Origin of the sequence: Pontiella desulfatans, assembly GCF_900890425.1 — a bacterium.
Lineage (GTDB): Bacteria > Verrucomicrobiota > Kiritimatiellia > Kiritimatiellales > Pontiellaceae > Pontiella > Pontiella desulfatans.
In genome coordinates this window covers 1,383,577-2,306,322 of record NZ_CAAHFG010000001.1, presented here as the reverse complement: position 1 = coordinate 2,306,322, position 922,746 = coordinate 1,383,577, and the positions used below count along the sequence as shown (strand labels likewise).

Genomic DNA, 922,746 nt, shown 5'->3' with positions numbered 1-922,746 from the left:
GCGGAACCGTTCCGCTGCTGGCTTGGGCGAAGGAGCCGGACATGTACCGCTCGCTCCACAAGGCGTGGGAGCTGGCCATCGACGAACTGGAGGGTTCCACCGACTGGCGCATGAATAAAACCTATCCGGAAGCGATGAAGTATCTAGGCTGGTGCTCCTGGGAGCATTTCAGGAAAAAGATCGATAGCGACAAACTTGTTCAGGCTGCGAAAACGATTGAAGAAAGCGGTTTGCCGATCCGTTGGTTTTTGGTGGATGACGGATTCCAGGTTGAGCAAAAGTTATCCCTGAAAAGTTTTGCGCCGAAATCAAATACCTTTCCGAATGGATGGGCACCGCTCCTGTCGATGCGCAAAGAGGATAAAATCAAATGGTTTGGTCTGTGGCACTCCTACATGGGACTTTGGAACGGCATCCACAAACAAAATGATTTCGGGGCGCTGAACAAGGATTTCATCCCCTTTGGAAAAAACCTCGGGCCGGGAAAATCGAAGGAAGGCGCGCAGCGCTTCTACGATGCATTCATCGGCTCGGTGGCCGACTATGGATTCGATTTCGTGAAGATCGACAACCAGTCGCTCTACAACAACAAGCAGGGGAACATCGACAGCAGCGTGCAGGTCAACAACTGGATGTCGGAGGCGCTTGAAAATGCCGTGAAGGCAAGAATGCCGCAGGGCATGATCAACTGCATGAGCCAGGGAACGCCCCAGGTCCTGGGTACGCGCTACTCGGCCGTGTCGCGCGTCAGCATAGACTACAAGCTCAACGACCTGGCCAAGGCCAAGGCGCACATCGAGCAGTCGTATGTGTGCACCCTGTTCCAGGGCCAGACCGTCTGGCCGGACCACGACATGTTCCACTCGTCCGATCCGGATTGCGGCGAGCTGATGGCCATCTCCAAGGCCATGTCCGGTGCACCGATTTATCTCTCCGATAATCCGTCCGACTTTTGCGATGCATTCATCCGCCCGCTGGCCTATCGGGATGGCGAACTGCTGCGCCCGCTGGCCCCGGGGTTCCCGCTACCGGATTCCGTGATGCTGGATGTCTATAAAAGCGGCAAGGCGTTCCGCGTGATCGCCCCGCTGGCCAACCAATGCGCGGCGATTGTTGCGTATAACTTGTTCCACCCGGGCGATAAAACGATAAAGACCGAAGTCACGGCGGCCGATTATGCGCATGCCTCCGGCATGAGCCAGCCACGTGAGGATTCGTGGGTGCTGCCGGAAGAGGGGGTGGTTTGTTTCGATTGGCGCAAGGGTTCCGGCCAGAAACTCGACAAGCCCTATCGCGTCGAGCTGACCGGTTTTTCGGATTGCCTGTTGCTGCTCGCCCCGGTTCAAAACGGATGGGCCGTCATTGGTGCACGCGAAAAATATCTTTCGCCCGTGGCCGTAAAGTCGGTCGAGGCAACGGATCAATCCTTGGAGGTTTGCATGGTCGAAAGCGGCCCGTTGGTAATCTGGTGCGCCCAGGGAACGCCTAAGGCCAAGAATGTGCCCGCGCAGGATCTGGGCAACGGCTTCTGGAAGTTCGATCTTCCGGAAGGAAGAGCGGATTTTTCGTTGCAGATCGGGAAATGAATCAGGTGCTTATCTCCTGCGACCCCTACCTCCATTCCCGCATCTAAAAAAAGATTCGGTTCGGCGGGCGGCTCGGATGGAACCTCGCCCTCCACAAAGAGGCAAGAGCCAAATTGTGGTCTTTGTGTTATTTGACTTCGTCTCGCCTCGCGCGCGCCCCCTTTTCCCCTTATTGTTCCGGCGATTAAATAATGTGGGTTCTCGGCAGGGAAGGGTATACGCCTCTTCCTCCTCCCCGTAGTCAGCTCGGGGGAAGCCTGATAATTTGTCGGGCATGGATACGAATGAAAGCAATGGAATGGGGCGAGCCTCTTATACAGAGGAGGAACGCCGGGAGTTGATCGAAGAGTTCAATGGTGCCGGGCTAACTCAGGCGGCATTCTGCCGGGAATGGAATATTAATCCGAAAACGCTGGCTCGTTGGTTGCGCCTTGAACGACAGGAGCAGGAACCTGCTTTTTACGAGGTGGAGTTGCGGCCTGATGCCGCCGAGCCGGATGAGGTGCGGATCTGTCTGCCGAACCGGATTGAGGTGATGGTGCCGGTTGCATCGCCGAAAGAACTCGGTGCTGTTCTGCGGGAGGCGGCCGGATGTTTGGATTAAGCAACTCTATCCGGGTGTACCTGGCGGTGGAGCCGGTGGACCTGCGAAAAAGTTTTAACGGCCTTCATGGCGTTGTGCTGGATCGGTTGAATGAAGATCCGTGTTCAGGGGCGTTGTATGTGTTTACGAATCGTCGTCGGAACCGGATCAAGACGCTGTACTGGGACGGCACCGGTATGTGGGTGGCCATCAAGCGGCTGGAGAAAGGATGCTTTAGCTGGCCGAAGGGCGTTGCCGCGAACGAGAAGCTTGATCTCGCGCCCGAGGCGCTGGCGCTGCTGCTCGATGGAGTCGATCTGAAACAGGGATCGTTTAAGCCGTGGTATCAGCGCTGATTTTTTTTGCATTTTTCCTGCTCTTGATGCCGCCATTTTCCGGTCGGTTTTGGTATAATATACGGCATGGAATTCAACCGGGAAAATTTTGATAAGCTGCTTGCGCAAAACACCGATCAGCAGGTTGAAATACGCCTTCTGCATGAGAAGGTCCGTTATCTGATGAATAAGATATTCGGGCGCAGCAGTGAAAAACTGACCCCGGACCAGATGGAACTGGCGTTTGAAGAGCTTCGCGAGATGCAGGATGCTCTCGACGAAGCCGAAGAAAAACTCGAAGAGCTCGACGAAAAAAAGGAATCCCGGCGCGGTAAGCGCAAACCGCTTAAAGAGCGTATCCCTGAAGATCTCCCGACCGAGCGCGTCGTTATCGTTCCGGATGAAGTGCAGGCGGATCCGCAGAGCTATAAAAAGATTGGCGAGGAAACCGTTGAGGAACTCGACGTTACGCCGACTCAATACTTCCGCCGCATCATCGTCCGCGAAAAATATATCAAAGTAGATGACCGCAACGTCGCACCGCTCATTGCTCCTGCCCCGAAGCGGCTGATCCCGAACAGCTATGCTTCCGCCGGACTGATCCGGAGCATCATTCTGAACAAATACTGTGACCATCTTCCGCTTTACCGGCAGGAGATGACGCTGAAATACCGCCACGATATTGAAATCAGCCGCAAAACCATGGGCAACTGGATGTATCTGGTCGCCGATTGGCTGACTCTGATTTATGAAGCGCTCCGCAATGAAATCCGGCAAAGCGGATACATGCAGATCGATGAAACATTCATAAAATACCAGGACACGGAAAAGGACCATTGTCCCAATGGATACCTATGGGCCTATCACAGTCCCGGGGCCGGCGTGCTGTTTGAATGGTTCCCGAGCCGGGCCGCCGAATGCCTGGATCCGATGCTCACCGATTATGAAGGATATATTCAGACCGATGGGTATGCCGCCTATCCGGCGTGGCTGAACCGTCCGGAACATCAAAAAGAAAAAGAGACCATCATTCACGCCGCCTGCTGGGCGCATACCCGTCGGAACAAGGGGATCAAGATCACTAACGATCTGACGGATGCGGACTGGCTGGCCGAGCAGCTCCGGCTGGGTATCTTTCCGGAAAGCTACATCTATCCGAAGGAAACACGCCCCGTACGCGATGCATTGCGCAGAAGACAGCTGTTCGTGCGCCGTCGGACACAGGTGCTGCTGAGCTTCGGCGGCCTGCTCGAACGCTATGGCCTGGATGCACCGGGTGCGCGCAAGTTGGAACAGTGGACATTAAAAGATATTCAGGCCACCGGACTCGACGAATTCGTTCAGCTTCAGCTCGAAACCCTGCTTGAAGCCATCCGTGAGTCGGATCGCCTGGCGAAAAAGGTCGAGCAGCAGGTGCTGGCAGTCGCAAAACCGACAAAGCAATACCGACGGGCGCAGCAGGTTCCGGGAATCGGGGTTGCGCTGGGAATGCTTGTCGCCCTTGAGAGCGGGGATTTCAGCCGCTTCAAAAGCGCGGGCGACTACGCCTCCTACTGCCGGGCGGTAAAAAGTGAATGCAGTTCGAACGGAAAAAAGAAGGGGAAAAACAACGCGAAGAACGGCAACCGTTATCTCGCATGGGCATTCGTTGAGGCCGCAACCTATGCCGCGCGCTTCAACCCGCGCATCCACGCCTGGTACGAACGTAAAAAAAGAACGAGCGGCGTGCCTAAGGCGAAAAAAGCGCTGGCCTGCAAGTTGGCCAAGGCGATGTGGCATGTAATGAACGGAAAGGATTTTGATGAAAAGCTGATGTTTGGATAAACGGGATGCCGCCGGGAACCGGAAAGGGGTCTGGTAAAACCAGTGTTCTGATTGGAATCCGGCGGCGTCCCAACTCTATCGTTTGAAACGGGGTTGCCCCGTTGCCAGCCCCCAAGGGTCTGGAAACCCGGAGGACCCGCAGATGCGGGACCGAAGGCAAACCACTTTGACTGAATGGGCGGTGGACGGGTACAGAAGGTTTTCTGGTTCTGCAATAGCGGAATGGGGATGCGGCACAAAGCGCAGGTGGTTGCCTTCGCCGCCGGCATCCGAGATCCAGATGGGTGACTGAACAACCACGTGATGAATCACGCGGCAAACCACGCGACGAAGACCCTGATGGCAGCAAACGTTCAGCGATGGGGATTAACGCAGAACCGATCAACGAAAAGGGAAATAAGCAGGTCGTTGAGAAACGACCATGGAAGGGTATTTTGTGTTTGACCGGAACCTCTAATGGGTGACCCCTTTCTTGACCCCTTTCTGAGGGTAGATGCAAAAGAGCGCGAGCGGTTTTGGGGGCGCGCGGTGGTTGCCCGTTCGGCGGGGCAGGCGGGACGCCTGCGGTACGGTGCCGATTCCTGTCTTGTGCGGGAGCGGGGACATTCCTATCCCCGACGGGGGCACGAAAGCCCCCGCTCCGTTGGAAGCATCCATGAGGCCGGATTCGGGCAGAAACATTTTGAGGCAGAACGATTCGGTGCTCAGCCTTAGGGGCACAATGTGCCGGCTCACGGGGTGCGTACAACATGGTCACGCGAGAAGTCCCCGCTCCCAACGTTTCTTCACAAGGGGCGGAGTTCTCGCTATTTCAACGATTTGAACTTAGCCTGCATTGCTGTGCGGGTTTGTTTTTGAGATAAATTTCCATGATCGGTTTAAACCTCTGGGAAGCACACAGAGGGGTTGGAAAAGTTACCTAAGGAGAACTATGTACGCTTTTAAGATTAAAAGGATGCTCGTTGTAACGGGAGTTGCCATTGTTGCCATTGCATCCATTACGGCTTCGGCCAAGCAGCCCAACGTGGTCTTTATCCTGAGCGATGACCAGGGGTGGGATGATTATGGCTTTATGGGGCATGAGCATATCCAGACCCCGAATCTGGACAGGCTGGCGGAAGCCGGTCTGCTTTATGAGCGGGGATATGTCACGGCACCGCTCTGTCGTCCTTCGCTGGCCAGTCTCGCTACGGGTTTGTATCCGCATGAGACGGGGATTCGCGGTAATGATCCGGTGATGCCGAAGGGGACGAACCGGAAGGCGGATAAAAAACTGTTCGGGGAGCTACGAACAGAGATGACGGAACCTTTCGCGGAATGCACCACCTTTATCGAAGTCCTCCGGGATAATGGATACCTGACCCTGCAGACGGGGAAATGGTGGGAGGAAAATCCGCTGGATCATGGGTTCACCGATGCCATGACGCACGGCAATGCGCTCAAGGGCGGGCGACACGGCGATGTCGGGTTGCGGATCGGCCGGGCGACCATGAAGCCGTTCCACGACATCGTTGAAAAGTCCAAGGCTGAAGAGAAACCCTTCTTCCTGTGGTATGGGGTCTTCCTTCCGCACTCGCCGCATGACGCACCGGATCGCTTCTACAATAAATACAAGGACATCGCGCCCAACGAACCCACCGCGCGGTATTGGGCAAACGTTGATTGGTTCGATGAAGGGTGCGGCCAGATTGTGCAACACCTCAAGGAACAGGGACTCTATGAAGACACCATCTTTGTCTACACCTGCGACAATGGCTGGGTGCAGAATCCGGAACGGAAAGACAGCTCCATCCGTTCCAAGCGCGAGCCGAACGAAGCGGGGATTCGCACGCCGATATTTATCACCCACGCGGATACGGTAAAGCCCTTGCGCGATAAGGAAACGCTGGCCAGCAATATTGATATTGCCACAACCATTCTGCACGCGTGCGGCATTAAGCCGCCAGCGGAGATGTCCGGCCTCGACCTGCGCGTTCCGTCAGCCTTGAAAAAGCGCGACCGCATCTTTGTCGATGTCTATGAGCACGACATCAATCTCGATAAGCGCGGGGATATCGTCGATGGTTTGAAAGCCTGGGTCGTGGTGGATGGCTGGGACAAGCTGATTGCCAAACCCGAGGGCAAAGAACTCTATGATCTGAAAGCCGATCCGGATGACCGTAGCAACCTCGCCACAAAACATCCCGAAAAAGTTTCCAAGCTTTGGATGCTGATCGAAGAGTGGGTCAAGGAAACCCCGCAGCTGCATTGATTAAACTGAGGAGCATTATGGATCGAAAGAGTTTTATCTATAGCATGTCGTTGGGTTCCGCCGGTCTGGCTTTTGCGATGAGCGGGTGCAAGAGTGTTTCTGCGGTCGGAAGTGCGGATGATTTTGATGCGCTGACCTATAACCTGTTGAAGGATTGGTGCGACGGCATGATGGCAAACCAGATCAATGCTCCTTCCGATCCCAAGACACATGGCATGCTGACGTGCCCGGCCTGTGCGGAGCGAGGTGTGGTGCATGCCCGTTGCCATGATGCAGTTTATCCATTCATGCACATGGCGCATGCCACGGGCGAACAAAAATATCTCGATGCCGCGATCAATGTCATGGCCTGGTCGAAGAATGTGACGGGCGACGATGGGCGATGGACGAACGACCTTCCTCCAAAGTCATGGCACGGCACGACCATTTTCGGGGCGATCGCGCTGGCGGAAGCGATCCACTACCACGGCGTAATCCTGGATGAAGAAACACTCGCGGCATGGAAGGAACGGCTGGCTTTTGCGGCGGAGGGCTACCTTTGGAAGCAATTTACCCGGATCGATTTTACGAATGTGAACTATGGGCTGACGTCGGTTTACGGATTCTACCTGATCGGCCATGTGTTGCATGAGCAGAAGTATATCGACCGCAGCCATGAATTCGCCAAAGGCGTGAAGAACTATTTCACCGAACCCAATAAACTGCTTTTTGGTGAGGGGAAGCCGTATGACAACCGGAGCGGACGGAACCTGCTGCCAGTGGATTTGGGCTACAATGTGGAAGAGTCATTGAACGGCGCGATCCTTTATGCGCTGGAAGTCAACGATAACGAGCTGCTGGAGCTGCTGACCACATCCATGAACAGCCATCTTGAGTTCATGCTGCCGGACGGCGCGTGGGACAACAGCTGGGGAACCCGGCAGGCGAAGTGGAGCTATTGGGGCAGCCGGACGTCGGACGGTTGCCAGCCGGGGTTCAGCATGATGGCCGGGCGGAATCCGGCCTTCGGAACGGCGGCCTATAAAAATGCGGAGCTGTTGCGGCGTTGCACGGCGGACGGCCTGCTGCACGGTGGGCCGCACTATGTTTCGCACGGCATCAAACCCTGCATCCACCATACGTTTGCCCATGCGAAAGTCATGGCCTTTGTGCAGGACAACAAAGATAAGTTGGCGATGGTCAATACATCCACTCCGTTGCCGCGTGAGACCGCGGATGGGATTAAGGAATTTCCCGAACTGGCTGTGTGGCTGACGGCGCGGGGGCCATGGCGCGGGACGGTATCGGCCTATGACTCGCAATACAAAACGAAAGGCGAAGCGCATATCCAACAGGCGACGGGCGGTTCGCTGGCGGTGCTTTTCCATGAAAAGGTGGGCACGGTCATGGCGGCCAGCATGGCCGACTATGTCATGGTTGAGCCATTGAATATGCAGCCGCTGCCCGGAGAGGACTTTGCCTTCACGCCGCGCATTGAAACGGCGAAGGAGGGGACGTGGTTCACCAACCTCTACGATCTTAAAGCGGACGTGAAAACGGCCGACGATGGGAAACAGATTCGCTTCGATGTAAAAGCCAGTCTCAACGATCGGGCACATCAGCCGCTTAAGGGTGACGTTTCGGACTATAAACTGGGATATCGGTTTGATGCCGGGAGAGTAACGATTCATGCAGCAAGCGCAGACGGCTCCGTGAGCCAGAACGGGGCTTCGTTGGTGGTGCCGATCATGTCGGCGTCGGGAGAGAAGGTGACGCGGGTCTCCGACAAGCGCATTGAAATCCATAAGCCCGGAGGAACCGTGGTGGTGGAATCCACCGCGCCGATGAAGATTAAGCAAAGTGAGAAAGGCCGCATTTTCAACATGGTGCCCGGTATGGAGTGTGTGCCGATTATTATCGAGCTTCCTCGGAAAAAAGGGATGAAAGCGACCTGCTCGATTTCAGTTGTGGTGTAAGGAACGCTGATATGAAACGTCGGGATTGTTTCCGAACATCCAGTGCCGCTCTGGTAGCTGCAACTGTAAACGCCGGTTGAAAAGTGCACCGGGCGGCGGGGCGGTCTAAAAGTGTAACACTCCAACTAAAACTTCCGGATTTCCGGACGGATCGGGCAACGTGGTTGCCTAACCGTTTCGGAACCGGGAGGTAAAGGAGTGTACATAGACATGCAATGGTGGACCGACATCAGACGAAAGGTGCTTGTTGAAGGCGTCAGCAAGCGACAGGTTAAGGCCGAGTACAGGATTCACACCAAGACGCTGGAGAAGATTCTGGCGCACCCCAAGCCTCCGGGATACCGGATGGCCCAGCCGAGGCCGAAGCCCATGATCGGGCCGTTTCTCGGCCGGATCGACGAGATTCTCCGGCAGGACCGGGAGTTGCCAAAAAAGCAACGGCATACGGCCAAGCGGATTTTTGATCGCCTGAAAGAGGAAGGATACACCGGCGGGTATACGCAGGTGAAAGATGCCGTGCGCAACGCCCGGGTGCGTCTGAAGGATGTCTACATTCCGCTGGCTCATCGGCCCGGCGAGGCGCAGATGGATTTCGGCTATGCCCTGGCTAAAATAAACGGTCAGCTTCGGAAGGTCGCTTTTTTCGTGATGAGCCTGCCGTATTCGGATGCGGTTTATGTGCAGGCCTACGAAAAGATCTGCACGGAGGTTTTCTGGGATGGGCATGTGAGGGCCTTCACCTTTTTCGATGGCGTACCCTGCCGTATCAGCTACGACAACGAGCGGGTGATGGTGGCCAAGGTGATGAAGCGCCACCAACGCAAGCTCACCGACGGGTTCCTCCAGCTCCAGAGCCACTATCTGTTCAAGGAACACTTCTGCAACGTGGCCCGAGGTAACGAAAAGGGCGTGGTCGAATCGATGGTGCGCTATACTCGTTCCAACTTCATGGTTCCGGTGCCGGAGGTTCGTAGCTTTGATGAGCTCAACCGCATGCTTGAAGAGCGTTGCCGGGAGGAGCTTGGGCGTAAACTGCGGGGCAAGGACGGAACGAAGGGGCAGTTGCTGGCCGATGAGCGTGGCCGTTTTATTGATCTGCCGGTCGTGCCGTTCGAGTCCTGCCGGGTGCGAACCTGCACCGCCAGCTCCTTGTCGCTCGTGCGTTTCGACGGCAACGATTATTCGGTGCCCGTGCGCTACGCCCACTACGAAACGGTGGTCAAGGGCTATATCGACCGGATTGTGGTCTGCCGGGGCGATGAATGCATTGCCGAACATCCCCGGTTGTGGGGCAAGGCCGGCGTTCATTTCAACCCCGTGCACTATCTCGCACTGCTCGAACGCAAGCCCGGCGGGCTCGACCACGCCCGGCCATTGGAAGACTGGAAACTGCCATCCTGCTTTCGGGATCTGCGCAGCAGGCTGGAGGCCGATCTCGATGGCGAAGGAACCCGGGAGTACATCAAGGTGCTGCGTCTGCTCGAAAAGCATTCACCCAAGGAACTGGCCCGGGCCGTTGAGCAGGGGCTGCGTTGCGGGGCCTCCTCCCGAGACGCCATTGCCCAGTTCCTCATTCCCCGGCCGGAATGGCGATGCACCCGGTTCAGCCTCGACGGCCATGAGCATCTACGAGAGGTCCAGGTGGACTGCGTCGATGTGGCCGACTACAACCGTCTGCTCGGACAGGAGGTGGGCGCATGAGCACGAAGACCCCGTCGCATGTACTGCTCGAGCACTACCTTAAAACGCTGAAGCTGCCGAGTGTCCTGCGGGAGCACCGCAAGATGGCCTCGGTCTGCCAGGCCGAACGGGCCGATTACTCGACCTATTTGCTGCGTGGCAGTGTCCACGAAAACTGGCCCACGTAATGCGTTAGTCTGGGCGCCTCAACCCAAGGAGCCAGACAAGATGAAGGGCAAGAGAAGAAGCATAGAAGAGAAGGTCCGTATCCTGCGCAAAGCGGATGGGGAGCTGACCGTCCTGCAGGTGTGTGATGAGTATAACATCTCTGAGCAGACGTTTTACCGCTGGAAGAAGGAACTCGGGCTGCTGGAAGTGAAGCAGGCCAAGCGGCTCAAGGAGCTCGAAGCGGAGAACCGGCGACTGAAGAAGATTGTAGCCGATCAGGTGCTGGGCATGGAGATCCTGCAGGAGGCGATCGAAAAAAAGCTTTGAGTCCGGGGCATAAACGACAGGTGGCTCTGGGCTTTGTGACCCAGGGCCGCTGTTCCGGGCGTCAGGCCTGTCGCTATTTCAAGATCCACCGATCCACCTTCCGGTACCAAGCCAAGGAGCCGGATGCATGGACGAAGCACCTGCGGGCTGCCGTGAAACGCTATTCATTGAAGCATCGTCGCTGGGGCTATCCGAAGATTACCAAACTGCTGCAGGAGGACGGTTGGAAGGTGGGTAAGCGGATGGTTCAACGGATTCGACGTGAGCTGGACCTGCGGGTACCAAAGCGAAAGCCTAAACGGCGCAGGCAGGGCCTTTCTACAGGCCTGCCGACGAAGGCGGATCACCGGGGCCACGTATGGACCTGGGACTTTATTCATGACCGTACGGTCCGTGGCGGACGGCTTAAAATGCTGACCGTGGTGGATGAGCATACCCGGGAATGCCACCTGATCCATGTTGCCCGGCGCATCCAGGCCAAAGATGTCCTTAACCAGGTGTTCCGCCTAATCGAGCTGCATGGTGCTCCTGAGTATATCCGAAGCGACAACGGTTCGGAGTTCATCGAGCAGTCGTTGCAGCAGTGGCTGCGCTGTGCCGGCATCAGGACGCTCTACATTGATCCAGGCAGTCCATGGCAGAATGGATTCATTGAAAGCTTCCATAGCAGGCTGAGGGAAGAATGCCTTGAACGGGAACAGCTATGGACGCTGTCGGAAGCAAGGGTCGTCATCGAAGACTGGCGAATCGAATACAACCATGTTCGTCCGCACAGGAGCTTGAAACTTGAAACACCGAAAGGCTTTGCGATGGTCACCCAAGGCGTGCTCTGCGGTCGGCCTCCGGCCTCCCTCCGACCCCGCCTTGACAACGCCACTATACTGGATAGATATTTAACCTATAACCTGGTGCCGGGCTAACACAACGGGTGGACCAGTTTTGGGACCCAAGCCAATGCATTCTGCGCTCTTCTGCATCGCTATGCGTTTACAATGGTGTTTTTCACATAAGTTACACTTATTTGGCAAGCAAGTTTCGCGTTCGAAAAATTCAAGGAGATCTAATAAGAAATCTCTGGCTATTGGTTCTTCATCCATTTCGCACCGCGTCCTTTCCCGCGCGAACTGATAACTCCTTCGTCACGGAGTTGGCGCAGGACGAGACGAACCATGTCGCGGCTTATTCCTGGACAATCTGATTCTACATCGGAAATTGCGAATGGGCCGATTCTTCGTTCCACCGCCTGGCGGATGAGTTCGGTCTTGGTTCCTTTTCCTTTGGAAATGGTGCCTACTCGTTCTTCAAATTCGCCATAGGCGCGAAGGAGAGTTCCCCAAAAATAGTTGAGCCATGGATTCGGGTTGTGTCGGCCTGTATGCCAGTTCTGAGAACTGGCTTCCAGAGATTCGTAATACGTTTCCTTGGATTGTTCAAATATACGTTCAAGGCTGATGTAGCGTCCAACATCGTAGTTGAAGTGGTAGAGCAACAGCAGTGTAAGTAGCCGTGCGATGCGTCCATTACCGTCTGTGAATGGATGGATACATAGAAAGTCGAGTACGGTTAGAGGGATGAGGAGTAACGGTTCACTATGTGGCTCTCCGGTGCAGGCTTTGTAGTGATCGGCCAGAGATTCCATGGCTTGCGGTGTGGCAACAGCAGCGGTCGGTTTGAAGCGTACCCGGTGAACAGTCCCGTCCGGATTTCGTTCTACAATTTCATTGTCGTTCATTTTCCAGTGGCCACCTTCATCTGGTAGGTATCGGTAGAGCATGTTGTGAAGCTGTAGGCAGACATTGACAGAGCAATCCATGTAGATTGCGGATTCATGAATCAGGTTGAGTGCATCGCGGTAGCCGGCAATTTCCTGCTCGGACCTGTTTTGGGGCGTGGTGGATCGCAGCACAAGATCTTCGATTCGTTTGTGTGGAGCAGTGATTCCCTCGAGCCGGTTGGAACATTCGCTGGATTCTACCACCGCCGCTCTTTTCAGAACGTTTAACGCTTCTGGGGTCTGCTGTGTGAAGAGATCCTGCTTGCCTTTATATTCACCGATTTTACTTAATGTAGAGCCCTGTTTAGGGGAAAGCACAATGCGGTCTAGATAGTCTTTCGTGAGCGAATGCATGTGATTCTCCGTTTTTTGGAAGGGGGTAATATGGAGCTAGAATAGGGTAATGGCAAATAAATAATACCCCAATAAATGACGAGATTACCCTGTTTATGCGGATCCAGGATGCATTGAATGAGCCACCGTAATTAGAAGAAAATCATTGTCCCGTTACGGAAAGGGCCTCAACCTCATTAAGATCATAGCGGACTTTCCGGGCGGTGATGCGGATGGGGGTGAGCAGTCCGGCCTGAGCATAGCGTCGGACTGTAACAGGGTGGACTTGCAGTATTTCAGCGGCCTGTTTGATTGTTCCTGGGCGGGCTTTTCGGATCACAGAGGATGTTCTGAGTTCCTGAATTATCGTTTGGGCAGCTTCGGGAGGTATTGTTTCGTCGGCAGCAAGGACGTTTTTAATAAGTTCTAATGTTGTCGGTTTCATACCACAACCGGGAATTCGTGGATATTGCGGGGACATTGGGATTCGAGTCGCAGGTCGGCTCCGGGGTGACGAAGCAGGTGAGCGGATGGCTACGGACGAAGCTGGATCAATTGGGGTTCTCCGCATTCGATAAGATGATTCCCGATCAACAGGCAAAGCCGATTAAAAAACCGCTTCGGAAGGTGATGTGGAAATGCATATGCGGGCAGGAGGCCTGGGTTGAAAAAGGCGAGTGCCTGGATGCGGTATGCAAAATATGCCACTCCGCGTTTGAGCGGCCGCAAGAACTGATAGATTCGAAGGAAGAGATTGATCTCGCCGTCGCCACGGCGGCCTGATCATTTTTCTGCGTATATGCGAACTGTCAGTACGCAAAACTGAATTAAAATAAACCGTGAGCTTGATCCGGTTTGTTTAGTTGCGTATATACGAATTATGGATTCGCAAAGTAAAAGTAAAATAAACCAGATGCTTCAAAATCTGGTTCCGGGTACGGTGCTCACGCCAACATGGTTGGCCGGGCAGGGTGTGTCGAGGGATTTGGCCTTGCGGTATGTCACTTCCGGGTGGCTGGAGCGGGTCGGGCGCGGCGCCTATCAGCGCAAGGGGGATTCCGTCGATTGGCAGGGCGCGGTCCATACCCTCCAAACTCAGCTAGGGTTGACCGTCCACGTTGCCGGATTGAGTGCGTTGCAGCTAAAAGGCATGGGGCATTATCTATCGATGGGGAAGGAAGCTTCTGTTTTGCTGGTTAGCGATGGTGCCGAGCGGTTGCCGGCCTGGTTTTCCGGCAAGGAGTGGGGTGCCGAAATTGTGCACCGGTGTGTCCAGTTGTTTGATTCTTCAGAGAACCTTCCATTTACTGTGGTGGAGCACAAGGGTTTTAGCGTCAGGGTATCGCCGCCGGAGCGCGCGGCTTTCGAGATGATCTATTGTGTAGACGGCAATTCGGCATTCGACCATGCCCGTACCGTGTTCGGTGGACTGGGGGCATTGCGCCCGCAGGAGGTTCAGAAACTGCTGGAGGCCTGTCGGTCCGTGCGGGTCAAGCGGTTGTTTCTTTGGATGGCGAAGGACTGTGCGCATCCCTGGCTCAAGCATGTTGATCCGGATCGTGTGGATCTGGGGAGCGGAAAGCGCGTGGTGTACGACGGGGGCGAACTGGATCGCGAACTGCTGATCACCGTGCCGCGCAGGAAAGAGGACGCCGATGTTTGCTGTTGCCCATGGCATGCGTGTATTCGCACAGCACGAGGGGTTTGGATCCCTTGTAGTTTAGACCCCACTCCTGGTTGGCATACATGCGGGAGAAAAAGTCGGACGACGGGTTGTCGGGGCGTTTGTCGCCTTCGTAGTGGGTGGGGCGTTCCGGGTGGTTGGCCTTGATGTAGTCGCGACAGGCATCGAAATTGGGACCTCCACCGGCTTCGTTGCCGTAGCTCCAGATAATGATACTCGGGTGGTTTTTATCGCGCTCGGCCATGCGGCGCACGCGATCGACATGAGCGGCTGCCCAGGCCGGATCATTGGCCAGTTTGTTTTTGGGATTGTTGCCGAAGGCATGGGTTTCAATGTTGGCTTCGTCCAATACCCAGATTCCATACTGGTCGCACAGATCATACCAGGCCGGATCGTTGGGATAGTGGCAGGTACGCACGGCATTGATGTTGTTTTCCTTAAACATTCGGATATCGCGCAGCATGGCCTCGCGGTCGGGAACTTGTCCGAGGTCGGGGTGGGTTTCATGCCGGTTAACCCCTTTGAGCTTGAGCTTTACGCCGTTGACATAAAAGACGTTGCCCTTGATTTCCGAGGTGCGGAAGCCGACGCGCTGCGGGATGACCTCGACGGTTTTTCCGTCCTTTTCAAGGGAGAGCAGGGCGGTGTAGAGGTTGGGCTGTTCCGCGCTCCACGCCAGAGGGGTCGGAATATCCAGCACCAGTGGATCCCCGTTATTCACGACCCCCTTGGCAACGGATTTTCTGTTTTTGTCGAGCAGGACAAACTGCGCCTGTTCGGCTCCGACAATATCGGCGCTCACGGTCAGCTTACCGTCCCGATAATTGTTGACGAGCGCGGCATCGATCTTGAAATCGCGCACATGGGCATCGGCAACCGACCAGAGATAGACATCGCGGAAGATGCCGCTCAGACGCCAGAAATCCTGATCCTCCAAATAGGAGCCGTCGCACCAGCGGTAGACCTGCACCGCCAACTGGTTTCGACCGGGCTTGAGGTATTCGGTGATATCGAATTCAGCGGGGGTGCGGCTGCCTTCGCTGTAGCCGACCTTCTGTCCGTTGATCCAGAGATAAAAGCAGGAGTTGACGCCGTCGAAGTGGATCAGCGTTTTGCGACCCTGCCAGGCCGCGGGCAGTTCAAAGGTTGTCCGGTAGCTACCGACCGGGTTGATGGCCGGATCAATGACCGGAGGGTTCTTTTCGAATGGATAACGTACGTTGGAATAAATCGGAATGCCGTAGCCATGGAGCTGCCAGTTGGAGGGAACCGGAATCGTGCCCCAGTCTGAATCGTTATATTTCAGGCGCTGAAATCCCCGGGGGCGGTCATTGAAACTGGCGCTCCACTTAAATTTCCAGGCCCCGTTCAAGAGCTTAAACCAGGGTGATTGCGTTCGATCAAAACTCAGGGCCGATGCGGCATCGGGATAGGTCATCATCGTCGCGTGCGGCGCCTCGGTGTTTTCCTGAATGATGTCGAGGTTTTGCCAACCCGCCATGACCGTGGAACAAAGCAAGGGTATCAACGCTAAAGGGAATTTGGTATTTCGCATGGTTTTCTCTCCGGGATGTATACAAAAGCATGCCTTACAGGGCATCGAATCATGACTGAGGCGTTTCCGGAGCCCTTTCCTCTACAGGCATAGTGGATTAATCTGGAGCCTATGTTGGACAGGGGAGCCGCTCCGTCAGCAGGTAAGCGGATAAACACAAAAAGGGCTGACGGATACTCCGCCAGCCCTTCGGAATCTTAAGCTTAAATCTGCTTTATTCAGATTCAATCCGGAAAAAACCGTTCGTATCGCCGGATTCGATATAGATGGCCGAATTGGTCCCCTCTGTCGTGCTGTAGGTCAAGTTCGAGACCGCGAAAGTTCCGTCGGGACTGTCCGCGTGGGGAACCGGATCCCAACTTCCCGAAGTCAGATCAGGTTTGCCCGTCGGGCGATACAGCGCAGGGTTGGCACTCCCACCCAGGTTTACCAGCATCTTCAGGGTGTTGGAATTGCCATCCACTTTAAACAGCTTTTAAACCATAAAACACGTTGCATGTTGTTTCTTTATCAACCTTATACTGAGGATGATACACGTATTTGCCGGGGTGTCAAGCGGCGTTGCAGCTATCTTAAAAACAGTGTGTTTTGGTGAGCAAAACCCGAAGTTTCCCCCGAAGTTTTTTAGCACCACGGTCCGCCGGGTTCCCAATTTGATTCGAAGGCGTTGTTTCCAATTTGAGCTTCAACCATGGGTCGGAAAAAAGTCTGCAAGCGAAGGAAAATAAGCGGAGACCCGTGGGGGATTAATGTCCCGGCTCGGTCTGTGGATCAACTGTATCTGCAATCCCAACCTTATCCCTCATTTTTTAGATAGTTTCGCCTTCGGCTTCCAACCCGTGAGAAAAACGGCTAAATATTTTCCTATGTCTGGAACGTGCGGATCGTTGTGTCCATTCGCAGTCAAAAAAAGGCCTTGGTTTCCATCCGCTGTTGCTCTTGAAGCTGCGGCAGGACAAGATCATTGGAAAAGGAGAATGGAATGAGCCGATTCGGAATTGAAGACAGCACGACGGAATTTAAGGTTGAGCTGGCCGACACCCTTGAAAAAGAGGTGGTCGCTTTTCTGAATTCTGCAAAAGGGGGCGACATTTATATCGGCGTGGACGATTCCGGGCATGCGGTTGGGGTGGATCAGACCGATGAACTGCAACTCAAAATTAAGGATCGGCTGAAAAATAATATTTTGCCCTCCTGTTTGGGCCTTTTTGATGTGATCCGTGAAGAGCATGACGGGAAGGTGATCATCAAAATCATCACAGCGGGCGGGGCAGAAAAGCCGTATTACCTGAAAAAATATGGAATGTCAGAAAAGGGCTGCTTTCTTCGTGTCGGCAGTGCCTCCGAGCCGATGCCGGTCAATATGATCGAACAGCTGTTTGCCCGCCGCACCCATAACTCGCTAAGCCTTATTCGTTCTCCGCGACAGGATCTCCGCTTCGAGCAGTTGCGAATTTTTTATGAAGAGTCCGGGTTCGAGCTGGGCGATAAGTTTTCCGCTAATCTGGAGCTGCTTACAGAGGATGGGGTCTTCAACTTAGCGGCCTACCTGCTCGCCGACGAAAACGGAAATTCTGTGCAGGTCGCCAAATATGCCGGAACGGATCGGGTCGACCTGCTGGAAAGCAAGGAATACGGCTATTGCTGCCTGGTTAAAACCTGCAAGCAGGTGCTCGATCGTCTGGAAGGAATCGAAAACCGGATCATCAACAAAATTACGCCAACCACGCGGATCAGCCGCCCGCTGTGGAATCCGGTTGCCCTGCGCGAGGCCGTCATTAACGCGATCATTCACAATGACTACGCCAGCGATTTGGTGCCCAAATTTGAGGTGTTTTCTGACCGAATCGAAATCACCTCCGCCGGGATCGTGCATGCAGGGCGGGAACAAGAAGATTTTTTTGCAGGCTACTCCATGCCGCGCAACAAAACCCTGATGCGTATATTTAAAGATCTGGAGCTGGTGGAATATCTCGGCTCCGGTATGCCCCGTATCCTGAAAGTTTATCCCCGCCAAGCCTATTGCTTTTCGTCCCGTTTTATCCGGACGGTCTTTCCGATGGATCCGGCTGCACTGGAACTCGAACTCTCCGGAGAAACGCCGGAGAAAGGTTCGGAGAAAAGTTCGGAGAAAAGTTCGGAGAAAAGTTCGGAGAAAAGTTCGGAGAAAAGTTCGGAGAAAATTTTGCGATTGTTGGAGGAGAGTAGTCAATTAACCATTGCAGAAATGGCGGCCGAATTGGGCATTACGCCCAGAGCCATAGAGAAAAACATCAAAAAACTACAGGATGCTGGACAACTCAAGCGGATTGGTCCGGACAAAGGCGGCCACTGGGAAGTGCAGTGATAACCGCCGACGGTGCAACTCGATTCAGTTATGCACCGTATCCTCAGCGTCTATTCCAGTGATATTTTCCATATCAGCGACAACTTTTTCGAAATCTGTTTTGAGCGCGAAGATTTTTCGGAGGAGACCCCCCAAGTCACCCATGCTGTAAAGAAATTGATTGCGATATGTTCCGGTGAGATGGATCGGGCAGAATTACAGGAGAAAGTCGGCCTGAGTGATCGAAAGAGTTTTACCAAAAACTATTTAAATCCGGCGATCGAACAAGGACTGATTGAAATGACCATCCCTGAAAAACCCAAAAGCCGTCTGCAGAAATACCGGCTGACCGGAGCAGGGAAGTACTTCCTGGAAGCCATGCAGGGTCAAAAGAACTGATCGAAAAAAAACAATTTTTATATACTGCAAGATAGTGCTCCGGCAGTGGATTGGCTCTAAGCAGAAGCTTCTCCCCCCGCTGGGAGGCATGATTCGGAAACCCTAAATCATCATTTTATAGGACCGACCCCTTTTGATCATCCAGCCAGGCAAACTCTTTTTGAATTTCACCATTTGATCGGCCCGCGCCTCGGTTTCGCCGCTGTAGTTCCGCTGTTGCTCCCGCGTGGAATAATAGGGCGCATTCAGTTGATGCAGGGCTTCCTGTCCGGCATCTGCGTCGATCCGCCGATGATCAGGTGCGACTTGAATTCAGCGGTTTGGATCTCGCGCGCCGGATCATTCATTCTGGCCTGCAGGAAATCCCAGGCCGCCTGACACATCTCTTGGTAGGGATAAAGGGCGGTGGTCAGTCGCGGGGTGACAAAGTCGCATTCCGACATGCCATCAAATCCGGTTACGGCGACATCCTGCGGAACCTTGTAGCCGGCGTCCTGAACCGCGCGCTGTACGCCGATCGCCAGTTCGTCATCGTAGCAGGAAAAGGCTTGGGGCGGCTTATTGTTGGCCAGGTGGTTGAGGGTGGTTTCGTAGGCCGAGTTGCGCGTTCGTTTCGGGGTAACCAGTTCGACCGGTTCCCGGCCGTTTTTCTTCATGTGGCTTTTGTACAGCGCGTAGCGGTCGTTGATATAGTAGAGCGATTTCCGGTCCGAGACATAGGTGATATCCTGTCGCTTGCTTTCGAGCAGGTGTTGAAGCGCTGCGCTAATGGCTGGCTTGTTGTCCGAGTAGACCGAGTCGATATCGTCCATTTTTTCCCCGATATAGACGATGGGGTGATCGTTGCCGGGCAGTTTGCTTTTCAGGAACGCGGCCAGGTTTTTGCTGTAGCAGAGGATGTAGGCATCGCAGGGCCAGGAAATCAGCCGGTCCATGAATTCTTCCGCGTTTTCATCTTCGTTGTAGTTCGCGGAAACGATCGGTGTCAGGCGGGCTTGGGATACCAGCTGCTGTAGGTTGTCGATATAGCGTGCGAAGAAGGGATCGTTTGTGTAGGGCACAACGATGTTGACCATGCCGGTCTTTCCGGTGGAAAGCGCCTGAGCGATGCGGTTGGTCTTGTAGCCCATCTGCTTGGCGGTATCTTTTACTTTTTGCCGTGTTGGTTCTGAAATGGAAATGTCATACCGGTCGTTTAGTGAAAAAACCGCGGTTGCCTTTGATACCCCTGCGGCTTCCGCCACATCGATGATTCGGATTTTTTTCTGTGTTTTTGTGGGCATGCATGTCCTGGTTGTATCGGGTTAGTGTTCGTGAGTAGCGCACATTAGGGTAAGGGGCGTTTGTTTGGCAAGTGAGGATGTGTAGGAAAGGGGACGCCGGGGCGCTGGCTGTGGAGTCTGTGGATATCGAGGGCGGTGCAAATGGCTCAGTCGTCCACCGCGCCTCGAAGCCGAAAGAACAGGGCGGGTTCATTCGGATCGCCCTGCACCTCCACCTGATCGGTGATCGGGTCGTAGGATACGTTGGAGATGGCGGGATGCTCATGCCGGTGAGAGGACGATAAGGCCGTGCGGTTCACCGCAAAACACGACGATCCAAAACAGATGACAGGCGTGATTTTTCTTGGCTGTTTTTGGGGAAATGACGCACTGATTTTCTTTTTGAATGCTCACTTTGCCGTCTGTTCTGATGCGTGTTGCTGGAGGGTTTCTAGTAGTCGGTCGCGGTCTTCCAGAGTCTGGAAGCATTCCTGCGGGAGGCTTTGAATCTGAACTTCCATCAGGTAGCGCCCGCTAACGATATACTGCACATGCCCGCTTCCATCGTCTTCGCTGTATTCAAGGTTGGAAATAATATCAGCGCCATCCATCGCAAGTCGCAGGGTTCCGTTCGTTGCCTCCTCCCGCAGGTCAAAATCAAATCCAAGCGCTTTAAAGTGCTCCTCCCTGGCGTCAGAGCCGAGGTCGGACACCTCTACCTCAACCAGACTGCCATTGGGCCAGGCATAGCGGCTGCGCACCCGGTCAACCCAGTGTCCGGCAATCTGGATGCGCTCCCGGCGCATATCGCCCGATTCCAACATCCAATCGGGAAGCAGATGCAAGATCGGCTCCGTCGCCGCCTCGGCCGAAACCTCCGGACCTTCAAGCTCATCCGCCTGTTCCGGTTGCGCCTCTTCCTCTGCAGGCGAACGCGCATCCACGGACGGCGGTAACGGCTCCATTTCCTCCACGGGTTCGGGCACCGCCTCCGGCCGAATGGACTTCAGTTCGGTGCGTTTAGCAATTGCCGGAGGTGTTTCCGCCGTCGCCCCTGCATGATCACGATTTGGCCGAAACAGCCAGGCGATTGCCGCCAGCACGGCAATGGACATCAGGATCTGGTTTTTTCTCGCTGGCATGGATGCGCCTCCTGCTAAAAGAACAAGGCATGGCCGCATTATCGCGGCCATGCCCGGCTGATATCAAGCGTTAGCCTGATTATTCATTGAGACCCGAAAGGTCGATACCCTGGACCCAGGCGGGGAAGTCCTGACCGGAAAGTCCGCGCCCTACGGTGATGGTGGAGTCGGCGGTGTAGCGCGCCCAGAAGCGCGAGCGCGGATGCCAGTCGCCTGTTGCGTTACATCCATTATAGATCCAGCCAAAGCGAGCTCCGGAAGTGGTTGTATCAACAACAATCGGAAGATCGCTGGCGGCGTAGTCACCATCAACTTTAAACACATGATCCACCAACAAGCTTTCGTGCGTCATAGTGTACACATCGAAATTATACGCATCGGTATATTCCGAGCCTACGGCAACGGTGGTCTCCGATGCATTCTGACTGACACCGTCACCCAGCGTCACCAAACAGGCCTCGGCACAGTCACCAATACCGGCATCAGCCCGCGTACCCGTACCCCATACCCACGTGTTGTCGCGTGCTACGCTTGTAATCGCTCCGGTCGTATACTCGCCCGTCGCATCGGCTCCGTCGCCGCCATTGGCGCCGGAGACGTTCACGTGCTGCACAGTCCACTCGCTACCCCATTCCACCACGAAGGTCGTCATGATCGCGTTCTTGATCGTCTCCCCGCCTGCGTCGCGCGACCAGTTGATCGTGCCCGTACTACTCGGATAGAGACGTGTATAGACGCTTACTCCCTTGTTGCGACCACCATCCTCCGTGAATGCCGCGCCGCCGCCACGATAGCCGCCAAAGAGCACCACGCGGCTCAGGTCGGTCCAGGAAGCTGATGTGTCGGTGCCCGAAACCGCGGTCAGCGGTGTTGCAACAACGTCGACCAGTTTGAAGCCGGCGGCATCGGCGGAGTTATCGCACTCAACCACCGTCACAACCCCTTCCCAGTCGAAGTCCGCCGTCCAGCGGCCAATCGTGATCTGATCGGTTGCACCGGAGTTAGACAGATCGCCCTTACCGCCCGGAACCGCCGTCACACGTGCATAGTCGTTGTCCGGATTGCTGAGGGCATTCCCGACTCTCGATCCACGGATCAGAATGTAGTAGTCATCCGCCAGATCATGGTCGAGCGTCAGCGTTGCACTCGTTCCGCTGAAGTCGTTGGTTGTCAGATAGTATTCCGTTACAGCAATGCGAGGAGAAGGGTCTACCGTTACCGTAATTTCCAGTGTTGCTGTATCCGTTGCGAAGCCATCGGACACCTCTACCGTCCAGCTGTTGGTTCCGATATCGCTCACTTGCGGAGAACCAGACAACGCACCATTCGCAGCAATACTCAGCCAGATAGGACCCGTTAACTTTTGATAGCTGAGACTATCATCTTCCACATCAACCGCTGAACCGGCAATAGATGCATTATACGTTGCCCCCTCCTGTGCTGATGCAGTTATGATTGGGCTCGCTGTAAAGACTGGCGCGTCGTTCACCGACACTACGGTCAGACTCACCGTTCCGGTTGCCATTCCACCATTGCCGTCGCTGATCACATAGTCGAAACTGTTTGTTCCGTAATAGTTGGCAGGCGGCGTGTAGATGACTGTTTCATTCGTGGTGACAACGACTGCGCCATTCGCCGGCTGGGTGACCGAGTCAATCACCAGCGTATCAAACGGGTCGGGATCGTAATCGTTGTTCAGCACATCTATTTCAATGGCAGAATCTTCGTTGATGTTTTCAGTCTCTTCGATCGCCGTTGGTGCAACATTGAAGTCGGTGAGCGTCAGGATCACACTGCCCGATGTGGCGGTACTCACCTGATAGGTCATCGTTTCATCGGCAACCGTGCCGACCACAAGACCATTGTCGGTCAGTGTGCCGGTGTAGGTCGCTATGGTATAGCTACCTTCAGGATAATAAGAACTTTCGACGTCGACCACATTCAAAGTACCGTCCAGCACTAGGTCACCATTTACTGCCAGTTGCGTGCTGTTCGTGCCCTGGAGGGTAGAAACCATGACGGTGTCGGTCGTCATGCTCGTGTCGTCGTTAACCGTCAATGTTCCCGCTCCACCACTTCCGGGCTCGATCTCAGCGTTGTCCAGCGTCAGACTACCGTTAATCGTGCCGTTGCCCGACAGGGCTGCCGATGATCCATTGACATCGACGCTTCCGCTACCGGTCGCGGACCCGGATTCGTTGGCAACGACGAGCCTTCCTGCCGATACCGTTGTGCCGGCGCTGTAAGTGTTGTTCGTTCCGTAAAGCGTAAGCGTGCCCGTGCCCGTCTTAACCAGGGCCAGCCCACCGCTGGCTCCATTCCGGATTCTGCCGTGAAAATCGTTATCTTCGTTGTTTTGCACGGTCAGAACAGCACTTGCAGTGCTGTTGTTTTCGATCACGCCCGGTTTTGCGGGGTCAAGACTTTGGATGCCGCCCACTGTTTCGGTTTTGCCGTTGATGCGCAAGATGGCGTCTGTACCGTCGAACGAGATCTCCGAAGTATTCTTAATCTGATTATTTGATCTAAGTACCACGATGTCCGTGCCGGTACCGTCGCCAATGGTCATGTCGCCGACAATGGCATCAGTGCCATCGTTTTTGCCGAGCCCCAGGGTCCCCGCCTTGACCGTGGTGGTGCCGACGTAGCTGTTAGCGCAGCTTGCGGGACTCGCCCCCGTCCAGCTTTCGAGTGACAGTTCGTTGGGGCCTTCCTTGATCAGTCCGCCATCGCCTTGGATGTTGACTTTGACAGTGATGTCGCCGGCGGCGGCGTCAAAGGTATGGTTGCCGCTGCTTAGCACGAGGTTTAGCCGATTCCCGTTAACGGAATTTCGCCGGAAAATTTGATTCTTGGTCGTATCGTTCACGACGTTTCCTTTTAGGGTGAGATTCCGCGTGGATCCGGCATTGTCGCTTGAGATATAGTATCTAAAGTCTGTGTCATTTTGGTTAAATTCTATGTCGAAGATCGTTGTGTCGTCGTCGACATAGACGGAATCATTCGGGTCGGTTCTCCCGTCAAAGATCGCCGTGTCGGTGCTGATAGGCAGGATGTTTTGGGTCCAATTGACCTTTTTACTCCAGAAGTTGTCACCTGCGCCTCTATCCCACGTGCGCTCTTCGGAACCGGCCGGGCGCACCACGATGGTCTTTTTCTTGGTGGCGGTCATCCCTTTCATATCGCTCACTGTTACCTCGACATCGTAGTAGCCGTCGTTGCTAAAGGTGACGGTGAGGTTGGTGGCGGAGGTGTTGTGGGGCCTGCTTCTGTTGCTGGTTTCCCACATGCATACCACTTCGTCACTGTCCGGGTCATTGCCGGTGACGGTGATGGTCAGCGGAGTGCCGGTGGTCCATGTGTCCGGTGCGTCCCACGTGGGGGCGGGCGCCTGGTTGTTGCTGAAGGCACCGCGGTTGACCTGAACATCCATGTATTTATTCGGATCGGTTCCGCCATTGCCTAAGTTGGTGATGTGGATTTCGCTCGGTGGATCCGACCACGTTTCCCCCGGCTGGAGCGCGTGGTTGCTTGTGCCGTACGGCCCATATCCCGACCAGGGGTGCGCATCGATCAGAGCGGAAGTGCTGGCTCCGCCGGGCTGCCAGTAAATCACCAGGCCCTGGTTCAGGTGGTTGTTGTTTTCGAGCAACGTGGAACGATAACCACACCATACCGAACCATCCTTGCCGCCGCCGCGTCCTACTTCAATGGCCCGCTTATCGTTGGCGGAGTCGGTATACTGCTGGTCGAAAGTGTAAATGCGATAGGTGTAGCTCCCGTTGCTATCAACCTTGTAGCGTCCGGTAATCCAATCCCTCTGCCACTTCTCGTACGGTTCCGGATCGACGCCGCTCGGGGTAATCGAGCTGCTTCCGCACATAAAGTGAAAGGGATCCGTCTCTGTGAAACTCCCATGTGCGAGCGGGCCCGGGTCACCACTGGACTGAAGCCAGACGGACTGGTGTTTGAAGGCAAAGTTATGCCCCATCTCGTGCAGGGTCGAACCGCCGTTGCTACTGGAAACGAACTGATGGCCGCCCACCGTGGCGTGAGACCCAAACGATCCCCCTCCCGGGTAGAAGCCGATGATTTCATAGTCGCCGAGCTTGTAGCCGGCGTTCGTCAGCTTCGTTTCCGCCGCGTTCTTCATTTCATCGTTGTCGTAGGTTGACCGGTTGTTGTTCAGCGTAACCGTCGCAACTTCGGGGTTGAGGGTCAGCTTGTCATAAGAGAACCGCGCGAATTTGTCCTTGGCGCCTTGGAGCAGGCTGTTGATGCTTGATTCGCTGGGTGCATCCGAGGCGTCCGCAAACAATACGCGTACGCCAAGCACCTTGTGGGTGCCCGTGAATTCGGCGGCATAAGCCGAGCCGAACCGAAAGAGCAGCAAGACCGATATTAAGCCTGTTTTCAGTTGGTGGCTGAACCGTCGACAATTTGCCCGCGTTATATCCAGTGATGCCCTCTTCATAATACTATCTCCTTTATTCCAGTTGTTCTTATTATTAGCTCCACGGCAACCTCTGACTGCAGAAGTCGCCACCGTTTCTTCTGAGTGGTCCTTGCTCAGAAATGCTTGTAAAAGCGCATTTCCTCGAAAACGGACACGCTCAAATTGGGTTTGAGGCGTTCTATGCTTACTCCTTCGTTTTAAAGGCCAAGGCCTTTCGTTTTATCCGCCCGTTGTGCCTAATCATCACAAGCGGGCATTTTGATTTACAGTCTGCCCATCGGCATTTTGATATATTTTGAAAGAAACGCTTTCCTGTTATAGGTCCATTGTTTTTGGCGATTCGCTGGGTAAGGGACGTAATGTAATCGAGTGAAGGTTCATGAATTCGGAGCCTTCGATCTGGTCTGGTTTTATGGAGATTTCGAACGTGCCCTGTTTTAAATCGATCTTGCCAAGGGAAGACGTTTGCTCCCTGACACCGTCGACCGCCGGTCCGGACAGCGTTTGATCGCCGATGGTCGAAACAAAAGTGCCTCCTTCCGTCGTCTTCTTCCTGCTGGCGGAATAGGTTAGCAATACTTCAAACGAAGCGTCTTCATTCAATCGGACCGGCCAGATGACCCGATCGGAACTCTTTGACCAGTCGGTTACAAAATCTTCATGAATGTGCCCGGGGCCACACCGTAGGTTGCCGTCCAATCGAGCGTCAAACACGTGAAATTTATTGGATGTTTGATTGGATAGAAGGCGATCTGTGTCGACCGACATTTCTCCAGCGACCTCGACGGCGATGGTTGATACGCTGCTGTCGGGGGCTTCGGTCGGCACATGAATGACGGCATCCAGTTCGTTCAATCGTTCGACTTTCAGGGGCGACCGTGTTTTGTCGGCCAGCAGATATGCCTTGTCGATCTGCTCCGTTAAGCCCCCAACGGTCAATCGGCCGTCACTGGGCCAGTCGAACACGTGCAAATACAGAACCTGGCCCTTGCGTGTGGATTCTCCCCATGCCTGAAGCGGTAACGGAGAGCGCCCCGCTCCATGAATCGACTCCGCGTTGATGCTCATCCATTCCCCAATGCCGTTGAGGATGGCAACATCCTTGTCGTCGATCTTTCCGTCGCCTCGGGGGCCGACATTCATCAAGAGATTGCCGCCGCGTCCCACGCATTTAATGAGCACGCCGATAAAGTACGATGCAGGTTTATGCGTGTTGTCCATGCGATGATAGCCGTAGGATTCGTTTGTTGTCGGAATGGCCTCCCAATCACCTTCTCCCTGAGGACGAAATTCCGCCGGCTTGTCTTGTGTTGTCGCATAATCGCCCAGTCTTCTATCCTCATCGAAACCGGGGATTGAATTGATGACTCGGCTGTTTACGATCGCCGTCTGGTTTTCTTCTCGCAGGGCCTTAAGAACACGCACGTTTTCGGACGCGGGCGCCCAGAATGCCGTATCAAACCAGAACAGATCCGGATCATATTTCCGACTGAGCTCAAGCACCTGGGGGATCGCCTTTTCGTCCATATATTCCCGCACATTGGCGATATGCGCTTTGTACTTTTCCTTGCCGTGCCACCATCGGTCCCTCGGATGACCGAATTCCCAGTAGTTGTGCGTGCTTTTGGGATGGCTCCAATCCTGAGAGTGCGAATAATAGAAACCGAGCCGAACACCGTACTTGTCGCAGGCCGCCTTTAATTCCTTCATGGGATCGCGTTTAAACGGAGTTGCATCGACGATGTCGTAGTCGGAGCAATCCGAATCGTACATCGCGAATCCATCGTGATGTTTGGCGGTAATCACCAGATAGCGCATTCCGGCGTTATGGATGGTTCGAACCCATTCGTCGGCGTCGAAATCGACCGGATTGAACGGTTCGACGGCTTCTTTGCGATAGACCGCCATTGGAATCTCGAATTTTTTCATGATGTGTTCGGAGTAGCCCGGTGCCCGTTCACCTTTCCAGGCTCCGGCCAGCCGGGAATAGACACCCCAGTGAATAAAACAGCCGAAGCGGGCCTCGCGCCACCACTGCAGGCGTTCGTCGCGTGTTTCCATCGAGTCGCGCCACCATTGCATGTCGGGATGTTGCGGATGATACGGTTTCAGCGTGATCTCTTGAGATGTCGCCGCTGATGCCATCAGCGACAACGTCATAAGGGTCGTAATGCATATGTGTTTTAAGGGGGGATTCATCATTTTTCCTTTTTTGTGGTGGTTATGAAATTATTTCGCTGCGCCCTGGTCGCCTTCCCGGGCGGACAGCATGAGCTTTAACTGACGGCGGTGGTCGTTCAGTACGCCTTTGGAATCGGGATTGCCGGCAAGGTTTTCCCATCCGTGAGGATCCTCGATTTGATTGTAGAGTTCCTCCTGTCCGCTTTTGGTGCGGATGTATCGATATTTTTTGGAGCGGACCGAATAGTGGAAGTCCTCCTTCGTCATGCGCTGGATGAACGGCGTCCCGCCGGGGTGGGGCAGGCCGGAAATTTCCGACAAGGCAACCGCCGGCCCGGGCCAATTCGTGGATGCCGGATTCGCGAGCAGCGGGCGCAGGCTGGTTCCTTCCAAAGCGAAGTGTTCATCGTTGGCGTAGGGATCTTCGTGGATGGAGGCAAAATCGAGGAAGGTCGGGTAGAGATCAATCAGCGATACCGGCTTTTCGCAGGACTTGCCCTTGGCGACCCCGGGGCCTGCGGCGATCAACGGAATATTGCAGCTCTCTTCCCACAAGGTGTTCTTATGCATGTACTGCTTCTGGCCCATGTGGTAGCCGTTGTCGCTGGTGACAATCACGATGGTGTTTTCGGACAGCCCGCTCTCTTCGAGGGTGTCCAGCACCTTTCCGATCTGGTCGTCCACGAAGGCGACGTTGGCCAGGTAGGCCTGAATCCATTCTTTCCAGCGGTTTATGCCGTCGCCGTTGCAGTTGTCCTTGTTGGTGACGTGATCATATTTGATGAAGCCCCATGCCCGCCCCGGCGCATCCCGCAGCATATCGGTGGCAACATCGGCAAGGTCGTTGTCGGCGACTTCCGGCAGCTCGATGGTGTCGAGCGGGAACCTGTCAAAATATTTCTTCGGGGCATACATGGGCGTATGCGGGCGGTTCATGCCGAGTGAAATCATGAAGGGTTCCTTCACCTTGCCCTTCAGCAGGCCGTTGACCCACTCCGCATTCGCTTCATCCGGCATAAGGTCGCGGTCGTCGGGGCCGTTGTAATGAAACGGCTGGCAGAGTTTGCCGTCGCGGCGGTCGATATACCAACCCTTGGCGCCGGCCACGTTGTTGCCGGGATCGGCGGGGAATTCGGGAATGTCCGACAGCGGGGCATAGGCGGAGTCATGCGTGAACGTTCCGGGCAGATTGGGGTGGGGCGTGGACCAGCCCCAGTCCGACCGGCCCTTTTTGGATCCGTTCCATGGCCAGGGCCCCCAGTTGGCGACGGAGTGAAGGTGGTCGCTTCCGTCCGGCCAGGTGAAAGCATCCCGTTTGTCGGAGTGGTTGTGGAAGACTTTCCCCGCGCCATAGACGTGGTAGCCCCGTTCCTTCATGAAATCCATGTAGGTTACGGTGCGGTTTGCGTTCGGGAGTTTGTTCCAGGGAATGAATACAAATTCATTTACGCCGAGCGTATGCGGATACAGGCCGGTGGTCAGGCTGTAGCGCGACGGCGCGCAGAGGGGGGCGTTGGCCTGGGCGTTGACGAACGAGACGCCGCGCTGGGCGAGCCGGTCCATGTTAGGGGTTTGGGTCTGCGGATGGGCGTTGGGGCCGCGGACGAGGTTGTTCAAATCGTCGCAGATGATAAAAAGAAGGTTCATCGTTTTTTCGGTCGGCTCGCTGGATGCCTGCGCGGGGGCAAGGGGCAGGAGCAGGGCGAGGGCCGAGGCGGCACAGGCGATTCGCCGGGTTGCCCCCGGCGCGATGTGATGACTGTATTCAAATTTCATAAACATGATTCCTTTTCTGTGACTAACCCGGAATAGTGAAGGGGTGTATATTGTGAAAGTCGAATCCTGTCAATCTCTTATTGGATGGGGCATTCCCTGTTTTTGGAAAGGATTTCAGGACTTGGTTGTTGAGGTTTTTTGGGGAGGGCGGTATTTTTTTTAAAAAACTAGCTAACCCGGGCTATGAAGTGTATTTATTTTGGATTGAGTGGGGACGTTTCCGCTTGCCGGGATTGATCGAAAAGGGTACCGGGAACGGGGGCGCACCGATTTGTTGCAGATTTTTTTCGGGTTTGAAGGAGAGTAAATGACAATGACTAAAAAAGCGTTGCTTGTTTTTGCGGTGGCATTCGGGGTTTGTACTGGTTGGTGTGCCGAGTTGGCGGCCAAGCCCAATGTTCTCGTGATCTATATCGATGACATGGGCTGGGGGGACCTTGGGTGCTATGGGGGGGCGTTGGCTCCGACGCCGCGGATTGATTCGATTGCCGCGCAGGGTATTCGTTTTGATAACGGGTATGTTTCATCGCCGGTCTGCGGCCCGAGTCGGGTCGGCCTGTTGACGGGGCGTTATCCCCAGCACACGGGACATGATTCGAATACGACGGCCAAGAATCCAACGAGCAAGCTGGTTCTTACCGAAGTCACTATGGCGCAGCGGATGAAAGCCGGGGGATATGCCACCGGGATCATCGGTAAATGGCATTTGGGAGGCGGCGAGGCGTATCTGCCGCCGGCGCGTGGATTTGACTATGCCTATGGAACGATCAGCAATCCGGCCGAAAAAACGGACGGTTACCATATGTTCGAGGGTGGGGGGGCAGCGGACGATCCTGCGGAGTTCCCGCTTACCATGCCGGAATACCGCAAGCGGGCTCTGCAGTTTGTTGAAGATAACCGGGACAAGCCCTGGCTGCTCTATTTTTCGCCCAACTCGGTGCATGGTCCGTTGGTGGCCAGCGATAAATACTTGAAGGCCTTTGACCATCTCGACAACAAGCGCAAGGCCTATGCGGCTATGATTGCCGAACTGGATGACGCGGTCGGGGATCTGATGGATCGGTTGCGTTCGCTGGGGCTCGAAGAGAACACGCTTATTTTTGTTTTAAGCGATAACGGCGGTGCTTGCAAGGAAGCCGATATGGGCGGGTTGTCCGGGAAAAAATGGCTGCTGTGGGAAGGTGGAATACGCGTGCCGTTTATCGCGGCGTGGAAGGGGCGCATTCCGCCCGGCCGTGTCTCCTCGGAGCCGGTGGTTCAGCTGGATATTCTGCCCACGGCCCTGGCGGCCGCGGGTATGGAGAATAAACCGGAGTGGGGGCTCGATGGCGTGAACCTGCTGCCGATGCTGGAAGGGAAAAAGGCGCTGGATGAGCGTACCCTGTATTGGCGCTTTGGAACGCAATATGCGGTGCGGCACGGCGATTGGAAGATTGTCAGTGCCGCCTATGACGAACCGCCGCGACTCATCAATCTGGCCGATGATCCAGCTGAAGATCATGATCTGTCCGCGCAGCATCCCGAAAAAATGGAAGAACTGCAAAAGCAATGGGACCGTTGGAATGCAACCATGCCCCCGCCTCGCTGGAAGGACTTCCGATGGAACCGCCCAGGCGAGGAAAAGGATGCGAGTAAGTTTAAGCTGATCCGGAAAAAGAAGGATTAGAAGGTTTGTGCAACCGATTGGGTGGGTTATGTTTTTGAAAAAGTTTTTCAGGTGGCTTGTGGTCTTGGTGATCTGTTCTGGTGGTGTTTCCTCTGCCGCCATATTGCCGGTTGAGGTAAATACGCCGTGCGTCGGCAACGGCGTCTTCACCAATACTTGCGAGGGCGTTTTGCCGGTTTGCGGGATGAGCCTTTACGGAACCGGTTCGGCCATGCTGGGGGGGCGGCAGGCCGGCGTGGTTTATGCGCGTTTCTCGGAGCTTTCGGAGGGCAATGCACTTCGCGCAGGCACATACCGGCTGGAAATGTTCGTGGCTGGTGATGGATCCAGGAATTGGCCGGGTGCGCGGAACATGTTTGAGCTGGACGGCGGCTCCGGTTTTGCGTTGGGTTTTTTCACCCAGGTTGATTCCACGGGCGGGTCACCGGAGGAAAACGCCCGAATCACGTTAAACAACATGGTGGATTTCAATAATACACCGGGAGTGGCCGTTTCTGTTGAGCAGGGCGCGCTTTTCCGTCCGGGCCGGAACCAGAAGGTCCAGAAGGGAATGTGGCATACTGTTTCGGTCATCTGGGACATTGCGCCAAACTGCAGTTTGGTCGGGATGGATCCTTTTGTCGGACTCGGTTTCGAGGTGGAAAATGGAGCGATCTGGCTCGATGACGCGAAGCTGACCTATCATCCGCCTGGCCCGTTTGGCGGGGATGGAAAACAGGACGGTCCCCGGACCAGGAAGAGCCTGGCCAGAATACTGGGCGAGTATCCCGAGCTGAGTGCGCTGATGGGGGCGGAGTGGTATTATAATTGGGGAGCCTTTCCGGGGCCGGTCGCTCCTCCGAATATCGAGTTTGTGCCGATGATATGGGGCATTCCGGTGAAAAACGATGGTTCGGTCGATGCCGGCCTTCTTCGAAAAAACGTGAGCCGGACGCTTGCCGCGAATCCGGATTGCAAGGTGTTGCTCGGGTTCAATGAGCCGAATCACAAGTTCCAGTCGAACCGCACGCTGGAGCAGGTGCTGGATGCTTGGCCTATCCTGCAGGAAGCGGTTGCCGGAACCGATATCCGGTTGGGCAGTCCGGGGGAAGTAATGAGCGGGGACTGGATGAGGAGTTTTATGCGGGAGGCCGGCAAGCGCGGGTATCAGGTGGATATTCTCTGCGTGCACCAGCGCATTAATCTGAACAAAGGGGTCGGGGTGGATGCGGTGCTGAAGCGATTTAAGAAATGGCACGAGGAATTCGGGCTGCCTATCTGGATTACGGAGCTTGAGCTGATAGGAGACAACCTGACCGAAGATCGGGTTATCGCGTTCTGGGAGGAGTGGGCCGACCGGCTGGAGAATGACCCTTCAATGAAAGGTGTTATCGAACGCTATGCGATGGCCTATGCGCCGCCGGACACCGATATTGACTACAAGATTCCGGCCAGGCCCTACAGCTGGAAGGGTACGTTGACCGATTTTGGCCGCGCGTTTCAGCGGCTTCACCGGAAATAGATTTTTTTAAAAGATAATCAGGAGATTGTATTATGTCATTGTTTAATCGTGTCGGGTTGCATTGTGCATGGCTTGCCATGTTCTGTGGTTGTACTTTGGCGGCAGAGCGTGTTGCGGTAGATGGGAGGGCATCCAAACAGCCCAATATCCTGTTCCTGTGCGTGGATGACTTGCGCCCTGATATTGGAGCCTACGGTCGTTCCGATCTGGTTACCCCGAATATTGACCGCCTCGCCGCACGAGGAGCACGTTTTGACCGCGCCTATGTCTGCTATCCGTTATGTTCGCCATCGCGCGCCGGGGTGCTGACGGGGTTGCGCGTGGGGTTTGGCAAGCATAATGAGCAGATTCAGGCTCAGGATACCCTGCCCAGAACGCTGAAAAATGCCGGATATTACACGGCGGTAAACGGAAAGCTTTACCATGGCGGCGTAATTAAATCGGAAAAGGATGCCTGGGATGTTGCGGGAGAAAAATGGCATGACGGGATTCAGGATTGGTCAGATGATTTAGCCGCCAAGGTGGTGGCCCATGGAGGAAGGGCAGATGCCTGGGATCATCTGGTGGCGACAGGGCAGGGCTCGGGAGACCTTGTATGGGCCTCGATGGATGTGGACGATAATGCCCTTAATGATGGGAAAACCGCATCGAAAACCATCGAGCTGCTTCGGAACCGTCCCAAGGATAAGCCTTTTTTTATTGCCGCCGGCTTCGTGCGTCCGCACCTGCCATGGATTGCGCCGAAAAAATACTACGACCTCTATCCGGAAAGCGGCGAGGCATTGGCGTATATGCCGGACGGAGCTCCACGGGAGTTTACCCGCCTGCAAAAAAAATACATTCTCGGTAATAAGGCTTCTGTGACGGGCTGGAATGAGGGTGTGGATGATGAAACGGCGAGAGGGCTCATTCGCGGATATAGGGCAAGTACATCCTACGTAGATGCACAGATCGGGCGGGTTATTGAAGAGTTGAAGGCTCAGGGCATCGAAAACGACACGATCATTGTCATCTGGGGCGATCATGGCTGGCACCTGACCGATCATGGAATGTGGCGGAAAAACACACCCTACCATGTTGCGCTTCGTTGTCCGATGATTATTGTGGCCCCCGGGCGGGGAGTGTCCGGGCAGGTGGTGGGCAGCGTGGTCGAAACGGTCGATCTATATCCGACCCTGCTGGATCTTGCGGGCCTCCCGACCCCAGCCGCGGTAGACTTCGATGGAAAGAGCCTTGTCCCGTTGCTGGATAATACGCAAGCAGAGCTTGGGGGTGGTGTGGCGTATTATGCGGCCAAGAAAGGCTATGGCTTGGTTACAGAGCAGTACCGTTTCTTTATGTTGGATGGGTATGGAAAGGATTTGTTTGACCTTTCAGCCGATATTCACGAGTGGAATGACCTGGCTGATGATCCGGAATACGCGGGGCTTGTTGAGGAGTATACGAAGAAAACAAAAGCGGCCTGGAGCCTGCCGTAAGGGTGGCGTACGCTGGAGATATCCGCAAGCTTTTCAAAATGGGCTGAACCGATTTTCCAAACCTTGGAAACTGTTTTTCTAGGTTTGGAAAGCACAGCAAATGATATTTTCGTGGGGTCACTGATCCGAAAGGAGATGCTGAATGAAATATTGGATATTATCGATGGTGCTTCTAATGGGCGCTGCATCCTCTTCGGGCGTTGTAATCCTCATGGATTACAGTGATGGTGGTAGTGATGGATTTCACGATGTGGCGGTGCGTGATGGGGGCTTTGAGAATGTAGTCGACAGTGCCCTTCACGATGCTCGTACCTATGCCGAAATGCCCGATTGGGATAATCTGACGGGGCTTGATACAAAGACACTTGGTCGTACCAACCTGGCTTTATCAACGTATGGACCGCGCAATGCGGTCATCTCAGAGGGTCGTACGCCCGGTCAGAACATGGGCCATACAATCCAGAGCGGAGATATCTTTCAGGGCTCAATGATGTGGCGCGATTCCGGGAGTTGGGATGCAGATGATCAAATCAAGGTGATCCTTTTTTATACGAGCGACAATACACTAACCGGAGCCGCAACCGATCTCATCACCTGGAATTCCGGCCCGCGAACGGGTGTTGAGACGTGGGAGAAAAAGACCTTTCCGTCGACGGGCTTTGTCGACGCACTCGCAGTAGGAAAAACGTTAATGGTTCGCTTTGAAGTGGAGGCAGAGGATTTGCATTTTGCCCGTATGGATGATCTGTATCTAGAGGTCACTTCCAATGGAGAGCCGCAACCATCTGAATTGTTGCTGACTAACCTGATGCGGTCGGCTGGTACGGTGACCGTCGAGTGGAATCAACTGACCGACCGATATATCCTCGTTGCATCGGGTGTGTTGGACGGCATGCGGACGAATGGCTTAACAGTCGCTTCCGGAACGGTCCCAGCTCAGTCGGCCTCCTTCTCGTATGAGGCCGAAACAGGATTCTTTCAACTCATACGCAACATCGCTGCCCTTGAGAACATTATCAGCCCGGTATTGGTTTCGGCCGTCAAAGAGCAATCGACGGTGTTGGCACCTTCCAACAAGGTTTATGATGCCGAAGTGGAGTCGATCGTGAGTTTGCAACTGAGCGAATCCGCTTTTTCCATTGGTGAATTAACCTATTTTCCGCACCTTAAATCGCTGGATCTAAAAGGCGTTGGGCTCACAGGGTTAGGCTCACTATCCTCTCTTTCTTCGATACAGTGGCTTAATCTTTCATCGAATGCATTCGCCAGTGCTTCGCTGCCGGCTCTCCCTGCTCAAGTAGAGGCGCTACAGCTTGAGGCCAATCAGCTCACCGATCTTTCCATGATGGAGCCGCTGGTTCATCTTCGATGGCTCGATCTCGAAGATAACCAGCTCACCGATCTTTCATCCCTTGTTACCAATGCCGCAAACGGTGGGCTGGGAGATGGCGATGAGGTGTGGGTACGCGGCAATCCTCTCGGTGCAACGGCCTTGACGCAGATCTCAATATTGCAATCTACGTATAATGTGAAGGTGGTCTACGAATGAACGCGAATACACTGACACTAAGGCGCCGATCATTTCTCAGTAATCTGGGAGCACTCGCTCTTCCGCTTACGATCAATAAATTGTATGCGGCCAGCAATGTGCAGAAACCCAATGTGTTGTTTGTTTTGACGGATCAGTGGCGATACAGCGCATTCAGTCATGCGGATAATGGCGATGCGCTGGTAAAAACCCCCTGCATTGATCAGTTTGCCTCGGAGGGAACGCGATGGAGGCGATCCTATTCCACGACACCGGTATGCACACCGGAGCGCGCAACGCTGGTCACCGGCCGTTATGCCCATCAGCATGGTGCCATGCAGAATAATCGGATGCTCCCGCCTGGAAACCGGTGTCTGGCTGAAATTTTCCGGCAAGCGGGCTATGCTACGCACTATACCGGCAAGACGCATTATGATGGAGAGGGGCGTTATGACATCATCGATCCAGAAGGGAATACAGGATGGATTCCGGGTGACAGTGCTCGGGAATGGAGACGACGCGGATTCCAAACCTATCAAGGGTTTAATCGAGGTCATCAGTATATAACAACCAATCCGAGCGATGTGGCCATGTTCGATGATGATGGCCGTGTGATGACGGAGGTGCTGAATCGGTATGAACCAGAGTTTCAGCGGGAATTGGCCGAAGATTTTATTCGGGCTCATCGAACGCGGCCGTGGTTGTGCTATCTCTCATGGGGGCCTCCGCACACCCCCTACAATGAAGTCCCTTCCGCATATAAAACCTATACGGTTACCGCGGCAGATCGCCGATCCAATGTATCTGGAAATACAGGCGCATCCAATCTGGCGCTCTACTTTGCCCAATGCATGGCCCTTGATGATCAGTTTGGGCAACTGATGCAGTTTTTAGAAAACGAAGGGCTGAAAGATAATACACTCGTGGTCTTTACCTCCGATCATGGGGATATGCATTACTCCCATAATCTGACCGACAAATCGAAGCCGGAAGAGGAGTCTGTGCGCGTTCCTCTCATTATGCGATTGCCGGGAACAACCAAACCCGGACATGTGTCTGAGGTTCCGATAGGTGGAGTGGATGTCATGCCGACGTTGTTGGGCTTATGCGGACTTCCGGTTCCTAAAACCTGTGCCGGCGTTAATAAGGCAAATTCCGCACGCGGTTCCTCCATGCCGGAGATCGACTCGATCTACTGCGTTCACAACAAGCCTTGGAGAGCTGTTGTGACTGATCGTTATAAATTGATTCTTCGCGATAGCACCGCACCACTAACGATTAATTCAGTGAATGATCTCTATGACCTCGTGGCAGATCCGTATGAGTTAAACAATCTTAAAGATGACCCGGCCCATGCGACCATCAAGCAACAACTCTTTGATCGAATCCTTCAATGGATCAGCGAAACAGATGACCCTTATCCCGGGGCTGTAACACTATCGAAGTTCATGTACACAAATTAACGTCTGCTTCCATTGCTGTCGGGGCAGGGCGTTGACGGCACTGTACTGGGAACCCTTTTATGCCGTACTGCTCCGGCATGGGTAACATCGTTTTTGCGGTGGACCTCGCTTTGGGAAAAGGGGACGGCGACGACGTACTGGTCAACTGCCTGTTTCGGGCCTGCCATCGATGAAACAATCCGAAGCCGCCGACTGGACACTCTCCCGCCGGAAAGCTACTCGCGAACAATCGGCATAGACCCTGTCAATGGGATAATCGAAAAGATGCATACATTTGACTTCCGCAAGGGTGCGGGTAATTAACGGAAAAGTGCTGCACTGTCGAGCCGCCGACCGCCGCATTTTTCAACTGACGTTTACAATCCGAGCAAAACTGCATGATAAACGCGGAAGGTCAACACCTGTAATGTTCTCAAACAAATCATTACGCTTCTTTTTCATGATTTCTAAAAATAGCACCAAGATAGCCCGGGGTAACAGGCGTTAAATCTATATTTCATGGTCGGTGGTCGGCCCGGTTGGATGGTTATCCGGTCTGCAAACATTGACTCAAAGGACTTTTGCCGTGCCGACTAATTTATAGGACGGACACCTTTTCCGGGCGAGCTGGAGTCAATTGAGCGAAATAAAACTAAAACAAATGCTTGCTATCCCGGGATAGTACGGTATGGTGCTACCACAATCAAGAAAGAGACTAGCGCGATGGTGTGCTGGTTTTTTGTGTGTAGCAAAAAATAGAGAGAAAAGGAGAAGTGGTATGAATAAAAAAATGATGATCCTTATGGCCGTGATCAATGCGGTGGTACTTACCGCCGGAGCGTCGATCATCAGCGATAATTTTAATGATGGTGACGTTGGATCAAACCAATGGGGAGATGGTACCGGTTTTTACAAGTTTGATACGGGTACAAATTTGAAATATGTGGAATCCAGCGGTCAGCTTGATATCTATGACACCGCAACCGCAGCGAAAAGCGTCGGTATCCATTCGAAGGATAAATTCGACGCTCTGGCGGGTGAGGGTGTGACGGCTACGTTTGTAACGAAGGGGATTGGTTATTTAAATAAAGCCAATTACGCGTCATTTTTCCTAGGGAACGGTGCCCTGACGACTCCTGGCATGACGGGCGGTATAATGGTTATAGTGGACAATGATTACAAAGATGCTCAAGGCGAGCATAAGTATAAGATAATTGGTAAAGCTGGCGGTACTAAAGAATATCTCTTGAAGGATTGGACCAACACAAACCTTGACCTCAGCAAAAACTTCACACTTAGCCTTAGCATTAATCCAGATGGTAACAGCGGGCAAGGTAACTGGAACATAGATTGGTCGGGTACTGGCGCCGGGCATAATTCAACTGCCAACTTTAACGACGGCACTGGTTCGACTAAAAACACATTTTTCACTGGAGATGTCAGTGTCGGAACAGGTTATAGAACCGGAACTGACACCGGAGGAGACAGCACAAGAATCAAATTGGATTCTGTAACGGTTATCCCGGAACCGGCCGCCTTGGGATTGATTGGTGTGGCGGGGGGCGTGCTCCTGTTCTTCCGTCGTCGCTTGCAGAACTAATTCCTTTCGCGGTTTATATTAACGGTTTGCGGGCTGGTCGTTCCGCAAGCCGTTTTTTTTTGCACGTCAGGCATGACATGTAGCTGGGAGAAAGTTCCCGGCGGGCCGCGGAAGCTTCAAACGAATCCTGGACGGATCGAGCAGACCGCCGGAGGCACAGGCTCCGTAGCCAAAATGGCCAGGGAGTCCCGGGGAATTTAAAATCTAAACTCGGAAATACGTTGTCGAAGAGACTCGGGATAGATCTCTAAGGAACGCATAATGGCAAGAAGTGGGAATGGAAGAAACCAAGGAAATCCGCCGAAAAGGGAACGATTGCAGGGAAAAAAAAGACAAACTCAAAGCTTGATAACCCGGGATAGTTGGGTAGAATGTTTTGCGTCGATCTAAATAGGCTTCGCTTGGGCGAGATGTGGTTCCAGAATAAATGTATTCGCGCATAACGAGCTGTATTTCTTGTGATGAACCGAAGGTTTTTGAAAAACAGATGTTCAAACTCAATTAGTCATAGAAAGGAATTAAAAATGAAAAAAATGGCAATATTGGCAATCAGGACTTTGGCCGGCGCTTTCCGGTTCACGCATCGCCGGTGGCTGACCGCGTCGTTAATGCTCCTCCTTTGTGCGATGATGGAACCTGCCGAGGCTGCCCCAAGCAAGGGGTGGGTGAAAGTGCTGGGCATCCGCGTGAAATTCGCCGATTCCAACGACGCTCCCAGCCTTGGCACGATTATCAACAAGATCGAGCTGGCGAAGGGTAATTTCGAGCGGTTCTCTTACCGCGAGCTGAAGTTCAGCCAATATGACACGGTGGAGGTCACGTTACCGAACAATAAGGGCTCCTATACCGGCTCCACGCTCGCCACCGCCGCTGAGAACAAGGCCGGGGCTCAGGGGTACGATCCGGCCAACTATGGTATTGTCGTCTTCTTCCACGGCTCCCATTCCTCTGGAGACAAGTCGACTGTCGGCGGCAGCCGCGTCTGGCTGAAAGGCAACGGCGGTGCCATGATGCATGAATTCGGGCACTCCTTTGCTTGGTCGCATCAACAGCGGATGCAGCCGGACGCCACGAAAAATCCGCTATCGGGTACTGTGACCGATCCGGATGCCTGGCATTTCATGAAGACGGGCTCGATCGATCCGGAGCCGTTTGACAAGATAACGCGCGGCTGGATCACCGATTATTACAGTATCACAAGTGACGGCAGTTATACCAAGCGCCTCTACTCGTTCGACGATCCTGACATCAGCACCAATCTCACAAAGCGGGCGCTGCAGGTAAGGCGGAAGGATAGAGGCACCAGCACGGATTTCTGGATCGGATTCCGCTCGCGTCTCTGGGAGAACCAATACGTAAATAATCCCGATAACAACAAGGGCGATGGAATGAATCATGCCATGCGTCAAGGCCTGGTTTTCTATTGGGATCGCGGAGATGTCAACGATCCAAGCGACAGAACCGGGAGCACGGTCAGCCTCGATATGCATCCGGGGACATCGAAAGCATTCGATGACCAGGCTCTGCAGCCGGGAGAAACCTATGCCGACGATGTCGGACTGGTTTACATCACCAACCTCGGGCGGGGCGGCGATGCGCCCAACGAATACATCGATGTGCGGATCAACCGGGGCGACTTTAGCGGCAATGCGGCTCCGTCGCCGACATGGGATGTTCCGCTCTCCTGCAAGCCCGGCGTGCCCCTGTCCATCACCGTTGCGCCAAACGATCCGGATGGCGACGAAGTGGCCTGCATGTGGGAGACCAGCGACAAGCTCGAACCTTACAACACCAGTTCGAACGTCTTGACGAAAACCTGGGATGAACCCGGGATCTACACGGTTGAAGTTGTCGTATCGGACATGAAGGGCGGAACCGCGACCCTGAGCAAGGACGTCGCGGTTTCGGTGGATGGCTTAGTAAGCGTTCAGTGGACTGGGGGTGCGAGCGACGGTGCCGAATGGTACAGATCAGGGAACTGGGACGGCTCGCAGGTCAACTCTCCGATCACTGTGGTGGCCTTTAGTTCTGCCTTCACGGGAGACAACAATCCGTCCCTCAGCGGAACCAAAGACATGAACCAGATCCGTCTGGAAGAGAGCCTGACTCGGGATGTCACCATGGATCCCATCACCGGTACGCTGAACATTTACGAAGGAGGGATTAATCTTTCAAATACAACCCATAGCCTGACCATCGGCGGGGGTGGAGAGATTGTGTTGCAGTCCAACCAGGTGTGGCAGGTTTCGTCTCAGTCACAGTTGAGCATGGCAATGTCCGTTAACCTGAACGGCAAAGTCCTGACCCTCGCTCCGAGAGGTCCGATCTCTAATTCCGGATCCGTGTACGGTGACGGCTGGCTTGATGTGGATATCGCGGTTGATCCCGGAGCCCTCCCGGCTTCCGCCTGGGTGAGTCTGACCGGGACATACAGCGTGAGCAATGCCGGCACGCTGAGCGTGGAAAACATCGGAATTCCCTATGCGGCGGGGCAGGAATTCGCCGTTTTCGATCAGGCGCTCTCCGGAGGGGGCGACTGGAGCATCGAACCTGCCCAGCCGGCGCCAGGGCTGTACTGGGATAACTTGTTGGCCGTGAATGGTAAAATCGCCGTGCTGGATGAACCGCCCGCCTTTACTTATGAAAAGTGGGCTGCCGACCTGGATGTTGCGGATGCCGCCTTTGGGGACGACGCGAATGGCGATGGGGTCGCCAACGGACTGGCTTACCTTTACGGTGCGACAAACGGAATGGCGGATGCCTCCGGATTGGAGCCGACTTACAACGATGAGATCCCGGGCGAACTTGTTATCATCTACCGGCGCTGGGACGGCTCCATAGGCTCCGTCGAAGCGGGCGTAGAGTTTGCAACGGGCCTCAGGTACGGGGGTTGGACTCTTGTGACGAACGGCCTCAGCGGAACAACGATCGAGGTTGATGATGACTTCTTCGGAACCGGAGTTGACCGTGTTCGCGTTGGCATTTCGGACGAACACGCGCCTGGCGGAGCTCTCTTTGGGCGCCTGCGAGCATGGCAGTAGGTTCCTGAATCAGGCTGAAGGGCGATTCCAATTGCCCTTCAGCAAATGAATCGGAACCGACTCAATGAAGCCAGCATCCAAGGCGGCTGCTTTGTCGATTCTTGATTCAGGATCTTCAACGCAGTCGCGTTTATCAAAAACCGGCCTTCGATCCCGGGCGAAAACCTCCGGGAGCAGAAGGCGCCGAAGGGTTGGGAAAACGCCTGTTCGCATCGCCTTGGCGTCCGCTAAGGATTTACTGTTATGAAAAGCAAAAGAGATGTGGTTTGGGCTGCTGCGGGAGTATTGAGGTCGTCGATCATATTTGAGAGTTAGTGGGAAAAACATGACCGAGAAGAAAAAAGTATGGGTGGGTGACTGTGAGTTGTACTCGTCCGACGCAAAAGTGAATGGTGGATACACCGAACTCGATGGGGAGCAGTTCTACCGTATCCGGAACCACGACCGGATGGCTCCGTTTTTCATCAGCGTCGTCAGCGATTCCAACCACTGGATGTTCATCTCCAGCAACGGTGCGCTTACCTGCGGTCGGCGCAATCCCGAAAGTGCGCTGTTCCCATACTATACCGAGGACCAGGTGCAGGACGCGGCGGAACAGACCGGCTCCAAGACCGTCGTCCTGGTGGAAGGCGAGGCGGGCGAAAACCTGTGGGAGCCGTTTTCCAGCCGCTATGACGGGGTCTATGACGTCGAACGCAACATCTATAAGAATGTGCCGGGAAATAAGCTGGTCTTCGAGGAGGTCAACCGCACGTTAAAGCTTTCGTTCAGCTATGTGTGGATGTCGAGTGACCGCTTCGGCTTTGTGCGCAAGGCCACGCTGGCGAATCTTGGCGGGGCGCCGGTCCGCTGCCGCTTTGTCGATGGCCTGCAAAACCTGCTGCCGGCGAACGTTGATCGCAATATGCAGAATGTATATAGCACGCTGGTCGATGCCTACAAAAAGAGCGAACTGCTGCCTGAGAGCGGCATCGGCATCTATGCGCTCAGTTCGGTGCCGGTCGACCGCGCCGAACCCAGTGAGTCGCTCACCGCCAACACCGTTTGGTCGATGGGGCTGGACCAGCCGGTCTGCTTGCTCAGCACGGGCCAACTGGAACGTTTCCGCCGAGGAGAAACCATCGAGCAGGAGACGGATATGCGCGGCGTGCGCGGAGCCTATTTTGTGCAGTCGCAAGTTGAACTGCCCGCCAGCGACAGCAAGGAATGGGTTATCGTGGCCGAGGTCGATCAGGATGCCTGCGATATTGCCGCGCTTGAGCTTAAACGGCCCGATGCGGACGAGCTGCTGGCCGATGTGGAGCAGGGCACGGAAAACCTGTGCTCGATCGTTGCCGCGGCCGACGGCATCCAGACGGGCGGAAACCCGCTTCAGACCGCGCGCCATTTTGCCAATACGCTCTTCAACGTCATGCGCGGCGGCATTTTCGACAACGGCTACTCGGTCAGCAAAACCGACTTGCTTGACTTCATCTCTTCGGCCAACGGACTCGTTGCGGAAAAGCTGACGCTCGACGCGTTGCCGGATACCTTCCAATATCAGGAAGGACTCACTTTTTTCCGGGGGCTGGGCCATCCCGAGATGGAGCGGCTCTATCTGGAATATATGCCGCTGACCTTCAGCCGTCGCCACGGCGATCCAAGCCGTCCGTGGAACCAGTTTTCGATCGAAACGCGCAACCCGGACGGTTCGAAGAAGCTGTCCTACGAGGGCAACTGGCGCGATATTTTCCAGAACTGGGAAGCGCTGGGCATTTCCTACCCCGGATTTTTCGAAAGCATAATCAGCAAGTTTGTCAACGCATCCACGGCCGACGGCTACAATCCCTACCGCATCACACGCGACGGCATGGACTGGGAAGTGCATGACCCCAATGATCCGTGGTCCTATATCGGCTACTGGGGCGACCACCAGATCATCTACCTGCTCAAGCTGCTCGAACAATCCGAGGCGTACCATCCCGGCAACCTGAAGGAGATGCTCTCTAAGGAAATCTATGTCTATGCGAATGTGCCGTACAGCATAAAATCCTACGATTCGCTGCTGGCCGACCCGTGCGAAAGCATCGAGTTCGACCATGATGCCCATGCCGCGATTCTGGCGCTGAGTAAAACCATCGGCTCCGACGGCAAGCTGGTTTATTTAAAGGGAGATGGCATCTACCGCGTCAACCTGACCGAGAAACTGCTTGTGCCTTTGCTGGCCAAGCTCTCGAACTTTATTCCGGAAGCCGGTATCTGGATGAATACCCAGCGGCCGGAATGGAACGACGCCAACAATGCGCTGGTCGGATACGGGGTTTCGATGGTGACGCTTTGCTACATGCGCCGCTATCTCGATTTCTGCATCAAACTTTTCGACGGTTGCGGGCAGGAAGATTTTGCGGTTTCGACCGAAGTGGAACAGCAGTTCCGTGCCATGTTTGCCGCCTTGCAGCGGCACGCCGGCCTGCTGCCGAACGGCTTTTCCGCCGCGCCGCGCCGCGAGGTGCTCGATCTTTTGGGCGGCGCTGGCGACCACTACCGCAAAGCGATATACAATGACGGGTTCTCGGGACAAAAAACGAGCTTGCCGGTTGCGGATATTGTCGCATTCATGAAGCTTTCGCTGGCCTATATGGATCAGACCATTGCGGTCAATCGGCGCGATGACGGGCTGTACCATGCCTACAACCTGATGAAGGTGGAAGCGGATGGCGGGATATCGGTTCGCCATCTCTACGAAATGCTGGAAGGGCAGGTGGCCGTGCTCTCTTCCGGTAAACTGGATGCTGAGGAAAGCCTCGATGTGCTCAAGGCGCTGCGGACCAGCTCGCTCTACCGGGAAGACCAGCATAGCTATATCCTCTATCCCAATCGCACGCTGCAGCGCTTCATGGAAAAGAACTGCATCCCGGATGCCGAAGAGGCCTGTCCGGGCATTGCCAAACTCGACAGCAACGGTGTGCTGCATTTCAATCCGGAATTCCGCAATGCGGCCATGCTGGATGAGGAGCTTAAGAAGGCAGGGATGTCAGGAAAGGACCGCGATAAATGGCTCGAAACCTATGAACAGGTTTTTGACCATCAGTCGTTCACCGGCCGCTCCGGAACATTCTTTAAATACGAAGGGCTGGGCTCGATCTACTGGCACATGGTTTCGAAACTGCTGCTTGCTGTTCAGGAAACCTGCATCAGGGCCAAAGGAAGCACCCATATCGAGCCTCTGCTGGATTGTTACTATGACATCCGGCAGGGCATCGGCGCCTACAAGAGCGTGCAGGAACAGGGGGCGTTCCCGACCGATCCCTATTCGCATACGCCGTCCATGATGGGTGCTCAGCAGCCCGGCCTTACGGGCCAAGTGAAGGAGGACTTTATCTCCCGTCTGACAGAGCTGGGCGTCCGCGTCGAAAACGGCTGTCTGGGCTTCGATCCATTCCTTTCAAGCGAGAGCGATGTTTGCTTCACGTTTTGCACCGTCCCCGTTGAAATTCGTGAGGGTGATACGGATCGTATCTGCGTAAAGCGCGCCACGGGCGAGACGATTGAAGTGGATGGTCTTGTGCTTAACCAATCTGTAAGCTCGGAAATCTTCACCCGCACCGGAGCCATTGAAAAGCTCAATGTTGAGGTCCGGGTATAATGAAGCGGCTCATGTGGCTGTTGGCCGTTGCAGTGACCGGCTGCCAGGCATCCGTACGCTATCCGGCTGCGAACCTCGCCGACGATAGTTATCAGGCGGGAGAGCAATGGCAGCTGGTTTGGGCCGACGAATTTGATAAAGCTGAGCTGAATGACGCCAACTGGAGCAGGCGGGTTGCAAAGGCCGGACGCTTTAACGCAGAATGGCAGCGCTATACGGACGATGAAAGCAATGCTTATATCGACAACGGCTGCCTAGTGATAAAGGCGATCCATGAAGGAGAAAGCCACGGCGAGAACAGATACACCTCGGCGCGCCTGGAAACTGCGCAAAAGCAGTCTTGGCGCTATGGCAAGGTGGCCGCGCGCATACAACTTCCGTATGGACAAGGGATATGGCCGGCGTTTTGGATGGTGGGTATCAACGGTAAACGTCATGGCGGCGATACACGTTGGCCGTTTTGCGGTGAGATCGATATAATGGAACTCTGGGGTTCAAAAGACGATGGCGCGGTTGAAGCCACCATCCATTATGCAGACCGCAATTCGAAACACGCGTGGATACATCCTCAGACGTTTAAATTGCCAGCCGGCAGGTTTGCCGATGCCTTTCATGTATTTGAAATCGAGTGGGATGAGCAACAGATTCGCTGGATGGTTGATGGTCAGCTGTACGCCACCCAACCGATCACTGCGGATGAGTTCGGAGAATTTCATCAGGAGTTTTTCATCTTGTTGAATATTGCTGTGGGGGGAAAAGATCCTGACTTTCGTCCGGATGAAAGAAGCGTTTTTCCACAATATATGTATGTTGACTGGGTGCGGGTTTACCAGCAGGGCAAAAGTTAAGGTCACGTCTTGAATTCGTGGAAATCTGCAAGGATTAAGATGACAATGTTAAAAATCGCGATGTGTATACTTGTAACGGGGATGCTTTGCTCCTGTATGGCAGGCGTTGACGTAGAGAGCGTAAAGGTGTCGGGTCGTCGTATACTGGTTGATGACACCCCCTATGTCATCAAGGGTATTTGCTACCACCCTGTGCCGAAGGGCAGTCGCGAGCGGAATTTTGGAAGGTTGTCCGAAGATCTCGGCTTAATGAAGGAGGCCGGGATCAATACCATTCGGGCCTATTCCCCAATAGACAGCAAAGCCGTGCTGGATGAAATCTATGCTTCGGGGCTGAAAATCATCATAGGATTCGAATACAACCGCGACATCCTTTCCGGATCGTTCATCGACTATGTCAACACCTACAAGAACCACCCCGCCATCTTGATGTGGGAGATGGGCAACGAGTATAACTATCACCCGGAATGGTTTGATGATGGCGATATCAGGGTATGGTACGAGGCGTTGAACAACGCCGCCGTACTTATTCACCAGAATGATGCGTCTCATCCGGTGGCGACAGCGCACGGCGAATTGCCGGATGAGTTGGCGCTGTCTACCTGCCCGGATGTGGATGTGTGGGGAATGAACATCTACCGGTGGGATAACCCTGAAGATCTGTTTGCAGAATGGGCGGCCATCAGTTCCAAACCGATGTATCTGTCCGAGGCTGGTGCCGACAGCTACATGAATATCGCGGCGCATGGATATGGGCAGGGGGAAAACCAAAAGGCGCAGGCCGATGCCACGCGGAATATTCTGGCTGCCGTTTTCGAGGAACAGGACGTTTGCTCGGGCGTTGCGCTGTTTTCCTTTTTGGATGGCTGGTGGAAAGCTGATGACCCGAGCACCCATGATCCGCATGGATCGCCACCCGTAAGCAGCGGCGTGCCTTATGATGGGGTTGCCGATGAGGAATACTGGGGCATTGTGGATATTGACCGGAATAAAAAGTTGGCATTTGATGTCGTCAAAGACTGGTATCATGCATTGCGCCAAGATTAGTTGAACTAGGGAATCTCGCTCATGAGTGCCGAAACACATTTCAAAACCGCAGCAGAAGATCGCATTTCCTTGAGGCAGAAAACGGCCTATGCCGTTGGCATGCTGGTTAACAACCTGCAGGCGGCCGCCCTGCCGGCCATGGTGGTGATCCTGAATCTCGGCTTGGGCATGGATCCGGTGCTGGTCGGCCTTCTCGGGGCGATTCCCCGGATATTCGATGCCGTATCGGACCCGATGCTGGGCTATATCTCCGACAACACCCGCTCCCGATGGGGGCGGCGCAGACCGTTTATTTTCACCGGGGCCCTCATCGCCGGGTTGATCTTTGCCCTGATGTGGCAACTTCCGGAAGGACACTCCCAGCCCTTCTATTTCTGGACCTTTATGGTCGCTTCAATCCTGTTTTTCCTAGCCTACACTGTTTATGCGACACCCTTTGTGGCTTTTGGCTATGAAATGACACCGGACTATCATGAACGTACACGGCTGCATGCTTTCGCCAACACGGTTGGTCAGCTCGCCTGGCTCGGCGTTCCTTGGTTTTATGCCATCATGGCCAGCAGTCTGTTCCGCGATACCGTGCATGGGGCCCGCGTGCTGGCAGTGTGGGTGGGCGTCATCGTCGCCATACTGGGTATTGTTCCGGCGATCTTCTGCCGGGAAAAACAGACCGTGCCTCCCAAGGCCGCCGAAGGCTTGCTCGAAAACATGGCCGAATTTCTGAAGGGCATTGGAACCACCTTCAAGTGCGGCCCGTTCGTCAAACTGTGCGGAGCAACCTTCCTCGTTTTCAACGGCTTCCAGCTCGGCATGTCGTTCTCGCTTTATGTCATGATCTACTATTTGTTCAGCGGCAACGACTCGCAGGCCGGCAAGCTGATGGGAACTTTCGGAAGCCTGACCGCGATCTTTACCTTGTGCGTCATCCCGTTGACCGGCTGGATCGCGACGCGCATCGGCAAACGCAAAACCTTCCTGATCACCATCTCCCTGTCGATCGTGGGGTATGCCATCAAGTGGGTGGGGTATAACCCGGACCATCCATATTGGTTGCTCTTTTCCGCGCCGTTGGTGGCATTTGGAACGGGGGCCTTGTTCACTTTGATGGGGTCGATGATCTCGGATGTTTGCGATTATGACGAACTGCAAACCCATCAGCGCCGCGAGGGCGTTTTCGGTGCTATCTACTGGTGGATGGTCAAAGTCGGCATGGCGCTGGCCGGGCTGCTGACCGGCGTATTGCTTAAGGTGTCCGGTTTCGATGTCGCCCTGGGAGCCGGACAGGCGGACAAGACCCTGTTTCTGTTAAGGGTGTTTGATGTCGGGATACCGATCCTTACCTCGGCCATCGCGCTCGGGATCATCGCAACCTATACGATAACCGAGGGCAAAGCCCATGAGATTCGGGGCGAACTGGAACGTCGCCGAGGTAAAGTTTCCGAAGAGAAAAGATGAAAGGTATACGGATGAAGAGATTTTTTGCGTTTATTGTTCTGGGATTCATTGCCGGCGGTTCGACGGCGGCCCCTTTGAACGTGCTGTTTCTCGCTGCGCCCCTTGCTGCGGAATCCTGCTGCCGCCTGGGATCATCCGGCGTTGACCCAGGTACATCACCGTCCAGATCAGCAGGGCTACTCGATACGGACCGAGAAATGGCGCTACACCGAGTGGAATGAAGGCGCTGCGGGCAAAGAGCTCTACAATCATGAGTGTGACCCGGCGGAAGTCACCAATCTGGCAGAGAATCCTGAATACGCTTCTGTGGTCTCTACGTTGAGTAAGCAGCTTCAGTCCTATAGCAAAACGTATGTTCCCGAGCCCGTAGAGCAGGGCAAATAAGAACATCATAAAGGGACTCGGATTAATCTAACCGGAATTTGCCGTATGCAAAGTGAACGGAGAAACAATTGATGAAGAAGATAGGATATATAGCTATTGTGTTTTGTTTTCTGCTGGGAAACGCGGTTCATGCCGCCCCGCAGTCGCCCAAAGGAAACCGGTCGACCGAGACGCCGCAACCCGATATTCTGTTTATCCTGCTCGACGACCTGCGTTGGGACGCTCTTTCCTACAAGGGACATCCCTACGTAAAAACGCCGAACATTGATAAACTCCGCGAAGGCGGGGCGTCATTGGAAAATGCCTTCTGCTCTACGTCGATCTGTTGCCCGTCGCGCGCAACCTTCATGACCGGCACCTATGCCAACCGGCATGGCGTCATCGACAATGCAACCTCGGAATATAATCCCGCCGTCACTCCGCCGCTTACCAAATACCTGCAGGTGGCCGGATACAAAACCGCGATGATTGGAAAATGGCACATGGGGCATTCCGCCGAACCGCGCCCGTATTTCGACCACTGGATCAGTTTTGAAGGGCAGGGGGAATACAACGACGTTGAAGTCAATGTGGACGGCAAAAAGGAACAGTGGACGGGATACACCACCGATATCCTGACCGACAAGGCGATCGAGTTCATCAAGAAGCAGCCCCAAGACCAGCCCTATTTCTGCATGCTTTCGCACAAGGCGGTGCACGAACCCTTCAAGCCCGCCCCGCGTCACAAGCATGCATTCGGTGCCGGAACCAGGGATCTCGAACCTGAAAGCTGGTCGCACGACCTGAAAGGCAAGCCAGCCTGGCTGCGGCGTCAGCGCATACGCGATACGCGCTGGAATTACCGCACGCGGGATGTGGAAGAAGATCAATTGCCGGATGCGATCCCCTCGGAGCCGTGGGTTGTACGTAATTACTACACGAAGCAACTGCGCTGTGTCGCAGCGGTTGATGATGGCGTCGGACGCGTGCTCAAAGCACTGCACGAACGCGGCACCCTGGATAACACCCTCATCATATTCACCAGCGACAACGGTTACCTCCATATGGAGCATCGTCGGTGGGACAAGCGACTCGCTGTGGAGGAAAGCATGCGCATTCCGATGATAGCGGCCTATCCCGGCCATATCATGAAAAATACAACGATCACCGAACTCGTCTCCAATCTCGACTTTGCCCCGACCGTGCTCGACTATGCCGGTGTCGATATCCCCGGCTTTATGCAGGGAAAAAGTATGCGCCCGCTTTTTGAAGGAGAATCCGCCGATTGGCGCGACAGCGTTTTCTATGAATACTGGGTCGACCTCGTCCATTCCATCCCCACCATGACCGCCGTGCGCACCGAACGGTACAAGCTGATCGAGTATCCGGAAATCAACGACCTCGACGAACTCTACGACCTGAAAGCCGATCCCAACGAAATGAACAACCTTGCGGTCAACCCCGAGTACGCCGAATTGCATCAGGAGATGAAAAAGCGCATGGCCGAAAAGAAAGCCGAGGCCGGTTGGCGACCGGACGTATTCCCGAAAAACCTGCCGCGCTGCCGTGGCGCCAAAGACCTGAAGCTTGAAATCATCAAGAATACCGCCACGTTCAGCGGTACGGAAAAAGACCTCGTCAAAATTCCCTACAACGAAGAGGCCGATCCTTCCTCCTGGCCGTGGCGCATCGATATGGACGTTAAGCCCGAATCCGACGGCGTTATCGCATCGCAATCCAGCCCCGCCTACGGCTTCAAGATTTTCGTGCAAGACGGCCGTCCGGGTATCGCCGTACTCTGCAAAACGTGGATCGCGTTGCGCACCGTCATCGACACCCCGGAATCCGTTATCGGCAAATGGACTAACATCCAGGCTTCGATCGACTACAACCGTGTCATCTTCAAAGTGGACGGCAAGCTCATCGAAAGCTGCCCTTTACCCCAGCCCTTCAAGGGCCGGACCGGCCAACCACTTATCATTGGCGGCGCAGGAAAAAACAAGGTTTCAGAAGATGTTCCGCATAATCCTTTTCAAGGCGAAATCAAAGGCCTCACGATTCAGCGTGGATCGTTGAAGTAATAGGAAAAAGGTATGATTTTACGGAATGCATCTATTCTGGCGACAAGTTGCCTGGTGGCTGGTTGTGCGTTCGGCGAGAGCCACAAATCGGGTACTGTGAATCCGGGAGCAGAGGGTCTCGATATCGGTTCCATGATTCAGCCGCTTACGCCGGCGGGGGTCTTTAGACTGGATGATTACAGTTGCTGGGGGCCTCATATCATCAAGGGAGACGACGATCGGTACTACCTGATCTATTCGAGATGGGCCAAAAAGGGAGGGAATTGGCTGACATCTTCTGAAATTGCATTGGCCGTGTCGGAGAATCTGGAAGGCCCCTACCACCATCGGAAGGTCTTGCTGAGAGGCCGAGGCCCCGGGCATTGGGACGAACTCATGGCCCATAATCCCAAGCTGAAACGATTCGGTGACAAGTACTGCCTGTACTACATCTCCAGCAGGAATGGTTCCTCGCGAGGACACATTCGGGATAGCCAGCGAATTGGCGTCGCCGTGTCGGATTCCATTCTTGGTCCTTACACACCATCAGAAGCACCGATTATTGAGCCCGCTGAACCTGTCTATAATATCACGGTCAATCCCGATGTCACAGAGATGGCTGACGGGAAGTATCTTATGATTCTCAAAGGAGATATAAAGCCCAGGAAACCTGCCGATCCCATGCCGCAGCGCGTCCAGGGCCTGGCAACATCCAAATCACCAACAGGCCCTTTCCAGATGCTGAAAGAAACGGCCATCCACGATATGGATACCGAGGATGCATCAATCTGGTACGACCGGAAGCGGGAAAAATATTTTGCTGTTTTTCATGCTCATACGTACATCGGACTTATTGAATCGCGCGATGGATTCAAGTGGCGGCCGGCAGAGCATTACAAAATCACGGGGAATGAACTCCGGCGAAGCGACGGCTCCATGCTCAAGACGAAACGTCCCCTGCAAAGACCAAGTATATTTATCGAAAACGGAGAACCTCGCGCTCTCTGCCTGGCTGTTCCTGCCCCGGGGGATTGGCATTGCGTCATTGTCCCGTTAAGGCAGGGAAGCAGGGCGGAAAACGAGCGGTATTAATCCGGGGGATAAATATGCGACACCTTGTAGGGCTGGAATGGTTGAGGTGCGAAACCTTACAGCCGCTGCGAAAAGGTCTCCTTCGTCAACCATTCCCGCCCTACAACCACCAACAAGCTGACTACTATTTGAATGCCGCAAAAAAGGTGTCAAAAAAAGGTGTCAGAAAAAAGGTGTCAGCCCTGAATGGCACTTCCTTAAGCAGCTTTTGCACGGTATTTGCTCCGATGCTTTGTCTCGATCATTTCATGGCGTGGCGCGGTTAAAAGCTGGTAGGGTTTGAGTCTTCTTTTGAGACAGCGCGGCTCACTTCGGCCGAAAAAGGTGTCAGAAAAAGGTGTCAGAGAAAAAGGTGTCAGAAAAAGGTGAAAAAGGTGTCAGTCCTTCTATGGGGACTGTCAACCTAGCTGGCCTATAATCTTTTCCTTTCTGTTGCTCTAAAGACTGCTCGGTTGATTTGAAAGTTCGTTCAGAACGACTGAACGGACAACCTTCTATCCGTGCGAGGTTTCACACCCCTGGCCACCTAATGCTGCGTACGCTTTTTCAAGCTCAGTCAACCGACTTGGTGAAGAATCCAATCTATTGAAACGGTAATTAACCAAGGACTGACACGGTCCTTCACCAGTCTTTATTATAAAATTCAATGCCCTCGTTTTTCCGGTTATCTAACGATGGCTCCTTCGGGCACTTCCCCGAACTCGACATATTTCCAAAGCGCCACAAGCAGTTTCCTCGCAACGGCAACGATTCCGATCCGGCGCGCCCTTTTCCCACCTTTGGCGTAGCGGTCAACAAACCAGTTCGTCAGCGCACTATCAGGCTGGAAGCGAAGCCATGACCATGCCAGCTCGATCATAACCCGCCTGATCCTCCGGTTGCCGGCTTTGCTGATGCCTTGTTCAACACTCGACCCGCCGCTGTTGTAGGGCGTCGGCGTTAGCCCCGCCAGCGCGGCGACCTCCCGGCGGTTCTTGAATTCCCGCCAGCCAAAAAACTCTTTGCTCAGCACCCATGCACTGACCTCTCCGACTCCATGCAGGCGCATCAGGTCCTGGGCCTGATGCTCCGCGTTCGTCCGTGGGTTCTTCAGCGCTTCCGCCTTGTTTTTCTCCAGCAGTTTTATCTGCTCGCCAACCAGGCGCAGCCGTTCGAGTTCCCGGCGAACCTCTTCTTTCAATTCTTCCGCAAGTGGCTTCTTGTTCCAGCACTGTAAACCATCCAAGGTTTTCGACAGCTTCGTCAGCGTTCCAGAGAGTTTCACTCCATGCAGAATAAACAGCGCCTTAATCCGGTTTAGATGTCCCGTTCGTTCCTTTTTAAGACGCTCCATTTCACGATGAAGGCGCAACTCATCTTCCTGCTTTTCCGAGGGAACACGCACCACAGCCCATATTTTCGTGTCCCCGCCCGCATACCGGCCCAGCAGCCTCACCATCGCCTCCGCATCCAGCCGGTCGGTCTTGGCCCGGCGCTTGCGACGGTTGACCTCGATACTGGCCGGATCTATCACCAGGCATTCGAGTCCGACCTGCTTCAACCACCGACAGATCCAGAAGCCGTCGCGTCCAGCCTCGTAGCAGCAAAGCGCCGGCACGCCGGGATCCATGCCCAGCTTTTCCTTCGCCAGCTTGAGCTCCTGCATAAAGCGGGAGCGGTCCCGGGCGTCTATCGATTTTCTGCGGATCTTCTCGCCGTTGGAATAGGCCATCAGCCATTTGTCGTTGCTCAGCTCCATGGCAACGAGTATCTTGTCTTCGCTATGCGGGGTAGTCGTCATTCCTGTCTCCTTTGTTGGTTGTGTATCAAAGGATTATAGAGCCGATGTAAACCCCCTCATAGCATCTATTATTTCATCCTTATCGGGTCGTTACGAATTGTACCGTTTTCCATGCGCCCTTTTCTTGTGGGCCTCCGGGATCTATTTTCTTTTTCCAAGCCACCCCTTTTACCGTTCCGTTGTTCGGCGGTTTCATGCATCGCGTAATGCCGGGAGACGATTGGAATGAACGATGACCGCGGTGCTAAATCAATGTACCGCTGAAATTGGCTTTATTCTTTCCACCCTTTTTCGGCATGGGAGTAGTCGCAGAAGGGTTTGTTCCTCGAGTGGCCGCAACGGCAAAGCGCCATTTTGCTCGAGGAGCAGTTGGTGGGGGCATCTTTTTCAGGGTCGCTACAAGGCGCTTCCGGTGGATGGTTGCGGGGATTATTTTTCAACGGTCGCCGCGTACATCCATTTGAATCCGGCGCGGATCAAGGGCTTCGATTTCAAGGAGTCAAAACTTGAGGAACATGTCTGGAGTAGCTATTCGGGCTATCTGTGGCTCAGGAAACGGCCGGAGTGGCTTTGTGTTGAGCGGGTGCTCGGTTGTGCCGGGCTGGCCGATACCCCGCATGGGCGTAAATCGTATCGCGCGACGATGGAAAAGCGGTTGCTGGAGATGCGGCACAGTTCCGAGCCTTGGAAGGTTGATGAGGCGTGGAACAAGATCCGGCGGGGCTGGTGTTTTGGCGACGACACGTTTCGCAAGTCGATGTTGGAGCGTCTGGATGGTTCTTTGGGATCGGTGCGGCGGGATTCAGTAAGCGGCGACGAAGTGGCCATGCATGATGAGGCCGAGGCGGAGCGCCTGGTGTGCCTGGGTATGTCGGCCCTGAATTTGGAGGAGGACGATCTGGCCCATATGATCAAAGGCGCTCCCGCCAAATACGCCATCGCCTGGCTGGTCCGAAAGAACACCTCGGTGCGGACGCGGTGGATCAAGGATCGCTTGCAGATGGGCTCGGCCACCAATTTTTCCGCCTACCTCCGCCGGGTCGAAGGGGCCCAGAAAAGCGATTGGGGGCATGCGGAGTTCGGCCGGATCAAGGGCATCAAGCTGCCGCGCCGATAGATCCATCGGCCACTGCAGCGTTTTGGGTGGCGAGGCGCTGCTGTGCTTTTGGCTGTGTTGTCGCCAGTCTCATATCAGGTCGCACTCGTTGGGGTGATCAGAATGATCGTTTTAATGACGGCATGACACATGACACTTGCCAAAAAAGAGTCTCTCAGACCCCTGTTCAGTTCCGTATTTCATCGTTCCGGGCCGTTTATGCTCCTTCCCTATATTATTTATATTTATACTGTAAAAAGTGTCACAAGTGTCATTGCCCAATAAAGATGGGGCTTTCCTTAGTGACAGTAATAGTGACGGAAGCGTTTTCTGCCGTTTGCTGTCACTGGGCTTTACTGTTCATGTGTGACCCCGGTGCGGCCTCTGTCATCCTGGTGCTGTATCGTCCTGTTTCTCCAAGCCTCGATCCAGCTTGTATCATGTTTCGGTGAAAACGGAGGAAGAACAAGGTCCCCGTTAAAAGAAACTCCTCTGAATATTCATTGCCGGGAGGAAGGCCTTGAGCGTGGTTGATTCCTGCAAATGAGGCTAGATCATTATTTTATAGGGTGACCCGGCAATGGTTACCAATCGAGGAGGAGTCCAGCCATGCTGGATAAGCCTCTCTGGGTAAGGAGTAGTCATCCACCCAGTAGTGGAATGACTGAATTTGGCCTCTGGGCTGAAGAAGGAAAGGAAATGAGTTCAGCGAGGTGAAGGGTGTATGCCCTGAATCTGAAACACAGCTCCGAGAATAATGAAATTTTGGGAGGTGCCGATCCTCTCTATAAGGGCGCAGGCCATGCGGTGAGTGCGATAATGACCAGTACGAAACCGACACCCCGGAGTCCCAGACTGCATCGAGCTGAACAACGATGGATAATTAACCGGGCGAGCAACGTGCAAGGCTCTTGGGGAAGCGACCGCAAGGTCAGTACCCGAGTAGGTCGTTCGATATAATAAAGAGAGCGGCTCATGGCCGCGTTGCAAGTGATGGGGGGCGGAGTGCCGCAATGGCCTAGCGATGAAGCGACTAACCCTCGCTGAGCGAAGCCCCTCACGGTAGATCGACCGCAGAAGAAGAAACATGAATGTTATGCAAGGAACAGAATAATCATGGCAACCGATCTGACGCGGATAAGCGAAAAGGCCTGCAAGGATCCAACGCTGGTTTTTACCAGTCTGTATCATCATATCTGTGATGAGGATAACCTGCGGATCTGCTACGGAACACTGGGAGCGGACAAGGCTCCCGGAGTGGATGGCGTAACCAAGAGAGAATACGGGGAAAACCTCGATGGAAACCTTCGGGATCTTTCGGCGCGGCTCAAGCGGATGGGGTACCGTCCGGGGACGAAGCGGCGGAGTTATATTCCGAAGGCGGGGCAGGAGAAAGGTCGGCCGCTGGGGATCAGCAATTTTGAAGATAAGATTGTTGAACTGGCGGTTAAGCAAACGCTTGAGCCGATCTATGAGGCCGTATTTGAAGACAGCAGTTATGGATACCGGCCGGGATGCAATCCGCATCAATGTTTGGATGATCTCGGTCGTACGATCCAGCAAAAGAAAGTCAGCTACGTCGTTGAAGCGGATATTCGAAGCTTCTTCGACAAAGTGAACCAAGAGTGGTTGGTGAAATTCCTGCGGCACCGTATCGGCGATGAACGCGTGATCCGGCTCATCATTCGGATGCTCAAAAGCGGCATCCTGGAAGACGGGTTAGTAAGCGCGACCGACGAAGGCACGCCACAAGGATCGATCCTTTCGCCACTGCTGTCGAACATCTACCTGCACTACGTGTTGGATCTATAGTTCAGCAAACGGGTGCGCAGGCAATGCGACGGCGAAGCACATTATTTCCGCTTCGCCGACGATTTTCTTGCCTGCTTTCGGTACAAAGCCGATGCGGAGCAATTCTATCGTCAACTAAAAGAACGACTCGAAGAGTTCGGTCTAGAGTTGGCAGAGGAAAAGACGCACTGCATTGAGTTCGGGTGTTTCGCCCGGCAGGATGCACAGGCACGAGGCCATAAACCCTCAGAGTTTACCTTCCTTGGTTTCACGCACTATTGCGGGAAAACCAAAAAAGGCTACTTCAAGGTAAAGCGTCGGACCAGTCGGAAAAAGTTCGGGCAAAGCCTGCACAATTTCAGCGACTGGGCCCGCATGGCCCGGCGTGTACTAAGAAAAGGAGAGATGATCCGTCAGGCCCGCATCCGCGTGATGGGGAATCTGAACTACTACGCCATAACGGACAACACCGATCTATGCAGTACCTATCTCTATCGCGCTACACAGATCCTGTTTAAATGGCTCAACCGCAAGAGCCAGCGCAAGGGGTACAACTGGGCACAGTTCAATCAGGTTTTAGACCTGCTGGACTGGCCGGTCGTGAGAGTCCGCAAAGACCTGAACCCGTTCCGTAGGGAGGAGGCATGCTGAAAGATACGCCGAGGAGCCGTATGTGGGAAAGCTGCTTGTCCGGTTCTGAGAGGGGTTGGGGTACAACGATAATAAGGAAGAGATCTTGTGGCACCGCCGCGAAAGCAGGCGGCAACAGAGAATACAAACATCGACCTAAGTTATCGGAGTCCCCATCCTACTCGAAGACTGACACCTTATTTACGGAAAATGGCAGTGGTTGTTTTTGGAAGCTTTCAGCCGCTGATTCTGCGTATACAAAATCCATTTCTTGGCCCACGGGCATAGGGTTTTTGCTGCAATTCGGGACTGATACTTTTTCTGACACTTTTTCGGATGACACTTTTCGGAGCGGGGCGGCCATTTAACCTAGGTCGGACATGGTTTTGATACGGATGGATATGGGCATTCCGGGCTGAACAATGCTATTACTTCCTTCTCTTGTATAAGAAGGAGTTGAGGACGATATGGGCAACGTGGCAGTCAACGGAGTTAGTAAACAGTACGACAACGGCTATGTGGCGGTTAAGGATTTTAATCTAAATATCGCGGACGGGGAGTTCATGGTGCTGGTGGGGCCGTCTGGATGCGGCAAATCGACGATGTTGCGGATGATTGCCGGGCTCGAGGAGATTACGAGCGGAACCATTGGTATCGGCGAACGGGTTGTGAACGATGTTTTGCCAAAAGATCGGGATATCGCCATGGTGTTTCAGAATTATGCACTCTATCCGCATATGAGTGTTGCTGAAAACATGGCGTTCGGCCTTAAGCTTCGAAAATTTACGAAGATTGAAATTAATCGGCGCGTGGATGCCGTCGCAAAAATCCTGGGATTGGAATTGCTGTTGAAACGCAAGCCCAAGGCGCTTTCGGGAGGTCAGCGCCAGCGTGTAGCCATGGGCCGTGCGATGGTCCGTGAGCCATCGGTCTTTCTTTTTGATGAACCGCTATCAAATCTGGATGCCAAAATGCGGGTGGAAATGCGCAAGGAAATCCTGCGGTTGCATCGCCGGATTTCCGCCACCATGATTTATGTTACGCACGATCAGGTTGAAGCGATGACGTTGGGCGATCGAATATGTGTTATGAATGAGGGGGCCATTGAGCAGGTGGGTGTACCGACCGCGATTTTTGAGCATCCTGCATCGCTGTTTGTGGCGCGCTTTATTGGAACACCGCCCATGAACGTTTTCGAAGGTGTTCTGGAGGAAGACGAGGACGGACTTGCTTTTGTTAGCGGAGGAATTCATTGGTCATTACCCAATGAAAAGGCAGTTATGCTTAACGGGTATGGTGGGCGAAAGGTTTGTCTTGGTATTCGCCCCCGCGCGCTCAGGTTAGGAACAGGCACTGGAGCTCTTGAGGCCACGGTTGAAGTGTCGGAAATGCTGGGCGAGGAGATGCTGCACCACCTGGTCGCAGGAGATCATCGATTTATCGTCAGTGCTAATCCCCATGAAGCTGCTGCATATTCAAAAGATGCTGTCGCTGTGGTAGCGGATCTGAGTGCTGCACATGTTTTTGATGCTGAAAGCGGGATCAACCTGACCTTGGTGAACTGAGGAGTTCCTATACCTTTTATGTGTTTGATACATCTATTGGAGAGTGAATGGAAATGAAGATAAAGAAGATTGCCGGAACGTTGGTGTGGATGGCATTGCTTGCAGCCGGTCTGACTGTTAAGGCGGAACAGGACGAGAAACGCCCTAACATCATTACAGTCTTTATCGACGATATGGGCTGGTCGGATCTCTCTTGCTTTGGGGGCGATGTGGTGGAAACCCCGCAGATCGACCGCCTTGCGCACGAGGGGATCAAATTCAATAACTTTTATGTCAATTCCCCGATCTGTTCGCCGTCACGGGTTGCCTTTACTACCGGGCAATATCCGCAGCGCTGGAAGATCACGTCCTATCTGGCCCACCGCAAATCGAACAATAAACGCGGGATGGCACACTGGCTGGATCCCACGGCGCCGGTGCTCGCCCGCGAACTGCAAAAGGCCGGTTATCTCACTGGGCACTTTGGCAAGTGGCATATGGGGGGGCAGCGCGATGTGGGCGACGCTCCGCACGTAGCCGCCTATGGGTTTGATCGCAGCCTGACCAACTTTGAGGGGCTCGGCCCGCGGGTGTTGCCTCTGCTGGACGCCTACAACGGTAAGCCTCCCAAAAAGTATGACCTTGGTTCCGCCGACCTTGGCCAGGGTCCGATCCAGTGGATGGATCGCTCGGTCATCACCGCCGCCTTTGTCGATGAGGCCTTGGGCTTTATTGATCATGCGCAGAAGGCCGATAAGCCGTTCTTCGTGAATGTTTGGCCGGACGATGTGCATTCGCCCTTCTTTCCGCCGGAGGTGTTGCGGGCCGGTACTGACGGCAGTAAACGCGCGCTCTATTATGCCGTGCTTGAAGCAATGGATGATCAGCTGGGCGCGCTGTTCGACCGTATTCGCAACGACAAGGCTTTGCGGAACAACACCCTGATCATTCTGGCTTCCGATAACGGGCACGAGCACGGCGCCGGGCAGTCCGCCCCGCTTCGCGGCTCGAAAACTTGGCTCTACGAGGGCGGGGTGCGCTCACCCCTGATCGTCTGGGGGCCGGGCTTGCTCGCCAAAGATTCCGCCGGAACCGTCAATGACGAATCGATTCTCTGCGCGATGGATATCAACGCATCGCTCTATGGAATTGCGGGAACCAGCCCAGCGGAAGGGGCGTGTTTGGACGGTGAAAAACTGGCAGGCACGCTGCTGGGGCACGAGGCGAAAAGTCGGCGTGCACCGATTTTCTGGCGGCGTCCACCGGATCGTCCGGGCGAGGGCGGTGAGGATAATCCAGATCTCGCGGTGCGCGAAGGAAAGTGGAAGTTCCATGTCAACTATGATGGCAGTGCACCGCAGCTGTACGATCTCGATGCCGATATCGCCGAGAGTAACAATCTCGCCGACGCGCACCCCGAAGTGGTTGCGCGGCTCAAGAAGGCCCTTTTTGATTGGAATAAAACCATGCCGCTGGATGCGGGCGATCCGGCCGGTCGCACGGTACGAGCCGGAGCACTGCCCTCCGATCAATTTATCAACCCCGTATGCGAGGGCGCCGACCCCTGGGTGGTTCGCGATCCGAACAGCGCGCGCTACCTGTGGTGTTTCTCGGATGGAAACCGTGGGATCGGCATTCATGTCGGGGAAGGCCTAACTGCTCCGGGCAGAAGGCATGTCGTCTGGCGCGCGCCTAAAAAGGGGCCGGTCTCGCAACAGATCTGGGCACCCGAACTGCACTTTCTCGACGGGCACTGGCATATCTATTTTGCCGCGTCCAATGGCCAGAACAAAAACCACCGGGCCTATGTGCTACGTTCGGAAGGCAAGGACCCGCTCGGCGAGTACAAGCTCCAGGGTCCGTTCGCCACCGGCGAGCGCGGTCAGGAGCCGAACCTGTGGGCCATCGATATGACCGTGCTGGAGCACAAAAGTAAACGCTATGCCATCTGGTCGGGCTGGGACGGCCCCGAGACCGATCGGCAATATCTGTACATTGCCCCGATGAAGTCGCCGACCGAGCTAGCCGGCCCGCGCGTGCGCCTGTGCGCCAACGACGACTTTCCGTGGGAGCGCACCACGCCCGGCAAGCGCGGGCGCGGATTGAATGAAGGCCCCCAGGTGCTGAAAGCCAAGAACCGAACCTTTGTAGCCTATTCCTGCGGGGCCTCTTGGCTCCCCACTTACAAGATCGGCCTGCTTGAACTTACGGGCTTGAATCCTCTCTCTCCCCGCTCCTGGAAAAAGCATCCCAAGCCGGTGTTCTCCAGTACCGAAGAAACCTTTGGGGTTGGGCATTCCTGTTTTGTTCTTTCGCCCGACCAGTCCGAACTCTGGCATGTCTACCACGCGAAGCGGGATCGCGAAGCGGGATGGGAACGATCCGTTTTTATCCAGCCGATGCAAATCGACAAAACGGGTTTCCCGCAGTTCGGCACTCCTGTTGCCGCCGGCACTCCGCTTTGTAAACCATCGGGAGAAAGCACTTCGCTTCAGACGGCTCTGCCTGTTGCGCTTCCGCTCAAAAGTGAAAGTGCGCTTGAAGGATGGACCTACTACGGACATCAGCAGTTTATCATGCCCTCGGCTGCCGGAATACATCTCGGTATCCCGCCCGAAAATGGTGTGAATGAATATCGTTCCGGCGAAAAGCTCATGTTGAACCAACAGCTTCCGGCAGATTTCGTTGCGCAGGTCATGATTGATTTCCGGGGCGATGCAGAGGCGCGCGATGCCGGCGTGCTTTTCCGCGCCAGCGGAGCGGCGGTGGGATACGATGCCCAATGCGGCTATTTTGCGGGGCTGATTCCCGGGAGCAACCGCGTGATTCTCGGCAAAACGGACGGGGATGAATGGATGGAACTGGCGCGTGCCCCAGTGGAAATCGATGCCGCACGTCCGCAGTCCCTAAGAGTCAGTGTTGTTGGGGATCAGATCGAAATCAGCCTGAACGGAAAGCGCGTCATCCAGACCACCGATGCCGCCTACGGCAGCGGTGGTATCGGCTTGCGCGTGGTGAATACCCATGCGGTCTTCAGCAATCTGGAAGTGGATCAATCCCGACCGTAGGGCCCCCACGGCCACGGCAAAATATGGGTGCGCTCCGCGTGCTCTAGCCACTGCTTTTCCATAGCGGCGGAGCGCTCGGGAAATTTTCCGACCAGATTGTTCATTTCCGTGCGATCATCTTTCAGGTTGAAAAGTTCCCACGATGAATTCCATCCTTTGGCGACCAGCTTCCAGTCGCCGTCGCGGATGGCACGGTTGCCTTCGTGTTCCCAGTAGAGGATGCGGTTTTTCAGTTTCTTACCCTCGAAAACAGGTTTAAGGCTGACGCCTTCCATGGGGAGGATTTTCCCCTGCGGGTACGGCGCTCCGGCCAGATCGACGCATGTGGCCATGATGTCGATGATGTGGCCGGGCTGGTGTGTGATGCCACCGCGCGCAGCGATTCCTTTGGGCCAGAAGGCAATCAGCGGGGTGGAAATTCCGCCTTCGTGGACAAAGTGCTTGTATTCGCGGAAGGGGGTGTTGGAGACGTTGGCCCAGTTGCGGCCATAGGAAACATAGGTGTCCTCTGCGCCGGGCATGATGTCCGGTCCGCCCAGCACAGGCCGCCCGTCCCGGGTACGCATCGGAGGCCAGGTTTTTGTTTGCAGCTCGTCTGGCCCCATCGGCTTGATGCCTTTGAGGTGCCACTTTTTGTTGTCTGTTCGTCCGAGGGTTTCATCGCACGCGCCGTTGTCCTGGAGGAAGAGGATGAGGGTGTTGTCGAGTTGTCCCTGCCGCTCCAGCTCGGCGGTAATCTTGCCAATACCCTGATCCATGCAGTCTATCATGGCGGCGTAGACTTCCATGCAACGCGCTTCCCATGCTTTATTCGGCTGATCTTCCCATGCGCCGGGGGCGGGGGATAGCGTCGAGTATGGATCGATCAGGCCGAGTTTTTTTGTTTTTTCTAAACGGACTTGGCGGATGACTTCATAGCCCTCGTCATACATTCCTTTATATTTGGCAATGTCGCGCTCCAGCGCATGCATCGGCCAGTGCGCCGCCGTGTAGGCTACGTATATAAAGAACGGTTTGTCCGCGTCATGCTGCTTCAGATACATCAATGCGTTGTCGGTGACGGCTTCGGTGAAATAATATTTTCCGGCGGGTTGGTAGTCGGGGTCGTTAACGGGCGTGATGAGGGCGTTATCACGGCAGAGCTTGGTGGGGTCGTAGAAGCTGCCTGCGCCTCCGATCATGCCGTAGTATTTGTCGAACCCGCGCTGGAGCGGCCAGTTGTGCTTCGACCCGTCGGCAGCGGTATCGCTGGCGACATGCCATTTGCCGACGCAGTAGGTTGCATAGCCCGCGGGCTTCAACACCTGGGCGATGGTTGCGCAGCGGTCGTTGAGATCGTTGGCGTAGCCCTCCGGGTTGGTGCCCTCCGGGTAGGTGCCATAGCTCATATGGCCGATGCCGGTCTGGTGCGGATGAAGGCCGGTTAGTAGGGAGGCACGCGTGGGGCAGCAGCGCGCGCCATTGTAGAACTGGCTGAAGCGTAGCCCGTTGGCCGCCAGCCTGTCCAGATTGGGCGTTTGGATTTCACTGCCGTAGCAGCCGATGTCCGAAAAGCCCATGTCGTCCGAAAGGACAACAATAATGTTTGGTTGCGATGCGACAGCTTGAGCGGTGGCGCAGCACGCAAGTATGGCGACAAGATTTAGGATGAGGGGCATGGGACACATTTTTTTAACAGTTCTTCATGGATTGGTTTCAGAACAGTTGGCGCCAGCTTGGCGACCTTGCGGTCGTAGCTCAGCAGTCCGTTGACCTCGCCTTCGATATCGGTCATCTGGGTGTAGACCGCCGCTTGCAATCCCTTTTCGCGGTGCCCCCGTTTGATGCAATCGAGCCGATTTCCATATTGCTCCAGCAACTCCTGTTCGCTTTCATAGCTTTGGTAGCTCCAGTTCTTGTCTTTCCACAGATGGCCGGGCAAGGCATGGCCGAGCCCTCCAAATTCGCCGACGGCGGTGGCGCGGTTGAAGAGCGGCTCGGGAATGGCGGTTTCCTGGTCATAATTGTGGATGTCGAAGAAGTCGCCGCAGCCGCGATCTTCCCACCCGCTGGTGCTGTTGACCAGGCGCGAGGGGTCGAGCGAGCGAATCAGCTGGGTCTTGTGTTCGGTTTCGTGCTGCCCCCAGCCCTCGTTGATCGGCACCCAGACTACGATGCTCGGATGGTTGTAGAGTGCGGCGATCATTTCGCGTAGTTCGGCATCGAATGCGATGGCGGAGCGGGAGCGGAAGAGAATGTCCTCGTTGCCGTTGTTGCGTTGCACATGCTGGAGACTATCGCCTTCGCCGATAAAGCGGTCTGCATCAAGGATAAAGCCGCTGGGCATATCCTGCCAAACCAGCATACCGATGCGGTCGCAATGGGCGTAGAACGCAGCCGGTTCAATCTTGATGTGCTTGCGCACCATGTTGAAGCCGGCGTCTTTCAAATAATCGACATCGAAGCGCAGCGCGTCCTCGGATGGCGGCGTGAGCAGTCCGTCCGGCCACCAGCCCTGGTCGAGCACGCCATAGTGGAACAACGGTTCGTTGTTGAGCATCAGCTGAGCGCCGGCTGGGTTGACCTTAATCGAAATTTTGCGCATCGCGAAATAGCTTTTTACCCGGTCGAGTTTCCGACCATTGGAATGCAGTTCTACCTCCAGGTGGTAGAGATGCGGGGCGTCGGGGTTCCACTGTTTGGAATTCGGGATGTCCAGTTCGAGCGTGCGATCCATCCGGTGTGTGGCCTCGGCGACCAGTTGGTCGCCATCGAATGCGCGGACGACGACCTGCTGGCCTTCATTGCGCAGCGGAACGCGGCCGATAACTGAAACCGACAGCTTGCCTTCGTCGATGTCGGAAACGATGCGCAGTTCCTCGATCGAGTTTTTCTTGCAGACGGGTTCCAGCCAAACCGTCTGCCAGATACCGGTGACGGGTGTGTACCAGATTCCGTGCGGGGTAATGTCCTGCTTGCCGCGCGGTTGGTCGTCGGTATTGCTCGGGTCCCAAACGGAGAGCACTAGCTCCTGTTCGCCATCGGAGAGGAAGTCGGTGATATCGAAAAAGAATGGCGTGTTGCCGCCGCGGTGCGTGCCGACGAGGCCGCCGTTGATCCATAGCGTGCATTCATAATCAACCGCGCCGAAGTGGAGCAGCAGGGCGTCATTTTTCCAATCCTTGGAAGTTTCGAACGTGCGGCGATACCAAAGCCGCTCCTCGGGCATGACTTTCTTTCCAACACCCGAGAGCGCGGACTCGATGCAGAAAGGCACGAGAATTTTCCCGTCGTATGGGGTTGGGGCCGGTGCGGTGCGCGGACGCACGGCATAGTCCCAAAGGCCGTTCAGGTTTTTCCAGTCGTCGCGCTCCAGTTGTGGGCGAGGGTATTCGTTCCAGACCTTGGAAGGGTCGAGTGCTTCGCCCCATGGGGTCATGAGCGGTGAGGATGCCGGTTTCCAATTATTCATTCTTTTAGTCCCGATAGAGAAATGCCTTTGACAATGTGTTTTTGGAAGATAAGGAAGACGATCAGCAACGGCAGGGTGCAGATAACGCAGACCGCGAAAACAAGGTCGTATTCAATGCTGTACGACGATTGGAAGAGGGCGATGCCCGCCGGCAGTGTGAAGCGGTCGAGCGATTCAAGGAATACGAGCGGCCCCATGAAATCGTTCCACGACCCCGTGAAGGTGAAGATGGCCAGCGCAGCCATGGCCGACTTGGAGAGGGGCAGGGCAACATGCCAGTAGATGCCGAGGCGCGAGCAGCCGTCGATGGCCGCCGCGTCTTCGAGGTCGCGCGGGAGGTTCTTAAAAAACTGGTAGAGCAGGAAGACGCCGAACGCGCCCGCCCCGGCCGGAATAATCAGCGAGCGCGGGCTGTCGAGCCAGCCAAGCCAATTCAAAATCAGATAGACCGGCACCAGCAGAATTTGCCCCGGCACCATCATGGTGGCCACAATCAAGGCCACCGCGCCCTTGCCGCGCGGCAGATTGAGCCGCGCCAGCGCGAAGGCGCAGAGCGATGCCACTGTCAGCGTGAGGATGGTAATACAGGTGGAAACGAAGAGGCTGTTGAACAGCCACAGACCAATGGGAACTTCGGAGGCTTTGGCGAATACCTCGGAATAATTTTCAAGGGTCCATGTCTGCGGCAGGATGCCTTGGAAACGCAGAATCTCGGCGTCGGGCTTGAGCGACGTCAGCAGGATCAGCAGAACCGGCATAATAAACAGCAGTGCGGCAATAAACAGCGCGGCTTCGAGCAGGAATAATTTGGTTTTGCTCATTCGGATCATATGTTTTTTACCACGGAAACAGTGCTAACGGGTTTTGGCCACGAAAAGGCACAAGAGGCACAAAGACAACTGCGGACCGGGTCTTCGTGCTTCTTGTGCATCTTTGTGGCCATCCTTCTTTTCATCGTTCCGCCTTTTTCATCAATCGGAACTGGATGGCGGTGAACGTCGCGATGACGAGAAAGAGCAGCCAGCTCATGGCGGCGCCGTAGCCCATTCGATAATTCCGGAAGGCGGTTTCATAGATATATTGCACCATTACGCGGGTTGAAAGTTCGGGGCCGCCGCCGGTGATGACATAGGTTTGGCCGAAGACCTGGAAAGAAGCGATGAGGTTCATGATGGTGACAAAGAACAGTGCGGGTTTAAGCAGCGGCAGGGTGATGTGCCGGAAGCGACGTAGACCGGAGGCTCCATCGAGTGCTGCTGCTTCATAGATGCTTTCGGATATTTGGTGAAGCCCGGCCATCAGAATAAGAAACGTGCCGCCTGCTGTCCACCAAACGGTCATCAGCGCAATCGCGGGCAGTGCGATGGCTTCGCTGGAGATCCAGGGGATTTTGAGATTAATGTTGGCGAGCAGGGCGTTGAAAAGGCCGAATTCGGAATTATAAAACCAACGCCAGAGTAGACCGGCGACGGCGATATTAATCATGGTGGGGAGCACAAAGCAGGCGCGGTAGAACGCTTGTCGTCGGGGCAGGGCATTGACGCCGAGTGCCAGCAGAAGCGCGACGCCGATAGTGCTCGGAACCGCCATGAGAACAAACAGGCAGGTGGCCTTGAGTGCCTTCCAGAAATAGGGGTCATCCAGCGCCTCTCGATAGTTGGCCAGCCCCACGAAGGTCGGCGGCGCGCTGGAAAGCATTTCCCAACGGAAGAACCCCAGTCCCAGCCCGAATAACAGCGGCCCGATCAGAAAGATGGCAAAGAGCACGAAATAGGGAAGGGTAAAAAGGTAGCCGGAGAGGCGGTAGCTGAATTTTGATTTCATTCTGCACCCCCCCTTTCGATGACTTTCTGGATATTGGAGCCGGCCTGGCTGAAGGCTTCCAGCGGAGAGACGCTGCGGCGGATGGCGCGTTCGGCGGCAATGTCGAGTTCGGCGTCGAGTTCGAGTTTGTAGGGTACCATCGGGCTGTATTCCAAATCCGGTATCCGTTCCGCAAATGCGGATTGCGTTTCCATGGCCTGGAACTCCGGCGTGGCCCGAATGCTTTTACGAACCGGGATCGGGCCGTTCTTCGCCCATTCCAGGCTGTTGTCGGACAGAAATATCATAAAGCGCAGTGCGGCTTCCTTTTCGCGGGCGGGGATTTGGGCGGCGAGGCACATGACGTGCGAGTCGCCCCAGACGCCGGGATGCTTGCCAAGGGTTGGAAATGCCGCACCCTGGAAATCGAGATCCGACTTTTGCAGCTCGGGCAGCATCCAGATACCTTCGAACACGATGCCGACCTTGCCTTGCAGGAAGCCAACCCACGAGTCGAATCCTTCGGGCTTCGGACAAACCTTTTCCTTTTCGACGAGGTCGATGAAAAACTGCATGGCCGCAACGTTTTCCGGCGCATCGACGGTGCAGGTTTTCCCGTCTGCGGAAACGAGCTTGCCATCCATCTGCGCAACGATCGATTGCCAGTTGAGGCGAACCCAGGAGATGACATGGCCCCACTGGTCGGTCTTGCCGTCGCCGTCGGTGTCCTTTGTCAGGCGGCGCATGGCGTCGAGCACTTCTTTGCGGTTGGTTGGAATCAGCACTTCGCCGAGCTGGTTGGTGAGGCCCGCTTCTCGGAATAGGGTCCGGTTGCAGAACATGCCCATGGGCAGGATGTCGAGCGGCACGGCCCATTGCCGGCCGTCGTGGAAGACGCTGCTCCAGACGCGCTCGTCGATGTCATCGGCCAAGGCGGGATCGGTTTCCAGCGGGGAGAGGAATCCGGCCTCTTTAAAGCGCGGCACCATGGTGGCGTGCAGAATAAACACCTCCGGTGCGCGGCCGCCGAGGCCGGCCACAAAAAGCTTGTTGTAGTAGGTGCCCCAATCCATGCGCTGGACGAGCACCTTTACATCGGGGTTCTGTTTGTTGAAGGTTTCGGCTAGCTTGATAATGCTGCGCCCGTCGGGGCCGGTGAAACCGTTCCAGAAGCGGATCAGCACCTGGCCTTTCTCCGACGTCTTCCTCGCCGGATCAGTATAGTGCCAAAAGCCGGTCAGCAGAAGCGCGGCCAGCAGCCACGCCCCTGCGGCTTTGATGTTGATGTTCTTAAGCGCGATCATCAGTCAATAATTTTCCATTCCTTGGGAGGTGTAAAACCTTTCTCTCCTTCGCCGTACGGCGGAATGGCATCCTTGGGTTGGAGCTTTCTGAAATCGACCAGCTGCTTCATAAGGCGCTCGACGACTTCGGGGTGGCTGTCCGCGATGTTGTTGGATTCGTTGGGGTCGTCGTTGATCTGGAACAGTTCGACTAGGTGACCTGAATTACGGCCATGAACAAGGTTGGGGCCGTTGACGACCAGTTTCCATTCTTTAGATATGACGGCGATGGGTTCGGAGCTTTCGCCCTTTTGGCCGTGGTAGAAATAGAGGTCGCGTTCGGGCAGTTTGCCCGAGGTGCTGGTGAGTAGCGGATTAAGGTCGATGCCGTCGAACGGTTTGCATTTCGGCTGCTCCGGGGCGATGCCGGCCAGCGAAAGCGCGGTGGGCATGACGTCGATGAAGGCGGTGCGTTCGGTGATTTTTCGGCCACCTGGATAGCGGGCGGGAAAGCGTACGCAGGCGGCGGCGCGCACGCCGCCCTGATAGGCGGTGAGCTTTGCGCCTTTGAGTGGCGTGTTGTTGCCTTTGACTTTTTTTACCCCGCCGTTGTCGCTGAAAAACCAGACGAGGGTGTTGTCCGCCGTGCCGGTTTCTTCCAGCGCGTTGAGGATGCGTCCGATTTCGTCGTCCATATGGGAGATCATGGCGTAGTAGGTTTTACGGGGTTCGTCCGGAATATGTTCGTATCGCTGCTTGTAGCGCCCTGGAACCTGAAAGGGATCGTGCGGCGCATTGAAGGCGACATAGCAGAAAAAGGGGTGCTCATCTTTAGCTGATTCGGAAATGAATTCTGCGGCAGCTTTTCCGGTTAAGGCGGTAGCGGAACCTTTTTGTTCGATGCTTTGGTCGTTGTGGTGCCAGTCGCGCTGGCCGTCGCGCTCGTGGGTGAAGTAGTCGATAGCGCCGTTGTAGCAACCGAGGAATTCGGTGAATCCGCGGTGGGTGGGGTGCCATTTTTTCTGCAGGTGGCCGAGGTGCCATTTCCCGAAGATACCGCGATGTGGGTAGCCGCCTTTTTCGAGAGCTTCGGCGAGGGTGATTTCGTCGAGCGGCAGGCCGTAGTTGCGGTAGGGCGGTATGACGGCGCGGGCGCAACCGAAGCGGATGGGGTAGCGGCCGGTCAGGAAGCCGGCGCGGGTCGGGCTGCACATGGGTGAAACGTAGAAGTTGTCGAGTTCGATTCCTTCACTGCAAAACTGGTCGAGATGCGGGGTTTTGACTTCAGGGTTGTGGTAGCCTACCGCATTCCATCCGAGGTCGTCGGCCATGATAACCACCATGTTGGGTTTACGGTCGGCACGCGTCGGAATGGAGACGAAGGCCAGCATTATAATGGCCGGCAGTATGTGGAGTAGATTACGTTTCATTTGCGCCTCGATGGTTTACAGTTTTCCAGATTTCAACAGTGTGCACAAATCAGAAGCGTATCGCCATGTTTAAGCGTGTCAGACGCATGTCCGATTCATTCAGCGGAATGGAACGATTGGATATGCAATTGAGATGAATGGACATTCACCTGTTGGCTTTGGTGCGTTAGAAATGGAGCGTAGTTTCGGAGAAGGCCATTGCGGCCTCTCTTCCATCAACATCTAAACTGGAACCTAAGGAGCAGGGGAGAATATATGAGCACTACACGGGTAATCATAATGGCGTTTGGGATCGTTGCGTGGGCAACGGGGGCCTTCGCAGAGATCACGTTAAGTCTGCAGGGTAATAATATTAACAATGACAAGAACGGTGCGGTTGCGGTCATCGATGTGCTTTCGGATGGAAGCGGGACGAATAACACGACCGATTCCGAATTTCTGAATTATCCGGGCACCGGAGGGACTGCACCGGCCATCAGCGGCAGTGTAAGCAATGTATACGCCGGAAGCACCTTCAAGGTTCGGATTAACCCGGCGCTTTTCGATGCCGATACAAATTCAGCGGCGTTTGCCCGCAATATCGGCAACGAAAAGACGAGTCAGGCTACTACCGGGTTGGGGGTATTGGGCGGTGCCAGTGGTGGTGGTATTGGAGCCATTGCGGCCTCGAATGAGTATGAAGGCGTGGCGTTTAGTCTGGGAACGGTCGATTTGTCCGCCCAAAGCCGTCTGCAGGTGACGGCGATTACGTTGAGTAATTTTGATGAGACCTCCGGGGAGTCGGTTTATGTGGTGAACAACATGACCGGCGATTACCAGCAGTTTAATTCGGCCGACCTGGTGGTGGATCCGGTCAGGGTTGCGACCATCGATGTGACGGCATTGGGTATTGTGGTGGATGTCGGCCAGGCACTTCCGGCCTTCGGATCCAGCACGTCGGGAAACCAGACTTTTTCACTGATTACTGCGGCGGAAGCGGTGAGCGGGTACCGCATTGAGTCGATTGCCCTGGATCTTGTTCCGGGGGAAGTCGTTCCGCCGGAACCGCCTGCACCTCCGACCGATGGTCTGCGAATCAGCATGCGCGGCAGTAATGCCAGCGACCAGAAAAACAATGTCATTGCCGGGGCAGTAAACAGTGGCGGCCTCTGGGTCAGGGATGCCGGTTCGAGCATCAATTACCCGGGCAGTGATTTGTTCTATACCGCCATCAGCGGCAGCGTGGATGACGCTTACAGCAATGCCGCGTTCCAGGTACGTTGCGATCCCGGTTTGTTTGAAAATGTATCTGCTTCAAATAATTTCGGGTACCGCATCGTAAATAAAACGACGGCAACCGCAACGGGTGGCGTTCCTGTCGACGCCGGAATGGGCGTCAAGTACGGGGCGGCGGGTGCCGGAATCGGAGGAACCATCGTCGACGGATTTGAAGGCATTTCCTTCAATATTGGAACCACGAATTCTGTCGGCTTCTCGGACTATAAGCTGGTGGTTACCAAGGTGGAACTTCAGAACTTCGAGGTTGGATCGAACTATGTCGAGTCCGCCATTATCCTCAATAACAAGACTGGGGCGTTCTTGGCCTTCGATGCAACGGAAGGGACGAACAACGTCAACGTCGACGTTTCCTCGCTGGGGATCGAGGTTATGGGCGGCACGGTTATGCTCGATGCCTCTACCAACCAGTATGGCGGGGCGGACTTTACCCTGATGTTCGGAGAGACTGAAGTGACGAACTCCGGGTTCCGTCTGGCGTCGATCCAGATCGATCTGGTTCCGCGCCATGCGTACGACGCTTGGGCGCAGAAGTATCATCTGACGCTTGGCGAGATGGGCGACGACGATGAGGACGGCTTGGCAAATCTCTACGAGTACGCGGTGGGCGGCAACCCCACAAATCCAGCAGAAAATGGCTACGATATCAGCTTTGCTTCTGCCTCGGGCGGAGGAACCAACTGGATGGAATATCTCTATCCGCGTCTGGTAGATACGAATAGCGGTATTTCTTATCTGGTCGTAAAGAAGGGAAATCTCGTAATCGATGCTGTATGGACCAATGCGGCTGCGGTGGAAGCCGGGGTAAATGATCTTGGGGGCGGCTATGAAATGGTGACCAACCGGGTTCCGGTCGACGTTGACACCAAGTTTATCAGCCTTGAAGTCAACCGGGTCGACTAGCGAAACGACGGTTTTAAAACAAAGGGGCTGCGAAAGCGGCTCCTTCATATTTCAAAGAGTATATTTTTGATGAAGAGAATGGCTTCTACGGCTTTAAGAACCCTCGCTTTGGCGGGCGTGCTTTTTATGTTTGGCGGATTTCCGGCTCAGGCGACAACGCCGAATGTTTTGCTGGTCATGTTCGACGACATGAACGATCTGGGTATGCCCGGTTCCCGGCCAAATACGCCGAATCTGGATTCGTTCCGCGAAGGTGCGCTGTTTTTTTCAAATAATCAGTGCCCGGCGACGCTGTGCAATCCAAGCCGTTGCGCGATTCTGAGCGGGGTGAGTCCCCATCGTTCGGGCGTCTATACAAATGATGATAATCCATGGGAAAGCGGCGGCGTTTTTGAGCACACCGAAACCTTGCCGCATTGCTTCAAGAACAATGGATACAAAACGGTGGTGGCTGGGAAAATATTCCACAACGATTCGTATCATCCCACTGCGCAGCTCGACGCGATGTTCGACGATCATACAAACATAGGCGGCGGGTATGGACCGTTTCCTACCACTCCGGCCATACCTGCGGAAGAGATTGATAGCGGCATCTGGCTGAACTATCAGATTTGGGACGGCCCCGACTCCGACTTTGCAGACGTCGTCAACACCGACAAGATCGTGTCGGAGTTGCAGGCCGCCCACGGGCAGCCGTTTTTTATCTCGCTCGGGTTATATCGCCCGCACGATCCCTACACCGCGCCACGCCGATTCTTCGATGCAAACCCCTTGAACGAAGTGGTTCTTCCGCCGGTTGTGGCAGACGATTTGGCGGATCTCCCGGCCATTGCGCAGGAATGGGCGCTTAACAGCGCGGCGAACCATCAGAAGGTGGTTGATGGCGGCTACTGGGAAGAGTTGCTGCGGGCATACTATGCGAGCGTTTCGTTTGCGGACTGGAACTTCGGGCGCGCATTGGCGGCGCTCGACGCCAGTCCCTATGCCTCCAACACCATCGTCGTCGTTTGCGCGGATAACGGTTTCCACAATGGCGAGAAGGAGCACTGGGGAAAAAAGACCCTATGGGAAAAATCGGCCAACACCTTGTTCATGGTACGCGCGCCGGGAATTACCTCGACCAACACCACCTGCACGGAAGTGGTTTCACTCCAGGATCTATATCCCACGTTGATTGAGTTGTGTGGCCTGACTCCGCCGGTTCACGAAATTGACGGTCGCGATCTTTCCGGTCTGCTGGCCAATCCGCAAAGCGGCGGATCCTCGGTACCGGTGCTGTCGTGCCACGAGTCGGGGAACTACACGCTGCGGGACGACCGCTACCGCTACATCCAATATGCCGATGGCTCGGAAGAACTCTACGATCATGATCTAGACCCCAACGAATGGAATAATGTGGAAGCCGAACAGGCTTACCAGGCCGCCAAGTCTGCTTTGGCCACCAACCTGCCCGCCGAAACCATCCATGGATTTGCGAACCCGCTGGATGTCCCCAGCGGAAATCCTAATATCTTCAAAGAGGGCAATACCTACTACCTGCTAGACCGAAACAACCGCAAGCGCTCCACCGATCTGGTGCATTGGGAGGCCATGCCGGACTGGGTTGATTTGGCGGGATCGGGGCTGTCGGGCATGTGGGCATCGCACATGGTGAAGGCGGGCGGAACCTATTATTTCTATTTTTCAAGCGAAACCGCATCGAGCGGTGGTTTGCACACGATCAGTGTTGCGAGTGCAACAAACATCACGGATACCTTCGAGCTACTGGCGGCTCCCATGTGGTGGAATGGAAACGGCTATATCGACCCCTATGTCATGGAAGCCGGCGGCGAATACTACATGTACTACACATATCAAAAGATCAATCCGGCCAGCGGCGGCAACGCCAAGGTCTATGTTTCCAAGCTGAAGCCGAACATGCAGGAGCTGGATGGCAGCCCGACGTTTTGCATCCAGCCCTCGCAGGCGTGGGAAAACGGCTGGCAGGAAGCGGTTCACGTGCTGCAGCACAACGGCTATTACTACATGAGCTGGTCTTCCGATTTATATAGCGGACCGAATTACAAGGTAGGCTATGCCACATCCGCGTCGCCACTGGGGCCATGGACCAAGGCTGCGGAAAACCCCATCCTTGCGCGGGCAGTCCTTCCGGAAGGCGAAGTACTCGGAAGCGGGGCCATGGCCTTTGTGGAGTCGCCGGACGGGAACGAACTTTTCGGACTCTATTTTACCCATTCAAAAACCGATACTCAAGGGGTGCGCCAGCTGAATCTCGACCGGGTGACCTATGAGGACAACGGTGCCGCACCCGACCGACTCGTGGTGGCAGGCCCCTCGCTGGATCTCCAGCCATGGCCTTCCGGTGTTGCGGCTCCAACGGTAGCAACCGGTCAGGACGATTTCAGCGCTGCGGCGCTTGATGATCGCTGGATCAATATCTGGAACGTGAATTCCGACAAATATTGGCTTTTCGGCGGCTTCCTGAAGATCATTCCCAAGAAAGGAGATCTGTACGTCGGTAGTGCCGAAGACGCCTCCCAGAATATTTTCCTTCAGTATGCGCCGCAATATCAACGCCATAGCATTTTTACCCGCCTCCTGCTTCCTACGGCGGCCAAGCCGATTTTCGGCTATATCCACTACTGGCAGGATCCGAGAAACTACATTCAGATGAAGCTGTTCGAGGACGACCTGGTTAAGATTGAGCAGATGGTTGATGACCAGCTCAAGGTGTACGAAGTTCAGCCCCTTGCAACCGGTATAGAGCATCTGGAAATTATTCGGCGCACCGAAACCGACCGCTTTCAGTTCCGCGTAAAAGCGGCGGGCGGTGAATGGGAGCAGCTGCCGCTGGAAGTGCCGGACGAGTTTTATGCCACCAAAGTGTTGAAGTGCGGGCTCGGTGCGGGGGTCGAAGGCGACAGCAATCCGTCGGAGAGTAATGTGGTGCTGTTCGATTCTTTTGGCGTCGACCGCGAAGTCCCGGACGAGGCTTCCTCCGGCATCAGAATCAGCCTGCGCGGCGACAACCTTGCAACGGATAAAAACAATGTCGTGGCCGGCGTGGTTAACGGCGGCGGGACATGGATGGCCGATGCGGCATCCAGCGCGAACTATTCGGGGGACGACGCCAACTATCCCTGCATAACCGCCGCCCTGGATACGGCGCTGGATGGTGCGGCGTTTCAGATTCGGTTCGATCCCGGCGTTTTTGACAATGTGTCGACGTCGGAAACGTTCGGGGTTCGAGCCCTGAACAAAACCACTTCGACCGCCTCTGAGGGGATGGGAGTCCGCTATGGATCGGCCGGTGCGGGAATCGGTGGAACCACCAATGACGGGTTTGAAGGGGTCGCGTTCAATATCGGAACCACCAATGCCGGATTATTGACCAATTATGTCCTGCAGGTCACCAAGGTTGAACTCGCTAATTTTGAAGTTGAATCGGCCATTATTCTCAATAATAAAACCGGCGAATATCTTGCGTTTGATGCCAACAATATCGGGACTATTCCGGTGGATGTATCCTCGTTGGGGATTGAAGTCCCCGGTGGTCGGGCGCTTCCCGATGCCGGTGTTAACCAAACGGGCGATGCAGACTTTACGCTGATGTTCGGCGAAATCCCAACGAACAGCGGATTCCGGTTGGCTGCGATTGAGGTTGAGCTTGTTTGTACGGCTTCGGTACATGCCTACGATACCTGGGCGGCATCCCATTTGCTGATTCAGGGAGAGGCGGGAGACGATGATGGCGACGGGCTGGCCAACCTCTGTGAATATGCGATTGGTGGCAACCCCACGAATTCGCTGGAGAACGGCTACGAGACCGGATTTTTTGTGGGATCGGGCGGAGGAAGTAACTGGCTGGAATATCTCTACCCCCGTAAAACGGTCGACGACAGCGGTATTGAATATCGTTTGGTTCAGCGGGAGGGTTTAGTCGACGGTACATGGACGAATGGAATCTATGTGGAAACCGGCACCGCCGATCTGGGCGAGGGGATGGAGTTTGTAACCAACCGGTTCCCCGTGGACAGCAATACCAAGTTTATCCGCCTTGAAATCGAGCGGGTCGAATAGCGGCTCGCGGACATGTCTTTGGGTGTTCAGGACATGGCGCGGATTTCGAAGCAGCTGTAAGTTGATAGGCATCGTTAGAAAGGGAACGCAACGAGTGAAAAGGAGACGCAATGAATAAAAACGTAATGACTGCAGTAGTGGTGGGGTTGTCTGCTCTATGGGCATCTGCCGATATCACGCTGAATATGCAGGGCGATAACATTAATGACGATAAGAATGGCCTGATTGGCGTGGTGAATATTGACGCTGCCGGACTCGGAAGCCTGAGCCAAACCGGGGCACTGAATTTCCCGGGAACCGGCACGACGGCCGCTCCGGTTAGCGGGTCGGTTTCCGCCGGGTATGCAGGGATATTTCAGGTGCGGGTCAATACGGCCATTTTTGACAACAATACGGGGTCGGCGACCTTCGGTTATAATATTGGTAATGCCAAGACGGATGCCGCCGCTTCGGGATTGGGCATCGTGGATCAAAGCGGAGTGAATCCCAGTGGCGCGGGGATCGGAGGATTGGCCGCTTCCAATGTCTGGGAAGGCGCGGCTTTCAGTTTGGGTACGGATAGCATGGCCGCTGGAAGCAAGCTGCAACTGACAGAGGTTACGCTGAGCAACTTCGATTATGACAGCGGCGAGTCCGTCTATATTCTCAACAACATGAGCGGAGACTTTCTGCAGATCAATGCGGCGGTGGTTGCCAGCGAAGGCGTTCGTGTTGCAACAATCGATGTTTCCAGCCTGGATATTGTGGTGGATGCAGGGCAGGCATTGCCCGCTTACAACTCCAGCCAGACTGGCAATCAGACCTTTTCAATTATCACCGCAGCGGAAGCGTCGAACGGATACAGGATTGAATCGACCTCCTATAACGTAATTCCCGAACCCGCCACCATCGGATTATTGGCAGGAACCGGGGGGATGCTCATGGGGGTACGCCGTTGGCTTTCCCTGTAGAAAAATCCTACTGTCAGGAAGCATAGAACCTGCTCGGAGAATTCTCCGGCAGGTTTTTTTTATGTGCTGAGCGGCTGGGAAAATAAGCTGCTGGCTGAAAATGTCCATATAGTATGTTATATCAAAATGGTGAATATGGTCTTTTTGTGGGCAAAATTATATAGAATATATATATATAGTTTTGGGTTTTGCGGTGCTACAGGGCGGGGCTACTGCTTCTTCTTTTTGCCGCCGACCGGCTCAACGCGTGATTTGGGCAGTTGGCTTTTTAGCTTGTCCATCATGTTGCGATATTCAGGATTTCCAGCCTGGTTATGCCACTCATGCGGATCGTCGGCATGCACGTAGAATTCCTCGTCTCCGTTCGCGTAATGGATGTAGCGATACTTGCGGGTGCGCAACGTATGGTTGTCTTTCTCGAAAGTAGTCAGCGCGGGGCCGAGTGGTTTTTCCGGATCCTCAAACATGGGGACAAGCGATTTCCCGAAAACGTGCTCCGGCGTATCGAGTCCGCATAGGTCGCAGAGGGTGGGGTAGAGGTCCATCTGGCTGACCGGATTGGCAATGACCTGCCGCGCGGTTTGACCGGGCAGGCGGAAGAGCATCGGCATATTAGTGGTCTTTTCCCACAGGGCAAATTTGGTAAACCGCTCCTTTTCTCCATGATGGAATCCGTGGTCGCCCCACAGCACAACGATGGTGTTGTCGGCATGGTCGCTTTGGTCCAGCGCATCGAGCACACGCCCCACGTTCCAGTCGGCAAAACTGGTGCTGGCGAGATAGCCGTGCAGCACCGTTTTGAGCGTTCCGGTCTTGATCACTTTGTTGGCATCCTTCCGGTGCCCCTTGGAATCATTGATCCATTTCATCGCGGCGGGCGGCAGGTCGTCGACATCGTTCTCAAGAATCGGCGGGAGCGGGATCTGGTCGCGTTCGTATAAATCGAAAAAGCGTTTCGGTGCAGTGTAGGGCACATGCGGGCGGTAGAGCCCCAGAGCGATGAAGAACGGTTGCTCCTGTGGATTTGCCAGGGCTGCGATCACGCCGTCGGTATTGCGTACGTCTGGAAAGTCGGTGTCCGGCCCCGTCCATTTCTGGCAGTTTCCCCAGGTCTTGAACGGGATTTCGCCCTTGCCCTTTTGAACGTTGGGGCCATATCCGCCATCGCGGTGCTCCATGTTGTTCCATAGTTTGGCAAGGCGTTCCTCAGAAGGTTTTTTGTGGAAGGTTTTGCCAGCCCACATCGTCCAGTAGCCTCGGGTGCGGAAATGTTCGGGCAGATAGGTGCATGTATCGAGCGGCTGGGAGCGGATCAATTCATCCGGGTTTCCATAAACCCCCGACTGATGGGGCGGTACGCCGGAAAATACGGCCGCGCGCGTTGGGTTGCAGGCGGGGGCGGCGCAATAGGCGCGGGTAAACAGATGGCTCCGGCCGGCGAGCCGTTGCAGGTTGGGGGTGCGGGCCTTCGGCTGACCGTCGAGGAACGTCAGGTCGTTGTTCATATCGTCGAGAACGATGAAAAGTACATTGGGCTTTTTTTCCGGCTTGGCGGCCTGTGTGGGGCGGGCAAGTCCTGTCAGCGTGGCGAGCGTGAAGCAGGTGGTAAAGTTGCGTCGGGTTGTCATGTCAAATCTCCATCTAAATTGAATGATCGAAGATACACCTGTCGGGGGAGGAATGTGAATGTCCGATTGTGCCGATTCCATGTCGGCGAGTTGCCTCAAATTAAATGACACCGAAGCATCCGATAGGATGCGGGCGGAAAGGATTCGTTGACTCACAAAAAATCACACCCTGTATACAGGGAGGATGAAAGAGATGAGTTGCGAAACCAGAATGGAATACATCGCGGTACAAAAACGCCGCTATAGGCGCGCGGAAAAGGCCTACAAGACCCGGTTGCTCGATGAAGTATGCGCGGTATGCGGCTATGATCGCAAGCATGCCACCAAGCTGCTCAACGACTCGTTTACGCCCTCCAGGGGCAAACGCGGCCGCAAAGGCGAGTACGACTCTGCTGAATTGCGCAAGACCCTCAAAACTCTGTGGCTTCGTTCTGGACAACTGTGCGGGAAGCGCCTCAAGCCTGCTATGCCACATTGGCTGAAGCACTATGAAAAACATTACGAACCGCTATCGACCGAATGCCGTGAAAAGCTACTGAGAATCAGCCCGGCAAGCATCGACCGGGTGCTCAAACCCTTCAAAGCGCAGTACCAGCGAAGGCGCAATACCGGTACCAAGCCCGGCTCGCTGCTCAAGAATCAGATCCCAATCCGCACCTCCACCGAGGACATCGACCGGCCCGGCTATCTCGAAGCCGACACAGTAGCCCACTGTGGCGGATCGATGAGCGGGGACTTCATCTGGTCGATCACCTATACGGACATCATAAGCACCTGGACGGTAACCCGCGCGGTCTGGAACAAAGGCGCTGAAGGCGTGATGCACCAAACCCACGACGTGGAAAACAAGCTGCCCTTCGCCATCCTGGGCTTCGACTGCGACAACGGCAGCGAGTTCCTCAACCACCATCTCACGCGCTACTTCCTGCAACGCAAACAGCCCGTCTGTTTTACACGCAGCAGACCGTACCACAAGAACGACAACGCCCATGTCGAACAAAAGAACTGGACGCACGTGCGCGAGTTGCTCGGCTACGACCGGCTCGACAACCCGGCCATGATCAGAGAGCTCAACGCACTCTACCGCGACTGGGAACGGCTCAACAACTTCTTCAAACCCTCGTTCAAGCTAAAAAGCAAGGTTCGCGTCAAAAGCCGGTACAAAAAGAAATACGATGCCCCCGCCACGCCCTTTGACCGCCTGAAGGTCAGCGGCATCCTTGGCGAACAACAGGAGGCTGCTCTGCAACGCGAATACGAAACGCTCGACCCTTTCGAGCTGGGCAATCGCATCCAGCGCCGACGTCGCAAGATCGAAAAAATGAAGAAAACCGGCGAGTCCGCCGCAGTCGGGGAACCCGGGTTCCCCGACTGCCTCCCCACCTTGACAACCCCCGAATTAGAGGGTACCCATTAATGCAGTCAAACGACTCCTCATCCGCACCTCTACGGTGTCATTTATTTTTGAGGCAACGCGTCGGTGGCTACCAATACGAATGGACATGGTTTTGGCCGGATTGGACATTCCGCGATGCGGGGCAGGCTGGCATGGTTATCGTGGTTGTATGGGAAGTTTCGACGGAGAGCGGGTGGTTCATGGAGATGATGATGTACGGGAAAAAAGGATGGTTTGTTTGGCTGGTGGCTGTGATGGTTGCGGGCGGAGTATTCGGCGCTGTTGAGGTGAAGGAGGTGGCCGGGCGCTGGTCTGCGGAAAGGGCGTCGGCCTGGTATGCCGCACAACCATGGCTGGTGGGGTGCAACTATATTCCGGCCACGGCCATTAATCAGCTTGAGATGTGGCAGGGCGATACCTTTGATCCGGAAACCATAGATCGAGAACTCGCTTTAGCCGAGGAGCTTGGCTTCAATATGCTACGTGTCTACCTGCACGATCTCGTCTGGGAAGCGGATGAAAAAGGACTCTATCAGCGGATGGATCAGTTTATGGATATCTGTGCGGCGCATGGGATTCGTCCGATGTTTGTATTTTTTGATGATTGTCACCATTTTTTCCCGTCGATTGGGACGCAGCCGCAACCTGTTCCTGAATATCATAACTCGGGTTGGGTGACTTCACCCGCGCGTGACGTGGCCGCCAACTATGCCGCCGGAAAAGCATCTGAGCAAGCGGTTGCCCGACTGAAGGGCTATGTGCAGCAAACCATACACCGTTTCAAGGACGATTCGCGCGTCTTGATGTGGGAACTCTATAACGAACCGGGCCGCGGACGGAATGTTGATGCTAAAGGTAGTCCTTTCGGCGGCGGAGAACGTTTTGGCGACAGAAGTAATAAGCTGTTGATGGATGCTTGGGGCTGGGCGCGGGAGATTAATCCGTCTCAGCCAATCAGTTCCTGTGCCGTAGGATGTGTCGGAAAGCGCAATGTTGAGATTGGGGAGATCAATTCGGATGTGATCTCATTCCATTCCTATGATCCGCCGCAGAAACTGGAGAGCCTGTGTAAACGATATGCGAAAGCCGGACGCCCGGCGATCTGTACCGAATACATGGCGCGGCCGAACAGTACGTTCGAAGGCAGTCTGCCGATTTTGAAACAATATCATATGGGCGCATGTAACTGGGGGTTTGTGGCCGGCAAGACTGGCTGCGTCTGGCCGTGGAGCAGTCGCGATGGGAAGAATGTCGAAGCATTGCGTGAGCGGGGAGTTGTTTGCACATCCATTAAGGAAATGCCCCTGCCGGAAACTTGGTTCCATGAAATATTTTATCCGGATCATACGCCTTATCGGCAGGCGGAGGTCGATTTTATCAAGCAGATCATACAGCAGGATAAAGCTGCTTTTAGTGAATTGAAAAGAAACAAGGAGCGAACGAAATGAAATCATTCATACTCATGTCCGTGGTGCTTGGAGCAGCTGGAATGCTGGCCGGATGCGCATCGGTAAAGACCGCTGATTTTGATGACATCAAATGCTATACGCTGAAGAATAAAGCGGGTACGACGATCAAAATTACGAACTATGGCGCGACGGTTACTTCCATTGTTACGGCTGATCGTACTGGAACAATGGCCGATATTGCGCTGGGCTACAACGATGTGTCGGGCTACATGAACGCGGTGGATAAACCGTACTTCGGCGCCATTGTCGGGCGCTACGGCAACCGCATTGCAAAAGGTAAATTCAGCATTGATGGTGAGGAGTATGAGCTGGCTACCAATAACGGTGAAAACCATCTTCACGGTGGCGTGATCGGTTTTGATAAGGTGGTTTGGGATGCCGAGATTGTTGAGAAGAATGCCGTGAAGTTCAGCTATCTCGCCAAGGATGGAGAAGAGGGCTATCCCGGCAATCTGCAGATGGCCGTCACCTACACGCTGACGGAGGAGAACGAACTGCGGATCGACTATTTGGCCACAACGGATAAAAAGACGCCGGTCAATCTGACCAACCACACCTACTTCAATCTCAAGGGGGAAGGGGAGGGAACTATTCTGGATCATGAACTGATGATCAATGCCTCGGGCATGACGCCGGTCGACAGCGGTCTGATTCCGACGGGCAAGATTGCGCCGGTAAAAGGAACGCCGTTCGATTTTACCACTGCCAAGGCGATCGGCCGCGACATCGCAACGAAGAATCAGCAGTTGAAAAACGGTCTTGGTTATGACCACAACTGGGTGCTCAATAAAGGAGGCAAGGCCGGGCAGATGACGCTTGCGGCAACTGTCTACGAGCCGACCAGCGGTCGCTTCATGGAGGTCTTCACCGAAGAGCCTGGAATCCAGTTTTATTGCGGCAATTTCCTGGGCGGAAACCTGAAAGGCAAGGCAGGGAAGACCTACGTTCACCGCGGAGGATTTTGTCTCGAAACACAGCACTATCCCGACAGCCCCAATCAGCCCGCCTTCCCGTCCACCATTCTGGTGCCGGACGACGAATACAAAACCAGCACGATGTATAAATTCAGCATCAAATAGATATGGAACAGGATATGGACAAGACAACGATTGAGCGCTTTTCACGGGGAGCTGCGCTGGCTGCTGTGCTTTCGACGGCCGGTTGCAAGAGCCAGAGCCTGAGTTACACCAATCCGGTCTGGGACGGCAATCTGGCCGATCCTGCCGTGCTGGAGTGGAAGGGCGAGTGGTATGCCTACGGTACCGGATCGGAAGAGGAAACCGGTCGGCAATTCCCGGTGTTGCATTCGACAGATTTTACCAACTGGGAGCCCTCCGGCTATGCAATGGATGCAGTAGCGGAGCCGAACTTTAAGGAATATTGGGCGCCGGAAGTGGTGGAGCGCGACGGCGTGTTTTATCTCTTCTATGCCGGCAATCGCCGCATGCGGGTGGCAAAGGCCGAAAGCCCGCTTGGACCGTTCAAGGATTGCGGCGTTTATCTTTTCCCTGAGTGGGAGTTTTCCATCGACGGCCATCCGTTCTGTGATCCCGATACCGGCGAATGGTATCTGTTCTTTGCCCGCGATTTTCTGGATGTCGAGCGGGTGGGGACGGGGCTGTCTGTGGTTCGACTGGGCGATGATATGATGTCGGTGGACGGGCCGGTAAAGACCGTACTCACCGCCTTTGCCGACTGGCAGATCTATGAGCGCAACCGTAAGATGTACGACAGCGTTTATGACTGGCACACGGTCGAAGGACCGTGGATGGTTAAGCGTGATGGTCTCTACTATTGTTTCTATTCCGCCTCCAACTGGCAAACTCCGCAATACGGCGTTGGCTTTGCTGTTGCCGAGCATCCGATGGGTCCATGGAAAGACGGCGGGAACTCGGAATATGCCACGGTGCTTAACGGTATGGACAATGGGTTGATCGGCCCGGGGCATAATTCTGTGGCCATCGCTCCGGATGGGAAAACCCATTTCATGGTCTACCATTCGTGGAACCCGGCGCGGACTGCCCGGGTCATGTGCATCGATCCCATCGACTGGACAGACGACGGGCCGCGCGTCATCAATCCGGCTTTTGGGAATAAGGAATTCGTGCGGTGAATATCAACTTCAGCCGATCCATGTTAGCGGTCGTGCTGGTGGGGGCTTGCTCCTGCCTGTCCGCCCGTCCCAATCTGGTTTTTATCTTAGCCGATGACTGCGCCTACACCACGTTGGGTTGCTACGGCGGAACAAACGTGCAAACCCCGAACATTGACCGGCTGGCGCAGGAGGGATTGCGCTTCACTCAGGCTTATGCCAGCACGTCAATGTGCGTGCCGTTCCGCCACGAACTCCACACCGGACTCTTCCCGATGGGTAGCGGTGCGCTCTGGAACCATTCGGCCAGCAAACCCGGCACGAAAGGAACGCCGCATTATTTGGGCGCACTCGGCTATCGCGTGGGTATCACCGGTAAACGCCATGTATTCCCGGAGCAGAATTTTCCATTCGAGATTATTTCAGGATTCGAGGTGAACTGTGTGGTGCAGAAGGATCGGTATGAACCGCAGGAGATCGTTCCGTTTCTAACACGCGATTCCAAGGAGCCCTTTGCCTTGTTCATCAACTCCCCCAATCCGCACCGACCCTGGACGATGGGCGATGCTTCCCGCTTCGACCCTGCTAAGTTGAAGATTCCGCCCGCGCTGGCTGATACGCCGGTCATCCGCGAGGAAATGACGCACTACCTCGCCGAAGTTGCCGAGCTGGATCGGCAGGTGGGCGATGTGCTCCAACTACTTGAAGACCATGGCTTGGCTGATAACACCCTTGTGATGTTCAGCTCGGAGCAGGGCTGGCAGTTTGCCGGCGGAAAGTGGAACTGCTGGAATCTGAGTCTGCACACCGGTTTGATTGCTCGGTGGCCGGGGCGAATTGAGCCAGGAACCGAGACAAAGGCCATGGTGCAGATCTGAGATGTGCTCCCGACGCTGATTGAGGCTGCCGGGGGAAAACCGGACAACAGTCACTTTGACGGTCGCAGTTTTCTCCATGTTTTGGATGGCAAGGCTACGGAGCACCGCAAGCTTGTTTTCGGTATGCATAATAATATTCCCGAGGGGAAGCCATATCCCATCCGCACGGTATTTGACGGTACCCATCGCTATGTTCTTAATCTGACTCCCGAAGCCGAGTATATGGGGCGCTATATCAACTATACGTTCCCGTCGGCCTGGTACCAATCATTGGAAGAAGCCGAACGCGCTGGCGACCCTCAGGCTGCTAAAGTCCTGACGCGCTTCCGCAAGCGCCCGGAAGAAGAACTCTATAAAACGATGGACGATCTGTATGAAATGAACAATCTGGCCGACAACCCGGAGTATGATTTGATCAAAAAACGACTGCGTGGCCAGCTGGATACGTGGATGGCGGAGCAGGGCGACCCCGGAGCCGAGGTTGACACCCTTCGCAGTCACAAGGACAATCGTAAAGCGGCTGGTGTAAGGGAATGGAAGCACTATTAAGTGGGAGGCTACTTCGACATTTCCTCGCGGAATTCCTTGGGGCTTTTTCCTGAATAGCGCTTGAATGCCTTGGAGAAGGAAAACTGAGTTTCGTAGCCGATTTCCTCCGCAATCATTGAAAGGGTGTAGTTGGTGTAGAGCAGCATTTCCCCGGCGCGCTCCATGCGCATGGTGTTGATCACCTGCATCGGACTTGAACCGGTCAGGTCAACCACGGTTCGGTGAAAACAGGAACGCGACATGCCGGCAAACTGCGCCAGCGAATCGACCGACCATGTCTTTTTGAGATCCTGCTGAACCGTACTCCACAGCCCTTCGAGCGTGCGGCGGGCATCGGCCAATAAGGGGTCATCGCCTCCGATCTCTCGCTGAATATAAAGCAGAATGAGGTCGACATATGAGTGCAGCGCTGCGCCCGAATCCACACGGCGTCGGTCGGACTCTTCAATATAGCCCTGCATCACGCGATCCATTTCTTTACCCCAGGCCGATTTTCGTACATGTGCTGTTGTGCCGAATAACGTGTCCCATTTTGAGTCGGCCGACAAATGCAGCCATGCCGCGTCCCAATGCGAATCGGTCCAATAGGAATAATTCGAATCGTAAGGCGCAATGAACAGGTCACCCTTCTTCAGTTTAACGGTTTTTCCATCATTGATTTTGAGCGAACCGGCCCCCCCCAGCGTGTACAGCAGCAGATGGTGGTATATTTTATAGCGATCAATTCGATATCCATCCGTCCACGTACTCAGCCCTGCCATCATGATATTGTTGGTGGCCAGATACTTGATGGAAGGAAAGGGCGGCGTCAGGAATCGTTCACGGCTCGCGCCCGGAATATAGATATATTCCGTATCCGTTTTTATAATCCGTGGTTTTGTCTTCGCCATTTTCCGAGACCCTTGGTTATTTTCGCTTGTGATTTGGACATGAATATTTGTGTTAATATGATTTCTCGTTAAACAATAAGGGGGAAAATAGAGGTTTCGATGAAATCCTGCGAGGAGAATCAGACATGTAGTAGGTTGTTGGTAGAGGGTTGTTCTATGCGGAAATGAATGCACGAGCTGAATCAGTATAGATGTTAGTGGATGAAGAGAGTTTTTGGGAGCATTTTTGAAGAGTGGAAACGATTTAAAAAAGGTGTCAGTCCTTCTATGGGGACTGTCAACCTAGCTGGCCTATAATCTTTTCCTTTCTGTTGCTCTAAAGACTGCTCGGTTGATTTGAAAGTTCGTTCAGAACGACTGAACGGACAACCTTCTATCCGTGCGAGGTTTCACACCCCTGGCCACCTAATGCTGCGTACGCTTTTTCAAGCTCAGTCAACCGACTTGGTGAAGAATCCAATCTATTGAAACGGTAATTAACCAAGGACTGACACGGTCCTTCACCAGTCTTTATTATAAAATTCAATGCCCTCGTTTTTCCGGTTATCTAACGATGGCTCCTTCGGGCACTTCCCCGAACTCGACATATTTCCAAAGCGCCACAAGCAGTTTCCTCGCAACGGCAACGATTCCGATCCGGCGCGCCCTTTTCCCACCTTTGGCGTAGCGGTCAACAAACCAGTTCGTCAGCGCACTATCAGGCTGGAAGCGAAGCCATGACCATGCCAGCTCGATCATAACCCGCCTGATCCTCCGGTTGCCGGCTTTGCTGATGCCTTGTTCAACACTCGACCCGCCGCTGTTGTAGGGCGTCGGCGTTAGCCCCGCCAGCGCGGCGACCTCCCGGCGGTTCTTGAATTCCCGCCAGCCAAAAAACTCTTTGCTCAGCACCCATGCACTGACCTCTCCGACTCCATGCAGGCGCATCAGGTCCTGGGCCTGATGCTCCGCGTTCGTCCGTGGGTTCTTCAGCGCTTCCGCCTTGTTTTTCTCCAGCAGTTTTATCTGCTCGCCAACCAGGCGCAGCCGTTCGAGTTCCCGGCGAACCTCTTCTTTCAATTCTTCCGCAAGTGGCTTCTTGTTCCAGCACTGTAAACCATCCAAGGTTTTCGACAGCTTCGTCAGCGTTCCAGAGAGTTTCACTCCATGCAGAATAAACAGCGCCTTAATCCGGTTTAGATGTCCCGTTCGTTCCTTTTTAAGACGCTCCATTTCACGATGAAGGCGCAACTCATCTTCCTGCTTTTCCGAGGGAACACGCACCACAGCCCATATTTTCGTGTCCCCGCCCGCATACCGGCCCAGCAGCCTCACCATCGCCTCCGCATCCAGCCGGTCGGTCTTGGCCCGGCGCTTGCGACGGTTGACCTCGATACTGGCCGGATCTATCACCAGGCATTCGAGTCCGACCTGCTTCAACCACCGACAGATCCAGAAGCCGTCGCGTCCAGCCTCGTAGCAGCAAAGCGCCGGCACGCCGGGATCCATGCCCAGCTTTTCCTTCGCCAGCTTGAGCTCCTGCATAAAGCGGGAGCGGTCCCGGGCGTCTATCGATTTTCTGCGGATCTTCTCGCCGTTGGAATTGCCATCCACTTTAAGCGGTATTTAAACCATGAATCACGTTGCAGATTGTTTCTTTATCAACCTTGTAGTCAGTATGATACATGAATATGTCTGGGTGTCAATGGGCGGTGCTACTATCTGAAAAACGGTGAGTTTTGCTGGGCAAAACCCGAAGTTTCCCCCGAAGTTTTACAGAGCCATTTTTGATGAATTGAGAGTTTCTGAGAATTCGTTCGCGGGAAACGCCGATGATGAATACGGCGAGATCCATATCCAGAAAATGGACAGTGGTCTCATGCCTCTGGTATTCCGGAATGACCAATCCTCGAGTTCCTGACAAGCCTGTCGCTCAATCGGAAATTATGTTGCGAACTTCCCGTACCAACATCAACAGAAGGCTATTCAAACGCATGCTTCGCAACATAATAAACCACGCAACATAACTGTCCAACCGGGTCGACCAGTAAGAGAAATTCGGCAGATTACAAAAAAACTATTCTTTTATCTTTACAAATGAAAGCGCTTACATATAGTTTGGGAAATCGAGGCATGCTAGATTGTTCTGGTGCCGGGAGAGAGTGATGATGCAAAGACGCAGTTTTATACGAATTGGAGCCATGGCCGCCGGAATGGCGGGGCTGAGCGCGCATGCGGTTCGGGCGAAAAAGCCTAACATTTTGTTTATTTTCAGTGATGATCATGCGCAGCGCACCATCGGTGCTTATGGGTCGGGTTTGCACAACACCCCGAATATTGACCGGATTGCAGAAGAGGGTGCTGTGTTTAAAAACAGCTTCTGCTGCAATTCCATCTGCCAGCCGAGCCGCGCGGCGATCCTGACGGGAAAACACAGTCACCTGAACGGGATGATGGATAACGGCAATGCCTGGGACGGCACGCAGAAGGTTTTCACGCGTGAATTGAAAAAGGCCGGGTATCAGACGGCGCTACGCGGTAAATGGCATATGGTGCCGGCGCCGAGCAAAGGCGAATTTGACTCGTGGGAAATTCTGGATGGTTTTGGTCATCAGGGTTGTTACTACAAACCGATCTTCCTGGGTGAAGACGGTGAGTTTGAAAAAGACGGCTATTCCACGGATGTCATCACCGACCGCGCCATTGAATGGATGGAAAGGGACCGCGACCCGAACAAACCGTTCCTGATGATGTGCCAGTACAAGGCGCCGCACGTACCGCGCATGCCGCACGTCCGCTACCTTGACCGCTACAAGGATGTTGAGTTTCCCGAGCCGGAAACCCTGCTCGACGATTATGAAGGCCGTCCGCACCTCGCCAAGCATTGGATGCCTGTCGGTGGCATGGACTCCGCATTGAATATATTCGATCCCGACGATCCGATGGGTAGCCTGAACAAGGCGCAGAAAAAATATTTCCAGCGCATGACCAAGGAAGAGAGCGAGGCCTATTTTGCGGCCTACGAAGACGAAAACCGCGACTACTATCAGCGCGTCAAGAAGGGCGAGCTTTCGAAAAACGGCCGCAAGAAAACGGTTGCTGATAAAAAGTATCGCTACCAGCGCTTCATTAAGGATTATCTCCGCATCGTCGAAGGCGTCGACGACAACGTCGGCCGCCTGTTGCAATGGCTCGACGATAATGGGTTGGCCGAAAACACCATCGTGGTCTACAGCTCCGACCAGGACTATTTTACGGGCGAGCACTATATGGCCGAAAAGCGCTGGATGTATGAGCAGGGGCTCCGCATGCCGTTTGTCATCCGCTGGCCGGGCGTCATCAAACCGGGTTCACAGCCGGAAGCCATGATCCAGAATATCGACTATGCTCCGACCTTCCTTGAAGCAGCCGGATTGGTTCCTCCGCGCGAAATGCAGGGACGTTCCCTGCTGCCGGTGTTGGCGGGGAAGACCCCGAAGGATTGGCGCAAGTCGGTCTATTATCACTACTATGCTCACGGAAAGCACAATGTGCCGCGCCACGACGGAGTGCGCACGGGTCGGTTTAAACTGATGCATTTTTATACCGACGACGTCTTTGAACTCTATGACCTCAAGGAAGATCCTAATGAGGTGAAGAATTTGATTAATGATCCCGAATACAAATCGGTTCGGATGAAACTGGAAAAGGAACTGAACCGTTTGCGCAAGCATTACGATGTTCCAGAGAAAGCCTTTGAGACACCGTATTTATGAAAATGAAGAATGTAGAATGATGAATTATTGGTCTGCGTCAGCTTTTCTTGTTTTGCTTTTTGTCGGCAATGCCTCCGCGTTAACGGCCACCGGGGCGGACAGCCGGGTTGACCTCTCCTGGGAAGCGAAGCGTGATGTGCTGTATAACGTCTATCGCAACGACGCAGCGCGCGGCTCTTTTGAGAAGATTAATAAGAACCCGCATCCGGTCGGCGTCTATTCCGACTTTACCGGAAAAAACGGGCGCGTTTATTATTACAAGGTTTCGGAAATTGTGGGCGAGGGGAAGGAACGATTCATTGCGCCGAAACCCGTTTCCGCTCGCACCCGCCAGATGGAGGATGCCGAGCTGGTTACCTCGATTCAGGAGGCGACGTTCCGATATTTCTGGGACTACGCCCACCCCGTAAGCGGCATGACGCGCGAGCGTTATTTCGGCAATTTCGACGGCTGCGCATCCGGCGGAACCGGCTTTGGTGTTCTGGCTGTCATGATTGGAGCCGAGCGCGGATTCGTCACCCGTACTGAAGCCGCCGAACGCCTGCTGACCATCGCAAAATTTCTGGAAAAGGCCGATCGCTACCATGGTGCATGGGCGCACTGGATCAACGGCTCCACCGGGAAGACCATCCGTTTTTCCAAGACCGACGACGGTGCCGACATCGTCGAAACCGCGTTGCTGATGCAGGGGCTGTTGACCGTGCGGCAATATTTCGATCAGGACAACCCGGTTGAAAAGGAGCTGCGCGAAACGATCACCCGCCTTTGGGAAACCGTCGAGTGGGACTGGTTCTATAAAGAGCCCTACATGGTCTGGCACTGGTCGCCTAATTATGGTTTTGAGAAAAACCTGAAAGTGCGCGGCTACAACGAATGCATGATCGTCTACCTGCTCGCCATTGCCTCGCCGACGCACCCCATCCCGGCCGAGGCCTACTACGAAGGCTGGGCCGGACAGCCCAACTATGCGAACGGGAAAAAGCACTATGGAATCACGCTGGACGTCGGACGCCACATGGGCGGTCCTTTGTTCCTCTCGCACTATTCCTTCTGTTGCTTCGATCCGCGCGGCATCCGCGACAAGTTCACCAACTATTTTAAAAATGCGCAGGCCATCACCAAAATTCACCGCGCCTACTGCAAGGACAACCCGGGCGACTTCAAGGGATATAACGGACTGGTCTGGGGGTTGACCGCCTGCTACACGCCGGACGGCTACCGGGCGTGTGAACCCGGCGGCAAACACGACAACGGAACGATTGCGCCGACCGCGGCCCTGGGCTCGATGCCCTATACGCCGAAAGAATCACTGGCGACCATGAAATATTTCTACCACGAGCTGGGGGACAGACTGTGGGGGCCTTTCGGCTTCTACGATTCGTTCAACCCGGATCGCGACTGGTTTGCCGATGGTTACCTCGCCATCGACCAGGGGCCGATCATTGTGATGATTGAAAATGCACGCACCGGTCTGTGCTGGAAAAACTTTATGAAGAATCCTGAAATTGTCCCGACCCTGAAGGCGATCGGGTTTGAGCGGGATGAATAAAAACAGCTGCCAAACATTGGAACTTTTTTCGGGGAAGAATGTAAGGGCTTAACTTTGGGTGAGAATAAATGAATTGGGTTAAACAGATTGTACTGTTGAGTTTTATGATGGCCGGGTCGGCGCTGGCGGCGCCGTTTACATGGAATGATGCCGCCGAGTGCGGTGCGTTCAATATGGGCGATGCTTCGGTTGAAGCGCAGGGCTCCGTTTTGGAATACCGCATTGCCGGAAACGATATGGCCGGTATCTGGACCAAGGACTATCCGGCGGAGCTGGCTGCCGGTGGGGCCGACCAGATTGAATGTTTGATTTCCGGCGAATCCGGAAATGTAGCAACTCGTATTGAGTTGAAAGGGAGCGCCGGTATCCAGACTCTGGACATTCCTTTGAATGAAACCAGCAAAGTGCAGATCGACTGGTCGGTGGTCGGTGAACTCTCGGAAGTTGTGTTGTTGGTGCAGCGTGTCGGCGGTGCTGATCCGGCACTGGGCACGCTGGATGTCGAGATCGGTTTCACAACCATGTCGTCCTTCGAAAAACTCAATTCCTCTTTGCTTGGAAAAATGGCGGGCGTCCTTCTGGTCTCGTTGCTCGCCATCGCTGTGGCCTTTATTCCGGTTAAACCGTTGCGGGGATTCGTGCGCGATGTCGCACTGGGTCTGGCAACCACGCTCATTTTTGCGGTCGTCCTTGGCATCTTCCGTCAGGTTTGCGTTCCCCTCTGCTTCTCCGTAGCGGGAGTTGCCATTGGCGCACTGCTTAAAGCCGCCCAGGTCGGCAAATCGCTGACCAAAGGCGAAGCATTTCGGAATGCCCTGTTCTCCGGTCTATTGGCTGCCATGGCCAGCTCCGGATCGGTGTGGCAGGCGCCTTCCTCTTTGTTGTCGTTTTTCCAGCTTAGTGCATTCGGCGCGGCGTTATTTTCGGCGGTGTACTTCATCGCCAATGCATACCGCCTGTCGGCCTTCGGTAAACACCTTGGTATGATCGGGGCATGTGTCATCACAGTCACTCCATTTGCATTCGGTCTGTTGCTGGCTGTTCAGACGGCCGGCTCAATTTGGATGAAGGCGTTATTGATATTTGCTTTTGCTGAATTCATTGCAAATGCCGCGCAGCTGATTACGCGTCAGAAGTCGCTGTCGGATATCCGGGTTCATGGATTGCTGGCGGTTTTGTCTGTGGCGGTAACGCTTGCTCCGAAGGTAGCCGATCTGGGTTCGCTTTCGATGCCGGAAGCGGTTGCTCCGTTTGCCGCGGTTGCGGCCACGATGCTTTCTCAGGCACCGCTGTGGGGGATTGTATTTTTATTGACCGGTATGATTCTCGATGCGATACGCGGCGGTGCTCCGGCATTTGAATCCGCCTTGCCAACCGCAAAAAGCGGCGTGGTTAAAGGAGCTGTTTTCAGTGGTGTCCTGATGGGCCTGCTGCAGTTAATTGCTTTTGTCGGCTCCCTGGGCCTTATTGGAACCTCCATTAGTTTTGTGCTCGTGGGTGCCATCATTTTTCCTTTAGCTAAAACCATTGTTGAAACCTTTGACGGATCGCAGTCTTTCTTCGGGCGTGCATTGAATGCCTATAAGGATCCGGTTCTTTATATCCGTGGTGTGGTTGTTGGTCTGGCCTTTGCTGTCGGATTACAGATTGATTTTGCATCACTCCCGACCGCAACACGGATCGGTTTGGGAGCCCTGTTTGGATTTGCCGCCTTTGGCGGAGTCAGTCTGGCGCGCGATATCGTCTACGGCTTTAAATCGCCACGTTATTATCTGGTAGAAGGGGGGCTCGGGGCTTTCATCGGCGCCGGACTGGGTTTTTATTTTGATGCATCGCAACTGCCGATCATCGGAACCAAGTTTGAGCTGTATACCTCTTTCGGGATGGAACCCGGCGAAATTGTTCGCCGCTGTCATGAACTGCGTACAACCGCACCGAATGAATTTACGGCATTGATCAGCCGCTGGGGGCACATCAGTCTTTCTCCTGCAGCAGGCGGGGCTAAAATTTTGTTTAACGAAGCGCTGATGGGCGTAATCGGCTGGGGAATTGCAGCTCCGTTGTTTGCCATCAATAAAGCCTTCCTGGCCGCGATCCTTAACAAGGACGCATCAACCATTAAACGGATTGCAACCCGCGACGGTGTTGCGGAGCTGGTTGACGGAACCGTACACGTGCTGCGATGGGGCCTATGGATGGCGCCGATCATCTTTACCTTCCTGCGCCCGATGGCGGAAGCCACCTGGTATAATCAGGACGGACTGATCCGTACAGTTTTTGCATCGGTTAACAGTATTCTAATGGATGCGGAAGGATTTACCGCATGGAGTCTGACGGTCTTCAGCTGGATCATTGGTTTTGCCTGGTTCCAGGTCTTGATCTGGATCGACCACATGGGGCTGCGCGTCGCAACGCTCGTCAACCTGTCGTTCCTCGGCATGGACAAGCTCGACGAACGCTGCGCCACCTTTGTCGGCAAAGACGCCACCGCGCGCTTTATTCCGGAAGGCGTCAAGCGTTTCACCACCTGGGCACCGCTGCTGATTCCCTTCTACCTGCCCGAGGGCGATGAATGGAACCAGGTTTTTGAAAACGGATTGGCGCTCCAGGATTCTGCCGGTCAATTCCCGTTTGGTTGGCTCTCGATTTTTGTTATCTTTATCGGGGCAACCATCGTCTTCGTGTTCCGCAGTTCGAAGCGCAAGCGTGGCGAGGAACAACTGGAAAAGACCCTGCGCCTCTCCAACAACACCTATAGCGTTGAACTCAAGAAGAGCGGCGAACTCAACTCGATCCTCACCACCAAGGGCTACGGTCTGACCCGCCCGGCCTTCGAAAATGTCGAACCCGCCGGGCGCATCCTCTACGTGGTCGATGCCGACGCGAAGCAGGGCTGGCCGATCCTGGGCAACTTCCCGGAAGAGCTATTCACGCCGTCCGTCTATACGCAGGAAGGCGACGTGATCACCGTCGTCAACGAATCAAATGACGTCCGCTCCACGGTTAAGATCACACTTCCAAACAAAGAAGATGCGGTTGAGCTTTGGGACATCAATATCGAAGATCTCTCCGGCAAGAAGCGCAACCTCAAGGTTGTGCCCTACCTCGAATGGATGATCCAGAATGCGGGCACCGACCGCAACCATTCGCAGTATAACCGCCTCTATCCGGAAATGTCGTACCACACTGATATGAATGCAATTCTCGCGCTGCACCGATATACAAAGGTGCACGGAATCCTCGCATCGAGCGTAAAGCCCGAAGGCATCCTCTCCGGCCGTATCGACTTCATCGGTCGTGCGGGCAGCGTCTGGAATCCGCGCGTTTTCCAAACCTTGGAATTCCAACCCGCGCTCAATATGGATGCCTATCCGTCCTTTGACCCGATCGGTGCCATGCTGATCGATGCGAACCAACCGCTGAAGATTCTGGTGGGATGCTGTGAAACCAAACAGACTGCGGCGGATTGGATCGGTACGCATTTGAAGCCGTCGGTCGATACCAGTCTGGCGAATACCAAGCAGCCGGAGCGTTTCCCGCTGATCGGTCATGGCGAAATCCTGCCGGGCACGCCGGATGAATACACGGAATATCTCGACGATGGCAATACGCTGCGGGTGAAAACGCCGTTCACGCCGCGTCCGTTCGACCACGAAATGTCGAATTCGCTCGGCCACGTGGTTTCGGTCACCAACCGCGGCCTGCATTGCACCACCAACGGCAATGCGCAGCAAAACCGCCTGACCACCGACTGGGCGGACGTGACCGGGCAGCAAATGCCTGCCGAAGCAATCTACCTTTACGACGAAGCCTCGAAGGAATGGTTTGCGCCGACCTACGATCCGCTCAAGGATGACGAAGCCAAGCAGGATGTGCTCTTCGGCCTCGACGGCACCGCCACCTTTAAAATGGAGAAGGGCAATCTCGCCACCGAGCTGAGCGTACACGTTCCGCTCGACGAGCCGACCGGCGTCTATATCCTCAAGATCAAGAACAACGGTTCCAAGGCGCGCAAGCTGCGCGTGGCGCCGTATTTCCAGATTGCGCTGGCGCACAGTCCGGAAATGGCCGGTAAACTCAAAATCAGCCGCGACGATGCAACGGGTGCGCTGTATTTCGAAAACCCGCGCAACAGCTTCCGCGAGGGGGTCTGCTTTGTGGCGATGAGTGCGCCGGTGGAAACCTACACCACCAAGCGCGGAGAGTTTTTTGGCAAGGGTCGCACCTTCGCCCATCCGGCGATGGTCGAAGGAGGAAGCCCGGTTGCAGGAACCTCCGACGACTTTGCCGTGGCTGCCATGACTACCACCGTCGAGGTTCCGGCGGGCGGCGAGCAGACCATCTCGGTCGTGCTCGGCCAGGGCGACAACCGCAAGCAGGCCGAAGCCGTCGTTGCAACCTTCCAATCATTGGAAGTCGCCGTCCAGACCTTGGAAGCCACGAAGGAATGGTGGCTGGCCCTGCAGTCCACGCTGGAACTGGAAACCTCCGATGCAACATTTGATGCCTATGTTAAATGGATGAAGTACCAGGCGCTGGCTGAACGCATCTGGGCCCGTAAAGGATTCTATCAGGCGTCCGGCGCCTTTGGATTCCGCGACCAGCTGCAGGATACGGTCAATATGATCTGGGTGGACCCGAAACTGGCCCGTGCACAGCTGAAGCTGCATGCTTCACAGCAGTTCTCGGAAGGGGACGTCGTGCACTGGTTCTTCCGTCAACAGGACGGGCGTTCCGGCTTCCTCTGCCGTTCGCATGCCTATGACAATCTGCTCTGGCTGGGCTGGGGGATTGCTGAATATACCCGTATGACCGGTGATCAAACCCTGTTGGATGAAAAGGTAACCTATCTGAAAGCGGAAACACCGTTGCTGGGGCTGCCGGAAGGTAAACATGGAATGGGCTTCTATCCGTTGCGGTCTCCAAAGGGTGATCCGATCTTTGAACATGTGCTGAAAGCATTCGACTGTGTATTCGAAAAACGTCTTGGACCGAATGGTCTGCCGCTGATCGGAGCGGGGGACTGGAATGACGGATTGGATGAAATCGGGTCCGAAGGTCGCGGTGAATCCGTATGGCTTGGATTCTTCCTGACGTATATTCTTAAAAACTTCCTGCACATCATTGAAGAGCGCAGCGGGGCCAAGCGCCGGGCGCTCTATGAAGGGCGTATGAAGAAACTTGAAGAAAATATTGAGAAGGTTTGGCGTGGTGACCGCTACCTGCGTGCGATTCATGATGACGGAACCGAGATCGGCGTTGAAGGCGCAGGCTATTGGGAAACCGATGCACTGGGCGCGGCGTGGGCAGTCTATGCCGATGTGAATACGGAGCGAAGCCGTATTGCGGTCGATACCGCGATCAAGGTGCTCGAACGCCATAATGTGGTCAGCCTCGGCTTTCCGCCATTGCGGGAAGATACCAAACCGTATCTCGGCCGTTCGAGCCGCTATCCGGAAGGAGTGCGTGAAAACGGAATGTATTCCCACGGCGTGCAGTGGTTGACGCGGGCCTGCCGTCTGTTGGCGGAGCGCTTTGCGGAGCAGGGCGATCAGGAAACGGCGCAACACTATCGCGATGCCTGTGCACGGATCTGGTACAAGGTTTCGGCTATTTCCCATGTAACGAAAGAAGAGATCGAGATCTATGGCGGTCAGCCCAATAAACAGTGTGCGGACTACCTGACTAAATATGACCAGGGTCGTATGATCTGGAACGGCTATACCGGTGCGGCGGCGTGGATGCTCCGTCAAGCCTGTGAATCGGTGATCGGTGCGACATTGATTAATAATGAGGTGATTATGCCGAACGATCTGGATGTTGAACGAGGTGAACTGAAGTTTAAGAAGCTGAAACGGGATGTTACGAAGAGTCCTCTGGAACTGTAGGACGACACAGGCGTGCCCGAAACGTTGAAAATCGGGATGGATCGGTGATCGTCCCACTTTTCGGGGTATAGATACAGTATTTTATTTAGGACTCCGCCATACACGGGTGGGATGGTGTAACGGTGAAAATAGGTCGGCAGATCAGAATCAGAGGAATTAAGACGGAATATGTATTATGAATTTGAACGTGAAGGAGAGAGCAATGAAAAAGAAACTGTTTGCTACCGTATTGATGGCTGCGGGTTTTGCATTTGGATCGAGCAGTCGGAATCCAGCGGAGTTGAAGGGCGACTTTCACTTTCCGATGGTAGGACCGGATCATACGCATATGCAGCAGCTGTTGATGAACTCGATGGGGTACATCAATCCCACGCACGGACTGATTGATGAGCAATCCGGTTATCCGGTTGAGGGCTGGAATCATGATCCGTCTAAAGGGTTATATTTACGGTCTTTTACACAGCTGACCTCTATTGGCGAATGGGTTGAATTATTGGCTAATATTGCGGCCGGCTATGCGGACAATCCATATGTTACCCGTGATGACGCATTGGTAAAACTGGAGCAGGCGGTACATTCACTTGTGGCCGATCAGCAGGATCCGACGGTCAGTGCCAAAGGGCTGCTTGGTAATTTTCTGGGGCTGGAAGGGGGGCGACGCTTAGGGCCCCTGGGAGAAGAGGTTGAAAAGGTCGATTTTGTTGACGCATTCGGCGACGCGAAAGCTGAAAAAATCTGGCAGGCTCTGACGGAACGCGGGTGGATTGTTCCGCAGCGTGAGGATGTTGAAGGAAAGATTAAACGCGTTGGTGAATATGGATCAGAATATTTTACCGGAGCGCTCGAACCCTTTGCGGATGATGCGACAAAATATAAAATTATGGAGCTGCTTGATGAGCGTGTGGTTAAGATTATTTTCGGGGATAATGTAAACCTGACCTCTTCGATTGCCAAGACCATCGGAGCGTTACTGCATCCGAATGTGAAAGAGGATCCTAAAGCAGTTGAACTGCGCGAAAAGATGGAAGCGTTTATCCTGGCGCAGGAAGAGGGATACAATCACCTGTTTGATCCGGAAACCGATACCTTTATTTTCGGCTGGAATGCATCAACCGATCAGTTTGTCGGGTGGCCTGACGGGAAAGGCGGCTGGGTTGTCGGACATCAGAACTATTTTATCAACGAATTCCGCGCACCGTTTATGTTCTGTCTTTTGAAGTATGATTTTCCGGTTAACTCGGTGAAAAATTCAGGTTTCCAGATTAAGCCGTATCGCATGAAGGATGGAAAGGATATCTATACCCTGGCTACGTGGCATGGATCGGCATTCCAGTCGCTGGGGCTGACTTCATTCATGCAGGAGTCTCAGTTTGCAGGATGGCAGAAGAACCTTGAAAATACCGTGGATATTGAACTCGATTTTGCACGGCGTCTGGGCAATCCCGGTTTTCTGACGGAGTCCTACAGTGGTAAAGGCGTTGAGTATACCGGTGATGTAGGTATTCCTGATATTGCTGTGGCATCGCATCATCGCATTACGGATGCACCATCGCTTTACACGCTGGGCGTTTCCTACATGATTGCTCCTGAAAAGATGGAAGCTTTTCTTGCTGAACACTGGGAGACCTTCAGCGGCCTCTTTACGGATCACGGTCCGTGGGAAGGGTATAACACGAGCTCCAATGCGGTTATTGAATTTCAGACGTCTGCGCATACGTTGTCGCTGGTGCTGGGCGGCATCGGGTCGGGCCATGAAAATATGCAGCGGTACCTGGCGGCACATGATCTCGAAACCAAACTGGCTGAATTTAACAAGCCGGGGGCTGAAATGAATCTGTTGAAGGAGGATGTTCAATGGTTGTCATGGACGTCGGCCGGCGATGAACTGGTTCCGCAGCGAACAACAGACCGTTTTCAGGTGCGCGGTGAAAAAGTGCGTACGGGCGGAATTACTATTGTTGTACTCGAGGAAAAGGGAATCAGCCTTTCGAATGGTATGCTTGAAATTAAATACCGTGCGGCGGATCCGATAGAAGGTGTGATTACGCTAAAGCGTGCGCCGGGGCTTCCAATCAAACCGATGGTCTTCGAAAATGAAATCTATATTCGTTTTGATGTTGCGGTTGGGCATGAAAATACGATTGAAATCCCAATGCCTGGTACGCCGGGGCTGGTTAATATCAAGGAACTGATTCTTGTTTACGGAGATGACCATGTTGTTGCTCCTGTGGATCTGACGATTACCGGATTTGAATTTATCCCGGTTGATTAACCTGAATATAGACCGTTATGACCAACTGATCGGAACCAGCAGCCGGGATGCGCAGGGGGCTTCATTTGGTCTAGTCCATCAATGAAATGAACACTTTATAAATGGGTCATGCCGGTATCTGTGATCCGGATGTCAGTATATAAAAAAGTATTAAAGGAATGATCAATGAGTCATCATTGAATCAGCTGCTCCGCGCTCCTGCCCGAAATGGGTGGGAGTATGGCGCCGAATATTGAAAGCAGAGGCAATGATGTTGAATATAATGTACTTAAGCGGGGGGCGGCTGAAAACCACGCGGTTCAGTTTCATAATATCGAGGTTAAAGAGCTGGGTAGAGGGGTTTTGAATTTTTTTTTACGGTGTTAATCTGCTTTGCTGTAATGGGATATGGTTATTTTGGGACTCACTTCTAATAAAAAGTGTCAGATCATGTGCATGAGAGACGTATTATATATAAAGCAACACACCATTTTCATCATCAGGAGTATGGGAAATAGGTTATTGATTTCAAATGTTGGGTTTGTTTGATACTGCCGTTTTTTATACTCCACTCCTCGGGGAGCCTTCGGGTGAAGGCTCCCCATTTTTATATTCACGGCCCGGATGCGGGAGTTTTTCTATCGGGCGGCCTTGCTGAACGTCTCAGGGCCGGCAGTCCGGCCTACATTCAGTTGTTAAGGTCGAGGCCTTCACTGGACCGGTGATTCACTCCAGCTGGCGATGCGCTTGTTTTGTTCATCTGCTGTGCCCGTTATCTTATGGAACCGGAACATGCGTTGATTCGCCGCGGCCTTTCAGGGGCACAATCGGCCGGCGTTCCTCTTTTTCTTTTCAGGGGGGATCCGCTATTCTGTTTACCATGAAATACGATGAGATTAAGCCTGATGTATTAGCCGACCTGTATGATGCGGATGAAGAAAGCCTTTCTGCTGCTGAACGGGAACAGCTGACGCCGATCCTGAATTCGCTGAAGGATTTCGGGGAGCGGTATGAAATTCCGGAGCAGATCGGTAAAGGGGCGGAAAAGGAAATTTTCCGGGTGTACGATCGGCGGTTGGGCCGGCGGGTGGCACTGGCCTATCCGGTTAAATGCGGATCGAATGAAGATCAGGAACAGTTTCTTCGTGAGGCCCGCCTGACGGCCAATCTGGCGCATCCGAATATTCTTCCGATTCACAACATGGGGATTAATCCTGAAGGTAAGCCGTTTTTCACGATGGAGCTGTTACCGGGGGACAGCCTGAAAGATATTGTTAACGGGCTGAAAAAGCGGGGTCCAGATTATGTTGCGAAGTATCCGCTGGATGTATTGCTGAATATTTACCTGAAGATTTGTGATGCCATGGCCTACGCCCATTCCCGTGGTGTACTTCATCTGGATCTGAAACCGTCGAATATTCGCGTCGGTCCGTTCGGAGATGTATTTGTCTGCGATTGGGGGCTTGCACGGATTGTGTATTCCGAAGATTCCGGTGAGCTGGAGCCCGGGGAACTGGACGGCGATGAGCTGAATGATTTTACCCTGTCGGGAACACTGAAAGGAACGCCCGGTTTTATGGCCCCGGAGCAGGCCGATGGTTCGTCCTCCAAGACGGTGCAGACGGATGTTTATGCCTTAGGGGCGATTCTGTATATGCTGCTGGTGTATGAAATTCCGGTGCCGGGAGAATCCGCCCATGAAGTTATTGAACAAACGCTTCATGGCGGTGTGATTCCTCCCCGGCGCAGGACCGGCCACACAGGATGTTCAGTCAGCCTTGAGGCGGTGGCGATGAGGGCGCTTTCGTTGAAACCGGCTGAACGATATAAAACGGTCAAGGAACTGCAGGTCGATATTTCATATTACATGAGCGGATTTCCAACACAGGCTGAGCAGGCCGGTATGATGCGTCGGATTGTGCTGCTCACGCAACGGCATGCCCTGTTGGCTTTACTGTCTGTATTGTCGTTGATCATTCTGGTGGGGATGGCGGCTGCGGCGATTATCCGTGTGGACATTGAACGGAATGTGGCGGTGAAAGCGCGAGGGGTGGCGGAGGAAAACTTTGAGTTATACCGTCAGGAACTGGTGGTTTCGCAGCAGCTGAACGCGGATGTCCTGCAGATGCTGGAATACCTGGCGCGTCAACCGGACATGCGGCATCCGTTTTTTAATATTGAGCTACTGGATAAAAAACTGGAGGGGGATCTTGATCCGGCTCGGCGAAAGGAAATGCTGACCCAGAAGGGGGTTCTTCATTTTATTGTAGAGGAATTCAATGCGGCTGCCCGCTGTTTCGAGGCATCGGGGGTAGGCTATGCCGAACGCATGCTGCCGGTCGCCCGCGATTTTGCAACCCTTAAACCGGATGACATCGCATTGCTGAAAGAAGAAGAACTGGCTATCATGTTCGGTACTTCCCAACCGATTTTCAAGCAGTTCACCTATTACACCTATCTGCACCACATGCGGCGGCGGCCGAACCCCGCCCTGGATGGGTATGCAGTTCTGGCCGGTACCATGCTGGAAGAGATGAATGGCCCCCGTCCGCATTCCGTTGTTCCCCTGGACATTTCAACCGGGAAATCCGGATCTGTTCTCGATCTGTCCGGAAAACCTTACAGCCGATATAAACTGCTTATTCCCGGGGTGTTGTATGCCAATGTATTGGAACCGTATTCGTTTGAACGGCTGGATGTCAGTGATACGCCGTTGACTGACCTGGTGGAACTGGAGGATCTCAAGGTAAAAACCCTGCGGATGGTCAACCTGAAATGGATGACGTCCACCCTCCACATTATACCCCGACTGAAACGCATGGGGGTGGAGACGCTTATTGTCGAACAGGGCAGGTTTACAGGAAACCTGAAGAAGCAGCTGGAGCGGAACCTCACCCTGGTTGAAGAATAAGATTGCGCGAAGCGCTTTGGAGTGCGGCATCAGCGATGCCGCTTTCCGTAGATCAAGAGCGGAGACGGGGTCTCCGCACTTGTATGTTTTCCAACCAACTCAAAACAGGTAGGGAAAAAGGATTTTGAGAATGAATTTCTATAGCGTCGGAGAAATCCTTTTTCCCGTGAAAGGGGTTGTGCAATCCTCGTAGAGGAGTGCCTCCCCCGGCCGGCCAGCCGGGAGAGGTTCCCGTCCGGTGAGATCGTCGCGCACTGGTTCGCCTTGGGCGAACGTCCTGGAGCCCGGATCCGCCGGATGGTTGCCATATTGAACTCGAACTGTTGCATGAGCCGTACGAGCGAGCTCGCATTAGCAAGTAGGAGCAAATATGAACATGGAAAAAGTATACTGCGGCGTCGATGTTTCCAAGAAGCATCTGGACGCCTTCAATGGAAAAACAGCGCGGCGCTTCGACAACACCTGCGAGGGTGCCACGGCGCTTATGAACTGGGCGGGCAACGCCCACTATGTCTTCGAGTCCACGGGAGGCTACGAACGCATGGCCGCCTGGATGGTGATGGCCGCCGACGGCACCGCGAGCATCGTGAACCCGTCGCGTGTCCGGCACTTCGCGCTGGGCATGGGGCAGATCGCCAAGACCGACCCGATCGACGCGCGGATGATTTGCGACTTTGCGTCGCACACCGAGCCCAAGCCGTCCAAGAAGCCTTCCTCTGCGCAGCGTAGGCTCACCGCTCTCGTTGACCGAAGGGTGCACCTGAGCGACATGCATCCGGCCGAGAAGAACCGCTTGGGAACCGCCGACGAGCCGGAGATGATCAGACTGATCAAACAGCACCTCAAATGGCTTGAAAAGCAGCTCGAGAAAATCGAAGCGAAAATCACTGACACCCTTGCCGAAGACGCAACCATGACGAAGAAGGCCAAGTGCATCCAGTCCATCAAAGGTCTGGGCATCGTCAATGCGGTGACACTGCTCGCCCATCTCCCCGAGATCGGCACGCTTTCGCGCAGGGAGATCGCGTCGCTGGCGGGACTCGCTCCCTTCAACCGGGACAGCGGGGGCAAGTCCGGCAGACGGCATGTCTGCGGAGGAAGGCGCAGGCTGCGCTCCTGTCTGTACATGGCTGCCATGAACGCCAGGACATACAACCCCGTTCTGCGCGAGTTCTACCAGCGTCTGGTAAATGAAAACCACCGCCCCAAAATGGTCGCGCTTACGGCGGTCATGAGAAAGTTGCTCATCGCCGCCAACTCCGCCGTTAAAAATGCTGAAATTTAGGTTGCTGTTAAGCACTGTTGCTCCAGGGCGGCTACGCCACTATTCCAGCTCGGAGCGCAGGCGTTGGATTTCTTCGATGAGGCGGGCTTTAACGCGGGTTTTGAGTCGGTAGACCGATTCCTCTTTAATTTCAAGTTTTTCGGCGATTGCCGGAACATCCAACCCCTGCAGGCTGAGCCGGAATACATTGACTGCCTTGCCGGAAAAGTGGGGCTCAATATTGTCGAGAGCGAGGGCGGCCAGATGCTGCTTCCAGGCCGCTTCCGAAATCCGGTCAATGTCGGGAAGAACGGTGTTCACCTGTTGCTGGTCTTCCTGGTCGGCGGCTTTTTCCCGGAGGTTGATTTCGCGCTTCCGTTTACGGATAAAATCAATGACACAGTTTTTGGTCAGGGTGCTGAGCCAGCTGCGGAATTTTCCGGAGTGTTCCACATCGATATCGGGCAGTTTTTTCCAGAGTTTGATCAGGGTTTGCTGCACGAGCTCTTCGCGATCGGATTCGGCGATGCCCATGTTCCGGATAACGGCGTAGATATAGCCACGGTAAATATTGGCAAACTCCTCCCACGACGGGTCGTCATGCTGGTTTTTGACCCGCATAATCAGGGTTTGTCTTGTATTGTATGTATCCATGAATAGCTGCATGTATACCCTTATTACGTTCATTATGCATGTGCAAAAAATATGAAAAGCCCCGGCATTGGACCGGGGCTTTGTATTTCAGCTGCCAGGGAAATCAGTTCTGTTCGACTTTCATGCGAATGAATTCGGCCGAATCGATATCGGTGCGGTTGGTGACAGACTTAAAGTGGTCCACTACTGGAGATTCCCCTGTGAAGATAAGGCCATTGGTGGTCCAGCCTGAGTCAGCAACCAGATCAGTTTTCATATCAACGGTAAAGCTCAACGTACTGTCATCCGTGCGTTCAGTATGAATATGATAGAACCAGTTCGATCCGTCATCAAGGATCCCGTACGCCGGTAGAACCGTTGCCGCATCCTCATTGGTGGGGTTGCCGCCGAGGGCATATTCCATCAGGTTATCCATGCCATCCGGCTCATAGTCATTTGTTTGAGTGCCGATATTGACGCCCCATCCGGCGGCCCAGTCCGCAAACGTGGTTCCGGATGTACTTTTCAATGCATAGCGCAGCTTGACATCCCCGAGGTTGAAGTCCTGACCGTCGGTGCGGCACCACATTTCCAACAGCCAACTGCCATTGCCAGCTCCGCCTGCATTCGCAAGGCTCAGTGGAGTAAGGCCTCCGGCGGAAAACAGTTCGTTCCCGGAAACCGCGGCGGCAGCATGGGTGGTGGGATAGGGGGTACCCGTTCCGTTCGGTCCATCATAATAATGGACGATTTCGGTGCCGGTGGAAAAACGGCGTAGAACAATTTCATCCAATGCGATCTCGGTCAGGTTTGAGACGCCTTCACCCGCGACGGAAACGGTCATCCGCAAGCCTTCGTCATCGGCCGGTCCCGCGGAGCGCGGATCAATGCGGTCGGAACGGTTTCCTTCCGTGATACTGATGTCGTTACCGGTATTGCGGTTATAGACCTTGTATGACCCGGATTCATTCGCACTCACTAAGGTGACGGTAAACGTAATCCCGTTTGTGGTGTGGGATGTTGAATTGGTGGCCGCCGTTTCAAAGTTCCATGGAATACCGCCTTCTGAATAGTAATCCTCTCCGAATGCCATATAATGGTACTCCGGTGTGACGGTAATGGATACCGTACCAGTGCTGGACAGCCCGCCGTCAGAAGCCGTAAAGGTGAAGCTGTCATTACCCGTGAATCCGGTATCGGGAACATAGGTTACGTTTGGCGTTGTTCCGGTAACGATGCCGGATGTCGGTTGATCCAGGATGACGTAGGTCAACGGACCCTGTTCAAAATCATATGCACGGAGTGTGATATCGAGTGCCGTGTCGATTGGGGTTTCCAAATCCAGGTCATCGGCTTCCGGTGCCGTATTCTCATAGTGAGCCAGAGAAAAGTTTACTTTGATATCCCCCAACGAGAACGTACTGTTGGTTAACGCATCTGTTGCATACAGTTCCATAACCCAGGATCCATCACCGATTCCGCCGATATTGTTGGTGGAAAGCGGTGTCAGCTCGGTCAGCGTATATTCATTGGTCAATACGGGGTGGTCGGTATACACAAAATCACCAAGGAATTCATCATGTGTGTTGGTGCCGATAAAGCTGTTTCCGGTCCGGTTTGTTCCGTCATAAAAGGTGATTTGGCCATTTGGTCCGTTTTCTGTTGAAAAGCGTCTGACCCGAAGAAAATCCAGGGAAAGGTCGGTCAGGTTGGTGACGCCGGATCCACTCGCGGAAAGGATCAGTCGAAGACCTTCGTCATCGCTTTCGCCCGGATCCCGGGCATCCGTCCGGATGTCCGAGCTTCCGCCGAGAATGCAGATATCCTCTCCGGTTACACGGGAGTTAATCAGTCCGGTTGTGCCGTCGCCGTTAATCAGGGACGCATTGGCGGCTTCGATGGAGAGTGTAAAGGTGATGTCGTAGCCGGTTACTGTGATATCCTGGGCAAAGCCGGGTACGTTAGAGGTTTCGACGAGGTAGGCCCCCCAGGCGGCCGGCAGATCCTCAACCGGATCGCCGGGGGTCATTGCGCGCCCCCAGCCGACCGATAGGTTCGCCGGGCCGGCTGCGTTTAGACTTCCCGTAATGAATGCCAGTAAAACTACACCGATCAGCCGTTTTTTCACGATCCCGTTCCTCCGTTTATCTCATTGTTCATCAGGTTTATATACTCAACACGTCTGGAGGTTCCGGGATCAGGACAGGAAAGAAGATAAAATCCAAGGCGGTGAAGCCGTTGCATGCAGTGTATGGAATCCCGGATAGATGATACTGCGTTATTGCATATGTACGCCGACGCGGAAAAACAACGGGGATTCCCCTGCAAAGGCTGATCCGGTCTGCAGGGCGAGCGTTCCGGTTCCATTCCCGTTATCCATGTAGGCCGCCTGCTGGATTCCGGCGGGATCCGAGCTGATCCATGAGCCATCACTATACGAAAGGGAAAAGGTCTCCCATGTTTTAAGGTCGGAACTGATCTGGATAACATAACTAATAGACGGATCGTTATGGCGCATGGGGGTCTGGACCTGGAAGGGTTGGCCCGTGGTTACGCTGAGCGGCGGTCCATCAAAGGCATATTCTAAATAGTTGATGGTTCCGTCGCCGTCGAGGTCGGCATAGGCACCGGAAACGCTGGTTCGGGTGTCGTTGGTTTTTTCGCCGGCCCAGGTGAGGTAGCCGTCGGATGGGATGAGGCAGACGCGGTTATTTGGTTCGGAACCCCAGACCACCGGATCCATGGCGCAGTCCCACATGGCGAATTCGCGCTTGAGCCTTTCGGTCAGTTGGGGATTGGCGGGGGCCAGATCGTAGGTTTCGAACGGGTCGACGGCAAGGTCAAATACGCGATCCACTTCGATGATTTCATCACCGCGATCCTCAAGTTTGCGGGTGTTCCAGGTGAGCTTCAGGCCATCCACAATGACGGCATGTTTTTCCCCATGGCGGAAATAGAGTCTATTATGCGGGTTGTTCGGATTTTGGCCGGTGAGGTAGGGCATGAGGTTCACGCCGTCCGGCTCAAAGGTGGGATAGGGGAAGCGTGCTTCCTGTCCGCTCGGAATTTCATATCGGTGCTGCTGCGGACTGCCGGCCTGCGCGAGTTCGAAGATGGTGGCGGCGGCATCCAGGTTGATGACGGGGTTTTCATACACGAGTCCGGCAGGAATCCGCCCTTTCCACTGCATCGTGAAAGGAACGCGGATACCGCCTTCATAGGTGTCGCCTTTCCAGCCACGAAAGCCGCCTGTGGATGATTTGTGGTCGGGAGCCACGGGGGTGCCGTTGATCGGATCGTTCTGTCCTTCGGGGGTGCCGTTGTCGGAAATAAAGAAGACGAGCGTATTTTCGCTCAGTCCGTTGGCTTCAAGGGCCTCCATAATCTGCCCGACCCCATCGTCCATAGCCAGTAGGTTGGCTGCGAACAGGGTGCGGTGCGGCCAGTTGGTCGGAATGGTTGTGGTGGCGGCTTCCACGCGATCTATATAGTTGGAGGGAACTTCATCCCATGGGGAATGGACGGCGTTGTAGGCCACGTACAGGAAGAACGGGGTGTTGGTATTTTGTTCGATGAACTCCACTGAGCGGTCGGAAATTAGGTCGGTCAGGTAATATTCGGCTGGCATGACGGCCGGTTCGCGACCTTCCATGAAGAGATTATCCGGATCGGTATTTTCGGCAAATTTATGGGCTCCGCCGAGGAACCCGAAAAATTCATCGAATCCGCGGTCGAGGGGTTGAATCAGGCCTTCCTCTTCTCCCAGGTGCCATTTACCGTAGACGGCGGTGCTATATCCTTTGGGTTTGAGCATTTCAGAGATCATCGGCTGGGTGATGGTCAGGCCGTTCCCTGCAGCGGGGTTGGAGAGGACGCCCATGCGGGCGGGATAGACACCGGTCATGAGTCCGGCTCGCGAGGGGCCGCAAACGGAGTCGCAGGCATAGCCTTGCGTGAATTGAACGCCGTTGCTGGCAAACGTATCCATACTAGGGGTGTAGATGTCTGAGAAGCCGTTGAAGCCTGCGTCGCCAAAACCCATGTCATCGGCATAAATGATGATGAAGTTGGGTTGGCTTCCGACCTGGATCGATACCGTGGTCGTTGCGCTGGTGAAAATGCCATCGGTGACTGCATAGGTAAACGAATCCGTTCCGGTATATTCGGTGTCGGGGGTGTAATCGAAAGATCCATCGGGGGGAAGCGAAAGGATTCCATGTGCCGGTTCAGAAGCCACGACGGCATTCATGGTGTGATTGCCGTTGGCGTCGGAATCGTTGCGTAGCACGCCAGGGGCAGGAATGGAGAGGGTTCGGTTGGTGGTGGCGAGGTAGGCATCGTTTACGGCAACCGGAGCGTATGGAGTCTGTGGGTCCAGCATGCCTGTAATGAAGAAATTGGCATCGCGCGTTCCTGAGTTTCCATCGGAACCGCTATCGATGAATCCCGCGCCGCCGGCATAGCCTGCGGGTGTCCCGCTCGTATTACCCGAACGGGCGATTCTGAAAAGGTTTCCGTCATCGCCAAGCGAGATAGAAAATCCATACTGTTGGCCGGTCACCAGTCGCCCGATGGTTGCTTGGTCGGCGGCGGACAGCGGGATTCGAATCCACGAACTGAAAGCTGTGAGATCTCCGGATGGCAGGGAATAGCTGCCGAGCGAGGTGGAATTAGCAGAGGGAAGGGAGGTGGCGCTGCTCCAGTCGTTGCCGGCTTCATCGGTATTATTCCAGAAAGAGAGATCTACCGAAGCAGAGCCGACCAGAGAAGTTGTGGTGGCGGATTGGAACCAGATTTCAGTGACGGCGGAATAGTCGTTGGTGGTGGTGAAGGTTTGTCCGGCAAAGTTGTTGCCGTCGAGGGCATAGTTATTTTGGTGAACGGCATTTTCTGACGCAATTATTCCGGTGGTCGGGATATGGGTTTCGTAGGATGCCGATATCGGGGCGTGAACGACGAAAAAGTTACAGTCGCGGCTGCCGGCAAGTTTAGGGTCAATACTCCCGTTGGAAGAAACCACCGCACCGATGTTATAGCCGGAAACGGAGGTGTCGGTATGGCGCGAGAGGCTGAGTGTGAGATCCGATGCATAAAGGGTGAAACCATATTCTCTCCCGGCGGCCAGCGCGCCGACCGCGGCCTGATCCGATGCATCCAGTGTAAATTTGAGCCAGGTACCTGCGGTGATGTCGTTTGTTACGGGATAGTCAACCGTTCCGAGCGAGGTGGCGTAGGTGGTCGCATTCAGCGTTGGGGCGGTAGATGAGTCCGGCAGACCGATCCAGGAATCGGATCCCGTATTGTTCCAAAACATCAGTTCAACACGTTCCGTACCCGTCACGGTCGCGCCGAGATCCTGCCCGACTTCGAACCATACTTCGGTGATCGTCGAGTGGGCGACGGGGGCCGTGAAGGTTTGGCCGCCATTCCGAGCGGCACCGAGGCTGACAAACTTATCCGCTTCCGGAGTCCGGTTGCTGCCGGTCACGGTATTGGCCGTCGGAATAACGGTTTCGTAGGACAAGGTGGCCGCTTTGGACTGGAGGGCAATGACGGATAATAAGCATATAAACAGGGTATTTTTCATGAATTTCCTTTTAGAATACATTCATGGACACGAATCGTTTGGATCCGTTCAGGACAATAATAAAATAATAGGGGTATTCACTTCGCTGGACTAAGTCTGTATCTTGTGGTTTCTTCCCCTGACCGACAGGGATATTTCCTTGAACCGAACGGGTTCCATAGCGACTGCATTTTGTAGCAGACGGTAAAACAGCATTCCCCGCGAGCGGGAAGTGCGCCGGTTGAAGCGGAACGTGTATTCGTCGAGATAGTATGCCAAATGCTCGTGACTTACTGCGCCCTGATGTGTTCCGCCAAGCCACCGCTTAAGCAAACTGGCGACTCGATGGCAAAGGGGGAGCAGGTTCGCGCCAACATCCTCGGATTTCCGAACGACTTTATGGTCGTAGCCCAAAGCTCCCAAACCATTGTACCCCTTCCACCCGTCCGTCTTCACCTGCGTACCCGGATCAACTGTTTCTCGGATGGCCCCTTCAAGACTTTTGGATGAGGCATCGGGTATTTTTACAAGGCGAATGCGACCGACGGCCTTACCATTCTCCTGCGCCACGATCAGCACAAGGGTCTTACCTTCGGCTCCGCGCCCCCGTTTCCCGGGCCTTGTGCCGCCTATGAAGGTTTCATCCACCTGCACGGTTCCGGTCAGTCTTTCCCGTCCCGGACGTACCATCGCCCGGCGGAGCTTGTGCAGCCACGTCCATGCGGTCTTGTAGCTTCCGAGGCCGAGAACGCGCATCAGTCCCAGGGCGCTGGCTCCGTTCTTCTGGCTTGTCACCCACCAGATCGCCCTGAACCAGGACGCCAGCGGTTTGCGGGTGCCCTCAAAGATCGTACCCGAGGTTACAGATGTTTTACGACTGCACTTCTTGCACTTGAAAAGGCCGTCTGCCAGTCGCCACGACTCCCCATGGCCACAGGCCGGGCAAAGGAAGCCGTTCGGCCATCGCAATGATGCAAGATAGTCGCGACATGCTTCTTCACTTGAAAAGTTCAGTTCCAATTCTTCCAGATCCTTTGGATACGCTTCCATGAAACGTGTGTACCACAACATGTGGGTCTAGTCCAGCGAAGTGAATACCCCTATAAAATAAAAGCCGCCCGAAACGGGACGGCTCCTCAACGTCCAAAGAAAAGCAGTTAGATCATGAAACGGCGGCGGATAAATAACATCCCGCCACCCATGACAGTAATCAGTCCCAGCGTGGCCGGTTCCGGAATGACGGTAATGGTGCCGTCGGTATTGAATGTACTGGTATCAAATGAATATCCAGCATTGGAAAAGTTAACGCCTGTGTCGTCAAAAGTAGCGGTTCCGCGGATTCTAGAACCGGAGACGAGGGTGAAGGCATCGCCAAGTTCGAGGGCATCGCTTCCGGTAATGGTATTCAGTGCGATGATGGCGTTGTGGATATTGACCTCCATCAGGCCATCGTCCATATCGAGGAAATCGCTGGTGAGGGTCAGGCCGTCTGCATTGAGATCGAACTGGTGGGTGAAGCCGTTCTTGAGGTCGATGATATACTTATTGTCATTTCCGCCGTCTACACTGCTGATGAGTCCGATGGTGCCGTCGGTCCCCAGTTCCAGTTTGTTTAAATTCAGGCGTGTATCATAGTCGGCGTGCCCGCTTCCCGCATTGGCGTTTATGTAGCCGTTTCCTGAAAGGGTTCCAAGGGTTCCGTTTGCGCCTGCTTCCCAGCGCAGTCCCAGACCGCCGCCGTTCAGGGTTATACTTCCGGAGGCGCTCAGGGCGGAGTCGCGGTTAAGCTGAAGACGTGCTCCAGAACCGCTGAGAGTAAGGTTTCCGGTCATGGCGGATCCGGCATTCATCACGAGGCGCCCCCGGTTGGATGAGCCGTCCTGGCTCGAGGTGTAGGTGAAGGTTCCGTCCAGCGTATTTCCGCTGCTGATTGTAATGTTATCCCCATTTGATTCTGATGTGCCGGTATAAGCCAGAGTGCCGTTTGCGGTTAGGGTGCGGGCGGCGGTGTTGGTTGTGGCAATCGTGAAGCGGGTTGATGACACGGTAAGGTTGTTTACAGTAATGTTTTCGTTAAGAAGCTTGGTTTGGGCATTAACGTCGATAATGGCGTTATTACCGTTCTCCCAGTACTCGGAGGTGTTCCATTCGGCGGTTGTGGTATCCCATCCCCCCGATCCGGTTATTTCCGACCAGGTCTGGTCAACCTGTGCAAATGTGCCGTTGGCCAGTCCCATTGCGGTTAATGCCATGAGTATAATTTTTACTGATTTCATATTTTTCTCCTTATAAAAAACACGTGCATAACTAATCACGCTTCCAGATGACGGCATATAGACAGTTTTCTTGAAAAACATTTTATTTATGATCCGAGGCTTCATTGGACATGCCGCGCTGAGGGTTTTCCTTAGGGAAAATGAGGTTTTAATTCTCCAAAAAATCGGGTGTTCCGCTGAATCAGTGGGTGATTGAAGCAATTAGCGGAGTGGAGGGACCGGTTCCACCCGGTCTTCCGGCTGTGCGGATCAGCCGAGGTGGAACTCGACCCTCCATTTGTCTTGTGGCATTTAGTTCTCGAACTGCACCCACCGATTCTGCGGAAGAGGAAAAATACCTAAACCTCCACCCCATATTGGTGCGGGCCCAAGCGTAATAACTTCTCAATGGTCTCGCTGAGGTCAGGCGGCACTTTTTGGGAGTTGCTCGAGGAATAGTTTTCTTTTGTTGTCCTGAATGAGAGCTTCCTGCCCGTATTCAGAGTAATAATCTAGAAGGTGATTAATGAATTTTAAGATGGATAAAACAGGAATGATAAAACTCAAGCAATGGGTTCTTGGTATCGGTGCAGTATGGGTAGCCGGATCGGCTTTGGCCGCTCAGCAACCCCTTCGACAGGCTCAGGACAGGCCGAATATTGTGTTGGTAATGGCCGATGATATGGGGTGGGGCGATGTGGGGTATCATGGATATGATGATGTCATGACCCCTAATATTGACCGAATCGCCAAAGAAGGCGTCCAGTTTACACAGGGCTATGTGACGGCCTCGGTATGCGGTCCGTCGCGGGCGGGCCTGTTGACGGGCGTTTATCAGCAAAAGTTCGGCTGCGGGGAAAATCCAAGTTCTTCCGGGTGGCCGGATAACTGCAAATATCCGATGGCGGGGGTGCCGACGAGTCAACCGATGATTTCTGAACTGCTGAAGGAGCAGGGATATACCACCGGCATGGTGGGGAAGTGGCACCTTGGAGTGCATGAAGACCTTCGCCCCCATTCGCGCGGGTTTGATTTTTATTATGGTTTCCTCAATGGCTCTCACTCCTATGAGGAATGGACGAACGAGTTTGCGAAGAACAAGAGCAAGTGGCCGATCTTCCGAAACAACGAAATGGAGCCGCCGCAAAAAGACATTTACCTGACTGATCTGTTTTCGGACGAGGCGGTGGGTTTTATTGACCGCAACCACGATAAGCCGTTCTTTCTCTATATGGCCTATAATGCAATCCATCATCCCTGGGAAGTGCCGGCGGAATATGCAGAACGGACCAAAGATCTGACCAACAGCGAAAATCGTAACTTTATTGCGGCGATGATCCTGGCGATGGATGACGGGGTCGGCCGGGTGTATGACGAACTCGAAAAACACAAGATTCTCGATAATACCGTCATTGTATTTCTGACGGACAACGGATCGCCGCGCGGGCAGGGACTGAAGCATGCGCCGAAGGATAACCTGCTGGAACGTATGGATGGTATGGACTACATGTCCCTTACACCGTACCGCGGTTTTAAAGGCGACACCTATGAAGGCGGCATCCGTGTGCCGTTCTGTATGCGCTGGCCGGGACAGATTAATCCGGGCACAAAATATGAATTTCCAGTGAGTGCACTTGATCTGGTTCCAACCTTTGTAAAAGGTGCGAAGTCCGATGGCGTGGATCTGCTTCCCTACATCCAGGGCAGCAAGAAAGGGCGTCCGCACGATATGATGTATTGGCGGCGGGATACCGAATACGCCATTCGCAAGGGCGATTGGAAGCTGACCTGGAACACCAAGAGCGGTACCCCGAGTATAAAGTTGTTTAATCTGGCGGAAGATCCGGAAGAGCGCGTTAACCTGGCAAAGAGCCAGCCGGAACGCGCGCAGATTTTGCAGCGCCTGTTTGAGGAGTGGGACAATGAACTGCCAGACAATGAATGGTGGGGCGGTCCCTGGAACCGCAAGCGCCACAGCGGAGCAATTGATGTTGCCGAGTTTAACCAAAACCTTCCTGCTGCTAATCAGCTTAGAAAGAAAATAAGGAAATAGAATTTATTCCGTATTCCGTATTTCGTATTGACTCGGCATATGGATCTGATCGGATGATTCTACGCACTACGCACTACGCACTACGCACTACGCACTACGCACTACGCAACTGGATGCCTTATGAAAAAACTTTTACTAGCAGGAATAATTTTATTCGGCTTTCGTGCTATGGCCGTTCAGCAACCGAACATCATTTTAATTCTTGCAGACGATATGGGGTATTCGGATGTTGGCTTCAATGGATGCACCGATATTCCAACGCCAAATCTCGATGCGTTGGCGGCGTCGGGCGTTCGTTTTGAACAGGGGTATGTTTCCGCTTCAGTTTGCGGGCCGTCGCGCGCCGGTTTATTGACGGGACGCTATCAGCAACGGTTCGGTTGCGGGGAAAACCCGCCGGAGGAAGGCTGGCCGGAACATCCGCGCTGCCCGGATGCCGGGGTTCCATTAACAGAACAAATGCTGGGCGAATTGCTGAAGCCGGCTGGCTATCGCACTGGTGTGATCGGGAAGTGGCATATGGGGATGGCGCATAACCTGCGCCCGAACCAGCGGGGATTCGACTATTTTTACGGCTTTCTGAATGGTGCACACTCGTTTACTGAAGCAGAAAAGAAATGGCAGCCTAATCCCGGGTTCTGGCCGGTTTTCAGGAATAATGAACCGTTGGATTATGAGGGCTATTTAACGGATACCTTCACCGATGAAAGCATTGCGTTCATTGAACGGAACAAGGCAGCTCCCTTTTTCCTCTACCTATCCTACAACGCGGTGCACGCACCCTGGCAGGCACCGGATAATGTGGCTCATAAAGTCACCCATATAAAGGACGATTATCGGCGTACCTATGCCGGCATGCTGGTTTCGATGGATGATGGTATCGGGCGCGTGGTTCAGGCATTGGAAGATTGCGGGGTCCGGGAAAACACCGTTGTTGTATTTCTGAGTGATAACGGTGCGCCGAAAAATTCCGCGGCGGGTAGTGATCCGTTGCGCGGCAACAAGGGCGATACCTACGAGGGGGGGACCCGTGTGCCGTTCGTGCTCAGCTGGCCGAACAAATTGCCCGCGGGCACGGTCTACGACTATCCCGTAAGCGCACTCGATCTGGCGCCCACCTTCACGAAGCTCGCCGTGGCGGTGGACGCGAAAAACGGATTTGACGGCGTCGATCTGATGCCTTACCTGAAAGGAAAGGAAAAAGGCCGTCCGCATGAAATAATGTTTTTCCGTCGCGATAGTGACTACGCCATTAGAACGGGCGACTGGAAGCTTTCATGGAACGATGGAAACCCCAACGGTTCCCGGCAGATGGAGCTGTTCAATCTGGCCGAAGATCCGTATGAAAGCGTGAATTTAATCAAGCAGCATCCTGAAAAAGCCAGGCAGCTCCAAAAACAGTTTGATGCCTGGGATTCAAAGCAACCCGATAATGAATGGTGGGGGGGACCGCATAACCGCAAGCGTCCCAATACGGTTTCTGCTAAATAGCTGAACTGAATCAGGGCCTCATCACTGAAGAAGTATCGATGCTTCTTCTTTTTTTGTATAATGTGTCCTAAATTATGGGATGTAAGCCGTTACATTTAGAGCGATGAATGGAGAAAACACGTGAAATTAGTAACCATTATTTTAATTTGCAGTGCGGCTATGGGGTCGTTGGCCGCTGAACGTCCGAATATTGTCCTGATCATGACCGATGATATGGGGCGCGAGACCTTAGGTGCTCACGGCGGACTCGACTATAAAACCCCGGTGCTGGATCAGATCGGGGCCGAGGGACTGACGTTTGATCACTGCTATTCGTTGCCGATCTGTACGCCGTCACGAGTGAAGTTGATGACGGGAAAATACAGTTTCCGGAACTATGTTGCTTTTGGACAGCTGGATCCTTCCGAAAAAACATTCGGCAATGCATTACAGAACGCGGGGTATGCAACCTGTATTGCCGGAAAATGGCAACTGGGCGGGGATCATGAGCAGATTAAAGCATTTGGCTGGGATGAATATATTTTATGTAACGGGGTTAAGCCTGTTGATCCTAAATCGAAGCCTTTGTGGCAGGGAAAGGAGCGGTATTGGTTCAACAGCAAGGTTATTGCCGACGGAGCCTATTATAAGACAGAGCAGACCTATGGCCCGGATATGATCAGTGAATATGTGACCCACTATATTAAACGCGAACGCGACAAGCCTTTCTTTCTCTATTATCCAATGATCCTTCCGCATTCTCCCTGGGCACCGACACCGCACTCGAAGGGCGGCGACAAAAGCGGGGCGAAGATTTGTGAGGTGCAGTATTTCAAGGATAACATTGAATACATTGATGTATTGGTGGGGCGCGTTGTCCAGGCCTTGGAAGAGGCCGGTATTCGCGAGAATACGATTATTATGTTCACCGGCGATAATGGCTCGGGTTATCCCGTTCCGGTTACTGCATCGAATCCGGACTTGCGTCGTGTGGGATCTGTATCTGGCTGGGGAGACTATGAAGAGATTCTCCTCGAACCGGGCGACAAGAGCCCGACGACGATGAAGAAGGGTAGAGAAACGGTTCAGGAAGGACCGCTCACAAAAACAACATACGGCGATGTGCCGGGGCGTAAAAACCGCATGCTGCGCGACGGAACCGGTGTGCCGTGCGTAATGGACTGGCCGAAGTATCGTGATGAGTATGCGAAGATCGGGCATCGCCGCGACGACCTGATCGATTTTTCTGATTTCTTTGCGACGATTATGGAAGTGGCCGAAACTTCGGTTGATTATCCAACCGACGGTGTTTCATTTGCGTCCCGTTTGAGGGGTGAAGGGGCCAAAAAAAGGAAGTTTGTTTTTTGTCACTATTGGCGCGTCGGCCGCGATCCAAAGGGGGCGCGGGATGCAATTCATGACGGCAACTACAAGCTGTACAACGACGGCACCTTTTATGATCTGCAGACTGATTCCGATGAACTGCAACCGGTTGATTTGAAAAATGCCCCTGAAAAAGCAATCGCCGCCCATAAACAATTGTGGGCGCAGTATGAAACCGTTCGCGGCTTTGCGCCGGATGTCGCTGTGGCGCCGTCAAAGCTGTATGATCCCTCCGCACCCGTGGCCGAGGGGCTCTCCCGCGAGGAACATATGGCCAAGGCTCGTAAAAAGAAAAACTTTGACGAAGGCCGAACCACCCGCTGGTTTAACGCCAAGGATTTGAATAACGACAACGTGATTGATGCGAAAGAGGCGAAGATTAAGCCGCCTAAGGATTGGAATAAAAAGTAGCGCGAAGCGCTTTGGAGTGCGGAGACGATGTCTCCGCTCTAAAAGCGCCGACACCGTCGGCGCACTCCAGAGCGGCTGCGCCGCAAGTAGGTGAAAATGAAAAAATTAATTTATGCATTATTAATGTTCCTGGGTGTTAGCGCACTCGCCGCCCAACCCAATATTGTTTTGATTCTATCGGACGACCACGGCTGGGGCGATGTGGGTTACCACGGCTATGACGACATCATGACGCCGAACATTGATCGACTGGCGAAAGAAGGCACCTGGTTTTCGCAGGGCTATGCCAGTGCATCGGTCTGCGGGCCGTCGCGCGCCGGATTGCTGACCGGTGTCTACCAGCAGCGCATGGGAGTCTACGGAAACTGGGATCAGGGCGGTATACCGGAAAGCCAACCGACGGTATTTGAGATGCTAAAAAAGGCGGGTTATCAGACGGCGGCCATCGGCAAGTGGCACGTCGGTGCGGCACGTGAATCGCTACGGCCGAACAGCCGCGATGTGGATTTCTTTTATGGCTTTCTCTGGGGTGCGCACGACTATTACAAGTCGAACACGGATCCGAACACGAAGAAAAAAGGCGAACGGCCGATTTGGCGCAATACGGACATTGAGCCGCCGGTTCAGGACTCCAATGGATACCTGACCGAAATGTTTACTGATGAAGCGGTCGGCTTTATTGAGCGGGCCGACAAAAACAAACCCTTCTTTGTCTACCTCGCCTACAATGCGGTGCACCATCCGTGGGATGTGCCGCAACCGTATATTGACCGCGTACAGGGCCTCGATACGCACGATGAGCGCAAGCTGTTCGCCGGCATGACGCTTTGCATGGACGACGGCGTCGGTGCGGTGATGGATGCCTTGAAGAAAAAAGGCGTAGACGACAACACACTGGTTGTTTTCATGGGCGACAATGGAACACCGCGCGGGCAGGGGCTGATTGCCCCCAAGCAGAAAAAACGCGGAGAGTGCACCATGTCCAATCCCGGGCCGTTCAATGGCTTCAAGGGCGATACCTACGAAGGCGGCATCCGCGTGCCGACTGTCGTGCGCTGGCCGGGAAAAATTCCGGCGGGCCGGGAATATGAACCGCCGATGATCGGCCTCGACTGGGTGGCCACCTTCCTTTCGATTAACGGGGTTTCCAATCCTTGGAAAGGTCTCAACTTCGATGGTGTCGATCTGATGCCATACATTACCGGTCAGAAAACGGAACGTCCGCACAACGTGCTCTATTTCCGCCGCGGCGATGACTATGCCATCCGCAAGGGCGACTGGAAGCTGCTGTGGTGCGACAGCAAGGACGGCTCCGGCACCGAGATGATTGAGCTGTTCGATATGGCCAACGATTCGGGCGAGTGGAACAATGTTGCCGCCGCCAACCCGGAGCGCGCACAGGCGCTGCAGGATCTGTTCGACGAGTGGGACAGCCAGCTCGCTGACAACCAGACCGGCAAAAACCCGAAAAACCGCAACAGCGGCTTTGCCAAAGGCCGCCGCGTGAATGTGGCCGGGTACAACGCGAATTGTAGCTTAGCTGGCGTTACAGCCAGTGGAATGGCTGAAAGCGTTGGGTCGCGTTCCGCCGACCTCGCTTCGCGTCCCGCCGCGGCTGGAAGGTCTGCGACCATTCCAGCCCTACAAACCACCGAGGGGCGCACCCTCGAAGAGCAGCTGAAAATTGCCAAAGAAAACGCGAAGAAAAAGGGTAAGCCGTTTGTTGAGGAGCGAACCACCCGCTGGTTTAACGCCAAGGACACGAACAATGACGGGTTGCTTAGTGAAGAGGAACAGAAGGCCAAGGCGCCGACCAACTGGAACTCGGAACAGTACGATTAACAGGATTTTTAAATGGTGAAGAATGTCATTCTTGGCGGCCTGGTTTGCAGTTGTTGTTTGCTTTTTAATCAGCAATCGGCAATCGCCAATCAGCAATCGGAAATGCCCAACATCGTGGTCATCCTTGCCGATGATATGGGCTGGGGCGATGTCGGCTATCACGGGTTTGACGATATCCACACCCCGAACATTGACCGGCTGGCAAAGTCGGGCACCTGGTTTGAACAGGGCTATGTGACGGCGTCGGTTTGCGGGCCGTCGCGCGCCGGGATTATTTCCGGGGTCTATCAGCAGCGCTTCGGGTTCTACGGCAACGGAGAAAAATTTATCGTTCCGCTCGATCAGCCGACGATCGCGGAGCGGCTGAAGGCGCGTGGTTATACAACGGGCATGCTGGGCAAGTGGCACGTCGGCCACGAAAAGGACGAACTGCCCATCGCGCGTGGATTCGATTTTTATTATGGCGCGGTGACGGGCTCGCACGACTATTTCAAGTCGTCCACCAACCCGAACGAAAAGAAGCGGGCGCTGATGCCGATCCGGCGCAACGGCGAAATTGAACCGCCCATCCAGGAGCGCGGCGAAAACCTCACGCGCATCTATGGCGAAGAGGCGGCCGGCTTCATTGAGCGCAATAAAGACAAGCCGTTTTTCCTCTATCTCTCGCACAACGCTGTGCATTACCCGTGGCAGGCTTCTGAAGAGGACATCAAGCGGCTGAAAAAGCTGAAGGTCCACCACGAGGACCGTCGATACTTTGCTGCAATGGTTTTGGCGCTCGACGACAGCGTCGGGCAGGTTTTCCAATGTTTGGAAAAAAATAATCTGACCGAAAATACGCTTTTTGTCTTCCTGACCGATAATGGTACGCCGCGCGGGCACGGGATTGCAAAGCCGCAGCCGCACCGGAAGCGGGGAACCACCACCATGTCGAGCCCCGGGCCGTTTAACGGCTTCAAGGGCGATGTCTACGAAGGCGGTGTGCGTGTGCCGTTTCTAATGAGCTGGCCCGGCACCATTCCGGCCGGTAAAAAATATCCGCATCCGGTCAGCAGCCTGGATATTGCTGCCACGGCCATCGGCATCAGTTCCGGTTCGGATCTGACGCAGAGCCTTCATTTGGACGGTGTGAATCTGATTCCTTATCTCACCGGAAAAAACGTCGGGCGTCCGCATGAGGTGCTGTATTGGCGGCGCGGCGATGACTACGGCATCCGCAAGGGAGACTGGAAGCTGCTTTGGAATGACTCAAAAGACGGCACGGGCACAGAACGCATCGAGCTGTTTAATCTGAAAGATGATCCCGGCGAATGGAAGGATCTATCGAATGCTCTGCCGGAGCGCGCGCAAATGCTCAAAAATCTGTTTGACGAGTGGGATAGCGCCCAGCCGGAATCGATGGCGGGGCACGGCGGTCCGCGCAACCGCAACCGGGAGTTTGGAAACGGCCACCGGGAGAGTGTGATAGAATGTAATGGAAAGGTGAATTGATGAAAAAAATGATACTGATGATGGTGGCTGTTGCATTCTGCGCGCAGGCCAAAATGAATATTCTGGTTCTGACGGTAGATGACATGAACTGTGATTCGGTCGGGGTGTACGGCTGCACGATGCCGGACACGACGCCGAACATGGATTCATTTGCCAGGGACGGTTTTCGGTTTAAGCATGCTCATGTGCATGCAACGAGTTGTATTCCTTCGCGCAATACCGTGATGACCGGGCGCTATATGTTCAACAGCGGCGTCGAAGGGTTCTACGCTGTTCCTCGCGAAAGTGTTACCTACAAAACCACACCGGAAATACTTCGCGATAACGGATATTTCACCATGATTCGCGGTAAGTCGTCGCACTCGATGCCGTATTTCCCGTACCCCGCATGGGACATCAACTGGGATGACGAGTTGAAAGAAAAGCGGATTAATATCCGCCATCCCGACAGCTTCTATGAATACACGAAGAAAGGTGTTGAGGCTGCGCAGAAAGCGGGCAAACCGTTTTTCTACTCCATTGATATTCACGACCCGCACACCGCGCTCTATCGGTTCAGTCACAAACGCGGAAAAGTGGTTACCGAACTCGGAGCGGACAGAGGCAACCCGCCGAGCCGCATTTTCAAGGATGACGAAATCACCATGCCTGCGTTCCTCCCGGACACACCGCTTTCGCGCCAGGAAGTGACCGCCTACTACAACAGCGTCCGCCGCGCCGATGATTCGTTTGGAATGATCATGAAGGCGTTAAAAGACACCGGAGTCTGGGATAACACGCTGGTCGTCTTTTTCTCCGACCACGGCATGCCGTTCCCTTTTGCCAAGACCGCGATGTACTACCACAGCACGCACACTCCGCTGATGGTTCGCTGGCCGGGCGTCACGAAGGGCGGAACCGCCGATGACGAGCACGTGGTCGGCACGGTCGATATTCAGCCGACACTGCTCGAGGCCGTCGGCATCGAAGAACCCTCCGGACTGGACGGACGTTCGCTGGCCTCCATCTTGAACGGCGGAAAGCAGGACAACCGTGAGTTTGTTTATGTGATGTACGAAGAAAACGTCGGCGGTAACCGCCAGCCGATGCGCGGCATCACGTCGAAGGATCACACCTACATCTGCAACCTCTGGTCGGATGGCGAGCGCAAGTTCGCCACTGCCACCAAGGGTATGGCCACTACGGCCGAAATGTTCCGTCTGGCCAAAGAAGGCGACGCGTATATGCAGCAGCGTGCCGACCTGTTCACCTACAGTGTGCCGGAGCAGTTCTTTGACGTGAACAAAGATGCTGATGGGCTCAACAACCTGATTGATCATCCCGAATACAAATCGCTGGTTCAGAAGCACCAGGCGCAGATGGTCGCCACCATGAAGTCCTGTAACGATCCTATGCTGGAGATCTATGGAGATCGCGACAACAAGGCCGCCGTGGGCGAATACCTTGCTAAGCTCGATGCCGACGTGAAGGTGCGCAAATCCCAGCCTGAGATCTACAAACGCGGTCATGCTAAAAAAGCGGCAAAGGCAAAACCGAAAGCCGCGCCGAAAAAACCGGCGGCACCCGTTGTGTCGTCTGCCGTAGGAGTGACTTTGGAAGAGCACCTGATTCAGGCCGAAAAACGCGCCAAGACAAAAGGCAATGCATTCAATCGCGAACACTCCACCCAGTGGTTCCATAAAAAAGACACCAACAACGACGGCGTGATGAGTGACGCGGAGAAGAAGGCGAAGATTAAATAGGCAACTGTGGGGCAGACACTCTTGTCTGCCCGTTTGCACAGACAGGAGTGTCTGCGCCACAAACAACTGTAAATTCCCCTCCAGTGGAGGGGGGCGCAGGCCGGGGTGGGTCGTTGATGGGAAAATGGGAATGAGAAAAGCGTTGTCAGTTTTAATTTTTGGTTTCGCAGCGACTGTGTTCGCCGGAGAGATCAATGTGTCCAGTCTATTGGAGGTTTCTATTTTTAGCAGTGATCCCTGTGATCCCGCATTGCCGACATCCGGTATTAATCTGATCAAATACAATAATGATGGACTGCAGTGGGCATCTACTGCTGCAAGTGTGGCTGGAGATGATTTCAGCGTGTCGTTGATCAAACCCAACCTCCTTAACGACACTGCCGTTACTTCCGATCCTGACTATAATCCCGCCACCACGAAACTAACGGCGATTACCCCTGACTTTGTCAGTGGCAGTATTGTTCTTGCCAGTACTGCAAACCTTGATCCCTTAACACAGATTGACGCGTTCTACACTATCACCATTACAACCACGGGAGCCACATTCAGCGCCACCAGTGGAACGGCCACCATCCTGGATGGAAGCCGCAAGGGGAGCTCGGCGATGAACAATGCCGTGATCGCCGATGCGGTTGCCTCATTCAACACCGCTCTTTCGTGGGATACGGATCCGTTTGCCGCTGGTGGACTGACCTACGACAGTATTTCGTCCATTGAAGTTACTTATTCGGTTAACACGATCGTTCCCAACAGCGGTGCATCGAATACATCGTGGTGCACTCTAAAAAGCATGCCCATCAACTATACGGCAGAAACGGTCTATACTGCTCCGACTTACGATCTTTCTGTTGGTCTTGCGCTGACGAACGGTGCGGCGACGGATCTGATACAGCTGCCCGCCGGCTCCAATGCGGTCTTTGGCGCGTCATCCGATTCGTATATGGAAATCAGCAAGTCCGGAGCCCTGCGCAGCGCCGACCAACTGAAAACCGACGCTGCCGTTGTCTGCGATGGAACGCTCAATGTCGTGCTCGTTCCGGGGAGCGATCCGCTGGCGGCGGGCGATGCGTTTGATCTGTTCGAAGGCAACATCAACGGCGCCATTACCGGAATGTTTTCAGCAGTCAACCTGCCGACCCTATCGGCCGGTCTGGAATGGACAACCAACACGCTTTATACACAGGGATTCATTTGGGTTCGCGAAACCAACACGGTGGCTGTGGCCAAGCCGAACGTGATCATCCTGTTCGCCGATGACCTCGGTTACGCAGATGCCGGGTTCCAGCCGCTGGGTTCGGCCGACATCGTCACACCGCATATCGACTCGATTGCAAACAACGGGGCCGTCTTCACCGCTGGGTACGCCAACGGGCCGGTCTGCTCGCCGTCGCGCGGCGGACTGATGACCGGGCAGTACCAGAACCGCTTTGCGTTGCACGACACACCCGCCACCTGGCACATGGAAGATCCGGAAAACCCCGGCGAGGTCCTGCACGACGGCATTCCGGTCGGCATGACCTGCTTCGGCCACCGAATGCAGGATCTCGGCTACGCCACCTGCATGATCGGCAAATGGCACGGCGGCGAATCGCGCGAGCACTATCCGCCGCACCGCGGCTTCGACGAATTCTTCGGCTTCAACAACGGCGCCACCAGTTACTATCCCGGCGAAAATGACAACGAAAACCTGAACCGCCGCATCATGCGCGGCATGTTTCCGGTGGAGCGCGAAGACGAGTATATCACCGATGCCTTCGGCCGCGAGGCCGTCTCATTCATCAACCGCCACGCGCACCCTTCGGCTGGCTCAGGGCAGGCGAAGCCATTCTTCCTTTACGTTCCGTTCAACGCGCCGCACGGCCCGATGACCGCGTCCGATGAACACTCGCAGATCCTGTTCGGAAAGAATGCATCGGAGCTGACCCTGCGCGAGAAACTGGTGAGCATGGTCTACTCAATGGATCTGGCCGTCGGCGACATTCTTGACGCAGTCCGCACTAATGGGCTGATGGAAAAAACACTGATTGTTTTCTATAGCGATAACGGAGGTATTCCATCCGGAAACGGCTCGGAGAACACCCCGTTGCGGGGAGAGAAGGGCGAGTTGTGGGACGGCGGCATTCGCGTTCCATTCTGCATGCAGTGGAAAGGGCAGGTGCCGGCCGGAATCAGCTATGATTTTGTCGTGTCCGGCCTTGATCTGATGCCGACCGCGGTCGAACTGGCCGGAGGCAGTTTCACAACCAACGACATTGTCGATGGCAACAACCTGATGGCTGCCGTGACCGGGCAGACAGGAACTCCTCCGAATGACATTGTGCTTTGGTGGCACAACGATAAATGGGTCGCGCGCGACAACGAGTGGAAGCTGATTGACCTCGATAAAAACGAGCCCACTCCGCCGGAGCTTTATCACATTCTCTCCGACATCAGCGAAACCACCGATCTTTACGGAAGCCACCCCGCCGAGGCAGCGCGTTTATATGATTTCTACACCAATACGGTCGCCGAATTTGATCTGGTCACCGATGCTTCTAAGTGGAGCTCAAACGCAACGTATTATATCAATATTACCGACCCGGCGCAGCACGTCATCAATGAGTCGACCAATCTGGCCGAGTGGGTCGAGGCGGAGTTTCCCGGAACCGACGCCGACAACGACGGCATTGATAACTACAACGAATTCATGCTCGGCCTGCCGCCCGATGAATCGTCTGCCCTCACGAATGCACTCAATTGGAACATGAATGAAATTACTTCCGGCCATCTCGACCTGACCTTCAACCGTCGCACCGGAACCGTCGGGGAAAATAACCTGACGTTCCCCGCGGCGGCCATGGAAGAAACCGGGTCGCTGACGACCGGGTTGTGGAGCAACGCCTCGGCCACTTTGATCGACGGGCCGAACCCCGCCAGCAGCAACACCGTTCAGGAAACATTCCGCATCATCGCCACCAATTCTCTCGCCTACCTCCGCCTGCGGTTTGAGTAGGTAGGGCGTGACCGCCGGGCGCGCCGCCTGCGATACGTATCGGAAAAATCTGTACCGCAGGCGTCCCGCCTGCCGGAGCCTTGGAACAATGGATAGCCGCGAAAGAGCGCATAGAACGCAAAGGAAAATTGCGGCCCCGCTTTGTTTTCTTTGAGATCTCTTGTGGCACATTCTTCTCCAGTCGGCTTCCAATGTCTGGAATCATTTTTTCCAATCATTGGAACCTGTAGACGCGACGTCCTGGTCGCGTTTCCAACCCTTGGAAGATTTTCTTCCAGGCATTGGAAAATCCATTTCTCGCAAAGCTTGGAGATAGGGGCATAAAAAAGGCTGCCGGTTGGCGGCCTTTAAGCAGATGTGCTCACTCTTTTATTTTATGATGCGCCGGCGAATAAACAGCAGCGCTGCGCCTGCAAGAGAAACCATCCCAATGGTGGCCGGTTCCGGAACAGAGCTGATGCTGATGTCATCTGTGCGAAGGTTGTCGTTAAATTGAGACCCAACCTGTTCAAAGCGAATGCCGAACCCGGCAAGCTCACCGGCAGTCCATGTGGAAACATTGAGATCAAACGACTCATTGATCCAGTCTGCATGGTTGTCGGTGTAGGTGGCAAGCGTAGACCAGTTGGATCCCGAATCTTTGGTGTACTTAATCCAGCCGGTATCTCCCTCTGCTGACTCCAGTCCGGTAGCCTGAACTGCTGCTTTGATTTGTAACTTGTTGTTCGTGGCATCTACAAAGGATGTGACATCTGTAAAGCGATCCAGCGTCGAAGTTTTTCGTCCCCAGACGGCCACAGATTCATCCGGCCCGGATGTGCCGGCATACGCCGTCGCGGTGCCGTTGTAGCTCCATTCTGCATCCAGAGTGGGGCCTGCCCCCGTGGTAACATCATTCCAGTTTTCTGACCAAATCAGCCCCGCTGTTGCAGAGCCGGCCAAAGCAGCCATCGTAATAGCTGCCAGAATGTATTGTTTCATCTTTCTCTCCTTTTTATTTATCTGTTTCTGGTCAGTTTTCTCTTCGTTTTCATCTCTAAACTACTTCTCTTGATTGGGGGTTGATGCCTTCGGCGTCTTCTCCCCTGTTTTATCCCGAGTTTTGATTGGATAAGATGGGGTCGTTCCAAGCCCTTTTGCCGCACGCAAAAAAAACAGGGAAGACCCCATGAAAAATGATCTAAGGAAACTGCTTCGCTGGGTATGTCGCAAGCTTACCTACAACGATCTGGCTTCGGTGGTGCCGGTGCTGCTCGAAGTACTCAACGGTTCAAGGCAGGATATCGAACTCAAGCCGCAGGAAGTGCGGCCTCCGCACTATCGCCAGTTCCGGGTCGATCCTCAACCGCCGCTATGCGAACCATTGCTGCCGCACGCACCGCAAAAGGACTGGGAGGAGCTTCAGGCCGACCATTTGCGCGCCACGGGAAAAACAATCGCCAAGGTAGCGCGTCGGACGGGTTCGCCCATGCCGCCTGAAAAATGCCGATGCCGGCACTGCCATGCCCCCGTGCGCTATCTCTACCTCAACAACGGAAAGCTTGGGTCGCAGGTTCAGTGCAAGATCTGCAAAAGGACTTCGCCAACCGACAAGCCCCGGCGCGAAAGCAAGGCGCGCTACTGGTGCCCGCATTGCGGCTATGCACTCTTTCGATGGAAGGAGGATGGCCTGTGCACCGCCTTCAAGTGCCCGAACGACCACTGCCCCGTCTACGTACGGAACCTCGCCCAGCTCACGCCCGAAGAGCACGCCATGCGCAAAGCCGGAAACACCAGCCAGTTCAAGCTGCGCTACCTCTTCCGCGAATACCACTTCGCCTCGCAAGACCTTCCGCTCAAACGCCCCGAAGACGCCCCGGTCGATCTCAACCGCATCCACCACAGCCTGCATACCCTCGGACTCTGCCTCACCTTCTCCATCAGCCTCGGACTCAGCGCAAGGCTCACCGCCCAGGCGCTCGAACGCGTCTTCGGGATCCGCATCTCGCACCAGACCGTCGTCAACTACATCAAGGCCGCAGCCTGCCAGCTCGCCGACTTCACCGATGAAAACAGTCCCGTTCCCGAAGGAACCTGCGCGGCGGACGAAACCTACATCAAGATCGGCGGGAAAACCCGCTACACCTGGCTCGTCATCACCGAAACACGGCGGGCCATCTGCGGCTACAACCTCTCCGAAACCCGTGGGGCCGAACCGGCGCTCGGACTCATCCAAAGCATGTGCGGCCCGCCGGACGCGCCCCGGGCCGAAGCCTTCGAACTCGTCACCGACGGCCTGCCGTCCTACGACAGCGCCACCGTCGCCTACAACACCGCCGCCGTGGTGGCCGGAGGCGAAGCAGTCCTGAATAAACGTACCGTCATCGGACTCAAGAACCTCGATCCCGAAAGCGAGACCTACCGCGTCTACAAGCAGCTCATCGAGCGGCTCAACCGCACCTATAAATACCACACGCGACCCCGCGCCGGCTTCAAGAGCTTCGACGGAGCCACGGCACTCACCACGCTCTTCGTCGCCTACTACAACTTCATGCGCCCGCACGGCAGCCTCGGCGGGCATCCGCCCGTCGCGATCGCCTGCCTCAAAGGCAAGAGGCTCTACCCCGACATGTGGGTCGAGCTCCTCCGGCAAGCCGCATGAACAATCAAAACTCGGATGTCAAAGAACACGAGGCTTTCGCCTCAGCTACCCACAGCCCCGCTGTGCGTCGCCGCCCTCATCAGGGCTAAAAAACAACAATCAAATCATCGCCGACACAGAAACCATCCCCATCAAAAGCCTTCTTTCGGCCCAGTAAGGGGACCCATCTCACCTTGCTTCTCTGCCATCGGCTCTTTCATCGAAAATTTTACAGAACCGAAACACCGGAGGCCAATTTGGTGGCCGGAATGAAGTGGCTTCAGGGCACCTATACGCAACGGTTCAATGCGATGTTTCGCTGCCGAGGACATCTCTTCCAAGGGCGCTACAAAGCATTGCCGATCGAAGGGGAAGCATCGTATTTCAGTGCCGTTGGAAACTATATTCACCTGAACCCGTTTCGTGCGGGGATTGCCGGGATGGGGCTGGATAATCCATTGGAGTCTTATCCATTCAGCAGTTATCCGGCCTATCTGGGTCGTAGTCGAAAGGTTCCGGACTGGTTGGAACTGACGAGGTTGATCAATGCCTGCGGATTTGATTCCGGACAACCGGAAAGCCGGGCAGCCTATCGCGCATTTTTGGAAAGCCGAATGAAGGGTGAAGCTGGCCAGGGGGCCATCGAAGAACTCGTTGAAAAGCAATTGAAGCGGGGATGGTTTGTTGGGGGTGAGGATTTCCGAAAAAGGTTGGCTCTTCAGTTGCCGGATCGAACGGATAATCTGCGTGGAGAGCAGAGGAAGGCGCATGATGAGGCGGAGGCAGAACGGTTGTTGCAGCGGGCGTTGTCCGAATTACGATTGAGTGAGTCGGACCTGTTGGGAATGAAAAACAACCGGCCGGAAAAGCAGGCCGTGGCTTGGTTGATGAAAAAATCTACAACGGTTACAGGAGTCTGGATTGCAGATCGTCTGAAAATGGGTTCCCGGGCCAATTTATCCCGCGCCTTATCTGCTCTAAGCAATGAGGTTGATGAAGTGCGAAAAGAACTAAAGCAGAAGATGACGCAATGTGCGGGCTGACCCCTATATCTCCTTTTGACTGCGCGGCAATACGAAGCATAGTCGCCCGCGCTCGCAAAGCGTTTGAAATCGCCACTCTCAAGCACAATAAGCATGCCGAGTGAAATACCAATCCCCGGCACCAATTGCGTTCGCTGGTACTGCTCCGTTGGCTTCGTAAATGCGAGCACCTGTTTCTCGATTTTTTTCGCTAGCCGATCTGATTCATGAATGGCGTCAAGCAGTGTTTCAAGTTGTAGTTGGACGAAACCATCAAGCCCGGTGGCCTGGATGTCCTTTAATGTCCACTGCTCCATTTTGCGCGCCCCCGGCGCATCGAGTCCATAGCGTTCGAGCAACCCGCCAAAACTCAGTAGCACCTGCGTACGACGCCGAACAAATAACTGCCTTCTACGTAATGCATCGCGAACAGGCCGAGTCTGTTTCGGATAAATGTAGCTTTCCGGAAAGATCCCCAATCGTAGTTGCTCGGCCAGCCAGCCCGCATCCGTCAGGTCGTTTGTTATCTTGATCCCTTCGTACTGTTCCATTTTCGCCGGATTCCCTAACTTCACATTGCGCCCCTGTTCGCGCAATCCATCAACGAGCCAGTACCAGTTAAAAGTCGATTCGACTCCGAAGGCCACAATGCGCTTCCAGAACGGCTCCAGTGCAGCGTTCACTGCACCAAGATTTGCCTTCACCCTTCTTCGGAAAACGTTGTTCCCCTCCACATCACATAGTGAGAGAAAAACATTATTTCCATGCAGGTCGGCACCTGCGTATAATGCGTCTGCTTTGGTCGTTTGCATGACTGCTCCTTTTGTTAGTAGTTAACAAAGGATATTCTGCGCTCGACCAAGGCTTATTTCAAAGAACCTCTTTATGATTATCAGGCCGCCTAATTCGTCATTTCGGCTTTCAACTCCCATGGCAGGCCGTCTTTTGACTCCTCAACCGCCCGCACAACGGAAAGCGCCGACGCCGTCGGCGCACTTGTATGTTTTCCAACCAACTCAAAACAGGTAGGGAAAAAGGATTTTGAGAATGAATTTCTATAGCGTCGGAGAAATCCTTTTTCCCGTGAAAGGGGTTGTGCAATCCTCGTAGAGGAGTGCCTCCCCCGGCCGGCCAGCCGGGAGAGGTTCCCGTCCGGTGAGATCGTCGCGCACTGGTTCGCCTTGGGCGAACGTCCTGGAGCCCGGATCCGCCGGATGGTTGCCATATTGAACTCGAACTGTTGCATGAGCCGTACGAGCGAGCTCGCATTAGCAAGTAGGAGCAAATATGAACATGGAAAAAGTATACTGCGGCGTCGATGTTTCCAAGAAGCATCTGGACGCCTTCAATGGAAAAACAGCGCGGCGCTTCGACAACACCTGCGAGGGTGCCACGGCGCTTATGAACTGGGCGGGCAACGCCCACTATGTCTTCGAGTCCACGGGAGGCTACGAACGCATGGCCGCCTGGATGGTGATGGCCGCCGACGGCACCGCGAGCATCGTGAACCCGTCGCGTGTCCGGCACTTCGCGCTGGGCATGGGGCAGATCGCCAAGACCGACCCGATCGACGCGCGGATGATTTGCGACTTTGCGTCGCACACCGAGCCCAAGCCGTCCAAGAAGCCTTCCTCTGCGCAGCGTAGGCTCACCGCTCTCGTTGACCGAAGGGTGCACCTGAGCGACATGCATACGGCCGAGAAGAACCGCTTGGGAACCGCCGACGAGCCGGAGATGATCAGACTGATCAAACAGCACCTCAAATGGCTTGAAAAGCAGCTCGAGAAAATCGAAGCGAAAATCACTGACACCCTTGCCGAAGACGCAACCATGACGAAGAAGGCCAAGTGCATCCAGTCCATCAAAGGTCTGGGCATCGTCAATGCGGTGACACTGCTCGCCCATCTCCCCGAGATCGGCACGCTTTCGCGCAGGGAGATCGCGTCGCTGGCGGGACTCGCTCCCTTCAACCGGGACAGCGGGGGCAAGTCCGGCAGACGGCATGTCTGCGGAGGAAGGCGCAGGCTGCGCTCCTGTCTGTACATGGCTGCCATGAACGCCAGGACATACAACCCCGTTCTGCGCGAGTTCTACCAGCGTCTGGTAAATGAAAACCACCGCCCCAAAATGGTCGCGCTTACGGCGGTCATGAGAAAGTTGCTCATCGCCGCCAACTCCGCCGTTAAAAATGCTGAAATTTAGGTTGCTGTTAAGCACTGTTGCTCCAGGGCGGCTGCGCCGCAAAATTATTCTGCCACCAAATCATTCTGTCAAATAATCCGCCCGCACCGTCCTTGCGTTTCCCTGCGTGTTTTTGCGGCGAATAACGATCCGGTGCGGCGGGCGGATCGGGTGGAATCGTTGCTGGAGGGACGCACGCCGTGCGCCCGGGCGGACGGCGTCCGCCCCTCCACGAACGGCTCGGATGGAACCTCGCCCTCCAAATGTGGAGCGGGCTTTCTTGCCTGCTCATGGCTGGGCTGGACAGGATTTTGGCAAAATGATTCTCGGTGCGGACAAAGAGAGATTTTACAGGACTATTTATAACAGGACTATTTCCGGTGCGGGCGCAGGGGAAATTCGTGTTCATTGGTGTTCATTCGCGGTTAAGCAAATCGTGCATTTTTTTTAACAGAATAATTAGTACAAAATAATTCATGGTTACGGCATAAAGGAAATCATTCTGTCCTAATTGTTCTGTCATTTTTTCTGCTGCGAAGCCGCTTTGGTGTGAATCATACCCAATTAAACAGGTTTGTTTTTTTACCACAGAGGTCACCGAGACACAGAGCAATTGAACATTCCCGCTCCTCTGCGCCTTCGTGTCCTCTGTGGTGAGACCATTCAAGTAAAGTTCATATAGGGATGAAGAGCCTGGCGGTGGTCTTTGTGCTATGCGCGCAATTGCTTCTCAATTGTGTGGTCAACTAGAACCGCCCGCACCGGTTTTTAAAGCGGCGTGGCCTTTCAGTTCCCGCCGCACTCCAAGATTTCTTTCCGCCCCTCCACGAACGGCTCGGATGGAACCTCGCCCTCCAACCCGTTTTTTTCACAAGACGATTAACGACAGGACAATTTCCGGTGCGGACGGAGCGGTTCGAAAAATCCCTCCGCACCGAAATAGTCTTGTCGTTCAATTGTCCTGTAGAAATACCATCCGAACCGGTTTTTAAAGCGGCGTGGCCTTTCCGTCCCTGCCGCACTCCAGAATTTATTTCCGCCCCTCCACGAACGGCTCGGATGGAACCTCGTTCCATAAAGAGGCTTTCTTTCCGGCATCCCTAATACGTGCGATGGCGGGGGGGGGGATTCGTGGTAGGTTATTGCATCGGATATGGGTCCGAGGCTACGGAATGCAGTGAAAACAGGATGGTGGAATGAATCAATCGAAGTTTAAGCAAGGCTGCGGCATGGCCTGCGTTTTATTGTTTTGCTTGCAGGCGGGGGCGCAGATCAAACCGACGTGGGAGTCGATGGCGGAACATTACACGGTTCCGGAGTGGTTTGTGGATGGAAAGATCGGCGTCTGGATGCACTGGGGGATTCCCTCGGCGACGGACGAGGACCGGCCGAACGACGGCTCGCATTATGGCCGCCGCATGTATGGGCCGAACGACGGCGAAAGCGGCGCACAGTTAAAAATGACCGAGGAGCTTACGGCCTTCCATACCAAGCGGTACGGGCCGCCCTCCGAGTTTGGGTATGAGGATCTTGTTCCGCTTTTCACGGCGGAAAAATGGGATCCGGATGCGCTGGTGGACTATGTTAAAGGCAACGGGGCCCGTTTCGTTATGCCGGTGGCCTGCCACCACGACAATTTTGATATGTATGATTCGTTCCATCCGTGGAACTCGGCGGCCATGGGGCCGAAGCGCGACACGCTGAAGGAGTGGAAGGCCGCGGCGCAAAAACACGGGTTGAAGTTTGGGGTTTCGACGCATCTCTACTGGTCGCCCCGGTTCTTCAACACCGCGCGGCAATACCAGAAACCGGGCACGCTGGAGGCGAAGCTGTTCAACATGGAGTTCGATCCGAAGGAGTATTCGAGACAGGACAGCTGGAACGAGCACTGGTATGCGCGGTGCTGGGAGATCATCGAGAAATACGATCCCGACCTGTTCAACAACGATTGTCCGTTCCCGAGCGAGAAGACCGGCAAGAGCCTTGGGGTTCAATTGTTCTCTTCCTACATCAACCGGGACCTGAAGGAAAACAACGGCAAGCAGACCGTGGTCTTTTCCTGCAAAAGCGGAAACCTGGATCGGAAGGCCTTCACCTATAATCTGGAGCGCGGGGCTTCGGCCGATATCCAGCCCGAACCGTGGATGTGGGCGACCGACCTTTCCGGCGGCTGGTACTACCGCAAGGGCGCCGTTAATAAAATGAGCGTGCCGGTGATGATCGGCAATGCCGTGGATGCCATCAGTAAAAACGGGGTGGTGATGATGAACATCGCGCTCAAGGGGGACGGCACGATTCCGGCGAACCAGGCGGCCTATCTCGACGCGTTCGGCATCTTCCTGAAAACCTGCGGCGAGGGAATCTATGGCAGTCGTCCGTGGAACATATACGGCGAAGGACCCACCAGGATCAAGGATGGCCGCCAGGGCGAAAACAAGGCGGACTTCACCCAGGCGGACATCCGCTTCACCACCAAGGACGGCGTCCTCTATGCCTTCGTGCTGGCGAAACCGGAAAAGGATATTGTGATCAAGGCACTGGCCGACGGCGGACTGTACGGGAAGAGGATTTCCAGCATTTCAATGCTGGGGAGTTCGGAGAAGCTGAAGTGGAAGCAAGCATCCGATGCGCTGGTGATTTCGCTTCCGAAGAGCCTGCCCGAAGGGCTCTGCGTGGTTGGATTCCGGATTGATTAAGGGTATTGGCATGAAGAGGGTTCAGGCCGTTTGTTAAGGAGAAATATGAAGATTGTTTTTTATTCGATGTTGATGGTGGCTTGCGTGGCGGGCGCGGATAGGATGCCCGATTTTAGTTGGGACCGCGTGCCGTTGTATGTGCATATCCGGAAGGATACCGCGTTCACCAACGATGAGATCAAGTATCTCGCAACCTTTCCGCTCATTACGTTTGAGAAGGCCACGGGGCACAAGGATTCCGGCTCCGTGGAGGCGGGAACGCTGAAGGCCGCGCGGGCCGTTAAGAAGATTAATCCGGACACGAAGATCCTCTATTACCGCAACGTGATTGTGCATTACGGAGGCTATGCCGCCGATGACGGGTTGAAGGATATTCCGGGCGCCTTCCTGAAGGGGCGCGATGGCAATACGAAACTCATCCGCAACCGTGTGCAGGCCTACGATCTCTCGGATAAGGCGCTGCGCAGCTGGTGGGTCGATGCCGCAAAGGATGTTTGTTCCGATCCGTCGGTTGATGGAATCTTCCTGGACGGTGTCGTCAAGGTGCTGGAGCCGGGCTTCCTGAAAGGCCCGATCGGCGCGGAGAAGAAGGCCGACGTGTTGGGCGGGTATGTGGCGATGATGGAGGATACGCGCAAAATGCTCGGGCCGAAGAAGCTCATGCTGGCCAATATCCTGAGGGCGCGTTTTCCGGATTCGGGGCTCGCTTACATGAAGGCGCTGGATGGTTCCTATATCGAGGGCTTCGAGGGCGCCGTGGGGGGGATGTCGAAGAAGGACTATGTTGCCAAGGGCATGGAGGCCTTCCAGACCGCCGCCCGGCAGGGGGCCATTGTTGCCTTCACGTGTGGCCTGGGCGACAACCGGCAGGATGCGGATGAAACCCCGGGGGCTCCCGGAAAGAAGAGCAAACCCGGCAAGGGGAGCGGCGACGCCAGGAACCGTTTCAACTACCAGTTGGCGATGTTCCTGATCTGCGCCGAGAAGTATAGCTATTTTGATTTGAAAGACAGCTATGATGCGAAAAGCAGCAAGACCTGGATGACGCATCCGGCCGACTACGACCGTCCATTGGGCCCGCCCAAAGGGCCGGCGGTTCGGAAAGGCTACACGTACACCCGCCAGTTCGCCCATGCTTCGGTTAAGCTCGATATTGAAAATGAAACGGGCGAGGTGCTCTGGAAATAAAGAGGGGGTTGGGCAAAATACCCTTTTCCGGCGATAGTGGGTGTTGGGCGGCCAATGGTATAAAAACCTGGTTTTTTTTTAATATTGAAAGAGGTGTGCCGGTGAACAGGAAGTCCATCGTTTTAAGTGCTTGTTTGCTGGGGCTGGGTTGCGTTGCGCAGGCGGAGATGCTGGCGGGATATGATTTTGATACGGGCGCCGGAGTGGGCACCTTGGCTGCAACGGCCGAGGGAACCCATGTATCCGCTTCGGCTTTTAATACGGGGCCCGGTTTGGCGAATCAGATCGAAACCTTCTTTGCGCCCGATGACGGCCTGGATGCGGAAGGCAATGCCTTTGGCACAACCAACCGGTTTGCGTTCGGGGGCTCGAAAGCCGATCTGGGGTTTGCAGACATGGGCAACTCCAACCATCTGATCGCCGCGATCGTCGCAAACGACTATTTCGAATTCAGCGTTACGCCGGATGCGAACCATAAACTGCATTTAACGCGTTTAACGTTCCGGGCGTTCGCGGAGGAGTTGACCGGTTCGGCCGAGCGCTGGGCGCTGTTCACTTCCGTGGACGGTTTTTTGGGAGGCACCCAAATCGCGGAGGGGCAGACGAGCGATGCGGGAACGTGGAACGGCGGATCCAATAAGGTGGTGGTCGATTTGTCCGCAGGCAAATTCCAGGGTTTGGGCGGGGTCACCTTCCGCTTCTACCTCTACGGTGGCGGCGAGACGACGAATTCCGCCACTGCGTTCGATAAGGTGGTGGTGCATGGCCTGGCGACCGAGAGCACGGTGGCCGTTGGCTACGACTTCGATGCCGATGCGGCAGACCCCGGCGCCGCAACGGTCGTTGCCTCCAAGTTGGCGGCGAGTCCGCTGACGTCGCCCATGGGCATCTCGTTTGAGGCCACGGCGGGCGATGATACGGGGCTGGATGCCACCGGCGCCGTTTTCGGCAACCCTACCCGGCTCGGGGCTGTGGGGATCGGCGTCGATGACGCACCCACGTCTTCCTTCATCGATGCCGTTGCCGGGGATGACTATGCCACGTTTACCGTTACGCCTGATGCCGGGGCGGCGTTCCACCTGAGCCAGCTCCGGTTCAAGGCGACCAAGCAGGCAGGTGCTTCCGTGGACGAATATGCCCTGGCGGATGCTTCGGGCAACTTGATTGGAAGTGCGGTCGTCATCACGAACGTGGTCGGGCTGGCGGGGGCCTACGATGTGGTGGGCATTGACTTGTCGGGCACGGTCTTTGAAGAGATTAGCGGCCCCACGGAATTCCGCATTTATGCCTGGGGGGCGGAAACCAGCGGAACCGCCGGTACGCTGGCCGCGATCGACAAGCTGACGCTGCACGGCACTCCCGTGAATGCCTCCGGACGGAACAGCCATTTTTGGATGACCTTGCGGCCGCTGGCCGGAACGGCATGGGCGAGCGATACGGATCTGGTGCTCGCCAATGGATACCGCAGCGTGGACCTCGGGTCGCCCGATCTCTCCTGCACCCGGGTGGAAACTGGTTCGAACTGGGTGTATCAAATTACCTGGACGGGGAACAGTCTGCTCGGCGGCGCCGGGGCCGAGACGTTGCGGTTCAATGTGGTGGCCGATGCGTTCAACGGTGCCGACTATGTCTACCGTGCGACTGCAAACGCATCCAGTGTCGCTTCGCTCGGAACGGCTTCCTCGCCCACGGATATCCTCAACCGGTGGGGCGTCGGTACGGACTATGACATCGATGCCGGCGAGTCGATCCGTATGACGCAGCAGGATTTCATGGTGGCAGGGGCGGGCCTTGCCGTGAACGGACTCGAGCTGGAACGTTCATTCGAGTCCATCCTGGTGGAGGAAACCAATGGCGGCTATGACCATAAAATCATTTTCGGGACGGGAACGAACCTGCCTTCCGCGAGCTTCCAGCAACCGACGGCAACCTATGCGGTGAACGGGGACTCCTTTTCCGTTACCGGGGCGGGCAGCAATGCCGGAGCCCGGCAGTGGGCCATCCAACAGGTCAAGTTCAGCTTCGTCATAAAAAACCCGGCGCTAACGGTGGAGGATCCCGGGCATCCGTTTTCCGACCTGGAAAACGGGCACTCCTACGGAGCGACGCCTTACGAGCCAACCTCGACCAACAAACTCGCCAATGCCTTCCCTGCGTTTTCCTGGAAGGTCATTCCCCGGACCATGCTGATCCGCAAGGCGAGCAATTCCTTCACGGTCGAGGAGAGCGAGCGGATTGCCAACCGCTACGACTTTGTTGTGTTTGAAAAGGCCAATGGCGGCATCGATGGATACCGGGATAAGGCGGCCTCGCTGAAGGCCGTGAACCCGGACATCAAAACCGTCTTCTACTGGAACTCCCGGATCTATTACGGACACTACTCGGTCGATGATTCGATTAACGACCATTACGACGAATACATCGATCCGTACTTCACGATTCGGGACGGGTTGCCGACCTATGTTCGGGAAAACCCCGAATGCCTCGACTGGTGGGTTGGGGTTTGCCTGAAAATGATGGGGGTGGAAGCGGGGACGGCCGCGAATGGGACGCCCTTCCAGCCTTCCAACATCGACGGCACCTTCGTCGATAAATCGGGTGTCCCTTCCTGGATGCTGGAGGCGCTTTATACGAACAGCCCCGGCGACAAGTTCATCATGAACAACAATGGCGATAACCGGTCGCGCATTACGCATCTGGATGGGACCTACCGGGAAGGTTGGACGGAGGGCGGGAGCGATGATGCCATCGCCTACGCCATTGCCCTTGCCCAGGAAAGTGGACGCAACCAAAAGCTGACGATGCTCCGGAACCCGACAAGCGGAAAGGCCAGCGAGCGCGAGATGGAAGACTCGGTCGACTTTGTGCTCGGCGTCTATCTGACCTATGCCGAAAAGTATGCCTATTTCTACCACCAGCAGAGCGTGGATGCCACGGATCCGGTCTATCAATGGCTGACGGATTACTACGACCAGTTCCAACGCCCCTTGGGCGAGCCCTTTGGCGAAGCCATCAAGGATGGTTGGGTTTATGCCCGGAGCTTTGAACACTGCGATGTCTTCCTCGATCTGGACCCGGATTCGGGGGCATCGAACCTGACCCGGATTCTGTGGAAGAACGATGTCGGCAGTTCGGCGTTGGCCGGCGGCGGATCTTCCAACACGGATGATACCTATGTGCTGCAAGGCGGCGGAAACATGTCCGGCACCTCGGACAGCTTCTTCTATCTCTCCGACCTCCACTATGGAAGCGGGGAAATCGTGGCCTGTATCGATTCTCTGGACCATACCCATGCGGAGGCCAAGGCGGGCATCATGTTCCGGGAGCGGAACGAGCCGGCAACGCAAGACGGATACATCGCCGCCTACAGCAATGGCACCATCCTCGTTTCCGGCGCCCGTACGGTCGCGGTGGTCCGCGATCCGGCAGGGCAGATGCAGATGGTCTATCGGTCGGCAACAAACGGCCCCCTGCAGACGGCGGGAACCGTGGAACAGGCCTATGGGCCGTACGCCAGGCTGGCGCGCAGCGGCGACACTTTCATCGGACAGTGTTCCCCGGACGGGGAAAGTTGGACAAACATTGCGGAGGTTGTTCTTTCAATGGATGAAAAGGTGGAGATGGGCATGGCGGTCTCCTCCGGGGACAACGCTGTTTTGGCCGAAGCGGTCTTCAGTGCATTTTCACGCGTTGAATATTCGCCGGGCGGCTATATGGAATGGGTTTCGCGCTTTGGCCTGACCGGCGCTGATGCGGAGCAGTCCGCCGATGTGGAGCGCGGCGGTGCCGGCGACGGCTACGACAACCTGGCGGAATATGCCCTCGGCATGAACCCGACCGATACCGATGCCGGTTCCAGGGATTGGACAGATATTGTGTCGGAGGGCGGAACAAACTGGTTCGAGTATGTCCACGGCCGCCGCTCCGACTATGTCGAGCAGGGGCTCAGCTACCTGCTGATCGACTCAACGAATCTGGTGGCTTCGGCCACATCCACCAACACGCAGGATCAAATCCTCGTCGGCCTTGGTATCGATGGCTACGAGCCCGTCACCAATCGGTACTTGATCGAGGAGCCCGAAAAATTCATTGAGTTCCAGGTTCGGCAGGAGTAGAGCGAAAAGATGAAAAGGAGCCTATATGCGTTAAGGTTTTGCTTGCTGGTGGCGGGGGCTACCTGGGCGGATATCCATACAACGCTGGATTTTGCGGATCTCAACGCGGCGCTGTCGAACAACACCCTGATGGTCAATGGATCTACCAGCAATCTGCTGGTTACGGGGGGGGGCTCGGGTAACGACTATATCTATTCGGTGGCCTATGCCGGTGCGGATTTTGACGCGGACGGCACCAACGACACACTGGTTTTCGATCTGTTGGTCGAAGGCTTTTCCGGCACCGTTGCGACCAATGCGGGGCTCGGTGCTTCTTCGGCAGCGATCGGCTCGGCGGATGCGGGTGTGTTTGTCGCCGGCCAAAAATGGCATGTGGTCGACGACCGGATGAACGCTGGGGAAACACTCCGCTTCACGGTTTTGAATCCCACCTCCAGTGTCGGATCGGTTGCGTTTGAGGGCTTTGGTTCGGTTGCCGCCCATGAAGGGGCCAGCTATGGCCATGAGGCGGTCATCGGTGAGGGGACGGGGCTGGACGGGTATACCTTCAACGACAACCTGACGATGGCGGTCAGTCCGGCGGAGAGCCCGCTCTTCGTAAGCTCGGCAACGGCGAACGCCACCAAAGCCCAGTGGGGGGTCGGCCATGTTGATTTCGGCCTGACGGTCAGGGTTGAGGCCGAGCGTAGGGTCGTGGAGTGGGACGGCACGGTGGACGGCAACTGGAACATGCCGGGGAACTGGTTGACGGGCGCTGTGCCGGGAACCGATCCTGGTGATTGGGTGATCTTGAGCGGAAGCAACGACGCGCCGGTGGTCGCCACCGTGGTGGAAACCACCAACTCCTGTGCCATCCGGATCGACGATGGCGCCTCGCTGGAGGTTGCCGATGGCAAGCTGCGCTGCGAGGGCATCGTGCTGGATGGCGGACAGTTGCAGTTGGTGGGGGGCGCCGATGTGGAGGTGTCCGGCGATTTGCGGGTTGGGGATTCCCCTGGGTCTTCCGTTGGGTTGCGCTCGGGGAGCCTGGCGGTGGATGGCGAAGTTTATGTCGGCAACGGGTTGTTCGAGGTTGAGGGGGATGCACACGCAATTGCCCTGAACGATTTTACCCTGGCATCGAATGCGACGCTTCGGTTTGATTTTGATCTCAAACCGGCCAGCACCATTCAGGTTGCGGACCGGTTGACCATTGCGGAGGGTGCAAAGCTGGAGATTGACCTGCGGGGCTACAACACCGGCGGGAACGAGCTGGAACTGGTGACGTTCGGTTCGGTGAACGGTTCCTTTGATCCGGCGGATATTGCCATTACCGGCCTGGGCGGAGGCGTTGTGAGCATGGACGGAGACAGCCTGAACCTGACGGTGATCGATGATGTTGCCGCGCGCTCCTGCGCCCTCTGGTTTGTGGCAACGGGAGGAAGCGGGGCAGATCCGCTGGATCTCCAGGTGAATACGGGGCGGCGCATACGAAACATTTCATCACCCGACATGAGTTATGCCTTGACGGTTGATGGGGACGAGAAGGTCTACTCCGCCAGTTGGTCGGGATCCGATTTTGACGGGGATGGCGTCAACGACACGGTTTCGTTTGATCTGCGGGTGGAGGGCTTTTCCGGTTCGACCCATACCTACGACAGCACCACCGGAACCGCTTCGATGACGGCGCTGGGAAGCGCCGACGCGGTCGCAGGCGACGGCAGCGGTTGGGGCGTGGGCGCCGACGGTGATCTGGATGCCGGACAGACGTTGCGGTTCAGCGTGGAAAACCTGACGCTATCCACTCCGGGGGGCGTCATGGAAGGCTTTGTTGGAATGCAACTGGTTGAACCCGGAGGAGGGAACAACCATGTCCTGATGGTTGGAGCAGGGGACGACCTGGATGCTTGGACGTCGAACTATTCAACCAGCATCGGCTTTTCTCCGGAAGATCCTCTGCTCGTCACATCCGGCGCCGACTCGAAAGTCCAAGTGAATCGCGTCGCCTTTAAGCTGATGGTTTCGGAACTACCGGATATTTGGGATACCGAAACGGGCGATTATTCGCATCTGCCGACGGGGCCGCAGCATCGAAGCGAGTATGCGGCGGTGACGAACATTCATTATCCGGACTGGTCGTGGGATACCCTGCCGATGTCGGCAGGCGTTCACCGAAACGACACGATTCCCGAAGAGGTGGCCGAGCTGATGGCAAACACCTATCCGGTGATCTCCTTGGGCGGTCGAAATTTTTATGGCGAAGCCGATGTTGAAGCCGGGATGAGTGCCGTGTCCGCCACGCTGAAAAAGTATAATCCCGATGTGTTTACGACCACCTATAAAAATGCCGGGCTGCATCACGATCGGACGGCGGCGAACGCCTATTTCGACGAAGAGGAGTGGACGCTCTACCATCTCGATGAAGACGGCAACCGGGTCTACGATACCATCCGGGGGTGGTATCGCTATAACCACAACCATCCGCAGTGTCGGGAGTGGTGGTCGGACTGGTGCGTGGCCCGGCTCGAAGATCCCAACATCGACGCGATTTTCATCGATAAGGCGACGGGCGGCGAGCAAGCCTTGCTGAATGACGACGGTGAAATCGAAGCCGGATCAAACCGGGTTAAATCGTATGTCAGTATTTGGGAACGCCTGCCGGCGGGCGATATGCTGACGGGGAACATTTTGCGAACCAGCCGCTTTGGCGGTAATCGCGAACTGTTGCACCTATTCAACGGCGCCTATTCCGAAGGCTGGGAGAGCGGCAATGGCGACAGCCTGGTTGCGATGAACCGTGCCGACGGAATTTGTGCCAGCCTGCAGCTGTTCCGCGAAGCACGGGTGAAGGGCCTGATTGTGAACCCCAATTATGCCAACCTGAATCATTTTGTCTTAAGTGGGGACGATGCCAAGGCAATGATTGCGGAAGGCCGTGCGGATGAGGTGGTGGATGTCATCCGGGAAGAGATCCAGCTTCCGCTGGCCTATCATTTGATTACGTTGGCGCCTTATTCCTACTTTAGTTTCCAGGTTGTGAATTCCGGGGAATTCGGGGCCGAGGAATTTCTCTGGAACACCAAACCCTATATCGAAGAGTTCCGCCACCCCCTCGGCGAGCCCCTGGGGCCGCCCGTTCAAGACGGCTATGTTTTCACCCGCTCGTACGAGCATGTGGAGGTTTGGCTGAACGTAGAAACGGAAGAGTGCAGGATGACCTGGGACTGGATGCCGATCGCCGATGCGCAGGCGGTTGAAGTGGATGAAGGGAGTTCGGTCGCCATCACCCTGACGGGTTCGGAGCCTCGAGGCAGTAATTTTACCTTTGTGGTCGCTTCCCAGCCTACCAACGGGGTGCTCACCGGCACCGCGCCGAACCTGGTCTATACCCCCAATCCCGGCGCTTCCGGCGAGGATGGCTTCACCTTCAAAACCGCCAACGACCTGGCCGAGAGCCTGAAGGCCACGGTGTCAATCAGCGTGAACAATGCTTATTCCACATGGACTACCCGCTACGGTTTGACTGGCACCAATGCATTGCCGGGTGCAGATGTAGAGAACGACGGCTACGACAACCTGGCGGAATATGCCCTCGGCATGAACCCGACCAACGCGGATGCCGGTTCCAGGGAGTCGATTGGAATCGCGGTCGACGAAGGAACAAACTACCTTGAATACGTCCACGCACGGCGCACGGATCATGTCGCGCAGGGATTGGACTATCTACTGATCGATTCAACGAGTCTGGTGGATTCCGCCTCCACCACCAATGCGCAAGACCAAGTCCAGGTTGGCCCCGCCATCGATGGCTACGAGCCCGTCACCAACCGCTATTTAACCGATGATTCCGCAATGTTCATCCAGCTCGAAATCCGGCAGGAGTAATTTCAACCACTGGATGAGCCTCGGAATACAAATAAATCATTAAACGATAAGATCATCAGCACCAAACTCGGATTGCTAAATCTGGCTGAAGAACTCGTCAATGTATCTTAGGCATGCCGGATCATGGGATTCAGCCTGGATTCTTTCTGCCGTTACAAAGAAGCGAAGGAGACCGGAGGCGTGGACGCCTTGTTCGATTCCAACCGCCGAGTACCCAACCGCAAGAACTGGGTCGATGAACGCACGGAAACGGCGACAATGGCCACCGAGAATCCGGTTGCCTGACCAGCGCCAGGCAGGAAGGGTTCAACAACAGGGTTGGAAGTGATTAGCGACCAAGCTTTGGTTGCTTGACGCGACAGGCCTGCGGCTACCGGGATGAACGGTACCTCCACCTGAAAATCTACGATCTGCCGAACCTATCGACAAGAAGGAACCTTTGAGACGCTCTTCCGAGAAGAACCGTCTGCTGGGATCGTATATCTGAAGTGATAGACATCCTTTGCTCGGATGGCATGCGGCACCTTCATAACGAATTTTTTTGTACCACGATTTGTACCAAATCTAGGAAACCCTGAAGCCATGACACACAATAGCCTTTTGAGCCCAGGGTTTAGGTGAAGGGTGGTGGCGGGGGATGGGTGCGAATTCCATTTTTTCAGACGCTGGAATTCTGCTGTTCTAAATGGCTCTATATTTGTTGTTTAGGATTTCGTATTTCTTGTCTTCTTCTGATTTGGCGGCTGAGATTTAGTGATAGTTTAGGCGCAGTAATCAGTTGAGGGTGTGGATTTCGTGGTTGAGGATTTGGATTTTTGGAATGTTCGGTTTCCCCTCGCAGATATCGATAAGCATCTGAACCGTGCTGGCACCAATATCTTCGATGGGTTGGGTGGCAGAGAATTGTATGTTGGCGTGTCCTTGATCCTTCTCGTAATCGAACGTGGCGCAGGGGAGTTGCTTTAGTTTGAGTAGCGGTGGGGTCTGGAGTTGGTCGCAGAAGCTGATGATGCCGTCGAGCATGAGCAAATCGCTGAGTACCACCGCATCGGCGGCGAGGTTGCGGGCGGTGTAGATGCCGGCGCATTCGCGGCCAGCATCTTTGAGGCAGACCGGCATGCTGTTGCAGATCACCAGCCGTTCATCGAACGGGATATCGTTTTTTTTCAGAGCGGCTTTATAGCCGTCGAGCCGGCGGCGGCGGGCTTCGGTATTGAACTGAAAGCTGATGTAGGCGATTTGTTGAGCGCCGGAATTGATCAGTTTTTCAGTTAGATCAAAGGCAGCCTGATGATCGTCAATATCGACGCAGTATGCGTTAGGCGCATCTTTCTGCGAGGATCCGGCCCATACGGTCGGGCAATGCAGACCCGCCAGGAATTCCTGCAGTTTGCCGTGGGTGGCGAGGTAGGGATCGACCACGATGGCTCCCTGGCACTCTACGGCGTGATAGATGTCGCGGATTTTAGCGAAGTCGTCGTCTTCAATCTGTTCGGCGTGTACAGCGAGGTTGATGGTGGCCATGCCGTTTCGGATGGCGGTGGTTTGCATGGCATAGAGCATTCGGGAGAAATACCACTCATCCTTGATGTCCCACGAAGGCCACGGGGAAATGACGAGAACTATTTTGGATGAACTGGAGGCCGGTTTGCGGATGAGGGTGGTTCCACGCCCGGCGCGACGCTCCACGTAGCCTTCGTTTTTGAGCGAAGCCAAGGCTTTGGCGATGGTCATGCGGTTAATGCCCAATGTTTCGCTGATCTGGGTTTCGGTGGGTAGCAGGTCGCCGGGTTGCAGCTCGTCGCCATTAATCAGTTCCCGAACATACTGGTAGGCAATGTCTTCTTTTGTGTTAGGTTTGGCCATGTTTCCTCAAATGCTGAACATTTAAAGCATTCCGGTGTGTGATTTACAATTATAAACTTTATTTAGATCGTCTAACTGTTGTTTTCCTTGGATTTTGGCATGTGCATTAGAAAGGCATATTAAGCATAGGACTGCGATCTAGTGCGTTGCAAATGATAAACATATAACACTAAAAAACATTACAATAAGGTTGACGGTTGGTTTTTTTCATGGTTTATATGCGACCATATCTTGAAGCAACAGCAATCCCAACAGGAGGTAGAGGAATGAAGGAACGAGTAGCATTGTTATCAGCCGGCATGATGCTGGCCGCGGTTACGACGATGGCCACCACGATTAATTTCACAGAGGTGGAAGGCTATTCTGCCGGACAGTTGACAGCGAATTCAGACTGGGGAGGGCACACCGCCTTCACCGTGGATCCGACCGGGTCAGGTACGGTTGCACTGGATGGCTCGCAAAACTTTAAGAAGGCATTCTACAAAACCGGTCTGGCATCGAACGAGTCTTACCGTGTTGGGATGAAGTTTTCATTCAACCGCAGCACGAACAGCGTCACGTTCAATAATCCCAGTGTTGCGTCCGCCGAGTTTACAGAGATTGCGGGAACGGGGGGCAAGCGGATCGCTTTGCAACTGCAACGCATGAAGTATAATGCATCGACCAATCCTGACAGTAAAAAATTTCGTTTGGGGGGAGTGATTAATTCCGGTGCGGCTAATTATTTTCCAAACTCGGGAACGTTTGATGAGAGCGTTCTTGGATTCGATGATGCTTCCGACAACGTATCGGATGATCTCTGGATGGAAATGCTGCTGGTCCGCGGTGCCACCGAGACGAATTGGAATGCGACCTATATCCTGAGCAACCTGACCGACACGGTTCAGCTGATGTCCTATGAAACGGGAGAGTTCGACACCTCTTCGGCCTTTTTTACCGATGACCTCTATGCCGTGCTTGGCAACGTGAATTTTGAATCCGATTCACAAACATCCAATCGGGTGGTTGAGCAGTTTATGTTTGATATCGGTGCTGTGCCTCCGCCCCCGCCGGTTTCCATTGATACCCACTTTACTTTGGCCGAGGGGTATGTTGCGGGCAATCTGGGTGCCAATGCCGATTGGGGCGGTCACGGTGCCGATTTCCAGGTGAACCCCACCAATACAGGCATCGTTTTGCTGTCCAGTAGTGAACAGTTCAAGAAGGCGATCAATCAGATCCCGCTGACTTCCAACGAGGTCTATAGCGTTGGTATTGAATTCGCTTTCACCCGGATGGCCACCAATACGATTAGCCAGCAAGATGTCATCAGTGTCGAATTCAAGGAAACCACCACGACGGCTAATGATTCCGGTCGCACGTCTATGCAGCTGCAACGCTTTAATAATGATTCGTACCGGTTGGCCATGGTCGACCAGAGTGGTGGCGGCAGCTCATTTCCGAAGTCCGGCATCTTTCAGGAAGGCGATCTCGGCTTCGATACTAATGAAACGGTAAGCGTTTCGGACGATCTGTGGCTCGGCTTTACAATGACGCGAGGCTCAAGCGAGCTCCTCTGGACAGGGGTGGGCGTCATCAGCAACCTCACCGAAGGGACGGAGGTCGTAACGCACCCGGTTTCATTTACCACGTCTTCCGACCTGTTTAACGATGGCAGCCTCTACGCCATGTTTGGATGCCTGAACTATGAAAGCGTGTCTTTTACCTCCAACCGCGTAGTGGATCGTTTTGTCGCCACTGCCGGTACTTCTCCGGCAGTGGCGGAGCAACCGATGTTGGTCGAATTCTCGGCAGAGCAGGGCTATGTGCCGGGCGATGTGGTCGGCCAGTTGGGTTACTGGGGCGGGCATGCCGGAGAAAACCTGGTGGATGGAACGACCAACTATCTGGTTTTGTCGTCCAGTGCCTCCGACAACTTCCGGCAGGCCACCTACACCTATCCGCTGTCCACAACCAACAGCCAGCTCGAAGTGGGGGGAACCTTCCGCTTTAACTGCGCAACCAATGCAACGCCGAACCAGAACAGCATGATGATCTTTGCGCTGAAGGACGGAATATCCACCGGTGATGACAACATGCGCGTTGTCTTGAACCGCGCAACAACCAATGCGCCCATATTCCAGCTCGGGTTTAATGAAAACTCGGGCGGTTTCTCGTTCACGAACAGTGCAAACCTTACGGGCGCTGATCTCGGATTCGGGCCGGGGGATGATCTTTCGGACGAACTCAAGATGTCATTGATCGTCTATCCCGGAACAGAAACCAACAACTGGTCGGCGCTCGTGGTGCTGAGCAATCTGACCACCGGCGTGGAAGTGGATCGCCTTTCGGTTCCTGCAGGAGAAATCATTGTGAGTGAGTCATGGAATTCCGCGCCGGCTCTGTATGGCAACATCAATAGTGGCTGGTTGGAATCGCAAACGCTCACCAGTAACCGGCAGGTGGAAAGCTTCTATTTAGCCATCCGTAACTTCGAGTCGGCCTATGCGGAATGGGCCGCTGCCAACGGCGTCGGCGGCATGGATGAAGATTTCGATGAAGACGGCCTGAACAACCTTGGTGAGTATGGCCTGGGCGGTGACCCGAAAGATCCGGACGACACGGGCATCAAGTTTACAGCCATCAACGGTGGAGACTTCGAGTTCATACACGCGATGCTGGCGGATCCGGAAAGCGGTATTGAATACATCGTGGAAGTCAACGATATGGGAAATCTGGTTCTCGGAGGCTGGACCAATACCGGCATCACGGTAACGAGCGGTGCGCTCGACAGTGAATTCGACATGGTTACCAATTCCATTCCAATGAGTGGAAGCCAAGAGTTCATCCGCCTGCGGATCAACGAACTTTAACGATATGGAAACCGGAAGACCCGACGGGTCTTCCGTTCTTAAAAGGAGATACTCATGAAAAAGATGATCGGTATTGCTTGTTTGGTTTTATTGGCCGGCGGGGCGCATGCATCCGTCGTAAACTTCACGGCGGCGGAAGGCTATTCCGGTGACGGTTCCAGCTGGGCAAGCCGGCTGGATGCCCAAACGCCAACGACCGGCTCAAGCTGGGATGAAACCGCAGGTAGTGGCACCGGCCGCTTTCGCGTGGACAGTTCCGCCGGAGCAGTTCATCTGGATGGTGACGCAGGCTATAACAAGGCCATCTACCAGGAGGCTCTTTCCTCCTCTATGACGGAATATACCGTCGGGATGAAGTTTTCCTTCAACCGGGACTCCGCCCAGCTTACCACCAAGGCAAACGTGATTGCCGTCGAGCTGACCGAAGTGGCGTCCGGCGGAAACCGGCTGGCGATGCAGCTGGAGCGCCAGCCCAACGCGAACAGCGGGAAATACCGGCTTTCATTCTGGGAAAACACGGGATCCGTAAATACCTCGGGCAACGCCGGGTGGTCGGACGAAACGGTTTGGGGCTTCGCCGATGCCGCTGACACAACGTCGGACGATCTTTGGCTGGGCATGACGCTCTACCGCGGTGCAGACGCCTCGTCCTGGATGGTATCCGGTGTGCTCAGCAACATGCTCACCGGGGCCTCTGTTGAGATGGGAACCGGAGTTGTGGGAGAATTTGATACGTCGTCGGCCTATTTTACAGATGATCTGTATGCACTGATGAATTCTTCTAACAAAGATTCGGAAGGGAACTTTTCCAACCGCGTGGTTGATCAGTTTTCCGTTACGGCCATTCCCGAACCCGCAACGCTGGGACTGATTGCAGGTTTTGGCGGTGCTGTTTTGTTTATCCGCCGCAGATTCATGATGTAATCCTGAAACGGATAAATTTACGAAAAACCCCGTTTCCCCGCGGGGTTTTTGGTAAGGTGAAAGCATGAAAACAGGATGGATACAGCAGCTGGGGTTGGCGCTGGTGCTCACTTCGGGTGGAGCATCGGCCAGCGACTGGCAGCGCAACACGTTTCCGGGGCAGGGGCATGTGGACCATGGATTTGCGCCCGGCGCGGGCTGGAGCCACATGGAAAGCACCATGGATATCTCGGTGTCTCCGCTGGACCCGAATTTTCGCGCCGTGCTTGAAAACGAGTGGGGCGCGGTCTACACCGAAGACGGCATCAACTATAAGCCGCTGCGCATGCAGCACATCGGTGCGCCCGAGTGTTCCGCTCAGAGCGTCGAATTTTCGCGCTATGATGCCGACACCTTCTACCTGCGCATTGCTCACGAATATTGGGACAGCATCGATCCCGTCAACTCGCCCGCCGGCTTGTGGCGCAGCACCGACCGCGGCGAAACCTGGCAGCATCTTTACCAGCCGCCCGCCGGTGGCTACGAACACGACAGTGCGGACAACAACGGGCGGACAATGATTCTGGAAGACCCGTGCCCCGCGCGCTCCAATCATCTCTGGTTTGCATCCACCTCCGAGGGGCTTCTGCGCTCCACCGATAACGGTGCGAGCTGGTCGTCGGTTGCGGACGGATTGTTCCGCCGCCGCATGCGCATGGTTACCGCTGTAACCAATGACGCCAACGAAACCATTTTGTATGCCATTGCTGAAAAAAACATGCCGCGCCACACGGCCGGCGAAACCATTCCGCTCGATGCCTGGGCTCCCGGCGATGTTGCCGCGCAATGGCAGTTTAACGAAAACCTCGAAGATGCATCCGATAATGGATACGACCTCGCCGGATCGGTGTCCGGTTGGACCGATTCTGTCATAGAAGGTCGTCATGCCGCACTGTTCGATGGCACAACCTTTTTGGACTCTATCAATCTTACGTATGCCGGAACATATTCGGATCTGTCGGTGTCGGCCTGGGTGCAGACCACCAACAATGCCGATCAGGTCATTGTGTCATACGATCCAAACGAATACTTCGAACTGGGAACCCGTCAGGGCGGATCCGTGACCAACGTTGCGTTAGAGGAATTCACGACCGGTTATGTTCCCGGGGAGCTTAGAAACCATAGCAGCTGGAGCGGCGACGCAGGCTTCCTGGTCGATACCAACAGCCCGGGGATGGTGACGCTGGATGACTCCACCTCCTGGAAAAAAGTCATCCATGGAACCGGGATGGGTTCCAACGATATTTATTCGATTGGAGTTCAGTTTTCATTCAGCCGCGATACAACGGCATTGAGCGGCGATAAAAATTTCCTGGCATTGGAAATTTTTGAAGCGCCGGTAACGGGTGCAGGCCGGTTGGCCGTGCAGTTCAAGCGGCGCGCCTGGGATAATGAGAAATACAAACTGAACTTCTGGGAGAACACCGGCAGCTCAAGCACCGGCGGAGACTCCGGCGAGTTTGATGAAGATGCGCTTGGGTTTGACAGTGCAGCGGACACAGAGTCGGATGATCTCTGGCTTCAGCTGACTCTGACCCGCGGGGAAGACGCGGCTTCATGGTCGGCCGTTTGCATTCTCAGTAACCTGACCGACGGGGTTGAGGTGAAGCGTCATTCTCCTTCCACATTTGATACATCAGCCGCCTATTTCAACAATCCATTGTACGGAGTAATCAATCAGGCCGATCAGCAGTCCAATACACATCTCTATAACCGGATCATATCGCGGTTTGAAACATCCGCCGGCGATGCGCCGGGCGGGGTGGTCTGGGCCGTTCGCGATTCCGGTGGAACTGTGACCGAGGTGGTCGGCCCGCGCATCGACGACGGCGACTGGCACCACGTGGCCGGTGTGTTTGACGGAGGAGATGTGGAGCTGTATGTGGATGGCGAAAAAGTCGCCGCCGGGGATGCCGGAGGCTCGCTGCTCGGTAGCGGGAACGCTGTTAACGGCGTCATTGGAGAAAATTTCGTTGGCACGCTCGACGACCTGCGCATCTACAATTCGCGCGCGCTGACCCTCACATACGCCCGTGGAATCTACCTGGAAGAAGATCACAAAAACCCGATGCCGCAGGGACAGCTCTGGCGCATCCGCGTGGATGCTGCCGGAGACATTGCTGAAGCCGTTCGCCTTCACGCCCCGCTGGCCGATTTCCATAGTGTGGAAGTCAATCCGCTCGATCCCTCATCCGGCTGGGTCATCCGCAAGAGCAATCCATTCGGCTATCCCTATGGCGGACGCGAACTTCATCGCTTTTCCAACTTCGGCGAAACGCTCACGCTCTCCACCGCCGTGCGCAACGAAAAATATCAGACCTTCGATGAAATTCTGGTGAACCCCGGCGACACCAACCAGGTGTTCCTTGCCTGCGGCGGCCCGATGCGCTATGGCCTGCGCTGCTCCATCGATGGCGGCACCACATGGCTGGATACCGATCGCAAGGTCGGCGATCATCTTCCGTCCATCGACAGCTGGACGCCCATGGACTATCAAACCTACGGCGCGGGACTTGAAAGTGATATCAACGCCGTCTTTTCCGGTTCGCCGTTTGCCTTTGTTCCCGGATCGCCAAACAAGTTGCTGTGGATTTGCGCCACGCACGGCGGGGTGTTCGAAAGTTCCGACTACGGTGCCACCTGGGAGACCGCAGCGACCGGCGGGCCGATCAAGGATCTCGGCCAGTTCAATGTAGCGCACGGCGATCCGGACCGCTGGTCCATCGGACTTTATGAACATGGTTTTTCTGTCACCACCAATAACGGACTGAGCTGGACGGCCCAAACCCATCATAATGACGACCTGCTCGCAAGCCTGGCCAATCAGGCGCAGGCCAACGGATCCTGGTGGACGGCGGCACGCGTCGGATGCGGTGTGGCGTTCCATCCGGTTGATGCCGACATCATGGTCGCGGCGTGGTCGCAGAAAGGTTATCTGCTGCGCTCTACCGATGCGGGGCTTTCCTGGACGGATACCGGCTTCCGCAATCCGATGGATCTATGGGTGGATGTTTTCTGGAGCCGTACTGATCCAAACCGTGTTTATGCCGGTCGCATGAAAAGTGATGATGCCGGCGTGACCTGGAGCGATATCGGTAAAGTGGTCATTTCGGTTTGCGATTCCGACTCCGATCTACTTGTCGGCGTCAACAGTTGGCAGACGGATGTGACGGCCGCCAGCCTCAATATGCATGTATCGACCGACGGTGGTGACAGCTGGACGAGCCTGCCCGACCCGCCGCGAGAAACCGTTCCCGGCACGAGCAAGCAGTGGCTGGTAACCGCCAGCGGGCGCAAGTGGAACTGCATGGCCGATGCGCTGGTTGCCATCGATCCCGCTTCGGAAAACCTGCGCATTCTGCTCGCCGGTCGCAGCGGCATCTATGAATACAACCAAGCTTCCAATGATTGGACGCTCCGGAATATCGGCTTGGAAAGCAGCACGCACTATAATCTCATCGAACCGGTGCCTTGGATGGGTTTTGTCGTCTTCGATCCGCGCCCCGGCTCTGGGCACATTGTATACGCCGCCAAGCAGAACGATGACCGAACGCTCGGCGACTGGGCGGGCGAGGAAAATCTGAACCACGCCTATCCCGGCGGTGAAAACTTTGAACCGTTCTACCGTTCGCTCGACGGCGGAATCACCTGGGAAAAACTGCACAGTTGTCCGGATGCACCGAGTGCGGCGATGATTGAATCCATGACCGTTGACATGCGCGGGCGCATGTTCGCCGCTACGACCGAGGGCATCTATATCTTTTCCGACGAAGATGCGGGGCTCGGCGGAGACACCATCGAATTTGTTGCTGACGAAGGCTATGTGAACGGCGATCTCGTCGGGCAGCTGAGTTGGGCGGGGGATGCCGGCTCATTTATGGTGGATACCAACCTGCCCGGTTCGGTATCGGTCGGTTCCAGCGCCTGGAAGAAAGTGAACCACAGTCCTGCGCTGGCCGGGGCTTCCGGGTCTTCGTATACGTTGGGCACCGAGTTCCGTTTTTCGGAAACAGCCGCGTCTTCCGGCAGCCAGAATATGTTCCGCCTGGAATTCGGCGGCTTCGGCAACGAAGCGGCATCGCTCAGTTTCAAGCGCCTCAATTCCGGGAAATATGAGCTGGGCTTCTTTGAGAATTCAGGCAGCAGTTCCTTCTTCAACGGAACCGATCTGCTTCCCGAAGATATCGGCACAACGAACGGGGCAGGCGCTGCATCCGATCCGCTGTATCTGGAGCTGTCGCTCACCAAGGGCGCAACGGAGAACAACTGGATGGCGAAGGCCGTGTTATACAACCTGACGGATGATCCCGGCAGATTGAGCGCTCCGTTGGAATCCTTCACGGTCGATTTTGTTTCATCGACGGACTTCTACGAAAGCCTGCTCAGGCCAACGCTCAATTCTGCGGCAGCGCTTGCGGCTAATATTTCAGACGTGGTGGTGGAGTCGGTTTATTTCGAGTCCGGCGCTACTGCGTTTATGAGCTGGATTGCCGGGTATGGATTGTCGGGTGCGGATGCCGGGTATACGGCCGACCCGGACTTTGACCTGCTCGACAACCTGACCGAGTATGCGCTAGGTGGTATTCCCACCAATGCCGGGGATGAAGGTATTCTTCCAATCCTTGGAGAAACCTATGTCTACCGACGCCGCCTCGATCCCGAAGTCGCCGGGTTGGAATATTGGGTTGAAACCTCATCCAATCTGGTTTCCGGGATCTGGACCACCAATGGAATCGTCGAGATCGATACAGGATGGATTGATGCCGAGTTTGAAGCGGTCACCAACGAGGTGGGCGCCGCGGACAGTGATCAGAAATTTATTCGATTGAGGATCTTTGGCGAATGAAACGAATCATAGCCATTCTGTTGCTTGTATCCGGAGCGGTGCTGGCAGGCCAGTGGCAGCGCAACACGTTCCCGGGGCCGGGGCATTTTGAAAACGGCCATCCGGCGGGAGCGGGCTGGGATCATGTCCAGCAGGGGCTTGATATTGCCGTGTCTCCATTTGATACCGACCGCCAGATTTTTCTCGATAACGAGTGGGCGATGGTGATGACCTCGAACGGTCGCGACTTCCTGCCGCTACACCATCCCTATCTCGGCACGTATGAGGCCAAGGCACGGGCGGTTAAGTTTTCGCGGGTTGACCCGGAGACCATCTATGTGCTGATTGCGGCGCGTCCATGGAAAAGTCTGCCCGCCGGCTACACGCCTGCCGGGCTGTGGCGTTCGCCGGATCTGGGCGAGACCTGGGAACACATTTATCAGCTGCCGTCCGGCTCCTACGAGTTGATCGAAAACAAGACCGGAAAAAACCGCATTCTGGAAGATCCAACGCCCACTCGTTCCAACCACATTTTTCTGGGAACCACCACGGATGGACTACAGCGGTCGACCGACGGAGGGGCAACGTGGTCGCTGTTGGCGCCTGAGCTGGCGGATCGGTCGATTAAGCATTTCTCGGCTGCGACGGTGGGCGGTACGAACACGGTCATCTATGCTTTGCTGAATCCGCGCCGTATGCCGCGCCACATTGCCGGCCAGAATGTGCCCGCCTATAATTTTGAATACACCAATTATTCCGAAAACTGGAGACTGGATGAGAAGCTGGTCGGCGGCAATAAAGCCTATGATTTAGTCGGTACCGTTTCCGGCTGGAATGAATCGTGTGCCGATGGATCCCACGCGGCGGAGTTTAACGGAACCGTTGCCAATCGTTTGACGGCCTCCGGAATGGTCTACACCAACGTTCAGGAAAAATTGACGGTTTCCTGTTGGGTCAAAACCACCAACAGTGCTGATCAGGTCATGGTGTCTGCCGGTTCGAATGACTATTTTGAATTCTCCATGGTTGGCGGGCAGGTTAAATGGACGGTTCGTGCAGGCGATGGTGTACTTCACGAGCTTTCATCCTTAACGGCGGTCGGGGACGGCGAGTGGCACCATGTGGTCGGTTCCTGGAATGCCGGAATGATGCACCTTATTGTCGATGGCGAGGAAGAGGCCACGGTTGATGCCGGTGTGGATGATTTCGGGCATGCCGGTGCAGGTCAGGTTTATGTGGCCGGAGTGGCATCGGGGATCAGAAATTTTACGGGCTCGTTGGATGATATCCGAATCTACGACGCGCTGGGCATGACGGTGCACCAGTCGCGCGGTCTATATTTTGCGGACAGTAGAGCCAATTTTGCGATTTCGCAGGGGGAGCTGTGGCGGATAGAGATTGAAGCAAATGGCGCGGTCAGCTCAACCACCCGGTTGCATGCGGGGTATTCCGACTTTGTGGATGTGGAAATCGATCCGTCTGATCCATCGAAGGGCTGGGTGATCCGCCGGGCCTTTCCGGCACGCTGGCCGCAGGGCGGACGCGAGTTGCAGGAGTTTTCCGATTGGGGCGAAACCCTGACCTTATCTACGGCCGTGCTGGGTACGGAAAATAGCGATACCTTTGCCAGCGTGCATGTCAATCCGGCGGATGCAGATCATGTGGTGCTGCTCTGCGGAGGAAGGATGCTGGATGCGGTGCGCTATTCGCTGGATGGCGGCGCGACGTGGCTGGGTACCGACCGCTCGGTCGATGGCTATTGTCCATCGCTGATGGGGTGGACGCCCTCGGATCATGATACCTACGGGCTCGGCCTCCGCGAGGATGATCTTCGATCATGGGCCTCGAAAAACTTTGCGTGGGTGCCGGGAAAATCCAATGAGGTGATTGTGTGCACCAAGTGGGTCCTCGGCGGCCTGATGAAGAGTTCGGACTTCGGTGCGAATTTTGCCACCTATGCCAACGGGGGGCCCTGCAAGGCGATGACGCAGATTGCCGTTTCGCCAGGCAATCCGGATCACTGGAGCATTGGTGCCAAGGAATACGGTGTGGTGGTTTCTACAAACGGCGGTTTGATGTGGAAGGGCATCTCGCATCATAACAACCAGCTTTTTGATGACCTGGGCGATGCTGCCAATCCGCTGCCCGGAGTCTCGTGGGGCGACTCGCGCAACATGAGCGGCATGGCTTACGATCCCAACAACACCGACCACATGATCGGCTCCTACTCGGAAGTCGGCAACATCCTTGAATCGTACGATGCAGGGGTTAACTGGATTGATACCGGTATCAAGCAACCCGATACGCTGTATATCAACTGTCTGGTTTTCTGGTCGTCGGTGAACACCAACCGTGTTTATGCCGGGCGGCTGCGGAGCGACAGCGGCGGAAGCAGCTGGACGGACATGAACAAATACATCGTCACGATGTCATCCTCAAATCCCGACCTGATCATCGGCGTTGACGACATTGAGGTGGGCGTGGATGCGGCCAGCCTAGGCATGTATGTGTCGGTCGACGGCGGAGCAAACTGGACGCCTCTTCCCGAGCCGCCGAAAGAGGCCGTGCCGGGGCTTTCGGGAAAATTCTGGCATGTGTCCGGCATGAGAAGAACGTACAGCCTACCCCCGCAAAAACTGCTGGCCATCGATCCGGCGACCAGCGCGGGCAACCTGCGCATCCTGATGGCCGGCCGCAGCGGCATCTATGAATACTCCGAAGTTTTCAATGATTGGGAACTCAACGACACCGGCCTGGAACCGAACCTCTATTTCAGCGCGCTTGAGCCGGTGCCGTGGATGGGGTTTGTGGAGTTCGATCCGCGCCCCGGATATGAACATGTTGTTTATGCGTCTAAGAGCCACAACCACCATCAGCTCGACCGATGGGCTGAAGGCGAGAACCTCAACCATCCGGTTCCCGGCGGGCTGCTGATGGAGCCGTTCTACCGTTCGGTGGACGGCGGCATCACCTGGGCCAAACTGCACGGCCCAACGCAGCCGGACGCGCCGGAGGCCGTCACGATGATCAATTCGATGCTGGTGGACACCGAAGGCCGTTTCTTCACGGCCTGCGCCGACGGCATGTATATCTACACCCACGATGAAATCGAGCGCACAGTCATTGAGTTTACGGCGGATGAAGGGTATGCCTCCGGCGAGCTGGTCGGGCAGGGCGGTTGGACGGGCGATGCCGGCACCTTTACCGTGAATACAAATGGAACAGGGTCGGTCGCTGTGGATGCCAATAGTTGGCAGAAGGCATACTACACACCTGTTTCGGGTGATGACCTCAAGGTGGGTGCGACCTTCCGGTTTACTGAGACGGCTGCGTCGGTGGCCGAAAAGAACCTGTTCCGCGTTGAGTTCGCCGCATCGGACGGCTCGGTCATATCGCTCAGCTTCAAACGTCGGGCGGATGGCACCTACCGGCTCGGGCTGTTTGAGGATTCCGGCGGGAGTTCGTTCAAGAGCGGAAACACGTTTGCCGCTTCAGACATTGGTACCACCAACGGGCCGGGCTCGGTTTCGGACTGGATTACGATGGAGCTGGCTATGGCTAAAGGCGCAACTGCATCCAACTGGACGGCCACAGCCACTATCTATAACCGGGCAGATGATCCGCTGAAGACCGCCCCGGTGGATACCTATTCACATGCGTTTGTGTCGTCTTCCGCCTTTTTCAGCAATGCGCTTCGCCCCGGCATCAATTCAACGACTGTTTCGGATGCAAACGCCGTGGATCTGCTTGTGGAATCCGTTTGCCTTCAGGCCGGCCAGTCCTTGTTCGGCACATGGATTGCCGGATATGGACTGACTGGCGTGGATGCTGCGATGGATGCGAATCCGGATGATGATTTAATCGATAACCTGGCGGAATACGCGCTCGGCGGGAATCCGACCAACGCGAATGATGATGGGATTCTTCCAAGCCTTGGAAATGTCGATGGCTGGAAATATGTCTACCGCCGCCGCACGGATGACGACACGCTGGTGTATTGGGTCGAAACGACTACCAACCTGGTTTCCAATGGTTGGAAAACCAATGGCGTTGTTGAGGTGGGTGCGGGTGCGGTTGATGACGCGTTCGAGTCGGTTACCAACCGGGTCGATACTGACGAAAGCATGCATGAATTTATACGATTACAGATACAGGGAGAATGAGATGAAAAGAATTTTGACTTTGATTGTTTTGAGCACTGTTGTGATGGCCCATGCGGCGGAGCGCCCGAATATTCTGGTGCTGATTGGTGATGATCAAAATATGAACAGCATTGGTGCATATGGAGCGAAGTATGCGACGCCTCATATTGATCGCCTGGCCAAAGAGGGGGTGCTTCACACGCGTGCTTATACCACCTCGGCGCTCTGCGTTCCGACGCGATACAGCTGTTTAACCGGATCCTACCCGAGTCGCTGCCGAAACCGGCTGTTCAAGGAATATGATTATCAGCCGCCGATCCGAAACGGCGCTTTCTTCTGCGAGACCGACCGCACGATTGTGCAGGCGCTACAGAAGGCGGGGTATTATACCGGTGCGTCCGGTAAGTGGCACAGTGATTTTCATGAACTGCTCCCGCTGCATGACATTCCGAATGATGCCGATCCGAACGACCCGGCGATCAAGGCGATGCTTCAGGAGTCTGTTGAGATTCAACGCGACCTGATTCATGGCTACGGCTTTGATTATGCGGAATGCATTACGGCCGGAAATGTGGTGGATCAGTATCCCAAGGCTTTGGAACATCACAATGTGGAATACACGGTGAAAGGCGCGCTCGACTTTCTCGATCAGGCACCGGACGATAAACCCTTTTTCCTGTGGACGGCTTTCACGCCGACCCATGGCCCGCACGAACCGATCGAAAGTGCCGATGTTACGGTGACTCCCGAAGGGATTACCGATAAAGCCGTCGGAGTGATGGGCCCCCGCTCAGACATACCTAAAAACAAAGGGGTCGTGGCGGAGATGATGATGTGGACGGATGAAGGAGTCGGCGTGATTCTCGACAAACTCGATGAAATGGGCGTTGCTGACAATACGCTGGTTATTTACCTTGCGGATCAGCAGGCTACCGGAAAAGCCACGCCGTATGAATGCGGCAACAATATTCCCTTCATCGTGCGCTGGCCGGACGGCGGCCTTCAGGCGGGACAGGTGAATGATACGCTGATTGATGTGACGGATATGGCGGCCACCTTCATGGACGTGGCTCAGGCGAAGCCGGTTGAGGGGCTGCATCTCGACGGGATGAGCATTTTGCCGGTCTGGAGCGGAAAAACCGATGTGCTCAAAGAGGCCATCTACACCGAGATGGGCTATGCGAAATCCGTGGTGACCAAAGATCACAAATACATCGCCATTCGCTACAACGATCAGATGCTCAAGCGCGGCATGAGTCCAAATCTAAGCGGCACGCTGGCAGAAAACATTGATGCGGGCAACTTTGACCGCCTGTGGGTCAAGACGCCGTATGGGCAGATGTATAAACGGTTTGGTTTTGCGGATCCCGATCAGTTGTTTGATCTGCGGAAGGATCCGAACGAAAAGAGCAATCTTGCAGCAAATCCTGAATACCAGAAGGTCATGAAAGAGATGCAGGTGCACCTGACCGGCTACGTTCAGGACATCGGCCGTCCGTTCGGGGAATTTGGAGAGTAATTATGTTGCGGTTCCTTGTGTTTGGATTGCTGGCTCTTTGCTGCAATGGATTCGCGGTTTCGAAACCCAACATTGTGCTGATCCTGACGGATGATCAGGGATTCGATGACTATGGATTCCGGCAGCCGCCGCTGGAGACACCGGTGATGGATCGGCTGATGAAGGACGGCGTGCAGTTTACTCGCTTCTACACGGCGGCAGCCTGTGCACCGACGCGTTCGGCGCTGATGACCGGCCGGAACTTTATGCGGACAGGAACCTCGGCCGTCGGTTTCGGAGCGGAGGCACCGCATCTGGATGAATATTTTTTGTCTGAAGCGATGCAGGATGCGGGCTATGTGACCGGGATGATGGGTAAGTGGAACCTCGGCCTGAGCGATGCAGAACTTCCTTCGCGCCGTGGTTTTGACGAAGCCTGGCCGGTGGTGCGCGAGGATGTCCGAAGCTATGGGCGCTACGAGCATTTTAATCCACCGTTTTTTCACAACGGAACGTATGACGGGCGCGAAGACGGCTGGCAGGTGGAGCGCGTTACGGATAAGGCGATCCGTTTTATTGAAGCGCAGAAGGAGAATCCGTTCTTCCTCTACATCCCGTATGCCGCGCCGCACGAGCCGTGGCTCTGCCCACCGGAACTCCAGCAAAAATATATGGCAAAAGGGGTCGGCGAGCACTATGCCATGTTTCTCGGCATGATGGAGCAGCTCGATACCCAGGTCGGGCGGGTTCTCCAATCATTGGAAGATTCAGGATTGGCCGAAAATACCATCGTGCTCTTTTTCGGCGACAACGGCCCGACGCCAACGACGCGCATTCTGAAACAGAATGAGGACGGATATTTTGCGCTGACGAAAGACTACTATAATCTGAACGATGAAGAATGGGCGGCACGAAACCCATCGGGCTTCCGCGGCAAAAAGGCGACCGGCTGGGAATGCGCCGTGCGCAACCGGCTCTCCATATATTGCCCTGCTAAATTTGAGCCGAAGGTGGTGGAGGGGATGACGCTGGTGATGGATATCTATCCGACGCTCGTAGAACTGGCTGATGGAAAGCGCCCGGCTGGCACGCCGAAACTTAACGGCCAAAGCCTCTTGCCTCTGGTTAACGGAAATACCAAGTGGCCGGGGCGGGGTTTCTTTGTCGGCGAAACAGGCAAGCCGCAGCAGCATAAAGCTTCCGATGGTTGGAACTATCGGTTTACGGAACACTCGATGCCGCTGAACGGCCGCGAAACCTGCTTCGTTCAGGGCGACTGGGTGGTTGTAAATGAGAAGGGCCATTGGGGCTTGTTTGATCTTTCCAAAGATCCGGAGCAAAAGAAGGATCTCAAGAAAGCCATGCCGGAAAAATTTTCGGCTATGCAGTCTGCTTATTTTGATGCGTTCACTGAGATCAAAGCCGACCCACACGCCTGGAGCGATCCGGTGCAGGAAGTGGGCCCGAACGCCTATCTGGAAATGGAGTGCGCCTATCGCTTCAAAGGCGAAAACTCAGTGACCTGGGCAAACACATTTTTCAGAGAGATCGGTGCCGTTCAGGAGATGAAGGTACGCGTCTTGGAGGCGGGCACCTATACGGTCAATTTGCGGGCACTCGGTGTTCCCTCGAACACGAAGATTCGCTTAACCGCTGGCGGAAAAACATGCGAAGTGATGCTTGGCGCCGGCCAAAAATATCATGATTTCGGAACGATCCATTTAGACGCTGGGGATCAGGTTCTGAGGGTTGAGTTGTTGGAAACGGGCGATGAAAAATCCGTTTCCAAAATGGAGCTGTTCAGTATGCACATGGAGAAAATAAAATAATGGAAAAGTGGGTGCTAATGACGGCATTGTTTGCCGTAACGATGGGCTATGCGAAACCGAATATTGTATTTATCTATGCCGATGACCTGGATGGAGATGAGATCAATTGTACACGGGATATGACGGATATCTGGGCCACGCACACCGGCGCGAAGGAGCGTGGGTTCTGGAATAAGAAGATCGATTCAAAGGTGCTGACCCCCAATATCGATTCGCTGGCGGATGGCGGTATGCTGTTTACTCGGTTTTATGTGAATGGAACGGTATGCACCTCGAGCCGCTACTGCCTGATGACCGGACGCTATGCGACGCGCGGCATTGAACTTCAGAAGGATTATCCCGCCGGTACGCATGCCCAGCTGGATTGGCGTCCTGCGATTCTGCGCGAGGAAACCAACCTGCCCAAAACGCTGCAGGCTGCCGGGTACCGCACCGGGATCATCGGGAAATGGCACAATCTTCCTGATGATAAAACGGTCGGTATGCCGAAGATGAAAAAGAATGAGCGCGAGCCAAATGCGCAATATGACGACGTGGCAACCTTCGAGGCCAAGCTGAAAAAGGCGTATAAGGCCGGGGTGAATTACCTGAGTGATGGATTCGGTTGGGATGTGGTGGATCGCATGGAGTGGGGCAATTCCATCGTAAACCTCGATTGGCAGTGCGAGGGGGCATTGAAGTTTATCGAAGAAAGCAAGGGCCAGCCCTTCTTTCTATACTGCTCACTGCCGGTACCGCACGGACAGTATATTTTTGATTATAACCAGATTGAGTCGTATGACCGCCGTGTGACCTCCAATGGTCTGTTGCCTGAGCCGATGAAGCTGTTGCCGTCCAACGACGATGTGCTGAAGCGGTGCAAAGAGGCTGGCGTTCCCAAGGAGAATGCCATGGCGACGCGCATGGATGACTATGTCGGTGCGGTGCTGAGCAAGCTGGATGAACTCGGCTTGCGCGAAAACACGATCGTCATTTATACCAGTGACCATGGCAGCCGCGGTAAGAACAGCGTTTATGAAGGCGGGGCCAAGGTGCCGCTGTTGATTGAGTGGCCGGGCAAAGTAAAGGCCGGGGCACGTTGTGACAGCCTGATCGGTAATATTGATTTTGCGGCCACGCTGGTAGAGCTGGCGGGTGGGGCTTTGCCGGAGGACATGGCGACCGATAGCCGCAGTTTTACACAGCAGCTGGCCGGTAAAGGCGAGCCCGAAGACTGGCGGAAGGCCATGCTGATTGAAGCAGGGAATGCCAGGGGAATCGTTTCCAGGGATTGGAAATATCTCGCCAACCGCGTTACGCCCGAAGTGGAGAAAAAGATGAAGGAACGTCCCCGTGAGGTTTTCTGGACGGGTGTTGATCATCATAACTATCAGAATGAACAGATGTATCCGTCGTTCTGGGATGCTGACCAGTTGTTTGATCTGAATGAAGACCTTTACGAACAGAAGAACCTGGCCGCCAATCCGGAGTATGCCGCAATCCTCAAGCGAAAGCAGATGGAGCTGGAGGGGTTCATGTCCAGCCTTCCCCATACGTTCGGCGAATACGGAGCGAAGAAGTAGGATGATTATGAAAATGAAACCGGGAATAATTTTATTGGCAGTTACGTGCTCAATGCTGACTACATTTGCTAAGCCGAAAAACGTGTTGTTTATTGCGGTGGATGATCTGAAGCCGCTGCTGGGTTGCTATGGCTATGATGAAGCGATTACCCCGCACATTGATAAATTGGCCGACGCCGGAACGGTGTTCCTGAACGCGCATTGCCAGCAGGCGGTTTGCGGGCCGTCGCGCGTGAGTCTGCTGACCGGGTATTATCCGGACAGCATCGGCATCTACGGCATGGGGGGCGGCCGGTATAAAATGCGCGAGATGCATCCCGATATTCTGACGCTTCCGCAGCATTTCAAAAACAATGGCTACACCACCATTGGAACGGGAAAAATATTTGATCCCCGGAATGTGGAAGACGATTGGCAGGGCCCGCAGGACAAAATCTCCTGGACAACATTTCATGGCCTAAACCCTCACAACCCCGAAACCGGCGGGCCGATCGTTGACGGCCACTATCACGATCCGGCATTGAAGGATCTGGTTGCTAAGCTGAAGAAGGAGGGGCAGTCCAAGGGACTCAGCGGCAAGCCGCTTCGTTCCTATGTGCGCGATCATGGCGGCGGCCCGGCTGTGGAGTGCTATGATGTGCCCGACGATGCGTATAAAGACGGTGCCATTGCCAACCGCGGTGTTGAGCAGCTGGAGATGTTGAAAGATTCGGACAAGCCGTTTTTCCTCGCGGTCGGTTTTCTGAAACCGCATTTGCCGTTTGTTGCTCCTAAAACATATTGGGATCTGTATGAACGCGATAAGCTGGAACTTGCTGCGTTTCAGGATTATCCCGAAGGGGCTCCGGCCTGCGCAGAAACAGACTACATTGAAGCCCGCGATTACAGCGGCGTACCGAAAGAGGGGCTGGTTCCTGAAGACGCCCAGCGCGAACTGATCCACGGTTACCTGGCCTGTGTTTCCTATGTGGATGCCCAGATCGGGAAGGTGCTGGCGAAGCTCAAGGAGACCGGGTTGGATAAAAACACCGTCGTCGTGCTTTGGGGCGATCACGGCTTTCATCTGGGGGATAAAAAGATCTGGGGAAAACATACGACCTATGAGCAGTCCACCCGCGTTCCGCTAATCATTGCCAACGCAGGAACCCCGGTCGGCAACTCGACCTCTCCGGCCAACTTTATCGACATTTTTCCGACGCTCTGTGAACTGACCGGACAGGACACACCGGACGGGCTCGATGGTAAAAGCCTCGTTCCGATTTTAAAAGACAGCAAAGAATCTGTTCAGGAATATGCCGCAAGCATCTATCCGCACAACAAATACTGGGGCATTGCGATTCGCACCGAACGCTACCGTTATGTTGCCTGGTACAAAGGCTGGGAGCGAAAGGGTAAACACGGCAATCAGTATGTGAAAGAGCCGGAATTCACTGAACTCTATGACTATGAAAAAGATCCGCTCGAGCGCAAAAACCGGTCTGGTGAAAAGGCGTACGCGGATATCGAAAAAGAGCTGGCGGCCCTCAACCGCGGGCATCTTGAGTTCACCCAGAGCAAACAGTTCGGTAAGAAGTAATGAAATCCATTTTAATCACCATTCTGCTGTTTCCGTTCGCCGCCTTTTCTGCGGTTGACGGTGTGCGGAGCTATATTTCGCTGCGCCCGTACTGCGCCCGTGCGGACGGCTCCCAGCAGTGCGAAGCAACCGTGGTGGTGTTCGATATCGGTGGTGGCCGGTTGACCGGTCAGAGCGTGACGCTTTCATCGAATCGCGGCGCAGTCGATACGGTTTCGTCCGCGCAGCTCACCGATAGCCGCGGGGCAGCCACCTTTTTCATATCGTCCTCCACCTCCGGTGAAGCGACGCTGAGTGCGCTGTGCAACGGCGTATCGATCACGAAAGGCATGGTTGGCACCGGGTTGGCGGCACACTGGGATTTTGAGCAGGGCGCAGCGGATGCCACGGGCAACGGAAACGACGGAGTCGCAGCCGGCGATCCCTCGTATGTGGCCGGAAAATCGGGTCGGGCGGTTTGTCTGGACGGTGACGACTCGTTTGAGGTTCCGTATGCCGGAAGCATCGCTACCACCAATGTGCTTTCGATCGACGGATGGGTGTATATGACCGTCGCGCAGAGCGATACGGTGATTCTGCAGAAGCCGCGCGGCGCCACCGGCGAATACCTCGACTACGAGCTCAAGCTGATCGACGGAAAAATGGACTTCACCTACAACCAGGATAACTGGGCGCGTGGGTGCAAGGGCCCCGGTGTTGACACCACCGGGACATGGGTGCATGTGTCAGGCGTGTGGGAAGGGTATCTTGAAGACGAAAACTATAACGGCGGCTTCAACGGCGGCTACCTGCGCGCCTATGTGGATGGTTCCCGTAAAAACCGCACCCAGTGCTGGCGCAGTTATATTAAGGATTTCCACACCAACCCGCTGAAGGTTGGTTGCGACGGCGCGGGCAACCGCCATTTTACCGGCTATCTGGATGAACTGAAACTCTACAGCCGTCCGTTGCCGGAGGTGGAAATCCGGCGCAACCGCGATTTTTCAACCAAAGCCTATTTCAACCTCGTTCCGCCGGCCAAGGTCTGGACGCAGACTGCCTCGCCGGAAGTGGTACGTGTGCGATGGAGCAATCCGAACAATGAAAATATCTCTTCATTCCGGCTCTATCGTGGCACCACTGCCGACTTTGTGCCGGCAGCGTCTAACCGGATTAACATTGCATCGTGCGAAGTGCACGAATACTTCGACTGGAAGGTGGAGCCGGAGCAGACCTATTACTACAAGGTGAGCTGTGTTTCGATCGGCAACGAGAGCGCGCCGTCCAGTGCGGGTTCCGGCACGCCGGTCGCGGCCGCCTCCGCCCCGGGCTGGTATGCCGGGGAGCTGCACTGTCATTCTGAACACAGTGCCGATGCCGACCGGGCGGCTTCCAAAATTCCGGATATGAAATCCAATGCGGTTTCCAAGGGGCTGAGCTTTGTGATGACCACCGAGCACAATAGTATTCGCGGTCGGCTGGAAATGGAGGCGCTCAACGACGACGATTTTCTTTTCCTCTGCGGCGAAGAAATAACGATGGAATTTGGGCACTTCAACGCCTTCTTCCTTGAAACCTATGTGCCGGAGAATGGCGATGTGTTCGCCCGGATGCGGGATTGTCTGACGCAGGGCGCGCTGACGATGCCGAATCACTCGAACGGGCAGTGGGCCGGCCTGCCGGATCATAAAGTGATTTTCCAGGGTTACGAAATCTGGAACGGGGGGCGTTTTGACGAGACCGAACGCCGCCGCACGGACGAGTGGGACGCCTACCTGCAGCGCGGCTACAAACTGACCGCCCGTGCCGGACGCGATTTTCACAAGGCCTCCCAGCTCGGACAGAAACCGTGGACCGTTTGCTATATGGACCGCCTTTGCTACCGCCAACTCAAAGAGGCGCTGGCCAACGGACACGCCTACGCAACCGATGGGCCGGAGCTCAACTTTGAAGGCAACGGAAAAATGATGGGTTCGGTGTTGCAGGTTGATGCCGGAGATTCCATTGCACTGGAAATTTCGGGTTCTTCGGAGACCTCCATCGATGCCGTCGTGCTTTACCGCAACGGCGCGGTGCTGGCCACGTATCCCGGAGGCGCGAGCAGCTTCTCTGAATCGGTTTCAGATGTGCCTGTGGCCATCGACGGAATCAATGGTGAGTTCAACGCCTACTACCGGGTGGAATTGACCGACATCGCCGGGCGCACCGCTGTTGGCAATCCGATATACATCAAGTTCAACGACGCGCAGACCCTTCAAGCCGCGTATTAGGTGGAGTATGACTTTACGTACCTTGATTCCCTGTATTCTATTATTTGTTGCGGCGGCTGTGGCCGATCAGCGTGGCAAGGGTTGGTATGGAACGATTGTTTCCTGTCCCGGCGATGAACAGTTCCAGCGCATCTATGTGCAGGATGCGACGTTGTATCATGACGATGGAGACGAGGTTGCGCTGTGGGGGGTGAATTTCCAGTCGGCCATGTCGTGGGAATGGCATCGCACGCAAAGCGGCAAAGGCCGAAGCCAAAAGGTTGATGTGGTGCAGTGGAAATCGATCGTTAATCGGGGGTTTGATGAAATCCAACAGATGGGGTGCGATATTATCCGCATCCATTTGTGTCCGGGTGATCTTGCAGATGCGCAAGGTAATCTGATCGAAACGGTATGGCTCGATATGCTGGACTATACGATGGCGGAGTGCCACCGGCGCGGCATCTATGTAAACTTTGCCCTGTTGAACCATTTGGGCGCGGAGAAGGGCCGGGATGCCATTCTGAATTATGCTCTTAAGGAGCATAAGTGGGAGGCCATGGTGGTGCCCGGAAAACTGGAGGCAACCGACAACTATATCCGCCAGTTGGTAAACCGCCCGAATCCCTACGATGGTGGGCGGATCTATAAAGAGTATCCGGGATGGATTATTGCCGAGATTATGAACGAGCCGACCTGGCCGAAAAGCGTTCCCTCGGAACGTGAATTTCCCGATGGGGTGCGCGTATACGAAGAATGGCTTTCTGCCAATGGGCAGCAGGACAGTTCCAATGCATGGAACCTTTTTAAGACGGAATCCATTAGAACCTACATCAACCGCATAGATCGGTTGCTGTATGAAGAACGTGTTCCGGCGGTCGCATGCTGGAATCTTTTCTGGTCGCAGGGGCCTTTGCATCAGGGCTGGGAATCCTTTGACGCGGCTGTGGATTCGGCCGTGCCTGTCGTTTCGTTTTCAACTTACCCAGGGCAGAATGATGCCCAGAAGAGCGGGCGGCGTGATTTGAGTGACCGCAACTATCTGCCCTACCTGGAGCAGTCCTATCGCGATAGGGAGTGGCAGGGTTGGCTGCAGGAAAAGCGGTTCAAGGGGAAAAAGGCTTCCATCGTTTATGAATATGAGACATGGCATAACCAATCGACCTATTTGTATCCGGCCATGGCGAAATATTTCCGGGCACAGGGTGCGCAAGTGGCGACCATGTGGACGTACTACCTATATGACAATCGTGAAGGTGGGCTTTCCAGGAATCATTCCCACAACCTGAACATGGTAACCACTCCGCGAAAAGCGGCCAGCTTTCTGATTGCCGGACAGGTGTTCAAAAATACACCGCGCTATGTGCCCTATGAAACAACGGAAGATGAAGCTGACCGTTTCGGGAATGCTGCACTCTCCTTTTCATTGGACCTGAGTGCCTATGCGGATGAAGAGCAACTCATACATACCGGAGACCTGAAAAACGACTTTATCGAGCTTCCCCGTATTCCGAAACGTATTGCCGGTTACAGCAGTTCGCCCTTTGTTCAGTACGAAGGGAAGGGCATGTATTTTCTGAAGGCCGTATTCGAAGGTGAAAAGTTTTCCAACCGCTGGATGCTGAAGATCATGCCGCATGCGGTTTTCGCTGATGAAGGACGCGCCGTCGTGAACCATAATAAGGCTTTTCCTCTGAGCCTTGATATTCCCGGGATGGATCGTCGGCAATGGGCCGTCTTCCGCATCGAAAATGGAAAACACACACGGGTGCAGACCAAGCCGCCATCGATCACCTTCAGCGCGAAACCAGGGGAGTACGAGATCAGGAAATAGCCATTTAGGTGGGGGGAAACGGGAAATGCTGAATAGAAACCGTCAAATGATATACAAATACAAAATAAATGTTTGATTATATGGCCGCATAGGGTTAATTCTATTGGCTGATGCAGGGGAAACTTGGAAGCGAAACAATGACAAGAATAACTGATTTTCCGATGAAGATGAAGGTGCGCGAAGGTGTGCTGTTTTATGAAGATGGCTCCGAGGTGGTGCTGTGGGGGAATAATTTCCAACCCAACCTCTACTGGGAATATAAATTCCGCATGGAGCACATGGGCATTCCCATGACCTCTGAGGTCATGAAGGATATGTGCGACGATGGATTCCGCGATCTTGCAACTATGGGGTGCGATCTGATCCGTTGCCACCTGACGCCTGCCGACTTTACCGACGCCGACGGAAATCTGGTCGATACCATGTGGTTGGATATGCTCGGCTATTTGGTTGCGAAGGCGCGCGAAAATGGGGTCTATGTCTACATCACGTTCCTCAACCAGATGGAGTATGTATTCGTCGAGGATTCATTTGTCCCGAAATTTACCCGCGAGGAATGGATCTTCGATCCACACTGCGTGGAAAAAACGCAGAACATGATCCGGCAGCTGGTCAACTGGACGAATCCGTATAACGGGCTGAAGTTGAAAGACGATGATGCCATCTGTGTCTGGGGATTGATCAACGAGCCGGAATACCTGACCTTCGATCAAATGGAATCCAGCCCGCTGCAACAAGGCTTGTTTGAAAAATGGACAACGCTGCATGATGGTGAGCCTGGCCGGCAGGCTTTCTCCCGCTACCGCAGCGAGGTGGTGAAGGGATACATCGATTCGATGCACGACCTGTTGCGCGATGAAGGTTCCTCGAAGCCCGTCGTCTGGAACTGCAACTGGCCGCGGATGATCCAGGGACGGAGCGATGTCTTCTCTGCCATTGCGGAATCGCAGGCCGAAGCCGTCGCATTTTGTCTCTATCCGGGGCAGGACGATGTCGGCGATCCGTTCATGGAGAATGCCGCCGACATGAGCGGTAATAATTATCTGCCGTTTCTTCAACACTGTTTTGACGACTATGACCATCTGGGCTGGTTGCGGTCGGCCGAGTTTGCCGGCAAGGCGAAGGTCGTCTATGAATTCGAGACCATGTACAACGAAAAGAGTTCCTATCTGCACCCGGCCATGGCCAAGTTGTTCCGCGCGCTCGGTGTGCAGATGGCCACCATGTGGACGCACTGTTTCAATATCTATTCTTCCCACATGGGTTGCGCCCATAATCTGAATCTCAAGACTACGCCGAAAAAGGCGGCATCCTACATCGTTGCAGGGCAGGTTTTTCGTCAGCTGTCGCGTGGTTTCGAGTTTAAGACACTCAGCGATGTTCATGATGTGTTTGATACGGCTGCGCTCTCCTATGAACACGATGTCAGTATCATAGGAACGCCGGATCTGTTCATCCATTCCGGCGGTGTTTCGTGGTGTCCGGTAGAGGTTCCATCCGTGCCGGCACGAATCATCGGATATGGATCTTCCCCGTTGGTTTCATACCAAGGCCGAGGCCTCTATATGATCGACATCGAACCCCGTACGGTTCGCATTGAACTCTACCCGCACGCACGGTTTATTCGCGATGCATGGCAGTGGCATGCCGATGGCGGGTTGGTGACAGAGCTCGACGAAGAAACCGCAGTTCCATTTGAATTCCGGATCCCCGGTTTCAAACCCATTATGTTTGAAAAACCGCCAGGTTCCTACACCTTTCCGCTCGTCGTCGATCATCAGGCAACATGGGTTAAGGATCACGTATCATCATGAAAACAGCACACAAAACAAAACCCGAAGATCGTGTCCCGTTCGGGCAAAAGTTAGCGGTCGGCGCGGGAGGATTTCCTGTTCAGAACGGAGGCTTGGTCATTCCGTTTATGGCACAGGCCATCTTCCAGATATTCCTCGGGCTGAATCCCATTATGTTCGGTATGGCGATGACCATTCCACGCATTTGGGACGCCTTTACCGATCCGGTTATGGGGCGTATTTCCGATCGCTTTAAATCGCGATGGGGGCGTCGTCGTCCGTTTGTGTTTGGCGGTGCGATTGCCCTGGCATTTTCATTTTCATCCATCTGGCTGGTGCCGCGAGGGATGGGGGAAACAGGCATCTTCCTGTGGCTGACGGTTGGCAGTATTTTGTTTTTTACCGCTTTCACGATCTATTCCGTCCCGTATAACGCGTTAACGTATGAGCAGACGCCCGATTATCACGAACGAACCCGTTTGATGGTGTTTATGGCGCTGTTTTATAACATCGGTAATCTGTGTGTGAACTGGTATCTGCCAGCCACCAACCTGAACTGTTTTTCGGATACGCTGGTGGGTGCGCGATGGGTTTCGCTGGTACTTGGAATTGTGGTTTTCATCGGACTGGGCGTATTGCCAGCGATCTTCGGCAAAGAGCGCTTTTATGCCGTCGCGGAAAAATCGGAAAATAAAATCGGATTCTTCAAGGCCATCGGACAGGCGGCATCGTCGAAGCCGATGATGGGGCTCGTCGGCATTGTTTTTGCGTTGAACTTCTGCGGGGCCGTTGCCGGAAGCATCGCAATGTATATTGTGATCTACCACGTGAAAGGCGGCGATGTGGAGCAGGGGATCATCTTGAATGCGTGGAACGGAACCGGCTTTGCCGTCGTCGGGTTTGTGGGCATTTACATGCTGCGCTGGTTGGCGCTCCACTTCGGGAAACGACGCACCATGCTGATTGTTCTGGCGATGACGGCGCTGGGCGGGGTGTCCAAGTGGTTTATCTTTACACCGGATATGCCGTACCTCTTGCTGCTCGACTCCGTTCTGAACGGGCCGATCTGGGTTTCGCTCGGTGTCATTGTTCCCTCCATGATCGCCGACCTGTGCGATTGGGACGAATATAAGTTCGGTGAGCGCCGCGAAGGGATTATCAGTTCCGTATTCACATGGATCACCAAGTTCGGCGGTTCCTTTACCTTTCTTGTTTCCGGTATTGCCATTCATTTCAGTGGATTCAACGAAAAACTTGGAGCGGATCAGCCCGCCGGCACCATGACCATTCTGCGTCTGTTTTTTGTCGGGGCCTCCATTCTGGCACCCGTTCTGGCCATGTTTTGTCTGAAGCTCTACACGCTGAATGAAAAGGATGCTTACGAAATCCGGGCCAAACTCGAGGCAAGACGGGGTGAAGTTTGATGAAAACCATTTGCTGCTTGTTGCTCATGTGTCTATCCCTTTCGTCTGTGTCTGCGGATGGGCTGTTCCAAAAAATCATAGCGAAAGACGGGACGCTCTATTTTCAAGATGGCACCGAGGTTAATCTGTGGGGGGTGAACTTTCAGCCCATGCTGAGTTTCGAGCATGCTTCGCGAATGCACAACCAAGGGGTGCTGATGCCGCTGAAGGTGCAGGATCTCAAGGCAACGACGGATGAAAGCTTTGATGAAATCCAGCGGCTTTGCGCGGAGCTGATCCGCATCCACCTGATGCCGGGTGACTTTTCCGATGAAGCCGGAAACCTGAGCGAGACCATCTGGCTGGACATATTCGACTACACCATGGCGCAAGCCCAGAACCGCGGGCTCTACATTTATCTGACCTTCCTGAATCATCTGGATCACGACGGCACACAGTTTCCGTATGATCGAAACTCATTCGCGGCAGCAAATCCCCGCGAAGAATGGATGGTGGATTCTGCGGTGATCGCGGCCACAAAGAATAATATCCGGCAGCTGCTCAATCGTCGCAATCCCTACAATGGCCTGCTCTATAAAAACCACGACGCGCTGGCGGTTCTGGAACCCGTCAACGAACCGGCGTATTACTGGTTCGAAAAGTGGCTGGAGAAAAATGAAGGCGGCACCCGCGAACAGTTTGAGCAGTGGAGCTACGGGAATACAAAAAGCTACCTCAACGACATGGTTGAGCTGTTTCGTGATGAAGGCATGGCACAGCCGGTGGTCTGGAACTGCGGCTGGGCGCGGCTCATCCAGAAAAACCGCGCCGCCTTTCGTGGCATTGCAGACTCCAATGTGGATGCCGTATCCTTCTGCCTCTATCCGGGGCAGAGCGATCTGAAGACGCCGTTTTGGGAAAACCCCGAAGAGCTGAGCAACCGCAACTATCTGCCATACATTCAGCAATGTTCTGAGAATGAGGATTGGTTGGGGTGGCTCCGCTCCGATGCGTTCAAAGGCAAGGCAAAGCTGGTTTACGAATTTGAGACCTTCTGCAACCAGAGCGGGTACCTATATCCGGCCATGGCAAAGTTCTACCGCTCCGTGGGCGCGCAGATTGCGGCGCAATGGACGTATGGGCTGACAGCCTATGCCGAATATCTCGGCGGCTCGCACGTGTTCAATCTCAAGACTACCCCGAAAAAGGCCGCCTCGTTCATGGTTGCCAAACAGCAGTTCAAAGATATTCAAACGAGCTACTCGTTTGAGTCCCGTTCCAGTTCGGTTTTTAACGATGGAAAGCTGATCTATTCAGGAAAGAACGGAGCGGGGACATTCCTGTCCCCGATTGAGCAGATCATCGGCGTCGGAAATTCACCGTTCGTTACATACGCCGGAACAGGCCTTTACTTCATCAAACCTGTCGAAAACGGGGCGCTGCATCTGGAAATTATGCCTGATACCGAATTCATCCGTCCGCACTGGAAAGAGCTGCATACCGGCGATCCGGTGGTCGAGTTGGATTTGAGTGCGTCGCATGAGTTTGAACTCAAACTTCCAGACCTTGGAAAACGGTGGGTATACCGCAAAGAAGGCTATCGCTGGAAGTTGGTTGCTGAAACAGACGGCACCATTCGTTTTAAAGCCGGCCCGGGTGAATACCTGATTGAAAAACAAAAGCTCATCATCGACCGTAAACTGCTCGAAGAGGGGTGGGGTAACTAGGGGGATTGGAATGTTGGGTTTTTGGAGGAATGGATTAATGAATGGTTACTTTGCGTCTTCGCGCCTTTGCGGTCAGAAAATTCTCCGCACTGTTTTCGTGTGTTTTGTGTCTTTCGTGGTTTCATCTTCGTTTGCAGCGCAACCGAATGTACTCATGATCTGTATTGACGATATGAACGATTGGTGCGGATTTCTTGGCGGGCATCCGCAGGCGAAAACACCGAATATGGACAAGCTGGCGGAACAGGGCGTCAATTTTATCAATGCTCACTGCACATCGCCCGGCTGTTCACCAAGTCGCAATGCACTTTTGTTCGGTGTCGAGCCACACAACTCCGGCCTCTATCCATTTTATAACATCAACAAGATAGAATCCGGGGTTTTGGAAAAGTACATGCCGCTGCCGTTGCTCTTCCGCGAAAACGGGTATACAACCTGCGGCCTTTCCAAGGTGTATCACAATCCGGACAACACCTACCGCCAGGCCGAGCAGTGGGATGAATATTTCATGTACGGCATCGGAAAAAAGAAAACCCTTATTACGGAGAAAGGCTACCATCCGGAGCCGTTCAACAAGCGCACCATTTCCTGCCCGGCTGCCAATCCGCTGGAAGATTTCGGGGATTACAAGGCGGCCATGCACGCGGTTCGCTTTTTGGAAAAGAAGCAAGACAAACCGTTCTTCCTCGCGGTTGGTTTCATTCTGCCGCATACCTCGTTCATTATGCCGGAAGAAAACTGGGATCGATTCTCCGAGCCGATCGTAGAGCCGCCGTTTAAAGCCGACGACTTGACCGACGTACCGATGGCCGGACAGGCCAACGCCCAGATCTATGTCGAGATTCCCGTCCGCCAGGACAATGCTTGGGAAGATATCCGGCGCGGCTATCTGGCTTCCATCAACTTTACCGACGACAATGTCGGTCGCGTCCTCCAGGCCTTGGAAAAGAGTCCATATGCCGACAATACCATCATCGTGCTCTGGTCGGATCACGGGTTTCATCTCGGCGAGAAACGCAGCTTCAGCAAGTTCTCTTTGTGGAACGAAGCTACCCGAACGCCGTTTATTATTCTCGATCCACGCAACAAAACCGGCAACGGCAAGGCTTGTGCGGAACCCGTCGGTCTCATCAATGTTTATCGGACGCTTGCCGATCTGACCGGCCTGGAGGTTCCTGGCTATGTAGACGGCCAAAGTCTCGCGCCATGGCTGAAAGATCCGTCAAAACCGATGGATCAACCGGCCATGACCACCTGGGGGCGCGGCAACTATACCCTGCGTACCAAGGGATGGCGCTATACCCGCTATTTTGACGGCACCGAAGAGCTATATAATGAATCGGACGATCCGAACGAGTGGACGAACCTCGCCGAGAATCCTGAATATACCGCGCTGAAGAAAAAATTCGCCAAATGGCTGCCGACCAAAGAAGCGCCGCAGGTCGCTTCCGGTCGTGAGCTCTACAATGTCGCCGACGCCGACAGTCCCACGAAAAACATTCAGGCCTACAAGCGTTACGTCGAACAATACAAAGAGGAGGGGTTGCAACCGCCGCTTGACTAGGTATGCGATATCTCTTTCCAGTTATTATCAGCCTGGTTTCATTTGCCGTTCCAGCTCTTGCAGATTTCCAACCCTTGGACGTGCGGGATGGTGCATTGGTTTATCAAGATGGTTCAGAGGCGGTGCTATGGGGCGTGAACCTGCAGCCGTCGCTTTCGTGGGAATATCGCCGCATGGCAAACCATGGCCTCCATGAACCGTTCGAGATGGACGCCTACAAGGCCATGATCGACGAGGCGTATGACGAGCTAGAACTGATGGGATGCAATCTGATCCGCATTCATTTATCGCCGGGCGACTTCACTGATACGGAAGGAAACCTGGTTGAAAACCAATGGCTGGAACTGACCGACTATGTTTTGGCCGAAGCCGAGAAGCGGGGCATGTATACCTATCTGGCATTTCTCAATACGCTCGGTGCAGCGCGGGGGAAAGACACCTTTATCAGCACAAAGGATGACACAAAACCGATCTGGATGATCGATCCGGTGTTCATGGCAAAAGCAGACCGTTTTATCCGCCAGCTGCTTAACCGCCAAAACAGGTTTTCAGGTGGTGCAAAATATAAGAGCAGCCCGGCGCTGGCTATCGTCGAACCGATCAATGAGCCCGGTTATTTCACCCGCGAAGAAATAGAGGCGTATCCAAACTGTCTGGCCGTCTACCTGGACTGGTTGAAAGCCAACGGGAAGGCGGATTCCGTTGAAGGTTTCACCACTTGGCGGGCCGATAACTCAAAGCGATACATCAATCGCATGGTTCAATTCTTCAGGGACGAGGGCGTAGCCGCGCCGATGTCGTGGTCGATGGAATGGCCGCGCATGATGGAGTGGACGGGTGAGGATGTGTTTGAAGCCGCCGCTGAATCCGATGCCGAAATCGTTTCGGTCTGTTTTTATCCCGGCCAGGCGGCTGCGTATCAAAAGCGCGGCGAGGACCTCAAGGCGATCGGCGAGCAGAATTATTTTGGATATATCCAGCAGTCCTACGATGAACAGCCTTGGCATGGCTGGATGCGGGATGAACGTTTCAGGAAGAAAGCCCGGATCGTCTACGAGTTCGAAACCTACTACAACCAGACGTCATACCTCTATCCGCTGATGGCAAAGTATTTCCGTGCGCAGGGTATTCAGGCAGCAGCGATGTGGACGTATATCCTTCCTGGACAGGCGGAATATACCGCCGCCGCCCACAACCTGAATCTGAAAACCACGCCCAACAAAACCGCGGCTTTCATCGCCGCCGGTGAGGTCATGAAAAGCCAGCCGCGCTACGAACTTTTTTCAACCACTTCGGAAACCGAGGACTATTTCAGCAATACGGCGCTTTCATACGAACTCGGCTGTTCCGCTTTCGGCACCGGTCGCCAGCTGATCCATAGCGAATCGTTGCCGCAGGAATTCATCGACCATCTTCCGCCGCTATCGGAAGAGTTCGACCGCATGGTCGGCCGAGGAGATTCGCCCTATGTAAAGTATGGTGGCAGCGGCCTCTATTTCATCGAGTCGCAAAGCGGGAAGGGCGTAACAATCAAAATCCTGCCCGATGCGGAGTTTGTTTTGCCGCGCTATCTGCCGAATGGGCGCGGTGAGAAAACGGTCGAACTAACGGTGGAAAAATCCCATTCATTCGAGCTGAATCTTCCAGGCTTTGGAAACGACTGCAAAGTCTACCGCAAGGTGGACGGCCAATGGAAAAGGATCACATCAATCGGTGCGCGCTTTGAAGCGCTACCCGGGGAATATTTAATCAAGAAATGACAGGAGACGTTAATATGAAAGACGCAACTCAAATCTTTAAGCGCCACGAGGGCGGCCCGCTGCTGCACATCAAGGATTTCCCAGGGAAAGCCCAGATCTACAACCCCGCACCGGTTCAGTGCGGCGACGAAACCATCCTGCTGGTTTCGGTTGTTGAACACGCCGCCACACGCGGCTTCGGGCGCGATGTCGGCCAGACCCGCGTTGCCCGCTCCAAAGACGGAATCAACTTTACGCTATCGGAAGAAAACTTTATCGATCCGCAGGAAGTCGGTGAGCCGTGGGATCGCTATCACCACTTTATCGACAACCGCGTCACCAAGATCGACGACTGGTACTACATCGTCACCCCCGTCATGGTAAATGGCTTTGATTCGCCGATCGGCATGCTCGGTCGCACGAAGGATTTTAAAACCTATGAGCGCATCGACACCATCACGCAACCGAAAAACCGCGGCGCGTCGCTCTTCCCGGAAAAGATCAACGGAAAATACTACAAGCTCGACCGTCCCGGCGGCGGTGATGGCGGCGACGGCGATATCTGGATCAGCGCCTCGCCCGACCTCGTGCACTGGGGCGAGTTCAAGCCGGTGCTGGCGGCGGGATACCGTTTCTGGAATGTAGATAAGATTGGCCCCACGCCGCCGATCAAGACCGATAAAGGCTGGCTCGACATCATCCATGGAGTTTTCACGCCCGCCGGGGGTACCTACTACTACATCGGTGCCATGCTGCTCGACCTCGATGAGCCGTGGAAGGTGATCGGAAAAACCAACTCCTATCTCATGATGCCGGAAGAGCCATGGGAGCAGCACGGCAACTGCGACAACGTCATCTTCCCCTGCGGAGCAATTGCCGACTACGACCAGGACCGGATCCGCCTTTACTACGGCGCCTGCGACTTTGCCATCTGCCTCGCCACCGGTTCCCTCAGCGAAACCGTCGATGCCTGTCTTAAAGGACTGTAATGCGGTTGGCCGCTCCGGGCGTGTGCTTTCGAGCCAGCCCGGCCGAAGAATATGCCGTAAGAAAGTATGACGATAAAACAACGAGACGTATGGGTATGATGAAACTTAATATCTTCCACCGAACCGATCCCGGTCGCTACGAAATTTTCAAGCAGCAGCAGGATCTGGTTCATTCGCTTGGGATGAAAACCAGTATTTTCCTGCACTATTTCGACCTGTTTCAGGATCATATCGTGGCCGATGCATTAGCGTATAATGAAGAGTTCGGCGACGAAATCGGACTGGCCCTGAATCGTCTGGAGGGGCCGGGTATGGATGATATTTCGCGCGGCCTAGAGCACATCTGGCTGTTTGACGAAGAGCAGAAACGGCAATTGATGGAGATGGCCTTGGGCAAGTTTGAGGAAGTGTTCGAGCGGATGCCGACGGCGGTGACATCGTATCACTTCGATAGCTCGGCGTTGCGCATCCTGAAAGAGATTGCGCCGGAAGTGGAAGGCCTGGTGGGTGGTTGTTTCGAGGAGGGGGTCCGTGTTTTTCACGGCTGCAACCACTCCTGGTATCTCTTCAATGAAGGCATGCCATGGGGGCCGTGGTTCCCGGCGAAAGGGCACACCTTGCGCCCGGCCGCCGACGAAACGGATTGGGCTGGGGTGGTGGCAGTCCCGCATTTGGCGCGCGATATGAGCCTTTCCTATGAGGGTCGCAACGATTTTTGGGCGAGCCATCCGCCGAACGTCATTCGCGGAATGGGGAACGATGCCTCGTTCTGTCCGTATGATTTGAATCTGATTGACCAATACCGGATGCAGGCCGACTTCAACGGGCACACCTACTACAATACCTTTGTCGGAACGCAATGGCTGACCTGGAACCACAATAGTGAATATCCGCCGGAAGTCGCGTGGGATCTCTATACCAAGCAGTTGACTTATTTCAAGCAGCTGAAGGATCAGGGGGAGCTCGATGATTTAACCCTCACCGAATATGCCCGTTGGCATAAAGAATCCCGGGCGTTTGCGGAACCGGAAGTGTATCTGGCGAAGGAAATGTTGTATCAGTCGCACAAGCACTATTTCTGGCACATCGATCCCGATCTTCGTGTGTTGATCGATGCGAATCAGGGCGGTTCGATCGGTGACTTGCGTGCCTACATCGGGCGGGTTGAAAAGGCCACCGGGCCCGACACCCCGAATCGCGAAAACGGGGCATATCCTTATCTCATCCAATCGCAGTACCGCACGGGATATCCGAACCATAGTTTTGATGGATCACGGACGACGCTTAAGCTGGTCAAGAACGGGCAGGAGGTTGACCTCTGTACTGTGCCGACCAAGGTGGCATCGGTCGAGCGCAGCAGTGCCGGAAGCCGGATTGTTTTGACGCCTGCCAGTGTGGTGTTTCCCGATGGCAGCTCGGTGGCGGTTGAAACAACCTATGTAATCGAGCCGGGGGGAATCATCACCCTGAAGCGTTCGCTTTCGGGCGAAACAGAGGGAGTACTGGCCACCGAATACCTGAAGGGCGCGCCCGGGTGTACGGAATATCCAACCGATCTGCATGGCATTGTCTTGCAGGTGGTCGACTCGGAAACCACGCAGGAGATGGACTATTTATATCGTCGCCGTCGATTGGAGGTCGTTGAGCCAAAGTGCGTCGGTGCCGTTGTTCCGCAGGTAAATTCACGGGTGATGATGGCTCCGGAAAACGGATCGACTCCTTCGTCCGGGCTTGCCCGTGAAGGCAACCTTTTCGAACCCTATTTTGTGCTTGAGCTAACCTACGATACGAACACTTCAACGGAGTTTTCCACATGTCTGACCATCACCGCATAACCAAACGTTGTCCGGTCTGTTTTTCACGCGACATCGACGTCCTGCTGATCCCGCGCGATGGGCAGTGGGCCTGTGTAAAATGTTCGTTTGTTGGAACCGAGGCTGAAATCCGCGGCATGTACCGGGATATCCAGAAAAAATATCATGGCATGATCCAACGCTACACGCTTGAGGATCAGCGGGAAATATAGGGAATTAACATATGAGGATATTGTTCGGATTCGCTGTCGTAGCCATACTGGGAGGTGCTCTGCATGCTGCGGCCACGAATACCAAGGATGCAGCCAGCAAGCCTCCGGTCGATATCCGCACTCGGGCCAGATTGTTAGGGTATTTGTATGCCGAGGGCAGCTGTGCAAATCCGTTGGGTCGTGGTGATGAGTTTGCCATTGGGGTCAGCGGCTCCCAAAATGCACGGGCGCTTTGGTGTGCACGGCAAATGGAGGAGAAAGGTTTGCTGAAGATCGTATCAGTCTCCGGTAAACGCATTGTGTTGAAAGATCTGCCTTGGGAAATACCGTACGCACCGGTTTCATGGAATACCAATATCCATATGACCTTTAATGAAGGGCTTCCGCATGATCCGGAACATCCGGCTCGGTGGGCTCCGGAAGTTTATAATTCACAGTTTATCGCCGCGATTATTGAAGGGGAAGGTTCGGTTGGTGGGCTGATAGCCGATCAGTCCGGGTGGGGGGAACAGCCTGTCCATATTACCGAGTTATGCGATTTGCTGAATGATCCGGTATATGCCTGTAGCGCATATTTGACGAGAAAGGGAAGGGATGTGCGCATTCCTGCCGAAAAATTCAGCGTTGTGCGAGCGTTTGAATATGTGTCCACGGGGCGGGTTCCCGGCGGACCGGAAGGGCTGGAGAAAGAGCCAACACCACCGAAATACGCGACGCCTTGATGGAGCATGGCTGAAACAAAGTAAGGAAACTCATCATGACAAAAAATAGAATAGATAGACGATCTGTTTTAGGACTGCTAGCAGGTACGGGGGCTGCCGCCAATGCACAGATCATGGATAGGTTCGCTGAATCTCCGGCGGTCGATGAGAAGAAGCCGTTGTCGTTTTTTAATGTTTATCGGGGAAACACGCATTCGCATACGATATTCACCTGGACGCACGGAGCCCATCGTTCCAAGCCTATGCCCAAACTGGATGAACCCACCGAGTTTAAGCCGCATTGGAAGGTCCCCGACGGAACAGATTACAAAGACTGGAACACCATCAACCTGAATCCGGATGCATATACCAACCTGTAGGGGCTCCCTGCAAACCACTACAGACTGGCGAAAGAAAACGGGTACGATTTTTATGCAACGACGGATCACAGCCAGGAACCATCATTGCAGCCTGTTTCAAAAAACAACGCTTGTTGGGAGATTACCCAACGTACGGCCGATGAGTATACGACAAAGGATTTTGTCGCGATTCCCGGTTTTGAGTACAGCAGAAACGTGAAAACGAATGGTGGAAAGGGGCACCTCACCGTATTGAACACATCCGAATACGTGAACGCGGACCATGGGCAACGCGGGCCTGTCCCCGCCTGGCCTGATGCCCGCTGGAGTATCCCCCAATTCTATAACTGGGCAAAAACCGCGAAACCGCGCCGGAACAAAGGATGTGTCGTAGTCGGGTTCAATCATCCACAGCCCAATCAGTACAATGATTGGGATCACATCGATCCTGAAATCGTTAAATCGATCAGTACATTTGAACTTCATACAGGGTATAGATGGACTCGGTGGGAAGCGTATATCCGGGCACTCAATAAAGGGTGGAAGGTCGCGCCGGTAGGGGTTTACGATAATCATAATATTGATGCCATTACTGATCCTGAAGGCTTTCCCCCGACGCAGGTTCTGGCGCCCGATCTCTCCCTGGAATCAATTACACGGGCCTTAAGGGAGCGCCGCACCTTTGTTTCATGGATCAGGGAGGTGGAATTGCGATACGCCGTAAATGGAAGCATCATGGGATCGACAATCAAAAAGTCCGACAGCTATGCCTTTGAAATTAAAATCAATACGCGCGCTGCCCATCCGGAAGAGCGGGTCGGCAAAATTCAGATTCTAAGAGATCATTCCCTTGGGAAGGATGACTGCGAGGTGGTCGCTGAAGCCACGTTTGGGGATCAGGATGAAGTAACCTGGAGTCCTGAGATCAAAGACGCGGACGCAAAATTCTATCTTGTGCGTGTGATTCACAACTGTGATGCGGAAATGGGCGGGAGACCCGAAAAAATGGAAGGTTCAACGGTGTCGGCTCCTGTCTGGCTCGAAGCCTAGTTGATGGGTAAAGCGATTAGTTAATGAGCAGCTGTTTGAGAAGAATATTCCAATGAAAAGAAATATGGTTTACGCGATGTTCGCGCTGGCAGCCATCACCTCCTCTCAGGCCGCCGTCATATTTTTTGATGGCTTTGAGACGGGCGGAACAACGGTTGTTGGTCGCAGCCCGGATCAGGTGAATGAGGGAAGCGCTGCCTGGGTGACCTCTGGCGGGGCGGCAACGGCTGCCATCGTCGATGTCGCCGGTAACAAGGTTATGGAGGTGGTGAATACGGGAGCGGACTCCTTTGCGTTGGACATTGCGGGGGAGGCTGTGTTCGGGCAGTTGACGTTTGATTTGCGTTTCACCTCGCAAGCCACGGACACCTCCAAAAACGCCAATTTCCGTGTGGTACCCGGGGCAGGTGCCGGCCTGAATGATTTCAAAGGGGGAGTTGGTTTGGGTACGGCCGGCTTGGACTTGGATACATGGGGAGAGGTGGCTATCGTTTTTAACGCCGGCACGACCGCGATCACCTACGGAGATAGCGATCAATACAGCGTGCCCGTAGACGCTCTTGATATATGGGTGAATGGGCAACTGGATACCGACGATCAGCTTCGGACTGCAAACTATGGAGGCATCGACTGTTTTGGATTTAAGATGTTCGACGGCGTCGTTGGGATGGAATTTCAGGTTGATGACTTCGAGCTGAACACGGAGATTACGGTGGGCGGCGTTTCTGTGAATCCAACTCTGCTCTATACTGCTGGCGGTGTAAGCGAAGCCATCGCCAATGACGGCACCATTTCCTCGACCATCGCGATCACCCTGTCGGACGACCTTTTCACAGCGGATGTGGTGAGTGCCGGTCATGTGGCCGTTGGCAACATCCCGGCGGGGCTGACGCCCGTGTTAAGCCGTGACAGCGACACCCAGATCACGTTGAGCTTCACTGGTAATGCCACGGATCATGCCAGTACGGAGAGCATCAGCAACCTAATGGTCACTTTCGCCGACGGTGCATTTGTCGGTGGAGATGCCGGTACAGTAGCCGGTTCGACCCGTGGCGATCTGAGCATTACATTTATCGATGCCACGCCCCCCAACATTCTCATGCTTTGCATCGACGACATGAACGACTGGGTCGGCTTCCTCGGCGGGCACCCGCAAACGAAAACCCCGAACATGGATGCGCTTGCTGAAAAGGGAGTCATTTTTTCCAACGCCCATTGTCCCGCTCCCGGTTGCTCGCCCAGTCGCAGCGCCATCATGTTCGGGGCCGAGCCGACGACAACGGGGCTCTATCCGTTTTATACATTGGTCAATCTAGACCCTGCGGATCTTGCGACGCTGGATGCTTTTTTACCCATGCCCCAGTTCTTTCGCGATAATGGCTACTATACAGCCGGCTACACCAAAATCTGGCACAATCCGGATAAGGACTATAAGCCAGCGGAGCAATGGGATGTCTATACCTCCTACGGTGACAATTCCCTCAATCTGGTCAACGATCCCAGGTACTATTATTCTCCGGATGTGAGCCGCCTGCGTGCGACGCCGGCCACGAATCCGCCGACCGATTTTAAAGACCGCAAAAGCGCAAACGCGGCTGTCGGGATTCTTCAGCAGACTCATGACAAGCCCTTCTTCCTCTCCGTCGGCTTTATTCTCCCGCACACGCCGTTTGTTACGCCGGTCGAAAACTTCGACCGCTTCGACTTCCCGATCGAAGCCCCGCCGATCCTCGCCGGCGACCTTTCGGATGTTCCGCTCGTCGGTCGCGCCAATGCGCAGCTTTATGTCGACATTCCGTTCAAGCAGGATGAGGCATGGGAAAAGTCGCGGCGCGGATATCTGGCGTCCATCTCCTTCACCGACGATAATGTGGGGGTGGTGCTCGACGCGCTGGCCGCCAGCCCGTATGCCGACAACACGATCGTCGTGCTCTGGAGTGATCACGGCTTTCACCTTGGGGAAAAACAAAGCTTCAGCAAGTTTTCCCTTTGGGAGGAGGCCACGCGGACGCCGTTTATCATTTATGACCCACGCGGCAACGCGGCCAACGGCCAGACCATCGACGAGCCGGTCAGTTTGATTAATATCTACAGAACATTGGCGGATCTAACTGGGCTGACACCGCCCGCCTATGTGGATGGAATCAGTCTCGTTCCGTGGCTCGACGATCCATCCCTGCCGAAGGCGACCCCGGCGCTGACGACCTGGGGGCGGGGCAACTACACGTTGCGTTCCTCCGACTGGCGCTATATCCGATATCACGATGGCAGCGAAGAGCTTTATCACAACGCCGTCGATCCCAACGAATGGACGAACTTGGCCGACGATCCGGAATTCAGTGCAATGAAAACGCAGCTGGCCGTTTATCTGCCGACCAACGAAGCGCCGCAGATCGAATCCGGCATCGATCTGTATAACGTATCCGATTCCGACAAGCCAAATAACCGCGTCAACGCCTACCTGAATGAGGTGGATGAGTATGAAACACTTGGTCTTCAGCCACCGCTCAACGGGTATAATTTTTCCGATTGGGTCGAGACGGCCGGATATATGGGGGATGATGCGGAACCCGGTGCGGATCCCAATACCAACGGCGTTCCCAACATTCTCGAATACGCCATTAAGGTGCCCGACGGCGGAGACATCCGCGATTATCTGCCGGGTCTTGATTTTAAGCAGGAGGAAACGACGAACCACCTGTCGATCAGCTTCCGTCGCCGCCTGGATGCGCCCGACCTTCGCTACGAGGTCGACGGCAGCAAGGATCTGTCCGAATGGGAACCACTTTGGAACAGCGACACGCCGACCAATACCTACATCCTATCGACGACGAATAACCTGGACGGCACGCAAGCCATCACGATTCGCCACCGGGACGGTATGGACGAGCTGAAGGCGTATCTCCGCCTTCGAGTAAGTGTTCCGTGAGTAGTCCCCGCGAACACTAATCCGCGGACAAAATGCCTAAAAATAATGGGTCTTCCGCTGAATCTGTGGGTAAAAGAATGGATCATTCTGTGAAAAAAGTGAGCGCCATCCTGCGGATGTACGGTTGCTTGGAGCATTTTAGTCGGTTGGGAGGATGCCTGCCTTGAAGGCTTTGGATATGGCGGCGGGTGCGTTGGGGGCATCGAGTTTTTTGTAAACGCTTTGCACGTGGGCGGTGACGGTGCAGGGTTGGATTTTCATTTTCTGGGAAATCTCTTTTTGCGACAGGCCTTCTGCGACCAAGGTGAGGACTTCTTTTTCCCTTTTGGTGATGCAGGGTTTATCCTTTTTTTCTTGAGGTATTTTGGTTCTGTAAAATTTTCGATGAAAGAGCCGATGGCAGAGAAGCAAGGTGAGATGGGTCCCCTTACTGGGCCGAAAGAAGGCTTTTGATGGGGATGGTTTCTGTGTCGGCGATGATTTGATTGTTGTTTTTTAGCCCTGATGAGGGCGGCGACGCACAGCGGGGCTGTGGGTAGCTGAGGCGAAAGCCTCGTGTTCTTTGACATCCGAGTTTTGATTGTTCATGCGGCTTGCCGGAGGAGCTCGACCCACATGTCGGGGTAGAGCCTCTTGCCTTTGAGGCAGGCGATCGCGACGGGCGGATGCCCGCCGAGGCTGCCGTGCGGGCGCATGAAGTTGTAGTAGGCGACGAAGAGCGTGGTGAGTGCCGTGGCTCCGTCGAAGCTCTTGAAGCCGGCGCGGGGTCGCGTGTGGTATTTATAGGTGCGGTTGAGCCGCTCGATGAGCTGCTTGTAGACGCGGTAGGTCTCGCTTTCGGGATCGAGGTTCTTGAGTCCGATGACGGTACGTTTATTCAGGACTGCTTCGCCTCCGGCCACCACGGCGGCGGTGTTGTAGGCGACGGTGGCGCTGTCGTAGGACGGCAGGCCGTCGGTGACGAGTTCGAAGGCTTCGGCCCGGGGCGCGTCCGGCGGGCCGCACATGCTTTGGATGAGTCCGAGCGCCGGTTCGGCCCCACGGGTTTCGGAGAGGTTGTAGCCGCAGATGGCCCGCCGTGTTTCGGTGATGACGAGCCAGGTGTAGCGGGTTTTCCCGCCGATCTTGATGTAGGTTTCGTCCGCCGCGCAGGTTCCTTCGGGAACGGGACTGTTTTCATCGGTGAAGTCGGCGAGCTGGCAGGCTGCGGCCTTGATGTAGTTGACGACGGTCTGGTGCGAGATGCGGATCCCGAAGACGCGTTCGAGCGCCTGGGCGGTGAGCCTTGCGCTGAGTCCGAGGCTGATGGAGAAGGTGAGGCAGAGTCCGAGGGTATGCAGGCTGTGGTGGATGCGGTTGAGATCGACCGGGGCGTCTTCGGGGCGTTTGAGCGGAAGGTCTTGCGAGGCGAAGTGGTATTCGCGGAAGAGGTAGCGCAGCTTGAACTGGCTGGTGTTTCCGGCTTTGCGCATGGCGTGCTCTTCGGGCGTGAGCTGGGCGAGGTTCCGTACGTAGACGGGGCAGTGGTCGTTCGGGCACTTGAAGGCGGTGCACAGGCCATCCTCCTTCCATCGAAAGAGTGCATAGCCGCAATGCGGGCACCAGTAGCGCGCCTTGCTTTCGCGCCGGGGCTTGTCGGTTGGCGAAGTCCTTTTGCAGATCTTGCACTGAACCTGCGACCCAAGCTTTCCGTTGTTGAGGTAGAGATAGCGCACGGGGGCATGGCAGTGCCGGCATCGGCATTTTTCAGGCGGCATGGGCGAACCCGTCCGACGCGCTACCTTGGCGATTGTTTTTCCCGTGGCGCGCAAATGGTCGGCCTGAAGCTCCTCCCAGTCCTTTTGCGGTGCGTGCGGCAGCAATGGTTCGCATAGCGGCGGTTGAGGATCGACCCGGAACTGGCGATAGTGCGGAGGCCGCACTTCCTGCGGCTTGAGTTCGATATCCTGCCTTGAACCGTTGAGTACTTCGAGCAGCACCGGCACCACCGAAGCCAGATCGTTGTAGGTAAGCTTGCGACATACCCAGCGAAGCAGTTTCCTTAGATCATTTTTCATGGGGTCTTCCCTGTTTTTTTTGCGTGCGGCAAAAGGGCTTGGAACGACCCCATCTTATCCAATCAAAACTCGGGATAAAACAGGGGAGAAGACGCCGAAGGCATCAACCCCCAATCAAGAGAAGTAGTTTAGAGATGAAAACGAAGAGAAAACTGACCAGAAACGGTATTTTCTGGAGGGAATGGATGATGAAACGAGCGAGCCCTTTGTCCATGATTGCTCCGCCGTCCCTCACGGTTCTAATGCCGTATATGATTTCATCCATCGTGGATGATTTTAAAAGGTAGCCGGACGCACCCAGCTGAATGGCCTGCAGAACATCGGATTCCATGTTGGACTGGCTTAGGATGATCACCTTTGTGTCGGGAGAATATTTCGTTATCCATGGTATGGCTTCGAGACCCGACATGACGGGGAGGTTCAGATCCAGCAGCACAATATCCACCGATTGTTTTTCCTGTAGCTCACGGAGTGCCTGTTCCGCATTGCCGTACAGGCCGGCCAGCTCTATGTCGGCTTCTTCGCCAATGGCGAATTCGATGATTTCACGGAACTCGGGGTGGTCTTCAACCATCATGACTCGGGTTGGTTTTTTCATGGCTGTTCCTGTTTTTAAGGCCGGTTGAATATCGCGGTCCAGTTGAGCCTTCGCCGGATTCGTAGGGTTAATGTGATTTGTGCTCCGCCGTCGGGTGATTCCCCAATGCCTACCTTCGCCTTGAAGAGTTTTGCCCGGCGCTTGAGGGACTTCGGTATTTTGTTGTCGGACAATCCCTGGCCATTATCTGAAACGGTCAGCTTTAGGTGCTTTGGGGTCGCCGCGATGTGGGTTCGGATGGCCGTTGCCGTTGAATGCCGGCAAACGTTGACAAGGCTTTCCTTGAAGAAGAGAAAGAGGTCGGCGCGGGTTCGGGGAAGGAGTTGGCCTAGAAATTCTTCGCCTTCAATAGTAAGGGAGTGGTCAACCTTCCCGCTGACGCGTTCCGCAATCCTTTCAATATCCTGAACTAGGCCCTGATAGATGTCTGCATCCAACAGATTTGAAATGTTGCGAATGGCACGTCCGTTTTGATCGACGATGGCCCGGATTCGTTCGTGCAGCATTTTTCGTTTTTCCGGGGTGCAGTTTTCGCGGCAGATGGCATCGCTGAAGAGCCCGATGGTATAGTTGGTCGCACCCAGTTCATCATGCAGGTCGGCGGCAAGGCGTTCACGTATCCGCGCGGCCTGCCTCAATCGGATGATGTGGTCAATGAGGATGGTAAAGGCTATTGCAACCAGCAGGAACAGGGCCGTTCCCTGTGTTTTTTTAAGGATCACTTTTTGGGCGGCATATAGCCGGTTTCGTTCGGAGACAACCAGGGGTCGCTCCTTCTCAAGATCGTGGCGGCGCGAAAGCTGGGTCATCCACTCCCGGATCGGCAGGATCTCGCCATAATAGTTCAGGCCATCGGTGATCAGGTTCAGGAGTTTAGGGGAAGTCGAGAAACTCTCATTGGCCGCAACCGGGGCGTGAAGCGCGATATTACACCCCCCGGATATGACTTCGATTTCGGAAAAAGCAATGAGGTTGTTTCTGGAAGACAATGAGCCGACCGGGATGGGATCGAGGATTTCGATCCTGATATATGAGCATTCTGTTTCGGGAAAATGCAAAATGATGATGGGGCCGTTGTCGTAGAGGGATTCCTGCCGGTGTTCGCAAAGCACGGTTGCGTCGGAAAAGTCCGATCGGTTGGCTCCCAGGATACGGACATGGCTGGGCACGGCCCGGTTGCTGGGTTGGGACATGGGAATGGAGTATTCCAGGTTGGCGGTGTGCAGGTTGATCTGGCCCACTGGATAGGTCGCATTAAGATTGATGGTCAAGGTGGGAGGTGGGTTGGCCGCATTGATGCGCAACAGCCTTGTCGTGCTTTCTGCTTCGCCGGCGGCATCCATCAGATAGGGCGTGAAACCGTCTGCCAGATACTTCTGGTGATGCGCGGCAACAGGTTTTCGTGGGGGAGGCGCCACCGTTATCGGCTTATGGAGAGCCACATTGTCATTTCCACTGAAAACCATGATTTCAGACAGCTGAAGGGTATAGCGGTCGTCGAGGACACGGGAGCTCATCATGCTTGCCTCGATCATGACCCAGGATGCCTTGACCGGGGGGAACGACACCGCCAGCGGTGCTATGCGAGGCATGACCTGGTCTTCCTCCAGGATCTCGGCAACCACGTTGGTGGTTTGCGCGGTTCCTGCCAGAATCCTGAATGCGTGCGGAAAGCCTTCGGCCTGAAAACCCGCCTGAGGTACCAGAAAAAGCATCGGCACCAGAACGGCCTGGTCGATCAAGACTTCATCTCCCAGTTCAATACGGATCCACTCCGGACTGTCCGGGGTCTGGTGCACCTGTGACCGGTATCCTACTGAGCCTATGCCATGCCGCAATGTGAAGGCCGCCAGTTGATCCAGTTCTTCATCGATGTCTAAAAGCCTTTCTTCAAGGCTGGAAATAGTGGAACGGCTGGATTCGGCTTTGCATAGGTTGATGCAAAGAAGGGTAACAATGCCGATTAGGAATGGTTGCCGCATACTGTTCATGAATCATTTATCTTTGTTCTACCCATTGCGCCATTCGGCTCCTTACGTTCCCATGCCATGTATACACCAGAGGAAAAGTGATTGTTATCCTAAAATATTAGAATATGCAGCCTGTCGTTTCGGGGCATTATATATTCGTGCATAAGGGATTCCGATATGCGGATGTCCGGTGTGCGAGTGCAGGTTCGATGAGAGAAACGGGCTGCATGATTGGTGGCAGAGGTTTGTTAATAAAGGAGATAAAGATGAACAGGAAGAAAAGGGTAGTTGCGGCCTTTTTGGCCAGCTTTGCAATCGTTGGCGCTTCACAGGCAGGGTTGGTGGCCGAATGGAACTTCGATGACCAGACCTTGGCAAACAGCGGAGCGAGCACCGGGCTGCACGATGGATCTTATGTTTCGGGATCGTCGGCAAGTCCAGTGGCTGGAACCGCTGTGTTCACAACAAATACCCCTTCGGGCACTGGATATGCGTTGGATCTTTCATCGGTCTCGAACTATATGATGATTGCCAACAGCTCCACTAATGATGTCGCATACACCAATACATTCGATTCGGCTACGAATTACAGTTATTCCATATGGGTGAAGAATCCCACGAATACCTGGAACGGGTACGGTTCGATCATTGCCAAGGGATTCGAAGCCTGGAAACAAGACGATGCGCTCAAAGTCGGTTTCGAACTTCGGGCACATAATTTTTTAACAGCCCCTGAAGGTGTCCGGGTGGATGCATGGGGTAGCACCGGTGCCTCCGTGCGGGATCCTGCACCCTACACGGATCTGACGGATGGAGTTTGGCACCACTTGACCTATACCTATGACGGCACGTCCTCGAACCTGAATCTATATATTGATGGATCACTGAGGGCAACGGGAACCAATATGGTCATTAGGCCGGCACCAGGCAACCTGATGCTTTTCGGTGCCGTTGAAGGGGAGGAAGAAGTTAAGCAGTCAGACCTCATATGCGACACGATCCAGTTCTACGACCATGCCTTGTCTGAATCTGAAGCGGTTGGTCTGTATATTCAGCAGACCGCGTTCTATGTTGACCCGGGTGCAATTGCGTTTGAGACTGCGCCGGGCACGCTGGTGGTTACAAGCTCGGTCGATGTTGCATACTTGTCTGGCACCAATGTTGAGGTCAATGTGTCTTTCTCGAATGTAACCCATGCGGGTGCATTCAGTGTGGTGGAAACGCAGCCGCTGGTGCTGACCAACCCGTTCCCTGCAATGACCCCCATCAACATTGCGGTTGATGCCGGAACGGTGATCAACGGAGAGATCGTTGCCTGTACCGCCGTGATTGCGTGGAATGAACAGGGATCAACCGAGGTAACCGAAGTGAAGGTGCCGGTCACGATTACCATAACGAATTATCTGCCCACGGCTGATCCGGTTGATGTGACGACAGCACAGAATACGGATGCTGATCTTACACTGTCAGGATCGGATCCGGAGGGGAGTAACCTGACCTATACGGTGGTGACGCAACCCGCCAATGGAACGCTTACGACGAATGGCGCGCTTCCGAACCTGACCTACCACCCTGATGCCGATTTCTCCGGACAGGACAGTTTTACCTACACCGTTAACGATGGGGATCTCGACAGTGCTCCGGCTACGGTAACCATTACCGTAATGTCCCCGAGTCTTTCGGTGACCATTCAGGAACTCGGAACCGCACCAGAGGAGGTTAACCCGGTCAACCTGTCGACCAACGGACCCACGGACTGGGTGATGCTGGGTCGGGGTGGAGATATTTCGGTTCGGGATGAAATGGCTGGCTCGGACTATATTGGCGCTGTGACTGTAATCGGTGAAAGAACGGGCGCTTATGGGGCCAATCCCTATCTATGCAGCTGGACGAATGGTGCCACAGTCGTGAGCACGAATGATGTGCAGGGCAGCTGGGAAGGGCAAGGGGCCTCCGGCGAATTATCCTTTGCCGTAACCAATCTGGCTGCCGGGGATTATTCGATGGACGTCTATTGTTCGCGGTGGAGAGCCACCGGGCAGCTTACAGCGTCCATTGGTGCTGCCAGTGCCAGTGCAGCGCATACCGAGGGCGCAGTTAACGGTGGTGCATACTATGCCGTATACACGGTTGATTTCACGATTGAGACGGGGGATGTGTTGGATGTCCTCGTTGAGACAACGCAGCAAGGCCACACCTATGGTAACGTCTCCATAACGGCCATTGCGCTGGAGATGACCTCAGAGCTGGTGGATCCAGTCCCGGGTGATGTTTCCATAGCGATCCTGTATGGAACAAATATGGTCATGAGCTGGGAAACCGCAGCGGGGTATAAATATGGTATTGAGGCTACGGACAATCTCGTATCCGGAACCTGGACCAATATCGTAGAAAACCTCGATGGAACGGGCGGGGATCTGATTATTACGAACGCTATTCCAGATGATGAACCGCAACTGTTCTTCCGCTCATATCTGCAGGATTAAGTTTCAACGGCTCTCCCGGTCTGGCCGGGAGGGCTTTAAGGCCCCTGATCGATAACTGTTTTAAGCGTGAGGATCTTTCGGGAAGGCGCATGTATCCCCGAACAAAGCTAAAGGAAAGAAAATGAAAAAGATAATAACTGCATTAGGCATTGGTTTTATGGTGGCGGGGGCGTCACAGGCTGGTTTAGTCGTTACCAATGAATTCAGTTCGGCCGAAACGTTTTCGACGCTGGATAATGTGTCGAGTATGGATCTGGCAACCGGCCTTGCGGTCGAACGAAATTGGACGGGTGGAAACTTTACCGCAACTCTTGCAACCGATGGTTTGCTTGGTAGTGGCTTTGACAACAATGCCCCTAATGACAAAATTGGTGATGGCATCTTTCGCTATAAAATAGATCTAGGCAGTGCCCAGGGGATTGGCAAGGTAAACACCTATGCTTTTTCTGATAATGGTGTGCGTTGCATGCAGACGTTTACGCTTTATGGAAGTGTGGCGGACACGGCTTCGTTTGATGAAACCGATGGCGCAACCTGGGTCATGATTGCCAGTGTGGATACTACAGGCGCAACGGGGCTTAGCGGTGATACTTGGGGGGTAACCAGCATCTATGATGATGGCGGCGCGGCCTTGGGCACTTACAGGGAACTCCTGTGGGTGACTGAACCTGTCAATTGGACTGACAGGGGAGGCTATGAAGCGTCTATCTATAAAGAGTTCGATGTAGTCGCCGTTCCGGAACCGGCGACGCTTGGTTTGGTTGTCGCGTTTGGCGGGGGGATCCTCTTTATACGCCGTAGACTGATGCTTTGATATCGAAGCGATATATCGTGATGCGCCGTTTTCTTCCGAAGCGGCGTATTTTTTATCTGAGAGGAATCATGGTGGAGTGTTTATAAAGATGCGGGAATTAATTCAGAAACTAGGCGTAGTTATGAAATACAGACAGCAGTTGTTAATGGTAATTTTATCGGTAACCATCGTCGGGGCGCGTGCGACGGAGCGGGCTCCTAATCCGTTCATTACCCACATGTTTACCGCCGATCCCTCGGCCCATGCCTGGGAAGACGGCCGCTTGTATGTCTACCCCTCAACCGATATCAAAGGCAAAGGCTATCGGTCGATGGATGGGTATCATGTCTTTTCGACGGATGACATGGTCAACTGGATCGACCATGGGGAGATTCTGCATTCACGCGATGTCGAATGGGGAACTCCCAAGGGCGGAAACATGTGGGCGCCGGATTGTGTGTATAAAGACGGAACCTATTATTTTGTTTTCCCGCACCGGGATGCCGGCATGGTCTGGGAACTCGGTGTCGCGACAAGCCAAGATCCAGCATCCGGATTTAAGCTCCTGGGAAAGATTAAAGGCGGGAGAACGTTTTGCGACCCGTGTGTATTCAAGGATGACGACGGGCAGGTCTATCTTTACGCCGTGGTGAAGGCCAAGTGTTATGCTGCAAAGCTAAAAGACAATATGATGGAGATTGACGGGGAGATGGTTCATCAGCAGGGGGTCGACGAACACCGTGAAGGGCCGTTTGTTTTCAAGCGTAAAGATAAATATTACATGATCTATCCGGATCATTCCAAACCCCGTAACCAGATGCAGTATTCGATGAGTGACAGCCCGTTAGGTCCATGGGAACCCAAAGGACTTTTTCTGGAAGCAACAAACGTATTAACCATGCATGGATCTATCGTTGAATATAAGGGCCAGTGGTATGTGTTTTACCACAACGGTGATCTTTCCAAGGGTAAGAGCACCAATCGCTCCCTATGCTTCGACAAGGTGTTCTTTAATGAAGACGGAACGATTCAGATGGTTGAGCAGACGCGTGGTGCGATTCAATAACCGGGAGACGTTTCATGGTTGCTGTTCTAATTAAGAGGGTTGGTGCGGCGTGCCTGCTTTGGGCGGCATCATCATCTGCTTCCATCGTGGAAGGGGAAAAGAATGCGGACGGCAGTTTTAAAAAATGGCACCGCATCGAAGTGGTGTTCGATGGACTGCAGGTTGAAGAATCACCGGCTACTTTCAGGAACTGCCGACTGGATGTAACGTTCACTTCACCCAGTGGAAAGGAATTCAGCGTTCCCGGTTTCTTCGATGCCGACGGCGATCCGGCCAACACCTCTGCCTCCTCTGGAAACAAATGGAAAGCGCGTTTTGCCGGAGGTGAAGAAGGTGAATGGAGCTATAAAGCCCGCTTTGTGACCGGGGAAAATGTGGCGGCTGAACTTTCCGGCGGAACCGGCGGGACGGCCCCGGATGGTGAAAGTGGAACTTTTAAAATCGGCCCGCAGGATAAATCCGGTAAAGATTTCCGGGCCAAGGGCAAACTGGAATATGTCGGCGAGCATTATCTGCGTTTTGCGGATGGCGATAATTTCATCAAATGCGGTGCCAACAGCCCCGAGGTGTTGTTGGAATATGGGGAATTCGATGGAACACCCGGTCATGAAAACGACCTATATACGCCGCATATTAAGGACTGGAATGTTGGTGATCCAACCTGGGGCGGCGGTAAAGGCAAGGGTATTGTCGGGTTGATCAATTATCTCGCCGGCCTTGGGGTGAATGGACATTATTTCCTGTGCATGAATGCCTATGGCGACGGTAAAGAGGCTTGGCCCTGGACGGGAGTGGATAATATTGATGTCTATGACGTCTCCAAGCTGGCCCAGTGGGAGGTGCTCTTTACCCATTTCGACCGCATGGGTTTAATGGTTCACTTCCAGCTTTCGGAATCCGAAAACACCAACTATCTGGAAGCGCGCGACGGACAGGGAACCTTTTCCAATGCCCGGAAAATTCTCTACCGCGAGCTGGTTGCGCGCTTTGGCCATCACATGGCCATCACCTGGAATGTCGGCGAGGAAAACCAGGCGCCCGGCGAAGGATTTGAAGAGGCCAATACCCATGAGCAGCGCAAGTTGTTCGCATCCCGTATTCGGGAGCTGATGTGTTACACCGATAACATTTCCGTGCATAATGGCCCGGGTGGTGTTTTTGATGACATCTTCCCGCAGTTGCTGGGTTATGCGGACTACACCGGCGCCAGTCTGCAGACCATATTAAAACCGCGCAAAGGGATGTTGAGTAACCATAATGAGGTTCTGAGGTGGCTCGGCGAGAGTGCGCAAAGCGGTCACAAATGGGTGGTTGCCCTGAATGAGCCCTGGTGGGGCAAGCGCCCTGTAAATCTGGCGGAGTTGATTCGGAAAGAGGCGGTGTGGGGTGCTCTGATGGCCGGTGGGCATATGGAGTTTTATGCCGGTCGTGATGATGTGAAGCACATTGACTATGCGACCTACGAGGACTGCTGGGCTCCGATGGGGCATGCGGCCCGTTTTATGAACGAAAACCTGGCAAAAGAAATAGCCGACATGAAATCCAATGATGCCTTGGTGGCCGGAGAAGATAACTGGGCCTTGGCCAATGAAGGGAAGACCTACCTGCTCTATCTGAAAAACGGTGGTGAGGCCGTTGTGGATCTGTCGGGAGCAAATGGACGGTCGTTCTCCGTTCAGTGGTTTAATCCGCGCACCGGTGGAAATTTGACTGCTGGTTCTCTATCCATCGTAAACGGCGGTGCTGAAAAGATATCTCTTGGAGTTCCCCCAAATACAACAGGGCAGGATTGGGTTGTCCTTCTTAAAGCAATGGAATGAAGTTGCTGGGTTGGAGGCGTTTTTCGCACAAATATCATCAATATGGAGGATGTGGTTCGTGTGCTTCCTTCGGTACTGTTCAACCATGCAATAACGCCGATCGTTTCCATGTCCGCCGGCAGAGAGATTATAGAAAATAATAGAGGCATTTATGAAATACACTAAACCATTTTTATTCACGGCAACGATGCTTGTTTTCGTTGGGGGGTGCACCTCCGGTCCTGAGCAATCCGGGGCGTTAATCAACGCCGAAACTCTTCGGGCAGATTCGAAGATTTTTAATGTAATAACCTTCGGCGCCGTCGGTGATGGCGAAACGTTGAATACAATAGCGCTTCAGGCGGCGATAGATGCCTGCACGCAGGCAGGCGGCGGAACGGTCCGGGTGCCGGCTGGGGAATATGTTTCCGGCACGCTGCATCTGAAAAGCAATGTGACGCTGTCGCTGGACTATGGCGCGTACATTCTAGGAAGCCAGAAGCATTCCGATTATCCCATCGATAAGCTGCGGCCGTCTCGCGAGGGAAATTCCGAGTGCTTTCTCTATGCGGAGGACGCGGCCAATATCCGCCTGGAGGGGCTAGGGGTAATCGACGGGCGCGGAAAGCCGGAATTCTTTCCGAAAAAGGCCGGGCCGGGCGGCAAGGATAATCGCCCGCGGCTCATTCGTTTCGAAAACTGCAGCAATGTGACGTTTGCCGGGCTGACCTACAAAAATCCGGCCTTTTGGGGGATTCATCTGGTGGACTGTAAGGATGTGCACATCACGGGTGTGACGATACGGATGCAGGACAATCACTCGAACAATGATGGATTCGATATCGACGGGTGCGAAAACGTATTGATCGAAAACTGCGATATCAAAGCGGGGGATGACTCGATTTGTTTGAAGAGCACGAAAAATCCATGCCGAAACATTGTGGTGCGCGACTGTACCGTGAGCAGCCATACGGCGGCGTTTAAATGTGGAACGTCATCGAGCGGCGGCTTCATCAATATCGATGTGTCCAACTGCTATTTTTATGATTGCCCGATGGGCGGCATTAAGCTGCAGATCGTGGATGGCGGGCACATGGAAAATGTGAAGATATCGCGCATTGTGATGGATAATGTCGGGTCGCCGCTTTTCGTCCGCCTGGGCAACCGGGGGAGGGTGTACGGGGAAAACACCTACACCGGCACCGCCCTGCTGAATCCAGAAGCAACCGAAGGCGCCGCAGTCGGTACCGTGGACGGCATACACATCAGCGATATTGTGGCCCATGTGAAAATCAACCCGCATAAGGGGAAAATAACGGATCGAAATGTTGCCGAAGCCGGCCCCATCATGATCAGCGGCATTCCCGGGCATAATGTAAAGAATGTGGTGTTGGAGAATTTTAAGGTTTCGTATCCTGGCGGCGGAACGGAAGCCTATGCAAAACAGGTGGTGCCTGAGGATGAAACCCGTTATCCCGAGCAACGGTTCTTCGGCATTCTTCCGGCCTGGGGGGCGTACATCCGCCACGCTGAGAATGTGCAGTTGAAGAATATGGAATTGAGCGTTCGGGAGCCCGATGCCCGCGAACGAATTATTCTCGATGATGTTACAGGATTCAGGGAAACAAAATAATGGGAGCTGTTGCATGATGAACCAGTTTGTTGCACTTACCCTTGCCTTGCCGTTTGCGGGCCTTGGCGCTCAAAAACACAATGTACCCTTCTGTTGGGACACGGTTCCGGTTTATGCCCACATGGCGAACATGTCGGAGGATTTTACGCCGGAGCAGTGCGATTTCCTGGCGGAGTATGTATCCAAACAGGATGCCGCGTTCTACACCTATCAAGACTACACCACGAAGACGGGCACAAAAGAGGTGCGCGTTCAGACCGCCCAGCACTTTGGACTCCCGGCATTTGAGCATTTTGGAAAACCGGCCGTTGGTGAACTGGATGCATTTCTCCCGAAGTTGGATACGCAAGGAAATGTCTCGGTCGAAAACGATGTGCTGACCCTACGTTCCGGGGCAACGGAAGCTGCGTCGCGCACCCGTTATTTCCTCGTTCCACACTCGCGCGGGCAACTCTTTGCCTCTATGGATCTGAAATTCCAAGGCTCGGAATCCGAGTGCGTGGGGGAGGTTAACTGGCTGCGTCAGAACGGTTGGGTTTCCAGTAAAGCGGCACAGCCCCTGTCGCTGGAAATTCGCAATGACGGCATTTTCCTGGATCATACCGATACGGTTCGGCGGAATCCGAAAACGCGATTGGCCGACAATGATGGGAAAACGGTCAAGGTCCTGTTTGAATTCGATCTCGGCACCACCGGCAACGATACACTCAAGGTGTACCTTAACCCGGAACGCGAGCTCGCTGAGCCGGTCGTGGCGTTTAAGGGTGAGTTTACCTTTGACCGCCTTCAGTTCGCGGCTTCCGGGCGCGGTGGATCCATGCTGGAGGTGGACGATGTTCGCATCGGTACGCGGTTGGAGGATGTGCGAAAGTGATGCTTGCCCGTCTTGAGGGTCGCGGTCTCGGTTATTTGACGGATAGACGCCGGGCGTGGGTTTTTACTATTTTGATATTCAAGTGAGAAAAGGGATGGTCGTCCCCTGTGGGCTGTTTTGGCGAAAGCGTGAAACGAAGGTTAAAAAAAATGACAAAAACAAAATGGATTGTAGGCGGGCTGTTGATTGCAGGATGTATTCAGGCGGCGGAAAAACCCAATTTTATCATCATTATGACGGACGACATGGGCGTTGGACAGTTTGCGCCGATGGTTGAAGAGCTGGCGGAATCCGATTTTGATCCGAAGTTTGTGAGTTATGTGAAGCGGCTGAATCAAGGCGATGCCTATTCCGGCGCGGAGGCGCTGGAGGCGGCGCGCAAGGCGATGCCGACGATATCGCGCCTGGCGGATGAGGGACTGGTGTTCAGCCGAGCGTTTGCGGCGAGTGCCTTATGCAATCCGTCGCGCGTTGGCATGGCGAGCGGGATGCACCCGAACCGTTTCGGCATTTACCGCAACAAGGATATTACGGATGCGCCCCGTGCGTTGCCCCCGGAAAAGATTCTGATGCCGCACCTCAAAAAGGCGGGCTATGCCACGGCGCACATCGGCAAATGGCATCTCGGTAAGCTGGACGAAGAGCTGGGCGACCGCACCCGCCAAGCGTATAAGCAACAGACCGAAAAGACAGAGCGGCAAATGCTCGATGAGGTTGGATATTTCGGGTCGGTGCCAGCCGACCTGCACCCGCTGAACAACGGGTTCGACTATTATTATGGCTACAATTACCACCAGTCGGTTTTTTATGACGCATGGAATGTGTGGGACGGATTCACACCGGCCGGGCAGCAGAAGGGCTATAATACCGAAACCTTCACGCAGAAGACGCTCGACTTTATCGATACGGCCACGGAACAGGGCAAGCCGTTCTTTGTGAACCTGCATGTGCATGCGGTGCACGGGCCGCTGTTCCCGAACCCGCCCGCCCGATACATGGAACCGTTTGCCGATGCGCCGGAACTGCTCAAAAATTTCTACGGCCATCTTTATGCGGTTGATGAAGGGATCCGCCGCATCGTCGAAAAACTGGAGGCGAAGGGCCAGCTCGACAACACGGTCATTGTTTTCACATCGGACAACGGGGGATCGGTTTCGCGTGACAACACGCTGCCGGGTAACGCGCCGCACCGCGGTCAGAAAGGGCAGTACACCTTAGGCGGCATCCGCGTCCCGATGGTGGTTCACTGGCCCGCCCGCATAAAGGCCGGCCGTCAAACCGACGAACTGGCCTCGCTGCTCGACCTGATGCCGACCGCGCTGGATGCTGCCGGAGTGGCTGTTCCCGATGGGCTCGACGGCCGGTCCCTGCTGCCGTTGATCGAGGGTGCAAAGAAGGGGCCGCACGATCAGCTGATCTGGTTCGGTCTGCACTCCCGCTTCTGGGGCTTCGAGGCCGAAACCGTGCACAACCGCCAATTCCTGCCGCTGATGACCAGCAAGGATCCCGGTGCCTGGTTGGTGGTGACCGACGACTGGGCCTTGCGCTTTACGAGCGATATCGAGCCGCATCACTATCGCGATATGCCCATGGGCGGCCCGGCGGTTTTTGAGCTTTATTCCATGAACAAGGATCCCGGCGAGCGGAACAATGTTGCCGATAAGCACCGCCCGCAGGTCAATGAGCTTCGTGACCGCGCATATCGCTATTCGCTGGAATTGCCACCGCCGAACTATTGGGAACGGGCCAAGTGGATGGAGCTGATCTACAGCGTGCAGCCTTAAGGAAGTAAGGTCAGAGTCCCGTTATGAAGTAATGGAGAAGAGTATTGCATACGGGACCGACTCCTTTTGGGTTCTGAATAATTAAGGAGAAATCCTTCATTGTGTAAAAAGGAAGTTTATTTATGAAACGTTGTCATCGTTATATCTTCATATCGTTGGTTTTGGTTGTCGCAAGCGTCTGCGCCGCGCAGAAGAGGCCGAATATCCTGTGGCTCTCGGCGGAGGACATCAGTGCCCATTTTGGCTGCTACGGTGATCGGCATGCCATCACACCGAACATTGACAAGCTTGCCGATGAGGGTGTGCTCTACACGCGCGCTTTCACAACAGCGGGAGTCTGCGCCCCCTGCCGCAGCGGTATTATAAGCGGCATGTACCAGACCAGCCTCGGAACCCAGCACATGTTCTGCGAGGCAACGCCGCCGGACTCCATCAAACCCTTTCCCTACGCTATGCGCAAAGCGGGGTATTACTGCGTAAACAACGGCAAGGAGCACTACCAGTTCGAAAAGCCCAAGGGGACCTGGGATGAATCCGGCGGCCAGGCCCACTGGCGTAAACGCGCGGATAAAAGCCAGCCTTTCTTTGCCATCTTCAACTACACTGGATGCCATGAGTCCGGTATCGCAAATGAACTTAAATACATCAGCGTAACCAAAAATATCAGCATCGAAAAGCGCCAGGACCCGAAGAAACTGGAGCCGCCTCCCTACTTCCCCGATACACCCACCGTGCGTGAAGACTGGAAGCGCAACTACGAGCTGATTACCGCGATGGATGAATGGGCAGGAAACCTAATCCAGCAGCTCAAGAATGACGGCTTATATGAAGATACCATCATCGTGTTCTGGTCCGATCATGGCGTTGGCCTCCCTCGCTCCAAGCGCTGGTTATACAACTCCGGCACTCACATTCCACTGGTTATCCGCATACCGGAAAAGTACCGCGCTGAGGGACAGGGCGTGCCGGGATCTGTTACAGACCGGCTGGTGAACTCCATCGATTTCGGACCGACCATGCTCAATTTAATCGGAGTGGATATTCCCGATTATGTCCAGGGCGTACCCTTCCTCGGCGATAAGCTGCCGGAGCAACGGGACTATGCCTACGGCTGCCGCGACCGAATGGATGAGCGCTACGACATTATCCGATCGGTCAGGGACAAGCAGTACCTCTACATACGCAACTATGAACCGCTCAAAACATACTACCAATATATGAACTCACCAGAGAGGGGCGCAACCATGCAGGAGCTGCGCACACTTCATGAAGCCGGAAAACTGCCGCCGGAAGCGGAGAGATATTTCAATCCGACGAAGCCGGTTGAGGAACTCTACGACTACGTCGCCGACCCTCACAACCTGAACAATCTAGCCGCACTCCCAGCACACCGAAAAACCCTTGAACGCTTACGCACAGCGCACCTTAAGTGGGTGCAGGAGACTCGCGACCTCGGGTTGATTCCGGAACCGATCATTCACGAAAAGGTAAAAGAGGCCGGGTCTGAATATGCGATTCTCAGGCAGGCGGATTCCGTTGACTATCTCGAGAAACTAGGAGCCATCGCTGCGGCGGCCTCTGGTGGGCCAGAGGCCCTGCCGCAACTTGTTGCCGCCTTGCAGGATAAAGACAGCGCCATCCGCTACTGGGGCGCAACCGGCATCGGCAATATCGGCGAGGACGCAAAGAAAAGTGCAGCAAAGCCGATCACCGAACTGCTTGATGATGAATCATCCGCGGTACGCACCGCGGCAGCACGTGCACTCTGCCGCATGAACATGCCCGACAAGGCCCTGCCAGTACTCATCAATGAGATGAAAAACGGAGCACAGTGGGAACGGCTTCACGCGGCCATTGCATTGGATGAGATCGATGAGATGGCCCGACCGGTTATCGAAGAGATGAAAGAGGGGCTGAACTATCAGAAGGGCTTTCTCTCCGACGGAAAATATCGTGTACGGGTTACCAATCGTGCGCTGAATGAGTTGAATGGAACAAGTAATAAAGTGAAGTAGTGGTCAGGAGTCTGATACCCAACACTCCAGTTGATGAACTGAGGATCTGCCTGCCGAACGGTATTGAGGTTCAGCAGGCGATCCCTTCGCGGAATGAATCCGGCAGTTCTATATGATTTGATCCAACTGTCGTATTACCTCCTCGTCCAGCGGGGGCTTTTCAAGGGCTTCCACATTCTGTTCGATCTGTTTGACATTGCTGGCACCGGCCAATACGGAGGCTACCGCTTTATTTCTTAGAATCCATAGGAAGGTGAGTTCGATGAGGGTGAGTCCGGCTTCGCTGGCGAGCTCTTCCAGTTGAATGGCTTTTTCGATGAAGCTTTTTTCGAGACCATTGGCTAAGTAGGATGCGCTATTGGCCGCTCTGGAATTTTCAGGAATCCCTTTTTTATACTTTCCACTTAAGACACCCTGGGCCAGCGGAGAAAAGGCGATGACGCCAAAGCCTTCTTTTTCGCAGATCGGAAACAAGGCTTCTGCTTTTCGATCGAGCGGATTGTATCTTAATTGATTGATGAAGAGGGGGACTCCGCGATCGTTCAGGGCTTTCACCATCGGGTTTGCGATTTCCGGGGTGTAATAGTTTGAAATGCCGATATAGAGCGCTTTTCCTTGCTGATGCATCAGCGCCAACGCGTCGGCCGTCTCTTCAACCGGCGTGGATGGATCCGGTGTGTGATGATAGAAGAGATCAACGTAATCCAACTGCATTCTTTTCAGGCTTAAATCCAGACTGTTGATGAGATATTTCTTGCACCCTCCACGACCAAACGGCCCGGGCCACATGTCGTACCCAGCTTTGGTTGCAATGAATAGTTCATGCCTGTAGGCCTCAAAATCCTGCTTGAAAATGGTGCCGAAATTTTGTTCCGCACTGCCATAGGGAGGGCCATAGTTGTTCGCTAAATCAAAATGGTTGATTCCGAGATCAAAGGCGCGGCGCAGCATGTTGCGGCCTTCGTGCAGATTGTCCGCATCCCCAAAGTTATGCCAAAGGCCCAGCGTTAATTTAGGCAGTTGGATACCGCTCATACCACAGGTGCGGTAAAAGGATTCGTTGTAGCGGTCTGAATGCGGTGCATAGGGTTCCATGGGTAAATGGTCATTTGTTTTCATCGTTTTGTTCCGGTGGGTTGATATTTAATGGTCAGTTGATTTCAGCCGTGGCTTCCGCCTCGGCTTTTACTAAAGATCGGTATCATTTAATCCAGGATTTCATAAAACTGATACCACGTCTTTTCCTTCTCACTCAACGATATGGGGTTCAGGCCGGGGGGCATTAGTTCATGGGTCCACTCTTTTAACGCGCTGCGCAGCTGCTGGGCTTTTTCGGGATGCGTTCGGATCAGGTTCTTCGCTTCGTGTGCATCCGTGCTTACATCGTACAGTGCGTCACGACCATCGCTCAAATAAACATATTTCCAGTTGCCGCGGCGGATCGCGCTCTGTCCCCAGAAACGCCAGAACAGATCGCGCTGCGGCAATCCGTTGGAATTTGCACTGAACGAGGGGATGAGATCTATCCCGTCCAATTCCGCCGGAATGGACTGCCCCGCGGCCGCCAATGCCGTCGGTGCGATATCCAGTGCGGTAACCGGCTGATCACAAACCTGTCCGGCTTTGAATGTGCCGGGCCAGCTGACCACAAACGGCACCCGGATCCCGCCTTCGGAAAGCATGCCTTTCTCGCCGATCCATGGGGTGTTTTTTGAGCCGTCCCATACGGCATAGGGCTTATTTAACGGCTCGTCAGGCAGGGTCATATCAAGCGGTGCGCCATTGTCGCTCAGGAAAAAAATGAGTGTATTTTGCTCCAGTCCGTATTCCTGGAGCAGCTTGCGAATTTTACCGACCCCGTCATCGACTGCAGCAATCATCGAAAGACCGTAGCGGCGACGCTCTACCATTTCCTTAGAAAAGCGCGAAAGATATTCCGGTGTGGATGCAAGCGGTGTATGCGGCGCGTAGTAAGCCAAATAGAGGAAGAACGGATTGGTTTTGTTTCGCTCAATAAACGCCAAGGCTGCCTCGGTTTTAATGTCTACACGAAAACCCTCCTCGCGCTCCCACTGCGTGGGGGTGCTCAGCGTTTTTCCCGTACGCGAAAAGTTCCGCCAATACTCCTGCGTCCGGCCATAAAAATATTCATCAAATCCTTGGTGGCCGGGGTAATATTCACGCATTTTTTCTTCCACTTCACCCGTATCCATAAGAAGGAATTCCTGTCCGGGAAAGCGCGGGTTTTCCGTAGTGATATGCGCTTCCAATCCCTGCTCGCGGGCCCAGGGGATAGACCACCAGCTAGGACACAAATGCCATTTACCCACCATGCCGGTGGTATACCCCGCTTCCCGGAGCCGCTCGGCAATGGTCACCTCATCCAGGCGCATCGGCAGGTCGGGAATGGTATCGAATCCCGCGCGCTGCTGATATTTCCCGGTAAGCAATCCCATGCGCGAAGGAGCACACTGCGGCGCGGTAATATACCCCGCCGTGCACAACACACCGTCCCGCGCCAGCTGGTCGAGGTGCGGTGTCTTTACATCTTTTTCCTGACCATAGATCCCGAGATCGGCGTAGCCCATGTCATCCATCAGGATCACAATCACATTCGGGGCGCGATCCGCTCCAACTGCAAAAGTCCCCGCTGCCATACATACGATGGATAAAAATAAGTGCTGGATTATATATTTAATTTTAGTTTCTCGGTACGGGCGGCAGTCCGACGGCCTTCAAACCTTCGGCATAGGAACGGTTAAAATTATTCTGCCACGTTTTATTAAAAAGGGACTCTTTACCCTGATTGCAGTACTGGTGCGTGTGGTCAAACAAATCCATTTCGCCAGTAAAACGGGGATCTCCCTGCTCAAGGCCGATCTTCTTCATTTTGGCCTTTAGGCGCTGTATCTCGGCTCGGTATTCAGGATCATTAATTAAATTGTTGGTTTCCCACGGATCATTTTTCAGGTCATAGAACTCCTCGCCGCCGTTTTCAAAGTGAATGACATATTCAAACCGTTGGTTCCTGATGTTCCGGCTGGCAGGCATTAGGGTGTTTTCATAATGAAATTCCATTCCGGTCATCATCGTGTCACGACTCGGATCAACCTGTCCTGATTTAGTCGAATTGATGATTTTCATCATGCTTCGGCCGCTCATACCTTCCGGAATAGGAACGCCCGCCGCATCGAGTACGGTCGGCCCGATATCAATGGCGGATACAAAGTCATCAACAACCCGGCCCCCTGGAGTTCGGTCTTTCCACATTAAGAAGAAGGGGACGTGTACACCCGCGTCATAACCGGATGCTTTCGATCGGGGGGTCTGATTATCTCCTACGATGTTCAGCTCGAAACCGCTTAAATTTTCGCCGCGAACGAAGGTTCCGTTGTCACCAACAAAAATGACCATGGTATTATCCAACAGCCCTTTTTCTTCTAACGAATCAAGCATCCGTTTGACCGTGCGGTCATAGTGCAGCATTTCGTAATAATACCCGGGATTTTGCCCCTGCGGGTTAGCGGCATTTTTTGCGTGATCATAGTAGTCGCAGGTCAATGATCTCACATCGACTCCGAATTCCGATTGTGCCAGTGAAACGGCATCCTTTGATTTCATCCAGGGGCCATGCGGCTCAAAGATGCCGGCCCAAATACAAAACGGTTTGTCCGCACTTCGCTCTGCCAGGAACTGCTCTATTCCTGCTAAATAATCTCGAGGATACAGATACGGGGTCTTTTCGGCATTTTCCCGTGAGATATGGTTATAACTTTTGCCCGCGACGCTGGATCGATGTCCATCCCGGCTGGGTGCAATTCCCGGCCCCCAGTTTTTTCCGACAGAGCAGGTTTCATAACCGTTATCCTGCAGGATCAGCGGATAGGTCGGAAATTTTTTAGGGAAGAACGACTGCATGAAGGCACCCTGTTCAAGCTGCCAAAAATGTTTGCCGGAGAGCATGGCCGCGCGGCTGGGGCCGCAGGAGGGGGCACTCACGTACCCATGGTTAAAGCGGATCCCCTCATTTGCGATTCGATCAACGTTTGGGGTCGGGACATCGGATGTTCCATAAATGCTATGCTCAAACCAGCTGACATCATCGACACTGATAATCAGAAAATTAGGCTGTTTTTTACTTTGGGCAAAAGCCGAGTTTGCGCTGACCGCTGTAACAGCAGCTACACAGACCGCCATAGCGTTTATTAAATTTCGTCCAGATCGTTTTTTCATAGTATCGCTCCAATTATTCCTGAGAAAAATAAAGTTTATATTTCAACACTTCCGGAGGCTGCAGCGGGCCGGATGGCAGTTTGGCAGGGGTCATCTTGCCCGCCCAGGTCGTTAATGTTTTTCTAAGCGCACCAGCCACTTCCGGGTATTGTTCAATGACATTGTTTTTCTCTTCTTTATCCTGATCCAGATCAAACAGGAACTCCATCTGATCTGAAACTAGAAGTAATTTCCATTTACCTTTTCGAACGGCTGACTGCGTATAAAACCTCCAGAACATAGGACGCTGCAACAAGTCCGAATCATCCTGACCATTGAGATACGGCAGCAGATTAACACCGTCCAGTTCCGGCAAGGTGCTCACATCACCCGCTGCACTCAAAAAAGTTTTAGCCAGATCGAGGGTGTTGACCGGTTTTCCGCACGTTTGACCGGACTTTATCTTGTTGGGCCAGGACATTACCATTGGAACCCGTATGCCGCCTTCTGTAAGTAATCCTTTATCTCCATTCAGCGGTTCATTGTGCGAGCCATCCCAACGAAGGCGCTTGCCTTTGGTGTATGCAGGGTGGTTTTCATCGACCAGTGAATAAGCAACTTTACCTTCCGGGGTATCGATGAAGTCGGCCAGGGGAGCTCCGTTGTCACTGACAAATAGTACGATGGTGTTATCATAGATATTCAGCTCTTTTAGTTTATTGACGATTTTTCCAACCCCGGTATCAACCGCCAGCATGAGCGCAAGGCCTTTTCGTCTTTGTTGCGATTCCTGTGCTGGAATTTGATCCAGGTAATGCTTTGAAGGCGTCGAGGGGGTATGAGGCGCATAATAAGCGGTGTATAAAAAGAAGGGCTTCTTTTGGTTGGCATTTCTTTCAATGAAGTCGAGGCTGGCCTCTGTTTTTTGATCAACCCGGTCACCCCCTACAGTAATTGCTACACCCGACTCGGTGTTTTGATGAGGGGGGAAGTTGACGATATAATCATTGCTTCGGCCCCAATAATATTCATCAAACCCACGTTGTCCCGGTTCGTATGTTTTTTTGACGTTTGCTGGAACAGCATCTACATCGACCGTCTCCCTGCTGCCTCTCTTAACCAAAGCATCGGGGTAATGTTCCTTGGCCCATTCACCACCAAGAGCACCTATATCCAGATGCCATTTCCCAATCATCCCGGTTCTGTACCCAAAACCTTTCAAATGATTAGCCACCGTTTTCTCTTCAGCCTTTAAGGGTAAAGAAGGAATGGAATCAAAACCGAAACGTTGTTGATATTTACAGGTTAAAAATCCCGCTCTCGATGGTGCGCATTGAGGGGCGGTGACATAGCCATCTGTAAACAACACTCCGCTTTGAGCGAGTTGATCAATATTCGGGGTTAGAATATCATCACGAATACCATGAATGCCTAAGTCGCTATATCCCCAATCATCCGTATAAACAACGACGATGTTAGGTTGGCTGTTTTGCTGCTGAGCAAAGGTATTTAGAGTTGATAAGGCCAGGCAGGCAACTGCTGCACCTTTTATCCAAAGGTTTAAAATAATCCGTTTGTTCATTGCTTTCTCCCTTGTAGTTTTAAAACGAATAATTCTGCATTATTCATAGTGGGCCTTAATATGCCAACGGCCCGGGTGAACCTTGAAGTTGAGGTAATGCTCGGCATCCTCGATAAACTCAAACCCCATTACAGAAGCGATTACTTTTCCTCGATTCCAAACCACCGTGCCGTTCACCTGAATACGGGTTATGTCAGCAAGTGCTCGATGGGGAATTCCAGCGAATGCTTCGGTATGTTCCGGTGAAAGCAGCTCCATGGAAAAAAGGTCATCTTCATTTTGTAGCTTCAGCTCAATATGCCCTTTCACCGAGGGGACGGTGGTTTTGATCGCTTTCAGCGATCCCATCTGCGGCAGCACGTGATACGTCGCGAATCCCGGACTCGTCGGCGCAATGCCGGCGCCATATTGTGAGAGCAGGGTGAGCATACCGCCGCTCCAGGCATGATTGATGGTTCCGCCTCCGCTGCCGCCAATGACCCAATCCTCCCAAAGCGTCGCATAGGGATGAGCCACCATGACTTCGAACCGCTTTTTGGTTCGTGCGATGGCATCATCTTCCAACCGCATACGGTAGAGGGCCTCGCCCACATATTTTTCCATATAGGGACTGCTGTGTTGATGAGTCCGAAAAACCTTCCGAATCGCGTCATATTGTTCCGGCTTCGCCAGCCCCGACAGAACGGCCAGCGCGTGTCCACGGTCATCGGTCTCGCCGGTGTATTCCGCCGACCGGTATTCACGTCCGTTCCAGAAGGTTTTATTGAAGTGGTCTTCGATGCTTTTCATCCGGGCCGAAATGCTGGGCAGATCGCCGGTCTCTCCCAGCGCTTCGGCCATCAGCATCTGCCCCTTCAGCGCGAGATAGAACCAGCCGTTGTAGAGGATTGCCATGTCCTTGTTTTCCCCCCAGTCCCCCCATGTGAATTCGCCGGGACGCTGAACGACCAAGCCATCATTGCCGATTTCCCATAGCTCCATATACCGCTTTACATGCGGATATGCGGTACGAATGGTTCCGAGATCGCCCGAATAGAGATAGTACGTCCAGAACCCGAAGTAGCCCACAGCATTGAGCATCTGCATCGGCAGTTCGCGGAACGAGACGCCCGAGGGAATGGGGGAAGCGATTACGCCCGTATCCCGCTGCCAGTTCACCAACTCAAGGATGCCCTTTCTCGCGAGCGGTATGGCCCGGGTGTCCAGCGCATAAAATGCCTCGCCCATTTCGTTCACCACATCGCCCCACCATTGCGCCCGTTCACGGTCGGGGCAATCGTAATAGGTGTCGCGCATAGTGATATAAAGCGTTCGCAACGCTTTCTGGCGGTACCGGTTAAGGAATTCGTCATCGCATTCGAACGTGCCCGTGAATTCGGTGTCATATCCCGTCTCTCGGTATTTCAGCGCGTGGATTTTAAATCCTCGAGGAAGGGTATAGTGCACCTCATGGCCATTCATCCAGCCTAGGTTCTCGTATTCCTGCACCCCGTCGCGGCTGACATATTCCGCCCGCACGTTCGGTTCCTTTCCGCCGCGATAGTTGTCCATTCGAATATCGACGACCTCTCCCGCCGGACCTTCGATTTTTAGATAGGGCGTAATTTGGGCGTTGTACGGAAGCTTCGCGACAATGGGCTCCCCCATAGAAACCGAAGGGAAATCGTCCTCATTCGGATAGGACTTTAAACCAAAGTCCTTCCAGAACGGAATCGGCCGCTCCTCCAATTGGTTCCAGGGTGCGCAGGGAGGTTTGCCATACGTTTCCGCGGGCGCCCACGCGGAATCATCGAATCCGGGCAGGTGCCAGCCCGATAGATCCTTTCGCGCGTCGAAGCGAAGGTTGGATTCGGGTAGCCGATAGTTCGGATGGGGTGCTTCCGTATCACCAAATGCCGGATGCAACATGGCCTTCCAGGTTTCATCGCTCAGTAGGGGCTTGCCATCGATCTCCGCATCGAATACTAGTCCGGGCATTCCGCTGCTCTTGTGGCTGTATCCATGCCGCCCGAAATACCAGACCATCACGGCGACGGTATTATCGCCTTCTTTTAAATACGGCGCCAGATCCACACGGTCAAAATAGGTGTCCTCCGGCGTCGGGCCGCGCTTGAGCTGCCCTTCGAACACCACCAACTCCCCATTGATCCACAGCCAGTATTTGCTATCCACCGCAATACGCGCAATCGCACGTGCCGGTTTTTGCGACAGTTTAACTTCTTTCCGATAGCAGAACCATTGATTCGCGAATTCATCACGGAGCCAGGCCTTTCTGGGAAGCGGATTCTGTTCCAGCCGATCGCGCAGGGCTTTCTGTGATGCCGTCACCGTTTCTTTTTCATGAACGCCGATCCATGAAGCCTGCCATGGTTCCGAGCCCGAAACGGTTATTGCTAGAAAGGTCGATGCCGCCGCTAAAAGCCAATATATTTTCATAAAGAGTACTCATAGTTATAGAAGCATAGAGTCCTCAATCCCGCAAACTATGGGGTTTGTAGTTTCCGCTACAAAATGTTGTAGGAACGCTTGGGGATATCGAATAACGAACACGGAATATTGAATGAAGATTGCGCTGATTTGCAGCGTGCAACCTTAGGGACTTCCAAGGCCTGGGAAATTGCGCGTGAAAACAAGCGGGACACACAACTGCGCGGCGTGATGGCACAAGGGTGGCTGAGCGGAAAACATTTTCACAGGAAGCCGGAGTTCAAGGCCGATGACAACCGTTCGAGCTGGTGCGCGAGCGAGGACTATTTTAGGCTAATTCAGTTAGCGCCCAGTTGACGGTCTGCATGGTGATGAGCTTTACGCGGCCGGCTTTGTCGACGAAGGTAATGGGTGGGAACACTGCCCCAGCCGGTATGGGCATAGCTGTCCAGCAAAGCCGTGCCACCCGCGACGCAAGGCGCAGTCTTCAAGCAGATCAAACTCAAGCGGAGCCTTTTTCAGCTTTCCGGAAGCCAGTAGGGGCCAAAGCGCATAGCGGGCAATTAACGGTTTTCCGGTTTCATATCGGTCCGTCCAGGATTTTGCTTTCACGGTCATGGTTTTCCCATCCCAGTTTCCGCTTTCCACCAGCCGTGTCTCCGGTCGGTCGACCGTCGTGGATTCAAGGGTCCAGCTTTTCACGGTGTTGAATTCTCCCTGAAACGGCCATCATCATGCTGACGCAGAGCGACGACTATCATCACGTCATTCAGGCTTTACAGAACGGGGCTGCGGGCTATGTGTTGAAGAGTTCCGAACTGGACGATATTGAACGCACCATTATGGCGGTTCATCAGGGCGGCCTTGTTATTGACCCATCCCTTTCACGCGTCGTGCTGTCCTCGTTGCTGCCGGGCAACAATCCGTCAGAAAAAGCGTTGTTGAGTCCTCGGGAAATTGAAGTGCTTAGCGCATTTGCAGACGGGTTGACCAAAAAGGAAGCCGCGACCAAGTTGGACATCAGCTACCATACTGTGGATCAGTTCACGCGGCGCATTCTCGAAAAACTCGCCGTGCCCAGCGCCGGCGCCGCCATCGCCACGGCCGTCCGTAAGGGCCTGATTTAAGCCGATCAGTCGGCGGAAGGATGTAATCGCCGGGTGGGAGATTCATGCGGTGAGGTTGACGTAAAATGCAAATTATGGAGGAATATCGTGCTGTTCGAACAGCCGCTTATACCTGCGTTGAGACACTCGATGGCCGGCCACACTGTTTTTCCCGGCCTCGGTTGTTTGACGGATAGGCACTAGGGTCGGCTTTTGGTATTCTTTTTCTATTAACGTACTAACAGACCTGTGACGTAGAGCAGGGGCAAGGAGAAAAAATGGGTGTTGCAACGATATTTCAAAAACTAAAAACGCGCGATCTGTGGGGCTATGCTTTGGGGGAGGGGGCAACCTCGATAACGATGAACGGCGTTAACAATTTTGCGTTGCTGTTCTATACGCAGATTATGGGGATGAGCCCGGAGTTGGCCGGAGCCGCATTTGCTGCCACAACCCTTTACGATGCGATTACCGATCCCGTGATGGGCACCATTTCCGATCGCACGAACAGTCGGTTTGGGCGACGGCACCCCTACATGCTGATTGGCGGACTCCTTCTTGCCATGCTGTTTTTCTTTGTCTGGTTTGTTCCTGAAACGTTTCAGGGTGAAAAGACGCTCTTCTGGTACCTTCTGATCCTCAATATCCTGATTAAAACGGCTTTTACTGTTTTTGTCGTTCCCCATACTGCACTCGGATTTGAGATGTGCAGAACCGATGAAGATCGAGCCCGGGTACAGGGTGTTCGCTACGGGTTTAATATGATCATCAACATCATCTTCGGCGGTTTGGGCTGGATGCTGTTTTTCCCGAACAAGGTAAGTGATGATGGGACCGTGATTGATGGGACCAAGGTATTGGGAAATTATCTTACGATGGGATCGGTATTAACGGTCAGTGCGGCCCTGTTGGTTGTGCTCTGTGTGTATGCCACCTATAAGTTTGCGGAAAAGGGGCTGGTCAAAGATGACTCGCTAAGCGCTGGAGATCATGTAAAGGCCTTTGTTCATGACCTGAAAGATGTTTATACCGACAAACTGGTCTGGTTTGTCTTCGGATTTTTCGGGCTGGCGCAGTTTTCGATGATGGTGGTTTCGCAGGTACAGATGTTCACCTATGTGGAATACATGGAATTTTCCGCTCCGGAAAAAACCTTTGTGCACACCGGCGGCATGGTTGGATTTATGCTGGGCGCCTTCCTGCTCGGCGGTTTGGTAAAACGGCTGGACAAAAAGAAGACCGGTTATGCGGCCATGACCATGGGATCATTCGGTTGTCTGGCGCTGCTGGCGATCTTTACTGGCGGACTGATGGCGCCGAAGTCTGTTCCTTTGTTTATGACCGGGGATGAGGCGTTTCATCTTTCAAGCGTGGTGTTCGGCCTATTTCAGACCATGTGGTGGGCCGGGTGCGGCATTATTGTTCCGCTGGCTACGGCCATGATTGCCGACCTGTCGCTCGTGAAAAGATTGAAAACCGGTGAAGTAACCGAAGGCCGCTATGCTGCCGGCTTCTCCTTTTTCCTCAAAATGGCCAGTGCATTGGGTCTGTTTGTGACTGGCTACATTCTCAAGGGCGTCGGCTATGTCTCCGGCGCAGAGACTCAGAGTGCCGATACGCTCGATAAGCTGGCGCTGATGACCTTTATCGTCGGCCCCATCCTGATGCTTTTCTCGTTCTTCGTGTTACGGAAATATCCGATCACCCATCAGGTTATGGCCAATCTGCGTGCAAAATACGGTCAGGAAGAGCAATAAGTTCGGCCTTCAAAGGATGTTTATAGGAATGAGTTTTTGGGCAAGTGTAATTGTTGCAGGACTTTGCCTGGTTGCGTCGGCAGGGAGTGGGCGACCCTTCCATGTGGCGGATTTCGGCGCGGTGGGCGACGGGGTAACCGATGATGGACCGGCGGTTCGAAAAGCCGTGGAGGCCGCTGTTGCCGCCGGCTACGGCAGCTCCGTGGTCTTCGATGAAAAAAGCTACCGGCTTGATCGTTTCCGCGGGGGGGCTCAGATCAACCTGGACGGCGTGTCGGGTATTGCGTTGGAAGGGAATGGCGCACAGATCATCAATAATCCATACAACGCGTTCCTTAACATTTCGAGCTGCTCCAGGATTATGATGCGCGACTTTTCGTTTGATTGTGCGCCGTTGGCCTATACCCAGGGAACCATAACCCGCGTTGACCACCGTGAAGGTTCATTCCTACTGCAGCTTCACGACGGCTATGACAATCCGCTTCAAGTGGGCGAAAAAATGAGGCGAAAGATATGGGATGAGATTGGCTTTCTGATTCACCCGGACGAACGGAAACTCAAGCGGGGCGGGCCGGATCATTTCACAATAGTGAACATCACGGAGGAGAGTGGTGAAGCGGGACTCCTACGTATTCAATTAAGGGGGCGAACCTGCCAAAATATAGAGGTGGGCGATCGGTTCGTGTTTGCCCTCAACTATGCGGGTGGGGCGGCCAGTATTTCGGTCAGCTCCAGCAGTGACATCCTTTTGGAGAATTACGCGTTTCATGGCACCAAATACGGCATGACCCACTCCTTTGGCGGAAATAAAGGGCGGGTCTATGTCAAAGGGGCGAAAATCACGTTCAAGCCGGATTCCGATCGACTGATCAGTACGATCAAGGACGGTTTCCACTGCAAGCATAACGCGGTGGGGCCGATTATCGAGGGGTGTCATATAGAGGGTATGATGGATGACTCGATCAATGTTTCCGTCTGTCCGTATTGGGTGATCGAGGATCTCGGGAGCAAGCGGTATTTGATCGGAGGCGGGGCCCCCGCAGAGGGCGATGTATTGATGGCCTACACCCCGAAGTCCGGCACGATTGTCAATGATCTAAAGGTGCGTTCGGTGGAACCTCATCCGCATATAAAAGGAATCGTCGGGGGACGGGGCTTCTCGGTGATTACGCTGAATAAACCCATTCCGGAGCTTGGGTTGTTCGACCGGAATCGCACCTATTCCAAACCGGGGCTGTTTCCCGGCGGGCAGGATAAGATGGTGCTTACCGGGCTCTATAATATGGATCAATGCGGGAAGGACTATATTGTGCGGAACAACTATTTCGGTCCCCAGCGGCGCTTTTCGCTGTTGGCGAGATGCAATGGTGGACTCTTCGAAGGCAACACCGTGGAGGGTGGAGCCGGGGTCCAGTTGAATAATGAGGTCGGCTCATTTTATGAAGGGCCCTTTCCTGGTGATACCATCATCCGCAACAACATCATGCGCAATGTCAATAGGCACTCCTTCAGAGTCTATACCAATGGGCGCGGTGCCTTTGCCGAAGATATCACGATCGAGAATAATACGATCACCGATGGAGAGGGGCCGGAAATTATGTTGGAGAACATTGTTGGTGGAGCAGTCCGCGATAACACGATCCGGCGTGCAACGGCCTCCGACGTTCCGGCGATCCAGATCGGGGAAAGTAAAGACATGCGGGTAGACGGGAATACCTTTTCGAGCAGCATGAAACGGGATTCTGCGATTCAACTGACGAAATGTGAAAGCGTATCGGGATCGCGAAACAAATTTGAATAGAAGGAGTTAATGGTATGAAAAAAAAAGAAGCGCTATGTCTTGCAGCCCTTTTGCTGACGGGGTTGACCGTCGCGGAACAAAAGATGTCCGGAGGCCGCCCGGCTGGGACTGCTCCCAACCTGCTGCTGATTGTCACGGACGACGAGAGCTGGTTTGAGCACGATATCTACGGGCACTCCAATTTGAAGACACCGCACTTCAACCGGTTGGCCGAAGAAGGGGTACTCTTTACGCACGGCTACACCAGTGCGCCCTCCTGCGGGCCGTCGCGTGCTGCGATCCTCGCCGGTCGCAATATATGGGAACTGGAGCAGGGCGCGTTCATGCTGTCCTATTTCCCGAAAAAGTTTACCTCGATGATGGATCTTTTGGAGGCCAACGGGTATCAGGCGGCGCACTCCGGCAAGCGTTGGGGGCCGGGCCTCTATCCGCTGGAAGGACAGCACATGACCGGAAAGGGCGTGTACGATCATAAGACCAAGGATCGTGAAAATCGCATGTACATGAGTCCTTTTAATGTGCCGGATAATTTTGAGGCCTTTCTCGGTGATCGCGATGAAGACAAACCCTTCGTCTTCTGGGCAGGCATTGAAGAGCCGCATGCCCCCTGGGCGAATCAGGAGGAGGCGACAAGGCTGCTGAAAGAGGAGTTTGGTGTCGATGCCGACAAGATTAACACGGAACCGGGGAATAATCCGCATCGCCATCCGCTCGGTTTCTACTATGAAATCCTGCATGCCGATCAGCAGGTCGGACAGATGCTGGCTTCCCTTGAAAAACGGGGCATGCTGGAAAATACGCTGGTGCTTTACATTGGTGACAATGGGTCGGACAGTGATCCCGGGGGAATTATGGAGGATAAGGCCCGGGCGGCCGGCACCGAAATGAGCCCGCTTCGTTTGAAAGGAAAAAACACGGCGTATGATGCGGGATGCCACGTGCCGATGGCGTTGATGTGGAAAGGTTCGGTACCGCCCGGTCGTGTGGTTGAGGATTTCGTTAAATCCACGGATATCGCGCCGACCTTTTTGGAGGCTGCCGGTGTGGCGGTTCCGTCGTTCATGACCGGCAAAAGTTTCCTCGACGTGGTGAAGTCCGACAAGTCGGGCTGGATTGATCCGGAACGCGATTGGGTGATGACCGCCAGCGAGTGGCATACGCATCCGCGCACAAGCCGCACGATCCGCGATAAGCGCTTTGAATATATTGTTCAATATCCCAATGCAGACCGCACGGAGCGGGTTGAAGAGCTCTATGACCTGCAGAACGATATGTGGGAATACAAAAACCTAATCGATGATCCCGAATACGCCGCGGTTCTGGAGCGGCTAAGGACTCGTATGGATGCATACGGTCGTGCGACCGCCGACCCGCGTTCTACCGGCGAGATGGAACTTTTTGAAGAAACGCTGCAGGTGCAGGATCTGCTGATTCCGGAGTGGAACAAAGGGCTGGAAATCCGCCAGCGCGCCGCCGGCAAACCTTACAGCGAATTGAAAAAATATCTGGGTGTTGAATAGTATGAGATGGCATGGCGGTATAGTTGCTTTGTTGGGGTTGTGCGCTGCGGCGGTTGCTGCCGAACGACCGAACATATTGCTGATCATGACGGACGATATGGGCATCGGACAGTTTGCGCCGATGGCCGAAGAGCTGGCGGAAAGCGACTTTGATCCAAAGTTTGTTGACTACGTCCAGGGCCTGAAAAAAGGCAAGGCCTATTCAGGTGCCGACGCGCTGGAGGCGGCGCGCAAGGCGATGCCGACGATGTCGAAGCTGGCCGAGCACGGGCTGGTTTTCGAACGCGGCTTTTCCTCCAGTTCGCTGTGCAATCCTTCGCGGGTGGGTTTGGCGAGCGCGATGCATCCCAACCGCTTCGGCATTTATCGGAACCACGATGTGGTGGGCGTCGATGAAATCGTTTTGCCGCCGGAACGGATTCTGATGCCGCATTTCAAGCAGGCGGGCTATGCCACTGCGCACATCGGAAAATGGCACTTGAGTGGGCACGATAAAAAAATGGAGGCTCAGCTCCGGGAAAAATACCGCACGTTCAAGGGGGATAAAAAACAGTTGAACCGACTCATGGAAGAAGCGGGGTTCACCGGCTCGGTACCGGATGAACTGCATCCGCTGAACAACGGGTTCGACTATTACTATGGGTACAACTATCACCAGTCCCGCTTTATTGATGCCTATAATGTCTGGGATGGGTTTAAGCATGCGGGACGTCAGACAGCCTATAATACCGAGACTTTCACTGGAAAGGCGCTGGGTTTCATCGATTCAGCAAGGAAGCAGAGGAAGCCGTTCTTTATCAACCTACACCTGCATGCGATGCATGGGCCGCTGTTGCCGAATCCGCCGGAAAAATACATGGAGCCCTTCGCGGATGCGCCGGAGCTCCTGAAAAATTTCTATGGTCACCTGTATGCCGTGGATGAAGGCATTCGGCTCATCATGGAAAAATTGAAGGCCAATGGACAGCTCCGCAACACGGTCATCATTTTCACCTCCGACAACGGGGGTTCGGTTTCGGACATGAGCACACTGCCGGGCAATGCACCCCATCGGGGTCAGAAGGGGCAATACACCCTGGGCGGGGTGCGTGTGCCGTTGATGATTTTTTGGCCGGAACGGATCCAGAAGGGGCGTCGCACACAGGAACTGGCTTCCCTGCTCGATCTGATGCCGACGGCAATGGATGCGGCCGGGATCCCGGTTCCCGATGGACTCGACGGGCGGTCTCTGCTGCCGCTGATCGACGGTGCCGCCAAGGGGCCGCATGATCAGCTGGTCTGGTTTGGTCTTCATTCGCGGCTGTGGGGTTTTGAAAAGTTCATGACACACTACAGCGGTAACGGGCAGCAGGGACAGCTGAAGGAGAGAGAGCCCGGGGCCTGCCTGGTGGTCAGTGATGATTGGGCGCTGCGTTTTACCGGAGAACTGCAATCGCAGGTTTATACGGATTTTCCGGACGGACACGCCGCCGGCATTGAACTCTATTCCATGAAAAATGATCTGGGCGAAAAGAACAACGTGGCGTCGCAGTATCCCGAGGTGGTCGAGCAACTGAAGACTAAAGCGGCCCGCTTTGGGCGCGACCTGCCAGCCCCGAACATCTGGGAAAAATCCCGATGGGAAGAGTTGATTCACGGGGTTCAGCCCTGAAGCAGCTCGAAAGACATTATTTTTGAAAAAAACGCACCGGTTGAGTGCGGTGAACGGTTTTAAGGAGAATGAGAATATGAAAAATAATATTTTAATGGGTTGTGCAATGGCTGCTCTGTTGGCGGGATGCAACTCGGTTCCAACGGGTGGAGATATGGATTTGAAGCTAGCCGACTTCGGCGCGGTGGGTGATGGCAAAACTGACGACATTGCCGCACTGGTGAAGGCTTTGGACGCACTGGGGAATGCAGGGCCGGGTGCGACGCTGCACTTTGAAGCGGGCAAGGTTTATAAGCTGGGAGTACGTGACGACAGCGTCTATCAGATCGATCTGCAGGAACTCAAGCATGTAACGGTCGATGGCCATGGTTCCATGATCCTCGTCGATCCGAAGCAGGCCTATATTCGCATCCGCCGCTGCGAAGGCGTGACGGTTAAAAATCTCTTGCTGGAAAACGATCCGCTCTCCTATACGCAGGGCGAAATTATGGCCACCAATCCTGAAGAAGGCTGGTTTGATATCAAGCTGATGGACGGCTACTGCGAATTTCCGACGGATGAAGAACTGGCCACGGTTCGCCCGTTCTGGCCGTGGGGGGCCGTGCTCGATCCGCAGGAGCGCCGCATCCGTCCGGGCATGGTGGATCATGTATTCACGGAACGTTTTGAGAAGACGGGCGACCGCACGGTGCGCTTGTTCACCAAAGAAAATTACAAGCAGCACATTTCCAACTTCCGGAAGGGCGATGTCTATTTTCAGCCGCTCTACTGGAACGCCGTTGAACGGCTGGAAGGCCTCGGCATGCACGTTTCCTATGATGCATCGGCCAACATTATCGTCAGCCAGAGCGCCGACTGCGAAATTGAAAACGTCACCATGTACAGCGGCCGCAGCGCCATGACCAGCCGGGTGGAGTTTAATACCGGCCGGATTACGTTTGACGGATTCCAGGTGCGCCACCGTCCGGGCTTCGACGATCGTGTGGTGACGAACTGGCGCGACGGCATGCACTGCAAGGATAACCGCGTCGGGCCGCTCATTGAAAACTGCTATTTCGAGGGCATGCTCGATGACAGCATCAATATTGCTTCCGACACCATCATGGTGGCCGAAGTGCTGGGAGAGAACCAATTCCGCTTCTGCAACTGGCGCGGGCTGCTGACGTGGCACCGCGATATCTGCGCCGTGCGCGAGGGCGACCAGTTCATGGCCTACTTCCCGCCGACCGGCGAGGTGAAGGGGCCGTACACCGTGGTTAAAATGGATGAGGAACATCCTGAAATCATCACGCTCGATCAGCCGATTGAGGGCATTGTGACCGGGCAGGTGCGCGCACAGATTGATGGCAAGGCGACGCAGTTCTACAACCTCAATGCGGTCAGCCGCGGCTTCATTGTCCGCAACAATACCTTCGATAAACAGCGGCGCGATGCCATGCGTACCCGCGGTTATGACGGGCTGATTGAAGGGAATACCGTCCGCAATCTGGCCGCCGAAGGGATCTACCTTTCCAACGAAATGGGCAACTTTTATGAAGGGCCGTTTCCGCAGAATGTAACGATCCGCAACAACCACTTTTCCAACATGCATCGCGAAATCATCAAGCTGCAGTCCAAAACCGCCACCGAGCCGCTACCGCTCATGAAAAACATTGTCGTCGAGGGCAACACCTTCGTCAGCAGGGTCGAGAAGCCGGTTATTATCCGTAACGTGGAAAACGTAACCCTGCGCAATAACTCCTTCAAAAACGAAGCCGGCGAACCGCTCAAAAATCCCGTGTCTATGCATCATGTGAAAGGGCTGGTCGAGGAGTAAGTTAAGAACGAACTGTGATCGCCCGGCGTATTGAAACGATGATGTGGAGAATGATTGTGAAGCTTTTAATGTTAATGATGACTGCAGCGCTGTTGGCCGGTTGCCATTCAATGACCGGCAGCGGAACGAAGGATTTGAAACTTGCCGATTACGGCGCGGTAGGTGACGGTAAAACCGACGACATTGCCGCGCTGGTGAAGGCCCTGGATGCGCTGGAGGATGCCGGGCCGGGGGCGACGCTGCACTTTGAAGCGGGCAAGGTCTATAAACTGGGCGTGCGTGAGGACAGCGTTTATCAGATCGATCTGAATGAATTAACCGATGTATCGGTCGATGGCCATGGTTCGATGATCCTGGTGGATCCGAAGCAGGCCTATATTCGTATCCGCCTTTGCGAAGGGGTGACGGTGAAAAATCTCCTCCTGGAAAATGACCCGCTCTCCTATACGCAGGGAAAAATTATTGCCGTCAATCCCGACGAGGGTTGGTTTGATATCAAGCTGATGGAGGGTTACTGCGACTTTCCGACGGACGAAGAGCTGGCCACCGTGCGCCCGTTCTGGCCGTGGGGTTCGGTGCTCGATCCGCAGGAACGCCGCATCCGGCCGGGCATGGTGCCTCATGTGTTTACAGAGCGTTTTGAAAAGACGGGCGACCGCACCGTACGTCTTTTCGCAACACCGATCTTTCACAAGCACTTGGCCGAGTACCGAGTCGGGGATGTTTATTTCCAGCCGCTCTACTGGAACTCCGTTGAGCGCCTGGAAGGCCTGGGCTTGACGGTCTCCTATGATGCCTCCGCCAACGTGAAGGTCAGCCAGAGCGCCGACTGCAAAATTGAAAACGTGACTCTCTACAGCGGGCGCAGCGCCATGACGAGCCGGGTGGAGTTTAATACGGGCCGGATTACCTTTGATGGTTTCCAGGTGCGTCATCGGCCTGGATTCGAGGATCGCGTCGTGACCAACTGGCGCGACGGCTTTCACTGCAAAGATAACCGCGTCGGGCCGCTCATTGAAAACTGCTATTTCGAGGGCATGCTCGATGACAGCATTAATATTGCCAGCGATTTCATTGTCGCCGCCGAAGTGCTGGCAGAGAATAAATTCCGCTTCATCAACTGGCGCGAAGAGGTCACATGGAATGGCGATAATTGTGCCGTTCGTGAGGGGGATCGCTTTATGGTCTACTTTCGGCCGACTGCCGAAGTTAAGGGGCCTTACACCGTGGTGAAGATGGATGAGGAACACCCCGAAATCATCACGCTCGATCGGCCGCTTGAGGGGATTGAGAATCTCGTTACCGGGCGGACGCGCAGCGAAGTCGGCAAGGCCACGCAGTTTTTCAACCTCGATGTGGTGAACCGCGGTTTCATTGTCCGTAACAACACCTTCGATAAACAGCGTCGCCACCCCATGCTCGCCCGCGGGTACGATGGCCTGATTGAAGGGAATACCTTCCGCAACCTGTCGTACTCCGCGATCGAGATACACAACAGCGGCGTTGAGGGGCCTTTCTCGCAGGATATAACGATCCGTAACAACGACTTCTCGAACATTCATGGCAACATCATCGAACTCGAAACCAAGACCTCCATCGAGCCGATGCCGCTCATGAAAAACATTGTTTTGGAAGGCAACACCTTCGTCAGCAAGGTCGAGTCCCCGATCCATATCCGCAACGTGGAAAATGTAACCCTGCTCAACAATACGTTTAAAAACGAAGCCGGCGAGCCGCTCAAGAACCCCGTCTCAGCGCATCATGTGAAAGATTTGCGCATCGATTAGGCAAATGGAGATAACACCTATGAAAAAAATAATTGGTTCTCTGTTGCTCGGGCTTTGTGTTCAGGCGCAGGCGGTTGAGTTGGAGTTCGCACCGATTTTTAACGAGGGCGCGGTGCTTCAGTGTGAAATACCGGTCAACATCTGGGGCACCGCTGATCCCGGCGAAACGGTGACGGTTTCTTTTGCGGAACAGAAGAAAACCGCACAAGCGGATGCCCATGGAAAATGGATGCTTCAACTTGATCCGATGAATGCCTCTTCCGACCCGCGTACCCTAGCTGCCTCATCAACCAGCAACCAACAACTGACAACCATCCACAACGTAGTTGTGGGCGAGGTCTGGCTCGCCACTGGGCAGTCGAACATGCATCAGCCCGCGCGGGTTACGAAAGAGGGGCGTGAGGCGCTGAAGCGGGTTCACTCGAAGGTTCATTTTTCCAAAGTGCCTCTTCGCGAAGGCGCGCCTCACATACCTCCCTGCACAAAAGAAGAACTCAGTTGGGGCAAGTTCGGCCCCGCCCATAATCAGCTCGCCGCCGTCGCCTTTCATTTTGCCGAGGAACTGCAGCCGAAAGTCGGAAAACATGTCGGCGTGATTCAGTGTTCGTATGGTGGGACGCCGATTGAAAGCTGGATGCCGGAAGAGGCGCTGCAAGGCACTCGTCGCGGAAAATGGGTTCAGACCATGTTAGCGAATGAACGCAAACGCGGTTTGAGTGCAGACGAGTTGAAGAAAGAGATGGCTGATTATGATGCAGCAAAGGCCGCAAAAACGCCGAATCTGAAGCAGCCGGTTGGGAATCCGTTTTACAGCAAAACGCCGGCCGCGCTGTATGAGTCGATGACCAAGGAAATCATTCCCTACACGGCACGCGGAGTGTTGTGGTATCAGGGCGAAGCCAATGCGGCGCGTCCCGATGAGTATGTTGAGTTGCTGTCGGCGCACATCGGTCGGATGCGCGAAGATTTCCAATGTTCGGAACTTCCGTTTTACATTGTGCAGCTTTCGGCGTGGGGGCCGGGTGAAAAATACTGGCCGGCCTTCCGCGTGGCCCAGGGCAAGGTGCGCGATACGGTTCCTCATACCGGTTTGGCGCTTTCGCTCGATAAAGGCGATAAGACGGATATTCATCCGACCGACAAAAAGCCGGTCGGCCAGCGCCTGGCCTATCTGGCGCTCAATGAGGTGTATGGTGTGGATACCCCGTCCCGCGGGCCGATGCTTAAAGCCGCCAAGCCCAAGGGCACTAAAATGATCCTGACGTTTGACTATGCATTGGATGGGCTGAAAACCATGAATGGATCTGATGCGGTAACCGGGTTTGAAATTGCCGGAAGCGACAATCAGTTTGTCGCGGCAGACGCGCGTATTACAGGGGCGAACGAGATCACGCTGAGCGCAGCGTCGGTCGCCAGGCCGCAATTTGCCCGTTATGCGTGGAACGGCTTTTTTGAGCCGGCGTTGAATCTATATAATGCTGCGGATCTTCCGGCGGAGCCGTTTCAGTATCCATAGATGGTGATGCAGCAGGAGCGTGGATGAATGATTTTTTTACAGACTGGAGAATGAATGATGCCTGATAGACGGAAAAACATACTATTTATTCATGTCGACCAGATGCACTGGGAGGCGATGTCGGCCTATGGCAGCCCGTATGTCAAAACGCCGGCGATGGATCGGATTGCCGCGGACGGGGTTTCGTTCCGGGCGAGCTATTCGGCCAACCCGGTCTGTTGTCCGGCCCGCACGAGCTGGTATACGGGTCGCATGTCGAGCGAACACGGTACGGCCAACAATGGCAAGTATCCACTGCGCAACGAGCTCCCCGATCTCGGTGGGTGGCTGCGCAAGCACGGCGATTATGAAACGGCCTATGCCGGCAAGTGGCATATTTCCCGTGCTGTACCCGATAGCTTCAACCAGATCTACGGTCAGCACGAAGCCAAGGGGGACATCTTTGATCCCGCGGTTTCGCGCGCCTGCATGGGCTTCCTCGATAACTATGAGAGCGATAAGCCGTTTTTCCTGAATGCCGGTTTTATGAATCCGCACGACTGTTGCTATACCTCCGGCGCCCAGGGGGGCGAGGGCAAGTTTGCCTTCGACTCGGAGCTGCCGGAGTCGGAGCTCCCGCCGCTGCCGGAAAACTTTTATGTGTACAGGGGAAGGAAGAGCAAGAAGGATCCGGATAAGGAGCGCTTCATGCGCTACTACAGGTATGTCTACTACCGCTGGGTGGAGATGGTCGATGCCGAGATCGGACGCCTTTATGACATGCTCATGAATTCACGCTTTGCCGATAATACGGTGGTGATCTTTACGGCTGACCACGGCGATGGCCTTGGCTATCACGGTCAGGTGAGTAAATCCAAGATGGTGGAGTCCTCCTGGCGTGTGCCGACGATTGTGGTTACGCCCGACCGAAAACGGAAGGGGCAGGAGGATAACGAACATCTCAGTATCGGGGTCGATCTGTCGGCTACCATATGCGATTATGCCGATGTGCCGCCGCTTCCAAAGATGACGATCGGAAAAAGCCTGCGCCCGCTGGTTGAGGAAAAAGCGACCGATTGGCACGAATACATTGTCGGCGAAAACTGGAACGGGCAGGCCAAGGTCGGGATTCGCGATGCGATCCACAAAACCATTTTTTATGGCGATGGGAAACAGGTTTGCATCTATAACCTCGAAACCGATCCGCTGGAAATGAATGACCTGTTTGGAACCCCGGAAGGTAAGACCGTCCAGGCGAAGCACGAAAAGCATTTGCTGGATTACCTCGACAAGATTGAAGTGTACGAGCCGAAGAAGGTGACTGATAAGCAGCCGTCTTACAAACTCTACGCAGACTGGTACCGCGATTTTAAGAAGGAACGAGCGTAGCCCGAACCGTAAACAGATAAAAAGGATAGGCAAAATGATGGATGGCAAAATTATCTTTTCAGATGCATTCCTGATTATTTTGCCACGCATTATTTTGCCAATATTTTCCTGCTCAGCTTCTGTGTGTTCCGTGAAGAGAACACGGCTGTTGGTTGGTGGGAATTGATGGCATCCAGAAAGGAATGAAAATGAACCGCAGAAAGCATATCCAATTAGCAACCATCACCGCGCTGGCGGCTCAGGGCGGTTTGCCGCTGCTTGCGCGCCCCTCGTCCTGGGGTGGAGATAACCGTTTTGTGGAACCTTCCGCCATCGAACCGATCACGGGTTTTCTCCCGGAATTCAGACCGCTGACAGGCGGAGCCATGAACCGCGATTTTTCGGCAACCTACCGGATGATTCGGCAATACGGGCAGGCGGGTGGGGTCGCCGTGAATACGGAGACCGGGTCGCTCAAGCTCGCGTTCAAGGGCAATACCTGCAAAATCTTGGAAACGCGGGAAAGAAAGGACGGCATCAATAACACAGTCAAAACCGACCTGAGATTTAATGGTGAACATCATACCGCAAAAAGCTGGATCCTTGAATCATCCATCGTCGACCATCCGGAAGCGCGGCTTGTGGAGCAGGGAAGTTGGAATGGTAAGATCATGAGCGTTGAAACAAAATCGTCGAAGAGCAGTTATCCGACCGGAAAGCTGCTGATTGCTCGTCATTCGCTCCTGCCGCTGATCGCCTCCGGCAAGCTGAAAGAGACCCCGTTGCAGTTTGATCTGCTGGATGAGTGTACGCTGCGGCGGGATCAAACGGTTCGTTATGCCGGGGAAATTGAAATTCCCGTCGCGGGCGGCACCACCGTGCTGGACAGCTATGCGCACACCGGGTGGGGCAGTGTTCCGACCCATTACCTCGTCGACCAGTCCGGCCGTGTGCAGCTCATCACGATGCAGTCCGTTAACTGGGCGCTCTCTGAATTGTCCTGAGGCATATGAGGTGACAAAGGGGAGTTTCAGCATCCTATGGTTGGGCGTGCTGGCCGGGATGTCCGTTGCAACGCAGGCGGCGACCGTCGCCGTCGATTTCGCACTGGATGCAAATGCCGGGGTAATACCGGCCCGGGCCGCCGATAGTCACACTGATTTTGGCGACACGTGGAACTTTTCAGATACCGTTCCTTTGCTCGATGGGGGCAGTCTTCCTGTAAGCGGCAATACCAATGCGGTGGTATTTGGCGGAATGAAGGCCGGGTGGGGGACGAGCACCAATTATAATCCAAAATTTGTAATCGACCGGGCAAACGAACGGCTACAGCTCCAGATCAATTCGGGCAACCCGCCGCATTCGATGGAAGGGATGCTGCTCTGGAATCAGGCCGGTTTCCTCAACGGGATGGACAGCAAACAGGTTGTGTTTGACGCGGAATCTTCCATGACCGTTTCATTTTCAGCCTTTAATGGTACCACCCGTTTTGCCGTTCAGGATGGCGGCACCTGGTATGTTTCCGAAAGCACGTTTCCGGGTACGGGCACGCATACGTTAAATGCTCCGACGTCTGTCCGCTGGGCGCCCGTTTCAACGGATGGCAGCTACGCCATCGGATCGTTCGATTCGCGCAGCTTAATGGATATCCGGGGTGTTGGCATATACCTCGAAATGACCTCCCAAAACAACCAGGTCAACCTGAAGATGGAGGAGTTCCGGATGGTGGCGGGAGTCCATGACGGAGCCGGCTCCGGCTATCAGGAATGGGCCTTTTCTTTTCCATTGAGCGGTGGGCCGTACGCCGACGACGACGGGGACGGGGCCTCTAATCTTAAAGAGTTTGCCCAGGGCGGTAATCCAACCAATGCCGCAAACTCCGGTTACCCGGTCGAGTCCTGGGCGGCGGAGGCCGGCGGGGCCACGTGGTTGTATTTCAAGCATCCGTACCGTCCCGGCGTGAACAGCGGGATCGACTATCGGCTGGAGGTTTCGGGGACATTGCTCGAGGCATCTTGGCTACAGGCGGGGGCTCAGTATGTTGAAACGGTTGACGACGGCTTCGAAGCCGGATTGGATGCGGTCGTATACCGCGTTCCGGCCGATCAGCACGACCAGCGATATGCCCGCATTACCGCCGATGCGGTTGCTGCGATTCCGGCCCCGCTTGCCAATCTGGACATTTTTACCCAGGGCTACCCGCTCGGGATGTATTTTCGCTACACCGAGGGGAAGGTGGGCAGTGTAGATTACGATACGTGGGCCACGAGATACGGTTATCTCGACGGGATGCTCGGCAAAATGCTCGACGAAGAAATCTATGGACGAACGACCAATTCGCTTCCGCATTATGTGCAGTTCAAGCAGGACTATACAAACCAACTGGCCTTGCTGCACTTTAATGGCAACGCACGCGATCCCCGCTTTGACCGCGAAGCATTTGCGCCGCAGTTGTTCGTTCACTATGTCGGTTGCAACTCGCTGGATGCCATCAGCAGTGCGGAAACGGTTTCGGTGATCGAAGTCGAAGACACCACATGCTTTCTAACGAATATTGGCCGGGACAATGAGGGCACAGACAATATTACCATTTGCGCGCTTGATGCGGAGGGGTTACCCGACTGGACTGTCCATGAGGAGACCATTCTACTGTCGATCGACGCCGGCAACTCCACCATCACCGTTGAGCGCGGAGCCTTTGGCTCCACACCGCTGGCTTTTCCTTCCAACCAGGCCTATCTGGCGGCCCACGACTACGAAGGCCCGTGGAGTGATGGCCAGATTCTCTGGGCATACAACCACACGCTGAAACCTCCGCCCGACAGCAACGGCAAGCTGCTTTGGGAAGTGCTGGCAGAAGATCTCGGCAACCGCTTTCTGCCGGGCGGGCAGCTCGAACTCATCGACGGGATCGAATTCGATGTCCTGGTCGATGATCGAGGGGCGACTGGCGGTGATGGACGCAAGAAGGATTTTGACGGGGACGGTGTTAAAGATACGGTCGATGTGGATGGCATCAATACGTACGGCGTGGGGGTCATCCAGTTTCTGGCCCGGCTGCGTGAAATTATGGGTCCCGGTAAGCTGATTATGGCCGATGGCCATAGCAGCAGTAAGCAGCGCGGATTTAACATTTTGAACGGGATTGAAAGCGAGCGGTTTCCCAATTTCGGCGACGATGAGATCGATGAGTGGAGCGAGGGAATGAACCGGCATACGTTCTGGTTGGAAAATTGCTATCCCCCCGCATTCAACTTTATCAAGTACGACCCGGAGGTTTTCCTGCCGAACACGCATCGGCTGGGCTACGCCGCTGCGGTTCTCACCGATACGGCCATTAGTTCCGCCGGTGAGCCTCGTGACGGATTTAATATCCATGAATGGGATGAATTCCGGGCTGGCGAACTGAATCAGTGGAACTGGCTGGGGCGTCCGCTCGGCCCGGTGCAGCACCTCGCCCAGCAACAGCCCAATCTGTTTCAGGGGCTGGCTGTTTCATCGCTGATCACCACATCAGCAACGAAGGTGGACGGGCCGACAGGACTGGAATTGACGGAAAGCAGTGGCGACATCACATTCACGCTCGATGTCCCCGGTCATCTGCAGGGTGAGGATCTCACGATCTTTATCACGTTATCCGCGGATCCGATAGCGGGCTATCCCGCAACCCGAAACCGGTTGTTTGAACTGATGGAACCGGTGAGTAACAAGGTCGTCATGAGCTGGGCCGGTACCAAACCGTTCGAAGGCGGGTTTTATTTCAAAGACCTCAATACCGCTCAGTTGAGTGCCGAGATTGAATCGTCGGAGCGGCTCACGCTGCATTCGGTGACCGCCCATGCCCTTCCTGATATCTGTTACCGGGTCTTTGAAAACGGGGTGGTGATTGCTAATCCGTCGCTCGATCCATTTACGTTCGATGCGGCAGCCCTGCTGCCGGGAATGAGCCTGCAGCATCTGGAGGCGCATCCAAACCAGGATGATACGGTCAATACCGGCCTTCCTTCAGGTGCTCAAATTCAAATTCCGGCTAAGGATGCGGTCTTTTTGATTAGATTGGAAGCCATAGACTGATGTCCATGCTGTAACGAATGGTGTGACAGGCGGCACCTGTTTTGTGGGGTTCGCCAATAACACCTGGATTGAATTTAAATAGAGAGAAACAATATATGAAGAAGTGGATGATACAATGGATGGTGCTGTTTGCTGGGATTGGATTTGCGCAGCATTGCGCTTCCGCTGAAACGCCCGCAGAAGGATCAATTCTTTTTGTGGATGCCGACGAATCGAATACGGTTCGGTCGACGGATAAAAAGGAAACGTTCGCTTCAGACGAAGCTAAACCGGTTGGGTTATGGCGCAATCGTCCGGGAAAAGGCTTTAACCAACACCAAAACAAAAACCTCTACGAACGGATTTCCTGCGATGCACCGGTTCTTAAGACGACAGTCTCGGGACTCAAGCCGGGCCAAACTTACGGGGTCTATGTTTGCTATATTTCGAATCCGAAATTTTCCTGGCGGGTTCGCGCTGGGTTCGATGCGTATGGGTTTATGCAATTCACGCCGACGGAACCGGAGGGACGCATCACCGAGCTGGGGGCCAATAAAAGTCCGGCACTGAGCGAATATCTGGGTTTGATTGGTGATGCGAAAGCCGATGCGAAGGGAACGATCTCAGTTTATGTTGATGATGCACAGGGCGAAGGCGCAAGTGAGCGTACGTGGTATGAAGGGCTTGCTGTTGGTGCACCTACCGGTCAGAAAATAGAGCCGACGATCAACGTCAAAAAAACGCAGACCGCCTGGGAAGAGCGCGATGTGCCGAATCCGGTTTCAGGCCAGGAACGTCCGAATATTCTTTGGCTTACCTGTGAAGATATCAGCCCATACCTCGGGTGTTACGGTTTTGAACAGGCACAAACACCAAACCTGGATAAACTTGCCGAACACGGGGTTCTCTTTACGCGGGCATATGCTGCGACCACGGTGTGCAGTCCCGCGCGTTCTTCCCTGCTTACCGGAATGTATTCCACAACGCTGGGCACGCAGGGAATTCGGGGTGCAACAACCCTGCCTGCGGCTATTCCGGCCTATCCGGCTCTTTTCAGAGAGGCGGGCTACTACTGCACGAATAATAAGAAGACCGATTATAATTCGAGCTATGACACCGGGCCCATGAAAAAACTTCTATGGGATCAATGCAGCGATAAAGCTCATTGGAAACAAAGGCCAAAAGGGAAACCCTTCTTTGCCGTGTTCAATGAGCAAATTACCCACGAGAGTCGGATGAATCAAATTGACAATCTAGTCAAGCAAGGACGGATTCCGGCCGAATCACGGATTAACCCCGCAGACATTCGTTTGCCGGCCTATCATCCGGACCTGCCGGACATTCGGGATGATTGGGCGCGGTTGCACGACCTGATGACGGCGATGGACAGTTCCCAGGGCAAGCTGATCCAGGAAGTGATCGATGCAGGGCTGTTTGACGATACGATTATCATTTTTAATTCGGACCACGGCGGCATGCTTTCGCGTTCGAAGCATTATATTTATAACGGAGGTACACAGGTCCCGCTGATAGTCCGCATTCCGGAAAAGTGGAAACATCTTGCGCCGGGGCTGCCGGGTTCTGAAAATGATGAGTTTGTCGAGTTTGTCGATCTGCCCAAAACGCTGCTGAATATCTGCGGCATCGAGGTGCCGGAAATCATGCAGGGTCGTATTTTCCTTGGGCCGGACAAAGTGCCCGCGCCGAAAACGATGCATTGCTACCGCGACCGGCAGACAGAACGCTTCGATGTTTCCCGAGCGGTTACGGATGGAGAACATTATTTGATCCGGAATTTTTATCCGCATAAACCTCGAGGGCGCGACTTCCGTTTTGGACTCCAGACGCAGCAGAACTGGCGAGCCTGGGAAGCGTGGTATGAGGGCAACCCCGAAGCGGCGGGGCCCATTCATTCTCAGTTCTATAAACCGAAAGCCACAGTTGAACTCTTTGATATGACGGCGGACCCGGATCAGGTTCACAGCATCGCTAATGACCCAGCATTGAAAGAGAAACTCGCCGCCCTCGATGCCGATTTGGATGCCTGGATGATTCGCACCCGCGACCTCGGGCTGGTTCCTGAATCGATGCTCTTCGACTTAACGGGAGATGGAAAAAAGTACGCAACGCTCTATGAATATGGCCAAAGCAAAGACTATCCGATTGAAAAAGTTCTGAAGGCGGCCAAGTCTGCGAGCAGCCGGCGCACCAACGATCAGACCCTATATCTAAACTATACGAAAGACAACGTGCCGGCTGTTCGTTATTGGGGAGCCTATGCCCTTTTCTTAAATCGCATCAAAAGTGCGGAGGCCGAAAAATCCTTAGAGGCGATGATTAAGAACGACGCCTTTGCGGCAAACCGGATTATGGCGGCACAGGCCCTTGCGTGGTGCGGCGATTCGGCTGCAGCGTATAAGGCGATCATGAAAGAGATCAATCCGGAGGTGCGGAATGGGTATAGCTACTTAATGGCGGTTAACGCATTGCAGTACTCCCACACGGATAAAAACCTCACCCAAGCTGACTGGACCCGGTTTCAGCAGGAAGCTGAAGCAGGGGTTAAGCGGGGCGGACAAACCAGACATGGTTACGAGTATTCGATGCGAATTATTGACGATGCATTGGAAATCTGGCCCGAACGCCGCACCGTTGATTAGTGCTGCAGGAGCTGACGGTCAGGAATTCTGAGCATGGATGAAATTAAAATTGAAAATGAAAGGATGAACACCATGAATAAAATTAAGTTTTGTATTTTTCTGCTTTGCACATTTGCAGCTTGTTCTCACACCCACGCTGCGAAGCCAAATGTGATTGTGCTTTTAGCGGATGATCTTGGCTATGCCGATGTCGGGTTTCAGAATTATGAGGCCTCCGCAGATGTCTACACTCCAAATATTGATAAGCTGGCTCAGTCGGGCATTATCTTTAAAAATGGGTATGTACCGGTGGCGACGTGCGGTCCATCCCGAGGCTCACTTTTAACGGGTCGAAATTCGGCACGGTGGGGACAGGAAGATAATGGTAATCTGCCGGGCAATTCCGGTCCGCCGGAGCGTGAAATACTTGTTCCGAGGGCGCTGCCGAACGATTATGTCACCGCCATGTTTGGTAAATGGCATATAGGGAAACGCCAAGGCAAGCTCGACCTGAGCCCCAAGGGACGAGGCTTTGACGAAGAGTGGGCTGCTGCTGCATCGTATTTCAGCAGTCCTGAATGGATAGCCTCTGCCTATAAAAACAGTCCCATTCCCGAAGAACCTTATTTCGACCCTGCCATTGGAAATCTTTCGGCAGATTTTATTGCTCAAAATAAAGATAAGCCCTTCTTTCTTTATGCAGGCTTCAAGGCCCCGCATTCCCCCTTTGAGACATGGGAATCCTATTTACTACGAGTGGTAGAGGCAAGACCCCAGTGGAAAGAGGTCTTCGAGCGCTTAAAGAAACGACCCGATTACCAAAATAAGTATTCGTTCGAAAAAATTACGCTTGAGACAGACAAAGAAATTCTGCGACTGATTTACACGGCGATGATTTTGGGCATGGACGATGCCGTTGGTCATATTGTTCAGACGCTTGAGGAACATAATTTACGTGAAAATACGCTCATCTTTTTTCTGGCTGATAATGGGGGATCCCTTTGTGGTGGCCCTGAGCACCCTAATAGACCCATTGATTTAGGGGCTATAAACAAGCCCTTGAGAAGTGGAAAAGGCTCGATTTTTGATGGCGGCGTTCGAGTGCCATACGTTATGAGCTGGCCGGGCGTCTTACCGGGTAATACGGTTGATGAAAAAACCATTGTATCCTCGATGGATATATTCACGACTACGGTGAATTTGGCCGGCGCACAGGTTCCACAGGATCGGATTATTGATGGCGTCAATCTGATGCCCTATTTAACCGGTGAAAAATCAGGTCAACCGCATTCGCACTTATTGTTTCGAAGGACAGACCGGGATGCCTATGCAATCCGAGCAGGTGACTTTAAGCATACCTTCGATAAGCGTAATAAAGTAAACGAGCTTTATGATATTCAGAATAACATCGCTGAGGACGAAGGATTGTCTAAGAAACATCCCGAAAAGTTCAAATATATGAAAGAACTGTACGAAAAAGAGGCGGCCGATTTTCCTGATCCCATTCGGTTTAAAACCAATGAAGAAATGGAAGCCTGGCTTAAAGAAAATCCACTGAAGCCTAACCCCAGCGGCAAAGGCATCGAATGAAAGCAATGAAGAAATGGGTTATAGAATGTATGTTGCTGTTTACGGCATTTGGAGCCTGGGCAGCAGAAGGCGATGCAGCAGAATATAACCGTGCGGGTGATCCGCATAACTTTAACGTCTTTATGGAGGAGAGCGGTTACTGCTGGTTCGAAGATCCTCGCGTTATCGTGAACGATGGCAAGCTGATCATTGGCGCGGTACAGGGGAATGGATCGGGCGCAGCCCATGTTGGCGTTTATAACCTCGACGCAAACAAGCCGCTCGGCACGGCGTTGCTGCAGGATAATTTTAAACGCGATGACCATAACTCGCCCGTATTTTATGTGCGTCCCGACAACCGCATTCTTTCGGTGTATGCTAAGCACCATCAGGAACCTGTGTTTTACTCCCGCCTTTCGGAGCCGAACAATCCGCTGAAGTGGGGCGAGGAAATGACCTATGACACCCAGGCGCGGGCGACCTATGCCAACCTCTATGAGATGAAGAACGAGGGAAAGCTTTACAACTTTTTCCGTGGCATTGAATTCAACCCGACGTTTGTCACCTCGACCGATGGCGGAAAGACATGGGGTGAAGAGACTCATTTTATTGCCAGCGAGCTGAATGGAACGCATCGCCCGTATTGCCGGTATGCGGGGAATGAAACCGATACCGTCTATATCAGCTTTACCGATGGTCATCCGCGCGTGGTTGGTAACAGCCTTTATTATGCGGAATTCCGCAACGGCAAATTCTGGAAGGCGGACGGAACGCTAATCAAAGATCTGAAGAAAGACGGCCCGTTGCGTCCGAGCGAGGCGGAGCTTGTCTATAAAGGCACTGGAGAGACGAAGCAAAGAGTCAAGGGCGCTCCAGACACCAGCGTCCCGGACGGCGCGTGGACCAGCTCGATGGTGACGGATAAAAATGGTTTTCCGCATATCGGCTATTCGGTTCATAAAACAAATGAAGATCATCGCTATCGCATCGCTTCGTGGGATGGAAAACAGTGGCACGACCGCGAAGTGGCCTACGCCGGATCGGCGCTCTACGATCGCGAATCGAGTTACACCGGGCTGATCACGCTTGATCCGCTCGATCCTAACGAATGGAAAAATCTTGCGGCGAATCCGGAATATGCAACCATCAAGGCCGAGCTGAAAAACAGCCTGCCCACCGTCAATGCCCCGTGGTCCAAGTATACCAACAATAAGACTAATCTCTTTTTTTGCGAAGAAAACGAAGGATGCCCAGAAATGAGATGCTGAAATCAATGATCCCTGTCGAGGGGAACGGCCGGAATGAAATTTAGGCAGGGCGACGAAATGCAGATTGGAGCGACTTTACGATGAAATGTTGGAACATTAAGAGAGGGATATTTTTTGGTATTGCCCTGGTTATTATGCAATCCGCGATGGCGGGGGATATATCGAAATGGCAGGTTGAACAGGTGCTTGATGTCGCGCCCGTGACCGCCGGTTTTCCGGTGCGATTTTGCCTGCTGACCGAAGGCGATCGTCAGTATGTTGCGTACTACGATGCGGATCATCAGATGACGGTTGCTTCGCGCATGCTCGACTCGAATGAGTGGCAGTTCCAGGTGCTGCCGTCCAAGGTCGGCTGGGATTCGCACAATTACATCACCATGGCAATCGATCGCGCGGGGCAGTTGCATGTGTCGGGCAACATGCACGCCAACCCGCTTGTCTACTTCCGCACGGAAACGGCAGGAGATATTACAACGCTAAAAGAAGCTCCGATGACCGGAGAGCTGGAAACGCGCACCACCTATCCAAAATTCCTTAAAAACCTGAATGACGATTTAATCTTCACCTACCGTCATGGCGGATCGGGTAACGGCATCAACCCGTATAATATTTACGACCCCAAAACGCAGTCATGGTCGCGTTTTCTGGAAACGCCGCTCTTTGACGGCGAGGGCAAGATAAACGCCTATCCATTCGGACCCGTGCGTGGCCCGGACGGCTGGTTTCATAGCGTTTGGGTCTGGCGCGATACGCCGGACTGCGCAACGAATCATGATATATCCTATGCACGCAGCAAAAACCTGACTCATTGGGAATCGGCTTTTGGCGACCCGGTGACGCTCCCGATAAAAATCAGTCAGACCGAGTTGTGTGTCGATCCCATCCCGAGCCATGGCGGCATCATCAACAGCGCCAAATTTTTGTTTTTCGATTCGAATAACCGACCGGTCATCAGCTATCACAAATCGGATGAGAACGGGAATATGCAGGTTTATGCCGCGCGACCCGAAAATGGAACGTGGAAAGTCCATCAGCTCACCGATTGGGACAAACCGGTCGTGTTTGGTGGCCACGGCTCAATGGGCTTCATCGGCATCAAAATCAGCGGACTGTCCGAAGCTGCTCCGGGAACCCTGACGATGACCTACCGCCACCGTGATTTCGGAACCGGTCGATTGCTTATCGACGAAGAGACGTTGAAGCCGTCGAATGAAGCCATCGAAGTGCAACCGGAGCTTCCGAAGGAACTGAGCCAGCTTGAAAGCGATTTTCCGGGGTTGGGCGTGCAGCGAATGTCGGATATCGGCGATTCGGGTAATCCGGAAGTGCGCTATGTGCTGAAATGGGAAACCTTGGGGAAAAACCGCGATCGCAAACCGGAAACAACCGTCGAACCGAGCATGCTGAAACTGTATAAACTGAGAACCTCTGATTGAAGTCGGTTGAATAACGGATGTTTGACTGATAGACGCCAGGAGTTGGCTATTGTAACTTGCGGTTATATTGATGCGAATTGTTTAAGGTAACGATGCAGAGTAGACATTTAATACATCAGGAAAAGTAAGCGGAAATAAAACAATGAATACCTTTTTTAAACAGGCACAACCGGTCTGGCCCGAGGGCATGGAGACCACCAAAAATATCCACGTCGAATTCTTCGCGGACTTCCAATGTTTGGAAAATCAGCTCGTTGAGCTGCACGTGACCGGATCGACGATTTATCGCGTTATGCTGAACGGGCAGTTTGTGCATCATGGTCCGGCGCGCGGGCCGCATGGCTTTTACCGCGTGGATGAACTGGATCTAAGCGATCGTGTTCAGGTAGGTGAAAATGATTTATCCATCGAGGTGGCGGGTTATAACTGCAACAGCTATGCCTATCCGAACCAGCCTTCATTCTGTCAGGCGGAACTTCGGGTTGGAGGAGACGTCGTTGCTGCTACGGGGGGCTCCGGCTTTTCGGGTGCGGTTTTGTCTTCGCGTATTCAGCATGTGGAGCGCTATGGATATCAGCGCCCGTTTCTGGAAGCCTATCGGCTGCCGGGTGTTCGTGAAGAGATGCCGTTGGCCGTGCAAGTAGATAAACCGTTGCTGCCGCGCCATGTGGTGCTACCGGATTATGATGTCGTTACGGCAGGCGAACGAATTGATGCCGGCTCCGTTGAAGTCGTAGAGCGTGAGGTGGATCGATCCGAGTTCGGGTGGATGATTGATGCAAATTACAGCGTGCTTGAGTCGTTTCACCCGACCCAGTTCGAGGTGGATGTGCTTCAACTCCATCAATCCTGCACGTGCTCACAAGGGAGCGGGGCTTCCGTTAACCGGTATGAGTTGTGGGACCTGGGAATCAATCTGACCGGTTTTGTGCGGTGTACGGTGAGTTGTCAGGAGCCGATCCGCTTGATGGTGCTGTTTGATGAGGTGTTGACGGAGGGTGATATTGATCTGACGCGCAATGATTGTCTGAGCCTGGTGTATTTTGAACTGCAGCCGGGAAATCATGCGCTTGAATCGCTGGAGCCCTATACCGGCCGCTATCTGAAGGTGGTCGTGCTGGACGGTGAGGCGGAAGTCAGCGAACTGGGGATGCGCGAATATGTCAATCCGGAAGCATCTGATATTGTGCTGGAAAGCCCTGACCCTGATTTGAACCGTCTGTTTGAGGCAGGGAGGCAAACCTTCCGTCAGAATGCGGTGGATATCTACATGGACTGCCCCGGTCGCGAGCGCGCCGGATGGTTGTGCGACAGCTTTTTCACCGGGCGTGTTGAGCCGCTGCTATGCGGCAGTTCGCGAGTGGAACGCAGCTTTATTGAAAACTATACGTTGCCCGATTCCTTCGCGCGGCTTCCCAAGGGCATGCTGCCGATGTGCTATCCGTCGGACAGCTCCGACGGGCGCTATATTCCGCAATGGTCGTTGTGGCTTATTCTCGAAGCAGAGGAATATCTCCAACGCACCGGCGATAATGAATTGATCGAACTGCTTCAGCCGCGCATTGAAACGCTGCTTGCCTTCTTTAAACCGTATGAAAATGAATGCGGTCTGCTGGAGCGGCTCCCGTCGTGGAACTTTGTCGAGTGGTCGAAAGCCAATACGCTGTTGATGGACATCAATTATCCAACCAACATGCTCTACGCCAAAGCACTGGATGTTGCCGGAAAGCTCTATGACAACGAACAATGGTGTGCGCAGTCAGCGGCGCTTCATGAAAGCATTCGTGAGCAGTCTTTTAACGGAACCTATTTTGTCGACAATGCAGTTCGCGATCTGATCGGCATTCCGATCCTGTCTGGTGAGAGTACGGAAGTCTGCCAGTACTACGCCTTTTTCTTTGGAACTGCGTCGCCGGATGAATTTTCCAACCTTTGGAACTTTCTGCTGAGCGAGGCCGGTCCGAATCGTTCTGAAACCAACCCGCTGCATCCAGCGAATGCCTTTATCGGCTATTACCTGCGCATGGAACTGCTGTCACTCCACGGAGAAGTCGCGCAGTTGCTGCAGGAAATGAAGGAATTTTTCCTGCCGATGGTCGATGCCACCGGGACGCTGTGGGAGCACCGTGACACGCGGGCCAGCTGCAACCATGGATTTGCATCCTATCTGTGTGTTCTGCTGGACCGACACCGGCATGAAATTACCACCCCTGCATAAGCACCTGACAAAGGATATGTATGATTAAAACTCAATTGCCTCTGCTTTTGCTGGCATCAGCCGCGTGTGCGAAGCAACCGAACATTATCTTCGTCTTAGCGGACGATCTGGGCTACATGGATCTGGTCTCCTATGCGGCGCGGGTTAACGGGGGTGTTTACGCAGGCCTCCAAATGCCAATCTGGGGTGCGGTGGGCCGGAGGCCGACGAAGTCGCTCGACACCGCTTTTAAACGAGCCGGAGATGAAACGGGCGGGCGGCAATCAGGAGTGCGGTGGGAAGCGCAGCGCCACACCGCTTTTGCGGTTGAACGGTACGGTGCGCTCGCAAAAGCGGTGTCGCCTCGTTCCTCGTTGCCACCGCACTCCAAAACTTTTCTCCAGAACCTTTTCTCAAAAATCATCGCGCACGGAAATGCGGTCGGTTTTGAATTTGGCGAGGGTGTTGACGAAGGCGCGGTCGGCGTGGTGTTCGAGCCAGGCCTGCGAACACCAGCGATATTCGGCGGTTTGCTCTCAGCGCTTGCAAGGCCATTAGCTGTTCAGTCTCGGTTGTTTGCCCGATTGACGCCCTGAGGTTGCTTTTGTAACTTATGTCTCAATCTTTGCGAATTATGGGGATGAGTGCCCATTGTCGACCTTTTGGTATTCGCGAAAAAAGAAGGAAATAATGAATATCTTTTTGAACGGGCAAAACCGGTCGGCCAGCCAGCGAGTATGTAAAATTTACAGGAGACAGGAATGAAAAAACGCTTTTTTGCAAAACACGCGAAGTCCAGCGCAGCACTGGTGAGTTTGGGGGTCCATGCGGTGCTGATTGTGATCGCCTTGACATTTGTCGCGGTGACGGTGGTTCAAAAGGAAGAGAAGGCCTTTGAAGCCAAACCGGTCAATCGGCCGAAAATGCAGCTAAAGAAACTTCAAGTCCCGGTTAATACTAAAAAGAAAAGCGTCAAAAAACCAAAGCTGCGCAAACGCATCGTGGTGAAGCCGAAGATGAGCCAGACGATGCCGGACATCAAAATGCCGGAAATCACAGGCGTAAAGGGCGGCCTGGGCGGCGGTGTGGGCGGCGGTCTTGGTGATGGGGGCGGCGTCGGTTTTTCCATGCCGGAGATTGAGATTTTCGGGGTGAAAGGCAAAGGCGAAAAGATTTTCCTGATTCTGGATACGGGCAATCACATGCTCATTGATGAAATGGGGGGTATTCCAGCGTATACGCTTATCAAGGATGAAATGCTCCGCATTGTTGAAGAGTTGCCTCCCACAGCCTTGTTTAATATTGGGGTCTTTTTCGGCGGACGGGTGCAGACGTTGTTTCCTTCATTAATGTCGGCCAGTCGTGGGAATGCGGCCAAGGCCAAAGCCTGGCTAGGTCCTTTGAATGCTTCAGGCGATGCGGTAACGTCCGGAAAATTCGGTATTGAAACGCTAGGGCCGGGCGGCGTCGATAATCGCGGCGATTACCGCATCGGAAAGTTTGCGGAACCCCTCAAGAAAGGCGGATCGATCTACGGGGACGAATGGAGTGGTGGCCGCGTCTGGTACGATGCGACCATGGTGGCCATGCAGCAGCAGGCCGATACGGTGTTCATCCTAAGCAACGCCTGGGGTCATCAGCGTGTGGCGCTCCAAAAAGTGCCCCCTCTGCAGGAGTGGAAGAAGACCACCTCCGCAGGAAAAAAGTGGACGGAATTAGTGGCCAAAGGGCGGGAGAAGTTGGCGCAGGAGAATGTGAAGCGAAAGTCCGCCGGACAGCCTCCGAAAGTGATCTCCGGTGGGGAATGGGGAATTATACGTGAATATTTCCCTGACACGGAACGTCCGCCCGAACCCGATTTTTACTATTACAAGCCGCTCGATTTTGCCGAAGCCTTCGCCGCGATGAAAGATCAGTATCGGCCCCGGGAAGCGCTGACGGCCAGTGGGCTGAATAAGAAGAAAAGCAGCAAGATGGATTTTTCGCTCAACGTGGTTCAGTTCATCCGGGTGGATGCCGAAGCCGACGAACGTTCATCGGGTAATTTCAGCCAGCTGACCCAGCTCTGCAAGGGGCAATATCAGACGGTCAAGGGGCTCGAGGAAATCCAGAGCTACGTCAAATAGGCTAAGGGGGGCCGAGATGGAAAAACGGACACTGAATCGAAGGGCGTAGTCAAAGGTGCCCCAAGCGGCTTTGTTATCAGCCTGGTGGTGCATGCGGCGGCCTTAACGTTGGCCGGGGTACTGGAGCTGTTATTCTCGTCATGAAGGAGGAGGAGAAAAGTTTGTTCCACCCAAACCGGTCGACCGCCCGAAGATGAAGCTCAAGGAGCCTAAACTGATGTAGCCGAGCTACCTGCCCAGGTAGACTTCGTCGATACTCAGGAAGAAGCTCGATGTTTTTATGTTTCGTGCGCAAAGAGCGGAGACGGGGTGTCCGCACGCCACAGCGACTTCACCGCAAGCTTGTTCTGCATCCCAAATAATGAGGATAGGCAGTTGTTTTGAATCCCGTATTATTTTTGATTCAGGGAAGCGTTTCCCTCTTCCCGCGGTTCAAAGAGAGGCGATATGAAAAAATCACAAGGCATGGTTAGCGTTTGTTTGCTGGCGATGGCTTCCGTGGCCGGGGATTGCTACGTCTCCACGACGGGTAGCGATGCCAACGCCGGAACGCTGGCGGCCCCGTTTGCCACGATTCAACATGCGGTTGGTGTGCTGTCGGCGGGAGACACCTGCTATATCCGCGGGGGCACCTATGGCCAAACCGTCGATTTGTCGGGGGTTTCGGGAATCTCCAACAGCCCCGTTTCGCTCGTTGCCTATCCGGGAGAAACCGTGGTTCTGGACGGCACGGTTGCCCTCACCAACAGCTGGACGCTGGATGCGGGCAATGTCTACAAGACCACGGTTGCCAATGATGTTGCCCAGCTGTTTGTGGATGGCGAACCGATGACGCTGGCGCGCTATCCGAATGCCCCGGTTTTCTCGGATGCGTGCTGGTCAAAAGGGAGCGCGCGCATCCAGTGGGATGCCGGATCGTCCAATGGAACCGTGGTCGACGAAGAGCTATCGGCGCTCGGGTTTTCCTTAAGCGGTTGCATCGCGATACTCAATTGCGGCAATCATCACACGGCGGCCCGCATTGTGGAAAACCATGTTGCCGGCTCCAACACCTTTAATTATGCGGAGGCTCAACGATATAAGACGACCAACGAATATTTCTTCGAGGGCGGGGTGAACAACGCGGAGCGCGTCCTGCTGGACTCGGCCGGGGAGTGGGGCTATGACGAGTCCACCGGAACGCTGTATCTCTGGGCTGACGATGGGTTGGATCCCACAGGACGCCAGATTGTCGGCAAGGGCACCAATGTCTATGCCGTGACGGGCGGTGCCGATACGCACGATGTCGTGATTGACGGCATCGGTTTTTTTGCAACGACCTTCCATTTTGCCTCATCCGACCGCATCACGATCCGTAACTGCGACTTCGACTACTATGTCTGTTCGCAGCGCTCGCTGGGCAGCATCCAGGTGCCGCAGACCGCATATTTCGAAGGAACGGAAACGGATTTTTGCGAGGATGTCACGGTGTTCAACTGCGCCTTCCGCTATGCGGATGGAGGTGGGCTGTGGGCCAACTATCTGGAAGATGCGCTGGTTGAGAACAACCTCTTCTACCATATCGACCATGCCACCGTGAACCTCAGCGACAACGAAATCGGTTCGACCGAGGAAGGCCATGCCCAGGGAACCCTTTCGATGAAGAACACGAGGGATTTCGTTTACCGGCGCAACATGATCGATACCGCCGGAAGCGCCCAGGGCATCATCCTGCATCTTTACGATTCCACCGAAGGCCGGCCCTGGACCTGCGAATATAATTTCCATACCGGCTGCGGAAAAATGGAGGGCAGCGATACCTCGTCCATCTATTGCCCGCATGAGCACGTGACCGAGTCCGTCGGGCGCTACAACTGGTTCATCGGCAACCGGCGGGATTTCCGGTGGGACGGAAACAATACGCCCGTCGTTCTGGGGGTCCGGGCGAATCTGTACCGCAACATTGCCATGGCTACCTTCATCAAGGGCATTGCCGGAGCGGGGGATGCCTACTATCTCAAGGGCGATTACCATGAGGTCTACAACAACGTAGGGATTGGCGGCATCCAGGCCGAGTTGAGTGTTGGGGTCGCCCTGGGCGGGAACGCCCATACGACCACCCGCAACAACGCCGCCGACATGGTTACCGACGACCCGATGCCCGGAACCAATTCCTTCAACTATGTGGGGCAGAAAAGTGCGTCCAGCATGGCGGAGCTGCTGCGCGATACGGACAACTGGGACTTTCGTCCCCGGCCGGATGCCGTCGAGCTGGTGGATCAGGGAACGAATATCCTGTGTTTGGTGAACGGCGAGCACCTCGACGTTACGGCGGGCTGGCTCGGGGCCGCTCCCGACCTCGGGGCCTATGAGCATGGGGCTTCCGACTATTGGATCCCCGGTCGTCAACTGCCGCAGGCTTCCGTGCCGATTCCATCGGACGGCAATACGAAAGCCCTCTACGACTGCGATTTAATGTGGCTCGGTGGGCTGGGTTCCGTCTCCTACACCATCCATCTCGGCACGGCCTCCAACAGCCTGGCCTTCATGGGCAGCCAGACCAACAACATCTTCAATCCGGGCGGGTGGACGAACGACCAGACCTACTACTGGCGCATCGACAGTGTGCTGGCCGACCACTCGGTCGTTACCGGCCAGGTTTGGTCGTTCACCATCAACGATCATCGGCCCCGTGCCGACTCGAGCCGGCATGAGGTGATCGAAGACCGTTCTGTGGCGATCACGCTTTCGGGGTCGGATATTGATGGCGACCCGCTGACCTATTCCATTTCAACGTCGCCCGCGCACGGAACCCTGAGCGGAACCGAACCCGACCTGACCTATACGCCGGATGCGGACTATGCCGGGGCGGATTATTTTGCATTCACGGCCAACGACGGCACGTCGGACAGCCGCAAGGGCATGGTTATGATTACGGTGACGGAGGCCAACGATGCGCCAAGATTAAGCACCGGCGCATTGTCGGTTGGGCATGCGGTGCAGGATCGCGCCTACCACGGGTCGGTGGCCGGATGGGCGACGGAGGTGGATGGCGATCCCATCAGCTACAGCAAAGTGATTGGCCCCGCCTGGCTGCAACTTGCCGCCGACGGTTCGCTCGGCGGAACGCCGGGTGCAATGGATGTCGGCGGGAACAGCTGGGTTGTCCGGGTGGCGGATTCTACCGGACTGGCAACGACCGGAACCCTCGAAATCCTGGTGGTTGCGGAGCATCTGCTGACCTCGCTGGACTTTGCGGATCTCAATGTTTCGTTGACCAACAACACACTGATGATAGGGGGCAGCACAAGCAACCTGGACGTTTTGGGGGTTGCGGTCGGCAACGACTATCTCTACTCGGTCACCTACACCGGCGCGGATTATGACGGGGATGCCACCAACGACACCTTAACGTTCGATCTGCGGGTGAAGGGATGGGACGGCGGAACCATGGATGCGGCCACGGGCTCCGCAACCATCGGCACGACGGCCTCAACCATTTCCTTCGTCGATTCGGCCTTTATAGTGGGCGACTTAAGGATAGACGTTGGAGAAAGCCTGGAGTTTCGGATGGAAAATCCGGTCGTGTCTTTAACGAGTGGAGAAATAAACCGTGTTGCGGCCTTCACCGGTTTTACGTCCGCGCGTCTGGAGCAAACGGCGACGACTGCGAATTCCCATATCGCAATTTTGGGTTCGGGAACCGGTCTGCCGACATATTATTTTGCGACCGATCAGGAGTCGGGCCCGCTTGACGTCGGAACGGGCCCGCTCTATGTATCATCGGATGAAGGGGGCGGTACACGCTCAACACGGTGGGGGGTGGCCAATGTCGACTTCGGCATCGATGTCTCGGTGGCGGTGGTTCCGCCGGTCACACCGCCTACGCTGAGCTTCACGGAATTCGATGCCGCCTTGTCGGGAAATACGCTGAAGGTCGGGGGGAGCTCAAGCAATCTAAGTGTTTCGGGGACCGCCTCCGGCAACGACTATCTCTATTCGGTGGCCTACAACGGTGCGGATTATGATGGGGACGGCACCAACGACACGTTGACGTTCGACGTTCTGGTTCAAGGGTGGGCGGGCAGTGCCGCCGGCACCACCTTCATCAATTCGGATACCGACAAGAACGCCCATTGCGGCGCTGCATCCATAGGCACGAACGATTCCGCCGTGACCCTTAATGCAAATGGTTGGGCCGTTGGTAACAGCGTGATGAATATCGGGGAGACGTTGGAGTTCACACTTCTGAACCTGAGTGTTTCGACGAGTCGCGGTGGCTTGCATACGGCCTCGCCATCCGCGTTCACCGGCGTTTCCTATAAGGAGACGGGGAATGGGTATGGCCATCAGGTGGTGGTGGGGCAAGGCGCAAGCGGCCTGTTTGCGTCGCGCTTCAATGCCTCAACCTATGATTTGGGCGGCCTGCTGGCCGAGGGCAACCCGCTAACCATCACCTCGGCCGAGCTGGGCGGTGCGGCCAGCGCCAATCCCGAACGATGGAATGTGAGGAATATCGATTTCGGCATCCATGTTTCGGCAGTGCCCCCCGGTAGTTATTCCGCATGGGCGTTCGGTTTCGGTTTGGAAGGGGCGGATGCCGCATCCAACGCCGATGTGGAGAACGACGGCTACGACAACCTGGCGGAATATGCGTTGGGAATGGACCCCACCAGTTCGGATGCCGGTTCGAAGGTGTCGGTTGGAACCACGGTCGACGGAGGAACCAACTGGTTCGAATATATCCATGGCCGGCGTACGGATTATCTAGCGCAGGGGTTGTCCTACCTGCTGATCGATTCATCAAACCTGGTGGAGTCCCCCGCCGCCACCAACGCGCAGGATCAAATCCGCACCGGCCCGGTGGTCGAGGGCTATGAATCGGTCACCAACCGCTACCGGACCGACGACCCCACCAAATTTATCCAGCTCAGGATCCGGCAGGAGTAGCGGCTTCGGCATCGTAAGAAATTGGGATGTTCGGGGTTGCCGGAACGGGTAATCTGTTTTCGACAATCGGTTAAAAGGGGTCTGCCTTGCCGGTTGGTTCGTGCACATGGACGAGAACGCTAAACGGAGGTAGTTAATGAAGAAGCGATGGTTAGGGATGATGACGGCGCTGGCGGCAACGTTGCTGGCAGGAACGGCGCAGGCGGCGGTGGTCTATCAGGACAACTTTGACAACGACACGCTGACCGTGAATACCAATAGCGGGGGCGGGATGACCAGCAGATCGCTTCGTGGGGGGGTGGGCTATAAATGGGACGATGACGGAAACCTGCAGTATTCAGCTAGCAGCACCCATTTTCAGAATCGGGCCATCGGCTATACGGACAATGGCTTCCAGTCTACTGATGGATTTGAACTCACGGTCGATTATTTTTGGACGCTTAGTAGTGGAGCGAGTGCGCTGTCCTTCGGTTTGGTGAGTTCTGATACGGATTTTACCACGTACAGCGGCTACCATCCGTTCTCTGGTGATACGTCTGTTTACAGTTTGGGCGTGAATTCTAAAAATGGAAATCTCGCTTTCACCGATGGGTCAACCGTGACGAACCTGGATTCGGGTTCTCTTGGGCCTGCCGCCCTACCTACCCATTTCGTGGTTGTGATGAATGTCTCTCCGGATGGCCTGGGCGGCGCGGATTGCTCCTGGTCGATCGACGGTGTTGATCAAGGCACCAGCAATATCCCGGTATTTGATTTCAGCAAAACCTTCCATTTCGTTGCGTATGGCCAGGACGATCAAGGTAACAAAGGCATTTATTCGGTTTCGCTGAATGCGCTCGGGAATGCGACTCCCACCGCAGATCCGCAAAGTATCAAGGTGTATCCCGACACTGCATGGGACATCACACTGACCGGGAGCGACCCGGAGGGAAGCAGTCTAACCTATGCCATCGTTGACCATCCGACCAACGGCACGCTGGACATCAGCTCCATGCCGGATGTCATCTACACCCCGACGAACGGTTACCAGGGGGCAGACAGCTTTACCTTCACCGTCAACGACGGTTTGGTTGACAGCGATCCTGCCACCATTTCGATTGCCGTGGCGCCGAATGACGCTCCTGTCGCCGACGCGCAAAATTTACAGATGCTGCCCGATACGGTACTGGGCATCATGCTGACCGGCACCGACGCCGACGGCCCCAGCAACCTGACCTTTGCGGTGGATGCTTCGTTGCTCATCGGTGCGCTGACGGGCACGGCCCCGGATCTGACCTACACCCCGTCGGCCGGATATACGGGAACCGACAGCTTCACATTCACCCTCTATGATGGAATGAGCAACAGTGAGCCGGCTACCGTTTCGATTGCGGTGACGAACGAGGCGCCGATTGCCATTGCGCAAAGTTTGGTTGTATTCCCCGACTCCACCTTGGCGATCACGCTGACCGGCACCAATACGGACGGTCCGAGCAACCTGACCTATGCGGTGGTGGATACCCCGGACTACGGTACGCTGGATGGCGGATCGAACATGTGGACCTACACCCCCAATGCGGGCTATGAAGGGCCGGACAACTTCACGTTCAAGGTCAACGACGGTTTGATCGATAGCGATCCGGCCACCATTTCGATTATGGTGACCAACTATGTTCCCACTGCGGATTCGCAGCAGGTCTTTACTGAATATGGGTCGAATGTTGTGGTTACACTGACGGGTAGCGATCCGGAGGGCAGCAATCTGACCTATTCGGCTGGCTCACCGGCCAACGGTATGCTGAGCGGAACCGCTCCAAACCTGACCTATATGCCGGATCCGGGGTATGAAGGAGCAGACAGCTTTACATTCACGGTCAACGATGGTGTGCGCGACAGCGATCCGGCCATAGTGCGGATTTGGGTTGAGTCTGAAGGGGTGAATATTTCCTTTACGGAACTCAACACGGCGTTGGTTGCATCGAACAACACGCTGATGGTCGACGGTAGCTCCAGCAACGTCACGGTTACCGGTGTGGCTTCCGGCAACGATTACATCTATTCAGTCACCTATACCGGCGCAGATGTGGACGGGGATGCTGTCAACGATACGTTGACCTTCGACGTGCTGGTTGAGGCCTGGAATGGCAGCGTGGCCAGTACAACCTTTGCCGGTTCTGATGCGGACGTGAACAAGTATAATGGTTCGGCCGCCATCGGTTCGAATGATGTTGCAGTAACCCTCAATGCGAACGGTTGGGCGGTTGCAGACGGACAGATGCAGGCCGGGGATACCTTGGCAGTCACTGTCCAGAACTTGACTGTTTCCGCGAGCATGGGCTCCGCCACAGCATCGCTGAACCGCTATACGGGTGTAACGTATAGGGAGTCGGGCAATAGTTACGGCCATCAGGTTGTCATTGGCGAAGGGGCAGGCGGCTTGTTTGCAACCCGGTTTAATGCCACGCAGTATGCCATTAACAATGTCCTGACCGAGGTCAATCCGCTCCATATCACATCGGCTGTTTCTGGTGGCCTGCCCGATTCCAACCCCCAAAGATGGAACCTGAATCAGGTTGACTTCAGCATTAGCATCAAGCCGGGCGGTGTTCCGGATATCGCCCTCGGCGTCTCAGGCAGCGACCTGGTGTTCTCCTGGGAAGGCGCGGCGACTTACGACGTGCTGACCAACGCCAATCTCGTGATTCCGAACTGGGGCGTAGCAATTCCGAACGCAGCTTCACCGGTTACTAATGCAATCGGTAGCGAGCCTGTGCTGTTTTTCAAGCTCAGCGAATAAATAGGCCGGTTCTTGAAAATCGGGCAGGCATGCGCCTGCCCGATTCCTGACGCAGGAAATGGATCCGAGGACGTTCATTCCTGGTTTCGACGCCCCATGGTAATAAAGGATAATGATGAATAAAGCACGATACACGGTGGGCATTTTATTACTGCTGGCGGCGGCCGCTCAGGCGGATGTCGTCTATCAGGACAGTTTTGATGGCGACGGGCTGGGAACGAATGCCGGGATCGGCGGCGGCGCGGCGCAGACACAAGGAGGCGGGTCTTGGGGCGACGACGGGGATGCTACCTACAACAACACGGGTACTAGTTTTAGTGACTCGGCCCTTTTGTATTCCACGAATTCTTTCCAGTCAGCCGGGGGGGTTGAGCTTACGGTTAACTATACGTGCAACAGTGTCGCTACAGCCGGAAGAAACCTTTTTGGTTTCGGTTTGTTGGCGGATGCGAGTTCCTGGTCAGCGGTAGACGATAACAGCCCGTTCGCGGAGCTGTCCTCCGTATATAGTATCGGGGTGAACCTTATTACCGAGAGCGGTGTCCCTGTTGGCCTCAACTTTGCGGATGAGTCAACGGTGACCACTTTAGACGGTGACGCAATTGGTGCAGGAACCGATCGGGAAGTGGTTATTCGTGTTGAAGACGATGGGATTGGTGGTGCGGACTGGACACTTTCTATCGCTGGCACCGAGCAAGGTTCCGGCAATATCGCATCATTTGACTTCACTAAGAGTTTTAGTTTTGCCGCCTATGGTCAGGATAATGAGCGGACTAAAATCATTAATTCAGTGTCGCTGGAAGCCATTCCGGAACCGGCTGCGCTGACACTGGTAGGACTGGCCGGATTCGGGTTCTTGTGGCTTAAGAGAAGATTTGGCTAAGGGCTTGGCAGGTTTCCGGCAAACGCCTCGTGGAAGGTTCCGCGGGGCGTTTTCTTTATCCATAAACGGAGGCTATCCCTAATAATTGGGATACCCGGAATTGCGGGGGCACGTAAAGTATTTGATTTGAGGATGCCTCGGATGCTCTGGCGGGCATTGGCCGTGGAATACCAGATTAAACTGATTTGTATTTTTTACCACAGAGGCCCTGGAGCAGCGGTGCCGCAACCAAATTATTTGAAGCTACAGATGAACACCGAAGACACGGATTTTTTACCACAGAGATCTCAGAGACACAGAGCATCCTAACCCTCTGTGCCTCAGAGTCCTCTAGCGCAGCGGGTGGTGAAAAAATTTGCCAGGAAAACAAGAAATTGACGGATAGTAGTACGGAGGCACAGAGGTCAGTATGCAATGATTGTTCTGCGCCTCCGTGCTCTCTGTGGTGAGAGCTTTCAGGTTGATTGCATATAACCATCGTGAAGGAAACGGAATGAACTACAAAAAACAAGTTAACCGATTGCTCGGCATGTGTGCCGGAGCCTTGCTTTCCAGCGTGGCCCATGCTGCGCAGATCGAGCCGACGTGGGAATCGCTGGCGGCGCACTATCAGGTTCCGGAATGGCTTCAGAACGGAAAGCTCGGGGTCTGGTTCCACTGGGGTATTCCTTCGGCGGTCGATGAAGACCGCCCCAACGATGGATCGTGGTATGGCAAAAACATGTACGGCGGTGGAAAGAAGCAGGCCAAGGAACTCTGCGAATGGCACACCAAGCGCTACGGGCCTCCGTCGGAGTTTGGCTATGAAAAGATGATCCCGCTGTTCAAGGGCGAGAAATGGGATCCCGACGCGTTGGTGGCCTATGTGAAGGGGAACGGGGCGCGTTTTGTGATGCCCGTGGCCTGCCACCACGACAACTTCGATATGTATGATTCCTTCCACCCCTGGAATTCGGTGAAGATGGGGCCGAAACGCGACACGCTCAAGGAATGGAAGGCCGCGGCAACCAAGCACGGTCTCAAGTTCGGGATCTCCACCCATCTCTACTGGTCGCCCGGTTGGTTCCGTCCGGCCCGCAAATACCAAAAAGAGGGCACGCTGGAGTGGAAGCTCTTCAATATGGATTACGATCCCAACAACTACGCCAACCAGGAGAGCTGGAACAAACACTGGTATGCCCGCTGCTGGGAGATTGTCGAGAAATACGATCCCGATATGTTCAACCATGATTGCGGCTCATACCCCAAGGTGGAATTCCCGCAGTTCATTGCGGAATACATCAACCGCGACCTGAAGGAAAACAACGGCAGGCAAACCGTCGTCTTTTCCACCAAAAATGCCGAGCTGGACCGCAAGGCCTTCACCTACAACCTCGAACGGGGCGGTGCCGGGGAAATCAAGACGGTGCCCTGGATGTGGGCGACCGACCTTTCCGGCGGCTGGTTCTACCGTGCGGGGTCCGTCAATAAAATGAGCATTCCGGTGATGGTGGCCAACGGGGTTGATGCCATCAGCAAGAACGGGGTCGTGATGCTCAACATTGCCCTGCGTGGCGACGGCACCTTGCCGGAAAAACAGGCCGCCTATCTCGACGCGTTCGGCGATTTCCTGAAAACCAACGGCGAAGGCATCTACGGCTCCCGCCCATGGAAAACCTTCGGCGAAGGCCCCTTGCAGGTGAAGGATGGCCGACAGGGTGAAAACCATCGGGAATTCTCGCAGGAAGACGTCCGCTTCACCACCCGGGATGGCATACTCTACGCCTTCGTGCTGGCTCCGCCGACGCAGGATCTGGTTATCAAGACCTTGGCCACGGGCGGATTGCTCGATCAGGAAATTGCATCCATCGAATTAATGGGCAGCAAGGAGCCGCTTCAATGGAAGCGCTCTCCGGATGGCCTGATGATCAAGTTGCCGAAAAAACTGCCGGGGCGGATTGTCAACGGCTTCCGGATCAAGCTACATTAGCGGTATGATCAAGCGTCGCGGAGGTTTATCCAACGCAGGATGCGGCACGACTGAGTTTTAAGCCAATTGAAGGTGGGCCGGGGAAAATGAAGAAAAGGTATTTCGCTAAACACGCCAAATCGAGCGCGGCACTCATCAGCTTGGGGATCCACGCCATCCTGTTGGTCGTGGCGCTCTCGTTCGTGGCGGTGACGGTCATCACGAAAGAGGAACAAAAATTTGAATCCAAGAAGGTGAACCGGCCCCGGGTGCCCGTGAAAAAGCTGCAGGTCCCGGTCAACATCAAGAAGAAGAAAACCCAGAAGCCCAAGTTGCGCAAACGGATCGTGGTGCAGCCCAAACTGAACCAGACGGTGCCCGACATCAAGATGCCGGAAATTACCGGGGTGAAGGGCGGTATGGGGTCGGCGGGCGATGGCCTGGGAGGCAGCGGCGGCGTCGGCTTTTCGATGCCGGAGATGGAATTGTTCGGCATCAAGAGCCGGGGCGAGAAGGTCTTCATCATCCTGGATTCCTCCGCCTACATGATGGTGGACAAGATGGGGGGAATTCCGGCCTATACCATCATTAAATCCGAACTCGTGCGCATTCTGGGCGGATTAAATTCGACCGTCCTGTTTAATATCGCCGTGTACGGCGGCGGCGAATATACCCTGTTCCCGGACATGGTGCCGGCAACCCCGGGCAATGTCGCCAAGGTGGATGCCTGGCTGAAGCCGCTCAATGCCGTGAGCCGGGGCATGGGCGACAATGACTACGGCCCGAAGACGCTGGCGCCGGGCGGCATTCGGGTCGGCGGGGATTTCCAGGTTGAGCCGCTCAAGAACACGCCCGGCGGTTGGGCCAGGCCAACGCTCATGGCCATGCAGCAGCAGGCGGAAGTGGTCTTCCTCCTCACCTGCCGCTGGGGAAGCGAGTTGAAGTATAAAACCGGAACCCGGGAGCGGGACTGGGATGAGTCCGACCAGCAAAAATACAAGGAAAACGTGGCGAAGGCCCGCGCGCTGTTCAAAGAGGAAAACGATCGCCGCCGCGCAAAGGGTCAACCGCCCCGGGTGATTGCGCGAGGCGAGCGCGGCTTGGTGAATGCATATATTCCCGGTGCGCGCCTTCCGCCCGGCACCACCACCCATGCCAATTATTCCCCGGAAATGATGGTTGAGGCGTTTGACAACACACAAAGCAAATCGAAGGCGGCCACGCCCTTGAAGAGCGGGATCAACAAGAAGAAAACCAAATATTCCATCAATGTCATCCACTTTGTTCCGTCGGGCAGCGGCTCGGCGAAGGATCCCCAGTTCAGCAAGATCGCCAGCGAAACCCGGGGCAAATACAAGCGGATCGAAGGGATGGACGCCATTCAAAGCTATGTGTCCGCCGAGGGGGGCGAGTAAGGCAGAATCCGATGGCGGGAAAGACACCCATCCTGGTTGCGGTTCCGAGTTTGTTCGTGGTTTGTTCCGCAGTTTCAGCGGCAACCTATTTCGTTTCACCTTCAGGGAACGACGGAAACCCGGGCCGCTCGGAAGAGCAGCCATTCCGGATGGTGCAGCATGCCGTCGATAGGATGCGCGCCGGCGACACGCTGGTTGTATTGGACGGCTGCTACACCGGAACGCTGAAGCTGAAGTCGGGCATTGCCCTTCAGGCGAAAAACCCGCGCAAGGTGGTTCTCTGCGGGGCGGAACCCTTGAAGGGGGCCTTCGAAAAGCACGAGGGAAACATCTTCAGGATTAACGTTGGAACAAACCCGAAGCAAATCTTTTATGCAAACCAACCAATGAGCTGGGCCCGCTGGCCCAATCTGACGTGGTCTGAAAACTGGATCGGAAATAAAAAATGGGCGTCGTCCGGCCCGGGGTCCGGCCCCGGGGAACTCAAAGCCGATGCATTCGGCGGCATGAAGGATCTCGACCTGGTCGGCGGATACTGTTTCCTGCGCTACTCAAAAGGAAACAGCTGCTACAGCCGGCTCATCGAATCCTTCGATGGCGATACCTTGCACTGGGACGACCGCGATTTTTATTCCGTTGCATTCACCGGCGAGGATGGGCGGAAAGGTTCTCCGGCGGCCATCGGCAAGGGCAAGGCGAAGCCCAATGTGAGGGCCAGGTTTTTCCTGGCGGGTGCGCTGGACCTGCTCGATGCGGAAGGGGAATGGTTTGCCGAGGACGGCATCCTCTATTTCCATGCCCCCGGAGGCGGGCAACCCAACGCGGCGGAGGTTTGGGTGAAGACCGCCGACTACGCCATCCATTCGGACGAGGTTGTTTCCGACGTGAGGATTCAGGGTATCGATTTTTTTGCTACCTCGGTCAAGTTGGGCCATCCGGCAAATGATAGAATCATCTTTCAGGATGCACACTTCACCTATATTGGCGCAGAACCGCTTTTCATCAACAACCCGCTTGGCCAACAAATCGCGAAACCCATTCATGTGGAAGGGACGCGGGTTGGGTTTGACGCATGCCTGTTTGCCGGTGCCCAGAATACGGCACTACGCTTGGGCGGATCGGATCTCATTGTTCAAAACTGTGTTTTTGCGGAAAACAATCGCCATGCGAATTTTCAAAGCGTGGCGTTGCATGTCTACGCCAAGGGGACGTTCAAGGTCACCCGCAACACCTTTTTCAACAACTGTTCCGATGCCATCAGGATCAGTTTTGATCATGGGGCCTATTCGGGAAGCGCAAACCCCGACATCTCGTTCAATAACATTTGCAATGCGGGGTTATACAACAGCGATGTGTCCGGCGTATACATGCCCAACCTGTCGCAGCACTGGACCGAGTTCCATCATAACTGGGTGCATAACGTAAAAGGCAACGGTGTGCGCCTGGATCAGGCCGGAGAAAAACTGACGGTGCATCACAATGTTTTCTGGGCGTCCAAGCGGGGGTTGAATATTGAGGGGTTCGGCAATTTCAATGTCTATAACAACACCTCGGTGTTGAACCATGAACCCTGCATGATGACACGGAACGTCGTTGCCAAGCGCAAAGGAACCGGCGACGCAACGGTCAGCAACGATACGAGCTTTCCCCCGATCGATGACTGGAATGTGTTAAACAACCTGGTGGCGGAGTTCGTGGACCGGGTGGGCCCCAGCGAGGACGGCCCTTTTACGGAGTCTAGGCAGGCGGGAACCCTTCATCCGGAACGGGCGAAAAACAAATCCATCCCCATTTCGGATCGAGGAAGCGTCCAGGGGAACCTGACGGGGTTTGAAAACTCGATCTTCATGAACGGAGAGCTGGACGGTTTGAATTTGATTCCGGTGGATGGCACCGTGAAAAACGGCGTAGGCCAAACGGCGGGATTGAACGCCCAAGGCGTAACCGCTCTGGATCGTTTCCGGGGCGCCTATGAATACAAGGGCATCGCCTGGCCGACGGGAAGCGACTGGATGCCCTATGGTTTGGCCGTTCCCGGAACCATGGCGCAGGCGGAGGCCTATGCGAAGAAATATCACGCCGTTTCCATCGTCCCCGAAATCGCTGTGGTCGACCTGCCGCGCGGGGTCTTGGGTTTGAACACCTATCAAGCGGCGGACGTTCAACGTGTTCCCATGAATGCCAAGAAGAAAAAGAAGAAGAAAAAGTAACCGTCGGAAAAAAGGAAGGGAGCCATGAACATACGAACGGACGCCATCTTTAGCTACCGCCTGCTGCTGGCCCTTTTCTGCCTGGGAGGAGCTTTGGCGCAGGCGATGGAATTGCATGTATCGCCGGATGGCAACGGGCAGGCCGACGGAAGCCTGGCGAAACCCTATGGCTCTCTTTCCGAAGCGGTGGAGGCGGTAAGGGGCTTGCGTCAAGCCGGGCATGCGGAACCCGCAAGGATTGTCCTGCGCGAGGGGCGTCATCAGCTGAGCGAAACCCTGGTTTTGGGACTACAGGATGGGTCGCCCGCTACGTCGGCTGGTGTGAAGCTCGAACCATATGGTGCGGGCGAAACCAAGGAACCCGCCCATTTAACCATCGCCGCCTATCCGGGCGAACACCCGGTTTTAAGTGGCGGTGTGCCTGTGAACGGCTGGCAACGGTTGGAATCGCCCCCTGCCGAGCTGCCGGCCAATGCGGTGGGCAGGGTCTGGGTGGCGGACCTGCCGGGAACCTTGGGTCGGTTCCATACGCTCTACGACAACCATGGCCGCCTGAACCGTGCGCGCAATTCCGGTTTTGCCTATGCGAAGATGGGGACCAAGCGCACGCTGCATTTTCCGGAAGGTGCCCTGAAAAACTGGGATCATCTCGACGATGTGGAAATCCTGGTGCGGCCCGGCCGCGCCTGGGTCGTTAACATGCTCCCGCTGGCCTCGGTTGATGAAGCGAACGGGGTTGCCACAACCGGTGCTTCCGCGACGTACGAGATGGGGCCGTTGCCGGGCTATCTCCATGATCCCGGGGCCTCGGTGGTGTGGGTCGAAAACATTCTCGAGGCCCTGGACGAACCGGGCGAGTGGGTGGTGAACACCAAAACACGGAAAATCTATTTATGGCCTGCCGATCCGGCGCCGGATGGATCGCCCCGGGGCATCCTTGCGCCGGCAACAACGGAGCTCATACGGGTGGAAGGGCAGATTGATTACGACGGGCCAACGGATCTTCCGGTCCGGGGAATTGCCTTCTCGGGGTTGACGTTTTCCCACGCGGATCGCAGGGCCTGGACCAGCGATGACGACCGCGTGGGTTGGGGCATGCAGCACGACTGGGATCTGTTCGATCGTCCCACCGCCCTGCTTCGTTTCCGCGGGGCGGAAGGGTGCCGGGTCGAGCATTGTCGTTTTATCCATTCCGGCGGGTCGGGCCTGCGCATGGATCTGCATGCCCAGCGCAACCGGGTGGCCGACTCTGAATTCGCCCACCTGGGCGAGGCCGGTATACTGCTGGCGGGGTATGGCCCCGGCTCCAAGGACGTGAACCATCACAACGATATTGTGAATAACCATATCCATCACTTCAGCGAGATTCTCTGGCATTCCCCGGGGCTGTGGGCTTGGCAGAGCGGCCACAACCGGATGGTTCATAATGAGCTGCATCACAGTGGATATTCGGCCGTGCTCATTACGACCCGTGTTGAACCGAGTCGAAGCTTGGATGGGGAGGGGGGACGAACCGTGCGTCGGGATGAAATCGAGCCGGGCGATGAAACCAGAAGCCGGGATGGCTACGAGAGTTGGAAGATTCGTGAAAAGTATAATCATGCCCGGCACAATCTGCTGGAATACAACGATATTTCCTATTGCGTTCAGCTCCTGTCGGATGGGAACGGCATTTATGTTTCCGGAACAGGGACGGGGAATATCGTGCGCTATAACTATCTCCACGACAACCAGGCGAAGCACTTTCCATCGTCGATCCGATGCGACGATGACCAGCATGAAACACTCATCCATGGCAATGTCCTGTTCAACAACGGCGGGTTTTCGGCGGGAATCGCATCGAAGGGAATCAACGACATCATCAATAATTTCATCGTCGATCCGGTGGTTGTTCCCTCAAGCGGATACATCAGTTACGAATGGGTGCCGGTTCCCGGTTCAAAAGTGCAACGCAACATTATCGTTTCCCATCCCGATGGCGGCAAGGCCCACAACGAACGGCCTCGGGGAAAAGACAATGGAGGGAAGCCTCCGCCGCGGATCGTGGAGACGGATATGGATTCAAATCTCTACTTCCATCCGACGGACCCGCATTGGATGGACCGGCATTTTGCCACACTGCGCGGGGTCGGGAAGGAGCTGTCCAGCCGGGTGGGGGATCCGTTGTTTGTTGATCCGGCGGGAGGGGATTTTGGTTTCCGGCCGGGCAGTCCGGCTTTGGCGCTGGGCATCGAGCCGTTGAAGGTTTCCGCGATGGGGCGACGGGAAAAGAATGACCATGAAGGGGATGGGGGAAGTTTGAATGCGAATTAAAAAACCATATCAGGTGTTTGGGTGGATCGTTGTGTCGTTGGTTTCGGCGACAACGCTTGCGACGGCAAAGGATTTGTCCCGCTCGTTGAGCCAGCGGGATTTGCGGATCAGCGATGGCAGCCTCTTCAAGCCCCAGCCCCATTATCCGGCATTCAGCTGGGATGCAACGCCGCGCTATTACATGTTTGGAAACGAGCATCGGTTACTGACTCCGGAGCAGGTCAAGTTCATTGCCGGGCGGACGGATTTCCTTTGTATTGAAAAATCACACGGGAAGAAACAACTCGGGGCTGCTGAATTAGGAGCGAAACACGAGGCGACGGCCTTTAAAAAGATCAAGCCCGATATGAAGGTGTTGTTTTATTTTAACGCCGCCTATGCCTGGCCCTACACCTCCTATAACAAGGACTTCACCAAGGAGGGGATCGAGAAAAACCCCAAGCTTCGGGCGTTCCTGGTTCCCCATCCCCAAACGGGCAAGTTGGCGGATCAGTTCGGCGCTTTTTGCTTCGACGTGCTCAACCCCGACTTCCGCAAATGGTGGGTGGACACGGTGGCCAAGGGCGTGAAGGAATCCGGTTGCGATGGCGCCTTCATTGACCAGATGCACGGCAATGTTGATCTTCGGAAAGAGAAGAAGAAGGAAATTGAACGGGCCGTCGGAGAGATGATGGGGGCGCTCAAGAAAAAGATGGGGCCTGATAAAATCCTGCTGGCGAACAATGCGTATGCGGAGGGCGCCAAGCTGGTCTTTCCGGTGAGTGACGCGATCATGTTTGAAAACTATGCGAACGTAAAGTCGAGCAAGGAAAACCTGATTTCCGAGTGGGACGACATGCTGCGGATTGCCAAAGCCGGAAAGATTTCGGTTTTCCGCCTTGGCGTTGAGGGGACGGGGCGAAGAAACCTGCAACCGAATATGCCGGAATACTCCCGGCAGAAAGAGAAGGTGGAGTTTGCGCTGGCGTGTTACCTGATCGGTGCCCAGCCCTATTCCTATTTCCTATACAGTTGGGGCTGGAAGCTATCGTCCGGCGCACTGGTGGATTATCCCGAATTCAAAAAACCGCTGGGTCCGCCGAAGGGCGCATACAAACGTACGTCGCCCGATGGATGGGAGTTCACCCGCGAATTCGAGCACGCCAGCGTTTGGGTGAACACCGAAAGCCGCGAGGCCAGGATCACTTGGCGGTAGCCGTTGACGGCATCGCAATGAATGCGGATACCTGCACATTCTTGAATGCCCCGGGGCGGGTTCCGTTGCCGTAAACCGGCCTGACCGGCAAGGCATCCGCCGCGGCCCCCCTGAATCAATACGTCACCGCACCCAAGGTTGCTGTTGATTAGACGGCCTTGGCCATCGGAACCCTTTCCTGCCTCAATAGTTTGGTGGTTTCCCGCAGGTTTTGTTTGAAGGTGTCGCGGCGCCATTGGGTGAATTCATCCGAATAGAGCCTCATCGCAAGGTCATGGAAGCCGTTGCGCAGTTCGTCCTGCGTCATGCCCTCGGGCCGGAAGTTAAGGTCGAACAGGGTGCACTTCTTCCAGTTGGTCGGCTCGATCAAGCGGTTGGCTTTTTTCAGGCGCTCATAAAGAGCCGTTCCGGGGAACGGGGTGAGGATGGTGATCTGCACTTCATACAGCTCGGCATCGCGGACAAAGTTGAAGATCTGGTTGAAGACGTCCGTCGTCTGCCCATCGAGTCCGACGATGAAGCATCCATTGACGGTGATGCCGTGCGATTGGATGGTTCGAATGGCATCCTTGTAGGCCAAGAACCGGTTCCGTTTCCAGTTGCTGTTCAATTCGAGCCGATCCAGCGGCGCGAGGGTCGGGCTTTCCAGTCCGATCAGCACCTGGGCGCAACCGGATTCGCGCATGAGCTGAAGCAGCTCCGTATCCTCGGCGACCGAAAGGTCGGTTTCGGTGAACCATTTGATGCGCCGCGTCTTTAGTTGCGGTAGCAGTTCCTTCCAGTAGGCCTTGTTCACAAAGCTGTTGTCGTCCGCGAACTCGATGAACGGGTGCGGCCAAATTTCGCAGATGCGATCGATCTCGGCCAAAACCTTCTCCACCGGTTTCTGCTTGTAGTGGCTACAGATCAAATTCGACCCCGCGCAAAACTCACAGTTGTGCGGGCACCCCCGGCTGGTCTGTACGGTGAGCCGGTTGTAGTTGGAAATATCCAGCAGCTCGAAGGCCGGCATGGGGGCGTCCGCCAGACTGAAGTCGCACTTGCGCGCATCATAGATGAGCTTGAGGTTCCCTTCCTCGGCATCCCTCAGCACGTCCAGCCAAACCGCCTCCCCTTCGCCGAGGATAACGGAGGTGCAATATTTCTGCGCCTCGTGCGGCTGGGCGGTTACATGGGGGCCGCCCATTACCACCGGCACACCGGCGGCGCGGTAGCGCTGCGCCAACTGATATCCTTCGTCGATCTGCGCACTGTAGCTCGAGATGGCCACCAAGTCGGGTGTTGCATCTAAATGGACGGCCGTCAATTTAGATGCGACGTTAGGAACCTCGAAATAGTGGATTTCATGGCGCTTCGGCGTCATGCCGGCCAGTGTGAGGAGACCGAGGCTCGGGAGCGACGCGATCTGTTTGCTGCGCTCCACGAAGCCGGGGAGGGTGAGCCCGAGTTCGAGTAGTTCGGTGTCGCATGCGCGGATACCGCTCATGGCGATGAATGCAATGTTCATGGTTGTTGTCCTTTCTTGATCGTAGATGGAAGATTGTTCCTGTTCGTCTCAATCACCATCTCCATTGGGGTGAATGACGTGCGTTGATCGTTTAGGGTGTGCAAGGCTGGGGTTGCGGAGGTGTGTTCGTTCGTAACGGAGCAGGATGCTTCGTCTACATGGACCAGAAATACAAGGATCGCGGCCAATACCGACCCGGCTGGAATGAAAAACAGGTGGCGGAAGATCGGTTTGAATGCACTGGCATAGCATACGGTCGGCATCAATACCGCGCCGGCCAGCATCAACGGGGACGCGATGCCTGGCTCGATACCCAACGCCTTGCTGGTCAGGCCCATGCCGAGATTCAGGAAGCCGATCCCGAAAAAGGAAATGTGGGCAAGCCGGATCAGGCGGCGGGGCCAGGACGTGTAGCCACCCAGCCAATCCATCTTGTGGAAAAAGAGGCCGGGGATCGCCCCGGAAACACATCCGAGCGCAAAACCCACCCAGGCTGCGGCGATGTTAAGCACGGCAAACCTCCTTTGCCGCAATGGGGTTGAGTGCGTGTCCAAGCATACCGAGCATGCGGTCGTTGGTGGCGGCGTCCTTCACGGCAATCCGTATGGCCCGGTCGCCCATGCCCGAACCCATATCCGCTGCATCGCGGATGAAAAGCCCGTGCTCCCGGCACTGGTCGATGACCCTCTTTCCATCGGGTCCGTGGCCGGGCAGGTGGAACAGGATAAAGTTGGCGATGCCGGGCACGATTTCCTCAATGCCCAGGGATCGGAGACCATCCATCAGCCCGGCCCTTAGGCGATGGGTTTCCTGGTAGCGGCCGTTGTAATAATCCACGCAGCGCAATGCGTGAACCGCCGCCACTTGGGCCGGCAGGCTAACCGACCAGGGCGGCGTGAGGCCACGCAAGGGTTCCAGGGTCTTGGCGGCCGCGCAAAGATGTCCCACCCGAAGCCCGCTCAGCCCGTAGACCTTCGACATGGATTTCACCACAACCACTCCGGTGTTTTGGGCCGCGAACGGTTCGAGCGATTGTTCGTGGCCAGCGTATTCGACATAGGTTTCATCAATCCAAACACGTGTTTTCGGATGGCGGGTCGCGAGCAGCTCCTCCAGGCGGGAGCGGGGGATGTGGCGCCCGGTCGGGCTGTTGGGATTCACCAAGACCACCAGGTCGAAGCCTTCGCGGAGTTTGGCCGCGAGCCGTTCGGTATCAACCGCATAGCCGTCCTCGCGCCGCAGGTTGAAGCGCTCGACCTGGCATCCCACCACCTTATCCAGCACGTGGGCATATTCCCCGTAGGTTGGATTCAAAAGGAGCACCCTGGATGCCGGGGTGAGCCAGTGCCGGAACGCAAGGAAGATCAAGGGAGAGGAGCCGCCGCCGGGCAGGATGTTGCCCGGTTGGATGCCGCGTGCTTGCGCGATGGCCTGCGTCAAACCTTCGGCATGGTTGGGTGGCGACGTGCGCATGATCCACCCGAGGTGTTCGTGCAGGGCCTGCTGCGCTTCCGGGCAAGGTGGAAACCAGGCGTCGAGTACGTCGGCGTTGATGATTTCGTTCCGGCGGGCGAGATCGTGGAAGGTGTTGCCGATGGCATCGAAAAATGCGCCGCCGTGGTAGCATTCGACCGGGGCGCGGAATGGAACATCCAATTGCCAGTCCACCTGCCGTTCAAGCCGATCCAGCCGGGTTTTGAACCGGGTCAGTTCCGTTTCGATGTTTTCGGAGGAAGCCGTCAGCAATTCGTAGTCGAGTCGGCCGCATTGGAACCGTTGTCCTGCCGGGCGCATGCCGAGCCGGATGTACATGCTGCGCACGTTGCGATGCCCAATGGCGACCAGTTGTTTTCCGCCACCGTCCTGGATCAGCCGGAATGCGGCATACATGAGTGCCGGGGCCACCGGCGTGCCACGCAATTGATCGACAACCGTCAGCGCACGGATTTCGAACAGGGCATCGTCGAAATCCAGAGGGACCGAATCGCGGGCAAGGTAGTTGTCGATCGAGTAGCTCGGGCTCTGGGGAGGGGTGACGCCGACAAAGCCAACCAGTTCGCCCTTTTCAAATGCCACAATATAGATGCTGTCGACATCGTTCCGGTCGTGAAGCGTTTTTTCGGGGGACGGGCGGAATTGGCCCAGTTCCGTTGCGTAGACGCGGTGTCGGATTTGGTCGATCTCCGCCATGTCGTGGCCGGTCGCAAGGGCCAGTTTGATTTTACCATTCATGCTCGGTCTCCTTTGAAGTGTCCATGTTCGAGAAAATATTTGGTTTGTTCGATCGCTTTGCGGTTCCGCCCGATGCACGGATGCGTGGCGTGGAGTTGGGTGTAGTCGGTGAAGGTCTGCGGTTTGACGCGCGCCAGCGAAACCTTGCCGTCGTCCGGCCCCGGAATCAGCAGGGAGAGAATCGGGTTGATCGAGCGGTCGCCCGCAATGATGCCCAGTTCAAACTTCGGTTCCTTTAGCCGGAGCGGATGGCTGTTGGCTCCGGTGCCGAGCTGGTTCCCGGCTGGCCCGTTGATCCATCGGAACGGTTTGAGCCGGCCCAGCTTGTCCGGCACTTCGCTGCCACGGCTCGGTGGGGCGAGCATGACCACCCGGCCGAGGTTGGGCAGGTCGTGGTGTTCCAGATGTTCGCGCAGGATGATCCCTCCCATGGAGTGGGTGACGAAATGCACGGTTTGGGCCTTGCTGATCCTCGGGGCCAGGGCGGTGAAGATATCGTTGGTCAGCACTTCGATGCTGGCTGAGGTGGAAGGGTAGTCGTGGTTGATCACGGTGTAGCCTTCGGCCACCAGCTCCCGCTCCAGTTTGGCCATGGCCCGGCTGGAGCGGACAAGACCATGGAGCAGGACGACGGTTTCCCCTTCACGCACACTTGCGCAAGTGTGCGTGGGGCGCAGGGCGACCGCCAGGCAGGCCAGGCTGATCAAGAGGATGGCGATTGCGTTTTTCATTAGGCCTCCACGAAGGTTTTGAGGGCACACAGGTCGAGTTTTCCGGTGCCGAGCAGGGGGATCTCGGGCACAGGGAAAAAGTTGGCTGGCCGCGGAATCCAGAGGTTGGGCAGATTGAGGTTGCGGAGTTTGGCGATGAGGTTTTCCGGGTCGCCGGCTAGGGCGGTGCAGCAAACGGCGAGTTGTTCGCCCTTGCGCTCGTCTTCGATGCCGACCACGGCAACACAGGGTTCTTCGGTTTCGGCCGCTTGCTGGAGCGCTTCCTCGACCGCCCCGTGCGGCACCATTTCTCCGCCGATCTTGCTGAAGCGGGAGCGGCGCCCGCTGATATGGACAAATCCTTGCGGGTCCATGCGGGCAAGGTCGCCGGTGTTGTACCAGCCATCCAACAGCGCTTCGGCGGTCTTTTGGGGTTGGTTGAGGTAGCCCTGCATCACGTTCGGTCCTTTGATCAGCATGAGGCCCTCCTCGCCGTCGGGGAGTGTTGCGCGGGTGTCGGGGTGGACGATCCGCACGGCCACGCCGGGGAGGGGTTGGCCGGCGCTACCGGAACGGTGGCCGTTCCGCGTGTTGAGCAGGGCGACCGGGGAAAGTTCGGTGCATCCATAGCCTTCCATGGGCCGGGTGCCGAATTTTTCCTCGAACCGGTCGGCCAGTTCGGGGCGGAGCTTTTCGCCTCCGGTGATGACGGTTTGGAGGGTTTTCAGCTCTTCGGCCTTCGCCTTGCGCATATAGCCTTGCAGGAAGGTGGGGGTGGCCAACAGCGTGGTCAGCCGTTCCTCCTTGATCAGGCGGATGACGCGATCGGCCTGAAGCGGGTTGGGGTGGTAGGCCACGCGGATCCCCTTGAGCAGCGGCCACCACAGCAGGCCGAGGAAGCCGAAGGCATGGAACAGCGGAAGGATGGCGCACATGGCATCGTCCTTACTGAACGCCTGCACGGCCTGGGTGGATTCCACATTGGAAAGAAGGTTTGAGTGGCTCAGCATCACGCCTTTCGGTGTGCCGGTGGTGCCGGAGGAAAAGATGATGGTTGCGACATCGGACGGTTGCGGTTCGCGTCCGCCGGCCAGATGCTTCGGCGATGCGAAGAGCGCGGCGCGGATGGCGCGGAACGTTTCGACGCGCCCCAGGTTTTTGAGCAGGTCTTCGAGATAGAGCCAGCGCACGGGCAGGTCGGGCTGTTCCATTTTCTGCAGGAAGCGGCGCGAGGTGATCATATATTTAATGCGCGCCTGTTCGATGGCCGAACGCTGTGCTTCGGCGGATGCCGTCCAATTGATGTTGACGCTGGTTTTTCCGGAGAGGGTGACCGCGAGGTTGGCGATGACTCCCCCCAGCGATGTGGGCATGAAGATGCCGATGTTTTTCTGGTTCCTGATGCAAGGCTTGAGCCGGTTGGCCAGCGCAATGCCGCAAGTCAGCAGTTTTCCGTATGAAGCTTTTTGGCCGAGCGTGTCGGAGGCAATCGGGCGGAACCAATTGCGGCGCGCCTGCTTGATGAATTGATGGCTGAGCGTTTTGCAGGGGAGATGGCTTTGTTCGGTCGCATGTTCGGCACCCAGTTCGGCGATGACCCGACGGGCTTCATCGGCCGGGGTCTGGGTGGGAAGCGGCTTGCCGAAGCGCACGGTAACCGGGCGCGGGAATTGTTCGGGGCGGCGGAGTCCGGGCTTTCCGCCCTTGAAGCTGAAGATGCTGCCCCAGATGTTGCCGATATGTGCCGGGATGATCGGGCATCCGCTGTTTTTGGCAATCTTTTCGAAGCCCTTATTGAATTGCATTAGATTGCCGTTGGTGGTCAGCGCGCCTTCCGGGAAGATGCCGACGATGGCGCCGTCTTCCATGGCCTTGCGCGCTTCCTGAAGCGACTTGGCGAGGGCGCGCGGGCCGTCGGAGGTGTGGATCGGAATGCAGTCGGTCAGCTTGAAGAAGGGATAGGCCCACTTCCAGGTTTTGAATACGTCGCGCGACATCACGAAACGGATCGGGCGTCCGGTGGCCGCCTGCAGCAGCAGGGCATCGGCATAGGCCGTGTGGTTGCAGATGAGCAGGGCGCCGCCTTCGCGCGGCAGGTTGTCGAGCCCCTGGAACTGGATTTTATAGAGCCGATGCACCAGGCGCATAATGCCGAAGCGGGTGAGGAAACCCGGCAGGCGAACGCAGGCCAGCACGGCCGGTACGGCGGCGATCAGCCCCGTGACCAAGACGCATCCACGCGCATCGACGTGCAGGACTTTGGTGAGCAGGTAAAACAGGGCCGACGAGCCCACCATCGCACTGAAGCCCAGGAAGCTGGATGCCCCGAAAACTTCGCCGCGGCGATCGGCCGGGATTCGCTGTTGGAGAAAGGCGTTGATGGGAACCACGAACATGCCGCAGCAGATGCCGAGGGCAACGATCCATAAACCAATCCAGATCGGGGAGGTGGAAATGCCAAGGTTGATGGCTGCAACCATGATGCCGATTGCGCCCACCGGAATGAGCCCGATTTCTATCGTATGTTTCGAAAAGCGACCGGTGAGCAGGGCGCCGATCCCAATGCCGATGGCCGCAAGCGGAAAGAGGATAGGGCTTCTTTCGATGCTGAGGCCGAGGACTTCCTGGCCATAGATCACCAGCGTTTGCTGGAAGAGCGCGGTAATGGCGCCGAACAGCACAAGACCGAACACGGCCTGTTGCGCCCATGGGTCGGAACGGAGGTTTTTCATGGCGCGCACTACGTCCGGAATAATCCAGGGGGAAGCGGAATTCCGTTTGCCATAGGCGGGCACATCGGCAATGCGATAGGAGGCCAGCGTGCCGCTTCCCGCAAATGCCGCACAGACGGCAAGCACATAGAACGGGCTAAGGTTCAGGTAGCCGATCAGCAGCGCGGGCAGGGCGGTGCCAAGAATGATGGCGGCATAGGTTGCCGCCGTGAGGAATCCGTTGGCCCGGGAAAGGTCGCCTTCTTCAACCAGCTCCGGAACAATGCCGCGTTTGGCCGGGCCAAAGAGCGCGCTCTGGGTGCAGAGCAGGAAAAGCAGGGCATGGAGAGGCCAGGCCAGACCGGAGAGCAGGGCGGGGAGGGCAAGCGCCAGCAGGCCAACTTCCATCCATTTGCTGGCTACGATGATGTCGCGCTTGCTGAATCGATCCGCCAGCGCACCTGCCGCATTGGAAAACAGCAGGAAGGGAATCACGAACAGCGCCGAACAGATGGCAATGATCTGTGGAAGGCTTTCCTGTCCGAGCAGTTGGGCCAAAACAATGATGGCGGTCATCTTGAAGGCGTTATCGTTAAACGCACCGGTAAATTGACTGAGGTTCAACCATTTGAATGTGTGCTTCATTTCCGCTCCTTTAATTGGAAAGTAACTTTAATCAGATGCCCCTATTGCACGGGGTGTGCCAGCGGAAGATAGGTTGGCGCAAGCTGTTGGTTTTATGCGTATTGCGCGATATTGCTCCGTAAACATGAAAAGACGTTCTGGACATAATGTGAATGGTATGTATTCATCCTGTGCATGAGCACGGGATTTTTTAAGATGGTGGCCGAGGCGGCGTTCAGCAATCCGTTCAGTGACAAGCGGGTTGAGATTGACCGGCAGATTGTGGGGGCGGACGATACGGTGCACTGGGAAGCCACGCTCGAACCCCTGCTCAGGAAGCTGGGCGAGCATATCCGCTCCTTGGAAAAAGCGGGGGGCATTGTGATCAATCGCGATGGGAACGAGGAGGTGCGTGCGATCGCCGTCAGCATCCTCTTCTATGTGTTCCATCGCTATATGGAGCGCTTCGACAGCCTGATCGTGGAACAGGTTAAGGCCGGCGATGAATCGTGTCGCGCCCCGTTCGCCTACCAGTGCCTCGAGGATCTCACCCGGTATGGATTCGAGCACGCCGACGCCTGCCGCTATGTCGCGATTTTTTACCAGGTTCGCCGCGCCTACTTTTTCATCTCCAAGGGGCTGGTCGGCGAGAGTCCCTGCATGAAGCGGTTGCGGGCGCAGCTGTGGGACAACATCTTTACGCACGACATTTCGTGGTACGAAGGATGCCTGTGGAACCGCATGGAGGATTTTTCAACCCTGCTGCTTGGGGAAACGGGTACGGGCAAGGGCGCGGCCGCCGCGGCGATCGGGCGCTCCGGCTTCATTCCCTTCAACCCCAACGCCCAAAAGTTCGAGGAAAGTTTTACCCGCGCATTTGTTTCGATCAACCTTTCGCAGTATCCGGAATCGTTGATCGAGTCGGAGTTGTTCGGCCATCGCAAGGGCGCGTTCACGGGGGCGATCGAAAAGCACGAAGGCATCTTTTCGCGGTGCAGTCCGCACGGTGCCATCTTCCTGGATGAGATTGGCGATGTTGGCATTCCCGTCCAGATCAAGCTGCTTCAGATTCTGCAGGAGCGCACCTTCTCGCCCGTGGGCAGCCACGACCAGCTGCGGTTCAAGGGGCGGGTCATTGCCGCCACCAACCGGCCGATCGATTCCCTGCGGCGCGATGGAGCCTTCCGCGACGATTTCTACTACCGCCTCTGCTCGGATATCATCACCATGCCGCCATTGCGCCTGCGCATCCGCGAAACCCCGCGCGAGCTGGATATGCTGGCAACGCACCTGCTCGAACGGATTTGCGGACACGAACTACAGCTCCCCATCGTTGCAAAGCTCAAGGAGGATGTCGGCAAGAGCTATGCCTGGCCCGGCAATGTCCGCGAGCTCGAGCAGGCCATCCGGCGGATCATGATCACCGGCACCTACACCGGCGATACCGCAGCGGTAGCGGATGGGGATGTGGCGCTAAGCCACGCCGTCGAGGCCGGAAACCTCTCTGCCAAGGAACTCGTCGAAAAATATTGCCGCGACCTCTATGAGACCTACGGCAACTATGGGGAAGTGGCCCGCCGCACCGGACTCGACTGGCGCACCGTGAAGAAAAACGTGCAAAGTGAAGAGTGACGATTGAGGCGTGATCGTTCCCCCGAGGTTAGTCACGTCTCATAGGAACTTAGCTTGAATGGTCTCACCACAGAGGACACGGAGGCACAGAGAAATAGTGCAATCCCGCTCCTCTGGGCCTCAGTGCCCTCTGTGGTAAAAAAACGAATCAGGTATCAATCATCACGTTTCACGAACACAAAAAAAGCCCGTCGCAATGACGGGCTTTTTGCATTCAATCGCAGGCGATTGAATTATGCGCCGAGCTGGTAGCGGACGTATTGCTTCACCGTGATGGTGTCGCCCAGTTCCTTGCCTTTTTCAGCGATCAGGTCGGTGATGGAGACTTTGTCTTCCTTCACGAAGCCCTGTTCCAGGAAGCAGATCTGGGAGAAAAACTTGTTGGTTTTTCCGATCAGGATCTTTTCGATCATTTCTTCCGGACGGGATTTACCTTTTTCTTCGTCTTCGGTTTTCATCTGCGTGCGCATGATGTCCTGTTCCTCTTCAACTTTTTCGGAGGGGACTTCGTCGCGGTTCAGGAATTCCGGAGCGGCCGCTGCAACGTGCAGGGTCAGATCCTTCGCGAGTTCCTGATACACCGGGTTGGCGATGGTTTCTTCCTTTTCGCAGCCGAGTTCCAGCAGAACCCCAACCTTGCCACCCATGTGGATGTAGGAGGCAACGGAGCCGATGCCGTCGACGGCCAATTTGACATTGCGGCGGAACTGGATCTTTTCGCCGATGGTGCCCATCTTGTCTTCAACCTTGTCTGCAACTCCGGCGGCCATGGCGTCGGTTTCGAAGTTCAGCGCTTCTCCGCGGAGTTCTTCCACGAAGGCCTGGAAATCTTCGTTACGGGTAACGAAGTCGGTTTCGCAGTTAACTTCGATCATGCCGGCGCTTTTGGCGTCGTCGGCCACGAGTGCGGCAACCATGCCTTCCTTGGCTTCCTTGGAAGCGCGCTTGGCCGCAACGGCCGCGCCCTTTTCGCGCAGGATTTTAACCGCTGCGTCGAAATCGCCACCGGTTTCTTCCAGTGCTTTTTTGCAGTCCGCGATGCCGAGGCTGGTGGCGTCGCGAAGTTCTTTAATCATTGCTGTGGTAATAGCCATTTTATAAGTCTCCGGAGTTAGTCTTCTTTTTTCTCTTCAGATTCTTCTTCAGCCGGAGCTTCCGCCTTCGGTTCTTCTGCGGAAGCTTCTTCCTTCACTTCTTCCACGGGTGCTTCTTCGGCAACCGGTGCGGCTTCTTCAACTACCGGGGCAGCTTCTTCGGCTACCGGGGCAGCTTCTTCAGCGACAGGAGCAGCTTCTTCAACTACCGGTGCGGCTTCTTCTGCGACCGGGGCAGCTTCTTCAACTACCGGTGCGGCTTCTTCTGCGACTGGTGCTTCAGCGGCGGCGGCTTCCTTGGCAGCGGCGGCTTCGGCCTTCTTGGCGGCATCCGCTTTCTTTTTCTGTTCCTTGATCTTTTTCAGCACTTCCTCGCGCTTCTTCTTCTCTTCGGCTTCCTTCTTCTGGCGCTCTTCGCGGGCGGCCTTGGCTTTTTCGCGTTCAACGGCTTCTGCCGCTTCGCGGGCTTCGCGCTCGGCCTTGGCTTTCGCGGCGTATTCGGCGTCGGCGGCCTTGATGGTTTCGCCGAGGACTTCGCAGATCAGGCCAACGGAACGAAGCGAATCGTCGTTGCCGGGAATCGGGTAGTCGACGAGATCCGGGTCGGCGTTGGTGTCAACGAGGGCAACAACCGGGATGTTAAGGCGCTTGGCTTCTGCGAGGGCGAGGTGCTCGCGCTTGAGGTCGACCACAAACAGGGCGCCCGGCTTCTTTTCCATGTTGCCGATACCGGTCAGGTTGCGTTCGAGTTTGGTCAGCTCGCGGCGAAGCACGGAAACCTCTTTCTTAAGAAGTTTGTCCATGGAGCCGTCTTTTTCCATTTTCTGCAGCTCGCGCATGCGGGCCACGGAGGAGCGGATGGTTTTGTTGTTGGTCAGCATGCCGCCGAGCCAACGATGGATGACGTAGGGCTGGTTGGTGTCTTCCGCCGTGTTTTTGAAGATTTCGCGCGCCTGTTTCTTGGTGCCGACGAAGAGCACCTTTTCGCCGCGCAGGACGACGTCTTTCAGGAACAATTTCGAGAGTTCGAGCTGCGACAGGGTCTTGTTCAGGTCGATGATGTAGATCCCGTTTTTCGCGCCGTGAATATAGCGCTTCATTTTCGGGTTCCAACGTTTGGTCTGGTGGCCGAAGTGCAGGCCTGCGTCAAGCAGGTCGGCAACAGCGATGGTTTTGGTGAATGTATCCGCCATTTTACCTCTCCTTATAGTTTACTCTATATATAAACAATCCGCTTTGACACACCCGAGGTAGCAGGCGGCCTTCGCTTCTAACCGGGACTTCCGGTTAATTAAGCGGCGGAATATACGTAGGTGCGGGGCGGACGGCAAGCCCATTTTCCTAAAGAATTCCTTTTTTCCAGGATAAAAAAAAAGCGCCAGATGCCGCTCGTTATAAAACCATATCGGTACTATATTGATGGGCCATGAAACAACTCGTGCTTCATCTAATGTTTCTGGCCGCGATGCATATCGCGGCCGGAACCGGGAAGGAAACCGCAATGCATTCATTCACAAACCGTTTAGCCCATGAAAAAAGCCCGTATCTACTGCAACACGCCCACAATCCGGTCGATTGGTATCCGTGGGGTGAGGAGGCCTTTGAAGCCGCGGCTAAAGAGGATAAGCCGATTTTTCTCTCCATCGGCTATGCCACCTGCCACTGGTGCCATGTGATGGAGCATGAATCGTTCGAGAACGAGGAAATCGCCCAGTTGATGAACGAGGCGTTTGTTTGCATCAAGGTTGACCGAGAGGAGCGACCGGATATCGACAACATCTACATGACGGTTGCGCAAATGATGACCGGCCAGGGCGGCTGGCCGCTGACCATCCTCATGACCCCCGACAAGAAGCCGTTTCATGCGGCAACCTATGTTCCTCCGGAACAACGCTATGGACGGATCGGCATGCGCCAACTGATTCCGCGTATTGACCACGCCTGGAAAAACCAGCGAGCAAAGGTGCTCGATTCCTCGAGCCAGATTACCGATGTGCTGGCGAAGCAGCAGGGAACGGGGGGCGGGGAGGAACTGGATGCTGGATTGCTCGATGCTGGATATGAGGAGCTGTTGAGCCAGTATGACAAAAGAAAAGGTGGATTCGGGCTCCAGCCAAAGTTTCCAACGCCCCATCGGCTGATCTTTCTGCTGCGGCAGGGGGAGGCCGAGGGGATCAAGGCGGTGGAGCATACGCTCGAGGAAATGCGCAAGGGCGGCATCTTCGACCAGGTGGGTTTCGGGTTCCACCGCTATTCGACAGACAGCGCCTGGTTGCTGCCGCATTTCGAAAAGATGCTCTACGACCAGGCGCTGCTCGCCATGGCCTACACCGAGGCTTTCGAGCTGACCGGCAAGCCTCTTTATAGGCAGGTCACGAAAGAAATTCTCGAATACGTCCTTCGGGATATGACTACGCCGACTGGAGGCTTCTATTCTGCAGAGGATGCCGATTCGGAAGGTGAGGAAGGTCTTTTCTACATTTGGTCGTCCGAGGAAATGAAATCGATCGTCGGCGATGACTACGACTTTGTTTCCCAGGTCTGGAACATCCGGGAGGAAGGCAACTTCCGGGATGAATCGACCGGGCAGATCAATCCAAACAACATTCCGCACCTTTCCGAAATCCTTTGCGATGATGATTCCACGGTGCTGGCCATTTCCCGAAAAAAGCTGTTCGAGGTTCGGGAAAACCGGATTCATCCGCTAAAGGACACCAAGGTGCTGGCCGATTGGAACGGGCTGATGATTGCCGCGTTTGCCAAGGCGGGCCGGGCGTTCGGAGAGCAAAAATATATTGATGCCGCCGTTCAGGCCAACGGGTTTGTGGAATCCGAAATGCGAATGGAAACCGGCGAACTGTGGCATCGGTGGCGCGAAAGCGATACCGCCGTGCCGGGGCAGCTGGAGGATTATGCCTTCATGATCTTCGGCCTGCTTGAACTCTACGAGAGCACCTTCGATATTCAGTTTCTGGAAACCGCGCTGGACTATAACGACATTCTGACAACATCGTTCCGCGATGAGAACAAGGGCGGCTATTTCATGACGGCCGACGATGCCGAGCAACTGATCGTCCGGCCGAAGGAGCTATACGACGGTGCCATTCCATCCGGCAACTCGGTGCAGATGCTAAACCTACTCAAACTGGCGCGGTTGACGGGAAGGCCGGAGCTGGAAAAACAGGCGGCGGAAACCGGCAAGGCATTCAGCGGAATGATCGACCGGTCGCCATCCAATTTTTCGCAGGCTCTCATCGCCCTTCAGTTTGCCGAAGGCGAATCCGTTGAAATTGTGGTGGTCGGCGAAAAAGACAACCCGGAAACCAAAGCCCTGCTGGAGCACATCAACTCGGTCCACCAACCGGGCAAGATCGTGCTGTTCAAGGATTCCGACAACTCGGATCAACTGGCCCGGCTTGCACCGTTCACCAAGGATCAAAACCAGGTGGAAGGAAAACCAACGGTCTACCTTTGCCGCAACTTTGCCTGCGAAAAACCCATTAATTCGCTCGAGGAGCTTAGGCGTCGTTTTAATACCAAATTAAACTGATTTGAATTTTTTACCACAGAGTTCACAGAGACGCAGAGGGTGGCAGATATATTGGTTGCTCTGTGCCTCCGTGCGCTCTGTGGTGAGACTCTTCAAGTTAATTTCCTATAAGTAGGTATCCGCCCGGTTGGTTAAAACAGGAAGGCCGCGAAGTTGGGTCCTTCGCGGCCAATCCATTTCATGGTGAATAGGGGTGTTTGCTAGAGGGAGGCCAGGGTTCCCTCGTAGGTCATGAGGAAGTTGAAGGCAAGGTCGTCTTCGGACAAACCGTCGTACATTAGGCTGACCATCTGGTCTTCGCCTTCCATCAGCTGGGTTTTGGAGACCGTCAGCTCCATGCCGACCTTGTCGGAGGCGGAGGTGCTGAAAAAGAACCCGAGAGCAATGGCCACTACCGCCGCCATGGCAAGGGCGGGCTTGAGGAACCATAGGTTCGCCTGTTTCTTTTCCGGGGCATGCCGGCGAGCTTCCCGCAACACGTTTTGCAACGCTTTGGCGGAGGGCTCTTCCTGGATTTGGAACACCTTGTGCGACTCGGCCAGGGCCTGCTGGAACTGGTTGCAGGGTTCACACCTACGCAGGTGTGATTCCAGGGCGGCCGCCTGCTTGGGTGGCATTTCACCGGAATCGTGTAATAGTATTCGTTGTTCCGCATCTTGGCATTTCATGGCATGGCCTCCTGCAACTCTTCGTATTCTTCCTTGAGAATAGAACGTAACTTACCGAGTGCATATTGCATTCGGGCTAGGCAAGTATTGATCGAGCACTGCTGCAATTTGGCGATTTCCTTGAAGGAAGCGTTGCCATACATGCGCAGAAGGAACACTTCCTTTTGGTCCGGCGATAGCGTTTCTACGGCCATTTCTATCTGTTTTCCGAGCATGGTTCCTCCGGATTCCTCGGCGGGGGTGATGCCGGGGGCCGCCAAATGATCCTCCAGTGTGCTGTCGCCGTCGTCCCCGCCGATGCTGCTTTGCAACGATACGTTTTTCTTGTTCCGCCGTGCCCGGTCGATCACCAGGTTGTGGGCGATCCGGAACAACCAGTTCAGGAAATTCTTGTGCTGGAACTTTTGGATGTTCTTCAGGGCACGGAACCAGGTTTCCTGGAAAATTTCGTCCGCATCCTCGCGGCCTTCGGTCATTTTCAGGATGAAGGAATAGAGCGGACGCTTGTATTTTTCCACCAGCGGCTCCAGCGCGTTGGCGTCGCCTCCCAGGTAGGCGTTGATGCATTCAATGTCCGTATTATCCATTTTCCAACGTATTTCTGGCTTGGTCTTGCGTGCTGCCCCGCGTCGTGCGGCCCACATCAAACGAAGTGGCCTGAAAACTATTGTATGAATTCCGAGGTCATCTTTCCGGAAATGGGGTCGATTTCCAGCAGGACGCCGTCGCCATTGCTGTCTGCCAATTCCAGCTTGAACCATTCGCACTGGCCATTGGGATAGAAGCGTACCAGATGAAGGTCGGGGGTTTCGTCGTCCTCGTCCGTCCATTCCTTATCGAAATCCTTCACGCTCAGGCCGTCCGACAGGAAGCGGTGGACTTCCTTGTCGATGCCTCCCGTGGAACCGGAGGAATCGTCGCCATCAACATAGCCCAGGCGCTTGAGGACATCCTGGTCGATCTCCCCATCCGCGCTGTTGGTCGCGGAGGCCAGATAACCCCCCAAAAAGATTTCCATCGTATCGCGGTTCAACGCGACGGTCATTGTTTCCTCCCGCATAATGGCCATGCTGCGCGCATATTTTGCCATCCGGTTGATGGTGCGGGCGGCGGTCCGCAACTGCGATCCCCGGAAGGAGCTGGCGAAGTAGGGCAACGAAATGCCGGAGATCACGACGATGATGACCATCACCAGGATGACCTCCATCAGCGTGAAGCCGGAGGATCGAACGTTGAACTTCGAACATCCAGCACCGAACATCGAAGAGTCGGATTTCTTCATTCAAAGTTCCATGTTCAAAGTTCGAGGTTCCCGCGGCATGGCCGCGCCTATTCCCAGTTATTGATGACCGTACCCTTGGCGGAAGTGCACGAGAGGTCGAAGGTGTGGGAGTTGTGCGAGCCCGGGGCGGAATACATAAACGGTTTTTCCCAGGGATCCTTCGGAACCACCTTGCGTTCGAGGAACGGGCCGCCCTTCGATTCGTCGAGCAAGCCTTCGAGGCTGGAGGGATAGTTGCCGTTCATCATTTCATATTCTTGCACGGCCATGCTCAGGGTGTTGATGGTTTGCTTGGCTTTCGCGATCTTGGCCTGCTCGGTTCGGCCGCCCATGCGCGGTACGGCAATACTCGCCAGAATGCCGATGATGACGACCACGAGAATGATTTCAATCAGGGTAAAACCCGATTTTTTGCTTAGGTGTTTGCTTGGTTTATCCTTGTTCATGGGAGCTCTCCTTCCGTTGGTGTTTTAAATATGCAGGGAATCGGTCAGGGTCAGCACGGGTAGCAGCAGGCAGACGGCAATGCCGCCAACCACCATCGCAACCAGAACGATCAAAAGGGGTTCGAGCACCGTGGTGCAGGTTTTAACCATGCGGTCCAGCTCGGTGTCGTAGCGGCGGGTAATATGCGTTAGGCAACCTGCCAAATCTCCGGTTTCCTCGCCAACGGCCAGCATATCGATCAGCAGGCGCGGGAACACCTTGCCCTGGGCGAGTGGCTTCGAAATGCTGGCGCCGTCGGTCACCCGGTCGCGTGCCTTGCCGATTTCGCCGGAAATCACCACGTTGTCGATGGTCTTCTGCACGATGCCCAGGGCGGGAAGCACCGAAACCCCGTTTTGCAGCAACGTGCCCAGCGTCCGGGAAAAGTGGGCGTAGGCATTCGTCGTGATGATGGAACCCATGATCGGTATGCGCAATTGCGTTTTGTGCCAAAGCTGCTGGCCAACCCCGTGCTTAACCCATTTTTTCAGCATGATGACGAGGCCTGTGATGACCCCCGCGAGAATCAGACCATAATGGGTGACAAAGTTACTGATGGCCATCAGCGCCAGGGTTGGTTTCGGCAGGGTGGCGCCCATTTCATCGAAGGTGTTGGCGAACTTCGGCACAATGAAAATCATCAGGCCGATCACCGCAAGGCCGCCAACGATCATGACGATGGCCGGATAGACCAGGGCCGAAATCACCTTGCTTTTTGCATCCTGCACACGCTCGTAGTGGACACAGACATTCTCCAGGGCGAGGGGGAGGTTTCCGCTGGCTTCGCCGGCGCGCACAAGGTTGATGTAGAGGGATGAAAAGGTTTCCGGATAGAGTTCCAGGGCGTCGGAGAGCGAGGTGCCCTGGACAATCTCGTCTCGAAGGGTGACCACGATTTTCCCTACGGCAGACTCGTCCTTGCGGGCGGAGAGGGTGTGCAGTGCGCGCCCAATGGTCATGCCTGAAGCCACGAGGTCGGAGAGCTCGCGAGAGAAAAGGAGTAGATCCTGCAGTTTCATCTTCGGCTTGCGTTGAAAGCCTAGCTCGAACTTCAACCGTTTTTTGCCCTCGGCGGCACTATTCTGTTTATGCGTCTTCGTGGTCTCGGTGATGGAGACCGGGATGTGCCCCATCGATTCGATGACGCGCACCGCTCCGGCACGATCGTTCGATTCAACCACGCCCTCGACCTTTTCGCCCTTCTTCGAGCGACCTATATATTTAAAATGAGCCATAGCAACCTATGATAAACGGCCGTGCCGCGGATTTATTTCCAATGATCCTGAAAAGAATAATGGAAGCGGGGCGGAATGGAAGCCACAAATGTAGACGAAGCTGGAAGCTTCGTTTGCCATCAAGCCCTCGGGTGGAACTGCTGGTGGATGGCCTTCAGGCGGTTGGGGTCGACGTGGGTGTAGATCTGGGTGGTGGCAATGTCGGCATGGCCCAGCATTTCCTGGATGACCCGCAGCGGGGCGCCGTTTTGCAGCAGATGGCTGGCAAAGGAGTGGCGCAGCGTATGGGGCGTCACGTTTTTCATGATGCCCGCATCTTTCGTATATTTTTTAATAATCTGCCAAAGGCGCTGGCGGCAGAGCGCCGTTTCCCGTTTGGAGATAAAAACATTTTGCAGATGCGGGTTGTCGCACAGCATGGGGCGGACTTCTTCGAGATAGCACTCGAGCAGGTTGGCGGAATCGCGGGCGACGGGGATGACGCGCTCCTTGCGGCCTTTTCCGATCACGCGGATGTAGCCGTCGTCGAGGTGCAGGGCGGGAAGCTGCAGGTTGGCCAGCTCCGAAACACGCAGGCCCGAGGCATAGAACAGTTCCAGGATCGCGCGGTCGCGCACCCCCAGCGGCGTGCGCATGTCCGGTGCTTTCAGGAGCAGATCAACCTCCTTCTCCGACAGCGTGTCCGGCAGGATTTTCCACAGCTTGGGGGAATCCATCGTGTCGGTCACATTTTTATCCAGCAGCCCCTCCTGCTGCAGGTAGCGGAAGAAAACCTTGATGGAGACCAGATGGCGGGATATTGAGTTGGTCGACATGCCCTTGGCTTTCATGGCCATCAGGTGGTCGAGCACCTGTTTCCGGCTCACCTGATTGAGCGAGGTCACGCCTTTCTGGTCGAGAAAGCTCAGGAACTGACCGATGTCATCGGCATACGCCTTCCGCGTGTTGATGCTCAACCCGCGCTCCAGCGAAATGTAGTCCAGAAAACTTTCTAAAAGTGCGTTCATGTCGGTTTAGGGTTCAGACGGATTGGACGCTGATTCCAAAATAATCCGCGGCTTTGCATAAGTGGTGGTCGGCACTCAGCAAGGTGAGGTTTTCCGAATATGCGATTGCAAGATGCAGCGCATCCAACGTCCTTAAAGCGGTATCAAAGCGACCGATCCACTCGCGGGCAACATGGTAGTGGCGTGTTTCCACGGGCAGCATGCGGTACAGCCGTTGCTCAAGATGAAGATTAAACTGCGAGAGGATCAGGTTGCCGTCTTGCCGGGTCATTTCCTTCATGCGGACTTTGCGGGCAACAGCGGAATAAAGTTCTGTTTCAACCAGCTGGCTTATGGTGGGGTTCGCGGTTTTTTCAAGGGTTTTCTCAATTCGGGAACTTGCCGCTTCAGGACAATAATAGGCCGCCAGAACGCTGGTATCGATATACGGCATCTCAGTAACGTTCCTCTTCCCGCTCGTCGATGACCGCTTTGCTGAGCGCCTTTCCCTTGTTGGAAATTTGATCGCGCAATTTTTTCATACTCGGCAGGCCTGCTTCCGTTGCATCCAGCGGCCCCAGTTTTGCAATCTTCCGGCCGTGCCGCTTGATAATCACCGTTTCGCCCAGCTCGGCGCTGCTGAGGACTTGTCCGATGTGATCCCGCATTTCGCGCACGCTTACCGTTTTCATACCTGCCTCCAAGTGTGGGCACAAATATGGTACGCAACCGGCAAAGTGTCAATGACCGTTTGTCATCCCGGTATGGGGCGGACGGCAACCTGGAGTGCGGTAATCGTTTTGGAGTGCGGTGGGAAGCGAAGCGCCACACCGCTTTTGCGGTTGAACGGTGCGGTGCGTACGCTAAAGCGGTGTCGCCTCGTACCTCGTTGCCACCGCACTTGTATGTTTCTCCAACCAACTCAAAACAGGTAGGGAAAAAGGATTTTGAGAATGAATTTCTATAACGTCGGAGAAATCCTTTTTCCCGTGAAAGGGGTTGTGCAATCCTCGTAGAGGAGTGCCTCCCCCGGCCGGCCAGCCGGGAGAGGTTCCCGTCCGGTGAGATCGTGCCGCACTGGTTCGCCTTTGGCGAACGTTCTGGAGCCCGGATCCGCCGGATGGTTGCCATATTGAACTCGAACTGTTGCATGAGCCGTACGAGCGAGCTCGCATTAGCAAGTAGGAGCAAATATGAACAAGGAAAAAGTATACTGTGGCGTCGATGTTTCCAAGAAGCATCTGGATGCCTTCAACGGAAAAACAGCGCGTCGCTTCGACAACACCTGCGAGGGTGCCACGGCGCTGATGAACTGGGCGGGCAGCGCCCACTATGTCTTCGAGTCCACGGGCGGCTACGAACGCATGGCCGCCTGGATGGTGATGGCCGCCAGCGGCACCGCGAGCATCGTGAACCCGTCGCGCGTCCGGCACTTCGCGCTGGGCATGGGGCAGATCGCCAAGACCGATCCGATCGACGCGCGGATGATCCGCGACTTCGCGTCGCACACCGACCCCAAGCCCTCCGAGAAGCCTTCGGCGACGCAGCGCAGGCTCACCGCCCTCGTTGATCGAAGGGTGCACCTGAGCGACATGCATACGGCCGAGAAGAACCGCTTGGGAACTGCCGACGAGCCGGAGATGGTCAGACTGATCAAGCAGCATCTCAAGTGGCTTGAAAAGCAGCTCGAGAAAATCGAAGCGAAAATCAAAGATACCCTTGCCGAAGACGCAACCATGACGCAGAAGGCCAAGTGTATCCAGTCCATCAAAGGCCTGGGCATCGTCAATGCGGTGACCCTGCTCGCCCACCTCCCTGAGATCGGCACGCTTTCGCGCAGGGAAATCGCGTCGCTGGCGGGACTCGCCCCCTTCAACCGGGACAGCGGGGGCAAGTCCGGCAGGCGGCATGTCTGTGGCGGGCGCCGAAGGTTGCGTTCCTGCCTGTACATGGCTGCCATGAATGCCAGGACATACAACCCAGTTCTTCGCGAGTTCTACCAGCGTCTGGTAAATGAAAACCACCGCCCAAAAATGGTCGCGCTTACGGCGGTCATGAGAAAGTTGCTCATCGCTGCTAACTCCGCCGTGAAAAATGCTGAAATTTAGGTTGCTGTTAAGCACTGTTGCTCCAGAACTTTTCTCCAGGACCTTTTCTCCAGGACCTTTTCTCTAGGACCTTTTTTCAAAAATCATCGCGCACGGAAATGCGGTCGGTTTTGAATTTGGCGAGGGTATTGACGAATGCGCGGTCGGCGTGGTGTTCGAGCCAGGCCTGCGAGCACCAGCGATAGTTGGCGGCCTGATCAATGATGCCGTGGTGCTCGGGGTTGCGGTGCACATAGCGCAGGCGGGCATAGTAGGAGGTTTGGTGGGTGATGTGTGAATCCCAATAGTTGTGCCAGACTTTACGTCCGGGGGCCTGATCGATCCGGTTGAGTTTTTTGGCGTTATATTCATGCAGTTTGCCGATGAAGCGCCGCAACGATTCCGCGCTTGCGGGCGAGACGGCCACAAAATGATAGTGGTTGGCCATGATGGCCCAGGCCTGCAACTGCCAGCCGAATTCCGCGGCAAAGCTGAAAAGCAGGTCGCGAAAAAGGGTCAGCTTGTCGGGTGCATTGAGGAAGTGCTGCTTTTGATAGGTTCCTGCGGTGACCATGTAGACACCCTGTTCCGACAGGGAATGCATGGGCGCATGCGGCCAATAGTCAGCTTCGCGGTTCATGGCTGAAGAATAGCGAGAAGAAGCGCGGTAGTTAATTGTTTTTTTAAGAATATTCTGGGGTGCGGCAACCGTTTTGGAGTGCGGTGGGAAGCAACGCGCCACACCGCTTTTACGGTTCAACGGTGCGGTGCGCCCGCAAAAGCGGTGTCGCCTCGTACCTCGTTGCCACCGCACTCCAGATTTTCTTTTTAGCAGCTCAGTTCTTCGCCGGTAAGCAGGCGATAGGCCTCGAGATATTTTTCGCGGCTTTTCTCGATGACTTCATCCGGCAGGACGGGGCCGGGCGGGGTTTTGTCCCAATCGAGGGTTTCGAGGTAGTCGCGGACAAACTGTTTATCGAACGAGAAGGGCGAAGAGCCCGGTTTGTAGGTGTCGGCCGGCCAGAAGCGCGAGCTGTCGGGCGTGAGCACTTCGTCGATCAGAATCAGCTCGTCGCCGATCATGCCGAACTCGAATTTGGTGTCGGCAATAATGATGCCCTTGGTCAGCGCATAGTCGGCGGCCGTTTTGTAAAGCTTGAGGCTGATATCCACCAGTTTCTGCCCCAGTTCTTCACCGACAATCTCTTTCATCTGCTCGGTGGAGATGTTTTCGTCGTGGCCTTCGTCGGCCTTGGTGGACGGGGTGAAGATCGGCTCGTCGAGTTTTCCGGCCATTTCGTAGCCGGCGCGCAGCGGCATGCCGCCGATAGTACCGGACTTTTGGTATTCCTTCCAGCCGGAGCCGATGAGGTAGCCGCGCACGATGCACTCGACCGGCAGTAGTTCGGCTTTCTTCACCAGCATGGAACGGCCTTTCAGCAGCTCGGCGTGTTCCTGCAGTTCAGCGGGAAAATCGGCCACATCGGTGGAAATCATGTGGTTTTTAACGACGTCGCCGGTGCGATCGAACCAAAACTTGGAAATCATGTTCAGTACGCTGCCTTTGTCTGGAATACCGTCGGGCATGACGACATCGAAGGCGGAAATGCGGTCGGAGGCGACAAACAGGTATTGGTCGCCAAGATCGTAGACTTCGCGGACTTTTCCAGATTTGAATTTTTCAATGCCTGGAAGTTCAATTTTGGTAGCAGCTGGGGTCATGATTTATCTCCATCAGGTTAACGGTTCTTTAAAACGGGGGGACTTTACGAATCCAACTCGGCGGGCGCAACCCAAACCGACTGAAATGCGACCGTTCAGGTAATCTTGTCCCCCGCGCGGCCAGGTGGAGCATCATTTTTTGCCTCTTTCCGTGCCGTGCGCCCATTTTGAACCAACGAAGGGTTGGTATTGCAAACACAATCATTATACTGGACGGGATTTATTCAGGAGATTTCAGTTGATTGATTTACACGTACATTCGGTCTTTTCGGACGGCACGAACACACCGGAAGAGCTGATTAAGATGGCGCAGGAGCGTGGCCTTTCGGCCATGGCCCTGACCGACCATGATACCGTCGGGGGCATTGCCCCGTTGATGGCGGCGGCCGCGGATTCGCCGGTCGAGGCCGTGCCGGGCATCGAGCTGAGCGCGGAATGCGAACGCGGCACGATGCATATCCTCGGGTATTTCATCGATACTGCCAACGATGTGTTGTTGGAGAAGATCAACACCGTCCGCGAGGGGCGCGAGGAGCGCAATGTCGAAATTCTCAAGAAGCTCAACAAGCTCGGCTATGTGCTGATGTGGAGCGATGTTGAGCAGGAGGCCGGCGCCGATGTGGTGGGGCGCCCGCATTTTGCCGCGGCCCTGGTGAAGCGGGGCCATGTGAAATCCCGAAAGGCGGCCTTCGATCTGTTGCTGGCGAAGGGGCGCCCCGCGTATTCCGAGCGGTATCGCTATACCGCCAGCGAGTGCATCGAGCTGATCCGTCGGGCCGGCGGGGTGTCCGTTTTGGCGCATCCCGCCACCATCTATATGCCCGAAAGGCAACTCAAGGCGCTGGTTCGGGAGCTGAGGGAGCAGGGGCTGGGTGGCATCGAGGCCTACTATGCCGAACACCATCCCGAAAACATTGCCCGCTTTTCCGGCTGGGCCAAGGAGTTCGGTTTGGTTTGTACCGGTGGAACCGACTTCCATGGCGGCAACACACCCGACCTCAAGCTGGGAACCGGCTTCGGCCAGCTCCGCGTCCCCGACGAAGCACTGGCCCTGCTCAAGGACGCAAAATCGAAACAGAATAATTAAGAAAGAATAATCCGATCGTTCGGAAAATTAGTATGTCCTAATTATTCTGTTAAACCAATTCCGGTAGCTGGGCCAATGAGGTGATAACGGCGTCCGGTTTAAGGTTTTTGCACCGCTCGTCGTCTTCGCGGAGGCGCAATGAGCGTTGGTCCCCGGCAAAGAGGATGGTTTTGCAACCGGCCTGGCTGGCGGTGTAGATGTCGTTAAGCATGTCGTTGCCCACATAGACCGTTTCCGAAAGCTGGATGCCGTGGTTCTTTTCCAGATATCGGGCGGCCTTCGGAAACAGATCGGCCGAAGGTTTGGCCTTCAGTTCCTTGAAGGACCAAACGCAGCATTCCGGATCGAAGCCGATCTCCTCGACCGTCTGCTTGAAGAAGGCGGAAAAGAGCAGTGGCGTGTAGTATTGCGCGTTGGAAACAATGCCGAGCGGGAGTTTCCGTTCCTTCAAGGTGCGCAGCGTTTCGATGCAACCGGGCATTGGAAACACCGGATTCACGCGGCATTCGTATTCAAGGCCCAACCGACGGATTTGGTCGAAATCGGTCTCCGCCGTGGAGAGCGTCTGCGTGTGGCGCAACGAGTCGATCATCTTTTTCCAAACCTTGGTGATTTCCACTTCCGGGAAATCGGCGCCTGCTTTGTGTCCGGCCCTGTGCCATTCCAGGATTTCGGACTTCAGCATATCCTTCCCAATCAGGCCGGCCTGCTCCAGCTCTCCTTCAAATCCGGCCACCACCAGCGACTGGGTCAGCGCCTCGGCGGTATCGGTCGCCGCCGCGGTTCCCACATCGCCCGATCCGGAAGCAAAGAGCGTTCCATACACATCGAACAATACGGCCTTCACGCCGTTGAGCCGGTTCAGCTTCGCCTCGGCCCCCGTCGGCAACGGGGCAAGGGCGGGGCAGTTTTTCAGGATGATGTCTTCAAGTTTGTTCATGGCGCTATCCTTTTCCATACGCGGCAATTTGCCAAGCCTTGGGAATGAAAAACATCGCTTTTGCGGTTTGCCGTTCGGGGGCATTCGGCGATGCGGCGTCTCGCATTGCTTGCCAGTTGGAGGGTAATCCCTATAGTGAAACCATGTTGCCAAGCGCTCCATCCAGCTTCTGTCGAACGGGCTCTTTCCGGAGGGCATCGCTCGCGAACGGATTACCGCCGGGATACTCGGTTTCCCTCCTCTCCGAAAATGGGATTGGCGGCGTGTTGCTGGATACGTTCGATGGCCATCTCCGTCGGTCGGGATGGGTGCTGTTGCAGATGAAGAACAAGGTGGCCTTGGCAGACCTCGCTAGCGGAAGAATGACGGAACAGGAGATTTCCGGAACCTGGAAATTCGCGGGCGACCTAAGGGGCGGCCCGGTCGGGAGGCTCCTGCTGGAGCGATCAACCCTCCGGGCGTATCTTCCATTTTGCGCCATTGAACTGAAGCAAATCAAGGTTGCGGTGCGGGATGAAATGGAAAAGACCGTCGTCCGGCTCTCCGCAACGGTGTTGGCAAAGGGAAGCAAGCGGGCAACGTATGCTTCAGCGCATCCGTTGCGCGGATGTGGTGAAGACCATGCCCTGCTGGAAAAGGCGTTGCTGGCCGATGGCTTTACGGCTTCCGGAATGGTCGACTATGTCCGGTTGCTTGGAATGAAGCGCAAGCCCTACGAATTCAAACCCGAGGTTGTCCTCGATGGCAATGCCCCGATTTTCGATAGCGCCGGAACCCTTGTCCGCACCTTCCTCGGCGTGGCCCGCCAAAACGAGCAGGGAATCGTCGACGACCTCGATACGGAGTTCGTTCACGACTACCGCGTAAGCCTGCGCCGGGTTCGCTCCCTGTTAAGTTTGTTCAAAGGCGTTTATGCCGGGGACGCCAATGCGAAGCTTAAGGCGGAGCTGGCCGAAGTCATGAAGCAGACCAACCGCCTGCGAGATCTGGATGTCTGCCTCATGGACAAGGATGGCTATTACGGAATGGTTCCGGAGTCGTTGCATGAGGGGCTCGATGTCATGTTTGGTGTCTTCGCGCGCGAGCGTCGGGGTGCCCTCGATGGCGTTCGCTCCTTGCTCCTGGGCCCGGACTATGCTCAGCGGATGCGGCGGCTGAATGTCCCAAAGAAAAAAGGCGAGGCGGCGGACGAGCCGACGATCCATTTTGCGAGGCGGCTGATCCTGGCGCGCTACAATAAAATCGCGCGCATTGCGCCGTCCATCGATTCCTCAACACCGGATGCCCAGATTCATGAGTTGAGGATCCAGTGCAAGAAGCTGCGCTACCTGATGGAGTTCTTCAGTCCCCTTTTTCCTGAGGCGTCGATCAAGCCGCTGATTAAATCGCTGAAGGGATTGCAGGATGTCCTGGGGCGCTTCAACGACTATTCGGTGCAGCGCAGATCGCTTGCGAACTTTGCCGAAGCGCATTCGGTGAAGGGAAAAAAGGGCCTCCGGCTCGCCGAGAGCATCGATGCGTTGATTGCGACCCTCTGCCGGCTCCAGGGCACGGCGCGCGGGGAAGTGGCGACCGGGCTTGCCGGGGTTTCCAACGACCGAATCCGCAAACAATTCACCACGCTGTTCTCGAATGAAGCTTGAAAGGAAAAACGGAATGATTAGAAAAAATGGTTTTTGTTTTGTAGGGGGATGGTGTTCTGTATCACTTATTCTGTTGCGTTGATGATTTGATTTAGGAACACGGAAGCATGCAAAAACAATATGGCGCGATTCCATTCGTGCATGAAGACGGCGAACTCAAGGTGGTGCTTGTTACGAGCGCCAGCGGGTATTGGATATTCCCCAAGGGGAGATACGAGAAGGATCGGGGAAAGCTGGGCACGGCCGAGCTTGAAGCCTATGAAGAGGCCGGGGTTAAAGGCAAGCTCCTCAAGAAAAAGGCCTATCGCACCAAGGTGGTCATCAGAAGCGGCGAGCGGGTACACCTCACGCTCTATGCCCTCGAAGTCAGAACAATCCATGAGAAATGGCTGGAGAGTGATCGACGCAAGCGCGTGATCGTTTCTGTGCAGAAGGCGGGAAAGTTGATTGATTCCGATGCGCTCAAGGATTGCCTTCGCCGGTTCCAGCGCGATTTCCTGGCCTAAAAACCTCTATTTTAAAGGCCGTATCCGGGGGCATTCCTCTAGGTTTGTGGTCTTCATCCTGCTTGTTTCACTGCTTCGTTGTCGTTATTCTGCATTATATTTAAAGGAGACCCCGTGAAACGCGTATTTTATCTGCTATCGATTCTTGCCGCCGCATCAACCGCACTCGGCACCACGAATATTCTGGAGCTGGAGGCCTCGAAAGACACCTTTGGCCGGAGCAATCAGCGAAACCAAAACAATGGAGGGAGCCCGGTTTTGTTGATTGCCTATGCTCCGTCCATACGATCCATTGTTGGTTTTGATTTGTCGGGGGTCACCAACGAGATTGTCGGTGCCGAATTCCACGTTAGAATGAAAAACACGGAACCCGGTCCCGTTCGGGTGGTGGTGGCGCCCATGGCCCAGACCACAAACAACGCGGCATGGGTTGAGGGGGGCGGTTCCCTGGGCGTTCGTGGACCGAATGCCCGACCGGGCGAGGTTAGCTTTGGAATGCGCGCTTTTCGCGATCAACCATGGGAATCTGCCGCGGGGGTGGCCTTGAAAGGCCTTGCCGATTCCGCTCTGTGGGAGGCGCCGATTGCCACGCTTGAAAACCTCGCATGGACCAAGGATGTATGGATCAAGGTTCCCGTCGGGAATATTGCCTGGCTGGAGAAAACGCGGGCATCGTCTGCCCCGGTGGTTACATTGGGTTTGTGGGGAACCGCAAAAGACGGATTCTTTGAATTGTACTCGAAGGACGGGGGGCATGCTCCCAAATTAATCCTAACGCTGAAGGAGATGGAGGAATGAAGACGTTAAAGGAAATCAATCCGCTCGAAATTCCCGGCAATCCGATCCACCTGATCGGCAAGGAATGGATGCTGCTGAGTGCCGGAACACCGGAGCATTTCAACACCATGACCGCCAGCTGGGGGGGCATGGGCGAACTATGGTTCAAGCCGGTCTGTTTTTGCTTCGTCCGGCCGCAGCGCTACACCTACGAATTCATGGAGCAGGGCGATGTGTTCACACTTTCGTTCTTTGACGAAAAATATAAACCCCAACTCAACTTTTGCGGTTCCCGCACCGGGCGCGAAACCGACAAGGCCGGCGAGTGCGGATTCACCCCGTTGGCGGCGGACAACGGTTCGGTCTATTTCGAGCAGGCGCGCATGGTGCTCGAGTGCCGGAAGCTCTATTTCCAGGATATGGAGCCGGCCAACTTCCTCGACGACTCCATCATGAAAAACTATCCCAAGGAAGATTTCCACCGCATGTATATCGGGGAGATCACGCGAGTTCTAATCGAAGATTAACGAAGAAGCGCCAACCTTGGCATTCTTGATGCTTATCTCTGCTTGTTGTTAGCGGAGATAAAACATGAAAAAAAAGACAAATACATCGGGAGTAAGTGAAAGCAGTCTTCAGTGTGCAGGGATACACGAACTGATCGACTGGGAGATTGTCCAATATCGGCGCGCGGTCGGTGACCATCGCCTCGACCTTTCCAAGGCGGAAGGACGATGTGTGGCGTGGCAGGATGCCGAGCAGGATTTCAATTCGCACGATCTGGCGGCCATGGGCGAAAAATGGCGCGTGGAATATTGCGGATTGATCTGCCCCCAGCGGAACAAGTGCCTGACGGCGCTGCATTTCCTGCACAGCCGCAAAACCGAGCCGCTTCACAAGGTTGGCTAAACCCTATATCGGGGAATCCGAGTCGTCCTTGTCGGTCGCTTGTTCAAAGCGACCGCAGGTGTCGGTGGCCTGCACTTCCTTTTTGTGCACGGAACAGAATTGCGTGAATGGATTCACGATATAGTTTGCGCAGTAGCGGCATAGCTGGCGGTTTTCGGTTTCGTCGAAAACCTCGACCTTGGCTGAGCGGTCGGCATCGGTGAAAATCCGGGGTTCGTTGGCCTTGGCCTTGAACGGGACGTCGGACTCGGATGCATATTCGAATCCGCACGAAGAGCAAAGTCGCTTTTCCCCGGTCTTGGTAAAGCCATCGTATACGGCCTCGCGTTTAAGCAAGGTGTCCGCCCCGCAATTCCGGCAAATGATTTCTACTGCACTCATGGTGCATAATGCGTATTGCGTAATGGGTAAAGAATCAAGACCTTTGTTTCTTTGCGGTGGCATCATTTAGCGTTTTCCTGTAGATGTCTCCTGTAACCATTAATAAATAACTGATAACCAAGCCTCGGAGAGGTTTACATGCGCAAGATTTCAGACTGGGGCAACTATCCCGTAATCGAGGCGGACGTTGGCGGATTCGATACGGCCGAACAGCTTCGAAAAAAACTCGAACGGCCTGGCGAGGTGATCGCCTATGGAAACGGGCGTTCGTATGGCGATGCTTCTCTGCAGAAAAAAATTCTGCTGACTCGCCGATTCAATAAATTTATTTCCTTTGACGATTCAACCGGTGAACTCTGCTGCCAGGCGGGCGTCATGCTTTCCGAAATCCTGGACGTGTTTGTTCCCCGCGGGTGGTTTCTCCCCGTCACGCCCGGTACCAAGCTGATCACCGTAGGCGGAGCCATCGGGGCCGATGTGCATGGCAAGAACCACCATGTCGATGGTTCGTTCGGGCAGCACATTCTCTCGATGGACATCATGCGGAACGATGGATCGGTGGTGAGCTGCTCGCCGACTGAAAACGTCGAGTTTTTCAAGGTCACGATTGGAGGGATGGGATTGACCGGGATCATCCTGAACGCAAGCTTCCGCCTTCGCCGGATCGAGTCCGCCTATATCCGGGAAGAAACCGTGCGCGCGGCCAACCTGGGCGAGATCATGGATTGCTTCGAGGCCTCGACCGACTGGACGTATTCCGTGGCATGGATCGACTGCCTGGCCAAGGGCGATTCGCTCGGGCGCAGCATCATGATGCGCGGCGAACATGCGAGCACCGCCGAGCTGGTTAGCCCCGCGCACAAGGATGCCCCGTTGCATCTCAAGTCGGGGTTGAATCTTGGCATTCCGGTGAACTTCCCGAACTTCGCCCTCAATCCGCTAACGATGAAGGCCTTCAATTTCGCCTACTATAACAAGTGCCGTCCCGGCACCCACAAGCACATCATCGACTACAACGCCTTCTTCTATCCGCTCGATGCCATCGGCGACTGGAACCGCATTTATGGAAAACGCGGCTTCACCCAATACCAGTTTGTCATCCCCATGGAAGCCGGGCGGGAGGGCATGCACAAGATTCTGGAACGGATCACGGAAAGCGGACTGGGGTCGTTCCTCGCGGTGCTCAAGTTGTTTGGGGAGCAGGAAAGCTTCATGTCGTTCCCGATGGCCGGCTACACCCTTGCGCTCGACTTTCCGATCTCGCACAAGGCCATGGAGTTGTTCAAGGAACTCGACGCGATGGTGGCCGACTATGGCGGGCGGCTCTACTTGGCGAAAGACTCGCGCATGGATGCCGCCCTGTTTGAAAAGACCTATCCCAACGCCGCCGAGTTCAAGCAGGCCATCGCCATGCTCAACGAAGGCGAAACAAAATTCGCCTCCTTGCAATCAAAACGCATAGGTATAACGGGTTAAGATTTTGAACCACTAATCTTCACTGATCGGCACTAATGAGCCAGTAGGGAGATTAGTGATAATTAGTGTGAATTAGTGGTTAAAAAAAAACGGATGATCAGGAAATGAAGAATGTTTTGATATTGGGGGCTACGTCGGACATGGCGCAGGCCATTGCCAAAAAATATGCGGCCGAGGGCTGGAGCCTGACCTTGGCGGCACTGGAAAAGGAGCTTTTAGAACCCATCGCCAGCGACCTGCGGGTGCGTGCCGGAACGGAGATCCAGACATTGGAATTCAATGCGACCGATTATTCGAGTCACCGGAAGCTGTATGAATCGCTCGAGACGAAGCCGGATGCGGTGATTGCTTGTTTTGGCTATATGAGCGATCAGGTCGAGGTGCGGGCAGATATCGAAGATATTCGGCGAACCATCGATATCAACTTCACGGGCATGGCCACGATGCTTGGCGTGGTTGCCAACGATTTTGAAAAACGCGGTAGCGGATCGATCGCCGCCATCAGCTCGGTTGCGGGGGATCGCGGCCGACAGAGCAACTATATCTACGGTAGCGCCAAGGCGGGGCTTACGGCCTATCTGTCCGGACTTCGCAACCGTCTTGCAAAAAAAGGCGTTCACGTCATGACGGTCAAGCCGGGCTTTTGCCGCACCAAGATGACCGAAAACCTGGAACTGCCCGCCGCGCTAACGGCTTCCCCCGAGCAAGTGGCCGATGCCGTATACAACGGCATGCGAAAAGGGCACAATACGGTCTACACGCTCTGGATGTGGCGCTACATCATGCTGATCATCCGCCACATACCGGAGTTCATCTTTAAGAAGATGGGGATGTAGAAACGTAACGAGTAATTCGTAATGCGTAATCCTTGACGAGCAAGGCTGGCGAGTCTTCCAATTTACGCATTACGCTCCTTCAGCAACCCATCGAAATATTCGATGGTTTTCGCGAGGCCTTCGCGGAGCGGGACAGTCGGTTCCCACCCCAGCTTTTCCTTGGCCAGCGTGATGTCGGGCTTGCGCTGCTTCGGATCGTCGGCGGGCAGGGGCTCGAAGATCAACTGCGATTTGGAGTTGGTGAGTTCAATCACGTTTTCGGCCAGCTCGATCATGGTGAACTCGCCGGGGTTGCCGATGTTGATCGGGCCGGTAACGTCGTCGCCGGTGGCCATCAGCCGAATCCATCCCTCGATCAGGTCGGAGCAATAGCAGAACGAGCGCGTCTGTTTTCCATCGCCATAAATCGTGATGTCTTCGCCGCGCAGGGCTTGCATGATGAAGTTCGAAACCACGCGGCCGTCGTGCGGATGCATGCGCGGGCCGTAGGTGTTGAAGATGCGCACCACCTTGATGCGAACCTGGTGCTGGCGCCAATAGTCGAAGAACAACGTTTCGGCGCAGCGCTTGCCTTCGTCGTAGCAGGAGCGGATGCCGATCGGGTTGACGTTGCCCCAGTAGGATTCCGGTTGGGGGTGAACGGAGGGATCGCCGTAGACCTCGGAGGTGGAGGCCTGGAGGACTTTGGCCTTGACCCGCTTGGCGAGCCCGAGGACGTTGATGGCTCCGTGAACGCTGGTTTTCGTGGTCTGTACCGGGTCGAACTGGTAGTGGACCGGCGAGGCCGGGCAGGCGAGGTTATAGATTTCGTCCACTTCCACATAGAACGGAAACGTCACGTCGTGGCGCATCAGCTCGAAATACGGATTGTCCATCAGATGGGCAATGTTGGCTTTGCGTCCGGTGAAAAAGTTGTCCATGCAGATGACGTCGCATCCATCCGCCAGCAGGCGCTCGCACAGGAACGACCCTAGAAATCCAGCACCGCCGGTGACCAATACGCGTTTCTTGATGATATTTTTCATGACAAAAATCCCTTTTATTTTTGAATTAGCACTATCTTCCCATAAGACGCTCGGAAATTAATTCCAATTAACGGCCATATAAGCAATAGTTCTTTGATCTAATTTAAGGAGCAATATGTCTGCCAAGACGAAAAAAGAGGTGGTCGGCCGCGACGAATGGATGGCGCGCCTGCCGAATACCGATAAAAAACTTTATGCCATGTATTCCTCGGTCGTCGACTGCATCGTGACCGACCAATCCCTGATGGCCGTGCCGGTCGACGACCACATGGTGCACCGGGGCGACGGAGTGTTCGAGTCGTTCAAATGTATGGATGGCAACATCTATAACCTCCAAGACCACCTGGCCCGTCTCGAACGATCGTGCGGAACGATTGGGATCGAACTTCCCGTTGCCATGGATGCCATGGCCGACATCATTGTCCAGACCGTTCTAGCGGGAGGGAAACGCAACGCCTTGGTTCGTCTTCTTGTTTCCCGCGGCCAGGGGACGATGGGAATCAATCCATACGACTGTTTCCGTTCCGAATTCTATGTCGTGGTCTACGAGTTGAAGCATGCCTGCATAGAGGCGCTGCCAGAGGGAGTCAGTGTGGCCATCAGCAAAGTGCCGATCAAGCCCGGCATCTTCGCGCAGGTCAAGACCTGCAACTATCTCCCCAACGTCCTCATGAAAAAGGAGGCGGTCGACCTCGGGGTCGACTTCACGGTCACGCTCGATGAAAACCGTTTCCTGGGCGAAGGAGCCACTGAAAACATTGGCATCGTTACACGGGGCAAGGAGCTGTTCATGCCGCCGCCCGAACGGGTGTTGGCCGGCACCACCGCCAAGCGGGCCATGGAGTTTGCACAGCAACTGAAGGCTGAGCGCGTCCTCACCACGGCCGAGTTCCGCCCGATCAACCTGGGCGCCGTCCGTTCCGCGGCGGAGGTCCACATCTATGGAACAACCCCGAATGTGACGCCGGTCACCAAGTTCGAAGGCAATCCCGTCGGCAACGGAAAACCGGGGCCCATCGCCCAGCGGCTGTTCGACATGCTCAAAGAGGAAATGGTGCCCGACAGCTCCCGCCTTACCAACGTGTTTGATTGATGACTGGCCTTGCGATCCACATCACCGGAATTGTGCAAGGGGTGGGATTCCGCCCCTGGGTGTGGCAGACGGCAAACCGGCTGGGCCTCGCGGGAACCGTCCGCAACAATTTCGATGGCGTGCATATCGAACTCTACGGCGATCCGGAACCGTTCCTGGCCGCACTGCAGAGCCATCCTCCTCCATTGGCAAGGATCGATTCCATCACCACCCGGGAGCATCGAACCCCGGATTGCCCCTCGGGTTTCCGAATTGTTGAAAGTGAAATCCATGGCGAAGCACTCCAGCGCATTTCCCCGGACATTGCCATTTGCGACGACTGCCGCACGGAGCTGTTCGAACCCATGAACCGTCGCCATCGCTATCCGTTCATTAATTGCGTCAACTGCGGCCCGCGCTTCACGATTATTGAAAACCTACCCTACGACCGACCGCAAACCAGCATGCGCACGTTCGGCATGTGCCCGGCCTGCAATGCCGAATACACCAATCCCTCCGACCGCCGCTACCATGCCCAGCCGATCGCCTGTCCCGAATGCGGCCCGCGCATGGAGCCGGATAACTGGGAAGAGGTTTGGTTGGAGTCGATGGAGCAGGGGCGGATCGTCGCGGTCAAGGGCATTGGCGGTTTTCACCTGGCCTGCGATGCGCTCAACACCGCCGCGGTTTCAACGCTTCGCAAACGGAAGGGGCGAGAGGCCAAGCCGTTTGCCCTGATGGTACCGGATCTTGAATGGGTTAAGACCATTTGCATAGTTTCCCCGGAAGAGGAGCGGTTGCTGCGCTGCCGGGAACGACCGATTGTGCTGCTTAAGATGAATGATGTGGGGCGGGCCTCCTTGCCTGCCCAAATTGCTCCGGGGCTGGATACGCTGGGCGTTATGCTTCCTTACAGCCCGATGCACGAACTGATGTTCGACCGCTTCCCGCATCCGGTCGTGATGACCAGCGCAAACTATTCCGCCGAACCGATGATCCACACCAACGCCGCCGCCCGCAAAAAGCTGGCGGACATCGCCGATGTTTTCATTCTGCACAATCGCGACATCGTCAACCGTTGCGATGATCCCGTCTGTGCGGTTCATGGCAACCAAACCATCGTGCTTCGGCCCGGGCGCGGCGTTGCCCCGGTCTCGATGCCTTGTGATTCGGTTCCATGTATTCTGGCCTACGGTGCCGACCTGAAAAACACCTTCGCCTTGGCGCACCATGGGCAGGCAACCTTGCACCCCTATGTCGGCGACTTGGAAAATCCGGAAACCCAGCTTGTGCTGGAGCAGGCGATTCAACGCGAGCTGGATTGTTTCCGGCTTAAACCCGATCTCGTCGTGCACGATCTCCACCCCGACTATTTTTCAACGCAGCAGGCCATCGCCTTTGCGAAAAAAAACAAGGTCCCCTCCGTTGCCGTCCAGCACCACCATGCGCATCTGGTTGGAGCCTATGCCGGAAAAGCCATTGGCTTTGCCTTCGATGGCACCGGTTTTGGGACCGACGGAACGATCTGGGGCGGGGAGGTGCTGCTCTATGATGCGGAAAACTTCGAGCGCAAGTTCCAGCTGCGACCATTTGCCTTGCCGGGGGGCGACGCGGCGGTGAAGGATCCTCGGCGGGTGGCGGATTCGTTGTTGCTTCAATTGCAGGATAGGCCGACATTCCTGTCTGCTCAAATCAAGGCAGGAATCAACTGCCCGATGACCTCCAGCATGGGGCGCTTGTTCGATGCGGTTTCCTGTATGCTCGGTATCTGCGAAAAACCGACGTTCGATGGCGAGGCGGCCATGCGGCTGGAAGCCGTTGCCGATGGTTCGGAGTGCGGCGACCTGGCGTTTGAAATCAAGGACGGGCAAATCGATTGGCGACCGATGATTCTTGATTTGCTGGATGAACTGGAAAAAGGAGTGACGCCTGCGGTGCTGGCCGCCCGCTTCCACAACACACTGGCGGAAATCGTTTATTGTTGCGGGAAGCAACTTGCGGGGAAGCACGGCAGGCTTCCATGGGTGTTTGCCGGGGGCGTTTTCCAAAACCGCCTGTTGGTCGAACGCATTAAAAGGATCGTGGGCAACGAGTTTGAACTACTGTTTTCCACCTATCCCAACGACAGCGGCCTCGCGGTGGGCCAGGCCATGATTGGAGCAAGGAAATGGGCATCGAAATAGAACGCAAGTTTTTGGTGAAGGATGATTCGTGGAAGGAGCACGCCGACGATGGACTCGTTTGCAAGCAGGGCTATCTCGCCTCCGACCGCGACAAGACGGTGCGCATCCGCGTGATGGGTGAAAAGGCGTTCCTGACCATCAAGGGGGCAACCTATGGATTGTCGCGCTCGGAATACGAATATGAAATCCCGGTCATCGATGCCGAAGGCATGCTGCAGTTCTGCGCCACCGCGCCCGTCGAAAAAACACGCTATCTCATCGAGCACGTCGGCATGACCTGGGAGTTGGATGTGTTCATGGGCGCCAATGCCGGCCTGATCATGGCCGAGATCGAACTCGACTCCGAAGACCAGCCGTTCGAGCTGCCCGCCTGGGCGGGCGAAGAGGTTTCCGGCGACGTGCGTTTCTATAATTCGCACCTGGCCCAAAAACCGTTCACCCGGTGGTAGCCCCATAGCCAAAAGAACAGTAGCCAGTGCAACATGGATACTGGAAGCTGTATGCCTCAAGTCAGCAACCGGAGTGTTTCCATGAATAAATATGTAGTCGCCCTCTTTCTGGGATTGGCCATCGCGACATCGACTGTTGAGGCGGAATCCTTCCGCTATCAACCGGATTGGGAGTCGATCCGCAGCCGCTACCAGGTGCCGGAATGGTTCCGCGATGCCAAGTTCGGCATCTTCCTGCACTGGGGCCCTTATGCGGTGCCGGCTTTCATGTCGGAAAAATATCCGCCGGGCATGTACGATCCGGGCTGGAACAAGGGGGGCATGAATGCCTTCCGCCACCATCAGGAAAACTATGGCGATCCCTCCGAGTTCGGCTACAAGGATTTCATCCCCATGTTCAAGGCCGAAAAGTTCGATGCCAAGGAATGGGCCGCGCTGTTCAGGCAGTCCGGTGCGCGCTATGTCGTTCCCGTGGCCGAGCACCACGATGGCTTTGCCATGTATAAATCAAACCACACCCGCTGGAACGTGGCCGACATGGGGCCGAAAAAGGATGTGATGCGCATGCTGGCCGATGCCTGCCGCGCCGAAGGCATGAAGTTCGGCGTGTCGTCGCACTTCGCGCTGAACCGGATCTACTATAAAACCACCGATCCCAAATGGGACACCAACGATCCCCAATTTGCCGATCTCTACTGGTATCCGCGCGACAAGGACTCGAAGCCGGATCAGGAATTCCTCGATCTGTGGTGGAACCGCACCACCGATATCATCGATTCCTATCAGCCCGATCTGCTCTGGTTCGACTATGGCCTGGATAAACCCGGCTGGGAGCCGGTGCATAAAAAAATCCTGGCCTATTACTACAACAAGGGGCTGGATTGGAACAAAGGCGTCGTCTTCCAGGATAAGAACATGAAATACCACTGCTTCCCGGAAGACCTTATCGTGCTCGACATCGAACGCGGCCGCATGTCCGACGTCTACGAATATCCCTGGCAGACCGACACGTCGGTCGGCAAGATTTCCTGGGGCTACATTGAAAACGAAGAATACAAGACGGCCGACTACCTGCTCGACGAGCTGATCGATATTGTCAGCAAGAACGGATGCCTGCTGCTCAACATTGGCCCAAAGGCCGACGGCACCATCCCGGACGAGGCGAAGGAAATCCTCGTGGCAATGGGGGAATGGTTGGAGGTCAACGGCGAGGCCTTGTTCGATACGCGTCCGTGGAAAATCTATGGGGAAGGTCCGACCAAGGTCAGCAAAGGCCACCATTCCGAAAAGCACAACAAGGAGGCAGGCGCCGAAGACATCCGGTTCACAACCAAGGATGGCATGCTCTACGCCACCGCACTTGGCTGGCCGGATGATGGAAGGTTTTCCATCGAGTCGCTCGCAATCGGAAACCCGCATGAACCGCGCAAGGTAGCGTCGGTCGAGTTCATCAGCGGTTCCAATTCCGTCAAATGGAAGCAGGACCGCGAGGCACTGCATATTTCCGTTCCAGGGGCGAAACCCTGCGAAGCGGCCTATGTTTTCAGGATCGGTTTTTAGAAAACCGGCGTAATTGCGCCAAAATGGCTTTGTTTCCGTTTAAAACGGGCATTTGGAGAACTTCTCCAGTGCCTGTTTTTTTTGTAAAAAAACTCAATAAAAGGTTGACGGAAGCCAGATAAAAGGTAGAAACAAGCCAATAACAAAGCAAAACGAAAGCGAATGGATAGCGAGTAAGTATATGAGTTCAAGCTTTGCAGAGCGTAAATCGATCATTCTCGATCTCCTCATGGAGGAGGGCAGCGTGGGGGTGTCCGATTTGGCTAGAAAGCTGAACGTGACCGTCGTTACGGCCCGCGCCGATCTCGCCGCGCTGGAAGAGGAAGGGTTGCTCGTTCGCACGCACGGCGGTGCGGTTCCTGCCCAGCATTCCAAGATCCGGGAGCGCATGCAGGCCTATAAAGGAATTAAGGGCGACATTGCCAAAGCCGCCGCCGCCATGATCGAGGATGGCGACACCATCATTGTTTCCGCCGGAACCACCACGGCGCTGATCGCCAAATACCTGCTCGGCAAGAAAAGCATCCACATTGTTACCAACAACACCTTGCTGCTGTCCTATACCCGCACCAACCCGCAAGTGCGCGTCACGCTCGTTGGCGGCGAGTTCCGTCCGGAAGAGGAGGGCGTTGTTGGCCCCATGGCCCTCATTGCCCTCGACCAGTTCCACGTTTCGAAGGCCTTCATTGGCATCGACGGAGCCTCCGTCAAGCAAGGCTTCACCGCCCACTTTGTCGAAAGCGCCGACCTGGTTCGCAAGATGGCCGAACAGGCCGATCAGGTCGTCGTACTTTCCGATTCCGCAAAATTCGGCAAGCCGGGTTTTGCGCGCATTCTGCCGTTCGATGCGGCGGATGCGCTCGTTACCGATCACGACTTAACCAAAGAGTTTGAAAAAGAATTGGCGATCGCCGATGTGCGCATCATCAAATCGTAATATTCAAGGAGAATAAACAATGGCTACTGAAGTGCTAATGCCGAGACAGGGACAATCCGTTGAATCCTGCATCATCATCGAATGGAAAGTGAACGAGGGCGACGTCGTTACCGAAGGACAGGCGCTCTGCGAAGTGGAAACCGATAAGGCGACCTTCGAGGTCGAAGCCACCGCATCCGGAACCGTGCTCGGCATTTTCTATCCCGCCGACGCGGATGTCGACGTACTCAAGGTCATTGCCGCCATCGGCGATCCCGGCGAAGACATTAGCGCACTTCGTCCTGCGGACGAAGCGGCGGATACGACACTTGATGCAGGAAGCTCGGAAGAAAAAGCTCCGGTCGTGGAAGAAAAGCCCGTAGTTGCAAGCATCCAGCCTCAAGCATCCAGTGTCACCGGACTGGCGTCGCCCCGAGCGAAAAACCTCGCCGAGAAAAAAGGCGTTGATATCTCCACAGTTGCCGGTTCCGGGCCGGGGGGCCGCGTGATCGAACGCGATGTTGCCGCCGCGCAGGCCGTCACACCGGCCGCCGCCGCCAAGGCCGCCGCCGAAGGTCTGGCGATTCCGGCAGCGGGAACCGGTATGGGCGGACGGGTTACCGCCGCCGACCTGATGGCCGTTGCCCCCGAAGCCGTTGCCGAAGCGGTGGCTTCCATGGACTTCCCGGGCACGGTTAAGGAAATCCCGGTCAAGGGCGTTCGCAAGGTGGTTGCCGGCCGCATGCTCAACTCCCTGCAAAGCACCGCGCAGCTCACGCTCAACACCTCGGCCGATGCCCGTTCCGTACTGGGCTACCGCTCCAAGTGCAAGAACGCTCCGGAAGAAGCCGGTGTCGGCGGAATCAGCATCAACGATGTCGTCCTCTACGCCACCATCAAAACCCTCGGCGAATTCCCCGAGCTCAATGCCCACATGCTCGGCAACAAGATTGTCGAGTTCGACAACGTGCACCTTGGTTTCGCGGTCGATACACCGCGCGGCCTGATGGTTCCGGTTATCCGCTACGCCAACCTGATGACCCTCAAGCAGCTTTCCGCCGAAACCAAGCGTTTGGCAACGGCCTGCATCGAAGGCACCATCGATCCCGACGCACTCAGCGGTGGAACCTTCACCGTCACCAACCTCGGCGCCATGGGCATCGAAAGCTTCACGCCGGTGCTGAACGCGCCGGAGGTTGGCATCCTGGGCGTTTGCTCCATCCAACCCAAGCCGGTCATGAAAGGCGCCGATGTTGAGTTTGTCCCGCACATGGGGCTCTCGCTGACCTTCGACCACGCCGCCGCGGATGGCGCACCTGCCGCCCGCTTCCTCGCCAGCATGCGCACCAAGCTGGCCGCATTCGAACTCACCCTCGCAGGATAAGGAGAAAACCATGGCACTTGAAGTACTCATGCCGAGGCAGGGACAGTCTGTTGAATCCTGCATCATCATTGAATGGAAGGTCGCGGAAGGCGATGCCGTCACGGCGGGACAGGCGCTCTGCGAAGTGGAGACCGATAAAGCCACCTTCGAAGTGGAAGCCCCCGAGGCTGGAACGGTTCTTGGAATCTTCTACCCGGCCGACGCCGATGTGGAAGTGCTGAAGGTCATCGCGGCCATCGGCGCTCCCGGCGAAGACATCAGCGCGATGCGTCCTGCGGATGCGGCACCTGCCGCTCCCGCTCCGGCCCCCAAGGCCGAAGAACCAGCCAAACCCGCAGCGGCCCCCGCTCCAAGTGTCCAGCCTCAAGTATCCAGCTCCACCGGCGCTGCATACGACATCATTATCATCGGCGCGGGCCCTGGCGGCTACGAAATGGCCGAACGGGCCGGGCACAAGGGCCTCAAGGTGTTGCTGATCGAAAAGAAATATCTCGGTGGCGTTTGCCTCAACTGGGGTTGCATCCCGACCAAGACGCTGCTCAATTCCGCCAAGCATTATGTGCACGCCAAGGAAGCTCCGGAATTCGGCGTGACCACCGGCGAGGTGAAGTTCGATCTCGCGAAAACCATGGCCTGGAAGCAGGACGTGATCGAAACCCTGCGCGGTGGTGTTGCGGCCATGATGAAAAAGAACAAGGTCGAAGTGCTCTACGGCGAAGCCAAGTTGATCGGTTCCCGCAAGGTGGAAGTTGCCGGTACGGTCTATGAAGGCGACAACGTCGTGATTGCCACCGGCGGTTCGCCGTTTGTTCCGCCGATCCCCGGCGCCGACCAGCCGCACGTGATGACCAGCAAGGAAATCCTCAGCGTGGAATCCATGCCCAAATCGCTGGCCGTCATCGGCGGCGGGGTCATCGGAGTCGAGTTCGCCAGCTTCTTCAGCAGCCTCGGCGTCAAGGTCGACGTGATCGAGATGCTCGACGAAATCATCCCGTTCATGGACAACGGCCAGGCGGCCGCCTTCCGCAAGGCGCTCAAGGGCAAGGTGAATTTCAACCTCGGCTGCCGCGTGACGGCGATCGACGGGCACGACGTGAAGTTCGTCACCAAATCGGGCGAGGAAAAATCGATCAACGCCGACATCGTTTTGATGTCGGTTGGTCGGTCGCCGAACCTGTCCGGCATGGGCTTCGAGGAAGCCGGGCTGGATTTCGATCGGCGCGGCATCAAGACCGACGACCAGCAGCGTACCAACCTGCCGAACGTTTTTGCCATTGGCGATGTGACCGGCAAGTCGCAGCTGGCGCACTCCGCCACCCGCATGGGCGAAGTGGCCCTGAACACCATCCTGGGCAAGAAGGACCGCTTCCGCACCAACGCCATTCCGTGGGCGGTTTATTCCATGCCCGAAATCGCCGGTTGCGGCATGACCGAAGAGCAAGCCACCGAAGCCGGGCACAAGGTCGATTCCAAAACGCTCCCGCTGATCATGAGTGGGCGCTTCCTTGCCGAAAACGGCAAAAAGGGGCCGGGGCAGGTGAAGGTGGTTATCGATGCCGACACCCGCGCCATTCTCGGGGTGCACGCCTTTGGCGCCTACAGTTCGGAATTCATCTGGGGGGTTGCCGCCATGATCGAATCCGGCCTGCGGGTGGAAGACGCGCAGGAGATCGTGTTCCCGCATCCGACCGTTGGAGAAGTTATCCGCTCAACCATGTTTCAATTTTAAGTAGAATTAATCAGGAGAAAACCCATGCCAAAGAATCAAGTCATCTGTCCCAAAGAATCCCGCAAGGCGGGCGAGGTCACCTTCAAGCCGATTCCGGTCAACCAGTACAAATCGGACTATAAGAAGGAGCTCAAGAAATACGGCAAGAAGCGTCTGGTCAAAATGTACTACGACATGCTGATGATCCGTGAATTCGAAACCATGCTGAACCAGATCAAGGTGCAGGGTTCCTACGAAGGAATGGAATACAACCACCCGGGGCCGGCCCACTTGTCGATCGGCCAGGAAGCCGCGGCGGTCGGCCAGTCCGTGCACCTCGATACCGACGACTACATCTTCGGTTCGCACCGTTCGCACGGTGAAATCATGGCCAAGTGCCTGTCCGCCATCAGCAAGCTGGACGACGACAAACTCAACACCATCATGGAAGAGTTCTTTGATGGCGCTACGCTGAACGTGGTCAAGGACGGCTCCCACGAAACGGTGAAGGATCTCGCAGAAGACTTCATCCTCTATGGAACCCTCGCGGAAATCTTCGCCCGCGAAACCGGCATCAACAAAGGTCTCGGCGGCTCCATGCACGCCTTTTTCATCCCGTTTGGTTCCATGCCGAACAACGCGCTGGTTGGTGGTTCCGCCGACATCTCCGTGGGTTCCGCCATGAACAAGCTGATCAATCGCAAGCCGGGCATTGTGATTGCCAACATCGGCGACGCTTCCATGGGTTGCGGCCCGGTCTACGAAGGGATCTGGATGGCGGCGATGGACCAGTATGTCGAACTCTGGGACAATGAGTTCGGCCATCCGCCGGTCATGATCAACATCATGAACAACCAGTATGGCATGGGCGGCCAGACCGTGGGCGAAACCATGAGCTACAAGTTTGCCGCGCGCATCGGCGCCGGGGTCAATCCCGACCAGATGCACGCCGAGCGCGTGGATGGCTACAACCCGCTGGCGGTTGCCGATGCAACGGAACGCAAGAAGAAGGTGCTGCTCGCCGGCAAGGGGCCGGTCCTGCTCGACATCATCACCTACCGCATGTCCGGCCACTCGCCTTCCGATGCCTCCTCCTACCGTTCGAAAGAAGAGATGGAGCTGTGGGAAGCAGAGGATTGCGTGCGTCAGTTCGGGAGCTACCTGGTTGAAAACGGCGCCCTCTCCGAAGCCGAAGCCGAAGCCATGAAGGCCAAGGTGGTGGGCAAGGTTTGCAAGGCGATGAAGCTGTCGATTGACGAGAGCATTTCCCCGTACTCCAACCCGAACCTGATCGAAGGGGTGATGTACTCCAACGGCAAGGTTGAAAAGTTCGACGACCGTGAGCCGGAGCTGCTCCAGAAGATCGAAGACAACGACCGCGTGAAGAAGCTGAAGCGCAAACAGCGTTTTGCGTTCGACGAAAACGGCCAGCCCTATAAGGCCAACCAGCTTTACACCTATCGCGATGCGATCTTCGAAGCCATGCTGCACCGTTTCGCAACCGACCCGACCATGATTGCCTATGGCGAAGAAAACCGCGACTGGGGCGGGGCGTTTGCCTGCTACAACGGCCTGACGGAACTGCTTCCCTACCACCGCCTGTTCAACTCGCCGATCTCGGAAGGCGCCATTGTCGGCACCGCCTGCGGCTATGCCCTCAGTGGCGGCCGCGTCTGCGCCGAGCTGATGTACTGCGACTTCATGGGCCGCGCCGGCGACGAAATCTTCAACCAGATTTCCAAGTGGCAGTCCATGTCGGCCGGCATTTTGAAAATGCCGCTGGTGCTTCGTGTGTCGGTGGGCAACAAATATGGTGCGCAGCACTCGCAGGACTGGACGGCAATGGTCAACCACATCCCGGGCCTGAAGGTTTACTACCCGGCGACGACCTACGATGCCAAAGGCATGCTGAACCTGGCGTTGGCCGGAACCGACCCGGTGATCTTCTTCGAATCGCAGAAGACCTACGGCGTTGGCGAGCTCTTCGAAAAGGGCGGCGTTCCGGAAGGCTACTTCGAAACCGAGGAAGGCGAACCGGCCGTGCGTACGCAGGGCAAGGACCTTACGCTCATCACCCTCGGCCCCGTGCTCTATAGCGGCATGAAGGTGGTCGACGAGATGAAGGAAAAATATGGAATGGACGTCGAGCTGATCGACCTGCGTTTCGTCAATCCGCTCAACTACGACAAGCTGGTCGAGTCGGTCAAGAAGACCGGCCGCGTCGTGCTGGCTTCCGACTCCGTCGAGCGCGGTTCCTGCCTGCACAACATTGCGGCGAACCTGACCAACCTGTGCTTCGACTACCTCGATGCGCCGCCGGTGGTGATTGGTGCGAAGAACTGGATCTCGCCGGCCGCCGAAATGGAAACCGACTACTTCCCGCAGGCCAGCTGGATCATCGATGCCGTTCACGAGCGCATCGTTCCGTTGCCGGGCCACGTGGTGAAGCACAACTACACCAACGGCGAGCTGCAGCGTATTGCGCGGTTGGGCGTGTAGTGAAAAGGTAGGGGCGACATGGATGTCGCCCGTACGGGAGAAATCAATGGTTTATGAAAATCTAAATGCAGCATCGGTCGAGGAACGCCTCGCGACGGTCCGCGCCTTTGGCGAGGACTTTAAGCAGGGCGTAACGCTGACCGATGAAGTGAACAACCACGTCCACTCGACCTATTCCTTCAGCCCCTATTCGCCGACCATGATTGCGGTTAAGGCGGTGGAGGCCGGGCTGCGGACGGTGGGCATCATGGATCACGATTCGGTGTCCGGTTGCGCGGAATTCCTCGAAGCGGCCAAGGCGGTTAACATTGCGAGTACCGCCGGCTTCGAGATGCGCGTCAACATGGATGGCACATCGATGGAAGGTCGGAAGACCAACAACCCCGATGAACCGAACGTTTCCTACATCGCGTTGCATGGTATTCCCGCCACGCAGTTCGATGCGCTGGAGGAGTTCCTGAAGCCGATCCACGCCGCGCGCATTGCCCGCGACCGCAAGGAAGTTGAAAAGCTCAACGCCATCCTGGCCGAACGCGGCGCGCCGACGCTCGACTTCGATGCCGATGTGGTGGCGATCTCGCAAGCGGACAACGGCGGTTCGATTACCGAACGGCATATTCTCTATGCCCTGTCGCTGAAACTGATCAACCAGTGCGGCAAGGGGCAGGCGCTGGTGGACTTTGTTGAAAAACAGATGGATATCCCGCTGGCCGGAAGCCTCCGCGAATTGTTGCTGCAGGAATTCAACCCGCACTATGCCTACGACCTGCTCGGTGCGTTCAAGGCATCGTTGGTTCCGGAGTTTTTCCTGATTTCCGGTTACGACGAATGCATCAATGTCCAGCAGGCGGTCGATTTTGCCAACGAGATCGGCGCCATTCCGGCCTATGCCTATCTGGGCGACGTCGGCGAATCGCCGACGGGCGACAAGAAGGCCGAAAAGTTCGAGGACGATTTTCTCGACGACCTGGTGCCGGAGCTGGCGAAGATCGGGTTCAAGGCGATCACCTACATGCCGCCGCGCAACACCAAGGAGCAGTTGGTCCGTCTGCAGAAGCTCTGCCAGGCAAACGGGTTGATGGAAATCAGCGGGGTGGACATCAACAGTTCGCGCCAGTCGTTCAATTGCCCGATTCTGCTGGAGCCGGAATTTGCCCACCTGGCCGATGCGGCCTGGGCGTTGATTGCCCATGAAAAACTGGCGGCGGCCGATCCCAAGCTCGCGCTGTTCTGTGCCGAAAATCCATGGGCGGCCGATTCCCTCGAAAAGCGCATCGAACGTTATGCAACCATCGGCAAGACTGCCGACCACAGCAAACCGGAAGAGATGATTCAGCAGATCTGAATGATCCATCCGATAAAGGAGATTTGAAATGAACCGGAAGGCCAGAGAGATCGCGCCGATGTTGCGCGGACTGAGTTTTAATGGAGAAAAGGGCGACATTGTCGTCTGCAAGGATAGCATCGACTATGCGGAGCTGACCTGCACCGCCGAGGAGTTGCCCGAAAAGTTCGAGAAGGGCATGCGCTCGGTCATCGTTGAAGGCGCCGGCGCATTCCTGCTGGGCGAGGACTACGACGACGCGGTTAACGGAACATCGAATGCCATCAAGCTCGAAGGCCGCGCGGCCGTGGTGCACAACAAGGTATGCGTTGTGACCGGCGGCGCCCAGGGCTTCGGCGAAGGCATCGTGCGCTCGCTCATCCAGAACGGTGCATTGGTTTTCATTGCCGACATGAACGTGGGGGGTGCCAAGAAGCTGGCGCAGGATCTCAACGAACAGGCCGGCCGCACCGTGGCCTTCGGGGTGGCGGTCAACGTGACCGACGAGGATTCGGTCAAGGGCATGGTGGACGAAGTGGTTAAAACCACGGGGGGCATCGATCTGTTTGTCAGCAATGCCGGCGTGCTCAAGGCGGGAAGCGTGAAAGAACTTTCGCTGAAGGATTTCGAGTTCGTGACCGACGTCAACTATGTCGGGTTCTTCCTGTGCACCAAACATGCGGCACCGGTGATGGAACTGATGAACAAGCCGCAGGGCAACTATTACACCGACATCGTCAGCATCAGCTCCAAGTCGGCGCTCGAAGGCTCGAACAAGAACGGCGCCTACGCCGGTTCCAAGTTCGGATCGGTTGGCCTTGTGCAGAGTTTCGCCAAGGAACTGGTCGTCGACAACACCAAGGTCAACACGGTCTGCCCCGGCAACTTTTTCGACGGGCCGCTTTGGAGCGATCCAGAGCGTGGCTTGTTCGTGCAATACCTCAACACCGGCAAGGTGCCCGGTGCCAAAACCATCGAGGATGTCCGCCGTTTCTACGAAGCGCAGATCCCGATGAACCGCGGCTGCGATGGCGAGGACGTCACCAAAGCCATCATGTATTCGGTGGAGCAAAAGTATGAAACCGGCCAGGCCATCCCGGTAACCGGCGGGCAGGTCATGCTCAATTAAGAAGATCGAAACCTGAACCTTAACCCCTGAATTTTTGGAGAACACATTATGAAAACAAAAGCAGTTAGACTTTATGGCGAGAAGGATTTGCGGTTGGAGGAGTTCGAACTCCCGGCCATTGCCGAAAACGAAATCCTGGCCAAGATTGTATCCGATTCCATCTGCATGTCGTCCTATAAAGCGGCGTCGCAGGGCGTGAAACATAAACGCATCCCCAATGACGTTTCAGACGATCCGATTATTATCGGTCACGAATTCTGCGGCGAGATCGTTGAGGTCGGCGGCAGATGGACGGATCGTTTTAAAGCGGGCGACAAGTTTTCGATCCAGCCCGCGATCAACTACGAGGACGGCCCGGTTGGCATCCTCTCGGCACCAGGCTATTCCTACCGCCACATTGGCGGCGACTCGCAATTCGTCATTATTCCGGCGGAAGTGATGGAGCAGGATTGCCTGCTGCCGTTCAACGGCGAAGCCTACTACCACGGTTCGCTGGCCGAGCCGATGTCGTGCATTGTGGGTGGCTTCCACGCCAACTACCACACCAAGCCCGGCAGCTATGTCCACGACATGGGCATTGTTGAAGGCGGCGCGATGGCGTTGCTGGCCGGCGTTGGACCGATGGGACTGGGTGCAATCGATTATGCGATCCATTGCGACCGCAAGCCCGGCCTGCTGGTCGTGACCGACATCGACAACGCCCGCCTTGAGCGCGCCGCTTCGATCTATACGGTGGAGGAGGCCAAGGCCAACGGCGTTGAGCTGGTCTATGTCAACACCGCCGAAGAGGGCAAGGATGTGGATTACCTCAAGTCGCTGACCCCCAAGGGCGAAGGCTTCAACGATGTGTTTGTCTATGCCCCGGTTCGTCCGGTGCTGGAGCAGGCCGACAAGCTGTTGGCTTTCGATGGCTGCCTTAACTTTTTCGCCGGGCCGACCAATCCGGAATTCTCCGCGGAGTTCAACTTCTACAACGTTCACTATGCGGCAACGCATGTGGTTGGAACCAGCGGCGGCAATACCGACGACATGGTCGAGTCGCTCAAGATGATGGAGGCCGGAAAACTGAATCCGTCCACCATGGTCACGCACGTCGGCGGGCTGGATGCCGTTATCGAAACCACGCTCAACCTGCCGAACATTCCCGGAGGCAAGAAGCTGGTCTACAACAACGTCAGCATGCCGTTGGTGGCGCTCAACGAGCTGGACGGAATGGAAGGCGAGCTTTACCAGGGCTTGGCCAAGATCGTTGAAAAGGAAAACGGCCTGTGGAGTCCGGAAGCCGAACGCTTCCTGCTCGAAAACGCACCGGGTATTTAAGGAAGATTCATGGATAGGGCGTACGGTCTTATTTTCGATGTGGACGGCGTGATTGCCGACACCGAGCGGGTCAATGCAGAAGCCTCGATCAAGGTTTTTGAGGATTTGTTTGGTGTCCGCGGCGTGGTCCGGTCGGATTTCGAGGCCGGTCTGGGACGCGGTGCGGCGGAATATGTCCGTGCCGCCGCCCGGATCCATGGCGTTGAGCTTGAGGATGGGCAGGTTGAGGCGGCAACCCTTGCCCGGCAGGAGTATTTTATCGCCATGCTCAAAGCCCAGCCGCTTCCGGCCTTTCCCGGGGTGTTGGAGCTTATGGACAGCGCCTTGGTGCGGGACGATTTCCGGGTGGGCATCGCCACGAGCAGCACCCGCGAAAAATCGGAGGCGGTGCTGAAGTCGGCGCAGGTGTTCTATGGCCAAATGGCCTATGTGACCGGTAGCGACGTCACGAAGAAAAAACCGGATCCGGAGTTGTTCCTGAAGGCGGCGGAGCTGCTGGGCCTGCCGCCGGAACGTTGTGTTGTGGTTGAAGATGCGCCGGACGGTGTTGCGGCGGCCAAGGCCGCCGGATGCCGATGCGTCGCCGTCACAAATTCGGCGCGTGCGGATCGCCTGTCCGATGCCGATTGTATTGTTGAGTCATTGATGGAATTGGATCTGGATCAACTATCCGGATTGATCGACAAGAAGTAGGGGAAAAATAATGAAGCATTATCTCGCAGTTGATTTAGGCGCGTCCAGCGGGCGCACAATCGTCGGAACCTTGGATAACGGCAAGCTGACGCTCAAGGAGATGAACCGGTTCTGGAACGGGCCGACCGAGGTTCGGGGAACGCTCCTGTGGGATTTCGTCCATCTCTTCCGGAACATCCGGGAGGGCATTGCCCTCGCGAAAAAAGAGTATGGCGACGGACTCGTTTCCATGGGGGTTGATACCTGGGGGGTCGATTTCGGACTGTTCGATGCCGATGGCAGCCTGCTGCGCAATCCGGTGAACTATCGCGACAGCCGGACGGTCGGCATGTTTGAAAAGGTGTTTTTCCGGGTTCCGAAGGAAGAGGTTTTCGCCCAGACCGGCATCCAGTTCATGGAGCTCAACACGCTGTACCAGATGATGTCGCTCTCGCTTGAGGATTCGTTCCAATACCGCAGTGCCACGAAACTGCTCTTTTCCCCGGACTTGCTGAGCTATTGGCTGACCGGCAACATGGTGGCCGAGCGTTCGATCGCCAGCACCTCCCAGTTCTATAATCCGAAGACCAAGGACTGGGCCTACGACCTGCTTGAAAAACTGAATATCCGCTCCGACCTGTTTGCCGAGCTGGTGGATCCGGGAACCGTGATTGGCGAGACCGACGGTCTGCCCGTTGTGGCGGTGGGCGGGCACGACACGGCGAGTGCGTTTGCCGCCGTTCCGGTGGTCGAGGGCGAACAGTGCGCCTTCCTGAGTTCCGGCACCTGGTCGCTGCTGGGTACCGAGTTGTCGGAGCCGGTCATCAACGAAGCGTCGCTGGCGGCCAACTTCACCAACGAAGTGGGGGTCTGCGACACCATCCGGTTCCTGAAAAACCTTTCCGGGCTCTGGATGATCCAGGAGCTACGCCGCAACTGGAACGAACAAGACTTCGACTATTCCTGGACGGCGCTCGAGCACATGGCGCTTGAGGCCGAGCCCTTTGAGTTCTTCATCGACCCGAGCGACGAAATGTTCATTGCGCCGGGCGACATGCCGGCCCGCATTCAGGAATATTGCGAAAAGACGGGGCAGGGGCGCCCGGAGACGCATGCGCAGATTATTCGCGTGGCGTACGAAGGCCTGGCCCTGCTCTATGCCAGCGTCTATGAATCGCTCGAGCAGCTGACCGGGCGCACCCTCGACACGCTCCGCATTGTCGGCGGCGGCTGCAAGGATACGTTGCTCGACCAGCTGGCGGCCAATGCCACCGGCCGCAAGGTGGTAACCGGGCCAACGGAGGCCACGGCCACCGGAAACCTGATCATGCAGATGTTGGCGATGGGCGATATCGATTCCCTGGCGGAAGGCCGCGAAATCGTACGCAACTCCTTTGCCGGCGAAACCCGCGAGTTCGAGCCTCAGGATACGGAAACCTGGAAGTCCGCACTCAAGAAATGGCGGGAGTTCTGCCAGGCATAGTCAGGACTTTTGTCCAGTTTTTTGGGAATAACTTTATGGCGGAGCGCCTCCATTTATGGGAGGCTCCGCACTCTTGAAATCAGGAATATTAAACCTATAGGGGAACATTGAAATGGATCTCAATCTAGTAGCAAACACGATTCGTGGACTCGCCATGGACGGCGTTCAAGCCGCCAATTCCGGCCACCCCGGCATGCCGATGGGCATGGCCGATGTCGCCGCCGTACTCTGGACGCAATACCTCAAGCACAATCCGGCCAACCCGGACTGGGCCGACCGCGACCGCTTTGTTCTTTCCGCAGGGCACGGCTCCATGCTGATCTACTCCCTGCTTCATCTCTCCGGCTACGACCTGCCGATCGAGGAGCTGCAGAACTTCCGCCAGTGGGGCAGCAAAACCGCCGGCCACCCGGAATACGGCCACACCGTCGGCGTCGAAACCACCACCGGCCCGCTCGGGCAGGGCTGCGGCAACGCCGTCGGCATGGCCATCGCCGAAGAAATGCTCGCCGCCCGCTTCAACACCGAAGCCCAGAAAATCGTCGACCACCACACCTACGTCATCTGCTCCGAAGGCGAGCTCGAAGAAGGCATCTCCAACGAAGTCTTCTCCCTTGCAGGTAACCACGGCCTAGGCAAAATGGTCGTCTTCTACGACGAAAACTTCATCTCCATCGAAGGCGATGTGCGCATCACCTACACCGACGATATCGAAAAGCGCATGGAGGCCTACGGATGGCAGGTCCAGCGCATCGACGGCCACGACCACGCCGCCATCGCCGCCGCCATCGATGCCGCGAAAGCCGAAACGGAAAAACCGTCCTTCATCGTTTGCGAAACCAAGATCGGTTTCGGTTCCCCGAACAAGGAAGGCAGCCACGATTGCCACGGCGCCCCGCTCGGCGAAGAAGAAGTTGCCCTCACCAAGAAGGCGCTCGGCATGTCCGAAGAAAAATTCTTCGTCCCGCAGGACGTGCGCGATGTTTTCGCCGCCCGTCTCGATGAAATGAAGAAAGTTGAAGCGGCATGGAATGCCGACTTTGCCGCATGGCAGACTGAAAACGCCGCCCTCGCCGCGCAGTGGAACATCCACATGACGCAGGAAATCCCGGCCGGCCTCAGCGAAAAACTGCCGGTATTTGACGCCCCGATCGCGACTCGTTCCGCTTCCGGGAAAATACTGCAGTCGCTCGCCAAGGAGCTTCCCTTCCTGGTCGGCGGTTCCGCCGACCTGGCCGGCTCGAACATGACCTACCTCAACGACTACGCCGACATTGGAAAAGACGCCTTCGAAGGCCGCAACTTCCACTACGGTGTGCGTGAAATCGGTATGGGTGCCATCATGAACGGCATCCAGGTGCACGGCGGCTTCCGCATCTACGGCGCCACCTTCCTGGTCTTCGCCGACTATGTCCGCCCGACCCTGCGCGTTGCCGCGCTGATGAACCTGCCGGTTATCTACGTCCTCACCCACGACAGCTTCTGGGTGGGCGAAGACGGCCCGACCCATCAGCCGATCGAAACCATCAACAGCCTGCGCATGATGCCGAACGTGACGGTCTTCCGCCCGAGCGATCCGAAGGAAACCGGATGCGCCTGGGAAGCCGCGCTGAAGAATACCGCCGGGCCGAGCGTCCTCTGCCTGACGCGCCAGAACCTCGCCGTGCTCGACCGCGAAAAATACAACATGGACGGCCAGCTCGCGAAGGGCGCCTACACCATGTTCCAGAGCGGCGAAGGCCTGCCGGACCTGCTCATGATCGCAACGGGATCGGAAGTGAAGATCACGCTCGACGCCGCCGAGAAGCTGGCCGCCGAAGGCACCAACGTCCGCGTGGTCAACATGCCTTGCCGCGAGCTGTTCGAGGCGCAGGATGCCGCCTACCAGAGCGAAGTGATGGCCGATGGCTGCACCAAGCGCATGGTTGTTGAAGCCGGCACCTCCTTCGGGTGGGAAAAATATATTGGCCGCTGTGGCGCAACCGTCTGCAAGGACACCTTCGGCGCCTCTGCGCCGGGCGGTCTGCTTGCGGAAAAATTCGGTTTCACCGCCGACAATGTCTACAACGTTGCCAAAGACCTGATGGGCTAACACCCGGTCTAGGACTCGAAGTCAAAGGTCGAAAGTCCTTGGTCTGATGGCCTTCGACTTTCGACCTTTCGGCTTTTGACATAAATGAATAGAGGAAGAGTGATGGACAAATATTTCAAGTTGCAGAATGGAAGCGATGTGCGCGGGGTGGCGCTCGAAGGGGTGGCGGGGGAACCGGTCAACCTGACAACGGACATTGCCCGTACGATCGGAAACGCCTTTGCCCAATGGCTGGAAAAAAAGCTGGGCAAGACAAACCTCAAGGTGGGGGTTGGCCACGATTCGCGCCTCTCCGCCGAGGCCATCAAGACCGCCGTGTTCCAGGGGCTGGAGCGGGGCGGGTGTGCCGTGTTCGACTGCGGGCTGGCCTCGACGCCGGCCATGTTCATGTCGACCGTGTTCGAGAACCATGGCTACGACGGTTCCATCATGCTGACGGCCAGCCATCTGCCGTTCAACCGCAACGGCCTGAAATTCTTTGTCCGCGAAGGCGGATTGGGCAAGGAGGACATCAAGGAAATCCTCACCCTCGCCACCGCCACCGGCGAGATCGAAGCTGCCGAGCTGTCGAACACCTCCACGGTCACGCTGATGGATGACTATTCGGCGCATCTTGTGCAAATCATCCGCGAGGGCGCGGGCAGCGAAAAACCGCTGGCTGGCTTGAAAATCGTGGTCGATGCCGGAAACGGGGCGGGTGGGTTCTTCGTTGAAAAGGTACTCAATCCACTCGGTGCCGATACGGCGGGTAGCCAGTTCCTCGATCCGGACGGTTCCTTCCCAAACCACATCCCGAACCCGGAAGACCCGGATGCAATGGATGCCATCATTGCCGCCGTGAAGAATAACAACGCCGACTTCGGCATCATTTTCGATACCGATGTCGACCGCGCCGGTGCCGTCGATAAAAACGGCAAGCCGATCAACCGCAACCGCTTCATTGCGCTGATGGCCACCATCGTGCTCGGTGAGCATCCCGGAACCACCATTGTGACCGACTCCGTCACCTCGACCGGCCTGAAATGGTGGATCGAAGAAAAACTGGGCGGAGTCCACCACCGATTCAAGCGCGGCTACAAGAACGTCATCAACGAGGCCATCCGCTTGAACGAAACCGGCACACCGAGTTTCCTCGCGCTGGAAACCTCCGGCCACGGCGCGCTGAAGGAAAACTATTTCCTCGACGATGGCGCCTACCAGATCGCCAAGATCCTGATTAAAATCGCGCAGCTCAAGGCGGCGGGCGGGGGCACGGTCGACGAGCTGATCGCCGAGCTGCCCGAACCGGCGGAGGCCATCGAATTCCGCCCACAGATCATGGTCGACGACTTTGCGGCCTATGCCGAAAACGTGCTGGAGGCCTTTAAGGATTTAGTGGAACAGGAAGCGGGCTGGTCGCTGACCCCGAACAATTTCGAGGGCGTGCACGTTACCACCGAAAACGGATGGATCCTGCTTCGCAAGTCGCTCCACGATCCGCAGATCCCGATCAACATCGAAAGCGATGTTGCCGGCGGCACCGATCCGCTCAAGCGAAAGGTTGTTGGCTTCCTGTCCGGCTTCGATCAGCTGGCATTGCCCAGCTAGATCGGACGAACCGGTTCTTTCCTGCGGCTACACCACTCCTCCCGCATCAGGGCAAGTGCCGGCCAATCACACTTGCGCAAGTGTGCTTGGAGCCGGCCGGGGAGTTCCCAAACCTGTGCATGTGAGGGAATGGGGTGGGCGTTGAGGCATTGCTGCTTCAAACGGCTGACGGGGAGCTTGCCAATGCAACGCCGAATTACGACACTTGTTGAAACCGTGGAGCCGGGATGAGCGATTTAACCTATGATTCAAAGGCACTTGACGCTTTTGTGCTGTATGCCGACAACCATCTGCTGGCGGTGAACAAGCCGGCCGGGTTGTTGTCGCAGGATAGCGGCACGGGGTTGCGCAACCTGGAGGACTGGGCGCGTGAATGGGTGCGGGTGGACAAGGGGAAGCCGGGGGCGGTCTTTCTCAACGCCGTCCACCGGATCGACAAGGCCGTCAGCGGCATTGTTTTATTTGCCCGCACCAGCAAGGCGCTCTCCCGCTTGAACGAAGATATCCGCAAACGCAACTGCAAAAAGATTTACCACGTGTTGGTGGAGGGCGCACCGAAGAAACCATCGGATCAGCTAGTCCATTGGCTTTCGCACGAAAACCACCGCGCGGAGGTGTGCCGCGAGGGCGACCAAGGGGCGCAGCGGGCCGTACTCAGCTACCTCACCCTCAAACGAGCGGGGAACCAGACCTTGCTTCAGGTGGATCTCGAAACCGGTCGCTATCACCAGATCCGCGCCCAGCTCGCCGCCATCGGGTGCCCGATCGCCGGCGACGGAAAATATGGCGCGAAGCAAACGTCCAAGGATGGATCCATCGCCTTGCACCACCGTCGTCTTGAGGTGGTGCACCCAACGCTGAAAGAGCCGGTCATCATCGAGGCGCCGTATCCTGCGGAATCGCCCTGGTGGCAACTATTGGACTAGACGTTGGAGGTAATTTAGCCACGCTTCCATGCCGTTTCCGGATTTGGCGCTGAGTTCGATGACATTGGCGCCGGGCTGGACGTGCTGGATATATTTGCGGCAGGCGGCGAGATCCCAGTCCAGCGCGTCGGCGAGATCCATCTTGGTGAGCACGATGGCCTTGGCGGTGGCAAAGAGGACGGGATATTTGATCGGCTTGTCCTCGCCCTCGGGGGTCGAGAGCAGGGCGACCTTAAAGCTTTCGCCGAGATCGAACGCGGTGGGGCAAACCATGTTGCCGACGTTTTCGATGAACAGCAACCGGGTGCCTTCATCCACCACCGCTTCCATTGCATGCGAGACCTGGTGGGCGTCGAGATGGCAGGAGCTGATGGTTTCGATCTGGTGGATCTTGGCCCCCTTGCCTTGAAGGCGCTGGGCATCGCGGTCGGTCTGCTGGTCGCCGGTGATGACGGCGCATTTGATCGTTCCGTCGAGCGCTTCGAGCGTCTTTTCGAGCAGGAAGGTTTTTCCGGAGCCGGGTGCGGAAATCAGGTTGATGGCCACCACGCCGCGTTCGGCCAGCCACGAACGGTTTTGGTCGGCCAGTGCATCGTTCTGCGCCAGCACCTTTTGCTCCAACGTCACCGTCTTGGTGTGTCTGTGTTCATGGTCGTGGTGATAGTGGTGTCCATCCCCATGTTCGTGATGATGGTGTTCGTTCGCCGTTCCGCATCCGCATGTCTCGCACATAGCCCGCTCCTTTAAAGGTTACACATAATACACGTGAAACCATGTGAACGTCACGTTAAATGCACTCGAAGCGAGCTGGTTGGCCTAAGGGGAACATCTAGATGGGCTATTATTGGAAATATGCTCAGAGTGATTGAATGACAATTTTTGCTAGCTCAGTCAATTCTTCGGAACCATTCAAATGCTTTGCTATGCGAATCGTGGTTCCATTGGTTGAACGGAGCATAAGGTGATCTAAAAATTTGTGGTGTTGCATCTCCCATAGGTCATCTAGAGGGATCTCCTTCTCACCCGTCCACGGAGAGCGTTGAACTATTTTCTTGTCGTCATATTGTATTTCGAAGAACAGGGTTTCAATCGTTCCGCAAAGAACCAGAATGAAAAAAGGAAGGATATAACCTGTACACTGCATGGCTTCGATGAAGCTGGTGTTTCGAAAAATGAATAACAGTGCGGCTAGAAAAAGCGAAGATCCAAAAAAGGCAAACATCTTCAATGGTAGTGGGTAGGTTAAATGACGGTGCCAGCTTCCTTGAATGGCGCGCTTTGAACGGAAAAAGAAGACTATTGAAGCCAAGCTGCTAATGAACAGTGAGGACGCTATGAATAGAATGAAGGAGTTCATACGAGTAACGTGTCACTAGCAAGGGGAGTCGTCAATTCAATCTACCAGGACATTCCCCCAGTTTTTCAACTGCCTGTTGCCCCTTTGCTTTGGAGAGGCAAATGTGCCAACGGCACAACACAATTTAGCCTTGGACGCAGTCCAAGGTTCTGGGGGTCTTTTTTTTATTTTGCCCTGTAGGGGCAACACAAATTCTCCTCAGGGCGCTTGTGTTGCCCCTACAGGGCAAATGTGTTTCTTTCCTACGGTTTCCTTGGGCGTTGCCCAAGGCTAAATTGTCTTGTGCCGTTGGCACATTCAGAACCGATTCACTTTGTGGAAGCCGTTTGGGGCTACCCCCAAGACGGTTGCGATTGCGACCCATTAAATTCAGGGGAAAGTCCTGTTCAATCTATCCGTTAGATGCCTGCTACATGGGTGGTTTCGGGAAAGTGATCGCTATTTTTCAAGTTCGACGCGGAGGTCGTAGAAGCCTTTGTTCTCCGCGCCATGCACGGTGTCGGTGTAGGTGCCTTGGGGGTAGGGCATGGGCGGGCTCAAGGGCGGGAGCGGCTGGCCGAGAGTGTCGCCCCAGTGGATGCGGTAGACGCGGCCGGTGACGGCGTTCCATTCCAGGACGAGGCCGTTCGTTGATGGGCGGATGGTGGAAAACTCCAGGCGCGATGCCGCATTGGTGGGGTCGGTGCCGGCAATGAATTCGCCGATGTTGCTCATGCGGTCGCCATCGCTGTCGATGCCTGCCGCGGCGGCCTCGGCGCTGGCAAAGTAGAGGGATTCCCAGGCATCGGGCAGGCCGTCGGCATCGATGTCGCCGGGAAGGGGCATCCGCACAACCACGCGGTAGAAGCAACTGGAACCGGCGCTGTGCACGGTGTCGGTATAGCTGTTTTGCGGGAAGGCGATGCCGGATTCGAGGAGCAGGAAACCTTGGTTGAGCCCTGGAGCCCAAAGGACGTCGTAGATCCGGTCGTTTGCAGCATCCCAGCTGATCACGAAATGCGTGCTGCCGTTGGTTGCCGCGGTTGCCAAGGCAATCCCGAAACGGGAACCTTCATTGGTGGGGTTCGTGCCGCTAATGAATTCTTCGAGGTTGGATTGCCCGTCGAGGTCGTAATCTTCGTCGGGGTTTCCGCCGGGGTGGTTCGTCGACATGAAATAGGTTGTTTCCCAATTGTCATCCAGGCCGTCCCCGTCGTTGTCGGTGAACGACGGAACAGGAGGGACTGTGTCTACCACACCGGGCGTCCCCCCGGAGACAGTGCTCTTCCGCCAGTTGATGACATCGTTTCCATAGGCCGCGCCGTCGATCCGTTCCAGCGAATAGCCGTCGCCATCCGGCTCGGCCGGCCAGGGCATGGCATCGTCGTAGGCCACGCGATCGATGACGACGTAGGGCACCTTGCCGGCATGGGTTCCTGTCTGAACCGGTTCGTCCGGCGCCCGGAGGGTGAGGGTTTCGCCGCCGTTGTCGAGCTTGCCGTCATATGTGAAGATCTGCACTTCGGGCGGGATGCCGTGGGTCGACCGGAACCATTCCGGCGTGGTGGTGTCGCGAACGAGCAAGAGAGCTTGACCCGCGCCGATTGCGATGTGGTTGGTTGGAAACGCGAAACCGATTCCTCCCAATTCCCAGGTGTTGGTTGGGTTGGCGGGATCATGCAAGGGGACGGCGGAAGCGGAAGCGTTGAACAACTCGATATATTCGTGGCTTCCTTCTGCCGGGTTGTACATGATTTCCGTGATGATGACCGCACCGACGAGCGGTTCGGAATTCGTTGCCATGGGGGTGAACTGTTGCTGCGAGGGGAAGTGCTCTTCGCCTTGGCTGGTCAGGTACCGCCCAAAGCTGATCCCGTTAAAGGCGCCTTCAACGCTGAACCCATGGCTGTAGCCGAGGGTCGGGGAGAACAGGTAGACGTCGTCCCCGGTGGAGCCGAGCGAAAATGCCGAACCAAACTCGTTGGCGGAAAACTCCAGGTTGGTCGACACATAGTGTCCTTCATAAAACACCTGGTAGCCGTTTGCCGAAATGAGCGTACCGGCGGGGATCGTCCATTTCTGCGGGAGATCACGGTCGTCCGTCAGGAACCAGCCACCGAGATCGACCATCTGGGCTCCGGGATTGTATAGCTCGATGGTGTCGCGCTGGGGCTGGTCGGTATGCGTCAGCGCCTCGTTCACCTTGATGCCGGCAATTTCGGGAACCGGATCGTCGGCGCCAGGCGATCCATCGGCATTGGCCGAGGCCCGCCATGCACCGGCCAAGTCCTGGTCGCCGACCGGGTTTGCGTTGGTTGGGGTGAGTGAAAATCCATAGCCGTCGGCCGGTCGCGGCCACGGTTCCCGGTCGTTGAATTCGACGCTGGTGATGAGATCGAAGAAGAGGGCTTTTGCTCCCTGGGGTTCGGTGGGGAGGGGATCATTCACGAACACGATGTTTCCAACAACCGATTGGATCGTAAACATTTTTTGGCTGGAAGGATAGCCGGCATGGCTGATCCTCAACCGGTCACCGGCGCCAATGCCGGATGGGACGGCGGGAAAAATCACAGCGCCGTATCCTTCGGATGAAGTCACCGTTCCCAGCACCTGGTGCCGGATGCCGGTGTTGAATGCGAGTTCCACGTGTTCGCCATCGTTGTCGAGCGAGCTGGCCGGGAAGGAGCCGAGCGGCGTTACGGCGGGATAGCGCCTGGCGAAATCCCACGGGTTCCTGGCCAGAATCGCGAACCCGCCGGGGGAGAGGATGGTTCCGTTGGGGAAGGTGTAGTCGACGCCGCGGGTGAACGTTACGCCACTGAGCGGCAGGGGGCTTCCTCCGGTATTCTTCAGCTCCAGGAATTCAAAGCGGTCGCCGTCGTAGAGGAAGTCGGCGGTCAGGCCCCCGGTCGATTCGTCGGCCAATGCTTCCGTCAGCAACACGTTCTGGGTTCTGTTTTGGCCAATGCTGCCTTCATAGATCACCTTGGCAATGGAGAAGGTGCCGTTGTTGGCCGGGTTGGCGGCGCCGGAAACCAGCACTTTGTCGCCGCCGGTCAGGGCGATGGGGAGGGGGGCGGCAAAGACAAGCAGTGCGCGGTTGGTGTAGTTCGGGTCGATGGAGCCGGCATCGCCTATGATCGAGGTGATCGCGGCATTCGTGGCCATGGTGGCATCCTGCGGATTGTACATGATTTCCGTGATCTTGAGGTCGCTCCAATCGCGGTCGATAAAGAAGGTGGCTTCGTGCAGGGCACTCCAAACTGAACCGTCGAGGGTGCGCGCCTTGACGCAGGTGCTGGCGTTGAGCACGAGAGAGGTTGCGTCGCCGGCATCGGTGCCCTGGACTGCACCGCCCACCGCGCGCGGGTCTGAGCCGTCGGTGGTGTAATAAACGGTTCCCGACGAACCCTCCCGTTCAATGGAAAGGTTGAAGCCGGCAGCGACTTCCTTTAGGGCAACATCGATCACCGAACCGCCCTCCTTGAACCGGGGGGCTTTAACGGTTGGCAATAAATCATCATTGCGGAACATCGTTACCAACTTGTCGGTCTTCCCGATGATCCCGGCCGTGACGGCATCGCGTGCGGGTATCCAATGGTCGTTGCGGGTATAGGTGGTGCCGGTTTCGCCTTCGCGTTCGTCGCCCCATCTGGCGGACTCGGCCACCATGGCGCTTTCGATGGTGTCGCACAGCCGGTTCCAGCTTTCGAGCACATGTTCCTCGGTCAGCACCCCGCCATTGAAACAGGCCTTGTAGGTGCGGTCGGCAAAGTTCATGCGGTATTCGGGGTTGTTGTCGTACATGTTGTCGAAACCGGCGAACTTGTCGTTGCTGATGGTGCCATACGACGGATCGTCGGAGGAGCGTCTGCCGCCACCACCAAACGAGTCTTCGACATCCCAGTTGAAAAAGTGTACCTGCCCGCCGGGATTGTTGCGGATGCCGGCATAGTATTGCGGAAAGTCTCCAATGGTCGCATAGATGCTGAACATGACCATGTCGGCATGGTTGTCGATGTTGCAGTATTCGTGCAACGTTGCAGGATCCGAACTCTTCGACGTGGTATTGAGCCATTCGTAGAAGCGGGTGTTGTCGCCGGCCGTGTCGCCGCCTTTTCCCTTGAAGCAAAAGTAATCCTGCTCGTTGCCGCCCAGATAGCTCGCCGCAAAGGCATCGTCCAGTCGTTCGCATGGATTGTAGAGCCCCCAGTAGATGCCGTTGAGGTAGAGGTGGACAAACGATCCGTGCCCGCCGACGCCGGTCATGTCGATCTGGAGGTCGCGCGAAAGCTGGTCGCGGGTGTAGACCGTGTGCTCGGCATCCCACCACATGCCGTAGCTTTTGTTGTGGCCGGCGCGCAGGATGAGCTTGTCGTAAGACCCGCATTCGCTGTCGGCATTGAGGGGGGCATGTTCGAAGAAGGGGTAGTTCAACTGGCCGCTGCCATATTGGCGGCGGAAGCGGAGGCCAAACGACTGCTTGTGGTCGTAACCGAGGGAATGCATGTAGTCGGAGGCTCCTTGGTTTTTTATGCCGCAGTCGATCTGGAAACCCTTGAACCCGGAAAAGCGCAGACCTTCCGGATAGATGAGTTCGATGGAGCACGGCCGCTCCCAATCCAGATTCATGTTGTCGCTGCGGTGCATGCCTTCTTCGCCGAATAGGTCTTCGTGATCCATCACAATCGACAGGGTTGGAATGGAGAGCAACGCCTCGTCCAGCTCATTGGAGTAGGCGGGATCATTGATGATTGCGGGATCCATCTCCGTGGATTCCCAGAAGACGGAACCACCCTCCGGGCGGATATCGCCCTGGGTGCGCACCTTTTCGATGAAGAGGTAGGTGTGGGTGTCGACGTTGGACGGGAGCATGCCGGCCTTGTAAGCATAGGCCCGCACCATCACCCCCGGCGTCGTACGCCATTTCCCCGAGCTGTTTTGCGGATCGATCCATATGGTCGCCGGAGCGGGGCCTTGCATGGCGCTGCTCGAGGTGCGCGGATCGCTTCCATCGAGGGTGTAGGCGATGGTTGCTCCGACCGTTTCAGACGAAACAACCAGGTTGGTCGCCGAGGCGTAGAAGCCGCGGTCGATGCTGAATCGGGTGTCGGCCACCTGTTCGATGGCAAACACGGCTTGTCCGGAAAACAGCAGCAGCGCCATCGTCCAAAATCGGGCAATGCGGGTTGTTTTTATTGTTTTTTTCATGGTATCGAGTGTGCACCCTACCACGGTGTTCGATGGCAGTCCGCGACTTTTTGCCGCCGAAATAGGTGCCTATGAAAGGGTTTTTTCGAAGCGCGCAACGCTTTCGACGTGGTTGGTCTGTGGAAACATATCGATGGGCTGGCAGGAGACGAGTTTGTATTGTCCTTCTTCGCAGAGCATCTGGCCATCGCGGGCGAGTGATGCGGGGTTGCAACTGACGTAGACAATGGCGGGGGGCGCAATCTCCAGCAGGGCCATGACCGCCTTGGGGTTCATGCCGGCACGCGGCGGATCAGTAATGACGACATCAGGTGCGCCGAAATCGGCCATGTCGTTGCGGATATGTTTGATGTCCTTGAGGTCGAGTTTGATGAATTCGCAGTTATCAATGTTGTGGCGCTTGGCGTTTTCCCGGGCGTCGCGGACAGAACTTTCGACCAGCTCGACGCCGAGTACCTTCTTGCAATGGCTGGAAGCGAAGAGGGTGATGGAGCCAGTGCCGCAGAAAAGGTCGTAGACCACATCCGTTGACTTGAGCTGCGCCTGTTCCAAAATCAGGTTGTAGAGTTTTTCGGCCTGGACGGTGTTGGTCTGGAAAAACGAGTTGGCGGAGATCCGGTAGGTGTAGTCGCCGAGTCGGTCGGTAATGTAGCCGGGGCCATGGAGCACGTATTCCTTTTCGCCGAAGGCGACGGTGTTCTTGGCGGAGGTGGTGTTGTTTACGAAGGTGGTCATGCGGTCGCCCAAGGCGGCCTTGAGTTCCTCGCAGAGATTGTTCATTAGCTCCGGGTTGTGGGTGCTGGTGACGAGGTTGACCATGAATTCGCCGGTATTCCCGCCGTGGCGGACCACCAGGTTGCGCAGCTCGCCGGTGTGCGAGTGGGTCGAATAGATCGGCAGTTCCGTGCGATGGGCAAGGCAAAACCTGCGGACGGTGTTGAGGGTGAGGTTCATCTCGTTGGTCGAGAGGTCGCAGTGGTTAATGTCGATGGCCTTCGAAAAGCAACCGGGGGCGTGGAACCCGAGGGCGAAGTCGAGCGGCTTTTCATGGTCGCCGGGGTCGATGTCCATTTCCGCTGGAGTGAGGTAGCGCAGGTCGGTGAAGGAAAAGTCCATCTTGTTCCGGTAGCCGAACAGGTTGGGGGCGGGGATGCATTCGTCGCATTCGATGTCTTTGAAGCCTCCCAGGTGCCCGAGGGCGTCCTGCACTTGCTTGCGCTTGAGGCGCACTTGTTCGGCATAGTCCATGTGCTGCCATTTGCAGCCGCCGCAGAGGCCGAAGTAGGGGCAGGCCGGATCGATGCGATGGGGGGAGGGCTTAACCAATCCGCACATTCGGGCGGCCAGGTATTTCTTCTTAATCTTGAAGATTTCGGCCGTCACCACGTCGCCGACCGCCGCCGGACCCTGCACAAAGATGGCAATGCCGTCCTCCATGCGTCCGAAGCATTGGTTCTTGTCGCCCAGATCGATGATCTCGACCTTCACCAGCTGTTTCTTTTTATACATAGCGGCGGCAGAGTAAAGGAGGGGAGGGGCTGTGGCAAAACGATTTGGAGCAAAATGATGGTGGACAGAATTCGGTGGCACGGCGATAATCCAGTCAATTAAGCGGAGAGTTGGTTATGGTTCGTCAGCTAAACAGCGCTTCCGAGATGGCTAGGCGATTGGTTTTCCTCTTCTATATCGTGGTTTTCACAACCTACCTTTTTTCGTGTGTCATTGCCTTGGCCCTGCATGGAGTTTCGGAAATCTGCGTGGCCTGTGGCTCGTTCATCTTGTTGTCCGTTGTCCGTATTGTTGGTTATCGCTGGTTGGATTTCGAGCGCCTGAGCGATTCTTTTCCTGGTGGTTGCGCCCTGGATTGCATCCCGAGGAACGTTCGCACGGAAGTGGAGGCGCTGGTTGATGAATTCCATGCACCGGGAACGGATTGGACGCGCCGGGTTGCCATCCGCCACCGTCTGGTCGCGTTGGAGGAAGAGGAACCGGAAATCATCAAGGCCTTCGAGGATGATCTAAAAGCGGTATTGGCGGCCTGAGTTTCCCGAGAAAACCGTTTGCGCTCCTTTGGGGGATTAGTATCTTTAGAGCTCAACGAAAGGAATTTGCATGGAAACGATAAAGGCACTGATGACCCGCCGCAGCATACGCACCTGGACTACCGAACCGGTGACGGACGGGGAACGTAGGATTATTCTGGAGGCGGCCATGAACGCCCCGTCGGCCGCGGACGCGCGCCCCTGGCACTTTGTAACGATGGACGACCCATCGGTGATCAAGCAGTTCACCGGAATGGGCGGAACGGAAATGCTGGAGGAGTCGACCTTCATGGTGCTGGTTTGCGGGGACGTCTCGAAGGAGATCTATCCCGGCTTCTGGCCGCAGGATTGCTCCTGCGCCGCGCAAAACATGCAGCTGGCCGCGCACGACATCGGCATTGGATGCGTCTGGATCGCGATCCACCCGCTGGAGGAGCGCGAGCAGGTCTGCCGCAAGATTCTTGGCATCCCCGAATCGATCACCCCGTTCGCGTTGCTGGCGATGGGTGTGCCCAACGAAGTGCTCGGGCCGGAATACCGTTTTGACGAGGAACGCCTCCATTCAAACAAATGGTAGTGTTTTGGTATTTTATTTTTGAACGCATCATGTGATGATCCGTCTGATTTCAAAATAACATTGGAGATGAAACATGGCTGAAGGTGTAATTGAACTGAGTGGAAGCAACTATGAAGACGCAACCAAGAGTGGCGTCGTACTGGTCGATTTCTGGGCTCCCTGGTGCGGCCCCTGCAAAATGCAGACCCCGATCCTGGAAAAGGTTGCCGCCGAAGTCGGCGACAAGGCGGTCATTGCAAAAGTGAACGTCGATGAAAACCCGGAGCTGGCCGCCAAATACGGCATCCGCTCCATCCCGACGTTGATCCTGCTCAAGGATGGCGAAAACAAACAGCAGTTTGTCGGCCTCCAGCAGCAGGCCGGCCTGGTCTCCGCGATCGGCGCAGAGCAATAACCGCAACCGACCGGAATGAAAAAAGGTGCCCTTCAGCGGGCACCTTTTTTTCGTATCCGGGCTAGGCGGCTTTCTTGAGCCGTATCGGATGTTTGTGGGTCTTCCGGCCCTTGCTGGTATACTTGGCAAGAGCATCGGATTCGCCATCGTTGCTGGCTTTGTTCATTCGCCACATTAGCAACCCCTTTGCAGCCCCGGCGGTCGGGAAGATAATCAGCGAATCCATGAAGATATCGCCGAAGGCCGGCGAGCTTCCCGTCATCACCGGAGCCAGCAGAAAAGCAGCCCCGGACGATGCAGTGGAATATACGGAACCCCAGACCAAAGCACCTTTGGCCGTTGCTTCCTTCCACGTGCTTCCATTTTCATCTCTATGTTTCGTTTCTGTTGTTTTCATTTTCTTTCCTTTGTTAAGAGGGGTTATGCGTGGCTGGGTTTCATGCCCCGTGGGCGGATGCGGGGGATGAAGCGGTTCATGCTGCCCCGCCGTCCGCGCGGCCGCTTGGTTCGGTTGGCCTTGTTGTTGATCAACATCCACTTGGCGGCTCCGCCAACCATTCCCCAAAGCGGGAAGATGACCAGCGAGTCGATGAAGATGTCGGAGTAGGCCGGCACGGCGTCCGTGAGCAGTCGCGTCAGCCAATAGGCCGCCGTGCTGGCCCCGAGCGAGTAGGCCGGGCCCCAGATCAATGCACCTTTTGCGAGTGCATCGGCCAGGCTTGTCTTGCGTGTTCTTTTGATGTGTATGGTTTTGTTGTTCATATGGTTTTCTCCTATATGGAAAATTGGGGATTCAAAGCGAATGGATGCCGTCTTGGACTGATGAGGCGATGAAATCGTCTGATTAAACGGAACGCCTTTTCCCTTCGGACGCGCCCAGTACAACGCAACGCTGTATGGGTTTTATGCGCATGGCGTTAAAGATCGGTTAACGCATCGCCCAATGTCCAGGCCTCTTTGCCGGGGCCGGCGGCCTATCTTTGCCGGAGGCGCTGATGGGGATGTTGCCTGTTCAGGGATACCTTCACCGGGCAAGGTTTTTGTTGGGAGCCAAAGCTTCCCATGCATGAGGGCGGATTAAAGCCCTGGAAGGTTGACCGGGCATTGGCCCAGTCAGACAGTGTGGTGCGAATAACATTCATAAAGCCCGCAATCGGGTTTATCGTTTTCATTGTTAATCTCGCGATCATTCATCTTTGTTTCTATTCATCACCCCTATGGTGAATCATGGTTTTAAGGTATGCAAAGGTTGTGCCAGCTCATGCGAAGATTCTTAATGTGCCGTGTTTTAGGGGTTTACGATATCTGCTCAAAAATCGGGATATGAATATAAGACCATATTTGTCGGATATTAATCGTTGGTGCGACAAATATGGACATTATGAGTCATTGTGGTGGCGAGGGACGGAGAGGGCTTGGTGCCATTGGGCGGCCAACGCGGTGCGGTGCTGGACATCCATGGCCAGGAATATCGATTGCAGGTGTTTCTTGACCGTCAGAATCGATATTTTCAACTGGTCGGCGATCTGTTGGTTATCCCGTCCGTCGGCCACCAATTCGACTACATTGCGTTGACGCGGAGTCAGGCATTCGATGGCATGCCGGATGGCGGCGGCTTTGATCTCATCTTCCAGCGAAAGGAAAGAGGTTTTCTTCAATGCATCAAGTTCCGTTTTTAGCCTCTGGGATCGCCGCCAGTTTTTCCAAGCGCTTTCCAAGTGCGGATGGATAAGCGATGCCATGGATAGTTCGTTGTTGGAATATTTTTCCTTGCGAAGCAGGGCGATGCTTAGGATTTCCCCTTGGTTTTTGGCAGCCATCCAGAGTAGGTTTTGGCCATCCACCCTGGTGTAAAACTCGTTGAAGAGCGCGGTTTTCTCGAATTTCTTGAGCGTGGGTTCCTGTTGGATGGTTTCCAGATGGCGCGGGGCATTGGTCAGCATGCGCTGCACATAGGGATGGTCGTCCATATAGCGGGTGAAAACATCAATCCATTCAGGCGTGATGGTTCGGTTTACAACTTCGGTCAACTTGATTTCCGCTGAATAGGTTTCGGCGGACAAATGCACGTGCCCGATAGTGGGTTCCAAAATACCGGAGCAATGTTCGAGAAAGGACTCCCCGTAATTTGCCCGGTGCAATTCGCTCGTGACGTTATTGATTCGCGATAGATCTCCAGAAGAAAGATTCCGAAGCTTGGAGAGTGGAGTTAATTGCATATTTGATACCCCGCAAGCATGTTAGTGGATCATGATAGAATGCGCCTGGTGCCATTGGGCGGCCAGCTCGGTGCGGTGCCTTATTTTCAACGCTTGGAAAACCAACTGGAGATGCTTTTTTACGGTCATCGGGGAAATACCCAGTTCTTCGGAAATCTCCTGATTATCCCGTCCCTGTGCCACTTGTTCAACGACATCGCGCTGCCGGGACGTCAGCGATTCAATTGATTTTCTCAACTGCGCTGCAGCAGCTTGCTCCGTTTCCGACTTGAAAATGGCCCCCTTCAGCAAATCAAGTTCCTGTTTCAGTGCACGAGTCCGACGCCAGTTTTTCCAAGCCAGTTCAAGGTGCGGTTGGATGATGTGCAGCAGGGAAAGCTCCGCCTCGCTGTATTCCCGTTCCCGCGAATAGACGCAGTTCAGCAGATCGTTGCCTTGCCGTATGCCAATCCATATTTGGTTCTGGGCTTCCACCTGGTCGTAGAATTCGTTGAACAGTACCGTTTGGCGGAACTCCATGAGGGACGCCTCCCGATGGGTTGCTCCAATTTCGTAATCTGAAATGGCAATCATTTTAGCGGCAAACGGATGTTCCTGCATATGATCTTTGAAAACAGGGATCCAGTAATCTTCGTCCAACGTGCGGATTTCATGCTCCTTGAGCAGGAACGGGTCGAGTTGGTAGAGCTCCGCCGCGAAGTGGACATGGCCCAGGGCACGATTCAGCACCGTGTGACAATGGTGTATGAAAGATTTCCCCGGATCGGCGTTATGAAGCCGTTCGCAGACCAACATCACCTGTTGCAGATCAGCAACCGAAATGTTCCTGAAACTATTCAAGGAAACCACGTTTTATCTCCCTTTCAACATGCTCTAGTAAATTTTACTAGATACTTTCCATGAGTGACTTGCATTGTTAACACGCATGAAAATACCCAATTATCTTACCCCGGCAAGCTAAATGTGAGTAAAACGATATCCGACTACGCCTAAAGTGGTATATACAGTTTGAAATAGGACTGCTAGCGTTCCATTAAATGAAAGGGGCAGCCTGTTTAGACAACAGCCCCCAAAATCAAAGGAGTTGCTCCATGAAGGAACGCAAATTGTACAAGATGGGGCGCCGTGTGGCGCTGGTCGCAATGAGTCTCTGCCTTTCCATGTTCTTCACCGGCTGTGGGGACGATGACGACGGGGACGGAAGCATCGCCGGCACGTATCTTTTCGATGATGGAACCACATTGGTTCTCACGTCGGAAGGAAAGGCAACCATTACCGACGGAGAGGATGGCAGCGTGGAGACGTTCACCTTTAAGGTATCGGGTAACTCGCTATCGTACTCCCATGACGAATACGATGATGACGGAACCACCCTAATCGGAACAGGGTTCATTGAAATCACCATTTCCGGCAACACGCTCACCGGAACCTTCACGGTTAAGTTCGACGATGGTTCTCCTGACTTCGTCGAGAATTTCACGGCAACCAAACAATAGAGTTATCAGGGCGGTTCTTCGGAACCGCCCTTCAAGTTTAATGGTGCTCCTGCCGTCTGCTCGCAGAGGGAAACGGCGGGATCCTAATCTGAAAACACAACTGGATGATTGATGGTGTGGGTTGGCAGGGATGCCCCCGCGAAGGAGAAGGGCCATGAAAAAACACTATGCAATATTGATCCTGGTCGCCCTGGCGGTGGCCTCCTTGGTTGTCGTGAATGTATCGAAGAAGCGCGGGCCGGAAAGTCAGGCCCCTGACTCTTCCTTGAACGCTTCCGAAACACCGGTCTCCCCAGGATTGTCCGGCGCCCCTCCCGCACATTTGGATGCACCCGAACCGCCCGCTGCCCCGGCCTTGACCCAGCTATGGGACGAACCTGTTTGCGCATGCGCCGCCCCTATCGACCATGGTAGCCACGCGCATATCGAGAACGGCGCCGGGCAGCCCAACCGATCCGGAACGTTCGATCCTTCCTCCTTTGTTTCCTTATCCAACCTAAAGCGCGGCGACAACGTGGTGATTCCCTTGTTCGACGGCGAGCGGGTTACCGGACAGGTCAATCTGGCGATGCAGGAGGATGGGTATGTCCGTATCGGCGGGGCGTTGTCAGGAACACGAAAGGGTAGCTTTTCCATGGGCAGCCGGGGCGATGAATTCAGCGGCACCATCCTGCTGCCCGAAAAAGAGCTCGCCTACACCTTCGCGGCGCAGTCTCCGGGCAGCGTCCTCATGCAGGAGCGGCCGCTTTCGGAAGTCATTTGCCATCCACTGCCGCTGCCGGAACACGAGCCGGTCGCAACTGCTACAATACGCCTGACATCGGAGATTCCGCCCCTGCTCAGTAGCCGCCCGGCGGCGACAGCGGTGCTCTATCTCGATTTCGATGGCGAAACAGTGACCGATCCCGACTGGAACAGCGGAAGCACGATCGTGGCGGAGCCCTCCGCGCTCAGCAATGCCGACATTGAAGAGGTATGGAAGCAGGTGAAGGAAGACTTCTGGCCGTTCGACATCGATGTCACGACCGATGTCGGCCGCTACAACAGCGCCCCGGTCGGTAGCAGGATGCGCTGCATCATCACGCCGACCAGCGATTGGTATGGCTCGGCCGGTGGCGTGGCCTATCTGGATAGCTTTGATGAGGCCGGTAGCAATTTTTCCACCACGATTCCTTGCTGGGTATTCGTCACATCCAGCGCCAAAAGCCATGCCGAAGCAATCTCCCACGAGCTGGGGCACACGTTCGGCCTAAGCCACGATGGCCGCATCTCCCCGTCGGAAGGCTATTACCAAGGGCACGGCAGCGGCGCCGTCGGCTGGGCGCCCATCATGGGTGTCGGCTACTATCAGGAGCTTTCCCAGTGGAGCAAGGGCGAATACCTTAGCGCCAACCAATTCGAGGACGACCTCGCCGTTATCGGCAATGCCGCCAATGGCTTTGGTCTCGTGGCCGACGATGCCGGCGATGTGCGTGCAAACTCGACCGCATTGGATGTTTCCGGCGGTTCGGCCGGCGTGGATGGAATTATCTCCAGCGCGGCGGATGTGGATTGGTATGCGTTCACGGTGGACGGCAATAAACAAGTGGCCATCACCGCCTATCCCGCGGCGATTTCCCCCAACCTCGATATTCATTTGGAGTTGCAGGATGCCTCGGGGGCGCTCATCGGAACTTCCAATCCGGACACCGCATTGCATGCAGGCCTGGCCTACGATCTTTTGCCGGGAACCTACCATGTCAAAATCCAGGGCACCGGGCACGGCGATGTGCTGGGCGACGGCTACTCCAGTTATGGCAGCATAGGGCACTATGCCCTCGCAATATCCTCCGGGGACATGATCGCCGCTTTCCCCATGGATACGGATCCGGGGTGGTCGATCGAAGGGCAGTGGGCCTTTGGCCAGCCGCAGGGACTGGGCAACTATCAACAGGATCCCTCATCCGGATTCACCGGCTCGAATGTCTATGGCTATAACCTGGCCGGGGACTATGCCAACAACATTCCGCAATATTGGCTAACCACCACACCAATCGATTGTTCCGGCCACACGGACGTCCATCTTCAATTCCAACGCTGGCTGGGGGTCGAAAGTTCAACCTACGACCATGCCGAAATACAGGTTAGCAACGATGGAACAACGTGGTCGAATGTGTGGAGCCATGTAGGGTCGGCCATCGGCGATTCGTCCTGGTTGCAGATGGATTATGATGTTTCGGCCGTGGCGGATGGCCATTCCACCGTCTATGTCCGCTGGGGCATGGGGCCAACGGATTCATCGCAAACCCATCCGGGATGGAACATCGACGACGTCAAGTTCATTGGGTTGGCGGTCGATCCAAACCCGGCCGTTCACGTGTTTACGATGGACTCCGATCCGGGCTGGAGCACCGAGGGCGACTGGGCGTTCGGTATGCCACTGGGAATAGATGGCGATCCGTCGTCCGGTTATACGGGTAATAATGTCTATGGCTATAACCTGGCAGGGGATTATTCCAACAATATTCCACGCCACTGGCTAACAACGCCGGCATTGGATTGCTCCGGCCAGTCCAACCTGGAGCTGAAGTTCTGGCGATGGCTGGGCGTGGAAAATTCCACCTACGACCATGCAACGGTTGAAATCAGCACGAATGGAACCGATTGGATTACGCTGTGGGATCATGTTGGAGCTTCGTTCTCGGATACCGAGTGGACGGAAATGCAATTCGATGTTTCCGCCGTAGCCGATGGACAACCGACGGTCCATATCCGCTGGGGCATGGGGCCGACGGATTGGTCGGCGACCTACTGCGGATGGAACATCGACGATGTCTCCCTTTCCCCCGAACCCGTCAAGCCTGCGCTGATTGCCACCTCGCAGAATTCATACAATAACCATGCAAGCTTCGGTGAATCCGCTCCGGACGACATTCTGGAAATCTGGAACGGCGGTTCCTCCAATATGGCGTATATCGTCACCACAGATGTGCCATGGCTTTCCATGGTCCCGGGAAGCGGAACCAGTACAGGTGAGGTGGACGTGCTTACGGTTGACTATGAAACGGCAACCATACAGCAGGCCGGTTACCACGATGCCCTGATTACCATCACCGCTCCTGATGCCGCGAACTCGCCAATGACGATTCCCGTGAGCGTGTACATTGAGGGTGCTCAACTAAATGTTTCCGAATCCTCCATGGCAACGGTAACACCAGTGGGTTCATCTCCGTCCGACTTGATGTTCGATGTGCACAATACAGGCATTGGAAGTATGAATTATTCCGTCTCGACCGATGTGGCCTGGCTCTACCCATCGCCGTCTTCAGGAATGGTCGATGCTTTCGAAGCCGATACCATCGCATTGAGCTTCGATAGTGCTTCGCTCCCGGCGGGTTCCCATACCGGCATGGTAGAGGTTGCATCGTACCATGCGGAGGGATCTCCGAGGTTTATTCAGGTTGTGCTCGATGTGGTTGATCCGATGCTGGATCACTTCACGTGGGAAATCCTCAATCCGCAGCTCGCCGCCATGGGCGTTGCCCTGGTGGCGCGCGATGCGGACGGAAATCCTTTCACCTCGTTTGCCGGCTCGGCCAATCTGTCGGCCTGGCAGGGGAGCGGCGATTCCGGCGAAGTCCACATTGGCCTCGGTGGCACCGACTGGGACTACCCGTTGCACACCTTTTATCATGATGCGCGGACGCAGGTGATTTATCAGCAGCCGGAAATGGGCGGAGCAGCAACCCTTTCATCCCTGTCGTTGAATGTCCTGGAACTCCCCTCGCTACCCATGAACAACTGGACGATCCGCATGCGGCATACCGATCTATATGCCTATGGACCTTCCCCGGAATGGGAAAGTGATTGGGCGACGGTTTATCAAGCGACAGAGACGATAACCTCCACGGGATGGGTGGAATTCGTGTTTGCGACTCCGTTCGAATACAATGGTTCGGACCACCTGATGGTGGACTTCAGCTTTAACAACGGTTCGTGGGAAGATCCATCGGGGCTATGTGCCGCGACCGATGTCGGCGAGGTGCGCTCCATCTATTTCTACACGGACAGCGGCTACAACGATCCGCTGGACTGGCCGCTCGTAGACAATCCCGCGCCATACACCAAAAGTTTGGTTCCGGATGTCCGGTTCGGCGTGGGGGGCGGATTGGAGCCGCTTGCACTCTCGCCAATCAACACCGGTAGCTTTGTTGACGGCGTCTGGACGGGCGAGCTCGCCGTTGCCGGCATGCCGTCCAACATTTGGCTCGTGGCGGACGATGGCAATGGCCATGTGGGCTCCTTCAATTTCATCCCCGAATATCTCCTGGCATCCACCACCGGAATCAATGGCCAGGCCTACTGGGGCTATCCGGTCGAGTATGATCATTCCTTCTCGGTCTGGAGCAGCAGCTCGAACGTGCTGGGCTACAGCGCAACCTCCGATGTCACCTGGCTGGAGCTTCCCGTCAGCAACGGCACGCTATCCGGCGAGGTGGACATGCTTTCGGTCAGCAACACCGCCTGGGATGTGCCCGATAGGGGCGAGGAATTCTATCCCGAATACATCCGCACAGGGACGGTCTCCATCGTCTCGGCCCAGGCCGCCAATTCTCCGCTCGAAATACCCGTCGTCTACCGCTGGACGGAGGCACCGCTCGGTTCCCTGGTTTGGAGCGCACCGTCGTCAGTCACCGCCGACCAGGAATTCTTCGTCACGCTCCAGGCCAAGAACATCTATGGCCACCCCAAGCAGTTCATTGGTTTGGAAGAGTTCGTGGACTTGCAGGTGATCGGCGGCGGGGTGGGGCTCGGCACCTTCGACCTTTCACCCTTCAGCTTCACCGATGAAAGCTCGGGAACCATCATCCTGACGGGATCCGGTTCCGCCACCTTGCATGCGACGGTCAACGGGGTGGATGCAAACCACTTCATCGTCGTCAATGTACCCTCCGACGCCGATGGCGACGGGCTGCCCGATGCTTGGGAAATCAAATACTTCGGCAGCACCAGCCACACCAACGCCAATCCCGATGCCGACCCCGACTCCGACGGCAACGGCTATGGCGGACCCGGTAGAAACTGGGATGAATGGGTTATGGGCACCGATCCCACCAACGCCAACTCCATCCTCAAGCTGGCGCAACCGTGGCATATCCCCGGCACCGGCTATGTCATCGAATGGCAACCCGTTACCGGCCGCGTCTACACCGTTGAATGGGCGGGCAACCTCACCAACACCTTCGAGGTGCTCGAGTCCAACATCACCCACCCGCAGAACAGCTACACCGACACCGTCCACACCGCCGTAGGCGGCGGGTTTTACAATCTGAAAGTTGAATTAGAGAATTAGAATAGGTAGAGGCGGCTGTCCTCAGCCGTCCGATGCATGGAGATAAGAAAATGATGAACAAAAAAATGATAGCGGGAATAATGATGGGCTCATGTTTGGGCGTCGTCTCAATTACATCGGCCGTATCCGTCTTAAGTAATGAAGTGCATGAATTAAATATGGAATATTCGCGTGATTTCGGCAGCGCGGGGGACTCCAGTGATGACGACTATTGGTACGACATTGAAGCGGTGACCAGCCATGACGTTGTTTCGATGCGCGTGCAGACGCTTGGCGGGCTGGATGTGCTTGAGACCATCCCGTGGGATTCCGGGTCCGGCCTGGAATGGAGAATTAGCGACAGGAACCAAACGACGCCCTACGACACCCTGTTGGACGGTGTCATAACCATCACTTTCGGGTTTTCGGACGGCAGCTACCAGTCGACCACGCTGCCTTTCACTCAGAACGACGGCGTGACGCCGATACCGCCCATGACTGTGGAGCCAACCTTTACCTCGCCTTCACCACTGGCCGGGTCGATTCAGACCGTCGGCACGCTAAACCTCCAGTGGCCGACCCCGCAGGCCGGGGCAAACTTTAACGAAATCGGTAATGCACTTAAAGACGATGATGAGGACGGTGTCTTCATCGGATTATACTCCTCTGGAGTTGCCGATAATCTGGGTTGGTTCCCGCCTTCCGATGGACCGATTACCACCACCCAGACCTCCGTTCAATTGGAACAGGGATTCAATGTGTTTGCTCAATATCAAGGTTTTCTCCGGACGGATCTGAATGCCGATGGTATTCCCTATTTCTATAACAAGCTTGCCGAAGTAACCCATGAGTTTTTTGTCAGTGGCCCAACGGCGTTTTATGATGACTTTAATGACAACTCTGTTGATTCTGCCAAATGGCAACCATTTATCTGGACAGATCCGGCAGCAACATTTACTGAGGTTTCCGGACGGCTGGAGTATAGTAATCTCTCCGGTTCTGATGGCTGGCACGGCTGGCAGTGGGATGCGCATGAACTCAGTTCCACTCAGAGTTGGTCTGTCGCAGTTTCTGCCGCATTCCTGAACGATATTCAGAATGTAGGACCGGGGCTTTCGGTGTTCGGTGGTGGAAAAGAGTTCAGCATTCGTTATTTTAATAATGGTTTCGATGTTTACCGGCTTGAGACCTGGGGGATCGACCTTATTTCCGATACCGATTTCTATGAGGATCAGGATTATTTTTATGAACTCAATGATGCTTTGATTCGAATTGATTATGATGCAACGGCCCAGACGCTCAGTTCTCATGCATTTGTGTTTGGACGGTTCCAACAGCTCTCTTCAATCTCAACAGCATCGTGGGGGCTATCCACGGCGGATACCTTTGTTCCCGTAATCTATGTTGATAATCAGGGAGAAGTGGTTTCCGCAGGGGATCTAGCATTCGACAACTTCATGATCTGGTGGGATGGCGAAGCTCAAGGCGGCTCGTTTGTGGATGGCGACGGTGACGGACTTCCCGACGAATGGGAAATCCAATACTTCGGTTCCACCAACCATCCCAATGCCAACCCCGATGCGGATCCGGACGCCGATGGCCCTGGCTATGGCGGTCCCGGTAGAAACTGGGCCGAATGGATTATGGGCACCGATCCCACCAACGCCAGCTCCATCCTGAAGCTGGCGAAGCCCTGGGAGATTCCAGGAGAAGGGTACGTCATCGATTGGCAATCCGTCTCCGGCCGCGTCTACACGGTGGAATGGACCGACAGCCTCACCAACAGTTTCCAAACTCTGGAAACCGGAATTGCCTACCCGCAGAACAGCTATACCGATACCGTCCACTCCGCCGAGTCCGGTGGGTTCTACAATCTGAAAGTTGAGTTAGAGAATTAGAATAGGTAGGGACGGCTGTCCTCAGCCGTCCGCTGAATGGAGATTGAAATGAAGAATAAAAAACAGATGGCAGGAATCATGATGGGCGCATGTTTGGGCATCGCTTCGATGGCGTCGGCTAGCATGAGTTTTACGGGGTTGGGTGATCTGGCGGGAGGAAGCTTTTCTAGCGTTGCCCAAGGCATATCCGCCGATGGTTCCACCGTAGTGGGCTTTAGTTCTTCTGCTAATGGAACCGAAGCCTTTGGCTGGACATCGGGTGGCATGGTGGGTTTGGGAGATCTAGCAGGAGGAAGCTTTAATAGCAGAGCCCATGGCGCATCCGCCGATGGTTCCGTAGTGGTGGGACGAGGTAATTCGGCTAATGGAAACGAAGCCTTTCGCTGGACATCGAGTGGCATGGTTGGTTTGGGTGATCTGGCGGGAGGAAGCTTTTTTAGCCAAGCCCATGGCGCATCCGCCGATGGTTCCGTCGTCGTGGGTTATAGTACTTCCGCTAATGGAAGCGAAGCCTTTCGCTGGACATCGAGTGGCATGGTTGGTTTGGGTGATCTGGCAGGGGGAGGCTTTTCTAGTGTTGCCTTGGGCTCATCCGCCGATGGTTCCGTTGTAGTGGGAGTGGGTTATTCCGCTAATGGAAGCGAAGCCTTTCGCTGGACATCGGGCGGTGGCATGGTTGGGTTGGGTGATCTGGCGGGAGGAGGCATTTATAGCTATGCCAACAGCGTATCCGCCGATGGTTCCGCCGTAGTGGGTTTTAGTCAATCCGCCAATGGATACGAAGCCTTTCGCTGGACAGCGGGCGGTGGCATGGTGGGGCTGGGTGATCTGGCGGGAGGAAGCTTTAATAGCGTTGCCAACGGCTCATCCACCGATGGTTCCGTAGTGGTGGGCAATGGGGATTCCGCTAATGGAACTGAAGCCTTTGTGTGGGATGAGGTTGGGGGCATGCAATCGCTTAAAACCGTTCTTGAAGATGGGGGAATGGATATGACGGGCTGGACGCTTTCTGAAGCCACTGGAATTTCCGATGATGGAACCACCATCGTGGGCTATGGCACCCACAACGGCAACACCGAAGCCTTCGTAGCCGTCATCCCCGAACCCAGCGTGCTCGCCCTCGTCGGCATCTTCGGCTCCGGCCTCTTCATTGTCCGCCGCTTTTTCCGAATCTAGGAATGATCTCGCGCAAAGCGCGCGGAGTAAAGGTACCCGGCCTTCAGATTGATCTGTTGTAGACCCGGTGCCTCACCGGGCGGGATATAGAAAAAGGGAAAATAAATATGATGCATCTAAAAAAAGTGCTGACAGTCTGTTGTGTAATCGGATTCTCAAGCTGCACGTTTGCTGGAATCATCACATCGACGGATCAGGCGGATTTCAGTCTGGTCTCTGAATCGTTCACGTATACGCCGAATGCGACCTATGCGAATATAAACAGTCTCAGTGGGAACATGACGCTGCAGACGGCTGCTGGAGTTGGAAACCCTGCAACGGCTGAACATTTTTATCGCGCGTTTGCAACATCTGTCATGGCAGGAAACGTCTATGCCCTGAACAATGATGAAAACTTCAACGTGTTGTTCAACAGCAATCAGTCGGCCTTTGCATTCAGGTTTGAAGATAATGCCGATGTCAGTTTGTTTACCTTGGAATTCTTCAATGGAGCAACGAGCGTTGGCAGTACCCAGTTCTACTCTAACCTATTCAACACCCCGCGATTCATCGGCTTCTCCAGCGACACGGTATTCAACATGGTGACGGTGCGCGAGAATGACGGCGGAGCAAACAGCAACGAATATTTCCAGTTCTATACGGCCGAAGCCATCCCCGAGCCCGGAACCATCGCCCTCGTCGGCATTTTTGGCGGTGGCCTGTGGTTTGTCCGCCGCTATTTCCCGAGTGTTTAAAGGGGTTGATGTTTTTGGAGGGCTGGCCTCAGTGCCGGCCAATTGGAGGGTCGGTGGCTCACCGACCGTGGGCGCAGAGCCTGCGCCCCTCCAGAATGTAGCGTTGGCTCTGTGAGCCAAAGAAGTTTGTGAAAGGTAGGTACGGCTGTCGTCCGCTCTTCGGCTGGCTCAGGATTGGCGACCAAAGGAATTTGAAACGGAGATGAAGATGAAACTAAAATTTGCTGTTATAGTATTAACCTCGAACATGATGACTCTCGGAAGCTATGCATCTGTTATGTCGTGGAATGCTTCTTCCGGCTTAACGCCGGATCAGGTTGGGTACCAGCTGTTGGATAACGCCAGCCCTGAGAATCCAACGATCAGCTCTTCCGTGATGACCCTAAGTACAAGTAGTGCAAATGAAAATATGTACTTCAGTTATTCCGAGCCAACAGAGACCTTGGATTTCCCGGGTGTTTTCGAGGCGTCTTTTACGATGCGTCTGATCTCAGGGTCGAATGGCTATGATGGGCGGGCTCCGGCGGGGGTTTTTATCACGGTGTCCAACAATGTAGGTTCCAGCCTTTGGATCGGTCAGGATGAATTGTTTATGGGGCGTAACTTTGCCAGCAAGGGGCCTTCCGTTTCAGTGGATACCGACGGGGCTTTCCACGACTACCTTTTCCGGATTTCCGGTTCCAGTGTTTCCATCTATCAGGATGGGTCATTAGTCCTGTCCGATTCAACGCTGACCGCTGCGAGTGAATTCGGTGTGAACAAGCGCGTGGCATTCGGCGAGGCAACAGGTTTGGAATACGGCACATCGGAATGGAAGAGCTTCAGCCACAATGCCGCCATCCCCGAACCCGGAACCATCGCATTAGTCGGCATCTTCGGGGGCGGGCTGTGGTTTGTGCGGCGCTATTTCCCGAGTGTTTAAAACAAGGAGCGTATTATGTTTAAGAAACAAGGAATAGTTTTATTGGCGGCGGCCATGACGGCCCTCGCACCATTCTCATATGGTGATTTGAATTTAATCTCACTTTATGATGCTGCCGACTTCGCAGACTCGACATCAGGTAATTTTCCACAAGTCTCAGTACCATTAAATGGCGCTCTGCCGTCGAGCGTTTATTTTGATATCGAGCTCGTCAACATCAGCAATTTGAATACGCAGTACGGTTCATTTTTTGGCGCCGGCTTTCTCAGTTCAGGAAGTTTTCTGGGGGAGTTTTCAATCGGTGCAGACACGGATGTTGGTTCAAGCGATGGAGTGTTTGGCAATTTAATTGGTAATGACAACACAACATCGGCTTCACTGGATAGTGGAGGCATTGCTGAAGGAACAAGAGTTTGGATCAAACTCTCTGCGATCGGAGATATAGTATCAGCCCAGGTTATCGATCAGGCAGATGACTCCATCATCTATTCGGGCACATACTCGATCCCCGGTGTGCAGACCGCTGACGCGCTTAGCGTCCGATCGTTCGACAATGAGGGAATTATTGCTCCGACGCTGGTCACAGGCGGTACTGAAGATTACTGGGAATTACGGGCAACAAGAACTGGTGTGGATGCGACCGTAAAATTCTACGGAGTATCCATCCCCGAACCCTCCACGATTGCGTTCGTCGGCATCTTCGGCGGCGGCCTGTGGTTTGTGCGCCGCTATTTTCCGAGTGTTTAAAGTCGTTAATGTTTTTGCAGGGCTGGCCTCTGTGCCGGCCAATTGGAGGGTCGGTGGCTCACCGACCGTGGGCGCAGAGCCTGCGCCCCTCCAGATCGGTTCTGAAAACCGATGCAACAAGAGAGCGATGTAGCGTTGGCTCTGTGAGCCAAAGAAGTTTGTGAAAGGTAGGTACGGCTGTCGTCCGCTCTTCGGCTGGCTCAGGACGAGCGGCGGAGTGGGGACACTCCGCCCTACCAGCGATATGGAGCTCAGAAAGAGAAATGGATTAAAACAAGGAGACTCGAAATGAACGCATTCATTAAAACCAACCAGATCGTAGCCTGTGCAGTATTGCTGGCAGCAAGTACTCATGCCGAAGGGGTGGGGATTGCCGAAACCGAAATCACACCCGATGCATCCGCCATGTTTGAGGTGGCCTCCACTAACAAGGGGGCACTCTTCCCGCGTATGACCACCGCGCAACGCGAAGCCATTCTTTCGCCCGCCGTTGGATTGCTGGTTTACGATACTGATGTCGATGCGTTTTTCTACAGAACGGGATCCGGGTGGGAAAAGATCTCGTCGTCCTCCGATCCTGTGGGTTCGGTGACGGCTTTTGCCGGAACGACAAACAACATTCCCGATGGTTGGCTTCTATGCGACGGCAGTGAACTTAGTTCCAGCAACTATCCATCCCTTTATGCTGCCATCGGCATTGCCTGGGGTGATGGGTCAAATGGAGTCGGAACGGATTTCAACGTGCCGGACATGAGGGGACAATTCCTGCGCGGCCTGAACCAGGGAAGAAGCGATGGGAAGCAAGATCCGGATGGAGGAGGAAGAAGTGTTGGTTCCTATCAGGTGGATGCACTTCAGCGGATGACGGGGGAGTTTTGGCATCGTCAGCTTAGATGGGATTCCAGGCTGAGTGATGTTGGCGTTTTTGACCTTGTGTATGACTCATCACAAGTCGGGACGGGGACTGCAAATGCCAGTTCTGCAAGTAAACTCATATTCGACTCTGCCCGCGTTGCACGGTCATCTTCAGAAACCCGCCCGAAGAATGTTAGTGTGAACTACATCATCAAGTATTAATCCAGCCTGACGGCAAGACTATTGAATGGAGGTCGGTATGATAACGATAACCAGCGTTATGGCCCATTTTGAGGGAGCACGTCGGTGCCTGGTCTGTAGCGCGGATATCCGATCCGCGTTTTCCGGTAGATCGCGCGGCCCATGCCGCGACAACTCGCATCGGATATGCGAGCTACTTCCCACTTCGCTGATAGGGCATGAACCAATAAGAAGGCTGATGGTTTATGGGTTTTCGTTCTTCGCCATCGCGGTGCAGGCTGCGGTGCTGTCGGTGGGGAATGGGACGGTGTTTTCTGTAAATGAAACAGTTTCGGCTAATCAAGTGCTGGTGGATTCCGGTGCGGTGCTTTCCGGCGACGGGGCATTGACCGGAAACCTGTTGCTAAAGGGTTCGCTGAAGCCCGGTGGCGGTGCGGTTGGGATCTTCACGGTTCAAAGCAACTTGGTTTGCGACGGCGGGATATTCGAGCTGCATGCGGTGAGCAATACGGTTGCGGATACCGTCGATGTGTCGGGAATGGTGGGCGGTTCCGGGCTGGTGCTGCTGTCGGCGATTGCCGGGGTCTCGCCCCAGGGATTGGCCGTTGTTTTGGGCGGTGCGGGCAGCGACTATTCCGGTTTGTCGGTGTCGCCCGGTTGGCTAATCCGCCAGGAGGCGGACAACCTGCTGGTTCACGAGCTGGCCCACGATGATGACGACGACGGCCTGACCGACTATCTCGAAACCATTCACGGAACCGACCTGCATAGTGGCGATACGGATGGGGATAACTTCAGCGATGGATTCGAGGTGGCGCATGGATACAACCCAACTAACAGTCATAACGCCATGGTCGACTTTATTCGCAACAACGGCGGAACGTTCGGACTCTACGAATCGAACGTGGTGGTGGATGTGGCCGTTGGGCAGTTGGCGTTGGAAACGTCGGGCGGCATGGCCGACCTTTCGCTGCAGCTGATGAAGTCCGACGACCTCACCACCTGGACCAACGCCGCCCCGCCGGTCGAGTGGTCGATCCCGGTGGAAGCGAACCAACAGTTTTTCCGTGTTCGCGCAGAGCCGTAGGAACATGTGGGGCGGACATTCCTGTCTGCCCTGGGCCGGCTGGAAAGCCTACCCCGCATAAGGAGATGCAAGATGGTGTGCGAATGTTGGATGGATCATGGCGTTTGGCGGACTCGTTCGGCGGTCTTTGTGTGCGCCGAATGCGGGACGGATGTTTCCGCAATCTTCGTTGCCTTGGTGAAAGTCGATGGCCCCATGGCGGATTTGCTGATGGAAAAGGGGGTTCGGCAAACGCGTCGAACCGGAAGAACGTCTTCCTGTTTGGTGCACCATGGATGAAATTGATGAGGTTTTACCTCTTAATTTTGTTTGTGGAGTAAAGTGTCGCGAAGTATGCTGGGAACCATTGTAACTAAGGAGAATGGAAATGACAGGGATGGATAAGAAAATTAAGGTGGCCGTGGTGGCTGGATTGGCCATCGTGCCATGTGGTTTTGCTGACTATGGATTTGTTGGCGCTCGCGCGATGGGCATGGGTGGTGCCAATGCGGTTTCGACGCGCGATGCGTCGGCGCAATATTACAACCCGGCGGCGTTCGGTTTCATGCATTCGGAAACCAATAAGCTCGACCGCAATAAAATGGGCGAACAGGATTGGGGATGGTCCCTGGTCGATTTTGGCGTTGGCTATAACATGACCGGCGACATGGGAAAATACCTGAACCTGTTCACCGATATTGATTTCGATCTTTTCGGAGAGGACGGACTTGCGGCGGAATCGGAGGCCATCGACGCCTTGTTTGCCGTTGCCACCACCCTTGAAGGAATTGATGCCGGCGACACCGCCTATGTGGATATGAACGTTGGCACCAGTTTGCGCATTGGGCACTGGGGCTTTGGCATCCGTGTATTCGGCGAAGCGGTGGCCTATATTGTTCCCGATACGGCGAACATTGGGATTGGACAGGATCTAAATCAATTCGTCGGTAACATTAACGATGTCGCGTCACAGGATGGCTTCAACGCCGCGAGCCACAATTACCAGGTTCTTGATGCTGCTGCTCGGCAAACATTGATTGACCAGCTGGGCGATGAGGATGCGGTCAAATTCCTGGACTCTAAATTGGCCGAGTACAAGGGCACCGCCGGAATCGACGGCGACGACGTAAACAATACGGTCAAATTAATCAGCAATATCGATTTCGAAAGCGACTTGGCGGACAATACATCCGTCGCTGTTGGGCGCGCCTTTGGTGTGGTTGAAGTACCTCTCAGCTATGGCCGGTCGTTCATGGATGGGCGTCTTTCCGTGGGCGCGACAGCCAAGGGCATGTACGGAACGGTCACGGGGGCAAACATTTGGTTCTTCGAGGAGGACGCATTGGATGAGGCCATCGAAATCGCATCGGACAATACCGAAGCCACCCTGAACTTTGGCCTTGATCTCGGCATGCTCTACCGTCTGCCGATGGTACAGTTCGCCGTGGTGGGCAAAAACCTGAATAGCCCGAAGTTCAAAGGATTCGAGGAGACGTACACGGATCCCGGAACAGGTCGGGACCGGACGGTCAAAATCGATGACGTGACCATCGACCCCCAGCTCACGCTGGGGGCGGCCTTCATCCCCTCCAGCCGCTTCATGCTGGAAATGAACTACGATGTGCTCGAAACCGGCACGCTGCTTGATGGCTACGACATCCAGCGTCTTTCATTCGGCACCGAATTCGACATCTGGTTGCTGGCGTTGCGCCTGGGTGCCTACAAGAACATTGCTCTAGATGATTCGGATTGGGTTGCAACCGCTGGTCTCGGCCTCAATATTTTTGGAGTCAGAGCGGATATTGGTGGAGCCTATTCGCTGGCTGATCCGGTGACCTACGAAGATACTGACATTCCGCCGGAAGCGCGCGTGTTCGCGTCGATCAGTCTGGATTATTGACGAAAACAAGTGGGGCGGGCATCCGTGCCTGCCCTGTGTTTAGAGGAAGCGCCCAGCATTGCGAGGGCGCTTTTTCTGCGTTTACACCAGGCCGTTTTCCTGGAACGCGAGGAAGATCTTACGTCCGAGCCAGGCATCGGTGGCGGCGTAGGTTTGCTGCGATTCGGTCAGCTCGGGGCGCGCCCAGTTGGAAACCTGCTCCTTCTTCGAGATCCGGAAGCTGAACAAGATAGCGGTCATGCCGCGAAGGCCCAGGTTCTTGATGCCGGCCTCCTTGGCGGGGATGGCCAATTCAATGAAACCATCGGCTTCGAAAGGTTCCATGGCCTGAAGCTCGCTGATGTCGCGGTCAATGGCAACTCCGGCTTTGACGATGTCCGGCGAGGAGAGCACCTTGATCAAGTTGGGCGTCAGTCCGCACTGCTGGAGTTGGAACAGGAAAACCGCTTGTTCGGTGGCGAGCTGGAGCAGGGAAGGGTCATAGCTCTCCCCCTTGCGGAAGGCCGGACGTGTTTCCGTATCAAAACCCAGCAGGGTTTCGTCCAGCAGCTTGGCTGCCGCCGCATCGGCTTCGGCCTCGGTGTTGAATAGATGGATCGGCCCGTCGTAGGACTTCATCGGCAACTCGTTGATCTCGGCTTTTGAGATGTGTTTCTTTTCTGGGAATCCGTTCATATTTTCCTGACCACTAATTTGCACTAATCAACACTAATTCCAATGCATTGGAAAACTGATTAGTGAAAATAAGTGAAGACTAGTGGTTTTTCTTTTCCTGTTCGTTGCGCCATTGGTTGGTCACCCAGAGGGTCTGCTTGGCGAGACCCATCAGAATTTTACAGTCCGGGACGGTGAGCTTGCCGCGCGTGAAGATGCGGCGAAGGCCCATCATCATATGGTCGAGCTTTTGGTCGTGGGTGAATTCGGTCTCGATCATCATTTCCCGCCAGACGGCGAACATGCGCTCGCGAAAGGCGGAGTCGGCTTCTTGCGCGGTTTCTTCGGAGGGCTGGAAGATGCCGGCGGCGGAAAACATTTCATAGCAGCAGACATAGACGGCGTGCGACAGGTTGAGGGAGGTGTAGAGTTCGCTCGAGGGAATCTGGATGATGTGCGTACAAAGCGCCAGTTCCTCGTTGAACAGCCCCTTGTCTTCGCGACCAAACACCAACGCAATCTTCTGATCCTGTGCGCTCTCCAGCCCGATCGGGGCAAACTCTTTGGGTGAGTAGGCGGTGTCGCGGTAGAATCCGGTTCGCGCTGACGTTCCCGCCACAACGGTGCAACCGGCCACCGCATCGGCGAGGGTTGCATATTCCTTGCGGGCCTCCAGCTGCTCTTTGGCGTTGCAGGAAAGCTTGCGTGCGTCGTCCCAGTCGAACTCCGGGCGCGGGTTGACAATAGCCAGGTCCGTGATGCCATTGTTGTTCATCGCCCGGCATACGGAACCGACATTCCCGCCGAAGATCGGCTCAACGAGGACGACTCGGATGTTTTCTAGCAGATTCATGTTCTTATTTGGCCACGAAGAGCCCAAAAACCACAAAGAACCGCGCTACGGTCTTCGTGCTTCTTGTGCATTTTTGTGGCTACCCTTCCTCAAAGCTCCTGAGTAGTTTGATTTCTTCCGCCCAGATGGTTTCGTCGATGGTTTCGAGCACCATGGGGATGCCGTTAAAGTGGTCGCTGTTCATAATGTATTTGAAGACATCCAATCCAAGGAATCCCTGTTCGAGACTATGGTGGCGGTCGACACGGCTACCAAGTTCCTTTTTAGAACCGTTCAAGTGCATGCCTTTTAGATAGTCGAATCCGACCACGCGGTCAAATTCACTAAAGACCGCTTCACAAGCGGCTGTCGTGCTGAGGTCGTAGCCTGCGACAAAGCTATGGCAGGTGTCGATGCAGACGCCAACCCGCTGCTTGTCCTCAACCAGGCTGATGATCTCGGCGAGATGCTCGAACCGGAAGCCGAGGTTGGAACCTTGGCCAGCCGTGTTTTCAATCACGGCGGACACCCCCTGGGTTTGGTCCAAGGCCATGTTGATCGACTCGGCGATCGTCGCGAGGCATTCGCTCTCGGAAACTTGCTGCAGATGGCTGCCCGGATGGAAGTTGAGCCGGTCGAGCCCGAGCTGTTCGCAGCGTTGCATTTCGTCGAGGAAGGCGGCCCTCGATTTTTCGAGCTTGTCGGCTTCCGGATGGCCGAGGTTGATCAGGTAGGAGTCGTGGGGAAGAATCTGCCCCGCCTTGAAGCCATGCGCTTCGCAGTTGGCTTTAAAGGCGTCGATGCTCTCGGTCGTCAGGGGCTTGGCCACCCATTGCCGCTGGTTCTTGGTAAACAGGGCAAAGGCATTGGCCCCGATTTCGGCGGCATTAAGGGGGGCGTTTTCCACCCCTCCGCTGGCACTAACGTGTGCTCCGATGTATTTCATTTTTTTCTCCAGACTCGCAACAGCCGCCCTTTAAACCACATCCGGTGCCTGGAAAAAAGCACGTTTGGGGAAGAAACGGCTCCGGGCCTCCGCGAAGTTCCCCCTGAAATGCCAATCCCGGGAGATAAACATGGAAAATATGATGGGACAACGGGTTGTTTTTGTCATTTTTTAATTGTGTACTGGTTCACTCCTATTTAAATTGGCCGCACTCAAAACGAAGGAACCAAACATGGAAACAACCAATTCGAATACGGAAAGTGTGGATTTCGAAAAGCAGGACTGGCTCGACGCGCTGGATGAGCTTTTGGAGACCGAGGGGGCAGATCGCGTCAAGGATATCTTGCACGACCTGCAAGTCGAGGCGCACCGCAAGGGCGTTCGGTTGCCGTTTTCCGCCAACACCCCCTATATCAACACGATTCCGCTTGCCGAACAACCGGCCTATCCGGGCGACCGTGAAATGGAACGCCGCATCAAGTCGCTCATCCGCTGGAACGCCATGGCCATGGTGGTGCGCGCCAACCGCGAGGAAGACGGTATAGGCGGGCACATCTCGTCCTACCAATCCATCGCCACCCTCTACGAGGTGGGCTTCAACCACTTTTTCCGGGGGCGCACCGAGGATTTCCCGGGCGACCTCGTCTATTTCCAGGGCCACTCGTCGCCGGGCGTATACGCGCGCGCCTATCTGGAGGGCCGCCTGACCGACGACCATCTCAAGAACTTCCGCCACGAGCTGCACGACACCCCCGGCCTCTCCTCCTATCCGCATCCGTGGCTCATGCCCGACTTCTGGCAATTCCCGACGGTTTCCATGGGGCTCGGCCCGATTACGGCGATCTACCACGCGCGCTACATCAAATATCTCGAAGACCGCGGCCTGCGCAAACCGACCGACCAGCGAGTCTGGGCGTTCCTGGGCGATGGCGAGACCGACGAACCCGAATCCCTCGGCGCGCTCAAGCTCGCCGCCCGCGAAAAACTCGATAACCTCACCTTTGTCGTCAACTGCAACCTGCAGCGCCTCGATGGCCCGGTCAGCGGCAACGGCAAGATCATCCAGGAACTCGAAGCCGCCTTCCGCGGGGCCGGATGGAACGTGATCAAGGTCGTTTGGGGCGATAGCTGGGATCCGCTGCTCGAAAAAGACCACGACGGCCTGCTGGCCAAGCGCATGGGCGAGGTGGTTGATGGGCAATACCAGAAATACACTGTGGAAGACGCCGACTACGTCCGCGAGCACTTCTTCGGCACCGACCCGAAACTGCTTAAACTGGTGGAACACCTTTCCGATTCCGAAATCAAGCGCCTGCGCCGTGGCGGGCACGATCCGGCCAAGGTTTACACCGCCTACAAGACCGCGCTAGAAACCAAAGGACAGCCGACCGTCATCCTGGCCAAGACGGTCAAGGGCTATGGCCTGGGCACGGCGGGCGAAGGGCAGAACATTACCCACTCGCAGAAAAAGATGGGCGAGGTTTCCCTGCGCGAATTCCGCACCCGCTTCGGCATTCCGATTTCCGACGAGGAGATCGATAGCGTCCCGTTCTACCGCCCGGCGGACAATAGTCCGGAAATGCAATACCTCCGCCAGCGCCGCGCCTCGCTCGGCGGGCATGTCCCGACGCGCCGCACCGAATACACCCCGGTCGAAATGCCGGCCGATAAAATCTTCCAGGAATTCGATGCCGGTTCCGAACGCCCGGTTTCCACCACCATGGTTTTTGTGCGGGTGCTTTCGAAGCTGCTGTCCGACCCCGGCATCGGCAAGTTGATTGTCCCGATCGTACCGGACGAAGCCCGCACCTTCGGCATGGATGCGCTCTTCCGCCAGGTTGGCATCTATGCCCACTCCGGCCAGCTCTACGAACCGGTCGATGCCGACAACCTGCTCTACTACAAGGAAGCCAAGGACGGCCAGATCCTCGAAGAGGGCATCACCGAGGCCGGTGCCTTTTCCTCGTTCGTGGCGGCCGGAACCGCCTACGCCAACCACGGCATCAACACGATTCCGTTCTACACCTACTATTCGATGTTCGGCTTCCAGCGCATCGGCGATTCCGCATGGCTTGCCGGCGACTCCCGCTGCAAGGGCTTCCTGATGGGCGCCACCGCCGGCCGCACCACGCTCGCCGGCGAGGGCCTGCAGCACCAGGACGGCCACGGCCTTGTGCTCGCGCTCACCATCCCGAACCTCGTCGCCTACGATCCGGCCTATGCCTACGAGCTGGCGATCATCATCAAGGACGGTATCCGCCGCATGTATGTCGACGACGAGCAAATCTTCTACTACATCACCTTGATGAACGACAACTATGAGCAACCGCCGATGCCGGAAGGCGTGGCGGAGGGCATCCTCAAGGGCATGTACAAGTTCCAGTCGTCCGACAAGGCGCAGGCGCAGATCCTCGGTTCCGGCGCCATCCTGCCGGAGGCCGTCAAGGCCGCGGCCCTGCTGAAGGAAACGTATGGCATCGAAACCAACGTCTGGTCGGTCACGAGCTACAAGAACCTGATCAACGACGTGCTCGACACCGAGCGCGAGCAGGTGCGCAACGGCAACGAGGCCAAGGCCTACATCACCGAATGCCTCGAAGGCGAAACCGGCCCCGTCATCGCCGCGTCCGACTACATGAAGCTTTTGCCAACGTCGCTGTCCGCGGCCGTTCCGGGTGGCATCACCGCCCTGGGCACCGATGGCTTCGGCCGTTCCGACGGACGCCGCGCCCTGCGCAAGCATTTCGAAGTGGATGCCCATGCAATCGCCTTCACCGTGCTGTCCACGTTGGCCGCAAAGGGTGAGTTCGACAAAAAGAAATTGGAGAAGGCCCGCAAGGAACTGGGCATCGATTCCGCCAAACCCAATCCGGTAGGAGAATAAAACCATGGCACTTGAATTTAAACTTCCCGAACTCGGGGAAAACATTGAGTCCGGCGATGTCGTCAACGTCCTGGTGGCGGTTGGCGACATGGTAACCGAAGGGCAGTCGCTGCTCGAAATCGAGGCCGGCAAGGCCAGCATGGAAATCCCATCGCCTGCCACCGGCGCCATCGTTGCCGTGCACGTCGCCAATGGCGACAGCGTCGGCGTCGGCCAGCTCGCCTTCACCATCGATTCCGAGGGCGCCGCCGCCAACCCGGAACCCGTGGCTCAAGCTGCGGTTCCGGATACCGCGTCGGAGGCTGCCGAGGAGGCGCCTCCGGTTGCCGCCCCAGCACCTGCCCCGGTGCCCGCACCCACGCCGGCTCCTGCACCGGTTGCTGCGGCCCCTGTGGCATCTTCGGCTTCCAAGCCGGTCTCGGCCGCACCCAACGTCCGCCGTCTGGCGCGCGAGCTCGGGGTGGATATCCACGAGGTGTCGCCCTCCGGCAGCACCATGCGCATCAGTTTGGAGGATGTGAAGAACTTTGCCAAGTCCACGCTGGAAAGCGGGGGAGGCCGCCCGCGCTTCCACGGCGCAACGCGTGTTGAAAAGATGTCGGCCATCCGCAAGGCCACCATGAACCACATGGCGCATTGCTGGGCAACCATCCCGCATGTCACCCAGCAGGACTGGGCCGACATTACCCACCTCAACGACCTGCGCGCAAAGTTTGGCAAGAAGGCCGAGGCCGAAGGGGCCAAGCTGACGGTTACCGCGATCCTCGTGAAGGTCGTTGCCTCCGCGCTGAAGGTCTTCCCGAACTTTAACTGCAGCATCGATCCCGACGCTTCGGAAATCATCTATAAGGATTTCTACAACATCGGCATCGCCGTCGACACCGAGAAAGGTCTCATGGTTCCGGTCATCCGCGACGCCGACCAGAAAAACATGATCGAGCTGGCCAAGGATCTCGGCGGCATCGCCGCCAAGGCGCGCGAAGGCAAGATCGGGCTGGATGATCTCCAGGGGGGAACCTTCACCATCAGCAATCTCGGCGGCATTGGTGGAACGTTCTTCACGCCCATCATCAATTCGCCGGAGGTGGCGATCCTCGGTGTTGGGCGTGCCGTTGAACAGGATGGCAAACTCATGATGCCGCTGTCGCTTTCCTACGACCACCGCATCATCGATGGCGCCGACGGCGCGCGCTTCATCCGCTGGATCGTCGATGCCCTCGAAGAGCCGCTCCTCCTCGCTCTTGAAGGGTAAGGATTGCAATAGACATCCTGATGTGGATGATAATGGCCATGGATTCAACCATGGCCATTTTTAATGCCGAGATTACGGTGCTGGATTATGAAACGACCGGTTCGGTTCGGGGCTTCCCGACCGAGCCGTGGCAGATTGGCATGGTGACGCTGAAAGGCGGCAAGGTTGATCCGGACTCCATGTTCGAAAGCCTGCTGCGGGTGGAGGCCAACCGTCCGTTTAATCCGCACGCGCCGGGGCGCCATGCCGTGCTACGCGATGAAATTGCTGCGGCCCCGTCTCCGAAGGGGCTTTGGCCGCAAATAAAATCAAGGTTGACGGACCATCCTCTCTGCGCCCACAACGTGGCGACGGAAAAAAAGTTTCTTCGTGCCATGGCTCCGATGCACCAGTTCGGCATCTGGATCGATACGCTCCGAATTGCCCGCAGGGTGTGGCCGGGCTGCGCTTCCTATGCGCTTGAGGATTTGATGGTGATGCTCGATCTCAAACCTCGCGTGGATGAACTCTGCCCCGGGAAGTCGGCCCACGACGCGCTCTACGATGCCGTCGCCTCCGCCATGCTGCTGGAACACCTGCTCGCCCAACCGGGGTGGGGGGATGTGACCGTTGGCGAGTTGGTTTCGCTGTAGCAAAATGCGACTAAGGTTATAATCTACACAACATAATTGATATAAGAACATGATGCATTGACAAAGTTACGGGGTGTTATCAGACTGCCTCCCTGATCGAGGGGAAATGCTTCCCGGTTCCGATCTTTCCGGGCGTGCGCCCGCGTCGCCGGAAAGCGGTTTCCCTTCCAACGGGAGGGAAGAACATGAAAGCACAAGCCTGTGCAACTGTATTCAATAGGGCATTATGCCTTACAATTGCGCTGTTGTTCGGCGCAGTTGCCGCGCAAGGGGCAACCTGTACATGGGATGGAAGTTACAGTATCTATTGGAGCGCCCCTCAAAACTGGGTAGGTAATGTGGCGCCTCAAGCCGGAGATACTCTTGTATTTCCGGAAACAGCAGCCAATAAGGTCAACAATAACAACATCGGCAACCGGACGTTTTTCCTGATCCAGTTTACCGGTGGTGGTTATACACTTCAGGGTTCCGAGCTCAGTGTCGATTTCGGGGTGCAGGTCACCTCGTCCGGCGATTCGAATACCATTGATCTGGATATCAACCTGATAGACTCGGCGCTGTTTGCCGCTGCGAACCTGTCCAGCCTGACCTTCAACGGGGATATCGATCTCGACAGCCACATGCTCTCGTTTGCCAACAGCGGGTCGATCACCTTGAACGGAGTGATTAGCGGCACCGGCCAGCTCTTGAAGGATGGTTATGGCACGCTCCGGCTGGCGGGGAGCGCATCCAATACCTACAGCGGCCAAACCCGGGTGCTGAGCGGTACGCTGGAGCTGGCGAAGACTGCCATTGATGGAGCCATTAATGCGGGCTCGTTGAGCATCGGCAACGGCTCGGGGGGCGACGATGCCGCGATCGTGCGGGAAGCGGCCGGGTACCAGATCGGGATTGTACCCATTACTATCAATGAGGATGGCTGGTTAGATCTAGGCAACTATACGGATACCGTCGGGCCCATCACCTTCAACGGGGGGCGGGCCAGCAGCAGTGCGACCGGTTCAATCAGGCTCGGTGGCGATGTCACCGTCAACGCGTCTTCAGAGGAAGCGGAGTTCGACGGCAATCTTTATATTGGAGCGGGCACGCGGACCTTCAGCGTAGATAATGGAGCGGCCGGATATGATTTGAAAGGCGCTGCCGTTTTCAGCGGGGGCAATATCGTGAAAACAGGAGCGGGCACGCTGGGGCTTCTAGCGGTCAATACCTACACGGGAACAACCGAAGTGAATCAGGGCCGGTTGTATATCACGAATGGCGATGCGCTGGGGGACACGGCCTCCGGTACAACGGTCACCGGAACCGGCTACATTCAGTTGAGCAGCACCGATATCGGACTGGAACCGCTGGCGCTCGATCGACCGAACAGCAGCGGCAGCGCGCTGTCCGCCAGCGGAGCGTCCAGCTGGGCCGGGCCCGTTACACTCAACGTGGATGCGGGCATCAGCACCGGCGGTACGCTGGAGTTCAGCGGCGTCATCAGCGGCACCGGCGGCATTTCGATGAACGGCTACGGCACATACATCTTTTCGGGGTCGACGGCCAACAGCTACGGCGGCGACACCATGGTGAACGACGGCACGTTGCTGCTGAACAAGACCAGCGGGAATTCTATTCGCAACGGGTCGCTCACAATCGGCGACAATGCCGGTTCGGCGGACACCGTGATGGTCCGTCTTCAGGATGACTTTCAGCTATGGGATACGGTTCCCATCATCATCAATGCCGATGGCTACCTGGACGTCGATGCCTATAGCGACACCGTGGGCGCAATCACCTTCAACGGCGGGCACGCCGGCAGCTCGAGCGGGACGCTTTATCTCGGCGGGACTGTCACGGTCAATTATTCAACCTCCCAGGCGCTCTTCGATGGTAAGCTCAGTGTAAACGCCAGCACGCGAACGTTCGACGTGGCCGACGGCACGCAGGGCTACGACCTGAGCATTACCGCGGTGGTCAGCGGCGGCGGCATGCTGAAAACGGGTGCGGGCAATATGGCGCTCTTCGGCGCGAACACCTACACCGGGGCAACGACGGTGAACGAGGGTGGCATCTACGTGCGCAACAACAGCGCGCTCGGTACGACCGCCGGCGGCACCACCGCCACAGGAACAGGCTTTATTTATCTGGTGGGCAACAGTGTGCTCGGTGAACCGTTGACGCTGGATAGACCCGTGGCCAGCGGAACGGTGCTCTATGCCAGCAGCACCTCTCTTTGGACGGGCGACGTGGTGTTGGATGAAGATGCTCGGATTTCGAGCAGCGGTTCGCTGGAACTCGGCGGCACCATCACCGGTTCGGGCGGCATCACGTTCATCGGGGCCGGCGACCTGATTCTCTCCGGTTCGGCGAATAACGCCTTCACCGGTCCGACCGTCGTGAACGATGGTCAGCTGTTGATGGACAAAAACTCACCCTACTGGGCCGTCGGTTACGGCTCGTTGACGGTGGGCGACGGTTCGGGAGCGGCAGACAGCGCGATTGCCCGGGAGTTGGGACAGTTCCAGCTGGGTTCGGTTCCCATCACCGTAAATGCCGACGGGTTGCTCGATTTGAATAACTTCAACGACACGGTCGGCAACAGCCTGACGCTGAACGGGGGCGGCGAAGTGCAAACGGGCACCGGCACCCTTACGCTCGGAGCCAACAGCCAGATTCTGGTCGATCCGGTGGGATCATCCCGGATTTACGGTAACCTGAATGTGGGCACCGGCGAATGCACCATCGATAGCGCCGGGTTGCTTTATATGTATGCCGCGATGAGCGGAACAGCCAACATTACCAAAACGAGCAGTGGATACCTGTATCTGATGTCGGCTAATTCCTTCACCGGGACCATGACCGTGGATCAAGGAGTGCTCTCTATACGACAACCGACGTCATTGGGCAGTGAAGCTGAAGGCACGTTTGTTAACAATGCCGCAAGACTGACGGTGGGCACGCAAGTCGGGAACGAAGCGCTGACGATGGACAGTTCAAGTTATCGCGCCATCTTCAGCTCGTTTCCATCCGGATCAAACTCCTGGGCCGGGCCGATAACGCTGCTGCGGGAAACCCAGATTGAAGTGTACGATGTCTATACCTTGGACATCAGCGGCCCCATCGATGGGGCGGGATCGCTCGTCAAGACTGGCGAAGGGGAACTGACGCTATCCGGCACGGGCAACAATACGTTTGCCGGGGATGTCACCGTCGAGGAGGGCACACTGCTAATGGGCAAAACCGGCCAGTCCATTCCTCACTCCCTAATCATTGGCGGCAACGGTTCGGGCGATCCGGCGGCAGTGGCCCGGCACCTGGGCTCCAGCGAGATCTTCGACCATGTTACCGTCAACGCATCGGGGTCTTATGAGCTGAACGGATATAACGAAGCCATACGTGATCTGAACCTGAACGGCGGTGCGGATGTCGATACGGGTAGCGCAACGCTGACGATCGTGGACGATGTGAATGTGGATTCGCAGGGCATCGTTGATGCTTTTTCAACGATTTCGGGAAACCTTGCGTTGTCCGGAAGCACGGTTCTTTCGGTTCCGCCAAGTACCGCATCGGCCGGCAATCCATCAGAGCTCGTGATCGATGCGGTTATTTCCGGTGGAGGAAGCATCTCGAAAACTGGTGGCGGCGAGCTGCAGCTCACGGCGGCGAACACCTTCACCGGACCGTTCTTGATTGAAGCCGGTGGACTGCGGTTGGAGAACGATCTCGGACTGGGAACCGCGGCGGGTGGTACCACGGTAAACGGTAGCGCCTACCTGCAGATCCACGGCGGCGGGCATACGATTACCGGCGAGCACTTGACGCTGAATTCATCGAACAGCGGATACGGCGGGCTCTATTCAACCAGCGGCGCAAATGCTTGGACGGGCGATATCACGTTGCAATCCGATTCAATCATCACGCTCGGGCATGTTGCGGCCACGCTGGATCTTTCCGGTTCAATCGGCGGCGCGGGCAACCTGACCAAGGCAAACCAGGGCACGCTGATCCTCTCCGGTGCCATCGCCAACACCTACACCGGAAACACCTATGTCGATGCAGGCACGTTGGCGCTGAACAAGAGCGTCGCCAACGGCACGATTATCGGACGGTTGTATATTGGTGACGGCAACGGCGGTGCGGATGCGGATGTCGTGCGTCTGCTGAGTGGCGCGCAGATCGATACGGAACGGGTAACCGTTGACTCGTCCGGTTTGTTCGACCTGAACAACGCGACCGAATATATCGGGTCGCTGGCCGGTAGCGGGCATGTGGATCTTGGAAGCGGCACGTTAAGCACTGGGGCGGACGGAACGTCAACCAGCTTCGAGGGGCTGATCGAGGGTTCCGGAATGCTCCGGAAATATGGATACGGTACGTTTACGCTTGCCGGAAACAACACCTATTCCGGGGACACCGAAATTTATTCCGGAACCCTGCGGGTGAACGGGTCGCAGTCTTCGAGCCTTGTGAAGGTCTTGGGTGGCGGCCGGCTCAGCGGCATCGGCACGGTGGGCGCGGTCGAAAGCGACGGCACCGTGGCACCGGGAGCGAGCGCCGGGCAATTGGGTGCCGGAAGCACGGTGCTGGGTAGCGGTTCAACGTTCGAGCTGGAGCTCGACGACTTCACTCTCCCGGGCTACGACCAGCTCGACGTCAACGGCGCGATCAAGCTGGCCGATGCCGACCTGGATATCAGCTGGGGCTTCGTGCCCGCCCTGGGCGATTCGTTCCTCGTGATCGACAACGACGGCTCGGACCCGATCGCCGGCACCTTCGACGGTCTGCCGGAAGGCGCTTCGCTGGTGGCCGGCAACGTTACGCTGCGAATCACCTATGTAGGTGGAACGGGCAACGATGTGGTGCTCGCCGCAACCGATGTCCAGCCGCTTGAAGACCTGCAAATTACTTCCATCAGCGCAAATCCAACCAACGTGCTGCTGGAATGGGAAGGCGGCGTTCCGTTCTTTGTGGTTGAAAAGAAGGAGTCGCTCACCAATGCAACGTGGACGGCGGTCACCACGGCAACGCGCGACTTCACCGGCAGCGTCACGCCCGACACCACCAACGGCTTCTACCGTGTGACCGGTGGGAATTAGTAGAACGGTGCTCTGCGCCGTTTCCCGTACGTTCGGCACACGGCGCGGAGCACCATGCTACATTCGCAGCATCTTCTCGGTGGTTGCCCAGTCGATGCAGGGATCGGTAATGGATTGGCCATAGGTGAGGTTGCCGGAAATCTTCTGGTTGCCTTCTTCGATGAAGCTTTCGACCATGGCTCCGGTGATCGGGCAGTTGCCTTTGGCGCGTTGTTCAAGAATGCTTTCCCAGACCTTGACCTGGTTGCGGGCCACCTTGCTGGCGTTGGCGTGCGAGCAGTCAACCATCAGCGTTTTTTCGAGGCCGGCAGCTTCGAGCTTGCAGGCGGCATAGGTGACTTCCGGAAATTGATAATTGGGTTGCTTGCCGCCACGCAATACCAGATGCGTGTTCGGATTGCCGGTGGTCTTTACAATCGCCGTATGCCCGTCCTGGTCGATGCCGAGGAAGCTATGCGCATTGCTGGCCGATTCAATGGCGTTGATGGCAATCTCGATGTTGCCGTCGGTGGCGTTCTTGAAGCCGACCGGCATGGAGAGGCCGCTCGACATTTCGCGGTGCGTCTGCGATTCGGTCGTGCGTGCGCCAATGGCCGACCAGCTGACGAGGTCGGCGGTATATTGCGGGACAATCGGGTCGAGGAATTCGGTGGCGATCGGCAGGCCGAGCATGGCGATGTCGAGCAGCAGCTTGCGGGCGGCGTGCAGGCCGAATTCCATGTCGCACGAATCGTCGAGGTGGGGATCGTTGATGAAACCCTTCCAGCCAATGGTGGTTCGCGGCTTCTCGAAGTAGACGCGCATAACGATGAAGTAGCGGTCTTTCACCTGGTCGGCAACCTTGGCCAGGCGTTGGGCATAGTCGAGCGCCGCCGACGGATCGTGGATGGAGCAGGGGCCAATCACAACCAGCATCCGGTCGTCCCGCAGGTGAATGATGTCGCGGACGGTTTCGCGGTCGGCCAGCACCTTGTTGGTGAGCTCGATCCCTAGCGGAAGCTCTTCCTTGAGTTTGGCCGGGGTGACCAGTTTTTTGAGTTCTTTTACGCGCAGGTCTTCTGTCAAATGGATGTCGTTCGTCATAATCCGGCGGAATTAAGCACAGTTGCCTATCGATTGGAAGAATCTTCTTGTTTGCATTCGATGATGCGTTCCTGTCGGTCGCGCAGGATTTCCTTGTTGGTTCGAACTCCGTACGGATCGCGGTAGGGCAGGCCCCGGGTGGTTTCGCGGATCATCCGTAGTTCATGGTCGGGCAGGGGGAGGTCAATGTCTTCCGCCCGCATGGCGGCGAGGGTTCCACCGCGCTGGCGCCCGACCGGATCGGTTTCGCCCACGAAAAACCCGGCCTCCATCAAGCCGGAGCGGACGGGGATGGCGGCGCAATAGGTTAGCAGCACGGCGTCGGGTTTCATGACGGCCTTGAGTTTCTTGAAAAAATCGACCGTCCAAAGTTCGCTGTTGCGCTGGGTGGAGAAGGCGTCGAGAAACACTAGATCGAAATACTGCGTGGGGAGTTTGGTAATCGTATGGCGTGCATCGCCCCAGAGGATGCTTATGGATGCTTGGGACGGGATGCTGGATGCTTGGCCCTTGTACAGTTCCGCCAATGTTTGTTTCCAGTCGAAGGAATCAGAGTCCGAAGTTTGGATGTTTTTCGCCGCCGCGCCCACCACCCGCCGATCCATTTCCAAGGCGGTGATCGAGAGTGTGGACGAAGCATCTTGCTTCGTTGCGTCGAGCGCGCAAAGACTGTTGTAGCCTAGACCAAAGCAGACATCCAAAAGATGGAGATCTCCTTTCTCCAGGCGCTCTTTCAGCTTACCGGGAACAATGTATTTTTCCTCGGCCTCCAGCCGGGCGCCGGCGGGCGAGTGGTAGTGCTCCTTATAGTCCTCATTCCAAAATGTGACCGACCCATCATCGGTTTCAACGGTTTTCAGCCCGCTCCCGCTCTCCGGTTCTTCCTTTTTCCCTCTCCCAAAGAGATCCCCCTGGCGCCACTCCCGGCAAGTCATTTGCTGGATGACATAATCCTTGAACTGCCCCTTGGCCATGTGCCATTTCGGGGCAATCAGTTCCTCGTCCAGGGTGTCGGTGGTGAGCCGCATGATCGGGATACCGGGCGGCATGCGACGAATGAAATCCATCAGGTGCTCGGCAAAATCGTGCTCCATCAAAACGGGCAGGGGAGCGAGTGCGTGCTCCAGTGCAAGGGTGGTTCCTTTTTCAATATGCAGGTTGTGGATTTTGACGGCATCGATGGGCAGGGCGGCCAGCGTGTCGGCGGTCTGCCGGAAATCTTCGGCCGTTTCGCCGGGCAGGCCGAGGATGACGTGGACGGCGACGTTGATGCCGAGTTCATGCAGCTTTTGGATGGCCGTCTCGCTACTGGCCCAGTCGTGGCCGCGGTTGATGCGCTCCAGCGTGCGGTCGTGCACGGTTTGCACGCCGAGCTCCACCCACACCTCGATGTGTTTGTTGAGTTCGGCAAGGAAATCGTAGGCCTGTGGCGTCAGGCAGTCGGGGCGGGTGCCGATGCTGACGGCGGTAAAGTCGAAGGCGTCGAGCAGGTCGAGATACATCGGTTGCTGCTGCTTGCCGAAGGTGGCGGAAAAGGCCTGGATGTACGCCATGTATTTCTTGGCGCCATAGCGGTCGCGCGCGAAGCGGATCGCCTCGGCCATCTGTTCTTCGACCGAGTCCTTGCCCATCGTCTGGACGGCGGCGGAGCCGCGCACGTTGCAAAAGGTGCAACCGCCCGATCCATCGGATTCCCGGTTCGGGCAACCCAGGTTAAAGTCGATCGGTACACGGAAGAGCGCATCGCCGTAGCGTTGCTTCATGTAGTCCTTGTATTGAAGATAGGGCGGCTGCATCGAAAAAGGGTGCCGCAAGCTCGGTTTCCTAGCAATACGCAATGGAAACTATTCAATTTAGTCGAACGATCAAAAAAACGATTTAATCGGTTGACTAAATTGGGCAGATGATTAAATTTGGTCGTCTGATTAAAAATGTGAGGTGGAAATGAGTCACTATTCGGCAGCCGAAACAACGAGAATGAACATTATTGATGCTGCAGGAACCTTGGCGGCGGCGGAGGGGTTCGCGAGCGTTTCCACCCGCAAGGTGGCGGAAGCATCCGGTGAAAACATTGGAAGCATCCATTATCATTTCGGCGGCAAGGATGGTCTCTTCGCGGCGGTGGTGCGCGAGGCGATGAGCTGGTGCCTGCACCGGGCCTATTACGATGCGATCGACGCGATCGACGAAAACTCAACGCGCGAAGAGCTGGCCAAGGTGGTTCGGATCATTGTTTCAAGCGAGATCAACGACCTGTTCAGGTCGGATCGGCCCGCCTGGCATTCGCAGGTGATTTACCAACTGCTCCAGCGCGATGACGAACTCTATGAACTGTTCCGGGCAGAGGTGCTTGAACCCAGCACGGCGGCCCTGGAGCGCTTCTTGAAAGCCGTCGATCCCACAATGGATGAAACCGAGGTGTTTCAGCGCACCATCACCATGAAAATGCCGATCTTCGCCCACGCCAACTACATGAAGGTGTTTTTAAAGGCGCTCGGTGTCGAAGGCTATTCGGAGGACTATTTGAGTAGATTGGAAGATTTGTTGGTTAGGCAGGCCCAGTTGTCGCTGGGGCTTCCGGTGGATTAAGGAACTTGAGGGATTGGAATGAAGTTGAATAAACAAATGATTACCGGGGTCGGGGGCGGCTTGTTGGCGCTTGCGGTCATTGTATTGGTGAGCGCCGCCGGCGCGAAAAAGAAAGAAGCGGCCAAGCATGAAAACGAAGGTCGGATGGCGTTCAACAACACGCCCCGTCCGGTTCGGTATGAAACGGTAGCGGCCTCGCCGTTGCATGGGCGCCGCGCCTATCCGGGCATCGTCAAGGCCTCGGAAGAAACCGCGCTTTCGTTCCGCGTTGGCGGGCCATTGACCGAAGTGAACGTGAAACTCGGCAAAACGGTAAAAAAGGGGGAGCTGCTGATGCAGATCGATCCGCGCGATTTCGAAGACCGTATTGCATCGCTCGAAGCGCAACTTTCCGGGGCGGAGGCCGTCCAGGCCAATGCGGATCAAGATTACAAACGCATCGCCGGGCTCTTCGAAGAGAAGGTCGTTCCGCAATCCGACTACGACAAGGGGAAAAGCGGACTCGATTCCGCGGACGCCGCCGTTGAGAACATCAAGGTTCAGCTGCAGATTGCCCGTCATGCGCTCAAGGATACGTCGTTGTTCGCGCCCTACGACGGCACGGTGACGGAACAGCTCGTTGAAAACCACGAAATGATCAATCCCGGAGAAACCGTGCTGCGCTACCACAACATTCAGCAACTCGAAATCGTCGTGAACATTCCGGAAAACGAAATCATCGCAACGCCGATCAAAAGCAAAAGCAAGGTCAGCGTCTCATTCCCCTCGATTCGCTCAAGAAGCTTCGAGGCGCGTTTGACGGAGTGGAGCACGCAGGCCGATGCGCTGACGCGCACCTATGTCGCCATCTTTGAAATGGAAGCCCCCGAGGGCGTCACGGTATTGCCGGGCATGACGGCCACGGTCGAACCCGCGCAGGCCGACGACGTGGCGAGCGTCCTCACGGTTCCGGTATCGGCCTTGGTTTCCGACACCCGGAAAGGTAACGCGGTTTGGATCTACGACGCCGAACAAGGCAAGGCGCAGTTGCGCCCGGTCGTGATCGGAGCGCTTAACGGGGAATCCCGCGTCGTGGTGGTCGAGGGATTGGTGGAGGGAGACCAGGTTGTGGTCACCGGAAGCCGCTTGATCCACGAACAGCTATCGCTTGAAACCGCGGCAAACCGTTAGCCGGAGAATCGAATCATGAATCCGGCATCATTTGCATTGCGAAAACGGACGGTGATGGTTGTCATGACCATCATGCTGATTGCGGCGGGCTTTCTGTCGTATCAAAAACTCGGGCGTCTCGAAAACCCCGACTTCACCATCAAGACCGCGCTGGTGGTCACGCAATATCCCGGCGCGAGCCCGACCGAAGTCGAGGAGGAGGTCACCGATCCGATCGAGGTCGCCATCCAGTCGATGAGCCAGCTCAAGGAGGTCTACTCCACCTCGATGGAAGGCGTCTCGATCGTCTACGTCGATGTCCGGGACACCTATACCAGCACGGAACTCCCCCAGATCTGGGACGAATTGCGCAAGAAAATCGGCGATATGCAGGGGCAGCTGCCGCCCGGCGCGGGGCCTTCGATCGTCAACGACGACTTCGGCGATGTCTACGGGGTTTTCTTCGCCTTGACCGGCGGGGACTATTCCTATGCCGAGCTCAAGGAATACGCGGAGGATCTCAAGACGGAACTGCTGCACTGCGACGACGTGGCGAAGATTGCCTTCTGGGGGTTGCAGCAGGAGGTGATCTATGTCGAGTTCGACCGGGCGCGGATCACCGAGTTGGGGCTTTCTCCCGAGCAGATTGCCGGAACGATGCAGGCCCAGAACGTGGTGCAGCCCAGTGGCAAGGTTGAGATCGACGGAAACTATATGCGTATTACGCCCACGGGCGACCTCGCCAGCGAACAAGTCATCTCCGACCTTTTCGTCGGTGGAGGCGACGAGCTCGTCCGCCTCGGGGACATCGCCACCGTCCGCCGGGGTTACTACGATCCCAAACGCCAGATCATGAACTTCAACGGCGCCCCGGCCATCGGCATCGGTATCTCCACGGTGGCGGGCGGCAACGTCGTAACCATGGGCGAGTCCATCAAGGTCAAGCTGGCCGAACTCGAACAAACCCGTCCCGAGGGGATGGAGCTGAACTCGATCTACTACCAGAGCGAAATGGTAACGTCCGCCGTCAACGGTTTCGTGCTTAACCTGATCGAAGCCGTTGTTATCGTTGTGGTGCTGCTGATGTTTTTCATGGGGTGGCAGAGCGGATTGCTGATCGGGGCGGTGCTGCTGCTGAACATCAGCGGAACGCTTCTCGGTATGCAGATCATGGATATCGACCTGCAGAAGATTTCGTTGGGTGCGCTGATTCTTGCGCTGGGCATGCTGGTGGATAACGCCATTGTGGTGGCCGACGGTATCCTCATCCGCGTCGAGCGCGGCGAGAGCCGCGAAGATGCCGCCCAGGACGTGGTGCGCGATACGCAGTGGCCATTGCTCGGCGCAACCTTCGTCTCGATCCTCGCCTTCACGGCCATCGGCTTTGCGCCGGGCAACATCGGCGAGTTCTGCCGTTCGCTCTTCGACGTAATGGCGATGTCGTTGCTGATCAGCTGGGTGCTGGCCGTCACCATCACGCCGCTCTTCTGCGTCTGGTTCCTCAAGATTCCGGATACGCACGGCGAAGACCCCTACGATAAGCCGATGTTCCGCCGCTACCGCAAGCTGCTGCACCTCGCCATCCACCATCGTTTCATCACCGTGGCCACGACCGTCGTCTTGCTGGTGGCCGCCATGGCCGGATTCAAGAAGGTGCCGCAAGCCTTTTTCCCGGGATCGCCAACCCCCTACTTCTACATTAACTACTGGCGACCTGCCGGCACGCATATCGACCGCACGGCGGAGGATCTGGAAAAGATCGATGCCTATGTGCGTTCGCTCGAAGGCGTGAAGCAAACCAGCTCGTTCGCCGGGGAGGGTACCTTGCGCTTCATGTTGTCGTACAACTATGAAACCGCCGACCCGAGCTACGGCATGCTGTTGATCGAGACCGAGGACTACCACGGCATCTCGGATCTGGTGAAGGAGATCGATGCCTACTTGAAGAAAAACTTTCCCAAGGCCGAACCCTATTGCAGCACCATCCCCAACGGGCCGCCGCTCGCGTTCTATGTCGAGGCCCGGTTCTTCGGCCCGGACAAGCAGGTGCTGGAGGAACTCGGCAGGCAGGCGGTCGAAATCATGCGTGCCGAACCAACCGCCAAGGATGCCCGCCTCGATTGGCGCCAGCCGGTTCAGGTGTTGCGCCCCGAGTTTTCCGAAACGCAGGCGCGCCGCGTTGGCGTAACCCGTGCCGATCTCGCGCAATCGCTCCAGCTCAACTTCAACGGCATGGTGTCCGGCCTTTATCGCGAAGGCAACGAAATGATTCCGATCATGATGCGCCCCCCCGAATCCGAGCGCAGCACGGTTGACAACTTCGACGATGTGCAGGTGTGGAGTTCGGGCAACCGCGCATTCGTGCCGATCCGCCAGGTGGTCACCGAGATCGAAAGCGAATGGGAGTGGCCCTATGTGATGCGCCGCGACCGCCTCAACACCATCACCGCGCGTTGCAATCCGGTCTATGGCTTGCCCGACACCCTGCGCCTGAAGATTGCAGAACAGATCGAAGGGCTTGAGCTGCCACCCGGCTATCGCTTTGAATGGGCCGGCGAGTTCGAGGAATCGGCCGAAGCCCAGGCCCCGTTGGCGGCCACCTTCCCGATCTGCCTGTTGGGCATGTTCGTGATCACGATCTGGCTGTTCAACTCGGTTCGGCGCCCTCTGATCATCTTCATGTGCGTGCCGCTCTCGATCATTGGCGTCACCGCCGCGCTGCTGCTCACCGGTATGCCGTTCGGCTTCATGAGCATCCTCGGGTTCCTAGGCCTGTCCGGCATGCTCATCAAGAACGCCGTGGTTCTGATCGACGAAATCGAATTGCAGCTTAGGCGGGACGTTGAGCCCTACAAAGCGGTGCTCGATTCATCCGTCAGTCGTATGCGTCCCGTCATCATGGCGGCGGGAACCACCATCCTCGGCATGGCGCCGTTGCTGGCCGACGCGCTCTATTCCGGCATGGCGGTAACCATTATGGGCGGCCTGTTCGCCGCCACGTTCCTGACGCTGATCATCGTGCCGGTGGTCTACACGCTGGTCTACCGCATCAAGGTCGACAAAACCCATCTATAGAATGAAGAACGAAGAATTAAGAATGAAGAATCAATACCAGTCTGCATCCGCAAGGGCAGGCTATTCATTCTTCATTCTGAAATCTTAATTCTTAATTGAGGACAACCATGAAAACTCTATTCGTACTATTCACCTTGATTCCTTCTATGCTATTGGCCCAAACCAACGGCCTGTCGCTGGCCGAGGTGCGGTCGATGGTGCTGGCGGCGAACCCGTCGGTACGGGAATCGCTCCAGCGCATTGCCGCCGCCGAGGCGGTGCTCAAGCAGGTGCGCTCGGCCTATCTCCCGACGATCTCCATGACGGGAAGCTATGGCCATATCGATGCAAGCCTGCATCCGGATTCGATGCCCGACGTCCGTTTTTCCGACAGCTTCAAGCAGGCCGCCGCCGGCATGCAGGGCAACTGGCTGCTGTTCGACGGCTTTGCCCGCGAAGCCCGCTCCCTCGGCGCCAAATACGGGGTTCGGCAAAGCAAGGAACTTTCAGAAGAAACCCGCCGACTGTTGATTCTTTCGGCAACCGTTTCCTTCCGGCAGGCACAACTTGCGCGCCAGAACGTGGCCATTGCCGAGCGCGACCATGCCTATAACAAAAACCTGGAGGAAGATGCCCGCAAACGGTTCCTGGCCGGGGCACTGCCGGAGGCCGATGTCCACAACTTTTCCATCCGCGCCCTGCAGGCCGAAAGCACGGCGTTGCAGGCCCGGCTCGACTATGCCGTCGGCTGCACCGTGCTGGCCGAGTTGATGGCATTGCCCGAGGCCGGATTGCCGGAAGGCATGCGCCCCGTTTCGATCGACTTCGCCGCTCCGGGACGTGTTCCCTCCATGGATGGCGAGCTGCAATATGCGCTGGCGCACCGCCCCGACTTCAAGGCCATCACGTCCGGCCAGCTCGTGCTGGCCCAGCAGGTGCGCGCCGCCAAAGGCGACCTCATGCCCAAGGTCGCCGCCGTTGGCGAAGTCAACTATACCGACAAGGAAGGCTGGGGGAATATTGAACAGCATGGCAACTACGACTCCTATGTCGGGGTTGCGGCTTCGTGGGATTTGTTCGCCGGCGGCCGCAAGGTTAATGCGGTCAAGCAGGCGCAGGCCGAAATGCGCGCACTGGAGGAACAGCAGGAAGCGTTGCGCCTTTCCATCCGCTCCGGGCTCCGACAACGGATCAATGAAGCCGAAACCGCCAAGGCCGTTTTCGAGCGGCAGGAAAAAATCCACGACCTGTCGATCAAGGTGCGCGACAGTGTGGAAAAATCCTACAAAGCCGGCATGGCATCCATCACTCGCCTGAACGAAGCCCAGACCGATCTCGTTCGGGCAAGGGGAGCGTATTCCTCGTCCTACATTGCCTACCGGTTGATCCTCAATGAACTCGATATCGAGACGGGCCGGGTGTTGGAGTCCCTATGATTCTGCTACGCAAATTTGAAGGTTCATTCAACGGAGCTAGCCAATGAAACCGCGAATTCTCGAGGGGGGTCTAAGGATTTCCGGAACACTCGTCTTCCTGGCATTCCTGGCCGGCGTGCTCTGGTCGGTGGTTCCTTTTGGAGGCAACACGCTGCCGCATTGGATCGAAGCGGCGCTGGGCGTTTCCTTCAACTGGTCGGCCCTGCTGGCGTCCTCTGTTTTAGGAATGATGGGCGTTGGAGCCATTGGCTTGTTTGCCGCGATCCAATTGCTGGATGGCGAGAAACACGGCGCAGCGCAGCGTTTAGCGATCGAACAACAACCGTTGCCCGCGGACGGCACCGTTGACCTGTCCGTCGGCATAGGCAATCTGCCCGTTGACGAGCGTTGCGATGATGGAGGACTTGAACGTGACGCCTTCGAAGGGCGACCAGCCGCATTTGTAGAGCGTGTTTTCCTTGGTGACCGTGGTCGGTGTTTCGGTGTCGACCAGGGTTAAATCCGCCCAGTAGCCTTCGCGGAGGAAGCCGCGCTTCTCCACTTGGAAAATCCGTGCCGGATTGTGCGCGGTTTTTTCGGCAACGGTTTCGAGCGGGAACAACTCAATGGCTGTGGCCATCGCGCTTTGGATGAGGGGTAGGCCAGAGGGGGCGGAACCGTACGGGTTTTGCTTTTCTTCGAAGAGGTGCGGTGCATGGTCGGTGCCGATGGTGTCGATCAATCCACTCTTCACGGCGTCCCGCAGGGCCGCGCGGTCGGCGGGCGTCTTGATGGACGGGTTGCATTTGATCAACGCCCCTTTTTCGGCGTAGTCGTCGGAGGAAAACCAGAGCATGTGCGGACAGGCTTCGGCGGTGATTTTCTTCCCCTCGACCGAACCGGCCTGGAACAGTTCCAGTTCCTTTGCGGTGGTCAGGTGCAGCACGTGGATCCGGGAATTATATCTGGTGGCCAGTTCGACGGCGAGGGCGGTGGAGCGGTAGCACGCTTCCTCGGAACGAATGTTCGGGTGCTCGGAAAAGGGAATGTCTTCGCCATATTTCTCGCGCGCGGCCTTTTCGTTTTCGCGGATGGTGTTGGTGTCTTCGCAGTGCAAGGAAATGGGAACCTCGATCCTTCCGAAAATGTTTTCCAACTGTTCCATCCGATCAACCAGCAGTCCGCCGGTGGAGGCGCCCATGAAGAGTTTGACTCCACAAACGGTTTTCGGATCCATCGCCAGCAGCTCGTCGATGTTGTTGTTCGAGGCGCCGAGGTGGAAGGAATAGTTCGCAACGCACCGGGTGGCGGCGAGGGCGAACTTGTCTTCAAGAATGGCATTGGTGATGGCCGCCGGCTTGGTGTTGGGCATTTCCATGATGGAGGTGACGCCGCCGGCAACCGCCGCGCGCGTTTCGGAGTGGAGGTCGGCCTTTTGCTCGAGTCCCGGGTCGCGGCAGTGGACGTGGCAGTCGATCATGCCCGGCAGCAGCGCCTTGCCCTTGGCGTCGATGACGGTGTCGGCCGCTTGGTTGGTCAGGCTGGGCGCGATCTTTTCAATGCGGCCGTTCTTGATGAACAGATCGGAGGCCGTGGTGGAACCTTCGTTTACGAGATTGGCGTTGGTGATCAGTATCGTTTGCATGTAGGGCACAATATGGAAAGCGAAGCCCCGTTGCAACGATGTGCGCAACCATTTATTCAGGGCTAGTTCGCCTTATTTTAGCACAATGCCAGGACTTAAATACCTTTCCGGGAAACATGACTAAAAGGGTAAGATAATGCATAAAAATAACAAATGGTTTATTTCTTGATGTTGGCAGGTGCGGGGAGTAGGAAAGCCTTCGCGACCAACAAGAGGTGAAGGAGCGTGTTATGTGCATAAAAAAGGCCTTCCTCATTACCTGCTTTTCCATGGGTGTTTCTGCCCATGCCGGGCTGATTCTGCACCAGGGCGAATCGTTCACCTGGCCGATCCATTCAGGCATCTTTGATTCCCCCGGTGTGCCTTGGATCGAGCCTGTCCACCACATGTACACGGTGTGGGATTTGGATATCGGCCAATTGGGTTCCGATGAGGTCTATCGTGTTACCCTGTTCGAAGATGGTTTGCTGGACGCAGCGTTCTTCGCGAAATCGTATACGAACAACGGGGCGTCGGGGCACGCCCTTGCCGGCATGGGTTTGACCTCCGATGTCAAATGGGGGGATTTGCAGGGGGTGTTCAAAATCGATGTGTTGCGCGGTTCGGTAGACATCCTCCAAATCGATGCCCACACCATCGTGGCAGGCGAATACATGACTGCATCTGTTCCTGAGCCGGAAGCGGCCACTCTTTTTATGATTGGTGCGGTAGGCTTGTTTTTGGGTAGGCAGAAACGCCAGGCGCTCATCGAGGAGCGCAAAATGACCCCGCGGTATGTGAGGACTGTATGATGAAACGGCTCATGTTCACGGTTTGTATCTGCCTTGTCTCAGTGAAGGCATCTGCAACCAACCCCAGGGTAAGCAACGTCCATGCGAACCAGCGGGTTGGAACACAACTGGTGGATATCTTCTACGACCTGTCGGATGACAGTAACGATGTTTCCGAGGTTGCTGTGACCATTATGGATACGGGCTCAAATATTCTTGCTTCCAGTTTTTCCGGATATATCGGAGACGGGATTTCCAACGGCATCAACCACAAGGTCGTTTGGAATGCCGGAGCGGATTGGCCTGATCAATATTCAACATCGATTGAGGTTGAGGTTAAGGCATACCAGCGGTTTTGCGGAGACTGCCCTCCCGATGGTGATATCCGTGCGGCCGCATGGGAGGTGGCCGGTGGTGGGATAAAGAACTACTACAGGGCAGCTCCCGGTTCGACGAATTTTTTCAGCGATGAGGTGACGTTTTCCTTCCGCGGGGAGGATGAAGTGTTGTGTATGGTTCCGTACGATCTTCATATTAGTGGCTTGCGGAAGCAACCCCATGATGGTTGGTCCAATTGGTACTATGCCGGCTATGGCGATTGGGCGGTTGCTGATTATGAATATACGTTCTTCAGTCGGCATTTGGATTGTCTTTTCCGGGATTCACGACATCCCGATCTTAACCCGATTGATAAGTTTTGGGGCGGGAGTACAGAGGTTGGAGGCAGGACACGCTTTTCATATACGCTGGATTCTGTGTGGGATCGTGAAGCGTTTCTACATGGTTCCGTTTATGTGCTTCCGATGAAGGATAATGTAGAAGGAGGAGACTCAGAAATACTTGTTCAGGAACATGCGGGATCGATTGACAACATAAAGCTGAACACGACAGCGGGGGACAAGCCGGTCATCTCCGTTTGGGGCACGTTCTTTAACAAATTCAAGCCGGGGACATTCCTTGCCGATTTTCAACTTCAGGATGTTGTCACGGTCGATGTGGACTGGAACGGGTTCGGGGCAGGTGTGATCGTTTTTGAAAAAGCGGACGGAACTGAGCTCCAGCGGTCATCCAGCAACACCTACCAAATCGACCTTGGCGCATTTGGTGTAGGCCGGTCATTATATGTTCGTGCCGTGGCCGCCGACGGCACGCAGTCGGATAGGGTACGGTGCGCTTTCCGGATCATATACATGCCGGTTTTGTTCGACTCGTACGGGATCGGTGGCGTTGAGATGTTTTCCGTTGAGCTGGATCGGAAAAATGGCGTGGTCACCTATACGCTAACCGTTCCGCTGGAATGGGGGGTCGCGAAAAAAGAGGTCAAGCTGCCCAAGAAAACGGTTAAGGATAAAAAACTGAGCCTTGATGTGGGGATGGCAATGTCCGGTTCCATTTCGAGCGACGGGACTTTTGCGCTGACACTAAGCAAGACCAAGGATGCCAAGTGGAAGCCATTGGGGAATGATACCACGTTGACTTTGGAGGGCGAACTTGGGGGGCGGTTGGGTGGCGACTATGCGGTCGGAGACAATGATGAATGGAAGGTGTGGGGTGCAGCCAGGTTGTACCTCGAGTCCGAATACACATCGCCTCCCGCCTATTTGGGGGTGCTTCCCATATATGTCCGGTTGAAAGTCGAAGGCAAGGCCGGCGCTGAAGCGATGATAGGTTGGGAGGATGAGTTGATATGGGAACTGGCGATCCCTGCCGAGGTCGCGATTTCCCTCATTGGTGGATTGGGTTTCGCCGATGTAGCCAGCTATGAGGTCATCCTCGGCGGGCGCTTGAGGATGAGGCTGCAGGTTAACCAGGATCCGGCATTTGGCTACCTGTCGCTCGGCTGGTTCGTCAAGACCAAGACGACATTTCTGTTTTATACGAGAACGCGAACCCGCGTTGATGAAACGTATGACTTGCTGGGGGATTCAGCAGACGCAGATTACGGGTTGATTGAGCTTTCAACCATGGCGGATATTTCGCAGGCGCTTCATGAACCATCCATGGCGGGGTTCGAGATCATGCCCCGGGATTATCTTTATAAGGCGCAGCAGCTTCCTGCTACGGTCGATGCCAATGACTTGGAAAACCACGTGGTTGTGCCATCGGTTTTCCCCGAATCAAACCCTGCACTGGCCGAGGCTGGGGATGGATTGCGTTTGGTTTGGCTCATGGATGACCCCGTCCGGTCTTCAGAAAACCGGTTGGTATTGGTTGAGCAAACCCGTCCTGCGACCGGGGGTGTTTGGTCGGCAACGACCCCGGTCTGGGATGACGGCACATTGGATGCGGAACCGGAAATTGCCGGGGGCGGTGCTTTTCTTGTCCTTGCATGGCAGAATTCCGCCATGGGTTTCCCTGTGGATATTGCAATCGAAGACGTTTTGCCCCATCAGGAAATTGCGGTCGCGGTCTGGGATGGAGCCAGTTGGAGTTCCACCAACCTGACAGACAACACGGTAATGGACCGCACCCCCAATGCGGCGGCAGGAAGCAATGGAACAGCTATGGTGACATGGGTGCGCGGGACGGATGAAGACCTGGTCGGTTCCTCGAACGCACCCAATACGGTTCTATATTCGATGTACAACGGCTCCGAATGGTCGGAACCCGCAAGCGTTGCAACGAATTTGCCGATGATGCTCTGGAGCGACCTCGCCTTCGATGGAAACCGAGGTTTATGGGTTTGCTGCCTTGATCTGGATGACAATCAGGATACGGAAAACGATCAGGAGTTGTTTGGAGCCTCTTGGAATGGGACTGCTTGGAGCGAGTTGGTGCAGTTGACGTCCAATGAGGTTCAGGACATCAATCCTCAAACGGTTTATGATGATACCGGCCAGGTTTTCATTAGTTGGTTGCAGGATGAAAAATTCATGTTGGCGGAGTCGGCAGACCTTGCAGGGGCGGTAGTGTGCGGTAGCGATCCTGCCAGCGGCTCTGCGTCGGCATACAAACTGGTCTCGGGCAACGGCAACCTCGGAATTGTGTGGGAACTGATGGATGCCGATGGAGAGCAAGAGCCGCACATTGTGTATTACGATCCGATTCATAACCAATGGGGTGACCCGGTTGTTTTGCTGGAAAACACAAGCCAGGTGGAGCGGGCGTTCAACGGGCTGTTTGCTGAAAATGGCACCCTTGTACTGGCCTATAATAGGGATTCTTATTCGCTGGGGACAAACGATGCCCCCCAGGTCGATCAAACCGACCTGTGTGTGCTGGACTATGGGATCGAGTCTGATGTGGCCTTTTCGGCCAGCGCGATTGTGTCTAGTCCACCAGTGGAAGTGGGCGACTACATTACCCTTCAAAGCTGGGTCGTCAACCATGGTTGCAGTGGGGTGTCGAATGTCCTTGTAAGGTTTTATGTTGGGGATCCCACGAACGGGGCGCTCCAAGATATCTCAATCGGGTTTTTGCCGGGTGGCGGAAGGCAGTGCGTTTCGCTGGAATGGTTGACCAGTCCCGACTTTGAATGGAATGAGGTTCTGGCAGTGATTGATCCGGATGGGGTATGCCCGGATGCGAACCGCGCGAATAATGAAACCCGTTGGACGCTACCTGGAGCCGTTCTCGAAATCGACTTCCTTGAGGCAACCCCGCTAGGCGATGGCTGGCACCAAATCGATGCAGTGGTCACAAACCGTGGCCTGGAAACTGCAACGGGAACATTTGAACTGGCATTTCAATTGCACCCTGCTTCCGGCGGAACCAACTTGCTGGAAACCGTTGGTTCAAGCGGGGTGGCACCGGGGGGTTCCGTTGCCTTTTCCAACAGGTGGTTCGGAGCTGGTGCCCTAGGTGCTCCATCGGAATTACTTTATGCCGTACTGTCCGGCGACCAAGGGCAAATCTTGGATGAAGTGTTTGTGCAGTTCGACAACCCGCTCGATTCGGATTTTGATCAAATAACGGATGCGGAGGAGGTTCGTGCAGGAACCGATCCATATTCAAGCGATACCGATGGCGATGGCCTGGATGACTATGTCGAACTCTTGGTGGTTGGTTCGGATGCCTTGTCGACGGACACCGACTCGGATGGCGCCACAGACTTAAATGAATACATTGCCGGAACCGGATTAATGGACAGCTCAACCTATTTCAGGGTTGAGGGAGTGGATGTAACAAATTCTAACGGGTTCTATCGGTTCGGGTTTTCCGTCGATACGGTTACGGGGCGGGTTTATGACATCGAATACTGCGACTCCCTAAATGTTCCCACCTGGAATACACTCACGACGAACCGGACGGGGATCAATGGTTTGATTCATTTCTCCGATTCAGCCGACACATCAAACCGCTGCTACCGAGCCAGAGTGCGAATGGACTGAGTTGGGCCAACCTTGTTCCTTCAATCTTAACTCCGGGTTGGCATGTCTTCAGGTCATGAGCACCAATGCGAGCCAGGGGACGAGGTTGAAGGCGATGAAGAAAATCTTGTATACGCCCAGATAACCATACAGGAAAGCGTTGATGGCCTCTGGTGTCAGCCGGAACATTTTTCCGTGCGTCCGGTAGATCATGCCCTTGCAAAAAAAGCACATGACCGCCGTCCAGATGTAGAGCCCCAGGTTGATCAGGGTCATCCAACCGAAGAATTCCCTCATTAATTCAATATTCATGTTGCGCCTCCTAATACCTATGGACAGCGGGTGTTTCATAATGTTGACTGAATTGCCAGAAAATGGATGATTCTCGGCCATTTCAAAATCTTAACGGATTTTGGGGTGGTCAATTGCGCAAATCTATACCAAATTGGTTCTACTTAACTTTGAGGCCTGATTGAATGAGTGAATATTCGCAACCCCGGATCAGCGATGCCGAAGCGCTGGATATGCTGCAGAACATGCCGACGGCGGAGTTGATGGCGCGCGCCGATGCCATCCGCCAGGCCCGCCACGGAAACAAAACCTACTATGTGCATAGCCATAACCTGAACCCGACCAACCTGTGCGTGGTCAAATGCAAGCTTTGCTCGTTCTGGCGGCCGGATAATGCGGAGGATGCCTACGTCACCTCGTTGGAGGATGCCCGAAAGAGCCTGGAAAAGGCTCAAAACTGGAACCTGACCGATCTCCACATCGTGGGTGGCATGATTCCCGAACTCGATATGAAATATTACGAGGATCTTTTTTCACTCGCCCGAGAAATGCTGCCCGGCGTTCTTCTACAGGGCATGACCGCCGTTGAGATCCACTGGATTGCCGGCAATGCGGGCATTTCGGTTCGTGAGTGCCTGGAGCGGTTGAAAGCCTGCGGCTTTGGCTCGATTTCCGGTGGTGGGGCGGAAATCTTCCATCCGGACGTGCGTAAGAAGATCGCCACCACCAAAATTCTGGCCCAACAATGGCTGGACGTACACGAGACCGCCCACGTGCTTGGTCTTCCAACCAATGCCACCATGCTGTTCGGGCATATTGAAAAAGACGAACACCTGGTCGACCACCTTTCGCGCTTGCGTGCATTGCAGGACAAGACCGGCGGATTCCGCGCCGTCATTCCGTTGCCATTCCAGGCGAATGGCAAGGCGCTGGGCGTGAAGTATACGCCGACGGGCGACCGGCAGGTGCGGGTGGCCGCGTTGTCGCGCATCTATTGCGACAACGTTCCGCACGTACGCATGCTGGTGAACTATATGGATCGAAAGCTCCTCGGCGTACTGACGCACAGCGGGGTGGATGACATCGGCGGCACCAGTTTGGACGAGCGGATTGCCAAGGCCGGCGGTGCACCCCAGAGCCAAAAGTTTTTCTCGGCCGAAGAGATGGAGGTGTTCCTCGAAAACCACGGCCACACGCCGGTGCTGACCAACTCGGCGTATGAAAAATTGACGCTGGATGCCGGATGCTTGAAGAAGGATGGGCGCGCGTCTGATGAACCTCCCGAACATCAAGCATCAACCATTAAGCCCAAGTGGAAACCGATCCTCGACCGGGTCGAGGCCGGCGAACGCCTGAGCGCCGAGGATGCAACCATCCTGTTGGACGAGGCGCCCTTCCAGGAACTTGGACGCGTGGCGAATCTGAAGCGCAAGGAAGCGGTGCCCGGCGACAAGGCAACCTATGTTTTCGACAAAAACCTGAATACCACCAATGTCTGCGTGACCGACTGCAAGTTCTGCGCGTTTTATACCAAGCCGGAAAGCAAACGCGCCTATACACTCACCCCGGAAGAGGTGGTTGAGAAGGTCAAGCGCGCAGCCGAAAAGGGCGCGACCCAGATTTTGATCCAGGGAGGGCTGAATCCTGATCTCAAACTCGACTACTACGAAGCGTGCCTCAGAGGCATCCGCGACAATGTCGATATCTGGATCCACTCCATGTCGCCCACGGAAATCGAGTTCCTGGCCCAGGAGGAAAATATTACCATCAGTGAATGCCTGCAACGGCTGAAGGATGCCGGTCTGCAATCGCTGCCCGGCGGCGGGGCCGAAATCCTGGTGGATGATATCCGCCGCGAGATCAGCCCGAAGAAGACCCGGTCCAAGGCCTGGCTCGACCTCATGGAGGAGGCGCACGCGCTTGGCCTGAAGACGACCGCCACGATGGTTTATGGATTTGGCGAAACCTCGGCGCAACGCGTTGAACACCTGGTCAAGGTGCGCGAGGTGCAGGATCGCACGGGTGGATTCACCGCGTTCATTCCCTGGAGTTTTTCTCCAAACAAGACCGAGCTGGATTGCCCGAGAATTCAGAATGGCGTCGATTATCTCAAGATGATCGCCATTGCCCGCTTGATTCTCGACAACGTTCCGCACCTCCAGGCGGGCTGGGTGACCGAAGGCCCCGACGTGGCGCAGCTGGCCCTCCAGTTTGGTGCGGATGATTACGGCGGTGTGTTGATGACCGAAGAAGTGGTCAGCGCAACAGGGATCGATTATGGCGTAAACGAAGCGCAGGTGGTCAACATGATTCGCGAGGCGGGCTATGTGCCGGCGCAACGCACCACGCAGTATGACCTGATCAAGGTCTTTGATGGCGATTCCCACGAGGCAGAGTTATCCGAGGGAATCTGCAATGGCTAAGAACGTTTTAGGAGATCCGTTGGTTGCATGTAGTGAAAATCCCATGACCGGCTTTTTCCGAAACGGAAAGTGCGACACCCGGGCGGATGACGAGGGCATGCACACCATCTGCGTCTTGATGACCGATGAATTCCTCGCCTTTAGCAAGGTCGCTGGCAACGATCTTTCAACACCCATTCCCGAGTTTGGTTTTCCGGGGTTGAAAGAGGGGGACTATTGGTGCCTGTGCCTGTCGCGCTGGATTCAGGCGCATGACAATGGGGTCGCACCTCAGGTCAAGCTTGAGGCAACCCATGCCTCCGTCCTCGAATTCATCGAACTGGACACGCTGCGCGAATATGCGGTTCGTGGCTGACGAATTGGCGTGTTTGTTGCTAACATTTTGGCATGTTTGATGTTCCTGCATCTGTGATCCTTGACGGTGGGATTCAATTGGTCGTGATTTTGATCACGTGTTGTGCCCTTTGTTTCATGGTCAGCCTAAAGACCGGCACGCCTTTCAAGGCGAATGTGCTTCAGTCTGTCATTGTGGTTGGGGCATTGGTGGTTTCCCGCATTTATATGATCGAAGCCGGATGGGCTTCGAAGTTGATCGTGGTGCTGCCCGCGCTGTTTCTTTTGTCGTTCCTGCTGGTGCTCCAGCTGCTGAAAACCCAGATTCGTTCGGCACTTCTTACGGCCATGGTACTGGTTCCACTGCTCCTGTTCATGGAGCAAACCGCGTTGCGGTTGTCCATTGTGGCCACCGCCGGAGGCCAGACCTTCGGTCAATACATGGGTTTGGTTCCAGAGCCGGAACCTCCAGAGGAAAACGGGCGGGAGCCATTGCCCCCGATTCCTCGGGCTGAAAAGACCACACCTGCCATTGAAACGGCGGCTGCCGAAGAACCGGTTTCGCCTCCGGAGGTGGTTGCCGAGCCTTCAGCGGTTGTTGACGCATCGCCTGAAACCGTGAAGACCAACGAACTGAGCCAGCTACATGATGAGGTTAAGGTGGTGGTGAAGGTTAAGGCGGCTCCTGCAACCTCAACCCACCAGGCGGATCCTTTTGTCAAGGTCACCACCCATCTGGGGGTTGTCCTGGTGCCGAACGATGACTCCGTTATGCACGAATGGATCGCCGCCGCGCACAAGCTCCAGCTCAAGGGGTTTGTTTCCCTGGCTGGCGAGGTGGTCATTCTCCGCAACGATGGCTCCATGCTGCGCAAGGGTGAGACCTGGGATCTGGATATGTCCGGCAACACCTACACGTTCCAGATCGATGATGTTATGCAGGGAAAGGCTTCCATGCGGGCCTATGGCCTCAACCCCATCGGCGCAGTACAGGATTAGGGCGACGAGGACACGGCATGGAGCTCTAATGGCGCTGAGCACCTTGCTACATTTCCAAAGCCTCTTTCGCCAGTCGCTCAATGCGTTCGGTTTCTTCCCCTTTGCAAATCCAGGCCAGCCCGTAGGAAGAGCGAGGCATGGCGGCGGTGATGGAAAACCCTGCCTTTGAATAGTCAAAATAGACGGGCTTGTCTTCGGTAGGCACGTATCCCTTCACCCGATAAACCGCATCTTCGTTTTCGTTGATTAGATCCATGAAGATCCGGGGATCGGTGGAGGAGGGTAGGTCGAGGGCAAAGGCCGAATAGCGCGGATCGCGGCACTTGGCATATTCCCCGTGCAGGTCGTTGTGCGATGCCGTTTGCTCGAAGACGGGAAAGTCGATGGCCGCATGTTCACACCTGCGCAGGTGTGATCCGGGCTTGATGTTCCCGACGGCTTGCTCGGTTTCAACCAGTTGAGCCTCTTCGAACAGATCGCACTTGTTCAGCAAGACGAGGTCGGCCGCTTCCACCTGGTGGATAATATTCGGCAGGGTGTGGATCAGGCGAAGGAAACTGCGCGGTTCCACGATGCTCACAATGTTGTTCAACTCGAAGTGCGCATCCAGCTTCGTCTCCTTCAGCATGTCGGCGATGACCCGCGGATCGGCCATGCCGCTCGCCTCGATCACCACGCCCTCCGCATCCGGATGCTGTTCATGGATCTTCGTCATTTGGCCGATGAACTCGGTAACGAGACACTTGCAGAAGATGCTCCCGCCCGGAATGGAAACCACGTCGGGGTTTTCCTCCGAAACAATGGCTCCATCCACATCCAGCGCCGAGAATTCGTTCACCAGATAGATCCATTTCCGGTCGCGGTTTTCCTCCACGATGCGTTTCAGCAGCGTCGTCTTTCCCGTTCCCAGGAATCCGGTAATCAAGCAAATGGGAATCATGGTGCCTCCTAGGGGCAAAGGTCTGACAGTCGAAGGTCGGAAGTCAGTCCCATTCGACCTTCGACTGGCTGACCTTATACCTCCACGGTCATTTTCGGCAACGCAGCTTCTTCGATCGCTTTCACCAGCGTGGTCTGGTCGGGAATGATCGAGGCAAACGTCGGCTCACCGTTGATGCAGATGGTTGGCAGGTTTTTCACGCCGAGCTTAACCATCATGCCAATACCCTCGCGCACCTTGATCTTGTGTTCGTTGATCCATACCTTGACCATCGCCTTGTCGGCGGCTTTCTGAACGGCCTCCATCATGTATTGGCAAGGCGCGCAGGAGGTGGAGTCGAGCGTAATCACATCCACCACCACGGCACGTGCGCCGTGGTAGTCCGGCAGTTCAACATCGTCGAACGAGTCCGCATCCTTGGCCTGCAAGGTCTGGGCGGCCTCGCGCGCATATTCATCGTGAACCATTGCGGAAACCGCCTGAAGGTTCTTGGTCGGAACCGCATAGGGCAGATCGCACCCCGGTGCCAGGATGAATCCTTTGTTACCGCTCTTGTTCATGATGTCGAGTGTTTCCATTTTGGCATCGTCTTCATCGCCCAGCAGCAGGACGGCGGTCAACTTGATGTTGCCACCAAACGATTTCCCCTGTGCCTCGCAAAGCTCGCGCAGGTGCGTCATGTTGATCTGTTCGTCCACCGAAATATTGTCGGCCGTGGTTTGGGTCATCACTTCCAGATTGCGGGTCACATCGCCGCAGACAAAGATGGAGGAGATGCCGCCTTGTTCTCGAATGTGGTCGAAGACCGCATTCATCGCGGGAGTCACAAACTGTTCGAAATGGTCGGGCGAAATCTGGCTGGTCATCGGATCAACCACCCCGATCACATCGGCACCGTGCTGGAGGTAGATGTCGGCGGATTTCTTGCAGATTTCCGCACAGTAGGTGATGACCTTGATGACCTCGTCTTCCTCGTCGTACATGTCGAGGAAAATATCGTTGCCCAGCAGGTGGAGGGCGAGGGTGAAGGGGCCGCAGATCAGGCCGTAGAGTGCGGTGTCGTCGCCAATATCCTTCTTCAAGGTGTCCAGTGCGACGGTGACGATCGGGAAGCGGCCCTTGGAGGCATCGAGCTCCGGAAGCTCGTCAATCGTCTTGCCCATGGCCAGCGGATGGCTGGTTACGGCCGGGGGAACTTCGTCGGCCCAGTGCAGGTTGCACCCCAGGATTTCCGCCTCGATCTGTAGGTCGAACATGATGGGGAGGCCGTCCGGGTTATATAGCGATTTTGCTTTCTTGAGTCCCTCAACCAGCAGCTCTGCCGACTGGAGGTAGTCCGTTGCGGTCTTGCCGATCAGGTATCCGCCATGGCACCCCACAAACGGCAACCAAGCCGGACGTTCCGTTTCCTTGCCTGCAATAGCATCTAAAAGTATCTGTTTCCCTGTCATTTCCGTCTCCTTGTTTAAATGGTCAGGAAATCATATGAACATAAATTATTTCGCATAGGAGGTTATGGGTATTAAGTGTGCCGATCTTGCTGTTTAAGTGCGAAATGATGGGCTCTGTATTCTTCAGTTAAACTAGTATTTGTTTGCATAATGAATGGATTATCCATACGTTTTGCATACAAAAACCATGAAGGCGTATTTAGACCAATATATTGAAGAACTACTGTCCCTTGGGCGTTACACATTTGCCCGCTCCGAATTGGACGGGCGGTTCGGTGTTGGCGATGCCGCGATCAGGCAGTGTCTTCAGCGCCTCATGCGAGTGGGAAGCGTTCGATCAATTCGAAGCGGATTCCATGTCATTATTCCGCCTGAATACAGAAGCCGCGGGATGCTACCTCCCGAAATGTTTATCGACGATTTTATGAAGCATCTTGGTCGATCCTATTATGTTGGATTGCTTTCTGCCGCCGCCTTGCACGGGGCGGCGCACCAGCAACCTCAGAGTTTTTCAACCATCATTACCAAGCCCTCCATCCGACCCGTTCAGTCCAACGGTATAAACCTTATATTTCCAGTTAAATCCGCCATGCCATTAAACGGTATTGATCAAAAAAAATCCGCGGCTGGATTTTTTCGGGTTTCGTCTCCGGAACTGACGGCAATCGACCTCTTGTCATATCTTCGTCTGGTCGGTGGTGTCTCATCCGTCGTTCAGGTGGTGGAGGAGTTGATTGAGCTAATGAGCGAAGAGAGATTGGGGCGAATTGCAGAAGGAACCGCCAAAACCGCACCCTTGCAGCGGCTTGGCTATATGCTTGAAGAGGTGTTTGGCGAGAAGGAACTGGCCAATGTTCTACTAAGGGAATTGGCTAAGCGCGATTATTTCCATATTCCGCTTACTCCGGGCGGGAGGCTTTCCAAATGCCCGGTTAACTCAAAATGGAAAATTAAAATCAATGAGAATTTGGAGGGTGAACTATGATTCCGCGTGCCTACATCACGCATTGGAAGCAGCATGCGCCCTGGATCAGCGATGCACAGGTTGAGCAGGATCTCGTCATCTCCCGTGCACTGGTTGATATATTTTCCGATGAGCTGCTGGCGGACTCATTGGCCTTTCGCGGCGGGACGGCGCTACACAAGCTCTATTTTGCTCCCGCACCCCGCTATTCCGAGGATATTGACCTCGTGCAGATCCGTCCCGAACCCATCGGAGCTGTCATTGATCGTTTACGCGAAGTGCTTAACTATTTGGAACCTCCAAAGGTCAAGCAGAAGGATCGAAATGCGCTTAACCCCGATTTTAGGACCACCGGCTTAAGTGGAACCTGCGGCCTTAGCATGATACAAAAGGACGCATGGAAATGGGAAGAAAACGAAGAACATTCACGGACAAGTTTAAGGCCAAGGTGGCGATTGATGCCATCAAGGGCATGAAGACATTGGCGGAGCTGGCATCGGAATATCAGGTCCATCCGAACCAGATCTCGGATTGGAAAAAGCAGTTGCTCTCGAATGCCCCGGAGCTTTTTGCATCGGGCAAAAAAAAGCAGTCTCAAACGGAAGAAGAGCTTACGGCTCCACTTTACGAAGAGATCGGGCGTCTGAAGATGGACGTGAAGTGGCTCGAAAAAAAGCTATGAGCCTGCCCCTTTCAACGCGCCGCAGCTGGGTGGAGCCCGGCACTGATTATTCGGTTCGGCGGCAGTGTAGGCTCGCAGGCGTCCCCAGATCGGGCTTCTACTATGACCCCACCCCGGAAACGGCGGAGAATCTGCTCTTGATGCGTTTGATCGACGAGCAGTATCTGCGGCATCCGGAGTTCGGCTATCCACGCATGACGGACTGGTTGCGTGATCAAGACTATGATGTCAATCACAAGCGGGTCGCCCGCCTCATGCAGCTGATGGGGATTCAGGCCATCACGCCGGGGCCGCACACAAGCAAGCCCGCCCCGGGGCACAAGATCTACCCGTATTTGCTGCGCAATGTGGACATTGAGCGGGTGAATCAGGTTTGGAGTACGGACATCACCTACATCCCGATGCGGCAGGGATACATGTACCTGAGCGCTGTAATCGACTGGTACAGCCGCTATGTGCTCGCCTGGGAGCTTTCAAGCACCATGGAGAGTACGTTCTGCGTTGATGCGCTCGAGTGTGCGCTGACGCAGGGCAAGCCGGATATATTCAACACCGACCAAGGAAGCCAGTTCACCTCGAACGCCTTTACCGGCGTCCTGTTAAACGAAAACATCACCATCAGCATGGACGGGCGAGGAAGGGCGCTGGACAACGTATTCATCGAACGGTTGTGGTGGTCGGTGAAGTACGAGAAAATCTACCCCGCATGCTATGCCGACGGGCATGCGTTGTATCGGGGACTCGAGAGCTACTTTGACTATTACAATCACGAGAGGAAGCACAGCGCTCTGGACAAACGAACCCCCGCCGAGGTATTCATGGGAGGAGCAGTCAGAACATGATCGCAAGTGATGCCGTCGCTGCGCTCCGCCCTCGGCCCTCCGGGCCGCCCCTTCGGGGACGGGCTACGCTCCGCGACGGCATCATAGAAGGGCGGCTCGTTGGCCGCCAGAACACGGAACAGGGAACCGCAGGTTCCACCTTAAATTCGCCGATCCGTGGTCGGACATTGGGGGTAGGCGCAAAATACAACACTCATCTTCAGGTTCGTGACCGAGGTCGAACCCGTCATCCGCATGCGCCTGAAAGTTGAAATCAACTGCCGGGAGCATCAGTTTATATTTGGAACCATCAAGAAAAACTATGCAGTGGAATCTCCCTGGTTCGCGGGAACGGCCGGTCTCACCACCTTCGAGCTCGAAGAACTCCTCGCAACCAAGGTTCGCGCGCTTTATCAACGACGAAAGAGGCGTGATCTCTTCGATCTTTGGTATGCAGATCAGCATGCCGAAATCGACTGGCCACGTGTTATGGGGGCCTTTCGCCAAATCATGAAAAACGACGGCACCCCCGTCACCAGCCGCCAACTACAGCTCAATCTCGAGGAGAAGGTCAACCACCCCGACTTTTTCGCCGATATCCGAAACCTGTTGAGGCCGGAACTCGAAATAGAGCTTGAGGACATGAACCTGAATTTTCTTGGGATTACGAATGAATAACGCTGCTCCAACCATAGACCTTGAAGATTTTCCAACGACTCGCTATCGTGGGAGCAAGCGGGACGCTTACTTTACTTTCAGGGCTTCAACGCAGGTTTAATACAGCTGAACCGAATGGGCTTGGTGCCATTGGGCTGCGAGTTGAGTGCGGTGCTGGACTTCCAAGGATTGGAAAATGAGCTCAAGGTGTTTTTGCACGGTGCGAACAGATATTTTCAACGCATCGGCAATTTGCCGGGTTGTCCATTCCGGCGGCGACCAGCTCAACGACTTCCCGCTGGCGCGGGGGCAACGAGTCAATCGTCCTGCGCAGTAGTGCTGCCGCCACCTCTTGTTCCTCCGACTGGAAGATCGCATCCTTAAGCACACCCAGTTCCAGCTTCAACGAGCGGGTTTGTTTCCAGTGTTTCCACGCCTGTTCCAGATGCGGTTGGATGAGGTGAGCCATGGCAAGGTGGGCATCCGTGTATTGCCTGTCGCGCGAGTAGGCACTGAGCAGCAATTGGTTACGGGCTCTTTTGAGGTTCTGGACATGGATCAGGAATGGGAGAGGGTCGTGGTTGATGTTCCTGTTGATGGAATCCAGATCCTATTCGGCCGTCTTGATGTGATTTTGCCCTAAGCCTGCCGAAGTTTAACAATCTGTTCCGAGTGATCGGCGGATATGGTGGCGTTGGGGGGGACGGTGAGGAAGTCTTCCTCGTTCCAGTTACCGTTCAGGAGGCGTTGGATTAGGGTGAGGTTTCCAGCAACTTTTTCATAGTTCCAGTTTTTCGAGGCGGCTTCTTCCTGGGCAATCTTTTCGAAGCGGTCGTCGGGTTCGACGCCCATTTCGACGAAGGTGATTTGGGAATAGTTTCTTTCGGTGTTGCAGAGTTCTTCCCACAGGAATTCGGCGTTGTCTTCGCCATACTGTTCAACGAGTTCTTCGTAGGTCATGTCCATGCCCGTTTGGTTGGGGATGGAGAGTGGCTTGAGTTCGTCTGCGACTTCGTCGCGTTCGATCCAGCCCGTGGTCTTGAAATAGGTACCGGGGTTGGCGTCGAAATATTCGCGGTAGCGTTGGCGGCTTCCCAGGAACAGGGTAATGCAGTCGTGCGCGCGCGGGAGTACCAACTGGATGTCGCGCGCCTTCAGGCCAACGAGTCCGTTGTTGCACAGGCCGTAGCCGAGCAGGATGGCGTCGTAGTCATGCTCCGAGGCGGCATCGACCTGCGCCTGGATGCGCTTGAGCATTTCTTCCGTGGGAATGTCGTGCAATCCCTTTTGCAGAAACTCCACCTCGATCTCGTGGGGCGACTGCTCCAGTAGGAACTCCATCTCCCTGAAAAAAATCTCGCAACTGATCAGCTTTAAATGCATTTCAAATGGTATTTAACCACGAAGGCACCAAGGACTCAAAGAAGCAGGGGAATAAAGACTAATGGATTTGTGCATCTTGGTGCTCTTCGTGTCTTTGTGGTTAATATGTCACGTTAGGGAAGTCGTCGGTTTCGAGGTTGGGGATGGCGAGGGCCTCCTGGAAGTGGTTGGTGAAATGGTCGGTCTGGTTGAGGGTCACGATTTCGGGTTTATCGATCAAGTCCAGGTAGTGCTGCATGGTGTCCTGATCAAGGAGTGCGAGGGCGGCACCGGCAAGGGAGCCGTTTCCGATCACTTCATAGTGGTCGAGCGGGAGGTCGGGAAGCAAGCCGATGCAAATGGCGTTTTCGAGGTTGATGTGTTTTGCGAAACCGCCCGCAAGAACCAGGTGGTCGATTTCCTGCACGGTCTTGCCAAGTTCCGCCAGTAGCGACTTTAGTCCGCCATAAATGGCCGCCTTGGCTTTTAGGATTTCGGCAATGTCGCCCTCGGTGACAGTGATTGATTCGCCGGTCGCCGAGAGTTCCGGGGCCACGAGCATGCAGGCATGCATGCCGCAGACCTTTTCATAGCGTTGTTGTTTTTTCAAAAGATCAATGTCAAAACGGCCCATCATATTGATGAGCCCGCACCGGAAACCGTCGGCAATGAAGTCGATGATGGCGGAGCCGCAAATCCCCATCGGGTTGGGTTCGCCAATAACGGTTAGTTCGAAATCGAGGTTTTCATCATATTTGATGGTATCGATCGCCCGGCTGGCGGCCCGGGCCCCATGCAGAAGTCCGGCACCTTCAAAGGCGGGGCCCGCCGCAGTGGCGCAGGCGGTCATTTTTCCATCCAAGCTGGCAACCATTTCCCCGTTGGTTCCAATGTCGATCAGTACGGATAACTCCCTAGGAGGGGCGGGCGGGGAAACATGAAGGTCGGATGTGATGTCGCCACCGACATAGCCGGAAATGGCCGGGACGGCTACGACCACGGCGCCGGGATGGGTGTCGATGCCTAGTTCGCCGGCCGTGCTTTCGAAGGTGCGGCTGACCGGTTTGAACGGAATGGTTCCGATGCTGACCGGCGATACGCCGAAGAAAATATGCATCATCACCGTATTGCCGGAAATGGCGAGGTGAACAATGTCGTTGCCGTCGGCTTGGGTGCCGGCGCAAAGCTTGTGGATGAGCGGATTGAGCGTGTGGTCGATCACCAATGCCCGCAGTGCCTCGAGCTGCCCCTCGGTATTGCAGAGCGAAATGCGGGAGACCACATCGTCGGCCTTTAGGATTTGCTGGTTGTAGAGCGATTCACGACTGAGCACTTTTCCGGTCGAGAGATCAATGAGGGCGGCCACCACGGTGGTGGTTCCAATATCGACCGCAACGCCATATCCTTCCTTGAAGCGCGGGTTGAAGTTGTGGGGTGGAATATCCATTTCGTCGGCGATGCGGGCACCGTCGAACGAGATGACGGAGTTTCGCGGAAGGAAGATTTCAGCGGCGTCGCCTAGAACGCGGGTCTGGCAGGAGAGCACCTCCCTGCGTTGTTCCGCGGCAACTTTAATCTCTTCCTGGAAGACGCGGTAGTGGCCTTCGCCCAGCTGCACGTTGCAGCTCGCGCAGGAGCCGTGTCCCCCGCATTTTGCATCAATGTGCCACCCCGCCACCCGAGCCAGTTCGAGAACCAATTGTTCACCGGTGTTTTCGACCTCAACCGTTCGGCCTTCAAAATGAATGCTTACTGCCATGCTTGCCTTGCTCCTGGTCGGAATGTCAAAAGGTCGAAAGTCTGAAAGCCGCCCTTGCGCGGCGAGCTAAAAGACCTTCGACCTTCAGACGGGCGACTTTAGACCGCTTTATGCCGCAATGCCGAGAATGGCCTTGGCGGCATGAACGGCGGTGTTTGCATCGTCGGAATATCCGTCGGCGCCGATTTCGTTGGCATAGTCCTGGGTGACCGGTGCGCCACCGATCAGCACCTTGGCACCGGAACCTTCCAGTCCGGCCACGACTTCCTTCATGTAGGGCATGGTGGTGGTGAGCAGGGCACTAAGCATCACGCACTGTGCGCCGTTGCCCACGGCTTCCTTGTATTTATCGACATCGCAATCAACGCCCAGATCCATCACTTCGAATCCCGCTCCCTTGAGCATCATGGCAACCAGGTTCTTGCCGATGTCGTGGAGGTCGCCCTTGACGGTTCCGATGGCCACCTTCCCGATCGGCTTGTGGCCGGCTTCCTGGAGCAACGGATCCAGCAGGTCGAGGCCGGCCTGCATGGCGCGGGCGGCAATCAGCATTTCCGGCACATAGGCTTCGTTGCGCGAAAAGCGATCGCCGATTTCCGCCATGGCCGGAACCATGGATTCCATCAGGATGCTTTCAACATTCGTGCCCGCATCGATTTCCGTTTGCACCAAGGCGGCAACGTCTTTGCGCTTTCCCTTCAGCACTGCTTCAAACAACTCTTCGTTTCTTGCCATGTCCTCATCCCTCGTGGTTGGTTAACTACAAAATTACATGATGCTTTTTTAGCCATCTATTGCAATGGAGAATAGAACGATTGCGCTAAAACATGGAACGATCTTGCTGTAATTGACATCCCGCCTTATATTCCCACGAAATAAACTACTCATAAATGGCTTAAAACGTCGGGTTTAGGCAGATGCCCTGCGCCGGTAAATTAAAACAATCCTGTCACCTTTCCTGTATCGACATCGACGTCGATTTTGCGGAACCCCGGATTGGATCCGGTGCCCGGAAGCAGTTTGATCGCACCGGCAACCGGCACCACGAACCCGGCGCCCTTATAGATGAGCACATCGCGGATCGGCAGGATCCATCCCTTGGGCGCGCCCTTGAGGTCGGGATCGTGCGACAGACTCAGATGGGTCTTCACCATGCACATGCCCATTTTCGAGACATCCGGATCGGCCTGGAAGAGATTGATCTTTTCTTCGGCTTCGTCCGACCACTCCACGCCGTCCGCGCCATAGATTTCGGTGGCAATCTTTTCAACTCGATCCTTGAGTGGAAGGTCGAGGTTGTAGAGATGGGCAAAGGCATGCTCTTCTTCGCAGGCGGCCACCACGGCTTGCGCCAACTCAACCGCCCCTTCACCGCCCTTGAGCCAATGCTCGGAAACCGCGCAACGCGCACCGTTGGCCTCGGAGATTTTGCGAACCAGCTCGTGCTCGGCCGGTGTGTCGGTGTAAAAACCATTGATGCAAACCACGGGGGTGGCGCCGCTCTTCTTCACGATCTCGATATGGGCAATCAGGTTGGAGCATCCAGCCTCGAGCAGCTCGAGGTCTTCGTCGGTATAGGCCGCATCGAGTGGTTTGCCCGGTTTAACCTCCGGACCGCCGCCGTGCATCTTGAGCGCGCGTACGGTGGCAACAATCACGACCGCATCGGGCTTGAGTCCGGAATAACGGCACTTGAGGTTCCAGAATTTTTCATAGCCAATGTCGGCGCCAAAGCCACTCTCGGTGATGAGATAATCGCCCATGCGTGTTCCCAGCATGTCGGCAATCACCGAACTCTGGCCAATGGCAATGTTGGCAAACGGGCCGGCATGCACCAACACCGGATTGCCTTCGATGGTCTGCACCAGGGTGGGGTTGATGGCCTCGAGCATAATGGCCGTCATGGCGCCATCGACTTCGAGGTCGGCGGTGGTGACTTCCGCGCCGGAGCGGCTGTAGGCCACGACCATCCGGCCGATGCGTTCGCGTAGATCCCTGAGGCTGCTGGCGACGGCAAGGATGGCCATGATTTCGCTGGAGACCGTGATCTGGAATCCCGATTCCATTTCGTAGCCGTCCATAGGGCCTCCCTTGCCGATGGTAATATTGCGCAGCGATTGCGCACAAAAATCCATGGCCCATTTCATCTGCACGCGATCGGGATCGATATCAAGGCGAGGGATCCCGATTTGGGCCAGGCGCTCGTCGTCGTAGTTGTTTTCGTGCTGCATACGGGCGGTGAGCGCCACCATGCAGAGGTTATGCGCGTTGGTGATGGCATCGATATCGCCGGTGAGACCCAGCGAGAAGGGGGCCAGCGGGATGCACTGCGCCAGGCCTCCGCCGGCGGCGGAGCCCTTGATGTTGAAGGTCGGGCCGCCGCTAGGCTGCCGGATGGCGCCGACGGGTTTCTTTCCAATCTTGGCCAGGCCTTCCACCAACCCCATAGTTGTGGTGGTCTTTCCTTCGCCGAGCGGGGTGGGGCTGATGGCGGTTACATCGACATACTTTCCCGGAACAAGATCCTTCACGCGGTTCCAGGTCGTGTTGTAGTCGATCTTGGCGACATTGCGTCCCATGGGGATCAGCTCGCCTTCCTGCAGTCCGAGTTTGGCTGCAATTTCCTGGATGGGTTTAATGTTTTGTTCTGCCGCCTCGGCAATTTGCCAGTCGGCCATCTGGGTCGGGTCTAGTTTCATGAATGGTTCTCCTTTTGAAAAGAGCTTTTTTACCACGGAGGCACGGAGGCACGGAGCGGAAATTTAAAAACTCTGTGGCTCGGTGCTCTCTGTGGTGGAAATATCAGTCGGTCGGTTTGCGAAGATAGAGGATCCAATAGATGGTTCCCACAAAGATCGCCCCGCCGATCATATTGCCGAGGGTGACCGGAAGCAGGTTCCCGAGCAGGAACCCTTGCATGGTCAGGTGGGTTAGGTCGGCGCCGCCCAGCAGGCCGACGATGTTCGGATTGCTCTTGAGCATCAGGCCGGCGGGGATGAAATACATATTGGCGATCGAGTGCTCGAAGCCCATGGCAACAAAGGCGGTGATCGGGAAAATGATCGAAAGGATCTTGTCGGCGACGGAGCGGCTACTGTAGCAGAGCCAGATCGCCAGGCAGACGAGAATGTTGCAAAGCATTCCGCTGGCAAACGCCTGCACAAAGGTGAGGTTCACCTTGGCGTTGGCAATGGACAGCGCCTTGGCGCCGACCGCGCCGCCGTTGCCCAGCCAGTGGCCGCTGAAATGCACCAGTAGCAGGATGGCCAGCGCCCCGGCGAGGTTTCCAAGAAAGACAAACAGCCATCCCTTCAGCATCTTGCCCACCTTCACCTTGCCGGTAAAGCAACCCATCACCACCAGCGTGTCGCCGGTAAACAGGTCGGCCCCCGCAATAATGACGAGGATCAGGCCGAGCGAGAAGGTCATGCCGCCGATCAGTTTTGTGAGGCCAACCCCCAGCTCCATATCGTGAACGACGTGCGTGAAAAACGCCGCACCGAATGCAATGAACGAACCGGCCTGCACCGCAAGGAAAAAGGCACTGACCATATCGCGGTTGGCCTTGCGGATGGCCGAAGCCTCGGCACGTTTCGCCATCTGCGACGGCACATAGGCATCGTTGGTTTCATCTGTCATCGGAACTCCCCTAAAAAAATCTATTTCCTCAAACTATCGCAAAACTCGCCCATGAGCTCAACAGCATCGTTGGTCTTGTCCATGTCGCCGTCCATGGCGGCATAGGCGGAGACCAGCTCGACCAGCTTCGGATCGGCAGGCGTGGTGCCGTATTTGTGGGCGGCGTTGACGATGCCGGCATCGAGGCCGCATTCCATCGCTTTCTCCACATAGGCCCGGCAGATGCCGATCTTTCGCCCGGGGAGGTCGCGGCAGCAGTTGCTTACCCCCATGGAAAAATGCACGCCCTTCATGCCCGGATCGGCCTTGATGGCCTTGATGGTTTCGAATGCGCGGTAGGTATAGCCCGCAACACCCGGCATCATCGGCATGTCGATGGCAAGCGGAAAGACGGTGGTATCGAAAAAGATCTCATCCGGCTTGAATCCGGCCTGCATCGCCTTGCCGAAGATTTCCTTTGCCAGGCCAACGAGATCCTCGACGGACTGCGCGGTGCCGGCGTTGGCGGAATCTTCATCAATAAGCATTCCGATGAAGGAAAAACCGTATTCTTTTCTCAACGGCATCATGTGGTCGGCGGTGTAGGTCTTGATCGAGTTGACCAGCGGGGGCTTCACGGGATCGGTCGTGTTGTACCACGCCTTGAGGCCCGCGATCAGGACGTTGTCGTCGGAGCTGTCGATGCAGGCCGGAACACCCTTGCCCCATTGGCGGACGAGCTTGACGTATTCCACCATGATCTTCGCCGCAAGCGCGGGGTCGGTGTCGCCGAAATCATCGACGTTGATGGCGATATAATCGGCGCCCTCCGTAGCCTGGTTTTCCACGAGCGCCCGCATGTAGTCGAGCTGCGGACTCGCGTTTTCGTAGGCGCCTTCGCCGAGGGCGTGCAGCTCGCGCATGACCGCGCCGTGTTTCGGGATGGAGGCGTGGATGTCTTCGCCTATGGTGATGATTGCGTTTTTCATGGTGTGGTCCCTTCCGAATAGATAGTTAAGGATTGAAGAGGTGTGTTCAAGCGAGGGGTTGCGCGGATTGTTGATGGTTTTGCGAAGGCGGTCGAGCCCGCCCGGATGCGCCTTCGCGGCGCGGTAGATCTGTTCACCGCGGCAGACCAAACCCTCCTCGTTGCCGCAGGTGCCGTCCACATTCGCGTCGCCGCATGGGGCGTTCGCCAACCCCTTGGCGCAACCGCCCATGGTGCAGTAGCCAAAGTTTTCGAACAGGTGGCAGTCGCCACACTCCTCGCAATCGAAGGCCGCATGTTTAATGGCGCGTTCCATGGCGAACACGGACTTGCAGGCGAGCCCATTCGGATTGCCCTTGCCCAGCATTTTCCTGAAGGCATGGAACCCCTTGTGTCCGGGGTCGAGCAGGGCGCTGTGCATGAAGTCGAAGCATCGATCGTGCAACGTCGGCTTTCCGGGGGCAAGCGTGGTGCGGATGCCTTCCTCATTGTAGAGGTAGAAGGCCTGTTCCGGAGGCCAGCAAAGGTTGTCGCGGAACTCGACCCACCCATCGCCTACCTCGGCGGCACGCCGCAGAATGCGAATGAATGTGGCATGGTCGTGTACACCACCAAGGTCGATGCCGGCATACCCCATGGTCTTGTACATGGCCACCTGTTGCGCGCAGCGGTCGATGTGCCCATCGAGGTTTTCGGATTGCAGTTGCGCAAGCAATGCATTGCTCACAAAGCATCCGGGTAGTTTCCCGGTGTTCATCAAGCGCGGGGCGGCATTGGTGGTGGTGAGGAAGTAGGCGTTGCCGAGCACCGGAACATTCAGGCCGACATCCTCCATGTAGCACTTTAGCTCGCGAGACTTTTTCCAGTCCCAACCCACTTGGGAGATGAAATAGCGGGCACCGCTGGCCACCTTTTTTTCCAACTTGAAATATTGCTGCATTTGCGAGGGCTCGGTGTACTTGAACGGCGAAACCGCCGCGCCGGCAAAAAACGGACGAGCCCGGGCGGGGTCGGCATGACTGCCTTTGAGCAACTCGTTGCGGTTGGTTTCGGAAACCAGTTGCAAAAGGCCGACGGCTTCAAGTTCGAAAACGCCCTTCGAGGAAACCGGCTTGTCGCCGGTCAGCGCCAGTACGCTTTGGACGCCGCGCTGCCGGTAGCCGACCAGGGCGGAGTTGAGCGCCGCCTTGTTGTGATCCTTGCAACTCATGTGCGGAATAAAGTCGAGGTTGTCCAGCAGGTCGGTGGGGGCCAGTTGCGCAAGCACGTCCGAGGGATCGAGATTCGACACCCCGCCTGGATTCTGGGGCAGGGCAATGCCCGCAAAGTCGAATCCGTCGGGAATCTCGCTCCCTCCCGAAGCCTTATGCGCTTCAAGGAACGCGAAGATCGGTTCCATGCTGCAACCCGCCCCCGAAGTGAGCTCCGCGATCACGGTGAAGGAACTGCTGTCTGCCAAGCTGTCTTTAAGTCGTTTCATGCCATTCGCCTTTTCCAATGTTGGAAAAGGTTGGCACGGAACGCCCAATCCCGGATAGCAACATAGCTGATTAAAATGGTCGGATATTGCTATATCAGATCGCTTAAGAGCAAATAATCAGCCGATTCGGAGCTTAGATAGGGACGATATTGCCGTTTGGAATAAATGGCCAACCCCACATCCGGACGGAAAAAGTGACGGCCGTCACTTTTTCCGTCCGGAACGGGAGGGGCTAAACATGGGCACAAAACCAATGGGAATGTAATGCGCCGCAACGTTTCCGGGGCGCGCATTTGCGCTGGGAAATCCCGTGCAAACATAATGGGGGCTTGAATCGGTGTGCGGTGTTAGATGGGGCGATATTGCCGTTCGACGGGAGCTCCGCCACGGAAGTGGAGATGGTAGTGTTCCTGCAGGCGCTGGGCGGCGGTGACGGTGTTGCGCATCAGCGTGGCCAGCGTTACGGGGCCAACTCCGCCCGGGACGGGCGTGATCCATCCTGCGGTTTTCAGGCAGGATTCATAGTCGGCATCGCCCACCACCTTGGATTTTCCGTCCTCGGTTTCGATCACGTTGATGCCGATATCAATGACCACGGCTCCGGGTTTGATCATGTCGCCGGTGAGCAGGCCGGCCTTGCCAACGGCCACAAAGACCGCATCGGCGCGGCGGGAGTGCACGGTCACTTCGCGGGTCATATGGTGGCAGACGGTCACGGTTGCGCCTTCGGCCATCAATAGGAAGGCAATGGGTTTTCCGACAATCTCGGAATGGCCGATCACGCAAGCCTCAAGACCTTCGAGTTTGAGTCCGGTGCTTTTCAGAAGTTCAACGGATGCCACGGCAGTGCATGGGCCGAGCATTAGATCGCCGTAGACAATGTTGCCGATGGAGCGGGGGTGCATACCCTCGACATCCTTCATGGGGTGGATGGTTTCCTGCAAGGCCTTGATTGGAATGTGTTCGGGGACGGGACGCTGGAGAATGATGCCGGTGACGGAGGGGTCGACATTCAAATGCATGATCGCGGCGGTTACTTCCTCGAGCGAGATGTCGGCAGGATAGTGGCGCTCCACGAATTCGATGTCCACCTTTTCGGCGTTGCGTTTCTGGTTGCGGATGTAGAGGTCGACCGAGTCGTTTTGCCCCACCTTGATTGAAACGAGTTTGGGGAACCAGTTTTCCTTTTTTAGGGCAACAACATCCTTGCGGATTTGTTCGAGCAGCTTGTCCGCGACTTCGCGACCGTTGATGTTTGAATGCGGCATGTTCCGTCTCCCTTGATCCTTTGGTTATTAAACTGAAGGTAGTGTAGCGACCTTTCGGGGGATAGGAAAGTTTTTCGGTTGTATGTTGCATTCTTGCTGGAAGAGAGTGTAGAAACTGGTTTTCACGCTGATCTGGAAGGGTTTTGGTGTTCATCCTATGTCGATCTTGTCGAAAAGAATGTTTGCTTCTGTGGCGAAGGATTACCGGAACCAGTGCGGTCTCGACCTCTGCCTGTCGGATTGCGAGGGTCGGATTGCGCTTCCGGCCACCACGAGTCCCGTCGAAAATCTACCGGCCATGTGCCACCTGAGGTGGCATAACCTCAACGAAGCCGTACGCTGGGGGGAGCCGCATGTTTTCTTTGTTGCGCCGGGCATCATGAGCTGGATTGTCCCTCTGGTGGAAGGCACCGATCTAAGAGGGGGCTTGTGCGGGGGGTGCATCCTGCTGGAGGACGATCCGCAGAGCATCAACACCTCGGTGAACTATTTTGTGGGCGAGGGGGCTCGCCGCAACGATGCCCTGGCCTTTGTCCAAGGGCTCGAGGTGTTTGATCAGGCGCGGGTGCGCGAGGTCGTCGACAACCTCTACGCATCGTTCTACCAATACAGCGGGTGGAATCCGCTCGCCCTGAAGCGCAACCGCGACCAAATGCTCCAGCAGCGCCAGATTGCCGAGGAGATCCACCAGCGGAAGGTCGAGCAGAACCGGGCCTATCCCTACGACGATGAGCGCATCCTGCTCTCGCTCATCCGGGTTGGCGACCGGGCCGGGGCGCGCAAGATGTTCAACAAGATGCTGGCCGCCATGTTCCTCTATTCGCCGAAGCCGGTGGTTGTCCGCGCCCGTGCCATTGAGATGATGGGCTATCTTGTCCGAACGGCGGTGGAGGACAGCCCTTTGGCGGAACCCTTGCTGGAGCGGCATATGACCTGGATTGAACAAATTGTGGAAACCCAGGATTTCGACGACCTGTGCAATGTCCTCAGCGACGCCCTCGACGACTTCATGAACAGCATTTTCCTGCAGGGCGTCAATCCCGTCAGTCCGGCGGTCGGCAAGGCGCTCGATTATATCGCCGCAAATTATACCGAGCCGATCTCGCTGGAGGCAATTGCCGAGGCCGCCGGGTTGAGCACGTTCCGGATTGCCCACCTCTTGAAGGAGGCGACCGGCAAGACCGCCTTGCAGAACGTTCACTACCTGCGGATCCAGGAAGCGCGCCGACTGCTGGAAAAGAGCGATATGAGTTGTACCGACATTGCCTACGAAACCGGCTTCGGCGACCAGTCCTATTTCATCAAGCAGTTCCGCAAGTGGATGGGCATCACGCCGGCGAAGTACCGCAAATCCGCCCGGGGATGAACCCGCTTCGCCCGGGGTGCATCAGACGGACAATGCTTCGGCACATTTTCCGATGACGGTCTCCACGGGGATATCCGCAAAACTATCGAACCCGGTTGGATCAATCGCCCAGTCCTTGTGCAGGAAGGGATCCGCCCGGCCGGGCGAGCAATGCTTGATGAGCATCAGGGCATGCTTCCCCGTTGCAATACCGAGATGGAGGATGCCCGTGTCGCCACCGAGCACCAGTGTTGAAAGTTGCATGATTCCGGCCGTGACCAGGAAGGGGGCGGCGGCAATCACGGCGAAACCCTGCTCGCGTACGCGCTCCAGTGCGGGAAGGTCGGCGGGGCCTCCGCCAAACACAATTTGAACCCCGCGGGAACGCCAATGCCCGGCCACAGACAGGTATTTTTCCAGCGGCCAGTTTTTTTCCAGTGCACTGGTGAACGGCATGATGTAGAGCGTGGGTTTTTCCGGATCAAGTTTGTTTTCCCCGTAGAGTGCCTTTGCGGCTTCCAGCGCGGCGGGAGGAACAACGAGTTGGTTTTGCGGATTGCTGGTCTCGAGCCCGCATTGGCGCAACATTTCCAGGTTCCAGGCGGCCATATGGAAATTGTCGTTACGCCATGCACCATGCGTATAGGCCCATTTCCGGCTTTTGCGATAGACCGAACCCCAGCGCTTCGGGGCCCCCGAAAACCACGCCATCAATGCGGTTTCGCCATAGCCATGGAAATCGATCACGAGTGAGAATTTTTCGGAGCGCAGGCGCCGGAGCAGCGAAACCAACACCGGCAGGGCCTTGAGCGGGTTCCGCAATGCGGCGCGGTCGACCGCTATGACGGCGTTGATGTCGCCGAAGCCTTCAAGCAAAGGAGCGATTGATTTGCAGACCAGATAGGTGATGTGCGCATCGGGGAAATTCTTGCGCACGGCATGGACGCCGGGCAGCGTCAGCACCACATCGCCAATGGATTTCAGGCGGATGATCAATATCTTTTCCGGTTGGCTCATCTTTGATTCTCCTATGCAACCAGAAGAATCTAGACGAGACCAACGACCGAGGCAAACCGAATGCCTTCCGAGTTGGAAACCGGGAGGCGGAGACGGCTTCGGGTGCTCTATTTTTTGTTGGCTGGTTCCAGCCATTTGAGGGAGACGAAAAATTTATCGGTCTCGTTGAGCGTCTCGTTGTATTTGGCCTTGTTGAAGAATCCGTGGGCCTGGTCTGGGTAGAGATGCAGGTCGCAGCGGTCGCCATTGGCTTGCATGATCTTTTTATATTCCTGGGCGGTCGCCACGGGAATGAGATCGTCCTTGGTGCCAAGAAAGACGATGGTGGGCGGAGCGCCTTTCTTGAGGTTGTGCATGGGGGAAAAGTCCTGCCAATAGTCCTTCACGCGATCATGGCCATAGCCTTTTTCCGAGTTATCGAAGACCGGGTTGAAAAGGGCGAGTGCCTGCGGAACACAACTGACGGAGGTGTTTTCGTCGGGTTCGTTGAATTCGGTTACCGTTGCGGTTGCTGCCGCGAGGTGTCCGCCCGCGGAGCCGCCCCCGGCCGCAATGCGGTTGGGATCGATTCCGAGTTTCCCGGCATTCCTCCGAACCCAGCGCATGGCCGACTTTGCATCCATGACGCAGGCGCGCGGGTCGGTGCCATGTTGTTTTTTGGTTCGGTATTCGGCGCAGATGGCCACCATGCCACGGCTGGCCAGATGCGCCGCCTGCGGGTAGAACTGCGAGGGAGTGCCACTGTTCCAGCCTCCGCCAAAAAAGAATACGATGGCCGGACGCTGGGCCTGGGCATTGTGCTGGACCGGATTGAAGAGGTGTAGGTGGAGCTCGCCCTGCGGCGTTTCCTTATAGGGGACAACGCGGGTGGGTTTCGGCTTGTCCTCTGCAAGGGCGCAGCAGGTTAGCGTGGTGAGAAGCGCGATGATTTTGTTCATATGTTGCCTGTTTCCTTTTCCTTAAAAGTGGACTGTGCCGTTCAAGGGGGTAATGAATCAACGATATGCTGATGCAATTTCGGACATGAGCCGCTAAAGTCAGGTGTTTTAACAAGGAACCATGCATATGGAAAACTGGATCCACGAAACATTGGTGTCGATGGGAGTGGCCGCGGAGGTGGCGGACAAGCTGGCGATCATGGCATTGGCCACGCTGGTTGTGGCGGGGGCCTACTTGGTCTATTGGGTATTGCGCACCTATCTGCTGAAGCTCATCCATCGGGTCACGCTCAAAACCTCGAACAAGTGGGACGATGCCTTGATGGATTCGCGCATGTTCCACCGCATCCTCCGTCTGATTCCGCTAACCTTCATCCTCATCTGCATCGATCGTTTGGCCCCGGGGCAATTGATTGTGCTCAAGCGGATTGTTTTTGCCATCATCATTCTCATTGGCGCCCGCACGGTCGAGGCCTTCCTCAATTCGATCTCGACCGTCTACCATGCCGACACGGATTCCCACCGGAAACCGATCCGCCCGTTGTTCCAGGCCCTGCTGATCATCGTCTATCTCTTTGCCGGCATCTTCATCATTTCCGTACTGCTCAACAAATCCCCCTGGAACCTGTTTGGATTGATGGGCGGTCTCACGGCCGTCACCATGCTCGTGTTCAAGGATACCATCCTCGGCTTCGTGGCCGGCATCCAGCTGGGCGCGAACGACATGGTGCGCGAGGGCGACTGGATCGAGATGCCGAAGTATGGCGCCGACGGCGACGTTATCGAAGTGGCCGTCAACACCGTCAAGGTGCGCAACTGGGACAAGACCATCACCACGATCCCGACCTACGCGCTCATCTCCGATTCCTTCAAAAACTGGCGCGGCATGAGCGAGTCGGGCGGACGGCGCATCAAGCGCTCCATCTGCATCGACATGAATACCGTCAAGTTCGCCGACGAAAAGCTGCTGGAAAGGTTCCGCAAAATGGAGCTGCTCAAGGACTACGTCGAAAAGACCCAGCAGGCCATCGATGCCGAGAACAGCGAACGCAACATGGATCTTTCGGCAACCGTCGTCAATGGGCGCCGCCAAACCAACCTGGGCATTTTCCGCGCCTATCTCGTCAACTACCTGCACGACAACCCGAAGATCCACAAAGGCATGACCTTCCTCGTGCGCCACCTCCAACCCACCCCGCAAGGCCTGCCGATCGAAATCTATGTCTTCAGCGCCGACAAAAACTGGGTCAACTACGAGGGCATCCAGTCCGACATCTTCGACCACATCCTGGCCGCCATCCCCGAATTCGAACTTCGGGTCTACCAGCAACCCAGCGGCATCGATGTTGCATCGCTGAAAGGGTTGTAGCACAAAAAAGCCCCGCACAAGGCGGGGCGATTCTTGCCGTTTGACTTTCCGACCTCTCTAGTCTTCGTAGCCGTTCGGGTGGGCCTGGTGCCAATCCCAGGCGCTTTGCACGATTTCCTTCAGGTCGGCATGCTGCGGATCCCAGCCAAGAACGGTCTTGGCCTTGGTGGCGTCGGCCACAAGCGCGGTGCAGTCGCCGGCGCGGCGCGGCTGGACTTCCGCCGGAATCGGATGCCCGGTAACCTCGCGGCAAACATCGATGACTTCCTTCACGGTGTAGCCGTCGCCATTGCCGAGATTGAACGCACCGCCCATGCCGGGCTTGAGCGCAAGAATGTGCGCCTGGGCCAGATCCTTGATGTGGATGTAGTCGCGCACGCAGGTGCCGTCGCGCGTTTCGTAGTCTTCGCCGAAGATGAAGATTTTTTCGCGCTTGCCCTGCGGCACCTGGAGCACGAGCGGGATCAGGTGGCTTTCCGGGTTGTGCGCTTCGCCATACTTGGCAGTGGCGCCGCACGCATTGAAGTAGCGCAGGAACACGCACTCGACCCCGTGGATCTCCTGTCCCCATTTGAACATGTGTTCGCATAGCAACTTGGAATCGCCGTAGACCGATTCCGGCTTTTGCGGCAGGGTCTCGTCCATCGGGATGCGTTCCGGGGTGCCGTAGGTGGCGCAGGTGGAGGAAAAGATCAGCTTCTTGCAACCGGCCTGGATCATTGCATGCATCAGGTTGAGCGAGCCGCTCACGTTGTTTTCGTAGAAGGGCATCGGGTCAACCATGGATTCGCCGACTTCGATATAGGCCGCGAAATGGATGACGGCATCCGGGCGTTCGGCCAGCAGGGCGCTTTTGATGTCTTCCTTGTAGCGCAGGTCGCCCTGCACAAACTTGGCGCGTGGGTCGATGGCGGCCTGGTGGCCGCGTTCGAGGTTGTCGAACACAACAACATCGTGCCCTTCGTCGCAGAGCATTTCGGTGGTTACGCTGCCAATGTACCCGGCACCGCCGGCAACAAATACTTTCATGGGAATTCCTTTCGTGAGGCGTGGTTGCCACGCCCCCATCGTCATATTGAGTTATTTAACAACCATTGCACCGGCGGAAGGAATAATGATTTCCGCAGTCGGTTCAAGACCCTTCGTCTTGCTGATTTCGATGATCTTTTCGCAGATGGCATCGGCATCGGCCTGATGCACCAGGGCAACGGCGCTTCCGCCCCAGCCTCCGCCGGAGAGGCGGGCGCCGAGTGCGCCGGCTTCGCGGGCGGCGGCCACGACAATATCCAGTTCATCGCACGAGTTTTCAAACGCGGTCATGGATGTTTCGTGCGAATCGAAGAGGAACTGGCCGAAGGCTTCGAGCTTGCCTTCTTCCAGCAGTTTAACGCCTTCCTCAACGCGATGGATTTCGCCCACCACGTGCGTGGCGCGTTGGGCGGCTTCCGCATCGATCTTGCCCTTGTTGGCTTCGAAATCCTCGAACTTGATGTCGCGCAGGGCCTTCACGTCGTAGTCGACCAGCTGGTTCAGTTCGGTGGCGGCTTTTTCGCAGCTCATTCGGCGGGCGTTGTAGGGCGATTCCGCCAGGGCATGTTTCACATGCGGGTTGATCATCAGGAACACGACATCGTCGGGCAGCTTGACCGGGAAGGTTTCAAGCGTCCGGAAGTCGGAGTGGATGAGGCCGTGGTGGATGCCGTAGATGCTGGAAAACTGGTCCAGCAGGCCGCAGCTACAACCGGCGAATTCGTGTTCGGCGCGCTGGCCGATCTTGGCGATGTCGATCTTGTCGATTTCCTTTCCGGCGTAGCTCAGGACCGCATAGGCGGTGGCGACTTCAAGCGCGGCGGAGCTCGAAAGGCCGGCGCCCATCGGGATGGAACCCAGGAACGTGCAGTCGATGCCGTCCACCTCGACCCCGAATCCGCGGAGATAGTGGATGACGCCCTTCACATAGTTGGCCCACTGGACTTTTTTCTCCAGCGGTTCGGGGGTGGAGGGATCGAACTCCGTGGTTACCATGATGTCGGCGGCGGTCAGGCGGATGCCCGGTTTATCCGACTTGGAGATGCAGAAGCAGTGGCCCATGTTGATGGCACAGGAAAAGGTGGTGCCTTCGTTATAGTCGGTGTGGTTGCCCAGCACTTCGATTCGGCCTGGGGCATAGGAAACGGTGGTTGGCTCGGTGCCATAGGTTTCGGTGTGCTTGGCGATGGCTTCTGCTGTTACTTTCTCATCGTACATGGGTTGGTTCCTCCTTGGTCTGGTTTATGAGTCTGAAAATATAGGGGGAAGAGCAAATCCTTACCATAGTATAAACCGGCAAAGGCATGGACAAATCGCGCAGAATGTGATTTTTTGTCCACATGCTAGAGTCCATGCACCACACCATAAGCCAAAAGGTATCGGAGATATTCGATCTCTATACCGAGCTGCACGACATCCGGATTTCCCTCTTTGGGCCCGATGGAAAATTGATCTACCCCGACTCGGTCGGCCGCCCCAATTGCCCGCACTGCATCATGTTGCGGGAAACGCTGGGCCTTGATTCGAAATGTCGCGACCTCGACCACGAAATGATGCAGGCGGCGCTGGGGAAGGGGGAAATGGTAACCTACACCTGCCACGCCGGCATGACGGAGGCGGTGGTTCCTTTGTTTGTTGACGAGGAGTTGGTTGGGTTTGTCATGCCCGGCCAATTCCGTAGCCAGGCCAAGGCACCGCCCATCTCGCCCTATGCCTCGAAATGGCGGGACGAACATGGCGATGACGCGCTGCAGGCCGAATATGAAAAGACGCCGGTTTATCGCGAGGAAAAGATCGAAACCCTCCTCTCCATGTTTCAACTGCTCATGGAATTCATTATCAGCAACCAACTGATCCACCACAAGGATTACGACCTGATCCAACCGGTCATCGAGCACATCCAGGACGCGCCGAATCAGGAATTAACGCTGGAACTGGCCTCCAAAATGGTGGGGCGCAGTCCATCGACCGTTTCGCGGTTGTTCAAGAAGGTGACGGGGCGCAGCTTCAAGCAATACCAGGTGACCTATCGGCTGGATCTCGCCGCCGCCCGGCTCAAGGCCAAGCCCAACCATCCCGTGGCAGAGATCGCGCTCGCGGTCGGCTACGACGATCCACTCTATTTTTCCCGGGTCTTCCGCAAGCAATTCAACTGTTCGCCATCGGAATATCGAAACCAATGAGGTCGAAAATGAAGCATTCCTATCTTGGGTTGGCCGCACTCATGCTGTTGCTCAACGGGTGCACACTACTAAAGCTCAAGCAGGATTTGAATATGCTGGAGCAGCAGCGGACGATTGGCGGCACGGTGGTCTGCGATCATCCGGTCACCGATAGCGTCGTTGTTGTCTTGTGGGCACTGGACGAGTCCGGAACGAGTGGCTATTGGCTTTCCAGGTGCGGCATGGAGTTTTCATTCATGCGCGACTCCGGTCGCTACTACCTGATGGCCTACGCCGACGCCAACGAAGACGGCCGCTATCAGGAAACGGAATATGCCGGGATATTCGGGAACGGAAAAGCGATCGACCTTTCTGCCGACTCAACCACCGATGGGCTTGAACTCCGCCTGCTGCCGCCCGGCCAGGCCAAGATTCCGTCCCATGTGAAGCAGACTCCCCGGGAGGAGGTCGATGCCAAGTTTGCCCTGCGCAACAGCCAACTCGGCGAATTGACGACCATGGATAATCCTTTGTTTACCGATGCCAATGGTTCGCTCGGCCTTTGGACGCCGGTGCGGTTCATTGAACAGTTCGGCATTAAGGTCTATTTCCTGGAACCCTACGCTCCGGAAAAGATTCCGGTCTTGTTCATCCATGGTTCCAGCGGGCACCCCGGAATCTGGAAACCCGTGGTTGAAAACCTGGATCCGGAAAAATACCAGCCGTGGCTCGCCTTCTATCCCTCCGGCATGCGACTCGACACACTGGGTAAGGGCTATGCCGGATTTATCGACGAGCTCCGGCTGAAGCATGGGTTTGGGCAAATCCATGTGGTGGGCCACAGCATGGGCGGCCTGGTGGCGCGCTCCATGGTCCAGCACTACGCGCGGCTGAGCAACCGTGCACGGATCCCGATGTTCGTTACATTCGCCACGCCCTGGGAAGGCCATTCCGGGGCCAGGGCCGGCGTGCGCTATGCCCCCGACGTTGTTCCTTGCTGGTACGACATGGTGCCCGGAAGCGCGTTCCTGCGGAATTTGGAGGAACAGCCCTTGCCGGCGGAAACCGGGCATCATCTCTTCTTCGCCTACCGCGGCAAGGCTACCCTCGCCATGAAGCACGTCAACAACGATGGCGTCGTGACCCTTCGTTCCCAGCTCAGCTCCCGAATACAGGCTGGGGCAACCCGCGTGGTGGGCATCGATGCCGACCACGTTGAAATCCTGTCGGCACCGGAATCGCTGAAGACCATGGACCGGCTCTTCGATTAGGCGTTCCGCAGGTGAAACATGCAAACGCTGCCCGCAATGGCGGCGTTGAGTGATTCGCACTCCTTGGCCAGGGGGATCGTGATTTTTCGGGTGGCTCGCTGCATCAGGTTGCCGGATACACCGTGGGCTTCGGAACCGATGACCAATACGTTTTTTCTGCCGAACGCCGTTTCGTAAAGGCTGTTGCCGCCCAGACCGGTCGTCACGCACAGGTCGTAGCCATGCTCCAGCAACTCGGAAACCTCTTTATCGCCAATGTGCCACAGGTTTGAAAAGGCAAACGTGCCCATCGTGGAGCGGATCACCTTGGGGTTGAATGGCTCGACGCAGTCGCCGTAAAGCAGGATGCCGTCGAACCCTGCACCGACGGCGGAACGGATGAGGGTTCCAAGGTTGCCGGGATCCCGCAGGTTGTCGAGCAGCAGATAGTTCCCGGTGTCCGGGAAAAACTCGAACGGATAGGGGGTGTGGCGGACAACACCAAGAATGCCCTGCGCGTTGCGGACGTCCGATACCTTTTCGAACAGATGCTCCGGCAATTGAATCGTTTCGATGGCTTCTGGAAGTTGCGCTGTCGAATCCCAGCCGGAAGAAACCACGAGCTGCTCCAGGGTATAGCCCCGGCTCTCGTGCTCCAGCAGGGTTTTGATGCCGCGCCATCCCTCAATGATGAAGGTGCCGCTCTCCTGCCGCGCCTTTTTCGACGAGGCCAACGCACGTAGCTCCTTAACCAATGGATTGGTGGAAGATGTGATTTCGCGGATCATTTTTTTCTGCTCCCATCAAAATGGTAGGTGCCATTGGCCGTGGTTTTGATTTGCTCCAGGGTAACCGAGGGCCGGGCCTCGATGCCGCGCTTCAGGATATGCAGCAGCGTGGCGGAATCGTCCTCCGCCCGATGCGCGACCGAGACCGGAATGCCCAGATGCTTGGCCAGTTCCCCAAGCTTGTGCGACGGGGCATCGGGAAACCAACGGCGAAACAACGTGAGCGAGTTGAGGGTGGGGTTGGGCAGGGGCACCAGCTGGTTGCGCTTGATCTCGGCGGTCATGAAGCGGACATCGAACGAGGCGTTGTGCGCAATCAAGACCCCGTTCCCCACGAAATCCTGGAATTCTCGATAGGTCTCGGAAAAGCCCGGACAACCGGCAACCATTTCATCGGTAATGCCATGCACATGGGAATTCTTGATGGGCATGCCGGGATTGATCAGCCAGTGCGTGGACTGGATGATTTGGCCGTCCAAATATTTAACCGCGCCGATTTCCACGATGCGTTCCGAGGCCGGGCTGAACCCGGTGGTTTCGACATCGAAGGCAACAAAGCTTGTTGTGCCGACCTGCCCCCCCGCGGCGAGGGAAACCAAAATGCAGAGGATGGATATTAACTTTTTCATCTCCAGTGGTTGGAAATTAGCGGGGCGATGATTAGCATGGCGAGAAATTTGCGAAAGAATCCATGATCATAGAATCCATTATCCACCAACTCCCATCCGAAGTCCGCCTCTTGGAAAACGCCCGCCTGGGCGACTACACCACCTTCCGGTTGGGGGGAACCTGCCCGGCCCTGGTTGAATGCCCGTCCCCGGAATGCCTCGCATCGGCCGCCGGGTTGCTGGCCGCAGAAATCATCCCTTTCATCGTAATCGGGCAGGGTTCGAACCTGCTGGTCTCCGACGAAGGACTCGATTCGGTGGTGCTACGCTATTGTTCCGAAACGAATCCATCCGTGGAATTCATGGGATGCCGCGTCCGCGTTTCCGGCAACACCTTGCTCGACGACCTTGCCCGTTTGGCCATCGGGCGTGGGCTGGGCGACATCTCCTACTGCAGCGGTATTCCCGGAACGATCGGCGGTGCCATTGCCGGCAATGCCGGGGCGTTTGGGCAGCAGATCGGCGATGTGGTGGAGTCGGTGCGCCTAATGGAGCCAACGGGCGAAGTGCGGGAGGTGGAGGCCGAAAAACTCCAATTCGAATATCGCTCCTCCATGCTGAAGCAGACCGGCGCCATAATCCTCGATGCCGTACTGAAACTCAAACCGGCCGACCTCGAAACGATGCAAAACGAACGCGAACGCATCATGGAGCTACGGCGTTCGAAACACCCCGACTGGAAATCCATGCCATGCGCAGGAAGCGTCTTCCGCAATGTGGAACCCACCTCCGCCGCCGAACGTCGCCAGGCGGCCGGTTGGTTCCTGGAAGAGGCCGGCGCCAAGGATTTCCGGGTTGGCGGAGCACACCTGTTCGAAAAACACGCCAACATCATCATCGCCGATCCCGAGGCAACCGCCTCCGATGTCTTCAACCTCACCGAAAAAATGATCGCCGCCGTCCGCGAAAAATTCGGATTTGAACTCGTCCGGGAAATAAAGCTCCTCGGTCGGTTTTAGGCCCGCCTTTGCCGGCCGAAGCGCCAACATCATACTTATGCAAGTATGATATCCTCCATCGCAACCGCCATAAAAACACCTCTTCGCGGAAGAGCGTCTTGAGCTGGAAAAACAGGGCGCTGTTTCCTGCCGGGGATCCCCGCATGCACTTCCGAACCCCTCTGAATTCGACTCGGGAACAGATCGAAACCCACCACATGATGTTGCAGTTAAACTGACGGCCGTCAGCATAACTGCAACATCTGTGGGTTCTTTTCCCGCTTCGGTGAAACAAAACGGCGCGGAGCACCGTTCCACGGTCGACGCCGATAGACGCGTATGCTGCGTGCCCAGCGACGTGCGTTCCGTGGTTGAAAGTTGCGCTTTGCCGAGAATGATACCTGAAGAGATTCTGCGCACGGTTCCCGGGGGAAAAGCATTTCCGTGAAGAACCATAAAAACGCGCCGGTCGCAACAGAGGCAACCGGCGCGCATCAAACCATCTGGATTCCCGGCTAAAGGATATCCGCCGTCATGTCGACCGGGGTGCGCTCGAGATACCAAATGTCGTTGCAGTAGTCCTGGATGGACCGGTCGGAAGAGAACCAGCCCATGCGAGCTACGTTGAGGATGGCTTTTTCGGCCCATTTGGACGGTTTGGCGTATAGCTTGTCCACCTCTTCGTTGCACTTGATGTATTCCTCGTAGTCGGCGAGGTAGAAGTAAAAATCGCCATGCTCGGTGACCTCGTTGTAGAGATCCTTGAACAGGTCGGGCTGGGTGCGATCGAAGATGTTGTCGCGAATGGCTTCAAGCACCGCCTGCAGGTCTTCGGATTTATCGACGTACGACCAAGGGTTGTATCCCTTGCGGCGCAGCACGGCGAGATCCTCGGTGCGGTTGCCGAAGATGAAGATGTTGTCTTCACCCACATGCTGGGCAATCTCGATGTTGGCGCCATCCCAGGTGCCAACCGTTAGCGCTCCGTTCAGCGAGAGTTTCATGTTGCCGGTGCCGGAGGCTTCGAGGCCCGCCGTGGAAATCTGCTCGGAGATGTCGGCCGCGGGAATGATCTTTTCCGCCAGGGACACATTGTAGTCGGGCAGGAAGACCACTTTCAGGCGTCCGGCCACATCGACATCGTTGTTGATGACTTCGGCCATGGTGTTGATCAGCTTGATGACCGACTTGGCAATCAAATAGGCCGGAGCCGCCTTGGCCGCGAAGATGAAGGTCTTCGACTGGACCGTGGCCTTCGGGTTCTTCTTGATGGTGTTGTAGAGGTGGATGATATGCATCGCCTTCAGCAACTGTCGCTTGTACATGTGCAAACGCTTGATCTGGACATCGAACACCGAATCCGGGCTAACGAGGTAGCCGGTGAGTTCCTTGATGGTCTCGCATAGCTCAACCTTTTTCGCCCGCTTGATTTCCATGAAGCGTTTCTGGACCGTGCGCTTGGAGGCGGCATCCTGGAAACCTTCGAGCTTGGAGAGATCCTTCATCCACTCCTCGCCGATCTGGTCGGAGATGAGTTCGGAGAGTTCGGGGTTGGCCTTGATCAGCCAGCGGCGATGGGTGATGCCGTTGGTCACATTGGTGAATTTGCCGGGGTAGACCTTGTCGAATTCCGGCATGGTTTCGGTTTTCAGCAGTTCGGAGTGGAGCGCGGAAACCCCGTTGACCTTGCTGCTGCCAATGACGCAGAGGTTGGCCATGCGCACCTGCTTGTGCGCGCCTTCCTCGATGAGCGATACCTTGCGCATCAGCTCGCCTTCGCCCGGATGGTTGATCTCGACCTTTTGCAGGAAGCGGTGGTTGATCTCGAAGATGATCTGCATGTGGCGCGGTAGAACGCGCTGGAGCAAATCGACCGTCCATTTTTCAAGGGCCTCGGCCAGCAGGGTGTGGTTGGTGTAGCAGAAGGTGCTGGTGGTGATTTCCCAGGCCTTGTCCCACGGGATGCGCTCTTCGTCGTGCAGCACGCGCATGAGTTCGACGATCGCGAGGGTGGGGTGGGTGTCGTTCAACTGGACTACGTTCTTTTCCGCAAATTTGGTGAAATCGCTGTGGGTCTTGCGGTAGCGGCGGATGATGTCGCGCACCGAGCAGGAGGCCAGGAAATATTCCTGGATCAGGCGGAGCTCCTTGCCGGCATAGGTGTAGTCGGACGGGTACAGCACCTTGGAAACGTTTTCGGCCCAGTTCTTTTCCTCAACGGCGCGGACATAGTCGCCCTGGTTGAAGACGTCCAGCCGGAACCCTTCGGCGGGCTGCGATTTCCAGAGGCGCAACATGTTGACGGTATTCACGCCATAGCCAATGATCGGAACATCGAACGGAACGGCTTCGAACACCTGGAAGTCTTCCCAGACATCGGAAGCCCCTTTGCCGGGCTGGAAGTTTTTCTTCACGCGGCCATAGACGCAGACCGGCAAGGTGTATTCCGGGCGAACGAGTTCCCAGGGATATCCCAGTGCGAGCCATTCGTCGGGACGTTCCTTCTGCCAGCCGTTTTCGAACTCCTGGCGGAAGATGCCGTGCTCATAGCGGATGCCGTAGCCATAGGCCGGCAATTCCATGGTGGCCAGGGAGTCGAGGTAGCAGGCGGCGAGACGGCCAAGGCCGCCGTTGCCCAATCCGGCCTCCACGTCGAGTTCAAGGATTTCCTCGACGGTGATGTCCAGCTGCTTGAGCGCTTCCCGGGATTCGTTGACAATGCCAAGGGCCACGACGTTGTTGGCCAGCATTTTGCCAATCAGGTATTCCATGGAGAGATAGTTGACGCGGCGCACGTCGGTATCGAGGTATTGGCGCTGGGTGGCAATGAAGCCATCCACGGCCATGTCGCGCACGACATGGGAGAAACACATCATTTTATCGAATGTGGTGGCGGAGCGAAGATCCTTGCCTCGGCTATATTTGAGATGGAACAAGGCGCGTTCGGCCAGGGAGTCAGCGGTGATGTTATCTTTAAAATGTGCCATTTTTTTTTAAACCCTTTGTTAATCAAGTGAATCAATGGCACCTTAAGTAGCCCAGCCCCCCATGCGATGCAAGCCCCGTTGTTCGCAAATGCAAAACACGGCCCTGTGCGAAGGAAGGATGGTTGGAGGAGGCGGAGCGAAGCCCGCCCCAGAAAGATCGGGAGGCCAGGCGTTAGTTCCCGATGGCGGGAATGACGATGGTTTGGCCCACCTTGAGATCGCCGGCCGTACGCATGGTGTCGCGATTGGCTTCGAAGATGACGTCCCACTTGCCGGAGTCCTGGTAGAACTTGTTGGCGATCTTCGACAGGGTGTCGCCGGCGACCACATGATAGATCTGGTGCTTGCCCGAGGCGGAGGTCGCCGGGGAAGGGGCAGTGGCTTGTGCAACCGGCTTTGCGGTTTTCGGAATGGTCTGCGTGGCGGTCTGCTTGGTTCCCGGAGCCGGGGCGGACGTTGCTTTCTGGGTATTCAAGGCCGTGGCCAGTTGCCGCTTGAGTTCGGTGTTTTGCTGGATCAGCTGATTGCGTTCCTGCATCACCTGCTTAACCTGTGGCACGCTGTTGATCAGGGATTCCGCGAACTTGTTGAAGACCTTCTGCTTCTGCTCGTTAATGAACGCGGTCTTTTCGGAATCCGGCCGGAGCTCGAGATAGCGGTCGTAATGGTAGATGGCGTGAATGGGGTTGAGTTGGTAGTTCTGATAGATGGTCGCCAGTTCGAGGTGCGGGCGCGCCATGCGAGGTTCGTTGTCCAGGGCTTTCTTGAACTCGGTAATCGCCTTTTCGTAGTCGCCCTCATCCATATAGGTTTGGCCGGCGCTGACGCTCGGGTCGCGCTCTTCGCGGGCCTCGATCGACTGGTTGTCTTTTTCACATCCGGCCAACACCACGACGGCGGCCAACAACGGCAGAAAACTCTTTTGCATCATTACTCCTGAAATGGTTCGTCATTTAAAGCGCGGGATTATAGCGAGTGGCCTTCTGGAATCCCGAACTAAATCTTTCGATTATTTGGCCGTCGTCGTCGCGCAGCAGAAACATGGCCTCGACTCCGGTTTCCCCCTCCACCCAGGCGATCCCCTCGTCGGCTCCCAGTACGAAAAGCGCCGTTGCAATTCCATCGGCATCCATGCAATTGGCCGCCATAACGCTGACGCTTGCGGTGTCCGAACGAACCGCGCGGCCCGAGCGCGGGTCGAGAATGTGGGAATAGATTTCGTCGTTTTCCCTGACATAGTTGCGGTAGTCGCCCGAGGTTGCAATTGCGCCTTCGGTCAAGTGAACAATGCCCTGCAGGCTTTGGTCCATGGGATTCGTGGTCGGGAACTGGATGCCGATTTTCCAGGGGACGCCATCGGGGTTCAGGCCCCGGACCAAGACCTCGCCGCCAATCTCGACAAACCAGTTTTCAAACCCTGCGTCTTTGAGGATTTTGGCCAGGGCATCAACGCCATAGCCCTTGGCGATGGCGCCAAGCGCCAGCGACAGCCCGGGTTCCGCTTTTCGCAACGCACGCCCTTCGACCGTCAGCATTCGCCAGCCGATGGTTTCCCGGATGGCCGCAATTTCGGCATCGGTCGGAACGCGTTGCCCGTCCGCCTCGCTGCCGAAGCCCCACAGGTTCAGCAGCGGCTGGAGGGTGGGGTCGAACGCTCCGCCGGTTGATTCGGATAACTCCAGCGCGCGACGCACCACCTCAACAAACCCATCCGAACATTCAAACGGTTCCAGCGAGTCCGAATGGTTGAAACGCGAAATCTCGCTTTCCGGATCCCAGGTCGACATCTGCCGGTTGATCTCGGCCAAGCGGTCGTCGATGCTCCGGGTCAGTTCCTGCAGCTTGGACTGCTTCACCTTTCCAGTGATTTTAATGCTGTAGCCCGTGCCCATGGTCTCGCCCCAATGGGCCGGGTTGACGATCACCTGCGAACGCAGGTAGCCACCAATCCCCAGCACAAGGACAAGCACCAACCCGAGTATGATTTGAATGATCTTCTTCCGTGGCATAACTTCTTTTTCTGAATGAACTGAATTTCTTGTTATCTGCGTGCGTGTTAAACACCCGCTATGCTCAAGGCACCAAGAACACTAAGCTTTGTGCACTTCGTGCCTTTGTGTTTCAATTTGGTTGCGGCTTTTCCGCGCTAGTGCACTGGAAACCTTAAATATCCGGATCAACAAACCACTAATTCACACTAATCACCACTAATTATTATTATAGGCTGCGAATCCGCTACTGTTGATTAGTGTCAATTAGTGAAGATTAGTGGTTCAAAATATTGGAAGTCTGCTTATGCAAAAATTTAGGTGGTACACGGTACTAGGTTCCCTGAGGTATATACCTGCGGCAGGAAGCTTCAAACCTTGGCCACCAGCTCGATTTCCACCAACGCCCCTTTTGGAAGTGCGGCCACCTGGATGGTTGAGCGCGCCGGTGCGTTATCCTCGCCAAAGTATTCGGCATAGATGGTGTTGAGCTCGGGGAAGTCGCCCATGTCGGCCAGGAAGACCGTGGTTTTGATGGCATCGTCGAGTGTGGCACCGGCCGCCTCGAGCACGGCCTTAAGGTTTTCCAGCACCTGGATGCTTTGCTCGCGGATTCCGCCCTCGACCATGTCGCCCGTTGCGGGATCGATCGGAATCTGCCCGGAGGTGTAGAGCAGGTGCCCGCTCTTTACGGCCTGGCTATAGGGCCCGATTGGAGCGGGGGCGTTTTCGGTATTGATGATGTGTTTCATGGTTAGGTTCTCCGTGTTTTTTTATGGTGAACAGTATTTTTTCGACCGGATAACAGGATCATCCGGATAACTTTGCTTAGAAGGCCGCTCCATCCTGTTGATCTTCCTAATTCCCTTCAGCCCCTCCGTCGGAATCGACAAACCGTTGCTAGTCCATGCCAAAAAAGCCTTTCCCTGCTGATCTACAGGATTTGATCCGGTTTATCCTGTTATCCCGTCAAAATATTTCCCCGCTTTCTCCACATATAATTCTACGTAGAATCCAAAACCTACCCTAGATAGCGCGATTGTAAAATCGCGAAAGGGCACAAAGCTCAGGGCTGATTCATGTGGAACGGCAATATGCTTGGGGTCAGATGGTTGCGGAAAAGGGTAGCATGGTGCTCCGCGCCGTGTATTCCGCATGGGAAGCTCCGTCGTGCTGCTCCAGCGGATAAACGGCGCGGAGCACCGTTCTACGGGCGGCGGCGGATGGCCAAACCAATGCCCTGCAACGCCTGGCGATTCCATATGAATCAGCCCTGCGCAAAGCTTGATGTGCAGCGAAGCCCATCGTCTGGCGACGGTGGGATGTCACATGTGGTAAAAACGGCTGAGATATTTTACTTAATAAGCCTGTAAGTAATAAGACAACTCCCACAAATTTATAGTGCTCCTGCGTAGACTGCACAATATTGCGACCTAAACGATAATGTTAGCAATGTTTCATGTATGGAATTGTGCATTGCGTCTTTGAAAATTATGTATACATTCTATAAATCTAAAATAGTAATTCAAACAGCATGAAGTTGTATGCTTCAAGGTGAAAGCATGAAAAAGACGGATATAACAGTCCTGTTATCGATGCGGGAGGACTGGTGGCTAACTCTTGTTTTACTCGTTTACAGAATGCATCCATTAAAAGCGCTCGTTTTTTAGACAGGATACTAGGATGTGCAGGATGGAAATCTATTAGGAGCAAGGAAACGCTCCGCTCGATTTTGAGCTGAGCTAAGATGCCCCGGGGCTTGCCCCGAGGGAGTATCACTAATTGGAGAAAGAGAAATGAATATCTGGAAAATGATTTGCAGTTTGGTGGTGCTATCATCTTACATGGAGGCGAATGCAGCTAACGGAAATATACCCGGTTACGGTACGATAGGTAATCCATTCCTGATCGAGGATCGGGACGACCTTTTAGCGTATGCTTCTAACGAGGCTTATTGGGGCGAGGGTAATTATACTCGACTAACTGCTGACATCGATCTTTCGGGACGTTACTGGACTCCCATTGGCACAGGTGCTTCCCGGTTCGAGGGTGTCTTTGAGGGCGGTGGGCATGTACTTCGCAATGTTACCCTTCGTGACACGCTCGGCGGAATATTCGGCTCTATCTATTATGACGCAACCGTCAGAAACCTGGGCGTAGAAGCCATCGATTTTACAAGTTCTGCAAACGGAGGGGGGATATGTGCGTTTAATTATGGTCAGATTGTGAACTGTCATGTTGGGGACGGAGAAGTTCGCTACTCTTCTTCCAGTACATCGACGAGACATGTGGGAGGGATTTGTGGCGAGAATTATGGTTGGATTGCCGGGTGCTCTGCAACCTGTTCGGTGAAGGGTGGCTATAAGACACATGTCGGCGGCCTTTGCGGGTGGAATTTGGGGACAATCGAATACTGTTTCGCATCGGGGTCGGTTTATTATGATGGTTATTGGGGGATGCTATCCGCCGGAGGTCTTTGTGGATATAACTACCATGGAATGATCAGGAATTCATTCGCCACGGGATCTGTGCGGGGAGGACAGGCTGCCGGAGGATTTTGCGGAAAAAACGAGGCAACAACGTCGTCTGCTTCTACCATATTAAACTGCTACGCTACTGGTGATGCTCAGGGGGTAGTGGCTGGTAACAATGATTATGTTGGAGGTTTCTGCGGTGTAAATTATTACAGCAAGGCAAGGATAGAAAACTGTTACTCGACCGGTACGGCTTCTGGTGGCGATGGCAATGGAGGATTTTGCGGAAGATCGGGGGATACTATTGCTAACTGTTTTTGGGATGCGGAGCTTTCGGGGCTTAATGTTAGCGATGGGGGCAATGCTCGGTCGACGGCCGATATGCAATGGCCTGGCACGTTCGTTGGCTGGGATTTTGTTGAGATCTGGGCAATGAATGGCGACTATCCAATTCTTTGGGCCTTCAATCAGCCTGTTGGCGAGGTGCTATACAGCATTTCCAATGGTGAGGTAACCATCACGGACTGCGATGCCAGTGCGTCCGGTTCGTTCGTCATCCCCTCTGCCATTGAAGGTTATCCGGTTACAAGCCTTAGCGACTGGGCGTTTCGCCATTGTGATGATCTGACCGGTGTGACGATCCCTGCCAGCGTCACCAACATTGGCGATTCCGCTTTCAGTTATTGTTCCAGCTTGACGAACGCGACCTTTGCCGGTGATGCGCCGAGTTCCTTTGGAGCTAATGTATTTGCGGGCACCCCAACCAGTTTTACTATTCAATATGGTGCAGAGGCAGAAGGATTCACGTCACCGGAGTGGAATGGCTATCCCTGCGAAATGCTGGTTCCCATTCTGGATGCATTGTCCGTGCTGGAATGGAGCATAACCGATGGTGAAGTCACCATTATGGACTGCGATTGGAGTACTTTGGGATCGCTGGCCATTCCTTCCACCATTGAAGGGTATCCGGTCACAGCGATCGGAAACAGTGCGTTTTTTTGTTGCTATCGTCTGACAGACGTGACCATCCCCTCCGGCGTTATCACTATTGGTAGAGATGCATTTTCCGGTTGCGATAATCTGACGAATGTCATCATTCCCGATAGCGTCACGACTATCGGTGAGTGGGCGTTTTTCTACTCTGTTGGCCTGACGAACATCATGATTGGAACTAGCGTCACGAACATCGGTAATGAAGCGTTTGGCGAGTGCTGGAGTCTGACAAGCGTGTCCATTCCCGATAGTGTCACGACCATTGGATATAACCCCTTTAACTCTTGCTCCAGCCTTATGCATATTAGTGTCGATGCGGCCAATCCAGCTTACTGCAGTGTGGACGGCGTTTTATTCAGCAAAAACCGGGATGAGCTCATCGGCTATCCTGCCGGAATCAGCGACACGAGCTATATGATTCCCCCCAGCGTTACCCATATCGGAGAGAGAGCGTTTTCCAACTGCGACAGCCTTTCGTCCATTAACATCGCCGATAGCGTATCCACCATTGGCCGCAGTGCGTTTTATGGCTGCAACAATCTGATGGACGTTACCATTCCCTCCAGCGTAACCAGTCTTGGCGAATATGCGTTCAGTGGATGCGACGGTCTAACGAGTGTCACCATTCCCGCCAGTGTCACCAAACTTGGCGAATATGCGTTCAGTGGATGCGATAGCCTTGCGAACGTCATGATCGAGGCTAGTCTCACCGCCATTAGTGATAGCACGTTTCAGTTTTGCACTAACCTAACAAATGTCATCATTCCAGACAGTGTCGCCTGCATCGGCTCCGATGCGTTTCAAAGGTGCACCAGTCTTGAGAGCATCATTATTCCCGACAGTGTTACCTCTTTCCGCAGCTTTGTGTTTAGAGATTGCGTCAGCCTAATGAGCGTGATCGTTGGTTCTAGTGTAACCAACGTCGGCTACGGTGCATTTTTAAGTTGTGACAGCCTGACGAACGCGACCTTTACTGGGGATGCGCCGACAGAGTTTGGTTCGAGTGTGTTTGATGGCGCAGCATCCGGTTTCAAGGTCTGTTTTTATGAAGGCGCGGAAGGATTCACCACACCGACGTGGAAGGGATATCCGTGTGAGATGATTCCCGCTCTTGATCCCTATGTTACATGGCAGTCCATAGCTTTCGCCGGAAGCGGATATTCCGCGACGCAGATGGGGCGCGATGCGGATCCGGATGGTGATGGTCAGAGCAATTTTATGGAATATGTTTTTGGCACCAGTCCGACGAATGGTTTGGATGGGCGGGTGCTGGAGTGCCGGATGCTGGAAGGCGGCATGAAGCTGGATGTGCGGTCGTGCGAAAAGCGGTGGTATGCCATCGAAGGAACGGACGATCTGACAACATCCAATTGGGTGGAGTTGGTGCGGTTTTTTGGAACGGGCACCAATATGCTGCTGATCGATCCGGATGCGGCGGCATTCGAAAACCAATATTACCGCATCAAGGCGGAGATAGTGGTGGATGATCCGGCGTTGAACGATGCGGACGGCGATGGCGTGAACGATATGTCTGACAGCGCTCCATTCTCGAAAGATTCCGATGGCGACGGCCTACCGGATGATTGGGAACAGCTTTATTCGTTGAATGCATCGGTCAGCAATACGGTTGCGGACGCCGACAGCGACGGCTATTCCGATTATGCGGAATATGTTTTCGGCACCCGCCCGGACGATGCGGGCAGTCGATTTGGCTGGGGAACCAGCAATTGGCTGGACGGCGGCATGCTGCACAGCATGCTGTCGGTCGGAACGGCGTCCGGCCGCGTCTATTGGGTTGAATACACACCGTCGTTGACCAACGAATGGAACGTGCTGAAGCGTTTCGGCGGAAGCGGCGGAACCAACAATGTCGAGGTGGTGCCGGAGTCGCAGCAGGAAGGCTTTTACCGCATCAAGGCGACCGCCGGCAACGTGCTTCGGGTTGTGAACCCGTAGAGCGGGAATTGCTTGGCTCATCATGGAACATGCGGAATGTTAGCAACGAATGTAGGAAAACAACGAATCCAATCGACAGGAATAGTTGCTGTATTTGACAAAATTTTAGACGGGATTACAGGATAAACAGAATGGGCATCTTGTTTATCCCGCAAAGAACAACGCGCAGAAATTGCTGTGGTTAAGGGGTTATCTGTCTGGACTTCTTTTCTCGCGGGCGATGGATTCGAGCAGGAGGGTCAGGGTTTCCTGTGCCTCTTCCGACAGCATGTCCCGTTCAATGATGCCGACGCAGTATTGGAACGCCAGCGGGGACTTTGCACAGTGTTCCCGGAGCGAGATCAGCGCCGACTGGAAAACGGCTTCCTGCATGGCGGCCCGGGCCACCCCGGAGTCCTCCCGATCCAACACGCCGGACTTGATCTTTTCGAGGGTGCCCAGCGATTTGCCCAGCTCCAGCGCCGTGGTCAGTTGCCGCAATGGCCGGATGCGCCCCGTGGCAAAAAACTCCGCCCAGAGCATGTCGAGCTGTTTCACGTTCGCGAGCTCGCCATAGGGCTGGGGAATGCGCCCGGCATCGATGATCCGTTTGTAGGTTTTCAACCGGTCCGGCACGCGAAGCTTCTTCTTGGCATCGGGGAGCAGGGACAGTAGGAGGTAGATGTCTTTCTGTTGCTTATAGGTGGCCGTCGGGAAAAATTCCAGCAGGTGGGGGATGAGATAGTCGTTGTTTTCCACGATGGTTTTATAGAACCAAATCGCCGACCAGACCGGCTCGTAGCCTTCGTCCAGGAAAGGTTTCCCCGTTTGAAGGAAGGCCGCGAAGGCGCGGGAGGGATCGGGGTCCGATACATAGTTGATGAACACCCGTTCGCATTCGTCCTGCGTGAGTTGATCCATCGAAAAGGGCACCTGTTCAATTGTAATCGATCGACGGGTCGTCTTCCCGCTGGTGGCATCCTTGGCGCTCACATTGACCGTATAGGTGCCATACGGATCTTCCTCTTCGAAATGCAAGTTGATGATGGCCTGTGCCGGGACAGGCTTGGAAGCGGGGGCCTTCCCCGTGATTCCCTTGCATCCGGAGACGCTCTTGTGGATGCTTCCGTCCGGACGTTCCACCTCCACATCGAACACAAGGTTTGCCGTGCCGTCGGCCGAAATGGCGAAGCTGTTGAAAAAAGGGATGACGCTGAAATATTCGCCACGCACCACGTGGTCAACGTTGGCAATCCTGGTTTCGAACGGTTGGGGGACGGCATACCACCAGTCCATGGAGGGATCCTGCCGGGTCAGTTCAATAGAAAAATCCGTTGCCCCCGCAATGGACGCCATTAGAAGGAGAAGGGACTGTGTTATGATTCGCATCGGGTTTCCAGTTCTTCGATGATTTTAAGGTCGGCTTTCGAATACGGCAGCATGCGCAACTCGGGAATCGCCATCCATCTGAAATCCTGGCAATGCAATGGCCGGGGACGCCCGGATTCAATCGTTGCAAAGTAGGTGTGCATGTCCATCGTGAAATGGCTGTAGGCATGCTTGACCGTCACCAGGAAGGAGCCGGTCTTCGCATGGATCCCCAGTTCTTCCTTGAGCTCGCGTTCGATGCACTGTTGAATGGTTTCGCCGGGTTCCTGCTTGCCGCCGGGGAATTCCCATAGACCACCGAGCATATCCTCCGCGCGACGTTGCGCAACCAGCACCTGTCCCTTCGCGTTGGTGACGACCGCGGCTCCCACGACGATGTGCGGCACCTTTTTCTTCGGCGCCTTGACCGGATAGTCGGTCGGGCGGCCGGACTCGTGACCCAGGCAAACGCGGGAGAGGGGGCATTGGGCGCATTGCGGATTCCTGGGCAGGCAGACGGTTGCGCCCAGCTCCATCATCGCTTCATTAAAGTTGCCGGCGTCGCCCTTCACCAGCAGGTCGTCGGCATAGCGCTGCAGCTCGGCTTTTGCGGTGGACGAGCGGGAATCCCGGGTGTAGGCGAAGAGCCTTGCCAGGACGCGGATAACGTTTCCGTCGAGCACGGCAAGATCGAGGTTGAACGCGAGCGATCCAATGGCCGCGGCGGTGTAGTTTCCGATGCCCGGCAGCTGGATGAGCCCCTCGGCCGTGTCCGGAAAGCGACCCTTGTGCTCGGCGGCAACGATCTGCGCCGCCTTGTGGAGGTTGCGGGCGCGGGAATAGTAGCCGAGGCCTTCCCATTGCTTGAGCACCTCCTCCTGCGAAGCCGCGGCCAGCGACTTGAGCGAAGGGAACCGTTTCATGAAGCGCTGGAAGTACGGCGTGGCCTGGTCGACCCGCGTCTGTTGCAGCATGAGCTCGGAGATCCAGACCCGGTAGGGCGTGCGGTTGCTGCGCCACGGCATGCTGCGTTTGTTCTGCGAAAACCAGGGAAGGAGTTCGTCGGCGATGGCCTGCTTAACCTTTTTCACCCCGGAATATCCCCTACGCCGGTGAGGATGAGGTCGGGGCGGTAGGCGAAGTCGTTAACCTCCTCGCGGGAGGTGCAGCCGCTGAGCACGAGCACGGTGGAGATTTCGGATTCGACTCCGGCGATGATGTCGGTGTCCATTCGGTCGCCCACGATTACGGTGTCCTCCCGCTGGCAACTGAGCTTCTGGAGCGCGGTACGCATCATGAGCGGGTTGGGCTTGCCGACAAAATAGGCCTTCTTTCCGGTGGCTTTTTCGATGGGGGAGATCAGCGCGCCGGTGGAGGGCACAATGCCCTGCTCGGTGGGACCGGTCTGGTCGGGGTTGGTTCCGATGAGCTTGGCGCCGTGCTGGATAAACTTAACGGCGCGAAGAATGTTCTCGTAGGTGTAGTTCCGCGATTCGCCGACGATGACATAGTCGGGGTTGACATCGTTCATGCTGATTCCGGCATCGTAGAGGGCGTTGCTCAGGCCGGTTTCGCCAATGACGTAGGCGCTGCAGCCGGGAGCCTGCCGGGCAACGAATGCGGCGGTGGCAAGCGCACTGGTGTAGAAATGCTCCTTATCGACCTCCAGCCCCAGGCGCTTGAGCTTTTCCTGCAGTTCGCGCGGCGCGCGTTCGCTGCTGTTGGTCAGGAAGAGGAAGCGTTTTTCCTCGCGCTTGAGCCAGTCGACGAATTCCGGCACGCCGGGCAGCAGTTTGTTGCCGTGGTAGATCACGCCGTCCATATCGCAAATGAACGCTTTTTTACTGCGGATGTGTTCCATGTTCCAAGTTCTCCAGATAAAACAAAAACCCCGAATTCCCATTCGTGGAAGTCGGGGCGTATTGTCCAGAGTCTGGGCGTCGCGTCGAGCGTTTTCTACGGCAGGCGCAACTGGCCCATCCATTCGTCTTCCATGAACTTCCGGGAGCTCGCCTTTTTATCCATGATCGTTCCGCCATATTTCAGCAGCACCAGCCAGCCCGCGCTTTCCGTTCCGCTTTCGGTGACACGCGGATCGCCTGAGTGGTCGGAGTTCGAACGTTCGGTCTCAACCGTGACCTTTTCAACCACAAAGGCCTTGGAGGCAATGGTCTCCTGGTTGCGGGCGCGCGCGCCAACGGTCACCTTGCGGGTGCCACCATCGAAGATCGTGACTTTGCCCGCCGCCTTTTCCTCATCCGTTTTTTCACCGTTCCGGCTATTCATCTTCACGACGGATTCTCCGAAGAAATACCATTCGAGGGTGTAGGTGTCGGAATGGGTTGTGTTGTTGGCCACGGTTACGCGCAGGTTCACGACCTCGGTCTGGCTACGGGTGGTCGTGGTTGTTGTGGTTGTGGCGCCGGTCTTTTCGTTTTCATTTTCGTCTTCCTCGGTGTCCTTATCGACACTCTTGTCGCTTTTAACGATCACGGAAATACGGCCATCATGCGTGTTCGCCTGCTCCTCGGCCACGCCTTCGATGTGGAGTTGCTGCTTGTATTCCTGCGTTTTCTCCAGCGCCATGACATGGGCGAAGTCTTCCGCGAAAAAAACCGCCCGGGCCGATTCGTGGAGGGCCGTTCGTTTAATGGAAACCGTCGTTCCGGTCTCATTCATCACCGAAAGTTCATCCTCGGCCAACTTCATCAGGATGCCCTTGCGCTCCTGGCCCGACAGCATTTTGAAGGATACCTCCGTACCCAGCGCCGGCGCATTGAACAACGGGGCAAACTCCGCCTTTTGCTTTTCGTAGTAGGCTCTCAGGTCTTCGGCCATCGACGAGGCCGCCAGGGTCGCCAGGGCGATAATGAGAAGCAGTGTTTGTTTCAGGTTCTGTGGCATAATTATTCCTCTTGATCTAGTTTCATCATTAAACGTCGCCACTGGGCTTCATATGGACAACCTGGATCTGGCGGTGGGTTGCCGAATGGATGCGCAACATATACCCGGGGGCACCTACCGTTTCGCCCGCCTGCGGGATGCGACCCAGCACGGAGAAAACATAGCCGCCCAGGGAATCATATTCATCGCTCTCGGGAATCTTCGAACCCAGCTCCTCGTTCAGCTCATGGATCGGCATGCGCGCCTGTACCATCACCGAGCCATCCGGCCGCCGATGGAATTCCTTTTCCTTCGGGTCATATTCATCCTCGATCTCGCCCACGAGCTCCTCGATGACATCCTCCATGGTAACAAGCCCCTCGGTGCCACCATATTCATCGACCACCAGCACCATCTGTGCACGGGCCTTTTTCATGAGTTGCAACAGGTCGTTCAGGGGCATGGTTTCGGGGATGTACTCAATCTTTTTGGCCAGCTGGCTCATCGGCGTGTCGCAATCGCCGCCGGCGACCAACCGGAGGAGCTCCTTAACGTGCACCAGGCCGACCACGTCGTCGATGTTTTCGTGGTAGACCGGGAAACGGGAGTGCCGCGATTCCTTGACCAGTTCGATGCACTCGCTGACCGTCAGGGTGTCCTTGATGCCGCTAATGTCGATGCGGGGAACCATGATCTCGCGCGCAATCGTTTCGCCAAACTCAAAAACGCTGCGGATAATTTCGCGCTCCTCCTCCTCGAGCTCCTCCTCGTCCGTCTCTTCGATCAGGCTTTTGATCTCATCCTCCGTTGAAGGACGGTCCTCGTCGTCGGAGGTCGACATGGCATGGCGCAACAAACGATCCTCAATCAGCTGAAGCGGCCAAACGAACACATACAGGGCAATCGTCAGTGCGCCGGCAAAAGGAAGTGCCGCAAGCGAAATACGATCGGCATAGCTCTCTGAAAGAACGTGGGGAACGATGCGCGCAAACAGCATGTAGACCAAAGACAGCAGGAAGAGACCGCCAACCATCTTCACGGGGGGGCAATCCTTGAGTGCCAAGTAGAAAAGAATGAAGGTTGCAATGGCCGTCAGCGTGAGTAGCAGGCGTGAGGTCTTGCAGAGCAAATCCCATCGGTCGCGCCAGAACTCCAGCAGTTTGCCCCGCCGTTGTTCTCGCTCGATCAAGCGCGGGAGGCCGGCATCGCCCGTAAAACGCAACGATGTGAAAACCGACGCAAGGATGCAGGCCAGTGTGAGTGTGGCTAGGCTGTAGTAAAAAAATTCCGTGTGGATCTCGTTCATCAATTCCTTCTGGGTTTCATGCGGAGAGCGCTTTCCCAACCGCTTCGGGAACTAAAGCGAAAGACTTGTTGCTTTGCCAGACTTTACCGGCTTGAATTCACCCATGGCTTTCGAACTTGAAAATGTTGTTCCATGGGGGCGTTCATACGATGAGTATGTCGCAATGTTTGGCCTGACGGAATCCGACCTGCGGAAAAGGATCCTCGGCTGTGCGGATGGCCCGGCCAGCTTTAATGCCACGCACACGAAAAATGGCGGACAAGGTATTTCGGTTGATCCAATCTACTGCATTGACCCGGAAGAAATCCAGGCGCGGATCGAGGAGGTTGCGCCGGAAATCATCCGCAAAGTTGAAGCAAACAAGGACGACTTCATTTGGACGCACTTTGATTCTCCGCAGGATTTGCTGAGCCACCGACTCCATGCTATGGGACTATTCCTGTCCGATTTTTACGATGGAAGGCGGCAGGGGAGGTATGTAGCATCCGAACTTCCCAGCCTGCCATTCCACGAAAATCGATTCGACCTCTGCCTGTGCTCGCACTTTCTGCTTCTCTACGGAGAGCAACTTTCATTCTCATTCCATCTGGAATCCATTCTTTCCCTGATGAACATATCCGACGAACTCAGAATCTTTCCTGTCATTGAGCTCGGAAACCAAAGCTCGCGGCACCTTCAAAGATTGACGGCGGAATTATCAGCAAGAGGCATCTCCATGAAACTGGAAAACGTCGGGTATGAGTTTCAAAAAGGTGGCGACCAGATGGCGGTTTTCAATAACTATCCATGAAACCAACTGCCATGCGGGTACGACTTGTCGTAGTGCCGTATAACTTCAACCAACCGCATAACCACCATATCTAGAGCTGTTTACAAACCCCATATAGACATAAGATATATTATGCGACGTTGTACATGTTGATGAAATTGTGGATAACTGTGGATAACTGCGGGACGGTTGCATTTCTGGCCACCGGATGTGGGCGCTCATGTTTGCCACCCAGGTTTTCGTGGCCAACCTTGCGAATAAACCAACACCCCACGAGTTTCGGAAAGTGACGATGAACGACGATGTTGGTTCCCCGATCTCATCGTCTCAAAACCCGGTCAGCATCAGCGATACTTCATGAATTCCATCAAAAAATAAAACGAAACCCTTCCAGGGCTTCCTAAGAAACTTTTGAGCCAAAACGCTTTCATTACCGCTAGCCCGTTGAAATCAAAATCCAGGTTTTAGCCTGCGCCGTTTCTTAGATTTCATATTTTGAATATTGAAAAAAAACGGCCAATGACCCATCGGCAATTTGATTTTTCGATTCTCAGCGAGTTAATTTTTTGGGCATAGATCAAGAAAAAAAACCAAGCCCGGAGACTTGGTTTTGATGCAGGATTCAATTGCCCGAGCCAAAAAGCGCAGGCGGCTATTTTTTCAAACCTAGATCCGTTCGCGGGTTTCGATGCCGAGCAGATCAAGCCCTTGCTTGAGCGTTGCCGCCGTTGAACGGCACAAGCGGATACGGCTTTCGCGGACGCCTTCCTCGGCCTTGAGAAACGGAACATTTTGGTAAAAGCTACTGTAGACCTGCGCGAGGTCATAAAGATATTCGGCGAGGATATTCGGGCTGTAGTTTTCGGCAGCCGCACTGACCGCCGCTGGAAACCGGGACAATTTGATGGCCAATTTCCGTTCGATCTCATGTTCAACATTAATTGAACACTCGCTGAGATCAATGTCGGGATACTGTGCATGGAACTTGTCGTATACCGACGAAATCCGGGCATAGGCATACTGGAGATATGGCGCCGAGTTCCCCTGCATGTTGAGCGCCTTTTCCCAGGTGAAGGTCACAAGGCTTTGCGGGTTCTGGCTAAGGTCGGTGTATTTGATGGCTCCAATGCCGATGGCCGTGGCCAAATCCTTCTGTTGTTCCGGGGGCATGTCCGGGCTGCTGGATTTCACCATTTCCAAGGCCCGCGATTCCGCCTCGTCCAGCAAGGCCGCCAGCTTGATTACATTGCCTTCCCGGGTGGAAAACGTTGCCTCGGGCAGACGCATCAGACCGAACCAGACGTGCACCAGGTTGGCCTCCATCCCGAGCTTTTCCGAGATCTTGAAAAACTGCTTGAAATGGAGTTGCTGGCGCTCGTCGGTCACGTAGATGATTCGCTCCGGATCGAATTCTTCGATCCGGGATTCAACGGTCGCCAAATCGGTGGTTGCATAGTTGTATCCCCCATCGCTTTTGCGCACGATGCAGATGGGCATCTTGTCCTCTTCAAGATCAACGATCAGCGCACCTTCGCTCTCGGCGGCCAGCCCTTTGGCCTCCAGCTGCCCGATGATTTCCGGCAGGCGATCGTTGTAGAAACTTTCGCCGCGATAGAGATCGAATTTTACCCCTAGGCGATCATAGATCGTGTTGAATTCCCCGATGGACAGTTCGATGAATTTTTCCCACAAGGCCCGGTTTTCGGCATCACCCTGCTGAAGCTTAACCAGTTCTGCCTTTGCCAAGTCGCGCCAGGAATCGTCCTCCTTGGATTTATTGTAGCTCGCCACATAGATGCGTTCCAACTCCTCCACAGGAGCTTGGGCCAACGCCTCCTCGTTCACGAATTCGCGGTAGCCAACCAGCATGAGACCGAACTGGGTTCCCCAGTCACCAAGATGGTTGTCGGCAATCACATGATAGCCGAGGAAACGGTAGAGGCGGTCGATGGCGTTGCCGATGACGGTAGAACGGATGTGGCCGATGTGCATCGATTTTGCGACGTTCGGACTCGAATAGTCGATGATGACCGTCTTCCCCTGCCCTTCCTGCTTCACGCCCAACCGGGGATCGTTTTCCAGCAACTGGACGTGTTCGGCCAACGCCGAATCGGAGAGGAAAAAGTTAATGAAGCCCGGCCCTGCAATATCGATCTTCTCAACAAAGTCCGGTAGCACTGCGGCATCCACGAACTCCTGCGCAATCTGGCGGGGCGCTTTTTTCAGTTGCTTCGAAAGCACCATGGCCGCGTTGCACTGGTAGTCGCCGAACTTATCGTTGTTCGTCGGCGACACCCCAAGATGCACCTCGCTGCCTTCCAGTCCGAAAACAGATTTCATGGCATCCGTCGTCCAGTCCGACAGGCGTTCCTCAAAAGTGGCAAATTCGCGCATAATCATTCTCTCCGTAAACGTGGCGGAGGTTATTTCCACCCCCCGCAAAACTCAATCCCCGATTTCCTGTACGGGAAACCGGGGACGCAATGGTTTGAGCTCATCCGAAATGGGGCTCTATTCTTCGGTGGCGCTCTCTTCGACCGTAACCGGAGCACCCTTGAACGTTAGTCCATCCTTGTTGGCCTTGACCGTTACCACCGAATCGTTCCCGATGGTGCTGCGAAGGATTTCCTCCGCCAGCGGATCTTCGAGGAAGCGTTCGACGGTACGGCGCAATTGGCGTGCTCCGTAGGCTTTGTCGTAGCCCTTTTCCAGCAGGAAGTCGCGGGCGGACTTGGTGATCTTCAGCTCGATGTTGCGACCGAGCACACGGTTCTGGATATTGGCCAGCTCCAGGTCGATGATCGTTTCCAGATCCGTTTTGGTCAGTTCGCGGAAGACAATCATGTCGTCGAGGCGGTTGAGCAGCTCGGGTTTGAAGGTCTTCTTGGCGATGCCCATCATCATTTCCTTGAGCTTCTGGTAGTCGACCTCCTCGTTCGATGGGGCAAAACCCAGCGCCCCGGATTTTTTGACCTCCTGTGCGCCGAGGTTGGAGGTCATGATGACGACCGTGTTGCGGAAGTCGACGCTGCGTCCAAGGCTATCGGTCAAGCGCCCCTCCTCCATGATCTGCAACAGCATGTGCATGACGTCCGGATGTGCCTTTTCAACTTCATCGAAGAGCACGACGGAATAGGGCCGACGACGAACGCGCTCGGTCAGCTGCCCGCCTTCTTCGTGGCCGACATAGCCAGGGGGCGATCCGACCAGACGCGATGCGTTGAATTTTTCCATGTATTCCGACATGTCGATCTGGATAAACGATTCCGGGTCGTCGAACATGAATTCCGCCAGCGTCTTGGCCAGCAGCGTTTTCCCGACGCCGGTCGGGCCGAGGAAAATGAACGAGCCGATCGGACGTTTCGGGTCCTTCAGGTCGGCGCGCGAGCGGCGCAGGGCACGGGCAATGGCGCTCACGGCCTCCCGCTGGCCAACGACCTGCTCACCGACCACGTCCTCGATGCGAAGCAGGCGTTCCATTTCCTTTTCGCCCATTTTCATGACCGGGATGCCCGTCCACTTGGAAACAACAACCATGATATCCTCGTCGGTCACCACGGATTTGTTTTCATCGCGTTGCTTGCGCCAGTCATCGAGCATGCCATCAAGCTTTTCCTTGGCCTGGCGCTCCTGATCGCGGAAGTTGGCGGCATCCTCGAACTTTTGTTCGTGGATGGCGTCGTTTTTTTTCTTTTCAAAATCGTGGATGTCCTCTTCGAGCTGCTTGAGCTCGGGGGGGCGGCTCATGCTGCCGATGCGCGCGCGGGCGCCGGCCTCGTCGATCAGGTCGATCGCCTTGTCCGGCAGGAAGCGGTCGGGCAGATAGCGTGCGGAGCATTCGACGGCCGCCTTGAGCGATTCGTCGGTGAACAGGGCGTGGTGATGCTCTTCGTATTTTACGCGCAACCCCTTCATGATTTCGACCGCATCTTCAACCGTGGGTTCCTTGACCATGACGGTCTGGAAGCGACGTTCCAGCGCGGCATCTTTTTCGATGTATTTGCGGTATTCCTTCAAGGTGGTCGCGCCGATGCACTGGAGTTCGCCGCGCGACAATGCCGGCTTGATGATGTTCGCGGCATCCATGGTGCCTTCGGCCGAACCGGCTCCGACGATCGTGTGCAACTCGTCCAGGAAGAGGATAATGTTCTTTTCCTTGCGGATCTCATCCATGACGGCCTTGATGCGCTCCTCGAACTGCCCGCGGTATTTGGTGCCGGCCACCATCAGCGCGAGGTCGAGCGTGATGACCTTCTTGTCGATCAAAAGGTCGGGCACATTGCCATCGCACACAATCTGCGCCAGCCCTTCGGCGATGGCGGTCTTGCCTACGCCGGCTTCGCCGAGCAACACCGGGTTGTTCTTCGTGCGGCGGCAGAGAATCTGGATGACGCGTTCGATTTCGTCCTTGCGGCCGATCACCGGGTCGAGCTCGCCGTCCTTGGCCAGCTTGGTGAGGTCGCGGCCAAAGGTGTTGAGCGCCGGGGTCTTGGTTTTGCCCTTGCCGCGCTGCTGCTGGGCTCCTCCCATGGGCGGGCCTTGGTCGTCCTCTTCCTCGTATTCGCCATCCGAGGCGGGGTCATAGTCCGGATCGAGGGTTTTCATGATTTCATAGCGGGTTTCGTCGAGATCGACCCCGAGGTTTTCGAGGACACGGGCGGCAATGCCTTCGCCTTCGCGCAGGAGGCCGAGGAGAATGTGCTCGGTGCCGACATAGCTATGCCCTAGGCCGCGGGCTTCGGATGCGGAAAGCGCCAGCACCTTCTTGGCGCGGGGCGTGAATGGAATATTGCCGATCGTCTTCGTTTCAGGGCCGGTGCCAACCGCCTTTTCAACCTCCAGCCGAACGGAGGCCAGATCGATGCCCAGCGCCTGCAGCGCGTTGACCGCCACCCCATGGCCAAGGGCGATAAGCCCCAGGAGAATGTGTTCGGTGCCGACATAGCCATGGTTGAACCGATCGGCTTCCTTGCGAGCCAGTTGCAACACCTGCTGTGCCCTTGGTGTAAAATTGTCCATATCGCTTCCTTTAGTCTAAATCGCCATCTTCAGTAACATTATCCATATAGTCGCGCAACATTCCAGCACGCACAACATCGCGCTCCTCCGGAGCAAGGGCCTTGCCTTCGAGCTTCTGGAGGTGGGCGGGTTGGATGGAGATGAAGAGCATGTCGAGTTCGCGCCGCGACAGCTGCTTGAGCATTCCCTGATCCACGCCAAGCCGCAAGGTCGAAAGCAGGTTCAGGGCTTCGCCACTCGAAATCAACCGTGCGTTGGAAAGAATGCCGAACGCCCGTGCAACATGGTCTTCGATCATCAACGACTTGTCGTTCATTAGCCGAATCCGCGCATTGTTTTCGTGTTCGATCAACTCCAGCACAATCTGCTCTAAATGGGCGATGATTTCATCTTCCCGCCGGCCGAGCGTGATCTGGTTGGAAACCTGGAACATGTTGCCGGCGGCCTCGGTGCCCTCGCCCCACATGCCTCGCACGGCCAATCCGATCTTGGAGATGCCGTTGATCACCGGATCCATTTCCTCCATCAAAACGAGCCCGGGCAGATGCAGCATGACGGATGCGCGCATGCCGGTTCCCACATTGGAGGGGCAGGAGGTCAGGTATCCCAGCCTCGGGGAAAAGGCATAGGTAAGTTGCTCTTCCAGCTTGTCGTCGGTTTGGTCGGCCGCCTTCCATGCGCCCTGCAGGTTGAGCCCGGGCTGTAGCGATTGAATCCGGATATGGTCTTCTTCGTTGACCATGACGGCGAGGCATTCATCCGATGTGACGAATACACCGCAGCTATCGTCCTGCTGCGCAAGCTCCTGGCTGATCAGGTGGCGCTCGAAAAGGATCTCTTTGTCGAGCGCGGGGGTATCCGTCATGCTCCAGCCAATGTATGGCGTATCCTGCGAGTTGAAGATTTCGGCCGCCTGTTTCCAGACGGCATGGTTTTCCTCTTCGCTGGCCCATCCGGGAAAGCTGTATTGCTCCAGATTCCGCGCCAGGCGCACCCGGCTGCTGATCACCGGCCCCTCGTCGATGCCCGCTTCGAGCCAGCTTCCGTGCCGCCGCACCATATCATCAAGCGTCATTGGACTCCCCTTCCTTGAGGGCGCGGATCTTGTCGCGCAGGTTGGCGGCCACTTCGTATTCCTCTTTGGCGATCGCGGTTTCGATGTCTTTCTGCAAGGCGGCAACCTGGGCGGTAATGCGGGCTTCGTTTCCTTGGCGCGCCGGGATCTTGCCGACATGCTGGCGGCTGTGATGCATCGCCTGGGTCAAGGCGCTCAGCTCGCCCATGAAGGCGTTATAGCATTCGGGGCAACCCAGGCGGGCGCGCTTTTTGAATTCGGCGCGGGTCATTTGGCACCGGCCGCAGCTCAAGTCGAATTCCGACAAGTCGGTCTTTGGCTGGCCGGGTTGGCCCAGCCCTAGCAGGACATCGGTGATGGAGATGGGGGAATTGAGATCAATCCCGTTCTTTTGCGCGCAGACCTGGCACAGGTTCAATTTCTTGACCTCTCCGTCGATCACCTGGGTCAGGTGGATCGTGGCCTCCGCTTCATGACAGCATTCACATTTCATTGAAACTTCCTGTTTTCCTTTCAGACAACAGAAAAGGTAATTCGTTGCATCGTGGGTGTGCAAACCTTTTGCGCAAAGGAAAACCACGAAATGCAGGAACTCGACCGGCATTTCGTGGTTTACGCGGACATTGGGGCAGCCTTGCCACTATTCGATCGGCGTCCCTTCGGAATTGGCGCAATCGTGGTAGAGCTTGGCCAGCTGGGCGGTGATTGCGCCGGGCTTCCCGTCGCCAATAACCCGCTTGTCGACATCGACCACGGAGATGATTTCGGCGGCGGTTCCCGTGAGGAAGACTTCGTCTGCCACAAACAGGTCATAGCGGGCCATCGGAACCTCGCGCACTTCGTATCCAGCAAGACGGGCTAGCTCCATCACCTTGTTCCGGGTCAAGCCTTCAAGAGCCCCGCAGGTGCTCGGCGGCGTGGTGATGACCCCATTCTTGATCACGAACACATTGTCGCCGGAGGCTTCCGCCACTTCGCCCTTATGGTTGAGCATCAGGCATTCCATGCAGCCGGCATTGATGGCCTCAATCTTGGCCATCACATTGTTGAGATAGTTCAGGCTCTTGATGCGCGGGTTGATCGCCTCCGGGTGGTTGCGCACCGTACCGACCGTAACGATCTTCATGCCGTTGTCGTAAAGCTCCTGCGGATAAAGCTGGATCTTGGCGGCAATGATGATGGTCTGGGCCTTTTTGCAGAGGTACGGATTGAGCCCGAGCGTGCCGACACCGCGAGTGATGACGAGGCGGATATAGCCATCCATCAAGTCATTGGCCTTGCAGGTATCCACCACGGCCTGCGCCATCTCCCCCTTGGACATCGGGATTTCCAGCGCAATGGCCTTGGCCGAGTCGTATAACCGGTCGATATGCTCATCCAGAAGAAAAACGCGCCCGTTATAGGCGCGGATGCCTTCGAAGACTCCGTCGCCATAAAGCAAACCATGGTCGAACACCGAAACAACGGCATCCTTTTCATCAACCAACCTATCACCTAAAAATATCTTCATTCATCTTTCCTTGATTATCCAAAAGCCCGTCTTTCAGGAAAAGCTCGCGGGAACACCGCGACGCAACGTCCTGACTATGGGTAACGAGCACGAGAGTATGCCTCCTGGCCTCGACCAGTTGAAACAAATAATTCAACACTTTTTCACCGGTCCTCGAATCGAGGTTTCCGGTCGGCTCATCACAGAATATAATGTCCGGATCGTTCATCAGGGCCCGGGCAATGGCCACGCGCTGCTGCTCGCCACCGGACAGCTCCTGGGGGCGGTGCCCCACCCGCTCGCCGAGGCCGACCTCCACGAGCAGCTCCTTCGCCCGGGCCTTCGCATCGCCCCTGGAGCGCTGCGCCATGGCCGGCAGCGCGACGTTCTCGACAATATCCAGCTCCGGCAGCAAATGGAACGACTGGAAAACATAGCCCACGTTTTCCGCCCGGAAGCGTGCCCGCCGTTGCGACGACATGCCATACACGCTATGCCCGTTGAACCGGACCACGCCATCCTTCGGCGTATCCAGCCCACCCAGCACATGAAGCAGCGTGCTCTTGCCGGAACCGCTCTCCCCCATGATCGAAAGTGTTTCGCCGGCATCGACCGACAACGAAACGCCTTTCAACACATCCAGCGTCGTTTTACCGATCGTGTAGGAGCGCTTAATGTTCTCTGCCCTTAGAATTGTTTCTTCTTTTTCGCCCATTTACTGCAATTCCTTCCAAAACGTTGCTTTCCCTCGTGCGCGCAACATTGCCTCACCGCCACCAGTATGGGCTTTACCCAATGGTTTCCTTGACGACCACCGCCAGCCGTTCCGCAATGGCGTCGGTCAGCTTTTCGGTCGGCCCCTCGACCATTACGCGGCACATGGGTTGCGTACCCGAATAGCGCACAAGTATGCGGCCGTTTTCGCCCAACTCGTCTTCGCCCTCCTTGATCGCGTCCATCAAAACAGGAACCTCTTCGATCGGCGGCTTTTCCTTCACGTCTATGTTGATCAGCCGCTGCGGGAACGGAGTCATGACCGTTGCAAGCTCGGATAGCCTGGCTCCGGACTGCTTGACCGTGTTAACCAGCTTGAGCGCAGAGACAATGCCATCCCCGGTGGTATGGCAATCGAGGAAAATCATGTGCCCCGAATCCTCGCCCCCCACAACCGCCTCTTTTTCCTTCATCAGCTCAAGCACCAGGCGGTCGCCCACCCCGGCCACATCGACCTCGATTCCGAGTTCGCGCATGGCCGCATGGAAGCCGACATTGCTCATGACCGTGGCAACGATGCGGTTGTTTTTCAGGGCTCCGGAATCCTTGTAGGCCTTGGCGCAGATGGCCATGATCTGGTCGCCGGTCAGCTCGGCCCCGGTTTCATCCACGGCAATCAAGCGGTCGCCATCGCCATCGAACGCCAGACCGAGATCGGCACCCACTCCCTTCACCTTGGTTTGTAGATCCTGCGTATGCTGCGATCCGCAATGGTCGTTGATGTTCATGCCGTTGGGCTCGGCGTGGATCGTCGTCACATCGGCGCCGAGTTCGGAGAAAATCAACGGGGCGCATTTGTAGGTGGCCCCATTGGAGCAATCGAGCACCACCTTCATGCCGTCCAGCGTCATGTCGTTCGGGAAGGTGTTTTTGCAGAATTCAATATAGCGGCCCATGGCGTCGTCGATGCGCTTGGCCTTGCCAACATCCTGCGCCACGGCGCGGATGTTGTTGATGCGCCCGCTGAGTACGAGTTCCTCGATTTCGGCTTCCATTTCATCGGGTAGTTTATAGCCGGTGCGCCCGAAAATCTTGATGCCGTTGTCGAAATAGGGGTTGTGCGAGGCGGAGATCACGATACCCGCATCGGCGCGCATGCTCTGGGTGATGAAGGCCACGGCCGGCGTCGGGATCGGCCCGAGCAGCAGCACATCCACGCCCATCGAGGTGATGCCGGCCGTCAACGCGTTTTCCAGCATGTAGCCGCTCAGGCGCGTATCCTTGCCAATGATGATGCGTGGCCGGGTGCCCTGCTCCCGATGATATTCCTTGCAGGTGTAGGCCAATGCACGCCCGATCTGCAGCGCCATTTCCGCCGTCATGTTCCCCTCGTTCGCCATGCCGCGAACGCCGTCTGTTCCGAATAATGTTCCCATGCTCTCTATCTCCAAAGATTTTCGATACGGTCTACGATTTCCTGCAACCAGTTGCGCCCCGCATCTTTTACGGTGGACCGCAAGGAGTGGATGCTTTCGGTATATGATTCCTTCGGCTCCATGGCTTGGAGGAAATCCCCAGGTGATGGAATGGCAAGGCCATCGATCTTGGACTTCAGTTGCGGCCAGTCGGAGTTAAAGCGTTTTTGCACTTCGATCTCTTCCCGCTTGCCGCCGTTGGCTTCGAGCCATTGGATGGAATATTCAAGTTTTCCGGCGAGGTCGCCGAGGCGCTTGATGCGTTCCTTCAAGACAAGGTCGAGATTCTTGAGGCCGCCATCGAGCACGGCCTGGTCGAACGAATCGCGCACGAACAACGGGCGAACATGGCGGTACCATTCGCGCAAGGCGAGAATGTTGCCGATGTAGGCGAGGTTGTTTTTCACGATGCGATCCGTCCTGCGGTAGACTCCGGTTTCATAGGGACGCGTTCCGGCTTCGGGCACTGCGGGCACCTGAAGCTGGTTTTCCCCGAGAATGTCCTCCCGGCAAACGCCGCCGGCCGCCACGACCGAGCCGTAGGCGATGCGCGCTGGGCCAACCAGCCCACCCTGCCCGCCAAGAAAGATTGGCCGCTTGCCGAGGAACACGCCGTTGGGCACGTCGCCGATCAGCGATGCGGTGGCCTTGTCCTGGTGCGGGGTAAAGTTGAAGTGGATGTAGGACGAACCGACCTCGGAATGATCCTTCCGGCTGGTTCCGCCGGCCATGAGCACATCGCAGAGGTTGATCAGGCTTCCGCAGGTCACGAACGGCATCAGGATGGTTTGCTTGAATCCGACCGTATGGGCGCCATTGGCCTCTTCCTCCAGAATGGTTCCGGCACGCACATGCGCCCCGCTGCCCATATTGGCCCCCTCGAAAAAGACCGCCCCGGAAAAGTAGCCGCCCTTGAGCTGCACATTGCGCCCAAGCTGGCAATTTTCGATGAGCACCGGCGCCTCGGCGCCGACTTCGCACCCGGGGCCGATCGAGGTTCCGGAACCAAGAACTCGGCAACCTGGGTGGATGGTCGCTTCCGCGGAAATCCGGGCCAGATCAACGCAATCGTCGATCCTGACTCCGGCTTCGCGCCACTCCTTTTTAGTGCATATGCTCATTCAAAAAGGCTCCGGTGTTAAATCCAGATTGACGATCGTCATTCTGGATTTAACCTGTTGCGCCCCCAGCGCCCTATTCATCCTCTTCGCAAGCGGTGTAGAGCCAGCTGAGAAGCGATTCGAAACGCGGGTCGGCATGCAGGTTGTTGAGGTCGGGGTCGGTCTTCATCCAGTCATAGTCGCAGTAGCCCAGCTCGACCGCCTTGGTGAGCGCCTCAAAGGCGTCGTCGGCACGATGGGTGAGCGAGTAGGAACATCCAAGGTTGTACCAGACGAGATCGTCGTTGGGTAGTTGATGGCTGAGCTTTTCGTCGATCGCCAACCCTTCCTGGAATTTCCCGTTCTTGGTGTAGAGATCCGCCAGTGCCTGGAGGATCTCGATATCCTCCGGGAGACGTTCCGACACTTTTTGAAGAAATGCGAGTTCGACCGCGTCGTGTTCGGCGCGGCCTTTGGTTCTTTCCTTGCTCATTAAAAATCCTGCTAGTTTACCGGACGTTGGGTATGGCCGGTGTAGATCTGGCGCGGACGACCGATGCGGCCATGCGGGTCTTCGCGCATTTCGAGCCACTGGGCAATCCAGCCGGGCATGCGGCCGATGGCGAACATGACGGTGAACATGTTGGTCGGGATGCCCATGGCGCGGTACGTCAGACCGGTGTAGAAATCAATGTTCGGATAGAGTCCGCGGCTTACGAAATAATCGTCGGCCAGGACTGCTTCTTCCAGTTCCTGGGCCAGATCCACCAGCGGATCGTCCACCCCCATCTTGGCGAGCACATCCTTGCACATCTCCTTGGCCACCTTGGCGCGGGGGTCGTAGGATTTGTAGACACGGTGGCCAACGCCCATCAGGCGGAAGGGATCGTTCTTGTCCTTGGCACGTTCAATCACGCGTTTCACGTTTCCGCCATCTTCGGCAATGATGCGTTCGAGCATCTCGATTACGTGTTGGTTGGCACCGCCATGCAACGGCCCCCACAGGGCGCAGATGCCGGCCGAGATGGAGGCATAGAGGTTGGCGCCGGCACTGCCGACCATCTTGACGACCGAGGCCGAACAGTTTTGCTCGTGGTCGGCGTGCAGGATCAGCAGTTTGTTAAGCGCTTTGGAGACCACCGGGTCAACCTGGTAGTTGTTGACCGGCGTACGGAACATCATATTCAGGAAGTTCTCGCAATATTTCAGGTCATGGCGCGGGTAAACAATCGGGTGGCCGATCGATTTCTTGTAGGCGAATGCCGCGGCCGTCCGCATCTTGGAGAGCAGGCGGGTTACTTTGAAATCGATGTTTTCCTGCAGCGTGGCATCTTCGAGTTCCGGATAGAAGGTGGAAAGCGAAACCGCCATGGCGGACAGCGTTGCCATCGGATGCGCGTGGTCGGGATAGGCATCGAAAAAGTGACGCATGTCCTCGTGCAGCAACGAATGGGTGTTGAGGTGCGAGGAAAACTCGGCGTGCTGTTCGGTATTCGGCAATGTGCCGTGAACCAGCAGGTAGGCCACATCCACAAACTCGCAATTTTCGGCGAGCTCGTTGATGTCGTATCCGCGGTAGCGGAGAATCCCGGCTTCGCCATCAATATACGTTATATCGGACTTGCAGCAACCGGTGTTCACGAAACCGGGATCGTAGGTGATCATTCCGGTTTCTTTGCGCAGTGCGCGGATGTCTACGGCTGTTTCGTGTTCGGAGCCTTCGAACACGGGCAGGTCTATGGTCTGGTTGTTAAAGGTTAGCTTGGCCATTCCCATATTCGTGATTTTTGACATTATAAATCTCCCTATTGCTTTCGTCATATGTTTTGCGTTCCGAGGAAAATACGGTTTGCGAGCCGGCATTCAAGACTAAAAGAGCGAAGTCGCATCGGTAATATACCGCAAACAGCATGGTTTTTTTCTAACAATTTATGTTGCGCGACCCAACCCGTTTATGTTTTATCCACGGGTCTTTCAACAAAAAGGAATCAATTATATATGGCTAAAAAAAGCATGGTCGTTAAGAACCAGAAGCGTATCGCATGTGCTAGCAAGTACTACGAGAAGCGGATGGAACTGAAGAAAATCATCAGCAATCCGGAAACGGATCCGGCTGATCGCATGGCTGCCGTACGCAAGCTCCGCTCGCTTCCGCTCGACGCCAACCCCATCCGCATCATGAACCGTTGTTCGGTAACCGGCCGCCCCCACGCCGTCTATCGCAAGTTCGGCCTCTCCCGTATCACCCTTCGCGAAATGGCTTCCGAAGGCAAGATCCCGGGCATGACAAAGGCCAGCTGGTAAATTTCATCCATTTTGTTTGAAAGACCATGCACCTCTCTGCGAAAGCGGAGGGGTGTTTTTTTTGGCTCGCGGTTGCGGGGAAAAATGAACATCGAACATGCAATGCTTACTTTCGAACTTCGAAAGACCCTTGCTCGTAAGGTTCAAGCGTAAACTCAAGGTTGCGGGATCACAAAAAAAAACCGCCCCGCATCCGGGACGGCTTTTGCGGTTCCTTTTAAAAGGGAACTAGGCTTTCTTGACAGCGCCGGAGCGCAGGGCCTTGGCGGAAACCCAAACACGTTTAACGGTTCCGTTTTCGTCACGAACACGGACGCGCTGCAGGTTCGGCTTAAACGTGCGCTTGGTGGAGCTGGTCACGTGGAGACCGATGCCACCTTTTTTCTTGGACAAGCCCTTGCGGACGATACGACGACCAGTGATGGTCTTTTTCCCAGTAACTGCACATTCTCTAGACATCTCAAATACCTCTGTATTGTGTTTTCCAAATTGTTTTGCTCAACAAGAGCTTGGGAATGTAAGGATTCCCGTCGGCTTTGCAAGACTAAATGCGCCTTTTTTCGCGATTCCCTTACAGGGTCAACACCATATGTTGCGGTGCACTACACCAATTCCGAAAAGACCGCGTTGCACACGAACAGGGCTTCCCGGGTCAAGGCCAGGCGGTTTCCGCACCTTTGAAGCAGCCCTTCCTGCTCCATGCTCCGGATCGCATCGCCACAGAGCGCATCTGCCGCATACCCGGTCAAGCGCTCAAATTCGGAAAGGTCTAAACCATCCATCATGCGCAGCCACATGACAAGCGTTTCCCGGGCCTTATCCTCCGGGGAAAGCACTTCGACCTCGTCGAAGGGTTTCCCCTTCCTCAAGAGCCGGTCGCAATAAACCCGCAGATCCGGGAGGTTCCCGAACCGTTTACCGGCCCAGTGCGAATGGGCCGAGGGGCCGCAGCCAAAATATTCACCGCCTTGCCAATAGAGAATGTTGTGGCGGCAGGCCTTTCCTTCCCTCGAAAAGTTGGAGATTTCGTAATGATCGTAGCCAGCCTGTTCGAGAACCTCCTTTACGGAAAAATAATTATCGGCCTCCTCGTCATCCCCAGGGGGAACCACTTTGCCCAGATCCCGGGCGCGGGTGAGCGGGGTTCCCGGTTCATAGATCAGGTTGTAATAGGACAAATGCTCAGGTTGCAGTTCGATCAGCTTCCGGGCATCCGCCAGCACATCCGCAGGCTTCATGCCGGGAATGCTCTGGATCAAGTCGATGTTCAGATTGTCGAAGCCGGCCTCTCGCAGCATTCGATATCCCTCAATCGCGGTTTGGGCGTCGTGGATTCTCCCCAACAGCTGAAGAGCCCTATCGTTGAATGACTGTACGCCGATGGATACCCGGTTGATTCCCCCATCCTTCATTACAGCGAGCTTTTCGGTGCTGAGCGTCCCGGGGTTGGCCTCCGTGGTAAACTCGACGACGTTCGACAAGTTAACGCGGCGGTGGATTGCCTCCAGCATTTTCCCATATTCCGCCGGGTTGAGCGCGGTGGGCGTTCCGCCACCAATAAACACCGTTTCGGGTGCGAAATGATTCGGCAGATGGTCCAGCTCGATCTCCAGGCATTTCAGGAACAGGCCCACATCGTCCCATTCGTCGGGCGTCAGCTTATAGAAATCGCAATAACGGCAACGCCGCTCGCAAATCGGGATATGGATATAAAGACCGGTCATGCGAGCAAAAGATGTCGAAACATGGCGGATTCTCCAACAACAAATAGTGAACAACTGTTCGACACCCCTGCCCTGCTCCGATACATATACAGCACCATATTGGTATTAAATAGGCTCACGCATGCTCGAAAAGAAAAAAAAGATTGTGGTCATCGGCAATGGAATGGTTGGCTTCCGCTTCTGCGAAAAGTTGCTCGAATACGATGCGTTCCATGAGCACCAGATCACGGTGCTCGGGGATGAACTCTCTCCGGCCTACGACCGCGTGTCGCTTTCCTTGCTATTCGACGGCAAAACAGAGAGCGATCTCGTTTTCGCCGAGAGCCGGTGGTATGAATATTGCAAGATCAACCTTCGGCTTGGCGCGCGAGTCATCGAAATCAACCGCTCCGCACAAACCGTCACGACTTCTTCGGGAAAGAGCTTTCCCTATGACCACCTCGTCATCGCCACAGGCGCGCGCCCCCATCTCCCCGATATTAGCGGCATCGACCAGGAAGGTGTGCATGTCTACCGAACCACGGGAGATGCTACCTCAATCCTGAACGGGAGCCGGGCCGCATCACATGCCGTCGTCATCGGGGGCGGCCTGCTTGGGCTCGAGGTGGCAGAGGCCTGTCGTGAAAAGGGGCTCGAGACGACGATCGTGGAGCAGGAATCAATCCTTATGGCCTGTCAGCTCGATGAAGCGGCGGGACGGTTGTTGGATATGAAAATTGAAAACCTTGGCCTCCGGCTGCGCCTGAACGCAAGGGTTCAATCATTGGGGGGTTCTGGCGTCGTGGAGTCCGTTCGCTTTGAAAACGGGCCGCCCATTCCTGCCGACATGGTCATCATTGCCACGGGCATCGTCCCCAACGACGAGCTTGCGCGCGGTGCCGGGCTTGAGCTGGGGACCCATGGAGGGATCGCCATTGATGAGCACACCCTCACGTCGGATCCCCATATTTTTGCAATTGGCGACTGCGCCGCGTTCAATAACTCGACCTTTGGACTTGTTGCCCCGGGATATGCCATGGCGGAGGTGGCCGCCGCCCAACTCGGGAAAATCAACAAGACCTTTACGATGGCCACTCCGGCCTCGAAGCTTAAGCTACTGGATCTCCAGGTGGCTAGCATTGGCCAAATCCATCTGGAAGCGCCGGAGGCGCGTCAGCTCATCGATCAGGAACCCGCCCGTGGTGTGTATAAAAAACTGATCATGAGCAATGATCTAAAACGGTTGCTCGGTGCCATACTCGTGGGCGAAACCTCGGAGTTCGAACGGTTGCGGAAGCATGTGGAGCAGAAGCTTGAACTGCCCTCCAATCCACGGGCGCTGCTCGCGCCTATCGGCGAACCGCTCGCCACGCAACTCGACATGGAAGACGACGATGTGGTGTGCTTCTGCAACTACGTCACCTATGGCGACATTTGCAGAGCGATCGACGAAAAGAACCTTAAATCAACATCCGATGTGATGGGGGCCACCTATGCCGCGGGTTTGTGCGGAAGTTGCCTCGACGTGCTGGATGCCGTAACCAAGGCCTATCTGGCACGGAAATAGGGAGGCCAAGATACCCGCATCATGGAATCAGTAGCGACCGCCAGGCTTGGTTTTCCAGGACTGCACCTGCTCGTCCATCTTACCCTCTTCATAATAGGCTTCCTTTTCCGCCTTTCTTGACTGGCATCCCGTCATCACGGAAAACAGGGAAAACAAAATAACAACCATTGCAATAATTTTCATGTCGGACTCCTTTGAATGAGATGTTGGATACTATAAGGCCAGAGGCGAGATTCCGACCCTAAAAGCGTTTCTATCTTCATGGCGCCCGCCGCTCCCTCAATAGTTGCGACGGGGTGGATTGATGTGTTTATCGAACCCGGGATGCCGGCCCGTTTTCATGCCCGGCTAGCTTTCGTAGCAGAGCACTCCGACTATGCTAGAGGCTATGCGCAAGGCCTCGATCTCTTCATGCTTCCATTCGCGCTCGGTGGAACAGTCGTCGTAGCCAATTGCCCCCCACAGCTTGCCCTTTGAAAAAACCGGCACAAAGACAATCGACAGTATGCCCTGCTTCTCCCGCAAAACCTCCTGCTGCGCCGCAGGCAGATGGGATGTGAGCGAGGCAATCACCTCGCCAGCCAGCATTCTTTCATTCCAATCGGAAAAGCCACTGGCCTCCATATCGAAGTTTTGCAGTTCCGGATTGGCAATCTGTCGTTCCTGCCCCACCTCGACCCATTCCGCCCGCTGGCTTGCAATCAGGTTGCCATCGGCCGTTATGGTGAAGTCAAAAAGATAAGTGCGATCAACGCCCACGGCGATGCCTAGCGTGCTGAGGATCTCGTAGAGCGCCTCTTCACCGTTGGATGAACATAATTTCGAGGCGATGCTCGAAAGGGCTTCAAGCAAGCACTTGGTATCCATTGTTTTGTTTTTCGACATATTCCATCCGATCCAATTGGGCGTGGCTATGCTTGAGGCATTCAGGTATGTCAGCATGAACGACCGTGCAAGGACAATCCCGAAACGCTTAATTTCTTGCATGCGGAGCCATGCATCGGGAGATTGCCCCAAGCGCCAGCCAGGAGCCAAGACATTAAGCCCTTGCAATCCATATGCATTGGAGTATACGAAGTATAAGGGATTAAAAGGAATAACGGGAGGCTGTGGATGCATAACGGGCACGGGAAACACACGCACAGGGTCACTTTCATGGCGATACTGCTAGGTCTTTTTCTGGCAGGAGCGGGAGCTGCAAACCAGTTCTATCTGGAAGAGCCGATGTACCATCCACTGGCTGGCTATGTCCTGATTATTCCTGGCATCGCCCTTGTTCTACGCGCATTGCGCCCCCCGATCGGCTTCATGCGGGTGGTTAGCACCCTATTGGGAGGTGCAAGCATAGGGGCCTGTCCCTTGTTCCTCGTAAAGAATTCCGCCAGTCCGCCCTGGATCAGCATTCTGCTGGTCTTCCTTGGAGCCGCCCTGCTTGGTGCCAGCTTCACCGCCCGTACCAGGATGCATCGGCGCCACTAGAGCAATAGGCACAAAAAAAGCGCCTTCGCAGGCGCCTTCTCGATCTTGTCGATGTAATTGGATTACATCGGGGTAACGTTCGTTGCACACGGGCCTTTCTGCCCCTGACCAACTTCGTACGATACCTTCTGGCCTTCATCGAGGGAGGCGTAACCGGAAACCTGGATTTCCGAATGGTGAACAAACATATCGGTTCCTCCTTCGTCGGGAGTGATGAAACCAAAGCCCTTTTCAGCGCTGAACCATTTTACTGTTCCTGTAGTCATTTTTCATTTTCCTTAATTGAATGAACTGTGTGTGTATCGCGTTCGCGAACAATAATCCATATAAATCGTTAATTATTAATTGCGGGATGTTTTGCCGGGAACGGATCATTCCGCCCCCCGGGCGCTCGCCCCCGACAGCGCAACCCCTTGCAAACCTGCCCATAGCCTCTGCTACCGGGCCCCCTTGCCCGCGCGATAGTCGGCCAACACGGCCTGCAGCTCCTGAACCACCTCGGGATGGTCGGCAATCACGTTGCGCTTTTCTGCGGGATCCTTGGAAAGGTCATAGAGGGCAGGCTCGGCCTCCTTCTTGAACGTGTTGCGCAAACCCTGAGGCGCGGTTTCAGGGAAGGTTCCGTCGATATATTTCCACTTGCCGGAACGAATCGCCTGCAGCCCCCCTGCATTGGTGGAAACCATCGGCTTGCGAACCGGCTGCTTCTTGCCGGCCAGCGTCGGCGCAAAACTACTACTGTCGATCGCGTCCGGCACCGTCACGGATTTCCCGTTGACGACATCCGCGAGGGTCGCGAAAAGGTCGGCAATGCTGACCATGCGATCCGAGACTTTTCCGGCTGGCACCTTTCCGTTCCACTGCACCATCAATGGCACGCGCGCACCCCCTTCATAAATGGTGTGCTTGTCGCCGCGGTATCCACCGTTGGGTTTCAGTCCGGCCTTGATGGCCTGCCCCTCCGGACGGGTTTCTTCATTCGGGATATCGCCGCCGTTGTCGGACGTGAAAACAATGATGGTGTCGTCTAGCACCCCCATCCCGTCCAGCGCCTGGACGATCCGGCCGAACGACCAGTCCAGATCCTGGATAAAGTCGCCGTACGCCCCGCAGTTGCTTTTGCCGCGCATGCGCTCGGAGGGGACAATCGGATGGTGAGTGGCGGGCGAGGCAAAGTACAGGAAGAACGGCTTGCCCTTATCCTGGGCGCCCAGCCATTCAACCGCCTTTTCGGTCAGGAATTCGCTGGCTTCCTCGCGACTGCGCTGCGGAGCGTCGAGTCCGACATACGGCTGGCCGTAGAAGCTCTTCGCATAGGGACTCAACTTGTCCGAGCGCAACCCATGGACGCCATCGTTTTCAATCCAGACGCGCAGCATGTCGTCCAGGTTTTGCGGAAGGCCGAAGTGATAATCGAAACCGAGGTCGTTCGGCCCCGGCGTCAGCTTTTCGGTGAACACCGCCGGCCTCCGGTCGCCATAGCCTAAATGCCATTTGCCGATCTGGGCGGTGGAGTATCCCATGGTCCGGAAATATTTCGGCATCGTCATGCGATCCGTTTCGACCACCATTGGGTCGAAGACGTTCACCACGCCGAATGGCAACGGTCCGCGCCAGGCATAGCGCCCGGTCAGCAGCGCATAGCGCGTCGGCGAGCAGATGGATGCCGGTGTGTTGGCATTGGTGAACCGCATGCCGGAATCCGCCATCCGGTTCAAGTGGGGTGTTTTCACCAAATCCTCAGGAGCCCCGAAGGCGTTGATGCTCCCCGCTCCGAAGTCGTCCGCCATGAACAGCACCACATTCGGCTTCGCCCAAGCCGAAACCGCCAATGCCGAACCTAAAACCAGTACCATTGTTTTTTTCATCGCTAATCCTTTTATCCGGCCTTGACCGCATCACGTTTCTTCACCGCTTCCAAATGGGGGGACTTGGTTTTTTCCAGCCATTGGACGAGCAGGTCTTTCATGAACTCGGCCTGCTTGCGGTGGTTTTCTGCATCGGGATTTTTGCCCAGCAGGTTATCCATCTCGAACGGGTCGTTCTTCAGGTCATACAGCACGTTCATCACCTTGGAGTCGGCGGTGTTGGGAATGAAATATTTCCACCCCTTCGTCCGCACCATCAGGTTCGGTTGCACCGGGCCGCGCCAATTCCATTCGGATACGGCAAAAGCCGTCCGCTCGGCGGCCGGGTTTTCGATGTAGCGGCGCAAGCTTTCCCCGTCGGATTCGGTTTTCCCAGACCCCAGGTAATCCTGGATCGTCGCGTAAAGATCAATCTGCGAAACCGGCGCAGCCACCACGCTTCCGGCCTTGATGCGGCCGGGGAAACGGATCATGAGCGGAACATGAACCGACTCTTCATAGAAAATATTCTTTTCGCGCATGCCGTGGGCACCGAGCATTTCGCCGTGGTCCGAAGTAAAGACAACCATCGTGTCGTCAGCCAGCCCCAGCTCGTCGAGCTTGTCGAGAATCCCGCCCACCCAAACATCGATCTCCTTCACCAGCGCATAATAATTCGCGATCATGTATTTGATCTTTTCCCGATCCCGATACTGCGGCAACCGCTTGCGTCCGTTTTCATTGATGTACGGCGAGTTGTCCATGGGATCATCAATGCTAACCGGCACCGGCATGGCCTCCGGCTTATACATGGAAGCATACGGCTCCGAGGGCGTGATGGGTGAATGCGGGCAGTGGAACGAACAATGCAGCGAAAACGGTTCGTCCCTTTTTGCCAACCGCTCCAGCGCCTGCAACGTCATCTTGGCCTGCACGGCCGTAATGGTGTGCTCCTTCGGCACGGTCGAGATGCCATGCTGGTCCGGTTGCCCCACTTTCAGTTTTTCACCGTTTTCATCCACCTTGATTCCGGGCTCCATACCGTGCCGGGTATCGAGCGGGTTGGTTTTGTAGGGGCGGTGGTCGAACGTCTGCTCCTGCCATCCGGTATTGGCATATTCCGGATTGTTGAACAGCTTCGTGCGTTTCACATGCTGGTTGAGATAGTCCTCGTATTCCTTCGACATGCCCGGGCCGCGCTCCCATTCATGGCAGGCGGCAGGCGTTACGGCGTTGTCGTATTTCATCGCCCGCCCGAGAGGCGCATGCCATTTGCCGTAGTATTCGGTGCGGTACCCCTCGTCCGACAGCAACTCGTCGTAGCACGGCATCGGTGTCCGGTCCGCAATGTCGGCATCCATGTTCGTGAACACCTTCGAATTTTCCACGGAGCGCCCCGTCATCAGGCTGCTGCGCGCGGGGCCGCACACCGGACACTGTGAATTGCAGATTTCAAAATAGGCGCCCTCCTTGCCAATCCGATCCAGATTCGGTGTTTTCAGGATCGTGTTTCCCGACAGGCTCAACGCATCGAAGCGTTGCTGATCGGTCATAATGAAGAGCAGGTTCGGCCGCTTTCCCTTAACCGCTTTCGCGGAAAGAGACACCAGCGCGGAACTTGCGGCTAGCATGGTAAAGGAACGCCTGTTCATCAATCACTCCACTTCAATCGTCACAATCCGACCCTTCGGGACAGAGAGCGCAACCGCGCCGTCCAGTAGCTCCAACTCCTCCCCGCGCGTTTCGATCAGGTTGTTTTTCCAGGCCTTGGAAACCGGGAGGCCGAACTTGACCGTGCCCTCCTGCGTTTCGCCGGTCGGGTTGAACAGGCGGAGCATCAGGGAATTGCGGCCATGCGTTTTGGTGATGGAGGAAAGCACCAGCGCATCGTTGTCGATGGCATAGTGCGAGGCCACCGTTGGCAGGTCGCCACCGCGGTTCATGGAAATCTGGGTGACTGCCGGCTTGGCGTTCAGCTTGTCGGCCTCGGCGTAGACGGCGCCCTCGGCCCAGTTTCCGGCGTGCGGATAGATCGCATATTCATAGTCCACCGTCTGGAGCATCTGGCTACCGAGCGCTTCCGGGAATTCGGATGAAACGCGCGACTCGGTGCAAATGCGGTTGCGGATGGCGCGCAGCAGGGTCAATGCGATCGTCCCGCGGTCATCCTCAAGCAGCTGGAATTCGGTCAGGCAGTTATTGAGTACGGCCATTCCGTTGGTGCCATCGCTCGCGTCGCAGAAGACGCTCATCGGGCGCAGCGCCATTTCGGGGTAGAATTTTCCATCGGCATCCTTTTCGTGGACGATGCCGCGATGGTCAACCGTGAAGTGTCCGGCTGCATCCGAGAAGTCGGTCTGGATGTCGGTCGGGATCATCAGGCGTATGCGATGGTCCTTGGCGGTATTGTCGATGGAGGTTTTCACCTTCAGGTGCTTGCTGTCCTTGTTGAGTGTGATGCGTGAAACAATCTTGAGGTCCACGAGGCGATCGCACCGCTTGCCGTAGCCCTGCACCTTGACGTTGCCGTATTCCGCATGGGCCGGAACCTTCATGATGGTTTCAATGCCGATGGTCGCGCTGAGCGGGCCGTTGTCCTCCATCCAGATGCGCGAACCGAAGCCGCGGCTGGTGATGGCCTGGTTTTTATAGGGTGCATAGTAGGCCCAGTAGTCGCCCGTGTCGCCTTCGTCTTCGAAGTGGTGCATGTTTTCGATGGTGCGGCCGTTCGACTTGTCGGTCAGGTTGAAGGTTCCGTCGGAATTCACCTCCACCTTCAGGAATGCGTTTTCCATTTTCATGGCACCCTGCCCGATGAAGCCGCCGGCGCTCTTGCGCATGGCCGGCCACCACTCCTCCTCTCGCCAATAGGTTCGTTCGTTGACCACCTTGACGATCTTGTAGCCGCCGGCCGGGATTTCGCCGGTGTCGAGATAGAGCTGATGACGGTCGACATAGTATGGCCACGGCCGCGCCTCGACATCGTGCACGGGTTGCTTGTGCTCATCGCGCGTGATTTCCTGGATCGCCAGACGGGTGCCGTCCGCGTCGACCACGCCCAGCGTCCAGCAGTCTTCGGAGCGCGGCGTGTCGATGGCCACCTTGACCACCTCGCGCACCGGGCGCGGTTGTGGGTTGTGGAGCAGCAACAGCGTGTCGGTCTGCCCGAAGGCGGAAAGATCCAGGCGCTTCAGCAACGCGGCAATGGAATCTTCATAGATGGTTTCCCCGATTTCCAGCGCCTGGTTGAGGCGATAGAGGTTGTCCACCACGGTCTTGTCCTGCGTGACACCGTTGATGGAATCGTGCGGGTGCGCTTTGAGCAGATAGTTCCAGCCCTTGCCGATAAAGTTCGTTGGATAGGTTTCGCCCAGCATGGAAAGCGATGCGGCCAATGGTTCCATCCGGCGCATGAACACGTTCTCAACCTGTTTGTTCAGTTGCTTGATGTGAATACGGGTCGCCAGTGCGTTGGCGGAGGCATGGCTTGGCTCGCCATCGCGCAGCTCGCCATGGACCACCGGTACGATGGATCGGTCGAGCCGCTCCTCCACGCCCTGGAAATATTCCTTCAGCGAGGCCATCCGGAACTCGATCTCCGGCAGCGCTTCGTTGCAATCCTTCACCATCCGCGGCAGATAGGGATTGGGAGTCGAAAAGTCGCACCCGCACATCAGCAGGCGCCAGTCGTCGACCAGCGTCTTGTCCATGTTGTCCCACGTTCGCTGCGCGGCATCTTTGACGTTTTCCTTGAAGTAGCCATCTTCATGGTCGATGCGGAAATAGTCGTTCTGATAATTGTTTTCGTCGGCGCGGTGGTAGGCCACGCCGGTTTTGCCCCACTCCCAGGCATACTGGTTGTCGTCGTAGATATTGTTCAGCCGAACCGGGAAGTGCAGATAGAAATAGCCGTTCTGGCGGGTGAAGTGGCCGAGGCGCGAGGTCAGCAGCTCCGATCCGTCCGGCGCCGTCCAGATGAATTCGCTGTTGGGCGCGCGCTCTTCGGAAACTTTTTTGGCGGCAACGGCATAGTGAATGCCAATATCCTGGTAAATCTGCGGGAACTGCGCGGTCTGCCCCCAGCCGAAGGTGTGGTAGGCAATCGGGTTGTAGCCGCCGAGTTCCTCCGCGAACCGGATGCCGGTCTGTAGATTGCGCACGAGGCATTCGCCGGAAATCGGGAAGAGGTCGGGCAACGTGTACCAGGGCCCAACCACCAGCTTGCCGGCCTTGACCAGTGCGGCAATGCGGTCGCGGTTTTCGGGGCGGACTTGCAGATAATCGTCAACACAGACGGTCTGGCCATCGAGCAGGAAACTGTCGTATGCCGGGTCGTTTTCCAGAATATCGATCAGCCAGTCCATGAATTCGATCAATAGCGAGCGGGTTTTCCAGATCGGGTAGCGCCATTCGCGGTCCCAGTGCGTGTGTGCAACAACTAAAGCGGTTTTCTTATTCATGATTTGTTTCCTCGTGTTTCGTTTGAAAATTGGATTGACTAAGTAACAACCACTATAGGATAAACGTTTCATCACACAAGCACTAATTTTACCTAAATGGATTCAGCATGCAATTTCCGGAGCTAGGAACCACGATCGAGTCGCTCGGTCTCAACGAACTGAAACAAACCTCTGACCACCGCTTTACCACGGGAACCAACGGCGTTCAGGCCATTGGCAAGACCGGTGATGGAAAAGTGGAGTTCATTGGATTTTCCGACCAAACCATGGCGCTGGTGAATTCGGCGCTGGGTTACCCGGCCTACTATCCGGTCCATTCCGTGGAGCGGGAAGATCCGATTACCGCCGTTTTGATGGATCTCGACGGCACCACCGTGCATAGCGAGGAATTCTGGATCTGGATCATCCAACTCAGTACCGCCAGCCTGCTGGGCAATCCAGGCTTTGAACTCGAAGAATCCGACCTCCCCTATGTTTCCGGCCACTCGGTTTCCGAACACCTGCAATATTGCGTCACGAAATATTGTCCGGAAAAAACGGTAGAGGAAGCTCGCACCTATTATTTCGAACACACGCACCGCGAAATGCAGCTGATCCTTGAAGGCAAGGGCAAGCCCGGCGCCTTCCGCCCATCGCCCGGCATCAAGGAGTTCCTGCTCGAATTAAAAAACATGGACATGCGAATCGGTTTGGTGACGTCTGGTTTATATGAAAAAGCCTATCCAGAAATCCTCGATGCCTTCAAAACGCTCGGCATGGGCGACCCCGCCGACTTTTATGATGCCATCATCACCGCCGGCCACGCGCTGCGCAAAGGCGAAGCCGGAACGCTCGGCGAACTCTCGCCCAAACCCCACCCGTGGCTCTACGCCGAAACGATGCGTGTCGGACTGGGTATGGATTTCAGCCAGCGCCATTCCGCCATCGGCATCGAAGACAGCGGCGCGGGCATCTGCTCCATCCTGCTGGCCGGTATGCAGCCCTGGGGCATCGGCGGCGGCAACATCGACCAGTCCGGCACCCGCGGCCTTTGCAAGCAATATGTCGAGGACTTCGAAGCCTTGCTTGAAAAAATCAAGCAGCGTCGTTAACCGGGTCGAGGGCATGCGCCTGCTCCTCGCCACCTTGGCCCTTGCGGTTGTGCTGCCTGCCTACAGCGGTTCAATTCGCAATGTGCTGCTACTTGTTTCCGACGACCTTAAGGCGAGCGTGCTGGGTTGCTATGGCGACGAGGTGTGCCAAACGCCCAACCTCGATCGTCTGGCACGTGAAGGTCTGGTGTTCAGTCGCGCCTACTGCCAGGGGGTATGGTGCGCGCCTTCCCGGCAGTCGTTCATGTATAGCCGCTATACGGATGACAAAGGCATCAACCTGGCAGAGCACTTCAAAAACAAGGGCTGGTACAGCGCGCGCGTCGGGAAGATCTACCACATGCGCGTGCCCGGCGACATTATCGATGGCACCCATGGCGCCGACGTGGCCAGCTCCTGGACGGAGCGCTTCAACTCCCAAGGGATGGAAGCCCACACGCCGGGGGATTATGCCTGCCTGAACCAGAACATTTTCACGACCGAGCTGGAGGGGCGTGAATCGACTAAAATGAAAAACCGGATGTTTGTTTCGGTCAGCTACGAAGGCGACGGCTCCGATCAACCGGACCATAAAACGGCCGACAAAACCATCGAGCTACTGCGCAAGCATGGAGACAAACCGTTTTTCATCGCCGCTGGGTTGGTGCGCCCGCACTATCCGAACGTCGCGCCGGAGCACTATTTCGCACCCTACCCATGGCAAGGGATCGAACTGCCGGAGGTGCCCGTGAACGACCTCGACGACATTCCGCAAGCCGGACTGGCCAAAACAAAGAACGCCACCAATCCCATTGGGCAATATCCCGACAACCAGAAGCGCATGTGGTCGGCATACTATGCAACCGTCACCTTCATGGATGAGCAGGTCGGGCGCATCATCGACGAGCTCGACCGGCTCGGACTGCGCAGCAGCACCGCGATCGTTTTTCTCAGCGACCACGGCTACCACCTCGGCGAGCATACGTTTTGGCAAAAAAGCAACCTCCATGAAGAGGTCACGCGCGTGCCGCTCATCATCTCGGCGCCCGGTTTCAACCCCGCCCGGACCGACGCCCTGACGGAACTGGTCGATATCTACCCCACCCTCGCCGAGCTGGCCGGGCTTCCAATTCCTGCAAGCGTGCAGGGCAAGAGCCTGGTTCCAGTGCTGCGCAACCCCGGTGCAACCGTCCGGGATGCAGCCCTTTCGTTGAACAACGGCTTCTCCTTGCGCGAAAACCAATTCGCCTACATGCGCTACACGAATGGTTCGGAAGAACTCTACGACATGAAGAAAGATCCAAAACAATTCAGCAATCTCGCCGTTAATCCCGAATATGCCGCAACGCTGCGCAAACTTCGAGCCAGCCTCGTTGCGCGACTGAAGGCGGAAGGAATCAACCTCCCCGAAAAAAAAGGAAAGCCAGCCGATGACCACTCGATGTGAAGCCCCGCATCCAACGTGTCCAAAATAGCTTGGAATAAACGTTTCATCCTGCAATGCTGTTTAACGCCTGAAATCAAAAAACAACTGATCACCCCGGAGATCCGTCATGAAAATAAGTATTGGAATCATATTCATCTGTGCCACCACCGCATTTTCCGGCGAGTGGCAAACCTTGTTCGCTGGCTCCGGCCTCGAGGGCTGGAAGGCGAGCGAAACCGAAGGATGCTTCAGCATCGTTGAGGGCGATACGCTCAAGGTGGAGGGCGGGCGTTCGCACCTGTTCTGGATGGGCACCGAAACGATTCCGGGCTCCTTCACAAATTTCGAGTTCAGCGCAAAGGTCAAAACCACGCCCGGCTCCAACGGCGGCATATTCTTCCACACCGAATACCAGGAAACCGGCTGGCCGTCGCATGGCTATGAAGCTCAGGTTAACACAACGCATAAGGACAAGCGCAAGACCGCCAGCATCTACGCCGTGCAGGATGTCATGAACGATGCGCCCTCCAAGGACGACGAATGGTTCGACTATCTCATCCGCGTGAAAGGCAAGACCATCACCATCCTCATCGACGGCAAGGTGGTGAACGAATACACCGAGCCGGCCGACCTTCAACCCCCTGAAAAATTCAAGGACCGCCGTTTAAGCTCCGGCACCTTCGCCCTCCAGGGACACGATCCGAAAAGCATCACCTACTACCGCGAAATCAAAGTCCGCGCATTGAAATAATCATGATTCATAGAACACTTTTTTCCACCCTGCTCCTGATTTCTTCAATTTCTGCCGGTGCACCGGATAAACCGGAGTGGCAGATCATTAAAACAAAATACCCGACCACCGATGTGGTGGTGGCGGGCTACAACGTGGAGGACTTCGGGGCTAAGGGCGATGGCAGGAAGGACTGCACCAAGGCCTTCCAAACGGCGCTGGACCGGATGCACGAGGCCGGCGGCGGAACGGTGTTTGTTCCGGAGGGCCGTTATCTCTTCAAGGGAAACCTCAAAATTCCAGTTGCCGTCACCCTGCGCGGTGAATGGAACGAACCAACCAGGGAGAATCCATCGGTGCGGGGCACCATCCTCATGCCGCTGGCGGGCAAGGGCGATCCCGACGGGACTCCGTTTATCACGGTCGATTACTGTGCGGGCATCAAAGACCTGAATATTTGGTATCCGCTGCAGTCCCACCAGAACCCCGACCCCTACCCCTGGTGCCTGATCCAGAAGGGCGGCGACAACGCCACCTTCGAAAACCTGACCCTGGTGAACCCCTACCAGGGCATCCGCATCGGGCCCGGCGGCAACGAGCTGCACCTGGTGCGCAACGTCTATGGAACCCCGCTTAAAACGGGGATCCAATACGACTCCACCACCGATATCGGCCGCCTGGAAAAAATCCGCTTTTCCCCGCGTTGGTGGTGCCTGGGCGGCCTGCCCAAATCGCCCAGGAATCTGGACTGGACCATGGAAAACGGTACGGCCATCCACATGCTGCGCTCCGACTGGGAATATGTCGCCGACGTGGAGATCGAGGGCTATGCCCGAGGCTTCATGATTTCCGAAGGCGTGCGCGGTGCGGCCAATGCACAGTTCTACCATCTGATCATCCGCAACTGCGCCACCGCCATGGAGGTGGAAAAAACCAACCCCTTCGGCATGGTGTTCACGGAATGCTATTTCGACGGCGCGCAGCACGGCGTGCTGGTTGATGAAAAATTCGACTCCGCCCTACTTTTTTCGACCTGCATCTTCAGCGGGAAGGAAGCCTTGCGTTCGAACGGAAGCGGCAACATCCTGATGGAGCAGTGCCGCGTGCTGAGCGGCAATGTCGTACTCGACAAAGGTGCGCACTCGATCCTCGGTTCCGCGCTCAAGGACAAGAACAGCCGGATCCGGATTGGGGAAAAGGTCATCGGCGTGGTGCTGGCCGGCAACCAATACCCCAACCCATTGCCCATGGTGCAAAGCGAAGCCCCGGACGGCATCGTCCAGCAATCGGACGCACCTCCGGGCCTGAACCCCATTCCCGACTTTCATAAAACAACGCGAACGCAATATGTCCCGGCCAAGCCTGCGTTGGAGGTCGTCCATCCCTCCGGCTCCGACGATGCCGCCGCCATCCAGCAAGCACTGGACAACAGCGCCCGCAATGGAGGCGGCATGGTGCTGCTGCCGGGGCAGGACTATCTGATCAAAGGCCGCCTTAGCATTCCGGGGGGCGTGGAATTGCGCGGTGTTCACGACGTGCCGCACCACACCATGGGCGGCGGAAGCGTGCTCCACATCTATCCCCCGGATGACGAACCAACCATTGCCATGGAGGCCAACAGCGGCATGCGCGGGCTTTCGTTCAACTATCCGGAACAGCGGATCGAGGAGGTGAAGGAATATCCCTTCCTCATCCAGGGGCGCGGTGAAAACATCTATGTCATCAACGTCAACGCCGCCAATCCGTTCAAGTTCATCGACTTCATGTCGCACCGGTGCGACCGCCACTTCATCGACTATCCCTCCGGCGCCCCCTTCAAGGTGGGCGTTGCCGTCGGCGGCGGAAGCCGGAACGGAATCGTGCAAAACATGCAGTTCAACCCGCACTATTGGTCGCGCGCACCACGCCGAAACCCGCTCTATGCCAACAAGACCGACGGCGGTGTTTCCAGTGGGACTGGAGCCCGGTTCTGGACGTACCAGAAGGAAAACCTCGATGCCTTGGTGGTCGGCCATACCGAAAACCAGTTCCTCTACCAAAACTTTGTCTTCGGTTCGCTCTACGGCATCCATTTCACCCAGCAGAACGGCGAGGGGGCAATCAACTGCGTCAGCCATGGCCACGGCACCGACGGTTCCAAAATCAGCTGCTATTTTGAATACGGACACGGCGAAATCTCGATGGTCAACACCGAGCTCGTGGCCATGTCGTCGCAAAACAAAACGGCCATCCTCATTTCCGACGGTTTCGATTCCGAGGCCACCCTGATCAACACCATGGTTTGGGGCAACCCCGACATCCTGGCCGATGTCGGCAACGGCACCCTCACCCTGCAGAACCTCCACGCCAACCACCACGGGCAAGGGTTGCTCCTCACGAGGGGAACCCTCAAGGCGTTCAACCTCAGCTTCAATCAACAAGGTTCCCACCTGAGCGCATCGGACGGCACCACGACGGAAATGGGCGGATTCATCACCACCGGCCCGCTGAAAGCCAGCGGAGCTTTCCCCCCACACGTGATTGAACGCAGCGCAAAAAAAAGGTAGAAACCTCCATCCAATCCCAAAGGAAGGTTTTCATGAAGAGATCATTAGTTGCCTTGACGTTGCTTGGCGCCACGAGCCTCGTCGCCATGGCGGCCCCGGCAGAGTCGGCTTTGCCGGAAGCCTTCGGACAGGAAAACCTGTTGTGGGAACTGAAACTGGCATCGCACCAATACACCATCCCCACGCTGGACAACGGGCAGCTCTTCCTCGGCATCAACGACCAATACCTGGAACACACCCAGCAACCCTCCGGCGGCGGAATCCTGCAGTGCCGCGACCCCAGGACGGGAAAGCTGGCTTGGCAAATGGTGATTCCCCGGCGCGTGGAGGGCGATATTGCCCCCTCGCACTACAACCGCTGGAAATGCGGCGTCTGCTCCCGCCCGGCGCTCGACAACGAGCGGCTCTATATCGTCGGGCCGCGCGGCGACATCCTCTGCCTTGACCGGAAGGGGCAAACCGATGGCAACGATGGCCCGTTCAGGGACGAGGCCGCCTATATGGAACTCCCGCCCGACTACACGCTCCAGCCCACCGACGGCGACCTGGTCTGGGCCTACAACCTCGTGGAGGAACTCAAGGTGGTTCCGCACGATGTCTGCGGCAGCTCCCCGTTGCTCGTCGGCGACTTCCTCTACGCCTGCACCTCCAACGGGCAGGACGCCAAGCACCGCTACATCGTCAACCCCGAGGCCCCGGCGCTGATCGTGCTCGATAAAAAAAGCGGCAAGCTGGCGGCAACCGAGCAGGAAGGGATCTGCCAACGCACGTTCCACTGCAACTGGTCGTCGCCGGTCGCCGCCACGGTGAACGGCGAAACCCTCGTGCTGTTCGGCGGGGGCGATGGCTTCCTCTACGCCTTCGAAGCCCTCAAAAAACCCGGCCCGCTGAAGCTCCGCTGGAAATACGACTGCAACCCCGAAGCCTACCGCGCGCAAACCTATTCCCGGCACAACAAACGCACCCCCGAAGGCCCCAGCGAAATCATCGCCATCCCCACGGTGGCCGACGGCCGCGTCTATGTGCCGATCGGGCAAAGCCCGAACCACGGCCCCGGTCAGGGCCTGCTCACCTGCATCGACGTCGCCTCCGGAAAAAAGATTTGGGAATCCGACCGGGTGGACCGCACCACTGCGCAGCCCTGCGTGAAAGACGGGCTCGTCTACGCCAGCGATTATTCCGGCCGGCTCAGCTGCCTCGACGCCCGCACCGGCGAACTCTACTGGCAGCACGACCTGGAAGCCGGAAGCTGGTGCGCTTCGCCGATGGTTGCCAACGGCAAGGTCTACGCCGGAACCGAAAAAAACACGATGTGGATCCTCCAGGCCGGAAAGAAAAAACAGCAGCTTGAAAAAATCCGCTTCAACTCCACCCCCATCACCCCGATGGCGGCGGGCGGCACGCTCTACCTCCCCACCCAAAAACGACTCTTCGCGCTCAAGGCGGGGATCTAGTCAATCGCCCAGATCAATCATTGTGCTGAAAGCACAAGACAATTTAGCCTATGGCAACGCCATAGGATTGGCAGGCCAGGAATTTTTTGCCCTGTAGGGGCAACACAACACCTCCGTATTCGAATCCAGCCCCACCGCCTTGGCCAGCCGCATGCAGAACGGTTCGTTGACCGCAAGACCGGGAAAGTGAGCCGGTTCCGGCTTGATGATGTGCATCCCTCTTCCTTCAGAATCTTCACAACAACCGTCACGGCCAGGGACTCAAGCTTTCCAATGGAACCCTCAAAGCTTTTAATCTCAGCCTCAACCAAAGCGGAAGCCACCTCAGCACATCCGATCAAGCGGAAGCCCACATGACCGGGTTCATCACCAAGGGCGCATTCCAATCATTGAAAGGCCGCCAGAAACCATCACACATCATCGAGCGCTGAAGGGCTACGCCTGCCCGCAACGTTTCACCCAGTAGCAAACATACTTCAAAATAGTTTTCCTCAATGCAAACGAAACGCATTCACTCGAAGCTAGAGTCGCGACTACGCTCCCTGTTTTTCTCGCGCTCTTTTTCTGAGGCTATTGCAACTTCAAAACTTGCCTTCTCAGCTTCAACAATGGAACGAATCTCATCATGTCCTTCAGGAATCAGTTGATCAAACAAAGGTAATCGCGCTTCCAAAGTTTTTGATAGAGACCCCGACCATGAGTGCGGATAAAAACGACGAACGAATATCCTCACAACCTCAGTCGGGTTCGGTGTCCTCCACACTAATTCCAATGCCACTTCAGTTAGCGAGTCCGGCAATTGATTCTCACCCTGAGTCTCAAACAGCTTGCAAATTTCTGCTGCAAAGGGATAGCGCGCATTTGAGTCCTCATTACACCATTCAATGAGTACGTTCTTCGGCACATGATCTAGTATGGTCTCGTTTCGTAGTCTCGTGAAAGAATCTGACAGCAACGCCTCCATTCTTTCCAACGCCTTCGGGTTCTCTGGAGCGCAAACCATGTCTAATGCATAACGAGGGAAACGTTTGAATATCGGCTTTAATGCTCTTTTTCGAAGATCATCATAGCGGATATAACTCTCATCCTCCTCCCACAAAACCCGTTTAACAACAGAATCTAGAACTGACGGCACATCTGCGGTTTCCACAACAAATCCCATCGTTTTTTCTATGTCATGGGATATCTGCCCATTCGTATCATCGCTGAGTTTTAACCAGTCTATTCGTAAAAGGAATTCCCTTATGCCGCATCCTAGTTCCGATTTGTAATCGTCACTCATATCTTGAGCGCCATAAACAGCCATACTTAACACATCCAACGAACGAACAAGGCCGCCATCGTCTCTTTGAGCCAACTTGTTCATTAGCTCCATTAGCTGGGGCACCGCAAACTTCTCCGTCGCACGGCCATGAGCAAGATAACCGAATTGCCGAGTTGGACACATATCAGGTTCAAGGGCGGTCATAAGACGCTGAAATGCCTTTCCTCCAATCCCCGCTTGCAACTGGAGTTCAACAAACCAATTTCGCCAAACCTCATCTTCAAGGGCTTCATCGAGAAATTTCGATACAGCTTCAGCGGTTGAATCATTCCATCCATTCATAAAACCGCGAAGCCATAAGGGATTGAATTTATCACTACCAACCACCTGAACTACAGTTTTCACCTCTTTCAGTAGGCTTTCTGGATCATCGCAATGTAAGCCAACACCACGACCGAACTCAAAATGGTGTCCACCATTCCTTGAGCATAGAGCAGGAAGCAACGACACTAACAATTCCATTTCGGCAGTAGCTTGCTCCCCCAATTTTTCAGCATTCATACTTGCACGGCGATGTCTATCAGAAGAGGAAAGCTTTTCGTCGGACTTCGCAGCAAGGTTTTCTTCATCTTCAATGTCATAAGCAAAATCACCTCGCGCTAAAACGCATGCCCGGATTTTGCCCTCCAACCCTGACGGTTTTAAGAAGTCTTCCATCCGCCTGAGTTTACTAACAGTTTCTGGAGGATGATCCTCAGCATCATAGCGCAATGTTCTGCGTACACCGAGCCAGCCTTCTATCCAGCCATCTATCGGATGGAAGCACTTTGCCGCTTCCATAAGTTTTTCACCAATGCCATAACTGTCCAGTTCCCATAGACCGCGCAATGACTCTGCTAGAAGCAAGCGGCTACGAGCCCCATCCGAATCTCCCCTCTTCCCTAAATCGATCAACAGGTCTATCCATGGGATATACCATCCTTTGATATCCTCAACAGACCGCGGCCACCATCCATAATTCCGCCGGTGCGCACCAAATTCACACCCATGCATGGATATGAAATTACTTGTTTTCAACCCGGCTTCGACCAACTCGAATCCGAGGTCTCGCTCTCCTTGTTTATCGCTTGATAGAAGGTTTTCAGCGAACTTATGGCGCTGATCTAAAGAGGCGTGGGTTCCTGATAAATGGCAATAGAACAATGAGACCAACATCTCTCGGATAGAATTCCTGTTGCCATTATCAGGCTCTTTCAGAGCAACTTTCTGTAGAATAAGAGCTGCTCGCTCAAAATAGGCTGGCTCATATGCAATAAGCCGTGCCGTACGAGCGAAGTGATCTTTAAAGGAAAGCATATGATTCTTATAGTTTCCCGTCTCCACCTCTCTGCTGATCGCACTTAGTGCCCCCGCAGGATCTAGAGGAGCCAAGTTATCAAACATCTGCAGTTCAAACCTCGTCAACGTTGCTAAGTCGCTCATCTTTCCATTTACGGAAAACATCGCGGAAGCAATAGCTATGGCCTCAGGACAATCGTGCAAATATCCGAGTCGCCGACAAAACGAACGGGCGACCCGTTCAGTTCCGTGAATAACGAAGGCCTCTAGCAAATCGTCTCCGATCTCGGTTTCGACAATTCGTTTTGCCAAGCCGTTTGCAATGGCATGGGGCAATATTGCACGCCATTGACCACGTGCTTGCAAAAGACCTCGCCGCGACAATTCGTTCATATTTCTTCTAAATGTACGAACCGAGACATCTGCAAACCCGGCCAATAATGCCAACTCCCCATTTGATGCCGAATCACTCCAATCAAAGGAATAAAGTAGACTTGCCGCCTCAGCACATCGAAGAAGTTCTTCACTAGCCGTCTTCTTCTGTCGAAAGAGGCGTTCGAAAAGTTCCCCGTCGCCCAATCGTGACAATTCACCACCAGACTCAGCAGTTGAGGCAAGAGCGTAGGCCACTCGTGCATTGCCATCCGAAAAACTTGCAATGCAGTCAATATCGTTATGAGACAACCTTGGGTATCGCAACGCTAACATTTTTCTAAGAACTTCCCACGATACCCCTTCCAACCGATAGCAACGAGTATCCTCGGGCAGTTCGTCACGAATATCATATTCAATTGTTATCAGTTTAAGGAGATTGTCCCCCCGCTTCGTAATGAGTTCTGTCAACTTGTTATGCGTTTCTGACCCACAATTATCGACAACCACAACTGTGTCCGATTGTTGAGACAGAAGGGTTTCCAGCATTGAGTTGGGACTGGGAACTGGCTCGCCCGCAAGATCTGCATAAATCACATTGTTTTTAGAAAGAGCAGTCGTTTCGGGGCAAACACGGAAATCAAACAGAGCCTGTACCAACCTCGTCTTGCCTACGCCAGATAATCCAACCAGTCTAACGGAACCAGGATTTGCCAAATCAGATCTTAGCTGCTCAATTGCCTGAGAGATACCGACCTCTTCATCTCCTTCAGGGACGAAAGCCCGAACCTCATCATCAATTAGATATTCCGCATCAACGTCCTGCTCTTTATATGCCCATGGTTCGTATGGCCTCCACCCCTTTAGAGGCTGGCCTACCTGGGCTCTGAGCCAAGTTGCTACTGATGGATGTTTCTCCACCCAATCTGCTAAGCGGCGGCTGTCATAAAAGCCTGATTGAACATTCGCTCCAATTTTATGCTCAGCAAGACAGTCACGAACTGCATCTGTTCGTGCTTTGAGGGCTTTATATGAAACATCATCTTTAGTCGAAATAATTAAATATGCTCCCCCTGACAGGGACACTTCCACAATCGCTGGACGAATATTACCTGTCGGCGCCATTTCTGGCGTTATCTTTGACGGAGGAAACTTTTCAGCCTTGACCTGAATAACGGTTTGCTGCTTCGGAACGAAGTCGGGAGCATTCAATGCCCTCGGGCAATCGATAAAGACATCAACGCCTCCATCCGTTGCCCGCTGATCCCCTCCCCACATCACGGCAGATTCGGGAAGTCCTTGTGACCTTAACTCTGCCCGACAAAGACGCGCAACCAATTCGCGAGCCGTTTCATCATCGACTGATTTGATCAGTTCCTTATCTATTTCGAATATGTTCCCCATAGGAATACTGTGCCGAATTTCATCTGTATTCAAAACACTAAAAACGTTTCCAGACACAATGGAACCCTAATGCGATATCCTTCATCGTTATCCTCACCCGAACTCCCCCTTCTCAAAAACATCCCTCCCCCGCTGTCGGTCAGGAAAAGAGGAGGAAAACCCAACAAGAACAGCTTAATGGGGACGGGACTGAAGGAAATTATTTCATATTCTTGTAGGCCTCGGCGGTGCGCTTGTTGACTTCATCAAACCCTTCGCGTTCTGGGCTGCGGTCGGTTCCCGCAGCGTTTCACCTGATCGTTAATCGTATCACGAACCGTTGCTACCATTTCAGGATTGAGTTCTTCAAGTGGAGTCGCAATCCCATCGAGGTGTTGCAGAGTCCTGCCGCAAAGAGACTCCATGCGCTCGCGGATCATCGGCCAGCCGAGGCCGGTTTGCTCCGCCATTTTTTTCCAATGGTTGGAAGTGATTTCCCTAAGCGTTTTCCAAAACCTTCGGCCATTCCCCCAGCCAGACGCGCAACGCCATGCGCGAAGGGCAACCCCCGCCACCCAATCCCCTGCCCGGGGCGCTGACGCCGAGATTGTACTGGTGATTTACCGGAAGATGACGCGGTAGAAGTTTTGTCGGCCATCGTCTTCGATGGGAATGACAAATTCCTGGTCGAGGGTATACGGCAGGGTTTGCAGATCCACCCAATGGAACAGGTTGGTGGAGCATTGCAGGATGGCTTCAACGCCCTCGGATGCGCGTGGTGGATAGCGCCAGCGCAGATGGCCGCTGTTGTTGACGAGGCGTTGCACGGGAACGGCGTTCGTTTCATACGGATCGGTGCCGTGGAAATATTCCACGATCTGCGGAACGCCGTCGCCATCGAGGTCGGCGTCGTCGGGCAGGATCGACGCGGCGTTGGCGACCCATTGCCAGGCGGCGTATTCCGAGGATTCGTCCTCCATCGAACCTAGACTGAGCACATATTCGGTGAGATCGTCGATCTCCTGCTCCGTCAACGAACCCTGGACAAAATATTCAACCACCTCGCGCATGGTGGCCGCGCCGCCGTGGTTGAAATAGGGCGCGGTGCGCCAGCTTTCGAGCAGCGACGGCACATCCATTGCGCCCCCCGTCCCGACATCCCACATCAGCCCGGTACCGGCCGACGAGGTAAAGTATTCGCCGCCATGGCAACCGGCGCATTTGGCGGAAAACAGCGTTTCGCCGCGCAGCGCGGCCACGGAAAGGCCTCCGTTTTCCAGGTAGGGCGACGGCAAAGGCTCCAGCGACTTCAGGTAGGCGTCGGTGGCGATGCTATAGGTTTCGGGCACCACCACGAACTCGATGAATTTAAAGCCGGAACGCACCGAGGAATAGGCGTGCGGACGAACGGCCGTGTAGGTGGTCGGCGGCGTATAGTGCGCATGCAGCATGCTCTTGACATTGCGCGGGCTTCCGCCGAGGCCGTCGTTGCCCAGATCCCAGTTAAGACCGTCGGCGCGCGCGTCCGGGTGGCAGCTTGCGCAGCTCAACCATTGCTGGTAGCAGACGGTGGCGTCGTTGAAGATGATCTCCCCCACCCGTTCGAGGTCGTCTTCGGAATAGACGACGCTCAGCTTCTGCAGGTTCATCAGGAAGGTGTTGTCGATGGCCAGCGGCCGCACCTCGACGACGTGTGTTCCCTGCGTCAGCACCGCGCCTTCGGCGACGAGGTAGTCGTGGTAGTCGTTCCACGACCCGGTGGTTTGAACGACACCATCGGGATAGGCGCAGGTTTCGCCGTCGACGAGCACCTCGAAGGTGCCGCCCGCCGTGCCTTGCGCGGAGGCCGAAAGGTAGAACGAATAGATTCCATCCTTCGGAACGTCGAACGTCCATTGAGGCCAGGAGTTGGTGTTGTTCCAGAAGCCCAGGTTTGCGCCGCCGTTTTCCAGCTGGATGCCGGTGCCGAACAGCACCGCGTTGCTGGCGGGCAGGTCGAACGAGTTGAACTGGTAGGGATCGATGAAGGCATATTCGGAAAGCGCAACGGAGTAGGCCTCGCCCACCGACTCGCCGATGGATGGAACCACATCGACCGCGTCGGAAAAATATTCGGGAATGAACGCCATGCGGTCGAACACCACCATCGAGCGCGCCCCCTTGCCGGGCAGCGAAACATACTGGCGCAGCCCGGTCAGGAAGCCAAGATCGTACGGCACCGACTCCGGCTCGGAGATCGCGAGCAGGTCGTGCATGCCCATGCGGTCGATCACGATCAGCTCCTCGCTTCCGGCCGTCGCGACGCAGAGGTATGCGCCGTCCTGCGTGCAGGCAACCGGCCACGGGTTGCCCGCGCCCAGGTCAACCTCGTCGAGCAGTACGGTGTTGACCACCGTGTTGCCCAGCAGGTCGAGGATGGTGATGGCGTTCGTCCAGATCCAACCGCGCTCGATGTGCGTGGTCGGCAGGCGGTAGCGGCCGAGCAGGTGCGTCACATAGGCATACTGCCCGTCCGGCGAAACGCAGATGCCGCGCACGCCCGACGAACCGTCCGGCAGCGCAAACTCGTGCAGCAGCGCGCGCGTTGCCGCATCGAACATGGATACATACGGAAAGGTTGCCGCCCCGTTCGCGGGCATGTCGGGAATCAAGTGCCCCACCACCAGCTTGGTCGAGTCGGGCGTGAGCGCCATGCAGAACGGCTGGTAGCGTGTCGAAATTTCGGCAACCACGCTGTTCGACTCCACGTTCACCACCGTCACCTGGTTGGCGAACTGGTTGCAGACAAACACCTCCGGCGCAATCGAGCTGGCCACCGGCGCGGAGGGATAATGCCCGACGGGAACCGTTGCCAGGAAGCCGCCTTTGTAGCGATCGATCACATAGAGGCTTCCCTCCGCCCCGGTTGTCGTAGCAAAAAGCTTCGTGCGGTCGGCCGAGAGTACGATGCCGGAAACGTCCGCAGGAAAAGGAAGTTCCATTTCAACGAAGCTATCCAGCCATGTGTCGTAGGTCAAAACCTCGCGCCCCGTCGAATTGGCAATGAAAATATAACCCTCGATCGGATCCGCCGCCACCGCAACCGGAGCCACGGGCGCCGCCAGGGAAATCCCAATTCCGAAACACCCAAATCCTAAACAAACCACAAGCAACAATGTGCCAACGGCACTAGACAATTTAGCACGGGGCAACGCCCCGTGAACCACATGCCCACGTCCATTCGCCCTGAAGGGGCGACACAATCGTCCGCTTGTGTTGTCCCTACAGGACAAAATGGATGTGCGGTCTAGAGACCTTGGGCGTTGCCCAAGGCTAAATTGTGTTGCGCCTTCAGCGCATCGCCCCGGTCGGCTCGGTCTTCGTGCCTTTTGCGCTTCTTCGTGGCCATTCATCCGTAGCATGGAAATAGTATGGATTAGTTTCATTGTGGTTGCCCCGCTTGGATGAATGCTTCGATGTTGGCTTGTTCGATCGCTTCCATATCGATCCGCTTCTGGAGCTTGTCGTCATACTTGGTTTGCAACGCGGCATCCCATGTGGTCATTTCATCGTAGTCGCCGATGAACGGGACGTTGAGGTCGATCCACGCGCAGACGATTTCGATTTCGTCCTGCGAGAGCGCCACACCCTGGTGGCCGGAACGGATCTGGGCGATGATGCCGCTTTGGGCCGAACCGAATTCGTAGGGTTGCGTGATCTCGACGGTGCGGAGGCGGGTGAAATAGTTCACCCATTCATTGGTCATGCCGGTGCCGATGGTGCCGTCGCCGCGGTCGTGCTCGGCATCGAGCAGGGTCAGGTAGGACTGGTAGTATTGCCGCAGCGTGGAGGTGGTGCCGCCATAGTCGAGGCGGTCGTTGACGAGGGTGTCGGAGAGGTCGAACGATGCGGCGGAACCGCCGGGGGCGTGGCACGGCATGCAGTGGGTGTTCCAGATCGGCTGCACCAGCCGCGCATAGCTGAACGACTCGTCCATCGGCCGACCGGCGAAGGGCAAGAGCTGCTGGGGCGGTGCGAGCATCGCCTCGGTCATGCCATGGTTGAGCGGTGCGGTGTCGTTTTCCTCGTGGCAGCCGACGCAGGCGAAGAACTCGTTGGGCTGTAGCGTTGCCCAACTGCGCATGGTCTGCACGGCGATGCCGTTGGTGTTGATCAGCTGCAAATAGATCGGCGTGCGCGCGGGCACGGTGAACATGGCCGAACCGTCGGCGTGCACCTCGGCCTCGCCAAGGATGCCCTTGGCATCGAACGATGCCGTGCCCACGCCCGTGGGCAACACGGAGTGCTGGCCGACCGATGCGTAGGCCTTGCCGGAGCCGATCTCGTCGCCCGGCGGCCCCCAGCGCGACGCACCGATGGTGATGGGCTTGTAGTAGATTTCGCTCACGCGGATACGGTCGATCGACCCCGGTTCGATGCCCCCGGCGGCTTCGCCGAAATAGACATTCTCGACATACATGCTGGCATTGGTCTTCGCATGGTTCACGGTCGAGATGCGTTGCGGCGGCAGGGTGCGTTCCATGATCGGAACGGCCTGCAGGCAGGAGAGGCCGGGGTGCGCGGCGAGTAGTTCGCGTTTGCCGTCCCACGTCATGAAATAGAGCTTGTAGCGCATGTATGCCGACTTTTCATCCGCCTCGTTCACGTTGCCGTTGGCGCTGGAAAGGTAGCCGCCAAACGGGGAGTAGCTCACGAGGAAGGCACTCTTGGTGATGGGATAGGGATCGCTGAACTGCTCGCCCTCGCGGCCATACTTGTCGCCGTATCGGTTCTTTTGGGTGTGGTCCCAGTTGAAGAATTCGAGTCCGGTGTAGTCCTGGCGGCCCTCGCGGAGGTCGATGCGCACCAGCTTGCCGCCCTGGGTGGTGTGGTAGCCACCGGCGATGGAGAGGGTCATGCCGGTTCCGGGGATCGGGCGGGTGTGCTGGAGGGAGGTGGGTTCGAAGGTGTTGTTGCCGTAGTATTCGGTTTGCTGGGTACCGTCGGGATTCATGACGAAGAGTGCGTGGGCATAGGTTTGGCCGCGGTCGTTGTAGTCGCGCCGGGTGAAGACCACGCGGCCGTCTTCGAGCAGGTGCTGGAAGGCGGTCTGGGTTTGGTCGAAGCCGACGCGCCGCGCAAAGTTGCCGTCCTTGTCCATAATGAACAGGTTGGAGCAGTCGCCCCAGCCGCAGGTGACTTCCTGCACGATGCGCGCGGAGGAAAAGAGAATGTTGCCGTTGGGCAGGTAGCACGGTTCGAAGTCGGCGCCATACGTGCCCGTATGGGTTGGGTCGTTTTCGTCAAAGGTCAGTTGCCGGATGGAGCGGTCGGCCAGGTTCATTTCATGGATTTTAAAATGGCCGTCTTCTTTTGCGATGCTGCCGATGGTGCTGTAGCCGTTGCGCTCCTTGCGCCAGGCGAAGAGCATTTTGGTGGCATCGAACGAGACCTCGGGATCGCGCACAATGCCGTCGTTGGAATCGAACAACAGCGAGTCCACCAACGGTTGTTGCGTCAGATCAATCTCGCGCAGTTCGGAGCCCGCGTTGCACGAGGAGGTTTCGGTGGCGAGATAGATGCCCTCGGTGTGCATGCGCGTCGAGTATACCAGCTTGTCGGTCTGTGCCCGCAGCGATTCAAGGCGGCGCAGGCGGCGCTCCTTGCAGAGCTCGAGCCAATGCCGCAGCCAGCGCGGGTCGCCCGCCGGCCAATCCATGGCCGGATCGGGCACGCGCCCCAATTCGGCGCAAACCGATGCAACCAGCCCTTTCTCCAGCGTGCTGTCGCGCGCCGGATCGATATAGGCCTCCAAGTCGCCGCGCGCGTCGTAGCCGGCGTTGACGCCAAACCCGGCATAGACTGGGTTATCCTGCATGAACCAGTCGGAGAGCAACGGAAAGGCCGTCCACATTTTTTCGCCAAGCGTGGCGGTGTCGTCGATGCTACTCGCATATGCTCGCGACATCGCGTTTTGCCAAGCTTCGCTGGTGGCTTCGCCTTCGAGGGCGTAGGTGCCGGAAACGAAGTCGGCTTGATCGATTTCGTCCTGCAGCGTTCCAGAGATTGGAATTTCGCCGGCGGGTACCAAGACGCACTGCCGCAGGTTGAACCCGACGCCCGACGCAGCCGTTGGATCGACCTCGAAGGTGTGGGTTCCATCGAGCCAAAGATTGGTGGCCAGCAGTTGGAATTCATAGTCGTCGTGCCAGCTGCCGGTCGCCGTCAAGGTATGTTCCGGTTGCGGGACTCCGTCGAGGATCAACCGGAAGGGCTTGGTCGAAGAAGGCGACGCCACCTCGACATAACAGTCGTAGAGCCGCGCGGGGAAGTAGACATTGATCGCTGCATTGGACGTATCCCAAAGTGGCATGGCATCGACGCTATTCCAGTAGCCGAGGTTGGGGGGAGCATACTGGTCTTCCAGTTGGATTCCGCTGGGCGGCAGCGTGGCCTGCTCGGCCGTCAGCCCAATCTGGCTGAGTTCCGAGAGCATGCAACTGATGAAGTTGCACAGATAGGTGGCGTTGAAGGTAACCGGCTCGACCTTGAACGTGTGCAGACCCTCGCTGAGGGTGACAATGGCGACCAGCGGTTGGGTCACGTAGTCGTCCCAGCCCCCGGTTGTGCTGATGGCCAGCTCGGGTAGCGGTACGCCATCAACCACCAACCGGTAGGTTCCGCCCTGCCCCGAGGCGCACGAGATGAGCGCCTCCGCCTTGTAGATGCCCGCCGGGGTGTAGACGCCCGTCCACTGTGGCCCTTCGTAGACATCGATCGGAGTGCCCTTGTTCCAGCTGCCGAGGTTTTCATAGCCGTTGCGGTTTTCATACCACAGGGCGCTGCCGATATCCGGGACGATCTCCATGCCGGGGTCGCTCGCGCGGAGAACAACGGTTGAGGAGGTGTCCGACACCTCAAGCACGCCCATGTCGAGCGTAACGGTTGCCGGGGCGCTTTCCATCGCGCCGTTCCTGGCGCGGTAGGTGAACGAGTCAATCCCATCGAACTCCGCGTCGGGGGTGTAGGTGAATGATCCGTCGGCATTGAGCGAAAGCGTTCCGTGGCCCACATTGGAGACCAGTTCGGCCTGGATGCCGATGCCATCGGGGTCGATATCGTTGCCCAGCACGCCGGGGGCGGTGACGACGCATTTGCTTCCGACCGTACGGGCGTGGAAATCGTTGACGGCGGTGAGCGTCGAATCGGCGACGGCATGGACGGTCAGCGTGACGGTGGCGGAGTTGGAGCTGGAATAGATGCCGTCGAACGCGGTGTAGGTGAAGGAGTCGGTTCCATTGAAATCGGGATCGGGCACATAGGCGAATCCGCCTTCGCGATCCAGCGCGAGGGAACCGTGCATGGTTCCTGTTTGAAGAATGGCTTCTAGCGTGTCGTTGTCGGGATCGGAGTCGTTGCGCAGCACGCCGTATGGGGCAACCACCAACGTTTCATCCTCGTTCACCGAATAGGTATCGTTCGCGACCGATGGCGGCAACGGGATGACGTGGCGGATATAGGCGGAGTCGATCAGGCGGCGCGAAAGGCCGGCGGTTTCCCATTCGACGGAGAGATGGTCGGCACCGCTCCCCTCCTTATGCAACACCTCGACATAGCAGGGCTCGCCCGCTTCAAGATATGCGGATGTGGAGAGCGCTTTAAATGCGGGGTCGGCGTTGGGGCTCAACCACAGCTCGGCGTTTTCATCGGCCGTAATGAAAAAGGAATAATTTCCGCTGACGGGTGGAAGGATATAGCCGGAAATGCACTGCCCATAGTTGTCGCCATCGTTCGACGGTGCATTGAACGATGATAGGGTTTCGGTCCGATCCGGGAAAAAGGGATAGTTCGAAGAACTGGTGAGGTCGGCCACGGCGTTGCCGGGAAGGCCCTCCCACACCTCGCGGGTCAGGTAGCCGCTGTTGCCGGAAAAGGTGGCGAGTAGATAGCTGCCGGACAACTCCGCGCCGGAGAGCTCGCGGACGACGGAAAGCATTTCGCCCGTTCCTGCAATGTCGGCCAACACGGGCACCCAGTTGCTGTTCACCAGGTCGGGCGAGTGGTAGATGGTGTAGCGCCGGTCGGCCTTGGATTCAAACATGAGTTCAACGGCGGTCTCGCCGCCCGGAAGTGCGACGGTTTTGATGGAATAGAACGCAAGGAGGGAAGCCGGATCGAGCGGATCGGTTCCGGCGGTCACCTCATCGCTGTCGACCATCCCATCGGAATCGGTGTCGGCGATGGCGGGGTTGGTCAGATAGCGGCACACTTCCTCCTTATCGGACAGTTTGTCGTTGTCGGCATCCAGCGCCCAGGCCGCCATGGCAACCAGGCCCACCGCCCCTATACATGCCCCGAACCTTTTCATTGCTGACCCCTCTTGAAAAAGAAAGCGGCGGGAACCAAGCCCGCCGCCCCATCTTCAGTTCACGTTAATTGCTTTCAATCTCAAGTCGGATGAATTTTTCATTCACCACGGCATCCACCGTGTTGGTCACCTCGTCATACGCAGTGCCCGTCAGGTTGGTTCCGACAATCGTGAACCCGGTATCGAGCCACTTGCCGATGGTCAAACTCTGGCGGGTCTGCACCTTGTAGACCAGGTTGGAGTCGTCGTTGCGCAACAGGTGGATATAGTCGAATCCTGTTCCGTTAAAGGTGAAGACCGGAGCGGTTCCACCGCCGTCGTCGATTGTCGGGTCGCCGTTCAGTCCATATTCGTAGAGGTTGTCGAACCCATCGCTGTCGTAGTCGTTGGTTTCGGTACCGATCACGTCCGGCATGAAGGAGTCGGCCCAGGTTGCGTAGGACGGAGGGCCTTCGCCGCCCGTGGCCTCGAACCAGTTGAGGTTGTACCCCCCGGTGTTCTTCACAATCTTAATGGCCACATTGGAACCAGCGGGAATCACAATATCCTCAACCACCACGTTGGTATAGATCTGCCAACCATACGTACGGGGCACATCCACCTGGCACACGAATGCACCATCCGCATAGACGCTGAAATTCTTGTTGGCCTGCGGAGCCGCCACCCGGAATTCCATGGTATCCACGCCTTCGGCCACCTCTGTGATGGTGTACACCGCCCACTCGTTGGGATCGATGAGATCGTTGTATTCCATGGTAATGCCTTCCGCCGGGGCATGGATATCCGCGCCATCATCCGCTCGGTAATCCTTCTTGTTCCCTTTATTGACATCCGGATCCTTGTCGTGGAAACCAACGCCTTCGCCACCGAGGTCGTAGTCCTCGAACTCGACGCGTCCGGGCAGGTAGTTCGTTACAAACGGCACGCTCGCGGCGTAGATCTTGAAGTAGTCGCCGTTCATGCCGCCGTTGTCGAACGTCATGCGCACCACCTTGTTCGATCCGGAGGGGATATCCAGCCCCTTCAGCAGAACCGCGTGGTAGGAATTATATGATTGATTAACGGCGGTGGCCGTGCCCAGATCCGTCCCGTCGATACTTACCGTGACGTTCTTTCCCGCATTTTGGGCGGAGAGCCCCAGCTCGATAATATTCATTCCTACGGGAATGTAGGGAACCGTGAATTCAAGCCATTCGCCAGCAGCGGTATAACCCACCGCCATTCCGGTTCCTCCGTTCACAATATCAACGGCCTCGGTGGTGCGGAAACCGGCATCTCCGTGATGAACGACGGTCGTATCGTGATAGGCTTCGCCTTCCCCACCATAGTCATAATGCTCGAACTCGATGGTGCCGGGAACGGAATGCACCGCGTAGGCCGCGCGAGAAGCGGAGATCTCGAACCAGTTGACATTGAATCCGCCGCCAATGAACTCCAGGCGTATCTGGATGCCGGAACCCGCCGGAAATTCGAAGGCTTCCGCTCCGGAAATGGTCTGCCACGTGGAGAGCGAACCCGTATCCGGGATTTCCAGTGTTCCGATATATTCCCAATCGGCATATACGGCCACCGCCGCGTTGCTGTTCACGGAGGCCACGCGCACGGAGAGGGAGTTCATGGAAGCGGCAATGCTATCCATCGTGAATTCCAGCCACTCGCCGTCCTCGATACTGCTAACCACCACACCGCTGTCGCCCACGCTCAAATCGACATCGTCGGAACGGTAGGTGGAATCCCCGCTGTTACCGGCGGTCGTGTCGCGGTAGGCCGTAACGGCGCCGCCCGTGTCGTAATCCTCTGCCTGGACAAGGCCGGGTAGCGAATAGGTCGCGTACGGGCTCTGGACTTCGGCATAGGCCTCGAACCAGTTGAGTTCGAATCCGCCGCCATTGAACTTGAGGCGGACCACTTGCCCCGATCCAGCCGGGATATCGAGCATCGAACGGGCAACCGTTTCCCAAACGCCCATGCCACCGGTGTCCGGCAGGCGGATGTTTCCAAGGAAGACGCCATCCACCATCACATCGACCGATGCCGCCGCATTGGTGCAGGCCACCCGCAGGGCGATGGTATCCAGCCCCGAACCGATCGAGGCGGTCGTGAATTCGATCCACTCGCCATCCACGACGTCGGTAACCACATTGCTGCCGCCATCGCCGGTGCCGATGTCCACGGCTTCGCCGGCGCGGAACCCGGCCGAGCCGGAGTTCACCGCATCCGAATCATAATAGGCGGTGTTCTGCCCACCGTTGTCGTAGAGCTCCGCGCCCACGCGGCCAGGCAGACTATAGGTTGCATACGGACTCTGCGTGCCGACGGTGAAATGGTTCGATGCATACAAGCCGTCGATCTGAACCGCGTTGAGCGCTTCGTCGAACACCCACAGCTCGTCCAACTTCCCGTTCAGGTTGTTGTTCAGGTCATTGCGCTTACCAATGTAGAAAACACCATCCGAAGCCAATCCCACCGTCGTATCCGTATCGGCCTGGGAGCCATCCAGCCAAACGGCCTGCTCCTGCGACGCGGCATCATAGGTCAACACATAATGGTGCCACCCGTTGGTGTCGGTAAGATTGGCTGAAGATGCCCAGCCATCATAGTAGTAGTCCACATTGATGTTGTTCTGGTTATTAAAGCTTACGTGCAGGAACTTTTGGGCATTTGCCCCTCCATCCACCGGGGAACCAGCCGAATACATAAACTGGTTTCCATACAACGACTCGCGCTTGACCCATGTACTGATGGTGAAGCTCTTGTTCGCCAGATCAATGCCGCTGACCAACTCCAGGTATTCCTGGTTGTCGCGGTCAAAATCCGCCGAGCCTGCGCCGAACACCATGTCGACCGTGTCGTGCGCCGGAGCGTTCGTGGAGCTGGTATCCAACCCGTTCCCCGACACGTCCGTCAAGAGATCCGAATCGAACGACCAATGCGCAACGACCTGCGCGTTGGACGGAATTGCTGCGGCCATCAAGCCGAGTGCGGCCAAAACGGCCAATGTGCGGATTCCCCTGCCGGATCTTGCTTCCATGCTACCCTCCTGAGTTATGTTACTGTTCTCTTTGCCATGCCTGGCGAAACCCGGCACACCCCTACAGCCTTTCCCAATTAGTTTGAGTATGGTCTCATGGATGTCAATAATCCGCAAGGACTATACTCCGATATAGTAGCACCATAGTCCCGCTTTGCCCTTTCCTACCCCGGCAAGCGCTCGCCGGATTGCCCGGTGCGCGCGGAGTCGCTTTCGGCGGCTGGTTGGCCGCATGCCCGTCCGGGGACTACTCCGCCCGGATGCGCATGAAGCGCTGCGGATCCTCGGCCGGGACGGTTGCACGGTAAGTGCCTTGATCGAGGAAGCGGTCGATCTGCTCGACCAACTCCGCCGGGACGGTGGTCCAGCCGTTGGTGAGTGAGTCGGTCGTTTCGACCACAGCGCCACCGGATATCCAGCCCACTTTTTCGTCGAACTCGACTTCGAAGTTTCCGTCGGCAACCGAGAATCCCTGCAGTTCAACCGGAGACGATCCGTCGGGCGTGGACGTGGTGCTCCACAGGCGCTCGTCGATGTCGTCCCCGGCGGCGGTGGTCATTGCATCCATCCAGGCATAGAGCTTCTGGCGCATGGAACGAACACGCTCCGGATGAACCAGGGAAAGATCATTGGATTCTCCAACATCATCACGCAGGTGATACAACTCGTAGACATCCTGATCGATATAGAGCTTCCAGTCCCCCTGACGAATCGAGTATTCGCCGGTATCGACCCCCTCGCTCCAGCACAGAGAATCATGAACGGCATCCACTTCCCCGCGAATGAGCGGAAGCAGACTCTTACCATCAAGAGCACTGAAACCGTTTATCGGCTCTATCTCCGCAGCATCCAGTGCGGTCGGCAGGATGTCGATGCTCATGACGGGCTCATCGACCGTGGTTCCGTGGTAGGCGCCGAGGCCGTCCGGCCAGCTGATGGTCATGGGCACCCGCACGCCGCCTTCATAGTTGAAGTGCTTGCGCTCGCGGAGCGGATCGTTTGCGGCCACGCTGGCTTGCGAGCTCCCGTTGTCCGACCAAAAGACGACGATGGTAGTGTCCAGCACCCCATTGGTCGTTAGGCAGTCGACCACCTGTCCGATGCCCTGATCCATGTGGTAGAGCATGGCCATGAGGATGGCGCGGTTGGCCTGCTTATCGGCATCGGACATGTTGTCGTAGACGTAGGACGGCGTCTGCCCCATGTTCGGGAAGTTGGTGTTGTAGTATTCCGCATCGGGGAACCAACCGGGATCGCCTTCGCTCAAACCCGCCGGAGTGGATGGCGCCTCCATCGGCGTGTGCACCGCGTTGTAGGAGAGGTAGACGAAGAACGGCTTGTCCGCGGCGGCCTGCGTTTCGATGAAGCCGCAGGCCTCCTCGGTGAAGCGCGTGGTCATGTAGGTTTCGAGCGCATCGCCATCGTCGATGCCATCGATCGGCGCCTCAAATTCGTGGCGGTAGAGCTGATCGAAGAAACCGCGTCCATAGTTCCAATAACTGGAACCACCGAGATCGACAAAGCCATAGACTTGGTCGAACCCGCGCTTGAGCGGATTGTATTTCAAGGTCGCTTCTTCCGCTAAACCATAGTCGAATTCATCTTCCGTAAAACTGCCGTTGTTGTTGCCATCAACGCTCACGGTCGCGGTGCGGTCGCGCCCCTGGTGCCACTTGCCGACGAACTGCGTGGCGTAGTCCTCCACCCCGTCGAACTGCTGCTTCAGGTGCTGCGGGAAATACGGGAAGGTTGCGCTGAAGCTCGACGCGTTAACGTCGCCCTCGTGGTGGACGCCGATGCGGTGCTGGTAGCAACCCGAAAGGAAGCCCGTGCGCGAAGGTGCACAGATGTTGCCGGAGGCATAGGCATCGGAAAACCAGACGCCGTTGCTAATCAGGTTGTCGATGTTCGGCGTCGAAACCTCCGGCGCGGAATAGGGATTGTGGCTGATGTCCGAATAGCCGAGGTCGTCGGCCAGGATCACGACAATGTTGGGCAACGCATTGGTGCGCGGCTGCACTTCCGGAACCACCAGCTCGAACGAAAATCCGGTCAGGGCAAAGCCTTGCGCGGAAGCGGTCGAAAGCGCCAGCGTCTCGCCCGATGCGGCGGTGAAACCTTCGAGCAACCATTCGCCGGAAATCCCGCCGACCGCATTCGTCGCGGCGTGGTTCCTGAGCGAGGCGGTCATCTGCACGCCGTTGGCGGAGTTGTTCCAGCCGACGCCCTTGAAACCGATCCTGGCCGCGCCCGTCGAGGTGGCGATGCGCAGCGTTTCCACATTGGGCGTGGCGAGTCCGCCGCCATCGATGCGGCTCGAATTCTGCCCCTGGATGCCCAGCCCGCCGGTTGCGGTTTCGGCCAGCGCCACCCGCCCGCCGCCTGTTTCGGTTATGGCATCGAGGGTTAGGCTGAAGGTTGAATTGAACACCACCGGATTGGTGAACAACGCCGTGGCACCGTCCCAGCCGTCGACCACCGCAATGGCTTCGGGATCGGACGAGCTGGTCGAGGCATCCAGGAAACAATACCGCTCCCGTCCACCGAATAATCAAGCCGTATCGGAACATCCAGCAGCCGGTTGGTCAGCGTGTTGGAAAAGGCCACCCTGATCAACACCATGGTTTGGGGCAACCCCGACATCCTGGCCGATGTAGGCAACGGCACCCTCACCCTCCAGAACCTGCACGCCAACCGACATGGCGACGGCCTCAAATTATCCAAGGGCACCCTGAGAGCCTTCAACCTAAGCTTTAATCAGAAAGACCGGCATCTCAGCACCTCCAATGATGCCGAAGCTCATATGACGGGATTCATCACGAAGGGTGCCTTCCAACCACTAGAAGGCCGGCAGCGGCCATCGCATATTATTGAGCGTTAAGATGGCAGTATGTAAATAGTATCAGAGTAGATTACACGGACTCTATAGCGACAGTCTTTATACTATCCTCAGGAACATCGAGTTTCACATCCACGATGTGATAGTCGTGACCATCGAAGGCCTGCTCAACTTTGCCTCCGAATACATTATATTTCCGTCCCTTCGGCATCACAAACCGAACTTTCGCGTCCGTTATCGGAAACGCATAATGGTTGAGGATCGTGGCCACGTTGCTTTCCGCCTTGCCGTCATTCTTTGCCTCGTAGACCAGTTCCAGATTACTTTTCCATTGATTGGAATCTGCAATGATTTCTCTGGAGCTGACCTGTAGCACGTTGCAGCGTCCGTTATTTCCAGAGACCGGGAAACACTCGCCGGTCTGGTTGTTCACCCGGAACAGGTTGAACTCAAAATGCTCCGGTTCCCGGACAGAGTTGGCCACGAAGAGCTTTGACGTTCCGTTCACCGGATGGGGATTTTCCGGCGCCAGATGATGGTTATGCCCGCAGATGCCGACATCAACATGGGTGATCCGGTCAAAGCGTTCAAACTCCCCGCCGCGGATATGGGCGGCACCGAGTACAAAGTTGCCCGGCCCTGCTTTTTCCAACCATTGGAAAGCTCGTTTACTCTGCCCATCAACATCCACAGCATCCACGCCCCAGGCATTATTGAACACACAATAGCGCCCGTTTCCATAGGCAAAGTTATAGGTGCCCAGTCCATAGTAACGATTGTAAAACCGGGCCGTCTCCAGAACGTTTTTATCCTTTGTGAAACTGTTGCTCGGTGAATCATGGTTTCCGGGCACCAGGAAGGTTGCTCCGGCGGCATGGTTCATCCCGAGAATTCCATCCAGTGGAAAACCGTAATAATAGGCATGCTCCCGTTCCGGATGTTTGATCACGTTGTACATATTATCGCCGGTTTCAAATACGATCTCCGGATCGATGATATTGGAAATCTTAAGAATCTCGGAAACCTTCCGCATGATGTGCTTTCCATCGTATCCGCCCTGCCAACGGTGGACATCGGAAAACTGCAGCACATAATATTCATTCCGGAATTCACGAATCACCTTAACGGCACCGCCGGAAACCACTTCTCCAACGGACGTCTTGATATGCAGTGCATATCGATCAGCCGGAACATTCTCCGGAACCTGCACATCGATTTGGGTGTTATAGGTGTTGCCTGAAATTTCGTCATACACCCATTTACCTTGGGTTGTGCGATGCTTCACAGGAAGGCTCAGAAAATCACTACGCAGTTCAATGGACTCAACACTTTGGCCGTTGACGGCATCGAACCAGACCTCAAAAGATTTTCCCTGTTTAACGATCGCCGTCGTTGCGCGCCATGGGGCAATAATCCGGCCTCTGCTAAGCTCCAATTCCAGAGCCCGGGCAGGCAGGAACGTCCCCGCCCACCCTGCCACCGTGACTATTGAAAAATTCCTGCGTGTGATTTTCATCGGGATGCGGCCTATAGTTTGTAGTACTGCTCCCATCCTTTTCGCGGCGGTGCATCCACCAGCAGCTCGTTGGCGCGCTTGCTGTTGGTGAATTTTTTCGTCTTACGATCGAACTCCAGCTCACCGCCCAAACGCTGCGTGATGCAACCGAGTGACAGCAACTGGGACAACAATCCGGAAACCGCAAAGGGTGTACGCGTTTCTTCCTGTCCTTTACAGGCCAGAATAAAGTTATCGAAGTGGTCTGAATTTTTACCGAAGTCGCGCGGCAGCTTTCCAGCCTTCAGCAGTTCCCGCATCTGTTCGTACGGGATAATCTGCAGCGGATTTTCATGGGCGGTTCCATAAAAAACATGATCCTTGGAATATATAAATTTTCCGGGCGTATTCTTATCCAGTTCCTTACCGCCCCACTCCTTCGGTAACGGCGGAAGGTTTTCCTGTCCATCATACCAATCGATATCCATTGCCGGCATATCACCGCGCGCGGGGAAAGCAAAGTTGATCGTGGATGCCATGGGATAAATAAAGTCGTTCTGGCCTTCGAGGGTTTTGGCCGTCACCTTTTCCGGCAGGCCCAGTTCAAGGAACCGTTGAATGGTATCCAGCATGTGCGCGCCCCAGTCACCGAAACAGCCGGTTCCGAAATCATACCAGCCACGCCAGTTCCCGTAGTGCAGATCTTTACTATATTCATGATACTGCGCGGTACCCAGCCAGACATCCCAATTCATCGTTGCGGGTTTCTTTTCGCCGGTAGGAAAGCCCTTCACATTGCCGTACGGATGCCAGCGACGCCATTTGTTCATATAGGCATCCACATGGGTCACATCCTTGATGATTCCCGCTTCTTTCCAGGCCTTGAACTGAAAATAGTTTGCACCCGAGTGACCGTAATTGCCCATCTGGGTGGCGACGCCATAACGATCCGCCGCGCCCATCATCAGTTCAATTTCATTAAAGGTACGTGCCAGCGGTTTTTCACAATAGACATGTTTTCCCAGCGCCATGGACGCCATGGTGATCGGGAAATGGGAATGGTCCGGCGTGCAGACCACAACGGCATCGATGTCCTTTTCCATCGTGTCGAACATCACGCGAAAATCTTTAAACTTGCGCGCGTTGGGGAATGCGGCTTCGGTCTTGGCGGTCCATTCACTGCCCATATCCACATCACACAGCGCAACCATGTTTACCGCTTCAATCTGACCGAATGATTGACTGAGGCTGTCGCCACGCCCGCCGATCCCGATAAAGGCCAGATTCACCTTTTCGTTGGCTCCGACATACTTAACCGACTTACTTGTTGTGCAGCCCGGGATAAATGTGAACGCGGAGCCCAGCAGTCCGGCTTTGGTCATCTGTCGTCTTGAAAGTTTCATTGTATTCTCCTTAGTTACCCTGATCCAGCTTCACCGGCACTTCATCCGTCACCGGAATCTCATCTCTAAACAGTTCGCCTGCCTTACCGGCAATACGAAGGTAAAAATCGCTTGGCACCCCTTCCATGGTGAGGAAGGTTCCTCCATTGCCCATGGGCGGATTATCCGACTGTTTAAAGATCGATGTGGATTCATCCACCTCGTCAAACATTGCCAGATAGATCATATCAGCACCGGCCTTTTTATTTTCCACAATCTGCTTCCAGAAAAACTGTCCCTGCTGGCGCGGGATATGAGCCAGTGGCGCTTTACCTTGACGGAGATTGTACCAACTGAAGCCCGGAAATGCGACCGGCATGTAGTCGATATCGTGCTCCCGTGACCAGGCAATATCTTTGCTCCAGTAGGTATCTGCATGCTCCCGGGCCCCATCCATCGTTCCGAAACGGCCAACACTCCAGGGGCTGATCACATCTGCCATTAAAAGCAGTTCATGCAGATCTTCACGCTGCGAGGCATCCCGATCCTGCGCCCGCCAACCGGTGGCCGTGCCAATCATTATGCTGCAGCCATCGTCCTTCAGTTTTTTGATCAGCTTTTTGCATTCATCAAAATCGGGTCGTTTTTTGATCTGACCGTTAAAGCCGATACCCCAGACCGCAACGAGCGGCTTGCCGTTATGGTGCTGATAAGCCGGATCTTTCGTAATTTTCATTTTTTCACGAAGCATGCGCCAATCGCCGAACACACGGGAAACCAGTTGATCATCCGGCGTACCGCTCAGATCATACATCACCGCATAGGTCACCCCATACCGGTTGGCTCCTTCCCGGACACTGGAAAGTACTTTATTCCGGTGATAGAACAGCTTTTTATCCGGAAGCTCACAGGAGAAACGTTGAAGAAAGGTTCCATCGATTCCGTAGTCCGCCATCCACTGCACATGACGCATCACCGTTTTCCGGTTATGGGAGCTGAAGACCTTCGCCACCGTACCGTCTTCATATTTAAAGCCGGTGTCGTAAAGCTCATCGTCGTCATATTCAGAAACATCCGGCCAGCCATCGACCGTGATGTGACCTCCGGGCTCGAATTTATCTGCGGCCCAATGAACCCATCCCAGGCCGGATCCATCCCCCGGACAATTGAACCATCCCTGATACCCCGTAATAACCTTTCCGGTCAGCGTGCTTGAATCGATACCGTCCTTACTCGGTCCGTCATACGGCTTCAGCACCACTTCCCGCTCTACAGCGCTTACAGCCAAAGCCATTCCTGCAGCCACAACTATCAATCGATACTTCATTCGCTCTCCCATTAAGGTTTCCGTGCATTCAGTTTTCCGGATAACTGCTGAACCACTTCTGCATATTCCGGATTCGCCGCGAGGTTGTTGTACTCCCGCGGATCTTTCTCTAAATCATACAGCTCGGCTTTATCCGCCCCGCCCCATTCGGCATAGCGCCACTGTTCATGACGGATAGCCCGGCCCAGCATGCTCGGCCGTGAAACGACTGTGTAGGCCGAATCGCGAACTGCTGCAGCTGGATCTCCAAGGATTGGAACCAGGCTGATTCCCTGCACCTGCTCCGGTGTTTCAAGACCGCAAAGCTCCGTGAGCGTGGGGTAAACATCGATCAGTTCCGCAAAACTTTCAGTCGTTACTCCGGCATCGCTTTTCCCCGGGACACGCATCACAAACGGCACGCGCGCACTCTCTTCGAAGAGCGTCACCTTGCCATACATAAAATGTTCACCGATGTGGTACCCATGATCTCCGAATACGATCACAATGGTATTATCAGCATGCCCGTTCTCTTCCAGCGCATGCAAAATCCGCCCGAACTGCGAATCCGCAAACGACACGCAGGCCAGATAGGCCTGAAGCCATTTTGCGCGTAGAACCCGATCATTCCTGCCGAACTCAGCGCCGAACCCTTTGTATTTTGCGTCGGCGGCGATCGCCGGCTTATCGTTCCAGTCATTGGAAGGAACATCCTCAAACATTAAATTTTCCAATGGATACAGATCAAAATATGCTGAAGGTGCAAAATACGGAATGTGCGGCTTGGCAATGCCGCAAGCTATGAAAAACGGTTGGCCTTCGAAGGGCTTCTCCTTGAGGTATGAAGAAATTCGCGTCGCCGTCCGCCCATCCTTGTGATCCTCATCTTTTAAATCTGTAGCGATAGCCTGAACGTATTTTTCCGGATTCACAAAATGCTCGTTCATGAACACGTTGTAGGCTTCGCGGTGTTCGTTGACCGGTCCCACTTCATCAACGAACTGCTTTTCCAGTTTTTTCTTCCAGGGATCTTCTGCATTCTGAAACCAGTCCGATGCATAGGTGGAAATACCGCGTTCAGCTACATTCTGGAAGCTGTGAAAGATCTTGCCCGCACTGGCGGTCCAGTAACCGGCTTCCTTAAAATATTCAAGCATGTTGACCGCATCGGGCTGTTCAAAGCGAATATGTTTGCTGTTATCCAGCACCCCGGAAGCCTCCGGATAAAGCCCGGTCATAAACGACGCACGGGAAGGCCCGCAAACCGGATACTGGCAATAGGCCCGGTTAAAGCGCATTCCCGAGGCAGCAAAGACATCGAGATTCGGAGTTAAGGCATTCGGATCTCCGAATGCGCCGACATAATCATTCAGATCATCAAACACCACCATCAGAATATTCGGCACTTCACCCTGTTTTAGCGGCCCGCTATCAGCCGGCAGCGCATCGAGTTTTTTCAAGGATATATTGCGTAGTCTCAGTTCCGGTTGTTTCACCATGCGGAAGCGAATGTCCGCCCCGTTTAGACGGTTGCTGAACCGCGCATCCGTAACAACAATCGTTTTGGTTTTCCAGGTCTTGGAATCCAAAAACTGAACCCCGCCCGCCCCACGCCATTGCCCCGGAACTTCCAGCGGACCGTGCAGCGGATCGGAACTGTCGATATCGAATGTAAGCTCTTCCCCTCCTTCGTCAAAATAGTCAAAGCTGAATTCGACCAAAGGAGCTCTCCCATCCGTAAACTTCACATCGGTTACATCCAGCGATAGATAAAGCGGCGCATGCTTATCTTCGACCACTGCCCGCAATTCCTGACCATTCACATACTCAACGTGGTCCTGCTTCCACAAATCGATTCCGGCCTTCAATGTAATCGATAATTTACCCCTATACTGCTTCCAGGCCTCCATAGAGGCTTTGAGGTGCTCCGCTGCCGGCGGATTAACCCGGTAGCACTGGAGATTCACATATCCGTTATAACCGATCTCTTCCAAGGTTCGGATAACGCGACCGACATCGAGCGATCCCTCACCCAGAGGTTTGATCAGATAGTCCCAGTTGGATTCGGTCTTCGGCACATCGTCTGCGCCATTGATCTGTACCAATTTGATATAAGGGGCAAATTCGCGGATCGAAGCCTCAATGGTTGAATTGTCATGCTGGCGCAGAAAATGGCAGAGATTAAAGCTCACCCCCAGGCCGGGACGTTCAGCCAACTCGATCAACCGCACACACTCTTCAATGGTGCTCGTACGGCAACCGACGTGCGGGTACAGCACAACGGGCAGCTTATATTTTTCTGATGCATCACAAACCTTGCGGATAATCGAAACGGCTTGTTCATCGGAGGCTTTGGGTTCGAGCAGCATAAGCCATACGATGGTATCCCGTCCTTCTAAGGCCTGGAACTGCTTGAGTACCTGTTCCGGAACGTCCGCGTCCGAGGGCTTGAGGGTAACATAGGTGGCCGGCACGTTCAGCCCATGCGCATCAAACGCCTTTAGCATTTCAGGAGTGCGGTTATGAGGGCGCGTGCAGATACCGGCATAACCCAATTCACTTAAGAGCTCAGCCTGGGCTTCGAAGCCGGCAACATCCTTCAACCCATTATCGTTTACGAAGAACTTCATATCTGCGCCAGCTGCTGCCGCAGTCAAAGAGAATAAGATAAGTAATCTACCAAACATGTTCATTCTCGCTAATCCTGTTTTATCCTGACGTTTATCCGATAGTATCCCGCCGAATGGGTATCGTCGCGGGCGGTGGAATAATGCCCCTCTTCCAACCGATCGGCAACCGGCACAAACGGTTCGCCGAGATGCCCGGTCCAGTCGACGGAATATATCCGGCCGGATACCATCGACCATGAAAGGTCGGCCCCATCAAATCCATCAATTCGGAAATAGGATTCTGCATCTTCCGGCAATGTGCCCGCAATAAACTCATTGGAATTCACAAAGCCGTCCCCATCCGGATCGACAGCGGGAAGAGCATTTTCTGTGGAACCGAAATAATTCGTTTCCCAGGCATCATACAGGCCGTCGGCATCGCCATCCTGTACCGATCGATCGATCATTTGCACAGCAACCAGGCGCACGTCCAATGAAAGGTCGGAGCTGGTGGCTGACTTCTGATGGAGTTCCACCGCCAATACATTCGTACCACTGATCAATGCATCCGGAGATATTTCAAATGGATAAAAGGTGCTTTCCGCTGCCCCTCCTATCGTTGTGATGGCATAGGTGAGGTAATCAACATTTCCAGCCGGCATATTGTCGCGCACGACTTCCGCACCGTTAAGATAGACCACCACGCCATCATCGCGTAACACGTCGAGTGTCAGACTCCCGATAGTTGACACATCGTCCACATGGAATTGTTTTCGAAAATAGGTCGTTGGATATTTATTGTCCTGATCAGGGCCAAAATCGACAACGGTGACGGTATCTGGATTGTTGTATCCAAGCTTGGCCGCACCAGCCGTCCATGAGGAATCATCATAGCCGGGCATCCGCCACGCTGTTCCCAGATCCTTCCCCTGGTCGTGGTATTTCCAAAGGGTTCCTGCCGGAATCAGAGTTACCGGGAATGAATACAGCGCGGTTATGGTAATGTCCTGCTCCGGCACAGTCAGGAAGGTTGAAGGATTCAGCACATCAGCCACCCCTGAAACATTTCCAATCCAGCGAATGAAGGTCTGACCCTGGGGCGATGTAACAAGCGGTACCAGCGTACCGGGCGTGTACGTGCCGCTGCCGCTTCCATCGTGCACGGACACTGAATACAACTTCGGGATATATCCTGCGCCCACCGCCTGCCAGTTGGCGACGTCGTTTGCATAGGCCAACAGATCAATGCGCCCCAGTGATTTTCCGGTTCCATCCGCCTCCAGCGGCCAGGGGGCACTGTCGTTATATTTCACCTCTTCAACAACGATGTACGGTACATAGCCTGTGCCCGTTTCCGGTTTGCCCGGTTTTTTAAGGACCAGCGTATCCGCATCATTTTCCAATTTTCCATCATAGTTCAAAATAGAAATCGATGCCGGAACTCCGAAAGCCGGCCTGAACGATTCGGGGGTGATCGTGTCACGCACCAACAGTAATGATTCTCCAGCATCAAGCTGAGTCCCCATCGGGAATTTGAAGTCGATGCCGGAGACCTTCCAAACATTGGAAGGATTGGCAGTATCGTATAAATTCACCGTTGAACCGGATGCATTCCGGAGTTTGATATATTCATGCCCCCCCACCGGCGGATGGTACATAATCTCTTCAATACCAATCGGCCCGACAGCTGGCGCGGAATTAGTTGCACCCATACTGGGCATCGCTTGTGTCGGAAAAGTGACGGAACCGTCTGACCGGACGTGGCGGCCAAAGGTAACGTCGCGCTCCTGCCCGCCGAAACTGACGTTCTCGCGATAGGCCGGTTCGCTCAGGGAACCGCCACTGCCTGAGGATAAGTAAACCGAGTCGCCGTGCTCGCTCAGGGCGAAGGCCGAACCAAAATGACTATACTCCGTAAAGACCGTATATCCGTTGGCGGGAATTATCGTACCTGCAGGTATTTCATATTTCTGTAGATTCCCCCGACTGTCGCTCAGAAACCACCCACCAATATTGATCGGGCCGTCTGTGGTGTTATGCAGTTCGATCCAGTCGTCGGGATTATCGGCGTCCTGATGCGATAACACCTCGTTAATTACGACGGTTCCGGGAACATAGGCACTTGCCGGATCAGCCTCGCCGGGAGAACCGTCAATACCGGAGGAATGCCGCCACGCCGTTTTGGCGTCCCATGAAGAGGGAGCGGATTGTGCATCCTTCAACACCAGCGAAAAGCCTTCGCCATCGGTACAGGGGTACCAATCGTCTTCATAATCGAAGATCGCCAATCTGGCCATATTGGTTGGAACATAGCCCAGTTCGACCTCCTCCGTGCTATCGCTTAAGCGCCCTTCATACTCCCCCAGAATATTCAGACTAGCCCAGTTGGCATAGCGTACTTTGAAGGCTTCAAGGTTTCGGACGACCAAACCGTAAGCTCCTGCCCCAAGAACAACATTGTTTCCATAGGTAAAGTCAAATTCCACACCGTCCAGCAACCGTACCCCGACCAGACTGCAGGCCGATGCACTGATATTCTGAATTTCAATAAATTCAAAATCCGATGCTGTAAAAGCCAGTTCCGCTGTTCCCAGCGGAGGTCGTGGATGATACATAATTTCCGTAATGGCTAACGGCGCAGGATCCACAACAAATATTGCTTCGCGCTTCGCGCTCCACGGCCACGTGCTGGGCGCATTGACAAAATTCTGCCCGTTCCAGGCACGTGCTTTCACCAGCGAGTTCTCGGTAATGGTGATCGGAGCACCATACAATGTCCCCGACGGACTTCCCCCTGCAGCTCGCGGATCAGAACCGTCCAACGTGAAATAGTTTGCATCAAGCCCCGAAATATTGAGTTGGAAACCCGACGGAACCAACCCGCCATCATGACTCAGTACTGGAGGATCAACCAACTGTTCATCGATCCACTGCCCGCGGGTCAGTACATGATTTTTAAAGACATCCACCTTATCTGACCAATTCGTGGCATTCAACACGCCCGACCAGCGGTTGTAGTTCCGTACGGCGGCGTTCGAAAGCTCGGAACGGTAACGCTCGATCCGTTCGGTCATGGCAGCCTCGCTCAACGGCCCTTCACGCATAAGCTGCCATCGATCGACCCACACCATCCAGAAGTCGGGATCATTCAATGCGAATTCGCGAAACCACAAGGGTCCACCACTATGGAAAAAATACATCGCATCGCTGGCCAGACTCCAGGTCTCCGGATCACTCGCCCGAAGATCATTATCACAGCCCATCGATCGATCAAAATCCCAGATGGGCCCCATATTCAGCAGACCGTTGCGATCCTTGTGGTAGAAAGTACTGGCCGAAAGGCCATCCGCATTATTGGCAAAAACGTTAATAATATGGTGATCCGCAAACGAAGCCTCATCGATGAATGCCCCATAATTCCCGTCAGGAATAGCGGCATCCACGGTATTGAGATGGTTTGTGAACCAGTCTTTTTGAACCGCGGTCAGCTCCGACCCTGAAGGCGACACATATTGCAGCACCCGATCTCCAGCCGTCGTTGGAAGGTTTTGTCCGGCGGCAGCAAAATTATTGGGATCATCGATGCTTTCCGCCTTGTCACGTTTCCATATATAGCCCCCCGAGACCTCCGGCTCAGCGTTATCGGCATCTGTCAACTCCGCAATATCCACCCGGTCTTTACCGACCTTAATCTTTTCCATGAACTCATAGACGCCATAGTAGTCTGACTCGGCAATACTTCCGCCGCCATAGTTGAGGAACACTTCCACAAAACGAGTACGGACTGCATAGCGCCCGGCTTCATTACTCACTTCATAAATAAACGAGTTGCGCATCATTGCCTTATCGATCGTCCAGGGCGCGGTAAGAATCCAATCAGACTCCGAGGGCATACCAAACGGTTTGATCGAACGGCTGTCTTCATCGACCGTTCCCCAGGTTTCAAGAGAAAGGTTCGGCTTACTGCCGGTATTTCGCAACGAGGACTCGCCCCTCCGGCGAATGCCTGCTCTGGTGGAAATGGAAGGTGCGTTGGTTAACGATGTAGTCCCCGCGTTTGGTTCAAAAAACAGCACCTGAGCCGGTTGACGGATTGGACTGTCCGGATGCGGAACCTCGCCCGCTCCAAAATTATCAATCACCACCAACGGAAGGTCGGAGGAGAATCCGGCGATACTCGCGTCTAAATGATAATAGGTTTCGCAGACCACGGCCCCGTCCTCCAGTCCGGATTCGAAGGTGCGGGCACGCACTTGTGTGGTTGAATTAATGGTCAGGGGTGTGTTGTAAAGGAGCGAAGATGACGTCGGGATCGACCCATCGACAGTATATCGGATATCTGCTGAAGGAGACGCTACTGAAAGGATCAGACTGAACGGATCGGTGAAGGCATGGCTCTCGACAGAAAACTGCACCACATCAGCAATGGCCTGGCCATTGGCTGAACCGGGCGTCGGCGCAGAAAAATAGGCATGTTCTCCGGTTCCCGAATCAATACCATATGAAATCTCCGCGCTTTGATCCGGATAGGTCGGAGCATACTGATAGGCAACCGTTTCTCCATCCGGTTCGATTAAAGCCAGATATTCACCACCGGCCCCCAGCTTAAAGCCGGCATGCAGCTCATTGCCGATAATGGAATCGACCGAATCATCCATAAAAATGAGGAGATATCCATCGTCGGCAAGGGATGACGTGCTTCCAGTGCTTGGAAACTGCCATTTCCGTAAGTCGGTAATATCATCGGTCAGATACCACCCGGCCAGATCCACCGCTTCGCCTGAAGCGTTATGAATTTCGACCCAGTCCGAATACTCGCCGGCAGCATTGGCAAATGTAGAATCGTTTTTCGCCATGAACTCGCTGATCTCCATGCCGGCATAAGTCGCTGCGGACAGCACCCATGACATCGCTATCAAGAAACATATTCTGGTTTTAATGCGAGTCATTATTCCACCTTCGTATTCGAGTACACTCTTAGCTTCACAGATAAGAATAACCCTTTAATCCAATTATCTCTTTACGGGCGAGTTGCATGGAGCCGCATTCACGGCTGTTTTTTTGACATCAATCATGTTAGAAATTTCCTTTCAACACATTCGCCCAGAGGCGCAGTGCAATCGGATCTGTCAGAGCAGCTTCCGCGGACATTTCAGACAGCAGCACCGGAGCTGTTCCATCCGACCGAATTTGGACCAGCGGAGTGACCCACGACTTCAGCTTATCGCTCGGGTTTTGCAGATAGCCATGCGCCCGCATCTCTTCGGCAAGCACCGTCAACGAGGGATTCTTCCAATCCACATGATAGCCGCCGAATGACGAGACGGGAACGCGCGCGACATTCGGCCCACCCATCCAGGCAAGATCACCAACCTGAATTCCGTCGAAGACCGGGGATTCCGCTACCAGCATGGTGACCACTTCTCCATCCTGTTTCCGATAGTTGGAAATGTGTTTTGGAAACAGTTCTTTTGCCTGTGCCTTGGGATGCATCCATACCACACGTCCGTTTCCTGCCGTCAAAAGAGATTTAAAATGTTCCACTTCCGAATCGGAGAGGGCTCCAACCATCAGCAGACAATCGTCGCGTTCGAGTTTGACCCCGTTCAACGTCGATATCGCATCCGGCTTGACTTCCAGGGTCTGGAAAAGTTTTCGTGCAGCATCCGATGGCTGGTAGACCAAAATCTTTCCTTTGGATGAGTTGGCAGGTTCCAGTGCCCAGCCCTTTTCGCCAATACACATTGCATAATGATTACGGCTGACTGTTTTTCCATTTGCAACAAGTTCAAAACGGAGTTGCGCATCTGCACGTCCTCCGGGAATGTTTGAAGGTGCTGTAAGTTTCAGGTCGAACTGTTTATTGGTGTAGTAGGCCACCTCAGAAGTAGCAACCGCTCCTTTGGCCATCGTTTTCCCGTCGACCACAAAACTCCACATAAGCGTTCCGTCGGGGACAGCCTGTCCGTTCTCAGCATCGTTAATGATCGAAACCGGAATGGAAAATGTTTCGCCGGCAAAGACATTCCGTCCGGTTAAACGCGCACTGACGAGCACCGGAGACATGGCCTGTCGTAAACCGTCCGTCACAACGGGATACGGTTTAATTTCATCGGCCAGCCATGGATTCCGGAACCAGGTCACCAATCCAAAAATCAGGGTTCCGGCCCAGTCCTCGCGTCGGTCTCTACGATAATATTCGGCCAGTTCTTTGGTCAGCATGGCATGCCGGGTCATGAAAATGGATGGATCCTGATGCTCGTAGGCATATTGTCCCACCCAGCTCTGCGGCGTCTGATGCGCAAACAGATAGGCACGAACCGGGTGCCCGCTGTCGCCGTTATAATATCCGGTCGACATTTCCTGCCCGATATATGGGCGGGTCGGAAGCCCAACCGGATCTTCCTTATCAAGCAGATGAAAGAAACTTTGATGATACCAGTTTATGTATTCATGGATGTCATCCACATCACCATCGTCAATCCCCAGCTCTTCCGGCGACTGATCCAACGTCCAGCTGTAATTTCGGGCATAACACGAATCGGCAACGATCGGATGGATTGGATCGATTTCACGGATCATCTTCACCGCGTTCGATACATGTTTCCAGCGGGTCAGCACGTCTTCATACTGTTCAGCAGTCCGCTTTTCCGTCGGGGTGTGACGATGGAAAATATGAAACTTCATTTCATTGTTCACCGTCCAGAGCATGAGCGAGGGATGGTTCCGATATTTTTTAATCACGCGTGCAAATTCATCCTGCCAGATGTCAATCGACTCCTGCGATGGGATCGGCCCTTTCGCATGCAGCAACCACGGCCAGGTGCCTTCATAGGAAATCAGAATACCGTTCCGATCGGCCGCTTCCATCCATGCTGCCGTTCCAGGCACGCCATGAAAACGCGTAGCGTTCAGATTATTTTCCCGCATCATTTCAAGAAAGCGGTCGGCCAGCCTGCCATCGTTCGGTGCCAGCATATTCGGACAGTGGTTGGCACCTCGCAGCGCATAGGGCTTGCCATTGAGATAAAAACGGTTGCAGCGGGTTTCGAAGGTCTTGAAACCCGAAACCACCGACATCGAGTCCGCTGATCCGTTTTCCGACTTCAGCCCGGCCGTAAAGGTGTAGAGCGAGGGATTGTCCGGCGACCACAACCGAGGATGAACCCCGGTAAACGTCAACGTGACCACTTTGCTTTCACCGGCCTTAACCTCCTCAGGCTTGCCGTCCAGCTGCACCAGCATGGAACCATCCGATTCACTGATTACCTTCAAGGATGGAACGATCGTTTCAGAAATATGCCCTTTATTTTCCAATGTAATATCGACTGCAGCACCATCGAGTTGCGGTTTAATAAACAGATCGGTTAGACGCACGGAATCGGTTATAACGAGTTTAGTCGGCTGCCAGATTCCGCGGGCATCCTGACGGGTCATTCCGTAGGGCAGTGCAGACAGCATCTTACGCGTCAGCTCAACACTGATCGCAACACCGATCACCTCATCGTCGTCCTGCGCTTCATCAAATTCCCTTTCCTGATCCACCCGAACGGCGATCACATTTGTTCCCGCTTTGAGGTGCCTGGTGATATCGAGTTTGATCTCACCGAACATACCCAGATTTTTTCCGACAAAGGTTCCATTTACATAGATGTGAGAAACCTTCGCAATGGCATCAAAACAGAGTTCGAAGCATTTTCCCTGCGGTATTTCGGGCAGTTCGATATGTTTTCGGTACCAGGCGGATTTCGTTTTTTTCCAATCAAACGTAAGGGCATCAACCCGGGCATGCCGGTATTCATAATAACTGTCGCTCGCCCCTTTATCATAGGGCATGTCAGGAAAGGTTTCCCCGAACAACCAGGCGGCATAGGGCGACCACATCGCCGGAACCGGCATGACGTGCCACCGGGAATCATCCGCATTATTATTCTGAGGAGATTCAACGTTACTGAATTCATAATCCGGAAGAAACAGCCAGTCGCCGTCCAGTGATACTTCCGAGCGCCCGTTTCCAATGGCTGGAACTTTTACTGCACGGTAAGCAACTCGCTGCTGCTTCCGCAGCGCGGCTTTTTCCGCCGACATCACCACAACGGGAGCACCTTTGGCCCACCGGGAGTCCGGCACCTGCTCCTTTGGCTCGATCACCAGCCAGTTCAGCGATGTGCCTGCCCCATCAGCGTTGCGGCTGAACTCCAGCACCAACCCATCGGCATCCACCCTAATCTGTGAACAACTGACCACAAACGTTCCGGGCTCCGTTTTTTCACAGATCGGCTTTATGGCGGCCGAGCAATCCACGTTTACCACACTCTGATGCTGGTCGCCCGAGTGCAGCGTTAGCAGGTATTCCCCCGGCTCAAGATCGAGTTTGAAGGTTGCTTCGGTCTGGTCGTGTGCGATGGTCGCCAGTGTATCCTTAAACGCATCGCCCGTTTTTTTGCGGTCGCGCGTGCCTACTGAGCCGACCCAACCGTAGCTCCGTTCTTTTGAATAGGGTTTGCCGGAATCTGCAAGCCAGCCGGCGGGCGCATCTAAACCGCCGGGCTGAAAATTTATTTTAATTGCATCCCGGGCGAAGGCCGGCTCTGTTTTTTCTGAGTCACCCGGTTTACCCGTTTTATGAACCTGAATATTTCGATATTCGGCCAGGTGATAGCCGCCGCCTATACCGACATTGCCGACTTTGAATGGCGCTTTCGCATCCTCAACCGAAATTTTCTCCATTCCGTTCAGATAGATTTTTATGGCGGCATCTTTCGCAACAACTTTAACGTGAGCCCACTCGCCTGGAGCAACCGTCTCCACCGGCTGAAGGGCCAGCATACGGTCATTCCCATCAGGTGCATAACGGGCCAGATAGAGATCGGAGTGCGGCGCTCCGCGTAATCCGATCACATACCGGTGGTTCCGGTCGAACTGCCTGAACGTGGCCCATATTCCAACCTGATCAGCACCGGCATTCTCCGGCGCACGGCCTTCAAAGGAAAATTCAACATTATGCAGGCCGTCTTCACTGACCACCAGATACGCATCATCAACTAAAACCGATGCATTCCCCCAAACCACGTTGCCCCGACCGACCTGCTTCATCTCTGAACGGTCGAGCAGACCGGGTGCCGCTCCGACCTGACACGCAATTGCTCCCGACAAACCCAACACAAAAAATATATTTAACCTAAACATCCGCTACCCGATTTATTTCTGATTACTCCGGTGACTCCGTACCTTCCGTTTCGAACACTTCAGCCCGAAAAACATGAGCGGCACAGTTTCCGTGTCGTTTCACTGCAAAATCACCCTTTGCACAGCGCCTTTTCTTTTCCTCGACTTCACCCCAATCATTTTCAACCTGAACACTCCGGTAGTGACCGCAATTTTCACAGAGCGGCAACACGGGGCTGCTCACATATTTTTGCTCCTTACGTGCCAATTTTTGCCTACTCATTCCGCGCTTCATTTCCATACCTCACGACCGAACAGAGTCCGGATTTTTCATCTAACCGCTGATTAAGATTTGTGTCACAATAGTTCCGGAGATCCGTTTTTTTTACTGCTGCTCGACAGTGAGTCGGATAAAGAGGTTTGTATGATTAACCGGTATACCGTTCGTCACGATATCGTAATTCGCTCCCGCTCCCATCACATGGGTACCCACAACGGGATACGTTGAAACGGTCCAATTGTTGGAAATCAGATTGATCGAATTTTCGAGCTGATAGAGCAACGATGGATCATCATTCCGTTGCACATGAATGAAGTAAAATTCGCCGTTATCCGATATCAATTCCGGTTGCACACCGATGATCTGCGCATTGGTCGGATCACCGTTGAATGCATACTCGAAAAAATTATTTTTCTGGTCACTGTCATAGTCATAGGAACCGTTGCCGATATTCACACCCCATTCCTGCGACCATGCGTTGTATCCATATTCCGGAACCGATGCCGTAACCACCGTCACACCGCCGGTGTAGCTTACATTCACAGTGCCTGTATCGCCATAGGCCATAATTTTATCTGCGGCAACATAGTTGCTGATCATAGCGGTCTGATCTCCGGGAATCGCCATCGTTCCCTCCTCAATATTGATGATGGAGGAACCATTGATGGATTTCACCGGATCCATCTGTGCCAGATTCAGCAAACCGCTCTTCAGATTGATATAGCCGGAACCCGTCTGCCAACCCAGTCCAAGCTGACCGCTCACATTCACGGTTCCGCCTTCAATATTCAACGTACCCACTCCGGGAGATAGCAACCCAATCCAAAGATGACTGGCCGAATTCAGCACGGCCCCGGCCTCAACGGTCATTGTGGCATTTCGATTGTATCCAATACCGCTCCAGCTCAGCGTTCCCCCGGCCGAAATTCCGGATGTCAGACTGGCACCGGATGCAAGACGAACAAACGCGCCATTCGTTGTGCCATTATCACCAATGACCAGATGAGCAACCGTGACAGTCGAGCCCAGCAAACACTCCTGTGCACCTTCGACATTAAACACTGCTTTGAAATTCGCCATCTGGTCCACCGGAGCAACCCCACCCGTCCAACTGGCATCTGTTGCCCAATCATTGGAACCCGCACCGGGATTCCAGACCGTGGTGGTCAAAGGTGGTTCTGTGGCCGTAACAGTTGTATTCGTATTATCGAAATTAACCTCCGGAATAAACACTCCGCCATACGCTGTGATCCAGCCCTTGGAAACATAAGCATTCAGAAGGTTCGTGGCATTTCCATCCACAACCAGCATTCCTTCTTCGACATCGACCAGCCCGTTTCCATCCATCAACAACTGGCCAACGCTTAAGGTTCCATCGGAAAGCAGCACCGAACCGGCTGCTTCATAGCCCAACGCCATCCACTCGGCCACATCCAGTGATCCACCTGTGATTTCAAGCGCATCGTCCAGGCTCACCGAACCTGCCACGGCAGAAATACCGTTTCCAATGATTGGAGCGGTCAGTCCGATCACAGCATGTTCACTTGCACCGGGAATTCCCGCCGTCCAGTTAGCAGCATTATTCCAATTACGGTCTCCGGAATTATTGTTCCAATCATTGGAAGCTTCCGTTGTCCCGGCGCCAAATCGAAGATTGCCTATGGACGTCGTGTTGACGGTATTACTCGGCATCTGACTTTGATCCAGATTGAGGACATTTCCGGCAAACAGGATGGAGGCCGTTGGATCAATCGTCAGGAAGATGTTATTCTGCTTATTGTCCAGACTGCTGGCATACGTTTCAACCGTTGCACTGTTTTCAATAAGATAGGTTCCACTTGTTCCATCGCGCTGAATCAACAGGTTCTGCAGTTCCACATCCCCGCCGCGAATCACCGCACTGTATTCGTGTGCCCCCCAGGCCGCACCGCTGAACATGCGGAACTCATCATCCAACCCTGCCCCGGTTTCAAAGTAGTGGCCGTTGTCCGGATTAGTCGAAACAATCTGCGTATTGATCGGCTCAAAGCCGCCATCGCCGACATCATCGACGAGAAAGGCCGTGGTGCAGGCATCGGCTCCGAAGCCGAGGCAATGCCCCGATGGTCCCTGCCCGTTTTCTTCATACAGATGAATCCCGCGAACCCCGGCAAATACAAAACATTCGTGTACCACTTGATTGGTCACATGCCCGAAGAGATATGGATCCGCATACCGCCATTGCAGGTCATGAACATCGTTGGCCGTTCCCGATGGAATGCTGTCGTACTCGTTATAGCGGAAGGTATAGGAGTTCGGGTTGAACTGTACATTATGCAGCTGCCCCCCGTTCGATCCGTTACCGATGGTGATCCCCGTCTTCAGGCAGGTGGAGAAAATGTAGTCCACATAGTGGTTGTCGCATGTATACGTCTTCAAATCCAGCAACTGGTAAGGGATGGTGGCAGATATATTCACCACATAAACGTCCGCTCCCCGCCCCTGCACCATGAAGGGATAAGGCACGAAACCGAACCAATTGGTATCTGCGGCATCATAGATCTGATTGGGCCAATGGAAGTTCAGACCTTTTACCCCGGCATCGGCTGACACCTGAATAAAGGGGGTTCCATTGGCGTCGTTGTGGCCGAAATAAATATTCAGCAAACTCCCCTTCGTTGCTGTTCCGTGCGGAATATCAAAAATGCCACGCAGCTCAACACCCGTTGGAACCGTGAGCGTTCCATCCAGGCGATAGTTACCGCCCGGAACAAACACCGTTCCACCACCGGCCGACTGTGCAGCCGCAAGCGCACTGGCGAATGCTGCGGTGTCATCCGTTGTTCCATCGGCCGCCGCATTAAATGGTGCTTCAGTTACGACGTAGAGATTCGAGGTTCCCGGCATGTAGGCTTTCTCGGGTTTTTTAAAGTCATAATCCGGAAGGTCCGCAACCGCCATGGCGGTATGATCAATCTCCACCGGATAATCGGTATTGTCTACAATTCGTGGATCGCCCGTGAAGGTATTTCCCAGAATCGATGCGCCATCGCAACCGGGACCCAGCACCAGGTGCGCACCATCATTGGTGAAATCAGAATTGATCACGGAAAGATAGCCGCCATCGAACTGAACCAGACCATCAAACTCGCAGCTCATAATCATGGCGCGGGCGGTTGACCCTTCGCAATAGAATGCCGCTCCGGTTGCTTCGATATCGCAGGAGTGGAACATGCTGGTTTCTTCATTATCCGGCCCCATGTATACCCCGGTCTCTGCACCGGTAATGGAGAAGCGGGTAAACTGCTCCCCATTGTAGAGATTCTTTTCAATATAGATTCCCGTTTTACAATCGATCAGATGGTAATCATAGGCCTGACCATTCGGAGCTTTTCCATCCCAGCGTGACGGACGCATGGCCAAACCGATATGATACCCTTCAACGGTCACATAGCTGGAATAGGACCAATCCAGACGGCGGAGCACTATCCCCGTCGCATTGTTATACAGCCAGTCGCGGTGTTCACCCCCTGCAGGCGCATTGCTCAGGTCGGATCCTTCCCAATAGTCCGGAGAAAAGTGGACCGATTCGATCCGGCCGATATCGGCAATGCTGTCAAACTCAATACCCGTGCCCAGCGGTGTTCCGTAAATATTACGCACGAACGGCCGCCCCGTTGTTCCATCCCGATAAGAGGAAAAACCAAAGTATGCATTCACCAGTGTGATATTTTCAATCGTCGCCGCGCCTCCGTTGCCGAAGGTGATCGGATACGGGCGAACATCAGTGGCCAACTGTTCCGGATACCAGACCGACACACCATTCACTCCGCCGCTGCCGCTGAGGGTGATAAAGTATTGGCCATCGGCATCATCACGCCCGGCATACGCCATCAACACCGTTCCAACGATTGGAAGTCCGGGCTCCGGTTTTTTCCAATCTCCGCGCAGCGTAACGCCCGATGGGATGGTCAGGTTGCCGGTCACTTTGTAATGCCCTTCCGGAAGATACAGCGCACCGCCACCGAGATTGGCGATCACAATCATGGCATCCTGAATTTCGTCGGTCACATCGGTTGTGCCATCACCCACAATACCGAAGTCGGCCAGCGCATCGAAGGGCGTGATGATATATTCATTGGTCGTATAAAGCGCGTCGGCCACATACCAATTTGGACTTACGATTCCTGCGATGGCCCGTATCGTAGTCTTGCCCGGCGTGGTTGCGTTATAATCCACAAGCGGAGTTCCGCTTCCGCTGTTGGCAATAATCTTTCCATCCTGGATAAAGTTTTGAACCTCGGAGGCCATATCTCCATCGATGATCACCGTGCCATTTCCGGCAATATTCATGGTACAAGTGCCCCAACCTGCAAAGCTTAGAGAGCCTCCGATATTCAGCGTTCCTCCGAGAATATCGGCCGTCGCTGTTGCACTGTGCGAGCCATCAAATGATCGACCGATGGAAAAATCGTTTGAAACGATCACATCACCGCTGTTGGCTGTCATCGTAAAGGCGTTCACCTGACCTGAAACATTGTCAAACAGCCCCACATCCACGCGTCCATCACAAATCCAGCTTCCACCGTTCTTTATCTCGATCGATGACGATTTATTATATCCGATCGCGTTCCAGGCCCCGTTCCCGTCGTTATCGCTGCGAAGACTTCCCCCATCAATTACAACCGACAGCAAGGATGCATCGCCATCGTTCAAAGCAAGAAACCCGATTGTTGCCGAATTATAAAGCGTTATGGTTTCCCCTGATTTGCTGAAAATCTTGGCCGTTGAATCATTGACCGGAGCCGTGGCGGTTTTCCAGTTCGCTGCATTATCCCAGGCACCGGAGTTGGATACCGTATAGTCCACGGCCTGAACAGATATTGCGCCCAGCAGGGCCGCTACGATTACTTTGTATTTGTTCATCCTGTCCCTCTTTTAATTTGACGAAATACTGCTCTTGATGGCCTCAAGCCCTTCGAGCTCGCGATAAGCCCCATTAAAATATCCGGTCATCTTTTTGAAACTATCGACTGAACGGCCATCGCGCCACTCCGTACGCTCTTCACCGGTTCGGATGAACCGGATGACATTGAATGTAAATTCGGACTTACTGTTTTTATTCCGGCGAATTCCGCTGCTGGTCTGCACGTCGTTCTGTCCGCTTCGACTGCGAATCTCCAGCATGCCCTTGATATATTCATCCGGCTTATAGTAGAAAAATTCAGGTTCCGGCGGTAGCGGCGTGCCCTCGAAATAGGTGACAACCATCAACCGTTTATCATTACGATTCAGCACGCGCGGTGCATCGCCATTGGCTACACGTTTTTTGCACTCGTCATCATATACCTTCAACGCCTCGTCATATTTCTGAAGAAACCGTTGCCCGGCCGAAGTTTCGAACCATCCCTGATCGCGCTCTGTTTTAGCGTAGCGCTGATACCCCCACCATGAGGTAAGGAGAAAGACAGCATCCGACTGTTGCTCCATGGACAGCATAGCCGGCCGATGCCAGGATTCCATCCCCTGGAAACTTCCCGTCTGAAGGTCCGACTGATTCTGCATTCCGCCACTGCCCAGAGTACGGGTGCCCCATTCATTGATTCCCATTCCCGGTTTTACAGCATTCAAGGGTTTCAACCATTCATCCACTTTAGCAACACTCACCGAGTTCGCCGGCACCAGCTTCGGAAAGAGCAGGTAGGTATTCCATTTATCAAATACACAGACATTGAATAATGCGGTTGCAGGCAGACCATCGATAATTTTTACGAGCTCATCTTTAATAATGGTATAAGCCGGGATACCACCCATTTCGTCATACATCATCTCATCGGAAGCATCGAGCATGATGAAAACCTTCTCGCCTTTGCCCTTTACCCCGAACACATTAATTTCCGGCATCGTAAAGCCGAGTCCACCACCCCCGCCCAGACCGGTACCGCCCGCGTTGCCCAGACCGCCCTTTACCCCGGTAATCTCCGGCATCTTGATATCCGGCATGTTCTGCTGTACCTTGGGCTGGACCACAATGCGCTTTCGCAACTTCGGCTTCTGAGTCTGCTTCTTTTTAATATTCACCGGCACTTGCAGTTTTTTAAGCTGCATTTTAGGGCGATTGACCGGCTTTGCCTCAAACTGATTGTCTTCTTTCTGAATCACCGTTACCGCCACAAAGGATAAGGCAATTACAACGAGCGCCGCGTGAATACCCAAGCTTACCAGTGCCGCGCTGGATTTAGCATGATTCGTAAAATATCCTGTCTTTTTTTTCGCCATAATTCAGAGCCTTCTTAAAACAAAAATCCCAACGTTTCCTCAACGCTTTGCAAAGTACCATCGACCTCAGCCGGCACCCTGATCTCCATGCCTTTAGATCCCCAGAAGTGAATAGAATAGTCCCGATCCCTTATAGCCTGCCTTGAATTATTCACCGTCAGCAAACCATTGAGAATCCAGTTATTAAGCTCTTCCTCTGTACAGCCAGCCCGAATCCTTATTATTCCGCCGGAAATATCCACTGTACCTGAATTCAGCTTCATCGAGTTTACATCCAGAAGCCCCGCACGGATTTCGGTCGAGGCAGCGCCTCCACCCATACGCAGGTTATGATAGAACACATCCTCCACCCGGACTTCGCCGTCATTAAGAATAAACGTGCCTTTCCCTGTATTGGCCACCGATACCCACCCTTTGTAATTCAGGTTTCCGCCATTGACGATCAGTGTTCCGCCTTCTTCACGCCCCATCCGTCCGATATAATTCTCATTATCGGTGACGACCAGCTTTGCTCCAGGATTCAGGGCAAGCATGCCGCCGCGATCATCCACTCCGATCTGTAACTTACTGATCGTTCCGGCATCCACTGAAAGAGAACCTACCGCTCCGCCATAATTAAAACGCACGGTATCCCCGGCACCGGGCAATTGACCCTTTTCATCGCCTGCGGACTGAATGCGCCAGTTTTGGCCATCCATCCAGCGGTTGCCGTTCGGCGACTTGTTGTCAAAGCGAAACACTTCAGCCTTGGCAGCAAGAGAACCCATCAAGAAGATAATGACTCCCACAATGACTGATGTTTTTTTGCTGCAATAAGGGTTCATGAGCTTTCTCTAAAAAAAAAACGATTTAGCATCTGTTTAAAAAAAGGGGCAGGGTTCCCCCTGCCCCAATTCATCATTCATCATCGAATCAACGGAATCAGATCATGAACCGCCGGCGGATAAGGAGCAAGCCGCCACCGAATGCCGCAAGCAGACCGATAGTCGCCGGTTCAGGAATGGCCACGATGGTGGTCTGATTCAGGTCGGAATCAAATACAGCCTCAATACCGTCCAAATCAGTCGCGATTTTACCCAGTGCAAAATAAGCGTTCGCCTGACTCACCCGATTTCCACCAACAATCACAGTTCCACCTTCGTTGATATTCAGGACGGACCCGTCCTGAATCGAGGTCGTGGTACTCCACTGGAACAGGTTAAGTGTGCCGCCATTATTCACATTCAGCGTCGCAACGCCACCGCTGGCTGTCGATGCGTTGCCCGTGCCCAGCCCGATATTTCCACCAACGTTGACCACTCCGCCGTTGTTGATATCCATAATCGCAATGGAACGGACCGAATCTCCGGATCCCATCCATAGATGACTGGCAATATCCAGCGTTCCGCTGATTGAAGCAATGCCGGTCAGAGTCTTCGTTTTTGTCGCCGAGGCACCGGAAGCCATTTTCAGGACACCGGCGGCATAAACCACACCACCAGAATCTATATTTAAAGTTCCGGTTACGTCCCTGACATCGGAGCTGGGAAGGTTATTACCAATGGTCACATTGGTAAGGGTATTGGTCAGATTGCCCCCGTTTTGAACATGCAGTGTTCCTGAGTCATCCACACCCAGTTCGAACTTTCCAACCGTCTGGGTGGAATCCAGCACAATTGTATTTCCGCCCCAGTTTGCCCGCACCGTATCTGCTGATGTCGGCAACGTGCCTGGAAGCTGCCATCCATAGGCGTTGGCGGTATCGTTGGTGGTGAACGTCCAGTTACCACTCTGCTTGTATCGAATGGTTGCCGCGTCAGCACACAAAACGACCATCCCCGCTACAGCAAGCCCTGTAATTATTTTTCGTTTCATTTTTTCTCCTTGTTTTCAACCGGATGAAGTCCATCCGGAAATCAGTCAACCCGCAGGATTTTACCTGCAGGTTGTTTGGATAATCACTGTTTACGGATTTTCGACTTTCAGGCGAATGAATGCAGCATCTTCCACAGTCGAGATAATGTTGGTTAGCACATTATAGTCGCCGCCGGTTACATTCGTTCCTCCAATCGTTGATCCCACATCCAGCCAGTCACCGATAACAAGGCTTTGACGGGTTTGAACGGTGTAAACCAGGTTGGTGTCATCATTGCGGAACAGGTGGGTGTATTCGAAAACACCACCGTTTTTCACAAAGACCGGTTCCTGACCCGGATTCTGATCATCGATCGGATTGCCGTTAAGAGCGTATTCATAGAGATTGTTCGCTCCATCGCTGTCGTGATCGTTGTTTTCATCGCCGATGTCCTCGCCCCAAAGACCAGCCCAGGAAGCATAGCCGGGCAGGAATACCGTCAGCGTGGTTTTGCCTTCATTGGAAACATCTTTATCGATCACATAGTTGGCTCCGGAAGCGATCTGGATGGTGCCTGCATCAATGAGGTTCACAAACTCGTTGGAGCGACTGCCGTCCATGATCATGGTTCCTTCGATCATATTGATCACGCCGTTGGTCACGCGGTCGGTGTAGTTGAAGCGCTCGATGTTGAACACGCCGCCGTTATCAACCGTGACTTCCGCCCAGACCTCTTTATCTTTGCTGCCCAACGTCATCCAGCCATTACAGATGAAGGTGCCGCCATCCACGTTGATTGCACAGGTGTAGTTAGTGCTGCTTGCAGCACCTGCACCCCAGCCGAAAAGTACACGGTTTTTGGTTTCGAAAATCCCGCCGGAAAGCACATTAACCGTAGACTTCACGCTGTACCCAATGGCCGTCCAGGTCGAAGACCCCAGGGAAGATCCGCCTGCAACCATGTGGCCGCCGTCGCCAACGGTGATGACATTGCCGTTCGTAGTTCCGCCATCCCCCTGTACCAGCCAGGATACTGCAGCAAAGTTGGTAAGAATGAGCTCGCGGTCGTTGAAAGTACGGGTTTTGAAGTTCTGGGTTTCCTTGAAGGGTACAATACCGGTGTTCGGCACTCCGTTCGACTTCCAGTTTGAGGCCCCGAACCAGTCGGCAGGAGAAGGTCCAGAGTTCCAATCAACCGTCAAGGGATCCGGCTGCGGCAGAAAAGCTTCCTGAATCTCAACATTGATCGGCGAACCGGAACCCAGCGAACTTCCAGGCGCCGGAGTCTGGGAAAGCACACTGCCGGAGATGACCCCATAGACATAACCGGTTGTTATGGTTCCGAGCGTATATCCTAAATCATTGATCGCGACCGTTGCAGCTTCCAACGTGGTCCCGACCACATCCGGAACGGAGGCCACCGCCACGATGATCGTACTGTTCGTAATGGTATCCACCCCATTAGTCGATAGTTCTGTCTCATAATTGAGCTGAATGTTACCAGCCACGCCATTTCCGCGGATGGCATCGTTGGTATAAACATTTATGGTGTCTGTGAAGTCTCCCGGCAACTTGACCTGACCCGTGCTGACTATATTCAGCCAGGAACCGTTTTTGAACGAATCCCCGCCGCTGTGCAGCTGCTGAAGATCGAGTAGGCCACCTTTATTAACCGTGATGTAACCGACACCACCGTTCCATCCTGCGCCCAGCATTCCCGCGATTTTCACCACGCCACCGTCATTGATGGTTACATATCCTGTGGAAGGATTCTGGAAACCAACCCAGAGATGGCTCGTGAAATCAGCCAGACCGCCGTCATTGACGGTCAAAGTGCCGACACCGCCGCCGTTGTTACCGACCGACGACCACGAAACAGCAGACAGTACGCCGCCATCGTTAATAGTCAGATTTCCGTTTTCATTAACACCGGCCATAAAATTCTTAACCGCGGGTGCCACATTCGTAAGCGTTACCGTATTCCCCCCCCAGTTCAGGCGAGCCTGGTCATTGGTACCGGGTAGAGCCCCTGTTGTTTGCCAACCGTTTGCGTTAGCGGTTGAATTCGTTGTGTCGAACCAATCCCCGTTCGACTTGTATCTTAGATCGGCACCCATCGCCGCGCCGGCAATCAGTGAAAATACTACTAAACACGTACCTGTTCTTCTCATTCGTCTATCCTCCAGTTCTTCCACATGTTGTGAGGTTGAAGCGGTCGCTCGCAATTCCTCCGTTTTCTATGTGGTAAAACGTATCACTTACGGAAAAAAACGCTCGCACAGGCTTATCAAAAAACCGCACAGATTTGTCAAACGAATGAAAAAGGAATAAATACTAAGTTTTTATGTGATAAAAACGTTTAAGCGTTTCGTAGATAAATGAAACTGGCTGGCAATTTCCAGAGGCTGGAAAAACACAACGATAGGAACGTCCAATGGTTGGAATGATGACTCATACCAACCCTCATTATTTTGTGGTATAAAGTGCTGCCGCACTGACAGAGTCAACAATACCATTCGCGAATACTTTGCGGTATAAAATCTTTCCCTCGCAGAGGCGCGGAGGACGCAGAGAAATACCCTCTTCAACTGCTCTGTGATCTCTGCGGCTCTGCGAGGAATGACTCACTTAGTTTGGACCTGTATGTTTTTGAACGGGGGATCAGTCGTCCGGCGTTGAATCACCGGATCTGAATTTTGAGGGCGTTTTACCGTATTGCTGCTTAAATTGACGGCTGAAATGATTGGAGTCGGCATAGCCCACCATGAAAGCAATTTCCGTTACCCGAAGATCCGATTCTTTCAGCAGTTTTGCGGCACGCTTCAGGCGTACGTTCCAAATCAGCTTGGCAGGTGTTTCACCGGTCAGCGATTTGAGTTTACGATGAAGCGTACTCATGCTCATGGCCAAAAGCTTTGCCAGGTCATCTGCAGAAAATTCGGGATCAGCAGAATGTTCCTCAAGCACTCTGAACGAACGGATCATAAAATCATGATCCGGCAGCGCGTCCAGCCGAGTGGGCACATCCTCGAGCAGCTCGCTCCGAAAGCGCTCCCGAAGTCTGGCCCGGGAATTCAGCAGGTTCTTAATTCGTGCCTGAAGCAGCTCCAGCACAAACGGTTTAGTGATATAGTCATCGGCCCCTACCTGAAGCCCTTCCACCTGATCTTCAACTGCCGACTTTGCCGTGAGCATAATGACAGGAATGTGCGAGGTTTCGGAACGGCTCTTGAGCTCCCTGCATAATTCTGAACCACTCATGACCGGCATCATCAGATCGGTCACGATCAGGTCAGGCATCTGCTCGCATGCCAGCTCCATGCCTTCCCGGCCATTGGTCGCGGAACACACCAGATATTCCTCTTCCAGCTCATCCACCAGAAAGGTCATCAAATCAAGGTCATCTTCAACAATCAGAAGTTTGGGTTGTTCTTCAGCGTTTTGCATTGCCTCACCTATCACCATTTCCAACTTTTTAAACTTCATCTCTGTCGAGCGGAAGCACCACGGTAAAGCGTGTTCCCGGACACGCTTCATTCTCATGGATCGGACTCTCAACCGCGACGGTTCCGCCCCAAAGACCCACCAGTTCCTTAACCAGATTCAGGCCAATCCCGGAACCGTCTACAACAGATTTTTCAGGAATACGATAAAACCGATCAAATACATGCCTCAAATGCTCCGGCTCAATTCCGCTTCCGGTATCCTCAAAAATGAGCTCCAGCTTCCGACCTTTATGCTGAGCACTTAACGCTCTGAGCGTAATGGACACCTCTCCGCCAGGAGAGGTAAACTTGATCGCATTCCCGGCCAGATTCTGGACAATTTTTTTAAGTTTATCTGCATCGAACCATCCGCGCACTGAATCTTCGGCCTTAAACAGAAAAGTTACACCATGCATCCGGGCAAGCGGTTGCAGCAGTTCAACACTTTCGTAAACAGCCGAGGAAATATTGCCCTCCAAAGGCTCCATTTTCATCCTGCCCAGCTCAAGCTTTCTCAAATCCAGTATCTGGGAAACCAGAACAGAAACCCGGTTGGCATTCCGTAAAGCCATCGAAATCCGTTTCTTATTTTTATCCGACAGCTCAGATTCTGCAAGTACGCGTTTAAGCGGTTCGCTGATCAAGGAGAGCGGCGTATTCAGTTCATGAGAAATATTGGTAAAGAAACTGGTCTTCATCTGATCAACTTCGACGAGATGACGCTGCCGATCCTTTAATCCTTTTTCATGAAAATAGACCATGGTCCAAATCAGCAGCACCGCCCCTCCGGCCATCACCGCAATCATGGCGATAAACCAGAACTGCAGCCAAAGCGGAGCAATCACCACGAACACGGATCGATCCGGCGTTGGGTCTATATTGAAGGCCTGATCACGTGCGCGCACCTCCAGCACATGCCTCCCGTGTTCAAGGTTCAGAAATGTATTCCCGGTTCCCAGCGTGAAAGGCGACCATTCCCCCCCATCCAAACGCCAGGAATATTGCAGGTTTTCCCTCGCCGTCTCCCCCCATGGATCCCGGCCTTCCCAGGTAATGTGGGTATTGCCCGGCTGGGCGACTTTTGCAAGGCATTCGACAATCCGCGTTTCCGGAGGAATTGTTTCGGGCATATGCCGTACGGTACCATAGCGCTGGTTCTTTCCCTGAAGCAGCAAGGGCGATTGCAGTTCATCATCGCTGTAGTTCAACCAGATTGAGCCATCCGGCGAAAGCTTCATTCCGCTCCAGCGTTTGACCATGCCGAACCGTTCGGGATAGGCGTGCGTTGTCCAGCTCTTCCCATCGAACCGGCTGATTCCTCCATCAGAAGAGGCCAGCAGCGATCCGTCGTCCAGCACCAGCAGGTCTGAAAGCAGCAGGCTGGCAACGCCGTCCTCCGTGGAAAAGACTTCCCACTCATCACCGAGCCGGCGGGACACCCCGAAATGCTCCTTGGCCACCCACAAAGATCCTTCATGATCGACGGCCATGCTTACGGTATTCTCCCCTCCCAGGCCCCGGACAGGAACAGGAGCAGAACCCTCCCCGCCCTTGTCCACCCGGAAAATCAATGTCGACCCCACCCAAAGGGCACCATCCGGCGTTTGGGCGAATGCGGTTGAATAGTAGGGAAAATCCGGGGGAGTAAACCGTCCGAGCAGGTTCACCTGCCCGGTTCTTCCATCCACCCCATACTGCAGAATACCACCAGCATCCGGCTCATCATTCAAAAGGCGGCCGCCAGCCCCGAACCACATGGTTGCATCCGATGCCTCGATTACTCCGCGGGGCTCAATCCAGCGTGCAAAATCCGCATGGCCGTGAAGGCTCCAGCGGGTACCGTCAAAAACGGAAAGAGCGGCCATGCCTTGATGGCGCCCCGTTGCCCACAGCAGTCCGTGCGAGGAGGCAACCAGGGAAAAAATCCGGTTAAGATTAACCTCTTGGGCTGAATACTCCAGCCACTCCCCGGTGCCGGGATCATGAGAAACAATGGAAACCTCGAGCGATATGTACCACCGTTTTCCATCCGGCGTCTCACACTGGTACTGGAGACCCTCCAGCGACATCCACTCCCGGGTACCCAGGTCGACTGAATAGACATAACCGACCCGGCCGATCACCCACATGCGGTTATCCGAGACCTCGAAAAGCGATATGGGCACCAAAGGCAGACCCAGTGTACCGCGTGGATAAACCCTCAACTCCTCGCTGGTTAAACAGCGAACAAGCCCCCCTTCCATTCCTCCCCATATCGATCCATCCTGTCCCTGAAAAAGAGAAGTAATCCCCAGATACTGGCTTTCATCTGTTTTTTTTATCCATTCTCCGCTCTCCGGATCAAAAACCAGCAAACCGGACTTCCGTGCGGAATCAGCATACCAAAGCCGGCCATCGCCGCTGTACACCAGATGCGTGTCATTCATATCATGTTCAGAAGGAATTCTGAACCGCTCCCATTCATTCCGTCCGACGGCACGTCCATCCTGCATCGGGATATGAATAAGCTGCGGGAACGGATCCTTTGTTCGCTCAACCGCCCACACATCTCCCGACCGATCCAAACAGAATGCCGCCAATTCCTGCTGATCGGAAACCTGTGCAATCCTGGTGGCCCCGGAAAGATCGGGCTCGACTCTCCAAAGCGCCTGCGGAACCAGCACCCAGATGGCGCCGTCTTCAGCACGGGCCAACCGGCAGGAAAACACGGAACGGCCGACATCCTGTACAATGACACGCCACTCCCTGTTCTTCCAAAGCACCAGACTCTCGCCAATAAGCGCGAGCGGGCTTCCATCCTCCATTAACAACAACGCTTTTGCCCAGGGAATTGCCCGGTCGTGGGAAATCTTTGATAACAGGTCTTCGTCGAAAGGAATCCGCTCTACCTGATGTCCGTCATACGATGCAATGCATCCTGTTGCGCCGAACCAAAGCGTACCATCCGGAGCTTCATCCATGCATATTGCTCCAACCCCCTCCAGCGCCTCCTCATATCGCCAGCGCCAGGGTTCCAGTATCGGATCGCCCTGAGCCGGCTCATACGGTGTAACGGCCCACCCCGACAACGGAGCAGAAGACAGCACCCACGCCACTGCAGAAAAAAATATACATCGTCTCATTTGAACGCAGGATATCATGAAGAAACAGGAAAAAAAAGTTCTGTTCCTATTCAGCAATAACCCGGAAAAACTGCTGAGATGAGGTGGCCGGGAAAACCGCATGGAAGGTGCTCCTGTCCAGAAAGCGGTCTACCTGTTCCAGAGATTCAGGATAAACAGGTGCCCAGCCATTGGTTAGAGAGTCTGTGGCTTCAAAGACCCTGTTGGTCAGCCAGCCGGCCATTTCATCGTATTCCACCACAAACGAACCATCAGCGGCTTCCACCCGTTGAAAAATAACAGCCGGTTCAGCCGGAATGCCGGAAGGGGTTACGGTGCTCCACAAACGCTCATCAACAGCCTCTCCTGCTACTGCGGTCATTTCATCCATCCAGGCATAAAAGGTCTGGCGCATGGAACGAACACGCTCCGGATGAACCAGGGAAAGATCATTGGATTCTCCAACATCATCACGCAGGTGATACAACTCGTAGACATCCTGATCGATATAGAGCTTCCAGTCCCCCTGACGAATCGAGTATTCGCCGGTATCGACCCCCTCGCTCCAGCACAGAGAATCATGAACGGCATCCACTTCCCCGCGAATGAGCGGAAGCAGGCTCTTACCATCAAGAGCACTGAAACCGTTTATCGGCTCTATCTCCGCAGCATCTAGTGCGGTCGGCAGGATGTCGATGCTCATGACGGGCGCATCGACCGTGGTTCCGTGGTAGGCGCCGAGGCCGTCCGGCCAGCTGATGGTCATGGGCACCCGCACGCCGCCTTCGTAGTTGAAATGCTTACGCTCGCGGAGCGGATCGTTTGCGGCCACGCTGGCCTGCGAGCCCCCGTTGTCCGACCAAAAGACGACGATGGTATTGTCCAGCACCCCATTGGTCGTCAGGCAGTCGACCACCTGTCCGATGCCCTGATCCATGTGGTAGAGCATGGCCATGAGGATGGCGCGGTTGGCCTGCTTATCGGCATCGGACATGTTGTCGTAGACGTAGGACGGCGTCTGCCCCATGTTCGGGAAGTTGGTGTTGTAGTATTCCGCATCGGGGAACCAACCGGGATCGCCTTCGCTCAAACCCGCCGGAGTGGATGGCGCCTCCATCGGCGTGTGCACCGCGTTGTAGGAGAGGTAGACGAAGAACGGCTTGTCCGCGGCGGCCTGCGTTTCGATGAAGCCGCAGGCCTCCTCGGTAAAGCGTGTGGTCATGTAGGTTTCGAGCGCATCGCCGTCGTCGATGCCATCGATCGGCGCCTCAAATTCGTGGCGGTAGAGCTGATCGAAGAAACCGCGTCCATAGTTCCAATAACTGGAACCACCGAGATCGACAAAGCCATAGACTTGGTCGAACCCGCGCTTGAGCGGATTGTATTTCAAGGTCGCTTCTTCCGCTAAACCATAGTCGAATTCATCTTCCGTAAAACTGCCGTTGTTGTTGCCATCAACGCTCACGGTCGCGGTGCGGTCGCGCCCCTGGTGCCACTTGCCGACGAACTGCGTGGCGTAGTCCTCCACCCCGTCGAACTGCTGCTTCAGGTGCTGCGGGAAATACGGGAAGGTTGCGCTGAAGCTCGACGCGTTAACGTCGCCCTCGTGGTGGACGCCGATGCGGTGCTGGTAGCAACCCGAAAGGAAGCCCGTGCGCGAAGGTGCACAGATGTTACCCGAAGCATAGGCATCGGAAAACCAGACGCCGTTGCTAATCAGGTTGTCGATGTTCGGCGTCGAAACCTCCGGCGCGGAATAGGGATTGTGGCTGATGTCGGAGTAGCCGAGGTCGTCGGCCAGGATCACGATAATGTTGGGCAACGCATTGGTGCGCGGCTGCACTTCCGGAACCACCAGCTCGAACGAAAATCCGGTCAGGGCAAAGCCTTGCGCGGAAGCGGTCGAAAGCGCCAGCGTCTCGCCCGATGCGGCGGTGAACCCTTCGAGCAACCATTCGCCGGAAACCCCGCCGACCGCATTCGTCGCGGCGTGGTTCCCAAGCGAGGCGGTCATCTGCACGCCGTTGGCGGAGTTGTTCCAGCCGACGCCCTTGAAGCCGACCCTGGCCGCGCCCGTCGCGGTGGCGATGCGCAGCGTTTCCACATTGGGCGTGGCGAGTCCGCCGCCATCGATGCGGCTCGAATTCTGCCCCTGGATGCCCAGCCCGCCGGGTGCGGTTTCGGCCAGCGCCACCCGCCCGCCGCCGGTTTCGGTTATGGCATCGAGGGTTAGGCTGAAGGTTGAATTGAACACCACCGGATTGGTGAACAACGCCGTGGCACCGTCCCAGCCGTCGACCACCGCAATGGCTTCGGGATCGGACGAGCTGGTCGAGGCATCCAACGAAACAATACCGCTCCCGTCCACCGAATAATCAAGCCGTATCGGAACATCCAGCAGCCGGTTGGTCAGCGTGTTGGAAAAGGCCACTTCGACAATACCGGTCGTCAGTTGGAGCGGCACCGGTGCGCCGACAAGATCGAACGAAAAACCGGCCAGCCCGAAACCGTGCGAGCCGTTGGTCGGCTGCATGAAAGACAGAAACTCACCGCTGTCCAGCGTAATGCCTGGCAGTGTATTTGTCCCCAGCCGCCCAGCCAGGTTAAAATTCGTGATGGCGGAGTCGGCATCAGCGATAATTGAGTCCCCAATACCGTTGTCCGAAGTATAGACCCAACCGGTAAATTGGAGCTCAGGATTTCCGTCGGTGATTTCCCACTTCAACTCCTCGGTTTCAGCATAGTTCGCCCCGTCAATGCGACTTGCATTGCGGCCATAAATACCCAACTGACCGCCCTGGTAGCCATCTAATGAAATGTTGTTGGATGAACCCAGCCGATATCCCGATGCCGTCAACTGGAACGATGAATTGAACAGCGACTCATTCGCCACCGACCCCACAACGCCATCCCAGCCATTGACCGTTGCAATTGCCAAGGGATCGCCCGACGCGGTGGTTGCATCCACGGTCACGTTGCCGGAACCATCGACCGCAAAATCAAAAACCAAACTTGAGCCAGCGTTCAGCCGCGTTGCCCCGGTGTTGAGGGGTTCCACCGGAAATTCCAGAGTAATTTCCGCCGATGCAAACGAAACGCAAAGCAGCATTGCCGCCATTCCAGAAAACTTGGTCATTGTTCACTCCTCAATTTTCAGAAGCCTAAAAAAATGGCCGGCACTCGGCCGGCCCAACAGAAGATGGAATCCAAACCGCTACAGCATGAACCGGCGGCGGACAAACAGAACACCGGCCCCGAATGCCGTCACCAGACCGAGCGTGGCCGGTTCGGGGATGGAAGCCGTGAAGTTCAATCCTGCGATAGCAATACCATTCGACCCATCCACGGGGGCTGCAAAAGTAAAGGATTCTCCGTTACCAATCGAAAAACCAGCGGAGGAAATATCCTTGGTCAAAGCAACATCGGTGGGTTCCGTCGTGGTCATGTTCAGATAGATCTCGGATGTGGTGCCATCGCTCAGCTCGATGTCGGGACTGCCGCCCCAATCGCTGTAGTCGAACGAATCGAAATCAAGAACCACATTGCCGCTGAGTGTCCACACAATCTGTTCAAGGTTGGTAGTGGCCAAGGTCGAGCCATCAATCAGACTGCCATTCTGGCCAAAAACACCAATCCCGCCGCCATCCTCTCCGTCCATCGAAAGATCCGTGCTCGCATACGACGAACCATCGTTGATGCGCCGGTATCCCTGCGCCGAGAGCGTGAAGGAGGTGCCATAGAGAGCCGCATCCGAAACCGTTCCCACGGCTCCATCCCAGCTGTCCACCGTAGTAACGGCATTCCCATCGGTCGAGGTAGCCGATGCGTCGAGCGTAACGTTACCCGTGCCATCCACACTGAAGTTGTAGGTAATGACGTCGCTGCTCACCCGCAAACGGCTCGCTCCGGTATACGTTGACGCCACATTGAAATCCAACGAGATCGACGCCATGGCCACCGAGGCACCCGACGCGAGAATTGCCACCATCCATTTCATGCTTCCATTCATGTGTTCTCCTTATTTATGGATAAACGTTTTCTCACGATTATGTTGCTTTGTCAAACGGAGTTTAATCCATTTTTTACGAGTTCTTATGGAATCGTTATATCCGCCCCGATAAATTGCGATGAAGCGCCTCCAACCGGGGTTGAACTTTGAAAAACGAGGTTGGATTCCGAGGATGCCACCACCGTAGCCGCCGGCTCGCCAACCGCCCAGTCGTGCAGGTTGGTCGATACCCGCGCCTGGATGGCCACCATGCGCCGTTGGTTGCGGGGAACAACGAGCTGAAGCCATTGGTTCGACACCCCACCGCCCATCGAGGCGCTGGAGGCCGGATTGAGCGGATCGGTGGCAAAGGCATATTCCCAGATGGTTTCGAGCCCATCGCCATCCGGATCGGCCGTCCACTGGCTATTGGAGCTGGTGGTGCTTCCGAAGGTGCGGTGGCGCCAGCAGTCGGGGGCCAGCAAATCAACATCGGAGGATGCGGCGGAATCGCCGAGGGCGTTGTAGGCCGATACCCGCAGCATGGCATCTTCGATGTCGGCACTCACGAAAACCGTTGCGGAAGTGCTTCCCGCAGGCAGCTCGGCCACCATTCCAAAGCCTGCGCCATGGGTCGACTGTTCAACAATATAGCCGAGTTCGCTGGCTGAAACATCGTTCCAGCCCAGCCTGATGCGGTTCGAGTCCAGGCACTGCACTTGGATCGCATCCGGAGCCTCCGGCATTCCCGGCGGCGAAGGCGAGAATTCGACCGAGGAATCCGAAGACTGGCGGAAGGGTCGGTTCGGGATATCGCCCATATAAACGGCCAATCGTTTTTTCAGGTCGTAGGTGATGGCCGGCAGTTTCCCATATAGATTGGTCTGCTCCATCGGGTCGTTGGCCAGGTCATAGAGCTGGTCATCATCGAAATAGCCCGGATGGGTGTTCTGGGTGTAATAGCCAAGTCCGCTGTTATTGACATAGTAGGGTCGCGGTTCCGTAAACAACCCGGTGATATAGTTCTTCCAAAGATAGCCGCTTTCAATCTGCGCGTAGACCGAAGGCGTGTAGCGCACGGCAATATATTTCCATTCCCTGGAGCGCACGGCACGGGCATAGCCGATTTCGCAAAAGACCTCGCTGCGCAGCGCGGCAGTACTTCCGTCCAGCACCGGCACCAGGCTTTCGCCGTCGATTTCGCGGGTCGGCAGGCCGGCCGCCCCGGCCAGCTCGAGGAGCGTCGGCACAAAATCGATGTGCGATACGCTTTCATCGTATACCCGCCCCGGCGCCGCGATGCCGTTCGGCCAGCGCATGACCAGCGGCACGCGCATCCCGAGATCGTAGAGCGACGACTTGCCCCAGATGGCCGGACTGTTCGTGAGCGTCTTTTCGCCGTGGTCGGCGGTGAAAATGATCAGCGTGTCGTTTTCTATGCCATGGGCCGCGAGCCGGTTGGTGATGGCCGCGAGCGAATAATCGATCCAGGTTTCCCGGGCCGAGATCAGCTCCTTGCCCGCATTTTCCACCTCAGCGATGATCGCCTGGCGCGGCGGCATGAAGGAATAGTCCTGATCCGGCAGGAAGCCGGCGCCGGTGTAGCGCGGATCCGCCCGGAGCGACTTGGTGAGGTCGTTCCTCACGGGGCCGTGGTTGATGGTTGGCGCCATGTAGAGGAAAAAGCGTTGGCGGTGGTTTTGGTCAATGAAGTCCAGGGCGTTTTTAGTGATCCATTCCTGGTTGTGCACATTGAGCGCGTCGTTGCGCAGTTCAAGCAGGTTCGCCCGGTAGAGGCCGCCCACAAAATCGAAGCCATAGGGGCGCATGCGTTGGGTGAGTATGCGGTGGTTATGCCGCATGGCCCCATTCACCCCGGCATCGGTGGCCGGGTCGGCGGCCTGGGGATAGGGTATCATTCCGACCGATGGCCAGTCGTTGGTTCGGCCCAGCTCGTCATCGATCAAATGGGCCTTGCCGACAAACCCGGTGCGGTATCCCGCCCGCTGCAGCCAGGCACCCACGTTTTCGCCGTCGTCTTCCAGCTCGGTATCCGAAACGCCGAAGCGCCCCAGCGTCCCAGGCGGGTATTTGGACATATAGTTTTCGCTCGTGTTCCGCGATGCCCAGCGCCCGGTCATCAACGAATAGCGCGAGGGGCCGCAGACGGTCGACGCCGCGAAGGCCTCCCGGAAGTTGATGCCGTTGGCCGCCATGGAATCGAGCGTCGGCGTCAGGCAATCGCGCCCCTCGAAGCCAAAGTGCTGGCCGCCCACCATGTCGTCCACGTTCACGATAATGATATTCGGCCCTGTTGCCGGCGATTGCGAAACAACCTCGAAGTAGAGCGAAGTCGAGGCCTGGACCAGCGCAAGGTCGCGGTCGGCCGGAAGATTGAAGTTGCGGAAGCCGACGCCCAGGGTTCCTCCGCTGAAGGAACCATAGTTCGCCAGCACAAAGCGTTCGCCCACCGCAAAGGCGTTGGAATAGTTTGCTCCATCCAGCATCCATTGCGATCCCGGCTCCAGGGCCAGCCCGCCCCCGTTCAGCTCGACCGGGCTCGTTCCGCCATCATCGGGGATGGTGATCAGCGTGGCCGCCGACCCCACGGTGAGCACATCCCCCGTGGAACCGGGGAAGGCAAAGTTGGTGGAGGAGCCGGCCAGCGTCACGACCACTTCATCGGTCAGGTCGGTTCCGAGGGCCATGGAATGATTCGATGCGGGAAAAACATCGAACGAAAATCCCGCCAGCACGAACCCCTGCCCCTGCCCATCGGAAGCCGAGGAAATGGAAAAGCCGCCCTCGCCCGAAACCGCAACCGATCCCGCCGCCCCCGAAAGCGCATGGGACGTTCCGTTCACGTCCAGCAACGTGCCCGCCGAAGTCGACGCATTGGCATAATCCACCCCCAGCAGGCCGAAGGTGCCATCCGGCACGTCGATGGTTGCAACCACCACCTCGTTCGACCAATCAATCTTCTGGGCATCCCCCCCCTGGATGCAGAGGCCCAACCCGCCATTGTCGATGCGCAGGTTCCCGACACTGGAAACATGGATCGAAAAGGAACCGTTCCAAAGGGCGGGATTCGAAACCGCACCCCATGCCGAAAACCCGGCCACATAAACGGCGGGGTCGGGATCCGCCGACGTGGCCGCCAGCGCAACCCCTCCGGTTGCATTGACCGAAAACGACAGCTGAAGATCGCCCGTGTTCTGGGCCACCGCCGCCGGGCCGACGTAGGCGTGGGACAAGTCCACCTGAACCGAAGCGCCCGCCCCGATTGCAACCGACAGCAAGGCAAACAGCAGCTCTTTCTTCATTCCTTCAACCTGACCTTTTCACGGATGCCAGCGGGAAACCCGCGGATCGGGGTGAGTACGATGTCCTTGTAATAGCATTCGGCCGCTTCGCTCTGGAGCTGGATCTGGCCCTTGACCAGCGGCGAGCCATCGGGCTTGCGCGCGTTTTCCACCACCATCACCACATGGCCGTTCACCACATGCACGGCATCGTTGCCAACCACATATAATTCCAGATGGTTCCATTCGCCGTGCGGCGCATCGTGCTCGGAGCAGGCATGGACGTATCCGAGCTTGCTGGAATAAACCTCGCTTGCGGGGTCGAAGCGTTTTTCCTTTTTATCGTCAAAGTCACCCCGGATCTCCGCCTGCGGGCCGGGCACCTTCGGCGTGGCGGCATTGCCGCCCAGCGGAATGAAGTCGCCGAGGTCGGTCTCCTGCACCTGGTATTCCAGGCAGGTTTTCCAAACGTTCCAGAACCGGCCGTGTTCGCCGTAGCAATGGTACAGGATGCCGCTGTCGCGCTTCACGGTTTCGCGCGGCGGCCATTTTTTGTCGCCCCACTTGTGCCATAGGCTGAGGTGATAGTTGCCGTATTCCTTTTTCGTGGTCAGCGCGCCATAGATTTCGCCGCTCACATGCAGCACCGGCTGGCCGGCTTGCTCGATCATGGAAAAGACGTTTTTCACATCGGCATCCAACCCCATCGGAACGCCCTGCGTCACCTTGTCCGACTGGAACGTGCCCTCCGGCAAGCCCTTCACCGAGGAATGGGGAATCCCCATCCAAACCTCGAAGTTGCCCAGTTCCATATCCAGCAACTCCGTAACAGCGCCCCCATCCCCAGCGACCGACAGGTTTTCCACGGCATGGGCCGTGTGCAGCACGGTTGCAACAACACAGGTTGTGATCAGTTTTTTCATGGTGGAATCCTTGTTCAGGGCGCCCCGCGCCGCATTCTATTTGTTGAGTTCGAAGTTCCGGCTCGATGCATTTTCCGCCGTTGGGAAATCCGACGGGACGTTCTGGGTCACCTTGCCGGTGGCCGCCCATTCGCAACCGCGCGTGAAGGTGATGATGAAATCCACGCCCTCGAGCGAATAGCTGTCGTGCCCCAGGGTGGTATGGAACGTCCGGCCTTTTCCGTAGTCGACAACCATCAGCATGGGTTCATGGCGGTCGGTGGGCGCCTTGCCGGATTCGTCCTTGCCGGTCGCCAGGATCGTCATGTTTTCGGCCGGCCCGCGCAACAGCGCATAGCATTCATCCTTGGCGGTCAGCCACTGCTCCGGAAGCCCCTTGGTGATCGGGTGGTCCTTCACGCGCAACGTGATCGGAACGTTGTGCTGAGGCCCGTGCTTGCCGCAGCCGCCCTTGTCGTCGTGGTCCTGCTTCAGCTCCCCTTCGTTGGTGTAGAAAACATAGGGCCCCGAGGCCGGGCTGCGACCGCCCCAGCCCCCGAGGCCGATCATCTTGTTATACTCGTCCCATTTTCCGAAGGCATTGTCGGCCGCATGCACCGAAACAAAGCCGCCGCCGTTTTCCATGTAGGTTTCCAGCGCACGCTGGGTCGCCTCCGGCCAGTCCGCCGCGCTGTTGCCAAAGTTGGAAACCACCACATCATAGTTCTTGAAGCCTGGAGTGAACTCCGGGTCGTGTTTCGGCTTTTCCAGATCCTGCGTTTCGCCAACGCCGGCCAGCGGAAGCCAGCGGCCTTCGCGCGTTTCGCCTCGCCAGGTGTATGCCGTGCGGTCGACATCGACCTCAAACAGTCCCGTGTCCTCCAGGTACTGCTTCATCATGATCGTCGACTTCGGCCAGACGACATGGTTGTTCTGGCCATCCACAATCAACGCTTTAAGCTTTGGTTTTGCATCGGCGATGCCGGCCAGCGCAACGGCAACCAATCCCAGACTCAACACACGGTGTTTCATACTCGTCTCCATTTGAGGAACTTGCAAAACCTCTGGTTTTGCCGTTCCAGTTATCAGGTGCTGGTTATTGGTTATCAGGACAAGTCATACGCAACCATCGGTTTAGCCCAATAACCAATAACTTTTAACAAAAAACCGCCTCGCAAACTCGAAGAGTTTTGCAAGAGGCTCATTTCATGCTTATTCAATTCTCGGTTCGGATCCCATCAGGAACCGGAGCCGGCCCTCATTCCGCAACACATTAAAGCCCACAATCGGATCCTCCAGCGGTGCCGTCCCGATCAATGGGTTGACATAATCTACCGGTTGCATGGCATTGCCGCAAGCGGCCAGCAACACAACGGACGCTGTTAGGATCAGTCTAGCCATCGATTTCATTGAAGATGCTGGCTCAGGCTCAGCATGAGACCGGCATGGGCCGGATCGTCGGCGAGGTTGTACCACTCGCCGGGGTCGCTGGCGTGGTCGAACAGCTGTTTGTTGCCGTCCGTCCATTCGGTGTAACGGTAGCGGCCATCGAAGACGCTGGTGCCGACAATCGCGCTGCCCGATGTCCGCTGGGTAATGGCCACTTCGCCCCACGGGATCCCCGGGGATTGCAACAAGGGCGCAAAGCTGTCGCCTTCGAGGCTGGCCGGCGGTGCAACCCCCGCCAGGTCGGCGAGCGTCGGGTAGACATCGACCAGCTCCACCACGCCCGTGTTCACCACACCGCATTCGGGCATCTCGGGCACATAGGCCATGAACGGCACCTTGGCATCGTAGGTATCCAGCAGGGTTTTGTTCCACCAACCGCGTTCGCCCTGGTGGTAGCCATGGTCCGTCCAGAGCATGACGACGGTATTCTGCCACAGCCCCAGCTCATCCATGGCATCGAACACCCTGCCGATCTGCGCATCGACATACGTTGAGCAGGCCGCATAGCAACGAAGGAATTCGAGGCGATCCTGCTCGTCCATGGCATTGAAGGCGATCATCGAGCCCCCCGTAACGGCGAGCGCCTGCGGCGGCAGCGGCGATGCATCAACCGGGTCGGCATGCAAAACCAGATGGGTGAGCGGATAGAGGTCGAAGTAGCGCTTGGGCGCATCGAACGGGTCGTGCGGCTTCTTGAAACCCAGCGCCAGGAAGAAGGGATCGGTACGTTTGGTGTTCAGGATTTCAATGGCCTTTTCGGCCATGATGCCGTCGCCGAGGTCGTTGTCGGCGCAGTCGGGCGCGCGCCACTTGCACCACGAAAGGGGCGATGCCGCATCGGCGGTCATGTTCACCCACTCGCCGCTGTTGCCTGCGGGGGTTGCCGCAAACGTGTTGATTTGCAGATCCCACGAAAGTGGATCGAGCTGGGAGCCGTGCAGGATCTTTCCGAGGCTGGCCGTATAATATCCGTTGCCGCGGAAACACTGAGGCAATGTAACCGCATCCGCCACCGCAGGATCGGAACTATCCCGGAAATAGTCCTCGTTGTTCAGGATGCCGGTGGACTCCGGCCGCAGGCCGGTCAGGAACGAGGCGCGGCTCGGGTTGCAGTAGGTCGCCTGGCAGAAGGCATTGTTGAACTTGACCCCCTTGGCCGCAAAACGATCCAGGTTCGGCATCTGCACGATGTTGTTGAGCGAGAACGATTCGTGGTCGCGCAGGTCGTCCACCACGATCAGCAGGACGTTCAGTGGCTTGTCGGGATCGTACGGACGGGAGACGCGGTAAAAGTTTTGATTCGAAACCGCCGTCGTATCCACGTACGTGACGGTGTTGCCGTCCGCCCCGCCGTCCGGATAGTCCGAGGCAAGAACCATCCACTCGGGGTTGGCAAGGTCGCTGTTGCGCTCGACCGTGAAGCGCTGGTTCAGCGCCGCCTCCCACGACACCGTGACATATCCGGTAACCGGATCGACTTCGGTTTGTATCAGCTCGAACGGGTGCGAGCCGTAGCCCGGCAGCGCGGTGTCCGGCGGGGTGCCGACCAACTGCGCCTCGAAGTCGCGGATTTCCAAGCGGGTGAACGAGCTGCGGTAGGATTCGCAGAGCAGGCCGACGCCCGTCACGTTGTCGAAGGTCATCGCCGCAAAACTTCCCAGGCTGGGGAGCCCGAGGTCGGCGGCATCGGTATCGAACGTGGCGAATTCAGCCGGATCGAAGGGCGCCCACTGCAAGCCCGGCGAAGCGCCATCGATGGAAAAGATTCCTGAAGATGCCGTAATCCCCTCCAGACTGGAGAGATAGCAGGTGCCGCCGTCACGGATCACATAGCGCGTTCCGCCGGGGCCGAAGTAGGCCGCGCCCGCCTCAACCTGGAACGAACTGTTGGTGGTAGCGTCGAACCCAAACGATGACCCGGGCGAGAGGAAGTCGGACGAATCCCACAGTAGCATGGCGCGCGCCGCGGACGAGCCGGCTCCGCCGTCCATTCTCACAACGAGATCGTTCTGGGCGGAATTGATCCAGATGTGGTTGTTTCCCAGCAGGCTGTCGCCGGCAGAGGTTACGACCGCGCCTCCGTAAATGCGCGTGCCGGGGCTACCCCCGTTAAAAAGGTATGCCGCATCGCTCCAGTCGATCCTACGCTCCGCGTCGGTGTTGACCACATCGGTACGGCTCGATTCAACGGAGGATGCAAGCGCCTCGAAAGCCGCGGATGCATCCACCACCAAGACGGAAGTTGCTGCAGTTCCCGATCCAGTTGCGGAAACATCGAACGAGAGGCCGGCCAGCCCAACCCCATTGCCCGAAGTGGGCGGCTGCGTGAACGAGACCATTTCGCCGGCGGCCAGCGAAATGCCGGATAAACCGGCAGTCCCCGACACGCCCATATTGTCGAAACTGTTGGTCGAATCGGCATCGACCAAGATCATGTCGCTGCTGGTGGTGCCGTAGCCCCAATCCCAAGAGATAAAATCAATGGCAACATGACCGCTCGCGAGTGTCCAGTCGAGCGATTCGATATTGGGTGCCGGAAGGGTTGCCCCATCAATTCTACCCGAGTTCTGCCCCTGCACCGCCATCACCCCGGTGTCGGCACCCTCGAGGGTCACATTGGCATTTCCGTCCGAATTCGCGGCGTTGGCTTCCAGCGTAAAGGAGGTGCCAAACAGGTTGCTGTCGGCCACCGTCCCAACCGCGCCGTCCCAACCGTTCACCGTATCGATATTGATCTGGTCGCCGCTGGTCGTTGCAGCATCGAGCGAAACATGGCCCGAACCATCCACGGTGAAAGTAAACGTTAGCGGCGCACTGCCCAGATAAAGCCGGTCGGCACCAACGTTGGTTGACGCCACGTTAAAGTCGAGCGTGATCGAGGCGACCGATGCCTGCACAAAAAACACGACAATACCGAGCGCCTGCGCAAAGCGCTTTGGAGTGAAAGCGGTGTCGCCCGTTGGTTGCCACCGCACTTGTATGTTTCTCCAACCAACTCAAAACAGGTAGGGAAAAAGGATTTTGAGAATGAATTTCTATAACGTCGGAGAAATCCTTTTTCCCGTGAAAGGGGTTGTGCAATCCTCGTAGAGGAGTGCCTCCCCCGGCCGGCCAGCCGGGAGAGGTTCCCGTCCGGTGAGATCGTGCCGCACTGGTTCGCCTTTGGCGAACGTTCTGGAGCCCGGATCCGCCGGATGGTTGCCATATTGAACTCGAACTGTTGCATGAGCCGTACGAGCGAGCTCGCATTAGCAAGTAGGAGCAAATATGAACAAGGAAAAAGTATACTGTGGCGTCGATGTTTCCAAGAAGCATCTGGATGCCTTCAACGGAAAAACAGCGCGTCGCTTCGACAACACCTGCGAGGGTGCCACGGCGCTGATGAACTGGGCGGGCAGCGCCCACTATGTCTTCGAGTCCACGGGCGGCTACGAACGCATGGCCGCCTGGATGGTGATGGCCGCCAGCGGCACCGCGAGCATCGTGAACCCGTCGCGCGTCCGGCACTTCGCGCTGGGCATGGGGCAGATCGCCAAGACCGATCCGATCGACGCGCGGATGATCCGCGACTTCGCGTCGCACACCGACCCCAAGCCCTCCGAGAAGCCTTCGGCGACGCAGCGCAGGCTCACCGCCCTCGTTGATCGAAGGGTGCACCTGAGCGACATGCATACGGCCGAGAAGAACCGCTTGGGAACTGCCGACGAGCCGGAGATGGTCAGACTGATCAAGCAGCATCTCAAGTGGCTTGAAAAGCAGCTCGAGAAAATCGAAGCGAAAATCAAAGATACCCTTGCCGAAGACGCAACCATGACGCAGAAGGCCAAGTGTATCCAGTCCATCAAAGGCCTGGGCATCGTCAATGCGGTGACCCTGCTCGCCCACCTCCCTGAGATCGGCACGCTTTCGCGCAGGGAAATCGCGTCGCTGGCGGGACTCGCCCCCTTCAACCGGGACAGCGGGGGCAAGTCCGGCAGGCGGCATGTCTGTGGCGGGCGCCGAAGGTTGCGTTCCTGCCTGTACATGGCTGCCATGAATGCCAGGACATACAACCCAGTTCTTCGCGAGTTCTACCAGCGTCTGGTAAATGAAAACCACCGCCCAAAAATGGTCGCGCTTACGGCGGTCATGAGAAAGTTGCTCATCGCTGCTAACTCCGCCGTGAAAAATGCTGAAATTTAGGTTGCTGTTAAGCACTGTTGCTCCAGGGCGGCTGTGCCGCAAGCCTTTCAACAACATTGCACTCTCCTATTTCTTCGCCGGTTTGCGGAGCTGGTAGAAACTGGCCTCATTCGTGGCCAGCGCATCGTAGAGCACCATGCCGTTGGTGAAGGTTAATCCGCTGCCGACTTCCGTCCAATCGTTGGATGCCAGGTTGCCGCTTTCGAAGAGGCGCCAGCCGGTGACGTCCGACATTTCCGGCCAGGCCAGTCCCGTGTCGGCAAACTCGATCGTCGGGGCATCGGCCTGTGCACCGCCCTGCTCTTCCGGCAGGAAGACGCTCACGCGGCGGATCGCCACGGTGTTGCCGCCGGTGATGTTGATGCGGAAATCCGACAGGCCGTTTTGGCGGTTTCCGAAATAACCATCGGCCACATTCCACCGATAATACTTCCAACCGCCGGAGCCCGGCGTGATTTCGACATCCGGATGGAGGCTGTAGGCCGCCGAGGTGCCGTCGTACTGGAGGCGGATGGTTTTGCCCGGCGCGTCGTCGTAATATTCCAGCTCGATGGTGGCCGCCTGTCCTGCGGTATTTGCATAGACCATGGCATCATCGATGCCGAAGTAAAAATAGGACGCGCCGTTGGTGCGGCAACTTTGGTTGCCGAGCACCAATCCGTCGGTCACTCCGTCCGGGGGTTGCGGATGGGATAGGCCGGTAACCACATCGTTGGTGCCCAAATAGCAGGTTGCATCGTCGCCCGCATAGGCCGCAGGCGTGATTTCCGATTCCAACGGAAGGGTGGCCGACACCGGGCGCTGTCCGTTGAGCATCTCGCGGGCGGCCTCGCTGAGCTGGAGATACCAGAACGGATCGCGCCCCTCGTTGTCGATATAGTGCCCCCAGGTGTTGGTGCCCTCCGAATAGATGTTCGGATGGTTGTCTTGCATGGGCATGATCGCGGTGCCTTCGTCGTATTCATCGAACATGCCGAGGAAGATTTGGTCGGCGCCCACGGCCACGGCGTTGTAGAGCCTGTCCCAATAGAACTGCCCGCCGTCGCGCGCGGTGTGCTGATAGGGATAGACCGTCTGCTGCAGGTTGTTCCAGGAAAAGCCCGGCCAGGCGTGCGGCAGGATCTTCATGCCCCAGCTGTCGAGCGCGGCTTTCCGGCTGGCCAGGGTGCCCAGGTCGCGTTCCATCCAGATGAGCAACTGGTCGTAGCGCTGGAAATGGTCTTGCCACTCCGGTTCGGACTTCCAGCGCGTGCCGCAGATCAGGTAGAGGTTTTGCGCGGCAAACCAGTCGACCACCGCATTGGCAAGCGCGGGCGAGTGGTCGCGCACCCCGAAGCCCCAGATGAAAACCACCGGCTTCCCATCCTCGCGGGCATAGCGCGGATCGTCGGTAATGTGCGCCTCGTTGACCATCCAGTTCCAGTCGTTGGTCATGATATCCATGGCTTCATTGAAGTCGGTCGAGAGCCCGCTGATGTCGTACTCGAGCGCCCAGATGCGCCCCTCCTTGGCGGCGGCCTCGCGGACGTTGTTGAGCACGAACTGCTTTCCCCCGTTGGCGCCGCTGCGGCTGGCGTTCACGAAATACTGGAGGTAGGCGCCGTCGATGCCGTGCTTGCGCATCCAGCGGAAGTGGCGCTGCACGGTTTCAGGATCGCGGGAGGAAAAGAGGTAGGCGGGACGACCGTCCTGATGCAGCAGGTCGCCGGCGCGGTAGAGGCCTTCGGCATCGTAGTCGTCGAGATAGGGCCACGCGTCGATCGTCATCCAGCTTTCATCGGGCTTGTCGTTGCTGCCGCGCCCCCAGTGGTTCCACCCACTGTCCATCACATCGTTGGGCGCGCCGAACCAACCTTGGTAGCCCGTCATCACCTTGCCGGCCAGCGTGGTGTTGTCGACCAGGTCGTGCACTTCCCCTGCGTACGGTTCCAGCCAGGGTTCGGACAGCGCAAGCTGGAACATTTCGTCGGCATAAGGCGCCGTGCTGATCTGCACGCCGGCAATCCGCAGCGGCGTGCCGTCGCTGCTTTGCAATTTGAACCGGAAGTCGTTGCCCCCATTCTGCCGGCCGTTGAACAGGGGTGATTTAAATTCCTGATAGCTGTAGACAAAACCGCCGCCACCGACGCGGCTGGAGCGCGAATGGGTTTCGGCATCCTGGAATTTATCGGCCGTGGCATCCCCCAGCGTTGAATCGTATTCGGCAAACAGTCTTCCGTATCCGGAATCGTGGTATTCAATGCGGACATAAACCGGCTGTCCGGGCACAAAGCCAAACGCACCGGGCACATCGAAATAGAGTTGGCCATCCGCACTGTCGGAAACCCAGACCGTGCGTCCTTCGAAGGATTGGGTGGTATACGAGGTCTGGTTGTCCGGTGTCAGGTCGGCGGTTTCCGGGGCCACCGTTCCATCGATGATGTCGAACGAAAAACCCGCCAGCGCATAGCCGTCGTTTTCCACGCCCAGGTCGGCATTGCCGAACAGCAATTGCTGACCGCTTTGAAGCCGCAGGCCTTCGCCCACGAGATTCCACGTTCCCTCCAGCCCGTCGAGGCTGTTGGTGAGCGAGCCGCCGGGGGCGGTGAGCTGCATATCGACCGTCGTGTTGGCTCGATGGTTCCAAGCCACCGAATTCAAGGCGAGCAACCCATCCGGAATGATGGCATCCGCCGAGACAAATTCAATGCCGGGGCGATCGATGCGCCAGGCATTCTGGCCGCCGACGCCCAGGCCGCCACCGCCATTGTCGGTGAGCTTCAGGCCGGAACCGCCGACATCGTCGAGCACAAGGGAAAAAGAGGTGTTGAATGCGCCGGAGTGGCCGATGGAACCGACCGCCCCATCCCACGCATCGACGGCATCGATGACGATCTGTTCGCCCCGTGTCGTCGAGGCATCCAGCGTAACAACGCCGGCGGCGTCGACCGAAAACACCAGCGTCAACGTTCCCAGCTCGTTGGTGGTGGATTGGGGCAAGGTGGAGTTAAAAAAATCCACCGAAACCTCGGCCGAAGCCGCAACCACGGCCAGCACCCAGATTCCAGCCCATTTAATTCCTTGTTTCATGTAGTCATTCCCTCTTTTTGAAACTGACGTATTCCGCCGTATAAACCAAACCCCGCCATCGGGCGGGGTTCGGATAAGGCTAAGGACAGGTATACGACTAGTTTTGTTCAACCACTAGCTTGATGAACTTTTTCGTATTGGCATCGACCGGAACATGGTTGGTGACGGTCTTGAAGCCCGGAGCACCCTCGCCTTCGTCGATCACCGTGTAGCCGTCGTCCGCCCAATTCGGTAAGGTCAGCCCGGCGTCCGAAACGTTGAGCGTGTAGCCCATGTCGACCGGAACCGGGTGGCGGCGCGTGTAGACATATTCAATGACGTTCGAGGAACCGCCGGCATCGATCAGGCTCGAAACGGGCATGTAGGCCGGGGCAACCGTGCCGTTGACCGGGTTGCCGCCCACGGCAAACTCGTAGAGGTTGTCGAGGCCGTCGTTGTCGTCGTCGTCCAGCATGCCGCCGGTCATGGAGGGGTACAGCGCCGCCCAGTCGGTATAGCTCAGGGCCTTCGCCGGAACAATCTGGAAGCTGAATCCGCCCAGTGCGATGCCCCAGGTATAATTGGTCACCGCCGTGAACGTCAGCGCCTGTCCACTGCCGATCGAAAAGCCGTCGGCGGCGACGTTCTGGTCGCCAAACTGTGCAGTCGCGGTGTAGAGCAGCGCGGTATCGGCATCGCTCAGCTCGATCCCTGCATTGTTGAGTGAGTTGCCGTAGGAGAAGCTTTCGAAGTCGAGGGAGACATCGCCACTCAGCGTCCAAGCCATGGCTTCCATGTTGGTCCTGACATTCAACGTGTAGCCGTCGATGCGTCCGGAGTTCTGCCCCTGGATCGCCAGAATGCCGCCATTGTTGTTCCAGAGGGTGATAATGCCGTCCGTCGTGACATTGGTGGTGGTCACACTGGCCGCTCCCGTGAGGGTGAAGGATTTTCCAAAGAGGGCTGCATTGGTCACGAATCCGACGTCGGCGCTGTCCCATCCATTCACGGCATTGGTTTCGTTTGCGCCGGAGTCCGTCGTGGAGGCATCCAGCGAAACCACACCCGAACCGTCGATGGCAAAGTCCAGGGTGATGGTTCCGGCATTGCCGAAGTCGAGTTTGGTGCTATCGTCGTAGCTGAACAGGATTCCAACGCCGGGTTCCGGCGGGGGTTCATAGGCATCGACCAGCACAAACTCGAAGCCGCTCAGCACATAGCCTTGGTTGGTGACGGCAACGCCGACCACCATGGCGTCGTCGTTGTTTGCCAAAACACTTTGCTCAATGACCAAGGTGCCCGAGGAGGTGATTGCGTTGGTGAACGATCCGCTGGAAGCATCCAGCTTCAGGTAGGCCGGCGATTGGGTGCTGGTTAGTTCGAAGTTTTTCATTTTCAGGGCCACGCCCGGCAACGAATCGAGGGTCAGCGCCAAGGATTCGGAAGGCTGGTCCACGCGCCACTGGTTTTGTCCGGTAAGCCCGAGGCCGCCGGTACCGCCCCAGCCACTCAGGCGCAGATCGCCGCTGATCGACTCAAGCTTTACGCTGAAAGAGACATTGTTGGTATAATCCACATAGCCCGCTGGCCCGTCCCATGCATCGACGATGGCCACGAGGGCGGCATTGGTTTCTTCGCACGAAGCGTCCAGCGTAACAAAACCCACGGCATCCACGTCGAAATCGAGGGTAATCGAAATGGGCATGTTGGTTACGGTGGCCGGATCGTTTGGCAAGCTGTTGGTGAAGACCACCTTGACACCCGGATCGGGAATTTCCTGCACCACATCAAAAGAAATACCGGCCAGTACGTAACCATCGCCATTGTTGGTGGTGGCATTCATGAAGGCAATATCCTTCCCGTTATTGAGGATAATGTTTTCCGCATCCAAATCCCACGTGCCATCGCTCTGGGGCAAGGCATTCGTGTATGCCCCCTGCGGGCCGATTGCTTTCATCTGCACGCTGCCGTTGGCCCGGCTAGTCCAATCAACTGCTTTAAAATCAATGGAGGCACCGTCAAGGCCGCTCGGCGTAACCTTTACCTGCTCCGTTTCCGTACGATCAATCCGCCACTGATTCTGGCCGGTAACACCAAAACCACCTAGATCATCCTCGCTCAGGCGCAGGGTGCCGCCCTGGGCCACGAGGGCGATGCTGAAGCTTGTACCGAACGCCCCGCTATAACTAACCGTCCCCACCGGACCGTCAAACTTGTCGATCTCCGCAACGATGGTCGCATTGGATTCCGAGCAGGAGGCATCCAGGGTCACGTTGCCGCCGCCATCGACTGCAAAGTCCAGCGTAACGGTTCCAGGCGTGTTTTCCGCAAACGGGTTGGCCGCCTTGGCAAGGTTATTGGTGAACATGACCGAAACATCGGCCTGGCTGGCGGCAGCCGCCGTCAGCATCGCGATCAGACTTAACTTGAACGTACTCATGCTACTTCTCCTCCGGGGTTATGGTTAATCGTACCCGATTCATGGTAGAACGATTTAGCATAGTTTGATTCATCGTCAAGCGATTTTTTTTGAATTTGTTATATGCCCAGCGTTATGTGTTTAATTCGCGATTCACAAAATTCGGCCTATCGACAATTCATTCCAATATTCACCTAAAAGGATTATCGTTTATCCCATTTCAGGGCATCCACCGCAGCCCGATTGCAGAGCCCTAACGATTAGTTGAGCGGCTTAACCAACACTTCCGCCACAACGGGATCGGCATCGGGCCTATCGAACGCAATGCGCAGGTCGCCGCCGTTGCTGCGGCCGGAAAACTGGGCGTCGTCGAGGTTGAACAGGAGGGTTTTCCATTGGCCGGAGTTGCCGACCTTAAACGTGGTTGCCTGCTTGAAGGTTCCTCCAGCGTTTGCCGATGCATCGCTGGAGTCATACTGCACAAAGCCGCGCGTATTCCCTTGATCCAGATAGGTAATTTGGATCTGCACCCTCGGCTGTTTGGCGTTGGCGTATTTCCGGTTCCGTAGCTTGAAATAGAAATAGGTCGGCGCGCCGTCGCGAATCTTCGAGATCCAGACCTCCTTCCCGTTCACCTTGTCCGGCGTCATTTCCGCCTCATCACTGTTTTCCCGCGGAACCATCGGCGAGCCTTGAACGGTATCCGAAAGCTTCTTCGGCGCGGCTTTCCTTTTGCCGACCCACTTGAAGGAATCGCCCTCGGTGACCAGCTTTAGTTCGTCGCCAATCATGCCCGGTTCGGCAAAGGCTTGCGGCGCGGAGGCGGCCAGCTGCGTTTTCAGCTCCTTGAACTCCGGATTGTTGGCCAGGTTGTTCCATTCGTTGGGATCCTGCCTCGTGTTGTACAGTTCTTCCGTACCGTCGGCATAGCGGATGTAGCGCCAGTTGCGGTTGATGATCGCATATTCCTCCGGCTTCATGCCCGGCAGCAGCACCTCGCGGTCTTTCGCCGTTGAAGGATCGGCCAGTATGGGGGCCAGCGAGGTGCCGTCGCGCGCCTGCCCATCCTTGATTCCGCACAGCTCGGTCAGCGTCGGGAACATATCCATCAGCGAAACGGTTGCCTCCACATCGGCTCCCTTGAAGATGCCCGGCCCCGCCCAAATGAACGGCACGTTCGATGTCCGCTCCCAGAGCGTGTGCTTGCCCCAGTCGAACTTTTCGCCGTGGTGGTAGCCTTGGTCGCTCCACAGCACCACGATGGTGTTGCCCGCATTCGGCCCCGACTCGATGGCTTCGAGCAGACGGCCCAGCATGGCATCCTGGTAGGAGATGCAGGCGAGGTAGCCATGGATGGCATCATCCACGGCATCGAGCGCTTCCAACCGCTTGTGGATTTCGCTGCGGCCGGTCTTGGCCTTCTTGACGGCGGGTGGCAGGTCATCGAGGTCGTCGGCCCGGTAGGGCGGAAGCTCGATCTTGCCGGGGTCGTAGAGGTCGAAATATTTTTCCGGCGCATAGTTCGGGAAATGCGTGGCATAGAGCCCCACCCCCACGAAGATCGGCTGGTCGTGCTTTTGACGGAGCAACGCGCAGGCCCACTCGGTACGCAGGGTGTCGGCCATCTTTTCCTCGTCCTCGTTCTTGATCTTGCCCCACTCCATGAAAAACTTGTTCGCCGGTTCGCGATCCTGGTTGTAGACACTGTTGGGATAGGGATCGGGAAGAATCGGGTCGTCCACATTCCAGGTGTTGATGTTCCAGCCCGCTTTGCGTTGCGCGTCGGTGCGGAAGAAATATTCCGTCCAGCCGCGCTGGTCGATGAAGCCCGCCGGATGATGAAACAACTTGCCCGCGCCATAGGTGGCATAGCCACCGTCGTGCAGCACCTTGTGGAGCGGATTGATCTCCGGATGGTTGTGGAAATAAACCTGCGTGGTGTAGCACCCCGTCGTGCTGGCATGGCGTCCCGTGAATATGGCCGACCGCGATGGCGCACAAAACACACCGGCCGCATGCGCATTCAAAAAATTGACGCCGTTTTTCGCCAGCCGGTCCATGTTCGGCGTAACCGCTTGCGCATAGCCCATTGCCCCGACCCAGTCGTTCATATCGTCCAGTGAAAAGAACAGCACATTCGGCGCCTTCGCGTTTGCACCGGAAACCAATCCCGCCAAAAGGGCAACTTGCACCCACTTCATCTTCATCTTCATCCTCTCTGTCCTATTTCGCTTCAATTCCTGCGATTCATGCAAAACCTTCATCAAACACAAGGATGAAACGTTTAACTACATAGAGGAGTGGACACCGGATCGAATTAAAGTTGGACGTCGGCCCTGACGTCTATCGCGCGGTCAGGTGCACCGCATGCGGCTGGAGGCCTTGCGAGGTGGCCTTCACGTCAATCGTTCCGGCTTGCTTGCCGGCCTTGACGATGAGCATGCAAAGTCCGTTGAAGGCATCGCGCCGGTTGGCCTGGAACGGCGCGGTGGTGGCGGCGTTGCCGTTGCCCACGGCGGCAATGCGCCCTGCCCCCGCCACCTCGAACTCGACCGAGTTGTCGGCCAGCGGGCAAAGGTTGCCGTCGGCATCCTCGATCCGCACGGTAACATAGGAGAGGTCGGCTCCGTCGGCGGCGATCCCGGAGCGGTCGGGGACCAGTCTGATTTTTGCCGGCGCACCGGCGGTCTTGATTTCTTTTTCCGCAACGGGTTTGCCGCCGATGTATCCGACCACCTTCAAGCTGCCGGGCGCATAGGGCACGTCCCACGACAGACGGTATTTCGACATGAACGTATCGCCATCATAGCGGTTGAACTTCACCAGCAGTTGGGTCAGGTCTTTGCCTTTCACCTTTTTTCCGGCGGACGCTCCGTTCACGAAAAGCTCCACCTCTTCGCAGTTGGTGTAGGCGTAGACCGGAATGGTGGAGTGGCCGGTCCCCTCCCAGTTCCAATGCGGCAGCACGTGCACCATCGGTTTCGCGGTCCACTGGCTTTGGTAGAGATAGAAGCGGTCCTTCGGGAACCCGCAGAGGTCGACCGCGCCGAAATAGGAACTGCGCGACGGCCAGTCGGCATTCCAATAGCCATTGGTGCTGTTGTCCTTGCCGCCGTAGGGCGTCGGTTCGCCGAGATAGTCGAAACCCGTCCAGACATATTCGCCGAGGATTTCGGGGTTCCGCTCCAGCGCATCGTATTCGACATCCGGCGGATAGGCCCACGGCGGGCCGATGAGGTCGTAGCTGGAGACCTGTTTGGATTCGTGCGTCTTGTATTTTTCGATCAGCAGGTGGTAGACGCCCCGGCTACTGGTGCAGGAGGAGGTTTCGGAACCGACCACCGGATGGTTCGGCAGGAATTCGTTTACGGGAGCACCATAGGCCAACGGCTTGTAGTTCATACCGGCAATGTCGACCTGCCCCGCCATCCCCGTCTGGTACGGCCCCGGCCACCAGTTGAAGCCGCAGGTGGTCGGGCGGGATGGGTCGAGCTCCTTCACATAGTCGTTCAGCTGCTTGGCAACGCGGGGGCCTTCCACTTTTTCCCGCTGCTCGATGATCTCGTTGCCGATGCTCCACATGAAGACGGACGGGTGGTTGCGGTCGCGCCTGACCATATCCTTGATGTCGCGCTCGCCCCACTCCTCGAAAAACCGGTTGTAGCCGTTTTCAACCTTGGGGATTTTCCAGACATCGAACGCCTCGTCCTGCACCAGGATGCCCAGCTCGTCGCAGAGATCCATGAACTCGTTGGAAGGCGGGTTATGGCTGGTGCGCACGGAGTTGACGCCCATCTGTTTCATGATCTGCAGCTTGCGTTCGTCCGCGCGGCGATAGGTGGCGGCGCCCAGCGGACCGTTATCGTGATGCAGGCAAACGCCCTGGATCCGCACGGGCCTGCCGTTCAGCTTGAATCCGGATTTGGAAAATTCCAGCGTCCGGATGCCGAAACGGGTTTCCACCTGATCCACCATCGCCCCATCCACCCGAACGGTTGTGCGCAGCACATAGAGATTCGGCGAGTCGATGTCCCACAGCCGGGGGTTTTCAACCACCAGATCCGGCGTCGTTCCGGCGGCCACGACCCCGCCGTTCGGATCAATAATTTCATACCCGATGTCGCCTTCGCCGACGAGCGTTGTTTCCACATGCACCGTGGCCTGTGTTTCCGTGATGGTCGGCGTTGTGACAAACGTGCCCCACGGCGCAACGTGCACCGGGTTGCGGTAGTCGATCCAAACGTTGCGATAGATCCCGGCGCCGGGATACCAGCGGGACGAGAGGTCTTCCGGCGAGAGCTTCACGGCAATCACGTTGGAGCCGCCATGGTTCAGATGCTTGCCAACCTCATGCCGGAATTCGCTATAGCCATACGGGCGGTTGCCGAGGAACTGGCCATTGATCCAGACCTGCGCGTTGTACATCGCCCCATCGAACGTGATGTAAACCACGTTGCCCTCGGCCTCGGCCGGCACGTCGAAGGTTTTGCGGTACCAGCCGATGCCATGGAACGGAAGCCCGCCGCAGCGTGCGTTGTATTTGACATCGAACGGACCCTCGATGGCCCAGTCGTGCGGCAGATCCAAGGCGCGCCATTTGGCATCGTCGAACGCGGCAACCTCGGCGCCGGGGGCATCGCCCTTGTGGAAGCGCCAGCCCTCGTTGAACGAGCTTCGGTATTCCAGCGCGTCCCCGCCCAGCCGCCTAGAGCCCATCGGCCAGGCCGAGGCCGCGGTTCCCGCCATTGCTACGCCCACAAAACATCTCCTATCCACAACCCACCTCGCCTTCTTCGCATGAACCATGGATGATAGCGATTCCCATCCGCGTTGCAACCGCAAGGCGTTAGGCCTAAAGGATAGGTTGGGGAATGCTGGATCATGTTCATTGCGTTTTCAGGTCTTCGCGGGCGATGGCTTCGATTCTCTTTCGGGCCCCGCCGAGGCCGCTGCGGAAATAGAATTCCGGCGGCCAATAGTGCTCCGGATCCTTCATGCCCTGGTCGTGGTAGTCCAGGCTCAGGTCGCAGTCGAACCGGCCAAGGATGCCGTGCCTCTTGTTCTTCCCGCCCATCGTCGTGAAGTGGCAGAGGCCCCAGGTGATGCCGCGGCCATCCTTGGTGTCGGTGAAGGCGTCGGGCACATAGGGGCCGGCCGCTATCGGCATCAGGATGGAATTGGCGACCCGCGAAAAATTGATGCCATCGGGGGCCCATTGAATGCTTTCGAGCTCGTTGCCATGGCGGCCGGTCAGCGCCGCAATGCCCCCCTTGAAGGGAAACAGGGCGGTTTCATGGCCCGAGTTGAGCACCGGGTTCAGCGGGCATTTTTCGAACGGCCCCAGTGGATGGTCGGCGGTGGCGAGGCCCTGCGCGCGGACCATCTCGGGCAGGCCATTGAAGTCGGATTTGTAGTAGAGATGGATTTTCCCGTTGTAGACGAGCGGATACGGGTCGTGGATGCAATATTGGTCCCACGTCCCTTCCGGTCCGTTCGGAACGATGATTTCGTTGACCGGCGTCCAGGGGCCGTCCGGGGAATCCGCCCAGGAACAGGCCACGGGGCAGTCGTCGCCGCGCGTGCCCGGCATTTCCAGGAAGCCCTGGTAGTAGAGATAGTATCGTCCATTCCAGCAGAGCACATCCGGCGTGGAGACCGAGCGCCAACCCACCTTCGGCTTCGGGGGGCGCGGCACCGCAACGCCCTGCTCCGTCCACGTGAAGCCATCTTCGCTGGTGGCATACCAGATTTCCGCCAGGTCCCAGTCGAACGAAGGCCGCGTGTCGCTTCCGCCCCTCGCCCCCTGGGGCGGGGTTTCGGTTCGGCGGCAGGTGTACCAGACATAGTATTTCCCATTGGCCTTGACGACCTTGGAGGGATCGCGGCGGGAAATGGTGCCATCGTGGTTGTGGTAGTCCAGCCCTTCGAGCTGGGTGTAGCGGAACTTGGAAAAGAGCTCGTTCCACCAATAGGTCGGCGAGGCGTAGTCGTCGTACGCGCGCTCCATTGCGGCGCTCAACGGCATGCTGGGTTTTTCCAGTGGCATCTTGAAGGGGAAACTGGATGGCTCCCCGCCGGTTCCGAAGAGCGGCAACGCCACCGCCATGGCCGGCAAAAGCTTGATGTGCAGATTCATGGGTTCACCTCCGTTCCGGAAACGCTACGGACTGGGAATGATCGATTGCGGAATGTTGAGTTTCCGGTCATGGGCGCCAGCGGCAAAGTTGCTGACCTTGAAGGTGTTTTTCTGCGTCCAGTCGCATTCCACCCGGCCATCGCCAAGCACAATGCCGCCCAGCTTGTTGCGGAAAAACGCCGCCAGCTCGGCATAGGGTTCCGAATAGGCCACGTTGGCCTGCTCCTTTGGATCGACGCGCAGATCGTAGAGCGACATATCGACCTCCGCGGCCGGGGCGTCGAGCCCCCAGCGCATGTTGGCGCCGGGTTCATAGCCCTCGCCCGGCTTTGTCCAGAACGGCCGCACCCGCATGGCGAAGGCGAAATCCTTGCAGCGCAGATAGGCGCGGTCGCCGCGCACCTGGTTCATCTCGCCGATCACATATTCGCGCTGCGGCCCCTCGTTGAGGGTGGTCAGCAGGCTGGTTCCGTCGAGTCCGGGATGCTTCGCCGCATCGATGCCGGCCACCTCGTAGAAGGTCGGGGCAAAATCGACAAACTCCACCCAGTCGCGGCACACCGTGCCCGCCGGGAACTTGTTTTTGTCGGACGCCACCACAATGGCGCTGTCGTGGACGGTCTGGTACCAGGGGCCAAACTTGGCCTCGATCCCTTGCTCGCCCAGGTGCCAGCCGTGGTCGCCGCAGACGTAGACGATCAGGAAGTCCTGCCCGTGCCGGTTGCAGTAGGCCTTGAACGATTCGACCGCTTCGCCGATGAGGTGGTCGCCCATGGCGCAAAAGGCATAGTAGTCGCGGATGGCCTGTTGCTTTTCGGCATCGGTCATTCGCGAGAAATCCATATCGTTGCGCAGATCCTTCAGCGATGCCGGCATCAGCTCGGCTTCCTTGTCGGAATAGTCCGGCACCTTGTAGGTCTGGTTGGCAAAGCGGTCGCGGAATTCCTTGGTCGGCAGCACCGGCGTGTGCGGGAACACAAAACCGAGGTTGATGAAGATCGGCTTTTCCGGATCGGGCCCCTGCTCCGCCGTGCCGATGGCCGAGGTGTATTCCTTCCCGGCGTTCGCCAGATAGTTCTGCATGGTTTTCACGATGGCGCCATCGAGTGTCTGGCTGGTGGTGTTGGGCGAAACCCCGCCGATGATCAGTTCCGTATTGCTTCGGGTATAGGTGCGCAGGAGGTCGAGCTCTTCCTCCACCGCAATCCGGTTCGCCTTTTCTTCATCGGTCAGCGGCCGGTCCTTGCGCTCGTACCAATAGCGCTTGACCGAGCCGTCGGCGAAGCGGAACACCTCTTCCTTGCCGAGTACCATGCCCTTGCCGTTGTGCTGGCCCCAAGGCTTGTTCCACCAGAAATCGCTACCGGCGGTTGCTTCGAGCTGGTTGCGGTGGATGAACGGCTTGTAGTAGCCCAGCGGCGCCCATTGGTGGTAGCCCTCCCAGTCAAAAATATAGTAGCCGCTCTTGCCAAACATCGAAGGCTGGTAGCCGTGCTCCTTCATGACCTCCGGAACCACCCGGCTGGAGCAGTCGGCCGCCTGGTGCGCCTTGCGGAAGCCATACATGCCGGAACGGTGCGGGTATTTGCCGGTGTGCATCGAGCTACGCGACGGCGCGCAGGCCATCGAGTTGCAATATGCATCGGTGAAAAGCACGCCCTCCTTCGCCAGCGCATCGAGGTTGGGCGACTCGACGTAGCCCAGCTCGCTTTCCGGCTTCCCGGTCGTGGCCCGGTTCCAGCACGCCAGCGAATCGCTCCGCTGGTCGTCGGTGATGATCCAAAGGATGTTGGGTTTCGATGCGGCCGCCGAAAGCTGCAGGGCCGCAAGACCGGAAATGATCGCAATGCATGTTTTCATGACGAGGGTGCCCTATTCGTTATACGCGCGGATTTCGTAGATGCGTGCGGATGGGTCGCCATTGGTGGCGGTGATCAGCACCCGGATCCTGGAGGTTTTGACGGCATCGAACCGGTGGATGCGCCGACGCAGGTAGTTGTTTTCCACGGTGGCCAATGCGAGCCACTCGCTGCCGTTGAAATACTGGACTTCGTAGTCGCGCACACACTGCGGCGGCATGCGCTCCTCGACCTTGAATTCCCACGAGCAATAGCGTTTTTCCTTCAGGTTGGTGTCGAAGGTCAGATAGACGGAATTGACCGTTTGCTGCCCGCCGAAGACCAGCTCAACCCATTGCGGCATCTTCTGCGCGGGGTCGGAAATCCACATGTTGTCCGGCACTTTCCCGATCCACATTTCCTGGTCTTCATCCAGCGGGCGGGTGATCCCGTTGATCACATTCTGGACGCCGGCTTCAAGCGAGCGGCTGCTGGAGGCCTTGACATTCGCCATCAGTGCCAGATCGTCCGGATCCTCGTTGCGCAGGTGCGGAATGGTTAGGTCGTCCTTGAGCAGTTGCTGCTGCAGCTTGGCCATATGGTTGTTCACGATGCCGCGCGGAGTGGTTTCGTAGTCCAGGCAGAGGGCCGCCGCGGTTCCAACGGCCTGCCCCATCATGCCGGTTGTACCCTGCACACGCGCCGAACCCAGCGCGACGTGCGTTACCGAAACATGGCGTCCGGCCATGAACAGGTTGGGCACGTCCTTCGTGTAGAGCATGCGCAGCGGAATGCTCGCCGGGGAAATATTGTTTTCATAGTCATACGGACTCCCCGGGGAAAAGATGCCCAGCGGATGGTGCACGTCGAGTTTCCAGGTAAAATAGCCCACGCGATCCGGGAACACTTCCCGCTTAAGGATGTCCTGTTCCGTCACGACGAGATCGCCGACCAGGCGGCGCGTTTCCCGCTTGGCGTTGGTGACCGGAATATATTTCAGCTGATAGTTGGTTGCCTTTTCCGCCAGCGGGGAGTGGTTCTTGATCCAGTTGTAGTACGACAAGCTTACCAGGATCAGGTCGTCGCGCGCCCATTCCGGATCCCACAGGTCGTCGTTGCGGCCATGGTTTTCCGTCCACCAGTTTCCGGCACGCACCCCGTTGTCATAACGGGGACGATGCTTCACATAGCCCTCTTCGTTCATGCGCAGGTCGTAGAACCAAGGTAGCGTTTCGAAGGCCTGGGGCTTGCCCATATCGATGGCCTGGTAGCCCAGGATGGAGTTTTGCATGAGCGATCCGCTCATCGTAATGCCGTCGGCAATATCCTTGGCGTTCATCTCTCCGGTCTGCTCCCTCGACTCGCGGCCGAGCATCACCTCGGCACCGGCATGGTAGCCCAGCCAGCCATCGCCCGTGCAATCGGCAAAGAGGTCGGCCGTATACCGCGTGTGGTGGCCATCGATCATGTCGAAGGCCCTTACCGCCTTGATCCGGTGGTCTGCGTCCATCTCCGCATCGAAAACATGCGCGTTCAGGAAAAGGGTAATGTTTGGTTCGCTGGCGATCACCAGATCGGCCCCCGAAGCCCACTTGCTCAGATAGTTGAAGGCATGGATGCGTCCGATCTCCTCGTTCAAACCGGTTTCACGCCCCTTTCCAATGCTGGAGCCGCCGGAAACCGGCACGCCCATTTCGGCACTGTTGTTTCCGCCGACCATCGGGCGGTCCTGGATCAGCGCCACCTTCGCGCCGCCGCGCGCCGCGGAAATCGCCGCATTGCAGCCGGCCACACCGGCACCGACGACGATAAAGTCGAAATGCCCCATCTCCTGCACCGGAACCGTGCCGACCATCTCCTTGCGCATCGGGAGGTAATCCTTCTGCTCCTGCTTCGGCACAAACGCGGGATCCTTGGTCAGGATCAGCGCATCGCAGCGGCCGTACCACCCCGACAGGTCTTCGAGTTCGAGGGTGGCATCGCCTTTATCCAGCTCAAACGTTCCTCCGTCCTGCCAGACCCAGGCGCGCTGTTCGCGGGTGCCGAACGTGGTTTTGGATCTTGCGCCGTTAACGGAAACCGCAAAGCGTCCCGGTGCATGGCGGTAACCGAACCAGTTTTTAGTGCGCACCCACAGGCGGTATTGCCCGGACTCGGGAACAGCAACCGTGGTCTTCGCGTTTTCAACCGGCGTGCCGACGCCGGCCGCCAGCAGATAGGGCGAGCCCATCTGCGGAACAAACTGGGTATCCATCCACCAGCCGCCGTACTCATCAAAATCCTCGGCATCGATCCACAGCGTACCCGGCACCATTGTTTCCGCACTGCGTTTCTGGATCTTTTCATAAAAGTCGGTGAAGCGGTTGTCGCGGCGCGCCATTTCGTAGCGCCCCTGCCAGCTGGCTTCCGCAATATCCCGCGAGCTCAACGCGGAGCCATCGATGCGCACTTCGTCCAGCGTTCCATTGAAAAAGTACCGACCTTCGACGGCGCCGAGATGGCAGTCGGCTTCGCTACTGGATATTTTTCCTGAAGCGGGGAACACGGAATCCAACCCGCCGTTGACATAGAGGCGGACTTCGGCGCCATCGTAGGTGGCGGCCACATGCTGCCACTTGCCGTTCGGCCACTCCTTTTGCTTCGCTTCAAGCGTGTGCTTTTTTCCATCCAGCCAAAGCACCAGTCCCAACGATTTGCTCGGCGAGAGCCGGAAAACATAGGCCCCCTCCTTTCGAACGATGGTGGGAAACTGGTCGTATTGCGGAGCCCACGGCTTGATCCACGCCTGGATGGAAATGGACTGGCCTGCGTTCAGGCTGTTGTCGTTGCCGACATTCACCCCGGCCTGGTGGCCGAGCTGACCGGCGGAATTGACTGCGCCCTGAACCCACTTGATCTCCTTGATGGTTCCGGAGTTTCCGTTGCCGGAACTGTCGGCCACCCGGTTCCCGGTACCGTCGTCAAAGCGCCAATGAGCCAGCGGACTCGCTGTTTGCGCCGCAACGGACGAACAGGCCGCCAACGTGAGTATTGCGCCAACACCGGCCGCCTTATGATTCGTCATTTTCATCCATGCACCTTTTCTGCCTGGTTTAATCCATGCGCCAGGAACCGCGAAAAAGTCCCTAGCCATAACGCAACGAAGATAGACCGCGCGCGCGCAACCATCCATAGTACTTAAGGACTATGGGGTTTCGTTTACGGACGGTGCGTGATCGTGACGGAATTGACCTGCAGGTCGGTGAGTCCGGCCCCCCTCGCCCCCGGATTGATCCGCTGGAAGAAAAAGTAGGCGCCGGGGCCGGTGAGCGCAGCGTGAACCGTGGCGTCAACCCCGGTCACCGTGCCCAGGCCGGTATCGGTTCCATCGGTCAGGTTTTGCAACCGCACCGTATAGAATGTGTTGGAGGCATGGTCCCCGAGCGTGAGCGTGTAGTCGAACCGGAGCAGATCCCCGGCGTTGAGTTGCGTGCCGGCAATGTTGCCCGCTCCGGAAACCGGGGAATAGTTGCTGAGCAGACGGTAGGTGTCGTTGTCCGGAAAAATCTGGACGTTGGCATCGGCGGCGGAGTCGGCGGTGCCCACATGGGAGGCGGCGGAGCCATCGGCCTTCAATCCAGCCAGGAAGGTGTAGACATAGTTCGTGGGTGCGGAATAGGCGCCGCCGAACTCAAAGTTGACGGTGTAGCCGATGGATTGGCCAACGGACAAGGCAACCGCTTCGTCCAACACGGCAATTTCGCTGTTTTGGGCGGTGATGGCGTGGCCGATTCCTGCGGAATCCCCGACGCTCCAGCCGGCTTCCGCCTTCCAGTTTTGCTGCCCGTCAAGCGCCCCGTCGGCATAGTCCGGCGCCGTGAACCGGATGACTTCCGGCCCCGCTGGAGCCGGAGCTTCCCCTTCAAACAGCCGGAAGAATTCCTGCGGTGCGGCAATCGGATTGGTGATGGCCCCGGCACCGGAGGAATCGATCGGCAATCCGGTCTGCAGGGTGGTCCACGCGGCATCCATCAGGTTTGTCTTGGAGTGCAGCTCGAACCATCCGTTTGCCGGGCCGTTGGTAAAACCCAGCACCATGCTGTTGCCGAGCACCTCGGCATAGTCGATGCGGATCCAGCCCGGAATTTCATCGCCGAGCAGCCACGAGAAATAAGAGGGCGTCCAGTCCGCCCCGGGAATCCACCGCGTCCCACCGTATTCATAGGCGCCGACATCCGGGCTTGCTCCAACATAGCCCTCGGTGATCCCGACCACGTCAACGCCTTGGTCGACGATGGAAGGATGATTCAGCGGCATGAAGTTTTTATCTTCAATGGATACGAAGGGCGAGGTGGCCACCTGCACATTGTTGGAAAACACGTTGTCCAGTGTTTCGTCTTCGGTATAGTCCCCCGCGCCGGAGTCCCACCAGTCGCGCACGTCCGACAGGTTGTTGATGAGCGTGTTGTCGCGCACGTCGGTGCGGATGCCGCCATTCTCGGGAACCCAGCATAAAATGAGCGCCTCGTTTGTTCCGACATTCCAAAACGTGTTGTTATAAATTTCGTTTTCAAGTGCATCCCAGTTGAAGTGCAGTCCGCCCCATTGGACATCCCATACGACGTTATGGTGGACCTTGTAGCCCGAGGTGTCGTTGTCCAGATAGATGCCGGTGGCTTTCACTCCCGCATAGCTAGGCGAGTAGGCATCATGGAACCAGTTATAGCTGAGCTCTACATCGCGGGGAATGCTGTTGCCCGTCACATAGAAAAGTCCACCGTCGGCGCAGGATTTCAAGCCGTCAAAAACTTCGTTGTAGCTGAATACAGTTCCCTCTCCAGTTGCCCGACTGACGTCCCGGGCTGATCCGGAAATACTGTTGCTGATAATCAGGGCATCGGTGCCGCCCGACCGGATTGGGCAGCAGTGATTACCCTGCTGGTCAAAATTGCGGATCACGTTGTTCAGAATGACGGTTCCATCCGCATTTCCACTGATGTAAATTCCGTTCGACGTTCCCTCTTCAAGCAGGCAGCGCTCTATTCGGTTGTTATCCCCAACGATGTCGATCGCCGCACCGCCGGCCGTGGCTGCGCCTGTGCTGTTCACATCGGGAATCAGCCCCGCAATGCCGTGCCGAATGCGCATATCGATGAGAGAACAATTATGGTTCTGCATACGGACATACGCCCCGAACAAGTTAAGACGCTCAAACTGAATATAGTTTTTGGTGAGATCGATGGTTTTATCGCGAACCGCAACCTCCACGGTACCCGTCGATGGGTCAACCCCGCCCGGCGCATAAAAATAGAGGGTTTGCGTTGCCGAGTCATGGAACCATTCCCCCGGTGCATCCAGCGCTTCAAGCCGGTTTAACAGATAAAAGATTCCGCGGTGGCCGTTTTCATAGCGCAATGGAGAGTGATTGCTGAACGGCCAGATACTCGTGGGCATAGGCGTAAAAGAGAGCTGGTGCGTTCCAGGATCGAATCCCGTGATGTTTCGCTGAATGGAGCAGCCGCTGTGCGCACCGAGCCAAAAAATAACGCCGCTCGTCCAGTAGTCCGGAATATCGTAGTGGGTGATGTACGAGTCGGAATACGTTCCCGAAGCGGTTTCGGCGAAGTAGGCATCATACGTATATGGATCTCCATCCAGATCATTCGGCCAGCGCGCCAGCTGTTGGGCATCGGCGTTAAAATAGACCATATTTTTATTACCCAACGGCATGCTCACACCGGTGGCTTTATAGATATTGCCGGAGTGCAGCTGCCAATTGGCAACCACCTCCGTGCCGGAGACCACGACCGGATCATTGCCGTATGCCACATACCGAATCGGTGCCCCCGATGATCCGTGTTGAGCCGGCACGATGGTTTCGCGATAGATTCCCCGATGGATATAGCAGGTATCCCCCGCCGACATAACGGCAGAGGCCTGTGCAATAGTTTTGAAGGGATAGGTTTCCGAACCGTCCTCGAAGGTCTCTTCTGAGCTCAGATCAACATGATATGTCGCAGCCCAAATCAATGTGGGCATCAGTATAGCAAACAGGATGGCTAGTTTCCTCATATCTATTCCTTGAGCGTTTCCTATGGTGCGTCGACAGTAACCGAGTTCACCTGCACACCGCTCAGACCGGAGCCGTTCGCCCCCGGGTTGATGGATTGGAAGAAACCGTAGGCCCCGCTACCGCTCAGGGCATTATAAAGGGTCGGATGAATGCCGGGATAGGTAACCGAAGACTCCACATACGAACTAACCGTCCCCGTTCCGGTGTCGGTTCCGTCGGTCAGATTCTGAAGCCGTACGGTGTACGTTGTATTGGAAGCGTGCGAATCCAGTGTAAGCGCATAATCAAACTGCAGCACATCCCCGGCATTCAACTCGGTACCGCTAATGCTGGATGCTCCGGAGACTCCCGCAAAATTATTGAGCAGACGATACGTATCCGTTGCGCTGATAATCTGGATATTGGCATCTGCAGCCGTGGCCTCGCCGGTATTGACCGACTCGCCGACATTGCCTGGTTTCAATCCGCCAAGGAACGCGTAAACAAAACCCGACGGTGTTGAATAGGGGCCGCCGCCGAACTGGAAATTAATACTGAGGCTGTACGTTTCCCCCACGCTTAACTGAATCGGTTCGTTCAATACCGCCGCGCTCGAGTTATCGGGCGTCGATGCATTTCCCGAACCCGCGGCATCGGCGACGGTCCAGCCGGATTCCGCGTTCCAGTTTTGCTGTCCGTTGAGGGTGCCGTTGGTGTAGTCCGGACTGGTGAACTCAATGAGCCCCATAGGGGGCACAATCGCCGCATCCTTTATCAACCGGTAAAATTCCTGTGGAGCAACGATCGGATTTGTGACCGCGCCGGCCCCCGACCCATCCGTCGGAAGGTTGGTCTGCGCAGCAATCCATTCGGAATCCGTCAGGTTGGTTTTGGAATAGAGCGAAAAGAAACGGTCCGCCGGTCCGTTGGTAAAGCCGAGTATGATGTCGCTTCCGTTAATGGCATACCAATCAATGTTTATACCGTCGCTCGGGTTCCGAATATCGGAACTGAATTCAAATACCTGCAGGGCGACGCTGGCGACATAACCGCCCGCATCCGAAAACTCCACCGAAATCGTGTTGTTGCTTTGTAGCAGCTCATAGGGGACCGGAATTTCGAGTACCCCATAAAAGGAATTCCGGGTGGACTGGTCGTAGCCACGCCAGTCTGTTGGCACGGCAACAAAAGCCCCATTTACCAGCAGCGTAGGTTGCAGCGAATCGCCGTGATCCCGGCCGAGGCCAAGGCGCAGCATGGCTTCTCCATGGGTTGCCTCATGCAAAACATTGGTGATGCTGAAAATGATCGGTGTATTGTCGCTGATCGGTTGCAGGTAGGTCGTGGCATAATATTTTGTTTCCGTTTCCTGCTCATGCTGCAGCACGGTGTTTGCATAGGTGTATTTAATGACGGCGGTGGAGGACGCCGGCAGCGTGATGGACGGCAACGCATTCGTGGTATAAATATCGAGCGTCGGCAATCCGGACGGCGCTGCATAGCTGTGTTTCACCTTGATGCCCTGAAGCCCTGCGGCTCCGAACAGATTCAAATCCACCGTCTGCGGACCGGTATGATCCAGGCTGCTCACGATGACAAATGCGTTGGTTCCATCCACATAGGCATCGGCCTGGATATCGGGATCGGAGGCCATGGTATCCACACGGGTTCCGTCCACCTCCTTCCACAGTTCGAAAAACTTGATGCGATCCGTGTAGGCCCAGGCACCGGCGGTACTTTTCGGATCGTTGACTTCATCCAGATTCCATAAAAGGCGTGTCGGATAAGGGTAGCCGTTTTTGCGCCCCCACTCCGCCTTCAGAATCATGAACGGAATCGCCTGTACAATCCGGTCGGGACGTTCCAGCAGCTGCATCATGATGGTCGAATAGGAGCGGACATCCACCCAATCGTTGGTCGGGTTGTACGGCACTCCGCTTTCTACCGCAAGACTGCCGTATTCGGAAATATTGAAAGGCTTAACCTCACCGAGTGCCAGCATGCTGTAGTGCTCAACCATATCCAGCAGCGCTTCCACGTTGCTCCCGCTGCGGTACATGGTATCGAGCATATTGGTGCTTTCTTGCGGATTATCGTAAAGATGCAGCGAAAAGAAATCCATGTCGGCTCCGGCAATGTCGATGAACGTTTTCCAGTTGGCATCCCAGTGGGCAAAGTCGCTGTTGTTTCCTTCATACTGCGGATGTGCAGCGGTGTATCCGCCAACCAGCACCTCGGGGTGCGAATTCTTGACCGCCGCCGCCACGTTCGTGTGCATACGGGATATATTGGCGCGGGTGGTGCCATATGTAGAGGCCGACACAAACGGTTCGTTCACCACTTCAACCATGGTCGGTTTCGGTTGCCCGTCCGTTCCGCCAGAACCAAAGAAGTCGGTCAGGTACGTTTCAAAATAGTCGCCGAGTGCATCATAGCTCCCGATCGCAAAACCATTGCCGTTGGTCTGCCCATTTGGATACATGGACATTTGTCCGCCATGCATCATCCTGTTTGCGCGAAACTCCAGCGCATGTGCAGCGGTGTCGGAAGCATAGCTGGAACGGGCATTGTTGCCTCGCGAGAGCATGTTGGTATGGTTGCACCAGCCCGGGTTGCCCTGATCTTCCGTGGTCTGGCTCAGGTTCCACGGCATTGAACCGTTGTTGCGGCCCAGGTAGACATCGTAGTCGTTGAGAAACGATTCCCGCTGGGCATCGGAATCCCAATCGTTGTCGGTCAACCCGGCATGCAGCACAATATATTTTTCGCGATCGAAGGTCGAAACACCGCCCACTTCATGCCGAACATTCAAATTGATATCGACTTTGGTCTGGGCCATGGCACAAACCGTCAGGAAACAAAGTGAAGTGATTTCGAATGCTCTTTTGCCAAACATATTTTCTCTCCTCTTATCACGTTACTATCTATTCGACACCAGCCAGCTGATAACGCTGAAAAAAAGGGCACTGCGAAAGTGCCCCTATTCACAATTTAATCCAGTTTTAAACCAGAGCATTTAACCCTTGCGATGTCGTAAAGCCTGAATTGAGCTGCGAAGCAGCGTGGGTCTGGCTTCCGTGCCGTGATGGCCGGATCTACGGGCTTCCTCCTTCGCTCTTCGAGCTACGGCGGACGAGTCGCCCTAAGTTCAGGCCTTACTTTTTTATCATCTCAATCGTGATCCGCTCTAGAGCATGAAGCGCCGGCGGATGAACAACACCGCTCCGCCAAACGCGGAAATCAGCCCCAGCGTGGCCGGTTCCGGGATGACTTCAATCTGGAAGTTATCCATGTGGACTTCATCGATTTTTGAGAATGAGGCAATATCGACAGCGCCAACATCGTTCCAGTCTGTGCTGTAACCAGCATATAGCGTGCTACCGGATGCAAGCCCTAGATCAATCTGTGTCGAGGTATAGCGTACCGTGGCCGTATCAAGATCGGTAATGGTCGCCTGTCCAAGAATGGTCGAACCATTATCGGTGAGTTCCCAGTCCACGCGGAGCCAGTGGCTCAATCCGCCGACAGTCGTGTCAACACCTAGCGAACCATGCGTCATCCAGCCTTCGACAAATGGAGATGCCGGCAAAGTGTTTCCCATGGCATTGCCGCGATTTGCCAGCGAAAAATTCTTATTAGCACCATTCCACCATTGAGGTTGGTCTGTTACCAGCAGTCCAAAAATATTCTTGTTGAGATTGGCGGTAATCGTGCCGCCGGCCTCATGGCTGTAGCGGAAATCCGAGCTGACTGTTGCGGTCAAGCCAGGGCCCATGGTGAATGAAGTCTGGTTGGGAATATGGTACGAACGCTTTGCAACGGTCGTATCAAGCACCGCATAACCCGTTCCACCCGATTCTGCCCTGAACAGGCTTTGTTGGGATGTATCCCCGCCATCCCACTTGGGATTCCAGTTCGGCCCCCCAATTACCGCACCGGCAGTATAGCCGCTGAAGTCATCAGAAACGATGATCGTCGCCGTCGCGGTTGCGCCAACCATGCTCGCCAGCGCGAGCAGTGCGAATCTGTTTTTATTTTTTTTCATGTTTTTTCCTTTTTTCTGATTCCAATTCAGTTCCTAAAAAAAACCTACCTTCAACGTATGTCGGGAAATCCCGCCGAAGCGGGATTTCCCGGAGGAGATGACTCTCCATGAGATGAAACTTTATTCCACGTCAACCTTGATGAAGGTTTTATCTGCAGTAAACGGAACGTAGTTGGTCACCGCCGTCCAGTAATAATCGATCACCTGCTCATCGGTCAGCACAGCACCGTTGGCCGCAAAAGGCACGTTGACCAGGTCGGTGGTGGTCTTGAGCGCATAGCTGATGCCGGAAACCGGATCACGCCGCTTCTGGTAGACATAGGTGAGGTAGTCCGTGCCGCTAATATCAACCACGGCTGGATCCATCACCGGCAACGTAGCGGTATCGGCCACGAGCGGGTTCCCGCCGAAGGCATATTCCTTCTCATTGACCAGCCCATCGAGGTCCGGATCGGCGGTCGCCGCATTGTTTGAGCTGACCAGTCCGCTGTTTTCCGTCCAGTATTCATAGGAAGGCAGTGCGCCCTGCACCTTGACCTCAAGCCCGTAAATACTCGATACCCAGCCCCGCGCCTGGAACCAGCCCACGGCGTTGACATCCGTAAAGGTACTGCCGTCCACAACCCCGCCAATCCACATTTCTGACGTGGCAGCGGCATTGATTCCGGTAATCGGCCTCCAGTCGGCACTGGCCACATCGGCAACAATGATGGTTTTGGGATCATTCTTTGTTGCATCACTTGCAACAATATTCTCATCGGAAGCATACCAGGTTGAACCATTGCGAATCGCAAGACGCAGACCATTATCCTGATTACCGGCATTACCGGTTGTGGTAGCGCCCCAGGACACCTGGACATTCAGGGTTTCCGCAGTCGCATCGAAGGTTGCGGTACCCATATCCGATGCCTCAACGAAGGCGAGTACAGATGCGTAAGGCCAGGATTTCCATCCCTTATCGAGGGTAAAGTTAACCTTCCCGCCAGCGTCCTGGACTCGGGTCTGCAAAAGCACACCATCCACAGCCTGCTTGCCCTTGTACATTCCATACAGCGTGGGCCCAGTATAACTATTCTCTCCATTTTCAAAGAATGGCGTGGTCATGGCATCGATAGTCGCCCAGTCCACCGCATTTGATATCTGCAAGAGAGCCGTATCCATATTTGCAGTACCAAACGAATCAACTTCGAATGCCGACACCAATCCAACCGGCGCCGCCACAAAGTTTGTGCTGGCGGTATTCGGAGTCAGCTCGGAATCGAAGTTCGCCGTGAGGGTGTACGTGTTGGCAATATCGTTCCAACGCGGCGAATCTGTGATTGTTGTTTCGGTCGTATTTTCTGCCACAACGTATTCTTCGCTGTCCGGTGTTACCACGGTAAGGGTGTAACCGCCCGAAGCTTCCAATATCGGTTCCCATGTAATGGAGACCTGCCGGTCGCCGGAAAGGACACTGGTTACCTGCGGAACAACTACAGCGGGTTCCTGCGTTGAATGCGTAACACTCATTTCATTCACCGTTACATCAATTATATCCACTTCGCTATCCACCTTAGCCTGATAATCATGGCTCATACCGAACAACGTCGCCGGAGAATCATAGAGATCCTGACGTTCCAGCGTCCTGAACTCGTTTTCAGACTCACTATAAGTGATCATCGTATTCATGTTGGATACAGAGGCCCACACCTGGTAAACACCGTCTTCGCGTGTTTTCCGGAATTTGTAAGAAATGCGGAGTGGATCTGTTTCCAGGTCTGCAGTACCTGGAGTACCTACCCAGCTCTGGCCGGAGTTCGGTTTCGGGTTCCAGCCTAGCTCGTTAAAGTTAACAATCGCCAGCGCGTTCGCTTCGGTGATGCTGTCATCGCCAAACATAATCAGCAGCCTGTTCTCATAGCGCATTTTGGCGTTAAGCAGTGCCATGTTATCTTTTCCGGTTACCTTGAGCGAATCAGCCGTACTGGTCGTTGGACCGAATGTGAATACGTTTTTGTGCGTATAAACCGCATCAGTCCCGCTATTTGCAGTCACGCTGAAGACCAAATCAATATGTCCTTCGATAATATCGTCAGCATCGTTGCGAAGCAGTTTGTCCAGATAAACCGCATTACCTTCAACGCTATCATGATCAGCCTGCGTGGCAACGGTATCCGCTTTATTCGTTCCATTATCATTGATAACGGCAAATGCATTGCTGCCACTTCCGGAAACTTCGTCCCAGTCGGTTGAAACAACCGTCAGATCACCCAGCGAATAACTGGAAAAATCGTTATCATATACCGTCACGTTGTCGAAGATGGCTTTAGGCGTGGCTTGTGCCTCACCAGACTGAGCAGAATCACCGTTGGTAAACTTTGAGACCACCGTATAGTAGTACGTTGTTCCATTGGCTACCGAAGTATCGGAATAGGGTTGTGTTTCATCACTGGCAAGCAGTGTAAATGATCCGCCGGAGGTCGTGGATCTGTAGATGTCATACGTAGCTGCTCCGGCCATTTCGGTCCAGGTTAAAGATACAGAACCATCCAGACCAAGCGCGCTTACTGAGGCGGGCGGAACCGGAACAGGATCCAGTCGATCCATCTTTGCGGTCTGAACGAAGATACCGTAATCGCGACCTGCTTCCGGATTGGTATCGAGGAAGAAATAGAGCTCGTTACCGGCCCAGGCACCCGGACGTGAAATCCCAGCCTCTGCATACGTTTCCGAGAAGCCTGTTATGCTGTCGGAAATCGTCACGGAGACGTCGAACTCATTGGTCACATGCGATTTGGTAATGAGATAGGTGGTGCGCACAACGTCTGAATCAGAATCAACAAGACCGATATCAGTCATGGTTACAAAATCATATCCAAATGGATTCATGGACACATTCGTGGCACTGGTCTCGATATGGGTGCCATCATTCACCCACCAGCTGGCAGAATCCGCATTATAACGCAACTGCCCGGCTTCACGGGACAATTCCGCACCGAAGAAGTTTAAAAAGCCGGATACCGTTTCAGCCTGTCCGCCGGAAGCGTCCACTCCATTTGTCTGAACACCAAACATCATCATACGACCATGCTGACGAATGCTGGGAATGCTATACCGCGCATCAAACGTAATTTCAAGCGACTCACCGATGCCCAATGTTGATGGACTCGTGGTGAGCATCATACGGTGCGATCCTGCCGATCCGTCTAAAGACACTTCCGTACTGTTTGTGACACTGAAGCTGGAACTACTGGTCGTGACCCAGCCGTTCACTCCATCTATATCTCCATTGCTGTATGTGCTGAAGTCGATGTCAAAAATATTGATATCTGCAGCCTGAACAGCAAAAGCAGCAGTCAACATACATAACATCAGAGTTAATTGTTTCCTCATTGTTTGATCTCCTCGGTTCGCCAGTGGCGCGGCCCGGTTCGCACCGGAATCCTACTAACGCGACTGTTAACATTGTGAGGTATAACAATAAGGGGTTTTGCAGTATATGGACCAAAAGGACCATTTGACCCTGCCCGAGAGGATAAACGGCCTAATCTACCTTTAAAATGCCTCTTTTATAGGCAATAACGACCGCCTGAGTGCGGTCGGCGGCCCCCAGTTTTTCGCGGATATTGGTAATGTGATGCTTAACAGTGGAAAGGGATATATCGAAATGATCGAGGATTTCCTTGTTGCTCCTGCCTTCGCCCAGCAGCTGCAGCACTTCGAGCTCGCGCGGGGTCAGCTCTTCCTGCTGCTTGCGGACTTCGATTTTCTGGGCAATCAATGCCGGGAAATAGGTTCCGCCATCGGCGACCTCGTGGATCGCCTCCATCACGTCCTCCACCGCGCCGGCATTTTTCGTGAGATAGCCCTTCACCCCGGACTTCACGGCTTTCCAGATATCCTCTTCCGATTCAAACACGGAAAACAGAATGATCCTCGCATCGGGGAAATCGGCCCGGATGCGGCGGGTGCATTCCACCCCGTCCTCGCCGGGCATCTTGTAGTCCATGGTCACCACATCCGGCTTGAGCATCGCATAAAGATCGTAGGCATCCGCTCCGGATGCGGCTTCGCCGACAACCTCAAGCCCTTCCTCATGCCCGATGGCCCCGGCCAGCCCAAAACGCAGCATGGCATTGTCGTCCACAATCAAAACGGTTGTATTCTTGCCCATGGTATTTCCCTTTTTTGCTTTGCCCGATGACTCCATCGGGGCCTCTTCCGCGAGCATCACTCCAATTCCCACTCGACCGTCGCCAGTTCGAGATGGACGGAGGTGCCCTCTCCCGCCACGCTTTCAATCTTGAATTCCGCGCCCAGTTTATTCGCACGTTCGCGCATGCCCTGCAATCCAAAATGCCCAGCGGGGGAATCCTGGCTCACATTGTACCCGCTGCCGTCGTCCACGATATCCAGCACGATGGAATCCGGTCTGTAGGCCAGGGTTAGACGAATCAGCGAAGGCGCCGCATGACGCGCCGCGTTCGTGGCCGACTCTTTTGCCACCAGCAGGAAATTCCGTTCCGCCCGCAGCTTCAAACGGCGGGGTTCGCCTTGCACCACAATATCCAACCGCGCGCCGCACTCGTCGGCCAGGGGCTCCAGCGTTTCCCGCAAAGCCGCCGGAAGATCCATCCGCTCCAACGGGCCGCCGCGCAAATCGAGGATCTGCGAGCGCGATTCCTCCCCGCAATACCCCAGCATGTCCTGAACCGATTGCAAATCATCACGGCTGGTGGCGGAATCCTTTTCCACCGTAGAGAGATGCTCCACGAGTTTTTGTTTCTGGACGGGATCGGCCACCATTTCCTGGTCGACAAAGAAATGGAGCAATTCCAGATGCCGTTTGAAACCGGTTTCCAGAAACTTGCGGCAGCCCTGCAGGCGAATGGCCGCGCCCGTCAGGCCCTGGTCCAGGTTGTCGTGCAGCTCGCGGGCGATCCGCGCGCGTTCATCGAGAATGGTTTCGCGTTCGACCTGTTTGCTGATGATGCCCGTTTGCCGGTCCACGGTTTTGTGGAGCGCAAGAATCCAAACCAAAAACAAGGCCGACGCCCCTAGGGCAATTCCCGCAACCCACAAAAGCCGCTTCGGTGTCCACCACGGTGCGGGTTGCAAGACCACCACATCGCCCTCGCCACGAACCTGCAGCCAAAGCCCGTCGGAATAGAGCCGCCACAGCATGTTTTCATCGTGCATCAGGTGGCAGATTCCCGTCAGCTCAAGCTCTGCGCCGGGCGCCAGGGCCTTGATGGCCGCCATACCCTCCGGCAGACGGGCCTCGAACACGTGCGATCCCGACCGGCACAACAGACTCTGCTGCCCACTCTCCTCCCCGACATCGCGCGATATGCCGAACGACTTGCCAATGTCCAGCAACTGGGCCTGGATCCGCACCAGCTCATAGTTCATCCGGGAGTCCAGCAAATCTTCGGGCTGGCCGGAGCCAAACAGTTCATCGAGTTCGACCTCTTTCGGAACCGGCTGCCCAACCGCCTCTTTCCGCACCCGCACCTTCAGGGCACGGAAGGCCGGACTGATCGGCTGAGGCCAGACAAACCCTTCCACCTCCACCGTCTGCCCCTCCTTCAGGCCGTTGCTGTTCAGCACCGCCACCCGCAGGCTCGTTTCCTCCCCCCGCAGGAAAATTTCGTTGGCCGAAGCATGGGTGACCACCCCCTGCGTGCGGATCGCCTCCCGCGGATCGACATGCACACGCATGAGCGACTGAATCGGCAGGTTGCGGGTCGCCGCATGCAGCCCCTCCTCGTCCAGCAACTTGAAGTCATCAATGGAGTCCACAATGAAAACACGGCCCGTCAACTGACGTTGCCCGTTATACAGCGTCCCGACCACGGCATTGAAGCGCACCCGCCGGAACATCAGCTCGGGCAACCTTTTCCACAACCCGGGCCGGGCGGGAAGATGAACGCCCAGCTGAATGGAATCGTTGATTTCCAGCAGCATATAGAACCGGCCGAATTGCGTGGCATGGTCCGAAGAGGCAATCAATCGGCCCTCGACCGAAACCCAATCGCAGTCGCTGGCCGGCCGGTGGATCTCGTCCAACTGGAACGGGCGGGCTTCCGGCAACTCCCGCGTTCCCACCAACTCCACCTTTTCGGCCATGATGGCGGGATAGAATTCGCCCGGGTAGGTCTTCCCGTGGATCCGGACCATGTCCCCCACCTTGAGGTTCAGCTCCTTGGCCAGCTCCAAGCTTCGCTGAACATAGGCCCCGCCGCCCGCTCCCGAAAAAACAAAGAAATGCGAGCCGCTCGGCCCGAGGCGCACCACCTGCGATTCCAACCCCACCGTCCGCCCCTCGGCCGCCTCGGCGGCGGAAAGCTTGCGCAGCTCTGAAACCGAGGAGACCACCGCCTGTCCGCAGGCCCCCCCTGAAACAACGAGTGCCAGCAACAGAAGCCCTGCCGTATGTTTAAGCCGTTTTGCCATCGACGACCATCTATACCCGAGTGCCAGCGCTTTTCCAAGCACGGTAAATCATTCTTAATGGTGATCCCCGGCAGGAACCCGTGCCTTCAATGCAACCGGAACGCGGAACCATTGAGCTACCGCAGTGGAGGCTCGGAATGCTAAAGCCCACTTCAAGGAATAGGATGCAGGGTTTTCCACTTTGGTCGGATAGGCTATCTTCGCATCACGGATGGCTCCCTTAAAATCCTTCCAGACAAAACAGTGTCCATAGTTCCCTCCAGCGGATTCACGATTTCCACACCTTAGGGTACCGAACAAATCTGGTTAGAGAAACAACCTCATGGAATTCGTTCCACGTGCAGTTGAAAGAAGGCTTCATTAGTAGCACCACAGGATGGCAACAGGATCTGGTTTCCAGTTCCAATTACATTGTTTGTGTATTCAATCCAGTTGGGCTCAGACATATTATGGGTACAATCTACCGCGTATACGCAAGATGTAGAACTGTCAAAAGATATGTTGCCCTCTCGTATATTTATCTTCAAGAAATCTGCTCCATCAAGAGCAAGCGTATCAGCCACATATTCCTGCCAATTTAAAAAATTATCATCATCCGGGTCTGCTACATCAGCTGTATCCCAATCCCCCGTATATCCAAGGTTTTGCAACCATGAAACCGGAGTTCCAAGTGTAGTAGTTTGGATAAGTGTACTTGGTTGCAGAATGGTCTCTTGATACATGTTATCAGTTAAATCAACCACCGTGAATTCCACTGATGCAATTGACACGGATCCGGATAAAGCTTCGATTTCCAATCGACCGCATAGGTTGGCTCTCCAATTGTTAAAAGCAGAAGCATTGGTTTTGTAGCGCAGAGATATTCTCGTTGTGCTGAGTTTATTTGTAGAAAGATAACTTTCAAAAGGAACGAGAGCATATGCATCGTCATAAAAACGAAACTCACAAGCTTCTCCCGTAGCTATGCCATCGCTACCGTAAACAACATATACTTGCACATATTTCCCCCCGAGATCCACAGTATTGGTTGTCATATTGGAAAACAAATAGTTCAAGGGAGCATCTTTCACAGTAGTGTGGCTCGCAAATGTATTTACTGAAAAGTATACTACAAATAGCATTCCTAGAAATTTCATCATCATTCCCCTTCCCCTAGTTAGTAGAAAACATCGACATCAACTCATAAAAGACACCCTCGCTCAAATTCTTTCAAAAAATATTTTCTCAGCCATTTCTCCACAAAACATGCATATCCCTTAATTCGTCGAAGCCGATTCTATGTCACTCGCAGCGCGCCTAACGAGAGGCTAGCCGTCAAGCGACGCCGTGCAATCCAAAGCGACCCACAGGTGCAAGGGCACACCTTAATAGTTGTTGTTCTTCTCACCGCTTCAAGCGCTTCGGGGAGATGGAAGTATTAACGGAGTTCACCTGGACGCGGATTACTCGAAGACATTTGCGTCCAGGCTGATGGACTTGAAATAGGCGAAGGCGTCATAACCGACAACCGCCAATGGATACTTGTACAGATATCCGATGCCATAGAGGCGAAGGTCGATTGGGTTCCGGCGCTGCCAGGTTAGGCGCTATTTCGGACGTTCCGAGTCCTGCAGGATTCCGTCGCCGTTTCTATCCAGCCGGTCAAAACGGTCTGAAAACCATTTTGCGTGGAAGGTCTGTCCCTTTTTCTTGCAGTCGTCCTCCATGAAGGCCATCCAGGACGACTTCGGTTTGCCCGGTTCCGCCGAAGGAGCCTTGGCCGCTGCACCCCCCTTCATGACGGGCTTATACACCCGAATCCAGTCCACTTTCATGGTGTTTTTATCGGGATTCTTTAAATCCGCATCGGAAGGTGTTCTGCCGGCGGCAACATGCCAATCCTGCGATTCAACGTTGATGATGATATCCAGCTCCTTAGTGAAACCATGTCCCCTTTGATAGTTATACGGATCGATCACGGAAGTGCTGGATGCATTGCTCGTGCCTTTTAATATTTCGAACGAATATTCAGTCCCGGTCGCAAGTTCCACCACCGTTTGGTAACCGCCGCCGCTATCGAGCTTTCCGTTGGACATGGTTGGATAGGTATAGTGCCACGTGGTCCCTTTTTTCGTTGCGAAAGCCTTGTCGTACAAAACCCGCACCAACTCCCCATCGATGTAATATTCGAAATGCTTGGGGCCAATCCAGTTCACGCCAATACGAATATATTTTCGGTTTCCCCTGTTGAAGCAATACGCCCCCCAGTTTGTAACGCCCGGTTTTGCCCACCAGCTATTCTCATCCTTCGGCTGATAATCGGTGAATGGATGACGGATGAAAGAGTGATGGCTGAGATGAATGAATTCCTGGAAATAGTTGGCCCCGCCATAACATTCGATGATGTCGATTTCCTGCGTGTCATCCATACTCAGCAACCAAACATCGGAAGCCAACGCAATATCCGCCACACTCACGCTGGCTTCCACAAACACCGGATATTTAACCTTGCTGTGGGATGTAATGCAGCCGGCATTAACGCCGGGCACGCCCATTTTCACTGTGCTCGGATTGCGCGATGCCTTAATCACCAGATCAGTGCCATCCACGGATACATGGTCGAATTGCCAATAGGTTGTCCCCGGGCCATCCCACTCGTTATGGTAGAAATTATACCACTTATGGTTTCCAAAGTTTGCCTTGGACGAAGCCGCCTTGAATTCATAATTAAAATCGTCGGATGGAGCCGTTTGCAACTCCCACGTATTATTCGGCCCGGCATCGGCCGGAACGGCAACTCCATCCCAATCCGCCGCCCATACGTTCATGCCCACAACGGCCAAGGCTGAAACTAAATATTCTTTTTTCATAATCAATTTTCCAGTCCGCGATAGCGGAACAATTCCGCTATGCATGACTACGCTCGCAAAGATAACGCATATTGCCTACTGGGACAAATGTCCGAGGAATCCGGCGGGCACCCATTGTTATTACGTAGCCATAGGGACAATGCCATGCCCACTGCCTCTACTCGTAGGTATTGCGGTTGATGAAAAAGGACTTCAGCCCTTCATCCACCTCGAAGCGGCGCATCCAGCCGGCCTGGTTGGTTACTTCGTGGCAAAGTCCCCAGCGCAGGCCTTCAAGCGGATGCTGGTCGTGATCGGGCGTGCGGAACAGGCCGTTGGCTTCCGGCGCGCCCTTGATGTAGGCCTTGATCTCGAAGTTGATGCCGTCCGGCGCCCACTGCATCGTGTTGCGCTCGGGCCCGTCGGTGGTCAGCATGCCGGCAATACCGCCGTTGTAGTGCCACACGCAGATTTCATGGCCGGAGTTGGAGATCGGATTATATTCGCTCTTCACATACGGCCCCTCCACCTGGTCGGCAATGGCAACCCCCCATTTGGTTTCGCGACCGCCCATGAACATTTCCTCGCCCATCGGCTCGCCTTTGTAATAGAGGTAAAACTTGTCGTTGAAAAACATCAGGGTCGGGTCATGCACTTTATGGCTGTCGAAGCTACCCTTGCTCTTCACGAGGAAACGGTTGTCCGCATCGCCTTCCCACTCCCCGTCCTGCTCGGCCTCCAGCACCGGCCCCGGCAACTTTTCCCACGGGCCGCAGGGAGAATCGGCAACCGAGATGGAAATGTTTTCGTACGAGCGGCGCACATACGGGGAGGTGACCACCTGATAGACCAGATAGAATTTCCCGTCATGCGCGAGGATTTCGGGCGTGAAGACGCTGCGGTCGTCATAGGCCCCTTTTTCGCCGCGGGCCACGGCCAGCTCCTGCTCTTCCCAGTGCCAGCCGTCCTTGCTGGTGGCATGCCACAGATCGCAATGGTCCCACGGGAAGGTCTTGGCCTCCAGGTCGCCACTGCCAAAGCCATGGCTCTTGCCGGTGGAGCGGCTGTACCAAACGTGGTAGAGGCCGTCTACTTCAATCACGGCACTCGGATCGCGCCGTACCATGCCATCGCGCTCTTCCGCCAGATCGCCGGTGATCGGTTTGGAAACAATCTCGCAATACCATTCCGGGCCCTGGAAATAATTCCGTTCCATCGCCCGCTTCGTTGCCGCACTCATTTTTTTTTCACTCATTTGTAACCTCCATTCAAAAGTCTAACCCTTGGTTGCTTCGATTTCTTCCTTCGCAATCTTTGTCCACTCCACCAGCTTGGCGGCGCCGTCGCCACCACCCAGGGTGCCGCCGATGTTGAGAATCATTTCCAGCGGGCAATCCTTCGCCGCATCCAAAACGCGTCGAAGCTCCTTGCGGACTTGATCCTCGTGCAATCCGTCGCCGAGGAACGGCACGCCGGAGGGCTTGTAGCCATAGAGCAGCTCGGTGCCGATCTCGGCGCCGGCCTTCTCGAAATCGCACCATTCGCTGACCGATATCCGGCGCACGTTCGGCACGTTCTTCACAAACTCAACCTTGTTGTGCAGCACTTCGCAACACCCCACGTTGACCCACTTGAAGAGTTTCATCAGCTGCACATTGTAGGGCAGATCGAACTCCTCGTGCATGCCCGGAGAAACGCAGTTGAACCCCTCGGCGCAGGTGAAGGCCCAGGTATCCATCAGATCGGCCTTACCCTTTTTCATGATGTCCTGATAGTTCGGGATATCTGGATTGAAGCGCAGGCCGGTTGATCCCAGCGGGTCTGATTTTTCCCACGGGCCCCAAAGCCCCTGCTCTTCCAATGTCTGGAAACGCTTCTGGAAGTTGTCGGCAATCCGCTGCAACGCCTCGTGCGTCCACTCCGATTCATCCATCATATCGGTGTAGACATTTTCCATGCCGCGCAACCCGGCCCATTCATCCACCACTTTGGCCGCAAAATAAATCCCGGTTGGAATCACGTCAAGAATGCCACCGAAGATTTCCTCCGCTTCGGCTTTATAACCTTCGCGTTGTTCGGCATCGACCTTCACCACCGGATCGCCGATTTTCTCGATATCAGCCATCTCGACGATCGGCGACTCAAACTTAAAGGCGCCGGTCTTCGCGTGGTCGTCGGAGGCATAGTGCGCCATGACGGGAAGCTCGGGATAGGCCGTGATCTCGACGCAGTGCGGATAGCGGATGACCGGTTCGATGACCGTATCGTCGTGCAGGTTTTCCACCGACCAGATGCGCTGGCGCAGATCGCGCTCATAGTTGCGTGCGGTTTCGTTTTGGCAAACCAGGTGTTGTTCGTCCGGCAACGCTTCCGCCCAGGCCAGCGGCCAGAGGTGGATCAGCTGCAGCGGCCCGGCGCTCTTGTCGAGATCCGTCAACCGCGTCCACTTGTCGATCTTCTGTTTGTTGTCGTCCGTTGCGGAAAGCTCCGCCGCCTTTCTGCCCAGCTCCCGCAGGATCCCGACGTCCTGTTTCGATATATTCATTTTGATTACCTTTGGTTCATTCCCACCCGGAGATCTTCGTTCCAGCTAACCTGGCTTACGGTCTAGGCAATCCGAACACCGTTACCAAGATAGGTTATCCAACCAACCCCGCGGCACCTCCGCAGGCACAGGAATTCCAATCCTCCGAAATCTATTTTCTTTCCAGCTTCAGCTGGATCTCTTCAATACTCAAATTCTTCGTTTCCGGCAGGATCGGCAGTAACCAGACAAAGCCGACCAATGCAACGATCCCGTAGAACATAAATATGGCTTCGCCGCCCATGTTCGCGAGCTGCCACGGAAAAAACTTTTGCACGAGGAAGCTGATCACACTGCTGATCAACACAAAAAAGGGTATCGCAACGCCGCGCAACGAGGTCGGAAACAGTTCCGAAAACAGCACCCACATCACCGGCCCCAGCGAGAAGTGGAACGCGGAAATAAAGCTGAGGATGCCGATCAGGATCAGCGTTGCGTTCATATCCGCGGATTGTTTGAGAATCTCGGCTGAATGCACCCGCGCCTCGGTCTCGCCCAATGCATCGATGAGCGCGCTCTTGAATGCGATATCGCTCTTGAATTCCTGACCGAGCATCGGCTTCAGCGCGGCCGCGTCAACTTCCGCGGGAAGCTCAACAACCGCCTCTTCACTCAACGTGTAGCGCGCCGTATTGAAGCCCCACCAGCACAGGGAATGACTCACCACCACCCACATCAGGCCGATCAGGATCAAAGGCCGCCGCCCCAACCGGTCGACCAGCAGAATCGCACCCAGCGTGAAGATCACGGAAACGAGGCCCACCCAGAGCGACTGGGCAAACGCGGCATCGGTTCCTCCGCCAAGCTGCTCAAAGACCGTGGGTGCGTAAAACAGGATGGCATTGATGCCCGACAGTTGCTGGGCAACCGCAATGACGACCGCAACAACGACCACCAGCCGCATGCGCTTATGGAACAGCTCGCGGAACTGGGAAAGCCCCGAGAGCTCTTCGGTTCCATGATGCAGGCTCTCTTCCATCGCCTTGACCTGCCCATCAATCTCATCATCCGGCGTAATGCGGTGCATGATCGCCTTGGCCTCTTCGATGCGCCCGCGATACACCAGCCAGCGCGGGCTCTCGGGAATAAGAAACAGCAGGCCGAGCCAGATGAATGCGGGAATAATTTCCGAACCGAGCATGAAGCGCCAGATATTCTCCTTCAGGTTCACGGCAACGGCCCACCCGGCATCGTTATTCATGGCCTGAATCAGGAAGTAGTTCACGAAATAGGCCGCCGACAGACCAAAGACAATGTTCATTTGGTTGATCGATACCAGCTTGCCGCGCCAGCGAGGCGGCGCAACCTCGCCAATATACATTGCAGCCACGGTGAGCGAGGTGAACGCCAACCCGCCCAGGAAGCGGGCTGCGACAAGGCTCCAATAAGTCGGCGCGAGCGCGGAAGTAACAGCCGACACCCAATAGAGGGCGGAAATCAGGATCAGTGTCTTCTTACGACCGAAGCGATTACACAGCCACGGCGTAATCAACAGTGCGATGAGCACGCCGAACCCCGGCGCACTGACTGCCGTGCCCACCTGAAGATCGTTGAGCCCGAACTCCGCAGTAATGAATTTGACCGTGCCGGAAATCACCGCGGCATCGAGGCCGAAGACGAAACCGCCGAGAGCCACGACCACCGAATAGAAAAATGCCTTAACCTGTTTATTCATGAAAACCCTTTTTACCAGCACTACGTCTCGATTCCCGGAGCCACAGGTTGGAACGCCCATCTATAACAGCGGGCTTACCGCGTGGATATAGGACTTTTGGCCAATAGATGCGCAAGCCTTCATTAACTGTATGCATGCTATTCATGCAAGGTTCGCCGAAAACAACCCCTAAAACACGCGACAAACGTCCCATTCCGTTGCCGCGAATATACTTGCGCCCCTGGAAAAGGCGATGGCACACCCTATGCAATAGGGGTGGTTGTCGCTAGCGCACTACCACCGCAATCCCGCGATGGACAACCGCTGGCAGACAGGGAGAAGCCATGAAAACAATTAAAACAGCACTGACGGGATTCATCGTGGCCATGAGCGCATATGGGTTGATTTTGTGCTACCGGGTACTCTACGAAGCCATGCTTGACCGGGTTTCGCTCGTTCTCCGGGAATGCGAAAAACTGGCATACCTCATTTAATCAATGACAACCGGCTTGGTCTTTGCGGCTTTTGCTTCCAGCTCCCGGTGAAGATCCTCATACATCTTCAAGCGGAGCTCCTGATACTCGTAGGCGTGAAGCAGGACATTGGCTTTGTTGACGGCGTTCCAGTCGTTCCACAACCGGGCCAGCTCCGCACGTTTTTCCGGCACATGGTCGATCACGTTGGTGGATTCGTATGGATCGTTCACCATGTCGTAGACGCAAAGCTCGCCGCGCTCCCAGGCATTCTTCACAAACTTGGCCTGCGGCGTGCGCACGGCCCACGAAGTGCTGTTGCGTTCGCGCCAATAAAGCGCGGCGTGCGGCGAACCCTTTTTGCTGCCCGCGAGATAGGGAATCAGGTTCACGCCATCCAACGGTTCGCCGGAGGTATCGCCACCGGCAAGCGCTACGGCGGTGGCCGTAATATCCAGAGCCGAGACCAGCCCCTTGAAGGTTCCCGGCTTCAGCGCTTTCGGCCAGTGCACCAGATAGGGCACATGGATTCCGCCCTCCATCCAGCTGGCTTTGCCCTGGCGGAACGGACCGTTGTCCGCCCAGTTTTCCGACGGGTTCCAGGGTGGCGTTCCAACGCCACCGTTATCCGACAGGAAAAAGATCAACGTGTTTTCAAACTTGCCGCTCTCCTTGAGCGCATCGACCACCATGCCGATCCCCTGGTCCATCTCATCCACCATCGCGGCATAGATCCGGCGGTTACGGTCTTGGATGTGGCCATATTTGGCAATGGTTTCCTTCGGTGCTTCCAACGGACTGTGCGGTGCGTTGTAGGCCAGATAAAGACAAAACGGCTCCTCGCTCTCCTGAACGAAACGGGCGGCATCGCGGCTGAGCGCGGTCGTCAAATATTCATTGAATTCGGCCTCGCGGTCGTTGCGCAGCAACGGATGGGACGTTCCCTGGTTTGCTCCATAGTTGATCTTCCCGTCTTCCATCAGTAGCGGCATGGTCATCGTGACCTGCTCCGGCCAATAGCAGTGCCCTCCTCCGAGGAACCCATGGAAATAGTCGAATCCCCGATGGTTGGGATGATGGTTCGGAGCGGCTCCCAAGTGCCACTTCCCGATGAGCCCCGTACGGTATCCGGCGGCCTGCAACCGCTTGCCGAAGGTCTTCTGTTCCGGAGGAAGCCCCATGTGCATGTCGTAGGGCGAATAGGTGGCATTGATTTCCATGCCGAAGCGCGCCTGGTGACGCCCGGTCAGCAAGCCGGCGCGCGAAGGGCCGCAATAGGAGTGCGTCACATATCCGTTTTCGCACACCACCCCGCCCTTCGCCAACGCATCGAGCACCGGCGTCTTGATGGCTTTCGACCCCGTAAACCCAAGGTCGCCATACCCCAGATCGTCGGCAAGAATGATGAGAATGTTGGGGCGTTCATCGGCGTGCAAGCTGAAGGCCACCAACGCCAGGGCCAATTTAAAGATTGCGGATTTCAACATGGCTTAAAGCTCCTCCATGCGGTTCACCTGGAGAACAACGCTGGCCACCTTGCCGCCGGCATCGGGATAGCGGACCTCCACCGTGTTCGCATCCCGAACCAAGTCCATCCCCACCGGGATTTCGATCATGCCAAAATAGTTGGCGCGCCCCGCTTGGTCGTCTCCCGCCCAGTTTGTCGGAATCGACAGTTCATGGCCGTTGAACCTCACGGAGTCCGGCAGGATTTTCCGCCCCAGCTTGCGGCCGGCCGAAACCCGCAGCAGCGCCGATCCGTTTCCGGTCGGCGTATTCGGATAGTTGAAGACAACCGGCTTGCCCGCCTCGATATCCTTCAGATATTCCGTGGCATAAATGCGATGCTCCCGCACGCCGCGTTTCGGCTTCAGGGCCGTGCCCAGGTCAATCATCAGCAGGGCGGCTTCACCGGGTTCGAGTTCCAACGAGGCCGGAACCTTGTCCATGGTGCGCTGGCCGAGCACCGGTTTCCTGCCATGGGTCGTTAGCGTCCGTAGCGACACGGCGGCCGCTTGAATGCCATCCAAGCCGGACAGCCCTACCCGCTTCGCATCCTCATCCAGGTTCATGAACGCAACATTCAGGCGTTTTCCGTCGTGCAGCGCATGGACGCGCACATCGGGATTGGAGCTGGCACTTTTTCGCCACTCGCCTTCAACGCCTTTCCAAAACTGATAGAAGAGCGTCAGGTCGGTTTCCACGTAGTCCCCTTCCGCGGTCTTGCGCCACAGCAGAAACGGATTGGCCTCGCCGGGCACGTGGTCGTTGGTCATCCCGTAGGTCCAGGTGGCCTTGCCGAGGAAGAACGGAATGGTTTTCAACAACCGGTCGGGATGGTCCATGAAGGTCATCAACTGCCCCATGGCCGAGTAGAGCATGCCGGCCGAACGCTCGGCGCTGTAGGGCATCGAGTTCATGTTTCCGCCGGGAATCTTGCCGTATTCCGTAATCATGATCGGTTTGGCCACGCCGAACTTGATATGGCTATAGGTGTCGATCAGATCCATGATCGCCTCGGAGTTGCTGCCGGTGCGGTTGCGCGGCGACCCCATCACATTGACGCCGTCGTAAATGTGGTACGACCAGAAATCCATGTTTTCACCGGCGATATCCATGAAGGTTTTTTGCCAACCGTTCCAGTGCTCGAAGTTGCGGTCTTCCACCTCGACCCAAGCGGCGGCATAGCCACCCACCAGCACATTCGGGGTAAGCTCCTTCACGCGCTTGGCCACCACATTATGCTGCTCGCACATCGATTCAATGGTGGCGGGGATCTTTTTCGCCTTTACGAACGGTTCGTTGTAGACCTCCAGGAAACGCGGTCGTTCCTCGTCGGAAAAACCGTGCTTGAGCAACTGGGCGGTAAGCTCGGCCGTCGCCTCCGGCGTCCGCGGCCCCCAGGCCGTGAAGGTGTTGTCGGCAAAGCCGTGCATTTGCTCCGGGTGGGTGCAGAACACCACGTCGCGCATGTGCTTCGGCACCATGCGGAAGGGTTCGACCTCCTCCCGGTATTTCTTCAGGACGTCCTTTAGATCCTGCAGGTTCGGCATTTCCGGCTTGGCCGGGTCGGCCCCGACCTCGGCCGCCATCCAAGTGATAAACCCGCCGTCGCGCCCGTAGCGCACCTCCAATTCATCCTCCAGGTAGCGGACATCGTGCTCGTTGATGTCCGTCGACCCGAAGCCGTCATGGATGGTGATGAATTGCGCGCGGTCGAATGCGGTCACGCCGCCGATGTTGCGCACGCAAGCGGGATCGAGTTCCACCTCGACCGTTTCGGCCAGCGCGGTTGATGCCACCAGCCAGACCACCCCAACAATAAACCCATGCGTATTTTTCATGCTAAGCTCCATTAGGTTGCCGAGGTTGTGCCGCGGCGGCTTTCGAGTTCCTTGCGAATCTCCTCCATCTTGCGCTTGGTGAGCGGATAGCGGCCCAGCATGAACAAGCAGAGCACCAGCGCCCCGGCCTGCGGCAGCGAATAGAAGATGCGCAGGCGCCGCATGGTGCCCGGCTCCAGGTTATCCATGACGGCCTGGCGCTCCATGCCGTCGGTGTAGGCATCGAGCGTGATTTCCGTGCCGTTCCCGGCCTCCACCTTTTGCGCTTCGGTCAGCTCGGCGTATGACGCTTCGGCCTTGGCCATCACCGCCGCCTTGGTTCCCTCGTCGAGCTTGCTATCGAACTTGACGACGTGTTCGAGGTTCCAGCCGGAGATGACGATGGCGAGGGTCATGGCGATTTTATTGCACCAGTTGGTGATGGCGGCGATCATCCCCTCGCTGCGCGACCCCGTGTTGTATTCGTCCCAGTCGCAAACGTCGGCGCGCATGGAAAGGATCAGCACCCAGAAGCCGCATTCGCCGATGGCCACGAGCGGCTTCATGGAAAGCGCCAGCCAGGGCTTGCCGGGGATGGTGGTGAAGAACATGCCGATAAAGGCCACCAGCAGGGTGGCGCACGAGAAGATCATGATCTTGTGCTTGTCGACCTTGTTGCCGATCAGGCCGATCACCCAGGCGGCGCCGAGTGCGAAGCCCAGGCGCAGGGTGCCGTCGATGCCGCCGAGGTTGGCGCCCTTCTGGACATCCCCGCCGTAGATATAATAGACGTTGACGAAGTAGGAGAGATTGGCCGTGGCCATGATGGCGAAGAGGTAGGTGGCAATCACGCCGATGACGATGAGCAGCGGCTTGTTCCGGACCAAGGCCCCCAAGCCCTCCTTGAAGCTGCCGGTGCCCTCCTGGACGGCGATGTCCTTGTAGCGCTCCTTGTTGAAGATGGCCGGCAGGATGCCCGCCACAATGATGATGCCGCCGATGACCCAGCTGATGGCGCGTACGCCGTTGACTTCGCCGCCGACCCGCTTGCCCAGCCAAGCGGCCAGGGGGAACACCCAGACAATGCCGAGGTTGAAGATTTCCTGCACATATTTGCGAACGATGAAGATCCAGCTGCGTTCGCTGTAGTCGGCGGTCAGTTCCGAACCCAGCGCCTCGTAGGGCACGGAGAAAATGGAGTAGACCGAGAAAAAGATCATCAGCGCAACAAACAGGTAGGCGGTGATCGCCGTGGTCGACCAGCCCTCCGGCACCAGCCAGATCAGCGGGAACATCATCCCCGTCAAAATCGCGCCCACAAAGATAAACGGTTTTCGCCGACCGTAGCGGCTCCGGGTACGGTCGGAAATGCGCCCCACCAGCGGATCGGTGAATGCATCCCAGCAGCGTGCCGCCCCCAGCGCCAGGCCAACCACCGTCGCGCCCAGTCCGAGGAAGTCGACAAAGAAGGGCGTCAGGAAAATCCAGGCCAGGCAGACGTTCGCATAGTGGTCGGAGACCACGCCCATGGAATAGGCAATCTTCTGGAACAGCGGAACCTTGTCCTCCGCCTTCGTCTTTTCGCTCAGTTCAATCGCTTGTGTTTTTTTAGACATGGCTAGTTCCCTTTCCCGGTTCGGGATTCATACATCGTTGCCCCCACCTCGCGCATGGCGCTAACCATTTCCGGATACGGCGTATCGCAAATATCCACGAGCCCGACGTTGTAGTTTTCCTCGTCGGCGCGACCGGCGGCGTGTTCGTCCACCCACTGGAACCAGTGGACGCCGACCATCTGCGGATTATCGAGCGCGCTCGTGAAATAGGCCTTGAATTTTTCCGCGCGCTCCAACTGGTCGGCCCCTTCGCGCAGGCCGGGGTGGAAATGGCCGCGGTCGGTTGCGCCGAAATGGTATTCCCCGATCATCAGCGGCTTGTCGATCTGGTGCGGCAGGCGCAGGCCGCGCACGGAATGGTTGTATTTGTTGTAGCTGACCACATCGCAATATTCGGACGCGGCGACCGCCACGGCGTCGTTAACCCACGCGAAGCGGCAGCCGAGATAGAGGTGGTTCGGCGCGGCGCTTTCCAGCTCGTCGCGGATGGTGCCGAAATAGGTGTTGCAGGTCTTGCGGTAGAAGACCCGCAGGTCTTCCCCGGCGCGGACCGCCTCGGGCGGCTCGCGCGATGCCAGCAAGGCCTCCCACGAAGCGTGCCGCGTGCCCCAGGCCAGGTTGAGCGTGGCAATGTCGCCATACTTGGCCTGGAGGTCGCCGATGAATTCAATCTTGGCGGGTTGGTCGGCGGGACTTGCGAGCGTATCGATCGCGAGCGACATGCCGTCGTAGCCCCACGACAGTTCGTTGTCGACGAAGAAGCCGATGCACCACGGATCCTTCGCCTCCCGCTTGCGCTGCTTGAGGGTCCGTTGGATGCTCGCGCGGAAGGAGGGATCGAACACATCGTGGAACTTGCCCCAGTAGCCGTGCGACCCTTCGAGCTGGCGGTTGCCGCGGATGAAAAAGTTGGCGACGTAGGGCGTGCGTTGCCCGCGGTAGACCTCGCGGTCCGCCCAGTTGGCAATCGTGTTCATGTCCCAGCTTTTGATGCGCTTGTGAACGGAGTCGGAAAAATCGGCCTTCCAGTTTTCGCCGTATTTTCGAAACAGGTTGGCTTTATAGAACTGGAAAATTTTGAATGGCACCTTGTCGGCATAAAACCCGTGCGGTGCCCAGGAACTCTGCGAATAGAACTGCCCCAGCGGTTTGTCGTCCGCAGGCAGACCCTCGAAATAGTCTTCCCGACCTTGGATGCCCGTGTAGCCGAAGTTGGGATCGATGCACGTTGCGCCGTGCGACCAAAACAGATAGCCCTCGGGATCGACCAGCCACCACTGGCCGTCCACCTTCTCGACGCGGAACCAGCCCGTGGCCTCGCGCTTTTCGCCGCCCGTCCAGCCGCGGTATGTGCCGAGATCGCTGCGCCCGGGATGCTGCGCAAGATCCTGCTCCTCGGCTGTGCGCAGCACGGCGAAGTCGGCATGGGCGCGGATCTTGCCTTCCCACTCGCGGTGCTTGGTTTGGCCATAGGTATCGATGAACGGCAGGAAGCCTTCGGCGGAACGTTGCCCAACCGAACCTTCGGCGCGGAGGTTCGAAACCGCAAACAGGCACGGTTGCTTCACGTGCCCGGCAAACACCTGGATGCGGCCGATGTTTGCAACATCCACCAGCTCCGCGCCCGGCGCGCGGCGCATGCCGACCAGCTCGACGGCATTGGTGAACACCCATCCATCGGAAACCAGCCGAACACTAATGGTGCGCGTCTCGGCGGGATCGAGCAGCTCGAAGCCCTGCGCGTGCTGCGGCGTTTCGGTTTCCGCCGCCTTGGCGCTGTCGAGCCGGATGCCGACCTGCAGCGGCGCACTGCCCAGGTTGGTGAAGTCGGCCTTGACCGTGGCATAGCCCTTGAGGTTCCACGGCTTGCCGATCGCATTGAAGGTGACGTTCGGCCATGCGTCCTTGCCGATGGCATGGACCTCGATCGTATCGCCAACGTTGTTGGAGATCGCCGAGTCCAAATAGTCGATGTCCGCATGCAATGCCCCTTCCTTCAGCGATACCAGTTCGAGCGGCTGGGCACAGGCACCGAGCGCCAGCAGACCGAACGCGGAGCAGGCGAGACGCCTGCGGTACGCGCTTTGTCGCGCCCTCTGGAAGAGTTGCCTCACCTACACGGCCTCCACGGCAATGTGCGCGCCGGCGAGGCCTTTGGCCGACGCCGACACGTTGCAGGTGCCTTCAACCACCACCAGGCAGCGGCCTTGGGAGGTGGCGACCTTGTTGGATTGGTAATCCTGCGTACTGTCAGGCGCACCGTTGTCCACGCCGAGGATGCGACCGCCGGTGGCATCAAAACTGATTTCCCGCTCGTCGGTTTTTACCGGCGTTCCTTCGGCATCCACCAGTTGCGCAATTACATGGCAACCATCAGCAACCAGTTGGATGGAAACCGGGATGCCTGCAGTTATCAATTTATCCGACACATTGACCGCTTTCGCTTCCAGCTTGCCGGCCTTGAACGGCACCGCCCATTTGTAGATGCGGTCGTCGAAATCCTTCAGGTGCTTCACACCGAGCGACTCGCCGTTGAGGAACAGCTCGACCGAAGCGCAGTTGGAATAGACCTCCACCGCGACCATTTCTCCGTCGTTGTAATTCCAGTGCGTATTGACGTCGTGCCAGACCCACAGCTTCCGCTCCCACGCCTTCGGATCCGTTTCGCCGAGGTCGCCGTTGTTCGTGTGGTAGGGCGACTTTTCAAGCGTCTGCGTGGTGAGATGGACATGCGGCTCTTCGCTCCACAGCGTCTTCATCATGTGGAAGGACCCCTTCTCGAAACCCGCGCGGTCGAGCAGCCCGGAACGGGTCGTGGTGATCGGCCACTGTCCGTTCGATTCGCCCATATAGTCGATGCCCGTCCAAAGGAAGGTGCCGGAAACGAACGGGCGCTCCTCGATGGCCTTCCACTCGTGCCACTGGGCGAGATTCTCGGTGCCCATGACCGGAAGCTTGGGATAGTGCCGGTGGCCATAGTCGTAGATTACGCGGCGATAGCTGAAACCGATGATGTCGAGTGCGTCGGCATAGCCGGATTCATAGCTCGACGACGGTAGGATGCAGTTGGCGATGACCGGACGCGAGGTGTCGAGTGCCTTCGTCCACTTGGCGAGCTTCTGCGCGGTTTCTCCGATGTCGTATTCGCCCCGGGGCAGCTCCTTGAGCAGACGTTTGATTTCGTCGATGGAGTGCGGCGGCTGTTCCCAGAAATAGTTGCCGCTCCAGTCGGCATCGAAAAACCCGGTGGCCTCGGCGTTGCGCGGATAGGTCCATTCGATCTCGTTGCCGATGCTCCATTGGAAAATGCAGGGATGGTTGCGGTGCGACCGCATGGTGTCCTTCAGGTCGCGCTCCGCCCACTCCTGGAAATATTCCGCCGAGCCGCGCGAGATATAGTCGTCGTGCTGCTCGTTCATGTTCTTGCGCTTGTCCTTCGGATTATCCCATTCGTCAAAGAATTCGTCCTGCACCAGCAAGCCCATCTCGTCGCAAAGATCAAGAAACTCGGATGAACCGGGATTGTGCGCAATGCGGATGGCGTTGCAGCCGCCGGCCTTGAGCGCAGCGAAGCGTCGGCGCCAGACATCCTTCGGCACGGCCGCGCCGACGCACCCGCCATCGTGGTGCAGGCAAACGCCCTTGATCTTCCTGTTTTTACCGTTGAGGAAAAAACCTTCGGCGGCGTCGAAACGAATGGTGCGGATGCCGAACCGGGTCGTGTATTCGTCCACCGCGCCGCCATCGACGGAAACGGTTGTGACCGCCGTGTAAAGGTTGGGCCCATCGACATCCCAAAGCATCGGATTGGCGACTTCCATCGACTGGATGATGGCTTTGCTGGCCGGCATCGAATGCTCCGCCACGTGGTTTCCGGCGGGATCGAAGATCGACGTTGCGACCGTGGCGCCATCGGGGTTGCGCACCTCGACCTGCACCTGCACCGTGGCCATTTCAGTGGAAACCTTCGGCGTGGTGACGAACGTGCCCCAAACCGGAATGTGCGTTTTTGCCGCGCCGAGGAGTTCGACGGAGCGATAGATGCCCGATCCCGTGTACCAGCGGCTGTCGCAGTAGCGCGAATGATCCACCCGCACAGCCAGCACATTCCGGCCGTGCTTGAGTTTATCCGAAACCTCAAAATAAAACGGGGAATACCCATACGGGTGATCGCCCAGCTTTTCGCCGTTCAGGTAGACCGTGGCCTGGTTGTAGACCCCGTCGAAATGGAGATAGGCGACCGGATGGTGCGGCGCCTCGAAGGTTTTGCGGTACCAGCCGATGCCGCCGGGGAGATATCCGGTTGCCCCTTCCAGCTCTTCGCTGAACGAGGCTTCCACGCTCCAGTCGTGCGGCACGTCGATGGTGTCCCAATCCGCATCGTTGAATTCCACCGCCTGCCCGTTTTCCTGTTCACCCAGGAAAAACTTCCACTCCTTCGAAAAATCCATTGCTTCGCAATTCACCTTATCACCCGTCGTTTATCTGCTTTAGCGCCTGTTCGGCACACCTCGTCCATTTAGCACGGAAAAACCTAAACCATGGCGCAGTCCGTGGATACTGACCAAATGACCTATACGAATGAAGGCGCCCACGGGGCCCGGTTAGTACGGATCGTTGGGGCGAAGTTCGATGAGCTTGGCATAATCGACGATGCCGCACTCCTTGATCCAAGCCTCGCATTTCTTGGAGAGGTTCTGCACCATTTCCGGCTTTTCGTTCGCAAGGTTCCGGGTCTCGGCGGGATCCGTTTCGAGGTCGTAGAGTTCATAGGCAATGCCGGGCTTGTCGCGGGTCTGCAGATACCAGCCGGGTTCGATCAGCAATTTCCAACGCCCTTGGAAGATGATGGCTTGCTGCCCCTTGTCGTTGAAGAAAAGCGCCTCCGCCGGATCTCGCGATGTGCCCTGGAGAATCGGCAGCATGCTGCGCCCGGCAAGGGCTTCGGTTTTTTTGCCGCGGAACGTGTCCGGATAGTCCGCACCTGCCAGCTCCAGGCAGGTCGGCAGGATATCGCCCACCCAAGCCTGCTCGTGCGAAATCGTGCCCGGTTTGATTTTGCCCGGCCAGGAAGCGATGAAATGGGTCTTGGTGCCCCCTTCCCACATCAGCGCCTTCACGCCGTGATAGGGTGCATTCATGATCCCTTGGAGATGCGCCGCCGCCCCGTTGTCGGAAAAGTAGAGCACCAGGGTGTTGTCGAGCTCGCCCGATGCGTCCAGCGTGTCGACCAACCGCCCGACATTTTCATCGATCTTCTCAATCATGGCCGAGTGGATGGCCAGTTGAAGCCGCATCTCCTCGCGCGCCGGCGGAATCCAGGCCTTGCGGTATTCGGCCGCTTCGGGATAGAGCTTTTCCTTTTTCAAACCGGCAACGCGATCCGTGCCAATCGCATCCAGATCCTCGTATTTTTCCAGATATTTCCGCACCAGCCCGTCCGGTGCCTGAAGGGGCTTGTGCGGTGCGCGGTAGGCCACATACAACATGAAGGGCTGCTCCTGGCCAGCCGCGTCCCGGATCATTTCGATGGCCCGGTCGGTCACGCCATCCGTTGCATAAAAGGCCTTGCCGGTTTTCCCGTGGTTCACATTGTAGTTCAAGTCCTTCCGCTTCGAGAAGCAATGCATCGTATATTCACGGTCATACTTCAGCTTGGCCGGCTCGTTGCCCTCCATCATGGGATGATACTGCCCCGGCACGAAGAAGAGGCTGTCCTGCGCGCCGTACAGGCCGAAATATTCATCGAAACCGCGTTGCAGCGGAAGGCCTAGAAAATCCTGTTCCATCTCCTCCTCGGTCAATTCCCAGCCCTGGTGGTAGTGTTTCCACTGCTTTTGCTGGCTCTTATGGAACTTCATGGTGCTGCCGCCCATGTGCCATTTTCCGGACATCAGCGTACGATACCCCGCCGCTTTCATCAGCTCGGGCAAGAGCGGGATATCATACGGCATCCGGGCGCGGTGCGCCGGGTATGGCATTTCGCGCACCCAGTCGCCGACGACGCCACCGCCGAAACCAACCTTGGCGCAGTCGAGGCCGCTCAGTAGCGATGCGCGCGTCGGGCTGCAGCGTCCATTGGTGTAGAAGTTGCCCAGGCGCAGCCCCTTTGCCGCCAGCTGATCGAGGTTCGGCGTATCGATCTCGCTGCCGTAGCACCCCAGATCGGTGTAGCCGGAATCGTCCGACATGATGATGACGATGTTGGGGCGCCCCGCCCCCCACACCGATGCCGCCATGAAGGTGGCCAACATAAAAACTGCAAATGGATTCTTCATTCTGTTGCCCCCCGGGCCATATTCTAATTCGTGAAGGATGCCGGATTCCGTTCCGGCAAGCCCAAAGAGCTACCATTCCCGTCCCCGTTCCACAATAGGACTTTTGGTCAGGTTCGCCGGAGGCATGGGACAGCGGAGGCATGAGACTTATGGTCAGGTTGCCGGGCTTGCCCTTTGTGCTAGATTGGGTCGCTCTAAACAAATACGGGAAATACATGAGATCGATTTTCATCGTTGCCGCACTGCTGGTTGGCCCATGGGCAAGCGCGCTGGAACTGAAAGGCAAGACCGACTTCCAGACCTTGGTGGATCTGAAAAGCAGAAGCATCGAGGCCAAAATCCTCTATGTCGGTGAGCACTGGGCCTACCTGCAGCGCGGATTCAAAAAACCGGCGCGCATTGAACGCACCAAACTCAGCGAAGCGTCCAACGGGCTGCTCGACCAATGGGCAACCGCCCATATGGACGCGCTAACCGCCGAAGAACTAAAGGTGGTGGTGGACGCCGCCAAGGCCGCCAGCAAAGGCGGCCCGCTATTTGTCGATCCCGCCCCCGCGGCCTCCCACTGGAAGATCACTGCGCTTAACCCCGATTTTCGGACCACCGGCTTAAGTGGAACCTGCGTCCTCAACATGGTACAAAAGGACGCATGGAAATGGGAAGAAAACGAAGAACATTCACGGACAAGTTCAAGGCCAAGGTGGCGATTGAGGCCATCAAGGGCGTGAAGACATTGGCGGAGCTGGCATCGGAATATCAGGTCCATCCGAACCAGATTTCGGATTGGAAGAAGCAGTTGCTTTCGAATGCGCCGGATCTTTTTGCATCGGGGAAAAAGAAGCAGGCTCAAACGGAAGAAGAGCTTACGGCTCCACTTTACGAAGAGATCGGGCGTCTGAAGATGGACGTGAAGTGGCTCGAAAAAAAGCTATGAGCCTGCCGCTTTCAACGCGCCGCAGCTGGGTGGAGCCCGGCACCGATTATTCGGTTCGGCGGCAGTGTAGGCTCGCAGGCGTCCCCAGATCGGGCTTCTACTACGACCCCGCCCCGGAAACGCCGGAGAACCTGCTTCTGATGCGTTTGATCGACGAGCAGTATCTCCGGCATCCGGAGTTCGGCTATCCACGCATGACGGACTGGTTGCGTGATCAAGACTATGATGTCAATCACAAGCGGGTCGCCCGCCTCATGCAGCTGATGGGGATTCAGGCCATCACGCCCGGTCCGCACACGAGCAAGCCCGCCCCGAGGCACAAGATCTACCCTTATTTGCTGCGCAATGTGGACATCGAACGGGTGAACCAGGTTTGGAGTACGGACATCACCTACATCCCGATGCGGCATGGATACATGTACCTGACCGCCGTAATCGACTGGTACAGCCGCTATGTGCTCGCCTGGGAGCTCTCAAGCACCATGGAGAGCACGTTCTGCGTTGATGCGCTGGAGCGTGCGCTGACGCAGGGGAATCCGGAGATATTCAACACCGACCAAGGAAGCCAGTTCACCTCGAACGCCTTCACCGGTGTCCTGTTAAACGAGAACATCACCATCAGCATGGACGGGCGAGGCCGGGCGTTGGACAACGTATTCATCGAACGACTGTGGTGGTCGGTGAAGTATGAGAAAATCTATCCCGCATGCTATGCCGACGGGCATGCGTTGCATCGGGGCCTTGACAGCTATTTTAAATATTACAACCACGAGAGGAAGCACAGCGCTCTGGACAAACGCACCCCCGCCGAGGTATTCATGGAAGGAGCAGTCAGAACATGATCGCAAGTGATGCCGTCGCTGCGCTCCGCCCTCGGCCCTCCGGGCCGCCCCTTCGGGGACGGGCTCCGCTCCGCGACGGCATCATGGAAGGGCGGCTCGTTGGCCGCCAGAACACGGAACAGGGAACCGCAGGTTCCACCTTAAGTTCACCGATCCGTGGTTTAAGATTGGGGGTAGGCGCACACCGACACGTTTTCCGACGAGTTCAACGGCAAAAAACTGAACGAGGAAAAATGGAACCGGAAGGTGCGGCCCTGGGGCGAGCGCGCGTGGCGACCGGAGAATGTCTGGCAGAAAAGCGGCCGCCTTTTTGTGCAAGCCAAATATGAACCGCACCAAGACCGCAAAGGACGCGAATTTTTCTACACCTGCGGCATTGCACAGTCCCACGAAAAAACCACCTACGGATATTTCGAGGCGAGCATCAAAGGCTGTTCCCGCTTTCCGGGCCTCTGCCCCGCCTTCTGGCTCTATAGCAACGGCAAGGAGATCAGCCCCGATCATCCGCACATCACCTACAGCGAAATCGACATCATTGAAATGCTTCAGGGGGGATATGATCCGGTGAAGAAAGAGAAAACCGGCCCAAGCCACATGGATTGCAACCTGCACACCCGCGAAATGATCGATGGCGTTGAAACCTGGCGGCGCCCGCAGCATTGGCCGGAAGTGTGCCGCAATGTCCACACGGCCCCATGGGACCCGCGCGACGACTTCCACATCTACGCCTGCGAAAACACGCCGGAAAAGATCACTTGGTATATCGACGGCATCAAGGTTGCGGAATCGCCCAACCACAACTGGCACCTGCCCATGACGCTTACGCTCACCATGGAGCTGCGCCCGCCGCTCATCGCCTGGGCCGGCGTTGATGGCCGCGAGCCGGTGCCCGAGGCCTCAACCCCCGAAGGCTTCCCCACCCACATGGAAGTCGACTATGTCCGAAGCTGGCAACGCTAGCCAGCGCGGCTTCCAGCAGGAACGGGAAAGCGCCCCCCCCTCATTTGCAGGATCGGCTAGGCTCTGCACCCGGGAACCATTTCAACAGAAATGGTCTGAAGCTGGTACTCTCACTTCGTGTTCCATACATTCGTTGCCACTAATACCAAATTAAACTGAATCGTTTTTTACCACAGAGGGCACTGAGGCACAGAGGAGCGGGATTACTATATTTCTCTGTGCCTCCGTGTCCTCTGTGGTGAGACCATTCAAATTAAGTTCCTATTATTCGGTTTCAACCACTTCGACCACGCGGCTGATATAATCCGGGGACCGCATCGGCCAATCCATTGAAAGCCCGTGCTTCATGAGGTAGTCGCCCGACCGGGTCTGGCCTTCCATCGCCATCTTCGGCAGCGAAAGGCGGCCCAGTTCCCTGACCGTGTAGAGCGCGTCCGGCTTGAGCCCTTTCAGCCGGAGCGGCTCGTGCCCGTCGGCGCGCCGCCGTTCCGTGAGATAGGCAAACAGGATCCCGCTTTGCCGGCCGCCTTGTTCGTGCAGATACATCAGGGCCGGGTCGCTGGACCGGTAGGGATCGCGCAACCGATAGAGTTCACCGAGTTGGACGATGGGCCGGATTTTTTTGTAGAGCTCCAATTGTTGTTTGCAATAGGCCGTATCGCCCGCATTCAGGTTTTTCGGGTCGAGCTCAAAACCGAGCCGCCCCGTCATGGCCACATCGAACCGGAATTTGAGGGGCGTTTTCCGTCCCGTCTGATGGTTCGGCACGACGGTCACGTGGGAGGCCATCGCCATGGCCGGATAAAAATGCCCGAGGCTCCACTGCATGTCGATGCGCTCCAGCGCATCGGTGTTGTCGCTCGGCCAGAATTCATGATGGCGCTGCAATGCGCCATAGTCGATGCGCCCCCCGCCGCTGGAACATGCCTGGAAGGTAACGCCCGGATGTTTCGCAACCAACCGGTCCAGCACGGAATAGTATCCGTTCACATAGTCGATCCACAGATGGGACTGCCGATCCGCCGCCAACCAGGTGGAACCTGGGTTCACAAGATGGCTGTTGCAGTCCCACTTGATGTAGCCAATATCGGGATGCGAACCCAGCAGCTGATCCATGAAGTCGAAGATATAGTCCTGCACCGCCGGGTTGCACAGATCGAGCACCAGTTGATTGCGCTGGGGGCGGTGCGGTTGGTTCGGTTGCCGGACCACCCATTCCGGATGCTCCATGAACAGCTGGCTTTTCGGATTCACCATTTCAGGCTCCACCCAGATGCCGAATTCAATGCCGACTTCCCTGGCCTTGCCCAACAGGCCTTCAATGCCGTCGGGCAGCTTCTCGCGGTTCACCACCCAATCGCCCAGCCCCGCCTTGTCGTTGTTGCGCGCAAACTCGCCTTCGCCAAACCATCCGTCATCCAGCACGAATAGCTCGACGCCCATGGATGCCGCCCGCTCGATCATTCCGTAGATCGTCTTTTGATCGAATTTAAAATAGGCGCCCTCCCAGGAGTTGAGCAGGATCGAACGCGGTTCCTGTCCGTCGCGGATCCCGTATTTCCTTGCCCAACGATGCAATGAACGGCTTGCATCGCCCTTCCCCTTGTCGCTGTAGGTCATGAGGAGGCGCGGGGTTGCCAGCGTTTCGCCCCGGGCCAGCACATACTCCGAATTCGCGGGGTTCATGCCGAAGGTGGCGGTGATGCGGTTGTTGTAGTGTCGGCGAAACCGGAACGAAAAGTTGCCGGACCACGCGAGGCTTCCCATGATGACCCGGCCGGAATCCTCTTGCGCCGCCCCGTCCAGGGACAGCACGAAGGAGGGTTGCGCGGTTTGCGAGATGCGGGTGCCCGTGGTGCAGGAAAGCTCGGACACCCCTTCCATCAGCGGCGATTCCGAAAGAATGGCCTCGCGCGACCAGGTGCCCTGAAAGCCCGTAAGCCAGGGATCGGATGAGCTCGTCTGCAAGACATGCGATGCCAACTGCCGAACACAAACCTCCGCCTCTTCCGACGAGGTGACCTCCGTCCACGTGGAAACCACATCGCAACTTTTCGATGCCTCGTAAAAACGGCGCAGTTGTACCGCATAGACCGGATCCTCATACACAAAAACCAAGCGGCTGCGATCCGCATCCACATCCACCTTTTCGCCTTTAACAAACCTGAGCCGGGAAGCGATGGAGCCATCCGCCTGAACCACCGAATAACCATGCTCGTCGTGGTTCCTCAGCGCAGTGACATCCCAAAGGGAGGGAAATTCCAGAACGCCCTTCCCCGAGAACAGATCCTCCTGCCGGGCAATCCTTACGCCGTAGTAGCTGCACTTCAACTCCTGGTCGGTTGACTCAAACGCCAGCGTATTGTTGGGCATATCCAGGACAAACCGCTCGGCATGGACGGCGAGGGCAACCAGCAGCGCGGCACAAGCAAGCAGGGTGCGTTTATCGATGTTTCCGGGTTTCATTTTTTGACCTTTCCTTTGAATGTACGTATGCCAAACAAGGTGATCAAAAAATGAAATCTGACGTATGGAAACGAACCGTGAACGATTTTTGGACTTCAGTTTTTAATTTGACCGAAACACTTCCCGAACGAACTCAACGCTTGCAGTCGAAATTTAGTCCTTTGCCTTCAACCCATCGAAGAGCGGCTTCGCGGCATAGATCCGATAGTCCTTGATCTTGCCTGGATTCGCGCCGTTGCGCGGGAGGTAGCGCAGGGTCTTGAACTCCTTGACCGCCCCCAGGTCGATGACCACCTGGTGCGGGTGCGGCGTGGAACCGCCCTTGTACTGGGTATGCCAGAACGTAACCGGTTGGTTGTCCATCACGTTGCTTGCCGAGGCGGGCTCCGCAACAATCTCTTCGCTGTCGGCATAGACCACCTGCCAACCATCGCGGTCGAGCCACTGGTCCTTGGCATCGATCAGATGGATTTCGGCGATGGAGGCATGGTTGTCTTCGGAGTGGGAACTGAGCGATTCGATGCAGATGAAGCGCGCGCTGATCGTCTTCCCGAAGTCGACCAACTGCGCATCGTCGCCATCCTTGAAGGAGCCACTGGCAACCATTTGTTTTTTGGAGAGCTGGATGGTTTCGCCGGGCTTGCGGTTGTAGCTCAGGTTTTTATCGACCTTCAGGCCGTAGATGAATTCGGTCACGCCGCGGATGGCATGGTGGCCGGTGGGTTCGATGTCCATCACGACGACTTCATTCGCGCCGGGCCGCATCCAGCACCCCGGCAGATAGAGCGTGTATTGCGGCCCGATGTCCCAGAAACGCCCGAGGTTGATTCCGTTGACCCAAACCATGCACTTGCCCCACCCGGTCATATCGAGCAGCGTATCGCCGACCTCGTCGACCGAAAACTCGCCGCGGAAGAACACGGGGAGCGCGGATGGTTGGGCCGGGGCATCGGAGAACTTCAGGGAAGCGATGTCCTCCAGTTCCAACGGGAACGTCAGGATTTCCCAGCCCAGCACCGGCTTGTCGTCCAGCGTAACCTCGCCCAGCCCCTTGCGGTCCTTCATCAGTTCGCGGGCATAGTTCAAATGCCCCATGTTTTCGAGAAGGATTCCGAGTTCCACGTTCCCTGCGGGAAGCTCGATACGCGCGGTGTTTTGCTTCAGGCGGCGGTCGAGCGTGGCAACCCGCTTGCCGTTCACGATCACAATGGCGCGATCCTTCAGCTCGCTGAACGAAAGCTTGCACTCGCCGGCCTTCGGAACCTCGACCGTGGTTTCATAGAGCGCCAGCCCCTGGTTCAGGTCCATCGCCTCCATGTGCGGCGCCTGTTCCGACTTGAAGGGCTCGCGGAACAACTGATCGAACCCGGCGGTTTGCTCCAGGTTGAATTCCGGCACCTCGATGCGTTTGATCTGCTCAGGCGGTTCCGGAAGTTCGTAGTTCGGCGGAAGGTATTTTTTGATGGTGTCGCGGAAGATGAAAAACTTGTCGGTGATGCGCCCGGTTTCATCCATGGGCGAATCGTAGTCGTAGCTGGTGGTATCGGCGCTGTATTGACCGGACGACCAGTTGGCGCCGGAGGTGAAGCCGAAGTTGCTTCCGCCATGCAGCATGTAGACGTTGAATGAAACGCTGTTGTCGAGCATCCACTCGATTTGCTTGATGAACGGCGCCAGCGCCTTGGTGTGGTGCTTCGCGCCCCAGTGGTCGAACCAACCCACCCAGTATTCGCCGCACATCTTCGGCATGCCCGGATATTCCTCTTCGAAGAAGGCAAAGGCCGTGTCGGCACTGCCGCCAAAATTCATGGTGGTGTAGACGCCGTCGATGTGCGCGGTTCCGATGGTTTTTTTCTTCGGCCAATCGCAACGGATGAACATGGCATCGAACCCGGCGGCAATGAGCTGGTCGTGGATGGCTTTGTTATAGGCCATGTCGTCCTCGTTGCCGGGGCGGCCGAACTGGCCGTATTCGTTTTCCACCTGCACCTGGATAATCGGCCCGCCGTGCGTAACCTGCCAATCCTTGAGTTGCTCGCCCACCGCCTTCATGTAGCGGGCCGTCGCCTCCAGGAACTTGGGATCGCCGGTGCGCACCTGCATCTCCGGATCCTTCAGCAGCCAGGCGGGCATGCCGCCGAAATCCCATTCGGAACACACATAGGGGCCGGGCCGGACAATCACCCACATGCCCTCCTCCTGGCAAACGCGCATGAACGCGGCAATATCGAGGTTGCCGCTGAAATCGAATTCGCCCGGCTTCTTTTCGTGGGCGTTCCAGAAAATATAGGTGCCGATGCAGTTGAAGCCCATCGCCTTCGCCTTGCGGATGCGGTCGCGCCAATAGGCCCGCGGCACGCGCGGATAATGCACCGAACCGGAAATGATCACCGCCGGCTTGCCGTCGAAGGTAAAGTGGCCTTCCGCCGCGCCGAAAACCGGTTGCTTTTCTCCGACGGGATTTGGCCTTGGCGGCATCGGCAACGTCTTCCCGAACACCATCCCGCCCAAACCTGCCACCAACAACAAGAGCCAAACGCGCTTCTTCGCACCCTGATTAACCATCGTCCATCCTCCGTTCTGAATTCATCTCAAAACGGGGGACAATAGCGGCAGGCCACGAAGAAAACCACAAAGAAAAACGCCCCGCGTTGGCGGGGAGTCCTAAACCTGCTTGGAGCGATAGGACTCGACTTCCCAGTTTTCGATGAATTCGCGCTGGGCATCGGTCATATAGTTGATGCCGCCGAAGGCTTGCGCCAGTTGAATGACCAATGCGCCATCCTGCGCCAATTCCAACGCCAGATCGGCGTTCTTCTGCGAATTTCCGATGCCGTAGACCCGCGTTCCGGCAACAATCACCTTCGGGGCATAACCGCGTTCCGCTTCATAGGCGGCCGCACCCGCTTCGGTCAGGTTTCCAACGTAGGGAAACGCCTTGGAATAAACGAGGTGATCCGGCGTGATCGGCCCCGGCGCCACGTCAAACGTTCCACACGACGCCATAAAAGCGGCGTTGTCGCCGAAAGTCGTTTTGATCTGTTCTTCAACTTCGGCCGCCCCCGGCGTTTCCGGAATGTCCAGCACCAAGGAGACGCCGGTGTTGGCATATTCGGCCTCCAAGGCCTCCATCACCCGCTTGTAAAGCGCGCGAATGGCATCGGGCGTGTCGGCCGCAATAAAGATGCCATGGTTCTGTAGCACCAGCAGGGCCGGCTCGTTGCCGTTTTCCGCCTTATACCCCTCGATGCGCTTGCGCACCTCCATGCAGAGCGTGTAGCCCGGATCGATGTATTCCACCCACAGCGCATCGGGGAACAGCCGCTTGCAGGCCGCTTCACCGCCCTTGGCGCACGTGAGGCCATTCACAAGGGCCGGGTGGGTATGCACGACATAGATCGCCTCAAACACGTTATGCAGGGGCGCTTCAACCGACGGTCGCCCGGCATCGTTCTCGACGGCCTCGGCCATCATGTTTTTGACCAGCTCCTCCCGGTCGGCCGATTCGGCAGGCGTTTGCACGGCATAGAGCCCGTTGATTATTTCGCGGTTCATGGCCACGAACGTTTCGGTGGTCAATCCACCCAATGTGGTACCGGAGGGTTTTACCCACAACGTGGTATCGTTCTTGACGGAGGTGTTGCCTCCCCCGCCCTTCACATAATCCACGGTTCCAAACTCGTGAGAGAGTGCAACAATCGTTTCTAATTCGGTCATAACTTCCTTTAGTCCATGTGAAAAACTTCGCGCAGCGGGCTGAAGACGGGCATGTTGTCCGGATGGGTTTCCATCAGGTCGGCCATATGATCCCACCATTGCTGAACGATTTCGAGGTTCTTTAAATTGTCTGCCGTGTTGTCGTCGGTCAGCTTCTGGAAGGCGAACAGCGTCAGCGTCTTCTCGTCGAAGTAGATCGAATAGTCGAAGATGCCGGCATCCGTATGCGCCCGCGCCAGCTCCGGCCGGATTTCGTCGTGGCGTTTTTTGTATTCCGCGACGCAATCCGGCTTGAGCTTCATGGTGAATGCATTCCGGATCATCAGGCCCTTTTCGACAGCACGTCGGCTTCGTAGGCTTCCATCTCGGCCAACCAGTCGGCACCGACCGGGACGCCGGCCTTTTCGCAGAGCATGTCCCAAACGGCCGCGAACGGCATGGACTTGAATTCCTCCATGAGCGCCAGGCGCTGCGCATTCTTGCCTTCGGCTTCGTAGGACTGGAGCTGTTCGGTCGGGTCGAGCAGGGCGTAGAGGATGCCTTTGCGTGCGGCACGCGTGCCGGTCACATAGGCGCCGATGCGGTTGATCGAGGCATCGAAGAAGTCGAGCGCGATGATCACGCGATCCCACACGTTGCCGCGCTGGATTTCGAGGAAAACGTTTTTGAGGTCGTCGTTGAACAGCGTAACGTGGTCGGAGTCCCAGCGGATCGGACGGCTCACGTGCAGCAGGATTTTATCCATGAACTGCAGGTGGCTGGAAATCTTGCCGTGGATGGTCTCGGTCGGATGGAAGTGCCCCATGTCCATGCAGAGTCCCATGCCGCGGCTGATGGCATAGTCGGAACAGAATTCACCGGAACTGACGACATATTCTTCCGAACCAATGCCGAAGAGCTTGCTTTCGATGAAATCGACGCATTTGGCTTTATCGACCGAATCGTCGCCCATGATTTCGTCGTAGGATTTCGCCATGCGGGCGCGCGGTCCGAAACGGTCGGCCGGAATATCCTTGGAACCATCCGGCGTCCACCAGTTGACGTAGCAGGGAGAGCCCTGCGCTTCCGCCATCGCCTCGGCAATGAGGCGCGATGCCTTGCCGTGGCGCACCCAGAAGGAACGGACCTCCTCATCGCGATGGGAAAGCGTATAGCCGTCCTGCGATTTCGGGTGGGCGAAGAACGAGGGGTTGAAGTCGAGCTTGATGCCTTGTTCTTTCGCCCAATCCATCCATTTCGTGAAACCGGCCGGAGTCATCTCATCGCGATCCACGTATTCCTCGGTTTCGCAATAAAGCGCATGGACGTTGCAGCGCTGTGTTCCGGGAATCAACGACATCGCCTTGGCAATGTCCGCACGGGCCTCTTCGCCATTGCGGGCGCGGCCGGGATAGTTGCCCGTCGCCATGATGCCGCCGCCGGCGAGTCCGTCGGGCTTGGTCTCGAACCCAACCACATCGTCCGCCTGCCAGCAGTGCAGGGAAATAGGGAGTTGCAGCGCCTTGTCGATCATCGCGTCGGTATCGATTCCGAAGGCCGCATAGCGTGCCTTCGCCAGTTCGTATGCTTTTTCCACACTCATGTTTTCTCTCCTTGTTGAATAAAAAGTGACGAATGATCCGTGAGGCGTAAATGGCAGGCTAGATCAATCGATGCCGGAGAACCTAGCGCATTGACTGCTGCTGCGCCTTGACGATCCCGACAACCTATAGCACGATCCGGCCATGACAAACCATCTCCTGAAAAAGAAGGATCTGTTCGAGGATCCAACACTTCCCCTGCAGGTTTACATCCGCGATCCGCAGCCCGACTTCCCGATGCACAGCCATGGGTTCGACGAGCTGGTCATCATCCTCAAGGGCACGGCCATGCATGTTGTCAACGAACAGGGGTTTCCCGTGAAAGCCGGCGATGTTTTCGTGATTTCCCAAAACCACGAGCACCAATACCAGAAGATGCACGGCCTCGCACTGGCCAACATTCTGTTTGATCCCGAAGCCCTGATGATGGATCAGTGGGATATCCGCACCCTGCCCGGCTTCCACGCCCTCTTCTCGCTCGAACCGGCCTTCCGCTCGCAGCATAACTTCAAGAGTCGGCTGCAACTGTCCGAACAAGCACTCAACCAGACCAACGAGCTCATTCATGATCTAACGCGCGAAACGGAAAAACGCAACCCGGGCTACCGCGTCATGGCCAAAGGGCTTTTCATGCAGCTGGCCGTTTCGCTCTCCCGCGCCTACTCCTCCACCCCCTCGGAAGAATCGATCGATCTATTGCGCATCGGCGATGCCATCGCCCACATCGAAACCCACTACACCGAAAAAATCACGCTCGATCAACTGGCACAAAAATCACATCTGTCCACGCGCCACTTCACCCGTGTTTTCCAGGAATGCATTGGTCGTTCCCCCATCGATCACCTGATGCATGTGCGCTGCCAAAAGGCGGCCGGGCTTTTGAGGGGCAGCAACCGCACCATTACGGACATCGCGTTCGATTGCGGCTTTTCCGATAGCAACTATTTTTCCCGCTGCTTCCGGAAAACCATGAACCAAACCCCCAGGCAGTTCCGGACCTACCCGGCTCCCACCATGGAAACACCCCCAGGGCCATGACGAAAATTCGTGCGCACTGTTCCCATTGGAGCCGGCGCCACCGTTTAAAGCTCCATCTCTTTTCCGGTGAAGCAAACAAAGGTTTGGTCAACGGTCTCGTTATACAATCCAACCGACATCGCACGAAAAGAGCGGCGTCCTGCTCCAACACCTGACCGGCATGGCGGCGAGCGGAGACACCAAAGCCTCCTTCAATCTCGGCATGATCCACCATCACTGTATCGGCGAGGAAAAAAAACTGAAGCGCGCAACCGAATGGTTCGATCGAGTGGTCGTGCCTGGAAAACAATAATCCGATTTGGAGGGCGAGGCTCTGTCCGAGCCGCTGCCGATGTTCGGTTCTAGCTCGGACAGAGCCTCGCCCTCCAAAACAACGATCTAGAATGTGGACGTATCTTGTAGCAGAAAAAAAACTATACGCTTTCGTACTAAATGACCCTGGTTTTGTTTTGCACCGGAATGGCAATGCAAAAAAAAAGTTTGAGCCATTGATCGATACCGATTGCGAATCAATCGGCGGAACCGAAACTCGACACGAGGGAAAGGGTTACCCATAATATCATACTTGCATAAGTATGATATTTAGATTTGACCATATATAACCGCCCGATTCCCATTATCATACTTATGCAAGTATGATATTTAGAGATCCAGCACGGATTACCCGAGCCATGGAAGCAGACGCCTCGCGCCAGGGATTCCGCTCGGTTTTTTGTTTGGCGGAACACCTCTATTTAATGCGGGAGGACCGTTCGCGTTCATCTGAAACGGTACGACTTTCCGGATGGCTCCAGTTGGATTGCATGATGGCGTCCAGCACCCCTAGGCTACTGCGGTATTCGGTGGGCGTCATGCGGGCATACTTCCGGAAGGTTTCGGCAAAATACTGGCTCGTCCGATAGCCACATTGGAAGCCGATTTCGGTGATCGGGAGATTGGTTTTGCGCAAGAGCGAGCATGCCCTTTCGAAACGAATGCGGTTGAGGTATTGCATTGGCGGATACCCGGTTAGCTCGCGTGTGATGCGAGCGAAATAGGTTCGCTTGATTCCACAGGTTTCGGCCATTTCATCCAGCGTCCATTCGTCTTCGAGACGGTCGCCCAATGTTTTCAGGAACGAGTCCACCTTGAGGGCGGTCGCCGAAAAGCGGGCATTCGGCCCCGAAGAGGAGTTAATGGTATTCGCCAGTTCCAGCAAGAGGGTGCGCAACAAGGAAACGGCGATGTGTAAATCCACCGCATTTCCGCTGTCCAATCGGTGCATCAATTCAGGAAAGGTTTGTTTGACCAGGCCGGTTGCGGGCCATGCGTGGCGCTGGGCGGTAACGAATGCATCACTGAGCAGCTTCTGTTCTTCGCCGGAAAAACCGAACCGGTCGCACATGCGGATCTGCTCCAATGGCCGGCGCGAGGTTTTCTGCAATTCGAAGAGGATATAGTAGATTTTGTTGCGCGGCTCGCGGATATGCATGCTGCCGTGCGCCTGCCATGGCAGGGTGAAGAAAAACGTGCCAGGCTTAAGCATTTCCGGCACGCCTTCAACCGCCCATTCCAGACTCCCCTGCTCCACCAGCACCATCTCCATGCCGGGGTTTTTATGGGGATACATCAGTTTGTTTTCGATGTAGCCGTAGCTGATGATTTCGTCCACTTGATTCATGTCGGTTTTTTACCACTGCAAGAATCCGAAAGCAAATTATTCCAATTCATGTATATCTACGAATCGAATCAGCGGAATGGAAACGGGAAAGGGAACCTATGTTAAACGTTTTGGATTTTGGAATACTCATCACCTATGTGGTGCTGGTGCTGACGGTCGGCTGCGGCGCGGCGTGGATGCAGAAACGCAAGGCCGCTAAACTTGGCGTTGAGCGCGACGATGGCGCCTACTTCCTTGCGGCCCGCACGCTGAAATGGCCCATCATTGGTCTGTCGCTATTTTCGACGAACATTTCCACCGTCCATATTGTTGCGTTGTGCGAGGAGGGCTACCGCAGTGGACTCGCCTACGCCAACTTTGAATTGGCGGCCATCTTTACACTCGTGATTCTTGCGGTGTTCTTTGTGCCGTTCTATCTGCGGGCGCATGTGACCACGCTGCCGGATTTCCTTGAAAAGCGGTTCAACCGCAACTGCCGCGACTTCCTCGCGTTCCTCTCCATCATTTCCGCCGTGTTCATCCATATCGGCGTTTCGCTCTACGCCGGCGCAGTGGTCATCAACGCCATGCTCGGCTTCGGCACCGAAGTGGCCCAGCTGATGCCCACCATGATCATGATTGCCGTGGCCACGGGCCTTTACGTGGTGGTGGGCGGCCTGCTTGCCGTAACCCTGACCGATGCCATCCAAACCACCACCCTGTTGATCGGCTCCGCCATCGTGACCACCTTTGCGTTCATGAAGCTGGGCGGCTGGGGCGTGCTGCAGGAAACCGTGGGGCCCAACATGATTTCCGTGCTGCGCCCGTCGGGCGATTTCAGCGGCATGCCTTGGCACGCCGTGGTGATTGGCTATCCGGTCATCGGCATCTGGTATTGGTGCACCGACCAAACGATTGTCCAGCGCGTACTCGGCGCAAAGGACGAGAACCACGGCAAGGCCGGAGCCATGTTTGCCTGCGTATTGAAGCTGCTGCCGATGTTCCTGTTCGTCTTGCCCGGCCTGCTTTGCCTGGCCCTGCTCCATAAAGGATTGCTTCCGGAACTCTCCGACAGCAAGGAAGCCTTCGCCCATATGGTGATGAACCTGTTGCCCGCCGGCTTCCGCGGCCTGATCGTTGCGGCACTGTTGGCTGCCTTGATGGGCACGATTGCGGGCGCGCTCAACTCCATCGCCACGCTGTTTGCGTTCGATCTCTACAAACGCTTTAAACCGGAAACCCCCAACAAGAAGCTGGTTCATATCGGTCGTGCCGCCACCATCACCGGGGTGATACTGGCCATCATCTGGTCACCGATCATTGGCAAGTTCGATTCCATCTATGGAGCCATTGCCTCCATGATCTGCTATATCTCCCCGCCGATCACCGCCGTCTTCATGGTCGGTATTTTCTGGAAACGCGCAACGGCCAAGGCCGGGGCGTTGACCCTTTGGATCGGCTTTATCCTTGGCCTCATTGTTTTTGCGCTTGATTTGCTGAAGGAGCATACCGGATGGAGCATGCTGTTCATGCATGCGGCCGGGTTGCTCTGCCTGATCTGCATCATCATCATGATTGTTGCCTCGCTGCTCGGCGAGGATACCAACACCGAAGAAAACCTTAAACTGGTATGGGACTCCCCGATGACGCCGTTACGGATCAAGGGCTCACCGGGATTGATGAACTATAAGTTCCAGGCCGTCGCGGTCATGACCATTGCCTGCATCATCTACTTCCTCTTCCGCGCCCCGACCCAGGAAAAGATCGATGCGTGGAAAACGGCCAATCCCGAGGCCGCCGCGAGAATCGAAGCCCATTGCAACCCGACACCGGAGGCGGAATAATGAATGGGTTAACCACTGTACTCGCACTGATTGCCCTGCCGGTCTTTGCCTTCTCCCCCTACGAAAGCTACCTGCTTTCGGGTCAACAAACCCACGTGGCCCTGATTGCCGTCGCCAAGGAAGGAAAAGCGGACGAGCTGACTATTGCCCTCAAAACATTGAATGAAAAAAATGCAACAAAAGCGTTCAAGAAAGCCGACATCTCGAACGTGCGCTTCTACTCGAAAAAGTTGCAGGCCAAAACATGGGTCCTGGTCTATTTCGACTATGACGGAGACCGCTATCTTGATGCCGCTAAGGATTTTGAGTCAGTGAAGGCCGTTCAGGCCTTGGACGAACTGGTTGGCCCACATCCGCGCGCCCGGCAATATGGCGCGACTTGGCTGCAAACGGAATGGATCAATTATATCCACGGCGCGAAGCCGATCGATGAACCCAGCCGTTTTGCAATGGTCACCCGAGTGAAACCGGAGAAGGAACAGGAATACAGAACCCTGCACCAAACCGTGTGGCCGGGCGTAACCGACCAGATGGTTCGAGGTAACTACCACGACTTTTCCATATTTTTCGTCGAGATCGGGGATGAGCTATTTGAGTTTTTCCATGTGGAATATGTCGGAACCGATTCCACGAAAGACGCCGAGGCAAACAAGGCCGATCCGTTCAACCAACGTTGGTGGAAACTCACCGACGCCTGCCAGGATCCCCTGCCCGATGCGGACGGTGTCTGGTCGATGATGGACAAAATTTCAGAATGAGGAACCATGACATGACTTCAAGAGAACGCGTTCTCGCGGCCATCAACCACCAGTCCATCGATCAGATACCGGTCGATCTCGGTTCGAACCCCAGCTCCGGCATTTCGGCCATGGGATACAACAAGTTGAAAAAGGCGCTCGGCATCGAGGGCGGCCACACCCGCATCTACGATGTGGTGCAGCAGCTGGCCCAACCGGAAGTGGACGTTCTCGATGCGCTGGGTTGCGATGTGCTCGATATCGGCCGCACCTTCAACACCTCCGACGACGACTGGTACGACATCACCATGCCCGATGGCTCTACCGCGCAATATCCAAAATGGTTCCAACCTTTGAAACGGGACGACGGCGCGTGGGAGGTTGAAAAGAACGGGCATGTGATTGCCCGTATGCCGCCCGATGGTGCATTTTTCGACCAAACCTACTTTCCCTACGAAGACGATTATCCCTCCGACTATTCCAACCTGAAGGATGCCATGGACATGATTCTATGGCAGGCGCTCGCCCACAGTCCGTGGGACAATGCATCCGATCCGGGCTTCTGGAAGACCCTGCGCGAAAATACGCTGCGGCTCAGGGAGAGCACCGACAAGGCATTGATGATCGTTTGCGGCTGCAACCTGTTTGAATGGGGAACCTTCCTGCGCAAGATCGACAATTTCCTGATGGATCTGCTGGCGGAACCCGAGGAAGTCGAAGGCCTGCTCGACGCACTGATGAAAATGCACCTGCAAACACTGGAAAAGGTCTGCGAAGCCGTCGGCGACTGCTGCGACATCCTGCGTTTCGGCGACGACCTCGGCACCACCGGTGGGCTCTTCATGCCGCCCGACACCTACCGGGAACTCTTCAAGCCGCGCCACACGCAGCTGAATGCCTTTGTGCACGAGAATTCGCAGATGAAAACCTTCCTGCATTCGTGCGGCTCCATCTACCGCATCATGCCCGACCTCATCGAAGCCGGCTACGACATCATCAATCCCGTGCAAACCAACTGCTTCGAGATGGAACCCGAAAAGCTCAATGCCGAGTTCGGCAACAAGATCACCTTCTGGGGCGGCGGGTGCGATACGGCCTCCATCCTGAACAAGGCCACGCCGGACGCGGTGCGCAAGCATGTGCTCGATCGCTGCGAAACCTTTGGCCCGGGCGGCGGATTCATCTTCAACACCATCCACAACATCCTGCCCGAAGTCCCGGCGGAAAACGTAATGGCCGCCTTCGACGCCGTAAAGGAGTTCAACGCGCGATAGGTTTGTTTCCGGAACATATTGTCAGATGCAAACCGTTGGGGAACGGCTGCCAGGGGACGATATAACAAGGAGATGAAACATGTCGAACGAACGAATCAAATGGTACCGCACACCGGTTGAAAAAACGGTGATGCAGGAACTGCTCAAACGAAACGATGCTAGAGGATTGGCGCAGTGCCTCTCCATCATTGCCCTATCCATCGCGACGGGATCGCTGGCCTACTACTCGTTCCATCACTGGCCGTGGTGGATTACTGTGGCGACGGTGTATATCCATGGCGTGTTCTACACCTTTGCGGGCGACCACGCAGCGATCCACGAGCTGTCGCACGGCACCCCCTTCAAAACCAAGGCGCTCAACGAATTCTTCATTAAGCTGTTCGCCTTCTGCAGCTGGATCAACTATGTGCAATACCGCACCAGCCACATGCAGCACCATCAAGTGACGGTTCATACCGACCGCGACCTGGAAGTTCAACTGCCCTGGACGGTCAGCCGGCTTGAATGGCTCGGCTACTGGACGGTCGATGTTAAACGGATGATCGAAAAGATCGGCTACATCGTTCGCCACAGTTTCGGTAACCTGCACACCGAATGGGAGCATCGACTCTTTCCCGAATCCGATTTCAAGCTGCGCAAGAAACTGTTCGGTTGGGCCCGCGTGGTTTTAGTTGGACAGCTGGCCCTGGCCGGCATCTTCATGGCCACCGGGCAGTGGTTCCTGTTGCTCCTGTTCACCTTCGCACCCTATATCGGAAGCATTCTCGCATGGGCGGTCACCGTGCCCCAGCACGCCGGCCTGCCGCCGGATGTTCCCGATTTCCGCATGAATTGCCGGTCGGTGAAGGTCGATCCCTTCACCCGCTTTCTACATTGGCAGATGGACTACCATGTCGAACACCACATGTTTGCCGGCGTCCCGTTCTTCAACCTCAAGAAACTCCGCAAGGTAATCGAGCTCGATATTCCTGCCTACGAAGGGTTATTGGCGACCTGGAAAAAACTGTTGCCCGTGATGCGCAAGCAACGCACCGACCCATCATTTACCACCACACCATGAAGCCCGCAGAGGAAAACGGCGCGGAGCGCCATTCTACGCATCATGCAGATGGTCATTTCGGCTGGGCCGTTAAAAACCCTGATGTCGCTTAACCCCGTTGCCTTATGTCTTATTATTCTTGTTCCGGATAATGGAAAAAATGGTTCCTGAAATAACGAAAAGGATGAGGGCAAAGGAGAGGAGCACCTTGAGTTCCTGTCGGTTGATGAAGGCGAGGATGGTCATAGCCGAGGCGATGGCCGCCAGCGTGATCGCCACCATCTTGGCCGGAAGACTGGACGATTGAACGGCTTCCGTTTCGTGGAAGGCCAGCTTCGACTCCATAACCTTTTGCCAGCCGGGATGCTCGTGCTTTTCAACCAACTCCAGGATAACCAATACGATGAACGGCACCAGAATGCCAGAGGTCAGGTCGGCGATACGGGCGTAGGGAGCCAAGGCTTCCGGCAACGCGAATTTGACCAATGCCGCACTACCAAATCCGATGAGCGTGGTGCTCCAAACCGCCTTGATCCCGATCTTCCTCGAGAACAGTCCCCAGATCGTCGGCAGCACCAACGGGCCGGTCAGCAAGGTTGTGAGGTCGAGGATGAACCGGGTGTAGCCATAGCGCGGAATCAGCAAGGAACCGGCAATAACCACCAATCCCAAAACTACGGTGAAGATGCGGCCAATGAAAACAAGGCGCTGGTCCGAAGCCACCGGATTAACAAGGCGCTGGTACACCTCGGTGGTGAAGGCACCGGCAAAAACGTTGAGTTGCGAGGTTGCCGCACTGGCGGTGGCGGATGCCATGGCGGCAACCATCAGGCCCATCATGCCGGCGGGCAGCACGAGCTTGCAGGAAAGAATGTAGGCCTGCTCCACATCGGCCGCCGGATTGAGCGTGCGATAGACCAGCGGCGGCAGCATCCAGAAGATCGGGCTGATCAGATACATGGCTCCGAAGATATACGCCGCCTTCTTGGCATCCTTTGCGGTGGGCACGCAGGTGTAGCGCTGGACAAAGCTCCATTCTCCGCCGATTTTAAAGAAGTGGATGATCACCCACCCCGTCAGGAACCACCACGAAAAGTCGGCGGCCACCGGCGAGGTGAATCCTTCCGGAACATTTGAGATGAAGCCGCCCCACCCCCCAGCCTTCATAAGGATCAGGGGAACGACGAACACCACCGACACCACCAGAATCACAAACTGGAGCACGTCGGTCATCAGCACCGCCCAAAGCCCGCCAGAAAACGTGATGAGGATCACGACCAGGCAAAGCATCACCGAGGTGAACGGAACGGAGAGCATTCCGGTGGCCGGGTCGGCCAGCAGATGCCCCTCGGGTAGCGGCATTAGCGCGCAGACAATCTTGGAAAGCGCATAGATGGCGCCGCCGATGGCGAAGATGCCGATGGTGCCCTGGAACCAGGTGTAGAACTGGACAATCGATCCGCCGAACCGCAGTTGCAGGAATTCCGCGGCCGAGTTGACGCCGAGCTTGCGCCAATAGCCGGCCAGGAACCAGCCGACCATCATCGCCGCCACGCCGTAGCACATGTTGATGGCAACGGCGACAAAACCATATGTATAGGCAATGCCGCCCCACACCACGAAGGTGCCGGCGGTAAACATGGACATGAATCCGGAAAGTCCGGACACCCACCACGGCGACTGCCCGCCGGCGGCGAACATGTCCTTGGTGTTTTTCATCTTCCCGGCGAACACCAGGCCGGCACCGACGATCCCGAGGATGTAGAGGATGATCACGATGTAGTCGGCAAGTTGCATCCGAATCCTTTTGCTGCAGGATATTTTCCTGGCAAACTATTTTGCTTCCGCCCCATTGGGAAGGGCGCCCTTCCATCCCGTGGAAAGCTGAATAAGCAGATCGGCGACGAGTTCGGGTTGTTGCTCCGCAACGTTTTTTGTTTCGGTCGGGTCGGTTTTGTGGTCGTAAAGTTCGACGAACAGCGGCTCGGCATCGGGATGCTGCGTATCCTTCCACGCAATGAACCGGTAGCGTTCGGTCCGCATGGCATAGCCCATCAGATGGTTTTCGAACAGGTCGCGATCCCACTTTCCGCCCTGCTGCTGCTTGATCTTGTTCTCGATCTCCAGGATCAAGGGGCCGAAAAAGGTTTCGCGCATGAACGGCGAGAGCGGGTTGGCCGCCCATTCGCGCAACGCCGGATTCGGAAACTGGGTAAAGGCCGCCTTCTTCCATTTCCCGGATGGATTCTTCAGCAACGGGGCAAAACTGGTGCCTTCGAGGTGCCCGGGCTTTTCAAGGCCGGCCAGCTCGCACAGGGTCGGATACATATCAACCAGCTCAACCAACGCCTCGGTGGTTTTACCCCGGCTGCCCTTCGGCATGTCCGGCGTCCAGATCATCAGCGGAACGCGCGTGGCGATTTCATAGTTGGTGGCCTTGCCCCAGATTCCCATGTCGCCGAGGTGCCAGCCGTGGTCGCCCCAAAGAATGATCACGGTGTTGTCGCGGGCACCCGCTTCCTCGAGGGCTTCGATCACCATGCCGATCTGCGCGTCGATATAACTCACGCAAGCGAGATAGGCATGCTTGTAGGTTCTGGACTGTTCGGGGCTAAACGGCTTCCCGTCCTTGGGCACCCCGTGGCGGACGCGCATCTCGAACGAGGGATGAAGCCCCATAGCGGAGCCATGCATCGGAGCGTCGGGTTGATTGGAAAGCGGAATCTTTTCGCGCTCGTAGAGGTCCCAGTATTTCTTGGGCGCAATGAAACTGAGGTGCGGTTTGTAGAATCCCATGCCCATGAAGAACGGCTTGTCCTGGTTCTGAAGCATCTCCTTGATCGTATCGATGGCGATCTGCGCGTTGCGTCCATCGCGGTAGGTGGTGTCCGGCACGTCGGCGCACTCGTAGGCGGGGCCCTGCACAATACCGGTGCCCTTGATGTTTTCGGCCCCGTATTTCGCCGCGAGCCGCTTCTGGTTGGCGGCAACGATGGCGCGGTTTTCGGGCAACGCATAGGTTACCGGCTTCGGCAGGTTGGTCTTGGCCGGTTCGCGGCTCCAGGAAAATTCCTGATCCGCAAACTTGGCGCTGTGGAAGATCTTTCCGACCTCGGCGGCCTCGTAGCCGTTGGCGATGAAGTGCTGCGAAAGGGTCACGATGTTTGGGTTCAACTCGCGGAAGTGGGCATGGTTTTCCACCACGCCGATCGTATCCGGCCGGGCGCCGCACATCAGGCTGGCGCGGGACGGCCCGCAGATCGGTTCCTGGCAATAGGCGCGGTTGAACAGCAGGCCATCGGCGGCCAGCTTGTCGATGTTCGGAGTAATCGCGATTTCCGATCCATAGCAACCGAGCTCCGGACGGAGGTCATCAACGGCAATGAAAAGAATGTTGGGCCTTTTGGCCGCATTGCATCCAAGAACGGTGGCCAACAGAACCACGGTAGGCATCCATTTTTCCAGCATGTCAGTACTCCCAAACCAGTGGCAGGAAAACGGTCATTTCGGCGGTACCCCGGTTGCTCCAGGCATAATACGGAACAAACTGGGTCTCGATTGGTTTCCAGTTTGGCTTCTTCAGGGCGGCATACATATCGTTCTTTTGGTCGGCATGCAGCAGCACCTTGCCGCTCAGCGTGGTGGCGCCATCGGTGAGCTTCGGGTCATGCGACGGCGTCAACTTGATGTCGGCAGGCAGGTAGACATCCAGAATGGACGTGCCTTCAGGCAGGTCGGGCGTTTCCATGCAGTAGACCAACGGGCCGCGCTTGATGGCCGCCTGGTTGCGGGTTTCCTCGATCAGCGGATGGCCGACCATCAACTTCGCTTCCATCGGGATGTCGAGTTCAACCGCATCGCCACGCTTCCACACGCGGTTGACCGTGGCGTAGCGACCGGCCTTCACCTCGACGCCGGCATCCTCGCCGTTCACCTTGACCGTGGTTCCTCCCGCCCATTCCGGAATACGCACGAGCAGATCGAACGGCTCTTCCTTGCAGGATTCGATGGTAAGCTTGACGGCACCCTCCCACGGATAGTTGGTCTCCTGCCTGAGCTTGAGCACGGAACCGTCGAGTTGCCTGGTGTTGAGCACGTTTCCGCCATAGAGGTTCACAGCCACACCGTGGTCCGTCAAACTATAGGCCCAGTTGGAAATCTTGGCGATGGTGCGCACGAGATTCGGCGGGCAGCAGAAGCAGGGGATGTAGGGGACACGGTTTTCATAGTCGGTGGAGTCCATCTCCTTGTCGAACGTGCGGCGCAAGGGGTTGGTGTAGAAATAGTGCGTGCCTTCCTGGCTGATGCCGGAGAGCGTGTTGTAGGAAACCAGCTCCACGATGTCGGCATATTTCGATTCGCCGTGGATCCCCAGCATGCGGTAGCTGAACATGCCGTTGCAGATGTTCGCGCAGGTTTCGTTGTAGGCCGAAGCATTCGGCATCATGTAATCGCCAATGAAGGCTTCGTGCACCATGTCCACCTTGGTGGACACCCCGTGGTGCGTCTGGCCGCAGGCGCCGGTGATGTACATCTTATGGTTCACCACACTATCCCACATGCGGTCGAGCGCCTTGATCAATGCCCGCTCGCCGGTCTCCGCATAGACGTCGGCCGCACCGGCATAGTAGTAGAGCGCAAGCACGGCATGGCCGGCCGCTTCCTTGGCCTTGCGCAACGGCGTGCGCTCCTGGACCATGTCGCCGATGTGCTTGTGGTTCGCATAGGGAGCAGGCTCCACCTTCGATTGCCCGCGCAGGTTGATGAACTGTTCGGCCAATTGCAGGTAGCGTTGGTCGCCCGTCGTGCGATAGAGCTCCACCAAGCCCATGATCTGGGTCTGGTTGAAACCGAACCGCTTCAACTCCTCCGGACACGGGACAAAGGTTTTGTGCAGGAAGTCGGCATGCTTGATGGCAATCTTCAGGAAGTTGTCCTGGCCGGTTACTCGGTGGTGGATGCAGGCGCTCGTCAACAGATGGCCCGAGTTATACATCTCGTGCAATTGGCGGTTCGTCCACCGATCCGGTGTCCCCTTGATCTGCGTCTGTGTCGAAAGGTAGCCGTCCTCTGCCTGGGCCTTGCCGATGATTTCTATGTAGCCGTCAAGCTGCTTCAGGATTTTGGGATCCTTGTTGTTGGCATAGACATACACGCAGGCTTCCATCCATTTGTAGAAATCGCCGTCGTGCCACTTCATGCCTTGGTGCTGGCCCTCCTTCATTCCCGCCGCAATTTTAAAGTTGTCGAGCGCGAAGCCAACCTCGCCGGTCAGGATCTCGCCCATGTGCGGAACCATGACGTCTTCGCAAAGTTTGTATTTCTCGCCCCAGAAGCCGTCCGTCCATCGGCAATCGCCAATATCGGTGCTCCTGAACTTCACGTTCGGGCTCTGCGAATTATTAATGATGCCTTTTTGCTCGGCAACGGCCAGACTGGCCTGAATGATGCCGAACATGATGACGGTCAGCGTTCTCATATAGTCTCTCCTATAGTTACACAAGGATTTGCAAAATCCGCAACGATTGATAGACGCAGACCTTACAAATTACACAACCGAGATTGCACGCTCCTCGTGGATTTCATTTTTGCCCAGCGCAGGAAGGTTAAATCCAGATTGACGATCGTGCATCTGGATTTAACATCATGAGCCCCGCGGCGGCACGGGGCATCGGCTTGGTCTCTTGGCATCGCCCCCCTCAGGCACGGCATTGGGCGCGGTATTCGCTGGGCGTCTGGCCAGTGGCTCTTTTGAAGATGCGGTTGAGATAGTTGTATGACGAAAAGCCACATGCTTCGGCAACGAGGGTGATGGGTTTGTCGGTTTCGGCCAGCAGCTTGCGGGCATGGTTGACGCGGAGCTGCCGGATGTGTTCAACGATGGAACAGCCGAACAGCTGCCGGAATTTCCGCTCCAAGGAACGGCGGGCCATGGGGTGCGCCTTCAGCACATCATCGACCGTGATGGGTTCGAGGGCGTGGTCGCCGAGATAACGCATCACCTTGGCCATGCGGGCGTCCTCCACGGCCACGGTATCGATGGAAAGCTTTTCCACCACCCCCAACGGCTCAAGGAACCATTCGCGCTTTTCAGGCAATTTCCCGTGCATCATGCCATCAAGGATGGAGGCGGCGGTCATGCCGATCTGTTCCGAGGCAAACCTCACCCCGGCCTGCGGTGGATAGGACGCTTCGCTCAGCAACTCGTCGTAGTTCGATCCCAGCACGGCGACATCGTGCGGGACATTGATGCCGGTCAGCTGGCAGGCATCGATCACCTGGTGCCCGAGGCTAGGCCCCCAGCAGAGCACCCCGATCGGCTTGGGCAGGGATTTCAACCACTCTTTCAAGTCGCCGTCCCGCCCCGGGGAAAACGACCGCAGCGAATATCCATATTCGGTGAATTCCTTTTCCAGGATGAGAAAATGGCGTTTCACGAAATCCTGTTCCATGTCGCCCACATAGGCAAAGCGCTGGAATCCGCGGGAGCGGAAGGTTTCGAAAACCAACCGGGCCTCGGATCTGGGCGATGTGATTACGCGGGGATAATCAACCCCCGTTAACTGAACGCCGGAAATATTCACGACCGGCAAGTCCAGCGCATCGAGTTGCCGGGCCATCTCCAAGGATGAGATGCGGCAGATGATGCCGTCGCCCATCCAATCCGTGGGCAGATGCAGTTTGTTGTCGCGCGGTTGCGGTTCCAGGTGGATATGCCACGGGCCGTGCCGCTTGGAATATTCAAGAATGCCTTCAATGAGCAACCTCGACCAGGAGGTGGTTGAGTCCACCAGAATGGCGACCCGCAGGATGTCTTTTGTACTCCGTCGCATGGAACGCATGTTATTCAAAAACATTCACGGATCAAAGGGATATGAACATTAAAGGTTTCGTCGCCATCGCGCGCGGCACAAAACAGGATGCGGGGCATCCCGTCTTCGAGATGAAGCTGCGGGCGTTCCAGATAGTCGTACCGCCTCGATGTTCCGTCGGCCAGCTTCACGGTTCGGTCGGAGACCAGGCAGGGCTCCGCCACGCGCCAATCCAACCCATCGTCCGATTCAAAGAGCACGAGTGCCCTTTCAACACCTGAAAAGCGCCCCTCCATATCCTTGAGGATGGCGCGGTATTTTCTTCCCTGCACCCAGACAAAGGGGTCTTCGGCAGGGAAGCCGTCCGTTCCGGAAGTGAACACCGGCTCCGGGCGGGTGGAAAACGGCCCGACGGGTTGTTCGCCCAGGGCAACCCGATGCACCACCGGTCCGCCAAACGGCAGGGGTTCGCGTGTCCCGACCTCCTTGTAGATCATCAGGAATCCTCCATCGGGACGGGCCACCACCGCCGGATTCGAAACCATGAGCGAACCGGCACCCACATCAACCAACGGTTCATCCCGCCGGTTCCACGGGCCGGCAGGCGAGTCGGCAACCGCCACGCCAATGCGCTGGCGGTTGCGGTGCGTCCAGTTGTACGATGTTTCGCTGCCCGCCGGTTTTCCATCGCCCGTATTGCCCATATAGTAGAGATAGTATTTTCCCTCATGGAACAAGACGGACGGATTATGCGTGCATGCGCCATCCCAAAATCCCGCCCCCCGGACCGGCAATGCCATATCGACATGCGTGTATGGGCCGAGCGGATCCGCCGAAACCGCATGGGCAATCCCGGAATGGGTGACCCATGCGTTGAACCCGAACTCCTTTTTCCAGCGGGAATAGAGGAGATGGCAGAGGCCCTGCGCATCGCGCACCATCGACGCGCCCCAAACATAATAACCCGGGTCCGACAGGCAGGCGCTGGACGGCAGGGGCATCATCCCTATGGCGATTGGGCGTTTCATGCCTGAAACCTACGGGAGACGGCCTGCCCCGGCTATCACCGCAAGCGCATCAGATATGCACTTCTGCGCCACCGGCCAAAAGGATGACTCGCTAGGCATCGGGCGTTTCGGGCGAGACATCGTACCCTTTGCCAAAGAACGCCTTGGCGGCGAAGATCCAGAAGGAGACGAGCCCCCAACCCAGGCCCAAAAGAACGCCGGCATCGATGATGCCGCGCCACGGTTGCGGCAGCTGCCTCACGAAAATGATCAACAGGACGATCATGGTGGTGAGGCTATAGGCGATCATCTTGCGCTTGCGGGTGGCATGGAAAAATCCAATGCAAAAAAACGGCGCGAACACGGCGCGGACCAGGGTGGGATTGTTTTTCAAATAGAGCGCCCGCGCCGCCGCACGCGGCGAAAACTTGAGCTGAAATCCCTTGTAGCCTTCGGCATACCCCATGAAAAGCAGGCTGACTGCAAGCGCGCTCCAATGGATCCAGCCAAACGGGGTTTCCTCCAGCTCGGAAACAAATGGAAGCATGCTGTGCAACCCCCTGCCGAGGATCAGGCTCAGCCCGGCAATCCCCCAAAGAGCGCCCACTGCGCCAAGAAACCGCGATCCCCCCGCGCTACCAGTGCTCATACCGAACCAATTCATCAAGCGACTTGCGGTTTTTTTCGCGCCCCTTTTCGTTGGGGAATCCGAGCGGCAGCATCGCGAGCGGCTGCACGCCTTCCGGCAAAGCCATCGCCGCGGAAACCTGCGCGGGATCGAAAGCCCCGATCCAGCAGCTGCCCAGCCCCAGGTCGGCGGCGGCCAGGGTCATGTGGTCGGTCGCGATCGCCGCATCGACTTCCGCATAGTTCTTTTGGTCGTGGCGGGTACGCACCCAGCCTTTTTCCGCTTCAACGCAAACAACGATCACCACCGGGGCCTCGCGCAGGAAAGGCGCGGGATAGGCCTTGGCCAGCGCATCCAAGCCGGAACCGGCGCGCACAACAATGAGTTGGAACGGTTGCAGGTTTTTGGCGGTCGGTGCCAGGTTGCCAGCCTGCAAGACTTCGTTAAGCATCTCCTCCGGAACGGAATCGGATTTAAAGCTGCGTATACTACAGCGCTTTTCGGCAAGTTCTATGAATTTCATGCGAATCTCCAAAGTTCAGAATGGTGCCGACTCTACCAGTCCCAGCTCTGATTTGAAGCCTTTAAAGGAGGCCAACTTCTGGCACGCCATCTGCTTTATACGTGATACATCTCCTCCTCAAAACCAGGCGGAGAGGCCGCGGTGGAAACCGCGCCTCCCGTCTGGTTACCTCAAGGCCTAGAGCTGCGGCGCTTTCCAGTCGGGAATCCCGCGTTCGGCCTTCTGCTTTTCGTAGCGGACTTCCTGCGGGTGCTCCTTGGCATAGGGGCGGTCTTCGTTGACCATGAGCGGGACGGTTTCCTGCCACCATTGGAGATAGGCCTTGTGCAAGCGTTCCGCCACTTCCGGATGTTCGGATGCCACATTGCTCGCCTCGAAAGGATCGTTTTCGATGTCGTATAGCTCATCGCCAACCAGGCGCCACTTTTGTGTCCGCACCGCCCACTTGGTGTTCTTGTCGCGGGAAAGATTCGGATCCTCCCCCTTGTCCCAGCGCCCGCAATGCGTGAATAGCTCGCGGTCGGCCCACTTGGATTCGGGGTTTTCGAGCAGCGGCAGCAGGGAGCGTCCGTCGATCTGCTGGATGCCGTCGGGAATCGTTGTTCCCGTGAGCTCGCAGAAGGTTTTATAGAAATCGATGTGCGCCACCAAGGCGTCGATATCGACGCCCTCGCCCAGCACGCCCTTCCAGCGCCAGAAGGCCGGAACATGCGTGCCGCCTTCGTAGGGGGAACCCTTTCCGGTTTTGAATCCCGCCGTGAAAAGTTTTTCCGACTTGCCGTTTTTCTTTCCGCTGCGCCCGGCCTGCCCGTTGTCCGTCATGAAGATCACCAGGGTGTTGTCCCAGGCCTTCCATTCATCCAGTTTATCCATGAGCAGGCCCACGTTGTCGTCGATGTTTTCAATCATGCCGTAGCGCCCGGCGACGTTTGCGTCCCAGCCCGCATCGAGCCAGCGCTTCTTGTATTTTTCCGGAGCGAGCATGGGGCCATGCGGTGCGTTGGGGGCAATGTAGGCGAAGAAGGGCTGCCCCGCTTCGTGCTGTTTCTTGATCCACCCGAGCGCCGCCTGGAAAAAGACATCCGTGCAGAAGCCTTCGGTCTGGACGATGGTATCGTTGTGCAGGATCACGTTGTCGAAATATTTCCCCTGTTTCATCTGGTTGGGCGGAAAGTCGGCGCAGCTGCCTTGGTAGGATTGGCCAATGCCGCCCGCCCCGTGGATGAAGACTTCGGTGAAGCCGCGGTTGTAGGGCTGGTGCTCATACTCATCGCCCAAATGCCACTTGCCGAAGATTCCGGTTTCGTACCCGTTCTTCGAGAGCAGCTTCGGGAAGGTGGTGGTGGAGAGCGCCATCATCTCCCGCTCCTTGATGGTGTGCGTGACGCCGTTGCGGAACTCGTGGCGACCGCTGAAGATGGCCGACCGGGTCGGTGCGCAGGTCGGGCTCACATGAAACTCGCGGAAGCGCGTCGACATGGCATGGAACCGGTCGAGGTTCGGCGTCTTCAGCAGGGGGTTGCCCATGCACGAAAGATCGCCCATGCCCTGATCGTCCGTCATCACCAAAATCACGTTCGGGCGACTGCCTTTGAGCGATTTCGCCTCGACGCCCACCACGGCCAGCACGGCCACCACATACAACATTGCGTTTTTCATTCGAGTCCCCCGGTTATGGTTTAGAGATCCTGACGTTTTGCCGGGCCGCATTATGGACGCTCCCGCCTGCACGAATTTCCATTTTGCCTTGCACACCACCCCCAACCCAGGCACAACAACGCCCTGCATGAGACAGTGAAAGCCGGAGCCCTTTTGAAATTCAACGCCGCCATATCCCCCCGTCAACCCATCGCTTCGCCCGTGCTGGCCTTCCTTTTCCTGGATGGCCAAATCGTGGTGGAAAACGAAAGCGGCATTCCGCGGCTACCTCCGAACCACCCCTTGGTGGCGGATGCGGTCTATCTGGGGAAACTTGGCGACCAGCCCTGCATTGCCTGCCGCCTGCATGCGGCAGACGGACTGGAAGAGCCCTGGAGATTGGTCGATATCCGTCCGCTCCACAGCATCCTGCCCGAAGAGCTCTACGCGCTGGTCGGCCACGCATCCCAGATCCTGACCTGGCGGGAAAACCACCGCTTCTGTTCCAAGTGCGGCGCAACAACAACCCCCTCCGAATCCGAACGCGCCATGGTTTGCAAGGCGTGCGGCTTCATGGCTTTCCCGCGCATATCGCCCAGCATGATCGTGGCAGTCCGCAAGGGCCAGGAGCTCCTGATGGCCCGTGGCCCGCACTTTCCGGCAGGACTCTACAGCGTGGTGGCCGGTTTCCTGGAACCCGGCGAAACTCTGGAGCAATGCGTGGCCCGCGAAGTCCGCGAAGAGACCGGCATCGAGATCAAGAACATCCACTATGCCGCCAGCCAGCCGTGGCCCTTTCCCCATTCCATCATGATCGGTTTCACCGCCGACTATGCCGGCGGGGAAATCAAGATTGATCCGGACGAGATCGAGGATGCCGGTTGGTATACGCCCGAAACCATGCCGGACATCCCTTCGCACTCCACCATCGCCCGATGGCTGATCGACGGGTTCCTGGCAACGAGCCAGCAGGCATCCCGCGCAACAAAAAGCGGTTCCGCGAACCGGTAGCCTTTGCCAGCGTCAGGGCCGGAGCTTCGGAAGCAGTTGCCGGCCTTTTTCGGTTATGCGGTGCTGCCCATCGAAGAGAAAGTTGTAGGAAAAGACCGCCAAGCCGCGGCAGCCGGATGTTTTTACGGTTTCGACCTGTTCAACGAGCGTATCCACGTCGTTTTTGCAATAGATCCCCACCACGACGGATGAAGCAAAGCTTCTCCTGCCCGCCACGTTCCGGATGGCCTCGATGTGGCGGTTGAACGACTTGGTGCCATAGTTCATCTGGACCACCCAATCCACATACCCCTTCCGCGCCCACAGGCCGGAATCCTGATAGGCGGAATGCTTCCCCTCGGAGGGGTCGCCCATGACGGCCGCCGTAAGCAGGCAGTTTCCGGGGCGTTCCAATTGCATCGTGTAGGAGAGGTCCCGCACGACGCGCGAGACCGACTCGCAACGGAACCGGGTGATCTGCGCCTTCGTGACATCGGCGCCATATGCTTCATGCAATGCACCGAGCGAGGCCGGGTCGTAGGAAAAGTCGGCATGGCGGTGAAGCTCCGCTTCGGAGGCGTCCGGATAGTGCTGGCCGGCAACAAGATAATAGTCATGGGGATAGCGGATGTAGTCGAGATGGATACCGTCCACCTCATACCGGCAAAGCTCCTTCACGATGCCGCGCAAATGCTGGCGCACCTCCGGCAACACGGGATTGATGAACGAATACCAACCGGAGGTCGGGAGCATTTTGCGCCCAAGGGAATCGACCATGAACCACTCGGGATGCTCCCTCCAGAGCTGCCGGGCTTCGGGCGGAGGGTCCTTCAAGCCTTTCCACCCCGGCAGGACGTTCATGTAGGCATGTACCCGTAATCCATGGGGCTTGGCTTCGTCTATGGCCAGTTGCAGCGGATCCCACCCCGGATCGGTTCCGAGCCGCTCCACCTGGTCGCCGGATAGTTCGTAGGCCCAGGGTTCAAGCTTGCTGTTGTAGTAGGCGGTTCCGTTGCCGCGGATCTGGAAAAACAGATCGGTGAAGCCCGCTTCGGCCACGTTCCCGACAATGCTTCGGACATCCTGGGGGTTCGAGTAGTCGAACCGCGTAACCCACAGGGCGCGCACCGGCGGAAGGCTTGGCTGCATCGATCTCAGCGAAACGAAAAGCACCGTCACCAAGGCAGTGACCGCCAGCAAACCCGTAAATAAAAAGCAAAACCGCTTCATCGACTCCCCAACCCCGTGTAGATTCCAGACATTGGAAATTTACACCGACATATCCATGTTCTAGTATTTTCGCGTCATTACATGAAAGGAATTTATGAAGTATAAACGTATCCTGTTGAAAATAAGCGGCGAAGCCCTCCAGAACCGGGAGAAGGGCCTTAACCACGATCCGGACATTCTTTCGAAGGTTGCCGCCCAATTTAAACAGATGCTCGACATGGGGGCCGAGATTGCCGTGGTGGTGGGCGGCGGGAACATTTTCCGCGGACTCGCCGGAGCCGGCGCGGGAACCGACCGAACCACCGGCGACTACATGGGCATGCTGGCCACGGTCATCAACTCCATGGCCATTCAAAGCGCACTCGAAAACGAAGGCATACAAACCCGTGTGATGACCGCCATCTCCATGCCGGCCATTGCGGAGCCCTTTATCCGCCGCAAGGCGGTGCGCCACCTCGAAAAAGGGCGCGTTGTGATTTTCGGCGCAGGAACCGGCAACCCCTACTTCACCACCGACAGTGCCGCGGCGCTGCGGGCCTCGGAGATCCAGGCCGACGTTCTAATGAAGGCAACCAAGGTCGATGGCATCTATACCGCCGACCCCGTTACCGACCCAAGCGCCACCCGCTTTGAGAAAATATCCTATCAGGATGCATTGTCCCGCCAGCTCAAGGTGATGGATGCCGCCGCTTTTTCATTGTGCATGGAAAACGACATACCTATTGTGGTGTTTGATTTTTTCAAGGAAAACGGGATGGTCGAGGTGTTCACGGGGGAAGATTCCGGAACATTGGTCACCCACGGTTAATAGAGGCGAGGAGAGAGAACAATGATCGACGAAATACTTTTGGAAACCGAAGACAAGATGGATAAGACCGTCCAGTTCCTGCAACAGGAACTGAGCGGGTTGCGAACCGGCAAGGCCAACCCGGCCCTGGTGGATACCATTACCGTGGACTACTACGGCACCCCAACCCGCCTGCGCGACATCGCCAACATTTCAACCCCCGAGCCGCGCCTGATCGTGATCAACCCGTTCGATCCGTCTTCGCTCGGTCTGATTGAAAAAGCGATCGTGGCTGCGAACATCGGAATCACCCCGATGAACGATGGCCGCCTGATCCGCGTGCCGATCCCGGAGCTTTCCGAAGAACGCCGCAAGGACATGGTAAAAATGGCCGGGCGCACCACGGAAGAGCAACGCATTTCCGTTCGCAACATTCGCCGCGATGCCAACGAACAGGTCAAAGGCATGCAGAAGAACGGCGACATCACGGAAGACGAACGCGACAGCGCCTTGGAGGAGATCCAGAAATCAACCAACGAGCACATCAAGAAAATGGACGATATGCTCGTGGCCAAAGAAAAAGACATCATGGAAGTCTAAGGGTTCTTCCAGGTCGCTGGTTTTGATGATTGCAGCCAGCAGAAAACCACAAAGGGAAGCAGCACTATGAAACCGAAGGTACTCATCGGCATCACCGGAGGTATTGCCGCGTACAAGGCGGCGGATGTCGTCAGCCAATTGGTTAAGGCCCATTGCGATGTTCGTGTTGTGATGACGGAGGCGGCAACCAAATTCGTTGCCCCGCTCACCTTTGCGGCGCTCTCCCAGCAAAAGGTGCTCACATCCATTTTCCCCGACACCGGATCGGGCGACTTGGATGTGATCTATCCCCACCTCTATCCCGCCACCGAAGCCGACGCCTTTGCGGTGGTTCCCGCCACGGCCGACACGATCGCGAAGCTGGCCAATGGGTTTGGCGACGACATCGTATGCTGCAGCGCGCTTTCCCTGAAGACGAACTGCAAGCGGATTTTTTGCCCCGCCATGAACTTCCAGATGTGGGAACAACCGGTCGTAAACGAAAACACCCGCAAGTTGTTGCGGCTGGGCTGGCACCAGGTGGGCCCGGAAAAAGGCCGCATGGCCTGCGGAACCCAGGGCTATGGACGCATGAGCGCGCCGACCGTCATTGCCCAGATCATCCTGAACTCCGTGTTTTAGACGGGATGATGGAATGACAGGATCATTTTCTTTAGATCTAATAATCCTGTCATTCAACGATCCTGCCACACCCTATCCATGAACAGAAAAGTCCTCATCTTATCCGGACCGACGCATGAATACATCGATCCGGTGCGATTTATCGGCAACGCCAGCAGCGGACTGATGGGAAAGGCCCTTGCCGAACAAGCGCTTGCCCAGGATTTCATGGTTGAATTCGTTTCCGGCCCGGTTGCCGAAACCCACCTTCCCGTTCCCGGTGGCAACATCAGGATACACCACGTGGTGGGCGCCAACGAAATGCTGGCCCGGGCAACCGAGCTTTTCCCGACCTCCGATGCCGTCATTTTCGCGGCCGCGGTGGCCGACTATGCCCCGGCGGAAAAACGGTTTGAAAAAATGGCGAAGTCGGAGGACGACCTCATCCTTAGACTCTGCGCAACACCGGACATTGCGAAAACCCTGTGTTCCAACAAAAGCGGAAACCAGATTGCCATCGGGTTCGCCTTGCAGACTTCGGATGGCGAGAAGCATGCACGCCGCAAACTCGAACGCAAGAACCTCGACGGGATCGTCCTCAACACACCGGCCACGCTTGGCGCAAGGAACGGCACCTTTAGTTTCCTGGCCAGCGCTTCCGCGTCGTTCGATGCATGGGGCACCATCGACAAATCCGAGTGCGCCAAACGAATCATCGAATGGCTATGCCGCACTATCCGTGGAAAATGAAAAACTTTCGGCCTGCATAATTGATCATGGTTGCCGAGAATGCCTTCGCGATGTAGGAATAGGTTGTCGCCAGACCAAACGCATTGATCAGCAACGCGCCGACCCCGGTTCCGATGGCAATGCTGATTCCCGAAACCAGATAGAAAAGTCCCAGCTCCTTCCATCGTCCGTGCTTCCCCGCCTTGAACACGAAAAGCACATTGAGCACATAGGCAACTAAATTGGAAGCCATGAAGGCAAACGCACTGCAGATCACGAAGTTGATCGTGCGGACGCTTTCCGAAACAGGCTCGATGTCCAGATGGAAAAGCCGCACGAAAAGATCATCCTCCGTCAGCGCCGGAAAGAAGAACCACGCCACCAGGAAGAAGGCCGCAACATCGGCCGCGAATGCAAAACCCCCGCACATGGAATACTTCAAGAATTGAATGCCGGCATGGTTCTTATCAAGCAGGATTTTTTTTATGCTCTCCATAAGCATAACGTATCCAACCCATCGGTATTTAGCAAATTTGAACGCAAAGAAATCTCCCGAAGAGGCATTTTTTCATCGTGTCAACCGACGGCAAATGCTAGTCTAAATCCAGAAGTTAAGGAAAGGAGCAAAGCCCTACGAGGTTCGCAACAATAGGCATCTCCTCTTACCCAATGCTACTTGAAAGGGAGCTTATGCTTCGGCCCGGTGCCTACATGCCCTTGAACAAGGGAGGGTTCTGGAATCCGGTTTGATTTGCGCCCACATCTATCACACGGTGATAGAGGTTCGCCTAAATGACGGCCATCGCGGGGTTCCTTTTCTTACTTCGTCCTTTTTCGCTACCCGTCGATTCGGGATCCGGGGGGATTTCCTATCTCCCCTTGCCTACACGCGTTGTCTTTCGGAAAAATCACGTATCACGCACTTCCATTCCTCCGAACAAGCGTTATCTTACACGGATGGATTTATTCAACGGCCAATCCGAAAAACCCAAAGTGAAGGCAGGCGCGGGGACTGCGCCGCTGGCGGCACGCATGCGCCCCAGGACGTTGGACCAAATCATTGGGCAGGACCATATTCTGGGCGACAAAAAACTGCTTCGTCGCGCAATCGAAGCCGATCGCATCAGCAGCATCATCCTGTATGGGCCACCGGGATGCGGCAAAACCACTCTGGCCGAAGTGATTGCAAAAACCACCGACCGCCGCTTCGAACGCACCAGCGGCGTATTGGCCAATGTCGCCATCCTTCGCAAAATCCTGGAAGGCGCCAGCCACTGGAAAAAAATGAATGGGCAGGACACGATCCTGTTCATCGACGAAATCCACCGCTTCAACAAATCGCAACAGGATGTGCTGCTGCCCTATGTCGAAAACGGCGACATCATCATGATCGGCGCCACCACGCACAACCCCTTCTTTTTCATCAACACCCCGCTGAACTCCCGTTCCCAGATCTTCCAGCTGCAACCGCTTTCGGAGCCATCGATTGTCAAGGTGCTCGAACGGGCACTCGTTGCGCCGACCGGTCTCAACGGGTTGGTAACCGCTGACGCGGAAGCCCTCGAACACCTGGCTGCGGTTTGCGAAGGCGATGCACGCCGTTCGCTCAATGCATTGGAGATTGCCGCCCTCACCACGCCACCCGATGACCAAGGCATGGTTCACCTCACCCGCCATGAGATCGAGGAATCCGTCCAGAAAAAGGCCGTCAACTACGACCACGACGAGGACGAGCACTACGACACCATCTCCGCCTTCATCAAAAGCGTCCGCGGCTCCGATCCGAATGCGGCGGTCTACTGGCTGGCCAAAATGCTTTATGCGGGAGAAGATCCGCGGTTTATCGCGCGCCGGCTGATCATCCTTGCATCCGAAGACATCGGCAATGCCGATCCACGCGGCATCACGCTGGCGGTATCCGCCATGCAGGCCGTCGAATTCATCGGCATGCCCGAAGCCCGCATCACCCTGTCGCAAGCCACAACCTATCTCGCTTGCGCCCCGAAGAGCAACGCCGCCTACCTGGCCATCAACCAGGCGCTTAACGATGTGGAAAACGGCCGCACCCTGCCTGTCCCAAAATATCTTCAGAGCGGCCCGAAGCCCGACAAGGGCGATGTGAAATACCAGTATGCCCACAACGGAGAAGGCCACTTCGTCGACCAGGAATATATCCCGACCGACAAGGTCTACTACGAACCGTCCAACCAAGGCTACGAAGACACCATTCGCAAGCGGATTGAATACTGGAACTCGCTGAGAAAGAAAAAGCCTTGATCACAAAACATCAGCTTCGCCGCGAAATGACGGCCCGGCGCAAGGCGCTGGATCCACGCTGGGTGGCGGACGCCAGCGGTCGGATCGTGGAATGCATCCTGTCGCTGGAAGCCTTTAGGGTCGCGGAATCGGTGGCGTTCTACAAGGCCATCGGAGGGGAGGTCATTCTTGAACCGCTTTTTTCCGAATGCTGGAAGCTTCGGAAACGAACCTGTATTCCGACATTTAACCCTGACCTTAAAATCTATGAAATGGCGGAAATTACCGCAGCGACCCATTTTGAAAGCGGCCACTACGGGATCCATGAGCCCATCGGCGTTGAGCTGGTTTCCGTTGAAGAAATCGACCTGATGGTGGTTCCGGGGGTCGCTTTCGACCCGAAAGGTAACCGATTGGGGCGTGGCGGGGGCTACTATGACCGACTGCTCGATGGATTTCCCGGAATTTCCGTGGCGGTGGCCTTCGACTTCCAGGTTTTTGATGAAATTCCGCACACCGCGCACGACATTCCGGTCAACTTCGTGGTTACTGAGACGAAAATAGTCGAAGTTCAAAACGAACATTAGACAAAGCACTGTGTCACAGTATAGATTGTGTTTTCAAAATAAGGGGATCGTGCCGCCCATATGATGCGTCTTCACTGCATCGGGCTTTCCATGGGGCGCGTTCCAACATGAAACGGAGGTTCACCATGGATTTCACGGATTACAGCGGATATGAGTTGATACTCAGCATCGGCTTTCTGGTGCTCGGATTCTTTTTCCACGCCTACATCACGAAAACGAATGCCATTGCCGCGAGCAAACAGTCCAAAGCCATCTTGACCGAAGCCCAAAAAGAGGCCGATGTTATCCGGCGCGAAGCGAAAGTCCAGGCCAAGGATGCCATCCTACGGGCCCGCGAAAACTCGGAGCGCGACCTGACCGCCCAGCGCAAGGATATCCTGGATCTGGAAAAGCGCGTGGTCGAGCGCGAAAAAACGCTGTCCAGCAAGCTCGACATGCTCAACACCAAGGAAGTGCAGCTGACGGGACGCATGACCGAAATCAGTGAGCACAAGGAAAAACTTATTGGCCAGCAGCAGGAACTCAAAAAGCTGATTGCCGAAGAAACCAGCCGCATCGAGGATGCCGCCGCGCTCTCCAAGGAGGAGGCGCGAAAAACCATCATGAAGCGGATGGAGGACGAATTGCAGGCGGAGGCCAATGGCCTGGTTAGGCACGTACAGAAAGTCGCCAAGGAAGACGCCAAGAAAATCGCCCGCGAAATCATCGCCACCGCCATTCAGCGCTATGCGGCAGAGACCGTCTGCGACCTCACCACCAGCTCCGTATCGCTGGAAAGCGACGACATCAAGGGACGCATCATCGGTAAGGAAGGGCGTAACATTAAGTCGTTCGAATCCGAAACCGGCGTCAACGTGCTGATCGACGAAACCCCCGAGGTGGTCGTGCTGTCGTCATACGATCCCATCCGGCGCGAGGTGGCGCGGGTTGCCTTGGAGCGCTTGGTCGAAGACGGTCGCATCCATCCCGCCCGAATCGAGGAAACCGTGGCCAAGGTACGCCAGGAAATCGACGAAACCATCCGCCACGCCGGCGAGACAGCCCTCTTTGGCCTGGGACTCACCGGGGTTGCCCCGGAATTGGTTCACACCCTGGGCAAGCTCAAGTTCCGCACCAGCTATAAGCAGAACGTGCTCGACCATTCCATCGAAACCGCGCACATCATGGCGCTCATGGCCACCGAAATGGGGCTCGATGCCAAGATCGCCAAGCGCATCGGCATATTCCACGATATCGGAAAAGCAATTGATCATGAAGCGGAAGGCGGCCATGCCGTCTTGGGGGCAAACCTGCTGCGCAAATACGGCGAAGACCGGATTGTCTACAATGCGGTCGGTTCGCACCACGAAGACATGGAACGCGAGAGCGTCTACGCGGTGCTCTGCGATGCCGCCGATGCGCTCACCGCCGCCAGGCCGGGCGCACGGATGGAGGCCACCGACCTGTATATCCAGCGGCTGGAAAAGATCGAGGAAATCGCCAACCAATATGCCGGGGTCAAAAGCAGTTATGCCGTCCAGGCCGGCCGGGAAATCCGCATCATGGTCGAACCGAAAAAATTCAACGACCACGGCACCTCGCTGCTGGCTAAGAACATTGCCAAGCAAATCGGAAACGAAGTCAAGATTCCGGGCACCGTTCGCGTAACGGTCATCCGCGAAACCCGTTGTGTCGAATATGCAAAATAGGAGCGTCCCCATGGGCAAGGTAGTCGAACTTAAACATCCGCTTGTGAAACACCACTTGGCCTCCTTGCGCAACAAACACACGCCGCCGCATGCCTTCCGCGACCTGGTGCGGCGCCTGACCCTTCTCTTGACCTACGAAGCAACGGCAAAACTTCCGTTGCAACCGGTCGAAGTTGAAACCCCCATCATGAAAACCGAATGCCAGGAACTGGGCGCCCGGGTTGGGCTGGTTCCGATTCTCCGGGCCGGGCTGGGCATGTCGGAGGCGGTGCAGGACTTGATTCCCCAGGCCGAGGTTTGGCATCTGGGCTTCTATCGCGACGAAGCCACCCTGCAACCGGTTGAGTATTACCAAAAGTTTTCCGAGCACCCCCCGGAGTTGGCCCTGGTGCTCGACCCCATGCTGGCCACCGGCGGTTCCGCTTGCGAAGGAATTGAAATGGTTAAACGCTGGGGCGTCCAGCATGTCTCCATGCTGTGTGTCATTGCAGCACCCGAGGGAATCGAAAAGGTTAGGGAGGCCCATCCCGATGTGGATATTTTCGCCTGCGCCATTGACGACCACCTCAATGAAAATGCATACATTGTCCCGGGCCTAGGCGACGCGGGCGACCGCATTTTCAACACACTCAAACGATAACCCCCAACAGAAGGAGCAAACCCATGAGAAAAACAGCCGCATATCTGACCATTATGGTCTTGCTTTCAGCCGTCACGATCACGATGGTGCAGGCTCACTGCCAGATCCCCTGCGGGATCTACGATGACCAGATGCGCATCCACATGATGGAAGAGCATGTGACCACCATTGAAAAATCAATGAAGCAGATCGAGGCCGGGCAAAGCCAGAACCAAACGGTTCGATGGGTCAACAACAAGGAAAAACATGCCGACGAGCTGACGGAAATCGTGACCTACTATTTCCTCGCCCAGCGCATCAAACCCGACATGGACCACTACGAGGAAAACCTCAAGGTGCTGCATCAGATCATCGTCTATTCCATGAAGGCCAAGCAGACGACCGATCTGGCAAACGTGGAAAAACTAAAGGGACTCCTGCACGAACTCGAGCACACCTACTTCGGCGAAAAACACCAGCACTAATCCTACCACCACAGCTTATAGCTTGAATTGAGCTGGAAGGCGTTTTCGATGTGCCGGATTTCCGGCGCATCGCCGTCCGGCTCGCCGATGACCTCGACCACATCAAACCGGATATAGTCCGGTTTGATTTTTTTCTTTTTGAGGTAGGCGACTGCAGCACGGGAAAGGCGTTTTTTCTTTTCCGTATTCACGGCGGAAAACGGTCGGCCATACGTCTCGTTTTTCCGGGTCTTCACCTCGACAAAAACCAAGGCCGGCGCATCTTCGGCAATAATGTCGATCTCATCGTGCTTGCCCACGCGGACGCGCTCGCCGACGATTTTCCACCCCTTGGATTTCAAGAGCCTTGCTGCTTGTTGCTCACCCCATCGTCCGCTTTTCAAATGCGCCGCTTCACTGACGGGTTTCCTCAGCAAATCTTTAATTCGACCGCGAAGACGCAAAGACGCAAAGAAAAATCTTCCTTTGCTTCTTTGCGTCTTCGCGGTCATAAACCTATTGCTTCAGGATTTTTTCGTAGAGGGCGATGTAGTCCTTGGCCATGTGGACGACGGAAAAGTCCTGCTTCATGGCGCGTTTCATCAGCGTTTTCCAGCGTCCGGGATCGTGGTAGACCCTCAGGGCGCGCTCCAGGCATTCGACGTAGGCCTCCACCCGGTAGCCGTGGAACTTGAAACCGGTTCCGCCCTTTTGACTATAATCGACCACCGAGTCCTCGAGTCCGCCGACCCCGTGAACGAGCGGGATGGTCCCATAGCGCATGCTGTACAACTGGTTCTGCCCGCACGGTTCGAACTCGGAAGGCATCATGAAAATATCGGAGCCGGCCTCGATGCAGTGCGCTTTTTCGAATGAAAACTCGATGCAGCAGTGGACTTGTTCTGGGTGGCGCTCGGCCAACGTGCGAAACGCCTCTTCATAGCGATCATCCCCCGTGCCCAGCAAAACAAACTGCGCGCCGGTTGCGAGGACCTGGTCGAAGGCCCCGAGCAAAAGATCAATGCCTTTTTGCGGCACCAGACGGGTGATGATGCCCAGTAGCGGAATCCGCGGATCAACCTTGAACCCGCAGTCCTGCTGCACGCTTTCCTTGCACGTGGCTTTGCCGGAGAGATCGGATGCGGAATAGTTGGCTGGAATATATGGGTCTGTTTCTGGATTCCACCGGTTGTAGTCGATCCCGTTGAGAATGCCGTGGAGCACGGATTGGCGGTGATAGAGCACCCCGTTGAGCCGGCATCCAAATTCCGGTGTCTTGATTTCCTCGGCATAGGTTGGACTCACCGCATTAATGGCCGTCGCCGCGACGAGCCCGCCCTTGAGCGTGTTGATCTCGCCGAAGAACTCCAGCGTATGCATGGTGTAGCAACTATCCGGCAGGTTGGTCATATAGAACTTTTCCGCCGGGGCCCAGCCCTGGTGCGCCAGGTTATGGACGGTCATCAGCGTCTTTTCGCACCCATTGCGGAAATGGCCGTCGATGCCATGGTGGAGCAGCATGGGAACCAGTCCCGCCTGCCAGTCGTTGCAATGCACGAGGTCGGGTTTCATACCCCATTCATCGATCAACCGAACCACGGCTTTCTGGAAAAAGAGAAAACGCTCGAAGTTGTCGGCGTAGCCATGGTCTTCCGTGCCATAGATTCCCGGACGCTGGAAAAATTCATGGCAATGGATGAAGTAGGTCGTCACGCCTTCGTATGCCTCCTGCATCCAGACCCGCCCCTGGAACCAGGCGTGCCCCAGCGGTATGTGCAACTCCACATCGCACTTTTTCAAGCGATACTTCTCGCGATCGATATCCTGGTAGAGCGGTATCATGCGGATGACTTCAACACCCTGTTTCGCCAATGCCTTCGGCAAAGACGCCAAAACATCTCCTAGACCGCCAGTCGATGCGAATGGTACTATTTCACTGCTTACAAAAATTACTTTCATGCGATTCCATTAACAAGTTGCGTGCCACAATAAAGGAACCACCGATGAGCTTCGACACCCAAATCCTCCAATTTATATCCGCCCCCGGCTACCGCCCCATGAAACAGCACGAGCTGGCCCGGGCGCTCAATATCGTTTCCAAGGGACAGCGCTCCGATTTTCGCCACGATCTCTACGCCCTCGAAGACGCCGGCAAGATCGTCCGCCTCCGCAAGAACCGCTGGGGGTTGCCGCAGGCCGGCAACGAGGTGGTCGGCACCCTCAAAATGATGGCCAAAGGCGGCGCCATCTTTATCCCCGACACCGAGGGCGAGTCCGAAATCTATGTTTCCGACCGCAACTGCGGCGTTGCCCTGCCCGATGACAAGGTGGCGATCGAAGTGTTCCACTCCGAATACGCCGAGCGCCAGCGCGAGCGGCGCGGCCAGACCGACCTGCGCGCCGAGGGCCGGGTTGCCAAGGTGATTGAACGGGCAACCGAGCAAACCGTCGGCCTGCTCAAGAAAACGCCATACTATTCCTACATCATTCCCGATGCCCCCGGCTTCCGGCACGATGTCCGGATCGAAGACACGCGGAATATTCCCGAAAACCACAAGGTACTCGTCAAACTCAACGACTGGATCGATCCCTATAAACCCCTCACGGGTTCCATCCTCGAAGACCTCGGCGAAAAATCCGCCCCCGGCGTGGATGTGGACAGCCTGCTCGCCGACGCCGGCATCCGCGAGGAATTCCCGGAAAACGTAGTGGCCGAAGCCAATGCGCTCTCGGGCGAGGTTACCCCCGATAAAATGGAAGGCCGTACCGACCTGCGCGATGCCGTCACCTTCACGATCGACCCCGAAACCGCGAAGGACTACGACGATGCCGTATCGCTCGAACCCCACCCCGACGGCGGTTGGACGCTCGGCGTGCATATTGCCGATGTCTCCACCTATGTCAGGCCTGGCTCGCTGATCGACAAGGAGGCCTTCAAGCGCGGCAACAGCATCTACCTGGTCGACCGCGCCGTCATGATGCTGCCGAAGGAGCTGACCACCAAAGTCTGCAGCCTTAATCCCGAAAACGACCATCTCTCCCATACCGCCGAAATCCATTTGAGCGAGGACGGCGCCATGCTCGGCTACAAAACCTACCCGTCCGTCATCCATTCCAAGGCGAGGCTGACCTACACCCAGGTGCAACGGTTCATCGATGGGGAACACGACCACGGGATTCCCGACTTGGTTCTCCACCGCCTGGAAAACCTTTGGCCGCTCGTGCAAAAAGTGCGCGCGTTGCGCGTCGCCAACGGCTCGGTCGAAATCAACACCCCGGAGATCGAAATCAAGCTCAACGAGCAGGGCAGGATCGAAAAAATGATGCCGCGTTCCGAGTCGAAAGAGGCCTACGGACTGATCGAAGACTGCATGCTGCTGACCAACCGGGCCGTGGCCGAAATCCTGATCGCCGCCGAAAAGCCCGCCATCTACCGCGTACACGAGGAACCGGACGACGAACAATGGGCCGCCATGGGCATGGAGCTGCAGGCGCTTGGCATCCCCGCCCTGCCGCAGACGCGGCAGGAGATCAACCAGGCCGTCAAGCTGGCGGCGGGCACGGCGGTTGAATATACCGCCAACCTCGCCATCCTGCGCAACTTCAAGCGCGCCGAATATTCCGCCACCCAGGTCGGCCACTTCGGACTCGCGTTCGACGACTACACCCACTTCACCTCCCCCATCCGCCGCTATCCCGACCTGCTCGTGCACCGCATGCTGAAGGCGGTTGAACTAGGGCAGGAATTCGGCATGGCCGCCGACAAGATCGAGCTGATTGCCATGCACTGCAACGAGACCGAAAAGAAGGCCGACGAGCTGGAGCGCAAGAGCACCGAAACCAAACGGATCGAATACTATTCCGAAACCATGAACACGTCGCCCACCGCCACCTTCAAGGGCTACATCGTTGCCATCAAGGGCAAGGGCATGATTGTCGAACTGCCCGACTCGCTCCAGCGCGGCATGGTCACCTTCGCCTCCATCACCTCCGACTGGCTCGTGGCCAACGAGCAGATGACCCAGGCGCAGACCAAGGCCGGGAAGGTCAAATTCACCATCGGCCAGGAGGTGGAAGTGGCGCTGGCCAAGGTCGATGCCGCCCGCGGCTTCATCGACTTCGTGATGGCCGACCAACTTTCCCAGCCCCGTCGCCGGGAGCGCCAGCCACGCATCGAACCCGACCTGAAGACCGGCAAGCCCCGCCTGCGAGGCAAGCATCGGCGAAGGAGGAAATAGTAGACGGCCAACCCAACCTGGCCGCCTGAAGGCGGGACTACATGCTTTTCCCTAATGCTGCAGCGAGAAGCGGAGGCCGCGGATGTTTAGTTCGCGGTAGTTGCCTTGGAGTTTTTGCAGAAGCATTCGTTTGATTCGTTCGAGCTCCGGTAGCCAACCGGGATGATCGACGAATACGTGCAACTGGTAATCCTTGATAAACCCGGGGGCGCAGTGCTTGGCAATCTGGGTTCCCACCAGTTTGGGCCAGGCCTCGCGTAAAATGCGCACATTGTCCTGAACGGGAACCTCGAAGCCCTCGACCACATCCTTGAGAATATCCGCCACGCTCTTAATGTCGCGCCGGGGCGCCATGGGCTTGTCGAGATGGTAGCGTATCTGGTCCAAGGCCCAACGGTCTTTGTTGATTCGGCTGTTGCGAGGTTGTTCCATGGGGCAATTGAGCCACATTCGAGGATTGATTCAAACCCAATTCCACCGTATTAATGCGCCCCATGAAAAACGATTTACTTTACCCCCTGACGTTCAAACCCGTCTACAAGGACTATCCTTGGGGCGGATCGCGCATCCCCGAAACCTACCACCGCAACGAGCCGGACGGCATCTATGCGGAATCGTGGGAAATCTCCGACCACGACGACGGCATGAGCGTGGTGGCCAACGGAGCATTGGCCGGAAAAACCATCCGTGAAATCCTGGAGGGCAATCCGCAGGGAATCATGGGAACGAAGGTGGCGGGCACCAAGTTTCCCCTGCTCATCAAACTGATTGACGCAAAGCAAAAGCTCAGCGTCCAGGTGCACCCGAACGATGCCACCGCGGCCGAATTCGGCGGCGAGGCCAAAACCGAAATGTGGTATATGCTCGGCGACAACCCGACCCAGGTCTATTGCGGTCTCAACGACGGTGTCACGAAAGAGGTTTTCGTGCAGGCGGTCGAGGACGGAACCAGCGGCGAAACCATGCGTGCCGTCCCGGTTGAAAAGAATAGCGCCATCTTCGTGCGCGGCGGCCGCGTGCATGCCATCGACGAAGGTTGCTTCATTCTCGAAATCCAGCAAAACTCCAACACCACCTACCGCATCTACGACTGGGGGCGGATGGGCAACGACGGCTCCCCGCGCGAGCTGCATATCGAACAGGCCATCAACGTCATTAACTGGAACGACCACGACAACCCGCTGGTCGAGCCAAAACCGCTGGTCGACACCGATACCTTCCAATGCTGGGAAGTCCTATCCTGCGAATATTTCCGCCTGGAAAAGCTGGCCTTCACGGCACCGCTCGAAATCCCGATGCAGCCCACCACCTTCCACGCGCTGTTTGTTTCCGAAGGCGAAGCAACCATCAGTTGGGAAAAAGAGAGCCTCGCGGCCCCGGCCGGCACCTCGATCCTGATCCCCGCCGCCCTCCCCGCCTACACGCTCGATGGCAACGCCACCGTGCTGCGCACCACCATTCCATAGCGCCCCCGGCTTTTCATTCCATTCAGCCATGGAAAACGCTACCATCCGGCCTTTGTTCAGGAGATAGGATTTGAATCTTTTCAAGGGCTGGAGAATACAGAGCGTGGTAGTGGTGGTCATGCTGGCCATTGTATTGCCGCTTTCCATCCTCGTCTCCCTCATCGACTTCCATCACCGCAAGGTGGACGAATTGATGGAAATCGATACCCGTCTGTTCAATGCCGCCACCTTTGCCGGGGCCATCCTCCCGCCTAACTACCACAACGATATCGAAGACGCCGCCTCCATCGGACCGGAGGTCTATCAGGGCATCGTCGCCCTCAACAACAGCCTCTGTGAACAACTCGGCCTGGAATATTTGTGGAGCCTGATGATGCTCGACGGCCAACTGGTTTTCACCAGTGCCACCTCCCCGGGGAAAGCCATCGAAAGCCAAGACCACGCCAAATTCCTGGAAGTCCACTCCAACCCCGAACTCTACGAGGAAGCGTTCCGGACCATGGAGCCCCAGTATCAGGACTCCATCGATAAATGGGGGAACATTCGCGCCGTACTCATCCCCCACTACGATGCCCGCGGCCGCAAATTCCTCATGGGCGCCAGCATGAAGCATTCGGACATCCAGGCCCTGATGCCCCCCATTCTGCGCGATGCCCTGGGCACGGCCATCGTGTTCCTGATCCCGGGCATCCTGATCAGCATCCTGATCTCCCGCGGGATTTCCCGGCCCATCTCCCAATTGGCCGCCTCGGCCGAAACCATCGGAAACGGTGAATATTTCAACCGCATCGACGTTGCCGGCCCCCATGAAATCAACGTGGTCGCCAACCAACTCGAAACCATGCGCAAGGCGATTCTTGAGAGCGTCAGCTCGCTGCACGCCAAGGTGGCCGACATGAGCGAGTTCAAGGAGACGCTCAATGCAAGCCCGATCCTAACCTTCAAGGTCAGGTTCGACGAAAACCTTACAACCGAGTTTATTTCCGACAACTATGCCATGCTGGGGTACGATGTCCGGGATCTGTGGTCGGGCACCGTGCCGTGGAAGTCGATCATGCCGGAAGAGGATGTCGAGCGCGCCGATCAAGCCACTGCAAAAGCCCTGGCATCCGATTCAGACCACTACCATCTGGAAACCCGCCTGATCTGGGCATCCGGGGAAGTCCACTGGTACATGGCCTGGAACGAGATCGTACGCGACGAACGAGGGAATCCGGAATTCATCCGCGGACTCTTGATGGACATCACGGAACTGAAAACCGCACAGGAACGTGATGAGTTGCACCAACAACAACTCGAAACCACCTTGGCGGAATTGCGTGGGTTCGAGCATATTGTCAACTCTAGCCCGATCATTGTCTACCGCCTGCGTTTCGAGCCGGAAGCCTGGCCGGTGGAGTTCATTTCCGAAAACGTGGGCCAACTCGGCTACGACCCCTCCAAACTTCTGTCGGGCGAAACAACATGGAACAGCATCAACCATCCCGAAGACATCCCCAAAGTCAATGATCTGCTCAGAAAGGTGATGGCGCGGGGCGAGACGACATTTAACCTGGAAAGCCGGATTCTCACGAAGGAGGGTGCAATCCGGCAGATGGAAAGCTGGAACCAGTTGATCACCGACGCATCCGGCAACATCACCCACATCCATGGGCTCTTCAAGGATGTCACCACCCTGAAAGATGCCCAGAGGAAGGAGGCCCTGCATCTGGAAAGGCTGAATGAAACACTGCGGGAACTCCAGGCTTTCGAGAAGATCGTGACCAGCAGCCCGGTCTTCACCTTCAAGCGCCGGATTGCGGAGGACTTCCCGACGGAACATATTTCACAAAACATATGCATCACCGGATACACCGCGGAAGATTTTCTCACCAACAACGTTCAATGGACAGACCTGATCCCGCCGGAAGACTACAGTCTCCTGGAACGAAAAGCCCTCCAATGCGCTGAAGCCGGCATCGACCACTACGAGGTTGGTTTCAGAATGGTCTGGAAGAACGGCGAGTCCCATTGGTACACCAGCTGGAACAGTGTTCTTCGGGATGAATCGGGCATCCCGACCCATGTCCAAGGGCTGGTCTCCGACATTTCCGATCTGAAAAACGCCCATGAACGGGACGTTGAATACCAGACCCGCCTCAAGGCCCTCGCCCAGGACCTGGTTCAGGTGGAGGATAACGAACGACGCCAACTCGCCATCGTCCTCCACGACGATATCGGCCAAATGCTGGCGGCGTTGAACATGAAGCTTACCGCCCTGAAAGAAACCTCCGAAAGAACACGAATCGACGACCTGGCCCAACAAGTGGATGTCCTGCTGCTCCGCATCATGAAAACGTGCAAAAGCCTGACCTGGGAAATCAGCCCAACGTCGCTCTACGAAACAAACATCGATGCCGGCATCGAGCGCTTGGCCGCCGATTTGAAAACCTTCTTTGGCCTTGAGGTCGAATGCCACACCGCAGGCATGCGCATTGAGGCGGACCGGGCAACCTCGGCGCTCATCTTCCGCTGCGCCAAGGAGCTGCTGGTGAATATTGCAAAGCATGCCGGAACAAACAAAGCGCAGATCGGCGTTTCGCAATATGGAAACAAATTCCACATGGTGGTTTCCGACCAAGGCAGCGGCCTTTGCCCGGAGGATTTGGAACATGGCTCCGGCAAAGGATTCGGCCTCTTCAGCATTCGCGAACGGCTTGAGCACATCAATGGCTCCATGCACGTGGAATCCGACCCCGGGAAAGGAACCAAGATTATGATGGTCATCCCCGTGGACATCGGCGACGAGCACAAAAAAAGCCCGCCGGAAAAGGTGCCGGCAGGCTAAATCAACGCATTGGCCAAACGCGCTTAATGGCGGTTCATGAAGTCGACCGCATTCGTGAACAACTTCAGGCCAAGGCCCTGCTCCGGCAGCTCGCCATCGAGTTTCTGCTTGTCCCAGTTCGGGTGGTTTTCCGGGAAGAGATAGGCTTCCGGATGCGGCATCATGCCGAAGATGCGTCCGGTCGGATCGGTTAGCCCGGCAATCGCATTGAGCGAGCCGTTCGGGTTTTCCGGAAACTCCTGCGTCGGCTCATTGCCGGCATCAACATAGCGCGCGGCAACGCAACCCAGCGCTTCGATCTTTTCAACCAGCCCGGCATCGAGGGTGAAAATTTTTCCCTCGCCGTGGCGGATCGGCAACGGCATCGTGCCGAGGCCCTTGGTAAACACGCACGGCGAAGCATCCTCGAACCGGATATCCACCCAGAAATTCTGGAAGGTGCCGCAGTCGTTCTGCATCAGCGAAACCGTCGGCTCGAAATAGTTCCCATCGAGTCCGGGCAGCAACCCCATCTTGGTCATCACCTGGAAACCATTGCAGATGCCCATGATCAACTTGCCGTCGTCGATGAACTGCTGCAACTGCGCCTGCATGTGGTGCTTCACCCGCAAGGCGAAGACGTGGCCACTGGTCATATGGTCGCCGTAGGAAAACCCGCCGATGAACATCATCGCCTGGTAGGTTTCCAGCCGCTCCGGATGGTCTAGCAAGTCGTTCAGGTGAACCAGCTCCGGCTCGGCGCCGGCCAGCTTCCACGCGTGGGCGCTCTCCGCCTCGCAGTTCACCCCGTATCCCGTAATAATCAAAACCTTTGGTTTGCTCATGTTCTCTGCTCCACTATTTTTTGTGGCTATCCATTCATATCGTTCAACATTGCGGTTGCGGCGGCGGTTGGATCTTCGGCCTGCACAATCGGACGACCGATCACCAGGTGCGTTGCTCCCTGCTCCACGGCGAACGACGGGGTTGCCACACGCTTTTGGTCGCCCACATCGCCTTCCGGCATACGGATGCCGGGCGTCACGAGGAGTGCATCCGGAAACGCATCGCGGAGCACCTTGGCTTCGTGCGCGCTGGTCACCATGCCATCGATGCCCGAGGAAATCGCCAGACGCCCCAGCTCAACGGCCTGCTCCGCAACCGTGCGGTTGATGCCCAGATCCTTGAAATCCTCCTGGCTGAGGCTCGTCAATGTGGTAACCGCCACCAACTTGGGCGGATGCTCGCATTCGGCGGCAGCCCGCGCGGCCTCCTCCAGCATGGCCCGTCCGCCAATGGCATGGACGGTCATCAGGTTCACGCCGTGTTCGGCGGCGGTTTTAACCGCATTTCCAACAGTCCGGGGAATATCGTGCAACTTCAGATCGAGAAAAATTTTCTTGCCCCGTTTTTTCAGCGGCTCCAGCACGGCCGGCCCCTCGGCACAGAAGAGTTCCAGCCCCACCTTGTACCACTCGATAAAATCGGGCATTTCACGGAGTTTAGCCTCCATTGCCTCTGCATTCGGCACATCCAGCGCCACGATCAAATCTGCCTTGTTCATCCAAATTTCCTTTCCGTTTTCCAATGGCCGCACAACCTAGCAAAAAACCGCCAAGCGCTGGAACCCATTACGCCGCATTTTTTTGCCCCACCCTCCCTAGGTATATCATCCAGCACCCACGATCGTGGGTGCTGGATGATATACCTAGGTTGTGTTCGCAGGCTTGAAGCTGGGAATTAAAGGAGGTAGAGTTTTTCATTATGAAAACGATAATATTTTACGTTTTGTGTGCATGGTCCCCCATGGTTGCCTGGGCAAGCCAGAACCGGGGTGTTTGGTTTTGGCATTCGGATACGAGTCCGTATGGCGCCGCGAACATTGTGGGTGTTTCCGCATTGGAAGCCCAAACGGTCGGGTTCCTTAAGGCGCGCGGCGTGAAGAGGATCTACGGCAGTTATAAAAACCGCTCGGTGGATGAACCTGCCGTGATTGCTTCATGGAACGACCGGTTGCACACGCATGGAATCTCTTCGCAAATCCTGTTTTCCGAACCGACATGGGTCGAGGTGGCCAGTCGCTCCAACCTGCTCGACACGATCAGCAGTCGCGTGGCCGACTTCAACAACGCGGTTGGCCGGCTCCCTTCCGAAAAATTCAAGGCGATCCACCTCGACCTGGAACCGCAGCAGCTGGCGGCCTGGGATGCCGGCGACGGGACCGTGAAACGAAACTACCTGACGCTCCTGCTCGACACCTACACGGAAGTCCGCGCCCACATGGATACGGTCGGTCTCGCAACCCTAGGGCTTTATGCCGACCTGCCGGTTTGGTACGACAAGCTCCCGGCCGATGGAGGTAGCGTCGGATGGGCCGACACGGCGGACCGCGACAATTGGTATGCGGCCATCGGCGTTCCCCTCTCCGGCGTATCCATGATGGCATTTGAGCGGGATACGTTCTCGAGCATCGACAATGCGGTGGCCTACGAACGGGCAAACATTCCGGGGGCAACCGTCCGCACCGCCATCCAGGCCGATGTCGGCGCGGGCGAGACCTGGCCGGTGATTGCCGACTTCAAGTCCATGATGGATACGCTTGAAACCGCTTATGGATTCAGTGGCGCAACCGACATTGAAAACTATCGCTTGTGGCGCGAGGTTGTCGCGGCGCAGCCCATCACGGCGCTTGCGGCAAACTTTGCTCCCTATGCGCTGGACGGGGATATCGGGTTCGAGGTCAACACCGGCGGCACCTACGTGGTGCAGTTCAGCCAGAACCTTTGCAACTGGGCGGAGCTCCAACGCGTGCGCACCCCTCGCCCGGGAACGACGACCACCAACCTGCCGGTGGACATCACCAGCAAACAGGGGTTTTTCAAGGTCTACCGGTTCGAGGATTTCCAGACGGAACCTTAACCGCAGGAACACGGCGCGGGGACCGTGCTACATAGTTACAATTGCAGCCAGACCGTCTGGTAGGCATCGAACGGGATGACCTTGCCATCGCCCATGTAGCGGCGGCCGCTGAGGAGATCCGAACAGGCGGCGGCCCGATTGAGGCGGTAGAGCCGGTCATCGACTTTTAGTTCCCGGTATTGGTCCGTGAAGTTGCTGATGCAGATGATCCGCTGCTCCTTCCATTCGCGTTCGACGGCAAACCACTCGGAGCCGAGGTTGATGATGTTCTGTGCGGCGTCCGGATGGAAAACCTTGTGTTGCGCACGGCACTGGAGGCGGCGGACATATTCCTTCATGATGCGCGCCGGGTGCGAATGCGGATCCGACAGCACGTTTTCCAACTCGCCCTCGTTCCACTTGAGCCGGTTGATGGTTCGGGCACGTCCGGTTTCCTCCACCCCCGCATAGTTGTTGCGCGTGCCGGTGAGGCTGTGGAAATAGACCGCGGGCACGCCGCGCAGCTCCATGGCCACCGTTTGCGAGCAGAGAAAACGGGCCATGTGGGCGTCGGTTACCGATTCGGGATGATCCCCGAGGGCATCGAAGTAGGTGATGTTCAGTTCGTAGGGGCTTTCGGAGCCATCCGGATTGGCCTTGGTGGAAACATGGCCGCCCAACGATTTGACGCGATCCGCCAGCTTCATCAATTCCTCGTTCGGGACGATCCCCTGCAACGGGCGAACCCCGATGCCATCGTGCGAGGCGGTGAAATTGAAGTAGGTGCATTTTTCGGGCAGCTCGTTGAGCGAGGCCGCCCAGTTGGTGAGGTAGGTCGCGTCGCCGTTCATCAAGCCATGAAGCAAGAGCGGCGGCAGGCTGAATTGATAGACCATATGGGCTTCGTCGCCCTTGCCGAAATAGGAAATATTTTCCTCGTGCGGCACATTGGTTTCCGTGAGCAGCACCACGTCCGGCGCCACCATGTCGAGCAGGTCGCGCATGAGCTTCACCACTTCGTGCGTCTGCTTGAGGTGGATGCAGCTGGTGCCGATCTGTTTCCACAGATAGGCGATGGCATCGAGGCGAATGATGGTTGCTCCGGTGGAAATATAGAACAGCAGGATGTCGAGGAATTCGAACAACACATCCGGATTGGCGAAGTTCAAATCCATCTGGTCGTCGCTGAAGGTGGTCCAGACATGCGTGTCGCCATGCCGCGTTTGCACGGGGGTGAGCAAGGGGAGCGCGCGCGGGCGCGTTACTCCGGAAAGGTCGTTTTCGGGATCGGCTTCGATGAAGAAATCGCGGAATGGAGCAATGTCGGCAACATAGTCGGCAAACCACTTGCTTTTGCGGGAGCAGTGGTTGAGCACCAGGTCGTACATCAGCCGGAAGCCATGCCCGAGTTCCTGGACATCCTTCCACGAGCCCAGATCGGGATCCACCACCCGGTAGTTGATGACGGAAAAACCGTCGTCGGAGGAGTACGGGCAAAACGGCAGGATGTGAACCGTGTCGATGGCCCCGCCGAGGTATTGATCGGCAAAGCGCTTGAGCACGGCCAGCGGCGCCTCGCCTTCCTGTTGAACCATGTCGCCGTAGGTGATGAGGACGGAGGAGGTTTCGTCCCAAAGCGGCGCCTCGCTGTAGCCTTCCAAGCCGACGCCATAGCGGCCGATCAACGCCACCATCCGCTCCAGCAGATGTTCGACTTCGCCGGGGCCGTAGAGCCGGTTGAAACGCTTGCGCATCCGCTCGATCGCGTGGATATCGAGATTCTTGATCATGTTTCCAGTCCCCTGACGTTGGTGATGAGTGTGCGCAGGCTGCGGCGCAGTACCGAATAACTGAAGAAGCGGTTGGCCACGGCATAGTTGTGCTCGACCGTGACCCGGCGGTAGTTCTCGTCCTCCAGCAGCCGACGGACATCGTCGATCACTTGCTTGGTGAGATAACCGTCCATCAACGGTACACGGAAGCCCTTCGGCTCGATGTCGCGCGCGAAGATCGAATAGCGGTTGATCAGGATCGGCAACTTGAAGTAGACCGCTTCGAGAAAGGCGTTGCCGAATCCTTCGTAAAGGCTTGGATAGGTTACGAAATCGACGAAGGGATAGAGATCCCACAGCGTATACATTTTCTTGCCCGCCGAATTTTTCTGCCGGATCTCTCCGATGCGGTCGTCGATGATGCGCAGATCGACACCGGAGTCGTGCGCCAGTTCTTCGAGCATATGCTGATATTCGTAGCCCTCATCCCCCCCCGCATGCGAAATGACCAGCTTCATCCTGGGGTCGTCCAAGGTTTCGAGCAGCTTGATCGAATGCTCGATGCCCTTGCGCGGAACAATGCGCGTTGGCTGCAGGATCAGGATATCGTCCTCCGCAAAGCCGAGGTCGGCGCGCAGCCCCTGGGTATAGGCGTCCGGCTGGGGCGGTGGGGTTTCGAAATCGAAGACATTGGGAATGAGCTCGGAGGAGAGCCCCTTGCGCCACGACAACTCTTCCCGCGCCGCCTGGTTGATGACGACATGCTGCAGCAGGTCGTCGCGCGGCGGGAAGGCCATATCGAGAAAGTCCGGCACGCCGTTCACCGAAAAGCGGACGCGCTCCCAATAGAAGTCGTGGTGGTGCGCAATGGAGGGGATACGGGTCTCCGCAAGGAACTCGGTAATGGCCACGCCGAGTGGCACGTGCATGGGGATCGTCAGCGCATTCTGGAACACCAGGATGCGGAGGTCGTAGCGGTTGACAAACTCGTAGAGCGTGGTTTTGAGATATTCCGCCATGTCGCGGATGCGGCGGCTGACGATTGGATCGCGGAACGACTTTCCCCAGATGCGTTCGTTGAGCCAAATGTTTTCGGGATGCTCGAAATGGGCCTCGGGAACGCAGTAGCTCACTTCGGGAGCACGGTCCAGCCGACCGGCATACCAAAAACTCCGGAACTCATGGTCCCACAGCACCTTCGCCCACTTCGCGCTCTCCAGCGAAACCCCATCGGTACCCGCAAAACGCGTTGAAACAAATCCAATATTTTCGCTCATGCCACCTCGTCAATTCTTGCGTTAAAGCATAGCGGGCACCTTCGGCATGGGAAGTACTTTTTTATTTTATTAACTTCTCGCATAAATTTACGGACTCGCCATTTGCCATCGCCCCCTCCTCTGCTAGACTTCCACGCAACATCATAACCAAGGATTTGCATGAAAACAAAATTCAGCAACATCGATGAGATCCTGAAGCAGTTGCCGAAGCTTCCGGAAAAGCTAGCAGGCATCCAGGAGACGCTACTCGCCAACCTGATCATGCTCAGCGAAATTCCCGCCCCCACCTTCGAGGAAGCCGCCCGGGTTGAACTCCTGCTCCAACGCATGGTCGAATGCGGACTCCACAACGTCTCGATCGACGAAGCCGGCAATGGCGTTGGAATCATTCCGGGCAAGAATGCCAAACGCAACATCCTGCTCGTTGCCCATGCCGACTCGGTCTACTCCGGCAAGGTCGACCATGCCTTGAGCGTACTGGCCGACGAAATCGTCGGGCCGGGCGTTGCCGACAACAGCCTCGGCATGGCCGTGCTCGCCACGCTGCCCAACATACTGGAGATGCTGGAGATCAAGTTGGACGCCAACCTGGTTTTGCTTAGCAGCACCAAAGGGCTCGGCCGCGGCAACCTCGACGGCCTGCGCTTTTTCATGGACAACAACAAGCTGCCGTTCGAGGCCGGCATTTGCGTTGAAGGCGAAAAGCTCGGGCGTTTGAGCTATGCTGCCGAAGGCATGTTCCGCGGCCACATCGCCTGCAGGATCCCCGAGGAACTCGACTGGCAGCGCGCCGGACAAAACAGCGCCATCATCGCGCTCAACGACGTGATCAACCGCATGCTTGAAATCCCGATCCCGCGCCGCCCGCGCACCTCGATTGTCTTCGGTGCCGTTCGCGGCGGCAAGAGCTACAACGTGATGGCCACCCGCTCAACCCTGCGCTTCGAGGTGCGGAGCGAGGACGCCGGCATGGTGCAATCCATCCGCGAACGCGTGGAGGATATCATTGCCGATGCGGCGGCATCGCATAATGCCGAGTTTGAGTTCATCGTGGTTTCCTCGCGCGAACCGGGGGGCATCGATGTCGGCCATCCGCTGGTCAAAAATTGCCGGCAGGTCATGGAAACCCTCGGCGTCCAGCCCACCATCCGACCGAGCATGTCGGAGGTTTCCGAACTGATTGCGCGCGGTTTGCCGGCGGTCACCATCGGCATCACCGAGGCCAGCAACCTGCACGACCTCAACGAAACCATTCGCATCAAACCCATCTACACCGGCCTGGCGCAATTGCTCGCCATGCTGCTCGCCATCGACGGAGGATTTTGCAATGAACCTGAATGATTGGATCAAGAACAACACCATCCACCACTCCCAGTTCTGGGACTTGAAAAAGCTCGTGGAGGAAAAGGAAAAACAAAACCTCAAAATCTCGCTCTGCCTGCCGACGCTCAACGAAGAAAAGACGATCGGCAAGGAAATCGTGATGTTCAAGTCGGAGCTGATGGATCGCTATCCGCTGCTCGACGAGATTGCCGTGATCGACTCCGGCTCGACCGACAACACGCGCGAGATCGCCAAGACCTTCGGTGCGGACGTCTATCTTTCCGCCGACATCCTGCCCCAATACGGGGAGAAAAAAGGCAAGGGCGAAAACCTTTGGAAAGCGGTCTACGAGCTGACCGGCGACATTATCGTCTACGTGGATGCCGACATTAAAAACATTCACCCGCGCTTTGCCTACGGCCTGGTTGCGCCGCTCATCTACCGCCCGGAAGTGCACTACGTGAAAGCGTTCTACGACCGTCCGCTGGCCTTCTCGCAAGGCGTCCGCCCCTCCGGCGGGGGCCGCGTAACGGAAATCCTGACGCGCCCGTTGTTCTCGCTCTTCTTCCCCGACCTGACGGGTCTGGTGCAGCCGCTGTCCGGCGAATATGCCGTCCGGCGCGAAGTGCTCGAAGCCATTCCTTTCCCGATCGGCTACGGCGTGGAAACCTCGCACCTGATCGATGTCTATGAAAAGTGGGGCATGGAGGCCATTGCCCAGGTCGATCTCGACCAGCGCGTCCACCGCAACCAGGAAACCCGCGACCTCGGTAAAATGGCGTTCGGCATCCTGCGCGCGTTCCTTTTCCGAGCCGAAGCCTTCGGTGTCATCGGGAAACTTCCGGAGCTCAGTACCGTGCTGAAACAGTTCCAGGCGCACGACGAAGAGTTCGAACAGGTTTCCCACACCATCGTCGAAGAGGAACGCCCGCCCATGATCGAGCTTCCCGAATACCGCGAAAAATTCGGGATTGAATAATTCTTAACCACAAAGGCACGAAGGACACCAAGAAACCCCTTTGAGTTCTTCGCGTCTTGAGCGAGCCTGCGAGCGGGTGGTTTAAAATGAGAAAACTGGCAGTAGCAATAATTCACTATCACCTAAGGCCCGGCGGGGTAACGCGGGTGGTTGAGCGGGCGGTTGAATCGCTCAACGATGAGGTCGACGTGCTTTGCCTGACCGGCGAGGCGCCCGCCCCCGGCGCTGAACTCACCCCGATCACGGAACCGTACGAAGCCCTGGCCTATTCGGAAAACTCCGTGCTGGATTCGGGCAAGCTGGCCGAAGACCTCCGCTTCACCGCCCGCAGCCTGCTGGGGCGCGATCCGGACGTCTGGCACATCCACAACCATTCGCTCGGTAAAAACAGCTTTACACCGCAGCTCGTTTGGCATCTGGCCAAGGCGGGGTGCCGCCTATTGCTGCAACCGCACGACTTTGCCGAGGATGGCCGACCGGAAAACTACCGGCTATTGAAAGAACAACTCGGCAACGAACTCGACGCGATGCTTTATCCCACCGCCGACCATGTCTGGTATGCGCCAATCAACTATCGCGACAAATCGTTTCTGGAAGACATCGGCCTTCCGAATGTGCACGAACTGCCGAATGCGGTTACCCAACATGCGGGGCAGGCTTTCCAGCCTGCCCTGGGCAGACAAGAATGTCTGCCCCACATAAAGACCATCGTCTATCCCGCGCGCGCCATCCGCCGGAAAAACATGGGCGAGTTCCTGCTATGGAGCCTGCTCGCTCCGGAGGGCTACCTGTTCCAAAGCACCCTGGCCCCGCAAAACCCGAAATGGCAGGGCCACTACAAGGGATGGGAGGCGCTGGCCGAGGAGCTGAACCTGCCCGTTGAATTCGACGCCGGACGCAAGCACGACTTTGGCGAACTGATCCGCAATGCGGAAGCGTTGATGACCACCAGCATCCAGGAGGGGTTTGGCTTGGCGTTCCTCGAACCGTGGCTCGAAGGCAAGATGCTCATCGGACGCAAGCTCCCCGAAATCACCACCGACTTCGAACAAGAAGGCCTCGACCTTTCATCCCTTTACGACGCCCTCCCCATCCCCCTCGAATGGGCGGGCGAAAAGGCATTCCACACCGCGCTGGAAACAGCGATGCGCGCCAGCGCCGAAGCCTATTCAAAGATGTGGGTTCCGGAAACGTTGGATGAGGCCAAGGCGGCCTTGGTTATCGACGGGAAAGTCGATTTCGGCGTATTGGACGAGGAACTTCAGCAAAACGTCATCCGGCATCTGGTTGCGCATCCCGAAGACCGGAAGCAGCTACCCCCTTTCGCCCCCTCGCCCAATCTCCCGCTCATCGAACGCAACCGCCAGGTTGCGCTCGATCAATACAGCCTGGATGCCTACGGCGAGCGCCTGCTTGGCCTCTATCGCGCCCTGGCCGCCACACAACCGGGGGACGTCGGTTCGGCCGATGCCTCCGCCCTGCTCGACCGGTTCCAGCAACCGCAACGGTTCAATTTGCTAAGAACGTAGACGAAGCTTCGTCTACGAAAAAACGCGCCGCCGGCGAACCGGCGACGCGCAGGGTGTGTTTGGGGTTGGTCGTTAAACGAGTTCGCAGGCACCACCGGCGCAGGCGATTTCGCCTTGCAGGTTGGTTTCGTCTTCCTCTTCCCGCATGAGGGTGTAGTCGACCGGCTTGAACTTGGAGATGAGCTCGTTCCACAGGGTTTCGTCCTGGGCGGTGATCACCTCTTCGTGCGGGGCCTGCTGGTAGATCTTGTCGCCGCCGGCCGCGAGCATGCTGATGCCGGTGAAGTCGGCGCGGTTTTCCCAGATGTAGTCCGCCACCCGATCCCATTCGTCATCGCGAACGGTCAGCGTGTTGGATACGTTATGGTAGAGGCCAGGATTCATCTCGGGGCGGGCGGTGCCGGGCACGACCCAGTTCTGCTGGGTGGAGTGCACATATTTCAGCAGATCCATGGCCGACATTTCCGAACGCAAAATGGCTTCTTCCGGCGCCTCGACGCAGAAGGTGATGACATCGTCGGTCTTGTTGGCGCTCCAAACGGACTCCTCGCACATGTGCGGGTTGGTTTCGTTGAAGTGTTTGTATACCGGATCGGTTTTGTTGGCCTGTGCGCGGCGGAAATAGCGGCGCGAGTGGCGCGGATGGATTCCGGAGGCCGTTCCGAGCAGCAACGATGTGGATCCCGCAGGCTTGACGCACGTTAAACGGGCGGCGGGTTCGGTGCCGATCTTCAGCGTGATCTCGCGGTTCACCTCGATGGCGTATTCCGCCATTTTCTTCTGCAGCACCGGATCCAGTGTAATGGCCGGCGAGTCCATCATGCCGGTAATGGAAACCCCCAGCAACGCCTCGCGACGGCAAAGCTTTTCCGTGGTTTCGCCGAGATACGGGAAGGTGGTGTAGCCCGCCTGCAGGGTGCCGATGATGGTGGCGGCGCGAACCGCCGTGCGGAAATCCGCTTCGCTCAAGAGGCGGGAACCGTTGATTTCCGTCAGGTTGCAGAACTGCCAACCGGATTCGATCGTTACATTGCCCTGGTCGTCCTTGACCTCCAGGTGCGGGTTGAGCCCAATCTCGCAGCACGGGTTGCAGCCATGCGACAGATCGTTTGCAAAATAGAAACCGGGTTCGCCCCACTCCTTCTGTTTCTGGAACACCCGCAGGAACTGGGCCTTGGAGGTTTCGTTGCGAATGAGCTTCACCGAGTTGTTGGAGCGCCCGCGCTGCGGATTGCTTTCGAACCAGTTGCCGCGCTTGGCATTCATCATTTCCCCGTCGTCCTGGGAGAACAGGCAGATGGTGGCGGAACGGCGGACACCGCCGGCAATCACCGCATCGGCGGCATGCATCATGATATCGTAGGCCTCGATCGGCTTGAGCTTGCGGCCCAGGGCGCTGTCGAGAATCACGCGGGCGCGTTCGAGGGCTCGGCGCAACGGAACGTGACCGGGAGCGCGGCCCCCCGAGGTGCTTAGCGGAGCACCGCGCGGACGGATCTTGGAATAGTTGAACTCCACCAGATAGCCTTCGATGTAGCTATCGATCAGGGCCTGCATGGCATCGGCCCAGCCTTCGATCGTGTCGGCGATATTGAAGTGGACCACGGAACCTTCGTCGACCGAAGAGGCAATCGGCGGCAGTTTTTCAACGTGCTCGAACTCGACGCTGAAACCGACGCCGGTTCCGCACAGCAGCAGGTAAAGGCCTTCGGCGAAGAATTGCGGGCGGTCGCAAATCCCGAAGGTGCAGTTGTACATGCGGGCATGGTTGGTTTCGATGGCCTTGCCCCCGAACTGCATGGAGCGCATAGAGGGCAGGCAACGTTTTTCCAGCACCTGGTCGAATGCCCAGTGAATATCCTCTTCCGCGGCGGGGAACTGGCGCAGGTGCATATCGCGAACACGGGCAACGGCCTCCGGGAAGGTTTCGCGGCGGCCGAGATCCTTCATATAGCGGGCATAACGGCTGACGAGCATGTAGTCCTGGATGGCGGATGCATCCGGACGCAGGCGTTGGTTGCGGGCTTGCTTGTGCTCTTCGCGATAGAGGATGTAGGCCTTGGCCACTTCGTAGAGACCGGCCCCCATGAGCTGCTGCTCGACCAGGTCCTGGATGTGCTCCACATCGATTTCCTTCGTGCCGCGGTGCTGGTAGCCCTTGATGATATTGTCGAGTTTGGCGGTGATGTCGCGGACGATCGTCACCAGATGTTGTGGTACGTCATCATCCACCTGCACTGCGTTCCTAACGGCCTTTTCGATGGCCCTGTAGATTTTGGATTCGTCGTAATCCACCGTAGCCGTATCTCGTTTCTTTACCTTTATTGCCATGGATTTGCCCCTTTCTTGCTGAAGTAAAACGCGCGGTTCAATGCGGAGGGAGGGTTCAATTGCGCCGCTTAGGCTATACAATATATAGTGTTCTCCCGAAAACGAACGCACAATATAGAGCAGAATCCGGGAGTTGAAGGAAAAAAACAAAAAATCGGTTTCAGGGGCAAACCACTAGGTGTTTTGCTGCAACCTCAAACGCTCGATGCGGATCTTGAGTTGTTCGGCCTCCTTCGTGTCCCCATCATTCTGGTAGACAGAGAGAAGCAACTCGAGCAACCCCTCCTCGTAGGCGGGGGGAAAGTGGTATTCCTCAACCAAATCTTCAACATAGCCTTCAAGAAACTTAACGGCTTCGCGGGTTTGCCCGGAATCCTTCGTCAACTTGATGTATTGCCGAATAAGGCCAAAGATTTTATTCCCCTGGTCTTTCTGGTCGTCGAGCATTTGTTCGAGCTCCTTGCGCGCCTTTTTCATATCGCCGGAAGCAATGATCTGATTGATCCGCTGATTCTCGAACGAACGGGAAATGTCGTCGCGGTCGTCATCCACCGCCCCGGCGGCGCTTCGCATCAACTGATCGGCCTCGTCGTTGCGTCCATTTTTCCGGAGCACGGTTTCAATCTGCCTGGCCGACTCCACGAGAATGTCGGGATATTCGCGGAAGGCATCCTTTTTATCGGCAAAGAGCGCGGTCAGCCCATCAAAATCCCGTTGCTGAACCAGCAACCCGAGCTCGATCTCCCAGGCCCGCAGCAATTTTTTCGAAAGCTCCCGCGCCAAACGGGCGCAGCGAAGGGCGGCGTCGGGATCGCGCCCCTTCAGGACTTCCGCAATGGAAACATAGGCACTGGCTTGCGTGGCATCGGCCGAATGCAGCGAGCGTTCGCAGGTGTATTCAACATCGTGGTCCGTCATCTGCCGGCGGGTTTGCGGATGGATGGCGTAGCCGGTGGTGTAGGAGTCGCCCTGGTAGCGGCCGACATCGAGCAACCAGTCGCCCTGCCCCTTCATGTAGGCGAACCAGGCATGGTTGGCGCTCTTGCCCGAGCCATGGAAATAGATGGCCGGAATCCCATGCGCCCGGGCCGTCAAGACCGCATAGTAGGCCTGGTCGACGCAGATGCCGCCCTGCTCCTCGATCGCCTTCAGCGTGTAGGTTCCCCGATCCCACGAAAAGCGCGAGCCGTTCAGGCGCGCATGGTCATAGTCGATATCGCTGTATTTTTCATCCCAGCCCGAAAGAGAGCCCGCCACGTTTTGGCGCGCCCACAGCAGCTCGCCCATCGGAGCAGGCACCACCACAAAGATCAGCTCGGAGGCGCCCAGCTTCGCATAGTCGATCTTCGCCGCACCGCTGGAATAGAGCGCCTTGAAATAGTCGTACACCTTGGCCGGATCGGTTTCAACCGGAAGCAGGTCGCGCCCCATCTGCCCATGCATCCTTCCCTTGCCGCCCTGGTCCATCACCACGGCAATGGCCAGCACCAAATCGAAATAGTCCGCACTTCCAGCCGGATCGTGCTCCTTCAGCAGCCCCATGATCCGAAAACACTCGCCGGCCTTGTCGGAGGGATCGAGCATATCCACCACCTGGTGCAACCGCTGGCCGGATGCCAGAATCCACTGCGCCGTTGCGGGGGCAACCTTCGCCTTCCGCGAAATCTCCATGAACCGCACGCAATCCGCCGCCGTGCCGAGCTGCCCCAACTCGCGCGTCGAAATGCGCGATGCCTTGCCCAGCTGCTGGCTTAGGTAGTTGGAAATCGTGTCGATGCCCTCCAGTTGGTTGCCCTCCTTCACATAGCCCTGCGTCGCCTTCCGCACCTGTTCCGAAGTCGGCGCCGCCCTGGTCGAAAAGGCCAAACCGCAAACCAATACAGCAACACCCACTCTCCATTTCCGTCCATTTGCGTTCATTCGCGGTTTTCCTTCCTGTGGCAAAGCGTTAGTTTATACGCACCATGAATGATCTTTTCAGCAATTTTCCGACCGCCGATGTTTCCGCGCTCCCCACGCCCGTTGTCCGTCTTTCAAATCTTGGGCACGACCGGCTCTTCATGAAATGCGACAACCTTAGCGGCGAAACCTACGGCGGCAACAAGATCCGCAAGCTCGACTTCCTGCTGGGGCAAGCGCTGGCCGAGGAGCGCAGGAGCGTCATCACCTATGGCGCGGCCGGTTCCAACCACGCGCTCGCCACCGCCGTCTGCTGCCGCCAGCGCGGCCTCAAGGCCATCTCCATCCTGGCGCCGCAGGAAACAAACGGGCATGTCCGCAAAAACCTCCTGATGCAACAGGCCGTCGGTGCGGAGCTGATCCTCTGCCCTGGTTTCAGCGACTTCCCGGAAACCACCCGCCAAGCGGTCGAGCGCTGCAAGCAGACCGACGGCCTGGAGCCCTACATCATCCCAGCCGGCGGCACCAATGCCACCGGGGCCCTCGGCTTTGTTAACGCCGCGCTCGAAATGGCCGGGCAGATCCAGCCCGACGTCATCTACATCCCCATGGGCACCGGCGGCACCCATGCCGGCCTGCTGGTTGGCCTAAAGCTTGCAGGACTCAACACCCGCGTCGAAGCCGTCCGCGTCGTCGAGCCCGAATTCCGCGACCGCACCCACATCCAGCAACTGTGCGACGAACTCTGTGCCAAACTCGAAAAAGGTCTTCAGGATCAATGCGGATTACTTGAAACAGAAGAGCGCAAAGGCCGCGAAGCGGATGAATTCCCCCTCCTTCGCGAGCTTTGCGATCTTGGTGTTGAAAAAAATCCACGCATCGAAGATTCCAACATCATCATCCGCGACGCGTTTTTCGGCGAGGGCTACGGCATGTCCACGCCCGAGGCGGAGGAGGCCGTTCGCCTATTCAAGGAACAGGAAAACGTCTACCTCGAAACCACCTACACCGGAAAGGCCACCGCCGCCCTGCTCCACGATCTCCGCACCGGTGCGCTCGATGGCCAGACCGTCCTCTACTGGAACACCCTCAACTCCCGCGACTTTTCGGATGAGGTTGCCCCGATCGACTTCCACACCCTGCCCCCCGACTTCCACTCCTATTTTTCTGGCGAAATAGTTTAGTGGCAGAATCATTCCATTCGACAGGAAACCGGGTCTTCACCGAAGTGCTTTTTCCCCGGGAACCCTGCGCAGAATCTCTTCAGGTATCGTTCCCGGCAAAGCGCAGCTTTCAACCACGGAACGCACGTCGCCGGGCATGTAGCACATGCGTCTACCGGCGTCACCGTTTTGTTTCACCTAAGCTGGAAAAGAACCCGCAGATGTTGCAGTTATGCTGACGGCCGTCAGCATAACTGCAACATCATGTGGTGGGGTTCGGAAGTGCATGGAGGGATCCCCGGCAGGAAACAGCTCTTTGTTTTTCCAGCTCAAGACGCTCTTCCGTGAAGAGGCGGAAAACATCTTCCACTACATTATTCTGCCTAAACATCCGCGATTCGGGTTTAATGCGTGCATGAAGGTTTCAGTCGTTATGCCGGTATACAACGCCGAGGGCACCGTGCTCCAAGCACTGGATTGCCTGCGCGCGCAAACCTATCCATCGCTGGAAATCGTGGTGGTCAACGATGGCTCCACCGACGGCACGCTGGAGCTGTTGCGCCGGCAAAAAGAGATCGTCCTGCTCGACCATTCCCACCGGGGCATCGCGCCTGCGCTCAACGACGGGCTGGCCGCCGCGCAGGGCGAATACATTGCCCGTATGGATGCCGACGACCTTTGCCATCCGGAGCGCGTCGAGTTGCAGGCTTCGTTCCTCGATACGTTTACAGACATGGGGATCGTCGGCAGCAAGGTCAAGTTTGGCGGCGACCGGAAAAAGCAGGCGGGCTATGCCGCGCATGTCGATTGGATCAATTCGCTGGTCGATCCCAACGCGATTGCACTCAACCGGTTTGTTGAATCGCCCTTCGCCCATCCGTCGGTCATGTTCCGCCGCGAGCTGTTCGAGCGGTTCGGCGCCTACCGCGACGGCCCGTTCCCGGAAGACTATGAGCTATGGCTGCGCTGGATGGCCAACGGCGTCGAGGCCGGAAAGGTGGATCGGGAACTGGTGACCTGGAACGATCCGCCCGACCGCCTTTCGCGCACAGACGAGCGCTACAGCATCGACGCCTTCTACGCAACCAAGGCCGACTATCTTTTCCAATGGCTGGAGAAAAACAACCCGCACCACCCGAACGTCATCGTCTGGGGGGCGGGCAGAGTAACCAGAAAGAGGGTCGATATCCTGTCTAGTTACGGATTACGCATCACGCATTACGTGGATCTCAAGAAACGCAAGCTCAACTGCGGCACCCCCGTCATCCAGCCCGACGAAATCCCCGATCCCACCACCTGCTTCGTGCTGCCCATGGTTGGCAAGCGCGGCGCGCGCGACAAGATCAGGGCGTTTCTGACGGAGCGCGGATTCGTCGAGGGCCAGCATTGCATCTTTGCGGCATAAAATCCTATCGTCCCTCGCATTACCCGGGAGTTGCCATGACTAAAATCCTACTCACCCTCGCCTTGTTGATCGGTCTGCTTGGATGCAAGGAGGAGAAGGATCCACTCCGGCTGGATCATGCCGTTAAACCCTTGATGCAAAAGATCACGCTATCGCTTGATCCCGACCAGGATTGGTACCGGGGTACGGTCGAGATCAGGATAAGCGTTCCTGCCGGAACCGAATCCTTCCGGTTCCACGCCCGGGACTTGGGGATCGAAAACGTTGAGCTGCACAGCGGGAATTGGAAAAGCGAGCTATCGTTCTCGGAGGGGGAAAAAGGCACCATCACCGCCACGGCTCCGGAGCCGATCAACCCGGGATACTGTTCCCTTCAGATCGGCTTCACCAACGTGTTTAGCCGGCAAGGCACCGGCATCTACAAGGTGGAATACGAAGGCCGCAACTATCTCTTCAGCCAGATGGAGCCGGAATATGCCCGCGACTCGTTTCCCTGCTGGGACGCTCCTGAATTCAAAATCCCATGGGAGCTTGAACTTCGAACCCCCACCAACGTCGCGGCCTATGCCAACACACCGGTTTGCTCGACGTTTATCGCAAAGGGCAGGAAGGTCACATCGTTCAAGGAAAGCAAACCCATGCCCTCCTATCTGGTTGCCTTTGCCGTGGGCGACTTCGAGGAGGTGCCGATCGATGATTTTCCAGTGGAAGGGAAGATCATCGTCCCCAAGGGAAAGACCGGCCTAACGGCGGAAGCCGCGCGGATATCGCCGCCGTTGCTCAAAGCGCTGGAAGCCTATTTCGGAATTCCCTACCCCTACGAAAAGCTCGACCAAATCGCCGTTCCGGAATTCAATTTCGGCGCGATGGAAAACGTGGGGCTGATCACCTATCGCGATACCGCCCTGCTGCGCGATCCGAAGGCCATCACCCTCGGACAAAAGCAATGGCTCGCCTCCATCGTTGCGCACGAGATGGCGCACATGTGGTTCGGCAACCTGGTCACTCCAAAATGGTGGGACGACCTTTGGCTGAACGAATCGTTCGCCTCATGGATCGCACTCAAGATGGTCAACGAGACCTTCCCCGAATACGAGATGCACAACAACGACATCCGCTCGCGCCAGCGCGCCCTGGATGCCGACTCGCTCTCCACCACGCGCCCGATCCGCCGCCCGATCGCGGCATCCGATGCCATGGCGCACCTGTTCGACTCGCTCGCCTACAACAAGGGCATGGCCGTGCTCGACATGGTGGAAAGCTGGATGGGGGAAGAACCCTTCCGTAAAGGCATGGCCGAATACATGAATGACCACGCCTGGGGTAATGCCGATGCCTTCGATCTCGCACAATCGCTCGGCACCGTGGCGGGGAGCGATGTGCTGGCCATCATGAAAAGCTTTGTCACCCAGCCGGGAATTCCTTTCCTCGAATTCGAACCGCTTGGAACCCGGGAAATCCGAATCAGCCAGCAACGCTATGCCCACCTCGGGACCACAGCGGACGAAACCCCGGAATGGATCGTGCCCCTTGCCCTGAAATTCGTCGATGGCACGACGCAGAAGGTTTTGCTGACCCAGCGCTCCCAATCCGTCCTCTTGGATCGCGCCGTTCAAGGATTCTACCCGAACGCCGATGAAAAGGGCTACTACCGCTGGACGTTGCCGCCGGAGCACATGACGCAACTCTCCGCCGATGTACGGCAACTCGACATCCGCAACCGCCTGGGTTTCATCAGCAACCTTGCCGCCCTCTTCAGTGCAGGGGCGATCGATGCGCCGGCCTATCTGGAAATCCTGGCATCCTTTTCCACGGATGAATCGCCCGAGGTGCGCCAGACCATCGTCGACAACCTTACCGGCTTTGCCGGCGGCCTGATTCCTCCCGACCTCGAAGAAGCCTATGGCACGTTCCTCTCCTCCGTCCTCAAACCCATGCTCGCCCAAATCGGCAGCGCGAAAGCCGAGGGGGAAGACCCCTTGATCGAGCAACTCCGTCCCGGACTGATCGCTGGACTTGGATGGCACGGTGATGATGCGGGGATCCTGCAGCTGGCCAAGGAAATGGCAATGGGGTATATGGCCGATCCCTACGCGGTCGATCCCTCGCTCGCGAAACCGTTCCTGCGTCTGGCGGCGCTCGCGGGCGACGAAGCCCTCTTCAACGCCTATGTCGAAAAATTTGAAACGGTAACCGAACCCACCCAAAAGGCCACCTATCTCAAAGGGTTGACCGGTTTCCGCGATCCGGAACTGATGGAGCGCGCTCTCGACTATGCCCTGTCCAACGCCGTCCCGCCGCACTTGTTCGGCACCATACCCTATGGCCTGACCAACACCGACGCCAACCGGTGGTTGGTGTTCGAGTGGCTCAAGGAAAACTATCCCGCCATCCAGGCCAAGGTTCCCGAGCAATCGCTCAGCTACCTTCCCTGGCTGGCCTGCGGACAGTCGCCGGAGCTGCTGGATGACGCCCGCAGCTTCCTGCTGGTGGAAGGCCGCAAAACCCAGGGCATGGAAATCGAATTCGGCAAGGTCGAAGCGGTCGTTAAGCTCAACGCCGCGCTCCGGGAAAAGGAGCTCGAAGGCATTCGCGGCTTTCTGTGCAAATAAGTTTATTGATACATATGTGTCACTTTCAAACCCGCCAATTACATATATGAATACCCATTTGCATGTGCTCCATTTTTTAGGGTTTTTAATCTCTTTCCCCTTTCCTCCTTTCCACTAGCCCTTTACAGCAACGGATCTTTCCCTCCCAATATTTATCGGATATCCGGTGGCATATTTGATGCTCAAGTGTATCGTTTGCGTAACATGAGGATGCAACATGACGTTTGAAGGCTATAAGACCGAATCCTTTTTCGATGAGCTATTCGATAACCAAGGACAGGCGCGCGATTGCGCCCGGTTGCTTGTGGAAGCCATCGAGAAACTCCCTAAAGGCGATTTGCGAAAACGCCAGAGTGCCAGCGAGCGCGCCATGCTCAGCATGGGCATCACCTTCAACGTATACGGATCGAACGAGGGCACCGAGCGCGCCATCCCCTTCGATATTGTCCCGCGCATCATTGACGGGAAGGAGTGGGATGGGGTCGAAGCCGGATTGAAACAGCGGATCAAGGCCGTGAACCGGTTCATCGACGACATCTACCACGAGCGCGCAATCATCAAGGACGGGGTGATCCCGGAATGGCTCTTCACCTCCTCCAAGGGCTACCTGCCGCAGTGCCAGGGCCTCAACCCGCCCGGCGGCGTCTGGGCGCATGTGACCGGCACCGACCTGGTTCGGGATGAACACGGAACCTTTTTCGTGCTGGAAGATAACCTTCGGGTTCCTTCGGGGGTGTCCTACGTCCTGCTCGACCGCACCTTGATGAAGCGCAACTTCCCCGAAGTGTTCCATAAAAGCGGTGTGCGACGGGTGGTCGATTATCCCATCGAGTTCATGAAAATGCTGCACCGCCTCGCGCCGGAGGGGGTCAAAAACCCCACGGTCGCGGTGCTGACGCCCGGAGTCTACAACTCGGCCTACTTCGAACACACCTTCCTCGCCCGGCAGATGGGCGCACTGCTCGTGGAGGGGCAGGATCTGTTCTACGACGGAAAATATGTCTGCGCGAAAACCGTGGACGGACTCCAGCGGATCGATGTGATCTACCGGCGGGTCGATGACGAGTTCCTGGACCCCCAGGTGTTCCGCGCCGATTCCACCCTCGGCTGCAAAGGCATGATGAAGGCATTCCGCGAAGGGCACCTCACGCTGGCCAACGCGCCCGGCACCGGCGTGGCCGACGACAAGGTGGTGTATGCCTTCGTACCCGACATGATCCGCTACTACCTGGGCGAAGAACCGCTGCTGCCCAATGTTCCCACCCACCTGTGCATCGACGAAGAAGCCCTCGCGTACACCCTGGACAACCTGGACAAACTGGTCGTTAAACCCGCCAGCGAATCCGGCGGCTACGGGATGCTGGTGGGCCCCGCATCCACCAAAAAGGAGCGTGCGGAATTCGCGCAGGTGCTGCGCGCCAACCCGCGCAACTATATTTCCCAGCCGACCCTCTCCCTGTCGCGCGCCCCGGTGCTGGTGAACAACCACTTCGAGGGGCGGCACGTCGATCTGCGCCCCTACATCCTGCACAGCGGCGACGATTCCTATGTCTTGCCCGGTGGCCTGACCCGCGTCGCCCTGAAGAAAGGGTCGCTGGTGGTCAACTCCTCCCAGGGGGGCGGAACCAAGGATACGTGGGTGGTGGATCATACCCCGGAAGAGGAGGCCATCTAATGTTGAGCCGAGTTGCAGAACAGATCATGTGGATGAGCCGCTATCTTGAACGTGCCGCAAACACCGCCCGTTTTCTTGAGGTGAGTTACCACCTCAACCTAGACCTTCAGCAAGGGGGGCATGACCAATGGCGTCCCTTGGTCGAAATTACCGGCGACATGAAGGTTTTCCAGGCCCGCTACGGCGAACCCACCAGCGAAAACGTGATGCATTTCCTGATGTTCAACCCCGAATACATCAACTCCATCCAGAGCTGCCTGAACATGGCCCGGGAAAATGCGAAGAGCCTGCGTGCAGCCATGCCCTCCGAGCTCTTCGAAGCCATCAACAGCCTGGGTAGGCTCGTGCCCGACGCCGCCCGGAAAAAGGATTTTTTCCACAGCCAGATCCTTGAACTCTGCCGCGAAGTGAAACGCGAATGCATGATGATCTCCGGCATGGTTTCCGAAATCATTGAGCGTGCCCGGGGCTATCATTTCTGGCGGCTCGGGGAATATATGGAACGCGCTGACAAAACATCACGTTTGCTGCACGTCAAATATTTCTACATCCACCCGCAGATCACCGACCTGGAAACTTCGATCGACGACATGCAATGGCTGGCGCTGCTGCTCTCGCTGGATGCCCGCGAGGCGTACCACCGCACCCACGGCCTCATCCAGCGCGACAATGTCATCCACATGATCGTCCTCAACCCCGCGTTTCCCCGAGCCATCCTCTTCTGCCTGCAATCGGCGTTGCAAAGCCTCAACCGGATCACGGAAGGCAAGCAGGGCGAACCGCACCGGCACTTGTGCGCACTGTGCGAACGGCTTGAATCGATGAGCGGTGCGGATATCATTTCGACCGGCCTGAATGAGTTCATCGAAGACCTGCAACTTGAAATGAATAATATAAACACCGAGATCTTTGAGCATTTCAATCCCGCCCCCAACCTTTCTTCCGGAGCCTGACCTTATGGCCATACGCGTTTCGCTACACCACAAGACCGAATATTTCTACGACCGCCTCGCCGAACTCGGCCCCCAAATTATTCGTTTGCGCCCCACTCCGCACTGCCGAACCCCGATCGTTAGCTATTCCTTGAAGATCGAACCCGAAGACCATTTCCTGAACTGGCAGCAGGATCCGCAAAACAACTACCTGGCCCGCCTGCTGGTCAACCAACCGACGCGGAAATTCAGCATGGAGGTCGACCTCGTCGCCGACCTCAAACCCATCAACCCGTTCGACTTTTTCCTGGAGGAAGACGCCGAAACATACCCCTTCGAATATGACTATAAGTTGCGACGCGAGCTGCGTTCCTATTTTGCCAAGCAACGCCTGACGCCCCTGTTCCAGGAATTCCTCGAATCCATCGACACCTCCGAAGTCCGCAGCATCGACTTTCTCGCCATGGTGAATGCCAAGGTGAACGGCCACCTCCAATATACGTTGCGGATGGATCCGGGCATCTACACCCCGGAGCGCACGCTCCGGGAAGGCAAAGGCAGCTGCCGCGATTTCGCGTGGCTGCTGGTGAACCTGTTCCGGCGGCTCGGGCTCGCCGCCCGCTTTGTTTCCGGCTATTCCATCCAGCTCGCCGCCGATGAAAAACCGGTGGATCCGAATGCACCCGCGGGGGTTTCGGACGATGTCTGCGACCTGCACGCCTGGTGCGAGGTCTACCTGCCCGGTGCCGGCTGGGTCGGGCTCGATGCCACCAGCGGGCTCTTCTGCGGCGAAGGCCACATTCCGCTCGCCACCTCGGCCGATGCCAAGGGCGCCTCCCCGCTCGAGGGCGGAATCAGCCAATGCGAAACCGAATTCAATGTCGAAATGTCGGTCACCCGCATCCACGAAGACCCGCGCGTCACCAAGCCCTACACCGACGGCCAATGGAATGCCGTCGTCAAACTCGGCGACCTCGTCGACGAGCGGCTGAAAGCCGGCGACGTCCGCCTCAGCATGGGGGGCGAGCCCACCTTTATTTCCGGCACCGACCTCGAAGGCGAAGAGTGGAACACCGGGGCCGTCGGCCCCACCAAGAAGCCGCTTTCGGAAAAACTGATCCGCCGCCTGCGCGCCCGCTTTGGCCCGCAGGGCCTGCTCCACTTCGGGCAGGGCAAGTGGTATCCCGGCGAGCCGCTGCCGCGCTGGGCGCTCGGCCTCTACTGGCGCAAGGACGGCCAGCCGGTCTGGGCCAACGAAAAGCTCCTCGGCAGTGAAAACGAAAAGTATGGGTATACCTATAAAGACGCGCTGGCCCTGACGGAAGAGCTGACCCGCCAGCTCGGCGTCGACCGCGACTACATCAACCCCGCCTTCGAAGACCCGGTTAAGTTTTCCCTGCGCGAACGCGAACTGCCGATCAACGTCGACCCGCTCGACAGCAAGCTCGACGACCCGCAGGAACGCGAACAGCTGCTCAAGGTGTTCAAACGCGGGCTGAATACGCCGGTTGGCTATGTTTTGCCGCTCGAACGCACCGGCAGCGGCTGGCAAAGCGGCCTCTGGATGCTGCGCGGCAAGCAACTGTATCTGATTCCAGGCGACTCCCCGCTCGGCCTGCGCCTTCCGCTCGAAAGCCTGCCCTGGGCGAAAAAGGAAGACCGCCCGGTGATGGGCACCGCCGACCCATCGGCCTACCACCCGCCGCTGCCCAGCCGCCGCGCCCTCGTGGTGCCGCAAAACCGCGGCGATGCACCGCGCGATGCCGGCATCTTCGAAAGCAATGAACAAACGTCCGACCAGCTTCCGCAATTCGGCGAGTCCGCCCCCTGGGTGGTCCGCACGGCCATGTGCGTCGAATGCCGCGAGGGGCGGCTCTATGTCTTCTTCCCGCCCTGCAGCAAGATCGAGGACTACCTCGACCTCGTCGCCGCCGTCGAACACGCCGCCGAGGTCACCGGCACGCCGGTGCTCATCGAAGGCTATGAACCGCCGCACGATCCACGCATTGAATACATGAAGGTCACGCCCGATCCGGGGGTGATCGAAGTCAACATCCAGCCGGCCTACTCCTGGCGGGAAATGATCCACAACACCTCGATCCTCTATGAAGAGGCGCGCGAATGGCTGTTGCGGACCGACAAGTTCCAGCTCGATGGCCGCCACACCGGCACCGGCGGCGGCAACCATGTGGTGGTCGGCGGCGCAACCCCCGCCGACTCGCCGTTCCTGCGGCGCCCCGATCTCCTCAAGTCGCTGATCGGCTATTGGATGAACCATCCGTCGCTCAGCTACCTGTTCAGCGGGCTGTTCATCGGCCCGACCTCGCAAGCCCCGCGCGTCGACGAAGGCCGCCCGGATGCCGCCTACGAAATGGAACTGGCGTTCCGGCAGATTCCGAATTCGAAGGATCCGTCCATCCCGCCGTGGCTGGTCGACCGCGTTTTCCGGCATCTGCTGACCGACCTCACCGGCAACACGCACCGCGCCGAGTTCTGCATCGATAAAATGTATTCGCCCGACAGCGCCACCGGACGCCTCGGCCTGGTGGAATTCCGCGGGTTCGAAATGCCGCCGCATGCCCGCATGAGCCTCACCCAACAGTTGCTGCTGCGCGCCCTGATTGCCGATTTCTGGGAACGCCCGTACGACGAACCGCTCACGCGCTGGCTCACGCACCTGCACGACCGCTTCATGCTGCCGCACTATGTCCATCACGATTTTTCAGCGGTGATCGAGCGCCTCAACGAGGCCAACTTCCCGTTCCGGCAGGAATGGTTCGCCACCCATTTCGAGTTCCGTTTCCCCGTCATTGGAACCGTCATGATCGACGGCGTAACGATCGAACTGCGCCAGGCGATCGAACCCTGGCTGGTGCTCGGCGAAGAGGCCGGCGGCGGAGGCACCGCCCGCTATGTCGACTCGTCGCTCGAACGCCTGCAGGTTAAGGTGATTGGACTCAACGAGCAGAAACATGCCCTTGCCGTGAACGGCATCGAGGTTCCTTTGACGGCCACCGATGAGCCGGGCGTTTATGTGGCGGGCGTGCGCTACCGCGCCTGGCAGCCACCGAGCTGCCTGCACCCCACGATTCCGGTGCACGCTCCGCTTGTATTTGATTTGGTGGATCGGCAAAATGCGCGCGCTGTTGGAGGTTGTACCTATCATGTCAGCCACCCCGGCGGAAGAAGCCATGAAATTTTCCCGATCAATGCACTCGAAGCAGAAACCCGGCGCGCCGAGCGTTTCCGGACGCTGGGCCATACGCCCGGGCCGTTCCAGATGCGCCGCATTCCCCGCAACCCGGAAATGCCGGTCACGCTCGACCTGCGCCGCCTTTAAAGAGACTGCTCAACCATGAGTGTAATGACCGATTTCTACCGGCCACTCCCGGACGCGTACCCTGAAATGGTGGATGGGAAGGGGGCGGTCCGCCCCCACTGGCAAACCATGCTGCAGCAGCTGGAGAACTACGGGCCGCAAAACATTGATGCCCGCTGGCAACGCGCCCAGCGCACGATCCGCGAAAACGGCGTGACCTACAATGTCTACGACGATGAAAAAGGCAGCAGCCATCCGTGGATGCTCGACCCCGTGCCTTTGATGATTCCTCCCGATGAATGGGACGCACTTTCGGCCGGACTGATCCAGCGGACGAAGGTGCTCAACCTCGCCCTGGCGGATCTTTATTCAAAACAAACACTCCTGCATTCCAATGTCCTGCCGAGCGAGCTGCTCTATGCCAACCCGCATTTTCTGCGGCCCTGCAGTCAGATTACTCCGCGCAACGGGCAGTATCTCACGCTGCACGCCGTCGATCTGGCCCGGACCCCTTCGGGAACGTGGAGCGTGGTGAAAGATCTGGCCCAGGCACCGCCCGGCGCGGGCTATTCGCTTGAAAACCGTCTGGTGATGTCGCGCACCTTTCCAACCATGTACCGGGTTTGCGGCGTGGAACGGCTGGCCCCTTTTTTTGCCGCCCTGCGCAATACGCTCGAAGGGCTGGCCGCCGGCCGGACCTCCAACCCGCACATTGTGGTGCTGACGTCCGGGCCGCACAGTTCAAGTTATTTCGAGCATGCCTACATCGCCCGCTATCTGGGGTATCCGCTGGTGGTCGGGAACGACCTGACGGTGCGCGGCAGCGAGGTTTTTCTCAAAACGCTGTCCGGTTTGCGCAAGGTCGACGTCATCCTTCGCCGGCAGGCCGATGCGCTGTGCGATCCACTGGAACTCGCCCCGGATTCGCCGTACGGCACACCTGGCCTCCTGCAGGCGGCCATCGACGGCGAAGTGGCCATTGCCAATGCCCTCGGCAGCGGACTGGCAGGAACCCCGGCCCTGCTGCCATTCGTGCCCGGACTTTGCCGAAAACTGATCGGGGAAGAACCCCGGTTGCCGACCCTGCCAACCCTCTGGTGCGGCCAGCCCAAGGAGTGCAAACAGGTACTCGACCAACTTGATCGATGGGTCATCAAACACGCCTTTTCCGGAAGCCTCGGAAAGCCGGTCTTTGTCCAGAACCTCTCCCCGGCGGAACGCACGAAACTCGCCGACCGGATCAAGGCGGAACCCCGGCAGTTTATCGCGCAGGAAAACATCCAGCTTTCCTCCTCGCCCTGCTGGCTGGATAAGCGACTGACCTCGCGCCACACCATGCTCCGGGCTTTTATCGTGGCCACGGCGGAGGGGTGGATGGTTATGCCCGGCGGACTCGTTCGTACGGCACCGAAGGCCGACTCCACCATCGTCAGCATGGAGAGCGGCGGCGGTTCGAAGGATGCCTGGGTGCAGGCCCGCGGGAGGGTCGAACACGTCACGCTGCTTGCGGCGGACGACGATGATATCCTGCCGTCGCGCAGCGATGCCAACCTGTCGAGCCGGGTGGCCGACAACCTGTTCTGGCTCGGCCGCTATGTCCAGCGGGCGGATATGCATGCCCGCCTGCTGCGCACCATCCTGCGGCGCCTCGCCGAGGAAACCCAGCCCGATGGTTCGCCGGAACTGGCCGAACTGCTGCGGACGCTGGCCGTGATTACCGAACAGGAACCTGCAGTCCGCATCCCGACCAATCCCCTGCAGGACCCGGGGCCGGCCCAGGCGTATATCAACACCATGATCTTCGACCGTGCACTGCCCGGCAACCTGCACCATGCACTCACCAGCGCTGCCAACATCGGCTCGACGGTGCGCGAGCGGATCAGCATCGACACCTGGCGCATCCTCGACCGCATGAACGGCGAACTCCATTCCACCCCCGCCGGTGGTGACCTGCCCGATGCGCTCGACATGCTGGACCGACTGCTGATGCCGCTGGCCGCCTTTTCCGGACTGAGCTCCGAGAGTATGACGCATGGCTATGGCTGGCGTTTTATGGACATGGGCTTCCGCATGGAACGCGCCACCATGAGCGCACAGCTGCTGCGGGAACTGCTGCAAAAGCCGGCCGCCTTTGAAAAGCCGGTGCTGGATGCCATTCTCGAAGTGGCCAACAGCTCCATGACCTACCGTTCGCGCTACCAAAGCCATGTAACCCCGCTGCCGCTACTCGACCTGCTGCTCTGCGATGATACGAACCCACGCAGTCTGGCCTATCAGCTGGAGATGATCAGTCAGCACGTGCATGCCCTCTCTCAGCTGCCCGACCGCGGCGTGCTGCCGGAACAGACCCTTGCAACCGAACTGGTTCAACGGATTGAACAATGCGATCTCAACCTGCTGGTTCAAACCGATGCGAAAGGCTGCCGGGAGGCGCTGAGCAGCCTGCTCTCCGAGATCATCGGGCACGTGTATGAACTCAGCGACATGGTCACCCACCGCTATCTGGCGCACGTGTACTCCACCAGTAAACTGGCATCGTCCATCGGTTCCGAATGCTGGAACGGGGAGGAGGACGAATGATTTACCATCTTCGCCATCTGACCTCGTTCCGCTACACGCAGCCGGTAACCTTTGTCTACAACACGCTGCATCTCAAACCCCGGGAACTTCCGTGGCAGACCATAAAATCCTTCAGGCTGGAGATTGAGCCGGAACCCGTCGTGCTGAGCGAGCGCATCGACTATTTCGGCAACTCCGCCACGTTTTTCATGATCCAGACACCGCACGACGCCATGAAAGTGCTCACCCAGTCCGTGATCGAGGTGCTGCCCCGGATGCCGGCGGCACAGACGAGTATTGCCTGGGATACCGCGCAGCGGACCATGCGGGCGGATACGACCCCCAACGGTCTCGATGCCTATCAGTACAGCTTCGCCTCGCTCTATGCCAAACCGCTGGAAAAAGCCCGGGCGTATGCCCTGCCCTCATGCCGCCCCGGCATGAGCATCCATGCCGTCGCCACCGAGCTGATGACGCGTATCAACACCGACTTCACCTTCGACCCCAAGGCCACCACCGTGGCCACCCCGGTGGAGGACGTGCTGCAGAACCGCCGCGGGGTCTGTCAGGATTTTGCGCATTTAATGGTTTCCTGCCTGCGCAGCATAGGCCTGTCGGCGCGCTACATGAGCGGGTACATCCAGACGGTCCCGCCGCCCGGCCAACCGCGTCTGGCCGGAGCCGATGCATCGCACGCCTGGGTGGCGGTTTACTGCCCGCAGGCCGGCTGGCTGGAGCTCGACCCCACCAACAATCAGGCGGCCGATGAACAATACATCACGCTCGGCTGTGGTCGGGACTTTCAGGATGTAAGCCCCGCCAAAGGCGTTCTGCTCGGCGGCGGCAAACACACGGTCCACGCCCAGGTCGACATGATTCCGGAAACCGAACTTCGTCCGGTCCAGTCGCAACAGCAACAACAGCAATAAGGGAGATCCGATGCAGCTCCTCACCAGTTGTAACTTAACCTTCGACATTCAGGTGCCGACCCCCTTCGTGCTGATGCTGCGTCCGCGCAGCGGTGCGCAGCAATGGGTCGCCCGCGAAGAATACAAGCTCGAGCCGGGCGTCCCCGCCTTTGAATTTACCGATTCCTACGGCAACCTCTGCCAACGCCTGATTGCCCCGCCCGGCATCTTCGGAGTCTATACCGCCGCCGAAGTCGTAACACAGGACTGGGTGGACCAAGCCCCCGGAGCACCCTTTGTTGAAGTCGAATACCTGCCCGATGGCGTGTTGAGTTACCTGCTTCCCAGCCGCTACTGCGAATCCGACCGGTTTGGCCAAATGGCCACCGAGATCACCGCCGGCCAGTGGCTGGGATATGATCAGGTTCAGGCCATTGAGTCGTGGCTGAAAGCCAACATTCGTTTCGAGCCGTACGACAGCGACATTCAGTTGTCCGCAACCGAAATCAACGAACGCGGCTGGGGCGTCTGCCGCGATCTTTCCCATCTCGGGATCGCGCTCTGCCGCAGCCTGAGCATCCCGGCCCGCATGGTGGTGGGATATCTTTACGGGCTTGAACCGATGGAACTGCACGCCTGGTTCGAGGCCTACGTCGGCGGACAATGGTATACCTTCGATGCCACACAGGCGGAACTCAAAGGCGGGTATGTGGCAATCGGCTACGGGCGGGATGCGGCCGACGTCGCCGTCTTCAACCAGTTCGGCCCGCCAGTGACCGTCCGCTCGCAGTTCGTGAGTGTTCAGCGCATGGAAACATCCTGAAACAAGAACGTAGCAGCTCGAAATTCTGTTTCGAGACATTCCAATGCCTGGAAGTTTCCAAGGTCTGTAAATCTTAGTCCACGCGATGCGTGACCTCCACGAGGTGGTAGCCGAACTCGGTTTTAACCGGACCCTGAACGACGCCAATCGGTGCGCTGAACACCACCTTGTCGAATTCCTTCACCATCTGGCCCGGCTTAAATTTACCAAGGGCTCCGCCCTTTTTACCCGATGGGCAGGTCGAGTGCGCCTTCGCCATTTTTGCAAAAGCCACGCCCTTATCGAGCTTCTTTTTGATATCCAGGCACTTCTTCTCGGTTGCCACTAAAATATGTCGTGCGGTTGCTGTAGCCATCGTGCTCTCCCATGAATGTGTTGTTTAATGAAATGCCCCTCAGCAAACGGTGGAGTGCAAAGCAGGTGCATCTTCATGTCGCGCCGCATCCTTTGCAAAGGCGAATAGATATTAAACAGATCTCAGCCGGACACTCATACCAAATTAAACTGATTTGAATTTTTTACCACAGAGTTCCTAGCGCAGCTCAGCCGCAACCAAAGATATCGCAAAATAATGGACGGCAAAATGATCTGAAATGCTTCAAGTAGATTATTTTGCCACTCATTATTTTGCAAAAAAACTCTGACGTAGTTGCTATTATCCAAAGGCTTGCGGAGAAAATCTTGCCGGAAAAACAAGTTTTGGGGAGATAGTAGTACAGAGACGCAGAGGGTGGCAGATATATTGATTGCTCTGTGCCTCCGTGCGCTCTGTGGTGAGACTGCCTATCACTCCTAATGACCGGAAAACAAGGTCGCGGACCGCCCCGTTCGACCAGAGCCACCACTGGGAAACGACGGGGATATGTGTCCACACAATTGAACCCCAACTACCCAAGAACGCGAAGCAGGTTTTTTCCGAGTGTCACGAATTCCCGAATTCCCTGACCGACCCTTTTCCTTTCCTCATCGACCGCACGTCCGCACCGCCACCCAAAACACAAAGATCAAAGGCCTGAACCTTTTTTTAGGTGAGATCCATTTCCGCCTACTCTGGTACCCTGACGCTTTTCCGACCCGTTTTCCTTCTGCGGCCTACAGAGACGACCGAAACATCCTTTAATTGCAGTAACCTGATTATTTCTTAATTTAAATACATTGACAGCATATCCCGAATTGCATACATTCCGAACTCAAGAAACGGGATTACTGCATGAAATTGTTAAAAAACATCGCCAAAATAAGATCAGGCCATCCATTCAGAGGAAAACTGAATGAAGATGTTGGCGGCGATGTTAACGTGCTGCAGTTGAGTGATGTAACCGATTCTTTTTTTATCGATGCAGCAAAGGTGTTGCGACTCGGAGGCGACAAGATCAAAACCCAATACCTCCTTGAAAAAGGAGATGTCGTATTCCGTTCGAGAGGAAACACGAACACCTGTGCAGTATTTTCCGGCACCCAAAATCCGACGGTATGCGCGGCTCCCCTGTTCCATATTCAAGTCAATCCATCCTGCGCACTGCCCGAATATGTGTGCTGGTTCATCAATCAGGACTCATCCCAAACCTATTTTGACCGAAACGCCAAGGGCACCTCCGTTCGCATGATCGACCGCGATGCTCTTGGAAACCTGCCCATCCCTCTCCCACCCTTGGAAAAACAGCGGGAAATCACGGCTATCGCCAAACTGGCCGACCGCGAACAACGCCTGATGGATCAGCTGAGGGATAAGAAAAAAAAACTGATTTCAGGAATCTTGGCGCGGGTTGCGTCAGAAACCGGCAATGGTGCCGAAAATGAACGTCTTCCCGAGGTGGTTGCAACACCTCAGGAAGACAAGGATAACCACCCAGAACCGTAGGAGGTCATTAAATGGGTATCCAAATAGGAAGCTACAACTTCGAGGGGCCGTATACAAGCACCTCGAACCTTCGAAATTCGTCGGGAGTGTATTCCATTCTCGGTCGAAATTCCGAGGCAGAGACATGGAAAGTGGTCGATATCGGCGAATCACAGGAAGTGAAAGAGCGGATTGAAAACCACGACCGCAAACCGTGCTGGCAAAGACGGGGCTACAGGACTATCACCGTGGCCGCGCACTATACCAGTGCAGCGCAACGAATGCGGATAGAGAAAGAACTGCGGGCAAAGTTCGATCCGCCCTGCGGCAAGCGTTAAAAGACCGGCGGGAGGGAAACTTCCCGCCACCCCAATTTTCAGAAAAAATGGATGGCCACGAAAAGGCACAAAGACCGAAAAACAGATTTTATTGTAGGGCTGAAACGGTCGAAGACCTTTCCGCCACAACCCGGATTCAATGGAGAACAGAATATGAGCACAACGATTGAACAGAAAGACATCAACAACGCGGCGTGGGCGGCGTGCGATACCTTCCGGGGCGTAGTCGATCCGGCGCAGTATAAGGACTACATCCTCGTGATGCTCTTCCTCAAATATATTTCCGATGTCTGGAAAGACCACTATGCCGAATACAGCAAGCAGTACGACGGCGACGACGCCCGCATCCGCCGGAAACTGGAACGCGAACGCTTTGTTCTCCCCGAAGGCTCCAGCTTTTATGATCTCTATGAAAAAAGGAATGAAGCCAATATCGGCGAGCTGATCAATATGGTGCTCGACTCCATTGAAGAGACCAACAAAGCCAAGCTCGACGGCGTGTTCCGCAACATTGATTTTAACTCCGAGGCCAACCTCGGCAAAACCAAAGACCGCAACCGCCGCCTCAAAATGCTGCTGGAGGATTTCAATAAACCGCAGCTCGATCTATCGCCCAGCCGGGTTTCCGAAGACGTGATTGGTAATACCTACCTCTACCTCATTGAACGCTTCGCCACCGACTCCGGCAAAAAGGCCGGCGAATTCTATACCCCCTTCCAGGTTTCACAGCTCGTCGCCAAACTGGCCAACCCGAAACCGGGCGACCGCATCTGCGATCCGGCCTGCGGATCCAGCACCCTTTTGATTGAAGCCGCACGGGAAGTGGGCGACCGCAACTTTGCCCTTTTCGGTATGGAGGTCAACGGCGCCACCTGGGCGCTGGCACGCATGAATATGTTTCTGCACAGCTTCGATAGCGCCCGCATTGAATGGTGCAACACGCTCACCTCGCCGGCACTGGTCGAAAACGATCGGCTGATGAAATTTGACGTCGTCGTTGCCAACCCGCCCTTCTCGCTCGATAAATGGGGAGCCGAAGAAGCCGTCAACGACCGCTATAACCGCTTCTGGCGCGGCGTTCCGCCCAAGAGCAAAGGCGACTATGCCTTTATCAGCCACATGATTGAATCCGCCGTAGAAAAAGAGGGCCGCGTGGCCGTCGTGGTTCCGCACGGTGTTTTGTTCCGCGGTGCCGCCGAAGGTCGGATCCGTCAGAAACTGATTGAAGATAATCTATTGGACGCCGTCATCGGCCTGCCCGGCAACCTGTTCCAGACCACATCGATCCCCGTTGCCATCCTGATCTTTGACCGGAGCAGAGAAGGAACCGCGAAAAAAACGAAAGGGCGCGAAAAAAAGGTTTTATTTATCGACGCCAGCAAGGAATTCAAGCCCGGCAAGAATCAGAATGCCCTCACCGAAGAACACATTGAAAAGATTGTAGACACCTACCGCGAACGCAAAACAGTCGAAAAATATTCCTACGTCGCCACCTTCGACGAAATTAAAGAAAACGACTTTAACCTCAACATCCCACGCTATGTCGACACCTTTGAAGAAGAGGCCGAAATCGACGTCGACGCCGTACAAAAGGAAATCGACGACCTCGAAACCGAACTTTCCAATGTTCGGAAGGAAATGACCGAAAAACTCGCCACAATTCAGAGGAATGCGTAATGAGTTCCAATGGTTGGAAAAAAGGTCGGATGAAAGACTGCATTGCAGGACTGGAGTCTGGCGTTAGCGTCAATGGGCTAGACAGAACTCCTGAAGCCAATGAAGCCGCTGTACTCAAAGTGAGTGCGGTCACATACGGATATTTTGATGAATTCGCAGCTAAGCCCATTTCAGGAAAAGAGTTGACCAGAGCGAACTGCACACCAAAAAAAGACAGCATAATAATCAGCCGCGCAAGTGGTTCCCCTAAACATGTTGGCGCAAGCGCTTATGTGCCCGCAGATTATCCCAACCGGTTCTTGTCGGATAAGCTATGGCAGGTAACAGCAAATGATCTTGCTTGCCCGCAATGGCTCTTCGCCCTTGTATCCTCTCCGAGGATGCGCGCAAAAATGCTCATGTTTGCAACCGGCACAAACATTAAAAACATAACGAAGTCGGAATTTCTGGAAATAAAAATATCAATCCCCCCGCTGGAGGAACAGAAGGCGATTGCGGATGTGCTGTCGACATGGGATCGGGCTATCTCCACCACCGAACGCCTCATCCAGGCCAAAGAAAAGAAACTGGATGCATATGGGCGCTCTCTTTTTGACAGAAATCAGAATGGAAAATATCCGGGATGGGAACTAATCAAACTGGCTGATGTTCTGGATGAACATGGAGACAAGAGTGCCGGAAAGGAAGAAGTATTCTCCGTTTCCGTCCACAAAGGTTTAGTAAATCAGATCGAACACCTTGGCCGATCTTTCTCTGCCGCCAAGACTGATCATTATAACCGCGTTCACCATGGCGACATTGTTTACACCAAAAGTCCAACCGGCGATTTCCCTTGGGGAATTGTCAAACAGAGCTATACACCGGAAGATGTGATTGTCTCTCCTCTTTACGGTGTTTTTACTCCCCAGACTCACGACTTAGGAATCGTTCTTGATTTCTATTTCAGCTCTCCGACTCGGGCAACAAACTATTTATTCCCGATCGTTCAAAAAGGCGCAAAGAACACGATTGCGATTACGAACAAAACCTTCCTCAGTAAAAAACTTCACTTACCCACAGATAAATCTGAGCAGAAAAAGGTTGCTGAATATGTCGTCACAGCGCGGAAGGAAATCGACCTGCTCAAAAAACTGGCGGCAAAATACAAAGCCCAAAAACGCGGCCTCATGCAGAAACTGCTCACCGGCACCTGGCGGGTGAATATCGAGGAGGCTGTTAAATGAAAGACCTCGAAAATTTCGTTGAAGACGAGCTGAAAACATTTATTGAGGAATGGATCAGCAATCTTAATCTGGACGGAGAAGATGAAGTCGGATCGGCCATGGCTGAGACTATGGCCACTCGCTTGCCGACAACGATCAACACATTTTGCGTCTCATCGAACGGGGCAAAATTTCAAAGCTGTTTGTGAGTATATACGGGGAACCTGATTCCCCTGAAAATGAGTGGATCATCAAACGGGCAAAAATTATTACCGAGGAGCGCATAATTGTTAATCCACGCAAAAAATTGGATGTTCACTTTTTCGATGCCCAATCAGCCGAAGTTTGGGGTTAAATAATGAACGGTTTCCGCTTTAACGAAAAATATCTTTCGCAGATCCCGGCGCTCCAGCTGCTGATCAATTCCGGCGGTAACGGTCTTTGCGATTTCTGCGCTCTCTCGCGGCCACAATCCTTCCCGTCCTTTTCGCGTATTTCGCGCCCTTTGCGGTTTCCTATCCCTGAACATGAGGCCTGATTATGAGTAAAAAACAGGAATTGGTCATTTATCGAAGCAAGGATGGCGGTGTTCAGCTGGATGCGACGCTCGAAAAGGAAACCATCTGGCTGTCGCAGAAGCAGATGGGACTGCTGTTCGAGAAGGATACGGACACCATTGGACTCCATATCCGCAACGCCTACAAAGAAGGTGAATTGGAAGAAGCGGCAACTACCGAGGAATCCTCGGTAGTTCAACAGGAAGGCAACCGAAAGGTGCGCCGAAAGGTGCGTTTTTACAATCTGGACGTGATTATTTCCGTGGGCTACCGGGTCAAATCCAAACGCGGCACGGAGTTCCGCATCTGGGCGACTAACGTCTTAAAACAGCATATTGTCCAGGGGTACACGGCAAACGAAAAACGATTAAAGCAGCTGGGTCAGGTCGTCAAACTGGCTGCCGATATTTCGAAGCGCAAAGCGCTCTCCGGCGATGAAGCATCGATCCTCCTTCAAACCGTATCGGAATATGCCGGCGCGCTGGATCTGCTGGATGATTATGATCACCAGCGGGTGGGCATCGGCAAAACATCCAAACGCAAAGCGAAACCGGTGAGCTATGAGGAAACCCTGAAGCTGATTGATGCAATGCGCATAAAATTCGGCGACTCGGCGGTTTTTGGAAAAGAAAAGGATGAAAGCCTGCACAGTTCGCTGAATGCGGTTATGCAGAGTTTTGATGGAAAAGACGTTTATCCGTCGGTGGAGGAAAAAGCGGCGCACCTGCTCTATTTTCTCGTCAAAAACCACAGCTTTGTCGATGGAAACAAACGGATCGCCGCGGCGGTTTTCCTGCGCTTTGCGGAAAAGAATAAACTGATCTATGACAAAGAGGGCCACAAGCGAATTGCCGACAATGCCCTGGTGGCCATGACGCTGATGATTGCTGAAAGCCGCCCCCAGGAAAAAGAGGTGATTGCCGCCATGCTGACTAATCTGATTGGAGAAGCGTAGAAATTATGAAGGATGAGTTATGAGTGCTGAATTAAAAATTACAGATCGTTCCTTCCAGTTTGCTGTGCGGATCGTGAAACTTTGCCAGTTTCTGGAGAAACAAGATCGGGTATCGCGAACGTTGGCCCATCAACTATTACGTTCGGGCACGTCGATAGGCGCTAATGCTGAAGAGGCTCAGGCAGGACAAAGCAAACCGGATTTCATAGCCAAAATGTCAATTTCCAGAAAGGAAGCACGGGAAACGCTTTATTGGTTACGTCTTCTCAAGGAAGCAGAACTGATTTCAGAAACAAAATTAGATGAAATCATACAGGAAGCAGACGAACTGGTTCGAATCCTCACGGCCATCGTTAAAACCGCCCAAACCGGAGGCAAAGATGGGAAATAACTCATCACTCATCACCCATCACTCATCATTCCCGACAAACGAGAAGCGTCTGTCGCAGATACCGGCACTCCAGGTGCTGCTGAAGCTGGGCTATGAATATCTCAGCCCGGAAGAAGCGCTGAAAGAACGGTTGAGCAAGCGGAGCAATGTGCTGCTGGAAAACACGCTACGTAATCAGTTAAAACGTATCAACCAAATCAACTACAAGGGCAGTGAATACCTTTTCAGCGAGGAGAATATTCAGTCGGCGATCCAAAAGCTCAAAAACATTAAGTTCGACGGTCTGCAAAAAACCAATGAAGCGGTCTATGATCTGATCACCCTCGGCACCGCGATGGAGCAGTCGATTGAAGGGGATTCCAAAAGTTTTAATCTGCATTACATCGACTGGAAGAACCCGGCGAATAATGTATTTCATGTGGTTCCCGAATTCAGTGTGGAGCGCACCCGCAGCACGGAAACCGCCCGCCCGGATCTTGTCCTGTTTGTGAACGGAATTCCGCTGGCGGTGATTGAATGTAAAGCGCCGGACATTGAAATTGATCAGGCGATTTCACAATCCATCCGCAACCAGAGCGATGACTTTATTCCGAAGCTGTTTGTCTATGCCCAGCTCGTAATGGGCGTCAGCAAAAATGAAGCGCAGTATGCGACCGTCGGAACCGGAAAAAAATTCTGGGGTATTTGGAAAGAGGAACCTGCAGTTGATGGTTGTCAGTTGGAGGTTGATGGGATTACTAACAAAACCCTGACCGCTGAAAACAAAGATCGGCTTTTCAGTGGTGAGTTTGCTGTAGCGCGAACTTTTTTCCAACGGTTGGAAGATGAAGGTGATCGGCTGGTTACGGAGCAGGATAAGGCACTGCATGCGCTGTGCCGTCCTGAACGTTTACTGGAGCTTGTATTTAAATTTATCGTGGTTGATGGCGGGATAAAAAAAATTGCCCGCTATCAGCAGTTCTTTGTCATTAAATCCACACTGGAGCGGATCAAGCAGCAGGACTCCGAGGGACAGCGCAAAGGCGGCATTATCTGGCATACCCAGGGCTCCGGCAAATCATTGACCATGGTGATGCTAGCGAGAAATCTGGCGCTGGATCCAGACATTTCCAATCCCCGGATCGTGCTGGTAACCGATCGCGAAGACCTTGATCGACAGCTGGGCAATACCTTTGCCGCCTGCGGCCTGAATCCGGAACGCGCCACTTCCGGACGCCATCTACTGGAATTGGTGGCCACCCACAAGGCGGGCATCGTCACGACGCTGATCCATAAATTTGATAAGGCGATGAAGGTGCGATCCTTCAAAGACGACTCTTCGGATATCTTTGTTTTGGTGGACGAAAGCCACCGCACGCAGTTTGGTTCGTTCTCGGCCCGTATGCGTCAGATGTTCCCGAAAGCGTGTTATATCGGCTTTACGGGTACACCGTTGATGAAGGAGGAGAAAAACAACTTTATTAAATTCGGCGGTTTGATCGAGCCGCATTATTCCATCGGCCAAGCTGTAGAGGATGGCGCAGTGGTTCCCCTGCTCTACGAAGGCCGTCTAGTGGAGATGGAACAGAATAAAGCGGCCATAGATCTCTGGTTTGAACGGCACACCAAAGGGTTGACCAAGGAACAGCAGGCCGACCTGAAGAAGAAATATGCCCGTGCGGAAATGCTGAATAAAACCGAACAGGTCGTTTATATGCGCGCTTACGACATCAGCGAGCATTATCGCAAGGCCTGGCAGGGAACCGGCTTTAAAGCGCAGCTGGTGGCTCCCAGTAAAGCCGCAGCTCTAATGTATCGTGATTTCCTGAATGAACTGGATACGGTGTCGTGCGAAGTGATCATCAGCGGTCCCGACACCCGCGACGGCTATGAAGAAACGGATGAAGAACCTTCGGATGAAGTGCTCCGCTTCTGGAACAAGATGATGGCGCGCTACGGGAGCGAAGAGGACTACAACAAGCAGGTTATTAACCAGTTTAAATTCGGCGAAGACCCGGAAATACTGATTGTGGTCAGCAAACTGTTAACCGGCTTTGATGCCCCGTGTAATACCGTGATTTATCTCTGTAAAGAGCTGCGGGAACACACCCTGTTGCAGGCCATCGCCCGAGTGAACCGCGTTCATGAAAACAAAGACTATGGCTATGTCGTGGATTATGTCGGCCTTTTGGGAGAGCTGGACAAGGCGCTGAGCATGTACGATGCCTTTGAAGGCTTTGACGAAAATGATCTGGCCGGAAGCCTGACCTCAATTCAAAGCCAGATCGACCAACTGCCCCAACGCTATTCAGATCTGTGGGATCTCTTCAAGGCAGTGAAAAACTCCTATGACGAAGATGCCTATGAACAACTCCTGGCTGATGAAGACCTGCGCGATGAGTTTTACAGCCGCCTGACCGAATATAGCAAAACCCTGGCCGTCGCCTTGTCGAGCGAACGTTTTGTCACGGAAATCACGGATCTGAAGCTGGAACAATACAAGGCTGACCTGAAGCGGTTTCACAAACTGAAAGTCTCCGTCAAAATGCGCTATGCCGAATCCATCGATTACCGGGATTATGAACCTAAGATCAAAAAGCTGCTGGACACGCATATCCAGGCGAACGAAGCAATCCAACTGAATGAACCGGTGAACATCTTTGATGACACGTTGTTTGGTGCGGTCAAAGAGGAGATGGGCGTTTATACCGTAAAGAAAACGGACGGAGCCAAGGCCGATGCCATTGCCCATGCAACAAAGAAAGTCATTACCGAAAGCATGGAGGAAGACCCGGCGTTTTATTCCAAATTTTCCAAACTGATTCAGGATGCCATCGATGATTTTCGCGCGAAAGTGATCTCCGCACAGGAATATCTGGAACAAGTGACTGATATTCGCCATCGGGTGGTTACCAAACAACACGACGACATCCCCACATCCATCAGCAGTAATGAGGAGGCTATGGCCTACTTCGGTGTAATCAAACCGCTGTTCGGAGAAGAGAATGAAATGCTCTCTGCGGATGCAGCACTGGCCATCGCCCGGATTCTTGAGTCCCATATTTCGCTGGTGCATTTCTGGGATGACAGTGATGCCCAGAACCTCGCCATCAATGAAATTGAAGATTATCTCTTTGATGAAGTCCGCGATAAAACAGACATCGACCTAACGCTGGATCAGATGGATGAGTTGATCGAAAGCACCATGCGCATTGCTCGAAACCGCTCAGGAAAGTAGAACCATGGTTCAAGTGGTAAAATATGGAAACCGAACCCTTCGGTATGAGGTGATTCTATCGGCACGCAAAACGCTGCAGATTGAAGTGTATCCGGATCAGTGCATCCGGGTTAAAGCTCCGAATGGAATCCAACCGGAGTTGATTGCTCGACGGGTGCAACGTAAAGGACGCTGGATTGTTCGACAGCTGGACTATTTTCATCAGTTTGAACCTCGAACCCCACCCAGGAAATATTTAGGCGGAGAAACACATCTATACCTTGGCCGTCAGTATCGACTCAAAATCCTTCGGTCCGCGGAATGCGGCGTTAAGCTGATCCGTGGATATTTCCAGATATCTGTTAACGGTTCCCCCACTCCCCAAATCACCCAATCCTTGCTGGATCACTGGTACGCCGAAAAAGCGCAAATCAAATTTATCGAGGCCTTCGAACGGTGCTGGCCTAAATTTGGAAGAATGGGCCTAAGCAAACCCAGGCTGGTCATCAAGCGCATGAAAACCCGCTGGGGTAGCCTGTCTACGAGCGGTCGCCTGTCACTCAATGTCGATTTGATCCGAGCACCCAAAGAATGCATCGATTATGTCTTCACCCATGAGCTATGCCATTTAAAACACCACAATCACAGCCCTGCGTTCTATGAGCTGCTTGAAGCAACAATGCCCGACTGGAAAAAGCGGAAACACAAACTTGAACTCTCGTTGATATAGGAAAGCGACCGTTGCGAGGTGGCTTTCGGCGCTTCGGCTTTGCAGGGATGGAGCCAGCTCGCAGCGCCGGCCCTAACCCTCTGTGTCTCTGAGTCCTCTAACGCAGTGGGTGGTTAAAAATTCCTTTAGAATGCGAAGGCTAATGTTTTTCAACGTACTATTTGGTTAACGCCCGAATTTAGTGGCAGTCCAAGGCCCGGATCTCCGCCAGGAGGTCGCTCTGGCTCCTGCCGGCGCAATCGAGAATCGTATCGGCGTGCCTGAGGTAGAGCGGACGGCGCTCTTCATAGAGATCGTCGAGCGTCATGCCGGGTTTGATGATGACTCCCCGCTCGGAATAATCGCCGATGCGGCGCTTGATTTCCAGGAGCGGAACATCGAGGAAGATAATCTTGGCCATGGATTTGAGATGCTCCATCGCGCCGACGCAATAGACCGCGCTGCCGCCGGTGGCGATGACGCAGTTTTCGCAAACCACGGATTTGACCGTATCGCACTCCAGCGCCTGGTAGGCCTCCAGCCCATCGCGGTTCTGGAACGCCTGCATGCTTTCGCCGGCGCGCGCCTGCACGAGCAGGTCGGTATCGAGGAACCCCATGGAAAGCCACTTGGCCAGCTGAACGCCCACCGTGCTTTTCCCGCTCGCCGGCATCCCGATCAAAACAATGTTGCTCTTATCCACGAGGTAACCTCAGCCGATCAGGTTTAACAGAACTATTGATAACAGGACTATTTTTCTCCACCTGATTCATTGCAGTCCGAATAGTCTTGTTATCAATAGTCCTGTAAAATTCCCGCTGTATGGAAATTATACTTCGTAGTCTACGGCGTGGCGTTCGCAGACGAGCGGTTTAATGAACGCCCCGACCTTCAGGTGCGCCGGATGGTTGGCATAGGCCTTCAGGTCGTCCATCGAGGCAAACTCGGAATAGAGCACGATATCCTTCGACTGCTCACTGCCCAGCACGTCCAGCCCGACTTCAATGTCGATCAGCGTTGGCGCCACGCCCTTCAGCGCTTCCAGCTGGCGCTTCATCTCGAGCTTTTCAGCCTCGCCCACGCCCTCCTTGAACGTCCACATCACGATATGCTTAATCATCGTTTATCCCTTTCGTTGAATATGCGGGGAGTTTAAACACGCAGACACGAAGGCCACAACGCAGAAACGTCGCGCTCTTCGTGCCTTTGCGCTGGAACCGGATGGCTAATCGTCTTCGTAGAGTTCGTTGACGATGTCCCATGCCGTTGGATCATCGGTGCGCAGACGGCAAAGCAAGCCATAGTGATAGACCAGAAGCTGGAGATGCTTGCCCTTGAATTCATTGAAATTGGCGTTCTCGGAAAACCCCTCGGCCATCATTTCCTTGATCGTCATTTCATGGACCCGACCGATCTCGTGCTCCAGATCGTTGCGTCCCATCCGCAAGAAACCCGGTGTTTTGAGCAACAGCACCGGTTCATAGCTCATGCCTTCCAGCACCCTGGCGGTGGACTCGATCCGGTCCGCGGGAGCATCCGCTGGAAACTCCTCCAACACCTTCTGCCACATGCGTTCTGCTTTCATTGGCTTGCGCCTCCTTCCAACGCCGGAAGAGTAGCGCGAAAGCCCGAAACAGACAACCTTCTTCCTTGAATCGTTTGCCGGGCTATGCCCTTATTCTCGGCTCTTATGAATGATTCCCTGAAAGCGTATGTTGAGCAGTATGTCGAGTTGGAAACCGGCCTGCAGGAACTGGTGCTGATGCAATGCGCCTCGCTCTGCGCGCAATGCACGAGTGTTTGCTGCGATGCGGTCATCTGCCGGGAAGCCATCGAGAGCCCCTTCCTGAAACAGGTCCATCAACAAGCCGATCTGTTCGACGAACAGGAGGGATTTCTCACCCCAACGGGATGCCGGCTGAAAAAGGGCCGGCCGTCGGTCTGCTACGAATATTTTTGCGACAACCAGTTTTTTTACCAATCCGACGACCGGCACGCCGGAATCCTCCAGATTCTCGGTTCCCTTTTGTTCCACGCAACACGGAACGCCCAGGGGGAAACCCCGCTCCTGGAAATCATGCAGGAGGAGGAACTCGACCGGCTCGACTTCCAACGCCTGGAAGAGCAGATGAAGGAAAGTCTGCAGGCGCTGGAAACCATCCGTTCCTTCTACCGCAACGGAACCTTGCCGGAGCACTCCCGCATCGCGCTGAAGCGCATTCATATCCACACGGAATTCGACACCCCGGCTGAGTCTTCCGCCCATCATTACCCCGGCTAGACGCCCCCCCCCTCCGCGATGACTTTTTTTTAAAAAACCATATCGTGAAATCCTGGGGTTTGAACCATAGTTCAACCTTTCATCAATAGGATGTTTTTTATGGCTACACCGAACAACCCATTTCAAAAACGCGGATCCAACCATGGCCGGAGCGGCAACAAGGCCCGCTCCAACAAACATGCCGCCAGCAGCAAGGCAATGATCAAGGACGAGTCGGAGCTCGATGCCCTGCTCGCCGGCACGAAGGATCCGCTGGTTTTAATCCTGGACTGCATCCAGGATCCCCACAACCTGGGCGCCTGCCTGCGTTCGGCCAACGGCGCGGGGGTTGACGCGGTGATTATTCCGAAGGACAAGGCCGCACCGGTCACCGATGTTGCGATAAAGGTCAGTTGCGGAGGGGCAAGCCACACCCCGATATTCCGCATCACGAATCTCGCCCGCACCATGGACAACCTCAAAAAGCATGGCCTCTGGATTGCCGGAACCTCCGATCACCTCGGTACCCAAAACATCTACGAAACCGACCTCTCAGGGCCCTTGGCGCTGGTGATGGGATCGGAGGAAAAAGGGATGCGCCAACTGACGCGCGACAAATGCGACTACCTCCTATCGATCCCCATGGCCGGATTCGTGGAATGCCTCAACGTCTCCGTTGCCACCGGAGTCACCCTCTTCGAAATCGTTCGGCAGCGGAAAGCCGCCCAATCATAAGCGCCCCTCCCTAAAGCTTCGGGTCCCTTGTGTCTTTGCGGTCAAAAACCTTGATCTAGCCCGTCGGCTATGCCCTTATTTCCGGCTCCCATGAATCAGCCGGAAACGAAGGAATTATTGCAGAAGGTGAAGCGGTCGCTGGATGGCGTGCTGTTGCGCGACCGCGCCTACTTGAATTCGCTGATGCGGCGGGTGCGGCAGTGCATCCACGACGGCAAGCCGGCCGATAAGCTGGTTGCAAAGCTTCGGGATGCGCATGCCCAGGCGCTGGAGCGTGCGCAGAAACGGGCGGCGGTTCAGCTGAAGTGCGACTATCCCGACATCCTGCCGGTCTCCGGAAAAAAGAATGAAATCCTGACGCTGATCAAAGAGAACCAGGTCGTGATCGTCTGCGGCACGACGGGTTCGGGCAAGACGACCCAGCTGCCGAAGATTGTGTTGGAGGCCGGTTCGGGCAAGACCGGGCGCATCGGCGTTACCCAGCCGCGGCGACTCGCGGCAACGGGCATGGCGCGGCGCGTGGCGGAGGAGATGGACTCGGACTATGGCAAGGGCGTCGGCTGCCAGGTGCGGTTCGACGATTCAACCTGCGACGAGACGGTCATTAAGTTCATGACCGACGGCATCCTGCTGGCGGAAACCCAGCGCGACCGGCATCTGCAGCAATACGACTGCCTGATCATCGACGAGGCGCACGAGCGCAGCCTGAATATCGATTTCCTGCTCGGCTACCTTAAAAACCTGCTGGACGTCCGGCCGGATCTAAAGGTGGTCATCAGCTCGGCGACGCTCGATGCCGAAAGCTTTTCAGGTTTTTTCAACGACGCACCGGTGATTGAAGTCGAGGGCCGCACCTATCCGGTTGAGGATTTTTTCCTGCCGGGCGGCAAGGACGAGGAACTTTCGAACCATATTCTGCGGGCCATGCGCTGGATCTCGGATGTCGACGACCAAGGAGACGTGTTGATTTTCCTGCCGGGCGAACGCGAAATCCGCGATGCCACCAAAAAGCTGGAAGGCCAGCACTGGAAAAACACGGAGGTGCTTCCCCTGTTCGGGCGCCTGAGCATGGGCGAGCAGCAGCGCGTCTTCAAGGTTGGCGGAAGGCGGCGCATCATCCTGGCGACCAATGTGGCCGAAACCTCGATCACGATTCCGGGCATCCACTATGTCATCGACTCCGGCCTCGTGCGTCTGAGCCGCTACAACCCGCGCACGCAGGTGCAGGGCTTGCAGATCGAGCAGGTTTCGCAGGCGAGCGCCCGGCAACGGCGCGGACGATGCGGCCGCGTGACCGACGGCATCTGCATCTACCTGTATGACAAGGATACGCTCGAAAACAGCGCGCAATATACCGACCCCGAAATACGGCGCTCTTCGCTCGCGGGCGTCATCCTGCAAATGGACATGCTCGGCCTGCCCCCGATCGACCGCTTTCCGCTGATCGATCCTCCGAGTTCGACGCTCGTGAACGAGGGCTATAAAACGTTGCGCGATATCGGGGCGATCGATGACGGACGCAAGCTGACCCAATTGGGCCGGGACATTGCGAAATTCCCCACCGACCCGCATCTTGCGCGCATGCTGGTGCAGGCGATCGACGAAGGCGCCCTGACCGAGATCCTGATCCTTGTCGCCTTTCTTTCGATCCAGGATGTACGCGAACGTCCAACCGAAAAGGCCGATGCCGCCGACCTGGCCCATGCCCAATGGAAAGATCCGAAGTCCGACTTCATCACCATCCTCAACCTGTGGAACGCCATCGAGGACGAGCGCGGCGGAGGTGGGTCGCACGGCAGGCTGCGACGGTTCTGCAAAAAAAACTTCGTCAACTATCGCCGCGTCATGGAATGGCGCAACCTCTGGCAGGACCTGCGCGAGCAAGCCCGCGAAACGCTAAACTCTAAATCCGAAGCCCGAAACAAAGCCCAAAACTCCAAATCGAAAAGCTTACAACATTCGAATTCTGAACATTCGAAAATTGTTTCGGCTTTCGATATGAGTCCTTCTAATTTAGAGCAGTATGCTTCGATCCACCGCAGCCTGCTGGCGGGGTTACCGGCCAACATTGGTCTCAAGGGCGAAGAGCGCGAGTTTTGCGCCGCGCGCAACCGTAAGTTTTTCATCTTTCCGGGGTCCGGGCTGTTCAAAAAGCCGCCGGATTGGGTGATGACCTTTTCGCTGGTGGAAACCACCAAGCTTTACGCGCGTACCGTGGCCGAAATCCAGCCGGAATGGGTGGAGGCGGTCGCTCCGCACCTTTGCAAGGCCGTCTATGGCAATCCGGCGTGGGATCCCGACAAGGGGTTTGTCTATGCCAAGGAATCGGTCATCTCCGGCGGCCTCACCCTTCGCTCCGGAAAGAACGTCCACTTCGGAACGGTCAATCCCGAAGAAGCACGCAAAATATTTATCCGCGAAGGCATGGTGCCGGCCAACCTGAACACGCGCGGGGGGTGGTTCAAGCTACACCGGCAGATGCTCGACGACATCCAGGCATTGGAGGAACGCATCCGCCGCCCCGGCGCCCTGCTCGACCACGATGCCATCTACGACCATTTCGACCGGGTATTGCCGAACGACGTCCATTCGGTCAAAACGCTGGAACAATGGATCCGGAAATCAAAGGCGCGCATTGCGATGCGGTTGAAGGATGCCACGTATCCGCAATCGGAACCGATTCACCCGGAGGACTATCCCGACCATCTCACCTTCCACGGGGAAGATTTCCACCTGATCTACACCTTCGATCCCGGCGAAGAGCTCGACGGTATCGCCCTGGTCTGCCCGACCGACAAACTCGCCTTCCTACCCGACTGGGCGCCGGACTGGCTCGTCCCGGGCTGGCTGGAGGAAAAGACCAACCGCCTGCTGCGGACCCTTCCGAAAAACCTGCGCACCTCCATTGCACCCATCGACCAGACGGCCAAACGCTTCAAGCACACTTGCGCAAGTGTGCTTGAGCGCCCCTTGCTGGATGCCATTTCGGCGTGGCTGCAACAGGAGTTTAAGCTGCCGGTGGATGCCTCGGACTTCGATGAATCAGTCCTGCCGGAATGCCTGCGCATGAAGGTGATCGAAACAAGGAACGATGAAATTGTCCGGGTGCACACCTCGATTTCCGAGGAGCATCGGTTGCATGTTCATCGCAGTGGCGCGGAGAGCGCTTTTGCCAAGTGGACGTTGCCCCTGGGTCGGGTTTGGCCGGGCGGGGAGCTTCCGGAATTCATCACGAGCGACGACAGCCAGAAGACCCGCGGCCATCCCGCGCTGACCGCCGAAGCCGGAGGCGTTGGGCGCAGCGTGTTCCTGAGCCAGACGGATGCGGAATATTCGCACAGGGCGGGTTTGGCGGCACTTTTCCGGTTGCAGCAAAAAGACCAGGTCAGGTATGTGGAAAAGCGGCCTCCGCTCACCCCAATGCTCCAATTGACCCTTTCGTCCATCGATAGCGATTTTCTTGGCGACCTGATGGATGCTTCGATCGTCGAGGCACTGACCAATGATTCGAGGTTGGGGATCCGCAATGGCGAAAGCTTTAACGAACGGGCGGCGCACGCCCGAACCATCCTTTACGAAACCGTCGACGAGAACGCCGGTCTACTGACCCAAATGGCGGAGCAGCGGGAGGAGATCGTCGCGGCGACTTCCAACCTGAGTGCCGATTTCGACACGCTTCACGACCTGGAGATGCAGCTGGCGTTCCTGTTCCGCCCTGGCTTCCTCCGGACGTTGGATGTATTCGGCCGCTACCCGCGCTATTTAAAGGCCATGCAGGTGCGCATCCAGCGCATCCGCAACAATCCGCAGGCCGATGCCCGTAAATTGCTGGAAATCGCCCCCTTCCAGAACCGACTCAACGAAAGGCTGCTTGAAAGCGATGATATTGCCGGTGCCCACGGGCTCCTCGAATTCGCCATGATGCTGGAGGAATTCCGCGTCAACCGCTTTGCTCCCGAAATCAAGACGCCCCTCAAGGTTTCGACACAACGACTGGAAGAAGCATGGCAAAACATCCAATAAATTTGACAAGCCGCGAATGAGACACGAAAGTACGGCGCTTTACCTAAGACAGGGGATGGAGAATGCTTGCTGCAGTAGTATTTGATTTTGACGGCATCATCGTGGATAGCGAACCGATGCATTTCCGCGCGTTCAACGAAGTTCTTAAACCGCTGGGGATCGAAATCCTGTGGGATGACTATTGCAGCACATACATTGGATTCGACGACCGGGATGCCTTCCGAACCGTACTCAAGAACAACAAGAAGAAAATCTGCACGAAGGATCTGAAGCATCTAATCGAGGAAAAGGCCGCGATTTTCCAGAAATATGTGCAGAAGGGCGAGGCAACGCCTTTGCCCGGAGCGGTCGAACTAATCAAAAGCATTCCGGTCCGCCTGCCCGTCGCCTTGTGCAGCGGTGCCTTGCGGGAAGACATTATCCCGGTCATCGAAAAGCTGGGGATCGACCATGCATTCTCGGCCATTGTCACGGCCGAAGACACCCCCAAGAGCAAGCCGGATCCGGCCCCCTATAGGCTCACCCTTGAAAAACTGGGAATCGACGACCCCGCCTCGGTCATCGCGATCGAGGATACGCCGGCCGGAATCATGTCCGCCAAAGGAGCGGGGCTGAAAGTGCTGGCCGTAACCAACAGCTATGACCGGGAATATCTGATGGAAGCCGATGCCGTGACCGATTCGCTGGAGCATGTTTCGCGTCCGGATCTGGAAAACATGGTGATGTAGACCGGCGGCCTTGCCGACCCGGGGGCAGAAGCTCTCGCCCCCTCCATCCACGAAAAAAGCTCCCGCACAAGGGAGCTTTTCTTTGTATCCAGTGCGAAAGAGTCTACATCACGCCGCTGATATAGGTTTCCAGATTCTTGATCTTGAAGTCTTTTTCGACAACCAGGTATTTCACCACATCGCCAATGGATACGATTCCGCAAAGGGCCTTGTCGCGCAGTACCGGCAGGTGGCGAATGCGCTTTTCCGTCATGAGCTGCATGCATTCATCCAGCGGAGTTTCCGGCGTAACCGTCGTCAGGTTGCCCGACATGATGTCCTGCACCGTAACGTCGTCGATGCTCTTGCCTTCCAGTACCACCTTGCGGAACACATCCCGCTCGGAAATGATGCCAACCACATCTCCACCATCCATTACCAGCGCAGTGCCGGCGGAAATGCTTTCCATTTGTTCGATGGCTTCGTGAACCGGTTGTTCCGGCTTTACGGTCAACACATCATATCCCTTTGAATCGAGTAGATTCGACACAGCACCCATGACGGCCTCCTTAGTCCTTTGTTAGTATGGTTAATGTTTCTCCGAACGGGAACAGTATAGCGGCGGATTTTCCAACGACAAGCACATCCCATAATTTAGATCTCATCCAAAAAAGGCGCAAAGTCTTCCATTCAGCCTGGAACCCGTTAAACTGGTTCCATGCATGAGCTTTCATTGGCACAGGGATTGGTGGAGCAGCTTGAACAAGCGGCATCCATGCAAAACGCACTGCGGATCGACCGCATTGTTTTGGTAATCGGAAAATATTCAGGCGTCGAACGCGATGCCTTCGAGTTTGCCTTCCCCTTTGCCGCCGAAGGTACGTTGGCGGAAAACGCCGTTCTTGAAATCGAGGAGCTACCGGTGGAGGTCGAATGTTGCCAATGCAAGGCCGTCTCGCATCCGGAACCGACGTTCTTGCTCTGTCGCGCATGCGGATCGAACGAAGTGAAGCTGATGGGTGGTCGTGAGTTTCTCGTCCGATCCATCGAACTGGAAATCCCCTAAACCATCGTCAACGTCTTGTCGGCCACCTTTTCGCCGTCCAGCCAGGTGATCAACCGCCACTCCCCCCGCTTGTCCTCGACCGGAGCCCAAATGGTGTCGCCGAGGAAAAAACGGAAATCATTGGTCTTCACATAAAGCTCGCCCACGAACGGAGGAGCAATGCCACCCCCCGGCCCCTTGAAGGGCGGATGCTCGATCCGGAATGTGATCTTGCTATTCCGTGCATTGCGGATGCGCAGGATGTAGCCGAATTCAACATCCAACGCGGTTTCGATCTCGGTGGTGATTTTCACCAGGTTGGGCAAATCCTTGCTTTCTCGGTCCCACCCATCGTACAGCCCATGGCTGTGCATGGAGACATCTGGTTTCTTTTTCGCCATCAACTCACTTTGCGGAAGGAACACCGCCCAATCTGCTTATGGGAAAAGATCAGCTCAAAATCGGTTGTTTCCTCCTCGTCCGGAACAAAAGCCTCAATCTCCTCGAACCGCTCATCCTGTTGCAGGAGACCGCGGATTTCCTCGAAATATGGTAGATGGTCGGTGGCGACATGCAGGCACCCGTCGTCCTCAAGGGTTTTGAAAAGTGCATCCATGAACGCCGGATTAAACAGTCGCTGGTCCTGGTGACGCGCTTTGGGCCAAGGGTCCGGAAAAAAGAAATAGTAGTTCGCCACATAGTTTGCGGGCATCATTTTGCTAATGGCATAGAAGCCTTCCATCCGGAAAACCCGGACGTTTTCGCGCCCGGCCCGTTCGCACCTGCGCCCACTACTATGAATTCGAATCTTCTGACGCTCGATCCCCAGGAAATTGGTTTCAGGAAACTTGCCGGACCGGGCAACGAGAAAGCGCCCCTTTCCTGAACCTATATCCACTTCCAGCGGGCGTTCCGGATGCGGGAATTCCGCCTTGAAATCAAGAGGATCCAACCAATTATCGGTCATCACACGTAAAGTTGTCTTCTTTTTTTGGGTCATGGGGTGCATACTGTTCGCGAATTGTTAAACGAAGGGCAAGCAAATCCAAATGGGAATCTCCGACCGAGACTATATGCGGGAACCGGCGAACCACCCCAAGCCGGGGAAAGCGCGCGCCCACATCAGGAAAGCCGGGAACAAGCCCCCGATCCTCAAGCGGCTGAAGTTCTGGCTCTGGAACCTCAAGAACGGCTAACTCGCCGATCTGAACCCCAGCACCACCCAGCGGATCCCCCAGCCAAGCCCAACCGGCAAAACCCCGGCGCCAAGAAACGGCAGCAAATTCCCGGACAATGGGTTCAGCAAAACGAAAGCCAAGGCAACCCACAGCACGGAAAGCAACAGCCCCAAACGTAACAGACCACGGTTCCTTCTCACCGGTGCATGCCGCTTTTCCCCGCCACGCGCGACATCCCTCCGCCGCATCATGCGAGGCAGCACGAACAAACCCGCCAAAACACATGCGATAATCACGATTTCCTTGATTCCAGAAAGCATTCGCCCCTCAATATCCATCAATTAAGCTGACGAATATACGGGGCGACAATCGAGGCGATCAACCATATACGGCAGGCATTTGACCTGATTTTACCCAACCTTCCGAGTGTTTGAAAAAAGTTAAGCAAGAGGCCTTGACGCACCCCGCCTTCGCAGGTACTTTATGCGCTCGTTTGAACGGGAAACCATTCAAACTGCGGGCGTAGTTCAATGGTAGAACCCCAGCCTTCCAAGCTGGTTACGACAGTTCGAATCTGTTCGCCCGCTCCATCTTCAAGGGGCTTATCTTAACCGATAAGCCCCTTTTTTATTACCTAAAACATTATTTCACAGCTTCTCCCATGAATCCGATAGCTCTAGATATTTCCAGCCATTTTTAGGGAATAACCGGAAAGAAACCGGAAAGTTTGGCTCTCAATCAAATACGGGTGCAAGCCGGTTTTCTTCGACTCTTAGAGCATGACCACCTTATTAACACAATCAATCGTCTTCTCAGACTCAACTTCGTTCACTATTGTTAACACTTGTCTGATATGGATTCATTCGCGAGCTCTAGGCTTGCGACATAAATCCAACATTATAAAAGCAATTACTTTAAGAGGTAATCATGAGCACGTTCTTGTCTGAAAAGGAGTTACCCGCGGAATTCACTGATCCTATAGTCAAAGGCCAGTTATCTTTTAATGGCCAACTGCACTTTCGCTGCCGCTCATGCGATGAAGTTTCGTGGATTGACGTAACTTTAGGCAAATTGCTTCTTGCAAGCAAAATACAAGGAATTAAAAATAAAGAACTATCATGTCCCAAATGCAAAAAAAATGAATTTGAAAGCATCTGTTTCGAGGCATTTGAATGTCGCCTCTGCAACAAATGTGGTTCATCTAGCTATGCCTCTCGTAGCGAATCTTTTGAGTGTGGAACTTGCCACAATAACAGCTTCACAGTCGAAAAAACCACAATTCACCCCTCCTACCCCAAGCGATTATATACACCTTTTCGCCCTAAAATGCCTTTTGGAGTTTCCCCGAATGATGACGTAGAATTTCTGAGAAACTATTTGCCAGTGCTGCGTGTAACTCCTGATGTGCACAACACTTATATCCACTTTGTTTCCTTTATTGAATCAATATATGAGCAGGTCTATGGATCATCAGCAGAAGCAACCGATTTGCTTAACATTGCATCATCTATGATGCGTAGGGTTTTCAAGGAAACTAAAAATAGAGACGCCGCTTACTTATCGATTGAACTTATGATGAAAGCCCAAGCCGTTTCAGAGACTCTGATTCAACGCGCTGTATACGGTTTTAACATCAACCAAAACATTTACAGTGCATTAGCACTACGAGAAGAAGAATACTGACTGCGGATTCAGTCTCCTGATCTACTCCTGCCGGATAGACCAGCAGCTGCATCTGCTCCTCGGCCTCGCCAAACACATCCTGTGCAACCAGCACGGGATGGGTGTGGCCAGGAACAGCGATGTCCAGCTCCACGCCAAAGGCGGATCGGGTTTCGTGGAAGGCCGCTTCATATTCCTTCTTCATGACTGTTCTTCCTTTCCGTTTATGAGAAAAGCGCGACAGCCATGGCCGTTCGCGCTTTTCAGGATTATTGTTGTGTTCGGTTTTCTTTCAGTCGCTGCCTGCCAGCTCGGTCTCATCGACAAACTCCAGGTATTCGTAGTCGATTTTCTTGAAGTAGAGATCAACCGCCTCTTCCTCCGGCATGCCAGCCGGGAACGGGTCATCCGGCAGTTCCTGCTTCCACCACGACTGCACATATCCATACAGTTCATGGATCAACCGATCGCGCGACACCGCCGCATAGACGGTTGTGCCGTGCTTGTGCGATATTGCCGCCAGCCATATTTTCATGACTTCACTCCGTTCTATTTTCATACTTTAAGGAAACAGCCCTTCAGCTCCGTTTTGCCGACGAGCAGCGCCTCGGCCATGTCCTCCGGCTGAACGGATTGGTTTTCGTGGTTTACGTCCACCACCGTATTGCCCCGTAGGTGCCGCATCAAAAACATGCTCAATAGCAAGTTCTGAAGCGACTCGTCCTCCAGCAGGGGAAACGGTGTTGGAAACCGCTGTGCATTCGGAACACGCACGTAGCGTTGATCCGAAAACCATTCGCTGAGCACAGGCACAACCTCCGCATATCTTTCAGCTGCAAGCTTGGCCGTGCGCTTGATCAGATCGGACTTTCTGCCCGAAATCTTCCAACCGTGCGTACGCAACGCATCGCGGAATTGGTCAAGCGTTTCCATCTTGCGCCACGAGATTCCAAACCTTGGAATCTGCTCCTTGCGCAACCGCGCCGTCGAGTGCAACGGACTCAACCGTTGCAGGTAGCGCACATTGTTGAATCGCAGCGTCACCTCCTCGTTATCAAGGATCTCCTGCACCTGCGTCACTGGCATGGCGAAACAATAGTCACCGCCAATCGTGCGGTATTCCCGCGCGAACGCCCTGGCGAACTTCCGCTGTGACACGGAAGCCACCAATTCCGGCTCGAAATGAACCGTGTTGCCATGCACCCCGCATGAATATTTCATCTGGCCGCAGTCGTGTGTGCGGTTGGGATTGACGACCAGCTCGAACCAGTCGATCCGGTCACGAAACCGCAACCGGTGCCGGTCATCGGTCAAACCGCGCAGCGCTGACACCTTGCGGAAGTTGCGGCAGCAGAGGGCTTCGAGCACCAGGCTCTGTTCCTCTTCCATGAAATCCCCGACCGACAACAGGTTGGCCAGATCGAGATCGTTCATGTCGTCGTAGCTTCCGATCTTCAGCTTCGGGTGCTTTTGCTTTACAAACGCCCGCAGCTCCGAAAAGCCCGACCGGCTGCTGCGCAGCAGGTTCCAGGCTCGTTCATGCGACCAGTGCGTACTGACATATTTCCTGGCCAGCTTCACGATCCGGTCATAGTTCACCTCGTCCGCGAAATAGACGCCATGCCCCACCTGCTCCAACATTCGCGCCAACGCGGTGCGCCGGTCATGGTAAGAACCTTGCGACGACACAATGATTTCCGCGTTGAGGTGCTGAACGGACAGTGCATCAAAGCGGTGCTCGCCATCGTTCAGTCGCCGGGAAAACAGTTCTGCCGCCTGGCAGAAGTCACCCGATAACAGCGCGGTTCACAATGCGCATAAATCACAAAGACATATGATCCGGAGTTTCAGCCAAAAATGAAAAAAGGAGTAAAGGCATAAGCGCCCTTACTCCTGGTTGTAGGTCTCGCGGTATTCCTGCCAGAACTCCCGCTCCCTAAAATGCTCCAGTTCATCCTGGAGTGTTTTCAGGATTTTTGAAACATCCGACCGGATGTCATGCAGGTGGCGGTCGATATCCGCAAGCTTATCTTCGAGTGAATCAACACCCTGCTTATCTGCTTCCATAACTACTCAAAAGTAGTTGCAGTTTATAAAATTTTCGCTAAGGGAAGTGCGCCACATAATGCTCCTAAGGGGTTCATCTTGAAGGCTCGGAACCAACGAGTGAAGGGAGCCGATATTATCGGATGCGCCAAAGTAGTTCCACCATAAGAAAGATCGGCCGATCCTGTAAGTCTAACTGGACCGCTGAAAATCCTTCAAAAATATCACTAAACAGCCACAATGCAGTTGATACCGTTCCTTTATGCATTTGAGTGCGGCTTCGTAATATCTGGCATAGCACATGGCCTCTTCCACCATCCATTCAAAATGCGGACTGCAATATTGATTCGGAATCAGCACATTTCCGACGATGGATGGCTGTTTTTCCGCTCCGGCCAGACCGGAGAGACTGGCCAGTGCGTTGGCGCGGTCATCCTGAAACTTTTTGGCGTTGCTACTGTAATATTTTCCCTTCCAGCATTTTCTGTTAAACTCTTTTTTCAGGGTATCGACCCATTCATCATGCCAGAAAATATCCTTATTTTCACCCAACTCCAGTGCCATCTTTTTCGCGCTGTTGAGTGCCATATAATAGAGCGAATCCAAAATCACCGTGTCATCCACGGTGCCTTTTTCACCTCAGTCGCTCCACTTCCAGGAATCCATAGATCGCTTTTCCCGCACCGGCAAGCTATCGCTCCCCATCGCCCAGAAGTTCAGATAATCGCGCACGTACGGACAGGCATAACGAAGCGTCTCCTCTCATCGGCCGTGTTCAGATAATACTGCAAAACGCATTGATCCACAAACTGTAGGCTCTGGGTGGGAATCTCGCGCAAACGCAGCGGGCCAAAGACGCCGTCATGGCTGTACGCCATGGTGATACGAATCGCCTTTTTCAGGAGTTGACGACCGGGTTCATCCATACAGTATCCGGCCCCGGAACATTTCCATACCCTTGTTCCTGTAGACATCCCGGAAGCGTCAGGATTTGGTCGGTCTCGCTACCATACCACTGCGCGGCAATCCCCGCATTGTCCGGATCCAACCGAAATCCCCACGACCCCGAAAAATCCATGACCTGATCATCCGCCAAACATCCAATGACCGGAAGAGCCATCAACATAAATACCAGGAAAGCCTGTTTCATCGTTCTCATTTCTTACCGTTCGTCATGTGCTTGAGGAACAAAGGTGAACGTGAACTTTACCGATTCCGGTTGAACGCGGGGTTAGGCTATGATTGTGCAATTTTCGACTTCGTAAACCTACTTAATCGAGATGAACTGTGTTTTCAACCCCTCGGAAGACACGGCAACAACGCTGGAACCGCCGTTGGCATCGACTTTGATCCGCGCGCGCCCGTTGCAGACCTGCACCTTATTTGCGCCCGTTGAAGTACCGAGGTTATCGACCAGACGACCGTCACCGACTAGAGAGAAACGGACAAATGCCGTAGCATCCAGACAAGGTACCCCATGCTTATCGTTCAGCAGGACCTCTACCCATGTTTGATTTTCGGAATCCCGGAACGTGGTCACCTCAAGAATTGCGGGTTTCCCCCATTCGCGGGTTTCATAACCCCAGGTTACATTGTCTTTGATCTGTTTTCCATTTTTGAATCCGACGGCTTCGACGTTGTTTTCACCACCCTTAAATTTCACGCGCCAGCGCAGGCCGGCGGCGGGGAAATTTTGGCTGTCGCGTTTTTTCTTCCCGAGGCTTTTACCGTTCAGGAACAGTTCGACTTCGTCGCAGTTGGAATAAACTTTCACGAGCTTTGCTTCGCCGGCCTTGCCCCAGCGGGTCGGCCAGGTTGCTCCGTAAATATGAACCATCGGTTCTACGGTCCAGTAGGACTGAAAGACATAGAAGGCCTCCTTTTTCCTGAAATCGCGTTCAACCACGCCCTTCTGATTCACGTAGGGAACCGGATTTTCTGGCCGAATCGGCGTGGAAAAGTCCTTGAAGGGCCAATACGCCGAGCCCGTTAAGTACGGCATCGTTTCCTGCTCTTTCAAATGCCAGTCAATCAGGTTGCAGGCATAGGTTTCGGACCAGTCGCCGTCTTTTGAAACTCGCGGCGGGCCGCCGTAGAGCGAGGCATCGCCGTCGCGTTCGTCAGTGCTTCCTCCGCCGACGGCTTCTAGGTTTTGATCCGGCGTTTCAGAATGACGGCGCGCATGGTTGCTCGCCCCCCATTCCGCATGGAAAAAATGATCCACCCCATCAACGGCTTTTTTCGTAGATGCTTTGTAGTCGGTAAATTTACCGCGATACCATCCCGCCCAAATGGAGGGCGAATAGACATCCACCACATCCTTGCAGAATTCACAGCGCCGGATGGCGGTTTTACGATCGGGGTCCAGTTCATGCGAAAGCGTATTGAGCTCAATCATATAGTTCCGCACGGCGGCCTCGTCAAAGTCAGGCGTATCGCCCGGCCAGTCGTTTTCATTGCCCAATCCCCAGATAATAACGGAAGGATGATTATAGTGCTGGGCAATCATATTCCTGAGCATGCGGCGGCCTTGCTCTTTGTACACTTCGCCGCCGATACCGCCGCGACACCAGGGAATTTCCTCCCAGACCAGAATGCCCAAACGATCACACTCTTCCAGAACGATCAGTGACTGCTGATAATGTCCGAGACGGATAAAGTTTACGCCCATCTCCTTCATCATTTCCATTTCAGTCCGAATCATATCCTCGGTCATGGCGGCTGCGACACCGGCATGGTCTTCATGGCGGTGCGTTCCGCGCAGCAACAATCGCTTGCCGTTCAGCATAAACGGCCCGTTTTTCAAAAATTCAAAATGGCGGAACCCGATCTGGTCTTGCTCTTCCGACACGCCGGCTTCTGATTTCAGACGAACCACACAGGTATACAGGTTCGGCTCTTCCGGCGACCAAAGCAGAGGTTGTTGAACCTTAAACTCACAAAGTGATACGGTTGTCTTTGACGCATCTACTTTGACTTTTTTCGTTACCACCATAGAACCATTCGGCGCGCGCAATTCGATTTCCGCCTCTGCGGATTGAATACCGGTCGGATTATATAGATCCGCCGAAACCGTCACGACACCTTCAGCGCCAGCCACATCGACCTTGGCATCCACTTTCCGAAGCCCAAGCGAAAGCGCCGGAACATAGTTCAGGTTGACGTAGCGGTAGAGCCCGCCATAGACATTAAAATCCGAAAGATCCGAGGGCATCATTTCCAGATCGCGTGTGTTGTCGCACCGAACGATGATTGGAATTTTTCCTTTATATTTTTCGATCAGTTCCTTGTCTTTCCGATGTTTGGAAACGGCGTCGGTAATATCCACCGTCCATTCGTCATAACCGCCGACATGTTTGCCAACCGGTGTCAGCCCCACATACACTTCAGTTTTCTGCCCTGCTCCTTCAAAATGCAACAGCGTACGGCCGTTTTTGAGCGGATTCTTAATATCAATAAACGTGCGATACCATCCGGGACCCTGATAATAGGTCACATCCGGATCAACGGCATCCCAAGCGTTAAAGCAGTGCGGAAGCGTTACCTTATCCCACACCGGAATATTTTCCGGTTTGCCTTTACGCTCCAGGTTTTCGCGCAGCGCCTCCCACGGCCCGCCGATATCGCCTTTCAAATAATCCCAATTCTCATTCAGACGCTCCGCCTGACAGACCGTCGCGAGGCACAATGCCAAAGCTGCAATTTTTCGTTTCATCTAATTTTCCCTGTTTCCTATTTTTGAATCCAAATCAACGGATGACGAAGCGGCAGGTTGCGGAGGACTTCAAAGGTCTCCGGATTCGATTCAAGGCTTTGCCACGCTTTCAGATATTCTGATCGACCAAGCGCAACTCCAGCAAACAACAGGCTGGGCTGCCGCACGGGCCACTCGTCCCAATAAAGCACATCGGGATCTTTCGGCCAAGAGGCCTTATCAACGATATAGGGATAGATAAACTCCATGCCCTTTTTCATGCCCCGCCCATCCGGCAGCTCGAAGCTCCACAGATTGTCTTCAGGAATGGATGCCATCTGTGCCACGCCGGCCATCGCATCTATCACAAACAGGGAATAGCCATAGGGCTTCGTGCGGCTGAGCTCTTTCGGGAACCCGCCCGCTGCATTCATCATTTCCGAAATATAAACGGTCTTGAATTGATTCCGAATCCTCGCCAGCTGAGCATCATCGCCAATCAACTGCGCAAATGCCGCCGCCTGCAACGACCAGCAAACGCCATGGTTATTCGGGTGCTCCCGTTCCTTCAATCCATATTCATGGGTATTTAGCCACTTCAGGTAGTTTTTGAACCAAGCCTTCACCGGCATCTGATCATTTTCAGGAAAGGACGGAGAGCCACACAGAATCTTTGCACTGCGCGCCACTTCCACCAGATGAATGGTATCTATGATCCCAATACTGCGCCCGGAATGCAGTCCTTTGATGGCCTGCCCGTATAAAAGGTTTGGATTCATGCGCGTTGCTTCATCAACAAACCAGGCGTTGAGATGCGCCACGGCCTGCCGGGCATACTGTTCTTCCCCCGTAAGCAGGTAAGCGGAAGTCAGCGTACCCATTATATCACTGAAGCGAATCATCGCCTTGCGGTGGGCAATAAAGTTTTCAGGATTCGTTTCTCCATCGCGGCGGACATACGGCCCATCCGGATCATCGGGATTCGGCCACCAATAATCGCCCTCGGAATAAAAATCGTGTTTCCCACCTTCGCTCCGCTCGCATACCGCGGCCGTAACCGTTACGGGGGAGGCAGAAAGATATCCTTCCGCTTTTTCCAGAATCCGAGGCCTCTCAATTTCCACAAGATCAAACGACGGCTGATCCGCTAATGCTCCCGTGGCGACCAGCAAAGCTGATGCAAATATACATGTAAATTTCCTGCTCATTATTCTCCTGACGGGGTGCTCTGTTAGCCCCTGATTTATTCATGCATTAAGGCCACATCAATCACGGCTCATTCACAACCTTTTTAACGCCAAATTTTAACTGTACCGGACCGATCAGACCGGATTCAACTATCGGCGAATCCTTGGTGTAAAACCGGCAGGTTGTAAACGTTTTGCGCTCGGTCGCGGGGCGTGGTGTTCCATTCTTCAGCCAGGCGGGAATCTTCTCAATTAAATTCTCCGCCGGCTTCCTGCCCGGGATGTATGTATCGGTCTCAGGATAATGCTCATCGCCGATCATGCGATTCACCCACAGGTTGGTAACGCGAATCTCAAGCTGATTGCCCTTCGACTTAAGCATTCCCGTAACATCCAGTTTGTACGGCGGCTTCCACAGAATCCCGAGGTTTTTGCCATTCAGGATCACTTCGGCAAAAACCTGTACGTCGCCGAGATCCAGACTGACCGCATATTCCTCGCTCAGTTGATCGGCCGGCACATTAAATTGCTTCCCGTAAACCGCTGTTCCGGAGAAATACTTCAGTTCCGGATCCGGGTGCTCCGTCCAGGAAATCAGTTTATCCAGCCTGACTTTGGTCGGGCCCCAGCCTTCCGGACATTTCAGGTTCCAGTCCTTGGTAAGATCCAAGGATTTCGGCACATCGGTCACCTTAACCGCTTTTCGTGTTCCATCGGAATAGACGACGTCGTAGTCCCCACGCTGCCAGGCGGACAGGATGGTTTCATTATTTGCGACCGACAGGGTTGCCGGTTCCGGCTGGGCGGGAAAAACCACGGTTTCATCTTTAATCGTGAGGACTTCATTCTCCATTCGCGCAACGGTTATGACCTCTGAGCCGTAGGAATAGTCCACACGCAATGCTTTCGTTGCTCCTATGGTAGGTTTTTCACCGGTCGCCGCCTGCGTAGTGACCACCATTTCCAATGCATTGTTTTTGATCAGTAATCGGATTCTGGAAGTCACGTCCTTTTGGGAGTCGGGGTCCCCGTCAGCCGCACCAAAGACGGCCTTATGAATAACCAAGGGGCTGCTCGCCGCCATCTTACTGTCAAACGGCGATTTTCCATTGTGCAGCATCTTTACGACACTTGGCGCAGTGGCCTGATCCTGAAACACCACAAACACCGATTCGGCGGGTTCCATAAAGAGCTTTACCTGCGTGCGATCATCATCCGTTGTTTGGAAAAAAGGAGCTTGTTTAATTTCACCCGTCTGCGCATTCCACAGCTGGGGAACACGCCCTTTATCACGCAAGATCACTTCCACCTGACGGGGCATTTCCTGCTGATTGGAGATCAGATACACATCGGCATCGCCGATTTTGCGATGAATCCACTCATATCCATTGCCGCCGATGAGATTGGGGGCAATGCCCTGAATGGAGCGAAATTCCACATCCGGCTGAACGCCCATGGAGGAAAGAATTTCGGCTAATGGACCGGGCCAGTAGAGTTTGCCTTTTTTATAGGCGATCTCTTTAGCTTTCGTACCGTCGCAGTCACGCCACACCTGATCGGCCGCTTTTTTCACGAAACGATCTGCATTTGGGTAATCCTGCAAACCCGGTGTGCCTTCCGGTTTTTTCCAGACGATATGCGCGCCAGCGCTCAGTAACTGCTCAACCTTTTTCAAGACCTCAGGACGAACCGGTCCATCCGGCATGATCAACAGGCGGTATTCCATCAAGCCGGGCAGCACCAAACGCCCCTCTTTAACCGTCATTTTCATCAGGTTTTTGCGCGAGATCAGATCATAATCATACCCCGCCGGCGCAGTCGGATTCATCTCTTCCCGGTGTCTGACCGTCTGAGGCGCGCTTTCGCCCGGATAATAGCAGAGGTCCGCCTGAAATTTCCCCTCCTGCAGAAGATACTGACTGCGGGCCAGATATTCATTCCACGCCCGGCCCTGCTCATACCACGTATTGTTGCGATTGTTCTGGAATCCCCACACCGCCATCGTCATGCCGGGCAGAACCTCATCGCCCCACGGCTGATGAACAAAGGTATGAAAAATGAAACGATTGATCCCCTGACAGAAAAAGAAGTCGCCCTGAACCTTGAGTCCGTAAGGGTGATTCACAAAGGCCGCTTCCATACGCCCTGCGGTGAAAGCTTCCGCTCCCACGAAACGGCGGCCGTTGGTATGCGCGGCCGATGCCGCCATTTTTGAGGAACTCCGGAACGGTCCTCCCGTGGATCTGGCCCACCATTCGCCCATGGGCATATCGACGACATCCGCCACCGCAAAGTCGTCCATATTGCCCGGCTTACCATAGGGCTCGCACGCAAGCGTCAACCCGTTTTCATGGCACATTTCAGCAAAATGTCCGAAATAGTTTTCGGTCCATAGATCGGCAATCACCTGGCGAAAATCCCATAGGAACCGTTCGGTGTAATCCAGGTTGTTTACCACTCGTCCTGTTACCGCCGGCAGATGATTTATAAAATCATATCCCATGCGCTTCTTGAATTCTTCATCAAAACCCTTGGTCCAGTTTTGCTGGCCTGTTTCATAACTATCGATCAACACGCTGCTGAATGCTTTACCCGTCAACGGCCCCACATCATCAATCACCTTCTGCACGGTATGTTTCCAATGCCATTCCGCCGCGGCTTTGCTCATTTTGTCGCATTCGTTGCCACGCCCTTCACGTGGAGCCGGGCGATTCTGAAGTCCGCAGACCGCATGCCCGAAACGAACAATGGTCCACTGCCCTTTCGGGGCACTCCATTGAAGCTGCCCGTTAGCATCCATCTTGTCGCTGAGGTCAATAATGGATGAAAAATCAATCTGATCGCCGGCGTCCACCGCACGAGTATCCGGTTGGATTTTATCATCGCGCTCATAACCGGCTTTGCTTTTCCAGTTATCCACCCGGAACCCCTTCTTGCCATTGCGCTCGGATTCAGGGGTTGGAAACGCCAGCACAGCGATATCCTGAAAATAGTTATCCCGCAGTTTCTGCGGCTTTTCTAATTTTACCTTCACAGACGTCGGTCCTTCGACCTGCTGTTCCGTCCAGACGACGTTCTGCATCGAATATTCCGGCGTAATCCACGGGCCGCCGCTGCTCGACCAACCCGCCGTTTGATGATAGCACACCTCCAACCCGAGACGGTCCGCCTCTTTAATCGTATGCGTCATCAACTCGCGCCACTCGCTGCTTAGATATTTGACCGGCCCGGCATCCATCCCTCTTTCGATTTGGAACGCCTGAAATCCACCGAGCCCAGCTCGCTGCATCGCCTCCAGATCTTTGGTAATCCCTTCGGCTGAAACATACCCGTTCATCCAGTGCCACCACGTATGCGGTTTCGCGGAATTCGGCGGGGATTGAAAACGTTCCTCCAGAGTCTCTGCAAAAGCCAGCCCCGCTGATAACGAAGCCAAAACAGCGATCAGTCCATATAGTTTAAATAATTTCATAAGGTTCCTTTTCTTCAAAAATACGATAAACTTCCTCTGTAGCTGCAATTTACATTAAAAATATGACGCCCCGCCAACAACGAATTTCTTTTTCGCATCTCCATATCTCCTGTCTTCAGAATTTAGACCCCGAAATACACGAACCAGACGAAAACCAAGCGCGCCCGCTTTCGCGCTGTATTTCGTGGTTAAAAGAGCGTTCCTGCTGTTAGTTTTTTCATGTCAGGAGTAAAGCCCACACCCCTCTCAGATCCCGCACCGTCCTGAGCTTTTTCTTTATTTTATTCCGCGTGCTTATCCAAAACTTTTTCAGACGTTCCACTATTCCGCATTCCGCAATGTGCGGGTACCCCCGATTGCTTTTGCTTTTTCTTTCTCGGTCTCGGCTTGGGGTAGACCCTGTCCTGGTCGGCCCATTTATTCCAGGCCCTGGACATCTCCGCGAGGCGCTCGGGATATTTTCCGGAAAGATCGTTCAGCTCGGTGCGGTCTTCCGCAAGATTGTAGAGCTCCCATTTGGAAACGAGCACGCCCTCCGGCGCGGCAACGCCGCGGCCGACCAGCTTCCAGTCGCCGTCCATCATGAAGGCATTTTTTTCATGCTCCGAAAACATCGGAGCCGTGCGTTGGATCGGCTTGCCATCGAACGCCGGAGCGAGCGACACACCGCGCAGCGGATAGATTTTATTTCCATCGACCGCCTGGGGATAGGTTGCTCCCGCTAGGTCGAGCAGGGTCGGCATCACGTCTATCAGCTGCGCCGGCGACTCATACCAGTCCGCCTGCGGCTGAATACGCTTCGGCCAGTGCATGAAAAACGGGGTGGCCGCACCGCCCTCATGGGTGTAGTGCTTGTAGAGCTGAAACGGCGTGCTGGAAACATTCGCCCAGGCCGCGCCATAGTTGTTATTGGTTTGCTGGTTGCGCTTTTCCGGATCCATAATTTCGCCGCGCCCTAGTGGCGGACCCTCGGCACAAGCGCCGTTGTCGGACAGAAACAGAATCAGCGTATTATCCAGCTGCCCGCTCTTTTCCAATGTCTGGACCAATTTTCCGATGTTCTGATCAATTCGGTCGATCATAGCAGCATAGACCGCCATGCGCATATCCATCACCTTCTGCTTTTCGGCATTCAGCGTGTCCCATGCCGGCACTTTTTTATCGCGCGGCGAAAGCTTCCATTCCGGCTTGATCAGTCCAAGTTCGATCTGGCGCTGATAGCGCTGTTCGCGCAGGGCATCCCAGCCCATCATATAGTTGCCGGCATATTTCGCGATGTCCTCCTCATGCGCCTGGTGCGGCCAGTGCGGCGCGGTATAGGCCAGATAAAGAAAGAACGGGCGATCCTTCCCCTGCTGCTCTTCCTGAATGAAACGGATAGCATGGTCGGTGAATGCATCCGTGGTATAGAACGGACGATCCGTTGTGCTCTTCAATTCCTTGTCCGGTTCGTTGCCGAAGGTCATCCCGCGCGCGTCGTACGGATAGAAGAAGCGGGTTGCGCCCGAGATGCAGCCATAATATTTTTCGAAGCCGCGCTGCAGCGGCCAACGATTCTTATGGTTGTACCCCAGATGCCATTTCCCCGTCATTAGTGTAGCGTACCCGGCGGGTTTAAGTGCCTCGGCAAGCGTTACGCAGTTGCGGTTGAGGAAGCCGCGATAGCTCGAAAACTGTTCGCCCGCATCGTGGTTTTCCTTGTTCGGCGAATTCGTCATGTGGCCGATACCGGTGAGGTGCGAATGCAGCCCGGTCATCAGTGATGCGCGAGTTGGGCAGCAGCGCGAGCCGTTATAGAATCGCGAAAAGCGCACGCCCTGCGCCGCAAGGCGGTCGATGTTAGGCGTTTCGATTTCACCGCCATAGCAACCGACATCGGAAAAGCCCATGTCGTCCACCATGATCAAGATCATGTTCGGCTTCTCCGCAGCCTGAGCCGCCCCTGTCAGCAATAAGAGACTTAATATCCAGTTTTTCATTTTTACTTTCTTTACTTTGATCGAATGCGAAGCTGCATGGGCATAATCTTCCATGTAGGTACCTCACCTTTTACAGGTTATCGCAGAGCGTCATTTAAGCATCCGTTCTTTTCCGCCCCTTTTAGTTCCTGCTTCGGCCCGTCGTAGTCGTAGTGGAAATAGTCGATATCCACGTGGCCGTTTTCGCCGGATTCATTCCAGCAGAAGAAGCCCAGGCGATCCCCGCTCCAGAATCCAAACGCAATGGTGAATTCCGGACCGAAACGCGTGAAGCGTTCACCATCCGTGCTGAATTCAAAGGCTGCGCGGTCTCCTTTGTTGGTCGTGCGGATGAACAGGTCGTTGCCATGGATCGCGTCGCCACGGAGTTCCTTCCCGTTCATATCCATGAAGAACAGTCTGCGGGTGTCGTTCTCTTCGACATGAACACCGAGCAGGTGAAAGATCCCGCCAAAACGGACAAATCCGGCGCGCTGCCCCGCCTTCATGCCGGAGAGGTCAAACCGGGCCACGGCACTCCCGGTCGAAGTGCCCATTATCCGCTGACTGACGGTATTGAAGGCCCGCCAGAATAGCTGACCATGTATTCTGTAGTTTTTCACCGGCGCAACCGGCCGGTCAGCCTTAAGCCGCAGCCACCCCGGCCGCTCCGCCAGCGTCCAGTGGCTATCACGCGGGTTATGGTTCCACTCCCATTGCACACCGAGCCGGCCGGGATTGAATTCATCATCCGTGGGCGGCGCAGTGACCGGGAATCCATTAATCGGTTTTTCATGCGACCGCACCGGCTCGCCAATGCCATCGCCGTCGATATCCTTGCCGATCATTGGCCAACCATCGACCCATTTAACCGGCTGCAGGCACTGCGGACGTCCCTGAAACGGATTCCCGATGTTCTGGATCAGCTGGTGCATGTACCACCAAGAGCCGTCGGGGGCCTGCATCAATGCGCCCTGGCTGCATGACCGTTCAAAACCGTTGCCTCGCTCGAACACAACTTTCTTTTCATAGGGCCCGTAGATGCTGTCTGTTTGCGAGCGCAGCACAAGCTGCTTGCGGTCGTTCTTTTTACTTGGCCTTCCAAGAGGCGTTTCCTTATCGCCGACAAACCACTCCGCCATAAAAATATACCAGGTATCATTAATATTGTAGATTTTGGCGGCTTCAGCTCCGGGACCGGTATAAATCACTTTTCCCGAGTCCTGAATCTCCCGCCCATCCCAACTCATTTTATATAACCTGTTCTCGCTTCCAGGCGTCGTGTTCTCTGGTCGTTTCTGTTTCTTTGCTGTATTGCACAACAAATAAGCCTGATGTTCTTTTTCGTCCCAAAAGACAACGGGATCATCAAATATTTTTTCGTTGGTAAGCATCTGGATCGGTTGGGTCCAGGGGCCTCTGATATCTGTTGCAGAACTCATATACAGCCCGTGCCGAGAATCAATCTGGTAACAATACCAGGTACCGTCGTGGTAGGCCAAATCGCCGGCCCACACCCCGAACCTGTAGCCCCGCATTTCGTTCCAGTTGTATTCCGGCGCCCAGGAAAGCCTGTCCCAAACGTGCCCGATGGTTGTCCAATTCACCATATCCTTCGATTCAAGGATCACCATTCCCGGACTCATGTGCTGCTTCGACGAGATCATGAAGTAGGTGTCCCCCACCCGCTCGACATCCACGTCGGGGTAGTCCGCGTTGAGGACCGGATTCCGGTAGGTTCCGTCGCCCTGATCGCCCCAGCTCCCTGTTTGCTGCGCCTGAGCGCAGATCAGAAACCCCACCGCGATAGTCAAAAAGCAGATCCAGCGCCTATGTTTCATCATCGATTTCCTTCTGGTTAAGGGTCAGCCAAAAAAAGGGGCTACTTCAGTCCTATGATGTAATGTTATTTTTAGTCCATAGTGCTTCATCATATTTTCTACCGCAACCACACTGCAGGCTGTCGCAACCTTCTTTCTGCCTTCGCTACAGCCGGCCTTTTGCCGTAAAGGCATAGCTTCCTGATCCGACCTGAATCACCACGCAGCCCTCCTTCTGACCAAGCACCTGTATGCCGGCCCCGTCTTCAACCGGGCGGCCGCCTTCAGTCACGTCGGCAGCTTGTTCGGCCGCGATATACATAGTGGCTGTTGAGTTGGCCGGGATTTCGACCTTCCAGTGGAAGGTATCGTCTTCGATTTTCCAATCACTGGAAATCCGCCCGCGAATGGAATCATAATGCCCCTTGGCCCACGTTATGCCGGATCCAATTTCGGGCTTCATGCGGATGGTCTTGTAGCCGGCTGCGTCCAGATCAATCCCGAGCATGGAGTAGAACATCCACTCGCTGCAGGCCCCGTAGGCATAGTGGTTGAACGAGTTCATCGCGCCGGCATTGAACCCCTTCTCGCGGGTCCAGCTGTCCCAGCGCTCCCAGATGGTGGTGGCGCCCTGTTCGACGGAATAGCCCCAGGAAGGATAGGTCTTGTTCTGCAGCAGGCGATACGCGAGATCACTCCGCCCGATCTCGGTCAGCGTCGGCAGCAGGATCGGCACCCCGAGGAAACCGACCGAGAGATGGTAGTCCTTGGCTTTAATCCGCTCCACCAGATGAGCCGCCGCCTGCCTGCGCTGTTTTTCGGTCAGCAGGTCATAATGCAGCGCCATGCAGTAGGCGGTCTGTGTATTGCCTTTCACCCGGCCGTCGGCATCAACAAAGGTTTTTTGGAAATGCTCGCGGATGCGCTCAAACAGCTCCCGGTATGTTGTCGCGTCTGCTTTTTTTCCGATCGCTTCGGCCATCTCCGCCATCAGGCTTGTGCTGTAGGCAAAGTAGGCGGTCGAAATCACATCCTTCGGCGTACTGGAACCGACGGCCAGCCAGTCGCCAAACCCTTTGGGTATTCCGCTCAAGCCATGCTTTTCACACGCTTCAATGTAGCGTGCCATTGCATCATAATGCTTTTCAACAATGCGGGCATCCCCGTACACCCTGTAGATCGTCCATGGACAGATGATTCCGGCATCCGACCACCCGGAACTGGCGTGACCATGGAAGGCCGGGGCCTGCTGGCCGAACATGCCTCTATTCTGCGTATCCTCCAGATCGACGATCCATTTGGTAAAGAACGAAGCCACATCCTGATGATAGGTTCCGGAGCGGATATAGACCTGCGTATCGCCGGTCCAGCCCAGCCGCTCGTCGCGCTGCGGGCAGTCGGTCGGCACTTCGAGATAATTAGAGCGCTGGCCCCAGAGAATGTTGCTGTGGAGCTGGTTGAGCATTGGGTCCGAGCACTCGAACGAGCTGGTCAGCGGCGCATCGGAGTGCACCACAACTCCCGTCAGCGTATCCGCCGGCGGATCCTCGCGCAGCCCGGTGACTTCAACATAGCGGAAGCCGTGGAAGGTAAAGTGCGGCTCCCACACCTCCACGCCGTCGCCTTTGAGAATATAGGTGTCGGTCGCTCGGGCGGAACGGAGGTTTTCGGTAAAGACCGATCCGTCCGGACTGAGCATCTCGCCGAAACGCATCACGATCTTATCGCCGGCCTTGCCGCTCACCTTCAGCCGCACCCAGCCGGCAAAGTTCTGCCCCAAATCAAAGACGTGCAAACCCTTCATTGGCTCGGTGATTTTGACGACCGGCAGCTCCTGCGTACGGCGCACCGGAACGCCGGGATAGGCTTCGATGACGGGGTTTGCCTTCAGTGCCGACCCGGTATTCACCGCGCGCCATTGGCTGTCATCAAAGCCGGACTTATCCCAACCGGGCATCTCACGACGGGCATCGTAGGTTTCCCCGGCCTGCATGTCCGACAGCAGGATGGGGCCGAACGAAGCCTTCCACGACGGATCGGAGACGACGGTTTCCGAGCGTCCGTCCGCGTAATCGATATGGAGTTGGGAAAGGAGACGGATTTTTGAGCCGTACTGGTTTTGTCCCTTGATGCTGATGTTGCCGCGGAACCAGCCGTCTCCGAGAATTCCGCCGATGGCGTTATCGCCCTGCTGCAGCAGATCGGTTACATCATAGGCCTTATAGTAGATGCGCTTGCGGTAGTCGGTCCAGCCGGGCGGGGTGAAAAACTCATCACCCACGCGCTGCCCGTTGAGATGCAACTCAACAAACCCCTGCGCGGAAACATAGACCACCGCCCGCTTTACCGGAGCTTTCACCGCGAATACCTTGCGCAGATACGGCGACGGCAGATAGCTTCGATTCATCAAGTTAGGCCGGTTTGTGCTGAAAAATTCAAACGTTTCGCCTTCGCTAAAGATCCGTTTTCGAGTGACTCCATCAAATGTATATTCAAGTTCGAGCTTCTTCAGTTTTCCGGGCGCGGGATCCTTTTCCGCAAGTTCGTTACCAACCGAAAGTTTAAGCGTCCCCTCGGCAACCCGCTTTTGGAGTTTTTCCGTCACATCAACCTGTTTTGAGGGTTTTCCGCCTAAACCATACAGGGCCTTGACCACGACCACCTTGGGCCCTTCCTGGATGGGATCTTCCGGAATTTCATCGTAACCGATCCATTGCGCCTTCCAATCCTTCGGCTTAAGCAGGCCCATCGACCACATGGCGGGCTCGCTCCAGATTGAGGGATTCCCCTCCCGATCCCAGACCATCACCTTCCAGCAGCAGGACTGGCGGGACGTCAGCGGCTTCCCTTTGTAAGCGATCTGAATGCTTTCACCCGAGTTCACTTTCCCCGAGTCCCACAGATCGCCGGCATCGTTGGCCAACGTCTCCGGCGAACCGGCCACCAGAATGCGGTAGGCACTCTGCATCTGAGCGCGCTGACCGGATTCCAGCCGCCAGCTCAGTCGAGGCTGCAGCACATCGAGGCCCTGCGGCTCGACATGATATTCGCAGCGCGGCTCTACCGGGCGAATGCTTGCGGCGGAAAAGCCATTGGTAGCGCATACGATGAACGCCGCTAAAGCGACTGGAATGATTGCGTATCGATTTCTCATAATTTTTCGTTCTAATTGCGTGTATAATTTTTTCCTGCCGAGTGGCAAAACAGGCCTCGACTCTACCTTTGCGTATCCTTGAACGGTACGATTTGCGGGCGCAGCACGCGCACAGGGCCAATCAAGCCAGAGTCCACCAACGATGAATTTTTCCTCAAATGCTTATACAGGGTAACGGTCTTGCGCTCGGTTGCCGGGCGCGGCGTACCGTTCCTCAGCCAATCGGGGACGACCGAAGCCGTAGGCCCCCTATACTCCAGCACATCCGGATATTGCTCGTCGCCGATCAATCGATTGGCCCACAGGTTGACCACCGTGACTTCCAGCTCGTTGCGGCCCTCCCGAACGGCCCCGGTAATGTCGGCACGGAACGGCGGCTTCCAAAGCAGCCCCAAGTCCGTTCCATTCAGCTTCACGCGGGCCATCACCTCGACGCGTCCCAGATCCAGAATCGCCGACGCGCTGTCCGCTGCGGAATAATGAAACTCGGTTCGGTAGGTGGCCGCACCCGAGAAATATTTAATCTCCTCGTCCTCGTGTTCGTTCAAGGGTATGAGCGACTTGAACACAACCGGTGCCTCCGGCCCCAGTTTGCCGAACGAGACCGTCCACGGGCCATTGACCGCAAGCGGTTCTGCCACCTCCGGCACATCCACAGTGGCGGAGGTTCCGGATGCGCGACGCACGTCGAGCGTTCCGGCACTGAAGACCAAAATCTGTTCCTCGCCGTCCACAATGCGCGGCCGCACCGGCTCCGGACGGGCAGCGGCAAGCGCCTGGCTCACGTCAATCGATTGGTTTTCGTTCACTCGAACCGTTTTCGAGACCCCATTCGCTACGTATTCCATCTCCAAAACTTTTTCTATCTTATTGGCCGGATCGCCGAAGTCCTTATTACTGGCGGTGAAAACCGTTTGACCAAGAGCTGCGCGTTTGGCGAGTTTTTCCGTAAGATCGACGCGCTGTTGCGGGTCGTTAGGGTTGCCGTACCAAGCCCGAACGATCGTAAGCCCCTCCTCTTCAGACTGAGCCTCTTCAGCCGAACGGAACGTGATCTCCGCAATCGGATTGACCTGTTCCACCGGACGGTCAAATACAACGAATACCGATCCCGCCGGATCCAGTTCGAGCGCCACCTCCGTCGTTGCTCCGTTCGATTTCCAAACCGGAGCCGCTTCGATCCGGCCGGTATCGGGGTGCCACAACTCAGGCGTCCGCCCCGCGACACGGAACCGGCAGCGCACCGAGCTGGGAAGAGCGTCCTGGTTCGATACAAAATAAACATCCTTGCCGTCGATCCTGCGATGAATGTAGGCGAGGTTTGCCTCCCCGCTCACCTCGAAATCCGGCACCAAATCAATCTGCTTGAGTACCGCCGGTAAATTTTCCGGTTTCTCGACGCGGCCGCTGTCCCACAGCGACGCGGCGATGGTTTCGACCTGTTTGTCGCAGTCTGGATAGTTTTCCAGACTGGGAGACCCAACAGGCTTTTCGCCCACAACGATCGCACCCTGACGAACCAGCTCGGCAAGCTTTGTCATCAACTCGGGGCGTGCCGTCGGCATGCGGGTCAGCACCAGCACGCGATAGGACATCCCCGAAGGCAACACGAGACGGCCATCCTCAACGCGCAGATCCATCAGGGCATCAAAGCCGCCGACATCATAATCATATCCGTCCGGAGGAACGGGCGACAGACTCTTGCGAACCTCATTTCGCTGAACGCCTTCGCCATGGATATAAAGCAGATCCGCCACGAACTGTCCTTCCTGCAAAAGGTATTGGCAGCGCGCAAGGCGATCGAACCACGGACGAGCCTCCATGAACCAGGTGTTGTTGCGGTTCATCTGCATCCCGAACCGCCCCATCGTCATTCCGGGAACAATGTCATCGGCAAAAGGCTGATGCGCAAAGGTGTGAAAAATGTAACGGTTGATCCCTTCCGCATAGGCCAAATCGCCTTCTGCTTTCATTGAATAGGGATGCGATTTCCAGTCGGCGGCCTCGGGCATCGCGGTATACGCCTCCGCTCCGACGTAACGTTTATCGCCCATATGCGCCGCCGACGCGGTCAGCTTCATCGACATGTCGAGCCGCTCGATGTGACGCTTGGTCCAGAATTCGCCAATCGGGACATCCGCAACTGCAGCCGCCTGAAAGTGGTCGAAGCCTCCGTTACCATAGGGTTCGATGGACAGCGTCAACCCCTTTTGATGGCATAGCTCCGCGAAGCGGCCAAAATAGTTCTCCGTCATCAAGTCCATGATCGTGCGGCGCAAGTCCCAGAGGAAGCGTTCAGAAAGTTCGAGCGAGCCGACCACACGCCCCGTCATGCAAGGCATCCACGGTGTCATGTCATAGCCGCGGCGCGCCTTGAACTGCTGCGCAAAATCGTGTGTCCAGTTTTGGAGCCCCACTTCGTAACTGTCAATCAACACGCGTTTTAATGATTTTCCTGTCAGCGGCCCGGCATCGGCCAACACGTTCGTCAGGAACCGGTTCCAATGCAGGTCGGCACCCGCTTTGCTCAATTTGTCGCATTCCAGTCCTTGACCCGAACGTGCGGCCGGGTGGTTGGTTTTTCCCCTCGTCGTATACCCGAAGCGCACAATCGTGTAGTGGCCCTTTGGTGCCGTCCATGCCAACTTGCCATCGGTCGTCATGCGGTCCGTCAGATTTAAAACCCCGTCCATTGCGATGAGATCCGAGGGAGAAAACTCGCTCCCGGCATGAGGGTTTTGACCTCTCTGCTCATTCTTCCCAGACTTCTCCTCCCAGTTCTCGATGCGAAACCCCGGCTTGCCGTTCTGTTCGCCCTCGGGCGTCGGAAAAGCCAGCACCACAATATCCTGATAATAGCCCTTCCGGGTGGTCGACTGCGTCAAGGTGATCGACACATCCTTACCACCCGACACCTGCACCTCGCTCCACACCACTTCGTGCATGGAATGCTCCGGGGTGATCCACGGCCCGCCGCTGGATGACCATCCGGCGCAGTTATGGAACGTCATCTCCAGTCCGATCCGATCCGCCTCTTTGACCGTATGAGCGATCATTTCGTGCCACTTCGGGCTGTTGTAATTAACGGGGCCGCGAGGTGTATTTAAAGGCACATCGAAAACAGTGAATCCATTCAATCCTGCGTCCTTCATCGCCTCCAGATCCTTAGTAATTCCTTCGGCGCTGACATTCCCATTCATCCAATGCCACCACGTCTGAGCGCGCGCGCTGTCGGGCGGCGATTGAAACGATTGCTCCAGTGAGGCTCCGGCCATTCGGCACATCCCCGCCATCGGAAGCATTGATATAACCAATCTGATAATAAATTTTTTCATAGCTCTACTTTCCTCGTGTTTGTTTAATACTAAATCCGTTAGACTCATTCTCCCCGCCTGATATCAACCGCGGTTACGGCCCCTCCACGTAGGCATTGCGGATGGAGCATCTGGCGAACTCCTTCTTCGTAGCGGGGTCGCCGCCGAGATAGCACGGCATGGCCGGAAGGGGTTGGTTCGAGCGGGCCGTCCCGGCGGCTTCCCCGTTGATGAAGAGCGTAAACTGCGGCCCCTCTTTAACGACTCGAACCTCCGTCCAAACGCCTTTCGGAATCCTGGCGGGAATCTTAAGGAGTAGTTTTCTATCTTTGAAAAGCTGTACGCCTTTCGACGGGGTAATCTTGAAGAAATAATCGCGACCGTTTGCCTTGCGGTTTCCCATCAGAATCGCGCCGGGAGCGCAGTCCGGATGAATCTTAACCTCCATGCGCCAGGTGATTTTGCTCTCAACGCTCAGTGCCGGAACGTCGGCCAGCTTTGCGGACTGCCGCCCGTTAAAAGAGGCCTCGCCGCCGGTGTATTTTTCAGCCGATTCGTCAGACGGCGGCTTCGACCCACCTGTATACTCCCGGATATAGCCATCTGTATTGCTCCTCAACCGGTCGAGAATCTCCGCGTATTCGGGGTTGTTGACAAAGTTCTTCAGCTGATCCGGATCGGCTTTCAGGTCGTGTAAAAACTCGTACGGAGGGTTTTGCCGGTCGTATCGGGCATAGACATAGCGTTCGTCACGAACACCCGCCCAGCTCGGAATCACTGTTCTAAGTTGATGGTGTTCCACAAAACACTCCGTGCGCCACTCGGCGGGCCGGTTTCCGGTCAGAAACGGCGTCAGGCTTTCCCCCTGATACTGCTCAGGAACAGGAACACCCGCCAGATCCAGCATGGTGGTTGGCAAGTCCAGATTCATCACCATGGAGGGCTCAACCCGTCCGCCGTTCTCTTTCGGAAGACGCGGATCGGCAATAATCAGCGGCACCCGCAGGGATTCCTCAAAATGAGACCATTTCCCGGCCAGCCCGCGCTCTCCCATGTAATACCCGTTATCAGCCGTGTAGATTACGATCGTATTATCCCGAACACCCTGCGTTTCCAACTCCGCCAATACGCGTCCCACAATGCCGTCCATGCCGCTCAGCATCCGGTAGTAAGCCCGCATATTGGTGCGATACTTTTCCGGGGTATCCCAGCGCCAGAAATACCGGGTCCGGTTGAGTGATTCTTTCAGAAATCCGGGCATCGATTCATAAATCGCCGGATCATCCAGCCGCGGGCGGGCCGGATCAATGTCCTCATACATCCCGTCCACGGCTTTGGGCCAGGGATAGTGCCCCATCCCCGGGCTGTGATTCGAATCCTTCGCATGTGCAATCGTCATGCTCATATAAAGCATAAACGGCTTATCGGTTGGCCGCTGACGCAAAAACTCCACCGACTCGTCGCCGACCAGTTCGTCACTGTGGCGCATCGTACCGTCCGGCTGTTTTTTCATTCCCAACGTCAAATGCCGCCAATCATCAAACATCGTATCGAAGGCCTTCGATGTGCCCCGCTTAAAGCCAACATGGTTTTTCCCGAAAAATCCGGTGTAGTAACCCGCCTGCCGCAGCTGCGTCGGGAAACTGTCCATCAAAACCGCATCGGAGACGGGGGTGGACCCCTGCGGATCGGCAGGCCGATAGTTATGCGAACGCTGCGTGAGTCCAGTAAAAATGGTGGCGCGGCTGGCCATGCAGATTGAGGTATTGACGAAGGCGTTTTCGAAACGAACCCCCTGCGCCGCCAACCGGTCAATATTCGGCGTCTGAATCACCGGGTGCCCGGCGCATCCGAGCGTGTCATTGCGCTGATCATCCACCAGCACAAAAACGATATTCGGTTTTTCATCCGCAACCACACTGCCGGCTGCCGCAACCAGTGCAGTCAGCCCCATAATTATTCTATTCAACTTCATCACAAAGCTCTCTGTTCGTTAAAAAACCAATCCACTTGGTATAAAGATTACTTATCCAGAGCGCGCAACAGGTCAATCGGCCGATGCGTATAATTATTCTGCCAGGTGATCCCGGCCTTTTTTGCCGCCGTCGCAAAGTCCGCTGCGGTATATTCTTTGTCGCCGAATTTCTCCATCCATTGTGTGGTCAACGACTCCATGTGTTGCTGAACATCGGCAAACTCCGGTTTGCCGAAGAGGTTATTCAGCTGCCCGGGATCGTTCTTTCGGTTATAAAGCACATTGACCTCTACGCCGTCGCGCTTTTTATGCGCGTCCACCGAGCGGGCATAGGTCCACTCTTTCGTGAAAACACCGCGCCACGAACCTTTATGCAAGTAGACAAACAGCGGCACGCTCTCCACGACAGAACCGTCGTTCGCGATGACAGCCTCAGAAAGATCTCTTCCCTGCACGGAGTCCGGAACCGGCAGGTCGAGCAGCCCCAGAATGGTCGGCATCAGATCCATGGATCCAACGAGCAGATCGTTGACTTTTCCTTCCGGAATGCGGCCGGGCCAATGCATGACGAGCGGAACCCGCGCAGAGTAATCCTGAGGATACTGTTTCGGCTTTCCGGCCCCATGCGACAAGAGCATATCGCCGTGGTCGGAGGTAAAGACAATCAGCGTGTTTTCATATACGCCCTGCTGTTTCAGCTGATCAACCAAGCGCCCCAGCGCCGTATCACACGCGGTAATCATCGCCATATAATTGCGGTACTGATTCTTTCGACAGGCTTCGTTTTCAGGGTCGAGCTGCTCGCCTGGGCGCAGCGTGATGTCCACCTTCTCATAGGGCTTGATCAGATCCGGATCCAACCCTTTTACGTTGTAGTTTTTCTGCCGGCCCGGCAGTTTCGGACAGCCGTCGCCTCCGAAGTTGTGCGGCGGATGCCAGGAAACAAACGCGGCGAACGGGCGATTTTGATCACGCCGCCCAAACCACTCTTCAACCTGTCGAGTCTGGGCCTCCAGCTCCCAAGGGCTATCTGAATAAAACTCTTTAAAAAGAATGCGCCGATTGTTGTCATCGTAGAAATGACATGCCTCCGGGCTGTAATTCACATGGCAGTTATTGCTCAGAAACGTTTCATCGAACCCCTGACGGTTAGGCCCCGGCGGAATGCCCGTGCCACGCGTAGGGCCGCCTAGCAGGTGCCATTTACCAACATAAGCCGTCTCATAGCCGGCCCGGGACAACACGTGCGCAAAACGATCCTGAGAGGTCGGCAGCAGCGGGACGTCATTAAAGAACGCCCCGTTGTAGAGCGGATGCTGGCCGGAAAAGAGCATGCCGCGGTACGGCGTGCAGATCGGCTCACTCGACACCATATGCTGAAACCGCACGCCGCTGGCCTCCAGCGAATCGAGCACCGGGGTTTTCACCTGCGGATTCACCGCCCCGATCATGTCAAACGACTGCTGATCCGTGAAGACAAACAGCAGGTTGGGTTTTTTGGTTTGCGGCGCGGCCTGCGCGGTCAGCGAGAGCGCGGCGGCCGTAGCCATTCCTATTAATGTCAGCTTACTTCGTTTCATCTAACTGCCTTCCTTTCTTATAAGTCCTCTATGATAACTATTTCCCGCGTTGGGTCACGGTAAACTCGGCGATCGAGACGCTGCCGCCAGCAACCTTATCCATACAAATGCGCACGTTGGATGTGGTCACTGTTGGCAGATCAAGTGTCTTTTTCCCTAACGACGTTCCGGATGCCCACTCGACCCATTCGCCCTCTTTCTGATACTGAATCCGGTAGGTTTTGACCCGGTTGAACCGCTCAATCACCTCGACCCGGTTGACTGGCCGCGGCGCATCAAAGACGATTTCCAGCCACTGATTCCCGCGCGATCCCTCTGCCGCATTCCAGCGCGTATCGGGATTCCCGTCGACCGCCAACTCCGGCGGGTTGACCCCGGCCCAAAAGCTGGAGGCGCGCACCGTACCCTTGCCTATATCGCCAACAGTCGAAACCGGAACGGCCTTCGTTGCCTGCAGCTTTCTGGACTCTTCCTTATAGTGCCGATTCGACTGAGCCCATAAGGCCTCAAGTTCTTTTAATTTTTCTGGATACTGAGCGGACAGGTCATTCGTTTCCGATCGATCCTCTTTCAGATTATAAAGCTCCCAACTGTTCTTATCGATCTTGGCGGAAACCAGCTTCCAGTCTCCCTGACGCAACCCGCGATTGCCGGAATGCGAGAAAAACACGGGGGATTCGCGGGGCGTGGAAAAAGTTTCACGGTTAAAAACTGACGCAAAGCTTTCCCCCGTCAGCTCCGGGGCCTCCGGATCAAGAACCGGATGATCGACACCGGCCACCTCCAGCAGGGTTGGGACGATGTCGATGACATGGCCGAGCCGGTCGCTGACGCGTCCGTAAACCTCGGCATCGATGCCTTTCGGCCAGTGGGCAATCAACGGAGTGGCCACACCGCCCTCGTGTGTCCAAATCTTGTAGCGCCGGAAGGGCGTGTTGGCGAGCGCCGCAAAACCGGGTCCAAGGCACAGGTGCGTATCCGCTCCACCCATGTTGGCCTTTGGATCATGGACCACTTTCCCTCGACCATACGCTCCGTACATTTCGGCACTCGCCCCGTTATCGGACAGGAAGAGAATCAGCGTGTTATCAAAATCACCCATCGACTTGATCTGGTCGATCACCCGCCCGAGCGCCTGATCCATATCGTCGACCATCGCCGCGTGAATCTGCATTTTGAGGCTTTGAAACGCCTGCACATCCTCGGAGAGGTCATCCCAGTCGGCGGCGTTATATATTTCGTTCGGACCGAAAATCATTTTTCCATCCGGACCTTTTTTGATGCCCATCCCCTCGATTTGAGGTTCGAGCGGAGAAATCGCCCAGTTCTGTGGAAAGCCTTTTTCTTTCATGCGCTGAAGTCTTTTTTTGCGCAGAACATCCCATCCCGCGTCATAGACCCCGTCATATTTACGGATCGTCTCCTGCCTGGCATGCAACGGCCAGTGGGGGGCGTAAAAGGCTAGGTAGCTGAAGAACGGTGCGTCCGCATGATTCGTCTGATGATCTTTCAGGTAGTCGATCATGCGATCGGCCATCGCGTCCGTATCGTAGACATCCTGGTCCGGGTACGGTTTATCATCTTCCGTCACATGACGGGGGCGAAAATGGTTTTCTCCATTGTGGAAGGCCAGGGAGTGATCGAAACCCGCATCCCCGCAAACCTTCGGGAGGGTGTGGATATGCCATTTCCCGGTATGATAGGAGCGATATCCGTTTTGGCGCAATAGAGCGGGCAACGGAGACAGCCGCTCCGTGATCACCTCCATCTTATCCTTCGCTACAACATGCGGGCCGCCGGTAATCTGCTCCAGATGATAGCCCGACATCAGACTGGTTCTCGATGGCCAGCACCGGGCGCAATTATAATAATCACTGAACCTCAAGCCGGTGGCCGCCAAGGAATCCAGACGAGGCGTGTCAATCTCAGAACCGTAACATCCCAGATCGGAGAAGCCCATATCATCAACCAAGACAAGCAAGATATTCGGCTTTTCACTCGCGCTCACACTCAGGCTACACCATGCCGTCGCAACCACGAGCAGCCCCGTCGTCCATTTCTTCATGTCTATATTCATCAGCGTCCCTATCTTCCGAAACTCAGTTCAATTCCATGTTACAATTACAAATCATCTCACTTCGCATCCGCCACCACAAAGACCGATTGAATGCGATCGAGCTCAATCTTAACCCGGGTAATGTTCTCCGCCCCCTTCTTCGCATGGGAAAAATCGGCCGGTTGAATCGCGCCCGTATGCGGGTTCCACAGCTCCGGCGTCAATGTGCCCCGGAGTTCAACCCACGAATGGATTGCCTGCTTGTTCAGGTTGGCAAAAAAGAAAATCTCTTTGCCGTCTTTGACTTTGTGGATGTAGCGCAGTTCCTGACCGGCCTCGAACTCCACATCGTAGGTGTCCACCATCGCATCGAGTGTTTCACGCAGGTTTTGAGCCGTCGGTGTTTTCAGGAAAACCGCCTTGCCGCCCTTGCTGTTGGTGGAGGTGATTGCAGGCACCGCCACCGCACGAACAGGAGCCTTGCCGTCGAGCGTCACGGAAAACTCGGCCACGGATACGCTTTTGGCCCCGTTGGTCGTATCCATACAGAGGCGGACTTTCGAGGTGACGACTTGTTCCAGCTTGTGGGTCTTTTTGCCCAGCTTCTGCCCGCTCACCCAATCCACCCACTGGCCGCCCTTCATGTACTGAACGCGATAGGACGAGACCCGATCAAACATTTCCAGAACGTCAACCTGGTTGACCGGCAGTTCTTGCTCAAATGAAAATTCCAGCCACTGATTTTCGCTCTCGCCATCTTTAGAATTCCAACGCGTCTGCTCCGAGCCGTCAAAGGCCAGCTCAGGGCCGTGGCCGGACCATGACGTGGAGGCGGAAAAAAGTGGCTCCACCCTGCCGAGCGGTGCGCCGGGGAACATGGACCGGATAGTCGCCACCACATCCTCGTCGTGCCCGAATTCCGCCGATTTATACGGAAGCGTTCCGGTCGCAATCACTTTGCCACCCTGGTCATAGAAGGCCTTGATTTTCTTCAGGTTGGCCCATTCAATGGTCGTGTGGCCGGGAATGATCATCACCTTGTAATGTTCATAATTGATCGGATTGGAGAGCTTCAGCGCATCTCCTTCAACCGCGCATTTTTCGTTCAGGGCTTCCGGATGAAGGAAGGTGTAGTCCCGGCAGAGGTCGGTGGCCAGCAGCTCGCCGACCTCCACATAGTCGAGCTCCGGAATCTCCACGCCGCCCCAATACGCCCGAACAGGACTGTCCAAATAATGCCCTCCCTGCATGGTTTTAACCGGATACAACACCGCGATATCGGCGACATGACGTCCGTGATTCTGCAACAGCAGATTCAGCCGCCCCATGTACTTATTGTACTGAGGCAATCCCTCGGCATACTTGGAATGACGCCAGGAAAACTCCGGCTTATAGGTCACCTTGTTGTCATCATACCAAACCGCATGGGGAATCAGCTGATTGATCCCTTTGGTGTACTGCTCCATCGCAACGTGATAGACCTGATCCCAACTGATGTCGCCCATCGCGCCGTAGGTTTCCGACATCACCAGGGCTTTGTCCCAGTTATAGGCGGCCGAACTGACCACTTTATAGACGCGCTCCGCAGGACGTCCGCCAATCTTGTCGATCCCGGGGCTGTCCTGATACTTAAAGGAGAGCATCAAGTCGCCGGAGATACCGGTCTGGTTGACCACTTCTTCCTGATCCTGATGACCCGTAGAGACAATGCCATGTTTCTCGCTCCACGCCTGAATCACCTTCGGGAAGCCTTTGGCATAGAGTTCCGCGCGGAAGCCGAACAGCGCATTGCGGGCCGCCTGGGTGTCGGGGCCGATATCATACCACAGCGCCGGATAATACGGTGCCGGATCAAAGCCATGCTCGCCCTCGAACTTTTCGTTAAACGCGCCGGTCCAGACGCGCCCGTTTTCATGATAAATTGTCGGTTCGTCAAAGAACGTGCCGTCAATCGTCGTGCCGAAATATTCCTTGAAGCGCTTGTAATAGGCTTCATGGGTCATATTAACGAAAAGCTGGCAGGCCTCCGGATCCAGATAATCCACAAGGTAGTTTTCCGTCGGCACACACATAAAGCTCATGACCTTCCACGACCCGTTGGGGGCTGACCACTCGATCCGCCCGTTCTTGACCTGATCGGTCAAATTGACGCGCTTCTTCGTGGTCGTCTCCATCGCCACGACACTCATCAGGCGGCCCGTTTGAGGAATCGCGGCCGCATATTGCGCCGGCCCCGTCAGTTCTTTTTCGACTTTATCCAGCCGCTTGATGGTGTGCTGCGGGTACTTGTTTTTAAAACGCGCCACCCCATCGCCATGACGCCCGCCGGCACTGCCGCTGGGGAAGCCGAATTCGTCGTACAGACACATGGTCATACCCAGCTCTTTGGCTTTTGCCAGAACCGCCCCGTACACCTCAAAATAGTCGTCACTCAAATAGTCCGGTTTGAATCCTTTTTGTCGCGGCGGATTAAACGGCAGGATCCCGAATCCTCCGTAACCGGATTGATCCCGGGCCGCCTCCAGCTGCTCCTGCACGCCCTCAACCGTCACCGGGGTGTTCGCCCAAAACCACAACGGACGCGTCGCATACTTCAGCGGCGGATTAATAAACTCCTGCTGCATATCCGCCAAACCATTCCTTGCAAGCAGGCACAATAACAACATAGATATTCCGGTCATTCTCTTCATCGCAATCTCATCTCCCATTACATTTTAACGCTAAACTCATGGCTTCCGCCGTAAATCGTTTCCGACTTGCGACCGTTCGGAAACTCGACCGTTGCGGTGGTATCGGGCGGAATGACGACCTGCCAGATGACTTGGCCGCCCTCGCGTTTCCAATGGCTGGAAATCAGCCCCTGCGGCGACTGGACAGAGGCCTTGGCCCACTCCAGATCGTGCAGGAAGCAGGGTTTTAGAATGATGTTCTTAAAGCCGGGAGTTTCCGGATCGGGGCGGATGCCGCCGAGGCTTTCATGGAAAGCGGCGGCAAACCCGCTGTGCATCGGGTGGTTGAACGAGTTGCGAAGATAGCGCCGCGTCGTATCCCAATTATAGGGAACTTCCGGCCAGGTGGTCAGGTCGTGCTTTTCAGTCATGAACCCGAGGCTCGGCCAGTCGATGATGCGCCATAGATGGCGAGTGACATCGCCGTGCCCGTAGTCGTTGAGCTGGGTGTAGAGCGGGCGGTGCCCGAAAATTCCGGTGGTGTAATGCCCACCCTCTTTTCCCATAATAAGCGAAGCCAGCCCATCGGCGACAAGCTGTTCTTTGCCATCCGGAACCAGCCCGGAAAACAAGGCCACCGCATTTCCGGTTTGCGAGCCGTAGCCGGCGACGGATTTTCTGAAAAAGTAAACGTCCGAATTTTCGTTCACCGTCTGTTTTTCGAGCTTGCCGTTTACGGTATATTCCAGCTCCAGTTTTTTCTTTTGTCCGGGGGCGGGATCCTTTCCGACAAACGGGTTGGTGATTTTGAATGTATATTTATTGGAGGCGACCAAACTGCGAAGCTTTGGGGTCAGGTCGATCTGTTTTGAGGAACTGCCGTAAAGCGCTTTGACGATGACAATCTCTGTGCCCTCCGGAACGGGTTCGACCGGCACATCGGATGTTTTGTAAAAGCGTTTATTGAAGGCCTGCTTCACCACTGCGGCCTGCTCGGCGTACTGCGCGGCTTCGACGGGTTTGTCCAACGCCTTCGCCATTGTTTGCATCGCCATGAGCGACTGGTAGTAAAGCGCGGTGGAGGTCAGTGCGGGAGGCGTATCCATTTTCGCGTTCGATCCCGGCGGGCACCAGTCGCCGTAGCCGTCACCGACCATGCCATCCTTCAAGGCAAACTCGTTCAAATACGCCATCCAGCCCTCCATCATTGGCCAGGCCTCTTTGACTAGGTCCATATCTCCGTAGTAGAGATAGCTGTACCACGGAACCAGCACCGTTGCCGCGCCCCAGTCCGGACGGGCCTGACCGCAGTTGCGTTTCCCGACTGCGATATTGCAGGGCGCACGGGGATCGTTCGGCAGCCCCGCCTTTTCATTCCCACCGCCCTCTCCGAGCATGGTTTCGATGTCGCGGGCCACTTTGGGCCAGAATTTGCGCAGATCAAAGTTGTACGACGCGGCTTCGCCGACCGCATGCATGTCGCCCATCCACGCGCAGCGCTCGCGGTGCGGACAATCGCTCAGCAATCCCTGCAGGTTTCCTTCAATGGTGCGCATCGACACCTCGTAGAATCTGTTGATTAATTCATCCGAACATTGGAACGAACCGATCTTCTCAACATCGGTGCGCACGAACCAGCCGGTCATATCGCCTGCGTCGGGTTTGCTGCTCAGCCCCGTAATCTGGACATAGCGGAATCCATGATAAGTGAAGCGCGGCTCCCAGGTTTCTTTTTTTCCGCCGCCCCGGCAAATATAAATGTCCTTCTGCTCGCCACCCGTGGCATGGATGCCGGTGGAGGCGGTGTCAATGTTCCTGCGGTTGGGCATCAGGTGCTCGGCAAACCGCATCTGCACCACCGTTCCCTTTTTCTCGTTTACGGCAATCTGCAGCCAGCCGGTCATGTTTTCGCCCATATCGACGATCCAGCCCTCCTCGGCAGGCCATACCGCAACCGGCTCGACCTTGCGGACTTTCCGCATCGGTTCCAGCTGCTGTTCTTCGAGCCGCCCGCCCGGCGCGTCCATGATTTCGACCGGCAACCACTTCGAATCATTAAACCCCGCAGAGGACCAATCCGGTGGCAACCGCCGGGCGTCAAAGGTTTCGCCGAGATAGACATTATCAAACACAACCGGTCCGCCCATGGCGCGCCAGCTGTCGTCGGACAGAACACTCCATGTTGAGCCGTCGGCATGCTTGATGAGCAGCTCCGCTTTGGCACGCGGTGCGCCATAGCTCAGATTTGGAGCAAACGCGACATTTTGGCCGTAAAATCCATTTCCCAGCATCAGGCCGATGGCGTTGCCGCCGCGCCGGATCTGCTGCGTTACATCGAAGACATTGTAAAAGGCCCGTTCGTCGTAGGAGGTCTGTGCTGGAGCCAATACCTGATCGCCAACTTTCGAGCCATTAATCCAGAGTTCATAGAGCCCAAGCCCGCACACGGACACGATTGCCGACTCGATTTCTTTCTTTACGGAAAACTCTTTTCTCAGCAACGGGGAGATAAAGGATTTCCGCGGCGTTGAACGCAGCTCCGCCTCCGTCGGCTTCCACGAAGAAATATCGTGAGGCGGTCGATTGAACACCACGTCCCGCGCCGACCATTCCGCAGGCCGCCGGTCGTTCGTCAAACCAACCCACTGCGCCCGCTGCAGCCCGTCTGCCCCGGCCGGAGGCAATCCCGCCAGAAGCGAAACTAAAAAAACAGTCATTCCAAATCTTTTCATAATGCGCTCATCGGATGTGCTGTAGAAACCAGGTTCGTCAACATCCAGTGCTCCACACGACCTTCCACATAAACCTTCGTTCGCCCCGGGCGGCGTGAATCCGCCCGGAGCAACAATTAAAACTCCCAGCGCTGCAGAATTTTACCGGAATGGTCAAGCACCCGGATCCAGTCGAATTCCATCGTGCCGGGACCGCGGGACGGGTCGATCCGCAGCGCGTTGAGTGTTTTTACCGGCAGCTTGATTGCAAGCTCGTGAAAGCGGCCGTCATGCGTAACCGGGAAATCGATCAGACAATCTTTTCCGGCCGGTTGGTTGTAATAGACCGCCCCGGTTCCCTGCGAGTTCGATTTCATGCTGAAATGAACAACAAACGGCCCGCCGTGCAGGAGCTTGAATTGATGTCCCTGAACAAACGGGTCAGCCCCGGTGCTCTTCACAACCAGCGTGCCCTCGCCCTGCTCCAGCGAGCAGGTTCCGTTCTCAACCCATCCGGCGACCAGCCCTCTAACCGCCTGTTTATCCTTCGGGACGCCGATGTTTTCGGGCATGTAGAATTTTGGATCGAACGCTGTGTTGGGCTGCGGAACCACCGCGCCGGATGTTTTAATATAGTCCTCAATCATTCGGTCCATCTGCTGGACCCGTTCCGGATAGGCCGCGGCCAGATTGTTTTTCTCGCCGATATCGTCTTTCAGGTTGTAGAGCAGCCAGTCGTGCGCACCGTTCTCGCCCTGACAGAACAGGCGGATCAGTTTCCAGTCGCCCACATGCACCGTCATGGACGGTGGCAGCCATTCCGGAATCGGCGGGGAATGCGGAAAGTACGTAAAGATCGCATCACGGCTTAGTCTACCGCCCTTGAGCGCGGGCAGCAGGTCTACGCCGTCGAGCGGCCAGTTTTCCGGCAGATCAATCCCGAGGCCATTGAGGAGGGTGGGATAAAAGTCCGCCGTCTGAATCAGTTCATCACTGCGGCTTCCGGGCTGGGTGACACCGGGCCAGATCACGACACACGGTACGCGGATTCCGCCCTCAAACATGGTCGCCTTGCCGCCGCGCAGCGGAAAATTGCTGGTCGCGGTGGTTCCATTCACATCGTCATACATGTTGCCGCCGTTGTCGGAGATAAAGACAATAACCGTTTCATCGGCGATACCCGCCGCATCAACGGCATCGAGCAGTGAGCCAACGGCATCGTCGAGAGAATGAACCATCGCCGCATAGATCGGGCAGCGCTGCGGGTCTTTCGGATCGATCTCGTTGCGGTATTTTTCGATCAGCTCCTCTTTGGCATCGAACGGCGCATGTACCGAAAACTGCCAGTAGTTCATAAAAAACGGTTGCTCCATATTTACGGACGTCATCCATGCAACCGCTTCTTCCGCCATGCGATCCTCAATATGTTCTTTCGGATGGTTGGCTTTAAAGTTCGGATACTGCCACGGGGCGAGGAAGCTGCCGGCCGGTCCTGGGCCGTACCAGTGCGGGATATCGATATCGAAGCCATGCTGAAGCGGACTGTAGGGCTCCGGGCCGAGGTGCCACTTTCCAAAGTGGGCAGTGGCATACCCGTCACCTTTAATCAGTTTTCCCAGGGTTGGAAGTTTAGTGTCCAGCCGTGTCACAGAAACAGTTCCGAGCGCTTTGTTTCCGGGGCTGGTCGAGGGCTCGACGCCCGCTTTCAGCCGCACCTCTCCGTGATGATGCTGCGGGGCGGTCGAGCCGTGGCGGGCCGGGGTCTGGCCGGTCAGAATGCTGGCACGGGTCGGTGAACAGAGCGGGCTGTTCGAGTAAGCGCGGGTAAAGGTCATTCCCCGCTTGGCCAGCCGCTCAATATTCGGCGTTTTATACAGACTGGTGGTGCCATACAGCGTGGTATCACTCCAGCCCAAATCATCGGCCAGAATAAAAATCACATTCATCGGTTTTTCAGCCGCATGCACAAAGCCGCACAATAATGCCGCCAGGCCACCTACAATTATCCATTTACTCATTTTATCCTTCTTCATTTTCAAGAGCCACATGGTCAGGGTTGGAAGAACCCCTTGATCCGGCCCGATATCCCAGTTCTTCCGCCGCAGACTGCACACGGGTCATCGTCTCGTCCGAGACGCTGATATATGCGGTTTTTCCGTTCAGTATCCGGGACACCAGCGAGGCCGAAGTTCCGGCTCGCCGGGCAATATCCTTCTGCGTCACTCGATTCGTTTTCATCTATCGTCTTCCTCAAATTCAAACAACCGTGCAGCGAATCTCCATCTGCACAATTAAACCCATATTCCCCAAAGCCCCCCCCCCCGTTGTCATGAGACACGAATATGCGTCATTGGCGGACATTCTCTAAGGAGAGACCACCCGCATGAACAGCGCATCGCTGGTGGAAGGAACCTGCCATTGAACGGATTGAACCCCGGTCGTTGATGCAATATCCACCCAGTTGGAACTCGTTAGATCGTCGCAATGCTGAAGGGTATAGGTGGCATAGACTGAAAGATCGGTGAGACCAATACCCGTCGATGAACCTTTGGAAGAAATAACGATGCTGCCGGGGGGATTGGCGGCGGCATCCACCGTAATGCCGCCGCCGTTATTGATCAGGAAAAACTGCTCGACCGACGTGAAGTCCGCGTAGGTATAGCTGCCGTCCGCGAAGAGTTTTCCATCGATTTCCAGCGAGGTCACCGCAATATCGTCATCCAGCACCAACCGCCCGCTGCCGGAAAGCCGAATGCCAAACGAGGGCGTGGAAATGGGGGGCAGGTTCAGGATTCCGTTTGACTGCACGTTGAACAGGCCGGTGAACCCGACGGTATCGACGGTGGATTCAAAACGGACTTCCGCTCCCGAGGCGTCCCCGGCTTCGACATCAATTGTACCGAACCCCGTCAGGCGGGCGTTTTTAACAATCAGATCCCGGTTTACCTCTTTAATTCCGGCACGAATGGTTCCTTGGACGAGCCGCATCCAATGCCCCGTCAGATCCAGCGTGAAGGCGTTCAGCCGATTGTTGCAGATGGTTGCGTCATCCAATATGAGATTGTTCAACAGCAGCGTCTGTCCCGCAGCCCCCGGATTCAGCATGCTGCCGGGTTCCATCCATAGCGTATCCCCCTGGAAGGTCACATTACTCCACGCCGCACCGCCGGCATTGAGGGAATAATCCAGCGAACGCCAGAGATTGGTATCCCCGGCAACCGGAGGCGCGATACCGCCCCAGATGACTGGATCATTCAGCGCCCCGCCCTGCACGCAAACGAACGGCGCGAAGACGACAATGCGACCGTTCGACTCCACCAGATGCGCCTGCTGAGCGGTCGTTAAGTCATCGTAATAGTAGATCCCCGGATCCAGCGAAACACCGTCAATCATCAGATCGTTGACCACGATATTAGAATCAAATTTATATTTCCCGCTACCCGCCAACGTGATGCTGAAAGAGGGGGTTCCAAGGTTTGGAAGGGCCAGCACGCCGTTGTCGGTCACCAAAAAAGTGCCGCTGAATCCAGACGTATCGACCGATGCGTCAAAACGGACCTCGGGAAGATCATTAGCCCTCGTGCCAGCAATCTCAATTGTTCCGCTACCGGCCAGTGTCGCATTTTGGAAAAAAAGATCCGTGTTGTAGGCTCCAGAATCAGCCAGCAGGAACCCGCTGTTCAGCGTTAGCACATGTCCCCTGAGGTTGATATAGAATGGGGCGGTTTTCTGATTTGAAATCGTCCCGCCTTCAAGGGTTAGATCTCTTATCCAGAGTATTGCATTGGCTTTGTCCGAGGCGAGCTCCCCGCCAGTTCCAAGAACGAGTCCCCCACCCTCAAACGCCTCTTTATCGGAAACGCCCAAACGGTTTATGCCGCCATGCCAACGGTGTGTATCCTCATCGGCATACGTTGGGAGTACAACGCCCCAGGTTGCGCCTTCGTCGAGCGTGCCGCTCTGTATCGCAGTTCGGCTGGAACGCACATGAATCGTTCCGCCGCCGTCGATCAGGTTATCCTGCTGACTGGTGGGGAAATCACTGTAAGCATACGTGCCAGCCGGGACGTCTGCGCCATCAATCACCAACGAGAAGACCGCTACTTCATCATCCAGTCGGTAGCGACCGCTACCGGACAGATCGATACCGAACGATCCAATTGTAATCGCCGGCAGGTTCAGGATGCCGTCTTCCAAGACGGCAAAGGTTCCGCTGAAGCCGGTCAAATCGACCGTACTCTGGAAATCGATCTGCGAGCCGCCCGCCCCTTTCGCGGTAATATTGACCGTTCCGCTTCCTGAAACACCTGCATTCTTGAAGGAAATATTTTGGTTGGAGCTGGCTCCGCCCGCCTGGATTTGCCCTGCATTCAGATACAGTGTGTCACCGTTCAGGTTGAGCGTTGTTGAACCGAGCTCACTATGCGAAATCGCACCGCCATCCAGCACCAGGTTTCTCATGGAGAAGGTGGTTGTATTAACGGCCTGGGCCAGAAGCCCCCCTGGCTGAATTACCAGCGTTTCCCCATGAAACGTCAACGTGGAAGCATTTGGCAGACCGTGCGAGCCGATCCAGTGGCCGGCACTCTGCCAGATATTGGTGTCGCCCGCCACCGGAGCGGCCCGCCCCCAGGTGGCGGTGTTGGTCAAGCTGCCATCCGCAACAGCGGCGTAGAGGTCGTATGTGCGGTCAAAACTGCTGCACTGATTTGAGCTGATCAAGCCGCCGGGAGCCGTGCCTTCAAAAAGATCTTTTTGTTCAATCAATGAAAGCAGCAGCCCGGTCATGCTGTCTCCGTAAAGGTCGCCGGCGGGTTCATGCTCCGGAAGGAATGACCAATATTCATGAAACGGCACATAGGTCATCGGTAAAACGATGCAATGATCGCTCCGCACAAAATCGGTGGAGCCGAGAATATCGGCCGAGATCGAACGGACAAAGCGGCGAATGCCTGTATACTCGTCCTTTGTTTTTTCCCCGAAGGTGTGCAACTGGAAAACCACATCGCGATTCGGGTAGGTTGTTGTGAACCATTGCAGAAAGCCCCACCGGTTCCCGTCGTTCGTCTCCCAATGCTCGAAATTCGCCTCCATCAGCACAGCATCCACGCCGGGATGCGCTGATAAATCCCGCTCGCGGGCATTGTCTTGTCTCACATTCCACATCAGCTTGACATGGCTGTATCCGTTGTTATCCAGCCAGTTCCGCACCTCGGTAATATCATCCGGATTCCACCAATAGATAGGACCACCACTTTCTAAACGAATATCATAGAGCATGATGAGGGAGATGGTATACCCCCACGCATCCCCGCGAGCGAGATACCGCGGCAGGGCATCATCCAACGTCAGGCCTTCACCCGCCGGCCCCCAATCATTTTCCCACGCACTGCGCGTAAAGGGTTGAAAGGTCTGGCTGGAAGCCGTGGCGTACGTGGACAGAATCAAGGGCCAGTTATTGGGCCCGGGTTGTTCGCCGGGATAATAGTCCGTCGAAGTGAAGTTGATATTCAACCCTTTAACCTGAGCCGCCACGCGATCCCACTGATCGGTCCGCTCCAGCACAAAGGCCGGCGTCCGGCATGTGCTGGTCCAGATCTGGTAGGCATCCGCCCAACCCGCGACCAGCAACACGATTCCAATGATACTTGTTTTTAACATGTTCATTACATGCCCGCCGATTAGGCGGTTCCGTCCGGCACCCGTTCCCTGTGCTATGCGATTAAGCCCCCCGAATCGTCAGGGGGCCTAATGCGTTGAAAACCCGTTATGCGAAAAAATACGGTTAGCTTACATCATCAAGCGGCGGATGAAGAGCAGCCCGCCACCGAACGCTGCAACCAGCCCCAGCGTCGCCGGTTCCGGAATGACGGTCAGGCTTAGGTTGTCGATATTCAGCGGTGACGTGTTGGAGGCTTGAGTAAACCCTCCCGCCGCAAAAGCTACGAACAGCTCTTTCCCCTCATTCGCGCCAGCGATCGTAAAATCGCCAGAGGTCAACGAAACTGAGACAAATGAAGCCATTGCAGGACCACTCCCAAAGGTACCCTTATAGAGTGAAGTGAGCGTGCCATCAAGAGCGTCATTACTCGAAGTGAACACAAATACATCAAAATTGGCTGCGCCAAGCTTGTTATCTGTTTTCCGCCAATCAAAGCTGAATGTGAACTCGTCGTCAGCGCCAACCACGTAACCAGTATTCAGGATGCCGCCACGCTGTTCGGATGGGCTGCCGTTGTACCCTGAGTCAACCCGCATAGAATACGACCCGTCCGATGCCACTGCATCACGGGCGAATACGGACGTAATCTCTTTAAGCTCGCCGACGTTGCCGTCGATTGTCAAATCGCCACTCGTTGAGACCCATTTCCCAGGAGCGCCATCGGCGGTTAAAGCGTCTCCGGACGCATCGAACTCAAAGCTGCCGTTTCCATTGGCAGAAGTTCCATCGATAATTACACCAGCCAATGCACCCTGCACGCACAGCGCAAAGACACCCAATATGATTCCTGCTTTTATTTTCATTTTCATTTCCTTTTTCTTTTTCCTTCACCCGCCCGCAGGTTGCTGAGTTCCCTGCAAACCCTGCTCGGACACTTATTTGATTGTTTGCTTGCTCAGTTGGACTCGACGCGGAAAAACCGGTTGGTTTCCGACTCGCTGATCAGCCACGTCACTTGGTCAACACCGGTGGTGGTCGAAAGATCCACCCAGTTGGGTGTGACCAGATCCATTGTTCCCTGCAGTGTGTTGGCTGCGCCCGAAGCCATTTCCGTGGCGGTTACGGATAGCTGCCCCGTATTATAGTCGATGATGAGGTTGGCCGGCGTCGCCGGTTCCGAAATGACCGTTAGGCTTAGGTTGTCGATATTCAGCGGTGACGTGTTGGAGGCTTGGGTATACCCTCCCGCCGCAAAAGCTACGAACAGCTTTTTCCCCTCATTCGCGCCGGCGATCGTAAAATCGCCAGAGGTCAACGAAACTGAGACAAATGAAGCCATTGCAGGACCACTCCCAAAGGTACCCTTATAGAGTGAAGTGAGCGTGCCATCAAGAGCGTCATTACTCGAAGTGAACACAAATACATCAAAATTGGCTGCGCCAAGCTTGTTATCTGTTTTCCGCCAATCAAAGCTGAATGTGAACTCGTCATCAGCGCCAACCACGTAACCAGTATTCAGGACGCCACCCCGCTGCACCGAAGGATTACCATTGAACCCCGAGTCGACCCGCAGAGAATACGACCCGTCCGATGCCACTGCATCACGGGCGAACACGGTCGTAATCTCTTTAAGCTCGCCGACGTTGCCGTCGATTGTCAAATCGCCACTCGTTGAGACCCATTTCCCAGGAGCGCCATCGGCGGTTAAAGCGTCTCCGGACGCATCGAACTCAAAGCTGCCGTTTCCATTGGCAGAAGTTCCATCGATAATTACACCAGCCAATGCACCCTGCACGCACAATGCAAAAACTCCCAATATGGTTCCTTTTATTATTTTCATTACTTTTCCCTCATGGTTTTTTCCATTCTCTTCGCATCCACTCTGAAAATGCATCCCGCAATGCGTGCCTCAGCACCCCCTGCAAAGGCTTTTCGATGAGTACTGTAAACAGGTTCACACAAATCCAGCCCTTTGTCATGACACACGAATGTGTGTCATGGGGAACAGAAGGTGTGTCATGGGAACGGAAGGTGTTTATTCGGAGAAATCGATCAAACCACGCCGTATCGCGGCGCTGACGGCGGCGGGCAGGCTGTGGACATGCAGTTTGTCGAAGGCTCGGCGTAGGTAGCCGGAAACGGAATGGGGGCTGATTCCAAGCTCGTCGGCCACGGCGTTTTTCGTCATGCCTTCGGCCACCAGCCGCAGAATATCGAGCTCGCGCGGTGCAAGCTTTTCTTCGTCGGTGATGGGTTTCAGTTTCTGGAATGTATCCAGCACCATGCCGGCAATTTTGGCGTCCAGTGGCGTCCCGCCTTCGGCCACCTCATCCAGCGCCTTGACAAGGTGCGTGGCATTGGCCGACTTGATCAGGTATCCATGCGCGCCGGCCTCCAGCGCGGCAAAAACCTTCTCGCGGTTCACGAATGCGGTCAGGACGATCACCCGGGCCTCGGGCAGGCGCTCCCGAAGGGGCGCAATTCCGTCAATGCCGCCCATGCCGGGCAGCCCCAGATCGAGCAGAACGATATCCGCTTCCAGCCCTTCCTCCAGCGCGGCAAACGCCAGCTCCAGGGTGGAGAAGCCGCCCACGCAGGCATACCGTCCGTCTGCGCCCAGCATCTGCCGGATGGCATCGCGATAATCCGTATGGTCTTCGATCAACAATACCCGTTTTTTCGACTCGGTCTCATTCATGAATTCTCTTCCTCTTGTTGCTCTCGGGATCAGGCCGAAAACGTCAGGGTTACCGCGGTGCCCTTGCCGGGTTCGGACACCACGTCCAGCACACCATTCAACTGCTTCGCCCGCTGTTTCAGTGCATGCAGCACGGAGGGCGATTCGAGCCGTTCCGGCGGGATACCGCACCCATCGTCCGAGATACTGAGCACCACGCGACTGTCCGCCCGCTCCATCCGAATGGTCACGTTCCGGGCATCGGCATGGCGGGTGACATTGTGCAGCGCTTCGCGATAGAACAACATCAGGTTCCGCGCTTTTTCATCGCTGACATCATAGTGGGCAAACGACGCGTCGGCCTCGAACGTCCAATCGAGCGCTTCGAGGAGGATTCCGCCGGATTCCTTCAGATGGTCCGCAATGCAAACGCGCTCGTCCGCCCTGGCGCGTAACAGCCAGACAATGTCGCGCACGGCGGTCACCGTCTCGGCGGCAATCCGACGGATCGTTTTCAGTTCCCGCGATGCCGGCGATTGCTGCTGCACCAGGTCGGACAACACCTGGACACACCCCAGGTTGCTCCCCACTTCATCGTGCAGATCCCCGGCAATGCGCTCGCGAACCCGACAGATATCACGCTTGCGGAGCAGCCGATAACGCACGGGCAGGATGATTGAAAAAAACAGACCGCCCCCACCGAGGACCAGCATGATCCCGAATACGCTCTGCCGAATCGTATCGACAATGGACTGTGCCTCCGCCAGAAGCGCCTGTTTTTGCTTTTCCAGCTGCAACCGTTTATCCAGCCCCAGCAACCAATCGACCGGGCTCACCAACCTGCCCTGCGGCCCGAACCCATCGGTCAGGCAATCCTCGCTCCAAAACAGTTCCGCGTGCGCAGCATAGCGGCCCGTTTGATCCGAAGAAACAACCTTGGCACCCAATGCCATATTGGCGTCGCCGTTCAGCACCTCGATTTCGCTCAGGGCCAGAAACGCGGGATAGTCGTCATACGGCTTCCAGAGTTTTGTCGTCTCGATCCGTATAAACCGCGCATGTGCGGCCGGGAATCGGAGCTCGATGGGATTGTGGCCCGGGTTTTTCATGTCGCCGCCCGTCTGATCCAATACCGTCGAATAGGATGCGGGAATGCCGCTTTCCGAAGTCCGGACCCGGAAGCGGCGGGGCATCCCGAACCCCGGAATATTGCCCAGAGACGCACGACGCGCCGGGTAGAGCCGCAGGCCGTCAACGCGGCGGGACTCCCCGAGATCAATCCCGACCCAAACCGAATCCTGTTCGCTCGCGTGATCCCTCGACAACCAGCCGACACCTCTCACAGAGGGTTCCGGGAATTCGGGCAGTCCCAACGAACTCTGCCCATCCACCAGATAACCAAGCCTCCAGTGCCAGTGCTGTCGCCGCTGGGGACCTTGCGGGATATGCACCTGCGCGTTCAAGGCCACATTCCGGCCGTTGGCAAAACAGAACACCTCCGAAAGGGCCAGAATAAAAACATCCTGTGGCGTGCGCTCCCGCGTATACAGCCGATGCGCCCTGACCCGCAGACCGGTCGCCATGGCAGGTTTATCCAACGGATAGACAAACGGATAGCCGCGTCGGACCGGCGATGAATGCACTTTGTTTTCGACCGCAACGGGAATATTCGATGTACCGGCCGCGCCGATCAGCTCAACCGAAAAGTCGTCCGGCAGCCCGTAATCCAGAATGAGCCCGTTCACATCATACTTCCGGGCGGGAGCCAGCACCACCAGATCCACCAGAACCGGCTTATTCCATGTGACCTCGATCTCCCGCTCCGGTTCACCCACCCGAGCCTGTGCGAGCAGCCCTCCGGTTCCGCCCAGTTCCTCCTTCGGAATCACGGGTAGCGACACCAACTCCCCCTCGATCCGGGTCAATTCAGCCTGCACCTCCTGCCAACGCCGAGAAACCCTTTCGGCCAGTCGATGCTCAAAGGCATGGGTCTCATTCGCCGCAACGGCGACGCATGGCAGGTTCGTCGCAATCAAAAAAAGTGCCGTGAAATACTTTATATTTGCCAACATACCATCCTCTATCATGGGTGACACCCCATGGCCACATTGTCATTGTGCTCCAACCAGCTAAAGCTCTCGTCACCCACCGCCATCCTGAACCTTTACCGGAGCATCATACCGCATCGTCACCTCTTCGGCTTCTGCGGAATACTCCGGTTCTCCCAAATTCCGCCTTAAACAATTCATTCACCCGCCACGGCCTGAGACCCCGACACGCCGTGCAACCCTCACCTTTCGCGGGCTGTCGGGAAGGGGGTCTTTCGCTTTGGTCCATTGAGTCAAGTCGGCTCTGCTTTTGTCTGGATTGCGGTAACATCACTCATTCTTTGTCCCTCAAATTTCACCTTATGTTTCCAATTGAACCGTGTTGAATACAAGCGCTTTCTAAGCGCGAGGCGTAATTGCCGGAAATGTACAATTAAAAGTCCCTCTACGCACAAAGTTTATTTATGCAGCTGCGGCGTTTCCTTGACCCATTCCTCGATCAGCTTCGCGAGCTTGGAAACTTTTTCCGGATGTTTAGCGGCCAGGTTATTGCGGTCGTCCGGATCGCTTTTCAGGTTATAGAGTTCTTTACCTTCAGGTTTGGCAATCAGCTTATCCCAGCCATCTACAACCACCCAGGCCTTCAAATCGTTCTCCATATTTTCAAGCTCTTCCAGATTGCTGTTGTGATCATAAACGTCCACGAAGATGCGATCACGTTTTTGTAAAGCTACCGGATCGCGCAGATCAAGGCCGGACATTTCCGCAGGCGGCTCGATTCCGCAGGCGTGCAGGATGGTGGTTGCAATATCAATATTACTCGCCAGGGTTTCTTTATCGCGGATCGGTTTCACGGTCGCACCATGCGTAATAAAAATCGGCGTACGAATACCGGCTTCCGTCGGCTCGCGCTTGGAGCGGATAACCCCGCCTACCTTATCAGGATCCGGCACCCACCCATTATCGCACGTATACACAAAAATCGTATTTTCGTAGAGTCCCTGTTCTTTAAGGTGCTCCACAATCTGACCACACCCCTCATCGAACCAATCCACATTTGCCCAATAGCGCGCCGTAGATTCGTTGGGCGCAATGTCTTTGTATTTATTATAGAGCCGGTCCGGTGCATTGTGCGGTGTGTGCGGAAGGAAAACCCCATACCACATGAAGAAGGGCTTATCTTCCTTTTTCGATTTCTCAACAATGTCGTGGAACGGCTTCATCGTCTCACGGCCGATTTCCAACCCTTTATCCCCATGGCGACCGCCACGGGTTGCATCACCATGCGTCATCGCATCGGTGAATCCATGATCCAGCGGATTTTCCTCCCACCATTTGCCGGTTTGCAAGGTCAGATATCCATTATCCTTCAAGAGTTCAATAAACGTGGTGCACTCGGCGAAGGGAGCCGTCATTTTGGCCCGCATTTCTCCAAAGAGTTCCAGATGGGTCTTTTTGTTGGTTCCCTTCGGCATATCCGGATCGTTGCCGCGTATTCCCGTTTCATGAGGATAGAGGCCAGTTGCCAGACTGGCCAATGATGGGCGGCAGAGCGGCGCGGTCACGTATCCCCGCTCATAAATCAGGCCGGCTTCCGCCAACTTATCCAGATTCGGGGTCTGAATCTGCTTATGCCCCATAAAGCCATAGTCGTTCCACCCCTGATCATCGCTCAGAATAAAAATGATATTGGGGCGCTCTGAATCCTGCTGCGCCTGGGTTAAACAAGCACAGCACGACAAGGCGGCTATTGCTACCCCGATATAGTTCGGAACTCGTAATTTCATGGTCATCTCCATTTTAACATCCTATTCAAAACGATTTTTTTTACTTCGAGAATTTGAAAAACCTACTGCTCAATCAAACGGAAGAAGGCTCCCGAGTTGGCCGGAGTTATATTCACAGGCGGTGAATCGCCGTCGGGTACATCGATCCAGACCCCCTCGATCAGGTTCGTGCGCGACTGAACTTTCATACCGCTTCCGGTCCAGTTAAATACCATGTCCCCACCGATCATTTCGTATTCAAGCATCGGGGACACCGTGACGGGCGAGAACGCTCCCGTGATACCTACGTTGTCAATCCACAGATGATGTCCACTGTTGCCGGGAGTACCTCCCGAAAAGACCAGTTCAAGGATGGCGACCCCACCCACTTCGAGTGTGCTGTCAGCAATGCCGGCCAGGGAAACGTCGATATCATCGTGCTGGTCATGGGTCTCTGGATCCAAATCATCGGTCTTGAGGCCTGCAGTCCCCCCCAGCTCGGTGATCGCTTGATCAGCTGAAGTAAAGACATTACCGACCGTGATATCGCTGCCGGCCAGTACGTTCACCGCATAGGTACGTGCTGCATTGGCGCGGAACGCAAGGGCGTCAAAGTGAATCGCACCCAGGTAGATATCGCTTGAACCAATGTTTGAGATCGTCAATGTGATTGAACCGTTCCTGCCATTAAGCAGGCTGATGCAGTCAACCCCCAGGGTGGTATTTGTGCCGGCCGGATTTCCGTCCCCATCAAAGGTTCCCCAGGTCCCGTCTTTACTGGAACCACGATCTTCGGTAGCAGAGGTGTTCCAATTGCCGTCCGGGGAGAAAGCCGTAGCGGAAGCCGTTATACCTGCCGCCGCAAAGGTTGGGGTTGGAGCGGAGATACTGTCCCACGTATCCCAGCCGGCGATGAGTTCATAAACGAGCTGCGCATAGGGATAATGACCATCCCTCACGTCAGCCACCTCGGCCGGGGTAAGCGCCTCACGGTAGAGCACCACATCGTCGATGCAGCCTTCAAAGTGCTCGTTCACTTTGGTGCCCGACCCGTCGTCATCCCCGCCGATAAGGAATGGGAGCGGGGAGGATTCGTTGTAGACAAAGTTCGATGCCACGCCCTGCGCGACTCCATCAACATACCACTGATAGCTTGTGCCATCCTTCACCATCGCATAGTGGTGCCACTCATCCTGCGGAATATCGGAATAATCATAGCGTTCGATGGCACCGGCAGTGTCCGAGTTCGCGAACTGAACACTGATCGGCGTGAACTTGATAAATTCATAGTTTTCCGAACCGGTGTTTCCATAGCGGTTTCCCACCATGATGGATCCATTATCCGCTCCGGGTGCCGTCGCCTTTTTCGCCCACCACGCCCACGTAAAGTCGTTGGTTTCAGCAAGCGCATAGGTAAAGGTCGTTGCAATGCGGTCATCCGTTCCGTCAAACACGACGTAGGAATCGCGCGTTGCATCACTGCCCCAGGTCGCGCCATTCAGCAATTCGCCGTCAAATCCATAACCGGATGCATCGACCGCATTCGTTCCGGCGCCCTCATCCAGCGGCCAGTGAGCGACCAGACCGGAGGTGGGATCTATGTCCCCGGAAACGGGAAGCCAACCCTGCAGCAAACGGGCACAACCGAGCTGATGGTGAGGGGTGTCTTCATTACCGACCTCATTGTCATACGTCGCGGGATCTTCAGGACTGTAGTTCTCAACGATAAAGAAATTCGGCAACGCGTTTTCAGTTTCCAAAATTTCGACGAACGCCTTTGTATCTTCATCATAATTGGTTCGAGCGCTGTTGGGCGAAACGATAATCCCGACGGTATGACCTCTACTTTGTGCCCACCGGATGGCGTCTAGAATCCAGTCATGGTATTTACGAATGTTCGAATTGGTGCTGTTTATCCGCCTGAAATAAACGGTTGGCGGAATATCCAGCGTCATTCCTCCGGATGCCGTAATGATCTCCTGAAAATCGGTTCGGTCAGACACTAAGTTTTGATGCAGCGTCGTCTGATATTCCGCCATGTTCTGATACTCAAACGTGGCATAGATTGCGGTGGATGAATCGACGCCTTTGTCATAATAGGCCTGCCTATCGAGTATCCAGTCATCCACCTCTGGAATTCTCCCACTGGAATAGGCGTTCACCGTAATGAATTTCGCCTGGATACCCCGGTCCAGATATCTGCTTTTGTACGCGTTCTGCCTGGAGGTATAGTCATACGCGGAAAACCCCATCTCAATGCCCCACTCATGGTCCTGCCACAATTGAACGATGGTGTTTTTCTGCGCCTCGGTCGTGTGATTGTCCCACCCAACCGAATGAATAAAAATATTTCCGCCCGCCGCGCGGAACTCATCAGAATTGGCCGCTACCGCTAGATTCGAGCATCCGGAAACACCGCCGCAGAATATTTCATTTTGTGCAACAGTCGCCATACAAAGGCTCACAGACCAAGCCAAGGCGAGCAGGACTCGATTTAATCTAAGAATGGAGTTTATCTTCATTATTACACCTACCCAGTTTGTTGTATTATTTTTCAATCAGCCGGAAAAAGGCTTCCGGATCGGTTGTGGAATTTGTCACCGGAGGAGCATCGCTGTCGGGCACATCAATCCAGACTCCCTCCGTCAGGTTTGTGCGAGACTGAACCTTCATGCCGCTTCCGATCCAGGTGAAGACGATATCGCCCCCGATAATTTCGTACTCAAGCACCGGGGACACCGTGCCGGGCGGAAACGTTCCCGTGATACCTACGTTGTCAATCCACAGATGATGTCCGCTGTTGCCGGGAGTACCTCCCGAAAAGACCAGTTCAATGATGGCCACCCCACCCACTTCAAGTGAGCTGTCAGCAATACCGGCCAGGGAAACGTCGATATCATCGTGCTGGTCATGGGTCTCGGGATCCGAATCATCGGTCTTGAGGCCTGCAGTCCCCCCCAGCTCGGTAATCGCTTGATCAGCTGAAGTAAAGACATTACCGACCGTGATATCGCTGCCGGCCAGTACGTTCACCGCATAGGTACGTGCTGCTTTGGCGCGGAACGCAAGGGCGTCAAAGTGAATCGCCCCCAGGTTGATGTCGCTTGAGCCAATGTTTGAGATCGTCAATGTGATTGAACCGTTCCTGCCATTAAGCAGGCTGATGCCGTCACCCCCCAGGGTGGTACTCGTGCTGGCCGGGTTCCCGTTGCCATCAAAGGTTCCCCAGGTCCCGTCTTTACTGGAACCACGAGCTTCGGCAGCAGAGGTGTTCCAATTGCCTTCCGGGGAGGAAGCCGAGGCGGAAGCCGTTATCCCTGCCGCCGCAAAGGTTGGGGTTGGAGCAGAGATACTATCCCAGGTATCCCATCCGGCGATCAGGACCTCCGAAGCAGGATCCGCCTCAAGCGAAATATGGAAGGAGCGGATCGAAACGGGCGAGGCCTCTTCACCGGACTTCATATTGACAACCGATAATCGAAACTTGCGGGCCGTCACCTCCGGGAGCTGAACCTCCCAGTCCGGGCCGATGCCGCTCCCCGCCCCCAGCACCTGCCAGGCGGATTCATCCCAGTATTCGATCAGGAAATTACCTGCCCGTCCTCCATCTTCATCGATTGCGATGCTATTGACGGCATTCGAAACGCCCAGATCAATCATCAGCCACTCACCGGCTCCGGGGCCATCCGAAATCCATGCAGTACCCGCATCATTATCGTTGGCCAGCTTTGCAGGATGATCCTGCGTTTCAGAGGATGCCGACACATAGCCGTCAAACAGGCGCATCTGCAGCTGCGCTTCAAAGAGCGACTTCGGATAAACCTCCGTACCCTGGAGCTGATTCAGCCCTGTATTCACCAGGGTGATATTTTCGCCCGGTGCCAGGAAACCGATAAATTTCGGCCATGCGTAGGTATGGGTTTTCCGGTTCACCGGATCCCAGAAATCGAAGGTCTTAAAAGAATAATATGACGCATGCTCAAAATTCCAGAAGGTCAGATCGGGTCCGCTGTTCGGATAGGAATCTTCAGCACCACCGTTGTTATTGAACGATCCGCCGAACACGCCATCCAGCAGGTTTCCATAAGGGTGATAGCCATGGCAGTCGATGGACTGGTGCTCGTTCATTTTGCAGTTCAGAAAAACCGTTCCGGTGGTACTCCAACGCATCCCGGGACCATGCCCATGACCCGCAATGTTATGGCCGCCGTCGTCCCGCACATCATCCCACATGTTTTCAAACAGCACCCCGTAGGAATAGCGCGCATAATAGGAAGTATGCCCCTGCTTGCCGGTATAAAGCACATCTTTCACCGTCACCGCCAGACACTTTTCAATCCACAGCGCTTCGTTCCAGTCCTTGAACTCGCAGTTCCGGACCCAGCCGTTAAATACGTTTTCCATGGCCAGTGCCCGCCAGCCGTAATCAACCAAGTCGCTGTCATGGTGCTCGTAGATCGCAGGATCATCCGCCCAACCGCTGGTAAAAAGAATATCTTCCACACCGACCTCTTCGATCGTGGTGTACCGCTCGACACGCGAAGAATTGTGATGAAGGGCAAAGTGCATGTTCACCGGGTTCTTAAACGTTACCATATTCCCCTGTATGGCGGTGATCAGGTGTTTTTCGTGGGGCCTGATTCCATTGTCTGGAAGTTTCCAGATAGGGTTGTACGACAGGCCCGGCATGTTGAGCGGGAGGTTGTCCGTCGTTTGCTGATATAGGTTCACTGTGTCCCCGACACTCAGCGCACCGGCGTTGGCCACCTGAATCTGGTAATCCCCACGCGTTATAGCGCTGGTGATTGTGGTGATATCCGAGTCATTGATCGAAGCCGGCTTAAAATGAAAACGCCAGGGGCCCGCACCACCGTCCGAATCGCTGCGCTCCGTGAAAATCTCCGTGCCACCGACTCCGGAACCCGCCCCCTTGAGCACAATGTGACTCCCGTTGATCTCAAACGGGGTATCCTGCGTGGCCGCGTCGCTGACCTTGTACCGCCCGGCCGGAAAATAGACCACCGTTGGAACGCCGCTGGCCTCGGCTGCAGTGATCGCCGCCTGAATGGCCGCATCATCAAACCCTGCGTCATCCGCAACGGCCCCGTATGCGGTGACATCAATCGTATTCCAACCGGACACATCGGGAATCGGCTGTTCTGAAAATTGGTAGCCGGCATACGAGAAATCCAGCAGGAGGCTATCGCCCATCTGTCCCGTCGCCCTTTTTTGATTATAGTCAAGCCAGGCCGGAGCCTCTGTTGCAGACAATGCAACACAAGCCCCCATCAAAACCGACAGCAAAAAGAGGATTCGTTTCATCATAATAAGAAAACGGACAATTCGCCTACTCTGACCCTATTGACCTATATGTATTCAGTACTATCAAAAAAAGGGGGCTGTAAAGCCCCCTATTTAAATGCATTTCATGCGTAGAGCTACATCATGAAACGGCGGCGGATAAACAGGACGCCGCCACCAAACGCCGCCACCAACCCCAGCGTACCGGGTTCCGGAATTACAGATGTTGTGATATCCAACGTGCGGGTGACATTTCCTGTGCCGTCGTCCGCAAAATTGTAGCGGTCGTTGGTTGGGTAAGGACTGGGCCAAGGGCCGTCATGCGAAATACGGAACCAGACGTCGCTCTGGAGAGGATTTCCGGATGCGTCGTAGAAGCTCTTAAACAGAGTCAGGGCAGCACCGGTCAACGCAAAACTCTCCACCGAGTTGGCTGCGAGATCCGTATTGTTAAAAGTAGCCACCAAGGTTCCATTGCCCAGGGCACCGATATCCCCTGAATAATCCGCCGTGCTGAAGTCGGTGAACTGGTCATAATTCATCAGGCTGATCACCGCATCGAACGTTGCGCTCGACGTTATCGGGGTGCCCGTCATCGTGAATCCGAAGTTGACCGCATCAATCTGTTCACCAGCCGCAAGGGTGGGCAGGGCGAACCCCCAAACCGGCACATTGATAACCTGGTTGGGACTAGTCCCGCCTGCCCCCACACGGTCGGCGTTGCCGTCACTAGGCTTCCACGCATCCGGACCACCGTTCTGAAGGTCACCTTGGATCACACCATAGCTTGATGGAGTGCCTGAAACCATTCCGGCATGCGCACCCATTGCCATTACAAATGCAACCATGCTGCACGTAGTCATTACTTTTATTGTTCTCTTCATTTTTTTCTCCTTTTGTTTACCTGCGGCATCCCCTCTGTGGGATGCTTCTTAACTAAATTCTCAATGGTTATATGGCGGGACGGGTTCAACCTTGTAGAATCAGGCATCCGCCGCCCCGCCATTGCGAGGAATCCCTATACCCTATTGTTCAATCAGACGCAGGAATTCAACATCGTTGGTGGCTGGAACCACGACAGGGCTGGAGGTTGCACCAGGCACATCCATCCAGTCGCCAGTGGTAAGACTATCGCGAGTCTGCAACTTGAACGAACCGTCCGATGTCCAGGTAATGGTCATGTTTCCGCCCGACACTTCCGAACCCATTACCGGCGGCTCCGGCGGCTCAACCACCGTATCGGCCGTAGATGAAATTCCGAGATTGTCCACCCACAGATGATGTCCACTGTTGCCGGGAATGCCTCCCGAAAAGGCCAGTTCAATGATGGCGACCCCACCCACTTCGAGTGTGCTGTCAGCAATACCGGCCAGGGAAACGTCGATGTCATCGTGCTGGTCATGGGTCTCGGGATCCAAATCATCGAGCTTGAGGCCTGCAGTCCCATTCAACTCGGTGATCGCTTGATCAGCTGAAGTAAAGACATTACCGACCGTGATATCGCTGCCAGTCAGTACGTTCACCGCATAGGTACGTGCTGCTTTGGCGCGGAACGCAAGGGCGTCAAAGTGAATCGCACCCAGGTTGATATCGCTCGGCCCGTTGTTCGTGATCGATAACGTGATCTGACCGTTCCTACCATTGAGCAGACTGATGCAGTCAACCCCTAGAGTGGTACTCGTGCTGGCCGGATTCCCGTTACCATCAAAGGTTCCCCATGTCCCGTCTTTACTGGAACCACGAGCTTCGCCAACAGAGTTGTTCCAAATTCCGTCCGGGGAGAAAGCCGTGGCGGAAGCCGTTATACCTGCCCCCGTAAAGGTTGGGGTTGGAGCGGAGGTGCTATCAAACGTATCGATACCAACGATGAGATCTTCCGGGGGCGGCGGCGGCAGCGCCCCCACCTGGATGGTACCGGTGGTGCCGGCAAATACCGCGTTGGAACCCATCGCGTTCAGTTCAGCCAGCGTATAGACGGCACCTGAGGCAACATCATTGGTGCCGATCGAAAGAGCCGACACGCTCCATGCATTTGCGCCCACGACCACCGAAGCGGACGGACTGTCGGCAACGGTCAGGGTTTCGCCGGAGGCCAGGCCATCCCAGTTGCCCAGGATGCGCAGCGTTGCATTGCTCTGCACCTGAATGCCGGACGGACCGACCGCGCCGGGAGCGGCAAACTCGGCGGTACCGCCGGTCACGTTCCACGTTCCGCCAAAGGTATTGGCCGTATTGTCGATGTAGACGGTTTTGGTGGGTGCGGACAGTTCCAGGGTAGATACCCCAGTAACCAGAGCCAGCACACGCAGGTCCCGCGTCTCATTCGTGGCACCGGCCAACGTGGGATTACCAAATACATTGATCGTCCCATCCACCTTTGCTTCCCCGGCATCCACTACCCCCGCTCGGAGAACATCGCTGCCCAGATCAAGCAGAGGGAAAGTAATTACATCGGCCCCGGAAACCATCAGCTCCACGGTCTGCGAGCCGACCAGATCAAGAGACGCTCCCGGGAAGGTCGCGGTGGTGGACGGTGTTTGCAAAGCCACATTGTTGGTTACAATATAATTATTGATGCTTGATGGGGGATTGCCGTCGCTCCATGCAGAACCGGCGGTCCAGTTGGTCGGTGTCGATGCAACATAATAGACATCTTCCGGCTGCACACCCCAATCCAGTTCCAGCCCGAAGAGGGCCGCATTAGAATCAAGCGGGTCATCGGCAAACTGGATCCGATCGCCCCCGTTAGCCGAATTAGTGATACTGGGCGACAGACGGAACCAGATCGTACTTTGAGTCGGATTACCGGACGCATCATACAATGAACTCAGCTGGGTCAATGCCGCGCCCGTCACAGGCACCTCTAACGTTTCACCCGCTGGTATTTCAGATTCGTCTAGCTGGGCAAATACGTAGCCATTCGAAAGAACCGTGCCCAGTGGAGCCGATGCCGCCACAAACTCGGCAGAGCCGATCTGTGATATATCGGTGGCATTCATCAAGCTGAACACAACATCGAAAAACAGGGGAGCGCCGCTTATCGAAAGCACATCTACCGAAAAGGTTGCGGCCGTAAGTGTTTCTCCGGGCGGAATCGGCGGAAGATCCAGCCCCCATACAGGCACGTTCATACGCACTGGGGTGCCCCCATTACCGACTCGTTTGCTGTTGCTGTTAGTTAGTAGAGATGTAGTTGGACTCCCATCTGAAAAATCTCCTTGAATTACGTGGCTTCCATTCCTCTTTGCGTTCGTTGTGGTCTGGGCATGTGCGCCGAGCACACCTGCCGCCAAGGCCAATAAGGCCTTTGCTTTTATTTTTTTCATTCCATTCATCTCTTCTGCCTCCGTGTTTTTACTTATTTATTTCACTCGCTTCCTTGGGTTTTATTGCTGGATCAACCCGACATCAGTTTGCAAATGAACCTTCCAGCTATTTCTATCAGACCCAATATGAGCAAAAACCGGATCCTGGGTTCCCACTCAGCCGAATGAATATTCGGACTCAACCGAAATCAGGGCCTTTTTTCCCTCGTTTTCCGGGTTTTTGAAGTAAACAGCTGATTTATTTTCGATTTTCGAACATTCAGTTTGCGGCTCTCCCATCGGCGAACACAACCCGCGATGGGCATCCCGTTCGAACCGATTTCAAGCCACCCATCGATAGGCGCGCCCTACACAAAAAATTCTAATAAACGCATTAATTATACGGGGTTTAAACCTTTTACATCGTGAAAGGTCGCTTGGGGTCCAAACAGCTGGGGTTGGCAGTAAAACTGCGGTGAGAGGTTGAATTCGATCAATGCACTCAAGCGGAACGGTGTGATTTACGAGCAGGGTGGATGCTCAAAATCGCGGCGAACCAACCCAATTTTCGGGACATGCCTACTTTTTATTGTTTGCCAACACCGATGACGGTGTTTGGCCGAACTCTATTTTGAAAACTCTTCCGAAATAGCTCACATCAATGATTCCCACTGCTGTCGCGGCCTCGGCAACGGTCATGCGGGGCTGCGCTTCTTCCAGCATTTTTTTTGCACACTTCAGGCGTATAAGCCGGATCAGCCGGCTCGGTGTTTCTCCAGTTATCGCCTTTATTTTAAGTTGTATACTCCGCTCACTCATGTGTAATTCCCGGGCAAGCTGGGCGGGGCCGAATTCCCAGTCATCCATTTGGGTTTTGATGATGTTAACCGCTCGTTCAAGGAATACCTGATCGATGGAGGTGATGCTGACGTCAAAATCAGCCAGCTGGATTTCCCGGCGGAAACGCTCCTGCATGGCTTTTCGTGACTCCAGAAGCGCAGCAATCCGTGCTTTTAGCAGGTCAATGGCGAATGGTTTCGTAACGTAGGCATCCGCACCGGCCTTTAGTCCTTCCAATTCGTGCTCCTGTGCCGTGCGGGCGGTCAGCAGAATGATGGGAATATGGCTCGTTAAAGGGTTCGATTTAAGTTCGGCACACAGTTGCGTTCCGTCCATCAGCGGCATCATGACGTCAGAAATAATAAGATCCGGCATCAGTTCGGAAGCCCGCTCCAATCCTTCGCTTCCATTTCCCGCTTCGTGTATGTCGTAGAGCGGGGACAGCTCCATGTGCACGAATAAACGGATATCCTTGTCATCATCAATGACGAGGAGGGTGGGTTTTGTGGTTTGCTCACCGTTCGAGGAACCAGCCAAGGTTTCAGACGGCATGAGATTATATTCGGTCTGGATATGAGCAGGGTGTGCCCCCTCGGGAGCTTCTGCATAGATGGGAAGCTGAAGAATGAACCCGGTTCCCTGCCGGTCCGCTGTAACCGGACTCTCGACCAAAATGGAGCCGCCGAGCAATTGGGTCAACTCTTTGACCAACGCCAGTCCCAGCCCGGATCCTTTGTTTTCATTTGAGTCCGAGCGGTAGTACCGCTCGAAGATATGCTCCTGGTCTTCCGCAGAAATACCGGGCCCGGTATCTTCAACCCGGATTACTACTGAAGTCGGGACCGCGATTCCGGCCGCATCCTTTTCATAGTCAATGCACAGCATCACTTTTACGCTGCCGCCAGACGGGGTGTATTTGATGGCATTTGAGATCAGATTGCTCAGCAGGATTTGCAGTTTATCATAATCGAACCAAACCATACACGAGGTTTTCGGCGCTTCAAAAGCGTATGTTACCGAGGTCATTTCCGCATAGGTCAGCAGCGAATCAAAAACGGCTTGTGCCGATTGAATAAAATCGCCGTAGCTCCAGCTGATTTTCATCTTTCCGGCTTCGAGTTTTCTGAAGTCCAGGATTTGGTTGATTAAGGTCCGCAATTTTTCGCCATTCCGGATCATCATGCGGAGTCTATTCTTGATATCGGGGTCCTGCGTCTTTTCGTATAGACCTTGAAGCGGGCCAAGCAACACGGTAAGCGGCGTTCGAAGTTCGTGGGAAATGCTCGTAAAAAAGCGGAGTTTCACACGTTCAAGTTCTGTTTTGTGCTGCTGATCGGTCACCAGGCGATGCTTGTATGATCTCAAAACCATGATGATCAGAATAATGACCAAACAGACCAAAAGTATGAACCACGCCTGCTGCCAGACGGGAGCAATCGCAACAAACGAGATTACTGCCGGAGTGGGGTCCACATTCAAATCATAATCGCGCGCCCGGACTTCAAACGTGTGCCTTCCGGGCTTCATGGAACGCAGCGTCACGTCGCGGTTTAATGCATACGCACTCCAATCCTGATTATCGAGCCGCCAGGAATAATACAGCTCTTGATCTTCCGTCTGCTGCCAAGGCGAAGTTCCCTGCCAGCGAATAGTCATGCTGCCCGGTAAAGCCACCCGCTCCATGAAATCAATGATTTGCGTGTCAGGCGGCAGGGAGGCTGGGCGGCAGCGAATCGATTTAAAGGTGACATTGGACTCCAGCTGATATCTTGACTCAGCTCGAAGAAACCAGGAAGGCGAGACATAGTTGAGCCAAAGGCTGCCATCCTTTGATTCATGCACTGAACCCTCAAGATGAAAAAGCCCCGGAAAGAAAGACCCGTAAATGCCGGGCGTCCAACCATACCCGTCGAAATAACTTAATCCATTCGCACTTAAGGCCCAGACGTCGTCGGTACCACGGCCCAGCAACGCAACGACCATATTATCGGTCAATCCATCCTGCCGCGCGTAGCGGGTCCATTCGCCCTCCCTGAAGCGATGCACGCCGAGGCCCTCGGGGGCGACCCATAAACTGCCATCCTCCGCACAGTCCATGGCAAGATACTTTTCACCAGGTCCGGCATGTTCATTGGCAATGCGGCTGGGCGATGAGCCGTTTAACGCCCATAATGCATATGCACCTATAACCATTTTTCGGTCGGGAAGCTCCCTTATATGCCAGGCCCTGTTCGGTTTTTGGCTATGTTTGAATCGGTATCCGCTCGCCCCATCCGGTTCCGCCCAAACAACCCCCCCTGTATCCTTGGGTAAACCACGGTAAGCCCCGAACCATATAGTTCCCTGCGAATCCTCAAAAAGAGATGACGGGCTGATATGCAAAGGCAGGTCCTTATGAATCGTCCGCTGCCAGCGTCCATGTTCATCAAGAAACGCTGAGGCCGCCTGGCCTTGATGACTCCCAACAACCCAGACCGGGCCGCTTCGATTGCAAAGCAGGCCTACCGGGGTGTCAATTAAACCATCCCCCTGATTATACAGATCCCATTTCCCTTCGTGAAGACGGACTGCATGACCCTCAACATCCAGGAACCACTGTGCCCCAAGCCGGTCTTCACCCTGAAAAATGAGGCCCTCCATGGTTTGCCACCGCTCGTTGGAAAGGTCCACTCGATACACTTTCCCATGAAGCTTCCCTACCCATAGATTCTGGCCCTCATCGACCATCATGAGCGGCAAACTGCTGCTATCCGGGCCCGGATACCTGAAGGATTCCCACCTATCGCCGGATCTGCAGAATATCTGAGAGGGGGACGCGATAATGGGCTCTCCCTCGGCTGACCGGACTAAGGCATAAGTATTTTGTTCAACGGAGTCCGATTCGGATAAGGGCCAATGGGTGTTCATCCCCCTGGATATATCCATGATGTACACATTCGGCCCAAAGCCTGCCCAGATCTGACCATCATCCATTTCAAGCATGCTGACGACCTGATTAAGACTCACATTCCCTGAACTCTTTAAACTACGACAAGCACCCGGTTCGCTCAGGGGGCGTTGGGTATCGATCTGCACGAACCAACCCGACGTGTAGCCAATGGTTAAAACGCCATCATCGTTCTCGAACAAACCAACCATTACATCCCCATCCGGCCCTTGCAAGTTCGGCAGAACCTCTATGGTGACAAGGTCGGACAACAGTTTTTTCGCCCCATTAACATGCCTGGGCTCTGTAATCAGTTTGATGTTGTTTTCGTTTATATGAAAAAGTCCCCGGGTCGAGCCAAGCCATACTCCTCCATCGTTAGCAGGCATTAAGAAGGTCAAAATTATGCTCTTGCCCTCTGGCGGGAAGGTCCTCTTCCAAAGCTTACCGTCATATCGAAACAAGATGCCGCGGCTCAATGCATAAACAGTCCCATCCTTTGCAACGGCCAGTTGTTGAACGGGAGTGTCTACAAATCCGTTTTCCAAATCATGCCGTTTCCATTGGGTTCCGTCATAACGCAGCAAACCATTATTGACGCCAAACCAGATCGCCCCGTCCGGAGTGGTCGCCATGCACCGGAACCCTTCCTGATCCAGCGCTTCGATATGGTGCCAGCGCCACATCTCTCCAAGCGCGGCAGGGACCGGTTGAGGTTGGTAGGGCTGAACGGCCCAGGCACTGAAGGTCAAGGCAGCTACACATAGGCAGTACAAATAGACGATGGAAATTTTGTGATTCACTTTTTTAAACTCATGCTTCTCAGCAATATGGAATGCTTAATATAGCTTCCCGCCAATCTAGGCGATAGATTGACCACTCTATTTTAAAACAATATATCATAACACTGGTGTCCGGTAAATAGTTGAAAATATAGACGACTCGGAAGGTAGACTGTAAATTAAAATGCCATATTTTGTTTGCCGACGATTGCCTCATGCTGCCAGCTCCTGAATAAACCGTTCTTCTGCAGTATCGAAATCCAATATCTTGCGCGGATAGTTGGTCTATTTCATTCCGAGACATATATTTGAAAAATCGGTCAAAATGCATGATGCAGACCGTTACGCCAAAACGTTCAAGACGTGGCAACAATTCCTTCTTTTGCTATACGCACAGGCAACGAGAAAACAATCCCTGAGCAATATTGTTGGCGTGGTCGGCCCGATTGGATGCAATTAGTGTTTCGTACTACCCCGGTTCAGGCTATCTGAAAACAAATTCTTATTTCACCCACCTTTCGTGGGGGAAATAGCACTCTAGCAACCACCTAAACTACGTCCAATTTACAAATCCCCACGACATCTGAAATCTACACAAGGTTATATGAAGCTTCCGGTTGATGCGAGTTAACCGACCGGAGTATAGAGGAAGAGTGGTTCAATAGGTCAAAACAACGCTGCTTACGCTCGTTGAACCAAAAGTTGAAGTTTATCATTTGATCCACAATTCATTCTTTCGGTCCCATGAGCTTGGATCTTGGATCTTCAGGTTGTTTAAATGGATTGATCGGGTACTGAGATCCCGCAATGTTTTGATCTTAGATTCGTTTGTCGTACTGAAACTGATGATGCGATCAAGCTTCAAGGGTATCAGTTTTTCTATGTTCTCAGCGCCGCGGGTGCCGGTTTCGACTTCGACTGCAATGCGTTTACCAGCTTTTTCAGCGTAGAGGTCAATGGCCATATTATTGCCTATAGGTTTTTCGAGTTCGACAGTCCATCCGTCTTTTTCGAGCTGCTTAAGGATTCCGTTTTTCCAATAGTTGTGAACGATTCCACCTTCCTTGCGCTTGGTGACTTTAATCCCATTCCGCTTCATGGATTCGCGCATGGCGGGGGTGAAGTCGAGGAGGACGACCTTGCCGGTTTTTGTAGGGACGTCAACGGGCTGGATTACTCCTTTTTCAATAAGTCCCTGTTTGGCATGGTTCCCCCGCCTTCGACTGATCCCCAATCTTGAATATCGTTTAACAACTCCATCAAAAGGATGCTTACGAATATCCTTAAGCAATACTTCTTCGGTCTCAGATAGACCTGTTCCAGTAGAATGCTTCTCTATTCTATGGTTTTCGGGAATGGGTTCCTTTTCACTGGAACCGGCATTATGGTTGCCCTTTGATGTGGAATCGCTGGAATAGGATCCATAAATTTGCGATAGGTACGCATCGGAGACCGATCCTTTATCGAGATCGACTTTCGGAATCTGGATTTCAAATGGATGGATGAACCTCGACTGGAGTTTCACGACCGCATGACCAATGGGCAGCAGGCCCAGCGTTTCGCGGTTCTCTTTCGGGATCCGCATCATCTCAGCGAGTGAGTTGATATCCTTGCTGTGTTTCATATTGAGCGCGATGGTACAATATGTGTTTCCAAGGGCTGGAACCGATATCTGGCTCGGATGCTGGTCTATCAGCACGATGGATTCACCGAGCTCCCGGATCTCCCGCAGAATCAGATCGATGACCGTTTCCTTTCCGGTATTCGTCAGTATGTTGTGCGCCTCTTCCACGATGATGCAGTGCTTGAATGTTTCCCGGTCGGGCTCAAGCATTCGGCAATGGTGTATCCACACCATCAGTGTTTCGATCAGGAATGTTTTTTCGTTTTGCGCCAGCGAATTGAGCTCAAGGCAAACGTTCTTATCGAGCAGTTGCTGCACCCCGGTTTGGGAGTCGGTATTGATGACGTCGGACACCTGTCCAAAGCATAAACTTTGAACCGCCCGCATGGTGGAATCGAGCCACATAGCCTTCCGGCCCTTCACCGGCATCTTTTCCAAAAACTCAAGTACATCCTTCAGAGTTGGATAGCGCTCGGGAGCATTTCCATAGCACCCGAATTTTGAGTAAACGGCATCGATAGCTTCCATCAGAATAAACATAACTCCTTCTCCTAAAAAGTAGGCGTGGGATATAATCTCGATCAGTTTTTTTAACCACACTTTTAGATCGGTTCCAGGGGGTGGAATCAGCGGGTTAAAATAGAGCGGATGAACTGGCCTTCCGACGGTGTAAACTTCCAGTGGAACATCGTGCGCCAACAGGTCTCGATAGTTCCGTTTCCAGTCAAATATAAGGAACGGTTTTTTGTGACGAACCAGCTCTTTTATGAGCAGGGCTACCGTATTGGTTTTACCTGCCCCGCTCCGCCCAAAAATCGCCATGTGCTGGATAAATTCATCCTCCCGGATTCCGAACGGATGGAGGACTTTTTCATAGTTCAAAACCTGCCCGAGTTCATACTCACCTGCTGCGTCATTTTCCGGCGGCACCTGCAATCCATTTTCATCGCGCAGCGGATCCTCGCCATATTTCTGATGGAGCTGCAACTCGATCAAAGCCTCTATATCCCGTCTTCCGAATGCATCGGACAGCTGGTATTGACGCCATAGTTTCAACGCCTTGATCTGCCCGATATGGACGGCCAGTTTTTTGAGCGATTCCTCAAAGGTCATCGTCCATCAACCTCTTTTTCCGCCGCTCATCGGCATAGCCTGTCCATGAATCAAATATGCTTCCCAGCAACCGGTTGGTATCCCGCCAGCATGCGATCTCTTCGGCGTGACGTTCCTGGCTCAATCGTGCTAGTTGCTTTTCCAGGTCGATACCCTGTTTTGAACATCGACCTGCCATCACAGGTAGACCATTCAATTGGGATAGCGATGAATTCACGCGGGTTTCCTGAAACTCAATATCATTCAGAACGCTGTATGAGATCGTGTGCCGTGCTTGCAACTGTTTCATCAGGCAGTCGATGTGATCACCGTGTAATAACATCCGGTCCGCCCCGAAATTCATCGGATCATGTTCTCGCGCATTCCCGTCATTGAAAATCTTTTCATAGAGTCCGTCGGGCTTCCCGAACGGCTGCTTCGCTGCCGGAATTTCCCGTATGATTTCAAATGCGGGACGGCCGGTTTCGACATGATAGCCGTAGGCGTCCTTCTGCAGTTTTTGATCGGGCGCATAGCCCGGATAATACCAGTTATAGTTTCCTGCCATTTACTACTCACCAGTAGACCAAAACCATCCGGACTTTATAAATCTTTCGATCTTCCAACCCATGAAACACCGAAAACGGCCGAAGGACGGCAGCCGATTCGCATGGTTTATTCAGAGGTTTGTTCACGGGTTTATTTTATTCTTCATCCCGACTTAACTTGCTCATTTACAACAACATCCAACCTGAACAAACCTAACACCCCGTTTTCCGTTATTTTCACAGTGGATTTCCCCAGGAATCCTCCCCTCCTTTTCATGGTCACACCAATACATGACCACTCCTTCTTCTACCTCCCCCGGGGGCGAAGCCCCCGGACTACGTCCTTTCTCCTGCCCTGCCTTACCCCCGGTCACCACACCCCGCCGGAGGCGGGAGCTCCCACCAATTCCCATCCCCGATCTCATGAGCTCTGCTCATGTGATCGGTAGATCTATTAACCGCGAAGCGGTGATTAATTACGACCGAAGGGAGTTTTTCCACCCATCTCAACCCCCTCTACCTCATGAATCCATTTCCATCATCACCACAATCCATATCCCCAAATCCCGACATTTATCCCATCAACCAATCCCCATCTAATGCTTCCAACTGTTCCAACCCCTGTTACGGCATCACCACCCCATCACTCCATAGTGCCTAAACCTTCACACCTATATTTCCAGGCTCTGGAATTATCCCATAACCATCCCTCACTTTTACCCTGTTCCTATTATGCTGTTTTACCCCACGGCATAGGCGGCCTAATAGGCCAAAGGCCTCCGCCTATACCACGGAGGCAACGCCTCCCCGAAGCTCTTCGGGCAGTGTCTTCAGCCATTCTTCCATGCTCATTGACTGCTCAGTTCTTGTGCAGTATTTCTTCCGGTATAATCTCTGCGGCACCGGTTCTGCGCACATGATTCTTGCCATCTCTGCGGACTGCGCTGCTTCCGCCATCTCCATCAGCTCGGCCTGCATGATTTTCCGTTCTTCGTCATCCAGTTTTGAGTGGAAGCCAAAGTATCCAAGTACGGACTCCTGGTCTTCCACATCGAATACATCAAACGGAAATTCATCCTGCGCTTTGATGTAGCTGATGATTTGATTTATTTTCGCTTTGTTCATTTTATCACCTTTTGATTCCCGTCTTTTGCGGGTATCTGTTTCAGTCCCAAAACAGATACCCCGAGGGAATCATTCGACATGAACAAATCGAAAATTTTCATTCATTCCATCTGTATGATTCTTTTCGTCTGCCTCTTCTTTTTCGAGCGGCCATTTCGGGCAGCCGACCCCTCGGGGGAATCGCTTAAAATGACGCTCGCGAAGAGCGAACGGCTTTTATGCGCTTAGGCGTGAAACCCGATATTTATTTGTTCCGCCGCGCCCGGTCAGACAACGCCTTTTTATCGACTCGTTAAAGGGGCGCACAAAGCGCCTAAGCGGCGCCTCCGGCCAGCGCCTTGTAATATTCCAGTTCCGCCTCGTTCAGCGGCACCACATCCCATGGATGTTTCGGGTTCTGCAGCTCGCTAGCCGCCACATCCAACAGGTATTGCCGACCGTGGAGCTGGATATGAGGGAGTCCCATCATTCTTCCACCTCCTTCGCTTCATCGTGCTTACCGCACACCAGAAATTCGTAGGCCTTCTGTGCCAGCAATGCAACCCGTGGAAGATCATTTACCCTCAGGTTGTTTGTGCTCTGCCAGTCGCCATCCTTGTTCTGATATCGACGCTCGATGGTCACCGCATTGATTTCAGTCCCATCCTTCAACTCATTCTTCCAGACAGACGCTGAGATCGCGCCTGCTCCAAACTTCTTAATCGGCTTATTTTCGCTCATATTCTTCACCTTGCAACCTGCGTCTTCTGCGCAGATTGTCTACGGGCGACCAAGACAATCTCGCGATGACCGGCGTGAGTGAACTTCCACTGTAAGTATCGGAAATGCATTTTTGATCGCCACAAGAATCACCTTACACATCCTTTTGCCACTCGCCCCCATCAACAAACAACCCCCAACCATCAATTGCCATTCGGCAAAGCCGCATCCGTTTAAAAGCGTCACCACCATACAGTACTTACTACTTACTCTTTCAGAATAGAGATAGGTATATATATAGACCGCATCGGAAATTTACTCCCACCGCACCACAACCTGCGTCACTACTTTCCAGGGATTGGAAAAGATTAAATAGATCAGCCCACCTCCTTTCCGCTGGAAGGTGATTTTCAGATGCAAACAACCATTAAATCCCACATCCGGGAACAGATCTATGAAGCGTTCAAAAACGCAATCATCCAGCACCCGCAATACCTGGACGATGAACAGTTGTCGCGGGAGGGCCAGTTCGACGTACTCACGGAAATATTCAATGCAAACGTCCGGAACCGGGAGATCGGGGAAATCACCCGCCATTTTGCGCCCGTGTTCCAAAACGGGCACCCCGTCCATTTATCTGTACTGGGCAAGACCGGCACAGGCAAGACGATCACTTTGCTGTATCTGCTTCACGAAATATCCATGCTTTGTTCAGAGCAACATATACCTTTTCGGCAATACCATCTTGATCTGTGCTGCCCTGCCCCGTGCTTTCGCGCGCTGAACAACCTCGGTTGCCTGATGGGCGCGAGCAAATACTATAAGCGGGGCATCAGCCTCGACGACCTGATGCGCTCCATTGAAACCAAATTGAAAAGCGCGAAGGGATACATCGTCATCTTTATTGATGAAGCCGACAACATCCGCACCGACCCGGACTCTTTCTATAAATTCCTGATCAAACGGCTGCCGCAGAAAATCGAAGCGAAACTGATCCTGCTGTTTTCATCCAACCGACTGAGCTGGACGGAAAACCTGGATCCGCGAATAAAGAGCTGCCTTAAAATGCGCGAACTCCTTTTTGATCCCTACAATGCCAACGACCTCCAGCACATCCTCAACATCCGCGTTGAAAAAGCCCTGCGCCCCAAAATGGTTGACGAAGGTGTGGTGCCGAAGATCGCGGCGTATGCATCGCGAACCCACGGCGACGCCCGGAAGGCCGTAGACCTGCTGACGCGCTCAGCACAGCTCGCGGAAAAGAAGGGCGAAAAAATCACGCTCGACTGTGTGGACGAGGCCTACGAGGAAATCGAAAAGGATAAATACCTCGCGATGATCCGAACCTGCCCCAAGCAGTTGCAGGCGGCGCTTTATGCCGCACTGACCGGAAAGGCGCAGGGACGGGCGCTGCACACCGGCGATGCCTATCTCGTTTACGAACGCTTCTGCCATGAGGCAGGAATGCCTCCGCTGACCCAGCGGGCATTTACCGATCTTTTAAGTGAACTCGACATGTATGGTTTTATCCGTGCCCGTACCGTGTCGCGCGGCCGCTACGGCCGAACCAAGGAAATCTATGTTTCCCTGACCCCACAGATACTTGCGTCCATGAAGCGGACGATATTGAACAGCTTTGATTTAGACGAGGTGAATTATGAATGAGCTACGACCCATTTGCTGACGCTTTAGCCCCCTTCGCGGGCTGGAACCTTGCAGCGACCTATGACAGATACTATGCGCTTTTTGACCTGATTATCTACTGCACCATATTCATTGCCCTGTGCCAGGCGGTCTTTGGAACCCGGTTTCGGGGGCGACCGGGAAAGGCGCTGGCAACGGCGCTGGGCATCATGCTCGGAACAGGCCTTGCGATTTCCGAGGCCCAGTTTGGATGGAACCTGCGAATGGCCGGCGGCCTCGCAGCCATTATCATGCTGATCCTGTTCGGCCTACTGTTGTTTCACCTCCTGCATCAGCTAGGCATGAAATGGGACACTGCCGCACTCGTCGCGTACATTATCATCTATCTGTTAACAGCAGGCATCTATCCGAAGGTACTGCGGGATGCGCCGGCATTGGTACTGATTGCGGCAATCGCTTTTTTGGTCTGTACATGGAAACTCATCATGCGCCTGTGGCCGCACGGAAAGCCGGGGAACGACGCTGGCTTCGTCGCCATGCTCGACCGTAAACGGGAAAAGAGCGAAGTTAAGCAGATCGCTAAAACCCAGGGCCGCGAACTGCCCGAAGCCCAGAAGGAAGACCGAAGGATCGAGAAAACCCTCAAGGGCCTGAAAACGGAGCTGGAACACTCCAATCCCGATTTTAAAGAGGTCGCTCAAGCGACAGCCGCTATCGCTCATAAAACAGACGACGTTATCCGAACACTGGATAAAGTACGAATCATGGATCGGCGACTGCGAAACTTTGACTGGCACGAACTCCAGCAACTGCGGGAATACTGCAAGGAACTTGGGGAGGACGACCGCAAAAAACTCCAGCAGCAGATCCTGCTCGAACGGAAGAAAATCCTGGAAGAGCATGCGATCGAGCAGATGCTTAAAACTGCCGAGACCCGACACCGGGAACTGCGGCGCCAGATCGATACCGTTGCCACCCACGCACAGGCCCAATCCCAACCCCAAACCCTGTCCGCCGTCGTAACGGCGCTACGGATGGAGCAGCAACTGAACGGCGAACTGAAACAGATCAAAAAAGCCGAGCGAAAGCTAAAATCTCTTACCCGGCTAAAGTTGAAAGACGAAAAGAAAGTTGCCAAACAACAGGAAATCAAGTTCCACCGGTAATCTTTCCAATGCCTGGAAGTGTGACGCCTCCCTTCTTATAGGAGGTTTACACATGTCACGATATTATGATGAGTATGACGATTTCGATGACCCCGACGAACATGAAGATCCCGACGAGTATGATGATTATGATGAGGAACTTGAAGAGGCTCGGCACGAAGCCAAAAAGAATGGGGAGGAATTTGATGAGGAAGAATGGCTCCGGGAACACAGACCCACGGAGGAAGACATTTGGAAGGAGGATGAATTTACAGCTGAGGATCCCAATGAGCACGAAGACCCGTGGGCGGAGGATGATCATAACGCGCGATCTCGCAGGGGCAGCGGTGGGCGCGACAGCAACCGGGGCCTACTGCAGGCCGAACAAAACGTCGGCGATTTCTATGATTATGCCCATATGGATGATGAAGACGGCCACGGCATCAGCATTCCCCAACTGACCGCGTTTGAAAAAGACGATGAAGAAAAGACGTTCAGAAAGCCGGAATCACGGGAGGAAGAACATGCCCGAAAGATGGAGCGCGTTGCACAAAAGTATCAAAGGAACGAAGATCTGGATGAAGAATCTGAAGCTGAGGCCCAACTCACCGATTATGAAGACGACATAATTTCCCAGGCCGAGGACCGCGTGATTGAATTCGTTGACGAAGATACAGAGGAGGAGCATTACCGCCGGTTGCGCGATGATGCCGGCTATACCTCCAGCGCCGACCGGGAAATGTATGACCTGCATCGCGAGCTTATCCATAAACTGGAATTCTATGATGAGCGTATTTCGGAGTCCCCCCATGACAAAGACCTCTACCTGCCGCATGTGCACGGCGCACTGGAAGCCATCGACAATGCGCGCCATCTATATTCTAAAAACCGGGAACGACAGGAAGAGTTAAAAGAAAAGAGGGATTCTGGAGAACTGTCTGAAATGCAGTACCAGGATCAATCCGTCGCGCTTGACTACAACCTGCAGCGCCGACTCACCAATAACCAATATGCCGCCATCAGCGGCGGCGGGTCCATGTTCGGCGACGTCGGCGAAATCATGGACCGTTGGAACAACCTGGTTGACGACACCGTCTCCGGCGACCCCGACAAATTGCAGGATGCACGCGATTTTATAGGCCAGCTGCCGCGCGAAATCGCCGATCAGCTCATTGAGGAAGCCGTGGACGAAGGACTACTGGATCACGACCAGGCCAACCACTTTATGACGATGGCGGCACGACCGACAGACAGCCTGTCCCATACCCCACAACCCCAGAAAAAAGGATTCGGAGCCAAGACGAAACGGTTCTTGGGGCTTTAGAATTCAGATCATATTCAAACGTCGGCGGATTTCAGCGATCTCCACCAGAATTTCACGATGCATCCAAGTGTCCTTCCGGCATAGAGACAGCTCCTGCTTTTTACAGTCGAGCAGATTGCACAGTCGTTCGCGCTCCATGATCATTTGGTCATAAGAAAGAACGGGATTTTCAGCCAAAGCCGAACCCAATCCCATGTGAGACACTTCAATTTGATTCTCTTGAAGATTGGATCCGGTGTACTGAAATTTTTTCCGCATATTAGAAATAGAGAAGCGGGTGAACTATATAAACCTTTCGGTCAATTCTGCCGTTTTACCAGAAAGCGGAACCGGGGAGATGCAGCTTTTGCCGGTGTAACGCGTAGCCAGTTTCGGATTTCCGAAATCTCGGCCATTACAAACCGATGCATCCAGCTACCGGGAAAGCGCATGATTAGTTCATCGCGTTTTTCATCCAGCAGGTCGCACAGCCGATTCCGTTCACAATCATGGATCGCCATGGCCTATGAATACCGCAGGAATATATAAACGTTTGGGTCAGAGTTGCAGAACGCGTCGAAGTTCATCGCCGGCTAATCTGTGTTTGGCGACTTCCATGTTTCCGACATTGCGCAACTTCCACTTCAAGGCCGGCAGTTGTTCGAGATGTTCGATTGGAAGTCGATCCCACTCCGGCGCACCCATCTTGATCGACAGCAGGAAAAGCCGCTCGTTTTCGGTCAGTTGGCTATTCAAGTCCCTTACGAGACGGCTACGCGTTTCGATGAGCGTATCAATGGACACCGGCTCACGCGTCATTCCGACAAACTGGGATGCATAGATGCTCTCCAGGGGCTGTTCATTCGGATTGAGCAACTCCGCCATCGGGCGTGGATGCCCGGCCAGATAGACCGTAAAGGCCGAACGGATCTCATCGGTTAAACCCATGCTGTTGAACATGAGATGCACATCGAACAGGTCGCGCGGATGCTGACGGTCGAGCGCGGCGCAAATCTTGCCGCCATACAGGTCCGCTTCGGATAGGATATTACTCTCTGCAAACCGTTCGAATTCCGTCTGGGCGCTGGCACAAAGCGTGCGCGTTTCCGGTGGAAACAAAGCACCGCGAAACACAAAGTTCGGTTCAACCTTGATCTGTGCATTCCCGGCGTTCACTACCAGCCGCCCTGTTACGCCGGCTACGGGCTGGCCAAGAACCGTGGTCTCCCGCAATTCCGCCTCTATCTCAACGGCGATTTGTTCCAACGCGCCCGAGATACCGGCCAGCGCTTCTTCGCGGGGAACAAGCGGCAGGTAGGCCAAATCGATATCCACCGACAGGCGCGGCATGTCCTGGACAAAAAGATTCATGGCCGTCCCGCCCTTCAGCGCGAAGCAATCATGCTTTTGAAGCAAGGGGATGACCTGGAGCAGAAGCTCCACCTGCCTGACATAGACCCGGTTAAACATCGGCGTCCTCTTTCCTGCGCGGCACGGTGATCAGCAGTTCGCGATCCAGTTCGCCCCCGTCGTACACCACGCGCTTTCCGCTTCCCAGATCCACACGATCCGGATCAACATGCTTGAGCCAGGGATGCGCACAGTCCCTCGCCATCCAAAGAAACAACCGCTTGACCCGCACGGACCGACAGGCCTCCAGCAATTTCTGAACCTCCTGCGGACGCAATGCCCCCAGTCCATCGAACACGGTACGGGCATGGTCGAATGCCGAATTGCCGTCAACACAATAGATCATCTCGAAAGCCGCGCGCTCCGGCGGCGATACCCTGACGCTAAAGCCCTTGTGCTCCACCACAGTTAATGGAAGGTTCTCTGAAAAATCAAACAACTGGACACACCGGTGCACAATTTCGGCACCCCACTCCTTGCCGGAAAACCAGGCCGGCAACCGCTCGGCACCATCGCTGACCAGCAAAACAGAAGCTTCCTTCCCCATCGATAGATAATGACCCAGGCCTTTGAGTTGCAACGCACTCAATCCGGCAACGTGGACGGTCAACCCTAGCTGAGTTTGGAGGGTATGGACCGCGCCCTGCCAATCGACGGAATCCCCCCTGCGCTGATAGGCGCCGCGCCCGACCCGCTCCAGCCACCCGGAAGTGACATACCGCAAGGCCAAATCCCTCGACACACCCTGCCCAGCCAACCATGTTGGCGTGAGCACCGTGCCCGGAACCAGATTTTGAAGCATCTGGTTTATTTTACTTTTACTTTGCGAATCCATAATTCGTATATACGCAACCAAACAAACCGGATCAAGCTCGCGGTTTATTTTAATTCAGTTTTGCGTACTGACAGTTCGCATATACGCAGAAAAATGATCAGGCCGCCGTGGCGACGGCGAGATCAATCTCTTCCTTCGAATCCATCAGTTCTTGCGGCCGCTCAAACGCGGAGTGGCATATTTTGCATACCGCATCCAGGCACTCGCCTTTTTCAACCCAGGCCTCCTGCCCGCATATGCATTTCCACATCACCTTCCGAAGCGGTTTTTTAATCGGCTTTGCCTGTTGATCGGGAATCATCTTATCGAATGCGGAGAACCCCAATTGATCCAGCTTCGTCCGTAGCCATCCGCTCACCTGCTTCGTCACCCCGGAGCCGACCTGCGACTCGAATCCCAATGTCCCCGCAATATCCACGAATTCCCGGTTGTGGTATCGATGACGATGGCCCACGTGCCCGAACAGGTGCTGATATACATGGATCATTTCATGAAGCAGCGTCACCCCCACATCAGATTCGCTTCGCCCAAAGTGCCTTGAGTTTAAATGAATCCGGTGCTTCGCCCCGATCCCGTCACGGCCAACCTGATAATACCCGTATCGCATAATCAGATCCGGGCCGATCGATATCAGTGCCTTCGGCAGCTTGCCCATAAAGAAATCGTTGTTCAATTGATCGTATAGGCGGTTCATCCGAGCGGCGATCCCGGAAAAACTCCAGCCCTTCGCCCCATGCTCATGCGCCCGTACTGCGTGAATCAGCGGCTCAGTCCGTGACCGCATATCCCGCTGCATTGCTTCTGTCATTCTATCACCTCACAAACCCGTCTATCCGCGGATTTGCACTTACCCCTCAGGGCAAATCCATGGGCGCACACTGTGAACAACTGAAATCCTTGGAGTAAAAAATAGAATTATACCATCTCCAGCAGTCGTTTCCCCTTACTGGTCAGGAAATATTTCTGCGTAGGACTACGCGGCGAATCCGGTAGCGTCATTGCAACCAGACCGCCCTCCAACGCGGGCTTCAAATAGTTTTTGCGGAAAGTCGGCCGATGGCTCAGCCCCAGTCGCTCCATCAGCTCCGACGCCGATAAACGGCCGCCGCCGACTGCATCCAGCAACCGTTTTACTTGGTCGCTTACTTGGTCGTCTACTTGATCGGTCTGAATCGTCTCCAAAATCACCTGCAGCATGAATTCAATGAACGGGGCACAATTGACCGCTGCATTGCTTGCGTTGATGGCTTCGTAATATTCCTGCTGGTGTTCGTGGATCATGCTTTCCACGGCAATGTCGCCGAAAACCGAATTCCAGCGGCAAAGAATCAGCGTCTGCCACAACCGTCCCATGCGGCCGTTGCCATCGGCGAACGGATGGATAAACTCAAATTCATAGTGGAAAACCGCGCCCGACACCAACGGATGAAGCTCCGTGGTTTCCAGCCATTGGAAAAGCTGCTTCATCAAAAACGGTACCCGGTCGGCGGGCGGCGCCACATGGATCACGCCCTCCTTGCCCGCCACTCCCGCGCTTTTGACGCGGTACCTGCCCGCGTCATCCAGCAGGCCATTCATCATCACCGCATGGGCGGACAGCAGATCCGATTCATTGGCCGGACTCCATCCGACGAGCTGGTCATACGCTTCCAGTGCATTCTGCACTTCCAGGATTTCGCGCGGCGGTGCAATCACCCGCTTCCCTTCCAGGATGGCCGACACCTGCTCTTCCGAAAGCGTATTGCCCTCGATAGCCACCGAGCCATGGATGGAGCGAATACGGTTTGCCCGGCGCAATCGCAGCGACCGCTCCCCGACCGATGCCCGGCCAAGCTCTTCGCCGATCCGTTCCACCAGATCAACAATCCGCTCCGTCAGCGCATACGGGGGTTTATAAACGTCATCGCTCATTTCAAATTTTGTTCCGGCATGTCATCCCATGTCCGATCATCGAGCAGTCGTCCGGCCTTCTTTTTCTGGACACCGCCCCACTGCTTAAAGAAGAAAGGAACATTTGCTTTCAGGCATTGATCCCGCAGGTCTTCAACCCACTCCGATTTCATCGGACGCGCGCCCGGCCCCGATTCACCGCCCACGATGACCCAGTTGATTCCATCTAGGTTCAAATTCGGCAACGGCCCGAGCAAAGGTTCCAATGACAGGAAACGCACCGTTGCTGGCACATTGCGCAAATGATCAATCCGATCCACATGGTCGGCGGTCTCCACGGTAACGCCCATCCAGATATTCGGAGACCAGTCAAAGCGTTTGGCGAGCTTTTCAAGCCGCCCAGCGCGCTTGGTTAAAACCTGAAAGGTATGGATCGGCGTTTCTTTCATCGTAAAAAACACCTCATCAATAAACTGCGCGGGCACATCATTGTGAAAAAGATCACTCATTGAATTCACAAATATCATCTGCGGGCTTTTCCACTTTCGCGGCACATCCAACGCATTGTAGTGATATCGAACCGCATTAAAGCCATCCACATAATTGGGATGCCCCATGGCCTGTAAACGTTTGGCCATGCGCTCCGCATAACAATGCTTGCACCCCGTACTGATCTTCGTGCATCCCGTCACCGGGTTCCACGTTGATTCCGTCCATTCTATTGAAGTTTTTGTTGCCATATTTTTTATTCCTAAAACAATTCCTTTTGGCCGTCCGGATCATATCTGCAGGCCTTATTCCAAAACTCAAGTCCCTTTTGGTGTTTTGACGCAAAAAGCAGGTAGTAATAATGGCGTACAGAACGCGTGTCGGTATGCGCAAATCCTAATTTGGCTAGCTGCTTTTCATATTCTTCCGCAAATAGCTTACGTAAATCAGCTCGATTATTATTAGCAGATGCAGCAAGCACATCTTTTCGTTCAAAAAATGAATAGCTCCCCAGGAATTCTGCATACTTTGCCCGAGCCTTTTTAAATGAAGAATTCTTAACTGCCTCTAATAGGTTTCGGTTTGCATCAGTACCAAGGGCGACATTGATTATAAAATCAACACTCTTAAGCTCATTGGCGATTAATTGGATTGTACTGAACGGAACATTACATTCAGTTGGATCAATCAGCACAAGATTCAAACTCCGAGGATTAAGTTTTTTGAGATGCTTCACTAAACCATCACGGTCAGTAAAGTCGCCAACTACAGCCTTTGCTTTATGCCCGATTTGCAGTTTATTTATTCGAGAATTCAGTGCCTCTACAACTTTTGGGCTTCGATCAATAAACAATGCATTTTTGATGTATTCAAATCTCTCATCTTTCAAAATCGCTAATGCAGTTCCGTTAATCTCCTCAGCACTTTCACGCAAGACACAACGCCCAGGGCCACAGCAGATTTCAATATAATTTATCTCTCGCTCCCACTTCTTATGCATTCCCGGAGCAAAAATTCCAAAATACTGAACAAGCCGATATATTTTGTCATACGCCCATTCCCCAACACACCGAATCGGTAGCTCATCAACCACCGACACAACTTCTTCGCAGTGATCCCTCCCCAGATATAGTTTTCTCTCCTCCTTGTTCCTGCATTTCTTACATGCCGGATGTCGGGCTAAATCCATTTCAATTGGAGAATGCAAGGGCTTCATTTAATTACTACTTTCATTTCAAGTTCGTTTCTACTGATCCTTCGTCTGCCGTTCTTGATGCTTTGCAAATTTATCGAACAGTCGCGAGCATCGAAAAATCTCCACTCCGGTTGCTAATGCAGTGAGTAATGAATAAACGAATGCAACATATGATAGATACGCAATTAACCCTCCCTCCAAATCTCTTGCCTTGGCGTTGAGAGCGAGCAAGAGGGCTATGATTTGCACGACAATAAAATGCAGAAACATTGAATTGGTGCGCATGAACGGCGATTCTTTTCCATCTGGGAAATCTCCGGCAATTAATCGTCTGAAGGCTTCATCTCCGAGGGCAAGAATCAATGCATATCCAGCCAGACTGAATCCTAGGACACAGGGAAGAACATCGAGAGGAACATCATACCAATCTTCGGTCTTGGACAACGGCACCAATAAAGCGAACACGATTGATGCATGAAGGTATGGCGATTTGATAACTGCAGAAAACCCTCCGTAGATCCGCCAATAGTGGCAGATAACGTCCCATACACCTTTATACTGCTTTGGTAGTTCTTTTTTCTCTTCCACAGTCATTACTCCAGCACCTCTTTAACAACGTCATAAGCGATCCGGCGTACGGCTTCAAGTAGAGTCAAATGATCCGGGTTGTATGAATCTGTTTTTGTATATGGATGTTCTTTGGTCGATTCTTCAACCTTCTCTCCGTCCTCATCCTTACCTTCGACAAATACGACTCCATTTGACCGGGCAGTACGCATAAGAATTTGAGTGTCATCATCCGGTTTCAGGCCATCTTTCTCTTTGGTAGCCAGAATGTGCTCCAGACGATCTGCATTCTGTGCTCCAAGTTTTTCCAAAACGCGTATTTCGTCATCTGATCCTTCATCCGGATTTGGCTTGCTGATTTTAATGGTAAGCTTTGTTTTCCTGTGAACCTTCAGAATGCGCTCAATGCTTTCATGAGAAGATTCAACCAACACATCAACGGAACCGTGTTCTTGAATGATGGCTTCGTGCGCGAAGATAGATTCCAACAAACGTTGCAGACTTCCAGGGGAAATAGTCTTCCGATCAAAAACCAAGCGATGGGTTTTAGGGAAAAATACGAATGGGATTCTTTTCAGATCGGGCTTGATGTGGTCTGGAATGATCGGTCTGCCCTCAGCATCCTTGTCGAGCACTTTGCGACTTTCCAAGTTCAGCCATGGAGCATTGGGATCCAAATTCATAAAACGATAGAAGAATCCCTCAAGGCCAGCCTTGGGCTTTCCTTCCTCTATGCAACGCATATTCCCAATTATGCCATAATAGCTACCCCGGATTTTTCCTAGATATTCCTTTTCATATACATCCTCAAACAACTCAGCATACTGCATCGGTGAATGCGGATGGGTTTTGATATTGATCGCACCAACTTCGACCTTCCGTTCACGTCCCATGATTCAATCTATTCCTTTCACATTCATCCCATAGGTGGTGCTGACGGAGAGTAAAACCCCGTTTTTGTTAAGGTTTCTGATGTCCGATTCATTTAGTCAATTCCGATTTTTTGTTGAAGGTTAACCATGGTTCCGCGCTTTGTGCATATGGCTGTCCCACAGCTCTTAGACAAACCCCGGCAGATACGCCTGTTCCGGCGCACCCCGTATGCGGCCGGGCGGTTTGGCTGTCCCATAGGAATCCAGCAAGGCGGGCAGGTTCCACCGGCGCCAAAGCACCGCGCGCACAACAGTGAACTGCCGCTTGAAGCTGTGCTCCCATCCGTGCATGAACGCGAGGCAGCGCATCAGCAGGTGGACCAGCAGCCCCATCCAGATCTGCCAGCGCACGGCGTTGGCGCTGTAGCCCAGGAAGTCGGAGAGTTGGAGCGTCTGCTTGATCTCCTTGAAGAACACCTCGATGTCCCAGCGGCAACGGTAGAGTTCGGCGACCGTCCACGCGCTCCACTCCAGGTGATTGGTGATGAAGGCGATTTCGACATCCTTGCCGTTAATCTCGACCAGCGCCACGACCCGGCGCAACTCGCACGGATAGGCTTTCTTCGATGCTTCGACCACCATCTCGATGACCTCGTCGCGCAGGATGCGCTTGTGCCCGGTGGTTTCGAGGGTGCGCACCACCTTGTACTGCATGTTGTCCTTCGCCCGGCCAACCCACCAGACACCGCGCACCGTCAGCTCGAAAAGATGCTTGAACTTGTTGTAGGCCTTGTCGAACACGGCGATTTCACCGGGTTTGAGCTCGGCGCACAGGCTTTGGGTCATCGTGCTGTCATGGTGCTTCGCCGTGTCGATGATGGCGCACCGGGGCAGGAAGCTTTGCAGGTCGAGGCGCAGGTGGCACTTGGCCGCAGCCTTGCGGCGGCGATGCTTCGCCCAGTCCATGCAGTTGGCGACGAGCTGGATCGTGGTCGAGTCCAGCGCATGGATCGTCTTGCTGAAGCGCCGGAGGTATCCGCGCCGAACCTTGCCCTTCGCGAAGCCCGGGACTGTATCCATCAGATGCTTCATCATGCACCAGTAGAGCTCTTCGGCCATGTCCGCGTTGCGGATCTTGTTCGCGTGGCTCAGGTTGTTACGCGACGGAGGAACCGCGCCGCGGATGGTAGAGAGCGCCGCCGCGTTCATCTGGAGCGCGTCGCACACATCGTTGAGTCCGAGTGCATGGGAGAAGTGGGCGTACAGCAAAGAAACCACATGGCTCCACGGCGTGTACGTCCGGCTTTGAATGTCCACGCCATGCTTCTGCGCAAGGCTCGACACCATGTGTCCGGGAATCAGATTGCACAATTGTTTCAAGGTTGTATACCTATGTCTGGCTGGCTTGTGTTTATGTTGTTTTTTCATACCCTCCGAGTGGAGGATTTCAACGGCACATGCCAGCCTTTTTTTTCAATATCTATGGGATGACAATGTATTCCTTTAGTTAATTCGATAAAGTCGCAGTCTTTCCAGAGGCGTTTAAACGCTGGGTCTTCTTTTGCACATTCTTTGTCATCGGGAGTTATCCGAACAGCGTTTCCAAGGTGCTCCAACACGATTTGTTTGTTATGCCCGCTATAGGATAAAGTACGGGCACTGTTGTACCAGACCGTCTCATGCTCAGGATTCCGGTTTACAACCTCTTGATACAGAGGAAGCGCATGGTCAGGCATCATAGCCTCACTGTAAATGTTTCCCCAGTTGTTCCAGGCATTGAGCAGGTCAGGGTCAGACTGTGTCGCTTTTTGATAGGCATCGATCGCCTTATCTACCATCCCGTCCCGTTGGAGAATTACGCCGAGATCATACCAAGCCTCGGCATAGTTTGGCCTGAGTTTGATTGCCCGGTGATACGACTCTATTGCTTTGGGGGAACTCCCCTTTTGTGCGTACGTTATACCAACGTAATTCCATAATGTTGGATCATCCGCATTGAGCTTAGCAGCTCGGTTGAAATCCTCAATTGCCTTGTCTGGATTAGGAAGATTTGCATAAGCGACGGCTCTTGCAAAATATGCAGAATAGGTAGGGTTTAATTCGATGGCTTGGTCAAAGGCTTCAATCGCTTTTACCTGCTCTCCTTTTTTACTCAGACAATGGCCACGCCCATACCAAGTGTCATAATTGCTGACATGCACTTTTCCCTCGCAGTCAGAGAGAATAATCGCATCATTGCAGTTGCTGAGCATTTCCTGGCCAAGATGTACCGCTGCATCAGATACCTGGAGATAGAAGTTCTGAACCAAAGGATTCTTTATTAAGTGGAGTAGTCCGCCATTGATCCGTTTATCAACATGCGCACCCCCAAATTGGCAGGCCACGCGATACACAACTTCTCCAAGTGTCCATGGTTTATCATGATTGCTCCTGCAAGGGTGCGTGCCCGGAGCATGAAGCATCTCGGTTTGAAGTAACTCCTGAAATCCTATCGTGTTTGGATATCCATCATTTTGGATGAGGCTAAAATGTGGAAAATGTATGAAATTTGCATATCCCGGAGCGGGGCCATCCAGATTCATTTCCAGAGTGTGGCTTTCGGGAACATAAACTGTTAGTGGATAGTGTAGCTCATTGCTTACATGGAACAATAAAGGTTCCCCTCTTGCCGAATCTGACAAGCATATACGCATCTGTGCAAATATAGAGCCAATTTGATAGAGCCTTTTTTCGCGTACAGCCTCTAATGCTTCCTGTGTTATTTTCAGCGAAGCATCAAGGTCTGATGCCAACCATCGCAATGACTTCTCTACAGTTTTGTAGCGTCCTTCTTCGAAGAAGCTTGGATCAAGCGGATTGAACGGTGGTTTCCGTTTGTTCATAACTACACCAGCTTCTCCATTGCGGCCATCTCTTCGTACAGCTTAAACAAGTGCTCCAGGCGTTCTTCGTCGGAGGCGAAGAGTTTGGTGCGGTAGAGGCGGTCGACGGGGAGATAGAGGTTATGGTGGGCAGTGCGCAGGCCATCGGGCATTTTGTTGGGGTCGCAGAGCTGCGCCATTTTTTTGCCCGGTATTTTTTGATAGCTGGGCGCGCCCTGTTTCAGCCGCGCAACTCTCGCCTTCGGCGATCCATACGCCAGCAGGAATTCATAAATGAATTCATCCGACGAAGGCATCTCCACCAACAACCGCCCAACATTCTCCGCAACATCCGCAAACTTCATAGCCATTCCACACACCCAAAATCAACAAGCTTTAAAAAACGTGAAAACAATATCCGTTTTTTACCCTTCTATCCAGCGATTGCTTAGGAAAAACACCTTTGTGGAGAATTTCCCCACAACCCATATCCCCCTCAAACTGTGACGCCATCTCCTTTTATACCGGCATTTGATGTCGGTTCCTGACCAATCGCACAGAAAAGTGAGACGCGGTTTGGATCTATAGAAATCAACCAAACATAAGGAGAAAACCATGAGCTATCCGACCTACAACAATCCGTATGCAACAAACAACAGCTTCCTTGATGAGCAGCGCCGCCGCATGGAGGAGGAACGCCGCCGAGCCGAGGAGTTCGAGCGTTATTACCGTGTTCGCGACGTACACCGTCCCCACCTTGGATAGCAAATGTGTTACGGCGGTTTACTAGTAGAGCCTATCCATTAATTGGAGCAAACAATGAACCTGATCATCCTCGTTCTGGATCTGTATATCGCGGCACACGCCATCTGGTGGTTCCTGCTGGAGACCAACCGCGCGGAGCGTCACTCGCTTACCCCGATCCTGTCACGGATATGCGAGCCCTACTGCCGGATTTTCCAAGGGGTGGAACTGAAGATCCGCGGCAACAACGCCGCAATCGCGGTACCGATCATCACGCTTGTTCTGGCGCGCCTGGTGTTAAGCGCGCTCCATTAACCACAAACCGAAAGGAGCAATACCATGGGACTCAACATCAACAGCCCGTTCTCGGGCAGGAAAGCCAACATCGACGTACCGGCAACGGTCGACCAGCCGGGGTCGGTGCAGGACGATCCGTCCGAATCGGCGGAGCTGGAATCCATTGAGGTTAAACCCGCGACGCTGGGAAACCTTCTGCCCAGTACTCAGGGCTAAACCCGCCTACCGGGGCGCATGCGCCCCGTAATTCCAAGCATCAAACACAGGAGATTAAAAATGAACAAGATTGAAGCATGGTACTGGGGCAACCTCCAGTTGCTTGCCAACCAGATGCCGGACTCCACCATCACCTACGATGATGAGGACTGCCAGTGGATCGCCATCGATAAGTTCCCGCTACCCCGCAACGTTATGCAGAATCGAAGTCGTCTATTCATCCTGACACCGGGACTGGACAAACCGATTACCCAGCGTCCGGAGGCGTTCTACCTGGACATCGGCCTGAAGCACCGTTCCGGGCGTCACCTCGACCATGTATTCAACCAAGGGGCGGCGCATGGCTGCGTAGATCTGTCCGACTATGGCTATGCCTGGTTCTGTCTCCTGCTGGATCGCTGGCGCCCCAGCTATGACGTAGTGAGCGGCGACAACTATGCCACGGTAGTAAACACCATTTTCCAGCAACTCAACACCCTCTGACCTCAATAGAAAGGAAACGCCATGAATACCAAAGAAACCAGCATTGTAATGTCCCGCCAGTTGAGGGAGGCCATACGTGACCGCCTGAATCATGAAGCACCCAACGAGATTTGCTTTGTAATCGCAGGACACTTATCGAAAGGTGATGGACACTGCCGTTTTCTAGCAACGCACGTGTTCTTCGCCGAACCGGATGACTATGAAATCCAGCACCCGACTGCCTGCCGACTGAAACCTGAGTTCCTTCAAAAAGTCCTCTTGTATTGTGCGGAAAACCAGTTGCATGTGATCTATACCCATACGCACCCGTTTTCCGGAGGACATCCACGTGAAAGCTCGACCGACCTAGAGGCTGCGGAATACATGCCTGCCGCCATCTCGGCGGCCTGTCCGGGCATGCTGGTAATGACGATGGTGATCAGTCTTGACTTTGAAGGGATTGAGGCACACCTGTTTCGTCCATCGCTCAACTCCCGCGTTCCGGTCGAAAAACTCATTGTGACCGAACCCGGTAAACTTGAACTCCATTACCCCACCTCCTCGCCCCTGCGCGATCCGGATCTAGAACTCAATGATCTCTACCTTTCACGTCTTTCTCTGGCGTTCGGACAGGAGGCTGTACTGAACAACCGGAATGTCCGCATTGGGGCGATCGGGTGCGGCAGTCTTGGGGAACCGGTAATCGCCCAACTGGCCAACCTCGGCTTCAAGCTCACCATTTGCGACATGGACGAGTTCCAGATCGAAAACGCCAACCGCTCCCTTTATGGGAACCAGGTGACAGCGACCCGCTCGATTACTAAGACGGAACTGTGCCGACGCGCGGTTCTTCAGACCAATCCCGATGCCGACATCCGGGTTGTACATGGCGACCTGCGTGAACTGGAGATTCAGCATCAGCTTCTCGACTGCGACCTGCTGGTGGTGACCACGGACAATGAAACATCGCGGTTTGTGGCAAACTGCATGGCACTGGTGCATGGCATGGTGCTGTTTGATGCAGGCACCGGCATCATTGTTGAGGATGGACAACTAACCGCTGTTCAGGGGCAGATTGTCAAAGTGGTACCCGGCAGCAACCTATGCCATGAATGCGCCGACTTCTTCGATGCGGGAGTTGCCTACCAGGGTCTGCTCAGCGAAGAAGACTATGAACTGGCACGCAGCCGCGGCTATGTTTCCGGTGCAACGATGGCGGCTCCGTCGGTCATGCCGCTAAATATGGCCATGGCCGGAATCACGGCCTGGGAAATCCTGCGCTATGCCACCGGGGCAACGCCGAACAATGAGTGGGATATCCTGTCGGTTGACCTGCTCAACGGCGGCATGCAGCCGCACTATTATCAACGTCGGCGTGACGGCACCCGTACGGACTGCCCGTTGTGCAGCCGCGAGGGCATGCTGCTCGGCGGGAACCGGGAACCCTTGTTAACCCGCAAAAAAGGATTCTCACACTCCAGGACCATGAAACTGCTTAAGGAAAGCAATGGCAGCACCTATTCCAAGAAATCCGAACCCGCCTCATAACCGAAGGAACCGGCGCCCGGCACAGCAGGAGCGGCTTGAGTTGTTTATCAACGAACGGCACCTCCCCCCGGGGAGGCTGCCGCTCTTTATCAACCGTATCTTCCGGTGGGCGTTCTTTCTGGTTGTGGAAGCGCTGATCCTCGTTTTCTGCTTCGGAATTTTCGGCGCGGCGATCAACGGGGCCCCAGATGAATTCAAGCCGCTGTTCTGGCTGATCCAGGTCGCCATGTTCATTGTCTTCACCTACCACGCCATTTTCCGGACAGACATTTTCCGATGACTGGAATACCCGGGCACCGAAAAACATATAAAGCCCCGGGGCTTTCCAATACCTGGAGGTGATCAATATGCCGAGAGGCCGACCACATAAATGCCCATATTGCGGGTCAACAAAAACCATTTCAAAGGGTGTACGAAGAAACCGTTCCGCCGACGCGCGGATCCGCCGATGCAAGTCCTGCAAGCGCCGGTGGAGCAAACGCGTCACCGGACAACCGCAACCGGCGGTTGCGGACTCCCTGTAAACCCAAAAGTGTTACGACCAAACTCTATATAGGAGGTGCTTCCATGAAGTTTGTCGACATTCTGAGGTACGTGGCGGATCGATTTGATACGCCGCCGGACCCCGTCATTGAACCGGACATCGAAATACCAGAACTGCCGGCAGGAAGTACCATTCTTTTCAACACTGTAAATAATGCCCAGGTTCCCGGCCAATCCGGCTCCCAGTTTATACGACGGGAAGTGGTTTATAGGGATGCGGACGGGGCAAAGCATAAAATCACCCTGAAGAACAACGTTCGCGCGGAAGGGTGCGGCCACAATATGACCAGTCCCGGCGACATCGGTTTCTTTTCCGTCACTTCCGGTAAACCTGTCTGTAAGGCCTGCGAACGGGAATACCGCCGCATGCGCAACCAGACCCGGAATGAGGAATGTGTCTGCCGTCATGTGGTCGCCCCGCATGAACTGACCTACATCGAGGGCAATGGTTTTGTGTGCGAGGAGTGCGAGAAGAAAATCAAGGCACTCAAACCCCTGAAAGCAGCCGGCTGGCTCATCGGACTTTTTCTGAAACCGTTGATTATTGAAGAACCTGAACCGGGAAACGAGGTCCCCTATGAAACAACAGAATTCCCGCCCCATCAGCCACTCCCGCCTGTTCACTATTATCCGCCACCATGGCCTGGACACGGTGCCCCGCATCAAACTCCTCATGGACTGGATCGTGGAAGACCCCAAAGACCGGACCATCCTCAATGAACTGAGGGAGGTCGTGGAGGATGAAATAAAGGAGCAGCGCAAAGATCCTGATCCGTTCCGCAAGACCGCGCCGCGCGATGAAGTGATTCTTGACGGCGAACTTCGGCTGGGCACCATGCCCCACCACAATTATCCCTATGGCATCGATATCAGGACTTTGGTTACACACCTGCTGCTGTTGGGGCGGACGGGCGGCGGAAAGACCACCGTCATCAAAAACCTGCTGATGCAGATACTCCGTATGCCGGATGCGCCGAAACTGATGATCCTTGAGCGCAAGCAGGAGTTTACCGAACTGCTGAATGTCTCGCCCGACCTGCATATATTGGATGTCGAGACCCTGGCCTTCAATCCGCTGTGCCCACCCAAAGGGATTGCCCAGAACAAATGGATCGGCATCTTTACGGAATGCATGGTCAACCACCTGGATATCCGCGAGGCGAGTTCATCCTTTCTGATGGAGCATGCGACCCGCCTGATCAAGCAGTGCGAAAAGGACGGGAAGTTCCCTACCCTGGGTGACCTGAAAACTTTCATCGCCCAGCAGCCGTACAAGGAGCTGTCAAAGAACGGACAACAGAAGGAGACCGTACTGAACCGCCTCAATGATCTGTTCGGCCATTTTCCAGCCATGTTTTCCACCCAGTCCCAGACGGACATCGAGAAACTGGTCAACAACCACTGCCTGATTCTCCTGCACGACATCACACACTCCACCGTGCAGAACTTCGTGATGACGCTGCTGATGGCGCAGGCTTTCCTCTACCGGAAACTCACTTGCGGCCTGCAGGGCGAACTGACCAACCTTATCATATTCGACGAGGCATCCGGACTGTTCCGCCGGAAGGCCGAGGAGCAGGACCACGTCCCCTTCATTGCCGACCTGGTCCAGACCGCGCGCGGCTACGGAATCGGGCTGGTCGCCGCAAGCCAATACTCGACCGACCTCGCCCACAGCCTGCTGGCCAATGCGGGCACCCGCATGATGGTCGGCGGTTTCGGTCGAAAAGAGGATACCGACACCTTCCTGAACCTTCGAGGGTGCTCGAAAGAACAGCATCTTTATGTCAACAGAAATCCGGCACCCGGAAAGGCCTTCATTGCGGACAACCGATGGCCGCACAATGTGGAATGCAATATGACACTGCCCGATCTCCCTGATCCACCGAATGCCGCCGAACTGCAGGCGCGTATGCAGGCAGCCGCCGACCTTTTCAATATCAAACCGGAGAAAACCACTGCGGATCACCAACAAGATCCATCCCGAAACACTGAAACTGCACGCCCGAAAAAGAAACCTGAGGAGGACGCACAGACAGAATCCGTTGAAGTCCGACTTCTGAAACACATTTATGACGATCCGTTCGTAACGGTTGACCGGCGATCCGAGCAATTACGCATTCCCTCCGGAACCCTTCAGACCGAGATCAAGAGGCTCAAAAGAAAGGGACTGGTTGAAATCTATCCCGTCCATTCCAACAGCAGCGGAAGACCGCGCGACCTTTTCGAAATCCTAGATGATGGTTTAGACCTGATCGGAAAACCTCCGCATCCCCCCATGAGAGGCCGGGGCGGCTACCTGCACCGCTTCTACCAGCTGCAAGTGTCCCGCCATTATAAAAAACTCGGCTACCGCGTTGAAATCGAAGGAATGGCCGACAACAAAAACATCGATGTCATCGCCGAAAAGCCGGGCGAGGAATGCATCGCCATCGAAATCGAACTGCAGGGTAAATCAAATCCCGGCCACATCCGCGAAAACATCGCTACGGCACTGGCAGCAAAACGGATTACCCGCATCCTGTGCCTTGCCACCATCAAAAAAGAGGTTCAGCGCGTTGAACAAACTGTGACGAAACATGGGTTAACAGGAAAACCTATCTCGGTAGACCGGCTTTCAAATCACATGGAGGTTGATTAGATGTATGCGCGACTCATCCAGATCCTTTTGCTGATACTCGTTGCCATCATAATGTTCGATGGCCTGCCCGGCCTCGGCGTATCCATCCGGAACGCCCTGCCCGGCCAAGGGCATTCATCCCAATACAACCTGATATTCTGGATCATGATCCTGATCGGGATCTTCGCATTGCTCAAACGCCGTAACCAGGGGAACAATCCATGAGAATCAACTGGCAGAACCTGCTTTCACTGATCGGCATCCTGCTCGTACTGGTGAACTTCGCACGGATCAAAGAATACATCCGCATCTCCAGTCCATTTTCCGGACTGAACAACCTGCCCTACGAACAGCGCAACCTCGTTGTCCTCGGCATCATCATCGTCACAGGCCTGATCATTTACGAGATCCGCAAGGCGCGCTAACCCTCGTAATAATAATCCAGCGTTCCAATCGCGATCTGCTCCGGTTCCAATTCATCAAAGGTCACAAGGGACGGTTCTGTCCGCTCAACACCCCGCATCTTGACTTCATGGGCAAAAAGAACCGGTAAGGGATATAGGCCGCGCACATGGGCACAGGATACGGGAACCGGCTTATCCATACCCTCATCCGTATCAGTATTTACAACCACGATCAGGAACCGTTCCATACCCTTACCTTTTCCTGCAAAATAAAGATCGTGCGGTAATTCATCATTAATCCTTTTACTCCACGGCACGCCCTGCCGGGCAGAGATACGGATTTGGCTGCACTTCCCTTCTCCCGGATAAACAGCAGAAAGTTTGCGCTGATTATCTATCGCAAACAGATAAACCCATCCTTTGATTTGAGATGAACCCTCAATGATAAGAGCGTCGCCACGCCTATACGTCGGAATGTCATTCTTTCCCACTCCGGAGAACCGAAGCGTGACAGATGCGTATGAGCGAGTCTGGTAGGTGGCTATGTTTTCGGTTCCGATAATCACGATCAAAAAATGCCTGGACGTCGTGAACAGAATCTCGGCCCTGCGCTCAAAGCCTTCACTCGTCATCTTATCCTGCATACGCCTGATCACTTCGCTGACACTGCTATCATTGGTTTTGAGCGTCCACTTATCATGAGATGTTATCTCAGAAAATGACACCGGGATGACAAAGGCCTCTTTATCATGCTCTTCCAACTTCAAAGAGTGCAGTATGACGCCTTGGGGCGTAAGCGTTTTTGTTTCCGTTTGAAAGAACCTGACTGCAGTCCGAATAAGTTCCTGCGCATCATTTATTGTCATTTAACCAACCTCCCGCGTTCGCGTTCGCAAACATCCACGCAAGAACTGAAAAAAACCACCCGTTTTGACAACCCAGCCCGTGGAATCCGGCATTCACCTTTGATTTTTATCACTCTGTGTTCCAGTTCGAGGCTCTCGTTCAATTGAAGGCACCAAAACAAAGGAGCAGTCATGAACGAACAAAATCAAACTACAACTGAAATGAACGGAATGTTAGCAACACATACCCTTAAGCACAATACAACGGATATACAAAGGCGGTGCATAGGGGCGGTAGAGTATCGGACACCATATATAGAACTTGCAGGCAGTGATGCTCCGCAGGAAACCCTACAGCAGGTTGCAATGGAGTGCTCCACACTCTTAAATTTTCTAGGCATCGCACAGCGCATCACAGCTGAACACCATCGGGCCAATCGACATATTGGAACACACCTATATGTTTTTCTTGAATCAATGGTTCACCGGCGATCCTTTGCGAATATCACTCAGGACTTTCCGGGCCAAGCTAAACATCGCGCTGTCCTTCACCGCTATACGCATAAAACAAGGAAATGGATTAATGATGGAGAAAGGCATCAGGAAGATATAATAACGCCGCAAAAACTCCTCAGTTTTTGCGCTGATCTTATACAGACGGATGACGAACTGCTCCCATTAATGGAAGATCTTCGGATCGCACTCATCACGCTGAATGATGAACTGCACAAGAAATCCATTCTGACCAAACACGAAGTCTATTCAAAATCCATGGAATTCCATCCTCAGGCCAAACTGCCCTTTTCCCTTTCGGATCTTATCCGTCCCAATAACAAAGGAGAATGAAGAATGAAAACCATACTCAGTATACAAAACACCTATCCGGCCAGAATCATCGCCGCAGACTTCGTAACAGAGCAAGGGTTTACCGGCAAAGGCTCAAAAATACGCCCGATGAAATACCGGGCGTTCAACTATGAACTGGAACTGTTCAATTCGGCAGGAGAGAGCCTCGGCTTTCTTCCGGCAGGATTCCCCGCCGAAAACATCACCAGCCACAACAGCCACTTTATCAAATTTATCCGGCAACTTGGTTTGTTTTGTTACCCCCATGAATTTGATCCGGCGACCCTTATCGACATGCAGGTACAGGTAGTGATTAACAACATATGCAACCATCATCATGGACTGCGACCATACGTCATCAAGCTGCTTCCTCTGACGCATCACAAGAAGTCATAATCCCCCTCAATAGTGTGACGTGCTTCGTATAGAAAAGGAGCAAATCATGAAACCAGCCACACTCGAACTGATGGAAACCATACTTGCGACAGACGATACCCTATCGCCGAATGACACCCGGGACATCATCACTTACTTGAAAACCCGGGCGGTCCACCCGGGAACCATTGATCAGGCCGCTGAAATATTGGGAGTCTGCCCCGGCACCGTCCGCCGCTACGCCAAAGCAGGACTCCTCACTCCAATCCGTATCACTGCCCGTAATGTGCAATATGACTTAAATGAAGTTGAACGACTTGCAAATACCGGTCGGACATAGGAGCACAAAAATGACCCCGACACGCATCCCCCAACCCATCGCGGAAGCCGCCATCGCCATGCTGCGGCCCTACGCCCCCGACCTGACCATCGAAAAGCTGGAAGCCGCACTGTTTCAAAAAACGCCACCTAATCTCCCCGACAAACTCCTGACCCGCAAAGAAGCGGCCAAACTCCTTAATGTATCTATCCCAACTATAGACCGCATGCTACGAGACGGAGAACTGCCTCACCGCCACATCCGCAGAGCAGTTCGCATTACTTTGTCCGCTGTAAATTTGCTCACAGAAAACAAGGGTTGAATGTATCACTTTCTCTCTAATAAAGAGATGGCCTCATCGACGCGCCTAAGAATTTCAGATTTATCCATCTTTCTGCCTATAGCCCTCAATTCTTCCAAAGCCTGTTCATTAGGAGCCAGAATTGAGGAGGAGCTAGTCAGTAGTCCGGGCAACGATTTTTGCATCGCCTTTTTAAGTTCTGCTCGATGGGGTCTAAAATAATGTTTGGTCACGATGTCGGCAGTTTGATGCCCTGTAACCTTCCTCACTGTTTCAATAGGCATTCCATTCATTAAGGCTAAAGTTACCCAGGTCGTTCGAAAGGAATGAAAGTCTCTTATTGATGCTGCCAGCTTCCCATTTTTCCTACTCCTTCTGATTTCACCGCGTCTTTGACCTGCTCCATCATCGACCGTTCTTGCCTTACCGCGAATGATGGCCTTGCCTGTTGCAGACTCTAAATCATTCAAGTACAGAGATGCGGTTGATATTGTTACCCCTGCACGCTCAGCACTCTTTCGCATGGAAAGCCCGGAACAATAAGCCTCAACCACATCCAGAACATGCTTTAGTTTATTTCCCGCATAAAGCTCCTCGGATTTTTCTTTGAGTTCATCCAATGTGTATGCATCAGCCTTATATTCAACCGGCGCTTTTCCAAATCCAGCCAATCTTAAAACCTGCTTGAACCGGCGCGTAATGGCTGTTGGATCTGATTCATATAGCTCTTTTGCATCGGGAAAAACGTAGGTACTTCCATTACCTTTCTGCCCCTCTACCAGATCGGCTAATAGGTCTGCCATTGGAATATCAACAGTGACCCCAGTCTTGCTGGTTTTAACGGTAATAAACCGTTCTTCAAAATCAATCGACTCCCATAGAAGATAACAGCAATCTTTCCTACGCATAGCCGTACAGGCCGCCGTCACAACCAGCGAAAAAATTAGAGAATCAGATTTGGCTTTATCCAGAATCGCATTGAGTTCTTCAATTGAATACGGTTCGCGGAATACTGTGTCCGCATCTTTGGTAATGATATCGGCGGCAGCAGGAACACCAACTCTCCTTAGCACAGACCTGATGACGGAAAGATATTTGTTCCATGTCTCCGCAGTCACTCCATCCTCTTCCAGATGGTCAAGAAATGCCTTCACATGATCATAACGCACCTGATCAACTCGGCTTACCTTTGGATAGTGCAGTTCAATGAAGCCGGAAAATTTTTCCAGCTTTGAAATACACTGCTTTCTATGCTCTTCGGAGGGGGCACGCTTTCGGGGTTTTTCCAACCATATTTTGGAGAGGTCGCTTAACTTGTATTTCCGCAACTTCGAACCAGCCCGCGCCTCATATACAGCCTGAGCCCGCTGTTCCTCTGTTTTGTTAGAATGTACATCTGCAAGTAACACGTTAAGAGCTTCTTCAGCTTTTATCCGGGACCGCTCGAAGGCTTTATCTCCTTCCAATGACAACTTGGAAGGTCGCTCCCCGCTCACCTCAACATTGAGTCGTTTAACAAACTCTTTTCCATCGACGTAGTATCTGCCATACCACCATTTTGAATCCTTCCGTATTGCTAATCCCATAATCCTACCTCAGATTTATGACTCTGGATAATAAGGGATGATTTCAGCGGATTAATCAAGCCACATCGGAAAGAAACCGGAAAGAAAAACAACTTTTATCAACTATATACGATAATATATTCAGCCTTCCAAGCTGGTTACGACAGTTCGAATCTGTTCGCCCGCTCCATCTTCAAGGGGCTTAAACTTCGGTTTAAGCCCCTTTTTTATTGGCCACTATGGATGTCGCCCGATTTTTCTTTGATTTTGATAGCATAGGATATTTCCTGATATTTCCTGTCGAAATAAGAAACATTTAAGAAACATTTGGCTCGGCTCTCCATTAAATACGGGGGCGAGCCGGGCGGCTTAGCCTTCTCCAACTGAATCACCGGTTTTCTGAGCGGGCTTTTGCTGCCCCATTCCAACAAGTGTCAGCAATGGCTCAAAAAGGTAGAATGAGAGTTGTTGCCTAATGTTCATCCCACCACTTGGGCTCTCCGGCATTCTTTGCACCAAAGCATTCATCACGGCTAACTGATTCTCGGCGAGCCCAGCACGCTGACCCTGTTCTGCCAACAATGCTTCCTTATTTGCAAGAGCCTGTTCCAACAGGGTGATTGTATGCTCGTATTCGTTTTTAAATTTTTCCAAGGCCTCCGCCTTTTTGTCGGCCCCGGACACCATGATGAAGTTGATAGTCGGATTCAGTCCTCGGACGGACGCGTTGTCGATTTTAATTTCAAAGCCATCAGCATTCTTATTGATTTCATCCACGATATGGGTGGCCAGCAAAAGATCCATCGGCGTTAGTCCATCCGTGAAGGTATAGGAAAACTCGGTATAATCGCGGTGTTGGTCAATAAACTCGTTTTCCTGATAGTCGTTTTCTGGAGGGAATCGCTCCCTTCCATATTTGTCCCAGTACACGTAGCGGCACTTTACACGATCAATCACCCAATCAGATCGAGCAGTTCCGTACAAATGCACACCTGTGAGCGTAGCACCTGAAAAATCAGCCTGTATTAGAGTCGATGCTGTAAGGTCAGCCTCTGTAAAATCGGTATTGATTGCAGAACTGTCCGAAAAATTGGACGTCACCAGCGACGTGTTTACAAATGAGGAACCCTTGAGTTTGGTATCCCGGAAATCCGTATCATTCGCCAAGGAGTCATCAAATTTGCAATCGATCAGTTCCGCATCCGAAAAATCCGCATCCTCCAGCATGGTATCCGAGAAATCGCAACACCGAACCTTCGCGTCGCAAAAATTACAGTCACTCATGTCACAACCGGTAAAATCCACTTCAATCAGAGATGACGACGTGAATGCAGACGAGTTGAGTAGTGCCCGGGCCAAGCTGATACCCTTCGGGAATTTGACTTCCGAAAAGTCGGCGGACTGCATGTTGGTGCCAGCCAGGTCCAGTTCCCCCAGCCCCGCTTCTGCATAAATTGAAAAAACTCTTTCCAACCGACCCCAAGTCAACTGCCCTTCACTATCGGTAATTTGCGCGTCCAGCCACAGGGAATGATCTACCAGCAGGCTTTTCAGCAGTTCATCCGCTTCGCCTTTCGCCTTTTGCTGAACCTCGGTCAGTCTCGAATTTGCGATAACAGACGGGCTGCCTGATAGTATCACGGTTTTCCCTCCGACAACAAAAGGTTGCTGAACAAGTTGCTGGGATGAATGGTTTGCGAGCAATTCCGACACCTTGTCCTGTACATGACTAGCAATCCCCGGCAGGGAAATTTCCGACTTTTCTGCCATGCATTGGTCGAAGACATGAAGCAAGGCCTCGGTGAAGACACCACCACCCAGCTTCTTGAATTCGTAGGACCTCTGGCCGGGGCTGCAACTGCAGAATATGCTGACTGGGGAAGTGGGCGGCGCATACTGAAGAGCCCCGCGTATCGCCCTTGAACTTATTCCACCCGTTGTTCCCTGTAGATCCTTTCCTCTCTCCAATGGTTTCCTGCACGCATCAACAATGAGAATTCGTTCTACTCCATCCACACGGGTTGCTTCTTCGATGAACTCCATAGAAACGGCATTTCCGCCTTTTTTACTGATGGCCCACGTTTGCGCATCGTATGGGAGGACGTATTGCGCGCTTTCCGCCTGAAAACCATGACCGGAAAAGTAGAATAGAAACGTATCACCTTCCTGCAGCTTCTTAGAGATTGACTCAAGTTTGCGGACAACCGTGTTGCAGTCGGCGTGCGGCCCGTATAATGGCGTTGATTTATACCCCGACAGCAAAAGGAAATCATGCATTCGGGTTGCATCTTCATAAGCATAGTCCAATTTTTGGATCGCATCCTCTTCCTTGTATAAATCAATCCCCACCACCAATGCGTATTTTTCCATCATTCCACCTTCAGTCTACACAAATCCCAAACGGGCATTACTCTGGAGTAAATCTGTAGAAACAGAATCCCGGCCGACCAACTTTCTTCTAAGGCTCAATTCGCATTTTGAAAAAAGCGCGGCAGCATCTTGTTCAGTGAACACCCTTCTATTTTTGAAAACCCGCCTCAACTCATTCTTATCCACACCAAAATGGCTGCTCAACAACACCCCATGTACAATGACGTCAAACTCACCTTTGATCTTATACTTTCGGAGAATATATTGGATGAGGTTATCATAAAACACATCTATGTAATCGCTTTTGTCCTGCTCACTTTGGAACTCGGCATCGGCTTCACCCCTGCAGGCTAAGCGGTGGGATTCATGCAAAAAATTAAGCGCTTCCCTTAATTGCTTGAAATAATGAACATAGTATTTTCTATCGTACCCTGAAGATTGAATTCCATGTGCGCATTCCCGGCAAAAGAATTCATGACTACCGAAATCATTAGGGCAAAATTCTTCCAGACACCCCTGACACATAATCATATCAAGAAAATGGGTGAATTCCCCACAGATTTGGCACGGAATGAATTCTTCGCCAACATTCCTGTGTGCAAAAAGAAAACTTGATCGGACGTGCCCATTTTTATTGCCGGCGGCAATCTCAAGATTTGCCCCCTCCACCCACGGAGACTGGACGGGAATACCCTCTCTAATACGGTCATGTAATGTCTCAATCCGATCTGAAACCCCATCTATGCAATTGAACAGGGTCACTTTTTTTCCAGAATCCACAAAATCAATAATGTGTTCCACCAACAAGGATGTAAAAACCCCTCCTTGCAATTCAGACGACTCATAAGAGCATTCGGAATCGGAACATGAAACCAAAACCCGGAAGGGTGCTTGACCAGCTTGCTTTTCCAAATCATCGGTGATGCCTTTGCGGCTCAAGTTTCCAGCAACATCCCCACTACCTCTTTTGGAGCTAAATAAATCCCTGCATGCATCGATAATAAACAACCGCTCAACACCGGGCTTATCAGTAAGCTCTGCAAGTTTACTCACAGGCAAACCGTTTGTGATTTCTTTTGAAGCAAAACCGGAATCATACGGAAGAACATATTGTTCCTTCCCATGGGAACATCCATGCCCGGAAAAGTAGAACAATAATGTATCCCCCGAACAGGCTTTTGAGGTCATGGCAACCAACTCATGGACAAGTTTTGAATATGTCAATTTTTCCCCGGGAACCAACTGTGCAGCATACCCACATAGCTCCAACACACCTTTCATCCTCACAGCGTCGTTGAGCCCAAACCTCAAAGGCCGGAAACTGCCCTTGCAATAATTATTCATCCCGCACACCAGCGCATACTTCGCCATTACGTATCTCTTTAATGTTAGAACTGTCGCTATCTTGCAAAAGAAAAAACCCGAAACATGTAGCTTCGGACAGAAGAATAGAAAAATCAGGAAACGGGTTCAAGGGTTCTGATAGATTTTGGCACTAGGATATCCTTGTCCACTACATCGTAATGTCTGAGGAAATACACATATTCTGAAACCACCTGATCACACAACCGGTCAAATTCCTGAACCAGTTTCACCCGCTCCCTTAATGTTTCCATATCCCATTCGTTGAAGTCCTCATCCTGATCAACCGATTTGCCCGGCTGGCTGAACACCTGCGGCACCGGCTTTTCCAATACCTGGAGTACTCCGCCACACCATTCCGATGTGCAGGGCGTATCCTGCTTATGCCAGGTCAGCTTTCCGCAGTGGTTGCATTTCGCTGTCCGGGCATTTTTCCAGTCGAGTCCCCCGTGATAGAGCACAAGGTATCCCCCGCTCCGTCCGTTGAATCCAACCTGCCACTCCCAGCTTTGTGCATCCGCCCAGTCCCGCAGGAGCCGGCCGAATACATCATAGATTTCGGAGCAGTCGAGCATGTCGAATGCCTTTTGCATGATTTCCTCCGGAAAATCCAGCCGATGGACTTTCACGCAGTTGGCGTACGACGTACTCCGGTTCCAGCTGTTCATGGTGTTGTATCGGAAATGATTCTCCAGATACTGGATCATCGTCTCGCGGCTTCTCATATCTACTTTTTCATAAAAACGATTCATGGTTATTACCTCCAATTAGTTTGAGGGGCATCCCCCAGGGATGAGGGCTGCCCCATTTCGGTTTAGGCCGCTACCGGCTCATGTTTTTCGGCCACGATATAGTCGTAGGCTTTCTGCGCCTGCTGCCCGGCGGATACCAGCATGGACGGATCGGCCTTGAGCCGCTCCAGCCAGCTATTGAGATAAGCCGCGGAGTTGTCCTCGACCTCGGGCAGGATACCGCAATGCCCGCAAAGGAACGCCGCGCCCATTTCGGCCACGAGTTCCTCCCGGGAATATTCGTGCGACCCGAATTTAACCGGATCCATCACCGCTTTCCGCGCAAGGCGTGACCGATGGCCAACACTGTGCGTCAGTTCATGAAAGCAGGTGCTGAAAAATGAAGCATCGCTCATGAACATTTCCTGCGGCGGCACGCGAACGGTATCCGTCAGCGGATTGTAGGCCGCATAGCTGCGGTTGTATTCAATCACCGGTTTGTTCGGCATATCGGCGATCAGCCGTTCCGCTTCCTCAATGGGACAAACCTCCCGATCCGGCAGCACCAGCTTTGGAATCTTCCGTTCAGGAATTCCCTCGCACTGCGCCACGTTGAACACGTGGTAGTAGCGCAACATGGCATATCCCTTTTGCTTGTCGGGATCTTCGCTCGCCTTATCCGGCTCCACGAATTTCCAGAACACCACCGGCATAGACTTTTCGCCCTTGCGGATTTTTCCACCGAGCTGGTTCGCCTGCTTGATGGTCAGGAAATAGGGCTGTGCATAGCCCATCATGTGCAGCATGAACGCGTTGACACCCCGGTACGGTTTTCGGCTGACCAGGTTTTGCGGTCGCGTGTCCCGTGATACCCATGGCTTGCGCCAGGGCAACGTTCCCGTTGCATTGATCCGTTCGATCATTTTCTGCGTGATCATTTCGTTGATCTTGTTTCGTCCGTTTTTCATCGTTTTACCTCCAATAAAAAAGGCCGCCCCATCGGACGGCCGGTTCATGATTAATAAAGGTGAAGCCCTATGACTCCGCCTTGCCCATTATCTCTTCGTATTCCTCTTCCTCCATCGGATAGGCCGTATACGGCAGTTCCTCCAGATAGAGGGTGTTGACCACCACACGGCAATAGCCGCCGTTTGCCGTCCAGATGGCCTCGGCCATCCTCGCCGCAAACTCGTCCTCGGTTTCACCGCCGCACAACCGGCTCTGGGCAACTGCTTCGATGCCCTTCGCACCGCTACCGCGCTCAAAGTCCTGAAACGCCTCGATATCGAATTCCCACTCCTCGCAGCAGGCCTTCTTTATCTGCTCCAGCTTTGAGTTGTCGGGCTCTTCGATTTCGACGCTTGCTTCATAGTACCGGCTCATTGTCCACCTCCGGATTCTTTCGGTTCCCATGGACATGCTTGGCAGGTCGCGCCATCAACGCCGTGTTCCTGCAGGCAGGCATCGCAAGGAAACAGGATGCGGCCACACCCTGAACACTTGAACGGCTGTTGTTCGTTATAGTCGGTCTCCGCCCCGCAATCCGGGCACCATTCGCAATATTCCGCGGCCATCAGTATTCCTCCGGCAGCAGGATGGTGGTCAGGCTGCGATCCGATTCGGTGATTACCCAAAGCTTCACGCCCTCACTGGTTCGGTATGAACTGAGCAGCCGGAGCCCGTGCTCCAGCGACTCCTCGTTGACCTTGCGATCGTCTTCGCAGACGTCGCCCCAGTCGCCCGTCACGTGCCTGCCGACAAACTCCACCGGAGATTGACCGGCATTGTTCATTGCTTCAACCGCACCGGGAGTCGCACAGACCTGCCCGGCTTTGAATCTTGCTTTCTTTTCCATGATCATGGTTTTACCTCCATAGTTAAAAAGGCGCCCCGCCATGGGACGCCTCGTTTATTTCCAGCCGCTGCACGGCTGTTTTACTGTCTATAAAAACAGACCGGGCACTCCCCGGCCTGCGTGGTTCATTTCCCTATTTAACAATCAACAGTAGATGTTGATGTCGTCCGGCTGTTCCTCGCCGATCTTCAGGGCAACCGCCCCGGCGATACGGCAAAGCTCCGCCGGCTCGTTGAACTGCCCTTCCTTCAAGCCGACCTCGAAACACTCGGCATCGATCACCACCTGCCGTTCGCCCGTCAGTTGGCAATAGGGAGCCTTGGCCTCGAACGCATCCACAATGGCCACGCTTTCAACGTTCACGTAGAGCGTCTTTCCTACCGTGATCTTCATTGGCCGTCCCTCCGTTTCAACCAGTCCGATTCCTCCGAATCGTCCCAATGCCGTACCGACATTTCGTCTGGCACCACCACCTCGGCAATGCTGCCATCATCGTTGAACCGGATACTTACCGCCGACTCGGTCTCCTGATCGACCCCGGCAGGATAGACCAGCAGTTGCATCTGCTCCTCGGCCTCGCCAAACACGTCCTGCGCAACCAGCACGGGATGGGTGTTTCCGGGAACAGAGATGTCCAGCTCCACACCATAGGTGGAGCGGTTTTCTTGGAAGGTTGCTTCATATTCCTTCTTCATTGTCATCCCATAGATATTGAAAAAAAAGGCTGGCATGTGCCGTTGAAATCCTCCACTCGGAGGGTATGAAAAAACAACATAAACACAAGCCAGCCGGACATAGGTATACAACCTTGAAACAATTGTGCAATCTGATTCCCGGACACATGGTGTCGAGCCTTGCGCAGAAGCATGGCGTGGACATTCAAAGCCGGACGTACACGCCGTGGAGCCATGTGGTTTCTTTGCTGTACGCCCACTTCTCCCATGCACTCGGACTCAACGATGTGTGCGACGCGCTCCAGATGAACGCGGCGGCGCTCTCTACCATCCGCGGCGCGGTTCCTCCGTCGCGTAACAACCTGAGCCACGCGAACAAGATCCGCAACGCGGACATGGCCGAAGAGCTCTACTGGTGCATGATGAAGCATCTGATGGATACAGTCCCGGGCTTCGCGAAGGGCAAGGTTCGGCGCGGATACCTCCGGCGCTTCAGCAAGACGATCCATGCGCTGGACTCGACCACGATCCAGCTCGTCGCCAACTGCATGGACTGGGCGAAGCATCGCCGCCGCAAGGCTGCGGCCAAGTGCCACCTGCGCCTCGACCTGCAAAGCTTCCTGCCCCGGTGCGCCATCATCGACACGGCGAAGCACCATGACAGCACGATGACCCAAAGCCTGTGCGCCGAGCTCAAACCCGGTGAAATCGCCGTGTTCGACAAGGCCTACAACAAGTTCAAGCATCTTTTCGAGCTGACGGTGCGCGGTGTCTGGTGGGTTGGCCGGGCGAAGGACAACATGCAGTACAAGGTGGTGCGCACCCTCGAAACCACCGGGCACAAGCGCATCCTGCGCGACGAGGTCATCGAGATGGTGGTCGAAGCATCGAAGAAAGCCTATCCGTGCGAGTTGCGCCGGGTCGTGGCGCTGGTCGAGATTAACGGCAAGGATGTCGAAATCGCCTTCATCACCAATCACCTGGAGTGGAGCGCGTGGACGGTCGCCGAACTCTACCGTTGCCGCTGGGACATCGAGGTGTTCTTCAAGGAGATCAAGCAGACGCTCCAACTCTCCGACTTCCTGGGCTACAGCGCCAACGCCGTGCGCTGGCAGATCTGGATGGGGCTGCTGGTCCACCTGCTGATGCGCTGCCTCGCGTTCATGCACGGATGGGAGCACAGCTTCAAGCGGCAGTTCACTGTTGTGCGCGCGGTGCTTTGGCGCCGGTGGAACCTGCCCGCCTTGCTGGATTCCTATGGGACAGCCAAACCGCCCGGCCGCATACGGGGTGCGCCGGAACAGGCGTATCTGCCGGGGTTTGTCTAAGAGCTGTGGGACAGCCATATGCACAAAGCGCGGAACCATGGTTAACCTTCAACAAAAAATCGGAATTGACTAAATGAATCGGACATCAGAAACCTTAACAAAAACGGGGTTTTACTCTCCGTCAGCACCACCTATGGGATGAATGTGTTCCTTCTTCATGTTTTCTTCCTTTCCGTTTATGAAAAAAGCGCGACAGCCATGGCCGTTCGCGCTTTTCAGGATTATGGTTGTATTCGTTTTCTATCATTCGCTGCCTGCCAGCTCGGTTTCGTCGATGAACTCCAGGTATTCGTAGTCGATTTTCTCGAAGTAGAGATCAACCGCCTCTTCCTCCGGCATGCCATCCGGGAACGGATCATCCGGCAGTTCCTGCTTCCACCACGACTGCACATATCCATACAGTTCATGGATCAACCGATCGCGCGACACCGCCGCATAGACGGTTGTTCCGTGCTTGTGCGATATTGCCGCCAACCATATTTTCATTGGTTCACTCCTTTCCATGTTCACACCTTTAGGAAACAACCCTTCAGTTCCGTCTTGCCGACAAGCAGCGCCTCGGCCATGTCCTCCGGCTGGACGGACTGGTTTTCGTGGTTTACGTCCACCACCGTATTGCCCCGCAGGTGCCGCATCAAAAACATGCTCAACAGCAGGTTCTGAAGCGGTTCGTCCTCCAGCAAAGGAAACAGTGTTGGAAACCGCTGTGTATTCGGAACTCGCACATAGCGTTGATCCGAAAACCATTCGCTGAGCACGGGCACCACCGCCGCATACCTTTCGGCGGCAAGCTTCGACGTGCGTTTGATTAGCTCGGACTTCCTTCCGGAAATCTTCCAGCCGTGTGTACGCAACGCATCGCGGAACTGATCAAGCGTCTCCATCTTGCGCCACGAGATTCCAAACCTCGGAATCTGCTCCTTGCGCAGACGCGCTGTTGAGTGCAGCGGATTCAACCGTTGCAGGTAGCGCACATTGTTGAAGCGCAACGCCACCTCCTCGTGCTCCAGGATTTCCTGCACCTGCGTAACCGGCATGGTGAAACAATAATCACCGCCGGTTGTGCGGTATTCCCGTCCGAACGCCCTCGCAAACTTCCGCTGGGACGCCGAGGCCACCAACTCCGGCTCAAAATGAACCGTGTTGCCACTAACCCCGCAGGAATACTTCACCTGGCCGCAGTCGTGCGTGCGGCTGGGATTGACGACCAGCTCGAACCAGTCGATCCGGTCACGGAACCGCAAGCGGTGCCGCTCATCCGTCAGGCCGCGCAGCGCCGAAACCTTGCGGAAGTTGCGGCAACTGAGGGCTTCGAGCACCAGGCTCTGCTCCTCGTCCATGAAATCCCCGACCGACAACAGGTTGGCCAGATCGAGATCGTTCATGTCGTCGTAGCTTCCGATCTTCAGCTTCGGGTACTTTTGCTTTATGAACGCCCTCAGTTCCGAAAAGCCCGACCGGCTGCTCCGCAGCAGGTTCCAGGCTCGTTCATGCGACCAATGCGAACTGACATATTTCCTGGCCAGCTTAACGATCCGGTCATAGTTCACCTCGTCCGCGAAATAGACGCCATGTCCCACCTGCTCCAGCGTACGCGCCAGCGCGGTTCGCTTGTCATGGAAGGAGCCCTGCTGCGACACAATTATTTCCGCGTTGAGGTGCTGGACGGACAGCGCATCAAAGCGATGCTCGCCATCATTTATACGCTTGGCAAATAATTCCGCCGCCTGGCAGAAGTCGCCCGACACGCCCATGGCCGATTCCGGATGAATGCCCTTTAGCAACACATCCTCAATCGGTACTTCGATGCGTTCGTATCCCAAACGCGAAAAAGCCGGAATCCTATGATCCGGCTCCAACCATACCTTCAGTCCATACAGTTTCATTTCATTGTCCTTTCCCAAGCAACGACTCGATCCGAGCCGCCGTTGATTCGATTCTCGCCTTGGCCTTTCCGATTTCCGATTCATCCAGCTCAGACCGCACGGCCAGCGTGCGCACCTCCTGGTATGCGATCATGCGGCGTAGGTCGTCGGCTTGGTCGAAAAGCATTTCCACTTGTTCAACCAACTCGATGTTGTCGCCCGTCAGGCCGGGAATAGTGTCGGTTTCCAATCCTTGGAGATCGATCTGTCCCCCAACCTTTTCCAGCAGTTCCGATGGAATCCTGCCGGGATGGAGCGACTCGACCCGCAAAGCGATGTAGGCCAGCGGCGTGATTTGCCCCGGCGCGTCGCACAGATTGTTCCATGCCTTGAGCTTCACCATTTCCGACAGGTTTTCGCCGAGGAGGATTTCCGCCTTCTCGAACAGGTCGGTGGTGGTGAACAGGCGATAGACGGTTTCCACCCTTTGGAAGTTTCCGCCTTCGCTGAAATAGTCCGCCAACAGATCAAGGCAGACCTCCACCTGGTGCAGCAGTTCCTCGCGGTTGATCCCCTCGTCGTTCAATCCCATGGGAATACTCGACAGGATCACCTTCTTCGCGCTCTGCGCAAATGAAGGAAGGTCGTCGCCACGGATCGACTGGCGTGCCAGCTCGACGGCACGGTTCGACAACAGGTTGCGGTAGATGAATCCAAGGCGACGGCCATCCAGCTTTACGCTGCCGTCCGTCTCCTTCATGACCAGCACCGCCAACCGGGAGAGGAATTCACCCAGCGATTGAAAATCCTTTTCCAATGATTGGAAAAGCGATCCTGCCTTTAAGAGAATTTCCCTTATCTGCTGTCCGGTGTTTTCCGTGTCCGCCTTGCTGACAGTCTTGGTTTCCGACTGCTGGCACCATTCGCCAATGCTTGGTGCATCGTCGCCATTGATATGGCGCAGCACCTTGATGCGATCTTCCTCATCCATATCCAATGCTTCCGGTGGATAGAGGAAAATGGCGTAGCGTCCGATCAACGCGGCATCCATCTGCTGGGTGCCGTTGTATTGCCGCCCCATTGGATTCATGGCGCTCCAGACCCATTTTACCTCGGTCTCAAAACCCATGATCCTGCGGGAACGGATAATCTCCAGCCACTTGGCCTGTAGCTCCGGCACAGCCCGGTTGATCTCATCGATCAGCACAAACTGCTTGTCCCATACGGTGACCGCGCTCGGCACATATTCCACGCGCCCCTGCTTCAAGCTTTCGACGTTCGGGAATCCCAGTACGTCTTCAAACAACGCCTTGCTGGCATCGTAGGCCATGAACTTCCAGTCCATCGCCTGCGCGATTTTACCCGCCGCATGCGTCTTGGCCGCGCCATGCGCGCCAACCATCAGCAGCGGATCACCCGTCAACAGCGAGGCCATTGCCAGGTTTTCATCTTCCAAACTCCATCCATAGATACCCAGTTGTTCCAATAACTTAGTCTTCATTTTATTACTCCTTATAAAACCCTGCACGCAGGGTGTGTAGGCACAAAAAAAGAGCCGACCCGGCATTTACGCCCAATCGACTCTTCACGATTTTGATGTTTCATTTTCAGTCTCCGCTTGTCTCTCCTTCCTGCATTTTTTCCAGCATATCCACGACGCCTGGTTCGACAAACGCCACAGGAGACGTCATCTCAACATTGAAAATACGCTTGGCGGCCGCCTTGCGGATATGGGCTATGCGCCCGGTGCGATAGGCATCCTCCGGCTTGATAGTACCGCCAGTGAATTTGGACTTTTCAGGATCGCACTCAACCAGCGCGATATATCCCTTTTCCCACAGCTTCGCGTGCTCCGGGCACAAGTCCCAGCCCGTGACCGTTTTTCGCTCAAGACTGTTGCGCAGGCGCTTATCCAACAGGATTGCACCTGTATCAAATGCCTGGCCGCAGACTGGACAGACTTTTTGTTCCATTCCGACATGGCTCTTCATTTTATTGCTCCTTCCGTTATTTCATTCAGGTTCATGACTTCCCCAAACGGCTCCAGCACCTTTCCGCTGTTGTGGATCCCGAAAAGGATGGTCAGGATTCGGACTCCGGCTTCGTGCAAGGCCGCTTGGTTTGCATCGCTCATCGCTGCATAGCCATCGGTAATGATTACCGCCCGCTTGAATTCTTCCGTCAGGATGGTCTTGGCCACGCAGTTAAAGTCGGTGCCGTAGGTGGTCTCCACATAGCCGCGCATCAACGCGTCCATGGTGATCTCCGAAACGGCGTTGCTGAACTGGTAGACCGAACGAATATTCCGTCGATACCGCGCCAGCAGGCCGCTGATCTCCGGCAACGACTGGTTGACCGAGCCCGACACATCAAGGAAAAGCGCTATGCCCTCCCGATTGTGTTTCACTTCCGGCTGGCGGTTACGAAAAAATCCCGGCCAGATATCCGCGCTTAACAACACCATGTCGCGTCGGCACGGATTAATCGGGAATGGCGACGTTTTGCGCCGCATTTCACGCTCCGAACAAAAGAAAGCATCCAGCCGTTTGCGGGTGCTGTAATTCAACAGCAGCTCCTGCCTGATGCTCCGTTTGGTTTTCATAATCTCGACAATCATTTTCTTCAGACTGTCGAACATGCCACCCGTGCAGTCGCTGCTTTCCAGAATCTTCCTGCCTACTTCCTGGGCAATGCCCTGCAGTTGATCCGGTTTCCAATGGTTGGATGCCCCGCTGTGCGAACCGATCAATGTCGGTCGGCTGGCGGATTGCGGCACCAGCATTTTCAGGGTCTGGATCACCTCGCCCGCGCTGAGCACATCATGGTGCTGCCACTTGGGGTAGAGGTGCTGGTACAGATAGCTGTACCGACTGTTGCGATGCTTGCTGTTTGGCCGAAGGATCGATTCCAAACCCTGGACAGCATAGAAACGCTCGAACAATGATCCGCCGCCCGATGCCTTTGCATAGAACTGGCTGATCAACGCGTTGATGATTGCATCGCACGCAATGTTGCTGATTTGATCCGACTTATGGACAAAGTGCCCGAACGCCGGATGAAGAATTTCATGAAAGACCAGGCAGAACAGATCCTGCTCCGTCTTCACATGCTCCGAAACAAAGTCCGGATTGTATTTCATATGCCCATCGGCATCGATGCATGCCGTTGGGTTTTGGGGATCGGCTTCAACCGAAGCCACGATCCCTGCAACAAACGAATCCGCGCCCAACTCGCGCTTCATCATCTGCCGTACTGTTAGCAATGTAATCAGGTGCATGGCACCCTCCTTTCGTTTATACGTAACGAGTATTGCGTAATGCGTAATCACCCGTGTCCGCAGTTAATCATTCGTGTTCATCCGCGTTCATTCGCGGTTAAATATTCAGTCTGAAAAGCTTTCGTGTGGTTCGTGTCTTTCGTGGTTAAACACTTCTGTAGACTGGTAGTTTTTTGGTTTTTAGAAATGCATAGCGGTCGCTATGAAAACGTCCTCCCTCGACGGGGAACGCGATTACAGATCAAGGTTCGGCGGAGCCGTAAACCTTTATGCGAATCCACTGTGTTCAGCCGGATATCGGCATCAGCTCTCTCGCAATAAACTCGTTCAAGCAAATGGCATCAAACGGGTTTTCTTAATCGAATAGTTTTCATATGGAACCACGGGCGGGTTCCGAAGGGATTGCTTCTGTGCAGAAACAAAAAAAGGAGCAAAGGCATAGTCGCCCTCACTCCTGCTGGTAAATCTCGCGGTATTCCTGCCAGAAATCCCGCTGCCTGATGGCTTCGAGTTCATCTCGTACCGCCGTCAGAATCCAGGACACATCCGTCCGGATATCGCGCAGGTGGCACTCCATAGCCGCAAGCTTATCTTCGAGTGCATGAACACTCTGCTTATCTGCTTCCATAACTACTCAAAAGTAGTTGTAGTTTATATATTTTTCGGCACACGAGAGCACTCATTTAACCTAAAGCCGCTGGGGAATGAGTTCGCAATTATTCAGATCGGTGCTCCGATTGCATCGGCAAACGTTTGTTTACTGAAACTGAAAAATTTACCATCCTGTGTTACGAATGATTTCCGCGAACATGCGGCCGCTGTCCTTGATGGTGCGGGTCTGGGTGGCGTAGTCGGTGTGGATGAGGCCGAAGCGGGGTCGGTAGCCGCACGCCCATTCGTAGTTGTCCATGAACGACCAGGCGAAATAGCCCGTTAGCGGCGCGCCGTCTTGAATGGCGCGGTGAACGGACTCAAGGTGCGCCTTGATATATTTTTGACGGCGCACGTCGCGCACCCGTCCTTCCGCATCGACCTCGTCGTCCAGTGCCATGCCGTTTTCGGTGATGGCCAGTTCCTTCGGCTTATAACGGCGAACATATTCCATGATGTTGTTGTAGAAACCATCCGGTGTAACGGGCCACCCCATTTCGGTGTATTCAAATTCCGGAAGCTTTTCAGCGACCAGTTTTCCATCTCGGATCAGGTTGTCGCAGTAATACTGCAGACCCACAAAATCATAGTTATTCATCTCGATCAAATCAGCATCTGTAATGACCGGGATTGATTCAGGATAGCGGTCGATGATCGCCTCCGGATAGCTGCCGGAAAAAATCGGCTCCATGAAGACGCCGTTGTTTTCCTGCCACAGGAATTCGGCCAAAGCCAGCGACTCCGGCTTGCCGTCTAGAGGACGGTGCTGCTGGGTGGCGTGGGTAATGCCAACCTTTAGATTCGGATTCATCGCCTTCATGGCGTTATAGGCGCGACCGTGTGCGAGGTTGAAATGATACGAAGCCGCCAGCGCCTGCTTGTGATCTTTGATGCCCGGGGCCATGTTACCATCACGATAACCAAAGTAAGAGCAGACCCAGGCTTCGTTCATCGTCATCCAATGCTTCACGCGGTCGCCCAGACGTTCGGCCATAGTGAGGGCATAGTCGGTGAACCAGTCGGCAATGTCGCGGTTCGGCCAGCCCCCGCGTTCGTGCAGCGCCTGCGGCAGATCCCAGTGATAGAGCGTGATCCATGGATCAATACCCGCGTCCAATAGCGCGTCAACCAAACGGTCGTAGTGGTCGAGCCCCTTCGAATTGACCACACCGGTTCCTTCCGGATAGATACGCGGCCAGGAAACAGAAAAACGGTAGACCTGCAGGTTCAGCTCCTGCATCAGTTTAATGTCTTCGGGATAGCGGTGGTACTGATCACACGCGACATCACCCGTGGCATCGTCCTCAATATTTCCGGGCACATGGGAAAATACATCCCAAATGGATTTACCTTTTCCATCCTCGAAGGCCGCGCCTTCCACCTGATAGGCCGCCGTTGCAGCACCCCATGTAAAACGTTCCGGAAACTGGATATTCACTTTAACCCCTAATATTCACTAGGCCACTCGGACTGGTGCAGTTTGGTGAATTTTTCCACCAGATGTTTATTTTCCGGAGAGGCCGCCAGATTCACATTGCCCTGCGGATCCTTCTCATAGTCATAAAGTTCAGTGCCGACCACGTTGCCCCTCCCCTTTTCCCAAAGCGTGAAGCGGTATCGATCGGTTCGGATGGAACGGGCGATAATCTTGCCCTTGCGGAATTGACTGGCCGAGAAACCGTTCCACTCCTGCTTCGGGTGCTCGACCAGCGGAAGCAGGCTTTTTCCTTCGCAATGCTTCGGTACGGGAAGCCCGGCGGTCCTGCAGAGCGTCGGATAGATGTCGAGTAGTTCTACGAGCGCATCGGAGCGCTGGCCCTTTTTCGCGCCGGGCACCTTGAGCAGCAGCGGCACATGGTTGGTGGTTTCCCAGCAGACGCCCTTGGTCCACACCCCGTTGTTGCCGTGGTGGTAGCCGTTGTCGCCGCAGAGAACGATAATGGTGTTGTCGTAGACGCCCGCCTTTTTCAGCGCGTCCAAAACACGACCGAGCTGAGCATCGGCATAACTGACGCAGGCATAGTAGCCGTGCATGCTCTGGCGGATCAACTCGTCGGTCAACGGCGTGCCGTTGGGGATATCGCCATAGCCGAACAGTTCGCCGTAATGCTTAAGCGCAATCTCCGGCGCACCTATCGGATGATAACGATTTGCCGCGACCGGCATGGCCGAGCGTTCGTAGAGATCCCAATATTTTTTTGGAGCGCACCAAGGCAGGTGCGGCTTGCGGAACCCTGTCACCATCATGAACGGCTTGCCGTCCTTGGCAGCTTGAGCGATCCACTTTTCGGAAGCGGCGGCGGCCTGTCCGTCGCAGTAGGCGTCATCGCCCACGTCCTCAGCTTCGATGGACGGCGGTAACCCCTCGCTCTTGGGGGTGAAGAAAATATCGGCCTTCCGCTTGTTCTCCGGCTTCACATGGTCGAGCCATTCAGATTTAAAATAAGGTTCGCTCCAGTCGTCGCCGATGCTGTTGTGGTAAACCTTGCCCGCACCGAACACGGCATAACCCTGCTGCATAAAATAGCGATTGAGGGTCAGCTCTTCGTTCAGCACGTTATGGAACGGCGTGTTATTGCCCATCAGCCCGGTGGTGTCGGGCCGCATGCCCGACATAAAGCTGCCGCGCGACGGCCCGCAAATGGGATACTGCGCGTAGGCCCGTTCAAACACCATGCCGTCCGCCGCGAGTTTATCGAGGCTCGGCGTTTTCGCAATCGGATCGCCCTGGCAACTGATCAGTGGCCGCAAGTCGTCCACGATCACAAACAGCACATTAAGCTTCTTTGCCACTGCAGGCAGTGCGATCAGGCAACTTAAAAGCAGGATCGGCTTAAAGATAGATTTCAACAGTGTTCTCCTGTTCGGTGAGCATGGAATCGAAGAGATCTGCGTCGATACTGTAGCCCCCCGTACGGTAGGGATTATCCAACAACTTGAAGGATTTGACTTCGGTTCCATTGACCACCACCTTGGCCGGAGTGTAGGCATGACGCTCGACGTGGTAGATCCACTTCACGCGCTTGCCGTTGAGGTCGAGGTCCAGCGCGGTGCCGTCGAGCGATTTCGGAAGAACCGGATCGATCTCGATGCGGCCGAGGTTGCGACGGATGCCGAAGAGCTTGCCGATTACCAACCCGATGTAGATACCCGGGCCGCTGGAATAAAGGCGCCAGCCGCCGAGTGCACCAATGTTGCCCTTCTTCAGTTCACCCATACCGCGCTGCGCTTCGTAGCGATCGTAGACATCGGCATCGGAACTGGAGAAATAGAGGTTAGCCTGGCGCGGCCGTGCGTTCGGCACGGTCTCCTTAATGGCGACCGGGGAAATCTGCAACAGGCACTCCACCAGCTCGTCGGCGCGGCCGACCTTGGCCATGGCCTCGCAGTAGCGGATATGCGCGTGTACATACTGAAGCCCGATCTCGCGACCGAAGTGCGATGCCGTTTCGGCGCGCTGGAAGCGGGTGGATTTTCCGCCCGTGTAGGCGGGTGCCTGATCCATCAAACGCATTCCGTCCGGGAATTTGAGATGGCGCGCGGCGAGGTCGAGGTGGAAGTCCTTTTCCTCCGGCGTGAAGAGTTCGCTGATGATCGAGCGGTTGATCGGCAACAGGCGGCAGGTAATGCCGTCCTCGTCCGACGGGTGCAGCATGTGCGTGGTTTCATCTTTAGCAAAGAAGACGAACCCAGCGGCGACGCCATCTTCGATGATATGCTTCTGGAAATCGGCGAACATCTTGCAGAGGAATTGGTCAAGTCCTTCGGCATCGGCTTCACGGCCGTAGGCTTTCCAAACCTTGGAAAGCGCCGTGAATGACTGGTAGGCCAAACCGACTGTCCAGCCGCTGACCATGTTCGTTTTCATCTCCTGGTTAGCAGGCTGAAGAGAATCGTTCCAGTCGCCGTCGCCGTAACTCGGCAGCGAAGTACCATCGACACAGCTCTCGATGATATGGTCAACCGCCTTCTTGACGTGTTCGAAAATAGTTACGGACTCGTCGGAGCCCGCATAGGGCACCTCTTTTTCAAGGATCTTGAAATCGCCCGTGGCTTCGATGTAGTCACAGAGCGCTTTGACGGGCCAGTAGACAATATCGCCGTGCGATTCGTGCTGCTGGATTTCGTGGAAGCCATCGAACATGAACCACTGCGGCCACGTACCCGTATCTTCGAACTGGTGCGAGTAGGTTTCGAGCAGCATGTCGGCGGTGACCTGATCATGGCCAACGGCGAGAAGGAACTCGAGCGGGCCTTGGCAGACGTCGCGCGTGCCCCAGGCGGCGGCGTCATACTGCTCCATGCCGCGCGGTGCGGCGAAGTGGATCATGGCGTTGTGGGCATACCATTTGAGCGTGTCGGAAAGCTTGGTGGTAACGGGACACTTCGATTCGAGATGGAAGTTGGCCATCAGCGCGTCCCAGTCGGGTTCCGTAATTTTTCCGAAACGCGCCTGCGCGACGGCGCGGCCTTCATAGTGCCCGGTCAGCGAAAGCGAGAATTGTCCGGAGGGCACATCGATTACCACATAGGGTTCCTTTTCGCCGCCGATCAACTCGGCCCCGCCGACGAGACATTCGGCGGCATCGACCTTTGCCAGCATGCAGGCTTCGGGGAATTTGTTTTTCAGCAACGAGCCTTCGGCGGGAAGGAGGGTCAGCAGACCGTCGTCGGCATCCCACTCTACGCCAGGCGCGGAATCGAACTCGTTGGCGTCGCCGTGCACCTCGAGGGTGGCGCGCATCGGCGGAAGCGTCCCCGAGATGGAAACCACGGAATATTCGATCGTTTCGGAGGTGGCGTGCGCCACGACCTCGAAGGTGGTTGCTTCAATCTTGTAGATCCAGCGGACGCGGTCGCGCTCCATGGCGAAGGCCGACGGGAAACCAAGCTGCCGCCACTGCCCGGCCATCTTTGCGTAAAGACGAATGCCGCTGGAGCGCTCGAGGTTTAGCGAGTTACGCTGGATGGTGGTGAAGCGCCCGAAGGAGGTGTTGCCCACGGAGAACTGCGAACCGAACGCACCGTAGCCGTAGGCCGTGATGCACAGGACGTTTTCATCCAGCTCCGCACCGTGGGCGGATTTCAGGATGGTGCCGTGCTGCCGTTCAACGATGGCTTCCTTTGCAGGAAGTACAACGTGTGTGTCTTCGCCGCAGAAGAAGGAATAGAGCTCGTGGCGGTCGGAGTATTCGGTGTGACGCCATTCGCTTCCGAACAGTTTTTCAAGTTCATCCTTTTCCAACGGCTGACCGAACAGCAGTTCGGCATCGGCGAAAAAAGCACCGGAATTTGCATCCGAAGTTATGGCGCCGGGCTCCGGCTGGTCAGCCTTGAGCGCGGCATCGATCAGCGCAAGGTCGGCGGCGGAGGTCACATCCGGGTGCTCGTCCACAATGTACATCGCAAAAACCGTAACGCTGCTTTGGCAGGGTTGCAGGTGGATTTTACGCGACTGCAGCGCAGTATAGGCGAACTCGTACTGCTTAACTCGGTTTTCCAGGGCTTGGAAGCCGAGTGCGGCGGGTTGGCCATCTATCTTGGACGAGGTGCCGAAAAACTGGTAGCCGTCGGTGGAGGCGGAGTTGGCGCCCTGCAGGCAGAAGCTGGCAGCGACGGGATTTTTCGGGTGCAGGTTGTTGCGGCTGAGAACCGCCTTCCCGGCGATCGGGTGCGCCATGATCTTGTGGTCGAGATATTGTGAGACATAGGCCTCGTTGCTCTTGAGCGCGCCGGGATCGGCAATGCCGATATCCTGCCCCGCCATCCAGTCGATCGAAACGGCCTTGGTGTTCGTGTTTTTCGCGTGGCAGATGCGATACAGGATCGGCAGTTCGGGATGCAACACCAGCTCGACGGCGGCTTCAATCCCCTCTTCCGTACGCATCCAGCGCACCCCGTTTTCGTGAAACGCGCAGTTGGCGGAAGTACCGGACATGGGAACGGCTTGGATTTCATCGGCGCCGAGCAAGCGGAGGTCTACCCGATCGAGGCCGCCTTGGAGCGGATGCCCTTCGAGCTGACTGACCATGAGGTCGTTCAGACAGATGCAGTGCGTTCCACCATTGCGGTGGAAGCCGATTTTCAGCCCGGCCTTGTTCGAGTATTCGACCAGATCAAAATCGTCGCGTTTTCCAATATTGAGTTTCATCGCCTTCTCCTTGCGATCCAGTGTTGTTGCATTAGTCATTAGAAGCAGTCTCCTTTCGGCGATCGAGTTCCGCCTTGATTTCGTATACCCGCTTTTCGGATAGCGGATAAAGGCGCATGGCGATGAACGACATGACGCTCAGCAGAATTGGAATGCCAATTTCAAATATTCTAAGGTGATTAACCGTCCGCACGCTTTGGCGGGACACTTCAAGGGCTTTCGACAACACGGAATCGCACACCTTCGTGAACTCTTCCGCCCCCGTGTAAATCGATTGAAGCCCGGCATCGATGCGTTCCACACCTTCCAACAACTCGGCATAGTGCTCGGCATCGGAAGGCACCTTTTCCTGCATGGCTCGGAAATGGTCCGCCAGCGCTTGGTTTTGTTTGATCGAAATTGAAATTTTTTCGGTTACATCAGCGGCGGAGGGCATCTCTGCGTCTTTTTCGAAGCCGGCTTTCAGCTCGCGCACGGGACCGCTGACCGCATCCACCATGGAGGATTGCTTATCGTCGAAATCGGAAACCAATAGCAGCGCCCCGGCCACGATGCCGGCAAAGGCCATACCCAGTTTCATGAACCACCAGAAGATGGAGTAGTAGGCGCCTTCGTTGCGGTTGCCCGTATGCAGCTCGTCCTCGTCGCAAACATCGGCCACCATGGCGCTGGCCAGGGTAAAATACATCACCATGCCAGCGGAGAGCATGGCGGTCGGTATCAGGATCAGATAGGGATGCTCAGGATTGTAGCACCAGATCTTCGTCAGCTGGCCCCCGGCCATCAACGAGATAGAGACGAGCATGGTGAGCGTCTTGCCGACCCGCGCGCTGATCCAGTTCATTGGAGGAATGGCGACCAACGAGGTGACCGCCCACACGGTACCCGTGACGCCCATCAGTTTCGCGGCGGAGACCTGATCGCCCCCATAGAGATAGAAAATGGTGATGTAGTTGGCAAAGTTGCCGACAAAATTAAAGCCCATGATGACCATGAAAATGATCGCTACGAGCAGCAGGAAGGTTTTGTTGCGGAAGGTAACGCCGATGTTTTCCCGGAACGGTACCCGCTCCTGCTCCTTGACCTGCTCCAGCTTACCTTCCCGGCAAACCTTGTAGCAGATAATGATGCATGGAAGGACGATGATCGCGACGATCAGCGAAACATAGCGCATGCCGTCCGATGCGTTTCCTCCCGCCCCCTTAAACAGATCGAGTTGTGCCAAGCCGTATAGCCACGGCGTGGCCATGGCCCCCATGTTGCCGATAAAGCTCTTAGCCGCAAACAGGCGCGTACGCTCGTGATAGTCGGCCGTCATTTCCATTCCAAGCGCACCGTGCGGAATCTCAAAGACCGTAACGGCGGTGTAGAACATGATCAGCAAAAGAAGAATATAACCAAACTGCACCCAGGCCGACGCACCTTCGCCTTTGGGAATCCACCAGAGCAAAACAAAAGCAATACACACCGCGATGCCGCCCCACAACACATACGGGCGGCGACGCCCGGCGCTGCTGCGCGTGTTGTCGGATATGTAGCCCATCATCGGATCCGTGAAGGCATCCCACAAACGCGGCACGGCCATCACCAAACCAAGCACCAAGGCGCTCAACCCCAGACTGATGTTCCCAATGATACCCATGAGCATGTAGACAATATTGGCCAAAGCAATCGGTACGATGCCACCGAGTCCATAGGCCACCTTCTGCCCCATAGGGATACGGTCGGCCACTGAAGTTTTATGATGCTCGTTCAAATTCATATCTCTGTATACGCGGTAACACCCGGCGGGTTTGACAACTTTTATCAACAACCTCTTCTCAAGCATATGTAACCGCTTACTTTCAAGATCTAAGAAACCACTTACCTGCCCGTGGGACAAGGAATATTTAGATTTTTCTTAACTTGTCTTGCTAATCGGTTACATTTCACACGGTATCAGCAAAATCAAGCGGACTTACAGAGGGGATTGAAACATGGCAACACTATATGATGTTTGTAAAAAAACCGGTCTTTCCACAGCGACGGTGTCGCGGGTTATTAATGGCAGCAACGCCGTGACCGAAAAGACACGTAAGATCGTACAGGATGCCATGAAAGAACTCGACTACCGCCCCAATCAGGCCGCCCGTATGCTGGCAGGGAAGAAAACCGATACCATCGGTGTAATCTTCCCTGAAATTGACAACGGATTCTATGTGCAGGTCTTACGAGGCATTGATAATGCAGCCAAAGAAGCGGGCCTTCACCTTCTCACGGCGTTCTATCATGACAAGACCGGCCTGAAACATACGCTTCAATCACTCGCTTCCCGCGGCCGGACCGATTCCATTGTCATGATCAATAATGATCTTTCAGACCGTCAGCTTAAAAATCTGGTGAATGATGCCGTTCCGATTGTAATGATCGGCCATAGCGCAGAAACCAGCGCATCATTCGATGTCGTCGGAATCGATAACACCAATGGAGCCGCGGCAGCAGTAGCCCACCTGTTGGAAAAAGGCATCGACGATGTTATGCTGCTCACCGGCCCGGCTGATAACTTTGACAGTATGCAGCGTTTGAACGGGGTTAAAATGGCCTTTGAAGATGCCGGGAAAGATTTTTCGAAAGCCAGAATCATCGAAAGCTTCTTTACCTATGATGGTGGCATTCAGCATATGACCGAATATCTGGATGCAGGTAACCCGGCCCCCGAAGCCCTGTTTGCTTTTAACGACCGTATGGCCCTTGGAGCCGTGGAAGCTTTAAAGAACAAAGGGCTCAGTGTGCCGGAAGATGTGATTGTTGCCGGGTTTGATGACACTGAAATTGCACTTTATGCCGGACTTACATCGGTTCATGTCCCCATGATGGATATCGGCTACGAAGCGGCGAATCTAGCCATCCGCCGCGTTGATCAGAAAAAATTTAATCCATCGACCATAACCGTCACCACGTCCCTGACCGTGCGCAAGTCCAGCAAAGGCTAAGCCTGCCCCCTGCGGCGCAGCCGCTCTGGAGTGCGCCGACCACGTCGGCGCTCTCATGCGCACAGCTCCACTTAAAAGCGGAGACACGTCTCCGCGCTCCAAGGCGCTTCGCGCACTTTACTTCGCCTCAACCTGCAAGCGAAAGAACCGGTTCGTTGTCCCTGTCATGAAATACTGATTCGTCACCGACTCAATATCTGCAGAAATAAACGCGGCCCCCGCCTCCGTTACCCCGGCAGAACTCCAGCGGTTTGACATCAGATTATCCGTCTGTTCGTTGGTATAAAAAAGATTCCAAGCTGAAGCATCCTGGCGGCGGCGGTAAATATATTCAAAAATATCACCGGATACCGCATACTCAGGAAGCACTGCAGCAGGATCATTAACAAGAGCCGGGTTACTGCCGAATGAAAACTCCAGCAGGTTGACAATTGAGTCTGCATCAAAATCTTCCTCAGCCCCGCCAAGCGGAGCATTTGTACTACCGAAATATAGCATCTCCCAATCATCATCCATTCCGTTTCCATTCAGATCCCGGTACGGAGGCAAAGTTTCACTGCGCGGTGCGGCCGAAGGATGTGAATAATCATAAACCATCGAAACGTATTCATCCATTTTTGCAGACATTCGGGCCAGTCGTTCAGCCTGTGCAGGCTCACTCAGCAGATCCGCGCCCTCCGAGGAATCATCGGCTAGGTCAAAGAGATACAACGGATTTCCATCCATATCTGTAACCAGCTTATACGCGCCCTCTCGAACGGCCCTTCCGGTAAATTCAATGGGATCCACATCCTGAGAGCCTTTGTTAATAGAGTTACCCCTGCACAGCAAATGATCACGAACCGGCGCCTGATTACCGCTCAACAAGACCGACAGAAAACTTACGGCATCCAATCCCTGCCCATTTCCCTGAGCTTTACCTACCAGCTGAGCAAGGGTGGCATAAATATCGTGCACGCCGACCATGTGATCGTAAGAACCCGCTGGAATACGGTCGCCCCACTTAACAAAGAGAGGAACGCGATGTCCTCCCTCCCAGATGGAGGCCTTATAACCCCGCAGCCCTTCATTCGGATTATGACCGCTGCCGGCCTCATTGATCCCCAGCCCGCCGTTGTCGGAGGTAAAGATTACCAGCGTATCCTCCAGCAGGCCTTCCACTTCGAGTTTGTGAAGAATATTGCTGAAAGCCACCTCCAGCTCTAAAAGCATATCTGAATGCGAAGATCCCGTCTCGCCGGCGACCGGCGTACCGAGGAAATCAATGGGCGGCGTATGCTTACTGTGAACCGCTTCAGCGCAGTAATGAATAAAGAACGGCTCCTCCGTACCGCCGGCCTCATTGGCCGCCAGGTGCGCATCAATATAATCCAGCGTTTTTCGGGTTAATGTCGGGCCGACATCACAGGTATACCAGTCCGGTAATCCATAGCCCGGGCGATACGTCCAATGGTCGCCGTTATCCGTCATATAATGTGGATTATCATAAACAAAAAGATCAGCAGGATTACCCACGATATAATCATTCTCGAAATAGGCATAGAGAGGGTCCTGAATCCCTCCGTAGAGCATGAATGAATAATCGAAACCCACGAGTGCTGAATGCACCCCGTTACTGACCGGCTGCGTCCAATCCGTTTTTGTTGGATCATAATAATTCGCCTGTTTAGTCGTATCACCCGCCAGAAAGTCGCGGGCATCCTGCAGATTCCAGACAATCTGTTTTGTATCGGCCACACCGTTTGCATCGGCCAGATATCCTCCAAGATGCCCTTTTCCGAAAATAGCCGAGTGATACCCGGCGCTGTTCAGCACATGCGCCAGCGTTTGCTGCCCCAACATCACCTGCGCCCCTTTATTCATGTGCCAGGAACCACCCTCCGTTCGACCGCGCCAGGGGTAGTTTCCGGTCAGAATTGAATATCGACTCGGAGCACAGAGCGCTGCCTGCGTATGGGCATCATTAAAGACCATTCCCGAAGACGCAAAACCCTCAATCGTCGGTTGAGCCGGAGGCATATTGGCAGATTGATTATAAATACGGGAATCACCGATCCCCATATCATCTGCAAAGAAAATCAGAATATTCGGTCGCTCAACCGCAATCGGCTCATAGACCTGAATAGAGACAGCAGCGGTATTTCCCGTTGAGACCCCATCAATGGCTGCATAGGTAAAACCTACCGTCCCGGTGTAGCCGTCCGCTGCGGTGTAATCGAAGGATCCATCCGCATTCAACGTCAGCCATCCTGAGTCAACGTCAGCGATCAGCAGTGCCGACAGTACGTCACCGTCCTCATCGTTCATCAAAACACCCGGAACTGCCACATTAAGGTCCATCCCCCGGGCCACGCTATAGGCATCATCCAGCGCAATAGGCACGGTATTGCTGCTGCCTGAAGAATTCAATGACAATACAATCTGATCAAAACAACTATTAAAGTTTGCGGTGTTGTTTTTATTAACTAAGCCCGCAATTTTGAATGCAATGGATTGATCGATCGATAACTCGCCCAATTCCGACAGATTAAAAATCAGCGTATCGGTCACAACGGTCGTATCCGTCAGCGTCAGATTCCATCCGGACACACGGCTGGTGGTACCGACATCGTACAGATCCAGTGTATTGCCTCCGCCACCTGGATTGATCACCGTTTTGACCCCATCGACGGCACTCGTTACACCCCCAACTATTGCATACAGTCCAATTGAATCCATTACGGACGCACCATCACTGAAAACAGAGACATCGATCGTCAATGATGCAAAGGAGAGATCAATCGCCCCTCCCGAATCGGGAGTGACCATAAATTCAATACCAGACTCGGTTGGTGACATCGGTACCAGATCACTATCATTAAATGAACGCTGATTAATATGAAACACAATCCCCCCCACCCCGTCCGATCGCTCAGCCAACTGCTGAACCTGCGGGCCAGTCCCCGGTTCGGGCACACCCAGCTGAAAAGACGCTGCACTGGCGGATAGCAAAGCATTGGACACCGTGGCCTCAAAATCTCCGCCGTCAAAATCATACGTCACGGTGGCCGAATAGCTCATAACGACAGTTGATATTGCATATAGTGTTATCAGTCGTTTCATTTCTTCCTCTTGCGCACATTATGACCGTTGAGGTGTTCCATGCGTTCAGCCCCGCCACTATCTCTTTTTTATATGAATTAGGTTGCAAAATAGAATGTAACCGCATACATTGTCAAACATTAAACAAAGGATTCCAGCCAACACTGACCCTCCGGAGCTGATATGAACCGCAGAAAATTTTTGCATCAAACCGCTGCAGCCAGTGCAGTTACCACCGGCGCACTGGCCGCAAAATCCGTACGCAAGCCGAATATTCTCATCCTTTTTGCAGATGACCTGGGCTATGGCGATGTGGGCTATAACGGGTGCACCGATCTTCCCACACTCCACATCGACTCATTGGCTGGAAATGGAGTAATCTGTACCAATGGCTATTCATCCTGTCCGGTCTGCGGCCCGTCGCGCGCCGGCCTGCTGTCCGGACGTTATCAGAACAGTTTCGGGTTTGAAGACAATCCCGGCCCCTTCAGACAGACGGCCGAAACAAAACCCGGGTTCCCGCTTGATCAGAAAACGATGGCGGATCGCCTGAAGTCACTGGGCTATACCACCGGTATGGTGGGAAAACAGCACGACGGCGTATCTCCCGAATACAATCCGGTTCATCGCGGATTTGATGAATTTTACGGCTTCAACAACGGAGCCACGGATTATTTCCGGCCGAGTAAACTGGTGCGCGGCCTGGATTCCATTCAAATGGAACAGGACTACATAACCGATGCTTTCGGGGATGAGGCCGCTGATTTTATCCGGCGCCACAAAAACGAGCCTTTCTTTTTGTACACGGCATTCAATGCCCCGCACGGCCCGATGCATGCTAAACCGGAACATCTTGAACAGTTCAAACACATCAAAGACGAAACCCGCCGCAAGTATGTTTCCATGGTCTACTCGATGGATCAGAACATCGGAAAAATACTTTCCGAACTTCGGAAACACGGATTGGAAGAAGATACCTTGATCTTTTTCCTCAGTGATAACGGCGGACCGAAAAACATTGCGGCCGACAACGGTCCCCTGCGCGGACAGAAAGGCGAATTCTACGAAGGCGGCATTCATGTTCCTTATGTGGTTCAATGGAAAGGAAAACTCCCGTCCGGAACGGTTTATAAACAGCCGGTGATCTCGCTCGACATCCTGCCCACTGCCGTCACCGCCGCCCGCGGAAAAATCTCCAAAGACTGGAACTTGGACGGGGTCAACCTGCTGCCCCATCTGGCCGGCAATATGAAAACGCCGCCGCATAGTGAACTTTATTGGCGCTTTCTGTTCCAGAACTGTATCCGGACCCCGGAGTGGAAACTGGTGAAAGTGAAGGAAAAAGACGGCGGCAAAGTCCGCGACTGGCAGCTTTTCAAGATTACAGAAGATCCCGGCGAAACGAAGGATGTCATCAAGGAATATCCGGAAGTTGCTGAAAAGCTGCTGAAAAAATATGAAAAATGGTCCAACGGCCTGCCCGACCCGCAATGGGGCTGGCAACCGGCCTTCTGCGGCAAAGTCCGCATCGACCCAAAGAGTCCTGACAAGGATTGGTAGAGTTTTTGACAGGATAACAGGATCAACTGGATGCTAAAATAATCCTATCCATCCTGTGATCCGGTCTAAAAAAAGAAGAGGAATAGATTATGGAAAACAGAATTCAGATCATTGGAATGAGCCTGTTCTGTGCATTGATTGTGCAGGCATCCACCCCCGTTCCATTCACCGCATACGACTTCACCACCTCCCCCGGCGGCGTGGTGGCCACACTCGAATTTGAAACACAGGCCGACCAACACTACAGCATCCTCCGGACCGACAACCTGCTTTCCAATGATTGGAACACCGTCGTTTCAGAACTGCCAGGAACCAGCTCCAACATGGTTTATGTGGACACCGCGCCGCTTGCCCCAACGACCCACTTCTACAGAGCCTCCTCCACCTCTGCTCCGCCAGCCAACCTGATCATCAACGGTGACTTTGAAACACCGGCACTGGCATCAGGAGGAACGAATGTGAGTGCCAATGGCGAATGGACTCAAGACGGAGATCGGCAGGATATCCATAAGGCCGGATGGGCGGGCGAAACCGGTGAGCAAGGAGTTTGGCTGAAAGCCTTCGCCACCAACCTCGACCGCTCGTTCTGGCAGGATACCGTGGGCGTTGCCGGAATGGAATACACGCTCGATGCCGCCTTCAAGTTCAACCCCAACTTTGAATCCAACGGCAGCACACTCGAAATGGCCATCATCTGGTTGAATGGAAACGGTTCTGAAATTTCGCGAATTACACTGGATGTGAATGCCAACCTCGACACGTCCGAGGATTGGAAACATTTAAACATCAGCGGAATTGCCCCGCCCACCACAGCCACCGTACGCGCCTGGTTCCACTGGACGACCGACAACACCATCGAAATCAGCACCCAGTCCTCCGCTCTGGTTGATAACGTGACGCTGTTCATGCAGTCCCCCGGAGCGGGATGGGGCGGCTTCAACGCCGCCACCCGCGTGGCGGCCGCGCAGTATGCCGGGCTCTATGCTGCCGCCACCGAGAACAGTATTCAGATCAGCAAAATTGAAGAAGCAGCCTTGGATACATTCACCGCCACCAACATCAACGGCATGGCCTTCACGGCCTCCGGCCGCCAGTTGTTCATGTCCACTCCGGACTCAGTGATCGCCTACAACGCCGGAACCGGACAGCAGAGCGATTTTATCACCGGGCTCTCGCTGGGGAGCGGGAAGCTTGGAATCGCCCACTTCAAAGGCGAACTGTTTGTCGGCACCGCCGGGGGCGACATCCTCCGCTACGATGCACAGCTCGACGACCTGACCGGCTCCTACAACGCAACGGTCAATATCGGTGCATCGGTTCGCGGCATCGCCGTGGACATTCAGGATCAGATGCTCTACGTGGCATCGCCGAACCATCTATACCGCCTCAATCCGACCAACTCGGTGCTGACGCAGATCGCCACCGTATCCAACATGGTCGCCATCAGCATGGGCCGCACGTTCGGCGCACCAGGGCAAGGCGGGTTGATAATCCTTCAGGACACCGGTGCCCAACGGAACCTGCTCCTCGTCTCCACCGCCGACCTGCAGGCAGGAGGCTCCTTTACGCCCGCCCCCTATATCAACACCTCCGATGAGCTGAAGGATATCGCGGCAACGGCTTGCGGACGAATCCTCTCCGCAGAACCTATTCCGGAGATGATCGCCGACACCAACGACACCCGCATGGACTTCATGGAATGGGTGGCCGATGAGTTTGAGCAGAATGTACGGTTTGCCAAAACCCTCTGCTGGCAGGATGGCGGACTCACCGGCATGGTGCAGAATGCTGCCACCCGCTGGAATAAAAACCGCGGCTCGGTGGCCAGCCCCGATGCGGCCTACTGGGTCGTCAACCAGCTTCTGATGAGCCACAACGTCAATGGTGATCTGGAAGCACAGGGCATGGTTCGCGAGATCGTGAAGCGATATTCCACCCTGTACGTTAATTCAGATGGCCAGTGGCACCATTGGTACGACTCCAACACCGGCAATCTGGCATGGAACGATGCCGATCCGGACGCCACCACCAGCGCGTACTCCACCATGAAAGCCATTCACATGGCCATCCGTGCTAAAAACTATTTCTGGTACGACACTGAAATCGTCGAAGCCGCCAACACCATGATCAGTCGCCTGCGTAACCAGCGCGACTACGTCCGCGAGTTCGGCAAGTTTGCCTCTCCTGCCGACGATATGGGTCCGGTCATCGGCGGGCATCGTCCTGCGCCTTATCAGGAACTGCATCTCTACAGCGAGCTCATGGCCGCCACCGAACCGATGAACGAAAATGCCTACCTCGACTACTGGCGCTATCGCGACAACCATGCATACAACTATGAGCTGCCAACTGAACCGATCGTAAAAACTGCCATGGCCGGTTTCTGGCGCATGTATGACCAGGCCACCGTCGCCTACTGCCGGTCTTCCAACGATTGGAAACAGGAATTCAAAAACTTCTATGCCCTCTATGCCGGCTGGACCGACGACCATGCCACCGAACACCTCACCGCTTTCTCTGCCGGACAGGTTCCCGACCTGAGCAAGTCCGACCCATCCACCACCCACACCTACAGCGCCGACAAATACACCTACCACCCCGGCACCGTAAACAGCTTCGGCACCGTGATCGGATTCGGACTTCATGGCGACACGGTTCCGGTGGTCGGCGCCTACTTTGCTTACCGCGATGGACGCCGCCAACTGCTGGAAGGCTCTGCAAACTACAACGACCCTCATCTGCTCACCCGCATCTCATACGACTACCCCACCTGGCTGATGAGCAACATCAGCCCCACCGACCACCAATATGCAGGTTATGCCCTGGGAGAACTCCTTAAGCCCGGAAGTATCGACCAGACCATTGCCAACCACACCTATCTCGAACCACAGTGGTCGGTTCAAACCAACGGGGATTATCTCGTCGAATTCTCCCAGCTCATCAAACGGCAGATCAGGGGCACGACCGATGGTTCCAACTGGGACTACCTCGGCTATCAATATTCACCCTTCACCGTCCCTGCCTCCGCAGGCTATACCAACTTTATGGTGGGAGGAGCAGAAGGTGAATTGCTCCAGCCGCTCTCCAACCAGACCTACAATGTATCCGCCGATTTCGAAGGCACCCGATATATTGCACGAGTCCTCTCCACCAACAGCGGCCCGCTGCGCGTGCAGTGGTATAACGGCACGTCCTTTATCTCGGAAGACACCGGTTTCCAACCCCTGGAAACCTTCAAACCCGCCGGAGCCACCGAGCTGCGCGCCGACCTTTCCGGCCACCCCTTCGAGCAGATCACGGTCGAACTCGACGGCAAACCCGAGCTCTTCAGCAACCATGGTTTCGAGGATGGAAACCTTAACGGATGGTCATCCACGCAGCAGACCGGCCTGAGCCGTTCGAATGTGGCCGACAGCCGCCTCGAAGGTTCCCGTTCCTGCGAATTCATTGCCACCGTTGGTGCCGCCAATGGCAACTACACACAGGTTTATCGCGAGTACGACATATCAGCAGATCCGACCAACACGCACTATGTGCTCGAATACGATGTCATCACCGAAAACCTGCAAGGCTCCAGCCTCCGCAGCACAGTAAAGGTGTACGACGCAACAAACGCTCAGATTCGCGATGACTACTTCGACACCCTCGAACGGCCCGACACCCGGACCAGACTCAGTGCCGGATTCCGCAAGCGCGATACCGACCACGTTAAACTGCGCTTCATCATCCGCCTCACCCGAGACAACGCCACCGCTGTCACTGCCGATGAACGCGTCATCATCGACAACCTGCGTCTACTGAAAATGAAACCATGACCTTTAACAGGAGTTGAACATGATTCATCGAACCGCCGCAGCCTTGACCATCAGCCTGACACTCTCAGGGTGTATAAGCTTGGCAGGCCAACAAACCGAAAAACTATCTACGACCATTCAACTGAAAGCCGAGCTGGACTATCTCCTGCATGTTCCCGAAGAAGTTCCAACCTCTGGAAAAAAGTGGCCGCTGATGCTCTTCCTGCACGGTGCCGGCGAGCGGGGTTCCGATTTGGAACTGGTTAAACGCAACGGACCGCCCATGCTGATTGCCAAGGGAAGAGAATTCCCGTTCATCATCGCCTCCCCGCAATGCTCGAAAGACATCGAGTGGTCGCACCCCGAAAAGATCATTGCCCTGAACGCACTCATCGATGAGCTGGTGGCTAACTATCCCGTCGATGAATCCCGCATCTACCTGACCGGACTCAGTATGGGCGGTTTTGGAACATGGGCGCTCGCCGCCTCCTATCCCGACCGCTTTGCCGCCATTGCCCCCGTCTGCGGCGGCGGCTGCCGCATGGTGGCCCGGCGCCTTGTTGATATGCCCATATGGGTTTTCCATGGAGCCAAAGACAAGGTCGTGCCCATCAGCATGTCGCAGGAAATGGTCGATGCCCTGGAGAAAAAAGGCTCCACAAGCGTCAAGTTCACCATCTATCCCGAAACCGGACACAACTCCTGGGTCGAAGCTTACAATACCCCCGAACTCTACAAATGGTTCCTTTCCCACGCGAAGGAAGGGGAATGAATCGAAGAACCTTTGGTCAGCTGACTAGCTCAGCGGTATTGGGCACGGGAACCGCCTTCGCGCTCCTGCGCGAGACAGACGAACAATTCCTGACCGCCCTGCTCCTGGATACCTGGGTATGCCTCGACGACATGCTCGACACAACCACCGGGTTTCCACGCGATACACAGCTTCCCGGCGGGCACACCAACACCACCAACATCGGGCTCTACCTCGCGGCGCTGTGTACCGCCAAAGAAGTCGGACTGATCCGCTCCGCCCCCGCGCTGCAACGTGCCGAAAAAATCCTTACCTCGCTGGAGGGCTGCAAGCGAATGCACGGCTTCATGCCCAACTTCATTCCGGTGGATCTGAAGGATCAGAAGACCGAAGGCGTCATGGCGGTCTCCGATTTCAACAAACTGGCCGTCGGCCTGATTATGGCACGCCGAACCTGGCCGGAACTGGCCGAACGCATAACCGCCTTTCTCGATGCCATTGAATGGAACCGCCTCTATCATCCCGAAGCAGGCACCCTGAGCTGGGGCTATGATTTCAATAAAGATGCTCCAACCGGCGGGGGCCGCCTCTGGCTGACCGCCGACACTCGCTCGGCGGTCTTCATGATGGTGGCCTCCAAGGCCGCCCCGCCCGAAGTCTGGGCAAGAATGGATCGCCAGGCACTCGATACCCCCTATGGCACCATCTGCCGCGGCTACGGCATGGGCGGCCTGTTCCTGCATGCCATGGATGGACTCTTCCTGCCGGAAATCGACACCGAGGTAGGCGAGTCCGCCGGCAACCTCGCCTGGCAGCAGATCCGGATGGCACAACGCCGCGGATACCCCCTGTGGGGCTGGTCGAACTGCTACATGCCCGGCAGCGGCTACACCCAGGGCGGCTATCTCTCGGAACACGTCGTTACCCCCCACGCGGTTGCACTGATGCTCGACTACTACCCGCTCCATGCCACCGCCACCCTGCGCGAAATGGTTCAGCGCGACGGAACCGTTCCACCCAAGGGCTACGAAGGAAAACGCCGGGGACTGCGCGATGCCTTCAACATGAAAACCGGCCAGTGGGACCACCGCTACCTCTCCCTCGACCAGGGCATGCTCTTTCTTGCCCTCGCCAACCATCTGCACAACGGCATCGTCCGAAAAATCTACGCATCCGATCCGCTCATCCATCACGGACTCCAATTGCTTAAACCGCACATCAAACAGCGCCCGGAACTGCTTCAAACCTGGAAACAGCGGGATGCGATTCCGTGGAAAACAGATCCCAAACCATCGAAAAGTATTTCACCAAACATCCAGTTCCCGCTTTCAAACTGTTCCACCGATGCACCGGCCCATATCCGGTTCCAACCATTGGAAACCGGCGCCGTCGGCATCAACTATCTAGCAAAAGGTTCAACTGCTCCCACCCACGCCACCTTCAAATTCCCGCCCGTCAATCTTTTCGTCCTGAAACAGATTGAGATCGATCTGGAAATCCAGGAGGCCACCCCCGAGCCACCCGGCTGGATGCGCGTGCTGCTCATCGATCGTTTCAAACAGGAACGTTACGCCCACATTGAACTCGGGAAACAACAAACCACCTACCGCATAAACGCCGACAACCTGCTTGGAATCCATATTGATGAAACCGCCGTCACATCCCTGAAAATTCAATTCTGGCGCAATCCATGGTTCTATAACGACAAGCGGCTTCTGGCAGATCAGCTCAACCTTAAACTCAACTCAATCAGGATAATAAACCAGCCATGAAAACCCGATTAATCCACCTCGTCATCATACTGAGTAGTTTAAACTCTTTTGCCGCGAAACCGGGAACCTACTCCGATCCGGCCAAGTTCAACAAAGCCATTATGCAGTTCGAAACCGAAGACCGAAACACGCCGTCGCCTGCGGGTGCCGTACTGTGCATCGGCAGCTCCAGCATGCGCATGTGGCACGGCATGATCGAAGAAGACCTGGCACCACTCACCCTGATCAAGCGTGGATTCGGCGGCAGCAACATGAACGATGTGCTGCACTACGCCGACCGCATCGTCCTGCCCTATCAACCGCGCGCCATCGTGCTTTACGAAGGCGACAACGATGTTGCCCAGGGAGTCCCCCCGGCCAAAATATTTGAAACCTTTCAGGCCTTTGTTGAAAAAGTACACGCCGCCCTGCCCGACTGCCGCTTCTATATCCTCCCCGCCAAACCGAGTCCCAAACGGCAACATCTCTGGCCCACCATGCAGGAGGCAAACAACCTGATCGCCGCCGAGTGCGCAAAAGATGCCCGCATGACCTTTGTCGACATCGCCTCGCCCATGCTTTTATCCGATGGAACCCCAAACCCGGAACTCTTTCTAAAAGATCAGCTCCACATGAACCGCGCCGGTTACGAGATTTGGCGCGACACCCTCAAACCAATCCTTCTCCAAAACGAACTCAAATTCAAAGCAGAAGAAACAACTGAATAATGCCCGTCCCCGGCTGAACCCCGACTGGATTTTCCCAAACCTTTGGCCGTTTTAGTGTCCACTATTGCCTCCGGCACACGGCTAGTTGCGAATAACTTAGCAACAAGATAAGGGAGAACACCGTGAAAAAGATCATTTTCGGCCTGTTGGCCATCTGTGGAATTCTAGTAACAACGGCGCGGGCCGAGACGTTAATCTTTGACGAAAGCGTATTTTTCAGCACGTGGGATGGAACCAAGTGGACGGGTGGCCCCAGCGGAACCGGCCCCCTGACCTTCGACATTGCAACCAACGGCATCACCTTCCGGCTGACCGTGGATGCCGCAACCAACTCGGTTCCGGTTAACCTGGGGAACAGCGTATTTGCCCAGTCACTGGGTGTCGCGAGCGGTATCAAAGGCTGGGAATTCGACCAGGGATCCTATACCAACAACCCGTCCGACGACAACCAGCTCTCCTTTTCGCTGGATGTCGTCAGCGGAATGGAGCAGCTGGAGTCGATCTCCTTTTCGGGCGTCAACCTGCGCCTGTTCGGCACGGCCGACAAAGTGGCCTTTTCCGACCACCTCGGCAATGCGGTCACGAACAACGGAACGGGCACCGCCGCCGGTGCCAACAGCAACGTGCTCGTCAGCAACCTCACCGCACTGGCGACGCTCAGCACCAACAACCTCGGTACCTGGACGCTGAAAACCACCGCACTCGACAGCGATGCCACCGACGGAACCGAAACCACCGCCACCGCAACCCGGGCCAACATTAACTCCCTGGTTTTCGAATATTCCATCGCCACGCCCCCTCCCGTCGTTGTTCCGGGAACGGTCGAGTTTGGCTGGAACCAGTTTGCCGGAGCCACCGGCGCGAGCCCGTTAATCTACGATATCACCACCAACGGCATCGCGTTCCAACTGACGGTAAACGGGTATGCCGGCGGAACATTGACCAATATCGGCAACAGCGGGTTTGCACAGTCTCTGGGCGTGAATGCCGGCATCCAGCCGTGGGAGCTCGATCAGGGTTCCTATGCGCTCAACCCCGCCGACGACGAAACCCTCTCGTTCTCCATCGACGTGACCAGCGGTGCCGACATGCTCGAATCCATATCCTTCGGCGGCATCAACCTGCGCCTGTTCGGCACGGCCGATAAAGTGGCTTTTTCCGACCACCTCGGCAACGCCGCAACCAACAACGGAACAGGCACCGCCGCCGGAGCCAACAGCAACGTGCTCGTGAGCAACCTCACCGCACTGGCAACGCTCGGCACCAACAACCTCGGTACTTGGTCGATTCTAACCACCGCACTCGACAGCGATGCCACCGACGGCTCAGAAACCACATCCACCGCCACGCGCGCCAACGTACACTCGCTGCTTTTCAACTATACCTTCTTTGCCAATTCGCAGCCGCCCGTCGCGAACGACGACAGCTATGCCACCACTCCCGGACTCGCCCTGACCAACGCCGCGCCCGGCGTACTGGCCAACGACACCGACATTAACAACGATGCCATCACCGCCATCCTTGCCGCGCCACCGGCCAACGGCACCCTGCCCGCCTTTTCCACCAACGGCGCATTCATCTACCAGCCCGACCCCGGCTTTATCGGAACCGACACCTTTACCTACCAGGTCACCGATGGCTCCTTCACAAGCGAAGTCGCAACCGTCTCCATCCTGGTCGACAACGACTTTACGGTCGATAACATCTTCGACAACCACATGGTGCTGCAGCGCAACCTTGCCGTCCCCGTCTGGGGCAAGGGCAATCCCGGCGAAGAGATCGAAGTCTCATTCGCCACCCAGACCAACAACGCCACCACCGATGCGGCCGGCCAATGGAAAGCCTGGCTCGATCCGATGACCGCCAGCACCAACCCGGCCACGTTGACCGTCACCGGCCCGCGCGGCACCTTTGCCTACACCAACCTGCTCGTCGGCGATATCTGGATCTGTTCCGGCCAGTCCAACATGGATCGTCCGATGAGTGCCGACAACCCCGACCTCGACAATGAGGCCGCCGAAATCGCGGCGGCAAACCATCCGCTGATCCGTCTGATGAATGTGCCGTTACTGCACGCACCGGCTCCGCTCGGAGAATTATCGGCCCAGGCTTCATGGGAAGCGTGCTCATCCAACTCGGCGGCAAACTTCAGCGCCACCGGCTATTTCTTCGGACGCAAGGTGCACCTGGATTCCGGCATTCCGCTCGGCCTGATCGAATCGGCAGTCGGTGGCACCCGGGTCGAGCGCTGGATGCCTGAAGACCTGCGTACTGAAATCGGCTACACCTACGACGACCGCATCACCCAGCTCTACAATGGCATGATCCATCCGCTCTCCGGCTTCCCCATCAAGGGCGCCATCTGGTATCAGGGCGAAAGCAACGGCTACGAGGATCTCGACCAGATTGCCCTCTACCAAGAGAAAATTGAATCCATGATCCTCGGCTGGCGCAATGCATGGAACGTCGGCGAATTCCCGTTTTATTTTGCGCAGGTCGCGCCGCACAACCGCGGTAGCAACATCCATAAACTGCCCACCCTTTGGGACGCCTTCACCCGCACACTTGCCATTCCAAACACGGGAATTCTTTCCCTGAACGATCTCAGTGAACCGGGCGACATTACCGAGGTGCACCCCGCCAACAAACAGGATGTCGGGCTGCGCTTCGGCATTCTTGCACTTGAAAAAGCATACGGAGGAACCACCAACGCCGCATGGAGCGGCCCGCTGTTTGACTCCGCTGTGCTTACCGGCTCCGCCGTTCGCGTCCACTTTGATCCCGACACGCTTGGCAGCGGGCTGGCCTCCCGCGATACCGGCGCATTGAACAGCTTTGAGCTCGCGGGTGCGGACGAGATCTACTTCACCAACTCCACCGCCGTGATCAGTGGCGACACCGTGCTTGTTTCGCACCCGTCCGTCCCGGCTCCGACCTTCGTACGCTTCGGTTGGAACGGCAACGTGCCGCACAATTTCATGAATATCGAAGGCCTGCCGGTCGATACCTTCTCGAAAGCAGTCACGACCCAGTCGCCGCCGGTGGCGCACCCCGATTTGTATTCCACGCCGGCCGGAACCCCTCTGATTCTCGATGTGCTTGCCAACGACACCGATGTCGAGGGCGATCCGCTCACGGCCACCATCGTGAGCCATGCCCCGAATGGAACCCTCGCGGCCACCAACGGCATGTTCCTATACACGCCCGATGCCGGCTTCTACGGCACCGACCGCTTCACCTATTCCGCCCACGACGGCACCGTCAACAGTACAACCGTCATGGTCAGCGTCGTCATCGGGCAGCCCGACTATCCCGCCGTGGTGCTGCCGAAGGTCTTTGGTTCCAGCATGGTATTGCAGCGCGGCCTGCCCATCCCGGTCTGGGGCTGGGGTCCGGCCGGCCAAACGGTTTCCGTTACGCTGGGCTCTGGAGCGCCGGTGCAGGCCGTGGTCGGAACCAACAGCACCTGGGAGGTCGCCCTGCCCTCCATGGCAGCCACCAACGGCCCGTTGACGCTGGTCGCCAGCGTTCCCGGCTCGTCGGTCACGCTGACCAACCTCGCTATCGGCGATGTCTGGCTCGCCTGCGGGCAGTCCAATATGGGCTGGAAGCTCCTGAACACCGACGGCGGCCCCGAAGAGGCCGCGATGGCCGACTATCCGATGTACCGCTACATCAAGACCCCGATCATCGGCAAGGACACGCCGCAGGATGACATCGAGCAGCTCGTTCCAGGCGACGACACCGCCCTGTGGCGCGTCATATCGCCGGACTCCGCCGACGACATGACCGCCATCGGCTACTATTTCGGGCGCGATCTGCACACCAACCTGGATGTTCCGATCGGTGTGATCCAATCGGCCTATGCCGGCACCTCGGTCGAGGCGTGGAGCAAGTCGGATGTGCCGAATGCACAATCCGACAACGACCTGTTTGTTGCGTCGCACCAGCTCTACAACGCCATGCTCCACCCCTACATTCGGATGCCCATCAAAGGCGCCATCTGGCGGCAGGGGGACAGCAACCGCGATGATGGATTCTCCTATGCGGCAAAGGTGTATTCCATGGTCACCGAATGGCGCTCGCTCTGGAACGTCGGCGACTTCCCGTTCTACTATGCACAGAATCCCACCGTCTTCACCTATCCCGAAGATCCGGCCATCCCGCTCCTCTGGGAGGGGCAGACCGAAATCATGAACATGCTGCCCAACAGCAAGATGGTCGTGATCAGCGATCTTTCCGACGGCTCCAACGTGCACCCGCGCAATAAGGCGGGCGCCGGCATCCGGCTGGCCCTGCGCGCGCTGAAAAACACCTATGGCTGGTCGCACCTCATCGACTCCGGCCCGATGTTCAGCTCCATCGATTTCGAAGGCAGCTCCATCCGCGTGCACTTCACCGAAACCGCCGGTGGCCTGGCAATGGGCACCAACGGCACCGAACTGACCTGGTTCGAGCTGTGCGGGTCCGACGGACTGTTCACCAATGCCGCCGCCGTGATCGACGGCCATACCCTAGTGGTTTCCGCGCCGACGGTCGCGAACCCCATCGGCATCCGCTATGTTTGGAGCAAATATGCCATCGGCAACCTGTTTAATTCCGCAGGACTGCCGGCCAACTCGTTCCGGCTCGTGCCGCCGCTGGCCGTGGCGGACCAGTATGGCCTGCACATGGACGGCGAACTCTACGTGGAACCCTCCGGCATTCTCGCCAACGACATGGAAGGCTCCAGCCACCTACCGATTCAACTTCCAATCCTTGGAAACCATCCGGCCAACGGCACGCTGATGCTGCGCGGCGACGGCGCCTTTATCTATGAGCCGGAAACCGGTTTTACCGGAACCGATACGTTCACCTATGCCGTGACCGACGGCACAGAGACCAGCCCCGAAACCACGGTTGAAATCAACGTGCTGTCTTCCGGCGAAGGCACCGGACAGATCAACCGCGAAGTGTGGCACAATATTTCCGGCTATTCGGTGAGTGACCTGACCTCGTCGTCGAACTATCCGGCCAGCCCCGATGAAACCGGCTTCATTTCCCGCCTCGATGCGCCGCGCGATGTCGGCAACAACTATGGCCAGCGCATCTTCGGCTTCCTCCATCCGCCAACCAACGGAAACTACACCTTCTGGGTTTCCTCCTCCGCCCGTTCGGAATTCTGGCTCAGCACAGACGAAACCCCGGCCAACCTGTCGAAGCTCTGCTCCTCGTGGGACCGCCCCGCCCCCGAAGACTGGACGGGCCATGCCATCCAGCAGTCGGCACCGACCGCCCTGACCGGCGGGCAGAAATATTATTTCGAACTGCTGCACAAAGAGAGCGGCGGAATCGACCATGCCTCCGTGGCGTGGGATGTGGACGGCCCCGGCACCACCAATATTATTGAGGGCATCTACCTGTCCGGCTTCCCGGCCCCGGCCCCCTCCACCGCAAACTATGCCGATTGGAGCAGTTGGTATGGTGTCGCGGGCGACGGGTATCTGCTCGACTATGCCTTCAACCGCACTCCCGGCCTGGAAGGTTCCCAGGGCCTGCCCGAATGGTCGCTCGACCAAACGGACGGACTTGCAGTGGAATACCAGCGCCGGAAGCAGCCAACGGATATCGATTATGCCGTTCAGTTCACCGACCACCTGTTGAGCAACTGGACTGATTCGGCGGCTGCGGAAACCGTTACCCCGCTCAACGGCACCTGGGAGCGCATCGTGGTGGAGGACGAAATCGACACCGCCGATGCCACCAACCGCTTCGGCCGCGTCCGGGTTTCGCTGCCGTAGCAAAAAAATCAAAAAAACGTGTCCACAATCGGAAGCGGCGTGCGGCTGATGGGCTTAAGCGATAAAAACAAGGGATAATCCATGAAAAAAAGCGTTGGTATGATTTTAGTGCTGGGCCTGGCACAGGTATTTGCCGTGCAGGCAGCAGTGGTCACCTTCGATGAAAGCGTGTTATTCAGCACGTGGGATGGAACCAAATGGACGGGAGGCCCCACCGGCGCAGGCCCCCAGACCTTCGATGTGCTCCAGGATGGAATTACGTTCCGTCTGGAGGTCGATGCATCCGCAGACCTGGGAAATAGCGTTTTTGCACAATCGCTCGGGGTTGTTGGCGGCATCAAGGGTTGGGAGCTGGATCAGGGATCCTACGCGGTTAATGCAACCGACAACGAAACGCTCTCCTACTCGCTATCCATTGTCAGCGGCATCGAAAACCTGGATACCCTTTCATTTTCCGGCGTAAACATGCGGCTGTTCGGCACGGCGGACAAGGTCGAGTTTTCAGATCAAAGCGCCAACTCAATCATCCACAATGGAACGGGAACCGCCCAGGGCGCCAATGTCAACACGCTGATATCTGATTTCACGGGACTCTCCACCCTGAGCAAAGCCAATCTCGCCAGTTGGGAAATGCATGTCACCGCACTCGATGCCGACAACGACTATAGCTGGTGGACGGGCGCAGAAGACAATATCGTCCAGTCCCAGAACTCCACCCGTACCAACGTCAATTCGCTGATGTTCGAATATACAACCATCCCGGAACCGGCCACTCTGGGCCTGATTGCCATGACAGGCGTTGGCCTGATCGGCATCCGCCGGATCATGATGTAATGGAAGCAGCCTGCCCGGCGGTTTTTTGTTGGCAAACCTTTCCAAGCCCATGCATTGGCGGATAGGATGGCGGCCATGAATGAAGGTCGGCAGAAAATCCCCGTCCCGGAAGATGAGCTCAAGGCGCTGTATGCCGCGGATGCCGGCGACATCACCGAGGAGGAGCGGCGGGCGCTGACCCCGATCCTCAATTCCCTGGAGGAAACGGCCGAGCGCTACCGCATACTCGAACCCATTGCCGAAGGCGGCGAAAAGACCATCACCCGGATATATGATTCCTGCCTGGGCCGCAGTGTGGCGATGGCACGCCCGGTCAGGCGGGACACAGAGCAGGAGAAGGAGGATTTCCTGCGCGAGGCGCGGCTCACCGCCGGGCTGGACCATCCCAATATTGTTCCGATCCACAACATCGGTATTGATGCCGACGGCATCCCGTTCTTCACCATGGAGCTCCTGCCGGGCGACAGCCTCAAAGATATCCTCGACCGCCTGCGTGCCGGCGACGCGCAATACCGCAAAAACTATCCGCTGGACATCCTGCTGGGCATCTTCCAGAAAATCTGCGATGCGATCGCCTATGCCCATTCGCGGCAGGTGCTGCACCTCGACATGAAGCCGGAAAACATACGCGTCGGTACATTCGGCGAGGTCTTTGTATGCGACTGGGGGCTGGCGAAAGTGATGGATGGAACGGCCGGGACGACCGATATCGACACGCTCGACGGTGATCTGCTCAACGACATGGCGCTTTCGGGAACCATCCAGGGTACGCCCGGCTTCATGGCCCCCGAACAGGGCCGGACGGGATCCTGTTCCGAAACGGCGGACATCTATGCCCTCGGCAGCCTGCTTTACATGCTGCTGACCCATGAGTTGCCGGTCGAGGGCTCGTCAACCAATGAAATTCTCGACAATGCACTGGCCGGAAAAATCATTCCACCCCGGAACCGCAAACCGGGTCTGAACAGACCCCAAAGCCTTGCCGCCGTCGCCATGCAGGCTCTGGCGCTCGATCCCGCGAAGCGCTACGCCTCCGTCACCCAACTGCAGGCCGAGATCCAACGCTATCTCAGCGGATTCACCACACGGGCCGAAAAGGCCGGCCCTGCCACGCGCACCGTCTTCCTGATCCGCCGCCACAGTCGCAGCGCATTTCTGCTCATGGTGTTCATGGCGGCACTTATCGCGGTGGTGATGGGCGGATTATTGCGCATCCGTACCGAGCGGGATGTGGCCAAAGAAAACCTGATCCTCTTCCTGGCGGAACAGGAACGCTCCGAGCAGTTGGATTCGGAGCTGGGCGATGTGGTCCAGCGCGCCGGCACCTCCGTCGACCTGATCCAGGCGCGCACTATGCTGAGCGTTTTCGACAAGGGGCTCCGCGGGGAGCTGAAACCGGAAGAACGCAACCAACTGCTGGGCAACAAAGCCACACTGCTTTTCACACTCCAGAAATTCCAGGCCGCCTACGTGTGCTTCGAGCAGCTCGAAAAGCCAGGCCGCATGCTCGCCCTCAAGGAACTGAGCCACACCTACGCGCAACTGAAACCGAACGATTCCAACCTGCTCCCGGAAAAGCAGCTGGCGGAACTGCTGATTAAAATCCGGCAGGATTACATCCGCTACCTCCCCGACCAGACCCCCCTGCTGCAATATATCTTTTTCCACCACATGCAGCGGCGGCCCGACATCGCACCCGAAGAATACCTTCCGCTCGCCAGCGTTATGCTCTACCAGCTCAACGACATCATGCACGCCTACATCCTGCCGTTGAAACTCCGTAAACGCCCGGGGGAAAGCGGCTACCGCCTGGATCTATCGGGCATGCACTTCACACGCTATCGCCTCGACATCATGGGCGGGGGGAAAATGAACATACTCGCGCCGTTTGGTACGCTGGAAATGCTGGACATCAGTGATACACCGCTCGTCCGCATGACCGAGCTGGCGACGGTCGATGCCAAACGGCTGCGCATGACCGGCCTCGACCTCGCCCATCCGAACGTCGTTCCCTTGCGCCTGAATTACATGCGAAGCCTGAAGGAACTGACCATCGACCTACACCTCTACGATAAGAAAACGCAAAACGAGCTTCGCTCCCGCTACATCGTATCGGCGCCCTGACTGCCGCAGCCTCTCACTCCAGCTCTTTGCGCAGATGCTGGATTTCGAGCACCAGCTGGTTTTTCACGCGGGTGCGCAGGCGATAGACGGAATTTTCCTCCAGCCCGAGTTCCTGCGCAATCTCCCTGACCCCGCGGCCATTGAGGCTCATGCGGAACACGGTGACCGCCTGGCCGGAAAACTGGGATTCGACGTTGTCCAACGCCTGCGTGGCCAGAAACACCTCCCAGCGCTCTTCCGCAATCCGGTCGATTTCCGGAAGCTGGATCGCCTTCAGGTATTGTATGGTTTCATCCTGTGCCGCCTGCTGCAGTTTTTCCGCCGCCTTGCTGCGACGCCGGACATAGTCGATGGTGCAATGCTTGGTGATGCGCCCCAGCAATGAGCGAAATCGTACGATTTCGTCCAGATCCATTTGCGGCAGCTTTTCCCAAAGTTTCAGGAACACCTGTTGGAGAATATCTTCGGCATCGTGTTCGGAAACATTCAGACTGCGGATCACCGAATAGGCATATTTGCGGTAGACCGAAACCAACTCCGCCCACGAATGCTCGTCGCGCTGGTTCCGCGCGCGCTGCAGCAGGGTTTTTCGTGTTGCATAGGTGTGTCCCATTTGCCTTCCACTCCTCGTTGTAAGCGTATACATTACCGGATGTTTTCCCCAGCGCAAGGAAATGCCCTGGCGGTGTCCAATTTCTCCGGGGACAAACGGCTATAGTTTTCTACTTGAAGCCCAAAAGGAATGTTATGCGAAAAATACTGTGTTGGATCCTATTGGCCATGGCGGGACTTGCCCATGGCGACGAACTGCTGCTCAACGGCGATTTCCAGATCGGTGTGCCGCAGGATGACAAGCCGGCCACATTCGAGAGCAAATGGTGGCGGCGCGAGCTTTGGCAGGACGATGCCTGGAATTGCTGGTTGACCGACGGCACGCTCGATTGGCAGATCGGCACAGGGAACCAGGCGCTGCAACACCGCTGGGGCGCCTGCTCCATCTACCAGCACTTCAGCGCCGCCGCTGGTTCGAATTATGTGTTTTCGATCGAATTCTACAACGCCGGCGAAACCGACAACCGTTGGCAGCCGCGTATACAGGTGGAGTGGTTCGATTCATCGGATACACGTATTGGCTCAACCATCACCGTGGCCGAAGCCGACGTTCCGAACGATCCCGTAAAAACGTGGACCCAGCTCACGGGCAACGCCACAGCACCTGCGGGTACAGCCTATGCGCGCATTATGCTGAACGTGAACAACCGGGGCGCAGGAAACTATTGGCAGTCCATGTATCTCGACAACGCATCGGTTACCGGAGTTCCAGGCATTGGAAACCTCCCCTGCTCGTTCATCAGCGCGCCCTACGACCTGACACTTGCGCCGATCAACGAGAGCATCCCCTATTCCGACACCCTCACCAACTATGCCGACGACAAAGATGGCGACACGCTCACCTTCACCACCATCGATGCGCCCGCCTGGCTCACTATTTCCACCAACGGCGCCATGAGCGGACTGCCGCAGTTTTCCGATGCAGGGAATAACGAACTCACTGTGACGGTTGACGATGGCCACGGCCACTCCGACACGCGCACCCTCACACTTCCAGTGATTGGAAACCTGAACACCGCCAATATTTTCGATCACGACATGGTGCTGCAGCGCGGCAAGCCCATCCCGGTATGGGGCAAGGCGGTTTCCAACACGGCGGTCAGCGTTGCCATGAGTACCGGCGAATCGTCCGCCACCACATCCGACAGCAACGGCGACTGGTCGCTCACCCTGCCCCCCATGCCGGCCACCACCAACGGCCCGGTCACGATGACCATCACCAGCGGAACCCGCACCATGCTGGTGACCAACCTGCTGGTGGGTGATGTCTGGTTCTGCTCCGGCCAGTCCAACATGGACTGGGGGTTGCTGAACACCACCGACAGCGCCGCAGAAATTGCCTCGGCCAACGTTCCCAACCTGCGCTATTGCGGAACGCCCCAAACCAGCGATTCCAATCCATGGAACGAACTCGGCACGCGCGCCAACTGGCAGCAGACCACGCCGGACGTTGTGGAAGACTTTTCGGCGGTCGCCTACTATTTCGGCAAAAACCTCCAGCAGCACACCGGCATTCCGATCGGCCTGATCAAATCGGCCCAGGGCGGAACCACCATTGAAAAGTGGGCGGTCAACCTGACCTCGCCGGGCACCGACACCTTCTACAACTCGCGCGTCCATCCCTACACCCGTATGCCTATCACCGGCGCCATCTGGTATCAGGCCGAGGCCAACGTGGCCGACGGCAGCGCCTACACCCCCAAGATGGAAACACTCGTCTCCGACTGGCGCAGCGTCTGGAACCAGGGCGATTTCCCGTTCTACTATGTGCAGCTCGCTTCGTATGACTATCCCACCCACGAAAGCCATATCCTGCCCGAAATGTGGGCCGCGCAAACCGCGGCGATGGAAACCATCACCAACTCCGGCATGGCGGTCATCACCGATGTTTCCGACATCACCAACATTCATCCGCAAAACAAGGCCCCCGTTGGCGAACGCCTCGCCCGCTGGGCGCGCCACAATGTCTACGGCGAAACCAGCCTCGTTCATGCCAGCCCCATGGCAACCGCCGCCTACCGTGAAGGCGCTTCCATCCGCGTTTCGTTCGAGCACACCGGAAGCGGGCTGGCCGCACGCAACGGCCAACCTTTGGATTGGTTCGAGATTGCCGGCGAGAATCAGGCCTACACCTCCGCTACCGCCGTTGTGGAAGGCAACACCGTTCTGGTGAGTGCCCCCTCGGTAGCCGAACCGGAATGGGTGCGCTTTGCCTGGAGCGAGATTGCCGAACCCAACCTGATGAATGCCGAAGGACTGCCCGCCAACGCATTCATGCTGCGCCGCGTCCGCCCCCTGCCGTTCCACGGCGAGCTTCTGCAAAACCGCGACCTTGAAACCGGAACAGTGACCGGCTGGATGCCCACTACATTCGAGGTTCCCTACTGGAACCGCGATATTGCAACCTATGGCGATATCCGCAACACCTGGCTGACCGACGACAGCGCCTATCCCATTGTCGGAAGCGGCAACAAAGCTCTGATTAACCGCTGGGCAAACACCTTTGCCTACCAGGACTTCGATGCCTCCGCCGGAGAGGAATACAACTTTGCGGTCGATGCCATGACCGACCGTCCCACCAACCAATGGCAGGCGGTTATGAAAGTGGCGTGGCTCGACAGCACCAATGCAGTGATCGGCTCTGAAACCGTTTTGGACGAACTCGCCGCCGACGCCCCGGAAGATACCTGGCTGCCACTCGCTGGAACGGCCACCGCGCCCGGAGGCGCAGTCAAGGGACGCCTGATCCTGACCGTATCGAAGATCACTCCAGGAACCGCCGGCTTCGTATTCTTCGACAACGCATCGGTGGTCGGCTCTCTCGACGGTATCACCTACGAAAACTGGGCCATCGAAAACGGCCTCGCCGAAAATCCGATTGACGATGGCGACGGTGCCTCGCTCCTCGTGGAATATGCCTTCAACCTCGACCCAACCCTGAATGACGCCCGGCCCATGGTTCCAACCATTGGAAATAAAGGCCTGCCCTATTGGGAACTCCCGGCTCAGGGAAGATGGCGCGTGGAATATCTCCGGCGCACGCAGCCGGTGGACCTGACCTATACCGTCCAGTTTTCCAACGACCTGACCACGAGCTGGCTGGATGCAACATCGACCGAATCCGTTTCGCCCATCAACGCCAACTGGGAACGGGTCGTGGTGGACGACCCCATTCCAATCGCGAATGCCACCCATCGTTTCGGTCGAGTAACCGTCAGCACCAATACCAGCGAAGTCATCCCCCTTCTTGCGGATGGCACGACCCTGAACGTTATCCAGACCTGGTCGGAGGAAACCGACTACCCCCGCACCGCCACCGTAAGCATTCCTTCCGGCCCCGGCCCGCACCCCGTGCTGATTGCCCTGCACGGTGCCGGCGGAAACTCCAACTTTGCCAACAACTACAGCTACCTCAATCAAATGATCCGCATCGGCCCGCAGGGCTACAACAACCGATGGAATGTTGAAAATGAACCGTCCCTCGCCCCCGACGTCGATTTTATGCGCGACCTCATCCTGCAGCTGCGCTCCTATGGTAATGTCGACACCAACAACATCGTCATCCTCGGAAGCTCCAACGGCGGTGCCCTCGTCAACCGACTGCTCATCGAACTTTCCGGCGACCTTTTCCAGCAAGGCATCAAGCTCGCGGGACAGCTGAATGCTTCGCAGCACCACGACGATACTTTCTGGCACGACCCCACCGGCGGCAATGCCTACAACACCGCCATCGAGCCGGCGACCGGCCGCCGCATCCTCAGCGTAGTCGGAACCGCCGACACCACCGTTCCCTATGCCGGCGGTTCCGGTGTTGCGGGCTACACCTTTCTCCACGCGCAGGACAGCCTCTATTACTGGGCCGAACAAATGGGATATACCGGATCGCAGATCCCCGATGCCTCCGGCGTGCTCGAAGATACCGAGATCTATTCCTACAGCTACCTGAGCGGCGACGTGACCATGGTCAAGCTCATCGGTGCCAACCACGGCCTCGCCCCCTTCGCCGGCGACGGCCGCCTTGAAACCGTCATAAAAGGTTTTCTGAGCCATCCTTGAGAGTGATGACGTTGATACTCCCATGGATGGAGTTCAACTCTTGTGGCGAAAACTGGCCTTCGCGGATGGTAAGTTCGATCAGCGACTTCAAGGTAAAGAGTTGCTTCAGGGAATGGATCTCGGTTTGGCTGATATCGAGCGACCCAACCGGAAGAAAGCAAAGCTGACGGAGGTCGGAAAGATCCGTATCGGCAAATTCCAGATGCTTCAGGCGAAGGGTGCGAAGCATATTTTTTCCTGAGCCGTAGTGCCGCGCCAAATGAAGGGTTTTCAGCCCATCGCCGCCCAACAGTAACCGCCCCTCGCGGCGGCTGAAAATAAAAACAGGCTTCCGCCATTCCGGATTCAGGGATTCAATTACAGTCTGTACATTATCGATATGGGAGTCGCTTATCCCCTGGTTGGAGAAATCGTACAGCAGCAACAGTTCAACGATGGTACTCCGGCGGCTACTTAGCCCGGCGACATCCGCAACAAGCTCGGCAAAGCGCTTAGAGGTCATGAACTCATCAGACTTCATTTCCGCATAGCGTCGGCACAACGGTTTCAGATCGGAATAAACTCCCTCCCCTTGTGCAAAACATTCCGAAGCTTCGCTGAACCGCTGCATTAAAAAACAGATGAACCCCTTCTGGGCCCAAGCCATTTCATTGTCGGGTTCATGTTCCAACGCACGATCCAGCTCGGCAATGGCACCGGTGAAAAGTTTACGCGTTGCGGCGGGATTCTGAATGGGTTCTTTCCAGAACAGGTTCGCAGCATCCAGGGCGGTCCGGCCGATATTCCCGCGAAGGGTTTCGCTGACGCGTTGTTCCTCGACCATTTTTTCCAGCGCATTCCGGGCACGGTTGCGTTCTTCCAAGGCAATGGCCCGGCTGTGCGACAAGCGGAACAGGTAGACCGCTGAAAGGCCCGAAAATGCCAATAATGCCAGGGCGGCTGAGATGAAAAAGGCCCGGTGTCGATTATAGAGCAGCCCGACCAGTCTCAATATTCCCGCGTTCTCGGCGGTGGTAGCGAAGCCGTGGGTGTATTTCTGGATGTCGGAAATCAAATGCTCCACGCATTGGTAACGCCGCTCGCAATCGCTGCGCATCGCCTTCATGGCCACGGCACTGAGTGCCTCCGGCACATCCGGATCAACCTTCGCGGGCGGACGGATGGTGCCGTTGCGCGTTTTTTCAAGCACCTCTTTAACTTCGCCTTCGAGTGGAGGCTTGCCCGCGAGTATGCTGTAGAGGATGGCTCCGAGCCCATAGATATCGGTGGTATAGTTCTTTTTTCCCGAGCTGGACACTTGCTCGGGAGCCATATAGCCGGGGGTGCCTTTCACACTGCCGTTCAAGGTAATCGTGTTGACAAGGTCGGGGTTGGCGGCGGCTTCCATGTACTCAGTGGCAACATCTTCCGGGGTGCTGATAATCTTGGCCAGACCCCAGTCGCAGATGATCACCTCGCCAAACTCACCGACCTGAATATTTTCGGGTTTGAGATCAAGGTGAAGGATATTACGCGAGTGGGCGTAAGCCATGGCTTCGCAGATCTTCAGGAAAATGCCGAGCAGATCGTCGAGGCTCCGATTATTGGAACTCCCCTTGTGTCCTTCCGTGATGATCTGCGCGAGGGTATTGCCCGTCTTGAGCTCCATAATGAAAAAGGGTTCGCCGTTTTCATCCAGCCCGAGATCGTAAACAGGGATAATGTTGGGATGATGAAGCGCGCCGGTCAGGCGGGCCTCACGCAGGAAGGGATCGAAGAGTTCCTTACGTTGCGGATCGCGCAGGCTAGCGAAGGCCACGTGCCGTCCGGTTTTGCGATCGTATACCTTGCTGATGCGTTTGAGCCCGCCGGATGCAATTTTAACATGGTCGCAATAGCGTTGTCCGATGGTTCGGACTTCATTATACAGCAACGAACGCTCGTGCGGCGGGATCTCCTCCTTGGCCAGTGAATAGAAGACCGAAAGCGCCGGGTCGATCTCGGCATCGGAGGGATCGGATTTTGGTTCATGATCCATGACTATAATTCCATCTGCTGGCAGAGACGCGCCACTTCATCGATCAAGGCATTCTTCACCCGGGTGCGCAGGCAATAGACCGTTTCCTTGGTCAGTTTCAGTTTGTGGCATATTTTGTCGGCATCCTGGCCGTCCATCGTCATCTGAAAAACTTCCACCGCCTTGCCGGTAAACTTGGGTTGGATGCGCTTAAATGCCACCGTGCAGATATAGGCCTCCCACTGCTTTTGATACATTTCCTCAAAATCGTGCTGCTCTGGTATCGGTCCGGTGGGGTCGGTGGCATATTTCTCTTCGCGGGTCTTGAGTCGGCTGTTTTTGGTCAAGTGACTGTAGGCGGTATTGCGCACCAGTGTCATCAACCAGGTGCGGAACTTCGATTTCCCATTGTATGATTGAATGTCCTTGAGAATTTTCACCATCACCTCCTGGGCAATATCCTCCTGTTCCTCCCAACGGATATCGAGGCGACGCAGCAGGATCAACACGAACGGGCGATAGATGGACGCAAATTCCTCCCATGCCTCCTCAGCATTCTCTTTCAGCACCCGCCCTAACAGGGTTTGTCGTGTTAAATAGGTATCAGCCATATTTTATCCAGCCCTGATTTTGTGCAAAGAAAATGTCCCATGTAAGCACTTTCTCGTCAAGTCCGGCCTATCAAGCACGGACACCGATACTGCGATAATGAAAAAAAATGGAAGTTGGCTGTTAAGGTTCGGCGTTCGGCAAAGCCTAAGTATTAACTGAGGGAAAAACCAATGAACAAAACCATTCTAACCATTTTGACCTGCGCTATATGGGGTTTCGCCACAGGGGCCGGCGCGGCAGTTATCGATCACTTCAACAATGTCGGCGGAGCGGCGGATCTGACGTGGACGGGAGACACCACTGGATTCAGTGTCGAGGCGACAACTGGCAGCATGAACGAAGGAACCGGTGCCTTTAGGACAACCTCAACAGGAGCCGCTGCCAACTCCTTTGTAACGGATATCACCGCCGAGCTGGCGCTGGATACGGTTTACACGTTTTCGGGCTATATTGGAGCCGACACCACGCGCGCGGTAAATTTTGCAAACTATGCCGCGCTGGTTCTTATGTCGGACACCAGCGATGCCGCCGCCATCACCGCAGGCACCATGAATGGATACCGCCTTGGCATATTCGCGGGCGATCAGGTAGAACTTCAAAAAGCGAGTGGCGCCGGGTGGGTTACCCTGCAAGCCGGACCCTCGTCGGGTTTGGCACTCCAGGATGGCTGGAATGTTTCAGCCACGATTGACAGCGCAACCGGCAACTATTCATGGGGATATGTGACCGGAAACTACACCGACACCATTGCCGAAGATAATAGCGGAACCGATACCGCCTTTGTTGATCCCGCCGGAACGACCTATGGCGGATTCACCTATGTCGTCAGTACAGCAGACACCTACTATGTCGATGCCTACAATATGGCCGCCATCCCGGAGCCGGCAACACTTTCGCTCATTTTAGGATCAGGCGCCGGACTTCTATGGATCCGGCGTAAATTCACGATCTAAGAACTATAGCGATGACTCTGAAACGGTTGAATCAGGGGCAATTTTCTTGTATATTGTAAGCGCTTGCTTTAAAAAGCACAGTAGGTGCAGGGAAATAGTACAGGAGTCAAAACAACAGGAGTCAACGAGGAGAGTCAGATGAAAAAGAAATCGATAGCAATTACACTTATATCAACATCTATGGCTTGGCTAGGACTAGGAGCCCGGGCGGAGGTGGTCGACAACTTCAACAACACCAATGCAGCACTTCCCGACCTGACATGGGAAGGCAACACCAACGGATTCGTCGTGATGGCCACAACGGATGGAGCAAACGAAGGGGCCGGAGCTTTTCGCAAAACTTCAAGCGGAGCGGACAACAACTCCTTCGTAACGGATATCACCGCAGAACTGGCCTCGGATCCAATATACACGTTTTCAGGCTACGTTTCCGCTGATGTCACCTTGCAGGCCGTAAATGCCAACAACTACGCTGCACTGGTCTTGCTGTCAGACACCAACGACGCCGCCTCGATTACGGCCGGCACCATGACTGGATATCGCCTTGGCGTATTCCAGGGAGACTACGTAAAACTTCAGAAAGCAAGCGGGAGCGGCTGGGTTGACCTGGACTCCACCAGCCCTTCAACCGTTTATCAACTGGCGGATGGGTTCACGTTCTCCGCGACCATCGACAGTTCAAACGGCAACTATACCTGGGGATTTTCCTACGACACCGGCTATACGACGAACATCTTGGAAAACCATGCGGGAAATGATGCCACCTTTGCAGTTCCTTCCGGTACGACATATGGGGGATTTACCTACAACACCAGTAAAGTCATCGACTATTATGTCGACGCCTATCGCATGGAAGCCCAGCCCGCCGGCGGTGAACCCGTGCCGATCGCCAACGCCGATGCCTACAAAATGTACTCAGATATCACGCCCGTTTTATCGGTCGATGCCCCCGGCGTGCTGGATAACGATACCTACACGGGCTCGCTGGATCTCTCAGCCCTGCTGGTGGACGATGCCGCCAATGGCGTCCTGAACCTCAGCACAAACGGCTCCTTCACCTATGAGCCGGACCCCGAATTCCTCGGCGTCGAAATCTTCACCTACAAGGCCGTCACCTCCGCCACAACGAGCGATGTTGCAACGGTGTCGATTACAGTAACCAAGGAGCAGGCACTATTGCACTACACTTTCGACACCGACCTGACCGACAGTTCGGGGAACGGTAACGATGGCAGCTACGAAAACACAAACGGAGTGGCCTCGATAACGAACAGCAGCATGTTCGGCACAGGAAGCCTCTCTCTGGCTGGCTCGGTTGATTCAAATTATGTCGGATTTTCAGATTTGGTTTTCTCCACGGAAGACAGCTGGAGCATCTCGCTTTGGTACAACGCTTCTGCCACCAACACAGCCGGACTGGCCGGCGACAACCTTCAGAACAATACGCTGACCTACAACCCCGGTGGTGGAACAAACCGGACCTATTACTTCCGGGCCGGCAACTCTACTGACGCGAATACATGGACAACCTCCAACAGCCCAACCGCCATCGATACTGGCGAATGGCACCATCTGGTGGTTGCCGCGGCAGGCACTCCGGCAGGAAGCGGTGACCTGACGTTCTATGAAGACGGGGTCGAATTGTCCCCGCCCTGGGACTCCGCCGATGACACCGCCATGATCTTCGACCGGATTGGACACGATGGAAACAACATCGGCTTTGGAGGGTATTTTAACGGCCTGATCGATGAAGTGTGGATCATGAACTATGCGCTGACCAGCAACGAGGTCATCAACCTGCGCGACAGCAACGATCCCGCCGGAGGCTCGGCAGGCCACCAACCCGCCACCATCGTAGACTCGGAAGTCGCACCATCGAACACCCTCAAGATGGTGGTGCAGCTCGAAGCGGGTTCCGATAGCAGCGCGTACAGTCCCAAAGCGCAAACCAACCTGACCGATGGTGTCTGGGATCCGGTCGCCCACTCCGACAGCGCCGGAGGAACCTACGCGGTATCCAACCTGAACTTCAGCTCCACCGATGGCAGCAATTTCGTCATCTACGTAAAAACAACCAACACGGCGGAGTTCTTCCAGGTCGAAGCCGAATAGCACCACACGGAAACAGTTTAACCGAGGGCTGGCGGAAAACCCGCCAGCCCTCTTCGCTCCACCTAATCAGGAGACCCCGGAAAAATGAAAAAAATATTAACAGTCCTATCCCTCGCCCTCTTGGCATCAATAGCCGGCGCCGAAATTCTTACGGTTACGTTTGGCCCCAGCGCCGATCTGGCCGCGACCTATGAAGGAATTCCCGTCGCGACTCCGGTACAGGATGATGCAACGAACGGGGAACCGGCGCCGATCATTACGGTCAGCGGCCTGGATGTTGACGGCATCGGCGGAAACGATGACTCCGTCGAAGTGACCTTCGCGATCGCAAACTCGACCGAAGTTGCCAACTTGCTTTCTGCCGGCTATCGCTACGATCAGGACGACCTGCTGACCTTCAACATTACGTCGGCCACCCTCACGCTGGGCAACGCAGCCGTCACCCACGAGATCACCCCCATCGGCTTTACCTCGTACAGAAACAACAACGGGGCAACAGAAGCAACCGTAACCAGTACAGCCCCGGGATTTATCACGCTGACCGGCATAACCGGCTCAGCCGCCGTCAGCCTCACCAACGATCTTCCCGGCGTATCCGATTTTACACTGGAAAACACCGCCGATCCCGCACAAAACGGCCGCGCCAGAAACATCACGGTCGCGTTCGACATCCACCCCGCCTCTACGGCACCTGAAGCGCCGGTGTCGCTCGACGATGCCTACGACATAGATGGAAACACCCTCTTCACCAACGCCGCACCGGGCATACTTTCCAACGACTCCGACGGCAACGGCGATTCCATGAGTGCGCTTCTCGTTTCCTCGCCCACGAATGGCACCCTGCTCTCGTTCTCCACCAACGGCGCGTTTGTATATCAGCCCACCGTCGACTTTGTTGGAACCGATTCATTCACCTACGAAGCCACCGATGGCGGACTCACCGGCAACGTGGCAACCGTTACGCTGAACGTGGTCGGCACTCCGATCAAACTCCCGCATTACTTCCAATCGAACATGGTCCTGCAGCGCAACCAGCCGATTGCCGTCTGGGGCTGGGGTCCGGTCGGCAAGACCGTATCGGCAAACCTGAGTTCGGGCCAGTTCGAGACCGCCGTGGTGAACGCCGAAGGGCGCTGGGAGCTTTCCCTGGCGGCCATGGCGGCCACGAACGGCCCATTAACACTGGTCGTCAGCACGCCCGGCTCATCGGTTACGCTCACCAATATTGCCGTCGGCGATGTCTGGTTCTGCTCCGGCCAGTCGAATGCGGGCTGGTCGCTATCCGCCACCGATGGGGCCGACGCAGAAATTGCTGTTGCCAACTATCCGGCCTTCCGGCTGATCCGCGTTCCGCGATATAAACTGTCAGCCCCGAGCGATGATCCCATTATTCTTGAGAACACGCTGGATTGGGATACCGACACGGGGGCCTTGAAAGATAAAGCCGGAACGTGGTTTGTCTGCAATCCAGAAAATGCAGGCTACTTCGGTGCCGCATTCTACTATGCAACTAAAGAAGTGCATCTGGAATTAGGCATTCCGATTGGCGTGATTCAGTCCGCTTATGCCGGAACACCGATGGAAGCCTGGGCCAACTCTCCGCTGCCCGAAGCGCACCCGGTCGGCTCCGACCCCGCCAACCCGCAACAGCTCTACAACGGCATGGTCTATCCCTACCTCCGGCAGCCGATCACCGGCGCCTGCTGGTATCAGGGCGAACGCAACCACGACGACGGAGGCCACATTGTTGCCGACAAACTGCCGATCATGATCGAGGACTGGCGCACCGGGTTCGCCCAAGGCGACTTCCCCTTCTACTACATGCAGATCCCTCCGGTCTTCTCCTGGGACACCGAAGTCGATGCCGACCCGATGCTGCCCTATTTCTGGGAAGCGCAAACCATGGTTCAGGATATTTCCACCAACACCTATATGGTTGTCATCAGCGACACGACTGATGGCGATCTCCACCCGAAAAACAAACGGCCCGCCGGCGAACGGATGGGCCGCCGAATTCTAAAAAACACATACGGCTACAGCTCCATCCAGGATCAGGGTCCGGTCTTCACGCACGCCGTCAAGGAAGGCAATCAACTGCGCCTCTATTTCGATCAGGTCGGCGGAGGACTGGCCATCAATACCAACATTGGCTACAACGCCAATGGCGATTTAGTTATCGACATCAACGAAACGATCCTGGGCGAAGACTATGACAATGACGGAGTCATCGAAGGGTACGGCGAAGACCTCAACCAAAACGGCATACTGGATCCCGGCGAAGACATTGACGGCGACGGCATATGGGACAAGTCCGAGTGGGATATCAACTTCCCGTATCTGAGATGGTTTGAAGTCTGCGATGCCCAAGGGAACTTTACCAACGCCACCGCGGTCATCTCGGGAAATACCGTGCTGGTTTCAGCACCAACCATTCCAGACCCGGCCGGATTCCGGTATGCTTGGAGCCGCTTTGCGCAGGGCAACCTGATGAACGTTGATGGGCTGCCGGCACGCATGTGCCGCGAAACGCCGCTTTTCGCCCAAGGCGAAAGCTACAGCACATTCGAAGACGCACCGCTCTACATTGCTCCCGACGGAATCCTGGGCAATGACTCGATCGCCTCCACCCTGCTGCCGATCGAACGCCCGGTCGTTGTATCAAGCACAACCAACGGTGCCCTGACGGTTCGCTCCGACGGCGCGTTCATCTACACGCCGAATTCAGGATTCAGCGGTGCCGACTCCTTCTCATACTTCGTGACAGACGGAACCGAGACGAGCGAAACCGCCCAAGTTGAATTGAGCGTACTCGCGCCCGGTGCCGAACTGGGCAGCATCACCCGTGAAATCTGGAACGATGTTTCCGGCTACAGCGTCGAAGATCTGCTGGCTGATCCAGATTATCCGGATACCCCGGATCGTTCCGAAACCATTAGCCGTTTCGACAGCCCGCATGGCGACTTCGAGGGAGGCGGCCAGCGCATCCACGGCTACCTGCACCCCCCGGCCAGTGGAAACTACACGTTCTGGATCACCTCGGCCGCCCGTTCCAGGCTCTTCCTGAGCACGGACGACGATCCGGCAAACGCAAGCCTGATCTGCGAATGCGCGGTCTCGCTGGGCGGCGAATATGAAAACTGGACGAATAACGCGAACCAGGTGTCCGCCCCGATCACACTGGTCGAAGGCCAGCGCTACTACATCATGGCGCTGCACAACGAAGGCGCCGAAGACCATTGCTCCGTCGCGTGGGATCTGGGCGGAACAACCAACATCATCGACGGTGCCTACTTGTCCCCGATCCAGTTGAAAGCTCCGGCCATCAACGACTATGCCGGATGGAGCGACTGGTACGGGGTTTCCGGCGACGGACATGTACTCGACTTCGCCTTTAACCTCGATCCCACGCTAAACGAAGACCGCCCCATCATGGTTCCAACCACTGGAACCGCCGGCCTGCCCTATTGGGAAATGGATGTCGCCGACGGGTTGGTTGTGGAATACCTGCGCCGCACGGATGCGCCTGGAACCGCCTACGCCGTTCAGTTTACTGATAATCTCCCGTCAAGCTGGGTGGACTCGGCAGCTTCGGAATCCATCAGTCCCGTTAATGACGAGTGGGAACGCGTCATGGTTGAGGATGAAACGGACACGGCGGATGCCACCAACCGCTTCGGGCGTGTGATCGTGATACAAAACTAAGGGAACAAACGGCTCAAAACCCATTAACCCAAGCAGAACATGTTCAAGGACTGCTTGGGTTAGATGTAATAAATCAAATTTGTTATTCATTTAATTGTTCACTGGTGCACGGTAAAAATTGGAGTTGAGAATGAATGAGTTAACCGTGATAGGTATCGGTGAGTTGCTCTGGGATATGTTTCCTGAGGGTAAGCGACTGGGTGGTGCACCCATGAATTTCTGTTACCACTGCCAGCAGTTGGGCGCGAAGGGCTATCCGGTCAGCGCGGTCGGCAGCGATGTCTATGGAGCGGACATCCTGGATTTTCTGGTCGGAAAACAGGTTACAGCAGACTTCGTTGCTGTCGATGATGTTCACCCTACCGGAACGGTGGATGTTACAGTGGATAAATGCGGAAAGCCCGCATATGTAATTAAAGAGCAGGTGGCATGGGATTACATTCCGTTAACCGGGGAAATGCTGTCGCTGGCCCATCGTGCGGATGCCGTCTGTTTCGGTTCCCTCGCCCAGCGCAACGGGATGTCGAACAAAACCATTCGGACGTTTCTTGCTGCGATGAAACCGGAGTCAATCCGGATTTTTGATGTCAATTTAAGGCAACAGTACTACACGGAAGAAATTATCCGCGAGTCACTGAATTTCTGCAATATCCTCAAACTGAGTGATGAGGAACTTCCGGTGCTGGCAAAAATGTTCCGTATTTCGGGTACTGTCGAGTGGCAACTGAAAAGGTTACGCAAGATGTTTGATCTGGACGTGGTGGTCTACACACGCGGGCCAGCAGGAAGCCTCTTAATTTCCTCGGAAGGCATCAGCGACCATCCCGGGTATCCCGGCGACGCGTTGAACAGTGTCGGGGCGGGCGATTCTTTTACGGCCACCCTCTGCATGGGACTGCTCTGTGGCATGAGTCTTGATGGAATCAATGCACATGCAAACCGCGTAGCAACCTTTGTGTGTTCGCAGGACAGTGCCACTCCTGAGTTGCCTGATGATTTGAAAGGAACGATTTATGCGTAATAAAAAACTGTTTTTCTGGGCGCTGACCTCCGCGTTGGCCGGGTTTCTTTTCGGCTTCGACACCATCGTCATTTCCGGTACGGAGCAGAAGATTGAAAGTCTCTGGTCGCTGACCCCGTTCCTGCACGGGCTGGCTATGAGCGCCGCGCTGTGGGGTACGGTGATCGGGTCGCTGTGCGGCGGCTGGCCGACCGAAAAGTTCGGGCGCCGCAAAACATTGCTATCCATCGGTGTTCTCTATTTTGTTTCTGCGGTCGGTTCGGGCGTTGCGCCCGATCCGATCTTCTTCATGGTATCGCGATTTGTCGGCGGCTTGGGCGTAGGGATCGCGACGGTGGCCTCGCCGCTTTATATTTCCGAAATCTCGCCGGCGGAGCGGCGCGGCCATCTGGCGGGGCTGTTTCAGTTTAATATTGTTTTTGGTATTCTGGTGGCCTTTGTCTCCAACTTTTTCATCGGGAAATACATGGATCCCGATGTTGCCTGGCGCTGGATGCTGGGGGTGGAAGCGCTGCCCGCGCTGGTCTATTCTCTCATGTGCTTCAGCCTGCCGGAAAGCCCGCGCTGGCTGATTACCCATGCCGGCAACCGCGATGCCGGTATGGCGGTTTTCCGCAAGATCAATCCGGAGATGACCGATGCGAATCTGTCAACCCTGGCGGACAGCGTCGAGCAGAGTGTCGGCGACCGAAAAACCGCTGCAAAATTTTTCACGAAGCGGCTCAAGACCCCGATTCTGCTGGCTTTCTTTGTGGCCTTTTTCAATCAGCTCTCCGGCATCAACGCCATTCTCTACTTTGCACCGCGCATCTTTGAATGGACCGGACTCGGCGGGCAGGCCGCGCTGCTGCAGTCAGTAGGCATCGGGGTGACCAACCTGGTCTTCACCTATGTCGGGCTCTACCTGATCGACCGGCTGGGCCGCCGAACCCTGCTCTATATCGGCTCGTTCGGCTACATCGCGTCGCTGGGGCTCTGCACCTGGGCGTTTGCTGCGGAAAACTTCGGGATTGTCCCGTTCTGCATCTTTGCCTTCATTGCCGCGCACGCCATCGGCCAGGGCACGGTCATCTGGGTGCTGATCTCCGAAATCTTCCCGAACCGCAACCGTGCGGCCGGGCAGTCGCTCGGCAGCTTTACGCACTGGTTCTTCGCCGCCTCACTGACCTTTGTTTTCCCGAAAATGGCCGAAGCACTGCCGCCGTCCGTCATCTTCGGTTTCTTCTGCTTCATGATGATACTTCAGCTCGTCTGGGTCAAAACCATGGTGCCGGAGACCAAGGGCGTTTCGCTCGAAGATATGCAGGAGAAACTATCGTGAGCCGGTGGTTTATTACAAAAACGATAACATTCGAAGGAAACAACAATGAATAAGGTATTACTTTTGCTGTTCGCCGTTACGAGCTTAACCAGTAGCAGTAGAGGAATTGAAAATCCATACAACTACCCGTTTGACAACCGCGGCAATCCGTTATCGGACGTACAACTGGAAGATGAGTGGTCAACCTTCCCGTTGTATCAACAAGTTGGCTACAATCAACCGCTACGCCCTCAGTTCCACTTTACCTCACAGGTGGGCTGGCTTAACGATCCCAACGGGATGGTTTTCTATGATGGTGAATGGCATATGTACTTCCAGCATTATGCCAAAGGCGTCAAAAATGGAATAAAATCGTGGGGAAACGCAAAAAGTACCGACCTGATCCATTGGACTCAATTTCAACATGCAATCAATCCCTATCCAAACGTTGTCGGTGGAGACCGCCCTCACGCCATCTGGTCCGGTTCGGCGGTTGTGGATAGACATAATGCGCTCGGCAAACAGAAAGGTGATGTAAAAACCCTTTTCGCTCTCTATACGGCGACAAATCCGAACGGCTTCTTCCAGGGAGGCGCTTACAGTACTGACAAAGGGCGGACGTGGACAAAGATAAATGACGGCAAGCCGGTTATTCCGTTTCAGGAAGGGTACGCTGCCGGACAACGTGATCCGCGCATCTTTTATTACAAACCGGGGAAATTCTACGTGACGATCATGATGGTCGGTGGAGAAAAGCGGGAGGTTCGGCTGTGGAAATCCACAGATCTTCTGAATTGGGAATACATAATGGATATCCCTGACAAGTCGGCAGAGTGTATCGACATGTATGAGATCCCCGTAGATGGGAATGTAAACAACACTCGATGGGTCATCTCAAATGCAGGAACCCGCTACGAGATAGGAGTGTTTGACGGAAGATCATGGAACGGGTACGGAGAAAGGGATGAGGATAACAGACCGCTCCGTTTCGATTATGGCGATTCTTACTATGCAGCACAGGTTTTCAACAACGCTCCGGATAATCGCGTAGTCCACATCGGGTGGCTTCATTGCAAAGAGTTCTACCGCCCGTTCATCGAGGCCAATATGCCGTTCACCCAGCAGATGTCCTTTCCGGCGGAAGTTACGCTTCATTCAACGGATAGCGGAATCGTTTTGAGACGTAATCCGGTCAAAGAAATTGAAAGGCTGTATGTGAAATCAGATGCCTTCGACCACGGCAAGCTCGGAGAAATCAACGCCGAACTTGCCGGTCTCAGCCCCGAATTGATCGACATGACCCTGCGTATTAAACCTGATGCCGACTTTGTGCTCAACGTCCGTGGGTTGCCGATCAAATACGACCTGAAAAGGCAGGTGGTTGTGTTCAACAACAGTCAACGCGGCACCGCTATTGCAGAAGCTTCGAAAGCAAAAAAGAAAAACTCACCCCAACCATTCAATCCCAGGCACCAATATGGCCTCAAGGAGATTCCTGCGCCGCTTCAGAATGACAGGGTGTCGATTCGGGTGCTGGTCGACCGTGCGTCGTTGGAGATATTCGTCAACGATGGTCAGGCGGCCGGCAGTTTCGTGATTGTGCCCGATGCCGAGAACCGCAGTATCCAGCTTAGCGGTGCTGATGGCCAATCAGTCGAATCAATCGTGGTTAACGAACTCAAATCGATTTGGGGGAAATGACGTTGAAACACCTGTCGTTATCTGTTTAATCGACTCCGCGGGTCTTGAACTGATCGATCCCGTCAATGATGTATGGGAAAAAGAAACGGTTGCAGATGAAGCCGACTTCGCTGGTACTACAAACCGGTTTGGACGTGTAATTATAACCTAGGAATAACAATGACTAAAACAACCTCTGTAGTTGCTGCCGCCCTGATTGCCATCAGTACCCAGGCCGAAAACCTGCGCATCACGTTCGGTGCGGAAAAAGATCTCGCATCCAGTGCCGGCACACCGACTCAAAACAAGGATATTGCTAAACCGCGCATACATGTCCAGGGCTTGGAAAACGGATGCTCGCTGGATGTGCAATTCAGCGTCGCGGCAACCGGAGGAAAACCTGCCCGAATGGGAATGGGCTACCGTTTGGATGAAGGCTATGCACTGACCTTCAGGATTGAATCGGCGGTCGTAAGTTATGCCGACGGAAAAACCGAATCAGTTAGCGGGCGTTTTATATCGGTCGCCGGCAACAACCAAGCGGGGAAGTTCACAACCGACAACCAGGGGAAAAGCATCACGCTGAAGAGCACGACGAAGGGAAACAACCGCATCCGAAACATTGTGGCTGAATTCGATCTCGCGGTCACAGGCTCCGCTGCCCCTGTCGTGCAAAAAGCCACTCCCAAACCGGCTGCGCCCGCCAAACCCAAACCCGCCGCCGCGCCCCCCGTCGTAAAAACCGAATCGCTCAAACTGCCGCGTCTTTTCTGCGACCACATGATCCTTCAGCAACAGACCAAAAACACCTTCTGGGGCTGGGCGAAACCCGGAGAGGCGATCACTGTCAAAGCCAGCTGGGGCGCGGAGGCATCTGCCAAAGCCGGTTCCAATGGCCGCTGGAAGCTGCTCCTCGAAACACCCAAATACGGAACCGGACATTCGCTGACAATCCGCGGAGCGAAGGACACGATTAAAATCAAGAACGTCGCCATCGGCGAAGTGTGGCTCTGCGCCGGGCAGTCCAATATGGGCTGGGCGATGGGCAACTGCTTTGAAACGGAGCAGGATCCCGATGTAAACCTGCCTAACCTGCGCATCTTCAAATCGGCGCGGGAACATTGGCATGAACCGCTGGCAGTTCAGCGCGACCGGCTCAGCCAATGGAAACCGTGCAATCCGGATTCCGCGGCTGAAACCTCTGCCGTCTCCTATTGGTTCGCCAAAAAGCTCCACCAGGAACTCGGCATCCCCGTCGGCATCATCCAGCAGGCCTTCGCCGGAACCCCCATCGAAGGCTGGATGCCTTGGGAACTCCAGAAAGACGATCCACGCGCGCAGGCACATAAAGCGCTGCTCGATGCCTCCGCCGAGCGGCAGGTCGGATCCGGCACGACCGAGCAAAAGGCGCTGGCTGAATTTAAAAAACTTCTGGCTGAATACAACGCGAAAATCGACGTGGGCGAAACCATGAAGAACAGCGTCAAGCCGCTGGCGCCGCCGATCATCACCAAACCCGCCACCCTCGGCCACCAGTATCCCGCACATATGTTCAACGCCATGATCAATCCGATGATTCCCTATGGCATCCGCGGTATGATCTGGTATCAGGGCGAGCGCAACTCCAAGGATGTTCCCCAGGCCTTCCACTACCGCAACCAGCTCGCGCAGTTGATCTCCTATTACCGCACCACGTGGCACGAACAGTCCGGCGGAAACATTGCTGCCGACTTCCCCTTCCAGTTCACCCAGCTCCCGAGCTGGACGCCGCCGCAGACCGATCCGGTTGAAGGTCTCTCCGCGCCGTGGGCGGTCAATCGCGAATCGATGATGGAAGTCGCCCGAAAAGTTCCAAACACGGGAATGGCGGTTTCGATCGACACCGGCGACGCCACCGCCCTGCACCCGAAGAACAAGAAGCCGATCGGCCTGCGCCATGCCGCCGTGGCTCTGAAACAAACCTATGGCAAAGATTTTGCAACCAGCCCCCTTTTCAAACGGAAGACCGTTGATGGTCGCAAAATTATCCTCGAATTCGATTCCGTCGGATCCGGACTTATGGCCGCGAAACCGGGAAAACTAGACACCTTCGCCATCGCCGGAGCGGATCAGGTCTGGCACTGGGCGGAAGCAAAGATCGAAGGGAATACGGTTGTGGTTTCATCTTCCAAGGTTCGGAAACCGGTCGCCGTGCGTTATGCCTGGGCGATGAACCCCTCGCAGCGCAACCTGCTCTACAACAAAGTCGGCATGCCCGTCTCCCCCTTCCGCACCGACGACTGGCCGCTGTTTGATCCCGACGCCGAAATCGTAACCGTTAAGAAACCCGCAAAGCCGGAAAAGAAAACCGAAACCGACTGGGAACGGCCCGCGATGATGCAGTAATTTACAACCACAAAGACACGAAGAACACGAAGCTCTCAAACCGGAGTATCTACGATGACAAAACAGATTCTATTGCTTGGCATGCTGAGTGCCACCATTGCCCACGGCGCGGCGAAGGACTGGCGGCCGCTCTATGAACCGCTTGAAAAAACGGATATTCCCTGCCGGGTGATGAAGCCGATCAACTTCGATGCATCGGAAACGTATCCCGTGATCCTCTCCCTGCATGGTGCGGGCGGCAAGGGAACCAATAACAATAAGCAGCTGAAAAACTGGAACCAGCAGCTGGCCGAAAAAGCGCGGCGTTTAACCTTCCCCTGTTATGTCGTTGCTCCTCAGGCCGCCGACCTCTGGGATACGGATGATCTTGCGGCCATTAAGAAGATTATCGGCGGGCTGCCGTCGGTCGACATGAAGCGGATCTACATTCTCGGCCATTCCATGGGCGGGCATGGCACCTACATCTTTATCCAGCTCGACCCCGACTATTTCGCGGCCGCCGCCCCTTCGGCCGGTAGCGGACTGAAAAAGACTGAACCCTTCATCGATGCCACCAAGATCAAGGACGTCCCGATCTGGGCGTTCCACGGCGACCAAGACAAGGTCTGCCCCTTCGAGAAACAGCAGAAGGTTTTTGATGAGATGAAAAAGCTGGGCGGCAACATGAAGCTGACCGTTTGGGCGGGCGGGAACCATGGCGTATCGGATCGATTCATTCCCGGCCAAGAATCAGGAACCACCCAGCTGAGCAGCGACCGCTGTGATAAAGAAACTGTTTTTATGACGTGGCTGTTTAAACAGAAACGGAAGTAGTGCCCTTTCCCATCCATAGGAGCGGGGACATTCCTGTCCCCGTCGGGGGCAAGAAAGCCCCCGCTCCATTCCAAACCGAGAATACGAATGAAATATAAATCCCTACTCGCAACATTAATCACAATGTCGACCATAGTCTTTGCCCAAGACGACGGCAAAGTTCTCTTCATCCTTTCCGGGCAGTCGAACATGCAGGGGATGAACGAACGGCAGACCTTTATTCCGTGCGTTCAGAAGGAATACGGGAAAAAGAATGTGCTGATCGTTAAGGAAGCCATCGGCGGCCGCCCGATCCGTATGTGGGTACACGATTGGGAGGCCGCGCCGGGCTGGAAGGTCGATCCAAACATCCCGAACACCAAGCCGCCAAAGCCGGAAGAAAACGGGGTCATGTATGACAGCATGATGGAAAAGATTGCGACGGCAACAAAAGGCGATAAACCGAAAGCGATTGCCTTCTGCTGGATGCAGGGCGAGCGCGATGCCCGCGAGCGCCATTCCGCCGTTTATGAAAAGAGCCTGCGCAAACTGTTCCAACAGTTGGAACATGATTTTCCCGATACGCCCATCGTCTTTGTGATTGGCAACCTGAGCGACTTCGGCGCGAATAACAAAGAGCCGCTATACCCGGAATGGGAAGAAGTACGAACGGCGCTGAAGAATGTCGCTAACAGCATGCCCAACTGCACCATCTTCAGCACCGACGACCTCAACACCGGCGACTCCCCGCCCCATTGGAAAACAAAAAAGGTTTCGCAGCGAGTCGATGACCTGCACATGTCGGCCGAGGGATACAGAATTCTGGGCACCCGCTTTGCGGAGGAGTCGATCAAACTTCTATCCGCTATGGTACCTGCTAACGACGGCACCGCGCCGGAAGTGACCGACCTGAATGCAGCGGATATTTCATACGCCGCCGAACAGCATCTTCCCGACCTGAAGCACGCCTTCATTAATGCCGCTCCGAAAGATCGGCGGGATGGCATTGCCGTGGGCACCCTCTCTGCGTCGCAGGAAAAGGCTGTTCGCACCTTCGCCAGGGAAATCTTCAACGGCGTCCATGGAGAAATCGATAGCCTGCTGATTTCCAAGGATGGGAAACTGGTGTTTGAATCCTACTACCGCCGAGGGCGCGCCAACTATCCGCACTACCAGATGTCGATCACCAAGTCCTACACCGCCATGGCCATCGGCCGCGCCATCCAGCTGGGCCATCTTTCCATGGCCGATCTCGACAAACCGGTCGTGGATTTCCTCAAAGAGCTGGATCGCAGCAAGCTCGCCAAAGGGGCGGAGACGATCACCCTCGCCGAAGCGATGAATATGCGCTCGGGCATCCGGGTCGATAAAGCCAAAGCCCGGGAACTGATGAAACAACCGGAACAGTTGCGCGGCCAAAAACAGATCCAGGCCTATCTCGAACTGACCACCCCGATTCCCGCCCCCCCTCGCGAATTTAAATACCAGGGCTCCGACCCTTCCATGACGATGCAGGTTTTAGAAACGGTAGTACCGGGTTCCGCCGAAAACTTCATCAAAACCGAGCTGCTCGGCAAGATGGGTATCACCAGCTATGTTTGGCAGGAAGACGTAAGTGGTCTGCCGAAATCGGCCGCCGGCTCCAGCATGCGCTCGCGCGACATGCTCAAATGGGGGCAGCTCGCGATGAATCAAGGCACCTGGAACGGCAAACAGTTGATCCCCGCTGAATTCGTGACACTTGCCACCTCTCCGTTGAGGAAAAGCAGCTTTTCCAACTACGGGTTTTTCTGGTGGAGCGAAGATGTGGAAGTGGATGAAAAATCCTACGGTGTTAATTCCGGTCGCGGTGCGGGCGGACAATTCATCCTGATGATCCCCGAAGAAGACCTCATCATCGTCATCACCGCCCACAACAAGGGCATGGGCAAAATGCGAACAACCGCCCCAAAGCAGATTATTCCGGTTTTTCAAAGATAGGCTTCATCGCGAACCCACCTTAAATACGGATCGGGGTTCCGCACGGTCGCCTCTCCGCTTCGCTCCGAGGCCACTACAAAGGTCTTTTACCCCACAATCCCAGGTATCCCGAAGTGCGCCTTCGTAGTGTTCACGGAGCGAAGCGGAGGGAATACCGTGGATTCATGGCTTGTCAATGTATGCGGTTACATTTATATCTGTTCCGATCCTAAGGAAAAGGTTTCCAATGACCGGAAACTGAACGTTCCGGATAAAAGAGAGACTAACCACCCACGGTAAATATTATGAAAAGGTTTCTTCCAACCATTGGAACAGCGGCACTTGCGGCCAATCTGTTTGCACAAACCAACTTTGTTTTTGTAACGATCGACGATCTCAGCCGCGAAAGCCTGGGCATCCATGGGTGCACGATCACCAACATTTCCCCAAATCTCGATGCGTTGGCGCAGGAAGGCCTGCGGTTTGAGCATTGCCATGTGCAATCAGGGAATTGCACCCCATCGCGTAACATCATGAGCTCGGGTCAATATCAGCAGCACAACCGGGTCTTTTCGCTGGGCAAAGAAGGTGCGGGAAACCACCTCACCCAACCTGCCCTGCCGGATGTGTTCCGCGCGGCGGGATACCACACCGGCCTGATGGGAAAAAACAGCCATATGTCGCCGTTCGATCCCTACTCCGGCTTTGATGTGGAATACGACGGCTACGGCTCCACCCGCGATCCGCAGAACGTGTACGATAAACTGACCGACGCCTTTGCTGCCGCAAGCTCACAGGGAAAACCGCTCTATTTCAACCTCAACATTTTCGACCCGCACACCGGATGGTATGGCTGGGATCACAAGGATGGCGTTACGATCACAGAAACCGACAACCATCCAAGCACCATCTATACGGAACATGATGTCCCCTACCCGGCCTGGTTCCCACCGATGAGTGAGAATGAGCGAACACTGCCCTCAAAGGATGATCCTGTAACCCAGACCAACAGTATGATGGTTGAGGTTGCCGCTTACTACAACACGGTAAAACGCGCGGACGATTCCATTGGTAAAATGATGCAGGCCATTGATGACGCCGGCCAGACCTCCAACACAATCATCGTGGTGGTTTCCGACCACGGCGTACAGCTGCCGGGCGGAAAAACCCAGCTCTACGACCACAGTTCCCGTTCGCCGCTCTTTGTAAAATGGCCAGGCGTCACCAGCTCCAATACCGTCAACAACACAGAAATGATTGCCTCGTTCGACCTGCTCCCCACCTTCTGCGAAATGATCGGCCAGCCGATTCCTGTCGGTGTGGATGGACGCTCGTTCGCCCCTATCGTGAAAGGCGAAATCAATCCAGAATGGCGCGACTATGTGTATAAGCAACAAAACGACCGCAACAAGATGCGCGCAATCCAAACAACGGAACTGCTCTACATCTACAACCCCTGGTCGAACGGATCGGATACAGTCGGCAGCGTGGCCACCGGCATGCATAGCTGGCGCGCACTCCGCTCCGCAACGAACGCAGCCGCCGTGGCCTATGCAGACTTTTTCGAATACCGTACCGTGGAAGAGCTGTACGATATCACCAACGACCCGCACTGTCTGACCAACCTCTTCAGCTCCCCTGCCTATGCCGCCGATCTGGCCGACCTACAGGATTTGATGCTGCAGGAAATGATTGTCAGTGGCGACGACCTCGTCATCAACGCCTTTACCAACCGCACCGACCCCGCCGCCAACGCCCAGCTCGTGGACGATCAGGCGGCCTTCCAGAATGCGCAGGCCAACGATCCGAACTATGTGCGCGACGTATTCTACAACCCGCACGACGACTGGAAGCTAATCGGCCACACCCTCTTTGAACCTGCCGGTGAATGGGATATCTGGACGCCGGAAACCACGGGCATCAACCTCAACACCTCCAACGGCGATAACGAGTCCGGCGACAACTGCATCGAATTCAACGGAAGCGCAGCCGACGTTTCCCGACTGATCGTCAGCAACGCGCTTGATACGAGTGTACTCGACCTGCTCAAGCTCGAATCCATCTTCATCGATGGCGGCGCCTTCTCCGGCGGTGCAACCCTGAAAATCCAATACAACGACGGCTCCGGCTGGAACACATTCCAGACCATCAGTAGTGCCGGCGAGAAAAACCTGACATTCGACCTGACCTCGATTGGCTCACCCGATGCAATACAGTTCGGAATTCAGGCCGACCTGAACGGCACCGGCGGCAGCATCTACATGGACCACACCCGCCTGACCGCGTGGCAGGACTGGACCCCCGCCCCCACCAGCACCACATTCAATGCAACCAACGCCGGAACCGTGCGCGTTACCTTCGAATTCGAAACTCAGAACTTCACCGACTCCGACAAGCTGCTGCTCGAATGGTTCGACGGATCCGCATGGACACTGCTGGAAGACTATGATTTCAGCTATGTCCTGCTCACCAACAAAACCTATTCGGACGTCATCGATATGCACGACACCGAGTTCACCTTCCCCGCCGACCTCGAGTTCCGCTTCCGTAGCGAATCGACCGACTCCGGACAAGCCTTCTCCATCAGCAATCTCTCCATTGAAACGCGCGAAGCCATGCGGGAGATTGAGCTGACTCTTCCGCCAACAGCGAATCCAGACAGCTATAGTGAAACCGCCCCGAAGGCGATCACGGTTCCAAGCCCCGGAATCCTTGATAACGATGTCCCAGGAAGCGGCGGCACCCTGAGCGCATCGCTGGTATCAGACGTCAGCCACGGCATTCTTGAACTGAATGCGGATGGATCATTTGTTTATGCTGCCACGAATGGATACACAGGGCATGACTCCTTCACGTATTCCGCCGTAAACAATGCCGGCGCTTCCACCGCAACCGTTTCCCTGGCCATATCTGCTCCACCCACCTCACAAACACATACCCTGTCCGTCACCTTTGGTGCAGCGGAAGATCTCGCATCCACACTGAACGGCAACAGCACCACCGCATCAACCACTCAGGGCGGAACCATTTCCGCACCGGCCATCACCATCAACGGCCTCGACATTGATGGAACCGGCGGAACCGATGATCAGGTTGAAATCGGGTTTTCAGTGAATGCCACAGGAGGTTCAGTGGATCGACTGAGTGCCGGCTACCGGCTTGATCCCGGGTATACCCTGACCATGGATATCACCTCGGTATCCGTCACCCTCGGCTCCGGTGCCACCAATTATTCCATCTCGGAGATCGGTTTTATTTCCACCAAAGGAAACAACGCGGCCAGAACCTACACGATAACCAGTCCGGACAGTGGATTCACAACGTTGACTGATGTGTCCTCCACCCAGTCGCTCACGCAGGATCCCGGCATCGACGGCCTGTCGGCCTTCACCATGATCAGCACAGAAGACGGATCGAACGGAAACCGCGCCAGAAACTTTGTGGCTGAATTCAGCATCAGCGGCAACGCCCCCTCCTCTGTGATTACCAACTTTGCAGACTGGGCATCCGTTCACGGCTTATCCACCGATGCTGGATACACGCTGGACTACGCCTTCAACATTAACCCGCACCTTTCTGAGCGCTATACTCTTCCAGCCTCTGGAAACAACGGGCTGCCCCATTGGGAATTTTCCGGGAGTGAAAACAGACTCGTGGTGGAATATATCCGCCGCATACAGGCCGACGACCTCACCTACAAAGCGCAGTTTACCGACTGCCTGACCACCAACTGGACCGATGCGGTTTCCTCTGAAACCACCACGCCCGTTGACACCGGGTTTGAACGGGTTTCTGTATCCGATCATATCACCACTTCGGAGGCATCGAACCGCTTCGGACGCATTATCGTCCAAAAGGAGTGAGCCCGCCCACGAGCGCTTTTCAAAAATCAGGACAAAAAAAAACAAAAAAAACCGGCTTGCCCATGTAAGCGGTTTCATTTATAAATTGGTTCATGCATGAGAAACAGGCGCGTCAACAGGCCTCTTTAGATGCGTATCGAAGGAAACATGCACAACGGTTTCAACAAGGACTAGCCAACTAACAGGAGAAGAGGAAATGAAAAGAAGCACAGTAACCACCATCGCTGCCCTGTTCTGCGCAGCCGCTGCCTCGCACGCAGCCGATTTATATCTTGACCTCAATGGCGCATCCGCCGGTTTTGACGTCAACACCAACAACTCCCCCATCGAGGTTAACTTTACGAACCTCATTTGGAACACGGACTCCACGGGTGGAGCGGGTGGAGCGATCACTAATGTGAGTGATGGCGATATCCTGCACTTCGGACTCGAAGGCGGAGGAGGCATCCTCTTCAACTGGACATATTACACGAACGCAACTGTTGGCGGGATCCACACTTACCAAACGGCCGGCAGTACGGCCAACATCAGTCGTTTTCAAAAAACCAACAGTGAAAACTCAGAATTCCAAACCATTCAATGGGCACCGGGAGCCTTTTTTGATTCAGAAAAAGAATGTAGCCTTTGGTGGCTTCTCGGAACCTTCGGAGATTTCGAAAAGGTCGGTGAAAAATGGCTCATTTTTTCCGATGGCGGCCCGAAGGTAAACGGAACATGCACGATCAGCCAAAATAACATCATCGTAAAAGACCTTAACACCGTTGATTCCAACTCCAGCTTCAAGCTCAATGGCGGACAATTCCGCATCCAAGGCGGCCTGAGCGGCACAGCCAATGTGGGAATCCTCTCCGGCTCAGGTAAAGTCCGGCAGGACGGGGCAGGTAACTTATGGAATATTGATGTCAACTCCATGGGCGTCAATATGACGAATGGTGTAGCTACAGACTTAATCGATTTTGACGCCGGTGCCAGCTTCGCCCTTAATCCCTCCTCCGTGTCGGATATGGAAGTCACTAAAATGGGCGCCACTAACTATAGCGACCAGATCTGGGTTCGCTGGGGCAGCCAAACCATGACTCAGGCGGGCACCTTGAACGTCGAATTGCTCCCCGGCAGCGAACCACTAGCAGACGGCGACACGTTTGAACTCTTCCGGATCAACCATGCCCAGAATGCCACCATGCTAGGGAGTTTTGATACGATCAACCTCCCAGACCCCGGCGACCCCGGCCTAATCTGGAGTAGCGCCCTACTCTCTTCTTCCGGCACCATTTCGGTGGTGACAGCGGACACCAACGCCCCTTCAGCCCCGACCGGCCTCGTTGCCGTCAGCAATATCTACACGGTCAGCCTGGATTGGGACGACAACTCGGAACTAACGGTTACCGGATACAAGGTTTACCGCTCCGAAACTAGTGGCAGTGGCTTCGTCGAAATCGCCGACGTTGGCATTAGTGAATACACCGACACGACCACCCTTGCCGATGACATTACCTACTACTACCAAGTTAGCGCCTATAACTTTGTCCCTGCCGAAGGCGATCCCAGTGCAGAGGCATCGACCACGGTGCCCTTCGGTCTGCGCAACGGCGACTTCGAACTTCCTGCCCTCGTAAGCGGCGGCACGACCATCGATGCCAATGGCGATTGGACGCAGGATGGCAGCCAGCAAGGCATCCAAAAATCCACATGGGCTTCGGAACCCGAGGCGGTCGAGGAGCAAGGTGCCTGGATGAAAGGCTGGAACAAGAGCGCGACCAATTCCTTCTACCAGGACAAGGCGACAGCAGCAGGTATTGAATACAACCTGGATGCCGGATTTAAAGTTCAGGACAACTTCCGAGCAAACGGCGGACAGGTTGAAATGGCGTTGGTATGGCTGGATGGCGGCAGTGCAGAAATTTCCAGGGACTCACTGGATATTGATGCCGCCATTTCCACCAATGCCTGGGCGCATACCAATATTGTTGCCACAGCCCCAGCCGGATCGGCCATGGTTCGGGCACTGTTCCATTGGACAACAACCACAAATGCGGGCACCGGATCCGGAAACCAATCATGCATGGTGGATAATGTTACCCTCACCCGTGACAGCGCCCCCAGCCCATATGACGTCTGGGCAGGTGGCTGGGGCGTGGATATCGGAGGTCCGAATGACGACTTCGTTGACAACGACGGCATGGACAACCTGCTCGAATACGCCCTCGATGGCAATCCGACGGCTGACGATGCCGGCGACAAACTTCCTGTATTCACCGTGGCTGAAGACGGCGGATCGGACTGGTTCTACTATGTGCACAACGAACGCACCGACGACAGCTCGCTGGCTTATGCCGTCAAGCTGAAGGGCAATCTGGCCATCGACCCCGAATGGGTTACCAACGGGGTTGAGTTCGTGGACGAGGTCGCCATCACAAACAACTTCAAGTCCGTCACCAACCGAACGGATATTGGCGATGCTGAGTTCATCCGGCTGGAAGTTCAACAGGACTAGGATTGAAACCGGAATGCCCGGCCCACGGCCGGGCACGTTCCATCAACGAGGGGAAAACCATGAAAAAAACAATTGCAGGATTGCTGGCGGCCGCGCTACCGGCTTTGTCGTTTGGGGCAGACCTTTATCTAGACTACAACGGTTCCACGCCGGGGTTCGGCGTCAACAACAGTGGAGGCGCCTTAACGGTCGACCCAACCGCGGTCACCTGGAACACGGATTCAACCGGTGGTGGCGGCGGAATCATCAGTGCCGTGTCCAGTGGCGACGTTCTTCATTTTGGATTAGAAGGAACGGGCGGCATCCTCTTCAACTGGCAAAACTATGGAAGCGTCAGTGTCGGCGGCATCCGCACCTACCAGACCTCCGGCAGCACCGCCTCCATCAACCGCATGCAAAAACCCGGCGGCGGGCAGTTGCAACTGAACCTCTCCTCCGGAGCAGTCATAAACACCGAGAAGGCCAATAGCTTCTACTGGGATTTCGCCACCTCAGGCGACTTCACCAAAACCGGCAGCCAATGGCTGATTCTGGCCGACGGCGGGAACAAGATCAATGGAACGGCCACCCTTAGCCAAGGCAACCTCATCGTCAGGGGGCTCGGCACGCTCGGCACGAGTTCCAATGTCAGGATGGAGGGCGGCCAGTTGCGCTTCGACGACAATATTGACGATGCCGCCGGCGAACAATATATAAACATGGGCACCCTGGGCGGAAGCGGAACAATCATTCGCGATGGAAACGCCAACGGGCTCAACAGCCTGACGATAAACAACATGGGCGCCGACATGGGCAATGGCAACGCCACCGATTCGATTAATTTCGGCTGGGGGATCGCCGCGGCTTTCGTTTCCGGAGCATCCACCAGCATGGATATCAGCAAGAACGGCGCCCAGATTGAGCAGGATCAGTTCACCGTCGACTGGGAATCGCGCGCCCTTACGCTGGGCGGCGATCTGACCGTGAGCCTGACTGCAGGTAGCGATGCGCTGATGGTGGGGGATACTTTCGACCTGTTTTCCAATACCCTGCTCGGCAGCTTCGACAGTATATCGATGCCGCAACTCCACAGCGGGCTTTCGTGGGACACCTCCGATCTTGCGGCCGGAGGCACAGGAACCATTACCGTGATTCCGGAACCCGCAACCATCGGGCTTATCGGAGCCTTCGGCTCGGGGCTGCTCTTTATTCGCCGTCGTTTCATGATCTAATTCAGACAACACCCCGACCAACCTGTCGGGGGATATTTTTTCGCCTCAAATGTAAGCGCTTACCCACACAGCCTCTGATTTTCACTCTTTAAAACCGGAGAATTCTTCATGAAAAAATCAGCACTGATCACGATCTTTTCCGTTTTCGCTTTTTCAGCACATGCCTATTTCTTTACCAACAACATTATCCAGGCAGGCGAATTTTCCGGCACCATCAACCGTGATGTATGGAGCCTGAATGGCGAATGGCGTGACAACGGGCCGGATAACATTGTTTTTGATGCGAAAGACGGTGCCCCTAATGACACCTGGCATGTAGCCAAAGGAATCTGCACCGACCTGAGCAGCCTTCCCAATTACGACGCAGACAACACCATCCTTAAGGGATTCAGCTTCAGTGAAGAGCAATCAAGCTTTTTCAGTAAGACAGCAGGACGCGCAGGGGCCGGCCTCAAACTTGAATATTTTGTCGCCATTGACATCATCACTAAACAGGGAACCTATCAGCTCAAATCAGAATCATTTCAGCCTCATAAAATTAAGAACAATACCGTCTGTATAAAAAATCCAACCTGGCAAAACGGGGTATACCTCGGAGATCTTGATGCACAAGGCGGCGTTAAACTCTCAGACATCATCAGTATAGAATACAAAATGGTGATGCATCACATTTCCGGAAATGACTCCGGAACCACATTTTTTGTCGTCATTGACAACCCTACCCTGCACGCAATCATCTCAACCGATTCGATACAAGGTACACTCGGAATGCTTTTTGCCGGACCATAACGTGTTTGCATCATCGTTCCGATTACCCCCGTCGAAACCGTTGTGCATGATGCTCTTCAGAACTAAAAAGATCCCCTGAGAAAGTGCCATCCCATTTATATACAAAAACACATTTTCACCCCGGCAAATCGCTTACATTACAAGCGCATTTATTCACAAAGATAACACAACATACCCCAGCAACTTCAAAAACCCATAAGACGCTGAAGGAATGACCATTACACACCCGAAATCATTTCACATCAAACAAACTTGACAAATGTACGCGGTTACATTAGAAAGCATATTGAAGCTTGAAGGAGGCTCTTGCTGCATCATGGTGATGCCATGCCTTTAAAAGCATTTCAGGAGGAAAAATGATGAAAAGAACACCCTTATTACTAGCCGCCCTAATATCCTTAGGGATTTCAGCTGCTGAAGCCGCCCAGATTGACTTTGGATTTCCATCAAGCGATGAATCAAAGAACTGGAACTCGTTAGACAAAACAGATGAGGATGACGGCAGTATTACATTCACAAAAACCCAGGATGGCGTCAGCTTTGCACTGAATGTTGCAGGGTATAATTTCACCAATGACTCAGCCATCATCTCATCCTCTACACAAACAAACGTAAATATATTTCCGAATGGCGCAGGAGTCGGAGTAGGAGACGAACGTGTTCGTGCCGGTGACTTTGCCAAGTTCACCATTTCTATTTCCTCTGGAGCGGACCTGCTCGACAGCCTTGCATTCAATAATCTAAATATCCGCTACGAAGGAAATACTGCGGGACAAGATGATCGCACACTATTCGACAACAGCGATAACGAATTGGTCATCAAAGCTCCCGATAATTCACCAAAGGGCAACTATGGCGTAGCAGATATTACAGGTGCTGGACTCAATGATTTAACCCTAGCTACCACAAACAGCTGGTCTCTGAATTATGCAGTCCTTCACACGTCCACAGATGGTGTTACCGCGCTGGGACAGATCAGCTTTGACTACGAGCTCAGCCAAAATTTTGTCAGTAACTACACAGGAACAATTCGACTTGGAACCGGAGATGTGGCCGAAGAATCCTATGTTAACTCCCCTGTAACCTGGGATACCACATCCCCGAGCTGGGGCGTAGGTCCGTTTGCAAACCAGAGTGCATGGACCAACTGGATCGACGGCTCTGACGTCATCCTGGAAGGAACAGCGACCGCACGTGCCGTTTATCCTGCCACCAATCTAAACGTGGTCGTTGACGAACTGGAATGGAATGGTGATGCGGCGCTTCAATTTTACGGCATCAGCAATAATCTGCAGATTATTACCATTACCAATGAATTACGAACGGCCCTTTCAAAACCGGCAAGATGGATTGACCTGAAAGATATCAACCTCGGCGGTGATTTCACCATGCAGAATATTGGCCGCCTTAACTTCCAGCTCGATTCAGGTGTTGAAGCAGGAACAAAAATAAACGTCCTCGACAATGGCGCCATCGCCTTTAACGGCAACGAAACGGATTTTTCAGAACTGACCGTCACGGCCAATGGAAGCCAGATTTTCAATGCGACAGCATCAGATAAAGTTCTCGGCAATCTGAACGGTAACGGAGAAATCTTACTTAACAGTGCTGAAGCCACACTCATCATCAATGATCTTACGGTTGGTGGCATCAGCAACGTGGCCTCTTTCACCGCAAATGCAAATAGTATCGGCAACCTTGAACTGGGTAGCGGCACACATAACTTCAGTCTGAACCCAACCACGGCCGCCGGGGATCAGCTGGCGATTGGTGATGGAACAATCACCTATGGTGGAGATCTGATTGTACTCGCTGTAAATACCAACATCTTTAAAATCGGTGATTCATTTAAACTGTTCAGCGCCGGTTCGTATACCGGAGCCTTCTCTTTCGTAGAACTTCCAACCAATAATCTTCCCGAAGGAGCCGAGTTCTATACCGATGATCTTTCCGTAGACGGCTCGATCTCCGTGGGCGAACCGGGCGTTTCGTACAAAAGTGTCAATTTTACGGATTTTTTGAATGCCGACTTCCTGGCTGATCAGGTTTCCACTGCCGGATCTATAACGAATGGGAATACCATAGTTACCCTGACGCTCAGTGTCGGAGACTTCCCGGATACCCAGATTAACAACTACACCGTCGGCTTATACGGAACAGCCATTCAAGGCTTGAAAGGCGGTCCTGCCGGTAAAAGTGATTTTCGCCACGATTCGGGGCTGACCACTTTAACGGATGATGATGAAGTCTTGAAACTTCAGGTTTCAATATCATCCACTGAAGATATCTCAACCGTCGTATTTGGCGGCCTGAACGTAACCGATGCGACCGCTGTTGAAATTACCGATTTCATGGACGGCAGCACGAACATCACAATGACTGGATCAGCTCGTGTTACACCTTCTGACACGTTGTCCGCCCTCTCCCCTCTATCGCTAGCTAATGTAGGAGGTCTGGGAGATGATAGCTGGTTCCTGGAAATCGCGGCACGCGACATCCCGGGCGTCACCGAAGGCCTTCCGGCATCCCGTGTAAGCTTTGATAACATCACCATTAATTATGGTATTCAGGTCGAGTCCTCATTCAACCTGTGGACCGGCAAATATGGACTGGAAGGCGATGATGCAGCCGATGAAGCAGATCCGGATATGGACGGTATAAACAATCTGTATGAATATGGTCTTAATGGCGATCCAACCAACGCAGCCAATCGCGGCCAGGTTGAAATGGGCGCTTCTAATGACGGATCGACCTTCATCTACATCTACCCGCGTCGTACGGCTGCCAACAGCGGCATTGATTACTCATTAGCAACGAGTACAGACCTGGTGTTTGACGCAGCGTGGACCAATAACGATACCATCATTGAGGGCATTGGACCGGAGCTGGATGGTTTCGAAGCGGTAACCAACAGCACCGCGACTGACCTTGGAGCCAAGTTTATCCAGCTCTTCATCAAAGAAAACTAATTTCCAATCAAAAAGAACAGCCCCGGCCTTTACCGGTCGGGGTTTTATAAGGAGCCTGTTGTAAGCGGTTCCATGCAAATAAAAGAAAAAATATATGATGAAGATATATGCATTAGCGGTCTTAGTGACAGCGAGTACTGCCATGGCACTATCAACGTTTGGAGCAGTCATTACATATGACTTTAACAACAACGATTTTAGTGCATCAGTTAGCGGAGGAGCAATTGGTGCTACGCCTATGAGCTTTGAACTTGCGAATCCCGCTCCAGGAACCAATCCCCAAGTCCAGCAACTAGCCGAGCGTTCCGATGGCGTAGGCGGAATTGCCTACTACATCAATCAGCGTTCCTTCAATGACAGCGACACGGTCTCTATGGCTGCAACTGAATCCGGCGTTAAATTCACGTTGAATCCTCTAACAGCAGGTGAGTACCTGAACTTTTCCGGGGCAACACTTAGTCTTGATGTTTCCGTCTATTCCGACGGTGCAAGTGTAATGGATTCCATTGGCCTTTATGCAATTATTGGCGGAGCGACCAATAGCATCGGAGAAGTCCAGACCGTCACGAATCCCACAGGCACAACGGGCAGTACGCTTGATATGTACAACGTGGGAACAACTACCCGCGCAACCGGCTGGGGATTGACGGCATCAACCACATCCGTGATTGATCAGAACGTCAGCTTTGACCTTTCTTCGCTGGGAGCACTTGCTACAGATCAAAGTGTGGAGTTCAAGGTGACCGGTTTGGTCAACAAGAACAACACGTCAAATTTCAATAGTTCCTTTGATAACTATGTTGTCGATGGTGTTAGTGTAATCCCTGAACCGGCCACACTCGGATTGATTGCAGCAATGGGCGGCACGCTTCTATTTGTACGCCGCCGCTTCATGATGTAGATTAACAATCCTTCATAAAGTTGTAAAAAGCCCGTTCAGCGGCCTTTTTGCTCATCCTAAAAGGCTGGAATGTGAACAAGTTAATTCTGATAACAACACTAGTTGTAGCAACTGGACTCTATGCCGGCGGAATCCAGGTAAACAACCTGCTGGATGATCCCTCTTTCACATCGCCTCCGGATGGCAACCTGCCTACCACCGGTGAAGAGATGATTTACTATAATGCCGGAAAAAACGGCGGCGCTGTGCAATACAAAACAAGCTCCGGAGCAACGGCTCCCACATCAACTCTTTCATTTACAGCACCGATCAACCTGCTGGATGACACAGCTGTCACGGAGGATTCGGACTATAACCCATCCACCACAAAATTAACCGCTATCTCCCCCAACTTTAATGTCGCCGATATTGCATTTGCCGGTGTAGCCAGCTTCATCAATATTGCGACAGATGATCAGAATTACCAAATGGGGTATGAGATCACGCTGATGACAACGGATACGAACTACACAGCCACCAGCGGCTTAACAAATATTTTCAATACGGAGGCCACCAGCGGATCCGCAATGGAAGATGCGGTTATCGCCGCATGGAACACAATCACATGGGACACAGATCCATTTGTCGATGGTGGTATCACTTACGAAACCATCACCGGCATTTCCATTGAATGGAAACTCGATGTCATTACACCGAATACCGTCGATACAGCCGCCTGGTTCACGATGGAAAGTGCCACCATCGGCTACACCGCAGCGACCGTCTACACGCCCCCGTCCTTCGATCCCGCAGAAGGGGCAGATCTCAGCGATGGAACCATCGGCAGCATCCTCGATATGGATCTAGCTGACATCGCCTTCGGCACATCGTCCACCACGTCCCTCGAGATTGCTAAATCAGGAACGATCCGGTCGGCTGACAAAATTAAAACCGATGGATCGATCATTTGTGATGGCGTCCTCAATATTACCCTGCTGAACGATAGTGATCCTTTGGAAGCGGGTGATGCATTCGACCTGTTTGACGGAAACATCAACGGAGCTATTTCCGGCCAATTCCACACACTAACCCTCCCCTCCCTCGCTCCTGGACTTGAATGGTTCACCGCCCCCCTATACACACAAGGCTTTATCTGGGTGCGGGAAATCAATACTGCCCCTCCCGTCGCAAAGCCCAACATCATTATCCTGTTTGCCGATGACCTCGGTTATGCCGACTGCGGATTTCAGCCACTGGGCGCATCAGATATTATCACCCCCAATATTGACACTATTGCCGCCAACGGCGTGACCTTCACCGCAGGCTATGCCTGCGGCCCCGTCTGCTCCCCCTCCCGCGGCGGGCTGATGACCGGGCAGTACCAGAACCGCTTTGCCCTGCACGACACCCCCGCCACCTGGCATATGGAAGATCCGGCTACCGGTGAAATTATGCAGGATGGCATTCCAACCGATATGACCTGTTTCGGTCATCGCATGCAGGATCTGGGCTACGCCACGGGTATGATCGGGAAATGGCATGGAGGCGATTCCCGCGATCATTTTCCGCCACACCGCGGATTCGATGAATTTTTCGGGTTTAACAATGGGGCAACCAGCTACTACCCCGAAGACAACACCAACGAAAACCTGAACCGCCGTATCATGCGCGGCATGTTTCCGGTCGACCGGGAAGACGAATATATCACCGACGCCTTCGGACGCGAGGCCGTCTCGTTCATTAACCGACATGCACATGAACCATTCTATCTCTATGTACCATTCAATGCACCGCACGGCCCAATGACCGCATCGGATGAACACTCACAGATTCTGTTCGGTAAAAATGCTGCCGCCCTGACGATCCGGGAAAAACTGATCAGCATGGTTTATTCTATGGACCTGGCGGTTGGAAACATTCTTGATGCCGTCCGAACCAACAACATCGAGGAAGATACAATGATTATTTTCTTCAGCGATAACGGCGGCACGGGCGCAGGAGGTGGAAACGAGTCTTATAATACGCCGCTGCGCGGCGTGAAAGGCGACCTCTGGGATGGCGGAATCCGCGTCCCCTTCTGCATGCAATGGAAAGATCAACTGCCGGAAGGTCTCAGTTATGACTTCACGGTCTCCGGACTCGACCTGTTGCCTACCGCCGTCAATCTCGCAGGAGGAAGCTTCGCTCCGGAAGATATTATGGATGGTAACAACCTCATTCCCGCTATTACCGGACAAACAGCAACCCCGCCGAATGATATTGTTCTCTGGTGGCATAATGATCGCTGGGTGGCGCGCGACAATGAATGGAAACTGGTTGATCATGACCGGAACGAATCCACCCCGCCCGGCCTCTATCGAATTATTGATGACATCAGCGAAACCACGGATCTCTATCCAGAACATCCGGCAGTCGTCGAACGGTTGTACACCCACTACACCAATACGCTGGCTGAATTTGACCTGATCACCGATGCGTCCCGCTGGAGTTCAAATACCACCTATCATATGGACATTCGACTTCCGGAATATCATGTCATATACGAAGCAACCAATGTGGCTGAATGGGTGGAATCGGCCTTCCCCGGCACCGACATGGATAACGATGGCATCTCTAATCTGGAAGAATATCTTCTGGGTCTTCCTGTCGATTCACCTTCGGTTCATACCAACGGTCTTTCCTGGAACTTTAAACCGCTCTCGCCATCGAACCGGGTTGAAGTCACCTACAGAAAACGGGTAGCGCCCTCAGGAGAAAACAACATCCCCGCACCGCTATACAACATAGAACAAAATAACACTTTGACCGGAGCATGGAATCAAGCCAACGCCATTCTTTTCGATGGCCCGCATTCAACTGAAGATCCTGATTACGAAGAAGAATCGTACAGGATGGACGTCTCGCCCTCGGACAGACATAATTTCTTCAGGTTGGTTTTTCAATAGACAAGGATACAGCATTATGAAACTCGCATATATACTTACAGCCGCACTCACGGTCTCATCCGCTTTGGCTGGGGCTAAACCGATCCAGCAACCACCCAATATTCTCTTCATCTTTTCCGACGACCACTCCACACAGGCCATCGGTGCATACAACGGCCGCATGGCCCCGCTCAACCCCACCCCGAACATTGACCGGTTGGCTCAGGAAGGTGCCATCTTCCGCGAAAGTTTTTGTGCCAACTCCATCTGTCAGCCCAGCCGCGCCACCGTCCTCACCGGCAAACACAGCCATCTCAACGGCGTCACCTATAACGGTGCCAAATGGGACGGCAGCCAAACAATCTTCCCGCGCCTGCTCAAAGAACAGGCCGGCTACCAGACAGCCCTGATCGGAAAGTGGCACCTGAAGCCGGATCCTGTAGATGAATTTGATTACTGGATGGTGCTGGCCTCATCCGGAGGACAGGGCGATTATTTCAACCCGAATTTTAACACGATTAACGGTCCTGAAACGCTCATGGGCTATTCCACCGATGTGATTACTGATCGGTCCATTCAATGGCTGGAAAACCGCGATCAGGAAAAACCTTTCCTGCTGATGTGCCAGTTTAAATCGCCGCACGTCCCGCAGCTGCCGCCCATCCGCAATGCGGAAATGTATAAGGATCAGGATTTGCCGGAACCGGAAACCCTGCTCGACAACTATAAAAACCGTCAGCCCTATCTTTCTAAACACTGGATGGGACTCGATACCGCCAAGCTGGCGATGATCCCGCCCAAAGGCACCGACTACCCGCAGGACAACGAACATAAAAAAGCGCTCAAGCGCATGACGCCCGAACAGGTCGAAGCCTGGCACAAAGCCTACGACGAACAGGTTCAGGCCTACTACGACTTCATGCATAGCAAAGCGTCCCAGGATCCGGTTCGGCTCCAGCGCTTCAAATACCAGACCATGCTGAAGAGCTACCTGCGCTGCGTCGCGGCCGTCGACCAGAACGTCGGCCGCCTGCTTCAGTGGCTCGAAGACAACGATCTCGAAAACGACACCATCGTCATCTATTCCTCCGACCAGTCCTACTACATCGGCGAACACGGCATGGCCGACAAACGCTGGATGTATGAAGAGTCCCTGCGCATGCCGCTCGTCGTCCGCTGGCCCGGAAAAATCAAACCCGGCACCGAAGTCAGCGAGCTGGTACAGAACATTGACTACGCCCCCACCCTGCTCTCTGCCGCCGGACTTGAAGCCCCCCCAGAAATGCAGGGCCAATCTCTTCTCCCTCTTCTGGCCGAAGGCCAAAATAGTCATTGGCGCCAGACAATCTATTACCACTACTACACCAATGGCGAACACAACGTTCCGCGTCACGACGGCGTGCGCGACAGCCGCTACAAACTGATTCACTACTACACCGACGACACCTGCGAACTGTTCGACATCCAGAACGACCCGAACGAAGTAAAGAGCCTGCACAACAACCCGGAATACAGCACCGTTGTCGAGCGCATGAAAAAGAAACTCGCAGCGCAGCGCAAAGAAAACGCAGTGCCCGACTCCGCCTTCGAAGCCCCCTACATCCACACAGGAAAACTCCACCGATGAAAAAACGAAGGTTAGGAAAAACCGGACTCGAAGTATCCGAAGTCGGCTACGGAACCTGGCAGCTGGGCTCGAGTGAATTCTGGGGCACCATAGAGGACAAGGAAGCTCATGCGCTTGTGCATTGCGCACTGGACCTGGGCTGCAACCTGTTCGATACCGCCCCGAACTATACCGACACGCATTCCGAGCGACTGTTGGGCGAAGCACTGAAAGGCCGTCGTGACGAAGTCGTGCTCGTCAGCAAATTCGGCCATGTTCCCGGCGGCGGAACCGATTATTCCGAGGAGTGGATGTGGCAGAGCCTGCACGATTCGCTCGAACGGCTTCAGACCGACTATCTCGATGTCTTCATGCTGCACAGCCCCCACCCCGAATTCCGCGACGGCTCGCACCCCATCTGGGATGCCGTGCGCAAAGCGCGCGACCAGGGAAAAATCCGCTTCTACGGCGCCAGCCTGGACTGGTCGGACGAAATTTTCCAATGTCTGGAAACCTCGGATGCCCAGGTGCTCGAAGTGTTGTTCAACATCCTGCATCAGGATGCGCGCCGGACGTTCGACCTGGTTCGCGAAAAAGATGTCGGCATCCTGACCAAGGTGCCGCTCGACAGCGGATGGCTATCGGGTAAATACAATGCACAGAGCACCTTCACCGGCGTGCGCGACCGCTGGACACCCGAACAAATCCGACAGCGCGCGGAATTGATTGACCAACTGGCCTGGCTGACAGAAGACGGCACCCCGCTGCCTCAAAAAGCCCTGGCCTACCTGCTTTCCTATCCAGAGGTCGGATGTGTAATTCCGGGCGCCCGTTCAATCCGACAGCTGGAAACAAATATGGGAGCATCCGGCAGTCAGCTCACGATGAGCGAGCGCAGTCGCCTTGAAACCTTCTGGAACGAACACACAAACAACGGAACCAACCTGCTCCCTTGGTAATTTGATTCAAATGCACCGGCCGATCCCCCGGAGGATCCCATGAATCGTCCAAAAAAACTTGAAATCTGAAAGCGGTTACAGTAAAAACAGCATGTCATTAATTATCAGCTTCCCTTATTAAGCACAGATAAATGGTTCTGTCAAAAATTTTATGAAAACTGAGCGTAAAAGGAATGCAATGAAGAGGTTGCGGAGGGAGTTGACCACAGTCGCCAACTCGCCTCCGACGAGTGACTTACGCCCATTCTCGCCGAGCCGACGCCTATGGACAACTCCCCCAAAAGACACCCAAAAGGGGGGAGAGCGGCGATTTTGTCGCAACCCATTGGTTTTGGGCATGATATGGCCAATATGGCCGAAAACTTTTGACAGAACGGGTGTTTCCAGCAGGAGATGATAATGGTTCGACATCAGCACATAGGCATGAACAATCCAGCCCGCCTGCTCGCAAACCTCTTGCAAAGTAGAAAGAAACAGCCGCTGGCCACTTCCTTCTTCAACGGCAACCGGCGGCGCATTGGAATAACCATCTTGGTGAACCGATTCAAAAATCGACTGCCCGTTATTCCCGCGGCACATCACATGATACACCGCACCCTCATACTCATGTCTGACTGCTCTCGGCATAGACGGAAACTACGCCGCTGGAATCAGGCAGTCAATTATCTTAATGACGCAATGTGCGGACTGACCCCTTTTACGGGTGACCCGCTGTGCCTTGTTCGTTGCCTGACTCAACGGGCGTTTTCACAGTAGGGTCAACCCGTTGGTTCGATTTTTGTTTTTGCTCTTCTGCTTTTTTCTTAACATAGACCAGCCACTTGTCGTTTTTTGTATCAATAATACGTTCAAAACTTCTTACATGATATGGATGGCCAAGAAAAATAAGATAGTTACACCCTGTGCAGAATGAAGGTTGAATTCTCCGACCTTCGTCTACATATAAGCGTGCTTGGTTTTGTTCCCAAAATAATGGGTCTGAGTGGAAGTTAAATGATTTTAGATTGTGTTCGTATAATGTCGGGATACCTTTGATCGAAAAATAATCTCTGCCATATGCGCTTAACCCCGATTTTCGGACCACCGGCTTAAGTGGAACCTGCGTCCTCAACATGGTACAAAAGGACGCATGGAAATGGGAAGAAAACGAAGAACATTCACGGACAAGTTCAAGGCCAAGGTGGCGATTGAGGCCATCAAGGGCGTGAAGACATTGGCGGAGCTGGCATCGGAATATCAGGTCCATCCGAACCAGATTTCGGATTGGAAGAAGCAGTTGCTTTCGAATGCGCCGGATCTTTTTGCATCGGGGAAAAAGAAGCAGGCTCAAACGGAAGAAGAGCTTACGGCTCCACTTTACGAAGAGATCGGGCGTCTGAAGATGGACGTGAAGTGGCTCGAAAAAAAGCTATGAGCCTGCCGCTTTCAACGCGCCGCAGCTGGGTGGAGCCCGGCACCGATTATTCGGTTCGGCGGCAGTGTAGGCTCGCAGGCGTCCCCAGATCGGGCTTCTACTACGACCCCGCCCCGGAAACGCCGGAGAACCTGCTTCTGATGCGTTTGATCGACGAGCAGTATCTCCGGCATCCGGAGTTCGGCTATCCACGCATGACGGACTGGTTGCGTGATCAAGACTATGATGTCAATCACAAGCGGGTCGCCCGCCTCATGCAGCTGATGGGGATTCAGGCCATCACGCCCGGTCCGCACACGAGCAAGCCCGCCCCGAGGCACAAGATCTACCCTTATTTGCTGCGCAATGTGGACATCGAACGGGTGAACCAGGTTTGGAGTACGGACATCACCTACATCCCGATGCGGCATGGATACATGTACCTGACCGCCGTAATCGACTGGTACAGCCGCTATGTGCTCGCCTGGGAGCTCTCAAGCACCATGGAGAGCACGTTCTGCGTTGATGCGCTGGAGCGTGCGCTGACGCAGGGGAATCCGGAGATATTCAACACCGACCAAGGAAGCCAGTTCACCTCGAACGCCTTCACCGGTGTCCTGTTAAACGAGAACATCACCATCAGCATGGACGGGCGAGGCCGGGCGTTGGACAACGTATTCATCGAACGACTGTGGTGGTCGGTGAAGTATGAGAAAATCTATCCCGCATGCTATGCCGACGGGCATGCGTTGCATCGGGGCCTTGACAGCTATTTTAAATATTACAACCACGAGAGGAAGCACAGCGCTCTGGACAAACGCACCCCCGCCGAGGTATTCATGGAAGGAGCAGTCAGAACATGATCGCAAGTGATGCCGTCGCTGCGCTCCGCCCTCGGCCCTCCGGGCCGCCCCTTCGGGGACGGGCTCCGCTCCGCGACGGCATCATGGAAGGGCGGCTCGTTGGCCGCCAGAACACGGAACAGGGAACCGCAGGTTCCACCTTAAGTTCACCGATCCGTGGTTTAAGATTGGGGGAAGGCGCAATAGGCGTTTCCTTTAATGACCTCTTCAGTTTTAAATTGGTATAAAACCTCACCGTTCTCAGGAAGAGATACCGCTGATATTACTGTTGCTAAAACAATATTTTGAGTTCGACCTATTAGCTCGTCTTGATGACATACTTGTTCTGGACTCTCTTCCCAACCAGAAGTAAATAAGAGAATTAACGTCCCGCATAAGCATGTGCTCAATAATTTCACATTCATTTTAGGTGTCCTTCTTTTTGCAGATATCGAACGTTACACGTGACTTTCGGTGCTCATAAACTTCACTTAATCGACTGGCGTTTTCACCGTAAAGTCCATGTGCTTGTTAGGTTTTTATGTCATAAACTTGCTAACTATGCGCTTAACCCCGATTTTCGGACCACCGGCTTAAGTGGAACCTGCGTCCTCAACATGGTACAAAAGGACGCATGGAAATGGGAAGAAAACGAAGAACATTCACGGACAAGTTCAAGGCCAAGGTGGCGATTGAGGCCATCAAGGGCGTGAAGACATTGGCGGAGCTGGCATCGGAATATCAGGTCCATCCGAACCAGATTTCGGATTGGAAGAAGCAGTTGCTTTCGAATGCGCCGGATCTTTTTGCATCGGGGAAAAAGAAGCAGGCTCAAACGGAAGAAGAGCTTACGGCTCCACTTTACGAAGAGATCGGGCGTCTGAAGATGGACGTGAAGTGGCTCGAAAAAAAGCTATGAGCCTGCCGCTTTCAACGCGCCGCAGCTGGGTGGAGCCCGGCACCGATTATTCGGTTCGGCGGCAGTGTAGGCTCGCAGGCGTCCCCAGATCGGGCTTCTACTACGACCCCGCCCCGGAAACGCCGGAGAACCTGCTTCTGATGCGTTTGATCGACGAGCAGTATCTCCGGCATCCGGAGTTCGGCTATCCACGCATGACGGACTGGTTGCGTGATCAAGACTATGATGTCAATCACAAGCGGGTCGCCCGCCTCATGCAGCTGATGGGGATTCAGGCCATCACGCCCGGTCCGCACACGAGCAAGCCCGCCCCGAGGCACAAGATCTACCCTTATTTGCTGCGCAATGTGGACATCGAACGGGTGAACCAGGTTTGGAGTACGGACATCACCTACATCCCGATGCGGCATGGATACATGTACCTGACCGCCGTAATCGACTGGTACAGCCGCTATGTGCTCGCCTGGGAGCTCTCAAGCACCATGGAGAGCACGTTCTGCGTTGATGCGCTGGAGCGTGCGCTGACGCAGGGGAATCCGGAGATATTCAACACCGACCAAGGAAGCCAGTTCACCTCGAACGCCTTCACCGGTGTCCTGTTAAACGAGAACATCACCATCAGCATGGACGGGCGAGGCCGGGCGTTGGACAACGTATTCATCGAACGACTGTGGTGGTCGGTGAAGTATGAGAAAATCTATCCCGCATGCTATGCCGACGGGCATGCGTTGCATCGGGGCCTTGACAGCTATTTTAAATATTACAACCACGAGAGGAAGCACAGCGCTCTGGACAAACGCACCCCCGCCGAGGTATTCATGGAAGGAGCAGTCAGAACATGATCGCAAGTGATGCCGTCGCTGCGCTCCGCCCTCGGCCCTCCGGGCCGCCCCTTCGGGGACGGGCTCCGCTCCGCGACGGCATCATGGAAGGGCGGCTCGTTGGCCGCCAGAACACGGAACAGGGAACCGCAGGTTCCACCTTAAGTTCACCGATCCGTGGTTTAAGATTGGGGGTAGGCGCACTAATCGAATTACCTCAACCCATTGCTTACTGCTTGCGACAAGCGTATCGAGTGTTTCCGTAAGCTGAGATTTCTTATGACCGATTGTTTCTTTTTCGGCGGTTTTACTGGCTTCTGCCTCTTGCTTTTCTAACTGTTCAAGACGCATTTGATATTCTGGCAGTGTCCACGAAAACTGGCCCACGTAATGCGTTAGTCTGGGCGCCTCAACCCAAGGAGCCAGACAAGATGAAGGGCAAGAGAAGAAGCATAGAAGAGAAGGTCCGTATCCTGCGCAAAGCGGATGGGGAGCTGACCGTCCTGCAGGTGTGTGATGAGTATAACATCTCTGAGCAGACGTTTTACCGCTGGAAGAAGGAACTCGGGCTGCTGGAAGTGAAGCAGGCCAAGCGGCTCAAGGAGCTCGAAGCGGAGAACCGGCGACTGAAGAAGATTGTAGCCGATCAGGTGCTGGGCATGGAGATCCTGCAGGAGGCGATCGAAAAAAAGCTTTGAGTCCGGGGCATAAACGACAGGTGGCTCTGGGCTTTGTGACCCAGGGCCGCTGTTCCGGGCGTCAGGCCTGTCGCTATTTCAAGATCCACCGATCCACCTTCCGGTACCAAGCCAAGGAGCCGGATGCATGGACGAAGCACCTGCGGGCTGCCGTGAAACGCTATTCATTGAAGCATCGTCGCTGGGGCTATCCGAAGATTACCAAACTGCTGCAGGAGGACGGTTGGAAGGTGGGTAAGCGGATGGTTCAACGGATTCGACGTGAGCTGGACCTGCGGGTACCAAAGCGAAAGCCTAAACGGCGCAGGCAGGGCCTTTCTACAGGCCTGCCGACGAAGGCGGATCACCGGGGCCACGTATGGACCTGGGACTTTATTCATGACCGTACGGTCCGTGGCGGACGGCTTAAAATGCTGACCGTGGTGGATGAGCATACCCGGGAATGCCACCTGATCCATGTTGCCCGGCGCATCCAGGCCAAAGATGTCCTTAACCAGGTGTTCCGCCCAATCGAGCTGCATGGTGCTCCTGAGTATATCCGAAGCGACAACGGTTCGGAGTTCATCGAGCAGTCGTTGCAGCAGTGGCTGCGCTGTGCCGGCATCAGGACGCTCTACATTGATCCAGGCAGTCCATGGCAGAATGGATTCATTGAAAGCTTCCATAGCAGGCTGAGGGAAGAATGCCTTGAACGGGAACAGCTATGGACGCTGTCGGAAGCAAGGGTCGTCATCGAAGACTGGCGAATCGAATACAACCATGTTCGTCCGCACAGGAGCTTGAAACTTGAAACACCGAAAGGCTTTGCGATGGTCACCCAAGGCGTGCTCTGCGGTCGGCCTCCGGCCTCCCTCCGACCCCGCCTTGACAACGCCACTATACTGGATAGATATTTAACCTATAACCTGGTGCCGGGCTAACACAACGGGTGGACCAGTTTTGGGACCCAAGCCAGCAGTCGTATCTGTCTCTGGGATCGGGGCCCAATTCATGGGTTAATTTGCCACGTGACCGTTCAACTAAAACATAGAGGTTATCTTCCCTTACACCATAATGACGAAACCAAAGATCATCATAAGGCCGGGTTATGCTACAGCCCGCCAGCATAATTATCGGGAACAATGCTATGAATGGTTTAATCATATTTTTGCTTTCGAACGTTCAGCCTGACCTGCCGTGCACATAAACTTTGACCGAATCGACGGGCGTTTTCACGGTAAGGTCAAGGCTCTGGTTGGCAATTTTTTTTTATAAGCTTTCTGCAATAACTCTACTTACAATGTCCATATCCACATCTTCAGGTTCTGCTTCGGAGTTTTCTTTGTCTTTAGTTCCTGCATCGCAAATACGCCTTGCGATTTCATCACGCATTCCGGTGATATGTTTCAGTATGCAGGCGGTTCGCTTTGCAGAATCATATAAAGGGATTGTGATAATTTCATTTGCAAGAGATCGAGATTTTGACTCGAGTTCTTCTTTTGTGGGTAAAATTGTGTCTGGCTTGTTCATGATTTTTCCTTTGCCAACAGTTGCGTCCATGGAAAATATTCCACCTACGTACCCTATGGGCTGGACGGATTCTCCATGTATGACGCTATTTTATGTTAAAACCGGAAAAATCGCTGGCCAATAATCCATAGATGACCTAATCTTACGATCCACTCCAGATATGAATATATTAGTGAGGTTTTTATGGAAGACAAGAAGAAGTTTAAACCCGACAAAAACCATAAACTAATGGATCAAGTGCGCGAAACGATGCGCTATTACCACTATGCCTACCGGACGGAGCAAACGTATTGCGACTGGATCAAGCGTTTCCTGGCGTTCTACGGCATGAGCCGGCATCCCTCCGCGATGGGCGCGCCGGAAGTGGAGCGCTACCTGAGCCATCTGGCCGAAAAACAGGGCGTTGCGGCCTCGACCCAGCGGCAGGCGCTCAACGCCATCTCTTTCTCTACCGCGATGTGCTCGACCTTGATCTCGGGGCGATGGCCCCGGTGCGCAGCAAGCGGCATCGCAAGCCGCCGACGGTCCTGACGAAGGCGGAGGTTGCACAGGTGCTAGCGCGGATGCAGGGGACGCACCAGCTGATGGCCCAGCTCACGTATGGCTGCGGCCTGCGGTTGATGGAGTGCATCCGGCTGCGGGTGCAGGACATCGACTTCGGCCAGGGCAATCTTTTCGTGCGCGGAGGGAAAGGGAGCAAGGACCGGACGGTTCCGCTGCCCGAGGTTGTTCGCGCCGTGCTGGCCAACCATGTGGAGCGGGTGGTCGAATTGCACCAAAAAGATCTGCGCGAGGGGTTCGGGGAGGTGCATGTTCCCGAGGCACTGGCGCGCAAATACCGGAACGCCTGCCGGGAAACGGGCTGGCAGTATGTCTTTCCGGCAAAGAAGCGGTCGATCGATCCGCGATCCGGGAAAGAGATGCGGCACCACGTGCTGGAGTCCGGGTTCCAAAAAGCCGTGAAGGAGGCGGTGGGCAAAGCGGGCATCCGCAAGCGGGCAACGGTTCATACGCTGCGCCACAGCTTCGCCACCCACCTGCTGGAAAACGGCACGACCATTCGCATGGTGCAGGAAATGATGGGCCACAAGCACGTCAAGACCACCGAAATCTACACCCATGTCATGGAACACGACCTCCATGCCGTGAAGAGCCCGCTGGATTTGCTGTAGGCCCGCACCGGCTCGGATGGAACCTCGCCCTCCAAATGTGGAGCGGGCTTTCTTGCCTGCTCATGGCCGGGCTGGGCAGGATTTTGGCAAAATGATTCTCGGTGCGGACAAAGAGAGATTTTACAGGACGATTTATAACAGGACTATTTCCGGTGCGGGCGCAGGGGAAATTCGTGTTCATTGGTGTTCATTCGCGGTTAAGCAAATCGTGCATTTTTTTTGACAGAATAATTAGGACAAAATAATTCATGGTTACGGCATAAAGGAAATCATTCTGTCCCAATTGTTCTGTCATTTTTTCTACTGCGAAGCCGCTTTGGTGTGAATCATACCCAATTAAACAGGTTTGTTTTTTTACCACAGAGGTCACCGAGACACAGAGCAATTGAACATTCCCGCTCCTCTGTGCCTTCGTGTCCTCTGTGGTGAGACCATTCAAGTTAAGTTCATAGGGATAAAGAGCCTGGCTGTGGTCGTTGTTCTATGCGCGCAATTGCTTCTCAATTGTGTGGCCATCCCATCGCCTGCGATGCCTTGCTGGAGGGGCGCACGCCGTGCGCCTGGGCGGACAGCGTCCGCCCCTCCACGGGCGGCTCGGATGGAACCTCGCCCTCCAACCCGATTTTTTTCACAAGACGATTAACGACAGGACTATTTCCGGTGCGGGCGCAGAGGGAATTCGTGTTCATTCGCGGTTAAGCAAATCGTGCATTTTTTTGACAGAATAATTAGGACAAAATGATTCATGGTTACGGCATAAAGGAAATCATTCTGTCCTAATTGTTCTGTCATTTTTTCTGCTGCAAAGCCGCTTTGGTGTGAATCATACCCAATTAAACAGATTTTTTTACCACAGAGGTCACCGAGACACAGAGCAATTGAACATTCCCGCTCCTCTGTGCCTTCGTGTCCTCTGTGGTGAGACCATTCAAGTTAAGTTTATAGGGATAAAGAGCCTGGCTGTGGTCTTTGTTCTATGCGCGCAATTGCTTCTCAATTGTGTGGCCATCCCAACGCCTGCGATGCCTTGCTGGAGGGGCGCACGCCGTGCGCCTGGGCGGACAGCGTCCGCCCCTCCACGGGCGGCTCGGATGGAACCTCGCCCTCCAACCCGTTTTTTTCACAAGACGATTAACGACAGGACTATTTCCGGTGCGGACGCAGCGGAAATTCGTGTTCATTGGTGTTCATTCGCGGTTAAGCAAATCGTGCAATTTTTTTGACAGAATAATTAGGACAAAATAATTCATGGTTACGGCATAAAGGAAATCATTCTGTCCTAATTGTTCTGTCATTTTTTCTGCTGCGAAGCCGCTTTGGTGTGAATCATACCCAATTAAACAGGTTTGTTTTTTACCACAGAGGTCACCGAGACGCAGAGCAATTGAACATTCCCGCTCCTCTGTGCCTTCGTGTCCTCTGTGGTGAGACCATTCTAGTTAAGTTTATAGGGATAAAGAGCCTGGCTGTGGTCTTTGTGCTTTCTGCGCGCAATTGCTTCTCAATTGTGTGGCCAACAAAACCGTCCGCACCGGTTTTTAAAGCGGCGTGGCCTTTCCGTTCCTGCCGTACTCCATAATTTCTTTCCGCCCCTCCACGAACGGCTCGGATGGAACCTCGCCCTCCAACCCGTTTTTTTCACAAGACGATTAACGACAGGACTATTTCCGGTGCGGACGCAGCGGTTTAAAAAATCCACCCGCACCGAAATAGTCTTGTCGTTCAATTGTCCTGTAGAAATACCATCCGCACCGGTTTTTAAAGCGGCGTGGCCTTTCAGTTCCCGGCGCACTCCAGAATTTATTTCCGCCCCGTCCTTGCGTTTCCCTGCGCGATACTTGACCGCCGTAGCCTTGGCGAAGGAGGTTTGTGGCGAATAACGATCCGGTGCGGCGGGCGGCTCGGGTGGAACCTCGCCCTCCATAAAGAGGCTCACCATTCGTGTCAGTCCTAGTATTTCATCATTTGCCAACCGACCGCTTGAAGCACTGGAAAATATTCAACGATTTGAACAAGGGTTAATTTGAGGTTTCCGACCATTTCCGTAAGTATGTACTGATTATTCTGCCAACACTTTAGAGATCAGGCTTCAGGGCAGTCGAAACAGGGATTAATGACAGTGAATGTAAAATTATTATTTTTGTGCGCAGCAGCCAGCGTGGTGCAGGCATCCACGGATGAAACCGACTTCAAAAATCCGCCTTCAGCAATCCGGCCGGAAACCTGGTTCCACCTTATCGGCGGCAACGTGAATAAGGAATTCCTGACCACCGACCTCGAAGCGGTCAAAGGCGCCGGGTTTAAAGGCTTCCATCTTTTTCACGGCCGAGGAGGCGCCTGGCCGGGCGTGGAACCGCAGATACAAACCCTCAGCCCGCAGTGGGACAGTCTTATTGGCCATGTTGCCGATGAAGCCGATCGGCTGGATCTTAAGTTCACCATGCAGAATTGCCCCGGCTGGGCGATGTCGGGCGGACCATGGATTCAGCCGGAGGATGCCATGCGCCATCTTATCTGGAGCCGAACCGATTTTCAGGGAGAGCAACCAGTAACCCTGCCCGTTCCCATGCCGAGTGATGAAGAGTGGCGAAACTATCAGGACGTCGCCGTTCTGGCCTTCCCCACCCCCGCCAACGACGTAGCCGAGCCAATGATCCCCGTCAGCATAAAAAGCAATCTGAAAAATGCGGATTGGAACAGCCTTTTTTCCAAAGACGGGAACCCGAAAATTCAACTTCCGGTAACCAAGAAAGACCGTACCTGGCTTGAGCTGACCTTTGCGGAACCGACCGTACTGCGCACCATCGAGGTTCCCCCGACCGAGCAGCTGATGAAGCGGCGGAGTTTTGATTCGGACACCGTCATCCGCCTGCAGGGTCATGGTTCCAACGGATGGAAAGATATTGGCTCGCGTGTGATTCCGCGCGGCAACTGGCAGGATCGTCTGCCGGAACATGGCATCCATCTGGCGTTCCCGGACTTTAAATCGAACCGCTTCCGCATCATTTTTGAAAACAATCATCCGCTCGAACTGACCTACCTGCGGCTTTACAACGGTGCCCGACTGAACGACTGGCGGGGACAGGCCGGCTATGTGCTGCGTAGCCTGGAACGCACTGAACCGCCAAACCAGAATCCTGCCAGCCATATTCAGGTGGACGACATTATCGATCTCTCAGATAAAATGGAGAGCGACGGTTCGCTGAACTGGAAAGCACCGAAGGGAAACTGGACCATTGTGCGATACGGCCATGTGAATACCGGTGTTAAAAACAAACCCGCTCCGCCGGAAGCCACCGGCTTTGAGTGCAACAAACTTTCAAAGCGCGGTGCGGACACCCATTTTTCCGGTTACATTGGGCGCCTCAGCCAGCCTGGCGGCCCTGCTGACAATGGACGTCTGCAGGGTATGCTGATCGACAGTTGGGAATGCTACACCCAGACCTGGACTCCGGAGATGGAAGAAGAGTTTGAAACCCGCCTGGGCTATCCGCTCCGCACGATGCTGCCCGCCCTCTCCGGCTGGGTGATTAATGATGTGCCGACTTCCGAACGCTTCCTACGTGATTGGCGCGACACGATCAACGATCTATTGGTCGACCACTATTTCGGCCGCATGGCCGAGCTTGGCCGGGAGCGCGGACTGACCCTCTCCTTCGAAACCGCCATCGGCGATGTCTCTCCGGGCGACATCCTTCAGTTTTCCAGCAAGGCCGACATTCCCATGTGCGAGGCCTGGACGCCGAACGATCCGCACTGGGGAGGATTTGAAACCAAGCCCACCGCGCCGATGGTTTCTTCGGCCCACATCTACGGAAAACCGTTGATCGCCGCCGAGTCGTTCACCCTGGCCGGCGGTAAGGCGCACACCAACTGGGACGAGCATTTTTACACGATAAAGCATCTGGCCAACCTCCATTTTGCGCAGGGGATCAACCATGTGGTTTTCCACACCTTCACCCACAACCCGTTCGACCGCGCCCCGGGCACCACGTTCGGCGGCACCATCGGTACCCCGTTTATTCGTGGACAAACCTGGTGGAAACATATGCCGGAGTTTACCGACTACATTGCCCGCTGCCATGTCCTGTTGCAGAGCGGGCTTCCGGTGTCGGATGTGCTCTGGTATCTCGGCGACGACCTGGATCACAAACCCGTTCAGCATTCGCCCTTCCCGAATGGATACAAGTTCGACTATCTCAACCACGATGTGCTGGTGAACAGCCTTCAGGCAAAAGACGGAAACCTACAGATTTCAAACGGTACCCAATGGCGTCTCATCTGGCTGGCCGAGGAACAATGCCGACGCCTGAAACCGGAAACGCTCGCCCGACTGAAATCCCTGATCGAACAAGGATCCACCGTCATTGGTTCCGCGCCCGACCTGAATGCATCGCTCTCCGGTGGATCCAAGGCCGACGAACTGTTCAAACGCTTGGTCGCAAAACTCTGGGGAGAAACCCCTGCTGAATCAGGCGATAAACGAATCGGAAAAGGCCGACTGCTCTGGGGCGGTGATCTGGTGGATCATTTACAGGCACTCGGCATCCAGCCGGATCTGATCGGAACCACAGGCGCCACCTGGTGCCACCGCAGAACCGACAAGCAAGAGATCTACTTCATTGCTGCCAGCCGGTTTGACCCCTTGGTCGCAAACCTGCAGTTCCGCGCGAAAGGCCAACCGTTTCTGTGGGATCCGGCAACAGGCACCAAAACCGCACTGCCCGTCTATTCCATCACCGAAACGCACACCGTTGTCCCCATGAATCTCCCGGCAACCGGCGCGGCCTTCATTACCTTTGAAGGGGAAGCAAGCCAGCCCACTTATGTAAAAATCGAGCGCGATGGAAAGACGGTCATCGATGCCACCGATCTAAACCGTCAGGATCAAAGCACACCGTTCCCGATCTTCGGGCTGACACCTGAACAGCGCCGTATGCCCTGGATTGAACCCCGTCCGCTGCCCGCGCTCGACCCCACCACCCAAACGGCCTGGCAAAACGGAACCTATCAACTCACCGCATACGCCGGGAGCATCCAGACCGTGGGAATCAAAGGTGCACAAACTGCTCCACTGAACAACGGCTGGACGCTCGCTTTTCCGCCGGAGTGGGTTGCCAACACTGACGTTAAGTTGGATTCGGTCATGCCGTGGTCGGAGCTGGACGATGAGGAAGCCAAAGCCTTTTCCGGAACGGCCACCTACCAAACCTTTTTCAACCTCGATGCAAAACAACCGAACCAGCGTTACCTGCTCGATCTGGGGCGCGTCGACAACATGGCCGAGGTTGTGGTGAACGGAACCTCCGCCGCCTTCGTCTGGGCACCTCCGTACCGGGCGGATATTACGCAGCAGTTGAAAACCGGGAAAAACCGGATCGAAATCAAAGTCACCAACACCTGGTTCAACCGGCTGATCTATGATGCCCAACAAAAACCGGATTCACGCAAGAGCTGGGTAATCAGTGGCCCGAAGAAAGACGAAACACCGATACCGGCAGGACTCACCGGCCCCGTCTTCCTGCATCGGGGAATCGCCGTTGAGCTTTAACCAACTTAGGTTCACAACCCATCTGCCGGAAGCGGAATTAGAATGAAACGATCAATACTACAATCTACCCCTTCAATACGTGCTTCAAAGCTTACGGCACTTCTTATACTGAGTTGGGTCAATGCCCAAGCAAGTGGCGGCGTCAGCCTATATGACCTCAAGGTCGAGCACCTTCGCGATCCGATCCAGCTCGACATCACGCAACCCCGGCTCAGTTGGAAGGTCAGGGTCAACGATACAACCGCTAAGAACGTCGAACAGCAGTCTTTCCGCATCCTGGTTTCGAGCAGTCCGGAAAACCTGGCCAACAACCAGGGCGACCTGTGGGACAGCGGCGTCATTTCATCTTCGCAGTCCGTGCTGGTTCCATACCTTGGGAAAAAACTGCAGAGCCGGCAGTCCTGCCATTGGAAAGTTCAGGTTACCGTCAGCAAGGGGAACACCAGCGCGTGGTCGGAAACCGCTTCCTGGGAAATGGCGTTGCTGGATTCCAATGATTGGAAAGGTTCAGAATGGATCGGGCTGGAGAAGGATACGCGCGATTCGGAATTCGCCAGCCGTAAGCCGAGCAACAAAGACGACGTGCTCCGTTCCAATCCCTCTCCCCTGCTGCGCAAAGAGATCAACATTGCCAAAGAGGTTAAAAAGGCACGTGCCTACGTGAGCGGCATCGGCTATTCCGAATTTTACATCAACGGGAAAAAGACCAGCGACCACGTCCTCGATCCCGGCCAGACCAACTATGAAAAGCACACGCTCTATGTGGTGCATGACATCACCGATGCCCTAAAACCAGGCACGAATGCCCTCGGCGTTTGGCTCGGCAACGGGTTCTACGGCCAGAACCTCGCTTTCAATCCTAAATTTGAATATGGCAAACCTAGGTTGCGCGCCAAGCTGTTCGTGGAATATGCCGACGGTAGCCACGAGACCTTCGCAACCGACACCAGCTGGAAAGCCACCGTCAGCCCGATCCTGTTCGATAACGCCTACTGGGGCGAAACCTACGATGCCCGCCGGGAAATCCCAGGCTGGTCGAAACCCGGCCTCGACGATTCCTGCTGGCAGCAAGCTGTAATCGTTCCCGCACCTTGCCCCGACCACAAACTGCGTCCGCAGCTGCTGCCACCGATCAAAGAGGTGGAACGTTTCAAGCCCGTTTCCATCAAGAAGGTGACTGACGACACCTACCTGGTCGATTTCGGCAAAAACTTTTCCGGCTGGTATGATATTAAACTGAACCAGAACAGTGGCGACGTGATCCGGTTCTATCCCACCGAAGTGCTGGATCGGGACACCGGCCGGGGAGAACAGAAAACCCGCGGCGGCGCTCCCGGCGCACCGGAAGAACACTTTTACATCTGCAAAGGAGGCGGCCCGGAATCCTACTCGCCCCGCTTTGTCTACTCCGGCTTCCAATACCTGGAAATCAGCGGCCTTGCCCAGGCGCCGACGGCGGAGAGCATTGAAGCGGTCTTTGTTCGTAGTGCGCTTGAAAAGACCGGCTCGTTTGAGTCATCGAATGAGATGCTCAATAAACAGTATGCCGCCAGTCTGCTGAGCCTCGAAGGCAACTGGCATTCCTTCCCGGAAGACTGCCCCCACCGCGAAAAATGCGGGTGGCTCGGCGATGCCCACGCCACGGCGGATCTCAGCCTCTACAACTATGACATGGCGCGGTTTTTTTCCAAATATGTCCGCGACATCCAGGATAGCCTGAACAAGGATCATAAAGCTAAACGGATTCTACCGGACAGCCCCGGCGTACCGCCCATGGTGGCACCGGGCAAACGGTGCAACCGCGTGGCTACGATTGATTGGGCAATCGCCTACATCATCATTCCGTGGCGCATGTATGTGCATACGGGCGATGCCGAAGCCTTCAAGCCGCACTATGAACATTTCAAGGATTTCATCACCTACTACAAATCGTTCAAAAACAAGGACGGCGTGATCGATAACGGCCTCGGCGACTGGTGCCCACCCAACTGGGACCGCAAGGCCGCCCCCGAGTTCATGGAGTGCCACCCCTACGTTTCCGGCACGGCCTTCTATTACCAGGCGCTGCAACTGATTAGCGAAATGGCGCTTCTGATGAGCGATGCCGACTACAGCAAAGGGTGCCTTGAAGAAGCCGATCGTATCCAGAAAGCCTTCGACAGGGTTTACTTGAAACCGATTGAAGGAAGTGATTTGAAACACTACGGAAGCCAGACGGCCACCGTGATGGCGCTGAAACTCGGCATGGTGCCCGAGGATGAAATCGAAGACCGCGTTGCAGGCCTGCTATTCGACATCAACGAACGGCACAACGGTCATCATGCCTGCGGGATTCATGGCCTGCGCCATCTGTATACGGTTCTGGCGGACAACGGGCACGGCGCTCAGGCGCACCGCATGCTGAACGACACCACCTTCCCCGGACCCGGATTTATCATGAACCTGGGTTTATCCACCTGGCCGGAACGCCGGTTCGACTGGACCAAGGTAAAATTCAGCAACTCGTTCAACCATCCCATGAACGGCGGGTTCACGGCTTTCATGCACGAAGCGCTCGGCGGCATCCGGCCGGACGAGAAGACGGCAGGCTATAAACATTTCCAGCTCAAGCCGCAGCTGACCGATCAGATCGACTGGGTTAAAACCAGCGTGGAATCGCCCTATGGCAAAATCCGCAGCGAATGGAAAAAAGATGGCGGTGCATTCACGTGGGAAATCGAAGTTCCACCGAACACCACCGCAACCTTCTTCATCCCCTACCGTTCCGGGAAAGAACTGTCCGAAGGAAATCAACGCGGACTCCAGAAAAAGCTCACACCCGTCATTGAGGGCGAACAGAAATGGCTGAAGTGCGAAGTCGGCTCCGGTGTTTATCGCTTTGCCTATGAATAGCACCGGGGGCAGGAAAGCCCCCGCTCCGTTACGGGATCGCTTTAAAATATCCCGAACTCGGATATCGATGCGGCTTTTGAAGCATCAATGATAAATATCCGGCATTGGCTTGCGGTCACGGCATCGAAGGCATGTGTTTTTTCTGAACCGCAGGTTTCGCCTACCGCCAGATCCTGCCATCCATTTCCACCCCAGGCCTGAACCTTGTAGCGTTTGATTTCATTTCCGACTTCGTTGATCACTACCTTGCTGAAGGTCTGCGGCTTGACCCATTCCACTTCCAGCCATTGATCTTTGACTCCGCCGGCCTGCCAGCAGGTATCCGGATTACCATCGTTGGCCTTAAAGGCTTCGAAGCCAGGTAGTTTTTCCGTTTCAATAAACATGGAGGAGGCATTCATGCGCCCAATCCTTGAACGGTTCGCCCCCTTGTACAGCGGTTTCGGAAATTCGATTCTGGGCATCTGGTCGACGGTAAAGTCGTATGTGCCGGACTCAACCCGGTACACGACATAGTTGCCGACGGCTTCGCTTTGTTCCGTACCGAGGTATTTAACACCGACCATTTCACCGGCTTCTTTCACCCCTTCTTTTCCTAGGGATGGAAGATAGACTTTGGCCGTGCAATTAACGGGGATTTCAATGTGGTAGCTCGCGCCCCTGCCCTCGCGTTTCCAGTTCACGACAATGTTGCCATACATCGATTCGAATTCGGTGTTGGCGTACGTCAGGTCGCCAACCGGCGCTGGCTTGATGATAACGTTTTTCATTCCGGGGTTGGCCGGATCGGGACGGATGCCGCCAAAACCTTTAATGAAGTAGGCACCGATCCCGGTATAACAGGTGTGGATCTGGCTGTCTCCAACCGCGGACCAACGCTCCGGCCAAACGGTTTTCCCCTGCTCGACAAAGTATCCATAACTGGGATGGCCAGTATCCTTGAGCAACTCATAAACCAAATCCATGCGCTCGCCATATTCGGCGAAGAAGCGGGTGTAAAGTGCCTGCCCGGAGCTTCCGGCATCATAATACGGGAATGAATAAAGCACATTATCCGCCAGTTGCGCTCGGACCTTTTCACGTTCCTCCGGGGGTGTCACGCCGGCCAATAAGGCAAAGGCCTGATCGACTTGCTTGCCGTCAAGGTATTGTCCTGTCGCGGGATTGTAGGAGAGTTTGTGCGTTGCTGTCCGCTAAACCCTGAGGCGGTCGGCATAGGTTTCCGCGTCGTTGGTTTCACCCAAGGCTTCGGCCATTTTCTTGGAACAATCGAGCATATAGGCATAGGTACAGTTGTTGAAGTGGGCCGCATCCGGTGAATTACTGCTGTCCCAGAAATTCCCGTGTGGCGTACACCAGTCGCCCAGGCCCGGCATTTCACGTGCTCCGCGTGCTCCTATTTTGAGAGCTCCACCGGTTTCATAATTGGAGGCTTGGTGCATCCACTCCATCCATTTCCGCATGGAATCGTAATTATCCCGTAGTATTTTTTTATCGCCCAGCATCTTAAAGGTTTCCCAAATCGTGATCGGGCTGTTGGCCTTCCACATCAGGAACGGACGATCCTCTTCGTTAATAACCCCCCGGATCTGGCCGTCCTTAAACTGGGCATCACGCATAAACTGCGCATATTGATCCATGAAGGCCCCGCTTTCGAAGTTGGGCAGCGCGTCGCCATACATGGCCGCCACAGTCACTTCCCCCCAGCCACGGCGTTCGCGGTGGGGACAATCGACCAAGATTCCATCGATGGTGTTCGCAAGACAGGTATTCAGGTTGATTTTCACATTCATCCCATAGGTGGTGCTGACGGAGAGTAAAACCCCGTTTTTGTTAAGGTTTCTGATGTCCGATTCATTTAGTCAATTCCGATTTTTTGTTGAAGGTTAACCATGGTTCCGCGCTTTGTGCATATGGCTGTCCCACAGCTCTTAGACAAACCCCGGCAGATACGCCTGTTCCGGCGCACCCCGTATGCGGCCGGGCGGTTTGGCTGTCCCATAGGAATCCAGCAAGGCGGGCAGGTTCCACCGGCGCCAAAGCACCGCGCGCACAACAGTGAACTGCCGCTTGAAGCTGTGCTCCCAGCCGTGCATGAACGCGAGGCAGCGCATCAGCAGGTGGACAAGCAACCCCATCCAAATCTGCCAGCGCACGGCGTTGGCGCTGTAGCCCAGGAAGTCGGAGAGCTGGAGCGTCTGCTTGATCTCCTTGAAGAACACCTCGATGTCCCAGCGGCAACGGTAGAGTTCGGCGACCGTCCACGCGCTCCACTCCAGATGGTTGGTGATGAAGGCGATCTCGACATCCTTGCCGTTGATCTCGACCAGCGCCACGACCCGGCGCAACTCGCACGGATAGGCTTTCTTCGATGCTTCGACCACCATCTCGATGACCTCGTCGCGCAGGATGCGCTTGTGCCCGGTGGTTTCGAGGGTGCGCACCACCTTGTACTGCATGTTGTCCTTCGCCCGGCCAACCCACCAGACACCGCGCACCGTCAGCTCGAAAAGATGCTTGAACTTGTTGTAGGCCTTGTCGAACACGGCGATTTCACCGGGTTTGAGCTCGGCGCACAGGCTTTGGGTCATCGTGCTGTCATGGTGCTTCGCCGTGTCGATGATGGCGCACCGGGGCAGGAAGCTTTGCAGGTCGAGGCGCAGGTGGCACTTGGCCGCAGCCTTGCGGCGGCGATGCTTCGCCCAGTCCATGCAGTTGGCGACGAGCTGGATCGTGGTCGAGTCCAGCGCATGGATCGTCTTGCTGAAGCGCCGGAGGTATCCGCGCCGAACCTTGCCCTTCGCGAAGCCCGGAACCGTATCCATCAGATGCTTCATCATGCACCAGTAGAGCTCTTCGGCCATGTCCGCGTTGCGGATCTTGTTCGCGTGGCTCAGGTTGTTACGCGACGGAGGAACCGCGCCGCGGATGGTAGAGAGCGCCGCCGCGTTCATCTGGAGCGCGTCGCACACATCGTTGAGTCCGAGTGCATGGGAGAAGTGGGCGTACAGCAAAGAAACCACATGGCTCCACGGCGTGTACGTCCGGCTTTGAATGTCCACGCCATGCTTCTGCGCAAGGCTCGACACCATGTGTCCGGGAATCAGATTGCACAATTGTTTCAAGGTTGTATACCTATGTCCGGCTGGCTTGTGTTTATGTTGTTTTTTCATACCCTCCGAGTGGAGGATTTCAACGGCACATGCCAGCCTTTTTTTTCAATATCTATGGGATGACAATGGTTGATTTTGTAGATTTTATTCAGCAGCTCGTTGGACGATTCGAACGTGCTGATTTGTTTCCGGTCGTTGGTAATGACATAACCCTTAATGTCTTCCAACTTCGGTTTATAATTCAACCCATACACCGTGATCCACCGACCACCGGCCAGGTTGAACCGGTTCGTAAAACGGCCTTTGCCGCTTTTACCAAAGATATACTGGCTTTTCTGTTTCCAGTTCATGACGAGTTCGGTCTGGTCGCTGATTTCGAAGATCACGGAGTCCCCTTCAGCACCGTCATACAAATTCATCTCAAAAAAGCCGGTGTAGTTTTCACCCATATCAATGCGATACGTACCGTCTTTGTTGTCCTTCACCTCAATCGGCGCTATCTCTTTAAACCGAACCTGAGGCTCGACCATCTGCGCACTTAATTCTGCTTTAATAGGGCTGTACAACGATCTCAGTGATCGGTCTTTATTGCTGTTAAGCGCAAAGCTGATGTTATCGCCTTCCGGGATTTTTGCATTGAGTTCCGCGGCATCATACACGACTGCGTTCGCCCAGTTGCGATCATCATAAACGGCCGTATTCCAGTCGTCTTCCTTGCGACGATCATCAATCGTTTCCCCGCCAAACCGAAGGATGTCCCAATCGCCATAATATTCCGTATGACTTTTTTTACATTTCCAACTGGTATCCGAACCGAACGACAAACGCTCATTTCCGACTTCAATTTCCGCCTGCGCCTTAAATACGAACGGAATGTTCCGATATTCGCGAATCCGTCTCCAACGCGCCCAGCCTGCCGCATGCCAGACCGCAATCACGTTGTCGCCCTTTTTCAGATGGGCGGAAATATCGTAGGTCAGATACGGAATGCGCTTCTTCATGTAGGACGAAACCGGGTTCATCACTTGATCCGTCACCTTTCGGCCGTTCACATAGAGTTCGTGATAGCCGAACGACGCCACATAAACAAAACCCGAGGTTGGCTCCGCTGAAAGGGTGAAGTTTTTGCGGTACCAGTTATGATCGGTCTTCAGTTGGTCTTCTTTGAGGATCCATTCCCCCTTCCAATCGGTGGAATCCAGTAGGCCGACCGTAAAGCGCGCAACCGGGCTCCAGTCCGACACCTTGCCATCGATATCGCAGATCCGGACTTTCCACAAACACTCCATACCGGATTTCAGCGAAGCCCCCTGATACACATTATTTGCCGACTGCGACTCCTTCACGGCTCCGGAGTCCCACAGGTCGCCGATGTCCTGGTTCAGTTTTTCGAGGCTGCTCGCCACCAGCACCTGATAGCCGGTCTGTCGTTGCCCGCGCGTTTTATCCGGATCCAGAATCTTCCAGCTCAAACGGGGCTGCACATTATCAATCCCGAGTGGATCAACCCGGTATTCACAGCGCAAATCAACAGGCTGTACCGATCCCCATACAGCCCAAGAGGAAAGGAACAGCATGAGTGGGATTAGGCGGCAACTCTGCACTCCGAAAGTCCGTCGGTTATTCCGGGACGGAATCAGCACTCGTTTCGCGCCCGATCCAGCAGAGCGCGCTGGCGAACCACGTGACGGTTGCGGTGGTCAGCAACAGCTTGTTCATCTCCAAATCAACTTTCCCGGCATAAAACAGGATCGGAGCGAGAACAATCAGGACAAGAGAAAGATATGAGATAATTTCCGCTACTTTTTTCATGCTTCCGTCCCCTTCTGCGTGAACTTGCTAATCAAGATGTAGAGCCCCGAGGCGATGAACCAGCCGGGCAAAGAAACAAAGAAGATCTGGAACTGCGGCTTTCCGGATTTCACCAACGCCACGCAGATGGCCAACGTGGCGATCCAGGCGATGCCGGCCGCCCAGTTGATCGAGATCTTCCTGTGTTCCGCATAATATTGCCTGAGCCCCAGTTTCGGGAAGATCCAGAAATCGGTAAAGACGACCGCGCCCATCGGCATGAGGATCAAGCCATAGAGCGCCACAAAGCCGAGCAGCTTCATGGCAATGCCGGGGAACAACCCGGCCAGCGTGGCCAGCATGCCGGTGCCGATCGTTACGGCGAAGCGCGATTTTTTCGGCATGATCGCCTGGAAGGCCAGGCCGGCGCGGTAGATCGTCGGGTTGGCGGTCGTCCATCCGGCAACAATGACGCAGATGAGTCCGGCCACACCGGCCGCGCGGTAGGCCAGCGGCCCCGGCAGCACGTCCGTGTTGGACGGGTCTAGATGCAGCTGCAAGGAGTAAAGCACCGCCGCCGCGAGCCAGGCCATGAAGTGGCCGACATACATGCCGGACGCCGAGGCAACCCCATGCCACGACTTTTTCGCGAAACGCAAAACGGAGAGATCGGACATGCCCACATGCATCGCCATATTCGCGAACCATGCAAAGAAGGTTACATGCCAGAAGGTAAACTTGACCTGCCCGGGAAGCGGATCGCCCCCCTTGAAGATGGACTCGTTGCAAAGCGCCCAGAGGCTGGAGAGGGAATTCACTTCCGCTCCCGTCACCTCGATGAACTGGCGCAGTCCAATGATCCCGAAGCCCAGGAAGACCAGTACCATCCAGGGCGCGGCGATGTTGGCCACCCTGGAAACCATGTCGTAGCCCCAGGCCGCGACCAAGGTGATGAGCGCACCAATGCCCAGCACCGCAAGCACCCACCCGACGCTGTTCGGATAAATATCCGTCAGCCCCGGCATGGGAAAATTAAACCAGACCCCGAGCGCCGTCGCCGACACCGTGATCATGGAGCCGGCCAGGAAACAGAACATCACCCCGTTGGCGAGGTTGTATAGGGTGACGAGATTCCGGCCACAGATTTTTTCCAACTGGTAATACAACGTCAAGCGCGCCCGCACCGCGATCGGCGCACACAGGAACATCCAGCTCAGCACCGCCAACAAGTTGCCGATCAACAAGCCGAAAACCACATCGAACGCGCTCACCCCCGCCGCCACGAACAGCGGGCCGATCATCAATTCCGTTCCGGCGCAGTGCTCGCCGGCATACATGCCCACGAAAGCCTTCAGCCCCCGGGTCTTCGACGCGGGCACCGGTTCGCGTTCGAACTCGCCATGCTTTTCCTGTTGTTCATCACTCATGCTTCATCCCTTATCTGACTTCAATCACAACGGATCCTTCAACCCGTTCCTCAAGCACCCATCGACCAGCCCGCAGCGAGGCCTTTACCGGCTTTCCATCCAACAGCACCTGGCTTGATTCCCCAACCGCGGGCAGATCCACCTGGGCGGCCATGCCTTCAGGCAGCTGCAGCTTCATCTTGAAGTTGCCCGCAACTTCCCACTCAACAAGGATGGCGCCCATACGGGTGGGCACTTTACCTTGGGCGGATTTGAGATCCCCAAGGTTCGGCGAAATCCGCGCGGTTTTCCAACTGGGCGCCAAGGGCTCGGCACCGAGCACGTAGCGCGGGAGCAGATTGGCCGGGGCCGCGCCCCAGGCATGGTTCCAGTCCTGGTTCGGTTTATATTTCAGGTCCCACGCTTCCCAAGAGATGGTGGTGCCGCTATCCACCATGTGTTTCCAGCTGCGGTCGTTATCGGCGACCATCAAGGCCAGCGCCTGGGTTCCCGCCCCGTTTTCAAAAAGGCCTTCCATCAGATACTGCGCGGCATAGACCGAGCAGCGCATACCGCGCCCAGCCAACCAGTCCGCCATCCCCGACCGATGCGGTTCCGGGACGAGGCCGAAGGCCAATGGATAGAGATTGGCGTGCGATGAAATGTGGTCGGTATCAACGCCGTCCAGGTACAAGCCCTTGCCCTCATCGAAAAACGTTTTCTGGAAGGCGGCGTAGGACGCGTCGAAGTCGGCCTCATAGCGCTTTGCCTCCTCTTCGAAACCAATCGCCCTCGCCATTTCGGCCATCAGCTTGATGGCGCGCAGATAAAAAGCATTCACCACGGTGTTGCGCGGAGTGAAGACATAACCGTCCCGCTCTTTCTGGGGCCAATCCACAATATCGGTTTTCTTCATATCGACTTCTTCACTGAAGATCAGTCCATCGTCCCCCTTGCGATGCAGCAGAAGCTTGGACTTCAGCGCCTGGTAGCGCCCGGACATCCAGCCGAGATCACCGGTATGCATCCAGTCGGCGTGGACCATGAAGACCATGTGCGGCGCCCATTCCGTCGGCCAGGTACCAATGCCATCCAGCAGCAGGTAGTTGATGGTATCCCGCGCCATGACCTTGTCGTCATCCGTGTAGTAATGGCTGAGCTGGTTCAAATAGGCATCGGCTTCGTAGGGGATGCGCTCGCGGTCGCCATCCACATACACCCCGGCAAAGGTGGTGGCCTTGATGGAATAGCGGCACAGGTCCCAGATTCGGTTCAGCATGTCATCCGAGGATTCGAATGCTGCCGCATCATCCTTCCAGGTCGAGGCATAGGCCGATTGGCGAACAATCTGCTCCGGCTTCAACGTCCCGTTCCATCCCTCGATTTCCACCCATCGGAAAGGCAGCACCACGCCCCACTCCTCCGGAGTCAGGATGGCCGGCGGATGATAATGTTTCCTGGTCGACACCAATTCCGTATTGCGCGGGTCCGCCGGCGGTGCGGCAACAATGGCCTGGCTGCCGGCCAGCGTGACCGAGGTCTGATTGTAGCGAACCGTTCCCTTTGGCTTGCGGTTGATCCGCCCGTCCACAAAATCCTCGCCGAAATGAACCGTTACCGTGCCGGTGGCATTGGCCGGTGGTTGGAGGCGAAGATTGCCATAGGCCACCTTCCCGAAGTCCACCAGAACGACATCCGGCGAAACGTGCGATATCTCAACCGGTCGTTCATCGACCAAATGCGTTGGAGCCGCCAGGGTCGTCGACCCCATCATTATTCCTGCCACCGAAACCGTGGCCCACTGCAAAACGTTTTCTTTCATCATGCCTTCACATCCCATTCTTTCCACCCCCCCCCGGACCAATCGCCAAACACACTCCCCGATTCCATGACGTATTGCAAAACCTGTAGATTTCATATCGTTGAAACCCCGTGGGGATCTTCAATCAGTTCCCGATTTCGATTTCATCGAGGAAGAGCCCCTGGGCATCCACCGTGGTGAGCCGGATCGTATTGGCCCCGCGTTTCAAGGTGATGGGCACGGAAACGGTTCTCCACTGCCTTCCCCAGTTTGCCGAAGGCGGCAGGGAAACCACCTGCTCCATCATTTGGCCATTCACATTCAACCGAACCTTGAGCGGTGTGCGCCCCTTTGCGGCACCGCTATGGCGAATGATCAGATCCACCTTGGTGGTATCGCCGTCGTTTTCGCGATACCACTCAACATAGGCCCCCGTTTTCTTTCCCATGTCCAGGAAACCGGAGCCGTTATAGTTTCGACCCTCGGTTGATTTTGTTGCCCCCTGGAACTCGGCATCTTCGGCCTGGTCGCCGCCGAACTCGGTATCGAGCCCGCCACCTTCCCAGAGCAAACCCACGTCATCCGCGAAGCGCTCCTCCATCACCAGGGCCGGCTGGCCGCCGATCATCACCAGCGCCTTGACCGTTGTGCCCAAGGCCACCTCGAAGCCGCCGTTGTACCTTGTCGACTTGACGGAGGGCGTGCTTCCATCGGTGGTGAAGAAGATTTCCGGCGTTTGGAAGGCCTGCTTACCCCGCAACGCAATCTGTTGAACATCGATATGGACCGTGCTGGAGACCACGAGTTTTTTATCGCCCAGAATAGCCCCGGCCACCAAAGCCACGGCACCATCATCCTTCCCGGATTCGATGTAGGCGCGGGCCAAACCGAAGAAGGCCATGCGGTCGGTGGTTCCGTGGAAGGGTTCAACATCGTTCGGCTTGCCGTTGTCCAGCGCTTTGATTTTTGCGGGACCCTGGACATTGAAGAAAACACGGTTTTCGCCATACGGATAAAACTCCCCCTTCGCATCCCTGAAGGTGGTGCGCACCTGCACAAGGTCTTTCCCGGAAGCGGCAAGCGGTTCCCCGTCGACGGAGAGTTGGAGCTGTGCAGGCTCATCCGCCGTGCGAATCATTTTTTCAGCGGCTTTCCTTCCCCCGTCATATCCCACGGCCACAACCGACCCCGGCGTCCAACCCACCATCCATTGGCACTGCATTTCCTGCCATTTCGTTCCGGGCGTTTGTTTGCCCTGCGACTTGCCGTTGAGGAAGAGTTCGACTTCATCGCAGTTGGAGTAGACCCAGACCGGGATTTCGGTGCCGGGTTTCATGGCCGGATGCGTCCAGTGCGGCAGGATATGGACCATCGGTTCCGTCGTCCACTGGCTTTGGTAGAGATAATACAAATCCTTCTCGAAGTTGGCGAGGTCGCACGTGCCACCGGAAAAAAGCTTGAAGGGCCAGGCCCCGCTGGCCAGTCCGGCTTCGCCCAGATAGTCGTGCCCCGTCCAGCGGTACATGCCCGCGTTGTTGGGAATATCCCGAATCTGGGCAATCATGCGCCGCGCGGGCGAACGTACGGTCGCATTGTCGTAGCTCGACTTATAAAAATGCTTCCGGTTCGCGCGGTGCGCGTTGTCCGTCCAATCCACCGTAAAAACTTCCTCTTCGGTCAGGTTTGGAATCTCCGTAACCTCGCTCGTGATGCCATCCCGATACCAGGTTTGCGTGCGGTAATACCCGCGCGTTTGCCAGGTGTGTGTATTTTCGGTGCCAATGAAAACGCGGTCGTTCGGCATCTGCGTCTCGAACCAGTTTGGGCTCTCGCTCCCGCCGTTCATTCCCACAATATCCATCAACTGCTCCTCGGAGCTGCCGGAGGTCACCGGCCGGGTCGGATCGATTTCGTGGCAGCGCGCCAGCATCGCTTTGGCACTCTCTTCGCCATGCGTTTCATTGCCAATGCTCCAAACGAACACAGAGGGATGATTTCGGTCGCGCTTGATCCAGTCCGTCAAGTCCTGTTTCCACCAATCGGCAAACGCCTGCGCGCCATAATCAGCGCGCGCCTTCTGGTTCCAGCCATCCACAAACTCGTCCATCACAATGATGCCCAGCTCGTCGCAGATGTCGTAGAATTCCGGCGTATGCGGATTGTGCGCCGTCCGGATGGAGTTGCAGCCCATGGCCTTCATCTGCTCCACGCGGAAACGGATAATCTTTTCCGGGACCGCCGCACCGAATGCCCCGCCATGCTGATGCTGGCAGACCCCGCGCAACTTCACCAACTTGCCATTGAGCACCATGCCCTTTCCGGGAATCCACTCGATATCGCGGACACCAAATCGGGTCTCTACGCGGTCGGTGATTTTCGAATCGACCACAACTTCACTTACGGCCGTGTACAGATAAGGCGACTCGGGCGACCACCGATTGGGATCCGGGATGTCCAACGTCTGCAGCGCCGTGGCCGTTTCCCCACTTTTCACAAGAAGCGGGAATTCCTTCATTGCAACCGGATTCCCTTCGGCATCGCGAACCGTTGTTTTAACCACCGCTTTTTCGGCTCCCGAGGCTTTATTCACCACCTCTGCATCAATGGAAACGGTCGAACCTTTCGTGCGGATCCAAATTCCGGAGGTTGGAATGTGGATCGGTTCGCGAATGTTGATCCAGGTATGCGCATAGATCCCGCTGCCCGTGTACCACCGCGCGGCATGTTGCTGCTGGTTGTCCACGCGCACGGCGAAGGTGATCGAGCCCGACTCGTTCACGATGTCGCTGACATCATACCCAAACGAGATCCATCCATAGGGACGGTGGCCGAGTTTTTTTCCATTTGCCCAGACGGTGCTGTTGCGGAACACCCCGTCGAATTCAATGGCCACCTGTTTTCCCTTCCACGCCTTCGGAACCTCAATGGTTTTCCGATACCAGGCAATCCCCGTCGGCAGATATCCGCAGCGGTCCGTGGTCGGGTTTTTCGGATCGAACGATCCCTCAACCGTCCAGTCGTGCGGCAGGTCCAAGGTGCGCCATCCGGCATCCGGATGCTGCACCTGTTCCGCCTTCGGCACATCCTTTTGGATAAACTTCCAGTCGTCATCAAAAAGCATCCGCTCCGCCGAACACACCCCCGCACAACACAGCAAACCTATAACCAGTAATCTTTTCATGGTTCCCTACTTTTTCCGCCGCGTCTTCGTGTCCACCCGTTTGCGCGAACACCATTCCTTGGGTTAACGCCGGATGGGGTTGATGGGGCGTGGCCAGGCCTGTTGACGGAACTACAGTTCCAGCTCAAAGCGATGCACCCCCGGGGCGACCGTTTCCGATGGGCGGCCATTCGGGAATTCGACGGTGGCGGTGGTATTGGGCGGAACGACGACCTCCATGGCGAGGCGGTTGCCTTCCTTTCTCCAGCCACTCGCCGCCTTGCCATAGGCGGTCTCCAGTTCGGCGCGCGCCGACGTGAGCGGGCCGCCGGAAAGCGGACGCACAAAGAAGTGCCGGTAGCCGGGATGTTCCGGGTCCAGCGACAGTCCGGCGACGCGTTCGATCATCCATTCGCCAATGGCGCCGTAGGCATAGTGGTTGAAGGAATTCATGGTCACATTGCCAAAGCCATCCTGATGGCTGTAGCTGTTCCAGCGCTCCCACATGGTGGTGGCGCCCTGGTTGATCGAGAAGAACCACGAGGGATAGGTTTCCTTGAAAAGAAGGGAATAGGCCAGATCGCCATGGCCCATGTCGTCGAGCACCTGCGCGATGAACGGGGTTCCGAGGAAGCCGGTTCGCAGGTGGCCGTCGGCCGCATCGACCAAAGCAACCAGATGCCTTGCCGCCTTCTTCTGAAGCTCATCCGGCACCAGGTTGAAGCCGATCGCCAGCAGATAGGCCGTCTGTGTTTCCGGGGCGTTCCGGAGCTTTCCATCCGCATCGAAATAATGGTTGGCAAAGGCGGCCTTCACCCGCGCGGCCTCCGCCCCATATTTTGCGGCATCGGCTTTTTTGCCGAGCACCGTTGCGCTGTCGGCCAGAATCTGCACGCTATTGGCGTAAAAGGCGGTACCGAGCAGCTCCTTCGGCGTATCGCCCTTCTGGTCCTTGGCATAGGGCTGGAGCCAGTCGCCGAAACCACCCATCTTGGAAATGAGCCCGTCCTTTGACCGCCCCCGGTACCAGGCCACGAGCTTTTCCATCATGCCGTAGTTTTCGGAGAGCATCTCCGCATCGCCGGTGCTCACATAGACATCCCACGGGATAATCGTGGCGGCATCCATCCAGCCGGGGCTGCCCCCGGCATTCAGGATGTCGGGAACCACATGGGGAATTTGGCCGTCGGCAAACTGGTCGTCGCGCATGGAGCCGAGCCAGCTCTTGAAGAAGGCGTGGCAGTCGTAGTTGAGCAGCGCGGTCGGGGCAAAGGCCTGGGCATCGCCCGTCCAGCCGAGGCGTTCGTCGCGCTGCGGGCAGTCGGTGGGAATATCCAGGAAGTTGCCGCGCTGGCCCCAGGTGATGTTGCTGTAGAGTTGGTTCAGCTTTTCGTGCGACGAGGAGAACGAACCAATCCTTGGCAGATCGGTATGGAGCACCTCGCCGCGGACCCAATCCGTCTTCGGCTTGGCGCCCTCCGGCAGGCCGGAAAGCTCCACATAGCGGAACCCGTGGAAGGTAAAGGTGGGCCGCCACGAAACCGTGCCGGTCTGGGCGGCGGTATGGAAGTCGGTTGCTTTGGCCGAGCGATAGTTCGCCGTATACATCGTGCCGTCCTGGTTGAGCATTTCGGCCACACGCAGCGTTACAGTCCGGTCCTTTTCAACCGGAATATCCAGCACCGGCCAGCCCACCATGTTTTGCCCGAGGTCGAACACGAAACGACCGGGTTCGGGCTCGGTGATTTTCCGGGTGGCCAGCGTTTCCGTTACCCGGACCGGGGCAAAGGGCTTGGGAACGAGCCGTTGCGCACCGGGTTCGGCATTGACCCCGACCGCCCCCCAGGCCGCGTCGTCATAGCCGGGTTTATCCCATCCGGGCATCTCCTTGCGGGCATCGTAGGTTTCCCCGTCGTAGATGCTCGAGACAACGATCGGCCCGTCCAGCGTGGCCTTCCACTCCCCATTGGAAACGACGTTCACCTTGCGGCCATCCCGATAGGTGATTTCCAGCTGGAGCAACAGCTCCGGATGACGGCCGAACAACCCTTTGTCATGCGCCCAGCCCAGACGTCCGGCATACCATCCCGCCCCCAGCAACGCCCCGATGGCGTTCTGCCCGCCTATGATTTTATCAGTGACATCATACGTCAGCGTATCGAGCCGGTCCGCATAGGAGGTCCACCCGGGAACGAACGCATCGTTCCCGACTTTTTCGCCATTCAGATGCACTTCGAACACCCCGCGCGCCGTGACATACAGTCGGGCGCGCCCGACCTCCCCAGACACCGGAAATTCGCGGCGCAGCCAGGCAACGGATTCCACCTTCGCCTCCATCGGAGGGAAGGTTGCCTTTTTGTTTTCCTCCACGATGCTCGTTCGTTCTTCGCCGTCCAACAGATAGACCAGCACCAGTTCCTTCACCGATCCCTCGGCGGGATCCCCGCCAAGGACCTGGTTCCTCACGTTGACTTCCAGGAAGTTGTCCTTGATTTTTTTCCGATAGAACGCCGTCAAGTCCTTCTGGAGTTCGTGCTTTTCCTTCGCCCGGTAGGTTGCCTTGATCAATTTGAATTCGGGCACGGGAGGCGCGTCCGGCATGGAGGGACGGATCCACTGCGCCTTCCAATCGGCGTTGGAAAGAAGACCGAGTTCAAAGGTTGCGGATTCACTCCATTCCGATTGTTTTCCGTTTTCATCGCGGAACCGGACTTGCCATTCGCCCTGTTGCCGGGAAGCCAGTGCCTTGCCCCCGTACGGAACAAAAACCGACCGGTCCGATTCAACCCAACCGCTGTCCCAAAGCAGGCCATCGCCTTTCACCACGAGTTGATAAGCGGTCTGTTTTTGAACGCCGACCGGCAGCTTCCACGAAAAGACCGGCGTGGCATCGTGGAAACCGAGCGGGTTCACAAAACCTTCCCCCATGGTTAGATCGATCGGCATTGAAACCCCAAAACTATTAGCGTGTACAAGTGTCATCATCATTCCTGCAACGAACCATCGCGTATCTATCCATTTTTTCATTAAGTACCCTATTCTTTATTGTCAGGTTTGCCCGATGCCTCCGGGAAGGCGTTGAGGTAGGCGTCCAGCCGCCGGACCATGTCCTTGCGAACGTCGGCATATTCGGGGTTGGCCGCCAGATTTGCAACCTCGGCAGGATCTTTTTCCAAATCGTAAAGACACTCGTATGGCCCATCCGGCTCTTCATAGTAGACCGCATATTTATACCGCTTTCCGCGAACCCCGTACCAGTTGTTGTAGCGTTTGAATTTATGTTCGCAGTAGACCTCCTGCGGCCAATCCGCAACCAGCCCATCCTCCACCAACCCGACCAGCGACCGCCCCTGGTAGACGGCCGGCTTGGACAAGCCGGCCCACTCGACGATCGTCGGGGCAACATCGAGATGCGTGCCGAGCTCCGTAACCACGCGGCCCCGTTTATGCTCCGGCAGGGCCGGGTCGTAGACAATGAACGGAACATGAAGGGATTGGTCGTAGTGGTTCCACTTTCCGGCCAGCCCGCGGTCCGCCATCAGGAACCCGTTGTCGCCCGTATAGACCACCACCGTGTTTTGATCCAGCCCCTGCGTCTTCAGCTCGGCGAGAATCCGGGCAACGGCGTTGTCGATGCCGGTAATCATCCGGAAATAGGCGCGCAGGTTGACCTGGTATTTTTCGGGCGTATCCCAGCGCCAGAAATAGCGGGCGCGCGAAAGCTCGCCTTCATCCTTCAGGAATCCGGGAAGCGCCTCGAAATATTTATCGTCGCCCAGCTTGGGTGACGGCAGAGTGATCTCCTCATAGAGGCCATCGGTCGATTCCGGCCACTGGAAGTGGAACCCGGGGCGCAGATCGCTGTCCTCCGCATGCGATGCATTGAAGCTGACCGACAGGCAGAACGGCTGCCCCTTGGGGTTGCCTTTGATGAATTCAATCGCCGCGTCGGCGCACAGGTCGGTTTCGTGGCGCAACGAACCGTCCGGCATCTTTTTCAGGTAGGGGTTGCGGTCGTAGGGTTTGAAGAAATCGAACTGTTGCTTTCGGTCGTTCTTGCTGAAACGGAACCCATATTTCCCGGTGAAGCCCGTGCGGTAGCCACTGGCCTTCAGATAGGCCGGATAGCTGGTGGGAATATAGTTGGCATCCACCGCCGGCTCGCCAAAGTTGTACCCATGCGTGCGCTGGGAAAGCCCGCTTATGAGCGTTGCGCGGCTCGCACTGCAGATGGGCGTCTCGCAAAAAAAGTTTTCGAACCGCACCCCGTTCGACGCGAGCTGGTCGATCGTCGGGGTTTGGATGAGATCATTTCCGTAACAGCCGAGCACATCGTTGCGCTGGTCGTCGGCCAGAATAAAGACAATGTTTTTTCGCGAGGTTTCCGCCGCCTGCCCTTGCGACAAGAATACCGTCCCGCACAAAAGCACCAATCCCCATCCGGTTCCATTCATAGTTCCATCTCCGTCATGCCTGATACATCCTTCACAAAAAGTTGCCCGTTTTTCAAGACACACCAGGTGTTTATAACCGATCGATACGGTTGATCGACAAGGGCGGCAGCACGACTTCGCTGCCTCGCGGCACGCTCACGACCGGAAGTTTTTCCTCCGGGGCGAACGTCTTCAATTGGTTGACGCCATCGAACGACAACGCCTGGTGCCTGAAGGCCGGCGCATCCTCCGCACGGTCAATGCCCAGCTTGAGCGGCACACCCACCGGGGTTTTATTGATGGCAAAAACCGATACCGTTCCATCCTTCAGGACGGCAGCCGCCCTAACCGCATCCAACCCCTCCCCAACCTGGACGGACTCGACCTGGCACTCCAGCAGTTGCGCGTTTTCAAAAAGGTCGCGAACCATTTCATAGGCCGCGCCGGACGCCGTCTTGGTATGGACTCCGGTTTTTTTGTCGTACAGGAAAAAGGGATGCCCTGCATTCATCTGGAAAAAACAGGCGATATCGAAAATATCCTGGTTTTCAAACAGGGTTAAATATCCATCGGCCATGCCCAGCACCGTGATGGCATTGTCGCCCTTGCCTGTGGACCATTCCGTCAGCCAGATGGGGTGGTTCGGGAAAATCGTGCGAAAGGTATTGGCCATCTTGGAGAGGATGTCCCCGGTAAAGAGGGTTTCCTTTGCCCCTCCGCCCATATGCTTGTGCACCGTGATGGCATCGAAATAGGTTTCCTTGAAAAACGGTTGGTTCCACGGATTGGTCTCCGCATCGCGCCAGTGAACGGGAACCGAGACCTTGAGTTTGGGATCCACGGCCTTCAATGCGGCGGCATGTGCCTTTGAAACGGCCATGTAATCTTCCAGCGTCTTGGTGGCCTCGCTACGCTGGGTTTTCCAGAATGGTTCGTTGCCCAGTTCAACCCATCGGACATCGAATCCCTTTTCCTTGCGATCCCTCAGGCGGCGCACCCCTTTTTCGGGAGAGTCATAGTTCAGGTTATAGGTGAAAACGGTATCGAACTTTAGTTCCTGATGCAGTTGATGCAGGCCGTCGAAACCATATTTCAACGTCGGATGGTTGGTGACCGAAGCATCATACGGTGTTTTATAGTTATCCGTTTTGCGCCGGCCATCGCTTTCCCAGTCGTAAAATTTTGCCCAGACCCCGTGGGGGAAACGCAGGGAGGAGGGTTTGAACCGGCGGATCAGCCGTTGCGCGTCCGGATGGTTATAGCCGATCTTGCCGTAAAGGTTTTCCGGCCAGTTGGCATTCAGCCCCAGCAGCAGATTGTTGACCGGAGTCCGCTTTGCCGTATTCACCGACACCGATGCGGTTGCCGAACCCGGAACAGTGAATGGATATTCCAGAGCGTCAATTTCACCCTTATCCGCAAGGGCACCCGCCGCCAGCAACAGGCAAACGCCTGACATCTTAAACCTATGGCAAAAACAAACCTTCATAAATCTCCCCAACCACCAATAGTGCGCGATGCGTTGCATAGGGTGTCTTCTCTGAAAAATTCAGCATTGACGAGCATTAGACCAAAACGGGAAAAGCAACCAAGCGACCATGATTTCAAATCGTTAACCCCACCTTTCCCGTCCATCTGGCCTATTTCCCTTCCGCCCATTTTTTCAGGTAGAGCTGATCATCATCGCTGAGGGAGGTGATGGGAATGACGTAGCGACGCCCCCGCATATAGCAAACCAGGTTCCCGTCGTCCAAATCCCCCAGTTCCACTTCAACGTTCGATTGGTCTGCCCGGTTGGTTAAAACGCGTGTGGGCCGGCCCGCTTCCGGCCCCTGAATTTCGATCTTGCAGAACGAGAAAGACGGCAACCCGACCCCGAGTTCCAGCATCGACACCTCCCTGCCACTACCGGATTGGGTTCGTTGCATTTTCCAGTCCGACCACTCCAAGCCGGATTCGCCAAAGGCGGCCGTACGGGTTTTAATCCGGGTGGACGGAGGAAAAGGAAGGGTGGTGGCAATTGCAACCGGCTCGGCTTTCTTGGTCGATGGGTCGGCGTTGTAGTTGTAGGCCATGATATTGAACTGATTGTTCTTCATATCCCGTGCAAACACAGCATCGATCCTATTGCCGGCGACGAGGGGTTCGCCCTGTTTGGAACCGGCGTAATAGACGTTGCCCTTCATCCGGAGGAATTCCTGCTCGGCCAGCTTGTTTTCGCCGGTGCCCCATCGGAACACATGGTGCATATTGTGGTCATACATCATTTTTCCGAGCATCACCGTGAACGCTTCCGAGTGGGCCTTGGGCGCATTATCGAAACTGTTCCCCTGTTTGCTCATGCTTTTAATCAGTGAAAACTCATGGATTTCCAACGTCGCCTCCGGATTCCACTCCGGAATGTCTTTGATGGGCGCAAAATCAAGCCGGTATACGCGCTCGATATCGACGCGGTTGCTCCTATTGTAAAACGGATAATAGGATACGCCGACGAAATCATAGTGGACGTTGTTTTGCTTGCACCATTTCACAAAGTCCGGTCCGTAGGAATTATTGGATGATGCCCACAGGAAATGGGCACCGACCTTTGCTTCGGGCAGGATCGAATGAACGGCTTTCACCGTTAATGCGTAGTGGTCGAAGAACTCCGGCATGCTTCCTCGCCAGTGACCGGCGGTTCCGATTTCGCGACCGATGCAAAACCGCCATTGCCCGACCCGTTCCCGACCATAGGTTTTGATGAGCTCCTTCAGCATTTCCTGGATATAAAGAGACCAGGCCCCAGGATCGTTTGGCGGCCAGGCATTGCCGTAGGTCTCCACCTCCTGCTGCCCCTTCAAATCCATCCCCCGCTGAAAGGCCCAGGGTACGTTATCGATCATCAACTGGAAGATACGCGCCCCGGACTGGACGGTGTCGATCTGCGTCTTGAGCGGCGCCCAATCGTAGACATAGTTGCCGCCATCCCACTTGTAGGTGTCTTCATCGATAAGCTTCTCGCCATCCTTGGATTTTCCTCCCAACGGCCGAACCACACAGATATAGGGTTTTTCGCCGACCGGCCTATTAAACCGGCGCATCGGCGAGATGCGGTTGCTGACATCCCAGTGATACCGCATGGGGTCGCGCTGGTTTTCTGCGCTGCTGAAATCGCAACGGAGCGAAACGGCTGCCTGGGCAGAACCCCCAACCCAACCAGAAAAGACGAAGCAACACAGCAATCCCCCTTTCCATATACTCGCTCTATTCTGAACCACTGCCGTCATGGATTGCCGGAAATCTCCCTCAACTGCGCAACATTGCAACTGCCAAACACCAGCTGGCAACAGTCATAGAACGCCATCCATCCCGCATTTCACACACGCCATGCATTCATATTGTTGAACCCTTGCATGCGGAATTCATTTTCCAGGCTCCCCGCTTTAACGAGTTGAACACGGACAGGCTGTGCAAAACCGGCAGGCGTGCTTCCCTTGCGGACAGCCCGCTGGTCCATGCTGTCGGAATATCCAAAACGGGCATCACCTGCGTTTTCCCGACATCCGCAACCGCCCGAAGAGTCCGGCATTTTCTTCATACGCATTTTAGCATGGAATTCACATCACGGTTTGGCGACCTCGATCTTGTAGAACGAATTCGACGGCGATACCGGAGAAGCATCCGTGAACGCCATCTCCCCGCCGGTGCCCGGCAGCGGGCCGGAAACGGACGGCCAAGCATTGGAAACGAGGTTGGACGTTTTCAGCACATGATAGGTGCGCTCGCTATAGCTGTCCCACTTAACCGTGTACCCTCCACCGATTGCTTCTTCGAATTCATGAATGACCAACGCGGAGTAGGCATCATCGGGATCCGATCCGGCAATCAACTCATCCCCGTTCGAGAGTCCGTCGCCGTCGCTGTCCACACCGGCCACCTGCCCGGTACTACCGAGGAAAAAGATTTCCCACCAGTCCGGTAGGCCGTTGCCATCGTTGTCGGGATAGGGATCAACACGCATGGAACTGATGGCCACATTATCCACCCACAGATCGTGGCCGCCGGAACCGTCGCCGGCTCCGCTCGAGAAGGCCAGCAGGAAATCGACCGATTCCCCCGCGCCGAGGGTATGGTCGGTAAGCCCGGCCAGGGAATGGTCGATGTCATCATGGGCGAAGTTATCCCAGGCGCCGCCAACGTCGGTGATCTCATCGTCCGCCGACGTGTAGATCACACCGGGTGTAATGCCGCCGCCTGCCAGCACACTCAATTCGTAAGCCCGGGCGGCCTTGGGACGGAAGGCATAGGCGTCGAAATGAAAGGCACCCAACTCGAGATCGGACGCGCCATTGTTGGAAATCGTGAAGGTGATCGCTCCGCCAGTGGCCGCATTGGGCAACTCCATGTTTTGATTATCCACATTCGTTATGGTGCTGGCTGTCGGCGGCCCCGCAAAGGTTCCCCAGTCGCCATCGGCACTGGCACCCCGTTCGTCGACCACATTCCAGGCGAGCTGTTCCGCGGTTGTCACGGCCGTCCCGCCGACATCCGGCGCGAGCACCGACGCACTCGGGGCAGAGGCATTGTTCCAGGTATCCCAACCGGCCAAAACAAGGGGGGCATCACCCGACCCCACAGCGGGCTCAACGGCAATCGTTACGGTATCGCTCCTTGTTGCACCGCCGCTGTCGGTGACCTGCAAGGTAATGAGATGGGTGCCCAGCGGAAGCGCCACGTTCGTACGGATGCCGGTGGCAATCTGCCCGGAACCCCGTTTCCAGACATAGCTGGTGAGCGAAAGTCCACCCTGGGGCACGGAGCCGCTTCCATCCAACGCGATCCATTCCACGCCATCGAAATCGGCATCGACCACCGACCGGTTGCCACCGGCATCGGCGATGGTTTCCGGACTCAGGAATCCACCGGCAGAAGGAACCAGGCGGAACGCATCCATCCGGGCTCCCGCCTGACGGCGGGCAATTTCGAGTTGATGGGCACCGGCGTCCAGGTTTGCATAGTTGGCAAGGGTCAGCCAGCGCCATCCACCGCCGCTGATGCCGTCCTGCTTCGTCCAGCTGCCCCCATCCATCCGGTGCCAGAAGGAGTCGCTTCCGGAGGTTGGGAAATCGACGCGGGCTTCGAGCACGATGTCGGCGGGGTTGATCAGGAAAAAGTCGTAGGTCGCCCGGCCATCGGGTTCTGCGACGCTGTTGTAGTTTGCGCTTCCAGAAGCAAGCGGGACTTCGACGTAGGTTGCTCCGTTGGACGTGACCGCAGCAAACGGACTGAAAAGCAATTGTCCATCAGCCTCTTCCGCTTCGATTACCAAGCCCGGCACGCTGATTTCTGCGTGCGTGGAACTCAGCCGGAACTGGTCGATCCTGGCGCGATCGCGGCGGGCAATTTCGAGCGTATGGGAACCGGGCGCCAAATTGGTGTAGCTGTTCAGCGTGAACCAGCGCCAGCCGCCGCCGCTAAAGCCGTCCTGCTTGATCCAGGTTCCGCCGTCGAGGCGGTGCCAGAACGAATCGGCATTGGAGTCTATTAAATCGGCGCGCGCTTCGATCAGCACATCGCCCGTTGCAGACAAGTTGAACGCGTAGGAGGCGATGCCTCCCGAAGCCATGACCACGCTGTTGTAGTTGATGGTCGGGGTGCCATTTGAGGTTACGATGTAGGTGGTGCCGTCCAGTTCACTGGAAACCGTGTAGGGCGAAAATGCAGATTGGAACTGGGCCTGCTCCGCTTCGATGATCACTTCACCGGATACCGCGCCACTGCCCGGAGCCAGTCCGCTGATTTTGCTGATCGACAAGGGAGGAAGCATGATTCCGCCATTCACCGGAGAAACGGAAACGAGAGCGTCATCGCCCAAATTGAAGGTTGGGAAATCATTGATATCGCTGAAGCTCAATGCCCCATGGGAGAACTTGCCGGTGTAGAGTTCATCGTCGAAGATCAAACCAAGCGGCACGCTGTTGGTGGTTTTGTTGACGGCAAAGACCAGCACGTCGCCGCCGTTGATGACCGCCTCGGCGCTGACGGCATCCAAATTCTCTTCGATACCGCTGGAATTGATACTGCTGTCGTAGACTTCGCTGTCTTCAAAAACATAGCGGATAATATCGTAGGCCGCGCCAATGCTCGTCTTCACATGTTTGGGGTTGGCGTTTTTATCGTACAGGACCATCGGGTCGTGGTTATGGATCTGGAAATAGTCGGCCGTCTCGAACAAATCCGGTCGGTTCAACATGCCCAGATACACCTCGGTCATGCCGAGAACGGAAACGGCATTATTCCCGTCGGCATCGACCTTCACCGACCATTCCGAAAGCCAGATCGGTTTCCCGGGGAAGAGGGAACGAATGTATTCCCCGGTTTCAATCATGGTGTAGCGGCTTTTCAGCGCCTCCTTGACCTCCGTCGCGGAGTTCCCGTCGGTCCGAAGGTATTTATGCAGCGACACCGCATCGTAATAGCTCATGTCGGCCATGAGGGCGTTGTTATAGGTGGCATGGTATCCGGTGGTTCGCCACGAAACGGGAACGGATATCTGTATGGAGGGGTCTTCCGCCTTCAGCGCTGCCGAGTGCGCCTGCGCCACGGCAATGTATTCTGGCGCGGTATCCACCGCTTCACTGCATTGATCTTTCCAGAAGTGTTCATTGCCCAGCTCGATATATTTTACGTCGAATCCCTTGGCGACCCGATCCTGCAAACGGGCAACGCCTTTTGCGGGGCTGTCGTAGTTAACGTTCCAGGTAAACAGCACATCAAAATTCAGGTTGTTGTGGAGCGTGTTGAAACCGGGGAAGCCGTAACGCAGGTGAGGAACATTCGTCACGGCTCCCACATAGGTTCCGTCATAGCCGTCATAGATCCGGCGGCCATCCACTTCCCAATCGTAGAAGTTGGCCCACACGCCGTGGGGGAAGCGCAGCGCAGGCGGATTCCAGGTCGTGATCAGATCCTGACCGTCGGGATCGTTATAGCCATCGGAGCCATACTGGTTTTCCGGAAAGTTGGTATTCAGCCCCAGCAGCAGGTTGTTGAAGTGGGTCTTGCTGCCCGTGTCCACCTTGAGCGTGGCGTTGAGCTGGTTCGGCAATGCATACGGATAGGAAATGGCCGAAAAGGCCCGGGGTGCCAGGCTGAAGAGAAGAATGCACGAAACGATCCAAAGCGCATTTCGTTGCCTGGTAGTCCACGGACTCTTTTTCAGCCGATGCATCATATTCCTCATCTTCACACGTCCGCTTTCACTAAAAAGAATACGGGGACTGAACAGCCCCCGCTCCTTAAAAGGGGGCTTGCCAGCCCCCTTAACCTTGCACCCATTCAAGTGCATCGGTTGTATTGATCAGACTAGATCATGAAGCGATGGCGGATAAAAAGTACTGCGCCACCGAATGCAGCAACCAGACCCAGCGTGGCCGGTTCCGGAATCACAGTTCCGCTGATAGCGATGTTGTCCAAATACAGGTTGTGACCACCCTCATATTGGATGGTGCCATCTTGCACAAAATCTAATCGAAATACGACCGATTGCCCTGCTTCCAGTGTGTTGTCAGCAAGACCAGTCAAGTCGAGGTCATTCTCAGCCCAAACGAGAGTGCCTCCGCCATTGGGAGAAACACCACTGGTTACATTACCTACAGTAAGGGCACCTGACAGAACTGATAGAGTCCAGTTATCCGCCGCCTTCGGTCTGGTAGCGCCCGCGTCGAAGTGGAAAAAATCCAAGTCATAATCATCGGCGGTTCCGTTCGTGACCGTGAAGTCGAAATGGCCATTGTTTCCGTTATTCAAAGCCAATCCATCTGAGAAACCAGTTTCGGTGCCTGCGCCTGCTAAAGTACCGAAAGTGCCATCGGTGCTCGCGGCTGAAGCCGTGCGTGACCAATTTAAATTGGCGTCCGGAGTTGCCAAACCCGAGAAACCAGTTGCTGTCTTGGGAGGAGGAGTAGTGGAGCCGTTATTGGGTTGATTAAAGTTATCATCCCAGCCTACGAGTAATGCTGCCGAAGCTGACATAGCTCCTGCACAAACCGCAACCGTAAGTATTGCTATTGTTTTTTTCATTTCATTCTCCTTTTGCTTTAAATTTGGCACCCCGCATGGAGGTGCCGCTCAACCAACCTCTCAAAACTTAAACCGGGGGTGTGGGCCCTATGGCCAAACCAACCGCAGGAACTCAACATCGTTGGTCATCGGCACCGTTACCGGGCTGGTGGTTCCTCCGGGAACATTCATCCATTCACCCACCGCCATGTTCGGACGGGTCTGGAGTTGGAATGATGCCGACGACGCCCAGGAAACCATCATATCCGATCCGGAAGTTTCAACCGTCATCACCGGCGCCGAGGGCGGCCCCGATGCGGCCGCCGAGGAAATCCCCACGTTGTCCACGAACAGATGGTGGCCCGAACCGGAACCGGTTCCTCCCGAGAACGCCAGCTGGATAATGGCCATTTCGCCCGCTTCGAGGGTGTGGTCTTCAAGACCATTCAGACCGACATCAATATCGTCATGCTGGTCGTGTGTTAAGGGGTCTAAATCATCTGTTAAGAGGTTTCCGCCCAGACTGGTGATCGCACCGGCAGCAGAAGTGAAGACCGTTCCAACGGTAATGTCGCTTCCCGCCAATACGTTCACGGCATAGGTTCTGGCGGCATTTGGACGGAATGCAACGGCGTCAAAATGAAGGGCACCTAAGTCGATGGCCGCCCCCGTGTTATTCGTAAACGAAATCGTAATCTCGCCGTCCGTCTTGCCATTGGTCAACGTATAGTTGTCAACTCCAGCTGTTGTGTTCGAGCTTGCAGAATGCCCATTGCCATCAAAGGTGCCCCAGGTTCCGTCCTTACTGGAGCCACGACCGGAGCCATCTGTGATACTCCAGCCACCAGACGCCGTCGCGGTTGCTGAGATATCTGTCGCCGTAAAGGGCACGGCAGGGGCAGTGGTACCGCTCCACGTATCCAGCCCCACCAGCAGATCCTCTGGCGGCGGAGGCGGAAGTGCGCCAATCAGGACTGTTCCTGTACCGGAAAAGACCGGGTTCGCGCCGATGGCATTCAGTTCAGCCACCGTGTAAACGGCTCCATCGATCACGTTGGAGCTGCCAATCACCAACGAGGAAAGGGCCCAGTCATAGTTGCCCAGATCCACCAAGGCGTCAGGGCTGTCCGCCACCGTCACCGAGCCGGATGCCTTCCAGTTGTCCTGAATACGCAATGTTCCGCTTTGCACATCGAAAACGGTCGAACCGCCGATCGAACCAACGGAAGCGAACTCCGCAGCACCGCCCGAAACGATCCAGGTTCCAGTGAACTCATTCGTGGGGTTATCGATATAGATCGTGCGTGAAGGTGCAGACAGCGTGATATCCGCATCGCTGACAATCCGGGCAAGAACCCGAATGTCGCGCGACTCATCCATTGCCCCGGAGAACGTGGAATCGGTTTGAACCAAAATCGCCCCGTCAATCCGGGCTTCCGCCGCATCGATGATGCCGGCGCCAAGATCGGCCCCATACATCTTCAGCTCGGGAACCGTAATCACTTCGGCTCCGCTGGCCATGATTTCCATCCGTTGCGGGGCATACAGGCTTAACGAAATTCCAGGGAAGGTGGACGTCGCGGCCGGCGTCTCCAACACCACACTGTTGGTTGCATAATATACGGTTCCGCCATTTGCAGCAAAACCATCGCTCCATGCGGTCGAATCCGTCCAGTCGGTCGGCGTTGCCGCAACGTAATAGGCATCGCCCGGCGGCGTGTAGGCCGTAATGGCATAGGTTTTGATATACGAGCTGTTGGCGCCATTCTGCAACATGCCGGTGTTTACAATGTCTCCATTGGGCAGCGCCGTTCCAACGGCCGAAGGAATCATGTTGCTGAATCCGGCCGAATCGAAATCGCCTTCATGGAAGACATGCCACACCGTGTCGTGCGTGGAATAGCCCATCAGCATGCCGGGGTTATTGTAGGAATCCCCCCCTGCCGTCGAGCCATATTCACCTGCGGGCAGGGCGTCGGAGATGTACCAGGTGGTTCCCACCTGAACCAGGAAGGAATTGGCTTCACCATACGGCCCCCATCCTGAAAAAAGAAAGATGTCATCCACCCGGGCAATCACGTTTGTATTGTTGTGGAGCAGCACGGAAGGTTTGCTGTTGGCAGACCGGGCCGCCACTTGGTTGTTGAGCCCCGGGTCGTTGCTAAGATTGATGGGAAGATTGGTGGGACTAGACAAATCAGTTCCATTGCCCGCCCAGATTTCCATGCCCACGCTCGCCGCCGAATGGGTCGTTCCTCCGGCACCGGGAACGGTATTCAAATAATCCTCGAAAAATTCCACATCCTCCGGCGCCACCGTACTCCACGTTAGCTCCACCGGCAGTGCCGTTGCCATACTCGCCAGCGTTCCTGCCGCGATCATGATGCCCAATGTTTTTTTCATCATATTGCCCTCCTTCATAGTGTTGGTTTCCATCTTTTTCATCTGCATGCCTCGCTCTTTCATTTGGTTGAGCGGGAACGGCCTGTTCCCTATTCCGATTGAACAACGGCATAAAACAGGCGGACGATTTTTTTTAAAACCCCCGTGGGTTTCAAATCGTTAAAACAGTCGCTTTAGAGATGAAATAATTTTGGATCCACCGTTTCGGGAAGCTACGAATTGCGGGCGTCGAGTTTTTTGCGGACTTCGCGGGCAACGTTTTCGGTGATCGGGAACCGCCAAACGCAGAGCATCGTTCCGGCCAAACCAACGACCGGAACCACGGCGTAGAGCCACAACATCGACTTCAGCGTATCGGGCGACTGCGCGCCACCGAGGGCGGCATCGAACCCCGTCCATTCCAGGATCAGCCCGGCAACAAAGAAACAGATGGCAAAGCCCAGCTTCATCGTCCATCCGTAGAAGGCTCCGAAGGCCCCTTCGCGGCGGGTGCCGTTCTCCAGTTCATCCAGGTCGGTCACATCGGCCGTCATGGAGGCGAGCAGCGTCCAGACGGCGGAAAGGCCGGGGGCAATCAGCACGGTGGCGATCAACTGCAGCCATGGATTGCCGGGGGTAAAGACCCACCACTTGACGGCGTTGCCGAGGATGGCGAGGAAAAGGAAAATCTGGAGTGCCGCCTTTTTTCCGAGTCGGGTGGACGTCCATGCAATGAGCGGGATCGAGGCCATGCAGATGACGTGGTAGACGGTGCCGCCTGCGCCGAGCACGGTGGAAGCCGCCTTCATGTCGCCACCGAAGATGTAGTAGACGTTGATATAGAAGCCGAAGATGATCACGAGGAACATGCCCGCCACCGCCGTGACCAAGGCTCCCAGCAGATAGACAAACGGTTTCACCTTGAAGACCGAAAGCACACTCCTGAGTCCCTTTTTGCTGTGGTTGGCATCCAGTTCCGCCGACGTCAACCGCCGTTCCTTCAAGAAGATCCCCGGGGTAATCCCCATGATGATCATCAGCGCGCCGAACCCGATCCCGACCCAGCGCATGCCATCAACCGTGTCGTCGAAGCAATCGCGCTGCGTCAGCCAGAACAGCCACTGGATGCAGAAACCGGCAATGGATTGGAACCAGGTGCGGAACGACATGATGCGGGTGCGCTCGTGGTAGTCCGGGCTCAGCTCATAGCCCAACGCCACGTAGGGAACGCCGAACACGGTGAATGCGGTGTAGAAAAGAATCGAGACGACCATGTACCAGGTGAAATAGAACGTGGTGCCCATGCCGCGCGGACACCACCACATCAGCGCAAACAGCACCCCGCCCGCAATCGCCCCGCAAACAATGTAGGGCCGCCGCCGCCCGAAGCGCGATTGCGTTCGATCGCTGATCCAACCCATGATCGGATCCGTTATGGCATCCCAGATCCGGAAGAGCATCACCGCAATCCCAAGCAGGCTCGGAGCCACGTTCAAGGCCACGTTGAAGAATGGGTTGGCCATGACGCTGATGCCGTTCTGCATGGCGTTTTCGGCAACCGCCCCCATGCCATAGGCCAATTTGCCGCCCTTGCCGACGCGATCCTCTTCAGCGGTTTTTTGGTGCTCTTCCATAGCCGGATATGTTACCGACCCCACTACTCAACGAAAAGCGTCAATTCCACCAGATCCTCCATGCGCGACGATGTGCCCACGAAGACCGTGAATGCGCCCGGTTCGATGACGCGTTCAAAATCGAGATCGATCATTTCGAAGGCCTCCGCATCGAGGGTCAGGGAAAGGTGTTTTGTTTGGCCGGGTTCCAGCGATACCCGCCGGAACGCCTTCAGCATCCTATCCGGACGCGTGGTGGAACCCACCACGTCGCGGAGATAGATTTGAACAACCTCATCCCCGGCCATCTGGCCCGTGTTGGTGACATCGAGCGAGACCCCGCAGGAATCCCCCGCCTGGATGACGGAAGCGGACAACGCGATGTTATCGAGCCGGAACGTGGTGTAGCTCAGTCCAAAGCCAAAGGAATATAAGGGGGAACTGTCTTCAAACAGGTAGCCTTTCCAATTGGCCGAATGGCGCTGGCTGTAATGGCAGGGAAGATGGGCCGAGCTGCGCGGCACCGAGACCACCAGTTTGCCGCCGGGATTATTTTCGCCGAACAGCGTTTTGCAGATGGCCGTTGCGGTCTCCTCGCCCAGGTACCACCCATCCAATATCGCGGCGGCATGCGCATTGGCGTAGTTGATCGAGATGGAACGCCCATGCATCAGCACCACCACCGTGGGCGTGCCGGTTTCGATCACTGCCTGAACCAAGGCTTCCTGGTTTCCGACCAGGTCGATGCTGCCCCGGTCGCCGAGCGTCTCCCGCATATAGAAGGCCTCGCGGGTACTGAAGTAGTCATCCCCCACGCAGACCACGGCCACATCGCACCCTTTCGCCATTTCCGCCGCGGCACGAATGGATTCCTGCTCAACGTCATAGGGAATCGTTTCAACCGGCGTGTTGAGTTCTTCGCCGGTTTCCAGCTGGGCAAAGGTTTTGCCGCCGGCCGTAATGCCGCACCCCCTCGCAAAACAAATCTCGACATCACTTCCGGTCAAATAGTCTTCGAGCCCGTCCTTGATGGACCGGGCGGAGGTCATCCAGTGTGAATAGCCGCCCAGGATCGTCTCTTCGGCATTGGGGCCGATGACCGCGATGCGCTTTAGTTTTCCCTTATCCAGCGGAAGCGTATGCTTGCTGTTTTTCAGCAGGATCACCGCCTTTTCCGCCGCTTCCAATGCGAGGTTTTTTTTCTCCGGATCATCCTGGATCTCCACAGCCCTACCGGCATCCACAAAGGGTTGCTCAAACAACCCCAGCATGAACTTCAGGGTCAGGACCTCGCGCACCCGGTCATCGAGGTCCGGCCTATATTCAGGGTTGCAGTCCAACGATTCGATCAAGGTCCGGTAGCTGGCCCCTTCCGGGAAATCCAGGGTGACGCCCGCCCGCAGGGCCAGCAATGCGGCATCCTGCTGGGTCGGTACCACATGGTGCAGAAGGTCCAGGCGGTGGATGTCGTGGTAGTCGGAAACCACCACGCCCTTGAAGCCCCACTCCTTGCGTAACAGATTGACCAGTAGGCGCCCATCGCCGTGGGCAGGCACGCCGTCGACTTCGCTATGGGACGGCATTACCCCCCAGGCTTGGGCCTTCGAAAAAACCTGACGGAACGGCTCGAGGATCTCCTCCATAAACAGGCGTCGCGGAACATTGGTCGGGGCAAAGTTGCGCCCGCCATCGCATTGTCCATAGGCCGCGAAATGCTTGAGTGTCGACACCACCCGGTTTGCATCCACCGTTTCGCCTACCCCCTGCAGCCCCCGCACGGCGGCCAGGCCCATCTGCGTAACCATGTGGACGTCTTCGCCATAGGTTTCCTCCATGCGCCCCCAGCGCGGATCGCGCGCCAGATCGAGCACCGGGGTATTCATCAGATGGTTTCCACGGGAACGGGCTTCCTTCGCGGCAACGGCATAAACGCGTTCAACCAGAGCCGGATTCCAGGTTGATGCAAGCGCAATGGCCTGGGGAAACGAAGTGGCCTTGTGGGCAATCAGGCCATGGCAGGCCTCGCCGACCAACAGGACGGGAATCCCCCGTCCGCTTTGATCCAGCAGGTGGGTCTGGATCATATTCGCCAATTCCGCGGATTGCCCGGCATCGTGCGGAAGGTTGACGAACTGCACCGATCCGAGACCTTGCTCCAACCTGGTTTTGAATTCCTCGGCAAGCCCTCCGGGGGCATTGCCTTCCTGGTCGGTCTTGGCATAGGCGGAGGTCAACTGGTTGACCTTTTCTTCCACCGACATGCTGGAAAGCAGAAGCTCAACCCGCTCCTCCACCGGAAGACCGGCATTCAAATAGCCATCGGCGGCGTTCAAGGCCGATTCCAGGGAGGGGTCTTTTGCATCTGGAACAGTTCGGGTTGACTTGATCATATTCGTATGTCCAATGGATCGTGCATATGGCGGGTTGATTTCCCACACGCGCACACCATCCTCCACACAAACGCAGATTCAAACCCCGTATATATTCAAACCGTTAAAATACCGTAACCCTTGGGATTTCCGGGAAACATGGCCAGTTCCCCTAAACGTATTTGAGTGTTTTCCCCCGGTTCCACACCCCGCTGACGGTGACATGGTGCGGTTCCGAATAATTTCCAAATTCACCGTGGTAAATGCGTTCAAGCAACATTTCCACCGCCAGCTTTCCACTCGTCCGGGTGTTTTCCACAATACCACTGATCTCTCCGCCGGTTTCAGCCGTTCCGATGGTAACCACGCCAATATCTTCCGGCACGTTCAACCCCATCCGTTCCAGCCAACCCATCACGGTCGGGGGACGCACGCAGATAATGGCTTCCGGCTTGGATGCATGGAACCACTTGGAAAAGCTTTCGAACGATGGCTCCGGATCCAACCAGGGTTTGATCTTCTTGATCGGCTTGACCGCAACCCGTTGCTGCTCCATCAGGTAGGCGGCCAACCAGCGGTTATGGTGGGTGTAGGGGAACGGTTTATCCATCACAAAGCCGATGCGTTCAAGGTTGTGCCGACGGAGGATCCCCAAGGTTTTTTCCATGTTCCCATAGAAATCCGCGGCCACCCAATCCGTATCCGGTTCAAGCTGCCGCACGCCATATGTGACGGTTGCAATGTTTTGCCAGGCGTAGTCGAGCTTTTTCCCCCAAACCCCGTGCGTCAGCATAATGGCTCCGCGAATGCCCCGGTTGCACAAAATGTCGTTCATGCGCCGGGCCGTCATGTTTTTCTCCCCGATCCAGAAAGTCTCCGTACGGATTCCCAGGCTCGCCGCCGTGTTGGAGCTTCCATCAATAAACCGCTGGAGGTGGTAGTTCGTCTTCCACTCCCCCTCCTCGCGCGTCGGTGTGATCAAGGCAATTACCGGGGTTTGCGTCGGGTTCCTGCCCTGGCGGCGTGCGGCCATCAAGGCCGAGATATACGGATTGGTTTGATAGCCGAGTTCCTTGGCCGCAGCCAACACTTTTTCGCGGGTGGCCCTGGCTATTTTCGGGGAATTATTCAGCGCCAGCGATACGGTTGCATTGCTAACCCCCAGCTTCTTGGCAACATCGTCCATCGTCACTTTCATGCAGCATGCTCCTTTAGGATAACGGCAGAATTTAACACGTTGAATTCCAATGCGAAATCAAACAAATGCAATTTCACGCCTGCCATCCAAACCAGGCGGGGTCGCACCCGGCGAAGGAGGTCTACGGACGGACCATCCTCCAAACTTCGGCCCCCGCGCTGATGAAGGTGCCCATGCTGAACACCGTGGTGGTGCCGGGGTCGAACGGTTTTGGGTAACCGCCAACCGGCTGGGAATTGATGAGGCGACCATCCTCTTTCTGCCGCTCGCACAAGGCCGCCCACCCTTTTCGAGTTGCGGGTTCGTAGGTTGCCCGATCCAGCACTCCGTGGTTGATGCCCCACGCAAAGCCATAGACATAAAACACCGAACCGCTCGTGTCATCCTGCGGCGGATCCGTTGGATCCAACAGGTTTGGCGCCCACGTTCCATTCTCTTTCTGGATCGAAAGCAGCTTAACCGCCATCCGGTTGTAGATATCGAGGAAGTAACCGCGCTCCGGATGGTCCTCCGGAAGCAGTTGGAGAATTTCAACCAGGGCACCGAACACCCAGCCATCGCCACGAGCCCAGAACACCCGTTCCCCACCCTTGGAAACCTTTACGATGTCGCGCTTGTCGTGAAAATACAGGTCGTGCTCGTCGCAGAAATACCATGCATGCGCCTGCTTCCACTCCTGCACCATATAGTCGTAGTACTTCGGCTCGCCGGTCACCTTCCCCAATCCAGTCCAAACCGGCGCAGCCATATAGAGTGCATCGCACCAGTTCCAGCGTTCGCGGTTATAGGTTTCCCGCATCTTTCCATCTGCCCCCTTGATCATCTGCTTGGGCGGGTTGGCCAGAATCCAGTCGAACTCCTTTTGGATCCCCGCGATGACCTCGGGCTTCTTATCCAACTGATAGAGCTTGATGTAGGCCAGGCCAATGGCGTGGTCATCCGCGTGGTACGGGCGTCGGCCAAACTTCCAGCCATGCGTCTCGCCCATCTTCTTCACTTCATCGATCCACTTCCGGTCGCCGGTCGTTTCCGTCAAATCCGACAGCCCCATGTAAAACGGCGCCCAATGCCACTCCAACACATCGAATTTCGCCGGATGGTCAAGCTGCCACTGCGCCGCCTTTTCCATGCGGAGCACGATCTCCCGGGGTTCAAAAATATCGGACACGGCGGAACAGCTTGTGATCAACAGCGCGGCAAAGAGGATTCCTTTTATTCGGTGGTTCACTATTTATTCTCCATTCATTTGAGAGCGCCCGTCAGATCCACGAGCGGATACTTCCGGTCATCCTTTTCTGCATCGTAATTCGGATTTCTGACGGGCAGATACCGCGGCGCCACATGGTCTTTGAGCCACGCCTGCAATTGTTTCATCAGTTGATCCCGTTTTTCCGGCATGCCTTCGGCCAAATCCGTTTCTTCGTAGGGATCGTTCCGAATGTCGTAAAGCACCATTTTTCCATGCCAATCCCAAAGCAGCTTATGGTCGCCCACGCGAATGGCGGAGTGCGGCGTGAGCGGCAAGCCGTTGTCCGGATGATTGACGATCACGTTGAAAGGATAGTGCCAGTAAAACGTGCGCGGCGACATCTTCGCCGCAGGGTTTTCCAAAAGCGGCACAATGCTTATTCCATCGACGTTCCCCGGAATGTTGTTTCCCGTCAATGCCGCGAGTGTCGGCAGCATATCAATGCAGTTGGCCGGGGTGTCGCACCAGGCCCCACCCCCAAACCGGCCGGGTTGCCAGCAGACCAGCGGAACCCGCACCCCGCCCTCATGCAGGCAGGCCTTGCCGCCCTTGAAAGGAAAATTATCGGTTGCCGCAGGATTCGTGTATTCCACGCCCCCGTTGTCCGAGGTTAGAACGAGAAGGGTATCCTCCATGACCCCGCCCGCTTCCAGGGCCTGGATCAAACGACCGACCGAATCATCGAGGTGTTTCACCATGGCCGCATAGGTGGCATTGTTATGCCCAAGCGTCCCCTTCTGCGGTTTGTTTTTGAAATAGGCGACCGTCTCCGCCGGCGCCTGCAATGGCGTGTGTACCGCAAAATGGTTGAAATAGAGGAAGAAGGGTCGTTTGTCTTTTCCCGCTTTCCGATCCGCCACCGCGCTTTCGATATAGCGCACCGCCCGGTCGGTCAGGTCGTCGGTCAGATAAGCCGCATGAGGCGCAGAACCAGCACTCCCCATGTGCGATTCCTTCTGCGGCATTTCGGGATAGGGCAATCGCTTTTTATCCCAATGCTTCGCCCATTTAAAATAGGCCGATCCTCCGGCATCGAACCAGGCCGGCGCTTCATCGAACCCCTGGTCCAAAGGTTGGAAACCTTTTGCGCCGTGGCCTCCCAAATGCCACTTCCCGATGAACGCCGACCGATGGCCACCAAGCACCTTGGGCAACGTTTGAAGAGAAGGATCAAGCGCCGTATTCGTGCGCCCATTCGTCCAGGCCTGCTGCTTGTTGATGTTATCCTTGTGTCCAAGAACATCGTGGGGGTTAAAGCCCTCCGGCGCCGGCATGCCCTGATTATAATAGGTAGGAAGCAACGGAGTCGCCGTTGTGAATCCATGCCGCGCAGCATACTGCCCCGTCATCAATGCAGCACGCGTTGGCGCACAAAGCTGGTTGGCATAAAACTGGGAAAACGCAACGCCCTTCCCCACCAGCCGATCCATGTGAGGCGTTTCATAATAGAGTTCGTCAATCGGCTTGCCGGTAAAATGGCTCGCATAGGCCGCGATGTCCGTAATGCCCAAATCATCCGCTAGAATAAACACCACATTGGGCGTTTTTCCCTGCACTGCGGCAATCGACACCCATAAACCAAGCAAGATGGAATGTTTCGTTATCATACGCATTACTTCGCCTCCGCGTAAATTTTCCAGAAGCCCGGAGCGACTTCCAGTTTTAGATATTTCTCGTCTTCACCCTTCCACGCAACGCCCTCAACGCCGCCGACAAAGGTGCCGTTTTTCCAAACCATGGAACCATTGACCCCGATGAATGTCGGGGTAATCGATGCCTTCGGAATCCCGACTATCGCGGTGGCACCTTTCGGAGAAACCAGTTTCACGCCGTAACATTTGTCCGCAGCGTTGATCTCGACGACAATATCGCCCTTCACGCTTGGAACCACCTGTTTAACGGAAGTGATATGCTCCAGGTTCGGCATAATCTGATATTCACTCCAAGCGGGTTGGGTTGGTAAAATTCCAGCGACATGCTTGGCCAAAATGGCATTCGGAGCATTCCACGCATGGTTATAGGATCCTCCCTGCGGAAACATTTCATAGAGCGTACTCAGCCATGTGCGATCGACCTGTAGCTGATACCGGTCTTTCATGCGCTTGAGGGCATCGGCATAATAACCGGCATAGCACATGGCCTCTTCCACCATCCATTCAAAATGCGGGCTGCAAAACTGATTCGGAATCAGCACGTTTTCGACGATGGCCGCATATTTATGCGGACGGGCCAGCCCGGAAAGAATGGCCAGCGCATTGGCGCGGTCGTCCTGGAATTTCTTGGGATTGCTACTGTAATATTTCCCCTTCCAGTATGTTGCATCAAAGGCCATTCCCAAGGTCTGGATACGCTCGTCAAACCAAGCGATATCCTGATTTTCGCCCAGCTCCAGTGCAATCTTCTTCGCACTGGTGAGCGCAAAATAGTAGAGCGCGTCCAAAATCACCTTATCATCGACGGTTTCTTTTTCGCCCCAGTCGCTCCAGTTCCACGAATCCATGGATCGTTTATCCCGATTCGGCAAACCATCGGCCCCCATGGTCCAGAGATTCAGGTAATCGCGCACAAAGGGATACGCATAGCGTAGTGTCTCTTCATCGCCCGTGTTCAGGTAATATTGCCAAACGCCCTGATCGACAAATTGCAGGCTTTGAGTCGGCAGTTCGCGCAGGCGCAGCGGACCGAGCGCGCCATAAACACCGGCATCGCTGTAGGCCATCGTGATTCGAATCGCCTTTTTCAACAGCTTCCGGCCGGCGTCGTCCATGCAGTAAAAGAGATAGCTGGCCTGGTCCGCCACATCGCCGATCCAGCAGGCGCGCTCGCGGTCGGGACAATCCATAAAATTATCGCGGGCGCAGACAAACAGGGTATTGCGTCCCATCCACCAGAGGCGTTCATAGAACGGATCGCTGCAGGTGAATGAACCGGCATTAATATCACCCACACTCATCCAGCGATACTTCAGACCGAGCACCTTCACACCGGCCGGAATTTCATAGGTAATTTTATGGCCGTTCATCCAGGCGAAGCTCTCGAAGGACTGCTTCCCTTTCTTCGTGGTATGGAATGCGCTAATCTTGTTTAACCGATTGTCGGTGGTGATCTTAATTTCAAGTCCCGCATCGCATTCCACTTCCAAATACGGGGTAATCTGTTTGTTGAACGGCAGTTCACAGGTAATTGTTTCCCCCTTGCTGACAAAGGGGAATTTGGACTCCGGATAGTTTTCGTAATCTTTAAGGCCATGGTTCACCAACGCCGGAACATAGTTTTTTTCCAGATTATACCAAGGTGCCACCGGCGGAATCCCTTTCTCCGTTGCGGCCTTCCAATCACCATCCGGAAAGCTTGGCGCAGTCCAGTCGCCCATCTCCTTGCGCGCATCATATTTGACGTTGTACTGCACAATAGCTTCCCCGGTTTCGCCGCTGTCCAGCGCATAGGCGGAATCCGCTTTGACCTTCCAGCTTTTATCCGAAATCAGTTTCTTTCCGTTAAAATCAGCCTGAAAAACAAAACCGCCTTTGCCGCTGTCGACATGCGTGCCCTTGTGCGTTTCACGACCCCAATACCACACCAACACCGCAATGGTATTTTCGCCGGGCTTGAGGTATGCGGTGATATCCACTTCTTCATACCAAGAGTTGGAAGGCTTGGTTTCCGGTGGATCCAGCCACATCTCTTTTTTCCGTTTCCAGGGTTTGGCAGGACGCGGACCGCGCGCCACGCTCCCTTCAAAAACCGCCAGCTCGCCGTTGATCCACATCCAGTATTTACTGTCCGCCGAAATATTCGCGATCACCCTTTCCGGCACCTTGACGATTCTCAGGTCTTTACGAAAAGCCACCCACGAATTAGCCGGCCCATCATCCGCCTGCCAAATCCACTGCGCTTTCCAGTCGACGGGCATTTCATTGGCCGAAACGCCCATGACCGTACAAACCATCACCACGCAAAATATCAACAGCTTCTTCATCTTTGATCCTGCATAAAACCGATCGGTTTATTTCGTTTTCGCGGAAAACGTCCACTTGCCGGGCGCGACGTTGAATTTGAGGTAGTTCTTGTCCTCGCCGTTCCAAGTGATGCCTGGAATGTTGCCGACAATCGCGCCGTTTTTCCAGACCGTGGAACCGTTCACCTCAATGACCTTCGGGTGGATCGAGGCTTTCGGAATCCCGACGACCGCGGTCGTGCCTTCAGGGGAATTGAGCTTCATGCCGTAAAGTTTGTCCGTGCGTTTAATGTCGACGTCGATCTCGCCCTGAACGCTTGGAACCACCTGCTTCACGGCGGTCATGTGCGCCAGATTCGGCATGACCTGATATTTCTTCCACGCCACCTCCGTGGCTGAAATACCGGCGATGTAGCGCGAGAGCACATAGTTCGGCGCATTCCATGCATGGTTGTAGGTTCCCTTACGTTCCCCAAACTTTTCGCACAGCGTCGTGACCGCCACATCATTCACCTGAAACGCATGGCGCTCCTTCATACGGTTCAATGCCGCCGGTGTATCGCCCGCCAGCACAATCGCCTCTTCAATCATCCACTCCATGTGCGGACTGGCATTGTATTCGGTGGTCAGCACGTTTTTGAGCAGGGCTGGATATTTGCTTTCATCGGCCAGTCCGTTCAGAACTGCCAGCGCACTGACCCGTTCATCTTTGACCGCCCCGGCAGTGCCGTAATATCCATCGCGCCAATAGGTTCTCTCAAAGTTGTCTTCAATGCTTTTGATGCGCGCGTCGTACCATGCCACATCGCTGGTTTCGCCCAACTCCAGCGCCATCTTTTTGGCAGCGTCGAGAGCGATGTAATACCAGCAGATCTCAACGGGTTGCTTATCCGGATTGGTTCCCCAATCCACCCAACTGGCGTATCCATTGCGAATCTGCGGAAGACCGGTGGGTTCCATTTCCCAAAGTTTCAGATACTTCAAAACAGACGGATAGGCATTGGCCAGCGTCGCTTTGTCGCCGGTGTTGAAATAGTAGCGCCAAATGCCTTGGGCAATGTACTGATTACTCTGGACGGTCAGCTCGCTGCTCTTACCGCGGTATTCACCAAACCCCGGAGCAAGTCCCTGGATAACATCGCTATCCTGATAGGCAATGGTGTTGTCGATGCCCTTTTTGAGCAACAAACGACCGGCTTCATCCAGTGTGTAAAACACGGCACCGGTCTGATCGGCCACATCGCCGATCCATAGGCCGCGTTCGCGGTCCGGGCAGTCCATATAACAGTCGCGCGTGCAGATATAGAGCGTGTTCGCGGCCATCCACCAGAGGCGCTGAAAAAACGGGTCGCTGCATTCAAAGGTGCCGGCAATCTCTCCAAGCCCGGTCCAGCGATACTTCAGCTCCAGCACTTCCACACCCGGCGGAACCTCATATTTGGCTTCATGCCCATTCATCCAGGAGTAGGTTTCAAAGGTCTGCTCACCGTTCTTCGTGGTATACTGCGCGTTGATCAAGTTGAACGGATTATCCGTTCCGATGTTGATCGTTTTTCCGCCGCCGCACTTTACTTTCAAATACGGAGTCATCTGCTTGTTGAAGGGCAGTTTTGCAAAAATTCGAACCGGCGTCTCCCCCCCGTTTTTATACGGCAGCGTGATCTGTTCTTTGCCGATCCGCAGCGATTCATAGTCTGCCAGGCCTCGATCGTTCCATTGCGGAATCGGCCGTTTGACCAGTTTGCCCCAAGGCATCGTGTCAGCACTTCCTTTTTCTGTGGCGGTCTGCCAGCTTTCGTCCATCGAAAAATCCACAGCGTTCCACCCCGTGGAAGTCCAGTCGCCCATGGCCTTGCGCGCATCATATTTTACATCCATCGCGTTAGGGCGATTAGCGGAACGACCAAGTCCTTTGCTTCTGGGATCGTACGCCGGATGGACTTTCAGCTTCCAGCTGCAGTCCGATGTCAAAACGGTTTCGCCCAGATCGGCCGAAAAGAGCAAACCGCCCTTTCCGCTGTCCTCGTGCGTCTTTGCGGTCTTGCCCCAATACCAGACCAGAATAGCCACGCTGTTTTTGCCCAGCTTCAGGAAACGCTGGATATCAACCTCGTCATAATAGATACCATCGCGATGCGGCCCGCGCGCCAGACCGCCTTCGAACAACACCATTTCGCCGTTGATCCAGAGCCAATATTTGGTATCGGTCGAGATATTCGCCAACACGGTTTCCGGCACCTTTTTCAGATCGAACTCCTTACGGAAGGCCACCCAGGTATTGGCCGGCCCATCCTCAGCTTGCCAGATCCATCGCGTTTTGTCGTCAAAGGTAGCCGTGACCGCCAATACCCCCATGACGCACAGCAAAGTCGATACGCATAAAAACAATATTTTCCTAACCACTTTTTCTCCTGGCTGAGTTTTCTTCCGTAACCTAGTTCCTATACCGACAACGCGTCCATCACTTCCAGGGCACAACCTTCCTAACACCGAAATGAAGCTGTACGGGACCGATCAGGCCGGAAGCAATCAGCGGTGAATCTTTCGTGTAAAACCTGCAGGTGGTGAATGTTTTCCGTTCGGTCGACGGGCGCGGCGTTCCGTTTTTCAACCAGCCGGGAATGGCTTCCACCAAAACCTCGCCCGGTTTCTTGCCCGGTAGATAGTTTTCCAAAGCCGGATGCTGCTCATCGCCGATCATGCGATTCACCCACAGATTCGTCACCCGCACTTCAAGTCGGTTGTCCTTGGCGTTCAACAATCCGGAAACATCCAGTTTGTAGGGCGGCTTCCACAGGACTCCGAGATTTTTTCCATTCAGGATCACTTCGGCAAAAACCTGCACATCGCCCAGATCAAGACAGACGGCATACTCTTCGGCGAGTCGGTCGCCCGGCACATCGAACCGCTTGCCATAAACCCCCGTGCCGGAAAAATAGTTCAGCTCCGGGTCGCTGTGCTCCGTCCATGAAATCAATTTATCGAGCTTCACCTTGGCCGGCCCCCAGCCTTCTGGACAGTTCAGGTTCCAATCGCTGGAAAGGTCAACGGGTTCCGGCACGGCGCTCACCGTCACGGTTTTTCGTTTTCCATCGGAATAGACCAGTTCATAGCTCCCCGCTTCCCATGCGGAAAGAACGGTTTCGGCTTTTGAGATGGTCAAGGTTGCGGGCTCTGGCGGAGCCGGAAGCACTTCGACATCGCAGTTGATTCTCAAGGTTTCCTTTTCCTTTGCCATGGCGGTGAACCGCCCATTCCCAATGGAATAATCCACTCGCAGTTCCTTGACCTTGCCCCTCGCCGGATCATCGCCGACCAGACTCCATTTCACCTCTTCTTCCACCGAATTATTCACAATGTGCGACCGGACTTTTTCTGTTACATCCTTTTGCTCATCGGCATTGCCATTGATGGCTCCGTAGGTCGCCTTATGAATCACCAACGAGGCCGATTCGGATGCCTTGCCATGGAACGGTGTTTTTCCGTTATGCAGCAGATCGACCACACTCGGCGCTTCAGCCTTTTCATTGAACACCACAAAGACGGCACCGGCCGGCTCCAAGAACAGTTTCACCAACGTGCGGCCATCTTCGGTGGATTGGTAAACCGGTGCCTGCCGGATTTTTCCGGTCTGCGCATTCCACAACTGAGGGATGCGCCCCTTGTCCCGCAACAAAACCTCCACCTGGCGGGGCGTTTCCTGCTGATTGGAAACCAGATATACATCGGCATCACCGATCTTGCGATGAAACCACTCATATCCACTGCTCTTGATGAGCGTGGGGGCAATGGCCTGAACGGAGCGGAATTCAACATCCGGCAAGATGCCCATGGATGAGAGAATCAAGTCCAATGGGCCGGGCCAGTAGATTTTACCTTTTTTATAAGCGATTTCTTTTAGGTTCGCACCGTCACAGTCGCGCCACAGTTGATCGGCGGCTTTCTTCACGAAGCGATCTGCATTGGGAAAATCCTGCAAGCCCGGAGCCCCTTCCGGTTTTTCCCAGACAACATGCGCTCCGTCGCCCAGCAACTGCTCAACCTTTTTCAATACCTCCGGGCGCACGGGGCCGTCCGGCATGATCAACAGGCGGTATTCCATGCGTCCCGGCAGTACCAGGCGCCCATCTTTCACGGTCAGTTGCATTAGGTTGTTTCGGGAAATCGTATCGTAGTCATACCCGGCGGGTGCAGGCGGCTTCATCTCTTCGCGAACACTCGTGGTCTGGGGCGCGCTTTCGCCGGGATAGTAGCAGAGGTCGGCCTGGAATTTTCCTTCCTGCAGCAAATATTGGCTGCGCGCCAGATATTCATTCCACGCCCTGCCCTGCTCATACCACGTGTTGTTGCGGTTGTTCTGGAAACCCCATACGGCCATCGTCATGCCGGGCAGGGCATCATCGCCCCACGGTTGATGAACAAAGGTGTGGAAAATATAGCGATTGATGCCCTGACAGAAAAAATAGTCCCCCTGGGCTTTGAGTGCGTAAGGGTGGTTGACAAAGGCAGCCTCCATACGGCCTGCGGTGAAGGCTTCCGCTCCGACAAAACGGCGGCCGTTGGTATGGGCAGCCGATGCCGCCATTTTGGACGAACTGATGAATGGCCCCCCAGCAGATCTGGCCCACCATTCGCCCATGGGAATATCCACGACATCCGCCACAGCAAAGTCGTCCATGTTGCCCGGTTTCCCATAGGGTTCGCACGAAAGCACAAGCCCGTTCTTATGGCACATTTCGGCAAAGTGCCCGAAATAGTTCTCGGTCCACATGTCCGCGATAACGCGGCGAAAATCCCAGAGAAACCGTTCGGTAAAATCAAGATCGTTCACTACGCGTCCGGTAACAGCAGGAAGAAGTTTGATCATGTCGTAGCCCATGCGACGCCGGAAATCGTTTTCAAAGCCCTTCGTCCAGTTTTGCTGGCCCGTTTCATAGCTATCGATCAGGACATTGTTAAAAGATTTACCCACCAGCGGCCCCGCATCATCAATCACCTTCTGCACGGTATGTTTCCAGTGCCATGCGGCGGCGGCCTTGCTCATTTTATCGCACTCGTTCCCGCGGCCTTCCTTTGGCGCCGGACGGTTTCTGAGCCCGCAGACCGCATGCCCGAAGCGGATAATCGTCCAATCGCCATTCGGTGCCTTCCACTTCAACCGACCGTCGTCATTCATTTTATCCGAGAGGTCAATGATGGATGCGGCATCGATGAGGTCACCGGATTCCACTTTGCGGGTATCCGGGGTGATTTTATTATCGCGCTCATACCCGGCCTTGCTCTTCCAGTTATCCACCCGGAATCCATCTTTTCCATTACGCTCCGAGTCCGGCGTTGGGAAAGCCAGCACGGCGATGTCCTGGAAATAGTTATCGCGCAGATTCTTTGGCGTTTCCAAATTAATCTCTACGGACGTCGGCCCCGCCACCTGCAACTCTGTCCAGACCACATCCTGCATGGCATATTCCGGTGTGATCCATGGGCCGCCGCTGCTCGACCAACCCGCCGTTTGATGATAACACATTTCCAATCCCAAACGATCCGCCTCTTGGAGGGTGTGCGTCATCAGCTCGCGCCACTCCTTGCTTAGATATTTGATCGGCCCCTGATCCATTCCCCGTTCGATCTGGAACGCCTGGAAGCCGCCGATCCCAACCCGCTTCATCGCTTCAAGATCCTTCGTAATCCCTTCGGCGGAAACATAGCCGTTCATCCAATGCCACCAGGTATGCGGCTTGGCGGTATCCGGCGGCGCCAGGAAGTTGTTCTCCAACGAACCGGCGGCACACAAACAGGAACCAACCGTGGTGATCAGCGCCAGTGCAATACGTTGTTTGGCCATATTCATAACAGTCCTTTTTGAAACATTGAATCCTGAGTGAACACCGAACCGGTACAAAACGTACAGGCCAACGTCCATTGAAAAATCCATCGCTTTTGCGCGGGCAGCTTATTCCGCCGATGCAGCCCCTTTGATTGCTTCGAATCCAGAAAGCGTACGGTATTCCCCATCGCACTCCCGGGTGAGCTGCCGGAACTGCCCTTCATCGCGTTCGGTTGCTCCACTCTTTTTGATGAAATGCACGACATTGACGGAAAACTCGCCTTTGCGCTTATTGCCGATGCCACTGGATGCCGGAACACCGCTCTTCGCTTTTTTCCGCACCACCTCCATGGCGTCGGCCATGTCCTTGGGCGTGTAGTGGTATTTCTTGGTTGCCGGCGGCTGCTCAACGCTGGGGTAATAGGTTCTAACCATGTGCCGCTTGTCCCTGAACACACGCGGAGCCTCCCCATTGCTGCGCCGTTTTTCGTTTTCCTCCTTATGCCGCTGATTGGAGTCGGCCACGGCTTTGTTCCAGCGCTCCCATTTCGACTCGGACCACTCGTCGGCCGCCCCGATCGTGGCCCAGAGCGTGCCCCATCCGTGCGAAAGCAGGAAGACCGCATCGGCCTTTTCCTCCATGCTGTGCATCACAGGCTTCACCCATTCGCGCTGGTCTTCGATTTTGCCCACCTTGAAATCGCCCTGAACCGTTTGGCTGCCTTGCACGCTTCCGAGCGTGCGTATGCCATAGTCCCGGTCCCCCATGCCGGTAGAGACCGCGTTAAGCGGATCGAGCCACTCCTTCACCTTGGCCACATTGCCTTGCGTGGCCGGAACCATCTTCGGGAACAGAACCTTGGAAGATCCAATTTCATAGACCGCAATATTGAAAAGCACCGTGGGGCTCAGCTTGCCGAGAATCTTGACGAGCTCTTCCTTGATAAGCGTGTAGGAAGGAATACCGCCCATCTGGTCGACCATCATCGACGGGGAAGAATCCAGAATGATGAAGATCTTTTCCCCTTTGCCTTTCACGCCGAAAATATTGATCTCCGGCATGCTGAAGCCAACGCCGCCCCCTCCGCCAAGACCGTCACCGGCACCACTGCCGAACCCGCCTTTAACGCCGGTAATTTCCGGCATCTTGATGTCGGGGATCTTCTGGTTCAGCTTCGGTTTAACCACCAGCCGTTTTCTCAACTTCGGCTTGGGCTTCCGCTTTTTCTCCATCTTCATCGGAGCCTGGAGTTTGTTTAGCTTGATCTTCGGTCGCGTTACCGCCTTTGCCTCAAAATTCTGTTCCTCCTTTTGGATAACCGTCACCGCCACAAACGACAGCGCCACAACCAGGAGTATGGCATGGATCCCCAGACTCACCACTGCGGCACTGGATTTGGCATGCTTGGCGAAATAACGGTTTTTTTTCTTCCCGGACATTATTGGATCCTTTCCCACGACGATGCACCTCCACGGCCCAACCTCCACGCGGACTTTGGCTGGATACCACCGGCAGCTCAACGGACACAGCATTCAAATCGTTGAATCCGTTTCCCGGCAATCACCCGGCCGCACCCCATGCCGACCCCGCCGAAGCATTGGCGGGGTCTTTTCCCTCCCCTTACTGGGCGGATTCGACCATGTAGAATTCCACATTGCCTGCGCTATTGAACTCGGCGGTGGCATCGCCCGCGCCGTCTGTTGTGACGACATTGCCCGCCAGTCCCCCGATGGAGACCGACACCGGGGTCACGGTACTCGAAAACCCGCTGCCCAAAGCCGAAGAAGACAGGATGATGTAGGCTTCCGAAACGCCCCCCGTGAACGAGAGCGAGGAGATTCCACCGCTCATGCCGTAGGACACGATGAACGGTTCCGTTCCTCCGGGAGGCACGGTGTTGGCACTGCCATAGACCTGGAAGTTATCGAAACGGATATGGTCGCCCTCCCCGCCGGGAGTCGTCCCCGAGTCCACGTAGATGCCATACGCGTCAATAATTCCCGACAAGGCGGAAGCCGGCGTGGTGCCCAAGCTGATTTCCCCTGCGCCTCCCAGGACAACCGTCAGTTCAACCCACTTGGCGGGGTGGGAGAAATCGGCCTCAAGCATTTCCTTCAGGGCATACGCTGCATTTTGCCCACCGAACTCATCGGCCGATGCATACCACTGCGAGCCAATCCGAATGGCGAACCGGATGATTGAATCGGCGTTATCGTTCTTTTGCTCCACACTCAACTTTTGCAAGCCCGACACCGTGGTGTTGGTCGGCAGGGTGGTGTACATGAGGGCGGTGGCGCCGGCATAGGCCGCATCCTGCTTCGGCGCAAAGAATCCATACCCCCGGGTACCCGCGGTAACGTTGGTGGGAAAGATCGCGTTCACCGCACCCATGTCGCCGGCGGCCACGCCACTTGAAATGGCTTCAACCTCGTTGCCGGCATAGATCGGGTTTTCGACGACACCGCTTGCCGAGAATACGAGCGACGTCCACCCCCACTCCGTCAGCGGAAGGGGAGAACCGGCATCGAGGTAGAACGGCTGGCTATAGAGCACGTCGTAGGTCGGGGGTGCCGCACCGTCATGGACCTGGAAGTTATCCAGGCGCATGTGGTCGCCCGCCCCGCCGGGAGCCGTCCCGGCATCCACGTACAATCCATATGCGTTGATGGTTCCGGACAGGGCGGAAACCGGTGCCGAACCGACCGTGATTTCCCCGGCCGCACCCGTAGCAACCGTAAGTTCGAGCCACTTGGTTTCATCCGAAAAATCGGCCTCCACCATTTCCTTGACGGCATACGACGTGGCATTTTCCCCACCGAAATCCTCCGCGGAAGCATACCATTGGGAACCGATCCGGATGGCGAAGCGGATGACCGAATCCGCGTTGTCGTTTTTTTGATCCACCCGTAATTTCGTCAATTCCGACACCGTAATTTCCGTGGAGATGGTGGTGTACAGAATGGCAACGGCATTCGTGTATGCCGCGAAGTCCTGCTTCGGGGCAAAGAAAGTATACCCATTCTCCGTGGCGCCAACCGGGGTGGTCGCATCCACCGCACCTTCATCGGTGGCCCCGGCGGACCGGCCGACTCCCTCGATCACTTTATTCGTGTAGGCGGGGTTCTCTTCCACGCCATCCACCCCGTGGACCAGCGCCGACCAGCCAAACTCCGATAAGGGCTTATCCGTCGCGGAATTATAAAACGGCTGACTGTAGATGACCTCCGCAAACGAACTGCCCACGAGCATCGAAACCGCGACCACACCAATACCTGACATATTACGCATAACTTCCTCCTTGTTAAATATTTATGATTTTTTCTTTCACACCTACCGTGTTTACTGTAAACACTATCACCAAGGTTTCAGAAACGTTAAATCCAGGAGCAACAACATGTCCATACCCCTTAAGGAACAAATTCTTTCCATTTTGCGACACCCCTCCAAAACCGTCGCATTGACCATCGTCTCATTCATTGCCTTGCTCCCCGGAACAGGCGCGGCACCCTCTTCCAACCTCCCCCCTCGATCAGCCATCCTATCGACGGCAACGCTCGTCAACGATTATTGGATTGCGAACAACGGGCTCGATGACGCGGCCTGGTCTAGCGCGACCTACTACACCGGGAACCAGCGTTTCCACGAAATCACCACCAATGCCGCCTATCTGGTGCGCGCCGTCGATTGGGCAACGGCCAACGGTTGGCTTCGTAGCGAAAAGAGCCGATACAACGGGGATGTGGTGAAGAACGACGAGGACGCCGACAACCACTGCTGCGGCCAGACCTATATTGATTTGTACCGGCTCGATCCGCAATCCATTCGGATTGCCGACATCGTTCGTCTTGAAAACTATATCGTCAGCCAACCCGACACGGATTATTGGTCGTGGATCGATGCGTTTTATATGCAGGCGCCCACGCTGGCGAAGCTTTCCACGTTAACGACCAACCCGGCCTATTCGGATAAACTTTGGGCGATGTACAACGACACCCGAACAACCCAGAGCCTGTTCGATGCGACGGAAGGGCTTTGGTATCGGGACAGCAAATATATTTATCCGGCGGAAACCACCTCGGGCGGCAACAAGGTGTTCTGGGCACGCGGCAACGGCTGGATGATGGCAGGCCTGTGCCGGGTGATCGATGCCCTGCCCGCCGATGCGCCGCACCGCAACGACTATATTGCCATGGTGCAAACCATGGCGGCCAAACTGGCCCAATTGCAGCAGCCCGATGGGTTCTGGCGCTCCAGCCTCTATGAACCCACGCAGTTCGACATGCCCGAAACCAGCGGCACCTCCTTTTATACCTACGCGATGGCCTGGTGCATGAACAATGGATATCTCGACCGCGACACCTATCTACCGATCGTCGCGAAAGCATGGAACGGGCTCGTCGCCGAATCGGTTCACCCCGATGGGTTCCTTGGCTATGTCCAGCTCGTCGCGGCGGCCCCGGGCGCATCCTACTACAACGATACCAAAGCCTACGGCGTCGGCGCATTCCTGCTCGCCGCATCGGAGCTGAGCATTTTGGCGGAGACCCTTTTCGTGGTCAGCGCGGGGCCGGACCAAACGGTATATGATTTCGACCGGGATGGGTTCGAGGGCGTCACCCTGGACGCTTCGTGGACACACGATCCCGATAACACGGCCGAGGTTTACGAGTGGTTGGACGCCGGCCCCCTTGTAATCGCCAGCGGCATCACCGCCCAGGTCACCCTACCCCTGGGCGTTCACGATATAACGCTGCGCATCACCGACAACGCAACCAACACCTGGGAAGACGTGGTGCGGATCACCATTGCCGAACCCGTGCCGGAGCAGGTCTACATGGAGCGCTTCGACAACCCCACCGGCGACACCCCGCTGGATACCTATACCGGCTGGACGGCACTCCTCACCGAAAACGGAATCATTTCCAGCTACACCAACCAGTCCCGGGCCCTGGGTGTTGCATCGGGCGCCTACGGTTTCTACGCACCCAAGCAGGACGACGGCGCTCCGTGGAACGATGCCGTGCCCAATCAACCGGCCCTTGTTCGAACAGATGCTCCGGAAGCGGTCAACATCGAGTCGCTCGCTTCGATCAGCTGGGACGCCAGCGCCGACAACATCGACCATCAATACCGCGTTGCGATTGAAATCGGCGGCGTGTGGTATGCGAGCAATCCCGCGCTGAACGATGGCATTCCGGATAGCGCTGCGCCCGCAGACCTCCCCCTCACCTACCATCCGGCTTCGTTCACCACGGCATCGAACTGGCTGACGATCGGAAACACCACCCTGGGAGCCCCCGGCTCGCTTTCATTAGGTGCGGCGCCCGCTTCGGATCTCGCCGGCCAGGTAACCGGCTTCGGACTCTACCTCGTTTCGGGAACCGACAACGAGGTCGCAGGCGACCACGTCCGCTTCGACAACTTCGGAATCTGGGCCACTCCCGAGCGCCCCATCGCCCCATTGATCACCTCGTTCAGGCGGGTCGGCGGCGCAACCTGGGAACTAACCATTACTGGCAATGCCGGAACCGGCTACGCGTTTTACTCGAGCCTCGAGCTGACCGCTCCCGGCACGCTCGTGACCACCCTGGGCCAGGCCGATCCATCCGGCGACGCGGGCACGGTGACCGGCGGCAGCGTGCTCACCACCGACGCTTCCGGCAACGGCAGGGTCAGGATGACGCTGACCGACACCCCGGCCAACTTCGTAAAGGTGCAGCCCGCCCCGTAATCGCCGGCACCAAGCAGCGCGTTTTTTTACAACACATGCTAGCCTTGCCGCAGTGCGATCCGCTTTCGATAGTTCGAAGGCGTTTCGCCGCGGACCGAAGTGAAGAACCGGGTTAGATGGGAGGCTTGGGCAAAACCACATTGCCCGGCGATTTTCTCAAGACTCTCGCGGGATTCCCGGAGAATGTTTTCCAGATGGGTTGCACGGGCTTCCCGGCAATATTCCTTGATGGTACACGAAAGGTGCGTCCTGAACCCCCGTTCCAACCCGCGCCGGTAGAGTCCACTGGCCAGGGCCACCTCATCCGAGGTGAGTGCCCGGTGCGCATTGTTCTGTATAAACCGTAGCGCCTTCACCACGGCTTCATTATCGACCGCCACGATATCCGATGACTGCCGCACCACCAACTCACCGGTTTTAGCGGTGATAACCAGGTTTTCGGGCGCGGTGCCCTTCATCATGTTCCCAAGCATTTCCGCGGCAAGATAGCCGGACTGATACTGGTCGATCCCCACGCTGCTTAACGAAGGATTGCTCAAGCCACAGACGCAGGGATCATTATCCACTCCGACAACGGCACAATCGTAGGGCACTCGCAGGCCCGCCTCCCGGCATAGCTCAACCACCTTCAGCCCCAGATCGTCGTTGGCGGCCATCAAGGCCACGGGGCGCGGCAGGCCCTGCAACCACCGAACCACATCGGCATCATCAAACCGCTCCAGCGAAGGTTCAATCCCCGGGTAGACATCGGCCTCAAAACCGGACTTGCGCAATGCCTCCGAAAACCCTTCGCAACGGCGCACCGCCCAGGGCCACGCCGCAGAACCAAAAAAAGCGAAATGGCGAAATCCCCGCTGAAGGAAATGGTTGGCAACCCCCTTGCTCAATCCATGGTCATCCGTGTTCACCCAACCAATCCCGGAATGCCGATGCTTGCTATACGAAAAAACCACCACCGGAATGCCGGCATCAACCAACGCGGAGGCATCCACATCGTCCCGGATCAGCGCGCCATCAAACCGCCCCGCCTCAAGCGCTTTCGCACGATACACCTCGCCCTGCGGATTCCAATGGAACTGCCACGGCCCAAAGTGCCTCGCATAATCCGCCACGCCGGAAATCAACCGCCGCCCGGATTCACGGGAGGACTCGATCATCATTAGAATATGGGGAAACGAATCCATCCCGACGCTAGAGCTCCTTAACACGAAGGTTTCGCCAATGGATGACCCCCTGCTTCCCACCGTGGACCTGCAACCCGATAAACCCTTTGGGATATTCATTCTCCCCATCCACCCAGTTTGCGGCCGGCCATCCGTTGATCCAGGTTTTGAAGACATTCCCCTTCACCATCACGGTCATACGGTTCCACCCTTCGCGATCAATGGCCTGCTTCAGCGGTTGGTGTTCCGGGGCTTTAAGCGGATATAGCCACCCGCCGCACTGCTGGCCATAGATCCCCCCCGACCAACCGCGCCCGTTTTTGGCCAGATCCTCCATTTCCACCTGCGGGCCGAAAACAATGTCGCCCCCCTTGCCCTTCCGGATCCGCGACCGAACCTGAACCCCCGTATTCCCATCCACAGCCCACTTGGTTTCGCAGGTGAAAATAAAATCCGTGTATTCCTTGTCGGTGCAAAGAAACGTGCTTGGCCCCGAACTGCAGGTTCCAACGATTTCCCCCTCTTTAACCGCGAAAACCATCGTGCCCTGCCTGGGCGTCCAGCCAGCCAATGTTTTCCCATCAAAAAGAGAAATAAACCCGGCCTCCTTTAAGCTGGGCTCAGGATCGGTGTTGATCAGCTGCACGTCAGCTTTTCCCTTCGTTTCAGCAGCTTCCATCGTAAGTGGCAATGCGCCCGTTGCCAACAATGCAGAACCCACCAGCATGATTCGTTTGTACGTCATGTTCGCTCTCCTTCCGTTCGAAATAACAAAAAACCGCCTCGCAAACTCGAAGGGTTTTGCAAGAGGCTCTACCGTGTTATTTCCCAATCCGGTAATCGACTACCGTAACTGTTTTGCCTTTCTGGCCGATAACCGAAATCCAGCCATCGTTCCGAGTCCGGTCGATACCCATTTTGCAATCCTCGAAATACTTGCCATTCACCTTGGCCGTGGATTCCCGCTGGCCGAAACTGCCGGCGGAGGTGAGCGTCACTTTTTCCGGACTGACGATGTACAAGGCATCACCCGGCCCCGCCACCTGCTTGCCCAACGTACTCGCCTTTTGCCGACTCCACGTCTTGGACTTCGGGTCGCGCTGGAAATGGACGGGTTTCCCCTTTTCCCCCTGCATCAGAACATGGACGCGCCCATCGTCATCAACCACCATTGAACCGCCGTTCTGATAGCTTGATCCGGGCGGGATTTCAATGGCGGCCACCCCGGGCGAATCAGCGGTGATCGGTTTTCCACCACGTTCCCCGATAACCTTTCCATCGTTATTCTTCCAGGTTGTTCCCTGATCGTCGCTATAGGCAAAACAGAGGTCGTGGCAGGTGCGGGCATCCGGCGTATCCCGCCAGCACCAGGTCAGGTAGCGCCGTCCGTTATGGAACACCAACCCGTGCAGATAGGCATTGACGGTCTTGTCGCCGCCCGACCATTTCTTATCGATGAGCTTGGCGGATGCCTCATCGTTGATGAGCCATTTCCCACCCTGGTATTCGAAGTAATTCGAATCCGCCGCGCCCGAGCCGCCGTTGAGTCGAAGATATAAAACAAAATGCTTCCCGTCGGTGCTGAATGAGGGATAGGTGACGTTGGCAATCTGTGGCCCGCCCAGATGATCCAGTACCGGACTGAACAGTTCGGGTGTCCATTTATGCCTGGCAGGATTATCAGCGACCGGTTGCAAGGAATGACGATAGTGGAGAGTCGAAAGATGGTGGTCAAAGGAAAGATGAATGATACCGTCCGGAGAAATCCCCAGCGCCACCTTTTCATGCCCGTCGCCGAATCCTCTGGACTTGATCCCGCCCTTTCCACGGTCGCCGGTGGACGTGCGCCGATAGCCGGGCAACGACATCACGTCCCACTTTCCCTGCGGAAGCTTCCGTCGCGCCACGGTCACCTGGCAGGCATCATCCCAATAGGCGGCATATTGCCATCCTTTATGCGTCCAGAGCGAACCCGGCCCAAAGTTCCACTCTGCTCCCGGCGTAACGATGTTTTTCGGCATCCCCGTATTGGAAACCGTTGAAACGCGAACCGCATCCTTGCTTCCGGCCGATACGCATCCGGTTAAAAGGCCCGCACATATTAAGATAGAGACGTGTTTCACTTGGGATCCATATCCTTCGACGTTCAGACAAGCACGGTCGTTCCGGCTAGTTTTTGTTTTCTTCAAACAGCCGAACAAACCCGGCGTGGATTTCCGGTTGCTTGGTTGACAGTTCTACGGATTCACCTGGATCCTGCCCCAGATCATACAGCTCCACCGGCGCCTCCAGTCCGTAGCGCACCGCCTTCCACGGGCCGCGCCGCGCGGCCTGGAATACTTCGCCCACGATGCCCGAGTTCGGATCGCCGGCCTGCTTCCCGAATTCCCAGTAGAGCGTGCGCTCCTCCATCGGCAACGGCTCGTCGCGCAAACGTCCGGCAACGGAAACACCGTTTATTTTAAGGCGAGGAATCACGTTCATGGAAACGCCGGCCAACTCGCCGAAAGTGGGGAACATGTCGGCGAACGCCAATGGCGTATCATCCACGCGCGCGGTCTTAATCGCGGCGGGCCAGTGCGCAATGAACGGCACATGGATGCCGCCGTCATACACATCGCGTTTCATGCCCTTGTACGGCTCGGATGCGTTGAAGAAAACAGGGCTTGCGCCCCCCTCATCGTGCGGGCCGTTGTCGGATGTAAAGATGATCAGCGTGTTGTCGGCAATCCCTTTCTCCACCAGCACCGCCTGGAGCTGCCCGATATAATCATCCAGCGCGGTCACCATCGCCGCCAATGTGGCGTTGGGATTTGCAACCGGCTCGGGATAGTAGGACGCATACTTCTCCACTTCCTTGCCCTGCGACATACCGATGTAGGGTTTTTCCTCGAACTTGCCTTCGTACATTTCCATGTACTGCTCCGGCGCGGCCAGCTCGGCATGCGGAGACGAATAGGCCAGGAACACAAAGAATGGATTCTGATGATCCTGCCGGATGTAGCGGATCGCCTCCTGGGTAAACAGCTCCTGCGCATAGGCGCCCTTGCGCCCGCCCTCGTTGGCCTCGATCCGCTCCTTCACGCCGTCGCGCCAAAGGATGTGCGGATACTGGCGGTGCCCTTCCAGAATGGAATACATCCCGAACCAGGTATCGAACCCCATCGCCAGCGGATCGGTTACGCCCATTTGCGAGCCAATCGAATATTTGCCGAACAGCGCCGTATCGTAGCCCGCATATTTGAGCACATGGGCGAAGGTCTGATCGAACGCCTCCAACTGAACGGTGTTCGAGTTGTTGCCCATCAACCGCCCGTCCCGCCCGGTAAAGAGCGAAACGCGCGACGGAGAACAAACGGTGTTGCCGGCATAGGCCTGCGTGAACCGCACGCCGTTGGCGGCCAGCCGATCCAGGTTCGGCGTCTGGATCGGCGTATCGCCATAGGCGCCGACCTGGTTAAAACCGAGATCATCCGCCAGGATGAAGAGTATATTCGGTTTTTCCGCAACAACCGCTCCCGCCATCAGCAACAACAACCATGCTGTCCGTTTTATCATGCTATGCTCCCTATGTCTTACTTGAGGCGGAACGCGGCCTTTTGAACATCCGCGGAAGAGGTGCCCACCATCACTTCATAGTCGCCCGCTTCCAGCACCGGCTTCATTTCCAGGCCGGTGAACATCAGCATGTCCGGTGTGATGGTGAATGCAACCGCTTTGGTTTCGCCCGGCTTGAGTTCGATTTTCTCAAAGCCCTTGAGTTCCTTGTCCGGACGGGTAACGGAGCCGATCAGGTCTTTCACATACAACTGAACCACTTCCTTGGCCTCGATTTTACCGGCATTGGAAACATCCACGCTAACGGTCAGCGTTCCATCCTTCGCCATTTCCTTGCCGGAGAGTTTCGGCTTGGAATAGGTGAACCTTCCGTAGCTCAGGCCATGGCCGAACGGATAGAGCGGTCCGTCCTTTTGGAAGAGGTAGCCTTTCTTATAGTTGATCTCTTTTTGGCTGTATTCGAACGGAAACTGACCAATCGAACGCGGGACGGTGACCGGCAGTTTTCCGGATGGCGAAACCTTGCCGAACAGGATTTCCGCAACCGCCAGATCGCCCAGCTCGCTGAGATCCCAGCAATCCAGGATTGCATCGGCCTGGTCGGAAATCACATTGATCGATAAGGTACGGCGGTGTTTCAGCACCACCACCACCGGCTTTCCAAGCGCCTTCACCCGCTGAACAAGCTCATCCTGCGGCCCGACCGGATCGATCAGGTCGCGGTCACCGTACGCGCCGCTGAAGAATGCTTCCTTCGAGGTATATTCATCGCCGCCGAGAAAGAGGACGGCAACATCGGCGGCCTTGGCCTTTTCCACCAGCGAGGCGATCTTCTTTTCATCGCGCGGCATCAGGGCCGGCCGTCCGCGTTTCCCGTCGGTAAGGGCAAACCCTTTCGCACTGACATATTCGACGGCATCGCCGGTCACTTGTTCAAACATGTCCTGTGTGTCGGTGTAGAGCAAGGGGCCGAGCAGCGCCACTTTTTTGATCTTGGCGGCATCCAACGGCAGGGTGTTCTTCTTGTTTTCCAGCAGGATCGCCGATTCAAGGTCTGCTTCGCGGGCAAGGGCCAGCGAGGCTTCGGAGCGCACCTCCATCTTCGTGTCCCCTACACTGGTATACGGGTTTTCGAAGAGTCCGAGCTTGAACTTGGTGCGCAGCACATTGCTGACGGAACGGTCGATGAATGGGATTAGACTCGGATCCGCCTTCGCCATTTTAGTCAAATGCACATAGGCTAGGTCGCTGTACAAATCCACATCCATGCCGGCCTTGAGCGCCATTTCAACAGCGGCCTCGTGCGACTCCGCCACCTTCATGAAATCATGCAGCCGGGCAATGTCGTTGGAGTCCGACACCACGTATCCCTTGAAGCCCCACTGCTTCCGCAGCACCTCGGTCAGCAACCACGGGTTGGCGTGGCTGGCAACCCCATTCAGGTCGCCGTGCGAGGCCATGATGCCGAACGCATGTGCGCGTTGCACCGCGCCTTTGAACGGCGGGAAAACCTGATCAATCAGATCCCGTTCAGAGATTTGGATGGAGGCGAAGTTGCGGCCGCCCTGCACCTGACCATAACCCGCAAAGTGCTTGGCCACAGCACCGATGTGCGTGCTGTTGACGCCCGTTCCATCATATCCGCCCTGCACACCTTTCACGGCCGCCACCACCATTTCCGTGGTCAGCCACGAATCTTCGCTGAAGGCTTCGCTCATGCGGCCGAAACGCGGGTCGCGCATGATGTCCGATTCCGGCGAGTGGCACATGTGGAAACCGCGCAGGCGCGCCTCGCGGCCGGTCACCGTCCAGATGCGGTTGACCAGATCCACATTCCAGGTGGCCGCCATGTTCATCGGTCGCATGAAGCGGGTGCTTCCGTGCGCGTCCACGCCGTTATACGCTTCGCAAACAAACATGGCCGGAATATCCAGGCGACTCTTTCCGATGATGTATTCCTGTAGCTCGTTGGTCAGCTTGGCGGCCTGCTCCGGGGAATCGGGCTCGCCCGGATTCTTGATTCCGGCAATACCGTATTCCAAACGAGCGACCACGTCTTTCGACATCACCAATTCGCCCTGCTTGCCGGACTTGATGCCCTTGTTCGCGTGGAAGATGCGCATCTGCGCCACCTTTTCCTCCAGCGTCATGCGCCCCAGCAAATCCTCCACCCGTTGCTCAACGGGCAAGGAGGCATCCTTGTATGGCGCATCCGGTTCGGCAAAACACGGCACAACCACTGCGGTCGCCAACACCATACCCATCCATTTATTCTTCATCATGTTCAATCCCGTCCTATTTCCATCCAAACGTTACTTTTCCAGCAGGTGCACCAGCTCGGCCCCGGCCGCGAGGAATGCGCCGGCTCCATACACTTCCGTCTTATCCGGCCAGGCCTGTCCAGGCGCGGCACCGATGGGCTGGACATAGCCCAGCATTCCCTCTTCGGTGATGCACCGCGTGAGCGCGGACCAGGCTTTCAGCACCGCCGGCTCATAGGTCGCCCGATCCAGCACCCCGTTGTTGATACCCCAGGCCAGACCGAAACAATTGAAGCCGGTTCCACTGGTTTCGGGGGTTGGATAGGCATCGGCTTCGAGCAGACTCATCGGCCAGTACCCTTCCGGGGTCTGGATGGAAACCAGCTTTTCAGCCATCTGTTTGTAGATGCCCACAAAGTAGTCGTATTGCTCCGAAGGCTTGGGGATCTCGGGAAGGATCAGAGCCAGTCCCCCGAAAACCCAGCCGTTCCCGCGAGCCCAGAAAACTTTATTTCCATCATGTCGCTGATCGAAGAAGCGGCTGTCCCTGAAGTACAGTTGCTCCTCCTTATCGAAAAGATAATCCGTGGTCGCCTGGAACTCATGAAACATCCAATCGCGATATTTCGGGTCGTCTGCGACGGCGGACATTTTTGCCCAGAGCGGCGGGGCCATGAACAGCGCATCGCACCAGCTCCACCGATCCTGCGAAACCACATGCTTCCATTTGAGGTCACGCGTCGGGGTTGCCGCCATGATTCGGTCGAGTTGTGCCTGGGTCGGTGCAATCATATGCGCCTCCCCGTATTTTCTGTAAAGCTCGAGATACAGCTGCCCCACGCAATGGTCGTCCGCGTGGTAGACACGCTGCGGCAGCTTCCACTGCTGCCGCTCCGACAACTTCTTCAGCCACCCATAGTATGCGTCATCGCCTGCGATCTCCGCCCACTTAACCATTCCCACATAAAGCGCCCCGTTCGTCCAGTCGCCCAGTCCACGCGGCGGTTTTTTTCCGCGCCGGATTCTGAATTCATCGGCGAAGTGCCCGATTTGCCAATCGGCGACCCGCTTCATGTCGGCCTTCACCTGCTTTACCGTGGGCCTTGCAGGAACGGCTTGCGCCAACAGTCCAACCCCGGGAAACAGGGCGAGCGTTAGCATTCCTAGTTGCTTCGAAAATAACAGCGTCCTCACAAGACCCTTCCCGTTCCATTCATGTGCACGTTGCATAGTCTGGGAAGGACAATCCCATAGCCCAGGGGGCAACTCAATCGGAACGCAATTCAAATCGTTGAATTTGCACGGTGGCCTCTTGGCCATCAACTGGACACCATGCTGAAAAAGGAATGTGCCAGATGCGGATTATTCCGCAGTCGTGAACGTCCAGACCTGCCCGCGTTTGACGGTGTTGTTTTCCTGCACCGCATCAACACGCCAATAGAAGGTCGTTGCCGGTTTCAGGATTTTTGGAAAAGTGAACTCCGGAGCGGTGAACTCCCCGATACATTCAGGAGAGGATTTTTTGGCCCTTCCCACCCTGTCGGCATCAATTCCAACGAACAGCCGGTGCGCCTTGGATCCCATTCCCGGAGCCCACTTTAAAGAGGTGTCGACGGCAATGTGTTCGGCATCGGCAGGCGGTTGAGGATTCGCGGCATAGGCTGAGACCTGATAATCGACAACCAACAGGGGGGTTGGCTTTCCATCAATCATCGGGCCATCCCCATAGCTCAACAGCTCGTCCGGTTTTTCCTGCATATAGGCGGAGATGACGCGCTCCTTTTCCCATCGGGTGAAATCAACCACGGCCTCGCTGCCCATAACGATGCCCTTTTCGGCATGGATGACGTTCCAATCCCATTTCGTCGCCGTTGCGTTGGGTGTGCCTTTTGCGATTCGGAACTCGTTTCTTTGCTCGAAGAAGAGAAACAGGCTTCCGTCCCGATCGCCCAGGATTTTGGCACGGCCTCCCGAAAACGGGAGCACTTGCGTGGTCCAGCGCCCTTTCCGGTCGCGCCAGTGATGCTGGTAGGTGGGTCGTTCCCCTTTTTCCACCGCGTGCAGAACCATCATGTGAAGACTTCCGTCGGGATAGGCATAGTGCCCGTTCTGATTGCTTAACCCGTACCCCATCTCCACCGGAACAACAACCAGCCCCGGAGAGTCGAGATGAATGACCTTGCCGGTTCCCGTTTCCCCGATCGTTGATCCCTTTGAATTTTTCCAGGTTCGCCCATCATCATCGCTGTACGCATAGCAAACATCGTGTTGGTTCTCGTGGGCGGTCTTCTTGAAGCGGTCGCGCCACACCCATGAGGCGTGCAGTCGTTCCCCTCCATAGGTCAGGTTATTCATGTAGGCGCAGCGATATTCGCTGGTTTCACCCTCCCGCTCATACGTGCCCATATCCCGCGCGATAAAGCGGCCCATCCCAGGCGTCCAATCGTGTGTTTCCGCGCTGTATTCATGAATTCTCGAATCGCCATTGCCCGACGTGAAATACCGGAAGGAGAGCATCAGGTTTCCATTCGGCGCGTTGAAGAAGCGCGGATAGGTAAATTTATCGATCCGCCCCAACGAACCCAACCGGTCAGCAACCGGACCGAAGAGTGCCGCACTCCATTCAACATCCGTTGGATGGCTTGCAGCCCCCAATTCCGATACGCGGTATTTCAAGGGATTGGCATGATGGTCGAACGCCAGGTGGATGGTTCCATCCCCCTCGCAGATCCCGATCACGGCCGTGTTGTGCGAATCGCTGGACTCAAAAACATGATCTTCGAATTCAATGACGCTCCACCCACCGGCCGGCAACTGGCGTCTGGCAACGCATAGATGCCGCCTGGAATTAAAGTAGGTCGTGTACTGATAGCCTTTGTGCGTAACGATCGGGGTCTGCTGGTGCGTCCTGCCATTCACATGGGTACTGAACCGGGTTTTGTGGCCTATTGCAAACGTGAGCGCATGGGTATCGACCACCGACACCTGCAATTTCTCAACGTCGGCGGACTCAGCCCGCAGTAGCGCTAGGGTCACCAGAAGAGTGATCGTAATCCTCGTAAGTACATCATTCATCGAATTTAAACATCCGCAATAAACCCAGCCAGTGTAATCAGTATCAGAAACTATTGTTTGTCACCTCTGATTACAATCATGGATCGTTAATAAAAAAACGCCCCACTTAACGCGGGGCGGCTTCGATTCGGGATCGGTCGCCATTCAGCGGCCGATCCTTTGTTTCTTCTTCCTAGCCTCTTGCAAAACCCTTCGAGTTTGCGAGGCGGTTTTTTGTTAAAAGTTATTGGTTATTGGGCTAAACCCCTGTTGCGTATGACTTGTCCTCATAACCAATAACCAGTACCTGATAACTGGAACGGCAAAACCAGAGGTTTTGCAAGTTCCTCTTCCTATTGCTCAATCAAACGGAGGAACTCGACAGCGTTGGTGGCCGGAACGACCACAGGACTGGATGTGGCTCCGGGCACATCGGCCCAATCGCCAACCACAAGATTTGGCCGGGTCTGCAGTTTGAATGCCCCATCCGATGCCCAGCTTAGGGTGACATTTCCTCCGGAAACATCGGATTCCATGACGGGAGGCTCAACGGGACCGGTAGACGCCGCGGCTGAAAAGCCTACGTTATCGATAAACAGATGATGGCCTCCGCCACTGCCCGTTCCCGACGAGAAAGCCAGTTGGACAATGGCCACTTCACCGACTTCGAGCGTGCTGTCGGCAAGACCGGCCAGGGAAACGTCGATATCGTCATGCGCGTCGCGCGATGCCAGCAATACGGCGCTTCCGGCAATCTCGGTGATCGCATCATCGGGCGAAGTGAAGACATTGCCAACGGTGATGTCGCTGCCGGCCAACACGTTCACCGCATAGGTGCGCGCCGCGTTGGGACGGAACGCAAGGGCGTCAAAGTGTACCGAGCCCAGGTTTATGGCTGATGCCGTACTATTTGTAATCGTGAATGTGATCTCTCCGTCCGTCTTGCCATTGGTCAACGTCATGTTGGCACCATGCTCATTGGTCACCGTGTTCGGAGGATTCCCGCCGCCGTCATAGGTTCCCCAGGTACCGTCCACGCTGGAGCCGCGACCGGGATCGGTTTCGGTGTCCCCTATCGTCCAATCGCCGCCGGTACCCGTTGCCGTAGCGGATGCGGTGATGCCCGCCTTGACTACGGTTACGGTGGGAGCAGTACCACTGCTCCAGGAATCCCAACCCGCAATCAGCTCGCCCGGAGGTGGCGGCGGAGGCGTGCCCACCTGGATGGTCCCTGCTCCGGTGAAGACCGCATTGGTCCCCATCGCATTCAGCTCAGCCGTCGTATAAACGGCACCGTCAACGACATTCGAGCCACCAAACGTCAGGGCCGATACCTTCCAGGCATACGATCCCACTTCCACAACAGCATTCGCGCTATCGGCCACCGTCAGGGTTTCATCAGTAGCAAGGCCGTCCCAGTCGCCGAGGATGCGCAGCTTGCCGAAGTTGCCCACCTGGATACTGCCCGCACCCACCGCAGCCGGAGAGGCGAACTCCGCATAGTTGCCCGTCAGGTTCCACGTGCCATCGAAGGTGTTGCCGGCATGTTCGATATAGATCGTTTTGCCGGGCGCGGACAGCGTCACGGTCGACGACCCGGTGACCAGCGCAAGAACGCGCAGATCTCGCGAACTGTCCGTGGCGCCGCCAAACGAGGAATTGCCAATAACATTGAGCGTTCCATCGACCTTTGCTTCGCCGCTGTCGACCACACCGGCGCGCAGCGTGTCGCCGCTTAGGTCCAGGGACGGGAAAGTAATCACATCGGCTCCGGAAGCCATCAGTTCCACGGTCTGCGAACCTTCCAGAACCAGCGCGTCTCCGGGGAACGTGGCGGTGGCGGACGGTGTTTGCAGGGCCACGCCGTTGGTGACGTAGTAATCGTCGCCGGCCGCCGCAGGATTGCCATCGCTCCAGGCCGCACCGACCGTCCAGTTGGTGGGCGTGGTTGCGACGTAATAGATATCCGGCGAAGGGATTCCCCAGTCCAGCTCCAAGCCGCTGATGTTCGGTCCGGTGTGCCCCGCATCATCAAAGTTGAATCGGTCATTTGCGTTATCCGCCACACTTGTATCGATGTTCGTACTGGTGCTGGCGCGGAACCAGAGTTTGGATTGGGAGGGTGTACCCGTACCATCATAGAGGCCTGCAAGCTGCGCCAATGCGGCGCCGGTCAGCGATACGTCAATCGTTTCATTGTTGGAGACATCCGCCACCGCAAGCTGGGCAATCACAACACCGTTGGTCAACGGCGAGTTGATAGGCGCGGTGGCCTCAACAAAATCCGCTCCCGAAAAATCACCGATATCGTCATGGTCCATCAGGCAGAGCACCATATCAAACTCCAGTGGTGCTCCATTGACCGCGGTGGAAAACATCTTGAACGAGAAGGTCGCCGCATTAACCGTCTCACCGGCGGGAATACTTGGCAGGTCGAAGCTAAAAATGGCTTGGTTGACACGCTGCTGTCCAGTGGCCCCACCAGTACCGCAACGGTCCGCGTTCGAATTGTTCGCCAAAAAGACGGGGAGACCGCCGACTTGGAAGTTTCCTTGAAGCACATGGGAATCCGTTGGGGTTGCGTTCGTTGTGGTTTGGGCATTCGCCCCCACGACACATGCCGCCATAACAGCAACGGCCACCGCTTGCATTGTCCTACTCTTCATCTCCTAACCTCCTATGCTTTCGTATGAATACACCTGTTCCTTTTTAACTTGGAACAACCCATAACAACCTCCGCGAAAATGGACAACCTTTAGATGATTAAGATCGTTAAAATAACTGTGTTCATTCCTCAATCAAACGATAGAAGGCTTCCGGATGGGTCAGGGAATTCGTCACCGGCGGCATATCGCCGCCGGGCACATCGTTCCAGGCGCCTACCGTCAGGTTGGTGCAGGACTGCACCTTGAATCCGCTCCCACTCCAGGAGATGACCATATCGCCTTCGTTCATGTCGAAACCGAGCACCGGGGGTGCGGCCGGGGGGACGGTGACCAGCTGCGAAACGGCAACGTTGTCCACCCACAGATCATGGCCGCCGGCGGCATCCCCCTCTCCGCTTGAAAAGGCCAGCAGGAAGTCGACCGACTCGCCGGCAGCAAGGGTATGGTCGGCAAGCCCGGCCAGGGAAAGATCGATATCGTCATGCGCACCGTTGTCCCACGCCCCACCTACGGAAGAAATTTCATCGTCCGCTGACGTGTAGATCGTACCGACGGTAATATCGCTGCCGGCCAACACGCTCAGCGAGTATGCCCGGGCCGCCTTGGGACGAAACGCATAGGCGTCAAAATGAAAGGCATTCAATTGGATATCGGCCAGACCATTATTTGTGATCGAGAACGTGATGGTTCCGCCGGTGGTGGCATTCGGCAACTCAAGGTTTTCAAAATCCGCATTGGTTACGGTACTCGCCGAGGGGGGGCCTGCAAAGGTTCCCCAATCACCGTCGTTGCTGGCACCGCGCTCGTCGACGACATTCCAAGATTGCTGTTCTGTGGTCGTTTCAGCCGATGCGGTGACATTCGGTGCAAGCACGGATGCGGAGGGAGCGGTCGCGCTATCCCACGTATCCCAACCGGCAACAATTGCCGATACGGGAGGAGGCGGGGCGGCGCCAACAACAAGGGTTCCGTTGCCGCTGAATACCGGATTCGTTCCCAATGCATTGAGCTGGGCCGCGGTATACGAGCCGTCGGCAATGGCAGTTCCTCCAACGTCCAGATGGGTTACCTTCCAGGCATGGGAACCCAGATCGACTGATGTGGTCGCAGTGTCGGCCACCGTCAGGTTTGCATAGGTGTTCCAATCACCCAAAATCCGTAGCTTGCCCGAGTCAAGAACAACAACATCCGCCGAACCAACCGCACCGGCGTTGTTGAACACCAGCGTGGTGTCCGTACCAACTTCCCATGTTCCGGAAAACGTGTTGGCCGCATTGGCGATAATCACGGTTTCCCCTCCATAGCCCGTCGATCCTTCCCAGGCCTGGATATGCCCATCACCGTCAATCGCAGACTGGATGCTCAAACTCCGGGAAATGGCGCCGCCACTGTAGGCATGGTAGGAAAGGAACTTGGTATAACCCGAATTCGAGATGCTTCCGCCGAGCACATTCGTCAAATCATTACCGGTTCCCGCGGCGAGTTGGGCAACTTCTCCCGCCGCAAAACTGGTTCCGTTTCTGAAAACCAACTGGTTCACCGTCGTGGTTTCGCCGAGTGTATCCAGCGACCGCACCTGGAATTTACCCCCGGCCAGAACGGTTAGCGAGTCGCCGGGGAAGGTTGAAGTTCCGCTTTCACTGCGTAGGTTTCCGGTGGCGGGAACCATGTAATGGGCTCCCGAATGCGCGGGCTGCGCATCCGACCATGTGCTGCCTGCGGTCGAATCCACCGCGGAGCCCAGTGCAACCATGGTGACCGTCGGGGCAAGGGTGATGCCATCGTAGAGCAGCAGGTCTTTTATTTCGACCGGGGTGGAATGCTTGTTTCCACCGTTATCGGCACCGGTCAACCACCAGTAGATCATCCCGGCATCGGAGCAGTCGTACTTGCCGGTCTGGAAACCGACGACGCCATCGGCTTCCGCATATTTCAGCTGGTCAAGAATCCAGACCATGGCCGGATTGCCATGGCCTTCCGCCCAGTCCCACAATCCGGAACTCATGAGCACCTGCAATCCAACATTCTGGTCGCCGATCTGATGTTCGGTTACGCCAAAGGCCAAGATTTGTGCCCAGGTGAAGATGTCGCCGCTATCATCATTGGCCGGATGGTGCGACACCACATGAACATACGGTATCTTTGCGGGGTCGGCGGCCTGCAAGGCATAGCCGATGATGTCGGGTTCGCCGGCTTCGATGATCCACAGCGGATCGGCGGCGGTTGAAGCGTCGATGGCCGCCGTCAGGTTCGCGACCGCCGCCGTCTGGTTGGAGCGGCAGTTGTAGTAGTCGGCCAGATTGGTGAACGGCCCGAAGTAGGACAACCCTTCAGCGGCTGTCCGGTGCAAATACGCCTGGCGGCGAAGTTCGTCCGCAGCGGAAATGTTGCTGGCTTTAACCAGGTCGCACGAATGCGAGAAGTGAACCAGCCGATCCTGCTGTTCAGCCCCTTTCAGCAGCCCCAACAGCACGGCATTGGCGCCGATATCGTCCGGGTCCGGCGAGTTGCCGTCGGCGACATAGGCCAGCCGACCGGTCGGCGGCTTAACCAGCGAAGACGTCAGCTCGATCTGGCGCCAGCGGCCGCGCGCCCAGGCGGTGCCGTTGGTGCCTTCGGGAATTTCGCCATTGGTGTCGGCGTTCGACTCGATGGCCAGGGTGTCTTCGCTGTTGATCGGGATGCCCACCCATCGGTGGGTTTCCGGTTGCAGGTCCTGCGGCGAACCGGGGCCGATGTAGGTATTCACAAAGGTGGCCACAACCGATCCGTTCACCAGCAGCCGGTAGGTGGATTCCCCATCCTCTTCCGTCAGCGTGGTAATCGTCACATCGTAGTGGCCCGTCGCGCCATCAAAGGTTCTCGAAGCCCGGGCAAAACCACTACGGTTCGCCTCGATGTTCGCCGCGATGGCCAGCGCGTCGTTGCCAGGGTCGATATAGTACGGAACATCGCCGGACAGGTAGTCGGGAAAATCGGAGGTTGCCTCATAGGCATATTCTGCAACCGACGTCACCATCCCCGATTCCGGATTGCCGAGGTTCTGCGCCGTAGTCTTCGCCACCGACGTGTGGCGGAACATGATGCGGTTGATCCTGAAAAACTTGGAGCGCCCGGAAACAACCAGCGTATAGGTCTCCCCGGCCTTGAAATCGTAGACCGCCACCCGCTTGTTTGACGTTCCGCCGGCATCCAGGTTTCCATTGCCCCCCGAAGACAGCTCCCCATCTTCCCATTTCCAGGCATCAGCCGCTCCCCCGAAATATTTGGTATCACTTTGCAGCATGCCCAAGGGGGCATTGTCGCCATGACTGTCCCATGGAGCCGGCCCGGCACTGTAATCCCCTTCCACGCGCACATAGCAGTCGTTGGCCACATCTGTTCGGCCATCATGCGTCTCCTTCGCACAGTGGAGGTGGAGATAGTAAAGCCCGGATTGGTTCACTTTAAACGTGTACTCAAGCGGAGAGGTTGCCGGCCCCGTTTCGTACGTATTCCCCAGGAACTGCAGATAGCCGCTTCCCGTATACCCGCCCAGGGAGGATTGCTGTTGCCACAGCCCTAGCGGAGAATCCGTGTTCTCCATCTCCATAATGACCAAGCCGCCGGATTCATAATAGACCGCCGCATCGAGTCTTGATGCGCCACCTAAAAACAAACACGTCAACAATACGGCGTTAAAAACATGATTCCTCATTGTATCTCCTTGCCACTCGTCCCGCTCTGGATTCCACACGCGCATATGCGCTGGTTCAGCGATGCGGTTTATTCCTCTTTTATCGAACTTGGTTTTATTCCAACAACTGCACCCCGAAAACCTTGCGCATATTCAAATCGTTAAAATCGCGCTTGGCTCTTCGGGGCCGAACACTCCCGGGAACCCTACAGCTCAATCAACCGGAAGAAGGCTTCCGGTTCTACCGTGGAGTTCGTCACGGGCGGCATGTTGCCACCGGGCACATCCTGCCACGTTCCTTCCGTTAGGTTGGTGCACGATTGCACCTTGAAGCCGTTGCCCGTCCAGTTGAAGACCATGCCGCCGCCGCTCATACCGTGCCCGAGCATTGGCGCTTCATCTGCGGGAAGCCGCAGGTAGGTAATGATGATCTGGCCCAGGCCGCCCGAGCCGCCGAGATATTCTCCACCTTGCATCTGGGACTTGGCACCCCCGCCGCCGCCACCCGGAGTGCTACCGGCGAAACCATGATTTCCGGCGCCTCTGCCATCGCCGCCGTCACCGCCGTCGTGCGCAGCATCGCTGCCCGTCGCTCCAATGCCCCCGCCGCCCGTTTCCGTTGTTAAGCCGTCCACCCCGTTCGCCAGGTCGCTGGGACCGCTGCCGCCGCTTCCGCCATTGTTGCTGCCATAGTTTCCGCCGCTGCCGCCTTTGTAAAACTGGTCGCCGACGCAGCCGGTCGTGCTGCCGATGCCGGCCGGTCCGTTGGCACTGCCGATATGACAGGCGCCGCCTTGTCCGCCTGCTGCGGTGACCGTTGCCCCGCCATCGCCCGTAAAGGTCACGGCCGGGCCGTTGAAGCGCTGGCCGTCGCTAAAGCCGGAAGAACACGTGGCCGCCGCCGGAATGGTGATGGTGTAATTCATTCCGGGCGTGACCGGAACATTCATCAGCCTGGCATAGCCCCCCGCAGCAGCACCGCCGCCGCCCGCGCCGCCTGTCGGCGTGGTTCGCACGGCACCTCCCCCCGCGCCGCCGCCGCCCCAGCACTCCACCCGAATGTAGTTGATGCCTTGCGGGCACGTCCAAGTCTGAGTACCCGGCGCATTGTAGGTTGCCGCAACATAGACCGACCCTTCCGGCACGACCGTAAGCGTGCCGGTTCCGCTAAAGACGCTGTTTGCTCCGAGCGCATTGAGCTCCGATGCGGTATGGGTTCCGCCCTCAACCGGCGAGCCGCCAAAGAGAAGGGAAGATACAAACCAGCTTTGAGATCCAAGCTCAACCTGTGTCGTTGGCGTGTCGACGACGCTCAGCGAGGCGCCCGAGTTCCAGGTTCCGAGAATTTGGAGCGTTCCACCATCCAGCACGTCGATATTGGCCGAACCGACCGCGCCGGCGTTGTTAAAGGTCAACGTTGCGCCGTCGGCGACTTCCCATGTTCCGGAAAAGGCGTTGGCGGCGTTATCGATCATTGCGCCCTCGCCGACCACCTGGAGCGTTCCATCGCCGTTAATCTGTGAAAGCACATTCAGGCTTCGGGCAATGGAGCCGCCATAGGTAAGCAGTTTCGATGCGCCCGATTGGGTGATGGTGCCATCGAGTACATTGATCGCATTGTTCCCCGTTCCGGCGGCGAGCAAGGCATAATTTGCGCCCGCACCGCCTGCGAGAACCAGATGGTTCACCGTCGTCACGTCACTGGAACTTTCGAGCGAGCGAACCTGGAACTTGCCGCCCGCCTCCACTTTCAAAGAGGCACCTGGAAACGTGGTGGTTCCGGATTCGCCACGCAGGTTTCCAGTGCTTGGAATCACATAATCCGCTCCGCCGTGGGCGGGCAGACCGTCCGACCAAACACTGCCATCGGTCGAATCAACCGGCGTTGCCAGCGTGGTCAGCGTAACCGTCGGCAGATAGATACCGTTGATGACATTGATGATTTCCCCGGGCGTCAGGGCGCTGCGGTAGAGCACCACGTCGTCGATGCAGCCCTCAAAATGTTCATTCACCGTGCCAGACCCGTTATCGTCTCCGCCGATCAGGAATGGAAGCGGAGAGGATTCGCTGTAGACCAAGTTGGATGCCACACCTTGCGCCACGCCGTCGACATACCACTGGTAGCTCGTTTCGTCCTTCACCATCGCATAGTGGTGCCAGCTCGACACGGCAATCTCCGCATAGTCATAGTTTTCAATGCTACCGGTACTGTCCGTGTTCGCAAACGATGCTTTGGAGGGCGTCATTTTGATGAATTCATACGTTTCCGACCCCGTGTTGCCGTAGCGGTTGCCGAGCATGATCGAACCCGAATGCGATGTGGGCTCCTTTTTTGCCCACCACGCCCAGGTAAAGTCATTCGTGTCGGCCAGTGCGTAGGTGAAGGATGTTTCAATTCGGTCGTCCGTTCCATCAAAGACCGCATAGGTTCCGCGCTCCGCGTCGCTGCCCCAGGTCGCGCCGTTGAGCAGCTCGCCGTCGAATCCATAGCCCGACGCATCGTATGCATCCGTTCCGGAACCTTCATCCAGCGGCCAATGCGCCACCAAGCCGGAGGTCGGGGCGGAATCAACTACTGCTCGGTCATAGCTCAGGGTCTGCGCTTTGGAGATCAAACCTCCCGGTGCAGTTCCTTCAAACATGGCCTTTTGTTCGATAAGCGATAACGACAGCGATGACATCGTATTTACATATTCCGTTTCATCAGCCGACAGTTCCGGAAGATGCGGATCGCTAGGGCCGTAGGTGATGATCAGAAATACCGTATCCGGACGCCGGACAAGTTCCGTACTATTCAGCACGGTGTTACTCAACCAACGCATAAAACCGCGCATCGCCTGATATCCGCTTTCTCCGTCATATGTTCCAAAAGGAACCTGAAACTTAAAATTTTTATCTTTGGTCAACGGGTTTGCCACGGCCCATTGAAGGTAATCCTGCCTGCGGCCGTTATTCTCATACCAAAGGTAGGCTTTGGCTTCTATGGACATACCATCGACAATGGCTTTCTCAGCAAAATCATGAGCCCGGGTGCCGTTGTTTCGCACATTGGTCAATAACTTAACATCGGCATGCCCATTATTATCCAGCCAATCCCGCAGTTCCTGCAGTTCGGCATCGCTCCATAGCTCGATTGGCAGCGTTCGGTCTTCTCCGGGTTGGTTATCAAACGGCATGACCCATTTGATTTGGCATGCATATTTTCCTTCCTGCTTAAATTTTGTGTTTAGCATTTCCGCTAATGTGGGTTTTGAGGAGCCTCCATATCCATCGTAAAAGAAGTGCGTTCTCGGGACGCCGATCATGCAATTGTTTTTGGCGGTCGGCATGGCTTGAACAATCGCTTTCCAGTCAGCCGTACTGTTTCGATCTTCATCCGGCCGCTGGGTATCCACTGGATTAAGGTTGAGCCCTTTCACTTGCGTGGCCATGAAATCCCATTGATCAAGATTGCTTTGGGATTCCTTCGGCATATAGGGCAGGCCAAACCAAACTTGATAGCCAAAACTTATGCTCACTGAAAAAAGCACCGACACCATTAAATAAAAGATTCTCATCTTATTTTTAGCACTCATTTTTTACTTTTTCTTCTACCCCTTTCGGAGCACGCATTTGTATGAAACGACTGAGCTCCGTATTTGTTAACATCGTTCCACCCGCCTCAGGAAAGCTTACTGTTCAATCAGCCGGTAGAAAGCCGCACCGTTGGTTGGGATCACATTCACGAGTGTGACGTCGCCGCCAGGCACGTCGGACCAAGCCCCGTCCATGAGGTTGGTGCGGGACTGAACCTTGAAGCCGCTTCCCGTCCAGCTGAAGACCATGCCGCCCGCGCTCATGCTGTGCTCAAGCACCGGGGATTCTACGGCAGGAAGCTGAAGATAGGTAATGATGATCTGGCCCAGGCCGCCCGAGCCGCCGATATATTCTCCATCTTGCATCTGGGACTTGGCACCGCCACCGCCGCCGCCTGGCGTGTTGCCGGGTAAACCGGTATTCCCGGCACCTCGGCCATTGGCGCCGTTGCCGCCGTTGTGGTCAGGGTCGCTGCCAATCGCTCCGAGGCCTCCGCCGCCCGTTTCCGTTGTAGAGCCGTCACCGCCGTCCGCCAGGTCGCTGGGTCCGCCGCCGCCGCTGCCGCCGTTGTTGCTGCCGTAGTTTCCGCCGCTACCGCCTTTGTAAAACTGGTCTCCGACGCAGCCGGTCGTGCTGCCGATGCCGGCCGGTCCGTTGGCACTGCCGATATGGCAGGCGCCACCTTGTCCGCCCGCGGCGGTGACCGTTTCCCCGCCATCGCCCGTAAAGGTCACGGCCGAGCCATTGAACCGCTGGCCGTCGGTAAAGCCGGAAGAACACGTGGCCGCCGCCGGAATGGTAAGGCTGTAGGTATTGCCGGGCGTGACCGGAACATTCATCACCCTGGCATAGGCACCCGCAGCAGCACCGCCGCCGCCCGCGCCGCCACTTGTCGCCGTTAGCTTAGCGCCTCCTCCTGCGCCGCCGCCGCCCCAGCATTCCACCTGAATGTAGGTGATGCCTTCAGGGCAGGTCCACATCACCGTACCCGGCGTGTTGTAGACGGCCGAAACATAGACAGACCCTTCCGGCACGACCGTAAGCGTGCCGGTTCCGGTAAAGACGCTGTTTGCTCCGAGCGCATTCAGCTCCGATGCGGTCCGGGTTCCGCCCTCAACCGATGATCCGCCAAACAGGAGGGAAGAAACAAACCAGCTGTAGGATCCAAGATCAACCTGTGTCGTTGCCGTGTCGGCGACGCTCAGCGAGGCGCCCGAGTCCCAGGTTCCGAGGATCTGAAGCGTTCCGCCGTCCAGCACGTCGACATCGGCCGTTCCGACCGCGCCGCCGCTGGTGAAGGTCAGTGTCGTGCCGGCATCCGCTTCCCAGGTGCCGTAGAAGGTGTTGGCGGCGTTGTCAACAATGACGGAGGCGCCGCCGCCGGCCTGCAGGGTTCCATCGCCGCTGATTTGCGAAAGCACCTTCAGGCTTCGGGTTACCGAAGCGTATGTCACCAGTCGGCTGGCGCCCGAGTTGGTCACTTTTCCGTCGAGCACATTGATCTCTCCGGTACCCGTTCCGGCGGCCAGCTGGGTATAATTTGCGCCTGTGCCACCTGCGAGAATCAGATTATTCACGGTGGTGATTTGGCTCGAACTGTCGAGCGAACGAACCTGGAACTTGCCGCCCGCCTCCACTTTCAAAGAGGCACCTGGAAACGTGGTGGTTCCGGATTCGCCACGCAGATTTCCAGTGTCTGGAATCACATAATCGGCACCGCCATGAGGCGCCTGACCATCAGACCAAGCTGTGGGTTCCGTCGAATCAACGGGTGTTCCAAGGGTAACCAAGGTGATCGTCGGAAGATAGATACCATTAATCACATCATCGATTTCCGTCGGCGTCAGCGCCTGGCGATACAGCACCACGTCGTCGATGCAGCCCTGGAAATGTTCGTTCACCTTGGTGCCCGAACCATCGTCATCGCCGCCGATCAGGAATGGGATTGTGGAGGATTCGCTGTAGACAAAATTGGAGGCCACACCCTGCGCGACGCCATCGACATACCACTGATAACTCGTGCCGGTTTTCACCATCGCGTAATGGTGCCATTCATTCTGCGGAATGTCGGCATACTCATATTTTTCGATGGTGCCGGCATTATCCGTATTCGCGAGTTGAGCGCCCTGCGGGGTGAATTTGATAAATTCAAAACTTTGGTCGCCCGTATTCCCGTAGCGGTTGCCCACCATGATGGCCCCTTTCTGTGTGGTATCCGTCGCAGGAAGTGTGCTTTTCGCCCACCAGGCCCAGGTAAAGTCGTTCGTGTCGGCCAGCGCATTGTTGAGCGGCGTGGTAATACGGTCATTCACTCCGTCAAACACCGCGTAGGTTCCGCGCTCCGCATCGCTGCCCCAGGTCACGCCGTTGAGCAGCTCGCCGTCGAATCCATAGCCCGACGCATCGCCCGCGATCGTTCCCGAACCTTCATCCAACGGCCAGTGCGCGAGCAGGCCGGAAGCCGGCCCTTCCGGCGGCATGTCATAAATGATTCTATCGCGGCTTTCGGCTTGTGCTTCTGTAATCGCACCATGATATCCCTCAAACAAAGCTTTTTGTTCAATAATGGAGAGTTGAAAGCCCATGATCGAATTTCCATATTGCGTTTCACCCGACTCTAGCTCCGGAAGGTGTTTATCTGTAGGGCCGTAGGTGATGGTCAGCATGGAAACATCATCGCGCCGCCAAAAATCGAAACCTCCAAGAATCTGCGGAATATAGCGCATGAACCAACGCATCGATTCGTAGAGATTCATTCCGCTGATATTTCGTACAGGGGTTTGCATCACCCACTCTTTGTCTTTCACCAGGGGATTCGCTAAGGCCCATTGAATATATTCCTTACGTCTTCCGGAATTTGATTCCCATAAATAGGGGCTGCCTTCCATCATGATACCGGTAAAGGCCGGTTTTTCGGAATAAAGTTGTTCGTCCGGAGCGAAACTGCGGACATCCCAGCAGAGGATGACCTGCGAATGCCCGTTATTATCCAACCAGTCCCGAATTTGCTGAACCTCTGCATCGGTATATTCGATGACGGGCAAGTCCGGGTTTTCCTGCGGCCGTTCATTATAAAGCATGAGATAGTTGATCGTGATTCCATATTGATTTTCCTGGTTCCAGCGGAGCTGCAGTGCCTCCTCTAACGTTTTCTGGCCCATCCCTCCGGGGGAATATTGAAATTCGGGTCTCGGTAATGCCACCAGCGCATTATTCCTTGCATTGGGCATCTGGTCCAGGGACGCCTTCCACGTATCGCGGGTGTTTCTTTCTTCTTCGGGGCGCTGTGCATCCCGAAAATTCGCATTGATCCCCTGTAACTGTGGAGCAACAATATCCCACTGATCAATTTCGGTAGTTCCTGCATTTGCCGGCAAATAGGGCATGCCATACCACACCTCATAGCCCAAACTCACACTCGTGGAAAAAACCACGGACACGATTAAAACAATGGCTCTCATCTTCATTTTAACACGCATGTTCAACCCTCACTTTTATCCCTATAATCGCCCGCCAACCCGATTCATGAACGCCTCGTCGATTTCCCCTTTTTCGATTAAGGACTCCACCCAGGCCACCGCTGCCGACTGATCTTTTGAAATCCAAACGCGCATGACGTTCGCAAATAGAATTTCCCGGTCTTCTCCCGTCACGTCCTGGGCGGCCACCCAATTTGCCGCTTTGACTGGATCCTTATCCGCCCACTTCACGGCGACTCTCAGTCGCGTGACCGGAAGTTCATCGGCACCGCGCGCCGCCAATTGATCTAATCCTAGAAGCGCGCGGTCCATATCTTGATCCGCCAGCATCCAGGCACTTTCGGCAAGGGCCGTATTCTGGTCGGAGCCAGGCAAGGTGACCAACCAACCCTCAAACCGGTCGGCATGATCCCGTTGCAAAACACGTGCGGCGGACTTGAGCGCATAAAACCTCAACGTTGGATCGTCCATGAGGGCCAACGCAGCATCGACCACTTCAAGGTCGCCGTTCTTCGCACTGCCTCGAACCAATGCGCCATAGGTCAGGTCCGAAGAGACGCCGGTAAGTTGACCCTGCCCAAGAAGAGCCGCAACATCCTGCGGCGACCGGCCCGCCCAATCTTCAAGAAAGATTTCCATCCTTGAATTCTTTTGGCTGGCAGACAGCGTGGAGGCATCCATCGCCCGAATCGCCGCCACCGGATCCAACTGATACCACCGTTCGAAGGCCGCCGCTTTCATGTCATCCCTGAACCCCACAGAATAAGTGACGTCCTCACTTAATGCCAATAACCCGTGAACCTCCTGAAGCGACGCTTCAAGCATCAGATCAAACAGCATACCCGGACGCTCCTTGTAATCAGGTTCCTGCTGAATGGCATCCACCTTCTGGCTGAGCGGAGGGCGGCGTTGTCCCACATGCACCTCATCCTTGGCGGTAACGGAATCACCCTGCTGAACATCAGGTTCCTCAGCCACGCTGGGCACCGGTTGTCCGGATGTTCGGCCTTCCGTTTCCTGCTGGTTCGACTCCTTCAAAACGTAAAGGCCCAAGAGTATCGCCGCGATAACGGCCACTGAAACCACTACTGAAATATGCATTCTATTTTTCATTACAATGCATGGATTTATCAGAATACGCCCGCCCCTCAACACCATCAGGTTTCAAATCGTTAAATTCGGCTCGCATGCTTGGCGCAGGGAGCCAGATAAAACGAACATCGGACCTATTGCCCGATCAACCGGAAGAACGCTGCTGGATCGGTCGTTGAATTTGTTACCGGCGGCAAATCGCCGCCGGGCACATCCTGCCAGGTACCCATGGTCAGGTTGGTGCGGGACTGGACCTTGAAGCCGTCGCCGGTCCAGTTGAAGACCATGTCGCCGCCGCCCATGTTGTATTCGAGCATCGGGGGTTCCGTGGAGGGCAATATCGTTCCTGAGATGGCCACGTTATCCACCCACAGATCATGGCCGCCGGAAGCGTCGCCCGCCCCTCCGGAGAAGGTGAGCCGGAACTGGACGGACTCGCCCGCTCCAAGGGTGTTGTCGGCCAGCCCGGTCAGGGAATGGTCGATATCGTCGTGTGCGAAGTTGTCCCATGCGCCATTCACTTCGGTGATCTCCTGGACACCAGAGGTGTAAATGACGCCTGCTGAAATACCGCCCCCGGGCAATACACTCAATTCGTAGGTTCGGGCGGCCTTGGAACGGAAGGCGTAGGCGTCGAAGTGGAAGGTGTCGAGCTCGATGCCGGCCGTACCGTTGTTCGTAACGGAGAACGTGAGCGTTCCGCCGGTCACCGCGTTGGGAAGCTCCAGGTTTTCAAAATCCGCATTCGTTGTCACACTTGCCGTTGGTGCTCCCGAAAAGGATCCCCAGGTGCCGTCCGCGCTGGCGCCCCGCTCGTCGGTCACATGCCAAGGGCGGGTAGGATCTTCCGAGATGGCCACGGCCGATGCGGTGATGTACGTCGCGACGACATTGGCACTCGGCACTGCGCCGCTGTTCCAGACATCCCAACCGGCGATCAGGTCAAGCGCCGGAGGCGCTACGGTTTCCGTGAATGCCCCTGAGAGGCCGAGGTTGTCCACGAACAGGTGGTGTCCGCCGGAGCCGTCACCTGCGCCACCCGTAAACATAATTTGGAGAATGGCCGTTCCACCTGCTTCGAGGACGTTATCGGCAAGTCCGGTCAGGTCGATGTCGATCTCATCATGCTGGTCGTGGCCGACGAGGTCTCCACCCAGGTCGGTGATCGCATCGGTCGGCGATGTGAAGACATTTCCGGCGGTAACATCGCTTCCGTCCAACACGTTCAATGCGTAGGTCCGGGCAGCCTTGCTACGGAATGCAACGGCGTCGAAATGGAAGGCGCCCAAAGCGATGTCTTCCGTACCGGCATTATTGATGGTGACCGTGATCTGCCCGTTCGTCTTGGCATTGGTCAACGCGAAATTGCAACCGTGGACATCTGTTGTTGCGCTTGCCGCAGGCGGTCCCGCATGGGTTCCCCAAGTACCGTCCCCACTTGAGCCGCGGCCGGGATCGCTTCCATCGTCCGTCCGGCTCCAATCGGAAGAGCCATCTTCGGCGGATGCCGTCGCGGATGCAGTGATGTTCGCCGCCGTGTAGGAAACGCCGGGAGCCGTGGTGCTATCCCAGGTATCCCACCCGGCGATCAGTTCATAGACGAGCGGAGGAGGCGTTACCGTCAGCGTGAACGTGTTGGTGGCGCTCAACGTACCATCGCTCGCGATGATGGAAACCTGTGCAGAGCCTACTTCTTCGGCCACGGGCGTAACGGTCACGGTCCGGTTGGAACCGCTGCCGCCCAGCACAATGTTCGCCACCGGAACCAAACTGGTGTTCGAGGAATCCGCTTCAAGCGTGATCGAGCCGACCGGCGTCGAATCGTCGCCCAACGTGAAGGCCAGCGGCCCCGTGCTGGTGTTGGCGGGAATCGTCTGGTCGGCAATAAAACCCATGTAGGGGGGCGTGTTGCCCACCGCCTGGTAGGTGATCCGTGGCCGCGTATCGGTTGGCACGGCCACGCCGCCTTCGGACAGGGTCAACGTCGCATAGCTGATGGCGGATTTCGGAGCTGTGGAGTTGATCCGAAGAAAAACATATTCCCCGGCACCCGCGCCGGCTGCAAACTGGGCGTTGAGGTATGCCACCAGACCGGAGCTTCCGGTTGCCGAGGTGCCGACGAGTCCGAGCGGTGTGGCGGCGGTCAGAATGTCCTGCTGCAGCCGCGTTGCATCGGTGGGGTCCGGCGTGGAACTCAGCGCGTAGTAATCGCTGGCCAACACCGTGGAGCTGCTGCGCCGACCCAGGCCGTAGAGGTCGTAGTCGCGCAACGTGCCGTCCTTGCCTATGAAATTGAAGGCGAAACCGGCTGCCGAAAACGGATTGCCGACGGCGCCGAAATCCGGCAGTTCAAACACATAGACCGTGCAACGCTCGACATACGGCGACCCACCCCGGCAGCCCACGTCCACGGTGGCATCCGTCAGCTTTTCGATGACGGAATCTTCCTTGATGGAACAATCGGTGCCGGAGCTGTAGATCGTGCCAACCACGATCCCCGGAGGCAGTACGGAAACCTCGAAGGTCTCGGTGGTGCCCAGCGTGCCGTCGCTTACTAAAACACGGATCTCCGCCGTGCCGCTTTGGCCGAATGCAGGAGCAACCGTGACGGTGCGGTTCGAGCCGCTGCCACCAAAGAATATATTTTCCAACGGCACCAGGTTGGTGTCGGAGGAGGCTCCGGTCAGCGTGAGCGCGGAGGGGACGGTCAAGTCGTCATCGATCGTGAAGGCCAACGGCCCCGCCAAGGTATTGGCCTGCACGGTTTGGTCGGCAATGGAGCTGATGGTCGGAGCGAGCAGCCGGTCGTAACTTGCGCAAAGGGTTTCGTCCACCAAACCGGTACGTCCCTCAAAAGCAGAGCGTTGCTCAATCAAGGATAGGGCTACTCCCGATTTGGTATTCACATAGAGGGTATCATTGCTGG

The 922,746-nt window shown here is 55.5% G+C and carries 615 protein-coding genes, 1 tRNA gene and 7 pseudogenes (2 of these 623 cut by a window edge); 305 read left to right on the top strand and 318 right to left on the bottom strand.

Annotated features, from left to right (window positions below):
• The 10 genes from E9954_RS08340 to E9954_RS08300 all read left to right on the top strand — a co-directional run.
• Positions 1-1,586 carry the 3' portion of a Sip1-related alpha-galactosidase gene (locus tag E9954_RS08340; protein ID WP_168442090.1) on the top strand. The gene continues 490 nt to the left of window position 1, outside the view, so only the last 1,586 of its 2,076 coding nucleotides appear in the window; its start codon lies off the left edge, out of view; its stop codon occupies positions 1,584-1,586.
• Positions 1,587-1,860: 274 nt separating this feature from the next.
• On the top strand, positions 1,861-2,190 hold the full coding sequence (gene tnpA, locus E9954_RS08335; protein WP_136077477.1) for an IS66 family insertion sequence element accessory protein TnpA: 330 nt from the start codon (positions 1,861-1,863) through the stop codon (positions 2,188-2,190).
• Positions 2,178-2,525 carry an IS66 family insertion sequence element accessory protein TnpB gene (gene tnpB, locus E9954_RS08330; RefSeq protein WP_136077478.1) on the top strand — a complete coding sequence of 116 codons (348 nt, stop codon included), beginning with the start codon at positions 2,178-2,180 and terminating at the stop codon, positions 2,523-2,525. The genes tnpA and tnpB overlap by 13 nt, the downstream gene beginning before the upstream one ends.
• Before the next feature lie 66 nt (positions 2,526-2,591).
• Positions 2,592-4,328: an IS66 family transposase gene (gene tnpC / locus E9954_RS08325; RefSeq protein ID WP_136078737.1), complete on the top strand. Its 1,737-nt coding sequence runs from the start codon at positions 2,592-2,594 to the stop codon at positions 4,326-4,328.
• 955 nt (positions 4,329-5,283) lie between these two features.
• Complete coding sequence (locus tag E9954_RS08320) at positions 5,284-6,579, top strand: sulfatase-like hydrolase/transferase (RefSeq protein ID WP_342793756.1); 1,296 nt, start codon at positions 5,284-5,286, stop codon at positions 6,577-6,579.
• A gap of 17 nt (positions 6,580-6,596) precedes the next feature.
• Positions 6,597-8,534: a hypothetical protein gene (locus E9954_RS08315; RefSeq protein WP_136078735.1), complete on the top strand. Its 1,938-nt coding sequence runs from the start codon at positions 6,597-6,599 to the stop codon at positions 8,532-8,534.
• Between the two features lie 210 nt (positions 8,535-8,744).
• Positions 8,745-10,235, top strand: a complete 1,491-nt coding sequence (istA, locus tag E9954_RS08310) for an IS21 family transposase (RefSeq protein ID WP_136078734.1) — start codon at positions 8,745-8,747, stop codon at positions 10,233-10,235.
• On the top strand, positions 10,232-10,402 hold the full coding sequence (locus E9954_RS32370) for a hypothetical protein (protein WP_168442088.1): 171 nt from the start codon (positions 10,232-10,234) through the stop codon (positions 10,400-10,402). Before istA ends, E9954_RS32370 begins: the two co-directional genes overlap by 4 nt.
• A gap of 40 nt (positions 10,403-10,442) precedes the next feature.
• Complete coding sequence (locus tag E9954_RS08305) at positions 10,443-10,709, top strand: transposase (RefSeq protein WP_136078216.1); 267 nt, start codon at positions 10,443-10,445, stop codon at positions 10,707-10,709.
• Positions 10,706-11,629: an IS3 family transposase gene (locus E9954_RS08300; protein WP_168442087.1), complete on the top strand. Its 924-nt coding sequence runs from the start codon at positions 10,706-10,708 to the stop codon at positions 11,627-11,629. Before E9954_RS08305 ends, E9954_RS08300 begins: the two co-directional genes overlap by 4 nt.
• A gap of 158 nt (positions 11,630-11,787) precedes the next feature.
• Here the strand turns inward: E9954_RS08300 and E9954_RS08295 are convergent, their stop codons facing one another.
• Both E9954_RS08295 and E9954_RS08290 read right to left on the bottom strand, forming a co-directional pair.
• Positions 11,788-12,837, bottom strand: coding sequence for a Fic family protein (locus tag E9954_RS08295; RefSeq protein ID WP_136078732.1), 1,050 nt, complete (start codon positions 12,835-12,837; stop codon positions 11,788-11,790).
• Between the two features lie 142 nt (positions 12,838-12,979).
• Positions 12,980-13,261 carry a helix-turn-helix domain-containing protein gene (locus E9954_RS08290; RefSeq protein ID WP_168442086.1) on the bottom strand — a complete coding sequence of 94 codons (282 nt, stop codon included), beginning with the start codon at positions 13,259-13,261 and terminating at the stop codon, positions 12,980-12,982.
• Between E9954_RS08290 and E9954_RS32365 the strand changes: the two genes are divergently transcribed.
• Both E9954_RS32365 and E9954_RS33865 read left to right on the top strand, forming a co-directional pair.
• On the top strand, positions 13,246-13,599 hold the full coding sequence (locus tag E9954_RS32365) for a hypothetical protein (RefSeq protein WP_168442085.1): 354 nt from the start codon (positions 13,246-13,248) through the stop codon (positions 13,597-13,599). The genes E9954_RS08290 and E9954_RS32365 overlap by 16 nt on opposite strands.
• A gap of 97 nt (positions 13,600-13,696) precedes the next feature.
• Positions 13,697-14,392: pseudogene (locus E9954_RS33865) on the top strand (type IV toxin-antitoxin system AbiEi family antitoxin domain-containing protein); the annotation flags it as partial.
• A 49-nt stretch (positions 14,393-14,441) separates the two neighbouring features.
• On the opposite strand, the gene E9954_RS08280 reads toward E9954_RS33865, so the two are convergent.
• Positions 14,442-16,055 carry a glycoside hydrolase family 2 TIM barrel-domain containing protein gene (locus E9954_RS08280; RefSeq protein ID WP_168442084.1) on the bottom strand — a complete coding sequence of 538 codons (1,614 nt, stop codon included), beginning with the start codon at positions 16,053-16,055 and terminating at the stop codon, positions 14,442-14,444.
• 214 nt (positions 16,056-16,269) lie between these two features.
• Complete coding sequence (locus E9954_RS08275; RefSeq protein ID WP_136078728.1) at positions 16,270-16,518, bottom strand: hypothetical protein; 249 nt, start codon at positions 16,516-16,518, stop codon at positions 16,270-16,272.
• A gap of 519 nt (positions 16,519-17,037) precedes the next feature.
• On the opposite strand from E9954_RS08275, the gene E9954_RS08270 reads away from it, so the two are divergent.
• Positions 17,038-18,402 (top strand): RNA-binding domain-containing protein, encoded by a 1,365-nt coding sequence (locus E9954_RS08270; RefSeq protein WP_136078727.1) that lies wholly within the window; start codon positions 17,038-17,040, stop codon positions 18,400-18,402.
• A gap of 30 nt (positions 18,403-18,432) precedes the next feature.
• Positions 18,433-18,780, top strand: coding sequence for a Fic family protein (locus tag E9954_RS08265; protein ID WP_136078726.1), 348 nt, complete (start codon positions 18,433-18,435; stop codon positions 18,778-18,780).
• A gap of 245 nt (positions 18,781-19,025) precedes the next feature.
• Here the strand turns inward: E9954_RS08265 and E9954_RS08260 are convergent, their stop codons facing one another.
• Positions 19,026-20,063 (bottom strand): LacI family DNA-binding transcriptional regulator, encoded by a 1,038-nt coding sequence (locus E9954_RS08260; protein WP_136078725.1) that lies wholly within the window; start codon positions 20,061-20,063, stop codon positions 19,026-19,028.
• 77 nt (positions 20,064-20,140) lie between these two features.
• On the opposite strand from E9954_RS08260, the gene E9954_RS08255 reads away from it, so the two are divergent.
• On the top strand, positions 20,141-20,347 hold the full coding sequence (locus tag E9954_RS08255; protein ID WP_136078724.1) for a hypothetical protein: 207 nt from the start codon (positions 20,141-20,143) through the stop codon (positions 20,345-20,347).
• A 105-nt stretch (positions 20,348-20,452) separates the two neighbouring features.
• On the opposite strand, the gene E9954_RS08250 is transcribed toward E9954_RS08255, so the two are convergent.
• The 4 genes from E9954_RS08250 to E9954_RS08235 form a co-directional block, all read right to left on the bottom strand.
• Positions 20,453-21,184 (bottom strand): hypothetical protein, encoded by a 732-nt coding sequence (locus tag E9954_RS08250; RefSeq protein ID WP_136078723.1) that lies wholly within the window; start codon positions 21,182-21,184, stop codon positions 20,453-20,455.
• A gap of 79 nt (positions 21,185-21,263) precedes the next feature.
• Positions 21,264-25,658, bottom strand: a complete 4,395-nt coding sequence (locus E9954_RS08245; protein ID WP_136078722.1) for a cadherin-like domain-containing protein — start codon at positions 25,656-25,658, stop codon at positions 21,264-21,266.
• A gap of 297 nt (positions 25,659-25,955) precedes the next feature.
• Positions 25,956-27,842: an alpha-L-fucosidase gene (locus E9954_RS08240; protein ID WP_136078721.1), complete on the bottom strand. Its 1,887-nt coding sequence runs from the start codon at positions 27,840-27,842 to the stop codon at positions 25,956-25,958.
• Positions 27,843-27,869: 27 nt separating this feature from the next.
• On the bottom strand, positions 27,870-29,597 hold the full coding sequence (locus E9954_RS08235) for a sulfatase (protein ID WP_168442083.1): 1,728 nt from the start codon (positions 29,595-29,597) through the stop codon (positions 27,870-27,872).
• Between the two features lie 307 nt (positions 29,598-29,904).
• Between E9954_RS08235 and E9954_RS08230 the strand changes: the two genes are divergently transcribed.
• From E9954_RS08230 to E9954_RS08165, 14 genes are all read left to right on the top strand, one after another.
• Positions 29,905-31,263, top strand: a complete 1,359-nt coding sequence (locus tag E9954_RS08230) for a sulfatase family protein (protein WP_136078719.1) — start codon at positions 29,905-29,907, stop codon at positions 31,261-31,263.
• 28 nt (positions 31,264-31,291) lie between these two features.
• Complete coding sequence (locus tag E9954_RS08225) at positions 31,292-32,764, top strand: glycosyl hydrolase (protein WP_136078718.1); 1,473 nt, start codon at positions 31,292-31,294, stop codon at positions 32,762-32,764.
• A gap of 32 nt (positions 32,765-32,796) precedes the next feature.
• The gene (locus E9954_RS08220) at positions 32,797-34,242 is read left to right on the top strand and encodes a sulfatase (RefSeq protein ID WP_136078717.1); all 1,446 of its coding nucleotides are present in this window, start codon (positions 32,797-32,799) and stop codon (positions 34,240-34,242) included.
• Between the two features lie 142 nt (positions 34,243-34,384).
• A complete protein-coding gene (locus E9954_RS08215) occupies positions 34,385-35,791 on the top strand; it encodes a leucine-rich repeat domain-containing protein (protein WP_136078716.1) in 1,407 nt (468 codons plus the stop codon).
• Positions 35,788-37,233 (top strand): sulfatase-like hydrolase/transferase, encoded by a 1,446-nt coding sequence (locus E9954_RS08210; RefSeq protein WP_136078715.1) that lies wholly within the window; start codon positions 35,788-35,790, stop codon positions 37,231-37,233. The genes E9954_RS08215 and E9954_RS08210 overlap by 4 nt, the downstream gene beginning before the upstream one ends.
• Before the next feature lie 757 nt (positions 37,234-37,990).
• The gene (locus E9954_RS08205) at positions 37,991-38,812 is read left to right on the top strand and encodes a PEP-CTERM sorting domain-containing protein (RefSeq protein WP_168442082.1); all 822 of its coding nucleotides are present in this window, start codon (positions 37,991-37,993) and stop codon (positions 38,810-38,812) included.
• A 524-nt stretch (positions 38,813-39,336) separates the two neighbouring features.
• Positions 39,337-41,853 (top strand): PKD domain-containing protein, encoded by a 2,517-nt coding sequence (locus E9954_RS08200; RefSeq protein ID WP_168442081.1) that lies wholly within the window; start codon positions 39,337-39,339, stop codon positions 41,851-41,853.
• Positions 41,854-42,178: 325 nt separating this feature from the next.
• Positions 42,179-45,478, top strand: a complete 3,300-nt coding sequence (locus tag E9954_RS08195; RefSeq protein WP_136078712.1) for a hypothetical protein — start codon at positions 42,179-42,181, stop codon at positions 45,476-45,478.
• Positions 45,478-46,326, top strand: coding sequence for a glycoside hydrolase family 16 protein (locus E9954_RS08190; protein ID WP_136078711.1), 849 nt, complete (start codon positions 45,478-45,480; stop codon positions 46,324-46,326). Before E9954_RS08195 ends, E9954_RS08190 begins: the two co-directional genes overlap by 1 nt.
• 96 nt (positions 46,327-46,422) lie before the next feature.
• Complete coding sequence (locus tag E9954_RS08185; protein ID WP_222847102.1) at positions 46,423-47,373, top strand: glycoside hydrolase family 2 TIM barrel-domain containing protein; 951 nt, start codon at positions 46,423-46,425, stop codon at positions 47,371-47,373.
• 21 nt (positions 47,374-47,394) lie between these two features.
• Positions 47,395-48,828 carry an MFS transporter gene (locus E9954_RS08180; RefSeq protein WP_136078710.1) on the top strand — a complete coding sequence of 478 codons (1,434 nt, stop codon included), beginning with the start codon at positions 47,395-47,397 and terminating at the stop codon, positions 48,826-48,828.
• A 102-nt stretch (positions 48,829-48,930) separates the two neighbouring features.
• On the top strand, positions 48,931-49,212 hold the full coding sequence (locus E9954_RS33630; RefSeq protein ID WP_342793711.1) for a sulfatase/phosphatase domain-containing protein: 282 nt from the start codon (positions 48,931-48,933) through the stop codon (positions 49,210-49,212).
• Between the two features lie 71 nt (positions 49,213-49,283).
• Positions 49,284-51,272, top strand: a complete 1,989-nt coding sequence (locus tag E9954_RS08170; RefSeq protein WP_136078709.1) for a sulfatase-like hydrolase/transferase — start codon at positions 49,284-49,286, stop codon at positions 51,270-51,272.
• Between the two features lie 12 nt (positions 51,273-51,284).
• Positions 51,285-52,343, top strand: a complete 1,059-nt coding sequence (locus E9954_RS08165) for a glycoside hydrolase family protein (RefSeq protein WP_136078708.1) — start codon at positions 51,285-51,287, stop codon at positions 52,341-52,343.
• 664 nt (positions 52,344-53,007) lie between these two features.
• On the opposite strand, the gene E9954_RS08160 is transcribed toward E9954_RS08165, so the two are convergent.
• Positions 53,008-54,123 carry an IS110 family RNA-guided transposase gene (locus E9954_RS08160; RefSeq protein WP_136078707.1) on the bottom strand — a complete coding sequence of 372 codons (1,116 nt, stop codon included), beginning with the start codon at positions 54,121-54,123 and terminating at the stop codon, positions 53,008-53,010.
• A 272-nt stretch (positions 54,124-54,395) separates the two neighbouring features.
• Positions 54,396-54,563: a CDGSH iron-sulfur domain-containing protein gene (locus E9954_RS33860; RefSeq protein WP_136078706.1), complete on the bottom strand. Its 168-nt coding sequence runs from the start codon at positions 54,561-54,563 to the stop codon at positions 54,396-54,398.
• Here E9954_RS33860 and E9954_RS08150 point away from each other — a divergent pair.
• The 4 genes and pseudogenes from E9954_RS08150 to E9954_RS08135 all read left to right on the top strand — a co-directional run bounded on the left by E9954_RS08150 (position 54,536) and on the right by E9954_RS08135 (position 62,252).
• The gene (locus tag E9954_RS08150) at positions 54,536-55,240 is read left to right on the top strand and encodes a hypothetical protein (RefSeq protein WP_136078705.1); all 705 of its coding nucleotides are present in this window, start codon (positions 54,536-54,538) and stop codon (positions 55,238-55,240) included. The genes E9954_RS33860 and E9954_RS08150 overlap by 28 nt on opposite strands.
• 1,095 nt (positions 55,241-56,335) lie before the next feature.
• Positions 56,336-57,661: pseudogene (gene ltrA / locus E9954_RS33310) on the top strand (group II intron reverse transcriptase/maturase).
• A 446-nt stretch (positions 57,662-58,107) separates the two neighbouring features.
• A complete protein-coding gene (locus E9954_RS08140) occupies positions 58,108-59,205 on the top strand; it encodes an ABC transporter ATP-binding protein (RefSeq protein ID WP_136078704.1) in 1,098 nt (365 codons plus the stop codon).
• A 47-nt stretch (positions 59,206-59,252) separates the two neighbouring features.
• The gene (locus E9954_RS08135; protein ID WP_136078703.1) at positions 59,253-62,252 is read left to right on the top strand and encodes a sulfatase-like hydrolase/transferase; all 3,000 of its coding nucleotides are present in this window, start codon (positions 59,253-59,255) and stop codon (positions 62,250-62,252) included.
• Here E9954_RS08135 and E9954_RS08130 read toward each other — a convergent pair.
• The 6 genes from E9954_RS08130 to E9954_RS08105 all read right to left on the bottom strand — a co-directional run bounded on the left by E9954_RS08130 (position 62,237) and on the right by E9954_RS08105 (position 70,219).
• Complete coding sequence (locus tag E9954_RS08130; protein ID WP_136078702.1) at positions 62,237-63,910, bottom strand: arylsulfatase; 1,674 nt, start codon at positions 63,908-63,910, stop codon at positions 62,237-62,239. The two genes, E9954_RS08135 and E9954_RS08130, sit on opposite strands and share 16 nt — an antisense overlap.
• A complete protein-coding gene (locus E9954_RS08125; protein ID WP_136078701.1) occupies positions 63,895-65,703 on the bottom strand; it encodes a glycoside hydrolase family 2 protein in 1,809 nt (602 codons plus the stop codon). The genes E9954_RS08130 and E9954_RS08125 overlap by 16 nt, the downstream gene beginning before the upstream one ends.
• Entirely contained in the window at positions 65,700-66,524 is an 825-nt protein-coding gene (locus tag E9954_RS08120) for a carbohydrate ABC transporter permease (protein ID WP_168442080.1), read from the bottom strand. The genes E9954_RS08125 and E9954_RS08120 overlap by 4 nt, the downstream gene beginning before the upstream one ends.
• A gap of 130 nt (positions 66,525-66,654) precedes the next feature.
• Complete coding sequence (locus tag E9954_RS08115) at positions 66,655-67,527, bottom strand: carbohydrate ABC transporter permease (RefSeq protein WP_136078699.1); 873 nt, start codon at positions 67,525-67,527, stop codon at positions 66,655-66,657.
• The gene (locus E9954_RS08110) at positions 67,524-68,810 is read right to left on the bottom strand and encodes an extracellular solute-binding protein (protein ID WP_136078698.1); all 1,287 of its coding nucleotides are present in this window, start codon (positions 68,808-68,810) and stop codon (positions 67,524-67,526) included. Before E9954_RS08110 ends, E9954_RS08115 begins: the two co-directional genes overlap by 4 nt.
• Positions 68,810-70,219, bottom strand: a complete 1,410-nt coding sequence (locus E9954_RS08105) for a sulfatase-like hydrolase/transferase (RefSeq protein WP_136078697.1) — start codon at positions 70,217-70,219, stop codon at positions 68,810-68,812. Before E9954_RS08105 ends, E9954_RS08110 begins: the two co-directional genes overlap by 1 nt.
• A 255-nt stretch (positions 70,220-70,474) precedes the next feature.
• Here E9954_RS08105 and E9954_RS08100 point away from each other — a divergent pair, with 255 nt between their 5' ends.
• From E9954_RS08100 to E9954_RS08090, 3 genes are all read left to right on the top strand, one after another.
• On the top strand, positions 70,475-72,397 hold the full coding sequence (locus E9954_RS08100; protein ID WP_136078696.1) for a hypothetical protein: 1,923 nt from the start codon (positions 70,475-70,477) through the stop codon (positions 72,395-72,397).
• 69 nt (positions 72,398-72,466) lie between these two features.
• The gene (locus E9954_RS08095; protein WP_136078695.1) at positions 72,467-76,477 is read left to right on the top strand and encodes a sulfatase-like hydrolase/transferase; all 4,011 of its coding nucleotides are present in this window, start codon (positions 72,467-72,469) and stop codon (positions 76,475-76,477) included.
• Positions 76,478-76,587: 110 nt separating this feature from the next.
• A complete protein-coding gene (locus E9954_RS08090; RefSeq protein WP_136078694.1) occupies positions 76,588-77,427 on the top strand; it encodes a PEP-CTERM sorting domain-containing protein in 840 nt (279 codons plus the stop codon).
• A 209-nt stretch (positions 77,428-77,636) separates the two neighbouring features.
• Here the strand turns inward: E9954_RS08090 and E9954_RS08085 are convergent, their stop codons facing one another.
• On the bottom strand, positions 77,637-79,055 hold the full coding sequence (locus E9954_RS08085; protein ID WP_168442079.1) for a sulfatase: 1,419 nt from the start codon (positions 79,053-79,055) through the stop codon (positions 77,637-77,639).
• A gap of 193 nt (positions 79,056-79,248) precedes the next feature.
• Here E9954_RS08085 and E9954_RS08080 point away from each other — a divergent pair, with 193 nt between their 5' ends.
• The 6 genes from E9954_RS08080 (at position 79,249) to E9954_RS08055 (ending at position 85,439) form a co-directional block, all read left to right on the top strand.
• On the top strand, positions 79,249-80,472 hold the full coding sequence (locus tag E9954_RS08080; protein ID WP_136077388.1) for a DDE-type integrase/transposase/recombinase: 1,224 nt from the start codon (positions 79,249-79,251) through the stop codon (positions 80,470-80,472).
• Positions 80,473-80,651: 179 nt separating this feature from the next.
• Positions 80,652-81,899 (top strand): cellulase family glycosylhydrolase, encoded by a 1,248-nt coding sequence (locus tag E9954_RS08075; protein WP_168442078.1) that lies wholly within the window; start codon positions 80,652-80,654, stop codon positions 81,897-81,899.
• Positions 81,900-81,940: 41 nt separating this feature from the next.
• On the top strand, positions 81,941-82,999 hold the full coding sequence (locus tag E9954_RS08070; RefSeq protein ID WP_342793755.1) for an aldose epimerase family protein: 1,059 nt from the start codon (positions 81,941-81,943) through the stop codon (positions 82,997-82,999).
• A 14-nt stretch (positions 83,000-83,013) separates the two neighbouring features.
• Positions 83,014-84,033 carry a glycoside hydrolase family 43 protein gene (locus E9954_RS08065; RefSeq protein ID WP_136078690.1) on the top strand — a complete coding sequence of 340 codons (1,020 nt, stop codon included), beginning with the start codon at positions 83,014-83,016 and terminating at the stop codon, positions 84,031-84,033.
• Complete coding sequence (locus tag E9954_RS08060; protein WP_136078689.1) at positions 84,030-84,890, top strand: sulfatase-like hydrolase/transferase; 861 nt, start codon at positions 84,030-84,032, stop codon at positions 84,888-84,890. The genes E9954_RS08065 and E9954_RS08060 overlap by 4 nt, the downstream gene beginning before the upstream one ends.
• Before the next feature lie 3 nt (positions 84,891-84,893).
• Positions 84,894-85,439: an alkaline phosphatase family protein gene (locus E9954_RS08055; RefSeq protein ID WP_136078688.1), complete on the top strand. Its 546-nt coding sequence runs from the start codon at positions 84,894-84,896 to the stop codon at positions 85,437-85,439.
• 8 nt (positions 85,440-85,447) lie between these two features.
• Here the strand turns inward: E9954_RS08055 and E9954_RS08050 are convergent, their stop codons facing one another.
• Positions 85,448-86,329, bottom strand: a complete 882-nt coding sequence (locus E9954_RS08050) for an AraC family transcriptional regulator (RefSeq protein WP_136078687.1) — start codon at positions 86,327-86,329, stop codon at positions 85,448-85,450.
• Between the two features lie 543 nt (positions 86,330-86,872).
• Positions 86,873-87,922 (bottom strand): IS110 family RNA-guided transposase, encoded by a 1,050-nt coding sequence (locus E9954_RS08045; protein ID WP_168442077.1) that lies wholly within the window; start codon positions 87,920-87,922, stop codon positions 86,873-86,875.
• A gap of 551 nt (positions 87,923-88,473) precedes the next feature.
• Between E9954_RS08045 and E9954_RS08040 the strand changes: the two genes are divergently transcribed.
• From E9954_RS08040 to E9954_RS08015, 6 genes are all read left to right on the top strand, one after another.
• The gene (locus tag E9954_RS08040; RefSeq protein WP_222847098.1) at positions 88,474-90,063 is read left to right on the top strand and encodes a sulfatase family protein; all 1,590 of its coding nucleotides are present in this window, start codon (positions 88,474-88,476) and stop codon (positions 90,061-90,063) included.
• 16 nt (positions 90,064-90,079) lie between these two features.
• The gene (locus tag E9954_RS08035) at positions 90,080-91,612 is read left to right on the top strand and encodes a glucoamylase family protein (protein WP_222847097.1); all 1,533 of its coding nucleotides are present in this window, start codon (positions 90,080-90,082) and stop codon (positions 91,610-91,612) included.
• A 68-nt stretch (positions 91,613-91,680) separates the two neighbouring features.
• A complete protein-coding gene (locus E9954_RS08030; RefSeq protein WP_136078685.1) occupies positions 91,681-97,500 on the top strand; it encodes a GH36-type glycosyl hydrolase domain-containing protein in 5,820 nt (1,939 codons plus the stop codon).
• Positions 97,501-97,702: 202 nt separating this feature from the next.
• Complete coding sequence (locus E9954_RS08025) at positions 97,703-99,772, top strand: hypothetical protein (protein ID WP_136078684.1); 2,070 nt, start codon at positions 97,703-97,705, stop codon at positions 99,770-99,772.
• A gap of 859 nt (positions 99,773-100,631) precedes the next feature.
• On the top strand, positions 100,632-102,662 hold the full coding sequence (locus tag E9954_RS08020) for a serine/threonine-protein kinase (protein WP_136078683.1): 2,031 nt from the start codon (positions 100,632-100,634) through the stop codon (positions 102,660-102,662).
• A 370-nt stretch (positions 102,663-103,032) separates the two neighbouring features.
• A complete protein-coding gene (locus E9954_RS08015) occupies positions 103,033-103,947 on the top strand; it encodes an IS110 family RNA-guided transposase (RefSeq protein WP_136078682.1) in 915 nt (304 codons plus the stop codon).
• A 39-nt stretch (positions 103,948-103,986) separates the two neighbouring features.
• Here the strand turns inward: E9954_RS08015 and E9954_RS08010 are convergent, their stop codons facing one another.
• The 5 genes from E9954_RS08010 to E9954_RS07990 all read right to left on the bottom strand — a co-directional run bounded on the left by E9954_RS08010 (position 103,987) and on the right by E9954_RS07990 (position 112,401).
• The gene (locus tag E9954_RS08010; protein ID WP_168442076.1) at positions 103,987-104,580 is read right to left on the bottom strand and encodes an RNA polymerase sigma factor; all 594 of its coding nucleotides are present in this window, start codon (positions 104,578-104,580) and stop codon (positions 103,987-103,989) included.
• A 103-nt stretch (positions 104,581-104,683) separates the two neighbouring features.
• Complete coding sequence (locus tag E9954_RS08005) at positions 104,684-106,687, bottom strand: Ig-like domain-containing protein (protein WP_136078680.1); 2,004 nt, start codon at positions 106,685-106,687, stop codon at positions 104,684-104,686.
• 150 nt (positions 106,688-106,837) lie between these two features.
• Entirely contained in the window at positions 106,838-110,146 is a 3,309-nt protein-coding gene (locus tag E9954_RS08000; protein ID WP_168442075.1) for a sulfatase-like hydrolase/transferase, read from the bottom strand.
• 90 nt (positions 110,147-110,236) lie between these two features.
• On the bottom strand, positions 110,237-111,175 hold the full coding sequence (locus tag E9954_RS07995) for an IS1595 family transposase (protein ID WP_136077625.1): 939 nt from the start codon (positions 111,173-111,175) through the stop codon (positions 110,237-110,239).
• 107 nt (positions 111,176-111,282) lie between these two features.
• The gene (locus E9954_RS07990; protein WP_168442074.1) at positions 111,283-112,401 is read right to left on the bottom strand and encodes a PEP-CTERM sorting domain-containing protein; all 1,119 of its coding nucleotides are present in this window, start codon (positions 112,399-112,401) and stop codon (positions 111,283-111,285) included.
• A gap of 517 nt (positions 112,402-112,918) precedes the next feature.
• Between E9954_RS07990 and E9954_RS07985 the strand changes: the two genes are divergently transcribed.
• The 7 genes from E9954_RS07985 (at position 112,919) to E9954_RS07955 (ending at position 125,764) form a co-directional block, all read left to right on the top strand.
• Positions 112,919-114,433 carry a sulfatase family protein gene (locus E9954_RS07985; protein ID WP_168442073.1) on the top strand — a complete coding sequence of 505 codons (1,515 nt, stop codon included), beginning with the start codon at positions 112,919-112,921 and terminating at the stop codon, positions 114,431-114,433.
• A 120-nt stretch (positions 114,434-114,553) separates the two neighbouring features.
• On the top strand, positions 114,554-115,924 hold the full coding sequence (locus E9954_RS07980) for a sulfatase (RefSeq protein ID WP_136078676.1): 1,371 nt from the start codon (positions 114,554-114,556) through the stop codon (positions 115,922-115,924).
• Between the two features lie 120 nt (positions 115,925-116,044).
• On the top strand, positions 116,045-117,697 hold the full coding sequence (locus E9954_RS07975; RefSeq protein ID WP_136078675.1) for a sulfatase-like hydrolase/transferase: 1,653 nt from the start codon (positions 116,045-116,047) through the stop codon (positions 117,695-117,697).
• 96 nt (positions 117,698-117,793) lie between these two features.
• Positions 117,794-119,539 carry a sulfatase family protein gene (locus E9954_RS07970; protein ID WP_136078674.1) on the top strand — a complete coding sequence of 582 codons (1,746 nt, stop codon included), beginning with the start codon at positions 117,794-117,796 and terminating at the stop codon, positions 119,537-119,539.
• A 12-nt stretch (positions 119,540-119,551) separates the two neighbouring features.
• On the top strand, positions 119,552-121,030 hold the full coding sequence (locus E9954_RS07965; RefSeq protein ID WP_136078673.1) for a sulfatase-like hydrolase/transferase: 1,479 nt from the start codon (positions 119,552-119,554) through the stop codon (positions 121,028-121,030).
• Positions 121,030-122,772 carry a sulfatase family protein gene (locus tag E9954_RS07960; protein WP_136078672.1) on the top strand — a complete coding sequence of 581 codons (1,743 nt, stop codon included), beginning with the start codon at positions 121,030-121,032 and terminating at the stop codon, positions 122,770-122,772. The genes E9954_RS07965 and E9954_RS07960 overlap by 1 nt, the downstream gene beginning before the upstream one ends.
• Positions 122,773-122,968: 196 nt before the next feature.
• Positions 122,969-125,764: a sulfatase-like hydrolase/transferase gene (locus E9954_RS07955; protein WP_168442072.1), complete on the top strand. Its 2,796-nt coding sequence runs from the start codon at positions 122,969-122,971 to the stop codon at positions 125,762-125,764.
• Between the two features lie 369 nt (positions 125,765-126,133).
• On the opposite strand, the gene E9954_RS07950 is transcribed toward E9954_RS07955, so the two are convergent.
• The gene (locus E9954_RS07950) at positions 126,134-126,745 is read right to left on the bottom strand and encodes a PEP-CTERM sorting domain-containing protein (protein WP_136078670.1); all 612 of its coding nucleotides are present in this window, start codon (positions 126,743-126,745) and stop codon (positions 126,134-126,136) included.
• 187 nt (positions 126,746-126,932) lie between these two features.
• Here E9954_RS07950 and E9954_RS07945 point away from each other — a divergent pair, with 187 nt between their 5' ends.
• Together E9954_RS07945 and E9954_RS33305 are read left to right on the top strand one after the other, a co-directional pair.
• Positions 126,933-128,405 (top strand): integrase core domain-containing protein, encoded by a 1,473-nt coding sequence (locus tag E9954_RS07945; protein ID WP_136078126.1) that lies wholly within the window; start codon positions 126,933-126,935, stop codon positions 128,403-128,405.
• A 248-nt stretch (positions 128,406-128,653) separates the two neighbouring features.
• Positions 128,654-129,427: a hypothetical protein gene (locus E9954_RS33305; RefSeq protein ID WP_246046700.1), complete on the top strand. Its 774-nt coding sequence runs from the start codon at positions 128,654-128,656 to the stop codon at positions 129,425-129,427.
• A 335-nt stretch (positions 129,428-129,762) separates the two neighbouring features.
• Here the strand turns inward: E9954_RS33305 and E9954_RS33855 are convergent.
• Positions 129,763-130,218, bottom strand: a pseudogene (locus E9954_RS33855) (IS110 family transposase); the annotation flags it as partial.
• Between the two features lie 475 nt (positions 130,219-130,693).
• Here E9954_RS33855 and E9954_RS07935 point away from each other — a divergent pair.
• The 6 genes and pseudogenes from E9954_RS07935 to E9954_RS33300 all read left to right on the top strand — a co-directional run.
• A complete protein-coding gene (locus E9954_RS07935; RefSeq protein ID WP_136078668.1) occupies positions 130,694-131,608 on the top strand; it encodes an IS110 family RNA-guided transposase in 915 nt (304 codons plus the stop codon).
• 1,175 nt (positions 131,609-132,783) lie between these two features.
• A complete protein-coding gene (locus E9954_RS07930) occupies positions 132,784-134,283 on the top strand; it encodes an alpha-L-fucosidase (RefSeq protein ID WP_136078667.1) in 1,500 nt (499 codons plus the stop codon).
• 45 nt (positions 134,284-134,328) lie between these two features.
• Positions 134,329-135,471 (top strand): putative glycoside hydrolase, encoded by a 1,143-nt coding sequence (locus tag E9954_RS07925; RefSeq protein ID WP_136078666.1) that lies wholly within the window; start codon positions 134,329-134,331, stop codon positions 135,469-135,471.
• A gap of 101 nt (positions 135,472-135,572) precedes the next feature.
• The gene (locus tag E9954_RS07920; protein ID WP_136078665.1) at positions 135,573-139,586 is read left to right on the top strand and encodes a putative glycoside hydrolase; all 4,014 of its coding nucleotides are present in this window, start codon (positions 135,573-135,575) and stop codon (positions 139,584-139,586) included.
• Positions 139,587-139,595: 9 nt separating this feature from the next.
• Entirely contained in the window at positions 139,596-143,450 is a 3,855-nt protein-coding gene (locus tag E9954_RS07915; RefSeq protein ID WP_136078664.1) for a putative glycoside hydrolase, read from the top strand.
• Between the two features lie 51 nt (positions 143,451-143,501).
• A pseudogene (locus E9954_RS33300) lies at positions 143,502-143,711 on the top strand (helix-turn-helix domain-containing protein); the annotation flags it as partial.
• A gap of 513 nt (positions 143,712-144,224) precedes the next feature.
• Here the strand turns inward: E9954_RS33300 and E9954_RS07905 are convergent.
• Positions 144,225-145,316, bottom strand: coding sequence for a GntR family transcriptional regulator (locus E9954_RS07905; RefSeq protein ID WP_136078663.1), 1,092 nt, complete (start codon positions 145,314-145,316; stop codon positions 144,225-144,227).
• 266 nt (positions 145,317-145,582) lie between these two features.
• Here E9954_RS07905 and E9954_RS07900 point away from each other — a divergent pair, with 266 nt between their 5' ends.
• From E9954_RS07900 to E9954_RS07795, 22 genes are all read left to right on the top strand, one after another.
• A complete protein-coding gene (locus E9954_RS07900; protein WP_136078662.1) occupies positions 145,583-148,168 on the top strand; it encodes a hypothetical protein in 2,586 nt (861 codons plus the stop codon).
• A gap of 54 nt (positions 148,169-148,222) precedes the next feature.
• Positions 148,223-149,092, top strand: a complete 870-nt coding sequence (locus E9954_RS07895; protein ID WP_136078661.1) for a PEP-CTERM sorting domain-containing protein — start codon at positions 148,223-148,225, stop codon at positions 149,090-149,092.
• Between the two features lie 64 nt (positions 149,093-149,156).
• Complete coding sequence (locus E9954_RS07890; protein WP_136078660.1) at positions 149,157-153,977, top strand: LamG-like jellyroll fold domain-containing protein; 4,821 nt, start codon at positions 149,157-149,159, stop codon at positions 153,975-153,977.
• Positions 153,974-158,119: a LamG domain-containing protein gene (locus tag E9954_RS07885; RefSeq protein WP_136078659.1), complete on the top strand. Its 4,146-nt coding sequence runs from the start codon at positions 153,974-153,976 to the stop codon at positions 158,117-158,119. The genes E9954_RS07890 and E9954_RS07885 overlap by 4 nt, the downstream gene beginning before the upstream one ends.
• A 1-nt stretch (position 158,120) precedes the next feature.
• Positions 158,121-159,617: a sulfatase family protein gene (locus E9954_RS07880; RefSeq protein ID WP_168442071.1), complete on the top strand. Its 1,497-nt coding sequence runs from the start codon at positions 158,121-158,123 to the stop codon at positions 159,615-159,617.
• Positions 159,618-159,619: 2 nt separating this feature from the next.
• Positions 159,620-161,425, top strand: a complete 1,806-nt coding sequence (locus E9954_RS07875) for a sulfatase-like hydrolase/transferase (RefSeq protein ID WP_136078657.1) — start codon at positions 159,620-159,622, stop codon at positions 161,423-161,425.
• Entirely contained in the window at positions 161,425-162,987 is a 1,563-nt protein-coding gene (locus E9954_RS07870; protein WP_136078656.1) for a sulfatase family protein, read from the top strand. Before E9954_RS07875 ends, E9954_RS07870 begins: the two co-directional genes overlap by 1 nt.
• Before the next feature lie 52 nt (positions 162,988-163,039).
• Positions 163,040-164,563: a sulfatase gene (locus tag E9954_RS07865; RefSeq protein ID WP_168442070.1), complete on the top strand. Its 1,524-nt coding sequence runs from the start codon at positions 163,040-163,042 to the stop codon at positions 164,561-164,563.
• Complete coding sequence (locus E9954_RS07860) at positions 164,563-166,812, top strand: CehA/McbA family metallohydrolase (RefSeq protein ID WP_136078654.1); 2,250 nt, start codon at positions 164,563-164,565, stop codon at positions 166,810-166,812. Before E9954_RS07865 ends, E9954_RS07860 begins: the two co-directional genes overlap by 1 nt.
• Before the next feature lie 7 nt (positions 166,813-166,819).
• Positions 166,820-168,625, top strand: a complete 1,806-nt coding sequence (locus E9954_RS07855; RefSeq protein ID WP_136078653.1) for a glycoside hydrolase family 5 protein — start codon at positions 166,820-166,822, stop codon at positions 168,623-168,625.
• 137 nt (positions 168,626-168,762) lie between these two features.
• Positions 168,763-170,439 carry a glycoside hydrolase 5 family protein gene (locus tag E9954_RS07850; RefSeq protein WP_136078652.1) on the top strand — a complete coding sequence of 559 codons (1,677 nt, stop codon included), beginning with the start codon at positions 168,763-168,765 and terminating at the stop codon, positions 170,437-170,439.
• Complete coding sequence (locus E9954_RS07845; protein ID WP_136078651.1) at positions 170,436-171,842, top strand: MFS transporter; 1,407 nt, start codon at positions 170,436-170,438, stop codon at positions 171,840-171,842. Before E9954_RS07850 ends, E9954_RS07845 begins: the two co-directional genes overlap by 4 nt.
• The gene (locus tag E9954_RS07840) at positions 171,842-173,548 is read left to right on the top strand and encodes a glycoside hydrolase family 5 protein (RefSeq protein WP_136078650.1); all 1,707 of its coding nucleotides are present in this window, start codon (positions 171,842-171,844) and stop codon (positions 173,546-173,548) included. Before E9954_RS07845 ends, E9954_RS07840 begins: the two co-directional genes overlap by 1 nt.
• Before the next feature lie 154 nt (positions 173,549-173,702).
• The gene (locus E9954_RS07835) at positions 173,703-175,112 is read left to right on the top strand and encodes a sulfatase (protein WP_222847095.1); all 1,410 of its coding nucleotides are present in this window, start codon (positions 173,703-173,705) and stop codon (positions 175,110-175,112) included.
• Positions 175,113-175,207: 95 nt separating this feature from the next.
• A complete protein-coding gene (locus tag E9954_RS07830; RefSeq protein ID WP_136078648.1) occupies positions 175,208-176,872 on the top strand; it encodes a hypothetical protein in 1,665 nt (554 codons plus the stop codon).
• A 14-nt stretch (positions 176,873-176,886) separates the two neighbouring features.
• Positions 176,887-177,840 carry a glycoside hydrolase family 130 protein gene (locus E9954_RS07825; protein WP_168442069.1) on the top strand — a complete coding sequence of 318 codons (954 nt, stop codon included), beginning with the start codon at positions 176,887-176,889 and terminating at the stop codon, positions 177,838-177,840.
• A gap of 95 nt (positions 177,841-177,935) precedes the next feature.
• Positions 177,936-179,675 (top strand): hypothetical protein, encoded by a 1,740-nt coding sequence (locus tag E9954_RS07820; protein WP_136078646.1) that lies wholly within the window; start codon positions 177,936-177,938, stop codon positions 179,673-179,675.
• Positions 179,654-179,866: a hypothetical protein gene (locus tag E9954_RS07815; RefSeq protein ID WP_136078645.1), complete on the top strand. Its 213-nt coding sequence runs from the start codon at positions 179,654-179,656 to the stop codon at positions 179,864-179,866. Before E9954_RS07820 ends, E9954_RS07815 begins: the two co-directional genes overlap by 22 nt.
• Positions 179,867-179,877: 11 nt before the next feature.
• Positions 179,878-180,588 carry a hypothetical protein gene (locus E9954_RS07810; RefSeq protein ID WP_136078644.1) on the top strand — a complete coding sequence of 237 codons (711 nt, stop codon included), beginning with the start codon at positions 179,878-179,880 and terminating at the stop codon, positions 180,586-180,588.
• A 35-nt stretch (positions 180,589-180,623) separates the two neighbouring features.
• Entirely contained in the window at positions 180,624-180,947 is a 324-nt protein-coding gene (locus E9954_RS07805) for a hypothetical protein (RefSeq protein ID WP_136078643.1), read from the top strand.
• A gap of 84 nt (positions 180,948-181,031) precedes the next feature.
• Positions 181,032-181,976 (top strand): CehA/McbA family metallohydrolase domain-containing protein, encoded by a 945-nt coding sequence (locus tag E9954_RS07800; RefSeq protein ID WP_136078642.1) that lies wholly within the window; start codon positions 181,032-181,034, stop codon positions 181,974-181,976.
• 52 nt (positions 181,977-182,028) lie between these two features.
• Positions 182,029-184,905 carry a sulfatase gene (locus E9954_RS07795; RefSeq protein WP_136078641.1) on the top strand — a complete coding sequence of 959 codons (2,877 nt, stop codon included), beginning with the start codon at positions 182,029-182,031 and terminating at the stop codon, positions 184,903-184,905.
• Positions 184,906-185,043: 138 nt separating this feature from the next.
• On the opposite strand, the gene E9954_RS33465 is transcribed toward E9954_RS07795, so the two are convergent.
• From E9954_RS33465 to E9954_RS07775, 4 genes are all read right to left on the bottom strand, one after another.
• Complete coding sequence (locus tag E9954_RS33465) at positions 185,044-185,316, bottom strand: response regulator transcription factor (protein ID WP_281281203.1); 273 nt, start codon at positions 185,314-185,316, stop codon at positions 185,044-185,046.
• Between the two features lie 173 nt (positions 185,317-185,489).
• On the bottom strand, positions 185,490-186,962 hold the full coding sequence (locus E9954_RS07785; protein ID WP_136078126.1) for an integrase core domain-containing protein: 1,473 nt from the start codon (positions 186,960-186,962) through the stop codon (positions 185,490-185,492).
• Positions 186,963-187,065: 103 nt separating this feature from the next.
• Positions 187,066-187,560 (bottom strand): response regulator, encoded by a 495-nt coding sequence (locus tag E9954_RS07780; RefSeq protein WP_136078639.1) that lies wholly within the window; start codon positions 187,558-187,560, stop codon positions 187,066-187,068.
• A 14-nt stretch (positions 187,561-187,574) separates the two neighbouring features.
• Positions 187,575-189,542 carry a sensor histidine kinase gene (locus tag E9954_RS07775; protein ID WP_136078638.1) on the bottom strand — a complete coding sequence of 656 codons (1,968 nt, stop codon included), beginning with the start codon at positions 189,540-189,542 and terminating at the stop codon, positions 187,575-187,577.
• Between the two features lie 254 nt (positions 189,543-189,796).
• Here E9954_RS07775 and E9954_RS07770 point away from each other — a divergent pair, with 254 nt between their 5' ends.
• From E9954_RS07770 to E9954_RS07735, 8 genes are all read left to right on the top strand, one after another.
• Positions 189,797-192,016, top strand: a complete 2,220-nt coding sequence (locus E9954_RS07770) for an Ig-like domain-containing protein (protein WP_168442067.1) — start codon at positions 189,797-189,799, stop codon at positions 192,014-192,016.
• A gap of 121 nt (positions 192,017-192,137) precedes the next feature.
• The gene (locus E9954_RS07765; RefSeq protein WP_136078636.1) at positions 192,138-192,830 is read left to right on the top strand and encodes a PEP-CTERM sorting domain-containing protein; all 693 of its coding nucleotides are present in this window, start codon (positions 192,138-192,140) and stop codon (positions 192,828-192,830) included.
• A 121-nt stretch (positions 192,831-192,951) separates the two neighbouring features.
• Positions 192,952-193,875: a family 43 glycosylhydrolase gene (locus tag E9954_RS07760; protein WP_136078635.1), complete on the top strand. Its 924-nt coding sequence runs from the start codon at positions 192,952-192,954 to the stop codon at positions 193,873-193,875.
• A gap of 14 nt (positions 193,876-193,889) precedes the next feature.
• On the top strand, positions 193,890-195,695 hold the full coding sequence (locus E9954_RS07755; RefSeq protein ID WP_136078634.1) for a DUF5060 domain-containing protein: 1,806 nt from the start codon (positions 193,890-193,892) through the stop codon (positions 195,693-195,695).
• Positions 195,696-195,846: 151 nt separating this feature from the next.
• A complete protein-coding gene (locus E9954_RS07750; RefSeq protein WP_136078633.1) occupies positions 195,847-197,307 on the top strand; it encodes a glycoside hydrolase family 28 protein in 1,461 nt (486 codons plus the stop codon).
• A 13-nt stretch (positions 197,308-197,320) separates the two neighbouring features.
• Positions 197,321-198,181, top strand: a complete 861-nt coding sequence (locus tag E9954_RS07745; RefSeq protein ID WP_136078632.1) for a hypothetical protein — start codon at positions 197,321-197,323, stop codon at positions 198,179-198,181.
• 149 nt (positions 198,182-198,330) lie between these two features.
• Complete coding sequence (locus tag E9954_RS07740; RefSeq protein ID WP_136078631.1) at positions 198,331-199,965, top strand: sulfatase family protein; 1,635 nt, start codon at positions 198,331-198,333, stop codon at positions 199,963-199,965.
• Between the two features lie 122 nt (positions 199,966-200,087).
• Entirely contained in the window at positions 200,088-201,980 is a 1,893-nt protein-coding gene (locus E9954_RS07735) for a sulfatase-like hydrolase/transferase (RefSeq protein WP_136078630.1), read from the top strand.
• A 108-nt stretch (positions 201,981-202,088) separates the two neighbouring features.
• On the opposite strand, the gene E9954_RS07730 is transcribed toward E9954_RS07735, so the two are convergent.
• The 6 genes from E9954_RS07730 to E9954_RS07700 form a co-directional block, all read right to left on the bottom strand.
• On the bottom strand, positions 202,089-203,099 hold the full coding sequence (locus E9954_RS07730) for an aldo/keto reductase (protein ID WP_136078629.1): 1,011 nt from the start codon (positions 203,097-203,099) through the stop codon (positions 202,089-202,091).
• 86 nt (positions 203,100-203,185) lie between these two features.
• Positions 203,186-204,637 carry a sulfatase-like hydrolase/transferase gene (locus E9954_RS07725; RefSeq protein WP_136078628.1) on the bottom strand — a complete coding sequence of 484 codons (1,452 nt, stop codon included), beginning with the start codon at positions 204,635-204,637 and terminating at the stop codon, positions 203,186-203,188.
• Between the two features lie 43 nt (positions 204,638-204,680).
• Positions 204,681-206,213: a sulfatase family protein gene (locus E9954_RS07720; RefSeq protein WP_136078627.1), complete on the bottom strand. Its 1,533-nt coding sequence runs from the start codon at positions 206,211-206,213 to the stop codon at positions 204,681-204,683.
• Between the two features lie 13 nt (positions 206,214-206,226).
• Positions 206,227-207,774 (bottom strand): sulfatase family protein, encoded by a 1,548-nt coding sequence (locus E9954_RS07715; protein WP_136078626.1) that lies wholly within the window; start codon positions 207,772-207,774, stop codon positions 206,227-206,229.
• Positions 207,775-207,813: 39 nt separating this feature from the next.
• The gene (locus tag E9954_RS07710) at positions 207,814-210,210 is read right to left on the bottom strand and encodes an alpha-L-rhamnosidase-related protein (protein WP_136078625.1); all 2,397 of its coding nucleotides are present in this window, start codon (positions 210,208-210,210) and stop codon (positions 207,814-207,816) included.
• A 369-nt stretch (positions 210,211-210,579) separates the two neighbouring features.
• Entirely contained in the window at positions 210,580-210,903 is a 324-nt protein-coding gene (locus E9954_RS07700) for a hypothetical protein (RefSeq protein ID WP_136078623.1), read from the bottom strand.
• A gap of 32 nt (positions 210,904-210,935) precedes the next feature.
• Between E9954_RS07700 and E9954_RS07695 the strand changes: the two genes are divergently transcribed.
• From E9954_RS07695 to E9954_RS07570, 26 genes are all read left to right on the top strand, one after another.
• Entirely contained in the window at positions 210,936-211,328 is a 393-nt protein-coding gene (locus E9954_RS07695; RefSeq protein WP_136078622.1) for a LuxR C-terminal-related transcriptional regulator, read from the top strand.
• 257 nt (positions 211,329-211,585) lie between these two features.
• Positions 211,586-213,064, top strand: coding sequence for an MFS transporter (locus E9954_RS07690; RefSeq protein WP_136078621.1), 1,479 nt, complete (start codon positions 211,586-211,588; stop codon positions 213,062-213,064).
• A 28-nt stretch (positions 213,065-213,092) separates the two neighbouring features.
• A complete protein-coding gene (locus E9954_RS07685) occupies positions 213,093-214,865 on the top strand; it encodes a right-handed parallel beta-helix repeat-containing protein (protein WP_168442066.1) in 1,773 nt (590 codons plus the stop codon).
• Positions 214,866-214,879: 14 nt separating this feature from the next.
• Positions 214,880-216,385, top strand: coding sequence for a sulfatase family protein (locus E9954_RS07680; RefSeq protein ID WP_136078619.1), 1,506 nt, complete (start codon positions 214,880-214,882; stop codon positions 216,383-216,385).
• Position 216,386: 1 nt separating this feature from the next.
• Positions 216,387-218,036: a sulfatase family protein gene (locus E9954_RS07675; protein WP_136078618.1), complete on the top strand. Its 1,650-nt coding sequence runs from the start codon at positions 216,387-216,389 to the stop codon at positions 218,034-218,036.
• Between the two features lie 76 nt (positions 218,037-218,112).
• Positions 218,113-219,852, top strand: coding sequence for a right-handed parallel beta-helix repeat-containing protein (locus tag E9954_RS07670; RefSeq protein ID WP_136078617.1), 1,740 nt, complete (start codon positions 218,113-218,115; stop codon positions 219,850-219,852).
• Positions 219,853-219,908: 56 nt separating this feature from the next.
• Positions 219,909-221,639, top strand: coding sequence for a right-handed parallel beta-helix repeat-containing protein (locus E9954_RS07665; RefSeq protein WP_168442065.1), 1,731 nt, complete (start codon positions 219,909-219,911; stop codon positions 221,637-221,639).
• A 19-nt stretch (positions 221,640-221,658) separates the two neighbouring features.
• Positions 221,659-223,155, top strand: a complete 1,497-nt coding sequence (locus E9954_RS07660; protein WP_168442064.1) for a sialate O-acetylesterase — start codon at positions 221,659-221,661, stop codon at positions 223,153-223,155.
• A 54-nt stretch (positions 223,156-223,209) separates the two neighbouring features.
• Positions 223,210-224,523 carry a sulfatase family protein gene (locus tag E9954_RS07655; protein WP_136078614.1) on the top strand — a complete coding sequence of 438 codons (1,314 nt, stop codon included), beginning with the start codon at positions 223,210-223,212 and terminating at the stop codon, positions 224,521-224,523.
• 188 nt (positions 224,524-224,711) lie between these two features.
• Positions 224,712-225,506, top strand: a complete 795-nt coding sequence (locus tag E9954_RS07650; RefSeq protein ID WP_136078613.1) for a hypothetical protein — start codon at positions 224,712-224,714, stop codon at positions 225,504-225,506.
• Between the two features lie 10 nt (positions 225,507-225,516).
• The gene (locus tag E9954_RS07645) at positions 225,517-228,576 is read left to right on the top strand and encodes a hypothetical protein (RefSeq protein ID WP_136078612.1); all 3,060 of its coding nucleotides are present in this window, start codon (positions 225,517-225,519) and stop codon (positions 228,574-228,576) included.
• Between the two features lie 95 nt (positions 228,577-228,671).
• Positions 228,672-231,215: a sulfatase family protein gene (locus tag E9954_RS07640; protein WP_136078611.1), complete on the top strand. Its 2,544-nt coding sequence runs from the start codon at positions 228,672-228,674 to the stop codon at positions 231,213-231,215.
• A 33-nt stretch (positions 231,216-231,248) separates the two neighbouring features.
• Positions 231,249-232,784 carry a sulfatase-like hydrolase/transferase gene (locus E9954_RS07635; protein WP_136078610.1) on the top strand — a complete coding sequence of 512 codons (1,536 nt, stop codon included), beginning with the start codon at positions 231,249-231,251 and terminating at the stop codon, positions 232,782-232,784.
• Between the two features lie 5 nt (positions 232,785-232,789).
• Positions 232,790-234,031 carry a BNR-4 repeat-containing protein gene (locus tag E9954_RS07630; RefSeq protein WP_222847093.1) on the top strand — a complete coding sequence of 414 codons (1,242 nt, stop codon included), beginning with the start codon at positions 232,790-232,792 and terminating at the stop codon, positions 234,029-234,031.
• 146 nt (positions 234,032-234,177) lie between these two features.
• Positions 234,178-235,467, top strand: a complete 1,290-nt coding sequence (locus E9954_RS07625; protein WP_168442063.1) for a BNR repeat-containing protein — start codon at positions 234,178-234,180, stop codon at positions 235,465-235,467.
• A gap of 142 nt (positions 235,468-235,609) precedes the next feature.
• A complete protein-coding gene (locus E9954_RS07620; RefSeq protein WP_136078607.1) occupies positions 235,610-237,685 on the top strand; it encodes an alpha-L-rhamnosidase-related protein in 2,076 nt (691 codons plus the stop codon).
• Positions 237,686-237,705: 20 nt separating this feature from the next.
• Positions 237,706-238,260, top strand: a complete 555-nt coding sequence (locus E9954_RS07615; protein WP_136078606.1) for a hypothetical protein — start codon at positions 237,706-237,708, stop codon at positions 238,258-238,260.
• A gap of 165 nt (positions 238,261-238,425) precedes the next feature.
• Positions 238,426-239,790, top strand: coding sequence for a vWA domain-containing protein (locus E9954_RS07610; protein WP_136078605.1), 1,365 nt, complete (start codon positions 238,426-238,428; stop codon positions 239,788-239,790).
• 447 nt (positions 239,791-240,237) lie between these two features.
• Positions 240,238-244,719 carry an Ig-like domain-containing protein gene (locus E9954_RS07605; RefSeq protein ID WP_136078604.1) on the top strand — a complete coding sequence of 1,494 codons (4,482 nt, stop codon included), beginning with the start codon at positions 240,238-240,240 and terminating at the stop codon, positions 244,717-244,719.
• A 136-nt stretch (positions 244,720-244,855) separates the two neighbouring features.
• Positions 244,856-247,495 (top strand): Ig-like domain-containing protein, encoded by a 2,640-nt coding sequence (locus E9954_RS07600; RefSeq protein ID WP_136078603.1) that lies wholly within the window; start codon positions 244,856-244,858, stop codon positions 247,493-247,495.
• A 112-nt stretch (positions 247,496-247,607) separates the two neighbouring features.
• A complete protein-coding gene (locus tag E9954_RS07595; protein ID WP_136078602.1) occupies positions 247,608-248,378 on the top strand; it encodes a PEP-CTERM sorting domain-containing protein in 771 nt (256 codons plus the stop codon).
• Between the two features lie 493 nt (positions 248,379-248,871).
• Positions 248,872-250,347 (top strand): alpha-L-fucosidase, encoded by a 1,476-nt coding sequence (locus E9954_RS07590; RefSeq protein ID WP_222847092.1) that lies wholly within the window; start codon positions 248,872-248,874, stop codon positions 250,345-250,347.
• A gap of 86 nt (positions 250,348-250,433) precedes the next feature.
• Positions 250,434-251,741 carry a vWA domain-containing protein gene (locus E9954_RS07585; protein WP_136078601.1) on the top strand — a complete coding sequence of 436 codons (1,308 nt, stop codon included), beginning with the start codon at positions 250,434-250,436 and terminating at the stop codon, positions 251,739-251,741.
• Between the two features lie 11 nt (positions 251,742-251,752).
• Positions 251,753-253,951 carry a right-handed parallel beta-helix repeat-containing protein gene (locus E9954_RS07580; RefSeq protein WP_136078600.1) on the top strand — a complete coding sequence of 733 codons (2,199 nt, stop codon included), beginning with the start codon at positions 251,753-251,755 and terminating at the stop codon, positions 253,949-253,951.
• A 24-nt stretch (positions 253,952-253,975) separates the two neighbouring features.
• Positions 253,976-256,264 (top strand): right-handed parallel beta-helix repeat-containing protein, encoded by a 2,289-nt coding sequence (locus E9954_RS07575; protein ID WP_222847091.1) that lies wholly within the window; start codon positions 253,976-253,978, stop codon positions 256,262-256,264.
• Positions 256,254-257,459 (top strand): putative glycoside hydrolase, encoded by a 1,206-nt coding sequence (locus E9954_RS07570; protein ID WP_136078599.1) that lies wholly within the window; start codon positions 256,254-256,256, stop codon positions 257,457-257,459. Before E9954_RS07575 ends, E9954_RS07570 begins: the two co-directional genes overlap by 11 nt.
• Before the next feature lie 148 nt (positions 257,460-257,607).
• Here E9954_RS07570 and E9954_RS07565 read toward each other — a convergent pair whose 3' ends face one another.
• From E9954_RS07565 to E9954_RS07545, 5 genes are read right to left on the bottom strand one after another with little or no spacing between them, the layout of a single operon-like run.
• Entirely contained in the window at positions 257,608-258,966 is a 1,359-nt protein-coding gene (locus tag E9954_RS07565; protein ID WP_136078598.1) for a B12-binding domain-containing radical SAM protein, read from the bottom strand.
• Positions 258,963-259,478: a hypothetical protein gene (locus tag E9954_RS32870; protein ID WP_187357949.1), complete on the bottom strand. Its 516-nt coding sequence runs from the start codon at positions 259,476-259,478 to the stop codon at positions 258,963-258,965. Before E9954_RS32870 ends, E9954_RS07565 begins: the two co-directional genes overlap by 4 nt.
• Positions 259,471-261,198, bottom strand: a complete 1,728-nt coding sequence (locus E9954_RS07555; RefSeq protein WP_136078597.1) for an aminotransferase class I/II-fold pyridoxal phosphate-dependent enzyme — start codon at positions 261,196-261,198, stop codon at positions 259,471-259,473. The genes E9954_RS32870 and E9954_RS07555 overlap by 8 nt, the downstream gene beginning before the upstream one ends.
• On the bottom strand, positions 261,195-261,929 hold the full coding sequence (locus E9954_RS07550) for an esterase/lipase family protein (RefSeq protein ID WP_168442062.1): 735 nt from the start codon (positions 261,927-261,929) through the stop codon (positions 261,195-261,197). The genes E9954_RS07555 and E9954_RS07550 overlap by 4 nt, the downstream gene beginning before the upstream one ends.
• Positions 261,929-265,264, bottom strand: coding sequence for an MFS transporter (locus E9954_RS07545; RefSeq protein ID WP_136078596.1), 3,336 nt, complete (start codon positions 265,262-265,264; stop codon positions 261,929-261,931). Before E9954_RS07545 ends, E9954_RS07550 begins: the two co-directional genes overlap by 1 nt.
• A gap of 174 nt (positions 265,265-265,438) precedes the next feature.
• Here E9954_RS07545 and E9954_RS07540 point away from each other — a divergent pair, with 174 nt between their 5' ends.
• Complete coding sequence (locus E9954_RS07540) at positions 265,439-266,875, top strand: sigma-54-dependent transcriptional regulator (protein WP_136078595.1); 1,437 nt, start codon at positions 265,439-265,441, stop codon at positions 266,873-266,875.
• Positions 266,876-267,108: 233 nt separating this feature from the next.
• Here the strand turns inward: E9954_RS07540 and tsf are convergent, their stop codons facing one another.
• On the bottom strand, positions 267,109-267,969 hold the full coding sequence (tsf, locus tag E9954_RS07535; RefSeq protein ID WP_136078594.1) for a translation elongation factor Ts: 861 nt from the start codon (positions 267,967-267,969) through the stop codon (positions 267,109-267,111).
• 17 nt (positions 267,970-267,986) lie between these two features.
• On the bottom strand, positions 267,987-269,162 hold the full coding sequence (rpsB, locus tag E9954_RS07530; protein ID WP_136078593.1) for a 30S ribosomal protein S2: 1,176 nt from the start codon (positions 269,160-269,162) through the stop codon (positions 267,987-267,989).
• 308 nt (positions 269,163-269,470) lie between these two features.
• Between rpsB and E9954_RS07525 the strand changes: the two genes are divergently transcribed.
• Positions 269,471-271,519, top strand: coding sequence for a thioredoxin domain-containing protein (locus E9954_RS07525; RefSeq protein WP_136078592.1), 2,049 nt, complete (start codon positions 269,471-269,473; stop codon positions 271,517-271,519).
• Positions 271,520-271,719: 200 nt separating this feature from the next.
• Here E9954_RS07525 and E9954_RS07520 read toward each other — a convergent pair whose 3' ends face one another.
• The 8 genes from E9954_RS07520 to E9954_RS07485 all read right to left on the bottom strand — a co-directional run bounded on the left by E9954_RS07520 (position 271,720) and on the right by E9954_RS07485 (position 276,868).
• Entirely contained in the window at positions 271,720-272,187 is a 468-nt protein-coding gene (locus E9954_RS07520; RefSeq protein ID WP_136078591.1) for a zf-HC2 domain-containing protein, read from the bottom strand.
• Entirely contained in the window at positions 272,184-272,774 is a 591-nt protein-coding gene (locus E9954_RS07515) for a sigma-70 family RNA polymerase sigma factor (RefSeq protein ID WP_168442061.1), read from the bottom strand. Before E9954_RS07515 ends, E9954_RS07520 begins: the two co-directional genes overlap by 4 nt.
• Before the next feature lie 77 nt (positions 272,775-272,851).
• Positions 272,852-273,469, bottom strand: a complete 618-nt coding sequence (locus E9954_RS07510) for a GspH/FimT family pseudopilin (protein ID WP_136078589.1) — start codon at positions 273,467-273,469, stop codon at positions 272,852-272,854.
• 47 nt (positions 273,470-273,516) lie between these two features.
• Positions 273,517-273,915, bottom strand: coding sequence for a type II secretion system protein GspG (locus tag E9954_RS07505; protein ID WP_136080172.1), 399 nt, complete (start codon positions 273,913-273,915; stop codon positions 273,517-273,519).
• A 24-nt stretch (positions 273,916-273,939) separates the two neighbouring features.
• Positions 273,940-275,190 (bottom strand): type II secretion system F family protein, encoded by a 1,251-nt coding sequence (locus E9954_RS07500; protein WP_136078588.1) that lies wholly within the window; start codon positions 275,188-275,190, stop codon positions 273,940-273,942.
• Positions 275,191-275,309: 119 nt separating this feature from the next.
• The gene (gene xerD / locus E9954_RS07495; RefSeq protein WP_136078587.1) at positions 275,310-276,197 is read right to left on the bottom strand and encodes a site-specific tyrosine recombinase XerD; all 888 of its coding nucleotides are present in this window, start codon (positions 276,195-276,197) and stop codon (positions 275,310-275,312) included.
• A 13-nt stretch (positions 276,198-276,210) separates the two neighbouring features.
• Positions 276,211-276,630 carry a type II toxin-antitoxin system VapC family toxin gene (locus E9954_RS07490; RefSeq protein ID WP_136078586.1) on the bottom strand — a complete coding sequence of 140 codons (420 nt, stop codon included), beginning with the start codon at positions 276,628-276,630 and terminating at the stop codon, positions 276,211-276,213.
• Position 276,631: 1 nt separating this feature from the next.
• Positions 276,632-276,868: a type II toxin-antitoxin system Phd/YefM family antitoxin gene (locus E9954_RS07485; protein WP_136078585.1), complete on the bottom strand. Its 237-nt coding sequence runs from the start codon at positions 276,866-276,868 to the stop codon at positions 276,632-276,634.
• Positions 276,869-277,369: 501 nt separating this feature from the next.
• Here E9954_RS07485 and E9954_RS07480 point away from each other — a divergent pair.
• The gene (locus tag E9954_RS07480) at positions 277,370-278,284 is read left to right on the top strand and encodes an IS110 family RNA-guided transposase (RefSeq protein ID WP_136078431.1); all 915 of its coding nucleotides are present in this window, start codon (positions 277,370-277,372) and stop codon (positions 278,282-278,284) included.
• A gap of 76 nt (positions 278,285-278,360) precedes the next feature.
• Here E9954_RS07480 and E9954_RS07475 read toward each other — a convergent pair whose 3' ends face one another.
• Complete coding sequence (locus E9954_RS07475; RefSeq protein WP_136078584.1) at positions 278,361-278,903, bottom strand: transposase; 543 nt, start codon at positions 278,901-278,903, stop codon at positions 278,361-278,363.
• Between the two features lie 188 nt (positions 278,904-279,091).
• Positions 279,092-279,985 (bottom strand): phosphoribosylaminoimidazolesuccinocarboxamide synthase, encoded by an 894-nt coding sequence (locus tag E9954_RS07470; RefSeq protein WP_136078583.1) that lies wholly within the window; start codon positions 279,983-279,985, stop codon positions 279,092-279,094.
• 238 nt (positions 279,986-280,223) lie between these two features.
• Here E9954_RS07470 and E9954_RS07465 point away from each other — a divergent pair, with 238 nt between their 5' ends.
• Positions 280,224-281,072, top strand: a complete 849-nt coding sequence (locus tag E9954_RS07465; protein ID WP_168442060.1) for a PHP domain-containing protein — start codon at positions 280,224-280,226, stop codon at positions 281,070-281,072.
• Positions 281,073-281,121: 49 nt separating this feature from the next.
• On the opposite strand, the gene E9954_RS07460 is transcribed toward E9954_RS07465, so the two are convergent.
• On the bottom strand, positions 281,122-282,012 hold the full coding sequence (locus tag E9954_RS07460) for an HAD family hydrolase (protein WP_168442059.1): 891 nt from the start codon (positions 282,010-282,012) through the stop codon (positions 281,122-281,124).
• Positions 282,013-282,056: 44 nt separating this feature from the next.
• On the opposite strand from E9954_RS07460, the gene E9954_RS07455 reads away from it, so the two are divergent.
• From E9954_RS07455 to E9954_RS07435, 5 genes are all read left to right on the top strand, one after another.
• Positions 282,057-283,655: a CHAD domain-containing protein gene (locus tag E9954_RS07455; protein ID WP_136078580.1), complete on the top strand. Its 1,599-nt coding sequence runs from the start codon at positions 282,057-282,059 to the stop codon at positions 283,653-283,655.
• Between the two features lie 107 nt (positions 283,656-283,762).
• Complete coding sequence (locus E9954_RS07450) at positions 283,763-284,161, top strand: NUDIX hydrolase (RefSeq protein WP_136078579.1); 399 nt, start codon at positions 283,763-283,765, stop codon at positions 284,159-284,161.
• Positions 284,162-284,275: 114 nt separating this feature from the next.
• Positions 284,276-284,959, top strand: coding sequence for a hypothetical protein (locus tag E9954_RS07445; protein ID WP_136078578.1), 684 nt, complete (start codon positions 284,276-284,278; stop codon positions 284,957-284,959).
• Positions 284,956-285,465, top strand: coding sequence for a flavin reductase family protein (locus E9954_RS07440; protein ID WP_136078577.1), 510 nt, complete (start codon positions 284,956-284,958; stop codon positions 285,463-285,465). The genes E9954_RS07445 and E9954_RS07440 overlap by 4 nt, the downstream gene beginning before the upstream one ends.
• 64 nt (positions 285,466-285,529) lie before the next feature.
• Complete coding sequence (locus E9954_RS07435; RefSeq protein ID WP_136078576.1) at positions 285,530-285,847, top strand: hypothetical protein; 318 nt, start codon at positions 285,530-285,532, stop codon at positions 285,845-285,847.
• Between the two features lie 3 nt (positions 285,848-285,850).
• Here E9954_RS07435 and E9954_RS07430 read toward each other — a convergent pair whose 3' ends face one another.
• Complete coding sequence (locus tag E9954_RS07430) at positions 285,851-286,228, bottom strand: hypothetical protein (protein ID WP_136078575.1); 378 nt, start codon at positions 286,226-286,228, stop codon at positions 285,851-285,853.
• A gap of 138 nt (positions 286,229-286,366) precedes the next feature.
• On the opposite strand from E9954_RS07430, the gene E9954_RS07425 reads away from it, so the two are divergent.
• On the top strand, positions 286,367-287,704 hold the full coding sequence (locus tag E9954_RS07425) for an FAD-binding oxidoreductase (protein ID WP_136078574.1): 1,338 nt from the start codon (positions 286,367-286,369) through the stop codon (positions 287,702-287,704).
• Between the two features lie 104 nt (positions 287,705-287,808).
• Positions 287,809-288,540, top strand: coding sequence for an SDR family oxidoreductase (locus tag E9954_RS07420; RefSeq protein ID WP_136078573.1), 732 nt, complete (start codon positions 287,809-287,811; stop codon positions 288,538-288,540).
• A gap of 62 nt (positions 288,541-288,602) precedes the next feature.
• Here E9954_RS07420 and E9954_RS07415 read toward each other — a convergent pair whose 3' ends face one another.
• A complete protein-coding gene (locus E9954_RS07415; RefSeq protein WP_136078572.1) occupies positions 288,603-289,565 on the bottom strand; it encodes a UDP-glucuronic acid decarboxylase family protein in 963 nt (320 codons plus the stop codon).
• A gap of 115 nt (positions 289,566-289,680) precedes the next feature.
• On the opposite strand from E9954_RS07415, the gene E9954_RS07410 reads away from it, so the two are divergent.
• The 16 genes from E9954_RS07410 (at position 289,681) to E9954_RS07330 (ending at position 311,869) form a co-directional block, all read left to right on the top strand.
• Positions 289,681-290,658 (top strand): aminotransferase class IV, encoded by a 978-nt coding sequence (locus E9954_RS07410; RefSeq protein ID WP_136078571.1) that lies wholly within the window; start codon positions 289,681-289,683, stop codon positions 290,656-290,658.
• Positions 290,658-292,820 carry a carbamoyltransferase HypF gene (gene hypF, locus E9954_RS07405; protein WP_136078570.1) on the top strand — a complete coding sequence of 721 codons (2,163 nt, stop codon included), beginning with the start codon at positions 290,658-290,660 and terminating at the stop codon, positions 292,818-292,820. The genes E9954_RS07410 and hypF overlap by 1 nt, the downstream gene beginning before the upstream one ends.
• Complete coding sequence (locus tag E9954_RS07400) at positions 292,805-293,269, top strand: CYTH domain-containing protein (RefSeq protein WP_136078569.1); 465 nt, start codon at positions 292,805-292,807, stop codon at positions 293,267-293,269. Before hypF ends, E9954_RS07400 begins: the two co-directional genes overlap by 16 nt.
• Before the next feature lie 81 nt (positions 293,270-293,350).
• On the top strand, positions 293,351-294,829 hold the full coding sequence (locus E9954_RS07395; protein ID WP_136078568.1) for an alpha-L-fucosidase: 1,479 nt from the start codon (positions 293,351-293,353) through the stop codon (positions 294,827-294,829).
• Between the two features lie 181 nt (positions 294,830-295,010).
• Complete coding sequence (locus E9954_RS07390; RefSeq protein WP_136078567.1) at positions 295,011-295,766, top strand: DeoR/GlpR family DNA-binding transcription regulator; 756 nt, start codon at positions 295,011-295,013, stop codon at positions 295,764-295,766.
• A 19-nt stretch (positions 295,767-295,785) separates the two neighbouring features.
• Positions 295,786-297,129 (top strand): dihydrolipoamide acetyltransferase family protein, encoded by a 1,344-nt coding sequence (locus E9954_RS07385; protein WP_136078566.1) that lies wholly within the window; start codon positions 295,786-295,788, stop codon positions 297,127-297,129.
• Between the two features lie 10 nt (positions 297,130-297,139).
• Positions 297,140-298,858, top strand: a complete 1,719-nt coding sequence (gene lpdA, locus E9954_RS07375; protein WP_222847090.1) for a dihydrolipoyl dehydrogenase — start codon at positions 297,140-297,142, stop codon at positions 298,856-298,858.
• 24 nt (positions 298,859-298,882) lie between these two features.
• Positions 298,883-301,336: an alpha-ketoacid dehydrogenase subunit alpha/beta gene (locus E9954_RS07370; RefSeq protein WP_136078565.1), complete on the top strand. Its 2,454-nt coding sequence runs from the start codon at positions 298,883-298,885 to the stop codon at positions 301,334-301,336.
• Between the two features lie 46 nt (positions 301,337-301,382).
• A complete protein-coding gene (locus tag E9954_RS07365; RefSeq protein WP_168442058.1) occupies positions 301,383-302,681 on the top strand; it encodes a PHP domain-containing protein in 1,299 nt (432 codons plus the stop codon).
• Positions 302,682-302,709: 28 nt separating this feature from the next.
• Positions 302,710-303,789 (top strand): SDR family NAD(P)-dependent oxidoreductase, encoded by a 1,080-nt coding sequence (locus E9954_RS07360; protein ID WP_222847089.1) that lies wholly within the window; start codon positions 302,710-302,712, stop codon positions 303,787-303,789.
• A 48-nt stretch (positions 303,790-303,837) separates the two neighbouring features.
• Positions 303,838-305,109, top strand: coding sequence for a zinc-binding dehydrogenase (locus E9954_RS07355; protein WP_136078563.1), 1,272 nt, complete (start codon positions 303,838-303,840; stop codon positions 305,107-305,109).
• 9 nt (positions 305,110-305,118) lie between these two features.
• On the top strand, positions 305,119-305,802 hold the full coding sequence (locus tag E9954_RS07350; protein WP_136078562.1) for an HAD family hydrolase: 684 nt from the start codon (positions 305,119-305,121) through the stop codon (positions 305,800-305,802).
• A gap of 10 nt (positions 305,803-305,812) precedes the next feature.
• Entirely contained in the window at positions 305,813-307,264 is a 1,452-nt protein-coding gene (locus E9954_RS07345; RefSeq protein ID WP_222847088.1) for a rhamnulokinase, read from the top strand.
• A 112-nt stretch (positions 307,265-307,376) separates the two neighbouring features.
• Positions 307,377-309,356, top strand: coding sequence for a transketolase (gene tkt, locus E9954_RS07340; protein ID WP_136078560.1), 1,980 nt, complete (start codon positions 307,377-307,379; stop codon positions 309,354-309,356).
• A gap of 102 nt (positions 309,357-309,458) precedes the next feature.
• The gene (locus tag E9954_RS07335) at positions 309,459-310,943 is read left to right on the top strand and encodes a phosphohexomutase domain-containing protein (protein ID WP_136078559.1); all 1,485 of its coding nucleotides are present in this window, start codon (positions 309,459-309,461) and stop codon (positions 310,941-310,943) included.
• 227 nt (positions 310,944-311,170) lie between these two features.
• On the top strand, positions 311,171-311,869 hold the full coding sequence (locus tag E9954_RS07330; protein ID WP_136078558.1) for an RluA family pseudouridine synthase: 699 nt from the start codon (positions 311,171-311,173) through the stop codon (positions 311,867-311,869).
• Here the strand turns inward: E9954_RS07330 and hypB are convergent.
• The 4 genes from hypB to rlmD all read right to left on the bottom strand — a co-directional run bounded on the left by hypB (position 311,858) and on the right by rlmD (position 319,925).
• A complete protein-coding gene (hypB, locus tag E9954_RS07325) occupies positions 311,858-312,601 on the bottom strand; it encodes a hydrogenase nickel incorporation protein HypB (protein ID WP_136078557.1) in 744 nt (247 codons plus the stop codon). The two genes, E9954_RS07330 and hypB, sit on opposite strands and share 12 nt — an antisense overlap.
• Before the next feature lie 124 nt (positions 312,602-312,725).
• A complete protein-coding gene (locus E9954_RS07320; protein ID WP_136078556.1) occupies positions 312,726-313,178 on the bottom strand; it encodes a hypothetical protein in 453 nt (150 codons plus the stop codon).
• Between the two features lie 486 nt (positions 313,179-313,664).
• Positions 313,665-318,416 (bottom strand): lamin tail domain-containing protein, encoded by a 4,752-nt coding sequence (locus tag E9954_RS07315; RefSeq protein ID WP_136078555.1) that lies wholly within the window; start codon positions 318,414-318,416, stop codon positions 313,665-313,667.
• A gap of 69 nt (positions 318,417-318,485) precedes the next feature.
• Positions 318,486-319,925 carry a 23S rRNA (uracil(1939)-C(5))-methyltransferase RlmD gene (gene rlmD / locus E9954_RS07310; protein WP_136078554.1) on the bottom strand — a complete coding sequence of 480 codons (1,440 nt, stop codon included), beginning with the start codon at positions 319,923-319,925 and terminating at the stop codon, positions 318,486-318,488.
• Between the two features lie 116 nt (positions 319,926-320,041).
• Here rlmD and E9954_RS07305 point away from each other — a divergent pair, with 116 nt between their 5' ends.
• The 3 genes from E9954_RS07305 (at position 320,042) to trxA (ending at position 321,429) form a co-directional block, all read left to right on the top strand.
• A complete protein-coding gene (locus tag E9954_RS07305) occupies positions 320,042-320,458 on the top strand; it encodes a hypothetical protein (protein WP_136078553.1) in 417 nt (138 codons plus the stop codon).
• A 70-nt stretch (positions 320,459-320,528) separates the two neighbouring features.
• The gene (locus E9954_RS07300; RefSeq protein WP_136078552.1) at positions 320,529-321,035 is read left to right on the top strand and encodes a nitroreductase family protein; all 507 of its coding nucleotides are present in this window, start codon (positions 320,529-320,531) and stop codon (positions 321,033-321,035) included.
• A gap of 73 nt (positions 321,036-321,108) precedes the next feature.
• Positions 321,109-321,429, top strand: coding sequence for a thioredoxin (gene trxA / locus E9954_RS07295; protein WP_136078551.1), 321 nt, complete (start codon positions 321,109-321,111; stop codon positions 321,427-321,429).
• Between the two features lie 61 nt (positions 321,430-321,490).
• On the opposite strand, the gene E9954_RS07290 is transcribed toward trxA, so the two are convergent.
• The 4 genes from E9954_RS07290 to E9954_RS07275 all read right to left on the bottom strand — a co-directional run bounded on the left by E9954_RS07290 (position 321,491) and on the right by E9954_RS07275 (position 324,497).
• A complete protein-coding gene (locus tag E9954_RS07290; protein ID WP_136078550.1) occupies positions 321,491-321,826 on the bottom strand; it encodes a hypothetical protein in 336 nt (111 codons plus the stop codon).
• Between the two features lie 23 nt (positions 321,827-321,849).
• The gene (locus E9954_RS07285) at positions 321,850-322,191 is read right to left on the bottom strand and encodes a hypothetical protein (RefSeq protein WP_136078549.1); all 342 of its coding nucleotides are present in this window, start codon (positions 322,189-322,191) and stop codon (positions 321,850-321,852) included.
• A 617-nt stretch (positions 322,192-322,808) separates the two neighbouring features.
• A complete protein-coding gene (locus tag E9954_RS07280) occupies positions 322,809-323,459 on the bottom strand; it encodes a response regulator transcription factor (protein ID WP_168442057.1) in 651 nt (216 codons plus the stop codon).
• A gap of 210 nt (positions 323,460-323,669) precedes the next feature.
• A complete protein-coding gene (locus tag E9954_RS07275; RefSeq protein ID WP_136078547.1) occupies positions 323,670-324,497 on the bottom strand; it encodes a helix-turn-helix transcriptional regulator in 828 nt (275 codons plus the stop codon).
• Between the two features lie 242 nt (positions 324,498-324,739).
• On the opposite strand from E9954_RS07275, the gene E9954_RS07270 reads away from it, so the two are divergent.
• The 10 genes from E9954_RS07270 (at position 324,740) to traF (ending at position 339,954) form a co-directional block, all read left to right on the top strand.
• Positions 324,740-325,144: a hypothetical protein gene (locus E9954_RS07270; RefSeq protein ID WP_136078546.1), complete on the top strand. Its 405-nt coding sequence runs from the start codon at positions 324,740-324,742 to the stop codon at positions 325,142-325,144.
• Between the two features lie 154 nt (positions 325,145-325,298).
• Entirely contained in the window at positions 325,299-330,476 is a 5,178-nt protein-coding gene (locus E9954_RS07265) for a zinc-dependent metalloprotease family protein (RefSeq protein ID WP_136078545.1), read from the top strand.
• A 32-nt stretch (positions 330,477-330,508) separates the two neighbouring features.
• On the top strand, positions 330,509-332,353 hold the full coding sequence (locus tag E9954_RS07260) for a hypothetical protein (RefSeq protein WP_136078544.1): 1,845 nt from the start codon (positions 330,509-330,511) through the stop codon (positions 332,351-332,353).
• Between the two features lie 48 nt (positions 332,354-332,401).
• Positions 332,402-333,529 carry a PEP-CTERM sorting domain-containing protein gene (locus E9954_RS07255; protein ID WP_136078543.1) on the top strand — a complete coding sequence of 376 codons (1,128 nt, stop codon included), beginning with the start codon at positions 332,402-332,404 and terminating at the stop codon, positions 333,527-333,529.
• Between the two features lie 107 nt (positions 333,530-333,636).
• The gene (locus E9954_RS07250; protein ID WP_136078542.1) at positions 333,637-334,263 is read left to right on the top strand and encodes a PEP-CTERM sorting domain-containing protein; all 627 of its coding nucleotides are present in this window, start codon (positions 333,637-333,639) and stop codon (positions 334,261-334,263) included.
• Between the two features lie 208 nt (positions 334,264-334,471).
• Positions 334,472-335,185 carry a PEP-CTERM sorting domain-containing protein gene (locus E9954_RS07245; RefSeq protein WP_168442056.1) on the top strand — a complete coding sequence of 238 codons (714 nt, stop codon included), beginning with the start codon at positions 334,472-334,474 and terminating at the stop codon, positions 335,183-335,185.
• Positions 335,186-335,200: 15 nt separating this feature from the next.
• Positions 335,201-335,932, top strand: a complete 732-nt coding sequence (locus E9954_RS07240) for a hypothetical protein (RefSeq protein ID WP_136078540.1) — start codon at positions 335,201-335,203, stop codon at positions 335,930-335,932.
• 288 nt (positions 335,933-336,220) lie between these two features.
• Positions 336,221-337,009, top strand: a complete 789-nt coding sequence (locus tag E9954_RS07235; protein ID WP_136078539.1) for a phage tail protein — start codon at positions 336,221-336,223, stop codon at positions 337,007-337,009.
• 217 nt (positions 337,010-337,226) lie between these two features.
• The gene (locus E9954_RS07230; RefSeq protein WP_136078538.1) at positions 337,227-338,075 is read left to right on the top strand and encodes a thrombospondin type 3 repeat-containing protein; all 849 of its coding nucleotides are present in this window, start codon (positions 337,227-337,229) and stop codon (positions 338,073-338,075) included.
• 376 nt (positions 338,076-338,451) lie between these two features.
• On the top strand, positions 338,452-339,954 hold the full coding sequence (gene traF, locus E9954_RS07225) for a conjugal transfer protein TraF (protein ID WP_168442055.1): 1,503 nt from the start codon (positions 338,452-338,454) through the stop codon (positions 339,952-339,954).
• A gap of 81 nt (positions 339,955-340,035) precedes the next feature.
• Here traF and E9954_RS07220 read toward each other — a convergent pair whose 3' ends face one another.
• The 3 genes from E9954_RS07220 to nfo form a co-directional block, all read right to left on the bottom strand.
• The gene (locus E9954_RS07220) at positions 340,036-340,629 is read right to left on the bottom strand and encodes a 3'-5' exonuclease (RefSeq protein WP_136078536.1); all 594 of its coding nucleotides are present in this window, start codon (positions 340,627-340,629) and stop codon (positions 340,036-340,038) included.
• 79 nt (positions 340,630-340,708) lie between these two features.
• Positions 340,709-341,461: an RNA methyltransferase gene (locus tag E9954_RS07215; protein WP_136078535.1), complete on the bottom strand. Its 753-nt coding sequence runs from the start codon at positions 341,459-341,461 to the stop codon at positions 340,709-340,711.
• A gap of 79 nt (positions 341,462-341,540) precedes the next feature.
• Positions 341,541-342,386 (bottom strand): deoxyribonuclease IV, encoded by an 846-nt coding sequence (nfo, locus tag E9954_RS07210; RefSeq protein ID WP_136078534.1) that lies wholly within the window; start codon positions 342,384-342,386, stop codon positions 341,541-341,543.
• Positions 342,387-342,618: 232 nt separating this feature from the next.
• Between nfo and aceE the strand changes: the two genes are divergently transcribed.
• The 4 genes from aceE (at position 342,619) to E9954_RS07190 (ending at position 352,232) form a co-directional block, all read left to right on the top strand.
• Positions 342,619-345,270 (top strand): pyruvate dehydrogenase (acetyl-transferring), homodimeric type, encoded by a 2,652-nt coding sequence (aceE, locus tag E9954_RS07205; RefSeq protein WP_136078533.1) that lies wholly within the window; start codon positions 342,619-342,621, stop codon positions 345,268-345,270.
• A gap of 4 nt (positions 345,271-345,274) precedes the next feature.
• Positions 345,275-346,522 (top strand): 2-oxo acid dehydrogenase subunit E2, encoded by a 1,248-nt coding sequence (locus E9954_RS07200; RefSeq protein ID WP_136078532.1) that lies wholly within the window; start codon positions 345,275-345,277, stop codon positions 346,520-346,522.
• Between the two features lie 38 nt (positions 346,523-346,560).
• Positions 346,561-347,154: a 3'-5' exonuclease gene (locus E9954_RS07195; RefSeq protein WP_168442054.1), complete on the top strand. Its 594-nt coding sequence runs from the start codon at positions 346,561-346,563 to the stop codon at positions 347,152-347,154.
• Between the two features lie 185 nt (positions 347,155-347,339).
• Positions 347,340-352,232 (top strand): beta strand repeat-containing protein, encoded by a 4,893-nt coding sequence (locus E9954_RS07190; protein ID WP_136078530.1) that lies wholly within the window; start codon positions 347,340-347,342, stop codon positions 352,230-352,232.
• A 57-nt stretch (positions 352,233-352,289) separates the two neighbouring features.
• Here the strand turns inward: E9954_RS07190 and E9954_RS07185 are convergent, their stop codons facing one another.
• Together E9954_RS07185 and E9954_RS07180 are read right to left on the bottom strand one after the other, a co-directional pair.
• Positions 352,290-353,315 (bottom strand): 3-deoxy-7-phosphoheptulonate synthase, encoded by a 1,026-nt coding sequence (locus E9954_RS07185; protein WP_136078529.1) that lies wholly within the window; start codon positions 353,313-353,315, stop codon positions 352,290-352,292.
• Positions 353,316-353,341: 26 nt separating this feature from the next.
• Positions 353,342-355,129 carry a TIGR01212 family radical SAM protein gene (locus E9954_RS07180; RefSeq protein WP_136078528.1) on the bottom strand — a complete coding sequence of 596 codons (1,788 nt, stop codon included), beginning with the start codon at positions 355,127-355,129 and terminating at the stop codon, positions 353,342-353,344.
• A gap of 163 nt (positions 355,130-355,292) precedes the next feature.
• Between E9954_RS07180 and E9954_RS07175 the strand changes: the two genes are divergently transcribed.
• The 4 genes from E9954_RS07175 to E9954_RS07160 all read left to right on the top strand — a co-directional run bounded on the left by E9954_RS07175 (position 355,293) and on the right by E9954_RS07160 (position 361,543).
• The gene (locus E9954_RS07175; RefSeq protein ID WP_168442053.1) at positions 355,293-355,904 is read left to right on the top strand and encodes a TetR/AcrR family transcriptional regulator; all 612 of its coding nucleotides are present in this window, start codon (positions 355,293-355,295) and stop codon (positions 355,902-355,904) included.
• A gap of 18 nt (positions 355,905-355,922) precedes the next feature.
• The gene (locus E9954_RS07170; RefSeq protein ID WP_136078526.1) at positions 355,923-357,074 is read left to right on the top strand and encodes an efflux RND transporter periplasmic adaptor subunit; all 1,152 of its coding nucleotides are present in this window, start codon (positions 355,923-355,925) and stop codon (positions 357,072-357,074) included.
• Positions 357,075-357,089: 15 nt separating this feature from the next.
• Positions 357,090-360,128, top strand: coding sequence for an efflux RND transporter permease subunit (locus tag E9954_RS07165; RefSeq protein ID WP_136078525.1), 3,039 nt, complete (start codon positions 357,090-357,092; stop codon positions 360,126-360,128).
• 107 nt (positions 360,129-360,235) lie between these two features.
• On the top strand, positions 360,236-361,543 hold the full coding sequence (locus tag E9954_RS07160; RefSeq protein ID WP_136078524.1) for a TolC family protein: 1,308 nt from the start codon (positions 360,236-360,238) through the stop codon (positions 361,541-361,543).
• A gap of 304 nt (positions 361,544-361,847) precedes the next feature.
• Here the strand turns inward: E9954_RS07160 and E9954_RS07155 are convergent, their stop codons facing one another.
• Positions 361,848-363,167: a dihydroorotase gene (locus E9954_RS07155; RefSeq protein WP_136078523.1), complete on the bottom strand. Its 1,320-nt coding sequence runs from the start codon at positions 363,165-363,167 to the stop codon at positions 361,848-361,850.
• 230 nt (positions 363,168-363,397) lie between these two features.
• On the opposite strand from E9954_RS07155, the gene E9954_RS07150 reads away from it, so the two are divergent.
• Positions 363,398-363,958 carry a hypothetical protein gene (locus tag E9954_RS07150; RefSeq protein WP_136078522.1) on the top strand — a complete coding sequence of 187 codons (561 nt, stop codon included), beginning with the start codon at positions 363,398-363,400 and terminating at the stop codon, positions 363,956-363,958.
• A complete protein-coding gene (locus E9954_RS07145) occupies positions 363,955-368,268 on the top strand; it encodes a hypothetical protein (RefSeq protein WP_136078521.1) in 4,314 nt (1,437 codons plus the stop codon). The genes E9954_RS07150 and E9954_RS07145 overlap by 4 nt, the downstream gene beginning before the upstream one ends.
• Before the next feature lie 48 nt (positions 368,269-368,316).
• On the opposite strand, the gene E9954_RS07140 is transcribed toward E9954_RS07145, so the two are convergent.
• Positions 368,317-368,559, bottom strand: a complete 243-nt coding sequence (locus E9954_RS07140; RefSeq protein WP_136078520.1) for a DUF6868 family protein — start codon at positions 368,557-368,559, stop codon at positions 368,317-368,319.
• Between the two features lie 164 nt (positions 368,560-368,723).
• Here E9954_RS07140 and mqnC point away from each other — a divergent pair, with 164 nt between their 5' ends.
• The 3 genes from mqnC (at position 368,724) to E9954_RS07125 (ending at position 372,293) form a co-directional block, all read left to right on the top strand.
• A complete protein-coding gene (gene mqnC / locus E9954_RS32970; protein ID WP_222847087.1) occupies positions 368,724-370,961 on the top strand; it encodes a cyclic dehypoxanthinyl futalosine synthase in 2,238 nt (745 codons plus the stop codon).
• Complete coding sequence (locus E9954_RS07130) at positions 370,954-371,316, top strand: DUF2237 family protein (protein ID WP_136078519.1); 363 nt, start codon at positions 370,954-370,956, stop codon at positions 371,314-371,316. Before mqnC ends, E9954_RS07130 begins: the two co-directional genes overlap by 8 nt.
• A gap of 116 nt (positions 371,317-371,432) precedes the next feature.
• Complete coding sequence (locus E9954_RS07125; RefSeq protein ID WP_136078518.1) at positions 371,433-372,293, top strand: hypothetical protein; 861 nt, start codon at positions 371,433-371,435, stop codon at positions 372,291-372,293.
• 46 nt (positions 372,294-372,339) lie between these two features.
• Here the strand turns inward: E9954_RS07125 and E9954_RS07120 are convergent, their stop codons facing one another.
• Both E9954_RS07120 and E9954_RS07115 read right to left on the bottom strand, forming a co-directional pair.
• The gene (locus E9954_RS07120) at positions 372,340-373,233 is read right to left on the bottom strand and encodes a CobW family GTP-binding protein (protein ID WP_136078517.1); all 894 of its coding nucleotides are present in this window, start codon (positions 373,231-373,233) and stop codon (positions 372,340-372,342) included.
• A 74-nt stretch (positions 373,234-373,307) separates the two neighbouring features.
• Complete coding sequence (locus E9954_RS07115) at positions 373,308-374,684, bottom strand: uroporphyrinogen decarboxylase family protein (protein ID WP_136078516.1); 1,377 nt, start codon at positions 374,682-374,684, stop codon at positions 373,308-373,310.
• A gap of 154 nt (positions 374,685-374,838) precedes the next feature.
• Here E9954_RS07115 and E9954_RS07110 point away from each other — a divergent pair, with 154 nt between their 5' ends.
• The 4 genes from E9954_RS07110 to E9954_RS07095 all read left to right on the top strand — a co-directional run bounded on the left by E9954_RS07110 (position 374,839) and on the right by E9954_RS07095 (position 377,829).
• Positions 374,839-375,669, top strand: a complete 831-nt coding sequence (locus tag E9954_RS07110; RefSeq protein ID WP_136078515.1) for a type IV toxin-antitoxin system AbiEi family antitoxin domain-containing protein — start codon at positions 374,839-374,841, stop codon at positions 375,667-375,669.
• Positions 375,666-376,124: a nucleotidyl transferase AbiEii/AbiGii toxin family protein gene (locus E9954_RS33850; RefSeq protein ID WP_136078514.1), complete on the top strand. Its 459-nt coding sequence runs from the start codon at positions 375,666-375,668 to the stop codon at positions 376,122-376,124. The genes E9954_RS07110 and E9954_RS33850 overlap by 4 nt, the downstream gene beginning before the upstream one ends.
• Positions 376,052-377,172, top strand: a protein-coding gene (locus E9954_RS07100) for an IS3 family transposase (protein ID WP_407947725.1) whose coding sequence is annotated in 2 segments (ribosomal slippage) — positions 376,052-376,315 and positions 376,318-377,172 — 1,119 coding nt in all. Because the reading frame shifts where the segments join, the coding sequence is not laid out codon by codon here. Before E9954_RS33850 ends, E9954_RS07100 begins: the two co-directional genes overlap by 73 nt.
• Positions 377,173-377,367: 195 nt before the next feature.
• Positions 377,368-377,829, top strand: a complete 462-nt coding sequence (locus E9954_RS07095) for a nucleotidyl transferase AbiEii/AbiGii toxin family protein (RefSeq protein ID WP_281281230.1) — start codon at positions 377,368-377,370, stop codon at positions 377,827-377,829.
• 96 nt (positions 377,830-377,925) lie between these two features.
• Here the strand turns inward: E9954_RS07095 and E9954_RS33845 are convergent, their stop codons facing one another.
• Positions 377,926-378,027, bottom strand: coding sequence for a hypothetical protein (locus E9954_RS33845; protein WP_407947755.1), 102 nt, complete (start codon positions 378,025-378,027; stop codon positions 377,926-377,928).
• Positions 378,011-378,277: a response regulator transcription factor gene (locus E9954_RS33295; RefSeq protein ID WP_246046699.1), complete on the bottom strand. Its 267-nt coding sequence runs from the start codon at positions 378,275-378,277 to the stop codon at positions 378,011-378,013. Before E9954_RS33295 ends, E9954_RS33845 begins: the two co-directional genes overlap by 17 nt.
• On the opposite strand from E9954_RS33295, the gene E9954_RS33840 reads away from it, so the two are divergent.
• Positions 378,161-378,451 carry a hypothetical protein gene (locus tag E9954_RS33840; protein WP_168442051.1) on the top strand — a complete coding sequence of 97 codons (291 nt, stop codon included), beginning with the start codon at positions 378,161-378,163 and terminating at the stop codon, positions 378,449-378,451. The two genes, E9954_RS33295 and E9954_RS33840, sit on opposite strands and share 117 nt — an antisense overlap.
• On the opposite strand, the gene E9954_RS07080 is transcribed toward E9954_RS33840, so the two are convergent.
• From E9954_RS07080 to E9954_RS07050, 7 genes are all read right to left on the bottom strand, one after another.
• Positions 378,448-379,149: a DUF1638 domain-containing protein gene (locus E9954_RS07080; RefSeq protein ID WP_168442050.1), complete on the bottom strand. Its 702-nt coding sequence runs from the start codon at positions 379,147-379,149 to the stop codon at positions 378,448-378,450. The two genes, E9954_RS33840 and E9954_RS07080, sit on opposite strands and share 4 nt — an antisense overlap.
• 142 nt (positions 379,150-379,291) lie before the next feature.
• The gene (locus E9954_RS07075; protein WP_136078508.1) at positions 379,292-380,929 is read right to left on the bottom strand and encodes an ASKHA domain-containing protein; all 1,638 of its coding nucleotides are present in this window, start codon (positions 380,927-380,929) and stop codon (positions 379,292-379,294) included.
• 108 nt (positions 380,930-381,037) lie between these two features.
• Positions 381,038-381,664 carry a corrinoid protein gene (locus E9954_RS07070; protein ID WP_136078507.1) on the bottom strand — a complete coding sequence of 209 codons (627 nt, stop codon included), beginning with the start codon at positions 381,662-381,664 and terminating at the stop codon, positions 381,038-381,040.
• Between the two features lie 200 nt (positions 381,665-381,864).
• Entirely contained in the window at positions 381,865-383,628 is a 1,764-nt protein-coding gene (locus E9954_RS07065) for a formate--tetrahydrofolate ligase (protein ID WP_136078506.1), read from the bottom strand.
• A gap of 103 nt (positions 383,629-383,731) precedes the next feature.
• The gene (locus E9954_RS07060; protein WP_136078505.1) at positions 383,732-384,568 is read right to left on the bottom strand and encodes a formate/nitrite transporter family protein; all 837 of its coding nucleotides are present in this window, start codon (positions 384,566-384,568) and stop codon (positions 383,732-383,734) included.
• A 20-nt stretch (positions 384,569-384,588) separates the two neighbouring features.
• On the bottom strand, positions 384,589-387,015 hold the full coding sequence (locus tag E9954_RS07055) for a methylenetetrahydrofolate reductase C-terminal domain-containing protein (protein WP_136078504.1): 2,427 nt from the start codon (positions 387,013-387,015) through the stop codon (positions 384,589-384,591).
• A gap of 347 nt (positions 387,016-387,362) precedes the next feature.
• Positions 387,363-388,283 (bottom strand): bifunctional 5,10-methylenetetrahydrofolate dehydrogenase/5,10-methenyltetrahydrofolate cyclohydrolase, encoded by a 921-nt coding sequence (locus E9954_RS07050; RefSeq protein ID WP_136078503.1) that lies wholly within the window; start codon positions 388,281-388,283, stop codon positions 387,363-387,365.
• Between the two features lie 157 nt (positions 388,284-388,440).
• Between E9954_RS07050 and E9954_RS07045 the strand changes: the two genes are divergently transcribed.
• On the top strand, positions 388,441-389,649 hold the full coding sequence (locus E9954_RS07045) for a helix-turn-helix domain-containing protein (RefSeq protein WP_136078502.1): 1,209 nt from the start codon (positions 388,441-388,443) through the stop codon (positions 389,647-389,649).
• 21 nt (positions 389,650-389,670) lie between these two features.
• On the opposite strand, the gene E9954_RS07040 is transcribed toward E9954_RS07045, so the two are convergent.
• Both E9954_RS07040 and E9954_RS07035 read right to left on the bottom strand, forming a co-directional pair.
• The gene (locus tag E9954_RS07040; RefSeq protein WP_168442049.1) at positions 389,671-390,645 is read right to left on the bottom strand and encodes a glycosyltransferase family 9 protein; all 975 of its coding nucleotides are present in this window, start codon (positions 390,643-390,645) and stop codon (positions 389,671-389,673) included.
• 107 nt (positions 390,646-390,752) lie between these two features.
• Positions 390,753-391,583, bottom strand: coding sequence for an alpha/beta hydrolase (locus E9954_RS07035; protein WP_136078500.1), 831 nt, complete (start codon positions 391,581-391,583; stop codon positions 390,753-390,755).
• A gap of 127 nt (positions 391,584-391,710) precedes the next feature.
• On the opposite strand from E9954_RS07035, the gene E9954_RS07030 reads away from it, so the two are divergent.
• Positions 391,711-392,952, top strand: a complete 1,242-nt coding sequence (locus E9954_RS07030) for a mechanosensitive ion channel family protein (protein ID WP_136078499.1) — start codon at positions 391,711-391,713, stop codon at positions 392,950-392,952.
• 57 nt (positions 392,953-393,009) lie between these two features.
• Here E9954_RS07030 and galE read toward each other — a convergent pair whose 3' ends face one another.
• Both galE and galK read right to left on the bottom strand, forming a co-directional pair.
• Positions 393,010-393,981 (bottom strand): UDP-glucose 4-epimerase GalE, encoded by a 972-nt coding sequence (gene galE / locus E9954_RS07025; protein WP_136078498.1) that lies wholly within the window; start codon positions 393,979-393,981, stop codon positions 393,010-393,012.
• 51 nt (positions 393,982-394,032) lie between these two features.
• Positions 394,033-395,199 (bottom strand): galactokinase, encoded by a 1,167-nt coding sequence (galK, locus tag E9954_RS07020; protein WP_136078497.1) that lies wholly within the window; start codon positions 395,197-395,199, stop codon positions 394,033-394,035.
• 134 nt (positions 395,200-395,333) lie between these two features.
• Here galK and E9954_RS07015 point away from each other — a divergent pair, with 134 nt between their 5' ends.
• Together E9954_RS07015 and E9954_RS07010 are read left to right on the top strand one after the other, a co-directional pair.
• On the top strand, positions 395,334-396,164 hold the full coding sequence (locus E9954_RS07015) for a helix-turn-helix transcriptional regulator (protein WP_168442048.1): 831 nt from the start codon (positions 395,334-395,336) through the stop codon (positions 396,162-396,164).
• An 8-nt stretch (positions 396,165-396,172) separates the two neighbouring features.
• On the top strand, positions 396,173-397,414 hold the full coding sequence (locus E9954_RS07010) for an esterase/lipase family protein (RefSeq protein WP_168442047.1): 1,242 nt from the start codon (positions 396,173-396,175) through the stop codon (positions 397,412-397,414).
• On the opposite strand, the gene E9954_RS07005 is transcribed toward E9954_RS07010, so the two are convergent.
• Together E9954_RS07005 and E9954_RS07000 are read right to left on the bottom strand one after the other, a co-directional pair.
• Complete coding sequence (locus tag E9954_RS07005; protein ID WP_136078494.1) at positions 397,411-398,181, bottom strand: TrmH family RNA methyltransferase; 771 nt, start codon at positions 398,179-398,181, stop codon at positions 397,411-397,413. The genes E9954_RS07010 and E9954_RS07005 overlap by 4 nt on opposite strands.
• Positions 398,178-398,810 (bottom strand): 3'-5' exonuclease, encoded by a 633-nt coding sequence (locus E9954_RS07000; protein ID WP_136078493.1) that lies wholly within the window; start codon positions 398,808-398,810, stop codon positions 398,178-398,180. The genes E9954_RS07005 and E9954_RS07000 overlap by 4 nt, the downstream gene beginning before the upstream one ends.
• A gap of 62 nt (positions 398,811-398,872) precedes the next feature.
• On the opposite strand from E9954_RS07000, the gene murB reads away from it, so the two are divergent.
• Positions 398,873-399,808 (top strand): UDP-N-acetylmuramate dehydrogenase, encoded by a 936-nt coding sequence (murB, locus tag E9954_RS06995; RefSeq protein WP_136078492.1) that lies wholly within the window; start codon positions 398,873-398,875, stop codon positions 399,806-399,808.
• A 494-nt stretch (positions 399,809-400,302) separates the two neighbouring features.
• Here murB and E9954_RS06990 read toward each other — a convergent pair whose 3' ends face one another.
• From E9954_RS06990 to E9954_RS06975, 4 genes are all read right to left on the bottom strand, one after another.
• Positions 400,303-402,774 carry a glycogen/starch/alpha-glucan phosphorylase gene (locus E9954_RS06990; protein WP_136078491.1) on the bottom strand — a complete coding sequence of 824 codons (2,472 nt, stop codon included), beginning with the start codon at positions 402,772-402,774 and terminating at the stop codon, positions 400,303-400,305.
• Positions 402,775-402,946: 172 nt separating this feature from the next.
• The gene (locus E9954_RS06985) at positions 402,947-403,705 is read right to left on the bottom strand and encodes a LysM peptidoglycan-binding domain-containing protein (protein WP_136078490.1); all 759 of its coding nucleotides are present in this window, start codon (positions 403,703-403,705) and stop codon (positions 402,947-402,949) included.
• A 22-nt stretch (positions 403,706-403,727) separates the two neighbouring features.
• On the bottom strand, positions 403,728-404,783 hold the full coding sequence (locus tag E9954_RS06980; protein ID WP_136078489.1) for an FAD:protein FMN transferase: 1,056 nt from the start codon (positions 404,781-404,783) through the stop codon (positions 403,728-403,730).
• A 350-nt stretch (positions 404,784-405,133) separates the two neighbouring features.
• The gene (locus tag E9954_RS06975; RefSeq protein ID WP_136078488.1) at positions 405,134-405,514 is read right to left on the bottom strand and encodes a RidA family protein; all 381 of its coding nucleotides are present in this window, start codon (positions 405,512-405,514) and stop codon (positions 405,134-405,136) included.
• A gap of 1,044 nt (positions 405,515-406,558) precedes the next feature.
• On the opposite strand from E9954_RS06975, the gene E9954_RS06970 reads away from it, so the two are divergent.
• On the top strand, positions 406,559-410,185 hold the full coding sequence (locus E9954_RS06970; RefSeq protein ID WP_136078487.1) for a leucine-rich repeat domain-containing protein: 3,627 nt from the start codon (positions 406,559-406,561) through the stop codon (positions 410,183-410,185).
• Positions 410,186-410,374: 189 nt separating this feature from the next.
• Here E9954_RS06970 and E9954_RS06965 read toward each other — a convergent pair whose 3' ends face one another.
• From E9954_RS06965 to E9954_RS06945, 5 genes are all read right to left on the bottom strand, one after another.
• Positions 410,375-411,553, bottom strand: coding sequence for a hypothetical protein (locus E9954_RS06965; RefSeq protein ID WP_136078486.1), 1,179 nt, complete (start codon positions 411,551-411,553; stop codon positions 410,375-410,377).
• The gene (mutY, locus tag E9954_RS06960; RefSeq protein ID WP_136078485.1) at positions 411,541-412,623 is read right to left on the bottom strand and encodes an A/G-specific adenine glycosylase; all 1,083 of its coding nucleotides are present in this window, start codon (positions 412,621-412,623) and stop codon (positions 411,541-411,543) included. Before mutY ends, E9954_RS06965 begins: the two co-directional genes overlap by 13 nt.
• Entirely contained in the window at positions 412,620-413,393 is a 774-nt protein-coding gene (locus tag E9954_RS06955) for an HAD-IIA family hydrolase (protein ID WP_136078484.1), read from the bottom strand. The genes mutY and E9954_RS06955 overlap by 4 nt, the downstream gene beginning before the upstream one ends.
• Positions 413,394-413,488: 95 nt before the next feature.
• Positions 413,489-414,436 carry a hypothetical protein gene (locus E9954_RS06950; protein WP_136078483.1) on the bottom strand — a complete coding sequence of 316 codons (948 nt, stop codon included), beginning with the start codon at positions 414,434-414,436 and terminating at the stop codon, positions 413,489-413,491.
• A gap of 28 nt (positions 414,437-414,464) precedes the next feature.
• Positions 414,465-415,721 carry a hemolysin family protein gene (locus E9954_RS06945; protein ID WP_136078482.1) on the bottom strand — a complete coding sequence of 419 codons (1,257 nt, stop codon included), beginning with the start codon at positions 415,719-415,721 and terminating at the stop codon, positions 414,465-414,467.
• Positions 415,722-415,824: 103 nt separating this feature from the next.
• Between E9954_RS06945 and E9954_RS06940 the strand changes: the two genes are divergently transcribed.
• Positions 415,825-416,511, top strand: a complete 687-nt coding sequence (locus tag E9954_RS06940) for an SAM-dependent methyltransferase (protein WP_136080168.1) — start codon at positions 415,825-415,827, stop codon at positions 416,509-416,511.
• Between the two features lie 645 nt (positions 416,512-417,156).
• On the opposite strand, the gene argS is transcribed toward E9954_RS06940, so the two are convergent.
• The 10 genes from argS to E9954_RS06890 all read right to left on the bottom strand — a co-directional run bounded on the left by argS (position 417,157) and on the right by E9954_RS06890 (position 429,156).
• A complete protein-coding gene (gene argS, locus E9954_RS06935; protein WP_136080167.1) occupies positions 417,157-418,884 on the bottom strand; it encodes an arginine--tRNA ligase in 1,728 nt (575 codons plus the stop codon).
• A gap of 117 nt (positions 418,885-419,001) precedes the next feature.
• A complete protein-coding gene (locus E9954_RS06930; RefSeq protein WP_136078481.1) occupies positions 419,002-421,509 on the bottom strand; it encodes an ATP-dependent Clp protease ATP-binding subunit in 2,508 nt (835 codons plus the stop codon).
• A 10-nt stretch (positions 421,510-421,519) separates the two neighbouring features.
• Positions 421,520-422,584 carry a protein arginine kinase gene (locus tag E9954_RS06925; RefSeq protein ID WP_136078480.1) on the bottom strand — a complete coding sequence of 355 codons (1,065 nt, stop codon included), beginning with the start codon at positions 422,582-422,584 and terminating at the stop codon, positions 421,520-421,522.
• On the bottom strand, positions 422,574-423,077 hold the full coding sequence (locus E9954_RS06920) for a UvrB/UvrC motif-containing protein (RefSeq protein ID WP_168442046.1): 504 nt from the start codon (positions 423,075-423,077) through the stop codon (positions 422,574-422,576). Before E9954_RS06920 ends, E9954_RS06925 begins: the two co-directional genes overlap by 11 nt.
• A 147-nt stretch (positions 423,078-423,224) precedes the next feature.
• Positions 423,225-424,094, bottom strand: coding sequence for a branched-chain-amino-acid transaminase (gene ilvE / locus E9954_RS06915; protein ID WP_136078478.1), 870 nt, complete (start codon positions 424,092-424,094; stop codon positions 423,225-423,227).
• A complete protein-coding gene (locus tag E9954_RS06910) occupies positions 424,075-424,788 on the bottom strand; it encodes an ABC transporter ATP-binding protein (RefSeq protein WP_136078477.1) in 714 nt (237 codons plus the stop codon). The genes ilvE and E9954_RS06910 overlap by 20 nt, the downstream gene beginning before the upstream one ends.
• A gap of 73 nt (positions 424,789-424,861) precedes the next feature.
• On the bottom strand, positions 424,862-426,223 hold the full coding sequence (gene glmM, locus E9954_RS06905; protein ID WP_136078476.1) for a phosphoglucosamine mutase: 1,362 nt from the start codon (positions 426,221-426,223) through the stop codon (positions 424,862-424,864).
• A gap of 5 nt (positions 426,224-426,228) precedes the next feature.
• Positions 426,229-427,383 carry a UDP-N-acetylglucosamine pyrophosphorylase gene (locus E9954_RS06900; RefSeq protein WP_136078475.1) on the bottom strand — a complete coding sequence of 385 codons (1,155 nt, stop codon included), beginning with the start codon at positions 427,381-427,383 and terminating at the stop codon, positions 426,229-426,231.
• A gap of 73 nt (positions 427,384-427,456) precedes the next feature.
• Entirely contained in the window at positions 427,457-427,855 is a 399-nt protein-coding gene (locus E9954_RS06895) for a TPR end-of-group domain-containing protein (protein WP_136078474.1), read from the bottom strand.
• An 11-nt stretch (positions 427,856-427,866) separates the two neighbouring features.
• A complete protein-coding gene (locus tag E9954_RS06890; protein WP_222847086.1) occupies positions 427,867-429,156 on the bottom strand; it encodes a citrate synthase in 1,290 nt (429 codons plus the stop codon).
• Positions 429,157-429,360: 204 nt separating this feature from the next.
• Here E9954_RS06890 and rpsN point away from each other — a divergent pair, with 204 nt between their 5' ends.
• Complete coding sequence (rpsN, locus tag E9954_RS06885) at positions 429,361-429,666, top strand: 30S ribosomal protein S14 (protein ID WP_136078473.1); 306 nt, start codon at positions 429,361-429,363, stop codon at positions 429,664-429,666.
• Positions 429,667-429,894: 228 nt separating this feature from the next.
• On the opposite strand, the gene rpmB is transcribed toward rpsN, so the two are convergent.
• Together rpmB and hemW are read right to left on the bottom strand one after the other, a co-directional pair.
• Entirely contained in the window at positions 429,895-430,125 is a 231-nt protein-coding gene (gene rpmB, locus E9954_RS06880) for a 50S ribosomal protein L28 (protein WP_136078472.1), read from the bottom strand.
• Between the two features lie 143 nt (positions 430,126-430,268).
• Positions 430,269-431,390, bottom strand: coding sequence for a radical SAM family heme chaperone HemW (gene hemW, locus E9954_RS06875; protein WP_136078471.1), 1,122 nt, complete (start codon positions 431,388-431,390; stop codon positions 430,269-430,271).
• A 121-nt stretch (positions 431,391-431,511) separates the two neighbouring features.
• On the opposite strand from hemW, the gene E9954_RS06870 reads away from it, so the two are divergent.
• On the top strand, positions 431,512-432,936 hold the full coding sequence (locus E9954_RS06870) for an FAD-dependent oxidoreductase (RefSeq protein WP_136078470.1): 1,425 nt from the start codon (positions 431,512-431,514) through the stop codon (positions 432,934-432,936).
• A gap of 27 nt (positions 432,937-432,963) precedes the next feature.
• Here E9954_RS06870 and E9954_RS32350 read toward each other — a convergent pair whose 3' ends face one another.
• Together E9954_RS32350 and E9954_RS06865 are read right to left on the bottom strand one after the other, a co-directional pair.
• Positions 432,964-433,119 carry a hypothetical protein gene (locus E9954_RS32350; protein ID WP_168442045.1) on the bottom strand — a complete coding sequence of 52 codons (156 nt, stop codon included), beginning with the start codon at positions 433,117-433,119 and terminating at the stop codon, positions 432,964-432,966.
• A 165-nt stretch (positions 433,120-433,284) separates the two neighbouring features.
• Positions 433,285-433,821 (bottom strand): GAF domain-containing protein, encoded by a 537-nt coding sequence (locus tag E9954_RS06865; RefSeq protein WP_168442044.1) that lies wholly within the window; start codon positions 433,819-433,821, stop codon positions 433,285-433,287.
• Between the two features lie 270 nt (positions 433,822-434,091).
• Between E9954_RS06865 and E9954_RS06860 the strand changes: the two genes are divergently transcribed.
• Positions 434,092-434,415, top strand: a complete 324-nt coding sequence (locus E9954_RS06860) for a hypothetical protein (RefSeq protein ID WP_136078468.1) — start codon at positions 434,092-434,094, stop codon at positions 434,413-434,415.
• A gap of 62 nt (positions 434,416-434,477) precedes the next feature.
• Here E9954_RS06860 and E9954_RS06855 read toward each other — a convergent pair whose 3' ends face one another.
• From E9954_RS06855 to E9954_RS06840, 4 genes are all read right to left on the bottom strand, one after another.
• Positions 434,478-434,681: a cold-shock protein gene (locus tag E9954_RS06855; protein ID WP_136078467.1), complete on the bottom strand. Its 204-nt coding sequence runs from the start codon at positions 434,679-434,681 to the stop codon at positions 434,478-434,480.
• Between the two features lie 171 nt (positions 434,682-434,852).
• Positions 434,853-436,283, bottom strand: a complete 1,431-nt coding sequence (locus tag E9954_RS06850; RefSeq protein ID WP_136078466.1) for a sulfatase family protein — start codon at positions 436,281-436,283, stop codon at positions 434,853-434,855.
• Between the two features lie 11 nt (positions 436,284-436,294).
• Positions 436,295-437,914, bottom strand: a complete 1,620-nt coding sequence (locus tag E9954_RS06845; RefSeq protein WP_136078465.1) for a sulfatase-like hydrolase/transferase — start codon at positions 437,912-437,914, stop codon at positions 436,295-436,297.
• A 3-nt stretch (positions 437,915-437,917) separates the two neighbouring features.
• Positions 437,918-440,722, bottom strand: coding sequence for an alpha-mannosidase (locus E9954_RS06840; RefSeq protein ID WP_168442043.1), 2,805 nt, complete (start codon positions 440,720-440,722; stop codon positions 437,918-437,920).
• A 107-nt stretch (positions 440,723-440,829) separates the two neighbouring features.
• Here E9954_RS06840 and E9954_RS06835 point away from each other — a divergent pair, with 107 nt between their 5' ends.
• The 5 genes from E9954_RS06835 to E9954_RS06815 all read left to right on the top strand — a co-directional run bounded on the left by E9954_RS06835 (position 440,830) and on the right by E9954_RS06815 (position 447,948).
• Positions 440,830-441,813, top strand: a complete 984-nt coding sequence (locus E9954_RS06835; RefSeq protein WP_136078463.1) for an HAD family hydrolase — start codon at positions 440,830-440,832, stop codon at positions 441,811-441,813.
• Complete coding sequence (locus E9954_RS06830) at positions 441,788-443,239, top strand: sulfatase (RefSeq protein WP_222847085.1); 1,452 nt, start codon at positions 441,788-441,790, stop codon at positions 443,237-443,239. The genes E9954_RS06835 and E9954_RS06830 overlap by 26 nt, the downstream gene beginning before the upstream one ends.
• Before the next feature lie 106 nt (positions 443,240-443,345).
• Positions 443,346-443,969 carry a 3-keto-disaccharide hydrolase gene (locus E9954_RS06825; RefSeq protein WP_136078461.1) on the top strand — a complete coding sequence of 208 codons (624 nt, stop codon included), beginning with the start codon at positions 443,346-443,348 and terminating at the stop codon, positions 443,967-443,969.
• Positions 443,970-443,971: 2 nt separating this feature from the next.
• On the top strand, positions 443,972-446,494 hold the full coding sequence (locus E9954_RS06820; protein WP_136078460.1) for a glycosyl hydrolase family 28-related protein: 2,523 nt from the start codon (positions 443,972-443,974) through the stop codon (positions 446,492-446,494).
• Positions 446,495-446,526: 32 nt separating this feature from the next.
• Positions 446,527-447,948 (top strand): PQQ-binding-like beta-propeller repeat protein, encoded by a 1,422-nt coding sequence (locus tag E9954_RS06815; RefSeq protein WP_136078459.1) that lies wholly within the window; start codon positions 446,527-446,529, stop codon positions 447,946-447,948.
• A 48-nt stretch (positions 447,949-447,996) separates the two neighbouring features.
• Here the strand turns inward: E9954_RS06815 and E9954_RS06810 are convergent, their stop codons facing one another.
• The 6 genes from E9954_RS06810 to E9954_RS06785 form a co-directional block, all read right to left on the bottom strand.
• Positions 447,997-448,164: a type II toxin-antitoxin system HipA family toxin gene (locus E9954_RS06810; protein ID WP_136078458.1), complete on the bottom strand. Its 168-nt coding sequence runs from the start codon at positions 448,162-448,164 to the stop codon at positions 447,997-447,999.
• Between the two features lie 295 nt (positions 448,165-448,459).
• Positions 448,460-452,383, bottom strand: a complete 3,924-nt coding sequence (locus tag E9954_RS06805; RefSeq protein ID WP_136078457.1) for a P-loop NTPase family protein — start codon at positions 452,381-452,383, stop codon at positions 448,460-448,462.
• Positions 452,384-452,925: 542 nt separating this feature from the next.
• Positions 452,926-455,397: a carbohydrate-binding protein gene (locus tag E9954_RS06800; protein ID WP_168442042.1), complete on the bottom strand. Its 2,472-nt coding sequence runs from the start codon at positions 455,395-455,397 to the stop codon at positions 452,926-452,928.
• A 329-nt stretch (positions 455,398-455,726) separates the two neighbouring features.
• The gene (locus tag E9954_RS06795) at positions 455,727-460,652 is read right to left on the bottom strand and encodes an Ig-like domain-containing protein (RefSeq protein ID WP_136078455.1); all 4,926 of its coding nucleotides are present in this window, start codon (positions 460,650-460,652) and stop codon (positions 455,727-455,729) included.
• Positions 460,653-460,716: 64 nt separating this feature from the next.
• Positions 460,717-463,683, bottom strand: coding sequence for a carbohydrate-binding domain-containing protein (locus E9954_RS06790; RefSeq protein ID WP_136078454.1), 2,967 nt, complete (start codon positions 463,681-463,683; stop codon positions 460,717-460,719).
• 247 nt (positions 463,684-463,930) lie between these two features.
• The gene (locus E9954_RS06785) at positions 463,931-466,162 is read right to left on the bottom strand and encodes a sulfatase family protein (protein WP_136078453.1); all 2,232 of its coding nucleotides are present in this window, start codon (positions 466,160-466,162) and stop codon (positions 463,931-463,933) included.
• A gap of 114 nt (positions 466,163-466,276) precedes the next feature.
• On the opposite strand from E9954_RS06785, the gene E9954_RS06780 reads away from it, so the two are divergent.
• Positions 466,277-466,564: a hypothetical protein gene (locus E9954_RS06780; protein WP_168442041.1), complete on the top strand. Its 288-nt coding sequence runs from the start codon at positions 466,277-466,279 to the stop codon at positions 466,562-466,564.
• 31 nt (positions 466,565-466,595) lie between these two features.
• Here E9954_RS06780 and E9954_RS06775 read toward each other — a convergent pair whose 3' ends face one another.
• From E9954_RS06775 to E9954_RS06675, 21 genes are all read right to left on the bottom strand, one after another.
• Positions 466,596-468,038 (bottom strand): metallophosphoesterase, encoded by a 1,443-nt coding sequence (locus E9954_RS06775; protein WP_168442040.1) that lies wholly within the window; start codon positions 468,036-468,038, stop codon positions 466,596-466,598.
• Between the two features lie 11 nt (positions 468,039-468,049).
• Positions 468,050-469,420: a Gfo/Idh/MocA family protein gene (locus E9954_RS06770; RefSeq protein WP_136078450.1), complete on the bottom strand. Its 1,371-nt coding sequence runs from the start codon at positions 469,418-469,420 to the stop codon at positions 468,050-468,052.
• A gap of 10 nt (positions 469,421-469,430) precedes the next feature.
• A complete protein-coding gene (locus E9954_RS06765; protein ID WP_136078449.1) occupies positions 469,431-470,726 on the bottom strand; it encodes a glycoside hydrolase family 71/99-like protein in 1,296 nt (431 codons plus the stop codon).
• Between the two features lie 11 nt (positions 470,727-470,737).
• Positions 470,738-473,335, bottom strand: coding sequence for a sulfatase-like hydrolase/transferase (locus E9954_RS06760; protein ID WP_168442039.1), 2,598 nt, complete (start codon positions 473,333-473,335; stop codon positions 470,738-470,740).
• 68 nt (positions 473,336-473,403) lie between these two features.
• Positions 473,404-478,224 carry a lamin tail domain-containing protein gene (locus E9954_RS06755; protein WP_246046722.1) on the bottom strand — a complete coding sequence of 1,607 codons (4,821 nt, stop codon included), beginning with the start codon at positions 478,222-478,224 and terminating at the stop codon, positions 473,404-473,406.
• Positions 478,225-478,390: 166 nt separating this feature from the next.
• Positions 478,391-482,470 (bottom strand): glycosyl hydrolase 2 galactose-binding domain-containing protein, encoded by a 4,080-nt coding sequence (locus E9954_RS06750; RefSeq protein ID WP_168442037.1) that lies wholly within the window; start codon positions 482,468-482,470, stop codon positions 478,391-478,393.
• A gap of 55 nt (positions 482,471-482,525) precedes the next feature.
• Complete coding sequence (locus E9954_RS06745) at positions 482,526-482,777, bottom strand: hypothetical protein (protein ID WP_168442036.1); 252 nt, start codon at positions 482,775-482,777, stop codon at positions 482,526-482,528.
• Between the two features lie 90 nt (positions 482,778-482,867).
• Positions 482,868-487,667 carry a glycosyl hydrolase family 28-related protein gene (locus tag E9954_RS06740; protein ID WP_136078444.1) on the bottom strand — a complete coding sequence of 1,600 codons (4,800 nt, stop codon included), beginning with the start codon at positions 487,665-487,667 and terminating at the stop codon, positions 482,868-482,870.
• Positions 487,668-487,679: 12 nt separating this feature from the next.
• On the bottom strand, positions 487,680-489,020 hold the full coding sequence (locus tag E9954_RS06735; protein WP_136078443.1) for a vWA domain-containing protein: 1,341 nt from the start codon (positions 489,018-489,020) through the stop codon (positions 487,680-487,682).
• Positions 489,021-489,034: 14 nt separating this feature from the next.
• Positions 489,035-489,844 (bottom strand): hypothetical protein, encoded by an 810-nt coding sequence (locus E9954_RS06730; RefSeq protein ID WP_136078442.1) that lies wholly within the window; start codon positions 489,842-489,844, stop codon positions 489,035-489,037.
• A gap of 97 nt (positions 489,845-489,941) precedes the next feature.
• Entirely contained in the window at positions 489,942-490,874 is a 933-nt protein-coding gene (locus E9954_RS06725; protein WP_136078441.1) for a PEP-CTERM sorting domain-containing protein, read from the bottom strand.
• A 90-nt stretch (positions 490,875-490,964) separates the two neighbouring features.
• Positions 490,965-493,025 (bottom strand): PASTA domain-containing protein, encoded by a 2,061-nt coding sequence (locus E9954_RS06720; RefSeq protein WP_136078440.1) that lies wholly within the window; start codon positions 493,023-493,025, stop codon positions 490,965-490,967.
• 490 nt (positions 493,026-493,515) lie between these two features.
• Entirely contained in the window at positions 493,516-494,301 is a 786-nt protein-coding gene (locus E9954_RS06715) for a response regulator transcription factor (protein WP_168442035.1), read from the bottom strand.
• 28 nt (positions 494,302-494,329) lie between these two features.
• A complete protein-coding gene (locus tag E9954_RS06710) occupies positions 494,330-497,461 on the bottom strand; it encodes an ATP-binding protein (RefSeq protein ID WP_168442034.1) in 3,132 nt (1,043 codons plus the stop codon).
• 46 nt (positions 497,462-497,507) lie between these two features.
• On the bottom strand, positions 497,508-500,576 hold the full coding sequence (locus E9954_RS06705) for a sulfatase-like hydrolase/transferase (RefSeq protein ID WP_136078437.1): 3,069 nt from the start codon (positions 500,574-500,576) through the stop codon (positions 497,508-497,510).
• A 78-nt stretch (positions 500,577-500,654) separates the two neighbouring features.
• Positions 500,655-501,449, bottom strand: coding sequence for a PEP-CTERM sorting domain-containing protein (locus E9954_RS06700; RefSeq protein ID WP_136078436.1), 795 nt, complete (start codon positions 501,447-501,449; stop codon positions 500,655-500,657).
• Positions 501,450-501,532: 83 nt separating this feature from the next.
• The gene (locus E9954_RS06695; RefSeq protein WP_136078435.1) at positions 501,533-504,751 is read right to left on the bottom strand and encodes a sulfatase-like hydrolase/transferase; all 3,219 of its coding nucleotides are present in this window, start codon (positions 504,749-504,751) and stop codon (positions 501,533-501,535) included.
• A complete protein-coding gene (locus tag E9954_RS06690) occupies positions 504,748-505,653 on the bottom strand; it encodes a 3-keto-disaccharide hydrolase (protein WP_222847084.1) in 906 nt (301 codons plus the stop codon). Before E9954_RS06690 ends, E9954_RS06695 begins: the two co-directional genes overlap by 4 nt.
• Positions 505,654-505,689: 36 nt before the next feature.
• Positions 505,690-506,664 carry a ThuA domain-containing protein gene (locus tag E9954_RS06685; protein ID WP_136078434.1) on the bottom strand — a complete coding sequence of 325 codons (975 nt, stop codon included), beginning with the start codon at positions 506,662-506,664 and terminating at the stop codon, positions 505,690-505,692.
• A 180-nt stretch (positions 506,665-506,844) separates the two neighbouring features.
• Positions 506,845-507,033 carry a hypothetical protein gene (locus tag E9954_RS06680; protein ID WP_136078433.1) on the bottom strand — a complete coding sequence of 63 codons (189 nt, stop codon included), beginning with the start codon at positions 507,031-507,033 and terminating at the stop codon, positions 506,845-506,847.
• Positions 507,034-507,038: 5 nt separating this feature from the next.
• Entirely contained in the window at positions 507,039-510,056 is a 3,018-nt protein-coding gene (locus tag E9954_RS06675) for a sulfatase (RefSeq protein WP_136078432.1), read from the bottom strand.
• Between the two features lie 292 nt (positions 510,057-510,348).
• Between E9954_RS06675 and E9954_RS06670 the strand changes: the two genes are divergently transcribed.
• Entirely contained in the window at positions 510,349-511,263 is a 915-nt protein-coding gene (locus E9954_RS06670; protein WP_136078431.1) for an IS110 family RNA-guided transposase, read from the top strand.
• Between the two features lie 66 nt (positions 511,264-511,329).
• On the opposite strand, the gene E9954_RS06665 is transcribed toward E9954_RS06670, so the two are convergent.
• From E9954_RS06665 to E9954_RS06580, 18 genes are all read right to left on the bottom strand, one after another.
• On the bottom strand, positions 511,330-514,332 hold the full coding sequence (locus tag E9954_RS06665; RefSeq protein ID WP_136078430.1) for a glycoside hydrolase family 71/99-like protein: 3,003 nt from the start codon (positions 514,330-514,332) through the stop codon (positions 511,330-511,332).
• A 97-nt stretch (positions 514,333-514,429) separates the two neighbouring features.
• On the bottom strand, positions 514,430-516,751 hold the full coding sequence (locus tag E9954_RS06660) for a hypothetical protein (RefSeq protein ID WP_136078429.1): 2,322 nt from the start codon (positions 516,749-516,751) through the stop codon (positions 514,430-514,432).
• Between the two features lie 239 nt (positions 516,752-516,990).
• Positions 516,991-518,943: a sulfatase gene (locus E9954_RS06655; RefSeq protein WP_222847083.1), complete on the bottom strand. Its 1,953-nt coding sequence runs from the start codon at positions 518,941-518,943 to the stop codon at positions 516,991-516,993.
• Positions 518,944-519,073: 130 nt separating this feature from the next.
• Positions 519,074-521,488: a glycoside hydrolase family 2 TIM barrel-domain containing protein gene (locus tag E9954_RS06650; RefSeq protein ID WP_222847082.1), complete on the bottom strand. Its 2,415-nt coding sequence runs from the start codon at positions 521,486-521,488 to the stop codon at positions 519,074-519,076.
• Between the two features lie 127 nt (positions 521,489-521,615).
• On the bottom strand, positions 521,616-522,836 hold the full coding sequence (locus E9954_RS06645; protein ID WP_136080162.1) for a glycoside hydrolase family protein: 1,221 nt from the start codon (positions 522,834-522,836) through the stop codon (positions 521,616-521,618).
• A 54-nt stretch (positions 522,837-522,890) separates the two neighbouring features.
• On the bottom strand, positions 522,891-524,726 hold the full coding sequence (locus tag E9954_RS06640) for a sulfatase-like hydrolase/transferase (protein WP_136078428.1): 1,836 nt from the start codon (positions 524,724-524,726) through the stop codon (positions 522,891-522,893).
• Between the two features lie 12 nt (positions 524,727-524,738).
• Positions 524,739-527,774 carry an FAD-dependent oxidoreductase gene (locus tag E9954_RS06635; RefSeq protein ID WP_136078427.1) on the bottom strand — a complete coding sequence of 1,012 codons (3,036 nt, stop codon included), beginning with the start codon at positions 527,772-527,774 and terminating at the stop codon, positions 524,739-524,741.
• A gap of 128 nt (positions 527,775-527,902) precedes the next feature.
• The gene (locus E9954_RS06630) at positions 527,903-530,755 is read right to left on the bottom strand and encodes a right-handed parallel beta-helix repeat-containing protein (protein ID WP_136078426.1); all 2,853 of its coding nucleotides are present in this window, start codon (positions 530,753-530,755) and stop codon (positions 527,903-527,905) included.
• A 20-nt stretch (positions 530,756-530,775) separates the two neighbouring features.
• Positions 530,776-533,631 (bottom strand): hypothetical protein, encoded by a 2,856-nt coding sequence (locus E9954_RS06625; protein WP_136078425.1) that lies wholly within the window; start codon positions 533,629-533,631, stop codon positions 530,776-530,778.
• A gap of 291 nt (positions 533,632-533,922) precedes the next feature.
• The gene (locus E9954_RS06620; RefSeq protein ID WP_136078424.1) at positions 533,923-534,780 is read right to left on the bottom strand and encodes a PEP-CTERM sorting domain-containing protein; all 858 of its coding nucleotides are present in this window, start codon (positions 534,778-534,780) and stop codon (positions 533,923-533,925) included.
• 120 nt (positions 534,781-534,900) lie between these two features.
• Positions 534,901-538,152 carry a fibronectin type III domain-containing protein gene (locus E9954_RS06615; RefSeq protein WP_136078423.1) on the bottom strand — a complete coding sequence of 1,084 codons (3,252 nt, stop codon included), beginning with the start codon at positions 538,150-538,152 and terminating at the stop codon, positions 534,901-534,903.
• A gap of 151 nt (positions 538,153-538,303) precedes the next feature.
• Entirely contained in the window at positions 538,304-538,933 is a 630-nt protein-coding gene (locus tag E9954_RS06610; RefSeq protein WP_136078422.1) for a response regulator, read from the bottom strand.
• Positions 538,934-538,989: 56 nt separating this feature from the next.
• A complete protein-coding gene (locus tag E9954_RS06605; protein ID WP_136078421.1) occupies positions 538,990-541,215 on the bottom strand; it encodes a sensor histidine kinase in 2,226 nt (741 codons plus the stop codon).
• A gap of 320 nt (positions 541,216-541,535) precedes the next feature.
• Entirely contained in the window at positions 541,536-542,357 is an 822-nt protein-coding gene (locus tag E9954_RS06600) for a hypothetical protein (protein WP_136078420.1), read from the bottom strand.
• 444 nt (positions 542,358-542,801) lie between these two features.
• Positions 542,802-544,064, bottom strand: coding sequence for a LamG domain-containing protein (locus E9954_RS06595; protein WP_187357948.1), 1,263 nt, complete (start codon positions 544,062-544,064; stop codon positions 542,802-542,804).
• Positions 544,065-544,221: 157 nt separating this feature from the next.
• Entirely contained in the window at positions 544,222-545,298 is a 1,077-nt protein-coding gene (locus E9954_RS06590; protein ID WP_136078419.1) for a glycoside hydrolase family 117 protein, read from the bottom strand.
• A gap of 21 nt (positions 545,299-545,319) precedes the next feature.
• Positions 545,320-546,588, bottom strand: coding sequence for a hypothetical protein (locus tag E9954_RS06585; protein WP_136078418.1), 1,269 nt, complete (start codon positions 546,586-546,588; stop codon positions 545,320-545,322).
• Positions 546,589-546,739: 151 nt separating this feature from the next.
• Positions 546,740-548,302: a sugar porter family MFS transporter gene (locus E9954_RS06580; RefSeq protein WP_136078417.1), complete on the bottom strand. Its 1,563-nt coding sequence runs from the start codon at positions 548,300-548,302 to the stop codon at positions 546,740-546,742.
• Between the two features lie 323 nt (positions 548,303-548,625).
• On the opposite strand from E9954_RS06580, the gene E9954_RS32345 reads away from it, so the two are divergent.
• The gene (locus E9954_RS32345; protein ID WP_168442033.1) at positions 548,626-548,775 is read left to right on the top strand and encodes a hypothetical protein; all 150 of its coding nucleotides are present in this window, start codon (positions 548,626-548,628) and stop codon (positions 548,773-548,775) included.
• Here E9954_RS32345 and E9954_RS06575 read toward each other — a convergent pair.
• From E9954_RS06575 to E9954_RS06550, 6 genes are all read right to left on the bottom strand, one after another.
• Positions 548,772-550,241, bottom strand: coding sequence for a sulfatase family protein (locus E9954_RS06575; RefSeq protein WP_136078416.1), 1,470 nt, complete (start codon positions 550,239-550,241; stop codon positions 548,772-548,774). The genes E9954_RS32345 and E9954_RS06575 overlap by 4 nt on opposite strands.
• 3 nt (positions 550,242-550,244) lie before the next feature.
• Positions 550,245-552,098 carry a beta-agarase gene (locus E9954_RS06570; RefSeq protein ID WP_136078415.1) on the bottom strand — a complete coding sequence of 618 codons (1,854 nt, stop codon included), beginning with the start codon at positions 552,096-552,098 and terminating at the stop codon, positions 550,245-550,247.
• Between the two features lie 11 nt (positions 552,099-552,109).
• Positions 552,110-553,693 carry an MFS transporter gene (locus tag E9954_RS06565; RefSeq protein WP_136078414.1) on the bottom strand — a complete coding sequence of 528 codons (1,584 nt, stop codon included), beginning with the start codon at positions 553,691-553,693 and terminating at the stop codon, positions 552,110-552,112.
• 2 nt (positions 553,694-553,695) lie between these two features.
• A complete protein-coding gene (locus E9954_RS06560) occupies positions 553,696-555,807 on the bottom strand; it encodes a beta-agarase (RefSeq protein ID WP_136078413.1) in 2,112 nt (703 codons plus the stop codon).
• Positions 555,808-558,159: a glycoside hydrolase family 2 TIM barrel-domain containing protein gene (locus tag E9954_RS06555; protein WP_222847080.1), complete on the bottom strand. Its 2,352-nt coding sequence runs from the start codon at positions 558,157-558,159 to the stop codon at positions 555,808-555,810. It lies immediately after the preceding gene.
• A 138-nt stretch (positions 558,160-558,297) separates the two neighbouring features.
• On the bottom strand, positions 558,298-559,971 hold the full coding sequence (locus tag E9954_RS06550) for a sulfatase-like hydrolase/transferase (RefSeq protein WP_136078412.1): 1,674 nt from the start codon (positions 559,969-559,971) through the stop codon (positions 558,298-558,300).
• A 215-nt stretch (positions 559,972-560,186) separates the two neighbouring features.
• On the opposite strand from E9954_RS06550, the gene E9954_RS06545 reads away from it, so the two are divergent.
• From E9954_RS06545 to E9954_RS06535, 3 genes and pseudogenes are all read left to right on the top strand, one after another.
• Positions 560,187-560,699 (top strand): hypothetical protein, encoded by a 513-nt coding sequence (locus tag E9954_RS06545; RefSeq protein ID WP_136078411.1) that lies wholly within the window; start codon positions 560,187-560,189, stop codon positions 560,697-560,699.
• Positions 560,627-561,747 (top strand): IS3 family transposase gene (locus E9954_RS06540; protein ID WP_407947718.1). Its coding sequence is split into 2 segments (ribosomal slippage): positions 560,627-560,890 and positions 560,893-561,747, totalling 1,119 coding nucleotides; the frame shifts between segments, so codons are not numbered across the junction. The genes E9954_RS06545 and E9954_RS06540 overlap by 73 nt, the downstream gene beginning before the upstream one ends.
• A 195-nt stretch (positions 561,748-561,942) precedes the next feature.
• Positions 561,943-562,707, top strand: a pseudogene (locus tag E9954_RS06535) (kappa-carrageenase); the annotation flags it as partial.
• A gap of 264 nt (positions 562,708-562,971) precedes the next feature.
• On the opposite strand, the gene E9954_RS06530 reads toward E9954_RS06535, so the two are convergent.
• From E9954_RS06530 to E9954_RS06510, 5 genes are all read right to left on the bottom strand, one after another.
• Complete coding sequence (locus tag E9954_RS06530) at positions 562,972-565,173, bottom strand: alpha-galactosidase (protein WP_136078409.1); 2,202 nt, start codon at positions 565,171-565,173, stop codon at positions 562,972-562,974.
• 153 nt (positions 565,174-565,326) lie between these two features.
• Positions 565,327-567,738: a beta-galactosidase gene (locus tag E9954_RS06525; RefSeq protein ID WP_136078408.1), complete on the bottom strand. Its 2,412-nt coding sequence runs from the start codon at positions 567,736-567,738 to the stop codon at positions 565,327-565,329.
• A gap of 99 nt (positions 567,739-567,837) precedes the next feature.
• Positions 567,838-568,890, bottom strand: a complete 1,053-nt coding sequence (locus E9954_RS06520) for a class II aldolase/adducin family protein (protein ID WP_168442032.1) — start codon at positions 568,888-568,890, stop codon at positions 567,838-567,840.
• Positions 568,891-568,898: 8 nt separating this feature from the next.
• Positions 568,899-569,213, bottom strand: a complete 315-nt coding sequence (rhaM, locus tag E9954_RS06515) for an L-rhamnose mutarotase (protein WP_136078406.1) — start codon at positions 569,211-569,213, stop codon at positions 568,899-568,901.
• The gene (locus E9954_RS06510; protein ID WP_136078405.1) at positions 569,213-570,472 is read right to left on the bottom strand and encodes an L-rhamnose isomerase; all 1,260 of its coding nucleotides are present in this window, start codon (positions 570,470-570,472) and stop codon (positions 569,213-569,215) included. Before E9954_RS06510 ends, rhaM begins: the two co-directional genes overlap by 1 nt.
• A gap of 142 nt (positions 570,473-570,614) precedes the next feature.
• On the opposite strand from E9954_RS06510, the gene E9954_RS06505 reads away from it, so the two are divergent.
• Complete coding sequence (locus E9954_RS06505; protein WP_136078404.1) at positions 570,615-571,508, top strand: AraC family transcriptional regulator; 894 nt, start codon at positions 570,615-570,617, stop codon at positions 571,506-571,508.
• Positions 571,509-572,238: 730 nt separating this feature from the next.
• On the opposite strand, the gene E9954_RS06500 is transcribed toward E9954_RS06505, so the two are convergent.
• Complete coding sequence (locus E9954_RS06500) at positions 572,239-573,168, bottom strand: helix-turn-helix transcriptional regulator (protein ID WP_136078403.1); 930 nt, start codon at positions 573,166-573,168, stop codon at positions 572,239-572,241.
• Between the two features lie 98 nt (positions 573,169-573,266).
• Here E9954_RS06500 and E9954_RS06495 point away from each other — a divergent pair, with 98 nt between their 5' ends.
• The 4 genes from E9954_RS06495 to E9954_RS06480 all read left to right on the top strand — a co-directional run bounded on the left by E9954_RS06495 (position 573,267) and on the right by E9954_RS06480 (position 578,062).
• Complete coding sequence (locus tag E9954_RS06495) at positions 573,267-574,991, top strand: sodium:solute symporter family transporter (protein WP_136078402.1); 1,725 nt, start codon at positions 573,267-573,269, stop codon at positions 574,989-574,991.
• The gene (locus E9954_RS32965) at positions 574,991-575,749 is read left to right on the top strand and encodes an L-rhamnose mutarotase (RefSeq protein WP_222847078.1); all 759 of its coding nucleotides are present in this window, start codon (positions 574,991-574,993) and stop codon (positions 575,747-575,749) included. The genes E9954_RS06495 and E9954_RS32965 overlap by 1 nt, the downstream gene beginning before the upstream one ends.
• 11 nt (positions 575,750-575,760) lie before the next feature.
• The gene (locus E9954_RS06485) at positions 575,761-577,002 is read left to right on the top strand and encodes a uroporphyrinogen decarboxylase family protein (RefSeq protein ID WP_136078401.1); all 1,242 of its coding nucleotides are present in this window, start codon (positions 575,761-575,763) and stop codon (positions 577,000-577,002) included.
• Positions 577,003-577,081: 79 nt separating this feature from the next.
• Positions 577,082-578,062 carry a fatty acid desaturase gene (locus E9954_RS06480; RefSeq protein ID WP_136078400.1) on the top strand — a complete coding sequence of 327 codons (981 nt, stop codon included), beginning with the start codon at positions 577,082-577,084 and terminating at the stop codon, positions 578,060-578,062.
• 102 nt (positions 578,063-578,164) lie between these two features.
• On the opposite strand, the gene E9954_RS06475 is transcribed toward E9954_RS06480, so the two are convergent.
• The 8 genes from E9954_RS06475 to E9954_RS06440 all read right to left on the bottom strand — a co-directional run bounded on the left by E9954_RS06475 (position 578,165) and on the right by E9954_RS06440 (position 588,670).
• Positions 578,165-579,838 (bottom strand): sodium:solute symporter family transporter, encoded by a 1,674-nt coding sequence (locus tag E9954_RS06475; RefSeq protein WP_136078399.1) that lies wholly within the window; start codon positions 579,836-579,838, stop codon positions 578,165-578,167.
• Between the two features lie 36 nt (positions 579,839-579,874).
• On the bottom strand, positions 579,875-581,494 hold the full coding sequence (locus E9954_RS06470) for a sulfatase (RefSeq protein WP_136078398.1): 1,620 nt from the start codon (positions 581,492-581,494) through the stop codon (positions 579,875-579,877).
• A gap of 16 nt (positions 581,495-581,510) precedes the next feature.
• Positions 581,511-583,520, bottom strand: a complete 2,010-nt coding sequence (locus tag E9954_RS06465) for a glycoside hydrolase family 127 protein (protein ID WP_136078397.1) — start codon at positions 583,518-583,520, stop codon at positions 581,511-581,513.
• A gap of 220 nt (positions 583,521-583,740) precedes the next feature.
• Positions 583,741-584,874, bottom strand: a complete 1,134-nt coding sequence (locus tag E9954_RS06460) for an AraC family transcriptional regulator (protein ID WP_168442031.1) — start codon at positions 584,872-584,874, stop codon at positions 583,741-583,743.
• 14 nt (positions 584,875-584,888) lie between these two features.
• Positions 584,889-585,881 carry a glycoside hydrolase family protein gene (locus E9954_RS06455; protein WP_136078395.1) on the bottom strand — a complete coding sequence of 331 codons (993 nt, stop codon included), beginning with the start codon at positions 585,879-585,881 and terminating at the stop codon, positions 584,889-584,891.
• A 91-nt stretch (positions 585,882-585,972) separates the two neighbouring features.
• Positions 585,973-586,509: a hypothetical protein gene (locus tag E9954_RS06450; RefSeq protein WP_136078394.1), complete on the bottom strand. Its 537-nt coding sequence runs from the start codon at positions 586,507-586,509 to the stop codon at positions 585,973-585,975.
• A complete protein-coding gene (locus E9954_RS06445; protein WP_136078393.1) occupies positions 586,496-587,011 on the bottom strand; it encodes a nitroreductase family protein in 516 nt (171 codons plus the stop codon). Before E9954_RS06445 ends, E9954_RS06450 begins: the two co-directional genes overlap by 14 nt.
• Positions 587,012-587,188: 177 nt before the next feature.
• Positions 587,189-588,670 (bottom strand): arylsulfatase, encoded by a 1,482-nt coding sequence (locus E9954_RS06440; protein ID WP_136078392.1) that lies wholly within the window; start codon positions 588,668-588,670, stop codon positions 587,189-587,191.
• 153 nt (positions 588,671-588,823) lie between these two features.
• Between E9954_RS06440 and nudC the strand changes: the two genes are divergently transcribed.
• A complete protein-coding gene (gene nudC, locus E9954_RS06435; protein WP_168442030.1) occupies positions 588,824-589,660 on the top strand; it encodes an NAD(+) diphosphatase in 837 nt (278 codons plus the stop codon).
• A gap of 12 nt (positions 589,661-589,672) precedes the next feature.
• Here nudC and E9954_RS06430 read toward each other — a convergent pair whose 3' ends face one another.
• Positions 589,673-590,869, bottom strand: a complete 1,197-nt coding sequence (locus E9954_RS06430) for a glycoside hydrolase family 10 protein (protein ID WP_136078390.1) — start codon at positions 590,867-590,869, stop codon at positions 589,673-589,675.
• A 94-nt stretch (positions 590,870-590,963) separates the two neighbouring features.
• On the opposite strand from E9954_RS06430, the gene pyrH reads away from it, so the two are divergent.
• The 4 genes from pyrH to E9954_RS06410 all read left to right on the top strand — a co-directional run bounded on the left by pyrH (position 590,964) and on the right by E9954_RS06410 (position 593,606).
• Positions 590,964-591,677 (top strand): UMP kinase, encoded by a 714-nt coding sequence (pyrH, locus tag E9954_RS06425; protein ID WP_136078389.1) that lies wholly within the window; start codon positions 590,964-590,966, stop codon positions 591,675-591,677.
• Between the two features lie 24 nt (positions 591,678-591,701).
• Positions 591,702-592,256, top strand: coding sequence for a ribosome recycling factor (gene frr, locus E9954_RS06420; RefSeq protein ID WP_136080159.1), 555 nt, complete (start codon positions 591,702-591,704; stop codon positions 592,254-592,256).
• A gap of 66 nt (positions 592,257-592,322) precedes the next feature.
• Entirely contained in the window at positions 592,323-592,877 is a 555-nt protein-coding gene (locus E9954_RS06415) for a flavoprotein (RefSeq protein WP_136078388.1), read from the top strand.
• 78 nt (positions 592,878-592,955) lie between these two features.
• Positions 592,956-593,606: a phosphopantothenoylcysteine decarboxylase domain-containing protein gene (locus E9954_RS06410; protein ID WP_136078387.1), complete on the top strand. Its 651-nt coding sequence runs from the start codon at positions 592,956-592,958 to the stop codon at positions 593,604-593,606.
• Here E9954_RS06410 and E9954_RS06405 read toward each other — a convergent pair.
• Positions 593,590-594,081: a GtrA family protein gene (locus tag E9954_RS06405; protein WP_168442029.1), complete on the bottom strand. Its 492-nt coding sequence runs from the start codon at positions 594,079-594,081 to the stop codon at positions 593,590-593,592. The genes E9954_RS06410 and E9954_RS06405 overlap by 17 nt on opposite strands.
• A 461-nt stretch (positions 594,082-594,542) precedes the next feature.
• Between E9954_RS06405 and E9954_RS06400 the strand changes: the two genes are divergently transcribed.
• The 5 genes from E9954_RS06400 to E9954_RS06380 all read left to right on the top strand — a co-directional run bounded on the left by E9954_RS06400 (position 594,543) and on the right by E9954_RS06380 (position 599,220).
• Positions 594,543-595,862: a replication-associated recombination protein A gene (locus E9954_RS06400; RefSeq protein WP_136078385.1), complete on the top strand. Its 1,320-nt coding sequence runs from the start codon at positions 594,543-594,545 to the stop codon at positions 595,860-595,862.
• Positions 595,859-596,428, top strand: a complete 570-nt coding sequence (locus E9954_RS06395) for a 5-formyltetrahydrofolate cyclo-ligase (RefSeq protein ID WP_136078384.1) — start codon at positions 595,859-595,861, stop codon at positions 596,426-596,428. Before E9954_RS06400 ends, E9954_RS06395 begins: the two co-directional genes overlap by 4 nt.
• A gap of 125 nt (positions 596,429-596,553) precedes the next feature.
• Positions 596,554-598,116: a ribonuclease Y gene (rny, locus tag E9954_RS06390; protein ID WP_136078383.1), complete on the top strand. Its 1,563-nt coding sequence runs from the start codon at positions 596,554-596,556 to the stop codon at positions 598,114-598,116.
• Positions 598,117-598,126: 10 nt separating this feature from the next.
• Positions 598,127-598,756 carry a uracil phosphoribosyltransferase gene (gene upp / locus E9954_RS06385; protein ID WP_136078382.1) on the top strand — a complete coding sequence of 210 codons (630 nt, stop codon included), beginning with the start codon at positions 598,127-598,129 and terminating at the stop codon, positions 598,754-598,756.
• Between the two features lie 23 nt (positions 598,757-598,779).
• Positions 598,780-599,220, top strand: a complete 441-nt coding sequence (locus E9954_RS06380; RefSeq protein WP_136078381.1) for a superoxide dismutase [Ni] — start codon at positions 598,780-598,782, stop codon at positions 599,218-599,220.
• 2 nt (positions 599,221-599,222) lie between these two features.
• Here E9954_RS06380 and E9954_RS06375 read toward each other — a convergent pair whose 3' ends face one another.
• Both E9954_RS06375 and glgA read right to left on the bottom strand, forming a co-directional pair.
• Positions 599,223-599,711: a YraN family protein gene (locus tag E9954_RS06375; protein ID WP_136078380.1), complete on the bottom strand. Its 489-nt coding sequence runs from the start codon at positions 599,709-599,711 to the stop codon at positions 599,223-599,225.
• Between the two features lie 4 nt (positions 599,712-599,715).
• A complete protein-coding gene (gene glgA, locus E9954_RS06370; protein ID WP_136078379.1) occupies positions 599,716-601,158 on the bottom strand; it encodes a glycogen synthase GlgA in 1,443 nt (480 codons plus the stop codon).
• Positions 601,159-601,202: 44 nt separating this feature from the next.
• On the opposite strand from glgA, the gene E9954_RS06365 reads away from it, so the two are divergent.
• Entirely contained in the window at positions 601,203-603,437 is a 2,235-nt protein-coding gene (locus E9954_RS06365) for a ribonuclease R family protein (protein ID WP_168442027.1), read from the top strand.
• A gap of 51 nt (positions 603,438-603,488) precedes the next feature.
• On the opposite strand, the gene E9954_RS06360 is transcribed toward E9954_RS06365, so the two are convergent.
• Complete coding sequence (locus E9954_RS06360) at positions 603,489-603,869, bottom strand: DUF721 domain-containing protein (protein WP_168442026.1); 381 nt, start codon at positions 603,867-603,869, stop codon at positions 603,489-603,491.
• Between the two features lie 62 nt (positions 603,870-603,931).
• Between E9954_RS06360 and E9954_RS06355 the strand changes: the two genes are divergently transcribed.
• Entirely contained in the window at positions 603,932-604,903 is a 972-nt protein-coding gene (locus E9954_RS06355) for a type I phosphomannose isomerase catalytic subunit (RefSeq protein WP_168442025.1), read from the top strand.
• A gap of 70 nt (positions 604,904-604,973) precedes the next feature.
• Positions 604,974-607,730, top strand: coding sequence for a PAS domain-containing protein (locus tag E9954_RS06350; RefSeq protein WP_136078375.1), 2,757 nt, complete (start codon positions 604,974-604,976; stop codon positions 607,728-607,730).
• 23 nt (positions 607,731-607,753) lie between these two features.
• Here the strand turns inward: E9954_RS06350 and E9954_RS06345 are convergent, their stop codons facing one another.
• Both E9954_RS06345 and pyrF read right to left on the bottom strand, forming a co-directional pair.
• The gene (locus E9954_RS06345; protein WP_136078374.1) at positions 607,754-608,554 is read right to left on the bottom strand and encodes a phosphoribosylformylglycinamidine synthase subunit PurQ; all 801 of its coding nucleotides are present in this window, start codon (positions 608,552-608,554) and stop codon (positions 607,754-607,756) included.
• 26 nt (positions 608,555-608,580) lie between these two features.
• Positions 608,581-609,273 (bottom strand): orotidine-5'-phosphate decarboxylase, encoded by a 693-nt coding sequence (pyrF, locus tag E9954_RS06340; protein WP_136078373.1) that lies wholly within the window; start codon positions 609,271-609,273, stop codon positions 608,581-608,583.
• Positions 609,274-609,473: 200 nt separating this feature from the next.
• On the opposite strand from pyrF, the gene E9954_RS06335 reads away from it, so the two are divergent.
• Complete coding sequence (locus E9954_RS06335; RefSeq protein ID WP_168442024.1) at positions 609,474-610,628, top strand: hypothetical protein; 1,155 nt, start codon at positions 609,474-609,476, stop codon at positions 610,626-610,628.
• Positions 610,629-610,663: 35 nt separating this feature from the next.
• On the opposite strand, the gene E9954_RS06330 is transcribed toward E9954_RS06335, so the two are convergent.
• Both E9954_RS06330 and E9954_RS06325 read right to left on the bottom strand, forming a co-directional pair.
• Positions 610,664-612,397, bottom strand: a complete 1,734-nt coding sequence (locus E9954_RS06330) for a sugar phosphorylase (RefSeq protein WP_136078371.1) — start codon at positions 612,395-612,397, stop codon at positions 610,664-610,666.
• Positions 612,394-613,656, bottom strand: coding sequence for a glycosyltransferase family 4 protein (locus E9954_RS06325; protein ID WP_136078370.1), 1,263 nt, complete (start codon positions 613,654-613,656; stop codon positions 612,394-612,396). Before E9954_RS06325 ends, E9954_RS06330 begins: the two co-directional genes overlap by 4 nt.
• Before the next feature lie 159 nt (positions 613,657-613,815).
• On the opposite strand from E9954_RS06325, the gene E9954_RS06320 reads away from it, so the two are divergent.
• From E9954_RS06320 to E9954_RS06310, 3 genes are all read left to right on the top strand, one after another.
• Positions 613,816-614,997 (top strand): peptidase dimerization domain-containing protein, encoded by a 1,182-nt coding sequence (locus E9954_RS06320; RefSeq protein ID WP_136078369.1) that lies wholly within the window; start codon positions 613,816-613,818, stop codon positions 614,995-614,997.
• Positions 614,984-615,958, top strand: a complete 975-nt coding sequence (locus E9954_RS06315; protein ID WP_136078368.1) for a glucosyl-3-phosphoglycerate synthase — start codon at positions 614,984-614,986, stop codon at positions 615,956-615,958. Before E9954_RS06320 ends, E9954_RS06315 begins: the two co-directional genes overlap by 14 nt.
• A gap of 86 nt (positions 615,959-616,044) precedes the next feature.
• Positions 616,045-617,487 carry a glycosyltransferase family 4 protein gene (locus tag E9954_RS06310; protein WP_136078367.1) on the top strand — a complete coding sequence of 481 codons (1,443 nt, stop codon included), beginning with the start codon at positions 616,045-616,047 and terminating at the stop codon, positions 617,485-617,487.
• A gap of 72 nt (positions 617,488-617,559) precedes the next feature.
• Here the strand turns inward: E9954_RS06310 and E9954_RS06305 are convergent, their stop codons facing one another.
• Together E9954_RS06305 and E9954_RS06300 are read right to left on the bottom strand one after the other, a co-directional pair.
• Complete coding sequence (locus E9954_RS06305; protein ID WP_136078366.1) at positions 617,560-619,818, bottom strand: ATP cone domain-containing protein; 2,259 nt, start codon at positions 619,816-619,818, stop codon at positions 617,560-617,562.
• Between the two features lie 174 nt (positions 619,819-619,992).
• Positions 619,993-621,738, bottom strand: coding sequence for a hypothetical protein (locus tag E9954_RS06300; RefSeq protein ID WP_136078365.1), 1,746 nt, complete (start codon positions 621,736-621,738; stop codon positions 619,993-619,995).
• A 44-nt stretch (positions 621,739-621,782) separates the two neighbouring features.
• Here E9954_RS06300 and E9954_RS06295 point away from each other — a divergent pair, with 44 nt between their 5' ends.
• From E9954_RS06295 to E9954_RS06255, 9 genes are all read left to right on the top strand, one after another.
• Entirely contained in the window at positions 621,783-622,901 is a 1,119-nt protein-coding gene (locus E9954_RS06295) for a 1-aminocyclopropane-1-carboxylate deaminase/D-cysteine desulfhydrase (protein ID WP_136078364.1), read from the top strand.
• A gap of 265 nt (positions 622,902-623,166) precedes the next feature.
• The gene (locus E9954_RS06290) at positions 623,167-624,285 is read left to right on the top strand and encodes a glycosyltransferase family 2 protein (RefSeq protein WP_222847076.1); all 1,119 of its coding nucleotides are present in this window, start codon (positions 623,167-623,169) and stop codon (positions 624,283-624,285) included.
• Between the two features lie 35 nt (positions 624,286-624,320).
• On the top strand, positions 624,321-626,897 hold the full coding sequence (locus E9954_RS06285; RefSeq protein ID WP_136078363.1) for a M1 family metallopeptidase: 2,577 nt from the start codon (positions 624,321-624,323) through the stop codon (positions 626,895-626,897).
• Positions 626,898-627,114: 217 nt separating this feature from the next.
• Positions 627,115-628,572, top strand: a complete 1,458-nt coding sequence (locus E9954_RS06280) for a circularly permuted type 2 ATP-grasp protein (protein ID WP_136078362.1) — start codon at positions 627,115-627,117, stop codon at positions 628,570-628,572.
• Positions 628,572-629,525, top strand: coding sequence for an alpha-E domain-containing protein (locus tag E9954_RS06275; RefSeq protein ID WP_136078361.1), 954 nt, complete (start codon positions 628,572-628,574; stop codon positions 629,523-629,525). The genes E9954_RS06280 and E9954_RS06275 overlap by 1 nt, the downstream gene beginning before the upstream one ends.
• Before the next feature lie 4 nt (positions 629,526-629,529).
• Positions 629,530-632,844, top strand: coding sequence for a transglutaminase family protein (locus E9954_RS06270; protein ID WP_136078360.1), 3,315 nt, complete (start codon positions 629,530-629,532; stop codon positions 632,842-632,844).
• Between the two features lie 15 nt (positions 632,845-632,859).
• Positions 632,860-635,403, top strand: a complete 2,544-nt coding sequence (locus E9954_RS06265; protein ID WP_136078359.1) for a circularly permuted type 2 ATP-grasp protein — start codon at positions 632,860-632,862, stop codon at positions 635,401-635,403.
• A complete protein-coding gene (locus E9954_RS06260) occupies positions 635,400-636,311 on the top strand; it encodes a transglutaminase family protein (RefSeq protein WP_222847075.1) in 912 nt (303 codons plus the stop codon). Before E9954_RS06265 ends, E9954_RS06260 begins: the two co-directional genes overlap by 4 nt.
• Positions 636,312-636,321: 10 nt before the next feature.
• Positions 636,322-637,113 carry a transglutaminase-like domain-containing protein gene (locus tag E9954_RS06255; RefSeq protein ID WP_136078357.1) on the top strand — a complete coding sequence of 264 codons (792 nt, stop codon included), beginning with the start codon at positions 636,322-636,324 and terminating at the stop codon, positions 637,111-637,113.
• A gap of 73 nt (positions 637,114-637,186) precedes the next feature.
• On the opposite strand, the gene E9954_RS06250 is transcribed toward E9954_RS06255, so the two are convergent.
• Positions 637,187-637,468: a peptidylprolyl isomerase gene (locus E9954_RS06250; RefSeq protein WP_136078356.1), complete on the bottom strand. Its 282-nt coding sequence runs from the start codon at positions 637,466-637,468 to the stop codon at positions 637,187-637,189.
• An 855-nt stretch (positions 637,469-638,323) separates the two neighbouring features.
• Here E9954_RS06250 and E9954_RS06245 point away from each other — a divergent pair.
• The 10 genes from E9954_RS06245 (at position 638,324) to E9954_RS06200 (ending at position 647,999) form a co-directional block, all read left to right on the top strand.
• Positions 638,324-638,974: a restriction endonuclease subunit S gene (locus tag E9954_RS06245; protein ID WP_136078355.1), complete on the top strand. Its 651-nt coding sequence runs from the start codon at positions 638,324-638,326 to the stop codon at positions 638,972-638,974.
• A gap of 11 nt (positions 638,975-638,985) precedes the next feature.
• Positions 638,986-639,291: a hypothetical protein gene (locus tag E9954_RS06240; protein WP_136078354.1), complete on the top strand. Its 306-nt coding sequence runs from the start codon at positions 638,986-638,988 to the stop codon at positions 639,289-639,291.
• A 153-nt stretch (positions 639,292-639,444) separates the two neighbouring features.
• Positions 639,445-640,968: a type I restriction-modification system subunit M gene (locus E9954_RS06235; protein WP_136078353.1), complete on the top strand. Its 1,524-nt coding sequence runs from the start codon at positions 639,445-639,447 to the stop codon at positions 640,966-640,968.
• A complete protein-coding gene (locus E9954_RS06230) occupies positions 640,968-642,191 on the top strand; it encodes a restriction endonuclease subunit S (RefSeq protein ID WP_222847074.1) in 1,224 nt (407 codons plus the stop codon). Before E9954_RS06235 ends, E9954_RS06230 begins: the two co-directional genes overlap by 1 nt.
• A complete protein-coding gene (locus E9954_RS06225; RefSeq protein WP_136078352.1) occupies positions 642,188-642,379 on the top strand; it encodes a hypothetical protein in 192 nt (63 codons plus the stop codon). The genes E9954_RS06230 and E9954_RS06225 overlap by 4 nt, the downstream gene beginning before the upstream one ends.
• The gene (locus E9954_RS33835) at positions 642,337-642,525 is read left to right on the top strand and encodes a hypothetical protein (protein WP_168442023.1); all 189 of its coding nucleotides are present in this window, start codon (positions 642,337-642,339) and stop codon (positions 642,523-642,525) included. The genes E9954_RS06225 and E9954_RS33835 overlap by 43 nt, the downstream gene beginning before the upstream one ends.
• Positions 642,526-642,710: 185 nt before the next feature.
• Positions 642,711-643,682 (top strand): Fic family protein, encoded by a 972-nt coding sequence (gene rhuM, locus E9954_RS06215; protein WP_136078351.1) that lies wholly within the window; start codon positions 642,711-642,713, stop codon positions 643,680-643,682.
• 19 nt (positions 643,683-643,701) lie between these two features.
• Entirely contained in the window at positions 643,702-644,073 is a 372-nt protein-coding gene (locus tag E9954_RS06210) for a four helix bundle protein (RefSeq protein WP_136078350.1), read from the top strand.
• On the top strand, positions 644,063-647,290 hold the full coding sequence (locus E9954_RS06205; protein WP_136078349.1) for a type I restriction endonuclease subunit R: 3,228 nt from the start codon (positions 644,063-644,065) through the stop codon (positions 647,288-647,290). Before E9954_RS06210 ends, E9954_RS06205 begins: the two co-directional genes overlap by 11 nt.
• A gap of 4 nt (positions 647,291-647,294) precedes the next feature.
• Positions 647,295-647,999 (top strand): M48 family metallopeptidase, encoded by a 705-nt coding sequence (locus tag E9954_RS06200; protein WP_136078348.1) that lies wholly within the window; start codon positions 647,295-647,297, stop codon positions 647,997-647,999.
• A gap of 178 nt (positions 648,000-648,177) precedes the next feature.
• Here E9954_RS06200 and E9954_RS06195 read toward each other — a convergent pair whose 3' ends face one another.
• The 3 genes from E9954_RS06195 to E9954_RS06185 all read right to left on the bottom strand — a co-directional run bounded on the left by E9954_RS06195 (position 648,178) and on the right by E9954_RS06185 (position 649,563).
• On the bottom strand, positions 648,178-648,681 hold the full coding sequence (locus E9954_RS06195; protein WP_136078347.1) for a shikimate kinase: 504 nt from the start codon (positions 648,679-648,681) through the stop codon (positions 648,178-648,180).
• A gap of 126 nt (positions 648,682-648,807) precedes the next feature.
• Positions 648,808-649,098, bottom strand: a complete 291-nt coding sequence (locus E9954_RS06190) for a Dabb family protein (RefSeq protein ID WP_136078346.1) — start codon at positions 649,096-649,098, stop codon at positions 648,808-648,810.
• A 105-nt stretch (positions 649,099-649,203) separates the two neighbouring features.
• Complete coding sequence (locus E9954_RS06185; RefSeq protein ID WP_136078345.1) at positions 649,204-649,563, bottom strand: hypothetical protein; 360 nt, start codon at positions 649,561-649,563, stop codon at positions 649,204-649,206.
• Between the two features lie 105 nt (positions 649,564-649,668).
• Between E9954_RS06185 and E9954_RS06180 the strand changes: the two genes are divergently transcribed.
• From E9954_RS06180 to E9954_RS06165, 4 genes are all read left to right on the top strand, one after another.
• Positions 649,669-650,259, top strand: coding sequence for a hypothetical protein (locus E9954_RS06180; protein ID WP_136078344.1), 591 nt, complete (start codon positions 649,669-649,671; stop codon positions 650,257-650,259).
• 99 nt (positions 650,260-650,358) lie between these two features.
• Positions 650,359-650,973 (top strand): 23S rRNA (guanosine(2251)-2'-O)-methyltransferase RlmB, encoded by a 615-nt coding sequence (rlmB, locus tag E9954_RS06175; protein ID WP_222847073.1) that lies wholly within the window; start codon positions 650,359-650,361, stop codon positions 650,971-650,973.
• A 90-nt stretch (positions 650,974-651,063) separates the two neighbouring features.
• Positions 651,064-654,996, top strand: a complete 3,933-nt coding sequence (gene hrpA / locus E9954_RS06170) for an ATP-dependent RNA helicase HrpA (protein ID WP_168442022.1) — start codon at positions 651,064-651,066, stop codon at positions 654,994-654,996.
• 62 nt (positions 654,997-655,058) lie between these two features.
• Complete coding sequence (locus tag E9954_RS06165; RefSeq protein ID WP_136078341.1) at positions 655,059-655,724, top strand: HAD family hydrolase; 666 nt, start codon at positions 655,059-655,061, stop codon at positions 655,722-655,724.
• A gap of 103 nt (positions 655,725-655,827) precedes the next feature.
• Here the strand turns inward: E9954_RS06165 and E9954_RS06160 are convergent, their stop codons facing one another.
• The gene (locus E9954_RS06160; RefSeq protein ID WP_136078340.1) at positions 655,828-656,262 is read right to left on the bottom strand and encodes a CBS domain-containing protein; all 435 of its coding nucleotides are present in this window, start codon (positions 656,260-656,262) and stop codon (positions 655,828-655,830) included.
• Between the two features lie 159 nt (positions 656,263-656,421).
• Here E9954_RS06160 and hypA point away from each other — a divergent pair, with 159 nt between their 5' ends.
• Positions 656,422-656,769: a hydrogenase maturation nickel metallochaperone HypA gene (gene hypA, locus E9954_RS06155; RefSeq protein ID WP_136078339.1), complete on the top strand. Its 348-nt coding sequence runs from the start codon at positions 656,422-656,424 to the stop codon at positions 656,767-656,769.
• Here hypA and E9954_RS06150 read toward each other — a convergent pair.
• Positions 656,766-657,149 (bottom strand): DUF3859 domain-containing protein, encoded by a 384-nt coding sequence (locus E9954_RS06150; protein WP_222847072.1) that lies wholly within the window; start codon positions 657,147-657,149, stop codon positions 656,766-656,768. The genes hypA and E9954_RS06150 overlap by 4 nt on opposite strands.
• Entirely contained in the window at positions 657,149-657,715 is a 567-nt protein-coding gene (gene trmB, locus E9954_RS06145; RefSeq protein WP_168442020.1) for a tRNA (guanosine(46)-N7)-methyltransferase TrmB, read from the bottom strand. Before trmB ends, E9954_RS06150 begins: the two co-directional genes overlap by 1 nt.
• Before the next feature lie 82 nt (positions 657,716-657,797).
• Here trmB and E9954_RS32340 point away from each other — a divergent pair, with 82 nt between their 5' ends.
• The gene (locus E9954_RS32340; RefSeq protein ID WP_168442019.1) at positions 657,798-657,944 is read left to right on the top strand and encodes a hypothetical protein; all 147 of its coding nucleotides are present in this window, start codon (positions 657,798-657,800) and stop codon (positions 657,942-657,944) included.
• Here the strand turns inward: E9954_RS32340 and E9954_RS06140 are convergent.
• On the bottom strand, positions 657,941-658,246 hold the full coding sequence (locus E9954_RS06140; protein ID WP_136078336.1) for a hypothetical protein: 306 nt from the start codon (positions 658,244-658,246) through the stop codon (positions 657,941-657,943). The genes E9954_RS32340 and E9954_RS06140 overlap by 4 nt on opposite strands.
• A 196-nt stretch (positions 658,247-658,442) precedes the next feature.
• On the opposite strand from E9954_RS06140, the gene E9954_RS06135 reads away from it, so the two are divergent.
• Positions 658,443-658,516: transfer RNA gene (locus tag E9954_RS06135), tRNA-Gly, on the top strand.
• A gap of 337 nt (positions 658,517-658,853) precedes the next feature.
• Complete coding sequence (locus tag E9954_RS06130; RefSeq protein WP_136078335.1) at positions 658,854-659,609, top strand: hypothetical protein; 756 nt, start codon at positions 658,854-658,856, stop codon at positions 659,607-659,609.
• Here the strand turns inward: E9954_RS06130 and E9954_RS06125 are convergent.
• The 3 genes from E9954_RS06125 to E9954_RS06115 form a co-directional block, all read right to left on the bottom strand.
• Positions 659,560-659,793 carry a hypothetical protein gene (locus E9954_RS06125; protein ID WP_136078334.1) on the bottom strand — a complete coding sequence of 78 codons (234 nt, stop codon included), beginning with the start codon at positions 659,791-659,793 and terminating at the stop codon, positions 659,560-659,562. The genes E9954_RS06130 and E9954_RS06125 overlap by 50 nt on opposite strands.
• A gap of 87 nt (positions 659,794-659,880) precedes the next feature.
• Positions 659,881-660,123, bottom strand: a complete 243-nt coding sequence (locus E9954_RS06120; RefSeq protein WP_136078333.1) for a hypothetical protein — start codon at positions 660,121-660,123, stop codon at positions 659,881-659,883.
• A gap of 20 nt (positions 660,124-660,143) precedes the next feature.
• Entirely contained in the window at positions 660,144-661,238 is a 1,095-nt protein-coding gene (locus tag E9954_RS06115) for a hypothetical protein (protein WP_136078332.1), read from the bottom strand.
• A gap of 15 nt (positions 661,239-661,253) precedes the next feature.
• Between E9954_RS06115 and E9954_RS33460 the strand changes: the two genes are divergently transcribed.
• Positions 661,254-661,385 (top strand): hypothetical protein, encoded by a 132-nt coding sequence (locus tag E9954_RS33460; protein ID WP_281281196.1) that lies wholly within the window; start codon positions 661,254-661,256, stop codon positions 661,383-661,385.
• A 90-nt stretch (positions 661,386-661,475) separates the two neighbouring features.
• Here the strand turns inward: E9954_RS33460 and E9954_RS06110 are convergent, their stop codons facing one another.
• The 28 genes from E9954_RS06110 to E9954_RS05975 form a co-directional block, all read right to left on the bottom strand.
• A complete protein-coding gene (locus tag E9954_RS06110; protein WP_136078331.1) occupies positions 661,476-661,655 on the bottom strand; it encodes a hypothetical protein in 180 nt (59 codons plus the stop codon).
• A 171-nt stretch (positions 661,656-661,826) separates the two neighbouring features.
• Complete coding sequence (locus E9954_RS06105) at positions 661,827-662,258, bottom strand: hypothetical protein (RefSeq protein ID WP_136078330.1); 432 nt, start codon at positions 662,256-662,258, stop codon at positions 661,827-661,829.
• A 274-nt stretch (positions 662,259-662,532) separates the two neighbouring features.
• Complete coding sequence (locus tag E9954_RS06100; protein WP_136078329.1) at positions 662,533-662,784, bottom strand: hypothetical protein; 252 nt, start codon at positions 662,782-662,784, stop codon at positions 662,533-662,535.
• 117 nt (positions 662,785-662,901) lie between these two features.
• Positions 662,902-665,349 carry a glycoside hydrolase family 2 TIM barrel-domain containing protein gene (locus E9954_RS06095; protein WP_136078328.1) on the bottom strand — a complete coding sequence of 816 codons (2,448 nt, stop codon included), beginning with the start codon at positions 665,347-665,349 and terminating at the stop codon, positions 662,902-662,904.
• Positions 665,350-665,366: 17 nt separating this feature from the next.
• Positions 665,367-666,536 (bottom strand): alginate lyase family protein, encoded by a 1,170-nt coding sequence (locus E9954_RS06090; RefSeq protein WP_136078327.1) that lies wholly within the window; start codon positions 666,534-666,536, stop codon positions 665,367-665,369.
• Between the two features lie 61 nt (positions 666,537-666,597).
• Complete coding sequence (locus E9954_RS06085) at positions 666,598-669,987, bottom strand: glycosyl hydrolase (RefSeq protein WP_136078326.1); 3,390 nt, start codon at positions 669,985-669,987, stop codon at positions 666,598-666,600.
• 281 nt (positions 669,988-670,268) lie between these two features.
• Entirely contained in the window at positions 670,269-671,966 is a 1,698-nt protein-coding gene (locus tag E9954_RS06080) for an arylsulfatase (RefSeq protein WP_136078325.1), read from the bottom strand.
• Positions 671,967-672,043: 77 nt separating this feature from the next.
• The gene (locus E9954_RS06075; protein ID WP_407947754.1) at positions 672,044-673,786 is read right to left on the bottom strand and encodes a glycoside hydrolase family 43 protein; all 1,743 of its coding nucleotides are present in this window, start codon (positions 673,784-673,786) and stop codon (positions 672,044-672,046) included.
• 145 nt (positions 673,787-673,931) lie between these two features.
• A complete protein-coding gene (locus tag E9954_RS06070) occupies positions 673,932-676,919 on the bottom strand; it encodes a family 78 glycoside hydrolase catalytic domain (protein WP_136078323.1) in 2,988 nt (995 codons plus the stop codon).
• A 62-nt stretch (positions 676,920-676,981) separates the two neighbouring features.
• The gene (locus E9954_RS06065; RefSeq protein ID WP_168442018.1) at positions 676,982-680,254 is read right to left on the bottom strand and encodes a glycosyl hydrolase; all 3,273 of its coding nucleotides are present in this window, start codon (positions 680,252-680,254) and stop codon (positions 676,982-676,984) included.
• A 73-nt stretch (positions 680,255-680,327) separates the two neighbouring features.
• Positions 680,328-682,208, bottom strand: a complete 1,881-nt coding sequence (locus E9954_RS06060) for a sulfatase family protein (RefSeq protein WP_136078321.1) — start codon at positions 682,206-682,208, stop codon at positions 680,328-680,330.
• 47 nt (positions 682,209-682,255) lie between these two features.
• Positions 682,256-683,788, bottom strand: coding sequence for a sulfatase-like hydrolase/transferase (locus E9954_RS06055; protein WP_136078320.1), 1,533 nt, complete (start codon positions 683,786-683,788; stop codon positions 682,256-682,258).
• A 37-nt stretch (positions 683,789-683,825) separates the two neighbouring features.
• Positions 683,826-685,865: a sulfatase-like hydrolase/transferase gene (locus tag E9954_RS06050; RefSeq protein ID WP_136078319.1), complete on the bottom strand. Its 2,040-nt coding sequence runs from the start codon at positions 685,863-685,865 to the stop codon at positions 683,826-683,828.
• Positions 685,866-685,921: 56 nt separating this feature from the next.
• Positions 685,922-688,510 (bottom strand): glycosyl hydrolase, encoded by a 2,589-nt coding sequence (locus tag E9954_RS06045; protein WP_168442017.1) that lies wholly within the window; start codon positions 688,508-688,510, stop codon positions 685,922-685,924.
• A gap of 41 nt (positions 688,511-688,551) precedes the next feature.
• Positions 688,552-691,245 (bottom strand): family 78 glycoside hydrolase catalytic domain, encoded by a 2,694-nt coding sequence (locus E9954_RS06040; protein WP_136078317.1) that lies wholly within the window; start codon positions 691,243-691,245, stop codon positions 688,552-688,554.
• A 116-nt stretch (positions 691,246-691,361) separates the two neighbouring features.
• Positions 691,362-693,242: a sulfatase gene (locus E9954_RS06035; protein ID WP_222847071.1), complete on the bottom strand. Its 1,881-nt coding sequence runs from the start codon at positions 693,240-693,242 to the stop codon at positions 691,362-691,364.
• A 1-nt stretch (position 693,243) separates the two neighbouring features.
• Positions 693,244-693,462 (bottom strand): LacI family DNA-binding transcriptional regulator, encoded by a 219-nt coding sequence (locus E9954_RS06030; RefSeq protein WP_136078315.1) that lies wholly within the window; start codon positions 693,460-693,462, stop codon positions 693,244-693,246.
• A 126-nt stretch (positions 693,463-693,588) separates the two neighbouring features.
• Positions 693,589-696,885: a hypothetical protein gene (locus E9954_RS06025; protein ID WP_136078314.1), complete on the bottom strand. Its 3,297-nt coding sequence runs from the start codon at positions 696,883-696,885 to the stop codon at positions 693,589-693,591.
• A gap of 129 nt (positions 696,886-697,014) precedes the next feature.
• A complete protein-coding gene (locus E9954_RS06020) occupies positions 697,015-697,749 on the bottom strand; it encodes a hypothetical protein (RefSeq protein ID WP_136078313.1) in 735 nt (244 codons plus the stop codon).
• Between the two features lie 92 nt (positions 697,750-697,841).
• Positions 697,842-698,726, bottom strand: a complete 885-nt coding sequence (locus E9954_RS06015) for a hypothetical protein (protein ID WP_136078312.1) — start codon at positions 698,724-698,726, stop codon at positions 697,842-697,844.
• A gap of 195 nt (positions 698,727-698,921) precedes the next feature.
• Positions 698,922-699,584, bottom strand: coding sequence for a response regulator (locus tag E9954_RS06010; protein ID WP_136078311.1), 663 nt, complete (start codon positions 699,582-699,584; stop codon positions 698,922-698,924).
• A 29-nt stretch (positions 699,585-699,613) separates the two neighbouring features.
• Positions 699,614-701,635, bottom strand: coding sequence for an ATP-binding protein (locus tag E9954_RS06005; RefSeq protein WP_168442016.1), 2,022 nt, complete (start codon positions 701,633-701,635; stop codon positions 699,614-699,616).
• Positions 701,636-702,069: 434 nt separating this feature from the next.
• Positions 702,070-703,398: a sulfatase family protein gene (locus tag E9954_RS06000; RefSeq protein WP_136078309.1), complete on the bottom strand. Its 1,329-nt coding sequence runs from the start codon at positions 703,396-703,398 to the stop codon at positions 702,070-702,072.
• A 62-nt stretch (positions 703,399-703,460) separates the two neighbouring features.
• Positions 703,461-705,830 (bottom strand): LamG domain-containing protein, encoded by a 2,370-nt coding sequence (locus E9954_RS05995; RefSeq protein ID WP_168442015.1) that lies wholly within the window; start codon positions 705,828-705,830, stop codon positions 703,461-703,463.
• 94 nt (positions 705,831-705,924) lie between these two features.
• The gene (locus tag E9954_RS05990) at positions 705,925-708,702 is read right to left on the bottom strand and encodes a DUF4955 domain-containing protein (RefSeq protein ID WP_136078307.1); all 2,778 of its coding nucleotides are present in this window, start codon (positions 708,700-708,702) and stop codon (positions 705,925-705,927) included.
• A 113-nt stretch (positions 708,703-708,815) separates the two neighbouring features.
• Positions 708,816-709,562, bottom strand: a complete 747-nt coding sequence (locus E9954_RS05985) for a PEP-CTERM sorting domain-containing protein (protein ID WP_136078306.1) — start codon at positions 709,560-709,562, stop codon at positions 708,816-708,818.
• A gap of 141 nt (positions 709,563-709,703) precedes the next feature.
• Positions 709,704-711,809: an autotransporter outer membrane beta-barrel domain-containing protein gene (locus E9954_RS05980; protein ID WP_136078305.1), complete on the bottom strand. Its 2,106-nt coding sequence runs from the start codon at positions 711,807-711,809 to the stop codon at positions 709,704-709,706.
• A gap of 753 nt (positions 711,810-712,562) precedes the next feature.
• Entirely contained in the window at positions 712,563-716,552 is a 3,990-nt protein-coding gene (locus E9954_RS05975) for a hybrid sensor histidine kinase/response regulator transcription factor (RefSeq protein WP_136078304.1), read from the bottom strand.
• A 259-nt stretch (positions 716,553-716,811) separates the two neighbouring features.
• Between E9954_RS05975 and E9954_RS33830 the strand changes: the two genes are divergently transcribed.
• Complete coding sequence (locus E9954_RS33830; RefSeq protein WP_168442014.1) at positions 716,812-716,991, top strand: DUF4372 domain-containing protein; 180 nt, start codon at positions 716,812-716,814, stop codon at positions 716,989-716,991.
• A gap of 252 nt (positions 716,992-717,243) precedes the next feature.
• Here the strand turns inward: E9954_RS33830 and E9954_RS05965 are convergent, their stop codons facing one another.
• The 5 genes from E9954_RS05965 to E9954_RS05950 form a co-directional block, all read right to left on the bottom strand.
• Positions 717,244-719,268, bottom strand: a complete 2,025-nt coding sequence (locus E9954_RS05965) for a helicase HerA domain-containing protein (protein ID WP_136078302.1) — start codon at positions 719,266-719,268, stop codon at positions 717,244-717,246.
• On the bottom strand, positions 719,258-719,815 hold the full coding sequence (locus E9954_RS05960) for a hypothetical protein (RefSeq protein WP_136078301.1): 558 nt from the start codon (positions 719,813-719,815) through the stop codon (positions 719,258-719,260). The genes E9954_RS05965 and E9954_RS05960 overlap by 11 nt, the downstream gene beginning before the upstream one ends.
• Before the next feature lie 763 nt (positions 719,816-720,578).
• Positions 720,579-720,920 (bottom strand): hypothetical protein, encoded by a 342-nt coding sequence (locus E9954_RS05955; protein WP_136078300.1) that lies wholly within the window; start codon positions 720,918-720,920, stop codon positions 720,579-720,581.
• 313 nt (positions 720,921-721,233) lie between these two features.
• Positions 721,234-721,389: a hypothetical protein gene (locus E9954_RS32335; protein WP_168442013.1), complete on the bottom strand. Its 156-nt coding sequence runs from the start codon at positions 721,387-721,389 to the stop codon at positions 721,234-721,236.
• Entirely contained in the window at positions 721,386-721,640 is a 255-nt protein-coding gene (locus E9954_RS05950) for a hypothetical protein (protein ID WP_136078299.1), read from the bottom strand. The genes E9954_RS32335 and E9954_RS05950 overlap by 4 nt, the downstream gene beginning before the upstream one ends.
• 393 nt (positions 721,641-722,033) lie before the next feature.
• On the opposite strand from E9954_RS05950, the gene E9954_RS05945 reads away from it, so the two are divergent.
• Genes E9954_RS05945 through E9954_RS05935 form a run of 3 tightly spaced genes read left to right on the top strand, consistent with a single transcriptional unit; the run spans position 722,034 to position 725,732 of the window.
• Positions 722,034-723,284, top strand: a complete 1,251-nt coding sequence (locus E9954_RS05945) for a Cdc6/Cdc18 family protein (protein ID WP_136078298.1) — start codon at positions 722,034-722,036, stop codon at positions 723,282-723,284.
• Positions 723,281-724,429, top strand: a complete 1,149-nt coding sequence (locus E9954_RS05940; protein ID WP_136078297.1) for a hypothetical protein — start codon at positions 723,281-723,283, stop codon at positions 724,427-724,429. Before E9954_RS05945 ends, E9954_RS05940 begins: the two co-directional genes overlap by 4 nt.
• Positions 724,430-724,481: 52 nt before the next feature.
• Positions 724,482-725,732 (top strand): hypothetical protein, encoded by a 1,251-nt coding sequence (locus E9954_RS05935; RefSeq protein WP_136078296.1) that lies wholly within the window; start codon positions 724,482-724,484, stop codon positions 725,730-725,732.
• Positions 725,733-725,735: 3 nt separating this feature from the next.
• On the opposite strand, the gene E9954_RS05930 is transcribed toward E9954_RS05935, so the two are convergent.
• The 12 genes and pseudogenes from E9954_RS05930 to E9954_RS33825 form a co-directional block, all read right to left on the bottom strand.
• Positions 725,736-725,927 carry a hypothetical protein gene (locus E9954_RS05930; RefSeq protein WP_136078295.1) on the bottom strand — a complete coding sequence of 64 codons (192 nt, stop codon included), beginning with the start codon at positions 725,925-725,927 and terminating at the stop codon, positions 725,736-725,738.
• 342 nt (positions 725,928-726,269) lie between these two features.
• A complete protein-coding gene (locus E9954_RS05925) occupies positions 726,270-727,181 on the bottom strand; it encodes a nucleotidyl transferase AbiEii/AbiGii toxin family protein (RefSeq protein ID WP_136078294.1) in 912 nt (303 codons plus the stop codon).
• Positions 727,174-727,956: a type IV toxin-antitoxin system AbiEi family antitoxin gene (locus E9954_RS05920; RefSeq protein WP_136078293.1), complete on the bottom strand. Its 783-nt coding sequence runs from the start codon at positions 727,954-727,956 to the stop codon at positions 727,174-727,176. The genes E9954_RS05925 and E9954_RS05920 overlap by 8 nt, the downstream gene beginning before the upstream one ends.
• Positions 727,957-728,053: 97 nt before the next feature.
• Entirely contained in the window at positions 728,054-728,764 is a 711-nt protein-coding gene (locus E9954_RS05915) for a SprT-like domain-containing protein (RefSeq protein WP_136078292.1), read from the bottom strand.
• A gap of 107 nt (positions 728,765-728,871) precedes the next feature.
• Complete coding sequence (locus E9954_RS05910) at positions 728,872-729,867, bottom strand: Fic family protein (RefSeq protein ID WP_136078291.1); 996 nt, start codon at positions 729,865-729,867, stop codon at positions 728,872-728,874.
• The gene (locus E9954_RS05905) at positions 729,864-730,586 is read right to left on the bottom strand and encodes a DUF5131 family protein (protein ID WP_136078290.1); all 723 of its coding nucleotides are present in this window, start codon (positions 730,584-730,586) and stop codon (positions 729,864-729,866) included. Before E9954_RS05905 ends, E9954_RS05910 begins: the two co-directional genes overlap by 4 nt.
• Before the next feature lie 11 nt (positions 730,587-730,597).
• Positions 730,598-731,551, bottom strand: a complete 954-nt coding sequence (gene tcmP, locus E9954_RS05900; RefSeq protein WP_136078289.1) for a three-Cys-motif partner protein TcmP — start codon at positions 731,549-731,551, stop codon at positions 730,598-730,600.
• 30 nt (positions 731,552-731,581) lie between these two features.
• Entirely contained in the window at positions 731,582-732,124 is a 543-nt protein-coding gene (locus E9954_RS05895; protein ID WP_136078288.1) for a hypothetical protein, read from the bottom strand.
• On the bottom strand, positions 732,124-732,990 hold the full coding sequence (locus tag E9954_RS05890; RefSeq protein ID WP_136078287.1) for a DUF4747 family protein: 867 nt from the start codon (positions 732,988-732,990) through the stop codon (positions 732,124-732,126). The genes E9954_RS05895 and E9954_RS05890 overlap by 1 nt, the downstream gene beginning before the upstream one ends.
• 165 nt (positions 732,991-733,155) lie before the next feature.
• Positions 733,156-734,397 carry an IS4 family transposase gene (locus tag E9954_RS05885; protein WP_136078286.1) on the bottom strand — a complete coding sequence of 414 codons (1,242 nt, stop codon included), beginning with the start codon at positions 734,395-734,397 and terminating at the stop codon, positions 733,156-733,158.
• The gene (locus E9954_RS05880) at positions 734,394-735,851 is read right to left on the bottom strand and encodes a tetratricopeptide repeat protein (protein WP_136078285.1); all 1,458 of its coding nucleotides are present in this window, start codon (positions 735,849-735,851) and stop codon (positions 734,394-734,396) included. Before E9954_RS05880 ends, E9954_RS05885 begins: the two co-directional genes overlap by 4 nt.
• Positions 735,852-735,853: 2 nt before the next feature.
• Positions 735,854-736,042 (bottom strand): annotated as a pseudogene (locus E9954_RS33825) (type IIL restriction-modification enzyme MmeI); the annotation flags it as partial.
• A 403-nt stretch (positions 736,043-736,445) separates the two neighbouring features.
• Here E9954_RS33825 and E9954_RS32330 point away from each other — a divergent pair.
• The 10 genes from E9954_RS32330 (at position 736,446) to E9954_RS05835 (ending at position 742,685) form a co-directional block, all read left to right on the top strand.
• Entirely contained in the window at positions 736,446-736,595 is a 150-nt protein-coding gene (locus E9954_RS32330) for a hypothetical protein (RefSeq protein WP_168442011.1), read from the top strand.
• A gap of 54 nt (positions 736,596-736,649) precedes the next feature.
• Positions 736,650-736,889: a hypothetical protein gene (locus E9954_RS05870; protein ID WP_136078283.1), complete on the top strand. Its 240-nt coding sequence runs from the start codon at positions 736,650-736,652 to the stop codon at positions 736,887-736,889.
• 24 nt (positions 736,890-736,913) lie between these two features.
• Positions 736,914-737,087: a hypothetical protein gene (locus E9954_RS32325; RefSeq protein ID WP_168442010.1), complete on the top strand. Its 174-nt coding sequence runs from the start codon at positions 736,914-736,916 to the stop codon at positions 737,085-737,087.
• A gap of 60 nt (positions 737,088-737,147) precedes the next feature.
• Entirely contained in the window at positions 737,148-737,570 is a 423-nt protein-coding gene (locus E9954_RS05865; protein ID WP_136078282.1) for a hypothetical protein, read from the top strand.
• A gap of 21 nt (positions 737,571-737,591) precedes the next feature.
• Positions 737,592-739,097, top strand: coding sequence for a HesA/MoeB/ThiF family protein (locus E9954_RS05860; RefSeq protein ID WP_136078281.1), 1,506 nt, complete (start codon positions 737,592-737,594; stop codon positions 739,095-739,097).
• A 40-nt stretch (positions 739,098-739,137) separates the two neighbouring features.
• The gene (locus E9954_RS05855; protein WP_168442009.1) at positions 739,138-739,377 is read left to right on the top strand and encodes a hypothetical protein; all 240 of its coding nucleotides are present in this window, start codon (positions 739,138-739,140) and stop codon (positions 739,375-739,377) included.
• A 287-nt stretch (positions 739,378-739,664) separates the two neighbouring features.
• Complete coding sequence (locus E9954_RS33290; RefSeq protein ID WP_246046697.1) at positions 739,665-740,360, top strand: hypothetical protein; 696 nt, start codon at positions 739,665-739,667, stop codon at positions 740,358-740,360.
• Entirely contained in the window at positions 740,314-742,281 is a 1,968-nt protein-coding gene (locus E9954_RS05845; RefSeq protein WP_342793752.1) for a helicase HerA domain-containing protein, read from the top strand. The genes E9954_RS33290 and E9954_RS05845 overlap by 47 nt, the downstream gene beginning before the upstream one ends.
• Positions 742,282-742,485 (top strand): hypothetical protein, encoded by a 204-nt coding sequence (locus E9954_RS05840; RefSeq protein WP_136078277.1) that lies wholly within the window; start codon positions 742,282-742,284, stop codon positions 742,483-742,485.
• Positions 742,482-742,685, top strand: coding sequence for a hypothetical protein (locus E9954_RS05835; RefSeq protein WP_136078276.1), 204 nt, complete (start codon positions 742,482-742,484; stop codon positions 742,683-742,685). Before E9954_RS05840 ends, E9954_RS05835 begins: the two co-directional genes overlap by 4 nt.
• On the opposite strand, the gene E9954_RS05830 is transcribed toward E9954_RS05835, so the two are convergent.
• Positions 742,682-743,530: a hypothetical protein gene (locus tag E9954_RS05830; protein WP_136078275.1), complete on the bottom strand. Its 849-nt coding sequence runs from the start codon at positions 743,528-743,530 to the stop codon at positions 742,682-742,684. The two genes, E9954_RS05835 and E9954_RS05830, sit on opposite strands and share 4 nt — an antisense overlap.
• A gap of 171 nt (positions 743,531-743,701) precedes the next feature.
• Between E9954_RS05830 and E9954_RS05825 the strand changes: the two genes are divergently transcribed.
• From E9954_RS05825 to E9954_RS05810, 4 genes are read left to right on the top strand one after another with little or no spacing between them, the layout of a single operon-like run.
• Positions 743,702-744,355, top strand: coding sequence for a hypothetical protein (locus tag E9954_RS05825; RefSeq protein ID WP_136078274.1), 654 nt, complete (start codon positions 743,702-743,704; stop codon positions 744,353-744,355).
• A gap of 3 nt (positions 744,356-744,358) precedes the next feature.
• A complete protein-coding gene (locus E9954_RS05820) occupies positions 744,359-744,751 on the top strand; it encodes a hypothetical protein (protein WP_136078273.1) in 393 nt (130 codons plus the stop codon).
• 46 nt (positions 744,752-744,797) lie between these two features.
• Entirely contained in the window at positions 744,798-745,070 is a 273-nt protein-coding gene (locus E9954_RS05815; RefSeq protein WP_136078272.1) for a MerR family transcriptional regulator, read from the top strand.
• Between the two features lie 10 nt (positions 745,071-745,080).
• Positions 745,081-745,371, top strand: coding sequence for a helix-turn-helix domain-containing protein (locus E9954_RS05810; RefSeq protein WP_168442008.1), 291 nt, complete (start codon positions 745,081-745,083; stop codon positions 745,369-745,371).
• Between the two features lie 5 nt (positions 745,372-745,376).
• On the opposite strand, the gene E9954_RS05805 is transcribed toward E9954_RS05810, so the two are convergent.
• The 10 genes from E9954_RS05805 to E9954_RS05760 form a co-directional block, all read right to left on the bottom strand.
• Positions 745,377-746,936, bottom strand: coding sequence for a tyrosine-type recombinase/integrase (locus tag E9954_RS05805; RefSeq protein WP_136078270.1), 1,560 nt, complete (start codon positions 746,934-746,936; stop codon positions 745,377-745,379).
• A 348-nt stretch (positions 746,937-747,284) separates the two neighbouring features.
• Positions 747,285-749,288 (bottom strand): pentapeptide repeat-containing protein, encoded by a 2,004-nt coding sequence (locus E9954_RS05800; protein WP_136078269.1) that lies wholly within the window; start codon positions 749,286-749,288, stop codon positions 747,285-747,287.
• 12 nt (positions 749,289-749,300) lie between these two features.
• Positions 749,301-750,656 (bottom strand): caspase family protein, encoded by a 1,356-nt coding sequence (locus tag E9954_RS05795; protein ID WP_136078268.1) that lies wholly within the window; start codon positions 750,654-750,656, stop codon positions 749,301-749,303.
• An 86-nt stretch (positions 750,657-750,742) separates the two neighbouring features.
• Positions 750,743-751,399 (bottom strand): hypothetical protein, encoded by a 657-nt coding sequence (locus E9954_RS05790; protein ID WP_136078267.1) that lies wholly within the window; start codon positions 751,397-751,399, stop codon positions 750,743-750,745.
• A 62-nt stretch (positions 751,400-751,461) separates the two neighbouring features.
• Entirely contained in the window at positions 751,462-752,346 is an 885-nt protein-coding gene (locus tag E9954_RS05785) for an ArdC family protein (RefSeq protein ID WP_168442007.1), read from the bottom strand.
• 67 nt (positions 752,347-752,413) lie between these two features.
• Positions 752,414-752,761 carry a hypothetical protein gene (locus E9954_RS05780; protein WP_136078265.1) on the bottom strand — a complete coding sequence of 116 codons (348 nt, stop codon included), beginning with the start codon at positions 752,759-752,761 and terminating at the stop codon, positions 752,414-752,416.
• Entirely contained in the window at positions 752,758-752,952 is a 195-nt protein-coding gene (locus E9954_RS05775; RefSeq protein ID WP_136078264.1) for a hypothetical protein, read from the bottom strand. Before E9954_RS05775 ends, E9954_RS05780 begins: the two co-directional genes overlap by 4 nt.
• Positions 752,952-753,239, bottom strand: coding sequence for a hypothetical protein (locus E9954_RS05770; RefSeq protein WP_136078263.1), 288 nt, complete (start codon positions 753,237-753,239; stop codon positions 752,952-752,954). Before E9954_RS05770 ends, E9954_RS05775 begins: the two co-directional genes overlap by 1 nt.
• Before the next feature lie 138 nt (positions 753,240-753,377).
• Complete coding sequence (locus tag E9954_RS05765; RefSeq protein ID WP_136078262.1) at positions 753,378-753,626, bottom strand: hypothetical protein; 249 nt, start codon at positions 753,624-753,626, stop codon at positions 753,378-753,380.
• On the bottom strand, positions 753,623-753,928 hold the full coding sequence (locus E9954_RS05760; protein ID WP_136078261.1) for a hypothetical protein: 306 nt from the start codon (positions 753,926-753,928) through the stop codon (positions 753,623-753,625). The genes E9954_RS05765 and E9954_RS05760 overlap by 4 nt, the downstream gene beginning before the upstream one ends.
• Positions 753,929-753,993: 65 nt before the next feature.
• On the opposite strand from E9954_RS05760, the gene E9954_RS05755 reads away from it, so the two are divergent.
• Positions 753,994-755,235, top strand: coding sequence for an IS4 family transposase (locus E9954_RS05755; RefSeq protein ID WP_136077916.1), 1,242 nt, complete (start codon positions 753,994-753,996; stop codon positions 755,233-755,235).
• Between the two features lie 243 nt (positions 755,236-755,478).
• Here E9954_RS05755 and E9954_RS05750 read toward each other — a convergent pair whose 3' ends face one another.
• From E9954_RS05750 to E9954_RS05705, 10 genes are all read right to left on the bottom strand, one after another.
• Positions 755,479-755,721: a hypothetical protein gene (locus tag E9954_RS05750; RefSeq protein ID WP_136078260.1), complete on the bottom strand. Its 243-nt coding sequence runs from the start codon at positions 755,719-755,721 to the stop codon at positions 755,479-755,481.
• Between the two features lie 20 nt (positions 755,722-755,741).
• Positions 755,742-757,121 carry a hypothetical protein gene (locus E9954_RS05745; protein ID WP_136078259.1) on the bottom strand — a complete coding sequence of 460 codons (1,380 nt, stop codon included), beginning with the start codon at positions 757,119-757,121 and terminating at the stop codon, positions 755,742-755,744.
• Between the two features lies 1 nt (position 757,122).
• Positions 757,123-758,601, bottom strand: coding sequence for an AAA family ATPase (locus tag E9954_RS05740; RefSeq protein ID WP_168442006.1), 1,479 nt, complete (start codon positions 758,599-758,601; stop codon positions 757,123-757,125).
• Positions 758,602-758,707: 106 nt separating this feature from the next.
• Positions 758,708-759,091 carry an ATPase gene (locus E9954_RS05735; RefSeq protein WP_136078257.1) on the bottom strand — a complete coding sequence of 128 codons (384 nt, stop codon included), beginning with the start codon at positions 759,089-759,091 and terminating at the stop codon, positions 758,708-758,710.
• Entirely contained in the window at positions 759,088-760,377 is a 1,290-nt protein-coding gene (locus E9954_RS05730; RefSeq protein ID WP_136078256.1) for a DUF2201 family putative metallopeptidase, read from the bottom strand. The genes E9954_RS05735 and E9954_RS05730 overlap by 4 nt, the downstream gene beginning before the upstream one ends.
• Positions 760,378-760,825: 448 nt before the next feature.
• The gene (locus E9954_RS05725; protein WP_136078255.1) at positions 760,826-761,005 is read right to left on the bottom strand and encodes a hypothetical protein; all 180 of its coding nucleotides are present in this window, start codon (positions 761,003-761,005) and stop codon (positions 760,826-760,828) included.
• Positions 761,006-761,152: 147 nt separating this feature from the next.
• Positions 761,153-762,466 carry a GH1 family beta-glucosidase gene (locus E9954_RS05720; RefSeq protein ID WP_136078254.1) on the bottom strand — a complete coding sequence of 438 codons (1,314 nt, stop codon included), beginning with the start codon at positions 762,464-762,466 and terminating at the stop codon, positions 761,153-761,155.
• Positions 762,467-762,474: 8 nt separating this feature from the next.
• Complete coding sequence (locus E9954_RS05715; protein ID WP_168442005.1) at positions 762,475-763,878, bottom strand: sulfatase; 1,404 nt, start codon at positions 763,876-763,878, stop codon at positions 762,475-762,477.
• On the bottom strand, positions 763,862-767,218 hold the full coding sequence (locus E9954_RS05710; RefSeq protein ID WP_136078252.1) for a GH36-type glycosyl hydrolase domain-containing protein: 3,357 nt from the start codon (positions 767,216-767,218) through the stop codon (positions 763,862-763,864). Before E9954_RS05710 ends, E9954_RS05715 begins: the two co-directional genes overlap by 17 nt.
• Positions 767,211-768,941 carry an MFS transporter gene (locus E9954_RS05705; protein WP_168442004.1) on the bottom strand — a complete coding sequence of 577 codons (1,731 nt, stop codon included), beginning with the start codon at positions 768,939-768,941 and terminating at the stop codon, positions 767,211-767,213. Before E9954_RS05705 ends, E9954_RS05710 begins: the two co-directional genes overlap by 8 nt.
• Before the next feature lie 214 nt (positions 768,942-769,155).
• On the opposite strand from E9954_RS05705, the gene E9954_RS05700 reads away from it, so the two are divergent.
• Entirely contained in the window at positions 769,156-770,151 is a 996-nt protein-coding gene (locus tag E9954_RS05700) for a LacI family DNA-binding transcriptional regulator (protein WP_136078250.1), read from the top strand.
• Positions 770,152-770,268: 117 nt separating this feature from the next.
• Here the strand turns inward: E9954_RS05700 and E9954_RS05695 are convergent, their stop codons facing one another.
• Positions 770,269-773,253, bottom strand: a complete 2,985-nt coding sequence (locus E9954_RS05695; protein ID WP_136078249.1) for a sulfatase-like hydrolase/transferase — start codon at positions 773,251-773,253, stop codon at positions 770,269-770,271.
• 162 nt (positions 773,254-773,415) lie between these two features.
• Between E9954_RS05695 and E9954_RS05690 the strand changes: the two genes are divergently transcribed.
• From E9954_RS05690 to E9954_RS05655, 8 genes are all read left to right on the top strand, one after another.
• Complete coding sequence (locus E9954_RS05690) at positions 773,416-774,792, top strand: sulfatase family protein (protein WP_136078248.1); 1,377 nt, start codon at positions 773,416-773,418, stop codon at positions 774,790-774,792.
• 89 nt (positions 774,793-774,881) lie between these two features.
• On the top strand, positions 774,882-778,607 hold the full coding sequence (locus E9954_RS05685; protein WP_136078247.1) for a hypothetical protein: 3,726 nt from the start codon (positions 774,882-774,884) through the stop codon (positions 778,605-778,607).
• Between the two features lie 19 nt (positions 778,608-778,626).
• Complete coding sequence (locus tag E9954_RS05680; protein WP_136078246.1) at positions 778,627-779,358, top strand: carboxylesterase family protein; 732 nt, start codon at positions 778,627-778,629, stop codon at positions 779,356-779,358.
• The gene (locus tag E9954_RS05675; RefSeq protein WP_168442003.1) at positions 779,355-781,109 is read left to right on the top strand and encodes a glucoamylase family protein; all 1,755 of its coding nucleotides are present in this window, start codon (positions 779,355-779,357) and stop codon (positions 781,107-781,109) included. The genes E9954_RS05680 and E9954_RS05675 overlap by 4 nt, the downstream gene beginning before the upstream one ends.
• Complete coding sequence (locus tag E9954_RS05670; protein WP_136078244.1) at positions 781,106-781,816, top strand: SGNH/GDSL hydrolase family protein; 711 nt, start codon at positions 781,106-781,108, stop codon at positions 781,814-781,816. Before E9954_RS05675 ends, E9954_RS05670 begins: the two co-directional genes overlap by 4 nt.
• A gap of 122 nt (positions 781,817-781,938) precedes the next feature.
• Positions 781,939-787,596 carry an Ig-like domain-containing protein gene (locus E9954_RS05665; RefSeq protein ID WP_136078243.1) on the top strand — a complete coding sequence of 1,886 codons (5,658 nt, stop codon included), beginning with the start codon at positions 781,939-781,941 and terminating at the stop codon, positions 787,594-787,596.
• A gap of 81 nt (positions 787,597-787,677) precedes the next feature.
• Complete coding sequence (locus E9954_RS05660; RefSeq protein WP_136078242.1) at positions 787,678-788,430, top strand: PEP-CTERM sorting domain-containing protein; 753 nt, start codon at positions 787,678-787,680, stop codon at positions 788,428-788,430.
• A 75-nt stretch (positions 788,431-788,505) separates the two neighbouring features.
• Positions 788,506-790,554 carry a serine/threonine-protein kinase gene (locus E9954_RS05655; protein ID WP_168442002.1) on the top strand — a complete coding sequence of 683 codons (2,049 nt, stop codon included), beginning with the start codon at positions 788,506-788,508 and terminating at the stop codon, positions 790,552-790,554.
• Positions 790,555-790,567: 13 nt separating this feature from the next.
• Here the strand turns inward: E9954_RS05655 and E9954_RS05650 are convergent, their stop codons facing one another.
• On the bottom strand, positions 790,568-791,167 hold the full coding sequence (locus E9954_RS05650) for an RNA polymerase sigma factor (protein WP_168442001.1): 600 nt from the start codon (positions 791,165-791,167) through the stop codon (positions 790,568-790,570).
• A gap of 134 nt (positions 791,168-791,301) precedes the next feature.
• Here E9954_RS05650 and E9954_RS05645 point away from each other — a divergent pair, with 134 nt between their 5' ends.
• Positions 791,302-795,222, top strand: coding sequence for a sialate O-acetylesterase (locus E9954_RS05645; RefSeq protein ID WP_136078239.1), 3,921 nt, complete (start codon positions 791,302-791,304; stop codon positions 795,220-795,222).
• Here E9954_RS05645 and E9954_RS05640 read toward each other — a convergent pair.
• Positions 795,194-797,239: a serine/threonine protein kinase gene (locus tag E9954_RS05640; protein ID WP_136078238.1), complete on the bottom strand. Its 2,046-nt coding sequence runs from the start codon at positions 797,237-797,239 to the stop codon at positions 795,194-795,196. The two genes, E9954_RS05645 and E9954_RS05640, sit on opposite strands and share 29 nt — an antisense overlap.
• 2 nt (positions 797,240-797,241) lie before the next feature.
• Positions 797,242-797,829, bottom strand: a complete 588-nt coding sequence (locus E9954_RS05635) for an RNA polymerase sigma factor (protein WP_136078237.1) — start codon at positions 797,827-797,829, stop codon at positions 797,242-797,244.
• A 171-nt stretch (positions 797,830-798,000) separates the two neighbouring features.
• Between E9954_RS05635 and E9954_RS05630 the strand changes: the two genes are divergently transcribed.
• From E9954_RS05630 to E9954_RS05545, 18 genes are all read left to right on the top strand, one after another.
• A complete protein-coding gene (locus E9954_RS05630; protein ID WP_136078236.1) occupies positions 798,001-798,783 on the top strand; it encodes a PEP-CTERM sorting domain-containing protein in 783 nt (260 codons plus the stop codon).
• 138 nt (positions 798,784-798,921) lie between these two features.
• On the top strand, positions 798,922-800,895 hold the full coding sequence (locus E9954_RS05625; protein WP_136078235.1) for a LamG-like jellyroll fold domain-containing protein: 1,974 nt from the start codon (positions 798,922-798,924) through the stop codon (positions 800,893-800,895).
• An 84-nt stretch (positions 800,896-800,979) separates the two neighbouring features.
• Positions 800,980-804,597 carry an Ig-like domain-containing protein gene (locus E9954_RS05620; RefSeq protein WP_136078234.1) on the top strand — a complete coding sequence of 1,206 codons (3,618 nt, stop codon included), beginning with the start codon at positions 800,980-800,982 and terminating at the stop codon, positions 804,595-804,597.
• Positions 804,598-804,727: 130 nt separating this feature from the next.
• Positions 804,728-805,618, top strand: a complete 891-nt coding sequence (locus tag E9954_RS05615; protein ID WP_136078233.1) for a carbohydrate kinase family protein — start codon at positions 804,728-804,730, stop codon at positions 805,616-805,618.
• Entirely contained in the window at positions 805,611-806,939 is a 1,329-nt protein-coding gene (locus E9954_RS05610; protein ID WP_136078232.1) for a sugar porter family MFS transporter, read from the top strand. Before E9954_RS05615 ends, E9954_RS05610 begins: the two co-directional genes overlap by 8 nt.
• A 45-nt stretch (positions 806,940-806,984) precedes the next feature.
• Positions 806,985-808,619 carry a glycoside hydrolase family 32 protein gene (locus E9954_RS05605; protein ID WP_136078231.1) on the top strand — a complete coding sequence of 545 codons (1,635 nt, stop codon included), beginning with the start codon at positions 806,985-806,987 and terminating at the stop codon, positions 808,617-808,619.
• Between the two features lie 159 nt (positions 808,620-808,778).
• Entirely contained in the window at positions 808,779-810,983 is a 2,205-nt protein-coding gene (locus tag E9954_RS05600; protein ID WP_136078230.1) for a sialate O-acetylesterase, read from the top strand.
• Positions 810,984-811,037: 54 nt separating this feature from the next.
• The gene (locus E9954_RS05595) at positions 811,038-811,796 is read left to right on the top strand and encodes a carboxylesterase family protein (protein ID WP_136078229.1); all 759 of its coding nucleotides are present in this window, start codon (positions 811,038-811,040) and stop codon (positions 811,794-811,796) included.
• An 87-nt stretch (positions 811,797-811,883) separates the two neighbouring features.
• Positions 811,884-813,755 carry a sialate O-acetylesterase gene (locus tag E9954_RS32960; protein WP_136078228.1) on the top strand — a complete coding sequence of 624 codons (1,872 nt, stop codon included), beginning with the start codon at positions 811,884-811,886 and terminating at the stop codon, positions 813,753-813,755.
• A gap of 284 nt (positions 813,756-814,039) precedes the next feature.
• On the top strand, positions 814,040-817,597 hold the full coding sequence (locus E9954_RS05585; protein ID WP_136078227.1) for a sulfatase-like hydrolase/transferase: 3,558 nt from the start codon (positions 814,040-814,042) through the stop codon (positions 817,595-817,597).
• A gap of 196 nt (positions 817,598-817,793) precedes the next feature.
• Positions 817,794-820,091 carry a phage tail protein gene (locus tag E9954_RS05580; protein ID WP_136078226.1) on the top strand — a complete coding sequence of 766 codons (2,298 nt, stop codon included), beginning with the start codon at positions 817,794-817,796 and terminating at the stop codon, positions 820,089-820,091.
• A 59-nt stretch (positions 820,092-820,150) separates the two neighbouring features.
• Entirely contained in the window at positions 820,151-821,302 is a 1,152-nt protein-coding gene (locus E9954_RS05575) for a PEP-CTERM sorting domain-containing protein (protein WP_136078225.1), read from the top strand.
• A gap of 108 nt (positions 821,303-821,410) precedes the next feature.
• Complete coding sequence (locus E9954_RS05570) at positions 821,411-822,091, top strand: hypothetical protein (protein WP_136078224.1); 681 nt, start codon at positions 821,411-821,413, stop codon at positions 822,089-822,091.
• 356 nt (positions 822,092-822,447) lie between these two features.
• On the top strand, positions 822,448-825,060 hold the full coding sequence (locus E9954_RS05565) for a hypothetical protein (RefSeq protein ID WP_136078223.1): 2,613 nt from the start codon (positions 822,448-822,450) through the stop codon (positions 825,058-825,060).
• Between the two features lie 94 nt (positions 825,061-825,154).
• Positions 825,155-825,961, top strand: a complete 807-nt coding sequence (locus E9954_RS05560; protein WP_136078222.1) for a PEP-CTERM sorting domain-containing protein — start codon at positions 825,155-825,157, stop codon at positions 825,959-825,961.
• A 71-nt stretch (positions 825,962-826,032) separates the two neighbouring features.
• Positions 826,033-828,885, top strand: coding sequence for a sulfatase-like hydrolase/transferase (locus E9954_RS05555; protein WP_136078221.1), 2,853 nt, complete (start codon positions 826,033-826,035; stop codon positions 828,883-828,885).
• A gap of 16 nt (positions 828,886-828,901) precedes the next feature.
• Entirely contained in the window at positions 828,902-830,491 is a 1,590-nt protein-coding gene (locus E9954_RS05550) for a sulfatase family protein (protein ID WP_136078220.1), read from the top strand.
• Positions 830,488-831,429: an aldo/keto reductase gene (locus E9954_RS05545; RefSeq protein WP_136078219.1), complete on the top strand. Its 942-nt coding sequence runs from the start codon at positions 830,488-830,490 to the stop codon at positions 831,427-831,429. The genes E9954_RS05550 and E9954_RS05545 overlap by 4 nt, the downstream gene beginning before the upstream one ends.
• 117 nt (positions 831,430-831,546) lie before the next feature.
• On the opposite strand, the gene E9954_RS32865 is transcribed toward E9954_RS05545, so the two are convergent.
• Both E9954_RS32865 and E9954_RS05535 read right to left on the bottom strand, forming a co-directional pair.
• Complete coding sequence (locus tag E9954_RS32865; RefSeq protein ID WP_187357947.1) at positions 831,547-832,020, bottom strand: transposase; 474 nt, start codon at positions 832,018-832,020, stop codon at positions 831,547-831,549.
• 106 nt (positions 832,021-832,126) lie between these two features.
• Entirely contained in the window at positions 832,127-832,543 is a 417-nt protein-coding gene (locus E9954_RS05535) for a hypothetical protein (RefSeq protein WP_136078218.1), read from the bottom strand.
• Between the two features lie 21 nt (positions 832,544-832,564).
• Between E9954_RS05535 and E9954_RS05530 the strand changes: the two genes are divergently transcribed.
• Positions 832,565-833,685, top strand: a protein-coding gene (locus E9954_RS05530) for an IS3 family transposase (RefSeq protein ID WP_407947718.1) whose coding sequence is annotated in 2 segments (ribosomal slippage) — positions 832,565-832,828 and positions 832,831-833,685 — 1,119 coding nt in all. Because the reading frame shifts where the segments join, the coding sequence is not laid out codon by codon here.
• A gap of 161 nt (positions 833,686-833,846) precedes the next feature.
• Here the strand turns inward: E9954_RS05530 and E9954_RS05525 are convergent.
• A complete protein-coding gene (locus tag E9954_RS05525; protein WP_136078217.1) occupies positions 833,847-834,089 on the bottom strand; it encodes a hypothetical protein in 243 nt (80 codons plus the stop codon).
• 215 nt (positions 834,090-834,304) lie between these two features.
• On the opposite strand from E9954_RS05525, the gene E9954_RS05520 reads away from it, so the two are divergent.
• The 3 genes from E9954_RS05520 (at position 834,305) to E9954_RS05510 (ending at position 837,022) form a co-directional block, all read left to right on the top strand.
• Positions 834,305-835,425 (top strand): IS3 family transposase gene (locus E9954_RS05520; RefSeq protein ID WP_407947718.1). Its coding sequence is split into 2 segments (ribosomal slippage): positions 834,305-834,568 and positions 834,571-835,425, totalling 1,119 coding nucleotides; the frame shifts between segments, so codons are not numbered across the junction.
• A gap of 410 nt (positions 835,426-835,835) precedes the next feature.
• The gene (locus E9954_RS05515; RefSeq protein WP_136078216.1) at positions 835,836-836,102 is read left to right on the top strand and encodes a transposase; all 267 of its coding nucleotides are present in this window, start codon (positions 835,836-835,838) and stop codon (positions 836,100-836,102) included.
• Positions 836,099-837,022: an IS3 family transposase gene (locus E9954_RS05510; protein ID WP_168442000.1), complete on the top strand. Its 924-nt coding sequence runs from the start codon at positions 836,099-836,101 to the stop codon at positions 837,020-837,022. Before E9954_RS05515 ends, E9954_RS05510 begins: the two co-directional genes overlap by 4 nt.
• A gap of 328 nt (positions 837,023-837,350) precedes the next feature.
• On the opposite strand, the gene E9954_RS05505 is transcribed toward E9954_RS05510, so the two are convergent.
• Positions 837,351-837,641 (bottom strand): hypothetical protein, encoded by a 291-nt coding sequence (locus E9954_RS05505; protein ID WP_168441999.1) that lies wholly within the window; start codon positions 837,639-837,641, stop codon positions 837,351-837,353.
• A gap of 153 nt (positions 837,642-837,794) precedes the next feature.
• On the opposite strand from E9954_RS05505, the gene E9954_RS32955 reads away from it, so the two are divergent.
• Both E9954_RS32955 and E9954_RS05500 read left to right on the top strand, forming a co-directional pair.
• The gene (locus E9954_RS32955) at positions 837,795-838,142 is read left to right on the top strand and encodes a phage integrase N-terminal SAM-like domain-containing protein (protein ID WP_222847070.1); all 348 of its coding nucleotides are present in this window, start codon (positions 837,795-837,797) and stop codon (positions 838,140-838,142) included.
• Positions 838,094-838,783, top strand: coding sequence for an integron integrase (locus E9954_RS05500; protein ID WP_246046696.1), 690 nt, complete (start codon positions 838,094-838,096; stop codon positions 838,781-838,783). Before E9954_RS32955 ends, E9954_RS05500 begins: the two co-directional genes overlap by 49 nt.
• A 500-nt stretch (positions 838,784-839,283) precedes the next feature.
• On the opposite strand, the gene E9954_RS05495 is transcribed toward E9954_RS05500, so the two are convergent.
• Positions 839,284-839,472 (bottom strand): hypothetical protein, encoded by a 189-nt coding sequence (locus E9954_RS05495; RefSeq protein WP_136078213.1) that lies wholly within the window; start codon positions 839,470-839,472, stop codon positions 839,284-839,286.
• Positions 839,473-839,759: 287 nt separating this feature from the next.
• Between E9954_RS05495 and E9954_RS32315 the strand changes: the two genes are divergently transcribed.
• A complete protein-coding gene (locus E9954_RS32315) occupies positions 839,760-839,918 on the top strand; it encodes a hypothetical protein (protein ID WP_168441998.1) in 159 nt (52 codons plus the stop codon).
• 366 nt (positions 839,919-840,284) lie between these two features.
• On the opposite strand, the gene E9954_RS05490 is transcribed toward E9954_RS32315, so the two are convergent.
• The gene (locus E9954_RS05490; protein ID WP_136078212.1) at positions 840,285-840,722 is read right to left on the bottom strand and encodes a hypothetical protein; all 438 of its coding nucleotides are present in this window, start codon (positions 840,720-840,722) and stop codon (positions 840,285-840,287) included.
• A 174-nt stretch (positions 840,723-840,896) separates the two neighbouring features.
• Between E9954_RS05490 and E9954_RS05485 the strand changes: the two genes are divergently transcribed.
• Positions 840,897-844,334, top strand: coding sequence for a glycosyl hydrolase (locus E9954_RS05485; protein ID WP_136078211.1), 3,438 nt, complete (start codon positions 840,897-840,899; stop codon positions 844,332-844,334).
• 42 nt (positions 844,335-844,376) lie between these two features.
• Positions 844,377-847,226: a family 78 glycoside hydrolase catalytic domain gene (locus E9954_RS05480; protein ID WP_136078210.1), complete on the top strand. Its 2,850-nt coding sequence runs from the start codon at positions 844,377-844,379 to the stop codon at positions 847,224-847,226.
• A 41-nt stretch (positions 847,227-847,267) separates the two neighbouring features.
• On the opposite strand, the gene E9954_RS33285 is transcribed toward E9954_RS05480, so the two are convergent.
• From E9954_RS33285 to E9954_RS05355, 25 genes and pseudogenes are all read right to left on the bottom strand, one after another.
• The gene (locus tag E9954_RS33285; protein ID WP_342793751.1) at positions 847,268-847,792 is read right to left on the bottom strand and encodes a discoidin domain-containing protein; all 525 of its coding nucleotides are present in this window, start codon (positions 847,790-847,792) and stop codon (positions 847,268-847,270) included.
• A gap of 15 nt (positions 847,793-847,807) precedes the next feature.
• A pseudogene (locus tag E9954_RS33280) lies at positions 847,808-849,013 on the bottom strand (alpha-L-rhamnosidase-related protein); the annotation flags it as partial.
• Positions 849,014-849,157: 144 nt separating this feature from the next.
• Positions 849,158-850,399, bottom strand: coding sequence for an IS4 family transposase (locus tag E9954_RS05465; RefSeq protein ID WP_136077916.1), 1,242 nt, complete (start codon positions 850,397-850,399; stop codon positions 849,158-849,160).
• Positions 850,396-851,916, bottom strand: a complete 1,521-nt coding sequence (locus tag E9954_RS05460) for a family 78 glycoside hydrolase catalytic domain (RefSeq protein WP_456238434.1) — start codon at positions 851,914-851,916, stop codon at positions 850,396-850,398. The genes E9954_RS05465 and E9954_RS05460 overlap by 4 nt, the downstream gene beginning before the upstream one ends.
• Before the next feature lie 43 nt (positions 851,917-851,959).
• The gene (locus tag E9954_RS05455) at positions 851,960-852,151 is read right to left on the bottom strand and encodes a hypothetical protein (protein WP_136078206.1); all 192 of its coding nucleotides are present in this window, start codon (positions 852,149-852,151) and stop codon (positions 851,960-851,962) included.
• Positions 852,148-853,557: a purine-cytosine permease family protein gene (locus E9954_RS05450; RefSeq protein ID WP_136078205.1), complete on the bottom strand. Its 1,410-nt coding sequence runs from the start codon at positions 853,555-853,557 to the stop codon at positions 852,148-852,150. The genes E9954_RS05455 and E9954_RS05450 overlap by 4 nt, the downstream gene beginning before the upstream one ends.
• A 10-nt stretch (positions 853,558-853,567) precedes the next feature.
• The gene (locus tag E9954_RS05445) at positions 853,568-855,361 is read right to left on the bottom strand and encodes a family 78 glycoside hydrolase catalytic domain (protein ID WP_222847068.1); all 1,794 of its coding nucleotides are present in this window, start codon (positions 855,359-855,361) and stop codon (positions 853,568-853,570) included.
• Positions 855,362-855,482: 121 nt separating this feature from the next.
• A complete protein-coding gene (locus E9954_RS05440; RefSeq protein ID WP_136078203.1) occupies positions 855,483-858,518 on the bottom strand; it encodes a glycoside hydrolase family 2 TIM barrel-domain containing protein in 3,036 nt (1,011 codons plus the stop codon).
• Between the two features lie 111 nt (positions 858,519-858,629).
• Positions 858,630-861,443, bottom strand: a complete 2,814-nt coding sequence (locus tag E9954_RS05435) for an alpha-L-rhamnosidase (protein ID WP_136078202.1) — start codon at positions 861,441-861,443, stop codon at positions 858,630-858,632.
• 89 nt (positions 861,444-861,532) lie between these two features.
• Positions 861,533-862,951, bottom strand: a complete 1,419-nt coding sequence (locus E9954_RS05430) for a sulfatase family protein (protein WP_136078201.1) — start codon at positions 862,949-862,951, stop codon at positions 861,533-861,535.
• Positions 862,952-863,021: 70 nt separating this feature from the next.
• Positions 863,022-864,389 (bottom strand): glycosyl hydrolase, encoded by a 1,368-nt coding sequence (locus tag E9954_RS05425; protein ID WP_168441995.1) that lies wholly within the window; start codon positions 864,387-864,389, stop codon positions 863,022-863,024.
• Between the two features lie 181 nt (positions 864,390-864,570).
• On the bottom strand, positions 864,571-866,049 hold the full coding sequence (locus tag E9954_RS05420; protein WP_168441994.1) for a GH39 family glycosyl hydrolase: 1,479 nt from the start codon (positions 866,047-866,049) through the stop codon (positions 864,571-864,573).
• A 482-nt stretch (positions 866,050-866,531) separates the two neighbouring features.
• Positions 866,532-870,152 carry a hypothetical protein gene (locus E9954_RS05415; protein WP_136078198.1) on the bottom strand — a complete coding sequence of 1,207 codons (3,621 nt, stop codon included), beginning with the start codon at positions 870,150-870,152 and terminating at the stop codon, positions 866,532-866,534.
• A 122-nt stretch (positions 870,153-870,274) separates the two neighbouring features.
• Positions 870,275-870,991 (bottom strand): hypothetical protein, encoded by a 717-nt coding sequence (locus E9954_RS05410; RefSeq protein ID WP_136078197.1) that lies wholly within the window; start codon positions 870,989-870,991, stop codon positions 870,275-870,277.
• 87 nt (positions 870,992-871,078) lie between these two features.
• Complete coding sequence (locus tag E9954_RS05405; protein ID WP_136078196.1) at positions 871,079-873,376, bottom strand: autotransporter outer membrane beta-barrel domain-containing protein; 2,298 nt, start codon at positions 873,374-873,376, stop codon at positions 871,079-871,081.
• Between the two features lie 209 nt (positions 873,377-873,585).
• Entirely contained in the window at positions 873,586-874,986 is a 1,401-nt protein-coding gene (locus tag E9954_RS05400) for an MFS transporter (RefSeq protein ID WP_136078195.1), read from the bottom strand.
• 23 nt (positions 874,987-875,009) lie between these two features.
• Complete coding sequence (locus E9954_RS05395) at positions 875,010-877,355, bottom strand: glycoside hydrolase family 3 N-terminal domain-containing protein (RefSeq protein WP_136078194.1); 2,346 nt, start codon at positions 877,353-877,355, stop codon at positions 875,010-875,012.
• A gap of 151 nt (positions 877,356-877,506) precedes the next feature.
• Positions 877,507-878,532, bottom strand: coding sequence for a LacI family DNA-binding transcriptional regulator (locus tag E9954_RS05390; protein ID WP_136078193.1), 1,026 nt, complete (start codon positions 878,530-878,532; stop codon positions 877,507-877,509).
• A 121-nt stretch (positions 878,533-878,653) separates the two neighbouring features.
• Positions 878,654-879,760 (bottom strand): glycoside hydrolase family 88/105 protein, encoded by a 1,107-nt coding sequence (locus tag E9954_RS05385; RefSeq protein ID WP_136078192.1) that lies wholly within the window; start codon positions 879,758-879,760, stop codon positions 878,654-878,656.
• A 14-nt stretch (positions 879,761-879,774) separates the two neighbouring features.
• On the bottom strand, positions 879,775-881,394 hold the full coding sequence (locus E9954_RS05380; protein ID WP_136078191.1) for a sulfatase: 1,620 nt from the start codon (positions 881,392-881,394) through the stop codon (positions 879,775-879,777).
• Complete coding sequence (locus tag E9954_RS05375) at positions 881,394-883,760, bottom strand: alpha-L-rhamnosidase-related protein (RefSeq protein WP_136078190.1); 2,367 nt, start codon at positions 883,758-883,760, stop codon at positions 881,394-881,396. The genes E9954_RS05380 and E9954_RS05375 overlap by 1 nt, the downstream gene beginning before the upstream one ends.
• Before the next feature lie 27 nt (positions 883,761-883,787).
• Complete coding sequence (locus E9954_RS05370) at positions 883,788-886,142, bottom strand: alpha-L-rhamnosidase-related protein (protein ID WP_136078189.1); 2,355 nt, start codon at positions 886,140-886,142, stop codon at positions 883,788-883,790.
• 58 nt (positions 886,143-886,200) lie between these two features.
• Complete coding sequence (locus E9954_RS05365; protein ID WP_168441993.1) at positions 886,201-889,581, bottom strand: glycosyl hydrolase; 3,381 nt, start codon at positions 889,579-889,581, stop codon at positions 886,201-886,203.
• Positions 889,582-889,689: 108 nt separating this feature from the next.
• Complete coding sequence (locus E9954_RS05360) at positions 889,690-891,003, bottom strand: vWA domain-containing protein (RefSeq protein ID WP_136078187.1); 1,314 nt, start codon at positions 891,001-891,003, stop codon at positions 889,690-889,692.
• 181 nt (positions 891,004-891,184) lie between these two features.
• Positions 891,185-892,852, bottom strand: a complete 1,668-nt coding sequence (locus E9954_RS05355; protein WP_136078186.1) for a hypothetical protein — start codon at positions 892,850-892,852, stop codon at positions 891,185-891,187.
• A 106-nt stretch (positions 892,853-892,958) separates the two neighbouring features.
• Here E9954_RS05355 and E9954_RS05350 point away from each other — a divergent pair, with 106 nt between their 5' ends.
• Positions 892,959-895,295: a glycoside hydrolase family 88/105 protein gene (locus tag E9954_RS05350; protein WP_168441992.1), complete on the top strand. Its 2,337-nt coding sequence runs from the start codon at positions 892,959-892,961 to the stop codon at positions 895,293-895,295.
• 38 nt (positions 895,296-895,333) lie between these two features.
• Here the strand turns inward: E9954_RS05350 and E9954_RS05345 are convergent, their stop codons facing one another.
• From E9954_RS05345 to E9954_RS05285, 13 genes are all read right to left on the bottom strand, one after another.
• On the bottom strand, positions 895,334-896,479 hold the full coding sequence (locus tag E9954_RS05345; RefSeq protein ID WP_168441991.1) for an AraC family transcriptional regulator: 1,146 nt from the start codon (positions 896,477-896,479) through the stop codon (positions 895,334-895,336).
• Between the two features lie 7 nt (positions 896,480-896,486).
• On the bottom strand, positions 896,487-897,203 hold the full coding sequence (locus E9954_RS05340) for a 3-keto-disaccharide hydrolase (RefSeq protein WP_136078183.1): 717 nt from the start codon (positions 897,201-897,203) through the stop codon (positions 896,487-896,489).
• Between the two features lie 76 nt (positions 897,204-897,279).
• Positions 897,280-898,581 carry a BNR repeat-containing protein gene (locus E9954_RS05335; RefSeq protein WP_136078182.1) on the bottom strand — a complete coding sequence of 434 codons (1,302 nt, stop codon included), beginning with the start codon at positions 898,579-898,581 and terminating at the stop codon, positions 897,280-897,282.
• 46 nt (positions 898,582-898,627) lie between these two features.
• On the bottom strand, positions 898,628-900,016 hold the full coding sequence (locus E9954_RS05330) for a sulfatase-like hydrolase/transferase (protein WP_222847067.1): 1,389 nt from the start codon (positions 900,014-900,016) through the stop codon (positions 898,628-898,630).
• Between the two features lie 17 nt (positions 900,017-900,033).
• Complete coding sequence (locus tag E9954_RS05325; RefSeq protein ID WP_222847066.1) at positions 900,034-902,298, bottom strand: glycoside hydrolase family 3 N-terminal domain-containing protein; 2,265 nt, start codon at positions 902,296-902,298, stop codon at positions 900,034-900,036.
• 30 nt (positions 902,299-902,328) lie between these two features.
• The gene (locus tag E9954_RS05320) at positions 902,329-903,438 is read right to left on the bottom strand and encodes a glycoside hydrolase family 88/105 protein (RefSeq protein WP_222847065.1); all 1,110 of its coding nucleotides are present in this window, start codon (positions 903,436-903,438) and stop codon (positions 902,329-902,331) included.
• A gap of 201 nt (positions 903,439-903,639) precedes the next feature.
• A complete protein-coding gene (locus E9954_RS05315; RefSeq protein WP_136078180.1) occupies positions 903,640-905,352 on the bottom strand; it encodes a BNR repeat-containing protein in 1,713 nt (570 codons plus the stop codon).
• Positions 905,353-905,684: 332 nt separating this feature from the next.
• A complete protein-coding gene (locus tag E9954_RS05310) occupies positions 905,685-907,997 on the bottom strand; it encodes a hypothetical protein (protein WP_136078179.1) in 2,313 nt (770 codons plus the stop codon).
• A 121-nt stretch (positions 907,998-908,118) separates the two neighbouring features.
• On the bottom strand, positions 908,119-911,694 hold the full coding sequence (locus E9954_RS32860; RefSeq protein WP_187357946.1) for an autotransporter outer membrane beta-barrel domain-containing protein: 3,576 nt from the start codon (positions 911,692-911,694) through the stop codon (positions 908,119-908,121).
• A 185-nt stretch (positions 911,695-911,879) separates the two neighbouring features.
• The gene (locus tag E9954_RS05300) at positions 911,880-915,191 is read right to left on the bottom strand and encodes a LamG domain-containing protein (protein ID WP_168441990.1); all 3,312 of its coding nucleotides are present in this window, start codon (positions 915,189-915,191) and stop codon (positions 911,880-911,882) included.
• A gap of 153 nt (positions 915,192-915,344) precedes the next feature.
• Positions 915,345-918,716 carry a LamG domain-containing protein gene (locus tag E9954_RS05295; protein WP_168441989.1) on the bottom strand — a complete coding sequence of 1,124 codons (3,372 nt, stop codon included), beginning with the start codon at positions 918,714-918,716 and terminating at the stop codon, positions 915,345-915,347.
• Positions 918,717-918,749: 33 nt separating this feature from the next.
• On the bottom strand, positions 918,750-919,829 hold the full coding sequence (locus E9954_RS05290) for a hypothetical protein (RefSeq protein WP_136078176.1): 1,080 nt from the start codon (positions 919,827-919,829) through the stop codon (positions 918,750-918,752).
• Positions 919,830-919,954: 125 nt separating this feature from the next.
• Positions 919,955-922,746, bottom strand: partial view of an RHS repeat domain-containing protein gene (locus tag E9954_RS05285; protein ID WP_136078175.1) — the 3' portion only. 859 nt of this gene lie beyond the right edge of the window; 2,792 of the gene's 3,651 nt are visible here — the last part of the coding sequence; its start codon lies off the right edge, out of view; the stop codon is at positions 919,955-919,957.

Bases quoted from the DNA above. Each gene is read 5' to 3' on its own strand.
- E9954_RS08180 (WP_136078710.1), top strand. From the start codon at position 47,395: ATGAGTGCCGAAACACATTTCAAAACCGCAGCAGAAGATCGCATTTCC.
- E9954_RS07490 (WP_136078586.1), bottom strand. From the start codon at position 276,630: ATGCCGTATATCGATACCAGCGTTCTGGCGGCCTATTATTGTCCTGAA.
- E9954_RS08160 (WP_136078707.1), bottom strand. From the start codon at position 54,123: ATGACGACTACCCCGCATAGCGAAGACAAGATACTCGTTGCCATGGAG.
- E9954_RS07010 (WP_168442047.1), top strand. From the start codon at position 396,173: ATGAAGCATTCCTATCTTGGGTTGGCCGCACTCATGCTGTTGCTCAAC.
- E9954_RS07755 (WP_136078634.1), top strand. From the start codon at position 193,890: ATGGTTGCTGTTCTAATTAAGAGGGTTGGTGCGGCGTGCCTGCTTTGG.
- E9954_RS05990 (WP_136078307.1), bottom strand. From the start codon at position 708,702: ATGATGAAACGAATCCTCTTTTTGCTGTCGGTTTTGATGGGGGCTTGT.
- E9954_RS06980 (WP_136078489.1), bottom strand. From the start codon at position 404,783: ATGCCACGGAAGAAGATCATTCAAATCATACTCGGGTTGGTGCTTGTC.
- E9954_RS07685 (WP_168442066.1), top strand. From the start codon at position 213,093: ATGAGTTTTTGGGCAAGTGTAATTGTTGCAGGACTTTGCCTGGTTGCG.
- E9954_RS06495 (WP_136078402.1), top strand. From the start codon at position 573,267: ATGTTAAACGTTTTGGATTTTGGAATACTCATCACCTATGTGGTGCTG.
- E9954_RS05965 (WP_136078302.1), bottom strand. From the start codon at position 719,268: ATGACCTTTGAGGAATCGCTCAAAAAACTGGCCGTCCATATCGGGCAG.
- E9954_RS06055 (WP_136078320.1), bottom strand. From the start codon at position 683,788: ATGAAACGAAGTAAGCTGACATTAATAGGAATGGCTACGGCCGCCGCG.
- E9954_RS07230 (WP_136078538.1), top strand. From the start codon at position 337,227: ATGGTTTATGGGTTTTCGTTCTTCGCCATCGCGGTGCAGGCTGCGGTG.
- E9954_RS06230 (WP_222847074.1), top strand. From the start codon at position 640,968: ATGAGTTCCAATGGTTGGAAAAAAGGTCGGATGAAAGACTGCATTGCA.
- E9954_RS08010 (WP_168442076.1), bottom strand. From the start codon at position 104,580: ATGGATACATACAATACAAGACAAACCCTGATTATGCGGGTCAAAAAC.
- E9954_RS08130 (WP_136078702.1), bottom strand. From the start codon at position 63,910: ATGCCCCTCATCCTAAATCTTGTCGCCATACTTGCGTGCTGCGCCACC.
- E9954_RS32340 (WP_168442019.1), top strand. From the start codon at position 657,798: ATGGGAATCTCCGACCGAGACTATATGCGGGAACCGGCGAACCACCCC.
- E9954_RS08235 (WP_168442083.1), bottom strand. From the start codon at position 29,597: ATGAAATTTGAATACAGTCATCACATCGCGCCGGGGGCAACCCGGCGA.
- E9954_RS06240 (WP_136078354.1), top strand. From the start codon at position 638,986: ATGGGTATCCAAATAGGAAGCTACAACTTCGAGGGGCCGTATACAAGC.
- E9954_RS32370 (WP_168442088.1), top strand. From the start codon at position 10,232: ATGAGCACGAAGACCCCGTCGCATGTACTGCTCGAGCACTACCTTAAA.
- E9954_RS07855 (WP_136078653.1), top strand. From the start codon at position 166,820: ATGACTTTACGTACCTTGATTCCCTGTATTCTATTATTTGTTGCGGCG.
- E9954_RS05680 (WP_136078246.1), top strand. From the start codon at position 778,627: ATGATTCATCGAACCGCCGCAGCCTTGACCATCAGCCTGACACTCTCA.
- E9954_RS05415 (WP_136078198.1), bottom strand. From the start codon at position 870,152: ATGAGGAATATGATGCATCGGCTGAAAAAGAGTCCGTGGACTACCAGG.
- E9954_RS06635 (WP_136078427.1), bottom strand. From the start codon at position 527,774: ATGAAAATGACGAATCATAAGGCGGCCGGTGTTGGCGCAATACTCACG.
- E9954_RS08030 (WP_136078685.1), top strand. From the start codon at position 91,681: ATGAATTGGGTTAAACAGATTGTACTGTTGAGTTTTATGATGGCCGGG.
- E9954_RS06770 (WP_136078450.1), bottom strand. From the start codon at position 469,420: ATGAAACTTTCAAGACGACAGATGACCAAAGCCGGACTGCTGGGCTCC.
- E9954_RS07390 (WP_136078567.1), top strand. From the start codon at position 295,011: ATGAGTTCAAGCTTTGCAGAGCGTAAATCGATCATTCTCGATCTCCTC.
- argS (WP_136080167.1), bottom strand. From the start codon at position 418,884: ATGCGCGAATTTGCCACTTTTGAGGAACGCCTGTCGGACTGGACGACG.
- E9954_RS07835 (WP_222847095.1), top strand. From the start codon at position 173,703: ATGATCTGTATTGACGATATGAACGATTGGTGCGGATTTCTTGGCGGG.
- E9954_RS05785 (WP_168442007.1), bottom strand. From the start codon at position 752,346: ATGAAAAACGGACGAAACAAGATCAACGAAATGATCACGCAGAAAATG.
- E9954_RS07540 (WP_136078595.1), top strand. From the start codon at position 265,439: ATGAGCACGGGATTTTTTAAGATGGTGGCCGAGGCGGCGTTCAGCAAT.
- E9954_RS07930 (WP_136078667.1), top strand. From the start codon at position 132,784: ATGAATCAATCGAAGTTTAAGCAAGGCTGCGGCATGGCCTGCGTTTTA.
- E9954_RS05935 (WP_136078296.1), top strand. From the start codon at position 724,482: ATGTCACGATATTATGATGAGTATGACGATTTCGATGACCCCGACGAA.
- E9954_RS06065 (WP_168442018.1), bottom strand. From the start codon at position 680,254: ATGAAAAAATTTATTATCAGATTGGTTATATCAATGCTTCCGATGGCG.
- E9954_RS07125 (WP_136078518.1), top strand. From the start codon at position 371,433: ATGGTCAGCCTAAAGACCGGCACGCCTTTCAAGGCGAATGTGCTTCAG.
- E9954_RS07925 (WP_136078666.1), top strand. From the start codon at position 134,329: ATGAAGATTGTTTTTTATTCGATGTTGATGGTGGCTTGCGTGGCGGGC.
- E9954_RS05755 (WP_136077916.1), top strand. From the start codon at position 753,994: ATGAAAAAACAACATAAACACAAGCCAGCCGGACATAGGTATACAACC.
- E9954_RS08085 (WP_168442079.1), bottom strand. From the start codon at position 79,055: ATGACAACCCGACGCAACTTTACCACCTGCTTCACGCTCGCCACGCTG.
- E9954_RS32315 (WP_168441998.1), top strand. From the start codon at position 839,760: ATGCGCGCAATTGCTTCTCAATTGTGTGGCCATCCCAACGCCTGCGAT.
- E9954_RS06210 (WP_136078350.1), top strand. From the start codon at position 643,702: ATGAGTGCTGAATTAAAAATTACAGATCGTTCCTTCCAGTTTGCTGTG.
- E9954_RS08320 (WP_342793756.1), top strand. From the start codon at position 5,284: ATGCTCGTTGTAACGGGAGTTGCCATTGTTGCCATTGCATCCATTACG.
- E9954_RS05410 (WP_136078197.1), bottom strand. From the start codon at position 870,991: ATGAAAAAAACAATAGCAATACTTACGGTTGCGGTTTGTGCAGGAGCT.
- E9954_RS06695 (WP_136078435.1), bottom strand. From the start codon at position 504,751: ATGAAGAAAGAGCTGCTGTTTGCCTTGCTGTCGGTTGCAATCGGGGCG.
- E9954_RS06295 (WP_136078364.1), top strand. From the start codon at position 621,783: ATGAATGATCTTTTCAGCAATTTTCCGACCGCCGATGTTTCCGCGCTC.
- E9954_RS05445 (WP_222847068.1), bottom strand. From the start codon at position 855,361: ATGATGAAAGAAAACGTTTTGCAGTGGGCCACGGTTTCGGTGGCAGGA.
- E9954_RS08165 (WP_136078708.1), top strand. From the start codon at position 51,285: ATGATTTTACGGAATGCATCTATTCTGGCGACAAGTTGCCTGGTGGCT.
- E9954_RS07610 (WP_136078605.1), top strand. From the start codon at position 238,426: ATGAAAAAACGCTTTTTTGCAAAACACGCGAAGTCCAGCGCAGCACTG.
- E9954_RS06655 (WP_222847083.1), bottom strand. From the start codon at position 518,943: ATGAAGATGAAGATGAAGTGGGTGCAAGTTGCCCTTTTGGCGGGATTG.
- E9954_RS06255 (WP_136078357.1), top strand. From the start codon at position 636,322: ATGCAGCTCCTCACCAGTTGTAACTTAACCTTCGACATTCAGGTGCCG.
- E9954_RS08280 (WP_168442084.1), bottom strand. From the start codon at position 16,055: ATGCGAAATACCAAATTCCCTTTAGCGTTGATACCCTTGCTTTGTTCC.
- E9954_RS08075 (WP_168442078.1), top strand. From the start codon at position 80,652: ATGGAGATGATGATGTACGGGAAAAAAGGATGGTTTGTTTGGCTGGTG.
- glmM (WP_136078476.1), bottom strand. From the start codon at position 426,223: ATGGGAACATTATTCGGAACAGACGGCGTTCGCGGCATGGCGAACGAG.
- E9954_RS08040 (WP_222847098.1), top strand. From the start codon at position 88,474: ATGATGCAAAGACGCAGTTTTATACGAATTGGAGCCATGGCCGCCGGA.
- E9954_RS05830 (WP_136078275.1), bottom strand. From the start codon at position 743,530: ATGACAATAAATGATGCGCAGGAACTTATTCGGACTGCAGTCAGGTTC.
- E9954_RS07765 (WP_136078636.1), top strand. From the start codon at position 192,138: ATGAAAAAGATAATAACTGCATTAGGCATTGGTTTTATGGTGGCGGGG.
- E9954_RS05985 (WP_136078306.1), bottom strand. From the start codon at position 709,562: ATGAAGAGAACAATAAAAGTAATGACTACGTGCAGCATGGTTGCATTT.
- E9954_RS33295 (WP_246046699.1), bottom strand. From the start codon at position 378,277: ATGGCTCACCTCATCCAACCGCATCTGGAACAGGCGTGGAAACACTGG.
- E9954_RS07980 (WP_136078676.1), top strand. From the start codon at position 114,554: ATGAAAAAACTTTTACTAGCAGGAATAATTTTATTCGGCTTTCGTGCT.
- E9954_RS06760 (WP_168442039.1), bottom strand. From the start codon at position 473,335: ATGAAGTTCTTCGTAAACGATAATGGGTTGAAGGATGTTGCCGGCTTC.
- E9954_RS06470 (WP_136078398.1), bottom strand. From the start codon at position 581,494: ATGCCTACCGTGGTTCTGTTGGCCACCGTTCTTGGATGCAATGCGGCC.
- E9954_RS08195 (WP_136078712.1), top strand. From the start codon at position 42,179: ATGACCGAGAAGAAAAAAGTATGGGTGGGTGACTGTGAGTTGTACTCG.
- E9954_RS08220 (WP_136078717.1), top strand. From the start codon at position 32,797: ATGTCATTGTTTAATCGTGTCGGGTTGCATTGTGCATGGCTTGCCATG.
- E9954_RS07385 (WP_136078566.1), top strand. From the start codon at position 295,786: ATGGCTACTGAAGTGCTAATGCCGAGACAGGGACAATCCGTTGAATCC.
- E9954_RS06550 (WP_136078412.1), bottom strand. From the start codon at position 559,971: ATGAAGAATCCATTTGCAGTTTTTATGTTGGCCACCTTCATGGCGGCA.
- E9954_RS07850 (WP_136078652.1), top strand. From the start codon at position 168,763: ATGACAAGAATAACTGATTTTCCGATGAAGATGAAGGTGCGCGAAGGT.
- E9954_RS05940 (WP_136078297.1), top strand. From the start codon at position 723,281: ATGAGCTACGACCCATTTGCTGACGCTTTAGCCCCCTTCGCGGGCTGG.
- E9954_RS06275 (WP_136078361.1), top strand. From the start codon at position 628,572: ATGTTGAGCCGAGTTGCAGAACAGATCATGTGGATGAGCCGCTATCTT.
- E9954_RS05630 (WP_136078236.1), top strand. From the start codon at position 798,001: ATGAACAAAACCATTCTAACCATTTTGACCTGCGCTATATGGGGTTTC.
- E9954_RS05650 (WP_168442001.1), bottom strand. From the start codon at position 791,167: ATGGGACACACCTATGCAACACGAAAAACCCTGCTGCAGCGCGCGCGG.
- E9954_RS05695 (WP_136078249.1), bottom strand. From the start codon at position 773,253: ATGAAACGACTGATAACACTATATGCAATATCAACTGTCGTTATGAGC.
- rpmB (WP_136078472.1), bottom strand. From the start codon at position 430,125: ATGTCTAGAGAATGTGCAGTTACTGGGAAAAAGACCATCACTGGTCGT.
- E9954_RS05825 (WP_136078274.1), top strand. From the start codon at position 743,702: ATGAACGAACAAAATCAAACTACAACTGAAATGAACGGAATGTTAGCA.
- E9954_RS05575 (WP_136078225.1), top strand. From the start codon at position 820,151: ATGAAAAAAACAATTGCAGGATTGCTGGCGGCCGCGCTACCGGCTTTG.
- E9954_RS05350 (WP_168441992.1), top strand. From the start codon at position 892,959: ATGTCCATACCCCTTAAGGAACAAATTCTTTCCATTTTGCGACACCCC.
- E9954_RS05565 (WP_136078223.1), top strand. From the start codon at position 822,448: ATGATGAAAAGAACACCCTTATTACTAGCCGCCCTAATATCCTTAGGG.
- E9954_RS07745 (WP_136078632.1), top strand. From the start codon at position 197,321: ATGATGAACCAGTTTGTTGCACTTACCCTTGCCTTGCCGTTTGCGGGC.
- E9954_RS06940 (WP_136080168.1), top strand. From the start codon at position 415,825: ATGGCTTTCGAACTTGAAAATGTTGTTCCATGGGGGCGTTCATACGAT.
- hypB (WP_136078557.1), bottom strand. From the start codon at position 312,601: ATGTGCGAGACATGCGGATGCGGAACGGCGAACGAACACCATCATCAC.
- E9954_RS07190 (WP_136078530.1), top strand. From the start codon at position 347,340: ATGAAAGCACAAGCCTGTGCAACTGTATTCAATAGGGCATTATGCCTT.
- E9954_RS07935 (WP_136078668.1), top strand. From the start codon at position 130,694: ATGAACATGGAAAAAGTATACTGCGGCGTCGATGTTTCCAAGAAGCAT.
- E9954_RS07565 (WP_136078598.1), bottom strand. From the start codon at position 258,966: ATGAACATTGCATTCATCGCCATGAGCGGTATCCGCGCATGCGACACC.
- E9954_RS05535 (WP_136078218.1), bottom strand. From the start codon at position 832,543: ATGTTGAGGACGCAGGTTCCACTTAAGCCGGTGGTCCGAAAATCGGGG.
- E9954_RS07200 (WP_136078532.1), top strand. From the start codon at position 345,275: ATGGCACTTGAATTTAAACTTCCCGAACTCGGGGAAAACATTGAGTCC.
- E9954_RS06315 (WP_136078368.1), top strand. From the start codon at position 614,984: ATGAACCTGAATGATTGGATCAAGAACAACACCATCCACCACTCCCAG.
- E9954_RS07260 (WP_136078544.1), top strand. From the start codon at position 330,509: ATGCATGGAGATAAGAAAATGATGAACAAAAAAATGATAGCGGGAATA.
- E9954_RS08185 (WP_222847102.1), top strand. From the start codon at position 46,423: ATGGCAGGCGTTGACGTAGAGAGCGTAAAGGTGTCGGGTCGTCGTATA.
- E9954_RS06740 (WP_136078444.1), bottom strand. From the start codon at position 487,667: ATGAACAAATACAAAGTAATCGTAGCGGCCCTGCTGGGCGCAATATCT.
- E9954_RS06000 (WP_136078309.1), bottom strand. From the start codon at position 703,398: ATGAAATTACGAGTTCCGAACTATATCGGGGTAGCAATAGCCGCCTTG.
- E9954_RS08120 (WP_168442080.1), bottom strand. From the start codon at position 66,524: ATGAGCAAAACCAAATTATTCCTGCTCGAAGCCGCGCTGTTTATTGCC.
- E9954_RS08110 (WP_136078698.1), bottom strand. From the start codon at position 68,810: ATGATCGCGCTTAAGAACATCAACATCAAAGCCGCAGGGGCGTGGCTG.
- E9954_RS08265 (WP_136078726.1), top strand. From the start codon at position 18,433: ATGCACCGTATCCTCAGCGTCTATTCCAGTGATATTTTCCATATCAGC.
- E9954_RS07900 (WP_136078662.1), top strand. From the start codon at position 145,583: ATGAAGGAACGAGTAGCATTGTTATCAGCCGGCATGATGCTGGCCGCG.
- E9954_RS07455 (WP_136078580.1), top strand. From the start codon at position 282,057: ATGAAAAACATCGCTTTTGCGGTTTGCCGTTCGGGGGCATTCGGCGAT.
- E9954_RS08035 (WP_222847097.1), top strand. From the start codon at position 90,080: ATGATGAATTATTGGTCTGCGTCAGCTTTTCTTGTTTTGCTTTTTGTC.
- E9954_RS07860 (WP_136078654.1), top strand. From the start codon at position 164,563: ATGAAATCCATTTTAATCACCATTCTGCTGTTTCCGTTCGCCGCCTTT.
- E9954_RS06025 (WP_136078314.1), bottom strand. From the start codon at position 696,885: ATGTTAAAAACAAGTATCATTGGAATCGTGTTGCTGGTCGCGGGTTGG.
- E9954_RS07595 (WP_136078602.1), top strand. From the start codon at position 247,608: ATGATGAATAAAGCACGATACACGGTGGGCATTTTATTACTGCTGGCG.
- hypA (WP_136078339.1), top strand. From the start codon at position 656,422: ATGCATGAGCTTTCATTGGCACAGGGATTGGTGGAGCAGCTTGAACAA.
- E9954_RS07655 (WP_136078614.1), top strand. From the start codon at position 223,210: ATGATGCCTGATAGACGGAAAAACATACTATTTATTCATGTCGACCAG.
- E9954_RS07505 (WP_136080172.1), bottom strand. From the start codon at position 273,915: ATGAACAAGGATAAACCAAGCAAACACCTAAGCAAAAAATCGGGTTTT.
- E9954_RS07915 (WP_136078664.1), top strand. From the start codon at position 139,596: ATGAAAAGGAGCCTATATGCGTTAAGGTTTTGCTTGCTGGTGGCGGGG.
- E9954_RS06090 (WP_136078327.1), bottom strand. From the start codon at position 666,536: ATGAGCAGGAAATTTACATGTATATTTGCATCAGCTTTGCTGGTCGCC.
- E9954_RS05420 (WP_168441994.1), bottom strand. From the start codon at position 866,049: ATGCGGTATCACTGGGATGTCAGCAACCGCATCTCGCCGATGCGCCGG.
- E9954_RS08140 (WP_136078704.1), top strand. From the start codon at position 58,108: ATGGGCAACGTGGCAGTCAACGGAGTTAGTAAACAGTACGACAACGGC.
- E9954_RS05995 (WP_168442015.1), bottom strand. From the start codon at position 705,830: ATGGCGACTGTTGCACAAAATGAAATATTCTGCGGCGGTGTTTCCGGA.
- traF (WP_168442055.1), top strand. From the start codon at position 338,452: ATGGATAAGAAAATTAAGGTGGCCGTGGTGGCTGGATTGGCCATCGTG.
- E9954_RS05395 (WP_136078194.1), bottom strand. From the start codon at position 877,355: ATGATCAAGTCAACCCGAACTGTTCCAGATGCAAAAGACCCCTCCCTG.
- istA (WP_136078734.1), top strand. From the start codon at position 8,745: ATGCAATGGTGGACCGACATCAGACGAAAGGTGCTTGTTGAAGGCGTC.
- E9954_RS05905 (WP_136078290.1), bottom strand. From the start codon at position 730,586: ATGGCAACAAAAACTTCAATAGAATGGACGGAATCAACGTGGAACCCG.
- E9954_RS06795 (WP_136078455.1), bottom strand. From the start codon at position 460,652: ATGAAAAGGTTCGGGGCATGTATAGGGGCGGTGGGCCTGGTTGCCATG.
- E9954_RS08070 (WP_342793755.1), top strand. From the start codon at position 81,941: ATGCTGGCCGGATGCGCATCGGTAAAGACCGCTGATTTTGATGACATC.
- E9954_RS07075 (WP_136078508.1), bottom strand. From the start codon at position 380,929: ATGGCAGTAAGCATTCATTTTGAAGGCCGAACGGTTGAGGTCGAAAAC.
- E9954_RS05750 (WP_136078260.1), bottom strand. From the start codon at position 755,721: ATGAAAATATGGTTGGCGGCAATATCGCACAAGCACGGAACAACCGTC.
- rny (WP_136078383.1), top strand. From the start codon at position 596,554: ATGGATTTCACGGATTACAGCGGATATGAGTTGATACTCAGCATCGGC.
- E9954_RS07475 (WP_136078584.1), bottom strand. From the start codon at position 278,903: ATGAACCGCGAAGCTGACTATTGGCCGCATGCGCCCATGCATTCCCTG.
- E9954_RS07425 (WP_136078574.1), top strand. From the start codon at position 286,367: ATGCGCAAGATTTCAGACTGGGGCAACTATCCCGTAATCGAGGCGGAC.
- E9954_RS06920 (WP_168442046.1), bottom strand. From the start codon at position 423,077: ATGAAATGTGAATGCTGTCATGAAGCGGAGGCCACGATCCACCTGACC.
- E9954_RS07270 (WP_136078546.1), top strand. From the start codon at position 324,740: ATGAAGGAACGCAAATTGTACAAGATGGGGCGCCGTGTGGCGCTGGTC.
- E9954_RS33305 (WP_246046700.1), top strand. From the start codon at position 128,654: ATGAAGTGGCTTCAGGGCACCTATACGCAACGGTTCAATGCGATGTTT.
- E9954_RS07215 (WP_136078535.1), bottom strand. From the start codon at position 341,461: ATGAATCTGCTAGAAAACATCCGAGTCGTCCTCGTTGAGCCGATCTTC.
- E9954_RS07450 (WP_136078579.1), top strand. From the start codon at position 283,763: ATGCAAAAACAATATGGCGCGATTCCATTCGTGCATGAAGACGGCGAA.
- E9954_RS07810 (WP_136078644.1), top strand. From the start codon at position 179,878: ATGAGGATATTGTTCGGATTCGCTGTCGTAGCCATACTGGGAGGTGCT.
- E9954_RS05430 (WP_136078201.1), bottom strand. From the start codon at position 862,951: ATGAATGGAACCGGATGGGGATTGGTGCTTTTGTGCGGGACGGTATTC.
- E9954_RS06375 (WP_136078380.1), bottom strand. From the start codon at position 599,711: ATGACCGCGAAGACGCAAAGAAGCAAAGGAAGATTTTTCTTTGCGTCT.
- E9954_RS06850 (WP_136078466.1), bottom strand. From the start codon at position 436,283: ATGAAAAAAACAATGGTACTGGTTTTAGGTTCGGCATTGGCGGTTTCG.
- E9954_RS07740 (WP_136078631.1), top strand. From the start codon at position 198,331: ATGACAAAAACAAAATGGATTGTAGGCGGGCTGTTGATTGCAGGATGT.
- E9954_RS07015 (WP_168442048.1), top strand. From the start codon at position 395,334: ATGCACCACACCATAAGCCAAAAGGTATCGGAGATATTCGATCTCTAT.
- E9954_RS07785 (WP_136078126.1), bottom strand. From the start codon at position 186,962: ATGAAAAATGATCTAAGGAAACTGCTTCGCTGGGTATGTCGCAAGCTT.
- E9954_RS08020 (WP_136078683.1), top strand. From the start codon at position 100,632: ATGAAATACGATGAGATTAAGCCTGATGTATTAGCCGACCTGTATGAT.
- E9954_RS06775 (WP_168442040.1), bottom strand. From the start codon at position 468,038: ATGAAAATCACACGCAGGAATTTTTCAATAGTCACGGTGGCAGGGTGG.
- E9954_RS07710 (WP_136078625.1), bottom strand. From the start codon at position 210,210: ATGAAAATATATTGGCTTTTAGCGGCGGCATCGACCTTTCTAGCAATA.
- E9954_RS07875 (WP_136078657.1), top strand. From the start codon at position 159,620: ATGTTGCGGTTCCTTGTGTTTGGATTGCTGGCTCTTTGCTGCAATGGA.
- E9954_RS05735 (WP_136078257.1), bottom strand. From the start codon at position 759,091: ATGAAGAGCCATGTCGGAATGGAACAAAAAGTCTGTCCAGTCTGCGGC.
- E9954_RS07805 (WP_136078643.1), top strand. From the start codon at position 180,624: ATGACAAAAAATAGAATAGATAGACGATCTGTTTTAGGACTGCTAGCA.
- E9954_RS06855 (WP_136078467.1), bottom strand. From the start codon at position 434,681: ATGACTACAGGAACAGTAAAATGGTTCAGCGCTGAAAAGGGCTTTGGT.
- E9954_RS08215 (WP_136078716.1), top strand. From the start codon at position 34,385: ATGAAATATTGGATATTATCGATGGTGCTTCTAATGGGCGCTGCATCC.
- E9954_RS06990 (WP_136078491.1), bottom strand. From the start codon at position 402,774: ATGGCACATTTTAAAGATAACATCACCGCTGACTCCCTGGCCGAACGC.
- E9954_RS05325 (WP_222847066.1), bottom strand. From the start codon at position 902,298: ATGATGAAGAATAAATGGATGGGTATGGTGTTGGCGACCGCAGTGGTT.
- E9954_RS05545 (WP_136078219.1), top strand. From the start codon at position 830,488: ATGAAAAAACGAAGGTTAGGAAAAACCGGACTCGAAGTATCCGAAGTC.
- E9954_RS05845 (WP_342793752.1), top strand. From the start codon at position 740,314: ATGGACTGGATCGTGGAAGACCCCAAAGACCGGACCATCCTCAATGAA.
- E9954_RS32860 (WP_187357946.1), bottom strand. From the start codon at position 911,694: ATGAGGAATCATGTTTTTAACGCCGTATTGTTGACGTGTTTGTTTTTA.
- E9954_RS06260 (WP_222847075.1), top strand. From the start codon at position 635,400: ATGATTTACCATCTTCGCCATCTGACCTCGTTCCGCTACACGCAGCCG.
- E9954_RS05485 (WP_136078211.1), top strand. From the start codon at position 840,897: ATGACAGTGAATGTAAAATTATTATTTTTGTGCGCAGCAGCCAGCGTG.
- E9954_RS06860 (WP_136078468.1), top strand. From the start codon at position 434,092: ATGGCGATACTGCTAGGTCTTTTTCTGGCAGGAGCGGGAGCTGCAAAC.
- E9954_RS06140 (WP_136078336.1), bottom strand. From the start codon at position 658,246: ATGCTTTCTGGAATCAAGGAAATCGTGATTATCGCATGTGTTTTGGCG.
- E9954_RS07160 (WP_136078524.1), top strand. From the start codon at position 360,236: ATGAAAACTCTATTCGTACTATTCACCTTGATTCCTTCTATGCTATTG.
- tnpA (WP_136077477.1), top strand. From the start codon at position 1,861: ATGGATACGAATGAAAGCAATGGAATGGGGCGAGCCTCTTATACAGAG.
- E9954_RS07165 (WP_136078525.1), top strand. From the start codon at position 357,090: ATGAATCCGGCATCATTTGCATTGCGAAAACGGACGGTGATGGTTGTC.
- E9954_RS07300 (WP_136078552.1), top strand. From the start codon at position 320,529: ATGGAAACGATAAAGGCACTGATGACCCGCCGCAGCATACGCACCTGG.
- E9954_RS05960 (WP_136078301.1), bottom strand. From the start codon at position 719,815: ATGGCAGGAAACTATAACTGGTATTATCCGGGCTATGCGCCCGATCAA.
- E9954_RS05815 (WP_136078272.1), top strand. From the start codon at position 744,798: ATGAAACCAGCCACACTCGAACTGATGGAAACCATACTTGCGACAGAC.
- E9954_RS07335 (WP_136078559.1), top strand. From the start codon at position 309,459: ATGGACAAATATTTCAAGTTGCAGAATGGAAGCGATGTGCGCGGGGTG.
- E9954_RS06455 (WP_136078395.1), bottom strand. From the start codon at position 585,881: ATGAAACGCCCAATCGCCATAGGGATGATGCCCCTGCCGTCCAGCGCC.
- E9954_RS07970 (WP_136078674.1), top strand. From the start codon at position 117,794: ATGAAAAAATTAATTTATGCATTATTAATGTTCCTGGGTGTTAGCGCA.
- E9954_RS07480 (WP_136078431.1), top strand. From the start codon at position 277,370: ATGAACAAGGAAAAAGTATACTGTGGCGTCGATGTTTCCAAGAAGCAT.
- E9954_RS07615 (WP_136078606.1), top strand. From the start codon at position 237,706: ATGATTAAAACTCAATTGCCTCTGCTTTTGCTGGCATCAGCCGCGTGT.
- E9954_RS06060 (WP_136078321.1), bottom strand. From the start codon at position 682,208: ATGAAGTTGAATAGAATAATTATGGGGCTGACTGCACTGGTTGCGGCA.
- E9954_RS07905 (WP_136078663.1), bottom strand. From the start codon at position 145,316: ATGGCCAAACCTAACACAAAAGAAGACATTGCCTACCAGTATGTTCGG.
- E9954_RS06575 (WP_136078416.1), bottom strand. From the start codon at position 550,241: ATGTTGAAATCCGCAATCTTTAAATTGGCCCTGGCGTTGGTGGCCTTC.
- E9954_RS07030 (WP_136078499.1), top strand. From the start codon at position 391,711: ATGGAAAACTGGATCCACGAAACATTGGTGTCGATGGGAGTGGCCGCG.
- E9954_RS06480 (WP_136078400.1), top strand. From the start codon at position 577,082: ATGTCGAACGAACGAATCAAATGGTACCGCACACCGGTTGAAAAAACG.
- E9954_RS06545 (WP_136078411.1), top strand. From the start codon at position 560,187: ATGAGATCGATTTTCATCGTTGCCGCACTGCTGGTTGGCCCATGGGCA.
- E9954_RS07640 (WP_136078611.1), top strand. From the start codon at position 228,672: ATGAAGAAGTGGATGATACAATGGATGGTGCTGTTTGCTGGGATTGGA.
- E9954_RS07670 (WP_136078617.1), top strand. From the start codon at position 218,113: ATGAAAAATAATATTTTAATGGGTTGTGCAATGGCTGCTCTGTTGGCG.
- E9954_RS07840 (WP_136078650.1), top strand. From the start codon at position 171,842: ATGAAAACCATTTGCTGCTTGTTGCTCATGTGTCTATCCCTTTCGTCT.
- E9954_RS06290 (WP_222847076.1), top strand. From the start codon at position 623,167: ATGGAGGGATCCCCGGCAGGAAACAGCTCTTTGTTTTTCCAGCTCAAG.
- E9954_RS06720 (WP_136078440.1), bottom strand. From the start codon at position 493,025: ATGAGAAGAACAGGTACGTGTTTAGTAGTATTTTCACTGATTGCCGGC.
- E9954_RS05330 (WP_222847067.1), bottom strand. From the start codon at position 900,016: ATGATAAAACGGACAGCATGGTTGTTGTTGCTGATGGCGGGAGCGGTT.
- E9954_RS07110 (WP_136078515.1), top strand. From the start codon at position 374,839: ATGGATTATCCATACGTTTTGCATACAAAAACCATGAAGGCGTATTTA.
- E9954_RS07965 (WP_136078673.1), top strand. From the start codon at position 119,552: ATGGTGAAGAATGTCATTCTTGGCGGCCTGGTTTGCAGTTGTTGTTTG.
- E9954_RS05340 (WP_136078183.1), bottom strand. From the start codon at position 897,203: ATGACGTACAAACGAATCATGCTGGTGGGTTCTGCATTGTTGGCAACG.
- E9954_RS07680 (WP_136078619.1), top strand. From the start codon at position 214,880: ATGAAAAAAAAAGAAGCGCTATGTCTTGCAGCCCTTTTGCTGACGGGG.
- E9954_RS06120 (WP_136078333.1), bottom strand. From the start codon at position 660,123: ATGAAAATATGGCTGGCGGCAATATCGCACAAGCACGGCACAACCGTC.
- E9954_RS07555 (WP_136078597.1), bottom strand. From the start codon at position 261,198: ATGAATGGTAAAATCAAACTGGCCCTTGCGACCGGCCACGACATGGCG.
- E9954_RS07050 (WP_136078503.1), bottom strand. From the start codon at position 388,283: ATGCCGCATTCAAACATCAACGGTCGCGAAGTCGCGGACAAGCTGCTC.
- E9954_RS06595 (WP_187357948.1), bottom strand. From the start codon at position 544,064: ATGAAAAAAGAATATTTAGTTTCAGCCTTGGCCGTTGTGGGCATGAAC.
- E9954_RS07590 (WP_222847092.1), top strand. From the start codon at position 248,872: ATGAACTACAAAAAACAAGTTAACCGATTGCTCGGCATGTGTGCCGGA.
- E9954_RS06225 (WP_136078352.1), top strand. From the start codon at position 642,188: ATGAAAGACCTCGAAAATTTCGTTGAAGACGAGCTGAAAACATTTATT.
- E9954_RS06250 (WP_136078356.1), bottom strand. From the start codon at position 637,468: ATGGCTACAGCAACCGCACGACATATTTTAGTGGCAACCGAGAAGAAG.
- E9954_RS05405 (WP_136078196.1), bottom strand. From the start codon at position 873,376: ATGATGAAAAAAACATTGGGCATCATGATCGCGGCAGGAACGCTGGCG.
- E9954_RS05865 (WP_136078282.1), top strand. From the start codon at position 737,148: ATGAACAAGATTGAAGCATGGTACTGGGGCAACCTCCAGTTGCTTGCC.
- E9954_RS07520 (WP_136078591.1), bottom strand. From the start codon at position 272,187: ATGAAATGCCAAGATGCGGAACAACGAATACTATTACACGATTCCGGT.
- E9954_RS06310 (WP_136078367.1), top strand. From the start codon at position 616,045: ATGAGAAAACTGGCAGTAGCAATAATTCACTATCACCTAAGGCCCGGC.
- E9954_RS05490 (WP_136078212.1), bottom strand. From the start codon at position 840,722: ATGGTGAGCCTCTTTATGGAGGGCGAGGTTCCACCCGAGCCGCCCGCC.
- E9954_RS07885 (WP_136078659.1), top strand. From the start codon at position 153,974: ATGAAACGAATCATAGCCATTCTGTTGCTTGTATCCGGAGCGGTGCTG.
- E9954_RS05775 (WP_136078264.1), bottom strand. From the start codon at position 752,952: ATGGCCGCGGAATATTGCGAATGGTGCCCGGATTGCGGGGCGGAGACC.
- E9954_RS06185 (WP_136078345.1), bottom strand. From the start codon at position 649,563: ATGAAAGCAGAACGCATGTGGCAGAAGGTGTTGGAGGAGTTTCCAGCG.
- E9954_RS07500 (WP_136078588.1), bottom strand. From the start codon at position 275,190: ATGGCTCATTTTAAATATATAGGTCGCTCGAAGAAGGGCGAAAAGGTC.
- E9954_RS08100 (WP_136078696.1), top strand. From the start codon at position 70,475: ATGAGCACTACACGGGTAATCATAATGGCGTTTGGGATCGTTGCGTGG.
- E9954_RS06200 (WP_136078348.1), top strand. From the start codon at position 647,295: ATGGTTCAAGTGGTAAAATATGGAAACCGAACCCTTCGGTATGAGGTG.
- E9954_RS08115 (WP_136078699.1), bottom strand. From the start codon at position 67,527: ATGAAATCAAAATTCAGCTACCGCCTCTCCGGCTACCTTTTTACCCTT.
- E9954_RS07990 (WP_168442074.1), bottom strand. From the start codon at position 112,401: ATGAAATCAGTAAAAATTATACTCATGGCATTAACCGCAATGGGACTG.
- E9954_RS07635 (WP_136078610.1), top strand. From the start codon at position 231,249: ATGGATGAAATTAAAATTGAAAATGAAAGGATGAACACCATGAATAAA.
- hrpA (WP_168442022.1), top strand. From the start codon at position 651,064: ATGAATCAGCCGGAAACGAAGGAATTATTGCAGAAGGTGAAGCGGTCG.
- E9954_RS07315 (WP_136078555.1), bottom strand. From the start codon at position 318,416: ATGAAAAAAACAATAAAAACAACCCGCATTGCCCGATTTTGGACGATG.
- E9954_RS06820 (WP_136078460.1), top strand. From the start codon at position 443,972: ATGATTCATAGAACACTTTTTTCCACCCTGCTCCTGATTTCTTCAATT.
- E9954_RS05310 (WP_136078179.1), bottom strand. From the start codon at position 907,997: ATGAAGAGTAGGACAATGCAAGCGGTGGCCGTTGCTGTTATGGCGGCA.
- E9954_RS07960 (WP_136078672.1), top strand. From the start codon at position 121,030: ATGAAAAAAATGATACTGATGATGGTGGCTGTTGCATTCTGCGCGCAG.
- E9954_RS06245 (WP_136078355.1), top strand. From the start codon at position 638,324: ATGAAATTGTTAAAAAACATCGCCAAAATAAGATCAGGCCATCCATTC.
- E9954_RS05690 (WP_136078248.1), top strand. From the start codon at position 773,416: ATGAACCGCAGAAAATTTTTGCATCAAACCGCTGCAGCCAGTGCAGTT.
- E9954_RS07995 (WP_136077625.1), bottom strand. From the start codon at position 111,175: ATGGAAGCGTATCCAAAGGATCTGGAAGAATTGGAACTGAACTTTTCA.
- E9954_RS06125 (WP_136078334.1), bottom strand. From the start codon at position 659,793: ATGAAGAAGGAATATGAAGCGGCCTTCCACGAAACCCGATCCGCCTTT.
- E9954_RS06975 (WP_136078488.1), bottom strand. From the start codon at position 405,514: ATGAAACACATCATCAATACCGAAAACGCCCCCGCTCCAATCGGGCCC.
- E9954_RS06020 (WP_136078313.1), bottom strand. From the start codon at position 697,749: ATGAAAATAAAAGCAGGAATCATATTGGGTGTCTTTGCGCTGTGCGTG.
- E9954_RS06710 (WP_168442034.1), bottom strand. From the start codon at position 497,461: ATGAGACGATGTATATTTTTTTCTGCAGTGGCGTGGGTGCTGTCTTCT.
- E9954_RS07360 (WP_222847089.1), top strand. From the start codon at position 302,710: ATGAACCGGAAGGCCAGAGAGATCGCGCCGATGTTGCGCGGACTGAGT.
- E9954_RS05920 (WP_136078293.1), bottom strand. From the start codon at position 727,956: ATGGATTCGCAAAGTAAAAGTAAAATAAACCAGATGCTTCAAAATCTG.
- E9954_RS32335 (WP_168442013.1), bottom strand. From the start codon at position 721,389: ATGATGGGACTCCCTCATATCCAGCTCCACGGTCGGCAATACCTGTTG.
- pyrF (WP_136078373.1), bottom strand. From the start codon at position 609,273: ATGAACAAGGCAGATTTGATCGTGGCGCTGGATGTGCCGAATGCAGAG.
- E9954_RS07185 (WP_136078529.1), bottom strand. From the start codon at position 353,315: ATGACGAACGACATCCATTTGACAGAAGACCTGCGCGTAAAAGAACTC.
- E9954_RS07820 (WP_136078646.1), top strand. From the start codon at position 177,936: ATGATGAAACTTAATATCTTCCACCGAACCGATCCCGGTCGCTACGAA.
- E9954_RS07365 (WP_168442058.1), top strand. From the start codon at position 301,383: ATGGTTTATGAAAATCTAAATGCAGCATCGGTCGAGGAACGCCTCGCG.
- E9954_RS07550 (WP_168442062.1), bottom strand. From the start codon at position 261,929: ATGAAAAACGCAATCGCCATCCTCTTGATCAGCCTGGCCTGCCTGGCG.
- E9954_RS06945 (WP_136078482.1), bottom strand. From the start codon at position 415,721: ATGAACGAGATCCACACGGAATTTTTTTACTACAGCCTAGCCACACTC.
- E9954_RS06410 (WP_136078387.1), top strand. From the start codon at position 592,956: ATGAACAGAAAAGTCCTCATCTTATCCGGACCGACGCATGAATACATC.
- E9954_RS07070 (WP_136078507.1), bottom strand. From the start codon at position 381,664: ATGGCAAGAAACGAAGAGTTGTTTGAAGCAGTGCTGAAGGGAAAGCGC.
- E9954_RS07170 (WP_136078526.1), top strand. From the start codon at position 355,923: ATGAAGTTGAATAAACAAATGATTACCGGGGTCGGGGGCGGCTTGTTG.
- ilvE (WP_136078478.1), bottom strand. From the start codon at position 424,094: ATGAAGATATTTTTAGGTGATAGGTTGGTTGATGAAAAGGATGCCGTT.
- E9954_RS05605 (WP_136078231.1), top strand. From the start codon at position 806,985: ATGAATAAGGTATTACTTTTGCTGTTCGCCGTTACGAGCTTAACCAGT.
- E9954_RS07330 (WP_136078558.1), top strand. From the start codon at position 311,171: ATGAGCGATTTAACCTATGATTCAAAGGCACTTGACGCTTTTGTGCTG.
- E9954_RS05460 (WP_456238434.1), bottom strand. From the start codon at position 851,916: ATGCTGTTCCTTTCCTCTTGGGCTGTATGGGGATCGGTACAGCCTGTT.
- E9954_RS05800 (WP_136078269.1), bottom strand. From the start codon at position 749,288: ATGATGGAAAAATACGCATTGGTGGTGGGGATTGATTTATACAAGGAA.
- E9954_RS06085 (WP_136078326.1), bottom strand. From the start codon at position 669,987: ATGAAATTATTTAAACTATATGGACTGATCGCTGTTTTGGCTTCGTTA.
- E9954_RS07630 (WP_222847093.1), top strand. From the start codon at position 232,790: ATGAAGAAATGGGTTATAGAATGTATGTTGCTGTTTACGGCATTTGGA.
- E9954_RS06165 (WP_136078341.1), top strand. From the start codon at position 655,059: ATGCTTGCTGCAGTAGTATTTGATTTTGACGGCATCATCGTGGATAGC.
- upp (WP_136078382.1), top strand. From the start codon at position 598,127: ATGGGCAAGGTAGTCGAACTTAAACATCCGCTTGTGAAACACCACTTG.
- E9954_RS07625 (WP_168442063.1), top strand. From the start codon at position 234,178: ATGGCGGGGGATATATCGAAATGGCAGGTTGAACAGGTGCTTGATGTC.
- E9954_RS07005 (WP_136078494.1), bottom strand. From the start codon at position 398,181: ATGATCCGCGAAATCACATCTTCCACCAATCCATTGGTTAAGGAGCTA.
- E9954_RS08125 (WP_136078701.1), bottom strand. From the start codon at position 65,703: ATGAATAATTGGAAACCGGCATCCTCACCGCTCATGACCCCATGGGGC.
- E9954_RS07825 (WP_168442069.1), top strand. From the start codon at position 176,887: ATGAAAGACGCAACTCAAATCTTTAAGCGCCACGAGGGCGGCCCGCTG.
- E9954_RS06430 (WP_136078390.1), bottom strand. From the start codon at position 590,869: ATGAAGCGGTTTTGCTTTTTATTTACGGGTTTGCTGGCGGTCACTGCC.
- E9954_RS07815 (WP_136078645.1), top strand. From the start codon at position 179,654: ATGTCTGACCATCACCGCATAACCAAACGTTGTCCGGTCTGTTTTTCA.
- E9954_RS07660 (WP_168442064.1), top strand. From the start codon at position 221,659: ATGAAAAAAATAATTGGTTCTCTGTTGCTCGGGCTTTGTGTTCAGGCG.
- E9954_RS07245 (WP_168442056.1), top strand. From the start codon at position 334,472: ATGAAACTAAAATTTGCTGTTATAGTATTAACCTCGAACATGATGACT.
- E9954_RS06765 (WP_136078449.1), bottom strand. From the start codon at position 470,726: ATGAAGTATCGATTGATAGTTGTGGCTGCAGGAATGGCTTTGGCTGTA.
- E9954_RS08225 (WP_136078718.1), top strand. From the start codon at position 31,292: ATGTTTTTGAAAAAGTTTTTCAGGTGGCTTGTGGTCTTGGTGATCTGT.
- E9954_RS05570 (WP_136078224.1), top strand. From the start codon at position 821,411: ATGAAAAAATCAGCACTGATCACGATCTTTTCCGTTTTCGCTTTTTCA.
- E9954_RS06080 (WP_136078325.1), bottom strand. From the start codon at position 671,966: ATGAAAAACTGGATATTAAGTCTCTTATTGCTGACAGGGGCGGCTCAG.
- glgA (WP_136078379.1), bottom strand. From the start codon at position 601,158: ATGAAAGTAATTTTTGTAAGCAGTGAAATAGTACCATTCGCATCGACT.
- E9954_RS06950 (WP_136078483.1), bottom strand. From the start codon at position 414,436: ATGCCACAGAACCTGAAACAAACACTGCTTCTCATTATCGCCCTGGCG.
- E9954_RS08210 (WP_136078715.1), top strand. From the start codon at position 35,788: ATGAACGCGAATACACTGACACTAAGGCGCCGATCATTTCTCAGTAAT.
- E9954_RS07265 (WP_136078545.1), top strand. From the start codon at position 325,299: ATGAAAAAACACTATGCAATATTGATCCTGGTCGCCCTGGCGGTGGCC.
- E9954_RS05780 (WP_136078265.1), bottom strand. From the start codon at position 752,761: ATGAGCCGGTACTATGAAGCAAGCGTCGAAATCGAAGAGCCCGACAAC.
- E9954_RS08305 (WP_136078216.1), top strand. From the start codon at position 10,443: ATGAAGGGCAAGAGAAGAAGCATAGAAGAGAAGGTCCGTATCCTGCGC.
- E9954_RS07605 (WP_136078604.1), top strand. From the start codon at position 240,238: ATGAAAAAATCACAAGGCATGGTTAGCGTTTGTTTGCTGGCGATGGCT.
- E9954_RS07675 (WP_136078618.1), top strand. From the start codon at position 216,387: ATGAGATGGCATGGCGGTATAGTTGCTTTGTTGGGGTTGTGCGCTGCG.
- E9954_RS06645 (WP_136080162.1), bottom strand. From the start codon at position 522,836: ATGGCGGTGGCGTTGCCGCTCTTCGGAACCGGCGGGGAGCCATCCAGT.
- E9954_RS06585 (WP_136078418.1), bottom strand. From the start codon at position 546,588: ATGAATATATCGAAACAGGACGTCGGGATCCTGCGGGAGCTGGGCAGA.
- E9954_RS05705 (WP_168442004.1), bottom strand. From the start codon at position 768,941: ATGAATTTGAACGAGCATCATAAAACTTCAGTGGCCGACCGTATCCCT.
- E9954_RS05945 (WP_136078298.1), top strand. From the start codon at position 722,034: ATGCAAACAACCATTAAATCCCACATCCGGGAACAGATCTATGAAGCG.
- E9954_RS05710 (WP_136078252.1), bottom strand. From the start codon at position 767,218: ATGACTAATGCAACAACACTGGATCGCAAGGAGAAGGCGATGAAACTC.
- E9954_RS06580 (WP_136078417.1), bottom strand. From the start codon at position 548,302: ATGAATAAACAGGTTAAGGCATTTTTCTATTCGGTGGTCGTGGCTCTC.
- E9954_RS05425 (WP_168441995.1), bottom strand. From the start codon at position 864,389: ATGTCAGGCGTTTGCCTGTTGCTGGCGGCGGGTGCCCTTGCGGATAAG.
- E9954_RS05810 (WP_168442008.1), top strand. From the start codon at position 745,081: ATGACCCCGACACGCATCCCCCAACCCATCGCGGAAGCCGCCATCGCC.
- E9954_RS07780 (WP_136078639.1), bottom strand. From the start codon at position 187,560: ATGAAAAAACCAACCCGAGTCATGATGGTTGAAGACCACCCCGAGTTC.
- E9954_RS06465 (WP_136078397.1), bottom strand. From the start codon at position 583,520: ATGAGAACGCTGACCGTCATCATGTTCGGCATCATTCAGGCCAGTCTG.
- E9954_RS07690 (WP_136078621.1), top strand. From the start codon at position 211,586: ATGGGTGTTGCAACGATATTTCAAAAACTAAAAACGCGCGATCTGTGG.
- E9954_RS06330 (WP_136078371.1), bottom strand. From the start codon at position 612,397: ATGATCAAGAATCTCGATATCCACGCGATCGAGCGGATGCGCAAGCGT.
- E9954_RS07725 (WP_136078628.1), bottom strand. From the start codon at position 204,637: ATGGCAGCGGGGACTTTTGCAGTTGGAGCGGATCGCGCCCCGAATGTG.
- E9954_RS06725 (WP_136078441.1), bottom strand. From the start codon at position 490,874: ATGAAACGAAAAATAATTACAGGGCTTGCTGTAGCGGGGATGGTCGTT.
- E9954_RS05375 (WP_136078190.1), bottom strand. From the start codon at position 883,760: ATGAAGAAGCTGTTGATATTTTGCGTGGTGATGGTTTGTACGGTCATG.
- E9954_RS08255 (WP_136078724.1), top strand. From the start codon at position 20,141: ATGTGTAGGAAAGGGGACGCCGGGGCGCTGGCTGTGGAGTCTGTGGAT.
- E9954_RS05625 (WP_136078235.1), top strand. From the start codon at position 798,922: ATGAAAAAGAAATCGATAGCAATTACACTTATATCAACATCTATGGCT.
- rhaM (WP_136078406.1), bottom strand. From the start codon at position 569,213: ATGATCCGGAATGCATTCACCATGAAGCTCAAGCCGGATTGCGTCGCG.
- E9954_RS06320 (WP_136078369.1), top strand. From the start codon at position 613,816: ATGAAAACAAAATTCAGCAACATCGATGAGATCCTGAAGCAGTTGCCG.
- E9954_RS06405 (WP_168442029.1), bottom strand. From the start codon at position 594,081: ATGGAGAGCATAAAAAAAATCCTGCTTGATAAGAACCATGCCGGCATT.
- E9954_RS07055 (WP_136078504.1), bottom strand. From the start codon at position 387,015: ATGAAACGACTTAAAGACAGCTTGGCAGACAGCAGTTCCTTCACCGTG.
- E9954_RS05360 (WP_136078187.1), bottom strand. From the start codon at position 891,003: ATGTCCGGGAAGAAAAAAAACCGTTATTTCGCCAAGCATGCCAAATCC.
- E9954_RS06360 (WP_168442026.1), bottom strand. From the start codon at position 603,869: ATGGAACAACCTCGCAACAGCCGAATCAACAAAGACCGTTGGGCCTTG.
- lpdA (WP_222847090.1), top strand. From the start codon at position 297,140: ATGGCACTTGAAGTACTCATGCCGAGGCAGGGACAGTCTGTTGAATCC.
- E9954_RS06355 (WP_168442025.1), top strand. From the start codon at position 603,932: ATGAAAAACGATTTACTTTACCCCCTGACGTTCAAACCCGTCTACAAG.
- E9954_RS06005 (WP_168442016.1), bottom strand. From the start codon at position 701,635: ATGTTGGCAAATATAAAGTATTTCACGGCACTTTTTTTGATTGCGACG.
- E9954_RS08015 (WP_136078682.1), top strand. From the start codon at position 103,033: ATGAACATGGAAAAAGTATACTGCGGCGTCGATGTTTCCAAGAAGCAT.
- E9954_RS06505 (WP_136078404.1), top strand. From the start codon at position 570,615: ATGACAAACCATCTCCTGAAAAAGAAGGATCTGTTCGAGGATCCAACA.
- E9954_RS06660 (WP_136078429.1), bottom strand. From the start codon at position 516,751: ATGAGTACGTTCAAGTTAAGTCTGATCGCGATGCTGACGGCGGCTGCC.
- E9954_RS06910 (WP_136078477.1), bottom strand. From the start codon at position 424,788: ATGGGCGAAAAAGAAGAAACAATTCTAAGGGCAGAGAACATTAAGCGC.
- E9954_RS05295 (WP_168441989.1), bottom strand. From the start codon at position 918,716: ATGAAGATGAGAGCCATTGTTTTAATCGTGTCCGTGGTTTTTTCCACG.
- E9954_RS07045 (WP_136078502.1), top strand. From the start codon at position 388,441: ATGTCGATCTTGTCGAAAAGAATGTTTGCTTCTGTGGCGAAGGATTAC.
- E9954_RS06985 (WP_136078490.1), bottom strand. From the start codon at position 403,705: ATGATGCAAAAGAGTTTTCTGCCGTTGTTGGCCGCCGTCGTGGTGTTG.
- E9954_RS06615 (WP_136078423.1), bottom strand. From the start codon at position 538,152: ATGAGGAAACAATTAACTCTGATGTTATGTATGTTGACTGCTGCTTTT.
- E9954_RS06030 (WP_136078315.1), bottom strand. From the start codon at position 693,462: ATGAAAACGAATCGAGTGACGCAGAAGGATATTGCCCGGCGAGCCGGA.
- E9954_RS06150 (WP_222847072.1), bottom strand. From the start codon at position 657,149: ATGGCGAAAAAGAAACCAGATGTCTCCATGCACAGCCATGGGCTGTAC.
- E9954_RS07285 (WP_136078549.1), bottom strand. From the start codon at position 322,191: ATGAACAACAAAACCATACACATCAAAAGAACACGCAAGACAAGCCTG.
- E9954_RS07795 (WP_136078641.1), top strand. From the start codon at position 182,029: ATGAAAAGAAATATGGTTTACGCGATGTTCGCGCTGGCAGCCATCACC.
- E9954_RS32960 (WP_136078228.1), top strand. From the start codon at position 811,884: ATGAAATATAAATCCCTACTCGCAACATTAATCACAATGTCGACCATA.
- E9954_RS05435 (WP_136078202.1), bottom strand. From the start codon at position 861,443: ATGCCGATCGATCTAACCATGGGGGAAGGTTTTGTGAACCCGCTCGGT.
- E9954_RS06285 (WP_136078363.1), top strand. From the start codon at position 624,321: ATGACTAAAATCCTACTCACCCTCGCCTTGTTGATCGGTCTGCTTGGA.
- E9954_RS05770 (WP_136078263.1), bottom strand. From the start codon at position 753,239: ATGATCATGGAAAAGAAAGCAAGATTCAAAGCCGGGCAGGTCTGTGCG.
- galE (WP_136078498.1), bottom strand. From the start codon at position 393,981: ATGAAAGTATTTGTTGCCGGCGGTGCCGGGTACATTGGCAGCGTAACC.
- E9954_RS06130 (WP_136078335.1), top strand. From the start codon at position 658,854: ATGAGCACGTTCTTGTCTGAAAAGGAGTTACCCGCGGAATTCACTGAT.
- E9954_RS32965 (WP_222847078.1), top strand. From the start codon at position 574,991: ATGAATGGGTTAACCACTGTACTCGCACTGATTGCCCTGCCGGTCTTT.
- E9954_RS07945 (WP_136078126.1), top strand. From the start codon at position 126,933: ATGAAAAATGATCTAAGGAAACTGCTTCGCTGGGTATGTCGCAAGCTT.
- E9954_RS07140 (WP_136078520.1), bottom strand. From the start codon at position 368,559: ATGAATATTGAATTAATGAGGGAATTCTTCGGTTGGATGACCCTGATC.
- E9954_RS07510 (WP_136078589.1), bottom strand. From the start codon at position 273,469: ATGAAGAAATCCGACTCTTCGATGTTCGGTGCTGGATGTTCGAAGTTC.
- rlmB (WP_222847073.1), top strand. From the start codon at position 650,359: ATGGCTACACCGAACAACCCATTTCAAAAACGCGGATCCAACCATGGC.
- E9954_RS05365 (WP_168441993.1), bottom strand. From the start codon at position 889,581: ATGGCCAAACAACGTATTGCACTGGCGCTGATCACCACGGTTGGTTCC.
- rpsB (WP_136078593.1), bottom strand. From the start codon at position 269,162: ATGGCGGATACATTCACCAAAACCATCGCTGTTGCCGACCTGCTTGAC.
- E9954_RS06610 (WP_136078422.1), bottom strand. From the start codon at position 538,933: ATGGGCAAGAATACAACCGTTTTGATTGTGGACGACAATGCCATGCTG.
- E9954_RS05290 (WP_136078176.1), bottom strand. From the start codon at position 919,829: ATGCATATTTCAGTAGTGGTTTCAGTGGCCGTTATCGCGGCGATACTC.
- E9954_RS08270 (WP_136078727.1), top strand. From the start codon at position 17,038: ATGAGCCGATTCGGAATTGAAGACAGCACGACGGAATTTAAGGTTGAG.
- E9954_RS06015 (WP_136078312.1), bottom strand. From the start codon at position 698,726: ATGAAAATAATAAAAGGAACCATATTGGGAGTTTTTGCATTGTGCGTG.
- E9954_RS07715 (WP_136078626.1), bottom strand. From the start codon at position 207,774: ATGAACAAACGGATTATTTTAAACCTTTGGATAAAAGGTGCAGCAGTT.
- E9954_RS06070 (WP_136078323.1), bottom strand. From the start codon at position 676,919: ATGAGAAATCGATACGCAATCATTCCAGTCGCTTTAGCGGCGTTCATC.
- E9954_RS05500 (WP_246046696.1), top strand. From the start codon at position 838,094: ATGGCCCCGGTGCGCAGCAAGCGGCATCGCAAGCCGCCGACGGTCCTG.
- E9954_RS06900 (WP_136078475.1), bottom strand. From the start codon at position 427,383: ATGAGCATATGCACTAAAAAGGAGTGGCGCGAAGCCGGAGTCAGGATC.
- E9954_RS06485 (WP_136078401.1), top strand. From the start codon at position 575,761: ATGACTTCAAGAGAACGCGTTCTCGCGGCCATCAACCACCAGTCCATC.
- E9954_RS32330 (WP_168442011.1), top strand. From the start codon at position 736,446: ATGAGCTATCCGACCTACAACAATCCGTATGCAACAAACAACAGCTTC.
- E9954_RS05600 (WP_136078230.1), top strand. From the start codon at position 808,779: ATGACTAAAACAACCTCTGTAGTTGCTGCCGCCCTGATTGCCATCAGT.
- E9954_RS05355 (WP_136078186.1), bottom strand. From the start codon at position 892,852: ATGCGTAATATGTCAGGTATTGGTGTGGTCGCGGTTTCGATGCTCGTG.
- E9954_RS06180 (WP_136078344.1), top strand. From the start codon at position 649,669: ATGAATGATTCCCTGAAAGCGTATGTTGAGCAGTATGTCGAGTTGGAA.
- E9954_RS07415 (WP_136078572.1), bottom strand. From the start codon at position 289,565: ATGAAAAATATCATCAAGAAACGCGTATTGGTCACCGGCGGTGCTGGA.
- E9954_RS07985 (WP_168442073.1), top strand. From the start codon at position 112,919: ATGGATAAAACAGGAATGATAAAACTCAAGCAATGGGTTCTTGGTATC.
- E9954_RS07150 (WP_136078522.1), top strand. From the start codon at position 363,398: ATGTGCATAAAAAAGGCCTTCCTCATTACCTGCTTTTCCATGGGTGTT.
- E9954_RS06365 (WP_168442027.1), top strand. From the start codon at position 601,203: ATGAGCTTCGACACCCAAATCCTCCAATTTATATCCGCCCCCGGCTAC.
- E9954_RS05730 (WP_136078256.1), bottom strand. From the start codon at position 760,377: ATGCACCTGATTACATTGCTAACAGTACGGCAGATGATGAAGCGCGAG.
- E9954_RS07770 (WP_168442067.1), top strand. From the start codon at position 189,797: ATGAACAGGAAGAAAAGGGTAGTTGCGGCCTTTTTGGCCAGCTTTGCA.
- E9954_RS05465 (WP_136077916.1), bottom strand. From the start codon at position 850,399: ATGAAAAAACAACATAAACACAAGCCAGCCGGACATAGGTATACAACC.
- E9954_RS06520 (WP_168442032.1), bottom strand. From the start codon at position 568,890: ATGACCGAATTAGAAACGATTGTTGCACTCTCTCACGAGTTTGGAACC.
- E9954_RS07580 (WP_136078600.1), top strand. From the start codon at position 251,753: ATGGCGGGAAAGACACCCATCCTGGTTGCGGTTCCGAGTTTGTTCGTG.
- E9954_RS06335 (WP_168442024.1), top strand. From the start codon at position 609,474: ATGAAAACGATAATATTTTACGTTTTGTGTGCATGGTCCCCCATGGTT.
- E9954_RS07175 (WP_168442053.1), top strand. From the start codon at position 355,293: ATGAACATTATTGATGCTGCAGGAACCTTGGCGGCGGCGGAGGGGTTC.
- E9954_RS06525 (WP_136078408.1), bottom strand. From the start codon at position 567,738: ATGGTTAATCAGGGTGCGAAGAAGCGCGTTTGGCTCTTGTTGTTGGTG.
- E9954_RS06840 (WP_168442043.1), bottom strand. From the start codon at position 440,722: ATGAATAAGAAAACCGCTTTAGTTGTTGCACACACGCACTGGGACCGC.
- E9954_RS05950 (WP_136078299.1), bottom strand. From the start codon at position 721,640: ATGAGCGAAAATAAGCCGATTAAGAAGTTTGGAGCAGGCGCGATCTCA.
- E9954_RS07485 (WP_136078585.1), bottom strand. From the start codon at position 276,868: ATGAAAACGGTAAGCGTGCGCGAAATGCGGGATCACATCGGACAAGTC.
- E9954_RS06715 (WP_168442035.1), bottom strand. From the start codon at position 494,301: ATGCAAAACGCTGAAGAACAACCCAAACTTCTGATTGTTGAAGATGAC.
- E9954_RS07760 (WP_136078635.1), top strand. From the start codon at position 192,952: ATGAAATACAGACAGCAGTTGTTAATGGTAATTTTATCGGTAACCATC.
- E9954_RS06345 (WP_136078374.1), bottom strand. From the start codon at position 608,554: ATGAGCAAACCAAAGGTTTTGATTATTACGGGATACGGGGTGAACTGC.
- E9954_RS05495 (WP_136078213.1), bottom strand. From the start codon at position 839,472: ATGAACACGAATTCCCTCTGCGCCCGCACCGGAAATAGTCCTGTCGTT.
- E9954_RS05480 (WP_136078210.1), top strand. From the start codon at position 844,377: ATGAAACGATCAATACTACAATCTACCCCTTCAATACGTGCTTCAAAG.
- E9954_RS06930 (WP_136078481.1), bottom strand. From the start codon at position 421,509: ATGGACAATTTTACACCAAGGGCACAGCAGGTGTTGCAACTGGCTCGC.
- E9954_RS08315 (WP_136078735.1), top strand. From the start codon at position 6,597: ATGGATCGAAAGAGTTTTATCTATAGCATGTCGTTGGGTTCCGCCGGT.
- E9954_RS32350 (WP_168442045.1), bottom strand. From the start codon at position 433,119: ATGAAAATTATTGCAATGGTTGTTATTTTGTTTTCCCTGTTTTCCGTG.
- E9954_RS05740 (WP_168442006.1), bottom strand. From the start codon at position 758,601: ATGAAGACTAAGTTATTGGAACAACTGGGTATCTATGGATGGAGTTTG.
- E9954_RS07290 (WP_136078550.1), bottom strand. From the start codon at position 321,826: ATGAAAACAACAGAAACGAAACATAGAGATGAAAATGGAAGCACGTGG.
- E9954_RS07195 (WP_168442054.1), top strand. From the start codon at position 346,561: ATGGATTCAACCATGGCCATTTTTAATGCCGAGATTACGGTGCTGGAT.
- E9954_RS05930 (WP_136078295.1), bottom strand. From the start codon at position 725,927: ATGGGATTGGGTTCGGCTTTGGCTGAAAATCCCGTTCTTTCTTATGAC.
- E9954_RS05635 (WP_136078237.1), bottom strand. From the start codon at position 797,829: ATGGCTGATACCTATTTAACACGACAAACCCTGTTAGGGCGGGTGCTG.
- E9954_RS06270 (WP_136078360.1), top strand. From the start codon at position 629,530: ATGGCCATACGCGTTTCGCTACACCACAAGACCGAATATTTCTACGAC.
- E9954_RS05315 (WP_136078180.1), bottom strand. From the start codon at position 905,352: ATGAATGATGTACTTACGAGGATTACGATCACTCTTCTGGTGACCCTA.
- E9954_RS32345 (WP_168442033.1), top strand. From the start codon at position 548,626: ATGAAAACAATTAAAACAGCACTGACGGGATTCATCGTGGCCATGAGC.
- rpsN (WP_136078473.1), top strand. From the start codon at position 429,361: ATGGCTAAAAAAAGCATGGTCGTTAAGAACCAGAAGCGTATCGCATGT.
- E9954_RS05645 (WP_136078239.1), top strand. From the start codon at position 791,302: ATGCGAAAAATACTGTGTTGGATCCTATTGGCCATGGCGGGACTTGCC.
- E9954_RS06265 (WP_136078359.1), top strand. From the start codon at position 632,860: ATGAGTGTAATGACCGATTTCTACCGGCCACTCCCGGACGCGTACCCT.
- E9954_RS06110 (WP_136078331.1), bottom strand. From the start codon at position 661,655: ATGGAAGCAGATAAGCAGGGTGTTGATTCACTCGAAGATAAGCTTGCG.
- E9954_RS08000 (WP_168442075.1), bottom strand. From the start codon at position 110,146: ATGAAAAATACCCTGTTTATATGCTTATTATCCGTCATTGCCCTCCAG.
- rhuM (WP_136078351.1), top strand. From the start codon at position 642,711: ATGAGTAAAAAACAGGAATTGGTCATTTATCGAAGCAAGGATGGCGGT.
- tcmP (WP_136078289.1), bottom strand. From the start codon at position 731,551: ATGAAGCCCTTGCATTCTCCAATTGAAATGGATTTAGCCCGACATCCG.
- E9954_RS07355 (WP_136078563.1), top strand. From the start codon at position 303,838: ATGAAAACAAAAGCAGTTAGACTTTATGGCGAGAAGGATTTGCGGTTG.
- E9954_RS05685 (WP_136078247.1), top strand. From the start codon at position 774,882: ATGGAAAACAGAATTCAGATCATTGGAATGAGCCTGTTCTGTGCATTG.
- E9954_RS05660 (WP_136078242.1), top strand. From the start codon at position 787,678: ATGAAAAAAAGCGTTGGTATGATTTTAGTGCTGGGCCTGGCACAGGTA.
- E9954_RS08080 (WP_136077388.1), top strand. From the start codon at position 79,249: ATGAGTTGCGAAACCAGAATGGAATACATCGCGGTACAAAAACGCCGC.
- E9954_RS06160 (WP_136078340.1), bottom strand. From the start codon at position 656,262: ATGGGTGCTGTGTCGAATCTACTCGATTCAAAGGGATATGATGTGTTG.
- E9954_RS07545 (WP_136078596.1), bottom strand. From the start codon at position 265,264: ATGAAGCACACATTCAAATGGTTGAACCTCAGTCAATTTACCGGTGCG.
- E9954_RS06570 (WP_136078415.1), bottom strand. From the start codon at position 552,098: ATGAAAAATACGCATGGGTTTATTGTTGGGGTGGTCTGGCTGGTGGCA.
- E9954_RS07145 (WP_136078521.1), top strand. From the start codon at position 363,955: ATGATGAAACGGCTCATGTTCACGGTTTGTATCTGCCTTGTCTCAGTG.
- E9954_RS07305 (WP_136078553.1), top strand. From the start codon at position 320,042: ATGGTTCGTCAGCTAAACAGCGCTTCCGAGATGGCTAGGCGATTGGTT.
- E9954_RS33850 (WP_136078514.1), top strand. From the start codon at position 375,666: ATGATTCCGCGTGCCTACATCACGCATTGGAAGCAGCATGCGCCCTGG.
- E9954_RS07735 (WP_136078630.1), top strand. From the start codon at position 200,088: ATGAAACGTTGTCATCGTTATATCTTCATATCGTTGGTTTTGGTTGTC.
- tnpC (WP_136078737.1), top strand. From the start codon at position 2,592: ATGGAATTCAACCGGGAAAATTTTGATAAGCTGCTTGCGCAAAACACC.
- xerD (WP_136078587.1), bottom strand. From the start codon at position 276,197: ATGAACGCACTTTTAGAAAGTTTTCTGGACTACATTTCGCTGGAGCGC.
- E9954_RS05450 (WP_136078205.1), bottom strand. From the start codon at position 853,557: ATGAGTGATGAACAACAGGAAAAGCATGGCGAGTTCGAACGCGAACCG.
- E9954_RS33460 (WP_281281196.1), top strand. From the start codon at position 661,254: ATGGTAAGAACCTTGCGACGACACAATGATTTCCGCGTTGAGGTGCTG.
- E9954_RS06235 (WP_136078353.1), top strand. From the start codon at position 639,445: ATGAGCACAACGATTGAACAGAAAGACATCAACAACGCGGCGTGGGCG.
- hypF (WP_136078570.1), top strand. From the start codon at position 290,658: ATGACTGGCCTTGCGATCCACATCACCGGAATTGTGCAAGGGGTGGGA.
- E9954_RS07345 (WP_222847088.1), top strand. From the start codon at position 305,813: ATGAAGCATTATCTCGCAGTTGATTTAGGCGCGTCCAGCGGGCGCACA.
- E9954_RS05890 (WP_136078287.1), bottom strand. From the start codon at position 732,990: ATGGGACGTGAACGGAAGGTCGAAGTTGGTGCGATCAATATCAAAACC.
- E9954_RS06300 (WP_136078365.1), bottom strand. From the start codon at position 621,738: ATGAACGCAAATGGACGGAAATGGAGAGTGGGTGTTGCTGTATTGGTT.
- E9954_RS05790 (WP_136078267.1), bottom strand. From the start codon at position 751,399: ATGAATCGTTTTTATGAAAAAGTAGATATGAGAAGCCGCGAGACGATG.
- hemW (WP_136078471.1), bottom strand. From the start codon at position 431,390: ATGACCGGTCTTTATATCCATATCCCGATTTGCGAGCGGCGTTGCCGT.
- E9954_RS07000 (WP_136078493.1), bottom strand. From the start codon at position 398,810: ATGAAAAAGTTAATATCCATCCTCTGCATTTTGGTTTCCCTCGCCGCG.
- E9954_RS06095 (WP_136078328.1), bottom strand. From the start codon at position 665,349: ATGAAACGAAAAATTGCAGCTTTGGCATTGTGCCTCGCGACGGTCTGT.
- E9954_RS08240 (WP_136078721.1), bottom strand. From the start codon at position 27,842: ATGATGAATCCCCCCTTAAAACACATATGCATTACGACCCTTATGACG.
- E9954_RS06590 (WP_136078419.1), bottom strand. From the start codon at position 545,298: ATGAGTGAAAAAAAAATGAGTGCGGCAACGAAGCGGGCGATGGAACGG.
- E9954_RS06895 (WP_136078474.1), bottom strand. From the start codon at position 427,855: ATGAGCAAGGAAAGAACCAAAGGCCGCGCCGAACACGACGCGGTCGAA.
- E9954_RS06010 (WP_136078311.1), bottom strand. From the start codon at position 699,584: ATGAATGAGACCGAGTCGAAAAAACGGGTATTGTTGATCGAAGACCAT.
- E9954_RS05835 (WP_136078276.1), top strand. From the start codon at position 742,482: ATGAGAATCAACTGGCAGAACCTGCTTTCACTGATCGGCATCCTGCTC.
- E9954_RS05805 (WP_136078270.1), bottom strand. From the start codon at position 746,936: ATGGGATTAGCAATACGGAAGGATTCAAAATGGTGGTATGGCAGATAC.
- E9954_RS05910 (WP_136078291.1), bottom strand. From the start codon at position 729,867: ATGAGCGATGACGTTTATAAACCCCCGTATGCGCTGACGGAGCGGATT.
- E9954_RS06045 (WP_168442017.1), bottom strand. From the start codon at position 688,510: ATGTTGTTATTGTGCCTGCTTGCAAGGAATGGTTTGGCGGATATGCAG.
- E9954_RS06600 (WP_136078420.1), bottom strand. From the start codon at position 542,357: ATGATGATGAAATTTCTAGGAATGCTATTTGTAGTATACTTTTCAGTA.
- E9954_RS05725 (WP_136078255.1), bottom strand. From the start codon at position 761,005: ATGGAAGCAGATAAGCAGAGTGTTCATGCACTCGAAGATAAGCTTGCG.
- trxA (WP_136078551.1), top strand. From the start codon at position 321,109: ATGGCTGAAGGTGTAATTGAACTGAGTGGAAGCAACTATGAAGACGCA.
- E9954_RS32955 (WP_222847070.1), top strand. From the start codon at position 837,795: ATGGAAGACAAGAAGAAGTTTAAACCCGACAAAAACCATAAACTAATG.
- E9954_RS08250 (WP_136078723.1), bottom strand. From the start codon at position 21,184: ATGCCAGCGAGAAAAAACCAGATCCTGATGTCCATTGCCGTGCTGGCG.
- E9954_RS08230 (WP_136078719.1), top strand. From the start codon at position 29,905: ATGACAATGACTAAAAAAGCGTTGCTTGTTTTTGCGGTGGCATTCGGG.
- E9954_RS05675 (WP_168442003.1), top strand. From the start codon at position 779,355: ATGAATCGAAGAACCTTTGGTCAGCTGACTAGCTCAGCGGTATTGGGC.
- E9954_RS06705 (WP_136078437.1), bottom strand. From the start codon at position 500,576: ATGACCAAGTTTTCTGGAATGGCGGCAATGCTGCTTTGCGTTTCGTTT.
- E9954_RS06630 (WP_136078426.1), bottom strand. From the start codon at position 530,755: ATGAGGAAACTAGCCATCCTGTTTGCTATACTGATGCCCACATTGATT.
- aceE (WP_136078533.1), top strand. From the start codon at position 342,619: ATGGAAACAACCAATTCGAATACGGAAAGTGTGGATTTCGAAAAGCAG.
- E9954_RS07730 (WP_136078629.1), bottom strand. From the start codon at position 203,099: ATGAAAACAAATGACCATTTACCCATGGAACCCTATGCACCGCATTCA.
- E9954_RS08065 (WP_136078690.1), top strand. From the start codon at position 83,014: ATGGACAAGACAACGATTGAGCGCTTTTCACGGGGAGCTGCGCTGGCT.
- E9954_RS06730 (WP_136078442.1), bottom strand. From the start codon at position 489,844: ATGAACCCTTATTGCAGCAAAAAAACATCAGTCATTGTGGGAGTCATT.
- E9954_RS05455 (WP_136078206.1), bottom strand. From the start codon at position 852,151: ATGAAAAAAGTAGCGGAAATTATCTCATATCTTTCTCTTGTCCTGATT.
- E9954_RS07585 (WP_136078601.1), top strand. From the start codon at position 250,434: ATGAAGAAAAGGTATTTCGCTAAACACGCCAAATCGAGCGCGGCACTC.
- E9954_RS32325 (WP_168442010.1), top strand. From the start codon at position 736,914: ATGGGACTCAACATCAACAGCCCGTTCTCGGGCAGGAAAGCCAACATC.
- E9954_RS06665 (WP_136078430.1), bottom strand. From the start codon at position 514,332: ATGAAACAAGGAATTAAATGGGCTGGAATCTGGGTGCTGGCCGTGGTT.
- E9954_RS08205 (WP_168442082.1), top strand. From the start codon at position 37,991: ATGAATAAAAAAATGATGATCCTTATGGCCGTGATCAATGCGGTGGTA.
- E9954_RS05760 (WP_136078261.1), bottom strand. From the start codon at position 753,928: ATGAAGAAGGAATATGAAGCAACCTTCCAAGAAAACCGCTCCACCTAT.
- tkt (WP_136078560.1), top strand. From the start codon at position 307,377: ATGGATCTCAATCTAGTAGCAAACACGATTCGTGGACTCGCCATGGAC.
- E9954_RS05610 (WP_136078232.1), top strand. From the start codon at position 805,611: ATGCGTAATAAAAAACTGTTTTTCTGGGCGCTGACCTCCGCGTTGGCC.
- E9954_RS06325 (WP_136078370.1), bottom strand. From the start codon at position 613,656: ATGAGCGAAAATATTGGATTTGTTTCAACGCGTTTTGCGGGTACCGAT.
- E9954_RS07235 (WP_136078539.1), top strand. From the start codon at position 336,221: ATGAACGCATTCATTAAAACCAACCAGATCGTAGCCTGTGCAGTATTG.
- E9954_RS08245 (WP_136078722.1), bottom strand. From the start codon at position 25,658: ATGAAGAGGGCATCACTGGATATAACGCGGGCAAATTGTCGACGGTTC.
- E9954_RS05745 (WP_136078259.1), bottom strand. From the start codon at position 757,121: ATGAAACTGTATGGACTGAAGGTATGGTTGGAGCCGGATCATAGGATT.
- E9954_RS06440 (WP_136078392.1), bottom strand. From the start codon at position 588,670: ATGAAAAACGCAATGTTGTATGTGGTGGCCGTGCTGGCCGTGGTGGGC.
- E9954_RS06640 (WP_136078428.1), bottom strand. From the start codon at position 524,726: ATGAAAACATGCATTGCGATCATTTCCGGTCTTGCGGCCCTGCAGCTT.
- E9954_RS07620 (WP_136078607.1), top strand. From the start codon at position 235,610: ATGAATACCTTTTTTAAACAGGCACAACCGGTCTGGCCCGAGGGCATG.
- E9954_RS07130 (WP_136078519.1), top strand. From the start codon at position 370,954: ATGGCTAAGAACGTTTTAGGAGATCCGTTGGTTGCATGTAGTGAAAAT.
- E9954_RS07250 (WP_136078542.1), top strand. From the start codon at position 333,637: ATGATGCATCTAAAAAAAGTGCTGACAGTCTGTTGTGTAATCGGATTC.
- E9954_RS08190 (WP_136078711.1), top strand. From the start codon at position 45,478: ATGAAGCGGCTCATGTGGCTGTTGGCCGTTGCAGTGACCGGCTGCCAG.
- E9954_RS06845 (WP_136078465.1), bottom strand. From the start codon at position 437,914: ATGAACAGGCGTTCCTTTACCATGCTAGCCGCAAGTTCCGCGCTGGTG.
- E9954_RS06500 (WP_136078403.1), bottom strand. From the start codon at position 573,168: ATGAATCAAGTGGACGAAATCATCAGCTACGGCTACATCGAAAACAAA.
- E9954_RS08025 (WP_136078684.1), top strand. From the start codon at position 97,703: ATGAAAAAGAAACTGTTTGCTACCGTATTGATGGCTGCGGGTTTTGCA.
- E9954_RS07750 (WP_136078633.1), top strand. From the start codon at position 195,847: ATGAAATACACTAAACCATTTTTATTCACGGCAACGATGCTTGTTTTC.
- E9954_RS05380 (WP_136078191.1), bottom strand. From the start codon at position 881,394: ATGCGTATGATAACGAAACATTCCATCTTGCTTGGTTTATGGGTGTCG.
- E9954_RS06815 (WP_136078459.1), top strand. From the start codon at position 446,527: ATGAAGAGATCATTAGTTGCCTTGACGTTGCTTGGCGCCACGAGCCTC.
- E9954_RS07460 (WP_168442059.1), bottom strand. From the start codon at position 282,012: ATGAACAAACTTGAAGACATCATCCTGAAAAACTGCCCCGCCCTTGCC.
- E9954_RS06050 (WP_136078319.1), bottom strand. From the start codon at position 685,865: ATGAATATAGACATGAAGAAATGGACGACGGGGCTGCTCGTGGTTGCG.
- E9954_RS32365 (WP_168442085.1), top strand. From the start codon at position 13,246: ATGTTGTCGGTTTCATACCACAACCGGGAATTCGTGGATATTGCGGGG.
- E9954_RS05620 (WP_136078234.1), top strand. From the start codon at position 800,980: ATGAAAAAAATATTAACAGTCCTATCCCTCGCCCTCTTGGCATCAATA.
- E9954_RS05580 (WP_136078226.1), top strand. From the start codon at position 817,794: ATGAAAAGAAGCACAGTAACCACCATCGCTGCCCTGTTCTGCGCAGCC.
- E9954_RS07220 (WP_136078536.1), bottom strand. From the start codon at position 340,629: ATGAACGGATTCCCAGAAAAGAAACACATCTCAAAAGCCGAGATCAAC.
- E9954_RS07040 (WP_168442049.1), bottom strand. From the start codon at position 390,645: ATGAGCCAACCGGAAAAGATATTGATCATCCGCCTGAAATCCATTGGC.
- E9954_RS06205 (WP_136078349.1), top strand. From the start codon at position 644,063: ATGGGAAATAACTCATCACTCATCACCCATCACTCATCATTCCCGACA.
- E9954_RS06680 (WP_136078433.1), bottom strand. From the start codon at position 507,033: ATGGCTAGACTGATCCTAACAGCGTCCGTTGTGTTGCTGGCCGCTTGC.
- E9954_RS05885 (WP_136078286.1), bottom strand. From the start codon at position 734,397: ATGAAAAAACAACATAAACACAAGCCAGCCAGACATAGGTATACAACC.
- E9954_RS05595 (WP_136078229.1), top strand. From the start codon at position 811,038: ATGACAAAACAGATTCTATTGCTTGGCATGCTGAGTGCCACCATTGCC.
- E9954_RS07440 (WP_136078577.1), top strand. From the start codon at position 284,956: ATGAAGACGTTAAAGGAAATCAATCCGCTCGAAATTCCCGGCAATCCG.
- E9954_RS05400 (WP_136078195.1), bottom strand. From the start codon at position 874,986: ATGGAAGAGCACCAAAAAACCGCTGAAGAGGATCGCGTCGGCAAGGGC.
- E9954_RS07865 (WP_168442070.1), top strand. From the start codon at position 163,040: ATGCTGACTACATTTGCTAAGCCGAAAAACGTGTTGTTTATTGCGGTG.
- E9954_RS07255 (WP_136078543.1), top strand. From the start codon at position 332,402: ATGAAGAATAAAAAACAGATGGCAGGAATCATGATGGGCGCATGTTTG.
- E9954_RS07410 (WP_136078571.1), top strand. From the start codon at position 289,681: ATGTCTGCCAAGACGAAAAAAGAGGTGGTCGGCCGCGACGAATGGATG.
- E9954_RS06755 (WP_246046722.1), bottom strand. From the start codon at position 478,224: ATGTCATGGGTGCTGTCCGCAGCGACTTATGCCGGCATGGAGATCAGC.
- E9954_RS06745 (WP_168442036.1), bottom strand. From the start codon at position 482,777: ATGAAGCGCGGAATGAGTAGGCAAAAATTGGCACGTAAGGAGCAAAAA.
- E9954_RS06700 (WP_136078436.1), bottom strand. From the start codon at position 501,449: ATGAATGGAAGCATGAAATGGATGGTGGCAATTCTCGCGTCGGGTGCC.
- E9954_RS07890 (WP_136078660.1), top strand. From the start codon at position 149,157: ATGAAAACAGGATGGATACAGCAGCTGGGGTTGGCGCTGGTGCTCACT.
- E9954_RS06970 (WP_136078487.1), top strand. From the start codon at position 406,559: ATGAATATCTGGAAAATGATTTGCAGTTTGGTGGTGCTATCATCTTAC.
- E9954_RS06100 (WP_136078329.1), bottom strand. From the start codon at position 662,784: ATGAAACAGGCTTTCCTGGTATTTATGTTGATGGCTCTTCCGGTCATT.
- E9954_RS08090 (WP_136078694.1), top strand. From the start codon at position 76,588: ATGAATAAAAACGTAATGACTGCAGTAGTGGTGGGGTTGTCTGCTCTA.
- E9954_RS08170 (WP_136078709.1), top strand. From the start codon at position 49,284: ATGAAGAAGATAGGATATATAGCTATTGTGTTTTGTTTTCTGCTGGGA.
- E9954_RS05505 (WP_168441999.1), bottom strand. From the start codon at position 837,641: ATGGACGCAACTGTTGGCAAAGGAAAAATCATGAACAAGCCAGACACA.
- E9954_RS06890 (WP_222847086.1), bottom strand. From the start codon at position 429,156: ATGTCAAAAATCACGAATATGGGAATGGCCAAGCTAACCTTTAACAAC.
- E9954_RS07395 (WP_136078568.1), top strand. From the start codon at position 293,351: ATGAATAAATATGTAGTCGCCCTCTTTCTGGGATTGGCCATCGCGACA.
- E9954_RS06625 (WP_136078425.1), bottom strand. From the start codon at position 533,631: ATGTTTGGCAAAAGAGCATTCGAAATCACTTCACTTTGTTTCCTGACG.
- E9954_RS07775 (WP_136078638.1), bottom strand. From the start codon at position 189,542: ATGCGGCAACCATTCCTAATCGGCATTGTTACCCTTCTTTGCATCAAC.
- E9954_RS06620 (WP_136078424.1), bottom strand. From the start codon at position 534,780: ATGAAAAAAAATAAAAACAGATTCGCACTGCTCGCGCTGGCGAGCATG.
- E9954_RS07525 (WP_136078592.1), top strand. From the start codon at position 269,471: ATGCATTCATTCACAAACCGTTTAGCCCATGAAAAAAGCCCGTATCTA.
- E9954_RS07435 (WP_136078576.1), top strand. From the start codon at position 285,530: ATGAAAAAAAAGACAAATACATCGGGAGTAAGTGAAAGCAGTCTTCAG.
- E9954_RS07065 (WP_136078506.1), bottom strand. From the start codon at position 383,628: ATGAAACTAGACCCGACCCAGATGGCCGACTGGCAAATTGCCGAGGCG.
- E9954_RS06400 (WP_136078385.1), top strand. From the start codon at position 594,543: ATGGATTTATTCAACGGCCAATCCGAAAAACCCAAAGTGAAGGCAGGC.
- E9954_RS06670 (WP_136078431.1), top strand. From the start codon at position 510,349: ATGAACAAGGAAAAAGTATACTGTGGCGTCGATGTTTCCAAGAAGCAT.
- E9954_RS08105 (WP_136078697.1), bottom strand. From the start codon at position 70,219: ATGAAACGTAATCTACTCCACATACTGCCGGCCATTATAATGCTGGCC.
- E9954_RS07400 (WP_136078569.1), top strand. From the start codon at position 292,805: ATGGGCATCGAAATAGAACGCAAGTTTTTGGTGAAGGATGATTCGTGG.
- E9954_RS07880 (WP_168442071.1), top strand. From the start codon at position 158,121: ATGAAAAGAATTTTGACTTTGATTGTTTTGAGCACTGTTGTGATGGCC.
- E9954_RS07120 (WP_136078517.1), bottom strand. From the start codon at position 373,233: ATGATTCCCATTTGCTTGATTACCGGATTCCTGGGAACGGGAAAGACG.
- E9954_RS05390 (WP_136078193.1), bottom strand. From the start codon at position 878,532: ATGAAAGTGACGATGGACGATGTTGCCAAGAAGCTGGGGGTTAGCAAT.
- pyrH (WP_136078389.1), top strand. From the start codon at position 590,964: ATGAAGTATAAACGTATCCTGTTGAAAATAAGCGGCGAAGCCCTCCAG.
- E9954_RS06955 (WP_136078484.1), bottom strand. From the start codon at position 413,393: ATGGAACACATCCGCAGTAAAAAAGCGTTCATTTGCGATATGGACGGC.
- E9954_RS05700 (WP_136078250.1), top strand. From the start codon at position 769,156: ATGGCAACACTATATGATGTTTGTAAAAAAACCGGTCTTTCCACAGCG.
- E9954_RS33285 (WP_342793751.1), bottom strand. From the start codon at position 847,792: ATGGTCGGTGTTAAATACCTCGGTACGGAACAAAGCGAAGCCGTCGGC.
- E9954_RS05515 (WP_136078216.1), top strand. From the start codon at position 835,836: ATGAAGGGCAAGAGAAGAAGCATAGAAGAGAAGGTCCGTATCCTGCGC.
- E9954_RS07695 (WP_136078622.1), top strand. From the start codon at position 210,936: ATGCTGACGCAGAGCGACGACTATCATCACGTCATTCAGGCTTTACAG.
- E9954_RS07515 (WP_168442061.1), bottom strand. From the start codon at position 272,774: ATGGATAATACGGACATTGAATGCATCAACGCCTACCTGGGAGGCGAC.
- E9954_RS07470 (WP_136078583.1), bottom strand. From the start codon at position 279,985: ATGACCCCAGCTGCTACCAAAATTGAACTTCCAGGCATTGAAAAATTC.
- E9954_RS05560 (WP_136078222.1), top strand. From the start codon at position 825,155: ATGATGAAGATATATGCATTAGCGGTCTTAGTGACAGCGAGTACTGCC.
- E9954_RS06925 (WP_136078480.1), bottom strand. From the start codon at position 422,584: ATGACGCTTGATGATATGGTGCGGCGGCACGGAAGCTGGCTCGAAGCG.
- tnpB (WP_136077478.1), top strand. From the start codon at position 2,178: ATGTTTGGATTAAGCAACTCTATCCGGGTGTACCTGGCGGTGGAGCCG.
- E9954_RS06510 (WP_136078405.1), bottom strand. From the start codon at position 570,472: ATGAGTGTGGAAAAAGCATACGAACTGGCGAAGGCACGCTATGCGGCC.
- E9954_RS06810 (WP_136078458.1), bottom strand. From the start codon at position 448,164: ATGCACATCATCAAGCCGGAACCGGCTCACTTTCCCGGTCTTGCGGTC.
- E9954_RS07430 (WP_136078575.1), bottom strand. From the start codon at position 286,228: ATGAGTGCAGTAGAAATCATTTGCCGGAATTGCGGGGCGGACACCTTG.
- E9954_RS08260 (WP_136078725.1), bottom strand. From the start codon at position 20,063: ATGCCCACAAAAACACAGAAAAAAATCCGAATCATCGATGTGGCGGAA.
- E9954_RS06965 (WP_136078486.1), bottom strand. From the start codon at position 411,553: ATGCGAATCATAACACAGTCCCTTCTCCTTCTAATGGCGTCCATTGCG.
- E9954_RS07420 (WP_136078573.1), top strand. From the start codon at position 287,809: ATGAAGAATGTTTTGATATTGGGGGCTACGTCGGACATGGCGCAGGCC.
- E9954_RS05320 (WP_222847065.1), bottom strand. From the start codon at position 903,438: ATGCTAACGCTCGCCCTGTTTCCCGGGGTTGGACTGTTGGCGCAAGCC.
- E9954_RS06445 (WP_136078393.1), bottom strand. From the start codon at position 587,011: ATGAAATTCATAGAACTTGCCGAAAAGCGCTGTAGTATACGCAGCTTT.
- E9954_RS07240 (WP_136078540.1), top strand. From the start codon at position 335,201: ATGTTTAAGAAACAAGGAATAGTTTTATTGGCGGCGGCCATGACGGCC.
- E9954_RS05860 (WP_136078281.1), top strand. From the start codon at position 737,592: ATGAATACCAAAGAAACCAGCATTGTAATGTCCCGCCAGTTGAGGGAG.
- galK (WP_136078497.1), bottom strand. From the start codon at position 395,199: ATGTACGATGAGAAAGTAACAGCAGAAGCCATCGCCAAGCACACCGAA.
- E9954_RS05655 (WP_168442002.1), top strand. From the start codon at position 788,506: ATGAATGAAGGTCGGCAGAAAATCCCCGTCCCGGAAGATGAGCTCAAG.
- E9954_RS07950 (WP_136078670.1), bottom strand. From the start codon at position 126,745: ATGAAACAATACATTCTGGCAGCTATTACGATGGCTGCTTTGGCCGGC.
- E9954_RS05550 (WP_136078220.1), top strand. From the start codon at position 828,902: ATGAAACTCGCATATATACTTACAGCCGCACTCACGGTCTCATCCGCT.
- E9954_RS05765 (WP_136078262.1), bottom strand. From the start codon at position 753,626: ATGAAGATCACGGTAGGAAAGACGCTCTACGTGAACGTTGAAAGCGTG.
- E9954_RS06450 (WP_136078394.1), bottom strand. From the start codon at position 586,509: ATGAGCACTGGTAGCGCGGGGGGATCGCGGTTTCTTGGCGCAGTGGGC.
- rlmD (WP_136078554.1), bottom strand. From the start codon at position 319,925: ATGTATAAAAAGAAACAGCTGGTGAAGGTCGAGATCATCGATCTGGGC.
- trmB (WP_168442020.1), bottom strand. From the start codon at position 657,715: ATGACCGATAATTGGTTGGATCCTCTTGATTTCAAGGCGGAATTCCCG.
- E9954_RS05440 (WP_136078203.1), bottom strand. From the start codon at position 858,518: ATGAAAAGATTACTGGTTATAGGTTTGCTGTGTTGTGCGGGGGTGTGT.
- E9954_RS06605 (WP_136078421.1), bottom strand. From the start codon at position 541,215: ATGGCAAAACGGCTTAAACATACGGCAGGGCTTCTGTTGCTGGCACTC.
- E9954_RS05895 (WP_136078288.1), bottom strand. From the start codon at position 732,124: ATGACTGTGGAAGAGAAAAAAGAACTACCAAAGCAGTATAAAGGTGTA.
- E9954_RS06735 (WP_136078443.1), bottom strand. From the start codon at position 489,020: ATGGCGAAAAAAAAGACAGGATATTTTACGAATCATGCTAAATCCAGC.
- E9954_RS06865 (WP_168442044.1), bottom strand. From the start codon at position 433,821: ATGTCGAAAAACAAAACAATGGATACCAAGTGCTTGCTTGAAGCCCTT.
- E9954_RS05345 (WP_168441991.1), bottom strand. From the start codon at position 896,479: ATGGATTCGTTTCCCCATATTCTAATGATGATCGAGTCCTCCCGTGAA.
- E9954_RS33290 (WP_246046697.1), top strand. From the start codon at position 739,665: ATGAAGTTTGTCGACATTCTGAGGTACGTGGCGGATCGATTTGATACG.
- E9954_RS08295 (WP_136078732.1), bottom strand. From the start codon at position 12,837: ATGCATTCGCTCACGAAAGACTATCTAGACCGCATTGTGCTTTCCCCT.
- E9954_RS08095 (WP_136078695.1), top strand. From the start codon at position 72,467: ATGAAGAGAATGGCTTCTACGGCTTTAAGAACCCTCGCTTTGGCGGGC.
- E9954_RS05955 (WP_136078300.1), bottom strand. From the start codon at position 720,920: ATGAACAAAGCGAAAATAAATCAAATCATCAGCTACATCAAAGCGCAG.
- E9954_RS07060 (WP_136078505.1), bottom strand. From the start codon at position 384,568: ATGACAGATGAAACCAACGATGCCTATGTGCCGTCGCAGATGGCGAAA.
- E9954_RS06685 (WP_136078434.1), bottom strand. From the start codon at position 506,664: ATGAAACACCGTGTGTTGAGTCTGGGATTGGTTGCCGTTGCGCTGGCC.
- E9954_RS07570 (WP_136078599.1), top strand. From the start codon at position 256,254: ATGCGAATTAAAAAACCATATCAGGTGTTTGGGTGGATCGTTGTGTCG.
- E9954_RS06870 (WP_136078470.1), top strand. From the start codon at position 431,512: ATGCTCGAAAAGAAAAAAAAGATTGTGGTCATCGGCAATGGAATGGTT.
- nfo (WP_136078534.1), bottom strand. From the start codon at position 342,386: ATGAAATACATCGGAGCACACGTTAGTGCCAGCGGAGGGGTGGAAAAC.
- E9954_RS07115 (WP_136078516.1), bottom strand. From the start codon at position 374,684: ATGACAGGGAAACAGATACTTTTAGATGCTATTGCAGGCAAGGAAACG.
- murB (WP_136078492.1), top strand. From the start codon at position 398,873: ATGATCATAGAATCCATTATCCACCAACTCCCATCCGAAGTCCGCCTC.
- E9954_RS06075 (WP_407947754.1), bottom strand. From the start codon at position 673,786: ATGAAACATAGGCGCTGGATCTGCTTTTTGACTATCGCGGTGGGGTTT.
- E9954_RS06380 (WP_136078381.1), top strand. From the start codon at position 598,780: ATGAGAAAAACAGCCGCATATCTGACCATTATGGTCTTGCTTTCAGCC.
- E9954_RS05525 (WP_136078217.1), bottom strand. From the start codon at position 834,089: ATGAATGTGAAATTATTGAGCACATGCTTATGCGGGACGTTAATTCTC.
- mqnC (WP_222847087.1), top strand. From the start codon at position 368,724: ATGAGTGAATATTCGCAACCCCGGATCAGCGATGCCGAAGCGCTGGAT.
- E9954_RS05585 (WP_136078227.1), top strand. From the start codon at position 814,040: ATGAAAAGGTTTCTTCCAACCATTGGAACAGCGGCACTTGCGGCCAAT.
- E9954_RS05915 (WP_136078292.1), bottom strand. From the start codon at position 728,764: ATGACAGAAGCAATGCAGCGGGATATGCGGTCACGGACTGAGCCGCTG.
- E9954_RS05840 (WP_136078277.1), top strand. From the start codon at position 742,282: ATGTATGCGCGACTCATCCAGATCCTTTTGCTGATACTCGTTGCCATC.
- E9954_RS05615 (WP_136078233.1), top strand. From the start codon at position 804,728: ATGAATGAGTTAACCGTGATAGGTATCGGTGAGTTGCTCTGGGATATG.
- E9954_RS07845 (WP_136078651.1), top strand. From the start codon at position 170,436: ATGAAAACAGCACACAAAACAAAACCCGAAGATCGTGTCCCGTTCGGG.
- E9954_RS06825 (WP_136078461.1), top strand. From the start codon at position 443,346: ATGAAAATAAGTATTGGAATCATATTCATCTGTGCCACCACCGCATTT.
- tsf (WP_136078594.1), bottom strand. From the start codon at position 267,969: ATGGCTATTACCACAGCAATGATTAAAGAACTTCGCGACGCCACCAGC.
- E9954_RS07895 (WP_136078661.1), top strand. From the start codon at position 148,223: ATGAAAAAGATGATCGGTATTGCTTGTTTGGTTTTATTGGCCGGCGGG.
- E9954_RS05820 (WP_136078273.1), top strand. From the start codon at position 744,359: ATGAAAACCATACTCAGTATACAAAACACCTATCCGGCCAGAATCATC.
- E9954_RS06305 (WP_136078366.1), bottom strand. From the start codon at position 619,818: ATGGCAATAAAGGTAAAGAAACGAGATACGGCTACGGTGGATTACGAC.
- E9954_RS06040 (WP_136078317.1), bottom strand. From the start codon at position 691,245: ATGAAAAGATTTGGAATGACTGTTTTTTTAGTTTCGCTTCTGGCGGGA.
- E9954_RS08135 (WP_136078703.1), top strand. From the start codon at position 59,253: ATGGAAATGAAGATAAAGAAGATTGCCGGAACGTTGGTGTGGATGGCA.
- E9954_RS08290 (WP_168442086.1), bottom strand. From the start codon at position 13,261: ATGAAACCGACAACATTAGAACTTATTAAAAACGTCCTTGCTGCCGAC.
- E9954_RS06475 (WP_136078399.1), bottom strand. From the start codon at position 579,838: ATGCAACTTGCCGACTACATCGTGATCATCCTCTACATCCTCGGGATC.
- E9954_RS06690 (WP_222847084.1), bottom strand. From the start codon at position 505,653: ATGAAAAAACTGATCACAACCTGTGTTGTTGCAACCGTGCTGCACACG.
- E9954_RS06035 (WP_222847071.1), bottom strand. From the start codon at position 693,242: ATGAGTAAATGGATAATTGTAGGTGGCCTGGCGGCATTATTGTGCGGC.
- E9954_RS05670 (WP_136078244.1), top strand. From the start codon at position 781,106: ATGAAAACCCGATTAATCCACCTCGTCATCATACTGAGTAGTTTAAAC.
- E9954_RS06835 (WP_136078463.1), top strand. From the start codon at position 440,830: ATGCAATTTCCGGAGCTAGGAACCACGATCGAGTCGCTCGGTCTCAAC.
- E9954_RS06190 (WP_136078346.1), bottom strand. From the start codon at position 649,098: ATGATTAAGCATATCGTGATGTGGACGTTCAAGGAGGGCGTGGGCGAG.
- E9954_RS07370 (WP_136078565.1), top strand. From the start codon at position 298,883: ATGCCAAAGAATCAAGTCATCTGTCCCAAAGAATCCCGCAAGGCGGGC.
- E9954_RS06415 (WP_136078388.1), top strand. From the start codon at position 592,323: ATGAAACCGAAGGTACTCATCGGCATCACCGGAGGTATTGCCGCGTAC.
- E9954_RS07575 (WP_222847091.1), top strand. From the start codon at position 253,976: ATGAACATACGAACGGACGCCATCTTTAGCTACCGCCTGCTGCTGGCC.
- E9954_RS07350 (WP_136078562.1), top strand. From the start codon at position 305,119: ATGGATAGGGCGTACGGTCTTATTTTCGATGTGGACGGCGTGATTGCC.
- E9954_RS06530 (WP_136078409.1), bottom strand. From the start codon at position 565,173: ATGAAACCCGGAAACATCGATAAACGCACCCTGCTTGCTTGTGCCGCG.
- E9954_RS05870 (WP_136078283.1), top strand. From the start codon at position 736,650: ATGAACCTGATCATCCTCGTTCTGGATCTGTATATCGCGGCACACGCC.
- E9954_RS08200 (WP_168442081.1), top strand. From the start codon at position 39,337: ATGAAAAAAATGGCAATATTGGCAATCAGGACTTTGGCCGGCGCTTTC.
- E9954_RS07870 (WP_136078656.1), top strand. From the start codon at position 161,425: ATGGAAAAGTGGGTGCTAATGACGGCATTGTTTGCCGTAACGATGGGC.
- E9954_RS07600 (WP_136078603.1), top strand. From the start codon at position 244,856: ATGAAGAAGCGATGGTTAGGGATGATGACGGCGCTGGCGGCAACGTTG.
- E9954_RS06460 (WP_168442031.1), bottom strand. From the start codon at position 584,874: ATGCGACGGAGTACAAAAGACATCCTGCGGGTCGCCATTCTGGTGGAC.
- E9954_RS06790 (WP_136078454.1), bottom strand. From the start codon at position 463,683: ATGGAAGCAAGATCCGGCAGGGGAATCCGCACATTGGCCGTTTTGGCC.
- E9954_RS05980 (WP_136078305.1), bottom strand. From the start codon at position 711,809: ATGAACGTGCCTGTATGGGGGCTGGATCTTCCGCCGATTCCGCCCGGA.
- E9954_RS07080 (WP_168442050.1), bottom strand. From the start codon at position 379,149: ATGGAGTTCCTACTGGAGCAGTCGCCCCACGAGATCGAGGTGGAGTTT.
- E9954_RS07650 (WP_136078613.1), top strand. From the start codon at position 224,712: ATGAACCGCAGAAAGCATATCCAATTAGCAACCATCACCGCGCTGGCG.
- E9954_RS06565 (WP_136078414.1), bottom strand. From the start codon at position 553,693: ATGTCTAAAAAAACACAAGCGATTGAACTGAGCGAAAAGACGAAGGCG.
- E9954_RS05640 (WP_136078238.1), bottom strand. From the start codon at position 797,239: ATGGATCATGAACCAAAATCCGATCCCTCCGATGCCGAGATCGACCCG.
- E9954_RS05925 (WP_136078294.1), bottom strand. From the start codon at position 727,181: ATGTTTAACCGGGTCTATGTCAGGCAGGTGGAGCTTCTGCTCCAGGTC.
- E9954_RS07035 (WP_136078500.1), bottom strand. From the start codon at position 391,583: ATGAACAAAATCATCGCGCTTCTCACCACGCTAACCTGCTGCGCCCTT.
- E9954_RS07155 (WP_136078523.1), bottom strand. From the start codon at position 363,167: ATGCAAACGATACTGATCACCAACGCCAATCTCGTAAACGAAGGTTCC.
- E9954_RS06280 (WP_136078362.1), top strand. From the start codon at position 627,115: ATGACGTTTGAAGGCTATAAGACCGAATCCTTTTTCGATGAGCTATTC.
- E9954_RS07720 (WP_136078627.1), bottom strand. From the start codon at position 206,213: ATGAAAAAACGATCTGGACGAAATTTAATAAACGCTATGGCGGTCTGT.
- E9954_RS05880 (WP_136078285.1), bottom strand. From the start codon at position 735,851: ATGAACAAACGGAAACCACCGTTCAATCCGCTTGATCCAAGCTTCTTC.
- E9954_RS08050 (WP_136078687.1), bottom strand. From the start codon at position 86,329: ATGGCGAAGACAAAACCACGGATTATAAAAACGGATACGGAATATATC.
- E9954_RS05795 (WP_136078268.1), bottom strand. From the start codon at position 750,656: ATGGCGAAGTATGCGCTGGTGTGCGGGATGAATAATTATTGCAAGGGC.